897 protein-coding genes, 5 tRNA genes, 21 pseudogenes and 1 riboswitch (2 of these 924 running past the window's edge) are annotated in these 922,746 nt (G+C 67.1%); of the genes and pseudogenes, 489 read left to right on the top strand and 434 right to left on the bottom strand.

The genetic code is table 11. From position 1 onward, the window contains the following. The 5 genes in view from NM962_12130 to NM962_12150 are tightly spaced (each overlapping or abutting the next) and all read right to left on the bottom strand, a layout consistent with a single transcriptional unit that may run on beyond the window. Positions 1-206 carry the beginning of an amino acid adenylation domain-containing protein gene (locus NM962_12130; GenBank protein UVO10786.1) on the bottom strand. The gene continues 4,198 nt to the left of window position 1, outside the view, so only the first 206 of its 4,404 coding nucleotides appear in the window; it begins with the start codon at positions 204-206; its stop codon lies off the left edge, out of view. Continuing rightward, positions 203-6,778: an amino acid adenylation domain-containing protein gene (locus NM962_12135; protein UVO10787.1), complete on the bottom strand. Its 6,576-nt coding sequence runs from the start codon at positions 6,776-6,778 to the stop codon at positions 203-205. Before NM962_12135 ends, NM962_12130 begins: the two co-directional genes overlap by 4 nt. Next, on the bottom strand, positions 6,771-9,716 hold the full coding sequence (locus NM962_12140) for an SDR family NAD(P)-dependent oxidoreductase (GenBank protein ID UVO10788.1): 2,946 nt from the start codon (positions 9,714-9,716) through the stop codon (positions 6,771-6,773). Before NM962_12140 ends, NM962_12135 begins: the two co-directional genes overlap by 8 nt. Then, positions 9,710-11,026 carry a polyketide synthase gene (locus NM962_12145; GenBank protein ID UVO10789.1) on the bottom strand — a complete coding sequence of 439 codons (1,317 nt, stop codon included), beginning with the start codon at positions 11,024-11,026 and terminating at the stop codon, positions 9,710-9,712. The genes NM962_12140 and NM962_12145 overlap by 7 nt, the downstream gene beginning before the upstream one ends. Continuing rightward, positions 11,019-11,765, bottom strand: coding sequence for a thioesterase domain-containing protein (locus NM962_12150; GenBank protein ID UVO10790.1), 747 nt, complete (start codon positions 11,763-11,765; stop codon positions 11,019-11,021). Before NM962_12150 ends, NM962_12145 begins: the two co-directional genes overlap by 8 nt. A gap of 193 nt (positions 11,766-11,958) precedes the next feature. Between NM962_12150 and NM962_12155 the strand changes: the two genes are divergently transcribed. After that, positions 11,959-12,348: a nuclear transport factor 2 family protein gene (locus NM962_12155; GenBank protein UVO10791.1), complete on the top strand. Its 390-nt coding sequence runs from the start codon at positions 11,959-11,961 to the stop codon at positions 12,346-12,348. 9 nt (positions 12,349-12,357) lie between these two features. Here NM962_12155 and NM962_12160 read toward each other — a convergent pair whose 3' ends face one another. From NM962_12160 to NM962_12170, 3 genes are all read right to left on the bottom strand, one after another. Next, positions 12,358-13,044, bottom strand: coding sequence for a cutinase family protein (locus NM962_12160; GenBank protein ID UVO10792.1), 687 nt, complete (start codon positions 13,042-13,044; stop codon positions 12,358-12,360). 51 nt (positions 13,045-13,095) lie between these two features. Next, on the bottom strand, positions 13,096-14,130 hold the full coding sequence (locus NM962_12165; GenBank protein UVO10793.1) for a hypothetical protein: 1,035 nt from the start codon (positions 14,128-14,130) through the stop codon (positions 13,096-13,098). Between the two features lie 167 nt (positions 14,131-14,297). After that, positions 14,298-17,723: an amino acid adenylation domain-containing protein gene (locus tag NM962_12170; GenBank protein ID UVO10794.1), complete on the bottom strand. Its 3,426-nt coding sequence runs from the start codon at positions 17,721-17,723 to the stop codon at positions 14,298-14,300. A gap of 87 nt (positions 17,724-17,810) precedes the next feature. Between NM962_12170 and NM962_12175 the strand changes: the two genes are divergently transcribed. Continuing rightward, positions 17,811-19,349: an AMP-binding protein gene (locus NM962_12175; protein UVO10795.1), complete on the top strand. Its 1,539-nt coding sequence runs from the start codon at positions 17,811-17,813 to the stop codon at positions 19,347-19,349. A gap of 15 nt (positions 19,350-19,364) precedes the next feature. Here the strand turns inward: NM962_12175 and NM962_12180 are convergent, their stop codons facing one another. The 3 genes from NM962_12180 to NM962_12190 are packed head-to-tail and all read right to left on the bottom strand — an operon-like array spanning position 19,365 to position 24,317. Beyond that, a complete protein-coding gene (locus NM962_12180) occupies positions 19,365-19,949 on the bottom strand; it encodes a DUF3060 domain-containing protein (GenBank protein UVO10796.1) in 585 nt (194 codons plus the stop codon). Positions 19,950-19,974: 25 nt separating this feature from the next. Then, on the bottom strand, positions 19,975-21,714 hold the full coding sequence (locus NM962_12185; protein ID UVO10797.1) for an ABC transporter ATP-binding protein/permease: 1,740 nt from the start codon (positions 21,712-21,714) through the stop codon (positions 19,975-19,977). Further along, complete coding sequence (locus tag NM962_12190; GenBank protein UVO10798.1) at positions 21,711-24,317, bottom strand: ATP-binding cassette domain-containing protein; 2,607 nt, start codon at positions 24,315-24,317, stop codon at positions 21,711-21,713. The genes NM962_12185 and NM962_12190 overlap by 4 nt, the downstream gene beginning before the upstream one ends. A gap of 126 nt (positions 24,318-24,443) precedes the next feature. Between NM962_12190 and NM962_12195 the strand changes: the two genes are divergently transcribed. Then, positions 24,444-25,073 (top strand): acetyltransferase, encoded by a 630-nt coding sequence (locus tag NM962_12195; protein UVO10799.1) that lies wholly within the window; start codon positions 24,444-24,446, stop codon positions 25,071-25,073. On the opposite strand, the gene mbtN is transcribed toward NM962_12195, so the two are convergent. The 3 genes from mbtN to NM962_12210 are packed head-to-tail and all read right to left on the bottom strand — an operon-like array spanning position 25,034 to position 28,046. Next, positions 25,034-26,200, bottom strand: a complete 1,167-nt coding sequence (gene mbtN, locus NM962_12200) for a mycobactin biosynthesis acyl-ACP dehydrogenase MbtN (protein ID UVO14692.1) — start codon at positions 26,198-26,200, stop codon at positions 25,034-25,036. The two genes, NM962_12195 and mbtN, sit on opposite strands and share 40 nt — an antisense overlap. A 5-nt stretch (positions 26,201-26,205) precedes the next feature. Continuing rightward, positions 26,206-27,789: a long-chain-fatty acid--ACP ligase MbtM gene (gene mbtM, locus NM962_12205; protein UVO10800.1), complete on the bottom strand. Its 1,584-nt coding sequence runs from the start codon at positions 27,787-27,789 to the stop codon at positions 26,206-26,208. Further along, complete coding sequence (locus NM962_12210; protein UVO10801.1) at positions 27,786-28,046, bottom strand: acyl carrier protein; 261 nt, start codon at positions 28,044-28,046, stop codon at positions 27,786-27,788. Before NM962_12210 ends, mbtM begins: the two co-directional genes overlap by 4 nt. Before the next feature lie 173 nt (positions 28,047-28,219). Between NM962_12210 and NM962_12215 the strand changes: the two genes are divergently transcribed. The 5 genes from NM962_12215 (at position 28,220) to NM962_12235 (ending at position 33,577) form a co-directional block, all read left to right on the top strand. After that, on the top strand, positions 28,220-29,170 hold the full coding sequence (locus NM962_12215) for a hypothetical protein (GenBank protein UVO10802.1): 951 nt from the start codon (positions 28,220-28,222) through the stop codon (positions 29,168-29,170). 235 nt (positions 29,171-29,405) lie between these two features. Next, positions 29,406-30,263 (top strand): SDR family NAD(P)-dependent oxidoreductase, encoded by an 858-nt coding sequence (locus NM962_12220; GenBank protein UVO10803.1) that lies wholly within the window; start codon positions 29,406-29,408, stop codon positions 30,261-30,263. Positions 30,264-30,274: 11 nt separating this feature from the next. Continuing rightward, positions 30,275-31,195, top strand: a complete 921-nt coding sequence (locus tag NM962_12225) for a ferritin-like domain-containing protein (protein ID UVO10804.1) — start codon at positions 30,275-30,277, stop codon at positions 31,193-31,195. Between the two features lies 1 nt (position 31,196). Next, positions 31,197-32,684 (top strand): NAD(P)/FAD-dependent oxidoreductase, encoded by a 1,488-nt coding sequence (locus NM962_12230; GenBank protein UVO10805.1) that lies wholly within the window; start codon positions 31,197-31,199, stop codon positions 32,682-32,684. After that, a complete protein-coding gene (locus tag NM962_12235) occupies positions 32,681-33,577 on the top strand; it encodes a MerR family transcriptional regulator (protein UVO10806.1) in 897 nt (298 codons plus the stop codon). The genes NM962_12230 and NM962_12235 overlap by 4 nt, the downstream gene beginning before the upstream one ends. Positions 33,578-33,601: 24 nt before the next feature. Here NM962_12235 and NM962_12240 read toward each other — a convergent pair whose 3' ends face one another. Beyond that, positions 33,602-34,213 (bottom strand): IS5 family transposase, encoded by a 612-nt coding sequence (locus tag NM962_12240; GenBank protein ID UVO10807.1) that lies wholly within the window; start codon positions 34,211-34,213, stop codon positions 33,602-33,604. Positions 34,214-34,502: 289 nt separating this feature from the next. On the opposite strand from NM962_12240, the pseudogene NM962_12245 reads away from it, so the two are divergent. Both NM962_12245 and NM962_12250 read left to right on the top strand, forming a co-directional pair. After that, positions 34,503-34,564, top strand: a pseudogene (locus tag NM962_12245) (hypothetical protein). Positions 34,565-35,388: 824 nt separating this feature from the next. Continuing rightward, complete coding sequence (locus NM962_12250) at positions 35,389-35,934, top strand: transposase (GenBank protein ID UVO10808.1); 546 nt, start codon at positions 35,389-35,391, stop codon at positions 35,932-35,934. 58 nt (positions 35,935-35,992) lie between these two features. Here NM962_12250 and NM962_12255 read toward each other — a convergent pair whose 3' ends face one another. The 4 genes from NM962_12255 to NM962_12270 all read right to left on the bottom strand — a co-directional run bounded on the left by NM962_12255 (position 35,993) and on the right by NM962_12270 (position 39,260). Then, positions 35,993-36,262, bottom strand: coding sequence for a metal-sensitive transcriptional regulator (locus tag NM962_12255; protein ID UVO10809.1), 270 nt, complete (start codon positions 36,260-36,262; stop codon positions 35,993-35,995). Positions 36,263-36,331: 69 nt separating this feature from the next. Beyond that, the gene (locus NM962_12260) at positions 36,332-37,678 is read right to left on the bottom strand and encodes a salicylate synthase (GenBank protein UVO10810.1); all 1,347 of its coding nucleotides are present in this window, start codon (positions 37,676-37,678) and stop codon (positions 36,332-36,334) included. A gap of 65 nt (positions 37,679-37,743) precedes the next feature. Further along, complete coding sequence (locus NM962_12265; GenBank protein UVO10811.1) at positions 37,744-38,238, bottom strand: hemerythrin domain-containing protein; 495 nt, start codon at positions 38,236-38,238, stop codon at positions 37,744-37,746. Beyond that, positions 38,235-39,260: a Rieske 2Fe-2S domain-containing protein gene (locus NM962_12270; protein UVO10812.1), complete on the bottom strand. Its 1,026-nt coding sequence runs from the start codon at positions 39,258-39,260 to the stop codon at positions 38,235-38,237. The genes NM962_12265 and NM962_12270 overlap by 4 nt, the downstream gene beginning before the upstream one ends. Before the next feature lie 485 nt (positions 39,261-39,745). Between NM962_12270 and NM962_12275 the strand changes: the two genes are divergently transcribed. Beyond that, positions 39,746-40,048, top strand: coding sequence for a hypothetical protein (locus tag NM962_12275; protein ID UVO10813.1), 303 nt, complete (start codon positions 39,746-39,748; stop codon positions 40,046-40,048). Positions 40,049-40,056: 8 nt separating this feature from the next. Here NM962_12275 and hemW read toward each other — a convergent pair whose 3' ends face one another. From hemW to NM962_12290, 3 genes are read right to left on the bottom strand one after another with little or no spacing between them, the layout of a single operon-like run. After that, positions 40,057-41,238 (bottom strand): radical SAM family heme chaperone HemW, encoded by a 1,182-nt coding sequence (hemW, locus tag NM962_12280; GenBank protein UVO10814.1) that lies wholly within the window; start codon positions 41,236-41,238, stop codon positions 40,057-40,059. A gap of 50 nt (positions 41,239-41,288) precedes the next feature. Further along, complete coding sequence (locus NM962_12285) at positions 41,289-41,687, bottom strand: transglycosylase family protein (GenBank protein UVO10815.1); 399 nt, start codon at positions 41,685-41,687, stop codon at positions 41,289-41,291. Then, complete coding sequence (locus tag NM962_12290; protein ID UVO10816.1) at positions 41,684-42,223, bottom strand: hypothetical protein; 540 nt, start codon at positions 42,221-42,223, stop codon at positions 41,684-41,686. The genes NM962_12285 and NM962_12290 overlap by 4 nt, the downstream gene beginning before the upstream one ends. Positions 42,224-42,627: 404 nt before the next feature. On the opposite strand from NM962_12290, the gene NM962_12295 reads away from it, so the two are divergent. The 5 genes from NM962_12295 to NM962_12315 all read left to right on the top strand — a co-directional run bounded on the left by NM962_12295 (position 42,628) and on the right by NM962_12315 (position 48,425). After that, positions 42,628-44,307, top strand: coding sequence for a nitrite/sulfite reductase (locus NM962_12295; protein UVO10817.1), 1,680 nt, complete (start codon positions 42,628-42,630; stop codon positions 44,305-44,307). Continuing rightward, entirely contained in the window at positions 44,304-45,038 is a 735-nt protein-coding gene (locus tag NM962_12300) for a phosphoadenylyl-sulfate reductase (GenBank protein ID UVO10818.1), read from the top strand. The genes NM962_12295 and NM962_12300 overlap by 4 nt, the downstream gene beginning before the upstream one ends. Then, positions 45,017-45,763, top strand: a complete 747-nt coding sequence (locus NM962_12305) for a sirohydrochlorin chelatase (GenBank protein ID UVO10819.1) — start codon at positions 45,017-45,019, stop codon at positions 45,761-45,763. Before NM962_12300 ends, NM962_12305 begins: the two co-directional genes overlap by 22 nt. A gap of 215 nt (positions 45,764-45,978) precedes the next feature. After that, a complete protein-coding gene (locus tag NM962_12310) occupies positions 45,979-46,791 on the top strand; it encodes an iron reductase (protein UVO10820.1) in 813 nt (270 codons plus the stop codon). After that, positions 46,788-48,425, top strand: a complete 1,638-nt coding sequence (locus tag NM962_12315; protein ID UVO10821.1) for a sulfite reductase flavoprotein subunit alpha — start codon at positions 46,788-46,790, stop codon at positions 48,423-48,425. Before NM962_12310 ends, NM962_12315 begins: the two co-directional genes overlap by 4 nt. On the opposite strand, the gene NM962_12320 is transcribed toward NM962_12315, so the two are convergent. The 5 genes from NM962_12320 to NM962_12340 all read right to left on the bottom strand — a co-directional run bounded on the left by NM962_12320 (position 48,422) and on the right by NM962_12340 (position 52,693). Then, positions 48,422-49,453, bottom strand: a complete 1,032-nt coding sequence (locus NM962_12320; GenBank protein ID UVO10822.1) for a TOBE-like domain-containing protein — start codon at positions 49,451-49,453, stop codon at positions 48,422-48,424. The two genes, NM962_12315 and NM962_12320, sit on opposite strands and share 4 nt — an antisense overlap. Then, positions 49,450-50,262, bottom strand: a complete 813-nt coding sequence (gene cysW / locus NM962_12325) for a sulfate ABC transporter permease subunit CysW (GenBank protein ID UVO10823.1) — start codon at positions 50,260-50,262, stop codon at positions 49,450-49,452. The genes NM962_12320 and cysW overlap by 4 nt, the downstream gene beginning before the upstream one ends. 1 nt (position 50,263) lies before the next feature. Then, complete coding sequence (cysT, locus tag NM962_12330) at positions 50,264-51,115, bottom strand: sulfate ABC transporter permease subunit CysT (protein ID UVO10824.1); 852 nt, start codon at positions 51,113-51,115, stop codon at positions 50,264-50,266. Further along, entirely contained in the window at positions 51,112-52,131 is a 1,020-nt protein-coding gene (locus tag NM962_12335; GenBank protein ID UVO10825.1) for an extracellular solute-binding protein, read from the bottom strand. The genes cysT and NM962_12335 overlap by 4 nt, the downstream gene beginning before the upstream one ends. Before the next feature lie 364 nt (positions 52,132-52,495). Further along, complete coding sequence (locus NM962_12340) at positions 52,496-52,693, bottom strand: hypothetical protein (protein UVO14693.1); 198 nt, start codon at positions 52,691-52,693, stop codon at positions 52,496-52,498. 131 nt (positions 52,694-52,824) lie between these two features. Between NM962_12340 and NM962_12345 the strand changes: the two genes are divergently transcribed. Beyond that, a complete protein-coding gene (locus NM962_12345; GenBank protein ID UVO10826.1) occupies positions 52,825-54,876 on the top strand; it encodes a glycoside hydrolase family 15 protein in 2,052 nt (683 codons plus the stop codon). A gap of 83 nt (positions 54,877-54,959) precedes the next feature. Here the strand turns inward: NM962_12345 and NM962_12350 are convergent, their stop codons facing one another. Together NM962_12350 and lepA are read right to left on the bottom strand one after the other, a co-directional pair. Continuing rightward, positions 54,960-55,721 carry a sensor domain-containing protein gene (locus NM962_12350; protein ID UVO10827.1) on the bottom strand — a complete coding sequence of 254 codons (762 nt, stop codon included), beginning with the start codon at positions 55,719-55,721 and terminating at the stop codon, positions 54,960-54,962. Then, positions 55,721-57,574, bottom strand: a complete 1,854-nt coding sequence (lepA, locus tag NM962_12355) for a translation elongation factor 4 (GenBank protein UVO14694.1) — start codon at positions 57,572-57,574, stop codon at positions 55,721-55,723. The genes NM962_12350 and lepA overlap by 1 nt, the downstream gene beginning before the upstream one ends. 272 nt (positions 57,575-57,846) lie before the next feature. Here lepA and NM962_12360 point away from each other — a divergent pair, with 272 nt between their 5' ends. Continuing rightward, positions 57,847-58,473, top strand: coding sequence for a type II toxin-antitoxin system PemK/MazF family toxin (locus NM962_12360; GenBank protein UVO10828.1), 627 nt, complete (start codon positions 57,847-57,849; stop codon positions 58,471-58,473). A 12-nt stretch (positions 58,474-58,485) separates the two neighbouring features. Here the strand turns inward: NM962_12360 and NM962_12365 are convergent, their stop codons facing one another. After that, a complete protein-coding gene (locus NM962_12365) occupies positions 58,486-58,914 on the bottom strand; it encodes a CBS domain-containing protein (GenBank protein UVO10829.1) in 429 nt (142 codons plus the stop codon). A gap of 126 nt (positions 58,915-59,040) precedes the next feature. Between NM962_12365 and NM962_12370 the strand changes: the two genes are divergently transcribed. Beyond that, on the top strand, positions 59,041-59,898 hold the full coding sequence (locus NM962_12370) for a ribonuclease Z (protein UVO10830.1): 858 nt from the start codon (positions 59,041-59,043) through the stop codon (positions 59,896-59,898). Between the two features lie 100 nt (positions 59,899-59,998). Then, complete coding sequence (rpsT, locus tag NM962_12375) at positions 59,999-60,259, top strand: 30S ribosomal protein S20 (protein UVO10831.1); 261 nt, start codon at positions 59,999-60,001, stop codon at positions 60,257-60,259. Between the two features lie 68 nt (positions 60,260-60,327). Here rpsT and NM962_12380 read toward each other — a convergent pair whose 3' ends face one another. From NM962_12380 to NM962_12395, 4 genes are all read right to left on the bottom strand, one after another. Then, a complete protein-coding gene (locus NM962_12380; protein ID UVO14695.1) occupies positions 60,328-61,269 on the bottom strand; it encodes a DNA polymerase III subunit delta in 942 nt (313 codons plus the stop codon). A 33-nt stretch (positions 61,270-61,302) separates the two neighbouring features. Beyond that, the gene (locus NM962_12385) at positions 61,303-62,787 is read right to left on the bottom strand and encodes a ComEC/Rec2 family competence protein (protein ID UVO14696.1); all 1,485 of its coding nucleotides are present in this window, start codon (positions 62,785-62,787) and stop codon (positions 61,303-61,305) included. Positions 62,788-62,867: 80 nt separating this feature from the next. After that, positions 62,868-63,719: a ComEA family DNA-binding protein gene (locus NM962_12390; GenBank protein UVO10832.1), complete on the bottom strand. Its 852-nt coding sequence runs from the start codon at positions 63,717-63,719 to the stop codon at positions 62,868-62,870. Between the two features lie 117 nt (positions 63,720-63,836). Then, positions 63,837-64,373: a DUF4352 domain-containing protein gene (locus NM962_12395; GenBank protein ID UVO10833.1), complete on the bottom strand. Its 537-nt coding sequence runs from the start codon at positions 64,371-64,373 to the stop codon at positions 63,837-63,839. A 109-nt stretch (positions 64,374-64,482) separates the two neighbouring features. Between NM962_12395 and NM962_12400 the strand changes: the two genes are divergently transcribed. Then, positions 64,483-65,643: an acyl-CoA dehydrogenase family protein gene (locus tag NM962_12400; protein ID UVO10834.1), complete on the top strand. Its 1,161-nt coding sequence runs from the start codon at positions 64,483-64,485 to the stop codon at positions 65,641-65,643. Positions 65,644-65,657: 14 nt separating this feature from the next. Further along, positions 65,658-66,767 carry an acyl-CoA dehydrogenase family protein gene (locus tag NM962_12405; protein ID UVO10835.1) on the top strand — a complete coding sequence of 370 codons (1,110 nt, stop codon included), beginning with the start codon at positions 65,658-65,660 and terminating at the stop codon, positions 66,765-66,767. 3 nt (positions 66,768-66,770) lie between these two features. Here NM962_12405 and NM962_12410 read toward each other — a convergent pair whose 3' ends face one another. Further along, positions 66,771-67,988 carry an enhanced intracellular survival protein Eis gene (locus tag NM962_12410; GenBank protein ID UVO10836.1) on the bottom strand — a complete coding sequence of 406 codons (1,218 nt, stop codon included), beginning with the start codon at positions 67,986-67,988 and terminating at the stop codon, positions 66,771-66,773. A 75-nt stretch (positions 67,989-68,063) separates the two neighbouring features. On the opposite strand from NM962_12410, the gene NM962_12415 reads away from it, so the two are divergent. Beyond that, on the top strand, positions 68,064-69,116 hold the full coding sequence (locus NM962_12415) for a dihydrodipicolinate reductase (protein UVO10837.1): 1,053 nt from the start codon (positions 68,064-68,066) through the stop codon (positions 69,114-69,116). A 247-nt stretch (positions 69,117-69,363) separates the two neighbouring features. On the opposite strand, the gene NM962_12420 is transcribed toward NM962_12415, so the two are convergent. Beyond that, positions 69,364-69,849 (bottom strand): DUF3093 domain-containing protein, encoded by a 486-nt coding sequence (locus tag NM962_12420; GenBank protein UVO10838.1) that lies wholly within the window; start codon positions 69,847-69,849, stop codon positions 69,364-69,366. 25 nt (positions 69,850-69,874) lie between these two features. On the opposite strand from NM962_12420, the gene dut reads away from it, so the two are divergent. Together dut and NM962_12430 are read left to right on the top strand one after the other, a co-directional pair. Continuing rightward, the gene (dut, locus tag NM962_12425) at positions 69,875-70,339 is read left to right on the top strand and encodes a dUTP diphosphatase (GenBank protein ID UVO10839.1); all 465 of its coding nucleotides are present in this window, start codon (positions 69,875-69,877) and stop codon (positions 70,337-70,339) included. Between the two features lie 39 nt (positions 70,340-70,378). Then, positions 70,379-71,158: a DUF3710 domain-containing protein gene (locus NM962_12430; GenBank protein ID UVO10840.1), complete on the top strand. Its 780-nt coding sequence runs from the start codon at positions 70,379-70,381 to the stop codon at positions 71,156-71,158. 42 nt (positions 71,159-71,200) lie between these two features. Here NM962_12430 and NM962_12435 read toward each other — a convergent pair whose 3' ends face one another. Beyond that, positions 71,201-71,902 carry an alpha/beta hydrolase gene (locus NM962_12435; GenBank protein ID UVO10841.1) on the bottom strand — a complete coding sequence of 234 codons (702 nt, stop codon included), beginning with the start codon at positions 71,900-71,902 and terminating at the stop codon, positions 71,201-71,203. A 111-nt stretch (positions 71,903-72,013) separates the two neighbouring features. Between NM962_12435 and NM962_12440 the strand changes: the two genes are divergently transcribed. Both NM962_12440 and NM962_12445 read left to right on the top strand, forming a co-directional pair. Continuing rightward, a complete protein-coding gene (locus NM962_12440) occupies positions 72,014-72,385 on the top strand; it encodes an OB-fold nucleic acid binding domain-containing protein (GenBank protein UVO10842.1) in 372 nt (123 codons plus the stop codon). Positions 72,386-72,413: 28 nt separating this feature from the next. Beyond that, a complete protein-coding gene (locus NM962_12445) occupies positions 72,414-73,088 on the top strand; it encodes a DUF3159 domain-containing protein (GenBank protein ID UVO10843.1) in 675 nt (224 codons plus the stop codon). Here the strand turns inward: NM962_12445 and NM962_12450 are convergent. Both NM962_12450 and NM962_12455 read right to left on the bottom strand, forming a co-directional pair. Next, on the bottom strand, positions 73,074-73,736 hold the full coding sequence (locus NM962_12450) for a TrkA family potassium uptake protein (protein UVO10844.1): 663 nt from the start codon (positions 73,734-73,736) through the stop codon (positions 73,074-73,076). The genes NM962_12445 and NM962_12450 overlap by 15 nt on opposite strands. A gap of 61 nt (positions 73,737-73,797) precedes the next feature. Continuing rightward, positions 73,798-74,469: a TrkA family potassium uptake protein gene (locus tag NM962_12455; GenBank protein ID UVO10845.1), complete on the bottom strand. Its 672-nt coding sequence runs from the start codon at positions 74,467-74,469 to the stop codon at positions 73,798-73,800. A 114-nt stretch (positions 74,470-74,583) separates the two neighbouring features. Between NM962_12455 and NM962_12460 the strand changes: the two genes are divergently transcribed. From NM962_12460 to NM962_12470, 3 genes and pseudogenes are all read left to right on the top strand, one after another. Further along, a complete protein-coding gene (locus NM962_12460) occupies positions 74,584-76,581 on the top strand; it encodes an APC family permease (GenBank protein ID UVO10846.1) in 1,998 nt (665 codons plus the stop codon). Next, positions 76,578-77,753: a TRAM domain-containing protein gene (locus NM962_12465; GenBank protein UVO10847.1), complete on the top strand. Its 1,176-nt coding sequence runs from the start codon at positions 76,578-76,580 to the stop codon at positions 77,751-77,753. Before NM962_12460 ends, NM962_12465 begins: the two co-directional genes overlap by 4 nt. A gap of 15 nt (positions 77,754-77,768) precedes the next feature. Next, positions 77,769-77,951: pseudogene (locus NM962_12470) on the top strand (ABC transporter permease). Between the two features lie 115 nt (positions 77,952-78,066). Here the strand turns inward: NM962_12470 and NM962_12475 are convergent. Both NM962_12475 and NM962_12480 read right to left on the bottom strand, forming a co-directional pair. Next, positions 78,067-79,356 (bottom strand): ArsB/NhaD family transporter, encoded by a 1,290-nt coding sequence (locus tag NM962_12475; GenBank protein UVO10848.1) that lies wholly within the window; start codon positions 79,354-79,356, stop codon positions 78,067-78,069. 7 nt (positions 79,357-79,363) lie between these two features. Next, the gene (locus tag NM962_12480; protein ID UVO10849.1) at positions 79,364-79,807 is read right to left on the bottom strand and encodes a CBS domain-containing protein; all 444 of its coding nucleotides are present in this window, start codon (positions 79,805-79,807) and stop codon (positions 79,364-79,366) included. A gap of 47 nt (positions 79,808-79,854) precedes the next feature. Here NM962_12480 and dxs point away from each other — a divergent pair, with 47 nt between their 5' ends. After that, positions 79,855-81,849: a 1-deoxy-D-xylulose-5-phosphate synthase gene (gene dxs, locus NM962_12485; GenBank protein UVO10850.1), complete on the top strand. Its 1,995-nt coding sequence runs from the start codon at positions 79,855-79,857 to the stop codon at positions 81,847-81,849. Here the strand turns inward: dxs and NM962_12490 are convergent. From NM962_12490 to NM962_12500, 3 genes are all read right to left on the bottom strand, one after another. Beyond that, complete coding sequence (locus NM962_12490) at positions 81,751-82,182, bottom strand: PACE efflux transporter (GenBank protein UVO10851.1); 432 nt, start codon at positions 82,180-82,182, stop codon at positions 81,751-81,753. The genes dxs and NM962_12490 overlap by 99 nt on opposite strands. A gap of 147 nt (positions 82,183-82,329) precedes the next feature. After that, positions 82,330-83,583 (bottom strand): ribonuclease D, encoded by a 1,254-nt coding sequence (locus NM962_12495; GenBank protein UVO10852.1) that lies wholly within the window; start codon positions 83,581-83,583, stop codon positions 82,330-82,332. A gap of 2 nt (positions 83,584-83,585) precedes the next feature. Further along, positions 83,586-84,122, bottom strand: a complete 537-nt coding sequence (locus NM962_12500) for a DUF3000 domain-containing protein (GenBank protein ID UVO14697.1) — start codon at positions 84,120-84,122, stop codon at positions 83,586-83,588. A 391-nt stretch (positions 84,123-84,513) separates the two neighbouring features. On the opposite strand from NM962_12500, the gene hemE reads away from it, so the two are divergent. The 4 genes from hemE (at position 84,514) to NM962_12520 (ending at position 88,854) form a co-directional block, all read left to right on the top strand. Then, on the top strand, positions 84,514-85,563 hold the full coding sequence (hemE, locus tag NM962_12505; GenBank protein ID UVO10853.1) for a uroporphyrinogen decarboxylase: 1,050 nt from the start codon (positions 84,514-84,516) through the stop codon (positions 85,561-85,563). Then, complete coding sequence (locus NM962_12510; protein UVO14698.1) at positions 85,557-86,921, top strand: protoporphyrinogen oxidase; 1,365 nt, start codon at positions 85,557-85,559, stop codon at positions 86,919-86,921. The genes hemE and NM962_12510 overlap by 7 nt, the downstream gene beginning before the upstream one ends. 35 nt (positions 86,922-86,956) lie before the next feature. Continuing rightward, positions 86,957-87,658 (top strand): chlorite dismutase family protein, encoded by a 702-nt coding sequence (locus tag NM962_12515; GenBank protein ID UVO10854.1) that lies wholly within the window; start codon positions 86,957-86,959, stop codon positions 87,656-87,658. Between the two features lie 119 nt (positions 87,659-87,777). After that, positions 87,778-88,854, top strand: a complete 1,077-nt coding sequence (locus NM962_12520) for a histidine phosphatase family protein (protein UVO10855.1) — start codon at positions 87,778-87,780, stop codon at positions 88,852-88,854. Between the two features lie 18 nt (positions 88,855-88,872). Here NM962_12520 and msrB read toward each other — a convergent pair whose 3' ends face one another. The 4 genes from msrB to NM962_12540 form a co-directional block, all read right to left on the bottom strand. Beyond that, on the bottom strand, positions 88,873-89,280 hold the full coding sequence (msrB, locus tag NM962_12525; protein ID UVO10856.1) for a peptide-methionine (R)-S-oxide reductase MsrB: 408 nt from the start codon (positions 89,278-89,280) through the stop codon (positions 88,873-88,875). Beyond that, positions 89,277-90,551: an arabinofuranan 3-O-arabinosyltransferase gene (gene aftC / locus NM962_12530; protein ID UVO14699.1), complete on the bottom strand. Its 1,275-nt coding sequence runs from the start codon at positions 90,549-90,551 to the stop codon at positions 89,277-89,279. The genes msrB and aftC overlap by 4 nt, the downstream gene beginning before the upstream one ends. 69 nt (positions 90,552-90,620) lie before the next feature. After that, the gene (locus NM962_12535) at positions 90,621-92,204 is read right to left on the bottom strand and encodes an alpha/beta hydrolase (GenBank protein UVO10857.1); all 1,584 of its coding nucleotides are present in this window, start codon (positions 92,202-92,204) and stop codon (positions 90,621-90,623) included. Between the two features lie 10 nt (positions 92,205-92,214). Further along, on the bottom strand, positions 92,215-92,997 hold the full coding sequence (locus NM962_12540; GenBank protein ID UVO10858.1) for a pyrimidine reductase family protein: 783 nt from the start codon (positions 92,995-92,997) through the stop codon (positions 92,215-92,217). Here NM962_12540 and zapE point away from each other — a divergent pair. Further along, positions 92,996-94,087, top strand: coding sequence for a cell division protein ZapE (gene zapE / locus NM962_12545; GenBank protein ID UVO10859.1), 1,092 nt, complete (start codon positions 92,996-92,998; stop codon positions 94,085-94,087). The two genes, NM962_12540 and zapE, sit on opposite strands and share 2 nt — an antisense overlap. Before the next feature lie 9 nt (positions 94,088-94,096). Here the strand turns inward: zapE and NM962_12550 are convergent, their stop codons facing one another. The 3 genes from NM962_12550 to NM962_12560 form a co-directional block, all read right to left on the bottom strand. Beyond that, a complete protein-coding gene (locus NM962_12550; GenBank protein UVO14700.1) occupies positions 94,097-94,633 on the bottom strand; it encodes a hypothetical protein in 537 nt (178 codons plus the stop codon). Positions 94,634-94,730: 97 nt separating this feature from the next. Continuing rightward, a complete protein-coding gene (locus NM962_12555) occupies positions 94,731-95,477 on the bottom strand; it encodes an ATP-dependent Clp protease ATP-binding subunit (protein UVO10860.1) in 747 nt (248 codons plus the stop codon). A gap of 40 nt (positions 95,478-95,517) precedes the next feature. Next, positions 95,518-96,099 carry a DUF4352 domain-containing protein gene (locus tag NM962_12560; GenBank protein ID UVO10861.1) on the bottom strand — a complete coding sequence of 194 codons (582 nt, stop codon included), beginning with the start codon at positions 96,097-96,099 and terminating at the stop codon, positions 95,518-95,520. 191 nt (positions 96,100-96,290) lie between these two features. On the opposite strand from NM962_12560, the gene NM962_12565 reads away from it, so the two are divergent. The 15 genes from NM962_12565 to NM962_12635 all read left to right on the top strand — a co-directional run bounded on the left by NM962_12565 (position 96,291) and on the right by NM962_12635 (position 105,980). Beyond that, complete coding sequence (locus tag NM962_12565; protein ID UVO10862.1) at positions 96,291-96,572, top strand: hypothetical protein; 282 nt, start codon at positions 96,291-96,293, stop codon at positions 96,570-96,572. A gap of 241 nt (positions 96,573-96,813) precedes the next feature. Beyond that, on the top strand, positions 96,814-98,028 hold the full coding sequence (locus NM962_12570; protein UVO10863.1) for a site-specific integrase: 1,215 nt from the start codon (positions 96,814-96,816) through the stop codon (positions 98,026-98,028). Between the two features lie 174 nt (positions 98,029-98,202). Beyond that, positions 98,203-98,394, top strand: coding sequence for an excisionase family DNA-binding protein (locus NM962_12575; protein UVO14701.1), 192 nt, complete (start codon positions 98,203-98,205; stop codon positions 98,392-98,394). Positions 98,395-98,488: 94 nt separating this feature from the next. Beyond that, entirely contained in the window at positions 98,489-100,189 is a 1,701-nt protein-coding gene (locus tag NM962_12580) for an AAA family ATPase (GenBank protein UVO10864.1), read from the top strand. 257 nt (positions 100,190-100,446) lie between these two features. Continuing rightward, entirely contained in the window at positions 100,447-100,719 is a 273-nt protein-coding gene (locus NM962_12585; GenBank protein UVO10865.1) for a hypothetical protein, read from the top strand. Further along, positions 100,716-101,048, top strand: coding sequence for a hypothetical protein (locus NM962_12590; GenBank protein ID UVO10866.1), 333 nt, complete (start codon positions 100,716-100,718; stop codon positions 101,046-101,048). The genes NM962_12585 and NM962_12590 overlap by 4 nt, the downstream gene beginning before the upstream one ends. 222 nt (positions 101,049-101,270) lie before the next feature. Beyond that, entirely contained in the window at positions 101,271-101,624 is a 354-nt protein-coding gene (locus NM962_12595) for a hypothetical protein (protein UVO10867.1), read from the top strand. Further along, on the top strand, positions 101,621-101,830 hold the full coding sequence (locus tag NM962_12600; protein ID UVO10868.1) for a hypothetical protein: 210 nt from the start codon (positions 101,621-101,623) through the stop codon (positions 101,828-101,830). Before NM962_12595 ends, NM962_12600 begins: the two co-directional genes overlap by 4 nt. Before the next feature lie 36 nt (positions 101,831-101,866). Then, positions 101,867-102,634: a hypothetical protein gene (locus tag NM962_12605; protein ID UVO10869.1), complete on the top strand. Its 768-nt coding sequence runs from the start codon at positions 101,867-101,869 to the stop codon at positions 102,632-102,634. Positions 102,635-103,457: 823 nt separating this feature from the next. Then, on the top strand, positions 103,458-103,703 hold the full coding sequence (locus NM962_12610) for a hypothetical protein (GenBank protein UVO10870.1): 246 nt from the start codon (positions 103,458-103,460) through the stop codon (positions 103,701-103,703). Then, on the top strand, positions 103,703-104,056 hold the full coding sequence (locus tag NM962_12615; protein UVO10871.1) for a hypothetical protein: 354 nt from the start codon (positions 103,703-103,705) through the stop codon (positions 104,054-104,056). The genes NM962_12610 and NM962_12615 overlap by 1 nt, the downstream gene beginning before the upstream one ends. Further along, entirely contained in the window at positions 104,049-104,348 is a 300-nt protein-coding gene (locus NM962_12620) for a hypothetical protein (GenBank protein ID UVO10872.1), read from the top strand. Before NM962_12615 ends, NM962_12620 begins: the two co-directional genes overlap by 8 nt. 40 nt (positions 104,349-104,388) lie before the next feature. After that, positions 104,389-104,535: a hypothetical protein gene (locus NM962_12625; GenBank protein UVO10873.1), complete on the top strand. Its 147-nt coding sequence runs from the start codon at positions 104,389-104,391 to the stop codon at positions 104,533-104,535. Positions 104,536-104,548: 13 nt separating this feature from the next. Beyond that, complete coding sequence (locus NM962_12630) at positions 104,549-105,472, top strand: hypothetical protein (protein UVO10874.1); 924 nt, start codon at positions 104,549-104,551, stop codon at positions 105,470-105,472. A 34-nt stretch (positions 105,473-105,506) separates the two neighbouring features. Further along, positions 105,507-105,980 carry a hypothetical protein gene (locus NM962_12635; protein ID UVO10875.1) on the top strand — a complete coding sequence of 158 codons (474 nt, stop codon included), beginning with the start codon at positions 105,507-105,509 and terminating at the stop codon, positions 105,978-105,980. A gap of 57 nt (positions 105,981-106,037) precedes the next feature. Here the strand turns inward: NM962_12635 and NM962_12640 are convergent, their stop codons facing one another. The 4 genes from NM962_12640 to NM962_12655 form a co-directional block, all read right to left on the bottom strand. Further along, positions 106,038-106,355, bottom strand: a complete 318-nt coding sequence (locus NM962_12640; protein ID UVO10876.1) for a hypothetical protein — start codon at positions 106,353-106,355, stop codon at positions 106,038-106,040. 108 nt (positions 106,356-106,463) lie between these two features. Beyond that, positions 106,464-106,538, bottom strand: a tRNA-Val gene (locus NM962_12645). Between the two features lie 17 nt (positions 106,539-106,555). Continuing rightward, positions 106,556-106,626 (bottom strand) — tRNA-Cys (locus NM962_12650). Positions 106,627-106,656: 30 nt separating this feature from the next. Beyond that, positions 106,657-106,729 (bottom strand) — tRNA-Gly (locus tag NM962_12655). Positions 106,730-106,886: 157 nt separating this feature from the next. Between NM962_12655 and NM962_12660 the strand changes: the two genes are divergently transcribed. Beyond that, positions 106,887-106,958 (top strand) — tRNA-Val (locus tag NM962_12660). 267 nt (positions 106,959-107,225) lie between these two features. Here NM962_12660 and NM962_12665 read toward each other — a convergent pair. From NM962_12665 to NM962_12675, 3 genes are all read right to left on the bottom strand, one after another. Next, positions 107,226-108,107 carry a metal-dependent hydrolase gene (locus tag NM962_12665; protein UVO10877.1) on the bottom strand — a complete coding sequence of 294 codons (882 nt, stop codon included), beginning with the start codon at positions 108,105-108,107 and terminating at the stop codon, positions 107,226-107,228. A gap of 74 nt (positions 108,108-108,181) precedes the next feature. After that, positions 108,182-108,802 (bottom strand): hypothetical protein, encoded by a 621-nt coding sequence (locus NM962_12670; protein UVO10878.1) that lies wholly within the window; start codon positions 108,800-108,802, stop codon positions 108,182-108,184. Positions 108,803-108,910: 108 nt separating this feature from the next. Then, positions 108,911-109,567: a DedA family protein gene (locus tag NM962_12675; protein UVO10879.1), complete on the bottom strand. Its 657-nt coding sequence runs from the start codon at positions 109,565-109,567 to the stop codon at positions 108,911-108,913. A gap of 112 nt (positions 109,568-109,679) precedes the next feature. Here NM962_12675 and NM962_12680 point away from each other — a divergent pair, with 112 nt between their 5' ends. Then, positions 109,680-111,347: an acyl-CoA synthetase gene (locus NM962_12680; GenBank protein UVO10880.1), complete on the top strand. Its 1,668-nt coding sequence runs from the start codon at positions 109,680-109,682 to the stop codon at positions 111,345-111,347. Positions 111,348-111,359: 12 nt separating this feature from the next. On the opposite strand, the gene NM962_12685 is transcribed toward NM962_12680, so the two are convergent. Beyond that, positions 111,360-112,166, bottom strand: coding sequence for an enoyl-CoA hydratase/isomerase family protein (locus NM962_12685; GenBank protein ID UVO10881.1), 807 nt, complete (start codon positions 112,164-112,166; stop codon positions 111,360-111,362). Between the two features lie 232 nt (positions 112,167-112,398). Here NM962_12685 and NM962_12690 point away from each other — a divergent pair, with 232 nt between their 5' ends. From NM962_12690 to NM962_12710, 5 genes are all read left to right on the top strand, one after another. Beyond that, positions 112,399-112,743: a ferredoxin family protein gene (locus tag NM962_12690; GenBank protein UVO10882.1), complete on the top strand. Its 345-nt coding sequence runs from the start codon at positions 112,399-112,401 to the stop codon at positions 112,741-112,743. Beyond that, entirely contained in the window at positions 112,740-113,474 is a 735-nt protein-coding gene (locus NM962_12695) for a helix-turn-helix domain-containing protein (protein UVO10883.1), read from the top strand. Before NM962_12690 ends, NM962_12695 begins: the two co-directional genes overlap by 4 nt. After that, positions 113,471-113,896, top strand: a complete 426-nt coding sequence (locus tag NM962_12700) for a hypothetical protein (GenBank protein UVO10884.1) — start codon at positions 113,471-113,473, stop codon at positions 113,894-113,896. The genes NM962_12695 and NM962_12700 overlap by 4 nt, the downstream gene beginning before the upstream one ends. 37 nt (positions 113,897-113,933) lie before the next feature. Then, entirely contained in the window at positions 113,934-114,272 is a 339-nt protein-coding gene (locus tag NM962_12705) for a cupin domain-containing protein (GenBank protein UVO10885.1), read from the top strand. A 65-nt stretch (positions 114,273-114,337) separates the two neighbouring features. After that, positions 114,338-115,228, top strand: a complete 891-nt coding sequence (locus NM962_12710; GenBank protein UVO14702.1) for a nitronate monooxygenase — start codon at positions 114,338-114,340, stop codon at positions 115,226-115,228. Positions 115,229-115,239: 11 nt separating this feature from the next. On the opposite strand, the gene NM962_12715 is transcribed toward NM962_12710, so the two are convergent. Further along, positions 115,240-115,743, bottom strand: a complete 504-nt coding sequence (locus NM962_12715) for a DUF1990 domain-containing protein (protein ID UVO10886.1) — start codon at positions 115,741-115,743, stop codon at positions 115,240-115,242. Positions 115,744-115,807: 64 nt separating this feature from the next. Here NM962_12715 and NM962_12720 point away from each other — a divergent pair, with 64 nt between their 5' ends. The 11 genes from NM962_12720 (at position 115,808) to NM962_12770 (ending at position 126,430) form a co-directional block, all read left to right on the top strand. Next, the gene (locus NM962_12720; protein UVO10887.1) at positions 115,808-116,422 is read left to right on the top strand and encodes a PaaI family thioesterase; all 615 of its coding nucleotides are present in this window, start codon (positions 115,808-115,810) and stop codon (positions 116,420-116,422) included. 92 nt (positions 116,423-116,514) lie between these two features. After that, on the top strand, positions 116,515-118,593 hold the full coding sequence (thrS, locus tag NM962_12725) for a threonine--tRNA ligase (protein ID UVO10888.1): 2,079 nt from the start codon (positions 116,515-116,517) through the stop codon (positions 118,591-118,593). Next, positions 118,590-119,162 carry an HIT domain-containing protein gene (locus NM962_12730; GenBank protein ID UVO10889.1) on the top strand — a complete coding sequence of 191 codons (573 nt, stop codon included), beginning with the start codon at positions 118,590-118,592 and terminating at the stop codon, positions 119,160-119,162. Before thrS ends, NM962_12730 begins: the two co-directional genes overlap by 4 nt. Next, the gene (locus tag NM962_12735; GenBank protein ID UVO10890.1) at positions 119,159-119,833 is read left to right on the top strand and encodes a CDP-alcohol phosphatidyltransferase family protein; all 675 of its coding nucleotides are present in this window, start codon (positions 119,159-119,161) and stop codon (positions 119,831-119,833) included. The genes NM962_12730 and NM962_12735 overlap by 4 nt, the downstream gene beginning before the upstream one ends. Positions 119,834-119,850: 17 nt before the next feature. After that, positions 119,851-120,774, top strand: coding sequence for a phosphatidylinositol mannoside acyltransferase (locus NM962_12740; protein UVO14703.1), 924 nt, complete (start codon positions 119,851-119,853; stop codon positions 120,772-120,774). Then, positions 120,774-121,898 carry a glycosyltransferase family 4 protein gene (locus tag NM962_12745; GenBank protein ID UVO10891.1) on the top strand — a complete coding sequence of 375 codons (1,125 nt, stop codon included), beginning with the start codon at positions 120,774-120,776 and terminating at the stop codon, positions 121,896-121,898. The genes NM962_12740 and NM962_12745 overlap by 1 nt, the downstream gene beginning before the upstream one ends. Further along, positions 121,898-122,947 carry an NUDIX domain-containing protein gene (locus tag NM962_12750; protein ID UVO10892.1) on the top strand — a complete coding sequence of 350 codons (1,050 nt, stop codon included), beginning with the start codon at positions 121,898-121,900 and terminating at the stop codon, positions 122,945-122,947. The genes NM962_12745 and NM962_12750 overlap by 1 nt, the downstream gene beginning before the upstream one ends. Before the next feature lie 61 nt (positions 122,948-123,008). After that, positions 123,009-124,022 (top strand): alcohol dehydrogenase catalytic domain-containing protein, encoded by a 1,014-nt coding sequence (locus tag NM962_12755; GenBank protein ID UVO10893.1) that lies wholly within the window; start codon positions 123,009-123,011, stop codon positions 124,020-124,022. Between the two features lie 122 nt (positions 124,023-124,144). Then, positions 124,145-124,480, top strand: a complete 336-nt coding sequence (locus NM962_12760; GenBank protein UVO10894.1) for a hypothetical protein — start codon at positions 124,145-124,147, stop codon at positions 124,478-124,480. A 147-nt stretch (positions 124,481-124,627) separates the two neighbouring features. Then, the gene (gene pdxS / locus NM962_12765) at positions 124,628-125,476 is read left to right on the top strand and encodes a pyridoxal 5'-phosphate synthase lyase subunit PdxS (protein UVO14704.1); all 849 of its coding nucleotides are present in this window, start codon (positions 124,628-124,630) and stop codon (positions 125,474-125,476) included. Positions 125,477-125,602: 126 nt separating this feature from the next. Further along, positions 125,603-126,430, top strand: a complete 828-nt coding sequence (locus NM962_12770; protein ID UVO10895.1) for a hypothetical protein — start codon at positions 125,603-125,605, stop codon at positions 126,428-126,430. A gap of 208 nt (positions 126,431-126,638) precedes the next feature. On the opposite strand, the gene NM962_12775 is transcribed toward NM962_12770, so the two are convergent. Next, positions 126,639-127,043 carry a type II toxin-antitoxin system VapC family toxin gene (locus NM962_12775; GenBank protein UVO10896.1) on the bottom strand — a complete coding sequence of 135 codons (405 nt, stop codon included), beginning with the start codon at positions 127,041-127,043 and terminating at the stop codon, positions 126,639-126,641. Positions 127,044-127,046: 3 nt separating this feature from the next. Continuing rightward, entirely contained in the window at positions 127,047-127,325 is a 279-nt protein-coding gene (locus NM962_12780; protein ID UVO10897.1) for a hypothetical protein, read from the bottom strand. Between the two features lie 140 nt (positions 127,326-127,465). Here NM962_12780 and tesB point away from each other — a divergent pair, with 140 nt between their 5' ends. The 9 genes from tesB (at position 127,466) to ruvB (ending at position 135,697) form a co-directional block, all read left to right on the top strand. Beyond that, on the top strand, positions 127,466-128,311 hold the full coding sequence (tesB, locus tag NM962_12785) for an acyl-CoA thioesterase II (GenBank protein UVO10898.1): 846 nt from the start codon (positions 127,466-127,468) through the stop codon (positions 128,309-128,311). Beyond that, the gene (pdxT, locus tag NM962_12790) at positions 128,308-128,904 is read left to right on the top strand and encodes a pyridoxal 5'-phosphate synthase glutaminase subunit PdxT (GenBank protein UVO10899.1); all 597 of its coding nucleotides are present in this window, start codon (positions 128,308-128,310) and stop codon (positions 128,902-128,904) included. The genes tesB and pdxT overlap by 4 nt, the downstream gene beginning before the upstream one ends. A gap of 76 nt (positions 128,905-128,980) precedes the next feature. Continuing rightward, positions 128,981-130,342, top strand: coding sequence for an AarF/UbiB family protein (locus NM962_12795; GenBank protein ID UVO10900.1), 1,362 nt, complete (start codon positions 128,981-128,983; stop codon positions 130,340-130,342). 51 nt (positions 130,343-130,393) lie between these two features. After that, positions 130,394-131,149 carry a YebC/PmpR family DNA-binding transcriptional regulator gene (locus NM962_12800; GenBank protein ID UVO10901.1) on the top strand — a complete coding sequence of 252 codons (756 nt, stop codon included), beginning with the start codon at positions 130,394-130,396 and terminating at the stop codon, positions 131,147-131,149. An 11-nt stretch (positions 131,150-131,160) separates the two neighbouring features. Beyond that, positions 131,161-131,970: a sulfotransferase gene (locus tag NM962_12805; protein UVO10902.1), complete on the top strand. Its 810-nt coding sequence runs from the start codon at positions 131,161-131,163 to the stop codon at positions 131,968-131,970. A 26-nt stretch (positions 131,971-131,996) separates the two neighbouring features. Next, positions 131,997-133,361 (top strand): DUF2252 domain-containing protein, encoded by a 1,365-nt coding sequence (locus NM962_12810; protein UVO10903.1) that lies wholly within the window; start codon positions 131,997-131,999, stop codon positions 133,359-133,361. Between the two features lie 76 nt (positions 133,362-133,437). Beyond that, the gene (gene ruvC / locus NM962_12815) at positions 133,438-133,995 is read left to right on the top strand and encodes a crossover junction endodeoxyribonuclease RuvC (GenBank protein UVO14705.1); all 558 of its coding nucleotides are present in this window, start codon (positions 133,438-133,440) and stop codon (positions 133,993-133,995) included. Further along, on the top strand, positions 133,992-134,582 hold the full coding sequence (ruvA, locus tag NM962_12820) for a Holliday junction branch migration protein RuvA (protein UVO10904.1): 591 nt from the start codon (positions 133,992-133,994) through the stop codon (positions 134,580-134,582). Before ruvC ends, ruvA begins: the two co-directional genes overlap by 4 nt. A gap of 59 nt (positions 134,583-134,641) precedes the next feature. Then, positions 134,642-135,697, top strand: a complete 1,056-nt coding sequence (gene ruvB / locus NM962_12825) for a Holliday junction branch migration DNA helicase RuvB (protein ID UVO14706.1) — start codon at positions 134,642-134,644, stop codon at positions 135,695-135,697. A gap of 6 nt (positions 135,698-135,703) precedes the next feature. Here the strand turns inward: ruvB and gabT are convergent, their stop codons facing one another. Next, positions 135,704-137,053: a 4-aminobutyrate--2-oxoglutarate transaminase gene (gabT, locus tag NM962_12830; protein ID UVO14707.1), complete on the bottom strand. Its 1,350-nt coding sequence runs from the start codon at positions 137,051-137,053 to the stop codon at positions 135,704-135,706. A gap of 39 nt (positions 137,054-137,092) precedes the next feature. Next, positions 137,093-137,413 (bottom strand): hypothetical protein, encoded by a 321-nt coding sequence (locus NM962_12835; GenBank protein UVO10905.1) that lies wholly within the window; start codon positions 137,411-137,413, stop codon positions 137,093-137,095. 182 nt (positions 137,414-137,595) lie between these two features. On the opposite strand from NM962_12835, the gene yajC reads away from it, so the two are divergent. The 6 genes from yajC (at position 137,596) to NM962_12865 (ending at position 146,171) form a co-directional block, all read left to right on the top strand. Next, on the top strand, positions 137,596-137,904 hold the full coding sequence (gene yajC / locus NM962_12840) for a preprotein translocase subunit YajC (protein UVO10906.1): 309 nt from the start codon (positions 137,596-137,598) through the stop codon (positions 137,902-137,904). Between the two features lie 218 nt (positions 137,905-138,122). Continuing rightward, positions 138,123-140,213 carry a protein translocase subunit SecD gene (gene secD / locus NM962_12845; protein UVO10907.1) on the top strand — a complete coding sequence of 697 codons (2,091 nt, stop codon included), beginning with the start codon at positions 138,123-138,125 and terminating at the stop codon, positions 140,211-140,213. A gap of 4 nt (positions 140,214-140,217) precedes the next feature. Continuing rightward, positions 140,218-141,531 carry a protein translocase subunit SecF gene (gene secF, locus NM962_12850; protein UVO10908.1) on the top strand — a complete coding sequence of 438 codons (1,314 nt, stop codon included), beginning with the start codon at positions 140,218-140,220 and terminating at the stop codon, positions 141,529-141,531. Between the two features lie 6 nt (positions 141,532-141,537). Next, positions 141,538-143,196: an ABC transporter substrate-binding protein gene (locus NM962_12855; GenBank protein UVO10909.1), complete on the top strand. Its 1,659-nt coding sequence runs from the start codon at positions 141,538-141,540 to the stop codon at positions 143,194-143,196. Then, entirely contained in the window at positions 143,193-143,735 is a 543-nt protein-coding gene (locus tag NM962_12860) for an adenine phosphoribosyltransferase (protein ID UVO10910.1), read from the top strand. Before NM962_12855 ends, NM962_12860 begins: the two co-directional genes overlap by 4 nt. A 129-nt stretch (positions 143,736-143,864) precedes the next feature. Then, a complete protein-coding gene (locus NM962_12865) occupies positions 143,865-146,171 on the top strand; it encodes a RelA/SpoT family protein (GenBank protein UVO14708.1) in 2,307 nt (768 codons plus the stop codon). Between the two features lie 88 nt (positions 146,172-146,259). On the opposite strand, the gene NM962_12870 is transcribed toward NM962_12865, so the two are convergent. Next, positions 146,260-147,156, bottom strand: coding sequence for a peptidylprolyl isomerase (locus tag NM962_12870; protein ID UVO10911.1), 897 nt, complete (start codon positions 147,154-147,156; stop codon positions 146,260-146,262). A 109-nt stretch (positions 147,157-147,265) separates the two neighbouring features. Between NM962_12870 and NM962_12875 the strand changes: the two genes are divergently transcribed. The 4 genes from NM962_12875 to NM962_12890 all read left to right on the top strand — a co-directional run bounded on the left by NM962_12875 (position 147,266) and on the right by NM962_12890 (position 150,832). Beyond that, a complete protein-coding gene (locus tag NM962_12875; GenBank protein ID UVO10912.1) occupies positions 147,266-147,952 on the top strand; it encodes an MBL fold metallo-hydrolase in 687 nt (228 codons plus the stop codon). Continuing rightward, a complete protein-coding gene (gene hisS, locus NM962_12880; protein UVO10913.1) occupies positions 147,949-149,211 on the top strand; it encodes a histidine--tRNA ligase in 1,263 nt (420 codons plus the stop codon). The genes NM962_12875 and hisS overlap by 4 nt, the downstream gene beginning before the upstream one ends. 86 nt (positions 149,212-149,297) lie before the next feature. Then, positions 149,298-150,215 carry a hypothetical protein gene (locus NM962_12885; protein UVO14709.1) on the top strand — a complete coding sequence of 306 codons (918 nt, stop codon included), beginning with the start codon at positions 149,298-149,300 and terminating at the stop codon, positions 150,213-150,215. A gap of 62 nt (positions 150,216-150,277) precedes the next feature. Then, positions 150,278-150,832 carry a hypothetical protein gene (locus tag NM962_12890; protein ID UVO10914.1) on the top strand — a complete coding sequence of 185 codons (555 nt, stop codon included), beginning with the start codon at positions 150,278-150,280 and terminating at the stop codon, positions 150,830-150,832. Between the two features lie 10 nt (positions 150,833-150,842). Here the strand turns inward: NM962_12890 and NM962_12895 are convergent, their stop codons facing one another. Beyond that, entirely contained in the window at positions 150,843-151,184 is a 342-nt protein-coding gene (locus NM962_12895) for a gamma-glutamylcyclotransferase (GenBank protein ID UVO10915.1), read from the bottom strand. Continuing rightward, complete coding sequence (locus NM962_12900) at positions 151,181-151,735, bottom strand: XRE family transcriptional regulator (protein ID UVO10916.1); 555 nt, start codon at positions 151,733-151,735, stop codon at positions 151,181-151,183. Before NM962_12900 ends, NM962_12895 begins: the two co-directional genes overlap by 4 nt. An 83-nt stretch (positions 151,736-151,818) precedes the next feature. Between NM962_12900 and NM962_12905 the strand changes: the two genes are divergently transcribed. Together NM962_12905 and NM962_12910 are read left to right on the top strand one after the other, a co-directional pair. Further along, a complete protein-coding gene (locus NM962_12905; GenBank protein ID UVO10917.1) occupies positions 151,819-152,604 on the top strand; it encodes an aldolase in 786 nt (261 codons plus the stop codon). 14 nt (positions 152,605-152,618) lie between these two features. After that, the gene (locus tag NM962_12910) at positions 152,619-153,491 is read left to right on the top strand and encodes a dihydrodipicolinate synthase family protein (GenBank protein ID UVO10918.1); all 873 of its coding nucleotides are present in this window, start codon (positions 152,619-152,621) and stop codon (positions 153,489-153,491) included. 7 nt (positions 153,492-153,498) lie between these two features. Here the strand turns inward: NM962_12910 and NM962_12915 are convergent, their stop codons facing one another. Further along, positions 153,499-154,374, bottom strand: a complete 876-nt coding sequence (locus tag NM962_12915; GenBank protein ID UVO10919.1) for a neutral zinc metallopeptidase — start codon at positions 154,372-154,374, stop codon at positions 153,499-153,501. Positions 154,375-154,870: 496 nt separating this feature from the next. Between NM962_12915 and NM962_12920 the strand changes: the two genes are divergently transcribed. The 4 genes from NM962_12920 to NM962_12935 all read left to right on the top strand — a co-directional run bounded on the left by NM962_12920 (position 154,871) and on the right by NM962_12935 (position 157,056). Beyond that, entirely contained in the window at positions 154,871-155,170 is a 300-nt protein-coding gene (locus NM962_12920) for a PE family protein (GenBank protein ID UVO10920.1), read from the top strand. A 14-nt stretch (positions 155,171-155,184) separates the two neighbouring features. Beyond that, positions 155,185-156,378, top strand: coding sequence for a PPE family protein (locus NM962_12925; protein ID UVO10921.1), 1,194 nt, complete (start codon positions 155,185-155,187; stop codon positions 156,376-156,378). Positions 156,379-156,460: 82 nt separating this feature from the next. Continuing rightward, positions 156,461-156,757 (top strand): WXG100 family type VII secretion target, encoded by a 297-nt coding sequence (locus NM962_12930; protein UVO10922.1) that lies wholly within the window; start codon positions 156,461-156,463, stop codon positions 156,755-156,757. A 14-nt stretch (positions 156,758-156,771) separates the two neighbouring features. Next, positions 156,772-157,056 (top strand): WXG100 family type VII secretion target, encoded by a 285-nt coding sequence (locus NM962_12935; protein UVO10923.1) that lies wholly within the window; start codon positions 156,772-156,774, stop codon positions 157,054-157,056. Positions 157,057-157,206: 150 nt separating this feature from the next. On the opposite strand, the gene NM962_12940 is transcribed toward NM962_12935, so the two are convergent. Then, on the bottom strand, positions 157,207-158,307 hold the full coding sequence (locus tag NM962_12940) for a hypothetical protein (protein UVO10924.1): 1,101 nt from the start codon (positions 158,305-158,307) through the stop codon (positions 157,207-157,209). A 108-nt stretch (positions 158,308-158,415) separates the two neighbouring features. Between NM962_12940 and aspS the strand changes: the two genes are divergently transcribed. Next, entirely contained in the window at positions 158,416-160,185 is a 1,770-nt protein-coding gene (aspS, locus tag NM962_12945) for an aspartate--tRNA ligase (GenBank protein ID UVO14710.1), read from the top strand. Positions 160,186-160,230: 45 nt separating this feature from the next. Then, a complete protein-coding gene (locus tag NM962_12950) occupies positions 160,231-160,644 on the top strand; it encodes a PaaI family thioesterase (protein ID UVO10925.1) in 414 nt (137 codons plus the stop codon). 84 nt (positions 160,645-160,728) lie between these two features. Here NM962_12950 and NM962_12955 read toward each other — a convergent pair. After that, a pseudogene (locus NM962_12955) lies at positions 160,729-160,995 on the bottom strand (transglycosylase family protein). 503 nt (positions 160,996-161,498) lie between these two features. Between NM962_12955 and NM962_12960 the strand changes: the two are divergent. After that, complete coding sequence (locus NM962_12960) at positions 161,499-162,338, top strand: DUF3097 domain-containing protein (GenBank protein UVO10926.1); 840 nt, start codon at positions 161,499-161,501, stop codon at positions 162,336-162,338. A gap of 7 nt (positions 162,339-162,345) precedes the next feature. Here NM962_12960 and NM962_12965 read toward each other — a convergent pair whose 3' ends face one another. Together NM962_12965 and NM962_12970 are read right to left on the bottom strand one after the other, a co-directional pair. Beyond that, complete coding sequence (locus tag NM962_12965) at positions 162,346-162,597, bottom strand: type II toxin-antitoxin system RelE/ParE family toxin (GenBank protein UVO10927.1); 252 nt, start codon at positions 162,595-162,597, stop codon at positions 162,346-162,348. Then, positions 162,594-162,866, bottom strand: coding sequence for a type II toxin-antitoxin system Phd/YefM family antitoxin (locus tag NM962_12970; GenBank protein UVO10928.1), 273 nt, complete (start codon positions 162,864-162,866; stop codon positions 162,594-162,596). Before NM962_12970 ends, NM962_12965 begins: the two co-directional genes overlap by 4 nt. An 89-nt stretch (positions 162,867-162,955) precedes the next feature. On the opposite strand from NM962_12970, the gene NM962_12975 reads away from it, so the two are divergent. Beyond that, entirely contained in the window at positions 162,956-164,065 is a 1,110-nt protein-coding gene (locus NM962_12975) for an NDMA-dependent alcohol dehydrogenase (GenBank protein UVO10929.1), read from the top strand. A gap of 26 nt (positions 164,066-164,091) precedes the next feature. Next, positions 164,092-165,432, top strand: a complete 1,341-nt coding sequence (locus tag NM962_12980; protein ID UVO10930.1) for a replication-associated recombination protein A — start codon at positions 164,092-164,094, stop codon at positions 165,430-165,432. On the opposite strand, the gene NM962_12985 is transcribed toward NM962_12980, so the two are convergent. Both NM962_12985 and NM962_12990 read right to left on the bottom strand, forming a co-directional pair. Then, positions 165,433-166,491 (bottom strand): histidine phosphatase family protein, encoded by a 1,059-nt coding sequence (locus tag NM962_12985; protein ID UVO10931.1) that lies wholly within the window; start codon positions 166,489-166,491, stop codon positions 165,433-165,435. A 131-nt stretch (positions 166,492-166,622) separates the two neighbouring features. Then, entirely contained in the window at positions 166,623-166,814 is a 192-nt protein-coding gene (locus NM962_12990; GenBank protein UVO10932.1) for a hypothetical protein, read from the bottom strand. Positions 166,815-166,890: 76 nt separating this feature from the next. Here NM962_12990 and NM962_12995 point away from each other — a divergent pair, with 76 nt between their 5' ends. The 11 genes from NM962_12995 to aroQ all read left to right on the top strand — a co-directional run bounded on the left by NM962_12995 (position 166,891) and on the right by aroQ (position 177,268). After that, a complete protein-coding gene (locus NM962_12995) occupies positions 166,891-167,301 on the top strand; it encodes a secondary thiamine-phosphate synthase enzyme YjbQ (GenBank protein UVO10933.1) in 411 nt (136 codons plus the stop codon). Positions 167,302-167,385: 84 nt separating this feature from the next. Continuing rightward, positions 167,386-170,079, top strand: a complete 2,694-nt coding sequence (gene alaS, locus NM962_13000) for an alanine--tRNA ligase (GenBank protein UVO10934.1) — start codon at positions 167,386-167,388, stop codon at positions 170,077-170,079. Then, the gene (gene ruvX / locus NM962_13005) at positions 170,076-170,600 is read left to right on the top strand and encodes a Holliday junction resolvase RuvX (protein ID UVO10935.1); all 525 of its coding nucleotides are present in this window, start codon (positions 170,076-170,078) and stop codon (positions 170,598-170,600) included. The genes alaS and ruvX overlap by 4 nt, the downstream gene beginning before the upstream one ends. Beyond that, positions 170,593-171,855: an endolytic transglycosylase MltG gene (locus NM962_13010; GenBank protein UVO10936.1), complete on the top strand. Its 1,263-nt coding sequence runs from the start codon at positions 170,593-170,595 to the stop codon at positions 171,853-171,855. The genes ruvX and NM962_13010 overlap by 8 nt, the downstream gene beginning before the upstream one ends. Then, the gene (locus NM962_13015) at positions 171,833-172,660 is read left to right on the top strand and encodes a shikimate dehydrogenase (protein UVO10937.1); all 828 of its coding nucleotides are present in this window, start codon (positions 171,833-171,835) and stop codon (positions 172,658-172,660) included. The genes NM962_13010 and NM962_13015 overlap by 23 nt, the downstream gene beginning before the upstream one ends. Before the next feature lie 10 nt (positions 172,661-172,670). Further along, complete coding sequence (locus tag NM962_13020) at positions 172,671-173,099, top strand: A24 family peptidase (protein ID UVO10938.1); 429 nt, start codon at positions 172,671-172,673, stop codon at positions 173,097-173,099. A gap of 185 nt (positions 173,100-173,284) precedes the next feature. Further along, positions 173,285-173,668 (top strand): hypothetical protein, encoded by a 384-nt coding sequence (locus NM962_13025; GenBank protein ID UVO10939.1) that lies wholly within the window; start codon positions 173,285-173,287, stop codon positions 173,666-173,668. A gap of 124 nt (positions 173,669-173,792) precedes the next feature. Then, positions 173,793-175,010, top strand: coding sequence for a chorismate synthase (gene aroC, locus NM962_13030; protein UVO10940.1), 1,218 nt, complete (start codon positions 173,793-173,795; stop codon positions 175,008-175,010). A 58-nt stretch (positions 175,011-175,068) separates the two neighbouring features. Beyond that, complete coding sequence (locus tag NM962_13035) at positions 175,069-175,689, top strand: shikimate kinase (protein ID UVO10941.1); 621 nt, start codon at positions 175,069-175,071, stop codon at positions 175,687-175,689. Then, a complete protein-coding gene (aroB, locus tag NM962_13040) occupies positions 175,686-176,792 on the top strand; it encodes a 3-dehydroquinate synthase (GenBank protein ID UVO10942.1) in 1,107 nt (368 codons plus the stop codon). Before NM962_13035 ends, aroB begins: the two co-directional genes overlap by 4 nt. Beyond that, positions 176,789-177,268 (top strand): type II 3-dehydroquinate dehydratase, encoded by a 480-nt coding sequence (gene aroQ, locus NM962_13045; protein ID UVO10943.1) that lies wholly within the window; start codon positions 176,789-176,791, stop codon positions 177,266-177,268. The genes aroB and aroQ overlap by 4 nt, the downstream gene beginning before the upstream one ends. On the opposite strand, the gene NM962_13050 is transcribed toward aroQ, so the two are convergent. Continuing rightward, positions 177,199-177,951, bottom strand: a complete 753-nt coding sequence (locus NM962_13050; GenBank protein ID UVO10944.1) for a B-4DMT family transporter — start codon at positions 177,949-177,951, stop codon at positions 177,199-177,201. The genes aroQ and NM962_13050 overlap by 70 nt on opposite strands. 33 nt (positions 177,952-177,984) lie before the next feature. Here NM962_13050 and NM962_13055 point away from each other — a divergent pair, with 33 nt between their 5' ends. Genes NM962_13055 through NM962_13085 form a run of 7 tightly spaced genes read left to right on the top strand, consistent with a single transcriptional unit; the run spans position 177,985 to position 185,455 of the window. Then, positions 177,985-179,088: a Xaa-Pro peptidase family protein gene (locus tag NM962_13055; protein ID UVO10945.1), complete on the top strand. Its 1,104-nt coding sequence runs from the start codon at positions 177,985-177,987 to the stop codon at positions 179,086-179,088. Positions 179,089-179,103: 15 nt separating this feature from the next. Further along, on the top strand, positions 179,104-179,667 hold the full coding sequence (gene efp / locus NM962_13060) for an elongation factor P (GenBank protein UVO10946.1): 564 nt from the start codon (positions 179,104-179,106) through the stop codon (positions 179,665-179,667). Positions 179,668-179,669: 2 nt separating this feature from the next. After that, positions 179,670-180,221: a transcription antitermination factor NusB gene (gene nusB, locus NM962_13065; protein UVO10947.1), complete on the top strand. Its 552-nt coding sequence runs from the start codon at positions 179,670-179,672 to the stop codon at positions 180,219-180,221. Positions 180,222-180,260: 39 nt separating this feature from the next. After that, positions 180,261-182,999 carry an aminotransferase class I/II-fold pyridoxal phosphate-dependent enzyme gene (locus NM962_13070; protein ID UVO10948.1) on the top strand — a complete coding sequence of 913 codons (2,739 nt, stop codon included), beginning with the start codon at positions 180,261-180,263 and terminating at the stop codon, positions 182,997-182,999. Between the two features lie 27 nt (positions 183,000-183,026). Next, a complete protein-coding gene (locus NM962_13075; GenBank protein ID UVO10949.1) occupies positions 183,027-183,605 on the top strand; it encodes a TetR/AcrR family transcriptional regulator in 579 nt (192 codons plus the stop codon). A 42-nt stretch (positions 183,606-183,647) separates the two neighbouring features. Further along, a complete protein-coding gene (locus tag NM962_13080; protein ID UVO14711.1) occupies positions 183,648-184,799 on the top strand; it encodes an acyl-CoA dehydrogenase in 1,152 nt (383 codons plus the stop codon). Between the two features lie 17 nt (positions 184,800-184,816). Then, positions 184,817-185,455: an NAD(P)H-dependent oxidoreductase gene (locus NM962_13085; GenBank protein UVO10950.1), complete on the top strand. Its 639-nt coding sequence runs from the start codon at positions 184,817-184,819 to the stop codon at positions 185,453-185,455. Positions 185,456-185,569: 114 nt separating this feature from the next. On the opposite strand, the gene NM962_13090 is transcribed toward NM962_13085, so the two are convergent. Further along, entirely contained in the window at positions 185,570-186,772 is a 1,203-nt protein-coding gene (locus NM962_13090; GenBank protein UVO10951.1) for a beta-lactamase family protein, read from the bottom strand. 111 nt (positions 186,773-186,883) lie between these two features. Between NM962_13090 and pyrR the strand changes: the two genes are divergently transcribed. The 7 genes from pyrR to pyrF are packed head-to-tail and all read left to right on the top strand — an operon-like array spanning position 186,884 to position 195,541. Continuing rightward, positions 186,884-187,465 carry a bifunctional pyr operon transcriptional regulator/uracil phosphoribosyltransferase PyrR gene (pyrR, locus tag NM962_13095; GenBank protein ID UVO10952.1) on the top strand — a complete coding sequence of 194 codons (582 nt, stop codon included), beginning with the start codon at positions 186,884-186,886 and terminating at the stop codon, positions 187,463-187,465. Next, positions 187,462-188,442: an aspartate carbamoyltransferase catalytic subunit gene (locus tag NM962_13100; protein ID UVO10953.1), complete on the top strand. Its 981-nt coding sequence runs from the start codon at positions 187,462-187,464 to the stop codon at positions 188,440-188,442. Before pyrR ends, NM962_13100 begins: the two co-directional genes overlap by 4 nt. Further along, positions 188,439-189,731 carry a dihydroorotase gene (locus NM962_13105; GenBank protein ID UVO10954.1) on the top strand — a complete coding sequence of 431 codons (1,293 nt, stop codon included), beginning with the start codon at positions 188,439-188,441 and terminating at the stop codon, positions 189,729-189,731. Before NM962_13100 ends, NM962_13105 begins: the two co-directional genes overlap by 4 nt. After that, positions 189,728-190,246, top strand: a complete 519-nt coding sequence (locus tag NM962_13110; GenBank protein UVO10955.1) for a transporter — start codon at positions 189,728-189,730, stop codon at positions 190,244-190,246. The genes NM962_13105 and NM962_13110 overlap by 4 nt, the downstream gene beginning before the upstream one ends. Further along, the gene (gene carA / locus NM962_13115; protein UVO10956.1) at positions 190,243-191,364 is read left to right on the top strand and encodes a glutamine-hydrolyzing carbamoyl-phosphate synthase small subunit; all 1,122 of its coding nucleotides are present in this window, start codon (positions 190,243-190,245) and stop codon (positions 191,362-191,364) included. The genes NM962_13110 and carA overlap by 4 nt, the downstream gene beginning before the upstream one ends. Continuing rightward, positions 191,364-194,705, top strand: a complete 3,342-nt coding sequence (gene carB, locus NM962_13120; protein UVO10957.1) for a carbamoyl-phosphate synthase large subunit — start codon at positions 191,364-191,366, stop codon at positions 194,703-194,705. The genes carA and carB overlap by 1 nt, the downstream gene beginning before the upstream one ends. A gap of 35 nt (positions 194,706-194,740) precedes the next feature. After that, complete coding sequence (gene pyrF / locus NM962_13125; GenBank protein UVO14712.1) at positions 194,741-195,541, top strand: orotidine-5'-phosphate decarboxylase; 801 nt, start codon at positions 194,741-194,743, stop codon at positions 195,539-195,541. 101 nt (positions 195,542-195,642) lie between these two features. On the opposite strand, the gene NM962_13130 is transcribed toward pyrF, so the two are convergent. Beyond that, the gene (locus tag NM962_13130; GenBank protein UVO10958.1) at positions 195,643-196,077 is read right to left on the bottom strand and encodes a hypothetical protein; all 435 of its coding nucleotides are present in this window, start codon (positions 196,075-196,077) and stop codon (positions 195,643-195,645) included. A gap of 786 nt (positions 196,078-196,863) precedes the next feature. Between NM962_13130 and mihF the strand changes: the two genes are divergently transcribed. The 7 genes from mihF to metK all read left to right on the top strand — a co-directional run bounded on the left by mihF (position 196,864) and on the right by metK (position 202,921). After that, positions 196,864-197,181 (top strand): integration host factor MihF, encoded by a 318-nt coding sequence (gene mihF, locus NM962_13135; protein ID UVO10959.1) that lies wholly within the window; start codon positions 196,864-196,866, stop codon positions 197,179-197,181. A 7-nt stretch (positions 197,182-197,188) separates the two neighbouring features. Next, entirely contained in the window at positions 197,189-197,791 is a 603-nt protein-coding gene (gmk, locus tag NM962_13140) for a guanylate kinase (protein UVO10960.1), read from the top strand. 68 nt (positions 197,792-197,859) lie between these two features. Next, a complete protein-coding gene (rpoZ, locus tag NM962_13145; protein UVO10961.1) occupies positions 197,860-198,180 on the top strand; it encodes a DNA-directed RNA polymerase subunit omega in 321 nt (106 codons plus the stop codon). 28 nt (positions 198,181-198,208) lie between these two features. Then, positions 198,209-199,456, top strand: coding sequence for a bifunctional phosphopantothenoylcysteine decarboxylase/phosphopantothenate--cysteine ligase CoaBC (gene coaBC, locus NM962_13150; protein ID UVO10962.1), 1,248 nt, complete (start codon positions 198,209-198,211; stop codon positions 199,454-199,456). An 83-nt stretch (positions 199,457-199,539) separates the two neighbouring features. Further along, a complete protein-coding gene (hpnE, locus tag NM962_13155; protein UVO10963.1) occupies positions 199,540-200,898 on the top strand; it encodes a hydroxysqualene dehydroxylase HpnE in 1,359 nt (452 codons plus the stop codon). A gap of 47 nt (positions 200,899-200,945) precedes the next feature. Then, positions 200,946-201,509, top strand: a complete 564-nt coding sequence (locus NM962_13160; protein ID UVO10964.1) for a TetR/AcrR family transcriptional regulator — start codon at positions 200,946-200,948, stop codon at positions 201,507-201,509. A 200-nt stretch (positions 201,510-201,709) separates the two neighbouring features. Then, positions 201,710-202,921 carry a methionine adenosyltransferase gene (gene metK, locus NM962_13165; GenBank protein UVO10965.1) on the top strand — a complete coding sequence of 404 codons (1,212 nt, stop codon included), beginning with the start codon at positions 201,710-201,712 and terminating at the stop codon, positions 202,919-202,921. A gap of 74 nt (positions 202,922-202,995) precedes the next feature. Here the strand turns inward: metK and NM962_13170 are convergent, their stop codons facing one another. The 3 genes from NM962_13170 to NM962_13180 form a co-directional block, all read right to left on the bottom strand. Beyond that, on the bottom strand, positions 202,996-204,594 hold the full coding sequence (locus tag NM962_13170; protein UVO10966.1) for an NAD(P)/FAD-dependent oxidoreductase: 1,599 nt from the start codon (positions 204,592-204,594) through the stop codon (positions 202,996-202,998). Between the two features lie 69 nt (positions 204,595-204,663). After that, positions 204,664-205,050 (bottom strand): VOC family protein, encoded by a 387-nt coding sequence (locus NM962_13175; GenBank protein UVO10967.1) that lies wholly within the window; start codon positions 205,048-205,050, stop codon positions 204,664-204,666. Beyond that, complete coding sequence (locus tag NM962_13180; GenBank protein ID UVO10968.1) at positions 205,051-205,980, bottom strand: alpha/beta hydrolase; 930 nt, start codon at positions 205,978-205,980, stop codon at positions 205,051-205,053. Here NM962_13180 and NM962_13185 point away from each other — a divergent pair. Further along, on the top strand, positions 205,979-206,701 hold the full coding sequence (locus tag NM962_13185) for a lysoplasmalogenase (protein ID UVO14713.1): 723 nt from the start codon (positions 205,979-205,981) through the stop codon (positions 206,699-206,701). The genes NM962_13180 and NM962_13185 overlap by 2 nt on opposite strands. 23 nt (positions 206,702-206,724) lie before the next feature. On the opposite strand, the gene NM962_13190 is transcribed toward NM962_13185, so the two are convergent. Next, positions 206,725-208,083 carry a DUF4226 domain-containing protein gene (locus NM962_13190; GenBank protein UVO10969.1) on the bottom strand — a complete coding sequence of 453 codons (1,359 nt, stop codon included), beginning with the start codon at positions 208,081-208,083 and terminating at the stop codon, positions 206,725-206,727. Between the two features lie 272 nt (positions 208,084-208,355). Here NM962_13190 and NM962_13195 point away from each other — a divergent pair, with 272 nt between their 5' ends. Continuing rightward, positions 208,356-210,299 (top strand): primosomal protein N', encoded by a 1,944-nt coding sequence (locus NM962_13195; GenBank protein UVO14714.1) that lies wholly within the window; start codon positions 208,356-208,358, stop codon positions 210,297-210,299. 19 nt (positions 210,300-210,318) lie between these two features. Here NM962_13195 and NM962_13200 read toward each other — a convergent pair whose 3' ends face one another. Then, positions 210,319-211,233 (bottom strand): DUF732 domain-containing protein, encoded by a 915-nt coding sequence (locus NM962_13200; protein ID UVO10970.1) that lies wholly within the window; start codon positions 211,231-211,233, stop codon positions 210,319-210,321. Positions 211,234-211,730: 497 nt separating this feature from the next. Here NM962_13200 and NM962_13205 point away from each other — a divergent pair, with 497 nt between their 5' ends. Next, complete coding sequence (locus tag NM962_13205) at positions 211,731-212,621, top strand: universal stress protein (GenBank protein UVO10971.1); 891 nt, start codon at positions 211,731-211,733, stop codon at positions 212,619-212,621. Positions 212,622-212,712: 91 nt separating this feature from the next. On the opposite strand, the gene NM962_13210 is transcribed toward NM962_13205, so the two are convergent. The 6 genes and pseudogenes from NM962_13210 to NM962_13235 form a co-directional block, all read right to left on the bottom strand. Next, positions 212,713-213,390, bottom strand: coding sequence for a response regulator transcription factor (locus tag NM962_13210; GenBank protein ID UVO10972.1), 678 nt, complete (start codon positions 213,388-213,390; stop codon positions 212,713-212,715). Further along, entirely contained in the window at positions 213,387-214,238 is an 852-nt protein-coding gene (locus tag NM962_13215) for a universal stress protein (protein ID UVO10973.1), read from the bottom strand. Before NM962_13215 ends, NM962_13210 begins: the two co-directional genes overlap by 4 nt. Before the next feature lie 8 nt (positions 214,239-214,246). Continuing rightward, positions 214,247-215,230 carry an NAD(P)H nitroreductase gene (locus tag NM962_13220; protein UVO10974.1) on the bottom strand — a complete coding sequence of 328 codons (984 nt, stop codon included), beginning with the start codon at positions 215,228-215,230 and terminating at the stop codon, positions 214,247-214,249. 320 nt (positions 215,231-215,550) lie between these two features. After that, positions 215,551-216,129: a hypothetical protein gene (locus NM962_13225; GenBank protein UVO14934.1), complete on the bottom strand. Its 579-nt coding sequence runs from the start codon at positions 216,127-216,129 to the stop codon at positions 215,551-215,553. Between the two features lie 138 nt (positions 216,130-216,267). Continuing rightward, a pseudogene (locus tag NM962_13230) lies at positions 216,268-216,519 on the bottom strand (DUF732 domain-containing protein). A gap of 119 nt (positions 216,520-216,638) precedes the next feature. Continuing rightward, positions 216,639-217,100 carry a hypothetical protein gene (locus NM962_13235; protein ID UVO10975.1) on the bottom strand — a complete coding sequence of 154 codons (462 nt, stop codon included), beginning with the start codon at positions 217,098-217,100 and terminating at the stop codon, positions 216,639-216,641. Positions 217,101-217,417: 317 nt separating this feature from the next. On the opposite strand from NM962_13235, the gene NM962_13240 reads away from it, so the two are divergent. The 3 genes from NM962_13240 (at position 217,418) to NM962_13250 (ending at position 220,936) form a co-directional block, all read left to right on the top strand. Then, positions 217,418-217,639, top strand: a complete 222-nt coding sequence (locus tag NM962_13240; protein UVO10976.1) for a cation-transporting P-type ATPase — start codon at positions 217,418-217,420, stop codon at positions 217,637-217,639. Then, complete coding sequence (locus NM962_13245) at positions 217,612-217,767, top strand: hypothetical protein (GenBank protein ID UVO10977.1); 156 nt, start codon at positions 217,612-217,614, stop codon at positions 217,765-217,767. The genes NM962_13240 and NM962_13245 overlap by 28 nt, the downstream gene beginning before the upstream one ends. A gap of 397 nt (positions 217,768-218,164) precedes the next feature. Beyond that, on the top strand, positions 218,165-220,936 hold the full coding sequence (locus NM962_13250; protein ID UVO10978.1) for a GH92 family glycosyl hydrolase: 2,772 nt from the start codon (positions 218,165-218,167) through the stop codon (positions 220,934-220,936). Between the two features lie 113 nt (positions 220,937-221,049). On the opposite strand, the gene NM962_13255 is transcribed toward NM962_13250, so the two are convergent. Beyond that, positions 221,050-221,199 (bottom strand): hypothetical protein, encoded by a 150-nt coding sequence (locus NM962_13255; protein UVO10979.1) that lies wholly within the window; start codon positions 221,197-221,199, stop codon positions 221,050-221,052. Positions 221,200-221,515: 316 nt separating this feature from the next. Between NM962_13255 and NM962_13260 the strand changes: the two genes are divergently transcribed. The 4 genes from NM962_13260 (at position 221,516) to ppsA (ending at position 229,693) form a co-directional block, all read left to right on the top strand. Next, the gene (locus NM962_13260; protein ID UVO10980.1) at positions 221,516-223,558 is read left to right on the top strand and encodes an erythromycin esterase family protein; all 2,043 of its coding nucleotides are present in this window, start codon (positions 221,516-221,518) and stop codon (positions 223,556-223,558) included. 390 nt (positions 223,559-223,948) lie between these two features. Then, a complete protein-coding gene (locus NM962_13265) occupies positions 223,949-225,598 on the top strand; it encodes a GAF domain-containing protein (GenBank protein UVO14715.1) in 1,650 nt (549 codons plus the stop codon). A 281-nt stretch (positions 225,599-225,879) separates the two neighbouring features. Continuing rightward, positions 225,880-227,421, top strand: a complete 1,542-nt coding sequence (locus NM962_13270) for an AAA family ATPase (GenBank protein ID UVO10981.1) — start codon at positions 225,880-225,882, stop codon at positions 227,419-227,421. Beyond that, a complete protein-coding gene (gene ppsA / locus NM962_13275) occupies positions 227,411-229,693 on the top strand; it encodes a phosphoenolpyruvate synthase (protein ID UVO10982.1) in 2,283 nt (760 codons plus the stop codon). Before NM962_13270 ends, ppsA begins: the two co-directional genes overlap by 11 nt. Before the next feature lie 28 nt (positions 229,694-229,721). Here the strand turns inward: ppsA and NM962_13280 are convergent, their stop codons facing one another. The 8 genes from NM962_13280 to NM962_13315 form a co-directional block, all read right to left on the bottom strand. Beyond that, on the bottom strand, positions 229,722-230,207 hold the full coding sequence (locus NM962_13280; GenBank protein UVO10983.1) for a MarR family transcriptional regulator: 486 nt from the start codon (positions 230,205-230,207) through the stop codon (positions 229,722-229,724). 152 nt (positions 230,208-230,359) lie between these two features. Continuing rightward, positions 230,360-232,027: a hypothetical protein gene (locus tag NM962_13285; GenBank protein ID UVO14716.1), complete on the bottom strand. Its 1,668-nt coding sequence runs from the start codon at positions 232,025-232,027 to the stop codon at positions 230,360-230,362. Between the two features lie 61 nt (positions 232,028-232,088). Next, positions 232,089-233,258 (bottom strand): PPE family protein, encoded by a 1,170-nt coding sequence (locus NM962_13290; protein UVO10984.1) that lies wholly within the window; start codon positions 233,256-233,258, stop codon positions 232,089-232,091. Between the two features lie 148 nt (positions 233,259-233,406). Beyond that, positions 233,407-234,507 carry a PPE family protein gene (locus tag NM962_13295; protein ID UVO10985.1) on the bottom strand — a complete coding sequence of 367 codons (1,101 nt, stop codon included), beginning with the start codon at positions 234,505-234,507 and terminating at the stop codon, positions 233,407-233,409. 342 nt (positions 234,508-234,849) lie between these two features. Further along, entirely contained in the window at positions 234,850-236,580 is a 1,731-nt protein-coding gene (atzF, locus tag NM962_13300; GenBank protein UVO10986.1) for an allophanate hydrolase, read from the bottom strand. Next, the gene (uca, locus tag NM962_13305; protein UVO10987.1) at positions 236,577-240,203 is read right to left on the bottom strand and encodes an urea carboxylase; all 3,627 of its coding nucleotides are present in this window, start codon (positions 240,201-240,203) and stop codon (positions 236,577-236,579) included. The genes atzF and uca overlap by 4 nt, the downstream gene beginning before the upstream one ends. Further along, positions 240,188-240,910 (bottom strand): GntR family transcriptional regulator, encoded by a 723-nt coding sequence (locus NM962_13310; GenBank protein UVO10988.1) that lies wholly within the window; start codon positions 240,908-240,910, stop codon positions 240,188-240,190. The genes uca and NM962_13310 overlap by 16 nt, the downstream gene beginning before the upstream one ends. 192 nt (positions 240,911-241,102) lie before the next feature. After that, a complete protein-coding gene (locus NM962_13315; GenBank protein ID UVO10989.1) occupies positions 241,103-242,278 on the bottom strand; it encodes a cytochrome P450 in 1,176 nt (391 codons plus the stop codon). A gap of 165 nt (positions 242,279-242,443) precedes the next feature. Between NM962_13315 and NM962_13320 the strand changes: the two genes are divergently transcribed. After that, complete coding sequence (locus tag NM962_13320; protein ID UVO10990.1) at positions 242,444-242,638, top strand: ferredoxin; 195 nt, start codon at positions 242,444-242,446, stop codon at positions 242,636-242,638. A 68-nt stretch (positions 242,639-242,706) separates the two neighbouring features. Here NM962_13320 and NM962_13325 read toward each other — a convergent pair whose 3' ends face one another. Next, positions 242,707-244,128 carry a NarK/NasA family nitrate transporter gene (locus NM962_13325; protein ID UVO10991.1) on the bottom strand — a complete coding sequence of 474 codons (1,422 nt, stop codon included), beginning with the start codon at positions 244,126-244,128 and terminating at the stop codon, positions 242,707-242,709. Between the two features lie 6 nt (positions 244,129-244,134). Further along, a complete protein-coding gene (locus tag NM962_13330) occupies positions 244,135-244,956 on the bottom strand; it encodes a class I SAM-dependent methyltransferase (protein UVO10992.1) in 822 nt (273 codons plus the stop codon). A 259-nt stretch (positions 244,957-245,215) separates the two neighbouring features. Here NM962_13330 and fmt point away from each other — a divergent pair, with 259 nt between their 5' ends. From fmt to ribD, 4 genes are read left to right on the top strand one after another with little or no spacing between them, the layout of a single operon-like run. Next, positions 245,216-246,148 (top strand): methionyl-tRNA formyltransferase, encoded by a 933-nt coding sequence (fmt, locus tag NM962_13335; GenBank protein UVO10993.1) that lies wholly within the window; start codon positions 245,216-245,218, stop codon positions 246,146-246,148. Further along, the gene (locus NM962_13340; GenBank protein ID UVO10994.1) at positions 246,145-247,551 is read left to right on the top strand and encodes an RsmB/NOP family class I SAM-dependent RNA methyltransferase; all 1,407 of its coding nucleotides are present in this window, start codon (positions 246,145-246,147) and stop codon (positions 247,549-247,551) included. The genes fmt and NM962_13340 overlap by 4 nt, the downstream gene beginning before the upstream one ends. Positions 247,552-247,555: 4 nt before the next feature. Continuing rightward, entirely contained in the window at positions 247,556-248,233 is a 678-nt protein-coding gene (gene rpe / locus NM962_13345; protein UVO10995.1) for a ribulose-phosphate 3-epimerase, read from the top strand. Beyond that, entirely contained in the window at positions 248,230-249,261 is a 1,032-nt protein-coding gene (gene ribD, locus NM962_13350) for a bifunctional diaminohydroxyphosphoribosylaminopyrimidine deaminase/5-amino-6-(5-phosphoribosylamino)uracil reductase RibD (protein UVO10996.1), read from the top strand. Before rpe (NM962_13345) ends, ribD begins: the two co-directional genes overlap by 4 nt. Before the next feature lie 13 nt (positions 249,262-249,274). Here the strand turns inward: ribD and NM962_13355 are convergent, their stop codons facing one another. Both NM962_13355 and NM962_13360 read right to left on the bottom strand, forming a co-directional pair. Beyond that, complete coding sequence (locus tag NM962_13355; protein ID UVO10997.1) at positions 249,275-250,813, bottom strand: MFS transporter; 1,539 nt, start codon at positions 250,811-250,813, stop codon at positions 249,275-249,277. Further along, positions 250,813-251,511 carry an LppX_LprAFG lipoprotein gene (locus NM962_13360; GenBank protein UVO10998.1) on the bottom strand — a complete coding sequence of 233 codons (699 nt, stop codon included), beginning with the start codon at positions 251,509-251,511 and terminating at the stop codon, positions 250,813-250,815. Before NM962_13360 ends, NM962_13355 begins: the two co-directional genes overlap by 1 nt. 161 nt (positions 251,512-251,672) lie before the next feature. Here NM962_13360 and NM962_13365 point away from each other — a divergent pair, with 161 nt between their 5' ends. The 8 genes from NM962_13365 to whiA all read left to right on the top strand — a co-directional run bounded on the left by NM962_13365 (position 251,673) and on the right by whiA (position 259,680). After that, positions 251,673-252,281: a riboflavin synthase gene (locus tag NM962_13365; protein ID UVO10999.1), complete on the top strand. Its 609-nt coding sequence runs from the start codon at positions 251,673-251,675 to the stop codon at positions 252,279-252,281. Positions 252,282-252,377: 96 nt separating this feature from the next. Further along, complete coding sequence (locus NM962_13370; GenBank protein UVO11000.1) at positions 252,378-253,655, top strand: bifunctional 3,4-dihydroxy-2-butanone-4-phosphate synthase/GTP cyclohydrolase II; 1,278 nt, start codon at positions 252,378-252,380, stop codon at positions 253,653-253,655. Further along, positions 253,656-254,138 carry a 6,7-dimethyl-8-ribityllumazine synthase gene (gene ribH, locus NM962_13375; GenBank protein UVO11001.1) on the top strand — a complete coding sequence of 161 codons (483 nt, stop codon included), beginning with the start codon at positions 253,656-253,658 and terminating at the stop codon, positions 254,136-254,138. It abuts the gene before it with no gap. 47 nt (positions 254,139-254,185) lie between these two features. Then, positions 254,186-254,623, top strand: coding sequence for a PH domain-containing protein (locus NM962_13380; GenBank protein ID UVO11002.1), 438 nt, complete (start codon positions 254,186-254,188; stop codon positions 254,621-254,623). A gap of 63 nt (positions 254,624-254,686) precedes the next feature. Next, complete coding sequence (gene uvrC / locus NM962_13385; GenBank protein UVO11003.1) at positions 254,687-256,645, top strand: excinuclease ABC subunit UvrC; 1,959 nt, start codon at positions 254,687-254,689, stop codon at positions 256,643-256,645. Beyond that, on the top strand, positions 256,642-257,577 hold the full coding sequence (rapZ, locus tag NM962_13390) for an RNase adapter RapZ (protein ID UVO11004.1): 936 nt from the start codon (positions 256,642-256,644) through the stop codon (positions 257,575-257,577). The genes uvrC and rapZ overlap by 4 nt, the downstream gene beginning before the upstream one ends. Positions 257,578-257,626: 49 nt before the next feature. After that, positions 257,627-258,706, top strand: coding sequence for a uridine diphosphate-N-acetylglucosamine-binding protein YvcK (gene yvcK / locus NM962_13395; protein UVO11005.1), 1,080 nt, complete (start codon positions 257,627-257,629; stop codon positions 258,704-258,706). Next, positions 258,703-259,680 (top strand): DNA-binding protein WhiA, encoded by a 978-nt coding sequence (whiA, locus tag NM962_13400; protein ID UVO14717.1) that lies wholly within the window; start codon positions 258,703-258,705, stop codon positions 259,678-259,680. The genes yvcK and whiA overlap by 4 nt, the downstream gene beginning before the upstream one ends. An 18-nt stretch (positions 259,681-259,698) precedes the next feature. Here the strand turns inward: whiA and NM962_13405 are convergent, their stop codons facing one another. Further along, positions 259,699-261,231 (bottom strand): glycosyltransferase family 39 protein, encoded by a 1,533-nt coding sequence (locus tag NM962_13405; protein UVO11006.1) that lies wholly within the window; start codon positions 261,229-261,231, stop codon positions 259,699-259,701. Positions 261,232-261,436: 205 nt separating this feature from the next. On the opposite strand from NM962_13405, the gene NM962_13410 reads away from it, so the two are divergent. Next, positions 261,437-263,215, top strand: coding sequence for a DUF3556 domain-containing protein (locus tag NM962_13410; GenBank protein ID UVO11007.1), 1,779 nt, complete (start codon positions 261,437-261,439; stop codon positions 263,213-263,215). Here the strand turns inward: NM962_13410 and NM962_13415 are convergent. Then, positions 263,180-263,662 carry an STAS/SEC14 domain-containing protein gene (locus tag NM962_13415; GenBank protein UVO11008.1) on the bottom strand — a complete coding sequence of 161 codons (483 nt, stop codon included), beginning with the start codon at positions 263,660-263,662 and terminating at the stop codon, positions 263,180-263,182. The genes NM962_13410 and NM962_13415 overlap by 36 nt on opposite strands. Before the next feature lie 123 nt (positions 263,663-263,785). Here NM962_13415 and gap point away from each other — a divergent pair, with 123 nt between their 5' ends. Genes gap through secG form a run of 4 tightly spaced genes read left to right on the top strand, consistent with a single transcriptional unit; the run spans position 263,786 to position 267,134 of the window. Then, on the top strand, positions 263,786-264,808 hold the full coding sequence (gene gap, locus NM962_13420; protein UVO11009.1) for a type I glyceraldehyde-3-phosphate dehydrogenase: 1,023 nt from the start codon (positions 263,786-263,788) through the stop codon (positions 264,806-264,808). A 13-nt stretch (positions 264,809-264,821) separates the two neighbouring features. After that, positions 264,822-266,075, top strand: a complete 1,254-nt coding sequence (locus NM962_13425; protein UVO11010.1) for a phosphoglycerate kinase — start codon at positions 264,822-264,824, stop codon at positions 266,073-266,075. Next, positions 266,072-266,857 (top strand): triose-phosphate isomerase, encoded by a 786-nt coding sequence (tpiA, locus tag NM962_13430; GenBank protein ID UVO11011.1) that lies wholly within the window; start codon positions 266,072-266,074, stop codon positions 266,855-266,857. Before NM962_13425 ends, tpiA begins: the two co-directional genes overlap by 4 nt. Positions 266,858-266,900: 43 nt before the next feature. After that, positions 266,901-267,134 (top strand): preprotein translocase subunit SecG, encoded by a 234-nt coding sequence (gene secG, locus NM962_13435; GenBank protein ID UVO11012.1) that lies wholly within the window; start codon positions 266,901-266,903, stop codon positions 267,132-267,134. A 112-nt stretch (positions 267,135-267,246) separates the two neighbouring features. Here secG and NM962_13440 read toward each other — a convergent pair whose 3' ends face one another. Genes NM962_13440 through tkt form a run of 6 tightly spaced genes read right to left on the bottom strand, consistent with a single transcriptional unit; the run spans position 267,247 to position 274,099 of the window. Next, entirely contained in the window at positions 267,247-267,645 is a 399-nt protein-coding gene (locus NM962_13440) for an ATPase (protein ID UVO11013.1), read from the bottom strand. Next, positions 267,645-268,388: a 6-phosphogluconolactonase gene (gene pgl / locus NM962_13445; protein ID UVO11014.1), complete on the bottom strand. Its 744-nt coding sequence runs from the start codon at positions 268,386-268,388 to the stop codon at positions 267,645-267,647. Before pgl ends, NM962_13440 begins: the two co-directional genes overlap by 1 nt. After that, entirely contained in the window at positions 268,385-269,296 is a 912-nt protein-coding gene (gene opcA, locus NM962_13450) for a glucose-6-phosphate dehydrogenase assembly protein OpcA (GenBank protein UVO11015.1), read from the bottom strand. Before opcA ends, pgl begins: the two co-directional genes overlap by 4 nt. Continuing rightward, positions 269,293-270,849 carry a glucose-6-phosphate dehydrogenase gene (zwf, locus tag NM962_13455; GenBank protein UVO11016.1) on the bottom strand — a complete coding sequence of 519 codons (1,557 nt, stop codon included), beginning with the start codon at positions 270,847-270,849 and terminating at the stop codon, positions 269,293-269,295. Before zwf ends, opcA begins: the two co-directional genes overlap by 4 nt. A 4-nt stretch (positions 270,850-270,853) precedes the next feature. Further along, entirely contained in the window at positions 270,854-271,966 is a 1,113-nt protein-coding gene (tal, locus tag NM962_13460; GenBank protein UVO11017.1) for a transaldolase, read from the bottom strand. Between the two features lie 33 nt (positions 271,967-271,999). Next, positions 272,000-274,099 carry a transketolase gene (gene tkt, locus NM962_13465; protein ID UVO11018.1) on the bottom strand — a complete coding sequence of 700 codons (2,100 nt, stop codon included), beginning with the start codon at positions 274,097-274,099 and terminating at the stop codon, positions 272,000-272,002. A 230-nt stretch (positions 274,100-274,329) separates the two neighbouring features. Between tkt and NM962_13470 the strand changes: the two genes are divergently transcribed. After that, entirely contained in the window at positions 274,330-275,253 is a 924-nt protein-coding gene (locus NM962_13470) for a heme o synthase (protein ID UVO11019.1), read from the top strand. Here NM962_13470 and NM962_13475 read toward each other — a convergent pair. Beyond that, complete coding sequence (locus NM962_13475; protein ID UVO11020.1) at positions 275,250-275,729, bottom strand: NUDIX domain-containing protein; 480 nt, start codon at positions 275,727-275,729, stop codon at positions 275,250-275,252. The two genes, NM962_13470 and NM962_13475, sit on opposite strands and share 4 nt — an antisense overlap. 146 nt (positions 275,730-275,875) lie before the next feature. On the opposite strand from NM962_13475, the gene NM962_13480 reads away from it, so the two are divergent. Then, positions 275,876-277,513, top strand: coding sequence for a PPE family protein (locus tag NM962_13480; protein UVO11021.1), 1,638 nt, complete (start codon positions 275,876-275,878; stop codon positions 277,511-277,513). Between the two features lie 44 nt (positions 277,514-277,557). Then, positions 277,558-279,192 (top strand): PPE family protein, encoded by a 1,635-nt coding sequence (locus tag NM962_13485; protein ID UVO11022.1) that lies wholly within the window; start codon positions 277,558-277,560, stop codon positions 279,190-279,192. 18 nt (positions 279,193-279,210) lie between these two features. On the opposite strand, the gene NM962_13490 is transcribed toward NM962_13485, so the two are convergent. Beyond that, positions 279,211-280,194: a quinone oxidoreductase gene (locus NM962_13490; protein ID UVO11023.1), complete on the bottom strand. Its 984-nt coding sequence runs from the start codon at positions 280,192-280,194 to the stop codon at positions 279,211-279,213. A gap of 31 nt (positions 280,195-280,225) precedes the next feature. Here NM962_13490 and NM962_13495 point away from each other — a divergent pair, with 31 nt between their 5' ends. Further along, positions 280,226-280,927 carry a hypothetical protein gene (locus tag NM962_13495; GenBank protein UVO14718.1) on the top strand — a complete coding sequence of 234 codons (702 nt, stop codon included), beginning with the start codon at positions 280,226-280,228 and terminating at the stop codon, positions 280,925-280,927. Here the strand turns inward: NM962_13495 and NM962_13500 are convergent. From NM962_13500 to mptB, 4 genes are read right to left on the bottom strand one after another with little or no spacing between them, the layout of a single operon-like run. Continuing rightward, the gene (locus NM962_13500) at positions 280,883-281,818 is read right to left on the bottom strand and encodes a heme A synthase (protein UVO14719.1); all 936 of its coding nucleotides are present in this window, start codon (positions 281,816-281,818) and stop codon (positions 280,883-280,885) included. The genes NM962_13495 and NM962_13500 overlap by 45 nt on opposite strands. 57 nt (positions 281,819-281,875) lie before the next feature. Continuing rightward, on the bottom strand, positions 281,876-282,664 hold the full coding sequence (locus NM962_13505; GenBank protein UVO11024.1) for an ABC transporter permease: 789 nt from the start codon (positions 282,662-282,664) through the stop codon (positions 281,876-281,878). Continuing rightward, entirely contained in the window at positions 282,661-283,599 is a 939-nt protein-coding gene (locus NM962_13510; GenBank protein UVO11025.1) for an ABC transporter ATP-binding protein, read from the bottom strand. The genes NM962_13505 and NM962_13510 overlap by 4 nt, the downstream gene beginning before the upstream one ends. Continuing rightward, positions 283,596-285,290 carry a polyprenol phosphomannose-dependent alpha 1,6 mannosyltransferase MptB gene (gene mptB, locus NM962_13515; protein ID UVO11026.1) on the bottom strand — a complete coding sequence of 565 codons (1,695 nt, stop codon included), beginning with the start codon at positions 285,288-285,290 and terminating at the stop codon, positions 283,596-283,598. The genes NM962_13510 and mptB overlap by 4 nt, the downstream gene beginning before the upstream one ends. Before the next feature lie 217 nt (positions 285,291-285,507). Between mptB and NM962_13520 the strand changes: the two genes are divergently transcribed. The 9 genes from NM962_13520 (at position 285,508) to NM962_13560 (ending at position 294,584) form a co-directional block, all read left to right on the top strand. Further along, positions 285,508-286,260, top strand: a complete 753-nt coding sequence (locus NM962_13520) for a transcriptional regulator (GenBank protein UVO14720.1) — start codon at positions 285,508-285,510, stop codon at positions 286,258-286,260. Positions 286,261-286,327: 67 nt separating this feature from the next. Beyond that, entirely contained in the window at positions 286,328-287,776 is a 1,449-nt protein-coding gene (sufB, locus tag NM962_13525) for a Fe-S cluster assembly protein SufB (protein UVO11027.1), read from the top strand. 15 nt (positions 287,777-287,791) lie between these two features. After that, positions 287,792-288,970: a Fe-S cluster assembly protein SufD gene (gene sufD, locus NM962_13530; protein ID UVO14721.1), complete on the top strand. Its 1,179-nt coding sequence runs from the start codon at positions 287,792-287,794 to the stop codon at positions 288,968-288,970. Between the two features lie 33 nt (positions 288,971-289,003). After that, positions 289,004-289,789 (top strand): Fe-S cluster assembly ATPase SufC, encoded by a 786-nt coding sequence (sufC, locus tag NM962_13535; GenBank protein UVO11028.1) that lies wholly within the window; start codon positions 289,004-289,006, stop codon positions 289,787-289,789. A 34-nt stretch (positions 289,790-289,823) separates the two neighbouring features. Next, positions 289,824-291,083, top strand: coding sequence for a cysteine desulfurase (locus NM962_13540; protein ID UVO14722.1), 1,260 nt, complete (start codon positions 289,824-289,826; stop codon positions 291,081-291,083). 4 nt (positions 291,084-291,087) lie between these two features. After that, a complete protein-coding gene (locus NM962_13545; protein UVO11029.1) occupies positions 291,088-291,585 on the top strand; it encodes an SUF system NifU family Fe-S cluster assembly protein in 498 nt (165 codons plus the stop codon). Further along, the gene (locus NM962_13550; protein UVO11030.1) at positions 291,582-291,923 is read left to right on the top strand and encodes a metal-sulfur cluster assembly factor; all 342 of its coding nucleotides are present in this window, start codon (positions 291,582-291,584) and stop codon (positions 291,921-291,923) included. Before NM962_13545 ends, NM962_13550 begins: the two co-directional genes overlap by 4 nt. 2 nt (positions 291,924-291,925) lie before the next feature. After that, a complete protein-coding gene (locus NM962_13555; protein UVO11031.1) occupies positions 291,926-292,750 on the top strand; it encodes an MBL fold metallo-hydrolase in 825 nt (274 codons plus the stop codon). Positions 292,751-292,850: 100 nt separating this feature from the next. Beyond that, the gene (locus NM962_13560; GenBank protein ID UVO11032.1) at positions 292,851-294,584 is read left to right on the top strand and encodes an amidohydrolase family protein; all 1,734 of its coding nucleotides are present in this window, start codon (positions 292,851-292,853) and stop codon (positions 294,582-294,584) included. A gap of 24 nt (positions 294,585-294,608) precedes the next feature. Here NM962_13560 and NM962_13565 read toward each other — a convergent pair whose 3' ends face one another. After that, positions 294,609-295,319, bottom strand: coding sequence for a DUF5666 domain-containing protein (locus NM962_13565; GenBank protein UVO11033.1), 711 nt, complete (start codon positions 295,317-295,319; stop codon positions 294,609-294,611). Between the two features lie 177 nt (positions 295,320-295,496). Here NM962_13565 and trxA point away from each other — a divergent pair, with 177 nt between their 5' ends. The 4 genes from trxA to NM962_13585 all read left to right on the top strand — a co-directional run bounded on the left by trxA (position 295,497) and on the right by NM962_13585 (position 298,762). Continuing rightward, positions 295,497-295,871: a thioredoxin gene (gene trxA, locus NM962_13570; GenBank protein ID UVO11034.1), complete on the top strand. Its 375-nt coding sequence runs from the start codon at positions 295,497-295,499 to the stop codon at positions 295,869-295,871. A gap of 26 nt (positions 295,872-295,897) precedes the next feature. Beyond that, on the top strand, positions 295,898-296,731 hold the full coding sequence (locus NM962_13575; protein UVO11035.1) for an enoyl-CoA hydratase: 834 nt from the start codon (positions 295,898-295,900) through the stop codon (positions 296,729-296,731). Positions 296,732-296,757: 26 nt separating this feature from the next. Continuing rightward, complete coding sequence (locus tag NM962_13580; protein UVO11036.1) at positions 296,758-298,392, top strand: ATP-binding cassette domain-containing protein; 1,635 nt, start codon at positions 296,758-296,760, stop codon at positions 298,390-298,392. A 169-nt stretch (positions 298,393-298,561) separates the two neighbouring features. Beyond that, entirely contained in the window at positions 298,562-298,762 is a 201-nt protein-coding gene (locus NM962_13585; GenBank protein ID UVO11037.1) for a helix-turn-helix domain-containing protein, read from the top strand. A gap of 104 nt (positions 298,763-298,866) precedes the next feature. Here the strand turns inward: NM962_13585 and NM962_13590 are convergent, their stop codons facing one another. Both NM962_13590 and acnA read right to left on the bottom strand, forming a co-directional pair. Further along, positions 298,867-299,430, bottom strand: coding sequence for a TetR/AcrR family transcriptional regulator (locus NM962_13590; GenBank protein UVO11038.1), 564 nt, complete (start codon positions 299,428-299,430; stop codon positions 298,867-298,869). Positions 299,431-299,444: 14 nt separating this feature from the next. After that, on the bottom strand, positions 299,445-302,309 hold the full coding sequence (gene acnA, locus NM962_13595; GenBank protein UVO14723.1) for an aconitate hydratase AcnA: 2,865 nt from the start codon (positions 302,307-302,309) through the stop codon (positions 299,445-299,447). A 101-nt stretch (positions 302,310-302,410) separates the two neighbouring features. On the opposite strand from acnA, the gene NM962_13600 reads away from it, so the two are divergent. The 9 genes from NM962_13600 (at position 302,411) to NM962_13640 (ending at position 311,343) form a co-directional block, all read left to right on the top strand. Next, positions 302,411-302,962, top strand: coding sequence for a hypothetical protein (locus NM962_13600; GenBank protein UVO11039.1), 552 nt, complete (start codon positions 302,411-302,413; stop codon positions 302,960-302,962). Positions 302,963-303,216: 254 nt separating this feature from the next. Next, positions 303,217-304,644 (top strand): NlpC/P60 family peptidoglycan endopeptidase RipA, encoded by a 1,428-nt coding sequence (gene ripA / locus NM962_13605; protein UVO11040.1) that lies wholly within the window; start codon positions 303,217-303,219, stop codon positions 304,642-304,644. A gap of 10 nt (positions 304,645-304,654) precedes the next feature. Then, positions 304,655-305,356, top strand: coding sequence for an NlpC/P60 family peptidoglycan endopeptidase RipB (gene ripB / locus NM962_13610; GenBank protein UVO11041.1), 702 nt, complete (start codon positions 304,655-304,657; stop codon positions 305,354-305,356). 133 nt (positions 305,357-305,489) lie between these two features. Next, a complete protein-coding gene (locus NM962_13615; protein ID UVO11042.1) occupies positions 305,490-306,608 on the top strand; it encodes a MoxR family ATPase in 1,119 nt (372 codons plus the stop codon). 62 nt (positions 306,609-306,670) lie between these two features. Then, positions 306,671-307,582, top strand: a complete 912-nt coding sequence (locus NM962_13620) for a DUF58 domain-containing protein (GenBank protein UVO14724.1) — start codon at positions 306,671-306,673, stop codon at positions 307,580-307,582. A gap of 28 nt (positions 307,583-307,610) precedes the next feature. Further along, complete coding sequence (locus tag NM962_13625) at positions 307,611-308,618, top strand: VWA domain-containing protein (protein UVO11043.1); 1,008 nt, start codon at positions 307,611-307,613, stop codon at positions 308,616-308,618. Positions 308,619-308,710: 92 nt separating this feature from the next. Next, positions 308,711-309,460 (top strand): 3-oxoacyl-ACP reductase FabG1, encoded by a 750-nt coding sequence (gene fabG1 / locus NM962_13630; protein ID UVO11044.1) that lies wholly within the window; start codon positions 308,711-308,713, stop codon positions 309,458-309,460. Between the two features lie 32 nt (positions 309,461-309,492). Then, positions 309,493-310,302: an NADH-dependent enoyl-ACP reductase InhA gene (gene inhA / locus NM962_13635; protein UVO11045.1), complete on the top strand. Its 810-nt coding sequence runs from the start codon at positions 309,493-309,495 to the stop codon at positions 310,300-310,302. Then, positions 310,303-311,343 (top strand): ferrochelatase, encoded by a 1,041-nt coding sequence (locus NM962_13640; GenBank protein ID UVO11046.1) that lies wholly within the window; start codon positions 310,303-310,305, stop codon positions 311,341-311,343. It begins immediately after the preceding gene. Between the two features lie 223 nt (positions 311,344-311,566). Here the strand turns inward: NM962_13640 and NM962_13645 are convergent, their stop codons facing one another. After that, a complete protein-coding gene (locus NM962_13645; GenBank protein ID UVO11047.1) occupies positions 311,567-312,406 on the bottom strand; it encodes a hypothetical protein in 840 nt (279 codons plus the stop codon). A gap of 79 nt (positions 312,407-312,485) precedes the next feature. Here NM962_13645 and NM962_13650 point away from each other — a divergent pair, with 79 nt between their 5' ends. Genes NM962_13650 through NM962_13660 form a run of 3 tightly spaced genes read left to right on the top strand, consistent with a single transcriptional unit; the run spans position 312,486 to position 314,469 of the window. Next, the gene (locus tag NM962_13650) at positions 312,486-312,920 is read left to right on the top strand and encodes an NfeD family protein (protein ID UVO11048.1); all 435 of its coding nucleotides are present in this window, start codon (positions 312,486-312,488) and stop codon (positions 312,918-312,920) included. Positions 312,921-312,934: 14 nt separating this feature from the next. Continuing rightward, complete coding sequence (locus tag NM962_13655) at positions 312,935-314,080, top strand: SPFH/Band 7/PHB domain protein (GenBank protein UVO11049.1); 1,146 nt, start codon at positions 312,935-312,937, stop codon at positions 314,078-314,080. Continuing rightward, complete coding sequence (locus NM962_13660) at positions 314,077-314,469, top strand: DoxX family protein (GenBank protein ID UVO11050.1); 393 nt, start codon at positions 314,077-314,079, stop codon at positions 314,467-314,469. The genes NM962_13655 and NM962_13660 overlap by 4 nt, the downstream gene beginning before the upstream one ends. Here NM962_13660 and NM962_13665 read toward each other — a convergent pair. The 6 genes from NM962_13665 to NM962_13690 all read right to left on the bottom strand — a co-directional run bounded on the left by NM962_13665 (position 314,466) and on the right by NM962_13690 (position 319,452). Continuing rightward, entirely contained in the window at positions 314,466-315,149 is a 684-nt protein-coding gene (locus NM962_13665; GenBank protein UVO11051.1) for an aquaporin, read from the bottom strand. The two genes, NM962_13660 and NM962_13665, sit on opposite strands and share 4 nt — an antisense overlap. A gap of 167 nt (positions 315,150-315,316) precedes the next feature. Next, positions 315,317-315,787 (bottom strand): nitroreductase family deazaflavin-dependent oxidoreductase, encoded by a 471-nt coding sequence (locus NM962_13670; protein UVO11052.1) that lies wholly within the window; start codon positions 315,785-315,787, stop codon positions 315,317-315,319. 10 nt (positions 315,788-315,797) lie between these two features. Continuing rightward, a complete protein-coding gene (locus NM962_13675; GenBank protein UVO11053.1) occupies positions 315,798-316,400 on the bottom strand; it encodes a NifU family protein in 603 nt (200 codons plus the stop codon). Further along, a complete protein-coding gene (locus tag NM962_13680) occupies positions 316,397-318,310 on the bottom strand; it encodes a ferrous iron transporter B (protein ID UVO11054.1) in 1,914 nt (637 codons plus the stop codon). The genes NM962_13675 and NM962_13680 overlap by 4 nt, the downstream gene beginning before the upstream one ends. Then, positions 318,307-318,606 (bottom strand): ferrous iron transport protein A, encoded by a 300-nt coding sequence (locus NM962_13685; GenBank protein UVO11055.1) that lies wholly within the window; start codon positions 318,604-318,606, stop codon positions 318,307-318,309. The genes NM962_13680 and NM962_13685 overlap by 4 nt, the downstream gene beginning before the upstream one ends. Before the next feature lie 81 nt (positions 318,607-318,687). Beyond that, entirely contained in the window at positions 318,688-319,452 is a 765-nt protein-coding gene (locus NM962_13690; protein UVO11056.1) for a TVP38/TMEM64 family protein, read from the bottom strand. Between the two features lie 165 nt (positions 319,453-319,617). Between NM962_13690 and mutA the strand changes: the two genes are divergently transcribed. From mutA to meaB, 3 genes are read left to right on the top strand one after another with little or no spacing between them, the layout of a single operon-like run. Next, positions 319,618-321,534: a methylmalonyl-CoA mutase small subunit gene (gene mutA, locus NM962_13695; GenBank protein ID UVO11057.1), complete on the top strand. Its 1,917-nt coding sequence runs from the start codon at positions 319,618-319,620 to the stop codon at positions 321,532-321,534. A gap of 5 nt (positions 321,535-321,539) precedes the next feature. Further along, positions 321,540-323,828, top strand: coding sequence for a methylmalonyl-CoA mutase (gene scpA, locus NM962_13700; GenBank protein ID UVO11058.1), 2,289 nt, complete (start codon positions 321,540-321,542; stop codon positions 323,826-323,828). Continuing rightward, entirely contained in the window at positions 323,829-324,818 is a 990-nt protein-coding gene (gene meaB / locus NM962_13705; protein UVO11059.1) for a methylmalonyl Co-A mutase-associated GTPase MeaB, read from the top strand. Positions 324,819-325,112: 294 nt separating this feature from the next. Here the strand turns inward: meaB and NM962_13710 are convergent, their stop codons facing one another. Both NM962_13710 and NM962_13715 read right to left on the bottom strand, forming a co-directional pair. After that, a complete protein-coding gene (locus NM962_13710) occupies positions 325,113-325,811 on the bottom strand; it encodes a S1 family peptidase (GenBank protein ID UVO11060.1) in 699 nt (232 codons plus the stop codon). 95 nt (positions 325,812-325,906) lie between these two features. After that, positions 325,907-326,500: a TetR/AcrR family transcriptional regulator gene (locus NM962_13715; GenBank protein UVO11061.1), complete on the bottom strand. Its 594-nt coding sequence runs from the start codon at positions 326,498-326,500 to the stop codon at positions 325,907-325,909. 59 nt (positions 326,501-326,559) lie between these two features. Here NM962_13715 and NM962_13720 point away from each other — a divergent pair, with 59 nt between their 5' ends. The 5 genes from NM962_13720 (at position 326,560) to NM962_13740 (ending at position 332,148) form a co-directional block, all read left to right on the top strand. Beyond that, a complete protein-coding gene (locus NM962_13720) occupies positions 326,560-327,450 on the top strand; it encodes an FAD-dependent monooxygenase (GenBank protein UVO11062.1) in 891 nt (296 codons plus the stop codon). Further along, positions 327,393-327,671, top strand: coding sequence for an FAD-dependent monooxygenase (locus tag NM962_13725; GenBank protein UVO11063.1), 279 nt, complete (start codon positions 327,393-327,395; stop codon positions 327,669-327,671). The genes NM962_13720 and NM962_13725 overlap by 58 nt, the downstream gene beginning before the upstream one ends. A gap of 77 nt (positions 327,672-327,748) precedes the next feature. Continuing rightward, positions 327,749-329,014, top strand: a complete 1,266-nt coding sequence (locus NM962_13730; protein ID UVO11064.1) for a beta-lactamase family protein — start codon at positions 327,749-327,751, stop codon at positions 329,012-329,014. Positions 329,015-329,107: 93 nt separating this feature from the next. Beyond that, entirely contained in the window at positions 329,108-329,821 is a 714-nt protein-coding gene (locus NM962_13735; protein ID UVO11065.1) for an alpha/beta fold hydrolase, read from the top strand. Between the two features lie 569 nt (positions 329,822-330,390). Next, positions 330,391-332,148 (top strand): AMP-binding protein, encoded by a 1,758-nt coding sequence (locus NM962_13740; GenBank protein UVO11066.1) that lies wholly within the window; start codon positions 330,391-330,393, stop codon positions 332,146-332,148. Between the two features lie 522 nt (positions 332,149-332,670). Here NM962_13740 and murA read toward each other — a convergent pair. Further along, a complete protein-coding gene (gene murA / locus NM962_13745) occupies positions 332,671-333,924 on the bottom strand; it encodes a UDP-N-acetylglucosamine 1-carboxyvinyltransferase (protein ID UVO11067.1) in 1,254 nt (417 codons plus the stop codon). Between the two features lie 100 nt (positions 333,925-334,024). Here murA and NM962_13750 point away from each other — a divergent pair, with 100 nt between their 5' ends. After that, the gene (locus tag NM962_13750; protein UVO11068.1) at positions 334,025-334,615 is read left to right on the top strand and encodes a cob(I)yrinic acid a,c-diamide adenosyltransferase; all 591 of its coding nucleotides are present in this window, start codon (positions 334,025-334,027) and stop codon (positions 334,613-334,615) included. A 24-nt stretch (positions 334,616-334,639) separates the two neighbouring features. Here NM962_13750 and NM962_13755 read toward each other — a convergent pair whose 3' ends face one another. The 21 genes from NM962_13755 to argS form a co-directional block, all read right to left on the bottom strand. Further along, entirely contained in the window at positions 334,640-335,083 is a 444-nt protein-coding gene (locus NM962_13755; protein ID UVO11069.1) for a DUF2550 domain-containing protein, read from the bottom strand. 13 nt (positions 335,084-335,096) lie between these two features. Beyond that, positions 335,097-335,462: a F0F1 ATP synthase subunit epsilon gene (locus NM962_13760; GenBank protein ID UVO11070.1), complete on the bottom strand. Its 366-nt coding sequence runs from the start codon at positions 335,460-335,462 to the stop codon at positions 335,097-335,099. A 67-nt stretch (positions 335,463-335,529) separates the two neighbouring features. Next, the gene (gene atpD / locus NM962_13765; GenBank protein ID UVO11071.1) at positions 335,530-336,960 is read right to left on the bottom strand and encodes a F0F1 ATP synthase subunit beta; all 1,431 of its coding nucleotides are present in this window, start codon (positions 336,958-336,960) and stop codon (positions 335,530-335,532) included. Between the two features lie 33 nt (positions 336,961-336,993). After that, on the bottom strand, positions 336,994-337,917 hold the full coding sequence (locus NM962_13770) for a F0F1 ATP synthase subunit gamma (protein ID UVO11072.1): 924 nt from the start codon (positions 337,915-337,917) through the stop codon (positions 336,994-336,996). 7 nt (positions 337,918-337,924) lie between these two features. Next, positions 337,925-339,574 (bottom strand): F0F1 ATP synthase subunit alpha, encoded by a 1,650-nt coding sequence (gene atpA / locus NM962_13775; protein UVO11073.1) that lies wholly within the window; start codon positions 339,572-339,574, stop codon positions 337,925-337,927. A 69-nt stretch (positions 339,575-339,643) separates the two neighbouring features. Then, on the bottom strand, positions 339,644-340,981 hold the full coding sequence (locus NM962_13780) for a F0F1 ATP synthase subunit B/delta (GenBank protein ID UVO11074.1): 1,338 nt from the start codon (positions 340,979-340,981) through the stop codon (positions 339,644-339,646). 8 nt (positions 340,982-340,989) lie between these two features. Continuing rightward, a complete protein-coding gene (locus NM962_13785; protein UVO11075.1) occupies positions 340,990-341,511 on the bottom strand; it encodes a F0F1 ATP synthase subunit B in 522 nt (173 codons plus the stop codon). A 9-nt stretch (positions 341,512-341,520) separates the two neighbouring features. After that, positions 341,521-341,781, bottom strand: a complete 261-nt coding sequence (locus NM962_13790; GenBank protein ID UVO11076.1) for a F0F1 ATP synthase subunit C — start codon at positions 341,779-341,781, stop codon at positions 341,521-341,523. Between the two features lie 61 nt (positions 341,782-341,842). Next, on the bottom strand, positions 341,843-342,598 hold the full coding sequence (gene atpB, locus NM962_13795; protein UVO11077.1) for a F0F1 ATP synthase subunit A: 756 nt from the start codon (positions 342,596-342,598) through the stop codon (positions 341,843-341,845). Beyond that, entirely contained in the window at positions 342,591-343,037 is a 447-nt protein-coding gene (locus tag NM962_13800) for an ATP synthase subunit I (protein UVO11078.1), read from the bottom strand. The genes atpB and NM962_13800 overlap by 8 nt, the downstream gene beginning before the upstream one ends. 115 nt (positions 343,038-343,152) lie before the next feature. Further along, entirely contained in the window at positions 343,153-344,331 is a 1,179-nt protein-coding gene (locus NM962_13805; GenBank protein UVO11079.1) for an undecaprenyl/decaprenyl-phosphate alpha-N-acetylglucosaminyl 1-phosphate transferase, read from the bottom strand. Further along, complete coding sequence (locus NM962_13810) at positions 344,328-344,987, bottom strand: L-threonylcarbamoyladenylate synthase (protein UVO11080.1); 660 nt, start codon at positions 344,985-344,987, stop codon at positions 344,328-344,330. The genes NM962_13805 and NM962_13810 overlap by 4 nt, the downstream gene beginning before the upstream one ends. Then, positions 344,984-345,841: a peptide chain release factor N(5)-glutamine methyltransferase gene (gene prmC / locus NM962_13815; GenBank protein ID UVO11081.1), complete on the bottom strand. Its 858-nt coding sequence runs from the start codon at positions 345,839-345,841 to the stop codon at positions 344,984-344,986. Before prmC ends, NM962_13810 begins: the two co-directional genes overlap by 4 nt. Then, the gene (gene prfA / locus NM962_13820) at positions 345,838-346,914 is read right to left on the bottom strand and encodes a peptide chain release factor 1 (protein UVO11082.1); all 1,077 of its coding nucleotides are present in this window, start codon (positions 346,912-346,914) and stop codon (positions 345,838-345,840) included. The genes prmC and prfA overlap by 4 nt, the downstream gene beginning before the upstream one ends. Before the next feature lie 72 nt (positions 346,915-346,986). After that, on the bottom strand, positions 346,987-347,229 hold the full coding sequence (gene rpmE, locus NM962_13825; protein UVO11083.1) for a 50S ribosomal protein L31: 243 nt from the start codon (positions 347,227-347,229) through the stop codon (positions 346,987-346,989). Positions 347,230-347,450: 221 nt separating this feature from the next. Continuing rightward, complete coding sequence (gene rho / locus NM962_13830) at positions 347,451-349,472, bottom strand: transcription termination factor Rho (GenBank protein UVO11084.1); 2,022 nt, start codon at positions 349,470-349,472, stop codon at positions 347,451-347,453. 266 nt (positions 349,473-349,738) lie between these two features. Then, positions 349,739-350,686: a homoserine kinase gene (gene thrB, locus NM962_13835; GenBank protein UVO11085.1), complete on the bottom strand. Its 948-nt coding sequence runs from the start codon at positions 350,684-350,686 to the stop codon at positions 349,739-349,741. After that, entirely contained in the window at positions 350,686-351,768 is a 1,083-nt protein-coding gene (thrC, locus tag NM962_13840; GenBank protein UVO11086.1) for a threonine synthase, read from the bottom strand. The genes thrB and thrC overlap by 1 nt, the downstream gene beginning before the upstream one ends. Continuing rightward, positions 351,765-353,084, bottom strand: coding sequence for a homoserine dehydrogenase (locus NM962_13845; protein UVO14725.1), 1,320 nt, complete (start codon positions 353,082-353,084; stop codon positions 351,765-351,767). The genes thrC and NM962_13845 overlap by 4 nt, the downstream gene beginning before the upstream one ends. 18 nt (positions 353,085-353,102) lie before the next feature. Further along, complete coding sequence (lysA, locus tag NM962_13850; protein UVO14726.1) at positions 353,103-354,476, bottom strand: diaminopimelate decarboxylase; 1,374 nt, start codon at positions 354,474-354,476, stop codon at positions 353,103-353,105. Between the two features lie 50 nt (positions 354,477-354,526). Then, complete coding sequence (gene argS / locus NM962_13855; protein ID UVO11087.1) at positions 354,527-356,173, bottom strand: arginine--tRNA ligase; 1,647 nt, start codon at positions 356,171-356,173, stop codon at positions 354,527-354,529. A 112-nt stretch (positions 356,174-356,285) separates the two neighbouring features. Between argS and NM962_13860 the strand changes: the two genes are divergently transcribed. Then, a tRNA-Arg gene (locus tag NM962_13860) sits at positions 356,286-356,361 on the top strand. A gap of 154 nt (positions 356,362-356,515) precedes the next feature. On the opposite strand, the gene NM962_13865 is transcribed toward NM962_13860, so the two are convergent. Continuing rightward, positions 356,516-356,878, bottom strand: a complete 363-nt coding sequence (locus NM962_13865) for a hypothetical protein (protein ID UVO11088.1) — start codon at positions 356,876-356,878, stop codon at positions 356,516-356,518. A gap of 184 nt (positions 356,879-357,062) precedes the next feature. Between NM962_13865 and NM962_13870 the strand changes: the two genes are divergently transcribed. Genes NM962_13870 through NM962_13880 form a run of 3 tightly spaced genes read left to right on the top strand, consistent with a single transcriptional unit; the run spans position 357,063 to position 358,681 of the window. Next, positions 357,063-357,317, top strand: a complete 255-nt coding sequence (locus NM962_13870; protein UVO11089.1) for a type II toxin-antitoxin system VapB family antitoxin — start codon at positions 357,063-357,065, stop codon at positions 357,315-357,317. Continuing rightward, positions 357,317-357,718, top strand: a complete 402-nt coding sequence (locus tag NM962_13875; GenBank protein ID UVO11090.1) for a type II toxin-antitoxin system VapC family toxin — start codon at positions 357,317-357,319, stop codon at positions 357,716-357,718. The genes NM962_13870 and NM962_13875 overlap by 1 nt, the downstream gene beginning before the upstream one ends. Positions 357,719-357,763: 45 nt before the next feature. Beyond that, a complete protein-coding gene (locus tag NM962_13880; protein ID UVO11091.1) occupies positions 357,764-358,681 on the top strand; it encodes an LLM class F420-dependent oxidoreductase in 918 nt (305 codons plus the stop codon). Between the two features lie 69 nt (positions 358,682-358,750). Here NM962_13880 and NM962_13885 read toward each other — a convergent pair whose 3' ends face one another. After that, positions 358,751-360,187, bottom strand: coding sequence for a DUF4185 domain-containing protein (locus tag NM962_13885; protein UVO11092.1), 1,437 nt, complete (start codon positions 360,185-360,187; stop codon positions 358,751-358,753). Positions 360,188-360,318: 131 nt separating this feature from the next. Then, positions 360,319-361,209, bottom strand: a complete 891-nt coding sequence (locus NM962_13890; GenBank protein UVO14727.1) for an LLM class flavin-dependent oxidoreductase — start codon at positions 361,207-361,209, stop codon at positions 360,319-360,321. 58 nt (positions 361,210-361,267) lie between these two features. On the opposite strand from NM962_13890, the gene NM962_13895 reads away from it, so the two are divergent. Beyond that, complete coding sequence (locus NM962_13895) at positions 361,268-361,654, top strand: VOC family protein (protein UVO11093.1); 387 nt, start codon at positions 361,268-361,270, stop codon at positions 361,652-361,654. Here the strand turns inward: NM962_13895 and NM962_13900 are convergent. The 5 genes from NM962_13900 to NM962_13920 form a co-directional block, all read right to left on the bottom strand. After that, positions 361,651-362,127: an Rrf2 family transcriptional regulator gene (locus NM962_13900; protein ID UVO11094.1), complete on the bottom strand. Its 477-nt coding sequence runs from the start codon at positions 362,125-362,127 to the stop codon at positions 361,651-361,653. The genes NM962_13895 and NM962_13900 overlap by 4 nt on opposite strands. Before the next feature lie 25 nt (positions 362,128-362,152). Continuing rightward, positions 362,153-362,881 (bottom strand): 3'(2'),5'-bisphosphate nucleotidase CysQ, encoded by a 729-nt coding sequence (locus NM962_13905; protein UVO11095.1) that lies wholly within the window; start codon positions 362,879-362,881, stop codon positions 362,153-362,155. Next, positions 362,878-364,731 carry an adenylyl-sulfate kinase gene (cysC, locus tag NM962_13910; protein UVO11096.1) on the bottom strand — a complete coding sequence of 618 codons (1,854 nt, stop codon included), beginning with the start codon at positions 364,729-364,731 and terminating at the stop codon, positions 362,878-362,880. Before cysC ends, NM962_13905 begins: the two co-directional genes overlap by 4 nt. Continuing rightward, positions 364,731-365,669 (bottom strand): sulfate adenylyltransferase subunit CysD, encoded by a 939-nt coding sequence (gene cysD, locus NM962_13915; protein ID UVO11097.1) that lies wholly within the window; start codon positions 365,667-365,669, stop codon positions 364,731-364,733. Before cysD ends, cysC begins: the two co-directional genes overlap by 1 nt. 150 nt (positions 365,670-365,819) lie before the next feature. Beyond that, complete coding sequence (locus tag NM962_13920) at positions 365,820-366,311, bottom strand: carbonic anhydrase (protein ID UVO11098.1); 492 nt, start codon at positions 366,309-366,311, stop codon at positions 365,820-365,822. Between the two features lie 127 nt (positions 366,312-366,438). Between NM962_13920 and NM962_13925 the strand changes: the two genes are divergently transcribed. The 4 genes from NM962_13925 (at position 366,439) to NM962_13940 (ending at position 371,835) form a co-directional block, all read left to right on the top strand. After that, positions 366,439-367,416 (top strand): ABC transporter permease, encoded by a 978-nt coding sequence (locus NM962_13925; protein ID UVO11099.1) that lies wholly within the window; start codon positions 366,439-366,441, stop codon positions 367,414-367,416. Next, positions 367,413-368,297: an ABC transporter permease gene (locus NM962_13930; GenBank protein UVO11100.1), complete on the top strand. Its 885-nt coding sequence runs from the start codon at positions 367,413-367,415 to the stop codon at positions 368,295-368,297. The genes NM962_13925 and NM962_13930 overlap by 4 nt, the downstream gene beginning before the upstream one ends. Then, a complete protein-coding gene (locus NM962_13935; protein ID UVO11101.1) occupies positions 368,294-370,114 on the top strand; it encodes an ABC transporter ATP-binding protein in 1,821 nt (606 codons plus the stop codon). The genes NM962_13930 and NM962_13935 overlap by 4 nt, the downstream gene beginning before the upstream one ends. A gap of 98 nt (positions 370,115-370,212) precedes the next feature. Next, the gene (locus tag NM962_13940; GenBank protein ID UVO14728.1) at positions 370,213-371,835 is read left to right on the top strand and encodes an ABC transporter family substrate-binding protein; all 1,623 of its coding nucleotides are present in this window, start codon (positions 370,213-370,215) and stop codon (positions 371,833-371,835) included. Between the two features lie 3 nt (positions 371,836-371,838). On the opposite strand, the gene NM962_13945 is transcribed toward NM962_13940, so the two are convergent. Both NM962_13945 and NM962_13950 read right to left on the bottom strand, forming a co-directional pair. Beyond that, positions 371,839-374,454: an AAA family ATPase gene (locus NM962_13945; protein ID UVO11102.1), complete on the bottom strand. Its 2,616-nt coding sequence runs from the start codon at positions 374,452-374,454 to the stop codon at positions 371,839-371,841. Then, positions 374,451-375,596: an exonuclease SbcCD subunit D gene (locus tag NM962_13950; GenBank protein ID UVO11103.1), complete on the bottom strand. Its 1,146-nt coding sequence runs from the start codon at positions 375,594-375,596 to the stop codon at positions 374,451-374,453. The genes NM962_13945 and NM962_13950 overlap by 4 nt, the downstream gene beginning before the upstream one ends. Positions 375,597-375,813: 217 nt before the next feature. Here NM962_13950 and NM962_13955 point away from each other — a divergent pair, with 217 nt between their 5' ends. After that, entirely contained in the window at positions 375,814-376,314 is a 501-nt protein-coding gene (locus NM962_13955; protein ID UVO11104.1) for a histidine phosphatase family protein, read from the top strand. A gap of 194 nt (positions 376,315-376,508) precedes the next feature. On the opposite strand, the gene NM962_13960 is transcribed toward NM962_13955, so the two are convergent. Further along, the gene (locus NM962_13960) at positions 376,509-377,684 is read right to left on the bottom strand and encodes a hydroxylase (GenBank protein ID UVO11105.1); all 1,176 of its coding nucleotides are present in this window, start codon (positions 377,682-377,684) and stop codon (positions 376,509-376,511) included. 137 nt (positions 377,685-377,821) lie between these two features. Here NM962_13960 and NM962_13965 point away from each other — a divergent pair, with 137 nt between their 5' ends. The 6 genes from NM962_13965 (at position 377,822) to NM962_13990 (ending at position 382,379) form a co-directional block, all read left to right on the top strand. Then, positions 377,822-378,328, top strand: coding sequence for a TetR/AcrR family transcriptional regulator (locus tag NM962_13965; GenBank protein UVO11106.1), 507 nt, complete (start codon positions 377,822-377,824; stop codon positions 378,326-378,328). Between the two features lie 499 nt (positions 378,329-378,827). After that, positions 378,828-379,319, top strand: coding sequence for a MarR family transcriptional regulator (locus tag NM962_13970; GenBank protein ID UVO11107.1), 492 nt, complete (start codon positions 378,828-378,830; stop codon positions 379,317-379,319). Between the two features lie 329 nt (positions 379,320-379,648). Beyond that, a complete protein-coding gene (locus NM962_13975) occupies positions 379,649-380,458 on the top strand; it encodes a sulfotransferase (GenBank protein ID UVO11108.1) in 810 nt (269 codons plus the stop codon). Positions 380,459-380,629: 171 nt separating this feature from the next. Next, positions 380,630-380,986, top strand: coding sequence for a type II toxin-antitoxin system Phd/YefM family antitoxin (locus NM962_13980; protein ID UVO11109.1), 357 nt, complete (start codon positions 380,630-380,632; stop codon positions 380,984-380,986). 13 nt (positions 380,987-380,999) lie between these two features. Further along, a complete protein-coding gene (locus tag NM962_13985; protein UVO11110.1) occupies positions 381,000-381,653 on the top strand; it encodes a zeta toxin family protein in 654 nt (217 codons plus the stop codon). Between the two features lie 54 nt (positions 381,654-381,707). Then, positions 381,708-382,379: a sulfotransferase gene (locus NM962_13990; protein UVO11111.1), complete on the top strand. Its 672-nt coding sequence runs from the start codon at positions 381,708-381,710 to the stop codon at positions 382,377-382,379. Positions 382,380-382,524: 145 nt separating this feature from the next. On the opposite strand, the gene NM962_13995 is transcribed toward NM962_13990, so the two are convergent. From NM962_13995 to NM962_14035, 9 genes are all read right to left on the bottom strand, one after another. Next, a complete protein-coding gene (locus tag NM962_13995) occupies positions 382,525-384,594 on the bottom strand; it encodes a hypothetical protein (GenBank protein UVO14729.1) in 2,070 nt (689 codons plus the stop codon). 714 nt (positions 384,595-385,308) lie between these two features. Further along, on the bottom strand, positions 385,309-386,472 hold the full coding sequence (gjpA, locus tag NM962_14000) for an outer membrane porin GjpA (protein ID UVO11112.1): 1,164 nt from the start codon (positions 386,470-386,472) through the stop codon (positions 385,309-385,311). A gap of 758 nt (positions 386,473-387,230) precedes the next feature. Beyond that, positions 387,231-387,758 carry a MarR family winged helix-turn-helix transcriptional regulator gene (locus NM962_14005; protein ID UVO11113.1) on the bottom strand — a complete coding sequence of 176 codons (528 nt, stop codon included), beginning with the start codon at positions 387,756-387,758 and terminating at the stop codon, positions 387,231-387,233. A 525-nt stretch (positions 387,759-388,283) separates the two neighbouring features. After that, positions 388,284-388,715 carry a MarR family transcriptional regulator gene (locus tag NM962_14010; GenBank protein ID UVO11114.1) on the bottom strand — a complete coding sequence of 144 codons (432 nt, stop codon included), beginning with the start codon at positions 388,713-388,715 and terminating at the stop codon, positions 388,284-388,286. Positions 388,716-388,932: 217 nt separating this feature from the next. Continuing rightward, positions 388,933-389,439 carry a MarR family transcriptional regulator gene (locus tag NM962_14015; protein UVO14730.1) on the bottom strand — a complete coding sequence of 169 codons (507 nt, stop codon included), beginning with the start codon at positions 389,437-389,439 and terminating at the stop codon, positions 388,933-388,935. Positions 389,440-389,709: 270 nt separating this feature from the next. Next, positions 389,710-390,276 (bottom strand): hypothetical protein, encoded by a 567-nt coding sequence (locus NM962_14020; protein UVO11115.1) that lies wholly within the window; start codon positions 390,274-390,276, stop codon positions 389,710-389,712. A 451-nt stretch (positions 390,277-390,727) separates the two neighbouring features. Next, complete coding sequence (locus NM962_14025; GenBank protein ID UVO11116.1) at positions 390,728-391,144, bottom strand: MarR family transcriptional regulator; 417 nt, start codon at positions 391,142-391,144, stop codon at positions 390,728-390,730. A 220-nt stretch (positions 391,145-391,364) separates the two neighbouring features. Continuing rightward, the gene (locus tag NM962_14030) at positions 391,365-391,910 is read right to left on the bottom strand and encodes a DUF3558 domain-containing protein (protein ID UVO11117.1); all 546 of its coding nucleotides are present in this window, start codon (positions 391,908-391,910) and stop codon (positions 391,365-391,367) included. Continuing rightward, entirely contained in the window at positions 391,907-392,407 is a 501-nt protein-coding gene (locus NM962_14035) for a DUF3558 domain-containing protein (GenBank protein UVO14731.1), read from the bottom strand. The genes NM962_14030 and NM962_14035 overlap by 4 nt, the downstream gene beginning before the upstream one ends. A gap of 171 nt (positions 392,408-392,578) precedes the next feature. Between NM962_14035 and NM962_14040 the strand changes: the two genes are divergently transcribed. The 4 genes from NM962_14040 (at position 392,579) to NM962_14055 (ending at position 397,357) form a co-directional block, all read left to right on the top strand. Further along, positions 392,579-394,327, top strand: a complete 1,749-nt coding sequence (locus NM962_14040) for an ABC transporter ATP-binding protein/permease (GenBank protein UVO11118.1) — start codon at positions 392,579-392,581, stop codon at positions 394,325-394,327. Beyond that, positions 394,324-396,210: an ABC transporter ATP-binding protein/permease gene (locus NM962_14045; GenBank protein UVO11119.1), complete on the top strand. Its 1,887-nt coding sequence runs from the start codon at positions 394,324-394,326 to the stop codon at positions 396,208-396,210. Before NM962_14040 ends, NM962_14045 begins: the two co-directional genes overlap by 4 nt. A 460-nt stretch (positions 396,211-396,670) precedes the next feature. After that, positions 396,671-396,934 carry a type II toxin-antitoxin system prevent-host-death family antitoxin gene (locus NM962_14050; GenBank protein ID UVO11120.1) on the top strand — a complete coding sequence of 88 codons (264 nt, stop codon included), beginning with the start codon at positions 396,671-396,673 and terminating at the stop codon, positions 396,932-396,934. A gap of 3 nt (positions 396,935-396,937) precedes the next feature. Then, positions 396,938-397,357, top strand: coding sequence for a type II toxin-antitoxin system VapC family toxin (locus tag NM962_14055; GenBank protein ID UVO11121.1), 420 nt, complete (start codon positions 396,938-396,940; stop codon positions 397,355-397,357). Positions 397,358-397,362: 5 nt separating this feature from the next. On the opposite strand, the gene NM962_14060 is transcribed toward NM962_14055, so the two are convergent. After that, positions 397,363-398,340 (bottom strand): NAD(P)H nitroreductase, encoded by a 978-nt coding sequence (locus tag NM962_14060; protein UVO11122.1) that lies wholly within the window; start codon positions 398,338-398,340, stop codon positions 397,363-397,365. 98 nt (positions 398,341-398,438) lie between these two features. Continuing rightward, a complete protein-coding gene (locus NM962_14065) occupies positions 398,439-399,551 on the bottom strand; it encodes an adenylate/guanylate cyclase domain-containing protein (GenBank protein UVO11123.1) in 1,113 nt (370 codons plus the stop codon). Positions 399,552-399,583: 32 nt separating this feature from the next. Here NM962_14065 and NM962_14070 point away from each other — a divergent pair, with 32 nt between their 5' ends. The 4 genes and pseudogenes from NM962_14070 to NM962_14085 all read left to right on the top strand — a co-directional run bounded on the left by NM962_14070 (position 399,584) and on the right by NM962_14085 (position 406,461). Further along, positions 399,584-400,735: a pyridoxal phosphate-dependent aminotransferase gene (locus tag NM962_14070; GenBank protein UVO11124.1), complete on the top strand. Its 1,152-nt coding sequence runs from the start codon at positions 399,584-399,586 to the stop codon at positions 400,733-400,735. A gap of 18 nt (positions 400,736-400,753) precedes the next feature. Continuing rightward, a complete protein-coding gene (locus NM962_14075; GenBank protein ID UVO11125.1) occupies positions 400,754-401,179 on the top strand; it encodes an HIT family protein in 426 nt (141 codons plus the stop codon). Between the two features lie 17 nt (positions 401,180-401,196). Next, complete coding sequence (locus NM962_14080; GenBank protein UVO11126.1) at positions 401,197-401,652, top strand: nitroreductase family deazaflavin-dependent oxidoreductase; 456 nt, start codon at positions 401,197-401,199, stop codon at positions 401,650-401,652. Between the two features lie 132 nt (positions 401,653-401,784). Beyond that, positions 401,785-406,461: pseudogene (locus NM962_14085) on the top strand (PecA family PE domain-processing aspartic protease). 70 nt (positions 406,462-406,531) lie between these two features. On the opposite strand, the gene NM962_14090 reads toward NM962_14085, so the two are convergent. The 6 genes from NM962_14090 to NM962_14115 all read right to left on the bottom strand — a co-directional run bounded on the left by NM962_14090 (position 406,532) and on the right by NM962_14115 (position 411,615). Beyond that, a complete protein-coding gene (locus NM962_14090) occupies positions 406,532-407,563 on the bottom strand; it encodes an LLM class flavin-dependent oxidoreductase (GenBank protein ID UVO11127.1) in 1,032 nt (343 codons plus the stop codon). A gap of 21 nt (positions 407,564-407,584) precedes the next feature. After that, positions 407,585-408,403: a uracil-DNA glycosylase gene (locus NM962_14095; GenBank protein ID UVO11128.1), complete on the bottom strand. Its 819-nt coding sequence runs from the start codon at positions 408,401-408,403 to the stop codon at positions 407,585-407,587. 66 nt (positions 408,404-408,469) lie between these two features. Beyond that, positions 408,470-408,907 (bottom strand): MarR family transcriptional regulator, encoded by a 438-nt coding sequence (locus NM962_14100; protein ID UVO14732.1) that lies wholly within the window; start codon positions 408,905-408,907, stop codon positions 408,470-408,472. A gap of 220 nt (positions 408,908-409,127) precedes the next feature. After that, complete coding sequence (locus NM962_14105) at positions 409,128-409,646, bottom strand: nucleoside deaminase (GenBank protein ID UVO11129.1); 519 nt, start codon at positions 409,644-409,646, stop codon at positions 409,128-409,130. A gap of 98 nt (positions 409,647-409,744) precedes the next feature. Further along, positions 409,745-410,632: a transcriptional regulator CynR gene (gene cynR / locus NM962_14110; protein UVO11130.1), complete on the bottom strand. Its 888-nt coding sequence runs from the start codon at positions 410,630-410,632 to the stop codon at positions 409,745-409,747. Between the two features lie 92 nt (positions 410,633-410,724). Further along, positions 410,725-411,615: a helix-turn-helix domain-containing protein gene (locus tag NM962_14115; GenBank protein ID UVO11131.1), complete on the bottom strand. Its 891-nt coding sequence runs from the start codon at positions 411,613-411,615 to the stop codon at positions 410,725-410,727. 161 nt (positions 411,616-411,776) lie between these two features. Between NM962_14115 and NM962_14120 the strand changes: the two genes are divergently transcribed. Next, entirely contained in the window at positions 411,777-413,735 is a 1,959-nt protein-coding gene (locus tag NM962_14120; GenBank protein ID UVO11132.1) for a hypothetical protein, read from the top strand. Between the two features lie 51 nt (positions 413,736-413,786). Continuing rightward, positions 413,787-415,154 (top strand): FAD-binding protein, encoded by a 1,368-nt coding sequence (locus NM962_14125; GenBank protein ID UVO11133.1) that lies wholly within the window; start codon positions 413,787-413,789, stop codon positions 415,152-415,154. Here the strand turns inward: NM962_14125 and NM962_14130 are convergent. The 4 genes from NM962_14130 to NM962_14145 are packed head-to-tail and all read right to left on the bottom strand — an operon-like array spanning position 415,132 to position 419,736. Next, complete coding sequence (locus NM962_14130; protein UVO11134.1) at positions 415,132-415,968, bottom strand: TetR/AcrR family transcriptional regulator; 837 nt, start codon at positions 415,966-415,968, stop codon at positions 415,132-415,134. The genes NM962_14125 and NM962_14130 overlap by 23 nt on opposite strands. Beyond that, positions 415,965-416,399 carry a hypothetical protein gene (locus NM962_14135; GenBank protein ID UVO11135.1) on the bottom strand — a complete coding sequence of 145 codons (435 nt, stop codon included), beginning with the start codon at positions 416,397-416,399 and terminating at the stop codon, positions 415,965-415,967. The genes NM962_14130 and NM962_14135 overlap by 4 nt, the downstream gene beginning before the upstream one ends. Beyond that, complete coding sequence (locus NM962_14140; GenBank protein UVO11136.1) at positions 416,396-419,320, bottom strand: MMPL family transporter; 2,925 nt, start codon at positions 419,318-419,320, stop codon at positions 416,396-416,398. The genes NM962_14135 and NM962_14140 overlap by 4 nt, the downstream gene beginning before the upstream one ends. Continuing rightward, on the bottom strand, positions 419,317-419,736 hold the full coding sequence (locus NM962_14145; protein UVO14733.1) for an MmpS family protein: 420 nt from the start codon (positions 419,734-419,736) through the stop codon (positions 419,317-419,319). Before NM962_14145 ends, NM962_14140 begins: the two co-directional genes overlap by 4 nt. A 217-nt stretch (positions 419,737-419,953) precedes the next feature. Here NM962_14145 and NM962_14150 point away from each other — a divergent pair, with 217 nt between their 5' ends. After that, entirely contained in the window at positions 419,954-421,174 is a 1,221-nt protein-coding gene (locus NM962_14150; GenBank protein ID UVO11137.1) for a cytochrome P450, read from the top strand. Then, the gene (locus NM962_14155) at positions 421,174-421,758 is read left to right on the top strand and encodes a TetR/AcrR family transcriptional regulator (GenBank protein UVO14734.1); all 585 of its coding nucleotides are present in this window, start codon (positions 421,174-421,176) and stop codon (positions 421,756-421,758) included. Before NM962_14150 ends, NM962_14155 begins: the two co-directional genes overlap by 1 nt. A 37-nt stretch (positions 421,759-421,795) precedes the next feature. Here NM962_14155 and NM962_14160 read toward each other — a convergent pair whose 3' ends face one another. Both NM962_14160 and NM962_14165 read right to left on the bottom strand, forming a co-directional pair. Then, the gene (locus NM962_14160) at positions 421,796-422,974 is read right to left on the bottom strand and encodes an acyltransferase (protein UVO11138.1); all 1,179 of its coding nucleotides are present in this window, start codon (positions 422,972-422,974) and stop codon (positions 421,796-421,798) included. Further along, complete coding sequence (locus NM962_14165; protein UVO11139.1) at positions 422,971-424,722, bottom strand: DEAD/DEAH box helicase; 1,752 nt, start codon at positions 424,720-424,722, stop codon at positions 422,971-422,973. Before NM962_14165 ends, NM962_14160 begins: the two co-directional genes overlap by 4 nt. Before the next feature lie 121 nt (positions 424,723-424,843). Between NM962_14165 and NM962_14170 the strand changes: the two genes are divergently transcribed. Further along, a complete protein-coding gene (locus NM962_14170; GenBank protein ID UVO14735.1) occupies positions 424,844-425,416 on the top strand; it encodes an LppP/LprE family lipoprotein in 573 nt (190 codons plus the stop codon). A 12-nt stretch (positions 425,417-425,428) separates the two neighbouring features. Here the strand turns inward: NM962_14170 and NM962_14175 are convergent, their stop codons facing one another. After that, positions 425,429-427,348 carry an MFS transporter gene (locus NM962_14175; GenBank protein UVO14736.1) on the bottom strand — a complete coding sequence of 640 codons (1,920 nt, stop codon included), beginning with the start codon at positions 427,346-427,348 and terminating at the stop codon, positions 425,429-425,431. 298 nt (positions 427,349-427,646) lie between these two features. Here NM962_14175 and NM962_14180 point away from each other — a divergent pair, with 298 nt between their 5' ends. The 3 genes from NM962_14180 (at position 427,647) to NM962_14190 (ending at position 433,424) form a co-directional block, all read left to right on the top strand. Further along, positions 427,647-428,492: a hypothetical protein gene (locus NM962_14180; GenBank protein UVO11140.1), complete on the top strand. Its 846-nt coding sequence runs from the start codon at positions 427,647-427,649 to the stop codon at positions 428,490-428,492. 137 nt (positions 428,493-428,629) lie between these two features. Next, the gene (locus NM962_14185; GenBank protein ID UVO11141.1) at positions 428,630-432,403 is read left to right on the top strand and encodes a multifunctional oxoglutarate decarboxylase/oxoglutarate dehydrogenase thiamine pyrophosphate-binding subunit/dihydrolipoyllysine-residue succinyltransferase subunit; all 3,774 of its coding nucleotides are present in this window, start codon (positions 428,630-428,632) and stop codon (positions 432,401-432,403) included. A gap of 196 nt (positions 432,404-432,599) precedes the next feature. Next, positions 432,600-433,424 carry an SDR family oxidoreductase gene (locus NM962_14190; protein ID UVO11142.1) on the top strand — a complete coding sequence of 275 codons (825 nt, stop codon included), beginning with the start codon at positions 432,600-432,602 and terminating at the stop codon, positions 433,422-433,424. Here the strand turns inward: NM962_14190 and NM962_14195 are convergent, their stop codons facing one another. Then, positions 433,425-434,282 carry a hypothetical protein gene (locus tag NM962_14195; protein UVO11143.1) on the bottom strand — a complete coding sequence of 286 codons (858 nt, stop codon included), beginning with the start codon at positions 434,280-434,282 and terminating at the stop codon, positions 433,425-433,427. A gap of 8 nt (positions 434,283-434,290) precedes the next feature. Further along, positions 434,291-435,475 carry an NADP-dependent malic enzyme gene (locus NM962_14200; GenBank protein ID UVO11144.1) on the bottom strand — a complete coding sequence of 395 codons (1,185 nt, stop codon included), beginning with the start codon at positions 435,473-435,475 and terminating at the stop codon, positions 434,291-434,293. Between the two features lie 118 nt (positions 435,476-435,593). On the opposite strand from NM962_14200, the gene NM962_14205 reads away from it, so the two are divergent. After that, on the top strand, positions 435,594-438,917 hold the full coding sequence (locus NM962_14205; protein UVO11145.1) for a LuxR family transcriptional regulator: 3,324 nt from the start codon (positions 435,594-435,596) through the stop codon (positions 438,915-438,917). Between the two features lie 4 nt (positions 438,918-438,921). On the opposite strand, the gene NM962_14210 is transcribed toward NM962_14205, so the two are convergent. Continuing rightward, entirely contained in the window at positions 438,922-439,911 is a 990-nt protein-coding gene (locus tag NM962_14210) for a malate dehydrogenase (protein ID UVO11146.1), read from the bottom strand. Between the two features lie 197 nt (positions 439,912-440,108). Between NM962_14210 and corA the strand changes: the two are divergent. Next, positions 440,109-441,116: pseudogene (corA, locus tag NM962_14215) on the top strand (magnesium/cobalt transporter CorA). A gap of 83 nt (positions 441,117-441,199) precedes the next feature. Here corA and NM962_14220 read toward each other — a convergent pair. The 6 genes from NM962_14220 to NM962_14245 all read right to left on the bottom strand — a co-directional run bounded on the left by NM962_14220 (position 441,200) and on the right by NM962_14245 (position 446,684). Then, a complete protein-coding gene (locus NM962_14220) occupies positions 441,200-441,802 on the bottom strand; it encodes a suppressor of fused domain protein (protein UVO11147.1) in 603 nt (200 codons plus the stop codon). Positions 441,803-441,809: 7 nt separating this feature from the next. Next, the gene (gene ugpC / locus NM962_14225) at positions 441,810-442,955 is read right to left on the bottom strand and encodes a sn-glycerol-3-phosphate ABC transporter ATP-binding protein UgpC (GenBank protein UVO11148.1); all 1,146 of its coding nucleotides are present in this window, start codon (positions 442,953-442,955) and stop codon (positions 441,810-441,812) included. A gap of 4 nt (positions 442,956-442,959) precedes the next feature. Beyond that, positions 442,960-443,787, bottom strand: coding sequence for a carbohydrate ABC transporter permease (locus tag NM962_14230; protein UVO11149.1), 828 nt, complete (start codon positions 443,785-443,787; stop codon positions 442,960-442,962). After that, positions 443,784-444,665, bottom strand: coding sequence for a sugar ABC transporter permease (locus NM962_14235; GenBank protein ID UVO11150.1), 882 nt, complete (start codon positions 444,663-444,665; stop codon positions 443,784-443,786). The genes NM962_14230 and NM962_14235 overlap by 4 nt, the downstream gene beginning before the upstream one ends. Continuing rightward, on the bottom strand, positions 444,662-446,083 hold the full coding sequence (locus tag NM962_14240) for an extracellular solute-binding protein (protein ID UVO11151.1): 1,422 nt from the start codon (positions 446,081-446,083) through the stop codon (positions 444,662-444,664). Before NM962_14240 ends, NM962_14235 begins: the two co-directional genes overlap by 4 nt. A 73-nt stretch (positions 446,084-446,156) precedes the next feature. After that, entirely contained in the window at positions 446,157-446,684 is a 528-nt protein-coding gene (locus NM962_14245) for a magnesium transporter (protein ID UVO11152.1), read from the bottom strand. A gap of 534 nt (positions 446,685-447,218) precedes the next feature. Here NM962_14245 and NM962_14250 point away from each other — a divergent pair. Beyond that, positions 447,219-447,365, top strand: coding sequence for a DUF4190 domain-containing protein (locus NM962_14250; GenBank protein ID UVO14737.1), 147 nt, complete (start codon positions 447,219-447,221; stop codon positions 447,363-447,365). Between the two features lie 90 nt (positions 447,366-447,455). Here the strand turns inward: NM962_14250 and NM962_14255 are convergent, their stop codons facing one another. Then, the gene (locus NM962_14255) at positions 447,456-448,427 is read right to left on the bottom strand and encodes a CoA ester lyase (GenBank protein UVO11153.1); all 972 of its coding nucleotides are present in this window, start codon (positions 448,425-448,427) and stop codon (positions 447,456-447,458) included. 24 nt (positions 448,428-448,451) lie between these two features. On the opposite strand from NM962_14255, the gene NM962_14260 reads away from it, so the two are divergent. The 4 genes from NM962_14260 (at position 448,452) to NM962_14275 (ending at position 452,906) form a co-directional block, all read left to right on the top strand. Next, entirely contained in the window at positions 448,452-449,750 is a 1,299-nt protein-coding gene (locus NM962_14260; protein UVO11154.1) for a CBS domain-containing protein, read from the top strand. Then, the gene (locus NM962_14265) at positions 449,747-450,265 is read left to right on the top strand and encodes a DUF1003 domain-containing protein (GenBank protein ID UVO11155.1); all 519 of its coding nucleotides are present in this window, start codon (positions 449,747-449,749) and stop codon (positions 450,263-450,265) included. The genes NM962_14260 and NM962_14265 overlap by 4 nt, the downstream gene beginning before the upstream one ends. 162 nt (positions 450,266-450,427) lie before the next feature. Then, positions 450,428-451,702: a lytic murein transglycosylase gene (locus NM962_14270; GenBank protein UVO14738.1), complete on the top strand. Its 1,275-nt coding sequence runs from the start codon at positions 450,428-450,430 to the stop codon at positions 451,700-451,702. Positions 451,703-451,751: 49 nt separating this feature from the next. Further along, positions 451,752-452,906: an Mrp/NBP35 family ATP-binding protein gene (locus tag NM962_14275; protein UVO11156.1), complete on the top strand. Its 1,155-nt coding sequence runs from the start codon at positions 451,752-451,754 to the stop codon at positions 452,904-452,906. A 61-nt stretch (positions 452,907-452,967) separates the two neighbouring features. Here NM962_14275 and tatB read toward each other — a convergent pair whose 3' ends face one another. The 4 genes from tatB to sigE form a co-directional block, all read right to left on the bottom strand. Further along, complete coding sequence (gene tatB / locus NM962_14280) at positions 452,968-453,351, bottom strand: Sec-independent protein translocase protein TatB (protein ID UVO11157.1); 384 nt, start codon at positions 453,349-453,351, stop codon at positions 452,968-452,970. A gap of 11 nt (positions 453,352-453,362) precedes the next feature. Beyond that, entirely contained in the window at positions 453,363-454,862 is a 1,500-nt protein-coding gene (locus tag NM962_14285) for a trypsin-like peptidase domain-containing protein (GenBank protein ID UVO11158.1), read from the bottom strand. 87 nt (positions 454,863-454,949) lie between these two features. Further along, positions 454,950-455,357, bottom strand: coding sequence for an RNA polymerase subunit sigma-70 (locus NM962_14290; GenBank protein ID UVO11159.1), 408 nt, complete (start codon positions 455,355-455,357; stop codon positions 454,950-454,952). 119 nt (positions 455,358-455,476) lie between these two features. Continuing rightward, positions 455,477-456,226, bottom strand: coding sequence for an RNA polymerase sigma factor SigE (gene sigE / locus NM962_14295; protein ID UVO11160.1), 750 nt, complete (start codon positions 456,224-456,226; stop codon positions 455,477-455,479). A 242-nt stretch (positions 456,227-456,468) separates the two neighbouring features. On the opposite strand from sigE, the gene NM962_14300 reads away from it, so the two are divergent. The 6 genes from NM962_14300 to NM962_14325 all read left to right on the top strand — a co-directional run bounded on the left by NM962_14300 (position 456,469) and on the right by NM962_14325 (position 462,613). Next, complete coding sequence (locus NM962_14300) at positions 456,469-457,131, top strand: O-methyltransferase (GenBank protein UVO11161.1); 663 nt, start codon at positions 456,469-456,471, stop codon at positions 457,129-457,131. A gap of 164 nt (positions 457,132-457,295) precedes the next feature. Next, on the top strand, positions 457,296-457,931 hold the full coding sequence (locus NM962_14305) for a TetR family transcriptional regulator (protein ID UVO11162.1): 636 nt from the start codon (positions 457,296-457,298) through the stop codon (positions 457,929-457,931). Further along, complete coding sequence (locus tag NM962_14310) at positions 457,921-458,826, top strand: ABC transporter ATP-binding protein (GenBank protein UVO11163.1); 906 nt, start codon at positions 457,921-457,923, stop codon at positions 458,824-458,826. Before NM962_14305 ends, NM962_14310 begins: the two co-directional genes overlap by 11 nt. After that, entirely contained in the window at positions 458,823-460,457 is a 1,635-nt protein-coding gene (locus NM962_14315) for an ABC transporter permease (protein ID UVO11164.1), read from the top strand. The genes NM962_14310 and NM962_14315 overlap by 4 nt, the downstream gene beginning before the upstream one ends. A 10-nt stretch (positions 460,458-460,467) precedes the next feature. Continuing rightward, complete coding sequence (locus tag NM962_14320) at positions 460,468-461,142, top strand: isoprenylcysteine carboxylmethyltransferase family protein (GenBank protein UVO11165.1); 675 nt, start codon at positions 460,468-460,470, stop codon at positions 461,140-461,142. 97 nt (positions 461,143-461,239) lie between these two features. Next, complete coding sequence (locus tag NM962_14325; GenBank protein UVO11166.1) at positions 461,240-462,613, top strand: DUF2599 domain-containing protein; 1,374 nt, start codon at positions 461,240-461,242, stop codon at positions 462,611-462,613. A gap of 32 nt (positions 462,614-462,645) precedes the next feature. Here NM962_14325 and NM962_14330 read toward each other — a convergent pair whose 3' ends face one another. The 3 genes and pseudogenes from NM962_14330 to glgC form a co-directional block, all read right to left on the bottom strand. After that, positions 462,646-463,917: a cellulase family glycosylhydrolase gene (locus NM962_14330; GenBank protein ID UVO14739.1), complete on the bottom strand. Its 1,272-nt coding sequence runs from the start codon at positions 463,915-463,917 to the stop codon at positions 462,646-462,648. Positions 463,918-464,103: 186 nt separating this feature from the next. Next, positions 464,104-464,577, bottom strand: a pseudogene (locus tag NM962_14335) (hypothetical protein). Positions 464,578-464,965: 388 nt separating this feature from the next. Further along, positions 464,966-466,180: a glucose-1-phosphate adenylyltransferase gene (gene glgC / locus NM962_14340; GenBank protein UVO11167.1), complete on the bottom strand. Its 1,215-nt coding sequence runs from the start codon at positions 466,178-466,180 to the stop codon at positions 464,966-464,968. Between the two features lie 129 nt (positions 466,181-466,309). On the opposite strand from glgC, the gene glgA reads away from it, so the two are divergent. Next, the gene (gene glgA / locus NM962_14345) at positions 466,310-467,470 is read left to right on the top strand and encodes a glycogen synthase (protein UVO11168.1); all 1,161 of its coding nucleotides are present in this window, start codon (positions 466,310-466,312) and stop codon (positions 467,468-467,470) included. Positions 467,471-467,588: 118 nt separating this feature from the next. Here glgA and NM962_14350 read toward each other — a convergent pair whose 3' ends face one another. From NM962_14350 to folP, 5 genes are all read right to left on the bottom strand, one after another. Beyond that, entirely contained in the window at positions 467,589-467,759 is a 171-nt protein-coding gene (locus NM962_14350; GenBank protein ID UVO11169.1) for a DUF3117 domain-containing protein, read from the bottom strand. 166 nt (positions 467,760-467,925) lie between these two features. Then, on the bottom strand, positions 467,926-468,501 hold the full coding sequence (locus NM962_14355; protein ID UVO11170.1) for a DNA-3-methyladenine glycosylase I: 576 nt from the start codon (positions 468,499-468,501) through the stop codon (positions 467,926-467,928). Beyond that, positions 468,498-468,809, bottom strand: coding sequence for a DivIVA domain-containing protein (locus NM962_14360; GenBank protein ID UVO11171.1), 312 nt, complete (start codon positions 468,807-468,809; stop codon positions 468,498-468,500). Before NM962_14360 ends, NM962_14355 begins: the two co-directional genes overlap by 4 nt. A 68-nt stretch (positions 468,810-468,877) precedes the next feature. Beyond that, the gene (locus NM962_14365; protein ID UVO11172.1) at positions 468,878-469,825 is read right to left on the bottom strand and encodes a glucosyl-3-phosphoglycerate synthase; all 948 of its coding nucleotides are present in this window, start codon (positions 469,823-469,825) and stop codon (positions 468,878-468,880) included. Then, positions 469,822-470,646, bottom strand: coding sequence for a dihydropteroate synthase (folP, locus tag NM962_14370; GenBank protein UVO14740.1), 825 nt, complete (start codon positions 470,644-470,646; stop codon positions 469,822-469,824). The genes NM962_14365 and folP overlap by 4 nt, the downstream gene beginning before the upstream one ends. A gap of 102 nt (positions 470,647-470,748) precedes the next feature. Here folP and NM962_14375 point away from each other — a divergent pair, with 102 nt between their 5' ends. Then, positions 470,749-471,528 (top strand): DUF2127 domain-containing protein, encoded by a 780-nt coding sequence (locus NM962_14375; protein ID UVO11173.1) that lies wholly within the window; start codon positions 470,749-470,751, stop codon positions 471,526-471,528. A gap of 38 nt (positions 471,529-471,566) precedes the next feature. Here the strand turns inward: NM962_14375 and hchA are convergent, their stop codons facing one another. Genes hchA through NM962_14390 form a run of 3 tightly spaced genes read right to left on the bottom strand, consistent with a single transcriptional unit; the run spans position 471,567 to position 474,857 of the window. Further along, positions 471,567-472,442 carry a protein deglycase HchA gene (gene hchA / locus NM962_14380; protein UVO11174.1) on the bottom strand — a complete coding sequence of 292 codons (876 nt, stop codon included), beginning with the start codon at positions 472,440-472,442 and terminating at the stop codon, positions 471,567-471,569. A 31-nt stretch (positions 472,443-472,473) separates the two neighbouring features. Beyond that, a complete protein-coding gene (gene fadD6 / locus NM962_14385; protein ID UVO11175.1) occupies positions 472,474-474,261 on the bottom strand; it encodes a long-chain-acyl-CoA synthetase FadD6 in 1,788 nt (595 codons plus the stop codon). A 32-nt stretch (positions 474,262-474,293) separates the two neighbouring features. Further along, the gene (locus tag NM962_14390) at positions 474,294-474,857 is read right to left on the bottom strand and encodes a TIGR00730 family Rossman fold protein (GenBank protein ID UVO11176.1); all 564 of its coding nucleotides are present in this window, start codon (positions 474,855-474,857) and stop codon (positions 474,294-474,296) included. 46 nt (positions 474,858-474,903) lie between these two features. Here NM962_14390 and NM962_14395 point away from each other — a divergent pair, with 46 nt between their 5' ends. Continuing rightward, positions 474,904-476,946: an AAA family ATPase gene (locus tag NM962_14395; protein ID UVO11177.1), complete on the top strand. Its 2,043-nt coding sequence runs from the start codon at positions 474,904-474,906 to the stop codon at positions 476,944-476,946. 179 nt (positions 476,947-477,125) lie between these two features. On the opposite strand, the gene dapE is transcribed toward NM962_14395, so the two are convergent. Then, the gene (dapE, locus tag NM962_14400; protein UVO11178.1) at positions 477,126-478,205 is read right to left on the bottom strand and encodes a succinyl-diaminopimelate desuccinylase; all 1,080 of its coding nucleotides are present in this window, start codon (positions 478,203-478,205) and stop codon (positions 477,126-477,128) included. A gap of 102 nt (positions 478,206-478,307) precedes the next feature. On the opposite strand from dapE, the gene dapD reads away from it, so the two are divergent. Beyond that, the gene (gene dapD, locus NM962_14405; protein ID UVO14741.1) at positions 478,308-479,261 is read left to right on the top strand and encodes a 2,3,4,5-tetrahydropyridine-2,6-dicarboxylate N-succinyltransferase; all 954 of its coding nucleotides are present in this window, start codon (positions 478,308-478,310) and stop codon (positions 479,259-479,261) included. Here the strand turns inward: dapD and NM962_14410 are convergent. After that, on the bottom strand, positions 479,258-482,155 hold the full coding sequence (locus NM962_14410; GenBank protein UVO11179.1) for an MMPL family transporter: 2,898 nt from the start codon (positions 482,153-482,155) through the stop codon (positions 479,258-479,260). The genes dapD and NM962_14410 overlap by 4 nt on opposite strands. Continuing rightward, entirely contained in the window at positions 482,152-482,577 is a 426-nt protein-coding gene (locus NM962_14415) for an MmpS family protein (protein UVO11180.1), read from the bottom strand. The genes NM962_14410 and NM962_14415 overlap by 4 nt, the downstream gene beginning before the upstream one ends. Before the next feature lie 120 nt (positions 482,578-482,697). Between NM962_14415 and NM962_14420 the strand changes: the two genes are divergently transcribed. Then, on the top strand, positions 482,698-483,381 hold the full coding sequence (locus NM962_14420) for a TetR/AcrR family transcriptional regulator (GenBank protein ID UVO11181.1): 684 nt from the start codon (positions 482,698-482,700) through the stop codon (positions 483,379-483,381). Positions 483,382-483,389: 8 nt separating this feature from the next. Here NM962_14420 and NM962_14425 read toward each other — a convergent pair whose 3' ends face one another. Both NM962_14425 and NM962_14430 read right to left on the bottom strand, forming a co-directional pair. Further along, positions 483,390-483,686: a hypothetical protein gene (locus NM962_14425; protein ID UVO11182.1), complete on the bottom strand. Its 297-nt coding sequence runs from the start codon at positions 483,684-483,686 to the stop codon at positions 483,390-483,392. 38 nt (positions 483,687-483,724) lie between these two features. Next, on the bottom strand, positions 483,725-485,125 hold the full coding sequence (locus NM962_14430; protein UVO11183.1) for an acyl-CoA synthetase: 1,401 nt from the start codon (positions 485,123-485,125) through the stop codon (positions 483,725-483,727). Between the two features lie 128 nt (positions 485,126-485,253). On the opposite strand from NM962_14430, the gene NM962_14435 reads away from it, so the two are divergent. Further along, positions 485,254-485,973, top strand: a complete 720-nt coding sequence (locus NM962_14435) for a transcriptional regulator (GenBank protein UVO11184.1) — start codon at positions 485,254-485,256, stop codon at positions 485,971-485,973. A gap of 24 nt (positions 485,974-485,997) precedes the next feature. On the opposite strand, the gene NM962_14440 is transcribed toward NM962_14435, so the two are convergent. From NM962_14440 to NM962_14450, 3 genes are read right to left on the bottom strand one after another with little or no spacing between them, the layout of a single operon-like run. After that, on the bottom strand, positions 485,998-486,345 hold the full coding sequence (locus tag NM962_14440) for a carboxymuconolactone decarboxylase family protein (protein ID UVO11185.1): 348 nt from the start codon (positions 486,343-486,345) through the stop codon (positions 485,998-486,000). 19 nt (positions 486,346-486,364) lie between these two features. After that, complete coding sequence (gene pruA, locus NM962_14445) at positions 486,365-487,996, bottom strand: L-glutamate gamma-semialdehyde dehydrogenase (GenBank protein UVO11186.1); 1,632 nt, start codon at positions 487,994-487,996, stop codon at positions 486,365-486,367. Between the two features lie 30 nt (positions 487,997-488,026). After that, complete coding sequence (locus tag NM962_14450; GenBank protein ID UVO11187.1) at positions 488,027-489,478, bottom strand: PE-PPE domain-containing protein; 1,452 nt, start codon at positions 489,476-489,478, stop codon at positions 488,027-488,029. Between the two features lie 125 nt (positions 489,479-489,603). On the opposite strand from NM962_14450, the gene NM962_14455 reads away from it, so the two are divergent. Then, a complete protein-coding gene (locus tag NM962_14455; protein ID UVO11188.1) occupies positions 489,604-490,824 on the top strand; it encodes a PucR family transcriptional regulator in 1,221 nt (406 codons plus the stop codon). On the opposite strand, the gene NM962_14460 is transcribed toward NM962_14455, so the two are convergent. Beyond that, the gene (locus NM962_14460; GenBank protein ID UVO11189.1) at positions 490,821-491,723 is read right to left on the bottom strand and encodes a pseudouridine-5'-phosphate glycosidase; all 903 of its coding nucleotides are present in this window, start codon (positions 491,721-491,723) and stop codon (positions 490,821-490,823) included. The two genes, NM962_14455 and NM962_14460, sit on opposite strands and share 4 nt — an antisense overlap. 155 nt (positions 491,724-491,878) lie before the next feature. Here NM962_14460 and NM962_14465 point away from each other — a divergent pair, with 155 nt between their 5' ends. Continuing rightward, positions 491,879-492,577 (top strand): HNH endonuclease family protein, encoded by a 699-nt coding sequence (locus NM962_14465; protein UVO11190.1) that lies wholly within the window; start codon positions 491,879-491,881, stop codon positions 492,575-492,577. Here the strand turns inward: NM962_14465 and dapC are convergent. Then, positions 492,574-493,674: a succinyldiaminopimelate transaminase gene (gene dapC, locus NM962_14470; GenBank protein ID UVO14742.1), complete on the bottom strand. Its 1,101-nt coding sequence runs from the start codon at positions 493,672-493,674 to the stop codon at positions 492,574-492,576. The genes NM962_14465 and dapC overlap by 4 nt on opposite strands. Before the next feature lie 164 nt (positions 493,675-493,838). Here dapC and NM962_14475 point away from each other — a divergent pair, with 164 nt between their 5' ends. Together NM962_14475 and NM962_14480 are read left to right on the top strand one after the other, a co-directional pair. Then, positions 493,839-494,387, top strand: coding sequence for a PadR family transcriptional regulator (locus NM962_14475; protein ID UVO11191.1), 549 nt, complete (start codon positions 493,839-493,841; stop codon positions 494,385-494,387). Between the two features lie 46 nt (positions 494,388-494,433). Then, a complete protein-coding gene (locus tag NM962_14480) occupies positions 494,434-496,440 on the top strand; it encodes an NADPH-dependent 2,4-dienoyl-CoA reductase (protein ID UVO14743.1) in 2,007 nt (668 codons plus the stop codon). Between the two features lie 61 nt (positions 496,441-496,501). Here the strand turns inward: NM962_14480 and NM962_14485 are convergent, their stop codons facing one another. Then, on the bottom strand, positions 496,502-499,060 hold the full coding sequence (locus NM962_14485) for a bifunctional FO biosynthesis protein CofGH (protein ID UVO14744.1): 2,559 nt from the start codon (positions 499,058-499,060) through the stop codon (positions 496,502-496,504). Positions 499,061-499,491: 431 nt separating this feature from the next. Here NM962_14485 and NM962_14490 point away from each other — a divergent pair, with 431 nt between their 5' ends. Continuing rightward, positions 499,492-500,082, top strand: coding sequence for a hypothetical protein (locus NM962_14490; GenBank protein UVO11192.1), 591 nt, complete (start codon positions 499,492-499,494; stop codon positions 500,080-500,082). Positions 500,083-500,108: 26 nt separating this feature from the next. Here NM962_14490 and NM962_14495 read toward each other — a convergent pair whose 3' ends face one another. From NM962_14495 to NM962_14555, 13 genes are all read right to left on the bottom strand, one after another. Continuing rightward, positions 500,109-500,498 (bottom strand): hypothetical protein, encoded by a 390-nt coding sequence (locus NM962_14495; GenBank protein ID UVO14745.1) that lies wholly within the window; start codon positions 500,496-500,498, stop codon positions 500,109-500,111. Between the two features lie 175 nt (positions 500,499-500,673). Continuing rightward, a complete protein-coding gene (gene mshB, locus NM962_14500) occupies positions 500,674-501,591 on the bottom strand; it encodes an N-acetyl-1-D-myo-inositol-2-amino-2-deoxy-alpha-D-glucopyranoside deacetylase (protein ID UVO11193.1) in 918 nt (305 codons plus the stop codon). Positions 501,592-501,641: 50 nt separating this feature from the next. Further along, the gene (locus NM962_14505) at positions 501,642-502,526 is read right to left on the bottom strand and encodes a hypothetical protein (GenBank protein ID UVO11194.1); all 885 of its coding nucleotides are present in this window, start codon (positions 502,524-502,526) and stop codon (positions 501,642-501,644) included. 159 nt (positions 502,527-502,685) lie between these two features. Then, positions 502,686-504,599 carry an ABC transporter family substrate-binding protein gene (locus NM962_14510; protein ID UVO11195.1) on the bottom strand — a complete coding sequence of 638 codons (1,914 nt, stop codon included), beginning with the start codon at positions 504,597-504,599 and terminating at the stop codon, positions 502,686-502,688. A gap of 65 nt (positions 504,600-504,664) precedes the next feature. After that, entirely contained in the window at positions 504,665-506,548 is a 1,884-nt protein-coding gene (gene typA / locus NM962_14515) for a translational GTPase TypA (GenBank protein ID UVO11196.1), read from the bottom strand. Positions 506,549-506,599: 51 nt separating this feature from the next. Beyond that, positions 506,600-506,989 (bottom strand): MarR family transcriptional regulator, encoded by a 390-nt coding sequence (locus NM962_14520; GenBank protein ID UVO11197.1) that lies wholly within the window; start codon positions 506,987-506,989, stop codon positions 506,600-506,602. Between the two features lie 39 nt (positions 506,990-507,028). After that, a complete protein-coding gene (locus NM962_14525) occupies positions 507,029-507,412 on the bottom strand; it encodes a RidA family protein (GenBank protein ID UVO11198.1) in 384 nt (127 codons plus the stop codon). 12 nt (positions 507,413-507,424) lie between these two features. After that, a complete protein-coding gene (locus NM962_14530) occupies positions 507,425-507,742 on the bottom strand; it encodes a DUF732 domain-containing protein (GenBank protein UVO11199.1) in 318 nt (105 codons plus the stop codon). Beyond that, positions 507,739-508,488 carry a respiratory nitrate reductase subunit gamma gene (gene narI / locus NM962_14535; GenBank protein ID UVO11200.1) on the bottom strand — a complete coding sequence of 250 codons (750 nt, stop codon included), beginning with the start codon at positions 508,486-508,488 and terminating at the stop codon, positions 507,739-507,741. The genes NM962_14530 and narI overlap by 4 nt, the downstream gene beginning before the upstream one ends. Beyond that, positions 508,485-509,153, bottom strand: a complete 669-nt coding sequence (gene narJ / locus NM962_14540) for a nitrate reductase molybdenum cofactor assembly chaperone (protein ID UVO11201.1) — start codon at positions 509,151-509,153, stop codon at positions 508,485-508,487. The genes narI and narJ overlap by 4 nt, the downstream gene beginning before the upstream one ends. Beyond that, on the bottom strand, positions 509,150-510,757 hold the full coding sequence (gene narH, locus NM962_14545; GenBank protein UVO11202.1) for a nitrate reductase subunit beta: 1,608 nt from the start codon (positions 510,755-510,757) through the stop codon (positions 509,150-509,152). Before narH ends, narJ begins: the two co-directional genes overlap by 4 nt. Positions 510,758-510,761: 4 nt before the next feature. After that, a complete protein-coding gene (locus tag NM962_14550) occupies positions 510,762-514,562 on the bottom strand; it encodes a nitrate reductase subunit alpha (protein UVO11203.1) in 3,801 nt (1,266 codons plus the stop codon). Between the two features lie 150 nt (positions 514,563-514,712). After that, a complete protein-coding gene (locus NM962_14555) occupies positions 514,713-515,120 on the bottom strand; it encodes a (deoxy)nucleoside triphosphate pyrophosphohydrolase (GenBank protein ID UVO11204.1) in 408 nt (135 codons plus the stop codon). A gap of 63 nt (positions 515,121-515,183) precedes the next feature. On the opposite strand from NM962_14555, the gene NM962_14560 reads away from it, so the two are divergent. After that, complete coding sequence (locus tag NM962_14560; GenBank protein UVO11205.1) at positions 515,184-516,194, top strand: amidohydrolase family protein; 1,011 nt, start codon at positions 515,184-515,186, stop codon at positions 516,192-516,194. 20 nt (positions 516,195-516,214) lie between these two features. On the opposite strand, the gene NM962_14565 is transcribed toward NM962_14560, so the two are convergent. Next, positions 516,215-516,829, bottom strand: coding sequence for a TetR family transcriptional regulator (locus NM962_14565; protein ID UVO11206.1), 615 nt, complete (start codon positions 516,827-516,829; stop codon positions 516,215-516,217). 77 nt (positions 516,830-516,906) lie between these two features. Between NM962_14565 and NM962_14570 the strand changes: the two genes are divergently transcribed. Both NM962_14570 and NM962_14575 read left to right on the top strand, forming a co-directional pair. Then, complete coding sequence (locus NM962_14570; protein UVO11207.1) at positions 516,907-518,664, top strand: CocE/NonD family hydrolase; 1,758 nt, start codon at positions 516,907-516,909, stop codon at positions 518,662-518,664. Positions 518,665-518,710: 46 nt separating this feature from the next. Then, positions 518,711-518,995 carry a 4a-hydroxytetrahydrobiopterin dehydratase gene (locus tag NM962_14575; GenBank protein ID UVO11208.1) on the top strand — a complete coding sequence of 95 codons (285 nt, stop codon included), beginning with the start codon at positions 518,711-518,713 and terminating at the stop codon, positions 518,993-518,995. Here the strand turns inward: NM962_14575 and NM962_14580 are convergent. Next, positions 518,973-520,274 carry a mannosyltransferase gene (locus NM962_14580; GenBank protein ID UVO14746.1) on the bottom strand — a complete coding sequence of 434 codons (1,302 nt, stop codon included), beginning with the start codon at positions 520,272-520,274 and terminating at the stop codon, positions 518,973-518,975. The two genes, NM962_14575 and NM962_14580, sit on opposite strands and share 23 nt — an antisense overlap. A 183-nt stretch (positions 520,275-520,457) precedes the next feature. Here NM962_14580 and NM962_14585 point away from each other — a divergent pair, with 183 nt between their 5' ends. Both NM962_14585 and NM962_14590 read left to right on the top strand, forming a co-directional pair. Next, a complete protein-coding gene (locus tag NM962_14585; GenBank protein UVO11209.1) occupies positions 520,458-521,447 on the top strand; it encodes a hypothetical protein in 990 nt (329 codons plus the stop codon). 5 nt (positions 521,448-521,452) lie between these two features. Further along, complete coding sequence (locus NM962_14590; GenBank protein ID UVO11210.1) at positions 521,453-522,289, top strand: DUF4349 domain-containing protein; 837 nt, start codon at positions 521,453-521,455, stop codon at positions 522,287-522,289. Here NM962_14590 and NM962_14595 read toward each other — a convergent pair. The 5 genes from NM962_14595 to NM962_14615 all read right to left on the bottom strand — a co-directional run bounded on the left by NM962_14595 (position 522,283) and on the right by NM962_14615 (position 525,236). Continuing rightward, positions 522,283-522,429, bottom strand: coding sequence for a DUF1059 domain-containing protein (locus NM962_14595; protein ID UVO11211.1), 147 nt, complete (start codon positions 522,427-522,429; stop codon positions 522,283-522,285). The genes NM962_14590 and NM962_14595 overlap by 7 nt on opposite strands. Continuing rightward, positions 522,426-523,028, bottom strand: coding sequence for a Fe-S cluster assembly protein HesB (locus NM962_14600; protein ID UVO11212.1), 603 nt, complete (start codon positions 523,026-523,028; stop codon positions 522,426-522,428). Before NM962_14600 ends, NM962_14595 begins: the two co-directional genes overlap by 4 nt. A gap of 330 nt (positions 523,029-523,358) precedes the next feature. Next, on the bottom strand, positions 523,359-524,234 hold the full coding sequence (locus tag NM962_14605; GenBank protein UVO11213.1) for a hypothetical protein: 876 nt from the start codon (positions 524,232-524,234) through the stop codon (positions 523,359-523,361). A gap of 49 nt (positions 524,235-524,283) precedes the next feature. After that, positions 524,284-524,466 (bottom strand): Bro-N domain-containing protein, encoded by a 183-nt coding sequence (locus NM962_14610; protein UVO11214.1) that lies wholly within the window; start codon positions 524,464-524,466, stop codon positions 524,284-524,286. A 104-nt stretch (positions 524,467-524,570) separates the two neighbouring features. Further along, the gene (locus NM962_14615) at positions 524,571-525,236 is read right to left on the bottom strand and encodes a hypothetical protein (protein ID UVO11215.1); all 666 of its coding nucleotides are present in this window, start codon (positions 525,234-525,236) and stop codon (positions 524,571-524,573) included. A 453-nt stretch (positions 525,237-525,689) separates the two neighbouring features. On the opposite strand from NM962_14615, the gene NM962_14620 reads away from it, so the two are divergent. After that, positions 525,690-525,986 carry a DUF732 domain-containing protein gene (locus NM962_14620; protein ID UVO11216.1) on the top strand — a complete coding sequence of 99 codons (297 nt, stop codon included), beginning with the start codon at positions 525,690-525,692 and terminating at the stop codon, positions 525,984-525,986. On the opposite strand, the gene NM962_14625 is transcribed toward NM962_14620, so the two are convergent. Together NM962_14625 and NM962_14630 are read right to left on the bottom strand one after the other, a co-directional pair. Beyond that, positions 525,987-526,160, bottom strand: a complete 174-nt coding sequence (locus NM962_14625) for a DUF5302 domain-containing protein (protein ID UVO11217.1) — start codon at positions 526,158-526,160, stop codon at positions 525,987-525,989. A gap of 43 nt (positions 526,161-526,203) precedes the next feature. After that, a complete protein-coding gene (locus NM962_14630; GenBank protein ID UVO11218.1) occupies positions 526,204-526,647 on the bottom strand; it encodes a PPOX class F420-dependent oxidoreductase in 444 nt (147 codons plus the stop codon). A 62-nt stretch (positions 526,648-526,709) separates the two neighbouring features. Here NM962_14630 and NM962_14635 point away from each other — a divergent pair, with 62 nt between their 5' ends. Next, on the top strand, positions 526,710-527,225 hold the full coding sequence (locus NM962_14635) for a DUF1697 domain-containing protein (protein ID UVO11219.1): 516 nt from the start codon (positions 526,710-526,712) through the stop codon (positions 527,223-527,225). 25 nt (positions 527,226-527,250) lie between these two features. Further along, entirely contained in the window at positions 527,251-528,072 is an 822-nt protein-coding gene (locus NM962_14640; protein ID UVO11220.1) for a class I SAM-dependent methyltransferase, read from the top strand. Here NM962_14640 and NM962_14645 read toward each other — a convergent pair. Further along, positions 528,069-528,452, bottom strand: coding sequence for a GntR family transcriptional regulator (locus tag NM962_14645; GenBank protein UVO11221.1), 384 nt, complete (start codon positions 528,450-528,452; stop codon positions 528,069-528,071). The two genes, NM962_14640 and NM962_14645, sit on opposite strands and share 4 nt — an antisense overlap. 28 nt (positions 528,453-528,480) lie before the next feature. On the opposite strand from NM962_14645, the gene NM962_14650 reads away from it, so the two are divergent. Next, positions 528,481-529,194: an NAD-dependent deacylase gene (locus NM962_14650; GenBank protein ID UVO11222.1), complete on the top strand. Its 714-nt coding sequence runs from the start codon at positions 528,481-528,483 to the stop codon at positions 529,192-529,194. A gap of 7 nt (positions 529,195-529,201) precedes the next feature. Here the strand turns inward: NM962_14650 and NM962_14655 are convergent, their stop codons facing one another. The 4 genes from NM962_14655 to NM962_14670 form a co-directional block, all read right to left on the bottom strand. Beyond that, on the bottom strand, positions 529,202-529,840 hold the full coding sequence (locus NM962_14655) for a class I SAM-dependent methyltransferase (GenBank protein UVO11223.1): 639 nt from the start codon (positions 529,838-529,840) through the stop codon (positions 529,202-529,204). A gap of 561 nt (positions 529,841-530,401) precedes the next feature. Further along, positions 530,402-531,400, bottom strand: coding sequence for a nitronate monooxygenase family protein (locus NM962_14660; protein ID UVO11224.1), 999 nt, complete (start codon positions 531,398-531,400; stop codon positions 530,402-530,404). A gap of 8 nt (positions 531,401-531,408) precedes the next feature. After that, entirely contained in the window at positions 531,409-532,161 is a 753-nt protein-coding gene (locus NM962_14665) for a 3-hydroxyacyl-CoA dehydrogenase (protein UVO11225.1), read from the bottom strand. A gap of 42 nt (positions 532,162-532,203) precedes the next feature. Next, complete coding sequence (locus NM962_14670; protein ID UVO11226.1) at positions 532,204-533,289, bottom strand: CoA transferase; 1,086 nt, start codon at positions 533,287-533,289, stop codon at positions 532,204-532,206. Positions 533,290-533,340: 51 nt separating this feature from the next. Between NM962_14670 and NM962_14675 the strand changes: the two genes are divergently transcribed. Continuing rightward, positions 533,341-534,150, top strand: coding sequence for an enoyl-CoA hydratase (locus NM962_14675; GenBank protein UVO11227.1), 810 nt, complete (start codon positions 533,341-533,343; stop codon positions 534,148-534,150). 82 nt (positions 534,151-534,232) lie between these two features. Here the strand turns inward: NM962_14675 and NM962_14680 are convergent, their stop codons facing one another. The 4 genes from NM962_14680 to NM962_14695 all read right to left on the bottom strand — a co-directional run bounded on the left by NM962_14680 (position 534,233) and on the right by NM962_14695 (position 537,486). Then, on the bottom strand, positions 534,233-534,952 hold the full coding sequence (locus tag NM962_14680; GenBank protein ID UVO11228.1) for a CPBP family intramembrane metalloprotease: 720 nt from the start codon (positions 534,950-534,952) through the stop codon (positions 534,233-534,235). A gap of 79 nt (positions 534,953-535,031) precedes the next feature. Further along, the gene (locus NM962_14685) at positions 535,032-535,550 is read right to left on the bottom strand and encodes a gamma carbonic anhydrase family protein (protein ID UVO11229.1); all 519 of its coding nucleotides are present in this window, start codon (positions 535,548-535,550) and stop codon (positions 535,032-535,034) included. A gap of 5 nt (positions 535,551-535,555) precedes the next feature. Then, positions 535,556-536,344, bottom strand: coding sequence for a crotonase/enoyl-CoA hydratase family protein (locus NM962_14690; GenBank protein ID UVO11230.1), 789 nt, complete (start codon positions 536,342-536,344; stop codon positions 535,556-535,558). Beyond that, complete coding sequence (locus NM962_14695; protein ID UVO11231.1) at positions 536,341-537,486, bottom strand: thiolase family protein; 1,146 nt, start codon at positions 537,484-537,486, stop codon at positions 536,341-536,343. Before NM962_14695 ends, NM962_14690 begins: the two co-directional genes overlap by 4 nt. A gap of 115 nt (positions 537,487-537,601) precedes the next feature. On the opposite strand from NM962_14695, the gene NM962_14700 reads away from it, so the two are divergent. The 4 genes from NM962_14700 to NM962_14715 all read left to right on the top strand — a co-directional run bounded on the left by NM962_14700 (position 537,602) and on the right by NM962_14715 (position 546,205). Next, entirely contained in the window at positions 537,602-538,252 is a 651-nt protein-coding gene (locus NM962_14700) for an SDR family oxidoreductase (protein ID UVO11232.1), read from the top strand. Between the two features lie 54 nt (positions 538,253-538,306). Next, a riboswitch (cobalamin riboswitch) is annotated at positions 538,307-538,511 on the top strand. A 135-nt stretch (positions 538,512-538,646) separates the two neighbouring features. Next, entirely contained in the window at positions 538,647-540,926 is a 2,280-nt protein-coding gene (gene metE / locus NM962_14705; GenBank protein UVO11233.1) for a 5-methyltetrahydropteroyltriglutamate--homocysteine S-methyltransferase, read from the top strand. Between the two features lie 76 nt (positions 540,927-541,002). Next, positions 541,003-541,893 carry a mycobacterial-type methylenetetrahydrofolate reductase gene (locus NM962_14710; GenBank protein UVO11234.1) on the top strand — a complete coding sequence of 297 codons (891 nt, stop codon included), beginning with the start codon at positions 541,003-541,005 and terminating at the stop codon, positions 541,891-541,893. A 289-nt stretch (positions 541,894-542,182) separates the two neighbouring features. After that, positions 542,183-546,205, top strand: coding sequence for a cation-translocating P-type ATPase (locus NM962_14715; GenBank protein ID UVO11235.1), 4,023 nt, complete (start codon positions 542,183-542,185; stop codon positions 546,203-546,205). 8 nt (positions 546,206-546,213) lie between these two features. Here the strand turns inward: NM962_14715 and NM962_14720 are convergent, their stop codons facing one another. From NM962_14720 to NM962_14730, 3 genes are read right to left on the bottom strand one after another with little or no spacing between them, the layout of a single operon-like run. After that, entirely contained in the window at positions 546,214-546,693 is a 480-nt protein-coding gene (locus NM962_14720; GenBank protein UVO11236.1) for a hypothetical protein, read from the bottom strand. A 1-nt stretch (position 546,694) separates the two neighbouring features. Continuing rightward, a complete protein-coding gene (locus NM962_14725; protein ID UVO11237.1) occupies positions 546,695-547,045 on the bottom strand; it encodes a VOC family protein in 351 nt (116 codons plus the stop codon). A gap of 21 nt (positions 547,046-547,066) precedes the next feature. Continuing rightward, positions 547,067-547,873, bottom strand: a complete 807-nt coding sequence (locus NM962_14730; GenBank protein ID UVO11238.1) for a MerR family transcriptional regulator — start codon at positions 547,871-547,873, stop codon at positions 547,067-547,069. A 65-nt stretch (positions 547,874-547,938) separates the two neighbouring features. Here NM962_14730 and NM962_14735 point away from each other — a divergent pair, with 65 nt between their 5' ends. After that, on the top strand, positions 547,939-548,817 hold the full coding sequence (locus NM962_14735; protein ID UVO11239.1) for a crotonase/enoyl-CoA hydratase family protein: 879 nt from the start codon (positions 547,939-547,941) through the stop codon (positions 548,815-548,817). A gap of 106 nt (positions 548,818-548,923) precedes the next feature. Here the strand turns inward: NM962_14735 and NM962_14740 are convergent, their stop codons facing one another. The 4 genes from NM962_14740 to NM962_14755 form a co-directional block, all read right to left on the bottom strand. Continuing rightward, entirely contained in the window at positions 548,924-549,751 is an 828-nt protein-coding gene (locus tag NM962_14740; protein ID UVO11240.1) for a sterol desaturase family protein, read from the bottom strand. A gap of 4 nt (positions 549,752-549,755) precedes the next feature. Then, the gene (locus NM962_14745) at positions 549,756-550,472 is read right to left on the bottom strand and encodes a GntR family transcriptional regulator (GenBank protein ID UVO11241.1); all 717 of its coding nucleotides are present in this window, start codon (positions 550,470-550,472) and stop codon (positions 549,756-549,758) included. Between the two features lie 127 nt (positions 550,473-550,599). After that, a complete protein-coding gene (locus tag NM962_14750) occupies positions 550,600-552,336 on the bottom strand; it encodes a DUF3556 domain-containing protein (GenBank protein UVO11242.1) in 1,737 nt (578 codons plus the stop codon). A gap of 22 nt (positions 552,337-552,358) precedes the next feature. Beyond that, positions 552,359-552,931 carry a TetR/AcrR family transcriptional regulator gene (locus NM962_14755; GenBank protein ID UVO11243.1) on the bottom strand — a complete coding sequence of 191 codons (573 nt, stop codon included), beginning with the start codon at positions 552,929-552,931 and terminating at the stop codon, positions 552,359-552,361. Between the two features lie 186 nt (positions 552,932-553,117). Here NM962_14755 and NM962_14760 point away from each other — a divergent pair, with 186 nt between their 5' ends. Further along, positions 553,118-554,332, top strand: a complete 1,215-nt coding sequence (locus NM962_14760; protein UVO14747.1) for a cytochrome P450 — start codon at positions 553,118-553,120, stop codon at positions 554,330-554,332. Here the strand turns inward: NM962_14760 and NM962_14765 are convergent. From NM962_14765 to NM962_14790, 6 genes and pseudogenes are all read right to left on the bottom strand, one after another. After that, positions 554,316-555,476, bottom strand: coding sequence for an acyl-CoA dehydrogenase family protein (locus NM962_14765; protein ID UVO11244.1), 1,161 nt, complete (start codon positions 555,474-555,476; stop codon positions 554,316-554,318). The two genes, NM962_14760 and NM962_14765, sit on opposite strands and share 17 nt — an antisense overlap. Positions 555,477-555,529: 53 nt before the next feature. Next, positions 555,530-556,990 carry an IS607 family element RNA-guided endonuclease TnpB gene (gene tnpB / locus NM962_14770; GenBank protein ID UVO11245.1) on the bottom strand — a complete coding sequence of 487 codons (1,461 nt, stop codon included), beginning with the start codon at positions 556,988-556,990 and terminating at the stop codon, positions 555,530-555,532. Beyond that, positions 556,983-557,577 (bottom strand): annotated as a pseudogene (locus NM962_14775) (IS607 family transposase). The gene tnpB and the pseudogene NM962_14775 overlap by 8 nt, the downstream one beginning before the upstream one ends. 74 nt (positions 557,578-557,651) lie before the next feature. Next, the gene (locus NM962_14780; GenBank protein ID UVO11246.1) at positions 557,652-558,770 is read right to left on the bottom strand and encodes a bifunctional 2-methylcitrate synthase/citrate synthase; all 1,119 of its coding nucleotides are present in this window, start codon (positions 558,768-558,770) and stop codon (positions 557,652-557,654) included. Further along, positions 558,767-559,684, bottom strand: a complete 918-nt coding sequence (gene prpB / locus NM962_14785; protein ID UVO11247.1) for a methylisocitrate lyase — start codon at positions 559,682-559,684, stop codon at positions 558,767-558,769. The genes NM962_14780 and prpB overlap by 4 nt, the downstream gene beginning before the upstream one ends. Beyond that, positions 559,681-561,186 (bottom strand): MmgE/PrpD family protein, encoded by a 1,506-nt coding sequence (locus tag NM962_14790; GenBank protein UVO11248.1) that lies wholly within the window; start codon positions 561,184-561,186, stop codon positions 559,681-559,683. Before NM962_14790 ends, prpB begins: the two co-directional genes overlap by 4 nt. 120 nt (positions 561,187-561,306) lie before the next feature. Here NM962_14790 and NM962_14795 point away from each other — a divergent pair, with 120 nt between their 5' ends. After that, a complete protein-coding gene (locus tag NM962_14795; GenBank protein ID UVO11249.1) occupies positions 561,307-562,752 on the top strand; it encodes a short-chain fatty acyl-CoA regulator family protein in 1,446 nt (481 codons plus the stop codon). Here the strand turns inward: NM962_14795 and NM962_14800 are convergent. From NM962_14800 to NM962_14810, 3 genes are read right to left on the bottom strand one after another with little or no spacing between them, the layout of a single operon-like run. Beyond that, the gene (locus NM962_14800) at positions 562,716-563,234 is read right to left on the bottom strand and encodes a DoxX family protein (protein UVO11250.1); all 519 of its coding nucleotides are present in this window, start codon (positions 563,232-563,234) and stop codon (positions 562,716-562,718) included. The genes NM962_14795 and NM962_14800 overlap by 37 nt on opposite strands. Before the next feature lie 9 nt (positions 563,235-563,243). After that, positions 563,244-564,470, bottom strand: a complete 1,227-nt coding sequence (locus NM962_14805; GenBank protein UVO11251.1) for a DUF1298 domain-containing protein — start codon at positions 564,468-564,470, stop codon at positions 563,244-563,246. Between the two features lie 14 nt (positions 564,471-564,484). After that, positions 564,485-565,375: an alpha/beta fold hydrolase gene (locus tag NM962_14810; GenBank protein ID UVO11252.1), complete on the bottom strand. Its 891-nt coding sequence runs from the start codon at positions 565,373-565,375 to the stop codon at positions 564,485-564,487. A gap of 70 nt (positions 565,376-565,445) precedes the next feature. Here NM962_14810 and NM962_14815 point away from each other — a divergent pair, with 70 nt between their 5' ends. Both NM962_14815 and NM962_14820 read left to right on the top strand, forming a co-directional pair. Further along, a complete protein-coding gene (locus NM962_14815) occupies positions 565,446-566,297 on the top strand; it encodes an alpha/beta hydrolase (protein UVO11253.1) in 852 nt (283 codons plus the stop codon). Then, the gene (locus NM962_14820) at positions 566,298-567,122 is read left to right on the top strand and encodes an adenylate/guanylate cyclase domain-containing protein (protein ID UVO11254.1); all 825 of its coding nucleotides are present in this window, start codon (positions 566,298-566,300) and stop codon (positions 567,120-567,122) included. A gap of 19 nt (positions 567,123-567,141) precedes the next feature. On the opposite strand, the gene NM962_14825 is transcribed toward NM962_14820, so the two are convergent. Beyond that, entirely contained in the window at positions 567,142-567,303 is a 162-nt protein-coding gene (locus NM962_14825; protein ID UVO11255.1) for a hypothetical protein, read from the bottom strand. A gap of 11 nt (positions 567,304-567,314) precedes the next feature. Here NM962_14825 and NM962_14830 point away from each other — a divergent pair, with 11 nt between their 5' ends. Beyond that, entirely contained in the window at positions 567,315-568,019 is a 705-nt protein-coding gene (locus NM962_14830) for a guanylate cyclase (GenBank protein UVO11256.1), read from the top strand. 54 nt (positions 568,020-568,073) lie between these two features. Here NM962_14830 and NM962_14835 read toward each other — a convergent pair whose 3' ends face one another. Beyond that, entirely contained in the window at positions 568,074-568,394 is a 321-nt protein-coding gene (locus NM962_14835) for an antibiotic biosynthesis monooxygenase (protein ID UVO11257.1), read from the bottom strand. A 5-nt stretch (positions 568,395-568,399) separates the two neighbouring features. After that, positions 568,400-568,912, bottom strand: a complete 513-nt coding sequence (locus NM962_14840; GenBank protein UVO11258.1) for an OsmC family protein — start codon at positions 568,910-568,912, stop codon at positions 568,400-568,402. 102 nt (positions 568,913-569,014) lie between these two features. Between NM962_14840 and NM962_14845 the strand changes: the two genes are divergently transcribed. Beyond that, positions 569,015-569,368, top strand: a complete 354-nt coding sequence (locus NM962_14845; GenBank protein ID UVO11259.1) for a Fe-S protein — start codon at positions 569,015-569,017, stop codon at positions 569,366-569,368. Here NM962_14845 and NM962_14850 read toward each other — a convergent pair. From NM962_14850 to NM962_14870, 5 genes and pseudogenes are all read right to left on the bottom strand, one after another. Beyond that, positions 569,358-569,969: pseudogene (locus NM962_14850) on the bottom strand (VOC family protein). The gene NM962_14845 and the pseudogene NM962_14850 overlap by 11 nt on opposite strands. A gap of 73 nt (positions 569,970-570,042) precedes the next feature. After that, positions 570,043-570,309: a type II toxin-antitoxin system RelE/ParE family toxin gene (locus NM962_14855; GenBank protein ID UVO11260.1), complete on the bottom strand. Its 267-nt coding sequence runs from the start codon at positions 570,307-570,309 to the stop codon at positions 570,043-570,045. Continuing rightward, the gene (locus NM962_14860) at positions 570,306-570,545 is read right to left on the bottom strand and encodes a type II toxin-antitoxin system Phd/YefM family antitoxin (protein UVO11261.1); all 240 of its coding nucleotides are present in this window, start codon (positions 570,543-570,545) and stop codon (positions 570,306-570,308) included. The genes NM962_14855 and NM962_14860 overlap by 4 nt, the downstream gene beginning before the upstream one ends. A gap of 156 nt (positions 570,546-570,701) precedes the next feature. Next, a complete protein-coding gene (locus NM962_14865; protein ID UVO14748.1) occupies positions 570,702-571,490 on the bottom strand; it encodes a DUF4111 domain-containing protein in 789 nt (262 codons plus the stop codon). Next, positions 571,488-571,919: pseudogene (locus NM962_14870) on the bottom strand (acetyltransferase). Before NM962_14870 ends, NM962_14865 begins: the two are co-directional and overlap by 3 nt. Before the next feature lie 42 nt (positions 571,920-571,961). On the opposite strand from NM962_14870, the gene arr reads away from it, so the two are divergent. Further along, on the top strand, positions 571,962-572,372 hold the full coding sequence (gene arr / locus NM962_14875; GenBank protein UVO11262.1) for an NAD(+)--rifampin ADP-ribosyltransferase: 411 nt from the start codon (positions 571,962-571,964) through the stop codon (positions 572,370-572,372). Here the strand turns inward: arr and NM962_14880 are convergent. The 9 genes from NM962_14880 to ychF form a co-directional block, all read right to left on the bottom strand. Next, the gene (locus NM962_14880; protein UVO11263.1) at positions 572,309-572,620 is read right to left on the bottom strand and encodes a hypothetical protein; all 312 of its coding nucleotides are present in this window, start codon (positions 572,618-572,620) and stop codon (positions 572,309-572,311) included. The genes arr and NM962_14880 overlap by 64 nt on opposite strands. 138 nt (positions 572,621-572,758) lie before the next feature. After that, positions 572,759-573,193, bottom strand: coding sequence for an EVE domain-containing protein (locus NM962_14885; protein ID UVO11264.1), 435 nt, complete (start codon positions 573,191-573,193; stop codon positions 572,759-572,761). Between the two features lie 206 nt (positions 573,194-573,399). Continuing rightward, positions 573,400-573,720, bottom strand: coding sequence for a HigA family addiction module antitoxin (locus tag NM962_14890; GenBank protein ID UVO11265.1), 321 nt, complete (start codon positions 573,718-573,720; stop codon positions 573,400-573,402). Continuing rightward, positions 573,695-573,976: a type II toxin-antitoxin system RelE/ParE family toxin gene (locus NM962_14895; protein ID UVO11266.1), complete on the bottom strand. Its 282-nt coding sequence runs from the start codon at positions 573,974-573,976 to the stop codon at positions 573,695-573,697. The genes NM962_14890 and NM962_14895 overlap by 26 nt, the downstream gene beginning before the upstream one ends. A 66-nt stretch (positions 573,977-574,042) precedes the next feature. Continuing rightward, on the bottom strand, positions 574,043-574,306 hold the full coding sequence (locus tag NM962_14900; GenBank protein ID UVO11267.1) for a type II toxin-antitoxin system RelE/ParE family toxin: 264 nt from the start codon (positions 574,304-574,306) through the stop codon (positions 574,043-574,045). Then, positions 574,303-574,587, bottom strand: coding sequence for a type II toxin-antitoxin system Phd/YefM family antitoxin (locus tag NM962_14905; GenBank protein UVO11268.1), 285 nt, complete (start codon positions 574,585-574,587; stop codon positions 574,303-574,305). The genes NM962_14900 and NM962_14905 overlap by 4 nt, the downstream gene beginning before the upstream one ends. A gap of 257 nt (positions 574,588-574,844) precedes the next feature. Beyond that, complete coding sequence (locus NM962_14910; GenBank protein ID UVO11269.1) at positions 574,845-575,852, bottom strand: alpha/beta hydrolase; 1,008 nt, start codon at positions 575,850-575,852, stop codon at positions 574,845-574,847. Between the two features lie 152 nt (positions 575,853-576,004). Next, positions 576,005-576,370 (bottom strand): zinc ribbon domain-containing protein YjdM, encoded by a 366-nt coding sequence (locus tag NM962_14915; GenBank protein ID UVO11270.1) that lies wholly within the window; start codon positions 576,368-576,370, stop codon positions 576,005-576,007. A 127-nt stretch (positions 576,371-576,497) separates the two neighbouring features. Beyond that, on the bottom strand, positions 576,498-577,571 hold the full coding sequence (ychF, locus tag NM962_14920) for a redox-regulated ATPase YchF (GenBank protein ID UVO11271.1): 1,074 nt from the start codon (positions 577,569-577,571) through the stop codon (positions 576,498-576,500). Between the two features lie 71 nt (positions 577,572-577,642). Here ychF and NM962_14925 point away from each other — a divergent pair, with 71 nt between their 5' ends. Together NM962_14925 and NM962_14930 are read left to right on the top strand one after the other, a co-directional pair. Then, entirely contained in the window at positions 577,643-578,812 is a 1,170-nt protein-coding gene (locus NM962_14925; GenBank protein ID UVO11272.1) for a hypothetical protein, read from the top strand. A gap of 354 nt (positions 578,813-579,166) precedes the next feature. Then, complete coding sequence (locus NM962_14930) at positions 579,167-580,897, top strand: SulP family inorganic anion transporter (protein UVO11273.1); 1,731 nt, start codon at positions 579,167-579,169, stop codon at positions 580,895-580,897. Positions 580,898-580,960: 63 nt separating this feature from the next. Here NM962_14930 and NM962_14935 read toward each other — a convergent pair whose 3' ends face one another. Then, entirely contained in the window at positions 580,961-581,977 is a 1,017-nt protein-coding gene (locus NM962_14935; GenBank protein ID UVO11274.1) for a 4-hydroxy-3-methylbut-2-enyl diphosphate reductase, read from the bottom strand. Between the two features lie 95 nt (positions 581,978-582,072). Between NM962_14935 and NM962_14940 the strand changes: the two genes are divergently transcribed. The 5 genes and pseudogenes from NM962_14940 to NM962_14960 all read left to right on the top strand — a co-directional run bounded on the left by NM962_14940 (position 582,073) and on the right by NM962_14960 (position 585,708). Further along, positions 582,073-582,675, top strand: a complete 603-nt coding sequence (locus NM962_14940) for a lipid droplet-associated protein (GenBank protein UVO11275.1) — start codon at positions 582,073-582,075, stop codon at positions 582,673-582,675. After that, positions 582,672-583,928: an exodeoxyribonuclease VII large subunit gene (xseA, locus tag NM962_14945; GenBank protein ID UVO11276.1), complete on the top strand. Its 1,257-nt coding sequence runs from the start codon at positions 582,672-582,674 to the stop codon at positions 583,926-583,928. Before NM962_14940 ends, xseA begins: the two co-directional genes overlap by 4 nt. Further along, positions 583,918-584,160, top strand: a complete 243-nt coding sequence (locus NM962_14950) for an exodeoxyribonuclease VII small subunit (protein UVO11277.1) — start codon at positions 583,918-583,920, stop codon at positions 584,158-584,160. The genes xseA and NM962_14950 overlap by 11 nt, the downstream gene beginning before the upstream one ends. Positions 584,161-584,214: 54 nt before the next feature. Further along, on the top strand, positions 584,215-585,324 hold the full coding sequence (locus tag NM962_14955) for an NAD-dependent epimerase/dehydratase family protein (GenBank protein UVO11278.1): 1,110 nt from the start codon (positions 584,215-584,217) through the stop codon (positions 585,322-585,324). Positions 585,325-585,378: 54 nt separating this feature from the next. Beyond that, positions 585,379-585,708, top strand: a pseudogene (locus NM962_14960) (SDR family NAD(P)-dependent oxidoreductase). A gap of 332 nt (positions 585,709-586,040) precedes the next feature. Here NM962_14960 and NM962_14965 read toward each other — a convergent pair. After that, entirely contained in the window at positions 586,041-586,937 is an 897-nt protein-coding gene (locus NM962_14965; protein UVO14749.1) for a hypothetical protein, read from the bottom strand. Positions 586,938-587,334: 397 nt separating this feature from the next. Between NM962_14965 and rplS the strand changes: the two genes are divergently transcribed. From rplS to NM962_15030, 13 genes are all read left to right on the top strand, one after another. Then, positions 587,335-587,676, top strand: coding sequence for a 50S ribosomal protein L19 (rplS, locus tag NM962_14970; protein ID UVO11279.1), 342 nt, complete (start codon positions 587,335-587,337; stop codon positions 587,674-587,676). A 127-nt stretch (positions 587,677-587,803) separates the two neighbouring features. Then, positions 587,804-588,571 (top strand): signal peptidase I, encoded by a 768-nt coding sequence (lepB, locus tag NM962_14975; GenBank protein UVO14750.1) that lies wholly within the window; start codon positions 587,804-587,806, stop codon positions 588,569-588,571. Positions 588,572-588,573: 2 nt separating this feature from the next. Beyond that, positions 588,574-589,287: a ribonuclease HII gene (locus NM962_14980; protein ID UVO11280.1), complete on the top strand. Its 714-nt coding sequence runs from the start codon at positions 588,574-588,576 to the stop codon at positions 589,285-589,287. After that, the gene (locus NM962_14985) at positions 589,284-589,589 is read left to right on the top strand and encodes a DUF2469 domain-containing protein (protein ID UVO11281.1); all 306 of its coding nucleotides are present in this window, start codon (positions 589,284-589,286) and stop codon (positions 589,587-589,589) included. Before NM962_14980 ends, NM962_14985 begins: the two co-directional genes overlap by 4 nt. A 42-nt stretch (positions 589,590-589,631) precedes the next feature. Continuing rightward, positions 589,632-590,297 carry a GNAT family N-acetyltransferase gene (locus NM962_14990; GenBank protein ID UVO11282.1) on the top strand — a complete coding sequence of 222 codons (666 nt, stop codon included), beginning with the start codon at positions 589,632-589,634 and terminating at the stop codon, positions 590,295-590,297. Positions 590,298-590,458: 161 nt separating this feature from the next. Continuing rightward, entirely contained in the window at positions 590,459-592,180 is a 1,722-nt protein-coding gene (gene ctaD, locus NM962_14995) for a cytochrome c oxidase subunit I (GenBank protein ID UVO11283.1), read from the top strand. A gap of 122 nt (positions 592,181-592,302) precedes the next feature. Next, complete coding sequence (locus NM962_15000; protein ID UVO11284.1) at positions 592,303-592,671, top strand: YraN family protein; 369 nt, start codon at positions 592,303-592,305, stop codon at positions 592,669-592,671. Further along, complete coding sequence (locus NM962_15005; protein ID UVO11285.1) at positions 592,672-594,183, top strand: YifB family Mg chelatase-like AAA ATPase; 1,512 nt, start codon at positions 592,672-592,674, stop codon at positions 594,181-594,183. Continuing rightward, positions 594,180-595,319: a DNA-processing protein DprA gene (gene dprA, locus NM962_15010; protein ID UVO11286.1), complete on the top strand. Its 1,140-nt coding sequence runs from the start codon at positions 594,180-594,182 to the stop codon at positions 595,317-595,319. Before NM962_15005 ends, dprA begins: the two co-directional genes overlap by 4 nt. A 40-nt stretch (positions 595,320-595,359) precedes the next feature. Further along, positions 595,360-596,217, top strand: a complete 858-nt coding sequence (locus NM962_15015; GenBank protein UVO11287.1) for a siderophore-interacting protein — start codon at positions 595,360-595,362, stop codon at positions 596,215-596,217. Between the two features lie 4 nt (positions 596,218-596,221). Beyond that, entirely contained in the window at positions 596,222-597,382 is a 1,161-nt protein-coding gene (locus NM962_15020; GenBank protein ID UVO11288.1) for an alpha-hydroxy-acid oxidizing protein, read from the top strand. A 34-nt stretch (positions 597,383-597,416) separates the two neighbouring features. Continuing rightward, positions 597,417-598,316 (top strand): tyrosine recombinase XerC, encoded by a 900-nt coding sequence (locus tag NM962_15025; protein UVO11289.1) that lies wholly within the window; start codon positions 597,417-597,419, stop codon positions 598,314-598,316. Positions 598,317-598,318: 2 nt separating this feature from the next. Next, complete coding sequence (locus tag NM962_15030; GenBank protein UVO11290.1) at positions 598,319-599,188, top strand: alpha/beta hydrolase; 870 nt, start codon at positions 598,319-598,321, stop codon at positions 599,186-599,188. Here the strand turns inward: NM962_15030 and NM962_15035 are convergent. Further along, the gene (locus tag NM962_15035; GenBank protein UVO11291.1) at positions 599,142-599,681 is read right to left on the bottom strand and encodes a M23 family metallopeptidase; all 540 of its coding nucleotides are present in this window, start codon (positions 599,679-599,681) and stop codon (positions 599,142-599,144) included. The genes NM962_15030 and NM962_15035 overlap by 47 nt on opposite strands. A gap of 292 nt (positions 599,682-599,973) precedes the next feature. Between NM962_15035 and rpsB the strand changes: the two genes are divergently transcribed. The 3 genes from rpsB to NM962_15050 all read left to right on the top strand — a co-directional run bounded on the left by rpsB (position 599,974) and on the right by NM962_15050 (position 603,168). Continuing rightward, positions 599,974-600,810: a 30S ribosomal protein S2 gene (gene rpsB, locus NM962_15040; GenBank protein UVO11292.1), complete on the top strand. Its 837-nt coding sequence runs from the start codon at positions 599,974-599,976 to the stop codon at positions 600,808-600,810. Positions 600,811-600,825: 15 nt separating this feature from the next. Continuing rightward, a complete protein-coding gene (gene tsf, locus NM962_15045) occupies positions 600,826-601,641 on the top strand; it encodes a translation elongation factor Ts (GenBank protein ID UVO11293.1) in 816 nt (271 codons plus the stop codon). A 105-nt stretch (positions 601,642-601,746) separates the two neighbouring features. Further along, a complete protein-coding gene (locus tag NM962_15050) occupies positions 601,747-603,168 on the top strand; it encodes an amidase (GenBank protein UVO11294.1) in 1,422 nt (473 codons plus the stop codon). Between the two features lie 11 nt (positions 603,169-603,179). Here NM962_15050 and NM962_15055 read toward each other — a convergent pair whose 3' ends face one another. From NM962_15055 to NM962_15090, 8 genes are all read right to left on the bottom strand, one after another. Beyond that, entirely contained in the window at positions 603,180-603,599 is a 420-nt protein-coding gene (locus NM962_15055; protein ID UVO11295.1) for a MarR family transcriptional regulator, read from the bottom strand. A 39-nt stretch (positions 603,600-603,638) separates the two neighbouring features. Continuing rightward, entirely contained in the window at positions 603,639-605,117 is a 1,479-nt protein-coding gene (locus NM962_15060) for an NADH-quinone oxidoreductase subunit C (GenBank protein UVO11296.1), read from the bottom strand. Next, positions 605,117-606,583 carry a hydrogenase gene (locus tag NM962_15065; GenBank protein UVO11297.1) on the bottom strand — a complete coding sequence of 489 codons (1,467 nt, stop codon included), beginning with the start codon at positions 606,581-606,583 and terminating at the stop codon, positions 605,117-605,119. Before NM962_15065 ends, NM962_15060 begins: the two co-directional genes overlap by 1 nt. Beyond that, a complete protein-coding gene (locus tag NM962_15070; protein UVO11298.1) occupies positions 606,583-607,239 on the bottom strand; it encodes a hypothetical protein in 657 nt (218 codons plus the stop codon). Before NM962_15070 ends, NM962_15065 begins: the two co-directional genes overlap by 1 nt. After that, positions 607,236-608,189 carry an NADH-quinone oxidoreductase subunit H gene (locus tag NM962_15075; GenBank protein ID UVO14751.1) on the bottom strand — a complete coding sequence of 318 codons (954 nt, stop codon included), beginning with the start codon at positions 608,187-608,189 and terminating at the stop codon, positions 607,236-607,238. The genes NM962_15070 and NM962_15075 overlap by 4 nt, the downstream gene beginning before the upstream one ends. 5 nt (positions 608,190-608,194) lie before the next feature. Beyond that, a complete protein-coding gene (locus NM962_15080; protein ID UVO14752.1) occupies positions 608,195-610,066 on the bottom strand; it encodes a hypothetical protein in 1,872 nt (623 codons plus the stop codon). Positions 610,067-610,146: 80 nt separating this feature from the next. Then, positions 610,147-610,626 carry an NADH-quinone oxidoreductase subunit B family protein gene (locus NM962_15085; GenBank protein ID UVO11299.1) on the bottom strand — a complete coding sequence of 160 codons (480 nt, stop codon included), beginning with the start codon at positions 610,624-610,626 and terminating at the stop codon, positions 610,147-610,149. Next, positions 610,623-610,952, bottom strand: coding sequence for a metalloregulator ArsR/SmtB family transcription factor (locus tag NM962_15090; protein UVO11300.1), 330 nt, complete (start codon positions 610,950-610,952; stop codon positions 610,623-610,625). The genes NM962_15085 and NM962_15090 overlap by 4 nt, the downstream gene beginning before the upstream one ends. Positions 610,953-611,130: 178 nt before the next feature. On the opposite strand from NM962_15090, the gene pyrH reads away from it, so the two are divergent. From pyrH to rlmN, 4 genes are all read left to right on the top strand, one after another. After that, positions 611,131-611,880: a UMP kinase gene (pyrH, locus tag NM962_15095; GenBank protein ID UVO11301.1), complete on the top strand. Its 750-nt coding sequence runs from the start codon at positions 611,131-611,133 to the stop codon at positions 611,878-611,880. Positions 611,881-611,944: 64 nt separating this feature from the next. Continuing rightward, positions 611,945-612,502: a ribosome recycling factor gene (gene frr / locus NM962_15100; GenBank protein ID UVO11302.1), complete on the top strand. Its 558-nt coding sequence runs from the start codon at positions 611,945-611,947 to the stop codon at positions 612,500-612,502. A gap of 22 nt (positions 612,503-612,524) precedes the next feature. Beyond that, on the top strand, positions 612,525-613,391 hold the full coding sequence (locus NM962_15105) for a phosphatidate cytidylyltransferase (protein ID UVO11303.1): 867 nt from the start codon (positions 612,525-612,527) through the stop codon (positions 613,389-613,391). 24 nt (positions 613,392-613,415) lie between these two features. Next, on the top strand, positions 613,416-614,510 hold the full coding sequence (gene rlmN / locus NM962_15110) for a 23S rRNA (adenine(2503)-C(2))-methyltransferase RlmN (protein UVO11304.1): 1,095 nt from the start codon (positions 613,416-613,418) through the stop codon (positions 614,508-614,510). 87 nt (positions 614,511-614,597) lie between these two features. Here rlmN and NM962_15115 read toward each other — a convergent pair whose 3' ends face one another. The 4 genes from NM962_15115 to NM962_15130 form a co-directional block, all read right to left on the bottom strand. Next, on the bottom strand, positions 614,598-614,852 hold the full coding sequence (locus NM962_15115; GenBank protein ID UVO11305.1) for a DUF2631 domain-containing protein: 255 nt from the start codon (positions 614,850-614,852) through the stop codon (positions 614,598-614,600). Positions 614,853-614,959: 107 nt separating this feature from the next. Continuing rightward, on the bottom strand, positions 614,960-615,574 hold the full coding sequence (locus NM962_15120) for a TetR/AcrR family transcriptional regulator (protein UVO11306.1): 615 nt from the start codon (positions 615,572-615,574) through the stop codon (positions 614,960-614,962). Positions 615,575-615,578: 4 nt separating this feature from the next. Beyond that, positions 615,579-615,815 carry a hypothetical protein gene (locus NM962_15125; GenBank protein ID UVO11307.1) on the bottom strand — a complete coding sequence of 79 codons (237 nt, stop codon included), beginning with the start codon at positions 615,813-615,815 and terminating at the stop codon, positions 615,579-615,581. Next, the gene (locus tag NM962_15130) at positions 615,812-616,888 is read right to left on the bottom strand and encodes a DUF2236 domain-containing protein (GenBank protein ID UVO11308.1); all 1,077 of its coding nucleotides are present in this window, start codon (positions 616,886-616,888) and stop codon (positions 615,812-615,814) included. Before NM962_15130 ends, NM962_15125 begins: the two co-directional genes overlap by 4 nt. 201 nt (positions 616,889-617,089) lie before the next feature. On the opposite strand from NM962_15130, the gene NM962_15135 reads away from it, so the two are divergent. The 15 genes from NM962_15135 (at position 617,090) to NM962_15205 (ending at position 633,013) form a co-directional block, all read left to right on the top strand. Further along, on the top strand, positions 617,090-617,929 hold the full coding sequence (locus tag NM962_15135; GenBank protein UVO14753.1) for a helix-turn-helix domain-containing protein: 840 nt from the start codon (positions 617,090-617,092) through the stop codon (positions 617,927-617,929). Then, complete coding sequence (locus tag NM962_15140) at positions 617,883-618,278, top strand: VOC family protein (GenBank protein UVO11309.1); 396 nt, start codon at positions 617,883-617,885, stop codon at positions 618,276-618,278. The genes NM962_15135 and NM962_15140 overlap by 47 nt, the downstream gene beginning before the upstream one ends. Before the next feature lie 4 nt (positions 618,279-618,282). Continuing rightward, positions 618,283-619,458 carry a 1-deoxy-D-xylulose-5-phosphate reductoisomerase gene (gene dxr / locus NM962_15145; protein UVO11310.1) on the top strand — a complete coding sequence of 392 codons (1,176 nt, stop codon included), beginning with the start codon at positions 618,283-618,285 and terminating at the stop codon, positions 619,456-619,458. Beyond that, on the top strand, positions 619,455-620,672 hold the full coding sequence (locus NM962_15150) for a M50 family metallopeptidase (GenBank protein ID UVO11311.1): 1,218 nt from the start codon (positions 619,455-619,457) through the stop codon (positions 620,670-620,672). The genes dxr and NM962_15150 overlap by 4 nt, the downstream gene beginning before the upstream one ends. Before the next feature lie 13 nt (positions 620,673-620,685). Further along, entirely contained in the window at positions 620,686-621,837 is a 1,152-nt protein-coding gene (gene ispG / locus NM962_15155) for a flavodoxin-dependent (E)-4-hydroxy-3-methylbut-2-enyl-diphosphate synthase (GenBank protein UVO11312.1), read from the top strand. A gap of 55 nt (positions 621,838-621,892) precedes the next feature. Then, positions 621,893-622,747 carry a GNAT family N-acetyltransferase gene (locus NM962_15160; GenBank protein ID UVO11313.1) on the top strand — a complete coding sequence of 285 codons (855 nt, stop codon included), beginning with the start codon at positions 621,893-621,895 and terminating at the stop codon, positions 622,745-622,747. Between the two features lie 130 nt (positions 622,748-622,877). Next, entirely contained in the window at positions 622,878-624,698 is a 1,821-nt protein-coding gene (locus NM962_15165) for a penicillin-binding transpeptidase domain-containing protein (GenBank protein ID UVO11314.1), read from the top strand. Positions 624,699-624,717: 19 nt separating this feature from the next. Then, positions 624,718-625,302, top strand: coding sequence for a DUF1707 domain-containing protein (locus NM962_15170; GenBank protein ID UVO11315.1), 585 nt, complete (start codon positions 624,718-624,720; stop codon positions 625,300-625,302). Positions 625,303-625,324: 22 nt separating this feature from the next. Then, positions 625,325-626,182: a type I methionyl aminopeptidase gene (gene map / locus NM962_15175; protein UVO11316.1), complete on the top strand. Its 858-nt coding sequence runs from the start codon at positions 625,325-625,327 to the stop codon at positions 626,180-626,182. Between the two features lie 80 nt (positions 626,183-626,262). After that, entirely contained in the window at positions 626,263-626,826 is a 564-nt protein-coding gene (locus NM962_15180; GenBank protein ID UVO11317.1) for an alpha/beta hydrolase, read from the top strand. A gap of 91 nt (positions 626,827-626,917) precedes the next feature. Then, on the top strand, positions 626,918-628,660 hold the full coding sequence (locus NM962_15185; protein UVO11318.1) for an AMP-binding protein: 1,743 nt from the start codon (positions 626,918-626,920) through the stop codon (positions 628,658-628,660). A gap of 64 nt (positions 628,661-628,724) precedes the next feature. Then, a complete protein-coding gene (locus tag NM962_15190; GenBank protein UVO11319.1) occupies positions 628,725-630,089 on the top strand; it encodes a glutamine synthetase family protein in 1,365 nt (454 codons plus the stop codon). A gap of 70 nt (positions 630,090-630,159) precedes the next feature. Then, the gene (locus NM962_15195; protein ID UVO14754.1) at positions 630,160-630,879 is read left to right on the top strand and encodes a gamma-glutamyl-gamma-aminobutyrate hydrolase family protein; all 720 of its coding nucleotides are present in this window, start codon (positions 630,160-630,162) and stop codon (positions 630,877-630,879) included. After that, positions 630,876-632,240 (top strand): aldehyde dehydrogenase family protein, encoded by a 1,365-nt coding sequence (locus NM962_15200; protein ID UVO11320.1) that lies wholly within the window; start codon positions 630,876-630,878, stop codon positions 632,238-632,240. The genes NM962_15195 and NM962_15200 overlap by 4 nt, the downstream gene beginning before the upstream one ends. Further along, positions 632,237-633,013: a 3-oxoacyl-ACP reductase gene (locus NM962_15205; GenBank protein ID UVO11321.1), complete on the top strand. Its 777-nt coding sequence runs from the start codon at positions 632,237-632,239 to the stop codon at positions 633,011-633,013. Before NM962_15200 ends, NM962_15205 begins: the two co-directional genes overlap by 4 nt. An 18-nt stretch (positions 633,014-633,031) precedes the next feature. On the opposite strand, the gene NM962_15210 is transcribed toward NM962_15205, so the two are convergent. Beyond that, positions 633,032-634,396, bottom strand: a complete 1,365-nt coding sequence (locus NM962_15210; GenBank protein UVO11322.1) for an HNH endonuclease — start codon at positions 634,394-634,396, stop codon at positions 633,032-633,034. A gap of 91 nt (positions 634,397-634,487) precedes the next feature. Next, positions 634,488-634,988: a transcriptional regulator gene (locus NM962_15215; protein ID UVO11323.1), complete on the bottom strand. Its 501-nt coding sequence runs from the start codon at positions 634,986-634,988 to the stop codon at positions 634,488-634,490. 67 nt (positions 634,989-635,055) lie between these two features. Here NM962_15215 and NM962_15220 point away from each other — a divergent pair, with 67 nt between their 5' ends. Beyond that, complete coding sequence (locus NM962_15220) at positions 635,056-636,030, top strand: zinc-binding alcohol dehydrogenase family protein (protein ID UVO11324.1); 975 nt, start codon at positions 635,056-635,058, stop codon at positions 636,028-636,030. A gap of 15 nt (positions 636,031-636,045) precedes the next feature. Here the strand turns inward: NM962_15220 and NM962_15225 are convergent, their stop codons facing one another. Together NM962_15225 and mtr are read right to left on the bottom strand one after the other, a co-directional pair. Then, a complete protein-coding gene (locus tag NM962_15225; GenBank protein ID UVO11325.1) occupies positions 636,046-637,842 on the bottom strand; it encodes an acyl-CoA dehydrogenase in 1,797 nt (598 codons plus the stop codon). A gap of 11 nt (positions 637,843-637,853) precedes the next feature. Next, positions 637,854-639,233 (bottom strand): mycothione reductase, encoded by a 1,380-nt coding sequence (gene mtr / locus NM962_15230; GenBank protein ID UVO11326.1) that lies wholly within the window; start codon positions 639,231-639,233, stop codon positions 637,854-637,856. 63 nt (positions 639,234-639,296) lie between these two features. On the opposite strand from mtr, the gene mqo reads away from it, so the two are divergent. From mqo to NM962_15250, 4 genes are all read left to right on the top strand, one after another. Beyond that, entirely contained in the window at positions 639,297-640,742 is a 1,446-nt protein-coding gene (gene mqo, locus NM962_15235) for a malate dehydrogenase (quinone) (GenBank protein ID UVO14755.1), read from the top strand. 131 nt (positions 640,743-640,873) lie between these two features. After that, on the top strand, positions 640,874-642,091 hold the full coding sequence (gene cobA, locus NM962_15240) for a uroporphyrinogen-III C-methyltransferase (protein ID UVO11327.1): 1,218 nt from the start codon (positions 640,874-640,876) through the stop codon (positions 642,089-642,091). Between the two features lie 33 nt (positions 642,092-642,124). Further along, positions 642,125-643,705 (top strand): MFS transporter, encoded by a 1,581-nt coding sequence (locus NM962_15245; GenBank protein ID UVO11328.1) that lies wholly within the window; start codon positions 642,125-642,127, stop codon positions 643,703-643,705. 136 nt (positions 643,706-643,841) lie between these two features. Continuing rightward, entirely contained in the window at positions 643,842-645,251 is a 1,410-nt protein-coding gene (locus tag NM962_15250; GenBank protein UVO14756.1) for an MFS transporter, read from the top strand. A 4-nt stretch (positions 645,252-645,255) separates the two neighbouring features. Here NM962_15250 and NM962_15255 read toward each other — a convergent pair whose 3' ends face one another. From NM962_15255 to NM962_15280, 6 genes are read right to left on the bottom strand one after another with little or no spacing between them, the layout of a single operon-like run. Then, positions 645,256-645,900, bottom strand: coding sequence for an urease accessory protein UreD (locus tag NM962_15255; GenBank protein ID UVO11329.1), 645 nt, complete (start codon positions 645,898-645,900; stop codon positions 645,256-645,258). After that, positions 645,900-646,580, bottom strand: coding sequence for an urease accessory protein UreG (gene ureG, locus NM962_15260; protein UVO11330.1), 681 nt, complete (start codon positions 646,578-646,580; stop codon positions 645,900-645,902). Before ureG ends, NM962_15255 begins: the two co-directional genes overlap by 1 nt. A 10-nt stretch (positions 646,581-646,590) precedes the next feature. Beyond that, the gene (locus NM962_15265) at positions 646,591-647,226 is read right to left on the bottom strand and encodes an urease accessory protein UreF (GenBank protein ID UVO11331.1); all 636 of its coding nucleotides are present in this window, start codon (positions 647,224-647,226) and stop codon (positions 646,591-646,593) included. Positions 647,227-647,236: 10 nt separating this feature from the next. Then, positions 647,237-648,958, bottom strand: coding sequence for an urease subunit alpha (locus NM962_15270; protein UVO11332.1), 1,722 nt, complete (start codon positions 648,956-648,958; stop codon positions 647,237-647,239). After that, complete coding sequence (locus NM962_15275) at positions 648,958-649,269, bottom strand: urease subunit beta (GenBank protein UVO11333.1); 312 nt, start codon at positions 649,267-649,269, stop codon at positions 648,958-648,960. The genes NM962_15270 and NM962_15275 overlap by 1 nt, the downstream gene beginning before the upstream one ends. Before the next feature lie 2 nt (positions 649,270-649,271). Next, a complete protein-coding gene (locus NM962_15280; protein ID UVO11334.1) occupies positions 649,272-649,574 on the bottom strand; it encodes an urease subunit gamma in 303 nt (100 codons plus the stop codon). Positions 649,575-649,643: 69 nt separating this feature from the next. On the opposite strand from NM962_15280, the gene NM962_15285 reads away from it, so the two are divergent. Next, a complete protein-coding gene (locus tag NM962_15285) occupies positions 649,644-651,407 on the top strand; it encodes a proline--tRNA ligase (protein UVO11335.1) in 1,764 nt (587 codons plus the stop codon). 1 nt (position 651,408) lies between these two features. On the opposite strand, the gene NM962_15290 is transcribed toward NM962_15285, so the two are convergent. Both NM962_15290 and NM962_15295 read right to left on the bottom strand, forming a co-directional pair. Beyond that, positions 651,409-651,867, bottom strand: a complete 459-nt coding sequence (locus NM962_15290) for a ferritin-like domain-containing protein (GenBank protein UVO11336.1) — start codon at positions 651,865-651,867, stop codon at positions 651,409-651,411. Beyond that, positions 651,864-652,337, bottom strand: a complete 474-nt coding sequence (locus tag NM962_15295; GenBank protein ID UVO14757.1) for a hypothetical protein — start codon at positions 652,335-652,337, stop codon at positions 651,864-651,866. The genes NM962_15290 and NM962_15295 overlap by 4 nt, the downstream gene beginning before the upstream one ends. Before the next feature lie 228 nt (positions 652,338-652,565). Between NM962_15295 and rimP the strand changes: the two genes are divergently transcribed. The 9 genes from rimP (at position 652,566) to NM962_15340 (ending at position 663,115) form a co-directional block, all read left to right on the top strand. Continuing rightward, a complete protein-coding gene (gene rimP / locus NM962_15300) occupies positions 652,566-653,099 on the top strand; it encodes a ribosome maturation factor RimP (protein UVO11337.1) in 534 nt (177 codons plus the stop codon). Between the two features lie 82 nt (positions 653,100-653,181). Next, complete coding sequence (gene nusA, locus NM962_15305; GenBank protein ID UVO11338.1) at positions 653,182-654,225, top strand: transcription termination factor NusA; 1,044 nt, start codon at positions 653,182-653,184, stop codon at positions 654,223-654,225. Between the two features lie 156 nt (positions 654,226-654,381). Further along, positions 654,382-654,765 (top strand): YlxR family protein, encoded by a 384-nt coding sequence (locus NM962_15310; GenBank protein ID UVO11339.1) that lies wholly within the window; start codon positions 654,382-654,384, stop codon positions 654,763-654,765. 66 nt (positions 654,766-654,831) lie between these two features. Further along, the gene (gene infB, locus NM962_15315) at positions 654,832-657,618 is read left to right on the top strand and encodes a translation initiation factor IF-2 (protein UVO11340.1); all 2,787 of its coding nucleotides are present in this window, start codon (positions 654,832-654,834) and stop codon (positions 657,616-657,618) included. Then, complete coding sequence (gene rbfA, locus NM962_15320; GenBank protein ID UVO11341.1) at positions 657,618-658,097, top strand: 30S ribosome-binding factor RbfA; 480 nt, start codon at positions 657,618-657,620, stop codon at positions 658,095-658,097. The genes infB and rbfA overlap by 1 nt, the downstream gene beginning before the upstream one ends. Beyond that, positions 658,057-659,070 carry a bifunctional oligoribonuclease/PAP phosphatase NrnA gene (locus NM962_15325; protein UVO11342.1) on the top strand — a complete coding sequence of 338 codons (1,014 nt, stop codon included), beginning with the start codon at positions 658,057-658,059 and terminating at the stop codon, positions 659,068-659,070. Before rbfA ends, NM962_15325 begins: the two co-directional genes overlap by 41 nt. After that, on the top strand, positions 659,063-660,403 hold the full coding sequence (locus NM962_15330; protein UVO11343.1) for an MATE family efflux transporter: 1,341 nt from the start codon (positions 659,063-659,065) through the stop codon (positions 660,401-660,403). Before NM962_15325 ends, NM962_15330 begins: the two co-directional genes overlap by 8 nt. An 11-nt stretch (positions 660,404-660,414) precedes the next feature. Then, positions 660,415-660,975, top strand: coding sequence for a sugar O-acetyltransferase (locus NM962_15335; protein ID UVO11344.1), 561 nt, complete (start codon positions 660,415-660,417; stop codon positions 660,973-660,975). A 430-nt stretch (positions 660,976-661,405) separates the two neighbouring features. After that, positions 661,406-663,115: a hypothetical protein gene (locus NM962_15340; GenBank protein ID UVO11345.1), complete on the top strand. Its 1,710-nt coding sequence runs from the start codon at positions 661,406-661,408 to the stop codon at positions 663,113-663,115. Between the two features lie 60 nt (positions 663,116-663,175). Here the strand turns inward: NM962_15340 and NM962_15345 are convergent, their stop codons facing one another. Then, complete coding sequence (locus NM962_15345; GenBank protein UVO11346.1) at positions 663,176-663,931, bottom strand: enoyl-CoA hydratase; 756 nt, start codon at positions 663,929-663,931, stop codon at positions 663,176-663,178. Between the two features lie 33 nt (positions 663,932-663,964). On the opposite strand from NM962_15345, the gene NM962_15350 reads away from it, so the two are divergent. After that, complete coding sequence (locus tag NM962_15350) at positions 663,965-664,516, top strand: DUF1802 family protein (GenBank protein ID UVO11347.1); 552 nt, start codon at positions 663,965-663,967, stop codon at positions 664,514-664,516. 24 nt (positions 664,517-664,540) lie between these two features. Here NM962_15350 and NM962_15355 read toward each other — a convergent pair whose 3' ends face one another. Then, positions 664,541-664,849: a hypothetical protein gene (locus NM962_15355; GenBank protein ID UVO11348.1), complete on the bottom strand. Its 309-nt coding sequence runs from the start codon at positions 664,847-664,849 to the stop codon at positions 664,541-664,543. A gap of 444 nt (positions 664,850-665,293) precedes the next feature. Here NM962_15355 and NM962_15360 point away from each other — a divergent pair, with 444 nt between their 5' ends. The 3 genes from NM962_15360 to NM962_15370 all read left to right on the top strand — a co-directional run bounded on the left by NM962_15360 (position 665,294) and on the right by NM962_15370 (position 667,135). Then, a complete protein-coding gene (locus NM962_15360; GenBank protein UVO11349.1) occupies positions 665,294-665,578 on the top strand; it encodes a hypothetical protein in 285 nt (94 codons plus the stop codon). After that, positions 665,551-666,342: a DUF5642 family protein gene (locus NM962_15365; GenBank protein UVO11350.1), complete on the top strand. Its 792-nt coding sequence runs from the start codon at positions 665,551-665,553 to the stop codon at positions 666,340-666,342. The genes NM962_15360 and NM962_15365 overlap by 28 nt, the downstream gene beginning before the upstream one ends. Before the next feature lie 139 nt (positions 666,343-666,481). After that, on the top strand, positions 666,482-667,135 hold the full coding sequence (locus tag NM962_15370; protein ID UVO11351.1) for a hypothetical protein: 654 nt from the start codon (positions 666,482-666,484) through the stop codon (positions 667,133-667,135). Positions 667,136-667,146: 11 nt separating this feature from the next. On the opposite strand, the gene NM962_15375 is transcribed toward NM962_15370, so the two are convergent. Beyond that, entirely contained in the window at positions 667,147-668,778 is a 1,632-nt protein-coding gene (locus NM962_15375) for a CocE/NonD family hydrolase (protein ID UVO11352.1), read from the bottom strand. 4 nt (positions 668,779-668,782) lie between these two features. Beyond that, on the bottom strand, positions 668,783-669,367 hold the full coding sequence (locus tag NM962_15380; protein ID UVO11353.1) for a DUF3558 domain-containing protein: 585 nt from the start codon (positions 669,365-669,367) through the stop codon (positions 668,783-668,785). 115 nt (positions 669,368-669,482) lie between these two features. Between NM962_15380 and NM962_15385 the strand changes: the two genes are divergently transcribed. The 10 genes and pseudogenes from NM962_15385 to NM962_15430 all read left to right on the top strand — a co-directional run bounded on the left by NM962_15385 (position 669,483) and on the right by NM962_15430 (position 678,543). Next, on the top strand, positions 669,483-670,448 hold the full coding sequence (locus tag NM962_15385) for a metallophosphoesterase (protein ID UVO11354.1): 966 nt from the start codon (positions 669,483-669,485) through the stop codon (positions 670,446-670,448). After that, entirely contained in the window at positions 670,445-671,104 is a 660-nt protein-coding gene (locus NM962_15390; protein ID UVO11355.1) for a 4'-phosphopantetheinyl transferase, read from the top strand. The genes NM962_15385 and NM962_15390 overlap by 4 nt, the downstream gene beginning before the upstream one ends. Then, on the top strand, positions 671,101-671,991 hold the full coding sequence (gene truB / locus NM962_15395; GenBank protein ID UVO11356.1) for a tRNA pseudouridine(55) synthase TruB: 891 nt from the start codon (positions 671,101-671,103) through the stop codon (positions 671,989-671,991). The genes NM962_15390 and truB overlap by 4 nt, the downstream gene beginning before the upstream one ends. Positions 671,992-671,998: 7 nt before the next feature. Beyond that, positions 671,999-672,976 (top strand): DUF2804 domain-containing protein, encoded by a 978-nt coding sequence (locus NM962_15400; GenBank protein UVO11357.1) that lies wholly within the window; start codon positions 671,999-672,001, stop codon positions 672,974-672,976. A 105-nt stretch (positions 672,977-673,081) separates the two neighbouring features. After that, positions 673,082-673,717 carry a TetR/AcrR family transcriptional regulator gene (locus tag NM962_15405; protein UVO11358.1) on the top strand — a complete coding sequence of 212 codons (636 nt, stop codon included), beginning with the start codon at positions 673,082-673,084 and terminating at the stop codon, positions 673,715-673,717. Between the two features lie 116 nt (positions 673,718-673,833). Then, on the top strand, positions 673,834-675,039 hold the full coding sequence (locus NM962_15410; protein ID UVO11359.1) for a lipid-transfer protein: 1,206 nt from the start codon (positions 673,834-673,836) through the stop codon (positions 675,037-675,039). Positions 675,040-675,066: 27 nt separating this feature from the next. Beyond that, positions 675,067-675,518, top strand: a pseudogene (locus NM962_15415) (SRPBCC family protein). Between the two features lie 11 nt (positions 675,519-675,529). Next, positions 675,530-676,396 carry a MaoC family dehydratase N-terminal domain-containing protein gene (locus NM962_15420; protein UVO11360.1) on the top strand — a complete coding sequence of 289 codons (867 nt, stop codon included), beginning with the start codon at positions 675,530-675,532 and terminating at the stop codon, positions 676,394-676,396. 18 nt (positions 676,397-676,414) lie between these two features. Further along, the gene (locus NM962_15425) at positions 676,415-677,284 is read left to right on the top strand and encodes an SDR family oxidoreductase (GenBank protein UVO11361.1); all 870 of its coding nucleotides are present in this window, start codon (positions 676,415-676,417) and stop codon (positions 677,282-677,284) included. Continuing rightward, positions 677,281-678,543: an acyl-CoA/acyl-ACP dehydrogenase gene (locus tag NM962_15430; protein ID UVO11362.1), complete on the top strand. Its 1,263-nt coding sequence runs from the start codon at positions 677,281-677,283 to the stop codon at positions 678,541-678,543. The genes NM962_15425 and NM962_15430 overlap by 4 nt, the downstream gene beginning before the upstream one ends. Before the next feature lie 37 nt (positions 678,544-678,580). Here NM962_15430 and NM962_15435 read toward each other — a convergent pair whose 3' ends face one another. After that, the gene (locus NM962_15435) at positions 678,581-679,012 is read right to left on the bottom strand and encodes an SRPBCC family protein (protein UVO11363.1); all 432 of its coding nucleotides are present in this window, start codon (positions 679,010-679,012) and stop codon (positions 678,581-678,583) included. A 56-nt stretch (positions 679,013-679,068) separates the two neighbouring features. Here NM962_15435 and NM962_15440 point away from each other — a divergent pair, with 56 nt between their 5' ends. Together NM962_15440 and NM962_15445 are read left to right on the top strand one after the other, a co-directional pair. Continuing rightward, positions 679,069-680,106: an AraC family transcriptional regulator gene (locus NM962_15440; protein ID UVO11364.1), complete on the top strand. Its 1,038-nt coding sequence runs from the start codon at positions 679,069-679,071 to the stop codon at positions 680,104-680,106. An 80-nt stretch (positions 680,107-680,186) separates the two neighbouring features. Then, positions 680,187-681,071, top strand: coding sequence for a metal-dependent hydrolase (locus NM962_15445; protein ID UVO11365.1), 885 nt, complete (start codon positions 680,187-680,189; stop codon positions 681,069-681,071). 23 nt (positions 681,072-681,094) lie between these two features. On the opposite strand, the gene NM962_15450 is transcribed toward NM962_15445, so the two are convergent. After that, the gene (locus NM962_15450; protein UVO11366.1) at positions 681,095-681,760 is read right to left on the bottom strand and encodes a winged helix-turn-helix transcriptional regulator; all 666 of its coding nucleotides are present in this window, start codon (positions 681,758-681,760) and stop codon (positions 681,095-681,097) included. A 115-nt stretch (positions 681,761-681,875) separates the two neighbouring features. On the opposite strand from NM962_15450, the gene NM962_15455 reads away from it, so the two are divergent. After that, on the top strand, positions 681,876-682,322 hold the full coding sequence (locus NM962_15455) for a hypothetical protein (GenBank protein ID UVO11367.1): 447 nt from the start codon (positions 681,876-681,878) through the stop codon (positions 682,320-682,322). A 12-nt stretch (positions 682,323-682,334) separates the two neighbouring features. Here NM962_15455 and mntR read toward each other — a convergent pair whose 3' ends face one another. After that, complete coding sequence (gene mntR / locus NM962_15460; GenBank protein UVO11368.1) at positions 682,335-683,027, bottom strand: manganese-binding transcriptional regulator MntR; 693 nt, start codon at positions 683,025-683,027, stop codon at positions 682,335-682,337. A gap of 24 nt (positions 683,028-683,051) precedes the next feature. Here mntR and NM962_15465 point away from each other — a divergent pair, with 24 nt between their 5' ends. The 5 genes from NM962_15465 to NM962_15485 all read left to right on the top strand — a co-directional run bounded on the left by NM962_15465 (position 683,052) and on the right by NM962_15485 (position 689,335). Then, complete coding sequence (locus NM962_15465; protein UVO11369.1) at positions 683,052-684,029, top strand: bifunctional riboflavin kinase/FAD synthetase; 978 nt, start codon at positions 683,052-683,054, stop codon at positions 684,027-684,029. Between the two features lie 127 nt (positions 684,030-684,156). Continuing rightward, complete coding sequence (gene rpsO / locus NM962_15470) at positions 684,157-684,426, top strand: 30S ribosomal protein S15 (GenBank protein UVO11370.1); 270 nt, start codon at positions 684,157-684,159, stop codon at positions 684,424-684,426. Between the two features lie 306 nt (positions 684,427-684,732). Continuing rightward, positions 684,733-686,994: a polyribonucleotide nucleotidyltransferase gene (locus NM962_15475; protein UVO11371.1), complete on the top strand. Its 2,262-nt coding sequence runs from the start codon at positions 684,733-684,735 to the stop codon at positions 686,992-686,994. Then, positions 686,972-688,294 carry an insulinase family protein gene (locus NM962_15480; GenBank protein ID UVO11372.1) on the top strand — a complete coding sequence of 441 codons (1,323 nt, stop codon included), beginning with the start codon at positions 686,972-686,974 and terminating at the stop codon, positions 688,292-688,294. Before NM962_15475 ends, NM962_15480 begins: the two co-directional genes overlap by 23 nt. 15 nt (positions 688,295-688,309) lie before the next feature. Beyond that, a complete protein-coding gene (locus NM962_15485) occupies positions 688,310-689,335 on the top strand; it encodes a nitronate monooxygenase (protein ID UVO11373.1) in 1,026 nt (341 codons plus the stop codon). Between the two features lie 33 nt (positions 689,336-689,368). On the opposite strand, the gene NM962_15490 is transcribed toward NM962_15485, so the two are convergent. After that, positions 689,369-690,535, bottom strand: coding sequence for a PPE family protein (locus tag NM962_15490; protein UVO11374.1), 1,167 nt, complete (start codon positions 690,533-690,535; stop codon positions 689,369-689,371). 16 nt (positions 690,536-690,551) lie between these two features. Then, positions 690,552-690,851 carry a PE family protein gene (locus NM962_15495; GenBank protein ID UVO11375.1) on the bottom strand — a complete coding sequence of 100 codons (300 nt, stop codon included), beginning with the start codon at positions 690,849-690,851 and terminating at the stop codon, positions 690,552-690,554. 356 nt (positions 690,852-691,207) lie between these two features. Here NM962_15495 and NM962_15500 point away from each other — a divergent pair, with 356 nt between their 5' ends. The 7 genes from NM962_15500 to NM962_15530 are packed head-to-tail and all read left to right on the top strand — an operon-like array spanning position 691,208 to position 696,880. Then, positions 691,208-692,116 (top strand): metal-dependent hydrolase, encoded by a 909-nt coding sequence (locus NM962_15500; protein ID UVO11376.1) that lies wholly within the window; start codon positions 691,208-691,210, stop codon positions 692,114-692,116. 35 nt (positions 692,117-692,151) lie between these two features. After that, a complete protein-coding gene (locus NM962_15505; GenBank protein ID UVO11377.1) occupies positions 692,152-693,093 on the top strand; it encodes an alpha/beta fold hydrolase in 942 nt (313 codons plus the stop codon). Position 693,094: 1 nt separating this feature from the next. Further along, positions 693,095-694,171 (top strand): PDR/VanB family oxidoreductase, encoded by a 1,077-nt coding sequence (locus NM962_15510; protein ID UVO11378.1) that lies wholly within the window; start codon positions 693,095-693,097, stop codon positions 694,169-694,171. Positions 694,172-694,204: 33 nt separating this feature from the next. After that, complete coding sequence (locus NM962_15515; protein UVO11379.1) at positions 694,205-695,209, top strand: alpha/beta hydrolase; 1,005 nt, start codon at positions 694,205-694,207, stop codon at positions 695,207-695,209. A gap of 14 nt (positions 695,210-695,223) precedes the next feature. Beyond that, positions 695,224-695,961, top strand: coding sequence for a 4-hydroxy-tetrahydrodipicolinate reductase (gene dapB, locus NM962_15520; GenBank protein UVO11380.1), 738 nt, complete (start codon positions 695,224-695,226; stop codon positions 695,959-695,961). A gap of 11 nt (positions 695,962-695,972) precedes the next feature. Further along, on the top strand, positions 695,973-696,428 hold the full coding sequence (locus NM962_15525) for a hypothetical protein (protein ID UVO14758.1): 456 nt from the start codon (positions 695,973-695,975) through the stop codon (positions 696,426-696,428). Positions 696,429-696,478: 50 nt separating this feature from the next. Beyond that, positions 696,479-696,880 (top strand): NAD(P)H-dependent oxidoreductase, encoded by a 402-nt coding sequence (locus NM962_15530; protein UVO14759.1) that lies wholly within the window; start codon positions 696,479-696,481, stop codon positions 696,878-696,880. A 6-nt stretch (positions 696,881-696,886) separates the two neighbouring features. Here NM962_15530 and NM962_15535 read toward each other — a convergent pair whose 3' ends face one another. Next, positions 696,887-697,192 (bottom strand): hypothetical protein, encoded by a 306-nt coding sequence (locus NM962_15535; GenBank protein ID UVO11381.1) that lies wholly within the window; start codon positions 697,190-697,192, stop codon positions 696,887-696,889. Positions 697,193-697,315: 123 nt separating this feature from the next. Between NM962_15535 and NM962_15540 the strand changes: the two genes are divergently transcribed. Beyond that, positions 697,316-697,537: a hypothetical protein gene (locus NM962_15540; GenBank protein ID UVO11382.1), complete on the top strand. Its 222-nt coding sequence runs from the start codon at positions 697,316-697,318 to the stop codon at positions 697,535-697,537. Between the two features lie 13 nt (positions 697,538-697,550). On the opposite strand, the pseudogene NM962_15545 reads toward NM962_15540, so the two are convergent. Together NM962_15545 and NM962_15550 are read right to left on the bottom strand one after the other, a co-directional pair. Beyond that, positions 697,551-697,871 (bottom strand): annotated as a pseudogene (locus tag NM962_15545) (hypothetical protein). Between the two features lie 392 nt (positions 697,872-698,263). Beyond that, positions 698,264-698,656: a metalloregulator ArsR/SmtB family transcription factor gene (locus tag NM962_15550; protein ID UVO11383.1), complete on the bottom strand. Its 393-nt coding sequence runs from the start codon at positions 698,654-698,656 to the stop codon at positions 698,264-698,266. Positions 698,657-698,942: 286 nt separating this feature from the next. Here NM962_15550 and NM962_15555 point away from each other — a divergent pair, with 286 nt between their 5' ends. Next, the gene (locus NM962_15555; protein UVO11384.1) at positions 698,943-699,860 is read left to right on the top strand and encodes a sulfurtransferase; all 918 of its coding nucleotides are present in this window, start codon (positions 698,943-698,945) and stop codon (positions 699,858-699,860) included. Between the two features lie 10 nt (positions 699,861-699,870). Then, positions 699,871-700,455: a hypothetical protein gene (locus NM962_15560; protein ID UVO11385.1), complete on the top strand. Its 585-nt coding sequence runs from the start codon at positions 699,871-699,873 to the stop codon at positions 700,453-700,455. A gap of 153 nt (positions 700,456-700,608) precedes the next feature. On the opposite strand, the gene NM962_15565 is transcribed toward NM962_15560, so the two are convergent. Beyond that, positions 700,609-701,772 carry an AAA family ATPase gene (locus NM962_15565; protein UVO11386.1) on the bottom strand — a complete coding sequence of 388 codons (1,164 nt, stop codon included), beginning with the start codon at positions 701,770-701,772 and terminating at the stop codon, positions 700,609-700,611. Positions 701,773-702,096: 324 nt separating this feature from the next. Between NM962_15565 and ctaD (NM962_15570) the strand changes: the two genes are divergently transcribed. Both ctaD (NM962_15570) and NM962_15575 read left to right on the top strand, forming a co-directional pair. After that, entirely contained in the window at positions 702,097-703,833 is a 1,737-nt protein-coding gene (gene ctaD, locus NM962_15570) for a cytochrome c oxidase subunit I (GenBank protein UVO11387.1), read from the top strand. Between the two features lie 181 nt (positions 703,834-704,014). Beyond that, on the top strand, positions 704,015-704,710 hold the full coding sequence (locus NM962_15575) for a peroxiredoxin (protein ID UVO14760.1): 696 nt from the start codon (positions 704,015-704,017) through the stop codon (positions 704,708-704,710). 446 nt (positions 704,711-705,156) lie between these two features. Here the strand turns inward: NM962_15575 and rpe (NM962_15580) are convergent, their stop codons facing one another. Together rpe (NM962_15580) and NM962_15585 are read right to left on the bottom strand one after the other, a co-directional pair. After that, positions 705,157-705,837 (bottom strand): ribulose-phosphate 3-epimerase, encoded by a 681-nt coding sequence (gene rpe, locus NM962_15580; GenBank protein ID UVO11388.1) that lies wholly within the window; start codon positions 705,835-705,837, stop codon positions 705,157-705,159. A 315-nt stretch (positions 705,838-706,152) separates the two neighbouring features. After that, a complete protein-coding gene (locus NM962_15585; protein UVO11389.1) occupies positions 706,153-706,770 on the bottom strand; it encodes a TetR family transcriptional regulator in 618 nt (205 codons plus the stop codon). Positions 706,771-707,033: 263 nt separating this feature from the next. On the opposite strand from NM962_15585, the gene NM962_15590 reads away from it, so the two are divergent. The 6 genes and pseudogenes from NM962_15590 (at position 707,034) to NM962_15615 (ending at position 715,093) form a co-directional block, all read left to right on the top strand. Next, positions 707,034-707,438, top strand: a complete 405-nt coding sequence (locus NM962_15590) for an MmpS family protein (GenBank protein ID UVO11390.1) — start codon at positions 707,034-707,036, stop codon at positions 707,436-707,438. After that, positions 707,435-710,299, top strand: coding sequence for an MMPL family transporter (locus NM962_15595; protein ID UVO11391.1), 2,865 nt, complete (start codon positions 707,435-707,437; stop codon positions 710,297-710,299). Before NM962_15590 ends, NM962_15595 begins: the two co-directional genes overlap by 4 nt. 106 nt (positions 710,300-710,405) lie before the next feature. Further along, the gene (locus NM962_15600; GenBank protein UVO11392.1) at positions 710,406-710,936 is read left to right on the top strand and encodes a DUF2202 domain-containing protein; all 531 of its coding nucleotides are present in this window, start codon (positions 710,406-710,408) and stop codon (positions 710,934-710,936) included. Between the two features lie 333 nt (positions 710,937-711,269). Further along, positions 711,270-711,941 (top strand): hypothetical protein, encoded by a 672-nt coding sequence (locus NM962_15605; GenBank protein UVO11393.1) that lies wholly within the window; start codon positions 711,270-711,272, stop codon positions 711,939-711,941. Between the two features lie 533 nt (positions 711,942-712,474). Then, positions 712,475-713,935, top strand: coding sequence for a group II intron reverse transcriptase/maturase (gene ltrA / locus NM962_15610; protein ID UVO11394.1), 1,461 nt, complete (start codon positions 712,475-712,477; stop codon positions 713,933-713,935). Between the two features lie 116 nt (positions 713,936-714,051). Next, positions 714,052-715,093, top strand: a pseudogene (locus NM962_15615) (IS1634 family transposase). Between the two features lie 188 nt (positions 715,094-715,281). Here NM962_15615 and NM962_15620 read toward each other — a convergent pair. The 3 genes from NM962_15620 to NM962_15630 are packed head-to-tail and all read right to left on the bottom strand — an operon-like array spanning position 715,282 to position 717,837. Further along, positions 715,282-716,661 (bottom strand): dihydrolipoyl dehydrogenase, encoded by a 1,380-nt coding sequence (locus NM962_15620; protein UVO11395.1) that lies wholly within the window; start codon positions 716,659-716,661, stop codon positions 715,282-715,284. Between the two features lie 39 nt (positions 716,662-716,700). Further along, entirely contained in the window at positions 716,701-717,540 is an 840-nt protein-coding gene (locus NM962_15625) for a sulfite exporter TauE/SafE family protein (protein ID UVO11396.1), read from the bottom strand. 12 nt (positions 717,541-717,552) lie between these two features. Continuing rightward, positions 717,553-717,837 (bottom strand): DUF2892 domain-containing protein, encoded by a 285-nt coding sequence (locus NM962_15630; GenBank protein UVO11397.1) that lies wholly within the window; start codon positions 717,835-717,837, stop codon positions 717,553-717,555. A gap of 99 nt (positions 717,838-717,936) precedes the next feature. On the opposite strand from NM962_15630, the gene NM962_15635 reads away from it, so the two are divergent. Continuing rightward, on the top strand, positions 717,937-719,433 hold the full coding sequence (locus NM962_15635; GenBank protein UVO11398.1) for a YeeE/YedE family protein: 1,497 nt from the start codon (positions 717,937-717,939) through the stop codon (positions 719,431-719,433). Between the two features lie 362 nt (positions 719,434-719,795). Here the strand turns inward: NM962_15635 and NM962_15640 are convergent, their stop codons facing one another. The 5 genes from NM962_15640 to NM962_15660 form a co-directional block, all read right to left on the bottom strand. Continuing rightward, on the bottom strand, positions 719,796-720,719 hold the full coding sequence (locus NM962_15640; GenBank protein ID UVO11399.1) for a universal stress protein: 924 nt from the start codon (positions 720,717-720,719) through the stop codon (positions 719,796-719,798). 565 nt (positions 720,720-721,284) lie between these two features. Next, positions 721,285-721,872, bottom strand: a complete 588-nt coding sequence (locus NM962_15645) for a transposase (GenBank protein UVO11400.1) — start codon at positions 721,870-721,872, stop codon at positions 721,285-721,287. After that, entirely contained in the window at positions 721,865-722,089 is a 225-nt protein-coding gene (locus NM962_15650; GenBank protein ID UVO11401.1) for a hypothetical protein, read from the bottom strand. Before NM962_15650 ends, NM962_15645 begins: the two co-directional genes overlap by 8 nt. Before the next feature lie 263 nt (positions 722,090-722,352). After that, positions 722,353-723,072: a creatininase family protein gene (locus tag NM962_15655; GenBank protein ID UVO11402.1), complete on the bottom strand. Its 720-nt coding sequence runs from the start codon at positions 723,070-723,072 to the stop codon at positions 722,353-722,355. Next, positions 723,069-724,271, bottom strand: a complete 1,203-nt coding sequence (locus NM962_15660; GenBank protein UVO11403.1) for a hypothetical protein — start codon at positions 724,269-724,271, stop codon at positions 723,069-723,071. The genes NM962_15655 and NM962_15660 overlap by 4 nt, the downstream gene beginning before the upstream one ends. 164 nt (positions 724,272-724,435) lie before the next feature. On the opposite strand from NM962_15660, the gene NM962_15665 reads away from it, so the two are divergent. The 4 genes from NM962_15665 to NM962_15680 all read left to right on the top strand — a co-directional run bounded on the left by NM962_15665 (position 724,436) and on the right by NM962_15680 (position 728,077). Beyond that, the gene (locus tag NM962_15665) at positions 724,436-724,771 is read left to right on the top strand and encodes a hypothetical protein (GenBank protein ID UVO11404.1); all 336 of its coding nucleotides are present in this window, start codon (positions 724,436-724,438) and stop codon (positions 724,769-724,771) included. Positions 724,772-724,872: 101 nt separating this feature from the next. After that, positions 724,873-726,273, top strand: a complete 1,401-nt coding sequence (locus tag NM962_15670) for an FtsK/SpoIIIE domain-containing protein (protein ID UVO11405.1) — start codon at positions 724,873-724,875, stop codon at positions 726,271-726,273. An 80-nt stretch (positions 726,274-726,353) separates the two neighbouring features. After that, complete coding sequence (locus NM962_15675; protein ID UVO14761.1) at positions 726,354-727,904, top strand: plasmid replication initiator protein; 1,551 nt, start codon at positions 726,354-726,356, stop codon at positions 727,902-727,904. Next, positions 727,904-728,077 (top strand): hypothetical protein, encoded by a 174-nt coding sequence (locus tag NM962_15680; GenBank protein ID UVO11406.1) that lies wholly within the window; start codon positions 727,904-727,906, stop codon positions 728,075-728,077. The genes NM962_15675 and NM962_15680 overlap by 1 nt, the downstream gene beginning before the upstream one ends. Positions 728,078-728,294: 217 nt before the next feature. On the opposite strand, the gene NM962_15685 is transcribed toward NM962_15680, so the two are convergent. Further along, positions 728,295-729,734: a recombinase family protein gene (locus NM962_15685; protein UVO11407.1), complete on the bottom strand. Its 1,440-nt coding sequence runs from the start codon at positions 729,732-729,734 to the stop codon at positions 728,295-728,297. A 9-nt stretch (positions 729,735-729,743) separates the two neighbouring features. Then, complete coding sequence (locus NM962_15690; GenBank protein UVO11408.1) at positions 729,744-730,919, bottom strand: HNH endonuclease; 1,176 nt, start codon at positions 730,917-730,919, stop codon at positions 729,744-729,746. A gap of 58 nt (positions 730,920-730,977) precedes the next feature. Between NM962_15690 and NM962_15695 the strand changes: the two genes are divergently transcribed. Genes NM962_15695 through NM962_15740 form a run of 10 tightly spaced genes read left to right on the top strand, consistent with a single transcriptional unit; the run spans position 730,978 to position 740,747 of the window. Next, positions 730,978-731,406, top strand: coding sequence for a VOC family protein (locus NM962_15695; protein UVO11409.1), 429 nt, complete (start codon positions 730,978-730,980; stop codon positions 731,404-731,406). Positions 731,407-731,451: 45 nt separating this feature from the next. Continuing rightward, positions 731,452-731,901 carry a hypothetical protein gene (locus NM962_15700; GenBank protein ID UVO11410.1) on the top strand — a complete coding sequence of 150 codons (450 nt, stop codon included), beginning with the start codon at positions 731,452-731,454 and terminating at the stop codon, positions 731,899-731,901. Between the two features lie 10 nt (positions 731,902-731,911). After that, on the top strand, positions 731,912-733,444 hold the full coding sequence (locus NM962_15705) for an acyl--CoA ligase (GenBank protein ID UVO11411.1): 1,533 nt from the start codon (positions 731,912-731,914) through the stop codon (positions 733,442-733,444). Between the two features lie 36 nt (positions 733,445-733,480). Beyond that, positions 733,481-734,728 (top strand): DNA recombination protein RmuC, encoded by a 1,248-nt coding sequence (gene rmuC / locus NM962_15710; GenBank protein UVO11412.1) that lies wholly within the window; start codon positions 733,481-733,483, stop codon positions 734,726-734,728. Between the two features lie 9 nt (positions 734,729-734,737). Then, complete coding sequence (locus NM962_15715) at positions 734,738-735,394, top strand: TetR/AcrR family transcriptional regulator (protein UVO11413.1); 657 nt, start codon at positions 734,738-734,740, stop codon at positions 735,392-735,394. Positions 735,395-735,444: 50 nt separating this feature from the next. Beyond that, positions 735,445-736,266, top strand: a complete 822-nt coding sequence (locus NM962_15720) for an SDR family oxidoreductase (GenBank protein ID UVO11414.1) — start codon at positions 735,445-735,447, stop codon at positions 736,264-736,266. 13 nt (positions 736,267-736,279) lie between these two features. Further along, a complete protein-coding gene (locus NM962_15725) occupies positions 736,280-737,500 on the top strand; it encodes an acyl-CoA dehydrogenase family protein (protein UVO11415.1) in 1,221 nt (406 codons plus the stop codon). Continuing rightward, positions 737,497-738,282, top strand: a complete 786-nt coding sequence (locus NM962_15730; GenBank protein UVO11416.1) for an SDR family oxidoreductase — start codon at positions 737,497-737,499, stop codon at positions 738,280-738,282. The genes NM962_15725 and NM962_15730 overlap by 4 nt, the downstream gene beginning before the upstream one ends. 13 nt (positions 738,283-738,295) lie before the next feature. Beyond that, positions 738,296-739,357 (top strand): phosphotransferase family protein, encoded by a 1,062-nt coding sequence (locus tag NM962_15735; GenBank protein ID UVO14762.1) that lies wholly within the window; start codon positions 738,296-738,298, stop codon positions 739,355-739,357. A gap of 1 nt (position 739,358) precedes the next feature. Further along, positions 739,359-740,747: an MHS family MFS transporter gene (locus NM962_15740; GenBank protein UVO11417.1), complete on the top strand. Its 1,389-nt coding sequence runs from the start codon at positions 739,359-739,361 to the stop codon at positions 740,745-740,747. A 5-nt stretch (positions 740,748-740,752) separates the two neighbouring features. Here the strand turns inward: NM962_15740 and NM962_15745 are convergent, their stop codons facing one another. Genes NM962_15745 through NM962_15755 form a run of 3 tightly spaced genes read right to left on the bottom strand, consistent with a single transcriptional unit; the run spans position 740,753 to position 743,713 of the window. Continuing rightward, entirely contained in the window at positions 740,753-742,291 is a 1,539-nt protein-coding gene (locus NM962_15745) for an FAD-dependent monooxygenase (protein UVO11418.1), read from the bottom strand. A 12-nt stretch (positions 742,292-742,303) separates the two neighbouring features. After that, positions 742,304-742,918, bottom strand: coding sequence for a TetR/AcrR family transcriptional regulator (locus NM962_15750; GenBank protein UVO11419.1), 615 nt, complete (start codon positions 742,916-742,918; stop codon positions 742,304-742,306). A 51-nt stretch (positions 742,919-742,969) separates the two neighbouring features. Next, positions 742,970-743,713: a dienelactone hydrolase family protein gene (locus NM962_15755; protein ID UVO11420.1), complete on the bottom strand. Its 744-nt coding sequence runs from the start codon at positions 743,711-743,713 to the stop codon at positions 742,970-742,972. Between NM962_15755 and NM962_15760 the strand changes: the two genes are divergently transcribed. Genes NM962_15760 through NM962_15775 form a run of 4 tightly spaced genes read left to right on the top strand, consistent with a single transcriptional unit; the run spans position 743,694 to position 746,428 of the window. After that, positions 743,694-743,909 (top strand): hypothetical protein, encoded by a 216-nt coding sequence (locus tag NM962_15760; protein UVO11421.1) that lies wholly within the window; start codon positions 743,694-743,696, stop codon positions 743,907-743,909. The two genes, NM962_15755 and NM962_15760, sit on opposite strands and share 20 nt — an antisense overlap. A 10-nt stretch (positions 743,910-743,919) precedes the next feature. After that, positions 743,920-744,720 (top strand): thymidylate synthase, encoded by an 801-nt coding sequence (locus NM962_15765; protein UVO11422.1) that lies wholly within the window; start codon positions 743,920-743,922, stop codon positions 744,718-744,720. Next, a complete protein-coding gene (locus tag NM962_15770; protein ID UVO11423.1) occupies positions 744,717-745,211 on the top strand; it encodes a dihydrofolate reductase in 495 nt (164 codons plus the stop codon). Before NM962_15765 ends, NM962_15770 begins: the two co-directional genes overlap by 4 nt. Beyond that, positions 745,199-746,428, top strand: a complete 1,230-nt coding sequence (locus NM962_15775) for a winged helix DNA-binding domain-containing protein (protein ID UVO11424.1) — start codon at positions 745,199-745,201, stop codon at positions 746,426-746,428. The genes NM962_15770 and NM962_15775 overlap by 13 nt, the downstream gene beginning before the upstream one ends. On the opposite strand, the gene NM962_15780 is transcribed toward NM962_15775, so the two are convergent. Further along, complete coding sequence (locus tag NM962_15780) at positions 746,418-747,116, bottom strand: DoxX family protein (GenBank protein ID UVO11425.1); 699 nt, start codon at positions 747,114-747,116, stop codon at positions 746,418-746,420. The two genes, NM962_15775 and NM962_15780, sit on opposite strands and share 11 nt — an antisense overlap. 334 nt (positions 747,117-747,450) lie before the next feature. On the opposite strand from NM962_15780, the gene NM962_15785 reads away from it, so the two are divergent. From NM962_15785 to NM962_15800, 4 genes are all read left to right on the top strand, one after another. Beyond that, positions 747,451-748,032 carry a sensor domain-containing protein gene (locus tag NM962_15785; protein ID UVO11426.1) on the top strand — a complete coding sequence of 194 codons (582 nt, stop codon included), beginning with the start codon at positions 747,451-747,453 and terminating at the stop codon, positions 748,030-748,032. A gap of 97 nt (positions 748,033-748,129) precedes the next feature. Then, positions 748,130-748,894 carry an FAD-dependent thymidylate synthase gene (gene thyX / locus NM962_15790; protein ID UVO11427.1) on the top strand — a complete coding sequence of 255 codons (765 nt, stop codon included), beginning with the start codon at positions 748,130-748,132 and terminating at the stop codon, positions 748,892-748,894. 31 nt (positions 748,895-748,925) lie between these two features. Next, complete coding sequence (gene dapA / locus NM962_15795; GenBank protein ID UVO11428.1) at positions 748,926-749,828, top strand: 4-hydroxy-tetrahydrodipicolinate synthase; 903 nt, start codon at positions 748,926-748,928, stop codon at positions 749,826-749,828. A 7-nt stretch (positions 749,829-749,835) separates the two neighbouring features. After that, positions 749,836-751,512 carry a ribonuclease J gene (locus NM962_15800; protein ID UVO11429.1) on the top strand — a complete coding sequence of 559 codons (1,677 nt, stop codon included), beginning with the start codon at positions 749,836-749,838 and terminating at the stop codon, positions 751,510-751,512. Positions 751,513-751,522: 10 nt separating this feature from the next. On the opposite strand, the gene NM962_15805 is transcribed toward NM962_15800, so the two are convergent. The 3 genes from NM962_15805 to NM962_15815 are packed head-to-tail and all read right to left on the bottom strand — an operon-like array spanning position 751,523 to position 753,622. Further along, positions 751,523-752,461, bottom strand: coding sequence for an SAM-dependent methyltransferase (locus tag NM962_15805; GenBank protein UVO11430.1), 939 nt, complete (start codon positions 752,459-752,461; stop codon positions 751,523-751,525). 4 nt (positions 752,462-752,465) lie between these two features. After that, complete coding sequence (locus tag NM962_15810; protein ID UVO11431.1) at positions 752,466-753,299, bottom strand: mycofactocin-coupled SDR family oxidoreductase; 834 nt, start codon at positions 753,297-753,299, stop codon at positions 752,466-752,468. Next, the gene (locus NM962_15815; GenBank protein ID UVO11432.1) at positions 753,296-753,622 is read right to left on the bottom strand and encodes an antibiotic biosynthesis monooxygenase; all 327 of its coding nucleotides are present in this window, start codon (positions 753,620-753,622) and stop codon (positions 753,296-753,298) included. The genes NM962_15810 and NM962_15815 overlap by 4 nt, the downstream gene beginning before the upstream one ends. 134 nt (positions 753,623-753,756) lie before the next feature. Between NM962_15815 and NM962_15820 the strand changes: the two genes are divergently transcribed. Next, on the top strand, positions 753,757-756,342 hold the full coding sequence (locus NM962_15820) for a DNA translocase FtsK (GenBank protein UVO11433.1): 2,586 nt from the start codon (positions 753,757-753,759) through the stop codon (positions 756,340-756,342). 6 nt (positions 756,343-756,348) lie between these two features. Here the strand turns inward: NM962_15820 and NM962_15825 are convergent, their stop codons facing one another. Next, complete coding sequence (locus NM962_15825; protein ID UVO11434.1) at positions 756,349-757,713, bottom strand: wax ester/triacylglycerol synthase family O-acyltransferase; 1,365 nt, start codon at positions 757,711-757,713, stop codon at positions 756,349-756,351. Positions 757,714-757,895: 182 nt separating this feature from the next. Here NM962_15825 and NM962_15830 point away from each other — a divergent pair, with 182 nt between their 5' ends. Next, positions 757,896-758,405, top strand: coding sequence for a DUF421 domain-containing protein (locus tag NM962_15830; GenBank protein UVO11435.1), 510 nt, complete (start codon positions 757,896-757,898; stop codon positions 758,403-758,405). 19 nt (positions 758,406-758,424) lie between these two features. Here NM962_15830 and NM962_15835 read toward each other — a convergent pair whose 3' ends face one another. Continuing rightward, on the bottom strand, positions 758,425-758,949 hold the full coding sequence (locus NM962_15835; GenBank protein UVO11436.1) for an amino-acid N-acetyltransferase: 525 nt from the start codon (positions 758,947-758,949) through the stop codon (positions 758,425-758,427). Between the two features lie 136 nt (positions 758,950-759,085). Here NM962_15835 and pgsA point away from each other — a divergent pair, with 136 nt between their 5' ends. The 4 genes from pgsA (at position 759,086) to NM962_15855 (ending at position 761,934) form a co-directional block, all read left to right on the top strand. Next, positions 759,086-759,604 carry a CDP-diacylglycerol--glycerol-3-phosphate 3-phosphatidyltransferase gene (gene pgsA / locus NM962_15840; GenBank protein UVO14763.1) on the top strand — a complete coding sequence of 173 codons (519 nt, stop codon included), beginning with the start codon at positions 759,086-759,088 and terminating at the stop codon, positions 759,602-759,604. A 207-nt stretch (positions 759,605-759,811) separates the two neighbouring features. Next, complete coding sequence (locus NM962_15845) at positions 759,812-760,162, top strand: helix-turn-helix domain-containing protein (GenBank protein ID UVO11437.1); 351 nt, start codon at positions 759,812-759,814, stop codon at positions 760,160-760,162. Between the two features lie 106 nt (positions 760,163-760,268). After that, the gene (gene pspA / locus NM962_15850) at positions 760,269-761,093 is read left to right on the top strand and encodes a phage shock protein PspA (protein ID UVO11438.1); all 825 of its coding nucleotides are present in this window, start codon (positions 760,269-760,271) and stop codon (positions 761,091-761,093) included. Between the two features lie 4 nt (positions 761,094-761,097). Beyond that, positions 761,098-761,934 (top strand): hypothetical protein, encoded by an 837-nt coding sequence (locus NM962_15855; protein UVO11439.1) that lies wholly within the window; start codon positions 761,098-761,100, stop codon positions 761,932-761,934. Here the strand turns inward: NM962_15855 and NM962_15860 are convergent. Together NM962_15860 and NM962_15865 are read right to left on the bottom strand one after the other, a co-directional pair. Next, positions 761,931-762,353: a DUF5313 domain-containing protein gene (locus tag NM962_15860; GenBank protein ID UVO11440.1), complete on the bottom strand. Its 423-nt coding sequence runs from the start codon at positions 762,351-762,353 to the stop codon at positions 761,931-761,933. The genes NM962_15855 and NM962_15860 overlap by 4 nt on opposite strands. A 10-nt stretch (positions 762,354-762,363) precedes the next feature. Further along, entirely contained in the window at positions 762,364-762,810 is a 447-nt protein-coding gene (locus tag NM962_15865) for a nuclear transport factor 2 family protein (GenBank protein UVO11441.1), read from the bottom strand. A gap of 251 nt (positions 762,811-763,061) precedes the next feature. Here NM962_15865 and NM962_15870 point away from each other — a divergent pair, with 251 nt between their 5' ends. The 3 genes from NM962_15870 to NM962_15880 all read left to right on the top strand — a co-directional run bounded on the left by NM962_15870 (position 763,062) and on the right by NM962_15880 (position 766,975). After that, positions 763,062-765,479 carry a plasma-membrane proton-efflux P-type ATPase gene (locus tag NM962_15870; protein ID UVO14764.1) on the top strand — a complete coding sequence of 806 codons (2,418 nt, stop codon included), beginning with the start codon at positions 763,062-763,064 and terminating at the stop codon, positions 765,477-765,479. A gap of 119 nt (positions 765,480-765,598) precedes the next feature. Then, positions 765,599-766,771, top strand: coding sequence for a glycosyl transferase (locus NM962_15875; protein UVO11442.1), 1,173 nt, complete (start codon positions 765,599-765,601; stop codon positions 766,769-766,771). Between the two features lie 42 nt (positions 766,772-766,813). Continuing rightward, positions 766,814-766,975: a DUF3046 domain-containing protein gene (locus NM962_15880; GenBank protein ID UVO14765.1), complete on the top strand. Its 162-nt coding sequence runs from the start codon at positions 766,814-766,816 to the stop codon at positions 766,973-766,975. On the opposite strand, the gene NM962_15885 is transcribed toward NM962_15880, so the two are convergent. After that, on the bottom strand, positions 766,966-767,616 hold the full coding sequence (locus tag NM962_15885; GenBank protein UVO11443.1) for a TetR/AcrR family transcriptional regulator: 651 nt from the start codon (positions 767,614-767,616) through the stop codon (positions 766,966-766,968). The two genes, NM962_15880 and NM962_15885, sit on opposite strands and share 10 nt — an antisense overlap. Before the next feature lie 70 nt (positions 767,617-767,686). On the opposite strand from NM962_15885, the gene NM962_15890 reads away from it, so the two are divergent. The 4 genes from NM962_15890 to NM962_15905 all read left to right on the top strand — a co-directional run bounded on the left by NM962_15890 (position 767,687) and on the right by NM962_15905 (position 772,467). After that, positions 767,687-768,907, top strand: coding sequence for a DUF2236 domain-containing protein (locus tag NM962_15890; GenBank protein UVO11444.1), 1,221 nt, complete (start codon positions 767,687-767,689; stop codon positions 768,905-768,907). 169 nt (positions 768,908-769,076) lie between these two features. After that, positions 769,077-771,230 carry an intein-containing recombinase RecA gene (gene recA, locus NM962_15895; GenBank protein UVO11445.1) on the top strand — a complete coding sequence of 718 codons (2,154 nt, stop codon included), beginning with the start codon at positions 769,077-769,079 and terminating at the stop codon, positions 771,228-771,230. Continuing rightward, positions 771,199-771,735 carry a recombination regulator RecX gene (gene recX, locus NM962_15900; GenBank protein UVO11446.1) on the top strand — a complete coding sequence of 179 codons (537 nt, stop codon included), beginning with the start codon at positions 771,199-771,201 and terminating at the stop codon, positions 771,733-771,735. Before recA ends, recX begins: the two co-directional genes overlap by 32 nt. Positions 771,736-771,768: 33 nt before the next feature. Beyond that, complete coding sequence (locus NM962_15905) at positions 771,769-772,467, top strand: S1 family peptidase (protein UVO11447.1); 699 nt, start codon at positions 771,769-771,771, stop codon at positions 772,465-772,467. A 599-nt stretch (positions 772,468-773,066) separates the two neighbouring features. On the opposite strand, the pseudogene NM962_15910 reads toward NM962_15905, so the two are convergent. Beyond that, positions 773,067-773,255 (bottom strand): annotated as a pseudogene (locus tag NM962_15910) (hypothetical protein). A gap of 595 nt (positions 773,256-773,850) precedes the next feature. On the opposite strand from NM962_15910, the pseudogene NM962_15915 reads away from it, so the two are divergent. The 3 genes and pseudogenes from NM962_15915 to NM962_15925 all read left to right on the top strand — a co-directional run bounded on the left by NM962_15915 (position 773,851) and on the right by NM962_15925 (position 775,035). After that, positions 773,851-774,039 (top strand): annotated as a pseudogene (locus NM962_15915) (hypothetical protein). Between the two features lie 6 nt (positions 774,040-774,045). Further along, positions 774,046-774,204, top strand: a pseudogene (locus NM962_15920) (PE family protein). A 159-nt stretch (positions 774,205-774,363) separates the two neighbouring features. Next, on the top strand, positions 774,364-775,035 hold the full coding sequence (locus NM962_15925) for a hypothetical protein (protein UVO11448.1): 672 nt from the start codon (positions 774,364-774,366) through the stop codon (positions 775,033-775,035). Positions 775,036-775,107: 72 nt separating this feature from the next. Here NM962_15925 and NM962_15930 read toward each other — a convergent pair whose 3' ends face one another. The 5 genes from NM962_15930 to NM962_15950 all read right to left on the bottom strand — a co-directional run bounded on the left by NM962_15930 (position 775,108) and on the right by NM962_15950 (position 778,503). Beyond that, positions 775,108-775,335, bottom strand: a complete 228-nt coding sequence (locus NM962_15930) for a hypothetical protein (protein UVO11449.1) — start codon at positions 775,333-775,335, stop codon at positions 775,108-775,110. A gap of 63 nt (positions 775,336-775,398) precedes the next feature. Beyond that, positions 775,399-776,283, bottom strand: coding sequence for an amino acid ABC transporter permease (locus NM962_15935; GenBank protein ID UVO11450.1), 885 nt, complete (start codon positions 776,281-776,283; stop codon positions 775,399-775,401). Next, positions 776,280-776,957, bottom strand: coding sequence for an amino acid ABC transporter permease (locus tag NM962_15940; protein ID UVO11451.1), 678 nt, complete (start codon positions 776,955-776,957; stop codon positions 776,280-776,282). Before NM962_15940 ends, NM962_15935 begins: the two co-directional genes overlap by 4 nt. Beyond that, complete coding sequence (locus NM962_15945; GenBank protein UVO11452.1) at positions 776,954-777,775, bottom strand: glutamate ABC transporter substrate-binding protein; 822 nt, start codon at positions 777,773-777,775, stop codon at positions 776,954-776,956. Before NM962_15945 ends, NM962_15940 begins: the two co-directional genes overlap by 4 nt. Continuing rightward, the gene (locus NM962_15950) at positions 777,775-778,503 is read right to left on the bottom strand and encodes an amino acid ABC transporter ATP-binding protein (GenBank protein ID UVO14766.1); all 729 of its coding nucleotides are present in this window, start codon (positions 778,501-778,503) and stop codon (positions 777,775-777,777) included. Before NM962_15950 ends, NM962_15945 begins: the two co-directional genes overlap by 1 nt. A gap of 146 nt (positions 778,504-778,649) precedes the next feature. Between NM962_15950 and miaB the strand changes: the two genes are divergently transcribed. Next, positions 778,650-780,089 carry a tRNA (N6-isopentenyl adenosine(37)-C2)-methylthiotransferase MiaB gene (miaB, locus tag NM962_15955; protein UVO14767.1) on the top strand — a complete coding sequence of 480 codons (1,440 nt, stop codon included), beginning with the start codon at positions 778,650-778,652 and terminating at the stop codon, positions 780,087-780,089. Then, positions 780,086-780,682 (top strand): hypothetical protein, encoded by a 597-nt coding sequence (locus tag NM962_15960; GenBank protein ID UVO11453.1) that lies wholly within the window; start codon positions 780,086-780,088, stop codon positions 780,680-780,682. The genes miaB and NM962_15960 overlap by 4 nt, the downstream gene beginning before the upstream one ends. Positions 780,683-780,722: 40 nt before the next feature. On the opposite strand, the gene NM962_15965 is transcribed toward NM962_15960, so the two are convergent. Then, positions 780,723-781,178, bottom strand: a complete 456-nt coding sequence (locus NM962_15965) for an SRPBCC family protein (protein UVO11454.1) — start codon at positions 781,176-781,178, stop codon at positions 780,723-780,725. A 79-nt stretch (positions 781,179-781,257) separates the two neighbouring features. Beyond that, the gene (locus NM962_15970; GenBank protein UVO11455.1) at positions 781,258-782,601 is read right to left on the bottom strand and encodes a DUF349 domain-containing protein; all 1,344 of its coding nucleotides are present in this window, start codon (positions 782,599-782,601) and stop codon (positions 781,258-781,260) included. A gap of 249 nt (positions 782,602-782,850) precedes the next feature. On the opposite strand from NM962_15970, the gene NM962_15975 reads away from it, so the two are divergent. The 9 genes from NM962_15975 to NM962_16015 all read left to right on the top strand — a co-directional run bounded on the left by NM962_15975 (position 782,851) and on the right by NM962_16015 (position 793,705). Beyond that, positions 782,851-783,732, top strand: coding sequence for a DMT family transporter (locus NM962_15975; protein UVO11456.1), 882 nt, complete (start codon positions 782,851-782,853; stop codon positions 783,730-783,732). Positions 783,733-783,808: 76 nt separating this feature from the next. Then, a complete protein-coding gene (locus NM962_15980; protein UVO11457.1) occupies positions 783,809-784,726 on the top strand; it encodes a DMT family transporter in 918 nt (305 codons plus the stop codon). 10 nt (positions 784,727-784,736) lie between these two features. Continuing rightward, the gene (locus NM962_15985; protein ID UVO11458.1) at positions 784,737-785,405 is read left to right on the top strand and encodes a hypothetical protein; all 669 of its coding nucleotides are present in this window, start codon (positions 784,737-784,739) and stop codon (positions 785,403-785,405) included. Continuing rightward, a complete protein-coding gene (gene miaA, locus NM962_15990) occupies positions 785,402-786,316 on the top strand; it encodes a tRNA (adenosine(37)-N6)-dimethylallyltransferase MiaA (protein ID UVO11459.1) in 915 nt (304 codons plus the stop codon). Before NM962_15985 ends, miaA begins: the two co-directional genes overlap by 4 nt. Positions 786,317-786,320: 4 nt before the next feature. After that, entirely contained in the window at positions 786,321-787,199 is an 879-nt protein-coding gene (gene dapF, locus NM962_15995; GenBank protein ID UVO11460.1) for a diaminopimelate epimerase, read from the top strand. Further along, positions 787,196-788,629 carry a GTPase HflX gene (gene hflX / locus NM962_16000; GenBank protein ID UVO11461.1) on the top strand — a complete coding sequence of 478 codons (1,434 nt, stop codon included), beginning with the start codon at positions 787,196-787,198 and terminating at the stop codon, positions 788,627-788,629. Before dapF ends, hflX begins: the two co-directional genes overlap by 4 nt. A gap of 212 nt (positions 788,630-788,841) precedes the next feature. Continuing rightward, a complete protein-coding gene (locus NM962_16005) occupies positions 788,842-790,215 on the top strand; it encodes a DEAD/DEAH box helicase (protein UVO11462.1) in 1,374 nt (457 codons plus the stop codon). 81 nt (positions 790,216-790,296) lie between these two features. Next, complete coding sequence (locus NM962_16010; protein UVO11463.1) at positions 790,297-791,457, top strand: acyl-CoA dehydrogenase family protein; 1,161 nt, start codon at positions 790,297-790,299, stop codon at positions 791,455-791,457. A 238-nt stretch (positions 791,458-791,695) separates the two neighbouring features. After that, positions 791,696-793,705: a hypothetical protein gene (locus NM962_16015; GenBank protein ID UVO11464.1), complete on the top strand. Its 2,010-nt coding sequence runs from the start codon at positions 791,696-791,698 to the stop codon at positions 793,703-793,705. Here the strand turns inward: NM962_16015 and NM962_16020 are convergent. Beyond that, positions 793,706-794,033 (bottom strand): annotated as a pseudogene (locus tag NM962_16020) (nuclear transport factor 2 family protein). Beyond that, positions 794,033-794,719 (bottom strand): transcriptional repressor LexA, encoded by a 687-nt coding sequence (gene lexA / locus NM962_16025; protein ID UVO11465.1) that lies wholly within the window; start codon positions 794,717-794,719, stop codon positions 794,033-794,035. Before lexA ends, NM962_16020 begins: the two are co-directional and overlap by 1 nt. 213 nt (positions 794,720-794,932) lie before the next feature. Between lexA and NM962_16030 the strand changes: the two genes are divergently transcribed. The 3 genes from NM962_16030 (at position 794,933) to NM962_16040 (ending at position 796,564) form a co-directional block, all read left to right on the top strand. Then, on the top strand, positions 794,933-795,433 hold the full coding sequence (locus NM962_16030) for a LysM peptidoglycan-binding domain-containing protein (protein UVO11466.1): 501 nt from the start codon (positions 794,933-794,935) through the stop codon (positions 795,431-795,433). 145 nt (positions 795,434-795,578) lie between these two features. Further along, a complete protein-coding gene (nrdR, locus tag NM962_16035; GenBank protein ID UVO11467.1) occupies positions 795,579-796,043 on the top strand; it encodes a transcriptional regulator NrdR in 465 nt (154 codons plus the stop codon). A 35-nt stretch (positions 796,044-796,078) separates the two neighbouring features. Then, on the top strand, positions 796,079-796,564 hold the full coding sequence (locus NM962_16040; GenBank protein ID UVO11468.1) for an FABP family protein: 486 nt from the start codon (positions 796,079-796,081) through the stop codon (positions 796,562-796,564). Positions 796,565-796,572: 8 nt separating this feature from the next. On the opposite strand, the gene NM962_16045 is transcribed toward NM962_16040, so the two are convergent. Then, on the bottom strand, positions 796,573-797,550 hold the full coding sequence (locus NM962_16045) for a PAC2 family protein (GenBank protein UVO14768.1): 978 nt from the start codon (positions 797,548-797,550) through the stop codon (positions 796,573-796,575). 175 nt (positions 797,551-797,725) lie between these two features. After that, positions 797,726-799,141: a Si-specific NAD(P)(+) transhydrogenase gene (gene sthA, locus NM962_16050; GenBank protein ID UVO11469.1), complete on the bottom strand. Its 1,416-nt coding sequence runs from the start codon at positions 799,139-799,141 to the stop codon at positions 797,726-797,728. A 140-nt stretch (positions 799,142-799,281) separates the two neighbouring features. Between sthA and NM962_16055 the strand changes: the two genes are divergently transcribed. After that, on the top strand, positions 799,282-800,337 hold the full coding sequence (locus NM962_16055) for a DUF4192 domain-containing protein (protein UVO11470.1): 1,056 nt from the start codon (positions 799,282-799,284) through the stop codon (positions 800,335-800,337). A 22-nt stretch (positions 800,338-800,359) separates the two neighbouring features. Here the strand turns inward: NM962_16055 and NM962_16060 are convergent, their stop codons facing one another. From NM962_16060 to NM962_16070, 3 genes are all read right to left on the bottom strand, one after another. Next, the gene (locus NM962_16060; GenBank protein ID UVO11471.1) at positions 800,360-801,052 is read right to left on the bottom strand and encodes a metal-dependent transcriptional regulator; all 693 of its coding nucleotides are present in this window, start codon (positions 801,050-801,052) and stop codon (positions 800,360-800,362) included. Positions 801,053-801,201: 149 nt separating this feature from the next. Continuing rightward, a complete protein-coding gene (locus NM962_16065; protein ID UVO11472.1) occupies positions 801,202-802,167 on the bottom strand; it encodes a sigma-70 family RNA polymerase sigma factor in 966 nt (321 codons plus the stop codon). Between the two features lie 128 nt (positions 802,168-802,295). Further along, on the bottom strand, positions 802,296-802,721 hold the full coding sequence (locus tag NM962_16070) for a DUF3099 domain-containing protein (GenBank protein UVO11473.1): 426 nt from the start codon (positions 802,719-802,721) through the stop codon (positions 802,296-802,298). A 65-nt stretch (positions 802,722-802,786) separates the two neighbouring features. Here NM962_16070 and NM962_16075 point away from each other — a divergent pair, with 65 nt between their 5' ends. Continuing rightward, positions 802,787-803,026 carry a DUF3039 domain-containing protein gene (locus tag NM962_16075; protein ID UVO14769.1) on the top strand — a complete coding sequence of 80 codons (240 nt, stop codon included), beginning with the start codon at positions 802,787-802,789 and terminating at the stop codon, positions 803,024-803,026. Here the strand turns inward: NM962_16075 and NM962_16080 are convergent. Further along, a complete protein-coding gene (locus tag NM962_16080) occupies positions 803,013-803,969 on the bottom strand; it encodes a YihY/virulence factor BrkB family protein (GenBank protein UVO11474.1) in 957 nt (318 codons plus the stop codon). The two genes, NM962_16075 and NM962_16080, sit on opposite strands and share 14 nt — an antisense overlap. Before the next feature lie 73 nt (positions 803,970-804,042). Beyond that, positions 804,043-804,237: a hypothetical protein gene (locus NM962_16085; protein ID UVO11475.1), complete on the bottom strand. Its 195-nt coding sequence runs from the start codon at positions 804,235-804,237 to the stop codon at positions 804,043-804,045. A gap of 119 nt (positions 804,238-804,356) precedes the next feature. On the opposite strand from NM962_16085, the gene NM962_16090 reads away from it, so the two are divergent. Next, on the top strand, positions 804,357-804,722 hold the full coding sequence (locus NM962_16090; protein UVO11476.1) for a DUF952 domain-containing protein: 366 nt from the start codon (positions 804,357-804,359) through the stop codon (positions 804,720-804,722). Here the strand turns inward: NM962_16090 and NM962_16095 are convergent. From NM962_16095 to cei, 5 genes are all read right to left on the bottom strand, one after another. Continuing rightward, positions 804,673-804,960 carry a hypothetical protein gene (locus NM962_16095; protein UVO11477.1) on the bottom strand — a complete coding sequence of 96 codons (288 nt, stop codon included), beginning with the start codon at positions 804,958-804,960 and terminating at the stop codon, positions 804,673-804,675. The two genes, NM962_16090 and NM962_16095, sit on opposite strands and share 50 nt — an antisense overlap. Before the next feature lie 33 nt (positions 804,961-804,993). Continuing rightward, on the bottom strand, positions 804,994-806,070 hold the full coding sequence (locus NM962_16100; GenBank protein ID UVO11478.1) for an acetylserotonin O-methyltransferase: 1,077 nt from the start codon (positions 806,068-806,070) through the stop codon (positions 804,994-804,996). A gap of 11 nt (positions 806,071-806,081) precedes the next feature. Beyond that, positions 806,082-807,578, bottom strand: coding sequence for an RNA polymerase sigma factor (locus NM962_16105; GenBank protein UVO11479.1), 1,497 nt, complete (start codon positions 807,576-807,578; stop codon positions 806,082-806,084). A 186-nt stretch (positions 807,579-807,764) separates the two neighbouring features. After that, complete coding sequence (locus NM962_16110) at positions 807,765-808,577, bottom strand: ROK family protein (protein ID UVO11480.1); 813 nt, start codon at positions 808,575-808,577, stop codon at positions 807,765-807,767. 26 nt (positions 808,578-808,603) lie between these two features. Further along, a complete protein-coding gene (cei, locus tag NM962_16115; GenBank protein ID UVO11481.1) occupies positions 808,604-809,254 on the bottom strand; it encodes an envelope integrity protein Cei in 651 nt (216 codons plus the stop codon). Between the two features lie 170 nt (positions 809,255-809,424). On the opposite strand from cei, the gene NM962_16120 reads away from it, so the two are divergent. Continuing rightward, positions 809,425-809,727, top strand: coding sequence for a DUF4193 domain-containing protein (locus tag NM962_16120; protein UVO11482.1), 303 nt, complete (start codon positions 809,425-809,427; stop codon positions 809,725-809,727). A gap of 300 nt (positions 809,728-810,027) precedes the next feature. On the opposite strand, the gene NM962_16125 is transcribed toward NM962_16120, so the two are convergent. Genes NM962_16125 through NM962_16135 form a run of 3 tightly spaced genes read right to left on the bottom strand, consistent with a single transcriptional unit; the run spans position 810,028 to position 812,705 of the window. After that, positions 810,028-811,173, bottom strand: coding sequence for a Fis family transcriptional regulator (locus NM962_16125; GenBank protein ID UVO11483.1), 1,146 nt, complete (start codon positions 811,171-811,173; stop codon positions 810,028-810,030). Positions 811,174-811,225: 52 nt separating this feature from the next. Further along, positions 811,226-811,591, bottom strand: a complete 366-nt coding sequence (locus tag NM962_16130) for a helix-turn-helix transcriptional regulator (GenBank protein UVO11484.1) — start codon at positions 811,589-811,591, stop codon at positions 811,226-811,228. Beyond that, positions 811,584-812,705 carry a site-specific integrase gene (locus tag NM962_16135; GenBank protein UVO11485.1) on the bottom strand — a complete coding sequence of 374 codons (1,122 nt, stop codon included), beginning with the start codon at positions 812,703-812,705 and terminating at the stop codon, positions 811,584-811,586. The genes NM962_16130 and NM962_16135 overlap by 8 nt, the downstream gene beginning before the upstream one ends. 670 nt (positions 812,706-813,375) lie before the next feature. Here NM962_16135 and NM962_16140 point away from each other — a divergent pair. From NM962_16140 to NM962_16160, 5 genes are all read left to right on the top strand, one after another. Then, the gene (locus NM962_16140; GenBank protein UVO11486.1) at positions 813,376-814,479 is read left to right on the top strand and encodes a site-specific integrase; all 1,104 of its coding nucleotides are present in this window, start codon (positions 813,376-813,378) and stop codon (positions 814,477-814,479) included. After that, positions 814,476-814,829, top strand: a complete 354-nt coding sequence (locus NM962_16145; protein UVO11487.1) for a helix-turn-helix transcriptional regulator — start codon at positions 814,476-814,478, stop codon at positions 814,827-814,829. The genes NM962_16140 and NM962_16145 overlap by 4 nt, the downstream gene beginning before the upstream one ends. Positions 814,830-814,971: 142 nt before the next feature. Next, entirely contained in the window at positions 814,972-816,402 is a 1,431-nt protein-coding gene (locus tag NM962_16150; GenBank protein ID UVO14770.1) for a hypothetical protein, read from the top strand. A 115-nt stretch (positions 816,403-816,517) separates the two neighbouring features. After that, positions 816,518-817,207 (top strand): S1 family peptidase, encoded by a 690-nt coding sequence (locus NM962_16155; GenBank protein UVO11488.1) that lies wholly within the window; start codon positions 816,518-816,520, stop codon positions 817,205-817,207. Positions 817,208-817,357: 150 nt separating this feature from the next. Then, positions 817,358-818,053: a hypothetical protein gene (locus tag NM962_16160; protein UVO11489.1), complete on the top strand. Its 696-nt coding sequence runs from the start codon at positions 817,358-817,360 to the stop codon at positions 818,051-818,053. Between the two features lie 94 nt (positions 818,054-818,147). On the opposite strand, the gene NM962_16165 is transcribed toward NM962_16160, so the two are convergent. The 3 genes from NM962_16165 to NM962_16175 all read right to left on the bottom strand — a co-directional run bounded on the left by NM962_16165 (position 818,148) and on the right by NM962_16175 (position 821,017). Beyond that, positions 818,148-819,923, bottom strand: a complete 1,776-nt coding sequence (locus NM962_16165; GenBank protein ID UVO14935.1) for a hypothetical protein — start codon at positions 819,921-819,923, stop codon at positions 818,148-818,150. A 285-nt stretch (positions 819,924-820,208) separates the two neighbouring features. Beyond that, positions 820,209-820,556, bottom strand: a complete 348-nt coding sequence (locus tag NM962_16170; GenBank protein ID UVO11490.1) for a hypothetical protein — start codon at positions 820,554-820,556, stop codon at positions 820,209-820,211. A gap of 2 nt (positions 820,557-820,558) precedes the next feature. Next, positions 820,559-821,017 (bottom strand): prevent-host-death protein, encoded by a 459-nt coding sequence (locus tag NM962_16175; protein UVO11491.1) that lies wholly within the window; start codon positions 821,015-821,017, stop codon positions 820,559-820,561. Between the two features lie 238 nt (positions 821,018-821,255). On the opposite strand from NM962_16175, the pseudogene NM962_16180 reads away from it, so the two are divergent. Both NM962_16180 and NM962_16185 read left to right on the top strand, forming a co-directional pair. Further along, positions 821,256-821,498: pseudogene (locus NM962_16180) on the top strand (DUF2384 domain-containing protein). After that, positions 821,494-821,670: pseudogene (locus NM962_16185) on the top strand (RES domain-containing protein). The pseudogenes NM962_16180 and NM962_16185 overlap by 5 nt, the downstream one beginning before the upstream one ends. Positions 821,671-821,778: 108 nt before the next feature. On the opposite strand, the gene NM962_16190 reads toward NM962_16185, so the two are convergent. From NM962_16190 to NM962_16205, 4 genes are all read right to left on the bottom strand, one after another. Beyond that, positions 821,779-822,177 carry a PIN domain-containing protein gene (locus NM962_16190; GenBank protein ID UVO11492.1) on the bottom strand — a complete coding sequence of 133 codons (399 nt, stop codon included), beginning with the start codon at positions 822,175-822,177 and terminating at the stop codon, positions 821,779-821,781. Continuing rightward, entirely contained in the window at positions 822,174-822,434 is a 261-nt protein-coding gene (locus tag NM962_16195) for a type II toxin-antitoxin system prevent-host-death family antitoxin (protein ID UVO11493.1), read from the bottom strand. The genes NM962_16190 and NM962_16195 overlap by 4 nt, the downstream gene beginning before the upstream one ends. Before the next feature lie 174 nt (positions 822,435-822,608). Further along, on the bottom strand, positions 822,609-822,821 hold the full coding sequence (locus NM962_16200; GenBank protein ID UVO11494.1) for a PIN domain-containing protein: 213 nt from the start codon (positions 822,819-822,821) through the stop codon (positions 822,609-822,611). A gap of 21 nt (positions 822,822-822,842) precedes the next feature. Continuing rightward, on the bottom strand, positions 822,843-823,259 hold the full coding sequence (locus tag NM962_16205) for a type II toxin-antitoxin system VapC family toxin (protein UVO11495.1): 417 nt from the start codon (positions 823,257-823,259) through the stop codon (positions 822,843-822,845). 774 nt (positions 823,260-824,033) lie between these two features. Here NM962_16205 and NM962_16210 point away from each other — a divergent pair. After that, the gene (locus tag NM962_16210; GenBank protein UVO11496.1) at positions 824,034-824,243 is read left to right on the top strand and encodes a hypothetical protein; all 210 of its coding nucleotides are present in this window, start codon (positions 824,034-824,036) and stop codon (positions 824,241-824,243) included. A 187-nt stretch (positions 824,244-824,430) separates the two neighbouring features. Beyond that, entirely contained in the window at positions 824,431-824,982 is a 552-nt protein-coding gene (locus tag NM962_16215) for a YaeQ family protein (protein UVO11497.1), read from the top strand. Positions 824,983-825,006: 24 nt separating this feature from the next. Here the strand turns inward: NM962_16215 and NM962_16220 are convergent, their stop codons facing one another. After that, the gene (locus tag NM962_16220; protein UVO11498.1) at positions 825,007-825,153 is read right to left on the bottom strand and encodes a hypothetical protein; all 147 of its coding nucleotides are present in this window, start codon (positions 825,151-825,153) and stop codon (positions 825,007-825,009) included. A 50-nt stretch (positions 825,154-825,203) separates the two neighbouring features. Between NM962_16220 and NM962_16225 the strand changes: the two genes are divergently transcribed. Further along, positions 825,204-825,770 (top strand): dihydrofolate reductase family protein, encoded by a 567-nt coding sequence (locus NM962_16225; protein ID UVO11499.1) that lies wholly within the window; start codon positions 825,204-825,206, stop codon positions 825,768-825,770. Between the two features lie 9 nt (positions 825,771-825,779). Here the strand turns inward: NM962_16225 and NM962_16230 are convergent, their stop codons facing one another. The 3 genes from NM962_16230 to NM962_16240 all read right to left on the bottom strand — a co-directional run bounded on the left by NM962_16230 (position 825,780) and on the right by NM962_16240 (position 827,823). Continuing rightward, a complete protein-coding gene (locus NM962_16230) occupies positions 825,780-826,208 on the bottom strand; it encodes a cellulose-binding domain-containing protein (GenBank protein ID UVO14771.1) in 429 nt (142 codons plus the stop codon). 92 nt (positions 826,209-826,300) lie between these two features. Further along, the gene (locus NM962_16235; protein UVO11500.1) at positions 826,301-827,050 is read right to left on the bottom strand and encodes an MgtC/SapB family protein; all 750 of its coding nucleotides are present in this window, start codon (positions 827,048-827,050) and stop codon (positions 826,301-826,303) included. 185 nt (positions 827,051-827,235) lie between these two features. After that, the gene (locus NM962_16240) at positions 827,236-827,823 is read right to left on the bottom strand and encodes a TIGR03086 family metal-binding protein (GenBank protein UVO11501.1); all 588 of its coding nucleotides are present in this window, start codon (positions 827,821-827,823) and stop codon (positions 827,236-827,238) included. Positions 827,824-827,980: 157 nt separating this feature from the next. Here NM962_16240 and NM962_16245 point away from each other — a divergent pair, with 157 nt between their 5' ends. Next, the gene (locus tag NM962_16245; GenBank protein UVO11502.1) at positions 827,981-828,781 is read left to right on the top strand and encodes an alpha/beta hydrolase; all 801 of its coding nucleotides are present in this window, start codon (positions 827,981-827,983) and stop codon (positions 828,779-828,781) included. Between the two features lie 32 nt (positions 828,782-828,813). Here the strand turns inward: NM962_16245 and NM962_16250 are convergent, their stop codons facing one another. Continuing rightward, the gene (locus NM962_16250) at positions 828,814-829,452 is read right to left on the bottom strand and encodes a class I SAM-dependent methyltransferase (protein UVO11503.1); all 639 of its coding nucleotides are present in this window, start codon (positions 829,450-829,452) and stop codon (positions 828,814-828,816) included. A 60-nt stretch (positions 829,453-829,512) separates the two neighbouring features. Between NM962_16250 and NM962_16255 the strand changes: the two genes are divergently transcribed. The 3 genes from NM962_16255 (at position 829,513) to NM962_16265 (ending at position 831,968) form a co-directional block, all read left to right on the top strand. Beyond that, positions 829,513-830,118, top strand: coding sequence for a TetR/AcrR family transcriptional regulator (locus NM962_16255; GenBank protein UVO11504.1), 606 nt, complete (start codon positions 829,513-829,515; stop codon positions 830,116-830,118). A gap of 25 nt (positions 830,119-830,143) precedes the next feature. Continuing rightward, positions 830,144-831,067: a nitronate monooxygenase gene (locus NM962_16260; GenBank protein ID UVO11505.1), complete on the top strand. Its 924-nt coding sequence runs from the start codon at positions 830,144-830,146 to the stop codon at positions 831,065-831,067. Between the two features lie 136 nt (positions 831,068-831,203). Continuing rightward, on the top strand, positions 831,204-831,968 hold the full coding sequence (locus NM962_16265) for a DUF6498-containing protein (protein ID UVO14772.1): 765 nt from the start codon (positions 831,204-831,206) through the stop codon (positions 831,966-831,968). On the opposite strand, the gene NM962_16270 is transcribed toward NM962_16265, so the two are convergent. Both NM962_16270 and NM962_16275 read right to left on the bottom strand, forming a co-directional pair. Continuing rightward, positions 831,965-832,834, bottom strand: coding sequence for a hypothetical protein (locus NM962_16270; GenBank protein ID UVO11506.1), 870 nt, complete (start codon positions 832,832-832,834; stop codon positions 831,965-831,967). The genes NM962_16265 and NM962_16270 overlap by 4 nt on opposite strands. Next, the gene (locus NM962_16275) at positions 832,828-833,013 is read right to left on the bottom strand and encodes a hypothetical protein (GenBank protein ID UVO14936.1); all 186 of its coding nucleotides are present in this window, start codon (positions 833,011-833,013) and stop codon (positions 832,828-832,830) included. The genes NM962_16270 and NM962_16275 overlap by 7 nt, the downstream gene beginning before the upstream one ends. Positions 833,014-833,125: 112 nt before the next feature. Here NM962_16275 and NM962_16280 point away from each other — a divergent pair, with 112 nt between their 5' ends. The 3 genes from NM962_16280 (at position 833,126) to NM962_16290 (ending at position 835,409) form a co-directional block, all read left to right on the top strand. Then, positions 833,126-833,665, top strand: a complete 540-nt coding sequence (locus NM962_16280; protein UVO14773.1) for an FKBP-type peptidyl-prolyl cis-trans isomerase — start codon at positions 833,126-833,128, stop codon at positions 833,663-833,665. A 6-nt stretch (positions 833,666-833,671) separates the two neighbouring features. Continuing rightward, entirely contained in the window at positions 833,672-834,322 is a 651-nt protein-coding gene (locus NM962_16285) for a maleylpyruvate isomerase family mycothiol-dependent enzyme (GenBank protein UVO11507.1), read from the top strand. A 73-nt stretch (positions 834,323-834,395) separates the two neighbouring features. Continuing rightward, entirely contained in the window at positions 834,396-835,409 is a 1,014-nt protein-coding gene (locus tag NM962_16290) for an NADP-dependent oxidoreductase (GenBank protein ID UVO11508.1), read from the top strand. Here the strand turns inward: NM962_16290 and NM962_16295 are convergent. Both NM962_16295 and NM962_16300 read right to left on the bottom strand, forming a co-directional pair. Then, positions 835,406-835,984 carry a zeta toxin family protein gene (locus NM962_16295; GenBank protein ID UVO14774.1) on the bottom strand — a complete coding sequence of 193 codons (579 nt, stop codon included), beginning with the start codon at positions 835,982-835,984 and terminating at the stop codon, positions 835,406-835,408. The genes NM962_16290 and NM962_16295 overlap by 4 nt on opposite strands. After that, on the bottom strand, positions 835,981-836,370 hold the full coding sequence (locus tag NM962_16300; GenBank protein UVO11509.1) for a ParD-like family protein: 390 nt from the start codon (positions 836,368-836,370) through the stop codon (positions 835,981-835,983). The genes NM962_16295 and NM962_16300 overlap by 4 nt, the downstream gene beginning before the upstream one ends. A gap of 219 nt (positions 836,371-836,589) precedes the next feature. Between NM962_16300 and NM962_16305 the strand changes: the two genes are divergently transcribed. Both NM962_16305 and NM962_16310 read left to right on the top strand, forming a co-directional pair. After that, positions 836,590-837,213 carry an FKBP-type peptidyl-prolyl cis-trans isomerase gene (locus tag NM962_16305; protein ID UVO11510.1) on the top strand — a complete coding sequence of 208 codons (624 nt, stop codon included), beginning with the start codon at positions 836,590-836,592 and terminating at the stop codon, positions 837,211-837,213. 12 nt (positions 837,214-837,225) lie between these two features. Next, complete coding sequence (locus NM962_16310) at positions 837,226-837,591, top strand: S4 domain-containing protein (GenBank protein UVO11511.1); 366 nt, start codon at positions 837,226-837,228, stop codon at positions 837,589-837,591. A 4-nt stretch (positions 837,592-837,595) separates the two neighbouring features. On the opposite strand, the gene NM962_16315 is transcribed toward NM962_16310, so the two are convergent. After that, positions 837,596-838,441: a lytic transglycosylase domain-containing protein gene (locus tag NM962_16315; GenBank protein ID UVO11512.1), complete on the bottom strand. Its 846-nt coding sequence runs from the start codon at positions 838,439-838,441 to the stop codon at positions 837,596-837,598. Between the two features lie 188 nt (positions 838,442-838,629). Between NM962_16315 and NM962_16320 the strand changes: the two genes are divergently transcribed. Beyond that, the gene (locus NM962_16320; GenBank protein ID UVO11513.1) at positions 838,630-840,225 is read left to right on the top strand and encodes an FAD-binding protein; all 1,596 of its coding nucleotides are present in this window, start codon (positions 838,630-838,632) and stop codon (positions 840,223-840,225) included. Here NM962_16320 and NM962_16325 read toward each other — a convergent pair. Genes NM962_16325 through NM962_16335 form a run of 3 tightly spaced genes read right to left on the bottom strand, consistent with a single transcriptional unit; the run spans position 840,222 to position 842,308 of the window. Further along, positions 840,222-841,037, bottom strand: a complete 816-nt coding sequence (locus NM962_16325; protein UVO11514.1) for an SAM-dependent methyltransferase — start codon at positions 841,035-841,037, stop codon at positions 840,222-840,224. The genes NM962_16320 and NM962_16325 overlap by 4 nt on opposite strands. Before the next feature lie 54 nt (positions 841,038-841,091). Further along, positions 841,092-841,937 (bottom strand): helix-turn-helix domain-containing protein, encoded by an 846-nt coding sequence (locus NM962_16330; GenBank protein UVO11515.1) that lies wholly within the window; start codon positions 841,935-841,937, stop codon positions 841,092-841,094. Next, positions 841,934-842,308, bottom strand: a complete 375-nt coding sequence (locus tag NM962_16335) for an NYN domain-containing protein (GenBank protein ID UVO11516.1) — start codon at positions 842,306-842,308, stop codon at positions 841,934-841,936. Before NM962_16335 ends, NM962_16330 begins: the two co-directional genes overlap by 4 nt. Positions 842,309-842,331: 23 nt before the next feature. Between NM962_16335 and NM962_16340 the strand changes: the two genes are divergently transcribed. After that, positions 842,332-843,105 (top strand): enoyl-CoA hydratase/isomerase family protein, encoded by a 774-nt coding sequence (locus tag NM962_16340; protein UVO11517.1) that lies wholly within the window; start codon positions 842,332-842,334, stop codon positions 843,103-843,105. Between the two features lie 10 nt (positions 843,106-843,115). On the opposite strand, the gene tpx is transcribed toward NM962_16340, so the two are convergent. From tpx to NM962_16355, 3 genes are read right to left on the bottom strand one after another with little or no spacing between them, the layout of a single operon-like run. After that, positions 843,116-843,613 (bottom strand): thiol peroxidase, encoded by a 498-nt coding sequence (gene tpx, locus NM962_16345; protein UVO11518.1) that lies wholly within the window; start codon positions 843,611-843,613, stop codon positions 843,116-843,118. Between the two features lie 58 nt (positions 843,614-843,671). Continuing rightward, positions 843,672-844,817 (bottom strand): hypothetical protein, encoded by a 1,146-nt coding sequence (locus NM962_16350; protein ID UVO11519.1) that lies wholly within the window; start codon positions 844,815-844,817, stop codon positions 843,672-843,674. Continuing rightward, on the bottom strand, positions 844,817-845,743 hold the full coding sequence (locus tag NM962_16355; protein ID UVO11520.1) for a metal-dependent hydrolase: 927 nt from the start codon (positions 845,741-845,743) through the stop codon (positions 844,817-844,819). Before NM962_16355 ends, NM962_16350 begins: the two co-directional genes overlap by 1 nt. Positions 845,744-845,824: 81 nt before the next feature. On the opposite strand from NM962_16355, the gene NM962_16360 reads away from it, so the two are divergent. The 3 genes from NM962_16360 (at position 845,825) to NM962_16370 (ending at position 849,837) form a co-directional block, all read left to right on the top strand. After that, complete coding sequence (locus tag NM962_16360) at positions 845,825-846,433, top strand: TetR/AcrR family transcriptional regulator (protein UVO11521.1); 609 nt, start codon at positions 845,825-845,827, stop codon at positions 846,431-846,433. 102 nt (positions 846,434-846,535) lie between these two features. Then, the gene (locus NM962_16365) at positions 846,536-846,967 is read left to right on the top strand and encodes an MmpS family protein (GenBank protein UVO11522.1); all 432 of its coding nucleotides are present in this window, start codon (positions 846,536-846,538) and stop codon (positions 846,965-846,967) included. Beyond that, a complete protein-coding gene (locus NM962_16370) occupies positions 846,964-849,837 on the top strand; it encodes an MMPL family transporter (GenBank protein UVO11523.1) in 2,874 nt (957 codons plus the stop codon). The genes NM962_16365 and NM962_16370 overlap by 4 nt, the downstream gene beginning before the upstream one ends. Here NM962_16370 and NM962_16375 read toward each other — a convergent pair. The 3 genes from NM962_16375 to NM962_16385 all read right to left on the bottom strand — a co-directional run bounded on the left by NM962_16375 (position 849,803) and on the right by NM962_16385 (position 853,405). Then, positions 849,803-850,987 (bottom strand): PPE family protein, encoded by a 1,185-nt coding sequence (locus NM962_16375; GenBank protein UVO11524.1) that lies wholly within the window; start codon positions 850,985-850,987, stop codon positions 849,803-849,805. The two genes, NM962_16370 and NM962_16375, sit on opposite strands and share 35 nt — an antisense overlap. 132 nt (positions 850,988-851,119) lie before the next feature. Beyond that, positions 851,120-852,952 carry a fatty acyl-AMP ligase gene (locus NM962_16380; GenBank protein UVO11525.1) on the bottom strand — a complete coding sequence of 611 codons (1,833 nt, stop codon included), beginning with the start codon at positions 852,950-852,952 and terminating at the stop codon, positions 851,120-851,122. 87 nt (positions 852,953-853,039) lie between these two features. After that, entirely contained in the window at positions 853,040-853,405 is a 366-nt protein-coding gene (locus NM962_16385) for a hypothetical protein (protein UVO11526.1), read from the bottom strand. Between the two features lie 182 nt (positions 853,406-853,587). Here NM962_16385 and aceA point away from each other — a divergent pair, with 182 nt between their 5' ends. Continuing rightward, positions 853,588-855,888: an isocitrate lyase ICL2 gene (gene aceA, locus NM962_16390; protein UVO11527.1), complete on the top strand. Its 2,301-nt coding sequence runs from the start codon at positions 853,588-853,590 to the stop codon at positions 855,886-855,888. A gap of 10 nt (positions 855,889-855,898) precedes the next feature. On the opposite strand, the gene NM962_16395 is transcribed toward aceA, so the two are convergent. Next, positions 855,899-856,810, bottom strand: coding sequence for a GlxA family transcriptional regulator (locus tag NM962_16395; protein UVO14775.1), 912 nt, complete (start codon positions 856,808-856,810; stop codon positions 855,899-855,901). 200 nt (positions 856,811-857,010) lie between these two features. Between NM962_16395 and NM962_16400 the strand changes: the two genes are divergently transcribed. After that, entirely contained in the window at positions 857,011-857,658 is a 648-nt protein-coding gene (locus NM962_16400) for an HD domain-containing protein (protein ID UVO14776.1), read from the top strand. Positions 857,659-857,673: 15 nt separating this feature from the next. Here the strand turns inward: NM962_16400 and NM962_16405 are convergent, their stop codons facing one another. The 3 genes from NM962_16405 to NM962_16415 are packed head-to-tail and all read right to left on the bottom strand — an operon-like array spanning position 857,674 to position 860,729. Beyond that, positions 857,674-858,651, bottom strand: a complete 978-nt coding sequence (locus NM962_16405) for an NAD-dependent epimerase/dehydratase family protein (protein UVO14777.1) — start codon at positions 858,649-858,651, stop codon at positions 857,674-857,676. Positions 858,652-858,704: 53 nt separating this feature from the next. Next, a complete protein-coding gene (locus tag NM962_16410; protein ID UVO14778.1) occupies positions 858,705-859,406 on the bottom strand; it encodes an SGNH/GDSL hydrolase family protein in 702 nt (233 codons plus the stop codon). 33 nt (positions 859,407-859,439) lie between these two features. Next, on the bottom strand, positions 859,440-860,729 hold the full coding sequence (locus tag NM962_16415) for an acyltransferase (GenBank protein ID UVO11528.1): 1,290 nt from the start codon (positions 860,727-860,729) through the stop codon (positions 859,440-859,442). Between the two features lie 196 nt (positions 860,730-860,925). Between NM962_16415 and NM962_16420 the strand changes: the two genes are divergently transcribed. From NM962_16420 to NM962_16440, 5 genes are all read left to right on the top strand, one after another. Next, complete coding sequence (locus NM962_16420) at positions 860,926-862,881, top strand: neutral/alkaline ceramidase (protein UVO11529.1); 1,956 nt, start codon at positions 860,926-860,928, stop codon at positions 862,879-862,881. A gap of 98 nt (positions 862,882-862,979) precedes the next feature. After that, entirely contained in the window at positions 862,980-863,426 is a 447-nt protein-coding gene (locus NM962_16425; GenBank protein ID UVO11530.1) for an STAS domain-containing protein, read from the top strand. 49 nt (positions 863,427-863,475) lie between these two features. After that, positions 863,476-863,994: a hypothetical protein gene (locus NM962_16430; protein UVO11531.1), complete on the top strand. Its 519-nt coding sequence runs from the start codon at positions 863,476-863,478 to the stop codon at positions 863,992-863,994. Beyond that, positions 863,991-864,737 (top strand): peroxide stress protein YaaA, encoded by a 747-nt coding sequence (yaaA, locus tag NM962_16435; protein ID UVO11532.1) that lies wholly within the window; start codon positions 863,991-863,993, stop codon positions 864,735-864,737. Before NM962_16430 ends, yaaA begins: the two co-directional genes overlap by 4 nt. A 17-nt stretch (positions 864,738-864,754) precedes the next feature. Next, positions 864,755-865,414, top strand: coding sequence for a D-alanyl-D-alanine dipeptidase (locus tag NM962_16440; protein UVO11533.1), 660 nt, complete (start codon positions 864,755-864,757; stop codon positions 865,412-865,414). Here the strand turns inward: NM962_16440 and NM962_16445 are convergent. Further along, positions 865,407-865,721, bottom strand: coding sequence for an MTH1187 family thiamine-binding protein (locus NM962_16445; protein UVO11534.1), 315 nt, complete (start codon positions 865,719-865,721; stop codon positions 865,407-865,409). The two genes, NM962_16440 and NM962_16445, sit on opposite strands and share 8 nt — an antisense overlap. Before the next feature lie 53 nt (positions 865,722-865,774). Between NM962_16445 and dtd the strand changes: the two genes are divergently transcribed. From dtd to NM962_16460, 3 genes are all read left to right on the top strand, one after another. Further along, complete coding sequence (gene dtd / locus NM962_16450) at positions 865,775-866,206, top strand: D-aminoacyl-tRNA deacylase (protein UVO11535.1); 432 nt, start codon at positions 865,775-865,777, stop codon at positions 866,204-866,206. Positions 866,207-866,252: 46 nt separating this feature from the next. Next, positions 866,253-866,678, top strand: coding sequence for a DUF2834 domain-containing protein (locus NM962_16455; GenBank protein UVO11536.1), 426 nt, complete (start codon positions 866,253-866,255; stop codon positions 866,676-866,678). A 133-nt stretch (positions 866,679-866,811) separates the two neighbouring features. Beyond that, on the top strand, positions 866,812-866,970 hold the full coding sequence (locus tag NM962_16460; protein UVO11537.1) for a hypothetical protein: 159 nt from the start codon (positions 866,812-866,814) through the stop codon (positions 866,968-866,970). Between the two features lie 38 nt (positions 866,971-867,008). On the opposite strand, the gene NM962_16465 is transcribed toward NM962_16460, so the two are convergent. Further along, the gene (locus tag NM962_16465) at positions 867,009-867,317 is read right to left on the bottom strand and encodes a hypothetical protein (GenBank protein UVO11538.1); all 309 of its coding nucleotides are present in this window, start codon (positions 867,315-867,317) and stop codon (positions 867,009-867,011) included. Between the two features lie 728 nt (positions 867,318-868,045). Here NM962_16465 and NM962_16470 point away from each other — a divergent pair. Further along, on the top strand, positions 868,046-869,530 hold the full coding sequence (locus tag NM962_16470) for an HNH endonuclease (GenBank protein UVO11539.1): 1,485 nt from the start codon (positions 868,046-868,048) through the stop codon (positions 869,528-869,530). An 11-nt stretch (positions 869,531-869,541) separates the two neighbouring features. On the opposite strand, the gene NM962_16475 is transcribed toward NM962_16470, so the two are convergent. The 4 genes from NM962_16475 to NM962_16490 all read right to left on the bottom strand — a co-directional run bounded on the left by NM962_16475 (position 869,542) and on the right by NM962_16490 (position 873,231). After that, the gene (locus NM962_16475; protein UVO11540.1) at positions 869,542-871,005 is read right to left on the bottom strand and encodes a lipase maturation factor family protein; all 1,464 of its coding nucleotides are present in this window, start codon (positions 871,003-871,005) and stop codon (positions 869,542-869,544) included. Between the two features lie 48 nt (positions 871,006-871,053). Further along, positions 871,054-872,328 (bottom strand): competence/damage-inducible protein A, encoded by a 1,275-nt coding sequence (locus NM962_16480; protein ID UVO11541.1) that lies wholly within the window; start codon positions 872,326-872,328, stop codon positions 871,054-871,056. A gap of 24 nt (positions 872,329-872,352) precedes the next feature. Beyond that, positions 872,353-872,862 (bottom strand): hypothetical protein, encoded by a 510-nt coding sequence (locus NM962_16485; protein ID UVO11542.1) that lies wholly within the window; start codon positions 872,860-872,862, stop codon positions 872,353-872,355. Between the two features lie 132 nt (positions 872,863-872,994). Beyond that, on the bottom strand, positions 872,995-873,231 hold the full coding sequence (locus NM962_16490) for a hypothetical protein (protein ID UVO11543.1): 237 nt from the start codon (positions 873,229-873,231) through the stop codon (positions 872,995-872,997). A 118-nt stretch (positions 873,232-873,349) separates the two neighbouring features. Here NM962_16490 and NM962_16495 point away from each other — a divergent pair, with 118 nt between their 5' ends. Beyond that, positions 873,350-874,141, top strand: a complete 792-nt coding sequence (locus NM962_16495) for an HAD-IB family hydrolase (protein UVO11544.1) — start codon at positions 873,350-873,352, stop codon at positions 874,139-874,141. A gap of 143 nt (positions 874,142-874,284) precedes the next feature. Further along, entirely contained in the window at positions 874,285-875,415 is a 1,131-nt protein-coding gene (locus NM962_16500) for a nitronate monooxygenase family protein (protein UVO11545.1), read from the top strand. Positions 875,416-875,419: 4 nt separating this feature from the next. Here the strand turns inward: NM962_16500 and NM962_16505 are convergent, their stop codons facing one another. The 7 genes from NM962_16505 to NM962_16535 all read right to left on the bottom strand — a co-directional run bounded on the left by NM962_16505 (position 875,420) and on the right by NM962_16535 (position 881,184). Then, on the bottom strand, positions 875,420-875,866 hold the full coding sequence (locus NM962_16505; protein UVO11546.1) for a hypothetical protein: 447 nt from the start codon (positions 875,864-875,866) through the stop codon (positions 875,420-875,422). After that, positions 875,866-877,113 (bottom strand): DUF58 domain-containing protein, encoded by a 1,248-nt coding sequence (locus tag NM962_16510; protein UVO14779.1) that lies wholly within the window; start codon positions 877,111-877,113, stop codon positions 875,866-875,868. Before NM962_16510 ends, NM962_16505 begins: the two co-directional genes overlap by 1 nt. A gap of 23 nt (positions 877,114-877,136) precedes the next feature. Then, positions 877,137-878,108 (bottom strand): MoxR family ATPase, encoded by a 972-nt coding sequence (locus NM962_16515; GenBank protein ID UVO14780.1) that lies wholly within the window; start codon positions 878,106-878,108, stop codon positions 877,137-877,139. 8 nt (positions 878,109-878,116) lie between these two features. Then, the gene (locus NM962_16520) at positions 878,117-878,605 is read right to left on the bottom strand and encodes a hypothetical protein (protein UVO11547.1); all 489 of its coding nucleotides are present in this window, start codon (positions 878,603-878,605) and stop codon (positions 878,117-878,119) included. Continuing rightward, the gene (locus NM962_16525) at positions 878,602-879,528 is read right to left on the bottom strand and encodes a DUF4129 domain-containing protein (protein UVO11548.1); all 927 of its coding nucleotides are present in this window, start codon (positions 879,526-879,528) and stop codon (positions 878,602-878,604) included. Before NM962_16525 ends, NM962_16520 begins: the two co-directional genes overlap by 4 nt. 120 nt (positions 879,529-879,648) lie before the next feature. Then, positions 879,649-880,668: a decarboxylating 6-phosphogluconate dehydrogenase gene (gene gnd / locus NM962_16530; protein ID UVO14781.1), complete on the bottom strand. Its 1,020-nt coding sequence runs from the start codon at positions 880,666-880,668 to the stop codon at positions 879,649-879,651. A 93-nt stretch (positions 880,669-880,761) separates the two neighbouring features. Further along, on the bottom strand, positions 880,762-881,184 hold the full coding sequence (locus tag NM962_16535; protein UVO11549.1) for a hypothetical protein: 423 nt from the start codon (positions 881,182-881,184) through the stop codon (positions 880,762-880,764). A gap of 125 nt (positions 881,185-881,309) precedes the next feature. Here NM962_16535 and NM962_16540 point away from each other — a divergent pair, with 125 nt between their 5' ends. Next, positions 881,310-881,858, top strand: a complete 549-nt coding sequence (locus tag NM962_16540) for a YceI family protein (protein ID UVO11550.1) — start codon at positions 881,310-881,312, stop codon at positions 881,856-881,858. A 1-nt stretch (position 881,859) separates the two neighbouring features. On the opposite strand, the gene NM962_16545 is transcribed toward NM962_16540, so the two are convergent. Further along, positions 881,860-882,975 (bottom strand): hypothetical protein, encoded by a 1,116-nt coding sequence (locus tag NM962_16545; protein ID UVO11551.1) that lies wholly within the window; start codon positions 882,973-882,975, stop codon positions 881,860-881,862. A gap of 347 nt (positions 882,976-883,322) precedes the next feature. Here NM962_16545 and NM962_16550 point away from each other — a divergent pair, with 347 nt between their 5' ends. Together NM962_16550 and NM962_16555 are read left to right on the top strand one after the other, a co-directional pair. Then, entirely contained in the window at positions 883,323-884,306 is a 984-nt protein-coding gene (locus NM962_16550) for an esterase family protein (protein ID UVO11552.1), read from the top strand. A gap of 106 nt (positions 884,307-884,412) precedes the next feature. Continuing rightward, a complete protein-coding gene (locus NM962_16555) occupies positions 884,413-884,889 on the top strand; it encodes an SRPBCC family protein (GenBank protein UVO11553.1) in 477 nt (158 codons plus the stop codon). Positions 884,890-884,893: 4 nt separating this feature from the next. On the opposite strand, the gene NM962_16560 is transcribed toward NM962_16555, so the two are convergent. Beyond that, a complete protein-coding gene (locus NM962_16560) occupies positions 884,894-886,657 on the bottom strand; it encodes a CocE/NonD family hydrolase (GenBank protein ID UVO14782.1) in 1,764 nt (587 codons plus the stop codon). Positions 886,658-886,954: 297 nt separating this feature from the next. Here NM962_16560 and NM962_16565 point away from each other — a divergent pair, with 297 nt between their 5' ends. Continuing rightward, complete coding sequence (locus NM962_16565) at positions 886,955-887,404, top strand: nuclear transport factor 2 family protein (GenBank protein UVO11554.1); 450 nt, start codon at positions 886,955-886,957, stop codon at positions 887,402-887,404. Between the two features lie 7 nt (positions 887,405-887,411). Here NM962_16565 and NM962_16570 read toward each other — a convergent pair whose 3' ends face one another. From NM962_16570 to bfr, 3 genes are read right to left on the bottom strand one after another with little or no spacing between them, the layout of a single operon-like run. Next, positions 887,412-887,906, bottom strand: coding sequence for a carboxymuconolactone decarboxylase family protein (locus tag NM962_16570; GenBank protein UVO11555.1), 495 nt, complete (start codon positions 887,904-887,906; stop codon positions 887,412-887,414). An 18-nt stretch (positions 887,907-887,924) separates the two neighbouring features. After that, entirely contained in the window at positions 887,925-889,970 is a 2,046-nt protein-coding gene (locus tag NM962_16575; GenBank protein UVO11556.1) for an MFS transporter, read from the bottom strand. A 40-nt stretch (positions 889,971-890,010) separates the two neighbouring features. After that, on the bottom strand, positions 890,011-890,490 hold the full coding sequence (gene bfr, locus NM962_16580) for a bacterioferritin (GenBank protein ID UVO11557.1): 480 nt from the start codon (positions 890,488-890,490) through the stop codon (positions 890,011-890,013). A 284-nt stretch (positions 890,491-890,774) separates the two neighbouring features. Between bfr and NM962_16585 the strand changes: the two genes are divergently transcribed. Continuing rightward, on the top strand, positions 890,775-891,479 hold the full coding sequence (locus tag NM962_16585) for a fatty-acid--CoA ligase (GenBank protein ID UVO14783.1): 705 nt from the start codon (positions 890,775-890,777) through the stop codon (positions 891,477-891,479). 9 nt (positions 891,480-891,488) lie between these two features. Further along, positions 891,489-891,725, top strand: coding sequence for a (2Fe-2S)-binding protein (locus NM962_16590; protein ID UVO11558.1), 237 nt, complete (start codon positions 891,489-891,491; stop codon positions 891,723-891,725). On the opposite strand, the gene NM962_16595 is transcribed toward NM962_16590, so the two are convergent. Then, positions 891,717-892,484, bottom strand: a complete 768-nt coding sequence (locus NM962_16595; protein ID UVO11559.1) for an enoyl-CoA hydratase-related protein — start codon at positions 892,482-892,484, stop codon at positions 891,717-891,719. The genes NM962_16590 and NM962_16595 overlap by 9 nt on opposite strands. 46 nt (positions 892,485-892,530) lie before the next feature. Beyond that, entirely contained in the window at positions 892,531-893,463 is a 933-nt protein-coding gene (locus NM962_16600) for a hydrogen peroxide-inducible genes activator (GenBank protein UVO11560.1), read from the bottom strand. Positions 893,464-893,579: 116 nt separating this feature from the next. Here NM962_16600 and NM962_16605 point away from each other — a divergent pair, with 116 nt between their 5' ends. The 6 genes from NM962_16605 (at position 893,580) to NM962_16630 (ending at position 898,607) form a co-directional block, all read left to right on the top strand. Beyond that, complete coding sequence (locus tag NM962_16605) at positions 893,580-894,167, top strand: peroxiredoxin (protein UVO11561.1); 588 nt, start codon at positions 893,580-893,582, stop codon at positions 894,165-894,167. 64 nt (positions 894,168-894,231) lie between these two features. After that, positions 894,232-894,768 carry an alkyl hydroperoxide reductase gene (locus tag NM962_16610; GenBank protein UVO11562.1) on the top strand — a complete coding sequence of 179 codons (537 nt, stop codon included), beginning with the start codon at positions 894,232-894,234 and terminating at the stop codon, positions 894,766-894,768. Between the two features lie 73 nt (positions 894,769-894,841). Then, positions 894,842-895,324 carry a deaminase gene (locus NM962_16615; GenBank protein ID UVO11563.1) on the top strand — a complete coding sequence of 161 codons (483 nt, stop codon included), beginning with the start codon at positions 894,842-894,844 and terminating at the stop codon, positions 895,322-895,324. A 93-nt stretch (positions 895,325-895,417) separates the two neighbouring features. Further along, positions 895,418-896,656, top strand: a complete 1,239-nt coding sequence (locus NM962_16620; GenBank protein UVO11564.1) for an alpha-hydroxy-acid oxidizing protein — start codon at positions 895,418-895,420, stop codon at positions 896,654-896,656. Positions 896,657-896,721: 65 nt separating this feature from the next. Then, positions 896,722-897,357, top strand: a complete 636-nt coding sequence (locus NM962_16625) for an endonuclease (GenBank protein UVO11565.1) — start codon at positions 896,722-896,724, stop codon at positions 897,355-897,357. Positions 897,358-897,374: 17 nt separating this feature from the next. Continuing rightward, complete coding sequence (locus tag NM962_16630) at positions 897,375-898,607, top strand: FAD-dependent oxidoreductase (protein UVO11566.1); 1,233 nt, start codon at positions 897,375-897,377, stop codon at positions 898,605-898,607. Between the two features lie 16 nt (positions 898,608-898,623). On the opposite strand, the gene NM962_16635 is transcribed toward NM962_16630, so the two are convergent. After that, entirely contained in the window at positions 898,624-900,102 is a 1,479-nt protein-coding gene (locus tag NM962_16635; protein ID UVO11567.1) for an acetyl-CoA acetyltransferase, read from the bottom strand. Between the two features lie 125 nt (positions 900,103-900,227). After that, positions 900,228-901,856, bottom strand: coding sequence for a sensor domain-containing protein (locus NM962_16640; GenBank protein ID UVO11568.1), 1,629 nt, complete (start codon positions 901,854-901,856; stop codon positions 900,228-900,230). Between the two features lie 115 nt (positions 901,857-901,971). Between NM962_16640 and NM962_16645 the strand changes: the two genes are divergently transcribed. Then, positions 901,972-904,383 (top strand): hypothetical protein, encoded by a 2,412-nt coding sequence (locus tag NM962_16645; GenBank protein ID UVO11569.1) that lies wholly within the window; start codon positions 901,972-901,974, stop codon positions 904,381-904,383. Here the strand turns inward: NM962_16645 and NM962_16650 are convergent. Then, the gene (locus NM962_16650; GenBank protein ID UVO14784.1) at positions 904,380-906,764 is read right to left on the bottom strand and encodes a CoA transferase; all 2,385 of its coding nucleotides are present in this window, start codon (positions 906,762-906,764) and stop codon (positions 904,380-904,382) included. The genes NM962_16645 and NM962_16650 overlap by 4 nt on opposite strands. 39 nt (positions 906,765-906,803) lie before the next feature. Between NM962_16650 and NM962_16655 the strand changes: the two genes are divergently transcribed. The 3 genes from NM962_16655 to NM962_16665 are packed head-to-tail and all read left to right on the top strand — an operon-like array spanning position 906,804 to position 910,458. Next, positions 906,804-909,209 (top strand): phosphoketolase family protein, encoded by a 2,406-nt coding sequence (locus NM962_16655; protein ID UVO11570.1) that lies wholly within the window; start codon positions 906,804-906,806, stop codon positions 909,207-909,209. Positions 909,210-909,214: 5 nt separating this feature from the next. Then, positions 909,215-909,637 (top strand): MmpS family protein, encoded by a 423-nt coding sequence (locus NM962_16660; GenBank protein UVO11571.1) that lies wholly within the window; start codon positions 909,215-909,217, stop codon positions 909,635-909,637. A gap of 53 nt (positions 909,638-909,690) precedes the next feature. Continuing rightward, positions 909,691-910,458, top strand: coding sequence for a CPBP family intramembrane metalloprotease (locus tag NM962_16665; GenBank protein UVO11572.1), 768 nt, complete (start codon positions 909,691-909,693; stop codon positions 910,456-910,458). A gap of 11 nt (positions 910,459-910,469) precedes the next feature. On the opposite strand, the gene NM962_16670 is transcribed toward NM962_16665, so the two are convergent. From NM962_16670 to modA, 6 genes are all read right to left on the bottom strand, one after another. Further along, positions 910,470-911,477, bottom strand: a complete 1,008-nt coding sequence (locus NM962_16670) for a zinc-binding alcohol dehydrogenase family protein (protein ID UVO11573.1) — start codon at positions 911,475-911,477, stop codon at positions 910,470-910,472. A gap of 56 nt (positions 911,478-911,533) precedes the next feature. Then, positions 911,534-911,836: a GlsB/YeaQ/YmgE family stress response membrane protein gene (locus NM962_16675; protein ID UVO14785.1), complete on the bottom strand. Its 303-nt coding sequence runs from the start codon at positions 911,834-911,836 to the stop codon at positions 911,534-911,536. 72 nt (positions 911,837-911,908) lie between these two features. Continuing rightward, positions 911,909-912,724, bottom strand: a complete 816-nt coding sequence (locus NM962_16680; protein UVO14786.1) for an alanine and proline-rich secreted protein Apa — start codon at positions 912,722-912,724, stop codon at positions 911,909-911,911. Positions 912,725-912,800: 76 nt separating this feature from the next. Continuing rightward, positions 912,801-913,916, bottom strand: coding sequence for an ATP-binding cassette domain-containing protein (locus NM962_16685; protein UVO11574.1), 1,116 nt, complete (start codon positions 913,914-913,916; stop codon positions 912,801-912,803). Beyond that, positions 913,913-914,704: an ABC transporter permease gene (locus NM962_16690; GenBank protein UVO11575.1), complete on the bottom strand. Its 792-nt coding sequence runs from the start codon at positions 914,702-914,704 to the stop codon at positions 913,913-913,915. The genes NM962_16685 and NM962_16690 overlap by 4 nt, the downstream gene beginning before the upstream one ends. A gap of 6 nt (positions 914,705-914,710) precedes the next feature. After that, positions 914,711-915,466 carry a molybdate ABC transporter substrate-binding protein gene (gene modA, locus NM962_16695; GenBank protein ID UVO11576.1) on the bottom strand — a complete coding sequence of 252 codons (756 nt, stop codon included), beginning with the start codon at positions 915,464-915,466 and terminating at the stop codon, positions 914,711-914,713. Between the two features lie 123 nt (positions 915,467-915,589). Between modA and NM962_16700 the strand changes: the two genes are divergently transcribed. Continuing rightward, a complete protein-coding gene (locus tag NM962_16700; protein ID UVO11577.1) occupies positions 915,590-916,261 on the top strand; it encodes an SDR family oxidoreductase in 672 nt (223 codons plus the stop codon). Between the two features lie 108 nt (positions 916,262-916,369). Beyond that, positions 916,370-917,755, top strand: coding sequence for an NAD(P)/FAD-dependent oxidoreductase (locus tag NM962_16705; protein UVO11578.1), 1,386 nt, complete (start codon positions 916,370-916,372; stop codon positions 917,753-917,755). A 14-nt stretch (positions 917,756-917,769) separates the two neighbouring features. Here the strand turns inward: NM962_16705 and NM962_16710 are convergent, their stop codons facing one another. After that, positions 917,770-918,183, bottom strand: a complete 414-nt coding sequence (locus NM962_16710) for a PaaI family thioesterase (protein ID UVO11579.1) — start codon at positions 918,181-918,183, stop codon at positions 917,770-917,772. Positions 918,184-918,333: 150 nt separating this feature from the next. Between NM962_16710 and NM962_16715 the strand changes: the two genes are divergently transcribed. The 5 genes and pseudogenes from NM962_16715 (at position 918,334) to NM962_16735 (ending at position 922,081) form a co-directional block, all read left to right on the top strand. Beyond that, positions 918,334-918,750 carry a BlaI/MecI/CopY family transcriptional regulator gene (locus NM962_16715; protein ID UVO11580.1) on the top strand — a complete coding sequence of 139 codons (417 nt, stop codon included), beginning with the start codon at positions 918,334-918,336 and terminating at the stop codon, positions 918,748-918,750. 14 nt (positions 918,751-918,764) lie between these two features. Further along, complete coding sequence (locus NM962_16720) at positions 918,765-919,703, top strand: M56 family metallopeptidase (protein UVO11581.1); 939 nt, start codon at positions 918,765-918,767, stop codon at positions 919,701-919,703. Positions 919,704-919,758: 55 nt separating this feature from the next. Then, positions 919,759-921,207, top strand: coding sequence for an NADP-dependent phosphogluconate dehydrogenase (gene gndA / locus NM962_16725; GenBank protein ID UVO11582.1), 1,449 nt, complete (start codon positions 919,759-919,761; stop codon positions 921,205-921,207). A 220-nt stretch (positions 921,208-921,427) separates the two neighbouring features. Next, a pseudogene (locus NM962_16730) lies at positions 921,428-921,756 on the top strand (type II toxin-antitoxin system RelE/ParE family toxin). Position 921,757: 1 nt separating this feature from the next. Further along, positions 921,758-922,081 (top strand): helix-turn-helix domain-containing protein, encoded by a 324-nt coding sequence (locus tag NM962_16735; protein UVO11583.1) that lies wholly within the window; start codon positions 921,758-921,760, stop codon positions 922,079-922,081. A 436-nt stretch (positions 922,082-922,517) separates the two neighbouring features. On the opposite strand, the gene NM962_16740 is transcribed toward NM962_16735, so the two are convergent. Continuing rightward, positions 922,518-922,746, bottom strand: partial view of a MarR family transcriptional regulator gene (locus tag NM962_16740; protein UVO11584.1) — the end only. 272 nt of this gene lie beyond the right edge of the window; 229 of the gene's 501 nt are visible here — the last part of the coding sequence; its start codon lies off the right edge, out of view — the gene reads right to left on this strand; its stop codon occupies positions 922,518-922,520.

Below are 922,746 nucleotides of genomic sequence, written 5' to 3' on the forward strand. Positions count from 1 at the left end.
ATCGCCTCGGCACTGCGGCGCAACAGCCCCGGGTCGACGGCGCCGACGATATCGATGACGAACTGCACGGTGTAGACGTCGACACCGTCGCGCCCGCCGCCGTCATCGGTGGCGAGTTTGGCCAGCGAGAACAGTCCTTGCTGCAGCGGAGAGAGCGCCAGCACGTCCTCGATCGCCGGGACCGGCCGTTGGGAGGTCTCGGTCATGGCGAATCACCCCATGCCGCGGTCAGATCGGCCAGTGCATCGCTGCTCAGCCCCGAGACGCTCATCGGTTCAAACGCCGTGTCGGCGGCTTCCGGGGTGCCGCCGGCCGCAGCCGCAGCATCGACGGCGGCGGCCAGTTCGGCGAATGTCGGGTGCTCGAAGATCATCCTCGGGTCAACGTCCAGCCCCGCCGCCCGAGCCCGCGCAGCCAGCTGCACCGACAGGATGCTGTCGCCGCCGAGTTCGAAGAAGCCGTCGCTGCGCCCGATTGCCGCGACATCCAACAGCTCGGCGCAGATTCCGACCAGGGTCGCTTCGGTGGCGGTGACCGGTGGGTCCGATTCCCCGCGGGTGACCACCGCCGGCTGCGGCAGCGCGGGCCGGTTCAGCTTCCCGGAGTCGGTCAACAGCATGGCGTCGAGCACGGTCAACGATGACGGGACCATGTAGCCGGGCAGCGTCGCGGCCACGGCCGCGCGCACCGAAGCGATGAACTCCGCCGCGTCGGCGACCGGGGCCGCAGGCACCAGATAGCCGGCCAGCGTGGTGACACCGCGCTGCTCCCAGGTGCGGGCAGCGGCCGCCGACACTCCCGGTGCGCCACGTAGTGCGGCCTCGACCTCGGCCAGCTCCACCCGGAAGCCCCGCACCTTGACCTGGTGGTCGGTACGGCCAACAAATTCAAGTACTCCGTCGACGGTCCAACGGGCCCGGTCGCCACTGCGGTAGAGCCGGTCACCAGAAGCGTTGGAGAAGGGGTTGGCGACGAAGCGGGTCGAGGTCAGTCCCGGCCGCTTCCAGTAGCCGCGGACGATCTGCGGACCCGCGTAGTAGACCTCGCCGACCACCCCGGGCGGGACCGGCTGCAGTGCGTCGTCGAGCAGGTAGGCCTGCGATCCGGGTGTAGGCCGGCCCAGTTTCGGTGTGGGCGGCTCCAGTTCACCGCGCACCACCGCACCCGAGGTTTCGGTGGCACCGAAGTTGTTGAGCAGTTGGGCATTCGGATCGAGTGCCCCGCCGAGCCGGGCCAGCAGGTCCGCCGAGACGGGTTCCCCGCTGCACACCAGGCGGCGCAGACCGCGCACCGCCACGGGAGCAGTGTCGACCAGCACCGAGATCAGGCTGGCCACCGCGGTCACCTGAGCCACCCGCTCGTCCACGATCAGCCGGGCCAACGCTTCGGGGTTACGGAACTCGTTGTCGTCGGCCAGAATCAGCGTCGCCCCGGCAGCCAGCCCGGCCAGCATCTCCATGCCGCCCTCCAGGAAGGTCATCGACGACTGGGCCAGCCGGATGTCGTCACCGCTGACCGGGTAGTGGGCGATCTGCCAGTTCAGGCGTGCGCTCATCGACCGGTGAGTGCCCAGCACGCCCTTGGGGAGACCGGTGGAGCCGGAGGTGAATACCAGATACATCGGGTCGTCGGGGTGCGGCACCGGAAGGCCCACCCCGGCAGTGTCTTTGGTCAGCTCAGCCTGCACATCGGCGTCGTCCAGGCACAGCAGCGTCACACCGTCCGTTGCCGGAATCGCATCCCGAGTGGCGCCGCTGACCAGAATCACCTTCGGCGCTGCATCGTTCAAGAAGACGTCGTCGATCATGAACTCGAGGCGCTGGCGCGGATAGCTGGGGTCCAGCGGGAAGTAGCCGGCCCCGGCCTTCATGATGCCCACCAGCGCCACCGGAAGATCCAGGTCACGGCGCACCGACAGGCCCACCAGGTTTCCGGATTCCACGCCGGCGGCGATCAGCAGCTCGGCAAGCCGGTCGGAGCGGGAATGCAGCTGCGGGTAGGTGAGCTCGGCTCCGGCGCAGCGCACCGCAACGCCCTCGAAGCTGCGGCTGGGCGCCAGCACGTCGGCGATCGTCTGCGGATCGTCCGCGGGAATCTCGGCGCCGCGGCTCCACTGGTGCAGGATGCGCTCGCGCTGCTCGTCGTCGACCAGGCTGATGTCGCGCAGCGCCCGTCCCGGATCGCCTGCCATGGTTGCCAATACCCGGCCCAGCCAGTCGGCCAGCCGCTGCACGGTGGCGCGCTCGTAGAGGTCGGTGCGGTAGATCAGATGTCCGTCATAACCGGCACCATCGGACGCGGTAGTGGTGAACAGGTTCACCGACAGGTCGGCGTGCGCGATGTCGAAGGTGGGCATCACGGTGCGGAAGACCAGGTCGCCGTCGGGCCCCGTGTCGATGACGTGGGTGACGTCGGCGGCCTCGCGGACGTGAACCACCACCTGGAACAGCGGGTTACGCGACAGCGTCCGGACCGGGTTGAGCGCCTCCACCAGTCGGTCGAACGGCAGGTCGGCATGCGCGTAGGCGCCCAGTGCGGCCTCCCGCGCCCGGGTCACCACGTCACGCAGTGTCGGGTTGCCGGACAACCGGTTTCGCAGCACCACGATGTTGACGAAGAACCCCACCAGGTTGTCCAGTGCGTTGTCGGTGCGTCCGGCGATCGGTACCCCGAGCGGGATGTCGTCGCCGCTGCCGGCCAGGTGCAGCAGCACCGCGACCGCGGACTGCACCACCATGAACTCGGTGGCGCCGGTCTCGCGGGCCAGCGCCGCCAGCCCGGCTCGCACCTGCGGGGGGACGGTGAATGCGACCGAATCGCCGGAGCCGTTCGCGGTGGCGGGGCGGGGAAAGTCCGGCCGCGGTCCGGTGTCGTCGGCCAGGCCGGCCAGTTGCTCGATCCAATAGCGGCGCTGCGCCTCGATCAGACCGGACTCATCACGCAGCAGTTCGCCCTGCCAGTGCGCGAAGTCCGCGTATTGCAAGGCCGGCGGCTCCCATGCCGGGACGGAGCCAGCGGCGCGGGACCGGTAGGCGATCAGCAGGTCGGTGAAAAGCACCTCGACCGACCAGTGGTCGGCGGCGATGTGGTGCACCACCAGGGACAGCACCCGCTCGTCGCCGGGCAGGTGCAGCAGCGCCGCCCGGATCGGCCAATCCCGTTCCAGGTCGAACGCGGCGCCGCGCTGCTCGTCGAGTCGGGCCCGGGTCCACGCCGTGACGGCGCCCGGATCGGTCTCCGGGCAGTGCAGTTCGGTCACCGGCACCGCCGCGGGCGCATTGATGACCTGGTGGGGCAGCCCGTCGATCTCGCGGAACGTGGTGCGCAGACTGTCGTGGCGGGCCACTATGTCACCGATCGCGGCGGTCAGGGCGGCAGTGTCGCAGGGTCCGGTGAGCCGGGCCGAGAGCGGAATGTTGTCGCCGGTGGCGCCGGGGTCCAGGCGGTAGGCGAACCAGGTTCGCAGCTGCGATGCCGAAACCGGAAGGTTTCCGGAGCGCGGTACGGCGACCAACGGCGGTCGGCCGGCCCCGTTCTCGTCGGGTTGCGCGGCCGGCGCCCGGTCGATCGCGGCGGCCAGTCGGGCCACCGTGCTGGCCTCGAAGATCTCCCGGATGCCGATCTCCACCTCGCAGCGGGCGCGGATCGCCGCGACCAGTTTGGTGGCCAACAGCGAGTGACCGCCGAGGTCGAAGAACGAGTCGTCGGCTCCCACCTTGTCGCGGGAGAGCAATTGGGCGAACAGTTGCGCCACCACGTGTTCGGTGTCGGTCTGCGGCTCCCGGTAGGGCGTGTTCTCGATGGGTTGCGGGTCGGGCAGCGCGGCCCGGTCGATCTTGCCGTGCGCGGTGATCGGGATGTCATCCACCACGACGTAGGCCGCCGGCGCCATGTATTCCGGCAAGGCCGCAGCGACTCGGGCCCGAATCCGCGGGATCTCGACGGTGTCTTCTGTCGCGCTTGGCTCGGGGCCGTCCCCGGCGCCGGGGCCGGCGGGGGTCAGGTAGGCGACCAGGCTGCGGCCCAACCCGGGCAGATCCGACACCACGACCACGCACTGGCCGACGCTGGGATCCACCGAGATCGCCGAGGCCACCTCGCCGAGCTCGATCCGGAAGCCGCGGACCTTGACCTGGTCGTCGGCGCGGCCGATGAATTCCAGGTCGCCGGCGGCATTGCGGCGGGCCAGATCACCGGTACGGTACAGCCGCTGGCCGGGCGTCCACGGGTCGGCGACGAAGCGCTCCGCGGTCAGGCCGGGGCGGTCGAAGTAGCCGCGGGCCACATGTGTTCCGCCGATGTAGATCTCGCCGATCACCCCGACCGGAACCCGCTGCAGGGCATCGTCGAGCAGCCACATGGTGGTGTTGATGTTCGGGCTGCCGATCGGCACGATCCGATTGCCCTGGGGGCCTTCCACCTTGTGCCGGGAGGAGTTCACCACGGTCTCGGTGGGGCCGTAGAAGTTATGCAGCAGGGCATCGAAGATGGCGTGGAACTTGTCTGCGAGTTCGCCCGGCAACGGTTCGCCACCGATCGGGATGCGCCGCAGGGTGCGCCACTGGTTCACGCCGGGCAGCGACAGGAACAGGCCTAGCAGCGACGGTACGAAGTGCATGGCGGTGACGCCTTCGCGCTGCAGCAGGTCGGTCAGGTAGCCGATGTCGCGGAGTCCGTCCGGGCGCGGAATCACCAGCCGGGCACCGTTTCCGAGGGTGCCGAACAGTTCGCCGATCGACACGTCGAAGCTCGGCGATGCGACCTGCAGCAGAACGTCGGTGTCGTCGATGCCGTATTCGCCGCCGAACCAGATCAGGTACTCGGTGATCGGGGCGTGGGAGACCTCGACGCCCTTGGGCAACCCGGTCGAACCCGACGTGTAGATTAGGTAGGCCAGATTCTCCGGACGCAGCGGGCGCACCCGGTCGGCGTCGGTCGGGTCGGTGTCGGGTTGCCCGGCCAGCTCGTCCGCGGTCAGAGGCTCACGCAGCACGATCGACGGCCGGGCGTCACCAAGGATGAATTCGATACGGTCCGGCGGGTATTCGGGGTCGACGGGAACGTAGGCGGCGCCCGCTTTGGCGATTCCCAGGGCGGTGACGACCAGATCGGTTGACCGGCCGAACAGCACCGCAACCTTGTCCTCGGTGCCGATGCCCGCGGCGATCAGGTGGTGTGCGATCCGGTTGGCGCGCGCGTTGATCTCGGCGTAGCTGTACCGGCCGTGATCGTCGACGACGGCGATGGCATTCGGGGTGGCCGCGGCCCGGTCAGCCACCAGCGAGCCCAGGGTGGCCGGCGCCTCGGGAGGCGGGGCGAAGTCGGGTCCGCGGGAAATCGCGTCCAGCCAGGCCCGGTCGTCGTCGCCGAGCATGTCCAGCTCGCCGACGGTTGTCGCAGGCTCCGCCACGGCGGCGGACAACAGCTGCACCAGGTGGCGCAGCAACTGATCGACCAAAGCCTCGTCGAGCACGTCGTGCAGGTACTCGGCCTCGATCAGCGCACCCTCGGCGCCGGCCTCCACCATGATCCCCAGCGGTAATTGGGCGACCTTGCCGCGGTAATCGGCTCGGGTGCAGGTGATCCCGTCCGGCTCGAAGCCACCCCCCTGGGTCGAGCGGAAGCCGAAGCTGAGCCGGGTGAGTCGTTCCACGCCCCCATGCCGGCGATCCGGGTTGAGTTCACGCACGACCCGATCCAGGTTGATGCCCTGGTGGCCGAAGGCCCCCAGCGCGGCGTCACGGGTGTGCGCCAGCAGTTCGCTGAACCGGGCAGCAGCGTCAACCTTCGCGCGCAGCACCACGGTGTTGCCGAAGTAGCCGATGGCCCCTTCAGTACCGGCGGTGCGGTTGAGCACCGGTGAGGCGATGAGGAAGTCGTCGGTGGCGGTGTACCGGTGGATCAGGGCAGACAGCGCCGCGGCGATCACCATGTAAGGCGTGGCGCCGTTGCTGCGCGCCAGATCGGCGATGTCGGACATCAACTCGGCGGGCAGGGTGCGGGTGCACAGACCGGCGCGCAGCGTGCTGGGTATCGCCGAGCCGTGCGGGCCGGGCAGCTCCAGCGGGTCCGGCGGATCAGCCAAAAGGGAGCGCCAGTAAGTGAGTTCGGCTTCGTGACCGGAGCCCGCCGGAGTTGCAGGGTGCGGGACGGGCGGGCGGGTGGCGAACTGCTCGGGATCAGCGTAGGCAGCTGTGAGGTCGGCGAAGAAGACCGCCCAGGAGTCGTCGTCCCAGGCGATGTGGTGGGCCACCAGCAGCAGAATGTGTTCGTCCGGTGCAACCCGCACCAGAGTCAGCCGCAGCGGGGCATCGGCGTCCAGCCGGAACGGGGTGCCGAATTCTCGCTGGGCCAGGACTTCCAGACGCAGTGCGCGGGCCTGTTCGGCGAGGTCGGACAGGTCGTGTGCGGCAAAACCCGGCGTCACGTCGGCGACCATCGGGTGCGGTTCGCCCGCGTCGTCGACGGAATAGACCGTGCGCAGCACTGAGTGGCGGGCAGCCACCGCGGCCAGCGCGGCCTGCAGCCGAGCGCCGTCCAGCGGTCCGGTGAGCCGGTAGGAGACCGAGATGTTGGCCAGCGCGCCGTCCGGGTCGAGCGCCTGCACGAACCACATCCGGCGCTGTCCGTCGCTCATGGTCAACGGCCCAGACCCATTGGCCGGCCCAGACTGCGGCTCCGAAGATGCAGCGGCCAATCCGCGTTCGGCGAGTCGGCGGCGCAGCAGTTCCAGCCGTAGCTCGTTGGCGTCGGTCGCCTGGTCGACGGCATCAGTCATGGGTGAACACAGTCCTTTCGGTCGCCGCGGCCGGCGCTGCGTCATCGGTCAACATCGCTGTCAGCTGGGCTCCGGTCATTCCGGCCAGCAGCGGACCGAGCGCCACACGCAGGCCGGTGGCCCGCCCCAGGCGCTTGCGCAGGTCCAGTGCGAGAAGTGAATCCAGGCCAAGGTCGACCAGGGCTCGATGCATGTCGATGTCGTCGGGGCCTTCCAGGCCAAGCACCGTCACCAGTTCGTCGGTCACCACCTCACCGATCGGTCGATCGGCGTTGGCGTCAGGCGGGGCGGCGGTCAGTGATGCATCGAAGGGCGAGGGCACGCCCTGGCTGTCGAAGAACACCGACAGTCGATCGAAATCGGCGGCCAGGATCGCCGGGTCGTTCGGCGCGGCAAGAAGTCCCGCGGTGATCGCGGCCTCCGGGGCCATCGGCGTGAGGCCGGTGCGAGCGATCCGGTCCTTCTCCTCGCCGCTGACCACGGCAACGCTGCGCCATAATCCCCAGCGGATGGAGGTGGCGCCCAGGCCCTGCGCCCGCAGCTGTCCCACCAGCGTGTCAGCCATCCGGTTGGCCGCCGCGTAGAGTCCGTGTCCCGACCCACCCCACAGCGCCAGCACCGAGGAGCACACCAGCACCCGTGCATCGGCGTCCAGCGGCCAGAGCCGTGCCAGGTTGTCCAGTCCGATCACCTTGGCGCCGAACGCGTCCCGGACCGCCTCGGCGGTCACCTTCGAGGCGGCCACCGCTTCTGCCGACGCCGTGTGAACCAGCAGCCCGGCCGGTACCGGGCGATATTGCGCGATGACCGCCGCCACCGCAGCGTCGTCGGTGATGTCGCAGCGGATCGCGGTGATGCGCACTCCGATTCGCGCCCGCAGCGCCTCCAGTTGCGGCGTACTCGCATCGGTGGCCCCGCTGCGGCTGAGCAGGATGACTTCGCGGGCGCCGTGTTCGGCGCAGAACGCCGCGTAGGCCAAGCCGATGGCGCCGGTTCCGCCGCTGATCACCACGGTCTCCGGGACCGTGGGAACCGTTGCGGCGGCCCTGGACTCGACGGACTCGACGAATCGACGGGTTGCCAGGCTTCCGGCACGTACCGCAACCTCGGTGTCGGTCAACCAGAGTGCAGCACCCACGGCTCGCAGGTCCGCGACCGTGGGCTGCACCGGCAGGTCCAGGTGCGCGAACGTGTGGTCGGGGTAGTCGAACCCGGTGCTGCGATGCAGCGCGGCCAGCGCGGCCGCACCTGGGCGCGGTAGCGGATCACCGTCGAGTTGCTCGGCGCCGCGGGTCAGCAGCCATACCCGGCGGCAGTTCTGTCCTGGCCGGACAGCGCTCTGGCCGGCCGCGTGTTCGGCGAACTCGCCGGTTGCGGTGGCTGTATCGGCCGCGTCGGCAAGCGGAGCGAGCAGTAGCAGGAATTCGGCGTCGGCCGGGTTCACCAGCTCGGCGTCCAGCTCGGCCGCCAATTGCGCGGTCAGTTCGGCCGATTGCCCGGCATAGTCGACGATGGACACCCGCGCGGGCCGCCGCTGCGGCTCGGTGACCGGCAGCCAGCTTTCGGTCATGACGACCGGCATCCGGTGGCGCGGCGCGGGTGTCTCCGTGCCGGCCCACAGCCGGTTGGTGTGCATCGGTGCGTGCGGGAAATGCCGCAGCAGCCCAGGAGCATCCGGCGCAAAGTCGCGCCAGCGGTAGCCGGGGTCGGCAATCGCCGCGGCGGCGATGTTCGCTGCCAGCGCCTCACCGGCGGACCGGTCGCGGTCGGTGCTGCCCAGCACCTGTGCGGCACCGACGGAGTCGCCGAGCGCCACCACCAGGGTCGGGTGCGCCGACATCTCGATGAACGTTGTGACGCCGCGCGCCACCGCGGCAGCCGCGGCCAAGTCGAACCGGACCTGCCGGCGCAGATTGTCGAACCAATACTGGCGGAACGTAGTCGCGGGCGGGATCGGTCCGCCGTACACCGATCCGATGAATTCCACCGGGGTGCTGTGGAATTGCGCCTCGGGAAGCTGGCCGGTCAGCTGATCTCGCAGCGGCTCCAGGGCGCTGGTGTGCGCCGGATAGCGCACCGGCAGCTCGCGGGCAAAGACTCCGCGCCGGTCGGCGGTCTCCAGAACCTGCTGTATCGCCGGTAATTCGCCCGACACGACCACCGATTCGGGGCCGTTCACCACCGACAGCTCCAGCCAGCCAGGGGTCGCGGCGATGAGATCGGCGGCGGCGTCGGCGTTCAGGGCGATCATCGCCATGCCGAACCGGACCGGTGCGTTGGCGGCCAGCTGGTCGGTCAGTTGCGCCCGTGCGGCCACCACCGCCACGGCGGCGTCCAAGTCCACCACGCCGGCGGTGTAGGCGGCGGCCAGCTCCCCCAGGCTGTGCCCGACGGCGATGTCGGGCAGCACGCCGAAATGCCGCCAGGTGGCTGCCAGTGCCGCAGCATGGGTGAACTGGGCTGCCTGTACCACCACGGGGTTGGTGTCCTTGGTGCCGCGCAGGTAGCTCAGCGGCGAAGCGTGACCGGCTCGCAGGAAGGCGTCATGGCAGCGGTCCGCCTCGGCACGGTACGCCGCCAGGCCGAGCAGCTCGGCTCCCATGCCGGGCCATTGATTCCCCTGGCCGGGGAATACGAACGCGGTGCGCGCGGTCGCGGGTTGATGCGACTGAGCCACCAGGGAGTGTTCGACGCCGCGATAGACGGCATCGAGGCCGGCGATGAGCTCAGCGGTATCGCGGGCCCGGATCACCGCGCGATAGCGGCGCACCGGACGGGTGGCCCGCAGAGTCTGGGCAACCGCCTCGACCCCGGCGGAATGCGTGTGCAGGTAACGCGCCAGCGCGCCGGCCTCGGCAGCCACCAGGTCGCGGGCGTGTGCCGAGATCAGCACGGGGATCCGGCCGTCGGGCAGGGTGGTCGGGTGACTGTTCAGCACGGCGCGACCTCGTCCACCCCGACGATCAGGTGCGCGTTGGTGCCGCTCATCCCGAACGCCGACACCGAGCCGATCCGGCGGCCGTCGCTCGCCGGCCAGGCGGTGATGGTTTCGGCCAGCGTGATTCCGTGTTCGTCCCAGTCGATGCCGTCGTGCCAGCCGTCGCGGACATGCAGGGTGGGTGGGATCGTCTGGTGCTCGGCGGCAAGGAGCACTTTGGTCAGCCCGAGTGCGCCGGCCGCAGCTTGGCTATGTCCGATGTTGGACTTCACCGAGCCGAGCCGCGGGCCGGCGCCGGCCGTGGTGTCGGTGCCGTAGACGCTGATCAGCGACCGCAGCTCGACGGGATCTCCGACCCGGGTCCCGGTTCCGTGACCTTCGATCATCCCGACCTGGCTGGGATGCACGCCGGCATCGGCCAGGGCGTGCCGGAAGAGTCGCTGCTGGGCCTGTTCGCTGGGGGTGAGCAGGCCGGTGGTGTGACCGTCCTGGTTGAGCCGGCTGGCCATGATTTCGCCGTAGATATGGCGGCGGTCGCGCAGGGCAGCCGATTTTCGTTGCAGCACAAAGATGCCAGCGCCTTCGGCCCACACCGTTCCGGTGGCGGCGGCGCTGTAGGGCCGGCAGTGGCCGTCGTCGGAGAGCGCGTGCTGTTTGGAGAACTCGACGAAGAAGCCGGGTGAGCCCATCACGCACACCCCACCGGCGAGCGCCATGTCGGTGTCACCGGTCTGAATCGCCTGCACCGCCAGGTGCAACGCGGACAGCGCCGACGAGCAGGAGGTGTCGACGGTGATCGCAGGGCCGGCCAGTCCCAGGGTGTAGGCGATCCGGCCGGAGATCACCGACAGTGCGGTGCCGGGCAGTAGGTGACCGCTGTGCGCGCTGAACTGCGCCATGTCCGGGCCGTAGCCGGTGACGGACGCACCGAGGTACACGCCGACGTCGTGGCCGCTGAGCTCGTCGGGATTGATGCCGGCATCTTCCAAGGCGCGCCAGGCCACCCGCAGTGCCACCCGCTGTTGCGGGTCCATCGCGACCGCCTCGCGTGGTGCGATCCCGAAGAATCCGGGGTCGAATTCGGCAGCGCCGGACAGGAATCCGCCCGCATTGCAGATCGGCTTGAAGCCGTCGCGGTGCGATCCCTCGATGAGTTCGCGCACCGCCCAGTCCCGGTCCTCGGGGATGGTGCTCAGCGCCTCACGGCCGTCGGCCAGCAGTGACCAGTACTGCTCGGCGGTGTCGATCCCACCGGGCGCCTCGACGCCGAGGCCGGTGATGACGACCGGGTCCTCGCGCCGATCATTCATCGGCAATGATCCGCTTCGCCAAGGTCTCGATGTGCTCGTAGTGATAGAAGTGCCCGCCGTCGTACAGCGACATCGACCAGGCGCCAGTGGTGTGGTCGGCCCAGCGTTCCAGCAGGTCGGCGCCGACCCGGTCGTCGGAGCGGCCGCCCAGCACGCTGATGTCGGCACGGATGGTGGCGTCGGGTGCGCACTGGTAGCGGTTGAACGCCAGGTAATCCGAGCGCACCGGGGTCAGCAGCAGGGTGAGGAATTCCTCGTCGGCCAGGATCCGCGGGTCGGTGCCGCCCAGCTGGGCCAGTTCGGCGCGCAGGTCGGCGTCCCCGGTGGGCACCTTGCGCAGCCCGGCCACCACGCCGGGCGCCGGCGCCGCCGAGGCCCACAGGCGCTGGATCTCGATGCCGCGCTCTTCGGCGAGCCGGGCGAACTCGAACGCGACGAGTGAGCCCATGCTGTGCCCGAACAGGCGCAGCGGCCCGAGCCGGTACCAGGGCGCGGCGTCGAACAGACTGCGGGCCAACTCCGGCAGGGTTTCGGCTGCCGGCTCGCGGAAACGGTCGGCACGCTGCGGATACTGCATGACGTAGGTGTCGGCACCGGCGGCCAGGGCCAGCGCCAACGGGCGGTAGTTCACCGCGGTCCCGCCGGCGTGGGGGAAGACCAGAGTGGGGGCGCCGGGTCCGGGAAAGCGGCCGATCCAGGAGGGGAACTGCGCGACGGCCGAGGTGTCGTCGACGGCCATCCGATCCCCTCGCAAGTATTAGTAAAGGCTGCCCTAATTTCCCTGCGTTAGGTTACCCCGACCGGCGGCCGGCCGGAAATCCGGGCGTCTGCGGGATGGCCGAGGCCCGCCGCTGCGTCGAGCGTGCACTGAGAGCGATTTTCTGCGCCATTCCTCGCCCTGAATGCACGTTCGGCGAAGGTGCGGCCGCGCCGTGGGCCACACTCCCCTGATGGACGTCCGCACCACGATCGATACCTACCTGCGAGCCTGGACGCAACAAGACCCCGAGCTCATCGTCACGATCTTCACCGACGACGCCACCTACCAGGAGCGGGTGCTGGGCGAACCGATCCGCAACCGAGCCGGAATCCGTGACTACTGGCAGAGCAAGGTCGTCGAGGGCCAGGCCAACATCGATGCCTGGCTCCTCAACCTCTACATCGCCAGCGACGGCACCACGGCGATCGCCGAGTGGGAGGCGACGTTCGACGACCGCGTCCAGAACGTGCGCAAGCGGATGCGGGAAGTCGCCATCCTGGAATTCGCCGGTGAGCGAATCGCCAGCCTGCGTGAGTACTGGGCTTCAGAGATAGTCGGGTAAGCCCCGCCGTCAGAGATGGCTCGCCACGAAGCCCGCGGCCTGACCGGGCATCGGCGACTGCGCATAGGACAGGTGCGGCGCGGAGAACATCTCGTCATGCGACGGCAACGCCAGGGCTCCCGGAGTGCAGACCGGATCGCCCTCGGCACACAGATCGATGGCCTTGGCTCCGTACCAGGGGCTGATCTCGCTGATCGGTCCGCCCAGGTACCGGTCGGTGGGATTGCCGAATACCGCAACCGCAGCCACGTGTGCGGCCTCCTCCTCAGATAAGGTCGCGGCGTTGAAGCCTGCCACCGATGCCCGCGCAATGGTGATCAGATCGATGACCATGGCGCCTTGCGAATAGCCGCCGAGCACCAGCTTGGTGTTGGGACAGGTCGCCACCATGGACTGAACGTGCGCGTTCGCATCACCAGCGCCGTCAGACGCCGACGGCGGCCAGTCCTCGCCTGCCGGGTAATTGACCGCATACACCTCGACGGACCGCCCGCCGACCTGCGAGCGCAGGGCATCGACGAACTTCTGGCCGACCGCGCCGACGCCGGGCGCTTCGCCGGTCCCCCGAGCGAAGGTCACCTCGATGTCGGGACAGCTGGCGGCCGAGGCGGAGGGGACGAGCGGGGCGCTGGGCAGCGCGGCCAACGCCGACACCACCGGTATACCGAGCAATAGCAGCGATCGGCGCGCGTTCATATCACCGATGCTGGCACACGGCGACGACGTTCACCTGCCGTTTTTCCTGGATCACAACAGGCCCAACAGACCGTCCAAGGCATCACCGCCGGCCGCGGCCACCGCGCTGCCGGTGTCCGCCGCGGTAGCACCCAGCGCCGTGGCAAGCATCTGCGGCCAGGTCACCAGCAGGTCCTGCAGCAGGCTGCCGTCGTTGAGCAGGCCCGTGAACGGGTGGTCGTTGCCGTCGTAGGGGTTGACTTGGGCGTAGCCGTTGAGCAGGTCGCCCAGAGTATCGGCGGGCAACTTGAAGATGTCGATCGCCGCCTGACTGAAATTGCCCGACGACAGGTCCGTGCCGATCGTGTCGAGGTCACTGGTGAACCCGAATGCCACACCGATCTGCGGAGCCATCAGGGCATCGCCGAGGTGTTTCAGGTTCGTGTAGGTGAAGAACTCGTTGTAGATGGCGGTCAACTTCGGCAGCTCCTCGGAGATCACCGACGGCGTCGTCACTCCGTGGGTGGTGACGGTGAGAATCGGGTTGAGCAAAGGCTTCAGGGTGTGGTCCAGCGTCTCCAGCGACCACTCGTCGAAATAGCTGTACGCCTGGAACGCGTTTCCCTGCTGGAGCGCGGCCGTGATCTCCTGCAGGGTGCTGCCAGTCTCGCTGACACCGGTGCTCGGGTCCGTCACGGTTCCGCCGAACAACCCGAAGACATAGCCGTCGTCGCCGCCGTGCCAGCCGCCATCGAGGGAGTTCTGCAGGCCGGTCTCCGCGCCGCTCAGCGCGTTGCTGATGGCATCGCTATAACCGGAGAACGTGCTGGTGAGCTCTTGGGTCAGCGCTGAGTTCGCCGCCTGGGCGTCGCTGAAAAGCTGTTGCAGGTTGGTGGACGCAGCAGCGAATACCGCCTGGTAGTCCGCCGTCACGTCATCGAATCCACTGGTGAGCCGCACCGCCAGGTGTTCAACCGCGGACCCCGCAGCGTCCGACGAACCGACGACGGCCAAGCCGGAACCCGCCAACGCCAGGCCGGCGCACACGAGCGGCCCGACTCGACTGAAGGTGCGATCGGCGCGGATGAGGCCGGGAACTGACTGCATGAGATCTCCTTCGCAAGTACGTGAACAGGGCCTCGGCAAACGCCAAATACATGTGAGGCTTGCCTAATATAAAGTAGGGTTGGCTTGCCTTAGCTGCATGTTTTCGTAGAGCCTGCTTGTGATTTGCTCGAGGCATGGAACGCCACGAGCAAAATTGACGAGCCGGGTCAGTCGATGTCGGCCAGCGCGTCGGCAATCTCCGCCGAATCAAGCTGTGCCACTTCCAGATACACCTCCGCGACCGCGTCCAACCGACCAGGGTCGGCCTCAGCAGCAGCCAGCCGAGCAGCCAGCCCTGCGACGGTTCGGGTGGCGAAGATGTCGGCGACCACCGCGCCGGGAGCGTCCAGCCAGGTGCGGATGCGTGCCACGGTGGCGGTGGCCAGCACCGAATCGCCGCCCAGGGCGAAGAAGTCGTCGTCGGCCCCGACTCGGGCGGCGCCGAGCACCTCGGCGATGATCGCGGCCAGGGCGCGCTGCAGCGGGCCGGCCGGTTCGCGGTAGCCGTCGCCGGCCGCCATCGCCGCGGCCAGTTCGGCCGTCACCGCCCGCCGGTCGATCTTGCCCGAGAGGGTGTAGGGAATCGCCGAAACCAGTTGCAGCTGACGGGGAATCATGTGCTCGGGCAGCGACTCGGCCAGCCCGGCATGCAATCCGGCAGCGGTTACCGCGGGATCGGCGCTGCGCACCGCAGCGGCCAACACCTCACGCCCGCCGGGCTCGGTGAGCGCCACCACCACCGCCTCGGCGACCCCGGGCAGCCGGCGCAGTGCGGATTCGACCTCACCGAGTTCGATGCGATAGCCGCTGATTTTGACCCGGTGATCGGCGCGGCCGACGAACTCCAGAGTGCCGTCGGGAAGATAGCGGGCCAGATCGCCAGTGCGATACCAGGTTCGGCCGTCGTGCTCGACGAACTTCTCGGCGGTCAGGTCGGGCCGCCCGCGATAGCCCGAGGCGATGCCGCGTCCGGTGACCCACAGTTCGCCGGCCACCCAGTCCGGGCGGTCGGCTCCGTCGGCGCCGACAACCCGGCAGGCGATGTTGGGCAGCGGGGTGCCGTAGGGCACCGCGGCCCAACACGCCGGCGGATCACCCTCGACCTCACACAGCGTGGCGTGGATGGCGGTTTCGGTCGCCCCACCCAGCCCGGCGAACCGCACCCCGGGCGCCACCACGGCAAACCGCCGCGCCAATTCCGGGCGCACCCAGTCGCCGCCGGTCAACACCGCACGCACCGAAGACAGTTCGCCGCCGGTGGCGGCCAACATCTCCAGCGCCCCCGGCATCAGGTTGAGCACGCTGACCCGGTGCCGCGCCACCAGCTGCGCCCACACTTCGGGGCTGCGCCGGTCGGCTTCATCGACCATGACGATCGCTCCCCCGGCGCGCAGCATGGCGAAGACGTCGAGCACCGACATGTCGGCGTCCAGGGTCAGCAGCGCCAGGCTGCGGTCCCTCGGAGCGAATCCAAAACGAGCGCTGAGTGTTTCGATGGTGTTCATGGCGGCGTCGTGGGTGACTTCGACGCCCTTGGGCTCGCCGGTGGAGCCAGAGGTGAACACCACATAGGCCAGCCCGGATGGATCGGTGCGAACCGGCTGTACTGCACCGGGGTGCTGCAGGGCATCGGGCACGGCCACCACCGGAATCTCCAACGCGGGCAGTGCGTTCCCGGTCGCCAGGGCCAGCACCGCACCGCCCAGGCCCAGGATCCGCTCTCGGCGCTCGGGCGGCTGATCGGCCGCGATCGGCAGATAGACCGCCCCGGCGGCCAGGATGCCCAGCAGCGCCGGAATCTGGTCAACTCCCTTGGGACCCAGCAGCGCCACGGTGTCACCGGGTCGGACGCCACGCTCCTGCAGGGCTGCGGCCACCGCCAACGCCTGGACGCGTAGCTCGCCGTAGCTCAGTTCCCCCGAATCATGCAGCAGCGCGACCGCCTGGGGATCCCGGTCGGCCTGGCGAAAGAACCCGTCCTGCAGCGTTTCCCCACTCGGTTCTGCGCTGCCTGCGTTGACCGACGCGCGCACCTGGGCCTGGTCGGCGGGTAATGCTGCCGGTACCGGCTGCTCCCAGCCGTCGCCGCCGGCCAGCCGGGTCAGGTCGGCGATGTGATGGGCGAACATTGCGTCGATCACGCCCGGCGCGAACATGTCCTCACGCACGTCCCAGTTCACCAAGATGCCACCGTCGAACTCGGTGACCTGCGCATCCAGCAGCACTTGCGGACCCTGGGAGATGATCCACACCGGGGTGCCGAACGCGCCGGTGACCTCATCGGCGAACAGCTCCCCGAGTCCCAGCGCACTGGTGAACACCACCGGCGCCAGCACCTGGGTGCCGCGGTGGCGGCTCAGGTCACGCAGCACCGCCAATCCGGGATAGTCGGCGTGCGCGGCGGCGGTGCGCATGGCGTCCTGCACCGCGTGCGCGCGCTGCGCGCCGGTGCTGGCCTGACTCAGGTCCACATCCAGCAGCAGCGACGAGGTGAAATCACCCACCAGCCGGTCGACGTCGTCGTGCAACGGTTCCCGGCCGAACAGCGGCACATTGAGCAGGAAGCGCGGTGCGTCCGACCAACTGGCCAGGGTGTGGGAGAACGAGGCGGCCAGGGCCATGGCCGGGGTGACGCCGTGCGCGCGAGCCTGACCGAACAGCGCGTCGCGCGTGCCCGGGTCCAGCCAGTGCCACCGCCGGGTGCTGCGGCGCGGGTCGGTCGGAGCCCCGGCGGGCGGCGGCAGCTTGGGCGGGTCGGGCAGCTCGGGGATGCGCTGCGCCCACCACTGGCGGTGGTTCTCGTCGGGTTGGCGGTCGGCGGTGGCGTGGCGGTACTGCCGATAGGTGTAGCCCAGCTCCGGCAACGTCTCTCCCCGGTAGGCGGCGGCCAGATCCGCCATCAGGGTGCGGTAACTCATCGCGTCGGCGGCCTGCATGTCCAGGTCGACGTGCAGACGCGCGGTGCCATCCGGCAGCAACGACACCGTGAGCTCGAAGACCGCGTCGTCGAGTTGCTGATGCGATTTCGCCACCCGGGTGGCGGCCAGCCGCTGGGCCACCTCGCTGGCGTCCAATGCGCGCAGGTCCTGCACCGCGACGGGAAGTTCGGCATCGGCCCGGATGTGTTGAGTGCCGTCGGGTGAGAACTGCACTCGCAGCATCGGGTGGCGGGTGGCCAGCGCGGCTGCGGCAGCGGCCAGCCGGTCCGGCTCGATGCCGGGCCCATCAAACTCGACATAGAGGTGTCCGGCCACTCCGCCGAGTGCGACGTCGTCGTCGCGTCCCACCCACATGGCGTGCTGCATTGGAGCCAGCGGAAACGGTGCGGCGGCATCGCTCGGCTCGTCCGTCGGCGCGGTGGCGGGTGCGGGTTCGCCCCGGTCGCCCACCAGCGCCTGCCAGGCGGCGATGCGCGGGTCGGCGGCCAGCGCAGCGAAGTCGACGTCGATGCCCTGTTTGCGCCAACGGCCCGCCAGGCTCATCATCCGGATTGAGTCCAGACCCTGTCCGACCAGGTCGGCCTCGGGATCGACGGCACTGGCGTCGGCGCCGAGCAGGTCAGCGACCTGTGCGCGTATCTCGTCCGGCCCCACGGCGCCACTCCCACCCTTCGTTAGGCTGCCCTAATTTCTCGAAGCTACTCTATCTAGGTTCGGCCGCCGGTAAGCCAGGGAGCACACATGCACGGGTTCGTACCGTTTCCCGACGAGCGGGCCGCCGCCTACCGCGCGGCCGGTTACTGGAACGGGCGGCCGTTGGCATCGCTGCTCGACGACGCAGCGTCGCGCTGGCCCGAGCGGCCCGCGGTGATCGATGGGGGCACGACGCTGTCGTATGCGCTGTTGGATGCGGCCGCCGATCGCGCGGCGGCCGGTCTGCACCGGCTGGGTGTCGGCGCCGGGGACCGGGTGTTGCTGCAGTTGCCCAACAGTTGCGCGTTCGCCATCACGCTGTTCGGGCTGCTGCGGGTGGGCGCCATCCCGGTGCTGTGCCTGCCCGGGCACCGTGCTGCCGAGATCGGGCATCTGGCCACGATCAGCGACGCGGTCGGGATCGTGATCCCTGACGCCACTGCGGGATTCGACTACCCGGCGATGGCTGCCGAACTGGGGCTGAGGCGGCTCATCCTCGACGATGCGTCCGAGGGCTCCCCCGCACCGCGAGTCACCCCCGATCCGGCCGCGCCGGCGCTGCTGCTGGTCTCCGGCGGGACCACCGGCATGCCCAAGCTGATCCCCCGCACCCATAACGACTACGTCTACAACGCCATCGCCAGCGCGCAGCTATGCGAGCTGACCTCCGACGACGTCTACCTCGCGGCGTTACCGGCCGCCCACAATTTTCCACTGGCCTGCCCTGGGTTGCTGGGCGCCATGTCGGTGGGCGCGGCCACGGTCTTCGGCGCCGATCCCAGCCCGGAAGCGGCGTTCGCCACCATCGCCCGTCACCGGGTGACAGTCACCGCACTGGTGCCGGCGCTGGCCACGCTGTGGGCGCAAGCCTGCGACTGGGAGCCGCAGAAGCCGACCACGCTGCGGTTGCTGCAGGTAGGCGGCGCCAAGCTGGCCGCGGGCGATGCGCGGCGGATTCGGGAGGCGCTGACGCCGGGCTTGCAGCAGGTGTTCGGCATGGCCGAGGGGTTGCTCTGCTACACCCGGCCCGGTGACGCCGCGGAGTTGCTCGACACCACGCAGGGCCGGCCGTTGTGCGCCGATGACGAGTTGCGGGTGGTCGACGAGGAGGGTGCCGAGGCGTCCGAGGGTGAGCTGATGGTGCGCGGGCCCTACACGATCAACGGCTACTACAACGCGGCCGAGGCCAATGAGCGATCCTTCAGTCCGGACGGCTTCTACCGCAGCGGGGACCGCGTCCGCCGGCTGGCCGATGGCTACCTGGAGGTGACCGGGCGGATCAAGGACGTCATCGTCCGCGGCGGCGAGAACATCGCTGCCGACGAGCTGGAGACGCATCTGCTGGCGCATCCGGCGGTTCGATCGGCTGCCGCAGTCGGTCTGCCGGATCAGTACTTGGGCGAAAAGGTCTGCGCTGCAGTTGTGTTCAATGGCGCACAAGTGACGCTGGCAGAGTTGAACCGTCACCTCGACGAATGCGGGGTCGCTACTCACGTCCGGATCGATCAGCTGGCGGCATTGCCAACGCTGCCCGTCACGGCGGTCGGCAAGATCGACAAGAAGGCGTTGGTCCGCCAGCTCGGCTGAACCGAATTCGCTGACCTAGCCACGCTCGACGACGTTGTCGAACCCCGAGGTGCTCACTTCCGGGTTCCCGGAGCGGTAGGTGACCCTGTTGTTGAGGCCGGACGCCGTGACCTTGGGCGTCGAGTCGACGGTGATGACGTTGCCGATGCCCGACACCGTCAGACCGGCGCACTGGCCGGTGAGTTCCACCGTGTTGCTGACCCCGCTCACCGACACGTAGCGGCCGTCGCAGGCCAGGGTCTTGTTCTCCCCGGCCCCGGCGATGGTGATGGTGACACTGCTGTCCGGCACCGGGATAGCCGGTGGCGCCGCCCCCGACGGCAACGGTATCGGGGTGAAACCGCTGGGTGTAGTGGGGCGCCCCGGCTCGGACCCGGTCAAGTCATGCGCGAACAGGAACACTGCGAATGCTCCGGCCATCACCACTACTGCTGCCATCACAGTGACGACGATGGCGAGACCCCGGCTGTTGCCTGACCCGGGCGGTGCCTGTCCGTCGACGGCGCCCGACGGGGCGGTGAGTTCCACTGGCCCGGCGGAGTCCGACAGCGGCCGCTCCAATTCCCGTATCCGGGCCTCGGGGTCATCGTCGGCGTTCACGCCTGAATGATCGCACAGGTGGGTACTAGCCGGCGTGGATCTGCCATCCGGCGGCATCGTTTTGCTGTCGCCAGAACTCGTCGAAACGTCCTCCGGCCGCGCGTAATTCGTCGATGGTCCCGTCCTCGACGACCCGGCCGTCGTCGACGAACAGCACTCGGTCGGCCTGGGAGATGCTGGCCAACCGGTGCGCGACGATCACCCGGGTGCGCGGGCGCGGTTCGGAGCTCAGCGCGGCGACGATCGCGGCCTCGTTCTCGGTGTCCAGCGCGCTGGTCGCCTCGTCGACCAGCAGCACCGGTGCGGGTTTGAGCAACGCCCGGGCGATGCTGACCCGTTGGCGCTCACCACCGGACAGCGCCGCGCCGGCTTCTCCCACCCGAGTGTCGGTGCCGTCGGGCAGTCGGGCGACCAGCTCATCGACGCGGGCCAGTTCGGTGGCCCGCTGTAAAGATTCTTGATCGGCGTCAGGGTTTCCGACCAGAACGTTGTCGCGGATCGTGCCGTCGAGTAGGTACGGATGCTGGAACACCACGCTGGTGGCGGCCCGCCGTGTCGTGGCGTCCAGCTCGGTGGCGTCCACCCCGTCAAGCAACACCCGTCCACCGGTGGGCTCATGCAGTCCGGCGATCAGGGACAAGATGGTGCTCTTGCCCGAACCGGACGGTCCGACGATGGCCGTGGTGGTGCCGGCCTGCAGGGTGAAGCTGACCCTGTCGAGCACCGGGGCGCCCGCCGAGTCGTAGCCGAACGTGACGTCGTCGAACTCGATCCGCGTGGCGTCGGCGTCCTCCGGGGCGCGGCCGGTGCCGACCGTCACCTCGGGCGCGGTGAGCACCGCGCGGATCCGCTCGAGGGAGGACCGCGTCGACTCCAAAGCCGGCGCCAGCTCGCTGATGACGGTGAACGGCTCCAGGTAGCGCGCCGCCACCACGATTAACGCGATGGCCTCTGGAACGCTCAGCGTGCCGGTCACGGTCAGCGCGGTGGTGCTGCCGGCCAGCAGGATCAGCGCGCCCTGGCTGGCCAGGCTGAACAGCAGTTGCCCCGGAATCTGCATGAGCAGCAGCCGCATCGCCGCGCCGTGTTGGGCGCTCAGCGCCTGTCCGACGGTGCTGCGCTCAGGTTCGACGCGCCGCGCCGCGCGCAGCGCCTGCTGGGTGCGCGCGAACTCGATGATTCGTTCCGTCAGAGCGGTGTTGGCGTCGCCGGCCGCGGCGTCCGCGCGGGCGCTGAGCCGGTTGGCCGCCCACAGCGCCCCCAGCATCAGCGGTACCCCGCCCAGGGCGGCCAAGCCCAGTTGCCAGGACACCCCGAGCAGGGCCAGTGCTATCGCCGGCGGCAGCAGGATCGCGCTGATCAGCGGGGTCAGCAGGTTGACCACCAGGCTCACCAGTTCGGGGCCGGTGGCAGCGATCGCCTGTCGCGCATCCGCAGTGTTCTCCGCGGTGAGCCAGCCCAGCCGGACGCCCGGCAGCCGGTCGGCCACGTCATGTTGGGTGTGATCGAGGACGGCGAAGCCCAAGTCGAATCCGATTCGGGCGCATGCGAAGTCGATCAGCCAACCCGCGACGGTCGCCACCGTCAGCCAGCCCAGCCAGGCCACCGCTCGACTCGGAGCCTCGGAGAACAGCGCGCTCACCAGCGGGACCAGCAACACGGTTCCCGCCGCCCGCACCGCCACCGACGCCAACGTCAACGCGGCGTAGCCGAACATCCGGCCGCGGCGGTCGTGCGGAATCAGCTGGATCAGGGTGCGGATCATCGGCTCGCCTCCGCACCGACGGTGACTGCGGCGCGGCCGGTCTCCCACAGTTGCAAATAGCGTCCCTGCGCGGCCAGCAACTGATCGTGGCTGCCCTGTTCGACGATGCTGCCGTGGTCAAGCACGACGATCTGATCGGCACCGGTGATCGTGTGCAGTCGGTGGGCGATCACCAGCACGGTGCGATCCCGGGTCAACCGGTTCAGCGCTTGCTGCACCAGGTATTCCGATTCGGGATCGGCGAACGCGGTGGCCTCGTCCAGGATGAGCACGGGCGTGTCGGCGAGGATGGCGCGGGCGATGGTCAGCCGCTGCCGCTCCCCGCCCGAAAGCGCTGCGGCGGCACCGAGCACGGTGTCGTAGCCGTCGGGCAGCCGCAAGATCCGGTCATGGATCTGGGCTTCACGGGCGGCGGCCTGCACCTGCTCGTCGGTGGCATCCGGAACCGCCAGCGCGATGTTGTCACGCACGCTGCCGTGCACCAGCTGAGTTTCCTGCAGGACGAACCCCACCCGGCGGTAGAGCTCGTCGGCGGTCAGCGACCGGATGTCTTGACCGTCAACCGATATCGATCCGGACTCGACGTCGTGGAACCGGGCCAGCAGCGCGGCCAGGGTCGACTTACCCGAGCCCGACGGGCCGACCAGTGCGGTCACCGTGCCCGGCCGCAGCGTCAACGACACGTCGCGGATCACCGGAACACCCGGGCGATAGCCGAAGGTGACTGCCTCGAAGCGCACCGTCCCGGGCGCGTCTACCGGCGCTGAATCAAGCTGCTCGACGGCGAGTTCGGGTTCGTCCAGGGCGATCTGTAGCCGCCGGGCCGCCAGCATGCCGCCGCGAATACCGCCGACTCCCAGACCGATGCCCAGCAGGCGGGCACCGAAGGTGGTGCCCAGCAACAGGAACGGCAGCAGGTTCACCGGGTTCATTCGGCCGGAGATGATCAGCGGGGTGCCGGTCAGCATGATCAGCCACAGGAAGGTCGACGGGCGGGTGACCAGATCCATCAGCGTCTTCTTGCCGATGAAGGGCCGCTGCCAGTCCACCAGAAAGTTGATGTACTCGTCGAGGCGGCGGCGGAAGGTGGAGGCGGCGGCGCCGCCGAACACCCGGATCACCGGCTGACCCTCCAGGTAGGTGCCGGCTTCGCCGTTCATCCGCTCGGCCCAGCGTTGCGCCTGACTGATCTTGGGGCCGGACTGGGTCATCATCACCGACATCAGCACCATGTAGACCAGCACCGGCACGAACAACACCAGTGCCACCCGCCAGTCGACCACGAACAGGTAGACCAGCACCGCGACCGGTGCCACCACGGCGGCGACGGCATCGGGGATGGCGTGGGTGACCAGGTAGTGCAGCGACAGGGTGTCGTCGGCGACCAGTTGCTTGATCGAGCCGGATCCGCGGGCGGTGAACCAGCCCAGCGGCAGCCGTGACAGCTTGCTCAGCAATCGGGTCCGCAGCGCGCTGGCGAAGCGGGCGTCGACGACGTGCAGCCACAGCGTCAGTCCCGCGCCCAGCAGGGTGCCCAAGCCCAGCAAGGAGAGTGCGGCGATTCCGACCGTCCACAGCCGTGACTCGTCGGCGCCGGCGACCAACAGTCGGGCCAGCTCCACCAGCAGCACGAACGGGGCCAACTGCAGCAGCGTGACCAGGGCCTGCAGGACACCGGAGATGATCAGCGGCACCCGCAGCGGACCGAGCAGCCGACCCGCGGCCTGCGCACGCCACGCCCCCTTCGCGCTGACTGTGCGCTCACCGCATGAACCAGGCGCCTCACTCGCACTTTTGTCTGGTGACGGCAGAGTCGACGGCACTTGTTGGGTGGCCGCGGTTTTCTCGGGGCCGCGCTGGGTGCCCATGGCACGTCCGGCGGTCCAGTAGGCCTGCGCGTGGATCTCGGATTTGGGGAAACCGAACTCGTCGCGCAGCCGGGTCCGCAGTGCCTTGAGCGTCGCGGCTTCCGGCGTGGCCCAGGCATACCAGTCCGACCAGTCCCGGGCCTCGATCGCCGCGGCCAGCGAGTTCGCGTCACAGCGGGGCACCCAGTGCACCCGCAGCCGGGGGTGCTCACGCAGCGGGATCAGCAGATCGTCGTCGTCGTGCTGTTCGAGGTAGAGCTCGATCGGTACCTCAGGTGCGACGGTGCCGATGATTCCGTTGATTCCCGGTATCGACGCCGAGTCCCCCATCAATAGGTAGCCGGCGGGCTGCGCGTCGGCGTCGGGCACCTCGAAGCGCGACGAGCCCATCAGCGACATCGCCGCGATAGTGGCTCCGGGTTCCACGGTGCGGGCCCAGCGGGTGGCCGGCCCGGCCGGTTCGTGCAGCACCATGTCGACCGCGAAGCGTCCGCTCTCGGCGTCGCCCTCGGCGATGGTGTACGCGCGCTGGAATTCGGTGTCCGATCCGTCCGGGTCCGGGAACCAGAACCGCAGCCAGGCGCTGGGCTCGACGGCCGCGTCGGTGAACAGGGTGGGTGAATGCATCCAGACCCGGATGCAATGTGGAGTAATCCAGCTGGTCTCAAGCACCGTTACGGTGTGGTCTCGAGCACCGAAGCCCCGCAGAATCGCACCCTGCAAGCCGCGCGCCATCACGGTCCTTTCGCCAACGGTGGCCCAACCCGCGGAATCGGGCTCGGCGCCCCGCCGCTAAGTCGAACCTAGGTTACCCTACCCTCACTTATCCGAATAGCCGCTCGGGTAAGCTGATTGCTCGTTATGACTGACGCCGCAACCATCCTGCACCGCGAGCTGACGGACATTTCCGACGAGGTTCGCAGTGTGCCGGCACCGCCCATTCCGGGCCTCGCCGAGCCTTATGCGATCCGGGTCGCCGACCCGGATGCCGACGCGGAGATGATGTCCGAGTGGATGAACCGGCCGCACCTGGCGCAGACGTGGGAGTCCGCGTGGCCACAGGAGCGCTGGCACGCCTACCTGAGCGCCCAGGTCGCCGGCAGCTTCACTCGGCCGCTCATCGTCAGCCGGCACGGACAAGACTACGGCTATATCGAGTTATACCGGGCGGCAAAAGATTCCATCGCCAAGTACTACGATGCCGACCCGCACGATCTCGGCATGCACGGCGCCGTTGCTGACATTGCGGCGGTCAATCGGGGGTTCGCAGCGATCCTGCTGCCGCGCGTCATGAGGAGCGTTTTCGAGCTGGAACCGCAGTGCCGCCGGATGATGTTCGAACCCGAGTACCGCAATACGGCGATGCGCCGGTTAGCCGAGTACGTGGGCGGTACCTTTCTCGGCGAACACGACATGGGTTACCGCAAGATGGCCTTGTACGGGGTGCTGCGCTACCCCGACGACGACCCGCTGGCGAATAACTCGTCGTAGCCGTGATAGTCGGGGCGCATCCCGGCTGCCACCAACTCCCAGAGCACCTCGTCGGTGCCGCCGCCGACACGGGCCAGCTTCATATCCCGCCACCAGCGCCCTATCGGCGTCTCGTCGACCAGGTAGCCGGAGCCGCCGAAGATGTGCATGCATTCGGAGAACACTTCTTCACCGAGCCGGGCCGCGGTGACCTTCATAGCCGCGGCGGTACGCAGATCGAGCCGCCCGTCAACGGCAATGCCCTTGAGTGCGTGGCGGAGCAGATCGACCCGGGCTTGCAGGTCAGCCATGCGCAGCCGTAGCGCCTGGTGCTCGAACAGGGTGGCACCGAACTGCCGGCGGCGCATCATCCGGGCGTGAGTGAGCCCCATCACCAGCTGACACGACGCGGCGACCTGCCCGGCGATCGACATGCGTTCATGGGCCAGGCCCCAGGAGATCGCGGCCAGGCCAGTGCCCGGGCGGGCGATCAAGGCATCGGCCGGCACCCAGGTGGCGATATCGACTGCTGCGGTGTCCAGCGGCCCGGCCCCCACTTTGCGGTACGGCTCGTTGATGTGCACTTGGGAGGTCGGGACCGCGATCACCATGACGTTGCCGTGCCGGCTGCTCTCGTCGTGGTCCACGCCGCGCGCCACCACCAAGATGTGATCTGCGATCGGAGACAGCGACACGAACTTCTTACGGCCTCGCACCTCGAAACCATCACGCACGGAACGAACTTCGGTCTCGACGATCTGCAGGTCCGAACCTCCGGACTCCTCCGAGGCCGCGATGCAGAGCACCGCCTGGCCCCCGATTGCCTGCTCGCAGATGTCCTTCAGATAGTCAGACCGCCCGAACCGGCGCAGGATCGCGATGGCGGAGTCGTGCAAGCTCACCCCGACCCCGATGCCTGCCGATCGCAGCTGTCCCAGCTTGAACGCCAAGGCCACCAGCTTTGCGACGTCGGGATGCTGGCCGTTGCCCCACTTACCCGCGAACACCCCGGTACGGCCCAAGTGCTCGATCAGCGCGCGCGGAAAGCGCTCGGTGGCTTCGGCTTCAGCTGTCCAGTCGGCAACCTGTTGGTCGAACACCTCGTCCAGCAAGGCGCGATAAGTGTCGATGCCGGACCCGGCGGTCACTTCGGTCACTTCGTAGCCTCCAGGTTCCGTTTGACTTCCAGCCGCCGCAGCTTCCCCGACGACGTCCTGGGCAACGAGCCGGGCGCCAGGAACACCACATCTGCGGGCACCACCCCGCACTGCGATGCCACCCGGGAGATCAGGTCGGCACGCGCCCCGGCCTCGTCACGGCCGCGGAACTCCGCGGCGATCACCAGTCCCGGCCGGATTCCGTCTGTGCCGACCGCCACTACGGCTCCATCGCGGACACCACGCACCTCCGCGGCCACTCGCTCGATCTCGGTGGGAAACACATTGCGTCCGGCGATCGAGATGATCTCTTTGGCGCGGCCGCAGACCACCACACCGGCGTCGGTGAAGTAGCCGAGGTCACCGGTGGCAAACCAGGTGTCCGGCTCCAGCGCCGGCTGACCCAGATAGCCCGACATCATCGAGGTTCCGCGGATCTCGATCTCACCGATCTCACGCTGCGGCAGCTCCTCGTGGCGCTCGGCGACCGGACTGATTCGGACCTGCATTCCGGGAATTGGTTCGCCGAGCACCGCATGCCTGCGCACCGCCTCGGCGCCATCGCTTGCTGCACCGATGATTTCGTCGTACTGCAGGCCGGTCCCTGGCCGTGGCGCGGTCACCGCGCAGGTGGCTTCGGCCAAACCGTAGGAGGGCATGAGAGCACCGGGGTCGAGGCCGAACTTGCCGAGTTCGGCGACGAATCGCTCCAGTCCAGCACAGTCGACCGGCTCGCCGCCGTTGATCGCGACCCGCAGTCGGCCCAGGTCCACTTCGGGGACTCGTCGGGCGTATTTGCCGATCACGGTGTAGGCGAAGTTGGGCGCGGCGGTCATGGTGGCCCGACTGTCGTGCAGCCAGCTCAGCCACCGAAACGGCGAGGCGGCGAACGCCGCCGTTGGCGCCAACCACTGTTCCGATCCGGTCAGCGCAGCGCTGAGCAGGAAGGTCAGCCCCATGTCGTGATAAAGCGGTAGCCAGCTGCAGCCGACGTCGTCTGCCGGATCGACGCCGACATGCGTGCTCAAGCCGGAGACGTTCGCCAGCACCGCGGCCGGTGACAGCTGGGCGGTGCGCGGGGTCCCGGTAGACCCGGCGGTGCCCTGCAATACCGCGGGCACATCGGTGTCCGTGACTGGCTTGATCGAGCGACCGGTGTCGGCAGCCGCGGCAACGTCAGCCACCGCCAGAGGCCGACCGCCCTCCTCGGCCCGCAGCAGGTCTAACACCGATCCGTGGCTCAGCACCGTGCCGACCCCAATGCCATGGAAGCGATCCAATGTCGCCTGTGCCCATTGCGGGGGGTCAGCACCGCGGACCGGTCCGGGCAGGATCGACACGCTGCGGCCGGCCAACCATGCGCCCTGAATCGCGGCGACCAGATCTGCGGTCGGCTCCCCGACCAGCCCGACGGCACCTTCATCATCGCCGTCAAGGATCCGGGCGGCCACGCTTTCGGCGCGGGCGTGCACCTGCTGCCACGGGTGGCGATTCCATGCTCCGGCTTCGGGGTCAAAGACCACCAGATCGTGCTCCGACCCGGTCATCGCCTGGGTCAGGGCGCCGGCCAGCACGCTCACGCGCCGGCGGGGGCTTTCGCCCGGATGGCGGCCTCAAGGTCCCCGACCGTGTCACAGGTCAACAGGTCTTCCTCAGACAGCGCGACGCCGAGCCGGTCCTCGATGGCCACCATGCCGATCGCGAACGCCACCGAATCCAGGCCTACGTCGTCCACCAGCCGCGACTCCGGCGTCACCCGGCTGAGGTCGACCTGCAGATCGTCGTGCAAGATCTCACGCAGCGCGGCGCTTACGGCGTCAGTGGGCGAAGAGCTCATGAGGTGCGACGCTACACCAGATCCCAAACTAAGGTTAGCGTGCCCTATCTTGTGACTCGCAACACTTAGGGTAAGGCAAGGCTTGCCTGATGTTTGTCCTTATGGTTAACGTTAGCCACCGTTCTACATAGACAGGAACCTCACATCAGATGAGGTAACGATAAGGAGAAGCAATGCAGTTCGCACTCGCGGCCGGGTCGACCGACTCTGGCACCGCCTCGACCGCCCGGGCCACCGGCCTCATGGCCGCCGGGATCGCCTTGGCCGGCGCCGGCGTGCTCGCCGTCAGCCCGGTTGCGCCGCTGCCCCCCGTGGTCGGCCACCAGCCCGCGATCGAGCTCACCGCGACCACCTCGGAGAACCTCGACGCGCTGTCGGCGCTGCTCTCCGGCCCGAGCCCCATCTTCTCTGCCCTCGGTGAGCTGGGCAGCTACTACGGCGGGGTCGCCAGCAGCAGCCTGGCGGAGTCGTGGGCTGGCATCGAGGGCATGTGGTCGGGTATCGGACCGATCGTGGGCCTTGAGACGAACCTCCCGCTCATCATCGACTTCCTCAAGGAAGGTGACGTCACCCACGCCTGGAACCTGATCAACTGGGACATGGTCTTCGGCGCGCAATATATCTTCCAGCCGCTGTTCAACTACATCCCGCGCGGCGGTACCGAAGAGATCCCCGGCATCTTGGGCATTGGGACCGACATGAGCCAGGTCTGGACCAACGTGCAAGACCTGTTCGACGACTTCAGCTTCTGGAAGAGCGCCGCCAAGTCCGTGTGGGAGCCCTTCCTCGGCTTCCAGTTCGCCCTGGCGGAGAACTTCAGCAACAACCCGGACCACGCACCCCAGGACCCGTTCGACGCACTGCTCAACGGCTATGTCGTGTGGGACGAGGACGGCGGTACCCCCCGGGCGCCGTGGCAGGGCCTGCTCACCTCGAACGGCACCTTCGCGTACCTGTTCGACAAGCTGCCCACCTTGATCGCCACTGCGTTGACCTCGACCATCCCGGTCGCAGACACCGACGTCGACGCTGGTGGGGCCCTCGCGGACCCGAACCTGGTGGCCACGTCGGACAGCAACCTGCTCGACCTGGGCTGGCTCGACAGCCTGTTCGGCCAGTCGTAATCGCACCACCCCGTCTCGGGGGGGGGGGGGGGGCGCCCCCGCGCCCGCGCGCCCCCCCCCCCGGGGGGGGGGCCGGCGCCCCGCCCCCCCCCGCCCACACCCTCGCCGGAACCCCCCCCCCCCCCCCCCCCCCCCCCCCCCCCCCCCGCGCGGGGGGGCGGCCCCCCCGCCCCCCCCACCCCGGCTCTAAACGTTGCCATTGACTAATGGCACCATTGACTGTTGACTCAGTCACATGATCCTTGGCCGATCGTCCAAACGCAGCCATGGGGCCTCCGCCGTCGTCACCGGCGCCGGAAGCGGTATCGGAGCCGCATTCGCCATCGAACTCGCCCGCCGCGGCAGCGCCGTGATCTGCAGCGACATCGACGATGACGCCGCCCAGCGCACCGTCGAGGCCATCACCGGCGCGGGCGGTCGCGCCACCGCCGTGCACTGCGACGTCTCGACGATCGACGACGTCACCGCGCTGGCCGACGCCGCACAGTCCTGGTTCGGCCACGCCCCCACCCTGGTGATCAACAACGCCGGCGTCGGCGCCGGCGGGCAGCCGATCGGCGAGATGGCACTGGACGACTGGAACTGGACGCTGGGTATCAACCTGTGGGGCCCCATCCACGGCTGCCACGTTTTCACCCCGATCCTGCGGGAGGCAGGCCCCGATCAGCCCCGCGGCATCATCAACGTCGCCTCCGCCGCGTCGTTCGGCGCCGCCCCGGATATGGCGGCCTACAACGTGAGCAAGGCCGGCGTGCTGTCGCTGTCGGAGACCTTGGCGGCCGAGTTGTCCGGTACGGGCATCGGTGTCACCGTGCTGTGCCCGACGTTCGTCAAGACCAACATCGTCGAATCCGGGCGGATCAGCGCCCAGTCCAGTGACGCGGCGAACCTGCTGATGCGCTGGACCGGGCTCTCCGCGCAACGCGTTGCCCGCGACTGCCTCGACACCCACGACCGCGGCGGGCTGTACTGCATGCCGCAGCTGGACGCCAAGATCGGTTGGAACATCAAACGTTTCGCGCCGGAGACCTTCACTCGAGCCATCGGGCTGGCATTCCGTGCCAGCGCGGCATTGCCAGGTAGGTCCGACTAAAGGAGATCACGATGGCTCTCGACATGGACGTCATGCTCACCAAGATCAAGGATCGGCAATGGGCGCTGGCCGATATCGACTGGGACGCACCTGGAGCCGAGCTGATCCGCCCCGAGATGGTGCCCAAGCTCAAGAAGTTCATGGCCGACCTGTGCTGGATCGAGAACATCGGCGCCCGTGGCTTCGCCGCCATGGCACGCAAGGCGCCCACCGCCACGCTGGCCGAGATCTACCGCTATTTCCATGCCGAGGAGCAACGTCACGCCAACGCCGAGCTGGCACTGATGAAGCGCTGGGGCATGCTCGAAGACGGCGAGACCCCCGAGCCCAATGTCAACATCCGGTTGGCCATGCAATGGCTCGACGACTACTCCGACGACCTGCCGCTGTCGGTGCTGGGCACGGTGATCCCGATGCTGGAAGTCGCACTCGACGGCGCCCTGCTCAAGTTCCTGCTCGACGAGGTCGACGACCCGGTCTGTCATCAGGTGTTCGAGAAGATCAACAACGACGAATCCCGGCATATCGCTGTTGATTTCGAGGTGCTGGAGATGATCGGGCACGCCGACGCCCGCAGGCTGGCGATCGAGTTCGTCGGCACCGTCGCCTCCCCCTCACTGATCGTCGGAGCGCTGATCTCGATCCCGCTGCTCACCCGGATCCGCAACGAGGTCATCGGCATGGGACTGGACCCCCAGCGGCTGTACTCGGCACTGATGCGCTTCACGCAGTTCGGCGAACGCGGCGAACACACCCGGCGGGTGCCGGCCTACCAGGCGATCAAGCGCTACTCGGGCTGGATGGCCAATCCGGACAGTCCGTATCACCTGTTGGCCAACCCGGCGGTGTGGCTGTCCGGCTTCTATCCCAAGCGCCTGCTCAAACCCATCCCGAGCTGGTTCAAAGAACTCACCCACGAACCGGCAGCCTGACGTGGCACGCGCACCCATCTACCAGACATTGATCGTGGGCGCCGGGTTCTCGGGAGTCGGCGCGGCGATCAAGCTGGCCGAGGCAGGCCTTGCCGGCAACGACGAGATCATCATCTTGGAGCGCAGCGACCGGGTCGGTGGCACCTGGCGCGACACCCGCTATCCCGGTGCGGCGTGCGACATTCCGTCGCTGCTGTACTCCTTCTCCTTCGTCGCCAATCCCGGCTGGTCGCGGGCCTACCCCTCGGCCGGCGAGATCTGCGCGCACATCGAGGACATGGTCGACCGGTTCGACCTGCGCCGCCACATTCGGTTCGGCACCGAGGTCACCGGGCTGGTGTTCGACGAGGGCGCCGGGGTATGGAAGATCACCGCGGTGGCGGCCGGGCGCAAGCGAGCCTCCCAGTTTCGGGCCCGCACCGTGGTGTTGGCATCCGGGCCGCTGCCGGACTCCAGCTTTCCAGCCCTCCGTGGCCTGGAGAGCTACACCGGCCACAAGATCCACAGCGCCCACTGGGATCCCGACTACGACTTCACCGGCAAGAGGGTCGCGGTCATCGGCACCGGCGCCAGCGCGGTGCAGATCATCCCAGAACTCGTCGAGCGGGCCGAGTTCGTCAAGGTATTTCAGCGCACCCCAGGCTGGGTGATCCCCCGCCTGGACATGACCATGCCAGCCGCAGTGCAGCAACTGTTCGCCAAAGTCCCAGCCGCCCAACAATTTGCTCGCCAAGCCCTGTTCTGGGGGCACGAGGCCAGCGCCACCGCACTGGTGTGGAACACCCCGCTCAGCGGCCTGGTGGCCCAACTGGGCAAAGCCCACCTGCGCGCGACAGTCAGGGATCCATGGCTGCGGCGTCAACTCACCCCGGACTTCACCCCCGGCTGCAAGCGCATGCTGATCTCCAGCGACTACTACCCGGCGCTGCAGCGCGACAACTGCAAGCTGATCGCCTGGCCGATCGCCACGCTCAGCCCGTCGGGCATCCGCACCAGCGACGGCGTGGAGCACCAGCTGGACGCCATCGTGTTCGCGACCGGCTATGACGTCCACCTGACCGGCCCGCCGTTTCCGGTCACCGGGCTGGGCGGCCGGTCCCTAGCCGTGGACTGGCGCGGCGGCGGTCAGGCATTCAAGAGCATTCAGGCCCACGGCTACCCGAACCTGTTCTTCATGACCGGACCGAACTCCGGGCCGGGCCACAACTCACTGCTGGTCTACGTGGAAGGCCAGATCGACTACGTGGTGCATGCCGTCGGCACGATCCGCAGGGGAAGCCTGCGCTACCTGGACGTGCGTGACGATGTGCAGCGCCGCCACAACGAGCAGATTCAACGTCGACTGGGCAAGACGACCTGGATGTCGGGCTGTCGCAGCTGGTATCTGACCGAGGACGGTTTCAACGCGTCGATGTACCCGGGGTTCGCAACGCAGTATCTTCGGCAGATGCGCAGTTTCCGCCTCGCCGACTACCACGCGGTGGCATGACCGCACCGGATCGTCACGCCAAGCCCGACTCCATCGCAGGGGTGCTGGCGAATCTGCGGCGGGTCCCCCGCCGGGTGCGGCGCGAGTCCCGCGAGGTGATCGAGGCTGCGGTAACACAGCTCTTCGAAATCGTGGTGCGTCATCCGGGCGGCAACACGGCGTCCCGGGAGTACCGAATCGATGACCTGGCCCGATTGGGCGGCACCACCACCCGCAACGTGCGCGTGTACCGGGACCGGGATCTGCTGCCGCCGCCGCGGCGGGTCGGGCGGATCGCGTTGTACAACGACACCCACCTGACCCGACTGCGCCTGATCACCTCGATGCTCGACCGCGGCTACACCATCGCGCACGTCAAAGAGATGATCGGCGCGTGGGAGCAGGGCAAGGACCTCGGCGACATCCTGGGACTGGAAAGCGCGATCGCCGGTAGCTGGACCACCGAACGGCCCGAGACCATGCCACGCGCCGAGGCCGAGCGGCGAATCGGCGACCCACCGGCGATGCGGCGCCTGGTGGCGCTCGGGGTGATCCGCCTCAACGAGGCCGACTCCCTGGCCACCATCACCCGGCCCAAGCTGATCGATGCCTTCAACGAGGTCCGCGGCTACGGCATCGCCATCGACAAACTGATCGACCTCTACGAGCAGTCATTGCCGCACATCGACGCGATCAGCCAGCTGCTGGTGCGAGCCGGCGCCGACCACGTCCTGACCCGAATTCAACCCGGTGCGCCCCTACCGGCCGACACCGAGATCGCCGAGCTGATCGGCATGCTGGTGCGATTCCGCACCCAGGCCGTCGCATCCGTGACCGCCACCCTAGCCTCGTCGATCGAATCGACTATCGAGTCGATGGTCAGCGGCCTGCTCACCGAGTCTCTGCTGCACTGACCCACGTCGCGCGCATCGGCTCCCCTAAAGCGTGTCGAATGACTGGCTGCGGTCGAGTCGGCGTAGCGGTAGGGCGATTTGGCTGAGGTAGAGGAAGCCTTCGTGGGCGGTGAGACTGGCTTCGTATTGGCGGTCGAGTCGGCGGCAGTGGTTGATCCAGCCGTTGGTGGGTTCGACGACCCAGCGGCGTGGCTGGATCTGGAACCCGCTGGTGGGTTTCGGCCCGGACACGATGTCGATGCTCACTGCGGCTTTGGTGGCTGCCTCGGCGACGGTGGGGCCGGTATAGCCCTTGTCCAGCCAGACGTGAGCAACGGTCGGAGTGGTGTTCTTGGCTTTGCGCAGCCGGGCCGGGAAAGCGGCACAGTCCGGCACGTTGGCCGGAGTCACAGTCGCGGCAATGCGAATGCCTGCGGTGTCGACGAGGATGTGGCGTTTGATGCCGCCGACCTTTTTGGCGCCGTCGAAGCCGCGTGGTCCGGCCACGGGCGATGCCTTCACCGACGAGGAGTCACCCCCGGCTGCTGAGGGCCGGCGCCAGCGGCCGGTGCGGGAACGAACCTCGCCGCGTACCGTGCCCCAGGTGCCGGCACGGCACCAGCGCAGGAAGCGCTTATGCGCGGACGACCAGGACACGGTGAGGTCGTGGGCAAGGTGCCGCCACGCGTAGCCGGTGCGCAGCCCTTACAGCACAGCGTTGAGATATTCGCACCGCCGTCGTGGCGGACACGGTCGGCCACCACGGGGATGATCTGATCGGCCACGATGAACCGGGCCACCCGCGCCCATGCGGTATCGGACAAATTGGAGGCGTACCGCCGCCGAGGTGGTGTGAGGGCACCTGACCGCTGATCCTGACGGCGATCTGTGACGCCCCACGCCTGGTCGGCGCTGGTTGTCGGTGCCCTATGCGATGCTGCGGTTAATGGCCCGGCATACGACGTTCAAATTCTGCCTCGACCCCACTGTCGAGCAGGAAGTGATGCTGTCCCGGCATGCCGGCGCGGCCCGGTTCGCGTTCAACCAGTGCTTACGCCTGGTGAAAGCCGGGCTCACCGAGCGCCGCGTTGATCCGGGCATCGACGTGCCCTGGACGGGTTTCGACCTGATCAACATCTTCAACGCCTGGAAGAAGACCGAAGCGGCCGGGCGGGTGTTCACCGTCGATCCTGCCGGGGTCACCGAGTCGGTGGTGACCGGCCTGGCGTGGCGCACACAGGTGTGCCAGCAGGTGTTCGAAGAGGCCGCCGTCGACCTCGGCAAGGGACTGACAGCCTGGTCGGACTCCCGTGCGGGGAAACGCAAGGGCCGCCGGGCCGGGTTCCCTCGCTTCAAGAAGAAGACCACCGCGGTGCCATCGTTTCGGCTGCGCAACAAACACCCCAAGGGCCGGCCGGCCGCGATCCGTGTTGGCGACGGCAACCGGGCGCGGTCGCTCACCCTGCCCGGCATCGGCCAGATCGCCGTACACGACGACACCCGCCGGTTACGTCGAATGCTCGCCACCGGACGGGCCAAGATTCTGTTCGCCACCGTGACCCAGCGCGTGGGCCAGTGGTGGGTGGCGCTCAACGTCGAAGCCGCCGACCTACACCCGGCCCACAGGCACTCGCCGCTAGACACCGCAGATAGTGATGGTTGGGTCGGAATCGACCGGGGACTATCTGCATTCGTTGTCGCCGCTACCGGCGACGGGGCGCAGGTAGCCCGGATCGCCGATGCCCCCAAAGCACTCGCCGCCGGCATGGCCCGCCAGCGCCGGTTAGCGAGATCGTTGTCCCGCAAGAAGAAAGGATCACACAACCGCCGCGATGCCACCGCCAAACTCGCCCGGCAACCACCGCGTCGCCAATGTGCGCCAACATTTCGCACACCAGGTCTCCAACCAGCTCGTCAAGACCCACAACCGGCTCGTCATCGAGAACCTGCATGTAGCCGGGATGTTGCGCAACCATCGCCTGGCCCGCGCCATCTCCGATGCGGGCTGGGCTGAGTTCGCCCGCCAGCTGCACTACAAGCAAGACTGGCGTGGCGGGCGGGTCATCGAGGCCGACCGCTGGTATCCCTCCAGCCAACTCTGCTCGGCCTGCGGTGATCGCCGCACCGACCTGAGCCTGGCCGAGCGCATGTTCATCTGCCCATGCGGTCACCACCTGGATCGTGACCTCAATGCGGCGGTCAACTTGGCCCGCTGGGGCCAAACCCATCACGACTCACAACGAACTCCGGACCCCCAAGCAGGAGGCCGGGCCACCAACGCCCGCCGACAGGACGGCTCTGACCAGCACCCCACGAGTGCCGGTGAAACCAGCCTGAACGACGCGGGAACCACCGTTCACACCGCACCAGCGGCCTGAACCAAGGAACGCCCGAGAAGGGCGGTGCCGAACACCCACCAGAGTTGTTCGACACGCTTTAGGCCAGGGCGAGGAACAGCTTCTCGAGCTCGTCTTCAGAGAGCGGCGCTTTGCCGCCGGCAGCTTCACCGGCCAGGCACTCACGAAGCCCGCTCGCGACGATCTTGAAGCCCGCCCGGTCCAACGCCCGCGAGACCGCAGCGAGCTGGGTGACCACGTCCTTACAGTCGCGACCGCCCTCGATCATCGCGATCACTCCGGCGAGCTGGCCATGGGCACGGCGCAGCCGGTTCAACACCGACTTGACGCTCTCTTCGTCATCAATCACGTGAGGTCCTCTCCCCGAGCCGCCTGTTATACCCTATAGGGTATCGCAACCGACAACCGGGCGGCGGATTCAGCGCTCAGCGATCAGATATGGCGCCAGGGTGGCCAGCTTCTCGCAGGTCTCCTCGAACTCCCGCTCGGGCCGCGACTCGGCGATGACGCCCGCCCCGGCTCGCAACCAGCAGCGTCCGTCCCCCTCGTAGGCCGCCCGCAGCGTCAACGCGGCGTCGAGGTCACCGTCGGCCGAGAACATCACCACCGCACCGGAGTACAGCCCGCGTGGGCACTCATCGAGCCGCAGGATGGCGTCGATTCCGGCCGCTTTGGGGATCCCCGACGCGGTGACCGCCGGGAACAACGCCTCCAGGGCATCCATCCGGTCCCGAGCGGGATCCAGCCGCCCGCGCACCGTCGACCCCAGGTGCTGAACGCTCCCCCGTTCCCGCACGGTCATGAAGTCGGCGACGACCGTACTGCCGGGCTCGGCGATCTCGGTGATCTCGTCCACCGAAGTGCGCACCGAGATCGCGTGCTCCACGATCTCCTTGGCGTCGGATTCCAACTCGGCTCGAACCGCCGCATCGATCGCAGAATCGCCCGTGCGGGCACGCGTGCCGGCCAGCGGCTCGGTGACCACCACACCGTCGCCGCGCACCTCGGCCACCAGCTCCGGGCTGTACCCGAGCGCGCGGATCCCGCCCAGCCGCAACAAGAATGACCGAGCCGGCGTGTTGTGCCGCCGGCCCAACCGGTAGGTCGAAGGGAAGTCCAGCGCGAACGGCACGTCGACGCAGCGCGACAGGATCACCTTGCGATAGCCGCCGGCGCGGATCTCCTCGACCGCGGTCGCCACCCGATCGCGATAGCCGGCACCGTCGGCGTCGACCACAATCGGCGACGGCTCGGCCAGCGCGGGAACGCCGTCGGCCAACAGCCGCTCCAGCACCACGACTGCCCGATCACTGTGGCCGAACAGCTCGACCTTCTCGGCGGTGACGACGATGCGGGTCTGCGGCCAGAACACCCTCGCCAGCGCGGTGCCCGGCGTCAACCGTTCCTGCAGCCCGAATCTGTAGGTGCCGAATTCGAAAGCCACCCAGCCGAATACCTCTGCGGCCTCGAGCAGCAACCGGTCCACGGCCTCACCGAGCACTGCGGCCGGCCGCCCCCGCCAGTGTTCGCGACGAACCACCCCGTCGCGGACCGTGCGCAGTTCGTCGCTGTCCAGCTCGACGGCGGCGCGCACGCCCGCGGCCAGGGTCCAACGTCCGCCACGCTCGTAGAGTAGGTATTCCTGACCGTCATGTTCCGGTAGCTCAGCGGCCAGCGCGGCAGCCAGATCAGCCGGCTCGACACCCGGCGGCAACAGCACCGACGACGCAGCTTCGGAGACTGTTTCGACACCGACCTCGGACACAATTAGTAAATGTAGCCTAACCTATCCAGTGACGTGCGCCTCGCCCCGCGAACCCGCGCGCAACCTCAGCCGGGCAGCAGGGCCAGCAATCTCGCTCGCGCTTTCACGTGCAGCTGCTCGAACTTGGAATTGCGCTGCCGCTCCATCTCCGCAGCCATCCGATTGCCCAGGTCCTCCAGCTCCGCGTCGGTCAGGTTGACCGGCGCCGGCGGGGGCACCAGGTCGCGCTCCTCTTCGTCGGCGTGCGCCTCCAGGACGGTCAGGAAGGAATTCCACTCGTCCACATACCTGGGTGAGCTGGTCGGAGTCCGCAATGCCACCGCGAGCTGGTCGTAGATCTGCCGGTGCTCGGCGTGTGCAATCGCGATCAGCTTGCTCGCGGCCGCCAGCGCCGGATAGTAGATGTCGTCCTCGATCTTCATATGGATGGTGAACTCGCGCAGCAATGTATCGAGGGTCTGCTGCCGCTCGGCCGAGCCGACCGGAGCGGCCTTCAACCGACCGCCCAACCCGCGCAGCACGTTGTGGTGGTCCCGCAAGACGGTGTAGGCGTCACTCATTGTGCAATCTCCTTCTGTTCCGCGATTTCGGGGCACTCCAGGGTCTGCGGGGCGAGATATTTAACCCGGCCCTCACCAAGGGGTGTCAACGCGCCGTCGCGCAGCTCGACCATCCCGTCACGCACACGCGCCTGGTAGCGGGGCAGCGGAGCGGCAGACGGTCCGCGCAGCACGGCACCGGTTTCCACGTCGAATTGCGAGCCGTGCCACGGGCACACGATCCGGCCGCGGTCGACCCAGCCGTCTTCCATCGGCGCGGCCAGGTGCGGGCAAAATCCGGCGAACGCCGAGACACTGTCGCCGTTGCGGCACAGCACCACCGCGACGCCGTCGACGTCGATGCGTTTGGGCTTCTTGCCGGCCGGGAGCTCCGCCTCCGGAAACACCGGTGTCCAGTGGTCGATGCGCAGCCGATCACCGGACTGGTCCATGCCGATTCCGGAGCCGAACACCAGCGCACCGCCCAGGAATCCGCTGGCAGAGGTGATGCCGTAGCCGACCGCACTGGTCACGATGCCCCGCAACTGCCGCCCGCGGCGCCGATCCCGCCAGGACTGGACGTATAGACCCGTGGCGACGAGATTCAGCACGCCGTGCACCAGCCCGATACGCCGATCCTTGTCGTGAGTGTGCTGCCAGTCGGTCACTCCGGTAGCCGCAGAGGCGAAGTTGGCCGCAATTCCCAAACCCAGGGCGCGCTGGGCGAATCGTGACGCGTCAAGCACCTCCGTCGCGGACTTGCTCGGCAACAGACTCAGCGCATCCAGGGCGACCGTCGTCCCAATGGCACCGGTGGTCAGCGATGCCAACGGCGGATGCACCGGATGTCCCAGCCACACACCGTTCAAGAAGTTGGTCACCCGGTTCCGTGCCCCACCAAAGGCGTTGAACCCGAAGCTCAATACGTTCTCCAGCCGGTAGCTGGGCCGATCCATCCATTCCTGTCGACCGAGAATCTCCAGCACTCGCCCGCCGACTCCGTGCGCCCGGCGTGCGGCGCCTCGCGCCCGTTGAACTGCCATCCCGTCGGTCCTCCATCTGCCCCGGCTACGCCCTGTGTTGGGCCTCGTTTGCGGAGCTACATTCGGGAGCGTATCCGCAAGTACGATTCACTACAAGTAACGGATGACGATATTGCTGAATGAGCCCCAACGCTCGAACCGTACCGGGTCGACCCCACGTGTCACGTCTATACGAAAGCTGTTATTTACCACTGTAATAGATTCCGGTTTCGTCGCCTTTCCGCGACTCGCGAGGCGGACCTGGCAACACCAAGGCAAGATTGCTGTGAATCGGATGGAAATGATCTACCTGCATGAAACGCACGTACAGCGAACCCCTAGATATCCGTATTTGCGGATTTTCTACTTAGCTCGGAACCAGCCATCGACCTGGTGACTCCGGCCGCTGCGATCAGGTCGCAGTGATGTGTTACGGGCGTTCACAATTCGGTATCAGTCCTCACACAAAGGTTGGCAACGCCGACATCCGCGCGGACTATGGAGTCATGCTAAGTATTCGCAAACTCGTGGGATCGATGTTCGTAGCGACAGCCGCCGCGGCAATCGCCGCAGCCCCGACAGGCGTGATGCTGATGACCGGCTCGGCGGGCACGCCCGGCCAGACCGCGGTCGCCCAACCGCACGGTTCCGGCGGCCCGGACGGCAACGGCGGAGGCGGCGGCTGTGGCCACGACGCCGGTTGGCAGGGCTGTGGCGGCTTTGTCCCCGGCCAGGGTGGTTTCGGCCACGGCTGCTTCAACGGCATCTGTGGTAGCTGGGACGGCGGCCGCGGGTGGTTCAGCGGCTAAATCGCCAGCTAGCCCAGCAGCGACCGCACCACCGCGTCGGCCAGTAACCGGCCCCGGTCGGTCAACACCAGCCGCTCACCGTCGATGTTCAGAAGTCCATCGGCAACCGCGATCGCAGCACGCTCGCGCTCCTCGGCATCCAGATCCGCCAGCGCCAGCCCGTCGCGCATCCGCAGTCGCAGCATGACGTCCTCGGTATGCCGATCGGCGTCGGAGAGCTCCTCGAAGTCGGCCACCGGCAGTGTGCTCTGCTCCAGCAGCTGCGCGTAGGTGTTGGGGTGCTTGACGTTCCACCAGCGCAGCGCGCCGTCATAGCTGTGCGCGCCCGGGCCCGCACCCCACCATCGGCCGCCGTTCCAGTAGCCCAGGTTGTGCCGGCAGGCCGCGCCGGGCCGGCTCCAGTTGGATACCTCGTACCAGTCCATCCCCGCCGCCCGCAGCCGGGCGTCGACCAGCTCATAGCGATGCGCCGCCACATCGCCCTCGGGAGCGGGTAACTCCCCACGGCGCACCCGACGGGCCAGCGCAGTGCCGTCCTCCACGATCAGGCTGTAGGCCGAGACGTGATCCACACCCGCCTCGAGCGCAGCGTCCACCGAACGCAGCAGATCGTCATCGGTCTCGCCGGGGGTGCCGTAGATCAGGTCGATGTTGAGGTGCTCGAAGCCGGCGGCACGCGCCTCGCGCGCCGCCGCCACCGGCCGGCCCGGCGAATGGATGCGGTCCAGGGTGGCCAGCACGCGCGGCGACACCGACTGCATGCCCAGCGACACCCGGGTGTAGCCGGCGGCGAGGATCGTCTCGAAGAACTCCGGCGACGTCGACTCGGGGTTCGCCTCGGTGGTGACCTCGGCGTCGTCGGCCAGCCCGAAGTGCTTACGCACTTGGTCGAGCACGCGCGCCAGCCGCGGCCCGCCCAGCAACGACGGCGTGCCGCCTCCGACGAATACCGTGTCAGCCGGCTGGCGCCCCAGCCGGGCGGCGGCCAGTTCCAGTTCCTTGTCCAGCGCCGCCACCCAGGCATCGGGGTTTGCGCCGCCGAGCTCCGCCGGGGTGTAGGTGTTGAAGTCGCAGTAGCCGCACCGGGTGAAACAGAACGGCACGTGCACGTACACCCCGAACGGTCCGTCGTGGCCACGCTGGGCCGGCGCCACGTCGGGCAGCGCTACGGCAGTCGGGGTCGGGGTCATGAGGCCCGATCATCCCACGGCGTCGCGGGCGGCGCTGTCTGTCTTCGGCCTCACTCGGCCTGCGCTTCGAGCCCCTCGGCTTCCTGGTACAGCGCCGTCAGATACTGCGTCAGCGAACCGACCGGGGCGGCTGCACTGGCGGCATCACCGCGGGACGCACATGCCGGCCACGCTCCGGGCCCACGGCTGGCCATGATGCGTTTGGCGACGGCGATCTGCTGCTCCGGGCTGGCCTGCGACGGCAATCCGACTCCACCGTTGGCATCCCAGGTCGCGGCGCTGATCTGCAGGCCGCCGTAGTCGCCGTTGCCAGTGTCGGCCGACCAGTTCCCGCCGGACTCGCACAGGGCGATGGCGTCCCAGTCGATCGGGTCGGCGCTGGCCGCGCCGGACAATTCGGCGGCGCCGACCAGCAGCACGCCGGCCGTCAGCGCTGTGAATTTCCTCATACCAACTCCACGTTGCTGGCCAGCCAGCGGCCGTCGACCTTGTCCATGGTCATCCGGATCCGGCTGTGGTCGAGCACGGGTTCGGGGTTGTCGGCGTTCCGCACCGCCTGGTCGACCAGCAGCACCACCACGGCGTGGTTGCGGTCGGCGGATTTGAGCACCGCCTCGGCGACGTGTCCGCGCGCCGTCGCCCGGTTGTCGATCAGTTGCTGACGCAACCGCACGCTGGAACGGGTGTGCATGGTCCGAAACTGGCCGGTCGATCCGTCGGTGATCTCGGCGAAATTGCGATCGATGTTGTCGGCGTCGATATTGCTCAGCCGCAAGACATATGCCTCGGCAGCCTCCAGGGCCTGCTCACCGGCGACGTGGGTTTGGTAGTGCTGGACGGCCAGCCATCCGCCGCAACCGACGGTGGCCGTCAGCGTCGCCACGGCCAGCCAGCGACGCAGCCGGGAAAGGCCGCTCGGCCCCGGTGGCGGGTCGGCCGCCGGCAATGGTTCCCACTCCGGTTCCCATCCGAAATCGATACTCACCTATCCCACCCGCCTTCCGATCGGCTGTTCGTCTGCGGTGGTCCGCGCCGGGGTGCGTCACCCCCGAGCCGATCCGATCCGCTCCCCCGGCCCGACCGCCGTAGCATCGAGCCCCAGATGAGTTTTGCTCACGCTGATCACAACTTTGCGCCGGTAAGGAAGATTTTTGGCATCCATGGCATAATCGGTGCTGTGACCGCCGCCTATTGCACCTCGTCCGGGGTTGCCTTGGTGGCTCGGCGGCATATCGATTTCAAGCGTGTTTGCAGCTGTCGCTGTCTGCCTTGATGTCGTAGAACCGCCCACCTGTACTTTCCAGCTGGCCGCCGGATCTGCGCCGCCGCCGGAGACAGTCGCCGGTGAACCGCGCTCAATCCCGCCGGCTCCTCATTCAAGGAGATTCGATGACCGCCACTCCTACTGCTCCCCCGAGCCGGGCCAAGCGCAGTGAGGCCCAGTGGGCGCTCGGCGAGACCGAACCGGTCAACCCCAACGAGCAGTTCAAGCAGGAAGACCCCGCACTGAACGTGCAGGCCCGGATCTTGGATGTGTACTCCAAGGAGGGGTTCGACGCCATCACCAAAGACGACCTGCGCGGGCGTTTCCGCTGGATGGGCCTCTACACCCAGCGCGAGCAGGGCTACGACGGCACCTTCACCGGCGACGAGAACGCCGATCTGCTGGAGGCCAAGTACTTCATGATGCGGGTGCGCTGCGACGGCAAGGCACTGTCGGCCGCCGCCATGCGGACGCTGGGTCAGATCTCCGTGGACTTCGCCCGCAACACCGCCGACATCTCCGACCGCCAGAACGTGCAGTACCACTGGATCGAGATCGAGAAGGTGCCGGAGATCTGGGACCGGCTGGCCGAAGTCGGCCTGCAGACCATCGAAGCCTGCGGCGACTGCCCGCGCGCCATGCTCGGTTCCCCGCTGGCCGGCGAATCCCTCGACGAGGTCCTCGACCCGTCGCCCGCCCTCGACGAGATCATCCGCCGCTACATCGGCAACCCGGAATTCGCCAACCTGCCGCGCAAGTTCAAGACCGCCGTATCCGGCCTGCAGGACGTCGCCCACGAGGTCAACGACATCTCCTTCATCGGCGTCAACCACCCCGAGCACGGGCCCGGCCTGGACCTGTGGGTCGGCGGCGGATTGTCGACCAACCCGATGCTGGCTCAGCGGCTCGGCGCCTGGGTGCCGCTGGACGAGGTGCCCGACGTCTGGGAAGCCGTCACCAGCTTGTACCGCGATTACGGTTACCGCCGGCTGCGGTCCAAGGCCCGGCTGAAGTTCCTGGTCAAGGACTGGGGCGTCGAGAAATTCCGGGAAGTTCTCGAAACCGAGTACCTCAAGCGCCCCCTGATCGACGGCCCGGCCCCCGCCAAGCCCACCGCCCCCATCGACCACGTCGGAGTCCAGCGCACCCGCAACGGCCTCAACGCGGTCGGGGTGGCACCGATCTCCGGACGAGTCAGCGGCCAGACACTGGTCAAGGTTGCCGAGCTGATGGAACAGGTCGGCACCGACCGCGCGCGTTTCACCACGCACCAGAAGCTGCTCATCCTCGACGTCCCCGACGAGAAGCTCGATGGCCTGCTCGCCGGGCTGGATGAGCTGGGCCTCCCTGCCAACCCGTCGGCGTGGCGGCGCAATCTGATGGCCTGCACCGGCCTGGAGTTCTGCAAGCTGTCGTTCGTCGAGACCCGGGTGCGGGCCCAGAGCCTGGTTCCCGAACTCGAGCAACGACTCGACGATCTCAACGCCGTGCTGGACGTGCCGGTCACGGTCAACATCAACGGGTGCCCGAACTCGTGCGCTCGTATCCAGGTGGCTGACATCGGGTTCAAGGGCCAGATGATCGACGACGGCGAGGGTAATTCGGTCCCCGGCTTCCAGGTGCACCTCGGCGGCAGCCTGGGCGCCGACAGCGGGTTCGGCCGCAAGCTGCGCCAGCACAAGGTCTACAGCGATGAACTCGGCGACTACATCGAGCGGGTGGTGCGCAACTTCATCAAACAGCGCAGCGCCGGTGAGCGTTTCGCCCAGTGGGCGGTGCGTGCCGAAGAAGACGATCTGCGATGAGGCCGCACAGCGAAGCGGAGTTGCGTGAGCTGGCCGCCAAGGGCGCGGCCGAGCTCGACGGTGCCAGCGCCACCGAGCTGCTGGAGTGGACGGATGCGAACTTCCGCGGGGTGAACGGGCTCGACGCTTCAGGGGCCTCCTGCAACTACGTGGTGGCCTCCAACATGGCCGACGCGGTGCTGGTGGATCTGGCGGCCAAAGTCCGCGCCGGAGTTCCGGTGCTGTTCCTCGACACCGGCTACCACTTCGCCGAGACCATCGGCACCCGCGACGCGGTGGAGGCGATGTACGACATCGCGTTGGTCAACGTCACCCCGGAGCAGACCGTGGCGGAGCAGGACGCTGCCCACGGCAAGGACCTGTTCGGATCCAATCCGGCACTGTGCTGCCGACTGCGCAAGGTCGAGCCGCTGTCCCGCACGCTGCGCAACTACTCGGCGTGGGTCACCGGCTTGCGTCGGGTGGAAGCGCCGACGCGCGCCAATGCACCGCTGATCAGCTTCGACGAGCAGTTCGGCCTGGTGAAGATCAACCCGATCGCGGCGTGGTCCGACGAGGAGTTCGACGCATACATCGTCGCCAACAACGTGCTGGTCAACCCGCTGATCGATGAAGGCTACCCGTCGATCGGCTGCGCGCCGTGCACGATCAAGCCGGCGGCCGGCGCCGATCCGCGCAGCGGACGCTGGGCCGGCCTGGCCAAGACCGAATGCGGGCTTCACGCCTCGTGACCACCACGCTGGTGCTGACCGCACACGGCAGCCGGGATCCGCGCGCGGCGGCCAACACCCGTGCGATCGCCGGGCACCTGCGCCGGGTGGCGCCCGAGTACGCCGTACGGGTGGCGTTCTGCGAACACAGCACCCCGAACCTGCGCGATGTGCTGCGCGAGACCAGGGGCAACGCCGGCGGCGACACCGTCGTCGTCCCCCTGCTGTTGGCCAGCGCCTACCACGCCCGCGTCGATATTCCGGCGATGATCACGGAGTCCGGCGTCGCCGTGCGGGTCGCTCTGACGCTGGGCGAGGACAGCCGCCTGGTGCAGGTTCTCGGTGAACGCCTGTCGAGCGCCGGCGCCTCGCGATTCGACCCCGAGCTGGGCGTGGTGGTGGTCGCGGTGGGCTCGTCGCGACCGGCGGCCAACGCGCAGACCGCCACGATCGCAGCCCCGCTGTCTCGCGGAACACGTTGGGCCGGCGTGGAAGTCGCCTTCGCCACTGAAGGTCCTCAGCCGTCGATTCCCGAAGCCGTCGAACGGTTGCGGGCACGCGGTGCCACCAAGCTGATGATCGCCCCGTGGTTTTTGGCCCACGGCAGAATCACCGACCGGGTCACCGCCTACGCCGCACAGGCGGGAATCCCGATAGCCGAGCCGCTCGGCGCGCACCGCCTGGTGGCCGCGACCGTGCTGGACAGAATGGAGACGGCGCTGGCCGCCAACGGACTGGCTGCCTGACTCGCGCCGATGGCCTACGTGCCGGTCACGGCGCGTGCGAGCCCTACCAGGTCGCGCGCCGAACTAATCGCAGCCGAAACGGGGCACGCCAGTCCGCCGCGGCGGCAATCGCCGGATGGCGGATCTGCCAGGCCGGACGTGGTGAAACCCGTCACAGCGCTCATCGCCACCCTTCACCTTTAGTATGGTTAGCCTAACCTACGTAAGGAGCTTGGGTGACGTCCACGGGCGAGGATCCCCTTATCGCGAGAATGGTAATTCGTCGGCGGTTCGCGCTGCACGAATCATGTACCAGGCTTCGCCAGCTCCATCCGCATTGCCCGCGAACCTACGGTGTCGCGGTTCTCGCCGATGTCAACAAGCGCCGATGGTTTCCGTTGGATTCGGTTTTCACCATCGATCGCCTGCGGGTCCGCTTCGACGAGACCGCCGCCCTGACCGACCGCCGCGCGGCAGGGAACGTGATGGCTGCGCGTCTGATCCACGAAGTGCTGGGTCGACTTCTCCCCCTGGCGCTTTTCGAGGGACGCGCGTGGGACGCGGGCCTGGAGAACCTGTGGGTGCACTTCGACCGGGACAACGACATCGACTGGGTGGCCGTTGTCGACCCAACCGTGCGGGTGCTTCCCGACGATCCCTGGATCCATGAGAAGGGCGAGCGCAGCCATACCGACACGGTCGTGGTGCTGCCGAGCGAGTTGGCTCTGACCACCTGGGCGGCACACCGCTGTCACCGCACCCTGGCGCCGCTGTTCGTCTGGCTCCACTCGGTCTGCGAGGGCGCGATCTCGATCTCGTCGATGTGGCAGCTCCTGGGTTCGACGGTGGTGGTCGCGGCCAACCAGCTGCCACGCCGCACCGAGCAGGACGAGGCCATCAGCTTCCGGCGAAGTCAGGCCATCCTGGACGCAATGGTCGGCTTCGGCCTGCCGGTGCGGGGGCCCGCCATGTCGGCGGTGCAGCCGAAGACGGCTCTCCGCCGGGCCCCCACCGGCACCGCATCGAGTTCGGGCGGGCATCAACTGTGAACTCCCGCCCCGACTTCGCGATGATCGTCGGTTACGGCAGCGACATGGGCAACGCCGAGGACGCCGCCATGTCCTTCGCCGAAACCTTCGAAGACACCACCGGTCGCACCGCAGAAGCCGTCGAACTCAACCAAGTCGACATCACCGAGCTGCGGTCGGCCACCCACCTCATCGTCGTCACCTCGACCTGGGGCGACGGCGAGTTTCCCGACAACGCCAACCTGTTCTGGGAGGCACTGAGCGCTGCGGGCGCCGACCGCCTGGAACACCTGAGTTTCGCCGTGCTCGCCCTCGGCGACACCGGCTACGACTTGTTCTGCAACGCCGGCCGACTGCTCGACGAACGTCTAGAGCAGCTGGGCGCCACCCGGTTGGCCGAACGTGTCGAGATCGACGGCTCCTACGCCAAGCCGGCCGCGGCCTGGACGAGCGACATCGTCAAGCTCCTGGCAGCCGAGCACGCCACGCCCGCTGCCGGCGTCGTCGTGTCCAGCCGCGCGGCACACTCCCCCGATCAGACCGCAGCGGCCAACCCCGACCGGGATCACCCCTTCGAAGCCCGCGTGATGGTCAACCGGCTGCTCACGGCGCCCGGATCCGACAAGGAGGTCCGGCACTACGAGCTGGACCTCACCGGCTCCGGGATCGCCTATGCCGCAGGCGATTCCCTGGCCGTGCATCCGACCAACGATCCCGCCCTCGTCGACGCCATCTTGGCCGAGTTCGGCCTGGCACCCGAACATACGGTGCCCGGCCACGACGAGCCCCTCGGTGCGCTGCTCGCGCATCACCTCGAGATACGGACGCCGTCGCGGGCACTGCGGGAGCTGACGGCGTCGCGCATCCGCGATGAGTATGCCGCGGCCGCCCTCCGCGGGAATGTCGATGCGGCGCAGAGCTCTTGGCTCTATGGCAGAGACGTCCTCGACCTGATCAGACTGGGAGCACTGACCGCGGACGAGGTGCTCGACACCTTGCGTCCGCTTCAGTACCGCGACTACTCGATAGCCTCGAGCCCGCTGGTCAGCCCCGACCACGTGCATCTGACGGTCGCGACCGTACGTTACGCCCTCGCGGACCGCCACTATGGCGGCGTGGCCAGCACATTCCTGGCCGATCGCGCCGAAAGGGTGCGAGTCCACCTACGGCCCACCCCCTCCTTCCGACTGCCCGGGCCCGACGTCCCCGTCATCATGATCGGCCCCGGAACTGGGGTGGCGCCGTTTCGAGCGTTCCTGCAAGAACGCCGCGCCGCCGGCGCGAGGGGGCGGTCGTGGCTGTTCTTCGGAAACCGGCGCAGGTACGGCGACTTCCTCTACCGAGACGAATTCGAGGACTACCTCAGGTCAGGGGTGCTGTCCCAACTCGACCTCGCGTTCTCCCGCGACGGCACCGCCGACGCGCCGAACCGGTATGTCCAGCAATGTATGTGGGGGCACTCAACCGAGCTCTTCAACTGGCTCGAAGAGGGTGCGCAGCTCTACGTGTGCGGTGATGCCGAACGCATGGCCAAGGACGTCGACGCCGCATTGCACGCCATCGTGGCCAGCGCCGGCAACATGGACACCGCCGCGGCACACGCCTATGTCAACCAGCTCATCAAGACCCACCGCTACCTGCGCGACGTCTACTAGCCCGTGCTGGCGCCCATTGCCGCCACGTCATTCAACGGCGGCACCCGAGTGGCCCGCACGTATACGGTGTCCCCCTCGGCCAGCGCGAGCGCTTCGGCGTCCCCGCGGGTGATCTGGGCCGTGAACGGCACCTGCGTGGCGGCATTGGTGAGCTCGACGCGCACCTCGAAGCCCAGCGCCACTACGCGGTCGACTGTGGCACGCAGCACCCCGACCCCGTCGGCGCCGTCTACCGATGCCGCGGACACGGCCATGTCGGGGGTGCGGCCGACCCGGATGTCGTGTGGTCGGACCAAGGCCCCGTTGAGCGAGGACACCGCGCCCAAGAACGACATGACGAACGCGTTCGCCGGAGCGTCGTAGACCTCGGTTGGGGTGCCGAGTTGTTCGATGCGGCCCTGATTCAGCACGGCGATCCGGTCTGCGACGTCCAGCGCCTCGGCCTGGTCGTGGGTGACCAGCACCGTGGTGACGTGCACCTCGTCGTGCAGGCGCCGCAGCCAGGCCCGCAGGTCTTCTCGGACCTTGGCGTCCAGTGCGCCGAACGGCTCGTCGAGCAGCAGCACCTGCGGGTCCACCGCAAGGGCCCGTGCCAGGGCCATCCGCTGGCGCTGACCGCCGGACAGCTGGTTGGGATAGCGGGTCTGAAAACCGCTGAGCCCCACCACTTCCAGCAGGTTGTCTACCTTCTCTTTGATTTCGGCCTTGGGCCGCTTGCGGATCTTGAGCCCGAACGCCACGTTGTCGCGCACCGTCATGTGCTTGAACGCCGCGTAGTGCTGGAAGACGAATCCGATTCCGCGCCGCTGCGGCGGCACACCGGTGACGTCGACGCCGTTGATGGTGACCGTTCCGCTGTCTGGGTGGTCCAGGCCGGCGATGGCCCGCAGCAGGGTCGACTTGCCCGAGCCGCTGGGCCCGAGCAGCGCCGTCAGTGAACCGGACGGGACCGCGAAGTCGACGTTGTCCAACGCGACGAAGTCGCCGTAGCGCTTGTTCGCCCCGCGCACCGTGATTGCGTTGCTCATCTGTCTCCCCTTCCGGCCCGCACGTCGAGCACCACCTGAACGATCAAGACCAACACCGACACTGTCATCAGTAGCGTGGACAAGGCGTAGGCGCCGTATTCGGCGCCGCGGTTGTAACGGTCGGACACCAGCAGTGTCAGCGTCTGGGACTTTCCGGGCAGGTTCGACGACACGATCAGCACCGCGCCGTACTCGCCGAGGGTGCGCGCCACCGTCAGCACGATCCCGTACGTCAGTCCCCAACGGATCGACGGCAGCGTGATTCGCCAGAATGTCTGCCACCAGCTCGAACCCAGCGTGGCCGACGCTTCCTCCATATCGGTGCCCAGCTCGTGCAGCACCGGTTCGACTTCCCGGATCACGAACGGCAGCGTGACAAAGATGCTGGCCAGCACGATACCGGGCAGGCCGAAGATGATCTTGAAACCCCAGTCGTTCTCGACGAAGCCCAGCACCCCCGCGGATCCCCACAGCACGACCAGCGCCACACCAACGATCACCGGAGAGACCGCGAATGGCAGGTCGATGACCGCCTGCAGCACGCCCTTGCCGCGGAACTTGTTGCGCGCCAATACCAAGGCTGTCGGGATTCCGAAGATGACGTTCAACGGCACCACGATCGCCACCACCAGCAGTGACAGTTGCAGTGCCGAGATAGCTGCCGGCGTGGAGATGTAGTCGAAGAACTGTCCGAACCCGGGCTCGAAGCTGCGCCAGAGGATCAATGACACCGGAACGATCAGCAGCAGGCCGATGTAGGCCACCGCCAGAGAGCGGAACAGATACCGGATTTTCCGTGTCGGCGTCATATCAGGCCCTCTCCTGCCGCTTGATCACTCGCGACCCCAACACCCGCAGCGCGAGCAGCACCAGGAACGAAACCGCGAGCAGCACCAACGAGATCGCCGCCGCGCCGGTGCGGTCGTCGTTCTCGATCAGCGTGCGGATCCACTGCGAGGAAACCTCGGTCTTGCCGGGCACCGCGCCACCGATCAACACCACCGAGCCGAACTCACCGATCGCCCGGGAGAATGCCAGCCCCGCCCCCGTCAGCAGCGCCGGGGTCAGGGCCGGCAGTACCACGGTGCGGAAGATGGTCAGTCCGGAGGCGCCCAGTGACGCGGCCGCTTCCTCGACCTCCCGGTCGATCTCCAGCAGCACGGGTTGCACCGACCGCACCACGAAGGGCAGCGTGACGAATGCCAGTGCCAGACCGACGCCCCAGGCGGTGTGCTGCAGATGCACATGCACCGGACTGGCCGGGCCGTACAGCGCCAGCATCACCAGGCTCGCGACGATGGTCGGCAGCGCGAACGGCAAATCGATGATCACATCGATGAAGCGTTTGCCAAAGAAGTCGTCGCGCACCAATACCCACGCGATCAATAGGCCGAACACCAGGTTGACCACGGTGACCCCGGCCGCGATCGTCAGGGTCACCTGGAACGACTGCAGTGCGGCGTGCGAGGTGACCGCCAGCTGGAAGGCGCGCCATCCGCCGCCGCCGGCCTGCCAGGCGATCGCGGCCAGCGGCGCCAACACGATCAGCGACAGCCACACCGTGGCAGCACCGACGCGCAGCGACACCCCTTCGCGCCGGAACGTTGAGTGGTTCCCGTCTTCGCCGGCCCGAGTCGCTTCGGTCACCACAGTCGCGCTCACCCGGTGACCCGGGTGTAAATCTTGGTGATGGCGCCGCTCGACTTGTCGAAGAGGGCGCTGTCGATTACGTCCCACCCGCCGAGGTCGGCGATCGTCCATAGTTTGTCGGGTTCCGGGAACGCGTGGCGGAATTCGTCGGCGACGCTCGGGTCGGCAGGACGGAACCCGGCTTCAGCCCAGAGGCGTTGGGCCACGGCCGTGTACTGGAAGTTCTTGAACGCAGTGACGGTGTCAAGGTGCCGGCTGGAAGTCACCACGGCCAACGGGTTTTCGATCTTGAAGGTCTGCGACGGGTTGACGTGCTCTACCGGCTTGCCCTTGCGCTCGACCGCGATGGCCTCGTTCTCGTAGCTGATCAGCACGTCGCCGCTGCCCTGCAGGAATACATCGGTGGCCTCGCGACCGGAGCCCGGACGGAGCTTGAAATGGTCACCCACCAGCCGCTCGATAAAGTCCAGGCCGGCCTGCGGGTTCTTGCCGCCCTCGCTCTTCACGGCATACGGAGCCAGCAGATTCCACTTGGCCGATCCAGAGCTCAGTGGGCTGGGGCTGATCACCTCGACCCCGGGCCGCAACAGGTCGTCCCAGCCGGTGATGTGCTTGGGATTGCCCTGGCGAACTACCAAGGTCACCACCGAACCGAACGGGATGCCCCTGGTGACATCGGCGTTCCAGTCCTCGGCGACCTTGCCGGCCTTCACCAAGCGGATGACATCGGGCTCCACCGAGAAGTTCACGATATCGGCGGGTTTGCCGCTGGCGACCCCGCGGGACTGATCGCCCGATGCGCCATAGGAGGTGACGACCTGAACGTCGGCACCCTCCTCGGTGTCGTAGAAGGCCGGGATCACCTTGCTCCACCCTGGTTCGGGAACCGCGTAGGCCACCAGTGTCAGGGTGGTGTGCGCCTCAGAGCGCTCGCCACCCCCAACGACATCGCTGGGTCCACCGCCGCACCCGGCGAGTGTGGCGGCGGCCAGCGCCAGCGCGATGCTGCGCGCGATGGTATTGGGCATTGATGACCTTTCCGGGCGAATCCGTTAGACGTCGGCAAGAATGCTTGACCGTCGGATCACGAAAGGCGTTCGATTCAAAGAACGTGCGTCAACAAAGACGACACCGGTACGCCGACGGGTGCGGTATCAGCGACAACAGTCCAGGTCGTCCACAGCGGAAGTGATCACGGCGAGCTTCGGGAACGCCAAAAACTGGCGCTGCCGGTCACCGGTCGCTGCGAACATGCGGGGAAGCATAACAGAGGCCGGTGCACGCAGCCCCGGCCCGGTTCGGCGGGTCTAGCGGGTCAGCGCGTCAGCAGCCAGGTGACGATCACCAACACAATCAGGCCGACCAGCACCAGCGTCACCTGCGAACGAGGCATCACCGGGCCCCACCGTCATGACCGTGCCGGACACGCTCCTGCACCCGAATTCCCTCCCCCAGTACCGCGTCCAACCCCGAGGCCAAGCCGTAGGCCAGCAACAACACCACCGGCATCACCACGGCGGTCTGCACCACGAAGCCGAGGCCGGACAGCCACAGCTCAACACCGTCCCACCAGCTCAGAAAGCCCACCACCCCCGTAACCTTAGTCGCGATCGCAAGCACGGCGAAGCGGGTCACCACCGTCACCCTCACGGGCCGCTGGCCGAAGCCAAGACCGACCGATCCGGGTAGACGTGCGCCATGCCGCCAGAGATGATGACGGGATGGACCTGCACACCCCGCCGGGCGATGCACCCGCCAAGACCGCTCCGGAAGTCACCACGCCCGCCGGAGCCACCAACACCGCTGCCCCGACGCCACCACCCCTGTCGGCGACCGCCCCGGTGCCGTATGCGGCGACACAGAGTCAGGTCCGCAATCCGTTTCCCCCGATCGCCGACTACGCGTTTCTGTCGGACTGCGAGAACACCTGCCTGATCTCGGCAGCGGGATCGGTGGAGTGGATGTGCCTACCGCGCCCGGACTCCCCCAGCGTCTTCGGTGCCCTGTTGGACCGCAGCGCCGGACACTTTCGGCTCGGGCCCTACGGGGTGTCGGTGCCCGCGGCCCGGCGCTACCTGCCCGGCAGTCCCATCATGGAAACCACCTGGCAGACCCACACCGGCTGGCTGATCGTGCGCGACGCCCTGGTGATGGGTAAGTGGCACGACATCGACGCGCGGTCGCAGACCCACCGGCGCACCCCCACCGACTGGGACGCCGAGCACATCCTGCTGCGCACGGTGCGTTGCGTCAGTGGCACCGCCGAGCTGACCATGAGCTGCGAGCCGGCATTCGACTATCACCGCACCAGCGCCACCTGGGAATACTCGGCCAACGCCTACGGCGAGGCAATCGCGCGGGCCCGGCAGAATCCGGACGCCCACCCGACCCTGCGCCTGACGACGAATCTGCGGCTGGGACTGGAGGGCCGCGAAGCCCGAGCCCGCACCCGGCTGACCGAGGGCGACGACGTCTTCGTGGCCTTGAGCTGGTCGAAACACCCTGCGCCGCAAAGCTATGCCGAAGCCGCAGACAAGATGTGGAACACCACCGAATGCTGGCGGCAGTGGATCAATATCGGAAACTTCCCCGACCATCCGTGGCGCTCGTATCTGCAGCGCAGCGCGCTGACGCTGAAGGGCCTGACCTATTCGCCGACCGGGGCACTGCTGGCTGCGCCCACCACCTCGTTGCCAGAAACGCCTCAGGGCGAACGGAATTGGGACTACCGATACAGCTGGGTGCGCGATTCGGCGTTCACCCTGTGGGGCCTGTACACGCTGGGCCTGGACCGCGAGGCCGACGACTTCTTCTCGTTCATCGCCGACGTGTCCGGCGTCAACAACGGGCAGCAACACCCGCTGCAGGTGATGTACGGCGTCGGTGGGGAGCACGAACTGGTCGAACAGGAGCTGGACCACCTGTCCGGCTACGACAACGCGCGTCCGGTGCGGATCGGCAATGGCGCCTACAACCAACAACAGCACGACATCTGGGGCACCATGCTGGACTCGGTCTACCTGCACGCCAAGTCTCGTGAGCAGATCCCAGAAACCCTGTGGCCGGTGCTGAAACGTCAGGTGGAAGAGGCGATCAAGCACTGGCGCGAACCCGACCGAGGCATCTGGGAGGTGCGCGGCGAACCGCAGCACTTCACCTCGTCGAAGGTGATGTGCTGGGTCGCGCTGGACCGCGGGTCGAAACTGGCCGAGTTGCAGGGCGCGGTCTCCTACGCCAAGCAGTGGCGAGCGATCGCCGAGGAGATCAAGGCTGACGTGCTGGCCAACGGCGTGGATTCCCGCGGTGTGCTGACCCAGACCTACGGCAGCACGGCGCTGGATGCATCGTTGCTGCTGGTGGTGCTCACCCGGTTCCTGCCGGCCGACGACCCGCGAGTACGCGCCACCGTCATGGCGATCGCCGAAGAACTCACCGAAGACGGCCTGGTGCTGCGCTACCGCACCGAGGAGACCGACGACGGGCTGTCCGGCGCCGAGGGCACCTTCACCATCTGCTCGTTCTGGCTGGTCTCGGCACTGGTCGAGATCGGCGAGGTGAGCCGGGCCAAGCATCTGTGTGAGCGGTTGCTGTCGTTCGCCAGCCCGTTGCATCTCTACGCCGAGGAGATCGAGCCCCGCACCGGCCGGCACTTGGGCAACTTCCCGCAGGCCTTCACCCACCTGGCGCTGATCAACGCAGTCGTCCACGTGATTCGGGCGGAAGAGGAGGCCGACTCCACCGGAGGTTTCCAGCCCGCCAACGCGCCCATGTAGGGCTGGGTCCTGTTGCGCGAGCAGACGCAAAATCGCCTAAAATTCAGGCTCTTACAGCGATTTTGTGTCTGCTCGGCGCGAGGTCAGCCGCTGAGGTTGCGGACCTTGTCCAGCATCGCCCGAGCCAGGTCGGCGGCCGTGGTGTCGTCGGCGGGCGGAGCACCGGAGTGGCCCTCATCCTCGACAAACCAGAACACATCGACGTCGACGACGCAGTTCACCCGCGCCGCGAGCGCCCGCGAAACACGCAGTCCCGCTTCACCGTCCACACTGGTACGCACGGTGGCCACCAGTACCGCGTCCTGGTTGGCGACGTCAGTGACCTCGCCGCTGGCCTCGCTGTCGGACCCGCTGTCCCGCGTCACCACCACCCCATCGCAGCTGGCCCACTGCTGGGCGAACTTCTCGAAGAGCGCATCGGCGTCTGCGGCACTGTCCAGTGCGATCACCGCCTCGCCCACCCCGGTCAGCGGCGAGTCGTCGCTGGAGCTGTCCCAGAACTCATGGGCGGCGTCGCGCACCCGGGCGGCGCTGTAGACGCTACGTTGACCACCCACCGCTGCGCCGACGCAGTCTTGTGGCTCGGCCGACTCCCACGCGTCGGGTAGCTCGTCAAGGCCGCCGAACCGCGGCGGGATGGAGGGGTCGCTGCGAAAGGGCTGTCCGGTCAGCTTCGACAGCTCAGAGTCATCGAGCAACACCTGCCGGACCGCCATCCCGGTCACAGGCGTGGGCGCCAATCCGGGTGCGGGCCGGACGGTTCCGGAGACCACCGTGGTGCACCCGCTGACCAGCAGCACGACCGCGACCGCGCCCGCCGCGATTGTGCCTGCCCGGTAGGCCACTACTTCTTGGCTCTTTCCCCGCCGGATCCGGCGCCGCCTCCGCTATCGGTGGACAGCGCCGCGACGAATGCCTCCTGCGGCACATCGACGCGGCCGATGGTCTTCATCCGCTTCTTGCCCTCTTTCTGCTTCTCCAGCAGCTTGCGCTTACGGGTGATGTCACCGCCGTAGCACTTGGACAAGACGTCCTTGCGGATCGCTCGGATGTTTTCGCGGGCAATGATTCTCGAGCCGATAGCGGCCTGCACCGGCACTTCGAACTGCTGGCGCGGGATCAGCTCCTTGAGCTTGGTGGTCATCTTGTTGCCGTAGGCCGAGGCCGAGTCTTTGTGGACGATCGCACTGAACGCGTCCACCGCCTCGCCCTGCAACAGAATGTCGACCTTGACCAAGTCGGCCTCCTGCTCGCCGGCCTCCTCGTAGTCCAGGCTGGCGTAGCCGCGAGTGCGCGACTTCAGCGAGTCGAAGAAATCAAAGATGATCTCGCCCAACGGCATCGTGTAGCGCAGCTCGACCCGCTCCGGTGAGAGGTAGTCCATTCCGCCGAGTTCTCCACGGCGAGACTGGCACAGTTCCATGATGGTGCCGACGAACTCGCTCGGCGCGATCACGGTTGTCTTGACGACGGGCTCGAAGACGGTGCGGATCTTGCCTTCCGGCCAATCCGACGGGTTGGTGACGACGATCTCGCTGTTGTCCTCGGCGATCACCCGGTAGACAACGTTGGGCGAAGTGGAGATCAGGTCGAGGTTGAACTCGCGTTCCAGCCGCTCGCGGGTGATCTCCATGTGCAGCAGGCCCAGGAAGCCACACCGGAATCCGAAGCCCAGCGCCACTGATGTCTCGGGCTCGTAGGTCAGGGCAGCATCGTTGAGCTGCAGTTTGTCCAGCGCCTCGCGCAGGTTCGGATAGTCCGACCCGTCGACCGGGTACAGCCCGGAATAGACCATCGGCTTGGGCTCACGGTATCCGGTGAGCGCCTCGGTGGCCCCGCCCCGGGCGGTGGTGACGGTGTCGCCGACCTTCGATTGACGCACGTCCTTCACGCCGGTGATCAAGTAACCCACCTCGCCGACGCCAAGCCCCTTGGTGGCCTTGGGTTCCGGGGAGACGATGCCGACTTCGAGCAGCTCGTGGGTGGCGCCGGTGGACATCATCGCGATCTTCTCGCGCGGGGTGATCTTGCCGTCGACGACACGGACGTAGGTGACGACGCCGCGGTAGATGTCGTAGACGGAGTCGAAGATCATCGCCCGCGCAGGCGCGTCGGCGTCGCCGGTGGGAGCTGGCACCTGCTTGACCACTTCGTCGAGCAGCTCGGCCACGCCTTCACCGGTCTTGCCGGAGACTTTCAGCACGTCTTCGGGCTCGCACCCGATGATGTGGGCCAGTTCCGCGGCGTAACGTTCCGGATCGGCCGCGGGCAGGTCGATCTTGTTGAGCACCGGGATGATGGTCAGCTCCCGGTCCAGCGCCAGGTACAGGTTGGCCAGGGTCTGGGCTTCGATGCCCTGGGCGGCGTCGACCAGCAGAATCGCGCCCTCGCAGGCCTCCAGCGCGCGCGACACCTCGTAGGTGAAGTCGACGTGACCAGGCGTGTCGATCAGATGCAGCACGTAATCGCCGGCTGCGGCACCGTTCCGCGGGCCCGTCTCCGGGTCGTCCTTCACGGTCCAGGGCAGCCGAACGTTCTGCGCCTTGATGGTGATGCCGCGTTCCCGCTCGATGTCCATTCGGTCCAGGTACTGGGCACGCATCGATCGGTCGTCGACGACGCCGGTGAGCTGCAGCATCCGGTCGGCCAAGGTGGACTTGCCATGGTCGATGTGGGCGATGATGCAGAAGTTCCGTATCTGCGCCGGCGCGGTGAAGGTTTGGTCGGCGAAACTGCTGATGGGAATCTCCTGGTGAACGGGGGGCGGTCGTGCCTTCTGCCTAGTCAGGGTAGCGAGGCGCGGGCCGCAAGACGAAACGCCCGGCGACGCGCAAGGGCGTACCGGCATCGCGGAGGGGTCAGGTCACCTGATCGCCGATCCTGACGGCGGCCTTTGTTGTCCCACGTGTAGTCAGCGGTGGGCGGTGCCGAAGACAGTCAGAGTTATTCGACACGCTTTATGCTGCGAGCATGGCTTCCCCGCGGAAGACCCCATGGGAATCGGTGCAGCGATTCGCGGAGAACCTGGTGTTCAACGAAGCTCCACGGTTCATCCGCCAACTCGAGCAGGCACCGCAGGTACAGCAGCGCATCCAGCGCGGCATCGAGCAGGGCATCAAGATCGGTCTGGAGATGCTCAGCGGCGCGACATCGGAGCCGGCTACGGAGATCGCCGCCGGCCGTCCCGTGACCGACAGCAGTGTCCCCACCGCGCACCGGGCACGCCGGCTCGTCTACGCCCCCGATCTCAACGGTCGCGCCGACCCGGGCGAGATCGTCTGGACCTGGGTGGCCTACGAGGACATTGCGGGCCAGGGGCCCAAACAAGGAGAGGACCGACCGGTGTTGGTCGTCGGCCGCGACCGCAACATGCTGTTGGGCCTGATGCTGTCCAGCAGGCAAAGGCACGCCGAGGACACGAACTGGGTCGGCATCGGTGCGGGCAGCTGGGATGACGCTCACCGGATCAGCTGGGTGCGACTCGACCGGGTGCTCGACGTTCCCGAGGAGTCGATCCGGCGCGAAGGCGCAATCCTGGAGCGCTCGGTGTTCGAGGTGGTGGCCGCCCGGCTGCGCCGCGACTACGCGTGGAGCTGACGCTGCGACCGGCTAGCCCTGGGCGATGTAGTCGCGCAGTTGCTCGTGTTCGGCCTGCAGCTCTTCCATCCGGGACTTGACGATGTCGCCGATGCTGACGATCCCGGCCAGTCGGCCGTTTTCCAGCACCGGTATGTGACGCGCGCGGTGCTCGGTCATCAACATGCTGATGTCGTCGGCGGAGTCGGTCTTGGCGCAGGTTGCCACCAGGCGGGTCATGATGGCCGACACCGGCCGAGCCAGCAGACTGGCGCCGTGGACGTGCAGCTGGCGTACCACGTCACGCTCGGAGGCCACCCCCTCTAGGCCCTCACGTCCGATCACCACCATGGCGCCGATGTTGTGCTCGGCTAAGCCCGCCAGCAACTCCATGACCGTGGCATCCGGATGGATGGTCACCACCGCCGCACCCTTGTTCCGCAATACATCCGCGATCCGCATTGAAGCCTCCCGCCGCAGTGAGCTGCCTCACACCAGGCTAGGCCATTTCGCCCGGTCGGGGGTGGCGATAACGAAACTCGGCCGATCACATGGCGCGCGGCCGACATCTGTGGCATATCTGTCGTCATGACGATCGAGATCACCCTGCTGGGCACTGGAAGCCCGATCCCCGACCCGAACCGCGCCGGACCGTCGACCCTGATCCGGGCTGGAGGCCAGCAACTGCTGGTCGACTGCGGGCGGGGGGTGCTGCAGCGTCTGGCAGCGGCGGGTTGCTCGGCCAGCACCCTGTCGGCGCTGCTGCTCACCCACCTGCACAGCGACCACATCGCCGACTTGGGCGATCTGCTGATCACCCGATGGGTCACCACCTTTACTCCCGACGCCCCGCCGCTGCCGATCATCGGCCCACCGGGCACCGCGGAGGTGGTGGAGGCGACGTTGCGCGCCTTCGGCCACGACATCGGCTACCGCATTGCCCACCACGACGATCTGACCGCCCCTCCCCCCGTCGACGTGCAGGAATACACCACCGGCCAGGTCTGGGACCGCGACCGGGTGCGCATCACTGTGGCGCCCACTGACCACCGGCCGGTGACACCGACCATCGGATTCCGGATCGAGCACTCGGATGACGATGGGACCGCCTCGGTGGTGATGGCCGGCGACACCGTGCCCTGTGACAGCCTCGACGAGCTGGCGGCCGGAGCCGGTGCGTTGGTGCACACCGTCATCCGCAGCGACCTCATCGAGTTGCTGCCCCAGCAGCGCATCCGCGATATCTGCGACTACCACTCCTCGGTGGCCCAGGCTGCCGCGACCGCCAAGCGGGCTGGGGCGGGCATTCTGGTGCTGACCCACTATGTGCCCGCTATCGCGCCCGGGCAGGAAGAGCAGTGGCGGGCGTTGGCCGCCGCGGAGTTCGATGGGCCGATCGAACTCGGCGACGACCTGCATCGAGTCGAGGTGACCGCCCGCAGCTGAGGCGAGTTGGGGAGTTGCCGAGCCAGCTGGTACCCTGAACAGCTGTTGCTCCCGTCTCGGGAGGCAAACCCAACTCAAGCTTTTGCGAAGGAAATACTCCGTGGCCAACATCAAGTCGCAGGTGAAGCGCAACCGGACCAACGAGCAAGCCCGGCTGCGCAACCAGTCGGTGAAGTCGGCGGTCCGCACCGCGATCCGTGCCTTCCGCGAGGCCGCCGCAGCCGGCGACAAGGACAAGGCCGGCGTGCTGCTGGTCTCGACCAGCCGCAAGCTGGACAAGGCCGCCAGCAAGGGCGTCATCCACAAGAACCAGGCCGCCAACAAGAAGTCGGCACTGGCGAAGGCGCTCAACCAGCTCTGACCTAGCGGATTGCCCGCAAGCGCAGGCCCCTGATTCCACCGGGAACAGGGGCCTTCGTGTTGCCTGGATCAGCGGTCGGCCAACTCGGCGACCCCGCGGACCGCAGCCTCCAATGCGTAGTCGGCGTCGGCAGCGGCGCCTTTGACATCAGCGTTGAGGGCGGCCACCAGCCGCACCGCGGCCGCCATCGTCCCCGGCGACCAAAACCGGGCCTGCTTCTGCGCCTTCTGCACCCGCCAGGGCGGCATGCCCAATTCGCCGGCCAACCGGTAAGGATCACCGGATTTGGACCGCACCCGGGCAATGGTGTGAATCGCCTCAGCCAGGGCGTCGGCCAGCACCACGTGCGGTTCGCCACGAATCATCGCCCAGCGCAGCGCCTCGGTGGCACCGGCAACGTCGCCGACGACCGCCCGATCGGCGACGTCGAACCCTTTCACCTCGGCTTTGCCGCTGTGATAGCGGCGCACCGCGATAGCGTCAACATGCCCACCGGTATCGGCAACCAGCTGCGAACACGCCGACGCCAGTTCCCGGATATCGGAGCCCACCGCATCGAGCAATGCCGTCACAGTGTCGTCGTCGACCCGGACCTTGAGGCCGCGGAACTCGGCGCGAACAAAGTCGGAGCGTTCTGAGGCCTTGGTGATTCGGGCGCAGGCGTGCACTTCGGCGCCGAGTTCCCGCAGCTTCCCCGCCAGCGCCTTGGCCCGCCCCGCACCGGAGTGCACCACCACCAGCACGGTGCCCAGCGGAATATCAGCGGCCGTCGCTTCGATCAGCGTCACGGCGTCCTTGCCGGCTTCGGCGGCAGCCTCGAGCACCACCACCCGTTCGTCGGCGAACAGCGACGGGCTCAACAGCTCCGCGAGTTCACCCGCCGCCACCTCACCGGCGCGCAACCGGTCCACCGGGATATCGGTGCTGCCGGCCTGCGCCCGCACCCCGGCAAGCACCTGACCTACGGCCCGTTCGACCAGCAGCTCCTCGTCCCCGAGGATCAGGTGCAGTGGCGAAACCGGTTGGCTCACCCGCCAATCGTGTCACGCTGCGCCGACACCCGCCCAGCCGGTCAACACCTGCGCGGCCGACCACGCCAGCAGGCATAGCCCGACCGCGGCCAGCACCCGGCGACACCACCACCATCGCCAACAAATCACCACCAGGACTGCGGCGGCGCCCACCCCGACGACTCCCATGGCGCCGTCCGGCACCGGCACGGTGGCGGACGGGAGGCGGCCAGCCCAGCGCGCGACGTGGCACACCCACCACAACTCCGGCCCGGTGAAACGGATCAATAAATAGGCGCCTGCCGGCCACCACCCGCACAGCGCCGCCGCCGCGCTGCCCAGCACGGTGATCGGCGCGACCAGCGCCGCCACCGCCAGGTTGGCCACCGTACTGACCAAGCTGAGCCGCCCGGAGATGCCAGCGATCAATGGCGCGGTGACCAGGTTGGCCGCCCACGCCACGCAGACCGCGGCGGCCAGCGGTCGAGGCCACCCATGTGCCTCCAGCCGGGCCGTCCAGACCGGCGCAATAACAACCAGCGCCGCAGTGGCCACCACCGACAGCGCGAACCCGACGTCGACCGCCAGGTGCGGGGCCAACGCCAGGAGCACCAGCACACTGGCCGCCAGACTCGGCACCGCCTGACGGCTGCGCGCCGAGAGCACGCCCAACAGCGCGATGGCCCCCATCACCGCCGCCCGCAGCACACTGGCCGTGGGCTGCACGACGACGACGAACGCGACCAGGGCACCCCCGGCCAGCACTACGGCAGCCCGCGGCCCGACCAACCGCGCCGAAAACAGCACCGCACCGCAGACGATCGTCACGTTGGCCCCGGAGACCGCCATCAGATGGGTCAGCCCCGCGGCCCGAAAGTCTCGGCCGGTCGCGGCAGTGATCGTCGAGGTGTCACCGAGCACCAATGCAGGCAGCATCCGGGCCTGCTCGTCCGGCAGCACTCGCATGGCGGCGGTCGCGAACCGGGCCCGAACCCGATGTGCTGCCCGCGCGACGGGTCCGGGCTGCCCGCGCGCCGGAGCACCGCTGGCGGTGAGCACCGCCACCGACAGATCCCGCCGGGCCGGGCGGGCGACCTTGGCGCGGAACGCCATCGACTGGCCGACCATCACCTCGTCGAATTCGACGCCGGAGGCGAATACCAGCACCCGGCCCGAGGCGACGACGTCGTCGAGGCGCTGCAGAGTGGCTCGGAACATCACCCGCCGGGCGCCGGCGGGCAGTGGGCTCTCACTCGGGGTGACCGTCACCGCCGCGGTCGTGCCGCACAGCGCGGCGATCGGGTGGTGCTCGACGGAGGCGGTACGCAGCGCAACAGCCCATCCGAAGCCCGCCCCCGCCATCGATGCGGCGGCAACCGCCGCACTCACCAGCCGCCAGCCGGGACGCCGCCGCCGACCGGCGTACCAGCACAGCACGCAGGCAGCCACAGTCAGTAGGGCACACAGCATCGCCAGCAGGCTGCCGATCTGCCACTGAATGCCGGCCGCGGTGACCATCCAGGCCGTCACCGCCGCCGGCACCAGCCGAACGTCGAGGCGAGTCGCCGGCGCCGGTTGGGCCGCTGGCGATGTCACGGTCAGATACGAACCAGGGCACGCAGCTTCTCCAGACGCGCCGGGCCTATTCCGTCGACGTCTCCGAGTTGATCGACGCGGGTGAACTTCCCGTGGCTGTCGCGCCAGGCCACGATCGCGGCCGCGGTCACCGGCCCCACCCCGGGCAGGGCGTCGAGCTGCTCGACTGTCGCGGTGTTGAGGTTCACCGGCTCGTTCGGTTCATGTTTGGGCTCTGGGCCGGTTGGGGCAACGCTGGTGCGGGGTGCCTCCGGCACCGGTGAGACGGCACCCACCGAACTTCCCAGCACCGGCAGCCCCGCCGGCGGCGCCAGACCGACCACGATCTGTTCGCCATCGACTAAGGGCCGGGCCAGATTCAGCCCGACCGTATCCGCACCGTCGAGGGCCCCGCCGGCCGCGGTCAGCGCATCGGCGATCCGGGAGCCGGGCGACAACGTCGCCAAACCCGGCCTATGCACCAGGCCGACCACGCTGACCACGACCTGCTCGGCCGGGGGCGCCGCAGAGCCGGCGGCCGATTCGTCGGTGCGCGGACTGGCTGTCGAAACCATCTCCACCGGTGGCAGTTTCGCGCTCAGCACCGGGGCAGGCTGATCACGCAGCACGGTGAACACCGTGATGAGAACCGCCACCGCAGCGATCACCGCCAAGGCGATGGCACCGGCTTTGCCCGGGTCGGCACGCACTTTGGCGAGCCAGCCCGCGTCGACTGCGCCGTCCGGAAGCCAATGCGGCAGCAATGAATTCGGGTCATCCTCGTCGTCGGCCTCGGAGGTGCGCTCGCCACGGTCGGGTTCCGGGAGCAGGCCGAGTCGACGCTGCAGCCGCTCGCCGGGGGGTTCTGGTGCCATACGCCGACGGTAGGTGCCGACACCGTCAGTCCGGCTCGCTCAGCGCACGATCCAGGCTGGCCTGTGAATCAAACCCGGACTGTGCGCAACCAGCTGCGGCGCTAGCCGTCGCCGCGGCTACGGGTTCAGCCACTCCCCCACGTCGTGCGAGATACCCGACGACGGCGCATAGCGGACCTTCGCCGCTGTGACCCCGGTCGGCAACGCGAAGACGACGCAGCCGCTGTTCGACGACCCGGCGGGGATCAGGAACCAGCCGTAGGCGAAGTCCTTGCATTCGTTCACAGTGGCGAAATCGGCCGGGTAGTTCTGGTCGTCGGAACCCACCACCGTGACATCGCTGTTGCTGTTGCCGACGATGGTCGTGGTTCCGGCGTTCTCGATCCGCAGCTTGGTCGCAAGGTAGGTCTTGCCCGCGGTGCCCCAGCCGTTCGGGACGGTCGCCGGTGCAATGACCTCCGTCAACGTCACGGCGATCTTCTGCCCGCCAATGCGCATCAGGTCGAGCGTCTGGCCGATGTGCGCGGCTGGTCGCGGGGCCGGTGTTTGCCGGGCCCCGGGCGATGAGTCCGACTTGGCCTTCTCCGCGGTCTCCGCCGAGCACGACACGAGCGACAAGACCAGGACACAGAGCGCGACGACCCACCGTCTCATGAGGTCCAGCCTACAAAAACGCACGGCAAGCCCTCCCCCGAATGGCCGCAGAAGTGACGATTAGGGTGCATACCAACCGTGAGTTCACCCAACCAACCGGGAGGTCGACGTGAGACTGGCACTGAGCGCGGAGGAGGCGGCGTTCCGCGACGAAATGCGGACCTTCTTCACCACCGAGATCCCGGCTGACATTCGCGAACGCAGCAGGTTGGGTCATTCGAACTTTCCCGACGACATCGTCACCACCCAGCGCATCCTGAACGCCAACGGCCTGGCGGTACCGAACTGGCCGGTCGAGTGGGGCGGCAAGGACTGGACGCTGACCCAGCACCAGATCTGGCACGACGAGATGCAGCTGGCCTCGGTCCCCGAACCGCTGACCTTCAACGCCAAGATGGTCGGCCCGGTGATCGCGGAGTTCGGTTCCCAGGCGATCAAGGAGCGCTTCCTGCCCGCCACCGCCAACCTGGACATCTGGTGGTGCCAGGGTTTCTCCGAGCCAGAAGCCGGCTCCGACCTGGCAAGCCTGCGCACCACGGCGGTGCGCGACGGTGACAGCTACATCGTCAACGGGCAGAAGACCTGGACCACGCTCGGCCAGTACGCGGACTGGATCTTCTGCCTGGTGCGCACCGACCCGCAGGCCCCCAAGAAGCAGGCCGGTATCTCCTTCCTGCTGTTCCGGGTCGACACACCGGGTGTCACCATGCGGCCGATCAAGCTGATCGATGGCGGCTACGAGGTCAACGAGGTGTTCTTCTCCGACGTGCGGGTGCCCGCCGATCAGCTGGTCGGTGAGGAGAACAACGGCTGGACCTACGCGAAGTTCCTGCTGGGCAACGAACGCACCGGCATCGCCGGGGTGACCCGTACCAAGGTGCGCGTCGCCGAACTCAAGCAGCGCGCCAAGGCGCTGGGGGCCCTCGACGATCCATTGTTCGCCGCCCGGGTCGCCGAACTCGAGAACGATCTGCTGGCGCTCGAGCTCACCCAGATGCGGGTATCGAGCGACTCCGCCGACGGCAAGCCGAACCCGGCGTCGTCGGTACTCAAGCTGCAGGGCAGCCAGCTGCAGCAGGCTGCCACCGAGCTGTTCGTGGAGCTGGCCGGTCCCGATGTCCTGCCCTTCGAAGCAGGCGACGGCATCGCAACGCCCTCCTGGGCGCAGGACGCGGCACCGACGTATCTGAACTATCGCAAGACCTCGATCTACGGCGGCAGCAACGAGGTACAGCGCACCATCATCGCGTCGACCATTCTCGGCCTTTAGGAGGTATGACAGCTATGGACTTCCAACTCAGCGACGAGCAGGTTCTGCTGCGCGACACCACCCGTTCGATGTTGTCGGGCTATGACACCGAAACCCGCAACAAGGTCATCGAGACCGACCCCGGCTTCAACCCCGAGGTGTGGAAGCAACTGGCGGACATCGGGATTCTCGGTCTGGGTTTCGACCCGCAGGAATCGGGCCCGCTGGAGATCATGGTGGTGCTCACCGAGGTCGGCCGGCGGGTGGCGCCGGAGCCCGTCGTACACGGAGCACTCGGGCCGGGCGCACTGATCGCCGAGCGCGGCACCGTCGAGCAGCGCGCGCTGCTCGACGCTGTCGCCGAGGGCGAGCAGATCCTGGCGTTCGCCCACACCGAGCCGGGCATGCGGGGAACCGCAGGCAAGGTGGCCACCACGGCTGTGCCGCAAGGCGATTCGTGGCGGGTGAGCGGACGTAAGAACCCGGTGCTGACCGGGGATCGCGCCGACACACTCGTCGTCAGCGCTGCGTTGCCCGACGGCGGGACCGGGCTGTTCCTGGTCGAGGCAAGCGCCGACGGCGTGACCCGTGCGCCCTACCGGACCTTCGACGGCCAACGCGGGGCCCAGGTCGATTTCGCCGGAGCCCCGGCCACCGCGCTGGGTGAGCCGACCGACGCCTCGGCCGCCATCGAGCGGGCCGTCATCCGCATCTCCTCGGCACTGTGCGCCGAGGCGGTCGGCGCGATGGAAGAGGCTCTGCGGCTGACCACCGACTACCTCAAGACGCGCAAGCAGTTCGGGGTCACGCTGAACACCTTCCAGACCCTGACCCAGCGCGCCGCCGACATGTACGTGTCGCTGGAGTTGGCCCGCAGCATGAGCATGTACGCGGCGATGTCGCTCGCCGACGGCAACTACGACCCGGTGATCGCGGCGCGCGCCAAGCTGCAGGTCGGCCGCTCTGGGCGCCACATCGCTCAGGAGGCCATCCAGTTGCACGGCGGGATCGGGGTGACCTGGGAGTACCCGGTCGGCCATCTTGCGGCCCGACTCACCGCAATCGATCACACCCTGGGATCGTCGCAGGATCAACTGCACGTGCTGATGGACAACCTGGGCGGCTACGACCTGGCCAAGCTGTAGCCCTCAGAAGTGGTAGCCGATCTGGGCGCCGGCGTCGCTGACGAACGCCGCATCCAGTCGGCGCACCAGGGCGTCGTCGCAACAGCGCAGCCTGCCCGCTGCGGCTAGCGCCGACGCCCGGTGCGTCCCCAGATACAGGCTGCCCAGAACGTCGAGGTCCAGCTCCACCTCGGCTTCGGCCTCGGTCGGGACGCAATCGGCCACTCCCGCACTGATGGTCAAGGCGAATCGTCCACCATCGCCGCGGAATCCGTCGTGCACCGCCAACACCACGGATAGCTCAGGCACGGCCGAAGAGTAGCGGCGAGCCTTCAGCACCGCGGGAATGTCCATGATCCGTAGCCACAGCGCGTCCGAGCGCCCGGTGGTGGTGGCCAGCCGGGTATCGGTCAGTAGATACGGCATCGGGTCGTCTGGGTAGGTCTCGATGACGATCTTGCTCATCAGGTCCAGCCCGAGCAACGCTCGCCACAATGCGGCATGCGCGGCCGGGGTGACGGCGCGGAACTCACCGACCCGCACCGACCTTGGATGCTCACCATGCACCCGGTAGAGCACATAACCGTCGGGATGCAGCAGCCCGAACCATTCGGTACCGCCTTCACGAGTGTTCTCCCGGTCGGCGAGCAGGTCATCCCAGAGCGCCAGCGGACGCGCCAAACCGCCCGGGACACACTGGCGCCACCGCTCGTAGACCGCGGCGAACTCGTCACGGCAGCCACCCGCTTTGACCAGCCGCACCCCACCGGGGTCGGGCGCGTCGGCGTGCAACTGGGCGAACCGTCGGTCGATGGTCAGCTCGTGGTCCACCGTCGCCGGGCCGTAGCCGAACCGCCCGTAGATGCCGCCCTCGCTGGCGGTCAAAGCCGCGATCGAATAGCCCGAATCGGCAATGCGACGGTGCAATTCGGTGTACATCATCCGGAGCACGCCACGGCGGCGATGGGTCGGGGCCACGACAACGAAGCTGATCCCGGCCGCCGGCAACACTGCCCCACCGGGCACCGTCAACTCCAGATCCAGGTAGCCCGACATGCCGACCACCTCATCGCCGTCGCAAACCACGATGGAGCTGTCGGGGGTGGTCAGGGTTCGCCAGGCGAGCATCGACTCGGCGTCCCAGTCCTCACCGAAGCCCACGGCGGCCAGCACGGCCATCGCCGACCAATCGTCATCGGTAGCAGTACGCAGGGTCAGGGTTTGGGATACGGTGCCGGTCACGCCGTCCGAGGCTGCCACAAACGCTCTTGGACCGCACCCCAATAATGTTGGGTACACCCGTCACCGAGGAGCATGATGCCCACTTCCGACCGCCCGCTTCGCGTAATCCAATGGACCACCGGCAACATCGGGCAACGTTCGCTGCACGCCATCATCGGCCGTCCCGATATGGAGCTGGTCGGTGTCTACGCCCATGGCAAGGACAAGGTCGGGGTGGATGCCGCGGAGCTGGCCGGCTGGCCGGAGGCGACGGGGGTCACTGCCACCAATGACATCGACGCCCTGATCGCGCTGAAGCCGGACGCGTGCTGTTACAACCCGCTGTGGCCCAGCATCGATGAGTTGGTCGCGCTGCTCGAGGCCGGGGTGAACGTGTGCTCGACCGCGGCCTGGATCACCGGTGGCAAGCAGAGCGCGCAAGACCGCAAGCGCATCGAGGACGCCTGCCGGGCCGGGAACTCCACCATGTTCGGCAGCGGCGCGCACCCCGGGCTGACCAACATGGTCGGCATGGTGCTGTCCGGGGCGTGCGAGCGTGTCGACGAGATTCGCATCACCGAGTCAGTGGACTGCTCGACGTATGAGTCGGCGGCCACCATGGCGGCGATGGGCTTCGCCCAAGACCCCGATACCCCCGGGTTGGCTGAAAGCGTCCGCCGGGAAAGCGAGGTCTTTGCCGAGTCCGCGGCGATGATGGCCGATGCGATCGGCGCCCAGCTGGACCGCATCACCTTCGACGTGCAGTTCACTGCCGCGACCGGCGATAGCGACCTGGGTTTCATGAAGATCCCGGCCGGCACGGTGGGCAGTGTGTTCGGCTATCACCGTGGCTGGGTGGGGACGCGCAACGTGGTCAGTGTTGGGTTCAACTGGATCATGGGCGACCAGGTCACCCCACCCAAGCCGGTGGCACACGGCCATGTGATCCAGGTGTTCGGGCTGCCCAACATGCGCACCGTCATCAACTGCCTGCCGCCGACGGACTGGAGTGAGCCGAACTTCAACGGTCTGGGCTCCATTTACACGGCGATGCCGGTGACCAACGCGGTGCCGGCGGTGGTCGCGGCCGAACCGGGAATCGTCACGCTGGCCGAGCTGCCGCCGATCACGGGCCGCACCGGCGGTTAGCTGGCTGTAGGTCGAGTCAAGAGGGTGTGCGGCCGTAGTGGGTCGTCGACCCTGGGTGGGGGCGTTGCGTTGTCGCGGTCGGTTGGTGCTGCTGGATGAGGGACGGGTGCCTGGCGCCCACGCTGATGTATGCAACCTCTGGTCGATGGCGACGACCCGCTGCGCCCGACTCCGTCGCGCTGGCGATCGTCGCTAGCCCGATGGCGACGACCCGCTGCGCCCGACTCCGTCGCGCTGGCGATCGTCGCTAGCCCTCTAACGCCGTTAGCATCCGCTGCGGGTTGCGGCAGCTGACCAGCCAGTACGGCGTCGGGTCGTCGGGGTCATCCAGGACGACCAAGATCATGGGTCCCACCCAGCCGCGATGGACGACGTATGCCGCCGGATCGAGTTGACGGCCCAGCGCTGCAGACTTGGCCGACCGCGGGACCTCGGCGCAGCGTGCGATCGCCGTTGCGGGCAGGTGCGCGTCACCGGCCCACAGCTGGGTTTCCCCGCCGCTGTCGATGACTTGTACCTTGATGCGTCCCAGCCACAACAGGGCGCCGACGGTGATCGCGAAGAACACTGCGAACGGCAGCCAGCCGGGCAGAGTGCGCAGGCCCAAGCGGACTTCGTAGGCCATCAGGCCGTTGCCCAAGAACCCCAGTGGCCACCACCACCACGGCACCCACAGCTGTTCGCTGTAGCGCACTGTTTGCGATGCCCGATGGTTCAGGCGCGATCCCGACATCCGGCTAAGAGTAGTCTTGCGCCTCGTGTCACCCAGTCTTGCGGTTGTTCGCCTGGATCCGGATCTTCCACTGCCGAGCCGTGCTCACGCCGGTGATGCTGGCGTCGACCTCTACAGCGCGATCGATGTCGAGTTGGGTCCCGGTCAACGTGCCCTGGTACCCACCGGAATCGCGGTGGCAATTCCCTTCGGCATGGTAGGTCTCATTCACCCCCGCTCGGGTTTGGCTGCGCGGGTGGGTCTTTCGATCGTCAACAGTCCCGGCACCGTCGACGCGGGCTATCGTGGTGAGATAAAGGTCTCGTTGATCAATCTGGACCCGGCGACGCCGATCGAGATCCACCGCGGCGACCGGATAGCCCAGCTGCTGGTGCAGCGGGTCGAGCTTCCGGAGCTGATCGAGGTGACCTCGTTCGACGAGGCCGGGCTGGAACCGACGACCCGTGGTTCCGGTGGACACGGGTCCTCCGGTGGGCACGCGAGCCTGTGATGGCTTGCGACGAAGAAGCGATGAAGATGGGCGGCTGTGATGGCATTCGGTAGGGGTAAAGGCAAGGGCGAGGCGGACGAGCCGACCAGCGCCGGGCCGGAAGCCTCCGGAGCAGCGGATGAGTTCGTATCCGATTCGGAGGAGCTGGAGGGCCCCTTCGACATCGAAGATTTCGACGACCCCGCAGCGGCGACGACGGCCCGACTCGACCTGGGTTCGGTGCTGGTGCCGATGCCCGCGGGTGCTCAGGTCCAGGTCGAACTGAGCGAGGCGGGTGTCCCCAGTGCGGTGTGGCTGGTGACGCCCAACGGCCGGTTCAACATCGCCGCCTATGCGGCGCCCAAGTCGCCGGGTCTGTGGCGTGAGGTGGCCGGTGAGCTGGCCGAGGCGCTGCGCAGGGACAACGCGATGGTCAGCATCGTCGATGGGCCGTGGGGCCGGGAGGTGCTCGGTTCGGCGACCGGCGCAGTGCGGTTCATCGGTGTCGACGGCTACCGCTGGATGGTGCGCTGCGTGATCAATGGCCGACCCGAGACCATGGACGTGCTCGCCCAGCAGGCGCGAGAGGCGCTGGCGGACACGGTCGTCCGGCGCGGAGACACTCCGCTGCCGGTGCGCACCCCGTTGCCGGTGCGGCTGCCCGAGCCGATGGCCGAGCAGTTGCGCGCTGCCGCGGCGCAGCAGGCCGCGGCGCAGCAGGCCGCTGCTGAGCAGGCCGCCGCGTTCGGCGGAGGCGGCGATGTACCGCCCGCGCCGGCGGCTCGCCGCAGCGTGGAGGGATCCGCGATGCAGCAGTTGCGCACTATCACCGGCGGTTGACGCAGGAGAGGTGAGGCTGGACCGCCGCTTGAGCAGCGCCAGTTAGCCCGCAGCGATCGTCAACGCGGTCACGCAGGCGGTGCCCAAGGCGGTCGGGTCGGCGCCGATCTGGTCCAGCGTGACGGTGCACAGCGCCGCGCGCGGGGCGGTGGCGGCCCATTCGGTGGCCGTCTGCAAAGGATGAACCGCGTCATCGACCGCCGCGGTCACGCCCATGGGCACGGTCAGAGTCGCCAGGTCGGCATGCGTTGGCGCGACATAGGCCGCAGCCTCTTCCAGAGCGTCGGGCAGCTGCGGCCACTGCGCGGTCCACGAGCGGGTCAACTCGTCGCCGAGCCAGGCCGGGCTCGATGCCCGCATCTGAGCCACCACTGCCGCCAGGCCGTCGTTGCGCAACTGCCCGGCGCTGTAGCGCGCGGCATGGGCCGCCGGGGCGTCATCGGGGGAGCCAGTCCAGGCGGGCAGCGCGGCCAGCACCCCGAGCACTCGCTCGGGATGGCGCAGTGCCCACGCGGTGGCCACCGCCGCGCCGATTGAGACCCCGCCGGAGAGGATTGGGCCGGACCGGGTGGCCGCTGCATCGAGCGCCTCCAGATAGCCCTCGATGAGACAGCCGGGCTGCGGGCGATGAGTGACCAATTCGGCACCGACCTGCTGCAACGGAGCGCAGAACGCCCGGCGGATGTAGTCGTCGTCGGAGCCGGTCCCCGGCAGCAGGACGGCCGTCACGCCGCGCAGAAACATGCCACCTCGTGATCGTGTTGGGTGTTGTCAGCCACCCCGCGGGCAGGGCATGTGGCATTAGGTATTCAACAGGTCTACCGTAGCGTGCGCATACGATTGAGGGAGAGGGCAATGGCTGCTCCGAAAGGGTACCTGCGCCGGCTGACTCGGCGATTGACGGAAGATCCCGAGCTGCGTGACGTCGAAGAGTTGTCCGATGAGGCGCTCAACACCGGCGCGCAGCGCGCGATCGACTGCCAACGCGGCCAAGAGGTCACCATGGTCGGGGTACTGCGCAGCGTCGAGGCCAACGCCAAGGGCTGCGTGGGCGGCGTCCGCGCCGAGCTGTTCGATGGCACCGACACGGTGACGCTGGTATGGCTGGGGCAGCGACGCATCCCCGGCATCGACTCCGGCCGCACCCTGCGCGTGCACGGCCGGCTGGGCAAACTCGAAAGCGGTTGCAAGGCCATCTACAACCCCCACTACGAAATCCAGCAGTGATCGCGCCTCCCTTCGGGTCGGTGCAGCGATGAGCGAGGAATACAGCGCCGAGGGCGCCCAGGGGCCGCAGCGGCTCCTGGAGCAGATCGGCGGGTTGGCCGGGGTGATCTACTCCTCGTTGCCGATTGTGGTGTTCGTGCCGGCTTCCAATCTCTTCGGACTGCGCGTCGCGGTCTTATCGGCGTTGGGCGTGGCTGCGGCGGTGCTGGTGTGGCGCCTGATCCGCAAGCAGTCCAGTCAACCGGCCATCTCCGGCTTCTTCGGGGTTGCCGTCTGCGCCCTGATCGCCTATCTGATGGGTGACTCCAAGGGTTATTTCCTGCTCGGAATCTGGACGTCGCTGGTGTGGGCGGTGGTGTTCGCCGCATCGATGGTGATCCGCCGTCCGGTGGTCGGCTACATCTGGTCATGGGCCAGCGGCCAGCCCCAGACCTGGCGTGAGCTGCGGTCGACCGTCTACGCCTACGATCTCGCGACGCTGACCTGGGCGCTGGTGTTCGGCTCCCGCTTCGTGGTCCAGCGGATGCTGTACAACGCCGATCAGACCGGCTGGCTGGGCGTGACGCGCATCGCCATGGGTTGGCCGCTGACCGCGGTGGCAGCGGTGGTCACCTACCTGGCGGTCAAATACGTGCAGCGCGCGTTGGATGAGCGGCCCACCGCGGGCGAGACCGAGCCCGAACCGCGCTCAGTGGGCCGGTAGCAGCAGCGCGCGCAGTTCGGTCTCGATGCCGCTGGATGCGACGAACAGCAGCTCGTCGCCGCCCTCGAGGGGTTCGTCGTCCTGCGGCACGATCACCCGTGTCCCGCGCAGGATCGTCACCAGCGCGGCGTCACGGGGCAGTGTCAGCTTGCGCACCGGCTTGCCGCCCCACGGGGTGTCGTCGGGCAGCGTGATCTCCAGCAGGTTGGCTTGCCCCTTGCGGAACTCCATGAGCCGCACCAGGTCTCCGACCGCGACGGCCTCCTCGACCAGCGAGGCCAGCATGCGCGGCGTGGACACTGCGACGTCCACGCCCCAGGCGTCGGTGAACAGCCACTCGTTCCGGGGATCGTTGACCCGGGCCACCACCCGCGGTACCGCGAATTCGGTCTTGGCGAGCAACGACAGCACCACGTTGGCTTTGTCGTCGCCGGTCGCGGCGATCACCACATCGAAGGACTCCAGGTGCACCGACTCCAGCAGACTCAGCTCGCAGGCGTCGCCGAGATGCCACTGCGCGTCGGCGATGTCCTCGGTGTCGACATGATCGGGGTTGCGCTCGATCAATGTCACCTGATGATCGCTGTCGAGCAGCTCGCGCGCAATCGAACGTCCGACCGCGCCGGCGCCGGCTACCGCTACCTTCATGGGCGCCGCTCCTCAACCCTGGCTCCGCGGGCTCCGCCAGCGTCTTCGTCGACGGCGGTCTTCATTTGTCCAGGTCTTCGCTCGGCGGCAACGCGGCGATCGCGATCGCTTCGGCGACCCGGCCGGACACCGCGACGATGTACACCTGGTCGCTGGCCTGAATCACCGTCTTGGGCTCGGGCAGGATGCCGGTCCCGAATCGGATCAAGAAGGCCACCCGGGCGTTGGTGGCGGCCTCCAGGTCGGTGACGGGGCGACCGATCCAGTCCTCGTGCAGGACGATCTCGGCGACGGCGACGGTGCCGGTGGGGTCACGCCACTTGGTGGTCTCGCTTTCCCGGGTCAGCGCGTCGAGTAGCCGATCGGTGGTCCACGGCACGGTAGCGATGGTCGGGATGCCCAGGCGCTCGTAGACCGCGGCCCGCTTGGCGTCATAGATACGGGCGACCACTCGCGAGACGCCGAACGTCTCCCGGGCCAGCCGCGCCGCGATGATGTTGGAGTTATCGCCGGAGGACACCGCGGCGAACGCGGCCGCTTCCTCGATGCCCGCCCGCAGCAGTACATCGCGGTCGAAGCCCATACCGAGCACTCGTTCGCCGTTGAACTCCGGGCTGAGCCGGTTGAACGCGGTGCTGTCTCGGTCGATGATGGCGACCTCGTGGCCGATCCGGGACAGTCCGTCGGCGAGCGAGGCTCCCACCCGGCCGCAACCCATCACAACTACCCGCACGTGCTGTGTCCTTTCAGGTCCTCTGGGCCGACTTTCGGCTGGTTATCGACTGCAGTAGTGCCTGTATTCGGTGAACGCTACCGCCAGTGCCTGCCTGGCTTACCCTTGGCTCTCGTGTCGAAGATTTCCACCGCTGCGCGGCGCCTGGTTCTAGGCCGGCCCTTTCGCAGCGATCGGCTAAGCCACACGCTGCTGCCCAAGCGCATCGCCCTGCCGGTATTCGCGTCCGATGCGCTGTCCTCGGTGGCCTACGGACCCGAAGAAGTCTTTCTGGTGTTGTCGGTGGCGGGTCTGGCGGCCTATCGGATGACGCTGTGGGTAGGCCTGGCTGTCGCCTTCGTGTTCATCACCGTGGTGGCCTCTTACCGCCAGAATGTGCACGCCTATCCTTCCGGCGGCGGCGACTACGAGGTGGTCACCACCAATCTGGGTGCAACCGCGGGCCTGACCGTGGCCAGCGCGTTGATGGTGGATTACGTTCTGACGGTTGCGGTCTCGATCTCATCGGGGATCGCCAACATCGGCTCGGCGATACCGTTCATCGCCGATCACAAGGTGGCGTTCGCAGTCGGGACTGTGATCGTGGTGGCGGCAGCGAATCTGCGGGGCATCCGAGAATCGGGTACCGCGTTCGCCATTCCGACATATGCGTTCATGATCGGGGTCTTCGCCATGCTGGGGTGGGGGCTGTTCCAGATCTTTGTGATGGGCAACCCATTGCAAGCCGAGTCGGCCGAGTTCAAAATCCACTCCACCCAGGGCGAGATGGTCGGGGTGGCCCTGGTGTTCCTGGTGGCGAAATCGTTCTCGTCGGGATGTGCCGCTCTGACCGGGGTGGAGGCGATCAGCAACGGTGTGCCGGCCTTCCGCAAACCGAAGTCGCGCAACGCGGCCAACACGCTGCTGATGCTGGGTGTGATCGCGGTGACACTGATGATGGGCATCATCGTGCTGGCCCGCCAGACCGGGGTGAAGATCGCTGCGCGCCCGCATGAACAGCTCATCGGGGCGCCGGCGGACTACGACCAGAAGACCTTGCTGGCTCAGCTGGCCGAGACGGTGTTCCGGGGCTTTCCGCCCGGCCTGTGGATCATCGCCGGAGTGACGGCGCTAATCCTGGCGCTGGCCGCCAACACCGCGTTCAACGGTTTCCCGGTGCTGGGTTCGATCCTGGCGCAGGACCGCTACCTGCCGCGCCAGCTGCACACCCGCGGCGACCGGCTGGCGTTCTCCAACGGCATCGTGTTCCTCGCCCTGGTGGCCATCGCCTTCATCGTGGCGTTCGGGGCAGAGGTGACCGCGCTGATCCAGCTCTACATCGTCGGAGTGTTCGTCTCCTTCACGCTCAGTCAGATCGGTATGGTGCGGCACTGGAATCGGTTGCTGCGTAACGAAATCGACCGTGCGGCCCGGGTCAAGATGATGCGTTCCCGGGTGGTCAACACCATCGGATTCGTGGCTACCGGGGTGGTGTTGATCGTGGTGATCGCCACCAAGTTTGTGGCCGGCGCCTGGATTGCGATCGTCGCGATGTCGGTGCTGTTCCTTGTGATGAAGATGATCCGCCGGCACTACGACACCGTGAGTCAGGAGTTGGCCGAGCAGTCGGCTGCGCTGGACGACCAGGCGGTGCTGCCCAGCCGCAACCACGCCCTGGTCCTGGTGTCCAAGCTGCATCTGCCGACCCGTCGCGCGCTGGCCTACGCGAGGGCGACGCGCCCGGACGCGCTGGAGGCGATCACGGTCAACGTCGATGACACCGAAACCCGCGCCCTGGTGCGCGAATGGGAAGATAGCGAGATCACCGTCCCGCTCAAGGTGATTGCATCGCCGTACCGTGAGGTCACCCGACCGGTGCTCGATTACGTCAAACGCATCAGTAAGGAGTCGCCGCGCACCGTGGTGACTGTTTACATCCCCGAATACGTGGTGGGCCACTGGTGGGAGCAGCTGCTCCACAACCAAAGCGCGCTGCGACTCAAGACCCGGCTGTTGTTCATGCCGCAGGTCATGGTTACCTCGGTGCCCTGGCAGCTGAACTCCTCGGAGCGGCGCAAAGTCTTGGAGCCGCATCACGCGCCCGGCGACACCCGGAGAGGCTTCTTAGAGTGATCGACCAGGAATTGGTCTTGACGACCGGGGCACCGGCGAACGGCGGCAGCTGTGTGGCGCGCCACGACGGTCGGGTCGTTTTCGTGCGCTATGCGCTGCCCGGTGAGCAGGTGCGGGTGCGGATCACCGCCGAGCGGGGCTCGTATTGGCACGGTGAATGTGTTGAGGTGCTCGAACCCGCGGCCGGCCGGATCGACTCGCTGTGCCCGATCGCCGGGGCCGACGGCGCCGGCTGCTGCGACCTGGCGTTCGCCGATCCGGGCGTGGCACGCGAGCTCAAGGGTGCGGTGGTGTCCAATCAGCTGGCGAGGCTCGGCGGCCACGAGTGGGAGGGTTCTGCCGAACCGGTCGGTGACGACGGCCCGACCGGTTGGCGCACCCGGGTCCGCTTGGACGTCGGTGCCGACGGCCGGGCCGGATTCCACCGGTATCACAGTGATGAGCTGGTCACCGACCTGCAATGCGGGCAGCTGCCGGCCGGAATGATCAAGGGACTGGCCGAACAGTCCTGGCGGCCCGGCGATCACCTGCACGTGGTGGCCGACGACGACGGTGTCCGGCATGTGGTGAGCACCGGGCGCGGTCACCGTCCCCAAGTCATGGAGGGCGACTACCACGCCACCCAGTGGGTGGGCCGCCGGCGTTGGCAGATTCCGGTGACGTCGTTCTGGCAGGCGCATCGCCGGGCGGCCGCGCTCTACAGCGCGCTGGTCGGCCAGTGGGCGCAGGCCGACACCGGAATGACCGCCTGGGATCTTTACGGCGGGGCCGGGATTTTCGCCGCGGCGCTGGCCCAGACGGTGGGGGAGTCGGGCCGGGTGATCAGTGCCGACACGTCACGGGCCGCGACCGGCGCCGCGCGCGCTGCGCTGGCTGACCTACCGCAGGTATCGGTGCGCACCGATTCGGTGCGAAGGGTGTTGAGCGATGCGCCCTGTCGCGCCGACGTCGCGGTGCTGGACCCGCCGCGTGCTGGCGCCGGGCGGGAGGTGATCGAGGCGCTGGCCGCCGCCGGCGTACCGCGCATTGTGCACATCGGTTGCGAGGCAGCGTCTTTCGCTCGAGACATCGGTTTGTACCGTTCCCAGGGGTATGCCGTGGAGCAGATCCGGGTGTTCGACGCGTTCCCGCTGACCCACCACGTGGAGTGCGTCGCGCTGCTGACCCGCTGACTGCTCGCGCCAGCGTGCCTGCCGTGGTTCATCGACTCGGGCTGGAATCTGGCGTTCGGGGTGTTGCCGCCTTACTGGGCGGTCAAGGCATGCTGGGTGGCCGGCCACCACGGTGTGTGGTCGCCGTATCTACTCGGCAGGGTTGTCTACAACCTGGCAGTCGCGATACCGCTGGATCGCCGATTCATCCCCAAGAACACCCGAGGTATCGCTGGAAACCCACCTCGAAACCGACGTTCTACAGCCGACTTCTCGCACTTTTTCTGCAAAACGTCGGTCTCGGTGGAGCGAGGCGGGGCGCGCGCAGTGCGAGTCAGCCAAATACGAAGTAGCGCAACCACAGATACACTGCCGTCAGCGCGACCGAGACGGCGGTGACCACAATGCCCTTGCGGGTGAATTCCCAGAATGAGATGGGATTGTCTGCCCGGCGGGCGATTCCGAGCATCACCACGTTGGCGCTGGCTCCGACGGCGGTCAGGTTGCCACCGAAGTCAGCACCCAGTGCCAGCGCCCACCACAGCGCGTCGGGGTGCGAGTTGTTGGGCAAGGTGGTGCTCAGCTCGGCCACGATCGGCGTCATGGTTGCCACGTAGGGGATGTTGTCGATGATCCCGGACACCGGCGCGGACACCCCCAAGATGCCCATCGTGGTCAATAGTGCATTGCCGCTGGTAACCGCGGTGGCAGCTTTGGCGAGGGCGGCGATCACGCCGGTATCTACCAGGGCGCCAACCATCACGAACAGTCCGGCGAAGAACAACAGCGTTTCCCACTCGACCCCGGACAGATAATCCGAGCGCTCCAGACCGGAGGTCAGGATCAAGACCCCGGCACCGAGCAGGGCGACCACCGATGGCTCGAGATGTAGCGCCGAATGCCCGATGAATGCGGCGAACACCGCGACGAGCACCAGTCCACACTTGATCAGCAGGCCGCGATCGCGGATTGCCTCACCCTCCTCCAGTGCCATCACGTCGGCGACCCGCTCGGCGTCGACGGCGAACGACCCGGGAAATAGACGGGGCAACATGGCAATGAACGCGGCGATGACGATGGCGACGATAGGCGCCAGGTTCAGCAGGAAGGAATTGAACGTCAATCCTCCTCGGCTGGCGATGATGATGTTGGGTGGATCACCGACCAGGGTTGCGGCGCCGCCGATGTTGGATGCGAACACCTCGGCCATCAGAAACGGTGCGGCACTGATGTCGAGACGGTCACAGACCAGCAGCGTGACCGGGGCGATCAGCAGCACAGTGGTGACGTTGTCCAGCAACGCTGAGGCCACCGCGGTCACCAGCACCAGCAGGATCATGATCCGTAGCGGGGAACCCTTGGCGCGCTTGGCTGCCCAGATGGCGATGTACTCGAAAACGCCGGTCTGGCGCAGCACGCTGACAATGATCATCATGCCCAGCAGCAGGAAGATGACGTCCCAGTCGATACCGGTCGCACGGGAATAGAAGATGTCATCGGACGAAATGACCGGCAGGATGACGACTGCCGCCGCGCCGGCCAGCGCTACCACCGTCTTGTTGACCCGGTCGGCGGCGATGAACGCGTACGCGGTCAGAAACACCGCGACCGCAATGAATGCCATCAGCGGGTCAGACTCTCAGCGCCGCGGCAAGCAACCGCGACGCGGTGATGACCCCGTGCAGCTCACCGTCCTTGACGACGGCAATCAAGGGGCTGTGCAGTCGGGCCATCATGGCGGCCACTTCGATCACGGTCGCGTCGGCGTCGGCGGCCGGCACGTCTCGTAGGTGTTCGGGCAGCACGTCACGCACCGTCTTGCCGCGAAGCTTCTCGGCCGAGCGGTCCGCCACGGTCTCGCTCAGTACGCCCGCCAGCGAGGGGTCGTCCTGGACGTAGCCCGGCACGATGAAGCGCACCACCTGGGAGGCCGGCAGCACCGCGTACGGCTTGCCGGCCGCGTCGGTGACGACGATGCCGGGCAACCGATGCTCCGCCAATAACCTGGCGGCGGCCAGCGCGTCGGAGTCGATAGCCACCACCGGGAATTCTTCGGCGATCTGTTCGGCCTGCACACGACGACGATACGGTGGGTGCCCGCGGCCATGCGTAGACTGGCCCGATGCTTGAAGGGATCCGCGGCCCCGCCGATCTGCAGCACCTCACGCAGGCTCAGCTGACCGATCTGGCGGCGGAAATCCGCGAGTTCCTGATCCACAAGGTCGCCGCGACCGGCGGGCATCTGGGCCCCAACCTGGGTGTGGTGGAGCTGACGTTGGCGCTGCACCGGGTGTTCGACTCCCCGCACGACCCGATCATCTTCGACACCGGGCATCAGGCCTACGTGCACAAGATGCTGACCGGACGCAGCCGCGACTTCGACACCCTGCGCAAGAAGGGCGGGCTGTCGGGTTACCCGTCGCGCGCCGAGAGCGAGCACGACTGGGTGGAGTCCAGCCACGCCAGCTCGGCGCTGTCCTACGCCGACGGCCTGGCCAAAGCCTTCGAGCTCACCGGACACCGCAACCGGCACGTGGTGGCCGTCGTCGGTGACGGCGCCCTGACCGGCGGGATGTGCTGGGAGGCGCTCAACAACATCGCCGCAGGCAACCGCCCGGTGGTGGTCGTGGTCAATGACAACGGCCGTAGCTACGCGCCCACCATCGGTGGCTTCGCCGACCACCTGGCCGCACTGCGGCTGCAGCCCGCCTACGAGCGCCTGCTGGAGCGAGGCCGCACGGCGATCCGCGGGGTGCCGGTCGTCGGGGAACTCGGCTACCAGGTGATCCACAGCTTCAAAGCGGGGCTCAAAGATGCACTGGCGCCGCAGGCGCTCTTCACCGACCTCGGCCTGAAATACCTGGGCCCGATCGACGGTCATGACGAGGCCGCGGTGGAATCCGCGCTGCGCCGCGCACGGGGCTTCGGCGGGCCGGTGATCGTGCACGTGGTCACCCAAAAGGGCAAGGGCTACGGCCCGGCCGAGAACGACGAGGCCGAGCAGATGCACGCCTGCGGGGTGATCGACCCGCTGACGGGCAACGCCACCGAAACCGCCGGACGCGGCTGGACGGCGGTGTTCTCCGACGCGCTCATCGAGTACGGCACCAAGCGCCGTGATGTCGTCGCCATCACCGCCGCGATGCCGGGCCCCACGGGGCTCGCGCCGTTCGGACAGCGCTTTCCTGATCGGATGTTCGACGTCGGAATCGCCGAGCAACATGCGATGACGTCCGCGGCCGGCCTGGCTATGGGTGGCCTGCACCCGGTGGTGGCGGTGTATTCGACGTTCCTCAACCGTGCCTTCGACCAGCTCGTGATGGACGTCGCGCTGCACAAGCTGCCGGTGACGCTGGTGTTGGACCGGTCCGGGATCACCGGGCCCGACGGCGCCAGTCATAACGGCATGTGGGATCTGTCGGTGCTGGGGATCGTGCCCGGAATCCGGGTGGCCGCACCTCGCGACGGCATCCGGCTGCGCGAAGAGCTCGGCGAAGCGCTCGACATCCATGACGGGCCCACCGCATTGCGATTCCCCAAAGGGGATGTGGGCGAAGACATTCCCGCCATCGAGCGGCGCGCTGGGGTGGACCTGCTGGCGGTCCCGGCCGACGGGTTGCCGCAAGACGTCCTGCTGGTCGCGGTCGGCGCGTTCGCGCCCATGGCGTTGGCGGTGGCCGACCGGCTGCACAACCAGGGCATCGGGGTGACGGTCATTGACCCGCGGTGGGTGCTTCCGGTGCCGGAGGTGCTCGTCGAGATGGCCGGCGCACACAAGCTGGTGGTCACCTGCGAGGACAACGGCGTGGCCGGCGGTATCGGCTCGGCGGTCTCGGCGGCGCTGCGGCGCGCCGACATCGACGTGCCCTGCCGCGACGTGGGGCTGCCGCAGCGTTTCTACGACCACGCCTCGCGCGGGCAGCTGCTGGCCGAGGTCGGTCTGACCGCCCAGGATGTGGCCCGCCAGATCACCGGCTGGGTGGCGGCGATGGGCGCCTGCAACTGCGTCGACGAGGTGTCAGCGAGCGGCTGGACCAGTTCGCGCCCGGACGGGCGGCCAGATCATGTCGAACAACCACGCGAACACGAACGTGTAAACGAGGAAGAAGGCCAGTAGTCCGGCCTCGAGGCTCAAAGCCTGCAGCAGGGAAACCTTGAGGGTCCAGGCGACGATCGGCAACAGCAGCACCACCAGGCCACCTTCGAAGCCGATGGCGTGCACGATCCGGCGGCCCACCGTGCGGGTCGCGCAGTCCTGCCGGCGCTCCCATGCCTCGAACACGGTGGTCCAAACGTAGTTCCACACCACCGCGACTGTTGATGCTGCTACTGCCACGGCACCTGAACTGCCGCCGCCGAACCCCAGCACGGTCAGTCCGACAGTGGTCAGCGCAACGGCGACAAGCTCGTAGCTGATGACGTAGACGATGCGACGAAAGGCCGGTGACACGAGGTCCTCCCAGAAAAATCAACCATGGGAAGTCCTTGACGGTTCGCGTCCACGGTTAGCGTGACGTGAGAAGCGCTGGCCGAACACTGAATACGGCTGCTCCCTCGGCAGTCTAGCAACAGCTGTGCTGAGCACCCGGTAGCCCGGCTAGGCGTGGCCGAGAGCTTGCGCCAGCACCGACACCGTCAGCTCACGCTGCCAGGGACGTGCGCCGCCGGCGACCAAGAACTCCTCGATCACCTCTGCTGCGCCCGATGCCACCGGTTTCCAATCCCAGCACAGCCGGCGCACCAGTTCGGGGGTGATCAGGTTCTCGGTCGGCACGTGCACCTGCTCGGATACGGCACCCAGCGCGGCGCGGGCGGCCTCCAGTCGTGCGGCGGCCTCGGGCTTGCGCCGCGCCCAGCGCGATGGCGGCGGTGGGCCGCTGGCGGATTCGCTGGCTTCCAGCGGCTCGGGGTTGTCGCGTGCCGCGGCCAGCGCGGCCAGCCAGGTCGCCGCGCTGCGACGTTGTTTGGGTCCGCCGAACACCGGCAGGGCAAGCAGCTCTGCGACGGTGGTGGGGTTGGCGACGGCCGCAGCGATGATCGCCGAGTCGGGCAGGATGCGTCCGGGCGCGATGTCACGGCGCGCAGCGATCTGGTCGCGGACCGTCCAAAGCTCTCGGACGGCGGCCAGGCCGCGCCGATCGCGGACCTTGTGAATGCCCGATGTACGCCGCCAGCGGTCCCGGCGTGTCGTGGTGGTGAAGTCGGTCACCCGGACGTGATTGAACTCCTGTGCCGCCCAGTCGGTTTTGCCCTGCTCGGCCAGCACTTCAGCGACCGCCTGGCGCAGTTCGATGAGCACCTCGACGTCGAGCGCCGCATAGTTGAGCCAATCGGCAGGCAGCGGTCGCTTCGACCAGTCGGCGGCGCCGTGGCCCTTGGCCAGGCCCAGTCCCAACAGTCGCTGCACCATCGCGGCCAGGTTGACCCGGTCGAAGCCGGCCAGCCGCCCGGCCAGTTCGGTGTCGTACAGCGCCTTGGGCCACATGCCGACCTCGGCCAAGCAGGCCAGGTCTTGGTCGGCGGCGTGCAGAATCCACTCGTCGTCGTCGAGCACCTCGGCGACTGGGCGCAGCAGGGCAGCGGGATCCTCGCCGGCGCCGACCGGATCGATCAGCACCGTACCGGCACCCGCTCGACGGATCTGGATGAGGTAGGCCCGGTTGGAGTAACGGAAGCCCGACGCCCGCTCGGCATCCACGGCGAACGGGCCGTGACCGCCTGCCAGCAGGTCGGCGGCGGCACCGATCTGCCTGCCGGTGACCGACACCTCCGGCACCCCGTCGGCAGGATGCGGCAGCGGTGTCGGCTCGGGCTCTTCGGTGACGGCCGGTTCGGTGTTCTGCTCGGACATCTTCAGACGCGGGTTCGCGAGCTCAGATCGGTGATCCCGACCGGCGGTAGGCCCGCGGCGTGTTCCAGCACCTCGCAGAAGGCCTGGACATGTGTGCCCAGCTCCGGGGTGGTCGCGGTCCACGACGCGCGCAGCTCCAGCTGGTGACCCCGCGGCGGGCCGGAGATGTCGCCGTACCGAACTGACGTGGTGGCGGTGACGGTCCCACCCAATGCGGTGACGTGTTCGGTGCGGGCGCCCAGCGCCTCGACGAGCCAACTCCAGGCGACCTCGGGCAGCAGCGGGTCGATCGCCTCGTGCGGGTCCAGGTCGGCCTGAATGAAGGCCACCATCCGCATGGTGCCGTCCCAGGCGTCGGTGCCGTCGGGGTCATACAGCAGGATCAACCGGCCGAAGGCATCGCCGTCGGAGTCTTCCGGGACGAAGTCGGTCTCGGGATGCTTGACCTCGGCGCCCAGCGCATAGCTGTAGGGCGCCAGGCGCTGCGGTGGCCGGATCGGGCCCAACTCGATCTCCGACCGCACGGTCGCGGCGTGCATCGTTGCCACCGCTTCCCGAAAGGGGGCAGGCTCGGCTGATGTCACTGGTGCCGCTCCTTAACTGATTGCTGTGCGCCGCGTCGCCAGCGGCCGGCACACCAGGTTCTGTTGCGCACCGCCGCGACGCGGGTCACCGAATCTCACGCTAACCCCCGGCGCCGGTCGGCGTAGACAGGCGCGCCGAATAGGCGGTTCGGCGAGGCTCGCCGGAGCTGGCCCGGAGGGGCGGCGGAGGTGAGGGGAAGCCGGGACCGCCGTAGGAGACGGCTCGGTTCGGCGAGGCGCGCCGGAGGTGGCCCGGAGGGGCGGCGGAGGTGAGGGGAAGCCGGGACCGCCGCAGGAAACGGCACGATTCGGCCTGCCCTGAGCGGGCGTGGCAGCATTGAGCGCGATGAGTGCCCGTCGTGAACTGCCTGATTCCCCGTACCTGGCCGCCGCTAACGGCCAGCAACCCAACCGGATGCCGGTCTGGTTCATGCGCCAGGCCGGCCGATCCCTGCCGGAATACCGTGAGCTGCGCGCCGAGCACAGCATGCTCGCTGCCTGCTTTGACCCCGAACTGGTCTGCGAGATCACGCTGCAGCCGGTGCGCCGCCATGACGTCGACGCGGCGATCCTGTTTTCCGACATCGTGGTTCCGCTGCGCGGCGCCGGGGTGGATCTGGACATCGTCCCCGATGTCGGACCGGTGATCGGCAACCCGGTACGTAACGCGAGTGACGTCGCCGCCCTGCGGCCGTTGGACCCGCAGCAGGTGACCGCCGTAGCAGCAGCGGTATCGCTGCTGGTGGACGCGCTCGGAACGGTGCCGCTGATCGGCTTCGCCGGCGCCCCGTTCACCATGGCCTCCTACCTGGTCGAGGGCGGGCCCAGCCGGACCCATGCCCGCACCAAGGCGATGATGCTGGCCGACCCAAACACCTGGCATGAATTGATGACGCGGCTCACGGACCTGACCATTGCGTTTCTGACGGTGCAACTCGACCACGGTGTGGACGCCATTCAGTTGTTCGATTCTTGGGCCGGAACGCTGTGCCTGGCCGACTACCGGCGCTTCGTGGCGCCGCACAGTGCCCGGGTGTTCGCCACACTCGCCGACCGGGAGGTGCCGATGACGCACTTCGGCGTGCAGACCGGCGAGCTGTTGGGTGAGATGGCGGCCACCGGAGCCACGGTCGTCGGGGTGGACTGGCGTACCTCGCTGACCGACGCCGCAGCCCGGGTGGGCGCCGGTCGGGCCTTGCAGGGCAACCTGGACCCGGCGGTGCTGCTGGCGGGCTGGCCGGCCGTGGAGCGTGCCGCCACGGCCGTCGTAGCCGACGGCCGTGCCGCGGTTGCTGCCGGAGCGTCCGGGCACGTGTTCAACCTCGGACACGGCGTACTGCCGGAAACCGACCCCGGGGTGCTGACCGACCTGGTATCGCTGGTTCATTCATTGTGACCACGTCGTACTGCGTCGTCGGGGGCGGAATCTCCGGTCTGGCCGCCGCCCACCGCCTGCGGGCGACACTCGGTGACGCAGTCGACATCACCATCTTCGATCCGGCCGATCGGCTCGGCGGGCTGTTGCGCACCGAGACCCTGGGCGGGATCGGGGTGGACGTAGGTGCTGAGGCGTTCGTCGCCCGGCGGCCCGAGGTCCCGGCCCTGTTGGCCGAGCTGGGTTTGGCCGATCGGCAGCGCGGTACCACCGGAGTGCGGCCGTTGCTGTACAGCCGCCGGCTGCTGCACCGGCTGCCGGCGGACACCCTCAGCGGGATTCCGTCCTCGCCGGAGTCGATGGCCGGGCTGGTCGACAACGAGACCCTCGCCCGGATCGCCGGCGAACCCAGCCGCCCGTTGGCGTTCGAACTAGGCAGCGATCCGGCGCTGGGAGCACTGGTGGCCGACCGTTTCGGGGCACAGGTGGTCGCCTGCTCGGTGGATCCGCTGATCGGCGGGGTGTACGCGGGTTCGGCGGCAACCGTCGGACTGCGCTCGGCGGTCCCGGGCCTGGCCACCCTGCTCGATGAAGGCGCATCCAGCCTGACCGAGGCCGTGCGGCGGGCACTGCCCACGACCACCGGTGCGCCGGTGTTCGGCGCGATCACGGGCGGGTATCAGGTGCTGGTGAACGCGCTGGTGCGCAGCGCCAGGCCGCGCTGGGTGCAGTCGGCGGTGACCCAGATCGACCCGGCCGGCGACGGATGGCTGTTACGAGACGCCAGTGGCGGCCATCATCGCGCCGACCGGGTGGTGGTCGCGGTGCCCGCCCCCGTGCTGGCCCGGCTGGCCACCGGCTTCGCGCCGCGTGCCGCGGCAGCGGCCAGCCGGATCGGCAACGCATCGTCGGTGGTGGTGGCAATGGCGGTACCCGCCGGTGCGGCGTTCCCGAACAACTCCGGCGTACTGGTTGCCACCGGGGAACGGCTGCACGCCAAGGCGATTACCCTGACGTCGCGGAAATGGGGCGACCGGGGGTACGGCGGCAGGGTCGAGGTGCTGCGCTTGTCGTTCGGTCGGTTCGGCGACCCCCGCACCAGCGCCTCCGACGCGGAGCTGGTGGCGTGGTCGATGCAGGACCTGGAGGCCGTCTTCGGCGTCACGGTGGACCCCATCGACGTGCGCGTTCAGCGCTGGCCTGCGGCGATGCCGCAATATCGGCCCGGACACGCCGCCCTGGTAACCGGACTGCGCGCCGCGCTGCCACCGACCGTGGCCGTCGCCGGCAATTACCTCGACGGCATCGGGGTACCGGCCTGCATCGCCGCGGCCGACCGGGCCGTGGCAGCGGTGATCAGCGCCACCCCGGCGCCCTAGCGACCTTCACAGCGCATCGTGGCAGCATATGGGCCATGGCGCACCTCGACTACGACAAGCTGAACTCCACCCTCCGCTACGTGATGTTCTCGGTGTTCTCGGTGAATCCGGGTGGACTCGACGCAGGTACCGAGACCCGCGAGGCGATCGCCGACCAGGTCGCCACCTTCTTGAAGCAGCAGGAAGAGCGCGGCGTGGTGGTCCGCGGGGTGTACGACGTCGCCGGCCTGCGCGCCGACGCCGACTTCATGATCTGGACTCACGCCGAGCGCATCGAAGATCTGCAGGCCACCTACGCCGGGTTCCGCCGCACCGCACTGGGCCGGGTCTGCGAGCCGGTGTGGAGCAGCGTGGCGTTGCACCGGCCGGCCGAGTTCAACCGGAGTCACGTCCCGGCGTTCATCGCCGGTGAACCCGCAGGTGCCTACGTCTGCGTATACCCCTTCGTGCGGTCGCTCGAGTGGTACGTCCTGCCCGAAGAAGACCGCCGCAGGATGCTGGCCGAGCACGGCATGGCGGCCCGCGAGTACAAGGATGTGCGCGCCAACACCGTGCCCGCGTTCGCGCTCGGTGACTACGAGTGGATTCTGGCGTTCGAGGCGCCCGAACTCGACCGGATCGTCGACCTGATGCGCGACCTGCGCAACACCGAGGCCCGGTTGCATGCCCGGGAGGAAACCCCGTTCTTCACCGGCCCCCGGGTCGAGGTCGAGCAACTGGTGGCTTCGCTGCCGTAACAGTCGATGCGACACCCGTCGCCATCTTGTCTAGATAGCAAGCATGGTGATACCTTCTGGAACGTTAAGCATTTTCTAAGGCTATGCCTTGGCTAGATCCTTTCGGAAGGTGTCGAGCTATGCCCGGTCCCACCTCGTCGCGCGCCTCGACGCACCGCTTCTCTGCCGCCGGCACTGCGCTGTTGACCGCCGGACTGATCGCCGCGAATCCGGCGGCAGTCCAGCTGCCCACCGTCCAGTTCGCCGACATTCTGCTGGCTGCTCAGGACATCGTCATGGACATCGTGCGGCACGCCGAGGATGCCCCGCCGGGCAACGAGCGGGTCACGTTCGCCCCGAGCTTCCCCGGGGCTGGAATCAGCGACAAGGGTGAGCAGGAAGCGCTCGACACCGCGCAGAAACTCCTCGATGCGATCGGTCTGGGCAAGGTCGCCGGAATCTTCTCCGGACCCGACACCGACTCGCAGGAAACCGCTTACCCGTTCGCCGATCTGATGGGGATCTCCCACGACGACATCGGAATTCTTAATGGGCTGACCGAAGTCGACGGCGGCCTCTACTCCGACTTGCCCAATCTCAGCCCGGCCGGGATCTTGTATGCCCTGTCCAGCGCGCTGTGGACGCTGGCGCTGCCGTCGGTGCTGCCCATCCCCGGCGCGCTGGACTACAACGGCTTGATCGTGCTCGACAAGTACAACGAAGCCATCAATGCGGTCTACAACCATGCGTTGGACAACCCGGTGATCGGCGACAACGGCCAGATCAACGAGGCCGTGTTCAGCAGCTCCGCGGTCACGATGATCTGGGTGATGAACACGGTCAAGAACCCCGACGTCGAAGTGCTGCTCAAGGGCCTGTTCGACGTCTCCTCGACCGGTGTGCCGCAGCCGCTGCCCAACGCTGGGATTGTTGAACTCAGCGGCAACCCCGAGGACGGCTGGACGCTGGTCAACTGGGCCGGCCAGCCCGTTTCTACCGACATGGGCCTGCTGGGTGACGGATTCCTGCTCTGGCGCGATCTGGTTCTGCCGCCGCAGCTGGCGTCCCACGACGTTTTCGAAGCGATCCTGTCCGGGGACACCACCGCGATCGGCAACGCGTTGTTCGACGGCGTCGAGAACATCGCGGCGTCGCTGGGGCAGGTTCCGCTGCAGGCCTACAACATCCTCGAGGACATCTTCACCGGGCATTGGTAAGCGCCCGAAGACAGCCCGCTACGAGGGCGGTACCAACCGCAGACAGATGCTGTTTATGCAGTAGCGCTGGTCGGTGGGGGTGGGGTAGCCCTCGCCGGTGAACACGTGGCCCAAATGGCTGTGGCAGGAGGCGCACAGCACCTCGGTGCGCCGCATCCCCAGTGAGTCATCCGAGCGCAGGATCACCGCGTCGGAGTCGGCCGGGTCGAAGAACGACGGCCAGCCGCAGTGCGAGTGGAATTTCTCTGTGCTGCGGAACAATTCGGCGCCACACGCCCGGCACTCATAGATGCCTTCGGTGGTGGTGTCGGTGTACTCGCCGATGTTGGGCGGCTCGGTGCCGGCGCGCCGCAGCACCGCGAACTCTTCGGGGGTTAGTTTCGCGCGCCATTCGTCGTCGGTGAGCGATACCTTGGGAGAGGTCATGCCTCCACGGTAGCTTTCGGCTGTTCTGCCGTCAGCCATGCCGGATCGATGCCTTCGCCCAGGCGGCCCTGCTCCTTGGCGTCCAGATAGCGGTAACACAGCACCGTGCAGATCACGATCAGCAGCAGTGACCAGCCGTAGGTGATCTTGAGGTAGTCCAGTGGCCGCCCGATGTTCATCCACCGGAAGATCAGCCACTTGTCTAGGGTCATGAACCCGTAGACCCCCAGCCATGCCGGCCAGTTGCGCAGCACCGAGTTCGGCAGCACCACGGTCATCAGGAACGGGAACAGCACGATCGAGTAGTAGCCCTGGCCCAGCGACAGCACCAGGAACGACGCGGTCAATAGCACACCCGAGGAGGTCAGCATCCAGAATCGGGGGTCGCGGGTGCGGTAGTAGCGGTAGAGCAGCCACAGGCTGACGGCAGCCAACACGGTGAACAGCACTCGCATGAACAGGATCAGACCCGAGGGCAGGCCGAAGAACACCCCGTTGCCCAGGATCGAGGAGTTGAAGTAGTCGCGGGTGCCCATGATGTAGGGCACCGTCTGGGTGAAGTAGCTGTTCGGGTCGCTGGCCAGCGGGAAGGCCACCACGTTGAACAGCACCGGTACCGCGATCGCCCCGACGAACGGCCGCCACTGCCGGCTCAGCAGCGGCAGCAGCAGCAGCGGTATCAGCACCGGCTTGACCACAATGGTCAAGCCGATGGCGACACCGGCCCACCACTGGCGGCTCTCTCGGCCGTCGAGTAGCCAACGTAAGAACAACACTTCGGCCAGCAGGATCACGCCGTTGATGTTGGTGAACACCAGTGTGCTGCTCACGCTTTCGGTGAGGAACATCGCCGCCAGCAGGGCCGGCGCCGCGACCGAGCTCAGCCCGAATCCGAACATCCGCAGCAGCAGGTAGGCGGCGAGCACGATCGCGATCGTGTTGGTCGCGATGAACACATACCGCGACAGGGTCTCCGGCAGGTACCCGAACGGCGACATCAGCAGAGTGCCGCCGGGGGAGTACAAGTAGTGCGGATCGACATAGTCGAAGTGTTCGTTGTAGATGTCCAGGCCCTGCCGGAAGTTCAGCACCGCCCGGTACACCGGTTTGAAGTCATCGGTGATGTTGCCGTTCAGAGGCAGCACGATGGCGCGATGGATCAACGACATGATGGCCACCGGCCAGAGCACCGACCGCAGCACGGTTGCGGTGCTTGGTGGGGACGTGGGGGGCCGGAACGCGGCCAGCAGGGCGGTGCCCACGCGGTTCATCAAGGAGTCGGTCGCCGTCACCAGCGAACCGTACCCCGGACCGGTCCTGAGAGTCCGGATCAGGCTGGGTCAGGCCGGGCAGTAGACGTCGGTGTCGGGCAACTTGCCGCTGTCGAGGTAGCCGATCAGCGGCGGCAGCGTGCACGACGAATACACCGCGGCGCCATGCCCGATGCCCTGCCACATCACCCGCTTGCTGGCCGCCCCGGCGTTGATGACGGCCGCGGCGGTGGCCGCCACGCCCTCCTCACCGACGATCGGGTCGTTTTGCACTCCCAGCAGCAGCACATCGATCTTGAGTTCCTTCGGCAGATCCGGGGTGCTGCTGCTGGGCCAGCTCAGGCACTGCGCCATGTCCAGCGCACCGACCGTGCCGAACTGCGGGTATTCCTTGCCCCAGGCGACTACCAGCTCCCGGACCCGGTCTGGCGTAGGCCGGTTGAGCGCGTCGGCGCATGAGTTGACGAACCGGCCGTCACTGCCGCTGGTGCCTTGGGCCCGGTTGATCAAATTGTTCAACAGATTGACGTCGCCGGAATTGGCCGAGGCCAGCGCCCTGGCCAACTCGTTGGTGGTGTTGACGCGATCGCCGGTGGGATAGCCCAGGGCTGTGACGATCGCATTGGTGACCGCGGCCACCGAGGCGCCGCCCGGCCCATGCCCGGAGCGGGCGGCGTCCAGCACCGCGTTGACAGCGCCCTTCGGATCCGGGCCCAGCGCACAGTTCACCGCGACGCACTGCGCGGCGAACGCCTCGAAGGCCGCCTGTTGGCCCTTGACTCGTTCCTCGGCGGCGGATTCGGCGGCGGCTCCCAGCGGGATGGGGGAGTCCAGTGCCAGCCGGGCCACCTTCCCCGGATGAGATCCGGCGTAGGCCAGGGCGACTTGAGCTCCGTTGCCGATACCGATTAGCGACAGCGCCGGGATGTCCCAGATGCTGCGCAGCCGTTCGAGATCGGTCGCGGCATGGGTGTTGTCGTAGGACGACTCGCCCGGCGAGATGGAGTCGGTGCAGTCGGTGGTGGCCTCCTGAGTGACCGTGCCCAGACTGGCCACTGGGTCGTCACCGGGGGCGAATTGCGCCTGGTTCCACATTTCGTCGCGCTGGCTACGATCGCGGCAGTCCACCGGGCTCGACATCCCGGTGCCGCGCCGGTCCACGGCCACGATCGGGTGGCTCTTGAGCACGTCCGCGCCGGCCCGTGCCAGCCAGATCGGCAGCTGTAGCGACGACGGCAGATCCCAGCCGGTGGTGAACACCACGGGGCCGGCGTCGCCCGGGGTCTGTACGGATCGGGCCCGCACCACCCCGATGCTGATCGCCCCGGAACCACCGCCGAGTGGGTCGACGTCTGCGTCGTAGCTGGCGCAGTCCAGCCGTACCCCGGGCGTGGCGGGCAGCGCGGCGTCACCGAAGACTCGGGCGGTGCAGTCATGCCACGGTAGGTCGTTCTTGGGCACCTCCACTGCGGGCGGTCCGGCCTGGTCCGAGGTGGACTCGGGTTGCCCCTGGGGGCCGGCGCCGGAGTTGGTTGCGAAACGCGGGTCGGCGGCCAGCCCGGGCGCGCAACCGGCCAGCAGGGGCGCGGACCCGGCCAGTACGGCGGCAGCCGTCACCACCGCGACCCGGGCGAACCTCGAATAGCTGGTCATGCCTGTCACCTTATAGGCGCGCGCTTTTGACGTAGCGGCCGTAGAGGTAGCCGGATTCGTCGGCGAGCAGATGCGCACAGCGCATGGGCGTCGTCAGCTCGCCCGGACCGGTGGCGATACGGCGGGCCAGGCCACCGACCAGATAGGGGGCCATGGTCAGGCACAGCTCGTCGAGCAGCTCGCGCTTGATGAACGAGCCCAGCAAGGTCGGCCCGCCTTCGGTGAGGACCCGGAACTGTTCGCGCTGCGCCAACGCGGCCAGAACCGCGACCTCGTCCACCCGTCCGGGGTCGTCGGTCGAGCAGTCCAGCACTTCGGCATACCCGGCCAGCCGTCGCCGGGTGTCTCCGGCGACCGCCGAGCAGGTCAACACCAGCGGCGCCAGCTCGGTGTCGTTGAAGACCCGCAGGTCTCGGTCCAATTGGCCGGACTGGGTCACGATCGCCAGGCGGGGTACTTCGGACTGTCCGCGGTCGCGGCGGCCCTGTCGTTGCGCAACACTGAGGCGCGCTCCGCCGTAATTCTCCACTCGCACCGTGCCCGCACCTACCAGCACGATGTCGGCCAGCGCCCGCAGCAGCATGAACAGGGACCGATCGCCGGACCCGGCCAGCCCGCCGGAGGTGCCGGCCACCGTCGCGCCACCGTCGATGCTGCCGATGAAATTGGCCCGCACCCACACGCGCGGTACGTCGGTCTCGGGATAGGCGTACAACCGGCCCAGCTCGGCGTCGTCGACGGGCGCCGTGGAGCCCAGCAGGGTGAATCCCGAGTCTGCGCTGAGGTCGGACATGGCCTCGATTGCACCATGTGACTACAGTTCGTGCGTGCCCAATCCAGCCGCCGAGTCGATCGACCACCTGGTGGACCGGCATCCAGCGGTCTCCCCGGAACGACTGATCGCGCAGCTTAAGCCGCCGCCGACGTTCGCTGGCGCCAGCTTCGCCAGCTACCGGCCAGACCCCGCGCAACCCAGCCAGGCGGCCGCCGTGACCGCGTGCACCGCGTTCTGCACGCAGGCGCTGACCCGCCGCGCCGGACGGCGCAAGCTGCTGGGCAAGCGCGAGGTGTTGCCGGGCGTGGGTATCTACCTCGACGGTGGTTTCGGTGTCGGCAAGACCCACCTGCTGGCCTCCATCTACCACACCATCACCGACACCGGCAGCAGCCTTGGCGCTGCCCAGGCGCCTGGCACGGCATTCGCGACGTTCATGGAGCTGACCCAGTTGGCCGGGGTGTTCGGCTTCACCGAGTGCATCGAATTGCTCGGCGGCTACACCGTGGTGTGCATCGACGAATTCGAACTCGATGATCCGGGCAACACCACCTTGGTGTCGCGGCTGTTGTCTGAATTGGTGGCGCGCGGGGTCTCTGTCGCCGCAACATCGAACACGCTGCCCGAACAGCTCGGCGAAGGCCGCTTCGCTGTGCAGGACTTTCTGCGCGAGATCAGTGCGCTGGCAAGCATTTTCACTCCGGTACGCGTTGACGGTCCCGACTATCGGCACCGGGATCTGCCGCCGGCGCCCGAACCGCCCTCCGCTCAACAGGTCATGCAGCGCGCAGCAGCGCGGCCCGGAGCGACACTGGACGACTTCGACGGGCTGTGTGTCCACCTGGCCACCATGCATCCGTCGCGCTACCTGACCCTGATCGAGGGCGTCACCGCGGTGTTCCTCACCGGTGCGCACCCCATCGACGACCAGAATGTGGCGCTGCGGTTGGTCGCTCTCACCGATCGCCTGTATGACGCGGGCATCCCGGTGGTGGCTTCCGGCGCCAAACTCGACCAGATCTTCAGCGCCGAGATGCTGGCCGGTGGTTACCGCAAGAAGTACCTGCGGGCGACCTCGCGACTGCTCGCGCTCAGCAGCGGGCGTTAGCCGACTAGCTCACAGATTCCACTGCGCCAGGCGCAAGCCGGTGTTGCGCGACAGCATCACCACGTGGGTGACCAAGCCGCGGTAGACATCCCAGTAGACGCCACCGTCGACGGTGGAGCCCGCGGGGGCGTTGGTGAGCACCGCGTCGAGGGTGGTCGGGTCGTCGGTGTGCTTGGACACGTAGGCGTCGCCGCCGGGCGTGACACCGTCGAAGGTGACCGAGGCCGCCATGATGTAGGGGTTGGGCACCGAGATCGGGTGGACGGTCACGTTCGCCCGCCACGGACCGCCCTGGTTGCGCCAGCGGGGCGTGCCGTTGGCGCCCCAGCCCGGGGGGATCTCACTGGGCACCACGTCGTGCACGGTGACATCGGCGACGATTGGGCCGAACGCCTCATCGTGGTAGGAGATGCGCAGCGTGTCGCCGAGGCGACCGATCGGCGCTTCCGCGGTGGTGGTCGGGGTGGCGTACCCGGCGGCCGGTGCTACCAAGGCTGCCAACACGGTGACGACAGAAGTGACCAGGGCCAGAATCCAGCGATGCATCATGTCCTCTTCGTTTGCTTCTGGGCATGATGGCACATCGGCATCGCGGGTGCAGCAGCCTTGGCCAAGCAGTTCGGCAACCGGGTGGTTTCGGCGGTCAGTTCGTGGTTTCCGAACCGGGGGAAGCCAGGTTCGCGGTGATCGCCTCCAGCGCGTGAGCCAGATCGGCTTCGGCGCGGTCCCGGTCGACTCCGGCGCGATGCAGGGGGCCGGTGCCATCCTCGGCCTCCAGCAGCGCCAGCAGCAGGTGCTCGGTGCCGATGTAGTTGTGCCCGAGGCGAAGTGCGGTGCGGAATGTCAACTCCAGCGCTTTGCGTGCTGGGCCGTTGAACGGGATCAGGGCGGGCGGCTCGGCATCGCCGGGCTCAAGGGCGACGGCGGCAGCAACGGCTGCCGGGTCGACCTGTTGCGCGGTGAGCAACGCGGTAGCCAATGCGCCGGGATCGTGCAGCAGTCCCAGGACCAGATGATCGGGGGTGATCTCGGTGTGGCGAGCTTGGTGCGCGGCGTTCTGGGCCGCCACCACGGCACTGCGTGCGCGCGGGGTGAAGCGGGCGAAGCCCTGCGCGGGATCGAGCGTGGCTGCCTCGGGGCGCGGGACGAACTTCTTCTGCGCCGCCTGCTTGGTCACGCCCATGCACTTGCCGATATCGGTCCACGACGCTCCTGACCGGCGCGCTTGGTCGACGAAGTGCCCGATCAGATGGTCGGCGACCTCACCGAGGTGCTCGGCGGCCAGCACGGCATCGGTCAACTGCTCCAGGGGGTCGTGGTGCACGCCGGTGATGGCGTTGATCAGGTCGTCAAGGCGGACGGACTCCGTGAGCGGGGTGAAATCGGCCATGTCGTCAACTCTAGGTTGACGATCTCAATTGCGTCAACTGTTAGTTGACGTTCCGGGGTGTCGTGGCGCGGCTGGGGGTGGGAAACAGCCATTCCCCGAAGCCTTCGGCGAATCCGGACGACGGGGCATATCTGACTTTCGCCGGGCTGACACCGGCGGGCAGGGCGAAGACCACGCAACCGGTTGAAGACGCGCCCGGGGCGATGTGGAACATGCCGTCGTCGAAGTTCGTGCATTCGCCGACGTCTTTGAGGTCCGGCGCGTAGCGCTGCCCGTCGGAGCCGAACGCCCAGACGTTGGTGTTCACGTCGCCGTTCATGGTTGCGGTTCCCGGGTTCGCGATCGTGAACTGTGTCGCGATGTAGTTGATGCCCGGGTCGCTGGGGCCAGGCGTGACGGTCGCGGGGTTGATCACCTTGTTCAAGGTGACGGTGACGGTGCTGCCGTCGGCTCGGGTGAGGTTCAGGGTGTCGCCGGTGTGCCCGGCGGGTTTCGGGGTGGCCGGACGCGCTCCGTCGGAGGTGTCGGGTGACGCGCTCGTCGAGTCGGTGTGGCTCGAACATGCCGCTGACATGGCGGCAGCCACGGCGAACACCGACAGGACGACGATGGGTCGATTCATGGGGCCACCTTTCGCAATTCCCCTTCGTGCATTGTTAACGATTGTGCTGAGTATCGGCTGGTGACCACGGCCCAATCCCGGGATTTCGGGCTCGATCTCCGCAAATGCGGCTCTGCAAAGTGTGATCTTCGTTATAACTGTCCCGTAGGCGCAGCTAACAAAGCCGCGCACCGTCCGCAAAGGGGTACACCATGCTCGAATCGCTGATCGCAGGCGCTATCGGGGGAGCGCTCGGGGGTAAAGGGGCTGACGCCTCGGCAAAGATCCCCAGTCCGGGTGGGCTCGGAAGTTTGATCAGTGGCGGCCTCGGTGGGCTGGCCGGCGGTGGGCTGCTGAACAGCATTCTCGCCAACGGTGCTTCCGGCGGGTTCGATCTGGCCACTGCGGCCGGGAGCCTGGTCGGCGGCGGCGTGCTGGGCACGGTCGTCACCGCGCTCGTCGGCATGGTGCTCAAGGCGAACAACAAGGCCTGATTCTCGAAACGAAAAAACCCCTGTCGTCGCGCGGGGGCGGCAGGGGTTTTCGCAGTGTCGAGTCTGGTGCGCGGTACTGGGATTGAACTTGGAACTGAGCAAACATCCGATTGTGTTATCTAACTGCATCAACAGCGCTATGAACTGCTGATACACGAAACAGTACCACCGGAAGCAGGTGGAATCAAACGGAAGTAGCAACCAACGAATGTAAGTGGTTGTTGCATGTATATTGCATGGAATGAGCCGCGAACGCCGGGCCTTCGGGCGCCTACGCCAATGCCAACCCTCGGGCCGGTGGCAAGCCTCCTACGTCGGCCCCGACGACAAGCTCCACAAGGCGCCAGCCACGTTTGCCGCAAAGGTTGACGCGGAAGCATGGCTAGTCGACCGCCGCCGGGAGATCGACCGCGAACTGTGGTCGCCGCCAGCCACCGCCGACGAACTGCGCGCCGCGAAACAGGACAAGAAGGCCGCCGCCGAGACTTTCAAGGACTACTCGAAACGCTGGCTGGAAACCCGCACCGTCCGCGGCCGACCCCTCAAGCCCCGCACCGTCGCCCACTATCAACAGATCCTCGACGACCACCTACTGCCAGCGTTCGGCAAGAAGCCTTTCCGCGACATCGATATGGCCATGGTTGACCGCTGGTACGCGCGCACACTCAAAGACCAGCCAACTATGCGGGCGCACACCTACAGCCTCCTGCGCACCATCCTCGAAACAGCCCGAACCCGCGACAGGCTCATCAGCGACAACCCTTGCCTTATCCGCGGCGCCGGCACCGCGCGACGACGCATCAAGCCGAAACCCGCCACGCTCGCCGAGCTGGACACCATCACCACCCAGATGCCCGAGCAATACCGGGCAATGGTGCCGCTGGCCGCGTGGTGCGCAATGCGCTTCGGGGAACTGGTGGAGCTGCGCCGCGGTGATGTCGAACTGACGGACGTTCACCAGAAAGATGGGGACGGCAACAACGTCGTGACCGACACCGGCGTGGTGAGTATCCGCCGGGCCGCCGTGCGCGTAGACGGCGGCTGGGTCGTTGGCGATCCCAAATCGGACGCCGGTATCCGTGACGTGGCGATCCCTCCACACATCGTCCCGGTCATCCGCCGGCACCTCGCCGAGCATGTCGGCCGGCGCGCCGACGCACTTCTGTTCCCGGCCAAAGCTGGCGGGCACTTGCAGCCGTCCACCTTGCAGCGTCACTACTACAAGGCGCGAGCAGCTGCCGGCCGTGAGGATTTGCGTTGGCATGACCTGCGTCATAGCGGGGCGGTGTTGGCGGCCCAAACGGGGGCGACGCTGGCTGAGCTTATGGCCCGCCTCGGCCATTCCACACCGGCCGCCGCGATGCGCTATCAGCATGCAGCGCAGGGCCGTGACCAGCAGATAGCGGCGGCCCTGTCCGCGATGGTCGCGCCGAAACCCGATGCGGCTGTTGGCTAGTCAACAGATACGTGGGCCGCAAATGGAAGCAGGAGGAATCAAGGTTGGTTGATTCATTTTGTGCGCAGCGCCGTCTATTTGAGTGAACCCTGTGCTTTCATGACTACCGCACGACAGGCCTCGCCTGGCGTGCACACCCACAACCGAATACAGGAGACCAGCGTGACACCCCGTATCCAGCTCATCGACAGTCAGCGCACCGTGTTCGTCACCCAGCGCGAAGCAGGCGACATCCTCGGCGTCACAGACCGGACAATCCGAAACATGCTGGCAGACGGCCGACTCCGCGGATACCGGATTGGCTCCCGGAACATCCGACTGAAGCTCAACGAAGTGGAATCCGCGTTGCAGCCGATCCGCGCCTAAAACCACGAACACCCCCGGTGGGCGCCGGGGGTGTTCAATCAGCAGCTTTCGCGGGCACGCTGAACAATTCAATACAGTCAGGACAGCAGACCATATGCCAAGCGTTGCAACGCTTTTGGTTCCGGAAATCGACCATAATGTCGACAACCACACTGCCGCGCAGGCCTACGCTGCCGCCGGCTGGCACGTCTACCCCGTCTACGACCCGGAACTGCACGGACACGCACTCGATCCCGACTGGCAGGAAACTGCCACCCGCGACCCGCAACAAATCGCCACGCTCTGGACAGACCTCGACATCGGTATCGGCCTGCACCTCGGCCATTCCGGTGCTGTAGCCGTGACAATTCCCACCGTCCCCGACAAATTCAGCCCCGAACTACCCGCCAGCGCCACGTTGGCCGGGCTACACGACGGCCAACCGGAAAGCACCCGCATCTACGCGGCACCCGCCGACCTGCACATTCCCAACCTTGCAGCCGACGGTGGCGAACTACGGGGCACCCACGCCGGCATCACCGTCCGCCAACCACTCCACCAGTGGCGTGTCGACGACAGCGAGACGACCCGGTGGCTGTCCACCGGGCCGCTGGCACCGCTGCCGGCCATGATCACCGGCACCGGCACCCCCACCGAGGTCCCAATGAAATATCAAGCCGATCAAGCCCCAGATTTCTATAGGGGCAGTTCGGGGGAGTGGATGCGGTCTGCCGTGCCACCGACCGCACCCACGGCGGCGACCACGCCCGGCACCGGTTCCCGGTGGCGAGTACGGACACTCGCCAACGTGCGCACCGTAATCCCCGAATGGGCGTGGGAGTACGACGGCCGCGGCCGAATCCTCAAGGGCGGACTCACCCTGTTCGCGGGCCGGCCCGCGGCAGGCAAATCCACGACCGCACGCTGGTTCGCCGCCGGCTGGACACAAGGCACACTGCCGGGCTGCTGGGAAGGCAAACCAGTCAACGTCCTCTATGTGGCTAGCGAGGAATCCTGGCAGCACACGGTCGGTCCGTCGCTGATCGCGGCCGGCGCCAACCCTGATCGGATTGTGCACCTGGCGGCGGCCGACGACGGCCCGGCCCGAATCAATGTCTGCACAGACAAAGCTGACATCCTCGCAGTCTGCGCCGAGAACGGCATCCGCGCCGTGATTCTCGACCCCCTCATGTCCACGCTCGGCGCCGGCCCCGACCTGTACCGCTCCAACGAGGTACGTGAAGCCCTGACGCCGTGGGCAGAAATCAGTGAGGCGATCGACGGCGTAGTGCTCGGCATCACCCACCTGACCAAAGCAGCCCGTGACGTGACCGCCGGCATCAACGGATCTTCAGCGTTCGGTGAGGTCGCCCGATGCGTATTCGGCTTCGCCGTCGACCAGGAAGCCGACGACGGCACCCGCGTAATGACCCAATCGAAAAACAGTTCCGGTGTCGAAGGCCTCAACCTTGCATACCGGCTCACCGAAACACCGGTCACCGTATCCGATGGTGGCGCAACCGAAATGGTGCGTTTCACCCTACTAGGAAACACGGATCGGACTGTGCGGGACTTGTTGGCCGCGGAACAGGCCGGAGGCCGCGACACCGGCTCAGAATGCGTGCAGTGGCTGAAAGGCTATCTGAACGTGAAAGGCCCCACCCCGGCTTTGGAGGTCCGGGCAGACGGCGCCGAACTCGGATTCAGTGAGTCCGCCATCAAACGCGCTATGCGCAAACTCAAGGTGCATTCCGAGCGGCTCCGCGAGGCCGGCGGGCCATCGGTGTGGTCGCTACCTACAGCGGCCGGCCAATGAACTGCCAAGGCCACCGGGGGGTCAGGTCGGGTCGCTTCGCGCGCGTACCTGACCCAAGCGACCTAACCGGTCTAAGTGCAGCTCGCGGGGTTTTTGAGATGACCAAGAGAGGGACTCTTGGGTCGGTTGGGTCAGGTACGCGCGACCCGACCCAACCCCCTGGCCTAACCCCTGCCCGGTGGCCGACACCGAGACCGCCACCCGGTCACGGTGGCCCCACCTGATCCACTCCCACACAACTGAATAGAGACCCCAACATGACCGTCCAACTCAGATGCCACCGCAACCGCGACGACGGTGGCCTATGCCAATCCCCTGTAGCGCGTGACGGGCTCGCCTGCGCCGCGCACCGTGGCCGGCCACCCCATCTGGCGGCCCGCAACGCCACCGCCAACGAAGCCAGCCTGACCGAGCAACTGACCGTCAAGGCCGGCCTGTCCGAGCAGGATGCCCGCCGCGGTGCCCGCCAGATCGTGGCGCAGATAGCCGATGTGGCGGCCGAAGCCTCGCGCAAGGCTGCAGTCCGGTGAGCGGCCTGAAGGTTATTCAGCTCGACGACGGTCGAACGGTGACTGCGCAGGATGTGCGGGAACTGCTGCCGGTGGTCACTCCAGACCGGCTGGAGGTTGTGCACGGCCGGGTATCGACGGGCAGGTTTGCTCACAAGCGGGCGGTGATTGGCGAAATTAGCGGCGGGCGGCTGGTTGTGTCGCAGTTCCTGCCGGCCAAGGGATGGCAAGAGATCCGGCCGGGCTGTTGGCACCACAAGTTCGTCGACCGTCGCACCTACAGTGCTGAATACCGGGCGGCGTGCCGTTGGATTGAAGGCGCGCCCCGTCTGTACTGGGCGGCGCAGTGACCGGCGGACTGTGGTCACCGATCCCCGGGTGGGGTGGCTACGAAATTCACACGGCGACCGGCGCTGTGCGCTCTGTACCGCGCACCGTCCCTGACGGGCGTGGTGGTACGCGTCGGCTGAGAGGTCGCCTGATGACCCCGTGTGGCCGGTACAGCGTCGTCTGCCTATCCCGCCACGGGAAGGCGGCGACCTTCGCGGTAGATCGATTGTTGGCGATGACCAATGGTTGAACTCACCCATGAAGAGCTGCGGGCCGTCCTGTGGATGTGCGGCGAAGTTGTGCGGCCCCGGCAGATCGCTGGCCAGCCTTGCCCACCGCAAGTGATTGCGCTGCAAGACAAGCTAAACCAAGCCTGGGTGTCGTCTAGACGACAGCAGAATGGGGCTGTTTTGGCAGACTCGACTGCATGCACGCAACAGGTAGGCACCCGCAAAGCCGCGGCCCTACTTGGCTGGACGGAACGGCGGGTGCAACGCCGCGCCGGCCTACTGCACGGCGAACAGATCGCCGGCCGCTGGGTATTCCCGCTCGCTGAAGTGCTGAACCAGAAGACTTTTCAGGAGACAACAAAATGACGATCGGACCTTACGCAGAGCAGCAGCTCGCCGACATGACCGCCGACGACTTCGACGCCCTAGTGGCCCGTGTCCGGCCCCCAGATGAGCCGACCGACCCCAAGGAGCGCGCTGCCGCTGCGCTACGCCGTGACCGCGGCCTAGACCGCCGCCGGCCGGCGACGAAAGAGGCAGCTGTAGAAGCTTGGCGCGGATACTTCGGCTAACCACCCAAACCACAATCGAATAGAGGAACAAGCCAAATGTCCTGGTCATCTGACCCGACCGCCCGATTGCAGGGTGCCCGTGAAGCGCTCGACGCCCGCGAGATCGACTACTCCAAGCCGGTGAAGGCCGCTTTCGGGCTGGTCGATCAGATCGCCGACCGTCGGCCTATCGAACCCGACGCTCACTCATCCGTAGACGCGTACCTGTCGGGGGCCACCGACACCGCGGCCCTGCAGACCATCGTCCGCGAGCACTTCCAGATTCAACTGTCTAGCGCACATCGCGGCGCCCTGGAAACTGCCAGCCGTCGCGCGCTCAATGCCCTACTCAATGCTGGAGACGAACTGGTTGAACAGTTGCGCCCCCGCGCGGAGGCTCAGATCGACGCCATTCAGCGGGTCGCCGACCTCAACGAAACCGACCTGCACAAGCTGCTGGCCGCTGGCCGGACCGAGGACGCCACCGCGGTGGCCGGGCTGGCAGCGGCCAGCACCGAACTGCTGCAGCTCTACGACCTGCGCGACGCCTACCTCTGGCCTCGGGATGCCGCCAACATCAACGGCACCGACTGCAGCAGGTGGACTGATCCGACCCCGGTGGATCACCATCTCGCCGAGACGCCGCACCACCTCGACAACGTTTTCCTGATGGGCTCGCGGCATGGTGCCCGGCTCTGGTGGCCCAGCCTCGGCCAGGCCGTCGAAGAGGCCCAGCCGATCGCCGCGCAGCGGGGCATCGAACTGGAGCAGCAGCGCCTGATTCGCCGCGGCCAAGGCCATGTGTCGGCGGCTGTGATGGTCTAGCGCCTGGGGTGAGGGCTGGCGCGCCCCGGCGGTGCTTCCTCCTTTCCGCTGCCCAGGCCCGCAGCCACCCCACCCCATGAATAGGGCCGGCCCCGGGGATACGAGCACCTACCCCAACAAATTTATGCGCAGGTGCGCCCCCGGGGCCGGCCAAAACCCCCAGATAATTGAATACAGGAAACACCCAACACAATGGTTGAGGCACGCTACGACCGCACCGGCCGGCGTCAATACCAACACGCCGACCGTAAAATACGTGCAATCATTCGTGCCCGCGGCGATGAATGCGCAATCTGCGGTGGACCAATCGACTATGACGCCGGACAATACGAACCTGAAGCATTCGAAGTCGACCACATCGTCCCAATCTCAAAAGGCGGAAGAAAGACTCTCGACAACAGTCGAGCAACACATCGACGCTGTAACAGGTTGCGCAGCAACACAATAGATGCAGATGCAATCGCAGCAGGAGCGCAACCAGAACCAGCCACCACCAGGCCGGACCGCCGCAGGCAGCGACCATTAAAAGATCAAAATGAATTGCCTGAAGGCTGCAGCTTCGGCTCATGTCAACGCTGCCGACAAGTACATGATGCGAGACCTGGAGTTCATTTTGTCACGTTACGGAAATGGACACCATGAATGGACGCATGGCCATTACCTACCTGGGGGGATGACCACCTTCGCGTCGCAGTCGCACTCACCATGACATTGCGCGCTTACACACACGGTAATCGAGAAAAAATGGGCCTAGGGAGGGCTTTGGATGGCAGTGAGAGCCCCGAATGGGCTGCAAGCCGGCGGCCGGCGCATGTGGCGCTCAGTGACCGATGCTTACGAGCTGGATGAGCCGTCGACAGCGGTGCTGCTGGAAGCCTGCCGGACCGTCGATGAACTCGATGTCTTGCAGGCTGCCCTGGCGGGTGTGCCGGCGGTGATCGACTCGGCGCAAGGCCCGCGTGTGCATCCGTTGTATCCCGAGATTCGTGCTCGGCGGCTGGCGTTCGCGAAGCTGGTCAGCTCGATCGGTCTGCCTAAAGACTTCGCTGATGATGAAGGGGGGCAGTGATGGCAGTGCGTCGTCGCCGGCCGACGGTGACGGTGGTCTACCGGCCGGATATGCCGCGGGAATTGCTGGAATACCGGCCGGGCGCGTGGATGGACCAGCCGCTGGCGCCGGCCGGTACGGAGACATGGGAGCAGCAGCTCCGAGCCGCGTACCAGCGTTGGCGGGCCGCGGTGGACGCCTGGCATGAAGAGCATGGGCACAAGCCGTTTCCGCCGGGCGCCGGTCAGCCGTTGGGTGACGTGCCGTTTTGCGGTTCCGATGCCGAGCATGAGTGCTCGGGTGCTGAGTGCGTGCATCGGCCGCCGCGAATTGCGAGTTTTGGGAGCGCGCTGGGGGTGGGCGGCGATGAGTGACGCGCAGCTGATTGGTGTGCGGGGCCGGCGCGGTGGTCTGACGGCGCGTGCTGCCGCCGAAATCGTTGCGCTTGACGTGTTGAATGCGGCTGGGGGAGCCGTCGCGGCCGGCGGCCAGCTCGACGGTCACATGGTGCGCACCCACATCGACCGGTTGCTGACGGCGGAACAGGGGACGGTGGACGGCAGGCTGGCCGCTGCTGCGGCCAAAGCGCAACCGCTGCATGTGCTCAAGGTCTGCGAGTCGTGGTGTGGTGGGATCGCGAAGACTCGGCGGGCGGGCCGGTCATGAGTGGTGTTTGTGTCGGCCGCCGTGGCTATCGTGACCGGTCATGGACGCGGACAAGCTGACGGAACTGACCGAGTTGCTGAATGAGGTCGCTGCGGACGCGGAGGCTGTGCAGAACCTGCCGGATGACGGTGGCCCGCTGCCGCCGCATGTGAAGGTGAGCCGCCCCAATCGGCCACCGGATGAGTGAGGGGCAGCGGTGTTTGTCGACCGCTGAGATATTCCAGGGCTGTCCGCCACCGTCGGGCGGTTGGCGGTTCGATCCGATCATCGAGATTGACGGGGTGCTGCAGGTCGGCTGTTTCGATGCCGGATCGCAGGCCTCGATCGCCCCGCAGTGCAGTCCGTTTCTGGTGCGGATCAACGAGCAGACGAACCGGTTTTACCGAGGTCGGGAGCCTGGGCATGTGCGGTGGTCCGGCGGCAAGCATCGTGTGCCGTCTGTCGACTGTTGGTGTGGCTGGTATTTCACTGCTGATCAGGGCGCAGCCTGCATCATGACTTTGGCGAGGCCACATTTTTGGGTGCCGCTGCGTGGCTATGCGGTCACCGAGGTTGCCGCCGAGGGTGTGGTGTTGGGTTCCCGTACGGTGGATGAAGCCAATTCTTGGCGTACCAGTCGGCTGCTGATCGACGGCCCCATGTATCTCGACTTGTTCGACGCTGACGATTTCGGGCGTGTGCAGGAGCGGTATCCGACTGCGGTGCCGCACGTATTGCGGTCGCCGTGCCGCAGTTTCGACTGTCAATTCCCGTCCGGGGGGCCGCCGGGTGTGCCTGATGCCACTATCAGCGAGTTTCTGCGGCAGGTAGTTATCGATCTGTGTGCGGGCCGTGAGGTTTTGGGGGAGCGCCGGCAGGTTGTGCGTGGCGTCGCCCTGGCGCTGCATCATGGGGGCCGCCGAGATCATCTGGCACGGATCGCGTGGGCCTGCATGGACTACGCGCGGTTCGGCGAGCGCGGCCGGCTGGCGTTCGAATGCAACCAGCACCGCGATTTTGAGGATTTAGCGGGCGAATCACCGACGGTGTTGGGGACCGACGAAATTTTGAGTGATCCGACGTTGACCGCGGCAGAGAAGGCGGTCGAGTTGCACTGGTCAGAGATGTTGACCGGTCGGTGGTGACAATTCGATGTGTGGGTCTTCGGATGAGGGGCAGATGCAAATGACGGGACTGTGCCTACAGGTTTTCGGTTCGGGATTGCAGATTCTTGGCGCGGGGGTAACCGCTTACGGCCTGTTCCGGGCCTGGAATCGTGCGTCGGGGAAGTTTGACCAGTTGCTTGAGGATGTCCAAGCCTGGTGGGCGAATTGGCGGGTGCAGCGTGCGCGTAAGCGTGAGCCCTATACGACTTCGTTCGTCGTGGACGTGCCGCCGAGTCTCAGCATGGCCGCCGACCTGGACCTGTCGCAGACGGGCACGCCCGAGGAACGGCTACGGCGAGCCGAGAACGAGCTTGCGACGTTGCCGGGTCGGGTCGACGAGGCGATTTCGGCTGCGCTCCGTGAGGTGGTCGCCGTGCTTAAAGTGGAGCGTAATGCGTTCGAGGTGCGGGACATTTACGCCGCCATGGCTGGTATCGCGATAGCTGGCATAGGCGTGGTGGTGGCTCTTGTCGGCTTGTTGATCTAGATCGCAACAGACGGCTGCGCCCCTGTCCACTAGGCGGGGGCGCAGCCGTCTATTGGGCTAGTTGGTGGTGGCCCACCGGTCGGCTTGCTCAGCGGCCTCCTGCAGGGCGCGGGCGAGTTGCCGTGCCTGCTGTGGCGTGAGTTCAGTGTTGCCACCGCCTAGCTGCACGCTGGGGCGCCCCAATTGTGCACTGTCGATGATTGTGCCCGCGAGGGTTTGGATGGCGGTGGCGCAGACGCTGACGGCGCCCACCTGTTGGGGTTCGCCGAATACCACGCGGGTGCCGTCGATGACTTCACTGGCGGCCACGGCACCAGCCGGCAAGCTAAGCGGTGCGTCGTCGTGGGTCGAGTTGGCGGGGTACTGAGTGATCATGGAGCCTTCCGAGTGCGGGGAAGCCTGCTCAGTTCGACCGCTGTTGCATGACTGTTGCATGCGACTTGGTTAGTGGCTCTAGATAGCGCCTCTGACCAGGTGAAACTATGGTGCGCGGTACTGGGATTGAACCAGCGACCTCTTCCGTGTCAGGGAAGCGCTCTCCCGCTGAGCTAACCGCGCTTAGAGCCTTGGGACGGAGGTGGAGACGGGAATCGAACCCGTGTGCACGGCTTTGCAGGCCGTTGCCTCACCACTCGGCCACTCCACCGCAAGGGGTTGATGCCACTTGACACCCTCGAGCGGATGACGGGATTCGAACCCGCGACCCTCACCTTGGCAAGGTGATGCGCTACCAACTGCGCTACATCCGCGTGCCTCGGGCGAGATCGTCGCCCGGTGCCTGCAGAACATTAGCGGAGACATGTGAGACAGCACAACTCTGCATGTCACAGCGGTGAGTCGCCGAAAAAGGTCCTGCGCATTGATGCTTGGCGGGCTCGGCGTGCTACTGTTCGTCCTCGTTCATCCGGTCTCGTAGCTCAGGGGGAGAGCGTCCGCCTCACACGCGGAAGGTCGCTGGTTCGATCCCAGCCGGGACCACAAGAGAGCCACCTGGAAGCAGGTGGTTTTTCTCGTTTTTGGGCCAGCCTGCCCGGCCCGCAGCGTCTTGCGCTGGACGGGCGCGACACGAACTGGCCCCGGTTGAGCCGGACATCGACGAACGGGGCGTCGCCGCGGCGTTCTGCGTGCCGGGATGCGGCGCTCCGCTGCATCATCACCATGGACGGCATGCTGGCGGCGTTCAAAACCGAAGCGCGCCCCACGTGTCGCTTCGCCTACGACGGATGACCGCTGGCGCCACGGTGTTCAGCGCAGATGGTCGTTGAGGGCGCCGTCGGTGCCGAACAGGCGTGACCGCCAATGGTCAAGCAAGGCAACCGTATCCACATCGTCAGGGTGAAATCCCGGGCGTAGGTACACCGCCGCGTCGCGCAGAAATCCGCGGAAGAAAGGCCCGCGGTACAGCGCGGCGATTCCCCGCAACGCCCGCCGCGGTTGCCGTCGTGCCGCGGGGTCACGGGCCAGCGAGACGACCAGACCGAGCGCGATGAGCGGAACCGTGGCGGCGATCACCACCGCCATCGCCATGATCCGGACCGCCTCGGAGCCGCCGACGGCGCGATAGAGGTCAAAAGCCACCGACTTGTGCTCAAGTTCTTCCACCGCATGCCAATTCAGCAGATTCCACACCTCGGGCGTTCCCGGTATGGCCTGGATCTCGTCGGTGGAGAGGATGCGCTCCGCAAGGACTGCGGTGTAGTGCTCCAGTGCCGCGGTCTGGGCCAGGTGCACCATTGCCGGGGTGCATTCCTCTGCACGAATTCGCCAGCGGTGCACGCTATCCGAATCCTGCCAGCGGATCGGATAACCCTTGTCTGCGAGCACGGCGTTGAGCCGACGGTGCTCTTGGCCATGGGTGGACTCTTGACCGATGAACCCCGCCACCTGCTTTTTCAGCACGGGGTCGGTGACGCGATCGGCAAAGCGGCGCACCGAGCGAATGAAGGATTCCTCGCCCGCCGGAAAACCACCGGACAATCCGGCCAGGAAGTGGCTGAGCACCATGTCGTCGTCGGCGAAATACTTGCCGTAGCCACCGATGGTGTCGACGCCGTCGTCGAAACGGAAACGGATCCGCCGAGTCTTCGGATAAGTCGGGGCCGAGGGCGGTCGCCGTTGGCGTGTCATGAAGCAGAGCGTAGCCAGCGCCGCGCGCTCGGTCGCGGCCGGTTTTCGCGGGTCAGTCCCGCACCTGATCGGGTCTACGCCATCTCGGGCACGTTCAGATGGGCGATCGCCAAATCGAATTCAGCGACTTCGAGCACTTCTGCGCCGGCGTCGTTGACAGCTCGGGCCCAGATCGCCTGCTCGCTGCTGCGACTGGCCACCAGTGCCGCTCGGTCATCGAAGCTGACCGACGACACCGCGCGTCCCGAATGCCGATCCACCAGCAAAGTGGTGCTGCAGAAACCGTGGAGGTCCTCCAACTCAGGCATCAGTGCCAGCTTGTAAGTGTCGATCATCCGCTCGCAGCCCGCCGGGTCGGTCTGCAGCCAGGTGACGCGTACACCCGCGTGCCGCCGAGACCGGTGATCACGGCGCACCGCGGCGATCTCCCAGCGGGTGATCTCGGCAGTGGCGTGGAAGATTTCCGCGGCACGGTCGCACATCTGCTGAGCGCCGGCCTCGCTTGCTCGCAAGGTGTCCTCATCCAGCCAGGACGAGGTGACGATGCACCGGCCGGCGTCGCGGTCGACCAGCATGGACATCCCCGCACACCCGTCCATATCGGCCAGGGCCGGCATCACCACGCCGCGGACGTGGGTGATCCCCTCATCGAGGAAGGACGGATGGGCGTGAATGGTGGTTGCGCGCGCAAACATAGGGGCCTCCGGATGATCGGGGCGACGCCCCGGCGGCGCCGCCGGTCCCTTCCACCATGCTCTCGCTTCGGTGCCGGGACAACCCTTGGTCGCCCACTAATTCGCTGGCTATTCGGTGACGGGGTCCGGTTGGGCTCGATGTTGGGCGTCCAGTTCCGCGATCTGGGCACCGACGCGGCCCTTCAGCGCGAGGGCAGCGATCAGCCCGGCGAGCAGCGCGATCAGCAGCGCCACCCAGGAGAACCGCGACAGCCAGTGTTCGGCTGCGACCCCGGCGTAATACACCAGGGCAGTGGTTCCACCGGCCCAGAAAACCGCGCCGGTCACATTCGCGATCAGAAAGTGCGGGTAACGCATCTTCAAGGCCCCGGCCAGCGGGCCGGCCAGGATGCGCAGCAGCGCTACGAATCGACCGAAGAACACCGCGCTGGCGCCCCAACGGCCGAAGGACCGTTCGGCGAAGGCGATGTGGCCGGGACCGAAGTGGTTCGGAAATCGACGGCCCAGGCGGTCGAAGAGCGGCATACCGAATCGCCGGCCGATCGAATAGCCGATCGAGTCGCCGATCACCGCGCCGATCACTGCCGCCACCGCAACCCCGATCGGGTCGACCGCCAACTCGTGCCGCGATGACAACAGCGCGGCGCCGACCAGCATGAGCTCGCCCGGCAATGGGACGCCCAGGCTCTCTATCCCGATAACCGCGCCGACGAGCAGGTAGACCAGGACGGGCGGGATCGAATACAGCAGGACATCCACCGACATGGGGCCAAGCATGCCCGACGTTGCCCAGGAAAGCGCGTCACGACCATCGGCGGCCGGCCAGGCGTCACCTAGTAGCGTTGCCCAGGCGTTGCGATCGAATCGAGGAGCGGCAGTGGAATTCAACCTCGCCCAAGTGTTCTCGGCAGTGGCGGCGGCCGTTGGCGACCGGGACTGCATCGTCTTCGGCGACCGGCGATTCAGCTATCAGCAGATTGAGGACCGGTCCCGCCGGCTGGCGCGGGCACTGCACGAGCGCGGTCTGGGTGCCCGTCACGAGCGATCCGAGCTGGCCCCCGATGAATCCGGCCAGAGCCACCTCGCGCTGTACCTGGCCAACGGCAACGAATATCTGGAAGGCATGCTCGGCGCCTACAACGCCCGGGTCGCGCCGTTCAACGTCAACTACCGCTACGTCGCCGACGAACTGGTCTACCTGCTGACCGACGCCTCCGCCGAGGCGATCATGTACCACGCCCGGTACGCCCCCACGCTGGCCGAAGCGCTGCGGCAGGCCGGTGACCGGCTGCCCGAGATGCCGCTGATTCACGTCGACGACGACTCCGGCAATACGCCGCTGCCCGGTGCGGTCCGCTACGAGGAGCTGCTGGCCGCCACCTCCGCCGAACCGTTGGGCCTGGCGCTGTCCCCGGACGACCTGTACTTGCTCTACACCGGCGGCACCACCGGTATGCCCAAAGGCGTGCTGTGGCGCCAGCACGACATCTTCGTTGGCGCTATGGGCGGTCGTGAGTTCGGCACCGGCGCCGTGCCCACCACGTTGGAGGAGATCGTCGAACGCGCCCGAACGGCGGCGGCCGCCGGCTCCATGACGGTGGCGCCGTTGATGCATGGCGCAGCCCAGTGGGCCGCCTTCATCACGCTGCTCGGCGGGCGGCCGTTTGTGATGTCGGCGACCACCGACCGCTTCGACCCGGTCGGGACCTGGGAACTGGCGGCCAAAGAGCGGGTCATATCGCTCTCGATCGTCGGCGACGCCTTTGCGCGCCCGCTGGCCGACGCACTGGAGGCCGGCGGTGCCACGCTGGCAGACGCGCTGTCGGGCCTGTTCGTGCTGGCCAGCGGCGGCGCGCCGCTCACCGTGCCGATCAAGCAGCGGATCTTGGATCTGCTTCCGCAGCTGTCGATCCTCGATGCCGGCGGCTCCTCGGAGACCGGCGCGCAGATGGGACAGACCACCAGTCGGGCTCACGCCTCCACCGGCCGCTTCACCCCGAACCCGGGCGCGGTCGTGGTCAGTGCGGACATGACCCGCATTCTGCAGCCCGGCGACGACGAGATCGGCTGGCTGGCACAGCAGGGATATGTGCCGCTGGGCTACCTCGGCGACCCGGAGAAATCCGCCCGGACTTTCCCGGTCATCGAGGGCATCCGGCATTCGGTCCCCGGTGACCGGGCTCGTTGGGACGTCGACGGCGGCATCGAGCTGCTGGGCCGAGACTCGGTGACGATCAATTCCGGCGGCGAGAAGATCTTCGCCGAGGAGGTCGAAGCCGCGATCGCTCATCATCCCGCCGTCTATGACGTCCTGGTGGTGGGCCGGCCCAGCGAGCGATGGGGCAACGAGGTCGTCGCAGTGGTCCAGCTGGCGCAGGGCGCCGACGCCGGGGCAGAGGACATCGTCACCGAGGCTGCCAACTACATCGCGCGCTACAAGCTGCCCAAAGACGTGGTGTTCTGCGCCCAGGTGCAGCGCTCGCCGTCGGGCAAGGCCGACTACCGCTGGGCCAAAGAACAGGCGCTCGCCGCACAACGGGTCTGAGCAGCGGCCCGCTCAGCCGAACTGCGGTTTGCGCTTCTCCCGGATCGCGGCCAGGCCCTCATGCACGTCGGGACCGGAGAACCCGAGAAACTCCAGCCCCAACGCGGTCTCGAAGGCCGGCGCGAACTGCCGATACCAATAGTTGAGGCTGTGCTTGGTGAAGCGGATCGCGTCCTGGGCGCCGTGCGCCAGGTCGTCGGCGATGCGGGTCGCGGTGGCCAGCACCTCGTCGTCATCGACGCACTTGGAGACCAGACCGATCCGCTCGGCTTCTTCGCCGTGCAGCGTCTCGCAGGTCAGCAGGTAGTACTTGGCCTTGGCCATGCCCACCAGCAGCGGCCAGCAGATCGCCGCGTGATCCCCGGCGGCAACCCCGAGCTTGGTGTGGCCGTCGATCAATCGAGCGGTGCGCCCGGCTACCGAGATGTCGGAGAGCAGCGCCACCACCAGGCCTGCGCCGACAGCGGGCCCATTGATGGCCGAGATCACCGGTTTGGAGAAGTTGACCATGTTCAGCACCAGATCGCGGGCCTCGCGCAGCACCTGCATCCGTCCGGCGTGATCACTGACGATCTTCTCGATCAGCTCAAAGCTGCCGCCGGCGGAGAATGCCTTGCCCTCACCGCGTACCAGCACCGCTCGCACGTCGTCGTCGCGGTCGATCACCGGCCACACGTCGGCGAGATCGCGGTGCATCTGCGGGCCTACCGAGTTCAGTCCCGGCGCGTCGAGCACCAGCTCCAGCACGCCATTGTCGCCGGGCTCGAACCGAAGGCTGGGGAAGTCGGCGGAGGCACGGTAACGGGCGGCGTCAGTCATCATTCGTTTCTACTCGACCGCCCCGCGCCGAGGCACTGCGGCCTCGCCCTGTCGCGCTCGGGAAACCGCCACGCCACGAGCTGTCTATCTGCGTGAATCCTCAACGAACTCAATGGTTCTCCGGCCGGTGGGGCGACCGCTGCGGGGGAGCGCTGAGGTGCCGCATTCGGCCCCTGAGATTTAGGTTTGCCTTTCTAGTTTCTACAAAATCCCTTGTGTAAACTCTCTGCCCATGGCATATGTGATCGGGAAGCCGTGCGTTGACGTGATGGACCGGGCCTGCGTGGAGGAGTGCCCGGTTGACTGCATCTACGAAGGCGGACGAGCCCTTTACATCCACCCGGATGAGTGTGTGGACTGCGGAGCCTGCGAGCCGGTGTGCCCGGTCGAGGCCATCTACTACGAAGATGACCTCCCGGAGGAGCTCCAACCGCACCAGGCCGATAACGCTGCGTTCTTCGCCGAGGCTCTGCCCGGACGCGATGAGGCACTCGGTTCACCCGGTGGCGCCGCCAAGATCGGCCCCCTCGGCATCGATACTCCGCTGGTGGCCAGCTTTCCTCCCCAGGGGGAGTGACCGACATCGCCAAGCCGCCTGTACCACCTGGAGGACGTCGCCTCGACGTTCTGCGGCTGGTACAGGCCGCCGACGAACCGCTGAGCATCGCCCAGATCGCCGACGAGCTGGGGGTGCACCCCAATACGGTGCGTTTTCACCTGGACACCCTGGTTGAAGAAGGCCGCGTCGAGCACACCGAACCCGATCACAAGGGACGTGGACGACCGGCGCTGATGTTTCGGGCCATCCGGCAGATGGACCGAGGCGGAACCCGCCGGTTCCGGTTGCTCGCCGAGATCCTCACCATCGGGCTGGCCGCCGACGCCGATCCCAGCGGCAAAGCATTGGCTGCTGGCCGGGCGTGGGGGCATCGGCTGCGGCCGCTGCACCAACCGTCCGGGCCCGTCAATGCCGAGGAATCCACCGACCATCTGCTCGAGATGCTCGATGAGCTGGGTTTCGAACCCGAACGCCTGGAACCCGATGCCACCGGAGACGAGCAACTCGGGCTGCGGCACTGCCCGTTCCTGGAGCTCGCCGAAACCTCCACTCAAGTGGTCTGCCCCATCCATCTGGGGCTGATGCAGGGAGCCCTGGAGGCATGGGACTCGCCGATGACCGTCGACCGACTTGATCCGTTCGCCAAGCCCGATCTGTGCGTGGCGCACCTGAAGTCGGCGACCCTGAACGGAGTCCCGGTCGATTCGTCGCCCCCCACCGCGGTGCGTGCGGAAGGGACCACCGGGTGACTGCCGGCGCCTCGGTTGCGATCGCCGCGACATTCGTCTGGCTGGGGATGGTGACCGCGATTTCGTTCATGGAGGCGCCGCTGAAGTTCCGGGCGCCCAACGCGACCATCCCGATCTGCCTCGGCATCGGCCGGTTGGTCTTCCGGGCCCTCAACGCCGCCGAATTCCTGCTGGCCGCGGTTATCGCGGTCACCTTCGCGATCGAGCGGCCGACGGTCGGCATCGCGGTCTCCTACGCGGTCGCCCTGGCAATGCTGGCGGCTCAGGTGCTCGCGGTGCGCCCGGCCCTGGGCCGACGCGCTGACCAGGTGCTGTCCGGACTGGATGCGCCCCGCTCGCGGGCGCACTACGCCTATGTCGCACTGGAGTTGATCAAGGTCGCAGCGCTGGTGCCGTTGGGCATCCTGCTGCTGTCTCGCTGAACTGTCCCACCCGTCCACCGAGTGAGAAGGAGAACCGATGGAATCGACCTCGTTGAATGTGCTGGCCGACGAGAAGCTCGCCGAGGCCACCCAGCATCACAGCGGTCGAGCGGCCCACACCGTCTACGGCGGCTCGGTGCACCATCTGCGCCAGACCCTGGTCGCACTGCAGGCCGGCCAGTCGTTGGCCGAGCACGACAGCCCGGGGGAGTCGACCCTGCAGGTGCTGCGCGGCCGGGTGCGGCTGACCGCCGGCGATGACAGCTGGGAGGGGGCAGCCGGTGAACTCGTCACCCTGCCGCGCACTCGCCACGCGCTCGAGTCGCTGGAAGACTCCGTGGTGTTGCTGACGGTCGCCAAGAGCGCCTCGCACTGAGCGTGCCGCTGAGCACACCCTGGTCGCGGGGGGCTGGGCTGCGGTTGCCTGTCCTCAATGCCCCGATGGGCGGGGTGGCCGGTGGCCGACTGGCCGCCGCAGTCAGCGCGGCGGGCGGGCTGGGCATGATCGGGATGGGCAGCACCGCCACGGCGGCGTCGTTAGCGACCGAGCTGGCCGCGCTCGGGGCCGCACCCCGGTTCGGGATCGGTTTGGTGGACTGGGTGGTTCGCGATCAGCCGGACCTGCTCGACGCCGCACTGGCCGCCCACCCGATGCTGCTCTCGGTCAGCTTCGGGGCGGACCTGTCCTGGGTGCAGCGCGCCCACTCGGCCGGAATCCTGGCTGCCACTCAGGTCTATGACGCCGACAGTGCCCGACGTGCCCAAGACGCCGGGCTGGATGTGCTGGTGGCGCGCGGCGCCGAGGGCGGCGGCCACGGCGAGCTCCGGCTGGCCACGTTGCCGCTGCTCGACGCGGTTCTAGACACGGTCGAGCTTCCGGTGCTGGCCGCCGGCGGGATCTCCGGATCGCGCAGCCTGGCCGCCGTGTTGGCGGCCGGTGCCGCCGGGGCGTGGCTGGGCACCGTCTTCTCGGCCTGCCCCGAGGCACTGACCGGCGAGGGCGCCCGCCGCACGTTGATCGCCGCCGCCGGCACCGACACGATCACCACCCGGGTCTTCGATGTCGGGCAGCGGCTGGACTGGCCGGCGCGGTTCCCGTCACGAGTGCTGCGCAACGAGTTCACCGGCCGCTGGACCGGACGCGAGGAAGCCCTGGCCGACGATCAGGACGCGGGCGCGGAACTGGCCGCCGGGATTGCCGCCGACGATCAGCGCGTCGCCCCGGTCGATGCGGGCCAGGGCGTGGGCATGCTCACCGACAGCCGGCCGGCGGCAGCGGTCCTAGACGAACTGTGCACCGGGGCGCTGCGCCTGCTGGCGCGCTGGAGCTGACTCGTGGGGGTTCACACCGCCCGCAGATAGCGCTTGGCGATCACGCGCTGTGTCAGCCGAGCGACTGGGCCGCCTACCTTCGTCCACCAGGTAGCGGGCCGGGAGAACGCCCGAACCTGCGCGTACACCGTCTCATCGGTGGGGTCGTAGCGCACCGAGAACAGCTCCTCACCGGATTCAGGATGCCCACTCAGCGTGCCGTAGGCGAAGCCACGCCGGTCGGGCTCGTTCACGACATAGACCACCCGGCACGGCGCGCTCATGAGACCGAGCCGCACCAGTGCCACCGTGTCCACCTCGGCGACATCGCTGTCGGCCTCGACCCGTACACCCACTCCGGCGCCGCGGTGCATTCCCCAGCGCAGCACCGCGTCGCCGGCCTGCTCAAAGCGCTGGCGGCCGCGACCGATCGGCGCGGACAGCTCGAGGTGGTGATACCCGGCGGGCAGCGTTGTCGCGGTAGCGCCCACCTCGGCATAGGTAAGCGGCAAGTCACGCAGCGTGCTCAAGTCCACGGCCCAACCTTGCCATCGTGGGCGTGCCGCCGGCACCGCAATCGCCGGAACGTTAAATAGGGGGGTGAATGCCCCACACGCCGGCGGCGGTTTCAATCCGCCCGAACCGACCGAGAGGGGCGGCCCGGACTACGGCCGGTTCCTGGAGACCATGCGCGCGTTGCAGGACCACGCCCGCGCCGTCGACGCTCCGGCCGAGGTGATCACTCTGGCCGCCGACGCGCTGCAGCAGGTCTGCGACCTGCTGGCCCCCTACGACACCGACGAATGGTCGTCACCGTCGGGGCGCCGGCTGGACCTGCCGATGCGCGGCAATCTGCTGCCGGTGCCGATGAAGCTCAAGAAGCACGATGACGGGCGACTGCGCGGCTGGGCCAAGTTCCGCCGATTCCACCTGGGCCGCAACGGCGCGGCGCACGGCGGGGCCATCGGGCTGCTGTTCGACTCAGTGCTGGGAACTGCGTCTTGGATGCTCACCGGTGGGCCCTATCAACGCACCGCCTACCTGCACCTCAACTACCGCCAGATCGTCCCGATCGACAAGGAGTTGCAGGTCGAGGCGTGGGTCAGCCGCACGGAGGGCCGCAAGATCTATGTCGAGACCCGACTGTGCGACGGCGACACTGTGCTGACCGATGGAGAGGCATTGTTCGTGGTGCTCAAACCCGGCCAACCATGACGCCGGTGTACTCGCGAACTGTTCGCCAGCAGTGCCCGGATAGCATGGTCGCGGACGTTTCTAGCCCCTAGCACCCCCTTGGAGACCACGTCATGACCGCGCCCGCCATCCCCGCCCCGGCAAGCCCGATCCGGGTGGCTGCCGGGACAACCGCGGCCGCGGCGGTACGCGCGGCGGGCCTGCCCGACCGGGGAGCCCCGGATGCCATTGTGGTGGTGCGCGACGCCGAGGGCCGACTGCGCGATCTGAGCTGGATTCCCGAGGCCGACGTCGTGGTGATCCCGGTGGCCGCAGACACCGACGACGGCCGCAGCGTGATCCGGCACTCGTGCGCTCACGTGCTGGCCCAGGCGGTCCAAGATCTGTTCCCGGCCGCCAAACTCGGCATCGGTCCGCCGATCACCGACGGCTTCTACTACGACTTCGACGTGCCCGAGGCGTTCACCCCCGAGGATCTGGCCAAGCTGGAGAAGCGGATGCGCGCCATCATCAAGGATGGGCAGCTGTTCTCCCGGCGCGTCTACGAGTCCAAGGATGCCGCTCGCGCCGAGTTGGCCGGCGAGCCCTACAAGCTGGAACTCGTCGACGACAAGTCCGGCGACAGCGACATCATGGAAGTAGGCGGCGACGAACTCACCGCCTACGACAACCTGAACCCCCGTACCCGGGAACGGGTTTGGGGTGATCTGTGCCGTGGCCCGCACATCCCGACCACCCGGTTCATCCCGGCGTTCAAGCTCACCCGGTCCTCGGCCGCCTACTGGCGCGGTGACCAGAACAACGCCAGCCTGCAGCGGGTCTACGGCACCGCATGGGAATCGCAGGAGGCGCTGGACAGTCACCTCGAATTGATCGAGGAGGCGCTGCGCCGCGATCACCGCAAGCTCGGCGTCGAGCTGGACCTGTTCAGCTTCCCCGACGAAATCGGTTCGGGGCTACCGGTTTTCCACCCCAAGGGCGGGATTATCCGGCGGGAGCTGGAGGAATACTCGCGGCGCAAGCACATCGAGGCCGGCTACCAGTTCGTCAACACCCCGCACATCACCAAGTCCGAACTCTACGAGACCTCCGGGCACCTGGAGTGGTATCGCGAGGGCATGTACCCGGCGATGCATATCGACGCGGAGTTCGCCGAGGACGGCACCCTGCGCAAGCCAGGCCAGGACTACTACCTCAAGCCGATGAACTGCCCGATGCACCACCTGATCTTCCGTTCGCGTGGGCGCTCTTACCGCGAACTTCCGTTGCGGCTCTTCGAGTTCGGCAGCGTCTACCGCTACGAGCGTTCCGGAGTGGTGCACGGGCTGACCCGGGTGCGCGGGATGACCCAGGACGACGCACACATCTACTGCACCCGCGAAAGCATGCGCGACGAGCTGACCTCGTTGCTGCGCTTCGTCCTGGACCTGCTCGCCGACTATGGCCTGGACGACTACTTCCTGGAGCTGTCCACCAAGGACCCGGAGAAGTACGTCGGCTCCGACGAGGTATGGGAGGAGGCGACTGACACCCTGCGCGAGGTCGCCGAGGCGTCCGGGCTGACCCTGGTGCCCGACCCGGGCGGCGCGGCGTTCTACGGGCCGAAGATCTCGGTGCAGGTCAAGGACGCGCTTGGCCGCAGCTGGCAGATGTCGACCATCCAACTCGACTTCAACATGCCCGATCGTTTCGAGCTGGAGTACACCTCCTCTGATGGGACCCGCCAGCGACCCGTGCTGATCCACCGGGCGCTGTTCGGTTCGATCGAGCGCTTCTTCGGTGTGCTGACCGAGCACTACGCCGGTGCCTTCCCGGCCTGGCTGGCGCCGGTCCAGGTGGTCGGCATCCCGGTCGCCGATCAGCACGTGGCCTACCTGGACGACCTCGCCGCGCAACTGCGCCGCCATGGAGTGCGGGTCGAGGTCGACGCCAGCGACGACCGGATGCCCAAGAAGATCGTGAACCACACCAACCAGAAGGTGCCGTTCATGCTGCTGGCCGGCGACCGCGATGTCGAGGCGGGCGCGGTCAGCTTCCGGTTCGCCGACCGCACCCAGGTCAACGGGGTGCCTCGCGACGAGGCGGTGGCGGCCATCGCGGGATGGATCGCCGCACGCGCCAATACCGTCCCGACCGCGCAGACGGTCAAGGCGCGCCTCGATGCGGGCCCCCAAACGAGTGAGGCGCAGTGAGCGGCGACCAGGCCGGCGAGGAGGCGATCGTCGACACCGGTGCCGGTGAACCCGACCGGCTGGAGCGACTGTGGACGCCCTACCGGATGACCTATCTGGCCGAGGCGCCGTTGAAGCGTGCGGATTCCGGGTCGGCGCGATCCACTCAACCCTTCACCGATATCCCCACGCTCTCCGATGAGGACGGGCTGGTGGTGGCGCGCGGTGAGCACGTCTACGCGGTGCTCAACCTCTACCCGTACAACCCGGGGCACCTGATGGTGGTGCCCTACCGGCGGTTCTCGGAGTTCGAAGACCTCACCGACGACGAGGGCGCCGAGCTGATGGCGTTCATCCAGAAGGCGATTCGCGTCATCAAGGCGGTGTCGCGCCCGCACGGATTCAACGTCGGGATGAATCTCGGCGAGTCGGCCGGCGGGTCGTTGGCCGAGCACCTGCACGTGCACGTCGTACCGCGCTGGGGCGGCGACGCGAACTTCATCACGATCGTCGGCGGTTCCAAAGTGATCCCGCAATTGCTGCGCGACACCCGCCGGCTGCTCGCCGACGAGTGGGCCAAACAGCAATGAGCAGACTGCCGTTCCTGTCGCGGGCAACGTTCGCCGGCATCACCACGCCGGTTGCGCGCGTCCTGTTGCGAGCCGGTCTGACCGCCGACATCGTCACGATGGTCGGCACCGCCGGCGCGGTGCTGGCGGCGCTGACGCTGTTCCCGACCGGTCAGCTGTTCGCCGGCACCCTGATCGTCTGGTTCTTCGTGCACTTCGACATGGTTGACGGGGCGATGGCCCGGCAAAGCGGCGGCGGCAGCGCGTTCGGCGCCGTCCTGGACGCCACCTGCGACCGGATCAGCGATGGCGCGGTGTTCTGTGGGCTGGCCTGGTGGGCGGCGTTCGGCCTGGACAACCCGTCACTGGTGGTGGCGACCCTGATCTGCCTGGTCACCTCGCAGGTGATCTCCTACATCAAGGCCCGCGCGGAGGCCAGCGGACTGCGCGGTGACGGCGGCTACATCGAACGGCCCGAACGGCTGATCATCGTGCTGGTGGGCGCCGGATTGTCCGGACTGCCGGTTTTCCCGCTGCCGTGGGCGTTGCCGGTGGCGATGTGGCTGCTGGCGGTGGCCAGTCTGATCACCTGCGCCCAGCGGCTGCACACCGTGCGGACCTCGCCGGGCGCGGTTGAGCCGTTGCCGCAGGTGGCAGACGGTTCCGATGGTCAGGAAACCACGGGGCCGTGACCTTCATCCCGAGCGGCCTGCGAGTTCCTGGGCTCAGTCAGCTGGATGCCTGGGCCACCGACGCCGGGTTCGCGGCGGGCTGGATGTTGGTGCGCGCGATGCCGGAATTCGTTGCCCGCAACGCGTTCGACGCCGGTGCCCTGTTCGCCTCGCGTGGCGGCGGCCCCGAACAACTGCGCAAGAACCTGGCCCGCGTCATCGGGGTCGCGCCGCAGGAAGTGCCTGGGGAGCTGATGCGGGCCTCGCTGGCGTCCTATGCCCGGTACTGGCGGGAGGCGTTCCGGCTCCCCACCATGGACCATGCGGCACTGGCGGTGCAGCTGCACGAATCGGTGCGGGGCCGCGATAACGTCACTGCGGCCCTGGCGGCCGGCCGCGGGGCGGTGCTGGCGTTGCCGCACAGCGGCAACTGGGATATGGCTGGGGTATGGATGGCCCAGACCCACGGTGGGTTCACCACCGTCGCCGAGCGCCTCAAACCCGAATCGCTCTACCGGCGGTTCCTGGCGTTCCGGGAGAGCCTGGGTTTCGAAGTGCTGCCATCGTCCGGTGGTGCCCGCCCGCCTTTCGAAATATTGACCGAGCGGCTGTCCGACAACGGGCTGGTATGTCTGATGGCCGACCGCGACCTGAGCCGCAACGGGGTGACGGTCGATTTCTTCGGCGAGCCCACCCGGCTGCCGGCTGGTCCGGCCAAGCTCGCGCTGGCGACCGGCGCGGCGTTGCTGCCTGCGTACTGCTGGTTCGACGGCGCGGGCTGGGGGGTCGACATCGGTGTCCCGCTGGACTGCAGCAGTGGTGATGTCGGCGCGATCACCCAGGCGCTGGCCGACAAGTTCGCCGCGGGCATCGCGGCCTACCCGCAGGACTGGCACATGATGCAGCCGCAGTGGATCGCCGATCTTCCCGAATCGCGACGGGCGCGCTTGGGGGAGACCTGATGCGGATCGGCATGGTCTGCCCCTACTCGTTCGATGTGCCCGGCGGGGTGCAGGCTCATGTGCTGCAGCTGGCGGAGGTGCTGCGCGCCCGCGGACATCACGTCAGCGTGCTGGCACCGGCGTCGCCGGATGTCGCGCTGCCCGACTACGTGGTGTCGGCCGGTAAGGCCGTCGCGATCCCCTACAACGGCTCGGTGGCCCGACTGCAGTTCAGCCCGGCTGCACACCGCAAAGTCAAACGGTGGCTCATGCAGGGCGACTTTGATGTGCTGCACCTGCACGAGCCGAATGCACCCAGCCTGTCGATGATGGCGCTGAACATAGCCGAGGGCCCGATCGTGGCGACGTTTCACACCTCGACGACCAAATCGCTGACGTTGAGCGTGGTGCAGGGCCTGCTGCGGCCGATGCACGAGAAGATCATCGGCCGCATCGCGGTCTCGGATCTGGCCCGGCGCTGGCAGATGGAGGCCCTGGGCTCGGATGCGGTGGAGATCCCCAACGGGGTCGACGTGGCAGCGTTCGCCACGGCGCAACCCCTGCCGGGTTATCCGCGAGCGGGCCGGACGGTGCTGTTTCTCGGCCGCTACGACGAGCCCCGCAAGGGGATGGCGGTGCTACTGGGGGCACTGCCGGCGCTGGTCGAGCGGCACAACGACGTGCAGGTGCTGATCGTCGGTCGAGGCGATGAGGACGAATTGCGCCGCAGCGCAGGAAAATTGGCGAGCCACCTGCGCTTCTTGGGGCAGGTGGACGACGCCGAGAAGGCGTCGGCGCTGCGCAGCGCCGACGTGTACTGTGCCCCCAACACCGGCGGGGAGAGCTTCGGGATCGTGTTGACCGAGGCGATGGCCGCCGGAACCGCGGTGGTCGCCAGCGATCTGGATGCTTTCCGCCGGGTGCTGGGCGATGGGGAAGCAGGCCGGCTGGTTCCGATCGACGACCCCGCGGCGTTGGCCGCCGCCCTGATCGAGCTACTCGACGATGATGCGCTGCGGGCGTCGTACGTAGTGGCCGGTGCCGAGGCGGTGCGTCGCTTCGACTGGCCGGTGGTCGCCGACCAGATCATCCGGGTCTACGAGACGGTTGCCGGGGTCGGCAGCAAGGTGACGGTGGGCGACTGATGGAGCTGACCATAGTGGCGACCGTACTGGTGCTGGTCGCGGTGGCGGTACTGGCCGCCGCGGTGGCCTGGGCATACCAGACCGCAAACCGGCTCAACCGGCTGCATGTGCGCTGCGACCTGTCCTGGCAGGCGCTGGACGGGGCGCTGGCGCGCCGCGCGGTGGTGGCGCGGGCCGTCGCGATCGACGCCTACGGGGACCAGGTGGCCGGTCGACGACTGGCTGCCCTGGCCGATGTCGCCGAGCGGGCGCCGCGCCACGCACGGGAGGCCGCCGAGAACGCGCTGTCGGCCGAGCTGGCGATGGTGGATGCCCAGTCGCTGCCGCATGTGATGGTTGCTGAGTTGGCAGACGCCGAAGCCCGAGTGTTGTTGGCCCGCCGGTTCCACAACGACGCGGTTCGTGACACAGTGGCGCTGCGTGAACGGCCGTTGGTCCGAGTTCTGCACCTGGGTGGAACAGCTCCGATGCCAACGTATTTCGAGATTGTGGAGCGGGCAGGCATGGTCGCCCACGGCGGTCGCAGCGTGCTGGACCCGCGCGTCTCGGCGCGGGTGGTGCTGCTCGACGAGGGCGGATCGGTGCTGTTGCTGTGCGGTCACGATCCGGCTTTGCCCGATGATGCGGACAACCCGGCACCACGGTGGTGGTTCACCGTCGGCGGGCAGGTGTTGCCCGACGAGCCGCTCGCCGAGGCGGCGGCCCGCGAACTGGCCGAGGAGACCGGTCTGCGGGTCGAACCCGGTGCGCTGGTCGGACCGATCTGGCGTCGCGATGCGGTGTTCGAGTTCAACGGTGAGCGCCTCGACAGCCAGGAGTTCTTCTTCGCCTACCGCACTGCGCGGTTCGAGCCATCCGCGGCCGGTCGGACCGGGCTGGAGCAGCGCTACCTGCACGGCCATCGCTGGTGCGATGCCGCAGGGATCGCGGCGCTGGCCGCCGGCGGCCAGAAGGTCTACCCGCTACAACTGGGCGATCGTCTGGCCGAGGCGGCTCGCTCGGCCGACGGCGGCGCCGGAGCTGATGGGAGCCTTCGCCGGATTTCCTGACTTGCGCGGCTTAGGCTGAACCCGCCTCGGGCGAATCATCCTCGCTACCCAGGGAGCCGCCATGCCAACACATCGCGCTGTTCACGTGGCCGCTGTCGATGCGCCGCTGACTCTGGTCGATGTCGACACCTCGCAGCCGGGCCCCGGCCAGGTTCGTATCGCCGTCGCCGCCTGCGGTGTCTGCGGCACCGACCACGCCTTCGTCAGCGGTGGCTTTCCCGCCATGACCTGGCCGCTGACCCTGGGCCACGAGATCGCCGGCACGATCGTCGAACTAGGGTCCGGCGTGACGGATTGGCAGCTCGGTGAGCGAGTCGCGGTCGGTTGGTTCGGAGGACACTGCAACCACTGCATTCCTTGCCGCAAAGGCGATTTCATTCACTGCACCAACGGTCAGGTGCCCAGCTGGCACTACCCGGGCGGCTACGCCGAATCGGTGACGGTTCCGGCCAACGCGTTGGCCCGAATCCCCGACGAGCTGTCCTTCGTCGAAGCCGCGCCCATGGGCTGCGCCGGAGTCACCACCTACCACGCGCTGCGGTCTACCCGGGCGCGACCGGGGGACCGGGTCGCGGTGCTCGGCCTGGGTGGTTTGGGGCACCTGGGCGTGCAGTTCGCCCGGGCGATGGGCTTCGAGACGATTGCGGTCGCGCGTGGAGCGGCCAAGGAGGCCGACGCGCTCGCGCTCGGTGCCCACCATTACATCGACTCGACCGCCGGCGACGTCGCTTCGGCGATGGCCGCGCTGGGCGGTGCGACGGTGGTGCTGGCCACTGCGGCCAATTCGCGAGCGATGGCCGACACCCTCGGTGGGCTGGCGCCGCGCGGGGAACTCGTGATCATCGGGGTCACGGGCGATCCGCTACCGATCGCTCCCGTACAGCTGATCACCCCCGGGCTCAGCGTCACCGGTCACCCGTCGGGCACCGCTCGCGATGTCGAGGAGACCATGGCCTTCGCGGTGTTGTCCGGGGTGCGGGCCCGCGTCGAGGAGCGTCCGCTGGCCCAGGCCGCCGAGGCCTACGCCGCCATGGCAGAAGGGCGGGCGCGCTACCGCATGGTCTTGACCACGTGACCGACCGCCGGGTTGATGCGGCCGGCAGCGTCGCGTTGTAGTCCCAGCGGGTCGGCGGTTTCATGCCCGGCGGCATCCAGTCGATGAGCATGCGGCCGCCCGGGTGCGCGCTCCGTGTCGGCATGACGCCCAACGCTTCCCGAACATCGGTGATCGGCTGGTACGGCAAGCACCCTGACGAGGGCAATGTCGCCGCGTTGATCGCGCGGTCGGCGATGCTGGGCGAGTTGCTGGCCGGGCTCTACGAGCTGGGATTCCGCCAGGCCGCCCCGCAGCTGCGGCCCGGTCTGCACTCGCGCGACGCGGCCCGGTTCGTGCTCTCGACTGCCCTCGGACTGTTGCTGGGACTTAGCCCCGGTGTCCAGGACGCCGACCAGGTCCGCCGCTATGTCGGAGTGTTCGTATTGCCCGCGCTGCTCATCGATCCGCCGCCGGCGGGGCCGGTGTTCACGGTGTAGCGGCAATGAGCGGGAAAACAGCTGGCGTCGGCCCACTACACTGAGCGGGTATTACAGGCCAGCAAGGAGAAGCATTCAGTGGACAGCGCGGCGCAGAACGGTTCGGCACCCGACGGACAAACGGGTACTGCGCGAGTAAAGCGCGGCATGGCCGAGATGCTCAAGGGCGGCGTCATCATGGACGTCGTCACCCCGGACCAGGCCCGCATCGCTGAGGCCGCCGGCGCCGTCGCGGTCATGGCGCTGGAGCGGGTGCCCGCCGATATTCGTGCCCAGGGCGGGGTTTCGCGGATGAGCGACCCGGACATGATCGAGGGCATCATTGCCGCGGTCACCATCCCGGTGATGGCCAAAGTGCGAATCGGGCACTTCGTCGAGGCGCAGATCCTGCAGAGCCTCGGGGTGGACTACATCGACGAGTCCGAGGTGCTGACCCCGGCCGACTACACCCACCACATCGACAAGTGGCAATACACCGTGCCCTTCGTGTGCGGGGCGACCAACCTGGGCGAGGCGCTGCGCCGGATCACCGAGGGTGCGGCCATGATTCGCTCCAAGGGCGAGGCCGGCACTGGTGACGTCTCCAACGCCACCACCCACATGCGGTCCATCGGCGGCGAGATTCGCCGGCTCACGTCGCTCTCCGAAGACGAATTGTTTGTTGCCGCAAAGGAACTGCAGGCGCCTTACGAACTGGTCGCAGAGGTGGCCAGGGCCGGGAAGCTGCCGGTGACGCTGTTCACCGCGGGCGGCATCGCCACCCCGGCGGATGCCGCGATGATGATGCAGCTCGGCGCGGAGGGTGTGTTCGTCGGTTCCGGCATCTTCAAGTCCGGTGACCCCGCCGCGCGTGCCGCGGCCATCGTCAAGGCCACCACCTTCTACGAGGACCCCGACGTGTTGGCCCGGGTATCGCGCGGGCTGGGCGAAGCGATGGTCGGCATCAATGTGGAGGACATCGCGCAACCGCACCGGCTTGCCGAACGCGGTTGGTAGACGCCGCTCGGAGCTCCGTTGTTGGTGGTGCTTGGCCACCTAAGGGCGGCGGCCCATACAGCTTTTTGGAGTATGGTAGGCCGCGCTCGCGCCCCCGCGCGGCCCGATGAAAAGTGGGAAAGACTGTTGCCTGCACGCGGCGTTCACAAATTGGTTGTCGAGGCGATCATGGCAGCTGGAGCCGCGGTGGCGCTCGGAGCAGGTATTGCCGAAGCCGATGACGGCGCCGAAGAGATCAACGGCTGGACGGTGACACCTGCCGGGGGCACCCTCAGTGGCCTCGTGACGACCCCGGTCACGCTGTCGGACCCGAGCGATTCGCTGGGGCTGGTCACAGGCCCGATAGTCGGCGGCTGGGCTGATGTCTCGGCTAGCCCGCTGAGCAGCGTCGGCTCGAACAACCAATTCGTCACGCCGTTTTCCACGCTGGGCCAACCGGACAACGTCTTCATCAACAATGCGTGGTTTCCCGGGCGCAACGGCACAGAAGCGGTCGACCTGTTCCAGTACAGCAAGTTTGATGACTGGCTCGGCGTCGACGCGTCCAGTAGCGGCTCGGCGGCTGCTACCGGTGCCGCCTCACCCAATGACTTGCTGGTGACCGCCATCGCGAACTTCACTGATGCGAACAAAATACTGAACGCGGCCACTGGGGCTGACGTTACCCAGCCGGTGAGTTTCAACACCGATGCAGTGCAGTTTCTTGGTCAGCTGCAAACCGCCGAAGGCACCATCACCACTCACACCGGTTCGCTGACCAGCCTGGTCGACCAGCTGTTCCTCGTCCCGCTCGACCAAGGCTGGGTCGATACCAGCGACGCTGCGCTGCAAGGTGCCCAAGAGCTGTCGACGGGCGCGAGTGGGCTCGATATCGGGCTGGAAGTGCCAAGCCTGCAGTTGATGGGCGACTTCTTCGCATCCCTACCCATCATCGGTGCTGCCGACTTCTTCTAACCGCTGAACTGCTGCCGGACCTGTTCTGAGCACACCGCGTGTCGGGCACGGCCACAGTCGTGACTTCTCATGCTCCGTCGGCGCATTGCTGCTTGGCCCAGCGCCGGCTGCCGTTGCCGATACCGGCGCGGTGCCGACCCCGGATCAGGCCGCAGACATATTGAATCGTGTGAACTGGATTCAGTGGACAAGTCGGCTGTGGTCACGCTCAGTTCGGGTGCTCGACGGGATCGGTAATCTGAAGACCCAGGTGCGCAGCGCTCTTTTTCATGGTGGTGTCGTGCGTCGCCACGGTGACAACCTCGCCGATCAGTAGCGCGGTCGCCAGGTGCAGGGCGTCGAGGGTCCTGATGTGGCGTTCGATCGACTCGGCGACGTTGTGTGTCTCCCGGGTGATGTCCAGCATCCCGACGCGGTCCAGCAGCGGTGCCGCGTCGGAGAGCGGACGGTCGTCGCGGCGCAGCACGCGAACCACCTCGGTGCGAAGGAGTCTGGAGGAGAGGAACGTCGTCGCCGGAGTCTGCATCCAGGATTGGAGGTGCTCGCGTTCGGGAACGTCGAGGATGGTCCGCAGCGCCACCGAGGTGTCCAAGTAGACCAGGGTCGGTGCCACGATTCAGTAGTCCCCACGCATCTCATCCAGCAGGGCGTCGACCTGACCGTCGGTGTAGGACGGCCCGCCCGGGCTGCTCGGCCAGGGCGCGGGCTTAGTGGCGGGTGGGGTGTAGCGACCCTCGCGCTCCAGTCGCGCCAACGTGGAATCCTGAGCGCGGACAGCGCTCACCCGCCAGCGCGGCCTACCCCGCTCGGTCACCACGAGGTCATCCGCCTCTGTGACTTGATTGAGCACCGCAGCGGTCCGCTGATTGAGCTCTCGTTTGGTAACTGTCGGCACGCACCTAGTGTAGTACCTTTGTCAGACATCGCCATCGATATTCTGGTTGAATGCTTGGCACCTCTTCCTTAGCGCCGCTTGCTGAACGCGGCTGGTGACAACGGCGATGAGCGCTTGCGCGACGAGCAGACGGTCTTAGTGTGGCGATCGAAGAGATCCTCGATCTCGAACAACTCGAGGTCAACATCTATCGCGGGAGTGTGTTCAGCCCGCTCTCTGCGGACAACCAGCGCACCTTCGGCGGGCACGTCGCCGGTCAAGCCCTGGTGTCGGCGGTGCGCACCGTGGACCCGCGCTACCGGGTCCACTCGCTGCACGGATATTTTCTGCGTCCCGGAGATGCCAAGGCGCCCACGGTGTTCACCGTGGAGCGGGTCCGCGACGGTGGTTCGTTCTGCACCCGGCGCGTCAACGCCATCCAGCACGGCGAAACCATTTTCAACATGTCGGCGTCGTTCCAGACCGAACAGCAGGGCATTGAGCACCAAGATGTGATGCCCGAGCCACCCGACCCGAAAGATCTGCCCGACATCGCCGCGATGAAGGCCTTCGACGACGAAGGCTTCAAGGCGTTCGCCGAGTGGGATTTGCGCCGGGTACCGCGTGAGCAGCTGCCGCACATGCCGGGCAAGGTTGCCGAGCAGCAGGTCTGGTTCCGTCATCGCGACCGGCTGCCCGACGATCCGGTGCTGCACATCTGTGCGCTGGCCTACATGAGCGACCTGACCCTGCTGGGCACCTCCTGGGCGATCCATCCTGGTGAGCGGGACCACTTGCAGGTGGCGTCGCTGGATCATGCGATGTGGTTCATGCGCCCGTTTCGGGCCGACGAATGGCTGCTCTATGACCAGTCGTCGCCGTCGGCGGGCGCCGGTCGGGCGCTGACCCAGGGCAAGATCTACAACCGATCCGGGGACATGGTGGCGGCTGTCATGCAGGAGGGGCTGACCCGCTATCCGTCGGGCTACCGGCCGACCGGCCAGTGAGCGGCGCGCACATCGGCGTCCTCGCCTTGCAGGGCGATGTCCGTGAACACCTTGCCGCCCTGAGTGCTGTCGGTGCCGATCCGGTGCCGGTACGCCGCCGCTCCGAGCTGGATGCGGTCGACGCGCTGCTGATTCCCGGCGGCGAGTCGACCACGATCAGTCATCTGCTGCGCGAGCTGGAGCTGGCGGATCCGCTGCGGGCGCGGCTGGTCGAGGGGATGCCGGCGTACGGATCGTGTGCGGGAATGATTCTGCTGGCCAGCGAGATCCTCGACGCCGGCGCGCAGGGGCGTGCCGCAATTCCGTTGTCCGGCATAGATATGACCGTGCGGCGCAACGCTTTCGGCCGTCAGGTCGACTCTTTCGAGGATGACATCGATTTCGACGGTTTGGACGAACCGGTACACGCGGTGTTCATCCGTGCACCCTGGGTCGAGCGGATCGGCCCGGGCGTTCAGGTTCTGGCCCAAGCGGCGGCTCATCCCGTTGCGGTGCGGCAAGGTCGCGTGCTGGCCACCTCGTTTCACCCGGAGGTGACCGGCGACCGCCGTATTCACCGGCTCTTCGTCGACATCGCCGCGGGGCGGGCCTGACCGTCGCGCCTGTCGCTGGCCGCCAGTTGGGTGACCGGGACCACCGTCGCCGGGATCGGCCAGGCATGATGTCCGCATGGCAGATCTCGCGCGGGGCGGATTTCGTCGCGCAGTAAAACTGGCGAGCCTCCCGGCCGGAGTCGCAGGCCGCGCAGCGCTCGGTGTGGGCAAGCGGATGACCGGCAAGACCAAAGACGAGGTCAACGCCGAGCTCCTGGAGAAGGCCGCCGACGAGATGTTCAAGGTGCTCGGCGAACTCAAGGGCGGCGCTATGAAGGTTGGCCAGGCGCTGTCGGTGATGGAGGCTGCGATTCCTCCGCAGTTCGCCGAGCCATTCCGCGAGGCGTTGGTCAAGCTCCAAAGCGAGGCCCCGCCGCTGCCGGCCGCCAAGGTGCACCGGGTGCTCGACGCCCAGCTCGGTACCAAATGGCGGGAGCGTTTTGCGTCCTTCGACGACACCCCCGCTGCCTCGGCGAGCATCGGGCAGGTCCACCGGGCGGTCTGGAAGGACGGCCGCGAGGTCGCCGTGAAGATCCAATACCCCGGCGCCGACGAGGCGCTGCGCGCCGACCTCAAACTGATTCAGCGGTTCAACTGGGTGGCCAAGCAGGTCGTTCCCGGCGCCGACGTGGACCGGCTGGTCACCGAGATCAACGACACCCTGGAAGCCGAACTCGAATACCGGCAGGAAGCCGACAACCAGCGCGCCTTCGCCAAGGCCTTCGCCGGGGACCCGAAGTTCTTCGTTCCGGCGGTGATCGCCAGCGCGCCGAAAGTCATCGTCTCGGAGTGGATCGAAGGCCGGCGGCTGTCGGCGATCATCAACAGTGGCACCAGACAGGAGCGAGACTCCGCGTGCGCGCTGCTGCTGGAGTTCACCTTGAGCTCGCCGGCGCGTGTTGGGCTGGTTCATGCCGACCCGCATCCGGGCAACTTCATGATGCTGCCCGACGGTCGGCTGGGCGTGATCGACTTCGGCGCGGTGGCCGAACATCCCGAGGGCATCCCGCCGGGATTCGCCGAACTGCTGTGCTGGGCTCGTGACGAGCAGTGGGCGGAGGCGATCCGGCTGCTCAAGCAACTCGGGTTCATGCCGGCCGACTACGACCTGAGTGCCGAGCAGCTGGTGGAGTACATCCAGCCACTGTGGCCCTACATCGACCCGCTGCGCTCCGGGGAGTTCCACTTCACGCGCAAGTGGTTCCAGAAGTCGGCGTTGGTCACCACCGATCCGATGGCGGAAGGCTTTGCCGACCGATTCAAGATGGCTCGGCGGCTGACCATCCCCGCTGGTTACGTCATGTTGCTGCGCACCCTGGGCGGGCTGCTGGGCGTCGCGGTGCAGCTGGACGCGCATGTCGACTACGCCGCGCTGATCGAGCGATGGGCACCGGGATTCTTCCCGCCCGAGCAGCCCCCGGCACGCGACCAGGACTGACACGTAGACTCGTCGCGCAAAGTTTTGACTCAACAGTGAGGTAGGCAACCGATGAGCGGCCATTCCAAGTGGGCTACCACGAAGCACAAGAAGGCTGTCATCGACGCTCGTCGTGGCAAGAATTTTGCGCGGTTGATTAAGAATATTGAAGTTGCGGCGCGGGTTGGTGGTGGGGATCCGTCGGGTAATCCGACGTTGTATGACGCCATTCAGAAGGCGAAGAAGAACTCGGTGCCCAACGACAATATTGAGCGGGCGCGTAAGCGTGGTGCTGGTGAGGAAGCTGGTGGAGCGGATTACCAGACGATTACCTACGAGGGTTATGGGCCCAACGGGGTGGCGGTGTTGATCGAGTGCTTGACCGACAATCGCAATCGGGCTGCCAGTGAGGTGCGGGTGGCGATGACCCGCAATGGCGGTCAGATGGCCGACCCCGGCTCGGTCGCCTATCTGTTCAGCCGCAAGGGCACGGTCACCCTGGACAAGAACGCGTTGACCGAGGACGACGTGTTGGCGGCGGTGTTGGATGCCGGTGCTGAGGATGTCAATGATTTGGGGGAGAGCTTCGAGGTGATTTCGGAGCCCGGGGACCTGGTGGCGGTGCGTAGTGCGTTGGTGGAGGCCGGGATCGATTACGACTCGGCTGAGGCCAGCTTCCAGCCGTCGGTCAGCGTCCCGGTCGATGTCGAGGGGGCCCGCAAGGTGTTCAAGTTGGTTGAGGCTCTCGAAGACAACGACGACGTACAGAACGTGTGGACCAACGTCGATCTATCCGACGAAGTACTGGCCGCCCTCGAAGCAGAATAGGAGCCACGTCGTTGGCGACAATTCACTTCATCTCCGGTCTGCCGCGCTCGGGTTCGACCCTGCTGGCCGCGTTACTGCGGCAGAACCCACGCTTTGAGGCCGGGATGTCGGGCCCGCTGGCGGGGCTGTTCGGCGCCTTGCTCGGTGAGATGAGCGCCCGCAACGAGTACTCGGTCTTCATCGACGACGCGAAACGGGAACGGATCTTGCGTGGCCTGTTCGACAGCTTCTATGGCGATTGCGCCGCTGAGGTGGTCTTCGATACCAACCGAGGGTGGTGCGGCTGGATGCCCGCGGTTTCGCGGTTGTTCCCGAGCGCCAAGGTCATCGCCTGTGTGCGCGAGTTGCCGTGGGTGGTCGACAGCATCGAACGGTTGGTCCAGCGCAACGTTTTCACCCCCTCGTCCATCTTCGGCTTCAACCCCGGCGGCACTGTCTACACCCGCGCCAACGCGATTGTGGCGCAGGACGGAATGGTCGGGGCCCCATACGACATGCTTAAACAGGCCTGTTATGGCGCGGAGCGCGACCGACTGCTGGTGGTGCGATATGAGACGCTGACTGCCGACCCGGCGTCCACCATGCGCGCCATCTACGACTTCATCGGCGAGCCGATGTTCTCCCACGACTTCGCTCATGTCGACTACGACGTCACCGATTTCGACGAACGGGCCGGCACTCCGGGCCTGCACACCGTGCACGGCGAGGTCCGGGCCAAGCCGCGGGAGTCGATACTGCCGCCGGACTTGTTCAACCGGTTTATCCACGACGCGTTCTGGCGCGACCCAGGCGCCGTGCCCACGGGTTTGCGGGTGGTTTAGCCGAACAACGGTTCTAGACTGAGGCCGTGTCGGGGAGGGAACGCCAGGAGTACGGCAGGTCCCAGCGGAAGGTGCTTCCGCGATCCGCACTCGGGGCCTACGAGCCGGCGTCGCGACGCGCGGACCCGATAGCGCTGCTGGAATCTCAATCCGAGTCCCGGGTTCCCGAGCTGGTGCCGATCCGCTACGCCCGGATGTTGGCGTCGCCGTATGCGTTCTTCAGGGGCTCGGCGGTGATCATGGCCGCCGATCTCGCCGCCCACCCGCACACCGGATTACCGGCACAGCTGTGCGGGGACGCGCACCTGTCGAACTTCGGGATGTTCGCCTCCCCGGAGCGGCAGCTGATGTTCGACCTCAACGATTTCGATGAGACACTGCCGGGACCGTGGGAGTGGGACGTCAAACGGTTGGTGGCCAGTGCCGCAGTCCTCTGCCGCAGCAGGGGATTGCGCCCCGCCAAGCAAGAATCGGTCGTAGCTGCCTGCGCCGAGGCCTACCGCAATAAGATGCGCGAGCTGGCCCGGCTCGGTGAGCTCGACGTGTGGTATGCGCAATCGGTCATCGACTCCGAACTATTGGCCGCCGTAGAACCGGTCTACGCCAAGGCAATCCGGCGTACCGCGGTCGGTGCCCTGTCCCGCGGCCGGCAGCAGGCCGTCGACAAACTGACCCAGTCGCGCGACGGCCGCCTGTGCCTGATCAGCGATCCGCCCCTGATCGTGCCGGCCGGCGACTTGGTCAGTGACGTTGTGGCGCAGCTCTACAACAAGTACATGCGGAAGCTGATCAAGGACTACGTATCCAGCCTTCCCGACGACCGGAGGGTGCTCGCACGGCGCTACCGCTACGTGGAGGTGGCCCGCAAGGTGGTCGGTGTCGGCAGCGTCGGGACCCGAACCTGGATCGTGCTGTTTGAGGGAGTCGGCAGCGGAGATCCGTTGCTCATGCAGGTCAAGGAGGCTCGCCCCTCAGTGCTGGAACCCCACCTCAAGCGCAGCCGCTACGCCAACGCCGGGGAGCGCGTCGTGGCGGGGCAGCGGCTGATGCAGGCCACCAGCGACGTCCTGCTGGGCTGGCTTCACGCCATCGGCCCCGACGGCCACCATGGCGACTACTACGTGCGGCAACTGTGGGACATGAAGGGATCCGCCGACGTCGAGTCGATGCGGCCCAAGGTGCTTACTGCCTACGTACAGGCGTGTGGGCATGCACTAGCCCGGGCGCACAGCCGTTCGGGCGACCGGGTCGCGATCGCGGCCTATCTCGGCAAGGGAGATAACGCCGACCGGGCGCTGACCAGGTTCGCCATTGCTTACGCCGAGCAGAACGACCGCGACTACGAGGCGCTGCAGGCTGCGGCGCAGAGCGGCCGCATCACCGTGGCGTGAGGCGTGTCGCGCCCTGTTGGTGTCGCCAGACCCCACTAGACTGTCGAACAGTTGTTCGGTGCTGGAGAGGAATCGGATGCGGGTGATGGGCGTCGACCCTGGGCTGACGCGGTGCGGGCTGTCAGTGGTCGAAGGCGGGCAGGGACGTCAGGTCACCGCTTTGGATGTCGATGTGGTGCGCACCCCGGCCGATCAGCCGCTGCCGGAGCGGCTGCTGACCATCAGTGACACCGCTGAGCACTGGCTGGACACTCACCGCCCCGACGTCATCGCGATCGAGCGGGTGTTCGCCCAGCAGAACGTCTCCACGGTGATGGGCACCGCGCAGGCCGGCGGAGTGATCGCGCTGCAGGCCGCCCGGCGCGGCATCACCGTGCACTTCCACACCCCCAGCGAGGTCAAAGCCGCGGTGACCGGTAACGGTTCGGCCGACAAGGCGCAGGTGACGACGATGATCACCCGCATCCTCGGGCTGCAGCAAAAGCCGACACCCGCGGACGCCGCGGATGCGCTGGCGCTGGCGATCTGTCACTGCTGGCGGGCCCCGATGATCGCCCGGATGGCCGCCGCCGAGGCACTGGCCGCAGAGCAGCGCCGGAAGTACACCGCCAAACTCAAGGCGGCCCGGGCATGATCGCGTCAGTACGTGGCGAGGTCATCGACATTGCGCTGGACCATGCCGTGGTCGAGGCGGCAGGGGTCGGCTACAAGCTGATGGCCACACCGGCGACCCTGTCCACGCTGCGCCGCGGCCGCGAATCCCGTTTGATCACCGCGATGATCGTGCGCGAAGACTCGATGACGCTCTACGGATTCCCGGACGGTGAGGCACGCGATCTGTTCCTCACGCTGATCGGCGTTTCGGGTATCGGACCCAAGATCGCCCTGGCCACGCTGGCGGTCTATGACGCGGCCACCCTGCGCCGGGCGCTCGCCGACTCCGACGTCACCGCATTGACCCGGGTGCCCGGGATCGGCAAGCGCGGTGCCGAGCGGCTGGTGCTGGAACTGCGCGACAAGATCGGTGCGGTGGCCGCATCCGACGGTGCGGTGTTCAGCGGGCACGCGGTGCGTGCTCCGGTGATCGAAGCCCTGATCGGGCTCGGCTTCGCCGCCAAGCAGGCTGAAGAAACCACCGACAAGGTATTGGCCGACGCTCCCGACGCGACCACCTCCGAAGTGTTGCGCACCGCGCTGAGCCGGCTGGGGAAGACCAAGTGAACCAACCCGGTGAGCCCGGCGGTTCAGCAAGGTTCGACGGGGGAGAGCCGAAGCTGGGACTGTCGCAGGAACCGGGCGATCCCGAAGCCCGGGAGGTGTCCCCGGCGCTGACCGTCGGCGAAGGAGACATCGACGCCGGCCTGCGCCCGCGCAGTCTGGCCGAGTTCATCGGCCAGCCTCGGGTACGCGAGCAACTGCAGCTGGTGATCGAGGGCGCCAAGAACCGCGGCGGCACCCCCGATCACATCTTGTTGTCCGGCCCGCCGGGGCTGGGAAAGACCTCGCTGGCGATGATCATCGCCAGCGAACTCGGCAGTTCGTTGCGGGTGACTTCCGGCCCGGCGCTGGAACGTGCCGGCGATCTGGCCGCGATGCTGTCGAACCTGGTAGAGCACGACGTGCTGTTCATCGACGAGATCCACCGCATCGCCCGGCCGGCCGAGGAGATGCTCTACCTGGCGATGGAGGACTTCCGCGTCGACGTCGTCGTCGGGAAGGGGCCGGGTGCCACCTCGATTCCGCTGGAAGTGGCCCCGTTCACCCTCGTCGGGGCGACGACCAGATCCGGTGCGCTGACCGGCCCGCTGCGCGACCGGTTTGGGTTCACCGCCCACATGGATTTCTACGATCCGGCCGAACTACAGCGGGTGCTGGCACGCTCGGCGAAGATCCTCGGAATCGAACTGGGGGCCGAAGCGGCGGCAGAGGTCGCGCGGCGCTCCCGCGGTACGCCGCGGATCGCCAACCGGCTGTTGCGCCGGGTGCGGGACTACGCCGAAGTGCGTGCCGACGGGGTGATCACTCGCGACGTCGCGAAAGCCGCGCTGGCGGTCTATGACGTCGACGAATTGGGCCTAGACCGGCTGGACCGCGCGGTGCTCTCGGCGCTGACCCGAAGCTTCGGCGGTGGACCGGTCGGGGTCTCGACGCTGGCGGTTGCGGTAGGGGAGGAAGCGGCCACTGTCGAAGAGGTTTGCGAGCCGTTCCTGGTACGCGCCGGGATGGTCGCGCGCACCCCGCGGGGTCGCGTTGCGACTCCGGCAGCGTGGACGCACCTGGGCATGGTGCCCCCGGCAGGCGCGGGGGGACTGGGGCAACAGGGGTTGTTCGAGTAGGTCGGGCTAGAGCTTGGCCAGCTCGCCGGCCAGCACGTCCAATCCCTCCGACAGCAATGCGTCGCTGATGGTCAACGGCGGCAACAGTCGCACCACGTTGCCGAAGGTTCCACAGGTCAACACGATCACGCCCGCCCGATGACACGCTGCCGCCAGTGCGGCGGTCAGGGCCGGGTCCGGTGCGTTGGTGTCCGGCTGCACCAACTCGACGGCGATCATGGCGCCACGGCCGCGGACATCGCCGATCCGGTCGTCGTCGGCCTGTAAGCGGCCCAGCCGTTCGAAGGTCAGCCGCTCCATCTGCCTGGCTCGGCCCACCAGATCGTCAGCCTCGACTGCGGCGAACGCTCCCAGCGCTGCCGCACAGGCCACCGGGTTGCCACCGAAGGTGCCGCCGAGTCCGCTGACGTGCGGGGCGTCCATGATGTCGGCACGCCCGGTGACAGCCGCCAACGGCAGGCCCCCGCCGATTCCTTTGGCGGTACAGATCAGATCGGGCGCCAGCCCTGCCGGGCCTTCATGGTCACAGGCGAACATCGCCCCGGTGCGGGCGAATCCCGTCTGCACCTCGTCGGCGATGAATACCACGTCGTTGTCGCGGCACCAGGCCAGCAGCGCCGGCAGAAAACCCGGCGCCGGGACGATGAAGCCGCCCTCGCCTTGGATCGGTTCGATGACCAGCGCAGCCAGATTGTGGGCGCCGATCTGGTTCTCCAGGACGCCGATGGCCCGCTCAGCGGCCCGTTCCCCGTCGCTGCCGAGCTCTTTGTCGATCAGGCCATCACGGTAGGGATAGGACGCCGGCGCGCGGTAGATGTCGGGCGCGAACGGACCGAATCCGCTCTTGTACGGCATCGACTTGGCGGTGAGCGCCATGGTCAGGTTGGTGCGGCCGTGATAGCCATGGTCGAACGCCGCCACCGCGGTCTTGCGGGTGTAAGACCTGGCAATCTTGACGGCGTTCTCCAAGGCCTCGGCCCCGGAGTTGAGCAGCACGGAACGCTTCTCGAACTCGCCCGGAGTGAACCGGTTCAGGGCTTCGGCGACGGCCACATATCCCTCGTAGGGCGTCACCATGAAACAGGTGTGGGTGAACTCGGCGACCTGCTGCTGCACCGCTTCCACCACGCGGGGCGCAGCGTTGCCCACCGTGGTCACCGCGATCCCCGAGCCCAGGTCGATCAGCCGGTTGCCGTCGACGTCCTCCACGATGCCGCCGCCCGCCCGAGCCGCGTAGACCGGCAGCGTGCTGCCCACCCCGCGCGCCACGGCCACCGCGCGGCGGCGTGCCAGCTGCACCGAGCCGGGCCCGGGGATCTCGGTGGCCAAGTGACGGCTCTGCAGCAGCGGCGGCACTGACATGGGGCGGGCCTCCTTAGTGGTCCTGGCCGCGGGTCAGATCTGGCCGAGCGGCCGGCAGGCGTTGCCGAAGGGCTGCCAGTATTCGCCGGGCGGGCAGTCCAGCGGTGTCGGTCCCTGGCCGAGCGGCATGCAGGTGTTGGTGCTGGGCTCCCAGTACTGACCACCCGGACAGGCCAGCGGCGTCGGTCCCTGGCCGAGCGGCATGCAGGTGTTGGTGCTGGGCTCCCAGTACTGACCGCCCGGACAGGCCAACGGCTCTGCCGATCCGATGGCGGGCATAGCGATCGCTCCCACTGCCAGCGGAGCCGCTGCGAAGGCAACGGCGGTCGCCAGACCACACACGAAGTTCCTCATCGGCCAACCTTCCCTCAAGAATCGTGACCCCCCTGTCACCGACAGCCTAGGGGGTGGACGAAGGTACCGACGCCCGGTCGTCGGACACAGTGGCACACTGTTGTCATCACAGTGGCCCGCCACGCCTGCGGTGGTCCGGTGCCAAAGAATCATTCGAACAAGTCGAAAGATCGGTTGTCGTCATGGAAAACATGGTTGCCTTCCTGCCGCTGCTCCTCGTCATGGGCGCCTTTATGTTCTTCGCCTCGCGGCGGCAGAAGCGCGCGATGCAGGCCACCATCGATCTGCACGAATCGCTGCAGGTGGGCGATCGGGTGCACACGACGTCTGGGCTTCGGGGCACCATCACCGGCATCACCGACGACGACGTTGACCTGGAGATCGCACCGGGGGTGGTGACCACCTGGATGAAGCTGGCCGTGCGGGACAAGATCGAGCCGGAGGAGTTGACGGCCGAGGCCGTAGTCGAAGAGGCCGTCGAGGGCGCCTAACAGCTCGCCGCCACTCGGGTGCGGCAGGTCGCCGCCATCCAGCTGGCAGGGCTGACACTCACGACGCGCGGAACGTCCGCCCAACGATCGTCCCGGCGAGCCGGGCACGTACCCTTTTGCGGGTGCAGTGGTACTGATCGCTGCGGGCGGCCCGGGCATGGGCCGGCCCCGACGATCACGAGAGCGCATTGCGCAATGAGCGAAGGAGACTCAACAACGTGGCATCGCCTTCGGCGCCGGTGCACCCTGCCCGCAACCTGGCGGTGTTCCTGGCATTACTCATCGGTGTCTACCTGCTGGTATTCCTGACCGGAAACAAGCTGGCCGAACCCAAACTCGGTATCGACCTGCAGGGCGGCACTCGCGTGACGCTCACCGCGCGCACCCCGGACGGCTCCACGCCGACCCGTGACGCGCTCAACCAGGCGCAACAGATCATCAGCGCCCGAGTCAACGGACTCGGCGTGTCGGGCTCTGAGGTCATCATCGACGGCAACAACCTGGTGATCACGGTGCCGGGCAGCGACGGCAACGAGGCGCGCACCCTCGGCCAGACCGCCCGGCTCTACATCCGGCCGGTGATCAACGGCATCTCGGTGCAGGAAGCTCAGGCAGCCGGCCGGATGCCCGGCCTCGGCGGTGGCGGCATGCCCGGTGTCCCGGGCTTGCCGCCCGGCGCCGGTGGCGGCGGTGTTCCCGGTCTGCCTCCGGGTCTCGGTGGCGGCGGTGTTCCCGGTCTGCCTCCGGGTCTCGGTGGTGGTGGCGTTCCCGGTCTGCCCCCGGGCGCCGGTGGTGGCGTTCCCGGTCTGCCTCCGGGCTTCGGCGCGGGCGGACAAGGCCCGTTCGGCGGGAACGGTGCGTCGCTTCCGCAACAGCCGCTGACGCCGCCGGCTCAGCCGCGTCCCTTCCCTCAGGAGCCGACCCCGACCCCGGGGACCACCTCTTCGAGCCCCGGCTCCGACAGCAGCAGCGAGACTGCCACTCCCAGTCCCTCGGCCGTTCCTGCGCCCACGGCACCGGGTTCGCCCGCCGAGTCCCCGGCGGCCCCCGGTGCGCAAATGCCCGCCTTGCCGGGCCTCCCCGGGCTGCCCGGTATGCCGGGTCTGCCCGGCCAGGGTGATCAGGCCCAGGGACTGGCGGCCCGTATCGCCGCAGAGAAGCGGTTACGGCAGAGCGACAACAAGGTCGTGCAGGCCTTGGCCCTGCAGATCCAGGCCGGCCGGTGCGACAAGGAAGACATCCTGGCCGGCAACGACGACCCGGACTTGCCGTTGGTGACCTGTTCGCAGGACCACCAGACCGCATACCTGCTGGCGCCGTCGATCATCAGCGGTGACCAGATCGCCGACGCCAGTTCCGGCATGGATCAGCGCAGCGGCGCGAATATTGTCCAGGTGCAGTTCAAGAGTGGGGCGGCCGACATCTGGGCCGACTTCACCGCGACCCATATCGGCACCCAGACGGCGTTCACACTGGACTCGCAGGTGGTCAGCGCACCGCAGATCCAGGAGGCCATCCCGGGTGGCCGCACCCAGATCACCGGGGGCTCGCCGGGATTCACCCAGGATGGCGCGCGTCAGCTGGCCAACGTCTTGAAGTACGGGTCGCTGCCGCTGTCGTTTGAGGCCTCGGAAGCCGAAACCGTCTCGGCCACACTGGGAATGACCTCGCTGAAGGCGGGCCTGATCGCCGGTGCGATTGGTCTGGCCCTGGTGCTGATCTACTCGCTGCTCTACTACCGCGTACTCGGCGTGCTGACCGCGCTGTCTCTGGTGGTGGCCGGGGCCATGGTGTACGCGATCCTGATATTGCTGGGCCGCTACATCAACTACACGCTCGACCTGGCCGGTATCGCCGGTCTGATCATCGGTATCGGCACCACCGCCGACTCGTTCGTGGTGTTCTTCGAGCGCATCAAGGACGAGATCCGCGAAGGTCGATCGTTCCGCTCGGCGGTGCCACGCGGTTGGACGCGCGCGCGCAAGACGATCGTGTCCGGCAACGCGGTCACCTTCCTTGCGGCGGCGGTGCTCTACTTCCTGGCGGTCGGCCAGGTGAAGGGCTTCGCGTTCACCCTGGGACTGACCACGATCCTCGACCTGGTGGTGGTGTTCCTGGTGACCTGGCCACTGGTCTACCTGGCGTCCAAGTCGCCGACGCTGGCCAAGCCGTCCTACAACGGCCTCGGCGCGGTTCAGCAGGTCGCACGGGAGCGGCGGGCGGTCGCCAAAGCAGGAGGCGCAACCGGCAGCAAGTCCGGAGCCAAAGCGCGCACGCGGGTAACCGCCCAGTCGACGGAACAGGGATAGCCAGATGGCCAAACCGAGCACCAGTAGCGGCACGAAGCGCGCGACGAAGTCCGCGAAGAACGACACGGCAGCCGTCGAGGTCACCAAGAGCCAGACTGCCGTGGCGGCAAAGCCTCGCAAGACCGCTGGAACCGCCAAGGCGCCGAAGCACGGTTTCCTGTCGCGCCTCTACACCGGTACCGGCGCGTTCGAGGTCATCGGTAAGCGGCGGATGTGGTACGCGATCAGCGGCGCCATGGTCGCGATCGCGATCGTCAGCATCCTGGTTCGAGGCTTCACCTTCGGCATCGACTTCGCCGGCGGCACCAAGGTGTCGTTCCCGCGCGGCGACACCAGCGTCACCCAGGTCGAAGAGGTGTTCCGCAAGAGCGTCGGCAGTAGTCCTGAGTCGGTGGTCGTGGTCGGCAACGGCAACTCGGCGACGGTGCAGATTCGTGCCGAGACGCTCACCAACGAGCAGACGGAGAAGCTGCGCGACGACCTGTTCGACGCCTTCCAGCCGGTCGGCCCCAATGGTGAGGCGAGCAAGCAGGCAATCAGTGACTCTGCGGTGTCAGAGACCTGGGGCGGGCAGATCACCAAAAAGGCCGTCATCGCCCTAGTGGTGTTCCTGCTGTTGGCGTCGCTGTACATCACGGTGCGCTACGAGTGGTTCATGACCATCTCGGCGATGATCTCGATGGTCTTCGACATTCTCGTGACCGCCGGGGTGTATTCGCTGGTCGGATTCGAGGTCACACCGGCCACTGTCATCGGCCTGTTGACCATTCTCGGGTTCTCCATCTACGACACCGTCATCGTGTTCGACAAGGTCGAGGAGAACACCAGCGGCTTCGAGCACAAAACTCGCTACACCTACGCCGAACAAGCCAACCTGGCCATCAACCAGACCTTCATGCGATCGATCAACACCAGCCTGATCTCGGCATTGCCGATCATCTCGCTGATGGTGGTCGCCGTGTGGCTGCTGGGTGTGGGAACGCTGCAAGACCTTGCGCTGGTGCAGCTGGTCGGTGTTGTCGTCGGCACCTATTCGTCGATCTACCTGGCCACACCGCTGCTGGTCACGCTGCGGGAACGCACCCAACTGGTGCAGAACCACACCCGCCGGGTGATGCGGCGGCGCAACGCCGCGACCGGTTCCAAGCCGGCAGCGGCCGGCGCCGAGGACTCGGGCGACGCCGAAGACACCATTGCCGACGCAGACGAGGCCACGGTGGCCACGACACCGGGCACCCCGGCGCCCGGGGCCAAGCCGGTCCGCCCCACCAGCCGGCGCAGCCAGGGTCCGACCGGCAAGCCAGGCGCCGGCCGGTAACCGGCGATGGCGGCCCGCTGTCGGCACGCTGCGACGTGGGTGGTGGCGATCGCCACCAGCCTCGGCGTCTGGTCGGTGCCGGCGTGCACCAGCGCCACTGTCGACCAGATCGACTACGCCGTCGACGGCGGTCTGATCACCTACAACAGCACCACCGTGGCCGGTGCGGCTTCGGCCGGACCCCAGGCGTTCTCGCGGACCCTGATCGGCTTCGGCTACCACGGGCCGGACGGCCAGATCGTCACCGATCACGACTTCGGCAGCATCTCGGTGGTGGGCCGCGCCCCGCTCGTGCTGGACTATCAGATCGCCGACGCCGCGGTGTACTCCGACGGCAAGCCCATCACCTGTGACGACCTGGTGTTGGCGTGGGCGGCCCAGTCCGGCCGCTTCCCGGGCTTCGACGCCGCCAGCCGAGCGGGCTACCTCGACATCGAGAACATCGAGTGCCAGTCCGGTGCCAAGAAGGCCCGGGTGTCGTTCTTCGGCGACCGCAGCATCGTCGACTACCAGGAATTGTTCACCGCGACCTCGCTGATGCCGTCGCACGTCATCAGCGAGAAGCTCGGTGTGAACATCACCGACGCCGTGCTGGGCAGACTCGGGCCCGCTGACGAGGTCATCGGCAAGATCGCGCAGGCCTGGAACACCACCTGGCAGCTCGACCGCGGCGCTGACCTGCGGTACTTTCCGTCGTCCGGGCCCTACAAGATCGACTCGGTGCTCGAAGGCGGCGCCATCGTGCTAGTGGCCAACGACCTGTGGTGGGGCGCCAAGCCGGTCACCAAGCGGATCACGGTCTGGCCGCAGACCGCTGACATCGCCGACCGGGTCAACAAACGCGTCATCGAAGTCGTCGACGTCGCGACCGGGTCCGCCGGCTCGCTGATCACCCCCGATGACTACCAGAGCAGCGACAGCCCCTCGGGCGGCATCGAGCAGCTCATCTTCGCTCCGTCCGGCCCGCTGTCGGAGACTCCCGCACGGCGAGCGGTGGCCTTGTGCACCCCGCGCGACATCATTGCCCGCGACGCGGGCGTACCAGTAGTCAACTCCCGGCTCAACACCGCCATGGACGACGCGTTCGACCAGGCCGAGAACGTGCCCGAGGCCGAACAGTTCGCCCGGGCAAACCCCGATGCGGCCCGCGACGCGCTGAGCGGCAAACCGCTGACGGTGCGCATCGGCTACCGCGGCCCCAACACCCGGCTGGCCGCGGTCATCGGGGCGATCACCAGCTCGTGTGCACCCGCCGGCATCACCGTCACCGAGGTGGCCACCGACGCCATCGGCCCGCTGGCACTGCGGGAGGGGCAGATCGATGTGTTGCTCGCCAGCACCGGGGGATCCACCGGCAGCGGGTCGAGCGGGTCGTCAGTAGTGGACGCCTACGAGTTGTTCAGCGGCAACGGAAACAACCTTTCCGGCTACCACAACGATCAGATCGACGGCGTAGTGTCCGCGCTGGCCGTCACCGCCGACCCCGCGGAGATGGTCCGGCTGCTCGCCGAGGGCGCCCCGGTGCTGTGGGCCGACATGCCGACGCTGCCGCTGTACCGACAGCAGCGCACCCTGCTGTCGTCGAAGAAGACCTACGGTGTCGCGGCCAACCCCACTCGGTGGGGCGCGGGCTGGAACATGGACCGCTGGGAGCTGCAGCAGTGAACCAGGCCGGGCCTGCGGCAGGTGCCGGTCAGATCATCGCGTCGCTGATCCGCGAGGTCGCGGACTTTCCTACCCCGGGAATCGCTTTCAAAGACCTGACCCCGGTCTTCGCCGACGCCGCCGGACTGACCGCGGTCACCGAGGCGCTGGCTCGCGTCGCTGCCGGTGCTGATCTGGTGGCCGGCATCGACGCACGTGGATTTCTGCTGGCTGGGGCGGTCGCCGACCGGCTCGGGGTGGGCGCGCTGGCGGTCCGCAAGGGCGGCAAGCTGCCGCCGCCGGTGCTCTCGGAGTGCTATCAGCTCGAGTACGGAACTGCCGTGCTGGAGATTCCGGCCGACGGAATCGATGTGGCCGGGCGCCGGGTGGTAATCCTCGACGATGTGCTGGCCACCGGCGGTACCCTGGCCGCAACGCGGCGATTGTTGGATCGGGCAGGAGCCGAGGTGGTTGCGGCGGCGGTGGTGCTGGAGTTGGCAGGGCTGGGCGGACGTGCCGCCGTGGCACCGTTGCAGCTGCACAGCCTGCACTTGATTTAGTCGATATTCTCGTGGTCGGAGGTGAGAACAGTGGGCCCTGAACAAGGCTTAGCGCAGGGCTCCGAGCAGGGCTCAGACCCCGAGCGGTACGGCGCTGACGCCGGCCAGCCGGTGGCGGTGTCGGAGGCGATTGCCCAGGACTCGCCCTCCGAGCGCACCGATTTGCTGAAGGTCCCGACCAGCGCTTCCCGGCGGGTCCGGGCTCGGATTGCCCGGCGTATCACCGCCCAGCGTGGTGCGCTGAGTCCGGTGCTGGAGCCGCTGGTGGCGGTGCATCGGCAGTATTACCCGAAGGCCAATCTGGCGCTGCTTCAGCGCGCCTATGAGGTGGCCGAGCAGCGGCACGCCACCCAGCTGCGTCATTCGGGGGATCCCTACATCACCCATCCGGTGGCGGTCGCCACCATTCTGGCCGAGTTGGGCATGGACACCATCACGTTGGTGGCAGCGCTGTTGCACGACACCGTCGAGGACACCGGATACACCCTGGCCGCGCTGGCCGCCGAATTCGGTGACGAGGTCGCTCACCTGGTCGACGGGGTGACCAAACTGGACAAGGTGGTGCTGGGCACCGCGGCCGAGGCCGAGACCATCCGCAAGATGGTCATCGCAATGGCGCGCGACCCCCGGGTGCTGGTGATCAAGGTCGCCGACCGGTTGCACAACATGCGCACCATCAGATTCCTGGCGCCCGAAAAGCAGGCCCGCAAAGCGCGCGAGACGCTGGAAGTCATTGCGCCGCTGGCACACCGGCTCGGCATGGCCACGGTCAAGTGGGAGCTCGAGGATCTGTCGTTCGCGATCCTGCATCCCAAGCGCTACGAGGAGATCGTGCGCCTGGTGGCCGACCGCGCTCCATCACGCGATACCTACCTGGCCAAGGTGCGCGCCGAAATCGTCAACACCCTGGCGAAGTCAAAGATCACCGCGACCGTCGAAGGTCGGCCCAAGCACTACTGGTCGATCTATCAGAAGATGATCGTGCGCGGCCGTGACTTCGACGACATCTACGACCTGGTCGGATTGCGGATTCTCTGCGACGAGATCCGGGACTGCTACGCCGCGGTCGGTGTCGTGCACTCGCTGTGGCAGCCGATGGCCGGCCGGTTTAAGGACTACATCGCTCAGCCGCGCTACGGGGTCTACCAATCGCTGCACACCACGGTCATCGGCCCAGAGGGCAAACCGCTGGAGATCCAGATCCGCACCCGGGAGATGCACCGCACCGCCGAATACGGCATCGCCGCGCACTGGCGCTACAAAGAAGCCAAGGGCCGCAACGGTGTTCCGCACCTGGGCACCGCCGCCGAGATCGACGACATGGCCTGGATGCGCCAGCTGCTGGACTGGCAGCGGGAGGCGGCCGACCCCGGCGAATTCCTCGAGTCGCTGCGCTATGACCTGGCCGTCAAAGAGATTTTCGTGTTCACGCCCAAGGGCGACGTGATCACGCTGCCCACCGGCTCCACGCCCGTGGACTTCGCCTACGCCGTGCACACCGAGGTCGGGCACCGATGTATCGGTGCCCGGGTCAACGGCCGGCTGGTGGCGCTGGAGCGCAAGCTCGAAAACGGGGAAGTGGTCGAGGTTTTCACCTCGAAGGCCCAGAACGCCGGGCCGTCGCGGGACTGGCAACAGTTCGTGGTGTCGCCGCGAGCCAAGGCCAAGATCCGACAGTGGTTCGCCAAGGAGCGCCGCGAGGAGGCTTTGGAGTCCGGCAAGGACGCGATGGCCCGCGAGGTGCGCCGGGCGGGATTGCCGCTGCAACGCCTGGTCAACGGCGAGTCGATGGCGGCGGTGGCCCGCGAACTGCACTACACCGACGTGTCCGCGCTCTACACCGCCGTCGGCGAGAACCACATCTCGGCGCATCACGTCGTGCAACGGCTGGTGGCCCAGCTCGGCGGGGTGGACCAGGCCGAGGACGACCTGGCCGAGCGATCCACGCCGCTGACCATCCCGCGCCGCGAACGTCACACCGACGACGTCGGCGTCGCGGTTCCGGGCGCCACCGGGGTGTTGACCAAACTGGCCAAGTGCTGCACCCCGGTGCCCGGCGACGAGATCATGGGTTTCGTCACCCGTGGCGGCGGGGTGTCGGTACACCGCACCGACTGCACCAATGCCGACGCGCTGCGCCAGCAGGACGAGCGGATCATCGAGGTCAAGTGGGCGCCGTCGCCGTCGTCGGTGTTCCTCGTCGCCATTCAGGTCGAGGCGCTGGATCGGCACCGGCTGCTGTCGGACATCACCAAGGTGCTCGCCGACGAGAAGGTCAACATCTTGTCGGCCTCGGTCACCACATCACGAGACCGGGTGGCGATCAGCCGATTCACCTTCGAGATGGGCGACCCGAAGCATCTTGGCCATCTGTTGAACGTGGTCCGCAACGTCGAGGGCGTCTACGACGTCTACCGGGTGACGTCGGCGGCCTAGCGCGGGCGCCCGTTGCGTTGACATTGCATCCAGGGCTGCGATTTCTCGGTCGACAGGTACAGCCCTGGACGCAATCTCAATGGCAGTGCTAGTCGGCGCGCACCGACTTGACGGTCACCTTGGTGACCGGCGAGCCGTCATCGCCGCCGCCTTGCACACCCGCCGCGGCGATCTTGTCGAGGGTGGCCAGGCCGTCGTCCTGAATCTTGCCGAACACCGTGTACTGCGGCGGCAGCATCGAATCCTTGTAGACCAGGAAGAACTGGCTGCCGTTGGTGCCGGGCCCGGCGTTGGCCATCGCCACCGTGCCGCGCGGGTAGGTGACCGGCCGCTGGGCGGCGGGATCACCCAAGGAGTACTGGTCGGTGGGGTATTCGTTGTCGAACTCATAGCCCGGGCCGCCGGTGCCATCGCCAGCGGGATCCCCGCATTGCAGCACGCTGAGCATCGGCGATGTGGTCAGCCGGTGGCACTGGGTGTCTTTGAAGAAGTCCTTGGCCGCCAGGCTCATGAAGCTGTTGACGGTGCAAGGGGATTGGGCGTTGTTGAGCATCAACCCGATGGGGCCCTGGTCGGTCATCATCGAGACGCTGACCTCGGCCGGGTCGGTCGGGACCTTGCCGGACCGCGGCGGCTCGACGGCCTTGGAGGCCGGACGCGCCTTCGGGTACTGGCAGTCGGCGCCCAGCTGAGGCGATGCGGTGAACTTCGGCAGTTGACCCGCGGCCCCTGCCGGCGCCGCAGCTGCGTCAGAGGAGTCCGTGGACTCCGACGTACTCGAGGCTGACGAGCCGCTCGCGTTGACGTTGCCAGGATCGTTGTCGCGCAGCACCACGAACACCACCCCGGCGATCAGCAACACCGCCGCCACGGCGCCGACGATCATCAGTAGCCGGCGCTGCTTGCGGGCTGCCTCGGCGCGCTGCTGCACCTGTTCGTCCAGATTGCGCTTGGCGGCGGCACGCCGCTCTGAGTTCGTGGGCACCGGCGGTAACCTCCTGGCTCGCTGACTGAGTCGGGCCTCAAGTCTGCCAGAGCGGGTCTACACCGCCCGCGTCACCGCCGACCGGGCGGCCAATGGGAAACTGGTCGGCGTGTTGGTCACCGGATTCCCCGCTGGAATGCTGGCGTGCAACTGTTACGTGTTGGCGCAACGGCAGGGCTCGGACGCGATCATCGTTGACCCCGGCCAGCGGGCGATGGCCCGGCTGCGACGCGTCCTCGACGAGAATCGGCTGACGCCGTCGGCGGTGCTGCTCACGCACGGCCACATCGACCACATCTGGTCGGCGCAGAAGGTCTCCGACACCTACGGCTGCCCCACCTACATTCACCCCGAGGACCGGTTCATGCTCACCGACCCGCTGCGCTCGCTGGGCACTGTCCCGGGACAGGCGTTGTTCGGTGTGCTGAGCAAGGCGATGTTCTCCGAGCCCAAGCAGTTGGTGGAGTTGGACCGCGACGGCGACAAGATCGGGCTGGGCGACACCACCGTCACCGTCGACCACACCCCGGGGCATACCCGCGGCTCGGTGATATTCCGGGTAGAGGGCTTCGAGAATGCAGCCGCCGGCCTCGTCTTCAGCGGCGACACCCTGTTCCAGAACTCGGTCGGCCGCACCGACCTGCCCGGCGGCAGCGGCCGTGATCTGCTGACCTCGATCGTCGACAAACTGCTCTGCCTTGACGACGGGACCGTGGTGCTGCCCGGCCACGGACCCAAGACCACCATCGGCGCAGAGCGCCGTTACAACCCGTTCCTAGAAGGGCTCAGTGCGTGAGCACGTTTGCCGCACCCAAAGGGGTGCCTGACTACGTTCCCCCGGCCTCGGCCGGCTTCGTCGCCGTCCGCGACGGACTGCTGGCGGTCGCTCGCCGCGCCGGTTACGGCGACATCGAGCTGCCGATCTTCGAGGACACCGCACTGTTCGCACGCGGCGTGGGGGAGTCCACCGACGTGGTCTCCAAGGAGATGTACACGTTTGCCGACCGCGGCGACCGTTCGGTCACCCTGCGGCCCGAGGGCACCGCAGGCGTGATGCGCGCGGTGATCGAGCACGGCCTGGACCGCGGCCAGCTACCGGTCAAGCTCTGCTATTCGGGGCCGTTCTTCCGCTACGAACGCCCGCAGGCCGGCCGTTACCGGCAGCTGCAACAGGTCGGGGTCGAGGCGATCGGGGTGGACGATCCCGCGCTCGACGCCGAGGTGATCGCGGTCGCCGATGCGGGCTTCCGCTCCCTGGGGCTGGCGGACTTCCGGCTGGAGATCACCTCGCTGGGTGACGACACCTGCCGCCCCGCCTATCGAGAGTTGTTGCAGCAGTTCCTGTTCGGGCTCGACCTCGACGAGGAGACCCGCCAGCGCGCGCAGCTCAATCCGCTGCGGGTGCTCGACGACAAACGCCCGCACGTGCGCGAGATGACCGCCGACGCCCCGGTCATGCTCGATCACCTCTCCGACGCCGCTCGGGCGCACTTCGACACCGTGCTGGCGCACCTGGACGCGCTCGAGGTGCCCTATGTGGTCAATCCGCGCATGGTGCGCGGCCTGGACTACTACACCAAGACCACCTTCGAATTCGTGCACGACGGGTTGGGTGCGCAGTCGGGGATCGGTGGCGGCGGCCGCTACGACGGGCTCATGCGTCAGCTCGGTGGACAGGACCTGTCCGGGATCGGCTTCGGTCTCGGTGTGGACCGCACCCTGCTCGCGCTGGCCGCCGAGGGCAAGAGCGTGGGACAGACCAGCCGATGCGACGTGTTCGGGGTCGGCCTTTCCGAGGCGGCCAAGCTGCGGCTGGCCGTTATCGCCGCGCAATTGCGGGCCGCCGGGGTGCGCGTGGACCTGGCTTACGGGGACCGTGGCCTCAAGGGCGCGATGCGTGCCGCCGACCGTTCCGGGGCCGTCATCGCCCTGGTCGCCGGCGACCGCGACTTGGAGGCCGGCTCCGTCGGCGTCAAGAACCTGGGCACCGGGGAGCAGGTCGATGTACCCCTCGACGACGTTGTCGCCGAGGTACTGCGCCGAATGTCGCCTTAATGCACGGTTATCCACAGAACGGGTGACACAAGTCGACACTCGGCACTCGGATGACGGCCCGAGGCGGCACTGTGACTGCCATGCCGATCTTCGTGCCGGATTCCACGTGGCCCTTCCTCGGCACTGAGGCGTTGGCGGCAGGCAGCGTGACGCGGCGGACGTTACGCAGTCGGTATCGGCGGATCTACCGCAACGTCTATCTGCCGAACGGCCAAGAGCTTACGCCGGTTACGCGTGCGGTGGCAGGCTGGCTGTGGTCGGGACGGACGGCGACCGTGGCCGGCTTGTCAGCGGCGGCCCTGCACCGATCACGATGGCTCGATGCGCGGTTGCCGGCGGAACTGAACCGGAAGGCCGCCTCTGACGCCGAGGGGATTGTCATCCATCGCGAGCGGCTGGAAGCCGATGAGACATGCCTGGTCCGAGGGATACTGACCACCACAGCCGCACGGACCGCTTTCGACCTGGGCCGCAACAAAGGGCTGACCGCTGCTGTCATCCGCCTTGATGCCCTGGCGAATGCGACGAGGCTGGTCGCAGACGACGTTTCCGCGCTGGCCCAACGCCACAGGGGTGCTCGCGGCCTATTGCAGTTACGGCGCGCGATCACGCTGATGGACGGCGGCGCGGAATCCCCGCAGGAAACCCGGACGCGGCTGTTGCTGATGCGCGGCGGACTCCCTCGCCCGATGACCCAAATCGTCGTGCGAGACGGCTTCGGCCGTCCCTTCGCTCGCATTGATATGGGCTGGCCCGAATACCAGGTCGGTGTGGAATTTGACGGTGCCCAGCACTGGACCGACCCCCGGCAGCGGACCGCTGACATCGATCGCTACGCGGAGTTGTCCGTACGCGGCTGGGTGATCGTCCGGGTCAGCAGCGACCTCCTTCGGTATCGACCGGGTGTGGTGCTTGCGAGGGTCAGGGCTGCGCTCCGGGCTGCCGGTTATACCGGGACTGATTTGAACGTCGACTTATTGCACACCCAGCGCTTCGGGGCGTGACACAAACCGACACTCGGCAACGCCGACCGAGCACCTGTGCCGCTCCGGTAGCGTGGCGCGGTATGACGATCATGCGGAACGTGACAGTCAAGTTCGGGACGGCGGTGCTGATGGCAGCCGCCGGAATGGCAGCCAGCCATGCGACGTCACTTGCGGACCCCGAGCACAGCCCAGCATCGCCGACCGAGAACCCGGCTGCATCGCCGACCGAGAATGCGGCGCCGTCGCCGACGCCCGCCCCGACGGAGAGCGCGACTGAACCGTCGGCCGACGCCCCGAAGAAGAGCACGACCGGCGGCCACGAGGTCACCTACACCATCACGGCCACCAGTGACCTGACGGGCAACATCTCCTACATCAAGACCGACCCGCCCAGCATGGCTGCCTACAACGCCAATTCCGCCGAATACCTCGAGACGGTTCGGGTGCCGATTGGTGGGGGATCACCGGTGGTCTACACCACCACGCTGGCCGATCCGAGTCAGTGGGCGCTGGTCACCGCCAGCGGTGGCTTGCGGATCAACCCGGAGTTCCACTGCGAGATCGCCGTCGACGGCGAAGTGGTGGTGTCGCAGCAGGGCGGCAGTGGGGTGTCCTGCGCTACCCGGCCCTGGTGACGGATCCGGCTCAGCCGGCGAACACGTACACCCAGGCTTGCGCACCCGAGCGCAGTGGCACCGAGATCCGCCGGTAGGCGTCGACCTCGTACTCGTCAGCGGCCGCCAGTTCGGCTGTGCTGATCGCGAACACCGTGCCAGGGACAGCGGCGTCATGTGCGTCTGACCGGCGCAGGATCGGATGACGGTCGCTGCCGCTGACCGCCACCACATGGGGATCGGTGATCGTCACGTAGTCCAGGTCGTAGCCGATGATCGCGTCGGGCCGGCCATGGGGTTCGCGTCCGAACGTGCTGCGTTGCACCTCTGGTAGCTGCAGGGTGCCGTAGGAGAACAGCAGCTCGGTATTCACTGTGCACCGCCGGCTTCGTCGGCGGCGACAACGACGACTTCGGCCGGTTGGGGGCCCACCGAGCGGAGGCGGTGGCTGATCGAGGCGTCGAAGTAGGCGCTGTCACCTGCGTTCAGCGTCAACGTCGCATCGCCGTACTCCAATTCGACGGTCCCGGTGTGCACGAACACGAACTCCTGGCCTTCATGAGCCGGGTGCAGCGGGTCGGCGTCACTATTTTCGCGGTGGCCGGCATGCCCGGTGGGACGTACCACGAACGGGGACATCGTTTTTCCCAGCATATTGGCGGCCATGGCCCGGTAGCGTTGTCGATCCGCGCTGCGGCCCGCGGCCCGGTCCACGGCGATCTTGTCCTCGTCGCCACGCTCGGAGAACAGTCGGGCCACATCGACGTCCAGGGCCTGCGCCACCTTGATGGCGACCGCGATGGACGGCGTGCTGCGACTGCGTTCGATTTTGGACAGGTAGCTCTTGGTCAGCCCGGTCCGCTCGGCGAGGCCTTCGAGGGTGAGGCCGCGCTGCTTGCGGACGGCGCGCAGCAGTTCCGTCATGTGTCCATGATGACACAGTGCATGACACATAGTGTCCTATCGGTTAGGGTGGTGTCATCTGCTTCCGTCACCGAGGAGCTGCCATGGGCACCACGTTCGACGATTCCAAATCCGACCTGATGCAACGCGCGGAGCACCGCTTCGCGGAGAACTTCACCGGAAGTCAGTGGTCCACTCGCCAGAAACTGGCGCTGACCTGCCGGGCGCTGTCCGATCGTGGTCATGACTCCGGCCTGGCCGGACAGATCACCGCCCGTGCTGAGGCGCCGGGGACCTACTACACCCAACGGCTCGGTCTGGGGTTCGACGAGATCACCGATGCCAATCTCCTGCTCGTCGACGAAGACCTCAACGTCATCCAGGGAGAGGGGATGGCCAACCCCGCCAACCGATTCCACAGCTGGATCTACCGGGCCCGCCCCGATGTCCAGTGCATCGTGCACACCCACCCGTTTCATGTTGCCGCGTTGTCCATGCTGGAGACCCCGTTGATCGTTTCGCATATGGACACCACACCGCTCTACGACGACTGCGCCTTCCTGCCGCTGTGGCCCGGGGTTCCGGTCGGAAACGAGGAGGGCGAGATCATCTCCGAGGCAATTGGCGACAAGAAGGCGATCCTGCTGGCGCACCACGGCCAGATCGTGGCCGGCGCCAGCGTGGAGGAAGCGTGCTCGCTGGCGGTGCTGATCGAGCGTGCCGCCGCGCTGCAGCTGGCTGCCATGGCCGCCGGGACCATTAAAGAACTCCCGGAGAAGCTGGCCCGAGAAGCCCACGACTGGACCTTGCTGCCCAACCGCAGCCAGGCGAACTTCGCCTACTACGCCCGCCGCGCCCTGGCCGGCCACCCCGACGCGATCGCCCGATAAGCAAGGAGTCCCTCGTGGCAGCACAGTTATATGGCGTCATCGGCTACCCGGTGACGCCGTTCGGCGACGGCGGAATCGACACCGCGGTCCTGGCCACTGTCATCAACCGGCTCATCGAGGCCGGGGTGCACGCCATCGCCCCGCTGGGCAGCACCGGAGAACTCGCCTACCTCGACGAAGACGAATTCGACACTTGCGTCGACGCCTCGATCGCCGCGGTCGCCGGACGCGTGCCGGTGCTGGTCGGGGTCTCGGATCTGACCACCGCGCGTACCGTGCGGCGCGCCCGCTATGCCGCGCGGGCCGGCGCCGACGCGGTGATGGTGTCCCCGGTGTCGTACTGGAAACTGTCTGAACGCGAGATCACCGCGCATTACCGGGCCGTCTCCGATGCCATCGACATCGACATCGTGGCCTACAACAATCCGGCGACCTCCGGGATCGACATGAGTCCAGAGCTGCTGGTGGCCATGTTCGAGGGCATCGAGCACGTGACCATGGTCAAGGAATCCACCGGCGATCTGAGCCGGATGCTGCGGATCGCCACGCTCTCCGACGGGCGCCTGCCGTTCTTCAACGGCAGCAATCCGCTGGTGCTTGATGCGCTGCGTGCCGGGGCGACCGGCTGGTGTACCGCGGCGCCCAACCTGCGTCCGCAGCCCTGTCTGGATCTCTACGCCGCGGTCACCGCCGGTGAGGTCGACAAGGGACAGGCGTGCTACGACGACCTCAAGCCGCTGCTGGAGTTCATCGTGGCCGGCGGGCTGCCCACCACGGTCAAGGCGGGTCTGGAGATGCTCGGGGTGCCGGCCGGGGAACCGCGTCGCCCGCTGCTGCCGCTCGACGAAGCGGGCAGGGCCGAGCTGCGCGGGCTACTTTCGCTTTGACCGAGGGCTAACCCAGGTCAGCGGCGGCGAAGGTGTCGCACTGGTTGGGGTCCCCGCTCTGATAGCCGACGGTGAACCAATGTTGACGCTGCGCCGACGCACCGTGGGTCCAGGACTCCGGATTGACTCGACCGGTGGCGGCCTGCTGAATGCGGTCGTCACCCACCGACGACGCCGCGGACAACGCATCGCGGATGTCTTGGTCGGTCAGCGGCTGCAGGAACGGCACCCCAGTGCCCTCCTGCTTGGTCACCGATGCGTAGTGCGCCCAGACCCCGGCGTAGCAGTCGGCCTGCAACTCGGTGCGAACCCCGGCGCCGGTCGCGCCCTGCGCGCCGGTCTGGGCCCGGCCGAGCACGCCGAGCAGGTTCTGCACGTGGTGGCCGAACTCGTGAGCGACCACATACTCCTGCGCCAGGGGCCCGCTGCTGGAGCCGAACCGGTCGACGAGCACCTTGAAGAAGTCGGTATCGAAGTAGGCGGTCTGGTCCGCGGGGCAGTAAAACGGTCCGACCGCACTGCTGGCCGCCCCGCAGGCGGTGGATGTCTGTCCGCTGAACAGCTCTACGCGCGGGCGCGTGTAACCACGCAGCAAGTCCGACCACACCGCGTCCACTGAGTTGGCCGTGGCGACCACCCGACATTGCACGTATTTATTGGCGTCTTTGCCGGTGCGGCATTTGTCGAGGTCGAAGCCCGGTGACGTGTACTGGCCGCGATCCACGGGCTGCTGGCTGAGCACCTCGCCGGGATCGGCGCCCAACAGCAGTGCCACCACCAGAATCACCAGCCCGGCAACGCCGCCGCCGATCGCAATCCCACGACCGCCGCCGCCGGAGGAGGTGGTGCTGGTATCGATCTGCATACCCTCGTTGAAGGTCATCGCACGCTCCGTGGAGTTGTCCGTAGTTAGATGGTGGCCGCCGGTCGATTGGGGCACCTTAGCTTCGCATATCGGCGCCCGCCGCCAAGCCCGGTTCAGTGCGGTTGAACGCGTCGAATCCCGCGCCTTGGCTAAGTGAATAGAGCTTTGTCTGACCAGATCCCAAAGCTTTACTGAATGTTTGTCGCCGCGCTGTACCCCGTGGTCGCGCCGGTGTTACGTTCGGCATCCGGCCGCAATGGGACGCTTCCAGCGACGGCTGCCGCAGCTACCTGCCCCAAAGATCCAAGAGAGGTCGTCTGCTCGGTGAACGCTTCAACTCGTGCCCGCAGGGCCCCGTGGTGCGCCGGCCACGCGTTGTCGTTCGCCTCGGGCGCCCCATCTTTATCAGACCGTTATTACAACTGTCCGCTAGAGTGACGTACGTCAAGTATTGACGCAGACTTCGATTACCCAACACTTCACCGAGACGCTTGCACGACCCCCAGGAGGAACAATGTCGTTCGTAACCGCTCAGCCAGAGATTCTGACGGCGGCCGCCGGAAGCCTTTCCGGAATCGGCGACTCGATGACCGCGGGGGTCACCGCCGCTGCTGCTCCTACCACTGGCGTGACCGCGCCTGCCGCCGACCTGGTGTCGGCGCTGACCGCTGCCCAGTTCTCGGCCCACGGATCCCTGTTCCAGGAAGTCAGTGCACAGGCAGCGGCGGTGCACCAGCAGATCGTGGCCACTTTGGGTAGCAACGCGAACGCTTACGCCTTCACCGAGGCTGTCAACGCCACGGCTGCTGGCTGAAGCGGGGCGCCTCGATGAGTTTCAGTATCTTTCCGCCCGAGATCAACTCCGGGCTGATCTATACCGGCCCCGGTTCGAGTCCATTGCTGGAAGCCGCGGCGGCGTGGACCCAGCTGTCGAGCGAGTTGATGACGTCGGCGACAGCGACGCACTCGGTGATCGCCAATCTGGACTCGACCTGGACCGGGGCAGGCTCGGCAGCGGCGACCGCCTCGACCGCGCCGTATGTGGCCTGGTTGGAGCAGGCGTCAGCCACCGCCGCCACTAACGCTGCGCTGGCCACCCAGGCCGCCGCGCTGTTCGAGGCGGCGCGGGCTGCGTCGGTGCCGCCCGCGGTGATCGCGGCGAACCGCGCGATGCTGCTGGCATTGGTCTCGACCAACTTCTTTGGCCAGAACACCCCGCTGATCCAGGCGACTGAGCACCAGTACGAAGTGATGTGGGCGACCGATGGCGCTGCGATGGACACCTACAGCGGGTCGGCTGAGGCCAATAACAACGCGCTGCAGCAGCCGTCGGCGGTGCCGCAGTCCGCGCAGGCGACCGCGCAGGGGACGCCGGGATCAGCCGATGGCGGTCCGGTCGTCACCCCGCCTACCACCGGGACGTCAGGTTATGACCTGGCCACTGTGGGTGGGCTGCTCGACGCGGTTGGACTCCCTTCGGCGATGCTCGGCGCCAAGGTGGCGGCAACGCCAATCAGCTCGGTGATGGCGCCCGTCAGCTATGGCTCTATGCCGCTGATGATGTTGGTGAGGTTCCTGCCGATGCTGATGCAGTTCGCCCGCATGGGGGCAGTCGGCGGAACGGCGGGTTCGTTGGCCGGGCAGACGGCCGCCGGGGGCGCCGGCACCCTGATGACCCAGATCGGCGACTTCGTCAACGACAAGCTGCAAGGTGCGGTCGGCGTGCTGGCCGGCCACTTCAGCTCGGCCACCAACGCCATCTCCGCCAAGCTCGGCCAAGCCGCCTCGATGGGCGCGCTGAAGGTGCCGGGAGCCTGGGCGACAGCCGCCGACGGCATGGTCCGCGCCGCGCCGGTCCTGCCTGCCACCACGGTCAGCGCCCCGATCCAGACCATGTCAGCGTCTGGTCTCCCGGGCGGCCCGTTCGGCCACGCCATGATGGGCGCGATGGCCGGACGCGGAATGGGCGCGATTGCCGCCAAGGCCCCCAAGGTTATGCCCCGTTCGCCGGCTGGCGGGTAGCGGAAGGGGCCTGAACACACACGTGTCCGCCGGGTCGGCGCCCGGCTACCACAACGAATTGAAGAGCAAGAGGGAGAAAACCATGGCAACACGTTTTATGACTGATCCGGACGCGATGCGTTCGATGGCGGGCCGTTTTGATGTGCATGCGCAGACGGTGGAGGACGAGGCTCGTCGGATGTGGGCGTCGTCGACGAATATCTCTGGTGCGGGTTGGGGTGGTCTGGCCGAGCGGACCTCGATGGACACCATGGGTCAGATGCAGACGGCGTTTCGCAATATCGTGAACATGTTGCACGGTGTGCGGGATGGGTTGATTCGTGACGCTAACCACTACGAGCAGCAGGAAGCTGCTTCTCAGCAGATCCTGTCGAGCTAGAGGAGAACACGAATATGTCGATTAATTACCAGTTCGGTGATGTGGATGCGCACGGTGCGTTGATTCGTGCGCAGGCGGCCTCATTGGAGGCTGAGCACCAGGCGATCGTGCACGACGTGCTCGCTGCGGGCGATTTCTGGGGTGGTGCGGGTTCGGTGGCGTGCCAGGAGTTTGTGGCGCAGTTGGGTCGCAACTTCGCGGTGATCTACGAGCAGGCCAACAGCCACGGTCAGAAGGTGCAGTCGGCTGGCAACAACATGGCCAACACCGACGCTTCGGTCGGCTCCAGCTGGGCCTAACACCAGCCAATCTCGATCAAGAAACCGGCGCAGTCCGCGGGCTGCGCCGGTTTCTTGCATTCTGGGGAGAGAAGCGCGGCATGGGCAAGGCCTGACAGCGCCCGGGGCTAATCAGCCCCGGGCGCTGTCAGCGCGTTTAGTGTGCTGTGGTCAGCCCGTGGTTGTTGCCGACGCGCATGCACCCAGCACTGTGGTGGACAGGAACGTCGCGGCATTGGCCAGGTAATTGTCGGTGGGGTCGTAGGTCGGCAGCGCCAACACGAACGCCCGCCGATACTGGGCGGACAGCTCCGCGAAGTCCTGCAGGGTGGGGTTGTTGCTGCGGCGGCCCAGCTGCTGCATCTTGTTGGCCAGGCTGATCATGATGGGCCCGACGGCCAGGTTGACCGCCTTCTGCTGCGGGTTCCAATACGTCCCCGGGATGCTGGGATCGATCCCGTGCCATTCGGCGGCGTCGACACCGAACTTGTCCAGCGTGGCCTTCCAGTCCGCGCACACCGGATTGGACCCGGTCAGATAGCGCTGCGGGTTGGCCGGGTTGCCCGGCGAGGCCGTCTTGGTGGGTGCGGACTGCGCTTCGACCAGCGGGGCGCGGGTCGCCGCCGAGCCGTTGTTGGCGGCGGCGCAGATCGCGGCCAAAGCAGACGCCGCGCTGTGCGCGGTGCCGGCCAAGGCGGCGTCCCGCTCGGTGTAGGTGGGAATGTGCTCGACGAAGGTCCGGGCGTAAGCGATGAACTGCTCGTAGAGTTCGCGCATCACCCGGTGTGGGGTCAGCTTCACCAGACCGACGGTCTGGGCGGCAGCATTGCGTACCACCTGCCCGGCGGCCAGGTACTGCTTCTTCTGCTCGTCATTCCACGCCGACGCCGGAATCGACTGATCGCGCTCATTCCACTTGCCCTGTCCCAGCATCGACAGGGTGCTGGACAGGTTGCCGCTGATCGATGTCCACGCGGTACAGCTGGGGTCACTCATGATGATCGAGACCGGGCCGGTGTCGTCCGCGCTGATGATGCCCGAAGTCGCCGCGCTGCGGCTGGAGGCCGAGCCGTCCAGCGAACCCTTGCCGGGGTCGCCGCCCAGCAACACCACCGCGACCAACACCAGCGCAACCACGGCCAGTACGACTACCGCGGCCAACCCCCACTTGAGGCTCTTGTTCTGTTTAGGGACAGCGGCTTCGTCGTAGTCCTCTTCGTCCTCGTCCTCGTCGTCATAGTCAAAGTCGAGGTCATCAGTGCCGTCAGTCACAGTGAGCCAGCTTAAAGCACCGACCGGCGCGGGGCAGTGTCACGCGAGGGCTCTAGACTTGGCGACGGTCAAACCGTGACCGAACCATCCGTCACCAAGGGGGTATTCGTGCTGCGCAGCCACGACGCCGGCTCACTGCGAGCCACCGACGCCGGGCGCAGCGTCACGCTAGCCGGTTGGGTGGCGCGTCGACGTGACCACGGCGGTGTCATCTTTATCGACCTGCGCGACGCTTCCGGGGTGGCACAGGTGGTGTTCCGTGACACCGCGGTTCTGGAGCAGGCGCACCGTCTGCGGGCCGAGTTCTGCGTGGCGGTGACCGGTGTCGTCGAGGTTCGCCCCGAGGGCAATGAGAATCCCGATCTGCCCACCGGGGCCATCGAGATCAACGCCACGGGGCTGACGGTTCTCAACGAGTCTGCGGCGTTGCCGTTTCAGCTCGACGAGTCCGCCGGTGAGGAAGCCCGGCTCAAGCACCGTTACCTGGATTTGCGTCGCGAAGACGGGCCCGGCGCCGCGCTGCGACTTCGTTCGCAGGCCAACGCGGCCGCCCGTTCGGTGCTGGCTGAGCAGAAGTTCGTCGAGATCGAAACGCCCACGCTGACCCGCTCCACTCCGGAGGGCGCCCGCGACTTCCTGGTTCCGGCGCGGCTGCAGCCCGGTTCGTTCTATGCGCTGCCGCAGAGCCCGCAGCTGTTCAAGCAGCTACTGATGGTGGCCGGCATGGAGCGCTACTACCAGATTGCCCGCTGCTACCGCGACGAGGACTTCCGCGCCGACCGCCAACCGGAGTTCACCCAGCTGGACCTGGAGATGAGCTTCGTTGACTCCGAGGACGTGATCGGCATCGCCGAACAGGTGCTCAAGGCGCTGTGGGCGCTGATCGGCTACGACCTGCCGCTGCCGCTGCCCCGGATGACCTATGCCGACGCCATGCGCCGGTTCGGCTCGGACAAGCCCGACTTGCGCTTCGGCCTGGAACTGGTGGAGTGCACAGAATTCTTCTCCGACACCACCTTCCGGGTCTTTCAGGCCCCTTATGTTGGTGCCGTCGTCATGCCCGGCGGGGCGTCGCAGCCGCGCCGCACGCTCGACGGCTGGCAGGAGTGGGCCAAGCAGCGCGGAGCCAAGGGCCTGGCGTACGTGCTGGTCGGCGAGGACGGAGAGCTGTCCGGACCGGTGGCCAAGAACCTGACCGACGCCGAGCGGGCCGGGTTGGCCGGGCACGTGGGTGCCGCGCCGGGGGATTGCATCTTCTTTGCGGCCGGACCGGCCAAGCAGTCTCGCGCGCTGTTGGGGGCGGCTCGTGGTGAGATCGCTCGGCGCCTGGACCTGATCGACCCGAACGCCTGGGCGTTCACCTGGGTGGTCGACCCGCCGCTGTTCGAGCCTGCCGACGACGCCACCGCCGCCGGTGACGTGGCCGTCGGCTCCGGGGCCTGGACTGCGGTGCACCACGCCTTTACCTCGCCCAAGCCGGAGCACGCCGCCAGCGTGGAGACCGACCCGGGCTCCGTGCTCGCGGACGCCTATGACGTGGTGTGCAACGGCAACGAGATCGGCGGCGGCTCGATCCGTATTCACCGCCGCGACATTCAGCAGCAGGTATTCAAGGTCATGGGGATCGACGAGGCGTCGGCGAACGAGAAGTTCGGATTCCTGCTGGACGCGTTCAGTTTCGGCGCTCCGCCGCACGGCGGGCTGGCGTTCGGCTGGGACCGGGTGGTGGCGCTGCTGGCCGGTGTCGAATCCATCCGCGAGGTCATCGCGTTCCCGAAGTCCGGCGGCGGCATCGACCCGCTGACCGACGCCCCGGCGCCGATCACCGCGGCGCAGCGCAAGGAAGCCGGTATCGACGCGGTGCCCCAACAGCGCTGAGGTAGGCGCTAGACAGCGACGCGGCTGTCGGTAAGGCTGACGGGCATGGATTCGGCTGAGTTCGCCCGACTGGTCGTCGCCAACATGCCGTTCGCGGCGGCGTTGCAGATCGAGATCGCTGAGCTGTCACCCCAAGAGGTGCGCGCGACCATGGCGTGGGCTCCGGAGCGCTGCACCACTGGCGGGATGCTGCACGGGGGAGCGCTGATGGCGTTCGCCGACACCGCCGGCGCAGTGTGCGCGGTAGTCAACCTGCCCCAGGGCGCGAGTACGTCGACGATTGAGTCGAAGACCAACTTCTTCCGCGCGGTACGTGACGGCGCTGTCACGGCGACCAGCATTCCGCTGCACGTCGGGCGGACGACGATCGTGGTGCAGACCGACCTGAGTGACGACAACGGCAAGCTGGTCGCCCGAGTCACCCAGACCCAGGCGGTGTTGTCGCCGAAGCCGCAGTAACCGGGCTCACCAGAACGGTTTGAGGAGCTGGCGCATCGCCGGCGGCACCCAGCCTTTCACCGACGACGGGAATACGCGTCCCGGTCCGCATTTCGGCCACGCATACGGGCCCTGCTCATCGAGCACCCGATTGGCGACGGCGATCTGTTCTTCCCGCGACGCTTTCGCCGGAGATCCCACGCCGCCGAATGCCCGCCATGTTGACGGCTTGAACTGCAGGCCGCCGTAGAAACCATTGCCGGTATCGGCGGCCCAGTTGCCGCCCGATTCGCATTGGGCGACTGCATCCCAGCCCATCGCCATGTTGTCCGCATGAGCCACTCCTGCTGAGGACAGCAGCGTGCCCACAATCCCCCCGGTGATCAGCCCGGACGTGGCCCAAGTCAGCTGCCGCCGTCCAAACTGCACGACACGCCGTGCCGTGTTCCGGTACATATCACAACCTCCGTGATAGGTGTCTATCAGTGAGGTTTCAGAGCATAACGCGATAAATGATGAAATTGCACATTTTGGTCACCTAAAGATGCAAATGGGTTTGTTGTTATAAATTGAGGCAAAAGTAAACAACAGTTGTTTGAGTTAACGAAGTTGTGATTGTTACGTATGTTGCGAGAGATCTCTTAGAAATTAAGAGAAAATTATGTGACTAATGTTGCTGAAGTGACTATTGGGACCAGAGTGGTAGTTGGCTAGTCGCGGAGCGGGGGCCTCCCGGCGTGGGCTGGCCGAGAAAAAATCGTCGGAATCGCGCACCCGGTTCCCCGGGGGCATGGCCGGACGCCCCTAGGTCGATGGCGCCGACCCGCCGCGCCCGGCTCTCCGCCGGGCTTGCGATCGGCGCTAGGCTGCCTCGGGTGGCCGACCGCTATGGAACCGACATCCTCGCCGACAACCCGCACGCCGCCCGCAGAGTCCGCTCGGTGGAGGTGCCTCTAGAGCGCGGCATGGTGGTCGAAGACGCCGAAAGCGGCTTCGTCGGGGCCGTCGTGCGGATCGCCTATGGTCGGATGGATCTGGAGGACCGGCACGGCCGCACCCGCGGGTTCCCGGTCGGCCCGGGCTATCTGATCGACGGCAAGCCGGTGATCTTGACCGAGCCTCGCCCGGTCGCACCGACGGCGCCGGCCCGGACGGCGTCGGGCTCGGTGGCGGTGCGCGGCGCACGCGCCAAGGTCGCGCTGGCCAGCCGGATCTACGTGGAGGGCCGCCACGACGCAGAACTCGTCGAACAGGTCTGGGGTGCGGACCTGCGCGTCGAAGGTGTGGTGGTCGAATACCTCGGCGGCATCGACGACCTGGCCGGCGTCGTCGCCGAATTCCAGCCCGGGCCCGGCCGGCGGCTCGGGGTATTGGTGGACCACCTGGTGGACGGGTCCAAGGAGACCCGCATCGCCGAGGCGGTGCGCCGCGGACCGAGCGGTGCGCACACCCTGATCGTCGGGCATCCCTACGTCGACATCTGGCAGGCGGTGAAGCCGGAGCGGCTCGGAATGCAGGCGTGGCCCAAGGTTCCACGCAACGTGGAGTGGAAGCACGGGATCTGCGCCGCGCTGGGCTGGCCGCACGCCGGTCAGGCCGATATCGCTGCGGCCTGGCAGCGCATTCGGGGCCGGGTGCGGAACTGGACCGACCTGGAGCCGGAGCTGATCGGCCGGGTCGAGGAGTTGATCGACTTCGTGACGGCCCCGGCCTGAAGGTTGATCAGCGGTAGGCGTCGCTGCGTTTGGCAACGGTGAAGATCGTGACGGCGGCTGCGGCGTCGTCGATCTGGTAGACGATCCGGTACTGCCCGAACCGTACCCGCCAGTCATTGTGGCCACCGATCAGCTTTTTTGCTCCGGCCGGGCGCGGGTTGTCGGCGAGTCCGATGATCGTCTGCAGCGCCGTCTCGAACGCATCACGCGGCAGCCGCTGCAACTGCTTGAGGACGTCGGGGTGGAAGACGACCTTCACGAGGCGACAAACGCCGCGGCGTTGACGCCTAGGGCATCGAGCATTTCACCCAGCGACATGGTGGTGAACGCATTCGCGCGCAGGTTCTGCAGGCGTAGCGCGTCTACGACGTCGGCGTGTTCATGCAGCCGCTCGTAATCGGCCATCGAGATGATCACCGCGATCTCGGTTCCGCTGTCGGTGATGATGGCCTCTTCGCCGGAGGTAGCGACGTTGCGCACGATGGCACCGAGCTGGGCCCGCAAATCGCGAAGGCTGTGCGTACTCATGTCAAACATATTACTCAGCGGTATGCATCCCGTTTTGTATTCGACCGAACGGCGCCGGAAGGGCCACCCGAGCGAGTTGGATGGCAGGCATGAAAACAATTGCCGCCGTGGCGCATGCGCCCAACCAGCCTTTCGAGATCATGGAATTGGACCTCGACGGGCCGGGTCCGGGTGAGGTGCTGATCAAGTTCACTGCGGCCGGGCTGTGTCACTCGGACTTGCACCTGGCCGATGGTGACTGGCCCTCCCGGTTCCCGATTGTCGGCGGACACGAGGGCTCCGGGATCATCGAGGACGTCGGTCCCGGGGTCACCAAGGTCAAGCCCGGCGATCATGTGGTGTGCTGCTTCATCCCCAGCTGCGGGTCCTGCCGGTACTGCTCGACCGGACGCCAGAACCTGTGCGACATGGGGGCCACCATCCTGGAGGGCTGCATGCCCGACGGCACGTTCCGGTTCCACTCGGGTGGCACCGATTACGGCGGGTTCTGCATGCTGGGCACCTTCGCCGAGCGCGCGACCGTCTCGCAACACTCGGTGGTCAAGGTCGACGACTGGTTGCCGCTGGAGACCGCGGTGCTGGCCGGCTGCGGGGTGCCCACCGGCTGGGCGACCGCTAACTACGACGGCGGGGTGCGCGCCGGGGACACCGTGGTGATCTACGGCATCGGCGGCGTCGGTATCAACGCCGTGCAGGGCGCCGCGCACGCCGGCGCCAAGTACGTGGTGGCCGTCGACCCGGTGGAGTTCAAACGCGAGACCGCCTTGAAACTGGGCGCCACGCACGCGTTCGCCACCGCCGACGAGGCGATGACCAAGATCGCCGAGCTGACCTGGGGGCAGATGGCCGACCAGGCGCTGATCACCGTCGGCGATCTCGGTGAGGCCGTCACGACCGCCGCGATCAACACCGTCGGCAAGGGCGGCACCGTCGTCATCGCGGCGATGGCACGGCTGGAGGACCTCGACGTGCAGGTGTCGGGCACCATGCTGGCGCTGTTCGGCAAGACGATCAAGGGCACGCTGTTCGGTGGTGCGAACCCGCAGTACGACATCGTGCGGCTACTGCGCCTCTACGACGCCGGTCAGCTGAAACTCGACGAGCTGGTCACTCGGCGCTACACCTTGGAGCAGGTCAACGAGGGCTACCAGGATCTGCGTGACGGCAAAAACATTCGCGGCGTGATCGTGCACCGCTGACGCCACGGTGTTCAGGCGGGAATGGTATGCCTGAAGGCGTGTCCGACGGACTGTTCGACCTCACCGGTGCGCCGGCACCCGAATCGAATGGGCCCGGCGTCGCCCCATCCACGCCGCTGGCGGTGCGGATGCGTCCGGCGTCCCTCGACGAGGTGGTCGGCCAGGATCACCTGCTGGGGCAGGGCTCCCCGCTGCGCCGGCTGGTCGACGGCTCCGGGGCCGCCTCGGTCATCCTCTACGGGCCGCCCGGCACCGGCAAGACCACGCTGGCCTCGCTGATCTCCGGCGCCACCGGTCGCCGCTTCGAGGCGCTCTCGGCGCTGAGTGCCGGGGTCAAAGAGGTGCGCGCCGTGATCGACACCGCGCGACGTGCCGCCGCCTACGGCGAGCAGACCGTGCTGTTCATCGACGAGGTACACCGCTTCTCCAAGACCCAGCAGGACGCGCTGCTGGCCGCGGTGGAGAACCGGGTGGTGCTGCTGGTGGCGGCCACCACCGAGAATCCGTCGTTCTCGGTGGTCGCCCCGCTGTTGAGCCGGTCGCTGATCCTGCAACTGCGGCCGCTGGGGCCCGAGGACATCGCCACCGTGGTGCGCCGGGCCATCGACGACGAGCGCGGCCTGGGCGGACGCATCGAGGTGGCGCCCGACGCGGTCGACCTGCTGGTCCGGCTGGCGGCCGGAGATGCCCGCCGAGCGCTGACCGCGTTGGAAGTGGCGGCCGAGGCGGGCAAACGGGTGACCGTCGAAATCGTCGAGGGCTCTCTGGATCAGGCCGCGGTGCGCTACGACCGCGACGGTGATCAGCACTACGACGTGATCAGCGCGTTCATCAAGTCAGTGCGCGGCTCCGATGTCGATGCCGCACTGCATTACCTGGCCCGGATGCTGGTCGCCGGGGAGGACCCGCGATTCATCGCCCGCCGGCTGATGATCCTAGCCAGTGAGGACATCGGCATGGGTGATCCGAGCGCGCTGCAGACCGCGGTGGCCGCCGCGCAGACCGTGCAGCTGATTGGCATGCCCGAAGCGCAGCTGACGCTGGCGCACGCCACCGTGCACCTGGCCACCGCACCGAAGTCCAACGCGGTGACCACCGCGCTGGGCGCGGCGATGACCGACATCAGGGCCGGCAAGGCCGGGGCGGTACCGGCGCACCTACGCGACGGCCACTACGGCGGGGCGCAGTCATTGGGCAATGCGGTCGGCTACCGCTACGCCCACGACCATCCCGACGGGGTTGTGCCGCAACAATATCCACCCGACGATCTGGTGGGTGTGGACTACTACCAGCCCACCGGGCGGGGGGCTGAACGCGAGATCGGCGGGCGGTTGGCGCGGCTGCGAGCGATCATCCGCCGGCGCTGATCACCAGGTGCCGGCGGCCAGGTCGGCGAACAGGTTGTTCAGCGTGTCGGGAATTGCGTCCAGCGCCGTCGAGATGCCGGTCAGGCCGTCCTGGAATGCCGCGGTGACCGTGCTCGAATCGCCGGAGGCCAGCGCATCCAGGACGTGGTCGAACGCCACCTGCGGCGGCAGCGCCAAGTCGCGCCAGAGCAGGAACAGATTGCCCAGCACGCCCGGATTCTCCGGGACGGCAAGGCCGGCCCAGCTGAGCAGCGTCCAGCCGTCGGTCGGATTGCCCTCGACCTGGACCAGCCCGGCGTTGGGGATCAACGCCGGCAGCCCGCCGTTCTTCAGCGAGGCGATCACCGTGTCGATCAGTGCCATCGGATCGGGATTCTTGACGTTGAGCATGGTCCAGATAAATGTCGCGGCCTCGCTGCTGAACGCCACGTCGGTGATCTTGCCGTCGTCGCTGACGACCGGATTGGCCATCGCCGTCTGGTACATGGTGTCGACGGATGCGGTGTAGTTGTCGTTGACGACCACCCCGTTGTACTCGTGGGCGCCCGGGATCTGGAAGGTATTGACCAGTCCCAACATCCACAGCACCGTCGCGGCGTCGTAATAGAGGCCGCCGGGGCTCAGCGAGGACTGGTTGGCGAAGATCCCGCCGTCGACTTCGACGATCCCGTTGAGGATCTGCGGGTCCATCCCCTCCAGCTTGGCGAACGGCACCGAGGTTTCCTGGGCGTCGGTGTCCGGCCCCGAGAACAGGCCGGCGACGTGGCCTGGCCCGCCGACGTCGCCGTAGATCTGGTTGGCAGTGTCGGCCGCCTGTTGCTTGCCCAGGTCGCTGATCCCCGCTCCGGGGAACTCGGGGGAGAACGGGACGCGCGCGTTGGCGGGTGCCGCGTCCTCAGCGTGCCGGACGATGTCGATGACGATGTCTTGGGCGGTCAGCGTGATGTTCGGCATGAGGAGCGGCAGAACGTGCGGCGGTGCCGAGATCGGGGCGATGAGCCCGGCGCCGAGCAGTGCGATTCCGGTTGCAGTGCAGCGGTGGAACTTCTTCCCTGACATTCGCGCCCCCTGGTCGTCAGCTGTGGCACGGCATCGACTAGTGAAAATCTCAGGCGAGGGTAAGCGATGTGGGGCGGCAGCAGCAGCCGCTTCCAGGGGCCGCGGCGGGTATTACCAGCAAATACGCAGTATCAGTCGGCGGAGCCGGTCTGGCCCAGCCAGTCGGCGAGTGAGCCTCCGGCGTCCAGAACGTCTTGCTCGGCGATGGCGCGCGCGGCTTCAGAGTCGCGATCAGTCGGTGCCTGGACCAGTTCCTGATGGTCTTCCAGCGAATGGTGCTCGTGCTCGGGGAACACCGTGAGGCCCTCCTCGCGAGCAGACACAGAGTCGCGCGTTGAGGGCCTAGATCGTGCGATTCTCTGTCTGCTCGCGGTGGGAACGGGCCCTACCCTGGAGCTGGTGAACACCGAAGTTCTCGACATCGATACCTCGCGGAGTCGCACTGTCGACCTCACCGAGCAGGTGCGGTCGTTCTGCGCTGGCCACGGTGACGGGCTGTGCAACGTCTTCGTGCCGCATGCGACGGCCGGGGTGGCGATCATCGAGACCGGCGCCGGCTCTGACTCCGACCTGGTCGACACGCTGGAGCGGCTGCTGCCTCGCGACGACCGCTACCGGCACGCGCACGGGTCGCCCGGACACGGCGCGGATCATGTGCTGCCGGCGATCGTGGCGCCGTCGATCACGGTGCCGGTGGCGGACGGTGAACCGCTACTGGGGACTTGGCAGTCGGTGGTCCTGGTCGACCTGAACCGCGATAACCCTCGCCGAAGTGTGCGTTTGAGCTTTGTCGGCGCCGGCGCCACCTGAGGATCCTTGCCTCCAGAGAACGCGATCGGCAGACCGGTACTGTAGTGCCGTCTAAACGGACGAGACGGCGGGAAGCGATAGATAGTGCAGACACACGAGATCAGGAAACGCTTCCTCGATCACTTCGTGAAAGCGGGCCACACCGAGGTGCCCAGCGCTTCGGTGATCCTGGATGACCCCAACCTGTTGTTCATCAACGCCGGCATGGTGCAGTTCGTGCCGTTCTTCCTGGGCCAGCGCACCCCGCCGTACGCCACCGCCACCAGCATCCAGAAGTGCATCCGCACGCCGGACATCGACGAGGTGGGTATCACCACCCGGCACAACACCTTCTTTCAGATGGCCGGGAACTTCTCCTTCGGCGACTACTTCAAGCGCGGGGCGATCGAGCTGGCCTGGACGCTGCTGACGGGCAGCGTCGAAGACGGCGGCTACGGACTGGACCCCGAACGGATCTGGGCCACCGTCTATCTCGACGACGACGAGGCCATCGCGTTGTGGCAGGAGATCGCGGGATTGCCGCTCGAGCGGATCCAGCGCCGCGGGATGGCCGACAACTACTGGTCGATGGGCATCCCCGGACCCTGCGGCCCGTCGTCGGAGATCTACTACGACCGCGGCCCGGAGTTCGGTGTCGACGGCGGACCGGTCGCCAACGAGGACCGCTATATCGAGATCTGGAACCTCGTGTTCATGCAGAACGAGCGCGGCGAGGGCACCTCCAAGGAGGACTTCGAGATCCTCGGACCGCTGCCGCGCCAGAACATCGACACCGGCATGGGTATCGAGCGGGTCGCCTTCCTGCTTCAGGGCGTGCACAACGTCTACGAGACCGACCTGGTTCGCCCGGTCATCGACCTGGTCGCCACCCGCGCGCCGCGTGGCTACAACACCGGCAATGACGCCGACGACGTGCGATACCGGATCATCGCCGACCACTCCCGCACCGCGGCCATCCTGATCGGCGACGGCGTGAGCCCCGGCAACGACGGCCGCGGCTACGTACTGCGCCGGCTGCTGCGCCGGGTGATCCGCTCGGCCAAGCTGCTGGGCATCGAGGGCCCGATCGTCGGCGACCTGATGGCAACCGTGCGCGACGCCATGGGCCCGTCGTATCCCGAACTGGTCACCGACTTCGACCGGATCAACCGGATCGCGGTCGCCGAGGAGACCGCGTTCAACCGCACCCTGACATCGGGCTCCAAGCTGTTCGAGGATGCGGCGGCAGCCACCCGGTCAGCCGGGGTCACCGTGCTCTCCGGCAGCGACGCCTTCGCGCTGCACGACACCTACGGGTTCCCGATCGAGCTCACCCTGGAGATGGCCTCGGAGGCAGGTCTGCAGGTCGACGAGGCCGGGTTCCGCACGTTGATGGCCGAGCAGCGACAGCGCGCCAAGGCCGACGCCGCCGCGCGCAAGCACGCCCACGCCGATCTGAGCGCCTACCGGGAGCTGATCGACGCCGGACCCACCGAGTTCACCGGGTTCGACGAGCTCACCACCGAGGGCCGCATCCTGGGCATTTTCGTGGACGGCAAGCGGGTGCCGGTGGTGTCGCACGAGGACGTGGCGGCAGATCGCGTCGAGCTGGTGTTGGACCGCACCCCGCTCTATGCCGAGGCCGGCGGGCAGATCGCCGACGCCGGCACTATCAGTGCCGGCACCGCCCAAGCCACCGTCACCGACGTGCAGAAGATCGCCCAGACGCTGTTCGTGCACCGAGTCAACGTCGAGTCCGGCGAATTCGTCGAGGGTGACACCGTCACCGCAGCGGTGGACCAGGGCTGGCGCAAGGGTGCCACCCAGGGCCACTCGGGCACCCACATGGTGCACGCCGCTCTGCGGCAGGTGTTGGGGCCCAACGCGGTTCAGGCCGGCTCGCTGAACCGGCCCGGTTATCTGCGGTTCGACTTCAACTGGCAGGGCGCGCTCAGCGACGAGCAACGCCGCCAAGTCGAGGAGGTCACCAACGAGGCGGTCCAGGCCGACTTCGAGGTGCACACCTTCACCGAAGACCTCGAGAAGGCCAAGGCGATGGGCGCCATGGCGATGTTCGGCGAGAAGTACCCCGAGAAGGTCCGCGTCGTCGAGATCGGCGGGCCGTTCTCGCTGGAACTCTGCGGCGGCACCCACGTACACAACTCGGCGCAGATCGGTCCGGTCACCATCCTGGGCGAATCGTCGGTCGGCTCCGGTGTGCGCCGCGTCGAGGCCTACGTCGGGCTGGATTCGTTCCGGCATCTGGCTAAGGAGCGGGCGCTGATGGCCGGGCTGGCCTCATCGTTGAAGGTGCCCTCGGAAGAAGTGCCGGCCCGGGTGGCAAACCTGGTCGAGCGTCTCAAGGCCGCCGAGAAGGAGCTGGACCGGGCCCGGCTGGCCAGTGCCCGAGCGGCTGCCGCGAATGCCGCCGCCGGCGCCGAACAGATCGGTAACGTGCGCCTGGTGGCGCAGCAGATGTCGGGCGGTATCGGCGGAGGCGATCTGCGTTCGCTGGTCGGCGACATCCGCGGCAAGCTGGGTGAGGCGCCGGCTGTGGTGGCGCTCATCGCCAATGGTTCGGATTCGCAAGGCAGCGTTCCGTATGTCGTCGCTACCAACGCCGCCGCACAAGAGCTCGGGTTGCGTGCCGATGATCTGGTCAAGGATCTGGCGGCGGCGGTGTCTGGCCGTGGCGGTGGCAAGGCCGATCTGGCGCAGGGCTCCGGTAAAGACTCCGCCGGGATCGACGCCGCGCTCGCGGCGGTCCGCGCAGCGGTCGCCCGGAGCGCGCCGGCGTGACTTCACCCCACCATCGCACCCCGGACCGGCCCGGCGGGCCGGACGATCCCGGCCGCGGACGACGGCTCGGGGTGGATGTGGGCAGTGTGCGTATCGGGGTGTCGTGCAGCGACCCCGACGGCTTGTTGGCGACCCCGGTGGAGACTGTGCGACGACACGCCTCCGGCTCGCACCTGCGCCGACTCGCTGACCTTGCCGACGAATACGACGTCGTCGAAGTAGTGGTGGGTTTGCCGCGCACCCTGGCCGACCGGGCCGGTTCGGCCGCCGAGGACGCCATCGCGGTGGCCGACGACCTGGCCCGGGTGCTGACCCAACGGCGTCGACTCGCCCCGGTGCGGCTGGCCGACGAGCGCCTGAGCACCGTCAGCGCGGCGCGGTCGCTGCACGCGGCCGGGATGCGCGCCAAACGTCAGCGTTCGGTGATCGACCAGGCCGCCGCGGTGACGATCCTGCAGAGCTGGCTCGACCAGCGCCGGGCACTGAGCGTGCCGGCCCCGACGGAGGACAACGATGTCTGACGAACAACGTGGGACGGCTTACGACAAGGCCAAACCGGAAGCGGTAGGGCCGCCGAGGCGCCGGATGAGCCGGACTCAGCGGGCCCGGGAGAATCGGCGGCGGCGCCAGCACAACCGGCACCGCCGGGTGGCCCGGGGCCTTGGCCTGGCGCTGATCGTCCTGGTCGCGATCGCCGGGGTCTTCCTGGGCTCCAAGTACTGGCACTCCAGCGGTCCCGTCGTCGACTTCAGCGGTGACGGCGGCCAGCAGGTGTTGATCGAGGTGCATGAAGGTGACTTCACCACCGCGATCGCCGAAACCATGTTGGAGGCGGGGGTGATCGCCAACGTCGGAACGTTCCTCAGCGCCGCGCAGGGCAACTCCGCCATCGCGGCGATCCAGCCCGGCTTCTACCGGTTGCGGGCCGAGATCCCGGCGGCCACCGCGGTGCAGCAGCTCACCGATCCGGAGAATCGGGTGGGCAAGCTGGTGATTCCGGAGGGCCGTCAACTCGATGACACCACTGACATGAAGACCGATCGGGTGACGCCGGGAGTGTTCACCCTCATCGCCGAGGCCAGCTGCCTGGACCTCAACGGTGACCGCACCTGTCTTAAAGCCCAGGATCTGCGTCGCGCCGCGGAGATCGAGACGCCGCAGGCACTGTCGGTGCCCGAGTGGGCCTTGGGACCGGTCAGCAAGTTGGGGCGCGACCACCGACGCATCGAGGGGTTGATCACGGCGGGCACCTGGAACGTCGACCCGACCGCGTCGGCGCCTACCGTGCTGTCGAAATTGATCAGCCAGAGCAGCGCGGAGCTGGACAAGTCCGGCCTGCCAGGCACCGCCGTGCAGTTGGGCATGACGCCTTACGAGATGCTGGTGGTGGCTTCACTGGTGCAACGCGAAGCGCTGCCGCACGACTTCGCCAAGGTGGCCAGGGTCATCGACAACCGGCTGGGGGAGCCGCAGCGGCTGGAGTTCGACTCGACGGTCAACTATCCGCTGGACCGCCAGGAGGTGGCCACCACCGACGCCGACCGGGCCAAGGTGACGCCGTGGAACACCTACGCCTCCGACGGTCTGCCGGCCACCCCGATCTGCTCACCGGGAATGGACGCCCTGCATGCCGCCGAGCACCCCGAACCGGGCGACTGGCTGTACTTCGTGACGGTCGACAAGGACGGCACCACTCTGTTCACGCATAACTACCAGCAGCACCTGAACAACATCGAGATGGCGCTGGACAACGGTGTCCTCGACAGCTCCCGCTGACCCCGGACGGCGCCGGGCCGCGGTGCTCGGTTCGCCGATCGCCCACTCGCGCTCACCGCAACTGCATCTGGCGGCCTACCGTGCGCTCGGTCTGGTGGGCTGGACCTATGAACGCATCGAATGCGGCGCCGAGGAGCTGCCGGCGCTGGTCGCCGGTTTCGGGCCGGAATGGGTCGGCGTCTCGGTCACCATGCCGGGCAAGTTCGCGGCCTTGGCGTGCGCCGACGAACGCACCCGGCGCGCCGAACGTATCGGCTCGGCGAACACGCTGGTGCACACCGCAACCGGATGGTTGGCCGACAACACCGATGTCGACGGGGTGAGCGGGGCGCTCGGTTCGGTGTCGGGGTCGGCGATCGTACTGGGCTCCGGCGGCACCGCACCGGCCGCGGTGGTAGCGCTGACCGAACTGGGCGCCCGCCACATCACGGTGGCCGCACGCAACGCCGACAACGCCGCGCGGGTGGTGGCGTTGGCCACCGAAGTCGGTGTGCCGGCTCGCTTCTGCGCGCTCGATAGCCCCGACTTGGCCATGGCGGCCACCGACGCGTCGGTACTGGTCAGTACATTGCCGGCTGACGTCGCCGCTCGATATGCGCCGGTCCTGGCCGGCGTGCCTGTGCTGCTGGACGCCATCTACAACCCGTGGCCCACACCGCTGGCCGCAGCGGTGAGCGCGGCCGGCGGCACCGTGATCAGTGGCCTGCAGATGCTGCTGCATCAAGCGTTCACCCAGGTTGAGCTGTTCACCGGTCGGCCCGCTCCCCGCGCGGAGATGACTTGCGCGGTCGCTGACCTCGGCTGAGCATGACGCCATGGAAGTGGTGGCGGCGGGTTCAGTGCTGGCGTGGCTGACGCTGCTGAGCGGCTACGACATCCGGCAGCGCCGACTGCCGAATTGGTTGACGCTGCCTGCGGCGGTGCTGGTTCCGGCGGTGGCTGTCGCCGTAGGCCGAGGACCGGCGGCGCTGGCCGGCGCGGCGGCTCTCACCGGGGTCTATCTGGTCGTTCATCTGATCGCCCCGGCCGGATTGGGTGCCGGCGACGTCAAGCTGGCCGTCGCGCTCGGGGCGCTGACCGGTTCCTTCGGTGCCGACGTGTGGCTGCTGGCCGCGCTGGCCGCACCGCTGCTGACCGGGCTGTGGGGGCTGTTCGTGGCGACCTCCGGCCGCGGGCGCACGGTGCCGCACGGACCGTCGATGTGCCTGGCCAGCGCCCTGGCGGCGGGCTTGGGCGGGTGGTGAACAGGGGCGTGCCGGCGGCCGTTCCGCGGTGTAATGTTCAGGGAACGTAAATTAACGTCGCGTGTGACCTTGCCAGAAAACGTTTGCCGCTCAGCCCATTATTAGGTAGCATCGATCGTATTGAATTGCTGCTGACCGGTGCGTAGCCAGAGGGGGTGACCGTGAAGCGAGCTGTAGTTGGGGGTGTGGCAGCTGCTGCGGTTGCTGCCGGTGGCGGCATCGTCCTTGCCAGCAACATGGCATCACCGTCCTTGCCTGACGTGCAGGTTCCGGCGATTCAGCTGTCCAGCGCAGAAGGAAACGACGCCACCGTGCAGTGGCTGGACCTGTTTGCGCAGACCTCGGCCGCCAACGCGGACTCCTTTGGCGGCTACCTGCTGGACCCGAGTTCGGCTGTCCCTCCTGGTGAATCGCCGTTAGTGCTGATCGACCCGGAGACCTCCGCGGAGGACTTCGACCGGATTCTCGACGGGGTGGTCGGCAATGCCGGTAGTCAGCTCAATGCGGTGACCTCGCCGAGCAACGGCCGTGACGCCGTCACCTACCTGATCCTCAAAAACGGTTCCTGAACCCGGCTGACGGATCTCGAGCCGAGATCGAATCCCGGTTGTCGCTGCACTGAGCAGCCCGTGTGTGCAACCGTAAACTCCTCCAAGCCCGGGCGGACCTGACCGGCATGGGAAGATGGGACACGTGTTGCGTTGGATAACTGCCGGGGAATCGCACGGTCGCGCGTTGGTAGCCATGGTCGAGGGCATGGTCGCCGGAGTGTCCGTCACCTCGGCTGACATCGCCGATCAGCTCGCTCGCCGGCGCCTGGGCTATGGCCGCGGGGCCCGGATGAAGTTCGAGGCCGACGCGGTCACCGTGCTGTCGGGAGTGCGGCACGGGATCACCCTGGGCGGCCCGATCGCCGTCGAGATCGGTAACACCGAATGGCCCAAGTGGGAGACGGTGATGTCGACCGATCCGGTCGATCCGGCGGTGCTGGACAGCGAGGGCGGCGCCCGCAATGCGCCGCTGACCCGGCCACGGCCCGGCCACGCCGACTTCGCCGGCATGCTCAAATACGGCTTCGACGACGCCCGCCCGGTACTCGAACGTGCCAGCGCACGCGAGACGGCCGCCCGCGTCACCGCGGGCACCATCGCGCGGGCATTCCTGGACCAGGCGCTGGGCGTTCAGGTGATCTCCCACGTGATCTCGATCGGCGCCTCCGACCCGTACGACGGTCCGGTCCCGCAACCGGCCGACCTGGCCGCCATCGATGCCAGCCCGGTGCGTGCCTTCGACGCGGCCGCCCAGGAATCCATGATCGCCGAGATCGAGGCGGCCAAGGCCGACGGCGACACCCTCGGTGGTGTGGTCGAGGTGGTCGTGTCGGGCCTGCCGATCGGTCTGGGCTCCTTCATCAGCGGCGATGACCGGCTCGACAGTCAACTGGCTGCCGCGATCATGGGGATCCAGGCGATCAAGGGCGTCGAGATCGGCGACGGTTTCACCACCGCTCGCCGGCGCGGCAGCGCGGCCCACGACGAGATGTACCCCGGACCCGACGGTGTGGTGCGCTCCACCAACCGGGCCGGCGGGCTCGAGGGCGGTATGACCAACGGTCTGCCGCTGCGGGTACGTGCGGCGATGAAGCCGATCTCTACGGTGCCGCGCGCCCTGGCCACCGTCGACATGGCCACCGGCGAGGAAGCCGTCGCGATCCATCAACGCTCCGATGTTTGCGCGGTGCCTGCTGCCGGAGTGGTGGCCGAAGCCATGGTGGCGTTGGTGCTGGCCCGCGCCGCGCTGGACAAGTTCGGCGGCGACTCGCTGAGCGAGACCCGGCGCAACATCGAGGCCTACCGGCGTTCGGTCGCCGACCGCGTGCCGGCCGGCGGCCAGGAACGGGCCTCGGGGTAGGCCGTATGCACGCCGCCCCTTCTCCGCGTCGCTCCGCTCCGCATCGTCGGTGGCGGTGATGGCGCCCAGAGCGGTTCTGGTGGGGTTGCCCGGGGCGGGCAAGTCCACGATAGGACGGCGCCTGGCCAAGGCCCTCGGTGTCGAGATGCTCGACACCGATGCCGCCATTGAGGCCCGCACCGGTCGCACCATCGCCGATATCTTCGCCACCGATGGCGAACCGGAATTCCGTCGCATCGAAGAAGACGTGATTCGGGAGGCGCTGGCCGAGCATCCCGGCGTGCTGTCGCTCGGCGGGGGAGCCGTCACTACCCCCGGGGTACGCGAAGCGCTGGCCGGACACATGGTGGTCTTCCTGGAGATCAGCGCCGCCGAAGGCGTACGGCGTACCAGCGGCAGCACGGTGCGGCCCCTGCTCGCCGGTCCCGGTCGGGCCGAGAAGTTTCGTGAGCTGATGTCGCAGCGAGTGCCGCTATACCGCAGGCTGGCCAAGATCCGGGTCAACACCAACCGGCGCAACCCAGGTGCAGTGGTGCGCTATATCGTGTCTCGGCTGGACGCTGACGCCCCTACCGGCCGAGCACACCCGCAACCGGCGGCAACAGGCCCTGCCGCCCCGCCGGTTACCCCACCCACACCCGCCACGCTGGCCGCACGACAGACCGGAGGACGCAAGTGACCGACATTCCCGAGCCGATCACCGTGACGGTGGCTACCGACCCGCCCTACCCGGTGGTGATCGGTAAAGGCCTGCTCGGTGATCTCGCCGGGTTGCTCGCCGGGCGCAACAAGGTCGCGATCCTGCACCAGCCGACCATGGAAGCGACCGCGGAGGGCATCCGAACCTACCTGTCCGACAAGGGCATCGAGGCGCACCGCATCGAGATCCCGGACGCCGAGGACGGTAAGTCGCTACAGGTTCTCGGCTTCATCTGGGACGTGCTGGGCCGCATCGGCCTGGACCGCCGCGACGCCCTGGTCAGTCTCGGCGGCGGCGCCGCCACCGACGTCGCGGGATTCGCCGCGGCGACCTGGTTGCGCGGCATCTCGATCGTGCATGTGCCCACCACGTTGCTGGCCATGGTGGACGCCGCGGTCGGCGGCAAGACGGGCATCAACACCGAAGCCGGCAAGAACCTGGTCGGCGCGTTCCACCAACCCGCCGCCGTCGTCGTCGACCTGGCCACCCTGGAGACGTTGCCGCAACGTGAGATCGTCGCGGGCATGCCGGAGATCGTCAAGGCCGGCTTCATCGCGGATCCGGTGATCCTCGACCTGATCGAAGCCGATCCGGTGGCGGCGATGGATCCGTCCGGGGAGGTGTTCGGCGAGCTGATCAAGCGTGCCATCACCGTCAAGGCCGAGGTGGTCGCCGCCGACGAAAAAGAGTCGGATCTGCGCGAAATCCTCAACTACGGACACACTTTGGCGCACGCCATCGAAGCGTTGGAGCACTACCAGTGGCGCCACGGAGACGCGGTGTCGGTCGGTCTGGTGTTCGCCGCAGAGCTGGCCCGCATCACCGGACGTCTCGACGACGCGACCGCGGACCGGCATCGCTCGATCCTGCTGTCGCTCGGGCTGCCCGTCAGCTACTACGAGGATGCGCTGCCCGCGCTGCTGGAATACATGATGGGGGACAAGAAGACTCGGGCAGGCGTGCTGCGGTTCGTGGTGCTCGACGGTCTGGCGAAGCCGGGCCGGCTGGAAGGGCCCGACCCGATGCTGCTGGCGGCCGCCTACGATGAGGTGGGTCGGCGATTCCGATTGGAGCGGCGATGAACCGGATCAACGTCATCAACGGTCCCAACCTTCAGCGGTTGGGCCGGCGTGAGCCGGATGTCTACGGCAGCACCAGCTATGCGGATCTACAGGCGCTGATCGAGCAGGAAGCAGCCGAACTCGGGGTCGACGTCGTGGTGCGCCAAAGTGACAGCGAAGCCGAGCTGCTGGAGTGGATTCACTCCGCAGCCGACGCCGCCGAACCGGTGATCCTCAACGCCGGCGGCCTGACCCACACCTCGGTGGCGCTGCGCGACGCCTGCGCCGAGCTGCCCGCCCCCCTCATCGAGCTGCACATCTCCAATGTGCATGCGCGCGAAGAGTTTCGGCGACACTCCTACCTGAGCCCGATCGCCAACGGCGTGATCGTCGGCTTCGGGGTACGCGGTTACCTGCTGGCGCTGCGCTACTTGGTCGAGTCGTCGGAGGCCGAGTCTTCCGGCGACTCGGTTTCGGATACCGCGCTCTCGGACTGAGTCTCGGCGCCGCCGTTGTCCTCGATCACGGGGAACTCGGTGGTGGCGTCGGTGTCGGCCGGGAACTCTTCGGTGGTGAAGCCTCCAGAAAGACCGGCGGGGCCGTCCAGCGTCGCCTCGGCAGCCGGCGCGGCGGCTTCGGTCTGCACGGCGCCGGTCTCTTCGGCGGCCAGCGCGGGAGCGCCGACGGTGGCGAACACGTCGGTCGCCGGCTGGCTCTCCTCCGCGGCGGCCGGTACCGGGCGGCGTTCGGGATGCTTCTCGTACTCCTTGTCGATGGCGCGGCGCCCCAGTGCCACCGCGGCCACTGCCACCACGAACACCAGCAGCGCGGTGAAGGCCGCGAAGCTGGTCAGCTCGTTGAAGAAGGTGCTGATGTAGAGCGCCTTGTCGAACTGGCCGATGACCCACGCGACGAATCCGCTAAGCAGCCCGGCGACCAGCCCGGCACCCAGCCAGGTCATCGCGAGGTCATCGCGCCGGTCCGGGTCGGCGTGGGCTTTAGCGTCCTCACGGCCGTCCGACCGGCCCCAGATGAACACGCCGATCGCGAACAAGATCATCAACACCAAGCTGATCAGACCTGCCTGCGCTTCGAAGGCATTGATCAGCACCCCCTGGATGAGGCGGATCACGACCATCAGTGCAGCGAAGACCAGCCCGCGCAGAAACCACTTGCTCATGGGGCCACAGCGTAGCGAGTACCGTCACACCGCGTGACACATTCCTCCCGTCGGGCGCGTCTGGGTGCCGAGCTGCGCGCCGCAGACCTGGACGCGATGCTGGTCACCGACCTGATCAACGTGCGCTATCTGTCCGGATTCACCGGTTCGGCCGGGGCGCTGCTGGTCTATGCAGACGAGCGGGCGCCGGTGTTGGCCACCGACGGGCGCTACCGCACGCAGGCTGCCCGGCAGGCCCCCGACCTGCAGGTCGCGATCGAACGCAGCGGGCCCCGACACCTCGTCACGCAGGCCGCGGCGGCCGGGGCGCGCCGCATCGGCTTCGAGGCTCACGTGGTGACCGTGGACGGCTTCGAGGCGCTGTCGGCGGCGCTGTGCGGGGTCGAAGACACCGTCGAGCTGGTGCGGGCCTCGAACACCGTGGAGACGCTGCGCGAGGTCAAAGACCCCGGCGAAGTGGCGTGGGTGCGACGGGCCTGCGAGGCCGCCGACGCGGCCCTGAGTGATCTGGTGCAGCGCGGCGGCCTGCGGCCGGGGCGCACCGAACGTGAGGTGCGCCGGGAGCTAGAGGCCCTGATGCTCGACCACGGCGCCGACGCCGCGTCGTTCGAGACGATCGTGGCGGCGGGCCCTAACTCGGCGATTCCGCACCACCGGCCCACCGACGCGGTGCTGGCCGCCGGCGACTTCGTCAAGATCGACTTCGGCGCGCTGGTGGCCGGTTACCACTCCGATATGACCCGCACCTTCGTGTTGGGGCCGCCCGCGGACTGGCAGCGGGAGATCTACCAGGTGGTGCAGGCCGCGCAGTGCGCCGGTCGAGAGGCACTGCAACCGGGTGCGGACTTGCGTTCGGTCGATGCGGCCGCGCGCACCGTGATCACCGAGGCCGGCTACGGCAAGACGTTCGGTCACGGCCTCGGTCACGGGGTGGGATTGCGGATTCACGAAGCGCCCGGAATCAATGCGGCGGCCGACGGTACACTGCTTGCCGGTGCTGTGGTGACCGTAGAGCCCGGCGTCTATCTGGCTGATCGTGGCGGGGTCCGTATCGAGGACACGCTTGTGGTCGCTGGTACTGCCGGGCAGGCCCCGGACCTGCTGACTCGGTTCCCCAAGGAACTGACCATTCTCTAGGAGACGTGAACGACCGTGGCTTCAACTGCTGACTTCAAAAACGGGCTGGTACTGGTGATCGACGGCCAGTTGTGGCAGATCACCGAGTTTCAGCACGTCAAGCCGGGCAAGGGTCCGGCCTTCGTGCGCACCAAGCTCAAGAACGTCGTCTCGGGCAAGGTCGTGGACAAGACCTACAACGCCGGCGTGAAGGTGGAGACCGCCACCGTGGACCGGCGCGACGCCACCTACCTGTACCGCGACGGCAATGACTTCGTGTTCATGGACAGCGAGGACTACGAGCAGCACCCGCTGCCCGAATCGTTGGTCGGCGACTCGGCGAACTACCTGCTGGAGAGCATGCTGGTGCAGATCGCCTTCCACAACGGAGCGCCGCTATACCTGGAGCTGCCCGTCAGCGTCGAGCTCGAAGTCACCCACACCGAGCCTGGCCTGCAGGGCGATCGGTCCAGCGCGGGCACCAAGCCGGCCACCATGGAGACCGGCGCCCAGATCAACGTGCCGCTGTTCATCAACACCGGAGACAAGCTGAAGGTCGACACTCGCGACGGCAGCTACCTGGGACGGGTCAACTCCTGACCATGCCTGCTGGCAAGCCGGTAAAAGGCCGGCACCAGGCCCGTAAGCGTGCCGTCGACGTGCTCTTCGAGGCTGAGGCCCGGGGACTGACCCCGACCCAAGGCGCAGAGCTGCGAACGGCGTTGGCGAGTGAGCAGCCCGACGTGTCGCCGCTGCATCCGTACACCGTCACGGTGGCCAATGGGGTCACCGAGCACGCCGCCCACATCGACGACCTGATCACCTCGCACCTACAGGGCTGGAAACTGGAGCGGCTGCCGGCCGTGGACCGGGCGATCCTGCGGGTGGCGATCTGGGAGTTGCTGCATGCCGACGACGTCCCGGAGCCGGTCGCCGTGGACGAGGCGGTGAAGCTGGCCAAGGAGTTGTCCACCGACGAATCGCCCGGGTTCGTCAATGGCGTGCTGGGCCAGGTGATGCTGGTGACGCCGCAGTTGCGGGCCGCCTCGCTGGCGGTGCGGGGGACCACAGCGCCTCTGGTCACCGACATAGCCACCGACGCCGACGCCGATGTCGAAGCCGAGGGGCAGCCGGAGTCCGACTCAGCGGACTGAACCGGCCCCGCGCCGCCACAGCACGGGCACACTTGCCCTATGGGCGAGGGCTGGGACGCACCGAATCGGAGACTGCGGGTATCGGCGTTGGCCGCGGTAGCCAACCCGTCGTACTCGCGGGTCGACACCTGGAACCTGCTTGACGACGCCTGCCGGCACCTGGCCGAGGCCAACCGGGCCGGCCTGGACACCACCCACGAAGCCGCGCGGGTAAAGCGACTGCTCGACCGGCTCGGCGCCTACGAGCGGTACTGGCTGTTCCCCGGCGGCGCGAACCTGGCGGCCTTCCGCGGCTACCTGGAGTCGATGGCGACGGTGTCGCTGACCGAGCGGGTGTCGCTGGTGGTGCGGCTGCTGTCGGACTACGGCGACCGGGCAGCGCTGTTCGATCTCGGCCTGCCGCTGTCTGATCAGGAACTGGTGGCCCAGGCCCGCCAGCAGCAGTTCTACACGGTGCTGCTGGCCGACGACTCACCGCCGGATATACCCGAGAGCCTGGTGGAAAGTCTGCGCCGACTGCGCAGCCCCGATGACGATGTGCAGATCGAACTGCTGGTGGTGTCCAGTGTCGAGGATGCTGTCACCGCCGTCGCCCTCAACGGCGAGATCCAGGCTGCGATCGTGCGGCACGACCTGCCGTTGCGCTCACGCGACCGGGTGCCGCTGATGACCACCCTGCTGGGCGTCGACGACGACCCCACGAGCATCGGCTGCGGCCGCGACGCCATCGAATGCGGTGAGTGGATGCGCCTGTTGCGCCCGCACATCGATCTGTACCTGCTCACCGATGAATCGATTGCCGCCGACACCGAAGACGAGCAGGACGTCTACGACCGAAGCTTCTATCGGCTCAACGACGTCACCGACTTGCACAGCACCGTGCTCGCCGGCATCCGGAAGCGCTACGCCACACCGTTTTTCGATGCGCTGCGCGCCTACGCTTCCGAGCCGGTCGGGCAGTTCCACGCGCTGCCGGTGGCACGCGGCGCCAGCATCTTCAACTCGCGCTCGCTGCAGGACATGGGAGAGTTCTACGGCCGCAACATCTTTATGGCCGAGACTTCGTCCACCTCCGGCGGACTCGACTCGTTGCTCGACCCGCACGGCACCATCCGGGTGGCGATGAACAAGGCCGCCAAGACCTGGAACGCCGACCACACCTATTTCGTCACCAACGGGACCTCGACCGCCAACAAGATCGTCGTGCAGGCCCTGACCCGGCCCGGCGACATCGTGCTGATCGACCGAAACTGCCACAAGTCGCACCACTACGGGCTGGTGCTGGCCGGCGCGTACCCGCTGTACCTGGATGCCTATCCGCTGGCGCCGTTCGCGATCTACGGGGCGGTGGCGCTGCGCACCATCAAACGTGCCCTGCTCGACCTGGAGGCCGCCGGCCAGCTGCATCGGGTCCGAATGCTGTTGCTGACCAACTGCACATTTGACGGTGTCGTCTACAACCCCCGCCGGGTCATGGAGGAGATCCTGGCGATCAAGCCCGACATCTGCTTCCTGTGGGATGAGGCCTGGTACGCGTTTGCGACCGCGGTGCCGTGGGCGCGGCAACGCACCGCGATGGTCGCCGCCGAAGGTCTGGAGGCCACGCTGGGCTCGGCGCACTACGCCCAGGAGTACCAGGCGTGGCACGACAGCATGGAAGGCATCGATCGCGACCAGTGGAGCGAGCACCGGCTGCTGCCGCACCCGTCGGCGCGGGTGCGGGTGTATGCCACCCACTCGACCCACAAGTCGCTCTCGGCGCTGCGGCAGGCATCGATGATCCACGTCCGGGACCAGGATTTCAACGCGCTGGCGCGCGAGTCGTTCGCCGAGGCGTTTCTGACTCACACCTCCACCTCGCCGAACCAGCAGCTGCTGGCCTCACTGGACCTGGCCCGCCGACAGGTGGACATCGAAGGCTTCGACATGGTCCGGCGGGTCTACGACATGGCGCTGGTGTTTCGCCATCGGGTCCGCAAGGACCGGCTGATCAGCAAGTGGTTCCACATCCTCGACGAGAGTGACCTGGTGCCCGACCGATTCCGGGAATCGACCGTCAGCTCCTACCGGGAGGTACGCCAGGGGGCGCTGGCGGAGTGGAATGAGGCTTGGCGCTCCGACGAGTTCGTCCTCGACCCCACCCGGGTCACCCTGAATGTCGGCAAGACCGGGATGACCGGCTACGACTTCCGCGAAAAGATCTTGATGCAGCGGTTCGGAATTCAGATCAACAAGACCTCGATCAACTCGGTGCTGTTGATCTTTACCATCGGCGTCACCTGGTCCAGCGTGCACTACCTGCTCGACGCGCTGCGTCGGGTCGCCGGCGAACTCGACCGCGCCTGGAACGCAGCCAGCACCGATGACCGCGCGCTGCTGCGCCGCCGGGTCACCGAGATCACCGAGGACCTGCCGCCGCTGCCCGACTTCAGTGCGTTCGCGCCGGCTTTTCGTCCCGGCGGCACCAGTCCGATCGGCGACATGCGTGCGGCGTTCTACGGCGGCTACGAAGAGGCCGACCGCGAGCACGTGCTGCTCGGCGACGCCGGCCGCCGGGTTGCAGACGGCAAGACCCTGGTCTCGACAACCTTCGTCGTGCCGTACCCGCCCGGCTTCCCGGTACTGGTTCCCGGCCAGGTGATCTCCAAGGAGATTCTGTACTTCCTGGCCGAACTCGACGTCAAGGAGATTCATGGCTACAACCCCGAGCTGGGGTTGGCGGTGTTCACTCCCGAGGCGCTGGCCCGCTATGCGCGTGCACCGGAAGTGGGCGATTAGGGCGCCCGGTCAGTACGCTGACTCGGCATGGCCACGTCGGACGCAGTTGGCGGGTCGGGTGGCAATCCCCGGCTGTCCGTGCAGGACTGGGTGCAGGCCGGCTTCGAGATCCTGGCCGAAGACGGCGTCAAGGCGCTGACCATCGACCGGCTCTGCAAGCGGCTCGGGGTCACTAAAGGCAGCTTCTACTGGCACTTCGCCGACATGAAGACCTACCGGCAGGCGCTGGTCGACACCTTTGCCGCAGTGCGCGACTCCGACCGTGGCGACTTCGATGTGCTGTCGGAACTGCCGCCGCGCGAGCGGTTGTCGCACATGATGGCCGCCCTGGTCGGGCCCTCCCATTGGATGCTCGAACGTGCCATGCGCGAATGGGCGCGGTCGGAGGACAGCGTCGCCGCGGCGGTACGCAGCTCGGATCGGCGGGTGCTCAAGGCGGTTCGGCAGGCGTTTCTCGACGACGGCTTCGACGCGAATGAGGCCGACATGCGTGCCAACGCAACGTTCGCCGCCGGAATCGGGTTTCTGCATCTGTCCGTCTCGGCGCCGAGCTCCCGAGCGGCGAGCAGGCTGGAACAGTTCCTGGACGTCATGCTGCGACACTGACCTCCATACTAAAAGGTATGGTACGGTCCGGGCATGGCGACCATGACGGCACCGGTGGTACCCGAGGAATTCATCTCCCGACTGGCACAACGCGCCGCGGCGGCCGAAGAGCTGCGCCGACTGCCGGCGGACACCGTCGAGGATTTCCGCAAGTCCGGACTGGCCGACCTGCTCTTGCCGGCGCGCTATGGCGGGCGCCAGGCGGAGTTTCCCGAGATCCTCGACCCGATTCGGCGCATGGCGCACGGCTGCGCGTCGAGTGCCTGGACGCTCGGGTTCTACATGTTGCACAACTGGATGCTGGCGCTCTTCGGTGAGCAGGTCCAAGACGAGGTGTTCGCCGACGGGCCGGTGCTGTGCCCGGCGCCGTTGGCGCCGACCGGGCGCGGCGTGCCTGACGGTGATGGCATCCGGCTGTCCGGGCGCTGGTCGTGGGCGACCGGGGTGGCCGACGCCGACTGGATCATGGTCGGGGCGATCTGCGGACCCGATGATGCGCCCTACCCGGCGCTGGTGCTGCTCCCGGCGGCCGAGATTCGTATCGAGGACGTCTGGCACACCGCGGGCATGCGGGCCACTGGCTCCAACGATGTCGTGATCGAGAATGTGCACGTCCCGTCCCATCGGCTGGTCAAGGTCCTCGACATCTACTCCGGAACCGCCCCCGGCGCCGAGCTGCATGACGCCTCGGCGTACCGGTGGCCGATGGTCCCGGCGCTGGCCCTGGTCGCCGCGATGCCCGCCCTTGGATCGGCCGAATGGGTCGCCGACTTGTTCGCCGAGCGTCTGACCGAACGGGTGCTGGCGTATTCCGGTGCGGCGCAGAAGAATCAGCCAGCGGCCCAGATCCGCCTGGGCGATGCGCGGGTCCGGCTGCGTGCGCTGCGCGGGCTTCTCGACGACACTGCCGGCCGGATTCAAGACGCGGTGGACGCACGGGAGCGGATCAGTCGCCCCGTTCGGGCCGACGCCCGGGCAGCGGCCGCCTATGTCGTGCACGAATCTCGCGCCGTGATCGCCGATCTGCTCGAAGCCTCCGGTGCCAGTGCGCAGTTCGTGACCAACCCCATGCAGCGCGCCAAACGCGATGTCGACGTCATCTGCGGGCACGTAATCTTCGACTACGACGTGGCACGCGAGCTGTCGGGCGCGCTCGAAGCCGGCGTGAAGATCTCACCGATCTCGATGATCTGACCGACGCGAAGGACACCATGAAGACCCTGTGGGTGGAGGCAAGCCCAAAGCAAGAGCAGTCGCTGTCATCGGCGCTGACCCAGGCCTTCCTGGACGCCGCGCCCGCGGCAGCGGTCGGCGACGTCGAACGGTTCTCGGTGTGGACCGACGAGATGCTGGTGTTCGGGCGCGACGCTGCCTTCGCCAAGTTCGCTCCGCTCTACGGCGAACGTCGAACCCCCGAGCAGAAGCAGATCTGGTCGGACGTGCTGGCCGAAATCGAGCGGGTGCGGTCATTCGACCGGTTGGTGGTGTCGTCGCCGATGTGGAATTGGCATGTGCCGCATGCGCTGAAGGCCTGGATCGACGTCATCGTGCAGCCGATGGCCAGCTTCACCGTCAACGAGCGCGGCGAACACGTGGGCACGTTGGGGGAGGGCAAGCCGTTGCAACTCATCTTGACCCGCTCCAGCGCCTACGACGGCGATCGTGCCGACCTGCAGGACTTCCAACGCCCGTATCTGGAGTACGTGTTCACCATGCTGGGCTACTCCGTCGAGACCCTGGTCTTCGAGCCGACCACGCGCTGGACCGCCGAAGAACGCGAACAGATGCGGGACGCTGCTCTCGAGAAGGCGCGGCTAGCGGGACAGCGGCTCGCTGGGGAGAGTCGCTAGCGCAGAAACATACCGAGTGTGCGGTTTGGTCGGCGAAATCGCCCGCGGTCAGACCTACTAAACCGCACACTCGATGCCGGCCTGATGCTCAACGGTCTTGCCGCTAGGCCGGACTCACAAACCCAGGGCCGCGTAGGTCCGCCGGACAAACTTCGGCTGCGCCACCCGCAGTTTGGCGATCGAGGTGTTGCCGGCAACTGCGACGGCCATATCGGTGGACAGCGTCGGAGAGTTCTGGACCAGATAGATCAGGATCAGGTCCGCGGCGGGATCGGCCTGCCACCAGGTGCCGTAGGCGCCCGGCCAGCCGAACGCGCCCGCACCGCCCGGCCCGAACAGCGGCCGGGACTTCGCCGGATCGGTCACCACCGACAGGTTGAGCCCGAAGCCGCGCCCGACCCAGAACGGGGCCCCCAGGAACGGGTGCCGTTTCTGGTCGTCGGTGAGCTGATCGGTGCGCATCGCCCGCGCCGATTCCGCCGAGAGCACTCGGGTGCCGTCGAACATCCCGTCGGCCAACAACATGCGGACGAATGCCAGGTAGTCGTCGGCGGTGGACATCAAGCCGCCCCCGGCATTGGGAAACGCCGGCATCGCGATCGGCACCGGCCCCATCGCATCGTCGCGCAGCGTGTCCCCGTCGACGCGGTACATGGTGGCGCTGCGGCCGCGCGCCTGCGGGGTGACGCAGAAACCGGTGTCGGTCATCCCCAGCGGGCCCAGGATCCGTTCCTCGATCACCTGCGGCAGCGGCTTGCCCTCTATCCGCGACATCAGCACGCCCAACACGTCGGTGCCATGGCCGTAGGTGACTCGCTCACCGGGCTGATCCACCAGGGGAAGCCCCGCCAGCGCCGTCAGCCAGGCTTCGGGGCCGCGCCCGAAGGGCAGCCGCTGGTACTCCCGCGCGATCGGACCGGGTACGGAGAATCCATAGCCGATGCCGCAGCGGTGCGTCATCAGGTCGTCGACCGTGATGGCGCGCCGTGCCGCGGTGGTGGCCTCCAGCGAACCGTCGGGGTCGACCAGCACCCGTGGCGCGGCGAACTCCGGCAACCAGTGCGCGATCGGGTCGGCCAGCCGCAGCCGTCCTTCGTCCACCAGGGTCATCGCGGCGGCGATAGTGACCGGCTTGGTCATGGAGGCGATCCGGAAGACTGTGTCGCGGGTCATCGGCAGGCCGGCGCCGACATCGCGATGGCCGATCTCGTTGACCTGCAGCACCGAGCCGCGCTGCCAGACGAGCGTCACCACGCCGGCGAGCAGCCCGGTGTCGCAGGACTCGCGCAGCGGCGCCTGATTGGGGTCGAGATTCACCCGGTCAGGTTAGCGGCGATCGCAAAAGCGGCGGATGCTAGGCTACGCGGCAGTTCGACATCCTTTAACGATCCGTCCCGCGAGGCGGAGAAGGAGGTCCTGCGGTTTCGCATGGGCGCTGCCGGTAATTCCAGCACCGACCGGGAATTGATGTCCTCGGCGGATGTGGGTCGCACTGTTTCTCGGATCGCACACCAGATCATCGAGAAGACAGCTTTAGACGACCCCGATAGAGCTAACGCCCCGCGTGTCGTGCTGTTGGGTATTCCCACCCGCGGCGTCACCCTGGCCCAGCGACTGGCCGGCAAGATCAACGAATTCTGCGGTGGCCAGCCTTCCAGCGTCGCCTGGGGCGCTTTGGACATCACCTTGTACCGCGACGACCTGATGCGTCAGCCCCCGCGGCCCCTGGAACCCACCTCGATCCCGGCCGGCGGAATCGATGACGCCTGCGTGATCCTGGTCGATGACGTGCTCTTCGCCGGTCGATCGGTGCGGGCCGCACTGGACGCACTGCGCGACGTGGGCCGACCCCGGATCGTGCAGTTGGCGGTGCTGGTGGACCGCGGTCACCGTGAACTCCCGGTGCGCGCCGACTACGTCGGCAAGAACGTGCCGACCGCCCGCGGTGAAAGCGTGCACGTCTTGCTGGCTGAACACGACGGTCGCGACCAGGTGGTGATTACCCGATGAGCACCAGGCATCTGCTGGCAGCCGGCGACTTGAGCCGTGATGAGGCCACCGCGATCCTCGACGACGCCGACCGCTTCGCCCAGGCGTTGGTGGGGCGCGAGGTCAAGAAGCTGCCCACCCTGCGCGGGCGCACCGTGATCACCATGTTCTACGAGAACTCCACCCGGACCCGGGTCTCCTTCGAGGTGGCCGGCAAGTGGATGAGCGCCGACGTGATCAACGTGTCCGCGTCGGGATCCTCAGTCAACAAAGGGGAGTCGCTGCGCGACACCGCGTTCACGCTGCGGGCCGCCGGCGCCGACGCGCTGATCATCCGGCACCCGTCCTCAGGCGCGGCGCACCTGCTCTCCGAATGGACCGGTGCCGCCGAGGACGGGGGCCCGGCGGTGATCAACGCCGGTGACGGCACCCACGAACACCCCACCCAGGCGTTGCTCGACGCGCTCACGGTGCGCCAGCGCCTCGGCGGCATCGAGGGCCGCCGCGTCGTGATCGTCGGCGACATCGTGCACAGCCGGGTGGCCCGCTCCAACGTGAGCCTGCTGGCGACGCTGGGTGCCGAGGTAGTGCTGGTGGCCCCACCGACCCTGCTGCCGGTCGGGGTGGCCGACTGGCCGGTGACGGTCGCCCATGACTTCGACGCCGAGCTGCCCGCGGCCGATGCGGTGCTGATGCTGCGGGTACAGGCCGAACGCATGACCGGCGGATTCTTCCCGTCGACGCGGGAGTACTCGGTGCGCTACGGATTGAGCGAGAAGCGTCGGGCGATGCTCGCCGACCACGCGGTAGTGCTGCACCCCGGTCCGATGCTGCGCGGTATGGAGATCTCCTCGTCGGTGGCTGACTCGTCGCAATCCGCGGTGCTGCAACAGGTTTCCAACGGTGTACATGTGCGCATGGCGGTGCTGTTCCATCTGCTGGTGGGCAGCGAATCCGCGTCGGGCGCTGGGTCGGCTGGAGAGGAAGCAGCGCTGTGAGCGTGCTGATTCGCGGAGTGCGGTGCTACGGCGAAGGCGACCAGGTTGACGTCCTGGTGGAAGACGGCCAGATCGCCCAGATCGGTACCGGTCTGTCCGTTTCGGACGACTGCGAGGTCATCGACGCGCCCGGGCAGGTGTTGCTGCCGGGCTTCGTCGACCTGCACACCCATCTGCGTGAACCGGGGCGCGAATACGCCGAGGACATCGAAACCGGCTCTGCGGCGGCGGCCCTGGGTGGCTACACGGCGGTGTTCGCGATGGCCAACACCGATCCGGTGGCCGACTCTCCGGTGGTTACCGACCATGTCTGGCAGCGCGGACAGCAGATCGGTCTGGTCGACGTGCACCCGGTCGGCGCCGTCACGGTCGGACTGGGCGGCACGCAGCTGACCGAGATGGGCATGATGGCCGCCGGTACCGCCGGTGTTCGGATGTTCTCCGACGATGGTGTCTGTGTGGACGACCCGCTGGTGATGAGACGCGCGCTGGAGTACGCGACCGGACTGGGGGTGTTGATCGCCCAGCACGCCGAGGAGCCTCGGCTGACCGTCGGCTCGGTCGCCCACGAGGGACCCAACGCCGCCCGGCTGGGCCTGGCCGGCTGGCCGCGCGTCGCCGAAGAGTCGATCGTGGCCCGCGACATCCTGCTGGCCCGCGACGCCCGCGCCCGCCTGCACATCTGCCATGCGTCCACGGCCGGAACCGTCGAGCTCCTCAAATGGGCTAAAGCTCAAGGTATCTCGGTGACCGCTGAAGTCACCCCGCATCATCTGATGCTCGATGACAGCCGGCTCGCCGACTACGACGGAATGAACCGGGTCAACCCGCCACTGCGCGAGGCCTCCGACACCGAGGCGCTGCGTCAGGCATTGGCCGACGGTGTGATCGACTGCGTGGCCACCGATCATGCCCCGCACGCCGAACACGAGAAGACCTGCGAATTCGCCGCGGCCCGGCCCGGGATGCTGGGCCTGCAGACCGCACTGTCGGTGGTGGTGGCCACCATGGTGCAGACCGGCCTGCTGACCTGGCGCGACGTGGCCCGGGTGATGAGCGAGCGGCCGGCGCAGATCGTCGGTCTGCCCGACCAGGGTCGCCCACTGGAGGTGGGCGAGCCGGCGAACCTGACCGTCGTCGATCCCGACACGACCTGGGTGGTCACCGGTGCCCAGCTGGCCAGCCGCTCGGACAACACCCCGTACGAAGAGATGACCCTGCCCGCGACTGTCACCGCGACTCTGCTGCGCGGCCGGATAACCGCTCGGGACGGGAAGAGCCCGGCATGAACACCCCCACGTTGATCGGCTCGCTGGTCTTCGCTTTTCTGCTGGTGGTGCTGATCGGCGTGGTGATCCGGCTGATGATGCGCGGTTGGCGTCGCCGCGGCCAGCTGCAGGACGCGCTGATCGGGACGTTGCCGACGGTGCCCGACACGGTGGGCTCGCCCACCGTGGCCGCCACTCGCGGACAGTACCTCGGTTGCACGCTGGCCCCGAAGTGGAACGACCGAGTGGTGGTCGGCGACCTCGGCTATCGCACCAAGGCGGTGCTGACCCGTTACCCCGAGGGAATCATGGTGCAGCGCAGCGGCGCCCGGCCGATCTGGATCCCTGCGGACGCGGTGATCGCGGTCCGCACCGAACGCGGCATCGCCGGGCGCACGATCCCGACACGCAGCCATGACGGAGTGCTGGCGATCCGCTGGCAACTGCCGTCGGGCACCGAGATAGACACCGGCTTCCGCGCGGACGACCGCGCTGAGCACAGCCGCTGGTTAGAAGAAGAGGAAGACGACAGATGAACTCGCGAGCGGTGCTGGTGCTCGAGGACGGCCGGACGTTCACCGGCACACCGTTCGGGGCCGTGGGACAGACCCTGGGCGAGGCGGTGTTCTCCACCGGGATGTCCGGCTACCAGGAGACCCTGACCGACCCCAGTTATCACCGGCAGATCGTGGTGGCCACCGCACCGCAGATCGGCAACACCGGCTGGAACCGCGAGGACGGGGAGAGCCGCGACGAAAAGATCTGGGTGGCGGGCTATGTGGTGCGTGACCCGTCGCCGCGAGCATCGAACTGGCGGGCCACCGGCACGCTGGGCGACGAGCTGGTCCGTCAGGGCATCGTCGGTATCGCCGGGGTCGACACCCGGACCATCGTGCGCCACCTGCGCAGTCACGGCTCGATGAAGGCCGGGGTGTTCTCCGGTGACGCGTTGGCATCGTCGGATGAGTTGGTGACCCGGGTCCGCGAGCAGCCGTCGATGCTTGGCGCCGACCTCGCCGGCCAGGTCAGCACCGACGCGGGATACGTGGTGGAACCCGATGGCGCACACCGGTTCACCATCGCCGCGCTGGACCTAGGCATCAAGACCAACACGCCGCGAAACTTCTCGCGGCGCGGAATCCGCAGCCACGTGCTGCCGTCTTCGGTCGACTTCGCGGCGATCGCCGACCTGAAGCCAGACGGGGTGTTCCTGTCCAACGGGCCCGGGGACCCGGCCACCGCGGAGGCGATGGTGGCATTGACCCGCGAGGTGCTCGGCGCCGGAATCCCGCTGTTCGGAATCTGTTTCGGAAACCAGATTCTGGGCCGGGCGCTGGGCCTGAACACCTACAAGATGACGTTCGGTCACCGCGGCATCAACATCCCGGTGATCGACCACGCCACCGGGCGGGTGGCGGTGACCGCGCAGAACCACGGCTTCGCCCTGGAGGGCGAAGCCGGCCAACGCTTTGACACCGACTTCGGCCCGGCGGTGGTCAGCCACACCTGCGCCAACGACGGAGTCGTCGAGGGCGTCAAGCTCGCCGACGGCCGGGCGTTCTCGGTGCAGTACCACCCGGAGGCCGCAGCGGGGCCGCACGACGCGGAATACCTGTTCGACCAGTTCGTCGACCTGATGGCAGGGGAGAAGTAATGCCGCGCCGTACTGACCTGCGCCATGTCCTGGTGATCGGCTCCGGGCCGATCGTGATCGGACAGGCCTGTGAATTCGACTATTCGGGAACCCAGGCCTGCCGGGTGCTCAAGGCCGAAGGCCTGCAGGTGAGCCTGGTCAACTCCAATCCGGCCACCATCATGACCGACCCCGAATACGCCGACAACACCTACGTCGAGCCCATTACCTGGGAGTTCGTCGAGAAGGTGCTCGCTCAGCAGGCCGAGCGCGGCAACAAGGTCGACGCCCTGCTGGCCACCCTGGGCGGGCAGACCGCGTTGAACACCGCGGTGGCCCTGCACGAGCACGGGGTGCTGGAGCGGTACGGGGTTGAGCTGATCGGCGCCGACTTCGAGGCGATCCAGCGCGGCGAGGACCGCCAGCAGTTCAAGGACATCGTCGCCAAGGTCGGTGGCGAGTCGGCGCGTTCCCGGGTCTGCTACACCATGGCCGAGGTTGAGGAGACCGTTGCAGAACTCGGGCTGCCGGTCGTGGTCCGGCCGTCGTTCACCATGGGCGGCCTGGGATCCGGGCTGGCTGCCAGCCTCGACGAGGTCGCGCGGATGGCCGGCGACGGCCTGGCCGCCTCCCCGACGGCTAACGTCCTGATCGAGGAATCCATCTACGGATGGAAGGAATTCGAGCTCGAGTTGATGCGCGACGGCAACGACAACGTCGTCGTGGTCTGCTCGATCGAGAACGTCGACCCGATGGGCGTGCACACCGGCGACTCGGTCACGGTCGCCCCGGCCATGACGCTGACCGACCGGGAATACCAGAAGATGCGCGATCTGGGCATCGCGATCCTGCGCGAGGTCGGGGTGGACACCGGCGGCTGCAACATCCAGTTCGCGGTCAACCCGCAAGACGGCCGGCTCATCGTGATCGAGATGAACCCGCGGGTCTCGCGATCGAGCGCACTGGCGTCGAAGGCTACCGGCTTCCCGATCGCCAAGATCGCGGCCAAGCTGGCGATCGGCTACACCCTCGACGAGATCATCAACGACATCACCAAAGAGACCCCGGCCTGCTTCGAGCCGGCACTGGACTACGTGGTGGTCAAGGCGCCGCGCTTCGCGTTCGAGAAGTTCCCCGGCGCCGACCCGCGACTGACCACCACCATGAAATCGGTGGGCGAGGCGATGTCGTTGGGCCGCAACTTCATCGAATCACTCGGCAAGGTGATGCGCTCACTGGAGACCGACCGCGCCGGGTTCTGGACCAAACCCGACCCCGAAGGTACCGCCGACGACGCACTGCAGCGGCTGCGCACGCCCACCGAGGGCCGGCTCTACGACATCGAGCTGGCGCTGCGGCTGGGCGCTACCGTGGAAGCCGTCGCCGAGGCCTCCGGGGTCGACCCGTGGTTTGTCGAGCAGATCAACGGCCTGGTGGCGCTGCGCACCGAGGTCGTCGACACCCCAGTGCTCGACGCGGACCTGCTGCGCCGGTGCAAATACAGCGGCCTGTCGGATCATCAGATCGCCGTGCTGCGACCGGAGCTGGCCGGCGAGGACGGGGTGCGGCTGCTGCGGGACCGGCTGGGCATTCACCCGGTGTTCAAGACCGTCGACACCTGCGCCGCGGAATTCGAGTCCAAGACGCCGTATCACTACAGCACTTTCGAGCTCGACCCCGCCGCCGAGACCGAGGTGGCGACCCAGGACGTCAAACCCAAGGTGCTCATCCTGGGTTCGGGTCCCAACCGGATCGGCCAGGGCATCGAGTTCGACTACAGCTGCGTGCATGCGGCGATCACCTTGAGTCAGGCCGGGTTCGAGACGGTGATGATCAACTGCAACCCCGAGACGGTGTCCACCGACTACGACACCGCCGACCGGCTGTACTTCGAACCGTTGACGTTCGAGGACGTGCTCGAGGTGTACTACGCCGAACAACAGTCCGGGCAGGGCGGACCCGGGGTCGTCGGCGTGATCGTGCAGCTGGGTGGGCAGACTCCGCTGCGGCTGGCCCAGCGGCTGGCCGACGCCGGCGTGCCGATCGTCGGAACCAGCCCGGAAGCCATCGATCTGGCCGAGGACCGCGGTGCGTTCGGCGACGTGCTGACCACGGCTGGTTTGCCGGCGCCGCGGTACGGCACCGCGACGACCTTCGAGCAGGCCAAGCGGATCGCCGCCGATATCGGCTACCCGGTCCTGGTGCGTCCCTCGTATGTGCTGGGCGGGCGGGGCATGGAGATCGTCTACGACGAAGAGACCCTGCACGGCTACATCACTCGGGCTACTCAGCTGTCGCCGGAGCATCCGGTGCTGGTCGACCGGTTCCTCGAAGACGCCATCGAGATTGACGTCGATGCGCTGTGCGACGGCACCGAGGTCTACATCGGCGGCATCATGGAGCACATCGAAGAAGCCGGCATCCACTCCGGTGACTCGGCGTGTGCGCTGCCGCCGGTGACGCTGGGGCGCAGCGACATCGAAAAGGTGCGACGCGCCACCGAGGCCATTGCTCACGGTGTTGGGGTGGTGGGGCTGCTCAATGTGCAGTTCGCCCTCAAAGACGACGTGCTCTACGTCCTGGAGGCCAATCCGCGGGCCAGCCGCACCGTCCCGTTCGTGTCCAAGGCCACCGCGGTGCCGCTGGCGAAGGCCTGTGCACGCGTCATGCTGGGCACCACGATCGCCGAGCTGCGGTCGGAGGGCCTGTTGGCCGCCTCGGGGGACGGGGCCACCGTCGGCCCGAACGCCCCCATTGCGGTCAAGGAGGCGGTGCTGCCGTTCCACCGCTTCCGTCGCGCAGATGGCTCGGGCATCGACTCGCTGCTCGGCCCGGAGATGAAGTCCACCGGTGAGGTGATGGGCATCGACCGTGATTTCGGCACCGCGTTCGCCAAGAGCCAGACCGCCGCCTACGGGTCGCTGCCGGCGCAGGGCACCGTGTTCGTGTCGGTGGCCAACCACGACAAACGGTCGCTGGTGTTTCCGGTCAAACGGCTTGCTGACCTGGGCTTCCGGGTTCTGGCCACCGAGGGGACCGCGGAAATGCTGCGCCGTAACGGCATTCCTTGCGATGTGGTGCGCAAGAACTTCGAAGAGCCGAGTCCGCAGCGTCCGGCGCTGTCCGCGGTGGACGCGATCCGGGCCGGTGAGGTGGACCTGGTGATCAACACCCCGTACGGCAACTCCGGTCCGCGGGTGGACGGCTACGAGATCCGTTCGGCAGCGGTGAGCGTGAACATCCCGTGCATCACCACCGTCCAGGGTGCGGCTGCGGCGGTGCAGGGCATCGAGGCCGGCATCCGGGGCGATATCGGGGTGCGTTCCCTGCAGGAACTGCACAGCACCCTCGGCGGGCAGTAGTGACACCGGGGTTCGGCGCACGCCTGGCCGACGCGATGGCGGCCCGCGGGCCGCTGTGCCTGGGCATCGACCCGCACCCCGAACTGCTGGCCTCGTGGGGCCTGCCTGCGACGCCGCACGGGCTGGCACGGTTCAGCGAGACGTGCGTGACGGCGTTCGCCGGGTTCGCCGTCGTCAAGCCGCAGGTGGCGTTCTTCGAGGCGTACGGGTCGGCCGGCTTCGCTGTGCTGGAGCGCACCATCGCGGCGCTGCGCGAGGCCGGTGTGCTGGTGCTGGCCGACGCCAAGCGCGGCGACATCGGCTCGACCATGGCCGCCTATGCGGCCGCCTGGGCCGGGCAGTCGCCGTTGGCCGCCGACGCGGTGACGGCCTCGCCCTACTTGGGCTTCGGGTCACTGCAGCCGCTGCTGGAGACCGCCGCGCAGCATCGGCGGGGAGTGTTCGTGTTGGCGGCCACTTCCAACCCGGAGGGCGCCAGCGTGCAACGTGCCCAGGCCGCGGACGGCCGCACCGTGGCGCAGGCGATCGTCGACGCGGCCGCGGAAGCCAATCGGGCCGGGGCTGCGGTGGGACTGGGCTCGATCGGGGTCGTGGTGGGCGCCACGCTGCGCGAGGTGCCCGATCTGAGCGAGCTGGGCGGGCCTGTGCTGGTGCCGGGCATTGGTGCCCAGGGAGGGCGCCCAGAGGCCCTTGCCGGGCTCGGAGGGGCCGCGCAGGGCACTTTGCTGCCGGCGGTCTCGCGGGAGGTGCTGCGCGCCGGCCCGGACGCAGGTGCGCTGCGTGCCGCGGCGGAGCGGCTGCGGGACAGCGTCGCCTATTTGGCCGCTGCGGGATAGCTGTCGGACTCATCTAGGTCCGACTCGGTCGCCCGAGTCAACGCAACAGGGCCTGCGTGGGCGCCTTGGCTGGGGCGCCCACGCAGGCCCTGGATTGCTCGTTACCGGCCGCCGAAGTTGACGCCCCCGCCGGTGTTGGCGTGGTAACCGCCGCCGAAGGGCCCCATGTTGACGTTGGCGCTGTTGTTCTGTCCGCCGCCGGCGCCGATTCCGTTAGGGCCGAAGTTGAAGCCGCCGTTTCTGCCGACATTCATTCCGCCACCGAACGGCCCCATGTTGACGTTGGCGCCGTTGTTCTGTCCGCCGCCGGCGCCGATTCCGTTAGGGCCGAAGTTGAAGCCGCCGTTATTGCCGGCATGCATTCCGCCGCCGAAGGGCCCCATGTTGACATTGACCCCGCCGTTGTTGCCGGCGCCACCGGTGATTCCGTCATTGGGCTCGGCGCTGGCCGCGCCGATCCCGAAAGCCCCGAGGGCCAACACCGCGGACGTCGCAAGAGCCCATCGGCCGGCACGGCCGACTGTCGTCATCATCATGAATTCCCACTTTCTCTACCGAAACGGTATTCAGCGGAAATGTTCATAGTCATACCCCCCCATAAACACCCCCGGGTGGACCACCCACCTGGCCGGAACATTAGGCGGCTAACCCGCGGCTTCGACCTTGCAAATGTAAAACCACCCTTAATAGTTGCTGTCAGTCCATCGAGTTCCCAGATCTCTGTTTCTGGCTGCGCCGCTAGGGCGTTTGCGCACAAATACCAGGCGTTGGGGGCCACCGGGTTTCCGTGTGCGAATCCGCGTGCTCGCGGCACGAGCACGACGAACTCGGCGCCGAACTCCCGCCTGACGGTGGCCGAACATGGTGCTCACCCGCCTCCTTGAGGTGCCGGCGGTTGTCGCGATCGATCCCCGATGGAGATGCCGCAGGGTTGCCGCAGCCGCCCTCGACACGCCCGACACGCCGCGAGGTGCGAAGTCAATGGCATGAATGTCCGGTCACATCCCCCGACGCCCCTGCTGTGCCCATGGCGCGGCATCCCATCCGGCCGACGAGAAGGAGCAAAAGGCTAGGTCAGAGCGGTTTTTGGGGTCGTGTAGCCGGGGATCGCGATTCACCAGGGGAGGGCAGGCCGATCGCGGCCGACTCGGGTTGGACGGCGCCGCGCCCAAACCCCATACGCTGGGCATTTGTAGCCGGAAACGGGGGGGTGGGGTTAGATTTCGTCAGACGGCGTGGGTACGGTCGTCGTCTCTGGCCGAAGTACCTGGCCGGGACAAGGAAAACATCGACGTTGTCGATGATGACGAGACGGAGGAATCGTGGCCCTTCCCCAGTTGACCGACGAGCAGCGCGCCGCCGCGTTGGAGAAGGCGGCGGCCGCGCGTCGGGCCCGAGCGGAGCTCAAGGACCGGCTGAAGCGTGGCGGCACCAATCTCAAGCAGGTGCTCAAGGACGCCGAGACCGACGAGGTCCTTGGCAAGATGAAGGTGTCTGCGCTGCTGGAAGCGTTGCCGAAGGTCGGCAAGGTCAAGGCGCAGGAGATCATGACCGAGCTGGAGATCGCCCCCACCCGCCGGCTGCGCGGCCTGGGCGACCGGCAGCGCAAGGCGCTGCTGGAGAAGTTCGACTTCTCCTGACCCGGCAGTGAATACCGGTGGAGGACCGGACAGCGGGCACGCGGGACGCGTTGTAGTGCTGTCCGGTCCATCCGCGGTCGGTAAGTCGAGTGTGGTCCGGTGCCTGCGAGAGCGGGTACCGGACCTGTATTTCAGTGTGTCGGCCACTACCCGGGCACCCAGGCCCGGGGAGGTGGACGGCGTCGACTACCGATTTGTTTCGCCCGCCGAGTTCGACCGGCTGGTCGAGAAAAATGAGCTGCTGGAGTGGGCCGACATTCATGGCGGCCTGCAGCGCTCAGGTACACCGGCGGCGCCCGTCGTCGACGCCACCCGCTCCGGCCGGCCCGTTCTGATCGAGGTCGACCTGGCCGGGGCCCGGGCCATCAAGAAGGCCCTTCCGGAGGCTGTGACGGTGTTTCTGGCCCCGCCGGACTGGGAGACACTGCAGGCCAGACTGGCCGGCCGCGGCACCGAATCCGCAGAGGTCATGGAACGCCGATTGGCCACCGCACGCACCGAGTTGGCGGCGCAGGGAGACTTCGACGCCATCGTGGTCAACAGTCGATTGGAAACAGCCTGCTCAGAATTGGTATCCTTGCTGGTGGATACCGCACCGGGCGCGGTCTGATTGACCCGGACGATAACCAGCAGGCGCGCCCCGCCCCCCAGCCAAAGAGCTTCAGGAGATTGTCTTAAGTGAGTACCTCGCAGACCGAGTCAGCTGCGCTGACCGACGCCGACGAGTTCGACCCGGCGTCGATCGGCGGTTATGACACGCCCCTCGGCATCACCAACCCGCCCATCGACGAGCTGTTGCAGCGGGCGTCGAGCAAGTACGCGCTGGTGATCTACGCGGCCAAGCGGGCGCGGCAGATCAACGACTACTACAACCAGCTCGGTGAGGGCATCCTCGAATACGTCGGGCCGCTGGTCGAGCCCGGCCTGCAGGAGAAGCCGCTGTCGATCGCGCTGCGCGAGATCCACGGCGACCTGCTCGAATACACCGAAGGCGAGTAGCCGGAGCCGGGCAGGACGGGTCATACCGGTGGGCCAGAAACGGGTCGTCGTCGGTGTCTCCGGAGGCATCGCCGCATACAAGGCATGCACCGTGGTCCGACAGCTGGCCGAGGCCGGCCATTCGGTTCGCGTCGTCCCGACCGAGTCCGCCCTGCGGTTCGTCGGGGCAGCCACCTTCGAGGCGCTCTCGGGCCAACCGGTCGACACCGGGGTCTTCGACGACGTTCCCAGCGTCCCCCATGTGGCGATCGGCCAGCAGGCCGACTTGGTGGTGGTGGCACCGGCCACTGCGGACCTGTTGGCCCGCGCAGTGGCCGGTCGCGCCGACGACCTGCTGACCGCCACCCTGCTCACCGCCCGCTGTCCGGTGCTGTTCGCCCCGGCCATGCATACCGAGATGTGGCAGCATCCGGCCACCGTCGCCAACGTGGCGACGCTGCGGGAACGCGGCGCGGTCGTCCTTGAGCCCGCATCGGGCCGGTTGACCGGCGCCGACACCGGCCCGGGTCGGCTTCCCGAGGCCGAAGAGATCAACACTTTCGCGTCGCTGCTGCTGGAGCGCGCCGACGCGTTGCCTCACGACCTGGCCGGGCAGAAGGTCCTGGTGACCGCGGGCGGCACCCGCGAGCCGATCGACCCGGTCCGCTTCATCGGCAACCGCAGCTCGGGCAAACAGGGGTATGCGGTGGCCCGGGTGGCAGCCCAGCGCGGCGCCGAGGTCACCCTGATCGCCGCGCACACCGCGGGTCTGATCGATCCGGCCGGCGTCCACGTGGTGCACGTCAGCTCGGCCCAGCAACTGCATGATGCGGTGTCCAAGCACGCCCCCGACGCGCACGTGCTGGTGATGGCCGCCGCTGTCGCCGACTTCCGTCCGGTACGGGTGGCGCAGGCCAAGATCAAGAAGGGCCCCGACAGCGCGGGGGAGCCGACCATCGAACTGGTCCGCAACGAGGACGTGTTGGCCGGCGCTGTGCGTGCCCGCACCGACGGACAACTGCCCAATATGCAGGCCATTGTCGGTTTCGCCGCAGAGACCGGCGACGAGAACGGCGACGTGCTGTTCCACGCCCGGGCGAAGTTGCGCCGCAAGGGCTGTGACCTGTTGGTGGTCAACGCGGTCGGGGACGGCCGGGCATTCGAGGTCGACCACAACGACGGGTGGCTGCTGGCCGCCGATGGAACCGAGTCCGCCCTGGAGTCGGGATCCAAGACGTTGATGGCCAGCCGCATCGTGGACGCGATCGTGGCGTTCCTTGCCAGTAGCCGCGGCTAGCGCGGCCCACGTCACTGGATCGTTGACCGTTCCCCCTGCCTGGATTAACTTTCAGATCGTAAGTTAGTCGAGAGGGGTCGGGCATGGACGATCGTCGCTACGTGGTGATCGGGGGCGGCCTGGCCGGGCTGGCCGCCGCGGTCTGGTTGGCCGAGGCCGGCAAGAAAGTGACGCTGCTGGAGCGGCGCGGGCGGCTCGGCGGACGCACCCAGGCGATGCAGGTGCCGGGAATAGCGGACCTCGCGGACAACGGCCAGCATGTGATCGCCAGCGGCTACGACCACCTGTTTCGCTACCTGACCAGTGTCGGAACCCGATCGATGGTCGAGTTCCCGACCGGCGGAACGCTGCGCTGGCCCGGCGGGGCCACCACCACTCTGGTGACCCGCGGACTGGGCGCGGTGCGAACCTTGTTCGGGCCGCACCCCGACGCGAGCCTGCTCGATCGGCTGCGGACCGCTGCGGCGACGGTGCGCCTGACCGGTGAGGCACTGTTCCAACCCGCTGATCTGCCCGATCTGACGACCGACCAGTGGCTGCGCCGCGTCGGGATGCCCGCCCGGGCCCGGGAAGCGGTGTGGGACTGGCTGGCGCTCGGCATCGCCGCCGAGCCGGTGGACCGGGGTTCGGCGAAGGTCTTTGCCGATGTCCTGGCCACCGGAATCCGACTCGGGCTACGCCACCGCAGCGCAGTGACGATCGGTTATCCCACCACAGATCTCGACACGCTCTACATCACCGGTGCGCTCGCCGTTTTCGACCGGCTGGGCGTGGACGTGCGCTACCGCGCGGTGGCCCGGCGAATTGTTGTGGAGAACAACGCCGTTCGTGCCGTGCAGTTGGCGGATGGCACTGAGCTGGCGGCGGACGCGGTGGTGTGCGCAGTGCCCAACTCGAATGTCGCCGGTTTGCTCGACGATCTGCCCGAACACGCCGAAATTTACGCCGCGGCAGAAAAATTGCACTACACACCGATCGTGAGCACCAACCTCTACCTGGACCGCCCGTTGGGCACCGCGGCGGCGATGGAATCGGTGATCGGCGGTGCGGGCGTCATCGATGAGGTGTTCGACCGGCAGCGGATGCAGCGCCGCGATCCAGGCGGCGCCTGGCTGTATTGCCTGACCACCAGCGGTGCCTACGAGCAGATCCACCGGTCCAACGAGCAGATCGTCGCTGAGCAGATGGACCTGCTGCGACGTTACTATCCGGCCGCGGCCGAGGCGAACGTGGTGGCCGCGCAGGTGGTCAAGATGCCCAAGGCCACCTTCTCGCAGGTGGTGGGCACCGATGGGCTGCGCCCGGATCAGCGCACGTCGGTGCCGAGCCTGGTGCTCGCCGGCGACTGGACCCGCACCGATTGGTCGGCGACCATGGAGAGTGCCGCGCAGAGCGCTGCCCGCGCCGTGGAGTTGCTGCTCGAGCTGCCGGCATCCACATGAGCGCGCAGCCAGAGCCGAAGCGGCGGATGTCGGCACACGCGCGACGGATGCAGTTGCTCGATCACGCTCGTAACATTGTCTCCACCGAGGGCTATGCCGCGGTAACCATCGAACGGGTGGCCCGCGCCGCGCAGGTGACCCGGACGGTGGTCTACCAGAACTTCGGCGATCTGGCCGGCTTGATGACGGCGCTGCTGGACCGCGAATCGGCGATTGCTTTCGCCGGAATGCGCAGCGTCGAGGGGCCGCTCGACGACGACCCAGACGCGCTCGGCCGCGCCATCCTGGCGTATCTGCATGCGGCGCCTACCAGTTGGCGCATCATCCTCAGCCCGCCCGCCGGCGCCCCGCCGCAGTTGGGGGCCCGCACGGAAGCGGGCCGTCGCTATGCCCGAACCATCGCCGCGGCGCGGCTCTCTCGGTTGGCAGGCCACCGGATTGACGCTGACGGCGTGACGACGCGGCTGTTGTTGTCGGCATTGGAAGAACTGGCCCTGCTCCATCTCACGGACCCGCAAGCCCACCCGGACGAATTGGTACTGACTTATCTGCGATCACTGGTCGGCTGGGCGGTTCGGGTCGAGACGGCGACGGCGGCGACTGGTCGGTAGAGTAGGCGGTCGCAGGGCCGAGTCGTTCGGGATTCTCGTCGTGGGGGATGTTGTCGAGAATCTTCTGGACGCGGGGCGGCGCCGCCATTTCCCGGCCCATGACACGGGGGGTGGGCACCGGGCTGCCAGGCTCTCCCGAGGACCGCACGGCTATATTAGCCCGAGCTAACTTTTGGATCGATTACCCGGAAGGCGACATTGTGAGCGAAAAGGGACGGCTGTTCACCAGCGAGTCGGTGACGGAAGGCCACCCCGACAAGATCTGTGACGCCATCAGCGACTCGGTGCTCGATGCACTCCTCGCCGATGACCCTCGCTCACGTGTCGCGGTGGAGACCCTGGTCACCACCGGCCAGGTGCACGTGGTCGGTGAGGTGACGACCAATGCCCGCGAGGCGTTCGCCAACATCACCAACACCGTGCGCGAGCGCATCCTGGAGATCGGCTACGACTCGTCGGACAAGGGCTTTGACGGCGCGAGCTGCGGGGTCAACATCGGGATCGGTGCACAGTCGCCTGACATCGCCCAGGGCGTCGACACCGCGCATGAAGCCCGCGTCGAGGGCGCGGCCGACCCGCTCGACTCTCAGGGCGCCGGCGACCAGGGCCTGATGTTCGGCTACGCGATCGCCGACACCCCGGAGCTGATGCCGCTGCCCATCGCGTTGGCGCACCGGCTCTCGCGGAGGCTGACCGAGGTCCGCAAGAACGGCACGCTGGACTACCTGCGCCCGGACGGCAAGACCCAGGTCACCATCGAGTACGAGGATGACGTCCCGACCCGGCTGGACACCGTGGTGATCTCGACCCAGCACGCCGAGGGAATCGACCTGGTCAAGACCCTGGACCCCGACCTGCGGGAGCACGTGATCTCCACCGTGCTTGCCGAGCTTGCCCACGAGACCCTGGATTCCTCGTCGACTCGCGTGCTGATCAACCCGACCGGCAACTTCGTCGTCGGCGGCCCGATGGGCGACGCCGGCCTGACCGGCCGCAAGATCATCGTCGACACCTACGGTGGCTGGGCTCGCCACGGCGGCGGCGCCTTCTCCGGCAAGGACCCGTCGAAGGTGGACCGCTCGGCCGCCTACGCGATGCGCTGGGTGGCCAAGAACATCGTCGCCGCGGGCTTGGCACAGCGCGTCGAGGTCCAGGTGGCCTACGCGATCGGCAAGGCCGCGCCGGTCGGTCTGTTCATCGAGACCTTCGGCACCGCCACCGTCGACCCGGTCAAGATCGAGAAGATCGTCCCGGAGGTCTTCGACCTGCGCCCGGGCGCGATCGTGCGGGACTTGGACCTGCTGCGCCCGATCTACGCGCCGACCGCGGCGTACGGCCACTTCGGCCGCACCGACATCGAACTGCCGTGGGAGCAGCTGGACAAGGTCGACGACCTCAAGCGCGCCATCTAGTCTCTCGCGAGCAGACACAAAATCGCACTCGCGGTCCCCGCGGCGTGCGATTTTGTGTCTGCTCGCGCAAAAGATCAGGCGCTGAATCGGTAATCGTCGAGGTCGAAGCGTCGGCTGCGCCAATAGGCCTCCACCGTGGTGGTGGGCCGCAACGGGACATCGCCGTTCTTGTCGAAGTAGTAGCTGTTGGCAGACTTGCAGCTGTCCTGCCAGAAGACCTGCCGGTGCCGCTTGCTCATCATCTCGTCGAAGTAGCGGGCGTTGGCCGCCTCGGAGATCTCGATCCGGGTCGCCCCACGGCCGCGGGCGCTCGTCAGGCACCGCACGATGTGGTGGGTCTGCGCTTCGACCAGCGCGAAATACGACGACCCGACGTAGCCGTAAGGGCCGAAGACGCTGAACAAGTTAGGGAATCCGGGGATGCTGACCCCCTCATAGGCCTGCAGTCGATGCTCGTCCCAGAACTCGCTCAGGGTCTGCCCGCCGGCTCCGGTCACCGCGAAGGTGGGGATGTTGTCGCTGTCCATCACCTTGAATCCGGTGGCCAGGATCAGGACGTCGACCTCATGGGACGTCCCGTCGGCGGTGACGACGCCGGTGGGGGTGATCCGGTCGATGGGGTCGACCACCAGGTGCACGTTGTCGCGGTTGAACGTCGACAGGTAGGTGTTGTGGAAGCCAGGGCGCTTGCAGCCGACGGCGTAGCGCGGAGTCAGCTGCTCACGCAGCACCGGATCGCGCACCTCCTTGCGCAGATACGCCCGCCCAGCCGACTCCATCCGCTTGGCCAGCGGAAACACCGTGAAGTATTGAGCAGCGATCGGGAACGTTGCCTCGACGAAAGCCTGACTGGCCAGCCGCTGCAATGCTTTGCCGCCGGGAAGTCGCATCGCCCAGCGCATCGGGGCGGCCAGCGGCACATCGAATTTCGGGAAACACCAGATCGGCGTCCGCTGAAAAACGGTGAGCGAGGAGACGATCGGTGCGATCTCCGGGATCACCTGGACCGCAGAGGCTCCGGTGCCGATAACAGCCACTCTTTTGCCGGTCAGGTCCTGCGAGTGGTCCCAGCGGGCGGTGTGGATCGTCACCCCCGCGAAGGTATCGACACCGGCGATATCAGGCAGGTTCGGGGTGGTCAGCACTCCGCTGGCGTTGATCAGGAACCGGGCCGTGGCGACTCCGGGTTCACGCCGCGGTCCCAGCTTCGCCTCTCCTTCGTCGAGCCTCGCTGAACCGCCGGGTTCACGCCGCGGTCCCAGCTTCGCCTCTCCTTCGTCGAGCCTCGCTGAACCGCCGGTGGGTTCGGTCTGCACCCGCCACCAGCCGCGCTCCTCGTCGAACTGGGCGGCAAGCACTTTGGTGGCGAACCGGATTCGCGAGCGCAGACCGTACTTGTCGACGCAGTGCTCGGCGTAAGCCTTCAGCTCCCGGCCAGGCGCATACGTGCGCGACCAGTCCGGGCTCTGCTCGAACGAGAACTGGTAGGAGAACGACGGAATGTCCACGGCGATACCCGGATAGGTGTTCCAGTGCCACGTGCCGCCGACCCCGTCGCCGGCCTCGATGATCGCAAAGTCCGACATCCCGGCACGGTCGAGGTTGATTGCCGCACCGATGCCGGAGAAGCCGGCGCCGACGATCAGAATCTCGTGGTCGGGTTTCTCGCTCACGGTCCGCTCCTCGTCGCCGGTGTCGATCGAGGTCGACGGTAGCGCGCACGCCGGGGGACCGGTGTGCTGTTACGGCATATCCTGCGGTGGCAGGCGCCACGGCGGATTTCGGCGGGCCTGGCCGGCGTGAAACAGGCATAGCCGGTGACCATCGGGATCACGCAGCCTGGCCTCTCGCCACAGCCATGGCATGTCGGTCGGCGGCTGGGTGAACTCAACCGAACCGCGCAACCGTTGATATTGCTCGTCGAGATCATCGGCTTCGAAATAGATCGTCACCTGCTCGCCGGCCGCGACCTCGCTGACGCGCTCTACCGAAAAGGTGCTGCCCCCGTCCGGGCACTCGAATCGCAGATAGTCGCCAGTCTTGACGATCAGCCGCAGACCCAGCTGCAGGTAGAACCGCTCGGCGCGGTCCAGGTCGGTGCTGCCGACGGTGACCTGGTTCAGCCGCATCTAGTACGCCAGGGCGGCGCGCAACGCGGCCAGCCCGCGGTCGGCGGCCTCGGTGGCAGACGGGATCACTCCGGCGTAGCCCAGATAGCCGTGAACCAGCGTTTCGGCGTTGTGCACCTGTACCGGAACCCCGGCAGCGGCCAGCAATTCGCCGTAGCGGATGCCGTCGTCGCGTAGCGGATCGTGGCCGGCGACCGCGATGTAGGCCGGTGGCAGGTCGGCCAGATTCTCTGCGCGTGCCGGGGCCAGCATCGCCGGCGGGCTGCTCAGGTCCAGGCCCCCGGCGTAGGCCTGCGTCAACGCGGCGATTGCGGCGCTGTCGATGATCGGCGCGTGGGCGTTCTCGGTGAACGACGGCAGGCGGCCGTCGTAGGTGGTGGCCGGATACCACAGCAACTGGAAGGCGATCGCCGGTCCACCGGCATCACGGGCCAGCTGGGACACCACCGCGGCCAGGTTGCCACCGGCCGAGTCCCCGGCTACCGCCAACCGGGCCGGATCCACACCCAGCGCAGCGGCGTGGGCCGACACCCACTCGGTGGCCGCCATCGCATCCTCGACAGCGGCCGGGAACGGATGTTCCGGGGCCAGCCGGTAATCCACCGACACCACCACCGCGCCCGCGTCGACGGCATGCATACGTGCCGTGCCGTCGTGGGTGTCGAGGTCGCCGGCGACGAAGCCGCCGCCGTGGAAGAACACCACCACCGGCGCCGCACCGGATTCGGTGCCCGCCGGCCGGTAGATGCGTATCGGCAGGTCGCCACCGGGTCCGGCGATCACCTGGTCCTCGCTGGGCAGGTCCGGGTGCACAGGTCGATGGGGCAGGTCGCGCATCGCGCGACGCGCTGCCTCGACGCCGTCGTCCAGTGTCAGTCGGAACGGGATGGCGTCCAGTACCTTCAGCACTATGGGGTCGATTGCTGGCATAGAAACACCGTACGCAACCCGCCGAGTCTTCACCGGCTGGGCGGCAGCGGGATGGCTCGGAGTGGCTTACGGCATCTTCCTGACGGTGGTGGCGTTGCGCTCTGGGCCGGGAGAGGCGCTGACCGGGCAATGGATCGGGCAGCCGGCCTTCAAGGCGGCGATGGCGGTGCTGTTGGCGTTCGCCGCGGCCGCCCACCCGATCCTGCGGGAGGCGCGCTGGCTGATACCGGCCCTGATCTTCTCCGCGACCGGTGACTGGCTACTGGCGATCCCGTGGTGGGAACCGTCCTTCGTTGCGGGTCTGGCTGCGTTCCTAGTGGCGCACCTATGTTTTCTGGGCGCGCTGTTGCCGCTGGCGGTGGTGTCGCGCGGCCGGCTGATCGGGGCGGGCCTGGTCGGGGTGAGCTGCCTGATGCTATTGGCGTGGTTCTGGCCCGGCATGGCCCGCGAAGGCATGACGTTGCCGGTGACGGTGTATGTCTTGGTGCTTGGCGCGATGGTGTGCGCCGCGCTGCTGGCGAAGCTGCCCACACCCTGGACCGCGGTCGGTGCGGTGTGCTTCGCGGTGTCGGACGCAATGATCGGAGCCAGCCAGTTCGTCTTGGGCAATGAACTGCTGGCGGCGCCGATCTGGTGGGCCTACGCGGCGGCACAGCTGCTGATCACGGCCGGGTTCTTCTTCGGCCGGTCCACCGGCACGGAAGAGGCGGCCGCGGACTGAGATTCGCCGCCGGGCCCGATCGGTCAATGCCGGTGATTCCCGGTGCCGGGGCGCAGTCGTTCCGGATCGAACGCCGGCAGTCGACGGCGGTGTAGTGCGGTCATGTGGTGGGTCGCCAACGCATCGCCATGGCCCGAAGCGATGTCGCCGATGCTGAAGAGAGACTCGCCGCCGGGAGCGAAGTAGGAGCTGTGGCTGCTCATCGGCAACGTCACGCCGCGGTTTTCGGCTTTGAACCGGGTGGATCCGTAGCCGTCTGCGGCAGGATCGGCGCCGAGCCCGATCGTTGCCGACGTTGTCGGCAGGGGCAGTTGCGGCTGGCCGCCGAAACCGGTGATCGGGTCCGACGATGCCGCCCCCACATACACATGTCCTCCTGCGGGCAGATGAAAGTCGTTGGCGCTGTGGGCCAGGTCGGTTCCCGGTGAGCCCACGAGCACTACGTCGTCGGCGCCCAATCCCGCCGAGGCCGCGGCGTCGGCCACCGTTGTCGAACCATAGGAGTGTCCGACCACCGTGACGTGCGAGGCGCCGACGTGCGACGCCGCCAGGGCGCGGACGTCGGCGGCCAGCAGTCGGCCTCCCGCCCGGGCGCCGGCCGGCTGCGTCACCGCCGGATCGAACAGGCTGTCCGGCGCGCGATAACCCATCCAGACGACGACCGAATTGCTGCGATCCGGATCGGAGCGGACGGCCTCGCGATAGACATTGCGTCCCTCCGGGTGCGACAGGTAGCCATCGCGGACGCTGCTGTGCGCGCCGGGCACCAGCACGGTGGTGTTGTCAGCGCTGTCCGGATCGCCGATCGCGATCGCGGCCCGCCCGCGTCCGCCGAACGCTGCCGGTTCGTAGATGAGCAGCAGCACCGGGGCTGTGCCGTCACTGGAGTTGGCTGTCAGCCCGTCGCGGACGCGTAGCGCGTTTTCGTAGCGCACGATGTCGGCGGCACTAAGGGCCGAAGTCGGGTTGACCACCCGCCGAATGTCGTCGGCCAGCGCCTGCCGGTTGATCCGGTCGCGCAGCCGGGCTGGCGCACCGTAACCGGCACCCATCGACCGTAACCGCGTCGTCTGGCGTCGGTTGTCGGCGACCGCGTCGCCGACCACCCGCCATATCTCTCGGGACTTGGCGGCCAGGAACAGCTGAAACTGGCGGGCACCGGCCGGGGTGTCCCACACCGGTGCCCACGGATCGTCCAGCGCGTCACGGATCTCGCCGTGGATGGCATCGAGGTGGCGGCGGCCCGCGCGGGCGTGATCGGTGGCGGCGCGCACTGCGGCGGCCAGCACGTAATCGGTCAGTCGCGCAGTCTGCATCCGCGAGGCGAGGTCCGCTTCACGGACCTGCGCCGTGGCGGCGTGGGCCCCGCGCTGTCCGGGCATACCGCAGCAACGTAATTCGGCGCAGCTGGCGTCGGCTCCGCCGATCCACAGCCCGCTCCGGTTGTGATCCGCCGTCTGCCGCGGTCGGCGGCGTCTGCTAGACCTGCGTGGTGAGTGTCGACGGTGGACCCGGCGGTTCAGCGAGCCTCGACGGAGGAGAGGTGAAGCTGGGGGCGCCGCTTGCGCCGGGCGGTTCAGCGAGCCTCGACGGAGGAGAGGTGAAGCTGGGGGCGCCGCTTGCGCCGGGCGAGCCCATCGCTCGGGTGCTGCCGATGCTCTCGGTGCCGCACCTGGACCGTGAGTTCGACTATCTCGTCACACCGGAGCAGGCCGAGGATGCCCGGCCCGGGGCACGGGTGCGGGTGCGTTTTCATGGCCGGCTGGTTGACGCCTTCGTCTGGGAGCGTCGCGTCGACACCGATCATGTCGGACGGCTGGGTCGGCTGGAGCGGGTGGTCTCGGCCGAACCGGTGCTCACCGACGAGGTCCGCCGCCTGGTGGAAGCGGTGGCCGCACGCTACGCCGGCAGCCGGGCCGACGTGCTGCGGCTGGCCGTGCCGCCGCGGCACGCCCGGGTGGAACGCGAAGCGACGACGCCAACCGAATCGCCCGTCATCGCCCCGGTAGATCCCGCTGGCTGGCAGCGGTATGTGGCGGGCGGATCGTTCCTGACTGCGCTGGGCGAAGGCCGGGCCGCTCGCGCGGTATGGCAGGTGCTACCCGGGGACTTGTGGACCGACCGGTTCGTCGACGCTGCCGCCCAGACGATTCGCGCCGGCCGCACCGCACTGGCGATCGTGCCCGATCAGCGAGACGTCGACGCGCTCTGTGGTGCCGCGACGGCGCGAATCGACGAGTCAGTGGTCGTGGCGCTGTCCGCGGGATTGGGTCCGGCCACCCGTTACCGGCGCTGGCTGTCGGTACTGCGCGGCGGGGCGCGCCTGGTGATCGGCACGCGCAGCGCGGTGTTCGCCCCCCTGGCCGATCTGGGCCTGGTGATGGTCTGGGATGACGGCGACGACTCGCTCGCCGAGCCCCGGGCGCCTTATCCGCATGCCCGCGACGTGGCGATGCTGCGGGCACACCTGGCGGGCTGCGCCGCCCTGATCGGCGGGCACGCCCGTACCGCCGAAGCGCATGCCCTGGTGGGCACCGGGTGGGCGCACGACGTGGTGGCCCCGCGGGCGGTGCTGCGGACGGCCGCGCCTCGGGTGGTCGCCCTCGACGACACCGGCTACGCCGAGCAGCGCGACGCCGCGGCGCGCAGCGCTCGCTTGCCCACCGTCGCCCTGCAGAGCGCGCGCAGCGCGCTGGCAGCTGGGGCGCCGGTACTGGTGCAGGTGCCCCGGCGGGGCTATGTGCCGTCGCTGGCCTGCGGGCGCTGCCGCACGATTGCCCGCTGTCGGCACTGCACCGGCCCGTTGTCGCTGTCGGAGCGCGGTAGTGCCGCCTTGTGCCGCTGGTGCGGCCGGGGCGACCCGGCGCTGCGCTGTGTGCGCTGCGGGTCGGATGCCGTGCGGGCGGTCGTCATCGGCGCCCGGCGCACCGCGGAAGAACTTGGCCGCGCCTTTCCGGGCACCCCGGTGGTCACCTCCGCCGGTGACACCATCGTCGACCGCATCGAGGACGGCGCAGCGCTGGTGATCGCCACTCCCGGCGCCGAACCCCGCGCCCCGCACGGCTACGGGGCAGCATTGCTGCTCGACAGTTGGGCGCTGCTGGGCCGCCAGGATCTGCGTGCCGCCGAGGACACGCTGCGGCGCTGGATGGGGGCGGCGGCCCTGGTGCGTGACCATGCGTCCGGCGGGCTGGTGACGGTGGTCGCCGAATCGTCGATCCCGACGGTGCAAGCCCTGATCCGGTGGGATCCGGTCGGCCACGCCGACGCCGAGTTGGCCACCCGAGCCGAGGTGGGGCTGCCGCCCGCGGTGCACATCGCTGCCCTCGACGGTGATTCGGATTCGGTGACGACGCTGCTGGAGCAGGCGCGGCTGCCGGACGGCGCCGACCTGCTGGGGCCGGTGCCGCTGCCGCCGGGCGTGCGGCGTCCAGCCGGTGTCCCCGACGAGCTGAATGTGATCCGGATGCTGGTTCGGGTGGGCCGCGATCATGGCTTACCGCTGGCCTCGGCGCTACGCCACGGCATCGGGGTGCTCAGTGCACGCGGGTCGAGCCACCCGGTGCGGGTGCAGATCGATCCACTGCACATCGGTTAGCCAATCGGCCGGTCCGGCCTCACCACGGCACGAGTTGGATCATGCCGGGTGGCCGGGGCGGCGCCGGCGGGGGCTCGGCGGGCCGGCCGTTGTCGGCGCCTCCGCCGCCGGCACCGCCGTTCCCTGGGCCGCTGCCGTCGGTGGCACTGCCGGACTGCGGACCGCCTGGGGCCGGCAGGTCTTGCGGTGGCGTCGGTGGCTGCTGCGGTGGCGGGGGCGGCAGCTGTTGCGGGGGCGGTAGCTGCTCCGGTGGCGCTGGGGGCGGTGGCGCTTGGGGCGGTGGCGGTGGGGGTTGTTGTGGGGGCTGCGGTGGCTGTTGTCGTGGCGGCGGTTTCGTGGCGGCGCCGGGGGACCGGGGAATCTTGGCCTTGGGTGCCTGCGGCGGCGGAATCTTCGGCGGTTTCGGCTGCGACGCGTCGCCGGTGGCTATGGTGTCGACCGGTGAGCCGAGCACCGCACCAATAGCGTCGACGGTGTTGCCAGCCGAAACGGTTGTTCGGTAGTTCGCCACCACCACCAGAGGGGCGGGTTCATGGGATTGCCGAGTGCGGCTGGCCGCCAGCGAGGCGATCTTGCCTTGATCGCCCGGACAGTAGACCTGCACCGCCGCCGCGATGAATCGGCTCATGGTGGCCGACAGTCGATCCGACTGTTCGCGTAAGTCCGGGTTCATTCCGTAGGCATCGTTGTTCAATCCATCCAGTACGGTCTGCGCCGGTATGCCGTCGTCGAGTTTGAGGCAGACCTTATGGCCGGCGGCGACGACGGTCGCAATGTTGTCCATGGCGGGAATTTGTTTCTCTTGGAGCACCGCCAGAAATTGATCGTCCTGACTCGGATCCGCTGCTGCAACGCCGTACGGCAGCGTTGCGACGGCGATCGCCGTCGCCGCAACGATCGTGACGCCGTGGCACGTGGTCCTCGGGGTGAACATGGCACGGTCCTCCGTTCGTGTCCGGACCGTGCCCGTCACCGGCCGTTGGGTGGGGAGGCCGCCACCGTTGCCTGAATTGACAATTGACCCAGGCAGAGGAAAACGGGCGGGCGGTGGACGTTGTCTCCGCCGGAACTGTTTGTCGCTGCTGCGTGTGGTTCCCGGTCCGCGTCAGAGCGCAGCGTGGGCATCTCGCAGAACTAGGCGAGAACCTGCGCGTCGCTACGTGGGCTTGCCGCGATGGAACATCTGTTGCGCCTCCGTTTGATGGGCGGTGGCTGTCGACTCGGCAGCTGCCGTATTAAATCGTATACCGATATTTCATCACCGGAATTGGTATTGCCGCAAGAGTTTGTTGGTCGTCATCTCGCGAGAAGATGCCGACGGATCGGCGATTGGGGCCCAACGACCCCTGCCGAATCGTCCCGGGTCGCAGTAATTTCGAAGGTAAGTCGGCTAGCCGGTCGGCCGGTCGATCAACATGGTTGGAGGCTGCGATGTCACAAGTCAGAACGACACCCGGAATCGTGGTGGGTGTCGACGGATCGCCTGAATCCGACGCGGCAGTGGCTTGGGCGACGCATGAGGCGATCATGCGCCAGTTGCCGCTCACGCTGCTGCATGTGGTGACGCCGCTGGAGACCGGCTGGCCTCCGGGGCCGGTAGTCGAGGGGATGCCCAGTTGGCAGGCCGACGAGGCGAATAAGGTCCTGGCGCGGGCCCGCAATGTGGTCGACGCCAGCCGGGGCGACACCGCGTCGCCGGAGGTGCACACCGAGATGGCCTACTCCCAGGTGGTCTCGACGCTTATCGGTGTCACCAAGAATTGCTGGCTGACTGTCGTCGGCTCAACGGGGCTGGGTGCGATCGGCCGCCTGCTGCTGGGCTCGGTGAGCACCAGCCTGATTCACCACGGGCACGGTCCGATCGCGGTCATTCGCGCCGACCGCGATTGCGAGAAAGGCGCATCCGTGGTGGTGGGCATCGACGGATCGCCGGTCTCAGAGCAAGCAACGGCGCTGGCGTTCGACGAAGCCTCCCGCCGAGGAGTGCCGCTGGTGGCCTTGCATGCCTGGAGTGACGTCGGGGTCATGCCGATCCTCAACATGGATCGGCGCGACTACGAAGTCCAGGGGCAGGAAATCCTCGCTGAGCGTCTTGCGGGTTACCAGGAGCAATATCCGGATGTTGCCGTCGAGCGGCGCGTTGTCTGTGATCAGCCCACCCGCTGGTTGGTCAAGGCGGCCGAGGATGCACAGTTGGTAGTGGTCGGCAGTCACGGGCGCGGCGGATTCGCTAGCCAGCTCTTGGGATCGGTCAGTTCTGCGGTAGCCCACGCCGCCGGGATCCCCGTGATCGTGGTTCGCCCTCGGCCGCACACCCATTGACCATCGGAGGTCTAGTCGGCAGCCTCGCTGACGCGGCGCAGTGCACGTCCGTCCATCGGGTGCGGGTGAAGATTGATCCGCTCTGACGGTGTCAATGATCGAGGTCAGTGAGTCGAGACCCGAATACTGCCGCCTGGGTGCGGCGTTGCATGTCCAGTTTGGCCAACAAGCGTGAGACGTAGTTCTTGACCGTCTTCTCGGCCAGGTACATCCGCGCGGCGATCTGCTTATTCGTCAGGCCCTCCGCCAACAGCGACAGCAATGCACGTTCCTGTTCGGTGAGCTTCGCCAGTGGGTCGGGGGCTTCTGCGCCCTTGCGGAGCCGCACCATCAGGGCCGCTGCGGCGTGGTTGTCCAGCAGGGAGCATCCGGCGCCGACATCCTTGATGGACTGCGCCAACTGCATGCCCCTGATGTCTTTCACCACATATCCGCTGGCCCCGGCCAAGATCGCATTCAGAGCCGCCTCGTCGGAGCTGTCCGAGGTCAACATGAGACAACGGAGATGAGCGACCCGGGAAAGCAGTTCACGGCATAGTTCGATGCCGTTGCCGTCCGGCAATCGGACATCGAGCACCGCGACGTCTGGCTGGACCGCAGGGATTCGCGCCAAGGCTTCCCGAACGGTCTCTGCTTCACCGACGATCATCAAGTCGGGATCGGAACTCAGCAGGGAGATCAGCCCGCGCCGGACCACCTCGTGATCGTCGACCAAGAAGACTGTCAGCGGTTTCGCCGCGGGAGCGGATTGAAAATCGTTGTCGCTCATAACCACCATGCCCGATCGCAGGTCAGCACGGTACAGCCGGCGGATTCCATGACGGCGCGGCCAGCCGGACCCAACAGCACATCCAGCGGGCCGGGGCGGCACGGATCGACGACGACCAATTGGATCGCCATGCCGCTTCGCTGCACGTGCTCAAAGGAATTGAGCAGTCCGTCGTAGTTGCTGATGGATTCCACATTAAGATCCGGGTGCTCTCGTCGGCAATGGGCTATCCGACGTTCGAGTGCCACGGCGATCTGCGGACCCGACGACGCGCGGGAGTCTTGCAGTGGCCTCGGACGGGACTGGTGCAGGGTGAAAACTCGCAGGGCCGAGGCACGAAGTCGCGCTTCGGTCGCCCCCAGGTCCAGAACACCGTCGTTGGCCGACGAACCGTCTACCACCGCGAGCACCAGACCGGTCCGTCCCGTCCGGGAGTTCGCATTCCGTGGCACGATCGCAACCGGACAATGCGCTGAGGTCGCCAGTGCTGTGGCAGTGGATCCGATACGGCCGCGTACCGCGTGGTGAAAGCCAATCGAGCCGAGACAGACCATCGCCGCCGATCGCGAGGCCTCCAGCAGTGCGCTTATCGGATGGCGACGCATGATCTCGGCTTCCATCGTGACCGGCTGTCCCCGCGATTCGATCGCCGTGATCGTGTCGTGGACCGCCTTCTCCGCGGTGGCGACATCGTTGGGCTCATGAGTGACTTCATCGATTGCGTAGAGCAGCGCCAGCGGGATGTCGCGACCGATGGCTTCGTCGGCCGCCCATAAGGCGGCCTGCAGCGCCGCGCGCGAACCATCCACACCGACTACCACGCGAGGCGCGGAGGACGACGCGGACATGCCTGCTCCTATCGACCGTGAATGGACAAAACGTCAGTGAGCGGCCGACGCCGCGTGCGGGACAGTTGCTCCGCGGTGGCGGGCGCCTTTCCAATCCGGATCAAGATCTGCGGGACCGTGTTGCGACCCACTACGGTTTCGACGATGTCTCTGGTCACCTGGAGTTCGGTGAGATGGGTCAGTGGACAGGTGGCCAAACCCGCAATCGTGCATTCCAGTAGCAGAGTGGAAAGGGCTTCACCGGTGACCAATGCGTCGGCGCGAGAATCGGACGTCGTGGACAGCACCACTATCGTTGACTGATCCTGTGGGATCTGGGCCCGTCGGTCAGGGTGGTGCGGGGCCGGAAACGCGCGCCCGACATCCACCCTGTTGCTTTCCGAAGTCGAGGGCAACGAGCCGTAGGGGATTCCAGTAGATGCTTCGAAAGGCGTTGTCCAACGGTGCAATTCAGCGTGGTACAGCGCGTCGTAGAGGCGTAGCGACTCAGCGAACTGCGATGCATAGGCCAGTCGGGGCCGGTCACGATCGGGCAGTACGTCCAGATGAACGGCGTAGTCGTCGATGCGGGCTCGCAACAGCGGCTCGAATGCATCCCAGTTCGGCGCAGGGGCTAGCGGAAGCCTGTCGCTTCGGCGTACCCAGATTGCATCCGCTCGACAGCGGTGTCCGTCCGTGACATAGCTCATCCTGTCGAACTGGATCGATGCCAGATGGTTGGGGTTGTTGGGATTCGGAAACCGATCAACATTGGCGTTCAGGCCGGCTGCGGCCATGGCCACTCGAAGATGGTCGAGCGCCGCGCCGCAACCGATCACCGCCTCACGCCCGGCGTGGTCAGATGGTAGAACCCGGCTGTCATCGAGAAACAACTGGATTTCATCGGTCTCGACCACCCACAGCCACGGCTGGATGTTGTGAAGGGACGGAGCCCGGCACGCTGCGCGTACCGCGTCTTTGATGGTTTCGGTATCCACCCGCACGGTAGGCATCTCGACCTCCGATCTCTACCTGGAATCAATAGTTCTGCGACGTCCAGAGCTGGTGTTAGGGCCGTTGGTCCCTTCGGGGACGCCGATCGGCCCGCTGTCGAATCCCCGTTGAGCCTCGTCGGTGGCGTTCATCGCCGGCCTCCGTGCAGGTTTGGACGTCGGCAGAAGTTGCAGTCAGAATCTGCCATTGCATGAATGTGATCCACATGTCGGCATTGGCGATAGGTGCGGTGATCCGTGTCGTGCGGGACCTTTGGTTGGAAAGGCCTCCGCCGAACGTCTTTCTCGATAGGGGCAAAGGCCTTGGTCGACAGGCGCATTCACCATGGCACCAGATGGATCATCCCGGGTGGCCTGGGCTGTGGTGGCCCGGCCGGGCTTCCGGGACCGCCGCTGTCGCTGCCTGCACCACCACTGCCGCCGCCGCCCGAGCCGGTGCCGCCGCCCGAGCCGGTGCCGTCGGTCGACTTGCCGGGTGCGGGACCACCGGCCGAGGGATCGATCTGCTCCGGCGGGGGTGGTGCTTGCGGCGGTGGGGGTTCGATCTGCTCCGGCGGGGGTGGTGCTTGCGGCGGTGGGGGTTCGATCTGCTCCGGCGGGGGTGGTGCTTGCGGCGGTGGGGGTTCGATCTCTTCCGGTGGAGGCGGTGGGGCCTGCGGCGGTGGGGGTTCTACTTGCTGGGGTGGGGGCGGCAACTGCCGTGGTGGCGGGGGCTTTGTAGCGGCCCGGGGCGCCTTCGGGATCTTCGACTCCGGCTGCTTCGGTGTCGGAACCTTGGGTGGCTTCGGTTGGACTATGTCGCCGGTGGCCAAGGTGCTCCGAGGTGAGCCGAGTGCCCGGTAGGGGTCTGCCAGGGTGGCCGCGCTGCCGGCCGACTCGGATTTCGTCCGGTTTGTCACGAGAGTGAACACACGCGTCGATCTGTCTGCTTGCCTAACATGACTGGCCACTGCCGGGGCGATCTTGACTTGGTCGCCTGGACAGTAGACCTCCACCGCGGCGGCGATGAATCGACTCATGGTGACCGCGAGTCGGTCCGCCTGCCGGCGCAGGTCTGGATCCATTGCGTAGGCATCGTTTTTCAACCCCGCCAAGATGGCGTCTGCCGGCACGCCGTCATCGAGCTTGCGGCATACGGTATGACCGGCGGCAACGACGGTGCTGGTGTTGTCGATAGCGGGAATCTGTTTGCTTTGAAGTACTGCCAGGAACTGGTCATCCCGACCGGGATCCGCTGCAACTGTTCCGCTCTGCAGTATTGCAGTGACCGCTATAGCGGCAGTGATCATGGCGCCGGAATATGTCGTGCTGAGGGTGATCATGGCAGGCGTCTCCGTTCTGTCGGGGCGGTTCCGATCGCCCTGCTGTTGACGCGGGGGAGGACACGGTGCGCCGGATGTACGGGGGCTCAAGCCGCGTTCGACAAGTTCTGAACTGATCCAGGAGCCTGCTTCGCCGGCTCTTCCGCGGGGGCCAGCCAGCCAACATAGGTCAGATAGAGCCCGATTGCGGCGAAGGCGAGATAGACGGTGCGCCAGACGGCCGTAGCGCCGACCAGCGAATCTGCCATGGACAGGAAGGCGGAGGGAAATGCCAACAGAAACGTCCCGCGCACCACCATCAGCCAGCCGAACAGTGAAACAATGACCGCCGCCGCACCGCGCCAATACTGGTGTAGTGCCACGACGGTGAGGCCAGCAGCCAAGATGAATGCGCCGGTGACCCATGGCCACGCGCTGTTGGCTTCGAATCCAGCGAGCAGCATGGGCATCTGCGAGGCGCGCGCGGCGGCGACGATGGTAACGATGGCCCAAAACGGTCCCAATACACGCGAGAACATTCGCGTGCGTGCCTGTTGCGATGTGGTCATTTCTCAAACCTCCGTTCAGGTGCGGTGGCGGTCGGGTGGATAGCTGCCGCATACATGGTGATTTCGATATTTCACATCGGATTCCGTGATTGCCGAAAGAGACTGAAGGCCCGCATCTTAGGGGCCATTTGCCGGGTCCGGCAGGGTCGGCATCCTGCGGGTGCGTTGCCGTGGCTCCTGAGCTGTCAACAGGTCCGGACCAGGCGGATGATTTTCCTAGCAGGTCCGTTCGGTCCCCTGGCCTCATCGATCGAATCAGTGCGAGATGGCGGTGCGGCCATCGCCACGCGCATGAACCGACGGGAGGCTCAGGAGCGATGGACCAGTCGCTTGCGACCGAAAGCGGGCTAGAGGCTCGCGAGGCTGCGCGCCGCCTTTTGGTTTACGGGCCCAATGAGCTGCCGACAGTCGGTCGGAACCGCTGGTTGAGCGCAATGATGCGTCAATTCACTCACCCGCTGGCATTGTTGCTTTGGTTAGGGCCGGTCTGGCCTTGGTATCGGGTTCGGCGGTGCTGGCAATCGCGATCGTCGCGGTGATCTTTCTCAACGCGCTGGTGGCGTTCGCCCAGGAAGAACATCAGGTGCTTTCGCGCGGTCGGCCAGACGACGATGCGCGCAAGATGTGGCAACAGCGCGTCGGTGAACTGGCTGCGCGCTGCAGCTGATCTTCGGCCCGGGCCTGGAGCCGTGGATGTTGTTGATGCTCACCCCGATGCCAATGATCGTCTGGGGCATCGACGAACTTTACCGGTGGCGGGTGCGCCGCCGCGCCAAGCCGACCAGGTAAACACCCTTAGGGCTAAGTGGTCAAACCCTGTGCTGCCCTTACCGCGCTGCGGCTGGGGGCGCGTTCGGCCTGCCGCTTGATGCCGTGCAATCCGGCCCTTTGTCGCCAGCGCCGCTGCGGACTGACTCAGTCTGATGCTCGCGGGGACCGTCAGACAGAGTCGATGGTCCCCGAGCCCCAGGCGACATGCTTCGCTGAACGTGCCGCGATGAGACTTTGGCCCCCCTCTTCGAGGGACGTTTTGCTGTTACGGCTGGTGACTACGCTGCCCGAAGATGGCAGTACACCACATCGAACTGGGGTACAGGATGCAGTGCCGTCGCGGCTGTGATCGGCCCGCTTGGGCAGCCAGGCCACCGATTGGAGCACGCGCTATCGGTGACGCTGGCTCGGGTTTCGGGACCACGGCGTGGGAGGCGACACGGTCCCGAAGGGCGGCGGCACTACTGCTGACCGCGCTGGCGCTGACTGTCGGGCTGATCGCGGCACCGCCTACGAGTCATGAGTACTCGCGCGAGTTTGTGGCGAATCCGGTCGACTACGTCAGAACCTTGATCGGCACCGGGGCCGGCGACGCAGCGGTGGGAGAGATCAACAACTTTCCCGGCGCGTCAGTGCCGTTCGGCATGGTCCAGTACTCGCCCGACACCGTCGGCAGCTACGCGGGCTACCGTCACGACGAGGACGTCGTCACCGGTTTGAGCATGACTCATGCCTCGGTGGGCTGCGCGGCGTTCGGCGACATCGCGATGCTGCCCACCACCGAGCTGGCCGCTCAGCCGTGGAACACCGTCGAACGTATGGCGCATGACGGCACTGAAGTGGGCCTGCCGGGCTATTACGCCATGCGTTTCCCCGATACCCGGGTGACCGCGGAGTTGACCGCTACGACGCGGACCGGTGTGGGCCGGTTCAGCTACCCCGACAAGGCCAAGGCCGCGGTGATGTTTATACGTTCGGGGGCGTCGCTGGCGGGAAATTCGGCGGCCAGTATCGAGATCGGAACGGATAACACCACGGTCACCGGATCAGCCACCAGCGGTGGGTTCTGCAGCAAGAACAATGTCTACACGGTGTTCTTCGCGATGAGATTCAGCATGCCGTTCATCCGGTACGGCACCTGGGATGGCTATTCCGTGTATCCCGCCGCACGCCGCGCCTATTCGAGTTACACCGGTTCGGCGGGAGGGTATGTGGAGTTTCCGGCCGGAGCACTCCTGGAGGTACACATCGGGTTGTCGTATGTGAGCGTTGAAGGCGCCCGTGCGAATCTGGCCGAGGAGGGTCAGGGAAGCTTCGACGAAGTACGCCAGGCGGCCTCCGCCAAGTGGAACGCAGCATTGTCGCGGATCCGTGTGGCCGGCGCCGACACCGATGACCTCAAGACTTTCTATACTGCGCTGTACCACTCGCTGTTACATCCCAACACATTCAACGATGTCAACGGTCGCTACATAGGTTTCGACCAGGTGCTGCACAAGGTGGCGGCTGGGCGGACGCAGTACGCCAACTTCTCCGACTGGGATACTTACCGGGGGCAGGCCGCGCTGCACGGGCTGCTGTTCCCGCGGCAAGCGAGCGACATGGCGCAGTCGCTGATCGAAGACGCCAAGCAGAGCGGAGCTTTCCCCCGTTGGGCGCTGGCCAACGCAGCGACTGCGGAGATGACCGGAGACAGCGTGGTGCCGTTGATCGTCAATCTGTACACCTTTGGCGCCAAGGGCTTTGACGCCCGTACGGGGTTGGACTACATGGTCCGCGCCGCCACCAGGGGAGGCGTCGGCCGCAACGGGTATGTGGAGCGTCCAGGCATCGACACCTATCTGGAACGCGGCTACTTCCCCCAACTGGCGGAGTCGTGCCTGCGCGGAGCCGCTCCTGGTGCCTCGATCACCCTGGAATGGTCGGTGGACGACTTCGCCATCTCTCGATTCGCCGATGCGCTGGGACAGTCGGCTACCGCGGACGAGTTCCAACGCCGGTCCCACTATTGGCAAAATTTGTTCAATCCCACTACGCATGCCATTTCGCCCCGAGGCACAAACGGCTTCTTCCCGGAAGGGCCCGCGGTGGTCGAACCTCCGCCAGGCTGCTTCAGCCAGATCGGCTTTGACGAGGGCAACGCCGAGCAATACCTCTGGTGGGTGCCGCACGATGTGGCGGGCTTGGTGACCGCACTCGGCGGTCGCCAGGCCACCGCGCAACGACTGGACCGCTTCACCAGCATTATCAATGCCGGCCCAAACGAGCCGCATCTGTGGGTGGGGAACGAGCCGGGTTTCGGTGTGCCCTGGCTGTTCAACTATGTCGGTCAACCCTGGAAGACGCAGCGGCTGGTCGATCAGGTGCGTGGCACCCTGTTCGGGCCCAGACCTGATGGTGAGCCCGGCAATGACGACCTCGGCGCGATGTCGAGTTGGTATGTCTGGGCGGCACTGGGGCTGTATCCCAGCACGCCCGGGACCTCGATCCTCACCGTCAACACACCGCTGTTCGACCGCGCTGAGATCACGCTTCCCGGCGGCCGCTTTATCCGGCTCTCGGCTCCGGGAGCGTCCGGACGCCACCGCCTGCGATACATCGATGGGTTGTCCATCGACGGCAGGGAACGCGAGCTGACAGCGTTACCCGAGTCAATCGTCACGACAGGCGGCGACCTGAGTTTTGTGCTGACGGCCCGGCCCAACACGAAGTGGGCCACCGCTGAGCACTGTGCGCCGGCGTCATTCTCGACCGGCAGCTCGGCGCTGGCGGTCAATGTGGTTCCGGGAACTGTTGTGATCAGTCCCGGTGCCAGTCGTACGGTGGCAATCGACTTGCAGCGCATGATCGACGCGCCCGCCGACTACACAGTCACAGCGGAGTCCGACCAAGACGGGATCAATGCGACAGCATTGTCCGGTCAGCTCGACAGCGACGGTTCTGGTGCCGCGACCGCCACGGTTGCGGTTGCTGCGACCGTCCCGGCCGGAAACTATCCGCTCGTTCTCTCCGCCGCACTTGCCGGGGGAACCAGGACATTCACCGTCCTTGTGGTGGTGACTTGATGTGGTCGCCTGCAGAGATCCGCACCGCGTCGGGATTCGGCTGCGGTCCCCACCAGGCGAACTCTCGCAGCCAGCGGCCTCCGCACTCGCCGCGGCTGAACGGCGTCACCGACTTAGTGGCCGTCTTCCATCTGGTCTTCGCGACGGATGAGGTGGCCGTGGTTCAGCGGCCAGGTGCCGGACCAGGAGGGAAAGCCGCTGAACAGTTCGGAAAGCTCCGGTAGCAGTGACCTGTGCTGCCGGCGGGCGGGTAGGTCCTTCATGATGCTCCTCGAATCGATAGATGCAGATGGATCTGATGCTGTCGATTCGACTCCCATGTCGTGTAACCGGCGAGGGCCGGAAATCCCCCATGCCATAGGGGTGTTCGTCGTCATCGCGCCGGCCGGTTTTGTGCTGCCGCACGTGCGCAACGCGCACTCAGGGGTCGTCTTCGCCGAGGTCGGTGTCGCGAAAGCCCTCGACAAAGGGCCCGCCGAAATCGGGACCTCGTGCTCTTTCCCGATCGGGAGGATGCGGGTCAGATCGGTGGTGTCAGTCGTCGAGTAAAGGGAGACGGCGCGATGAAGGTGAACGACGATGACTAGGGCAGCCGATGTCAGAAGGCCGCAGCCGCGGCGGATATTTCGTGACCGCAGCGAGGCCGGCCGGGTTCTGGCGGGGCTGCTCGATGCATACCGGGGCCGCGACGATGTGATCGTTCTCGGTTTGGCGCGCGGCGGGATCCCGGTCGCCTGGGAAGTCGCGGCTGCGCTGCAAGTACCGCTGGACGCCTTCATCGTGCGGAAACTCGGTGCGCCCGGACATGAAGAGTTCGCCGTGGGAGCGTTGGCCAGCGGGGGACGTGTGGTGGTCAATGACGATATGGTGCGCGGACTGCGGATCACCCCCCAGCAACTGCGCGACATCGCCGACCGCGAGGCCGGGGAGCTGGTCCGCCGTGAATCGGCCTATCGCGGGGATCGCCCGCCTCTCGACGTTGCCGGCCGTACGGTGATCCTCGTCGATGACGGGTTAGCCACCGGCGCAAGCATGTTCGCGGCGGTTCAGGCTCTGCGCGATGCCGAGCCGGCCCAGCTCGTGATCGCCGTTCCGGCGGCCCCCGAATCGACCTGCCGGGAGTTCGCCGGACTGGTCGACGACGTGGTCTGTGCCACGATGCCCACTCCCTTTCTTGCGGTCGGCGAATCATTTTGGGACTTCACGCAGGTCACCGATGACGAGGTTTGTCGGTTGCTCTCCGCCCCAACGGGTCGGCCTCAGGTCGGCAGGAGGACGGAGCCGGCGGCGGAGATGGTCCTGCGCACAGTTGTCGATGCCCCGGGTGGGGTCCCGCCACGGACCGCGCTGGAGGAGCTGATCGGCGATGCCCGGATCGTCTTGATCGGCGAAAGTTCGCACGGCACCAGGGAATTCTACGAAGCGCGCGCCGAGATAACGAAGTGGCTGATCACCGAGAAGGGATTCTGCGCAATTGCTGCTGAGGCCGACTGGCCGGACGCCTACCGGGTGAACCGCTATGTTCGTGGTCTTGGCGAAGACACGACGGCCGACGAAGCTCTGAGCGGATTCGAGCGCTTCCCTGCCTGGATGTGGCGCAACGTGGTGGTGCGTGACTTTGTGGACTGGCTCTACGCATATAACCGCGACCGCCGATCGCTTGGCGAATATCAGACGGGTTTCTACGGCCTGGACCTGTACAGCCTGCACCGCTCCATCCAGGAAGTGGTCAACTATCTCGACAAGGTCGACCCGGTCGCGGCGGCGCGAGCCCGGCTGCGTTACGGGTGCTTCGACCATGCCTCCGCGGACGACGGCCAGGCCTATGGATACGGTGCGGCGTTCGGTGCCGGCCCCTCGTGCGAACGCGAAGCCGTCGCCCAGCTGGTCGACTTGCAGCGCGGCGCGCTCAATTATGCGCGGCTGGACGGTCAGGTAGCCGAGGACGAGCTGTTCTACGCCCTGCAGAACGCGCAGACGGTCCGCAACGCTGAGGAGTACTACCGCACGATGTTCAGCGGACGGGTCTCTTCGTGGAACCTACGAGACCGGCATATGGCGCAGACGCTGGATGCGTTGGTGGCGCATCTGGACGGTGATCGCGACGCGGCCTCGCCGGCACGGATCGTGGTGTGGGCACACAACTCACACGTGGGCGACGCCAGAGCGACAGAGATGGGAGGAGACGGTCAGCTCACACTCGGTCAACTCGTTCGTGAGCGTCATGACGACCAGGTACGCCTTATCGGGTTCAGCACGTACAGCGGTACTGTCACCGCTGCCAGCGAGTGGGGTGGGACGGCTGAGCGGAAGGTAGTTCGTCCTGCCTTGCGTGGCAGCATCGAAGATCTCTTCCACACCACGGGTAAGCCGGACTTCTTCGCTCCGATGCCCACTACGTCTTCGGGCACCGACCCACTGGAGGCGGTGCGTCTGGGACGCGCCATCGGTGTGATCTATCAGCCAGCGACCGAGCGGCAAAGTCACTATTTCCACGTCCGTCCGGCTGATCAGTTTGATGCGATCATCCACATCGACAAGACCTGTGCGCTGGAGCCTCTGGAGGTGACGAGCCTGTGGATCGCCGGCCAGACCCCGGAGACCTATCCGAGCGGTCTGTAACTGACGACGACGGGCGGAGCCGATGGACATGAAGATTCCCGGCCGACCCCACAGTTGGGGCCATGTGGATCGTCACGTCGGCGATGAACCCCGCACTCGATGTCACTTCTATCAGCGGGTCGCCGACATGTGTCCGCAGTCGGCCGTACCGCTGATCCCTGACAGCAACCTCCCCGCACAAGCTGCCCAATCTTCTGATGGCAGCTAGCCAGTAGCCGACACGGCTGGGGTATCGCCTATTGGCCGCGGTTGTGCCAGCATGTTGCTGGACGGACCTGGGCCGGTAGGGCCGCACGGTCTGTTCGCTCCGCGGAAAGAATGGGTCGGATGGACGGCGGGGACAGCGAGTCGGCGTTCAGCGGTCTCGGAGATCGGGCGCTGATCGATCGAATGCATCGTCAGCTTGACGAGCTCGCCATCACACGCGATCGGATGGAGCAGCTGCTCACGGTCATTGTCGAGATCGGCTCCGACCTTCACCTGAACACGACCCTTCATCGGATCATCGTTGCGGCGATGAAGCTGACCTCGGCCCGGTACGGCGCCCTGGCTATCCGCGGCCCGGAGGGCAATTTGATCGAGTTCATTCACGCCGGCTTCGACGAGGAGACGGTTCGCCGGATCGGACACCTGCCGGTCGGAAAGGGCGTCTTGGATGTCTCGCTCGTCGAGGACCACCCGCTGCGCCTTGCTGATCTGACTGCGCACCCCGCGGCGGTCGGCTTTCCCGCACATCATCCCCCGATGCATGCGCTGCTCAGCGTTCCCCTGGTGACTCAGGGCGTGCTGTTCGGCAATCTCTATCTGACTCATGAGCAGCCGGGCCACATGTTCGCTGAATCGGACGAAAGGGTTGCCGGCGCCTTGGCGACCGCGGCTGCGGTCGCCGTCGATAACGCCCGAATGGTGGAACACCTGCGTGCCTCGGCTCAGTGGATAGAGGCGGGCCGTGATATCACCACCGCGCTCCTTTCCGACTCGGCTCTGCCCGCGAAGCCGCTGCAGGTGGTAGCCGAGCGGGTGTGCGACCTTGCGGCGGCAGAGCAGGCGATTGTGGTGGTACCGGCCGACGCGAGCGTCCCCACCGCCGACATTGAGGCTCTGACTGTCGCCGCGGCCGCGGGCCGAAACGCCGCGGAGGTAATCCATCAGCAGATTCCGGTGGATGGCTCCACCACCGGCAGCGTCTTCCGCTCCGGGACCCCGCTGATCACCGAGGCCTTCCACATCCCGATTCCGGGTTTCACCGATGTCGGTCAGCGGCCAGCCGTCGTGGTGGCACTGCACGCCAACGGTGAGACGCTCGGAGTCCTGGCGATAGCCCGCAACGAGCATCAGCCGGCCTTCGATGAGGCGGACCTGGATCTGGTGTATGACTTTGCCCGCCGGGCTGCCGTCGCCCTGATGGTGGTGCGGGGGCGTGCCTCAGCACGCGAACGCGATATCTTGGCCGACCGCGAACGAATCGCCCATGACTTGCACGATCACGTCATACAGCAGTTGTTCGCGGCCGGACTTGATCTACAGGGCACCCTAACCTTGACGCATTCTCCCGAGGTCACCGCCCGGCTGGACGGCACGATTGACGACCTGCAAAGCATCATCGCCGAGATCCGTACCACGATCTTCCGGCTCAAATCTCGGCAGGCTCTTGATGGGGGCTTTCGGAAGCGAGTCCAGGAAGGAGTTGCGCGGTTGACCGAGAATCGCGACATCGTCACGACCGTTCAGGTCCAGGGGCCGATGATGCTCGTCGACGCCGAACTCGCCGAACATGCGGAGGCAGTGATCATGGAAGCCGTCAGCAACGTCTGCCGTCACTCCGGTGCATCCCAGGTTCGCGTCGAGATTAGCGCGACCGATCGACTGAGCGTCGTCGTCACCGATAACGGTCATGGGATTCCCCCCGACAACCAACGCCGCAGCGGCCTGGCGAACATGACGAGCCGAGCGCAGCTCGTGGGCGGTTCTTGTGAGATCACCTCGCAGCGTGACGGCGGCACCCGGGTGTGCTGGAGCGCTCCGCTGGTTGGCAGTTAGCGGGCGCCGTGTCGTTGTGGCGCGGCGGGGTACATCGACGAACCGGCGCGCAGCATCGTATCGACTTCGCACAGGACTGTCTCGGCGTGCTCCAGCTCCAGATCGGGAGCTGCTACGGATGCGCCTGCGGCGCTGTCGTGCCCCGGTGAGGGCCGTTGGCCCCGCCAATCGGTGGCGATGGTCCTTCGCGGGGAGGCCGAGCGGTTGGTGACCTAAGGCCACCAGCATTGCGGCCCTTAGACCGCTTCCTGACCCGCACGCGCTGGCCGACACTCGAAACCATGGAGCCTGCGTCACCCGCCGAAGAAGTAGTGCAGGAAGCGACGGCAGTGCCTTACGTTGAAGCTCACGAAACGCATTCCGGGGTGGTCGTCTTGGTCGGCGACCGAGCCTTCAAGGCCAAGAAGCCGGTGCACACCGACTTCCTCGACTTCCGGACGGTCGAGCAGCGGGAGGCGGCCTGCGCACGAGAGGTGGAGCTCAACCGCCGGCTTGCCCCCGAGAGCTATTTGGGGGTCGCACACCTGCACGGCCCCGCTGGCGGAGTCGGCGAACCCATCATTGTGATGCGGCGCTATCACGACGACCAGCGGCTTGCCTCGATGGTCAAGCGCGGCGAATCCGTTGAGTACGTGCTCGACAGCATCGCTGCCCGGTTGGTCGACTTTCACGACCGAGCCGAACGCAGCCGACGAATCAGCTTGCAGGGCAAACCCGGGGCGATCTACCAACGGTGGATGGACAACTTCCCCACATTGCAGCGTCACGCCGACGACGCTGTGTCATCGGCATCTGTGCGGCGTGTTCAGGACCTTGCCGCGGAATACCTTGCCGGCCGAACGTGCCTGTTCACCCAGCGCGTGGAAGCGGGCTGCATTGTCGACGGCCATGCCGACCTGCTCGCCGATGACATCTTCTGGGTCGACGACCGACCCGTCCTGCTCGACTGCCTGGAGTTCAGCGACGAATTGCGCTATCTGGATCGCATCGACGACGTGGCCTTTCTGGCGATGGACCTGGAGTTCCTGGGGCGCAAGGACCTTGGTGACTATTTTCTGGATCGCTACGTGGCCCGGTCGGGTGACAGCGCGCCGTTATCCCTGATTGGCTTCTATATCGCCTATCGCGCTGTGGTGCGAGCGAAAGTCGACTGCGTACGGCTGTCGCAGGGCAAGCCGGGTGCCGATGCGGCCGCGGCTCAACACCTGGCTATCGCTGAGCGTCACCTGGAGGACGGCGCGGTTCGGCTGGCCCTAGTCGGTGGCGGTCCCGGGACCGGCAAGTCGACCCTGGCCAGAATGGTCGCCGAAAGAGTCGGGGCCTTAGTGGTTTCCACCGACGACGTGCGCCAGGAACTGCGCAAGTCGGGCCGCCTCGGCGGAGAACCGGGCAGCCTCGATGCGGGGCTCTACGCTCCGGCCAACGTCACCGCTGTTTACGAGGAGATCCTGCGTCGGGCGGGCCAGCACTTGGCTGCCGGTCAGTCGGTCATCTTGGACGGGACATGGCGCGACGCGCAGTTCCGAGCATTGGCCCGCCGGCTGGCCAGCGACAAGCATGCGCCGATCACCGAGATCCATTGTGTGCTACCGGCTGATGTCGCCGCCGAACGAATCAAAAGCAGGGCGCCGGGCAACTCTGATGCGACACCGCAGATCGGTGCTGCGTTAGCCGCTCGAGACTTCCAATGGGATAGCGCTCACCGAATCGACACGGCGCAGCCACTCGAGCGATGTGGCCAGGAAGTTCAACAGTTGTGGCGTGCTGCGATCGATCCGCCGTACCGGTCTCATGGCGAGAAGGGAATCGGACATGTCAACTAAACGCGATGCGCCCGCTCACGTTCGGGATTTCTCGACCCTGAGCTTGGCCGACGCGGAGGAGGCTGGGGGAAAGGGCGCTAACCTGGGCGAACTGGTCACTGCGGGACTCCCAGTCCCGCCAGGATTTGTGCTGCTGCGCAGCGGGTATCTGACCTCGCTGCACGCCGGGGGAGTCGATAGCGAAGTGGCTGCGTTGCACCGCGAAGCGTTGAAGCAGGTCGACGACAGCGCTCGGCTGGCCGAGCTGTGTCGAAGGATGCAGCATCTGGTTGCCAAGGCCGGTATCGCAGAACCGGTTCGGGACCAACTCTTGGATGCTTACCATCGACTTGGTTCGCACTGCGTTGTGGCAGTGCGGTCTTCGGCCACTGGCGAAGACGGCCGTGACGCGTCGTTCGCCGGAATGAACCAGACGGTGACCAATGTGGCCGGCGACGACGCGGTAATCGATGCGGTCAAGCGATGTTGGGCATCGCTATTCACCCCGCGAGTGGTCACCTACCGGGCCAGTCGTGGGTTCGATGCGCAGCCTGCGATGGCCGTGGTGGTGCAGCAGATGATTGCTGCTGAGCAGTCCGGGGTCGCCTTCACCAACAACCCCGGTACCGGGGAACCGGGCCAGGTCGTGGTTGAGGCCGCTGTCGGCCAAGGAGAAGTTGTCGTCGCGGGAAAGGTGCAGCCCGACACCTATGTCGTTGACAAGCAGTCTCTGGAGGTTCTCGGCATCAAAATCGGCTATCAGGCGTTCAAGATCGAGCGCGGCCCCGATGGACGCGACGCGGTCGTGGAGTTGGAGCCGGTCCAAGCCGAAGCACGTGTCCTAGACGATACTGCGTTGCGGCGCATCACCGAACTGGCAGTCAGTGTCGAGGCGCATAACGGGTGCCCGCAGGATGTCGAGTGGGCGATCGCCTCGGGAACGGTGTGGTTGGTGCAGGCCAGACCGATCACCACGCTCGGCGTTGAGCCCAACGGCGGCGCGGAGGACACGGGTGTCCTGCTGCGTGGTCTGCCCGCCGCGCCGGGATCGGCGTTCGGCAGAGTGCGTATTCTTCATAGCCCGCAGCAGGGGAATCGCTTGGTGGACGGCGAGATTCTGGTTGCCCCGATGACCAACCCCGACTGGCTGCCGACCCTGCGCCGCGCGTCGGCATTGGTGACTGAGACCGGTGGGATGACCTGTCATGCCGCTATCGTGGCGCGCGAACTTGGTGTCCCATGTGTGGTGGGCACCGGTCGGGCCACCACGGCCCTTCACGATGGCCAGACAGTGATGGTCAACGGGACTCAGGGGGTTGTCGCCGCAGGTGGGCCGGCAACCGTGCGGGTGACGCCTTCCCCTCCTGCCTCTCGGGCCGCCGTCGAGACGACCGGCACGAAGATCTATGTCAACTTGGCCATGGCCGACACCGCCGAGGCTGTCGCCACCGAAGACGTCGACGGGGTGGGCTTATTGCGGGCTGAATTCATGCTGACCGAAGCGCTTTCCGGTCGCCATCCCCGTGACCTGATCGCACATGGGGAACAGAACACCGTGGTCGACGCCATGGTCGCATCTCTGGCCAAGATCGCGTCGGCATTCGGCACTCGCCCGGTCATCTATCGCACCACCGACTTTCGTAGCAACGAGTTCCGAGGGCTGCGCGGTGGCGAAGCCTACGAGCCGGTCGAGCACAACCCGATGATCGGGTATCGGGGCTGTTTTCGCTATGTGCGTGAGCCTGATGTATTCGCGCTGGAACTCGAAGCGTTGGCCCGCGTACGGGAACGGCATCCCAACGTGCATCTGATGCTTCCGTTTGTGCGGACTCGATGGGAACTGGAAGCCTGTCTGACGCTTGTCGATGCCAGTCCTCTGGGTTCGCAACGCGGCTTGCACCGCTGGGTGATGGCCGAGGTGCCGTCGGTGGTCTACTGGCTTCCGGAGTACGTCGGCCTGGGCATTGATGGCGTGTCGATCGGCAGCAACGACCTGACGCAATTGATACTCGGGGTCGACCGCGATTCAGACATCTGCGCCGAACTGTTCGATGCCGCCGATCCAGCTGTGCTCGAAGCGATCTCGCGGATTATCGAAGTGTCCCGCATGCACGGCATCACCTCGTCGCTGTGTGGCCAGGCGCCATCGACCGACCCTGCTTTCGCCGAGCATCTGGTCCGAATGGGAATCACCTCGGTGTCGGTCAACCCGGATGCGGTTCAGGCGACCCGGCGGGCAATCGCGACCGCGGAACGGCGGCTGTTGCTGGAGGCTGCGCTGGCTCGGAGCTAGAACACTGACGCTCGTGTGGCGCGGGCGCTCAGATGCCGATGTCGTCTACGTGCGCGGCGGGCTCCCCGCCAGCCGCGGTGAACGCGGTAAGGGCATGGACCAGCCCGCGGCGCTCCTTTGTCGGCAACGTCTCCACGATGCGGGCGATTGCGGCACGTCGCTGGGCGGTGACCTCGCGTACGACATCGCGCCCGCGTGGTGTCAGGTCGGCGACCAGTTCGCGTCGTGACGTGGGGTGCGGCAGTCGGTCGATTAGCCCCGCGCCGACGAGTCGGTCGACCATTCGCCCGGTCGTCGAGGGCTGGACACCGAGCAGGCTTGCAAGCGTTGCCAGGTTCATTGCACCGCGGTTGGAGAGGATCACCAGTGTCCGGAACTGGGGGATCGTGATGGTCTCGTCGACTTGGCCGATTGAGTGTGCCGAGATGGCCACCAACAGTCGCGAGGCGGTCAGCAGGGCATCGGTGATCGCATCGACGGATTCGTCGTTTTCCGCCACGTCGGCCATGGCCATCGGCGTTTCCTCGGTTCGGGCTCGTCGGCAGGACACATTCGGTGAGTAAGAACTATTGTTACACAGCGCTATTGTTGCAGTAAGCAGCACCGGTAGGAGCCGGGTAGGCCACCGCCGCGGCGCGAGTTCCGCGACGATCTCGTTGTCCCCGACTAGGCCATGTAGTCGAGTGACATCGGCGACTCCGCATGATTCAGCACATGGTCAGACCGCTTGTCGGTGGACACGCACAGCGAGCAGACATGGGCGTCGTGGGTCTCGCAGGCGAGCATGTCGGGCCGTTCGTACTCATGCCGGCAAACGTGACAGGTCATCAGTTCGGCGGTCGGGTTGCCGTGCCCGTCGTACATCGGCAGATCGATGCCGTCGTGTGTGCGCCGCAGGTAATACTTCCCGTTGGTCGCCAACGCCAAGATGGGAGGCATCACCAGTGCTATCGCGATCGCTACCAGCGGCGAATACGGCCGCAGCGTCGCCCCCAGGCCTCCGAAGAACGCGATGATCGACGTCGTTGCCGCCAGCAGCATCGATCCGAACCCGACGGGGTTGACGGCATACAACATGCCACGCCGGAACTCGGGGGCCTTCGGCGACAATTTGAGTAGGTACTTGTTGAAGACGATGTCGGACGCCACCGCCACGATCCAGGCCATCCCGCAATTGGCATAGAACCCAAGAATCGTGTTGAGGACGTCAAACATGTTGGCTTCCATCAGGGCTAACGCGATGGCCAGGTTCACCCCGAGGAACACCACCCTTCCGGGGTAATGCTTGGTGACACGCGTGTAGGAATTCGTCCAGGCCAGTGAGCCCGAGTAAGCATTGGTCACATTGATCTTGACCTGACTCAGAACGACGAGAAGGACAGCCAGCGTCAAGGCCAGCCAGCCCGGCATGAAGTTTCGATAGATCTTCTCGAACTGGTGGACCGGCTGGTTGGCGATCGTTGTGGCGCCGGGCACGTTGGAGATCAGGTAGACCGCGAGAAACAACCCGATCACCTGTTTGAGGGCACCGAACACAACCCAACCAGGCCCGGCAAGAACCGTCCAGGTCCACCACGTGCGGGCATTGGCCGGCGTCCGCGGCGGCATGAAGCGCAGGTAGTCGATCTGCTCGGCGATCTGGGCGATCAGCGACAAACAGACGCCCGCAGCCAACAGGATCGAACCGATATTCACTGTGCCGGTGCCGTTTTCGCCGGCGTAGGCCAAGAATTCCCCGATTGATTCCGGATGGCTAAGAAGTAGATAGCCGAATGGTGCCACCATCAGAATCAGCCAGATCGGGGTTGTCCACAGTTGCAACTGCGACAGGACCTTCATGCCGTAGATGACCAGCGGGAAGATGATCAAGGTCGAGCAGGCGTAGCCCAGCCACAGCGGGACGCCGAGTCCGAGATTGAGTCCTTGCGCCATGATCGAGCCTTCGAGCGCAAAGAAGATGAACGTGAACGTTGCAAAAATCACGTTGCTCACCACCGACCCGTAATAACCGAATCCGCTGCCGCGCGTGATCAGATCCAGATCGATGTTGTACCGGGCCGCGTAGTAGGCCAGGGGCAACCCCGTTGCGAAGACCACCAACGCGAAGATGAAGATGCCCCAAAGGGCGTTCGCGGTGCCCCAGCTGATCCCGATGTTCGCGCCGATGGCGAAATCCGCCAGGTAGGCGATTCCGCCGAGGGCCGAGATTCCCACGACGGGTGCGGACCACTTCCGGTAGCTGCGCGGTGCAAAGCGCAGGGTGTAGTCCTCCAGGGTCTCCTTGCCGGCCTCGATTCGGCCGAGGTCGGGTTTGGTCCTCGTTGTGCTGTCGATGCCTGCCTGATCGCTTGTCACCATTCGAGCCTCTCTGGGGTAGTAGCTGGCGAACGGGCCGCTAGCCTGCCGATGGCGGACGGGCCACCACGGTTGGCCGCATCCCGTATCGGGGGCTGGAGCCCGCAAAATTCCTGCCCGCACCGGCGGCGGGGGGGATACCGCCGATCAGATTTCCCGCCGGGGCAGCTTCCTCGGTTTCGATCACCTCGCTGACGAACTCCGGCGCGCTGGAGGGCGCGGTCATCGGAGTCGAACCCGCCCAACTGGGCGGAACGGCCAACTTTCCGATGGTTGTGGCGCTGGCCAAACGCGCTGAAACGGGCGCGCCGCCCGACGCCGCGGGCGCCGGAGCCGGTGCCGGCGCGGACGCCAGTGCTGCGGACGGCAGCGCCGCGGGCGCTTCAGCGCCTATCAGGCCGGCGGCCTTCGCCGTCCCGGTGAAGAAGCTGGTGATACCCGCACCGAAGAACGGCAGGCCGGCGGTGTCGTAGAAGAAGTTCCCGAACGGGCCGTACCAGGTCATGAGCTGTTCCAGCGGGTCCACCGGGGCGCTGGCGGTCGCGGAGGCGGACATCGGTGAGCCCAGACTCTGCAGCGCGGTTGTCAGTTGGGAGATCAACTGGGAGATCTGCGATTGCCCGTTGCCGGCCGCCGTGCCCGTCGCCTGATTCACCGCCGCGTTCTGGGTGGCCTCAGCGGCGGCGTCGGTGGTCTGCGGCGGCGACGCGTAGGGCGTCAGCTCCGATGCCACAGCGGATGCCGCGGCGTACTGGTACATCGCCGCTGCGTCTTGCGCCCACATCTGGCCGTATTGGGCTTCGGTGGCTGCGATCGCCGCGGTGTTCTGCCCCGCAATGTTGCCGGCCACCAGCGTCGCCAGCAGAGCCCGGTTCTGGGCGATCTGCGGCGGTGGGACCGTAGCGGTGAACGCCGCCTCATAGGCGGCGGCGGCCTGGCGGACCTTGCCGGCGGACTGCTCCGCCGCAACAGCGGTCGATTGCATCCAGGCCACGTACGGCTTGAACGACTGGGCCATCGTTGCTGACGACGGACCTATCCATTGTTCGGACTGCAGCCCGTCGACCACCGCCTGGTAGCCGTTGACCGCCGAGGTCAGTTCAGCGGACAGCCTGCTCCAGGCGGACGCGGCGGCCATCAGTGACTCCGCTCCCGGGCCGGTGTACATCCGCAGCGAATTGATCTCCGGCGGCAGCGCTCCGTAATCCATCGTCGTCACCTTTCCAATCGAGTACCGGGCGATCCCGCCGCGGAAAACGGTTGTGGCCGTGTGAGTTCGTTTGTCATCTGCTTGCCTTGCCTGTGCTACTGGGATCGTGTTGGTGTGTCGAACGTGGGTTGATTGCCGATCGGCCGCGCTACCCGCCACCTGGCGGGCGCGGAACTACCTTGTGCCGGATGCCGTATCGCCGCCGAGTGAAATTCGCCGGCCGCGCGGCTCCTCTGAACGGTGGCGCTGTCAGTGGGCCGTGGGGGGGATGCGTTGCCGCGCTGGACGTGATGGTTCCAGCGGCGCCCGTGGGTAGGGCCGTTTCAGTTGTCGGCGCGGCCCAACTCGTCGGCGCTGACAGCAACCCGATCTTGTTGGACTGACCGACAAGCGCGGTGACTGGCGCCGGGCTTGCCGTTGCCGTCACTGCTGCACTGGCGCCTACCAGATCCACTGCCGGAGGCAGTCCGGCGGCAGCGAGAGACTCGGGCATCACGGTCTGCGCGAACAGCATCCCCAACTGAACGACACCCGCGCCGAAGTAGCTGATTCCCCAGGTGTTGACGACCATGTTGAGGTTGTCGGTCGAGGTCAGAGTGGAAACATCGGCTGCCAAGTTTGACAAGAACGACGAGACATCGCCGGTCGTCGGCGTGGGCGAAGTCAGGCCGGGCAACTGCAACGAGTTGATCGCTTGGTGTACAGAGCCGGCGGCGGTGGCTTCCGCTTTGCCGACCGCCGCCTGCTGCTGGATCAATCCACTTTGGTCGGTGGTACGCGGTGGCGGAGTGAACGACGTCAACACCGAGGCGACCGCTGACGAGCCGGCATAGGTATACATCGCAGTCGCGTCCTGGGCCCAGAATTCCGCGTACTCGACTTCGGTCGCTGCGATAGCCGGCAGGTTCTGTCCGAAGAAGTTGGTCGCGATAAGAGTCATCAGCTGCACCCGGTTGGCGGCGACAGCGGGCGGCGGCACCGTACCCGCAAACGCACCTTCGTAGGCGGCGGCGGCCGCCCTAGCTTGCATGGCTGCTTGCTCTGCTCGGGCTGCCATATCGCTCACCCAGCCCACGTACGGTCCCAATGCCCCGGCCATCGCCAGAGCCGAGGGCCCGGACCATTCCAGCTCGGTGAGGTCGGCGATGATCGAGGCATAGCCACTGCCCGCCACGCTGAGTTCCCCGGCCAGTGCATCCCAGGCACCGGCGGCAGCATGTAAAGAAGCCGGTCCGGGTCCGGAATACATTCGGCCCGAATTTATTTCGGGCGGAAGAGCGCCATAGTCGATCGCTGACCAAGTCTGTAGAGGTATCACAGCGCCAATGCCGGTGGAGAATCCTTGCCCACTCATCCTGGTCCCCGGCACATTCCGGCATTGCATGGCCATCTGAAATTTCTCGGCGCGCAGGCGACATTGCCTGGCGGCGCAACACTCTGTGGTACAGCAACTTTCATTTCACCACCTATTCGATCGCGCCGGCTCAGTCGTAGGCGGCCACCAGCGCCGTCATTTCAATAGTGGTCAGCCTTCTTCCCCGCCCATATTCAGCAAGATGGACGGTCGTGATGTGTGTATCGAGGTCGGACGTTAAGGTTCGGCGGCGGTATCCACGGAACGCACCGCCAGATAGTGCTTCCAGGAACGCAATTCGGTGATATCGGTTGCCGACGAAACCGCGTCGTGCGTCGCGGTGAAACCGACGACATTGTTGCCGTTTTCCAGCTCGACACTGGTCAGCGCCATGGGCGCGGGCAAGGCCGCCAGGAACCGTCCGAGTCCGGCCTCCGATATGCGGTACAGCTCGCCGTCGATGCACGCGCCGGCGCCAGGGGAGGTGCGGATCAGTCCGGGCTTGGGGGGAGTGGTGTCGAGAGCGGTGAGCCGGTAGGCGTCGCTGGTGCGGATGTCGCCGAGATAGCGCGCCCCGAGCTCCTCCAACTGCCAGTGCAGCGGTTGGCCGCGCAGGTGAGCGCCGAAGACTGCGAGATCGACTCCGTTCGGAATGAGCAGCGGCGAGGCTTGGTTACGGAACTTCGCGGCGAGGTCGACGGCGACTTGGTCGGCGAAAGCCCGGACCACGAACATGATTCCGAACGGGCCGCCAGACGGCAGCGATTCGCCAGGGACGGCGACTGCGGCGAGATCGAGCAGATTGCAAAAATTGGTGAAGGTGCCCATGCGCCGGTTGATCGTGAGGGGATCGGCCGCGATCGCGGAAATACTCGGATGCTCGGTGGTGGTGGGCAGTAGCAGCGCATCATATGCTGTGAGCAGTTCGGCGGCCGCGGCGCGCGCGTGAGCGAGCGCGTCCAGGTCTGCCGCGAACGCGTGCCCGGTGGTATTACCGGCGGCCATGATGATCCCCCGAACGGTGGGATCGGCATGTTCCGGAGCGCCGGAAAGGAATTCACCGACGGCGGCGTAGCGTTCGGCGACAATGGCGCCGTCATAGAGCAGTCGTGCCGCGTCGAGCAGCGTCGAGATGTCGAGAGTTTCGACTTTGATGCCGGCGTCGGTGACGGCGCTGACGCTCCGCTCGAAGGCATCGCGGTAGGCAGCTGTCAGATTGGTGAGGTTTCGCGGCTCCGGGATGGCGACGGTAGGTGCGTCGGGAGCCGCCAAGGCGACTTCGGCTGGCCACCCACGGCTGCGCGGATCCGACGGATGGGGGCCCGCCATGATCGTGGTGGCAGCGGTCGCCAGCTGCAGATCCGCGGCGAAGACGGTGACGGTGTCATAGTCGACACAGGCCGGCACCACTCCGTGGGTCGGGATGACGCCGCAGGTGGCCTTGATCCCGACGATGCCGTTGAGTGCAGCAGGAACTCGACCTGAACCCGCGGTATCTGTTCCAATGCCCAGATCGGCCATGCCAAGTGCGACCGCGACCGCGGATCCTGAGCTCGAGCCACCCGAGATCAGTTCCGGGAGGTGGGCGTTGCGTACGGCGCCGTAGGGACTGCGGGTTCCGACAAGACCGGTGGCAAACTGATCGAGGTTGGTCTTGCCCAAGACAATCGCCCCGGCATCGACCAGGCGCTGTACCGCGGTTGCGGTGGAATCGGGGGTGTAGGCGAACTCCGGGCACCCGGCGGTCGTGGGCAGCCCGGCGACGTCAATGTTGTCCTTGACCGCGACGATCAGGCCGGCAGCCGGCAAATCTTCGCCCGCGGCGAGGCGCGCTTCGACTCGTCGTGCATCGGCCAATACGTCCGCCTCGTCGCGCAATGCGATCCAGACCTCCGGCCGATCCGCCTCGGCGATGCGCCGGTAGGCGGCCGTCACCCGCTCGGTGGGGGTGCAGTCAGCGAGGTTCACGCGCGGGCTCCGATCACTGCGAGCGGTGTTCCCGGCTCGACTTGACTGCCCGGCGAGGCCAGCACTTGCAGCACGGTTCCTGATACGGGGCTGGGCACCGGAAGTTCGAGCTTCATGGCTTCCAGCACCGCGACCGTATCGCCTTTCCCCACGTCTTGTCCTTCCTCGATGTTGACCCGCCATACGTTGCCTACCATCGGCGCGCTGATGACTGATGCGCCTGACGGCACATCGCTCATCGTGGCACTGGCCGGCTCGATGGCCATCACGGTGTCGGGGACTGCGTGGTCGAATTCTCCTGATTCGTACCAAGATGTCCGTTCGGCAGCGAACGCGGCAGCTTGGCGGGCTTCGAAGGCGGAGATCGATTCAGCGTTGCGGGCCAGGAACTCACGGTGTTCAGCCAGCGCGAAGGTGCCCTCGGAGATTTCGACGTCGAGTCGGCCCGCGTGCGCGGCGGCCCGACAGTCCCGAAGCTGTTCGGCGGTAACCGGTTCCCAGACGATGCGATCGAAAAATCGGAACAACCACGGCGTTCCGTTCTCAAACGGCGCGGGCTGACGGTAGCTCGACCAGATCGGCACGGTGCGGCCCACCAGTTGGTAGCCCCCCGGGGACTCCATGCCGTAGACGCACAGATACTTTCCGCCGATCCCGACCGCGTCTGACGGCGTCCAGGTGCGCGCCGGGTTGTACTTCGTCGTCACTAAGCGGTGCCGAGGGTCGATCGGAACCGCTAATGGCGCACCGAGATAGACATCGCCGAGGCCGAGTACCAGGTATTCGGCCTCGAAAACCGTGTGACGCACATCGTCGATGCTGTCCAGTCCGTTGATTCGTCGGATGAACTCGAGATTGGAGGGCAGCCACGGGGCGGTGTCACGAATTCCACTGCGGTAGCGTTCGATCGCCTCAGCAATCGACGGATCGTCGAACGACATCGGTAGGCGGATCGTTCGGCTGGGCACCCGTAGATCTGCGGTGTCGGGAAGCTGCCCTTCCAGTTCGGTGAGCAGGCCGATCAGTCGATACTGTGGCAAGACCGCGGGGTCGGTGTGGATGTGCAGCGATCGGACGCCCGGGGTGACATCGACGATTCCCGGGATCGCGGCCGCCGCAAGTGCTTCGGAGAGTGCATGGACACGCATCCGCAGGCTCAAGTCCAGAACCATGTCGCCGTATTCGACGAGAACGTTGTCGTCGCCGCCACGCAGGTAGAGCGCACGGGGCCGGTCTGTGTCGCCCGCGACCATGCCGAGGACACCGCGATCATCCTGCAGCGCCGAGCGGTCGACGCCCCCACCGCCGGCTCGAGCTGCGTTGGACGTGCGCAGCGTGGCCGCGGTCGTGTCATCGACCGGGGTGAATCTGACTGTGTCACCAGGTCGCAGCTGCCCCAGTTGCCACCGGTGGCCACTTACCACGGTCAGTGGGCACGCGAATCCGCCCAGGCTGGGTCCGTCGGGCCCCAGCAGCACCGGCGTATCACCGGTCACATTGATGGCGCCGACACTGTAGGGGTTGTCGTGCAGGTTGGAGGGATGTAGCCCGGCGTCGCCGCCATCCTCGCGCGACCAGACCGGCTTGGGCCCCTCCAAACGGATTCCTGTTCGGTTGGCGTGGCTGCTGACACGCCATGGGGCGGAGTAGAACTGTGTCATGTCGGCGTCGGTGAAGTAGGCGGGCGCCGTCTGCGGGCCGACCTGGACTGCCAATTGCCAGTCGTGGCTGAAGTGTGGACGCTGCTCCGGATGGATGGGGGATGCCGGACCAAGCGAGTCTGGGTCAGTGGTGGCGATGTCGAGGACGTCGCCCTCAGCGAGTGCCTTGCCGGTGATGCCGCCGAAGCCGCCCAGCGTGAATGTTGCCGCACTGCCCTGATAGAGCGGAGCGTCGATCCCACCTCGAATGGCGAGGTAGGTGCGTAGCCCGGCGTCGGCCGGCGCGCCGATATCGAGAACCGCTCCGGCCGCCACGACGACCGGCTCCCACATGGCGATCGGTTCACCGTCGACGGTGACCTCCGCAGGGGCTCCCGTGACCGCCACCACCTCGGCCTCGGCGAATCGAAGCCGCGGCCCCAACAGGGTGCACTCCAGCGCGGGTGTGCCAGGAGGATTGCCCACGGCGGTGTTGGCCAGGGTGAAGGACAGATCATCCATCGGACCCGACGGCGGTATGCCGACATGCCACCAGCCCGTCCGTCCCGGATAGTCCTGAATGGTCGTCATCGTGCCGGGCCGCAGCACGTCCATGCGACGTTGTGTGGAGCGAACCGTGCCCAGCGTTGCGGTGGTGTGCGTCGCCGAGCGAAAATCTTTGTCCTGTAGCGCAGCCCGCAATTGAGGCAGGTTCGTGCGGACACCGTAGAGCCGGGTTTCCGACAGGGCGGAGGACAGTTTGTCCAGCGCCTCTTCTCGGGTGCTCCCGGCGACGACGACTTTGGCCAGCAGCGAGTCGTAGAACGGGCTGACATCACTGCCGGTGTCGATCCAAGTGTCGACCCGGGCGTCGGTGGGGAACCGAACTGCGGTGATCTCCCCGGCGCTCGGGCGATAGTCATGTACCGGATCTTCGGCGCAGACGCGCGCTTCCACCGCGCAACCCGTGGCGACCGGCCCGGTCTCGGGCAGGCCGTCGAACATGGTGTCGTCGCCGCCCGCCAGCCGCAGCATCCACGCGACCAGGTCGACTCCGGTGATGGATTCGGTGACCGGATGCTCCACCTGCAGGCGGGTGTTCATCTCCAGAAACGATGCGCGTTCGCGTTCGGCGTCGTAGACGAATTCCACCGTTCCGGCCGACCGGTAGTCGACCGAGCCCGCCAGGGCCCGTGCGGACGAGAGGAGCTCGTCTACCAACTCCACGGGCAGTCCGGGTGCCGGCGCCTCTTCGATCACCTTCTGATTGCGCCGTTGCAAGGAGCAGTCGCGGGTTCCCAGGCTGATGACCCGTGAAGCACCGTCACCGAAAACCTGGACTTCAACGTGCCGTGCGACGGTGATCAGCTGTTCCAGGAAGACACCGTCGGTGGAGAAGTTCGACGCGGCCAGCCGTTGTACGCGATCGTAGGCGGCCCGGACCTCGTCGGCGTCGGTGCACGCCTGCATGCCGATGCCGCCACCTCCGCCGACGGCCTTGAGCATCACCGGGTAGCCGATGCGGTCAGCCTCAGCGATTGCGTGATCAGCGGATTCGAGCAGGCCACTGCCGGCGACCAGTGGTACTCCGCTTGCGAGCGCCGCCTGCCGTGCGGTGTGTTTGTCGCCGAATATTCGCAGCTGCTCGGGGCTAGGCCCGACGAAGGCGATTCCGGCGTCGGCGACGGTAGAAGCGAAATCCGCACTCTCGGCCAAGAATCCGTAACCGGGGTGGATTGCGCCTGCGCCGGTCGCCAATGCCGCTTCCATCACCCGGTCGCCACGTAGGTACGACTGCGACGCCTGTGGCGGACCAAGTCGGACTGCGGTGTCGGCCATCTGTACATGAGCAGCGCCGGCATCTGCGTCGGAATAGACGGCCACGGTCTTGAGGCCGAGCGCCTGTGCACTGCGGATGATGCGACAGGCGATCTCGCCACGGTTCGCGATCAGTACCGTATCGAAGTTCAACGCGCTGTCCATTTCTCTTCCTCGGCCGCCGACATCGCCAGGATTGCGCGGCTGACTCTGTCGAACACCACGTCCAGAGAGGCTCCGATGTGTGCGCGCAGCAGTTCACGCGCCTGTTCCAGCCGACCGGTCAGCACCGCCTCAAGGATCGCCAGATGTTCGGTGATGGTTACCTCGATGCGGTTGTTGACCATGAAGTCGTACATCCGCACATGACGGATCCGGGCATTGGCGGACAGCAGTGCGTTCACCATTTCCCGGTTGCCGGCCGCCTTCAGAAGTGCGACGTGAAACTCCTCGTCGACAACCACGAACCCGGGCTCCTGCGCAGGGGGGTCCGCCCGCAACGATTCCCACCGCTGCTGTTGGGCCAGCAACAGCTCCCGGTCGTGCACCACGTCCGGGTTATCGATGGCGCGCTGAATACCCGCCAGCTCCAAGGCGAGCCGGACTTCGTAGAGGTCGCGAATCCTCGCGATGTTCGGTCGCACCGGACTGAACCCGTACTCCTCGCGCTGAATCAAGCCATCTGCGCATAGCCGTGCCAGGGCCTCACGTATGGGTGTGCGCGAGCACCGGAACCTTGCGGCCAGCTTCGGCTCGGTCAGGCGTTCCCCGAACGCCACCGCCCCGTTCATCAATTCCGGCCGCAGCGCGAGATAGACGGAATCGGCCCGGCTCAGGGCGATTCCATCAGTTGTAGCCAGGGGTGTCGACATGCTGTATACGCTATTGACCTGGGGTTTCAGTCAGGTGATCCGCGGTTACACGCGGGTAAAATAGACCTCACATCCCTCAGTTAGTTGACAGCAATTCTTAAGCGACTCAAGGGTGTTTCGCAGAAGTTTGTAGCAGTTCGCGGGCCTGTGCGGCCGGCATCGGCGCGGCCTTGGCGGCAGCAGCGAGATCGCTCAGGCGAACCGCAGCGGCAACGTCTTGAGCGCGAAAGTCATCGCCGGAAATGCGATGTCGGGGGTGTATTCGGCGGGTGCTTCGAACTGCGGAATGCGGCGCAACCACTCCTCGACGACGACCGTCAATTCCAATCGCGCCAAATGAGAGCCGAGGCAGCGATGGGCTCCGCCTCCGAATCCCCAATGCCGATGCACTTTGCCGTCCACGACGAGGTCGTCGGTGGAGGTCGCGTCACTTCCGTCCCGGTTGACCGCGGCCATACACAGCCGCACCGGGGTCCCGGCGGGCAGCGTCATCCCGCCAACGGTGACCACTTCGGTGGTCACCCGGGGCGCCACCGGCGCCGATGGCTCCAACCGGACGATCTCTTCGACGAATGCCCTGATCTGTTTGGGGTCGCCGCGCAGCTTGTGGCACAGCTCAGGGCGGCGGGCCAGCGCGAAAAGGGCGAACCCGATTGCGGCGGTGACGGTATCCAGCCCGGCCAGGAGCAACAGATGGGTCATGCCAAGCAGCTCGAGGTCGCTGAAGTCGCCGTCACCGGTGATGATCTGCGACAACATATCGGTGGACGGATTCTGTCGGCGATCCTGAATGGCATCGGTGAGGTAGCCGAACAACTCGCGGGCTGCGGCGAGATCGGCCTCGGTCCGATACGGCTTGTCGGCGGTGATGACGTCTTTCCAAGCAATGATCCGGTCGCGGTCCTCAAGCGGCAGACCATAGAGATCCAGGAAGACCTGGAACGGGTAGAGCCGAGCCAGGTCGGCCATCACCTCGCACTCGCCGCGGCCGGCGATGTCGTCGATCATGTCAGCCGCGTGCCGTCGCAGTACGTGTAGTGATCTACTCAATGCGAGCGGGCTGAACAGCGGTGTGAGAATCTTGCGGTATCGAGTGTGCTCCGGCGGGTCGAATGCCAACGGCACCAAGGGCAGCGGGCTGTTCGGAGGCTGCAGTGCTAGGCGTGCCGAATAGACTGTGGGACTGCGCAACGCAGCGAGCACGTCTTCGCGCCGGGTGAGGTAGTAGGCGCCGTTCATGAATACCACCGGCCCGGCGTCGCGCAGAGCCTTCCAACCGACACCACGGTCGGCAGCCATCGGCAGGTTCGCATACTCCAGCCGTGGCAGATGAAATGCCGCTGGTCCATCCGCGTCGGAAGTGCTCATAGCCCGCTGCTCCGCCCCGTGTTTCAGGTCACCGTACGACCGTCAACATCGTAGACGTCGGTATGGGGCAAATGGCCCGGGTCGGACCGCCGTGCATCTTCTAGGATCGTGATGCATATCGGCTAGATCGAGCTGCACTCAACGGTTCCAGGGGAGGCAACGGGTATGTGGGTTCGTCTCGACAGATCGAGATGCGTAGGCCATGCGCAGTGTTACGCAGTTGACCCTGAACTGTTTCCGATCGATGAGTCCGGCTACTCCGTTCTCGAAGATCAGCTGGTGCAACCGCAGGACATGCAGACGGTCCGAGACGGTGTTGCCTCCTGTCCGGAGATGGCGCTCATCCTCGAAGAGGATTGAGGCGTCAACGCTTATCGCCTCGAATAAGCAAGAGCGGCTGGCTGATTGAGCACCGTCCGGCTCGACGGTTATTCGGATTGCGGGACCGTCGGCCGCGGTAGATCCTGGGATCGTCTTCCCCGGGCGGTTGCCGGGCGTCGTACATATCGGGTCCAGGTCATCAGGGCGGCCACGATGTAGAAGCTGATGAATATCCAGAACGCCGATGTCTCGGTGCCGGTGCTCAGGTACGACTGGCGTAATGCCAGGTTGATACCCACCCCGCCGAGAGCACCGAAAGTCGCGACAAAGCCGATCACTGCCCCTGCGGTGGCCTGCGACCAGAGTCGCCGCTGCGTTTCGCCGAGATTCAGCGAGTGACTGCGCGCCTCGAAGATCGAGGGAATCATCTTGTACACCGACCCGTTACCGAGCCCTGCCAGAACAAACAGTCCGATGAACGTGGCGATGTAGGCGTCCATCAGTGCGGAGCTGTGGCCGTTTTGGTGATCGGCGGTGAGGCTGATTGCGACCAACCCGCCGGTGATGATCGCCATTGCGACGAATACCGCGAGGGTGACTCGGCTGCCTCCGAGTCGATCGGCGAGTCTGCCGCCGTAGATGCGAGCGAGCGATCCGAGCGCCGGGCCGATGAAGGCGAACTGGGCGGCGTGCAGCGATGCCTGGACGGGGGTCTGCCCGCCCGCGGTGAAGTTGGCCTGCAGGACGACGCCGAATGCGAAGGAGAATCCGATCCAAGAGCCGAAGCTGCCCAGGTACAGCAGCCCCAGCACCCAGGTGTCGGCCTTGCGCAGCACCTCGCGCAGGTGGCTCGCCTTGGTGGCGTGGTCGAGGTTGTCCAGGTAGCGCGCGGCACCCGCCCCGACGATGACCAGTAACGCCAGGTAGAGGGCGCAGACGATGTACGGGGCGTTGTGGCCGGTGGTGGCCAGCACCAGCAGGCCCACCAACTGAATCATCGGCACCCCGAGGTTGCCGACGCCGGCGTTCAGGCCCAGCGCCAAACCCTTGAGTCGCTGCGGATATAGCCGGTTGGTGTTAGTCATGGACGCGGAGTAGTTGGCCCCGCCGCACCCAGTTAGTCCGGCGCACACCAGATATGGCCAGAGCGGAAGGCCCGGGTGGGCCAACAACACCATCGCTGCCGCGGTGGGAATCACCAGGATCGCGATTGACATCACCGTCCAAGTGCGGCCACCGAGAGTGGCGATACCCAACGAGTAGGGGATACGCAGCGATGCTGCCACCAGGGTCGACGTGGCGCCGAGCAGGAACTTGTCGCTCGGGGAGAATCCGTACACCGCCTGCGGCATGAACAACGCCAGCACCGGCCATAGCGTCCACACGCCGAACGCGATGTGGTCGCACGCGATGAGCCAGAGCAGGTTGCGTCGGGCGATTGTACTGTTGCCGGCCTCCCAAGCTCGGGCATCCTCGGGATCCCAGCCGGTGAGGCTGTGTTGGGGTGTCGACGCGTCACCTCGGGGCACAATCGGTCACCGCCTCGCGGCGGTGACGAGCAGGTACTCCCATCCCATGACACCGTCGTAGAGGTGCTGCTGGGCCAGTTCGACGAGCTCGGTGTCCAAGGCGGCCACCAGTGCGGGCCGGTCACCGATGGTGCGGTAGGCGTCGATGGTCGGACCGTAGTGGGCTTTGAAGTAGTCATGCACCGTCTCGGCTTTGATGAATCGTTCCACCCGCAAGACGCAACGCTGGGACTGAATGACATCGACCTCACCGCCGAATAGGCGAGTCAGGTAGTCCGCGCGGCCCCACAGCGCTGCCGGTGGCGTCCCGGGCACGTGGGTCGGCCGGTACGGCCGGAGCGCCGTCAGCATCCGACCAAAGTAGCCTTCGGGGGTCCAGCTCGCGAGAGCGATGGTTCCGCCGGGGCGGCACACCCGGAGCAACTCGGACGCGGCGCGCTGATGGTCGGGTGCGAACATCACCCCGATCCCGGAGAGCACCGCGTCGAACTCTCCGTCGGCGAAGGGAAGCGCCTGGGCATCGGCCTCCCGCCATTCCATGGTCACGCCCTGTTCGTAGGCGCGCAGCCGGGACCGTTGCAGCAATTCCGGGGTGAGATCGCTGGAAACCACGGTGGCGCCCGTCTTGGCGGCGGGAATGGAGATATTGCCGGACCCAGCGGCCACGTCGAGTACGCGATCGCCGGCACCGATGCCACTGGCGGCGACCAACGCCGGACCGATCGGTGCCATGACCTCCTCCGCCATGAGGGCGTAGTCGCCCATCGCCCACATCGCGCGATGAATGGACGCCAGGGTGTCTGCGGCGACGGTGTTGTCAACGGTCATCAAGGCCTCCTGTAACGGGTGGAAACGCATGTTTCGACGTCGTTGTCGGGCGGCCTGTCGCGCTCGCACGAGATTTACACCGCTCAATACCGTAATAGTCGCCAATAATTGCTATGCGCAATAGTAGTTAGTTGCCAGTAATCTGTGCAGTGCCTGTACGGGGGCCCGGGCCACGAGCAGCAACGCCGGGCGCGCCACGATTTCGTCCGCGGTTCGCGTGCTGGCGAAACGCCCTCAGCGACTTCCCTAAACTGTCCCGGTGCGCATTGTCTTCGCCGGCACCCCGGACACCGCGTTGCCGTCGTTGCAACGGCTGATCGATTCGCCGCGCCACGACGTGGTGGCGGTACTGACCCGACCCGACGCGGCGTCCGGCCGGCGGGGGACCCCGCAGCCGTCTCCGGTGGCCCGCCTGGCTCTCGATCATGGCATTTCGGTGCTGCGGCCGGCCCAGCCCAATGCGCCCGAGTCCGTCGCCGAGCTGGCCGAACTGGCACCGGAGTGCTGCCCGGTGGTCGCCTACGGGGCGCTGCTGCGCGGCGCGTTGCTGGCGGTGCCGACGCACGGCTGGGTGAACCTGCACTTTTCCCTGCTGCCGGCCTGGCGGGGTGCGGCCCCGGTGCAGGCCGCGATCGCCGCCGGCGACGAGGTAACGGGGGCGACGACGTTTCGCATCGAGCCGGAACTGGACTCCGGGCCGATCTACGGGGTCACGACCGAGACCATCCGGGCCGATGACACCGCCGGTGAACTGCTGGCGCGGCTGGCCGTCTCGGGTGCCGAGCTGCTGGCGGCGACCCTCGACGGCATCGCTGATGGAGCGTTGCAGGCGGTGCCGCAGCCCCACGACGGCATCAGCTACGCATCCAAGATCGGCGTCGACGACGCGCGGGTGCGCTGGGAGCTGCCGGCCGCGGTGATCGAGCGCCGGATCCGCGCCGTCACCCCGAACCCGGGCTCCTGGACCATGGTCGGCGACCTGCGGGTCAGAGTCGGACCAGTCGGCCTCGCCGATGATGGGCCGGCAGGACTGTCACCCGGCGACATCCATGTCGACCGGCGACACGTGTGGGTCGGTACCGGATCGGTGCCGGTGCGGTTGGGCGAAATCCAGCCGCCCGGAAAGAAACTCATGAATGCCGCCGACTGGGCGCGCGGCGCTCGGCTCGACGCGGGTGTGCGGGCATCATGACCGGACCGCAACGCGGCCAGCGCCGTCCGCAGCGTCCCCACGACGGCCCGCGCAAATCCCGCCGGAAACCGCTGGACCCGGCTCGCCGCGCCGCATTCGATGTGCTGCAGGCGGTCTCGCAGCGCGATGCCTACGCCAACCTGGCGTTGCCGGCACTACTGGCCGAACGTGGAATCACCGGCCGTGACGCTGCTTTCGCCACCGAACTGACCTACGGCACCTGCCGGGTGCGTGGACTGCTTGACGCCATCATCGGCGCGGCGGCGCAGCGCGAACCCGAGACGATCAACCCGGTGCTGCTGGATCTGCTGCGGCTGGGCAGCTATCAACTCCTTCGCACCCGAGTCGAGCCGCACGCTGCGGTATCGACCACCGTCGATCAGGCGGCCCTCGAATTCGACTCCGCACGAGGGGGTTTCGTCAACGGCGTGCTGCGCACCATCAGCACCCGTGACGAGCAGTCCTGGACCGCGGAACTGGCGCCGAGCGCTGACAGCGATCCGATCGGCCACGCCGCCTTTGTCCGTGCCCACCCGCGCTGGATAGCGCAGGCGTTCGCCGACGCACTGGGGGCCGCCGCCGGTGAACTTGATGCGGTGCTGGCCGGTGACGACGAGCGACCTCGCGTGCATCTCGCGGCCCGACCGGGCGCCTTGACCGCGGCCGAATTGGCCGCCGCCGTGGACGGCGAAGCCGGTCGATATTCGCCCTACGCCGTCTATCTCCCGGGCGGCGACCCCGGCAAGCTCGACGCCGTGCGCGCCGGTCAGGCCCTGGTTCAGGACGAGGGCAGCCAGCTGGTGGCCCGCGCCCTGACATTGGCTCCCGTCGTCGGTGACACCGGCCGATGGCTGGATCTGTGCGCCGGACCGGGCGGCAAGACCGCGCTGCTGGCCGCCCTCGGCGCGCAGACCGGAGCCCGTGTGACGGCGATTGAGCAGGCCCCGCACCGGGCCGCGCTGGTCGCCGAGAACACCCGCGGCCTGGGCGTGGAGGTACTGACTGCCGACGGCCGCGAGTCGGGTCTGGAACCCGGCTTTGACCGGGTGCTGGTCGACGCGCCCTGCACCGGATTGGGCGCCCTGCGGCGTAGGCCCGAAGCCCGTTGGCGCCGCCTGCCTGCCGACATCCCGGTGCTGGCGAAACTGCAGCGTGAATTGCTGACCGCAGCGATCGGACTGACCCGGCCGGGGGGAGTGGTGCTGTACGCGACATGCTCACCGCATCTGGCCGAAACGGTCGGTGTGGTGGCCGATGCGCTACGCCGGCATCCGGTGCAGGCGTTGGACACCCGGGAACTGTTCGCGCCGATCGACGCGCTCGGGGACGGACCGTACGTGCAGCTGTGGCCACACCGGCACGGGACCGACGCCATGTTCGCTGCGGCGCTACAAGTAATCTGAGCGCATGTCACGAGCCATGATCGCGCCGTCGATCCTGTCGGCCGATTTCGCCCGCCTCGCCGATGAGGTCGCCGCTGTCAAGGGTGCGGACTGGCTGCACGTCGATGTGATGGACGCCCATTTCGTTCCGAACCTGACCCTGGGCCTGCCGGTGGTGCAGAGTCTGCTGGCGGCCACGGACATCCCGATGGACTGCCATCTGATGATCGAGGATCCGGGACGCTGGGCGCCGCCCTACGCCGAGGCCGGCGCGTACAACGTCACGTTCCACGCCGAGGCCACCGAGAACCCGGTCGCCGTTGCCCGCGACATCCGCGCCGCGGGCGCCAAAGCCGGACTCAGCATCAAGCCCGGCACGCCACTGGAGCCCTACCTGGAGATCCTGCGGGACTTCGACACCTTACTGGTGATGTCGGTGGAACCCGGGTTCGGCGGGCAGTCCTTCATCCCCGAGGTGCTGAGCAAGGTGCGCGCCGTGCGCAAGCTGGTCGATTCCGGGGAGCTGAGCATCCTGGTGGAGATCGACGGCGGCATCAACGCCGACACCGTCGAACAGGCCGCCGAAGCCGGCGTCGACTGCTTCGTCGCCGGCTCGGCCGTCTACAGCGCCGCTGACCCGGGCGCCGCCGTTGAATCACTGCGCCGTCAGGCTCTGGCGGCGTCACCGCACCTGCGCGCATGAGCACCAAAGGCGACGGCGAGCATGCCGTCGACCATGACGCCTCGATGCTGCTGGCGATCGAACAGGCGCAGCGGGTCAAGGGCAACACCTACCCCAACCCACCAGTGGGTGCGGTCATTCTGGATCGCGACGGCCGGGTGGTCGGCGTCGGGGGAACCCGCCCGGCCGGCGAGGCGCACGCCGAAGTGGTGGCGTTGCGCCGGGCCGGTGAGCTGAGCGCAGGCGGTACGGCGGTCATCACGCTCGAGCCCTGCAATCACCACGGCAGAACCCCGCCGTGCGTGGATGCGCTGCTGGCCTCCGGGGTGGCACAGGTGGTCTACGCCGTCGACGACCCCAACCCTGAGGCGAGGGGCGGGGCGGCGCGGCTGGCCGACGCGGGCGTTCAGGTGATCTCCGGGGTGCAGGCCACGGCCGTGAGCACCGGACCGCTGCGGGAATGGCTGCACAAGCAACGCACCGGCCGCCCCCACGTCACCTGGAAGTACGCCACCAGCATCGACGGTCGCAGCGCCGCCGCCGACGGTTCCAGCCAGTGGATCACCAGCGAGGCGGCCCGGGCTGACCTGCACCGCCGTCGGGCGGCAGCCGACGCCATCGTGGTCGGAACCGGCACCGTGCTCGTCGACGATCCCACCTTGACCGCCCGGCTACCCGACGGCACCCTGGCTGACCGTCAGCCGCTGCGGGTAGTGGTGGGCCAGCGTGAGATCTCGGCGGACGCGCACGTGCTCAACGACGACTCGCGCACCATGGTGATCCGCACCCACGACCCGGACGAGGTACTGCGGGCACTCTCCGACCGCACCGACGTGCTGCTCGAGGGCGGCCCCACGTTGGCCGGGGCATTCCTACGAGCTGGAGCGATTGACCGCATCCTGGCCTACGTGGCACCGATCCTGCTAGGCGGACCGGTCACCGCCGTCGACGACGTCGGCGTATCCAACATTGCCCGGGCACTGCGCTGGCGATTCGACACCACGGAGCAGATCGGCCCCGACCTGCTGCTGAGTTTGGTGCCGCACTAGCGGCTGGCACCGCTCACCGCGAGATGGCAGCCTCCGGCTCGGGCACTTCCGGGTCGTCGGCGTGCACGTCGTTGCTGCCGATGAACAATCCGAGCACCGCGCCGACCACACAGATGATGGCGGTGATCCCGAAGATCTCGCCGTACATCATGGCGAAGGCCAGCTTGGAGTTGGCCGCGGTTGCGGCCATCTTCTCGGCCAGGCTGCCGCCGGGCATCTTGGGCAGGCCGGCCAGGATCTGGTTGAACCGGTACAGGCCCCACGCCGACAGGGCGGCCATGCCGATCAGCATCCCGGTCATCCGGGCCACCACCACACCCGCCGCGGCAATACCGTGCTCCCGCGGCGGCACCACGCGCATCACTGCTGAGGTCAGCGGGCCAATCACCAGGCCCAAACCGAAGCCGGCTAGCACCTGGTCGGTGTGTGCCGCCGGAAGGCTCAAGCCGAGGACATCGTGGTGGTAGGCCATCAGGTCGACCGGCCACTTGGAGATCAGCCAGTAGCCCCCGGCGGCGATCAGCAGCCCGACGAACGTGACCAGCCGGTCACCGACCGCGGTGGCGATCGCGCCGCCCACCACGGCGCCGACGGGCAGTGCGGCCAGGAACCACAGCAGCAGCATCGCCGCCTCGTTCTGGGTCTTGCCGAGCACACCCTGGCCGAACAGTTCGACATCAACCAGGGTGACCATTAGTGCGGCGCCGGCGCAGAGCGAGGAGCCCAACGCGGCCAGAAACGGGCCAATCCGGGCGCCGGCCGGGTCGAGCAGCTTCGTCGGCGACTTGATCTCCCACACCACGAACGCCACCAGCGCGATCGCCGCAAACAACAGGTACGCCGCACCGTGGTTGGGAAGCGCCTGCTTGGCGCTGGGGTCTGGGTTGTACAGGCCGATCGTCAGCAGTCCCAGGATCACCGCCAGTAGCAGCCCGCCGACCACATCAACGCGTTCCCGTGCGGCGTCCTGAGATTGCGGGGGGAGACTGACGTGGATCAACACCATGGCCAGCACGGTCAGCGGTACGTTGATCCAGAACACGTCTCGCCAGCTGGTCAGCGCCCAGACGATGAAGATGCCGTACAGCGGACCCAGCACACTGCCCAGTTCCTGGGCGCCGGCGATCCAGCCCAACACCGCCGACCGGCGGCGCTGTGCCCACAGGTCAGCACCGAGGGCGAACGTCACCGGCAACAGTGCCCCGGCTGCGACGCCCTGGATGGTGCGGCCGACCACCAGCATCGACAGGTCCGTCGACAGTGCCGTCACCACCGATCCGATGGCGAATGTGGCCAGGCTGACCTGCAGCAGCAGTTTGCGGCCGAATCGGTCGGAGGCCCGACCCAGCAGCGGCATCGCAGCGATGTAGCCGAGCAGGTAACAGGTGATGATTGGGGTGAGCTGCTGGATCTTGTTGATCGGGATGCCGACACCCGCCGGCTGCGGAGCCATGATGTCGCGCATGATCGTGACCACGACATAGGTGTCGAGTGCCCCGAGCAGGACGGCGAGGCTTCCCGCGCTGATCGCGAGTGTGCGGTTGACCCGCATTACGCTCCCGCCGGCTTCTCAATCGTGACAGCTGCATTCCAGTTCGACAGGGTCATCTGGATGGCGTTGCCCGCGCTGGGGGTGAGCTGGGCCTGAACCAGCTGGTGGTCACCGTCCTCCTGGATCCAGACGGTGGCCGGGGTCGGAGCGGTGGCTTTGAGCTGCGGCGCCAGGGAGTTCACGGCGTCGGCGGGCGCGTTGCCGGTGATCCGGACGGCCTTCTGGCCGTTGATGGTGTCGCGGCCGGCGGCCTTCGCGTCAGTCAGGTTGGACAGCATGTTGGCCAAGCCCTTTTCCGGGCTCAGAATCGCGGCAACGTCGTAGATCTTGTCGGCCGAGCCGTAGTTGTCGTAGTCATCACCGGTGATCGCCGCGTAGAGATCGCCATCGATCACGACGAACTTGGCGTCGACATCCGAGCCCAGCATCATGATGGTCGCGCTGCCTTTGGCCGCGGTGGTCGGCTGGGTGGTCAGGTCGCCCTCAAGGGACTTGACCGGGAGGTTCTTGATCTGGCCGGTCACCGAGAGCGCCAGGTGCGCGCTCTTGAGGTTGGCGGTGGTGGTGGCCGATTCCTTGACCAGCGTCGTAGCGTCCGGCAACGGTCCGCCGGCATCCTTGGAAGAACAGCCCGCGAACAGCGCGGCGGCAGTGGTCGCGGTGGCCAGGGCAATGAGAAGTCTGCGCATGGGGGACATCGTATAGAGGCCGCCCGGTCGAGGTGGGGCAGCGTAGACATTGTTCGACGGCGCCGACCCACTGCGCCCGACTTCGTCGCGCTGGTGATCGGCTTGGCCTGATGGCGCCGACCCACTGCGCCCGACTTCGTCGCGCTGGTGATCGTCGCTAGCCTGTGGTGATGTTCACCGGAATCGTCGAGGAGCTGGGCGAGCTGGTCGGCCGAGAGGACCTCGCCGACGCTGCGCGCCTGGTCATCCAGGGCCCCACCGTCACCTCCGACGCCCGCCACGGCGACTCGATCGCCGTCAACGGCGTGTGCTTGACCGTCGTCGATGTACAACCCGGCGGCCGGTTCAGCGCCGACGTGATGCGCGAGACGCTGGAGCGGTCCAGCCTGGGATCGTTGCAGGTCGGAAGCTCGGTGAACCTGGAACGTGCGGCCGCTCTGAACAGCCGGCTGGGCGGCCACATCGTGCAGGGCCACGTCGACGGCACCGGGCGAGTGCTGTCCCGCACCCCCGGGCAGCACTGGGACGTGGTGCGGATCGGGCTGCCGGCGTCGCTGGCGCGCTACGTGGTGGAGAAGGGCTCGATCACCGTGGACGGAACCTCGCTGACGGTCTCCGGACTGGGTGCTGACCCCGACGACTTCTTTGAAGTCTCGCTGATACCGACCACCTTGGAACTGACCACCCTGGGCCGGGCGCCGGTCGGCACGGTGGTGAATCTCGAGGTGGACGTGATCGCCAAGTACGTCGAGCGACTGGTGACAAAGCCCACGGAATGAGTCCACGGGGCAAACCCTGAGTCCGGGGTGGTTCATACTGGATGGGCGGGTTGCGCCGACGGGGCGCTTTCCGACGGCGAAACCAAGGTGGCACAGATGACGAAGTTGGACACCGTCGAGCGGGCGGTTGCCGACATCGCGGCTGGCAAGGCCGTCGTCGTCATCGACGACGAAGACCGCGAGAATGAAGGCGATCTGATCTTCGCCGCCGAGAAGGCCACCCCCGAATTGGTGGCGTTCATGGTCCGCTACACCTCCGGCTATCTGTGTGTCCCCCTGGACGGCGCCATCTGCGACCGGCTGGGCCTGCTGCCGATGTATGCGGTGAACCAGGACAAGCACGGTACCGCCTACACCGTCACCGTCGACGCCAAAAACAATGTGGGCACCGGGATTTCGGCTTCTGACCGGGCCACCACGATGCGTCTGCTGGCCGACCCGGGCAGTGTCGCCGACGACTTCACCCGCCCGGGCCACGTGGTGCCGCTGCGTGCCAAGGACGGCGGGGTACTGCGCCGGCCGGGCCACACCGAGGCCGCGGTCGACCTGGCCCGGATGGCCGGCCTGCAACCTGCCGGCGCGATCTGCGAGATCGTCAGCCAGAAGGACGAGGGCGCCATGGCCCAGACCGAAGAGCTGCGAGTCTTCGCCGACGAGCACGGCCTGGCCCTGATCTCCATCGCCGACATGATCGAGTGGCGGCGCAAGCACGAAAAGCACATCGAACGGGTCGCTGAGGCTCGCATCCCGACCCGTCACGGCGAGTTCCGGGCGGTCGGTTACACCAGCATCTACGAGGACGTCGAGCATGTCGCGCTGGTTCGCGGCGAGATCGCCGGGCCGAACAACGACGGCGACGACGTGCTGGTTCGCGTGCACTCCGAGTGCCTTACCGGCGATGTGTTCGGCTCCCGGCGCTGCGACTGTGGCCCGCAGCTGGACGCGGCGCTGGCGATGGTCGCGCAGGAGGGCCGCGGGGTGGTGCTCTACATGCGTGGGCACGAGGGCCGCGGCATCGGTCTGCTGCACAAACTGCAGGCCTACCAACTGCAGGACGCCGGCGACGACACCGTCGACGCCAACCTCAAACTCGGCTTGCCGGCCGACGCCCGCGACTACGGAATCGGGGCGCAGATCCTCTCGGACCTCGGTGTTCGTTCCATGCGGTTGCTCACCAACAACCCGGCCAAGCGCGTCGGGCTGGACGGCTATGGCCTGCACATCATCGAGCGGGTGCCGCTGCCGGTGCGGGCCAACTCCGAGAACATCCGCTACCTGCTGACCAAGCGCGACCGGATGGGTCATGAACTGACCGGCTTGGAGGACTTCGACGACGCCTCGCAGCTGCCGGACGAATTCGGCGGAGCGCTGTAGATGAGTCCAGCCGCGGGAGTGCCGGAGATGCCGGCGCTCGACGCCTCTGATGTGCGTCTGGCGATCGTGGCCAGCACGTGGCACACCCGTATCTGTGATGCCCTGCTCGCCGGGGCCCGCAAGGTTGCCGCCGACGCAGGCATCGCCGAGCCGACGGTGGTGCGGGTGCTCGGAGCGATCGAGATCCCGGTGGTGGCGCAGGAAGTTGCCCGCAACCATGACGCCGTTGTCGCGCTGGGAGTCGTGATCCGCGGTGCCACACCGCATTTCGACTATGTGTGTGACGCAGTGACTCAGGGTCTGACCCGGGTGTCGCTGGACGCGTCGACCCCGGTGGCCAACGGCGTGCTCACCGTCAACGATGAAGCGCAGGCGCTGGACCGCGCCGGATTGCCTGATTCGACCGAGGACAAGGGTGCTCAGGCAGCCGCCGCAGCGCTCAGTACGGCGCTGAGCCTGCGCGAGCTTCGCGCCGCACCGTGACGTCCCCGGGCGGATCCCCGCGCTGGGATCTTCAGGTACGTCCGCGCATGATGCGCTACGGCGTGTGGATCGTCGCGATCGCGATCGTGACGATCCACGTGGTGGTCAGCTTCCTGCTGACGATCCGCGCCAGCGGGGTGATCTTTCGGACCTATGACCGAGTGGCGGTGGTGGTGTTGGGCCTGATCGTCGCCGGCTCGCTGCTGCTGTTGACGCGGGCCCGTGTGCGGGCGGGCGAGTCGGGGGTGTCGGTCCGCAATGCGCTTGGCGATCGGTTGATTCCGTGGTCGCAGGTGGTCGGCGTGACCTTCCCGCCGGGCAAGCGCTGGGCCCGGCTCGAACTGCCCGACGACGAATACATTCCGCTGGTGGCCATCCAGTCCGCCGACAAAGAGCACGCCGTGCAGGCCATGCGGGAGTTGCGGGCCCTGGTTTCGCGCTACCGGCCGTCGCCCCCGCGAGCAGACACAGAATCGCGCCCATGAGGCCCTTCGAGTGCGATTCTGCGTCTGCTCGCGGGGGAAAAGCCGCGCGCTAGCCTGGTTACCGTGCCAGACCCCGCGACCTATCGTCCGGCGCCCGGGTCCATCCCCGTCGCGCCCGGCGTCTACCGGTTCGTCGACCCGCACGGCCGGGTCATCTACGTGGGCAAGGCGAAAAGCCTGCGGTCACGGTTGACGTCGTACTTCGCCGACATCGCCGGCCTGCACCCGCGCACCCGCCAGATGGTGACCACCGCCGCCAAGGTGGAGTGGACGGTGGTCAACACCGAGGTCGAGGCTCTCCAGCTGGAATACAACTGGATAAAGGAGTTCGACCCGCGGTTCAACGTCCGCTACCGCGACGACAAGACCTACCCCGTGTTGGCGGTCACTCTCAACGAGGAGTATCCGCGGCTGATGGTCTACCGCGGGCCGCGCCGCAAGGGAGTGCGCTACTTCGGGCCCTACTCCCATGCTTGGGCGATTCGCGAAACCCTGGACCTGCTCCTGCGGGTCTTTCCGGCTCGCACCTGCTCGGCGGGTGTGTTCAAGCGCCACCAGCAGATCGGCCGGCCCTGCCTGCTCGGCTACATCGGCAAATGCTCCGCGCCGTGCGTCGGTCGGGTCAGCGCCGAGGAGCACCGGCGGATCGTGGACGACTTCTGCGATTTCCTGGCCGGCAAGACCGACCGGCTGGTCCGCAGTCTCGAGCAGCAGATGCTGGCCGCCTCCGACGAACTGGACTTCGAACGCGCCGCCCGTCTGCGCGACGACGTCGCCGCCCTCAAACGCGCCCTGGAGAAGCAGGCCGTGGTGCTCGGCGACGGGACCGACGCCGACGTGGTGGCGTTCGCCGAGGACGAGCTGGAAGCGGCGGTTCAGGTGTTTCACGTGCGCGGCGGCCGGGTGCGTGGGCAGCGCGGCTGGATCGTCGAGAAGCCCGGCGACCCCGGCGATGCCGACAGCTCCCTGGGGCAACTGGTCGAGCAGTTCGTCACCCAGTTCTACGGCGACCAGGCCGAATTGGAAGGCGCGGCCGACGAGCCGACGAACCCGGTGCCACGCGAGGTGTTGGTGCCCTGCCTGCCGGCCAACGCCGACGAGCTGACCAGCTGGCTGTCTGAGCTGCGGGGTTCGCGGGTCGCGCTGCGAGTCCCGCTGCGCGGCGACAAGCGGGTGCTGGCCGAGACGGTCGAGCGCAATGCGAAAGATGCACTGCAACAACACAAGATGAAGCGGGCCGGGGATTTCACAGCTAGATCCGCTGCGCTGCAGAATATTCAGGAATCCCTGGGCCTGTCCGACGCCCCGCTGCGCATCGAATGTGTCGATATCAGTCATGTGCAGGGCACCGATGTCGTCGGGTCACTGGTGGTGTTCGAGGACGGCCTGCCCCGCAAGTCGGACTATCGTCACTTCGCGATTCGGGAGGCTGCCGGCGAGGGACGTTCCGACGATGTGGCCTCGATCGCCGAAGTGACGCGGCGTAGGTTCCGTCGGCACCTGGATGCTGAAGTCCTTGCCCCCGAAGGAAAATCACGTAAGTTTGCCTATCCGCCTAACCTCTACGTGGTGGACGGCGGTGCGCCGCAGGTCAATGCTGCGGCCGCGGTGCTGGCCGAGCTCGGCATCACCGACGTCGCAACCATCGGCCTGGCCAAACGATTGGAGGAGGTGTGGGTGCCGTCCGAGCCGGACCCGATCATCTTGCCCCGGCAGAGCGAAGGGCTCTACCTGTTGCAGCGGATTAGAGACGAGGCGCACCGGTTCGCCATCACCTACCATCGAAGCAAGCGGTCCAAGCGGATGACGGAGTCGGTGTTAGATGCGGTGCCCGGGCTGGGCGAGCATCGGCGCAAGGTGCTGATCTCTCATTTCGGTTCGGTGGCACGACTGAAAGGGGCTACCGTCGAAGAGCTCACCTCGATCCCGGGGATCGGCGCGGCGACCGCCGCGGCCGTCCTCGAGGCGCTGGGAGCCGACGGCGCGGCGGGCGCCGCTGAACAGCAACGGATGTCGGGATGACCACGGAATCACCGAAAGGCGTACGGGAGCACGATGTTGCCGGCTCCGGAGACGGCGCCGGTATCGATGTGGTCCTGGTGACCGGACTGTCCGGCGCGGGGCGCGGCACCGCGGCGAAAGTCCTGGAGGACCTGGGCTGGTACGTGGCCGACAATCTGCCACCAGACCTGATCACCCGCATGGTGGATCTGGGGCTGGCGGCGGGGTCCCGAATCACCCAGCTGGCAGTCGTGATGGATGTGCGCTCGGCCGGTTTCACGGGCGACCTGGACTCGGTGCGCACCGAACTGGCCACCCGTGGCATCAACCCGCGCGTGCTGTTCATGGAGGCTAGCGACGACGTACTGATTCGGCGCTACGAGCACAACCGCCGCAGCCACCCCCTGCAGGGCCAGCAGACCCTCACCGAAGGCATCGCGGCCGAACGGATCATGCTGGCGCCGGTACGCGCGGTGGCTGACCTCGTCATCGACACTTCCGTGCTCAGCGTGCGCGAGCTGCGGGAGAGCATCGAGGAGATGTTCGGCGGCGACGCCGTCAGCGCTCCCACGTCGATCACGGTGGAGTCCTTCGGCTTCAAGTACGGCCTGCCGATGGACGCCGACATGGTCATGGACGTGCGTTTCCTGCCCAACCCGCATTGGGTCGACGAACTGCGTCCGCATACCGGGCAGCATCCGGCGGTGCGCGACTACGTGCTGAGCCAGCCCGGCGCCGATGAGTTCCTCGCTGGCTACCACCGGCTGTTGGCCCTGGTGGTGAGCGGCTATCGGCGAGAGGGAAAGCGGTACATGACGCTGGCCATCGGGTGCACCGGCGGCAAGCACCGCAGCGTAGCCATCGCCGAGGCGTTGGCGCGACTGTTGGATGCCCAAGACGACAACGACGAGCTGTCGGTGCGAGTGCTGCACCGGGATCTGGGCCGCGAATGAGTTGCGCCGGCGACGATGCAGAGCGAAGCGATGAGGAGAAGCGGCGCCAATGAGTGTTGAGCCCGCGCACGGCAATCCGAGCATCGTCGCGCTCGGTGGTGGGCACGGCCTATACGCGACGCTGTCGGCGGCCCGCCGGTTGACTCCGCACGTCACCGCGGTGGTGACCGTTGCCGACGACGGCGGCTCGTCGGGTCGGCTGCGCGGTGAACTCGACGTGGTACCCCCCGGGGACCTGCGGATGGCACTGGCGGCGCTCGCCGCGGACACCCCGAAGGGCCAGCTGTGGGCGACCATCTTGCAGCATCGCTTCGGCGGTTCCGGTGCCCTTGCGGGGCATCCGATCGGCAATCTGCTGCTGGCCGGTCTTAACGAAGTGCTGGCCGACCCGGTCGCCGCACTCGACGAGCTCGGCCGGATGCTCGGTGTCAAGGGGCGGGTGCTGCCGATGTGCCCGATCGCGCTGCAGATCGAAGCCGATGTGTCCGGGCTGGAAGCCGACCCGCGACTGTTCCGGCTGATCCGTGGCCAGGTGGCCATCGCCACCACCCCGGGAAAGGTGCGCCGGGTACGGCTGTTGCCGGGCAATCCGCCGGCCACTCGCCAAGCGGTGGACGCCATCATGTCCGCGGATCTGGTGGTGCTCGGCCCGGGCTCGTGGTTCACCAGCGTGATCCCGCACCTTTTGGTACCGGGACTGGCCTCGGCGCTGCAGAACACCACGGCCCGACGCGCCCTGGTGCTCAACCTGGTGGCCGAGCCGGGGGAGACGGCGGGATTCTCGGTGGAGCGTCACCTGCACGTATTGGCTCAACACGCGCCGGGTTTCACCGTGGACCACATCATCATCGACGCAGGCCGGGTGCCCAATGAACGGGAGCGCGAGCAGCTGCGGCGTGCCGCCACGTTGTTCGCTGCCGAGGTTCGGTTCGTGGACGTGGCCCGACCTGGTACACCTTTACATGACCCAGGAAAGTTGGCGGCGGCGCTGGACGGGGTTCGGAGCATCGACGCATCGACGTTGACCGTTCCGACACCGGTCGCGACGCATGCTGAGGGCGGGGGCCGGCAATCCGGCGTGAGTGGACCGAGCGGGCTCGGGCCGGGAGGTGACAAGTCGTGGCGATGACGGCCGAAGTCAAGGACGAGCTGAGCCGTCTCGTGGTCAGTTCGGTGAGTGCGCGCCGTGCCGAGGTCGCGGCGCTGCTGCGCTTCGCCGGCGGGCTGCACATTGTGGCCGGTCGAGTGGTGGTCGAGGCCGAGGTGGACCTGGGGGTCATCGCGCGGCGGCTGCGCAAAGACATCTTCGACCTGTACGGCTACAACGCGATCGTGCATGTGCTGACCGCCAGTGGAATGCGCAAGAGCACCCGCTACGTGCTGCGCGTGACGAAGGACGGTGAAGCTTTGGCCCGTCAGACCGGGCTGTTGGACCTGCGCGGCCGCCCGGTACGGGGCCTGCCCGCCCAGGTCGTCGGTGGCAGTGTCGCTGACGCCGAAGCTGCTTGGCGGGGAGCATTTTTGGCGCACGGTTCCCTCACCGAGCCGGGTCGCTCGTCGGCTCTGGAGGTCGGCTGCCCAGGCCCGGAGGCCGCCCTGGCGCTGGTCGGCGCGGCGCGCCGGCTCGGTGTCAGTGCCAAGGCGCGCGAGGTCCGTGGCGCGGACCGGGTGGTGGTGCGCGATGGCGAGGCGATCGGGGCGCTGCTGACCCGAATGGGTGCCCAAGACACCCGGCTGGTCTGGGAAGAGCGCCGGATCCGCCGCGAGGTGCGGGCGACCGCCAACCGACTGGCCAACTTCGACGACGCCAACCTGCGCCGCTCCGCGCGGGCGGCCGTGGCCGCGGCAGCGCGAGTGGAACGTGCACTGGCGATCCTCGGCGACACCGTGCCCGACCATCTGGCTTCGGCCGGCAAGCTGCGCGTCGAGCACCGGCAGGCCTCCCTGGAGGAACTGGGCCGACTGGCCGACCCGCCGATGACCAAGGACGCGGTGGCAGGACGCATCCGGAGGCTGCTATCGATGGCCGACCGCAAGGCCAAGCAGGACGGCATTCCCGACACCGAGTCCGCGGTCACCCCGGAGCTGCTCGAAGACGCCTAGCGGGTCCGGCGTTAGCCGTCAGTGGAAATGACTGAGCGATGGCCACATTTCGGCCCAGGTGCCGCGAGGCTGCTGGCACAGATAAATCGTACGATCGGTTTCCCAGGTGTGTTCGCCGTCGTCGGCAGTCACAGTCGCCAACGTGCTGACCTGGGACCAGTAGTCGAGTAGGTAGCTGCGCGGGAAGTCGCCCACGCAAAGCACAGTGTCCGGGCTGCCTTTCGGCGGCCCCCACAGGGCGTAGTTGTTGTGCGCGCTGTATACCGGATGTCGAAGGTCGGCGGCTGGTCCGAGGATGCTCAATGCGCCGGCTTCGGTGTAGTAACCGGTGAAGATCGGAACGTGAGCGGGCAGGGATGAAGCTATGGTAACCACCTGTTTGGTGAACTGCGGCCAGCCGTATGTCGAGGCCAGCCACGGGTTGATGTGACGTAGTGCCTGGGCCGCCGAGATCGGCAGCACGGGCAGGCATAGGAGAACGGCGCCCACGAAGGACACCGCAAGAGTGGCTGTCCAGCGCAGCGGCAGCCAGGCATTCTCGTCCGTTGAATTGGGCTGTAAGCCGACTGTTCGAGCTGACTCGACACGCACGGCTCCGGCCGCGTACAGCACCGCGAATACCGGGGCCGCGTAGTAGGGCCTGCCGCTGGCGCAGGTGAAGACGACCAATGCGACCGCAACCACGACCAATATCCAACGGTGTTCACGCTGGGCCGGTGACGCCAACCATCGGATCCCGAACACCCACAGCACCACCAGTAGCGGGCCGGCAAGCCCTATTGTCAGCAGCGGCAGTTGAATCAACGAACCGAGCGTGTCGCGCGAATGTTGCGAGATCATCCGCGCAAACTGCAGGTTCGGCCACCCATGCTGTGCCATCCACCAAAGGTTCGGCGCGGCCAAGAGAGTCGCCAAGCCGGCGGCGAGCCAGGGGCGAGGCGTACGCAGCGTCTCACGTTCGAATATCACCAGCCCCGCAGCGATTCCAGCAATCAGCACCACGGCGGTGTGCTTGTTCTCCAGCCCGATGCCGGCGGCCGCGCCGGCAAGCAGCCAGGACGGCGTGGTGTCGAGGCGTAGTGCTCGGGCAACCAGGGCGAGCACGGTCAGCCAGACCAGTTGATCGGTGACGGTTGGGCCGAAATACATGGACAGGCCGACGAATGCCGGGCAGGCTGCCACGGCAGCGGCGGCGATGACCTGTGCCAGACGCCGGCCGCCGAATTCCGCCGTCAGCAGTGCCGCCGACACGATGCAACCGACGTGTGCGGCGATGGCGAACAACCGCAGCGTCAGCAGACCACCACCGGGGACCGCTTCGGCGATGTGCGCCAGCAGGGGCACCAGCGGGGGTTGGTCGACGTATCCCCACGCCAGGTGGCGACCGCAGATGACGAAATAGAACTCATCGGGGAACCAGCCATATCTGGTCGCTACCGCCAGGTGCACTGCGGCGGCCGTGGCGGCGACGATCGCCACCGGCAGCCGGGCCATCTTCGGCACCGGCCGCTGCGTCACCGCCAGGGAACCCGCACTCGTTGGATCGCTCACTGACCTGCCGTCGTCGACTGATACAGCGCACATCAGAGGATGCCCGCGGATGGAAGAAATTCTCTGAAGCCAGATCCTAAGCCGGATACCGCGGCCGATAGGCCATGGCCGGCGGTCCGCTTCGTCGAGCGAACCGAAACTCCCATCCCGCGGCTGCGCCGACCGCTATAACTGAACGCGGCACACGGCAGGGAGTGAGGACAGTATGGGGTTCATCCAACCGTCGGTTCCCGACGTCGACCCCGAAACGTGGCGTGCCACCCCGTGGCCGAGGCGGATCCAGGTCTGCAGCAGGCACTGGGCCGAACAGGGCTTCGGCACCCCATCGGCGATCTACCTGCTCTACCTGATCAAGATCGCGGCCTACGCCGCCGGTGCGGCGACGGTGATTGCGCTGACCCCGGGTCTGGGCGGGCTCGGCCGCATCAGCGAGTGGTGGACGCAGCCCATCGTCTACCAGAAGCTCGTCGTCTTCAGCCTGCTGTTCGAGATTCTGGGCCTGGGCTGCGGATCCGGTCCGCTGACGGCCCGGTTCTGGCCGCCTATCGGCGGTGTCCTGTACTGGTTGCGGCCCAACACAATCCGATTGCCGCCCTGGCCCGACAAGGTCCGGTTCACCCGCGGCGACACTCGCACCGTGATCGACATCGCGCTGTATGCCGCCGTGCTGGCCTCCGGTATCTGGGTGTTGCTGTCACCGGGGCAAGGCGATCCAGGCCCGGTAGGTCTGTTAGATCCGATGGTGGTGGCGCCGACGATCGCCGCACTGGTGCTGCTGGGCCTGCGGGACAAGACGATCTTCCTGGCCTCCCGCGCCGAGCACTACGGCCTGACGCTGCTCGTCTTCTTCTTTCCCTACGTCGACCAGATGGCCGCGTACAAGCTCATCATCCTCGGGCTGTGGTGGGGTGCGGCCACCTCCAAGCTCAACCATCACTTTCCCTACGTGGTCGCGGTGATGACGAGCAACAATGCCCTGCTGCGCTCAAAGATCTTCACCGGCCTCAAACACCGGATGTACCGCGATCACGTCAACGACCTGCGCCCCACCCGGATACCGAAGCTGATGGCACACGTCGGCGGCACCACAGCCGAGTTCGTCGTGCCGGCGCTACTGGTGCTCGTCGCCGGCGATCACCCGTGGCGGTGGTTCTTGATCGCGTTCATGGTGATCTTCCACCTCAACATCCTGTCCAACCTCCCGATGGGAGTCCCGTTGGAATGGAATGTGTTCTTCGGATTCTCGCTGTTCTTCCTATTCGGACAACACTCCGAAGTCAGCGTCTATGACCTGCGGTCGCCGCTGTTGATGGCCATCCTCTTCACCGGACTCATCGTTATCCCGGTCGCCGGAAACATGTTTCCGCAGCAGATTTCATTCCTTCCGGCGATGCGCTATTACGCCGGAAACTGGGCGGCCAGCTTCTGGTGTTTCCGCGCCGGCACCGAGGACATCGTGGAGGCCAACGTGGTCAAGAGCTCGGCGCTGGTCATCAACCAGTTGGCGAAGTTCTATGACCAGGCCACCGCCGATCTCGTCGCCGACAAAGTCCCGGGAGCATTCCGCGCCATGCATCTGCAGGGCCGGGCGCTGAACGGTCTGCTGTCTCGCGCGGTGGACGACGTGGCCGACTACAACATCCGCGACGGCGAGATCATCGCCGGTCCGCTGATCGGGTGGAACTTCGGTGAAGGACACCTGCACAACGAGCAGCTGCTCGCGGCCGTGCAGCGTCGGTGCCACTTCGCCGAGGGGGACCTGCGGGTGATCGTGCTCGAAGGCCAACCCATCCATCGGAAAGAGCAGGCCTATCGGATTGTCGACGCCAAATCCGGGCTGATCGAAGCCGGCTATGTGGCAGTTGCCGAAATGCTCAGCCGCCAGCCGTGGCCCGAACCCGGCGACGAGCTCCCCGTCCGGATCACGTCACAGCGGGCGCCGAGGCGGCTAGCCCCCGGGGTGATTGAGTCGCGAGAAAATTAGTGGGCCCAGGCTCGCGACTGCAGCTGCCACGCCACCGAGGTAGGCCTTCGTCATCGCGCCGATCGAAACAGGTGGGCACTCCGGAAGCGATGTCAGCCAAGTGACCGCAGCGTCGCGCTGCCGGTCCGGGTATACCCGGACCGGACAGGGCATGTACTCGCCGATGCGCCGGGCAGGCGTCGCGATCCAGCCGATGTCGCTGACCACCGCGCAACCGTCCAGCAGTTGCGCATAGGTCAAGCCCAGCCGGGTGTCGGCCCACAGCGCTCCCGGCGTGATGCGCGTGAAGTCCGGACCGAATTGGTAGAGCAGCCGCATTCGGCGTCCCGAAGTACGCGCTTGCTCAACCAGCGGCGCAAACACTCGTCGGTAATCGTCGGCCGTCACGGTCCCGACGGCTTCCAGGACGTCGATGGAGCTGGCGCGGACGGTGAGTTGTCTGAGCACAAGAATCACCCCCCGCGCCACGCTACGTCCGGCAACTGGTCAGGGCCCGTGCGGTCGCGAAACGGTGCCCATTAGGCTGGCTGTCGGCGTACATCAAACATTGAGTGACACGAGGAGAGACCAGTGACGGTCCGGGTAGGCGTGAACGGCTTCGGCCGCATCGGGCGCAACTTCTTCAGGGCATTGGACGCACAGAAAGCCCTGGGCAACAACACCGACATCGAGATCGTCGCGGTCAACGACCTGACCGACAACGCCAGCCTGGCGCACCTGCTGAAGTTCGACTCGATCCTGGGTCGCCTGCCCCACGACGTCAGCCTCGAGGGCGACGACACCATCGTCGTTGGCAACACCAAGATCAAGGCCCTCGAGGTCAAGGAAGGCCCGGCAGCCCTGCCCTGGGGTGACCTGGGTGTCGACGTCGTCGTCGAGTCCACCGGCATCTTCACCAACGCCGCCAAGGCCAAGGGCCACCTGGACGCCGGCGCCAAGAAGGTCATCATCTCCGCCCCGGCCACCGATGAGGACATCACCATCGTGCTGGGCGTCAACGACGACAAGTACGACGGCAGCCAGAACATCATCTCCAACGCCTCGTGCACCACGAACTGCCTCGGCCCGCTGGCCAAGGTGCTCAACGACGAGTTCGGCATCGTCAAGGGCCTGATGACCACCATCCACGCCTACACCCAAGACCAGAACCTGCAGGACGGCCCGCACAGCGACCTGCGTCGCGCCCGCGCCGCCGCCATCAACATCGTGCCCACCGGCACCGGCGCCGCCAAGGCGATCGGCTTGGTGCTCCCCGAGCTCAAGGGCAAGCTGGACGGTTACGCGCTGCGGGTGCCGATCCCCACCGGCTCGGTCACCGACCTGACCGCCGAGCTGGCCAAGTCGGCGTCGGTCGAAGACATCAACGCCGCCATGAAGGCCGCCGCCGAGGGGCCGATGAAGGGCATCCTGAAGTACTACGACGCCCCGATCGTGTCGAGTGACATCGTCACCGACCCGCACTCGTCGCTGTACGACTCCGGGCTCACCAAGGTCATCGACAACCAGGCCAAGGTGGTCTCCTGGTACGACAACGAGTGGGGCTACTCCAACCGTCTGGTCGACCTCATCGCCCTCGTCGGCAAGTCGCTGTAACGCGATCGTGGCTGTGTCTTCGGTCAAGGCTGTCTCTGAACTGATCGCCGAAGGTGTTTCGGGTCGGGGCGTGCTGGTGCGCTCCGACCTGAACGTCCCGCTCGACGAGAACGGCAAGATCACCGACGCGGGCCGGATCATCGCCTCGGTGCCCACCCTGCGTGCGCTGGTGGACGCCGGCGCCAAGGTGGTGGTGACCGCGCACCTGGGCCGGCCCAAGGGCGGTCCGGATCCCAAGCTCTCGCTGGCGCCGGTCGCGGCCGCGCTCGGCGAGCAGTTGGGCCGGCATGTCCAGCTGGCCGGTGATGTGGTCGGCACCGATGCCCTGGCCCGCGCCGAAGGCCTGACCGACGGCGACGTGCTGCTACTGGAGAACATCCGTTTCGACCCGCGAGAGACCAGCAAGGACGACAACGAGCGCCTGGCTCTGGCCCGGGCACTGGCCGAGCTGGTCGCCGCGCCGGACGGGTCGCCGGGAGCGTTCGTCTCGGACGGATTCGGTGTGGTGCACCGCAAGCAGGCGTCGGTCTACGACATCGCCACCCTGCTGCCGGCGTACGCCGGGACCCTGGTCGCGGCCGAGATCAACGTGCTGCAGCAGCTGACCGAATCAACCGCACGGCCCTACGCCGTGGTGCTGGGCGGATCCAAGGTCTCCGACAAGCTGGGCGTGATCAAGTCGCTGGCCACCAAGGCCGACAGCATCGTGATCGGCGGCGGCATGTGCTTCACCTTCCTGGCCGCCCAAGGCCTTCAGGTCGGAACCTCGCTGCTGGAGGCCGACATGGTAGACACCTGCCGGCAACTGCTGGATGACTACGCCGATGTGCTGCGGTTGCCGGTGGACATCGTCGTCGCCGACAAGTTCGACGCCGCCGCCACCGGCGAGACCGTCGACGCCGACGCCATTCCAGACGGCAAGATGGGCCTGGACATCGGCCCCGGCTCGGTGGAGCGGTTCGCCGCGCTGCTGGGCAATGCCAAGACCATCTTCTGGAACGGCCCGATGGGCGTGTTCGAGTTCCCGGCCTTCGAAGCAGGCACCAGGGGAGTGGCCGAGGCGATCGCAGCCGCCACCGCCAAGGGCGCCTTCAGCGTCGTCGGCGGGGGCGACTCTGCCGCGGCGGTACGGGCGCTGGGCCTGCCGGAGGATGGTTTCTCGCACATCTCCACCGGCGGTGGGGCGTCCCTGGAATACCTTGAGGGCAAATCACTCCCGGGTCTGCAGGTCTTAGAAACCGGATCGGAAAACGGAGGGTCGCAATGAGTCGCAAGCCGTTGATCGCCGGCAACTGGAAGATGAACCTCAACCACTTCGAGGCCATCGCACTGGTGCAGAAGGTGGCTTTTGCGCTGCCGGACAAGTACTTCGATCACGTCGATGTGACGGTCCTGCCGCCCTTCACCGACCTGCGCAGCGTGCAGACCCTGGTCGACGGGGACAAGCTGCGGCTGACTTTCGGCGCCCAGGACGTCTCGCAGCACGACGCGGGCGCCTACACCGGCGAGGTCAGCGGTGCGTTCCTGGCCAAGCTGGGTTGCACCTTCGTCGTCGTCGGGCACTCCGAGCGTCGTAGCTACCACGGTGAGGACGACGCACTGGTTGCCGCGAAAGCCGCTGCTGCCCTCAAGCACGGCCTGACCCCGATCATCTGCATCGGCGAGCACCTGGAGATCCGGGAGGCCGGCAGCCACGTCGAGCATTGCTTGGAGCAGTTGCGCGGCTCGCTGGCCGGGCTGAGTGCCGAGCAGATCGGTGCGAGTGTCATCGCCTACGAACCAGTGTGGGCCATTGGCACCGGCCGGGTGGCCGGCGCGGCCGACGCGCAGGAGGTCTGCGCGGCCGTGCGCGCGGAATTGGGCAAGCTCGCCTCGCCCAAGATCGCCGACACCGTCCGGGTGCTCTACGGCGGTTCGGTCAACGCCAAGAACGTCGGAGAACTCATCGGCCAGCCCGACGTGGATGGCGGCTTGGTCGGCGGAGCCTCGCTGGACGGTGAGCAGTTCGCGATGCTGGCGGCGCTGGCCGCCGGCGGGCCCCTCCCTTGACCCGGCGCCGGGGCCGGCCCCGGGCGAACGGTAGGGTAGCGGCATGATCTTGACGCTGCAGATTCTCTTGGTGATCACCAGCCTGCTGGTGATTCTGCTGGTGCTGCTGCACCGCGCCAAGGGTGGCGGCCTGTCGACCCTGTTCGGTGGCGGTGTGCAGTCCAGCCTGTCCGGCTCGACCGTGGTCGAGAAGAACCTGGACCGGCTGACCTACTTCGTCATCGCCATCTGGCTGATCTCGATCATCGCCGTCGGCCTGCTCATCAAGTACGCCTGAGCCGGGTTGGCCGTGGCACTGCGCCGCGGCCGCCCCGGTCGCGAGATCCTGCTGATGCAGGTCGCTACTCGAACTTTCGCTGCGTGAATCCGATCTCGCGGGCGGCCGCGCGTCAGCGCACCACCCGATTCCGCATGGCGTTGAACACGCCGCGGACCGCATTCTCGGTCGCCGCCAGCGGTGACATGGCCGTCTCGCCGACTTCGACCAGGTAGTCGATCCGGCTGACGATGGCCTCCACCGGTTCGATCAGTGTGACCAGGCGGCGGGCCAAGTCGTCGAGACTGCCCATGGTTTCGTCAAGATGGTCCAGGCCGGCGCCCAGCCGCTCGACGGTGGCGTTGAGGCCCGCGAGTGAACTGTTCAGCTCATTCATCGTGTTACCCAGACCGCCGAGGACATCCTCAAGCTGCCCGACGGTCACGTCGGCGTTCAGTGCCGCCTGAGCCAAGGTCTTGAGCCGCTTACGTTCCGTGCCGGTGCCCGAGTTTCTGTCTGCCATAGCGCTCATTATGACGTGGCGGGCAACCTCGAGGCAGCCGCCTCGTCGAGCAGCCACACCGTCTGCTCGCGCCCTGTCGCTCCGGCGGCGGGCACCGCGACGGGGTCGGCGCCACCGACCGCGGCAGCTACTGCCTCGGCCTTGGACTCACCGGCCACCACCAGCCACACCTCGCGGGAGCGACGGATCGCGGGCAGTGTCAACGTGATTCGGCGTGGGGGCGGCTTGGGTGAATCAGGTACCCCAACCACCAGCCGGGTGCTCTCCTTGACGGCCGCGGTGTCGGGAAACAACGAGTTGACGTGGCCCTCGGGGCCCATGCCGAGCAGGTGCACGTCGAAATCCGGTGCGGGCTGGCCCGGCTCGGCGTTGGCTGCCAGTACCTCCTGATAGGCCAGCGCGGCGGCGTCGAGGTCGTCGCCGTATTCGCCATCGCTAGCCGGCATGGCGTGCACGTTGGCAGCCGGGATCTCGATGCGGCCCAACAGTGCCTCACGGGCCTGCTTGTCGTTGCGGTCGGGGTCGGCCGCCGGAACGAAGCGGTCGTCACCGAAGAACAGCTGCACCCTTGCCCAGTCGATCCGCGCGGCGTGCTCTCCGAGGCGATGCAGCAGTGCGATTCCGTTGCCGCCGCCGGTCAGCACGACCAATGCCCGCCCCCGGGCGGCGATGGCCGATTCGACGGCATCGGCCAGCCGGTCACCGGCAGCGGCGACCAGTGCGGCGGCGTCGGGGTAGGTCGCAACGATCACAGATACTCCACTTCTTCCAGGCCCGTCAGCGCGGCACCGTAAATGACGTCGGCATCGAGCCGGCGCAGATCTTCGGCCAGACACTCCGCGGTCACCCGGCGGGGCAGCGGCACCAGCGCCGCGGGCCTGCCGGTGCGGCTCAAAGTGGCGGTGACCCCATCCTGGGGCCGGCTGAGCGCCACGGTCTCGCTGTCGCGGGTCAATTCGATCTTCAGTTCGCCGACCGCGCGCCGCACCGGACCGTCGATGCGACTGGCCAGCCAGCCGGCCAGGATGTCCAAGGCCGGTTCGGTCGCCAGCCCGGAGACCACCGCCGAGCGGATCGGCTCGAACGGTGGCTGATCCAGCGCGGAGGCGAGCAACGCCCGCCAGTAGGTGATGCGACTCCACGCTAGGTCGGTGTCGCCGGCGGTGTAGCCGTCACGGCGGCTGTTGATCGCTGCCCGGGGATCAGGGGCATTGGTGGCATCGGTGATCCGCCGCAACGCCAGGGCCCCCAGCGGGTCGGTGGCCGGTGCCGCCGGGGCGACATCGGGCCACCATGCAACCACCGGGATATCGGGCAGCAGGAAGGGCGTGACGACCGCGTCGGCATGGCTGGCCAGCGGACCGTACAGCCGCAGCACCACCACCTCACTGGCGCCGGCATCGCCGAACATCCGCACCTCGGCGTCCAGACGGGACTCGTCGGCATCGGAATCTCCGCTGACCACCACGATCACCCGGCTCGGGTGTTCTTGGCTGGCGATGTGGGCCGCCGCGATGGACTCATCGAGCAGGGCGTCGGTCTCCAAGGCGACGATCAGCGTCAGCACCCGGCCCGTGGTCGCCGCACCGACCTGCTCGCGGATCGCGTTGAGCTTCTTGTTGATCGCGGTGGTGGTGGTGTTCGGCAACTCGATGATCATGGGCGCCGCCATTCCCGGCCCGAACGCTCCAGCATCTCGAACGCCGACTGCGGTCCCCAACTCCCCGCCACATACGGCTCGGGCTTGCCGTGCTCGGCCCAGTTCTCCAATACCGGATCGAGTATCTCCCAAGACAATTCGACCTCGGCGTTGACCGGAAACAGGGAGGGCTCGCCCAACAGCACGTCCAGGATCAGACGCTCATAGGCCTCCGGTGAATCCTCGGAGAACGCCGATCCGTAGGAGAAGTCCATGTTGACGTCGCGGACCTCCATCAAGTGGCCCGGCACCTTCGACCCGAACCGCAGTGTGATCCCCTCATCGGGCTGCACCCGGATCACCAACGCGTTCTTGCCCAGTTCGTCGGTCATGGTGTCGTCGAACGGCAGGTGCGGTGCGCGCTTGAACACCAGCGCAATCTCGGTGACCCGCCGGCCCAGGCGCTTTCCCGTGCGCAGGTAGAACGGCACGCCAGCCCAGCGCCGGGTGTCGACCTCCAGGGTGATCGCCGCAAAGGTCTCGGTCCGCGAATCGTGGGCGAACCCCTCTTCGTCGAGCAGGCCCACGACGTGCTCGCCGCCCTGCCAGCCGGCGGCGTACTGGCCGCGGGAGGTGGTCTCATCCAGTGGCTGCGCCAGCCGGGTAGCCGAGAGCACTTTGATCTTCTCGGCCTGCAGTTCGGCGGGGGAGAAGTTCACCGGCTCTTCCATCGCCGTGAGGGCGAGCAGCTGCAGCAGGTGGTTCTGGATAACGTCTCGGGCAGCGCCGATACCGTCGTAGTAGCCGGCTCGCCCGCCCAAGCCGATGTCCTCGGCCATGGTGATCTGCACGTGGTCGACGTAGTGGGCGTTCCAGATCGGGTCGAACAGCTGGTTGGCGAAGCGCAGCGCCAGGATGTTCTGGACGGTCTCCTTGCCCAGGTAGTGGTCGATCCGGAACACCGACTCCTCGGGGAACACGCTGTTGACCACGCTGTTGAGCTCGACCGCGCTGTTCAGGTCGTGACCGAACGGCTTCTCGATCACCACCCGGCTCCACCGGCCGTCGCGGGGCCGAGCCAGTCCGGTCGAGTGCAGCTTTTCGCACACCAGTGGGAACGCGCCGGGCGGGATCGACAGGTAGAAGGCGTGATTGCCGCCGGTGCCGCGCTCGGCGTCAAGTTCCTCGAGGGTCTGTGCCAGCCGGGCAAAGGCCTCATCGTCATCGAATGTGCCGGTGACGAACCGGAATCCGGACGCCAGCCGGTCCCATACCACCTGCCGGAACGGGGTCCGGGCGTGCTCCTTGACGGCCTGGTAGACCACGTCGGCGAAATCTTCGTCGGCCCAGTCCCGGCGGGCGAACCCGACCAGCGCAAAGGTCGCCGGCAGCAACCCGCGGTTGGCCAGGTCGTAGATCGCCGGCATCAACTTGCGCCGGGCCAGGTCGCCGGTGACCCCGAAGATCACCACGCCGCACGGGCCGGCGATGCGGGGCAGGCGTTTGTCTCGCTTGTCTCGCAGCGGGTTCTGCCACCCCGAAGGGGTGTTTCGCGCTGCCCCGGCGCCGGCCATCAGATCACTTGGCCTCTTCGAGCTGGGTTGCGGTGGCGTCCAACAGTTCGCCCCAGGACGCTTCGAACTTCTCGACGCCCTCGTTCTCCAGTACCACGAACACATCGGTCAGGTCGATGCCCACCGCGGCGAGTTGGTCGAAGACCTGCTGGCTTGCCGTCGCGGTTCCGGCGATGGTGTCACCGGTGATGTCCCCGTGGTCAGCGACTGCGTCCAGCGTCGGTTCGGGCATGGTGTTGACGGTGTGGGCCGCGACCAGCTCGGTGACGTAGAGGGTGTCCGGGTAGTCCGGGTTCTTGACCCCGGTCGATGCCCACAACGGGCGCTGCACCCGAGCACCGTCGGCCGCAAGCGCGGCGAAGCGCTCGCCGGTAAAGACCTCTTCGTAGGCCGCGTACGCCAATCGGGCGTTGGCCAGACCGGCCTTGCCGCGCAGCGCCAGGGCCTCGGCCGAGCCGATCTTCTCCAGCCGGGCGTCGATCTCGGTGTCCACCCGGGAGACGAAGAACGACGCCACCGAGTGAATCTTGGCCAGGTCGTGTCCGGCGGCCTTGGCGGCCTCCAGACCGGCCAGGTAGGCGTCCATAACCTCGCGGTGTCGCTCGACGGAGAAGATCAGCGTGACGTTGACCGAAATCCCTTCTGCCAGTACGGCAGTGATGGCTGGCAGGCCCGCCTTGGTGGCCGGAATCTTGATGAACAGGTTCGGCCGGTCGACGATCTTCCACAGCTCGACGGCCTGGGCCACGGTCTTGTCGGTCTCGTGGGCCAGACGCGGATCGACCTCGATCGACACTCGCCCGTCTACGCCGTCGGTCGCCTCCCACGCCGCAGACAGCACGTCGCACGCGTTGCGTACGTCGTCGGTGGTAACGGTGCGGATCACCGCGTCCACATCGGCGCCGCGAGCGGCCAGCTCGGCCAGCTGCTTGTCGTAGGCGTGACCCTTCTCCAACGCCTTCTGGAAGATGGTCGGGTTGGTGGTCACCCCGACCACGCTGCGGGTGGCGACGAGGTCGGCCAGGTTGCCCGACGTGAGCCGGTCACGGGACAGGTCATCGAGCCACACCGACACGCCCGCGGCGCTGAGAGCGGCAAGCTTGGGATTCTGAGTCATGTTGCGCTCCTTCTCAATCGGCCTCGATTGACGTCAGTTTTCCAGTGTTCTTTCGGCGGCGGCGACGACAGCCTCCGCGGTCAGACCGAACTCACGGAACAGAGTTTGGTAGTCGGCGGATTCGCCGTAGCGCTCGATCGACACGATCTCGCCGGTGTCGCCGACGATCTTGTGCCAGCACTGGGCGATACCGGCTTCGACCGCCACCCGAGCCGACACCGACGGCGGCAACACCGCGTCGCGGTAGTCGGCCGGCTGCGATTCGAACCACTCCAGACACGTCATCGACACCACGCGGGCATTGATGTCCTTGGCTGCCAAGAGTTTCTGCGCTTCGACCGCGAGCTGCACCTCCGAACCGGTGGCGATCAACACCACGTCGGGGTCCTCGGTGCCGGCGGCTTCGAGGCCGCCCAGCACGTAGCCTCCGCGTGCCACGCCCTCGGCGTCGGTGCCCTCGATGATCGGCACATTCTGCCGGGTCAGGATCAGCCCGACGGGACCGCTGCTCGCGCCGCGGGCCAAGACGGTGCGCCAGGCGTAGGCCGTCTCATTGGCATCCGCCGGTCGCACCACCGACAGACGGGGGATGGCACGCAACGCCGCCAGGTGCTCGATCGGCTGGTGCGTCGGACCGTCTTCGCCGAGCCCGATCGAGTCGTGCGTCCACACGTAGATCGGGTCGATGTCCATCAGCGCCGCCAACCGCACCGCGGGCCGCATGTAGTCGGAGAACTGCAGGAACGTCCCGCCGTAGGCGCGGGTGGGCCCGTGCAGCACGATGCCGGACAGGATCGAGCCCATCGCGTGCTCGCGAATCCCGAAGTGCAGGGTGCGGCCGTAGGGGTCGGCGGTGTACTCGCCGGTGGAGATCGACGCCGGCCCGAACGACTTGACGCCGTCCATGGTGGTGTTGTTGCTGCCCGCCAGATCGGCTGAGCCGCCCCATAATTCAGGAAGCTTGGCGCCAACTGCGTTGAGCACCTTGCCGGACGCGGCGCGGGTGGCAACGGCCTTGGATCCGGGCTCCCAGTACGGCAGCTCGGCGTCCCAGCCCTCGGGCAGTTCACCGGCGATCAACCGGTCCAGCAGCGCCTTGCGCTGCGGCTCGCGGGCTGCCCACGCCTCGAACTGCGCCTGCCAGTCGGCGTGGGCGGCCTTGCCGCGCGCCACCAACCCGCGGGTGTGGGTGATCACGTCTTCGCGGACGTCGAACGCCTTGTCCGGGTCGAATCCGAGTGCGGTCTTGGTGGCGGCCACCTCGTCGCCGCCGAGCGCGGAACCGTGGATGGCTCCGGTGTTCATCTTGCCCGGGGACGGGTAGCCGATGATCGTGCGCAGCGAGATAAACGAGGGCTTGTCGGTGACGGCCTTCGCGTTGGCGATGGCCTCCTCGATGCCGGTCACGTTCTCGCCGCCCTCGACCTCCTGGACGTGCCAGCCGTAGGACCGGTAGCGGGCCGCGGTGTCCTCACAGAGGGCGATCGCGGTGTCGTCCTCGATGGAGATCTTGTTGTGGTCGTAGAACACGATCAAGTTGCCCAGCTGCTGAACGCCGGCCAGCGAGGAGGCCTCACTGGTGACGCCTTCCTGGATGTCGCCGTCGGAGGCGATCACGTAGACGAAGTGGTCGAACGGGCTCTCGCCGGGCGCCGTGTCCGGGTCGAACAGGCCGCGCTCATACCGTGCGGCCATCGCCATGCCGACCGCCGAGGCCAGGCCCTGTCCGAGCGGGCCGGTGGTGATCTCCACACCCTTGGTGTGGCGGAACTCCGGATGACCCGGGGTCTTGGAGCCCCAGGTGCGCAGTGCTTCGATGTCGGCCAGTTCCAGCCCGAAACCGCCCAGGTAGAGCTGGATGTACAGGGTCAGGCTGGAGTGCCCGCAGGACAGCACGAACCGGTCGCGGCCCAGCCATGTGGAGTCGGACGGGTCGTGGCGCATCACCCGCTGGAACAGCGTGTAGGCCAGCGGAGCGAGGCTCATCGCGGTGCCCGGGTGGCCGTTACCGACCTTCTGCACCGCGTCTGCGGCCAGCACCCGGGCGGTGTCGACAGCGACGGAGTCGATCTCGGCCCAGTCAGCGGGGTGGTGCGGGCGGGTAAGAGCGGAGATCTCTGCGGCAGTGGTCACGAACGTCGGGTCCTCATCTTCGAGATAGGTCTTCAAAACAAGCCGGGTTGATTCTCACCCTAATGCGGGCACGCGCAGTGTTGCAGGTCGGCGTCGCCGTGTGGATTCGCCGTGAATTGACCCTGCGATTCGGACGACCTGGCCAGGCGGTCTACCATCGTCCGTAGTAGAAGCTGGCGTCCGTCCGAAGTCGAAGCTGGCGTCGCAGCTGCCATCCTAGGAGTCATCACGTGAGTATTCGCGAGCGCGCTCAGCCGCGCCGAATACGCGCTGTGCGCAGCACGTTGTTGGCGTACCTGTCGCTGACCAAGCCCCGAATCATCGAGCTGCTGCTGGTCACGACCATTCCGGCGATGCTGCTGGCGGACCGTGGCACGGTGAATCCGCTGCTGATCTTCAACACGCTGATCGGCGGGATGCTGGCCGCCGCCAGCGCCAACGCGCTGAACTGCGTGGTCGACGCCGACATCGACAAGGTGATGAAGCGCACTGCGCGCCGTCCGCTGGCCCGCGAGGCAGTGCCGACCCGCAACGCCCTGGTGTTCAGCCTGGCGCTCGGTGTCGGCTCGTTCATCTGGCTTTGGCGTACCACCAACTTGATCTCGGGCCTGCTGGCCACGGCCACCATCGCGTTCTACGTGCTGGTCTACACGATGATGCTCAAGCGGCGTACCTCCCAGAACGTGGTGTGGGGCGGGGCTGCCGGCTGCATGCCGGTCGTGATCGGCTGGTCGGCGGTTACCGGCACCATCGGCTGGCCCGCGTTGGTGATGTTCTTGGTGATCTTCTTCTGGACGCCGCCGCACACCTGGGCACTGGCGATGCGCTACAAGGAGGACTACGCGGCGGCGGGGGTGCCCATGCTGCCGGTGGTCGCCAGCGAGCACGTGGTCACCCACCGGATCGTGGTCTACACCTGGGCGACGGTGCTCGCGACGTTGGCGCTGGTGCCGGCAGCCGGGTGGCTGTACGCGGCAGTCGCGGTGCTGGCCGGCGCCTGGTTCCTGGCCATGGCCCACCAGCTGTACGCGGGAGTCCGTCGCGGCGAGCCGATCAAACCGCTGCGACTGTTCCTGCAGTCCAACAACTACCTGGCGCTGGTCTTCTGCGCGCTGGCGGTGGACTCGGCCCTCGGCCTGCCCACCTTGTTCTAAGACCCCTGGCTCCATTCGAAACGGGTTTCGGTGCCCGCGTCGAACGCGGCGTTGATCCGCCTCCGCATCCGCTCCGGCAGGCCGGGCAGCGCGGTGCGCGGGTACCAGCGCGCGTCGGTGCTCTCGTCGTCAGCGGGGTAGGGCTCGCCCGCCACCCAGCGCATCACGAAGACGTGGTCGAGGTACTGCGCCTGGTCACCGTTGACGTGGATGACGGGCGGCGTGACGTGCACCCAGGCCAGCCGCTCGGGCGCCGCGGTGACACCAGTCTCCTCGGCGACCTCGCGTACGGCGGCGTCAGCCGGCTCTTCGCCGGGGTCGACGATCCCGGTGACCGGCGCCCAGATGCCGTTGTCGGCGCGTTCGACGAGTAACACCTCGTCGCCGCGGATGACCACCGCCGTCACGCCGATCAGCCACAGCGGGGCATGGCCGATATGGGTGCGGAGGTCGACGATGAACTGAGGAGTCGGCATGTGAACAATCGTGCCAGTCGGTCCATGTGCATCACAGCATTGGCGCAGGCAATCCAGGGCCGACGCATCTTGTGCTGACGAGCACGGCCGGTATTCAATTTTCCGATAATGAAAATCATATTCATTAAGTCGGATGTTCGGCCGTGATGGCTACCGCGGCAGTGTGGATGGCCTCTCCGCCGGAGGTTTACTCGACTCTGTTGAGTGCGGGTGAGGGGCCAGGCCCACTGCTGGCGTCTGCATCCGCGTGGTCGAAGCTGAGCGCCGAGTACACCGACGCAGCAGAGGAACTCGTTGTGCTACTGCGGACCGTTGCCGCCGGGACGTGGCAAGGTCCCAGTGCCGAATCGTATGTGTCGGCGCATGCTCCCTATCTCGGTTGGCTGAATCAGGCGAGCGTGGACAGTGCGGCGGCGGCGGCCCAATGCGAGACAGCCGCGGGGGCGTATGTCACTGCGCTGGCGGCCATGCCGACGCTGCCGGAACTGGCCGCCAATCATGCCGCCCACGGGGTGCTGGTGACGACGAATTTTTTTGGAATCAACACCATCCCTATTGCACTCAACGAGGCCGACTACGTGCGCATGTGGGTGCAGGCCGCCACGGTGATGTCGACCTATCAGACTGTCTCCGCCGCTGCCGTCGGCTCGGTGCCGCAGCCCGGCCCGGCGCCGCAGATCGTGAAATCCGAGGCGTCCCAAGCCGCTGACGATGACGGTGACGAAGGCGACGACGACAATCCGTTGGGGTTGCCGCAGTGGCTCGTGGACGCGCTGGAGAAGCTCGGCATCGGAGACAGTCAGCTGGCTCACGATCCGACGGTCAACACCGCTCTTGACCAGGCGATCGCGCACCTGCTGCAGAATTTCGGCTACAACTGGGATCCGGCCGGAGGGACCCTGAACGGACTTGACTACGACTATTACTCCAACCCGGCCCAGTTGAGCTTCTGGGTGGCACGCGCACTGGAACTGTTGGAGGACTTTCAGTACTTCGGGCAGTTGCTGACCCAGAATCCGGTGCAGGCCGTCCAGTGGTTCATCAGTTGGCAGCTGTTCGACTTCCCGACTCACATCCTCGAGGTGGCCCAATTCCTGGCGCAGAACCCGGCCCTGATCGCTGCGTTGGCAGTCCCGGCAGTAGCGCCGCTCGGCGCGGCGGGTGGGCTCGCCGGATTGGCCGGTCTGGCCGCGCTGCCACAGCCACCTACGTCGGTGCCAATCGTCACGGTGCCTGATCTCCTTCCCGCCTTCGGGTCGTCGTCAGTCCCGGGGGCGCCGCCGCCACCCGCACCGGCCCCGGCGCCGGCTCCAGCGCCGGCCCCCGTGACGGCGGGTGTCAGCGGCCCGGCGCCGCCCCCGCCGCCAGGTGCCGCGCCGTTCTTCCCGCCGTATCTGCTCGGCCCGCCCGGCATCGGTACCGGATCCGGCATGCCCGCCGCCGTGGGAGCGTCGCGTAAGGCGTCCGAGCCGCGCGGTTCGGCGGCTGCCGCTGCGGCAACCGCGGCCGAGCACGACCAACTGCGGGCCCGACGTCGCCGGCGTAGCAAGCTGCGCCGGCCTGACGACGCCGTCATGGACCTCAACGTCGAGGTGATACCGGATTGGGCTGATCCGGCCGACCCGAGCGTGACAGCGTCGTCTCGCGGAGTGACCGGATTCGCCGGGACGCTGGCCCGCGACCACGCACGGGCCGGAGGGCTGACGGTCTCGTCCGGCGGCACCTTCGACGACACGCCGCGTATGCCCTTGCTGCCGCGCGGCTGGCAGGACGAAAAAGGGTAGGAGTTCGGCAACCCGAAACTACGGATTCGCTAGAGTGAATTCTCGTGTTCGGGCCGATGTGGATGGCGTCTCCTCCTGAGGTGCATGCGACGCTGCTCAGTTCCGGTCCCGGTCCCGGCCCCCTGCTCGCTGCCGCCGGCGCATGGTCGTCGCTGAGCACCGCTTACACCACGGCGGCGCAGGATCTGACCGCACTGCTGGCATCGGTGGCGGCAGGATTGTGGCGCGGTGTCGCCGGTGAGCAGTATCAGGCGGCGCATCTGCCGTACCTGTCGTGGCTGTATCGGGCCGGCGTTGACAGTGCCCGGATGGCGGCAGCACATGAACAGACGGCGGCGGCCTATACCGCCGCGCTGGCGGCGATGCCGACGTTGCCGGAGTTGGCCGCCAACCACGCCACCCACGGAGTCTTGGTGGCGACGAATTTTTTCGGGATCAATACCGTTCCCATTGCTCTCAACGAGGCCGACTACTTCCGGATGTGGGTCCAGGCTGCGACCACGATGGCGACCTATCAGGCGGTCTCCGAAACCTCGGCTGCAGCGACCCCCGGTGTCACCGCGCCGGTCCCGATTCAGAAATCGGCCGCGGACTCATCGCCGCAATCATCGGAAAACCCGTTGCAGGGACTGCTCGACTTCCTCGATCCGATCCTGAAGGCCCTGGGCATCCAAGACGGAGTGACCGCCCATGATCCGATGATCTCCAACGCCCTGACCACCGCCGTCTCGCACTTCCTGCAGAACTTCGGGATCAACTGGAATCCCGCCGCCGGCACCCTCAACGGCCAGGTCTATGACTACTATTCCAATGCCGCGCAACCGATCTGGTACCTGGCGCGCTCCCTAGAGCTGTTCGAAGACTTCCTCAACATCACCCAGGACCCGAGCCAGATCATCCCCGCGCTGCAATACCTTGCGGCGCTGGCGCTCTTCGACTGGCCAACCCACATCGCCCAGCTGGCGACGACGATCAGTCAATCCCCGGCCCTGTTCATAGCCGCGGCGGGCGCCGTGGTCGCTCCCGCCGGCACGCTGGGCGGCCTTGCCGGTCTGGCCGGGCTAGGTCTGCCGGCGCCAGGGGTGGGTGCGCCCCCCGCGCCGCCGGTGTTCGTCGCCGACGTGCCGGGCGCCGCGGTCGGTTCGCCGGTGATGGCACCACCCACCAGCCCGCCCGCCGGACCGCCGGCGTCCGCCCCGGCTGGTGCAAGCCCGCCGGCCTCCGCACCCGCGCCGCCGGCGGCCGTGCCCGCGAGTGCGCCGCTGATTCCCTACCTGGTCGGTGGCGGGCCTGGCATCGACTCGGGTTCGGGGCTGGGCGCGCACGCCGGTGCGCCGGCCGCTGCCAAGAAGAAGGCGCCCACTCCGTCCGCCGGCTCTGCAGAGGCGGCAGGGGCCGCTCGCCGGTCCAAACGGCTCCGACGCCGCGCGACCAGACCGGGCCACGATGACGCCGTGATGGGTCTGACGGTCGGCGTCAGCCCGGATTGGGGCCCCACACCGGCCTCGGATCACGGCGCCGGTGAGTTGGGACGCGCCGGTGCCGCACGCAGCGAGCAATCCCAGCCGACGGGGCTGACCCGGGTGGCAACAGCCGAATTCGCCGACGGTCCGCGGCAGCCGCTACTGCCCGAGAGCTGGAACGCGGCCTGGGCTGACAGCGGCGACCCGCCGCACTAGGCCGAATCCGGTGACCCGCTAGGCATCGAGCACGATCGAGCCGACAGTCTGGCGGCCCTGCAGATCGCGATGGGCTTGGGCCGCCTCGGCCAGGGGATAGTGCCTACTGACCGTCACCGTGATCGTGCTGTTGCCGATCGCCTCGAACAATTCGCCCGTGCGCCAGGTGAATTCCGGTGCGGTACGGGTGAAGTGAGCCAGGTTCGGACGCGTGAGGTAGACCGAGCCCGCGGCATTGAGCCGCTGCGGGTCCACGGGCGGCACCGGACCGCTGGCCGCGCCGAACAGTGCCAAGGTGCCCCGGACCGCGAGGCTGGCCAAGCTGGCGTCGAACGTCGCCGCCCCCACCCCGTCGTACACCGCGACCACCCCACCGTCGACCAACTCCCGGACCCGGGCGCCGAATGCCGCGGCGTCTTCCGGCGCCGTGCCGGGGTAGTCGAGCACCTCCACGGCGCCGGCTTGCCGCGACAATTCGGCCTTGGACGGACTCGACACCGTGGTGATCACCCGCGCACCGAGCGCGGTGGCCCATTGGGTCAGGATCAGTCCCACTCCGCCGGCGCCCGCGTGCAACAACACGGTGTCGCCGGACTGTACGGAATACACCGACTTGATCAGGTAATGCGCCGTCAGGCCTTTGAGCAGTGCGGCTGCGGCCACGTCGCCCGCAATGCCGTCGGGGATGGCGGCCGTCAAAGATGCTGGGGCCGTGCAGTACTGGGCGTAGGCGCCGGTCGCTGCCGCCGTCACCACGCGATCACCCACCGCCAATGCGGTCACTCCCGCGCCAACCTCGGCGACCGTGCCCGCGGCCTCATTGCCCACCACGAACGGCAGCTCGGCGGGGTAAATCCCGGAGCGGAAATACGTGTCGATGTAATTGACCCCGACGGCCTCGACCCGGATCAACACCTCACCAGAGGCGGGGGAGGGCTGTGGTCTGTCAACCAGGTTCAAAACTTCTGGGCCGCCGGTCGCGGCCACTTCCACGGCGTGCATGGTGACTATCATCTCTGAATGTGAGGTCTGCATGAAGCTGGCCCGGCCCGACATCTTCCATCCGCGCATCGTGCTGGCGGTCGATTCGCGGAGCGGCCACCGCGATGGAGTCGAGGCCGACGAGGACGCCGGCCTGGTCGCGGCGCTGCGCCACCGCGGGCTGCATGCCCGCCGATTGCCTTGGGATGACCCGGAGACGCTGGAAGCGGACCTGGTGATTCTGCGCACGGCCGGTGGCGGCTCAACCCGGCACGCCGAATTCACGAAGTGGACGACGCAGGTGGCCCACCTTCTGAACCCCCCGGAGGCGGTGGCCTGGAACGCCGACCGTCGTTACCTGGCCGACCTGCAGTGCGACGGGGTGCCGACGTTGGCGGGACCGCCACCCGCTGAGCTGAGCACGTTGGTGTTTTTCGGGGCCGGCCGATCGCATGCGTTCGGCGCCGCGGGCTCCGACCCGGACTTCGAACTGTGGGATGTCGGACGTGCCGCGCTACGTTCGGCCGCGGAGCGCCTGAGCATCCGGATCGAAGAGCTGCTCTACGCGCGTGTCGACGTAGCCGGAACCGCCTCGGATGCGCGCTTGGTCGGCTTGGATCTGATTGCGCCGCAATTGGGTTTCGGCGAGCTCGACGCGCACGCACGAGACCGGGCGCAGCGCCGCTTCGCCGTCGAGGTCACCGCGGCGCTAGAGCGACTCGGGTTGGGTCCGCTGGCGCAGCGACGCCCATAGGGCCGCGGTCGCGCCGGTGACCAGCACCGCACCCGCCACGTGCAGGGTGACCAGCACGGCGGGCACGCCGGTGAAGTACTGGACCACGCCGATCAGCCCTTGAACCAACGTCAGGGCAGTGACCACCGCCAGTCGGCGCATCACCGGCTTGGCCGCCTGCACCGCAGCCAGCCCGAAGGCCAGGCCCACCAGTAGACCGAGGAATCCGATCAGCAGCGACTCATGCAGGTGGGCGAGCGTGGCGACCTCCACCTTGAGGCGGGCCACCGTGCGGGCCGCGCTCTTGTCGCCGGCGTGCGGGCCGGCGCCGGTCACCAGGGTGCCGGTCACCAGCACCGCGGACAGCGTGACGGCACACAGCGCGGTCAACCCGCGCAACGGCGCCGAGACCCGGTAGGTCACCACCGCCGACTCGTCATCGGTCTGGCCGACTTTCGCGTAGAACTGCACCGCCAGCCACACCATCAGCATGGAGACCAGCAGGTGCACGGCCACCGTCCACCACGCCAGCCCGGTGCGTACGGTGATCCCGCCAATCACCGCCTGCAAGACCGTGGAGCCGGGCATCAGCCAGGCGTAGACCAGCACCTCGGTGCGTCGGCGGGCCCGGATCACGGCCAGCACAGCCAGTGCCGCGGTGATCACGACCGCGAAGGTGACCATCCGGTTGCCGAACTCGATGGCCTGATGGATCCGCGGAACTTCTGAGACGGCCACCGGGACATAGCTGCCGGGGAAGCACTGCGGCCAGGTCGGGCAGCCCAATCCGGATGCGGTGACGCGCACGATCGCGCCGGTGATCGAGATGAATCCCTGGGTGAAGACGACCGCGGCAGCCAGCCATCGCTGGGTGCGCAGGCCCGGTTCGGGTAGCAGGTCCACCAGGCGCATCAGGAACCGTCCCACGGGCCTGATCGTAGAGGATCGGTAACTACATCCCGTAGTAGGTCAGCTGAATCGGAACCATCGCACGGCACCGACGGCGGCCAACAGACCCCACACCGTCACCACCGCGATACCGAACCAGTCGATCGAGACGCTCAGCGCTTGTGCCAGCGCCTCGGTGAGCGCCCCCGACGGGGTCAGTCGGGCGAGCCAGCGGACCGTGCCCGGCACCAGGTCGGTCTCGACCGTCAGTGCGGAGAACCCGCCGAACACAAACCACATCAGGTTGGCGCCGGCCAGCACGATCTCGGCGCGCAGACTGCCGCCGAGCAACAGGCCCAACGCTGCGAAACAGGCGGTACCGAGCGCGATGACCACCGCGCCCAGGGCGAGGCCGGCCAGTGTCGGCCGCCAACCCAGCGCCGCACCGATCGCCCCGAGCAGGACCGACTGCAGCAGAACGACGGTGGCCACCGACAGAGATTTGCCGGCGATGACGCCCCAGACCGGTAGCGCGGTGGCGCCCAGTCGTTTCAGGGCACCGTAGCGCCGGTCGAACGCCACGGCGATCGCCTGCCCGGTGAACGCGGTGGCGATCACCGCCAGCGACATGATCACCGGCAGCACCGTGGTGGCGCGTTCCGCGTGGCCCTCGCCGAACGGACCCAGCGGCAGCACCGTCAGCCCGATCAACAGGGTGATCGGAATGAACATCGTTAACAGCAGCTGCTCGCCGTTGCGCAGCAACAGGGTCAGCTCCAACCGGTACTGCGCGGCCAGCATCGCGGGCACGCTGGCCGGACGAGGGTCGGGGGTGAAGGTGCCGGGTGCGAAGACCTGCTCGGTACTCATGGGCGTAGCTCCCGTCCGGTCAGCTCCAAGAACACGTCCTCGAGGCTGCGCTGCTCGACCCGAAGCTGGGTAGCCAGCACATCCATGTGGGCGCACCAAGAGGTCACGGTCGCCAGCACCTGGGGGTCGACTGTTCCCTCGACCAGGTATTCGCCGGGCAGCACCTCGCTGGCTCGATAACCCTCCGGCAACGCTGCGATCAGCAACGACAGCTCCAGTCGCGGCGGTGCGGTGAACCGCAGCTGCCCCTGGGCGCCGCTGCGCGTCAACTCCGCCGGCGTGCCGGCGGCGACCACCGCGCCGTGGTCGATGATCAGCAGCCGGTCGGCCAGCTCCTCGGCCTCACGCAGGTGGTGCGTGGTGAGCACCACCGTCACGCCGTCGCGGCGCAGGGCGTCGATCAGCTCCCACACCAGCAGTCGGGCGTGCGCATCCATACCGGCGGTCGGCTCGTCGAGGAACACCAGCTCCGGCCGGCCGACCAGCGCGCAGGCCAGCGCGAGCCGCTGCTGCTGCCCGCCGGAGAGCCGGCGGTAGGTGGTGCGGGCAGCATCGGTCAGGCCCAAGGTGTCCAGCAGCCACTGTGGGTCCAGCGGGTTGGCCGAATACGACGCCACCAGCTTGAGCATCTCCCCGGCGCGGGCCGCCGGGTAGCCACCGCCGCCCTGCAGCATCACCCCGATGCGTTCCCGAAGCCGGTCATTGTCGGCGACCGGGTCCAGGCCGAGCACTTCGATGGTTCCGGCGTCTGGGCGGACGAATCCCTCGCACATCTCGACCGTGGTCGTCTTGCCGGCGCCGTTCGGGCCGAGCAGGGCGAACACTTCGGCGGTCCGTACATCGAGATCAAGGCCGGCGACCGCTTCGATCGCAGCAGGACCGGTCCCGTAACGCTTGCGTACCCCGCGCAAGCGCACCGCGACAGCTGAGTTCACGGAGAATCAGCGTAAGCGTCGGTGGCAGCGGCCGGCCGCGGGGTCGGCTCCTCGGCCGATGCGGTGCTGGTCGGGGTGTCATCTTCGGGCGGCAACTCGCGCCACGGCAGCCGCCGATAGGTCAGCAGGAACAACCCCAGCACCACGACGGCACTGGCCAGGGTGGCGTCCACGATCTGGAACAGGGCGAAACGATCGCCGTTGGCGGTCGGGCCGAAGATGCCCACCACCAGGGTTACTGCGATCACCGCGACCCGGAAGTTCGGGCGGGTCGCCCAGGCAGCGAGTGGGATGATCGCCCACAGCAAATACCACGGCTGGACCACCGGGAACAGCAGGACGGTGATGCCCAGCGCAACGCCGAGGCCACCGACCGGATGCAGCCGGCCGTTGAATACCACCAGCAACAGCCACACCACCAGCACCGCGATGATCAGGACACCGATGGCACGGGTCAGCGACAGCACCGCGGTGGTGTGATCACCCAGTCCCAACAGGATCCCGACCTGGCCAGTGCCGAGGGCGATCAGCGTCGGCGGCGACATCCAACTGCGCACCACGTTGGCCGTGCCCAGGGTGAACACCCACCCGAAGCCCAGCCCGCTGGCCCAGCCGATCAAGCCGGCCACCGCCGCCGCCAGGGCGGCCATGCTCGTACCGGCCAGCAGAAACGCCCGCAGGTCGCCGCCCCACCGCCAGCCCAGCGCCATCGCGACAAAGCCGAGTGCCAGCAGCGACGGCAGTTTGACCTGCGATGACAACGTGATCAGCACCGCACCGGCGAGCAGTTCGGCCAGCGGTGCCCAATTGTGGGCGTTCTGGCGCGCCCGCAGCGGCGGCAGCAGGGGCTGGGCCGCGGTGATCCCGCGCAGGGCGAACTCGGTGCCGGTCAGCATGAGTCCGAGCATCAACGCCTCGTTGTGGATCCCGGCGACCAGATGCATCAGCAACAACGGGTTGGCCGCCCCGAGCCACAGGGCGCTGACCTCGGCGACCCCGCAGCGCGCCGCCAGGCGGGGCACCGCCCACACGATCAATCCGACCCCGAGCAGTACCACCACCCGGTGGCACAGCACCGCGGTGACGATGTTTTCCCCGGTCAACGCCGAGATTCCGCGGCCGATCCACAAGAACAGCGGCCCATAGGGCGCCGGCGTCTCCCGCCAGAGGCTGGGCACCGACAGGGTGAAGACGTGGTCAAGGCCCAGGGCCGGTGCCGGGCCCACTCGGTAGGGGTCCAGTCCCAGCCGGGAGATTTGGCTCTGCGCCAGGTAGGAGTAGACGTCCTTGCTGTACATCGGTGGGGCGACCAGCAGCGGCAGCATCCACAGCAGCAGCGTGCGGTCGAGCTGGCCGCGCGACATCCGCCGCTTTCCCGACAGGGCGAACCGCCCCAGCATCAGCCAGGCCAGTGCCATCATCACCGCGCCGGTGGTGGTCATGGTCAGCGCTACGGTGGCCAGCCGCGACGGCAGGTTCAGCAGCCGGACTCCGAAGGTCGGGTCTTGCACCACCGGCCGCGCACCGGCCCCCAGGGCACCGATCGCCATGAGCATGGTGCCGGTGGCACCGAACAGCCGAGTGCGCTGCAGTGCGACCAGCTCAGCGGCATTAAGCGGGGAGCCGACGGTGCGCTCGTCGCCGTGCAGGTGCGCGATCGACGTGCTCAGCGAGTGCCGGCGGAAGGCCATCCCAGCAGCGTAACGGCCGCTCTTGGATGCCTGGGGGCGCCCGGCGCCGCACGGGATGTGATCAGCGCAACGGTCGAACCGGCCCGAACTGAGGTAACCCTTTCTAGACCGAGCCCTGGAATTGCGTCACACTGGTGTTGTGAAAATCGAGGCCTCCGAAATGGGGGAGGTGAAGGCCACAACCGAAACCGCCGGGCCAGGCTCCGGCGGTGCGGTGATGGCAGGCACCCCGCTGGCGGCCGATGTCGCCAGTGGCCACGACACGCGTCACGCGGTGGTACGCCTGCTGATGGAATCCGGATCGATCACCGCGGGGGAGATCGGCGCCCGCTTGGGCTTGTCGGCCGCCGGAGTGCGTCGCCACCTGGATGCCCTGATCGAGATGGGTGACGCCGAGGCACATGCGGCGGCTTCCTGGCAACAGGTGGGGCGCGGGCGTCCGGCGAAGCGGTTCCAGCTCACCGAAGCCGGCCGCGGCAAGCTCGGCCACCGCTACGACGACCTCGCGGTGGCCGCCATGCGTCAGCTGCGCGAGATCGGCGGCGAAGACGCGGTGGTGGACTTCGCGCGCCAGCGCATCGACACCATCCTGGCCAAGGTGGCAGCCGTCGCAGCCGGCAAAGGCACCGACGACGACGGCGACCTGGAAGCCACTGCGCAACGCATCGCCGGCGCGCTGACGGAGGCCGGTTACGCCGCCACCACCGCGCGGGTGGACGGTGGCGTGCCGGCGGTGCAGATCCTGCAGCACCACTGCCCGGTGGCCAACGTCGCCAAGGAGTTCCCGGAGTTGTGCCGGGCCGAGCGGCAGGCGATGGCCGAAGTGCTGGGCACCCACGTGCAGCGGTTGGCGACCATCGCCGACGGCGGCTACGTCTGCACCACCCATGTGCCACTGACCAACCGGAGCGTCAAGGTCGCCAATGCCGGCAAGTCCGGCGCCGCCGCGGCCGCCAAAAAACAGCATTAGCAGCACCGACCGACCTTCGGCACACACCCTGCGCCGAAGCCATCACGAGCACCGAAGGAGTGTCACCATGACACTGACGCCGGAGGCCACCACAGCAGCTGTGGAGCCGACCACCCAGGAAGAGACGATCGCGTCGCTGGGCCGGTACGAATACGGTTGGGCCGACACCGATGCCGCGGGCGCTGCCGCCCAGCGCGGGCTGTCCGAAGCCGTGGTGCGCGACATCTCGGCGAAGAAGAACGAGCCGGAATGGATGCTCGAAGCCCGCCTGCGGGCCTACCGGACCTTCATGAAGAAGCCGATGCCCAACTGGGGTTCGGACCTGTCCGGCATCGACTTCGACAACATCAAGTACTTCGTGCGGTCCACCGAGAAGCAGGCCCAGACCTGGGACGACCTGCCCGATGACATCCGCAACACCTATGACCGCCTTGGCATCCCGGAAGCCGAGAAGCAGCGCTACATCGGTGGCGTGGCCGCCCAGTACGAATCCGAAGTGGTCTACCACAAGATCCGCGAGGACCTTGAGGCACAAGGCGTCATCTTCCTTGACACCGACACCGCGCTCAAGGAGCACGAGGAGTTGTTCCGCGAGTACTTCGGCACGGTGATCCCGGCGGGAGACAACAAGTTCTCCGCGCTCAACACCGCGGTGTGGAGCGGGGGATCGTTCATCTACGTACCCAAGGGCGTACATGTCGACATCCCGCTGCAGGCCTACTTCCGGATCAACACCGAGAACATGGGCCAGTTCGAGCGCACGCTGATGATCATCGACGAAGACGCCTACGTGCACTACATCGAGGGCTGCACCGCGCCGGTGTACACGTCGGACTCGCTGCACTCCGCGGTGGTGGAGATTGTCGTCAAGCCGGGCGGCCGCTGCCGCTACACCACCATCCAGAACTGGTCGGTCAACGTCTACAACCTGGTGACCAAGCGGGCCCGGGCCGAGGCCGGCGCCACCATGGAGTGGGTCGACGGCAACATTGGCTCCAAGGTCACCATGAAGTACCCGGCGGTCTGGATGACCGGCGAACACGCCAAGGGCGAAGTGCTCTCGGTGGCGTTCGCCGGCGAGGACCAGCACCAGGACACCGGCGCCAAGATGCTGCACCTGGCGCCGAACACGTCGAGCAACATCGTGTCCAAGTCGGTCTCGCGCGGTGGTGGCCGTTCCTCCTACCGGGGTCTGGTCGAGATCCACAAGGGCGCACACGGAGCCAAGTCGAGCGTGAAATGCGATGCGCTGCTGGTCGACAACGTCAGCCGCAGCGACACCTACCCCTACGTCGACATCCGTGAGGACGACGTCACCGTTGGCCACGAGGCCACCGTGTCGAAGGTCAGCGAGAACCAGCTGTTCTACCTGATGAGCCGCGGCCTGACCGAGGACGAAGCAATGGCGATGGTGGTGCGCGGCTTCGTCGAGCCGATCGCCAAGGAACTGCCGATGGAGTATGCGCTGGAACTCAACAAGCTGATTCAGCTGCAGATGGAAGGCTCGGTGGGCTAGGTGACTTCGACTGGTTTGACGCCCGCCCCGGCGGCCAACCTGACCGCGGCGGTCGAAGGTGGCACAAAGGGCACCGCGTTCACCTCGTTCGACGTCGAGGCATTCGAGGTGCCGCACGGTCGCGATGAGGTGTGGCGGTTCACCCCGCTGCGCCGGCTGCGCGGCCTACACGACGGCTCCGCGGTCGCCGACGCGCCCGCCGGCATCGAAGTCCGCGGCTTCCACGGCGTGCGGACCGAGACGGTCGCGCGCGGCGACGAGCGGTTGGGCGCCGCTGGTGTACCCGCGGACCGTATTGCGGCCCAGGCCTTCTCGTCGTTTCGTGAGGCGACGGTGGTCACCGTGCCCAAGGACGTGAGCGTCGAGGAACCCATTGAGATCACTGTCACCGGCCCGGGTGCGGGAGCGACGGCCTACGGCCACCTGCAGCTGCGTGCCGAGGAACTGTCACGGGCAACCGTCGTGATCAACGTGCGCGGCAGCGGAACCTATGCCGACAACGTCGAATTCGTGGTCGGCGACGGCGCACAACTGACCGTGGTCTGGATCGCCGACGCCGCGTCGGACCTGGTGCACGTCACCATGCACCACGCGGCGCTGGGCAAGGACGCGGTGCTGCGCCACAACGCCGTACAGCTGGGTGGCGAACTGGTACGCCTGACAGGCCGGGTCCGCTTCGACGGTCCGGGCGGGGACGCCGAGCTGCTCGGCCTGTACTTCGCCGATGACGGCCAGCACCTGGAATCGCGCCTGCTTGTCGACCACGCCCAGCCCAACTGCCGCTCCAACGTGCTCTACAAGGGTGCGCTGCAGGGCGACCCCGATTCGGCGCTGCCGGACGCCCACACCGTCTGGGTCGGCGACGTGCTGATCCGCGCGAGCGGTGTCGGCACCGACACCTTCGAGGTGAACCGCAACCTGGTACTGGCCGACGGCGCCCGGGCCGACTCGATTCCCAACCTGGAGATCGAGACCGGAGAGATCGTGCAAGCTGGGCACGCCAGTGCGACTGGACGATTCGATGATCTCCAGTTGTTCTACCTGCAGGCGCGCGGCATCCCGGAAGAGCAGGCCCGACGCCTGATCGTGCGCGGCTTCTTCGGCGAGATCATCGCCAGGATCCCCGTTCCGGCTGTGCAGGAGCGCCTCACCGAGGCCGTAGAGCGTGAACTCGCGGTCACCGAGAACCAATAAACCCGAACGCATCTCTAAGGACACGAATCAGCAATGAGCACACTGGAAATCAAGGGTCTGCATGTGAGTGTGTCGCCCGGCGGCGCCGGCGACGACGGCACGGCCGACATCCCGATTCTGCACGGGGTCGACCTGACGGTGAACTCCGGTGAGACACACGCCCTGATGGGCCCGAACGGGTCGGGCAAGTCCACCCTGTCCTACGCGATTGCCGGGCACCCCAAGTACACCGTGACGTCGGGGTCGATCACGCTGGACGGCGAGGACGTGCTGGCGATGAGCGTCGATGAGCGTGCACGCGCGGGCCTGTTTTTGGCTATGCAATACCCGGTCGAGGTGCCCGGGGTGTCGATGTCGAACTTCTTGCGCACCGCGGCGACCGCCGTGCGCGGTGAGGCGCCGAAGCTGCGGGCCTGGATCAAGGAGCAGCGCGCGGCGTTCGCCGAGTTGGGCATCGACTCCGCATTCGCCGAGCGCAACGTCAACGAGGGCTTCTCCGGCGGTGAGAAGAAGCGCCACGAGATCCTGCAGCTGAGCCTGCTCAAGCCGAAGATCGCGATCCTCGACGAGACCGACTCCGGCCTGGACGTCGACGCGCTACGGGTGGTCAGCGAAGGGGTGAACCGCTACCAGCAGGCGGAGAACGGTGGCGTGCTGGTGATCACGCACTACACCCGTATCTTGCGCTACATCCAGCCGCAGTTCGTGCACGTCTTCGCCGGCGGCCGGATCGTCGAGTCGGGCGGGCCGGAGCTGGCCGACGAGCTGGAGGAGAACGGCTACGAGCGTTTCACCGAACAGGCAGCTACGGGAGCCTGACATGACGGTGTCAGACAAGACGTTGTCGGACACGATGTTGTCGGTCGGTGCTCCGGCGGTGCTGGACCTCGAAGCGATTCGGGCGGATTTCCCGATCCTGAACCGCGTCATGCGCGGTGGGAGCCGGCTGGCCTACCTGGACTCCGGGGCCACCTCACAGCGTCCACTGCCGGTGCTCGACGCGGAGCGTGAGTTCCTGCTGAACGCCAACGGCGCCGTGCACCGTGGGGCGCACCAGCTGATGGAGGAGGCGACCGACGCCTACGAGGACGGCCGGTCGGCGATCGCGCGCTTCGTCGGCGCGGAGCCGGACGAGCTGGTGTTCACCAAGAACGCCACCGAGTCGCTGAACCTGGTGTCCTATGTGCTCGGCGACGACCGCTTCGAGGCGGCCGTCGGCCCGGGTGACGTCATCGTCACCACCGAGCTGGAACATCACGCCAACCTGATTCCCTGGCAGGAGCTGGCGCGGCGCACCGGTGCGACCCTGCAGTGGTACGAGGTGACACCCGACGGGCGTATCGATTTGGATTCGCTGGAACTCGACGAGCGGGTCAAAGTCGTTGCGTTCACTCATCACTCGAACGTGACCGGCGCGCTGGCCCCGGTCGCCGAGCTGGTGTCGAGGGCCCGCGCGGTGGGTGCGCTCACCGTGCTGGACGCCTGCCAGTCCGTTCCGCACCAGCCGGTCGACTTCCACGCCCTGGGTGTGGATTTCGCGGCGTTCTCCGGGCACAAGATGCTGGGGCCCAACGGGATCGGCGTGCTCTACGGCCGGCGGGAGCTGATGGCGGCGCTGCCGCCATTCCTCACCGGCGGATCGATGATCGAGACGGTCACGATGGCGTCGAGCACCTACGCGCCCGCGCCGCAACGTTTCGAGGCCGGCACGCCGATGACCTCGCAGGTCGTCGGGCTGGCCGCCGCCGCTCGCTATCTCGATGCCATCGGGATGGACGTGGTGGCCGCCCACGAACGTGAGCTGGTGGCCGCCGCACTCGAAGGGCTCGCCGGCATTCCCGGGGTGCACATCGTCGGGCCGACCACGACCCTCGACCGCGGCTCGCCGGTGTCATTCGTGATCGACGGCGTGCACGCGCACGACGTCGGGCAGGTGCTCGACGACGACGGTGTCGCGGTGCGGGTGGGCCACCACTGCGCAATGCCGTTGCACCGCAAGTTCAATGTCGCCGCGACCGCCCGAGCCTCGTTCGCGGTGTACAACACCCACGAGGAGGTGGAGCGTCTGCTGGCGGGCGTTCGCCGGGCCGTGGAATTCTTCGGGGGAGTGTGAGACGTTGCGTCTTGAGCAGTTCTATCAAGAGGTGATCCTCGATCACTACAAGCATCCGCAGCACCGCGGTCTGCGAGAGCCCTACGGCGCGCAGGTACACCACGTCAACCCCACCTGCGGTGACGAACTGACGCTACGGGTGGCGTTGTCACCCGACGGTACGCAGATCGCCGACGTCTCCTACGACGGGCAGGGTTGCTCGATCTCGCAGGCGGCGACCTCGGTGCTGGCCACCCAGGTGATCGGTCTGACGGTGGAACAGGCGTGCGCGACATTCGACGCATTCCACGAGATGGTGTCGTCACGAGGCACCGTGGAAGGCGACGAGGACGTGCTCGGCGACGGCATCGCGTTCGCCGGGGTGGCCAAGTACCCGGCCCGAGTCAAGTGCGCGCTGCTCGGCTGGATGGCGTTCAAAGATGCGCTGGCGCAGGCGCTCGCGAAGACAGAGGAACAGACGCTGGCATCCGTCAGTGGGACAACCCAGGAGATGAATCGATGAGCGAATTGGGACCGGACGAGTTGCTCGCCGAAGTCGAGGAATCGATGCACGACGTCATCGACCCCGAGATCGGCATCAACGTGATGGACCTGGGCCTGGTGTATGACCTGTCGATCCGGCAGGACGAGGACGGGGCGGCCGCGGTCGTGACCATGACCCTCACCTCGCCGGCCTGCCCGCTGCAGGACATGATCGCCGAGCAGGTCGAGAACGCCACCGTGGGTGCTGGCCTGGTCAAGAAGGTCGACCTGTCCTGGGTCTGGGAGCCGGCCTGGGGACCGGACAAGATCACCGATGAGGGCCGCGAGATGATGCGCGCAGTCGGTTTCACGGTCTGACCGTGCCGGCATCCGCGTTCTGGCTGTGCCGGACCTGCGGTGTCGAACACGATGCGACGCCGCAGGTGTGTGCGATCTGCGAGGACGACCGGCAATGGGTGCCGCAGGACGGCCAACGCTGGGCCACCTTGGACGGCTTGGCCGCCGAAGGCATGCAGTCCTACGCCTTTGAATTGGAACCCGGGCTGATCGGGATCGGCAGCAATCCGCCGCTCGGTATCGGTCAACTGGGCAAGCTGGTGTGCACCCCCAGCGGCAACGTGCTGTGGGATCCCTCGGGATTCCTCGATGCGGCCGGGGTCGCCGTGGCGCTCGAGCAGGGGCCGGTGCTCGGTGTCGTCGCTAGCCACCCCCACATGTTCGGCGCCCAAGTGGAGTGGGGCCGACGACTCGGCGGGGTGCCGGTGTATGTCAACGCCGCTGACAAAGAGTGGGTGATGCGGCCGGATCCGGCGATCCGATACTGGTCCGGCCGCCTGGAGCTCGCTGACGGGCTCACCCTGATTCAGGTCGGGGGCCACTTCCCGGGCAGCTCCGTCGCGTGCTGGGACGCCGGTGCCGACGGTCGCGGGGTGCTGCTGGTCGGCGACACGGTCTTCCCGAACCCCGACCGGCGCACCGTGGCCTTCCTGCGCAGCTATCCCAACCGGATTCCACTGTCGGCGGCCGTCGCCCAGCGGATGGCCGCAACGATGGAACAGTTGCGCTTCGACCGCATCTACGGGCTGCATAGCAACACCATCGACACCGATGCGGTGGCAGCGGTCCGGTTCTCGGCGGACCGTCACGCAGCCTGGGCGCGCGGCGACCACGACGACCTCACCTAGCGCGGGACCGGTCAACGTTGTCAGGTGTCCCGGCCGGCGGCCCGGGGGACACGCGCTGCCATACTCGTCGCGTGACTGTGACTGAAAACGAGCGGACACGGTGACGACGAGCAGGCGACGGTTTATGGCCGGGATGGCGGCCGCAGCGGCGGGCACAGCTGTCGGCGGACTCGCGGCGTGCGGATCGCGGGGGCCGGGGGCCGACACCATTTTCATCGGTGGTCCGGTGGTGACGGTGGCGCCGGGCGCTCCGGAGGCCGAAGCGCTCGCGGTCACCGGCGGACGGATCAGCCAGGTCGGCACTGCCGACGAGGTGCTGCGACTGCGGGGGTCGGGAACCACCGTCGTCGACTTGCGTGGCCGGGCGTTGCTGCCGGCGTTCGTGGAGCCGCACGGGCATCCCTTCGAGATGGGTTCCACCCTGGCCCCGCCGGCGATCGATGTGCGGCCCTTCACGGTGCCGACCGCGAATGGGGTGTTCGCGAAGCTGGCCGAGGCGGTGGCGGACACACCCAAGGGCCAGCCGATTCTGCTCAACGGGGTGGATCCGCTGCTGCAGAGCGGGCTGCAGCCCTTCACCCGTACCGAACTCTCCAGACTCGCCCCGAACAACCCCGTGGTGATCATTTCCAACAGCGGCCACGCCGCCTATGGCAACACCGCCGCATTCACCGCAGCCGGCATCACCAAAACCACCCCCAACCCGGCCGGGGCGCAGTACATCCACGGGCCCGACGGCCAGCTGACCGGCGAGGTGCGCGAGGCGGCGGCGGTGATGGCGCTGGTCGCGCCGTTCTCCGGCGCGATCATGGCCAACGCCGGGGACAATCTGCGCTGGGCCTACGCCCAACTCGCCCGCGCGGGAATCGCCACCGCCACCGAGCATTCCTATGACGCGCGTGCGCAGTCCGAGGTGTTCGGCAAGCTCGCCCAGCAAGCCGACTGCGCGGTGCGGGTCCGTGCCTACGAGATCGGCACCCCCGACCTGGCAGCGGATACGAAGAATGTTCGCGGGAAGCGGGCCCGCGCCGATGTGCTGTTCGACAAGATCGGGATGAAGATGTGGGCGGACGGTTCGCCCTGGCAGGGCAACATCTTCACCACCTTCCCGTATCTGACCAACGCCACCACCGCGAGCATGGGCCTGGGGCCTGACCACCGCGGCCGGATGAACTACCCGCCCGAACAGATCCAGGAACTGACCAAGGCCTTCGTCGACCAACACTGGCAGGTTTCCTGCCACGTCCACGGTGACGCCGCGATCGACGTGGTGCTGGACGCTTTCGAACAGGCGCGCACACCTCCGGCGCTGCGGCCCCGGATCGAACACGTGGGGGCCATGCGACCCGATCAGTTCGCGCGGGCCGCGCAGCTGGGAATCACCCCCAGCCTGTTCATCGAACACATCTATTACTGGGGAGATGTGTTGGTGGACAAGCTGTTCGGCCTGGATCACGGGTCGCACTGGATGTCGGCGCGTTCGGCCCTGGACGCCGGTCTGCGCCTGTCGTTCCACAATGACGGCACCGTCACCCCGCCCAACCCGATCGGCAACATCGCCACCGCGGTCAACCGCATCGCCAAGGGCAGCGGCCGGGTGCTGGCCCCCGAACAGCGCATCGGCGTGGATGCGGCGATCAAGGCGCAGACACTCAACGCTGCCTGGCAACTGCGGCTGGACACCGAGATCGGCAGCCTGGAGCCCGGCAAGTACGCCGATCTGGTGGTGCTGTCGCACAACCCTCGCCGGGTTCCGCCGGCCGAGCTGCGTGACGTGGCCGTGGAGGCCACCTACCTGATGGGCCGCCAGACGTACGGGAAGGTGCTGGGGTAGCGGCTCGGGAGCCCCGAGGCCCGCTTACGCGGGCGGCTCGGGGCAGTTGCCATCGCCGGCCCACACGGTGACCCGGGCGGCCTGCAGCACACCGTCGCCGTCTTTGGTCCCGCCCGCGGCGACACACTTGCCGGCGCTGATCGACGGCGCGCTGACGGTGATCATCCGGCGGACGTGGGTGCTGTCGTTGAGCGTGACGGTGGTCGGCCCGGACGGGCCACTGACGGTGAGGGTGTCACCGGAGACCGACTCGACCACACCGCGGACGCCATGGTGCGGCTTGGCCGGTGCCGGGGCGTCGGCCGCCGCTGCGGGGCGCTGCGGGCACTTGCCGTCGACAGTGGTGCTGATCGCCACGAACTTCGCCGTGATGGCGCCGTCGTCAGCAGCGGTGCCGTCCCGCCCGGAGCCGGCCTTGATGCAGGTCCCGGCGGTGATCTCGGCGCGCTGCGCGGGCACCGACTCGAAGATCCGGGTGCTGTCGGTCAGGGAAACGGTGGTGGTGCCCGACGCGCGGGCAACCTCGAACGTGTTGCCGGACACTGAGGAGACCGAACCCATGACGTGGTCGCCCTGGGCGTGTGCCAATGCTGGGACGAACAGTCCGGCCGCGAACAGCGCCGTCGCGCCGGTCAGTGCGCGGATCGTCAGGTTCGTGCGGCGGTCCCAGCTTCGCCTCTCCTCCGTCGAGGCTCGCTGAACCGCCGGGGTGGGTGTGCTCGGGCGGGGCGACATCGGCAGTCTCCGTTCGTTGATATCGGCGGCGGCGGGTGCCGTCGGCCGGTGCTACCACCGTCGATGGTCGAGTTAGCGACCAGCTAGCTTCCAGCTGTGAGCCCGCTGTGTAGACCTCTCGACCCCCGGGCGACGGCCACCGGGAACACCGCGGCGTATCCAGGCGTTGGCCCAATCATGGCAACTCAAGACCTCACCGCAGCGAAGTTCGAAGAAACCATCGCCGACAACGACATCGTGCTCGTCGATTTCTGGGCGTCCTGGTGCGGGCCGTGTCGATCGTTCGCTCCGACGTTCGCGGCCGTCTCCGAGAAGCACCCCGACGTGGTGTTCGCCAAGGTCGACACCGAAGCCGAGCAGCAGCTGGCGGCTGCCGCCCAGATCCGCTCCATTCCCACCCTGATGGCGTTCAAGAAGGGCACGCTGGTGTTCAACCAGGCCGGCGCGCTGCCCGCCGCGGCGTTGGAGAACCTGGTCCAGCAGGTCAAGGATCTCGACGTCGAAGCCGCCTTGGCCGAACAGGCCGCTGCGGGCAAGCCCGACCAGGTCTGAGGGCGCGCACGCGATAGCGTGCATCCGTGTCTTCCGAATCCGAGTTCGTCTCCGAGTTCGTCAAAGTCGAACGCCCGCGTCCACACGTCGCCCAGATCACGCTGAACCGCCCCGAGCGGATGAACTCCATGGCGTTCGACGTCATGGTTCCGCTGCGCGACTTGCTGGCGGAAGTCAGCTACGACAACTCGGTACGGGTGGTGGTACTGACCGGGGCGGGCCGGGGGTTCTCCTCGGGCGCCGACCACAAGTCCGCGGGTTCGGTGCCGCACGTGGCCGGATTGACCCGGCCCACGTTCGGGTTGCGGTCGATGGAACTGCTCGACGACATCATCCTGGGGCTGCGGCGCCTGCACCAGCCGGTGATCGCGGCCGTCAACGGGGCGGCTATCGGTGGCGGCCTGTGCCTGGCGCTGGCGGCCGACATCCGGGTCGCCGCGTCGGGCGCCTACTTCCGGGCCGCCGGCATCAACAACGGACTGACCGCCAGTGAGCTGGGGCTGAGCTACTTGTTGCCCCGGGCGATCGGGGCGTCTCGGGCGTTCGAGATCATGCTGACCGGGCGCGACGTCGACGCCGCTGAGGCCGAGCGAATCGGGTTGGTTTCGCGTGTGGTGGAGCAGCCGGACCTGCTGGACACCTGCTATGACATGGCCGAGCGGATCGCCGGTTTCTCCCGGCCGGGGGCCGAATTGACCAAGCGGACGCTCTGGAGCGGACTCGACGCCGGTAGTCTGGAGGGGCACATGCAGGCCGAGGGGCTCGGACAGCTCTACGTGCGCCTGCTGACCAGCAACTTCGAGGAAGCCGTCGCTGCGCGCGCCGAGAAGCGCCCACCGGCCTTCACTGACGATAAGTAGCAATAACACGACAGGAGTACGCGCGCGTGATTACCGCAACGGGCCTGGAGGTCCGCGCCGGAGCGCGCACCCTGCTCGACTCGGTGGACTCGGTGCTGCGGGTGCAGCCCGGAGACCGCATCGGCCTGGTCGGCCGCAACGGCGCCGGCAAGACCACCACGCTGCGCATCCTGGCTGGTGAGGGCGAGCCGTACGCCGGCACCATCACCCGCACCGGCGAGGTCGGCTACCTGCCGCAGGACCCCCGGGAAGGCAACCTCGACGTCCTTGCGCGCGACCGCGTGCTGTCGGCTCGCGGCCTCGACACCATCCTGGCCGACCTGGAGAAGCAGCAGGTGCTGATGGCCGAGGTCGTTGACGACGCCGAGCGCGACCGCGCCATCCGCCGCTACGGCCAACTCGAAGAGCGATTCGCCGCCCTAGGCGGCTACGCCGCCGAAAGCGAGGCGGGCCGGATCTGCACCAGCCTGGGCCTGCCCGACCGGGTACTGACCCAGTCGCTGCGGACCTTATCCGGTGGCCAGCGCCGCCGCGTGGAACTGGCTCGGATCCTGTTTGCGGCCTCAGAAGCGGGAGCGGGTGGTTCGAACAGCACCACCTTGCTGCTCGACGAACCGACCAACCACCTCGATGCGGATTCGATCGGCTGGCTGCGCGACTTCCTGAAGAACCACAGCGGGGGACTGGTCCTGATCAGCCACGACGTGGACCTGCTGGCTGACGTGGTCAACCGGGTGTGGTTCCTCGACGCAGTGCGCGGCGAGGCCGACGTCTACAACATGGGCTGGCAGAAGTACCTCGATGCCCGAGCGACCGATGAACAGCGTCGCCGCCGGGAGCGAGCCAACGCTGAACGTAAAGTTGCCGCGCTGCGCAACCAGGCCGCCAAGCTGGGCGCCAAGGCCACCAAAGCCGTTGCCGCGCAGAACATGCTGCGTCGCGCCGACCGGATGCTGGCGGCACTGGACGAGGAACGGGTGGCCGACAAGGTCGCCCGGATCAAGTTCCCGACTCCGTCGGCCTGCGGGAAGACCCCGCTGATGGCATCTGGGCTGACCAAGGTGTACGGCTCGCTGGAGATCTTCACCGGTGTCGACCTGGCGATCGATCGGGGCTCGCGGGTGGTGGTGCTGGGGCTCAACGGTGCCGGCAAGACCACGCTGCTGCGACTGCTCGCCGGCGTCGAAACCCCCGACGCAGGTCAGCTGGAGCCCGGCCACGGTTGCAAGATCGGCTACTTCGCCCAGGAACACGACACCATCGACAATGCCGCGACGGTGTGGGAGAACATTCGGCACGCGGCTCCTGACACCTCCGAGCAGGATCTGCGTGGACTGTTGGGTGCGTTCATGTTCACCGGACCGCAGCTCGAGCAGCCCGCCGGCACGCTGTCCGGCGGCGAGAAGACCCGGTTGGCGCTGGCCGGTCTGGTGGCGTCCACGGCGAACGTGCTGCTACTCGATGAACCGACCAACAACCTGGACCCGGCTTCGCGCGAGCAGGTGCTCGATGCGCTGCGCAGCTATGCCGGCGCTGTGGTGCTGGTGACCCACGACCCGGGCGCGGCCGAGGCATTGGACCCCCAGCGGGTGGTGTTGCTGCCCGACGGCACCGAAGACCATTGGTCGGCGGACTACCGCGACCTGATCGAGCTCGCGTAGCGGCGATCGCCAGCGCGGCGGAGCCGGGCGCTGCGGGTCGCCGCCATTGGGCTAGCGCAAGGGTCGGGTGCGGCGATCGCCGCCGTCGGCATTTCCCTGAAATTCGCCCGGTATCGCCGGTGCCTTCCTACGCTGAACCCGTTGGCCGGCGAGGGGATGGTGAGGGGACGTGGCAACGACGACGAAACCGAGCAAGCAACGCGATCGTCAATTGGTCGAGTTGCGCAGCGCCTATGAGGGCGGGGCGAGCATCCGGACTTTGGCGGCGTCGACCGGGCGATCGTACGGATCCGTGCACAGCATGCTGCGCGAGTCGGGCGCGGCGATGCGCAGTCGCGGTGGGCCCAACCACCGCACCCGATCGCGCTAGCGCAACTCCGTGCATCTCGCCGAACGTGTACTCAGGGCGAGATTTCGGCAAGAATTTCGTCCTGAGTGCACGCTCGGTGCAGAAATCGCGCTAGCCCCGCGAAATCAGCTCTGCCGCACCGAATCCTCGACCAGGTCGAGGACCGCCGATAACCGCTGCGGATCTTCGCCCGAGGCCAGTCGTGCAACCAGGCCGTCGAGCACCAGGTCCAGATAGCAGTGCAACACCTCAGCGGGGACGTCGTCGCGCAGCCGCCCGGCCCGCTTCTGGCGGCGCAGCCGATCCACTGTGGCAGCGGTCAATTCGGCTGACCGCTCCGCCCAGCCGCGGCTGAACTCCGGATCGTGGCGCAGTTTGCGGGCAATCTCCAGCCGGGTGGCCAGCCAGTCGAACTGCTCCGGTGCGGCCAGCATGTCCCGCATCACGCCGATCAGGCCCTCGCGCGAGGCCACATCAGCCATCCGCTCCGCATCCTCGCGGGCCAGCTCGAAGAACAGCGTGTCCTTGTCGCGGAAGTGATGGAAGATCGCCCCGCGCGACAACCCGACCGTCTGCTCCAGTCGCCGCACCGTCGCCTGGTCGTAGCCGTACGCGGCGAAACACCGCCGCGCGCCATCGAGGATCTGGCGGCGCCGGGCCGCCAGGTGATCCTCGCTGACCCTGGGCATTAGGTGATCGCCGTCTACGCGGTCTGACTCGACTTCAGCATGTTGCGCAGCACGTACTGCAGGATGCCGCCGTTGCGGTAGTAGTCGGCCTCACCGGGGGTGTCGATGCGCACCACCGCATCAAACTCAGTGCGAGATCCATCCTCCTTGGTGGCGGTGACCTTGACCGTCTTCGGCGTCTTGCCGGTGTTGAGCTCCTCGATACCGACGATGTCGAACGTCTCGGTGCCGTCCAGGCCCAGCGTCTTGGCCGTCTCGCCGGCCGGGAACTGCAGCGGGATCACGCCCATGCCGATCAGGTTCGAACGGTGGATGCGCTCGAAGGACTCGGTGATGACGGCCTTGACGCCCAGCAGCGTGGTGCCCTTGGCCGCCCAGTCACGCGACGAGCCGGAGCCGTATTCCTTGCCGCCCAGCACGACCAGCGGGATGCCGGCCTTCTGGTAGTTCATGCAGGCGTTGTAGATGAACTCCTTCGGGCCCCCCTCCTGGGTGAAGTCCCGGGTGTAGCCACCCTGGGTGCCCTCCAGGCCGATGGTGTCCAGCACCCGATTCTGCAGGCGGATGTTGGCGAAGGTGCCGCGGACCATGACCTCGTGGTTGCCGCGACGGCTGCCCAGCGAGTTGTAGTCCTTGCGCGCCACACCGTGGGCATCCAGGTAGTCCGCCGCCGGGGTGCCGGGCTTGATCGGGCCGGCCGGGCTGATGTGGTCGGTGGTGACCGAGTCGCCCAGCAGCGCCATCACCCGAGCGCCCTTGATGTCGGAGACCGGCTCGGGCTCCATTCCCATACCGTCGAAGTATGGGGCCTTGCGCACGTAGGTCGACGACTCGTCCCACGCGAAGGTGTCACCGTCCGGGGTCGGCAGGTTGCGCCAGTTCTCGTCGCCCTTGAACACGTCGGCGTAGGACTTGCGGAACATGTCCTGGTTGATCGCGGACTTGATGGTGTCGTCGATCTCCTGGGCCGACGGCCAGATGTCGCGCAGGAAGACGTCGTTGCCGTCTTTGTCCTTGCCCAGCGAGTCGGTTTCGAAGTCGAAGTCCATGGTGCCGGCCAGCGCGTAGGCGATGACCAGCGGCGGGGAGGCCAGGTAGTTCATCTTGACGTCGGGGGAGATGCGGCCCTCGAAGTTGCGGTTACCGGACAGCACCGCGGTGACGGTCAGGTCCTCTTCGTTGACCGCCTTGGAGATCTCCTCAGGCAGCGGCCCGGTGTTACCGATACAGGTGGTGCAGCCGTAACCGCCCAGGTAGAAGCCGAGCTTCTCCAAGTAGGGCCACAGGCCGGCCTTCTCGTAGTAGTCGGTTACCACCTGACTGCCCGGAGCCATGTTGGTCTTCACCCACGGCTTGGACGACAAGCCCTTCTCGACGGCGTTGCGGGCCAGCAGCGCTGCGCCGATCATCACCGACGGGTTGGAGGTGTTGGTGCACGAGGTGATACCCGCGACGGCGACGGCGCCGTGGTCGAGGATGAACTCGCCGCGCTCGCCCTTGACGCGGATCGGCTTGCTCGGCCGGCCGTCAGAGCCGTTGGCGGCGGACTGCACATCCACCGCACCGTCGTCGGCGAAGGACAGTGAGACCGGGTCGGAAGCCGGGAAGGACTCCTCGATGGCCTCATCGAGCTTGGTCTCCGGCGCCGGGTGCTGCTCTTCGACGTAGTTGTGGATGTCCTTACGGAAGGCGATCTTGCTCTCCGACAACAGGATCCGGTCCTGCGGACGCTTCGGTCCAGCGATCGACGGGACCACGGTGGACAGGTCCAGCTCCAGGTATTCGGAGAAGGCCGGCTCGCGGTCCGGGTTGTGCCACATGCCCTGGGTCTTGGCGTAGGCCTCGACCAGCGCGAGTTGCTCGTCGGTGCGGCCGGTCAGGCGCAGGTAGTTGATGGTCTCTTCGTCGATCGGGAAGATCGCGCACGTCGAGCCGAATTCGGGGCTCATGTTGCCCAGGGTGGCGCGGTTGGCCAGCGGCACCTCGGCGACGCCCTTGCCGTAGAACTCGACGAACTTGCCGACCACGCCGTGCTTACGCAGCATGTCGGTGACGGTGAGCACCACGTCGGTGGCGGTGACGCCCGGCTGGATCTCGCCGGTCAGCTTGAAGCCGACGACGCGGGGGATCAGCATCGACACCGGCTGGCCCAGCATGGCGGCCTCGGCCTCGATACCGCCGACGCCCCAGCCCAGCACGCCCAGGCCGTTCTGCATGGTGGTGTGGCTGTCGGTGCCGACGCAGGTGTCGGGGTAGGCCTTTCCGTCACGCACCATCACGGTCCGCGCGAGGTACTCGATGTTGACCTGGTGCACGATGCCGGTGCCCGGCGGGACGACCTTGAAGTCGTCGAAAGCGCCTTGGCCCCAACGCAGGAACTGGTAGCGCTCGGCGTTGCGCTGGTACTCCAGCTCGACGTTGCGCTCGAAGGCGTCGGCGGTGCCGAACACGTCGAGGATCACGGAGTGGTCGATGACCATCTCGGCGGGCGAGAGCGGGTTGACCTTGTTGGGGTCGCCGCCCAGGGCGGTGACGGCCTCACGCATGGTGGCCAGGTCGACGACGCAGGGCACACCGGTGAAGTCCTGCATGATCACCCGCGCCGGGGTGAACTGGATCTCGATGCTCGGCTCGGCGGACGGGTCCCAGTTGGCGATCGCGTTGATGTGATCTTTGGTGATGTTCGCGCCGTCCTCGGTGCGCAGCAGGTTCTCGGCTAGCACCTTGAGGCTGTAGGGGAGTTTCTCGGTGCCGGGGACGGCATCGAGGCGGAAGATCTCATAGTTCGTGTCACCCACGGTCAGGGTGTCGCGGGCTCCGAACGAATTCACCGAATCTGTGCTGGTCACTTCAACTCCCGAGATCGCGTTCTCATCCATCGACGGGTCCGCGCCGACGGGCGACATAACCCTAACAGTACGATTGTCCTGTATAAAGTAAGGTTCACCTCACCTGGCCGGGGTTGATACCGTCATCAACCGTGACGATCCAGCACCCGCCGGCCTACATCCCCGGCGAGCTCTGCATCACTGTCGGCCTCGACCCGGCCACCCCGCCCGACGACTGCATGGCGTTGGTCAAGGTTGCTGTCGCCGCCGACGGGGTGAGCGCTCCGGCGGCCGATGTGCCGGCGCTGCGCGAGGTGGTGGCGCAGGCGGGCCGCGACGGCATCGACCTCAAGATCGTCGAGGTCGCCCGAAACCCGGGAATGGACACAGCCCTACGCGACGTCGCCACGGTGGTCGGCTACGACTATCCGGATTCGACCGTCCTGGTCGTCAGTACGAACTATGTCGGCAGCTACAGCGGCCAGTTTCACCGGTCGAAGCTGGAGGCCGCCGAGGATCACGCCAAAACCGGCGATCCGGTGACTTCGGCGCAGAATTTTCTACACGAATTGACCACCCCCGATCTGCCCTGGACGGGCCTCACGGTGGTGCTGTTGGTGGGGGTGGCGGCGGCGGCCGTCGGCACCCGCTTCCTGCAGCGACGCAGCAAACAGGTTGCTGAGCGCGCCGACGTCGCGAACTAGCGGCCTTACCTCCGAAAACCCGGAAACTGGGCGATTAATTGTCGCCCCGTTGTGCGCTGCTGCAAATAAATAGGTCACCGGATGGTCACAACCGGCTTAATTACACAAACGTAGTTTGTTACGAACGTTTCTCCAGTGACTGATGTGACGTATGGTCTCAAAAGGCGCAGCTGTTGCATCTGTTGTTTCTGTGCTTTTGCCACCGGCCGAAGCATGGCGCCGCCTGCTGAAGAGTCCGAGGAGATCCAAGCCGAATGAGACGCATCCGCTGTGGCTCTGTTTTCCGGCTGGCGACCCGGTTCGCCCACCCTGCGACGGTGTCGGTACTCAGTGCCGCGATGGTGCTGGGCACCCCGGGGCTGGCCGCAGCACAACCCGGGCAGGACCCCGACGGCATCGCCGCGCTGATCGCCGACGTCGCCGACGCCAACCAGCAGCTACAGAACCTGGGCGCGCAGATCGCAGAGGAGAAGGAAGGGGTCAACAAGGCCCTGGTGGATCTGCAGACCGCGCGCGACGACGCGGCCGCCGCCCAACAGGAGGTGGAGGCCGGCCGGCAGGCGATCGCCGACGCCGATGCAGCGATCGCCGCCGCGCAACGACGGTTCAACACCTTCGCCGTGTCGACGTACGTCAACGGGCCCTCCGACAGCTACCTGACCGCGGCCAACCCCTCGGAGATGATCGCCACGGCGTCGGCCGGCCAGACCCTGGCGCTCTCCTCCCAACAGGCGCTGGACCACCTCAAGCAGGCCCGAACCGAGCAGTTGAACAAGGAGTCGGCCGCTCGGTTGGCCAAGCAGAAGGCCGACCAGGCCGTCGCCGACGCGCAGTCCAGTCAGGACGCCGCGGTGGCCGCGCTCACCGACACCCAGCGCAAGTTCGGCGAGCAGCAGGGCGAGATCGACCGGTTGGCCGCCCGACGCAACGAGGCACAGGCCAAAATCGCGGCGGCCCGTGGCTACGAGCAGCCCCAGGCCGGGTCAGCGCCGGCTGGCGTAGCAGGCGGTGATCGGTGGGGAAACCCCGCCGGTCCGGTGGCCGGCCCGACGGTGGGCAAGCCCGCGCAGTGGGACGGTCCTTGGGACCCGACCCTGCCGATGGTGCCCAGCGCCGACGTTCCCGGTGACCCGATCGCGGTGATCAACCAGGTGCTCGGGATCTCGCAGACCTCGGCGCAGGTGACGGCGAACCTGGGCCAGAAATTCCTGCAGTCGCTGGGGTTGGCCAAGCCCGACGACACCGGTATCAACAACGGCAAGATCCCGCGGGTTTACGGTCGGCAGGCCTCCGAATACGTGATCCGGCGGGGCCTTTCGCAGCGCGGCGTGCCCTACTCCTGGGGTGGCGGCACCGCTGCGGGGCCTGGCCGCGGTATCGGCTCCGGTTCGGGCACGGTCGGTTTCGACTGTTCCGGGCTGATCCTCTTCGCTTTCGCCGGGGTGGGCATCAAGCTGCCGCACTACTCGGGTTCGCAGTACAAGATGGGCCGCCAGATCCCTTCGGCGCTGGCGCGTCGTGGCGACGTCATCTTCTACGGACCCGGTGGCAGTCAGCACGTAACGCTCTACCTCGGCAACGGCCTGATGCTGGAGGCCCCCGACGTGGGGCAGACGGTCAAGGTGTCGCCGGTCCGCAAGAGCGGCATGACGCCTTATGTAGTCCGATACATCGAGTACTGACGGCGGTGCAATGCAACTGAGTTCATTACCTCTTTCGCGCCTCATCGGGTCGCTGCTGGTCGCCATCCCGGTGATGGTGGGCCTGGCCGGACCGGCCGAGGCGGACCCAGGGTGGGACCCGACGTTGCCGGCGACGATCAGCGCCGGGGCGCCCGGTGACCCGTTGGCCATCGCCAACGCGTCGCTGCAGGCCACCGCCAACGCCACCCAGACCACGATGGACCTGGGCCGCAAGTTCTTGTCGGGCCTCGGGTTCAACGTCGGCGATGAAGCCGCCGGCAATGTGTCACCCGGCCAGCGGGTGCACGGCAAGCAGGCCATCGAGTACGTGATCCGTCGCGGCGGCTCCCAGATGGGCGTGCCCTACTCCTGGGGCGGCGGTTCGCTGACCGGTCCCAGCAAGGGCATCGACTCGGGCGCAGGCACCGTCGGTTTCGACTGCTCGGGCCTGATGCGTTACGCGTTCGCCGGCGTCGGTGTGCTGATCCCGCGGTTCTCCGGTGACCAGTACAACGCCGGTCGGCACATTCCGCCCAATCAGGCCCGCCGTGGCGACCTGATGTTCTACGGCCCCGGTGGCGGCCAGCACGTCACCATGTACCTGGGTGGCGGGAAGATGCTGGAGGCCTCGGGCAGCGCCGGCAAGGTGGTGGTCAGCCCGGTGCGGACGTCTGGGATGACGCCGTATCTGACCCGGATCATTGAGTACTGACGCATTCGGAGCGGGGCCTTACGTCGACGGATGCTGCTAACCCTGGAATAGTGAAACGAGGGCACAACGCTGCCCCTCGGCCGCGTGCCGTGCAAGCAGTTGTGTCTGACCGACCTTTGTGGAGGATTTGTCGATGACGTCATCGGATGGGACGCCCGCGGGCGCCAGCGGTTTCCCCGGCTCGGCCGGTGCCGAGACAGGCACTGTCGGCGGTAGCGGGCTCGCCGCCGACGTACACGCGCTGGAGCGGGCCATCTTCGAGGTCAAGCGCGTCATCGTCGGTCAGGACCAGCTCGTCGAGCGCATCCTGGTCGGCCTGCTCGCCAAGGGGCACGTGCTGCTCGAAGGCGTGCCCGGTGTCGCCAAGACCCTGGCCGTGGAGACCTTCGCCAAGGTGGTGGGTGGAAACTTCGCCAGGATCCAGTTCACCCCGGACCTGGTGCCGACCGACATCATCGGTACCCGCATCTACCGGGCGGGCCGCGAGGAGTTCGACACCGAGCTCGGGCCGGTGATGACCAACTTCCTGCTGGCCGACGAGATCAACCGCGCGCCGGCCAAGGTGCAGTCGGCGCTCTTGGAGGTCATGCAGGAACGCCAGGTCTCCATCGGCGGCAAGCGGTTCCCGCTGCCCAACCCGTTCCTGGTGATGGCCACCCAGAACCCGATCGAGCACGAGGGCGTCTACCCGCTGCCCGAAGCGCAGCGCGACCGCTTCCTGTTCAAGATCAACGTCAGCTACCCCTCACCCGAGGAGGAGCGCGAGATCATCTACCGGATGGGTGTCACCCCGCCGGAGCCCAAGCAGATCCTGAGCACCGGCGACCTGGTGCGCCTGCAGACCTTGGCGGCCAACAACTTCGTGCACCACGCGCTGGTGGACTACGTGGTCCGGGTGATCACCGCGACGCGCCAGCCCGAGCAGTTCGGCATGCCGGACGTGAAGAACTGGCTGTCGTTCGGTGCGTCGCCGCGTGCCTCGCTGGGCATCATCTCCGCATCCCGGGCGCTGGCCCTGGTCCGCGGGCGCGACTACGTGATCCCGCAGGACGTCATCGAGGTCATTCCGGACGTGCTCCGGCACCGGCTGGTGCTGTCCTACGATGCACTCGCCGACGAGATCACCCCGGAGATCGTCATCAACCGGGTGCTGCAGACGGTGCCGCTGCCCCAGGTGAACGCGGTTCCCCAGCAACAGCATTCGTCGGCACCGGGTGCCCCGACCGCGGCGGCAGTGGCCGGCGGTCGGTGAGCGACCCCGACACCGGGGCTGGATCGTCTCAGGCGCCCGGAATCAGCACCGCACCGCCATCGATGCTGCGCGGCGGAATCCGCGACCCGAAGCTGGCGGCGGCGCTGCGCACGCTGGAGCTTACGGTCAAGCGCAAGCTCGACGGGGTGCTGCACGGCGATCACCTCGGCCTGATTCCCGGTCCGGGCTCCGAGCCCGGTGAGTCCCGGCTGTATCAACCGGGCGATGACGTGCGTCGGATGGACTGGTCGGTCACTGCCCGCACCACCCATCCGCACGTCCGCCAGATGATCGCCGATCGCGAGCTGGAGACCTGGCTGGTGGTCGACATGTCGGCCAGCATGGACTTCGGCACCGCTACCTGCGAGAAGCGTGACCTGGCGGTGGCGGCGGCGTCGGCGATTGTCTACCTCAACAGCGGCGGCGGCAACCGGCTGGGCGCATTGGTGGCCAACGGTGAGCGCGTGGTGCGGGTCCCGGCCCGCTCTGGGCGCAACCACGAGCAGACCCTGCTGCGTACCATCGCCACCATTCCGCGGGCGCCCGTCGGGGTGCGGGGTGACCTGGCGGCGGCCATCGACGCCCTGCGCAGGCCCGAGCGCCGGCGCGGTATGGCGGTCATCATCAGCGACTTCCTCGGACCGATCAACTGGATGCGGCCGCTGCGAGCGATCGCCGCCCGCCACGAGGTGTTGGGCATCGAGATCCTCGACCCGCGCGACGTCGAGTTGCCCGACGTGGGCGACGTGGTGCTGCAGGACACCGAATCCGGGATCACTCGCGAGTTCACCATCGATGCCAAGCTGCGCGACGATTTTGCCCGGGCCGCGGTGGCCCACCGCGCCGACGTCGCGCGTGCGTTGCGTAGCTGCGGCGCGCCGTTGCTGGGGTTGCGGACCGACCGGGACTGGATCGCCGACATCGTCCGATTCGTCGAGTCACGCCGGCGCGGCGCGCTGGCGGGGATGCCGTGAACTCGACCCGTAAACAGACAGGTCTGCTATGACATTGCCGCTGCTTGGGCCGATGACGCTGACGGGCTTCGCGCACCCGTGGTTCTTTCTGTTCCTGTTCGTGATCCTGGGTCTGGTCGCGCTGTACATCCTTATGCAGGTGGCGCGGCATCGGCGGATCCTGCGGTTCGCGAACATGGAGCTGCTGGAGAGCGTGGCGCCCAAATCGCCGACGCGCTGGCGGCACCTGTCGGCGATCCTGCTGATCAGCTCGTTGCTGCTGTTCACCGTGGCGATGGCCGGCCCCACCCACGACGTCCGGATCCCGCGCAACCGCGCGGTGGTGATGCTGGTGATCGACGTCTCCCAATCGATGCGGGCCACCGACGTGGCACCGAGCCGGCTGGCGGCCGCGCAGGAAGCCGGCAAGCAGTTCGCCGACGAACTGACGGCCGGCATCAACCTGGGCCTGATTGCCTACGCCGGCACCGCGACCGTGCTGACCTCGCCGACCACCAACCGCGACGCCACCAAGGCCGCGATCGACAAGTTGCAACTGGCCGACCGCACCGCCACTGGTGAGGGCATCTTCACCGCGCTGCAGGCGATCGCCACGGTGGGTGCGGTCATCGGGGGCGGCGACACCCCGCCGCCGGCCCGTATTGTGCTGCTCTCCGACGGTAAGGAGACCGTGCCGTCCAACCCCGACAATCCCAAGGGGGCGTTCACCGCAGCGCGCACCGCCAAGGACCAGGGAGTGCCGGTCTCGACGATCTCGTTCGGCACCGCCTACGGCTACGTCGAGATCAACGAGCAGCGCCAACCGGTGCCGGTCGACGACGATTCGCTCAAGAAGATCGCCGAGCTGTCCGGCGGCAGCGCCTACACCGCCTCCAGCCTGCAGCAGCTCAAAGAGGTGTACTCCACGCTGCAGGACCAGATCGGCTTCGAGACCATTCGCGGTGACGCCAGCACCGGCTGGCTGCGGCTGGGCTCGTTCATCTTGGCGTTGGCCGGGCTGGCGGCCCTGCTGCTCAATCGGCGCCTGCCCGCTTAGGTCACAGTCAGGCGTTGGCTCTGCGCTCATGGCGCAAAAGTGCGAGTAGCCCGCGCCCTGTGCGCAGAGTCAACGTGTCGATTCGATAGGTTATGCCGGTGACAGACAGCGAAGCTCCCGCAGGAAAGCCCGCATTTGTATCCCGTTCGGTCCTCGTCACCGGTGGAAACCGGGGCATCGGATTGGCGATCGCGCAGCGACTGGCCGCCGACGGCCACAAGGTGGCGGTGACGCACCGCGGCTCCGGCGCGCCCGAGGGACTGTTCGGGGTGGTCTGCGACGTCACCGACAACGACGCCGTCGACCGCGCCTTCACGCAGGTCGAGGAGCACCAGGGCCCCGTCGAGGTGCTGGTGGCCAACGCCGGCATCTCCAAAGACGCGTTCCTGATGCGGATGACCGAGGAGCGCTTCGAAGAGGTCATCAACGCCAACCTCACCGGCGCTTTCCGGGTCACCCAGCGGGCGTCGCGCAGTATGCAGCGCAAGCGCTTTGGCCGGATCATCTACATCGGCTCGGTCTCAGGCATGTGGGGGATCGGCAACCAGGCCAACTACGCGGCGGCCAAGGCGGGTCTGATCGGCATGGCCCGCTCGATCTCCCGTGAACTGTCCAAGGCCGGTGTCACCGCCAACGTCGTCGCGCCCGGCTACATCGACACCGAGATGACCCGTGCCCTCGACGAGCGGATCCAACAAGGTGCGCTGGATTTCATCCCGGCCAAGCGGGTGGGTACCGCCGAGGAGGTCGCCGGTGCGGTCAGCTTCCTGGCATCCGAGGACGCCAGCTACATCGCCGGCGCGGTCATCCCCGTGGACGGCGGCATGGGCATGGGCCACTAGCGACTCGTTCAGTTCAAGATAGGGGACTTTTCATGGCAGGCATTCTCGAAGGCAAGCGGATCCTGGTCACCGGGATCATCACCGACTCCTCGATCGCGTTCCACATCGCCAAGGTGGCGCAGGAAGCCGGCGCGCAGCTGGTGTGTACCGGCTTCGACCGGCTGCGGCTCATCCAGCGCATCATCGACCGGCTCCCGGAGCCGGCGCCGCTGCTCGAACTCGACGTGCAGAACGAGGAGCACCTGGGCTCGTTGGCCGAGCGTGTCACCGAGGTGATCGGCGCGGGCAACAAGCTCGACGGCGTGGTGCACTCCATCGGATTCATGCCGCAGACCGGCATGGGCATCAACCCGTTCTTCGACGCCCCCTACGAGGACGTCGCCAAGGGCATCCACATCTCGGCCTACTCCTATGCCTCGCTGGCCAAAGCGGTGCTGCCGATCATGAACCCCGGTGGCGGCATCGTCGGTATGGACTTCGACCCGACCCGGGCAATGCCGGCCTACAACTGGATGACGGTGGCCAAGAGCGCCCTGGAGTCGGTGAACCGATTCGTGGCGCGCGAGGCCGGACAGGTGGGTGTGCGGTCGAATCTGGTTGCGGCCGGGCCGATCCGGACCCTGGCGATGAGCGCGATCGTCGGCGGTGCGCTCGGTGAGGGCGCCGGCGAGCAGATCCGGCTGCTGGAGGAGGGCTGGGACCAGCGTGCCCCGATCGGTTGGGACATGAAGGACCCGACGCCGGTGGCCAAGACCGTCTGCGCCTTGCTCTCCGACTGGCTGCCGGCCACCACCGGCACGGTCGTCTACGCCGACGGCGGCGCGCACACCCAGTTGCTCTAAATGGATCTCGACGCCGTCCTGCTGCTGTCCTTCGGCGGTCCCGAAGGCCCGGAGCAGGTTCGGCCGTTCCTGGAGAACGTCACCCGCGGACGTGGAGTGCCCCCGGCCCGACTGGACGCGGTCGCCGAGCACTACCTGCACTTCGGCGGCGTGTCGCCGATCAACGGGATCAACCGCGCGTTGGCCGACGCAATGCGTGCCGAAATGCCCGGCCTGCCGGTGTATTTCGGCAACCGCAACTGGGAGCCCTACGTCGAGGACGTCGTTGCGGCGATGGCGGCCGACGGCGTGCGACGTGCCGCGGTATTCCCGACCTCGGCCTGGGGCGGATATTCGGGTTGCGACCAGTACGCCGAGGACATCGCCCGGGCGCGGGCGGCGGTCGGGAAGCAGGCACCGGAATTGGTGAAACTGCGCCAGTACTTCGACCATCCGTTGTTCGTGGCGATGTTCGCCGAGGCGATTGGCGCCGCCGCCGACACCTTGCCGGCCGGCCTGCGCGATACCGCCCGGCTGGTGTTCACCGCGCACTCCATCCCGGTGAGCGCCGACGCACGCTATGGCCCCGAGCTGTACAGCCGCCAGGTCGGCTACGCGACGAGTCTGGTCGCGGCCGCCGCCGGCTACACCGACTACGACCAGGTGTGGCAGTCGCGTTCCGGGCCGCCACAGGTGCCCTGGCTGGAGCCCGACGTCGAAGCGCACCTGGCGGCGCTGGCTGAGGACGGCGCACGCGCGGTGATCGTGTGCCCGATCGGCTTTCTCAGCGACAACATCGAGGTGATCTGGGACCTCGACAACGAAGTCCGCTCCGCGGCGCTGGATGCCGGAATCGCCTACGCGCGGGCGACCACGCCGAATGCCGATCGACGGCTGGCCCGGCTGGCCCGCGGCCTGGTCGAGGAGCTGCGCGACGGCACCGCACCCGAACGCATTGCCGGACCGACAGGCCTAGGCTGCGGGTTCGGGGTCAACGGGGCGCCGTGCGGCTCATCGCACTGCATCGCGGACGTGGCGCCGACATCCTCGAAGCCCGTCTAGGCCGCCTAGGTCGGCGTGCCCGGATTCCGTCATGGTCCCGGTGCTGTGGGCGGGTTTGATGGCGCCGGAATAGAGCGATAGGAGAGTTGCCCGCCTTAGCGCGACGACGACGAGGTATGGGGGCGTGCGGCGGCCAGGTGTCGCTCAGAGGCGGGCAACGATCTCCATGGTTCGGCCAGGGCGCGGCGCACCCCAATCCGGTTCCATCTTCACCGACCGTGCACTACGCCCGCCAGGCCGAGTGCAGAATCTCGGTCACCGCTGCGCTGCGCGCCGAGCGCACCACCGCCGTCAGCGGCTGTACCGCATCCACGGCGCGCTGTACCGCCGCTGATGTCTGAGCGCTGGCGGTCAGCAGATCGGCGCTGACGGTGATAATCGCCTCGACGTGGGCGGCGCTCTGCAGAACGCGCACCGCACGGTTCGGCGCGTGGTCCGGAATCCGGTGCAAGAGCGCGGCTTCCATCATCTGCTCCACCCGCAGCCGCGGATCCTCCACGCCGTAGTCGGCCCACCGCGAACCGGTGGAGCCCAATGCTTCGGCGGCCGTTCGCACCGCCGACCGCAACGAGTATTCGGCGTCACCGAGATCGTGCTGTTCACTCGCCGGCAGGCTGGTGAGCGGGAACACGGTCCAGCACAGCTCGGCGGCGTAACCATCGTCGGCGTCGCCGTCATCGGAGTACGCCGGCACCAGCCCGATCGGTGGTGAGGCATCCGAAGGCCCGATCAAAACGGCCTCGCCGGCGAGGATCGCCTCCTGGGAAAAGATCGTCGCGGCCGGCAGTCCGCGGACATCGCCGGGGACCGGAAACACCGGTCGGATACCGTCTCCGGCGGCCGACGGCCCCGCGCCGCGCACCAACTGCAGCAGGGCGGCCGCGCCGCCGCCGCACGCGTCCGGCCATGACAGGCCGATGCTGCTCGCGACAACCGCATCGTGGGCGGCCACCGATTGCACTGGCGCCCAGGCCGATAATGCGTCCAACACATCATCGGGTGCGGCCCGGCCGGCAAGCCAGGCGTTGGCCCACACCGACAGGGAAGTACTCGGGCACCACATGATGCAAGGCAGTGTAGTTGCCCGCGGCGTCGCTGCCGGACCGCACAGGTTCAGGCGGTTCTCGGGCTATCCTGACCGCATGCCGACTGCCCTGATTTGGTTGGTCTTCGCACTCGGGCTCGCAGGAGCCGAGGCTCTCACGGGCGACATGTTCCTGCTCATGCTCTCCGGTGGTGCGCTGTCGGCGGCGGCAGCCAGCGCCCTGACCGACTGGCCGCTGTGGACCGACGGTGCGGTGTTCCTGGTGGTTTCGGTGCTGCTGCTGGTGCTGGTACGTCCGGCTCTGCGGCGCCGGCTGTGGTCCGGGGTGGGTACTGAGACCGGAGTGGCCGCCTTGGCGGGCAAGACCGCCCTGGTGCTCGACCGCGTCGAGCAGCACGGCGGCCGGGTGAAGTTGGGTGGCGAGGTGTGGACAGCCCGAGCACTGGCCGAAGGCGACGTGTTCGAGCCGGGTGAACAGGTGACGGTCATGCACATCGACGGGGCTACCGCGGTGGTCGGCAAGATCGTCTAGAGGAAGGAGCCTTCATGGAGGGCGTTACAACCGGACTGGTGCTGCTGGCCATCCTGGTGGTGTTCGCGGCTATCGTGGTGGCCAAGTCCGTCGCGCTGATTCCGCAGGCCGAGGCGGCGGTCATCGAACGCCTCGGCCGCTACAGCCGCACCGTCAGTGGTCAACTGACTCTGCTGGTTCCGTTCATCGACCGGGTGCGGGCCCGCATCGACCTGCGCGAACGGGTGGTGTCGTTCCCGCCGCAGCCGGTGATCACCGAGGACAACCTGACGCTCAACATCGACACCGTCGTCTACTTCCAGGTCACCAACCCCAAGGCCGCGGTCTATGAGATCAGCAACTACATCGTCGGTGTGGAACAGCTGACCACCACGACGCTGCGCAACGTGGTCGGGGGGATGACGCTGGAGCAGACGTTGACCTCCCGCGAGGTGATCAACAGCCAGCTGCGCGGCGTGCTCGACGAGGCGACCGGGCGGTGGGGTCTGCGGGTGGCCCGGGTAGAGCTGCGCAGCATCGACCCGCCGCCGTCGATCCAGGCGTCGATGGAGAAGCAGATGAAGGCCGATCGCGAGAAGCGGGCCATGATCTTGACTGCCGAGGGCCAGCGTGAGGCCGCCATCAAACAGGCCGAGGGCCAGAAGCAGTCCGAGATCCTGACCGCCGAGGGCGCCAAGCAGGCGGCGATCCTGGCCGCCGAGGCCGACCGGCAGTCCACGATGCTGCGCGCGCAGGGTGAGCGGGCCGCCGCCTATCTGCAGGCTCAGGGGCAGGCCAAGGCCATCGAGAAGACCTTCGCGGCGATCAAGGCGGCCCGGCCGACGCCGGAGTTGTTGGCCTATCAGTATCTGCAGGTGTTGCCGGAGATGGCGCGCGGCGAGGCCAACAAGGTGTGGGTGGTGCCCAGTGATTTCGGCACCGCCCTGCAGGGCTTCACCAAGCTGCTCGGGGCGCCCGGTGAGGACGGCGTGTTCCGCTACCAGCCGTCGCCCGACGACGAGCCGCGGCACCGGGCCGCCGACGACAGCGACGAGGTCGCCGACTGGTTCACCACCCAGACCGACCCGGCGATCGCGCAGGCGGTGGCCAAGGCCGAGGCCGACGCGCGCAAGCCGGTCGAGGGCGTGTTGCCGGCGCAGCTTGATCCCGGTCCGGCGTGAGTGCGCTGACGGCACCGCCGACCTACGCGGCACTGGCCGCATTCCTCGCCGGAGACGCCGTGGCCTCGGCGATCCCGGTGCCTTATGTCGCCAAGAACATGGATGCCATGCGGATTCCCGAGGAAGTCCGCTGGGCGGTCCCGGTGGCCAAGGCCGCTACCGCGTTGGGGCTGGCATCGGTGTTCCGCTTCCCTGCCGTTGCCCGGGTCACGACCGGATTGTTGACGCTGTATTTTGCCGGGGCGCTGGGCATCCACCTGCGCGTGCGCAACCGGATCGCCAACATTGTTCCCGCGGTCCTGCTGCTGATGGTGTTCGCTGCGATGACGGTCCAGGGCCCGCACACCGCCGGAGGCGGGGTACGGGCCCTGGAGCCGTCGTTGCCCTAGCCCCTGCGGGAGGAGGCGGCGGTGCGATCGTCGAGGGTGGTCGCCTTGTAGGCGTAGGCGGCCACGACCGCGCCGAGCAGCTGGGCGATCAGGTAGACCCAGAGGAACTTCCAGGCGAAGATCCCCGACAGCATCAGGCCGAAGGTGATGGCCGGGTTGAACGCACCGCCCGAGATCGCGCCGACCGCCACCACGCCGACGGTCACCACGAATCCGATCGCCAGACCATAGAAGCTGTTGCCGGCACTGTCTTTGCTGGTTGCGGTGTGCAAGACGACGTAACACAGCGCGAACGTGAATACTAATTCGGCCAAGAATGCGGGCCAGACGGTACCGGTCAGGTCAAGTGTTCCAGTGGCGTACTTGTCATGCCACAGCCCGAAACCCACACCGAACGCGGCGAGTGCGCCGACCAACTGCGCAACGATGTAGGGCCCCAAGTCGCCCAATGGCAGTGCGCCCCGCAAATACGCGGCCACGGAGACGGCCGGGTTCAGGTGGCCGCCCGAGATGTGCCCACTGGCATAGACCATCACCATCAGCACCGAGCCGATGCCCAGCGCGGTGGCAGCGACGCATTCGGTGCCGGACAAGATGATGCCGAGCACAGCGAACATGAAAACGAACGTGCCGATCATTTCGGTCAAATATTTGCGCACCGAGGCGTTCCGATCATCCATTGATCCGGTCCTTTCACTCCGTCGAGCACTTGTCCAATTTGTGCTGTGCCAGCACATGGCACTAAAGAAGACTGTAACGGTGCAGGGTCTTTCGCCCGCTATTCGCACACCGTTTTTCACCGAATTGTTGCTGGATTAATGAGGGCATCGTGTTGTTTGCCGTGGCGCTAGCGGTCCAGGCGCAATTCGACCAGCGGCAGCGCCGTATTGGGAGGGCTTACCGCTTCGCCCAGCGTCTTCTCGAGTACCGCGCTGAACTTCTCCCACGCGCGGGGGTGGCGCTCGATGTAGTGGCCCAGCACCCGGTCGGCTTCGGCCTGCTCCAGCACTCGGGCGGCGGCCGGTACCGCAGTCCTGCTCCCGGTGTAGACCCGCACTCGGGGGTTGGCGCGGATGTTGCGAAACCATTGAGCGCGGTCACCGAACCCCGATGCCACCACATAGCTGTCGCCCACGGCATGGTCAATGACTTCTAGGACGACGCGGCGGCGGACGCCCGTCTTGCGACCGATGTGCTCGAGCATCAACAGGCGCGGGCCGAGTAGGCCGCCGAGTCGTGCGCGGTACAGCCAGATCGGGGCGCGCATCAGCCGTCGTGAACTCAACAGGCGGCTGACCGTGTCGGCCAAGGACGGCATCTTCAGTACGCTACCCGCGGCTCCGCCGACGCGGCGGATCATTCGTTGGGCGGACGAACAAGGCCAACAGCGTCTTGCCGACAGACACCGCAGCCGACGGGTTGTCCACCAAAACCGTGACCTGCTCGCCGAACCGGCGGCGAAGTTCGCGTTGCAGTCGGTCGTACAGCGTCGATTCCGAGGCGGGGCAGCCGTGGCAGGCGCCGGACATCCGCACCCGCACTCGGTCGCCGGTCACCTCGACCAGCTCGATCGCGCCGCCGTGCGACGCGGCGATATCGCCGATCGGCCCGTCCAGCAGCTCCCGGACTGCCCGCGTCAGGTCGCCGGTGCGCTCGGCGGGGGCGACCCGCCAGTCGGCCGGCGCTCGCAGCGCTTCGTCGAGTGCGGCGCGGATCTCCTCGCCGCGAGCCCGCCAATTCTGCTGGCGGCTCAGCGTGATCGCGATCTCCGATCCGGTCACCGTCAGCTCATCGATGACGCCGTCGTCCCGCAGCTCACCCAGCCGGCCGGGAGCCTGCTGGACCCGCCCGGCTGCGGGCATACGGTCGTGGTCAACCACCCACCGCACCCGTTGCGGATCAGCGGTGGCGACCGCATGCATGGGGATCATGTGCCCAGGCCTACTGCGATCGACCGGACGGCGAACGCCATCACCCAGGCCAAGACGAACATATAGCCGAAAGCGAAGGCAGGCCATCGCCAGGAATTGGTCTCCCGACGCATCACCGCGACGGTGGACATGCACTGTAGCGCGAACATGAAATACACCATCAGCGCGATGACCGTCGGTGCGCTGAACACTCGCCGGCCGTTGTCGTCGGACATCGACAGCAGCGCCTGGTGCGGGTCGGTCGGGTTGGTCGCCGCCGACACCTGGCCGAGCGTGGACACGAACACCTCCCGGGCCGATAGCGACCCGACCAGCGCGATGTTGGTGCGCCAGTCGAAGCCCAGGGGTGCGAAAACCGGCTCGATCGCCCTGCCGATGCCGGCGGCGTAGCTGTGGTCCAGGACGTAGGCGGTGGCGTCGGGTGGTGGCAGCGCTGCCGTCTCGGCGGTGCGAGTGGGCAGATTCATCAATACCCACAGCACCAGCGAGGTGGCCAGAATGACGGTTCCCGCCTTACGCAAGAAGATCTTCGCCGCGTTCCACATCGCGACGAGAACCGCAGTGGGTGAGGGGAAGCGATACGGCGGCAGTTCCATCGTGAACGGCAGTAGGTCGCTGCGCAGAATCGTCGACTTGAACACCGCCGCGGCCAGCAGGGCCGAGGTGCCACCGCCCAGATACAGCAGGAACATGGTGACACCCTGCGCGCTGAAGCCCGACCAATGCGTCTGTGGTGCCACCAGGAGCCCGACGAGCAGGGTGTAGACCGGCAGCCGCGCGGAGCACGTCATCAAGGGCGCGCTGATGATGGTGGCGATCCGATCACGCGATGACGGCAGTGTGCGTGTTGCCATGATCCCGGGGACCGCGCAGGCGAACGAGGACAGCATCGCCACGAACGCGCGACCTTCCAGTCCGGTTCTGGCCATGACGCGATCCATCAAGAATGCGGCACGTGACATGTAGCCGACATTCTCTAGCAGCGCAATCAGCAAGAACAGCAACACAATCTGCGGAAGAAACTGCAACACGGTGCCGACCCCACCGATCACCCCGTCGCCGATCAGACCGCCAACCATCGTGCCGCCGAGGTGGCTGTTGACCTGCGATCCCAGCCAGTCGAGCCCGGCGGCGATCCGGTCCTGCAGTGGGGCGGCGACGGTGAAGATGATCTGGAAGAACGCGAACATGACCGCGAAGAAGATCACGATGCCCCACAGCGGATGCAATACCAAGCCGTCGATCCGGGCGGTCCGCTGATCCCGATGCGGGGCAACGTACTTCGCGGCGGAAAGCACCGATTTGCCCCAGGCGTCGAGCGCCTCGGCCTCCGACGGCGGCAGCACCGCAGGCCGTGACCAGGTGTCACTGGAGCCCAACAGGGCGCGCAGGCTCTCGATGCCGGCGCCACGGTTGGCGATGACGGCCACGACCGGTATGCCGATCGCGGCCGTAAGAGCTTCCACGTCGACTCCGCCGCGGCGCGAACGCAATTCGTCGGTCATGGTGAGCACCAACAGGGTGGGAAGGTCCAGACCCAGTACCTGGCCCACCAAGGTGATGGAGCGGCGCAGTGTGGTGGCGTCGGCGACCAGCACGATCACGTCGGGCCGGCCGATCCCGTTGATTCCGCCGGCCAACACGTCGACAACAACCTGTTCGTCCGGGCTGATCGGGTCCAGGCTGTAGGTGCCGGGCAGGTCTTCGATCGCCACCTCGACACCGTCGATGGTCGCCAACCCGACGCTGCGCCCCACCGTGACGCCCGGATAGTTGCCGGTCTTGGCGCGCAGGCCGGTCAGGTGATTGAACACGCTGGTCTTGCCGGCGTTCGGGCTTCCGACCAGCGCGATCCGCTGTGCCGGCGTCACATTTGCGGCGGTGGCCCTGCCCTCGTGGCAGTCGGTCATCGCTGACCACCGCCGACGTCGATTTCTGGGTCGATTTCGATCAGCCGGGCTTCCCGGCGCCGCAGACACAGTTCGGTGTCTTGCACGCGGTAGATGGTGGGATCGCCCAGCGGGGCCCGGCGGACCACGTCGACGCGGGTGGCTGGACGGAATCCGAGCTGGCGCAGTCGATTTGCCACCGCCGGAGGGGCGTGCGATGCGGCACCGGTGATGGTGGCTCGCTGGCCCGGCGCCAAATCGGCGAGCACGGTCGCCGATTCGGTTCCCTGCGACGATCGCCGCCGCCACCTGCGCATCAGACGCCCTAACGTTAGATCAGCTTACTGTTGCAAGGTACGCCTGATTCTGCGGTCGCGTCACCGACCGACATGTGGCGATCAGCCGATGGTCACCGGCTCGGCGGGGTCGCACTCACAGGTTTCCGGATCGTCTTGCGGCCGGTGCCGACGGTGGACCCGGACCTCGTAGACCAGCAGTGCCACCCCGACGGCGGCGGTGCACGCCGACACCGCGAACAGCAGCGGGCTCACCTCGCCGGTCAGGGCATCTCCGAGCACCACCACCGCGGCGGTGCCTGGCAGCAGCCCGACCAGGGTGGCCACCGTGTAGGGGACCAGTCGCACCGCCGAGGCGCCGGCGGCGTAGTTGATCACCGAGAACGGGATCGCCGGAATCAACCGCAGCGACACCACAGCGGGCCACCCGCGCTGACGAAGGCGGGCGTCGAGTGAGTCGAGCCGCGGATGACGCACCGCCCGGCTCAACTGCCAACCGAACACCCGCATCAGGATCAGCACACCCACGGCGCTCAACGCACTGGCCACCACCGCCAGCGCAACGCCCAGCCACGGGCCGAACAGCAGGCCGGCGGCCAGCGTGAACGCGGTGCGCGGGAAGGGGAACACCGTGACGACGGTGTGCGCCACCAAAAACGCCACCGGAAACCACGGCCCCAACGTCTGCGCCCAGTCCCGCAGCTGCACGGCGGAGGGCACGGGGACCAGCAGCGCGACCGCGACCAGGCTTGCGATGACGGCCGTGGTCAACGCCAGCCGTCGCAGCGCCACTTGGCGCGCGGTGGCGATGAATGCCGACCGGGCGCCACGCAGCACATGCGGGATTCGGGTCGCGGCGGGCAGCACGGCATTCAAGACTACGGGCCGCGGGTGAACACTTCGCGTCACTCAGCGGGAGTTTCGCCGCTCGGCACACCTCACCCGAGTCGGTCGATCGGCATCATTTAGCCTGGTTGACACATGTTGGGTAGCGATTCAACAGCTACCCGCGAGTAACCACAGGAGTCGCCGGTGTCGATCGACGTGTTCGCCGAACCCGCCGGCATCCAGCAGGCTCGAGCCCGCTGGCGTGCCGCCGTGGCCGGAGTGCTGGCCAAGAGCGCGCGCCGCGAGCCGGCCGATATCGACGCGGAGACCGGCGGTGAGCCCGAGCGGCTGCTGGACACCCCGGTGGAGGGGCTGGCAGGGCAGGGCGGCTTCGCCGTTCGGGCGCTCTACACCGCGTTGGACGCGTTACCGGAGCCGCCGTTGCCGGGCCAGTGGCCCTTCGTGCGCGGTGCCGACGCCCGGCGCGATGTCAACACCGGCTGGAAGGTCGCCGAGGTCTTTCCCATCGGCGGGCCGGGATCGGCCGCCGACGCCAACGGCGCCGTTCTGAGCGCTCTGACCGACGGCGTCAGCGCGCTGACACTGCGCGTCGGCGGAGCAGGCGTGCCAGCCGCCGAGCTGCGGGGCGTGTTCGACGACGTATACCTGGACCTGGTGCCGGTACTGCTCGATGGTGCCGGTGTCGGCGACTACACCACCGCCGCCGAAACCATGCTGGCGTTGGTCGACGCGCTCGACCCGGACAACCGCGCGAACTTGTCGGTGGATTTGGGTGCCGACCCGCTGACCGCGCCGCTGGCAGACCGTCCGGCACCGTCGATCGACGAGGTGATCGCGATGGCGTCGCGGGCCGTCGCCCATCCAGGGGTGCGGGCCATCGCCGTCAACGGCCCGGCCCTGCACAATCTGGGCGCCGGCGCGTCCGGGGAGCTGGCGGCCGGCCTGGCCGCAGCCGTGGCCTACTTGCGCGTGCTCACCGACGCCGGCCTGTCGGTGGCCGACGCCGCCCGCCAGATCAGCTTCCGGATCGCCGCCGACGACGACCAGTTCATCACGATCGCCAAGATCCGGGCGGCGCGCCAACTCTGGGCTCGGGTCACCGAGGTCGCCGGGGCGCCAGAAGCCGGCGCCGCGGTCGTCCACGCCGAGACATCCCTGGCGATGATGACGCAGCGTGACCCGTGGGTGAACATGCTGCGCACCACCTTGGCCGCTTTCGGCGCCGGTGTTGGCGGGGCGGACACCGTGCTGGTGTGGCCGTTCGACACAGTGATTCCCGGTGGGCAGCCCGGCACCTCGACAACGTTCTCGCGGCGGATCGCCCGCAACACCCAACTGCTGTTGCTGGAAGAGTCGCACCTGGGCCAGGTGCTGGACCCGGCCGGCGGATCCTGGTTCGTCGAAGACCTCACCGAACAGTTGGCGCAGCAGGCCTGGCGCCAGTTCCAGGAGATCGAAGCCCTCGGCGGATTCGAGGCCGCCCGCGAGCACATCGGCGAACGGATCGCCGAGGTTGCCGCCGCCCGGGCCCAGGACATCGCACATCGGCGCAACGCGATCACCGGGGTCAACGAGTACCCGAACCTCGATGAGCCGCCGCTGGCGGTGTCTTCCGAGTCTGTCGACCCATCGGCCCCGGCCGGAGTGCGGCGCTACGCGGCGCAGTTCGAGGCGTTGCGGGACCGCTCCGACGCCTACTTGGCGCGCACCGGTGCCCGGCCGCAGGTGTTGTTGCTGCCGCTGGGGCCGATTGCCGAACACAACCTTCGGACCACGTTCGCCGCGAACCTGCTGGCCTCCGGCGGTATCGCGGTGATCAATCCGGGCACGGTGGATGCCGAGCAGGTGGCCAAGGCTGTCGCGGACGCCGGCTCACCCGAGGCGGTGGTGCTGTGCGGCAGCGATGCCCGCTACGGCGCCGAAGCGGCCGCAGTCATCGGGGCGGCGCGTACCGCCGGAGTCGGCCGGGTCTACCTGGCCGGGCCGGCTAAAGCGCTGGCCGGTAACGCCGACTCCGATCCGAAGCCAGACGACTACCTGACCATGAAAATCGATGCGGTGCAGGCGCTGTCGGACTTACTGACCCGATTGGGGGCCTGAGAGCCATGACCACGAGCACCTCACACGGCACGCTCGGTAGTTTCGCCGAGGTCGCGCTGCACGGTGACCGCGTCGCCGAACCGGTGACCGAGACCGCCGTCGCCGAGCACGTCGCGGCCGCCGCCGCCGCGCACGGCTACACACCCGAGCAGCTGGAATGGCAGACCCCGGAGGGAATTGCGGTCAAGCCGGTGTACACCGCCGCTGATCGCTCCGCCGCGGTCGCCGAGGGCTACCCGCTGGACAGCTTCCCCGGCGAGGCCCCGTTCGTGCGTGGGCCGTACCCGACGATGTACGTCAACCAGCCGTGGACGATTCGCCAGTACGCCGGGTTCTCGACCGCGGCGGACTCCAACGCGTTCTACCGCCGAAACCTCGCGGCCGGGCAGAAGGGTCTGTCGGTAGCGTTCGACCTGGCTACCCACCGCGGCTACGACTCGGATCACCCCCGGGTGCAGGGTGATGTCGGAATGGCCGGGGTGGCAATCGATTCCATCCTGGACATGCGGCAACTGTTCGACGGGATCGACCTGAGCGCGGTCAGCGTGTCGATGACCATGAACGGGGCAGTGCTGCCGATCCTGGCGCTGTACGTGGTGGCCGCCGAGGAGCAGGGGGTGCCGCCGGAGAAACTGGCCGGCACCATCCAGAACGACATCCTCAAAGAGTTCATGGTGCGCAACACCTACATCTACCCGCCGAAGCCGTCGATGCGGATCATCTCCGACATCTTCGGCTACACCAGCGCCAAGATGCCCAAGTTCAACTCGATCTCGATCTCGGGCTACCACATCCAAGAGGCCGGTGCCACAGCAGATTTGGAGTTGGCCTACACGCTGGCCGACGGGGTGGACTACATCAAGGCCGGCCTGGACGCAGGCTTGGACATCGACAAGTTCGCGCCCCGGTTGTCGTTCTTCTGGGGCATCGGGATGAACTTCTTCATGGAGGTCGCCAAGCTGCGCGCGGGCCGGCTGCTGTGGAGCGAACTGGTCGCGAAGTTCGACCCCAAGAGCGCGAAATCGCTGTCACTGCGCACGCATTCGCAGACCTCGGGGTGGTCACTGACCGCCCAGGACGTCTTCAACAACGTCGCGCGGACCTGCGTTGAGGCGATGGCCGCCACCCAGGGCCACACTCAGTCGCTGCACACCAACGCCCTCGACGAGGCGTTGGCGCTGCCCACCGACTTCTCCGCCCGCATCGCCCGCAACACCCAGCTGCTGCTGCAGCAGGAGTCGGGCACCACCCGGCCGATCGACCCGTGGGGCGGCTCCTACTACGTGGAGTGGCTCACCCACCAGTTGGCGCAGCGGGCTCGGGCGCACATCGAAGAGGTCGAGGCGCACGGCGGCATGGCCCAGGCGATCAGCGAGGGCATCCCCAAGCTGCGCATCGAGGAGGCCGCCGCCCGCACTCAGGCCCGCATCGACTCCGGGCGTCAGCCCCTGATCGGGGTGAACAAGTACCAGGTCGCCGAGGACCAGGAGATCGAGGTCCTCAAGGTCGAGAACAGCCGGGTGCGCGCCGAGCAGTTGGCCAAACTTCAGCAGCTGCGCGCCGACCGCGACGAGGCGGCCTGCCAGGCTGCCCTGGCCGAGCTGACCCGGGCGGCCGGCGCCACTGGTCCGGCCGGCGAGGACGGGCTGGGCAACAACCTGATGGCGCTGGCCATCGACGCCGCCCGGGCCAAGGCCACCCTCGGGGAGATCTCCGACGCCCTGGAAAAGGTCTACGGTCGCCATCAGGCCGAGATCCGGACGATCTCTGGCGTCTACCGTGACGAAGTCGGGAAGGGCAGCAACATCGCTAGCGCAACCGCTCTGGTGGAGAAGTTCGCCGAGGCCGACGGCCGCCGGCCCCGCATCCTGGTCGCCAAGATGGGCCAGGACGGCCACGACCGTGGCCAGAAGGTGATCGCCACCGCGTTCGCCGACATCGGCTTCGACGTGGACGTCGGCGCCTTGTTCTCCACCCCCGATGAGGTGGCCCGCCAGGCCGCCGACAACGACGTGCATGTGGTCGGGGTGTCGTCGCTGGCGGCCGGGCACCTGACACTGGTGCCGGCACTGCGTGACGCGCTGGCGCAGGTGGGCCGGCCCGACATCATGATCGTGGTCGGGGGAGTCATTCCGCCCGGCGACTTCGACGAGCTCTATGCCGCCGGGGCGACCGCGATCTTCCCGCCCGGCACGGTGATCGCCGATGCTGCGGTGGACCTGCTGAAGACGCTCGCGTCGCGACGAGGTTACGAGCTCGCCGGCCAGACAGAACCGGCGGCAGACCAGAAATAGATGGCCGACAACGTGTCTGACACCGTTGCCGAGTTGGCGGCGGCGGTGCGCTCCGGTGACCGCTCGGTGCTGCCCCGGGCTATCACCCTGGTGGAGTCCACCCGCCCCGACCACCGCCAGCAGGCGCAGGAGCTGCTGTTAGCGCTGCTGCCGGACGCCGGCGGGGCTCGCCGGGTGGGGATCACCGGTGTGCCCGGCGTGGGCAAGTCGACCACCATCGAAGCCCTCGGGATGCACCTGATCGAGCAGGGCCACCGGGTTGCGGTGCTCGCCGTGGACCCGTCCTCGACGCGCACCGGCGGGTCGATCCTGGGGGACAAGACCCGGATGCAGCGGTTGGGGACGGACGAACGCGCCTACATCCGTCCGTCGCCGACGTCGGGCACCCTGGGCGGGGTCGCCAAGGCCACCCGCGAGACGGTGGTGCTGCTGGAGGCCGCCGGCTTCGATGTGATCCTGATCGAGACCGTCGGCGTCGGCCAATCCGAGGTCACGGTCGCCAACATGGTCGACACCTTCGTGTTCCTGACCCTGGCGCGTACCGGAGATCAGTTGCAGGGCATCAAGAAGGGTGTGCTGGAACTGGCCGACATCGTGGTGGTCAACAAAGCAGACGGCAAGCACCTCGCCGAGGCACGATTGGCCGCGCGGGAGCTGTCGACCGCGATCCGACTCATCTATCCCCGCGAAACGCTCTGGCGACCACCGGTTTTGACGATGAGCGCGATCGAGGGCACCGGGCTGCCGGAATTCTGGGAGACGGTGGAGCGGCATCGCCAAACGCTGATCGATGCCGGCGAGTTCGACGCCCGGCGGCGGGCCCAGCAGGTGGACTGGACCCGGCAGCTGGTGCGCGACGCTGTGCTGGATCGCGTGCTCTCGGATCCCGCGGTGCGCGAGCTGAGTGCCGAGGTGGAACAGCAAGTGCTCAGCGGCGAGCTGACCCCCGCGTTGGCGGCTCAGCAAATCCTCGCCGCTGTGTGGCGGTAGTCAAGGCCACGGCGTTTGACCGCTCGCCATCACGCAGCGGGGCAACCATGGGGGACCGGGACTGGCGCACCGGACGTTCGCCGAGCGAATCGAGCCGACGGTCGAGAACGGAGCCGATGCGACGTGTTGGGCGTTGGCGCATCACCTCACCAGCGTGTCGCCGCGGCGGGTGAGCCCCACTGACTCGCGGATCACCCCGGCGCAGCTGGCGAGCATCCGCCACCGCATCATGGTGTCGATAGGCGCCGCCTGAGCAGCGGTGGCGTCCGCGGTGCAGTCTCACCGGTGCCGATCTCAGGCCGGGATCGGGATGAACCCGGAGCCGGGCGCGCCACTGGAGTTCACGTCGTCGAGGATCGCGCTGAACTTCGTCATGTGTGTGAATTGATGCGGGGGCGAACTCGGAACGTCGCCAGGGGCGATGCCAGGGAGGAATAGACCGCCGGTGACCATGCCGAGAAGCAGGTCATTGGAGGTGACCGGGCCACCGTTATCGCCGGGTTGATAGGTGCCCCCACCCATGGACATGTGGGGGCCAGGGCCGGGAAGGGAACTGTTGCTGCTGCAGAAGTCACCGGTGGCGGCGCCGAGTCGACATTCGGGTTGGTGCCATTCCGGGGCGGGGCCGATGCCGTTGATGACGAAGCCAGCGAAATTGGCGATGGGGGTGATTTTGGCGGGGTCGAATTTAATCACCGCGTAGTCCAGACGAGGGTCGCTTCCGATGGCGATCACGGTACCTACCGCCCCGAGGTCCTCGGAGCCCTCAGCAACGACTGGTGAGTCCGGCCCGCCGCAGCTCGCGGCGGTGAAACCGACCAATTCACCGGTCTTGTCGTGGCCGATGGTGGTCAGGGTGCAGTAGGTGCCGTTGACGATGATGCCCGCTCCACCGCCCAGCGGGAGCGCGGCCGAGGCGACCGGAGCACGCACCACGGCCAGCAGCGGCAGCAGCACGCACACTCCGACCCACCGGCGATAGCTCACCCGCACAGTCCGCGCCCCTGTCTCTTGAGCGATCGAAAACGGCCAGGTTGAAGCGTGAGCTGTCCACCCGCGCGGGCTCATGTTATCGACGGGCCTCGGCATCAGTCACGGCTATCGATTAGCGGAAGGAAGATGGTGTCGACGATCTCTTCGATCGCCTCATCGGACAGCGGTTGCAGCGTCATGAGGACTTCGTAGCGGAACAGCTGGATGGGCAGCCGCGCGATCCGGTCGGTCAGCTGTCCGGGCTGGATTTCACCGCGCTCGACAGCCCGTCGGATCAGCTGCTCCAACACCGCGTCGCGGTCGCCGTGTACGAATGCCTCCAGGTCGGCAAGACTGCTGCCGGTCTGCTGGTAGAAGCCACCGAGCCGGGTCAGTAACAGCGTCACCAGCCCGATCCGCAGCTTGTTGGCCTGGCGGAGCAGCTCGATGACGTCACCACGCAGGCTGCCGGTATCGGGGACGACCACGACGTCTTTGCCGACCTCGTGCGCCATCGCTGCGCGCACCAGCTCCTGCTTGTTGGACCAGCGCCGATATAGCACGGCGCGACTGGTGCCCGCCCGCGCGGCGACGGCGTCGATCGTCAGGTCGTCATAACCGCGTTCGGTCAGCTCGGCCCACGCGGCGTCCAGCAGGGCCTCCTCCAGTGCGTGTCCACGGCGGCGCCGCGCCGGAGCATTAAGGGACATTGCGTTTCCTAACGGTCAAGTCTATGGTCTTAAGATACGACACGTATCTTACGATAGGGATGGGTTCCAAGGTGAGAATTCTCGTCTCCGGCGCAGGGATCGCCGGCCTCAGCGCAGCGATCGACCTCGGTGCCGACGGCCATGACGTCACTATCGTCGAACGCGCGGACCACCTGCGGGTCAACGGTTCACCGATTGACATTCGCGGCGACGCCATCGAGGTCGCCGAGAAGATGGGTGTGCTCGGAGCGATCCGCGACCGTCGGATCGACATGACCGAACGCGTGCAGTTCGTCGACGGACACGGAGCCGTCGTCGCCGAGTTGCCCCTTGAGGAGATCAACGACTCGGCCGACGACATCGAAATTCCCCGCGAAGACCTCACCAACATCCTGTATCGCCAGCTCGGGCCGTCGGTAGAGCTGCGATTCGCAGAATCGGTCACCGGCCTGGACGCCGATGATCGCGGAGTCGACATCCTGTTCGCCTCCGGTGTACGCGATCGCTATGACGTGGTGATCGGCGCCGACGGGATGCACTCGGCCGTCCGGCGACTGGTGTTCGGGCCCGAACACCAATTTCTGCACCACCTCGGCTTCTACGTCGCACTGGCCGATCTGCCCGACTACATTGCGTCCGGACGCAACAACCCGATGTACAACTTTCCCGGCCGCATGGCCGGCATCGCCGCCTACAACGACAAAGCGTTGGCGGTCTTCATGTTCCGATCGTCCTGGATCGACCACGACTACCACGACCTCGATGCCCAGAAGCGGATTCTCGCCGAGGCTTTCGCCGGACATAACGAATGGCGGGTCCCCGAACTCGTCCAAGCCGCGGTGCAGGACCCGGAACTGTATTTCGACTCGGTCAGCCAGATTCGGCTGCCGGCGTGGCACCTGGTCGCGTCGTGCTCGTCGGCGACGCCGCGCACTGCGCCTCCAGCCTGACTGGTCGCGGCACCAGCCTGGCCCTGACCGGCGCATGGTTCCTGGCCCGCGCCCTGCGTGACCACCCCGGCGACATCGCGCAAGCATGGGAGCAATACGACCGTGACCAGCGGCCGCTCGCGACCAGAATCCAGGCGATGGCGGCGCCCGGGGGAGACCTGCTGGTGCCGGTCACCCAAGACGAAATCGACGCCCGCAACCGAAGCTTCAGCCAGCGCTGAGCTCGGCGCCAGCCGTTCGGATCTCGGTTGGGTAACACCGGTTATGTTTGCTGGCAGGTGGAGTAGGTTTTCTTGCCATGACACAGCATCTCAACGCTCGCCGGTCAGGACTTCCGGCGAACGTGCACGGCGCGGCTGACCCGAACTTCGCCTGTGCTGTGCGCGCCTTCGCTGCGATGTTCCCGGGTCGCCGCTACGGCGGCGGGGCGCTGGCGATCTACCTCGACGGTGAACCCGTCGTGGACGTGTGGACCGGGTGGGCGGACCGGGCCGGACAGGTGCCGTGGTCGGCCGACACCGGCGCCATGGTTTTTTCGGCGACCAAGGGTGCGGCGTCGACGGTTATCCACCGGCTGGTCGACCGGGGACTCATCGACTACGACGTGCCGGTGGCGCAGTACTGGCCGGAGTTCGGGGCGAACGGCAAGGCCGCGATAACGGTCCGCGAGCTGTTGGGACATCGAGCAGGCCTGACCCACCTCAACGGCGCCAGCAGGGCGGACCTACTGGACCACGTGACGATGGAAGCGCGGATGGCCGCTGCGGCGCCGGGACCCGAGCGCGGCAAACCCGCCTATCACGCGCTGACCTACGGCTGGTTGGTGTCCGGGCTGGCCCGGGCCGTCACCGGCGTGGGAATGCGTGAGCTGTTCCGCACGGAGCTGGCCGGACCGCTGGGTGTCGACGGCCTGCACCTGGGCCGCCCGCCCGCCGACGCACCCACCGTTGCGGCGGAGATCATCATGCCTCAACGCAGCCGGCGAAACGCGGTGGTGGACCTGCTGGCGCCGCGGGCGGCCGCGGCGCTGCGATACGGGGGCTTGGGCGCCTTCTACTTCCCGGGGGTGATGGACACCCTCCGCGGCGGTATCCCGTTCCTGGACACCGAGGCCGCCGCCCTCAACGGGGTGGCCACCGCGCGTGGGCTGGCCCGCCTCTACGGCGCCCTGGCCAACGGCGGGCAGATCGACGGCACTCAATTGCTGTCACCCCGGCGGGTGGCGGGCCTGACCGGTCCGCGCACCCTCGAACTGGACCGCACCATCGGGGTTCCGTTGGCGTTCCACCTGGGCTATCACGCGATCCCGTTCGGGCCGGTGTTGCCCGGATTCGGTCACGTCGGCCTGGGCGGTTCCATGGGCTGGGCGGATCCTGCCTCCGGACTGGCGATCGGTTTCGTGCACAACCGGCTGCTTACCCCGTTCGTCGCGCTCGACCATGCCGGTTTCGTCGGAACGGCCGCGCTGATTCGCCGCGGCGTCGCCCAAGGACGCCGACACGGCTACACCTCGATCCCGCAGCTGGGGGAGTCGTTCGCCGCACCGGATGTCGCGACGGGCTAGTGGTCGGCTGCGTACCGCTGCGCCGCTGTGCTGATGGCGGCGACCCGCTTCACCCGGCTCCGCCGGGTTTGCGATCGCCGCTAGGGTTGCCGAGTGACTGACCGTACGCCGAAGCTCTACATCTTCCCGCATGCCGGCGGATCGCCGCAGTACTACGTCCCGTTCTCCAAGACGTTCACCACCGATGTCAAGCGCATCGGTGTTCAGTACCCGGGCAAGGGCGGAACCCACGACTTGGGCGCTTTCACCAGCATCGAGGACCTTGCCGACCAGGTCTGCAAGACAGTTGCGCCGCCAGCCCCGTCCGATGGGCCGGTCGCTTTCTTCGGACACAGCATGGGTGCGCTGTTGGCGTTCGAAGTGGCGCGTCGATTCGAGGCGGACGGACATCGGATTGCCGCACTGTTCGTGTCGGCGGCAGGCGCACCTGGCCGAGCCGGCTACGACAACATCCCCGAGTCCGATCGCGGCCTTCTGGACGCCGTCAGCACAATGACGGGGGTCAACCCCGAATTCTTGGAGAACGAGGAGTTCGCGGCCAAGATCCTCCCGACTCTGCGCGGCCTGAAAGCCATCGCGAACTATGACTGTCCGCCCGAGGCAAGGGTGTCTTGTCCGATCTTTGCGTTCCATGGTGACGAAGATGACGTCGCCACCACGGAGAAGGTGGCCCCCTGGGCGCAGCGCACCACTGTCGAATTCGGCGCGCGGGTGTTCACCGCTCCCGGCCACCACTTCTACCTCAACGATCACCTGCCGGAACTGGTTGGCGATATCGAAAAGAAGATCGCGCAGTACTGCTCGTAATGACGCGCCTGACCCGGCCCGCCATGTGAATGGGCCGTTGGTACCGAAGTTGCTCGTGATGCGCACCAATGACTTCTCCGCTACTATGGCGGCTCTGCTGCGTTTGCGCTGTACGCGGGCTACAAGGGGCCTGTCAGCAGCGCGTCCGTGGTAGCCTCCGCGGGAGGGAAACACCTGGGATGTCGGGGTCCAAGGAGTTTTAGGCAGGTTCCAAACATCCAGTAAGGGGTACCCGTGTCGTTGGTCGAATCCTCCGCGCCGGCCGTGTTGGCCGGGCGATCTCGGCGCTCGGAGATCCCCGCCCCCGTCTTCACCCGGCACGGCGAGCAACCGGCCTGCGCTGAGGCTGACGTATTCAGCTGAGCAACTCGGCTGGGGATGCCCGCCAGACTTGATCACGCGGGGGACCCATCCCAAATGTCGCTAATCCAATTGCATACCTCCGCTGTGCAGGGGCCTTGCGCAGCGAAACCGTCAGCTCGGACAGCAAGCGCAACGACTCTCGACGGGGCCGAAGTACTCAGCAGGTGAGGTCCACAGACCTGACAGCATAAGGAGAAGACAACGCAATGTCGGTAACTGAAACGCACATCCCGACCCTGTTGGCGAACCTGGAACGCGACAAGCCGGACGCGCCTGCGTATACGTTCATCGACTACGACGTCGACCCCGCCGGCTATCGCGAGACCGTGACCTGGTCGCAGCTGCGCAACCGCGTGCGGGTGGTGGCGGCGGAACTGGCGACCTGCGCCTCTCCGGGCGACCGGGTGGCGATCCTGGCCCCGCAGAGCCTGGAGTACATCGTCGGGTTCTACGGTGCGCTGCAGGCGGGCATGATCGCCGTTCCGCTGCCGGTGCCGATGTTCGGCGTGCACGACGAGCGCGTGTCGGCGGCGCTGCGGGACAGCTCCCCGGCTGCGATCCTGACGACCACGGCAGCGGTTGGTGACATCGCCAGCTCGATCAAGGGCCTGGGCGGCAAACCGCCGGTGGTGATCGAGGTCGACGCTCTGGACCTGGACTCCGAGCCGGCGGCGGCACCCGCCGCGACCGCGCAGACCAAGGTCGCCTTCCTGCAGTACACGTCCGGTTCGACCCGGACCCCGGCTGGCGTCATGGTCACTCATGCCAATGCCGTCTCGAACATGCGGCAGATGGCTGACGACACCTTCGCGCTGACCGGCGGTAATGCGCCGGAAGGACTCAACCTGGTGTCGTGGATGCCGTTCTACCACGATCTGGGTTTGCTCGGCACGGTCATCTACCCGATGGTCCTGGGTGTGCACACCGTGCACATGAGCCCCATGGCGTTCCTGGCGAAGCCGGCCCGCTGGATGCAGGAACTCGCCAAGGCTCCCGTCGGCTTTACCGGTGGGCCGAACTTCGCCTATGAGCTGGCCGTGCGGCGGACCTCCGACGAGGACATGGCCGGGCTCACCTTGGCCAACGTGCACACCTTCTGTCTGGGTGCGGAGCGCATTCACGCCGCGACGCTGCGACGCTTCGTCGACCGATTCACGAAGTTCGACGTGAACCCGGCGGCCCTGCGCCCCGGCTACGGGCTGGCCGAGGCCAGCGTCTACTTGACGTCCAACACCCCCGGCAACCCCCCGCCGACCGCGCGATTCGACTACACCAAGCTCGCGGCCGGTACGGCTGAGCCGAGTGGTCCCGAAGGTGGCGTCGAGCTGGTCAGCTGCGGTGTCCCGCGGGCCTGCACCGTGCGTATCGTGGACCCCGAAACCCAGACCGAGAACCCGGAAGGCAAAGTCGGCGAGATCTGGACGCACGGCCCGAACGTCGCGGCGGGCTACTGGCACAACCAGCAGGCCACCGAAGCCACCTTCGGCGGCAAGCTGGTCAACCCCACGCCCGGGACGCCCCAGGGCCCCTGGCTCATGACTGGCGACCTCGGTGTCATCTCCGGCGGGGAGCTCTACATCGTCGGCCGGATCAAGGACTTGCTGATCGTCGACGGGCGAAACCACTACCCGGACGACATCGAGGCCACCGTTCAGGAAATCACCGGTGGGCGTGTCGCCGCGGTCTCGATCCCGAACAGCCAGTCCGAGCAGCTTGTTACGATCGCGGAGTTCAAGAACAAGGGGGGGTCCGATGAGGAGATTCTGGACAGGCTGACCGAGGTACGACGCAAGGTGACGGCCGCGCTGTCCAAGGCGCACGGCCTGGTGAGCGGAGACCTGGTCCTGGTGTCGCCGGGTGCCATCCCGATCACGACCAGCGGCAAGATCCGCCGTTCCAGCTGCGTGGAGATCTACCAGCGTGATGGGTTCGACCGACTGGATGCTACTGCTCGGTCTGTATGACAGATGACGAGCTGCTCGCGCGGCTCTCGGGGAGGTTGAGTTGAGCGAGAAGAGTGCTGCGCCGGTCGGGGGGCCGGATCGTCGGGCGATTGTTGCTGAGGCGCTGCGCAAGATTGATGATTTGACGGCGCGGTTGGCGGTTCCGTTCGCCACTCGAGTACCCCCGAAAGGGCCTTTCCGTTCGACTTGCATGTGTTAAGCACGCCGCCAGCGTTCGTCCTGAGCCAGGATCAAACTCTCCAAACAAAAACCATTTGGAAACAATCCCAAAACATCAGTCAAAAACTGACATCAAAAAAACACCACACCCCCAACACGGGGCGCCGAAGGCATGGCAAAAACAACAACAAACAAAAACCACCAAACACACTATTGAGTTCTCAAACAACACGCCGCCTGGCTTCAGGCAACCCCGCCACTGTACTCGCTTTTCGGAGTTGAGTCAACTCCCAGTTTTTCGGGGCTTCCGGAAGGACTTCCAGACTGCCGGTAGTTCCGCGGTCCGCGTCCCTCCGGCTCGACCTATATTACACGTTCTATCTCAGCGCCCAAATCGCCTAGATATTCCACGAACAACGGGTAGCCGCGATCGATGTGGTAGACGTCGTGGACCTCGGTCTCACCGTCTGCGACCAGGCCCGCAAGGACCAAACCGGCTCCCGCACGGATGTCGGAGGCCCACACGGGTGCACTCGAGAGCTGCGGCAGGCCACGCACCACCGCATGGTGGCCATCGGTGCGCGCATCGGCCCCAAGGCGGATCATCTCCTCGACGAACCGGAACCTGGCCTCGAAGACGTTCTCGGTGATCATCGACGTGCCATCGGCAATCGCCGCGAGGCCGATCGCCATCGGCTGCAGGTCAGTGGGGAATCCCGGAAACGGCAGGGTCGCGACGTTGACGGCCTTGGGCCGCTCGTATTGCACGACCCGGAAGCCGTTGTCGGACTGGGTGACGGTCGCCCCCGCGTCGTGCAGCTTGTGCAGCACAAGCTGCAGGTGGGCCGGGTCCACGCCGGTAACCGAGATGTCGCCGCGGGTCATCACCGCAGCAATCGCCCAGGTCGCTGCCACAATCCGATCGCCGATCACTTCGTGTTCGGTGGGATGCAGCCGCGGCACCCCAGTGATCTTCAGCGTTGGGGAGCCCGCACCTTCGATCTGCGCCCCCATCTGGTTGAGCATCGTGCAGAGATCAGCGACATCGGGCTCACGCGCCGCGTTGTGGATAGTCGTGACGCCTTCGGCCAGGACCGCGGCCATCAAGATGTTCTCGGTGGCGCCGACCGACGGGAACTCCAGCTGGATCTCGGCGCCGCGCAGCTTCTCGGCGTGCGCGACCACACAACCGTGTTCGATATTGCAGGTGGCGCCCAACTGGCGCAGGCCGGCCTGATGCATGTCGAGCGGGCGCGACCCGATGGCGTCGCCACCCGGTAAGGCGACCTTCGCCTTCAGACACCGGCCCACCAGGGGACCCAGCACACAGACCGAAGCCCGGAACTGACGCACCGCGGCGAAGTCCGCGTCGTACTTGGGTTCGTCCGGCGAGGTGATGCGCACCGTGGTGCCGTCAAGTTCGACATTGGCGCCCAGTCCGCGCAGCACCTCAGCCATCAGCGGGACGTCCAGAATGTCCGGGCAGTTGGTGATGGTGCTGGTGCCCTCCGCCAACAATGCCGCCGCCATCAGCTTCAGGACGCTGTTCTTAGCGCCACCGACGGCGACTTCACCGGACAATCGGTTACCTCCGGTAACCACAAAACGCTCTCCCACTCGCGTCAGTGTAGTGACGACACGAGTCCAATCCCGACCAATCCGGTCTCCTGCCGAAGCGGGGATTGCGACGCTTCCCTGCCCAGGTACGGTTTGGGCTATGGCCGTGCACATCACTCGCGTTTACACCCGTACCGGCGACGACGGTACGACCGGATTGAGCGATTTCTCCCGCGTGCCCAAGACCGATCCGCGGCTGGTGGCCTATGCCGATGTCGAGGAGGCCAACGCCGCGATCGGTGTCGCGATTGCGCTCGGCGAACCCTCCGCGGCGGTGAGCGCCACACTGCTGCACATTCAGAACGACCTGTTCGACACGGGCGCGGATCTGGCCACGCCGGTTGCCGAGAATCCGAAGTACCCGCCGCTACGGATCACCGCCGACTACGTCGACCGCGTGGAGACGTGGTGTGACGAGTACAACGAGCAGCTGCCGCCGCTCAACTCATTCATCCTGCCGGGCGGGTCACCGCTGTCGGCATTGCTGCACGTGGCCCGCACCGCGGTGCGCCGCGCCGAGCGCTCCGCCTGGGCTGCGCTCGACACCTACCCGGATGGGGTGTCGGTGCTGCCGGCGAAGTATCTGAATCGCTTGTCGGACTTGATGTTTGTGTTGTGCCGAGTGGCAAATGCCGATGGTGATGTGCTCTGGAAGCCCGGCGGCGACCGCACCGATCGCCCCGAAAAGTAGTCGGCGCCAACGGCGTCCGCTTCCTCAGTAGCTTTGACGCCGGGCCCGCGGCGACGGGCGTGCCTCCAGCCATGATAGGAAGGCGGTCCGTGCGCCGCGGTCCAGCGCTATCTCGAAGCCGGCCCGACGGTCCTGCAGGACATCGCACAGTTCGAGCACCACGATCTCATCAGTCATGATGTCGAATTCATCGCCGCGGGGTGCACGGCGGGACACCACATCCACACCACGTCGACTGAGCCGCCGATCCGGCCACAACCGCACGCTGGAAAGACGGTAGAAAGCCGCTTCACCGCCCCGGTAGCGGACCACGCCGTGACGCCAGCCATGGCCGCCGACCGCGGGAAGGTCGCGCATGATCGCGGCCGTACCGCCTTGACGCAGCTTCCACAGCCGATAACTCAGCGCCACCACAGCGCCGAGGAGAACGGCGACGAGCACGACCATAAAGATCATGGGCGTGCTCATCGGTTCACGTCTTTTAGTCGATCACACCTAGGGCGCGCAGCCTGGCCCGCCCCCGTGCAGCCATCTTGGGGTCAGTGGACTGAGACTCGTGCCGTGCGGACGCCTCGTCGATCTCTGACGTGAAGTCGACGGCCTCAGCCAAGATGCTGACACCCTCTTCGGTCACCGACAGGAAGCCGCCGTGCACGGCGAGCCGCAGCTCGTCCTCTTCGACCCGGTCCACCCGCACCATGGCGTCGTCGACGAGCTCGGCAACCACCGGGATGTGTCCCGGCAGGATGCCGATCTCACCGACGGTGGTCCGGGTGAAGATGAACGTGGCCTTGCCCGACCACACCTTGCGATCGACCGCGACGATGTCGACGTCAAGCTCTGCCATTACCCACCGCCTTTCGCCTTGGTAGGACGCTCTTCGCGCGAGCGCTCATCGCCCAGAACACACCCGGTCACAGCTTGGCGCCGAGGCTCTCGGCCTTCTTGGCCAGGTCGTCGAGACCACCGATCAGGAAGAACGCCTGCTCGGGCAGGTGGTCGAAGTCACCCTTGGTCAACCGGTCGAAGGCCTCGATGGTCTCCTTCAGCGGCACCGTCGAGCCCGGCTGGCCCGTGAACTGCTCGGCGGCCATCATGTTCTGGCTCAGGAACCGCTCGATACGCCGTGCCCGGCCGACCAGCTGCTTGTCCTCTTCGGAGAGCTCGTCGATACCGAGGATGGCGATGATGTCCTGCAGGTCCTTGTAACGCTGCAGGACCCGGATGACCTCCTGGGCGACCCGGTAGTGGTCTTCGCCGACGATAGCCGGGTCCAGGATGGTCGAGCTGGAGGCCAGCGGGTCCACCGCCGGGAAGATGCCCTTGGAGAACACCGCACGGCTCAGCTCGGTGGTCGCGTCCAAGTGCGCGAACGTGGTCGCCGGAGCCGGGTCGGTGTAGTCGTCGGCGGGCACGTACACGGCCTGCATCGAGGTGATAGACCGACCCCGGGTCGAGGTGATCCGCTCCTGCAGCTCACCCATCTCGTCGGCCAGCGTGGGCTGGTAACCCACGGCCGAAGGCATGCGGCCCAGCAGGGTCGAAACCTCGGAGCCGGCCTGGGTGAACCGGAAGATGTTGTCGATGAACAGCAGCACGTCCTGGCCCGCCTCGTCGCGGAACCACTCGGCCATGGTCAGGGCCGACAGCGCCACGCGCATACGAGTGCCCGGCGGCTCGTCCATCTGGCCGAACACCAAGGCGGTGTCCTTAAGCACGTTGGCGTCCTCGAGCTCCACCCACAGGTCGTTGCCCTCACGGGTGCGCTCCCCGACGCCGGCGAACACCGAGGTGCCACCGAAGTTGCGGGCGATACGGTTGATCATCTCCTGGATGAGCACGGTCTTGCCCACGCCGGCACCACCGAACAGGGCGATCTTGCCGCCACGCACGTACGGGGTGAGCAGGTCGACGACCTTCAGGCCGGTCTCGAGCATCTCGGTGCGCGGTTCCAGCTCGTTGAAGGCCGGGGGCTTCCGGTGGATGCCCCAGTGCTCGAAGTCCTCGCCGTAGCCCGGCTTGTCGAGGCAGTGCCCGAGGGCGTTGAACACGTGACCCTTGACCTCGTGCCCCACCGGCACCGAGATCGCGGCGCCGGTGTCGGTGACCGCGGTGCCACGCACCAGGCCGTCGGTGGGCTGCATCGAAATGGTGCGGACCAGGTTGTCACCCAGGTGCTGGGCGACCTCGAGGGTCAGCGTCTTGGCCAGCTCCGAGAAGGAGATCTCCGCGTGCAGAGCGTTGAACAGCTCCGGCACCGCGCCCCGGGGGAACTCGACGTCGACGACGGGGCCGGTTACGCGCACCACGCGGCCGGCGGTTGTCTTGTCAGCGGTAACAGTCATTATCTTCTTCGCTTCCTAGTACTTACCGGGGGCTTATCGAGAGGCGTCGGCGAGGGCATTCGCACCGCCAACGATTTCGCTGATTTCCTGGGTGATCTGAGCCTGGCGCTCGCGGTTGGCCTCGAGGGTCAACGCCTTGATCAAGTCGTCGGCGTTGTCGGTCGCCGACTTCATCGCGCGCTGGCGCGAAGCCAGCTCCGAGGCCGCCGAGTCGAGCAGCGCGGCATACACACGGGTGGTCAGATACCGCGGCAGCAACGAGTCGAACAGCGTCGTGGCATCCGGCTCGAAGGAATACAGGGTCTTCGGACCGGTCTCCTCGCCCACGTACTCCACCAGCATCGGGGCGATCCGACGCGCCTCGGCCGACTGCGACAGCATCGAGCGGAAGTCGGTCGACACGATGTGCAGTTCGTCGACGCCCAGGACCCCGTCGGTGCCCGGGTAGTCGCCGTCGTCGTCGACGCCGGCCAGGAAAGTCTCAACCAGCGTCGAGGCGATCGTGGCGGCGTTCTCGTACGTCGGCTGCTCGGAGAATCCGGTCCAGGAGTCGGTGACGGCCCAGTTCCGGAACGAGTAGTAGGCCAGCGCCTTGCGACCGACCACGTAGAGCACCGGGTCCTTGCCCTCCGAGCGCAGCAGAGAGAACAGCTCCTCTGCCCGGCGGAAGACGTTGGCGTTGTAGCCGCCACACAGACCACGGTCGGACGACACCACCAAGACACCCGCCCGCTTGGGCTCGCTGCGCTCGACCAGCAACGGGTGGTCCAGGGCCGCCTCGGCGGCCAGAGTGGTGAGCAACCGGGTGATCTCGTCGGCGTACGGCCGTGCCGTTTCCAGCCGAGTCTGCGCCCGGCCGATACGCGAGGTGGCGATCAGCTCCTGGGCCTTGGTGATCTTCTTGATCGACCCGGCAGAGCGGATCCGCCCGCGTAGTTCGCGAAGTGTGGCTGCCATAGCGGCGTTACTTCTTCTTCGCCGGCGCGGCCTTGTGGACCTGCACCGCTTCCTTGCCGAGCTTGTCCGCGTCGAGCGCGTCGACGTGCTCGTCGGGGACCACCGAGCTGCCGTCCGAGGCGGCGAAGCCCTTCTTGAACTGGTTGATCACGGCAACCAGCTTCTCGTTGGCCTCGTCGGAGAGCTTCTTGGACTCACGAATCCCGGTCAGGAGGTCGTTCTCCGAGGCCCGGATGTGGTCCAGCAGCTCCGATTCGAAGCGGCCCACGTCCTCGACCGGCACCGAGTCCAGGTGGCCTTCGGTGCCCAGGAAGATCGAGACCACCTGCTCCTCGACGGGCAGCGGTGCGTACTGAGGCTGCTTGAGCAGCTCCACCAGGCGTGCGCCACGCTCCAGCTGAGCCTTGCTGGTGGCGTCCAGGTCGGAGGCGAAAGCGGCGAAGGCCTCCAGCTCGCGGTACTGCGACAGGTCCAAGCGGAGACTTCCTGCTACCTCTTTCATGGCCTTGATCTGGGCGGCGCCACCGACACGGGACACCGACACACCGACGTTGATGGCCGGGCGAACACCCTGGTTGAACAGGTCGCTCTCCAGGAAGCACTGGCCGTCGGTGATCGAGATGACGTTGGTGGGGATGTAGGCCGAGATGTCGTTGGCCTTGGTCTCGATGATCGGCAGACCGGTCAGCGACCCGCCACCCAGCTCGTCGGAGAGCTTCGCGCAACGCTCCAGCAGACGGGAGTGCAGGTAGAACACGTCACCGGGGTATGCCTCGCGGCCCGGCGGGCGGCGCAGCAGCAGCGAGATGGCGCGGTAGGCCTCGGCCTGCTTGGTCAGGTCGTCGAACACGATCAGCACGTGCTTGCCCGAGTACATCCAGTGCTGGGCGATCGCCGAGCCGGTGTAGGGGGCCAGCCACTTGAAGCCGGCGGAGTCCGAAGCGGGCGCGGCGACGATCGTGGTGTAGTCCATGGCGCCGCCCTCTTCCAGTGCGCGACGCACGCTGGCGATGGTGGTGCCCTTCTGACCGATCGCGACGTAGACGCAGCGAACCTGCTGGTTCGGGTCGCCGGTCTCCCAGTTCTTACGCTGGTTGAGGATGGTGTCCACACAGAGCGCGGTCTTGCCAGTCTTGCGGTCACCGATGACGAGCTGACGCTGGCCGCGGCCGATCGGGGTCATGGCGTCGACGGCCTTGATACCGGTCTGCAGCGGCTCGCTGACGCTCTGCCGCTGAACCACCGAGGGGGCCTGCATCTCCAGCGGACGACGGGTCTCGGCTTCGATCTCGCCGCGCGCGTCGATCGGCTGTCCCAGCGGGTTGACGACGCGACCGAGGAAGCCGTCGCCGACCGGCACCGAGAGCACCTCACCGGTGCGCTTGACCTGCTGGCCCTCTTCGATGTTCTCGAAGTTGCCCAAGATGACCGCACCGACGTTGTGCTCGTCGAGGTTCAGGGCCACGCCCAGCACCCCGCCGGGGAACTCGAGGAGCTCCTGGGTCATCACCGAAGGAAGGCCCTCGACGTGTGCGATGCCGTCGCCGGCGTCGATGACGGTGCCGACCTCCTCGCGCGCGGTGTCGGCGCTGAAGGAGGTCACGTACTCCTCGATCGCCCCCTGAATGTCGTCAGAGGAGATTGTCAACTCTGCCATGGCTTTTCGTCTTCCTGCCTTCGAATGGGTATTGGGCTCTGAGGCCGGGTAGGCCCGGGTAGGTCTTGATCAGTCGGGCAATTGCGTCTTTGCTGCGGCGAGACGCGACGACAGCGTGCCGTCGATCACCTCGTCACCGACCGAGATCGTCAGCCCGCCCAGCAGTGCCGGGTCGACGCCGACCTGCACGCGGACCGGGTGGCTGTAGATCCGGCTCAGCACGGTGTTCAGCCGGGTGCGCTGGGCGTCGCTGAGCTCGGCGGCCGCACCGACGTGTGCCACCAGCTCGCCGCGACGTGCCACGGCGATCTGAGCAAGCTCGGTGATCGCCTGATGTGCGGACTGGCCACGCAGCAGCCGTACGGTCTGCTCGAGCAGCGCCACCGCGATCGGGTTGGCACCGCTGCCGCTGCCGATGACGTTGCGCAGCAACCCGACCCGACCAGCGGCCGGGGTCGCGGTGTCGCCGAGCAGGATGTCCAGCCGGGGCTGAGCGTCCAACACGCGGGAGAACCGGAACAGCTGGTCCTCCACCTCGTCGACGGTGCCGGCGCTCTCGGCCGACAGCAGCAGTGCCTGCCGGGCGACGTACTCGACCGCGGTGACCAGGTCTTCGCCGTTGGACCACCGGGCCGACCCGGCTTCGGTCACCAATGTCAGGGCGGCGGCACCGATCTTGTCGGCGAACAGCCGCTGCACCAGACGCACCTTCGGTGCCGCGTCGTCGGTCGGCACGGTCAGGTGCCGCGTGACCACAGTCTCGCGCTCGAGCAGTTCGGCGACCGCGGTCAGGTCATCGGCCAGCGCGGCCAAACCCTGCTGGTCCAGGCCACCGGCTGCCTCGCTGAACTTGTCCAGCAGCCCGGCCAACGCCTGACGGCTGGCCGACCGCAACCGGACCAGGATCGGCGATTCGACCTCAACGGACTTCGGCGCCATGGCATCGAGTTCGTCGAGGAAGCGGTCCACAGTCCCGGACTGCCGCTGCGGGTCGGCGACGTACGCGCGAACCAGTTCGCCCGCTCGCTCCACAGCCTCGGCACCCAAGCCGGAACGCAGCTCACGGATGAGTTGCGCCCGCATGAGACCGACCTGCTGCCCGCCGGTGTTCTTCACCCGCTCGGCTTCGACACCGGCCTGGCTGCGCAGTTGCTCGGCGATTCGCTCGGCGTCCGAGTGGGCCTCCGCGGTGACCCGCTTCGCCTCGGCCGAGGCGTTAGCCAGTGCCGTGGAGTGCGCCTGACCGGCTTCGGTCAGACGAGCGGCGGCAGCTGCCGCCTCCTCCAACTCCCTGCGCACCGACTCCTGCTGGTCCGCCATCAGCTTGCGTACCGGTGGCACGACGAACTTGACCAGCAGCCACACGATGATGGCAAAGCCGACCAGCTGCCCGATGAAAATCGACATCTCTGTTGCTACCGCCCCGTACTCGCCGCGGAAAGTGCCTCAGCCTCAACACCGAGGATCCGGCCGGCCAGGGTGGCAGACAATGTCTCCACCCGGGCCTGCAGCTGCTCACTCACCGCATCGCCTTCTTGCTTGAGCTTGTCGGTGGCGGCCTGCAATGTCGAGGCCACCTCCGCCTCGGCCGCCGACCGCTGCTCGTCGATCACCTTGCGCCCCTCGGCACGAGCTTCGTCCCGTGCCGTGGTGGCCTCAAGGCGCGCCGCCGCCATCTGCTTCTCGTAGTCGGCATCGGCGGCCGCGAACTGCTCGGCGGACTCCCGATTGTCGGCGAGCGTCTTGGTGATCATGTTCTCGCGCTCCCGCAGCACCTTCATGATCGGCGGCACCACGAAGGTACTGATCACGCCGAGCACGATCAGGAAGATCGCGAGCACGACGAAGAAGGTGCCGTCGGGAATGAGGAAGCTCTTCTTCGGGCCTTCCTCAGCCGCCTCGCTCAAGGCGAGGACAGCAACGCTCATGTCACCCATCGTGTTGCGTTACTGCTGTGCGGCGATCGGGGTGGCGAAGACGAACAACGCCATGAAGGCCAGGTTGATGAAGTAGGCCGCTTCGACCAGACCAACCGTGATGAAGAACGGGGTGAACAGGCGACCCTGAGCTTCGGGCTGACGGGCGATACCGGCGATCAGCGCGTTACCGGCAATACCGTCACCGATACCGGCGCCGATGGCACCGCCGCCCATGATGAGACCGCCGCCGATGAGGGCACCAAGTCCGATCAGATTGGGATCTGCCATTTCATTCCTCCTTGCTAGCTGGTAGTGCTCTACCAGGTCTGATGTGGTCGTGCAGGTGGTACTAGTGGTGGTCTTCTTCGAGCTCCATGGCCTGGCTGAAGTACAGGATGGTCAGCAGCGCGAAGATGAACGCCTGGATCAGTCCGACGAACAGGTCGAAGGTCTTCCAGATCGCGTTCGGCGCGACCATGAAGACCGGCCCCAGTAGCGCGATCAAGCTGACCAGGATGCCGCCGGCGAAGATGTTGCCGAACAGACGCAGCGACAGCGAGACCGGCTTGGCGACCTCTTCGACCAGGTTGATCGGCGCCAGGATCGCGACGTGGCCCTTGAGCACCCGCAGCGGGTGGCCGATGAAGCCGCGGCGCCAGAAGCCGGCCAGATGGTAGCCGCAGAACACGAAGAGCGCCAGCGCCAGCACGAAGTTGATGTCGGCGGCGGCAGAGGAAATCAGCTCGTGGATGCCGTGCTCGTCGGAGTACTGCACCGGCAGCACCGACAGCCAGTTACAGACCAGGATGAAGATGAAGATCGTCACCGCCAGCGGCAGCACGAACGGGGCGATCTTCATCCCGATGGCGCCCTCGATCTGGTTGCGCATCTGGATGGTGATCGCCTCGAAGAACAGCTGCACTCCGCCGGGAACCCCGCTCGAGGTGACCTTGGCGCGCAGGAAAAGCGCCAGGGCGATCACGATCACGGCCGCGATCGCGGTAGAGGTGATGGTGTCGATGTTGACCTCACCGACCAGCGGCCATACCGCGGTCTCGTGGTGGCCGACCTCGATGGCTCCCTCAGCCAGGAGCGACTCAGTCATTTTCCGTCCCTTCAGCGCCGGACTCTGACGCTTGCGCGCGGAGCTTTTTTACCACTGGCAGCATGGTGGTCAGCACCAGCACTACCTCGAACAAGGCCAATCCGAACAGCGCGCCAAGGCCCTCTGGACGGAACTGGTAGGCGATCGCCAAGCCGATCACGCTGATGACCAGCAGACGAGACGCCGAGTTCAGCGCCATCTTCTTCTTCAGCGGATGGTCGGAGGCGGTGATCTTGAGCGCCGACCGGCGAATCAGCAGTGCATTGCCCAGGCCGAGCGCCAGGCCCAGCCCGAAGAACACGCCGAAGAGCGGTCGGCCGAATTGAGCGGCCGCAGCAACCGCGGCAGCGGTCAGAGCAACACAGATCAGTGACAACCGAATCGGCTGGAACACCACCGACGGCAACACCAACGGCGCATCCTGCGCTGGTGTCGTCACCGCCTCACCCCAATCTGAATCTGGCCTGCGTCGTGATCGTGAAGTCGCCCGCCGAGCGTATCGGATGCCCGAACGCACTGTGGAACCACCTACAACACCATCTTAGACGGTGCTACTACCGCGTGTCGTAGGGGCCGTCTTCCGGGTCGCCTCCCCGGCGTAGCAACGGGATGAGCGTAACGACAACCGCGATGAGCATCGCACCCAGCATCACCGCCCCGGTGTAGCGCGGGTCGAAGAAGATGGTGCCGGCCGCCCCGAATGCCACGATCGCCGTCCACAAGTAGATCAGCAGCACCACTCGGCGATCGGAATGGCCGATCTGCAGCAACCGATGGTGCAGGTGCATCTTGTCCGGGCTGAAGGGACTGAGTCCGGCGCGAGTACGACGGATGATCGCCAGCAGCACGTCCAGTGCCGGCACGCACATCACGGCCGCAACCAGCAGGAACGGCGACAGCAGCGCGAAGACGTCGCGCGCACCGTAGGCCGTTTGCGAGATCGGCCCGGCCGCGGTAGTGGACGCTGCGGCCAGCATCAGCCCGATCAGCATGGAGCCGGAGTCGCCCATAAAGATCTTCGCGGGGCTGAAATTGTGTGGCAGGAAGCCCAAACAAGCCCCGGCCAAGACCACCGAGATCAACGCGGGCGGGTAGAACAGCACGTCGCCGCCGTGGTCCTGCAGCACGCCGACGGAGAACATGCAGATCGCCAGGGCGGTGATCAGTCCCAGGCCGGCAGCCAGGCCGTCGAGGCCGTCGACGAAGTTCATCGCGTTGACGATCGAGACCGTCAGCGCCAGCGTGAGCAGGATCGACGACACCTGATCGAGCACCACGGTGCCCACGCCGCCGATTGGGATGTAGAGCACGCTCCAGGCCACACCCATGGTGACCAGCACGCTGGCCGCGGTGATCTGGCCGGCGAACTTGGTCAGGGCGTCTAAGCCCCACTTGTCGTCGAGCAGGCCGATTCCCATGATGACGCCGCCGGCCAGCACCACCGCCGGCATGCCGGTGGAATAGACGAAGCCGCGCGTCAGCGCCGGCAGTTGCGAGGCCAGGAAGATCCCGGCGACGATGCCGACGTACATCGCCAGCCCGCCCATCCGCGGGGTGGGCTGCACATGGACGTCGCGTTCGCGCGGGTAGGCGACCGCGCCGATCCGGGTGGCCATCCAGCGAACGGGCCCGGTGGTGAAGTAGGTGATGATCGCGGCGGTCAGGCCCACCAGCGCCAGTTCTCGCAGCGGCACGCCGGCGCCCCGGTCGGCCAGTGCCAGCAGGCTGGTCACGGCGTCGCCGTCAGCTCGGCGGGGTCGCGGCCCAGCACGGCGCCGATCTGCTCGGCCGAGACCGGTCCGGTGCGCACGATCCGCGGTGCTCGACCGGTGAGATCCACGATCGTCGAGGCCTGTCCCCGCTCGGCCGGGCCCGCGTCGAGATAGACGTCCACGGACTCCCCCAGTTGGCTTTGCGCTTCGCCGGCCTCGACCGCGGGCGACCCGCCGGAGACGTTGGCGCTGGACACCGCCATCGGGCCCACCGCCTTGAGGACCTCCAGGGCCACCGGGTGCAGCGGCATACGCACCATGACCGTGCCGCGGGCCTCGCCGAGGTCCCACTGCAGCGACGGCGCCTGCGTGACGATCAGGCTGAGCGCACCCGGCCAGAACGCCCGGATCAATTCGCGGGCGGTGTCAGGCACGATCAGGGCCAGCCCGTCGATGGAGTTCCACGACCCCACCAGCACGCCGACCGGCATATCGCGCCCGCGCCGTTTGGCCGCCAACAGCGCCGTCACGCCGGCGGCGTTGAAGGCGTCGGCGCCGATGCCGTAGACCGTGTCGGTCGGCAGCACCACCAGGCGTCCACCGCGCACAGCATCGATCGCCGCCGCGATTCCGGCCGCACGCTGATCGGAGTCGGCGCAGTCGAAAACTTCTGTCATGGTTGACCGTTCCTGATCGCCGTCACGAACCGGAGCCGCCCAGTCAGGTCGGGCCGGGAAACTACCTCATCGAAAAATCCAGTGCCGCGCACGGTTTGGACGGTGGCCGTCGCCGTGGTGTCGTCGTGCTCGACGGCGAACAGTCCACCCGGGCGCAGCAATCGGGCTGCCAGATCGGCCAGCGGGGCGATCACCGACATGCCGTCGGGTCCGCCGAACAGCGCATGCGCCGGATCATGCTGAGCCACTTCAGGATCTAGCTCCGCGCTTTCGGGAATGTAGGGCGGGTTGCTGACCATCAGGTCGACTCGACCATCCAGCTCCGAGAGCAGCCCCGGCGTGGTCACATCGGCGTGGACCAACTCCACCGACGTTCCAGCGCAGTTGCGCCGTGCGTAGTCCAACGCCGGTTCGGAGTCCTCGACCGCGACAACGCGGGCGCCCGAAAAATTCAGGGACAACGCGATCGCCAACGCGCCGGAACCGGTGCAGGCGTCGACGATCACCGGGTGCGAGCCGAGTGGTTGAGCCACAGCCTGTTTCAAAACCCACTCGAGCATGGCTTCGGTCTCCGGCCGCGGGATGAACACCCCAGGGCCGACCTGCAGCAGAACCGGGCCGAACGCCGCGGTGCCGATCAGGTGCTGCAGCGGGATACGGGAGCTGCGTGCGGCGACCAGTTCCCGGTAACGCCCGAAGAACTCGTCATCGGGTGGATCCAGCAGCGCCAGCCGGCCGCGATCGGTACCAGCCACATGGGCGGCGAGTTCTTCCGCGTCGTAGCGGGCGGAGTCAATCCCGGCATCAGCGAAAAGCGCTGCAGCGGAGTCGATCGCGTCCCGTATGCGGCTCACGCCGTCCCCTGTAACCGAGTTTCCTTATCGGCGGCTGCCAGCGCGTCGAACATCGCGTCGAGATCCCCGTCGAGGACCTGGTCGAGGTTGTGCGACTTGTAGCCGATGCGGTGATCGGTGATCCGGTTTTCCGGGAAGTTGTAGGTGCGGATGCGCTCGCTGCGATCCACCGTGCGGATCTGGCTGGCCCGATCGGCCGAGGCATCCGCTTGAGCCTGCTCCTCGGCAACCGCCTGCAGCCGGGCCGCCAGAACCTGTAAGGCACGGGCCTTGTTCTGCAGCTGGGACCGCTCGTTCTGGCAGGTGACGACGATCCCGGTCGGCAGGTGGGTGATGCGCACCGCGGAGTCGGTGGTGTTGACGCCCTGGCCGCCCTTGCCGGAGGACCGGTAGACGTCGATGCGCAGGTCCGACTCGTCGATGGCCACCTCGCCGACCTCTTCGGGCTCGGGGTAGACCAGCACGCCGGCCGCCGAGGTGTGCACGCGGCCCTGCGACTCGGTCACGGGCACCCGCTGCACGCGGTGCACCCCACCTTCGAACTTCATCTTCGACCACACGCCGTCGGCGCTGTCGCCCTTACTCGCGATGGTCAGGGTGGCGTCTTTGTAGCCGCCAAGGTCAGAAGTGGTCTCGTCGAGGACGGTCACCTTCCAGCCCTGGCGTTCGGCGTAGCGGATGTACATCCGGGCCAGGTCTGCGGCGAACAACGCCGACTCCTCGCCACCTTCGCCGGATTTGACCTCCAGCACGATGTCGTCGGCGTCGTGCGGATCGCGGGGCGCAAGCATGTCGGTGAGCGCGGTGTCCAGCTCGGCGACGCGCGCCTCCAGTTCCGGCACCTCGGCGGCGAACGACGCGTCGTCGGCGGCCAGTTCCCGGGCGGCCTCCAGGTCGCCGCGGGCCGACTCGAGCTTGCGGTGGGTGGCGATGATGGGCGCCAGCTGGGCGAAACGCCGGCCGGCCCGACGTGCCTCGGCCGGATCGTTGTGCAGTTCGGGATCGGACAGCTGCGTTTCCAGGGCGGCGTGCTCGGCCAGCAGGGCGTCGATCCCCTGAATGCTTTGGGTCATCTCACCTCCATCCCCGAACGCAAGCCGACGCCCGGATGACGTGCTGGCACGTTCCGGGCGTCGGTGAGGGAGCTACTTGTCGTCGGCTGCAGCTGCTGCGGCGCCGGCGTTGCGCTTGCCGTAGCGCTTCTCGAAGCGCGCGACACGGCCGCCGCTGTCGAGGATCTTCTGCTTGCCGGTGTAGAACGGGTGGCACTGCGAGCAGACCTCGACCACGATGTGGCCGCTTTCCTTGGTGCTACGGGTGGTGAAGGAGTTGCCGCAACCGCAGACCACGGTGGTCTCGCCGTAGGCGGGGTGAATGCCAGTCTTCATGATGTCCTCTTCAATCGTCGGCCGCCGGGTCGCCTGCCATGTGGCAGACGTGAACCGGAACCTGAGGTGTTCGATTATGCCAGCTGCGCTGTCGGCTCCCAAAACGCCGGGAGGGCTATGCGTATTCCGCTGCCGTCACCCGTCGAGATTGCCGTCAGGGTTGTGATCGCGGGGGCAATCACAGCCCTGACCGCAATTTCAGTGGTGGGTGGCAGCGCCGATCAGTCGTTGTCCATTCCCGGCGTGGTCTTGGACACCTGGACCAGGAACTCGTAGTTGTTCTTGGTCTTGCGCAGCTGACTCATCAACAGGTCGATGGCCTGGTGCGAGTCCAGGCCGGACAGCAGTCGACGCAGCTTGTGCACGATCGCGAACTCGTCCGGCGAGAGCAGCAGCTCGTCCTTGCGGGTGCCCGACGGGTTGACGTCGACGGCCGGGAACACCCGGCGCTCGGCGATCTTGCGGTCCAGCTTGAGCTCGGCGTTGCCGGTGCCCTTGAACTCTTCGAAGATCACCGTGTCACCGGTCGAGCCGGTCTCCACCATCGCGGTGGCGATGATGGTCAGCGAGCCGCCGTCCTCGATGTTGCGGGCCGCGCCCAGGAACCGCTTGGGCGGGTAGAGCGCGGTGGAGTCCACACCACCGGACAGGATGCGGCCCGACGCCGGGGAGGCGTTGTTGTAGGCACGACCCAGACGGGTGATCGAGTCCAGCAGCACGACGACGTCCTTGCCCTGCTCGACCAGGCGCTTGGCCCGCTCGATGGCCAGCTCGGCGGCCTGGGTGTGATCTGACGGCGGCCGGTCGAAGGTCGAGGCGATGACCTCACCCTTGACCGAGCGCTGCATGTCGGTGACTTCTTCGGGACGCTCGTCGACCAGCACCACCATCAGGTGGCACTCGGGGTTGTTGCGGGTGATCGCGTTGGCGATGTCCTGCATGATCGTGGTCTTACCGGCCTTGGGCGGTGACACGATCAGCGCGCGCTGCCCCTTGCCGATCGGCATGATCAGGTCGATGACACGGGTGGTCAGCTTCTCCCCGGAGGTCTCCAACCGCAGCCGCTGATTCGGGTACAGCGGGGTCAGCTTGGAGAACTCGGGGCGGTTGCGGGCGGCCTCGACCGGGCCGCCGTTGACCGAGTCCAGCCGCACCAGCGGGTTGAATTTCTGCCGCTGGTTGGGCTGGTCACCGTCGCGGGGCACCCGCACCGCGCCGGTCACCGCGTCGCCGCGGCGCAGCCCGTTCTTGCGGACCATGTTCATCGAGACGTAGACGTCGTTGGGCCCGGCCAGGTAGCCGGAGGTGCGCACGAACGCGTAGTTGTCCAGCACATCGAGGATGCCGGCGACAGGCTGGACCACATCGTCTTCGCGCAGCTGCTCGGCGTCGCCGCCCGCACCGCCGCCTTCGCCGCCACGCTCGCCACGGCGACGCCGGTCACGGAAACGACGGCCGCGACGGCCACCGCGGTCGTCGTCGTCGCCACCGCCCCGGTTGGACTGGTCGCCGCCCTGGTCGTCGCGCTTGGACTGCGCGGCGTCGTCGGATTTGCTGTCGGCTTTAGCGTCGGCCTTGGGCTCGCCCTTGGCGCCCTCGCGCTCACGGCGTCCACCGGACTGCTCGGCCTTGTCGGCCTTGTCGTCGTTGCGGCCCTGCTTGCGCGACTCGCCCTGGTGCTCGGCCTCGGCAGGTTTGTCCTGCTCTGCCGGCTTCTCGGACTCTCCGCCATTGGCGGCCGGCGAACCGGTCGCACGGCTAGCGCCACGGCGTTCGCGGCGTGGCGGTGCCGCGAGAGCATCCGCCTCGTTGGCCGCGGCGGCCTCGGCACCGGTGGCCGCGCCGTTGGCGGGCTGCTCGGTGCCGGGCTGTGTCTTCGGCGCTTCGGCGCCACTGTCGCCATTGCCCCCGTTGTCGGAGACCTCGCGGATTGCGGCAATCAGTTCGCTCTTGCGCATCCCGGAGGAGCCCTTGACACCGACGCGGTTGGCCAGCGCCCGCAGTTCGGGCAACACCATCGCCGACAGCGAGCTGTCGGAGGGGGCGGTTGCCGCACCGTTGTCGGCCGCCGAAGCGGGAGCAGACTCGGTGGTGGCCGGCGCCGAGGCGGTTTCCGGGGCGGACGGCGCGGCGTCACTACCGCCGGCGACTGCGTCCTGGCCGGTCTCGGAAGTGCTCGGGGGGGTCGGCAGCGATTCCTGGTCGGTGCTGCCTTCAGCCGTGAAGAGGTCCGTTTCGGTCACGGATTTCCTTTCTTCCCTCGTCGGTTTTCTCACGCGAGGGGTTTGGTTGCATTCAGCGGACTCGCCGAGTGCGCGTCACCGTCGACTGTTTAACGGTGTAGCCCGTATCGACGGCGTCGTAACGCAAACCGTCAGCTACGAGAAGAATTTGGTGGCATCCCGGTTGACATCACATTCTGAAAACAGGTGCTGATGCCGCGAATGCGGGACGGGACCGAGGATAGCCCGCTTCTGTGCTGGGCGCAACAGATACTGCGCGACGCGCCTCAACCCGGTACCGCTACCCCGGAATTCCACTTGACCGCGTCACCGACCGGCATCTCGGTGACGTTGAACGCCCGCGCCTCCGGGGACTCGAGCACCTCCGCGGGCAGTTGGGCCGCTGTCGTCAGTGCGATCACCGCAGGTCCGGCGCCAGAAAGCACGGCCGCGATGCCGTGCCGACGCAGCAACCCCAGGAATGCCGCCGACTCCGGCTGCGCGGCGCCGCGCTGCGGCTGGTGCAGCACATCCTCGGTGGCCGCCAGCAGCAGATCGGGCCGCTCGGTCAGCGCCACCACCAGCAGCGCGGCGCGGCTGAGGTTGAACCGGGCGTCGCGGTGGCTGACCTGCTCGGGCAACAAAGCCCGGGTCTCGGCAGTCGACGAGCGCAGTTGCGGGATGGCCGGGAACAGATGGATGTCGGGGTGCAGCCGCAGCGGCGCCGCCGCGTAGCCGACGTTGCCGTCAGCGGTGTTGGCAGTCCAGGAAACCACCGCGCCACCCAGCACGGCGGCGGCGGCGTTGTCTGGGTGGCCCTCGAACTCCGACGCCAGCTGGATCAGTTGGGTTTCGGACAGGCCGGGCCGATCAAGTTGCGCGACAAGGCCGTTGACCACGGCCAGCCCACCGACCACCGCGGCCGCCGACGATCCCAGGCCACGCTGATGCGGGATCGCATTGCGGCAGCGCACCACCATGCCAGGTGCCTCGACACCCGCCTCGCGCATGCCACGCAAGATGCCTTGCACCACAAGGTGATCCGAGGTGAGCGGAACCTGACCGGCGCCCTCCCCCTCGACCTGCACCACCAGACCGGACTGGACCGTCTCGACGATCACCTCGTCATAGAGGCCCAGCGCCAAGCCCAGGCTGTCGAAGCCGGGGCCCAGGTTGGCGCTCGACGCCGCAACCGCGACGCTGGCCGTCAACCCGGTCGGCAACAACTGAACCACTAGGCCAGCCCCAATTCGGCGACCACGGTGGCCGCGTCGACGGGAACCGCGGTCACCTCGGGCATGTCCTTCAGCGCGGTGTCGGGGTCCTTGAGCCCGTTGCCGGTCACGGTGCACACCACGGTCGATCCGCGCGGCACCCAACCTTCCTCCACCGACTTGAGCAGCCCGGCAATGCTGGCCGCCGAGGCCGGCTCGACGAATACGCCCTCGGACTGCGCCACCAGGTGGTAGGCGGCCAGAATCTCGTCGTCGGTGGCGGCCAAGAACCGCCCGCCCGAATCCACCTGTGCTTCAACAGCCTGCGTCCAGGAGGCCGGCGAGCCGATGCGGATCGCGGTGGCGATGGTCTCCGGGTTCTTGACCGGCTCACCGAGCACCAGCGGCGCAGCGCCGGCAGCCTGGGTGCCCAACATCTTCGGCAGCTTCTCGGTCAGGCCGTCTGCGAAGTACTCGCGGTAGCCCTTCCAGTACGCGGTGATGTTGCCGGCGTTGCCGACCGGCAGCGAGTGGATATCGGGCGCGGTGCCCAGGGCGTCGACGATCTCGAAGGCCGCCGTCTTCTGACCTTCGATGCGCACCGGGTTGACCGAGTTCACCAGCGAGATGGTCGGGAAGTCGGTGGCCATCTTGCGGGCCAGTTCCAGACAGTCGTCGAAGTTGCCGTCGATCTGAATGATCTTGGCGCCGTGCATGACTGCCTGCGCGAGCTTGCCCATTGCGATCTTGCCCTGCGGGATCAGCACCGCACAGGTGATCCCGGCGCGGGCAGCGTAGGCGGCCGCCGATGCCGAGGTGTTGCCGGTCGAGGCGCACAGCACTGCCTTTTGGCCGCGCGCGACCGCGTCGGTGACGGCCATCGTCATGCCGCGGTCCTTGAACGAGCCGGTCGGGTTGAGCCCCTCGACCTTCAGGTGCACGGTGCAGCCGGTCTGCTCGGAGATCCGCTTGGCGTAGATCAGCGGGGTGCCGCCCTCGTGCAGGGTGACTGCCGTCCAGTCGTCGCCGATGGGAAGCCGATCGCGGTAGGCGCCGATCAGGCCGGGCCAGGGGCGGTGGATCGGGGTTCGGGTGGAGCTCACTGGTCTGTTCCTTCCAGTCGTAGCACGCTGGCGATCCGCTGGACCGCGTCCAGGTCAGCAAGCGCCGCAACGGTTTTCGACAATGCTGCGTCGGCAGCCCGGTGGGTGACCACCACGATCCGAGCGCCGATCAGTTGGCCGTCGTCATCGGCCACGCCCTCTTGGCGCACCTCGGCGATGCTGACGCCATGGGCGGCGAATTCGGCTGCCACCGTGGACAGCACACCGGGCTTGTCGGCGACATCCATGCTCACGTAGTAACGGGTCTGCACGTCACCGATCGGGGCGATGGCCAGCTGGGCGTACTTGGACTCGCGCGGCCCGCGCCCGCCCTGCACCCGGTTACGGGCGGCCATCACCAGATCACCGGTGACCGCCGAGGCGGTGGGCGCACCGCCGGCGCCCTGACCGTAGAACATCAGCCGGCCGGCCGCTTCGGCTTCGACCACCACCGCGTTGAAGGCCCCGTTGACCGTGGCCAAAGGATGGGTCAGCGGCACCAGCGCCGGGTAGACCCGGGCCGAAACCCGCTGTTGCCCATCGCTGGTGGTGATGCGCTCGCAGATCGCCAGCAGCTTGATCGTGCACCCCAACGCGCGTGCCGTGGTGAAGTCCGCCGGACTGATGCTGGTGATGCCCTCACGGTAGACGTCGTCGGCGGTCACCCGGGTGTGGAAGGCGATCGATGCCAGGATCGCGGCCTTGGCGGCGGCGTCGTAGCCCTCCACGTCAGCGGTCGGGTCGGCCTCGGCGTAGCCCAGCGCACTCGCGTCGGCCAGTGCGGCGCTGTAGTCGGCGCCGGTGGAGTCCATTTCGGACAGGATGTAGTTGGTGGTGCCGTTGACGATGCCCGCCACCCGCAACACGGTGTCGCCGGCCAGCGACTGGGTCAGCGGCCGGATCACCGGGATGGCGCCGGCGACGGCAGCCTCGAAGTACAGGTCCACCCGAGCGTTCTCGGCGGCCTCGGCCAGCTCCCCGGTGGACCGCGACAGCAGGGCCTTGTTGGCGGTGACGACGGATTTGCCGTGCGCTATCGCCGACAGGATCGCCTTGCGGGCCGGCTCGACCGGGCCCATCAGCTCCACGACGATGTCGACGTCGCTGCGCGACACCAGGCTGTCGATGTCGTCGGTAAGCAAGTCCTCGGGCACGCCGCGGTCGGCACCCATCCGGCGCACCCCGACCCCGCGCAGCACCAGCGGTGCGCCGATGCGGGCGGCCAGATCATCAGCGCTGGCTTCGAGAATGCGGACGACTTCGCTGCCGACGTTGCCCAAACCGAGGACTGCCACCCCTACGGGGGCCCCGGACACGTGCGAACCGGACACTTTCTACCCCACCTCCAGGCTGATCAGGTCTTCGACAGTCTCCCGGCGCAGCATAAGGCGGGCTTTCCCGTCGCGTACCGCCACCACCGCCGGGCGGGTGAGCAGGTTGTACCTGCTCGACATCGAGTAACAGTAGGCGCCGGTGGCGGCCACGGCGATCAGGTCGCCGGGAACCATGCCTTCGGGCACCCAGGTGTCGCGGACGATGATGTCGCCGCTCTCGCAGTGCTTGCCGACGATGCGCCCCAGCTCCGGCAGAGCGTCAGCTCCATCCAGCGTGCGCGAGACCAGCCGCACGTCGTAGTGCGCGTCATAGAGCGCCGGACGGATGTTGTCGCTCATGCCGCCGTCGACGCTGACGTAGCGGCGATGTCCGGTGGCGCTGACGGCGACGTCCTTGACGGTGCCGACCTCATAGAGCGTGATGGTGCCCGGCCCGGCGATGGCCCGGCCGGGTTCGACGACCAGCTGCGGGGTGGGCAGGCCCACCGCCGCGGACTCGTCACGCACGATCGCGGCCAGCTTGGCAGCCAGCTCGGCCATCGGCGGTGGGTCGTCCTGCGGCAGATAGGAGATGCCCAGTCCCCCACCCAGGTCGATGACCGAGAGCTGCGCGGTCTTGTCGACCCCGAACTCGGCGACCACATCGCGCAGCAGCCCGATGACCCGATGGGCGGCGATTTCGAAGCCGGCGACGTCGAAGATCTGCGAGCCGATGTGGCTGTGCAGACCGATCAGGCGCAGGTGCTCGGCGGCGAACACCCGCCGGATGGCGTCCATCGCCGCACCGCTGGCCAGCGACAGCCCGAACTTCTGGTCTTCGTGGGCGGTCGAGATGAACTCGTGGGTGTGGGCCTCCACGCCGACGGTGACGCGCACCAGCACGTCCTGGATGGTCCCGGCAGCCTCGGCGACCGCTTCGAGGCGGTCGATCTCGATGAGCGAGTCGACCACGATGTGGCCGACGCCGGCATTGACCGCGGTCTGCAGCTCGGCGACCGATTTGTTGTTGCCGTGCAGGGTGATTCGCTCTGCCGGGAAGCCGGCGTGCAGGGCGACGGCCAGCTCACCCCCGGTGGCGACGTCCAGGCACAGGCCCTCTTGGTCGATCCAGCGCGCGATCTCGCTGCACAGGAAGGCCTTGGCGGCGTAGTGCACGTTGTCGCCCCCGCCGAACGCTGCGGCGATCTCGCGGCAGCGGCCCCGAAAGTCGTCCTCGTCGATGACGAACAGCGGCGTGCCGAATTCGGCGGCCAGGTCGGTCACCTTCACGCCGGCGATCTGGGTCACGCCGTCGTCATCGCGAACGGTGTTGCGTGGCCAGACATTCGGCGCCAACTGCAGCAGCTGCTGCGGGGTTTGGGGCCTCGGCGGCAGGCCGTCGTGGTGGAGTTCTTCGGCGTGGCGGGGGCCCGCGGGGTGGACGTTCACATCCGCTCCGGTGCGCTCACGCCAAGAATGCCCAGCCCGTTGGCGATCACCTGGCGGGTGGCCTGACACAGCGCCAACCGCGCCGCGTGCAGATCACCAGGTTCCTCATCGCCTTGCGGCAGCACCCGGCAGCTGTCGTAGAACCGGTGATAGTCCCCGGCGAGATCTTCCAGGTAGCGGCAGACCCGGTGCGGTTCACGCAGCGCCGCAGCGGTTTCCAGCACCCGAGGGAACTCCCCCAGGTTGCGGATCAGTGCGCCCTCCTTGTCGTGGCGCAGCAGCCCGAGGTTCGCGGTGTCCGGCGTCAGACCCAGTTCGGCGGCGTTGCGAGCCAGGGCGCAGAGCCGAGCGTGCGCGTATTGCACGTAGTAGACCGGGTTTTCGTTGCTCGCCGAAGACCACAACGCGAGGTCGATGTCGATCGGGGTGTCCACCGAGGAGCGGGTCAGGCTGTAGCGGGCGGCGTCCACGCCGATGGCCTCGACCAGGTCGTCGAGGGTGATGACGGTGCCGGCGCGCTTGCTCATCTTGACCGGCTGGCCGTCGCGGACCAGGTTGACCATCTGTCCGATCAACACCTCGACGGTGGCCGGGTCGTCGCCGAAGGCCGCCGCGGCGGCCTTGAGCCGGGCGATGTAGCCGTGGTGATCGGCGCCGAGCATGTAGATGCACAGGTTGAAGCCGCGCTCGCGCTTGTCCAGGTAGTAGGCCAGGTCCCCGGCGATGTAGGCGGGCTTGCCGTCGCTCTTGATGACGACGCGGTCCTTGTCGTCGCCGTAGGCGCTGGTGCGCAGCCAAGTGGCGCCGTCTTTCTCGTAGATGTTGCCGTTGGCGCGCAGCCGCTCGATGGCCTGCTCGACGCGGCCGGAGGTGTGCATCGAGTCTTCGTGGGTGAAAACGTCGAAGTCGGTGCCGAACTCGTGCAGCGACTTCTTGATGTGGGTGAACATCAGGTCGACGCCGATCTCGCGGAACGTCTCCTGGGCATCCGCGCTGTTCAGCGCGTCCGGGGCCTTGGCCTGGATCTGGGCGGCGATGTCGGTGATGTAGGCGCCGGCATAACCGTCCTCGGGGGCGGGCTCGCCCTTGGCGGCGGCGATCAGCGAGTTGGCGAACCGGTCGATCTGGGCGCCGTGGTCGTTGAAGTAGTACTCGCGGGTGACCGCGGCGCCCTGAGTGCTCAGCAGCCGGCCGAGTGCGTCGCCGACCGCGGCCCAGCGGGTGCCACCGATGTGGATGGGGCCGGTGGGGTTGGCGGAGACGAACTCAAGGTTGACGTTGAGTGTGCCGAGGGTGTCGGTGTGGCCGTAGCTGGTGCCGGCGCTGATGATGTTGGCGACCACGGCACCCTGCGCGGAAGCCTCGATGCGCAGGTTCACAAAGCCTGGCCCGGCGATCTCGGCCGCGGCGATCCCGTCGGCCTGCGCCAGCGCCTCGGCCAGCCACTCGGCCAGCTCGCGCGGGTTGGCGCCTACCTTCTTGCCCAGCTGCAGGGCCAGGTTGGTGGCGTAATCACCGTGTTCGGGGTTGCGCGGCCGCTCGACTGTCACCGTCGCGGGCAACGCGGCGGTGTCCAGGTCGTGCTCGGCCAGCACCGCGGCGGCGGTGTTCTTGAGCAATTCGGCCAGATCGGCGGGGGTCACGAGGCCCCATCCTATGGTCTTACGTGGTCAGGCCCCGAATCCGTCCGGTTCTCGGGTCGCGGTCTTGATGCGTTAGTCTGTCGGAGCCCACTTGGCGCAGTGCCTCGCACGCGCCCCCGTAGCTCAGGGGATAGAGCGTCTGCCTCCGGAGCAGAAGGCCGCAGGTTCGAATCCTGCCGGGGGCACCATCTGACCAGGCGATATACAGCGTCGTCGAGTCTCGTCGAACGAATGCATCGGACTCTGGCCGGAGTCATCGCCGCCACTTCGGCTGAATACGGGAATTGCGTCGTTCAAATACAATTTCGCCGGTGACCACAGTAGCTGCCGGCCGATGAGGCTCTACTTTGCTAAACCGTCACTGCGCCGGTTGATCTGGTCGACGGTCGGCGCCATGGCCGCCTGCTCCGTGATCGTGAGCACCGCATACGTCATCGGGGCTCTGGTTACTTCCGCTGATGATCCAATCCCAACCTCGACGGGCGAATACGTCCTCCTGTCGGTCATATTCCTGACTTTCTGGGGCCCAATACTCATGCTCAACTTCTGGTACCTGAGCCTTCCCGTCGTCATCTCCCTAGGAGTGCTCGCCAGCATCCGCCGTCGTGCTGTCCCCACGGGTACATAACGCGCGCCGATCGAAGATCCGTCGGACCGCACTGCGACGCTGCCCGGTATGAACACCTCCACCACTTCTGCGGCCATGACGCGATTCATCTTCGCCACGCTCGCCGCTCTCGGCGGGCTCTTGGCCCCATCCGGCCACGCCGACCCGGCCGGACGCGATTTGCCGCCTACATCCGGTCCGTTTCGCGGGCCAGTGCCCGCAGTTCTCGTGGCGGTTCTGATGTCAAATCTATATTCCGCTAAAAAGTATAGAATCTCCCTCATGGCACTGAGCATCAAACACCCGGAGGCCGACCGGCTCGCCCGCGAACTCGCCGCCCAGACCGGGGAAACCCTGACCGAAGCCGTCGTTGTGGCCCTTCGTGAGCGGCTCACCCGCGAGCGCGGACGCGCACAGGCCACCCCCTTGCGCGATGAGTTGGCCGCGATCCGCGCTCGATGCGCGGCACTACCGCGAGCCGATCACCGGACCGCAGACGAGATCATCGGCTACGACGAGCACGGATTGCCCAGCTGATGGTGATCGATACCTCGGCTCTAGTGGCGATGTTGAGCGACGAGCCGGAAGCCGAACAATTCGAGGCCGACGTCGAGGCCGACCCGATCCGACTGATGTCGTCTGCGTCCTACCTGGAAGCTTCCATCGTGATCGAATCCCGGTTCGGCGAGCCGGGCGGCCGCGAGTTGGACCTGTGGCTGCATCGCGCCGCGGTCGACCTCGTCGCCGTCGACGCCGCCCAAGCCGACGTCGCCCGTGTCGCCTACCGCACCTATGGCAAGGGACGCCATCGGGCCGCCCTGAATTACGGCGACTGCTTCTCCTACGCGCTGGCCAAGGTCAGCGGTCAGCCGCTGCTGTTCAAAGGCGACGACTTCGGCTACACCGACGTCAGCGCGGTCAACCCTCTTCGCGGCTAGCGGAATCGCCACGGTGACGTCCCCGCTGACCGTAGGTTCTATCGCGTGACAATTCGCCTCGGCTACCAGATCCCCAACTTCTCCTACGGCACGCCCGTTTCGGAGCTGTTCCCCACCGTCATCGCACAGGCCCGCGAGGCCGAGGCCGCCGGGTTCGACGCGGTCTTCGTGATGGACCACTTCTACCAACTGCCCATGCTCGGCTCCCCCGACCAGCCGATGCTCGAGGCCTACACCGCCCTCGGCGCGCTGGCCACCGCGACCGAACGAGTCCAGCTGGGCACACTGGTCACCGGCAACACCTACCGCAACCCGACCCTGCTGGCCAAGATCATCACCACCCTCGATGTGGTCAGCGCCGGCCGCGCAATCCTCGGTATCGGCACCGGATGGTTCGAGCTCGAACACGACCAATTGGGTTTCGAGTTCGGCACTTTCACCGACCGGTTCAACCGGCTCGACGAGGCCCTGCAGATCATCCTGCCGATGATCAAAGGCGAGCGGCCCACCTTCGACGGCCAGTGGTATCACACCCGCGAGGCGATGGCCGAACCCCGCTTCCGGGACCACATTCCGCTACTGATCGGGGGTAGCGGTGAGAAGAAAACGATCCCGCTCGCGGCGCGCCACTTCGACCACCTCAACCTCATCACCGGATTCGACGAGTTGCCCACGAAGATAGCGGCTGTGCGGCGCAGCTGCGAGGAGATCGGGCGCGATCCGGCCACCCTGGAAACCAGCCAGTTGCTCACCGTGATAGCCGGCGAGAACGCCACCGCCGACCAGATCCCCGCCGAGCTGAGTCAGCGGATGGTGGTCGGCAGCCCGGAATCAATCGCGGAACAGGTCAAGACCAAGGTGCTCGATGCCGGCGTCGGCGGGGTGATCTTCAACATGCCGGTCTACACCCCCGGAGTGATCGCCGAAACCGGCGCGGCGTTGCGCACTGTGCTCGACGCCTGACGTCAAGTGAAGTCAACCAACATCGCTAACTTCACTTAAGCCGCTAGGTGAAGTTAAACCGGTGACGCCTCAGCCCAGCACCGTGTGCATCAGCATCACGTCGTAGGCGTTCCACAGCGACAGCGTGAAGTACACGTCCTTGCCCCTGGACCAGGGGTGCACGTAGGGCGCGTAGATGCCGCCGGGAATCTGGCCGGTGGGGATCAGCGTCTGCTCGCCACTCCACGGCCCTTGCGGGGTGGGCGCGGTGCGGGCCACCACGTCGTTGCCGCCGTTACCGTAGAGCGCCAGGTACTGCCGCAGGTAGGTGTTGTACTGCACCGACATCTCGCCCACCGGGCCCGGGATCACCGGTGTGGCTGCGGCCGGATTGGCCGGCACCCAGGATCCGCTGTCGCCATTCCAGTACTGGTACTTGGTGAGGTCGGGAATGGCGCGCTCGGGCACCCGCGACAGGTATGCCGAGCCGCCACGGCCGGACGGGGTTCCGTAGGAGTACAGGTAGCCGTCATTGCCGCGTAGGAATGCGCCCATCTGGAATTTCTCGTTACCGGGGATGAAGCGCGCCCGTGGCACGTTCTCCGGCGACGTCGAACGCACCGTGCCGGGATAGACGCCCCACGTTTCGCCGTTGTCGTTGGAGACCGCGAGCGCCGAGTAGTTGGTGGACCACTCGCCGTCGCGACCCCACTGCTTGATGGACATGAAGTTCATGTACTGGTTGCCGGCAATCCCGATGGCCGCGGTGGGGATCATGCCCTCCTGCTGCGGGGCCAGTTGCACCGCGGGCAGGATCTGCTTGGAGAAATTCGCCTGCCGCAGTGGCGATCCCGAGTACTTGTTGCCCACAGCTCCGGGGCCGACGGTGATTCCGTCGGCCAGGTTGTTGTCGTTGCTGCGGAACAGCACGTTTTGCCGCCACTGCTTGCCCTGGATGCGGCAGTAGCCGAAGGTGTCGCCGAACGCGTAGAGGATCTGACGATTGGCGGGATCGCCGTTGTCCCAGGGGATGCCGAGGTCGGTGCCGGAGATGCCGAAGCGCTGCAGGGTTTGATTGGGGCTGTTGGGCCCGGTCACCCACTCCACCAGCGACGTCTGGGCCCCGGCTATGGCACCGCCGGCGTCTGCGGTCGACAATCCCGGATCCGCGCCGGCATTCGGCACGGGCTGAACCGGTTGGGCGACGTTCGGCACGGCTTCGCCACCAGGAGCCGGCGCCGGCGGGACCACCGCGGCCTGCTGGCGAATCGTGCCGTTCGGGTTGATCAGCGCGGCGATCAGCGGGCCCAGTTTGGGCAACGGCGCTTGATCGTTGGTGCCGCGGGGCCGCCGCCCGGTGGGCAGCTGACCGGTGCCGGTAGTCGGTGACCCCGGTGGCGGGTCAATGTTGGCCTCGGGGGCGTTGCAGGTGGCTGCGCTCGCCGGCGCGAACTCGCTGGCGGCAACCATCCCCAGGACGACGACCGGCACCATTGCCGCCGAGACGATTCGACGTGTCGCCGACATGTCACACCTTTCCCCGGACCCGCTTCCGGGTCTCGCACCACTGTGACGATAGTGATTTCTGGGGCTTGTGTGACCGCCGGAGGACGATAGAGACGCATCCGTGACGGTGTCGCAACCAGCGGATTGCCCGCTCAGTCGGCCCGGTTGACCTCGGCAATCACGTCGGCCACGCTGCGCAGTTGCCCCAGGTCAGAGCTGGTCGGGATGAGGTGGACCTCATCGGTGCCCACCGCCGCAAACCGGCGCAGCACCTCGGCCAACTCGTCCTCACTGCCGGCCCAGCCGGTCGTCGGCGCCATCGCCTCGACATACTCGGCCGGAATCCAGTTCATGTAGCGCAGCAGGTGCCGGCGCACCTGATCGCGGGCCTCGTCACGGTCGCCCAACGCGAACCAGAACGACGTCGCCAGATGCGGTTTGGCCCGGCCAGCCTGCTGCCAGGCGTCACGGGCCACGTCGAACAGTTCGTTCTGTTTGGCGACATCAAGGTCCATGGTGATGCCGGCCAGACCTTCGGCCCAGGTCGCTGCGCTGCGCAAGGTCTTGGGGCCGATGGTGCCGACCAGCAGCGGCGGCCCGCCAGGTTGGGTGGGCGCCGGCCCGACCGGCAGCACCGACTCGGTGAGCTTCTCCCCCGCCCAGACGCGTCGCATGATCGCCACCGCGGCGGCCAGCTCGCCCATCTTCTGCGTCGCCGGATCGGCACCGACCGCCCGGTAGTCCTCCTCGCGGCCGCCGATGCCGAGCCCGACGGTGAGCCGGCCCTGGCTCAGCATGTCGGCGGTGGCCAGCGCCTTGGCCAGCATGACGGGGTTGTGCAGTTGCGGGACGATCACCGTGGTCACCAGGCGCACCCGCTCGGTCCACGCCGACAGCGCCCCCAGCAGGGTCAGGCTGTCGGGGTTGGTGAACGCGATCCGCTCGCCCCAGGCCAGCGACGAGAACGGCCCGCCGTCGATGGTGCGCGCCCAGTCGCGCAGCAGCGTTGCGTCCAGGTTCGATTCCATCACCGGCATGGTCATTCCCACCTGCATGACCGCGATTGTGGCACGAGCGGCCTGCGCGGCCGACACTGGAGGAATGGGCATTTCGTTCAACCACACGATCGTTGCCGCACACGACAAACAGGCGTCGGCGGCTTTCCTGGCCGAGCTGTTCGGACTGCCCGCGCCGCAGCCGTTCGGCCATTTCCAGGTCGTCGCACTCGATCACCAGGCCAGCCTCGACTACGCCGACGTGCCCGCCGGCGAGGAGATCCGGCCGCAGCACTACGCGTTTTTGGTCTCCGAGTCCGACTTCGACGCGATCTACGCCAAGATCTCCGGGCGCGGCCTGGAGCACTGGGCCGATCCTCGAGGTGAGCGCCCGGGCCAGATCAACCGCAACGACGGTGGGCGCGGCGTGTACTTCCGCGATCCCGGCGGTCACTACCTGGAGATCCTCACCCGGCCGTACGGGTCGGGCTAACCCGGCGAATGGCCGCGCTGGCGCTCCTGAGCGCGATAGTCGGCGGCGAAATCGGCGACGTGCGGAGGCAGATCACCGGATGCCACGTCGGCCAGACTGGTCTGCTCCAGCACCGAACGCATGCTGGCGCGCAATGCCCGCCAGACGTCGGTCAACGCGGCTGTGGGCCCGGCGTAGGGCAGATCGCCCAGGCCGATATCACGCACGCTGGCCAGTGGGCCGTCGATGCAGCGCAACACATCGGCGACGCTGATCGCGGTGGCCGCCCGGGCCAGCTCGTAGCCGCCGTCGCGGCCGCGCTGGCTGCGCACCAGCCGGTCGCTGCGCAGATCGGACAAGATGTCGACCAGGAACTGCGCCGGAATACCCTGCGCCGCGGCTATTTCGTCGGTCTTGACCAGGGCACCGGGTTCGGCGGTGGCCAGGTGGACCATCGCTCGCACCGCGTACTCCGCCTTGGCCGACATGCGCATTGCGAGCATTCTTCCATCTGGCGGGTCAGCTGATTGCTGCGAGCACCTCTTGCGCGTATTCGGGGCGACACACGACCAGGTCGGGCAGCAGCGGATCGGGCCGGTTGTAGACCAGCGGGGAGCCGTCGATGCGCGAGGTGTGCAGGCCCGCGGCCCGCGCCACCGCCACCGGGGCCGCGGAGTCCCACTCGTACTGTCCGCCGGCGTGTACGTAGACGTCGGCGATGCCCTGGATGACCGAGGCGACCTTCACCCCCGCCGAGCCCATCGGCACCAACACGCCATCCAGTCGCTCGCGAACCGCTTCGGCGACCGCGGGCGGTCGGCTGCGCGACACCGCGATGCGGGGCGCGCCGGAGTACGCCGACGGCGCGGGAACCGCCGGGGTCGCCAGTGTGGTGTCCCGCGCGGGCAGGGCCACCGCCCCGGCGACCAGGTCGCCGGACTGCCACAGTGCCACGTGCACGGCCCAGTCGTCGCGGCCGAGTTCACTGAACTCCCGGGTCCCGTCCAGCGGGTCGACGATCCACACCCGTTCGGCACTCAGCCGGACTGGGTTGTCGGCGCCCTCCTCGGACAGCACTGCGTCGTCCGGCCGCTCGCTTGCCAGTGCGGCCATCAGGAAGTCGTGCGACCGCTGGTCGCCGGCGGCTTTGCGCTCCGCTCCGCTGGCATCGGCCAGTTCCTCGCGGACGCGCAGCAGCAATCTCCCCGCTTCGGCGCCCAAGTGCGCGGCCAGCTGGTGATCGTTCACTGGCGGTCGTCGATCGCTGCGATGACCTGGCGGGCCTGCTCGTCGACACTGTCCTGCGAGCTCAGCCGCACATCCGGATTCCTCGGCCGCTGATACGGGCTGTCGATACCGGTGAAGTGCGTGATCAGGCCCGCGCGTGCTTTTGCGTAGAGCCCCTTGGGGTCACGCTGCTCGCACTCCTCCAGGGAGGTGTCGCAGAACACCTCGACGAAGTCGAACCCGGCATCGGTGTGCACCCGACGAGCCAGCTCGCGATGCTCGATCAACGGGCTGATCGCCGGCACCAGCACGATCTGCCCGGAATCGGCCAGCAGGGTGGCTACGTGCGCCAGTCGGCGCAGGTTCTCGGCTCGATCGGCCATCGAGAATCCCAAATCGGCGTTGAGTCCGTGCCGCAGGTTGTCGCCGTCGAGAACGTAAGCGGGAGTTCCTCTTTCGAGCAGCATCTGCTCGACCCGCATGGCCACCGACGACTTACCGGCACCGGACAGGCCGGTCAGCCATACGGTGCGGCCCTTTGACAACCGATCCGTCGCCGTCACCAGCGACTCGTGGCGCACCGTGTTCGGGCTGGCGGCACGCGCCGACTGTTCGCGCAGCACCATGCCGGCGGCCACGGTTCCGTTGGTCGCCTGGTCGATCAGGATGAACGACCCGGTGGCGTCGTTGCGGGTGAATTCGTCGAGCATCAGCGGCACCTGCGAGCGCAGCGAGACGCGGCCGAGTTCGTTGAGGTTCAACGTGTTCGCGTCTTTGTCGCGGTGCAAGGTGTTGACGTCGAGGCGGTAGTCCAGCGCCATCACCTTCACCCGGGTGGTTCGGGTGGTGTGCTTGATGATGTAGTCGTTGCCCGGCTGCAGCGTCGCACCGTCGGCCATCCAACACACGGTGGCGTCGAAATCCTGGACCACGCGCGGCTGGTTGTTGGTGCGCGCGATCATGTCGCCGCGGGAGATGTCGATGTCGTCGGTGAGGCTCACCGAGACTGCCATCGGCGGAAACGCTTCGGCCACTGTACCGTTCGGCCCCTCGATCGCGGCGATCCGACTCGGCTTTCCCGACGGCAGCACCACGACGTCGTCGCCGGGACGCAGCACGCCACTGGCCACCGTGCCGGCGTAGCTGCGGTGATCGGCGTGCTCGTGGGTCTGCGGGCGGATCACGTACTGCACCGGGAACCGCACATCGACCAGGTTGCGGTCACCGGCGATGTAGACCTCTTCGAGGTGGCTCAGCAGCGCCGGACCGTCGTAGTAGGGCGTCTTGTCGGACTTGGTCACCACGTTGTCGCCGAGCAGCGCCGAGATCGGGATGGTCGTCACGTCGTGCACGTCCAGGCGGGTGGCGAACGAGTGGAAGTCGTCGCGGATCGCCTCGAACTTCTCGGCGTCCCAGTCGATCAGGTCCATCTTGTTGACGGCCAGCACAATGTGGCGAATGCCCAGCAGCGACGCCAGGAAGGTGTGCCGACGGGACTGCTCCTGCAGGCCGTGGCGGGCGTCCACCAGCACGATCGCCAGCTGGGCGGTCGAGGCGCCGGTCACCATGTTGCGGGTGTATTGGATGTGCCCCGGGGTGTCGGCGATGATGAATTTCCGCTTGGGCGTGGCGAAATAGCGGTAGGCGACATCGATGGTGATGCCCTGCTCGCGCTCGGCGCGCAGGCCATCGGTCACCAGGGCCAGGTCGGTGTAGTCGTGGCCGCGCTCACGGGAGGTGCGCTCGACCGAAGCCAGCTGGTCCTCCATGACGGCCTTGGAGTCGAACAGCAGCCGGCCGATCAGCGTGGACTTGCCGTCGTCGACCGAGCCGGCCGTCGCAATGCGAAGCAGCGTGGTTGCCGCACTCATCAGAAATACCCCTGCCTCTTGCGGTCTTCCATGCCTGCTTCGGAGATCCGGTCGTCGGCGCGGGTGGCGCCGCGTTCGGTCAGCCGGGACAACGCGGTCTCGTCGATCACCTGCTCGACGGTGGTCGCGGTGGATTCCACGCAACCGGTGCAGGTGACGTCGCCGACGGTGCGGAACCGGACCGAAGTCTCGAACACCTCTTCGCCGTCGGCGGGCCGCAGGAACTCGTGATCGGCCAGCAGCATGCCGTCGCGCCGGAACACCTTGCGCTGATGCGCGAAATAGATTGACGGCAAGGCGATTTCCTCGGCGCCGATGTAGGACCAGATGTCGAACTCGGTCCAGTTGGACAGCGGGAACGCCCGGATGTGCTCACCGGCGCGGTGCCGTCCGTTGTAGAGGTTCCACAGCTCGGGCCGCTGCGCCTTGGGATCCCACTGGCCGAACTCGTCGCGGAAACTGAACACCCGCTCCTTGGCGCGCGCCTTCTCCTCGTCGCGGCGGGCGCCGCCGAACGCGGCGTCGAACTTGTTCTCGCGGATCGCCCGCAGCAGCGTGACGGTCTGAAGCGGGTTGCGCGACGGCCCGTCGTCGACCACCCGTCCGGCGTCGATGTCGTCTTGGACCGATGCGACCACCAACCGGACTCCGGTCTGCGCGACCAGCTCGTCGCGGGCGGCGATGACCTCGTCAAAGTTGTGGCCGGTGTCGACGTGCATCACCGGGAACGGCAGCCGGCCCGGCGCGAACGCCTTGACGGCCAGATGCAACATGACGATGGAGTCCTTGCCGCCGGAGAACAGCAGCACCGGACGCTCGAACTCCGCCGCCACCTCCCGGATGATGTGGATGGCCTCGGCCTCCAGGGTGCGCAGATGCGTGAGCTGATAGTGCCCGGCCGTGGCGGCCTCCGGGGGCGCAGTGACGTTACTGGTCATGACTTCCTTGCCAGGGATACCCGATAATCTTGGTGAGACTTACCATATTTGTTGGTTATAGCTGGCTATGCAACCAGCCGCACTGTGTCACTGTCAATGTGATCTGTCTTGCGCGCACCTTCCCCACTTAGAGGGGCCCAGAAATCGGAGCTACAGCGTGACTTCGTCGAGCTTGCCGGTGGCGACGTCGAAGACGAACCCGCGCAACGACGTGGTAGCCGTGATGAATGGGCTGGCCTTGACCCGCCGCAATGACTGACGGACGTCCTCGACCGGGTCCGGGAACGCCTCGGCCGACCATGTCGGGCGGATGCCGGTCTCGTCCAGGATGGAGCGCTTGAAGTCGTCGTCGGTGAAGGTGAGCATCCCGCAGTCGGTGTGGTGGATCAGGATGATCTCGCGAGTGCCCAACAGTCGTTGGCTGATCGCCAGGGAGCGGATCGCGTCCTCGGAGATCACGCCGCCGGCGTTGCGGATGGCGTGCGCCTCGCCCTCCTTGAGCCCCAGCACCCGGTAGACGTCCAGACGCGCGTCCATGCAGGCGACGACCGCGACGTGCTTGCTCGGCGGCATGGGCAGCGGACCGGTGAAGGTCTTCGCGTATTCGGCGTTGTTCGCCAGGTAGTCATCGGTGACGGTCACAGCTCTTCTCCTCGGTCGCGGTGCAGCGGAGCCTAGTGAACGAACACGCGGATTTCACGGGTAAAAATCATTCGATAATGCTCTGCCGGCAGCGCCTGCTCCGGCGCCGACCTCTACCCTTTTGGCCATGACGCGGTTTCTGGCCGGCCGGGCGCTGAACTACCTGGTGCTGCTGGGCCTCGCCTCGTTTCTGACGTTCTGCCTGACCTCGCTGGCCTTCGCGCCGCTGGACAGCCTGATGCAACGCAATCCACGCCCGCCGCAGGCCGTGATCGACGCCAAGGCCACCGAACTGGGCCTGGACAAGCCGATTCCGCTGCGCTACGCGCACTGGGCCTCACACGCGGTGCGCGGCGACTTCGGCGTCACCGTCACCGGCCAGCCGGTCTCTGGGGAGCTGGGCCGGCGCGTCGGGGTCAGCCTGCGTCTGCTGGTCGTCGGCTCGCTGGCCGGCACCGCGATCGGGGTGGTGGCCGGCGCGTGGGGGGCGGTGCGCCAGTACCGGCTCTCCGATCGGGTGATCACCATGGCGGCGCTGCTGGTGCTGTCGGTACCGACCTTCGTGCTGGCCAACCTGGTGATCCTCAGCGCGCTGCGGGTGAACTGGGCGCTGGGCGCCCAACTGTTCGACTACACCGGTGAGACCTCCCCCGGTTTGGTCACCGGCTTCTGGCCCGGGTTGCTCGATCGGCTGCAACACCTGGTGTTGCCGTCGCTGACGCTGGCGCTGGGCGCGGCCGCCAGCTTCAGCCGCTACCAGCGCAACGCGATGCTCGACGTGCTCGGCCAGGACTTCATCCGCACCGCACGGGCCAAGGGGCTGACCCGGCGGCGCGCGCTGTTCAAACACGGGCTGCGCACCGCGCTGATCCCGATGGCGACGCTGTTCGCCTACGGGGTGGCCGGGCTGGTCACCGGCGCGGTGTTCGTCGAGAAGATCTTCGGCTGGCACGGCATGGGCGAATGGGTGGTGCAGGGCGTGGCGACCCAGGACACCAATATCGTCGCGGCCATCACGGTGTTCTCCGGGGCGGTGGTGCTGCTGGCCGGGCTGCTCTCCGACGTCATCTACGCGATGCTCGACCCGCGGGTGCGGGTGTCATGACAAGCGCCGAGGTCGAATTCGCCTCACGGCGCACCCTGGTGCTGCGCCGATTCCTGCGCAGCCGCAGCGCAGTCGGCGCGCTGGCGCTGCTGGCGGTGATGTTCGTCGGCTGCTACACGCTGCCGGGCCTGCTGCCCTACTCCTACACCGACCTGGACTACGACGCGCTGCTGGTCCCGCCGGGTGCTCGACACTGGTTGGGCACCAACGCCTTGGGCCAAGATCTGTTGGCCCAGATCCTGCGCGGCATGCAGAAATCGATGCTGATCGGGGTGTGCGTGGCGCTGATCTCCACGGTGATCGCCGCGACCGTCGGAGCGATCTCGGGGTATTTCGGCGGCTGGCGCGACCGGGTGCTCATGTGGCTGGTCGACCTGCTGCTGGTGGTGCCGGCGTTCATCCTGATCGCGATCATCACCCCACGCACCAAGAACAGCGGCAACATCGCGCTGCTGGTGCTGCTGCTGGCCGGCTTCAGCTGGATGATCAGCGCCCGGATGGTGCGCGGGCTGACCATGAGCCTGCGGGAACGTGAATTCATCCGGGCCGCACGCTATATGGGGGTCTCCAGCCGGCGCATCATCATCGACCACGTGGTGCCCAATGTGGCGTCCATCTTGATCATCGACACCGCACTCAACGTCGCGGTGGCGATCCTGGCCGAAACCGGTTTGAGTTACCTGGGTTTCGGCATCCAGCCGCCCGACGTCTCGCTGGGCACCCTGATCGCCGACGGCACCGCCTCGGCCATCACCTTCCCATGGGTGTTCCTGTTCCCGGCCGGGGTGCTGATCACGATCCTGGTGTGCTCCAACCTCGCCGGGGATGGCCTGCGCGACGCCCTGGATCCCGATGCCGCGACGTTGCGGAGCCGCCGATGAGCACCCTGCTGGAAGTCTCCGACCTGGCCGTCACGTTCGGCGCGGGCCGCGACGCCGTGCGTGCGGTGCGCGGCGTCAGCTATCACGTCGATGCCGGCGAAGTGGTGGCGATGGTCGGCGAATCGGGCTCCGGGAAATCCGCGGCGGCGATGGCCGTGATGGGACTGCTGCCCGAGCACGCGCAGGTGTCCGGTTCGGTGCGACTGCATGGCACCCAGCTGATCGGGCTGGGTGACACCGCGATGTCGAAGTTCCGCGGCGCCTCGATCGGAATGGTGTTCCAGGACCCGATGTCGGCCCTGACACCGGTGTACACGGTGGGCGATCAGATCGCCGAGGCCATCGAGGTGCACCAGCCCCGGGTGGGCCGCGCCGCGGCGCGCCGACGTGCCGTCGAGCTGCTGGAGCTGGTCGGGATCAACCGTCCCGAGCAGCGGGCGCGGGCGTTTCCGCATGAGCTGTCCGGCGGGGAGCGGCAACGGGTGGTGATCGCCATCGCGATCTCCTGCGACCCAGATCTGCTCATCTGCGACGAACCCACCACCGCGCTGGACGTCACCGTGCAGGCCCAGATCCTCGAAGTCCTCAAGACCGCGCGAGACGTGACCGGCGCCGGGGTGCTGATCATCACCCACGACCTCGGGGTGGTCGCCGAATTCGCCGACCGGGCACTGGTGATGTATGCCGGTCGGGTGGTCGAGGCCGCCCCGGTGCAGGTCTTGTACTCCGACCGGCGGATGCCCTACACGGTGGGACTGTTGGGTTCGGTGCCCCGCTTGGACGCCCCGCAGGGCACCCGGCTGGTGCCGATCCCGGGCGCGCCACCGTCATTGACGGCCGGGGTCGATGAAGGCTGCCCCTTCGCCCCGCGCTGCCCATTGGCCGCCGACGACTGCCTGACGGCTGAGCCAGATCTGCTCAGCGTCGGAGAGAACCATTCGGCGGCATGCATTCACACCGACCAGGTCATCGGGCGCAGCGCCGCCGATATCTATGGCGTGCGCACCGATGTGGCAGCCACGGTCTCCGGTGAGCCCCCCACCGTGCTGCGGGTCCGCGACCTGGTCAAGACCTATCCGCTGACCAAGGGCGTGCTGCGCCGACGCGCCGGGGAGGTGCGGGCAGTGGACGGGGTGAGCTTCGAGTTGCAGCAGGGCCGCACCCTGGGAATCGTCGGCGAATCCGGCTCGGGCAAATCCACCACCTTGCACCAGATCCTGGAGCTGACCGCGCCGCAGTCCGGTTCGATCGAGGTGCTGGGCACGGACGTGGCGGCGTTGAAGCGGGACGGCCGTCGTGCCCTGCGGCGTGACCTGCAGGTGGTGTTCCAGGATCCGGTCGCGTCACTGGATCCCCGACTGCCGGTCTTCGAACTGCTGGCAGAACCCCTGCGGGCCAACGGCTCCGACAAAGCCGCGATTCATGCCCGCGTCGCCGAACTGCTGGAGCTGGTCGGGCTGCGCCGCGGTGACGCGCTGCGCTATCCGTCGGAGTTTTCCGGCGGGCAGAAGCAGCGGATCGGCATCGCCCGGGCCTTGGCGTTGCAGCCGAAGATCCTCGCGCTGGACGAGCCGGTGTCCGCGCTCGATGTGTCGATTCAGGCCGGGATCATCAACCTGCTGCTCGATCTGCAGCAGCAACTCGGGCTGTCCTACCTGTTTGTGTCGCATGACCTTTCGGTGGTCAAACACCTGGCGCACCGGGTCGCGGTGATGTTCGCCGGGGCGATCGTCGAACAGGGCGAGGCCGATCAGGTGTTCCGCGATCCTCAACACGACTACACCCGTCGGCTTTTGGCCGCGGTGCCACACTTATGACTATGACGTTGACTCTGCGCTCACGGCGACGTTGTGCGAGAAGAGGCCGCCCTGGACGCAGAGTCAACGGGGTGGTGGCCACCGTGTTAGCTGCCGGCATGGCGCTCAGCGGGTGCGCGGCAGTCGATATCACCGCCCCCGAGGGCACCGCCGCGGTGGGGACAGCCAGCGACGTCAACCCGCAGGACCCAGCAAAACTGCGCGACGGCGGCAATCTGCGACTGTCCATGACCCAGTTCCCGCCGAACTTCAACCCGCTGCACATCGACGGAAACCTGGCCGAGAACGCCGCGATGCTCAAGGCCACCATGCCGCGGGCGTTCACCATCGGACCGGACGGCTCGGCGACGGTGGACACCGACTACTTCACCAGTGTGGAGCTGACCGGCACCAACCCCCAGGTGGTCACCTACACCATCAACCCGAAAGCGGTGTGGAGCGACGGGACACCGCTCACCTGGAAAGACATCGCCAGCCAGATCCACGCCACCAGCGGCGCCGACAGCAGCTACGCGATCGCGACCACCAACGGCGCCGAGCGCGTCGCCTCGGTGACCCGCGGCGTCGACGACCGGCAGGCCGTGATGCGCTTCGCCAAGCCCTACGCGGAGTGGCGGGGCATGTTCGCGGGCAACTCGATGCTGTTGCCGGCCAGCATGACCGGCGACCCGACGACCTTCAACAAGGCGCAGCTGAGCCGGCCGGGTCCCTCGGCCGGGCCGTTCGTGCTGTCGACCCTGGATCGCACCAGCCAGCGCATCACCTTGACCCGCAACCCCGCCTGGTGGGGCCGGACCCCGAAGCTGGACACCATCACCTACTTGGTGCTCGACGAGGCCGCCCGGATGCCGGCGCTGCAGAACCACACCATCGACGCCGCCGGAGTGGCCACCCTGGATCAGTTGACGATCGCGCGGCGCACCGAGGGCATCGCGATCCGGCGGGCGCCGACTCCGGCCTGGAATCACTTCACCTTCAACGGGGCGCCGGGCGCCATCTTGTCTGACAAGGCGCTGCGGCTGGCGGTCATGCGCGGGATCGACCGGGCGACGATCGCCAAGGTCACCCAGCGCGGCCTGACTGCCGACCCGGTGCCGCTGAACAACCACATCTACGTCGCCGGTCAAGAGGGGTACCAAGACAACAGTGCGGTGGTGGCCTACGACCCCGAGCGTGCCGCACGCGAGCTCGACGAGCTCGGCTGGACGTTGCATGGGAAGTTCCGGGAGAAGAACGGTCGCCCCCTGGTGATCCGCCACCTGTTCTACGACGCGTCGAGCACCCGCCAGTTCGCCCAGGTGGCGCAGCACAACCTGGCCCAGATCGGGGTCAAGTTGCAGTTGGACGCCAAGGCCGGTGGCGGCTTCTTCACCGACTACGTCAATGTCGGTGACTTCGACATCGCCCAATTCAGCTGGGTCGGAGACGCTTTCCCGCTGGCCGGGCTGAATCAGATCTCCGCGTCCTACGGGGAGGCCAACTTCGGCAAGATCGGCAGCCCGGCCATCGACGCCAAGATCGAGGAGACGCTGGAGGCGCTGGATCCGGCGGTGGCGCGGGCGCGGGCCAACGAGGTCGACAGCCTGCTGTGGGCCGAGGGATTCAGCCTGCCGCTGATCCAGACCACCGGCAATGTGGCGGTGCGCAGTTCGCTGGCCAACTTCGGGGCGCCGGGGCTGGCGGATCTGGACTACACCGTGATCGGGTTCATGAAGGACTGATGGTCAGGCGGTCAGGTCGATGCGGTGGGCATCGGTGACGCTGCGGTAGCGATCCGGGTCGCAGGTCAACACGATCACCTGGCCGTGCGAGCCGACCGCGTCGAACACCGCACCCATCTTCGCCAGCCGATCGGGGTCGGTGAAGCCGAGCGCGTCGTCGATCACCACCGGGACGCTGTCCTCCTTGGCCACCAGCGCCGCCCCGGCCAGCCGCGTCAGGATGCCCAGCTGTTCCTTGGCGCCGCCGGACAGCGACTCATAGGGCACGGTGCGACCACCGAGGGTGCGGGCGCAGATCTTCAGGTCGGTGTCGACGTCGACCTCGAAATCCGCACCGAACACGTGCGCGCCCAGCCGCTGGATCTCGGCGCGGAACGGCTCGACGTAACGCCGGCGGGTGTCGTCGCGGTGGCGGACCATGGTGGAGCGCAGCAGCGCTGCCGCGCGAGCCCGGCGCCCGATCCGATCATGTTCGGCCGCAACGTGTTCCCGGGCGGTCTGCGCGGCGTCGAGTTGGCCCCGCCGGCCCTGGGTGCCGAACACGGCCAGCTCGACCTCCACCTCGTGCAACGCGCGGGCGGTCTCGGCGTGGCTAGCCCTAACGTCCTGAGCCGCGGTCTGCGCTGCCGTGAGTTCGGTGTCGATCGCGTCGGGGGCGGCGGCGCCCAACTGTTCGGATAACTCGGTCACGCGCTGCTCGGCGGTGCGCAATGCCTGCGTGGAGGATTCGGCGGTAGCCGCCAGCTCGTCATCGCTGACCGTTGCCCGCTGCGCGGCGAGACGTTGGTCGACCGCCTCCAGCTCACTGCGCTGGGCCGCCGCCTTTTCGCGCAGCAGCGTCAGCCGTGTAGCGGCTTCCGTGCGTCGGGCCGCAGCCTCCTGGGCGGCCCGACGCAGGGTTTCGCAGTCGGTGGCAGCCTGCGCTCGCAGTGCCTCGGCCTCGTCGCGGTCGGTGCGGGCCTGCTCCGGTGTGATTCCGGTGGGGATCTCGCCGTGCTCGTCACGCAGTCGTGTCAGCCGAGCGCGCAACGCCTCGACCTCCTCGTCACCGCGCAACGCTGCCAGGGCGGCGGCCAGCTGGTCGCAGCCGCCCTGTAGTTCGCGTCGCCGCTGGTCGGCGTGCCGCGCCTGCGTCAGATCGGTCACGCCTGCTGCCGCGAGGGAATCGACCAGTTCGGCTTGTGCCGCAGCATGTTTTGCGCTGGCTTCCCGCGCACTGTCGCCCGGTCTGACCCGCAGACTCAGCAGGCCGGGAACCTCGACCTCAAGGCCGTCGGTGACGGTGGCCGACCAGCTCTGGCCGGCGGGCAGCGCGGTGTGCTCGCCGGCGATCATCAGAGCGACGTCGGCGACCGCGGCAAGCTCCAATGTCGCCGAAATCGCGGCCAGCGACGCCTCGCTCCGGTCGCAGGCCGCCGACGCAGCTTCGATCCGGCGCAGGATCGGCTCGGTCACAATGATCTGCGCCAGCTCGGCCGCCACCTCGGCGAGCTGACTCTCGGTGGCGTCAAGCCGGGCGGGCCGGTCAGCAAGCCGGTCTGCCTCGTCGCGAGCGGCGAGTTGGTCGACGACGCGGCGCGCGGATGCGGCACGTTCGGTGGCGGCGGCCACGGCTTGCGCAGCCTCGGCCGCGGCGGCCTCTGCCGCGGTCGCTTCGGCATCAACGGTGGCCTGCACCTGGGCCGCGCCGTCGATCTCGGTGTCTAGCAGACTGATCGCGGCCGCCCGGGATTCGACTTCCTCGCGTTGCCGGTTCCGCTCCGCGCGGGCACTGTCGGTCGCGGCGCCAGTGGCCTTGGCCGCGGTGGCCACCAACTGCGCATCGCGAAGCTGGCTGCGCAAGTCGGCGATCGCGGCGCCGGCGGCCTGCGCCGCGCTGTGCCGGGCGTCGGCGGCGGCCTGCTCCTCGGTCAACCTCGCCAACTGCGCAGACAGCTCGGCGTGCCGGTGCACCCGGTCGTCCACTTCGGCGAGCAGCTCGGCACACCGCGCCACCTCGGCGTCAGCGTCGGCCAGCGCCGCGAGAGCACTCGCCCACTCCCCGGTGGGACGCCCGGTCCCGGTGAAGTAGCGCGCGAACTCGGCATCGATTCGCTCGATGAGAACCGGCTCGGTTCCGCTGGGGCTGGCCGTGTCACCGGCGGCGACGTCCAGCGCCCGAGACAGCGCATCGCATCCGGACAAGTCCACCGCCGCCGTCGACGCCGTCTGCAGCACGCGTTGGGCCTGCCAGAGGCCGGTGTCCATGGTCTCGTCCAGCATGGTGCGGACCCGCTCATGTGCCTCATCGCCGGTCAGCTGCTCGCGGCGCGGCTCCAGGATGGTCAGTTGTGTTCGGGGCGCCTTGTGGAAGCGCTTGTGATAGACGAAACGGTAAGGGCCGGTGCTGATTTCCGCGGTGACCTCGGCGCCGACGTCCGCGTAGGTGGGCTTGACCTGCTTGACGTCCTTCTTGGCGGAGCGGTCCTTGGACTCCAGCAATAGGTCCAGCGCTTCGATCATCGAAGACTTGCCGATCTCGTTGGCGCCGGACACCACCACCACGCCGTGGTCGGGGAAGTCGATCTCTCGATGCGCCACACCGCGGTAGTTGGTCAACTCCAATCGGTGCAGTCTCATGCCACGCCCCGATCGACCAGGCGCAGTAGCAGCGCCAGCGCGGCATGGGCGTCGTCGGCGGTATCGGTGTCGGCGCCGCGGGCCGCCGCGACCAGTTCCTCGACCGCGTCCGCCGCGAACCCCCCGATGCCGAGGTCGGCAAATTCGCCGTCGGCGGGCACCACCACCAGGTGGGTATGACGCTTCCAGGTCCCCAACCAGGCGAACAGCCGCGAATACCGGTCCAGGCAGGCATCGAGGGCGGCCCGGTCGGTGACGCTGAGCGAACCCGTCAGGGCCAGCTGGACTACCGTGCGTTCCTTGTCCGGCAGCTGGTCGAGGTTGATGTCCAAGTCGGCGACGTCACGGCCGGTGTCAAGCTGGCGGTACAGCGTCAGGAAACGCCATCGACCGATGTGGCGGGAGTCCACGCTCACCCCGCCGCCGGTCTCGTCGACATCGACCACCAGCACGTGGCCGGGGTCGGATTCGATGTCGTCGAAGTTGGTGGGTTCCGGCGAACCGGAATACCAGATTCGGCCCGTCGCCCCGACCTGGGTGCGAGAGTGCTTGTCCCCCAAGGCGACGTAGTGGATGGCGCCGCGGGTCAGGGCGTCTTGCAGGCCGGCCAGCCGAATCAGCGCCGGGTTGCCGGGGTCGGGGTCCAGCACGTCGACGCCGCCATGGGCAACCAGGATCCGGATGGTGCCATCGGCGGACAGCCCGTCGAGTGCGGCGGCCGCCAGGTCGGTGGTGGGGCGCTTGGACCGCCACGGCGCGGCGACGATCTCGAGACCGGGGCGCACCCGGTGTACGCCGGCGGAGTCGAGAACGATCACATTGTCGGGGCACTCGGCGGTGAACAACGCGCTGGTGTACACCGACGCGGCATCGAGCGGATCGTGGTTTCCGGGCAAGAGGTAGACCGGGATCCCGATGGAGCGCATGGCCTCCAGAGACTGGCTGATGACCGCGGGGGCGAGTTGGTTGTCCTCGAACACGTCGCCGGCGACGACCACGAACTCCGCACCCGTCTGCGCCGCCAGCGCTCCCAGTCCGGCCACTGCGTCGCGCCGGGCTGCCGAGTAGCGCGGCTGGGCGTCGCCGGCCAGGAAGTGCCGGGTCATGCCGAGCTGCCAATCGGCGGTGTGCACGAAGCGCATGTCGGTCCTGCCCCTTTCCGCCGGGCCGTCGGCCGGGCATCGCGAGTGTATGGCCGGTCACCGACAAGGCCGTGGACCTCGATCGGCAGGTCCGGGCGCTCGATCGAAGGCCTGATCTCTTACGTCACACCTGGCACTTCAGCACCGCCAGAGGCAGGGTGCGATGGATTCGAATCGGATAGCGCGGGCGATATCGGGCACCCCTACTCTGGAGCAGGTGAGCACTTACCGGACCCTGATTCTGCTGCGGCACGCCAAGTCGGACTATCCGCCCGGAGCCGCCGACCACGAGCGTCCGTTAGCGCCGCGCGGAATCCGGGAGGCGGGGCTGGCCGGAGACTGGCTGCGCGCCCATGCGCCGGCCATCGATGCGGTGTTGTGTTCGACCGCCACCCGGACCCGACAGACCTACGCGCAGACCGCGCTGACCGCACCGGTGCGCTACGTCGACGACCTCTACGACGCGATGCCCGGAAACGTGATCGACACGATCAACACCGTGGCCGCCGACGTCGACACGCTGCTGGTGATCGGCCACGAACCGGCGATGTCCAGCGTCGCACTGGGACTGGCCGGCCCCGGCACCGATGCAGCCATAGCCCAACAGATCTCGGAGAAGTACCCGACGTCGGGGATCGCCGTCCTCCATGTCCCCTGCGGCTGGGCGGACGTGAAATTGGGATCAGCCGCGCTGGTCGACTTCTGCGTTCCGCGGTAGCGCCACGGATTTCCCAGTGCCACAGTCAGTTCGGCAGCAACCCCGTGTACTGCAGCTCGAACTCCGTGCGGAGGACGCCGAGGATCAAATGCGTCACGCTCTCACGTTGCGAAAGCCCTGCTGCTGCTCCGATTTCGCGGAGGATGTTCTGTTGCGCCTCTACGTAGTAAGCGTAGCAACGGATCGTTGCGGCTTCAGATCATCGCCCGCAACGCCGGCGCCGGCTCCACCCCCATCACCGTCAGGGCACTGGAGTGATAGATGCTCCCCGGGGTCTGGATGGCGTGCCCCAGCCCGACGTGGGCGTCGCGCCAGAACCGCTGCAGCGGGTTGTTCCGGCGCGCGGCGTTACCCCCGGAGCGGGCGAAGATCGCATCGGCAGCTGCCACGGCCCGCCAGGCGCAGCGAATCTGGTTGCGCCGCACCAGCGAGCGGTCCTCGAAGCTGATCTTTTTGCCGGCGTCGGCGAGGTCGTACATTCTGCTGATGCCGTCGAGGAGTTGCACGCGTGAGGCGGCGATCTCCGCGGCGGCCTCCGAGATGGCGTAGAGCACGTACGGGTCGTCCTTGATCTTGGTGCCGGTGGCGGCCACCCGGTCGCGCTGATAGTCCAGATGCGCTGCCAGCGCCCCCTCGGTGATTCCGATGAGCGCGGCGGTGATCCCGAGCGGGAACATCGCCCAGAACGGCAGCTTGTAGACCGTCTCCGTGCGTCCGGCCGCCTCGGCGGCGCTGGCGCCGGAGGCGACGTGCTCGAAGTCGATGGTGCGGTAGTCCGGGATGAAGGCGCCGTCGACGACGATGTCCTTGCTGCCGGTGCCCGACAGGCCGATGACATCCCAGGAGTCCTCGACGATGGTGTAGTCGGCGCGCGGCAAGACGACGTGCAGCACCTTCGGCGGCCCACCCTCGGCGCCGCCGACGCGCGCGCCCAGGAAGATCCAGCTGCAGTGATCGGTGCCCGAGGAGAAGTTCCACCGCCCGGTCAACCGATAACCACCCTCGACCGGGGTCGCAATCCCTTGCGCGGCATACGGGGAGGCGATCCAGGTGTCCGGATTGTCGGCCCAGATTTCGGCTTGCAGCCGGCGGTCCATCAACGCCATCTCCCAGGGGTGCACTCCCCCGACGCCGCACACCCAGCCGGTGGAGCCGCAGTGCTTGGCCACCGCCATGACCGCCTCGGCGAAGTCGCGCGGGTGGGCGGCGTAACCGCCGAAGTCCGTCGGTTGCAGCATCCGCATCACGCCGGCTTGGCGGATCAGCGCCACTGACTGTTCGGAGAGCTTGCCGAGCCGTTCGCTGTCGTCGGCGGTACCGGCCAGCTGGGCGGCGATCTGCTCGACGCGCTCGACAACTTCGTGCGCCATAACCGGCACCTCCTGAATCTGCGGGCCCCACGGCGGGGCCCGTTGGTTTCCGTACCGTACCCCCCATTTGACCAAATGGTCAATCCATTTGGTCAATCCATTTGTGCAATGGTCGTCGGCCTGGCTAACCTGCCCTTATGGGCAACCGTGAGGATCTGCTGGAGGGAGCCAAGCGCTGCTTGGTCGAACGAGGCTGGGCGAATACGACGGTGCGCGACATCGCCGCGGCGGCCGGCGTCAGCCATGCCGCCATCGGCTATCACTTCGGTAGCCGCGAACGCCTTCTAGTGCAGGCCCTGCTGGAAGAGCTCGACGAGCTCGACACCCGCATGGCGCCCGACGGTCAACCGGCGACGGCAGTGGACCAGTGGCGGGCGATGCTCGAGTCCTTCACCACCGACAAGGCGCTGTGGACCTCGCACCTGGAAGCGATCGTCCAAGCCCAACGCAACGACGAACTGCGCACACGCCTGGCCGAGGGTCAACAACGCGCGCGCACCGAGCTGGGCGGCTCAGTCCCGTTGGCCGTGATCCTCGGTTTGATGATCCAGTCACTGATCGATCCCGACAGTGCGCCGACGGCGGATGCTGTGGTGGCGGAGTTGCGGGAGTTGGCCAGCCACAGCGGGCCGACCCCGCGTTGATGAGGAAACGGCGCCGTCTCAAGCTCGTTAGCCTTGCTTCCGAGCGCTTCGTCGGCCGCGGTTCGGCGACGGATTAGCAGGTTCAGCCAGCTCGTCAGATCGCCCATCAGACTGCTCAGTCCGAAATCATCAGCCGAAGGGCTGCGGCGATCCCGCCTTACACGAACGCCGCCTGAGCTGGACGCGTCAACGCGGCTGTCCTGTCAGCCCGTTATTTTCGCTTTGAAACAATTTCTGTGATGCCGTGATCGGTCACTGCCGCAGCAAAAGGTATTCCCTCGGCGTATCGCCCCCAACCGAGGCATGCGCCATCCGGCGTCGCCGGGGTCGAAAACCCGATCTCCGAGCCACCCAAACACACCGAAAATAGGCAGCTTTTCTACAGCACATTGACAACTACGGAATAGTGCCGTCTGTTCAGCGGAAAGGCGCATCTCCGCCACGAATGGCCTTCGATTCTTCTATTCAGCGAACCGTCCTACGCGTAACATAATTCGCTATGTATCGCTTCAGTCCTGGTCAAATCAACGGAGGCGGACCAGAGCTGGATCTGGCTCAGCAGAAGTCGTGGCACAACTACTTGACGACCGTCTTGCGCATGTCGACGCTGCTCAACCGGAAGCTGACCGACGCCCACGGCATCTCGCTGGATGACGTGCGCCTGCTGAGCCTGCTCGACAGCGCGCCCGAAGGCAGTGTCCAGATGGGCGAACTGGTTGAAGCCTTGCCGTCCCTACCAAGCCGTCTGACCAGGCAAGTCCGCCGCTTGGAAGAGGAAAATCTGGTGCAGCGGACGACTAGTCCCCACGACCGCCGCCGCGTCATCGCGACCATCACCGAGGCGGGCAGAATCTTGGTGGGAGAAGCCATGACGACCTACGCGAACGAGGTCCAAACCCACTTCCTGGGCCCGCTGACCAGACCGCAGATCGCCGCCATGGGAACCACCTGTCGACAAATAGGCGACGCGCTGAAATCGGCACAACGCTGAGCCGTCGCAGCGGGTAATCGACTGGCATTCGTCAGCCGAATAAACATGTGGACCTGCTTGTATTTTTGATTTGAACAAAATCTGGCCAAAGATAACTCAACCTATGTCTTGATGACGACGGAAAATGGCCGCAACCGACCCCAGCAGTCGCCCCGATTTGAGAGATTTTCGGCGGTTCTTCCTGGGCACCGAGCTACGGTAAGGCGTGCTAAGTCTTATGAGCCGAGCCAGGTAGGCATCCCGGTTCGGTCAGCATCGCTCGGCGAACTCCAATACATCCACCTCACCGCGAGAACAAGGCGAACCCGTATGTCGATGGAACTACACTCATGACCGCGATCCACTTCATCTCGGGCCTGCCGCGCTCGGGGTCGACCCTGCTGGCCGCGTTACTGCGGCAGAATCCGCGCTTTCAGGCCGGCATGTCAGGTCCGCTGGCCGGCCTGTTCGGCGCCCTGCTGGGCGAGATGAGCGCCCGCAACGAATTCTCGGTCTTCATCGACGACACCAAGCGCCAACGCATGCTGCACGGACTGTTCGACAACTTCTACGCCGACTCCACCGCCGAGGTCATCTTCGACACCAACCGAGCCTGGTGCGCCTGGATGCCGGCAATCGCGCAACTCTTCCCGGACGCCAAAGTCATTGCCTGCGTGCGGGACATGCCGTGGATTCTCGACAGCATCGAACGTCTGATCCAGCACAACGTCTTCACCCCGTCGTCGATCTTCAACTTCCAGCCCGGCGGCACGGTCTACACCCGAGCCAACGGCGTGGCGGCGCAGAACGGCATGGTTGGCGCACCGTATGACTCGCTCAAGCAGGCCTGCTTCGGCGCGCAACGCGACCGACTGCTGTTGGTGCAGTACGAGACCCTGACCACCGACCCCGCCAAGACCATGCACGCCATCTACCGGTTCCTGGACCAGCCGGCCTTCGACCACGACTTCGACCACACCGACTACGACGTCACCGAATTCGACGAACGCGCGGGCACTCCCGGCCTGCACACCGTGCGCGGGACCGTCAAGGCCGAACCCCGCGAAAGTCTGTTACCGCCGGACCTTTTCAACCGGTTTGTCAACGACGCCTTCTGGCGCGATCCGAATCGGATCCCCGAGGGATTGCAGGTGGTGTGAGGCGACGGTGATCCGTCGCTCGCGGGATGCTTGCTCTGCTCCCCACCGCAGCTGGACGCTGCCCAACAAACCGGGCCGGACCGCGCTTGGCGAGAAACACACCGCACAATTGGTACATAATAGTCAAAACGGCTAAAATCGCGGGCAGGAAGATCATGAACGGGGAACACGATGTCCACGGTTCCGTTCCGCAACCGCGACGGCAAGCTGGTCGACGTACCGGTGGTGACTGCCAGTCGCCTCAAAAACGAGTTCGGCACCGTCTTCGAGCAGGCCGCAGTCAACGGGGCAGTGGTGATCACCAAGCACGACACCCCCAGGGCGGTGCTGCTCTCGTATGCCGAATTCGAGGCTCTGACCGCACCGGCTACACCCGTCCTTGACCACCTCAGCGAGCGCTTCGACAACCTGCTGGCAGCCATGCAGACAGCAAAAGCCAAAGCCGGAGTTGCCGCTGCATTCGAAGCCACGCCGGAGGAGTTGGGGGCCGCTGCGGTGAAGGCGGCGCGGACCGCGAAGCCACAGTGAGCCGGGGCGGCCCATGGTTCCCAAGGCAGCCGCACCACCTCAGCTGTACGTGCTGGCAGGCGTCAACGGCGCCGGCAAGAGCAGCATCATCGGCGCGGCGATCCGCGATAACGGCGGCGAGTACTACAACCCCGACGAGGCCGCGCGCGAGATCATGGTGGCCAATCCCGGACTGGGTCAGACCGCGGCCAACGCAGCCGCATGGGAGCAGGGACGAAAGTTACTCGAACGGGCCATCGACCAGGGCCTCGATTTCACTTTTGAGACCACCCTGGGCGGCAACACGCTACCGCGATTGCTGGCCGAGGCTGCCAAGCGTCGGGTCGACGTTCACGTCTTTTTCATTGGGCTCGCCAGTGCCGAGGCCCACATCGGGCGAGTACGACAACGAGTCAACGCCGGCGGACACGACATTCCCGAAGCCGATATCCGCCGCCGCTCTCGCCACAGCCTGATTAATCTCGTGACACTGCTGCCGGTGCTGGCCCAGCTACGGGTTTATGACAACTCGGCGGCCGCCGACCCCGCGACCGGGAAGGCGCCGCAGCCACTCGTGGTGATACATATGCAGCGTGGACGCATCGTCGGGCCGCCCGATCTGACCTCTACGCCCACCTGGGCCAAGCCCATCGTCGCGGCGGCCCTGGAACTCAGCCAAGCACACTGACGGATCCACTTCATCTCGGGCCTGCCGCGCTCGGGGTCGACGCTGCTGGGCGAGATGAGCGCCCGCAACGAATTCTCGGCGTTCATCGACGACGCCAAGCGCCAGCGCATGCTGCACGGGTTGTTCGACAACTTCTACGCCGACTCCACCGCCGAGGTCATCTTCGACACCAACCGGGCCTGGTGCGCCTGGATGCCGGCGATCGCGCAGTTGTTTCCGGACGCGAAAGTCATTGCCTGCGTGCGGGATATGCCGTGGATTCTCGACAGCATCGAACGTCTGATCCAGCACAACGTCTTCACCCCGTCGTCGATCTTCAACTTCCAGTCCGGCGGCACGGTCTACACCCGCGCCAACGGTGTGGCCGCCCAGAACGGCATGGTGGGCGCACCCTATGACTCGCTCAAACAGGCCTGCTTCGGCGCGCAACGCGACCGGCTGCTGTTGATGCAGTACGAGACCCTGACCACCGACCCGGCCAAGACCATGCACGCCATCTACCGGTTCCTGGACGAACCGGCCTTCGACCACGACTTCGACCACACCGACTACGACGTCACCGAATTCGACGAACGCGCGGGCACTCCCGGCCTGCACACCGTGCGCGGGACCGTCAAGGCCGAACCCCGCGAAAGTCTGCTGCCGCCAGACCTTTTCAACCGCTTCATCAACGACGCCTTCTGGCGCAACCCGAATCGGATTCTCGACGGGTTACACATCGTGTGAGCACCTTGTCTCCAACGCATTAGGGGCAAATTCTCCGCTTCGGGTATTTCGCAGAATGCCCTCCGGGCGATCTGGCCGTGGTCAGCCGTGACGAACGCGGCCGCCGGGACGTAGGAGACCCGGCGGCCGCGACCGATGGTTCCGGCTAACCCGGCTGCCCGTCGGCGCCCTTCTGACCGGCGGTGCCGGTACTGCCGTCCGGATTGCCGGTGCCGCCCGCGGCACCGGCGCCACCCGCGCCACCGGTACCGGGCGTCCCGGCTGTGCCGCTGCCGGTGGGTGTGCCGCTGTTGCCACCGGCCCCGCCGCCACCACCGGCGCCACCATCACCGCCGGCTCCCTGGGAACCGTTGGTGCCGTGAGCACTCACACCACCCGCACCGGCAGCGCCACCGACACCGCCGGTACCACCGACACCGCCGTTGCCGCCGGCAAGGCCGTTGCCGGCGCTATTGGTGCCACCAGCTCCACCCATGCCACCAGCACCGCCGGTACCACCGACGCCGCCGGCACCGCCCTGGCCACCGTTACCGGTATCCGAGGTGCCACCCGCGCCGCCTTGCCCGCCAGCACCTCCGGCGAAGCCATTGACGCCTGTACCGCCGTCCGCCCCGCCGACACCACTGGTGCCGGGTGCACCCCAGCTGCCGTAGCCGCCCGCGCCCCCGACGCCGCCGACACCGCCGTCGATACCGCCCGTGCCGGCGCCGCCGGCGCCACCCGTGCCGCCAGTAGCGCCAACGCCGCCGTAAGCGCCGTTGCCGCCGGCACCACCGTTGCCGCCGTCACCCGCGTGGCTTGGCCCAAGTCCGAGATTATTGGTGGGAGTAGCGACACCACCGCTGCTACCGCCCGTCCCGCCGTCACCACCGACACCACCGGCGCCGCGATGGCCTGTGAAACTATCCCCACCGGACCCGCCGTACCCACCAGCCCCGCCGTTTCCGCCGGACGCGGTACCGTCGCCGCCGTTGCCACCGACACCACCGACACCACCGGTACCGGCCTCGACTGAGCCGCCTCCGCCGCCTTGGCCGCCATTGCCGCCCACGCTGACGACACCGTTGCCGGTGGCACCGTTGGCACCAGCCCCGCCAGCACCACCGGTGCCACCGACGCCGCTGCTATCGACGAAACCACCATGACCGCCGGCACCTCCATTGCCTCCAACGCTGTAGATGGTGCCGTCGTCGTTCCAACCTGTGCTGACGCCGCCCGCACCGCCCACACCGCCGACACCACTGGCGTCACTACCAAGGAAGTCGCCACGCCCACCTACGCCGCCGTTGCCGCCGGCGTAAGTGCCGGTACCACCGGCACCACCGGCACCACCGGTGCTGCCGAAACCGCCCGTGCCGCCATTGCCGCCGACAGTCTTGACAGTGCTGTCGTCGGTCGCGCCGTTTCCGCCCGCGCCACCGTTTCCGCCGACCCCAGCGACCCCGTCCTCACTGCTGCCGGAGCCCCCGCCGCTTCCGCCGTTTCCGCCGTGGCCCGCGGTGGCGTCACCACCGTTACCACCATTCCCCGCGGCGCCACCGGCATTCTCCCCGAGTGAGCTGCCACCTTCACCGCCGGCGTTGCCACCGTTGCCCCCGTTGAGGCCGTCGCCGCCGTTTCCACCGTCGCCGTCGCTGCCTCCAATATTGCCGTTACCGCCTTGGCCGCCGATACCGCCGTTGCCGCCGTTACCTAGATATTCACCGGTCGTGGGATCTTGGTACGCGTTACCGCCGGCCGCACCGTTACCGCCATTGCCGCCGTCCCCCATCTGGCCGGTCTCCCCGAGGGAGCCGTAGGTCTTAGCGCCGGCCGCGCCACCGGCACCACCGTTACCGCCGCGGCTGACGAAAGTGCCGGCGCTGCCGCCGTTGGGGTGCGCGGCAGTACCGTCAACCAACGCACCGCCGTTGCCCCCGTTGCCGCCGTTGCCGCCGTTGCCACTATCGCCGATCAGGAACCCGCTTTGTCCGCCGGCACCGCCGGTACCACCGGTGCCACCAACGGTCGGCCCTTGAACGGCGGGGTTGCCTGTCAAGGAGGCCGGCGCACCTTCGGCACCGGCGCCTCCGTTGCCGCCGATGCCCCCGTTGCCGAACAGCCAGCCAGCTCCATCGCCGCCGGCACCACCATTACCGCCCACTCCGAACTTAATGCCGCTGCCCACACCGGTGATGCCGTCCCCGCCGTCCCCGCCGTGGCCACCCACGCCCATGAATGAGCCACCGGCACCGCCGGCACCGCCTGCAGCCCCGGCACCACCGTCGCCGCCGACGCCACCGTCGCCAATGAACCCACCTGCTCCGCCGGCACCGCCAACTACGCCGGCGTTCGCACTTTGGTCGTAGCCGGCGCCACCATCGCCGAACCACAATCCGCCCGCACCACCATCGGGGCTGGCCGCCGTACCGGCCGCGCCGTCACCGATCAAATACAGCCCCGACCACTGGTTGATGGCGTTGTCGACTTGCTCACCGAATGAGCTATTGATCCAGGCTTCCAGACCGGTGTGGATCGGGGTGTAGACCCACTGATCGAAGACCTGGGCATAGTCGATCGACGCCGACGCCGACGCCCCCGCGCCAGCGGCATCGAGCAACGAATCCACCGACGCCCCACCACCGGTGAACGTGGAATCCCACGCCGTCACCCAGGAACTCACCTCGGCCCCCAACGTGGGATCGACACTGGACAGGGAATCGATGATCGGATCCAGCATCAGATCCAGCTCATCAGCGCGCGCCGACGGCGCACAAGCCAGCGGGGCCATCCCGAAGGCCAAGAACGCACCCACCGCACTGGCGCGACGGCCACGCGGGCTGCTGGTGTGACGACGACTCATGTGAACACCTCTCCTGTCAAAAATCCGAGTGGAAAAACACGCAAAGGGAAAAGGGAAAAGGGATTACGGGTATAGGGCCTGGGCCGATTACAGCCAGGACCCGAGGTCCTGCAACCAGCCCGACACATCGGTGGCCATCGCACTGGCACCACCGTCATCAAAGAAATCGGTGGGAATCGTCGGCAGTGTCACACCGCTTAACGGCGACCCCGACCCATCCCACCCCAACAACGAGGCGATCGTCTGCGCCCAGCCCTCCCACGCCCCCAACGGGCCTACCGCCTGACCTGGAAGGTCCAGGGTGCCCAGGACGGGGACACCGCTGAAGTCCAAGCCAACGCTGTTGAAGATGGAACCCCCAACTCCAGAGTCAGGGCCCACGCTGCCAGCACTCAGCAGCCCACCGAACGCAATATCCAGATTCTCCATGGTCATGCCCGGTGGGAAAACATGGAAGCCGTTGATCATCGGCAGCAGCGAGTCGAGGTTGAGGGTCGCTCCGTTGAAGTAGGCGCCCACCATATTGGCCAGCGTCGTGTTCCCGTCGTCCCCGGCCGTCATGCTGTTCAGCAACGCAACCCACGGGCTGATGGACGGACCCAGCATTCCCATGATGATTCCGCTCTCGGGCGACGCCAGGAAGTCGATAATCGGCATCACCGTGGCGGGATCTGTGCCCGCCGGTAGGTAGCCAGGAGCCTCGTTGAACATGAGCAGATGGCCTGGGTCACTCCCAAGCGGGTTCCCGTTCCCATCAAGGGTGTGGCTGAGCACTGTGTCCGTGGTGGCGGTGTTGGCGCCTTGTAGCCCATAGCCGGTCTGCACTGCCGACAGATTGTTCTGCATCTGGGTGCTGATACTCGTGACACTGTTGCTGGTCGGGTCGTTGAAGAAGTCCTGCAGGTAGCCGGCCATGTTCGCGGCCATCTGCTGCATCCCCACACCGGGCGCCACAAAGAAGGCGTTCATCAAGGCCGTGGAGTTTTCGGACGCAGTGTTGTACTGGGCGATCCACGGCGCCAGCAGATCCGGCAGCGAACCGCTGCCGGTGGTCAGAGCCACCTCGCGCATCTGGTGGACGGCGGGCGACGGCGCGGTCACCGGCGTGGCGGCGATCAGGCCGGCACCGACGACCGCGACGCCGACGGAGGCGTAGGGCCGAAGGGTTTGCGTTGAGCCTGCGCGCTTTCGTGGGAGTGCGCGGGCGTGAGGCGAGCGCTGATTCCCGTTGCTGCGGTGCTGACGAGCCATCTGTGGGTCCCTTCCTGCGGGCCAGTTCATGGGTCAAATCTGTTGCGTGAATTGGGTAACCGGAGACGTCGTTGTCCAGGCCGCCCAAACTTCTCGGGGCCGCCACCGGCCGCGCCTTGGGGAGAGGCGACTGGTGCTTGCCCAACCTCGCCGGCTAAGCGGGGGAAGACGGGTTGAACCTTGTCTGCGTGACGCCTTCCGACGAGAGCGAGCCAAAACTTACCTGGCATAAACCTAAATCGCATATAGGTTGGTGACATTTTTCGAAATTAATGATGGCTTCGAGTGATTCTGCAATCCAGTTGCCGACGATATCGCCTGTTCATCCGCACTATAAGTCGACTTTAGCAAAGCTCACCAGATTTCGATATCGTTCAATTCAAAATTACTCGCCAGTAACTATCCGACGTGGAGTCGAGCCCGTCTTTGACTTTGCCATTATAGGATGTCTAGGCCATTTACCAGCAATATTGTCCATTGAAGCATTTGCCAGATTTCCCGAGAGGCTGCCGTCCGCGAGGCAAGTTAATGCCCAGATGATGGCTTGCAGGCAAATTACTAGATTAGAGAATTCTTTTCGTAGTGAAGTAATTTCCGCGGGTCAAAGCTGGCCGATCCAGTCACTAAGCTGCGGCAATGCAGGAGATTAGCCGGCGCCACGACATCAGCTGCCTAAGAAATGCTTCGTTCAATGACGTGCGCCACAAACAAGGAATGAGTTCGCGCGCCCGCTAAACCGAGCCGACAGCCACCGAGCGTCAGCCTCCGGACTGCCAACCAGCCCGACGCCGCTTGGACTTCGCCGACGCCTTCAACGGCACGCTGATGCGCCGGCAGCTGTCCCCCAGGGCGATCATCTGCGGGCGTGACATCGGAGCGAGGTAGAACACGCGCACCGACTGGGCATAGGTCCGAGCCGCCGGCCGGACCATCGCCCGGCCCTCCCGGGTGATGGTGGCGATCACACCGCGCCCGTCGGCCCGGCTGCGGCTGCGACGAACCCAGCCCTGTGATTCCAGCCGGCGCATCAGCTCGGTGAGCCGGCTCGGTGCCAGCACCAGCGCGTGGGCCAGATCGCCCATTCGTGCTGACCCATCGGCGGATCGAGCGAGCGCGTCCAACACCAGGAAATCGAACAGGCTCAAGCTGTGCTGGGCGAGCAGTCGACGGTTCACCATCGAGAGCAACAGCGTCGACGATTCCAGGAACACTTGCCAACATCGCTGCTCGATCTCATCGAGACCCGGCAAGTGATGCGCTGGGGTCTCGGCACTGTCGTCCTCCACGGCGGGCGACGGTATCCAACGACTTCGCCGGATCTGCGAAGAAACTTCGGCAAACTCCGCCGCCACTTTGGATCCATCGACCACCAGCGACGGGCGGCAACGTTCCGGCGGTGATAACACGCTGGTCATGGGCCACTTCGATCCCGGCCAGAAAACGGCCAAATTGAACTATCTAGTTCAAGGTGAAAACTACTCCCCGGTAGGTTTCTGTAACGCGTTCTAGCGCACTTTGTGAATAGCCGCACCCTGTATCGGATAGCTTAAACCTCAGTTCAAAGCTAGTAAAGGCCTAAATTGTAAGTTTGCTGCATATCCTAGTAAAGTAACCTGTACTAATTGACTACGCGCCGGCGCGTAATACTGCCGGCAAACATCGCGGGACAAAGTCGTGACACGTCCAAAACCACCACGGCCCAGTGTCATACGTCGGCCGCAGCGCGGCCCCCAGGAGTGGCCTTCAGCCCTCCGAGCGCCGATCATGCTCAGCTACTGCTCAATCCGCCGGCAAGTGTCGACCCGACTAGATCATTTGCTCGAACCGGAGTTGACCGCGCCAGTGCGCAGGTACCCCAGCGGATAGGCCTCCAACACTTGGCGCAGACGCACGTGGCCCGCACTGGTGATCCGGGGCAGGATGCCACGCGGATCGGACCGACTTGGACTACGGGTGACCAGGTCTCGCTTCTCCAGCCGCCGAACCTGGTTGGCCACACAACTCGGCGCCACGCCCAGCTCCCGCGCCAGGGCATGAAGACGGTGGGCCCGCCGATCTGGCGTGCTGAGCAGCTCCAACAGCAGCACGTCCCGAAGACTTAGGCCGTGTGCGCCCCGCAGGCGCACGTCCAGTGCCATCGCCGCAGCGGCCGAGCAGCTCAGAAGCTGCCCCCAACGGTGTGTCTCGAAGCCGTTCCGTCCGGCCGGCCACGGCATGGGCCACCCGTCGTGTGTCTCGTCCACGGCGCGCGACGCTAGCGAATGGCGCAGTGACCACGCGGGCGAAAGGCACGACCCACAGCAGTTCGCGTGGATTTGTCAGGGCGCCAAAGTACTTCGGCAACACGTCACTTGACCGGATGTCGCTGTTCAGCGAGATGTTGTGCCCCGCAACAGAAAACCACCGCTTTGAATTATGTAGTTCAATGCGGAAGTCCCCGAGTCGGCCCCAACGCCCGCCTCAGCGCACAGCTTTGAGTGCCTTCCGGCGCCCATTCGTGCTGAGAGAATCGTTGATCCGTCGGCAGCTGTCAACCAGATTGACCATCTGGTCGTGCTTGAGCTGGTTGAGGTAGTGCACGCGGATGCCCTGCGCGTAGGTCTCCATCACCGCGTGCAGACGAGTATGCCCAGCACTGGTGATCCGGGGCAGGATGCCGCGGGGGTCGCCCGGGCTCGGGCTGCGAGTGATCCAGCCATGGCCTTCCAACCGGCGGATCTGGGTGGACAACTGCCCCTGCGTCACACCCAGCGTCTCCGCCAAGACACACAGCCGGTGCTCCCGGCGCCGGGGCCTGCTCAGCAGCTCCAGCAGCAGGACGTCACGTATCGAGAGATCATGGGCGCCCTTGAGGCAAACGTTCACTGCGTCAACGACATTCAGCGAGCAGGCCAGAAACTCTTGCCAGCAGTGCTGCTCGATTCCATTGAGCCCAGGTAGCCAAGCTATTGCCTGAAGTTCATGCATCTCGTCCACGGCGCGCGATGTTATCGAAGGATGCGCCGCAGAAACGGGGAACGCGTGTCAATTCGGGCATCTCGCGACGGATTCACCCCGTCGAGAATAGACTTCAGCAAATGTTCATTCTCCATGAATGCCCAGCTCAGATGAATATTTTTACCTTCGTCAGATAACCGTCGGGTCGAACCAATTCGTTCAAACGGAAACTAATCAGTTTTGTTCGACCGGAAATTACTCTGTTGGGCAGCCAAGAATCGGTTCGCCAGGACGCGCTTGTCACCGGCCCGCAATCCAGTCGATGAGCCGTTCGCGTCCACCGTCACCAGCAGCCGTTCCGGTAGCCAAGTCCTCGAGGACAACCACCGGGTCGACCGTGGCGATGTCGCCGTGCTCGCCGCGGGTTACCTGGCGCCACCATGTCGCAGTGGCCCAGATCGTGGGGTCGGAGTTGACCCGCAGTGTCAGGGTCGCGTCGTCGGAGGCGACCTCAACCAAGTTGTAGTCAGACAAGTCAATCAACTCCTCAGCGTAGACCAGCCCGCGAGTCGGCATCAGCCACCGCCGCCACACGTCAGCAGCGACCTCGCCGCCCGCGAGTACCCACACCCCCCGTTCGTCGCCGACCTTGATTGCCCGAGCCACCTGCTCCTCTACCGGATCCACGCTGTACCAATAGGTCTCAATCCCGTCGTCGCGGACCCCAGCCAGCGACGTGAGGCGCTTGCGCCGTTCGGTGCCAGACATGGGCGTGTGTAGTGGGAAGTGGATCTCGGACATCACCTGCAGACTCATTCCCACCACCGCGGCGATGTCGAGCGGACGCAGGCGGTGGCGCGTCAACACAGCGAGGCGCTCCGCTGCACGCCGGCACCGTCCGCGATCGCGGCAATCACGCCGCAGCTGAGCCCACGCATGTTCACCCGGCACGTCTGTACCGGAGTGGTACGGAGGGATGCGCATGTAGCCCTGCATACTCAAAAACAGTTTCCAGCAATGCTGTTCGAATCCGTCTCGTCCGGTCAGCCCGGGCGGGGGTTGGATGCCGAGTGTCTGGTCCACGGCGCGGGAATCTAGCGAACGCTGGACCGCCCGTCCAGGCAGAAATACGGAATACACAGCTTGTCGCGCGAATAGGTTCGAGCGCCTTCGCTGTTCGGCAACGCGCCGCACGATCAGATTTCGCTGGTCAACGAGACATTCTGGCCTGTGACAGCAACTCTTCCTTTTGAACCATTTGGTTCAAAAGGAAACCGTCAGACTCTCCGGAGCCAGGTACCTCCTACGCCCGGACAAGTCACCCCTCCGCGCCTGTCACCCGGTCGATATGCGCGTGGCTCTCCAGCACCGCGTGAAGACGTGCGTAGCCCTCGCTGGTCATCCGGGGCAGCACGCCCCGCCGGTCACGCCCGCACGGACTCCGGGTGACCAGACCCCGCTCCTCCAACCGGCGGACCTGGCCGGCCAACGCACCCGGCGACACCCCCAGCGTCTGAGCCAACACGCAGATGCGATGTGCCCGCCGATCCGGGACACTGAGCAGCTCCAGCAGCAGGACGTCGCGAAGGGTGACTCCGTGTGCGCCACGCAGGCGCACGTCTAGCGCCGCCATCAGATTGACCGGGCCGCTCAGCAACAGCTTCCAGAAACGTCGCTCGACGCCGTTCGACCCAGGTGGCCCCGGCGAGGACTGGATCCCACGTATCTCGTCCACGGCGCGGGACGCTAGCGAAAGGCAGATCTGCCGCACAGCCAGAAATGCTTCTTCCACAGCTAGTCGCGTGAATACGTTCCGACGCCAAGGCGTTCAGCAACGCAGCGTCCGACCACAACTCGCAGTTCAGCGAGATATCGTGGCCTGCAACAGAAAACGGTGACTTTGAACCACTTGATTCAAAGCGAAACCACCAGACTCGCCGAAGCGGCAAGCAAGATCAGGAGTTCGTCGCGAGCGTCAGCTCCATCAGTTTCAAGGCCTGCTCGCATGCGTCGATCCCGGGTGCCTGCGGGTTGACCCACCAACCGACCACACCGGCGGCGTCGCTGGCGACCCCACAGGAGCCGTTCGGGTCGGCCGGACGCATCACGATCGAGGGCACGCCCACGATGGTCTTGGTCTCGATCTGATACTTCAGGAACTCAGCGACCTTGCGTTCGTTGTCCAGGCTGCCCTGCTCGAACCAGAACCGGGTGATGTCGATCAGCCCGGCCGGGTTGGCCGCCTGCCAGCGGCAGATGGCGCCGACGAAGGTGCTCTGGATGTCGAGCGGGTCGGCCCCCACCGTCTTGGCCAAGATGTCGGTGGTCAGCACCTCGCACTCCTTGAGCAGGTTCGGGTACTGCCGCTCGGAGTTGTTGTTGCGCTTGGTGTCGCCCGCGCCGGCCTTGACGGCGGTGCCGCCCACCTCACGGGAGCAACCCGTCAAGCTGGTCACCACTGCCAACACCGCGACCGCCCCGGCCAGGACCCGCCGGCTCATTTCGAGTTCGCAATCGACTGGCGGGTCAGCTCTTTGGCGACGTCGCACGGATCCGGGAACGGCTTCTGAGCGAAGCTCACCGACCACTCGATGAAGTCATCTTTGAATTGGATGCCGACCTCACACAGGTTGTCGCCCATCGTCGGGGCGGTGCCGATCGCGATGAAACCGCTGTGGCCGTCGATGTTGATGTCCTCCACGGAAGTCCGCGACACCTCTTCGGTCTTGCGCTCGCGGCCGATGGGGCTCCCCCGATACCAGGAGAAGGAGAAGTGCGGGCCCATGATCCCGCCGCGCAGCAGCCACTGGCAGCCCACCGAGTTCTGGGCGGTGCCGACCACCCCCGCCACCCTGGTCAGGTTCGCGATCGTCTCGTCACTGATGCCACCGCACTGCGGGAACGACGGACCATGATTGCTCTGCTCGGCCGTCGGCGACGCAGACTGGCCGCCGCCCTGGGCTTCAGGCGAGTCGGAGTCAGAACATCCGCCGACCATCGGAATCAGGGCAGCGGCCGCCAGGGCCGGGACCGTCAGTTTGAGCCGCACACGATGCACTGTAGCGGCACCGCCGCCCGTCAACCACGACACAGCGGTGACCAGTCGGTTTGTGTCGCCGCATAGCGCCACAGCAACGCCGCCGCAGCACGGGTATGCGACAGTAGCCCCATGCTTCTGGCGCTGCTGCGCTGCTACCTCAGGCCCTACCGCTGGCCGGTCGCTGCGGTGATGGCCCTGCAACTGATCAGCACGCTGGCTTCGCTGTACCTGCCGACCGTCAACGCCACGATCATCGACGACGGCGTGGTCCGCGGTGACACCGCGATCATCATTCGGCTCGGTGCGGTGATGCTCGGCGTCACCGGCCTGCAGATGCTGTGCGCCATCGCCGCGGTCTACTTCGGCGCGCGTACCGGAACGGGCTTCGGGCGCGATCTGCGCCGGGCGGTGTTCGCCCAGGTGATCCGATTCTCCGAACGCGAAACCACCCGGTTCGGGGCGCCAACCCTGTTGACCCGCACCACCAACGACGTCCGCCAGATCCAGCTGGTGGTGCAGCTGGGCGCCAGCACGCTGGTCACCGCGCCGATCATGTGCATCGGTGGGGTGCTGATGGCGGTGCACCAGGACGCGGGACTGGCCTGGCTGCTGGCCGTCAGCGTGCCGTTGCTGGCGCTGGCCAACTACCTGATCGTGTCGCGCATGCTGCCCCTGTTCCGCCGCATGCAGATGCTGATCGACAACATCAACCGGGTGCTGCGCGACCAGCTCACCGGCATCCGGGTGATCCGCGCCTTCGCCCGCGAGCCGTTCGAGAAAGACCGGTTCGCCCAGGCCAACACGGCCCTGTCGGACGCCTCACTGACCGTCGGGAACCTGCAGGTCCTGATGCTGCCGACCACCACGCTGATCATCAACGCCTCCAGCGTCGCGCTGATCTGGTTCGGCGCGCTGCGCATCGATGCCGGACAGATGCAGATCGGGTCGCTGATCGCGTTCCTCTCCTACTTCATGCAAATCCTGATGGCCGTGCTGATGGCCACCATGGTGCTGGCGATCCTGCCGCGCGCCGCGGTCTGCGCCGAACGGATCACCGCGGTGCTGTCCACCGAACCGACCATCGGGCCCCCGGCCCAGCCGGTGTCACCGTCGTCGCGCACCGGCGAGATCCGGCTTGATGGTGTCGGCTTCCGCTACCCCGGTGCCGACCGCTCGGTGCTGTCCGGCGTGTCCTTGACCGCGCTGCCCGGCACCACCACCGCGGTGGTCGGCTCCACCGGATCAGGCAAGACCACCCTGGTGTCGCTGATCTGCCGGTTGCGCGACGCGACCGACGGGGCGGTGCTCATCGACGGAGTGGACGTACGCGACCGCGACCCCGAGGAGCTGTGGTCGGGCCTCGGGCTGGTGCCCCAGCGCGGCTATCTGTTCTCCGGCACCGTCGCCGACAACCTGCGCTACGGCGCCCCGGCGGGGGCAACCGTCAGCGACGAGCAGATGTGGGCGGCACTGCGGGTGGCCGCCGCCGACGACTTCGTGGCGGCCCACCCCGATGGGCTGGCGATGCCGGTGGCCCAGGGCGGGATCAACCTGTCCGGCGGACAGCGGCAACGGCTGGCGATCGCCCGGGCGGTAATCCGGAGGCCCGCGATCTATCTGTTCGACGACGCGTTCTCCGCCCTGGACACCGGCACCGACGCCCGGGTGCGTGCCGCCCTGCGCGAGGTGGCAGCCGAGGCGACAGTGATCATCGTGGCGCAGCGAATCTCGACCGTCACCCAGGCCGATCAGGTGATCGTCCTCGACGACGGCAGGGTGGTCGGCACCGGAACCCACCAGCAGCTGCTGGCCGACTGCCCCACCTATGCCGAGTTCGCCGAATCCCAGTCGGTGACTGCCGGGGTCGGTGGCCAGTGACCGCACCCGTGGCGGCGCCGACGGTACGGGCCGCGCACTTCTGGCCGACCGCGCTGCGCCTGGCCCGCCAGATGGGACCGCAGCGCCGGCTGGTCGCAGCGGTCATCAGCCTGTCGCTGGGCGGTATCGCGCTCGGTGTGGCCGGACCGCGAATTCTCGGTCATGCCACCGATCTGGTGTTCAACGGCATCATCGGCCGCGGCCTGCCGGCGGGCATCACCAAGCAGCAGGCCCTCGAGGACGCCCGCGCCGCCGGCCGGGGCACCTACGCCGAGATGCTGTCGCGCATGGACGTGGTACCGGGCACGGGTATCGACTTCGCCGCGGTGGCGCGCACACTGGCGCTGGCGATGGGCCTGTATCTGGTTGCGGCGCTGATGGTCTGGACGCAGGCACGGTTGCTCAACGTGATCCTGCAGCGCACCATGCGGGCGCTGCGCCGCGACGTCGAAGACAAGCTGCACCGGCTGCCGCTGCGGTACTTCGACACTCAGCGGCGCGGGGAACTCTTGAGCCGGGTCACCAACGATGTCGACAACACCGCGACATCGGTGTCGATGACGGTCAGTCACCTGTTCTCCTCGGTGCTGACCGTGCTGGTGGTGCTGGCCATGATGCTGTCCATCTCGCCGCTGCTGGCCCTGATCACCGTGGCCGGTGTCCCGGTCACACTGCTGGCAGTACGGTCGATCACCCAGCGCTCCCAGCGATTGTTTGCCGCGCAGTGGGCGGCCACCGGGCAGCTGGGCGCCCATCTGGAGGAGACCTACAGCGGCTTCACCCTGGTGCGCACCTTCGGCCACCGCGACTGGGCACAACAACGGTTCGACGACTGCAACGACAAGTTGTATCGGGCCGGGTTCGGCGCGCAATTCTTCTCCGGTCTGATCGGGCCGGCGACCGGGCTGATCGCCAACCTCGGCTACGTCGCGGTCGCGGTGGTCGGCGGAATCCAGGTGGCCACCGGACAGATCACGCTGGGCAGCGTCCAGGCATTCATCGCCTACGTCCGCCAGTTCAACCAGCCGCTGGGCAATCTGGCCTCGATGTTCAACGCCCTGCAGTCCGGTGCCGCGAGCGCCGAACGGGTGTTTGCCTTCCTCGACGAACCCGAAGAACCCCCGGCTCCGTCGACGCCGCTGTGGGGCGACCTTGCCGGCCCGCGCGGCCGGGTCGAGTTCCGCGAGGTCAGCTTCGGCTACCGGCCCGGCGCGCCGGTGATCGAGGACCTGTCACTGAGCGTGGCAGCGGGCAGCACGGTGGCCATCGTCGGCCCAACCGGGGCCGGCAAGACCACCCTGGTCAACCTGCTGATGCGGTTCTACGACGTGGACCGCGGACAGATCCTGATCGACGGCACCGACATCACAGCCGTAGACCGCGGCGCACTGCGTTCGTCAATTGGCACGGTGCTGCAGGACACCTGGCTGTTCACCGGAACGATCGCCGAGAACATCGGCTACGGCCGGCCCGGCGCCACCGAGGACGAGATCATTGAGGCGGCCCGCGCCGCGCATGTCGACCCCTTCGTGCGGACCTTGCCGGACGGCTATGACACCCGGGTCAACGACGACGGCGGGGCCATCAGCGCCGGCGAGAAACAGCTGATCACCATCGCCCGGGCATTCCTGGCCCAGCCGCAACTACTGATCCTCGACGAGGCCACCAGTTCAGTGGACACCCGCACCGAACTGCTGATCCAGCGGGCCATGCGGGAGCTGCGCCGGGGACGCACCAGTTTCATTATCGCCCACCGGCTTTCGACGATCCGCGACGCGGACCTGATCCTGGTGATGCAGGCCGGCCGGATCGTCGAGCAAGGCACCCATGTTGAACTGCTGGCCCGCCGCGGGGCCTACTGGGCCATGGCCGAGGGCAGCTGAATTCGGCCGAAATCAACCATTGCCCAGCGCTGGCCAGCGGCGTAAATTCGACTGCGAAGCAGGCCCGGACATGACCGATCCGAAGAGCTGGACCAATGGGTGAAAGCCAGCCGCGCAGGAAGTGTAGACGCTCCCAGTTTGTCAGCCGGGCCTGCCCTAATTTTCCGCTGGCGGCCAAATCCAGAACCATGTGAAGAGTTGCCCGGCTTTGCGCGACAAATGGCAACGGGAGTCGTTCCACGGCACCGCGGCTCCTTCTACGGCACCGCGGCTCGTTCTACGGCACCGCGGCTCGTTCCGCGGCACCGCGGCTCGTTCCGCGGCATGGGGGCTCGCGCACCGGCGGTTGTCGCTCAAAGCCGGGCAACTCTCCTAATGCCCCGGGCCGCCACTGCGCTCGGCGTCAACGTTCGCGCCCGGTTATGTACAAATAGAGCACCCCAGCTTGTACTATTTCGTCATGGACGTCTCGGTGAGTACGTTGCGGGCCGAGCTGGCGGACTGGATCGAACGAGTTCGCGCCGGCGAGGAAGTCGTCGTCACTGATCGGGGAACGCCGGTAGTTCGCCTGGTGCCGGTAGACACCGCACCGTTGCTGGAGCAATTGACCCGACAAGGCATCCTGAGCCGACCGCGTGCGGCTTCCCGTCCTAGCGCCAGCCGGGCACCACGGGTGCATGCTCGAGGGTCGGTGTCGGATTTGGTGACTGAGCAACGTCGCTGACCCATGGCGATCGTGTACTTCGACAGCAGCGCTTTCGTCAAACTCCTGATCGATGAGGAGGGCAGCGATGTCGCGGCAGCGCTATGGGACGGCTGCGATGCCGCGGTCTCATCCCGTTTGGCATATCCCGAGGTGCTCGCGGCACTGGCGGCCGCCGGCCGTGCGCGTCGCTTAGGCGCCGACGAGCAACTCCAAGCCCAGTCGATGTGGGAAGAGTTTTGGGCAGCCACCCGGGCGGTGGAGCTGACCGAGGACATTGCCCACCAAGCCGGCGATTTGGCCGCGACGCATGCGCTGCGTGGCGCCGACGCGGTCCACCTTGCCAGTGTTCTCGCTATCGACGGTGCCGTGTTCGCCGTATGGGACCAGCGGCTACGCGCTGCCGGCCGAGAGACCGCCGCAAGGCTGGCGCCGAGTCAATAGCCCCGTCAGAGCTTTAAATGCAGCACATCGGCCAGCGGCCGCCGCGGAGTCGGCACCGGCGGCTTCTCCAGCGCCGGCGCGCCACCGACGCGCACCAGCACCTGCGGCAGTCCGTCGCCGCCGACCAGTCCGGCGAGCAGCGCCCGGCCTGCGGGCACCTCGGTCAAATGCGTTACCGGACAGGTCGCCAAACCCGCCATCGTGCATTCCAGCAGCACCGTCGAGAGCGCCTCGCCGCAGGCCAGTGCATCGCCCGGCTCGTCGCTGGCGGTCGACAACAGCACGATCTTCGAATGATCGTCGCCGACCTCGACGCGTCGCTCCCGGTTGTGGGTGACCGGGAAGGTCCGCCCGATGTCCACCCGGTCGCTTTCGGCCGCCGAGACCAGCGCACTCTCCGGAATCCCGTCGGTAACCTCGAATGGCGCTGTCCACCAGCCGAGTTCAGCGTGATACGACGAGTCGTAGAGACGCAGCGCCTCGGTGAGCTGAGAGGCCTCGGCAAGCTTGGAGCGCAGCTCGTCGGCGAGCACGCTCAGCCGCACCGGGCCGGTCACCGAGTCGTACAGCACCGTGGCGAAAGGCTCCCAATTGCTCGGCGCCATGAACGGCAGTCGATCGGTGTGCCGCGACAGGATCGCGCCGGCGCGAAAGCGGTCCAGATTCGTGACTCGTTCTGCGGCCGTGAAACCGATCGAGGCCAGGTGCTCGGGCTGCGCGGCATCCGGGAAGCGCTCGACCTCGGCGGTCCAGCCGGCCGCGGCCATCGCGACCCGCAGGTGATCCAGCACGGCGCCGCAACTGATCAACGCTTCCCGCGCCGACTGGTCGCCGTGCACGGCGCGAGTCGGATCCAGATACAGGTCCAGCCGGCCCCCTTCGGCCACCCATCGCCATGGCTGGCTGTTGTGCAGCGACGGCGCCCGGCAAGCCAGCTGCACCGCCTCGGTGAGGACCTCGTAATCCACGGTCGTGTCCAGCATCAGCCACCTCCAACGGGTCTGTCGCCTTCAGGTTCCCAGCCGGCTCCCAGACGCAACAGGGGCCGTTGGTCACCGGCCGGTCGGCGTTGGACCCCGCGTCAGTCGTCGGCGCGGCGCCGGACCCGGAACAGATTCACCTCGCTCTTGATGCCCTTGAGGTGACGTCCGCCGGCGAACGACCATTGGAAAGCGTCAGATTCGGTCAACGCCACCCGCACCGGTTCAGCGACTAGCACCGTGCCCGGCCGGGCGACCCCGGTTATCCGGCTCGCGGTGTTGACCGGGCTGCCGAACCAGTCCCCGACCCGGCTCACCGCCTCACCGGAAGCGACACCGGCACGCAGCCGGGGCAAGGTGTCGTCGGCCTGAGCCGCCTCAACCAGCCGAAGCACCGCGTCGACCAGCGGCGCCGGCTCCGGGCAGACGAACATCACCGCGTCGCCGATGGTCTTGATGAATCGCACCGGCGGAACCGCGATCTCGTGGCCCAGCACGGTCAATCGCTCGGCGAGCTGCACCAGGTCCTCGGGCGGCACCATCTCCCCGAGCCGGGTGAAGCCGACCAGGTCGGCGAACGCCACGCTGATCTGGCGCGCTCCCGGCAGCGGTGCGCCCGCCATGCGCTCGCCGGCGGTGACGGCGTCGATGTCGAGCTGATGGCGCAACTGCACCATCAGCATGTCCTGGACGAACGGACCCAACATCGGCGCCAGCCCGGCCACCAAGTCCCGCGACCGCTGGGCGATCTGCAGCTCGGTGACGCCCGGTTCGCCGATCGCGGACAACACCGTGAAGCGCATGAATTCCGCGGTGTGCGCCAAACCATCGGCCAACAGCCGAGCGGTTTGCAGCGCCTGCTCGGCATCGATACCGGCATCGACGAAGCGACGCGCGTGCATGGCGATGCTGGCGTCGGCACGCATCTGCACCGGAGCGTCCGGATCGTCCATCCAGGGCAGCCCTATCGCACGCTGCAGACGCTGCAACTGTTCGAGGTCCACGCCGGTGGATTCACTGATCTCACGCGCCGAGACGTAGGTGCCGTCGTCGCCGACCAGTCGTCGCGACGCCAGCAGCATCGGTGAGACGTTCCCGCGGATCTCCTCGGCGGTGATGCCCTGCCCCAGCAGCCATTCGATCAGTTCGGCTCGCTCGGCACGCGCCGTGCCCTCCAGCCCGGCCAGCAAGTCCTCGATTTCGGGGTCAGCCACGCCGCAAACGTATCTCGCGGCAGACTGACGGGGTGCCTGAAGTCTTCGATGCGCTGACCCCCGAACAACTCCGTGCCCGCAACACCATCAAGTGGAATCACTTCGCCCCCGACGTGTTGGCGCTGTGGATCGCCGAGATGGACTTCCCCACCGCGCCCGCGGTGCTCGACGGGGTGCGTGCCTGCGTGGCCAACGAGGAGTTCGGCTATCCGGCGTTGAGCTCCGACGCGTTGCCCACCGCACTTTCGCAGTGGTGCCTGCACCGCTACGGCTGGCCCGTTCAGCCGGAATGGGTGCGGGTGGTGCCCGACGTCCTCAAGGGCATGGAAGTGGTGATCGAGTTCCTCACCCGCCCGGAGAGCCCGGTGGTGCTGCCGGTGCCGGCCTACATGCCGTTCTTCGACCTGTTGACCGTCACCGGGCGCCAACGCATCGAAATCCCGATGACACAGCAGGACTCGGGCCGCTACCTGATGGACCTGGATGCCCTGGACGCCGCGTTCGCCGCCGGGGCCGGGTCGCTGATCCTGTGCAACCCCAACAACCCGCTGGGCACCGCCTTCACCGCCGAGGAGCTCAGTGCGATCGTGGACATCGCCGCACGCCACGGCGCCCGGGTGATCGCCGACGAGATCCACGCCCCGCTGGTCTACGACCGGCCCCACGTCGCGGCCGCCGCGGTGTCGCCGGCCGCCGCCGACACCGTCATCACGCTGATGTCGGCCTCCAAAGGCTGGAACCTGCCCGGGCTGATGTGCGCCCAGGTGATCCTGTCCAATCCGCGCGACTTGGCGGCGTGGCGCAGGATCAACATGCTGCACACCATGGGCGCCGCCACCGTCGGTATCAGCGCCAACCTGGCCGCCTACACACACGGCGGACCGTGGCTGGACGCGCTGCTGCCCTACCTACGGGCCAACCGCGACCACCTGAGCCAAGCGCTGCCCGCAGCGGTGCCGGGCCTGCGGGTCAGCCACCCCGAAGCCACCTACCTGGCCTGGCTCGACTTCCGGGCGCTGGGACTGCCCGTCGAACCGGCCGAGATCCTGCTGGCCGACGCGCGGGTGGCGCTGAGCCCGGGCATCCCGTTCGGTGGCGGCCGGGGCTTCGCGCGACTGAACTTCGCCACCACCCGGGCCATCCTGGACCGGGCGATCGAGGCGATAGCCGCTGCGCTGACTTGACGCATTACCGTGGCGGGCATGTCCTGCGTGTTCTGTGCCGTAGTCGCCGGTGACGCGCCGGCGGTGCGGGTTTTCGAAGACGACGACTACCTGGCGTTTCTCGACATCCGGCCGTTCACCCGCGGCCACACCCTGGTGATCCCGAAGCAGCACTTCGTGGACCTGACCGACACTCCGGCGGCCACTCTGGCCGGCATGCTCACCGTCGGGCAGCGGATCGCCCAGGCCGCACGCAGCTCCGGGCTGCACGCCGACGGCAACAATCTGGCGATCAACGACGGCCGGGCAGCCTTTCAGAGCGTGTTCCACATCCACCTGCATGTGGTCCCCCGCCGCGACGGAGACAAGCTGTCGTTCGCCAAAGGCCTGCTGGTGCGCCGTGATCCGGACCGCGAGAGCACCGGGGAGATCCTGCGGGCAGCGCTGGCGGGCAGCGGCAGCTGACGGGCAGACTCGAGAGCATGGACCATCTATCCCCGATCGAAAAGGTGGGCGTCCGAGCGCTCAGCCTGCACAACCTGATCTACCAACAGACAAACGGCTGGATCGGACACAAACTCCCGGGCCTGCCGCCCAACCTGTTGCTGCACACCGTCGGGGCGAAAACCGGCCAGGCACGCACCTCGACGCTGACCTACGCACGCGACGGCGACAGGTACCTGATCGTCGCGTCGCTGGGCGGCGCGCCCCGCTCCCCCGGCTGGTACCACAACCTCAAAGCCAACCCGGACGTGGAAATCAACGTCGGGCCGAAGCGTCTACGGGCCACCGCGCAGCCGGTGCTGCCCGATGACCCGGACTATGCCCGGCTGTGGCGAATCGTCAACGCCAACAATGCCCATCGGTACGAGGCCTACCAACGCCGGACATCCCGACCGATCCCCATCGTGGTACTCACTCCCGAGCCGTCCACCTGACCAGCGACATTTCCTGCCGTTAACATCTCGCTCGCGTTGCTCAGGAAACACTTAGCTAGTACTTTGGCGGGAATCACGCATGGTTCTAGCGCGTGCCCGTGGGGTTCGCCCTCGACAGACAAGGTGGGGGCCATGAGTCGCCGATCCAATCCGCAGTCGGGCCGACCGCGGGCGGCACGCGCGACGATCAGGTCCTTCCTAGCCGCTGGGACCATCGGGGCTTTCGGATGGGGTCCGCTCGCCGCAGCACCGCCGGCCCAGGCCGACTCGATGGATCTGGACTGGCTGGTCGAGCTTTTCACGCCCGCTGCGGGCATGGCGAGCATCCCGGATTCGGCCGATGCCTCGACACTGCTCGGTCTGGACCTCTATACCGCGCTGCACACCCCGATTCAGGCCTGGATCACCAGTGACTTCGGGGCATGGATCGACAACACCTTCATCAACCCCTTGCCACAGTTGTTGTTCGGCCAAGACCTGATCGGCAACGGCGTCGCCGGCACGGTGGACAACCCCAACGGCGGAGCCGGTGGCCTGTTGTTCGGTGATGGCGGCGCCGGATACGACCAGAACCTGGACGGGTACATCGGCGGCAACGGTGGGGCGGCCGGAATGTTCGGCGACGGCGGCGCCGGCGGTGACGGCGGGACCGGCGCGGCCGGCGGAATCGGCGGTGCCGGTGGTTGGTTCATGGGCAATGGTGGCGTCGGTGGAGACGGTGGCGCCGCCGGGTACGGCGACATCGGTGGGGCCGGCGGGGCCGGCGGCAACGCCGTGGCCTGGTACTTCGGTAACGGCGGCGCCGGGGGCGCGGGCGGAATCGGCGGCACCGGGGCGACTGGGGCCGTAGGCGGCACCGGCGGCACGGGTGGCGTCGGAGGCGCCGGCGGCGCAAGCCTGTCACTGCTGTTCGGTGACGGCGGCCGGGGCGGCAACGGCGGGGCCGGCGGAGCGGGCGGCAACGGCGGAGCCGGTACCGATGGCCACACCGGAGATTTCGCCATCAACGGCGGCACCGGAGGCAACGGGAGCGACGGCGGATACGGCGGAATCGGCGGCCAGGGCGGCAACGGCGGGGCCGGTGGCGCCTCGGCTCACGGCACCGCGGGCGCGAACGGCGATGGTGGCGCCGGCGGTCGAGGCGGCGCGGCCGGTGTGGGCGGTACCGGCGGGACCGGTGCGGCGGGCACGGCCACCCACCTGGACGGCGGCGCCGGCGGCAACGGCGGCAACGCCGGTGCAGCAGGAAGCGGCGGGGCCGGCGGGGCGGCCGGGACCGGTGGCCTGACCGGCAGCGGCACCGCGGGTCTGGCCGGCGCAGTCGGGCTGGCCGGACGCAGCGGCGGCAACGGCGGCGACGGCGGGGCCGGCTTTGCCACCGCCAGCGGGGTCGCCGGCTCAGGTGGCAACGGCGGTAGCGGCGGTAACGGCGGCCTGTACGGCGACGGTGGCAACGGCGGAGCGGGCGGGAGTGGCGGCCAAGGCAATAGTGCACCCGCGATCGATATCGCCGGCGGGACCGGTGGTTCCGGTGGCGCCGGCGGCGCCGGTGGAGCAGGCGGGACACTCGGCGGCGATGGTGGCAACGGCGGCACTGGCGGAACCGGTGGGGCCGGCGGGATCGGCGGCAGCGGGTCCGACGGCGCCGACGGCAGTACGCCCGGCGCCAACGGCACCGACGGCGGTAACGGTGGTGAAGGTGGCCGTGGTGGGGCCGGCGGCAACGGTGGTGCCGGCGGCGCCTCGGCACACGGCACCGCCGGCCTCAACGGCAATGGCGGGGCCGGCGGGCAGGGTGGCGCGGCCGGTGTGGGTGGCGCCGGCGGAGACGGAGCGGCCGGCACGGCCGCTCACCTCGACGGTGGAGCCGGCGGCAACGGCGGCAACGCCGGTGCGGCAGGCGCCGGCGGCGCTGGCGGCGCGGCCGGGACCGGCGGCCTGACCGGAAGCGGCACCGCGGGTCTGGCCGGCACGGCCGGATTGGCCGGACGCAGCGGCGGCGATGGTGGCGACGGCGGCGCGGGTTTTGCCGCCGCCAGCGGACTCTCCGGCTCAGGCGGCGCCGGCGGAACCGGCGGTAGCGGTGGCGTATACGGCAACGGCGGTAATGGCGGCAACGGCGGCGCCGGCGGAACCGGTGCTCACGGCAGCAATGCATCGGGCTCCGGGGCGTCCGGCGGTACCGGTGGCATAGGTGGCGCCGGCGGCGCGGGAGGCGCCGGCGGTGCGGGCGGAACACTCGGCGGCGACGGCGGCGATGGCGGTACCGGCGGCCAGGGCGGCACTGGCGGAACCGGCGGCAGTGGAACCGATGCCGCCAATGCCAGCACGGCGGGCGCCAACGGCGCGAACGGCGGAAACGGCGGCGACGGTGGCCGTGGTGGGTCCGGTGGGGCCGGCGGCGCAGGCGGCACCGCCACACACGGCACGGTGGGCCGGCAAGGTGTAGGCGGCGACGGCGGCACCGGGGGGTCCGGTGGTGATCCCGGTGACGGCGGCAACGGCGGCAACGGCAGCGCGGCCAGCATCAACGGTGGCAACGGCGGCAACGGCGGCAACGCGGGTGCCGGCGGGCTGGGCGGGGCCGGTGGCGCCGGTTCGACGACCGGGGCCACCGGGGCGACCGGGGCGGCACCGACCGCACACGCCGGGAACGGCGGCGCCGGAGGCAACGGCTACAACGCCGTCACGCCGGGCGCCAGCGGCGGCAACGGCGGCAACGGCGGAATCGGCAGCCTGCACGGTGACGGCGGGGCCGGTGGCGCCGGCGGCAACGGCGCAACCGGCGCCAACGGCACCGCGGCCCTCAACGGCGGCAACGCCGGAGACGGCGGGAACGGCGGCAAAGGCGGGTCCGGCGGCAATTCGCTCGGCGACGGCAACGGCGGAAAGGGCGGGGCCGGTGGCAACGCCGGTAACGGCGGCCGGGGCCTGGACCAGAGCCAGCTACCCCCGAGCGCCACCCTGCCCGGCGCCGGGGGCGATGGCGGCAAGGGTGGTGTCGGCGGGGCCGGTGGCAGCAGCGTCAGCGCGCATGGGTCCGGCACCGGCAACGGCGGCGCCGGCGGCGTGGGCGGCGCCGGCGGCAACGGCGGCGGCAACGGCATCGCCACGCTGGACATCGCCAACAGCGTGCCCTACGGCAGCGGCGGCGACGGCGGGGCCGGTGGTGTCGGCGGCAACGGCGGGCTCGGTGACAACGGTGCGCTCGGCGGCGGCACCGGATTCAACGGCGGCAACGGCGGTGCCGGCGGTACCGGTGGTGCGGCCGGCTCGGCCTATACCGGCAGCGTCGCCCTGCATGAGCACGGCACCTTCGGTACCAACGGCAACGGTGGCGCCGGGGGTGGCGGCGGCACAGGTGGCGGCGGCGGCATCGGCGGGGCCGGCGACGACAGTGCCGGCGGTGCCGGCGGCAACGGCGGCAACGGTGGTGCGGCCGGTAACGGCGGGTCACCAGGTTCCGGATTCAACGCCCAACCCGGGATCAACAAAGCTCCGGTTGGGATCGGCGGCAACGGCGGCAACGGCGGGTCCGCTGGATCCGGCGGGTCCGGCGGCATCGGAGATACCGGGTTCAACGGTGGCACCGGCGGAAACGGCGGTGTGGGCGGCGCCGGCGCCAACGGCGGCAGCGCTACCGGCACTTACTACGCGCAGGGCTCCAGTGGCGGCGACGGCGGCAACGGCGGGTCCGGCGGTAGCGCCGGAACGGGCGGTGCCGGAGGTTCGGGCGCGCAGGCGGGTAACGGCGGCAACGCCGGCGCGGGCGGCCACGGCGGTAACGGCGGCGACGGTGGCGACGCCACGCTGGCCGGGACGAACGTGCACGGCGGGGCGGCCGGTGACGGCGGCGACGGCGGGGCCGCGGGCGGTGTGGCCGCCGGCGGCGCCGGGGCGCGCGGCGGAGACGGCGGAGACGGCGGCGACGGCGGCAGCGGCGGAACGGTCGGTAGCAACGGCGCGAACGGTGCCGGGGGCGCCGGCGGGACCGGTTCGGGAGCGGCCGGCAACGGGACGGTGGGTGGTCCCGACGGCCCGGTGAACGTCAGCATTCCGCTGTACATGCAAAGCGGTGGGATCAGCCCGATCGTCTACATCTCGATCAACGGCGGTCCGCCGGTACCGGTCCAGATCGACACCGGCTCCACCGGACTGACGATCCTGGGCAGCAATACGGGCCTCGGCAACTCGGTGTACTCCGGCAGCGCCAGCTACGCCGGCCTGAATGGCCAGAATTACAGCTACCACACCTACGACACCACGGTGGGTTTCTGCGACAAGACCGCCTGCACGTCAGGCCTGGTCACCGATCCCACCGCCGTCAACATCGTCGACCCGGCGTCGAACACCCTCATGACGAATTACTTCAACCAATACGGAATCGTCGGCGTGCTGGGCATCGGACCCAACAACGGCTATGCCGGCACCTCGACGATCATCTCGGCGCTGCCCGGTGCGCTCAACCAGGGCGTGCTCATCGACGAGCAGACCGGCCAGGTGACGTTCGGGCCGAACCCGCTCACCCCCGAGATCTCCGTGCCGGGGTCGCCGTTCGTTGACACGATGGTCTCGATCAACGGTGGTCCCCCGGTGGCCGTTTCCACCTCGCTCGACTCGGGCGGCATGTACGGCAGCATTCCGCAGTACCTGGTCCCGCAGCTCGGGGTCGGTTCGCAGGTGCCGGCCGGCACGGTGATCTCGGTGTACAACGCCGACGGCAGCACCTTGCTGTACTCCTACACCACCACGAACAACGGCCCGTACGTGACATCGGGCGGGGCAGCCAACAGCGGCTACTACCCGTTCTCGGTGAACCCGGTCTACATCGACTACCGGCCAAGCGGTTTCGGCGCGACGATCATCAACCGCTGAGGCTTTACAGCAGCTCTTTGGCCAGTAGTTCGAGGGTCCGCTCGCGCCCGGGCGCGGTGGCCGGGTCGGTGCCACGATGCGCCGAGGCCACCGGGTTGATCATCACCTCGTCGACGGCGAACTGCTCCGCCAGTGCCGTGAGCTGCTCGGCCGCTTCGGCCGGTGTGCCGACGACCGCGCGCCGCAACCCGCTGTCGATGATGCGTTGTTCGGAGTCCGAGACCGCTACCGCCTGCGCGTCCTCGACCAGATCAACCGCGCCCAGTGGTCGCCCGGTCCGCAACCGGGCCATCATCTGCAGGTTGGGCAGCATCAACGCCGTTGCCTCGTCGCGGGTTTCGGCAACCGATGCGTTGACCGTGAGGAACGTCGTCGGGGCCGCGCACACCTCACTAGGGGTGAAGTTCTCGCGGTAGTAGGCCAGCGCCTCCTCGGTGCCCTGACCGGAGAAGTGGTGGGCGAACACGTAGGGCAGCCCCTTGGCCGCGGCCAGCCGCGCCGAGTACATGCTCGATCCCAGCAGCCACAGCCGCGGCTCGCCGGCGGCGGCCGGGGTGGCCTTGAGCAGGTAGTCGCCGTCACGCAGCTGGACTTGCACACCGCGGCTGCTCATCATCGCCCGTACGTGGTCGAGATAGTCGGGGAAGTTGGCTATGTCTTCGTCGCCACGGCCGGAGCGCAGCATGACGGAGGTGACCGGGTCGGATCCGGGCGCGCGTCCGATCCCCAAGTCGATGCGCCCGGGTGCGGCGGCCTCCAACAACGCGAACTGTTCGGCGACGGCCAGCGGGGCGTGGTTGGGCAGCATCACCCCGCCCGAGCCGAGCCGTACCCGCGACGTCTGCGCGGCGAGGTACGCCAGCAGTACCGGCGGGCTGGTGGCCCCCACCGAGGGCATGTTGTGGTGCTCGGCCACCCAGTATCGGGTGAATCCGAGTCGGTCAGCGGTCTGGGCCAGCCGCACCGTCGCCGCCAGCGCGTCGGCGGTGGACTGGTCGGTACGGACCGGGACGAGATCAAGAACGGAAAGACGCACGCTGCTTTGCAACACCGGAACTCAGCCGGATAGTCCCGCCAGCCCCGAGGCCTGCGCAAAGATGTCGTCCAGCATGGCGGGGGTCAGCCGACCGGTGAACATGTTCTGTTGACTGGGGTGATAGCAGCCCAGCAGCCGCAGTGCCGGACCGAGTTCGGCGACCGCGCCGTGGCCGAACTTCGGTTTGGGTTTGGGCATCTGCTCGGCGGCGATCCGCAGCGCGATCTGCCAGGCGAAGCCGCCCAACGCGATCACTACCCGCACCTGGGGCGCGATCAGCTGCCATTCGGAGTCGATCCAGGGCGCACAGGTGTTGCGCTCGATTGTCGTCGGAGCGTTGTCGGGCGGGGCGCAGCGCACCGGCGCGATGATCCGGATGTCGTTGGCGTGCAGGCCGTCTGCAGCGTCGACGCTGGTGGGCTGGTTGACCAGGCCGGCCCGGTACAGCGCGGCGTAGAGCTGGTCGCCGGACCGGTCGCCGGTGAACATCCTTCCGGTGCGGTTGGCGCCATTGGCGGCTGGGGCCAATCCGACGATCACGATCTTGGGTTTCGGGGAGCCCCAGCCGGGCACCGGCCGCCCCCAGTAGGGCTGGTCGGCGAAGGACTTTCGCTTGGTGAGCGCCACCTGTTCGCGCCAGGTCACCAGCCGCGGGCAGGCCCGGCAGACGCTGATCAGCGCGTCGAGTTCGTCGATCGACTCGACTTGGTCGGCCAGCTGCACCACTTGCGCGGCGTCGGCGGCCGGTGGCGTGTCCGGGGTTGCCGGGTCGCCGGGCCACCCGGCCCCGGGCGGCACCGGGGAGTCGAACGGCTGACCGGTGCGAGGGTGGTTGAGCATTGGTCTACTGTGCACGCTCTGGGATCCCCTGCCCAGTCCGGTGTGGTTCGGGCGTGCGGTGTCTGCTCAGCAGGAACGTGGATTGGAGCAGCCCAACAAGTTGGCTCGGATCTGCGTGTAGGCGTGCGCGAAAAGGTCCACATCACGCGGGCTGAGCAGGTCGAAAAGGTTACGCCGCAATGCGTCAACGTGCCCCGCCGAAACCGACTCCAATTTCTCCTGCCCGGATTCGGTCAGCTCGGCGAACCATCCGCGCTTGTCTTCTTGGCATCCGATGCGGCGTAGCCAGCCCGCTCTGGCCAATCGGCTTACCGCGCCGGCGGTCCCGCCACGGGTCGCTACCGCCGCCTCGGTCAACTCACCCATCCGCAACCGGCGGTGCTGCGCTTCCGATAACAGCACCAGTACCTCGAAATCGGCAAAGGTGATCCCACCGTCGGCGACCAGCTGAACTTCGAGCTCCCGCAGCAACAGCCGAGTGCTGTCCAGATACGCGCGCCACATGCGTTGCTCGGTGTCGCTCAGCCATCGGTTCTCGTCCGTCACAACAACCCGCCCTCTATGGTTGATCTAATAACTAGTACGACAGGAGATGGCACGGGCTCCAGGTGTCGACCTCTGCACATTATTTCCGCAGCACCAGTTGGGTATTTTCGCCAGGATAGGACCACTGGCGGCGGCAGTCGTTCCCACACTCATTCGCCAATTATAGTTGTTATATCAACTAGATTGCGGGGGGCTGGTTTCGACCATTGACCAAACCGGCGCGCGACAGGGTCCGCCCGTTGCGCTGCTGCCACAACCGATAGACGTCGACCGCTCCCTCGCGTGCGTCGTCCCGCATGGGCAGCCGCCGCTGATCCCAGGGCTTGGCGAACTCGTCGTAGAAGGTGTTGAGCTCGAAGTACTTTCGGTCGTCGACGTAGTACGGCTCATAGGTCTCGCGGGTGGCCAGGAAGACAACCTCGTCCGGCGAGCAGTAGTACAGCGCACCCAGACACATCGGGCACGGCGACGCTAGGACGTAGATCGTGGTGCCGGTCAGGTGCTCGGTGCCCAGCGCCGTGCACGCCTGCCGAATGGCGAGGATCTCCGCATGCGCGGTGGGGTCGTTGGTCTGGGCGACCCGATTCGCGCTTTCCGCCAGGATCGCACCGTCCTTGACGATGACGGTGGCGAAGGGACGTCCGCCCTCCTCGACGTTGCGACGAGCAAGCTCAATGGTGTGTTGCGCGAAGTCCACTACAGCTCCCGGGAAGGTTGCGCGTGCATGCCTTCCAGGCTGCCCCACCTGGTGCTATAGCGTCCAATACTTATATTCGATGATCGTGATAGGTGTCATCAATCGATTTCGTGCGCGATTTCCTCCAGCATCCGGGTGAATGCCTGCGCGGCCGCCGAGTGGTAGGCCGTGGCGCGCACGAGCGCCACCGCGGTTCGGGTGGGCAGTGGCGGGACGAGCGGCACCGCGTGCACATCCCGATGTTCACGGGTTATCGCATCGGGCAGCACGGTGGTCAGCGTGCCGCCGCGCACCGACGCCAGCAGCGCGCTGATCGAATTGGCTTCGACCGTGATCCGGGGGGCGACGCCCCGGTCCGCGAAGTAAGCGTCGATCTGTAGCCGGGTGGCGAACTCGGTGCTGAGCAGGCAAAGCGGCTCGCGGGCCAGCCGGGCAACCGGCAGTGGTGTCGTTCTCCCCGCAAAGGGGTGGCCCGAACCGACCACCAGAGTCAGCGTCTCGGTGAACAGCGCGGTGTGATCGATCCCGGCGGCATGTGGACCCGCGAAGGCGATCCCGAGGTCCAGCCGGTCGGCGAGCAGGTCGGCCTCGATGCGGTCTTGGGTGTGCTCCCGTATCGAGAGCGTGATGCCGGGATGTGCGCTGTGGAATCGGTGCACCAGCGGACCGATCAGGTATGCGGTGAACGTCGGCATCATCGCCACCCGCAAATGCCCGCGCGACAGGTCCTGCACATCGTGGACCGCACGTTCACCGGCATCGAGATCCCGCAGCGCCAGCCGGGCATGCTCCGCATACGCCTCGCCGGCATCGGTCAGTCGTACCGTGCGACCGGAACGATCCAGCAGCTCCACTGACAGTGCGCGCTCGAGCTGCTTGATCTGCTGCGACAGCGTCGGCTGGGAGATGTGCAGCGCCTCGGCCGCGCGGGTGAAATTCCCGTGCTCGGCCACCGCCAGCAGATACCGGATGTGGCGCAGCTCCATCGACCGACTATAGGCGTGATCAATCGCGATGATGCGAGTTACGTCCTAGCCGCTATTGCCGATGGTCAGCCGCAGTGGACGGCGGGCAGCGACTAGGAGGACAGTTGCTCTGCGGTCGCCCGGATTTCACCGATGTAGCGGTCCCGGTCGGCGGCGCTCACGTCTCGCCGCAGCGGCCCCAGCTGCAATTCGTAAGTCGCTACGCCCTTTTCAAACACCGGGGCAGCCAGATAGCTGACCGACAGCGGCTGCCTACCGGCAAGTTGCGTTGCGGTATAGGGGTTTCCGTTGACGCCGGTCAGCAGCTCGAAGACCCGTTGGCGCAGCGCGGTGCGGCGTGGATGCTCGGCCAGCAGCTCGACGACCTCGGCAAGCACATCGAGCGCCTCCAAGCCCGGGCCGCCAAGGCCGAACACCACCACGCCGTTGTGGCGCACCTGGTCCAAGGCGTCGTCCAGCACGTCGCGACCGACGTCTTGCGCCGATGCCAGCCACTCCTGCTGGGCCTGCGCATCGCGGTGGGCGACCACGCTGACGCCCGCAGGTGCGATCAGTGGCAACCGCACCCCCACACCCACTCCGGCCGGGATGCGCCCGCGGCCGCGGACCAGAGTCAAGAAGCTCAACTCGGTCGGCCCCACCAGGGCCAGTCCGGCCCCGCAGCCGGCCCGCTCGGCCATCTGCTCGATCAGGTGTGCGCCCTGCGTCGACAGCGGCCACAACCGCCGCACCGTCTCGGCGACCCCGATCAGCCCGGACCCCAGGGTGTACCTGCGATCGGCCCGCCGCGACGCCCATCCCGCCTGCTCCAATGCCAGCAAGATTGACGTCACGGTGGCGCGGTTCAACTCCAGCCGCGCCGCGATCTGGGCGACCGAACTGGGCTGTGTCTGCGCGGCCAACAGCCCCACGATGGCGACCACCCGATCCGTGGGCGGCGAGCCCGGCCGCTTCTCAGCGTCTCGCTCGGCGGGCCCGTCCATCGCCCTCCTCGTCTCTGGCCATGTAGAAGATCACCGATCGTACGGGCGTCGGCGCCGACCCTTGTGCGCACGTCCACCCAGCGGTAGCGTCCCGTCACATCGTACTTTCAGTTGTCATTCATGTGACAAATAGTTGTCACGCCTGACCGCAGAGGAGCCCCATGGCCATCCGATGTACTGAAAGCCCCAGCCGTGCGTGGTGGACCGCCGGACTGGCGGCGGCCGTGGTGGCCGGCACGGCGGGGATCGCGCTCCAACCGGCGCCCCTGACTCGCTCGATGCCGGTGGCGTTGGCATCGGTGTCGGCGGGTGTGCAGCAGGCGATCGACGATCTGCTGGCCGTGATGCAGCAGGCAGCGACCAACGACGCAGCGCTGCCGTTTGCGACGCCCGACGGCGTCGCCATGCTGATGACGGGGCTGCAGGACACCAATTACGAACTGCTCATGGCCGGAATCTCGCGTGTCACCGAGCTGTTCGACGGCTGGTTCTTTCAATCGCCCGAGGTGATTGCCGGTGACGCCGCCGACCCCCGGCAGTACTTCCAGTTCTTCACCCCGGACATCTACTACCACGCGACCGCCGGCCTGGCGCCGGGCGCGACCTACGAGGTGACCGGCACCCTCGGCGGCGGAACCGAGGCGTTCGCCATCGCCACCGAGCAGATCACCGGTTCGCAGGCCGTCAGCAAGGAGAGCCTGGAACTGGGCAGCAACCTGGTGGTCAACCCCGACGGCACCTTCACCGTCTACGTCGGCCCGAATGCACCCAGCGGCGCGGTCAACTTCATCGACGACGACAGCGCCACCATCCAGGGAGCCGCCTCCCTGCTGGTCCGCGACGTGCTGGGCGACTGGGCGAAGGGGCCCAGCAACATCAGCATCCACTGCGTGGCCGACTGCCCGCCGTTCTTCGCCATCCCCGCGGGCGGCTTCTTTCCCAGCGACGATCCGACGACACCGCCGAAGATCACCTCGATCGACGACGCGCTGACCACACTGTTCAGTGCGTTCGCCAAGATCGCCGGCCCGTTCAACACCCAGAACATGGGGCTCGCCCAGATCGCGGGAGTCAACGAACCCGCCAACACCATGAGCCCGCTGGCCACCGAAACGAGCCTGTTCCCCACCGGCCTGCCGAGCGCGGACGTCTCGGCGGGGAATTTCGACCTGGCCCCCGGTGAGGCGCTGATCGTGAAGGTTCCCGAGGTGGACGCCGCCTACAACGGCATCGAGCTGATGAACGTCTACGGCGCGGCGCTGCCGTTCACCTTGTCGCAGACCACCCTGAACAACACCACGGCCTACCACGCCGACGACGGCTACACCTACTACGTGGTCAGCGCCACCAATCCGGGCGTGGCGAACTGGCTGGACACCGGCGGTGTCGCCAACGGCGAGATCTTCGCCCGATTCGAGAACCTCCCGGCCGGAAGCGACCCGACGGGCCTGCAGGTGACGACTCAGGTGGTGCCGGTCGCCGACGTGGCCCAATACCTGCCCGAGGACACCCCGACCGTCAGCCCGGCCGAATACGCCGCCGACATGGCGCAGCGGGTGCTGTCCTACGACTACGGCCTGGACGTGTCCCGGATGAGCGCCCAGCCGGCCTGGTTGATCCAAGAAATATTGTTCTCCGGGCTCAAGGGGCTGATCGGCAGCGACAATTTCGCGGCGGTCTTCGGCGAGGAACCGTCCACACCGCTGGCGATGCGGTTCACCGACGCACTGACCCCGAATTGGGATGCCGTCTGGCACGGGATCACAAGCGATCCCTTCGGCAGCCTGACCGCGGTGGCCAACAACCTGCCGCTGCTGTGGAGCGATATCAGCCTGCCGTTCCAGCTGGCAGCGGCGCAATCAGTGCTGTCGCTGCTGGTGCCCGGCGAGGCCGGCTCACTGCTCAACGACGCCCTGTTCGACCCCAACGGTGGGATCGTCGCCGGGTTGCTCAATGCTCGCGACGACTTCGCCACCACGATCCTGACTGCCAACAACGCCTGGCCTACCGAGGCAAGCGAGCAGGCCGCCCAGCAGTGGGCGAACATGGATGAGTTGATCCAACAGGCCGCCAGCACGGACCTGGGCTCGTGGTTCTCGTCGCTGTTCAACGCCAGCTGAGTCGATCCGTAGCGGCGCGACCGGGCACCGCAGCTCCGTAGGATCGCCAGCGTGAACGCCGACGCACTGACCCAGCTCATCGCCGATCTCCCCGAAGGCATGGTGGTCACCGATCCGACGATCACCGAGGGTTATCGGCAGGACAAGGCGCTGGACCCGATGGCGGGCCGGCCCCTGGCGGTGGTGCGCCCGTTGCGCACCGAAGAAGTGCAGGCGGTCATGCGGTGGGCCAGCGCCCATCGGGTGCCGGTGGTGACTCGCGGCGCGGGCACCGGCCTGTCCGGCGGCGCCACGGCGATCGACGGCGGGATCGTGCTGTGTACCGAGAAGATGCGCGAGATCACCGTCGACCCGGTCACCCGCACCGCGGTGTGCCAGCCGGGCCTGCTCAACGCCGAGGTGAAGAAGGCCGTCGCCGCCTACGGCCTGTGGTACCCGCCGGACCCGTCGTCGTTCGAGATCTGCAGCATCGGCGGCAACATCGCCACCAACGCCGGTGGCCTGTGCTGCGTCAAGTACGGCGTGACCACCGACTATGTGCTGGGCCTGCAGGTGGTGCTGGCCGACGGCACCGCCGTGCGCCTGGGCGGGCCCCGCCTCAAGGACGTCGCCGGGCTCTCACTGACCAAGTTGTTCGTCGGCAGCGAGGGCACCCTGGGGGTGGTCACCGAGGTGACCCTGCGACTCTTACCGGCTCAGCCGAAATCGGCGGTGGTGGTAGCCACTTTCGACTCGGTGACCGCCGCGGCCGAGGCGGTGCTCGACGTGTCCGGGCGGCTGCGCCCGTCGATGCTGGAGTTCATGGACGCCGCGGCGATCAACGCCGTCGAAGACCAACTGCGTATGGGGCTGGACCGCGAGGCCGCGGCCATGCTGGTGGCGGCCTCCGATGAGCGCGGCCATGCGGGCGCCGAGGATGTCGAGCTGATGGCGCGGGTGTTCGGCGAGCATGGCGCCAAGGAGGTGTTCTCCACCGACGACCCGGTCGAGGCCGAGGGTTTCGTGGCGGCCCGGCGATTCTGTATCCCGGCGGTCGAGGCGAAAGGCCCGCTGCTGTTGGAGGATGTCGGGGTGCCGGTGCCGCGGCTGGCGGAGCTGATCACCGGTATCGAGAACATCGCCGCCGAGCGCCGCCTGCTGATCTCGGTGATCGCCCACGCCGGCGACGGCAATACGCACCCGCTGATCGTGCACGACCCGAATGACCCCGACCAGGTGCGCCGCGCCGAGCTCGCCTACGGCGAAATCATGGATCTGGCCCTGGCGCTGGGCGGCACTATCACCGGCGAGCACGGCGTGGGGCGGTTGAAGCGGCCGTGGCTGGGCGAGCAACTGGGGCCCGACGTGATGGCGCTGAACCAGCGGGTCAAGGCCGCACTCGACCCGCTGGGCATCCTCAACCCGGGTTCGGGGATTTAGTCCCCACGGCGGCAAGGAAATTGGCGGTCAAGTGTTCGCAGATGCTGTCGACGTCGGGCAGCATGAAGTCGAGAGCGTCGGGGAACGCCGGACGCATCAGCATGTGAACGACCATCGGTCCGAGAAGTTGCTGGATCAGCACCAGCAGCGGCTGATCCTTGATGCGGCCTGCGCGGATCTCTGCCTCAAACCAGGCTCCGAGGGTGCCCAACATACGTGGCGCCGCGTAGCGGGTCAGTGACTGCACCGTGGGACTTGCCGGCCGCGAGTACACCTCCGCAAGCATCGCGGGAGCGACACGCGGTTCACGGCTCAGCACGTCCGCGATCGTGCGGTAAATGCCGTGCACCGTGGTACGGAGATCATCCGGCACGGCGGCGAGATAGTCTTCGATGTCGCCGATAGGACTGTACTGATCGAATACTGCGCGTAGCAGTTCGTCGCGTCCGCCGAAAACGGCGTGCAAGCTGAACACCGAACAGTCGGCACGTTCGGCAATGATGTCCAGGGTGGTTGCGGCCAAGCCGTTCTCGCTGATCAACTCGGCGGCCGCGCTCAGCGCTCGCACCCGTACCGGGGGCCGGCCGCCGGGGTCGATACCGGCGGCGCGGACCGCGGCATCGAGAACCCTGCGAGATCCGCCCAACCTGCGAAGCAGTGTGCTACGGGAAATTTGGGCTTCGGCAGCGATGGCACTGACCGGGACTTCAACAATGTCGCGTTGGAGTGTTTCGGCGGCGCGCACCGCGGCCTCGATCAGCTCCGGCGCAACGGTTTCCACGGACTTCGTGGTGGTATCAACGTGGCGGCTCACAGCAGGACAGCATCTTTTAGGCGCGACTGCAATCGCGCGACTCTCTGGAACTGTCCGAGCATGTTCAACGAGCCCAACATGGGAAAGCCCCCGATGAAGGTCCGGAATGAGGGGTGGCCGCCATGGACGTCGAGTTCATGCAGGCAGCCGACAATGTAGAACAAGCCCGCGGAGAAGATGGCAGCGGGGATCGCATACGCCAGTGGAGACCGGGCGTCGGCGACCAGTTCCTGAGCGTATTCGAATTCGTCGTGGGTCAGTGGTTGACGCTTCCGCACTTTGGCCAGCACTGTTTTGTGGGAACCTATCTCTTCGCCCAGTGCGGCCGGAGCCCTATGCTCCAGCCGCTGGACGTAGACGAAGGCACACGTCGCGAAAACCATGGCCATCACAGCTGCCAAAGCCGTCAGAGCACCCCAGAAAAGGCTCATCGTCCCCCTCCCCCCTTGTTGCTCGCAGCTGGGCTTGCCGTGGACGTGCTCGGATCGTCGTCGTCCCACAGCAACAATTGGCGCACCGCCGCACGGGATCCATAGGGCTGCAGCATCTGGCTGGCGGGCCGGGGCCGTACCTTCAGCGGCCACCAGAACCAGCGGCCCAGCAGCGCTGCGATCGACGGGGTCATGAACGACCGCACGATCAGGGTGTCGAACAACAGCCCGAGGGCGATCGTGGTGCCGATCTGCCCCAGGACCCGCAACTCGGCGAACATGAACGATGCCATCGTGGCGGCGAAGACCAAACCCGCCGAGGTGACTACCGATCCGGAGCCGGCCATCGCGCGGATGATGCCGGTGTTGATGCCGGCATGGAGTTCCTCCTTGAATCGGGATATCAGCAGCAGGTTGTAGTCGGATCCCACGGCCAGCAGCAGGATGACCGCCAGTGCCAGCACGATCCAGTACAGCTGGATGCCGAAGATGTACTGCCAAATCAGCACCGAGAGCCCGAAAGACGCTCCCAAAGACAGCGCTACGGTGCCGACGATGACCAGTGCGGCGATGACGCTGCCGGTGATGAACATCATCACCAGCAAGATCAGACTCAGCGCCGCGACTCCGGCGATCATCAAGTCGTATTTGGCGCCGTCGGCGATGTCCTTATAGGTGGCCGCGGTGCCGGCGAGGTAGATCTTGGAGCCTGCGAGCGGAGTTCCCTTGACCGCATCCCGCGCAGCATGACGAATCGCGGCAATGTGCGAAATACCCTCCGGCGTCGCGGGATCGCCCTCATGGGTGATGATCATCCGGGCCGCCTTGCCGTCGGGCGACATGAACATCTTCACGCCCCGCAGGAATTCCGGATTGGCGAAGACCTCCGGCGGCAGATAGAACGAATCGTCGGTTTTCGCCTCGTCGAATGCCGTACCCATAGCGGTCGCGTTGTCGAGGCCGGCAGCAGCCTGGTCGTTCAACCCGGAACTGGTCGCGTGGTTCGACATGGTCAGGTCGCGGTTTCGTTCCTGACTGGCGATCTGGGGCGGGATCAGGCCGAGCAACTTGGGTTGCAGTGCATCGAGTTTGGCGATACTCCCGGCGACGTCGTCGAGCTGAGAGGTGAGCACGTCGATCCCGTCGAGCGCGTCGAGCACCGACCGGATGGCCGCGCACACCGGGATATCGAAGCAGTGCGGTTCCCAGTAGAAGTAGCTGCGCAGCGGGCGGATGAAGTCGTCGAAATTGGCGATTTTGTTCCGTAGATCCGCCGCGGTAGTCACCGTCTGGGCAAATGCCTTCGCCTGCTCACCGGTGATGGCGCCCGATTGCTGTTGCAGTAGGTACTGCTGGCGCAGGATATCGATCGAATTGTTGATCACGTCAACCTGTTTGAGCATGGTGGCGGCTTGTGACTCCTGGAAGGGGAGGTTGAGGATCTGCGTCGCGCTGCCAGCGCTGATCTGGAACGGGATCGATGTGTGATCCAAGGGCGTGCCCAGCGGCCGGGTGATCGATTGGACCTGCGCGATGCCGTCGGTGTGGAAGATCGCCTTGGCCACGCGCTCGAGCAGGATCATGTTCGTCGGGTTGCGCATGTCGTGGTCGGCTTCGATCATCAGCAGCTCGGGGTTGAGCCTGGCCTGCGAAAAGTGCCGTTCGGCAGCGGCATAGCCGACGTTGGCCGGGGCGTCAGCCGGCATGTACGGTCGGGTGTCATAGCTGGTCTTGTAGCCGGGCAGGGCGAGCAGGCCGATCAGCGCGACCGCGATCGTCGCCACCAGGATGGGTACGGGCCAGCGCACCAGAGCAGTGCCGATTCGCCGCCAGCCCTGGGTACTCAGCTCCCGCGCGGGCTCGAACAGGCCGAAGTGCCGGCCGACGGCGAGCATGGCGGGCGCCAACGTCAAGGCCGCGGCGACAGCGACGAGAACTCCGATACCTGCCGGGACACCCAGTGTCTGAAAATACGGAAGCCGAGCAAAGGTCAGGCAGAACACCGCACCGGCAATCGTCAGGCCCGAGCCCAAAATGATGTGTGCGGTGCCGTGATACATCGTGTTGAACGCCGTGACCCGGTCCTGGCCGCCGTAGCGGGCTTCGTGGAAGCGGCCGAGCAGGAAGATTGCGTAGTCGGTGCCGGCAGCGATCACCAGCAGGGTCAGAAGATTCGTCGAGTACGTCGACAGTTTGATGATGCCGGCGTTGGCCAACACGGCGACGACGCCGCGCGACGCGGTCAACTCGATCATCACCATGAAGATCACCAGGACCGCGGTGGTGATGCGTCGGTACAACCACAACAGCATCATCAGGATGACGCCGATGGTGATCAGGGTCGTCTTCCAGGTGCCCTTGCTGCCGACTTCGAATTGGTCGGTGACCAACGGCGCGGCGCCAGTCACATAGGCCCGTACGCCCGGCGGCGGCGGCGTGTCATTGACGATGTTGCGCACCGCATCGACCGATTCGTTGGCCAGTGATTCGCCTTGGTTTCCTGCGAGGTAGACCTGCACCAACGCGGCCTTGCCGTCGTTGCTCTGCGAGCCGGCCGCGGTCAGGGGATCGCCCCAGAAGTCCTGAACGTGCTCGACGTGCCGGGTGTCCCGCTTGAGCTTGTCGATCAAACCGTCGTAGTAGTGGTGCGCATCGGCACCCAAGGGCTGATCGCCCTCCAGCACGATCATCGCCGAACTGTCCGAACTGAACTCTTGGAAAACCGCACCGATGTGCTTGGCGGCCTGCAGCGACGGTGCGTCCTGCGGGCTCAGTGACGCGTTGTTTGCTTCGGCCACCTTCTCCAGTTGCGGTACAAAGACATTCGTCACCATGGCAACAGCGAGCCAGAAGAATACGATCGCGACGGAGTAGCGCCGCAGCAGGTCCGGGACCCGACGCCACGAGATTTGCGGGCTCATCCGGACTTGTCCATACAGTAGGTGAAGGCGTGCAAGGCATCGGCCGTTCTCTCGTCTTTCACGTCGCCGTCGATCGTGATCCGGCAGCTGATCGAATCGCTATCGCCTTGCGCCTCAACATTGGCAGCAACGGCCGGTTTCGTCGTCGTCGCGTCGTAGGACCAGGGCAGCACAACAGCGTCGGCACGTTGCGGTTGCGCATCCACATCCAAATAGGTGATGGTCGCGACAGTTCCCGGCGGGCCATACACCTCGATGAGCACTCGCTTGGGGTTGAACGGTGCAACGTCGTTGGCGAAACCACTGGGGGTAGACACGACGTCGTGGGACGCGAAAATGCCGTGCAGGCGATACACCGTAAGTCCCGCGACGAACACGACGACCACCGCCGTCAACGGCTTCCAGTTGTGGCCCAGGCGGCGTACCCATGAGACCTTCTGGCTGTCATGCCTGTTCACGCACGACCACCAATGTGCGGTATCCACTCGCTCGAGGTTCCTGGCCGGCCGTGTGACATAGCGGCAAACGTAGACTGCATTACAGTCTCACACAAGTGCCGTGTCAGCTGCGGTACAGAAATCAGGAATCCCGCAGCCATTGACACCAAATGCACTCTTGTCGTATCAATGAGACATGACGACCACGCTGTCTCATCCGAAATTTGAACTCTGCAACGCCGACACCTGGCCCAACCCCTGGCCGATGTACGCCGCGCTGCGCGACCACGACCCGGTCCACCACGTGATCCCGGAGAACGCGCCCAACCAGGACTACTACGTGCTGTCTCGGCACGCCGACATCTGGGCGGCCGCCGCCGACCACGAAACGTTCTCCTCCGCGCAGGGACTGACCGTCAACTACGGCGAGCTGGAGATGATCGGCCTGGCCGACAACCCGCCGATGGTGATGCAGGATCCGCCGGTACACACCGAGTTTCGCAAGCTGGTGGCCCGCGGCTTCATGCCGCGGCAGGTGGAGTTGCTGGAGCCCAAGGTGCGCGAGTTCGTCGTCGAGCGCCTCGAGCGGCTGCAGGCCAACGGCGGCGGTGACATCGTCGCCGAGCTGTTCAAGCCGCTGCCGTCGATGGTGGTCGCGCACTATTTGGGTGTGCCGGAAGAGGACCGCAGCCAGTTCGATCGCTGGACCGAAGCGATTGTCGCGGCCACCGTCAGCGAGGACGGGGTCGCCTCGGCCGGGGACGCGATCGGGGAGATGATGGGTTATTTCACCGGGCTCATCGAGCGCCGCCGCACCGACCCGCAGGATGACACCGTCTCGCACCTGGTGGCAGCCGGAATGGGTGCCGACGGTGACATCAACGGGTTGCTGTCGGTACTGGCCTTCGCCTTCACCATGGTCACCGGCGGCAACGACACCACGACCGGAATGCTCGGCGGCTCAGTGCAATTGCTGCAGCGCTCCCCCGAGCAACGTCAGCTTCTCGTCGACAATCCCGAGCTGATCCGCGACGCCGTCGAGGAGTTGCTCCGGCTGACCTCCCCCGTGCAGGGGCTGGCCCGCACCACCACCCGCGACGTCGCAATCGGCGACACCACCATTCCGGCGGACCGCAAGGTATTGCTGCTGTACGGCTCGGGCAACCGCGACGAACGCCAGTTCGGGCCGGACGCCGCCGAGCTCAACGTGCGCCGCAAGCCGCACCAGATCCTCACCTTCAGCTACGGCGCGCACCACTGCATCGGCAACCAGGCAGCGAAGATGCAGGCCCGCGTGGCGCTGGAAGAGCTGCTGGCCCGCTGCCCGAACTACGCGGTCGACGAATCCGGGATCGTCTGGGCCGGCGGCAATTACGTACGGCGCCCACTGTCGGTGCCCTTCACCGTCGGATCGTGATGGCCGGGCGGGCCTGGCTGTCCGATCAGCGCGGCGAGTTGGCCGCCGAGAAAATTCTCGACGCGGCCGAGAAACTGTTCGCCGAACAGGACCCCGCCTCGGTGGGCATGACTGAGATTGCCCGCGCCGCAGGCTGCTCCCGCGCCACGCTGTATCGGTATTTCGAGAGCCGCGACGCGCTGCACACCGCCTACGTGCACCGGTGGGCGAATGCGCTCTATCACGAGTTGACCCGGCGGCTGGCCGGCATCGACGAGCCGGCGGAGCGGCTGGTCGCCGGGATCACCGAATCGCTGGCACTGGTGCGCGGCAACCCGGCGCTGGCGTCGTGGTTCGCCGAGACCGGACCACCGATCGGTGCCGCGATGGCCGCGCGGTCCGATGTCATCACCGTGATGGTCGCGTCGTTCCTGTCCGCCTTGGGCGCCGAAGACAACGACGCGGTTCCGCAACGCGCCCGATGGGTGGTACGGGTGGTGACGTCGATGCTGAGCTTCCCGGGGCGCGACGCCGACGACGAGCGAGAAATGCTGACGCAGTTCGTGGTCCCGGTCGTGGTGTCGCCGACGGTACAGTCTTCGTAACCTCCGGCCGAACCGCCCGCCGAGCGTGAAGCCAGCTTCACGTTCGACCCCTGAGCGTGAAGGCAACTTCACGCTGGGCGGGACGCACCCGGGTGAGCCGGTGCAGCAGCCAGGACACCGGCACGGTGACGACCATGGTGACCACGAACAGCGCCAGCATCGAGCCGGTGTAGACCGGGGTGTGCAGCACCTCGACCATCACCACCTCCATCAGCACCAGGTGAACCAGGAAGATCTCATAGGAGATCTCCCCCAGCCACACCATCGGCCGGCTCGCCAGCAGTCGCGCGTACCAACCGCGATTGCCCAACGCCAGCGGCGCCACCATCAGCGCGGCGATCACGGCGTAGAACCCGGCCTTGACCAAGGCCTCGGAGAGTTTGGCCGGTGACGTGGTGGGCTCCCCCGCGATCGGCGTGGAAGCGATGAGGTAGCAGATGAGCGCCAACGGAATCGCCACGAAGCCGTAGCAGCGCACGCCCATCGCCTGTAGCACCGTGAGCGTCATCCCGGCGACGAACCAGGCCAGATAGCCCGGCAGCCACAGCCGGGCGCCGTCGGGCAGGAAGTCGGTCGTGTGTACGAGCGTCAGCCAGGCCGGCGTGATCGCTGCCGCCGCAGCCAACCCGGCCAGCAGCAGCCCCGGCCGCCACTGCCGGCGGCACAGCCAGACCAATGTCACATACGCCAGCAGCGGCAGCACTACGTAGAAGGCGACTTCGACTGCGAGACTCCACATCTGGGTGAGGCCCTGGTGCAGATACCCGAACATGTAGTTGTCGGTGTAGATCTGAGTCAGCGTCAGGTTCCGCAGCAGCCCGATCCAGTTGTGGCCGGGGTTCGGTCCGGCGGCGCGGTAGTGGTAGATCACATAGGCCAGCGCCACCGTGACGACATAGGCGGGCATGATGCGCCGCACCCGGTGCCAGGCGTAGCGGCGCACCGACGGGTCCGGGCGCCCCAATGCAGTGGCCCGCACCCAGGGCTGAAACAGCAGAAAACCGGAGAGCACGAAGAAGATCGGCACCCCGATCTCCATCCGGGAACCCAGCAATCCCGCGTAGCCGTGGGTGTACTTACCGGTGGTGTAGGCCGCATGCGTTCCGACCACCAGGAGCGCCGCCACCGCACGCACACCGGTCAGCGAGGCAACCCGGTCCACGTGAGAGACCTGTTCGAGCCCGCCCTGCTCGACCTCGTCGCGCGGCAGGGTCATTCGGTCCGTTTCCGGTACCCACCCTCGCCACGCCGATCGGGTTTGCCAGACGGCCGGTCACAACGCAGGTTGATCAGCTGGCCCTGAATCCGGGTCTGCTCCAACGCCTTGAGCGTCTTGCCGGACAGTTTGGCGGGCAGCTCGACCAGCGAGTGGTCCACCTTGATGCTGATGTTGCCGAAATCGCTGCGATTCAGACCACCCTCGTTGGCCAGCGCCCCGACGATCGCACCCGGGTTGACCTTGTGCCGCTTGCCGACCGCGATACGGTAGGTCGCGAATCCGTCTTTAGGCGGGCCCTTGCGGTCACCTTTGCGGTCGTCGCGGCCGCCGTCGCGATCCGGCTTGGCGCGTTCGCGTCGCTTGTCCGGCGGCGGCTCCACCATCAGGAACGCCTCACCGTCGCGAGACTGCAGCGCCAGTGCGGCGGCAATGTCTGCCATCGGCACGTTGTGCTCGCGGCTGTAGTCCTCGACCAAACGGCGGAACAGCTCGATGCCCGACGCACTGAGATGGTTGGTGATCGCGTCGGCGAACTTGGCGACCCGCTGAGCATTGACGTCGTCGACGCTGGGCAGCTCGGCCTCGATCAGCTTCTGCCGAGTCACCTTCTCGATCAGCCGCAGCAGGTGGCGTTCCCGCGGGTTGACGAACAGCAGCGCGGTTCCCGAACGCCCGGCGCGCCCGGTGCGCCCGATCCGGTGCACATAGGCCTCGGGGTCGTTGGGAATGTCGTAGTTGACGACATGCGAGATCCGCTCCACGTCCAGTCCGCGGGCGGCGACATCGGTGGCGACCAGGATGTCGATATTGCCGTTCTTCAGCGAGGCGATGGTCCGCTCTCGCTGCGCCTGGGCAATGTCACCGTTGATCGCCGCCGCGGAGAATCCTCGGGCGCGCAGCTTTTCGGCGACCTCTTCGGTGGCCTGCTTGGTGCGAACAAAGACGATCATCGCTTCGAAGGGCTCGACTTCGAGCACCCGGGTCAGCGCGTCCATCTTGCGGGGCCCGGCGACCTCGATGTAGCGCTGGGTGATGTTCTCCGCGGTGGTGGTTTTCGCCTTGACAGTGACTTCGACGGGGTCGTGCAGGTAGCGGCTGGTGATGCGGCGAATGGCCGAGGGCATGGTCGCCGAGAACAGCGCCACCTGCTTGTACTCGGGGGTGTCGGCCAGGATGCGCTCGACGTCCTCGGCGAATCCCATCTGCAGCATCTCGTCGGCCTCGTCGAGCACCAGGTAATCCAGGTGCGACAAGTCCAGGCTGCCGCGTTCCAGGTGATCGATGACCCGGCCCGGAGTACCGACCACGACCTGCGCGCCGCGCTTGAGCCCGGACAGCTGCACGGTGTAGGACGCGCCGCCGTAGATCGGCAGCACGTTGATCCGGGGCAGATGCGCACCGTAGCGCCCGAACGCCTCGGCGACCTGCAGCGCCAACTCGCGGGTTGGCGCGAGCACCAGCGCCTGGGTGGCTTTGCTGGTGGTGTCGATGCGCGACAGGATCGGAATGGCGAACGCGGCGGTCTTGCCGGTGCCGGTCTGGGCCAGCCCGACCACGTCGGAACCCTCCAGCAGGGCCGGGATGGTGGCGGCCTGAATCGCCGAGGGCGTCTCGTAGCCCACCTCGGCGACGGCCTTCAGCACCGAGGGGTGGATCTGCAGGTCGGCGAAAGTCGGGGTGGGCGGGTCCGACAGGGACCCAGTGGTGTCCGGGAACGGCTCAGCGGGGGCATCAGGCGAGGTCATAGCGCTTAGCAGTCTACGGGCAAAGCGGCCCACCTACCGCCACTGTTGATCGCCGACAGTGGCGGACCCGACATCGGTGGTCGGCCACGCCTCCCCGGGCGGCCGGCCGGGCGGCGGTACGGTGCCCGGTGTGCCAAGTGCCGCCAAATCCTCAGTACTGGTCGCCGCACTGGCCGTAGCTCTGCTGGCCGGTTGCGGTTCGGGTGACTCCACCGTCGCCAAGACCCCGGAGAACACCAGCCCGGCCGCCGCGCCGCCGGAGGCGCCCCCAGCCACCACCGGGCCTGCCACGTCGAACAGCCCGGCGCCCGCAGATCCGTGCGCGGTCAACCTGGCCGCGCCGGCAATCGCCAAAGCCGTCTCCGAGCTGCCCCCCGATCCGCGCAGCAAGCAGCCATGGAGCCCGGAGCCGCTGGCTGGCAACTACAACGCCTGTGCCGACATCTCGGCGGTGGTCGTCAAGGCCAACACCAATGCCGAACACCCGAGTACGCGGGCGGTGCTGTTTCACCGCGGCGAATTCCTTCCCCAAGCCGTGCCGGACACCTATGGGTTCAGCGGAATCGACGTGGCGCAGTCCACCGGCGACACGGTGGCGCTGCGAAACGCCAGCGGTATACCGGGGTTGGCCGGGATCGTGAAATTCCACTGGAACGGCAATGGGGTGGACATCGTCGGCAACACCACTCGGTAACCGGTCGCGCCCTCAGAACCAACTGTCGCGCTGCGAGTGGCGCCCGAAGGCATCGGTGTCGTCGGGGTCCTCGCGATAGTGCCGATTTCGGCGGGTCGAACTGTTGCCGGTGATCCCGAATTTGGCCAGCACGTCGGGCACCGCAGCCCCGTTGGTGAGCGAACGCAGCTGGTGTCCCGCATCGACATCAAAACCGTTGTGGTGCAGTGCCACCGGCTCGGGCTCCGCAATCACCACCGGCACCCGCGGAATCTCGACAGTCAGCGGTTCGGTGGCGGGGTCCTGCGCACGGCGAGCCGGAGTGGCTCTCGTCGCGACAACCGGGATCGGGTCAGTGCGTTCGTCGGCCGCAGGTTCGACCTGCAGGGCGTGGAAGCGTCGCGACAGGCTGACGCGTTCAGGGGCTCTGGCGTTACCGGGGTCCTCATCGAAGTCATCGAAGTCATCCGGATCATCGAAGTCGTCAAAGTCGTCGAAGTCACCGAAATCGTCGGCATCGGCGCGGTGGTCGCTCCGGCTGGTCCTCCGGCGGTCCGGGTCGATGACGTAGCCGACCATGAACAGCGCGGCGACCACCCCGAACAGCGCAACGAAGGCGGGCAGCAGCGTCGCCTCCGACATCGCCGCCGCGAACGGCTCGTGCAGGAACTCGGGCAGCTGCAGGACCGCGGAAGCATGCTCGGGCTGCCGGCCCCCCGGCATGGGCGGCAGGTCGGCGGCGATCCTCGACGTCATGAAGGCGGCCATGCCTGCGCTGCCCAGCACCGCTCCGACCTGGCGCGTCGCGTTGTAGACGCCGGAACCGGCACCGGCCAGATGCGGCGGAAGGTTGCGGGTGGCGGTGGCCGCCAGCGGCGACCAGATGAACGCCATGCCGACCCCGATCACCGCGAACGGCAGCACCAGCCGCCAGATGGGGGTCACCGGTGTCATCTCGATGGACAGCCAGGTGAGTCCGATCGCCAGTACCGAGAAGCCGAATCCGACCACCGTCCGGGGATGGGCGCGGTCGACGATCTTTCCCACAATCGGTGCCAGCACTCCGCTGGCGATCGCCATCGGGGCGGTCAACAGGGCGGCACGGGTGGGTGACATCTCGCACACCGCCTGCGCGTAGAACATCACCGGCAGCACCATCCCGGTGACCGCGAAACCGATGACGGCCACGCCCGCGTTGGCCAGGCCGAAGTCGAGGTCACGGAAGATGTGCAGCGGTACCAACGGCTCACCGTCGGTGACGGCCTGCCAGTACACGAAGACCGCCATGCAGCAAAGGCCGCCGAAGATCTGCGCCCAGATCCACGGCGCCCACCCCTGCGACTCACCTTCCTGCAGGGCGAACACCAGCAGGAACATTCCGGCCCCCGACAGCGCCACGCCGAGGATGTCGAAGCGGTGACGGTGCACCGGCAGTTCGGGGATCAGCACGATGGCCAGAACCAGCCCGATGGCGCCGATGGGGACGTTGACGAAGAAGATCCACTCCCAGCCCAGCCGGTCGACCAGCACGCCGCCGGCCAGCGGCCCGATCAGCGTGGCAACCCCGGCGGTCGCGCCCCACACGCTCATGGCCGCGCCGCGCCGTTCCGGAGGGAATGTGCGGGTGATCACCGACAGGGTTTGCGGGGTCAACAGAGCGGCGCCGATGCCCTGGACGGCTCGGGCGGCGATCAGCATCTCGATGCCCCCGGCCAAACCGCACCACAGCGACGCCGCGGTGAACACCGCCAGCCCGATCAGGTACAGGTTCTTGGGCCCGAACTGGTCGCCGAGACGACCGGCGACCAGCAGCGGTACCGCGTAGCCCAGCAGGTAGGCACTGGTAACCCAGATCACCGTGTCGTAGCCGATGTCGAGCGCCGACATGATGCTCGGATTGGCGACGGCCACGATCGTCGAATCCACCAGGATCACGAAGAAGCCGAGCATCATCGCCCACAGGGCGTTCCACGGGTTGACCGGATCAGCCGAGCGCGACGACCCGGAACGTGCGATATCCGCGCGTTCCGGGTCGTCATACGTGCTGCTCAAGCGCCGCCCTCCCGTCGCTGCGCTGTGCTGTTCGGGGCATCAACCCACCTCACTGCGACGCTACGGACAGATGATGCCGGGAACAACTCGGATCGCCGCGGTGCTGTTCGCTGCGGGACGACGGTCGCATCCGTTGAAACGGGTAAACAACCACCAGCGCGTTAGCCTGAACACCACCAAGTCCAAACGGGAGGCAGCCATGGGCATCTTTCGACGGCGACGCCCGGCGCAGGCCCCGGCGCCGACCTTCGACGGTTCAGCGAGGCTCGACGGAGGAGAGGCGAAGCTGGGACTGCCGCGTGAACCCGACGAGGAGAAGCCGACCATGGCGGCCCGGGTGTTGGCGCGGGTCATCGAGCGCAGCGAGCGGGTGCAGGGTCCGGCGGTGCGGGCCTACGTGGAGCGCCTACGACGAAGTGATCCCGATGCCGATCCGGCCCAGGTGATAGCAAAGCTGGAGAAGCGTTACCTGGCGGCTGCCACAGCCAGCGGCGCTGCGGTAGGCGCTACCGCGGCGGTGCCGGCGATCGGCACCCTGATGGCGCTGTCGGCGGTCGCCGGGGAGACCGCGGTCTTCCTGGAGGCCACCGCGTTCTTCGTGCTTTCCGTCGCGGAGGTACACGGCATTCCCGTGGACAACGGGGATCGGCGCCGCGCGCTGGTGCTGGCGGTGTTGGTGGGCGACCAGGGCAAGGGTGCGCTCGCCGACCTGCTCGGCCCGGGCCGCACCAGCGGCGCGTGGCTCGCCGAAGGTTCGGCGGGCGTCGCGGCACTGCCGCTCCCGGCGGTCAGGGAGTTGAATTCCCGGCTGCTGCGGTACTTCGTCAAGCGCTTCACCCTGCGCCGCGGGGCGCTGGCGTTCGGCAAGCTGTTGCCGGTCGGCCTGGGAGCTGTGATCGGTGCCATCGGGAACCGGCTGATGGGCAAGAAGATCATCGGCAATGCCCGCAAGGCATTCGGCACCCCCGCCCGCCGCTGGCCGGTGAACTTGCACCTGGTGCCGGCCCTGGATGACGGCCCGGGCTCTCCAGCCCACTCCGCATAGCCGTCAGCGGGACCGGGGCCGCCGGACAATAGCCCGCGAACTGGCGGAATATCTCCGAGGGGCTAGCCTTTGTAGGGCAGGCGGGCGCGGGCGCAAGTGCCACGCCGAACGACCAGGAATCGAGGCGAGAAGCTGTCGTGAGCGGTATCAGTTCACCCTTCGGTCAGAACGAGTGGCTAGTCGAGGAGATGTACCGCAAATTCCGCGAGGATCCCTCCTCCGTGGATCCCAGCTGGCACGAATTCCTGGCCGACTACTCCCCCGGCGGTTCAGCGAGCCTCGACGGAGGAGAGGCGAAGCTGGGAACGGCGCATGAAACCGACGCGCAACGTGGTGACGGTGCGGCCGCACCGGCGGTGACCCGCCCGGCTCCCGCCGCGCAGTCGGCTCCTCCCACTCCCCCGGCGCCCGCAGCACCCGCCCCCGCGGCGCCGCCCGCTGCAGTCCCGGCCCCCGCCGCTAAGCCGGCCCCGGCCGCCAAGCCTGCCGCCTCGCAAGCTCCCCCGCCGCTCGCCGACGACGAGCTGCAGGTGTTGCGTGGGGCCGCCGCGGCGGTGGTCAAGAACATGTCCACCTCCCTTGAGGTGCCGACGGCCACCAGCGTGCGCGCCGTGCCGGCCAAGCTGATGATCGACAACCGCGTCGTCATCAACAACCAGCTCAAGCGCACCCGCGGCGGCAAGATCTCGTTCACCCACCTGCTGGGTTACGCCATCGTGCAGGCGGTCAAGCAGTTCCCCAACATGAATCGGCATTTCGCCGAGGTCGACGGCAAGCCGAACGCCGTCACACCGGCCCACACCAACCTGGGGCTGGCGATTGACCTGCAGGGCGCCGGCGGCAAGCGCTCCCTGGTGGTGGCCGCCATCAAGGGCTCGGAATCGCTGCGCTTCGCGCAGTTCGTCGACGCCTACGAAGACATCGTGCGCCGGGCCCGCGACGGCAAGCTCACCGCCGAGGACTTCGCCGGCGTGACGATCTCGCTGACCAACCCCGGCACCATCGGCACCGTGCACTCGGTGCCGCGACTGATGGCCGGCCAGGGCGCGATCATCGGCGTCGGCGCGATGGAGTACCCCGCCGAGTTCCAGGGCGCCAGCGAGCAGCGCATCGCCGAACTCGGGGTGGGCAAGGTGATCACCCTGACCTCGACGTATGACCACCGCATCATCCAGGGCGCGGAATCGGGTGACTTCCTGCGCACCGTGCACGAGATGCTGCTGTCGGACGCGTTCTGGGACGAGATCTTCTTCGAGCTGTCCATCCCCTACGAGCCGGTCCGGTGGCGGACGGACAACCCAGACTCGGTCGTGGACAAGAACGCCCGCGTCGTCGAGCTGATCGCCGCCTACCGCAACCGCGGCCACCTGATGGCCGATATCGACCCGCTGCGCCTGGACAACACCCGGTTCCGCAGCCACCCCGACCTGGACGTGCAGAGCCACGGCCTGACGCTGTGGGACCTGGACCGGGAATTCAAGGTCACCGGCCTGCCGGGCAGCGATATCCGCAAGCTGCGCGAGATCCTGTCGGTGCTGCGCGACGCCTACTGCCGCCACGTCGGCGTGGAGTACACCCACATCCTCGAACCCGAACAGCAGCAGTGGCTGCAGGAGCGCGTCGAGGTCAAGCACGTCAAACCCACTGTGGCGCAGCAGAAGTACATTCTGAGCAAGCTCAACGCCGCCGAGGCGTTCGAGAGCTTCCTGCAGACCAAGTACGTCGGCCAGAAGCGGTTCTCCCTGGAAGGCGCCGAGGCGGTCATCCCGATGATGGACGCGGCCATCGACCAGTGCGCCGAATACGGCCTCGACGAGGTGGTCATCGGGATGCCGCACCGTGGCCGGCTCAACGTGTTGGCCAACATCGTCGGCAAGCCCTACTCGCAGATCTTCACCGAGTTCGAGGGCAACCTCAACCCGGCCGAGGCGCACGGCTCCGGCGACGTCAAGTACCACCTCGGCTCCACCGGGGTGTACCTGCAGATGTTCGGCGACAACGACATTCAGGTGTCGCTGACCGCCAACCCGTCCCACCTGGAGGCCGTCGACCCGGTCTTGGAGGGACTGGTCCGGGCCCGTCAGGACCTGCTGGGCCGCGGCGCCTTGGGCACCGACGAAGACCCGCCGTTCTCGGTGGTGCCGATGATGCTGCACGGCGACGCCGCGTTCGCCGGCCAGGGCGTGGTGGCCGAGACACTGAACATGGCACTGCTGCCCGGTTACCGGGTCGGCGGCACCATCCACATCGTCGTCAACAACCAGATCGGTTTCACCACCGCGCCGGACTACTCGCGTTCCAGCGAGTACTGCACCGACGTGGCCAAGATGATCGGCGCGCCGATCTTCCACGTCAACGGCGACGATCCGGAGGCGTGCGATTGGGTGGCCCGGCTTGCGGTGGACTTCCGGCAGAAGTTCCACAAGGACGTCATCATCGACATGCTGTGCTACCGCCGCCGCGGGCACAACGAGGGCGACGACCCGTCGATGACCAACCCGTACATGTACGACGTGATCGGCACCAAGAACAGCGTTCGCAAGAGCTACACCGAAGATCTGATCGGCCGTGGTGACATCTCGATGAAAGAGGCCGAGGACGCGCTGCGCGACTACCACGGCCAACTGGAGCGGGTGTTCAACGAGATCCGCGAACTGGAGAAGCATGCCGCACTGCCGAGTGAGTCGGTCGAGTCCGAGCAGCAGGTGCCGCGCGGACTGAACACCGCGGTGGACAAGGCGATGCTGGCCCGCATCGGCGACGCGTTCATGGCGATCCCCGAGGGCTTCACCGTGCATCCGCGCGTACTTCCGGTGCTGGAGCGACGCCGCGAGATGGCGTACGAGGGCAAGGTGGACTGGGCGTTCGGCGAGCTGCTGGCACTGGGCTCGCTGGTCGCCGAAGGCAAGCTGATCCGGCTGTCCGGGCAGGACACCCGCCGAGGCACCTTCTCGCAGCGCCACTCGATCATCATCGACCAGGCCAACGGCGCGGAGTTCAGCCCATTGCAGCTGCTGGCCACCAACGCCGACGGCACCCCGAGCGGCGGCAAGTTCCTGGTCTACGACTCGCCATTGTCCGAGTACGCCGCCGTTGGTTTCGAGTACGGCTACACCGTCGGCAACCCCGAAGCCCTGGTGCTGTGGGAGGCCCAGTTCGGCGACTTCGTCAACGGCGCCCAGTCGATCATCGACGAGTTCATCAGCTCCGGCGAGGCCAAGTGGGGCCAGCTGTCCAACGTGGTGCTGCTGCTGCCGCACGGCCACGAGGGCCAGGGCCCCGATCACACCTCCGGGCGCATCGAACGCTTCCTGCAGCTGTGGGCGGAGGGCTCGATGACGATTGCGGTGCCGTCGACCCCGTCGAACTACTTCCACCTGCTGCGCAGGCATGCACTCGACGGCATCCAGCGGCCGCTGATCGTGTTCACCCCGAAGTCGATGCTGCGCAACAAGGCGGCAATCAGCGACGTCAAGGACTTCACCGACGTCAAGTTCCGCTCGGTGCTCGAAGAACCCACCTACGAAGACGGCGTGGGCGACCGCAGCAAGGTCACCCGGGTGCTGCTGACCAGCGGCAAGCTCTACTACGAGCTGGTCGCTCGCAAGGCCAAGGACAGCCGTGACGACATCGCGATCGTGCGGATCGAACAGCTGGCCCCGCTGCCCAAGCGCCGTCTCGCCGCGACGCTGGACCGCTACCCGAACGCGAGGGAGTTCTTCTGGGTGCAGGAGGAGCCGGCCAACCAGGGCGCCTGGCCACGGTTCGGTCTGGAACTGCCGGAGCTGTTGCCGGAGAAGCTGACCGGGGTCAAGCGGATCTCGCGCCGCGCCATGTCGGCACCGTCATCGGGGTCGTCGAAGGTGCACGCGGTCGAGCAGCAGGAGATCATCGACTCGGCATTCGGCTGAGGCACGAAGCCGAAGACCGAGGAGACATGGGCAGCGCTCGGCATTCGGCTGAGGCACGAAGCCGGCGCGCCGAGTGTGCGCTTTGGTCACCGACACGGCGATGATGCCCACCAAACCGCACACTCGCCGGGGCGCTGAATCCGGTACCGGCGGTACCGGATAGGCTCGGCGTTCCACCAACCGTTGGGGAGAGCACATGCAGGGATTCGCCGGGAAAGTCGCCGTCGTCACCGGTGCCGGATCAGGCATCGGCCAAGCGCTGGCCATCGAACTGGCCCGCTCCGGAGCGCAGCTGGCGATCAGCGACGTCGACACCGAAGGGCTCGCCCAGACCGAGCGGCGTCTGACCGAGCTGGGGGTACGGGTCAAGGCCGACCGCCTCGACGTCACCGAGCGCGAAGCATTCCTCGCCTACGCCGAAGAGGTCAAAGAGCACTTCGGCAAGGTCAACCAGATCTACAACAACGCCGGCATCGCGTTCAACGGGGACGTCGAGATCAGCGCGTTCAAGGACATCGAGCGGGTGATGGACGTCGATTTCTGGGGCGTGGTCAACGGCACCAAGGCCTTCCTGCCGCACCTGATCGAATCCGGCGACGGACACGTCATCAACATCTCCAGTTTGTTCGGGCTGCTGTCCATACCCGGCCAGGCCGCCTATAACGCGGCGAAGTTCGCGGTCCGCGGCTTCACCGAGGCATTGAACCAGGAGATGGCCATCGCCAAGCACCCGGTCAAGGTCACCACGGTGCACCCGGGCGGCATCAAGACCGCTATTGCCCGCAACGCCACCGCCGCCGAAGGGCTGGACGCCGCGGCCACGGCCGACTTCTTCGACCGGCGGCTGGCCTCTACCACTGCCGAAGAGGCCGCCCGAGTGATCCTCAACGGCGTCAGGAAAAACCGGGCCCGCGTGCTTATCGGAAATGACGCGCGGACTTTGGACCTGCTCGTGCGCATCCTGGGCCCGCGATACCAACGCCTGTTCTCGTTCGTCATCCCCAGATTCAGGCCCAGCTAGCTATCTGCCCAGCGGGTGCTCGTCCAAGAAAGCGTCCACGACAACCTGCGGGTCGGCGCCTTCGGTCACCTGTCGGCGCATGTCGATCAGTGAGTCGGTGTCGAGCACGCCGGCCACCTGATTGACCGCCAACAGTTGGGCCTCGGTCAACTCATTTCGGCGATACAGCGGCACCACATTCTCGGCGCGCACCAGCGCGGGGCGCGCATCGGTGAGCAGCACAATCCCTGCCGGCACGTCGGGGTCGGCAGTACTGGACCACGCCGCGGTGATCTGACGGGCCTGCAGCGCAGCGAACAGCGCTGCATCGTCAGGGAATTCGCGTACCTTCGGCAGCCTGCAACGGCCCACCACATTCGGCGCCCGCGCGCCCGCGACAGCGCCGACCGTCAACGAGGTGCAATGTTTGACGAGCGCAGGCAGGTCGGTGCCACCCCACGCGGTCGCGGTCGCCTTCGTCACGGCCAATGTGGGCTTGTCCTCGGCGGTCATGGCGTAGTCACCGACCGCGAGACCCTCCGGCAGCGCGCCGGCCAACGCCCAGTAGACGCCCCGATCGGAGCGGGCCGCGGAATCTTGTGCGAAGGTCGCCAAGAAGCGGCCGGTGAAACCGGGAACGACAGTCAACTCCCCCGCATCCAACCCGGCTACCGGATCGGCGACGACCTCAAGCCGCACCACGGCACCGGTGCCGCGCAGCGCGCTCGCATACAGATGGCCCAGGACCTGCGACTGCGGATCCGGCGACATTCCCACATGCAGCGGCGGCGGCCCCGGATGGGCACCACAACCGGCGATCAGCACAGCCGCGCATCCCAGCGCCAGGCGGCGCAGGTGATGTCCTAGCGGCCTGGGCACCGTGCGCTCTACGACGCGGAGTCGGCGGCCGCCGCAACAGCGGCCGCAACGGCCGGCTCGACCCGCGGGTCCAGCGGGCTGGGCACGATACGGTCTGGTGCCAGCTCGTCGGCGACGACGGAGAAAATCGCCTCTGCTGCAGCCAACTTCATCGCCTCGGTGATGCGGCGCGCACCAGCGTCCAGCGCACCACGGAACACGCCGGGGAAGGCCAGCACGTTGTTGATCTGGTTGGGGAAATCACTGCGGCCGGTCGCCACCACCGCCGCGTACTTGGCTGCCAGGTCAGGGTGGATCTCGGGATCGGGGTTCGACAGTGCGAACACCACGCCACCCGGCGCCATCGACGCGATCAGCTCCTCGGGCACCACGCCACCGGAAGCGCCCAGGAAGACGTCGGCGCCGGCCAGCGCCTCGGCCAGGCCACCGGTCAGACCACGCGGGTTGGTCCGCTGCGCCAGCTCAAGCTTGACGTCGTTCATGCCGGAGCGCTCCGGATGCAGCACGCCCTGCGAATCCAGCACGATCATCTCCGAGACACCCCTGGAGAGCAGGATGTTCGCGCAGGCCACCCCCGCGGCGCCCGCACCGGAGACCACCACCCGCAGCGACGCGATATCGCGGTCGAGCACCTTGGCTGCACCCAGCAGGGCCGCCAAGGCCACGATCGCGGTGCCGTGCTGGTCATCGTGCATCACCGGGCAGTCCAGTGCCTCGATCACGCGCCGCTCGATCTCGAAGCATCGCGGGGCGGAGATGTCCTCGAGATTGACCGCCCCGAACGACGGGCGCAGCCGCACCAGCGTCTCGACGATCTCGTCGGGGTCCTTGGTGTCCAGCACGATCGGAATGGAGTCCAAGCCGGCGAACGTCTTGAACAGCGCGGCCTTGCCCTCCATCACCGGCAGGGACGCCGTCGGGCCAAGATCACCCAGCCCCAGTACCGACGTTCCGTCGCTGACCACGGCCACCAGCCGGTGCGCCCAGGTGTAGCGCGCCGCCAGCGTGTGGTCCGCGGCGATGGCGCGACTGACCTGCGCTACCCCCGGGGTGTAGGCGATCGACAACGCGCGTTGGCTGTCCAGCGGAGTTTTGAGGTCGACAGAGATCTTTCCGCCCGTGTGGGCTTCGAAGATCTCTTCGTCTCCGATGACAATCGGCGTGTTCACCATGTTCGCAAGGTTCTCGGGCATCGATAGTCCAGGGTACTTCGCTGGTTTTGCATTCTTTCGGTCGGCTGGGGCAGCCAGCTGCATCCCGTGTTGCGCATCTACGCGCTTTCGCTGATGTTTTGCCGGACTGGCGGGCCGCATGCTGGCTAACATGAGCGAAGGCACGGGCACGCCGGCGGTGAACTGGAGTGAGTTGGGCGTGAGCGAACTCCCTACCGGAACGGTGACGTTGCTGCTGGCCGACGTCGAGGGCTCCACGCGGCTCTGGGAGACCCAGCCCGAGCAGATGACGGCCGCGATCGCGCGGCTGGACCACACCCTGGCCCAGGTTCTCGCAGCCCGCGGCGGGGTGCGGCCCGTCGAGCAGGGTGAGGGCGACAGCTTCGTCGCGGCGTTCGCCCGGGCCAGCGACGCGGTCGCCTGCGCCGTGGAGCTGCAGCGCGCTCCGCTGGCACCGATCCGGCTCCGGATCGGTCTGCACAGCGGCGAGGTGCAGTTACGCGGCCAAACCAGCGAGGCAGGCAACTACATCGGGCCGACCATCAACCGCACCGCTCGCATCCGCGACCTGGCGCACGGCGGCCAAACCGTCCTCTCGGGAACCACCGAAGCCTTGGTCATCGACCGGCTGCCCGCCGGCGCCTGGCTCGTCGAGCTGGGCAGCTATCCCCTGCGCGGGCTGCCCCGTCCCGAGCGGGTGCTGCAGCTATGCCACCCGGATCTGCGCAATGACTTCCCGCCACTGCGGGCATCGACAGCCGTGGCGCCCACACATCTGCCCCCTGCGCTGACCAGCTTTATCGGCCGTGCCACCCAGATCGACGACGTGCGGGCACTGTTGACCGGCAATCGGCTGGTCACGTTGACCGGTTCGGGTGGCGCCGGAAAGACGCGGCTGGCGGTGCAGATCGCGGCCCTGCTGGCGGACCGATTCAGCGACGGCGTCTGGTACGTCGATCTGGCGCCGATCACCGACCCGGAGCTGGTGCCGATGGTCACCGCCCGCGCACTGGGCCTGCCGGACCAGCCGGACCGCTCCGCCATGGACACCCTCATCCGCTGGATCGGCGAACGACACCTGCTGATCGTCCTGGACAACTGCGAACACCTCCTCGACGCCTCCGCGGCACTGCTGCTCGGCCTACTCGGCGCCTGCCCACAACTGACGTTCTTGGCCACCAGCCGAGAACCGATCGCGGTGGACGGCGAGGTGGTCTGGCGAGTGCCGTCACTGTCACTGGCCGACGAGGCCATCGAGCTGTTCACTGACCGTGCCCGGCACGCCCGACCGGACTTCCATGTCACCAGCGACAATGCCGCCGCGATCGAAGAGATCTGCCGGCGGCTGGACGGAATGCCACTCGCGATAGAACTCGCCGCGGCGCGAGTGCGGGCACTGTCACTCACCGAGATCCTCGAGGGACTGCACGACCGGTTCCGACTGCTGACCGGCGGTTCGCGCCGGGCGGTACGCCGCCAGCAGACATTGCACGCCTCCGTCGACTGGTCGCACGCCCTGCTGACCGACCCCGAACGAGTGCTGTTTCGCCGCCTCGCCGCCTTCATGGACGGTTTCCACCTCGACGCCGCGCAGTTCGTGGCCGGGTGCGGTGACATCGCGAGCCATCAAGTACTCGATCAGCTCACGCTGCTGGTCGACAAATCGCTCGTGGTGGCCGAAAACACCACCGGCCGAACCCGATACCGGATGCTGGAGATGGTGCGCCAGTACGCCATGGAGAAGCTCGGCGAGTCCGGCGAAGCCGACACCATCCGCGCCCGTCACCGCGATCACTACACCGTGCTGGCGGCCGCCCTCGACCATCCCACCCAGGACGACCATCAGCAGATGCTGGCGACGGCGGACGCCGAAATCGACAATCTCCGTGCGGCTTTCGCGTGGAGTCAGGAGAACGGCGAGACAGAGCAGGCGTTGACCCTGGCGTCATCCCTTCTTCCGCTCTGGCTCGGCCGGGGCCGCATCGCCGAAGGTGTGACCTGGTTCGACGCGGCGTTGCGCGACAGTGCTGCGCACGGCAGCGAGGTCGCCCGCCCGATACGGGCGCGGGCACTGGCCGATCACGCACTTCTGAACGCGTGGGGCCTTGCCTTGAACAGCCTTGACCAGGCACAGGAAGCCGTCGCGATCGCCCGTGAACTCGAAGATCAGGCGCTGCTGGCCAGGGCATTGACAGCCTGCGTCAGCATCGCCGCCTACAACGCGGAGGTGGCGGCGCCCTACTTCACCGAAGCGATCGAACTGGCCCGCGCCCTGGATGACCGCTGGCGGCTGAGCCAGATCCTCGGCTGGCAGACCTACGCGGCAGCGGTAGCCGGCGACCTCAATACTGCCTACACGATCGGCGAAGAAGGCCGCGAGCTGGCCGATTCCATTGGCGACCAGTTCAACTCGCGGTACTGCCGCAACTGGCAGGGAATGGCAAGCTACATGCAGGGCGATCTGGTCGGCGAGATCGCGCGCTGTCACGAGATGGTCGCGGAGGCGAACGCCGCCGGGGACCTGCTCAACCGTTTCCTCGGCCTGCAGAACCTGGCCCTGGCGTCGGCGTTCCGGTGCGAGTTCGGCCAGGCCGACGAAGCACTGGAGGCGCTGGTCGAGACCGGCGCCGAACTCAGCGGTGTGCACGAAGGCGTCGCCCACATGGCAGTGGGGCTGGTGGCTTTGGCCAGGGGCGACGCGGCAGCCGCGGCAACGGCCCAGGAACGGATGTGGCACCACATCGGCGCCTACAACCAAGTCGCGGCCATCTTCCGCTGGTGCCGAGCCGAAACTGCGGTGGCGCACGGCGATCTCGCCGCCGCTGCACAATGGGCCGACGACGGCGTCGCCGCCACGACCGGATGGTACCGGCTCATGGGACTGGTACCCCGTGCGCGCATTGCGATTGCCCACGGCGAACCCGAGCGCGCCGAGCGTGACCTCTACGAAGCACTGGCGATCGCCGCCGAAATCAAAGCCCAAACCGGGGTTCCCGAGATCTTCGAGTGCCTGGCCGCCACGGCTTCTCGCGCGGACAGTCGCCACGAAGCCGCCCGCCTGTTCGGTGCCGCCGAAGGCATCCGGCAACGCACCGGCGCCGTCCGATTCGCAATCCACGACCCCGATTACCAGACCTGGCTGGCCGGCCTGCGAGAGTCGATGGACGACAACGACTTTGACTCCGCGTGGACCGAAGGCGCCGCCTTGTCCACCGCAGAGGCCATCGCCTACGCCCTACGCGGGCGCGGCGAACGCAAACGCCCGCCGAACGGCTGGGCCGCACTCACCCCGACCGAACTCGACGTCGCCCGACTGGTCAGCGAAGGCCTGCCGAACAAAGACATCGCCGCCCGGCTCTTCGTCTCCCCCCGCACCGTGCAGACGCACCTGACCCACGTCTACACCAAGCTCGGGCTGGCCTCCCGCGTGCAGCTCGCGCAGGAAGTCGCCCGCCGGGCGTAACGCCTCAGATCAGGCCGAGCCCGGTGACGGCCTCGCGCTCCTCGGCCAGCTCAGCGGTCGAGGCATCGATCCGGCCGCGGGAGAAGTCGTCGATCTCCAGCCCCTGCACGATGCTCCAGTCGCCGCCGGAGGTGGTGACCGGGAACGAGGAGATCAGACCTTCCGGCACACCGTAGGAGCCGTCCGAGACCACCGCCATCGACACCCAGTCGCCGGCGGGGCTGCCCAGCAGCCAGTCCCGGGCGGCGTCGACGGTGGCCGACGCGGCCGAGGCGGCCGACGAGGCCCCCCGCGCGTCGATGATCGCCGCGCCACGCTTAGCGACGGTGGGGATGAAGTCGTTCTCGATCCAGGCCTGGTCGCCCACGACCTCGGCGGCGTTGCGCCCGCCAACCTCGGCGTGGAACACGTCCGGGTACTGGCTCGCGGAGTGGTTGCCCCAGATCGTCATTTTCTTGACGTCGGTGACCTTGGCGCCGGTCTTGGCGGCCAGCTGCGAGATCGCCCGGTTGTGGTCCAGACGGGTCAGCGCGGAGAACCGCTCCTTGGGGATGTCGGGGGCGTTGGTCATCGCGATCAGCGCGTTGGTGTTGGCCGGGTTGCCGGTCACACCCACCCGGATGTCGGAGGCCGCGACCGCGTTGAGCGCCTTGCCCTGCGCGGTGAAGATCGCACCGTTGGCCTCGAGCAGGTCGCTGCGCTCCATGCCCGGTCCGCGGGGGCGAGCACCGACCAGCAGTGCCAGGTTGGCACCGTCGAAGATCTTGTTCGCGTCCGAGCCGATCTGCACGCCCGACAGCAGCGGGAACGCGCAGTCGTCGAGCTCCATGACCACGCCTTCGAGCGCCTTGAGCGCGGGCTCGATCTCCAGCAGACGCAGTTCGATCGGCCGGTCGGGGCCCAACAGCGAGCCGCTGGCCAGGCGGAACAGCAGGCTGTAGCCGATCTGACCGGCGGCGCCGGTGACGGCGACCTTGAGTGGGGTTGTGCTCACGTCAAGTGCTCCTCGAACGGTTCGGCGTGTCTGGCTTTGGTCCGGGTCGAAACTAGCGCACCGGCGTCGTCGCGGAAACTCCGGACCCCGGGGTGAATCGCGCTCACCGTGCACGTTGAGGCCGGACGCGTAGCATTTGACCGGCACTTGCGCCGGGAGGGAGGGCCGCCGTGACGGCGTTGCGAGACCCCGCACCCCGGGTACTGGTCGACTGCGGCGTTTACGCCGATGGTGACCGCGTCGCCGGCGAGTTCACCCCCGCCGGCGCGATGGCCAAAGTGCGCGAACTGGAATCCCTGGGCCAGGACGCGTTCGTCTGGGTCGGCCTACACGAGCCCGACGAGCGCCAGATGCAGGGCGTGGCCGCCACCTTCGGTCTGCACGAACTGTCCGTCGAAGACGCCGTGCACGCGCACCAGCGTCCCAAGCTGGAGCGCTACGACGAGACCCTGTTCTTGGTGCTCAAGACCGTCAACTACGTTCCGCACGAGTCGGTGGTGCTGGCCCGTCAGATCGTCGAAACGGGCGAGATCATGATCTTCGTCGGCAAGAACTTCGTGGTCACCGTCCGGCACGGCGAACACAGCGGCCTCTCCGACGTCCGCAAGCGGATGGACGCCGACCCCGAACACCTGCGGCTGGGGCCCTACGCCGTGATGCACGCCATCGCCGACTACGTCGTGGACCGCTACGTCGAGGTGACCAACCTCATGGAAAGCGACATCGACGCCATCGAGGAAGTGGCGTTCGCGCCCGGCACCCGCACCGACGTCGAACCGATCTACCAGATCAAACGTGAAGTCGTCGAACTGCGGCGCGCAGTCGCACCGCTGTCCCTGCCGTTCCAGCGGATGCAGACCGACTACAAGGACCTGATCTCCAAGGAGGTCCGGCGTTACCTGCGTGACGTCGCCGACCACCAGACCCGCGCCGCCGAGCAGATCGCCAGCTACGACGAGATGCTCAGCTCGCTGGTGCAGGCCGCACTCGCGCGGGTGGGGATGCAGCAGAACACCGACATGCGCAAGATGTCGGCCTGGGCCGGCATTATCGCCGTGCCCACCATGATCGCCGGAATTTACGGAATGAACTTCGACCGTATGCCGGTGCTGCACTGGGCGTTCGGCTATCCGGTGGTGCTGGTGGCCATGATCGCCATCTGCACCGTGCTCTACCGTGCGTTCCGCCGCAATGGGTGGCTCTGAGCGCCCCCCACCCCCGCGAACAGACACAAACTCGCGCTATCGAGGCTGTTTCAGGGCAATTTTGCGTCTGCTCGCCGAGAAAACTAGCGGGGCTGGGACGCGGAGCGGGCCGGGTCGAAGACGTCTACTCCGTCGGCCCGCCAGGCCTCGCGCATCGCCTCGGCGCCCTTGAGCCGCACCCACGCTGCCTCGGTCGCGGTGATCGGGGTGGCCGACAAGAACCGCACCGGCTCACGCGGCGCGGCCAACGGCAACTCGGCGATGTCGCTGTCGCCCAGCAAGACCGCGGTGAACGGCACCGGACCCGACGGCCCGGTCCACAGCTGACCCCCGAGGTCGATCAACGCATCGGGCGCCAGCACCACCCCTTCGACCACCGGCGCGGCCGCCACCGCGGCAAGGCTGCGGGCCAGTCCGGTATCAGAACCCGACGAACGCAGGCTCACCACGATTTCGGCCCGGGGACCGTGCACCGGATCGGCGAGGAGCTGACCGGGGTCACCCATCGGGTGACGCGAGCAACCGGCCGAGACGTAATGCACCATCCGGTCGGGTCCGGGCCCGAACCGCAACACCTCGATGGGCTCGACACCCAGAAACGTCACCCTCGCGGTGTCGGGCTCGGCAGCGACGCCCGCGAAGTGCCGACGGACATGCTCGCGCACCCGGTCCAGATCCTCACTCACCAGCGGGTCACCGCCCAGCCGGTGCGACGCTGAGGTTCACCCCGGTCTTGGCGTCGAACACGACCACCTGGTCGGGGTCCAGCGCCAGCTCGATCGGCTGCCCACCGGCCGCCTTCGACGCGGCGGGAACCCTGGCCACCAGATCGTTTTCGGCTGGCGCGTCGCCGGATTCGTTCGGGGTGAAGTACAGGTACTTGTCGGCGCCCAGCGATTCGACCAGGTCGACGCGGGCGGCGAATGTCACCGCGCGGCCACGCCGTGCCTCGTCGAGCAGCGCGGCGTCACCCAGATGCTCCGGGCGTACCCCGATGACCACCTCGCCGCCGGCCGGTGCGGGATGCCTGCCGATCGAGGCGCGAGTCGCCGCATCGAGCGGTACCTCACCGATGGACAGGCGTGCGCCGGTCGCGGTCAGCGTGCCCGGGAAGAAGTTCATCGCCGGAGAGCCGACGAAACCGGCGACGAACAGGTTGGCGGGGCGCTCGTAGAGCTCGTCGGGCGTGCCGACCTGCTGGGCGATCCCACCGTGCATCACCACCACCCGATCCCCGAGCGTCATCGCCTCGGTCTGGTCGTGCGTGACATAGACGGTGGTGGTGCCCAGCCTGCGTTGCAGTCGGGCGATCTCACTGCGCATCTGCACCCGCAGTTTGGCATCGAGGTTCGACAGCGGCTCGTCCATCAGAAATGCCTTGGGATGCCGCACGATAGCCCGGCCCATCGCGACCCGTTGACGTTGGCCGCCGGAGAGCTGCGACGGCTTGCGATCCAACAGATCGGTCAGGTCGAGAATCTTGGCGACCTCCGCTACCTTCTCGGCGATCTGCGGCTTCTTCATCTTGGCCAGGGTCAGCGGAAACGCGATGTTGCCCCGCACCGTCATGTGCGGGTAGAGCGCGTAGGACTGGAACACCATCGCGATGTCGCGGTCCTTAGGTGCGCGTTCGTTGACCCGTTCGCCCCCGATGCGCAACTCCCCCGACGAGATCTCCTCCAGGCCGGCGATCATGTTCAGCGTGGTGGATTTTCCGCAGCCCGAGGGCCCCACCAGAATGATGAACTCACCGTCGGCGATGCTCAGCGACAGATCTTTCACCGCCACGGCGCCATCGGGGTAGCTCTTGCTGATGTGGAGGAGTTCGATCTCTGCCATCGGGCTATCCCTTCACCGCGCCGGAGGTCAGTCCCGCCACGATCCGTCGTTGGAAGATTAGAACAAAGACGATGATCGGCACGGTGATCACCATTGCGCCCGCCGCGATCGATCCGGTCGGCTCCTCGAATTGCGAACTGCCGGTGAAGTTGGCGATCGCGACCGGCGCGGTGACCGAGGCCTTGGTCGCCGTGAGCGACAACGCCAGCAGCAGGTCGTTCCAGGCGAAGATGAACACCAGGATCGCGGCGGTGACGATGCCCGGCGCCGCCAGCGGCGCAATCACCTTGCGGAACGCCTGACCCGGGGTGGCGCCGTCCATTTTGGCGGCCTTCTCCAGGTCCCACGGGATCTCTTGGAAGAACGCCGAGAGGGTGTAGATCGCCAGCGGCAGCGCGAAGGTGATGTAGGGAATGATCAACCCCAACCAGGTGTCGAACAGCCCGGTGGCCCGCTCGATGTTGAAAATCGGTGTCACCAGCGATATCTGGGGAAACATCGCGATCAGCAGGGCCGCCCCGACCAGCAGCCGCTTGCCGGGGAAATCCAGGCGGGCCACCGCGTAGGCGGCCATTGCTCCGATCACCACCGCGATCACCGTGGTGATCAGGCCGATGCCCACCGAGTTGATCAGTGCCGAGCCGAAGACGTCACCGGCGAAGATCCCGCGGTAGTTGTCCAGAGTCACCGTGGACGGAATCAATCTGCCGTCCTTGACCGTTGATGTCGGCTTGAGTGACAGCGACAGGATCCACAGCACCGGGACCAGTGCGTAGACCACCACGGCCAGGTCGATGATCAGCCAGGCGGTGCGACGACGCAGATCGGTCATTTCTGGCTCGATCCCGGTGCCGCGGCGCCGAACACTTTGACGAACACCCAGGCGATCAGCGCCACGCAGATGAAGATCAACACCGAGATCGCCGACCCCAAGCCCACGTTGAATCCCTTGAACAGGTTGTCGTAGCCCAGGATCGATACCGAGCCGGTGCTGTTGGAGCCGTTGGTGAGCACGTAGATGTTGTCGAAGATGCGAAACGCGTCGAGCGTGCGGAACAGCAACGCCACCAGGATCGCCGGTTTCATCATCGGCAGAATGATGGTGACCAGTCGCCGCCAGGCGCCGGCGCCATCCATCTGAGCGGCCTTGAGCAGTTCGTCGGGCACCAGCGCCAGCCCGGCCAGCAACAGCAGCGCCATGAACGGCGTCGTCTTCCACACCTCGGCCAGCACCACGATCCCCAGCGACGGCAGTTGGTGGGTCAGCGGCGCACTGCCGGTCGGCAACAGATTGGCCAGGTAGCCGGTCCCGGGCGTCCAGGCGTAGTACCAGCTGTAGGCGGCCGCGACAGTGACGATGCCGTAGGGCACCAGCACCGCCGTGCGCACCATGCCCTTGGCGAACATGCTGCGGTGCATCACCAGTGCCAGTGCCAGGCCGAAGACGAATTCGAAGACCACCGAGACCGCGGTGATGCCCAGCGTCACCGCGAACGCGGTCCACCAATAGGAGTCGGTCAGGGTGGTCTGGTAGTTGGCCAGGCCGACGAACGCGGTGTCCTCCGGAGTGGCCAGGTTGTAACGCAGCAGGCTCAGCCAGATCGCGTAACCGATCGGATAAGCGGTCACGGCCAGCATCAGGATCACCGCCGGCGCCACGAGCGCCACCGCCAGCCGCCGCTGCGAGCGGACGTCGGCTTGGGCGGTCACGGGATCAGTCCCTTACCGTCGATGGCCTTTTGCACCTGCAGGGTGAGCTCATCGGCGGTGCGCTCCGGGTCGATGGCGTTGATCGGCGCCAGCGTGGCCGATATCCGGGTCGACACCGCCTGATAAACCGGTGTCACCGGTCGCACCGCGGCGTCGGTGAGCTGCTGACGAATCACGTTGTGCTGCGGGTATTTCTCCTGGAACTGCGGGTCGGCGTATACCGAGGCGCGCACCGCGGGCAGTCCACCCTCGATCGCGAGATACTTCTGGTTTGCGGCGTTTCGTAGACAGCGCACCGCTTCGAACGCTTCGGCACGATGCCGGGTGGTCTTGGCCACCGCCAGGTTCAAGCCACCCAAGGTCACCTTGGCCGGATGGCCCGGCAACACCGCCGGATACGGCGCATACCCGAGCACGTTGCGGCTGGCCTCGTAGGCAATGCGGTACTGCTCGTCGCTGGGCGCAAAAGCGCCGACGCCGTCGATACTGCCGTCCAGATCCGAACGTCCTTGCAGTGGAAGGAACCCCACCCCACCCTTGACGGCGTTCTCCAGTATGGACGGCAGCACGAAGGGCCAGTTGACCTCCAGCGCCGCCTTGCCCTGCTCGAATGCCAGCCGGGCGGTGCCCTCATCGGTCTGGGTGATCGACGGGTCGGCGCCCGGAGCGGTCGCCACCGCCTTCATGACCCGCAGCGCGGCGACGGTGGCGGCCCGGTGCTCAGCGGTGTCGGTGAGGGTGACCGTCTTGCCGTCGTCGCCGAGGACCCGTCCCCGGGCGCTTTCCAGCAGCGTGTTGAACCACACCACCAAACCCTCGTATTGCTTGGCCTGCACCGCGATCCAGCTGGGCTGGCCCGCGCTGCGCAAACGGGCCGCCTCGGCGATCATCTGATCCCAGGTGGACGGCGCCGACTTCATCAAATCCGGCCGGTACCAGAGCAATTGGGTGTTGGTGACGAGCGGTGCGGCATAGAGCCGATCGCGCCACCGGCCGGTCGCGAGCGGGCCCGGCAGCGTGTCGTCGACCGCGTCGGCCTCGGCTTTGCCGGCCGGGTCCTCAGCCAGCGGCAACGCCCAGCCGGCCTCGGCGAACTCGGCGGTCCACACCACATCCAGACCCATCACGTCCAAGGTGCGGTCGTTGCCGGTCAGTCGGCGGGCCAGTTGCAGGCGCTGGTCGTCCGCGGCGCGCGGCAGACTGAACTGCTGCACCCGGTACCGGCCACCGGCCGCTTCGGTGCAGCGCGCCGCGATCACCCGAAACGTCGCGGTGTCGTTGGCCGGGGTATAGACGCTGATCACCGGGACATTGACGGACGGACCGGACGAGCCGCAGGCCGATCCCGCCGACGCAACGGTCAGTGCGGTCAGCGCAGCCGCGCCCAGCCGCCGTACGCGACCGCGCCGACTCGCCACGCCACCCGCCTCCCGTTGCCGTTTCGTGCCACGACGGTAAGGCCGCCTGAGGGCGCTACGCAACAACGCAGAGTCAGAGCGTCAACTTCGCCAACAGATCCCGGCCCTGCTCGGCGCTCTGCGGGTCGCACAGCACGTCGTAGCGGCCCGCGACCAATTGCATCGTGGAGCTGAAATCCCTTGTACCGCGGGCCATCGCGTAAGGGACCGATGAGGTGATCAGGCCGAAGAACACCCCGGCGATCAGGCCGGTCACCAGTGCCTGAGTCGGGTTGGCGCTGAAAATGCCCAGCACCAGGCCGATGAACAGGCCCAGCCAGGCTCCGGTCAGCACGCCACCGCCCAGCACTTTGGGCCAGGTGAGCCGGCCGGTGACCCGCTCGACCTGCATCAGGTCGACGCCGACGATCGTCACCTGGTGCACCGGGAACTGCTGGTCGGACAGGTAGTCCACCGCGCGCTGCGCCTCGGCGTAGGTGGGGTAGGAACCGATCGGCCAGCCTTTCGGCGGGGTCGGCAGCCGGCCCACATCACGGCGCCCCGGCGCACCTGCAGCGCCGAGTGGGTCGGGAGTCGGTCCGGGCTGGAAGGGGCTGGTCATGGGATTTCTCTCTCCTCGCTCCGGGACGTGGCTGTCGGACGACAGGCCGGTCGCGGCGCATCGGCTAGGTTGAACAGCATGACAGCTCACGGCGGGGATTCTGGCGAGAATCCACGAGGCAATGCCGACCAGCCCTGGGCGGACCCGGGTGCGCCCAGGCCTGACCAGGGCAGCTGGCCCTACCCGCCGAGCTTCGAGGGCTACCCGCCGGGGCCCGGCTATCCCCCGCCGGGTTTCCCGCCGCCGCCCCCGGGTGCGGGCGGTTACCCGCCGCCCCCGCCGCCCGGCAACTATCTGCCGCCCGGCGGTTATCTGCCGCCCACCCCTCCCGCCCCGGGCGAGTACCCAGGACTGGGCGCCCCGCCCGGATACCCTCCCGCGGGCTACGGCAATCCCCCCGGTTACCCGCCGTCGGGGTACGGCTCGCCGTATCCGGGCAGCTATTTCAATCCGGGGCAGGCGCAGAAGACCAACGTCCTGGCAGTGAGCGCCCTGGTGGTGTCGCTGCTCGGCCTGGTGTTCTGGCCGCTGGGGGTGGCCGGTGTCATCCTCGGGGTCGTCGCATTGAGCCAGATCAAGTCCACCGGTGAGGCCGGCCACGGCATGGCAGTGGCCGGAACCGCGATAGGCGGTGTCGCCGTGACGCTCTCGTTCATTCTCGCGATGATCGCGCTGCACTGAGCCTGGGCAACTTCGGCGCCCAGTGCCAATTTGACGACGTGACATAGGCGTGTCGCGTCGTCAAATTGGCACTCGCGGGCAGCGCTGGCGCTAAGCCTGCGCGGGCGGCGTGAACGGCGGTGCCTCACGGCGCATTCCGGCCGCGCGGCCTTTGCCCGCCACCACCAAAGCCATCTTGCGACTGGCCTCGTCGAGCATCTCGTCACCGAGCATCACCGCACCGCGGGCTCCGCCGGCGTGCGAGGTGTGCCACGCATAGGCCTCCAGGATCAGCTCGGCGTGGTCGTACTCGGACTGACGCGGGCTGAAGATCTCGTTGCCCGCCGCGATCTGGTCGGGGTGCAACACCCATTTGCCGTCGTAACCGAGCGCGGCCGAGCGGCCCGCCACGCGCCGGAACGCCTCAACGTCACGAACCCTCAGATACGGCCCGTCGACCGCGGCAACCCCGTGGGCGCGCGCCGCCACCAGGATCGTCATCAAGACGTGGTGGTAGGCGTCGCCCTCGGTATAGCCCTCGGGCTGCTCGCCGACCTCCAGGGTGCGGGTGTTGAGGCTCGCCATCAGATCGGCCGGTCCCAGCACCAGCGCCTGCACCCGGGGCGCCGCGGCGATCGCGTTGATGTTCATCAGGCCGCGAGCGTCCTCGATCTGGGCGTCGATACCGATCTGTCCGACCGGCAGCCCGTGGATGGTCTCCAGCTGGGTGAGCAACAGATCGAGAGCCTGCACATGCGAGACGTCAGACACCTTCGGCAGCACGACCACATCGAGTCGGGTACCGGCGGCGCCGACCGCCGAGACCACCTCGATCAGGTCGGCATGGGTCCACGGTGTGGTCCAGTCGTTGACCCGCACCCCGAGCAGCGGGGCCGTCCAGTCCCGCGCGGTCAGCGCTTGGGCGACCAGGGCCCGGGCCTGCTCTTTTGCCGCTGGAGCGACAGCGTCCTCCAAATCGAGAAAGACTTCGTCCGCGGACAGGCCCTTGGCCTTGTCGATCATCTTCTGGCTGCTGCCAGGTACCGACAGGCAAGTACGGCGGGGGCGATACACGTTGGTCACCTAAATACTCCTACCCTTTCAACCATGGCGTCGAGCAACAGGGTTTACGCAGCGCGACTTGCGAGGATGCTCGTGCTGGGACCGTTCGGCGAATCCGTCGGTCGGGTCCGCGACGTGGTGGTCAGTCTCAGCATCGTGCGGCAGCAGCCGCGTGTCCTGGGACTGGTGGTCGAACTGCCGACCCGCAGACGCATCTTTGTGCCGATTCTGCGGGTCGCGTCGATCGAGCCCAACGCGGTCACGCTGAACACCGGAACGGTGTCCCTACGCAAGTTCAATCAGCGGCCCGGTGAGGCACTCGTGCTCGGTCAGGTCCTGGACACCAAGGTCCGGGTCACCGACCCGGAGCTGCCCGAGCTGGCCGGCGTCGATGTGGCGATTACCGACTTGGCCATCGAACAGAGCCGCACCCGCGATTGGCTGGTGACCCGGATCGCGGTGCGGCACTCCCGGCGGTTGGGCCGGCGCGCCGCCGTACACATCGTGAACTGGCACGACGTGCAGGGCCTGACCCCGTCGGCGCTGGCGATGCCGGGGCAGGGCGTGGCGCAACTGCTGCAGCAATTCGAAGGCTGGCGGCCGATCGAGGTCGCCGACGCCATCCGCGAGCTGCCGCCCAAGCGCCGCTATGAGGTCATCAACGCGCTGGATAACGCCCGGCTGGCCGACATCCTGCAGGAGCTACCCGAGGAACGGCAGGCCGTAGTGCTGGGCCAGCTGGGCGCCGACCGGGCCGCCGACGTGCTCGAAGAGATGGACCCCGACGATGCCGCGGACCTGCTGGGCGTGATGAACCCGACCGAGGCCGAAGCCCTGCTCGCGCGGATGGACCCCGACGACTCCGATCCGGTCCGCCGACTGCTGGAGCATTCCCCCGACACCGCGGGCGGGTTGATGACCTCCAACCCGGTGGTGCTGACCGCCGACACCTCGGTCGCCGAGGCGCTGGCCCGGGTGCGCGACCCCGACCTGACCCCGGCGCTGTCGTCGCTGGTGTTCGTGACCCGAGCCCCCACCGCCACCCCAACCGGGCGCTACCTAGGCTCCGTCCCGCTACAGCAGCTGCTGCGGGTGCCGCCGGCCGAACTCATCGGCGGGTTCGTCGACTCCGACCTGCCGGCATTGAACCCCGAGGTGTCGCTGGCGGAGATGACTCGCTATTTCGCCGCCTACAACCTGGTCTGCGGGCCGGTGCTCGACGAACAGAATCACCTGCTGGGCGCGGTGACGGTCGACGACGTGCTGGACCACCTGCTGCCCGATGATTGGCGTGAAACGCCCGAGCCGGACCTGGGGCCGAAACTCGCCGGGAGGCCGTCGTGACCGACCGCTCAACATCTCAGCGGCTCTCCACGCCCCGCACCTCACGGCTCCCCAGCCTGAATATGGATCCCGACGCGCTGGGCCGGTTCACCGAATCGGTGGCGCGGTTCTTCGGCACCGGGCGCTACCTGGCCATTCAGACCGTGCTGGTGGTGGGATGGATCTTGCTGAACGTCTACGCGGTCAGCCTGAAGTGGGACCCCTACCCGTTCATCCTGCTCAACCTGGCCTTTTCCACCCAGGCCGCCTACGCCGCTCCGCTGATCCTGCTGGCCCAGAACCGGCAGGAGAACCGTGACCGGGTCAGCTTGGACGAGGACCGCCGCCGCGCCGCCCAGACCAAGGCCGACACCGAGTACCTGGCTCGGGAACTGGCGTCCCTGCGCCTGGCCGTCGGCGAAGTCGCCACTCGCGACTACCTGCACCATGAGCTCGAGCGGGTCCGGGAACTGCTGGAGTCCCTGCGGCCCGAGCCCGACTCGACCGCCTCGGAATCCCCCCACCGGCCATCCTGACCGGCGACGCAGTCCAGATAACGGTCATCAGCAGGACATGTGTTGGGTATGGTGACCTAGTTCACGAAGCCCGAGCGGTTTCACGAGACTTTTTCGAGGCGGACAAGGGGCAGTCGAGTGCCAACAGGGGGCGCACCGCAACGCGTGTCCCGCGCTGCCAGGGTGCGGCGGGCGGCCCGTTCGGCCCTGCGACCTGCCTTCGGCCTGGCGTTCATCACCCCGCTGGTATTCGCCGGCGCGGTGGGCGCCACGCCCCGCTCGCCGTCGACCTCGCTGCCGCTGCGCAACGCTGCGATCACCCCGCTGGCGGCGTCGGTGCACACGTCCGGCCGCTATTCGGGCCCCTCCGTGGTCGCGGTACCTCGCTCGCAGCCGAATCTGCATGTGGCCGCGGGTGCCCCCGCGGCGCCACCGGCCGCCGTCGTCTATGCACCGGGCACCTTGGGGATCCCCAAGACGGCGCTGGCGGCCTACCAAAACGCCGAGCGGCAGATGGCGGTCGCCGACCCCGAATGTGGGATCAGCTGGAACCTGCTGGCCGGGATCGGACGTATCGAGTCCGGGCACGCCAACGGCGGGGCCACCGACGCGCGTGGCAACGTGCTGCAGCCGATCTACGGGCCGGCGCTGGACGGCACCCTGCCAGGAAACGAAGTCATCGTGGCCAGCAGCGCCCCAGGCCGGGTGGTCTACGCCCGCGCACTGGGCCCCATGCAGTTCCTGCCCGGAACCTGGTCGCGGTATGCCGCCGACGGCGACGGCGACGGTCGCGCGGACCCGCAGAACGTCTACGACGCGACGCTGGCGGCAGCGCGGTACCTGTGCAGCGGTGGGATGAACCTGCGCGAACAGTCGCAGGTCCTGACAGCGATCCTGCGCTACAACAACTCGATGGCTTACGCGGAGAACGTGATGGGTTGGGCGGCGGCCTACGCCACCGGGGTGGCTCCCGTCGATCTGCCGCCGATCGTGGGCCCGGCACCGCCGATCGCGGACCTGCATCTGGAGCACCTGGAACAGCCGGAAGGGCTCGGGCCCGAATCACTCAGCCTGCACGGGATGTCGCGGCTCGACCACCCGGCCGAATCATCGCTGATCGACCTGGGTCAGCCGAGCTTGGAATCCCAGCTGGCGAACCTGCCGTGGCTGCCCCCCTGGATGATCTCGCCCGAGCAGCAGCAACAACAACAGCTGCCGCGCCCGTCGGCGGCCTGCCGGATGATCTGTCTGGAGCCCCAAGCGGTGCCGGCCGCACCAGCACCGCCCAACGGCGTCCCGCCGGCCCCCTTCGGCCCCCCGGAGGCACCGCAGGTCCCGCCGGCGCCGATGCCGGCCTACGCCGTCGCACCGGCCCCCCTGGACGTACCGGGCGGCCCGCCGCCACCGGCGCCGGCGGGTGCACCGCAAGATGGGCCGCAGGCCGTCCCGCCGGCCTGACGTATCTCAGCGGCAAAGGCCCTGCCGTACTGCCTTAGACTCGGTTGCGATGTCCGAGAATCACGATGACACTGCAGCCCTGCACGACGCCATCTATGCAGCGTTGGGCACCGTGCTGGACCCGGACATTCGGCGTCCGATCACCGATCTGGGCATGGTCAAAAGCATCGAGATCGCGGACGACCGCAGCGTCCACGTCACGATCTACCTGACGATCGCCGGCTGTCCGATGAAAGCCGAAATCACCAACAACGTGACCACGGCGATCAACGACGTGCCCGGCACCGGACCCGTCAAGGTCAGCCTGGACGTGTTCAGCGATGAGCAGCGCGCTGAGCTGCGCAAACAGCTGCGCGGCGACGCCAAGGAGCCGGTCATCCCGTTCGCCCAGCCGGGCTCGCTGACCAAGGTGTACGCGATCGCCTCCGGCAAGGGCGGGGTCGGCAAATCGAGTGTGACGGTCAACCTCGCGGTCGCGCTGGCCGAACGCGGCCTGTCCGTCGGGGTGCTCGACGCGGACATCTACGGCCACTCGGTGCCGCGGATGATGGGCGTCACCGCCCTGCCCACCCAGGTCGACTCGATGATCATGCCGCCGATCGGATACGGCGTGAAGGTGATCTCGATCGCGATGTTCACCCAGGGCAACACGCCGGTGGTGTGGCGGGGGCCGATGCTGCACCGGGCGTTGCAGCAGTTCCTCGCCGACGTCTACTGGGGCGACCTGGACGTGCTGTTGCTGGATCTGCCCCCGGGCACCGGCGACATCGCGATCTCGGTGGCCCAGCTGGTGCCGTCGGCCGAGATCCTGGTGGTGACCACGCCGCAGCAGGCGGCCGCGGAGGTGGCCGAGCGGGCTGGGGCGATCGCCCTGCAGACCCGCCAGCAAGTCGTCGGGGTGGTGGAGAACATGGCCGGTCTGGCCATGCCCGACGGGTCCACCATGCACCTGTTCGGCGAAGGCGGCGGCGAGCGGGTGGCCGAACGGCTGACCCGGGCGATGGGCCGGGATGTGCCGCTGCTCGGCCAGGTGCCGATCGACAGCGAGATGGTGACCGGCGGCGACTCCGGATCCCCGGTGGTGCTCTCGCCGGACTCGGCGGCGGGCAAGGAGCTGCGTCGGATCGCCGATCAGCTGGCCACCCGCCGACGCGGACTGGTGGGGATGTCGCTGGGTCTGGACACCGGGGGCTCGCGGCGCTGAGCCTGTGGCGGCGACCCGCAGCGCCCGACTCCGCCGCGCTCGCGATCGCCGCAGGCCGGGGCTAGGTGGCGTCGGTGTCGAAGGGAGCCGGTCCGCCCGGCTCGGGTACCACGGCCGGTATCGGCGGCATCGGACGAGGCTCTGCGGCCAGCGAACCGACCGCGGTGAACAGCGAATCGTCGCCGTCGAGCAGATGGCGGGTCAGCGCGGCGCGCGGGGTCATGCCACGCAACTTCTGCAATTCGCTCAGCGGAACCCGTAGGTCATCGAACTCTGGACCGATCTCGTCGCGCAGCTGGTCGGTGGCGTTGGTGACGTAGTCGCGGGCCTGGCGCAGCGCGCCAGCGGTCCACCGGATGGCTCCCGGCAACCGCTCCGGGCCCAGGATCACCAGTCCGAGCACCACCAGGACGAGCATCTCGCCCCAGCCGACATTCGCGAACATCGAGGCGGACTCTAACTGTCGGGGGTGGGAGTCACCGTCAGCGTCACGTGCCGCCCGTCCCGAACCACCTCGACGGGCGCTTCCTTGCCGATGGTCAGGTTGCGGACCGCCACGACGAACTCGTTGGCGTCGGCGACGCTGCGGTCACCGATCTTGACCACCACGTCGTTCTCGAGCATGCCGCCCTTCTCCGCGGGGCTGCCCACCTTGACGTTGGCGATCTGCGCGCCGGACGCGATGGCGTTGCTGACCGAGCGAGCGCTCACTCCCAGCGTGGGGTGCACGATCTTGCCGTCCTTGATCAGCGCCTCGGCCACGGTCTTCATCTCGTTGACCGGGATCGCGAATCCCAGGCCGCTGGCACTGTCGGACAACGACTTTCCAGCGGTGTTGATCCCGACCAGTTGCGCATCCATGTCGATCAGCGCACCGCCGGAGTTGCCGTGGTTGATCGAGGCGTCGGTCTGCACCGCGTCAATGACGGTGTCGGTGTCGGAGTCGTCGCCGGACAGCGGCACCGGACGGTGCACGGCGCTGATGATGCCGTGGGTCACGGTGCTGCGCAGGCCCAACGGAGCGCCGGCCGCGATCACCTCGTCACCGACCCGGATCTTGTCGGAGTCCCCGAGGCGGGCCACCGACAAGTTGTCGACGTTGTCGACCTTGAGCACGGCCAGGTCGGTCTTCGGGTCGCGGCCGACCAGGTTGGCCAACACCTCTTTGCCGTCGTTGAACACCACGGTCGTCTTGAACTTGCTGGGGTTGTTGGCGGCTTCGGAGATGACGTGGTTGTTGGTGACGATGTAGCCCTTGCCGTCGATGACGACACCCGAGCCCTGCATGCCCTGGTCGTCGCTGACGGACTCGATGGTCACCACGGAGTTGGCGATGGCCTCGGCGACCTTGGCGAACCGACCGGCCGGCTCCTCGGCATTGCCCTTGGTCGACAGCGTCACCTTCGATGTCGTGAAGGCCTCGACGACCTGTGCGGTGGTGCGTCCGACCCAGCCGCCGACCATGCCGATCGCCAGCGCGATCGCGGCGAGCGTGGCCAGCGCACGGTAGGAGATCCGGTCGCCGAACAGCACGTCGCGCACGCCGAGGCGGCCACCCAACTCGCCGGCCGCCCGCGGTACGGGCGGAACCACGGCCGGCGAGCCGAGCGCGGCACCGGCAGCGGGGTCACGCCACGGGTCACCGGTGTCTTCCAGCCCGTCCGGTTTGCCGTTGCGGCCCAGCGCGCCGGCGTCGGCGGGATGGCGCTGCAACGAGGGGCCGGTGCCGTACGGCCGGCTGAAGGCCTCCTTGAGCACCGGGTCCGGCGGCAGGTCACGCGGGATGAACTCGCCCTGCTCGCGGTACTTCTTGGGCCGTACGTCGGCGGGGGTGAAAGAGCCAGGCACTCCGTCGGGCCGACCGAAGGCCTTTTTGGACGCATTGTCCACCGGGGGCCGGTAGACGGGTCGCGGAGCCAAGCGGTTACCGCCGGCGTTCTCGTTGTTGGAGCTCACCTATTCCTCTTCCGGGTCCAGCCCTGGGGCGCTTCCAGGCTCCGCGAGCACAGCATCACCGGGCGCTGACGCCGCTGGAGATCCACCTTACCGACGTTTGCGGCGTTCTTGAGGTTTGCCGTCGTCGAACCGGGCAGGCATCGGCCTGGTGGGCTCGTCAGGCGCACAATCGGCCGGGGAATCGGGGATCTGGGCCAGCAGGCCGAGCAGCGCGGAGGGGATCCGGATCGGATGCGAATCGCGCAGGGCCGAGCGTGCCCGGCCCTGGTATTCCACTTCGGCCGCGCAATCGGGACACAGCGACAGGTGGTGGGCCGCGCGCAGGTGAGCGTTCATCCGCAGCTCGCCGTCGACGTAGGCCGTGATCGCCTCGCTGCAGAGATGTTCGGTGGACCCGAACTGCCGCGGGGCACCGACCGGCGCGTCACTTTGCGAGGCGAACTGAGCGGGCAGCCAGGAGAACGCGCGACGGAAGACACCTCCGCGGTCCGTCACACCGGACTCCTCTCCGCATCCCTTACCCACATCAGCACTCGATCGGGCCGAATAATGGCCCAATAAGAATGTAGCGCGATACCGCGCACAGACGTGGAAACCGACGGCCGAGCCGGGGCTCAGCCGGCCGCGACACCGCCGAAGGCCGAACCATCCCGCTGGGCGGTTCGCGCGGCCAGGTAATCCCGCAGGGCCTGCCTGCCCCGGTGAATGCGGCTGCGCACGGTGCCCAGCTTCACACCGAGGGTCGCCCCGACCTCCTCGTAGGACAGACCTTCGATGTCGCACAGCACGACCGCGGCCCGGAACTCCGGCGCCAGCGAGTCCAGCGCCGCCTGCAGGTCCGGGTCCAGCCGCGCGTCGTGGTAGATCTGCTCGGGGTCCGGCTCGTCGGCAGGCACCCGGTCGTAATCCTCCGGCAGCGCCTCCATACGGACCCGGCCGCGCCTGCGCACCATGTCCAGGAACAGATTGGTGGTGATGCGGTGCAGCCAGCCCTCGAAGGTTCCGGGCTGGTAGTTGTGCACCGACCGGAACACCCGGATGAAGGTCTCCTGGGTGAGATCCTCTGCGTCCTGCTGGTTTCCGGAGAGCCGGTAAGCCAACCGGTAGACCCGGTCGGCGTGCTGGCGCACCAGTTCGTCCCAGGACGGCATGGCCGCCACATCTCCGGTGGCGTCGAACACCGCAGTGCCCTGCGGCTCCTCGGACGGTTCAATCCACTCGGTTTCGGAGTAACGCTCCGAGTGGGTGGTCGGGTGCGACATAGCGACCGGGGGCAGCAAAGTGGGTATGGCTGTTATGGCTGCGTCCTCTAGCTCAGGTCTGCCGTCAGGCGACGGCAGCGCACTATCGCGGTCAACGCGCAACGGGCCCCTCGTATTCCGAGCGTCTCGAGGCCGGTTCATACCTCGTTCCATGCCGATACCGTTGCCTATCGCTGTATGCCCGCTCTGTGCTGCCACTGAACGCCGACTGTGAACCTGTGTTCGAATACGCCGAGCACTGCGGTTATACGTCCAGGTAACAGTTCGGACACGGCCCCGGCCCGGGCGTGTCGGGCGGGCGCGCCGGTGCGCGGGCCGAAACGGCTTTGTCCTACGCTGCGGACATGGCCAGCACCGACGACACTCACGGGGAGCCGCGCAGTCGAGCCGACGCACTTTTGGCGCACGCCGAGGACTCCATGACCGAGGACGCGGTTTTGGCGGCCGCCCGCGACCGGGCCGGTGAGATCGGCGTCGGGTCGATCAGCGCCGCAGTCGGCGCGCTACTGAGCCTGCTGACCAAGCTCAGCGGCGGCAAGGCGGTGGTCGAGGTGGGTACCGGAGCCGGCGTTAGCGGACTGTGGCTGCTGTCGGGCATGGGCGAAGACGGCGTGCTGACCACCATCGACATCGAGCCCGAGCATCAGCGCACCGCCAAGCAGGCGTTCGGTGATGCCGGCATCGGTCCCGGCCGGACCCGGTTCATCAGCGGCCGCGCCCAAGAGGTGCTGACCCGGCTCGCCGACGAGTCCTATGACCTGGTGTTCGTCGATGCCGACCCGATCGACCAGCCGGAATACGTGCTGGAGGCCGTGCGGCTGCTGCGGCCCGGCGGCGTGGTCGTGGTGCACCGGGCCGCCTTGGGCGGCCGGGCCGGAGATCCGGCAGCCAACGACGCCGAAGTGCTTGCGGTGCGCGAAGCCGCCCGGCTGATCGCCGTGGACGAGCGGCTGACCCCCGCGCTGATTCCGCTGGGAGACGGCCTGCTGGCCGCCGTCCGCGACTGACCGGGCGCCTCACCCCCCTCGCCCCTTTACTCGCGAGCGTGCGTGTTTGTACGCGACACGCCGCGTTTTGACGTACAAACACGCACGCTCGCGCCAGTGGGGCCAAAGCGCCGGTGGGGCCAAAGTCTTGACACCCGACTGAACGCGTGTTTAGCGTATTAAACATGCGTTCAGTGGACCTGACGGCTACGGCGAAAATCCGCGATGCGGCCATCGACCAGTTCGGGCGGCACGGTTTCAGCGTGAGCATCCGCGCGATCGCCGAGGCCGCAGGAGTCAGCGCTGCCCTGGTCATCCACCACTTCGGCTCCAAAGACGGGCTGCGCAGGGCCTGCGACGCGTTCGTGGCCGAAGAGATCCGCAGCGGCAAATCCGAGGCGATGCGCTCGGCCGACCCGGGAACCTGGTTCGCCGCGATGGCCGAAATCGAGTCGTATGCGTCGATGATGGCCTACCTGGTCCGCAGCATGCAGTCCGGTGGCGAACTGGCAGATACGTTGTGGCGCCGGATGATCGACAACGCCGAGGGCTACCTGGACGAGGGCGTACGCGCCGGCACCCTCAAACCCAGCCGCGACCCGAAAGCCCGAGCTCGTTTCCTGGCCATCAACAACGGCGGCGGGTTCCTGCTGTATCTGCAGATGCACGAGAACCCGACCGATCTGCGCGCCGTGTTACGTGACTATGCCCGCGACATGGTCTTACCCGCGCTCGAGCTGTACACCGAGGGCCTGATGACCGACCGCACCATGTACGACGCTTTCCTGGCGAGCGAACAAGGGGGAACCGATGCGACCTGACAACCATTGGCCGGCAATCGAAATCCGGGGACTGGAGAAGAATTTCGGCCGGGTCAAGGCGCTCGATGGACTGGATCTGACCGTCTACGGCGGTGAGGTGCACGGCTTCCTCGGCCCGAACGGCGCCGGCAAATCCACCACGATCCGCGTCCTGCTGGGCCTGGTGAAGGCCGACAGCGGGACCGTGCGGCTACTGGGCGGCGATCCGTGGACCGACGCGGTCGAGCTGCACCGCGAGATCGCCTACGTACCCGGCGATGTCACCCTGTGGCCGTCGTTGACCGGCGGCGAGATCATCGACCTGTTGGCGCGAATGCGCGGCGGCATCGACGAGCGCCGCCGCGACGAGTTGATCGAACGCTTCGACCTAGACCCCAGCAAGAAGGCCCGGACCTATTCCAAGGGCAACCGCCAGAAGGTCTCGCTGATCTCCGCCTTCTCCTCGCACGCCCGGCTGCTCGTGCTCGACGAGCCCAGCAGCGGCCTAGATCCCCTGATGGAGAACGTCTTCCAGCAGTGCGTCGCCGAGGCGAGCCGTCGTGGCGCTACCGTCCTGCTGTCCAGCCACATCCTGGCCGAGACCGAGAAGCTGTGCCAGCGGGTGACGATCATCCGGGCCGGGCGCGTGGTCGAGAGCGGTGCACTGGAATCCCTGCGGCACCTACGTCGCACGTCAATTCAGGCCGATCTCATGCGCGACCCCGGTGATCTGACCCGCATCCCTGGCGTCGCGGACGTGCGGTACACCGGCACCGTGCTGCATGCGCAGGTCGACAGCGCCAGCCTCGCAGAGCTCATCGCGGTGCTCGGCGCGGCCGGGGTGCGCAGCCTCACCAGCCAACCGCCAACGCTCGAAGAGTTGTTCCTACGTCACTACGACACGGTCCGGGCATGACCACCATCGCCGCGCAGCCGGCGTCCCCGCAGTACCGCCGCAGCGGATCGAATCTCGTTGGCACGCTAGGTTTGCTGCGCCTGTGCTTGCGCCGCGACCGCATCGTTCTGCCACTGTGGGTGCTGCTGTTGTCGCTGCCGCTAGCCAGCGTCTACATCGCAAGCATCGAGGCGATCTATCCCACCGCCGCCGACCGCGCAGGCCTGGCCGCCACCATCATGGCCAGCCCGGCACAACGCGCGATGTACGGCCAGGTCTACAACGACTCCCTCGGTGCGGTGGGCATCTGGAAGGCCGGGATATTCCACCTTCTGATCGCAGTGGCGGTAATTCTGACCGTCATCCGGCACACCCGCGCCGACGAGGAGACCGGCCGCGCCGAGTTGATCGACTCGACCGCGGTGGGCCGCTACGCCGGGCTGACCGGCGCGCTGCTGTTGGCCGCGGGCGCGTCGGTGGCCACCGGCTTGATCGGCGCGGCGGGGCTGCTGACCACCGGTGTGCCGGCAGCCGGATCGTGCGCGTTCGGGGCGGCACTAGCCTGCTCCGGGCTGGTGTTCACTGCGGTGGCCGCGGTCGCTGCCCAGCTGTCTCCCAGCGCCCGGTTCGCCCGCGGCGCCGCGTTCGGCGTGCTGGCCGGCGCCTTCACCCTGCGCGCCGTTGGTGATGCGGGATCTGGTGGACTGTCGTGGTTGTCGCCGCTGGGCTGGTCGCTGCAGGTCCGGCCTTACGCCGGTGACCGCTGGTGGGTGCTGCTGCTGCACCTGGCGACGACGGGTGCGCTCAGCTGGCTGGCGTATCAACTGGCGGCCCGACGTGATGTCGGCGCGGGGCTGCTGGCCGATCGTCCGGGCCCGCGCCAGGCGGCGCCGACACTGGGCGGTGCGTTCGGCCTGGCGTGGCGGCTCGACCGCGGAGCGCTGCTGCTGTGGACAACGGGCCTGGTGCTCTATGGACTGCTGGTCGGCAGCGTGGTGCACGGTATCGGCGACGAGGTGGGCAGCGACCGCGCCCGCGACATCGTCATCCGGCTCGGCGGCACCGCAGCACTCGAGCACGCATTCGTCGCGGTGGCGTTCACCATGCTGGGCATGGTCGCCGCCGCGTTCGCGGTGTCGCTGACACTCCGGCTGCACCAGGAGGAGACCGCGACGCGTGCCGAGACGCTGCTGGCCGGAGCGCTGTCGCGAAACCGTTGGCTGGCAAGCCATCTGGTGGCAGCACTGGTTGGTTCGACGTTCGCGATGCTCGCCGCCGGGCTGGTTGCCGGAATCGTCTATGGAACGGCGGCCGGCGACATCGGCGAACAGTTGCCGGTAGTGCTGGGCAGTGCCGCTGTGCAACTGCCGGCGGTCTGGTTACCGGCGGCCGTGGCGGTCGCCTTGTTCGGACTCGTCCCGAGAGTCGCGCCCTCCGCGTGGGCGGTGCTGACCGGGTTCGTGGCGCTGTACCTGCTCGGCTCCATCTCCGGGCTGCCGCAGGGGGTACTCGACTTCGAACCGTTCGCGCACATCCCGCTGGTCGGCAACGGCACGTTCAGCGTCGCGCCGCTGATCGTGCTGTTGGCGATCGACACTGCACTGATCGGCCTGGGCGTGCAGGCTTTCCGACGCAGAGATCTCACCACGTGAGGAGGACGACGTGAAAACCATTGGCAAGGGTTTGTTTTCAGCAATCTTGGGTCTGATCGCCTTCGGACTGTTGCTGTTCGTGCCCGCCGGGACACTGCACTACTGGCAGGCGTGGGTGTTCCTCGCGGTCTTCGCCGCATCCACCTGGATCCCGAGCATGTATCTGATCCGCACCAACCCGGCCGCCCTCGAGCGCCGGATGCGCTTCGGGCCGACTGCCGAGACGCGGCCCCTGCAGCGGGTCGTTATCGCCGTCATCTTCCTCTGCTTTCCGGCCATGTTCGTCGTCAGCGTGATCGATCATCGGCTGGGATGGTCGGCGGTGCCGACGGCGGTCTGCCTGTTCGGTGACGTCCTGGTGGCGGCCGGACTGGTTCTGGCCATGCTGGTGGTCATCCAGAACGGCTACGCGGCCGCCAATGTCACCGTCGAGGCCGGCCAGACGCTGGTCTCGACCGGCCTGTACGGGGTGGTGCGCCACCCGATGTACACCGGCAACGTCGCTTTGATGGTCGGTGTCCCACTCGCGCTCGGCTCCTACTGGGGGCTGGTCTTCCTGGTGCCCGGGCTGATCGTGCTGGTGGTGCGAATCCTCGACGAGGAGCAGTTGCTGACTCACGAGCTCAGCGGATACCGCGAATACACCCACCAAGTCCGCTACCGATTGCTGCCCTACCTCTGGTAGTCGCGACTCCCGGCTCGCTCCGATACCGCGGGCCACACAATTGACTTATAGTTCCCTGAGCTCTAGCTGTTAGCAGGACTCAGGGAGGTCGGTGGCCATGCGCTCACGCGTGCGAGGCGGCAGCGGTGGTCGCACTCTCTCCCCCGCCCGGACGGCCGCTGCGGCAGCAGGTGCCCTGATCGTCGGCCTCACCCCGATGCTGGCCGCCGCCCCGGCGCAGGCGGATTGGGATTGGCTGCTCGATGCCGCAGCGCCGGTGGAGGTCGCGGGCAGTGCCGCAGGCGGGCTCGACCTCGGCAGCCTGATGGCGCTGGTCCAGTCCTTCACCGACCAACTCGATCCGGCCACCAACAAGCTGTTCTCCGACGTCATCGACGCGGTGCTGGCCTGGCCGGGCCCGAGCCAGTCGCTCGACACCGCCGAATTGGTGAACCAATACATCTACGCACCCCTGCACGCCGGATTGCAGCAGTGGATTTCCAGCCCGTTCGGCGAGCTCAGCCTCGGCCTGATCAACGCACCCTTTACCGCGCTGTTCGGTCGCGACCTGATCGGTGACGGCATCGACGGGTTCGACGGCATCAACACCAGCCTGTTCGGTCAGTCGGGTTGGTTCGGCGACGCCGGTGATGGCGGGTTCCTGTTCGGCGACGGCGGAGCCGGCGTGGTGGGTATCGACGGCATCGGCGGTGCCGGCGGCGACGCGGGATTCTTCGGCAACGGTGGCGCAGGCGGGCTGGGCGGTGTCGGTGCCGCCGGCGGCGACGGCGGGGCCGGCGGCTGGTTCATGGGTCTGGGTGGAGCGGGCGGCGCCGGCGGCGCGGGCGCGGTCGGCGGCACCGGCGGCGTGGGGCTCGGCATGCTGCTCGGAACCGGCGGTACTGGTGGCGCCGGGGGCACCGGTGTTGAAGGCGACATCGGCGGCGACGGCGGAGTCGGCGGCGCCGGGGCCTGGTGGCTGGGTCGCGGCGGCGACGGCGGCATCGGCGGTGAGGGCGACGAGGACGACAACGGCGGCGCCGGCGGCGATGGCGGCGCGGGCGGTCTGTTGTTCGGGCGCGGCGGCGACGGCGGCCTCGGCGGTGAAGGCGGCGCCGGTGGCCTGGGCGGCTCCGGCGGCTTCCTGGGGGCCGCAGGCATCAGCGCGGCGCCGTACGTCGCGAACACCCAGTGGGTGACCTACGACGGCGGAACCAGCCTGCGGGTCTATCCGACCGAGACCGGCCGAACCGAGGCGGGCGAGCCCGGCACCCTACGCCAGGGCGAGCAGGCCTGGGCGGAGGTCGTCAAGCGCAACCCCGAGGCCAACAACCCCGGCATGCGCGCACAGTTCCTGTGCCACTGGCAGTTCGCCGAGTTCATCCAACCCGGTAAGACCAGTTGGAACCTGGAGCCGTGGCGTCCGGACGTGAGCTCACTGAACCTGCTCGCCAACGGCTGCAACCCCGGCGGCGCCGAAGAACCGTTCTAACGCCTTGGGTTGACCTCACGCTGTAGCGCTGATCACCCAGTTCGGCTGACGGTGACGTCGACGGTGGTTGCGCCGTTGTCCGAGGCGATGATCAGCACCGGGGCATCCGGCGCCGAGACGACGTGCCCGCCGGTGACGACCACTTCGTAGCCATTCGGGTAGTTGATGGGCGGCACCGAGATGACGGTCTGTGCGCCGGCGGCGAAATGGCCCTGTCCATCAACCATCTCGGTGGAGTAGCTGAGATGGAAGCCGCCGTTGTCGAACGACCAGGAATTCGGCGTACCGGCGATCGCCTGTGGATACGGCTGGGCCAGTGTCGCCACTGTGCCGGTGTTGACGGTATCGCCGGTCGACGGCTGGCCTACCTCCTCCCGCCATCCCGAGTTGTAGGCCCACTGCATCCAGCCGATCTGGCTGTGATCGCTGTCGTGCATGGCGTCGGTGACGATGTTTGGCGGGTCCACGGCGCCCATCTCGGTTATCACCGCCGGGATATTGCGCGCGTGCGCGAAACCCACCGAGGTGTTGGTCTGTAATTCGACCAGGAAGCCGCAGAACAACTCCAGCGGGCCGAACCCGGTGACCGGGCAGTAGTCATGAAACGCGAACACCGAGTGGGGGTCGTCCACTGGGCCGAGCTTGGGTGGCACCAGAATCTGCGTGGTCTCGGTCGGCTCGTATAACACCGGGGTCGTCGGGTCGACGGCCCGGATTCCGCCGATCACCTGGTTGTAGAACGGGGTCAGGGTCTGGGCGTCGAAGTGCGGGCTGCCCAATATGCTGGGCAGCCACTCTGTGCCGCCGGGCCACGGTTCGTTCATGATCTCGTAGCCGGCCACGTTCGGATTGTCGGCGAAGTAGTGCCCGACGTATTCCCACATACGGGTGTAGTGGTTCTGCAGCCCGACCCCATCCGGCGCGTGGTCGTTCGCCCAGAACGCAGCCCACGCGTGGTTCTGCGCCGGGTCGATGACGTAGCCGAACGGGAACGGAGCGTTGATGTGGGGCCAGCCGCCGGTGTCGACGGCCCACGCCGGTGCTCCGTTGCCGGCCCCGTCGAGGTCGGTGTAGAGGTCCTGGTGCATGTCGAGCACGGTGACGATGCCGTGGTCGGCCAGCATGTTCACCGTCTCGGCGATGGAGGCCAAGTAGGCCGCGTCGTAGACGCCGGGCTGGGGTTCCACCCCGGCCCATTCGACGCCGAGCCGCACCACGTTAAAGCCGTTGGCCGCCAGGAATATCGCGTCCTCTTCGCTGAACCCGTCGGCGGCCGGCGTGTAGGGCGGCTCTTTGTTCACCACGTTGGTGCCGTGCAGGATGACGACCCGGCCGTCGCGGTCGGTGAACCAGGTGCCGGTGACCCCGATGAGTCCGGGGGTGTGCGCCGGAGCGTCGGCCAGCGTGCCATGGTGGCCGACCGCGCCGTGGCTGCCGAACCAGCCGCCCAGCCCGCCGGCCCCGCCCAGGGCGGGCAGCGCAGCGGAGCTGCCGCCGTCGCCGGCGTTGCCGCCGCTGCCGCCGTTGCTGAACAATCCGGTGCCGTTGCCGCCGTCACCGCCGTTGCCACCGGCGGCCACGGCGTCACCGTCACCGCCGTTGCCGCCGGTCCCGCCGGTGCCGAACAACCAGCCCGCGGTCCCGCCGGTACCACCGGTGCTGGCGTTGACAGCGATGGCGCCGGTGACATTGGCGCCGAATCCGGCGCCGCCGACGCCGCCATTGCCGATCAAGCCGGCATTACCGCCGGCGCCCGCGAGAATCACGTTGTTGTGGTCGTCAATGCCGGCCGCGGTCCCGGCGCCCCCGTCACCGAGCAAGAAGCCGCCGTCGTGCAGGCTGCCGAATCCCCCGAAGGACCCGAAGACGGAGTGGTTGACGCCGTCCCAACCGTTCTGGCCCACCGCGATGCCGTTGCCGATCAGATCCCGGCCGAACAGGATCACCGACGGCTGGTTGACTACATCGAGGAGCGGCGCAATGACCGGGTCGGTGATGATGTCCTGCAGCTGGCCGTACAGGTGGGTGTAGAGCGCGTCGAAGATGCCGCCCAAGTCGAGGTCAGCGGCCGGAAAAGGCGTGGCCGCCGCGGCACCCGGCGACACCGCCGGGTCGAGAAAGTCGAAAAAATCGAAGTCGGCATGCGCGCTGGGCACGCTGCCCAGGGGCGTCAGCCCGAACGCCACCACGGCACCCGCCGCTGTCGCGGTGCCCACCACCCGACGACGCGGAGACCTGGACCGTGGCCGGCGGTCTCCGGCACGGCGGTCAAGGGACATCGACAATCTCCTCGCTTCGAATCCGGCAGCAATCCCGTGCATATTAACAAAGCACAGGAATTTTTCAGATTCTTCAAATCCAGACGCCCTTACCGACGGCGACCACACCGCCGGCACTGATGGAGAACCGTTCCCGGTCTTTCTCCAGGTCAACACCGATCATTTCGCCGGGGCCCACCACCACGTTCTTGTCGAGGATCGCGTGCCGCACCACCGCGCCACGCCCCACCCGGGCCCCGGGCATGATCACGCTGTCCTCCACGATGGCGCCGTCGTCGATCACCACATTCGACGACAGCACCGAGTTGCGCACTGAGCCCGCCGAGATGACGCTGCCGGCGCCCACCACCGACTCCTGCGCCGACCCCCCGTTGACGAACTTCGCCGGCGCCAGATTCTCGGTCGCGCCGTGAATCGGCCAGCGGTTGTTGTAGAGGTTGAACACCGGGTGCGCTGACACCAAGTCCATGTGAGCGTCGTAGAACGCATCCAGGGTTCCGACATCACGCCAGTAGCCGCGGTCCCGTTCGGTGGCGCCGGGCACCTCGTTGTCGGAGAAGTCGTAGACCGCGGCCATTCCGTCGGCCACCAGGCGCGGCATGATGTCGCCGCCCATGTCGTGGTCGGAGTGATCATCGTCGGCGTCGGCGCGGATCGCATCGATCAGCACCTTGGTGGTGAAGACGTAGTTGCCCATCGACACATACGTGCTGTCTGGATCATCGGGCGTGCCAGGAGGGTTCGCCGGCTTCTCCAGGAAACCGCGGACCCGGCCGGACTCGTCGGCGTCGATGCACCCGAACGAGGACGCGTCCGCGCGCGGCACCCGCACCCCGGCAACCGTCGCCCCGGCCCCGCTGGCGATGTGGAAGCGGACCATCTGCTCGGGGTCCATCCGGTACACGTGGTCGGCTCCGAAAACCACGATGTAGTCCGGGTCCTCGTCGAAGATCAGGTTCAGCGACTGATAGATGGCATCGGCGGACCCGGTGTACCAGCGCGGGCCGAGGCGCTGCTGGGCGGGCACCGGGGTGATGTACTCCCCCGCCAGGCCGCTCAACCGCCAGTTCTGCGAAATGTGCCGGTCCAGTGAATGCGACTTGTACTGCGTCAGAACACAAATCCGCAGGTAGCGCGCATTGACCAGATTCGACAGCACGAAGTCGATCAACCGGTAGGCACCCCCGAAGGGGACCGCCGGCTTGGCGCGGTCCGCGGTCAGCGGATGCAGCCGCTTGCCCTCCCCACCGGCCAGGACGATGCCCAGCACATGCGGCGCTTCCCTCATGGCCACAAACCTATCGGCCCCTTCGAACCCCTGCCAGGTTGACCGCACGATTGGCGAACGTTCTTTACATAAAAATCACCAATCGATCCGCTGCGCGGCCGGTGATCGGCGACCGCTACCGTGCCGGTTATGCGGGTGGCGATGCTGACTCGGGAATACCCTCCGGAGATCTACGGCGGCGCGGGCGTCCATGTCACCAACCTGGTGGAGGCGCTGCGACGGTTGTGTCACGTCGACGTGCACTGCATGGGTGCGCCCCGGCCGGGCGCGCAGGCGCATCAGCCCGATCCGGCGCTGCGCGACGCCAATCCGGCGCTCGGGACGCTGTCGGCCGACCTGACGATGGTCGACGCCGTCAGCACGGCCGACGTCGCACACTCCCACACCTGGTACACCGCCCTGGCCGGCCGGCTGGCGGCGCTGCTGTACGACATCCCGCATGTGCTGACCGCACATTCGCTGGAGCCGCTGCGCCCGTGGAAGGCCGAACAGCTGGGCGGCGGCTACCGGGTGTCGTCGTGGGTCGAGAAGGAGGCGACGATCGCCTCGGACGCGGTCATCGCGGTCAGCTCGGCGATGCGCGACGACCTGCTGCGGGTCTATCCGGAACTGCGGCCCGACCGCGTACACGTGATCTACAGCGGCATCGACACCGAGGTGTGGCGACCGCAGCCGATCGGGCCGGAGTCGATGCCAGCCGAGCTCGGGATCGACCCGGACCGGCCGATGGTGGCCTTCGTCGGGCGGATCACCCGCCAGAAAGGGGTGGCGCATCTGGTGGCCGCCGCCCACCGGTTTCACCCGGACGCGCAATTGGTCTTGTGCGCCGGCGCCCCCGACACACCGGAGATCGCCGACGAAGTCAGAGCCGCCGTAGCCGATCTGGCCGCCGCCCGCAGCGGGGTGTTCTGGATACAGGAGACCCTGCCCGCTCGGCAGATCCGCGAATTACTCTCGGCAGCAACGGTTTTTGTATGCCCCTCGGTCTACGAGCCGTTGGGCATCGTCAATCTGGAGGCGATGGCCTGCGGCACCGCGGTGGTCGCCTCCGACGTTGGCGGCATCCCCGAGGTGGTCACCGACGGCGAGACCGGCACCCTGGTCCACTACGACGCCGGCGATCCGGACGGCTATCACGCCGAACTCGCCGAAGCCGTCAATGCGTTGATCACCGACCCGGCCCGTGCGCAGCGCTACGGCGACGCCGGCAGGCGTCGCTGCGAGGAAGTGTTTTCCTGGGCGCGAGTCGCCGAGCAGACCTTGGCGGTCTACCGGCAGGCGGGCCGCTAGCTCCCGACCGTCACGCGTTAGGTCCGAACGGCGGCCCTCCCCCGCAAGCGGGAGGCCCCCACCGGTAGGTAGGGGAATGCCCCCCATTTCGACCGGCTCCGCCGCGCTTGTGATCGCCTTAGCCGCTGGTGACGGCTTTGAGTTCGTCGCCGAGCGCGGCGGCCTCATCCGGAGTCAACTCGACGACCAGTCGTCCACCGCCCTCAAGCGGTACTCGCATCACGATGCCTCGCCCCTCTTTGGTCGCTTCCAACGGACCGTCGCCGGTCCGGGGCTTCATCGCCGCCATCGAGTACTCCCTCCAGGTACCAGCCCGCAGGCCGTGCCCATGATCTGCGCCGGGTGTGCACGGCAGTCGCAGCGTCCGGCATCGAACTGCAGTTTCACTCCGCCATTCTCCCCTATCGTCGACGGCGCGTGCACAAGACCCGATTCCGTAGTGCATTTTAATGGATCTAAGCGGTCACCGGCGGCACCCAACATGCCCGGACGTGGTCGTCGACCATGCCCGTGGCCTGCATCAACGCATAGGCGGTAGTGGGTCCCACGAATCGGAACCCGCGACGCTTCAATTCACGCGCCATCGCCGTCGATTCCGGCGTCACGGCCGGAATTGCCGACAGGTCCGCCGGGCGCGGACGCGGCGGCGGGGCGAATGACCACAGCAGGGCCGCCAAATCGGTGGAACCGAGGTCGATGGTCGCCCGGGCGTTGGCGATCGTCGCCTCAATCTTGGCTCGGTTGCGCACGATGCCGGCGTCGTCCATCAGCCGGGCCACGTCGGCGTCGGTGAAACGCGCGACGGTCTCCACATCGAAATCGGCGAACGCCCGCCGGAAGTTCTCCCGCTTACGCAGAATCACCAGCCACGACAGTCCGCTCTGAAACGCTTCCAGACTGACCCGCTCGAACAGTGCGGTCGAGTCCCGCACCGGACGTCCCCACTCCTGGTCGTGGTAGTCGCGGTACAGCGCCGAGGCGCCGTCGACCCAGCCGCACCGCATCTGGCCGTCGTCGGGAGCGCCGCTCAACGCGACTCCGCTGCCGTCTCGGCGGCCGCCTGCGCCGCAGCGAGCTCGCCGCGGAGCTGGTCGAGCTCGGCACCGAGGCGCTCTAAAACCCAGTCGACCTCACCGGTGTTGTAGCCGCGCAGCACCTGAGAGAACTTGACCGCGTCGACATCAGCACCGGTGACCCCGGAAGCCGGCAGCATGGTCGCCGTCGTCGCCCGCGGCAGCGGCGGAAGCTGCTCACCCCGGCCGAACAGCGTGCTGGCCACCCCGAACAGCAGCAACGCGGTGAGCACGAGCACGACGAGATACAGCAACACCAGTGTCACGGCATCGATAGTGCCTCATTGCACCGACATGAGGGGCGGTGCCGATGGGATCGGTGCTGGCGACCAGATCAGCGCTGGCGCAGGGTGTTCATCGGTGGCCGGTCGACCAGCGACAACGGCGTGGTGCGCGGCAGATAGTCCATTCCGTCCGAGCCGTCGGCCACGAACTGGGTGAGGCCCACCCCGGAATCCGGGACGCCGCACCGCGACAGCAACGTGGCGACGACCTGGCGGCTCATCACGGCCAACTCGGCCAACGGGCGATTTCGGTGCGCCCGCACGCCCAAGTTGACCTGGGCGATCGCCTCCAGCCCCAACCGATCGTAGGTGTCGATCAACAGCCCGATCTCCACCCCGTAGCCAGGCGCGAACGGAACCGACGCCAACAGTTCACGACTGCCCGCGTATTCACCGCCCAACGGCTGGATCACCGCACCCAGGTCGGGGCGCAGCGCGGTCAACAGCGGTCGGGCCACCAGCTCGGTGACCCGGCCACCGCCGGTAGGTTCCTCGGTGCCGTTGACCTTCAGCGGCCGCCGATAGAAGCCTTTGACGAGGTGGACGCCCTCTCCGGTGAGCAGAGGCCCGACCAGGTTGGGCACGAACATCGGGTCGGGGTCGATCAGGTCGGAGTCGATGAACACCACAATGTCGCCGCTGGTGGCCGCCAGCGACCGCCACAGGGCTTCGCCCTTGCCGGGCTGCGGTGGCACCTCCGGGACTGCCTGTTCGCGGCTGACGACGCGGGCGCCGGCAGCGATGGACCGGATCTCGGTGTCGTCGTTGGAGCCGGAGTCCAGCACGATCAGTTCGTCGACCAGGTTGTCGACCAGCGGCGTGATGCTGTCGATGACCGATTCGATGGTCGCCTGCTCGTTCAAGGCGGGCAGCACCACCGAGACGCTGCGACCGGTCTTGGCCTTGGCAACCAGCAGCTCGGCCACGGTCCACTGCGGCCGGGTCCAGGTGCGCCCGGACAGCCGGGTGTCGCCCGGCGCCGAGACCAGCTCAGTCATGCAAGTCCCCTTACTGTGCGGGTCGGCGCCCGCACGCCCTGGATCGATGCCACCATCTCCAGTACGCGCCGGGTCGGCCCGACCTCGTGAACCCGAAACATTCGGGCTCCGGCGGCCGCCGCCAACGCGGTGGCCGCCAATGTTCCGTCCAGGCGTTCCGTGAGACCCACTCCAAGAGTCTCCCCGATGAAGTCTTTGTTGGAGAGCGCCATCAGCACCGGCCATCCGGTGCCGACCAAATCCTCCGTATGTCGCAACAACGCTAGCCCGTGGAAGGTGTTCTTGCCGAAATCATGGGTGGGATCGATCAGCACCCGATCCCGGGCCACCCCGGCCGCGACTACCCGTTCCGCGGCCGCGGTGACCTCGCTGATCACCGCTTTCACCACCCCATCGACGCTGGTGCCGTAGCTCACCCGGAAGGGGCGGGTGCGCGGTTTCGCGCCTCCGGTGTGCGAGCAGACCAGTCCAGCCCCGAACTCGGCGGCCACCGCCGGCAGGTCCGGGTCGAACCCGGCCCAGGTGTCGTTGATCAGGTCGGCACCGGCAGCACAGGCGCGTTTGGCCACCTCCGCACGCCAGGTGTCCACGCTGATCAGCTGCTCGGGGTAGGCGCTGCGCAGCCACTCGATAAACGGCACCACCCGAGCGGTCTCGGTGTCGGAGTCGACAGTCGCCCCCGGCCCGGCCTTGACCCCGCCGACATCGATGACGTCGGCGCCGTCGGCTACGGCGCGGTGCACGGCGGACTTGGCCGCCTCGTCGGTGAACGTGGCGCCCGTGTCGTAGAACGAGTCGGGGGTGCGGTTGATGATCGCCATGATCAGCGCTCGATCAGCCGCCACCGGACGACCGCAGAAGAGGGACTGCACTGCTCCATGGTGCCTGGTGGCCTACGGGCCCCAGGACACTACCGTGCTCACATGGTGGATTTTGCTCTCTGCGCGTGCGGACTGCGAGGGCACGTGACGTTCGCTCCCGACGAGCCGGAACTTCGGCGGCGGCTGCGGACCGATACGCCCGGGGGCGAGGCATGGCGGTGTTTACGCTGCGAGACATTCGTGGTGGGAGCTGCTCGCGGCAGCGGCCCAGCCGACACCGCGCCGGAGATTCCGCGGGGGCCGATGCTGCGCGACCGGATCTTGATGCGCGCACTCGCGGTAGAGCGCGCGGTTCGTTGCATGATTTTCATGGTGGTAGCGGCTGGGGTGTTCAAAGTCAGCGGATCGCGCGAACGCCTGCAGGACGCCTTCGAACGAGATCTGCCGTTGCTGCAGCCCCTGGCAGCTCAGATCGGTTGGGATCCGGACAACTCGAAGCTGATTCAGCACATCGCCCAGGCGTTCGCCTTGTCGTCAACGACGCTGCTGTGGATCGCCACGGCACTGGCGGCCTATGCCGCGATCGAGCTTGTCGAGGCGGTCGGACTGTGGCTGATGCAACGGTGGGGCGAATACTTCGCGGTCATCGCGACCAGCGTCTTTCTTCCACTGGAAAGCTACGAGCTGACCGAGAAGGTCACTGCGCTTCGCGTCGTCGCACTGTTGATCAATGTCGCTGCGGTGATCTGGCTGCTCTGGAGCAAACGGCTGTTCGGGCTAAACGGCGGCGCCAGCGCGTACCGACAAGCTCACGAGACCGCGAGCTTGCTCAGCGTCGAACGCGCGAGCCTGGACGAGACGGATGCCGGCGCGACGCCGTAGCGCACTCGGCTGGTCAGCCGCGCAGAGCCGGTGGCCGGTCAGGCCGTCGCGCGGGCCTCTTCCAACAGCGCCGCGGCGGCAAGGTGACCCAGATTGTTCGATGCCAGCGGGCTGTCGCCGGTCAGCAGCCGGCGGTCCCGGTGGACCTGACCGGTCATGGCGTCATTGACGACCGTCAACCCCTCCCGGCTCAGCAAGTCGGCGACCAGCCATCTCAGTCGACCGGGCAAGTAGCCGATCTCAAGATTGGGACCTTCGTCGAGCGCATCGGGGAACACGCACACCGAGTATCCGGCGAACGGCGACCGTTCCTTACCCACCGCGGCGGCCAGCAGTGCCGCCGGACCGTGACACAACGTGATGATGTACCTGTCGTTGGCCAGCGCCCAATCCAGGGTCTGCTCCACCAAGGCGCTGTCAGGCAGCCCCACCACGGCACCGTGGCCACCCGGGATGAACACGGCCAGATAGTCAGAATCCGGGCCCAGCTCATTCTCGATCACCTCGGAGAGCTTTTTCGGGGCCTTGAGCTTCGATTTCAGCGCCGCATAGGTCGCGGAGACCGCCTCGTCCTGCGCCGGCATCGCCCACAGTTCCAACTTGGCCGGGTAGCCGGAGATCGTCGCGACGTCGACCTCGAACCCGGTCTCCATCAGATGGTGTGCGGGGAGCAACATCTCGACCGGATGATTGCCGGTGGAGAACATCCGCCCGTTTTCCAGGAGCACATAGCGCTCCTCGGTCGCGATCATCAGTACCTTCCACCGACCCCGGTAGGCGCCCTTATGGGTCACCTCGTCGAAGTCGGTTCGCGGTGCCGTGTACTGGCTCAGCGAATAGGGGGACGGGAAGAACGCGTTGTCCTCCGCGGGATCTGGAGTCGGTTCTCTGCTCAAGTCATCCGTGCTCGCCATATCCCCAAGGTACGCAGCCTTGGCCAGCCAGTCAGCCCTTCGGTCGCTGTCCAGCCGCCACTTCGCCGGGATAGTCGCCGTAGAAGGGCACGTAGCCTTCGCCGCGGCCGGCCAGCACGTACAGCGGGTCCTCGATCTCGGCGCCCCCGCCGCCGTAGCCCTGCTCGCGCAGCTCCACCTTGCGACTCTTGAACGTGGTGGTGTGGGCCATCGACGGCACCACCCGCACGAACAGCGGCACCGCATAGGAGGGCAGCTGGTCACAGACCACGCCGGCCAGCCCCGGCCCGTCGAAGGTCGCGCCGTCGCGCAGTTTGACCGCGGCCATCCCGGCACGGCCACCGGTACCGGGCACCTCGACGCCATAGACGGCGCACTCCTCGATAGCGTCGTCGGCGCTCAGCGCGGCCTCGACCTGCGTGGTGGCAACGTTCTCGCCCTTCCATCGGAAGGTGTCGCCGAGCCGGTCGACGAACGCGGCGTGCCCCATGCCCTGTGGGCGCATCAGGTCACCGGTGTTGAACCAGCAGTCGCCGTCGCGGAAGGCGTTGCGCACCAGCTTCTTCTCGTTGGCCTCCGGGTCGGTGTAGCCGTCGAACGGCGAGAACCGATTCACCGGGCTCAACAGCAGTCCGGGCTGGCCGGCGGGCACCCGCTGCACCCAGCCGTCCGCGCCGCGCAGCGGCAGGCCGGTGTCGGGGTCGTACTGCACGTAGGCCAGCGGTCCCGGATAGACGCCGGTGCTGCGCGGCACGTTGAACACGTTGAGGAAAGCGCTGTTGCTCTCGCTGGCGGCGTAGAACTCGCAGACCCGCTTGATGCCGAACCTATGGGTGAACTCGTCCCAGATCTCCGGCCGCAGCCCGTTGCCGGCGATCACCCGCACCTTGTGGGCTCGATCGGTGGCCTTGGCGGGCTGGTTGAGCAGATACCGGCAGAGCTCGCCGATGTAGACGAAGGCGGTGGCGTCCGCGGCGATCACCTCGTCCCAGAACCGCGAGGCCGAGAACGAGCGGCCCAGGGCCAGCGTGGCACCGGCGTTGAGCACCGACGACACCGCGACCGTCAGCGCGTTGTTGTGGTAGAGCGGCAGGCAGCAGTACAGCGTGTCGCTGCCGCGCAGCCGCAGCCCGATCCCGCCGAAGGTCGCCAGCGCGCGCAACCACCGGTAGTGCGTCATCACGCTGGCCTTGGGGTAGCCGGTGGTGCCGGAGGTGAAGATGTAGAACGCGGTGTCCTTGGCCAGCACCGCGTTCACCGATGCGGGGTTGCCGTCCGGTGCCGTGGCGGCCAGCCGCCGGAACTCCTCGATGGTCACCGGCACATCGGGGCAGCCGCACTCTTTGACGGGATCGACCAGGTCGGACTCGGCGATCAGCAGCGTGCAGTTCAGCACCCCCAGGCTGTGGGCCAGCACGTCACCGCGCTGGTGGTAGTTGAGCATGCCGGCGACCCCACCGCACTTGGCGACGGCCAGCATCATCAACACCGCGTCCGGGGAGTTGCGCAGCATGATCCCGACGACGTCGCCGTGGCCGACGCCGCGCGCAGCCAGCACGGCGGCGTAGCGGTTGACGGTCTCGTTGGCTTCACGGTAGGTCAGTTGCTGCTCGCCGAACCGGATGAAGACCCGGTCACCGACTTGGGCCGCGCGGTCCTGGAAGACCTTGCCGATCGAGGCCTTGGAGGTGGGGCGGGCTCGCAGTCCGGTCCACAGCCCGCGCAGGATGGTCGGCCCGTCGGCCAACAGGCGGGGGGTGCGGGCCAGAACGTCGACCAGTCCCACCTGGGTGACGGTGCCGGAGTCGTGGTCGGACACGTTATCGCCTCATTTCGCCGAAAATCGAGAGCTTAATCGGTACCGGCGGTACCGGGTGAACAGGCGTCCAGCGCCGCCTCCAACTCGCCGAACACCAGCAGGCGGTCCATCGCACGCCGCGACACGAACCCGGTATCGATCAGGCCGGACAACCACGTCCACAGCCCCTCGTAGTGGCCGTCGGGGTCCAGCAGCACCACCTCTTTGTCGTGCATGCCCAGATACCCGGCGGTCCATGTTTCGAACAGCTCTTCCAGCGTGCCGATGCCGCCGGGAAGGGTCAGGAATGCGTCGGCGCGATCGTCCATCACCTGTTTCCGCTCGCGCATGGTGTCGGTGACGATCAGCTCGTCGGCGTCGACGTCGGCCACCTCGCGGTGCAGCAGCGCCTTGGGGATGACCCCGACGGTATGCCCGCCGCGCTCGCGGGCGGCCACGGCCAGCGCGCCCATCGCCGAGACGTTGCCACCTCCCCACACCAGCGTCCAACCCCGCTCGGCGATCGCCGCACCGACTTTGGCGGCCAGCGCCAGCAGTGCCGGATCGTTGGGGCCCGACGCGCAGTAGACACAGACCGCCCATTCGCTGCACCGCACACCGAAAGGCTATCGGGCGGTTGGCTCAGACCGTAAACTCTCGGCGATGCCGATCCGGTGGAACGTCCCCGAGCATTCGGCGGCGTTGCATCAGCTCACCGCAGCACTCGACCCCGACGGGCCTCGGGCCGGCGCGGTGGTGCTCGGGCCCGACGGGTGTGGCAAGTCCACCCTGGCCCGGTTAGCGGCTGAGGATTACGCCGGCCGCCATCCCGGGACCCGGGTGTGCTGGGTGATCGGCACCCCCGCCGAGCGCGCCGTGCCGTTCGGCGCCTTCAGCCATCTGGTTGCGGTGGCCGATCTCGGCAAGCCCGCCGCGCTGCTGCGGGCGGCGCGGGCTTCGTTGGTCGATGCGGTGGGCGATCTCCTGCTGGTGGTCGACGACGCGCATCTCCTCGACATCTTGTCGGCGACGCTGGTCTATCAGCTGGCGCTGACCGGGACGGCCCGAGTGATCGTCACCGGGCGCGCCGACTGCTCCCCTGCGCCTTCGCCGCCGATCACCGCGCTGTGGGGCGATGATCTGCTGACCCGCATCGACATCACCGCCCCAGATGAGGCGAGTGAGGCCGATCGCGACGTGGATGCCTTCGTGGCCGGGTTGCCGGCTGACGCGCGTTCGGTGCTGGACTACCTGGCCGTCTTCGAGCCGCTGGCGCTGGTCGATCTGATCGGCCTCACCAACGCCGACGCGGTCCGCCGGGCCGAGGAGCTGGGCGCGGTGGAGACCCGCGCTCGCGGCGGCCGCGAACCGGACCCGGTGGTCTACACCGCTCACCCGCTGTTCGCCGAGCGTGCGCGGGACGCTCTCGGAGTCGACGATGCGCGTGCCCGGCGTACCGAAGTGGTCGGCGTGCTGGCAGGCCGGCCCTGCGCACACGTCGGCGAGCAGCTGCGGCTGGCGGCGCTGGCCGCCGACAGCGACGCGCCCCAGCCCGCCGCCGAGGTGGTGGACGCCGCCCAGCAGGCGTTGCGGCTGGGCGACCTGCAACTGGGCGAGCGGCTGGCCCGGCACGCCCTGGATCGGTCGGACGGACTGCCGGCCCGACTGGCATTGGCGCACGCGCTGGGCTGGCAGGGCCGCGGGCGCGACGCCGACGCGGTCCTGGCGGCGGTCGACCCATCCGGGCTGAGCGAGCCGGAGTTGATGGCTTGGGCGCTGCCGCGGGCCGCCAATCAGTTCTTCATGCTGGGCGAGCCCGAACGCGCCTCCGCTTTCCTGGCCGCCACCCGTGGCCGGGTGACCGGCACCGCCCCACGCATCACCCTGGACGCGCTCGGCGCCACCTTCGCCATGAATGCCGGAAACATCGGCCGCGCCGTCGAGGCCGCCACCGCGGTACTGGCCGATCCGGCCGCCGACGACATGGCGGTGGCCTGGGCGGGCAGCGCGGCAGCCCTGTGCGCGGCGCGGTCCGGCCACTTGGACGACGTCGGCCCCCTGGCGCGCCGTGCGTTGGACGCCGAACATCCCGGAGTGCTGCGGTTCACCATCGGGCTCGCCGAGATCACCGCGCTGCTGATGACCGAACGGCTCGCCGAGGCCCGCGAACTGGCTTGGCAGTTCACCGATTTCGCCGAGCTGTCCCAGCCCGGCCGGGCGATCGGCGAGGTGCTGGTGGCGCAGGTGATGATCGCCGCCGAAGAGTACGACGCTGCGATCAAGCTGCTGGCGCCGGCCGCGGCCACCCTGGAACGCACCGGCTACTCGTGGGGACCGCTGTCGCTGACGCTGCTGGCAACCGCACTGTCCCGCCAGACCGACATCGCCGGCGCGGCAAAGGCGTTGAGCCGGGCCGAATCCCGGCACGGCACCAAATCAGCGCTGTTCGCCCCGGAGCTCGGGATGGCGCGGGCTTGGCAACGGGCCTGCATGCGCGATCAGCATGGGGCGATCGCCGCGGCCCGGGAAGCCGCCCGGATGGCCGAGCGCACCGGACAGTCGGCGGTGGCGTTGCAGGCCTGGGACACCGCCGCCCAGCTCGGCGATGCCCGGGCCGTCGACCCGCTGATCCGGCTGTCCAACGAGGTCGACTGCGCGTTCGGCCGGACCGCGTTGACCCGGGCCCGTGCCTTGCTGTCGCCCTGAGTGCACACTCAACGCCGCGGTTGCACACTCAACCGCTGCCCACGCCGCGATCCTCCACCGGTGCTCACCGTCAACGGATCCCCATCTGCCGCCGAATGCCGTTGATTGTGCAACCGCGGCGTTGACTGTGCATCCGGACCCCGGGCGGAGCCGGGCGAGGCGAGTCGCCGCGGCGGTGCTCAGCCGGTGAGGAAACCGCGCAGCAGCTCGGCCACCGCGCTGATCTGCTCGACCGGCACCCGCTCGTCGACGGTGTGGGCAAGGTTGGGATCACCGGGGCCGTAGTTGACCGCGGGGATGCCGCGGGCAGCGAATCGGGACACGTCGGTCCAGCCGTACTTGGCCCGCACCTGTCCGTCCGCGGCGGCCACCAGTGCGGCGGCGGCGGGTGCGGTGAGCCCCGGCAGAGCGCCGGCTGCGGCATCGGTCTGCTCGATCATGACGTGCAGGCCGTCGAACACCTCCTGCACGTGGATCAGCGCCTCGTGCGGCGTGCGGTCCGGGGCGAAGCGGAAGTTCACGGTCACGCTCGCGGTATCGGGGATGACGTTGCCGGCCACCCCGCCGTCGATGCGCACCGCCGACAGGCCCTCGCGGTAGACGCAGCCGTCGATGTCGATGCTGCGCGGCTGGTAGGCGGCTAGCCGATTCAGCACCGCCCCCAGTTTGTGGATGGCGTTGTCGCCCAGCCAGGAGCGTGCCGAATGCGCCCGGGTGCCGGTCGCGGTGACGACGACCCGCAGTGTGCCCTGGCAGCCGGCCTCGATGTAGCCGCCGGTGGGCTCACCGAGGATGGCCAGGTCAGCCGCCAGCCAATCCGGCAGGTTGCGTTCGATGCGACCCAGCCCGTTGGCGGCCGCCTCGATCTCCTCGCAGTCGTAGAACACGCAAGTCAGATCGTGCACGGGCTCGGTGAGGGTGGCGGCCAGATGCAGGAAGACGGCGACACCGGATTTCATGTCGACGGTCCCGCAACCGTGCAGCACGTCGCCCTCGTCGGGGGTGGTGGTGCGCCGGCTGGGCAGGTTACCGGCCGCCGGCACGGTGTCCAGGTGCCCGGCCAGCAACACCCGGGTCGGGCGTCCCAGGTGGGTGCGGGCCAGTACCGCGTCGCCGTCGCGGACGATCTCGAACCCGGGCGCCTGCGCCCGCAGTGCGGCTTCGACCTCGTCGGCGATACGGGCTTCGTGCCGCGACTCGCTGGGAATGTCCACCAGGGCTGCGGTCAGGGCAATCGGGTCGGAGTGCAGGTCCAGCACAGACACAGCCTAGTGGGTGCGCTTCCCCGCCGAGCAGACGCAGAATCGCACGCGAGGGGCCGCCAAAAGGCGATTCTGTGTCTGCTCGCGGCAAAAGGTAGCCTGACCGGCGTGACTGGAGCTTCGGGCGTCGGGGTAGCGACGCTGGCCGCAGACGGATCTGTGCTCGACACCTGGTTTCCCGCACCGCAGTTGGGCGGCCCGGGCCAGGCCGGGACCACCCGCCTTGGCGCGGACGAGGTGCCCGCCGAACTGGCCGGACTGCTCGGAGCCGACGAGGACCGCGGCACCGAGACGGTCGCGGTGCGCACCGTGATCGGGTCGCTGGACGACACCGCCGTCGACGCCTACGACGCCTACCTGCGCCTGCACCTACTCTCGCATCGACTGGTGGTGCCGCACGGGCTCAATGCCGGCGGACTGTTCGGTGTGCTGACCAACGTGGTGTGGACCAACTACGGGCCGTGCGCCGTCGAGGGCTTCGAGTCGACGCGTGCCCGGTTGCGCCGGCGCGGCCCGGTGACCGTCTACGGGGTGGACAAGTTCCCCCGCATGGTCGACTACGTGCTGCCCTCCGGCGTGCGCATTGCCGACGCCGACCGGGTGCGCCTAGGTGCGCACCTGGCGTCGGGGACCACGGTGATGCACGAAGGATTCGTCAACTTCAACGCGGGCACCCTGGGCGCCTCGATGGTCGAAGGCCGCATCTCGGCCGGTGTGGTGGTCGGCGACGGCTCCGACGTCGGCGGCGGCGCGTCGATCATGGGCACGCTGTCCGGCGGTGGGACCCAGGTGATTTCGATCGGCAAGCGCTGTTTGCTGGGCGCGAACGCCGGATTGGGCATCCCGCTGGGCGACGACTGCGTGGTCGAGGCCGGGCTCTACGTCACCGCCGGAACCAAGGTCACCCTGCCCGACGGCAGCACGGCCAAGGCCCGTGACCTGGCCGGCCGGAACAATCTGCTGTTCCGCCGCAACTCGCAGACCGGCGCGGTCGAGGTGGTGGCCCGCGACGGTCAGGGCATCGCGCTCAACGAAGACCTGCACGCCAACTAGACCAGCGCCTCCTCCGGGGCGCGCTGGATCGGTTGCGGCCAGGGCTGCGGAACCGGCCGCGGCCGCACGATCTGCGGCCACCAGAACCAGCGCCCGAGCAGGGTCGCAACCGACGGTGTCATCAGCGACCGCACGATCAAGGTGTCGAAGAGCAGGCCCAGCCCGATGGTCGTGCCGACCTGGCCGATCACGATCAAGGCGCTGACCGCCATGGAGGCCATGGTGAAGGCGAACACCAGACCCGCGGCCGTGACCACGGCGCCGGTGCCGACCATGGCGCGAATCAGCCCGGTGTGCAGGCCCGCGTGGATCTCCTCCTTGATCCGCGAGACCAGCAGTAGGTTGTAATCCGCGCCGACGGCGAGCAGCACGATGACCGACATCGGTAGCACCATCCAGTGCAGCGGGATGCCCACGACGTGTTGCCAGAGCAGCACTGACAGGCCGAACGCCGAACCGAGGCTGAGCACCACCGTGCCGACGATCACCGTCGCGGCGACCACGGCGCGGGTCAACACCATCATGATGATGAAGATCAGGATCAGTGCGGCCGTCGCCACGATCAGCAAGTCGTAGTTGGCGCCCTGCTGCATGTCGTAGAACATCGCCGCACTGCCGCCGAGGTAGATCTTGGCCCCCTCGAACGGTGTGCCCTTGATCGCGTCGGCTGCCGCGACCTTCAGCGGTTCGACGCGCGATATTCCCTCCGGCGTCAACGGATCACCCTGGTGAATGATGGTGAACCGCACCGCATGACCGTCCGGCGACATGAACAGCTTGATGCCGCGTTTGAAGTCGGCGGTGTCGAAGGCCTCCGGCGGCAGGTAGAACGAATCGTCGTTCTTGGCGGCGTCGAACGCCTCGCCCATCGCGGTGGAGTTCTTCTGCATCGCGATGTTCTGGTCCTGCTGGGCCTTCTGCACCTGGTACTGGTTGAGCAACGTCTGCTTCTGATTTTTCATCGACTGGATCTGCGCCGGCATCACCGCGACCATCCGTGGCATCAACTCGGCCATGCGCTGCATGTCCGGCACGATCTCATCGAAGTCGGCAGACATGGTGTCGACGCCATCGAGGGCGTCGAAGATCGACCGCAACGACCAGCAGATGGGGATGTCGAAGCAGTGCGGCTCCCAGTAGAAATAGTTGCGGAACACCCGGAAGAAGTCGTCGAAATCGGCCATGTGATCGCGCATTTCGCCGATGTCGACCGCCGTGTTCGACATCTTGTCGGCCATCCGCTGCGACACCTCGGCCAGATCCTGCTGGATGCTCATCATCTCGGTCATCGAGTCGATGCTGGCCTGCAGGTCGTCGGCCTGCTTGAGCAGGTTCTCCAGGTTGGTCTGCATGTAGTCGTTGTTCATCAGCTGGGCCGTGCCGCTTTGGCCGACGGTGTACGGGATCGTGGAATGTTTGATCGGGTCCCCGTCGGGGCGGGTGATGGTCTGCACCTGGGCGATGCCGTGCACGCTCTTGAGGGCCTTGGCGATCTTGTCGATCACCAGGAAGTCCGCCGGGTTACGCAGATCCCGTTCGGTTTCGATCATCATCAGGTCCGGGTTCATCTTCGCCTGGGAGAAGTGCCGGAACGCCGCGGAATAGCCCACGTTGGCCGCGACGTCATCGGGCAGGTAGATGCGGTCGTTGTAGCTCGTGTGGTACCCGGGCAGCGTGAGCAGGCCGATCAGTGCCGCTGCGACGGCGGCCACCAGGATCGCTCCGGGCCAGCGGACGGTGGCAGTACCGACCCGGTGCCACCCGGTCGACCGGGCGACGCGCTTGGGTTCCAGCACACGACCGAAGCGACTGCACACCGAGATGACTGCGGGCCCCAGGGTCAACGCGGCGGCGACCACGATCACCATGCCGATCGACAGCGGGAAGCCCATCGTCTGGAAGTACGGCAGCCGAGTGAAGTGCAGGCAGAAGGTGGCCCCGGCAATGGTCAGCCCGGAGGCCAACACCACATGCGCGGTTCCGTGGAACATGCTGTAGTAAGCGGTTTCTCGGTCCTCGCCGGCCTTACGCGCCTCCTGATATCGACCGATCAGGAAGATCGCGTAGTCGGTGGAGGCGGCGATGGCCAGCGTCACCAGCATGTTGGTCGCGAAGGTCGTCAGACCGAACAGGTTGTGGAATCCCAGGAATGCCACCAACCCTCGGGCGGCCGACAGTTCGAAGACGACCATGAGCAGCACGATCAGCGTGGTGATGATGGATCGGTAGACGCCCAACAACATCACCGTGATGACGGCGAAGGTGAGCATCTCGATGGTTTCCATGCTCTTGTCGCCGACGTGGTTCTGGTCGGAACTTGTTGCCGCCGGCCCCGTCACGTAGGCCTTCACTCCGGCGGGGGCGCGCCCTTCGGACGCGATGTGGCGCACCGCGTCCACCGACTCGTTGGCCAGCGTCTCCCCCTGGTCGCCGGCGATGTAGACCTGAACGTAGGCGGCCTTGCCGTCGGCGCTCTGGGCGCCCTTGGCAGTCAGTGTGTCGCCCCAGAAGTCTTGGACGTGCTGCACGTGAGCGGTGTCGGCACGCAGATCGCGCACCATCTGGTCATAGAACTCGTGTGCGGCCGCGCCCAGCGGCTCGTCGCCTTCGAGCACGATCATCACCGAGCTGGAAGTGTCGTACTCGTGAAACACTTTTCCGACGCGCTTGGTGGCGATCATCGACGGTGCGTCGTTGGGGCTCATCGACACCGCGCGCAGCTTGCCGACTTCCTCGAGCTGCGGCACGACGACGTTCAGTACGGCAACGAAGGCGATCCAGGCCAGGATGATCGGCACCGCGAACGTCCGGATGAATCGGGGTAGCCGCGGGCGCGCAGCGTGACGTGCCGCCGGAACGGGTTCGGTCGGCGCTCCGGCCGTCGGCGCGCTCATGCGGCCTTCACAAAGCAGAAGGTTTCGGCGTTCACTCCGGTAGCCGTCCTTTCCTGTTTGACCTCGTCGTCGACGGTCACCCGGCAGCTGATGCTGTCGCCGTCGCCCTGGGCCAGGATGTTGGGCATCACCGAGGGCAAGGTGGTCTGCAGCGTCAGAGTCCACGGCAACGCCACACCGGCGACGCGCTGCGGCTTACCTTCGAGGTCCATGTAGTTGATGACGGCCGTGGTGCCCGAGCCGAAGATCTCGTATGTCACGAACTTCGGGTTGAAGTCTTCGGCGTTATCCGAGGACAGGTCGGTCACCACGACCGGATGCGCCCCGAACACTGTCCGCAGCTGGGCGACGGTGAGAGCTCCTGCCGCGACTGCCGTCACAATCAAAGCGGGCAGCCAAACCCGGCTGATCAGCCTTTTCATCGTCACCTTCCCCGACGTTGACCAGGCCGGTCGCCGTCTCCACTCCCGGTAGCTAAGCTAACTATGTAAGCGGATTAAGTCAATCCGGTTTAGTTGTTGCGCCCATTACACTGAGCCGCTGTGAGCGCCAGTGACACATCAGACCGCCCGCTACGCAAGGACGCGGAGCGCAATCGGGCGCGGGTGCTGGAAGCCGCCCGCGACCTGTTTGCCAGCAAGGGGCTGGAGCCCAACCTCAACGACGTCGCACACCATGCGGGCGTGGGGGTGGGCACGGTCTACCGACGGTTCGCCAGCAAGGAGGAGCTGCTGGAGGCGATCTTCGAAGACGGCCTGAACCAGCTCGCCGACTTGGCGGAAACAGCGCTGCAACAACCAGATCCCTGGCAGGGGTTCGTCTGGTACGTCGAGCAGATGTGTGAGATCACCGCGACCGACCGGGGATTGCGGGAGATCGCCTTCAGCAAGTCATACGGGGGCGATCGTGTGACAGCTGCCCAGGAGCGACTCATTCCCGTTCAGAAGCGGCTCGTCGAGCGAGCGCGCAGCGACGGTCGCCTGCGCCCGGAACTGTCCGATACCGACATGCCGATCTTCGGGCTGCTGGCCGGCACGGTGAGCGAGTTCGCCGGCCATGTCGACGCACACCTGTGGCGTCGTTTTGTGGCCATCCTTATCGACGGGATGCGCTGTCGCAGTGACCAATTGCCGTTGCCGGTGGCCGCACTCAATGACGACGGAGTCCAGTGCGCGATGCGAAGCTGGGAACCGGCAGGCCCCTGCGGTGACCGCAGCCGCGAATGAGATGAGCGCTACAGCATCGCCCTGCTGATCTTGTCGCTGTCTTTCCCGATCGTCTTGCAGTAAGCGCTGACCGCCACCTGCGTTCCCGACAGCTCCAGGTTCGACGGCTCGCCGCCCTTTTTGTCCTTGAGCATCTTGGAGATTTCGGAGCGCTGCTTCTCGTCGGTGTGGCCGTTGAACTCTCCGCAGGTGGTGTCGCCACCTTTGTTGATGACCTTGTCCACCGCCGAGCAGCCGCCGAGTAGGACCGCCGCGCAGGCGAGGGCGGTGACAGCGGCGAGACTGAATCGGTTCCTAGGCTTCACGGGCCCACCCTTCTGGTTTCGATTCGCGCAAGCGGAGCCTACGTCAGCAGCGCTTTCTTGAGCACCTTTCCCATCGCGTTGCGCGGCAAGGCATCCACGATCCGCACCTCGCGAGGCCGCTTGTGCGCCGACAGCTGTTGACCGACATAGTCGATCAATTCGCTGGTCTGCGCAGCGCCGCCCGCCGAGGGCACGACGAACGCGACGATCCGCTGCCCCAGGTCTTCGTCCGGCAATCCGACGACGGCCACTTCAGAGACCGCGGGATGGCCCAGCAACGCCGTCTCGATCTCACCGGCACCGACCCGAAAGCCGCCGGTCTTGATCAGATCGACCGATTCGCGGCCGACGATCCGATGCATGCCGTCGCCGTCGATCACCGCCACATCCCCGGTGCGGTACCACCCACCGGCGTCGAACGCCTCGGCGGTGGCGTCCGGGCGGTTGAGATAACCGTTGAACAGCGTCGGCCCCCGCACCGCGAGCCGACCGATGGTCGCGCCGTCGTGCGGCACCGCCCCGCCGTCATCAGCGACGAGCTTGGTCTGCACCCCGTGCAACGGCAGGCCCACCCATCCGGGGCGCCGCTCGCCGTCGACCCGGGTGCTCACCGTGATCAGCGACTCGGTGCTGCCGTACCGCTCGATAGGGGCATGACCGGTCTGGGCGACAAGGGCGTCGAATATCGGGACCGGAAGCGGCGCGCTGCCCGAGACCAGCAACCGCGCGGGCCGCAGCGCTGCAGCAGCACTCGCGTCGGCCACCACCCGCGACCACACGGTGGGCACCCCGAAATACAGCGTGCCGCGTGCGGCCGCGTATGCCTCCGGCGTCGGCCTGCCGGTATGTATGAAGCGGTTGCCCACCCGCAACGAACCCAACAGGCCCAAGACCAAGCCGTGCACGTGGTACATCGGCAAGCCGTGCACGAGCACGTCATCGGGGCTCCACTGCCAGGCCTGCGCCAGCGCATCGAGGTCCGCAGCCAGCGCCCGCCGGCTCAGTTGCACACCTTTGGGCGGGCCGGTGGTGCCGGAGGTGTAGATGATCAGCGCGGTGTCGTCGCCCACCTCGGGCACTTGGTACGACGAGCCGGCGCGCGCCGGGAAGTGCGGTAGGCCGGCGAGGTCGTCGGGCCGCTCCCCCAGCCAGGCCTGCGCTCCCGAGTCACGCAGGATGTGCCGGCGTTCGGCGACGCCGACGTCAGCGGGGACCGGTACCACCGGTACCCCGGCGAGCAGACAACCGGTGACCGCCAGCACGGTCTGCGCCGTGGGGGTGGCCAGCACCGCGACCGTCGGCGCCCCGGCAAGGTCTTCGAGCACCGCCGCGCCAGCGGTACTCAACTCGGCACGGCTCAGTAGGGTGTTGTCGATACGCACCGCATCGGCGATGTCCGAGGCGTTCGCACCGTCGGCAGCCAGCGAGGTCAGCAGCATCTGGGGGACGTTACCCGGTCCTCAGCACGGTCCCAGCCGACCGACTGGACGGCGGCCGACCGCTACAAGTGGTATCAACGAATCAGTTCCCTTAATTTATGGGCAACTCCTCAAGGAGAGGTACCCCCATGCACGACCAGTCCGTCCAGCGGCAGGGCACCGCTCGCAGTCAACGGTTGCCACGCAACCAGCAACGGGACCGGGTGCTGCGGTTGGTGGGCGCTGCCACCGGTGCGGTCGACGCCGCCGAGCTCGCCGAGCGGATGAACCTGCACGTCACCACGGTGCGGTTCCACCTCGATGCCTTGTGCGAGGACGGGGCGGTCGCCCGGACCCGGATCAAACGCGACGGCGTCGGGCGGCCCCGCACCGGTTACGTGGCGGTCCGTGACCGTCTGGATTACCGCAGCCTGGCCGAGATATTGGCGATGGAGCTCGGCGAGACCCCCGCCGAGCGACAGGAACGTGCCGAACGGGCGGGCGAACGCTGGGCCGACCGGATCCTGGCCTCCGACGACTCCGTCACCGAGGCCCCCGTCACGCCGAACAGATCGGCCGCCGGCGATGGCATCGACGAGTGCGCCGACCGGATCGCGGGGATCTTCGCACGGATGGGGTTCGGCGCGGAACTCACCGCAGCCGATGACGGCGACGGCAGCCGACGCACAATCCTGCTGCACGTCTGTCCGGTTCGCGACATGGCGCGGGCACACCCGGAGGTCAGCTGCGCCATGCACCGGGGCCTGTTGCGCGGGCTGCTCAACGCAGAGAACGCTCCCGGCGGCAGCGCGGAGTTGGAGCCGTTCGTCGAGCCGGAGATGTGCATCGCCAGGGTGATCGGCCGCTAACCCGGCAGGCTCGACACGGAATCGTCAATCCGTGTCGTCGGCGAATTCGCAGAACGCCGTGTAGGCACGGGCTCCGTAAATAGTGGCCGGCCCGCCGTGCATGAGAATGCTGACGCCGATGGCCTCGGCGGCCTCTTGCTTGGTGGCCCCGGCGCGCGCCGCCGCCCGTGCGTGTGAGGCGATGCATCCGTCGCAGCCCTGCACCACGCCCATTGCCATCGCCATGAGTTCTTTGACCTTGCGCTCCAAGGCACCGGATTCGAACGTGGCCTTGCTCATTTCGCCGAAAGCTTCGTAGACGCCGGGGATCTGCTGCCGAAGGTCACGGTGCTGCGGGTTCAGCTCGTTGAGGACTTCCTGGTAATGGCTCATACCCCCTAGGGTATCAGGTTCACGGTGCGGCCATGTGCGGGTAGCCGTGCTGGGTGGGCGGAAGGAAGTTCTCTTTGATCGTTCGCGCCGACGTCCAGCGCAGCAGGTTCAGCGGCGAACCCGCCTTGTCGTTGGTTCCCGAGTTGCGTGACCCGCCAAACGGCTGCTGCCCCACCACCGCACCGGTCGGCTTGTCGTTGATGTAGAAGTTCCCGGCGGCGAACCGCAGCCGCTGCAGCGCGGTACGCGCGGCGTGCCGGTCCTCGGCGATGACCGCTCCGGTCAGCGCGTAGCGCGATCCGGTGTCGATGAGGTCGAGAATCTGCGCGTACTGCTCGTCGGCGTAGACGTGCACCGACAGCAGCGGGCCGAAGTATTCCGTGCTGAACATCTCGTCAGCCGGATCGTCGGAGAGCAGCACCGTGGGCCGCACGAAGTAGCCCACGCTGTCGTCGTAGTCACCGCCGACCGCAACCTCAACACCGGCGGCAGCTTTGGCGCGCTCGATGGCGCGCACGTTCTTGGCGAACGCCCGCCCGTCGATCAGCGCGCCACCGAAGTTGGTCAGGTCAGTGACGTCGCCGCAGCGCAGCTCCGCCGTGGCGGTCAGCAGGTCGTCGCCGAATCGCCGCCACAACGAGCGGGGAATGTACGCCCGCGAGGCGGCCGAACACTTCTGACCCTGGTAGTCGAAAGCACCGCGAATCAGCGCGGTACGCAGCACGTCCGGGTGCGCCGAAGCATGCGCCACCACGAAGTCCTTGCCGCCGGTCTCCCCCACCAGTCGTGGATAGCTGCCGTACCGGTCGATGTTGGCGCCCACCTGACGCCACAGCGCACGGAAAGTCTCCGTCGAGCCGGTGAAGTGGATTCCGGCCAGCCGCGAATCCGCCAGCGCCACTTCGGAAACCGCGTAGCCGTCACCGGTGAGCAGGTTGATCACCCCCGGCGGCAGCCCAGCCTCTTCCAGCAGCTGCATGGTCAGGTAGGCGGCGAGGGTCTGGGTGACCGACGGCTTCCAGATCACCGTATTGCCCATCAGTGCCGGGGCGGTGGGCAGGTTGCCGGCGATCGAGGAGAAGTTGAACGGGGTGATGGCGTAGACGAAACCGTCCAGCGGCCGATAATCGGCGCGGTTCCACACCCCCGGGCTGCTGATGGGTTGCTGCGTCAGGATCTGACGGGCGAACGCGACGTTGAACCGCCAGAAGTCGATGAGTTCGCACGGCGCGTCGATCTCGGCCTGATAGACGGTCTTGGACTGGCCGAGCATGCCGGCGGCGGCGATGGTCTCCCGCCATGGGCCGGCCAACAGGTCAGCGGCGCGCAGGAAGATGGCCGCGCGCTCGTCGAACGGGGTTGCCGCCCAGTCGTTCTTGGCCGCGGCGGCGGCTTCGACCGCGGCGGTGGCGTCGGCGTGGGTGGCGTTGGTCAACGTGCCTAGCACGGCGGCGTGCCGGTGCGGCGCGACGATGTCGATGCGCGCACCCTCGCCCATCCGATGCCGGCCGGCGATGATGTGCGGCAAGTCGCGTGGTTGGTCGGCGAGCGCAGCCAGTGCGGTGCGCAGCCGGGTGCGCTCCGCCGAATCCGGGGTGTAGTCATGGACCGGCTCGTTGACCGGAACCGGTACTTCGGTGATGGCGTCCATAACCCAGGATGCGCCCGGATCCGCCGTCGGTCAGAAGATGCCAGCCAAATCGCTCGAGATGGACGTCAGGGTCTGCTGCAGCACCATGAGGTCGATGCCGGCGGCCAGGGTGAGCAGCCCGGTATCGGCGGCCAACGGCAGGCCGATGGCGTCGATCGGATTGCTGAGGTTCTCGGTGAACAGGCTGATGTCGTAGGCCGGCATGTTGACCAGCAACGAGGTCGCGATGTCGGCCTGCGGCAACAATGTCGCGTAGCCCTGCGAGAACGCCGACGTCAGACCGTTGACGATGTCGGTGAAGCTCGGCAGGGCACCACCGGCGCCGCTTCCCGCCAGCAGGCCGGCGAACAGCCCCGACGCATCGGCCGTGGCCGCCGGGTGCTCCAGATCGTTGACGAACGCCTGGAAGCCCTGCTGCAAGGCGGGGCCCATATTGTTCAGCGCCGTCATCAGCTGGTCGGTCGACGGGAACAGCCCGAACGTGGTGGGCACATTGGCCTGCCCGACATCCCAGCCCTCGTTGTCGGGGTTGTCGTAGCCCAGGTTCACGATCTGGGTCAACGCCGGGTTCAGCAGGTCCACCAGCGGCTTGCCGATCAACGGGATGCCCTCGAACAGGCGCAGCAGCGGCAGCACCTGATCGTCAGCCATCGGGATCATGTAGTAGGTGGTGTTCCCCTCGTAGCCGTCGGTGGTGGGCAGCTGGATGGCGTTGTCGAGCTGCTGGTCGGTGAGCAGCCGGTAGGTGGGATGGACGAACTCGATGCCCAGGAACGCGTTGAGGTCGGACAGGAAGTTCAGGGTGTACTTCGGGAAGTCGGCGAAGCCGTCGTACTCCTGGGTGTAGATGTCGGTCTGGTAGATGGAGTCCGCGGGAGTCGCACCGTCGAACGTGATGCCCAGCGCCGGCAGGCTCAGCGGGGCGAACCGTTCCAGCAACCCGCCGTCGGGGTTGCTCGGGTTGCCCACCAACACGAACTTCACCGCATCGGCGGCGATGCCGTCCTGCTCCAACTCCGGCATCACCATGCCGGAGATCGTCGAGCTCTGCGACTCCCCGTAGACCGCCACGGTGTTACCCGCTGCGACACTGTCTTCGATATAGGTCTTGAGCATCGTGGCGCCCTGGGCGAACGACGTGTCGAACGGCAGGCTCTTGACGCCGGTATAGATCGGCGAGCCGCCCTCCGGGGTGAACACCCCCTGAGAGTGGGCACCGGGAAGAATCCGTTGAATGAACAGGTCGTTGGCCTGCTGCACGTAGTCGGGGAACTTCGCCGAATCCTGCGGGATCGGGGTGCCGGTACCGCCGACGACCAGTCCAACCAGGTCATTCGCCGAGTCCGCCGCGCTACCGGCCAACAGCCGCACGGCCTGCATCTGCTTCATCGACGGGGTGGGAGCCATCGGTGTGACCGCGACAAGGCCGGCTCCCACCAGGCAGACACCTGCGGTGACGTAGGAGCGAAGTGCTAACGACATGAGATTTCCTTAGGCTCGACGACCGGTCAATAATTGGGCAGGCCCGCGCCCCCAAACAAGACCATTGCGCACCAATTTGCACTTTTTTGAAGTGCAGAGTGCACAATCTTCGCTACGCTGCGCCGGTGTGGAAGCGACCCTCGAAGCAGATCCGCGATCTCATGCGCCGGGGCGCCGAGGCGATGGTGAACATGGCCCCGGAGCAGCTCGATGAGCTGCAGCGGGCAGCACTTGAGTCGGAATACATGCAGGTCATCGGCGGCGATCCGCTACTGGCCGCGGCCATCCGCCGAGGGATCTGGTCCACGCTGCTGCACTGGGCGGCCGCCAATATCAGCCGTCCGGGCGAGCCGGTAGCGGCGAATACCGGCGAGCTGTCCGACATCGCCCGCGGCATCGCACGCCGTGGCCTGAGGTCACCGACGTCGGTCGACGCCTACCGGCTCGGGCAGAACATGGCCTGGCAGTTTTGGATGGAGATCGCATTCGGGTTGACCTCGGACCCGGCCGAACTGCGCGAGCTGCTCGATGTATCCGCGCGGTCGATGACCTCGTTCATCGACGCCACAGTCACCGAGGTCTATCGGCACCTACAGGTCGAACGGGACGAACTCGCCAACGAAGTGCATGCCGAACGTCGCCAAATCATCGCGCAAATCCTCAGTGGCAAGGCAATCCCCCGACAAGCCGAAGGCCAGCTCGGCTACCACCTGGGCCAAGAACACACCGCGGCCATCGTCTGGGGTGACGAGTCGGACATCGATCCGAGCGACCTCGACTGCGCCACCGAGGCGTTGTGGCCCACGCCGGAGATGCGTCCGATCTTGTCCGTGCGGATCGGCCCCGCTACCCGATGGGTGTGGCTGCCGGGTGTCGGAAGCCTCAATGTACCAAGGATTTCGGCGGCGATCAGCGAACTTCCCGGCGTCCGGATCGCGCTGGGGATCCCAGCATCCGGGGTGGCAGGTTTCCGGCGCAGTCATCTCGACGCGGTCGCTACCCAACGCATGATGATGAAGCGGCGCTCGTCCATTCAGGTCGCCAGCTTCGCCGATGTCGAACTCGTCGCGCTGGTTACCGCGGACGCGGCCCAGGCCGATCGATTCATCAAACACACCCTGGGTGATTTCGCTTCTGCCGACCGGGAACTCCAGGAAACCGTCCTGGTCTACGTCCACGAACAGTGCAACGGTTCCCGCGCCGCCGAACGTCTGTATACCCATCGAAACACATTGTTGCGCAGGATTTCCCATGCCGATGAGCTGCTACCTCGGCCGCTGGCCGAAAGCAGCGTCAGCGTCGCGGTAGCCCTCGACGCGCTGCGCTGGCGTGACGGCGGGACCTAGCAGCCCGAATAGGCCACGGCGATCTCGGCGGCTACCCGCGCATTGGCCAGTACCAGTGCGACGTTGGCCGCCACCGATGCGCCGTGCGTCTCGCGGTGGAAATAGTCCAGCAGGAATGGGGTGACGTCCTTGCCGTGGATGCCCGCGGCCCGGGCGGCGGCCAATCCTTCGGCCAGCACCCGGTCATGCAGTTGGCGGTCCAGCTCGGCGTCGGCGGGAATCGGGTTGGCCAGCACCAGCCCATAGCCGTCGGTGCCCAGCCGGTCGCGAGCCCGCAGCACCGCGGCAGCTTGTTTGGGTGTCTGGACCCACCAGTCGAGTGGGTGGCCGGAGTCGGCGAGGTAGAAAGCCGGAAAACGGTCGGTGCGGTAGCCGATCACGCCCACCGATAGCGTCTCCAACCGCTCCAACGTGGCACCGATGTCCAGGATCGACTTCACGCCCGAACACACCACCAGTACCGGGGTGCGCGAGAGGGTGGTCAGATCCGCGGACTCGTCGTAGCTGTGCTGTGCGCCGCGATGCACGCCGCCCAACCCGCCGGTGGCGAACACCGTGATGCCGGCTGCCGCCGCCAGGTGCGCGGTCGCGGCGACCGTGGTCGCACCGTCGCCGGCCACTGCGGCAAGCATCGCGATCTCACGGACACTGATCTTGATCGCCGTGCCCCCGACGGCGATGCGGTGCAGCGCATCATCGTCGAGACCGATGTGCGGCTGGCCGTCGATGATCGCGATGGTGGCCGGTACCGCGCCCGCCGAGCGCACGGCGTGCTCGATGGCACGCGCAATGCGCAGATTGTCCGGACGCGGCAGACCATGGCTGATGATCGTGCTCTCCAGCGCCACCACGGCCCGCCCGCCGGCCAACGCCTCGGCGACCTCGGGATGGATGCGCATCCGCTCAGCCTATGGCGCGCGGCGATCTGCGCGCATCGCTCGTGTCGGGCCAGGCTGGTAGCGTCCGCGACTGTTCACCGGGTTCATGCGGCGGTTCCAGCTTCGCCTCTCCTTCGTCGAGCCTCGCTGAACCACCGGGTTCACGCGGAGGTGCCATGGTCGACCAGCGACGCAGGTGGCCCGGCTGTTTCGCCGCGCTCACCGCGGCCCTGCTGATCGTGGCGCCGGCCGCCACCGCGGATCCGGTTTCGGTCGGTGCTGCCGAGGGACCGGCCGAGCTGGCCATGCTGGACGCACTGCCGATCAAGGGCCGCGCGCCCAAGACCGGCTACTCGCGCGGCCTGTTCGGCCAGGCGTGGAGCGACGACGTCACGGTGCCCGGCGGCCACAACGGCTGCGACACCCGCAACGACATCCTGCGCCGCGACCTGGTCGACATCGAGATCAAGCCGGGCACCGCCGATTGCGTAGTGACGTCCGGCGTCTTGGACGATCCCTACACCGGCACCGCGATCGCCTTCCAGCGCGGTCGGGGTACCTCCCAGGCGGTGCAGATCGACCATGTGGTGGCGTTGTCGGATGCCTGGCAGAAGGGCGCCCAGCAGTGGGATGAGCTCACCCGCCGCAACTTCGCCAACGATCCGCTGAACCTGCAGGCCACCAGCGGGCCGATCAACGAGCAGAAAGGCGATGGCGACGCAGCCACCTGGCTACCGCCCAACAAGTTCTATCGCTGCGCCTACGTCTCGCGGATCGTCGCGGTGAAGTCCGGCTACGGCCTGTGGGTGACCGAGGCGGAGCACGACGCGATCGAGCGGATTCTCACCGGCGAATGTGGCGCGCCGGGCGGCTAACCCAGCCGGGCCGCCGCCGCCGCGATCCGCTCGTCGGTGGCGGTAAGCGCCACCCGCACGTACTGCGCACCGGCCGGGCCGTAGAACTCGCCGGGCGCTACCAAGATGCCGCGCTGGGCCAGCCAGTCGACGGTGTTCCGGCACGCCTCGCCGCGAGTGGCCCACAGGTAGAGCCCGCCCTGGGAGCGCTCGATGGTGAAGCCGGCCGCCTGCATCGCCGGCAGCAGCGCCGCGCGGCGGCGGGCGTAGCGCTCACGCTGTTCGTGCTCATGGGCGTCGTCGTCCAGGGCGGCGACCATGGCCGCCTGAATCGGGGTGGGCACCATCATCCCGGCGTGTTTGCGTACCGCGAGCAGTTCGGCCACCACCGCGGCGTCCCCGGCGACGAAACCGGCTCGATAGCCCGCCAGCGAGGAGGTCTTCGACAGCGAGTGCACCGCCAGCAGGCCGCGGTGGTCGCCGTCGCACACCGCCGGGTGCAGCACCGAGAAGGGTGCGGTGTCCTCCCAGCCCAACCCGAGGTAGCACTCATCGGAGATCACCAGGACGTCATGCTCGCGGGCCCAGGCCACCACGGCGCGCAGCTCGTCGACTGTCGCGATCGCCCCGGTCGGGTTGCTCGGCGAATTCAGGTACACCAGGGCCGGCGGCGGACCGTCGAGCAGCTGCGGGGCATCGCCGCGCACCCATCGGGCGCCGGCCAGCCGGGCGCCCACCTCGTAGGTCGGGTAGGCCAATTCGGGCACCACGACCACGTCCTGATCGCCGAGGCCGAGCAGGCTCGGCAGCCAGGCGATGAGTTCTTTGGTGCCGATGACGGGCAGCACCGCCGACTCGGCCAGGCCGGTGATCCCGTAACGCCGTTGCAGCGCGGCAACCGCCGAGGCGCGCAGCGCCGCGGTGCCGGCGGTGGTGGGATACCCGGGCGCGGAGGATGCCGCCGCCAGTGCCTCGCGGATGAGCGGGGCGACGGGGTCGACCGGGGTGCCGACCGACAGGTCCACGATGCCGTCGGGATGCGCCTTGGCCAGTGCCGTCGCCTCGGCCAGGGTGTCCCAGGGAAATGTCGGCAGTACGGCCGATCTGCCGCCGCGCACGGGACTCACGAGGCTGCGGCGACGCAGGGCGGATTCATCGGTCCTGATAGTAGAGGCCGCTGCGGCGTCACGACCACCACGGCCCATGGGGCCACGGCGGCTATGCACTCAGTTGCTGTGCAACAAGTTGCATAGGTGGTGCGCGGCTGCCTATGCTTCCCCGCGTGGCACTTCCGCACGCGATCCTGGTGTCGTTGAGCGAGCAGTCGGGTTCGGGCTACGAGCTCACGCACCGCTTCGACCGCTCGATCGGCTATTTCTGGAGCGCCACTCACCAGCAGATCTACCGGACGCTGCGGGCCATGGAGGCTGACGGTTGGGTGCAGGTCACCGAGGTGGCCCAGCAGGGCCGCCCGGACAAGAAGGTCTACACCGTCGCCGAGGCGGGTCGCGCGGAGCTGGCCCGCTGGATCGCGGCTCCACTGGCCGGCCGCGGAAGCTCGGTGGTGGACAACCGGCTCCGCGAACTGGCCGTCAAGATCCGCGGCGCGGGCCACAGCGACCGCGCCACGGTCCGCGCACAGGCCGTGGACCTGCGCGCTGAACGTGGCGAGCGATTGGACGTCTACCGCGCGCTGGAGAAGAAGCAATTCCCGGATCCGCGCTCGCTGACCGGCGCCGCGCTCCATCAGTACCTGGTGTTGCGCGGCGGCATTCGTGCGGAGGAGAGCGCAATTGACTGGCTTGACGAGGTTGAACAGGCACTGAGGTGAAGGGTCCACTGTGACAACAGAATCCACCAATCCCTATCCACTCTTGATGGCCCCGCTGGACCTGGGTTTCACGACCCTGCCCAACCGCGTGGTCATGGGTTCGATGCACACCGGCCTGGAAGACCGCGCCGGCGACACGGCCAAACTGGCCGAGTACTTCGCGGCACGCGCCCGCGGCGGCGTAGGGCTGATCATCACCGGCGGATACGCCCCGAACCGGTCGGGTTGGCTGCTGCCGTTCGCCTCAGCAATGACCACCCGCGCCGACGCGCGACGCCATCGGCGCATCACCGACGCCGTGCACGATGCCGGCGGCAAGATCGCGCTGCAGATTCTGCATGCGGGACGCTATGCCTACCACCCGTTTTCGGTCAGCGCGTCGAGTATCAAGGCACCGATCAACCCGTTCCGGCCGAGGGCGTTGTCCACCAGCGGGGTCGAGTCGACGATCGCCGACTTCGCCCGAGCCGCCGAATTGGCCCGCGAGGCCGGCTATGACGGTGTGGAGATCATGGGCAGCGAGGGCTACCTGCTGAACCAGTTCCTGGCAGCGCGCACCAACCGGCGCACCGACCGCTACGGCGGTACGGCCGCCAATCGGCGCCGCTTCCCGGTGCAGATCGTCGCTCGCACCCGCGCGGCGGTCGGCGACGACTTCATCATCTGCTATCGGATGTCGATGGCCGACTACGTCGAGGATGGCCAGAGCTGGGAGGAAATCCTCGCGCTGGCAACCGAAGTCGAGGCGGCCGGCACCACCATGATCAACTCCGGCTTCGGCTGGCATGAAGCGCGGGTGCCGACCATCGTGACTTCGGTTCCCAACAATGCGTTCGTCGACATCTCGCACGCCGTCGCCGATCACGTCACGATCCCGGTGGTGGCGTCCAACCGGATCAACATGCCGCAGGCCGCCGAGCAGGTCCTCGCCGAGACGTCGGTGCGCCTGATCTCGATGGCCCGCCCGATGCTGGCCGACCCGGACTGGGTGCGCAAGGCTGCCGACGGCCGTGCCGATGAGATCAACACCTGCATCGCGTGCAATCAGGCCTGCCTGGACCACGCCTTCGTGCACAAGAAGGTCTCCTGCCTGGTCAACCCCCGAGCCGGTCACGAAACCACGCTGGTGCTCAGTCCGACGCGGCGGCGCCGGCGCATCGCGGTGGTGGGCGCCGGTCCGGCCGGTTTGTCGGCAGCGGTATCGGCCGCCGAACGCGACCACGACGTGACGCTGTTTGAGGCGAACGAGTTCATCGGGGGCCAATTCGACTTGGCCAAGAGGATCCCCGGCAAAGAGGAGTTCGCCGCGACGATCCGCTACTTCACGACCATGCTGGACAAGTACGCCGTGACGGTGCGTCTGGGTAGCCGCGCTCACGTCGACGAGCTGACCGGCTTCGACGAGGTGGTGCTGGCTACCGGGGTCAAGCCGCGGATCCCGCAGATCCCCGGCATCGAGCATCCGATGGTGATGTCGTATGCCGAGGCGATCGCGGGCCGACCGGTGGGCTCCTCGGTGGCGGTGGTGGGTGCCGGCGGGATCGGTTTCGACGTCAGTGAATTCCTGGTCCTGGATTCGCCCGACTCCTCACCGACGCTGCACCTCAAAGAGTGGAAGGCCGAATGGGGCGCCGCCGACCCCTGGGAGGCCAGGGGCGCATTGCTGCCGCCGGACCCGGCGCCGCCGGCCCGCCAGGTGTATCTGTTGGCCCGCACCGCAGGCGCCCAGGGCCGCAAGTTGGGCAAGACCAGCGGCTGGGTACACCGGGCATCGTTGAAAGCCAAGAACGTCCAGCAGCTCTCCGGGGTGAACTACGACCGCATCGATGATGACGGGTTGCACATCAGCTACGGCCCGAACAAGTCACGCCCGCAGGTGTTGGCCGTGGACAACGTGGTGATCTGCGCCGGGCAGGAGTCGGTGCGCGACCTCGAAGACGGATTGCGGTCCCGCGGCACGACACCGCACATCATCGGTGGGGCGGCACTGGCGTCCGAGCTGGATGCCAAGCGGGCCATCAAGCAGGGCACCGAGCTGGCCGCCCGCCTCTGACGCGATTTCGGCGCGGCTTTGCCCGCTGAGCGGGACAAACCGCGCCGAAATCGCAGGAAGGTCAGGCCGGCAGCGGCGCGTAGTCGGTGCTGCGCTGGCGGGCCGGGCGGCCGATACCCTCGGCGATCGACGTCAGCTCCGCGATGGTCTTGGCCGATCCATGCTCGGAGCCGGCCATCCGCGAGATGGTCTCCTCCATCAGCGTGCCGCCCAGGTCATTGGCTCCACCGTTGAGCATCACCTGGGTGCGCTCCACACCCAACTTGACCCAGCTGGTCTGGATGTTGGGGATGCGGTCGTGCAACATGATCCGCGCCAACGCATGTACGGCACGGTTGTCGCGATGACTCGGGCCGGGCCGCGCCCCACCGGCCAGATACAGCGGTGAGCTCTGATGCACGAACGGCAACGGTACAAACTCGGTGAAGCCGCCGGTGCGGTCCTGGATGCCACGCAACACCCGCAGGTGTCCGATCCAATGCCGCGGGGAGTCGATGTGGCCGTACATCATCGTCGAGCTGGACCGCAGCCCCACCTCGTGGGCAGTGCTGACCACCTCCACCCACATCGAAGTCGGTAGCTTGCCTTTGGTGAGCACCCAGCGGATCTCGTCGTCGAGGATCTCGGCGGCGGTGCCCGGAATGCTGCCCAGCCCCGCCTCCCGCAGGCTGATCAGCCATTCCCGAATGCTCAAACCGCTCTTGGACACCCCGTTGGTGATCTCCATCGGTGAGAACGCGTGTACGTGCATCGACGGCACCCGCGCCTTGACCGCACGGACCAGATCGGCGTAACCGGTGACCGGCAGCTCCGGGTCGATGCCGCCCTGCATGCAGACCTCGGTGGCGCCCGCCAGATGCGCCTCGTAGGCACGCTCACCGACCTCGGCATTCGACAGCGAGAAGGCGTCGGCGTCGCCTTTGCGCTGGGCGAAGGCACAGAACCGACAGCCGACGTAGCAGATGTTGGTGAAGTTGATGTTGCGGTTGACCACGTAGGTCACGTCGTCGCCGACGGTGTCGCGACGCAGCGAGTCGGCCAGTGCGGCAACGGCGTCCATGGCCGGTCCGTCCGCGGTGGCCAATGCCAGATACTCGGCGTCGGTGCAGCCGGCCGGGTCACGCTCGGCTGAACGCAGCGCGGCCAGCACATCGGTGTCGACGCGTTCGGGCGCACGAGCCGCCAGTTGATGAATCTGCTCGCGGATCGACTCCCAGTCCCCGAAAGCGCTGCCGAGATCACTGCGCGTCTCGGTGGCCCGGCCGTCGACGTCGATCGCGGTATGCAGGTCCACCCGGCCGGCGGACTGCACCTCATCGGGTTCCTGCCAGGCCAGCCCGACCGGATTGATGTCGCGGGCCCAGCCGGTGTCCGGGTCGGCCAGCGCCGCGACGTGCGGGCGCACGCGCGGATCGATCCACGCCGCACCGGCCAGCACGTAGTCGGGCTGGGCGGTAAGCCGCTGCACCAGGTCATAGCCGGCTTGTTCGGTGATCGTGGCCAGGTCGTCCAGTGCCGGCCAGGGCCGTTCCGGATTGACGTGGTCGGGGGTCAGCGGCGACACTCCGCCCCAGTCGTCGACCCCGGCGCCGATCAGCGCCAGGCATTCCTCGGCCGACACCAGGTTGGGCGGTGCCTGCACCCGCATCTTGGGGCCCAGCACCAGCCGGGTCGCCGCCACCGTGGCCAGGAAATCCTCAAAACCTGTATCGGGCACCGCCGCCATCGCGGTGTGCTCCTTGGCCCGGAAGTTCTGCACGATGACTTCCTGGATGTGCCCGAACTCTTTGTGCACCTTGCGGATCGCGTGCAGCGTGTCGGCACGCTCCGCGAGCGTCTCGCCGATGCCGACCAACAGGCCGGTGGTGAACGGGATCGAGAGTCGGCCCGCGTCCGCCAGCGTGCGCAGGCGCACCACCGGATCCTTGTCCGGGCTGCCGTAGTGCGCCAGTCCTTTGGTCTCGAACAGCCGCCGGGAGGTGGTTTCGAGCATCATGCCCATCGACGGCGCCACCGGCTTGAGCCGCGACATCTCCGACCAGCTCATCACCCCGGGATTCAGGTGCGGCAGCAGGCCGGTCTCTTCCAGCACCAGGATGGCCATCGCCCGGACGTAGGCCAGCGTGCTGTCGTAGCCGCGCTCGTCGAGCCACTGACGCGCCTCGGGCCAGCGGTCTTCGGGTCGGTCGCCCAGGGTGAACAGTGCCTCCTTGCAACCCAACTCGGCGCCGCGGCGGGCGATGTCGAGGATCTCGTCGGGACCCAGGTACATCTGCTTGCCCTGCGCTCGCAGCACGCCGGGCACGGTGACGAAGGTGCAGTAGTGGCAGGTGTCGCGGCACAAGTGGGTGACCGGGATGAACACCTTGCGCGAGTAACTGACCGGCAGCCGCCCACCCGGCCCGCGCCGGCCGCCCGACACCAGTCCGGCGTCGCGCACCCGGGCCGCGCTCGCGCACAGGTCGGCCAGGTCGTCGCCCCGCGCCGTCATCGCGATGGCGGTTTCCTCTGGATTGAGAAGGACGCCGTCGCGAGCACGTCGCAGTACGCGGCGCAGTGCCGACCGCGCCGCCGCCGACACGACCGGCGGACGCGACGCATCAGGCAGATCCGGGGGCAGTGTCACGTCACCACAACTCGGAACCGCTTGCTGTTCATTGTGCACACCCCATACTTTTCCAGATCTCGGCAAGCCGCTTCCGATTCACCAGCCAGGGTACGTCTGCCCGGGCAGGCCAAAGGCCCGGAAACAAGGGGGAAACCGGGGAACTTGCGCTGCTCGAACCGTCTCCGGTCGCCGCGACAGCCGCGCCCGCCAGCGCCACCAACGACCCTCCCGAACCCAAGACATTTGCCTGGATTTACTTAGCATTTCACAGCATGATGCTCACGGCAGGGCGTGAGGGTGCGTCTCGCGTGCACGCCATCTGGGTCGTTATTCACCCCCAGCCGAGAACCATATGCCTACTATATGTCTAGTTACCCATAATTATGGTCTATTGACTACTATTCCAGACTGTTATTTACTGGGCGGAACAGTAAGGAGTCATCATGCAAATCTCAGCTACTCGTTGGTTCACACCCCTGGTTGCGGCGACATGCATCGCGGGTAACCCCGCAGTCATCCCAGCGGTACCGCATGCTGACGTTCAGGTCCACCCAGTGGTCTTGACCGCGGAGGCCCTGCCCGCCGATCTACTGGAATCTCTGGGGCCGGGCCTGCTCGAATCCCTAGGTTCAAGCGAACTGTCGGACATCGCTGGTGACGCGGCGGGCGGCTTTTTCGGGCTCGGATATCTCATTGCAGAAGTGATAGGGGTGTTCAACTCGGTGGTATCCGCGCTGTTGACGCCCATCAGCTGGATTCCGATCGTCGGATCCCTGGCCACATCGTTGATCTGGGCCCCGATCAATCTGATCGAAGGAATCATTTGGCCGTTGCTCGTGGGTTCGTACTACCCCTACTACCCCTACTACGCCGAGGCCACCGATTCCGGCGCCCCAGTCGGGTTGTCGGACATGCCGGCGCCTGCGGAGTTCAGCCTGCCCGACACGGCGCTGAACGTCGACGCACTGGAGGCGGGGGACCTGGGCGACGCGGTTCAGTACGTGGGTGCGTCGCTGCTGGACATGTTCCTGTAGCCAAGAATCGGGCTAGGCCTGATTTCCTAGACAGTGCCGGCCAGCGCCTGGCGACGCCGCCACAGCACCCACCCGGGCGGCGCGCTGCCCAGCACGATCATCAGTAGCACGCCATAGGCCATCACGCCGCGGTCGGCGAAGATCAGGTCGTCCCCTGGACCACCGAAGGTCATCAACGCGATGGTCAACAACCAGGACCACAGCGGCAGCACCGCCAATCGCAGTGACGCGGTGCAGCGCTGCGCGACCCACACCAGGCCGGCGTTGACCAGGCCCCCGATCAGGGCACTAACCGGAAAGGGGACCGCACCGATATGCGCTGGCAATAGCAGCGCGGTAGCCACGGCGCAGAGCGCGCCGTCGAGGGCAAGCAGCGCCAGCACGACGAAGTTGAATGCCGGCGTATCAGTGGGCATCGCGGGCTCGGTGAGCGACGCGACGGGGCTCAAGTGGGGATGCTCTCCAGCTGGCTGACCAACGAACCAACCATCCACTGGTAGCTGTCGAGCCACCACTGCCAGTGCTCCAAGTTCGGGTCCAGATCGGGATCCATGCCTAAACCACCTAAGTCCTTGCCGCTACAAAAACTGCTCAGCAGGAGCCTACCCTGTGACCGTCCTCATCGAGCTGAAGTCCGGCCAGGAGATCGGTTTCCCATCCCCGGCCGTCGCGCGGACCGGGATCACCGGCAACCAGGACGTAATGTTCAGCGTCCAAAATCGGCTGGACCACGTTGTTCGACAAGGCGAACGCCCGGCCGGTCGGCCCGACGGTGATCTGGGTGGCATGGGCGTTCATGGCTGCCACCTTGGCCGCGCGTGCCTCCGCGGCCTCGATCACCGCATCGATCCGGTCGTCGGAGAAGTCCCCGATCGCCTGCGCGTCCGGCGCATCGGCCACCGTCCAATGCGGCAGCCGATCGGTGTCTTGCAGCTCTTCGAGGGCGGTTCGCCGGGCGCTGCCGGCGGTCACCGTCCAGTAGAACTTCGGGGTGGCCCAGCCTGGTTCGGAGCCGTCCTCTGCCGCTGCGGCCAGCGCCGCAGTGGTGACGCGATGGGCGTGTATGTGATCGGGATGGCCGTACCCACCGCTCGGGTCGTAGCTGACGACCACGTGCGGGCGTAGCTCCCGGACGATGGCCGCCAGCGCCCCGACGGACTCGGCATCGTCGGCGTCGATGAACCGCTGCTGTCGCCGCGCCGGGGTGCCGCTCATCCCCGAGTCACGCCAGCGTCCCGCGCCGCCGAGAAACTGCGGCGGGCCAACTCCCAACGCCTGCAGCGCCGCAGTCAGCTCACCTATCCGATAGCCACCCAACTGGTCGGCCCCGTCCACCGCCAGGCGCGCCCAACGGCCCCCGATGACCTCACCCTCCTCCCCCAGCGTGCAGGTCACCACATGCACGTCAGCGCCGCGGGCGGCGTAGTGGGCGATCGTCGCCCCGGTGGTCAGGGTTTCGTCATCGGGGTGGGCATGCACGAACAGCAACCGCGGAATCGGATCCGACACGCCAAAACCCTACCGCCGCACGCCGAATGGTTCAGCGGCCCGCACACCGATCAGAACAGACCGCCGAACAGTCCATCCCAGTCGATGCTGCCCAACAGCAGCGCAAGGTTGTCACCCTGAATCGCGTTGACGACCTCGTTGAACTCGTCTGGACCGAACCCAAGCAGGGTGGTCCAGTCGGTGTCCAGGATCGCCGGATCGAAGTGGCCGAGCAGGCTCTCTTGGGTATTGAAGCTGATCCCAAACAGCTCGTTGAACGCGGCCTCATTCTGCGCCAGCACCGTGTTGTTGACGCTGAAAATCCAGTTCACGGCGTCGTTGAATTCGGGGTTGTCGCTGAACAGCCGCTCGGCGGCGGCCTGCTGCGCTGCGACAAGCGCACTGTTGAACTCCGCCTCCATCGTGATGATGGCGGAGTTCATCGCCTGCTGCGCGTCCGGGATCGCCTGCAGGATGAGACCGATGCCGGTTGCCACATCGGCCGCAGCAATGTTGGCAACCTGTCCTGCTCCGCCGCTGAACGCTCCGGCACCCGGGATCTCCGACCCACCCAAGTCCGGTATGAAAGCAGGCAACCCGAGCGGCAGATTCTGCGGGTCGAAGCTGCCCCCGGTCAGCTCGTTCAACGCGCTCTCATCCAGCTCGCCCCCGTGGAACGTCGAGCCGACTCCGTAGGCGCCGTCACCGCTTCCGAAGAGCAGAGACCCTAGGTTGATCTCCTGGGCGTCGCCGCCGGCGCCGACGATGTCCGGCCGGACGTGATTTTCGATGACGTCCAGGCCCGGGCTCACGTCGACGTTTGCCGCAGCCAGGTCGACGTCGCGGATTTGTACGTCCGGCAAGGCCGGGGTCATCGACGTCAGCACTGCGACCAGACTTCCGACGCCAAGAGCTGCGGCCGCGACGGTGGCGCAGCGGTGAGCGAGGTGTTCCATTGACAAATCCCCCTCCGACGAGTCCAGCGCAGGTTTGCTTAATCCTACCCAAGAATTGCCTGTGCGCAAGACTCCGTTAATGCCGATTCCCGCTAGCGTCCACCTGTTGCTCCCCCGTGGACCACCAGCCTGGGCAAGCCTAACGCCTGGGGTACACGGCTAGGGCAACTTGACCCAGTTTCCGGCCTCGCCGACGATGCCCACCGGTACCGCCCCGGTCAGGCTGACGTTGGTCACGCTCGGACCGACGGCCACGATCGTGGTGTCCTGCAGGATCGGCAGCACCGTCGCCATATTCCAGAGCCGGGGTTCAACGGAGGCGATCACGTCGCCGATGGACTTGCTGCCATCGATGGCCGCATCGATCTCGCCCTGGATGGCATGGTCGCAGACGCCGGTGATGTTCGACGGAGCCTGTATCAGCGCCCCGGGCGCGGCGTAGCGGGGTGGAATCTTCGAGGTAGTGGTGGCCGGTGCCGGCGCGGGCGTCGGCAACTGCGAGGCCGGAGTCGCCGGTGGCCCCGGCACCGGGCTGACCGAGGCGGGCACGGTCGTGGGTGCCAAGGCACCGCAGCCGTAGCGCGAAGCCAGCAGCGTCGCCAGGTCGCCGCCGGCCTGCTGCCAGCCGACGATCGCATCGACCTGGTGGGTGACCAGGGCTTCCCGGTAGAGCTTCACCGGGTCCAGCGCCAGGACCGTGGCGGCTACACCGACGTTGCGCAATTGGTCGGCAGCGGTGTTGGCCACGGCCTGCGAGGTCGGGTCGTTGGCCGCCACCCCGATGACCAGCGACAGCTGTTCCCCGCCCTTGCTGATCCGCCCCCGGGTGATCTCCGGCGGGTGTGGCACACCGGTGGCGGAGCCGGCCGGGGGAACCAGCGCGGACGGCGGCGCATCCTTTTCGACTCGGTAGCCGGCCGCTTGCAACAGCGCCAGCGCGGCCGATTCGGTCATCGCCGGCGGTGCGGTCGGCACATAGCCGGGGTCGCTGGGAGTGCGGATCTGGGCCTGGTCCAAGGTGACGGTGTTGTCGCTGCCGGCGCCCACCGTGGCCAGCAGGCCGACGTCGAGCAGTCCCAGAATGGCGCGGCGAACCCGCACATCGGCCAACTTGGGTTCCGCTGCCCGCAGCGCGAGCTGCATGATTCGGGGCGTGACCACCCGGGTGGTCTGTACCCCGGGGATCACCGACAGCTGCGCGAACGCCGCCGAGCCGCCGTGCACCTGAGCCACCTGGGTGTCCCCGTTGCGGATCGAGTCGGCCAGCGCCGCCGCTGACCCGGCGCGGCGGAACAAGACCAGGTCCGGCTTGGCCGGCGGGCCCCAGTAGCGGTCGTTGCGGGCGAGCAAGATCGCGTCGCGCTGCGGGTCGATGTTCTCCACCCGGAACTGACCACCGGTGACCGGCAGGGCCCGGGCCAGGCCTGCTGGGAATCCGCCCGGCACGTCCTTGACGATGTGCGCCGGAACGATGTTGTTGAACAGTTCCCGCCACGCCGGGTAAGGCTTGGCGAAAGTGACCACCACCTGCTTGCCGCCTTCGACGGAATGCACACCGGTGATCAGGTCATAGCCCGCCGGGTCGACGACGCCGGGCTGGGTGACCATCTGCTGCCACAGGTACCAGAAGTCGTCGGCGGCGATCGGCGCGTTGTCGGTCCAGGACGCCTCGGGCCGGATCCGGTAGGTGACGGTGAACGGCGCCTCGGAAGTCACGGTGGCCGACACCAACAGCGTCGGGTCCATCTCCCACCGCGAGCCGGTAGGCGTACTGGAGTCCGGGACGGGCCGAAACGCGCTGGGCAGCACCAGCGCGCTGATCGCCGCGGTGACCGCCGACAGGTCCGAACGCAGGTGGGGATTGAAGCCGGCCCCGATGGAATCGATGCCCATGATGATCTGGCTGATTCGCGGAGGCGGCGGCGCTGCGCTCTTCGGCGTCTCGGTGCTCTGCGGCGCCGGCGGCGGGTTCACCGTGCACCCCGACATCGCCTGCGTCAGTACCAGCATCGTTGCCGAAACCAGTGCCCCCGCCGTGACATGGGCGCGGCGGGCTGGTCTCGGCACGGCCACCAGGGTATCCGGGCGGTGATTTCGGCGCGAAAACCGTCGCCTCGCGGGCAGAACCGCGCCCAAATCTAGAGGTTCTTGGCTCGCGAACGCGCCCGCGCCCGCAGCGTCGAGTCCAGTTCGACCTTGCGGACCCGCACCACCTCGGGGGTGACCTCGACGCACTCGTCGGCGGCGCAGAACTCCATCGCCTGCTCCAGATCGAGCTCGATCGGACGGGCCAGCGTCTCCATCACATCGGCCGTCGACGACCGCATGTTGGTGAGCTTCTTCTCTTTGGTGACATTGATGTCGAGGTCTTCGGCCCGAGGATTGATCCCCACCACCATGCCTTGGTAGGTGTCCTGGCCCGGCTCGACGAAGAACTGCCCGCGGTCGGCCAACTGGATCAGGGCGAACGGGGTGATGGACCCGGCCCGGTCGGAGACCAGTGACCCGGTGTGGCGGGCGCGGATCTCACCGGCCCACGGCTGGTAGCCCTCGAACACCGCATTGGCGATGCCGGTGCCGCGTGTTTCGGTGAGAAAGTCTGTGCGCCAACCGATCAGGCCACGGCTGGGGATGATGAACTCCATCCGCACCCAGCCGGTGGTGTGGTTGGCCATCTCGGTCATCCGGCCCTTACGTGCCGCCGCCAGCTGGGTGATGGCGCCGACGTATTCCTCGGGGCAGTCGACAGTGAGATGTTCGAACGGCTCGTGCACCTTGCCGTCGACCTTGCGCGTCACCACTTGCGGCTTGCCGACGGTCAGCTCGAAGCCCTCCCGGCGCATCTGCTCGACCAGGATGGCCAGCGCCAGCTCGCCACGGCCCTGCACCTCCCAGGCGTCCGGCCGGCCGATGTCGACCACCCGGACCGAGACGTTGCCGATCAGCTCGGTGTCCAGGCGGGTCTTCACCATGCGGGCGGTCAGCTTGTGGCCGGAGACCTTGCCCGCCAGCGGCGAGGTGTTGGTGCCGATCGTCACCGAGATCGCCGGCTCGTCGACGGTGATGCGCGGCAGCGCGACCGGAGAGGCCAGATCGGCCAGGGTGTCACCGATCATGATGTCGGGAATGCCGGCGACCGCCACGATATCTCCGGCCGCCGCTTCCTCCGTCGCGGTGCGCTCAACACCCTCGGTGACCAGCAGCTCGGTGATCTTGGCCGTGGTGGTCACCGGTTCCCCGTCGACCTCCCGCATCCAGGCGACCTGCTGGCCCTTGCGGATGCGACCGTTGTAGACCCGGATCAGCGCGAGCCGGCCCAGGAACGGCGATGCGTCGAGGTTGGTCACCAACGCCTGCAACGGCGCCTCCGGGTCACCCGACGGCGCCGGTACGTGCTCGAGCAGCACGTCGAACAGCGGGTCCAGATTCTCGCCGTCCGGGATCTGACCGTCGGCGGGCGCGGTGGTGCTGGCCACGCCAGCCCGTCCGGAGGCGTACAGCGTGGGCAATCCCAGGGCGTGCTCGGCGGCGGCCTGCGCCTCGTCGTCGAGGTCGCTGGCTACGTCGAGCAGCAGGTCGTGGCTCGCGTCGACCACCTCGGCAATGCGGGCATCGGGCCGGTCGGTCTTGTTGACCACCAAGATCACCGGCAGGTGCGCGGCCAGCGCCTTGCGCAGCACGAACCGGGTCTGCGGCAGCGGCCCCTCGGACGCGTCGACCAGCAGGACCACGCCGTCGACCATGGACAGCCCGCGCTCCACCTCGCCGCCGAAGTCGGCGTGGCCCGGGGTGTCGATCACGTTGATGACGGTGACGGTTCCATCGGCGTGGTGGCGGTGCACGGCCGTGTTCTTGGCCAGGATCGTGATGCCCTTTTCCCGCTCCAGATCCCCGGAGTCCATGACGCGCTCTTGCGCCTCACCGCGTTCCTGCAGGGCGCCCGACTGGCGGAGCATGGCGTCGACCAGAGTCGTCTTGCCGTGGTCTACGTGCGCGACGATGGCGACGTTACGAAAGTTCACCGGGCGATTCTGCCAGCGCACCCTGTCAATCGCGAAAACGTGAAAGCCACGTCACAACCCGAAGGGCGACTCGGCGGAGAACCTCTCGAGTTCCTTGACGTGCAGTTCGGTCAGCGATTGCAGGCACTGCGCCGCCGTCTCGGTCAGCTGAAGCCGGATCACCCGCTGGTCGCCGGCGTCGCGGACCCGGGTGACCAGGCCGGCCGCTTCGGCGCGCTGGATCAGTTCTCCCGCACTGTGGTGGCGCAACAGCAGATAATCCGCGATGTCGCCGACCGTCGGCCCCCGCGAGTCACCGTGGCCGCGCACCGCCAACAACAACTGGTGCTGCGCGGGGGTGAGTCCAGCCGCTTGCGCCTGGTCGGCGCTCCACCGCTCGAAGCGCCGCAACCGCGTGCGGAACGCAAGCAGTCGCGAATAGACGTCGTCAGGCAGTGGCACGTCTGTAACTTTATGCCGAGCCCCGCCGGCGTGCGCAGGTCAGCTCAGCTGTGCGGTGATCCGGATTTCAACTACCGCCCCCGGGATGGCCAGTTCGGAGATCCCGACGGCTGTCCACGCGGGATAGGGGGCGGACACGTAAGTGTCCTTGACCGCGATGAAATTCTCCATTTGAGCGGTGAGACCAACGTGGTAGGTGGTCATCTCCGTGACGTCGGCGAAGGTGAGCCCCACCTCGCCGAGCAGACCGCGCAGATTGTCGAACGCCAGGGTGATCTGCTCAGTGGGGTCCTCCGGCACCGACAGGTCAGGCCGGATGCCGATCATGCCCGAGCAGCGCAGCTGATCTCCGACGATGACGGCCGGCGCGTAGTGAAAGTTGGCGTAGATCGGCTTCATCCACTCGGGAATCACGACCTTCATGGTTGCTCCGTCCTAGGTGCCGTTGCGCACCAGCTGATCGGGGCAGTACAACTGGGCGGCGATCCCCACGAACTGGGTTCCGTGCTCGGTCGTCAGGCCGGGGTTACGGGCCTTGAGACCCTCCAAGACGTCCGGGCTCGGTTTGCCCTCGGCGATCAAACCGCACACCAGTTTCGCGGTGATGATGGCCTGGTCAGCGTTGTTGTAGGTGATGCCGGCCGCCCGCAAGGACACCAGGAAAGTGGTGTCGGTTTCGGACGGATCGGCCTGCGCCGGCGCCGCGAAGCAGACACAGCCGAGCGCGCCGAGCAGCGCCGCGCGGAATCTCACCAGCCCCTCCGTTGCGGTCGTGAACCCATCGGCTGATTCCTCCTAGCGACGTCGCGGCTGCGGTAGACGATGTACGGCCGAAACAGATACCCGATCGGCGCGCTAAATGCGTGCACCAGACGAGTGAACGGCCACAGCGCGAACAAAGTCAACGCAATCATGACGTGAACCTGGAAATACAGCGGCGCCTGCAGCATCAGATCGCCCCGCGGATCGAGCGTAAAGATCGACCGGAACCAGACCGAGACCGTCTGCCGGTAGTCATGCGCCTCGCCGTACGCGGTGGTGCCCATCAGGGTGCAGCTCATCCCGACCACCAGCGCGCACACCAGCACCGCATACATCAGCTTGTCGCTGACACTGGTGGCCTTGAACACCGAGCGCTCGGTCCGACGCCGGTAGATCAGCAGTCCGACCCCGATCAGGGTGGCGATGCCGGCGGGCAGGCCCAGGATCAGCGCCTGTAGGTGATAGAGCCGATCGCTCATGCCCAGCGCTTCGGTCCACGACTCCGGGACGAAGAGCCCCATGATGTGCCCCGCGATCACCACGAAGCTGCCGAAGTGGAACATCGGGCTGCCGATCCGCAGCAGCTTGGACTCATATAGCTGCGACGAGCGGGTGGTCCACCCGAACTTGTCGTACTTGTATCGCCACCAGGTGGCGACGCCCGCGACGGCCAGCACGAAGTACGGCACGATGTCCCACCACAGCTCCGCGGGGCTGATCAGGGTGACGTCGGTCATCGGGTCGGCACCGTCGGCATCCCGAGCGAAACGGCTGCCGTGAAAGGTTGAAGCCCAACGGCTTCCGCCGGCGGCCCGGATGCCATCAGCTGACTCACGTCCTGCACCTCCTGATCGGTTGCCGCCGGGAGCGTCTCGCAGACTGCGCCCACGGCGAAGGCATACGGCGACCCCGCCTCGCTCAACGCACGGTGCAGGACATCGATCGGCGTGCGGTGCGCCAGCAGCAGCCGACGTCCGGCCTGCGGGTCCACCGTCGCGGCGAACTCCAGAACCACCGGCAGGTGGTCGGGGGCCTCGCCCACCGGCGGCTCGGCGCCGGCCTCGCGGTAGGCGGTGGCGAAGGCCAGCATCTGCATCCCACGGTTGCGGGTGTCACCACCGGTCCAGTAGGTCAGAAACATCGTCGAGCGCCGCCGCATGTCGAAGGTTTCGACGTAGTCGACGGCGGCGGTCATCTGGTCAGCTGCGCGCAGCGCGGCGACCGTGCGCCGCAACAGATTCGCCGCCGGCGCGTCGGCGTGGGCGAGCAGTGCCTCGACGGTGTCGAGCCGCTGGGGCAGTTGCTCGTCGGGGTAGGACAGCAGCAGCGACGCCGCCTGCCACACCGCCCGGTCGGCGGGCCCACCGGGCGGGCGTCGCAGGGAGTGAATGAATCGCTTCACTGATGCTCCGGGAACATCTCCGGCACGGCCCGCTCGCCGCCACCCCAGTTGAGCAGGTTGGTCCGGCCCCGCGGCCGCTGCGCGTGCCCGTTCTCGACCAGATGGAACGACGTCTTCGCGACGTCATCCGCGCCCACAAAAGGATCCTCCTCATACCCCTGCGGTCCGCCGGTGATCGAGCAACCCAGGTGTTCGAGGTCGTGTGCCTGCTGGCTGTAGGCGGTGGGAATCACATAACGCTCTTCGTATTTCGCGATCGCGAGCAGGCGGTACATGTTGTACATCTGTTCCTCGGTCATACCGACCGAGGCGGGTATGTGCGGCTGGGTCTCGCGGCCCAGGCTGATGTCGCGCATGTAGGAGCGCATCGCCGCCAGCCGACGCAACACATCCTCGATCACGCCGGTGTCGCCGGCGGTGAACAGCTCGGCGAGATAGGCCATCGGGATACGCAGCGCGGAAAGCGCCCCGAATAGGTTGCCCAGGTCTTCGCCGTCGTGCCCGTCCCGGCTGACGGCATCGACCACCGGAGACAGCGGCGGGATGTACCAGACCATCGGCATGGTCCGGTACTCCGGATGCAGCGGCAACGCCACCTTGTAGGTGTTGATCAGCGCGTAGATCGGCGAACGCTGCGCGGCCTCAATCCAAGCATCCGAGATCCCCTCGGCGCGTGCGCCCGCGATCACCTGCGGGTCGGTCGGGTCCAGGAACACCCCGCACTGCGCCTCGTACAAGTCGGTGTCATTGTCGATCGAAGCCGCCTCAAGCACCTTGTCGGCGTCGTAGAGCACCAGGCCGATGTAGCGCAGCCGGCCCACGCAGGTCTCCGAGCACACCGTTGGCAAGCCGACTTCGATACGCGGGTAACAGAAATGGCATTTCTCGGCCTTGCCGGTCTTGTGGTTGAAGTACACCTTCTTGTACGGACATCCCGACACGCACAGCCGCCAACCACGACAGCGGTCCTGGTCGACCAGCACGATGCCGTCTTCTTCACGCTTGTAGATGGCCCCGGTCGGGCACGACGCCACGCACGACGGATTCAGGCAGTGCTCACAGATCCGCGGCAGGTAGAACATGAAGGTCTCTTCGAACTCGCTTTTGACCTGGTCACTGACCTTCGCCAGGATCGGGTCGTTGACCAGGGTCTCCGGTGCCCCAGCGAGATTGTCGTCCCAGTTGGGCCCCCACTCGATCTTCATCGGTTCGCCGGTGATCGAACTCTTCGGCGCCGCAACCGGAATGGTGTCGCCCAGCGGCGCAGCGGTCAGGTTCTCGTAGTCGTAGGTCCACGGCTCGTAGTAGTCCTTCAAGCCAGGCAGGTTGGGGTTGGCGAAGATGTTCAGCAGCTTGTGCAGGCGCCCGCCGGCCAGCAGACGCAGCCGACCCTTCTTGTCCAGCGTCCAACCGCCCTTCCAGCGGCTCTGGTCTTCGTAGGTCCGCGGGTATCCGCCGCCGGGCCGGGTTTCGACATTGTTGAACCAGACGTACTCGGTGCCCTCGCGGTTGGTCCAGGCCTGCTTGCAGGTCACCGAGCAGGTATGGCACCCAATGCATTTGTCCAGGTTCATCACCATGGCCATCTGCGCCATTACTTTCATCGCTTCAGTACCTCACGTCCTGGCTGCGTCGCCGCACCACCGTCACCTCGTCGCGCTGGTTGCCGGTCGGCCCCAGGTAGTTGAATGCGAACGCGTGTTGGCCGTAGCCGCCGGCCAAGTGGCTGGGCTTGACCCGGATCCGGGTCAACGAGTTGTGCGTGCCGCCACGCTTGTTGTTGGTCTCGGCACGCGGCGTGTCAACGGTGCGTTCCTGGACGTGGTAGACGAACACCACCCCGTCCGGCATCCGCTGACTGACGATCGCGCGGCCGACGAAAATACCGTTGACGTTGACGGCTTCGATCCAATCGTTGTCTTTCACACCGATTTTCGCGGCATCTCCCGGGCTCATCCACATGGTGGGGCCACCGCGCGACAGCGACAGCATGTAGAGGTTGTCCTGGTAGGTGGAGTGGAACGACCACTTTGAGTGCGGGGTCAGGTACCGCACGGTGATTCCGATGCCGTCGCCGACCTCACCGAGTTCGGGGGCGTCGAACAGCCGCGCCATGTCCAGCGGCGGACGGTACACCGGCATGTGCTCGCCGAGCTCCTCGATCCAGTCGTGGGCGAGGTAGAAGTGCATCCGTCCGGTCAGCGTGTGGAACGGCTTGAGGCACTCGATGTTGATCGTGAACGGGGCGTAGCGCCGTCCCCCGGTCTCGCTGCCGGACCACTCCGGGCTGGTGATCACGGGCACCGGGCGAGCCTGAGTGTCGGCGTAGGTGATCCGCTTCTCCTCGCTGCCTTCCGACAGCTGCGCCAGCCGCCGTCCGGTGCGCTTCTCCAGTTCCCGGAAACCCTCCGTGGCGATCCGGCCGTTGGTGGTGCCCGACAACGCCAGCACGGTCTCGGCCATCCGCGTCGCGGTGGTCAGTGCGGGGCGACCGGCCCCGGCACCCGACGTCATCACCCCGAATCTGTCGGCCAGGTCCTCGACCTCTTCGTGCGGGAACACCGTCCAGCCCTTCGTGGTCAGCCCCAAGGAGTCCACCAGCGGGCCGAGAGACTGCCATTTGTCGTGGATCGCGGTGTAATCGCGCTGCACCACGGTCACTTTGGGCATCGTTCTGCCCGGAACCGGTGTCTCGCCGGTGCGCAGCCAATCGCGTTCGGTTCCATCGGGATAGGCCATGGCATCGGCGGTGTCGTGCTGCATCGCGGTGAGCACCACGTCATTGCGGACGCCGAGGTGTTTGCGGGCCAGCCGGCTGAACGTCCGGGCGATCGCGCCGAACGCGTCGTAGTCACTGCGGGTCTCCCAGGGCGGGTCGATCGCCGCACTGAACGAGTGCACATAGGGATGCATGTCGGTCGACGACAGGTCGGCCTTCTCGTACCAGGTGGCCGCCGGTAGCACGACGTCGGACATCAGTGTGGTCGAGGTCATCCGGAAGTCGATCGACATCAGCAGGTCGAGCTTGCCCTCGGGAATGTCGCGGTCCCAGCGCACATCGGCCGGCTTCGCCCCGCCGGCCGGGGGCTCGCCGATCACGCTGGCGTCGGTGCCCAGCAGGTGCTTGAGGAAGTACTCCCCGCCCTTGCCGGAAGCGCCGATGAGGTTGGCCCGCCAGACTGTGAGCACGCGCGGCCAGTTCACCGGGTTGTCCGGATCGGTGACCGACAGCTTCAGGTCACCGGCGGCGAGTTGCTCGGCGACGTACTCCCCCGCGTCCCGGCCGGCGGTGTCGGCCTCATCGGCAACATCCAGGCTGGAGCGGTCGAACTGCGGATAGAACGGACTCCAGCCCATCGCGGTGGCCGACGCCAGGATGTCCATGGTGTGGCGGCCGTCGAATCGGCCGCGCCCGAGCGGAGTGGTCAGCTTTTCCGCCCCGTAGGCGTCGTAGCGCCACTGGTCGGTGTGGGCATACCAGTAGGAGGTGCCCGGCACCTGACGCGGCGGCCGCGACCAGTCGTTGCCGGCGGCCATCGTCTGCCATCCGGTCAGCGGGCGCACCTTCTCCTGGCCGACGTAGTGCGCCCAGCCGCCGCCGTTGCGTCCCATCGAGCCGGTGAGCATCAGCAGCGCGAGCACCGCTCGGTAGGTGGCGTCGCCGTGGAACCACTGGCAGATTCCGCTGCCCATGATGATCATGGACCGGCCGCCGGATTCTTCTGCGTTGCGGGCGAATTCGCGTGCGATCCGAATCGCCTGCGAGGCCGCGACTCCGGTGATCGACTCCTGCCACGCCGGGGTGTTGACCTGCGTGTCGTCGTCGTAGCCGGTTGGCCATTCACCGGGCAGCCAAGGCCGGCGCACCGAGTAGTTGGCCAGCATCAGGTCGAACACCGTGCAGACCAGGTGCTCGCCGACCTGTCGCACCGGCACCCCGCGCTCGACGACGGTGCCGTGGCCGGTCACGGTGTCAAAGCCGGGCAGTGAGACCAGTGCGGCGGGCTGATCGCCGTTGAGGAACTTCGGGTTCTTGACGGTTAACGCCGGCCGCAGCTCGCCCAGGTCCAGGTTCCACTTGCCCATGCCGTCGTCGCCCCAGCGGAAGCCGAGCGACCCGTGCGGCACCACAACACTGTCGGTGGCCTCATCCAGCAGGGCGGGCTTGAACGCGGCGTTTTCGACATCCGCAAGATCCCCGCCCAGGTCGGCTGCGGTCAGGTTCTTCCCCGGCACCAGTCGGCCGTCGCGCTCCTCCAGCTTGATCAGGAACGGCAGGTCGGTGTAGCGGCGCACGTAGTCGGTGAAGAACGGCACTTCCTGCTTGACGTAGCACTCGGTGAGGATGACGTGGCCCATCGCCATTGCCAGTGCACCGTCGGTACCGGCGGCACACGGCATCCACTCGTCGGCGAACTTGGTGTTGTCGGCGTAGTCCGGGCTGACGGTGACCACCTTGGTGCCGCGGTAGCGCACCTCGGCCATCCAGTGCGCGTCGGGCGTGCGGGTGATCGGGACATTGGAGCCCCACATCATCAGGTAGGCCGCGTCCCACCAGTCCCCGGATTCCGGGACGTCGGTCTGGTCGCCGAAAACCTGGGGTGAGGCGACCGGCAGGTCGGCGTACCAGTCGTAGAAGGAGGTCATCACCCCGCCGAGCATCTGGATGAAGCGTGACCCGGCGGCGAACGACACCATCGACATCGCCGGAATCGGGGAGAACCCGGCGACCCGGTCCGGACCGTAGGTCTTGATGGTGTGCACGTGGGCGGCAGCGATCATCTCGGTGGCTTCGGCCCAGCTCACCCGGACCAACCCGCCCATGCCGCGGGCCTGCTGGTAGCGCCGGCGACGCTCGGGGTCGGCCTGGATGTCGGCCCAGGCCAGCACCGGGTCGCCCAGGCGCGCCTTGGCCTCCCGGAACATCTCCACCAGCACCCCGCGGGCGTAGGGATAGCGCACCCGGGTCGGTGAATAGGAGTACCAGGAGAACGAGGCGCCGCGCGGGCATCCGCGCGGCTCGTATTCGGGACGGTCCGGGCCCACCGAGGGGTAGTCGGTGGCCTGGTTCTCCCAGGTGATGATGCCGTCCTTGACGAAGATCTTCCAGGAACACGACCCGGTGCAGTTGACCCCGTGGGTGGATCGCACCACCTTGTCGTGGCTCCAGCGGTCCCGGTAGAAGATGTCGGCCTCACGCCCGCCCCGGCGAGTGACGGTGCGCAGGTCCGGGGAGATCTGGCCCGGGGTGAAGAACCGGCCACTGCGTTCCAGCAGTTCCTCGAGCGGGCCACCGATTCCGGTGGTTCGGCGAGTCTCGCCGGAGTCGGCCCCCGGGCCGGCGGAGTCGAGGGGAAGCCGGGACCTCCGTAGGAACCCGGTGGTGGGCGGTCGTGCTGCGCGTGTCATCTCGGGATTCTCCTTCGCGGGTCGCCGCGCTCCGACGGATTAGCTACAGGCCGGAGCCACCGCCGCACGCCATGTCAGGCCCGAAACACCAGCGTAGCGGGATATATCGCTCGACGAGCAAATCCGTCAGCAAGATTTAACAGAGCCTTTTCACCAGAGTGCCTCAGCCAGGTCCGGCAGCCAAGCTCGATCAGCAGGTACCCAGTCAACGTCGGCCAGTTGCACAGCCGTCACCCAACGGAGCGCTTGATGATCATGGGGATGGGGCTCGCCGTTCGTCAGGCTGACCAGGTAGGCACGCAAGGTCATGTCCGGGTTCAGCACCACGTCAGCGCCGAGGCGCTCCCCCACCGTGATGGCGTCGGCGTCCAGGCCCAGTTCTTCGCCGAGTTCGCGGGCCAACGCGGCCGATTCACTCTCACCGGCCATGACCTTGCCACCGGGCAGTTCCCAGCGACCGGCCAACTCCGGCGGGCGGCGCCGCTGCGCGATCAGCACCGTGCGCGCGCCCGCCGATTCGGCGAGGACGGCGCCGGCGACGACGATCTGGGGGGACACGCTCTAGGACGGTACGTGATCGGCATCGGATAACTATCGTCGTGCGAGGAGAAAGGATTTCCGTTGCGAATCGTCACCGTCGAAGAGCATTTTCATCATCCGGAGGCTGTCGCTCGGGTCTTGGAACTCGCAGGTCCGGGCCCCGTCGTCCCCGACGAGGGATTCGGAGCCTTCCTGGTGAACTTCATGCCAGACCGGGACTCGGCCGAGCGGTTGAGCGGAAACCGACTGGCGCACATGGACCGGGTCGGCATCGACGTGCAGGTCGTCTCGCACGGCGCCAACAGTCCCGGCACTCTCGATCATCCCGAGGCCGTGGAGCTGTGCAGGCGGGTCAACGACTCGCTCGCTGTGCAGATTGCGGAGCATCCCACTCGGTTCCGGGGGTTCGCGACCCTGCCGCTGCACAATCCCGTCGCGGCGGCCGATGAATTGAAGCGCTGCGTCAACGAACTGGGCTTCGTCGGAGCCCTCGTCGCCGGAACGTGCGGTGGGCGGTTCCTCGACGATGAACGTTTCGACGTAGTCCTCGCCGCGGCCGAGACAGTTGACCTGCCCATCTACGTCCACCCGGGTGTACCGGAAGACCCGGTATCGCGGGCCTACTACGCCGGGAAGTGGCCCGCCGCGCTGCATTTCCTGTTCTCCGGCCCGGCGTTCGGCTGGCACGCCGAGGCGGGTATCCACATTCTGCGGTTGATCTTGTCGGGTGCACTGGATCGCCATCCCAGCCTGAAGCTACTCAGCGGCCACTGGGGTGAGTTCGTAGCTGGGTGGCTCGACCGGCTCGACGAAGCGATCAGCTGGGCCGGCGGCCGCCTCGCCCGCCCGGTGAGTGCGTATTACCGCGAGCAGGTTTGGGCGACACCGTCCGGCATGTACAGCCAGAACCAGCTGAACTTCATCGTCGCCGAACTCGGTGCCGACCGGATCATCTACTCCGAAGACTTCCCGTACGTCGTCCGCGACAACGTGACGGAGTTCCTCGAGCAAGCCGACCTCACCGACGAGCAGCGAGATGCCATCGGTCACGGCAATGCCGAGAAGATCATGCCCGGCTTAGCCCAGGTCTAGCTCGACGAGTTTTTCCGCGGCTAGTCACAAATCGTCAGCACGCTTTGAATCGCCGGAGCCACCAGCGCGACCAATGTCTCGACGTCGGCGTCGGCCAGCACTGGGACGCCGACGATGCGCCGCCCGACGACGATGCCGACCAGCATTGCCGCTGCCAGTGCGACCCTGAGGTCGGCGGCAGCGTCGTTGTTTCCGGGTCGCGAGCTGATTCCCTCAAGGATGCGTGCCTGGATGAATTCGCGCAGCTGCGCCCCGGCTTGGTCGTTGACGATCGCGCCACGCAGCATCGCCATCAGCGGCTCCGAATCCTCCGCGGCACCCTCCCACACACCGAGATGGGCACGGACCACTCGTTCGCCGAGGCCTTCGTCCGGCCCGTCGAACGCGGTGCTCAACCGTGCCAACGCCTGCGGCGAGATCGACATGACAGCCCCAAACAGCTCGTTCTTGGACCCGAAGAACTGCATCACCAGCGACGCATCGACCCCGGCATCGGCGGCGATCCGCCTGATCGTCGTCGCGGCGAAACCGTCGCCGGCGAACCGGGACCGCGCCGCGTCGAGGATGGCTTGTCGCGTCCCACTCGGACCTGGCCGACGCCCGCGGCGCGGCCCGGACGCCGGCTTGCTGTTCACGGACCTGACGATACCGTCGACCCAGACCTATCTCAACGCATGTTGATTTTATGTCGGCCGGCTCCTACGATCGGGACATGGCTCAGGTGGAGAAGGTGTTCACGGCGTCTCACCCGTTGGAGCCGGGCGGCGACCGGTACGGGGTGCTCAGCGGGTTCGATCCCGGCACGCGGACGCTGCCGGCAGGTTTTCGACTGGCGCCGCCGTTTCGGGACTTGCCGGTCGACATCGTGCTCGACAAGGACGTACCGGTAACCCTGCGTGACGGCGTGACGATCTACGTCGATGTGCTGCGGCCGGTAGGCACCGAGAAGGTTCCGGTCATCGTGGCGTGGAGCCCGTACGGCAAGGCTGAGGGCAGCGCACCGGCCGCGATGGGGGTGTTCGGGCTGGTCGGTCTGGACAACGCGATCGTGTCGGGTCTGCACAAGTTCGAGGGACCCGACCCGGCGTACTGGTGCGCCCACGGATACGCGATCTGCAATCCGGATGTTCGCGGCGTGTCCGACTCGGAGGGCGACAGCGTCTTGTGGGACCGCCAGGAGGGTCAGGATTGCCATGATCTGATCGAGTGGCTGGCCGCACAAGAATGGTGCACCGGCAAAGTCGCCATGAGCGGCACCTCCTATCTCGCGGTCGCGCAGTGGTTCACCGCCGCCGAACAACCGCCGCACCTGAACGCGATCAACCCGTGGGAGGGAGTCAGCGACGTCTACCGCGATCTCGTGATGCACGGCGGTATGCCCGACACCGGTTTCGCCAGACAGCTCCAGGACAACAGCTTCTGGGGCAAGAACCGCAAGGAGGACATCCTCACCGAGGCGGCCCGATACCCCTTGGTGAACGAGCTGTGGCAGAACAAGATCCCGCGCTTCGACCGGATCACCGTGCCGGCCTACATCGTGGCCAGCTACTCCAACACGCTGCACACGGCAGGCACCTTCCGGGCCTGGCGGCGGATCGGGTCCAAGGACAAGTGGCTGCGTATCCACAACAGCCAGGAGTGGCCCGACTACTACGACGAGACCAACCGGGAGGATCTGCGCCGGTTCTTCGATCACTTTCTCAAGGGTGAGGACAACGGCTGGGAGCAGACTCCGCGGGTCCGGTATGCCGTTCTCGATCTGGAAGGCGGGGACCAGGTCGATGTGCCCGCCGACCGGTTTCCGCCACCGGAGGTGACCTACACCAAGTACTACCTCGACGCCCGCTCCCGAACGCTGGGCACGGAGGCGCCCGCGGAGGCGGCGACGGCGGCCTACGACACGCACGCCACGGCGAATTTGGTCTCTTTCATCGTCGCCTTCGACGAGGAGACCACGATGGTCGGCTACCCCACGGCGCGGCTGTGGGTCGAGACCCAGGGCGCCGACGACATGGACCTGTTCGTCGTCGTCCAGAAACTGAATGCGCAGGGCACGCCGCTGCAGGCGTTCACCGTGCCCAACCAGAGCGCGATGGTTCACGATGTCACCGAGCGGGGAGCGTCGATTCTGCGGTACAAAGGCTCCAGCGGCCGGCTGCGCGTCTCGATGCGGCACCTGGACGAGACACTGTCGACCGACGAAGTCCCCGAGCACAGCTTCGACCGGGTCGAGAAGCTGGCCCCCGGCGAGGTCGTCGACGTCGAAATCGACCTGCTGCCCATCGGTTTGGTGTTCCACCCCGGCGAGCAGCTTCGACTTGTCATCAGCGCACGGGACCCGTTCGGCACCTGGATGCCGGGATTGCGCGAATACGTCCCGCGCAACAGCGGACAACACATCATCCATACCGGGGGTGCCCGGGCCTCGTATCTGCAACTGCCGATCAAGTCGGCGACAGCGCATTCATGACGGGCGGTGGTTGACGACGGCCTGCACCGGGTATAAACCCCCAATTATGGCTCTACTCACCGATGATCAGATCGACGCCGCGCTGACCTCCCTCGACGGTTGGGAGCGGGCCGACGGGGCGCTGCGGCGTTCGGTCAAGTTCGGCTCGTTTCTGGCCGGGATCGACGCGGTGCGGCGGGTGGCCGAACGTGCCGAAGCGGCGGATCACCATCCCGATATCGACATCCGTTGGCGCACGGTGACGTTCGCTCTGGTGACGCACTCCGAAGGCGGGATCACCGACAAGGATGTGGCGATGGCGGGCGAGATCAACCGGATTCTGGCGACCTGACCCGGGTGGTCGCCATCCAGGCCAAAGTCAGCACCGCGCCGACTATGTAGACCAGCCCGGCCCAGGCCAGGTACCAGGGCCGGCCGTCCTGCCAGATAGTCGGCTGGAAGAAGCTCAGCAGCCACGGCACCCCGATGAGGGAGAGTGCCAGCCAGCCCCAGCCCAGCACCCGGGCGCCGCGGCGATCCGAGCAGGGCCCGTAGAACAGCCAGATCATCAGCGGCAGCAGCCACACCCAGTGATGGGTCCAGGAGATCGGTGACGCCAGCAGACCGAACAGCTCGACCACCAGCAGCGATCCCAGCGGGTCGGGCCCGGCGGGGCCGCTGTTCAGCGCCCGCCAGGCCAGCACCGCCAGGACGGCGGTGACAGCGATCGCGATCAGCACCGGTGCGCTGTAGCCGGCGTCGTGTCCCAGGATGCGGGAGATCCCGCCCCGCCAGGACTGGTTGAACGACGTTCCGATTGGGCCGACCCGATGGGCGTCACCGAGGAGTTCGGTGAAGTAACGGCGGGCCTGATCGCCGGTGACCCAGACCGACACGGCGATGGTTCCGGCGAAGACGACGGCCGAGAACACCGCGGCGGCCCAGCGCCGCGCCCCGGCCAGATAGACCCCGGCGATCGCCGGGGTCAGCTTCACTCCGGCGGCCAGCCCGATCAACAGCCCCGACACCCACCACCGCCGGCTGTGGACCGCATACAGCACCGCCAGCACCAGGATCACGTTGATCTGGCCGTAGTCGAAGGTGCTGCGCAACGGCTCGGTCCAGATCCCGGCCGCCGTCCACAGCATGGCGACCCGGCGGTTCAGCGAGGCTCGACGAAGGAGAGCCGAAGCTGGAACCGCCGCATCAGCCGAGCGGTTCAGCGAGGCTCGACGAAGGAGAGGCGAAGCTGGGACCGCCGCATCAATCCGGCGTCCGGCGGTGGCCGATCCGCCGAGGAGGCGCTGGCACAGCCGCACCACGCCATACAGCGCGGCCATCGTGCCGATCTGCCAGCCGAACGCGACCAGCCCGAACGGCAGGAAATGCAGCGGGTAGAACACCACCGCCGCGAACGGCGGGTAGGTGAACGGCAGCGGGAAGTCCGGGGTCTGGTCGGCGTAGACGTAGTCATACAGCGCGCCGGGCTGGGCCAGCGCGGCCGCACCGCTGATGTAGACGTGCAGGTCGACGAAGTTGGCGCCGTGCGGGGTGAGGTAGGTCCAGGCCAGTCGCGCCGCGATGCTGATCGTCAGCAGCACTGGAGCCCACGCAGTCAGGCGATTCGTCAGCGAACGCGCAGGCTGGGTGTCGAGGGTGGTGTCTACCGGCACGACTCTAGCGAACGGCCGCCAGATCACCGTCGCGGTTCGGGTCCGTAACGGTTCCATAAATGACACACGTGTCACTTGAGCCTCACCAGCAACAGGCTAGCTTCAGTTTTCAGCAAGCCATTGCCGACGATTGGGGAAGTCATGTCGCGCCTCCGGACGCTGATCACCAGCACACCTGCCACCGCCGCCAAAGCGGCCGTCGCAGCCGGATCATCGGCCGTGCTGGTCCTCGGCGCCGTCGGCGGGGTGGCCACGGCCGACCCGGCCATGCCGGCACTGCCGCTGCCGACCGCGGGATTTCCTGGACTGCCCGCCATTGAGCAGTTGAGCCCGGTGATCCAGCAGGCCGCTGCCGACCCCGCCGGGGCGACCTCGCTGCTGATGGCCGCGGCCGCCGCATTCACCGGAAACTCCAACACGCCCGCTAGCTCGCGGCAGGTGGCCGACTCGGTGGCGCAGTTCGTGCAGTCGCCGCCCGAGGCCCTGCCGAGCAATCACGTACCGACGGCCGGCTCGGAACCCGGAATGGTGGCCCACCTGCCCAGCGGCATCGACCCGGCCAAGTCGGTGGGCCCGGCGCCGCAGGCCGACATCAACGCACCCGAAGCCCTGCCCGCGCCCGCCGAAGCCCTGCCCGACGCGGCCCCGGCAGCTCCCGAAGCCGCCTCGACCGTCGCGGCACCCGACGCGGCGACGGCGGCCACCCCCGGCTTCGGCCCGGACGCCCCACCGACCCAGGACTTCATGTACCCGTCCATCGGCCAGAACTGCCAGGCCGACGGCGGCACCGTCATCGCTACCGCGCTCTCGGTGGCCGGCCCGGCCACGATTCCGACCCCCGGCCCCAAGCCCGGCCAGACCGCCTACGTGTTCACCGCGATGGGGACGCCGGGCCCGGCCGAGACGCAGAAGCTACCGCTGAACGTCACGTGGGTGAACCTGACCACCGGTAAGTCCGGCAGCGCCACCCTGCAGCCGCGCACCGACATCAACCCCGAGGGGCCGACGACGCTGACCGCGATCGTCGACACCGGCTCGGGCAGCGTCATGTCGACCATCTTCGGCCAGGTCAGCACCAAGGACCACCAGTGCAACTTCCTGCCCACCATCGGCTCGACAGTGGTGCCCTGACGGCCATGACCGTCCCCCGCACCTCGGCACCGTGGACGCTCTTGATCGGCTTGGCTGCGATTTTGCTCCTGGCGATCACCGGTTGCGCGGGGGGACGGCCGCCAGCGGAACGCTCGTCGTACGCCGGCGCCGCGGACTCCGCGCCCGCGCCGATGAGCCCGCCAACTCAGCCGCTGCAAAAGGACCTGCAGCGAGACATCGTGACTACCGGCAGCCTCAATATCGCGGTGACCGACGTCGGCGTATCGGTCGACCGACTCATGGACCTGACCACCCGGCTCGACGGCCGCGTCGATGACCGCACCGAAAGCACGGCACCGGGTCAGTCCCGCACCGCCGAGCTGACCGTGCGCATCCCGTCACCAAAGGTCGATGAATTCCTCGACGACGCAAAGCAACTGGGGGATGTCTCGTCGATCGCGTTGCGGCACGACGACGTCACCGGACAGCGTGTCGACCTCGATGCGCGGGTCGCCGCGTTGCAGGCGTCGGTGGACCGATTGACCGCGCTGATGAAGTCCGCCTCCACCACAACCGATCTGCTGCAGGCCGAGAAGGAGCTGGCGTCGCGGCAGGCCGACCTGGACAGCCTGCGGGCCCAACGCACCCAGCTCGGCGACCAAATCAGCTACGCGACGCTCACCGTTTCACTGGCCTCCGAGTTCGAGTCGACCTCCCCCGGATTCGTCGCGTCGGTTCGCCACGGCTGGCACGCCCTGCTGTCGTTCACCCACGGCCTGATCTCGATCACGGGTTTCCTACTGCCCTGGCTGCCGGTGATCGTGGTGATCGCGGGCGTCGTCGTGGTCCTGCGCCGCAGGACCCGACGGCGGCGTCAGTAGGCCATGAACAAGATGGCGTCGCGGTCGTACTCCATACCGGGGTGCACATCGGCGAGGTGCTTCTGCACCACCACGACCAATTCGTCCTCGTCTTTGCCCGTCATCGCCTCGCCACACGGACAGTTCAGGTGAGTTTTCACGTCGCCGCCTTTCCCTTACTCTCTCGGGCCTGCTTCGCAGCCAGTTTCTGGGCTTTCTTCGTGGACCGCACCTGCTGCAGCGACGACGCGTCCACGACGTCGGCGATCGACAGGTGTGTTCCGGCCTCACCGTATGCCCCGGCAGCCTCCCGCCATCCCGACGGGGTCACGCCGTATTGCTTGCCGAGCAGAGCCAGAAAGATCCGGGCCTTCTGCTCGCCGTAGCCGGGCAGTGCCTTGAGGCGCTTCAACACCTCGGCGCCATCGGGCTCACCGACCGACCACAATGCGGTCGTGTCGCCGCCGTACTGATCGACCACCGCCTTGGCCAGGGCTTGGACACGGCCCGCCATCGAACCCGGAAACCGGTGCACCGCAGGCTTTTCAGCGAACAGCGCAGCGAATTCGTCCGGATCGCGCGCGGCAATATCGTGCGGGTCCAGACCGCCCATCCGGTCAGCGAGCTTCTTCGGGCCGGCGAACGCGACTTCCATTGGAATCTGCTGATCGAGCAACATACCGACCAGCAGCGCGAACGGATCTCCCGAGAGAAGCTCGTCAGCCTCGGGGTCTTGAACGAGGCAGAGTTTGGGAGTCACCAGCCACCTCTCGATAGAGCGCACCACTTAGGCGAGCGAGCCATGTCGACACTCAACTCTAGGTTGCCGACGGCGATCATCAAGTTCTTGACGGCGACCGCGGGAGCCACACTGCGTGGTTGCGCCGCCCCGTCGCAGGCATCCCCCGAACAGACCGGCAGGTGGCTCCTGCCTTCGATATGGGGTGTCGTCTGCTCGCGGACGCTCGACGACTTCACACCGTGGAGCGGTGGTGTGCCGGCCAGGGCTGGATCACGTGTTCCAGCCCTGCCGAACCGAGTACGGGCCGTACTCGTGAACGCCGACACTTTCTCTAGTCGACGGCGGGCCTTAGGTTGAGTTCACTTCGGAAAGAGTTCGCGCTGCCGTACCACCCAAGATTCGGCCCTTATCGCTGCGCAGTACCCAACGAAAACGATCACCCAATTTGGCGCTTGAATCGTCAATAATTGGCACTTTGACTTGTTTCATTCTTCTAAAGAAACCAAATGAGACGGCGATCGGAGTTATATCTTCAACTCGCTCTAATTCTCCATCCGGGGTCACAACAAAAAGTGCCAGGGTGGCCCCACCGTACATATCCAACCACCCTTTGTCAATCGTCTGAATCAACAGACTATATTCCATGCTAGAAATAGTTTCGGAGTCTGGGGATTTAATTTCTTGGACACTTACCTGCGGCGCTATTAATCCTTGCCATAGCTCTCGGATACGGTCCCTAATAGGCAGCCTCTTTGTCGAAACGGGCCCCCCTTTTGCAGGCAAGAGGAGTGCCCGCCGTTGCGGATGTGTCTTAGATCCCACCGCAATATATGCCTTTAACTTAAGTGGCGTGTCTGAAAGAAGATTAGGCAGTCTACGCCGAAATTCTATGTGATCAAAGTACCAAATCCCAGATCCACCATTTGCCGCAAGCGAAACTGGAACCGGCGATCCCATACTCAACCGATTTGCAGTGCCCGAGTTATTCGCATCTGCGAGAATCACGTTCGTCACTTGGGCTGGCACGCCACCATCGTTCAATGCCTCTACGGCAATAACCTCTTGATCTTTTCCATTAATAGTCACCGCGGTCGTCTCGCTTGTAATTGTCAGGGAGTACTTTCCTCGCTGATAGGCAACGTAGAACGCGGCGACCGATGTAACCAACGAAAGTGCGGAGCAAGTAATCGCCAACCAAGGAGAAGGTGTCATAGCCTCGATCATGCCTAAAGGAGGCGGGCTTTGTGCGAGATTCCTCGGTTCAGACTCCCAATTAGCCTCCGGCCTTGCGTATCGCGGGCAGCACCTCCAAGGCGATGCGTATCGCGGGCAGCACCTCCAAGGCGATCCGCTTCTTGAACCGCTTCGCTTCGGGCTTGCGGCTTCGCAGGATCAGCGAATACAGGCCAGGCTCGGTGACCGTCTTGACCTGCTGAGCCCCTCCAGGGGCCTTCAAATCGAAGACCCTTTGCTCGTTCGTTGTCTAGATCCCTTGCTAGGTGCTGCGCCCCTACCCCAAGCACGTCGCGCACAACCTTGGCAACGAATCACGGCTCAACGTCATAGTGGGTCAACGTCCGTATCGGCAATTCCCCCAGCGAGTCCGACAACGATGCAGGCCGGGATAACGACCGAGATGAAGGTAGTCAAGATCCACAGAGCCGGGTGCGGATCAATAACCACGCTGTCTGGAAGGCGCATGACAATCGCGGCAAAAGCTGGCCCCAATATCGCGTATACGACAATAGCGTAGGATGCACTCGTTACTAGTTTCAAGTTGTTCTTGTCTCCTGAATTATATTTGTGCGACCACCTAAAGGACATGATACCTGCAATCGCTGTAAGTGCAGCAGCACCGCCGCTTACGCAATAGATGATCACCCAATTCGGCTTATCAAATATCGACTCGTAAAAATCGAATGACGTGAACAACAAAAGCAAAGGCGCCCCCAGCAGCACACCAAGTCCTGACAATATCGCGAGACCTTGCAGGTAAGGCGCCCTGCTGTCGTGGGCGACCAGGAGATACCCCAGCCCCACTATCAGCGCTGCCGCGCCAGTTGCCAGCATCCCACTCGCGGCCATCCCCTCCATCCAAACACCGTGACAGAGAAAACTGACAACCCTAGAGTCGGCATTTTCCGGTATTGAAATACCACTAACTCGACTGAATAGGTAACTATCGAAGCCGAGAACGAGAAAGCTGGCCAAGAACAGGGCGATCACCGGAGAGTGCTTCCTCGGCTCTGAGAATAAATAAACAGCACCCGTAAAAAGGAAGCCCGCAAGTATGCCAGCGAAAGCTGAATTGGACCCTGCCGATGCTACTACGCTCCATCCATTTGACCCGCATGCATTCATGCAGGCATTCTTGCATGCGAGACGGCACCTCCTTGCCTTCGCGTGCGGACATTCGCCAGAGCCAAGCCTGCAGCGAATAACTCTGCTCCGTTCATCACCGGTCAGTCGTTGCCGATTGGCCAGGTGGTGGCTCGGTGCAGCCATGTAGTCGTACGGTTAGCTGTTGAAATAGGACAATCCGGATTCATAGCCCTGCCTGACGGATCAAACCCGCGATTGCTCCACCCCGGCCAACTAAATAGTTCCGTTGGTCGGTATCGGTGGAGTGTGCAACCGTGTAGCGACACCACGAGCAGACGTATCTCCAGGAGAAGGACCATGAGACGTGTAGCGGCAGCACTGATTGCAGCGGCGGTTTCCGCGGTTGCCCTGGCCGCCACAGCCAGCGCCGTACCAGAACAGGGCACCCCGGAATTCGACACCTACATGGAAGGCCTGGAACGCAACGGGTTCAACTTGAACCCCGACACTGCCTGGCGCCTGGCCCACCAGGCATGCGAAGGCGGACTTCCGGGCTATATCGGGTGGGAACTCGCCGCGCAGGGGGTCGTCGGGCCTGGCGCGAACCAGCGGGCGATGGACGTGGCACGCAAGTACGCCTGCCCGGTGCAGTAGCTACCCGCTCTTGCGGCGGAATTCCCGGCGGCTCTCCAACGGCCCGTGCGAGCGTGATTGCTTGGCACCGCCGTCCTTGTGGTCGGAGCCACCCGCCGACTTCGCCTTCTTACGCTCCAGCGCCTCCCGGAACTTGCGCTTGTTCTCGTCTGCGGCGGACTCTGATTCGGGCATACCGGGAGCCTAGCCCAGCGCATGGTCTGGCGGTGGCAGATGTTCAGCGCACGCCCGGCGGCATGCCGTAGAGGTGCTGGATGGGCAGCGTCAACAGCACACGACGGTCGGTCACCATCGCCTGGCGGTACTCGTCCCAGTCCGGATGCTCCCCAGCGATGTTGCGGTACAACGCAATCAGAGACTCGACGGTGTCATCATCGGGCGCGGCGGCCGGCGGCGTCAGCTGGGCATCCCCCTCGGCGACGGCATAGGACCAGCCGTCGTCGGAATCGACCAGCAGCGACGCCCTGGGATCGCGGCGCAGATTGCGGGTCTTGGCTCGCGGCTCGGTGACCGACACCTGCACCACCAGCGACCGCGGATCGAAGTAGTACCGCACGTTCGACAGCTGCGGGCGCCCGTCTTTCTTGAGCGTGGCTAAGACGCCGAGCGAGTTCCCGCTGATCAAGGCAAGCAACTTGTCGTCGAATACCTGGCGTCCCATGATCGAAGCCTACCGACGCGTCGGGTTATTGCCATCGTTCTTCCACCGATTGGAGTCGTCTCATGACCCGGTATGCACTGTTTCTGCGCGGCGTGAACGTCGGCGGAGTCAACCTCAAGATGGCCGAGGTCGCCGCCACGCTGACCGCCGCCGGGTTCTCCGAGGTCCGCACGCTGCTGGCCAGCGGCAACGTGCTGCTGGACTCGCCCGCCGATGCCGCGAAGGTGCGCGCCGCCGCCGAGGCGGCGTTGCGGGAGCGCTTCGGCTATGAGGCCTGGGTGCTGGTCTACGACGTCGAGACGGTGCGCGACATCGTGGCGGCGTATCCCTTCGAACCCGAGGTCCCCGACGTGCACTCCTATGTCACGTTCGTCGCCGACCACGCGGCGCTGACCGAACTGTCGAAGCTCGCAGCCGATGCCGACGAGAAGATCACCCTCGGTGACGGGGTGATCTACTGGCAGATCCCCAAGGGCGACACCCTGACCAGCACCGTGGGCAAGACGATGGGCAACAAGCGGTACAAGTCCGCCACCACCACCCGCAACCTGCGCACTCTGAGCAAAATGCTGCGCTGAGCCGCGCACCGGTAAGGTCGCAGACGTGAGCCAGGCACAGAAAGTCACCCTGACCGGGGTCTCCGAAACCGCGTTGCTGACCTTGAACGCTCGGGCGAGAGAGGCCCGCCGTTCAGACGGGATCATCGACGACCCGATGGCGATCAGCCTGGCCGAGTCGATCGACTTCGACTTCGCGAAGTTCGGGCCGACACGTCAAGACATCGCACTGCGCGCCTTGGCCTTCGACGACCAGACCCGGCAGTTTCTGCACCAGCATCCGGCCGGCACCGTGGTGGCCCTGGCCGAGGGTTTGCAGACCAGCTTCTGGCGGGTGAGTGCGAGCGTTACCGACGCCGCGTTCCGCTGGCTCACCGTCGATCTCCCCCCGATCGTCGATATCCGTACCCGGCTGCTGCCGGCGTCGCCGCAGGTTTCGGTGTGCGCCCAATCCGCCTTGGACTACAGCTGGATGGACCAGGTTGATCCGGACAAGGGCGTGTTCATCAGCGCCGAGGGCCTGTTGATGTACCTGCAGCCCGAGCAGTCGCTGGGACTGATCGCCGAGTGTGCCCGCCGTTTCCCAGGCGGGCGGCTGCTCTTCGATGTACCGCCGCCGTTGATGGCGATGCTGATTCGCCGCGGGGTGTGGACCTCGCTGCGCTACAAGGCGCCGCCGATGCCGTTCAACCTGTCGGTGAGCGAGGCTGCCGATCTGGTGAACACCATGCCCGGCATCCGGGCCGTTCGCGATCTGCCGTTGCCGGCCGGGCGCGGGTGGCTGTTCAACACCCTGCTCTCGAGCGCCTATCGGCTGCGCTTCCTCGATCCGGTCCGTCCGTCACTGACCCTGCTCGAATTCGGCTAGGAGGCACCGCTTCCGGCGCTGCCGAAGGCCGCGTCGAGGTAGCGCAGCGCCTCGGCCTTGCTCACACCGACCGCATGGGCCGCGGCCGCGAAAGCGCTTGCCGCCCGGGTCATGGCCGCATCGGCCGGGTCGCTGCTTGCCACGAAGGTGCCGAATCGGCCCCGCGTCTCGACGACGCCGCCGGCCTCCAGCTCGCGGTAAGCGCGTGCGACGGTGTTGACCGCTAGGCCCAGCTGACTCGCCAATTCGCGCACCGTCGGCAGCCGGGTTCCCGCGGGCAGTGATCCGGCCCGGACCGCCTCGATCAGTGCGACTCTGATCTGTTCGAACAGCGGCACGTCGGAATGCACGTCGGCTTTCAGCAGGTCGGCGAAGTCCATTCGGCCAGTATCCCGCTATCTTGGTGGCGTGCGGGTGGTGGTGTTCAGTGGCGCAGGAATCTCAGCAGAGAGCGGGATACCCACCTTCCGCGATGACGAGAAGGGACTGTGGTCGCAATACGACCCCTACGAGGTGTCCAGCATCGATGGCTGGAATCGGCAGCCGGAACTGGTCTGGGGTTGGTATCTGTGGCGCTGCCAGCTGGCCCGCCGCTATGAGCCGAACCTGGGCCACACCGCGATCGCGGACTGGGAGCAGCACGCCGACGTCCAGGTCATCACCCAGAACGTCGACAATCTGCATGAGCGCGGCGGCAGTTCCACGGTCCACCATCTGCACGGCCAGATGTTTACGTTCCGCTGCTCGGACTGCGAACAACCGCACGACACGCAGCTACCGGAGCTGGCAGAACCCATACTCGAAATCATGCCGCCGCAGTGCGAATGCGGCGGCTTGATCCGCCCGGACGTGGTCTGGTTCGGTGAAAATCTGCCCGAGGGCCCGTGGAACGCAGCGGTCGAGGCTATCGACGCCGCCGATGCGGTGATCGTGGTCGGCACATCCGGGGTGGTCTATCCAGCGGCCAGTCTGCCCGAACGGGCGCTGGAGCTGGGCAAGACCGTCATCCAGGTGAATCCGGAACCGACGCCGCTCTCGGAGCGGGCCACGGTTTTTCTGCAAACTACTGCGTCGGCGGCACTGCCGGGAATGGCACAACGGTTGCCGTTCCTGCTGGCCTGACTCCGACTCAGGCCGGGCGGCTCGCCGAGCCCAGCGCGAATTCCGACACCGGCACCGGGGCCCAGGCCGGGAATTGGTGCCCTCGCCGCGATCTACCGACGACGAAGCCTGCAGCGCTGATCATCTGCTCGGTCTCGCGGTGGGTGTGGCAGTTGCCGAACAGTCGGGGCCAAAACGTGGCGTCGGCCAGCCGTTGCAGCCCGCCGCGCATCCCGGCGCTGGCGACATGCTCGAAGTAACGCAGCTCGCCGCCGGGCTTCAGCAATGCGAACAGCTGACGCAAAACCTCTTCGGGACGGTCCACCGAACACAAGACCAGCGAGCAGACGATCGCGTCGAAGGGCTCGCCGGCGCCCAGGGCTTCCACGGTGCTCGCCACCACGGTGATCGGCACCGGAGCCGACGCCGCGGCGGATACGGCGGTGTCCCGCAGCCGTGACTCAGGTTCGGCGGCCACCACCTCGGTCACCGAGTCCGGGTAGAAGCCGAAGTTGCTCCCGGTGCCGGCTCCGACCTCCAGCACACGTCCGGACAATCCCTCCAGGTTCTCCCGGCGGCGGTCCCGCAACCAGTCGGTCTCGCGGCTGGACATGAAGGTCCAGATCCGAGCGAACAGCGGGTTGTCCAGGGTGTCCGGTGCGGTCATGGGAGCCACCCTAGCTTGGCGGAGCGGGATCGCAGGCACGTCCCGAGCGCCGGCCCCGCAAACGCTACCCGCCGGTAGTATTGCCACCATTTCCCGAAACGTGACTCAATGATTCCTTAATAGTGACCAATAAGCTCAGGGTCATGTGGATCGACGACTCAAGTGCCGACGTCATCAAGGTTGACTTCGAGGCCCTGTACCACGGCGATTTCCTCGTCGAGGGCGACACCTCGGAGCAGTTCGACGGCCTGCATTCGCTGGCCAGCTGATTGATCGGCGTCGCGACAGCGGCGCCTTTCAAATGTCGCGTGACTACGCGACGGCGGTCGCCCCAATCCGGGTAGGACGCCATCTGTGAGTCGATCCATTTCTCTAGCATTCAGGTTGAGCCCCGGGGCCGCTGTAGCCAAGCCCCGTGTGTGGCCGCCACTCAGCAATCTCGCCGGGTCCTTCAACGCCAAACGCCGAACGTGCAACCAGACCGGAAAACCCGCGGATTCTCCGGTCTGATCGCACGTTCGGCGCTGGTAAGCGTCAGGCCGACGGCCTAAAACACCGCTGTCAGGCGACGTTCTCCTCGTCCTCGTCCTCGACCATGTTGCCCAGGCGGCCCAGGATGATCTCCTCGGCCTCCGACACCATCCGCGACACCAGCTCGTCGCAGGTCGGGATGTCGTTGATGAGTCCCATCGCAGTGCCCACGGTCCAGATACCGGCGTCGACGTCGCCTTCGTCGAAGACGCGACGGCCACGCACACCGGCCACCAGCTCTTGGACGTCGGGGAACTGACCGCCGTTCTTGAGGATCTCCACGACCTCGCGGGATACCGCGTTGCTGGCCACCCGAGCGGTGTTGTGCAGCGACCGGAAGATCAGCTCGGTGCCGCGCTCGTCGCCGGCGACGATGGCTTCCTTGACGTTCTGGTGGATGCAGGACTCCACGGTGCACATGAACCGCGAGCCCATGTTGACGCCGTCGGCACCCAGGGCCAGCGCCGCGACCAGGCCGCGGGCGTCGGCGAAACCGCCGGAGGCGATCATCGGGATCTCGATCTGCGCCGCGGCAGCCGGGATCAGCACCAGGCCCGGGATGTCGTCCTCACCCGGGTGACCGGCACATTCGAACCCGTCGATGCTGATGCCGTCCACGCCCAGGCTCTGCGCCTTAACCGCGTGCCGCACCGAGGTGCACTTGTGCAGCACCTTGATTCCGTTGTCGTGAAACATCGGCAGATGCGGCGCCGGGTTGGATCCGGCGGTCTCGACGATCTTGATGCCGGCGTCGACGATCACCTGGCGGTACTCGTCGTAGGGCGGCGGGTTGATCGCCGGCAGGATGGTCAGGTTCACCCCGAACGGCTTGTCGGTGAGATCCCGGGTCTTGGCGATCTCATTGGCCAGGTCGGCCGGCGTCGGCTGGGTGAGCGCGGTGAGGAAACCCAGCGCCCCGGCGTTGGCGACCGCGGCCACCAGCTCCGCGCGACCCACCCACTGCATGCCGCCTTGGGCGATGGGGTGCTCGACCCCGAATGTCTCGGTGAACTTCGTTGTAATAGCCATCGTCTCTCCTACCTCGGGGCCATCCGGATCGCACCGTCGAGGCGGATGACCTCGCCGTTGAGCATCGGGTTGTTGATGATGTGCTCGGCCAGCGCGCCGTACTCGTCGGGGTCACCCAGCCGCGACGGGTGCGGCACCTGCGCACCCAGCGACTTCTGCGCCTCCTCGGGCAGCGAGCCCAGCAGCGGCGTCTTGAACAGGCCCGGCGCGATGGTGCAGACCCGGATCAGGTCGCGGGACAGATCCCGGGCGATCGGCAGCGTCATACCGACGACGCCGCCCTTGGACGCCGAGTAGGCGGCCTGCCCGATCTGGCCCTCGAACGCCGCCACCGAGGCGGTGTTGATGATCACGCCGCGCTCGCCGTTGATCGGCTCGGTTTTGGCGATCCGCTCGGCCGAGAGCCGCAGCACGTTGAACGTGCCGATCAGGTTGACCTGGATGATCTTGGTGAAGGCATCCAGCGGAAACGCGCCGTCCTTGCTCAGTGTCTTGATCGCGTTGCCGATTCCGGCGCAGTTGACGTTGATCCGCACCGGGCCAAGAGATTCCGCGACGTCCAAGGCCGCCCCGACCGCCTCGGGGTCGGCCACGTTGGCCTCCACGAAACGAGCCCGGTCACCGAGCTCGGAGACCACGTCCTCGCCCTTGAGGTCGATCACCACGACCTGGCCGCCCGCGTCCAGCAGGCGTTTGGCCGTGGCCAATCCCAATCCGGAGGCACCGCCGGTGACAACGGCTACCGCGTCCTTGATCTGCACCCTCTTGGCCCCTCTCAATCCCAACCGTCTGGTTGGTCGGGACTATACCCAGTCGCTCAGGATGGACTCGTTGTCGGCTCCCAGAACGGCGGGCGGGGTCGGGACGTCGGGAACGCTGCGGGAGAACCGCGGCGCCGGCATCGGCTGCAGGTAGCCGTCGACGTCGTAGAAGGTGTCGCGCTCGGTGATGTGCGAGTCGGCCTGCACCTCGTTGAAGGCCAACACCGGCGCCACGCAGGCATCGGAGGTGGCGAACACTTTGGCCCAGTGGTCCCGGTCGTGGGCGGCGAACGCCGCGGTCAGCTTCTCCCGCAGCACCGGCCAACCGCTGACGTCGTTCTGCGCCGGCAGCTCGGCGGGGTCCAGCTCCAGCTTGGCCAGCAGTTCGGCGTAGAACTGCGGCTCGATCGACCCGACCGACACATACTTCCCGTCGGCACATTCGTAGGTGTCGTAGTAAGGCGCACCGGTGTCGAGCATGTTGACGCCGCGCTCGTCACTCCACAGCCCCTGCGAGCGGAAGCTCCACATCATCGCCGAGAGCATGCTGGCCCCGTCGACCATCGCCGCGTCGATCACCTGGCCCTTGCCGGAACGCTGCAGCTCCCACAGCGCGGCCAGGATTCCGACCAGCAGGAACATCGATCCACCGCCGAAGTCACCGGTCAGGTTCAGCGGCGGTACCGGGCGCTCCCCCTTGCGGCCGACGCTGTGCAACAACCCATTCAGCGAGATGTAGTTGATGTCGTGGCCGGCCTGTTGAGCACGGGGGCCGGTCTGCCCCCAGCCGGTCATCCGGCCGTAGATCAGCCGCTCGTTGACCTTGGCGCAGTCCTGGGGGCCGAGGCCGAGCCGCTCGGTGACCCCCGGACGGAAACCCTCGATCAGCACGTCGGCCTTGGCCACCAGCGCCAGCACCAGCTCGCGGCCTTCCGGCGACTTCAGGTCAGCGGTCACCGAGCGCCGGTTGCGCAGCATGGTGTCCTTGCTGGCCCCGCCACCGAATTTCGGTGGCCGCTCCACGCGGACCACGTCAGCGCCCAGGTCGCCGAGGATCATCGCTGCGTGCGGACCCGGTCCGATCCCGGCCAGTTCGATGACCCGCAGCCCCGCCAGTGGTCCCGCCATATCTGCCTCCTCGTCGTATGCCTCTGTGATCTGCATCCTAGGGTGAGGGCCATGACTGCAATCGCCTCCGGCATCGACACCCTCTCCCCGGTGGACGGCCTGGCCGTCACCCTGTCCGACGGGGTGCTCTCGGTGATCATCGACCGCCCCGACAGCCTCAACTCGGTGACCACGTCGGTGCTGGCCGGGATCGCCGACGCGATGGAGGCCGCCGCCCGCGACCCGCGGGTGCGTGCGGTCCGGCTCGGCGGGGCGGGGCGCGGATTCAGCTCCGGAGCGGGTATCGGTGCCGACGACGCGGCCGATGGCGTGCCGACCGAGATCATCGTCGAGGCCAATCGCGCGATCCGGGCGATCGTCGCGTTGCCGCGCCCGGTGGTGGCCGTCGTGCAGGGCCCGGCGGCCGGTATCGGCGTGTCCCTGGCCCTGGCCTGCGACCTGATCGTGGCCTCGGACAAGGCCTTTTTCCTATTGGCATTCACCAAGATTGGGTTGATGCCCGACGGCGGCGCGTCCGCGTTGGTTGCGGCGGCCGTCGGCCGGACCCGCGCCATGCGGCTGGCGCTGCTGGCCGAACGGCTGTCGGCTGCCGACGCCCTGGACTGGGGACTGATCAGCGCGGTGTACCCGGCCGAGGAGTTCGACGCCGAGGTGGACAAGCTCCTGGCCGGCTTGCTGACCGGGCCCGCCGCGGCGTTGGCCAAGACCAAGCACGCCATCAACACCGCGACCCTGACCGAGCTGGATGCCACCTTGGACCGCGAATACGTCGGGCAGTCAATCCTGTTGAACGCCCACGACTTCCGTGAGGGCGCCCGCGCGTTTCAGGAGCGGCGCTCCCCCAATTTCACCGACTCCTGATTTCCCGGCGAGCAGACAGAGAATCGCATTGCAGGGGGTTCCCGAGTGCGATTCTCTGTCTGCTCGCGCCCAGTAGCGCGAACTACATCCCGAAGATCGGGGGCAGCGCCAGCACCATCATCAGCCCCCACACCAGGTGGGTCAGCACCGGGGCCAGCACTCCACCGGTCGCACGACGCTCGAGGGCGCACACGGTACCGAGCACCAGCGCGGCCACCCCCACCATGAGGTTGCCCGCGGCCATCATCGCCGCAACGTAGAGCAGGGTGGAGAACACCAGCGGCGAGCGGCGGCCGAAGGCACTGAACAGTGCGCCGCGGAAGAACAACTCCTCGGCGACCGCGTTGACGAGGGCGATGAGCACCACCAGCCGCCAGGAGACTTCGGTGGTGTAGGCCAGGATTGCGACCACCTGATCGGCCAGTGGCGGAATGTCTTGTACCGCAAGCCCACCCAGCAGGAATACTCCACCCAGCACCAGGCCGACGCCGGTGCCGGTGAACACCGGCCGCTCGTTTCGCCCGCGGAACCGCAACACGCCGAGGTGCAGCGGTCCGGCCACCACAGCCCCCACCGTCCAGACTGCGGCCAAGACCAGTGACAGCCAGTAGAACGCCGGGTCGCCTGGAAGCTTGCTGTGCATGGCCACGAGCACCGCGGCGCCGATCACCACGACCACTCCGACGACGGCGCGACGTCGCTGCACCACCGCGCGTGGCTCGTGATACGGCAGGGCAACCCTGGTCATGATGGCGGTGATCTCACGCAGCAGGCCGGGGCGGGTTGGACTGATCTGGGTCATGCAGGACGTCCCCTCAGCGGCGGGTTGAGCAACGTCCCTAAAACGTAGCGGCCGAACGGCGGCCGGTGGCCCAAATGCGTTAGTTCGCTCGATGGACTTCGATCAGTCGCCGGTACGCCGCGGCGTTGTACCGATTGTTGCGGACCTCAGCCTCGCTCAGGTCTCGTCGGACCCGGCCCGGCACTCCCGACACCAGTGACCGGGGCGGCACCACCATCCCCTGCGGGATGACGGCACCCGCCGCGACCAGCGAGCCCTCCCCCACGACGGCACCATTGAGGACGATCGCTCCCATGCCGATCAGGCAGTCGTCCTCAATGGTGCAACCGTGCAGCACCGCGTTGTGCCCGACGCTGACGTGCGCCCCCACTCGACAGGGGAACTCCTTGTCGACGTGGACCGTCACGCCGTCCTGGATGTTGGTGTCGATGCCGATCTCGATCGGCTCGACCTCGGCGCGCAGCGTCGCCGAGTACCAGACGCTGGCCCGAGCGGCCAGGCTGACCTGGCCGATCAGGCTGGCGTTGGGTGCCACCCAGGCCTCCGGGTGTAGTTGCGGGGCGCGCCCGCGGATGGAGATCAGAAGCGGCTCCGGCACGCCGCTCAACGCGCCTTCCACACTGGCGCACGCTTCTCGGCGAACGCCCGGGGTCCCTCCTTGGCGTCCTCGGACCGCAGCAGCGCGGAGAACTCCCGGCCGGTGCGAGCCCAACCGTCCACTTCGCCGGGGATGGCTCCGTCATCGACCCCGTAGGCGATCCGCTTGCTGGCCCGCACCGACAATGGCGCGTTGCCGGTGATCCGTTCGGCCAGTTCCAGGGCTGCCTCCAGCGCCCCGCCGTCCTCGACCACCCGGTTGACCAGTCCCCAGCGGGCCGCGTCGGCCGCCGAGATGGGCTCCCCGGTGTAGAGCAGCTCCAGGGCAACCTTGCGGGGCAGCTGGTCGATGATGCGGAACACCCCGCCGGCACCGGCGATCAGGCCGCGCTTGACCTCGGGCAGCCCGAATTGGGCGCGCTGCTCGGCGATCACCAGGTCGCTGGCCAGCGCGATCTCGGTGCCGCCGCCCAGCGCGGTGCCGTTGACCGCCGCGATGACGGGCTTGTCGATGAAATGCTGCACGAAGCCGGCGAAACCCCACTCCGGGTGCTCCGGGTGGTAGATGTTCTCCCGGTTGGCGATCGCCTTGAGGTCGGCTCCGGCAGAAAACGACTTGTCGCCGGCTCCGGTGAGCACTACCGCGCGCACCTCGTCGTCGTCTTGAGCCTGCGCCAAGGCGTCGCCGATGCCGGCGCTGACGGCGCCGTTAATCGCGTTGCGGGCGTCGGGCCGGTTGATCGTGATCAGCAGGACGTTTCCGCGCCGTTCTACCAGAACGGCCGCGTCACTCACAGCAGCTCCAGGATGGTGGCGTTGGCCTGGCCGCCGCCTTCGCACATGGTCTGCAGTCCGTAACGAATTCCGTTGGCGCGCATGTGGTAGAGCATGGTGGTCATGATCCGGGCGCCGGAACCACCGAGCGGGTGGCCCAGCGCGATCGCCCCGCCGTTGGGGTTGAGGCGCTTCGGGTCGGCACCGATTTCGGCGAGCCAGGCCATCGGCACCGGGGCGAACGCCTCGTTGACCTCGAACACCCCGATGTCATCGACACTCAGACCCGAGCGCTGCAGCGCCTTCTGGGTTGCCGGGATCGGACCGGACAGCATCATCACCGGGTCAGAGCCGGCCAGCGTCGCGGTGTGCACCCGTGCCAGCGGGGTCAGCCCCAGTTCGCGGGCCTTGGCCGCCGACATGAACAGCAGCGCCGCCGAGCCGTCGGAGATCTGGCTGGAGTTGCCGGCGTGAATCACGCCGTCCTCCTTGAACGCGGGCTTGAGCTGGGCCATCTTCTCCAGCGTGGTGCCGCGGCGGATGCCCTCGTCCTCACTCACGACGTTGCCCTCGGCGTCCGTGATCGAGACGATCTCGTCCTTGAAGGCGCCCGCGTCCTGTGCGGCACCGGCCTTTTCGTGCGATGCCAGTGCGAACTCGTCGAGCGCGGTGCGGCTCAGCCCCCACTGGGTGGCCATCATCTCCGCACCGATGCCCTGGTTGGGAGTCTGGCTGTAGCGCGCCTTGAAGGAATCCCCGTACGGCCGGCCACCGTTGGCCAGCGAGGAACCCATCGGGGTACGCGACATTGACTCGACACCACCGGCGACCACGACGTCGTAGTGTCCGGCGACCACACCGGCGGCGGCGAAGTGCACTGACTGCTGGCTGGATCCGCACTGGCGGTCCACCGTCACCGCAGGCACGCTCTCCGGCCATCCTGCGCTCAGCACCGCCGTGCGGCCGATGTCCAGGGCCTGCTCTCCGGCCTGCATGACACAGCCCCAGATCACGTCGTCGACCAGGGCCGGGTCCACTCCGGCCCGGTTGACCAGCCCGTTGAGCACCTGGGCGGACAGCTCGGCCGGGTGTACCCCGGACAGTCCGCCGTTGCGCTTGCCGACAGGCGCGCGCACCGCTTCGACGATGACGGCTTCAGCCATGGGTGCTCTCCTTTAGTTCGTGGGTCCGTGCGGGGTCTGTTGCCTCGATTGTCGACTGGCGCGCTCGGCCGGCGTCAGCGGGGGTCACTCCGGGCTCCCGCGTACCGTCGAATCCATGGCACGCATCGTGATCATCGGCGGCCACGGCAAGATTGCCCTGCTGCTCGCCCGCATCCTCGCCGACCGCGGCGACCAGATCAGTTCGGTGTTCCGCAATCCCGACCACGCCGAGGAGGTCGCGGTCACCGGTGCGGTCCCGGTGGTGGCCGACATCGAGCAGCTCGACACCGACGGTCTGGCCCGGCTGGTGGCCGGCCACGACGCGGTGGTGTTCTCCGCCGGCGCCGGCGGCGGTAACCCGGAACGTACCTACGCCGTCGACCGCGACGCCGCCATTCGCAGCATCGACGCCGCCGCGAAGGCCGGCGTGCGTCGCTTCGTGATGGTCTCCTATTTCGGCGCGGGCCCCGACCACGGTGTTCCCGACGACGATCCGTTCTTTCCGTACGCTCAGGCCAAGGCCGCCGCCGACGCCCATCTGCGCGCCTCCGACCTGGACTGGACGGTGCTGGGCCCGAGCCGGCTCACCCTCGAGCCGGCGACCGGCCGGATCGCCGTCGGCCCCGACACCGCCAAAGGGCAGGTCTCCCGCGGCAACGTCGCGTTAGCGATCGCGGGCTGCCTGGCCGACAACTCGACCATCGGCCGCACCATCGAATTCAACGACGGTCCGACCCCGATCCCGGAGGCGCTTCGAGCCGATTGACCAGGTAATCTTCATTACGCAACTGGTTTGCCGTAGCTGCCGTAAGGCGGTGTCGGCATCGAGCGCAATGTGGTTTTCCGCGGAGCGCAAGAGGGAACCCGGTGAGAATCCGGGACTGTCCCGCAGCGGTATGCAGGAACGACCGCCGTCACAAAGCACTGGTCACGGGTTCGCCCACCGACTGGGAAGCGACGGCCATTAGGAGCACCTCGGTGCGCGCCTGCGAGTCCGAATACCTGCCCGTTGTGCTGGGCGCGCCGCGCCCGGCGGATCAACGCCTCGCGGAATGGGCGTCTGGTTTTGAGGGTTATAGTGCTTTATATATAGGCACGGGACCGGATCAGCTGGGCGACTGCTGGCGTTGACCCACCCTCGTCAATTGAAGGATCAAATCGTGATCGCTCAACCCTTTACCGCCACCGTTCTCGGCTCACCTCGTATCGGGCCGCGCCGCGAACTCAAGCGTGCCACCGAAAGCTACTGGGCCGGCCGGATCGGCCAGGACGAACTGCAGAAGGTGGGCGCCGGCCTGCGCCGCGACACCTGGGCTCAGTTGGCCGCCGCCGGGCTCGACTCGATACCGGTGAACACGTTCTCCTACTACGACCAGATGCTCGACACCGCGGTACTGCTGGGCGCCCTCCCGACCCGGGTCGCCGGTGTCGCCGACGAGCTGGACCGCTACTTTGCCGCAGCCCGCGGCAACGCCGACATCGCTCCGCTGGAGATGACGAAGTGGTTCGACACCAACTACCACTACATCGTTCCCGAGATCGGCCCCGACACGACGTTCAGCCTGAACCCGGCCAAGGTGCTCGCCGAGCTCGCCGAGGCCACCGAGCAGGGCTTCGGCGGAAACGTGGCCCGGCCGGTGATTATCGGGCCGGTCACCTTCCTGCTGCTGAGCAAGGCCGTCGACGGTGCGGCCGCACCGATCTCGCGCCTCGACGAGCTGACCGACGTCTACGCCGAGCTGCTGGGCAAGCTGGCCGACGCCGGCGCGCAGTGGGTGCAGATCGACGAGCCGGTGCTGGTGACCGACATCTCCGCGGACGCCCCGGCCCTGGCCGAGCAGGTCTACAACCGCCTCGGCGGGCTGAGCAAGCGGCCGTCGATCTTCGTGGCCACCTACTTCGGTGACCCGGGCGCCGGGCTGCCCGCCCTGGCCCGCACTCCGGTCGAGGCGATCGGTGTCGACCTGGTCTACGGCGCGGACACCAAGATCGCGTCGGTGCCGGAGCTGGCCTCCAAGACGCTGGTCGCAGGCGTGGTCGACGGCCGCAACATCTGGCGTACCGACCTGCAGGCCGCGCTGGCCAAGCTGGCGGCACTGCTCGGCCCCGCCGGGGCGGTGGCGGTTTCTACGTCGTGCTCGACGTTGCACGTGCCCTACTCCTTGGAGCCCGAGACCGGCCTGGATGACGCGCTGCGCAGCTGGCTGGCGTTCGGTGCCGAGAAGGTGACCGAGGTGGCCACCCTGGCCCGCGCCCTGCGTGAGGGCCGAGACGCGGTCGCCGACGAGATCGCCGCGTCCAACGCCGCGGTCGCCTCCCGCAAGTCCGACCCGCGACTGAACAATGCGGCGTTGCGTGCACAGATCGCCAAGATCAAGGAGGCGGGCATCCAGCGCGGTTCGGCCGAGGAGCGCCGCGCCGCTCAGGACGAGCGACTGCATCTGCCGCCGCTGCCGACCACCACGATCGGCTCCTTCCCGCAGACCGTCGAGATCCGCAAGGCCCGTGCCGCGCTGGTGGCCGGAGAGATCGACGAGGCGGAGTACACCAACCGGATGAAGGCCGAGGTCGCCGCCGTCATCAAGCTGCAGGAAGAACTCGGCCTCGACGTGCTGGTGCACGGCGAGCCGGAGCGCAACGACATGGTGCAGTACTTCGCCGAGCAGCTGGACGGCTTCTTCGCCACCAGTAATGGCTGGGTGCAGTCTTACGGCAGCCGCTGCGTGCGCCCGCCGGTGCTGTTCGGCGACGTCACCCGGCCCAAGCCGATGACGGTGGAATGGGCCACCTACGCCCAGTCGCTGACCGACAAGCCGGTCAAGGGCATGCTCACCGGTCCGGTCACCATCCTGGCCTGGTCGTTCGTCCGTGACGACCAGCCGCTGGCCGACACCGCCTACCAGGTGGCGCTGGCGATCCGCGAGGAGACGGTGGATCTGGAAGCCGCCGGCATCGCGGTGATCCAGGTCGACGAGCCCGCCCTGCGCGAGCTGTTGCCGGTGCGCGACGCCGACAAGGCGGCCTACCTGGACTGGGCGGTCGGGTCGTTCCGGATGTCCACCTCGGGTGTCTCGAATGCAACGCAGATCCACACTCACCTGTGCTACTCGGAGTTCGGCGAGGTGATCGGGGCGATCGCCGATCTGGATGCCGACGTCACTTCGATCGAGGCGGCCCGCTCGCACATGGAGGTGCTCGACGACCTCAACGCGATCGGTTTCTCCAACGGGGTGGGCCCGGGTGTCTACGACATCCACTCGCCGCGCGTGCCCAGCACCGATGAGATGGCGGCATCGCTGCGTGAGGCATTGGATGCTGTTCCGGCACAGCGCCTCTGGGTCAACCCGGACTGCGGCCTGAAGACCCGCAAGACCGACGAGGTAACGGCGTCGCTGGCCAACCTGGTCGCGGCGGCTAAGGAAGCCCGCACCGGCCTGTGACCGTCTGACATGTTGCGCCCCAGAGCTGTCTCTGGGGCGCAACATTGTCCGTTCGAATGAGATACGGAGTTCCCTGGTGCCGCTGAACACCATTGCACTGGAATTAGTGCCGACCAACACCGATCGCGGAGCCGAGCAGGCCCGCGAAGAGGCCTACAAAGTCCTGCGGCTGTCCGAGCAGGCGGGTATCGCGGGCCGGATAGGCCACGTCATGATCCCCGGATTGATCCCCGAGGACGACGACCGGCCGGTCGAGATGAAACCCAAACTCGACGTCGCCGATTTCTGGTCGATCATCGGTCCCGAGCTGCCCGGCGTACGCGGACTGTGCACGCAGGTGACCGCATTCCTCGACGAACAGGCGTTACGAACGCGACTGTCCGGTCTGCGCCAGGCCGGGTTCGACGGAATCATCTTCGTCGGCGTCCCGCGCACGCTGAACGACGGTGAGGGCAGCGGCGTCGCACCCACCGATGCCCTATCGAAATTCGACGATCTGGTCGACAACCGGGGTGTCATCCTCATCCCGACACGAGACTCAGAGCAGGAACGCTTCGCCTTCAAATGCGACCGGGGCGCCACCTTCGGGATGACGCAGCTGCTCTACTCCGATGCGATTGTCGGTTTCCTTCGCGACTTCAAGGACGTCAGTGATCACCGGCCCGAGGTCCTGTTGTCGTTCGGCTTCGTGCCGAAGATGGAGAGCAAGGTCGGACTGGTCGATTGGCTGATCCAGGACCCGGGGAACGAGGCCGTCGCCGCCGAACAGGCCTTCGTCCGGACTCTGGCCGCCGGCGAACCCGACGTCAAACGCCGCCAGTTACTCGATCTGTACAAGCGGGTGATCGACGGGGTGGCCGAGTTGGGCTATCCGTTGAGCCTGCATTTCGAAGCTCCCTACGGTGTTTCCAAACCGGCCTTCGATACCTTCGCCGAGATGCTGGCCTATTGGTCGCCGCGCGCCTGAAACCGGCTCGAAACCGTCTGCGACGCAAAGCATTCACCGGCATTTCAAGTCGGGTCTCGTCGGCGTTCAGCTGGACGCTGCTTACCTGCCCTACCTTCGATCGCGAAGGGGAGTAGTTCCTACCCGCCAGGTGGCGGATGTGAATGGTCGTCAATACGGCGGGCAAGCCCGCCCGGTCATTCAGCGGACCCAGGACTTTCCGTGAGCGAGACCTTCGGACGATTGACCATGTCGACCGAAGGCTCCGCAGGCTTTCTTTGCAGATTCGGTCGCCGAGCGAAGGAGACCGATGCCCCCCTCGATACCTGCCCTCATCGACGATGCCGAACCGGCAACCGACGAGCCTCTCCATACCATCTCGGCCGTCGAGAGCCTCCTGAGCGACGACGAGCTCGCCGATGCCGTCGATGGTCGAGCTCCCCGCGCGACCCCGGCGCCCGGCGACGGGCTGATAGCGGTCTCCACCGCGGCCATGGCAGGTATCACCGCCGTCGGTTTGGGTATCGCGCTGGCTGGGCGCGTGCTGCGGTTTCCGCGGTTGCCGGCCAGTGTGCAAGGCGCCGTGGTCGCCCTGGACCACCAGCCGCGGCTGCGTAGACTCCTCGAGGAACGAATCGGCAAGCGCGCCACCGACACTGCCATGGGGCTGGCCTCCACCGCCGCCAACGCGCTCGCGGTGGCCCCGTCGATTCTGGCGATCGACCTGGCGATCAACACCTTCAAGGCCGCCGAATCGCGCGCCGACGCCCGGGCATGGTCCCGGCGCGAACTGGCCCGCTCCACCACCGGATCCCAGACGCAGTCAGCCGCACGCCCGGTACCTGCCCCGGTCGGCCCAATCGAACAACACCTGCAGCGCGGCACCTGGGTTCAGGCGATCGGCGCGGCGGCGGTCGGTGCGGCCAGCCGCGACCCGAACCTGGCCGGCAATGCCGCGTTGGTCGCCGTGCCGAAGGCCGCCCGCTCCACGCAGGAATCGTTCGCAGCGACACTGGGTCGCGGACTGGCGAACAACGATGAGGCGCTGCAGATCGACCCGGACGGCCTGCGCCGGTTGGATCGGGTCGATGTGGTGATTCTCGATCCGCGGGTGCTGCGCAGCGAGTCGTTGCGTTTGGTGCGGCTTCGGGGTGGCGACGAGAAGGATCTGACCACCTGGGAGCGCGCCCAGGCGATGCTGGCGGCCGGCGACCTGCAGCCCGGTTGGCACCCGGTGCCCGGCACACGCCGCGGCAAGGGGCGCGCCGTCACCGAGGCGCTCTTCGCCCCGGCACCGCATCCGCTGGCGGCCGCGACGCTCGCCGAGACCCAGCGAGGCGACGTACAGACCATCACCGTCGACGACCCCGTCGGTCTCGGCGAGCTACGGCCCGCGTTCGACGAAATCGCACCGATGCCGGGCGATTCGATCGACGACGCACTGCTCGACGCGGTGCACGACTACCAACAGGAAGGCCACACCGTCGCGGTGGTCTCCTGCGCGGCTGCCCAGGCACTGTCGGCGGCCGATCTCGGGGTGGGCATCCTGCCCGACGACAGCCACCCGCAACCGCTGGACGCGGACCTGATCGTCGATGACCTGGCCGGGGTGTGGCGGATTCTGCACGCCCTGCCCGCGGCGAAGGCGGCCAGTCGCCGCGGCGTCGAATTGTCCGTCGGCGCTTCGGCGATGGGTTCCCTGCTGCTGATTCCGACCGTCCGGGGCCGCGGGCCCGAAGCGGTGGTGTTGGGCGCGGCGGCGGGTGTAGCGTCCGGCTACTGGTCGGCGCGCAAGGTGGTCAACGCCCCAGTGCCCCGGCCGGTTCCGGTCGACGAATGGCATGCCATGTCGGTGGAGCAGGTGCGCGACGCACTGACGTCGGCCGAGCCCACCTCCGCACCGAGCGCGGCCGCGGACACCGACCGCCCGGTGATCTGGCAATTCCTCGATGCGGTGCGCGACGAACTGTCCGACCCGTTGACCCCGGTGCTAGGACTGGGTGCCACGGCCACCGCGATACTAGGCTCCCCCATCGACGCGCTGCTGGTCGGCACGGTGCTGGCCAGCAATGCTGTGCTGGCTGCCGGCCAACGGCTCAGCGCCGAGCTGCGGCTGAATCGGCTGCTCGCCGACCAGATCCCGCCCGCCTGGAAGGTGACGATCCGGCCCGACGGCACGCGGGAGCGGGTGCAGGTGCTCCCCGAGCAGTTGCAGCGCGGGGATCTGATCGAGGTGGGCCCCGACGACGTGGTGCCGGCCGACGCCCGCGTCATCGAGCAGGAGAAGCTGGAGGTCGACGAGGCTTCGCTGACCGGTGAGTCGCTGCCGGTCACCAAGCAGCTCGACGCCACCCCGGGCGCAGAACTGGCCGAACGTCGCTGCATGCTCTTCGCCGGCACCACCGTGGCCGCCGGGACGGGCTTGGCGTTGGTGACCGCGGTGGGACCCGACACCGAGGTGCGGCGCGCCGCCGACCTGGTCACCAGTCGACACGGCGACATCGGGCTGGGCCACCAGCTCGGCCAGATCACCAACCGGACCTGGCCGCTGAGCCTGGTGACCGGCGGATTGGTCAGCGCGCTGGGGGTGCTGCGCGGTACCCGGCTGCAGCAAGCGGTGGCCCAAGGTGTTTCGGTGGCCGTCGCCGCCGTCCCCGAGGGAATGCCGGTGGTGGCGACGCTGGCTCAGCACGCCTCGGCGCAGCGACTCACCAAATCCGGTGTGCTGGTGCGGGTGCCACGCTCGGTGGAGGCCCTGGGCCGCGTCGACGTGGTGTGCTTCGACAAGACCGGCACGCTCAGCGAGAACCGGTTGCGGGTCACCGAGGTGCGCACGGCATCCGATCATTCCCGCGACGAGGTGCTGCGGTGCGCGGTACGTGCGACGCCGTCGGCGAAGGGGCAAAGTCATGTCGACGCCACCGACGCCGCGATCGTTGCGGCAGCCGCGTCGGTGCCCGGTGCCATCGCATCGGGGGCAGCCGACGCCCATCTGCCGTTCCGCTCCGGGCGGCCGTTCGCGGCATCGGTGTTCGGCACCGAGTTGACGATCAAGGGTGCACCCGAGGTGGTGCTGGCGGCCTGCGACGATGTCGCGGCCGACATCGACGACGTGGTGGAGCAGCTGGCCGACGAGGGTCTGCGGGTGCTTGCGGTAGCACGCCGTGAGCTCAGTCCCGCTCAACTGCAATTGCTTTCGGCTGATCCCGACGATCCCGAAGCCCAGTTGGCAGCCATGGCCGAGCAGTGCGCCGGCGGGCTGACCCTGGTCGGATTCGTCGGCATCTCCGACACTCCGCGCGCCGGGTCGGCCGGCATGCTGGCCGAGCTGCACCGTCGGCAGGTGCCCATTCGAATGATTACCGGTGATCACCCGACCACCGGTCGCGCGATCGCCCGCAAGATGGGCTTGCAGCTCTCCGCCGACCAGGTCATCACCGGCTCGGAGTGGGAGACGCTGTCGGGCAAGGAGCAGGAGCGCGCGGTGGCCGAGCGAGTGGTGTTCGCCCGGATGTCACCGGCGAACAAGGTGCAGGTGGTGCAGGCGCTGGAACGCAGCGGCAAGGTGTCGGCGATGGTCGGCGACGGCGCCAACGACGCCGCCGCCATCCGGGCCGCCACTGTCGGGATCGGGATCGTCGCCCAGGGCAGCGACGCCGCCCACACCGCCGCCGACGTGGTGCTGCTCGACGGCCGCATCGAGACCCTGCTGGATGCGCTCAATGAGGGCAGCCAACTGTGGCAGCGGGTGCAGGCGGCGGTGGCGGTGCTGTTGGGCGGCAACGCCAGCGGCGCGGTGTTCGCGATCATCGGCAGCGCGCTGACCGGTCAGGCACCGTTGAACACCCGCCAGCTGCTGCTGGTCAACATCGTGACCGATGCGTTCCCGGCCACCGCGCTGGCGATCAGCCAACCGCGTCGCCCGATGCCCTTCGGGGGGCGCGGGCCCGACGAGAAGGCATTGCTGCGGGCGGTGGCGCTGCGTGGCACGACCACGGCCAGTGCCACCCTGGCGGCCTGGTTCATGGCACGAGCCACCGGCTTTCCCCGACGCGCCTCCACGGTGGCGCTGGTCGCGCTGGTGACCACCCAGCTGGGCCAGACCCTGCTGGAGTCGCGTTCCCCACTGCTGCTGGCTACCGCGGGTGGGTCTTTCGCGGCGATGGCGCTGCTGATCAGCATCCCGGGGATCAGCCAGTTCATGGGATGCACGCCGCTGGGTCCGATCGGCTGGGCCCAGGCGCTGGGATCGGCGGCGGTCGCGACCACCGCGGCGGGCATCGCGCCCCGTTTCCTTTCGCGTGCCGAGGCGAAAGACGTTGTCACCGCCTGACACCGGATTCAGCGGCGGCGGGCGAGATACTCCTGCTTGAGCACCCAGGTGCGCCCGTCGTCGCTGCGTTCGTCGCGCCAGCGAAACGAGTCCGGGCCGATGTCGCGGAAGCTCCATCGAATGGTAGAACCGTCCGGCAGCGTGCCGTTCTGCACGATCCCGCCCGCGTCGGCCCTGCCCAGTTGGTGCAGGCGGAGTCCCAGTTGCGGTTCGGTCCACTGGATGTGCCAGGCGTCGACGGCCGGGTCAAAGGTGCGCAGGGTCGACCCGTGAAAGAGGCCTTCGGCGTGCCAGACGTCCTGGATGGCCCGCCCGTCGAGCACCCAGTCCGCAACCATCCAGCCCGCGACTTGGCGAGTGCCCTCGTCGCCGAACCAGGTGATGTCAAGATCCCAGCGGCCACCGACCAACCACCCGTAGAGGGCCATCGCGTCGCGATGTTCGGCAGTTGGTCCGGTGGCGACCAATGCGTTTGTCAGCAACGACATGTCAGGCCGCCACGAGGTCGAACTCGTTGCCCTCGGGGTCGGCCAGTGTGGTCCACCGGTAGCCGCCCTCGGCATGGTCGGCCAACCGGGCGGCACCCAGCTCCAGGGCACGCTCGACCGCGGCGGCCAGATCCGCCGCGAGGAGGTCGAGGTGCACCCGGTTCTTGACCTGCTTGGCTTCTGGCACCTGCACGAACACCAGGCATGGCGGCGTCTGCGCTGAGATGCCGATTGAGGCGATTTCAGCGCTGGCTCCCTCGTCGAGCGGTCGGGCCAGTAGCTGCGACCAGAATCGCGCCAGCTTGTCGGCGTCGGCGCAGTCGAAGGTGACGGTGTGCAGCGTGATCTCCATGGGTGAACTCCTTGTCGTGGGTCAGGATTTGGTGCGAAAGATCGGCCAGCACACCTCGGTGCGATGCGCTGTCTCGTCGTCGGTGTCGTAGCCGGACACCAGGTAGTGCTCGCGGATCGGTCCGTCGACGCCCAGTTCGCGTTCGGCAACGTGGGTGCCCAGCGCGGCGTAGGTGCGGTCCAGCTCGCCGAACGCTCCGCGGTGCACGGCCACCGCCAGTTCCGCCGCGGGAATGTCCAGCGTGCGCACCCTGCCCCGTGCGGTCGCGGCGCCCACCGGTCGAAACGCGATCACCTCTCCCCCGCCGGCTTCGAAGAACTCCGCCGAGTACAGCGCGCCGCGAACTCCGGGAGCGTCATCGGCCACCGCAGCGTCGAGTTCAGTGAACGCATGCTCCCACCAGTCATCGATGTCTGCCATCGCCACCTGGTCGACGCCGGCGGCCGCCGGCGTCGCCGGCACCGACCGATAGGTGACATCACAGGCGTCGCCGGAGTCTTCGAGCAGCGCCCGCAGCGACTCCACGCTGGCTTGGGTTTGCGCCAGGCGGTCTTGGAGCCGTTGCAGGTGCGCCACGATGGCCCGGTTGCGATCGGTGACCTGCTCGGCGCGGACCACTTCGGTCAACTCGTCCAAGGGCATGCCCAGATCGCGCAGCCGGCGGATGACTTGGGCGATCGGCAGCTGGTCCGGACTGTAATAGCGGTACCCCGACGACGGGTCCACCTGCACGGGCGTCAGCAGGCCCCGCTCGTGATAGAGCCGCAACGCCTTAACGGTCAGATAAGTCATCCGGGAGAAGTCCCCGATGGGCAACAGTGTCGGCATGCGCTCCAGTGTCGAATCTCCCCCGGGGGCAGAGTCAACAGATCGGTGCAACTAGCCTCGGGGAGATGGAGTTCAACACGCTGCGTCACGAAGTCGAAGACGGCATTCTCACCGTGTACCTGGACCGACCGGACAACCTCAACGCGTTCACCGTCGAAATGGCCGAGGAGCTGGAGCGCACCTTCGTCGAGGTCAACGACGACGACGCCGTCCGTGCGGTGATCGTCACCGGCTCCGGGCGTGCGTTCTGTGCGGGCATGGACCTGTCCAGCTCGGGCAACGTGTTCGGGCTCGACGAGTCCAAGTCGCCGTCACTGGCCGACATGGCCGACCTCGACGACCCGGAGCTGGCCCGGGTGCGCGACACCGGCGGGCGGGTGACGCTGGCGATCTATGGCTGCCGCAAGCCGGTGATCGCCGCGGTCAACGGCGCGGCGGTCGGGATCGGTGCCACCATGATGCTGGCGATGGACGCCCGGCTGTTCTCGACCAAGGCGCGCTTCGGTCTGGTGTTCGGGAAGCTGGGGATCACCCCGGAGGCATGCTCGACGTGGTTTCTGCCCCGCATTGTCGGAGTGCCAACGGCTTTGGATCTGCTCTACCGCGCCGACATCCTCGACGCCGAGAGCGCGCGCGCCTGCGGGATCGCCCAGTCCATCCATGAACCCGAGCCCCTGCTGGCCGAGGCGCGGGCGCTGGCGGATGCCTGGACCAAGGGCCGCTCGCCGGTCTCGTTCGCGTTGATCCGCCAGATGCTCTACCGCAACTCCGCGCAGCCCGACCCGGTGCAGGCGCACCGGGTGGACTCGCTGGCGATGTTCTACACCAGCATCGGCGACGGCGCCGACGGCGTGCGCGCGTTCCTGGAGAAGCGCGACGCCCAGTTCACCTCCCAGGCCTCGCAGATGCCGCCGTTCTACGACGAGTGGGTCAAGCCCGTATAGCCCGCTCAGCCGCCACCCATCTCCCGCCCAGCGTGAAGCCAACTTCACGGTCGACCAGCGAGCGTGAACCTAACTTCACTCTCGGCGGGGGTGAGCAGCCTAACTCCTAGCCGGCCGGCTGCCAGCCCGGGCCGCGAAAGAGGTGGCCCCACACCGCACGCCAACTGCGCGCCGCGCGGATATCGCGCCAGATCGCGACGTACTCATGGGTGGCTACCCGCACCGGGTTGAACGTGTTGATGTTCTTGGTCAAGCCGTAGACGACGCGCTCTGCCTCGGGTTGGAAGGTGCCGAACAGCCGATCCCAGACGATGAGGATTCCCCCGTAGTTCTTGTCGAGATATTGGGCGTTCGCCCCGTGGTGCACCCGATGGTGTGACGGGGTGTTGAAGATGAATTCGATGGGCCGCCAGAGCTTGCCGACCCGTTCGGTGTGGATGAAGAACTGGTAGAGCAGGCTGACCGACTGCTGCAGCAGGATCATCCACGGGGCGAAACCGGCGAACGCCAACAGGATCCAGAACGGCACCGCGGTGAACGGCGTCCAGGTCTGGCGCAGGGCCGTGGACAGGTTGTAGTGCTGGCTGGAGTGGTGCACCACGTGGCTGGCCCAGAACACCCGGATGGTGTGGTGCGTGCGGTGATACCAGTAGTAGGCGATGTCGTCGGCGACGAACAGCGCGATCCAGGTCAGCGGGTTGGCGGCCGGCAGGTGGACCGGCGCCAGCAGGTAGACCCCGCTGAAGACCGCCAGTACCACCAGCTTCCAGCCGATGTTGATGATCACATTGCCGATGCCCATCGTGAGACTGGTGCCGGTATCGCGCAGTTCGTAGCCGCGCTCGTCGTCGTCGGGCCGCACGGCGAACGACACGGCTTCCAGCAGCAGGCAGAGCACGAAGACCGGGATGGCGTGTGCGATTAGGTCGAACATGCGGCTAGTCCTCTTCCTCGGCGCCGGCCTGGCAGGCCGTGACGAACCGGATCAGCAACTCGTCGGCGCGGCGGTAGGCGGTGTCCTCGTCGGCGGCGGCGATCGCCGCGGCCAGATCTATGTGTGCGCTGCGGTCGGCAAATTCGGCGGCTCCCAGCGCGTAGATGGCCTCGCGGCCCATCTCGTCGTAGGCGGCGACCAAGGTGTTGAGAGCCAGCCGGTAGGCAATATTGCCCGAGCCGTCGATGACGGCGATCCAGAACGCCAGGTCGGCGTCGCTGACCGCCGTGAGATCCCCGGACGTCGGGTATTCCGCGGCAGCCGCGGTGATCGCGGACCGCTGCTGCGCTGAAGCGTTCCGCGCGCACAGGCGTGCCGCGTCCGCGGCGATCGAGCGGCGCATCACCGCCACGTCGCCGATGATCTGACGGGCCGGAATCGCCCCGGCGATGGCCAGTCCGGTCAAGGCGTCCAGGCCGGCGCTTTGGCGCCAGTCCAGCACCCGGGTCTTCCCGCCGTGGCTAATCCGGACCAGTCCCGCCTGCTGCAGTCGCTTGAGCGCTTCGCGGACGGCATGCCGGTTGACCTGCAGGGTCAGCGCCAGTTCGCGTTCCGACGGAAGCGGTTCGCCGGCGTGCAGGCGTCCGGTCAGGATCTCTTCGACAAGCCGCACGAAGATCGTGTCGGAGAGCGCGGTGCGGGAGATGGGCGCCAGGTCCATGGTCTACATGGTCAGACACCAAACCCTACTGGTCAACTGGTTGGACCAGTTATCTGGATCACACAATGTTTCTTCGGTCCGAGCGTGAAGTTGGGCGCACGTTCGAGGAGCGAGCGTGAAGCCAACTTCACGCTCGACGGGGAGCGGAATCCACGTAGATCGGCAGGTCGTCCTGCCAGGGCTGACGCTCCACCATGTCGGCGACCTTGACGTAGCCGCGTTCGAACTCACCGGTGGCGGCGTCCACCAGCCGGTAGGCCTGGGTCTGCCGATGGATCGGCTGCGCATCGAGAATCACCACGCGCACCTCCCCCGGCTCGAATCCGCAGCGCTGCTGCAACGCCTCGATCAGCTGCTCGTTGGTCATGTGGCCATCACCGAAGTTCCAGCCGACCGCCGTCGAACAGATCCGCTCGCCATCGGTCAGCGAGTAGTCGCTCTCGTCGCCGTCGGCCATCGCCCGATGCGCCAGACTGAACAGCGCCCGGCCGTGGGTGTTGAAGCCGCGGAACGCATAGCCCATGTAGATCGGGATCTGCGCGGCCTCCGCGCTGCCGTAGAACCGTTCCAGCTGCGCGGCCGGCATGCTGGCGATCGCCACGATTCCGCGTGCGATCTTCTCGTCGGCCGACGGCTTCACACACCACAGCGTGGTGTCCCAGTTGCCGGCGTAGTAGCGCATCCCGGGCAGGAACGACACCTTGTGCGGGAACAGGTTGCCCAGCACCACCGTGCCCGCGCTGACGGCGAACAGCAGTCCCACCGCCAGCGGGTTGTTGACGTCGGAGAGCCCGAGATCGGCGTGCGCGACGAACAACGACAGCACCCCGAAGATCATGAAGACGTTCCACTCCAGCGGCACCCCCATCGGGATCGCCGCCAGGATGCCGAGGTGGAAACAGACCATGACGAAGGCCGCGATCGCGGTGGGCAGGCCGCCGTGGCAGAAGAACAGCGGTAGCGGAACCAGCATCTCGATCGCCGTGCTCAGATGCGCCAGTGCCTTCGACGGCCCACCGGGGCGCAGGTCTTCCGGGAAGTTCTTGAAGAAGGCGCGTTTGAGTGCCTTCGGCCGAATCAGCGGGTTGTTGCTCATCATCGTCGAGATCACGAACGGGAAATGCCGGTTGAGCTTTGACGTCGCCGCGCCCATCCAGATCACCATGAAGATCGCTTTGGCCGCGATGATCATGTCGACACCGGTGAACAGGAACGCCGCCGCCAACGGCGCGTACACCTCACCGCGCGCGGCCAGGAAGATCACCTTGTCCCGCAGGCCGATCGCCGCCAGGATTCCCAGAATCGTCAGGATCTGCCAGTGCGGCAACACCCCGACTTCGGTGTGCAGCGCGGCGATGGGACCCGTCCCGTCGGAGACCAGGGCCACCAGCAGCATCACCAGCAATGCCGCGTACAGGCTGGCATCCAGTGGGGTGCGGCCGGTTCCGGCGGTCAGCGGAATGCGCCGCGGCCACGGTGGCAGCCGAATGGTGCCGGGCCGCAACCAGTACAGGATCGAGCCCATCGGCGGGAAGAAGCGGTTGTTGAGCGGGCCGAAGCCGCAGCCCAGTCCGATCACCTCAAAGAGCATCGTGTAGAGCACGACCTTCTCGAAGACGATCGGTTCACTCCACCATTGCCGCACTTGCGTGAAGCCGTCGATACCGGCGGTGCTCAACGCAAACAGCCGGGCGCCCAGGATGTAGAGGCCGATCTTGAGCACGTAGAACAGGTGCAACACCACGGGCGTGCCGAAACCCACCTCGGCCCAGTGCCGGGCCATCGGCCGGATCTTCTCGCTGCGCGTGCCCTTGCTCCATTCGGCGAAGTCGACAACGGGCAGTTCAGGTTTGAGAAATCCCATGACGGCCAGACTAGAACGTGTTCTAGGTCTGCGCGGCGAAACCGTCCCCCGCGAAGGCCGGTGCGACGAAGCGCTCCAGAATCTGCTGTTCGGTCTCGGCATCGCCGACCGGCCAGCACAACAGCGACAGCACCACCCGCACGACCCACTGCGCGGCCTGCCGATCGTCCTCGCTCAGGCCACTGAGATCGCGGGCGAAGCCGGCAAGCATCGGTGATGCGGCCAACCGGTTCATCTCCTGGGTGCCGCGCACCGAGCCGACCATCAGTTGGCCCAGCGGATCCGAGCGGATCCGCTGCAGCGCGGACGCGATCGCGGTGACCACCCGTTGGGCTCCGCTGCGCCCAGCGACCGCTTGGCGCACGGTATCGACGATGCGCGCGGCCGCGCGGGCCAGGACGGCATCGCGGATCTCGGTCTTGCCCCCGGCATGCCGATAGATGGTGGCCCGCGAGCAATGCACCCGGGCGGCCAAGACGTCGATGTCCAAGGCATCCAGCCCGTCGCGAATCACCAGGTCGGTCGCTGCGGCGTAGATGCGTTCGGCGCCCGCACTACGACGGTCACCACCCACCAGCCAGTCATGGCCTGCCAACGTGGCCTCCTTCCGCCTGGAAACAGCATCTCAGCCTGAGACAGAAATAGACTGAATTCTCACCGACTTCGCAGGTCTACCGCGCGCCCTGAGACAACCGCCGACGGCCGGCTCGGGCGGCGGTTTTCAACTTTCTTCAGCGCATTGACGCAGCTAGCGCGCCCTGAGCAACCTGGAGCCATGACCATGGGGACAGACCAGATCGGCCTGCGCCTGTTCGACGACGCGTGCATTCAGGACCCCTATCCGCTGTACGAACGGATGCTCGCCGCGGGACCAGTGCACCCGATCGGCGACTCCGGCTTCTACGCGGTCTGCGGCTGGGACGCGGTCACCGAAGCCGTCGCGCGGGCGGAAGACTTCTCCTCGAACCTGACCGGGACCATGCTGTACCAGCCGGATGGCACGGTGGGCACCTTTGAGATGGACGGCCTCGGTGGGCCCACCCAGGTGCTGGCCACCGCCGACGACCCGGCGCACGCCGCGCACCGCAAGATGCTGGTGCCACAGCTGGCGGCCAAGCGCATCCGCGCCGTCGAGCCGTTCATCGCCGAGACGATGGATCGGCTGTGGCACGACGGGGTCCGCGGTGGACGCATCGAGTGGATGAGCGCCGTCGCCAATCGGCTTCCGATGATGATCGTGACGCGGCTGATCGGTGTTCCCGACGAGGACGTCGATCAGCTGGTGGCCTGGAGCTATACGGGCACCCAACTGTTGGAGGGGCTGGTCGACTCCGACGATCTGGCCGCCGCGGGTGTCGCCGTCGTGGAGCTCGCCGGCTACATCAGCGATCACTTCGGGCGGGCCGCGCTCGATCCCCGTGACAATCTGCTCGGCGACCTGGCCGTCGCCTGCGCCTCCGGGGCCCTCGACACCGTCACCGCCCAGGTCATGATGATCACCCTGTTCAGCGCCGGCGGCGAATCGACGGCATCGCTGATCGGTTCGGCCGCCTGGGCTTTGGCGACGCGCCCGGAGATTCAGCGTCGGGTTCGCGAGTCACCGGAACTGATCGGCCCGTTCCTCGAAGAGGTGTTGCGGTGCGAGTCGCCGTTTCGCGGTCACTACCGGCACGTCCGGCGCGACACCAGCCTCGGCGGGGTGGACCTGCCGGCCGGATCACGCCTGCTGCTGCTGTGGGGCGCAGCCAACCGGGACCCGTCACGCTACGCCGAGCCGAGCGAATTCCGCTTGGACCGTCCACCGCAAAGTCACCTGGCCTTCGGCAAGGGCGCGCATTTCTGCGTCGGCGCCGCCCTGGCGCGCCTGGAGGCCAGGATCGTGATCGGCGAACTGCTGGCACGCACCGCACACCTAGGCGTCGGCGAGGCCGGCCGTTGGCTGCCCAGCCTGCTGGTGCGGCGGCTCAAGCACCTGGAGCTCACAGCGATCGGCTGATGATCTCCTTCATGATCTCGCTGGTGCCGCCGTAGATCCGGTTCACCCGCGAACCGGTGTACATGTTGGCGATCGGGTATTCGGCCATGTAGCCGTAGCCGCCGAAGATCTGCAGGCACTTGTCGACCACCTGATCGGATTTCTCCGCGGCGAACAGTTTGGCCATCGACGCGGTCATCGGATCGTTCTTGCCGCCGACGTACTGGCTGATCGCGTAGTCGACCAGGGTCTTGATCGCGAGCGTGTCCGTCTTGCATTCGGCCAGCACGAATTTGGTGTGCTGAAAGTTGCCGATCGGCCGGCCGAATGCCTCACGCTCCTTGGAGTAGCGGATGGCCTCCAGCACCGCCGCCTCGGCCAGCGCCGCGCACAGCGTCCCGATGATCAGCCGCTCCCGGGCCAACTGGTCCATCAGCTGATAGAACCCCAGCCCCTCCTGCTCCCCGAGCAGGTTGGCCACCGGCACCCGCATGTCGGTGAAGAACAGCTCCCGGGTGTCCTGGCCGTGCTGGCCGATCTTCTGCAACACCCGCCCACGTTCGAAGCCAGCCAGTCCGTTGGTCTCGGCGACGATCAGCGACACCCCGGCCGCCCCCTGGGACGGGTCGGTCTTGGCGACGATCACCAGCAGATCGCAGTGGGTCCCGTTGGAGATGAACGTCTTCGAGCCGTTGATGACGTAGTGGTCGCCGTCGCGCACCGCGCTGGTGCGCACCGACTGTAGATCCGAGCCGGTCCCCGGCTCCGTCATCGCGATGGCCAGCACCGCCTCGCCGCTGATGACCTTGGGCAGCCAGCGTTTGCGTTGCTCGTCGTTGCCGTAGGCATACAGGTAATGCGCCACGATCGGTGAATGCACCGAGAAGCCGAAGCATTGGTCGTGGGCGTAGACCAATTCTTCCTGGACCACCGAGTGCATGGCGTAGTCGCCGCCGGCTCCGCCGAACTCCTCGGGCAGATCCAGTCCCAGCAGCCCGGCGTCGCCGGCCTTGTTCCAGAATTCGCGGTCTACGCCGTGTTGGGCGACCCAGCGCTCCTGATGCGGGGTGGCCTCCTTGCGCAGGAACTCCGCGGCGTGCTTGCGCAGTTCGCGGTGCTGGTCGGTCTCCCAGAACGGGCGGTAATCGGGGAACAGTTGCGACATCCCCGGATGGTAGCCGTTGCCTTTTGGTGAGCGAATGTGAGTTCGCTTCGTCATTAGGCAGCCTCGCCTTTTGGTGAGGCGGTCCCAGTCTGATCCACTCGGCGGTGGTGCTGGGTTGACGCTTCGCGGCCTGCGGCGTCGCCCGCGAGCGCGGGTTCGGTCTCACACGTGGCTCCACGTCCTGCCACCGGGCCACTCCCGGCGGGACTCTGTTCACCCAACTGTGTGGGCACGCCGAGTCGGGCGAGGTTGATCGCAGCACCCAGATCACGGTCGATCTGTTTACCGCATTCGTCACACTGAAAGACTCGATCGGCCAGGGTGAGGTTTGACTTTCGCCTCCCGCAAGCCGTGCACGTCTTCGATGACGGATAAAACCGGTCGGCTTCCACCAGATGACTGCCGTACCAACGACTTTTGTAGACCAGCATACGCCGGATTTCAGCGAGGGCAGCATCAGCCAGGGCCCGATTGAGGCCGCGCTTGCGAGCCCCGCCCGCGGCTCGCATGCCCGCAGCGTTGAGGGTCTCCACCACCACGACATCGTGCTGCTGCGCCAAGGTGGTGGTTGCCTTGTGCAGGACGTCGCGGCGCACCGCCGCGGCATGGGCGTGTATGCGGCCGATGCGGGCCTGCGTGCGCCGCCACCGCTTCGACGGCTGCTGGCGAGCCCGGGTCTGCGCGTCATACGGGCCACGTTGGCGGGCGGCCCGACGCTGCAGGGCGCGCAACCGCGATTGCGCCGCGCTCAATGACTTCGGTGCAGCAATGCGCGCGACTTCCAGGCCCTCGGGTGTCGCAACTACCAGCAGACTGTCGGCCTTCACCCCAACGTCGACACCGACCACTGCATGTGCCGAATGGCGTGCGTGTGCAGGCCTCGCTTTGGCTTCGACGATGGCTTGCAGTGCGCAGTACCAGCGCCCGGCACTGTCTTGGCGCACGGTGGCGGACAAGATCCGCGCCGTCCCGGCCTCAATCCGGCGGGCCAGCTTACGGGTCGATTCATGCGTCCGGACCGCGCCCAGTCGCGGCAACGTGACATGGCGACGGTCCGCCTCAATCCGGATGACTCCGGTCGTGAAGCGCACCGACCTCGGCGCCCGAGCCGATTTGAACCGGGGAAACCCGACCGCCCGGCCGGCGCGCCGGCCACGCCGTGACGACGACCAGGCGTCCAACCCACGGGCCAACCCATCCAGGCCAGTGTTGTAGGCCTCCTTGGAGTTCTCGCCCCACCACGGCGCACACAACGCCTTGCGCTGATTCCAGACCTTGCGCAGCGCCGGCAACGACCACCCCAGCACCGGGGTCAACTCAGAGTCAGCCATGCCGTAGCTGCGCTCGGCTGCCCGCTGGTGCATCACCGCCTTCACCAACGCCAACATGTGATTATGCGCAAACCGCGCCGCACCAGCATGAGACGCCAACGCCCGCAACTGAGTTGGCGTGGGATCTAACGCAAACCGGTAGGCCTGCGCCGTCCGCCCCTGCGGAATCTCGAACCTAGCCATCAGCGACAGCCTCAACATGTTTGGTGGCGGTGACCGCTCGCATCGCTCGGTTCCGTGCGCCACGGTGGCCGTACAGGCGTGCGCACATCGAGGTGAGCACCTCGATCATGCGGTCCACCAGTTCGACGGTGTTCTCGCCCGGGCCGGCGACGATGCCCTTGCGGCGTTGCGCGGACAACGGGGCTTCGAGGTACTCAACCCCGAAGCGCACCAACCGGTCGCCGTGTTCCACGACCACCACTGAAGCAGACGGGTCCGACAGAACGCTGCGCAGCTTCGAACGCTTCCCGTTCAGCCCTGACCCGACCTCGGTAGCGACTTCGCCAACCACATACCCGTTCGAGGTGGCCTAGTCAGCCAGTCGTGCGACCTCTCGGTCCAGATCTGGTCGCTGATCAAGCGACGAAACCCGCGCAAATATGCGTATATCGGACTGTACGATCGACCTGCTGGGCCACCGGAGCATCGACTCAGATCGTCCCCGACGCCGACCGGCGAACAGGCACCGGCATCTGGCCCTCACGCAACCACCGGTAGGCAGTCTGAGGGTGCTCACCGCTCGCGAGCGCCCACTCAGCCAACTTCACTAACTCGCCAAAACGCACATTCGATCACGAACACTCACATTTGGCCGAGCAGTACAGGGCCCCCGGGGCGAACCTCAGACCGCGCCGAGGACGCGCTGCGGACTTCCCGAATAGGCACTCAGCGGACGGATCAGCGCGTTGGACGCGGTCTGCTCGATGATGTGCGCGGTCCACCCGGTGATGCGGCTCATCACGAACAGCGGGGTGAACATCGGGATGTCGAAGCCCATCAGGTAGTAGGCCGGCCCGGTCGGGAAGTCCAGGTTGGGCTTGATGCCGGTGGCGGCGAACATCTCGGCCTCCAGGATCTGGTAGATGTCCAACCAGCGCTGGCCGCCGCGGGCAGCCGCGACCCGTTCCAACGCGGCCTTCATGGTCGGCACCCGGGAGTCGCCGTGCTTGTACACCCGGTGGCCGAAGCCCATCACCTTGTCCTTGCGGGACAGCTTGCCGTGCAGCCACTCCGCGGCGTTGGCCGGCTCACCGATCTCGATCATGTCGTGCATGACCGCCTCGTTGGCTCCACCGTGCAGCGAGCCCTTGAGCGCGCCGATGGCCGCGGTGACCGCGCTGTAGATGTCGGACTGGGTGGAGGTGACCACCCGGGCGGCGAAGGTGGACGCGTTGAAGCTGTGCTCGGCGTACAGCGTCATGGACTGCTCGAATGCCTGCACGATCACCGGCTCGGGCACCTCACCGAAGCACATCCGCAGGAAGTTCTCGGAGTAGCCCAGATGGCTGTGCGGCGCGATCGGGTCCAGACCGCGCCGGCGGCGCATGTCCGCGGCCACGATCGTCGGCAGCACCGCGAACATCCGCAGCGCCTTGGCGAAGTTTGCCGACTCGGAGGGGTCGTCCTCTTCGGCGTCCTCGGCGCCCAGGTAGCTGATCGCGGTGCGTACCACGTCCATCGGGTGGCAGTTCTCCGGGAGCTTTTCCACCAGCGACAGCAGCGACCGGTCGGCCCGCCGCGCCGCCCGCTCACGCTGGCAGAACAGCGCCAGCTCGGCGTCGGTCGGCAGCTCACCGTGCCAAAGCAGGTAGGCGACCTGCTCGAAGCTGCAGTGCGCGGCCAGATCCTGCACGGGATAGCCGCGGTAGGTCAGCGAGTTGGTCTCCGGAACCACCTTGGAGATCGAGGTGGTGTCGACGACGACGCCCGCGAGTCCCTTACGAATTTCCGCAGTGGTCACCGTCTGCCTCCTTGAATGGTGAAGTTGAAGATGTCGTCGTCAAACTGGTTGTACTCGGCGTAACGCAGCAACTCGTAGAGCCGACTGCGGTGCTGCATCTGATCCAGAAACCCGGATTGTGTTCCGGCCGTGTCGATCTCCCGCAGCCCGACTTCGACGGCGAACATCGCCAGCCGCAGTGTGGTGACGGGATAGATCACGGCGTTGTAGCCGAGGTCGGTCAGTTGAGCGGCGGTGAGCAGCTCCGATTTGCCGAACTCGGTCATGTTGGCCAGCAGCGGGACATCGACTGCGGCGCGGAACTGTTCGAAGTCATCCGGCCCGCGTAGGGCTTCGGTGAAGATCAGGTCCGCCCCGGCGTCGGCGTAGGCCTTGGCCCGGTCGATCGCGGACGAAAGCCCTTCGATACCGGCGGCATCGGTGCGAGCGCAGATGATGAAGTTCGGATCCCGGCGTGCGGCGACCGCGGCTCGCAGCCGCTTGACCATCTCGCTCGCCGGTACCACGGCCTTGCCATCGAGGTGCCCGCACCGCTTGGGGTTGACCTGGTCCTCAAGGTGACAGCCGGCCAGCCCGGCGTCTTCAAGCGCCGTGATGGTGCGGGCGGCACTCATCGGCTCGCCGAAGCCGGTGTCGGCGTCGATGAAGGTCGGTAGGTCGGTGGCGGCGGCGATCTGCGCGCCGCGCCCGGCCACCTCGGTCAGCGTGGTCAGCCCGATGTCTGGCAGCCCCAGATCGGCCGAGAGCACCGCACCGGAGACGTAGACGCCCTCGAAGCCGATCTCGGCAACCAGCTTGGCGACCAGGGGCGAGAACGCCCCCGGGAGCCGTTGCAGCCGACCGGATTGCAGCCCGGCCCGAAAGTCCGCCCGCTTGTCTGCCGGGACCGCGGCTGACCCGAGCAGCCCACTCACCGGAAGATCCCGTCGGGCGTCGCCGGCGCCTGGCCCAGCACCTTGGGCTCGACGACAATGTTGAGTTCGCCGAGCTGAGCACCGGAAAGCCCCGCTAGACCTTCTGCGGCGGCGAGGAACCGTTCCTGCTCGGCCGTGGTCACCACGCCCTCGGCGAGCTCGGTGAACTTGGCGATGTACTGCTTGCGTTCGAACGGCCGGGCACCCAGCGGATGGGCGTCGGCGATCGCCAGCTCGTCGGAGATGACTTCCCCACTGGCCATGGTGATCTCGGCGCGCGCCCCGAAGGCCTTCTCATTCGGGTCGGTCGAGTGGTAGCGCCGGGTCCACTCCGGGTCCTCGACCGTGGAGATCTTGCGCCACAACGCGATGGTCTCGGGACGGTGCGCACGCTCCGGGGAGTACGACCGCACGTGGTGCCAGCTGCCGTCCTCCAGGGCGACGGCGAAGATGTACATCACCGAGTGGTCCAGGGTCTCCCGCGAGGCGTCGGGGTCGAACTTCTGCGGGTCGCCGGAGCCGGTGCCGATCACGTAGTGGGTGTGGTGGCTGGTGTGCAGCTTGATCGTGGCCACCTGGCTCAGGTCGCCGACCCGCTCCCGCAGCCGCTTGGCCAGGTCGATCAGCGCCTGGCTCTGGTATTCCGCGGAGTATTCCTTGGTGTAGGTGTCCAGGATGGCGCGCTTGGCCTCGCCGGGTCCGGGCAGCGGCACCTGGTAGGTGTGGTCTTTGCCCGACAGCATCCAGGCGATGACGCCGTCCTCGCCCTCCCAGATCGGGGCCGGTGCGCCCTCACCGCGCATCGCCCGGTCCACGGCCTCGATGCCGACCTTGCCGGCCCAAGCCGGCGCGTAGGCCTTCCAGCTGGAGATCAGGCCCTTGCGGGACTGACGGGTGGCGGTGGTCAGGTGCAGCGCCTGGCCGACCGCCTGGTAGATGATCTCGGGGTCCAGCCGCAGCATGGTGCCGATTCCGGCTGCCACCGACGGGCCGAGGTGCGCGACGTGGTCGATCTTGTGCTCGTGCAGGCAGATGCCCTTGACCAGGTCGACCTGGATCTCGTAGGCGGTGGCCAGGCCGCGGATCAGGTCGGCGCCGGAGAGGCCGAGCTGCTGGGCGACCGCCACCAGCGGCGGGATGTTGTCGCCGGGGTGCGAGTACTCCGCAGCCAGGAAGGTGTCGTGGAAGTCCAGTTCGCGCACCGCAGTGCCGTTGGCCCAGGCGGCCCACTCAGCGGAGTAGCTGCCCTCGATGCCGAAGACGGCAGCGCCTGGCTTCGATGGGTGCGCCTGAGCCTGCCTGCGGGCCACCGTCACCGGCCGACGCAGTACCGATGCCGCACTGACCGACGCGTTGTCGATGATCCGGTTGATCACCATTGCCGCGGTGTCGTCGGGAACGGCCACCGGGTCGGCGGCCACCTGTGCGATCTTCCAGGCGAGGTGCTCGGAGCGGGGGAAGTCATCGGCACTGCGGCGGGTCTTCACGTCATGTAGCTGCATGTTCCACACCCTACGCACGACAGGTAAACACCGATATGCATGGGAAATGCGTATTAATGCGTCCTAAGTTGGCCGGAATTGCGAACCTTGCGAATGCATCCGCAGGTTACGCTGCAACACATGGCACCCACCACTACCCGGACCTTCGCCGGGGCCCGGCTGCGACGCCTGCGCGAGGAGCGCGGACTGACCCAGGTGGCACTGGCACGCGCGCTGAACCTGTCGACCAGCTACGTCAACCAGCTCGAGAATGACCAGCGGCCGATCACCGTGCCGGTGTTGCTGGCGCTGACCGACCGGTTCAGCCTGCCCGCGCAGTACTTCTCCGGGGACGCCGATGCCCGGCTGGTGGCCGACCTGCGCGACATGTTCACCGCAACCGCCGGCGAACACGCCGCCAGCGACAGTCAGATCGAGGAACTCGTCGCGCGGATGCCCGATATCGGCAACAGCCTGCTGACCATGCATCGCCAGCTGCGCGGTGCGACCGAGGAATTGGAGTCCTATCGGTCACAGATCTCCGGCGACTCGGCGCAGTCGGTGGCTCGGCCCATGCCGTTCGAGGAGGTCCGCGACTTCTTCTACGACCGCAACAACTACATCGGTGAGCTCGACAATGCCGCCGAGAAGCTATTCGTCGAGACCGGGATGCGCTTCGGCGGCTTGGATATTCAGCTGTCGACGCTGATGGCCGAGCGATTCGACATCACCGTGGCGATCGTCGACGACCTGCCGACGGGAACGAAGCGGGTCTTCGACCCGGCGACTCGGGTGCTGCGCATCGCGCATTGGCTGCTGGCGGGTCAGCGGGCCTTCCAGATCGCCACCCAACTGGCGCTGCTCACCCAACAGGAGCTGATGTCGGACATTGTCGCGCAAGACCAATCGTTGAGCCCAGAGTCCCGCGATGTCGCCAAGATCGGGTTGGCCAACTACTTCGCCGGAGCGTTCCTGTTGCCGTATCGGCAGTTTCAGCGTTCCGCCACCGACCTGCGCTATGACATCGACCTGTTGGGGCGCCGCTTCGAGGTCGGTTTCGAGACGGTGTGCCATCGCCTGTCGACCCTGCAACAACCCGGCCGGCGCGGGGTGCCGTTCATCTTCGTGCGTACCGACAAGGCGGGAAACATCTCGAAGCGCCAGTCCGCCACCGCGTTTCACTTCAGCCGGGTCGGTGGCAGCTGTCCGCTGTGGGTGGTGCACGACGCGTTCAGCCAACCGGGCCGGATCGTCACCCAGGTGGCGCAGATGCCCGACGGCCGCAAGTACTTCTGGATCGCCACCACCACGCCACCCGAGGGGCGCGGCTATCTGGGGCAGCACAAGACTTTCGCCGTCGGACTGGGGTGCGATCTAGCGCATGCCGACAAGCTGGTGTACTCCACCGGCGTCGCCCTCAATGACGACGCCACCGTGGTACCGATCGGTGCGGGTTGCAAGATCTGCGAGCGCGAGGCGTGCCCGCAGCGGGCATTTCCGTTTCTGGGCCGGCGGGTCGTCGTCGACGAGAACGCCGGCAGCGGGCTGCCCTACTCGCCGGTCGTGTCGGTTCCGGCCGGACGGTAGAACAGGGCCAGCTGGCCGATGGCGCCCGCCAGCCCGAGGCCGAGCGAGATCCACAGGCCCGGCCAGCCGTTCTTCCAGCAATGGCAGAACATCTGGTGGTCCGCGCTGAGGTAGCCCGGCCCGAGCATCGCCACCACGACGGCGCCGGTGGCCAGCACCAGGTTGTACTCCCAGCCGTTGGTCAGCACGAAGAAGCCGTTCGCGCGGTGCACGGTCCACACCGCCACCGCCATCAGGGCCACGAATCCGGCGGCGGCGATCGGGGTCAGTAGCCCCACCGCGAGCCCGAGCCCGGCGGCGATCTCCGCGGTTGCCGCCGTCACCGCCTGGAACTTGCCGTGCTTCATCCCGATGCTTTCGAACCAGCCCGCGGTGCCGGGGATTCGGCCTCCGCCGAAGAACTTGTTGAACCCGTGCGCCGCCATGGTCAGACCGAGAACCAGACGCAGGAGCAGCAATGCGACATCAGCAGCAGTGACCATCTGCTCAAACTACAACGCAGCGTCCAGCAATCGCAGATATACCTCGATATCGCTGACCGCCGACTCGGCGGCATGCACGCTGATCACCACGGTGTCACCGATGCCGTGCACCCCGTGAGTCAGCCCCATCGCCGGGGACAACGACGGGAACCCTGCGGTCAGCAAGACCGGCGCCGCACCGAAACGCAGGTCTTTGGCGCCGCGGTGCACGCTGGAGACCACGGTGTTGCCGGTGACCCGCTCCGGCCGGGCGTCGGGGTCGAAATTGTCGATGCCCCAGCGCAGCAGCGCCGCGGGCGTCGCGGCGAAGGCCCGATCGGCCGCGGCCGCAGCCGGGTGGGCGCCGCGACGCCGGCCTCCGGCGATGTCGGCGGCGATCCGTTCGCAGCGGGCATCGTGGCCCAGGATCGGGTAAAGCCCGACCGGAATATTGCCGAAGTGGTTGTGGGCGTGGCGTTCACCGGCTTTGGCCATCGGCACTTCGGCGCCCAGATCCTCGCAGGGTTCGTCGAGATACCCCGACAGCGCCGCGGACACCGCTGACAGCACCGCCACGGTGACCGTCGGCCCGCGCAGTTCTTGTCGCTGCCGCACCAGGGTTCGCACTGTCCGACGGCCGCCCGGCCGGTTGTTGGTGGCCAGCGGCGGGCGGTCACCTACGGGGGGCGGCAAGAGTCCCGCCGCAGTGTCATCGACGCGGCTGCGGTGGGTACGTGCCGCGACAACTGCGTGCCAAGGCAGGAAGCCACGGCCCGGTGTGCGCACCGCGGGAACCGGTGCGGCCCGACCGAACAGCCAGGCGGCCAACGCTGAAGCCCGCCCGCCATCGGCAAGGGCATGCGCCACCTGCAGCACCGCCACCGTGCCCGCGCCGCGGCGCCCGGGAATGTCGTGGACCGGCGCGAACACGTGCAACCGCCAGGGCGCCGCCCGGACATCGAGCTGGTCGTCGGTCAGGCGCGCGACGGCATCCAGGCAACCGGCCCAGTTGTCCTCGGGTGCCCGGATCGCAGCTACGTCCTCGATGGGCTCGGTAAGCGACACCCACCGCGGGTAGCGCAGCGCACCGGCGTCGGCGACCCGGATGGTCAGGTCCGGGATCGTTCGGGCTCGGTCGAGCATCGCGGCGATCGCGTCGTCGAGGTCGGCCGGTACCCCCGCGAAGGCGTACAGCAGGAACTGGTCGCTGGGGATCTTCGCGGACATCCAGTAGAACTGCGCGTCGATCGCCGTCATGGGGCGTCCAGGTGTCAGGCCAAGAATTGCAGCACCCGATCGGCGATCTCGTCGGGCCGCTCAAGTTGCAGGAAGTGACCGGCATTCTCGACGATGGCCACCGCACTGCCCGCGGGCAACGCCGGCTGCACCCACCGCGTGAACCCCGGCGACATGCAGCCATCGATGCGCCCGTGCAGGTACAGGGTCTGCAACCGTGGGAGTTGCAGCCAGTGCCGGTGCAGCTCGGCGTAGCGATCGGGAGCCCGCAGACTGCGCAGCGCCCGGTAGGGCCCGAGTGCGGCTCGCCAGCCCTCCGGCGTTCCGATGGCCGCGTCGACGTGCCGCAGATCTTCCTCGGCGGCGTACCCGGGCGACCACCGCCGCCACAACAGCGGCAGCACCCATGCGGCGGATCGGTCCGGCAGCCAGGGCAGTTGGAAGTAGCTGATGTACCAGCTGCGCAGCAGTTGTGCCGGCAGGTAGCTGGCCAGAGCGAGCCGGTCTGTCCCGCGAACCGCGCGCAGCGACGCCGGCGGAGGCACCGACATGATCACCGCCTTGGCGAACGGACTGTCCGGCATCGCGGCCAGCCCGGTGGCGGCCATCGCCCCCCAGTCATGACCGATCACCACGTCGCGCCCGGTCCCGCCGACGGCGGCATACACCCGCAGCGCGTCGTCCATCAGCGCGCCGATGTGGTAGCTGCCGTCGGTGGGGATCGACGACGGCGCGTAGCCCCGCATGAACGGCGCCACCACATGCCAGCCGGCCGCGACCAGGCGCGGCGCCAGCCGGCGCCAGCCGTAGGCGGTGTCAGGAAACCCGTGCAGGCACAACGCCACCGGGTCACCCGGTGTCCCCCAACTCAACGCCTTGAGCGCGACCCCGGGCGTAGACACGTCGATCCACCGCGGTTCACTCATCACATACCCCCAGAACGGGCCGGGCAGGCGTTTCTGTCCGCCCTGTCGTTCAACTATCTACCATCTTGAGATGCGCACAGCCCAGACCGTCGAGTACGACGGCGTCGGCGGAGTAACGCTGGTCGCCGACGAGTGGAACCGGGGCGCCACCGATGCCAACGAGCATCCGACGATCGTGATGCTGCACGGCGGCGGACAGAATCGGCACTCCTGGCACAAGACGGGCCAGATTCTGGCCGACCGCGGCTATCACGTCGTCGCGCTCGACACCCGCGGCCACGGCGACAGCGACCGCGCACCGAACGCCGACTACGCCATCGAGACGCTCACCGCCGACGCCGTCGCCCTGATCGAGGCGATCGGCCGGCCGGTGGCACTGATCGGGGCCAGTATGGGTGGACTGACCGGCATTCTGGTGGCCGATGAGGCCGGGCCGCAGCGGGTCACCAAGCTGGTGTTGGTCGATGTGGTGCCGCGCTACGAGAAGGATGGCAGCGCCCGGATCCGCGACTTCATGTTCGGCCACATCGACGGTTTCGACTCCCTGGCGCAGGCCGCCGACGCGGTGGCCGCGTACCTGCCGCACCGAGCCAAGCCCCGCAGTCCCGAGGGGCTGAAAAAGAATCTGCGGTTCCGCGACGGCCGCTGGTACTGGCACTGGGATCCGGCGCTGATGACCAAACCCAGCGACGATCCGGCGCTGCGCACCGAGAAGATCGAGGCCGCCGCCATGGGGCTGCAGATCCCGATCCTGCTGATCCGCGGCAAGCTGTCCGACGTGGTCAGCGCCGAAGGTGTCGCGGACTTCCTGTCCAAGGTCCCCGGTGCGCGCCTCGTCGAGTTGTCCGACGCCGGGCACACCGCAGCCGGCGACGACAACGACGCCTTCAGCGCCGCCGTCGTCGAGTTCGTGTCGGGCTGAATGTTCGGGATCGGATGGCTGACGCCGACGCTGGTGGCGGTCGGTGTGCTGGCGGCGGTGGCGGTCACCGAGGCCGTCGCCCTGGCGGTGTTGACCCGACAGTTGCGGACGGTCCAAGCCGAGAACGAGGCGCTGCGCGGTCGAGTCGACACCCGCAACCTATTGCTGGCCGGCGGACGTGAGGCCGTCAAGACCGTGTGGCAGACCGCGAACCTGGTGCGCAAGCAGGGGTTTGGTGCGGCCGTGCGCAGTTCGATCGAAGACCTCGCCGACTGGGCGGAGGTGGAACGCCCCGATCTGGCCCGCCTGACCCCGAACGGGCATGTGGTGGTGCTGTTCACCGACATCGAGGGGTCCACCGCGCTCAACGAGCGGATCGGTGATCGCGCCTGGGTGAAGCTGATCGCCCGCCATGACGAGATGGTGCAACGTCTGGTCGCCCAGCACTCCGGGCATGTGGTCAAGAGCCAGGGCGACGGCTTCATGATCGCGTTCGCCCAGCCCGAGCAGGCGGTGCGCTGCGCCATCGACATCCAGCACGCGCTGGCTTCGCGGCGCGGGCGCAAACCGCAGCATCCGATTCGGGTCCGGATCGGGGTGCACATGGGACGCTCGGTGCGCCGCGGTGATGACCTGTTCGGCCGCAACGTCGCGATGGCCGCGCGGGTGGCCGCGGCCGCCGAGGGCGGCCAGATCCTGATCAGCGGACCGGTGCGCGACGCCGTCAAGGAATGCGACGACATCACCGTCGGCGCCGGCCGCGACGCCGAGCTGAAGGGCTTCGCCGGCACGCACCGCCTCTATGCCGTCGACGTCACCGACTGACTGGCGGGCCTAGGCTCCGTTAGTCTTCGCCGCCGGCCTCGGCCAGCCGCTCATGCAGCCGGGCGCGGATTTCGTCGGGCGTGTAGGCCCGTCGCCGCCGCTGGTCCCGCGCCACCAGCACTCCCCCGGCGGCAACCCCGACCACACCCGCCAGGCCGATCCATTTCCAGATGCTGCGCACGCTCACACTTTATGGTGCTGAGCGTGGACGAACACACCGTGACTTTGGAGCGTGCGTTGGCGGAGACGCGCACCGGCGACATCTGGCTGTTCCGGGGGCGCTCCGGCCCCGACCGCGCTATCCAAACGCTGTCCAACTCTCCGGTGAACCACGTCGGGATGACGGTGGCCCTCGATGACCTGCCGCCGCTGATCTGGCATGCCGAGCTCGGTGACAAGCTGCACGACTTCTGGACCGGCACCAATCACCGCGGCGTGCAGCTCAACGACGCCCGGGCCGCCGTCGAACAGTGGATGGGCCGCTACGAGCAGCGCTGCTGGTTTCGCCAGCTCAGTGGGACCATCACCCGCAAGCAGGAGAACCACCTGCTGCAGGCGATCGCGCGGATGGACGGCACCGCGTTTCCCACCACGGCGCGGCTCACCGGCCGGTGGCTGCGGGGCCGGATGCCCACCCTGGCCGACTGGACCCGCGGCATCCCGTTTCTGGACCGCAAGGTTCACGAGATCAGCCAGCGACGCAAGGCCCGCAACAGCAAGGTCGCGTTGCAGACCGCCTACTGCGCCGAGACGGTGGCCATCACCTACGAGGAGATGGGTCTGCTGTCGACCGACAAGAATTCGAACTGGTTCGACCCCGGCTCGTTCTGGAGCGGCGACATCCTGCCGTTGGCTCCCGGTTACCAGCTGGGCCGGGAGATCGTCGTGGTGCGCTAGTTGCGATTTCGGCGCGGTTTCGCCCGCCCAGCGGGAGTTATCGCGCCGAAATCGCTAGACCGTCAGCTCGCCCATCGCCGACCAGCCCGTGGCGTCGATCTGCTGGCTGATGATCTTCGGCGTCGACACGAGCGCCTGCGGCATGTCGGCCATGGCCTGCTTGAAGTGATCGCTGTTGACGTGCGCGCCGCCAGCCGCACCGTCCCGGAAGGCCTCGACGAGCACGTACTCGTTTGGATCCTCCAGGCTGCGCGACCAGTCGAACCACAGGTTGCCCGGCTCGGCACGGGTGGCCTCGGTGAAGCCGGCCACCAGCTGCGGCCAGCGCTCGGCCCACTCCGGCTTGACCGCGAACTTGACCACGATGAAGATCATCGCCGCTACCCGATTTCCAGCGTGCTGCGCACCGGGGTGACATTGGTGGTCAAATCCAGTACCGGGCAATGCTTTTCGACGACCTCGTGTAGTTCGCGGTACCGCTCTTCACTTTCCGGGCCAGTCACGGTGACGACCACCCGCACCTCGCTGAAGCCGGGGCGGACCGAATCGTCCAGACCGAAGAATCCGCGCACGTCCAGGTCTCCCTCGGCCCGCCCGGTGATCTCGTCGACCGCGATGCCCAACTTCTCGGCCCAGTACCGCCAGGTGACCACCTGGCAGGACAGCAGCGAGCCCAGGTAGTACTCGACCGGATTGGGTGCGGTGTTCTCGCCGCCGAGTGCTGGCGGTTCATCGACCTCAACGCTGTAGCGGCCCATGGTGATGGTGCTGGCGACGGCGTCGTGCGCGACGGCCGAGGCACGGAAGACCACCTGGGAGCCGGCGGGGTCGGCGGCAGCCGGGTCACTGGTGGCGGCGACGACGGCGGCCAGGCGAGTTGTCGAAGAAGTCATGCCGGTAAGGGTAGAACCCCGCGATGTGGTCGGCGAAGCACGCGGCCACCAGGTCGCCCAAAGGAATACCATTTGCCGCCGCCAGGGGCTAGCCTGAGCGACGTGGAGGTACTACGGCACGTAATAGTTCTGCTGCACATCGTCGGATTCGCGGTGACCTTCGGGGCCTTGATCGCCGAAGCCGCGGCACGGCGCTTCCAGCTCACCCCGGTGATGGACTACGGCGTGGTGCTGTCGCTGCTGACCGGACTCGCGCTGGCCGCCCCCTGGCCCGCCGGCGTGGTGCTCAACTACCCCAAGATCGAGATCAAGCTGGTGATCCTGATCGCCCTCGGTGCCGTGCTGGGCATCGGCCGGGCCCGGCAGCGCAAGTCAGGAGGGGAAGCCCCTCGCCCGCTGTTCTACGCCGCGGGCGCCCTGGCCCTGACGGCCGCGGGGCTCGCCGTCATCTGGTAGTCGTCACGTCTTGGCCATCGAATCTTTCTGATCCAAACGGGCTACGCCGAGTTCGACTCGGCAGCGTTCGCCGTGCCTGTAGAACGAAGCCCGGCACGGTGTTCACCAAGTCTGAGCGACTTCAGGCGAAGCCCCGAAGCGCGGAGTAAGAGGACCAGACCTGACGCGGGCTGGGAACTTTGGGCAACCACGCCAGCTCCCAGTGAATGCCGTTGATCGGGTCGTCGAAGAACACCGCGTAGTAGCCCGGCCAGTATTGCGGGTACTCCTTGGGTTCGTCGGTGACGTGGATGTCGCGCGCGGCCAAGAAGTCGCGGTGAAAGCGGTCGACCTCTTTCCTATTACGTGCCCACAACGCAATATGGTTGATGCCGACCGCCTGATCGCGGCGCGTCAGCTTCCCTCCGGTGCGGGCCGGCTGAATGCCGATGTAGCTGTGCGGATTTGCGTGATTGGTCATGTGGTAAATCGACTGATATTCCATGTTTAGCGACGAGACGCTGCTATAGCCGAGCCAGCCGAACAGCGCGTCATAGAACTTGAGGGAATCGTCGTAGTTCAAGACCGCGAACTCAACGTGACTGACTCCGCGCCACCTCATGTCGCCTCCCCCAAAGCTAATCACTACGCGACGTAGTAAGTGGGGGGCGGGTGTTGAGAAGGGCTGTAGACCCCTACGTTCGATAGACGTCGCAGCGGTGACGGACCGAAATCACCTCAACACGAATTCGGTAGTCGTCGATGTCGTAGAGGACGCGAAACTGCCTCCGTCGCGCCGCATAGGTTCCGGTGAGTTCATTTCGGAGCGGCTTGCCTACGCGTCGCGGATTTTCGGCCAGTGGTCCCATGATGAACTCGAGACACGCCGCAGCAACCGCTTCCGGAAGCTCCTCCGACAAGGCGCTGCGCGCACCCGGAGACAAGACCACCTCATAGATCACTGAGGCAATCGCCCTTTGGCCCGCATCTCCTTCGCCACATCATCAAGGGAGTAGAGATCCCCGCCGGCGATGTCGGCTTGCCCTTGACGAAGTTCTCTCATCAGATCCGGGTCGCTCAAGATGTCCAGCGTTTCCATGATCGAGTCGTAGTCGTCAGCGCCAAGAATCACGGCTGCTCGCCGGCCCTGCCGAGTAACCTCCACGCGTTGATGTGTCCGGACCGCCTCATCGACCAACTTGGACAGATTCGCCCGTACCTCGGCCAGCGGCAGCGTCGTTATGTACAGAATTCTAGCGCGAATGCAGGATAGGCGGCACCTCAGCTGCCGAATTTCGTGCGAGCCGCCTCGATTAAATGAACCTTGTGCAGCCCTCGGGGCGCGGTAGGCACGCTAGCCGCGGCCAGCCTCGTCGGCCTCGCGGATCAGCCCGACCAGCGTCGGCACCAACGCCACGACCTGGTCGTAGTGGTCGCGCCAGTCCACCTGGGCGAGGCCGAGATAGTCCTGCCCGGCAAGCTCCAGCAGAACACGATCTTGTCCCGTCAATCGCGGTGCGACTCGTTGCGCGGCAACGTCCTTGGCCACAATCTGCCCGGTCTCGATGGTGACCAGGATGCGCGCCAAGGTCAGTAGGAAGAACCGCTCCTCGCCGGCTGGGTCGTTCATGAGGTCGGGCAGCAACGCGAGCTGGGCGTGCCGGAGTAGCTCGGGCGGCACCGGAGCGACGAGAGCTTCGAGCGGTTGGCCGCGTAGCACCCGATGCGCGCTCTGGGCGGTGGCCAGCAGCACGACCACATCGGGGTCGGAAATCGGGGGCGGGACATGACCGTCCAGCAGCTCCGCGCGCAGCCATTCGCCGAATTGAAAGTCGCGGCGGGGCTTCTGCGGCAACGGATCAACGTCGGCCACGACCAGGCTGGTCAGTTCTAGGGGCCGACGGTCGGCGACCTCGGGGAACTGGGCAGCGTGCCCGCGCCACCCGGACGCACTCAGCAGCACGGAGACCAGCGAGGCCCGCTCGGACTCGGACAACGTCGTGCGGGTGAGGACCAGCAGATCGACGTCGCTGTCCGGCCGCAGCCCGCCGGTTGCCGCCGAACCGTAGAGGTAGGCGCCGACCGGCTCGCCCGGCCGGTTCTCGTTCAGATAACTCAGGACCGGCGTGAGCAGTGCCTCCATGTGCAGCAACGGGTATGGCCGACCCGCATCGTCACGCTCGCTGCGGCCCGTGACGACGAAACCGCGCCGAACGTAGAACCCGACCGCCTGCTCGTTCTGCTCGTTGACGTCGACCAAGCGGATCTGCTGCTCGGCCATCGCGTGTTCGAGAAGTGCGGTACCGACTCCGTGGCCACGAGCATCGGCGTGGACGAACAACATCTCCAGCTGCTCCCCCGCCGTGCCGGCGAAACCCACCGGCTCACCGTCGATCTCAGCGACGGTGAGACGAACTCCGGGAAAGTACTTGCCCGCCAGCTGGCTTTCGATCGCCGCGCGGTCGGCTTCTGCCACAAAGTCGTGCGTCGCGGCGACGGCGCTGCGCCAGATCGCCACCAGCCGGGGATATTCGGCCGGGCCGACGCAGTCACGGATCCGCACCGCGGTCAGATTACCGGGCAAGGGCCTCCACGCCTCGATACCCTGTAACCGATGGACGCGATCGAGGAAGCGGGCCCGTTCTTTCACGGCACCAAAGCTCAACTGGTGGTTGGTGACCTGCTCAGCGCGGGCTTCCGGTCCAACTACCGGCCCGAGATCGCGATGAACCACATCTACTTCACCGCGCTGGTCAGCGGTGCCGGGCTGGCGGCCGAGCTCGCCGCCGGCGACGGGGAACCGCGGGTGTACCGCGTCGAACCGACCGGGGAATTCGAGAACGACCCCAACGTCACCGACAAGAAGTTCCCCGGCAATCCGACCCGCTCATATCGCAGCAGTGCACCGCTTGTCGTTGTCGAAGAGATCCTTGATTGGCCGCGACTGACGCCCGAGGCACTTCAGGAGTGGCGTGATCGGCTGGCCGCGCTGCGCGCTGACGGGCTCGACGAGATCATCAACTGAGCGACGCTCCCGAAGACACCGCTTCCGGCAACTACCCGCTGAAGAACGGCGGCACCGCCGGCTGCCACTGCCCGGTACGGGACGATGGCGCGCTCGATGGACAGTCGCACGATGTCGATCAGCCCAGCCACCTGGCGGCGCTTGGCACGAAGCTTCACCAGGTAGCGGCCTCCGATGCACGCCGCAGCCACCACCACAAAAATCCAGAGCAGCGCCGCCACCAGGTAGATCACCTCAACCACCGACATGAGGACGAGCCTCCCCCATGGTCGTCGCAGTGAGGTCACCGCCGAGACACACGTCGGCGACTTCTCCGGCATCAACCACTGGTTAAAACGACTTCGCAACAGTCCCTACACGTTGAACCGCAACTCCACCACGTCCCGTTACCGATCAACGTCACTGACATAAACAGCCTCCGAGCCCTCGTCCACCAATGCCCAGATCGCCGCACTCTGCTCAGACGACAGAGAGAAGCAGCCGAAGCGCACGCGGTTCACCGGAAATTGGTCGCGAATGCGGCTGAGCGGCAGTGGGCTGATCTCCCGCAGGGAGGCGGCCAACCGAAAACCACCCGGAATCGCGGCGCTCGGTTCGGGAGCTTCACCGGTTATCTTTCCGACGATGGCGATCGCGCGGAAGGGCTCGCCGTCAGGAAAGGCCGTCTTCGGTGAGTAGATGAAGATGCCGTCGCCGATCTTCATGCGGGCCAATGGAGCGCGCTTGCCATGGTTCGCCATGACGAACCCGTCCCGGAGCCCACGTCGTGCGTGGTCGCGGGAAGCGACGATCACCCAGGTAGTTCGCTCGTCATGGCCCATAGGCAAACAGTACGAGTCGACACCGCCAGCTAGACGTTGAATCTGAACTCCACCGGATCCCGACGCCGATAAACGGCAGATTACGCAGGCGGCATCATGACCGGATACCGCACGAAGCGAATGCCCGTGAAAGTCGGACCGGCGCTCCTCCGCACCACATCTCGTACGAGACTCCATTGACCCGCAAGACTTTCCGTGATCAACAGCTACGCACTCTCTAGAGGCGTAATGGCCTCGACCTGGTCCATCAGCGCACGACGCTCGGTCCGGAGTTCGTAGTGCGACTGAAGGTTCATCCAGAACTCCTCTGACGTTCCGAAGTACCGCGCCAGACGGATCGCCGTGTCGGCCGTGATTCCACGCTTGCCGTGCACGATCTCGTTGATCCGACGCGGCGGCACACCGATGGACACGGCCAGCTTGTTCTGGGTGATCCCAAAGCCCTCGATGAAGTCCTCCATCAGGATCTCCCCCGGATGGATCGGCTCGATCCGATCATTCTCAGCGGCAGTCGACGAGTTCGACATCTTCTGCACCCCCTTCACTCCAGACAAAGCAGATTCGCCATTGGGCGTTGACGCGGATGCTGTGCTGCCCGCGCCGACCACCGACCAACCGCTCCAGGCGATTGCCCGGCGGAACTCGAAGATCCCTGATGACCCTGGCCGCATGGATCAGTTCGAGCTTCCGCAACGTTGCCCGCTGGATCGTCCGGTCCACACCCTTGACGTACCGCTCCTGCCAGATCCGCTCGGTGTCCTTGTCGCCGAACGACCTGATCACGAGACGATCGTATAACGCATCTCGTCAATAACGTTATACGTTAAACCGAAACTCCACCACGTTCCGTCACCGATAAACATCACGACGATGCCGTACGTCGATACCCCGGACAACGACGACGTCCTCATGGATCTCGTAGACAACCCGAAACTCGCCGCGCCGCGCCGACCAGCGATCAGCCAACTCGTCGCGCAGGCGCTTGCCGACCCTCTGCGGGTTCTCGGCAAGCGGACCGCGAATGAACTCCCAACAAGCCGCGGCGACCACCTCGGGAAGCTCCTCGCACAAACTTCGCCGGGCGCGCCGAGTCAGCTCGACCCGGTACGTCATGAAGTGATGATGCCCCTCGCACGGAGTTCGGCCTTCACCTCGTTAAGCGGGTAGACGCGGCCGGCCGCGATATCGGCGTCCGCCTCGCGAATGGCCTCCATCGCTTCTCGATCACCCAGAATCTCGAGCGTCTCTATGAGTGAGTCGTAGTCGTCGGCGCTGATCAGCACGGCGGCGCGGCGCCCGTTCTTGGTGACCTCCACCCGCTGATGCGTGCGCACGGCCTCATCCACCAATTTGGACAGGTTGGCCCGCACCTCAGCGAGCGGCAGCGTAGTCATGTACAGAATTCTAGCGCGGCGGAAGACGGGCGCGGTGACGCTAGGCGAATGAACGAGGGCACGCATGGAGAATCGCGGGTCAGGGGCCACGATCGACTGCGCCGACCCAGTTCGGATGCCAACATTCTGAGGACCGCTCCTCGGAATCGAGCCCTCGGACGAGGGCGACGAGGGCGTAGTTCTGGGCAGTCTGACGCTGCCCGTCTCCCCCCGTTCGGCGCGTTCAGACCATCGGTCATGACGCCAGACCCCGCGGGTCAGGTTGCGCTGCGGACGTCGCTCAACGCGCGCAGCAACTCCTCATCCGGATCCGCCACCGCTGGGTCGGCCGCTCCGTCGGTGAGTAGCCGACGCCACCGTTCCAGGTCGAAATCCAGCGGCACCGTACTGGTGATGAATTCGTCGACGAGGTCGGCGAACCGCAGCGGGTCGTCACGGAACGGGAAATGACCGGAATCGACGAAGGTTTCCAACCGCGAATGCGGCATAGCGGCGTGTGCGAGCTTGGCGTGCGAATACGGCAGCACCAGATCGTGGGTGCCCCAGACGATCATGATCGGGAGCCGTTCGGTGAGATAACTGCGGTCGAGCATGGTGACCATCTGCCCGCGCCAATCCACCACGGCGCGCAGCGTCCGCACGAACGCTGCCCGCTTGTTCGGCGAACTCAAATCACCTAGCACCCGCAGGATCTCGGGCAGATCGACCAGAAGCGCCGGCAGGTTCACCTTGTCGATCTGACCCCGAACCATCCGAAGCGCTGTCTCGAATCCTGGCACTGAAAGTGCGGCCAGCGCCTGCGGCGCTGCCGGCAGCGACGCCAGCCGCAGCGCGGGGTTGACCTCACGCTTCACACCGCCGGCGGCCACCAACACCAGCCGCTCAACCATCTGTGGGTACTGGTAGCAGAACTGCATCGCCACCCCGCCGCCCAAGGAATGCCCGATAACCGTCACCCGGTCAAAATTCAAGACCGACAGCAGATCTCGCATGCCGTTGGCGAACGCGGCGACGGAATAGTCAGCGCGCGGCTGATCCGAGAGCCCGTGACCGAGGAGATCCGGGGCGATCACCGTGTACTTCTGCGCCAGCAGCGGGATCAGCGGCTTCCAGGTCGACGAATTGTCCCCAATCCCATGGATCAACAGCAGCGGCGGCCCGTCCCCGGCCACCCGAAACGCCCGGAGATATCCGTGCACGGTTCGGTATTCGACTCGGGCCGGATCATCCGAGACCGTCCGCAATCGAGGCTTGCGCGTAACCATTCAGCGCTCCCTCCATCCGCAGTTACCCTTCAGCTAACCGCCTACCGGCCCGTTGCGCACCCGATGTTTCAATGATTTAACGCGCGACCTGCGCCACCCGCCATGACAACCTCACCGTCGACGAGGGCCGGCGATTCCGTGGAACAGACGGTTCAGACGACCTTCTTGACCACGCTCGACTTGAGCTGCATACGGCCCAGACCGGGCACATTCGCGTCGATATCGTGATCGCCGACGCCATCAGAGATGAGCCGGATCCCACGGACCTTCGTGCCAGCTTTGATGACAGAACCACCGCCGCCTTTGACCTTCACCGTCGTCGCGACAATCACGGTGTCTCCGTTGGCAAGGACATTGCCGACCGAGTCCTTGACGGCGACCTCCGCGTACGCCGAGTCGGCATCGGACGCCTCATCGGGGGACCATTCGTGGCCGCACATCGGGCACACCAGCAGTGCCCCCTGCTCGTAGCTGAACGCCTCACCGCAAGCCGGGCACGGCGGCAACTGATCTGCCACTTCGGTGGCCTCCTTGCTTGCCTGTTTGCCGTGGCCAATGTTGACCGGGATAGAAACTAGCAGTTCAAGGCCATCGCATGCCCGTCCGCAACGTCACCGGTCACGACGTTCAGACATGTCGGCAGTCTTAGACGTTGAACCGGAACTCCACCACGTCCCCGTCGGCCATGACGTAGTCCTTGCCCTCCATGCGCACCTTGCCGGCAGACTTGGCGGCGGCCATCGACCCCGCCTCGACCAGGTCGTCGTAGGAGACCACCTCGGCCTTGATGAAGCCCTTCTCGAAGTCGGTGTGGATCACCCCGGCCGCCTTGGGCGCGGTGTCGCCCTGGTGAATGGTCCAGGCCCGCGCCTCCTTGGGCCCGGCAGTCAGGTAGGTCTGCAACTTCAGGGTGTGAAAACCAGCCCGCGCCAAGGCATCCAGGCCACGCTCACTCTGCCCGATCGACTCCAGCAGCTCCATCGCCGACTCGTCATCGAGCTCGGCAAGCTCGGCTTCGATCTTGGCGTCGAGGAAGACCGCGTCGGCCGGGGCCACCAGCTCGCGCAGCGCAGCGACCCGCGCGGCATCGGTGAGCACCGACTCGTCGGCGTTGAACACATAAAGGAACGGCTTGGTGGTCAGCAGGTTCAGCTCGCGCAGCGGCGCGGGATCCACCCCGGCGGCGAACAGCGTCTTGCCGGTGTCGAGAATCGCCGCGGCGGCCACCGCGGCCTCGTGCATGGGCTTGCGGTCCTTGTTGTTGCGGGCTTCCTTCTCCAGCCGCGGCACCGCCTTCTCCAGGGTCTGCATGTCGGCCAGGATCAGCTCGGTGGCGATCACCTCGATGTCGGCCTCGGGGTCCACCTTGCCGTCCACGTGCACCACGTCGTCGTCGGCGAAGACCCGCACCACCTGACAGATCGCGTCGCACTCGCGGATGTTGGCCAGGAACTTGTTGCCCAGGCCGGCGCCCTCCGAGGCACCCTTGACGATGCCGGCGATGTCGACGAAGGTCACCGGCGCCGGCAGGATCCGCTCGGAGCCGAAGATCTCGGCCAGCTTGACCAGCCGGGGATCGGGCAGCGGCACCACACCCTCGTTCGGCTCGATCGTCGCGAACGGGTAGTTGGCGGCCAACACATCGTTGTGCGTCAGCGCGTTGAACAGGGTCGACTTACCGACGTTGGGCAACCCCACGATTCCCAGACTCAGGCTCACGGGAAGCCAAGTCTAAGGCCCGGGGCGTGCCGCCGTGCGCCCCCGCCGCCGTCAGCCGGTACCGTCAGTGTGTGGCAGTAGCGCGGGAGAAGTCGGCAGTGGCCGCTGACCACCGTTCGATTTTGCCGAACATCGCCGGATTGCCGTGGTGGAGTGCCGTGGCCGTGGCGGTGGTCGCGACCGCGATCGGGGTAGCGTTCGACGCCGGCTCCGGAGACAAAGAACTGACCATCGTCTTCTCCGCGCTCTACGCGATGGGCTGTATCGCCGCGGTGCTCATGGTGCAGCAATCGGCCGTGTTCGCCACGGTGGTCCAACCCCCGCTGATCCTGTTCGTCAGCGTGCCCAGCGCGTACTGGCTGCTGCGCGGCGGCGGATTCCCCGGCCTCAAGGCCATCGTCATCAACTGCGGCTATCCCCTGATCGAACGATTCCCGCTGATGCTGTTCACCGCCGCGGCGGTGCTGCTGATCGGAATGGTCCGTTGGTACCTCGGGATGCTGGGCGGAACCGCAAAACGCGAAACCGCGGACGACGCCACTCCGAAGCGGGCCACCCTCAGCGACCGGGTGGGTGCCATGCTCACCTCGGCCCTCACCCGCAACCCCGCGCACGCCATCGAGAAGCCGGCTTCCCGCGAGGGGCGCCCGGGTCAGCGTCCCCGTCGCGCCACCGCGGAATCCCGTCGGGCCGCGCGCGCGGGTTCTGGGTCTCGATCACGGACCCGCTCCACCGAGCGCCGCGGCGCGACCAACGGCTCGGCGCCGACACGTTCGCGGCACGTTCGGCCGGACATGGACGCCCGCGCCGCAGACCAACCGCGCCCGCGTCGCCGCCCGGCAGCCGACGGCCGCGACCAACCAATGCAGCAACGGCGCCGCCCGGCTCCGGAGGCGCATGACGAGCGTCAACCCCGCCGGCGCCCGGCACCCGACTGGCAAGACGAGCCGCGGCGGCGTCCGCGCCCGCCCCAGGACGCATCGCGCTCAGGCGATCCGCTCTCGAGGGCGAACCGGGATCCGCATCCACGCAGCTACCGCCCGACCGAAGCCTCCGAGTCGATGCCCCGGCGCCGACCGGCGCCGACGGGCGCCGACGGGCGCGGCAATGGAACCGGCACTCGGCACCCCGTTTCCCAGGTGCGCTACCGCGGGTCAGGAGCCGACGAGGCCGACGCGGCGCCCCGCGCCCGCTCGCGTCCACCGCGCGACGAAGTCGACTCCTGGGAGTTCGACGTCTAGCCAAGCCGGCTCGCACCGCGCTCGACACTTAGCCTCGATCCACCGACGAAACAGGGGTCTCCGAGGTGCTGAATCAAGCCAAATTTGCTACCGAGCTGGGATGAGTTATCGATACTTAGGTGGAACTGGGCCGATGCAGCTAACCGTATCGGCCTGATGGTTTGGCGTTTACCACAGCGCGGATTTTTTGGTGGCTGCGGCTCAATTGGCGCATTCCGCTGTAACGACTACCATGCGATTTGTCCGTCCCACCCCCGTATTTCCGTCCTCCCGGCATGAAGTCGGAGTGATGCGGCACGAATTTCGGCAGCGCTTTACCCCAGTGTTTTAAGCCGGTGCCGAGAGAGCTGATCCATGAAACAGATCGTGACCGTTCCGACCGAAAAGCCGCGCAATGGCCTGGCCGGTCTCAAGCACTGGCGCTATGACCTCCGGTCAGGTTTCACCGTGGCCATGGTCTCGCTGCCGTTCTCGATGGGAATCGCGATCACCTCGGGCGCGCCGCCGATCTGCGGGATCGTGTCGGCGATCATTGCGGGTTTTGTCCTGCCGTTTTTAGGCGGCTCGTATGTGACCATCAGCGGCCCGGCGGCGGGATTGGCGCCGGTCCTGTTCGCCGGCATGATCACGCTGGGACAGATCCGCCTGGGCGAGGGCGCCTCGGAATCGGAGTTGCTTGCGGTCGGATATCCCCTGGTTCTGGTTGCCATCGCCCTGGCGGGCGGGGTGCAGTTGATCCTTGCCAGGTTGAAGGTGGCCCGTCTGAGCGCCATCTTCCCGGCTGCGGCCATTCAGGGCATGCTGGCCGCGATCGGCCTGATGATCATCGCCAAGCAGATCCCGCTGTTTATGGGTGTGCCGTTCGAGGGCCGCGAATTCTGGGCGATCTTAGCCGAAGTTCCCCGCCACCTCGGGTCGATGAACCTTCAGGTCTTCATCCTGGGGATCGGTTGCCTGGCGGGGCTTTTCGTGCTGACAGCGATGCCCGGGCGACTGCTGAGGGTGATGCCGCCACCGGTCTGGGTGTTCTTCGTCGGCACGCTCGCCAGCGTATTCATCCTGAAGCTGGACGAGCCCTACCTGATCAACGTCCCCAGTTCGGTCATGGACGGGGTTGTCATGCCTCAGTTCGGAACGGTGTTCGCCCATCCCGAACTATGGCTGACGCTGGCCTACCTGGTCATCACCCTGGTCTTGATCGACGGGGCCGAGTCCCTGGCCACGATCGCGGCCGTGGACAGAATCGATCCCTTTCGCCGCCGCTCCGACCCGGATCGGACCCTGCAGGCCATGGGCGCGTCCAACGTCGCCTCCAGCGCGCTCGGTGGATTGACCATCATCCCCGGCATGATCAAGAGCACCGCCAATATTCTGGGCGGCGGCCGGACCCAGTGGGCCAACTTTTACAACGCCTGTTTCCTGCTGATGTTCGTGCTGCTGTTCAGCAACCTGATCAACATGGTCCCTTTGACGGTGCTGGCCGCCGTCCTGGTGTTCATCGGCTACAAACTGTGCAAGCCCGCGGTTTGGCTCAATGTCGCACGGGTCGGGACGGAGCAGTTCATCATCTTCGCGATCACCTTGCTCGTGACGTTGACGACGGACCTGCTCATCGGCCTTCTGGCCGGCGTCGCCGTGAAATTGGCGCTGAATCTGTGGTTGGAGAGTCTTTGGCACACGCTGCGCAACCGCTCGGATTCCGCCAATCCGAGTCTTGCCCGGCGCTTGCTCAGTCTCTTCCGCAATCCGGTGTCGCAAAGGGATTTCGATGAGGGTGCCTACCACCTGTACCTGGATGGTTCCCTGGTGTGTTTCAACCTGTTCCACGTAATTCGGGAGTTAGGGCAGTTTCCGCCGGATACACAGACGGTGCAACTGCACTTGAGCCGGCGCGTGCCCCTCGTCGATCACACGACGAGTGAGACCCTTCGATATTTCCTGGAGGAGTTCAGCGGCCAGGACGACAGTCCGACGCTGGTGATCGAGGGATGGGACCACATGCGGCCCCTCTCCAATCACGAGACAAGTACGCGGATCGCCCTGGCCAACCTCGACGCGTTAGAGAGCCCCAAAACAACGGATTGACTGCTGACATTCTTCACTGAGCAGCCATCAAGCGCCCGGCTGACGGCGCGCCTGCGATCGACGCTAGCGCCGATCCGGCCGGATCTCGCGAGGCAAGGCGAACACCAAGGTCTCGTTGGCGGTGGCCACCGGGAACACCGTGCCATAGCCGTGCTCGGCAAGCCGCTCCAGCACTCCGCGGACCAGGATCTCCGGCACCGACGCACCCGAGGTGACGCCGATGGTCTGTACCTCGCCTGCTTCGGGAGCCAGCCACGCCGGGTCGATGTCGTCGGCGTAGTCCACCAGGTGGGCCGCGCCGGCACCGGCACCCAGCGCCACCTCGACCAGCCGGCAGGAGTTCGAGGAGTTCCGCGAGCCCACCACGATCACCAGCTCGCACTCCGGGGCCATCGCCTTGACCGCGGTCTGGCGGTTCTGAGTGGCGTAGCAGATGTCGTCGCTGGGCGGATCCTGCAGGTTCGGGAACCGTTCACGCAGCTTGAACACTGTCTGCATCGTCTCGTCCACGCTGAGCGTGGTCTGCGACAGCCACACGATCTTGTTCTCGTCGCGGACGGTCACCGCGGCTACAGCATCTAAGCCGTCAACCAACTGCACGTCGTTGGGGGCCTCGCCGATGATCCCGACGACCTCTTCGTGGCCGGCGTGGCCGATCAGCAGGATGTCGTAGCCATCGCGAGCGAATCGCTTGGCTTCGTTGTGCACCTTGGTCACCAGCGGACAGGTCGCGTCGATCACCCGCAGACCGCGGTCGGCGGCAGACTCATGCACGGTCGGGGCCACACCGTGCGCGGAGAACACCACCATGGCGCCTTCGGGCACCTGATCGGTCTCGTCCACGAAGACCGCACCCTTATTCGTCAGGGTGTCCACCACATGCTTGTTGTGCACGATCTCGTGGCGCACGTACACCGGGGCACCATGCTTCTCCAGGGCCCGCTCGACGGTCTCGACTGCTCGGTCCACGCCCGCGCAGTAGCCGCGTGGCTCCGCCAGCAGCACCCGCTTGCCGGCGGGGGCGCCGCTCGCCCGCGCGGCTGAACGGTAGGCGATCTCCACGTCGACGGTTTGGGGCATGGCAACCAGCGTACGGTCTGCCGATATGAGACCGCCAGCTCGCGTCATGCCGGTCAATACTTGGAGATGACCGGCAGGTAAGGCAGGCTGGGGCCATGGCAACTGCACCCTTTGGAGTCCGGCTTCTGGTCGGCGCGGCCACCGTCGCGGTCGAGGAGACCCTGAAGCTGCCGCAAACCATCCTGACCTACCCGATGACGCTGGCCAGCCAGGCCGCGCACGCGGTGATGCGCTGGCAGCAGGGTGTCGCTGACCTGGTCAACAAGGGCGACACCACTCTCGAGTCGCTGTTCCCGCCAAAGGATGAGCAGCCGGAGTGGGCAACCTTCGATGACGATGTCGACGACAGCTTCGATGGCAGTGCCGCAACGTTCGACGACGACGTCGCCGGCCCGCGCAACGACGGGCGGTTCGCCCTCTACTCGTTCAGCGAAGACGGGGCGACCCCGCCGAGCGCACCCTCGGCCAACGAGGCTCCTGCCGGCCGGAACGGTGCCGCGGACCCGCCGGTGCCCACCCCAGACCTGGTCGACGAGCTCGATTACGGCTCGCTGACCCTGGCCCAGCTGCGGGCCCGGCTAGCGTCGCTCAGCCTCGACGAGCTGGAGACCCTGCTCGCCTACGAAGAGGCCACCAAGGCCCGCGCACCGTTCCAGACGCTGCTGGCCAACAGGATCACCCGCACCACCGCGAAGTGACCGCCCCCGCGCCGGGCGAATCCGCCGAAAACCCGTTCCCGGTCCGCGCGGTTGCCATCCGGGTCAAGGGCTGGATCGACCGGCTGGGTTCGGTGTGGGTGGAAGGGCAGCTCACCCAGATCAACCTGCGCCCCGGCGTGCGGACGGTCTTCATGGTGCTGCGCGATCCGGCCGCCGACATGTCCCTAACGGTGACGTGCAGCCCCGAAATGGTGGCTTCAGCGCCGGTCAAGCTGACCGAAGGCACCCAGGTGGTGGTCTGCGGCAAACCCAATTTCTACACCGCCCGGGGCACCTTCTCGCTGCGCCTGACCGAGATCCGCGCCGTGGGCGTCGGCGAGCTGCTAGCCCGCATCGAGCGACTGCGCCGGCTGCTGGACGCTGAGGGATTGTTCGATCCGCGACTCAAAAGGCCGCTGCCGTTCCTGCCCGGCACGATCGGCCTGATCACCGGGCGCGCCAGCGCTGCCGAGCGCGATGTCATGACGGTGGCCGGCACCCGGTGGCCGGCGGTGCGCTTCGCGGTGCGCAACACCGCCGTGCAGGGACCGACCGCCGTCGCCCAGATCGTCGAGGCGCTGCGCGACCTGGACGCAGACCCGGCCGTGGCAGTGATCGTGCTGGCCCGCGGGGGCGGCAGCGTCGAGGACCTGCTGCCGTTCTCCGACGAAACCCTGTGCCGGGCCATCGCGGCGTGCCGCACCCCGGTGGTCAGCGCGATCGGCCACGAACCCGACAGCCCGCTGTGCGATTTGGTCGCTGACCTGCGCGCGGCCACCCCCACCGATGCGGCGAAGCGGATCGTCCCGGACGCCGCCGCCGAACAGGCGCTGGTCGACGATCTGCGAAGACGTAGCGCGCAGGCGGTACGTAACTGGGTGGTGCGCGAGGACCGCGTGCTGACGCAACTGCGCAGCCGACCGGTGCTGGCCGACCCGCTGCGCGCGCTGACCGAGCGCGGCGAGGAGATACGGCGTGCCCTGGCCGCGGTGCGCCGGGACGTCACCCGGCTGATCGCCGTACAGAACGAACGGGTGGGGCACCTGGCGGCCCGGCTGGCTACCCTGGGCCCGGCCGCGACGTTGGCGCGCGGCTACGCGGTCGTCCAGACTGTCGGCGCGGCGGGACCGCATGTACTGCGGTCGGTCAACGATGCGCCGGCCGGCACCCGACTGCGAATCCGGGTGGCCGACGGGGCCGTCGCGGCAACGAGTGAGGGGCGACTTCTTGGAGGACCCAGCGATGGCAGCTGAGCAAGCCGATCCGGTGACACCCGTTAGTGAGCTTGGCTATGAGCAATGCCGCGACGAGCTGATCGACGTGGTGCAGCGGCTGGAGCAGGGCGGGATGGATCTCGACGCGTCGTTGAGCCTGTGGGAACGGGGCGAGCAGCTGGCCAAGCGGTGCGAAGAGCACCTGGCCGGTGCCCGCCGTCGGGTGCAGGAAGCGCTGGACTCCGAGCCCGGCGACGACGCCCGCGCGTGACTTCCCTCTTTACAAGACCACGGGAACTGAAACACGTTCAGTTATGCTCGCCCGATGGGTGATCCTTCACTGACTACTGAACTCGGCCGGGTACTGGTCACCGGGGGCTCCGGCTTCGTCGGAACCAACTTCGTCAAGACGCTGCTGGAACGCGGCTACCAGGTGCGGTCCTTCGACCGCGCGCCGTCGAGCCTGCCCGACCACCCCAACCTGGAGAAGCTCGAAGGCGACATCTGCGACCCGCAGACCGTGGCCGCGGCGGTCGCCGACATCGACACCGTGTTCCACACCGCCGCGATCATCGATCTGCAGGGCGGCGCCAAGGTCACCGACGAGATCCGCCGTCGCAGTTTCGCGGTCAACGTCGACGGCACCAAGAACCTGGTCCAGGCCGGACAGCAGGCCGGGGTGAAGCGGTTCGTCTACACCGCCTCCAACAGTGTGGTGATGGGCGGCAAAGCCATCTCGGGCGGCGACGAAACCATGGCCTACACCACCAAGTTCAACGACCTCTACACCGAGACCAAGGTGGTCGCCGAGAAGTTCGTGCTCGGCGAGAACGGCGTTGACGGCATGCTGACCTGTGCGATCCGCCCGTCGGGCATCTGGGGCGACGGGGACCAGACCATGTTCCGCAAGCTGTTCGAAAGCGTGGTCGCCGGTCACGTGAAAGTGTTGGTCGGCAGCAAGCGCGCCAAGCTCGACAACTCCTACGTGCACAACCTGATTCACGGTTTCATCCTGGCCGCTCAGCACTTGGTGCCCGGCGGATCGGCACCCGGTCAGGCCTACTTCATCAACGACGGTGAACCGATCAACATGTTCGAGTTCGCTCGACCGGTCATGGAGGCGTGCGGCGAGCACTGGCCCAAGCTGCGAGTGTCCGGCCGGATGGTGCGCGACACGATGTTCGCCTGGCAGTGGCTGCACTTCCGGTTCGGCCTGCCCGAGCCGATGTTGGAACCCGGCGCGGTGGAACGGCTTTACCTGAACAACTACTTCTCGATCGCCAAGGCCGGCCGCGATCTCGGCTACCAGCCTTTGTTCACCACCGAGCAGGCCATGGCCGACTGCATGCCGTACTACAAGGAGCTCTTCGAGCGGGTCAAGGCCGAGGCGCATCCGCACCTGGCGACGGTGGTCGCCGAGCCGCACCCGGAGTAGTCCTGGCTTCAGCCGCACTTTCACGGCAGGATCACGCTAGCTGAGGAGGTGGTCGTGGGAGCGGTGCTGGTCACCGGCGGATTCGGGCTGGTCGGTTCGGCGGTGGTGCGGCAGTTGGCCGCCGATGGCCGCGCCGTTGTCGCGACCGACCTGGACACTCCGGCCAACCGCAAGGCGGTCGCCGCACTACCCGCGTCGGTGCAAGTGCGCTACGCCGATCTGACCGATCCGGCGGCCGTCGACGCTCTGGTCGGCGCTGTCCGGCCGGCCGCGATCATCCACCTGGCGGCGGTGATCCCGCCGTTCATCTACATGCACCGCGACCTGGCGCGTCGCGTCAACGTCGAGGCCACCGGGCACCTGTTGGCAGCGGCCGCCGCCCAAACCGAACCGCGGGGTTCGTCCGGCGGTTCCAGCGTCGGCTCTCCTCCGTCGAACCTCGCTAAACCGCGGGGTTCGTCCGGCGGTTCCAGCGTCGGCTCTCCTCCGTCGAACCTCGCTAAACCGCGGGGTTCGTCCGGCGGTTCCAGCGTCGGCTCTCCTCCGTCGAACCTCGCTCAACGCCCGACCCCGCAAACGCCTCGGCTGGCGCACCCCCGCCGAAGAACTCGACCGACTACTGTCAGACCCGTCCACGTTTGTTGCAGCGACCGCCTGAATCCAAGCGGACTTTCGCCGACGAAACCGCACACTCGGCGCCAGGACGACGAAGCTGCCTAGATCCGGCCGCCGGGGAAGATGGTCTTCACGGCTTCGGTGATGGTGGTGCGCGCGGTGGCGTCATCACTGGGCTGCAGTGACTCGATCACCACGATGTAGCGACGATCCGCCCCGACCACGCCGGTCGACAGGTGCATCCAGTTGTTGCCGATGCAGCACATCCAGCCCTGCTTCACCGCCACCGGCTCGTCGTACAGGCCTTCCGGGATCCCGAAGCGCTGCGGGTAGCCGTCGAGGCCGCTCGGGGTGGACTGCGCGAGGTTGTTCATGATGATGTTGGCCTGGGCCGGTGGCAGACCGCCGGAACCGTTGAGCAGCATGTCGTAGTAACGCGCCAGGTCCGGTGCGGTGCTGATGGTGTTCCACCAGGCACCGTTCGACGGCGGTGCGGTGCCGGCCAGACCATAGCGGCCGGCCACCCGGGTGATGATCGCGTTGCCGCCGTTCTGGTTCCAGAATGTCTCGGCCGCCCCGTCGTCGGACGCGCGCAGCATCGAATCGAGAGCAGCCCGGTCATCAGCCGACAGGCCGGCTTCGGCCTTGCGCAGCAGCAGGTCGTCGGCGATGAACAGCTTGACGACCGACGCAGTGGCGATCGGCCGGGTGTTGCCGTTGGTGATCAGCTGGTGCGAGATCCGGTCCAGCACCGCCACCGAGATGTTGGCACCGACCTTGGCGGCATCGTCGGTGGCTTCCTGCATGCGCGCGGAGAGACCATCGACCACCGCGGCCGGCTGAATCGCAGGCGCCCGGGGGGCTTCGATCGCCGTGGCCACCGGTGTCACCTCGGGTGCGCGGTACGGCGTCGGCCGTACGGCGTCGGCGCCATAGACCTTCTCGTCGCAGCCGAACACCACCGTGGAAATCACCATGACGATGGTCAACAGAAGCATCGATGGCCGCACGGCGGGTGGCCTCCTCAACAGGTATCAGGTGCGTAACGGCACCGACATGGGGTTCACGGGCTCGCCACAACTGCTGCCATCGGCCCGCCGGATAGGTTACCGCGTGGGCAAGCGGATCGCGCAGTTCGGTCGCCTCCAGAATTATCACGGCGGCCCGGCTCGGCGTGGAACGACCAGCGGCGATTTGCGCGATTTCACTGGTTGCGCTGCGTCTGGCACAATTGAGCAGTTGTCGCCTGCGGTTGATGCTGCAGCGGAGTCCTGGCGTCCCGGTCACCGCACAGCGCGACAACATGCCCGAACCCATCGGCTCGGTAACCGTCTGCATGCCCACAACGCGTGTCGGCCGGTCCGAAGCCGCGACCTGCGAGGAAGTGTTTCCGCAATGAACACGCTGGACATCGTCGACAAGGCGTCGCTGCGCGACGACATCCCGGCCTTCGCCCCCGGCGACACGGTCAACGTGCACGTGAAGGTGATCGAGGGCTCCAAGGAGCGCATCCAGGTGTTCAAGGGTGTGGTCATCCGCCGGCAGGGTGGCGGCGTGCGCGAGACGTTCACCGTCCGCAAGGAGAGCTACGGCGTCGGCGTGGAGCGGACCTTCCCGGTGCACTCGCCGAACGTCGACCACATTGACGTCGTGGTCCGCGGTGACGTCCGGCGCGCCAAGCTGTACTACCTGCGTGAGCTGCGCGGCAAGAAGGCCAAGATCAAGGAAAAGCGCTGATCTTGCCCGCGCCGGGCTTTTTCCGATCGGTCTCCGGTGCCGCTGACGCGGTCATTACCCTGATCTCGTGACCGAAACCACGGGCTCATCACCCGAAAGTTCCCCCGAGTCGGCTGAGGCTGCTGAGGTGCCCGAGGACGGCAAGCACGGCACGCTGCGCGAGTCGGTCGTGCTGATCACGATCGCGCTGGTGTTGTACTACCTGATGCTGACGTTCGTGGCACGTCCGTACCTCATCCCGTCGGAGTCGATGGAGCCGACGTTGCACGGCTGCCACGGCTGCGTCGGCGACCGCATCATGGTGGACAAGGTCACCTACCGCTTCGGCGCACCGCAGCCCGGTGACGTCGTGGTCTTCCGCGGCCCCCCGTCTTGGAACGTCGGCTACAAGTCGATCCGGTCGACCAACACGCCCGTGCGCTGGGTGCAAAACGCTCTCTCGTTCATCGGGTTCGTCCCACCCGACGAGAACGACTTGGTCAAGCGGGTCATCGCGGTGGGCGGTCAGACGGTTCAGTGCCGCAACGACACCGGCCTGACCGTCGACGGCAAGCTGCTCCACGAGCCCTACCTGAACCCGGCCACCCTGATGGTCGACCCGATGGTCTATCCCTGCCTCGGCAACGAGTTCGGTCCGGTGACCGTGCCCGAGGGGCGGCTGTGGGTGATGGGTGACAACCGCACCCATTCGTCGGACTCGCGGGCGCACTGCGACTCGGTGCAGGTCCAACCCGACCTGCAGCGCCGGATCCTGTGCACCGGAGCAGATCTGGACGCCGGCACCGTGCCGGTGGCCAACGTGATCGGCAAGACCAGGTTCATCGCCTGGCCGCCGTCGCGCTGGGGGCCGGTAAAATCGGTAAATCCCCAGAAGATGGCCGAGCAGGGCCCGTAGCGATGCCTCCGGCCTGGCCGCCGCGCACGGTGATTCGTCGTTCACCGGGGCTGCGCACTCTGGAGTCGGCGCTGTACCGCAGCGGGCTCGGCCCGGTCGCCGGTGTCGACGAGGTCGGCCGCGGCGCTTGCGCCGGGCCGCTGGTGGTGGCCGCCTGTGTGCTCGGGCCGGGCAAACCCGCGGCCCTGGCGGCGCTCGACGACTCCAAGAAGCTCACCGAGAAGATCCGCGAGCGGCTGTTCCCGCTGATCTGCCGGTACGCGCTGGCCTACCACGTGGTCTTCATCGAGCCCGCCGACGTTGACGCGCGCGGTGTGCACGTGGCCAACATCGAGGGCATGCGGCGCGCGGTGGCGGGCCTGCCGCTGCGGCCGGGCTATGTGCTCTCCGACGGGTTCCGGGTCCCGGGGCTGCCGATGCCCTCGCTTCCGGTGATCGGCGGCGACGGGGCGGCTGCGTGTATTGCCGCGGCGAGCGTGCTGGCCAAGGTCAGTCGGGACCGCTACATGGCGACCCTGGACGCCGACCACCCCGGCTACGGCTTCGCGGTACACAAGGGCTACTCCACCGCGGCGCACACCGCGGCACTGTCTGCGTTGGGACCGTGCAGCCAGCATCGCTTCTCGTTTATCAACGTGCGCAACGTGGCGATGGCTGCGGCGGCGACTGGGACAATGGGGTCGACGAACCGAGCAGAAGGACGGCTGAGCAGATGAGTGCCGAGGATCTCGAGAAGTACGAAACCGAGATGGAACTCTCGCTGTACCGCGAATACAAGGACATCGTGGGGCAGTTCAGTTACGTGGTGGAGACCGAACGGCGCTTCTACCTGGCCAACAGCGTGGAGATGGTGCCCCGCAACGCCGACGGCGAGGTGTATTTCGAGCTTCGGCTGGCCGATGCCTGGGTGTGGGACATGTACCGGCCGGCCCGATTCGTCAAGCAGGTGCGGGTGGTCACCTTCAAAGACGTCAACATCGAAGAGGTGGAGAAGCCCGAGCTGCGGCTTCCGGAATAAACACCGCAACGGTGCCGCCGGCTTGGGTCTAGGCTGACTCGCATGACCGCTGTCGACCGTGCTGTCTCCCGCCGTGAAATCACCGATGCCCTCCTGAAGGCCATGGAACGCCGCCACGAGGTGCTCGACGTGATCGTCGATTCCAACGACCGCGCATCGGCCGTGCAGGCGATCGCGAACCTGCTGGGCGTCTCGCCGCTGGGCTGCGAAGCGGTGATCGGAATGTCGCTGGATCAGCTCACCAAGGAGTCGCGCGACAAGATCGCCGACGAACTCAACGATTTGAACAACGAGCTGACGTTCACCTTCGGTGACCGGCCGGCCAGTTCCGGCGAGACCCTGGCGCTGCGGGTGTTCTCCGGTGAGCAGGACCGGGACATCTTGGCGGATCGGACCACGGACGTCGGCGCAAGCGCGGACGGCACCGGACGGCCTGCCGGCGATATCGGCGACGAGATCAGCTCGGCGCTGGCACGCGTCGAGGATGAGGACGCGGCCCTGTTCGTCGCCATCGACGGCGGGCAGAAGGTCGGAATGGTCTTCGGCGACCTCAACCACGGTGAGGTCAACGTGCGGATCTGGATTCATCCCGAACACCGCAAGAAGGGCTACGGCACCGCTGCGTTGCGCCGGGCCCGCGCCGAGATGGCGGCCTACTTCCCCGGTGTGCCGTTGATCGTCCGCGCACCGGGTGCGCACGCCGGCTGAACCAGTTCACCGCGCCTGAGCGGTCGGTGAAACGCTAGGGGATCTTTGCCCCTTGGACGCGTGTTAGGCCGGCGTCACTTGGATGCCGGGTTTTCCGCTTGCCCCCGACGGGTATCCCGGCCACACACCTGATCGCTGTCGTGCGTGGTGACGGGAGAGCAATGGTCATCGACGAGGCGGGGGCGGCCCCCACCGAGGTCGTCGCAGCCCGACCGTTCCCGCCGCGCGGTAAGCCCCGCGGCGAGGCGATTGTCGAGTTGCTGGCTACTACCGACCACAAGGTGATCGGCCAGATGTACGTGGTGACGGCCTTCGGCTTCTTCCTGACCGCAGGACTGATGGCATTGCTGATGCGCGCCGAACTGGCTGCACCGGGCCTGCAGTTTCTATCCAATGAGCAGTACAACCAGCTGTTCACCATCCACGGCACGATCATGCTGCTGCTGTACGCCACGCCGATCGCCTTCGGTTTCGCCAACCTGGTCTTGCCACTGCAGATCGGGGCGCCCGATGTCGCCTTCCCGCGCCTCAACGCGCTGTCGTACTGGCTGTTCCTGTTCGGTGGGCTTCTGGTCCTTTCGGGATTCGTCACCCCCGGCGGAGCTGCGGAATTCGGCTGGACCGGCTACACGCCACTTAGTGACAGCGTCCATTCGCCGGGCCCCGGCGCTGACCTGTGGGTCGTGGGGCTCATTGTGTCGGGGCTGGGCACCATCTTGGCCGCAGTCAATATGGTCACCACGGTGGTCTGCTTGCGCGCACCCGGCATGACGATGTTCCGAATGTCGAACTTCACCTGGAACATCGTGGCAACCAGCGTATTGATCTTCTTGGCCTTTCCCGTGCTGACCGCCGCGTTGTTCGGCCTGGCCGCCGAGCGCCACTTGGGCGCCCACGTCTATGACCCGGCCAACGGCGGTCCGATCCTGTGGCAGCACCTGTTCTGGTTCTTCGGTCACCCGGAGGTCTACATCGTGGCGCTGCCGTTTTGGGGCATCATCGGCGAGGTACTGCCCATCTTCAGTCGCAAGCCACTGTTCGGCTACACCACGTTGATCTACGCCTCGTGGGCCATCGTCTTCCTGTCCGCCTCGGTCTGGGCGCACCACATGTTCGCGACCGGGGCAGTGCTGCTGCCCTTCTTCTCGTTGACGTCGTTTCTGATCGCGGTGCCGACCGGCATCAAGTACGTCAATTGGATCGGCACGATGTGGAGAGGGCAGCTGACCTTCGAGACGCCGATGCTGTTCTCGATCGGCTTTCTGGTGACATTCCTGCTTGGCGGCCTGACCGGCGTGATGCTAGCCAGCCCCTCACTGGATTTCCACGTCCACGACACGTACTTCGTGGTGGCCCATTTCCATTACGTATTGTTCGGCACCATCGTGTTCGCCACCTTCGCCGGCATCTATCTGTGGTTTCCGAAGATGACCGGCCGACTGCTCGACGAGCGGCTGGGCAAGCTCCACTTCTGGCTGACGCTGATCGGGTTTCACACCACCTTTCTGGTGCAACATTGGCTCGGGGCAGCCGGGATGCCGCGTCGCTACGCCGACTATCTGCCCACCGACGGCTTCCAACCGCTCAATGTCGTCGCGACGGTCGGCGCATTCATCCTGGGCGCCTCCATGCTGCCGTTCGTGTGGAACGTGTTCCGCAGCTACCGCTATGGCGAGCCGGTCACCGTTGACGACCCGTGGGGCCACGGCAACTCGTTGGAATGGGCCACCAGCTGCCCGCCGCCGCGGCACAACTTCACCGAACTGCCCCGGATCCGCTCCAACCGCCCGGCCTTCGAATTGCACTACCCACATATGGCGGAACGGTTACACGCCGAAGCGCACGTGGGCGAGCGGCGCCGGGTCCGCAGTCGCGGCGAGTGAGCCGGACCGCTCGCGTCTGCAGCTGTGGATGAAGTTCAACTTGGGGATAACTGCCTGCCCGGCAGCTGGTTTCGGACTTGTTTGACTCGACGCTGTCGGTCCCCCGGCCGACCCTGACCGGTATGACAACCATGTCTCGCACGGAGCTGGGGGCGCTCGGAGAACAAGTGGCCGTCGACCATCTGACCGCTCAGGGGTGGGCGATCCTAGCCCGCAACTGGCGCTGTCGATACGGCGAACTGGATGTGATCGCCGCGGCCCCTGTCCCGCGCACCGTGGTGTTCGTCGAGGTGAAGACCCGCAGCGGTGACGGCTTCGGCGGGCTGGCGTACGCGGTGGGACCGGAGAAGGTGCGCAGGCTGCGGCGGCTGGCCGGGGTGTGGCTGGCGGGCCAGCAGTGCCACTGGGATGAGGTCCGTCTCGATGTGATCGGGGTGCGGATCGGGCGCAGCCGAACTCCGGAGATCACCCACTTGCAGGGGGTGGGCTAAATGGCACTGGGCCGGGCGTTCTCGGTCGCTGTGCGCGGCCTCGACGGCTTGATCGTGGAGATCGAATCCGATATCACCTCGGGACTACCCGGGGTGCATCTGGTGGGGCTGCCCGACGCCGCACTCCAAGAGTCGCGGGATCGCGTGCGCGCGGCGATCACGAACAGCGGGCACCGTTGGCCCGCGGCCCGGCTGACCCTGGCACTGTCGCCGGCGACGCTGCCGAAGATGGGCTCCGTCTACGACCTGGCTTTGGCCGCTGCGGTGCTCTCCGCCGACCGCAAAGCGCCGTGGTCGTGGTTGGAGAAGGCGGTGCTGCTCGGGGAACTCGCGCTCGACGGGCGGGTGCGTCCGGTCCACGGGGTACTGCCCGCGGTGTTGGCCGCAAAGAAGGGTGGCTGGGCTGCCGCGGTGGTCCCCGTGGACAACCTCGCCGAAGCCAGTCTGGTGGACGGCATCGACGTTTACGGGGTCGCGACGCTGGGCCAGTTGCACGGCTGGCTGGAGGGGGCCGCACGGCTGCAGGACCGGATCACCACCGTGGCTCCGACGGCCGAGCCGATCGCGGACCTGGCCGAGGTGGTCGGTCAGGCGCAGGCCCGGTTCGCCGTCGAGGTGGCTGCGGCCGGATCCCATCATCTGATGCTGACCGGCCCCCCGGGAATCGGTAAAACCATGCTGGCCCAACGCCTTCCCGGACTGCTGCCGGCACTCACCGAAAGCGAATCGTTGGAGGTCACCGCCATCCACTCGGTCGCGGGCCTGCTGTCGGGCAGCGCACCGCTGATCACCCGGCCGCCCTTCATCGCCCCGCATCACAGCTCGAGTGTCGCGGCGCTGGTCGGCGGCGGGTCCGGAATGGCCCGGCCCGGTGCGGTGAGCCGCGCTCACCGAGGCGTGCTGTTCCTCGACGAGTGTGCCGAGATCCGGGTCAGCGCGCTAGAGGCGCTGCGTACGCCGCTCGAAGACGGGGAGATCCGGCTGGCCCGGCGCGACGGGGTGGCCTGCTACCCGGCCCGCTTCCAACTGGTCATGGCGGCCAACCCATGCCCGTGCGCGCCGGCCGACCCCAGGGACTGCACGTGTAAGTCGATGGAGAAGCGGCGCTACCTGGGCCGGCTTTCCGGCCCGCTGCTGGACCGGGTGGACCTGCGAGTGGAGATGCATCCGGTGCGCGCGGGTGCGTTCTCGGCGGCGGATGGGGAGTCGACTGCCGCGGTGCGCAACCGGGTCGCGCAGGCGCGCGCCGCCGCAGCGCACCGGTGGGCGCCGCACGGGTTCCACACCAATGCCGAGGTCAGCGGGGCGTTGCTGCGCCGCAAGTTTCGGCTCAGTACCGCGGCGATGGCTCCGCTACGCGCTGCGCTGGATCGCGGTCTGCTGTCGGTCCGAGGCGCCAATCGCACCCTGCGGGTCGCGTGGACCCTCAGCGATCTGGCCGGACGGACGTCACCGGGATTGGACGAGGTCTCCGCGGCCTTGAGCTTTCGCCAGGCGGGTTCGGGCCGATGACCGCCACCGGCAGCATCACGAAGCGGGCTTGGGCCTACCTATCCCGGGTTGCCGAGCCGCCGCGCCCGGAGCTGGCCGTGCTGGTCGACTGCGTCGGCCCGATAGAAGCAGCGCAACGGATTCGATGTGGTGCAGTCGGCCCGGAGTTGGCCCGCCACACCGAAGCGCGACGCGAGATGGACATCGCAGCTGATGATCTGGAGATCCTCGACCGCCGCGGAGGCCGCCTGATCACTCCCGACGACGACGAGTGGCCGGTGCTGGCGTTCGCCGGCTTCGGGGGCGCCGACGCCGTGGACAAACCGGGTTGCCGGCCGCCGCTCGTGCTCTGGGCGGTGGGGCCGGCACGCCTCGACGAGATCGCCGAACGGTCCACCGCGATTGTCGGCACCCGCGCAGCAACCGCCTACGGCGAGCTGGTGGCCGCGGATCTGGCCGCCGGATTGGCTGAACGCGACGTCGTGGTGGTCTCCGGCGGCGCCTACGGAATCGACGGCGCGGCGCACCGTGCGGCACTGGCCGCGGACGGCACTACCGTGGCGGTACTGGCCGGGGGCATCGACAACGCCTACCCGGCAGGCCATTCCGCGCTGCTGCATCGCATCGGCGCCAGCGGCCTGCTGGTTACCGAGTATCCGCCCGGGGTACGTCCGGCTCGCTATCGGTTCCTGACCCGCAACCGGCTGGTGGCGGCGCTGGCAGGGGTGACGGTGGTGGTGGAGGCGGGACTGCGCAGCGGAGCGGCCAACACCGCCGCGTGGGCACGGCTGCTGGGCCGGCCGGTGGCGGCGGTCCCCGGTCCGGTCACGAGCGCGTCCTCGGCCGGCTGTCACGTGCTGCTGCGCGGTGGCGCCGAGTTGGTGACCCGAGTCGACGAAGTGATCGAGCTGGCGGGTCGAGTGGGGGAACTGGCAGACGATCCGCCGCGGCCGGCCACACCGCTGGACGGGCTCAGCGCCGCCGAACGCCAGGTCTACGAAGCGCTGCCCGGGCGCGGCGTGGTCACCGTCGATCAGATCGCGGTGGCCTCCGGGCTGGCGCCGGCGCAGGTGTTCGGGCCACTGGCGATGCTGGAGGTCGCCGGCCTGGCGGCGCGGCGCGACGGATGCTGGGGGATAGCTCGCCCGAATCGCTAGCTCGTATAGTCGGCTGGGCAGGGCGAAGAGGGGAGACAGCGTGGCGGGACGACCGGTTCACACCTTCGAAGTTGTCCGTACCGAGCAGGCTTCGGCACACATGATTCGAGTGGTGTTGGGCGGCAAAGGTTTCGACACGTTCAAGCCCAGCGATTTCACCGATTCGTACGTCAAGGTGATCTTTGTGCGCTATGACGTCGATGTCGCGGCGCTCCCGCAGCCGTTGACCCTGGACAGCTTCATAGACCTGCCCGACGAGCAGCGACCAGTGGTCCGCACCCTGACGGTGCGGCGCGCCGATCCGGTCGCCCGGGAGATCGCCATCGATGTCTCCGTGCACGGTGACCACGGCGTTGTCGGCCCGTGGGCGGCCAATGCACAGCCTGGCGATTCGGTCTACTTGATGGGCCCCGCCGGCGCCTACGCGCCGGACCCCGACGCCGACTGGCACCTGCTAGCCGGTGACGAGAGCGCACTGCCGGCGATCGCGGCCGCGCTGGAGGCCCTGCCAGCAGACGCAGTGGGCATGGCTTTCCTCGAAGTCGCCGGGCCCGAGGACGAGATCGCGCTGGGTGCGCCGGACGGGATCGAGCTGAACTGGCTACACCGCGGAGGACGGGCGGACCTGGTAGGGCAGGAGCGGGCCGGGGACAACGCGCCGCTGATCGAGGCGGTCACCACCGCCGCGTGGCCGCCGGGCCAGGTTCAGGTCTTCATCCACGGCGAGGCCCAGGCCGTCATGCACAATCTGCGGCCCTATGTCCGCAAGGAGCGCGGCGTCGACGCCAAGTGGGCGTCGATCTCGGGGTACTGGCGGCGCGGGCGCACCGAAGAGACTTTCCGGCAGTGGAAGAAAGAGCTCGCCGCTAAAGAATCAGCCGAAGAACAGACAGGCTAACGCGATGGCTTTCGGGGATTACCAGTTCGAGATCTACCTGCAGGGCCTGGCCGGCGTGGTACCCGCGCTTCCGATGACCTTCACCGAGTTGGAGGCCAAAGCCGCCGCGGCGCTTTCCCCCTCGGTGTGGTCGTATGTGGCCGGCGGTGCCGGCGACGAGCGCACCCAGCGGGCCAACGTCACCGCCTTCGACGGGTGGGGGCTCATCCCGAGGATGTTCGTCGGCGCCGCCGAGCGCGACTTGTCGATCGAGATGTTCGGACTGCGGCTGCCCTCGCCGGTGTTCATGGCGCCGATCGGCGTTATCGGGATCTGCGCCCAGGACGGACACGGCGACTTGGCCAGCGCCCGGGCTGCGGCGGCCACCGGCGTTCCGATGATGGTGTCCACTCTCACCGCCGACCCGCTCGAGGACGTCGCTGCCGAATTCGGTGACACGCCAGGGTTTTTCCAGCTGTATACGCCCAAAGACCGGGAGCTGGCCGCCAGCCTGGTGCATCGCGCGGAGGCGGCCGGTTACAAGGCGATCGTCGTCACCCTCGACACCTGGGTTCCGGGCTGGCGCCCCCGGGACCTGTCCACGTCGAATTTCCCGCAGCTGCGCGGGCACTGCTTGTCCAACTACTTCTCCGACCCGGTGTTTCGGGCGGGCCTGGCCCAGCCGCCCGAGGAGAATCCGCAGGCCGCCATCCTGTCCTGGATCCAGACCTTCGGTAACCCGCTGACCTGGGATGACCTGCCGTGGCTGCGGTCATTGACCGACCTGCCGTTGATCGTGAAGGGCATCTGTCACCCCGACGACGTGCGGCGTGCCCGGGACGGCGGCATCGACGGCATCTACTGCTCCACGCACGGCGGCCGCCAGGCCAACGGCGGACTGCCGGCCCTGGACTGCCTGCCTGACGTGGTGGCGGCCGCCGACGGGATGCCGGTGCTCTTCGACTCGGGCATCCGCACCGGGGCCGACATCATCAAGGCCCTTGCGTTGGGCGCCACGGCGGTGGGTATCGGGCGGCCGTATGCCTACGGTCTGGCTTTGGGCGGAACCGCTGGGATCGTGCACGTGCTGCGCTCGCTGCTGGCCGAAGCCGACCTCATCATGGCCGTCGACGGCTATCCGTCACGGCTTGATCTCACCCCGGAAACGCTGCGGCGCGTCACCTGAGCGCCCCCGGCCGCCGTCTGAGACCGTGGTCGATGTGGACGCGATTCTCAACGAGTTCGACGAGTACCTCGCTCTGGAGCGGGGCCGTTCCGACCACACCCGGCGCGCCTACCTCGGTGATCTGCGATCGCTGTTCGGGTTCCTCGCCGATCAGGGACACACCGGCATCGAAGGCCTGAGTCTTCCGTTGCTGCGCAGCTGGCTGGCCGCGCAGGCCGGCGCCGGCGCCGCGCGCAGCACCCTGGCGCGCCGCACATCGACGGTCAAGACCTTTACCGCGTGGGCGGCGCGGCGTGGGCTGCTGGCGACGGATCCCGGTGCGCGCCTGCAACTGCCGAAGTCGCGCCGGACGCTGCCGGCGGTGCTGCGCCGCGATCAGGCGCATGACGCGATGATCGCTGCCAAATCCGGTGCGCAGCAGAACGATCCGCTGGCGCTGCGGGACAGACTGATCGCCGAGTTGCTCTACGCCACCGCGGTGCGCGTCAGCGAATTGTGCGGCCTCGACATCGACGACGTCGACAGTTCACGACGGGTGCTGCGGGTGGTGGGCAAGGGCAACAAGCAACGCACGGTGCCGTTCGGGGAGCCCGCAGCCGACGCGCTGCAGGCGTGGCTCACCCGGGGGCGCCCGTCGCTGGCGACGCTGGAGTCCGGTCCGGCGCTGCTGCTCGGCGCCCGCGGCGGGCGCCTGGACCCGCGTCAGGCCCGCACCGTGGTGCACCAGACCGTCGCCGCGGTCGGGGGCGCACCGGATATGGGGCCGCACGGGCTGCGCCACACCGCGGCCACGCATCTGTTGGAGGGTGGGGCAGACCTGCGGATCGTGCAGGAGTTGCTCGGTCATTCCAGCCTGGCTACCACGCAGCTCTACACCCATGTCACCGTCGCCCGGTTGCGTGCCGTGCACGATCAAGCCCACCCGCGGGCGTGACCGTGCGGTCAACTCTCGAACTGCCGTCGGGAACGGTCTCCTACCTCGACTTTGGTCCCGACAGTCCGGCTTTCTCAGCGGCCGGGACCGTGGTGCTGCTGCACGGCGGCGGCACGGACAGCGCCGCATTGTCCTGGGGAGAGGTCGGACCACGCCTGGCCGCGGAAGGTTTCCGCGTCATCGCCCCTGATCATCCCGGATGCGGTGAGAGCCCGCTGCCCACCTGGCGGGTGACCCAGCAGCGGCTGGTCGCCTATGTGGGGGAGTTCATCGACGCGCTCGGACTGGATCACTACGCCATCGGTGGGTTGTCGCTGGGCGGGGCACTGACCATCGGGCACGTGCTGGACCGGCCCGAACGGGTTACCGGGGCACTGCTGTTGGACAGTTACGGGCTGATGTCACGGCTGGCCGGCGGCCGACACCTACTGGCGTGGGCGATGCAGCGCACCGGTGTGCTGGATCTCGCCACCCGCTGGATGGCCACGAACCGCACCGCACTGACGTGGAGCCTCAAATCGCTGATCCGTGATCCAGCTCAACGCAACCCGGAGCTGATCGCGGAGATCATCTCCGCCGCACGGCACCCCGGGTTCGCCGCCTTCGAACAATGGCAGCACGACGAGATGCTGTGGAACCGGCTGAAGACCGACTACACCGCGCAGCTGGCGTCGTTCCCGTCTCCGGCGCTGATTATCCACGGTGACCGGGATGCCGGCGTGCCTATCGCTCGCGCGCGAGCGGCCGCCGCACTGATCCCGCACGCGGAGCTGAAAGTCGTTGCCGGTGCTGGACATTGGGTCCAGCGGGATCAGCCTGACATCGTCATCGCCGCCATGCTGGACTTCCTGCGTCGACTGCCTTCGCGGTAGCCGCGGCCCCGCCGGTCACCGGCTTGAGCCGGATCGGCGTCGAGGCAAGCAACCCCAACGGATCGAGGTAGTCGGCGCGCGACGCCGGGCCCCACATCGCGCCCCAGTGCAGGCAAGCCGCGCAGCCCGGATGGCCGGGCTCCAAGGCGCCGATCACCGATCCCGCGGCCACCAGCTGACCGATGCGGACTGCCGCCGACACCGGCTGGTAGCTGGTGCGCAGCCCGCCGGGGTGTGCCAGTGACACCACCGGCTGTCCCCCCGAACGTCCGGCGAACACCACCGTGCCTGCACCGGCGGCATACACCGGCTGTCCCCGTTCCCCGGCCAGGTCCACGCCCCGGTGGCCGCGCTGCCAATCCGGGCGTGGGGCGTCGAATGGCCGCACCACCGCCGGGCGTGGCCGCAACGGCCAATCCAGCCGAACCGTGTCGCCATGCGCCGGCGCGGCCAGCAGAAGGCTTCCGACCAGCAACAACGCCACGCATCGCATCCGTCCAGTTCACCTCGGCGGCCCCGCATCGGGCCAGTCACCGCTGTGGACAAAGCACCCGGTTCATGGGGCGGTTCCAGCTTCGCCTCTCCTTCGTCGAGGCTCGCTAAACCACCCGTTCGGAGCGTGTAAACTCATTTGCGCAGTTCGCTTATGCGGGCTGACTTCGCGTGTCTGCGCCACAACGCAGATGTCGGGTGGTCCCCAACAGGGGTCCGGCATTTCAGCAGGCACCAGGGCCCGGCCTCACCCGACGCCGGGCGACAACCGACAAAAAAGGAACCATGGACTCATGGCTGTCGTAACCATGAAACAGCTGCTGGACAGCGGCGCCCACTTCGGGCATCAGACCCGTCGTTGGAATCCCAAGATGAAGCGGTTCATCTTCACCGACCGCAATGGCATCTACATCATCGACTTGCAGCAGACGCTGACGTTCATCGACAAGGCGTACGAGTTCGTGAAGGAGACCGTCGCACACGGCGGGTCCATCATGTTCGTCGGCACCAAGAAGCAGGCGCAGGAGTCGGTCGCGGCCGAGGCCACCCGGGTCGGGATGCCGTACGTCAACCAGCGCTGGCTGGGCGGCATGCTCACCAACTTCTCCACCGTGCACAAGCGTCTGCAGCGCCTCAAGGAACTCGAGGCCATGGAGCAGACCGGTGGCTTCGAGGGGCGCACCAAGAAGGAAATCTTGATGCTGACCCGCGAGAAGAACAAGCTGGAGCGCAGCCTCGGCGGTATCCGCGACATGGCCAAAGTGCCGTCGGCCGTCTGGGTCGTCGACACCAACAAGGAGCACATCGCCGTCGGCGAGGCCCGCAAGCTGGGCATCCCGGTCATCGCGATCCTGGACACCAACTGCGACCCCGACCTGGTGGACTACCCGATCCCGGGTAACGACGACGCCATCCGCTCGGCCGCTCTGCTGACCAAGGTCATCGCCTCCGCGGTGGCTGAGGGGCTGCAGGCTCGGGCAGGTCAGGGCAACGGCGAGGGCAAGGCTGCGGCCGAAGCGGTTGAGCCGCTGGCCGAGTGGGAGCAGGAGTTGCTGGCGGGCGCCACCACCGCGGCACCCGACGCCGACGCCGCAGCTGCCGGCGCCGAAACCACCACCGACGCATCGTAGGAAAGGCACACAACAGTGGGGAACTACACCGCTGCCGACGTCAAGCGGCTTCGGGAGCTCACCGGCTCAGGCATGATGGACTGCAAGAATGCGCTGGCCGAGAGTGACGGCGACTTCGACAAGGCCGTCGAGGTGCTGCGCATCAAGGGCGCCAAGGACGTCGGCAAGCGTGCCGAGCGTGCTACCGCCGAAGGTCTGGTCGCGGCCAAGGGCGGCGCCCTGATCGAGATCAACTCCGAGACCGACTTCGTCGCCAAGAACGACGAGTTCAAGGCTCTGGCCGACGAGGTCGTCACCGCCGCTGCGGCGGCCAAGACCTCCGACGTCGAGGAGCTCAAGAGCGCCAAGATGGGCGACCGCACCGTCGGTGAGGCCATCGAGGCGCTGTCGGCCAAGATCGGCGAGAAGCTCGAACTGCGCCGGGTCGCCTACTTCGACGGCACCGTGGAGACTTACCTGCACAAGCGGGCCTCCGACCTGCCGCCGGCCGTGGGTGTGCTGGTGGAGTACAGCGGTGACGGTGCCGAGGCGGCGCACGCCGTCGCGCTGCAGATCGCCGCGCTCAAGGCCAAGTACCTGACCCGCGACGACGTTCCCGCCGACTTGGTGGCTAACGAGCGCCGCATCGCCGAAGAGACGGCCAAGGAGGAGGGCAAGCCCGAGGCTGCCCTGCCCAAGATCGTCGAGGGCCGGGTCACCGGCTTCTTCAAGGATGTCGTCCTGCTCGACCAGTCGTCGGTGTCGGACTCGAAGAAGACCGTCAAGGCACTGCTGGACGAGGCCGGCGTGACCGTGACCCGCTTCGTGCGGTTCGAGGTCGGACAGGTTTAGCCCGCTTCATACGAAAATCACCGCCAGCGCCCGTCAACCGGGACTGGCGGTGATTTTCGTTTGGGCGTGACGGACCCGCCTGGCCCGTCGGATAGGGTCACCGGCATGCAACATGTGCACGCCTTCGGCGACGACGCGCTCGGTGACTCCGACACGGTCGGATTGGTTGAGCGACTCCGTTCCGGTGAGGTGTCCGCCGCCGAGCTCGTCGACGCCGCGATCGCGCGAGCCGAGGCGGTCAATCCGCAGTTGAATGGCCTGGCTTACCGAGCGTTTGACCGCGCACGCGACACCGCCCGGCAGGGTGCGCCTGCCGGGCCCTCGGGATTCTTTCAGGGCGTCCCGACGTTTATCAAGGACAACGTCGACGTCGCCGGGATGCCGACCATGCAGGGCACCGACGCCTGGCAGCCCCACCCAGCCGCGGTCGACGGCGACTTCGCCAAGCTCTACCTGAACACCGGGCTCATTCCCCTGGGCAAGACCCAGCTCAGCGAGTTCGGGTTCAGCGCCTCCGCCGAGCATCCGCGCATCGGTGCGGTACGCAACCCGTGGAACACCGACTACAGCGCCGGGGCGTCGTCGTCGGGATCGGCGGCGTTCGTTGCCGCCGGGGTGGTGCCGATCGCGCACGCCAACGACGGTGGCGGCTCCATCCGTATTCCCGCGGCCTGCAACGGATTGGTCGGGCTCAAGCCGTCGCGGGGCCGGCTGCCGTTGGACAAGGACGTGCGTGCCATGCCGGTGCGGATCGTCTTCAACGGGGTAGTGACCCGCTCAGTGCGTGACACCGCCGCCTTCTACGCTGACGCGGAACGGATCTCGCGCAACACCAAGCTTCCGCCGGTCGGCCACATCCGGGGACCGGGCGCCCAGCGCCTCAAGATCGCGGTGATCACGGAATCGGTGTCCCGCCCGACCTCCCCGGAGATGCGTGAACTGACCTTGAAGACGGCGGCGCTGCTCGAGGAGCTCGGCCACCACGTTGACTACCTGGACCGTCCGCCGGTGCCCACGCACTTCCCCGACGACTTCCTGCTCTACTGGGCGTTTTTGGCTACCGCGCTGGTGCGCGGTGGGCGCCGGATGTTCGGCCCCAGTTTCGACCGCAGCAGGCTGGACAACCTGACGCTGGGGTTGGATCGTTATGCCGTCCGCCATCTGTACCGACTGCCGGTGGCGATTACCCGGCTGGCGACGCTGCGCCGGCACACCGCGCGGATGTACCGCGACTACGACGTGGCGCTCACCCCGACGCTGGCACACGAGACACCGCAGATCGGCCACCTGGACCCGACGGCCGACTATGAACAGGTCATCGAGCGGCTGATGGACTGGGTGTCATTCACCCCGCTGCAGAACGCCACCGGCGAACCGGCGATCTCGCTGCCGCTGGCCGAATCCGCGGCCGGATTGCCGGTGGGCATGATGTTCAGTGCCCCCATTGGGCGCGACGCCCGGCTGCTGGAGTTGGCCTATGAGCTAGAGGCGGCGAAGCCCTGGCCCACGATCGCTGCCCGGGCCTGAGCGCCCAGTAGTCACTCCGCGCCGATTCGCTCCAACATCTGGCGCAACCGGTGCTGCTCGGCTGGGCTCAGCGCAGCCAGCACGCGACCGTCGGCGACGCGTACGGCATCTTCGGCCTGCTTCAGCAGATCCCGACCGGCCTCGGTCAAGTTCGCCGGCAATGCACGCCCGGACGGCACCGACTCCGGGCGGCTGACCGCGCCGCGGTTCTCCAACCGGTGCAGCACGGTGTTCATGGCCTGTGGGGTGACGCCGGTGTGGCGGGCCAGTTCGGCGCTGGACAGCCCGGGACGCAACGACAACGCCCGCATGCAGACGAATTCAGGCAACGCCAGCCCCAGCGGCCCGAGTACCGCGGTCACCTGGGGGCGCAGCGCCGAGCTGACCCGGTAGAGCAGGTAGCCCAGCGGAGCAACGTCCACGTCATCCATATCAAATATCCTGACATACAGGGTCTCTGCGCTGAGCCGCTATAGATCGTTTCCCGCGTAGGACAGATTGAAGCTTTTGTTCGTCAACGGAAAGTCCGGGACAATGGTGTCGGTCATCGACACCGGCAGCGCCGGCCAGTTGAACCAGGACGGGTCCACCACCTTCGCGCGGCCGATGACGCCGTCGGCTCCGATCTCCACCCGGTGCACGATGCTGCCGCGCCAGCCCTCGACGATGCCGATCCCGCTACGCGGACCCGTCGCCGCCGGAACGGACGCTCGGATCTCGAGCGGGCCTTCGTGATTGTCGATCAGGTTGCGGCACAGGGCCACTGAGGCAGCGAACTCATCGCGGCGGACAGTGTAGCGGGCCAGTACATCCCCGGCGCTCGCCGTCACCGCGGTCACCGGGAGTTCGGTGGTCGGATGGTCGAGGCGGGCGTCGGTGACAATCCCGCTGGCCCGAGCCACGTAGCCCAGGGCACCCATTGCGACGGCGTCGTCGCGGTGCAATATCGAGGTACCGGCGAACCGGTCGTAGATCACCGAGTTGCCCAACGTCAGCTCGGCGATCTCGGCGATATCATCCGCCAGCTCTTGTAGCCGGTCCGGTTCCGGAAGTGCTTGCAGCACGACACCTCCGGGGCTGATCGCGCCGCGCAAAAGCCGGTGTCCGGTCACTTGCGCGTTGATGCGCAGCACAAGTTCGCGGACCCGCTGGGCGTGTGCATTGGCCAGGCCGAAGCCCACATCGTTGGCCAGGGCGCCCAGATCGGCGGCGTGGTTGTAGAGGCGCTCGAGCTCGACGAGCAATGCGCGCAGCCGGTGCACCGGATCGGGCAGCTCGACACCGAGAGCGTCCTCGACGGCCAGGCTGTGCGCGAGCGCGTGACCGGCAGACGTGTCACCACTGATCCGTTCGGCCAGGTCCACCGCCGTGAGGGCGGGCCGGCCTTGAAAGAGTCGCTCGATCCCGCGGTGGACGAACCACAGTCGCGCCTTGAGTCGCAACACCGATTCGCCGACCACCGAGAACCGGAAGTGACCCGGCTCGATCAGACCGGCGTGTACCGGGCCGACGGGGATCTCGTAGACCCCGGCGCCGTCCACGTTCAGGAAGGGAAAGTGGTCCGACGCAACGAAGTCGCCGGGCGGCCCGGCATCGTTGCGCATCGGATGCCAACCCTCGGGCCAATGCGCGTGCCGTACCAGGCGGCGCGGCTGCGGATGACCGATCGGGGTGATCCCGTACAGATCGAGCATCTCGCGCTCGAATCGGCCGGCCTGAAAGGACAGCCGGGCCAGCGACGGGATCGCCGGGGTATCCGCCGGAACGGTCAGGATCAGCTCCCTGCGGCGGTCCGGGCTGCCGGCGAGGAACAGGTACACCACCCGCAGGGTGTCGCCGTCATCGTGGGCGGCCATCAGGGCCAGCCGGAACCCGTCGGTCAGCAGTGCCGTGGCCGTGTCGATCAACTCATCGCCGGTGACCGGCTGCGTGCTGGTGATCGGCTTCATCAGCGGACTCCGAGTTGGCTTGCGGCGGTTGTGAACAAGTCGGTCAGCGGGCCGGCGGTCACTCCTAGGGCGAGTGAGAGCAGCACCCCGGCCACCAATGCGCCCGCAACCGTCACCGGTACCCGGATCGCCGGGCTGCCGGCGTCCGGAGTGCCCAGCAGCAGCCGGCCGGAGTTGCGCAGCAGCGCGGCGAACGCCACCACCAGCGCCACCAGTGCCAGACCGAGGGCCCACGCCAGGCGGGCGTCGGCCAGCGAGATCGCGATGGCCACCTCGCTGGCGAACATCGCGAACGGCGGCAAACCGAGCAGCACCAGCATCCCGGCAGCGAATGTGCCGCCCACCAACCGTGACCTGCCGAACACCGCGGTGATCTCGCCGATCGCGGTGGTGCCGTGGGCGGCTTGCAGCTGCCCGCCGGCCAGGAACAGCACCGTCTTGCCGACACCGTGAGCCAGCACGTGCAGCAGCAGCGCGGTGATCGCCAGCTGGGTGCCTGCCGCCGCGGCGACGGCGATCAAGCCCATCGTCTCCATCGACGAATAGGCCAGCATCCGTTTGAGATCGGTCGTGATCGTGAGCAGCAGCGCAGCGATCAGCAACGTCACCAAACCGGCGGCCAGCAGTGCGGTGCGCAGGAACGCCGGGCCCACCGCGGCATCGATGATCGGCTTGAGCCGGATCAGCACCGAGAACGCGACGGAGAGCAGCACCCCGCTCATCAACGCCGAAACAGGAGCCGGGGCCTGGCTGTGCGCATCGGCGAGCCAGGTGTGAAATGGCGCCAGGCCCATCTTGGCTCCGTAGCCGATCAACAGCAGTGCGCCCGCCAATCGGGTCACCGCCGGGTCGAGCCCGCTGGCGTGGGCCGCGAGCACGTCGAGGTCCAGCGCGTCCTCGCCGGCCGCCCCGGCATGCAGCGCGGCGAAATGCAGCAACACGGTGCCCAGGAATGCGATCGTGATGCCCACCGAACACACCATGACGTATTTCCAGGTGGCCTCCAGTGCGGCCCGGCTGCGGCGGTGACCGACCAGAAACGCGGTGACGATCGTGGTGGCCTCCACCGCGATCCACACCACGCCGATGTTGTTGGCCGACACCGCAAGAGCCATCGCGGCCAAGAACGCCGGAGTCAGGATGCCGTACAACCGCGCGCCACGATCATCGGTGTGCCCACCAGCCAATTCGGCGTCGACGTAGCCGATGCTCGCCCAGGTGGCCAGGCTGCCGACGACACCGATGACGATCAGCATCGTCACCGACAGGGCGTCGGCCCGCAGCAGGCCATTCAGCACCAGATAGGCCCCGTCGCCGACCCGTACGGCAAGGGCGACACCGCATCCGAGGATGGTCAGCGCCGATATCACCGTGACGGCGGCGCTGAACGGGCGCCAGCCGAGCGCCACCGAGCACAGTGCGGCCAGTACCGGTGCCAGCAGCGGAAGCGCAATCAGAAGTGTCATCAGTCGCGTAGCTCCCGCAACAGATCCAAGTCCACCCCGCCAAAGGCGTTGCGCAGCTGTCCGGTCAGCACGCCGAGCACGATCAGCACGAACAGCACATCCAGCGAGGCGCCGAGCTCGACGATCAGCGGGACGCCGGCGGTCAGCAGGAACGCGGTCGCAGCGATTCCGTTGTCCAGCATCAGCAGCCCGACCGTCTGAGAGATGGCGTGGCGGCGGGTCGCCATGATGAACAGTGCGATCAGCACCGTCGCGATGGCCGCCGGGGCGGCGTTGGTCGAGGTACTGGGCGCCAGCGCGACCACCGGTTGGGTGATGGTGAACGCCGCGATCACCAGTGCGGTGACCATCAGCAGTGAAACGGTCGTGCTGACCAGGGGAGCGGACTCACGGCGTTCTTGACGTTCGGCGCCTAACGCTCGGTGTAGCAGCCACGGCAGCAGTACCGCACGTACTGCCAGCACGCCGAGGCCTACCAGGAGCAGGGCTCGATCATGCTCGTGCACACCGCGAATCATCGGGATGGCGGCCAGCGCTACGCCTTGGGCGACGAGCAACCGGCGCACCACCACCGACAGGTCACGGTGCCAGACGGACAGCACCGCGGCCAGCAGCACGCCGCCGGCAGCCAGATCCAGCATGTTGACGTAGGTCATCCGCCTGCCCCCGAGAAGAAGTTCGCCGCCGTCACGGCCAGCAACGCCAGCAGGAAGGACCCAGCGAGTAGTTCAGGCACCCGAAAAAGGCGCAGCTTGGCGAGGAAGACCTCCACGGCGGCCATGACTGCGGCCAACACGGCCACTTTGAGCGCAATCGCGCCGGCCCCGACGACCAGGTCGAGCGCACCGGGGTCCGCGCCCGCGATGCCCCACGGAAAGAACAGGTTTGCCAGCAGCGCCAGCAACACCGTCAGCCGCATACCGCTGGCCCATTCGACCATGGCCAGCTTGGGGCCGGCATATTCGAGCACCATGGCCTCGTGCACCATGGTCAGCTCCAGGTGGGTGGACGGGTTGTCCACCGGCAGCCGGCCGGTCTCGGCGACGATCACGATGACCAGCGCGACGAACGCCAGCGCGCTCGCCAGCGAGATCACTTGGCCGGGATGCGCGCTGGCATTGCCGACGATGGCGCCCAGGTTGGCCGAGTTCGCCGGGATCGAGCACGCGAACACCGCCACCAGGATGGTCGGTTCCACCAGCGCCGCGATGGTGATCTCGCGGCTGGCGCCCATGCCGCCGAAGGCCGTCGCGGTGTCGATGCCGGCCAGGGTCAGGGCCACTGTGCCCAGGAACAGCAGGCCCACCACGGTGATCAGGTCGGCGATCGGGTCCAGCGGCGAGCCGGTCGCCACCAGGGGTGCGGTGGCGACGATGACCAGCGTGGTGGCGGCCAACGCGGCGGGCGCCGCGGCGAACACCCAGGTGGTGCCGAGCGGCTTGAGGTTCTGCTTGCCCAGCAGTTTGCGGATGTCGCGCCACGGTTGCCAGATCCCGGCCCCGGTGCGGCCCTCGGCGCGGGCTCGGACCTGGCGCATCAGGCCGATGACCAGTGGGGCGCCTGCGATGACGCCGGCGACCTGCACAAAGCCCGCCAGGTATGTCAGTGCGGTCATCGGGCCACCAACATGGCGATCAGCACTCCCACCGCACCGTAGGCCAGGTAGAGGTGCACGCTGCCGGTGTGGGCGCGGCGCACCAGCTGCGCGGCGGCGGCCACGCCCCGCAGCAGCGGGGCATACCAGCGATCCTCGACGACATCGGCCACTCGCGCCCGGTAGGCGATCCGGTCCACGTAGTAGCTCGACGGAGCTTGGCGGGTCACTTCGACGGCGGCGTCGGTGTGCAGCACATCGTCGAAAACCTGCTGTAGCGGTTGGGCGAACGACGTCGCGGTGTATTGCATGCGCGGGCTCAGATCGTCTGCGCCGCAGGCCCACAGCGGCACCGTGGCAGTGCTCGGACGCTGACGTGCCCGCCAGCGTGAACCGATCAGCACCACCACCACCGCGGCGGCCAGTACGGCGGCCAGCAGGCCGGGGGACATGGACGCGTCCAACCCGGGAATGCGCAGGTAGGTTCCGAGCTGCGGGGCGGCCCCCGATATCGGCAGGATGTCGAGCACCCGGTGCAACAGCGGGCCGACGGTGCCCGGTGCGACGGCCAGCACTAGACAGGCGAGTGCGGCCAGCGTCATCCCGGCGAGCATTGCGGTGGGCGCTTCCCGGGCTGCCGCCGCGGCATCCGAGCGTGGGCGAGCCAGGAACCCGATTCCGAACGCCTTGACCATGGCGGCCACCCCCAGGCCGGCGGTCAGTGCGATCGCACCCACGGCCAGCGGTGTCACCAGGGTGATCGTGAGGTCATGGTCGGCTCGGGCATGCATCAGCGACTGGATCAGCAGCCATTCGCTGACGAAACCCGCTCCCAACGGCAGGCCGGCAGCGCCGAGCGCGGCCACCCCGAACAACGCTGTGGTGCCAGGCATTCGGCGGGCCAGCCCGCCGAGTCGATCCAGGTCGCGCAAGCCGGTGGCGGCCAGCACTGACCCGGCGGCCAGGAATCCGAGGCTCTTGAACGCACTGTGGGCGAGCAGATGTAGCAGCGCCGCCACCGTGGCAACGGCCGCGGCATTGCGTGATCCCGCGCTCGACAACAACGTCGCCGCACCCAGGGCCAGGGTGATCAGCCCGATGTTCTCCGTCGTCGAATACGCAAGCAGCCGTTTGAGGTCGGTTGCCACCGACGCCTGCAACACTCCGTAGAGCGCCGACGCACCGCCTGCGATCAGGAGCGTCAGACCCCACCAGCGCGGTCCGGGCCCGAGCAGCTGCACGTCGACGCGGATGATCCCGTAGATGCCGAGGTTGACCATGGCGGCACTGAGCAACGCCGAGACTGGGCTGGGTGCTTCCGGATGCGCCCTAGGCAGCCACGCGTGCAGGGGCATGAGTCCGGCCTTGGAGCCGAAGCCGATCAGGGTCAACACGAACACGGTGTTGCGCACGCGATCGGGCAGCGCGCCCATGCCGGCGAAGTCGTCGCCGACGTGAGCTGCCAGCACCACCATGCCCAACAGCAGCGAGACGAAGCCCAACTGGGTCATCACCGCGTAGATCAGCGCGGCCGAACGCACCTCGCTGCGCTGTTGATCGGTGAGCACCAACACCAGCGACGCCAGCGCCATCAGTTCCCAGGCAAGCAGGAACGTCGTTACCGAGCCTGCCGCCGGAACCGTCAGCAGTGTGGCGACGAACAGCGGCAGCGTCAGCAGCGGGACCGCACCGTAGCGCTCGTGGCGTGCATAGCCGATCCAATACAGACCGGCGGCCACGGCGACCGCGCCGGTCAGCGCCATGAAGAACCCGCCGAGCGCATCGATGCGCAGCTGTACACCCAGCAGCGGAACCAGCCAGTCGATGCGAATCGCGGGCAGGGTGCCGAACACGCCGGCCAGGCCGATGCCGACTCCAGCGGCACCGATGCCGGCCGTGGCGGCCCCGCTGAGGGCCGCTGGAAGGGCTTGGTGGTGCGATGTATCGGGTGTCGTAACCGTCAGCGTGCTCACCGGCCGGTCACCGACCGCAGCGCGGCAAGGATCTGCTCGGGCGTCGGCGGACAGCCGGGGATCTCGACATCGACCGGAACCACCTCGCCGACGGCCCCCACCGTTGCGTAGGACTGCGCGAACACCCCGCGGTTGAGGGCACAGTCCCCGCACGCGATGACTTTGCGGGGTTGCGGGGTGGCCTCCAGGGTGTTGCGTAGCGGCTCGGCCATGTTGCGGGTGACCACCCCGGTGACCAGCAGGGCGTCGGCGTGACGCGGTGAGGCGACGAGCCGGGCGCCGAACCGCTCGGCGTCGTACACCGGGCTGAAAGCCCCGCCGATCTCGATCTCGCAGCCGTTGCACGATCCGGCGTCGACGTGGCGGATCTGCAACGAGCCCGGCACGCCTGTCGGCGGTTCGGTGGCGGCCGGTGGGCGGGCGCCGGCCGGTTCGGTGACACGGCCCAGGGCACGGATTCTGGTGAGCCAGCTCATTGTCCGGCCCGCAGGTCATCGAGGATGGCCACTTGTTCGTTGAGCAATCCGGTCAGCGCCTTGCGCGCCACGGCGAGCAGTTCGGTGATCACCGGCGAGGCGATCGAGTAGACCACCGCATTGCCGTCCTTGGCCGCTGTCACTACGCCTGCGCGACGCAGGACACCCAGTTGTTGGGACAGATTGGATGCTTCGAGCCCGATCTCGGGGAGCAGCTCGCCGACGGTGTGGTCGCGTTCGGCGAGCAGTTCCAGGATCCGGATCCGGGCGGGGTGCCCGAGGGTCTTGAAGAACTCGGCTTTCACCTGATGGAGCGAGTTCGGCACAGCGCAGACCATAGCAGCGAAAGCATCAATTGAAAATATTTTCATATGTTGTGACAGTTGAGGGGCGGCGTCGCCACCCCGGGCTCTGTTTGACCGTTCCGGTAGGGCAGGATGACAATGCCGTCGCGGACCATTCCCGCGATGGCGCTGTCATATGCGCGCAGCCCGGAGGAGCCTGATGACGGAGCCGACGAGTACCGACGGAGACCGGCCGGCCGGCCGCCCCCCTTACTCCCGGGTTTTGCTCAAACTTGGTGGGGAGATGTTCGGCGGCGGGCAGGTCGGGCTTGATCCCGATGTGGTCGCGCAAGTGGCCCGCCAGATCGCCGAAGTGGTCCGCGACGGCGTGCAGGTAGCGGTGGTGATCGGCGGCGGCAACTTCTTCCGCGGCGCCCAGCTGCAGCAGCGCGGCATGGAACGGATGCGCTCGGACTACATGGGCATGCTCGGCACCGTGATGAACAGCCTTGCGCTGCAGGACTTCCTGGAAAAAGAAGGCATCGACACCCGGGTGCAGACCGCGATCACCATGGGTCAGGTGGCCGAGCCCTACATCCCGCTGCGGGCACAGCGGCACCTGGAGAAGGGCCGGGTGGTGATCTTCGGCGCCGGTATGGGGCTGCCGTATTTCTCCACCGACACCACGGCGGCGCAGCGCGCGCTGGAGATCGGCGCCCAGGTGGTGCTGATGGCCAAGGCGGTCGACGGCATCTTCACCGCGGATCCGCGGGTCGACCCGGACGCCGAACTGCTGACTTCGGTCACTCATCGCGAGGTCATCGACCGCGGGCTGAAGGTGGCCGATGCCACCGCGTTCAGCCTGTGCATGGACAATGGCATGCCGATCCTGGTGTTCAACCTGTTGACCGATGGAAATATCGCGCGAGCGGTCGCGGGTGAGAAGATCGGAACACTGGTCACCAGCTGAAGAGCGCGGGGGCAGATGACCACCGACGGCGCTAGAGCGAAGCGATGAACGAGGAGCGGGGCACATGATCGACGAGGCTCTCTTCGATGCCGAAGAGAAAATGGAGAAGGCCGTGTCGGTGGCCCGCGACGACCTGTCGACCATCCGCACCGGCCGGGCCAACCCGGGCATGTTCTCGCGGATCGTCATCGACTACTACGGGTCGATCACCCCGATCACCCAGCTGTGCAGCATCAACGTTCCCGAGGCGCGACTGGTCGTGATCAAGCCCTACGAGGCGTCGTCGCTGGGTGCCATCGAGACCGCGATCCGCAACTCCGACCTCGGCCTGAACCCCAGCAACGACGGTTCGCTGATTCGGGTGTCGGTGCCGCAGCTCACCGAGGAGCGACGCAAAGAGCTGGTCAAGCAGGCCAAGGCCAAGGGGGAGGACGCCAAGGTCTCGGTGCGCAACATCCGCCGCAAGGCGATGGAAGAACTGCACCGCATCCGCAAGGACGGCGACGCCGGCGAGGACGAGGTCGGTCGAGCGGAGAAAGACCTGGACCGCTCCACCCAGCAGTACGTGACCCAGATCGACGAGCTGGTTAAGCACAAAGAAGGCGAGCTGCTGGAGGTCTAGCGGCCGTTCAGCAGGCACAACCGTGGCAGACCAAGACACCGGCGTAGACGCCGCGGATTCACAACCGAAACAATCGCGAGCGGGACGCAACCTTCCCGCGGCTATCGCCGTGGGCGCGGTGCTGGGCGGGACGCTGGTCTACACGCTGCTGTTCGCCCCGCGCTTCTGGGTGCTGATTCTGGCGGTGGCCGCGCCGGTTGCCACCCATGAGATCACCCGGCGGCTGCGTGAAGTCGGCTACGACGTGCCGTTCATCCCGCTGGCGCTCGGCGGCCAGGCGATGCTGTGGCTGTCCCTGCCGTTTGGGGCCCGAGGAGTGCTGGGCGCCTTCGGTGCGACCGTGGTGATCGTCATGATCTGGCGGCTGGTCAACCAGGGGCTGGACCACGCCCCGGTCAACTATCTGCGGGACATGTCGGCGACGATCCTGATCGCGGTCTGGGTGCCGCTGTGTATGAGCTTCGCGGCGCTGCTGGTCTTCCGCGACGACGGTCCGGGCCGGGTCTTGTGCTTGCTGTTCCCGGTGGTCTTCTCCGACATCGGCGGGTATGCCGTCGGTGTGCTGTTCGGCAAGCACCCGATGGCGCCGGCGATCAGCCCGAAGAAGTCCTGGGAGGGTCTCGGAGGATCGCTGGTGCTCGGCGTTGGCGCGGCCGTGTTCGCGGTGACGATGTTCCTCGACCGGCCGTGGTGGGTGGGCCTGCCACTGGGACTGCTGCTCGTGCTTACCGGAGTCTTCGGCGACCTGATCGAGTCCCAGGTCAAACGCGATCTCGGTATCAAGGACATGGGCAGGCTGCTGCCCGGACACGGCGGGCTCATGGACCGGCTCGACGCGCTGCTGCCGTCGGCCGTGGTGACCTGGATCGTGCTGACCGTCCTGCCCTGAGTCACCGGCATACTGGAACCGATCATGACGCAACAGCTGGTGTTCACCGCACCGCGACGGGCACTGCCGCCGCGGCATCTGGCCGACCTCGACTCCGAAGGCGTGGTGGCCGCAGTCGCCGAGCTGGGGCTGCCGGCATTTCGGGCCAAGCAACTGGCGAACCAGTACTACGGCCGGCTGATCGCCGATCCGCAGCAGATGACCGACCTGCCTGCCGCGGTGCGCTCGTCAGTAGCCGACGCACTGTTCCCCACCTTGCTGACCGCGGCCAGCGAGATCGAATGCGACGCCGGTGAGACCCGCAAGACGCTGTGGCGCGCGCACGACAACACCAAGTTCGAATCGGTGCTGATGCGCTACCCGCGCCGCAACACCGTGTGCATCTCCTCGCAGGCCGGCTGCGGCATGGCATGTCCGTTCTGTGCGACCGGGCAGGCCGGCCTCACCCGCAATCTGTCCACCGCCGAGATTCTCGAGCAGGTGCGGGCGGCGTCCGTCGAACTGCGCGACCGAGACCACGGCAGGCTCTCCAACATCGTGTTCATGGGCATGGGGGAGCCGCTGGCCAACTACGCCCGCGTGGTGGCGGCGGTGCGGCGCATCATCGAACCGGCGCCCAACGGCTTCGGCATCTCGGCGCGATCGGTGACGGTGTCCACGGTGGGGCTGGCCCCGGCGATCCGCAAGCTCGCCGACGAGCGCCTCGGGGTGACACTCGCGCTGTCGCTGCACACCCCCGATGACGAACTGCGCGACACCCTGGTTCCGGTCAACAACCGGTGGAAGGTCTCCGAAGCCCTCGATGCTGCCCGCTACTACGCCGACGTCACCGGCCGGCGAGTCTCAGTGGAATACGCGCTGATCCGCGACGTCAACGACCAGCCGTGGCGGGCAGATCTGTTGGGCAAAAAGCTGCATAAGGCGCTGGGACCGTTGGTGCACGTCAACCTGATTCCGCTCAATCCCACGCCCGGCAGTGAGTGGGACGCCAGCCCTAAGCCGGTGGAGCGGGAGTTCGTCCGGCGAGTTCGGGCACAGGGCGTGGAGTGCACGGTCCGCGATACCCGCGGGCGTGAGATTGCCGCCGCGTGCGGCCAGCTGGCGGCCGAAAGCGACTAGCTTGACTTCACCGAGATCGACGTTTTGCAGATTCCTTCTCGCACTTTGTCTGCAAAACGTCGGTTTCGGCGCATGGTGCAGACGCAGTTAGCGCAGCCAGCCGCGGTTGCGGCCGACGATGTCGCGCACCACGACGAACAGTGTCAGCGCCGCGAATCCCAGCAGGAAGTAGTCCTCGACGTGGCCGATGTGGTTGCCGCGCAGCATGAGCAGCAGGAAGCCGACGATGCCGAAGCCGACGATGTGCCAGGTGCGGTAGTTGATGGCGCTCCAACCCCACGCCGCAGACGGCACCTCGACAGGGTCAACCCCGCTGTGGCGCTCCACCTCGGTACTGGCCACTTCGACTCCTTAAGTTCGCAGCAAGTTCGGATCATTCTGGCACACGGCGAGTCAGCTCATCGCACGACGGCGACACGCAGGGCCCGCTCCGCCGCGCTTGCGATCGCCTAGACCGCGAATGTCCGGTAGGCGGCCGGGCCGACGATCGCGGCCAGGCTCTCCGGTGTCCACTGCTGGTCACTGTCGAGCAGCATCCGCGCCGCGGCCTCGCAGATCGCCAGGAACACCTCGGTGAGTGCTGCCAGAGTGGCATCGGACTGCGGCCGGCGTGCCAGCAGCGGCCGCATCACCGTGCCGACCCGCTCGGTGAGCCGGGCCCGGCCCGAGACGACGGCGGCCGCCAGCACCGGATCCTGGTCGGCGGTGAAGATGATCCGCCATGACGCCGGCCGCTCCCGCACGGCGGACAGGAACGCGCGGAAGCCCGCGACGAACCGGTCCTCGACGCTGCTGGTCCGCCGCGGCGGCAGGGTCCCGAGCAGACTGGTCAGCATCAGCTCGGTCTCCCGGTCGAGCAGTGCGGCCAGAACCTCGCCCCGGCCGTCGTAGCAGGCGTACACCACCGGGCGGGTGACTCCGATACGCTCCGCGATCGCCTTCATGGTCACCGCGGCGACGCCGCGCTCGGCAGCGATCTGCAGGGCGGCGTCCAGTACCTGCGGCCGACGTCGCTGCGGGCCGAGATGCTCGGCGCGGGACCGGTTCGCGGTTGGTTCCGGCACTGGTTCAGCGTAATTGGATGTCGGCGATGATTAGCACCGGCCAGGCCACGATCTCCCCGAGAACGGAGAACACCTTGTCCAGTCCGCGGATGTCGTGGAGGTGCTGGTAGTGGCTGCCGGCCCAGAACAGTCCGATCACCAGGTAGGCGCCGAGCAGGGCCGAGCCCATGAAGCCGAGGAAGAAGAGCTGGCGGATGCTGAGTTGGCGGTCGAGGAAGCGCTGCACACTCTCAAGGTTCATCCGATACGCCCCAGGATCGGCTGGGACTCGATGAGCCCCTCGTCGCTGGGCGCCAGGCCTTCGCCGAAGACTCGATGCGACTGCTTGGCCCGGAATTCCAGATGGGCCTGCGCCGGGACGGCGTAGCCGAAGCGTTTCTGGGCTTCCCGCGGAGTCGTGGTGACCGGGTTTACCGGCGGGATCGCCCGTAGTACCCGGGTGCCGATCGGAAGCGTCATCGGTGAGATCAGTCGTAGCAGCATCAGCTGCACGCGGGGGCTCAGGCTCAGCAGCGTGAACGCGGCACTCAGCGGCGGCACAATCAGTGCGTCGAGCACCTGAGAGGTGCCCACGCCGCCGAGCTTGCGCATCCAGCGGGGCATGGTCGCCAGGGTGCCGCGGCGTAGGAATGCGGTGACGACCAATGCGCCCGGCCACAGCAGCTTCGGCAGCGATTCAGGGAGGATCACCTCGGCGTGCAGGAGGTGTGCCATCGCGCGCCGGGCGATATCGGAGTTGATCAGCTGGGGGCGCATCTGCTCGAAGTAGGCCGCGATGCCCTCCCGGGTGCGCGGTACGTCGGTCGGGTCGAGCGTCTGCAGCTCGGCCGCCTTGGCGCAGTCGGCCCAGTACGACGCCTCGTCGTCCGCCGACAGCGGTCCGGGGCCGTATTTCTCGTAGGCGTACAGGATCGAGTGCCAGGCCGTGAGATGGATCCACATCTGCGACGCCGGGTCGTTGGCGTCGTAGTGCGCGCCGGTGACCGGATCCACGCCGATGGCCTTGGAGTGGATCCGGACCAGCATGTCGGCCGCTTCGGCGGTGGTGCGGCTCTCGCCGAAGGCCACCATCGCGAAGTAGCGCAGGGTGCGGTCGTAGCGCGTCCGCGGACGGTCATAGATCGCCTGGGTGTGGTCGACGGAGGCGACCAGTGCGGGGTCGAGTTCTTCGATCACCACCGCGCGCTGGAAGCCGATCGACAGTGAGGTCGGGTAGCTCCAGACCTTCCAGGTGGCCGAGTCGGGGCCGAAGAACCCGTAATCCTCGGCGGGCTCGGCGTCGGGCAGGGCCAGCCATTTGCGCAGAGAGGTCATTTCGCCGCCTTTCGCCATCTTCTGGCTCGTTCGTTTCCTACACTGTGTAGGATTCTGCATCGGGCCGGCGCGACCGTCAAGGGTATTGTTGGCTCGCGGTGCGGTATTACCGTGGGCGCCATGGCCTCCGATGCCAGCCAAGCGCCGCGTATCTCGGATTTCGCTGTTGCCCCGGCCCACATCGCGCCGGGCGTGGCGTTGATGGTGGGCTACCGCGTGCGCGAAGTGCCCCACGGTGTGCACCGCGGGATGCCGTCGTCGACCCTGACGTTCATCGTCAGCCTCGACGAGGGCGTTCGCGCGGCCGAATCCCTCGAGGCCCTCCCTGCCGCGCGACCTGCCCCGCTGCTGCTGAGTGGTCTGCATTCACGGGCCGCGGGGGTGCAGCAGACCAGCGGCCAGGCCGGAATTCAGTTAGCTGTGCATCCGCTGGCGTCGCGCGCGCTGTTCGGTGTGCCGGCCGCCGAGCTGAGCGTGACCGACTTCGACGCCGCACCGATGTTGGGCCGCCGCGCGGTGCGGCTACATGAGCAGCTTGCCGCCACACAGTCTTGGCCGGACGCGTTTGCGCTGGTGTCTGCCTACCTGGTAGCCGAGGAGCGGCGACGCGACAGCACTGTGCGGCCGGAGGTGTCCCACGCCTGGCAGCTGTTGCAGCGCAGCCGGGGGAGGACGCCGGTCGCGGAGATCGCCGAGCAAGTCGGACTGAGCCAGCGGCATCTGAGCACGCTGTTTCGCCGCGAGGTCGGTCGCACCCCGAAAATGGTCGCGATGCTGATGCGCTTCGAGTACGCCACCAACCGGATCGCCGCCGCGGCACGCCGGCCCCAACGCATCGACCTGGCCGGTATCGCCGCCGACGCCGGGTATGCCGATCAGGCCCATCTGACTCGCGAATTCGTGCGCTACGCCGGGGTCTCGCCGGCGGCATGGCTGGCCGAGGAGTTCCAAAACATTCAAGACGGCGGTCACGCCCCGCGGTCACAGTGGAGTCATGACGCATCAGAATCCGTCCGTCTGGTTGACCCTGCAAGCGCATGACGCGCGCAAACTCATCGACTACTACGTCGATACCTTCGGCTTCGTCGTGGCGGCCCGCCACGGCGATGACGGCGAGACCATCGCCCATGCCGAACTGCGCTGGCCAGAAGGTGTCGGCGGCATCATGCTCGGCAGCTACAAACCCGGTAATGACTGGTGCCGCGAACCCGGAACCGCCGGTGGTTTCGTCGTCACCACTGACCCCGACGGCCTCTACCGGCGGGTCCTGGAGCACCAGGCCGAGGTGATCCGGCCGCTGACCGACACCGACTACGGCGCCCGCGAGTTCGCCGTCCGCGACCCGGAAGGCAACCTGTGGAGCTTCGGCAACTACGCGGGAGCACAATAGGTGCGTGAGCACGGGCCGCCGGATCAAAGTTCTGCTGTTGGGCTCCACCGGCTCGATCGGAACCCAGGCGTTGCAGGTCGTCGCGGCGAACCCGGACCGTTTCGAGATCGTCGGGCTGGCCGCCGGAGGCGGTAACCCGCAACTGCTGGCTGAGCAGCGGGCCGAGACCGGGGTCGCCAACATCGCCGTCGCCGACGCGCAGGTCGGCGAGGCGCTCGACGCCCCCTACTGCGGGGCCGACGCCGTCACCCGCTTGGTGTACGACACCGAGGCCGACGTGGTCCTCAACGCCCTGGTCGGCGCGCTCGGACTGCGGCCGACGCTGGCTGCACTGGAGACCGGTTCACGGCTGGCCCTGGCCAACAAGGAATCCCTGATCGCCGGCGGTCCGCTGGTCCTGGCGGCTGCCGAGCCGGGGCAGATCGTGCCGGTGGACTCCGAGCACTCCGCGCTGGCGCAGTGCCTTCGGGGCGGCACCCCTGACGAGGTCGCCAAGTTGGTGCTCACCGCATCGGGCGGGCCGTTCCGCGGCTGGAGCGCAGCGGATCTTCAGCACGTCACACCCGAGCAGGCCGGGGCGCACCCGACCTGGTCGATGGGACCGATGAACACCCTGAACTCGGCCTCGCTGGTGAACAAGGGCCTCGAGCTCATCGAAACCCACCTGCTGTTCGGCGTTCCCTACGACCGCATCGACGTCGTCGTACACCCGCAGTCGATCGTGCATTCCATGGTCACCTTCACCGACGGATCGACCATCGCCCAGGCTAGCCCGCCGGACATGCGCTTACCGATCGCGCTGGCCCTGGGCTGGCCGGCGCGGGTCCCCGGTGCGGCCGCGGCCTGTGACTTCTCCACCGCCTCCACCTGGGAGTTTGAACCGCTCGACGACGACGTGTTCCCGGCGGTGCAGCTGGCTCGCGACGCCGGTCAGACCGGTGGCTGCATGACCGCGGTCTACAACGCCGCGAACGAAGAAGCCGCCGAAGCCTTCCTTTCGGGCCGGATCAGTTTCCCGGCGATCGTGGCCACGATCGCCGAGGTGCTGGGCGCCGCTGACCAGTGGGCTGCGCAACCCGCTACCGTGGATGAGGTACTCGATGCGCAGCGCTGGGCCAAGGAACGAGCGGCTCGCGCCGTCGAGGCGATAGCTACGAGAAAGGTCGGAATTACCCGATGATGTTCGCGGTCGGCATCGCGCTGTTCGCGCTGGCCATCCTGGTTTCGGTGGCGCTGCATGAATGCGGTCACATGTGGGTGGCGCGCGCCACCGGCATGAAAGTGCGCCGCTACTTCGTCGGCTTCGGCACCACGTTGTGGTCGACGCAACGCGGCGAGACCGAATACGGCCTCAAGGCGATCCCGGCCGGCGGCTTCTGCGACATCGCCGGCATGACCGCCGTGGAGGAATTGGAGCCCGACGAGGTCGACCGCGCCATGTACAAGCAGAAGACGTGGAAGCGGGTGGCCGTGCTGGCCGCCGGACCCGCCATGAACTTCATCATCGGCCTGGTACTGGTCTACTCGATCGCGGTGATCTGGGGTCTGCCCAACCTGCACGCCCCCACCACCGCTGTCATCGGCGAAACAGCCTGTGTGGCACCCGAAGTCGTTAAGGGTGAATTGGGTACCTGCGCGGGCCCCGGCCCGGCGGCGCTGGCCGGCATCGAGTCCGGTGACGTGGTGGTCAAGGTCGGTGACACCCCGGTGTCGACCTTCGAGGAGATGGCCACGGCCGTGCGCAAACAGCACGGCACGACGCCGATCGTCGTCGAACGCGACGGCGCCACCCTCACCAAGTACGTCGACGTGACTCCCACTCAGCGCTGGATCGCCGACGGCGCGGACCGCGAGGCCGTCCCCAGCACCGTCGGCGCGATCGGGGTGGGCGCCGCCCAATTCGGGCCGACCCAGTACAACCCGGTCACCGCGGTGCCGGCCACCTTCGCCTTCAGCGGCGACCTGTCGGTGCTGCTGGGCAAGTCGCTGGCCAACATCCCCTCCAAAGTCGGTGCGCTGGTGCACGCCATCGGCAACCCGCACGGGCAGCGCGACCCCGAAACCCCGATCAGCGTGGTGGGCGCCTCGATCATCGGCGGCGACACCGTCGACCACGGACTGTGGGTGGCGTTCTGGTTCTTCCTGGCGCAGCTGAACTTCATCCTGGGCGTGCTGAACTTGGTGCCGTTGCTGCCGTTCGACGGCGGGCACATCGCGATCGCGCTGTTCGAAAAACTTCGCAACATGGTCAGGTCGGCCCGCGGGAAGGTCGCGGCCGCACCGGTGAACTACCTCAAGCTGATGCCGGCCACTTACGTAGTCTTGGTGGTGGTGGTCGGCTACATGCTGCTCACCGTTACTGCCGACTTGGTCAATCCGATCAGGCTGTTTTGATAGGAGCCCCCTCATGAGCGTCGGCCTAGGCATGCCGGCTGCCCCTCCGCCCACACTGGCGCCGCGTCGCAAGACCCGCCAACTGAAGGTCGGCGGGGTCGGGGTGGGTAGCGACCATCCGATCGCGGTGCAGTCGATGTGCACCACCAAGACCCACGACGTCAACGCGACCTTGCAACAGATCGCGGAGTTGACCACCTCGGGTTGCGACATCGTGCGGGTGGCCTGCCCTCGGCAGGAGGACGCCGACGCGCTGGCCGAGATCGCCCAGCACAGTCAGATTCCGGTGATCGCCGACATCCACTTCCAGCCCAAGTACATCTTCGCCGCGATCGATGCCGGCTGTGCCGCGGTCCGGGTGAACCCGGGCAACATCAAGGAGTTCGACGGCCGGGTCGGGGAGGTGGCCAAGGCGGCCGGCGCCGCCGGCATCCCGATCCGGATCGGCGTCAATGCCGGTTCGTTGGATCAGCGGTTCCTGGCCAAGTACGGTAAAGCCACCCCCGAAGCCTTGGTGGAGTCCGCGTTGTGGGAAGCGTCGCTGTTCGAGGAACATGGCTTCGGCGACATCAAAATCAGCGTCAAGCACAACGACCCGGTCGTGATGGTGGCCGCCTACGAGCTGCTGGCCGAGCGCTGCGACTACCCGCTGCACCTGGGCGTCACCGAGGCCGGCCCGGCTTTCCAGGGCACCATCAAATCCGCCGTGGCGTTCGGCGCGCTGTTGTCGCGCGGCATCGGTGACACCATTCGGGTGTCGCTGTCAGCGCCGCCGGTGGAAGAAGTCAAGGTCGGCAACCAGATTCTGGAGTCGTTGAACCTGCGGCCGCGCGGTCTGGAGATCGTGTCGTGCCCGTCGTGTGGGCGGGCTCAGGTGGATGTCTACCGGTTGGCCAACGAGGTCACCGCCGGGCTGGAGGGGCTCGACGTCCCACTGCGGGTCGCGGTGATGGGCTGTGTAGTCAACGGCCCCGGTGAGGCTCGCGAGGCGGATCTGGGTGTGGCGTCCGGCAACGGCAAGGGCCAGATCTTCGTCAAGGGCGAGGTGATCAAGACCGTTCCCGAGGCGCAGATCGTGGAGACTCTGATCGAGGAGGCCATGCGTCTGGCCGCCGAGATGGAGGATGGATCTCCCGGCGGTTCGCCCACCGTCGCCGTAAGCTGATCCCAGCCGGATCGCCATAGGCGCGCGGCAGTTGAGTTCGCCAGAAAGAGTCACTATGTCGGCTCCGCCCGAGTTCCGTCTCGACCAGCGACGGGTGTCCGTAGCGCGTGACGCCGCCGCGGTCTGGCGGGTGCTCGAAGAGGATCCGATCGGTTCCTGCATGGTCGCCGCGCGGGTCGCCGATCACGGTGTCGACCCCAGGTCGATCGGTGGGGAATTGTGGACGCGCGGCGGCGGCGTGGATGAATCCCTGTGTTACGCAGGCGCGAACCTGATCCCGCTGCGCGGTGCCCCGGCCGATCTCACCGCGTTCGCCGACAAGGCGGTTGGTGCGATCCGGCGCTGTTCGTCGTTGGTGGGCCGGGCCGAATTGGTGTTGCCGATGTGGCAGCGTCTCGTCGATTCCTGGGGCCCGGCTCGTGATGTGCGGGAGAGTCAGCCACTGATGGCGCTGCACACCATGCCCGCCTGCCCGATGGACGCCGAAGTGCGCCAGGTGCGTCCCGACGAACTCGACGCGTACCTGGTGGCCGCCGTCGACATGTTCATCGGTGAGGTCGGTGTGGATCCGCGGGCCGGTGACGGCGGCCGCGCCTATCGCCGTCGGGTGGCGAACCTGATCACGTCGGGCCGGGCCTGGGCACGCTTCGAGCGGGGCGAGGTCGTGTTCAAGGCCGAGGTGGGTTCCCAGTCGCCGGCGGTGGGGCAGATCCAAGGTGTCTGGGTGCACCCGGACCGACGCGGCCGCGGGCTGGGCGCCGGCGGCACCGCGATGCTGGCCGCGGTCATCGTCGGCACCGGGCGCATCGCCAGCCTCTACGTCAACGATTTCAACGAGGTGGCGCGGTCCACCTATGAGCGGGTGGGTTTCACCCAGGTCGGCACCTTCGCGACCGTGTTGCTCGACTGATCTCGGGATCTCTTCGTGCTCTTCGCCGAACCTGCGGTTGGCGCGGAAAAGTTCGAGTTACGGACACGCTAAACGCTGTCTCGGTGCGCCTCCGCCTGGCGACCGTTTCTATTTCGTAACATCAGCCCCAATGACAACTGCAAGCTCATTCGTCACACGCGTCACGGGCCTGGTCGCCGTGTTGCTGACCGCAGCCGGGATGGCGGCCTGCACGCCCCGCCCCGACGGTCCAGGGCCCGTCGCCGAGCGGTTCTTCGCGGCCCTGGCCACCGGCGACACCGCGACGGCCGCCGAACTCAGCGACGACCCGTCTGCGGCGCGCAGCGCACTCAACGCCGCCTGGGCGGGCTTGCAGGCCGAACACCTGGATGCCCAACTGCTCAGTGCCCGCTATAACGACGACACCGGCACCGTGGCCTACCGCTACACCTGGAAGCTGCCGAAGAACCGGACCTGGGCCTACGACGGCCAGCTCAAGATGGTCCGAAACGAAGGACACTGGACCGTCCGCTGGACGGCCACCGGCCTGCACCCCAAACTGGGCGAGCACCAGACCTTCGCGCTGCGGGCCGACCCGCCGCGCCGCGCCGCCGTGAACGAGGTGGGCGGCACCGACGTGCTGGTACCGGGTTACGTCTACCACTACATGTTGGACGCCACCCGGGCCGGACGAAACCTGATGCGCACCGCGCGGGCGGTGGTCGACACCTTGCGGCCCTTCGACGACGCATTGGGCGACCCGCAGCGGCTGGCCGAGCAGGCCAGTTCCTCGAGGTCTCCACTCGACCTGATCACCTTGCGCAAGGTCGACCACGACCGTGTCGAACCCGCTATCGGTGCCCTCCCGGGAGTCGTGGTCACCCCGCGCCCCGAGCTGTTGCCCACCGACGACCACTTCGCGCCGATGCTCATCAGCGAAGTCAAAAAGGCGGTCGCGACCCAACTCGAAGGTGCCGCGGGCTGGCGTGTCGTCAGCGAGAATCAGAACGGCGTCGACGTCGCGGTCCTGCACGAGGTCGATCCAGCGCCGGCCCCCTCGCTGACCATCAGCTTGGACAGAGCGGTCCAGCGGGCCGCCCAGAACGCGGTCAACACCCGCGGCGACAAGGCGATGATGGTGGTGATCAAGCCCTCGACCGGTGAACTGCTCGCCGTCGCGCAGAGCGCAGCTGCCGATGCCGACGGCTTGGTCGCGACCAGCGGCCTGTATCCCCCCGGATCGACGTTCAAGATGGTCACCGCGGGCGCGGCGATCGAACGGGACATGGCGACGCCGAACTCCATGGTGGGTTGTCCCGGTGAACTCGACATCGGCCAGCGCACCATTCCCAACTACGGCGGATTCGACCTCGGGCTGGTATCGATGTCGCGGGCCTTCGCCAATTCGTGCAACACCACCTTCGCCGAGCTGGCCAGCCGGATGCCGCCGCGGGCGCTGTCGCAGGCGGCCAGTCGCTACGGGATCGGGGTGGACTACCTAGTGGACGGGATCACTACGGTCACCGGCTCGGTTCCGCCGACGGTCGACCTGGCCGAACGCACCGAGGACGGCTTCGGTCAGGGCAAGGTGCTGGCCAGTCCCTTCGGCGTCGCGTTGGCTGCGGCGACGGTCGCCGCGGGACGCACACCGGTACCCCGATTGATCGAAGGCCGGCCGACGGCGGTCAACGGTCCGGTGGCGGCCCCGGTGAGCGCGGAGATGCTCGACGGCCTGCGCGAGATGATGCGGCTGGTGGTGACCGACGGCACCGCACGCGACATCGCCGGCTGCGGCCCGGTCTACGGCAAGACCGGGGAAGCAGAATTCGCCGGTGGCTCGCACTCCTGGTTCGCCGGATATCGAGGTGACATGGCCTTCGCGTCCCTGATCGTCGGCGGTGGCAGCTCGCAGTACGCGGTCCGGATGACCAAGGTGATGTTCGACTCGCTGCCAGACAACTTCCTGCTGTAGCGGCGTAAATTGAGAACCCATGACGGGTCTCAGCGACGACATAGCCGACGTGGCCTTGCGTATCTCGGATGCGGACCGCAACGGCACGTTGCGCCGCCTGCACAACGCCGTCTCCCTCGGATTGATCGACATCGGGGAGTTCGAGGAGCGTGCGGCGCAGGTGTCGCAGGCACGGATGCGCTCGGAGCTCGACACCCTGATCGGTGACCTGCCCGGCCCGCGCGCCATCGTCACCTCGGCGGCCGACCGGGTCGAGCTGCGTGGCTGGGCCGGGTCGCTCAAACGCCACGGGGAGTGGATCGTGCCGACCCGGCTGGCGCTGGTGCGACGCCTGGGCTCGGTTGACCTCGACCTCACCAAGGCCCGGTTTGCTGGGCCGGTCGTCGTGATCGAGCTCGACATGCGATTCGGCTCGGTCGACATCCGTCTGCCCGACGGTGCCAGCGCCTCGATCGACGATGTCGAGGTCTACGGCGGCAGCGCCCGCGATCGCCGCACCGACCCGCCCGCCGAAGGAGCTCCGCACCTGGTGCTGACCGGCCGCGTGGTGTGCGGCTCGGTGGACATCAGGGGTCCTCGGCGCAAGCTCCGCTGGCGGCGCTGACCAGCTCCGTTAAGCTGGCGTAATGCCCGTTCGTGCCCCGCTTTCTCCCGGCGTGCTGTCTCCGACGCTGCCGGTGCCCCGCTTGATCCCGCGTCCGGAATACGTCGGCCGCGCTACGGCTGCCGAGGGCTCCGAGCCGTGGGTGCAAACGCCCGAGGTGATCGAGAAGATGCGGGTGGCGAGCCGGATTGCGGCGGGTGCACTTGCCGAGGCGGGTAAGGCCGTCGCGCCCGGCGTGACTACCGATGAGCTGGATCGCATCGCCCACGACTTCATGGTCGACCGCGGCGCCTATCCCTCGACGTTGGGTTACAAGGGCTTTCCGAAGTCGTGCTGCACGTCGCTCAACGAAGTCATCTGTCACGGCATCCCGGACTCGACGGTGATCGCTGACGGCGACATCGTCAACATCGACGTCACCGCGTACATCGACGGCGTGCACGGCGACACCAACGCCACCTTCCTGGCCGGGGACGTCTCGCAGGAACATCGGCTGCTGGTCGAGCGCACCCACGAGGCCACTATGCGCGCCATCAAAGCGGTCAAACCCGGCCGCGCGCTGTCGGTGATCGGCCGGGTGATCGAGTCCTACGCGAACCGGTTCGGCTACAACGTGGTCCGTGACTTCACCGGTCACGGGATCGGCCCGACCTTCCACAACGGTCTGGTGATCCTGCACTACGACCAGCCCGAGGTCGACACCATCATCGAGCCGGGGATGACCTTCACCATCGAGCCGATGATCAACCTCGGCAGCCTGGACTACGACATCTGGGACGACGACTGGACGGTGGTCACCAGCGACGGGCAGTGGAGCGCCCAGTTCGAACACACCCTGGTCGTAACGGACGACGGCGCCGAGATACTGACGCTGCCGTGACTTTCGGCTGTTGCTGTTGAGCCGCTAAGGGGGCCGTCAAAATCGCCCCCTGCCGCCGCAGGGACTGTAGCGTGGCGCAGATGCCGGGCACGATGATGACCATCGACGGGTTCCCGATTCCGGTCGATGTGGCAGGCCCCCAGAACGGGCCGGTCGTGGTCGTGCTCGCCGCGGCCCAGCATCCCCTCACCGCGTACGACGCGGTATGCCAGCGACTGCACACCGCCTCGCTGCGCACCATCGTGATCGGCGCAGACCCGCGTCTGACACCCAAGTCAGTGATCGGCATCCTCGATTCGCTGGGCGTGCAGTGCGGCGTGCTGGTGGGCGATCGGACCGGTGCCGACAACGCCTGGGAACTTGCCGCGACGCGCCCGGACCGCTTCACCGGGCTGGTGGCGCTCGACCGGGGACATCCCCGCGCGCCGGATCTGAGCGGCGCGATTCGCGACGAGCGCTGCCCTCCGGTGGAGATCAACACCACCGTGCTGGTCAGTTCCCGAGCCACGGCGTCGGTTGCCAACGCCAGCCAACGGTTCGTCTACGGCGAACACCGATTGGTGATGCTGCCCGGGCGGCGCAGTGCGAGTGAGTTCACCGCACAGTTCGCCATGGAGATCGTGTTGCGCGCCAGTACCTGGTAATACGTAGCGGGGGAGAGTAGGTTCCGGCGTAGCCGGCGATCGGGGGCGCGTCGGCTGAAGATAATGAAATACGTATCTGGGGGGATACAGCATGCGGTCATGGGGGCAATCAATACCGGCGTTGCTGCGTGAACGAGCAGAGCAGTGGCCTGATCGGCCGGCGTTCACCTACATCGACTACGAGGTGGAGCCGACGGGGTACGCCGAGACCCTGACGTGGGCGCAAATTCTGGGGCGGACCGAGGCGGTCGCAGCGGAGGTGGCGGCAGTCGCCACGCCAGGCGACCGCATTGCGTTGCTCGCGCCGCAAGGCCTGGAGTACATCGCCGGATTCTTCGGTGCGATGGAAGCCGGTTGCATCGTGGTGCCGTTGCCGGTACCGGCCTTCGGCAGCCACGACGATCGAGTCACCGCGGCGCTCAAGGACTGCGCACCGGCCGCGGTGCTCACCACATCGGCAGTCGCCGGTGACATCCACGGGTGCGTCGGCGCGGTCGGGGGTAGTGCACCCGAGATCATCGAGGTGGATCTGATCGATCTCGACGCCTCCGTGTCCTGGCAAGGAACCGGGGTGCTACCGACGAAAACGGCGTTGCTGCAATACACGTCCGGTTCGACCGGCTCGCCGAGGGGCGTCGTGGTCTCGCATCGCAACGTTTTCGCCAACATGGAGCAGGTGATGGCGGACTACTTCGGCGAGGACGGGGGAGCGCCGCCGCCGGACGCCACGCTGGTGTCCTGGCTGCCCTTCTACCACGACATGGGCCTGCTGCTGGGCGTGATGGGGGCCGTCTTGCTGGGCCGCCACTCGGTGGTGATGAGCCCGATCGCGTTCCTGCAGAAGCCGTCCCGATGGATCCAGCAGCTGGCCATCAACTCCTGCGCGGTCACCGCCGGGCCTAACTTCGCGTTCGAGCTGGCCGCGCGCCGGACCACCGATGAGGATATGGCCGGCCTCGACTTGAGCAGAGTGCACACCATCTTGAGCGGCAGCGAGCGCATCCACGCAGCGACGATCCGCCGTTTCAACGACCGATTCGCCCGCTTCGGCCTGCCCGCCAACGCGTTGTCACCGTCCTACGGGCTGGCAGAGGCAATGGTCTACGTCGCCTCGGCGCCCCGCGCGAACCGTCCGGTGACGATTCGGCTCGACTACGAGAACCTGGTCGGCGGCACCGCACAGGTGGGTCCGGGCGGGGCGGAGCTGGTCAGCATCGGCGCCCCGCGGGCGTGCACGGTGCGGATTGTCGACCCCGAGACCCACACCGAGAGCCCAGACGGAGGCGTCGGTGAGATCTGGGTGCACGGGCCCAACGTCGCCAGCGGCTACTGGCACAACGCGGAGGCCACCGAGCGCACATTCGGCGGGCACCTCGAATCCCCGTCAGTCGGCACACCGGTGGGTCCGTGGTTGCGCACCGGAGACCTCGGCGTCATCTACGAGGGCGAGATGCTGGTGGTCGGGCGCATCAAAGACCTTTTGATCGTCGACGGCCGAAATCACTACCCCGACGACATCGAGGCCACCGTTCAGGAGCTCACCGGCGGCCGCGTCGCCGCGGTGCCGGTCAGTGGTGAGGGCGGTGAGCAGCTGGTGGTCATCGCCGAGCTCAAGAACCGGGGCAACACCGTCGAAGAGCAATTGGCACGGATAGCGGTCCTGAAAAAAGATGTGGCAGCATCGGTTTCCCGCTCCCACGGGGTCCGAGTCGCCGACCTCGTGCTGGTCGCTCCCGGATCGCTGCCGATCACCACCAGTGGCAAGATCCGCCGCTCGACATGCGCCGACTGCTATCGCACGGCCCAATTTCGTCGGCTGGAGCCCGTCGACTGACCGCGGGCGGGTAGCCTGACAGCACTCAAATGTCAGGGAAGACCGTCGTCGGCGAAGGAGCACAATGACCTGGCCCGCGATGCTCTCCCAGACCGAGCTGCAACAACTGGTCGCCTCCGGCGAGATCGACACCGTCGTGGTGGCATTCGCCGACATGCAGGGCCGGTTGGTCGGTAAGAGGGTGGCCGCTGAGCACTTTCTTGCCGAGGTCGCCGGACACGGCGTGGAGGCCTGCAGCTACCTGCTGGCCGTTGACGTGGAGATGAACACCGTCTCCGGCTACTCCATTGCCGACTGGGGAACCGGCTACGGCGACCTGGTGCTTAAACCGGACTTCACGACGCTGCGGCGCATTCCGTGGCTGCCCGGCACCGCCCACGTGCTGGCCGACGCACACTGGCCGGACGGCGGCCCGGTCGCGGTGGCACCCCGTCAGATTCTGGCCGCCCAAATTGCCCGACTGACCGAGCGCGGGCTGGTTGCCTACGCCGCAACGGAACTGGAATTCCTGGTCTTCGAGGACAGCTACCGGCAGGCATGGGCCGGCGGATATCGCGGAATGACACCGGGAACGGACTACAACGCCGACTACGGTCTGGTCGCCGGCACTCGGCTGGAGCCGCTGCTGCGCGACATCCGGCTGGGGATGACCGGCGCGGGCCTGCGCTGCGAGGGTGTCAAAGGAGAGTGCAACACCGGCCAGCAGGAGATCACCTTCCGCTATGAAGAGGCGCTGACCACCTGCGACAACCACAGCGTCTACAAGAGTGGCGCCAAGGAGATCGCCGACCAGCACGGCAAGAGCCTGACGTTCATGGCGAAGTTCGACCAACGGGAAGGCAACAGCTGCCACGTGCACCTGTCGCTACGCAGTACCGAAGGGTCTGCGGTGTTCGCCGATCCGGCCGCCCCGCACGGTATGTCGGCGTTGTTCCGCGCCTTCCTGGCCGGGGTGCTGGCCACGCTTCCCGAGCTGACTCTGTGCTACGCGCCGAATATCAACTCCTACAAGCGATTCGTCGGGGGCAGCTTCGCGCCCACGGCGATTGCGTGGGGCCTGGACAATCGCACCTGTGCGTTGCGAGTTCTCGGTCGTGGCGACTCGATGCGGGTGGAGTGCCGGGTGCCCGGCGGCGATGTGAACCCTTACCTGGCGGTGGCGGCGCTGATCGCGGCGGGGCTGCACGGCATCGACAACGATCTTTCGCTGCCCGAGCCGGTCGACGGTGACGCCTACCGGGCCGGGCTGCCGCACCTGCCCACGACGCTGGGCGGAGCCATGGAGCTGTTCGCTGAATCGACGGTGGCGCGCAAGGCGTTCGGAGACGAGGTAGTGCAGCATTACCTGCACAGCGCCCGGGTCGAGTTGGACGCATTCAACACCGCGGTGACCGATTGGGAGAGGGTTCGGGGTTTTGAACGCTTCTGAACCCGGCGGTTCAGCGAGGCTCGACGCAGGAGAGGCGAAGCTGGGACCGCCGCATCAACCCGGCGGTTCAGTGGTCGGGCTGACGACCTATCTGGACCGAGCGAAGTTCGGGGTCTGGGATGCGCGCGCGGGCCTACTGCCCGCCCAATACATCCAGGGCATCACCGCCGCCGGCGGAATCGCGGTACTGCTGCCGCCACAGCCGGTGACGCCCGAGATCGCGGCGCGCGTGCTCGATGGTGTCAGCGCGCTGGTGATCACCGGCGGGCGCGACCTCGACCCCTCCGGGTACGGCCAGACGCCGCACGACGAGACCGATCGTCCCGACACCACCCGGGACGCATGGGAATTCGCCCTGCTAGCCGAGGCGATGCGGCGCGGCATGCCGGTGCTCGGGATCTGCCGTGGCGCCCAAGTGCTCAACGTGGCGCTCGGCGGGACGCTGCACCAGCACCTGCCCGACGTCATCGGTAACACCGGCCACCGGGCGGGCAACGGCGTCTTCACCCCGATGCCGGTGCGCACCGTGGCCGGCACCCGGGCGGCCGAGCTTCTCGGCGAGAGCTGCCAGGTGCAGTGCTACCACCATCAGGCGATCGCTGAGGTGGGTGCGAAACTTGTGGTCAGTGCGCGCGATGACGACGGGGTCATCGAAGCGATCGAGCTTCCCGGGGAGGACTTCGTGTTCGCGGTTCAGTGGCATCCCGAGGAATCCCCGGACGATCTGCGGCTGTTCGCCGCGATCGTGGCCGAAGCGGGCAAGTACGCGGCGGCACGGGTGAGCGAATGAGTACCGAACTGATCAACCCGGCTACCGGAGCGGTCTTCGCTACCGTCGACCACGTCGAAGCCGCCGCCGTCGACGACGCGGTGCGCCGGGCGCAGGCCGCCCAGAAACGGTGGGCAAAACGCGCCCCGGCCGAGCGGGCCGCCGCACTGCGGGACTTCGCCGCGATTGTCGGCACCCACATCGACGAGCTGGCCGCGCTCGAGGTCACCAACTCCGGGCATCCGGTGTCGGCGGCCGAATGGGAAGCCGGGCATGTCCGCGACGTGCTGCAGTTCTATGCCGCCAGCCCGGAACGGCTGTCCGGCAAGCAGATACCGGTCGCCGGCGGGCTCGACGTCACCTTCCACGAGCCGCTCGGCGTCGTCGGGATCATCACCCCGTGGAACTTCCCGATGCCGATCGCCGCGTGGGGTTTCGCGCCGGCGCTGGCCGCCGGAAACGCGGTGTTGATCAAGCCCGCCGAATGGACGCCGCTGACCACGCTGCGCTTGGCCGAACTGGCCGCCGAGTCGGGCTTGGACAGCGACCTCTTTCAGGTGCTGCCCGGACGCGGCGCGGAGGTGGGGGAGCGCCTGGTCACCCACCCGGACGTGGCCAAGATCGTCTTCACCGGTTCCACCGCCACCGGTACCCGGGTGCTGCAGGCCGGGGCGGCCGGGGTCAAACGGGTCACTCTGGAACTCGGCGGCAAGAGCGCCAATATCGTGTTCGCCGACTGCGACCTGGAACAGGCAGCCGCGACGGCGCCCTATGGCGTGTTCGACAACGCCGGACAGGACTGCTGCGCACGTAGCCGGATCCTGGTGCAGCGCAGCGTCTACGACCGCTTCATGGAGTTGTTGGAACCCGCGGTGGCCGGGGTCGTCGTCGGCGACCCGACGTCCCGCGACACCGAGATGGGCCCGCTGGTGTCGCGCCCGCACTGGGAAAAGGTGGCCTCCTACGTACCCGACGACGCGCCGGTCGCTTTCCGCGGTCAGGCGCCCACCGGCCCCGGTTTCTGGTTCCCGCCCACGGTCCTGACTCCCGCGGCCACCGACCGATGCGTCACCGAGGAGATCTTCGGCCCGGTGGTGACGGTGCTGCCGTTCGACGACGAGGCCGACGCCATCGCCATGGCCAACGACACCGTCTACGGGTTGTCGGGCTCGATCTGGACCGACGACCTGTCCCGGGCGCTGCGCGTCTCGCGGGCGGTGGAAGCGGGGAACCTGTCGGTGAACTCGCACTCCTCAGTGCGTTTCACCACTCCGTTCGGAGGTTTCAAACAGTCGGGGTTGGGCCGGGAGCTGGGCGCGGATGCCCCGCTGGCGTTCACCGAGACCAAAAACGTATTCATCGCAGTGAAGGAGACGCAGTGACCGACCTGACCCAACGCCTGGCCGGACGGGTGGCCGTGGTGACCGGCGCCGGTGGCGGAATCGGCTTGGCATCCGCGCGGCGGATGCGCGCCGAGGGCGCCCAGATCGTGGTCGGTGACCTCGACCAGGCGGCGGGCGCTGCGGTCGCCGATGAGCTCGACGGCCTGTTCGTTCAGGTCGACGTCTCCGATCAGGACCAGGTTGACGCACTGTTCGACACGGCGGCCCAGACCTTCGGCTCCGTGGACATCGCCTTCAACAACGCCGGCATCTCGCCGCCCGACGATGACCTGATCGAAACCACCGAACTGCCTGCTTGGCAACGGGTTCAGGATGTCAATCTGAAGTCGGTGTACCTGTGCTGCCGGGCGGCGCTGCGGCACATGGCGCCTGCAGGCCGGGGCTCGATCATCAACACCGCATCGTTCGTGGCAGTGATGGGTTCGGCCACCTCCCAGATCTCTTACACCGCCTCCAAGGGCGGCGTGCTGGCCATGTCTCGTGAGCTCGGGGTGCAGTATGCCCGGCAGGGCATCCGGGTCAACGCGCTGTGCCCCGGGCCGGTGAATACCCCGCTGCTGCAAGAGTTGTTCGCCGCCGACCCGGAGCGCGCCGCGCGCCGGTTGGTGCACGTGCCGGTGGGCCGGTTCGCCGAGCCGGAGGAGATCGCTGCTGCGGTCGCCTTCCTAGCGAGTGATGACGCCTCGTTCATCACCGGCTCGACGTTCCTGGTGGACGGCGGGATCAGCTCGGCGTACGTCACGCCGCTGTAGGCGTCCGCACGGGCCGGACTAAGGCCCGTCGTCGTCTTCGTTGTCCCCCAGCAGCCTCTCTGGGTGGTGGTAGTGGTTGGTGCGGGGCTGTCCCCGGTCTAGGTGGGGTGGGGGCAGGGTTTGGGTGGTGCCGTCGTGGCGTTTGCGGGTTTTCCAACCGCCTGAGGTGATGAGTTGGTGGTGGGGGCCGCAGCGCAGGGTCAGGTCGATGATGTCGGTGCGCTTGGTTTTGGCGTAGTCGTTGTCGTGATGGACTTCGCAGTGGTAGCCGGATACGGGGCAGTTGGGGTGGGAGCAGCCGCGTTCTTTGGCGTAGAGCACGATCCGTTGTCCGGGTGAGGCCAGGCGTTTGGTGTGGAATAAGGCCAACTCTTTGGCGCCGTCGTAGATGCGCAGGTAGTGGTGGGCATGGCTGGCCATCGCGATCACGTCGCGGATGGGTAGCCAGGTGCCGCCGCCGGTGTGGGCTTTGCCGGTGCCGTTCTCCAGTTCGGCCAGGGTTGTCGAGACGATGATGGTGGCCGGTAAGCCGTTGTGCTGGCCGAGGTTTCCCGAGGCCAGTAGGGCGCGGCCCATGGCGGTCAGGGCATCGTGATTGCGTTGCGCGGCGCTGCGGGTATCGGTGTCGATCTGGGTTTGTGACGGGGTGCCGGCGGTGCACGGGGTGTCGTCGTTGGGGTTGCACATCCCCGGCGCGGCCCAGCGAGCCAGTACGGCATCCCAGGTGGCGCGTGCTTGCGGGTCGAGGTAGCCCTTGATTGGGGTCATACCGTCACGGTCTTGGGGACCGAGCACGATCCGGCGGCGTTTGGCGCGCTGTTCGTCAGTGTAGTTGCCGTCGGGGTGCAGATAGTCGGCGAGGCGTTGGGCGAGCTTGGCCAGTTCATCGGGACGACACTGAGTGGCCAGGCCCGACAGCTGCTGTTCGGCTTGGGTCAGTGTGCCCGCGTCGATATCGGCGGGCAGGTAGGCGAAGAAGGAGCGGATCACCGCAATATGCGCAGCCCCGATCTGCCCGTTGCGTTGGGCGGCGGCCACGTCGGGCAGCACGGGTTCCAAGGGTTCGCCGGTCATGGCCCGGCGGGGTCCCAGCTCGGCGGCATCGGTGATGCGGCGACCGGCGTCACCGCGGGTGATGTGGAGTTCGTCGGCCAGTACCCAGCGGGCTTTGCCCCCGACCTCGACGGGATCGGCGGCGGCCACCTGGTTGACCAACGGATGCTCCACCGCCGGGAGTCGGCGTCGCAGCGTCTCGCAGCGGCGTAACAAGGCCAGGCATTCCCGCGCGGTCAACGCCTCGAAGTCCAATTCCAGCGCTCGATCCAGCTCAGCCGACAGCGCGTCGAAGACCTCGACGACCGCTTCCCGACTATTCGAACGCATGTGCTAATTCTAGCCGCGGGGTCCGACAGGCGGCAGAACTCATCCACAACCAAAACCACAGTGAAACAAGTGAATACAGTGGCCCGATCGACTACGGCGCCAGCCGCACGCCCACCCGCTCGGTCGCCAATAGATCGCCAAGGATCTTCGCCGCCGTCGCCAACTCAGCATGGGTGTAGCGGGACAGAAAATCGCGCATACCGAGGTTCATCTCCTCGTGCAGGTGGCGGTGGGCGCGTGAGACGATGCGGCCGTCCGCGGTGAGGCGCAGCGAGATCTCCTTGCGGTTGCCCGGTACGGGCAGGCGTTCGACCAGGCCGGCCGCCACCAGCCGCTGGACATGCTTGGATGCGGTGCCCTTGAGCTGGCCCGAGTCAGCGGCCAGCGTGACGAGGTTGACCGGATCGTCGCCGATGCGATCGAGCAGGTGCATGCTCAGGGTGGGCAGTTCGCGGACCACTGCCTCCAGCCGGCGAGGGCAGTGCTGCGCTATGAAGTCGCGCTCGGCGTCGCCGTCGGAGTCGTCGAACTTGTCGCCCACCGCCTGGACCAGGTCGCCGATCCGGGCGATCACGTCCGATTTGGTTTTCACCGAAACCATATTGCCATGGCGTCCGCCATCCAGTTATGGTTTCCATAGAAACTATAAGGAGGCGTCGATGAAGGCAGCAGTGATCGAGGTGTTGGGGCGGGTGCCGGTCTACGCCGAATTCCCGGAGCCCGAAGCGCGTGACGATGAGGTGGTCGCGACGGTGGAGGCGGCGGCACTGACCAACCTCACCCGCGGGCTGGTGGCCGGGACGCACTATGGCAGTTCGGGTCTGACACTGCCCGCCGTGGCCGGAGTGGACGGGGTGGCCCGCCTCGCCGACGGCCGCCGGGTCTACAGCACCGCCGTCGCCCCCTACGGCTTGATGGCCGAACGCACCCTGATCGCCCCAGGTCGGATGGTCGAGCTGCCCGACGGCATCGATCCGGTACTCGCCGCGGCCGCACCCAATCCCGGTCTGTCGGCGTGGGTGTCGCTACAGCACGCCGCACAGGTCCGCCCCGAGCATCACGTATTGGTACTGGGCGCGACCGGCGTCACCGGGTCACTGGCGGTCCAGTTGGCCAAGGCCGAGTTCGGGGTCGAACGCGTGGTCGCCGTCGGACGCAACGCCGACCGGCTCGACTGGCTCCGCGGTGTCGGCGCCGACGAGGTGATCCGGCTCGGCCACGACGACTTGGCCGCTCGGGTTGCCGCGGCACACCAGAATCGGCCGTTCGACGCGGTCATCGACTACCTGTGGGGGGAGCCGGCCGAGCAGGTGCTGGCTGCCCTGGGCAATCAGGGCCTGGGCGCAGTCGCCCACGCGACGCAATTCATCCAGGTCGGCACGATGGCCGGCCCCACCATCACCCTCGCCGGTGGAATTCTGCGCAGCGCCGCGGTGACGCTGCGCGGGATCGGCTTCGGCAGCGTGCCGATGGAGGTGCTGCGGCAGGCCAATCAGGAGTTTTTGCCTCGACTGTTCGCCATGCTCGCTGACGGCCACGTGCAGCTCGCAACCCAACACCATCCTTTGGCGGATGTCGAGAAGGTTTGGACTCAGCGGGAGCCGTCGGGCACCCGGGTGGTCTTCACGCCCTAAAGCCGCGGCCCGGTGTCAGAACCACTCCGCCCGCATCTCCAAGGTCGTGCGGTCCAGGCTCTCCAACAGGTCGAGCTGCGGACCAGTCTTGGGCAGCTCGTAGCGGAAGAAGTAGCGGGCCGCCTGGCGTTTGCCGTCGAAGAAGTCCCCAGTGCGCCCTTCGGCGGCCAACAACTGCTCCAGCCAGATCCAGGCGATCACCACATGGCCGAAGGCCTCCAGGTAGATCGCGCTGTTGGCCAGGGCGGCATCGATATCACCGGCGGCGAACATACCGGCGGTGACCGCCACCAACCGCTGGACCACCGCGTCGAGTCGCGCGGCCATATCGGCCAGTTCGCCGCCGGCCCGGTGCGCGGCCGCAATGCTCTCGCTCATCGCGCCGTGCAGTGCGGCCAGGCTGGCCCCGTTGCGCTGCACCACCTTGCGGCCCAGCAGGTCCAGACTCTGGATGCCGTGGGTGCCCTCGTGGATCGGGTTGAGCCGGTTGTCCCGGTAGTGCTGTTCCACGTCGTACTCGCGGGTGTAGCCGTAGCCGCCGTGCACCTGGATCGCCAGGTCGTTGGCGGCCAGGCACCACTGCGACGGCCAGCTCTTGGCGATCGGGGTGAGGATGTCCAGCAGGGCGGTGGCGTGCTCGCGTTCGTCGTCGGATTCAGCGGTGTTCTGAACGTCGACGAGCCGCGCGCAGTACAGCGCCAACGCGAGCGCCCCCTCGACATAGGACTTCTGCGCCAGCAGCATCCGCTTGACATCCGCGTGCTCGATGATCGCAACCTGCGGCGCCGCAGGGTCTTTCGTCGTCGCCGGTCGGCCCTGCGGCCGGCCGCGAGCGTACTCCAGTGACTTCAGGTAGCCGGTGTAGCCGAGCGCGATCGCACCCATCCCCACGCCCAGACGAGCTTCGTTCATCATGTGGAACATGTAGTTCAAGCCGCGGTGTTCGTCGCCCACGAGATAGCCGATGGCGCCCGCTTCGCCGCCGGGCTGGTGGACGCCCTCCCCGAAGTTGAGCACGGTGTTGGTGATGCCGCGATAGCCCATCTTGTGGTTGAGCCCGGCCAGGACGACGTCGTTGCGCTCGCCCAGGGTGCCGTCGGGACTCACCAGGTACTTCGGCACGATGAACAGCGAGATCCCTTTGGTGCCGGCCGGCCCGCCGGGGATCTTGGCCAGCACCAGATGGACGATGTTCTCGGTCAGGTCGTGTTCGCCGCCGGAGATCCACATCTTCGAACCGAACAGCCGGAAGGTGCCGTCGGCGCGCGGTTCGGCGCGGGTGGTGATGTCGGCCAGCGATGATCCGGCCTGGGTCTCCGACAGACACATCGTTCCGAAGAAACGGCCCGCGAGCATGGGTTTGACGAAGGCGGCGATCTGTTCGTCGCTGCCGAACTTGGCGAGCAGGTTCGCATTGGCCATGGTCAGCATCGGGTAGCCGGCGGTGCTGACGTTGGCGGCGAATAGCCAGGCGAAGCCGGCCTGTGCCACCGTTGCCGGCAATTGCGCACCACCGAGGTCATAGTCCATGGCCATGCCGATCAGCTCGGCGTCGGCGCAGGCCGCCAGTGCCTCCTTGACCTCGCCGATGATGGTGACTTTCGTCCCGTCGAAGGTGGGTTCGTGAGCGTCGCTTTTCTTGTTGTGAGGGGCGAAATAGCGGGTCGCCAGCTGTTCGCAGAGATCCAGAGTGTCGGAGAAGGTCTCCCGGGAGTGCTCGGAGAACCGGTCCCGTCCGGTCAGTTCCTCGACGTGCAGCCAGTCGAACAGCAGGAAATCGAGGTCTTGCCGAGACAGCAGGGTGGACTTCATCTCCGAACCTTTCACTCCAGCCCAAGCAGCGCGTTCTCAACGACCTCGGGCAGCGCCGGGTGGATCCAGTATTGACCGCGAGCCATCTCCGGCGCCGTGAGACCGAAACTCATCGCCTGGATCAGCGGCTGGATGATCGACGACGCCTGATAGCCCATGATGTGCGCGCCGAGCAGCCGTCCGGTGCCGCGTTCGGCGATGAGCTTGGCGAATCCGGTGCTGTCCTCCATAGCCCAGCCGTAGGCGACGTCACCGTAATCCTGAATCTTCACCGAGATGTCGAGACCCTTTGCCAGTGCCTGTGTTTCGGTCAATCCGACCGCAGCGATCTGCGGATCGGTGAAGACCGCGGCCGGTACGTAGCGGTGGTCGGTGATCCGCATCGAGTCCACGTCGTCCCAGTCGCACAGCAGGTTGTGTTGCACCACCCTGGCCTCGTGGTTGGCGACATGCTTGAGCTCATAGGGCGAGGACACGTCGCCGAGCGCGAAAACGCCGCGCGCCGAGGTTCGTTGGTATTTGTCGACGCTTACCCGCCCGCCGGCGATGGTGACACCGGCCTGCTCGGCATCCAGCAGGTCACCGTTGGGCACCCGCCCGGTTGCCACCAGCATCGCGTCGGCCCGCAGCACCGCGCCGTCGTCGAGCTCCACGACGACACCGTTCCCGTCGTTGCGCGCTGCGACTACGTTGCAGTGCGTGCGCAGCTCCCACTTGGCCGCGGCGATCCGGGTGAACCGTTCTGCAACGGTCTCGTCGCAGTGCCGCAGCAAAGTCGAACCGCGGATCACCACGGTGACGCGGACGCCCAAGGCAGAGAACACGTGGGCGAACTCGGCGGCGATGAAGCCGCCGCCCACGATCACCAGGTGCTCGGGCAACTCGGCGATCCGCATCACGTCGTCGCTGGTGTAGTAACGCGCCCCGCTGTCGGCGATGGCGGGCGGGATCGCCGAGCGCGACCCGGCGGCGATCACCACCTGCTCGGCGCTGAACTGTTCACCTCCCGCGGTGAGCAGCACGTAGCGGCCGTCGGAGCCGACCGGGCCGAATCGGGTGTGCTCGCCGTAGACGTCGACGTTCGGCAGGCTGCGGCGATACTGCTCACCGCCCGCGGCGATCGGGTCGATCCGCCCGAACACCCGTGAGACGATCTCGTCCCAGCGCACACCGTCGATGTGGGCATCAATGCCGTAGCACGACGCTTCGGTCACCGTCTTGGCTACCTCGGCGGCGTAGACGAACATCTTGGTCGGGATGCAGCCCACATTGAGGCAGGTGCCGCCGAAAGTGCCCTGTTCACAGATCGCCACCCGCTTGTTCGCGTAGCGCTCGTCGAGAATGCTGTTGCCCGAACCGGTTCCGATGATCGCCAGGTCGTAGCTCTCCATTGCGTCAGCCTAAACGGTGCGGCGGCTAATCTGAGGGGCGTGTCCCCATCGGTTCAGACCGAGATGACCGACGTAGCGCTGATCGGCGCGGGCATCATGAGCGCCACATTGGGGGCGATGCTGCGCCGGCTGGAACCGGATGCCGCGATCACCCTCGTCGAACGGTTGGATTCGGCCGCAGGCGAGAGCAGCGATCCGTGGAACAACGCCGGCACCGGCCACGCTGGGCTCTGCGAGCTGTTCTACACACCTCAGCGGCCCGACGGCTCGATCGACATCGCCAAAGCGGTGCGGGTCAACGAGCAGTTCCAGGTGACCCGGCAGTTCTGGGCCTATGCCGTCGAGAACGGTCTGCTGGAGGATCCGCGTGACTTCCTGCACCCGATCCCGCACGTGAGCTTCGTACACGGCGCCGACGGCGTGGACTACCTGCGACGGCGCCATCATGCGCTGGCCGACAACCCGTTGTTCGCCGGCACCGACTTCATCACCGACTTCGGCGAGTTCGTCGCGCGCCTGCCCGCGATGGCCGCCGGAAGAGACCCCAAGGTGCCGGTGGCCCTGGACTGGGCTCCGCACGGCACCGACGTCGACTTCGGCGCGCTGACGAGCCAGCTGATCGGATACGGGGTGCGCCACGGCACCGCGGTGAACTTCGGCCACGAGGTGCGGTCGCTGCGCCGGGAGTCCGACGCCAGCTGGACATTGGCTCTGGTCAACCGTCGCACCGGCGAAACCCGAAGGCTCAACGCCAAATTCGTCTTCATCGGAGCCGGGGGAGCGACCCTGGGCCTGCTGCAACGCGCGGGGATCCCCGAAGCGCGTGGCTTCGGCGGTTTCCCGATCGGCGGGGTGTTTCTGCGCAGCGGGGCCGCCGAACTCACCGCCGCACACCGCGCCAAGGTGTACGGCGCCCCGGTGCCAGGCGCGCCGTCGACGACCGCCCCGCACCTGGATGCCCGGATGGTCAACAGTGCGTCGTGGCTGCTGTTCGGACCGTTCGCCGGGTGGTCGCCGAAGTTTCTCAAGCACGGTCGGGCCACGGATCTGCCGAGATCGGTCCGCTTCGACAACATCAGGTCGCTGCTGGGCGCCGGGATCCGAGAGCGTGAACTGGTCGGGTACCTGCTCGGCCAACTGCGGCGAACCCACGGCACCCGGGTCGAGGCACTGCGGGAGTTCCTGCCGGACGCGGACCCCGCGGACTGGCACGAGATCCGGGCCGGCCAACGGGTGCAGGTGATTCGCGACGGGCAGCTCGATTTCAACACCACGATCGTCAGCGCCGGCGACGGCAGCATCGCGGGATTGCTCGGCGCCTCGCCGGGGGCCTCGACGGCGGTGCCGGCCATGCTGGAGGTGCTGGCGCGCTGTTTTGCCGGCAAGTTCGCCGACTGGCTGCCGACGCTCAAAGAGATGGTGCCCTCGCTGGGTACGCGCCTGTCCGAAGAGCCCGCGTTGTTCGAGCAGGTGTGGGAGTGGGGCAGCCGGCAGCTTCAGCTCAGCTGATCGACGCGGGGAGTAATGGTGGCGACCCGCAGCGCCCGGCTTCGCCGCGCTCGCGATCGCACGGGAGTTGAATGGTGGCGACCCGTTGCGCCCGGCTTCGCCGCGCTGACGGTCGCCACTAGAGTTATCGGGTGACCGAGAACCCCTACCTGGCCGGTTTACGGCTGGCCGGCCGCAAGGTTGTTGTCGTGGGCGCGGGAAGCGTCGCGCAGCGACGTCTTCCGCTGTTGGTGGACAGTGGCGCGCAGGTGCTGGTGATCGCACCCAGCGCCACCCCGGCGGTCGAAGCGCTGGGGGAGCGTAAGCCCGGCATCACGCTGGTCTCGCGCACCTACCGCGACGGGGACCTGGCCGATGCCTGGTACGCGATCGCGGCCACCAACGACCCGGAGGTCAACGCCGCCATCGTGGCTGAGGCCGACCGTCGCCAGATCTTCTGTGTGCGCGCAGATCTGGCCGTCGAGGGATCCGCGGTCACCCCGGCCACCTTCGGTTACTCCGGGCTGTCGGTGGGCGTGCTGGCCGGCGGTGAGCACAACCGGTCGGCGGCGATCCGCTCGGCGATCCGGGAGGCCCTGCAGAACGGCACCATCACCGTGGACGCAGCGGCGACCCCCGATGTGGTGCGCGGCGGTGTCGCACTGGTGGGTGGCGGACCGGGCGATCCGGAACTGATCACAGTGCGCGGCCGTCGCATGCTCTCGCACGCCGACGTCGTGGTGGCCGACCGGCTCGCGCCGCCCGAGCTGCTCGCCGAACTGCCCCCGACCGTCGAAGTGATCGATGCCGCCAAGATCCCCTACGGACGGGCGATGGCGCAGGACGCCATCAACGCGCTGATGATCGAACGCGCCAAGGCCGGCAAGTTCGTGGTGCGCCTCAAGGGCGGCGACCCATTCGTGTTCGCCCGCGGCTACGAAGAGGTGCTCGCCTGTGCCGACGCCGGGATTCCGGTGACGGTTGTGCCGGGTGTGACCAGTGCCATAGCGGTGCCGGCACTGGCCGGGGTGCCGGTCACCCACCGGGCCGTGAACCACGAGTTCGTGGTGGTCAGCGGGCATGTCGCGCCCGACGATCCCGAATCGTTAGTGAATTGGGACGCCTTGGCCGCAATGCGCGGAACCATCGTGTTGTTGATGGCCATCGAGCGCATCGAACAATTCAGTGCGGTCCTGCAAAAGGGCGGGCGACCTGCGGATACGCCGGTTCTGGTGGTGCAGCATGGCACCACGCCGGCCCAGCACACGCTGCGAGCAACGCTGGCCGACGCGCCCGAGAAAATCCGCGCGGAGGGCATTCGACCTCCCGCGATCGTGATTATCGGGGCCGTCGCCGGTTTTGGGGTTTAAACAGCTCTTAATATTACTGTAGGGTAGCCCGTTATGACTGCACTCGATGATGCAGGGCGGGCGAGCGCGCAGAGGTCCGAAGGTGGGGCCGGGGGGGTCCCCCGAGGGCGTGCCGGCTCGGATCTCGTGAGTTGGACCAGCAAGTATGTGTCGTCCTGGCTGCCTTCTCGTCGCTTCATCTACGCCGTGATCGCCATCGGTGGCATGCAGCTGCTGGCCACCATGGACAGCACTGTCGCGATCGTTGCGCTTCCTAAGATCCAGGACGACCTGGGGTTGTCCGACGCGGGTCGTGGCTGGGTGATCAGTGCCTACGTGCTGACCTTCGGCGGACTGATGCTGCTCGGCGGCCGACTCGGCGACACCATCGGCCGCAAGCGCACCTTCATCAGCGGGGTCGGGCTGTTCACCATCGCGTCTGTCTTGTGTGCCGTGGCCTGGGATGCCCCCACGCTGGTCATCGCGCGGCTCCTGCAGGGTGTCGGCTCGGCCATCGCCTCACCGACGGCGCTGGCGCTGATTGCCACCACCTTCCCCAAGGGGCCGGCCCGCAATGCCGCCACCGCGATATTCGGCGCGATGACCGCTGTCGGATCGGTGATGGGCCTGGTGGTCGGCGGCGCGCTGACCGAGGTGTCATGGCGGCTGGCGTTCGGGATCAACGTGCCGATTGGCCTGCTGATGATCTATCTGGCTCGGACCGCGCTGACTGAGACCAACCGGGAGCGGATGAAGCTGGATGCCGCCGGCGCGCTGCTGGCGACTCTGGGCTGCACGGCGGCGGTGTTCGCCTTCACGATTGGCCCGGAGAAGGGTTGGATCTCGGTCATCACCATCGGCTCCGCTGTGGTCGCAATCGTGGCGATGCTGGCGTTCGCCGTGGTGGAGCGCACCGCCGAGAATCCGGTGGTGCCGTTCAGCCTGTTCAAGGACCGCAACCGGTTGCTGACCTTCGCGGCGATCTTCCTCGCCGGCGGCGTGCTGTTCACCTTGACCGTGACCATCGGTCTGTACGTCCAGGATCTGATGGGCTACTCGGCCTTGCGTGCCGGCGTGGGATTTATCCCGTTCGTGATCGGGCTGGGAGTCGGACTGGGTCTGTCCTCCCAGCTGGTGCGCCGGTTCCCGCCCCGGGTGCTGGTGATCGCCGGTGGCATCGTGTTGTTGGGCGCGATGATCTACGGCTCGACGATCAACCGGAACCTTCCGTACTTCCCGAACTTCGTCACGTTGATCGTGCTCGGTGGGCTCGGGATCGGCGTGATCGTGGTGCCGCTGACCCTGTCGGCGATCGCCGGCGTGGGCTTCGACCAGATCGGCCCGACTTCGGCGATCGCATTGATGCTGCAGAACCTGGGCGGGCCGATCGTGCTGGCGGTCATTCAGGCCGTCATCACGTCGCGCACGCTGTACCTCGGCGGCACCAACATGCCGGTCAAGACCATGAACCCCGCGCAGATCGCCGCGTTGGATTCCGGCTACACCTACGGACTGCTGTGGATTGCCGCGGTGGCGGTCCTGGTCGGCGGGATCTCCCTGCTGATCGGTTACACGGCCAAGCAGGTCGCGCATGCCCAGGATGTGCAGGACGCCTTCGGCGCCGGCAACCTCTGACTTTGCCCGGACGTCGCGCTGACGGGGCCGTCGGTAGCTAAGCTCACCTGCTATGGCCGCGCCGGGGGAATCCCAGTCGGCCGGCCGCTCGTTGTCGTCCAACGTGCTCGGTATCGCCATCGTGGCGATCACCGGCATGCAACTGATGTCGACGCTGGACGGCACCATCGTCATAGTGGCGTTGCCGCGGATGCAGGCCGACCTTGATCTGTCCGACGCCGCCAAGAGCTGGGTCATCACCGCCTACGTACTGACCTTCGGCGGCCTGCTGCTACTCGGCGGCCGGGTGGGCGACGCCATCGGACAGAAGCGGGCGTTCGTCTCGGGGGTCGGGTTGTTCACTATCGCCTCACTGGTCTGCGGAGTGGCCACCGACTCCGCCACCTTGATCGTCGCCCGGGCGGTCCAGGGCATTGGGGCCGCGATTGCCGCACCGACCGGCCTGGCGCTCATCGCGACCACCTACGCGGCCGGTCAGGCCCGTAACCAAGCGATGGCGGTGTCGGCCGCCATGCAGGGCATCGGCTCGGTCATGGGCCTGGTGCTCGGTGGCGCCCTGACCGTCATCTCGTGGCGGCTGGCGTTTCTGATCAACATCCCGATCGGGATCGCCATCGTGGCCATCGCCGTGACACGGCTGACCGAGACCAACACCGAACGGCTCCGGCTCGACCTCACCGGGGCGCTGCTGGCCACCGGCGGGTGCACTGCGGCGGTGTTGGTGTTCACCCAGGGCCTGCCCCAGGGCTGGGTGAGCCCGTGGGTGATCGGCGCCGGGGTGGCGGCGGCGCTGTTCCTGCTGGCGTTCCTGCTCGTCGAACGCAACGCCGCCAACCCGCTGGTGCCGGCGGCGGTGTTCGACAACCCCAGCCGGGTCGCCACCTTCGTGGCGTACTTCATGGCCGGCGGGGTGATGCTCACGGTGAGCGTGATGATCGGGCTACTGGTTCAAGACGTGCTGGGCTACTCGGCCCTGCGCGCGGGGATCTGCTTCATCCCGTTTGCGGTGGCCATGGGTGTCGGCAACCTGGTGACCAGTTGGGCGGCCGCGCTGATCGCGCCGCGCTGGCTCATCATCGGGGCCGGGAGCCTGGTCTGGGGCGCCATGCTGTTCGGGTCGACGCTGGACCGGGGCGTGCCGTACGTCCCCGATCTGGTGATGCTGTTCGTGGTCGGTGGCTTCGGTATTGGCGTGATCTCGGTGGTGCTGCCGCTGTGCGCGGTCGCCGACGTCGGCCCACGCGAGATCGGTCCCGTGTCGGCGGTCACCTTGATGGTCTACAACTTGGGCGGCCCGGTGGTGCTGGTGATCATCCAGGCCGTGCAGACCTCCCGAACGCTGTACCTGGGCGGCACCACCGGCCCGGTGAAGAACATGACCGACAGCGAACTGGATGCGCTCGGCCACGGCTACACCTATTCGCTGCTGTGGGTTGCCGCGATTGCCGTGCTGGTGGGTGCGGCGGCACTGTTCATCAGGTTCTCGGCCGACCAGATCGCCCGGGCCCAGCACACCCGTGAGGCCGTGGAGGCCGGGCAGCTGTAGCCGGCTAGGTCCCCAGTAGCTCATCCTGGCGGGTGCTCAGCGTTCCTCCACCGGCCAGTGCGAGAACCGTCCACCGCGGATCGGCCGTCTCGGTGGGACATAGTGCGGGATAGTTGAATTCGCTGATCGTGGCGCGCGGTGCGTACAGCGCGTCGTCGGCCAGCGAGCCTGCCCCGAGTTCCATCCGATGGCGCAGCAGTGGGCGATAATCCCGGTCGGCTCGCAGCGATCCCGACCAGTGGCCCTGCCGCTCCCCGGTCCTGCCGATCTGTACCCGCTCGCGCAGGCGCACCGAGGCGTCGTCGTAGAGGTGCAGTGCGGTGAGACAGGCATGCCGTGCGTCGGCGGCGACGATGGTGGGCTCGAGGTCGACGTCCAGCACACCGGCCACTTCGATCTGCCAATCCGCGCTCGAGCTCAGGCTGGCGGCACCCGGCAGCACCACGGTGGCGGCTGCGCTACGCAGTGTCAGCCGGGCACCGGCCTCCACGATCAGACGGACCGAGATGACGTCGCCGCCCAGGGGAGTGGCGGCCGCCGACACCAGATGCACCCTGTCGGGCCCGGTGCGCCGGGCCGCCAGACCACCATCGAACTCGATGCGCGGCAGCCGGTTCGGGCAGGCGATCACCGTGACGCGGGAATGCATCAAGGATTCGAATGCTCGCGCAACTGGTCGCGGACCCAGGCGAGGACCTCGGTGGCGGCCGGGTCCTCGGTCAACGACTGCAGCACCGTGGGCCGACCGTCGCGCACGTTGGCGGCGTCGCGGGCCATGACCTGCAAGTCTGCGCCCACCATCGGTGCGAGGTCGGTCTTGTTCACCACCAACAGATCTGAGTAGGTGACTCCGGGACCGCCCTTGCGCGGCACCTTGTCGCCACCGGCCACATCGACGACGAAGATCTGTACGTCGATCAGCCCCGAGGAGAACGTCGCCGTCAGATTGTCGCCACCGGACTCGACCAGAATCAGGTCAAGCCCGCTGTGCGCGGCCATCAGGTCATCGATGGCATCCAGGTTCGCGGTGATGTCATCCCGGATCGCGGTGTGCGGGCAGCCGCCGGTCTGCACGGCCGAAATCCGGTCATCGGGGAGCACCGCGTGCTTACGCAGGAAGTCGGCGTCCTCGGTGGTGTAGATGTCGTTGGTCAGTACCGCCAGCGACAACTCGTCCCGCAACTGCCGGCACAGCGCGGCGACCAGCGCCGTCTTGCCCGACCCGACCGGACCGCCCACGCCGATGCGCAGCGGTTCACCGGGCTTGCGGACTCGCTTCGGCCTATCGACATGGGTGTGCGGCGCACCGTCGAGGAAATGAGGTGGCATGACGCTCCTTTCACGAAACAAACAGTGGGCGCTCGCGGGTGGTGTGCCGTTGAGCGAGCATGTCCAGCAACGGATCTGACAGGTCTGCTAGGCCGATGGTCGCCTCGGCGGCGGTACGCTCGCACAGGTCCGCCAGACCGAAGGTCACGGCGGCGACATCGGCCGGATCCAGCGCCAGCAGGCGCTGCGCAGCGGTAGCCGAACTGGTCATTGCGGTGTACACCAGCGTCAGTGCGTTCTGGTTCGGGCTCAGGGCGCTGACCGCGCCCACCAGTCCTGCGACGGTGGCAAGGTGGGGCCGGGTGCCCAGTGCATCCCAGCACGGGTTGGGCCACACCCGCCGGGCCAATCGCGCCAAGCCGCGGCCCTGGCTGCGCGACGCCTCCCGGGATGCCGGGGCCGGGGTGCGGGCATCGGTTTCCTCATCGGCGTCGGCGACGCTGAGATCGCCTCGATGCACCGCTGCCGCTATCGAGGCGGTGACCAGACCGTGGCTGCGGACCCGGCGCACCAAGAAGGCTTCCAGAGTGGCCAGATTCGTCACCAGGCCGCTGGTGACCGCCTCCTCCAGGCCGCCGGAATGCACATGACCGCCGACCGGCAGTCGAGAATCGGCCAGGGTGAGCAACGTCGCGAGCCCAGACATCACATAGCCATCAGAACAGAAAGTAGCGTTGTGCCATAGGTAGTTCGGCCGCCGGTTGTTCCTCCCAGACCTCGCCGTCGATGCGCACGGTGAAGGTGTCGGGGTCCACGGCGATGTCGGGCAGGGCATCGTTGAGGGGCAACTGGGCTTTTCCGAACGCACGGACATCGGCCACCGGAACCAGTCGCCGCTCGACGGCCAACTTCTCGGCCAGGCCTGCCTCGATGGCCTGGGGCGAGACGAAGTGCACCGACGTCGCCGCTGCGGTCTTCGGTGCGGCGCCGAACATCGGCCGGGGAAACACCGGCTGCGGCGTGGGAATCGACGCGTTGGCGTCGCCCATCGCAGCCCAGGCGATCGCGCCGCCCTTGAGCACGGCATGGGGGCGGACACCGAAGAATGCCGGCTCCCACAACACCAGATCGGCCAGCTTGCCCACCTCCACCGAACCGATCTCGTCGTGCAGTCCGTGGGTGATCGCTGGACAGATGGTGTATTTCGCTATGTACCGCCGGACCCGGTTGTTGTCGGCCGCGTCGTCTCCGATCAACGAGCCGCGGCGGCGCTTCATCACGTGGGCGGTCTGCCAGGTACGCAGCACGACCTCGCCGATGCGGCCCATCGCCTGGGAGTCGCTGCCGATCATCGAGATCGCGCCCATATCGTGCAGCAGGTCTTCGGCGGCGATCGTCGACGGCCGGATCCGGCTCTCGGCGAATGCCAGGTCTTCGGGAACCGCGGGATTGAGGTGATGGCAGACCATCAGCATGTCGAGATGCTCGTCGAGGGTGTTGACCGTGTGCGGGCGGGTGGGATTGGTAGAACTGGGCAACACGTTGGGTTGTCCTGCGACGGTGATGATGTCGGGCGCGTGCCCACCGCCGGCTCCCTCGGTGTGGTAGGTGTGGATCGGTCGGCCGGCTATCGCGGCCAGGGTGTCCTCGACGAAGCCCATCTCGTTGAGGGTGTCGGTGTGCAACGCCACCTGTACCCCGGCGGCCTGTGCGACGGTCAGGCAGGTGTCGATGGCCGCCGGCGTCGCACCCCAGTCCTCGTGCAGCTTGAAACCCGATGCACCGTCGCGTAACTGCTCCCACAACGACGCGGCATTGGCGGTGCTGCCCCGGCCGAGCAGGGCGATGTTGATCGGCCAGCCGTCCGTCGCCTCGAGCATCCGGGCCAGGTGCCAGCCGCCGGGGGTAACGGTCGTGGCTTTGGTGCCCTCGGCGGGCCCGGTTCCTCCACCGATGAGGGTGGTGATCCCGGAACCGAGCGCCTCGGGAATCTGCTGGGGGCAGATCAGGTGGACGTGGCAGTCGACCGCCCCGGCGGTGACGATGCGGCCGTTGCCGCTGATGATTTCGGTCGACGGTCCGACCACCAGGTCCGGGTCGATGCCGTCCATTGTGTCGGGATTTCCGGCCTTGCCGATCCCGACGATGCGCCCGTCGCGAATCCCGATGTCGGCTTTGATGATTCCCCAATGGTCGATGATGACCGCTCCGGTGATGACGGTGTCGGGCGCGCCGTCGGCTCGGGTCGCCCGACCCTGACCCATCGATTCGCGCAGCACCTTGCCGCCGCCGAAGATTGCCTCGTCGCCGGCGTGCCCGGGCCCGCCGCTGCGGTCTTCAGTGATCTCCACCAGCAAGTCGGTGTCGGCCAGCCTGATCCGGTCGCCGGTGGTCGGCCCGAACAGTTGCGCATAGTGCGCTCGGGACAATCGCGCCATCAGTCGTCCAACCTTCCCGGCGGGGTCAGCGTGAGGCCCGGTACTTCACGGCGTCCGCCCAGCGGTATCACCCAGACGGTGCGAGCAACCCCCGGCTCGAAGCGAACCGAGGTGCCGGCCGGGATATCCAGCCGGCGACCGTGGGCCGCGGCCCGATCGAACGACAGCGCGGTGTTGGCCTGAGGCAGGTGGACGTGACTGCCGACCTGGACCGGGCGGTCGCCGGTATTGACGATCTGCACTTCCAACCGCTCGGCGCCCGGGTTGATCTCGATCTCGCCGGGGCCGAACAGGATCTCGCCGGGTATCACCGTCAGCCGATCGGATGGTGCACGGAGACCAGCTTGGTGCCATCCGGGAACGTGGCCTCGGCCTGTACCAGATCCAGCATCTCGGGAACGCCCTCCATGACGTCATCGCGCCCGAGTACTTCGCGCGCGCTGGCCATCAGCTCGGCGACGGTTCGCCCGTCACGCGCGCCCTCGAGAATGTGGTCGGTGATGATCGCGACGGCTTCGGGATGGTTCAGCCGTAGGCCCCGAGCACGACGCCGCCGCGACAGCTCCGCGGCGTAGGACAGCAGCAAACGTTCCTGCTCATGCGGGGTGATGCGCATATCACGCGATCATGCCACGCCCCTCCCGCCTCGCCGCTGAAAAGGGCCGTCCCGATAGGCTCTGCGGCTGTGATCACCCGGATGTCCGAACTGTTCCTTCGCACCCTGCGCGACGACCCCGCCGATGCCGAAGTCCCCAGCCACAAGCTGCTGATCCGGGCCGGCTACATCCGGCCGATCGCACCCGGCCTGTACAGCTGGCTTCCGTTAGGTCTGCGGGTGCTGCGCAACATCGAGCGAGTGGTCCGCGAGGAGATGAACGCCATCGGCGGCCAGGAGATCCTGTTCCCGGCGCTGCTGCCGCGCGCACCGTATGAGACCACCAACCGCTGGACCGAATACGGCGACGGCCTGTTCCGGCTCAAGGACCGCCGCGACAACGACTACCTGTTGGGTCCCACCCACGAGGAACTGTTCACCCTGACGGTCAAGGGGGAGTACAACTCCTACAAGGACTTCCCGGTGGTGCTGTATCAAATCCAGACCAAATACCGCGATGAGGCCCGGCCGCGGGCCGGCATCCTGCGCGGCCGCGAATTCGTCATGAAGGACTCCTATTCTTTCGACGTCAACGACTCCGGTCTGGCCACCGCCTACGATGCGCACCGGGTGGCCTATCAGAAGATCTTCGACCGGCTCGGCGTGCGGTATGTGATCGTCTCCGCGGTGTCGGGCGCCATGGGCGGATCGGCCTCCGAGGAATTCCTCGCCGAGAGCGCGGTCGGTGAAGACACCTTCGTGCGATGCCTCGAGTCCGGCTATGCCGCCAACGTCGAAGCGGTGACCACTGCCCGCCCCGAGCCACAGTCGGTCGACGGCTTGCCTGAGCCGCAGGTGCACGACACCGGTGACACCCCGACGATCGCCACCCTGGTGGAGTGGGCCAACTCTGCTGATCTGGGCGTCAGTCGCCCTGTCACCGCCGCCGACACCCTCAAGAACGTGCTGCTCAAGGTCCGCCAGCCCGACGGTGACTGGGAGCTGCTGGGCATCGGGGTCCCCGGCGACCGCGAGATCGACGAGAAGCGGCTCGGCGCGGCGCTCGAACCCGCCGAGTACGCACTGCTCGGCGACGGCGACTTCGCCAAACACCCGTTCCTGGTGAAGGGCTACATCGGTCCGAAGGCGCTGCAGGACAACGGAGTGCGCTACCTGGTCGACCCGCGTGTGGTAGACGGCACCAGCTGGATCACCGGCGCCGACGCCCCCGGCAAGCACGTCGTGGGGCTGGTCGCCGGGCGTGACTTCCACGCCGACGGCACCATTGAGGCCGCCGAGGTCCGTGACGGGGACCCGTCACCGGATGGGGCCGGCCCGCTGGTCAGCGCCCGGGGCATCGAGATCGCTCACATCTTCCAGCTCGGCCGCAAGTACACCGACGCGTTTGCGGTTGACGTCCTCGGCGAGGATGGCCGTCCGGTGCGGCTCACCATGGGTTCCTACGGCGTCGGCGTCTCCCGGCTGGTGGCTGTCATCGCCGAACAGCAGCACGACGAGCTGGGCCTGCGTTGGCCCTCGCAGGTCGCCCCGTTCGACGTACACGTGGTGATCGCCAACAAGGACGAGGCCGCGCGCGCCGGGGCCACCGAACTGGTAGCCGAACTGGACCGGCTCGGTCTGGAGGTGCTCTTCGACGACCGCACCGCGTCACCTGGAGTGAAGTTCAAGGACGCCGAGCTGCTCGGCATGCCGGTGGTGGTGGTGGTCGGCCGCGGTTGGGCCGACGGGGTCGTCGAACTGCGGGACCGTTTCTCCGAGGAGAAGCGGGAACTTGCTGTCGGCGCCGAGCTGGCCGGGCAGGTCCTTGCCGCGATCCGCGGGCAGGTCGGCTAGTTCAGTCCTGGCCGCCCGGGAAAGCCTGGGTGATCGGCCAATTCCCCAGCGCGCGGTTCCAGTGCGCGGCCAGCACGGCGCTCTGGCCGAGCGCGGTCGCCGCGAATTCCCGGTCGGCGGCATCGCTGGCCTGTTCGACGACCGCGCGCCAGGCCGCCGCAGTGTCGTTTTCCATCCGGACCGCCAGCCGCAGGGCATCGTTGGACGTAGTCACCGACATGGGCAACTGGTATCCAGCCGCGGCGGGCGGGACGGCAACCGAGCGGCTGGTCAGGATCGCGATGGTGCGATCCCGGCGTTCGCGGTGCTGACGGATGGTGGTGACCACCAGATCGTTGAATTCCGGCAGTGAGTACGCCGACACCAGCCCGTAGCCGTAGACGACTCCGTGTTCGGTGGCCAGGGCATCGGTCAGGGCCGCGTCAGGGCCCGATGCCGGGCGGGGTTCGGGAGATGTCATGCCTGCATCACCAGGGCGACTGCGTAGGAGGCCGTGCAGGCCGCGGCGATGGAGGCCAGCAGCCCGGCCCGGTAACCCGACGAGGCGACCGCCAGCTTCCCGGCGCCGTCGGCGGCGGCCCGCAACGCGCTGATCACCTGCGAGACCGTCGGAGCGGGCGCGTCCGGCGCGGCACTGGGCGTGGTGGTTTCGGTCTCGTCCGCCGGCGTCCTTCCGGCGGCGCGGGCGATCTCGGCCGCCAGCGCTCGGGCATGGTCGGTTCGCTCCTGCGACACCTGATCCAGTGCCGCGGCCAGCGCCTTGGACTCCGGGTCGGTCAGTGCGGTGGCGGCTGCGGTGGCCAGCTCGCTGTCGCGCAGTGCCAGCTGTCGCTGCGCTTCCAGGTCGTCGACGAGGGGTGCCGTTGGAGCTGAGCCGCAGGCCGGCGCCGCAACGGCCAGCAGGGCGAGCATCCCGGCACCGGTGAGCATGCGCCGTCGGTCGATGGCGGACAGGGGGCCGGGCACCCTGACATCCTGCCATTGCGACCGTGCGGCAGGGACGCGACGTGGCCGCGAGCGGGCCAAGGTACGCTGACGGGCGCTTTTGCCGGTTTGCTGTGGCTATGTTTCCCACGGCGTATCGTTGATAACTGGTTCCCGGCCGCGCCTGGCGCGTGGGAACGCGCCGACTGAACAACTCAAGATGAGGAGCTCGCCGTGGCCACCGGGCTACCTTCCCAGACACAGGTGATCGAGCTGCTCGATGCTGAGTTCACCCGCGCCGGATTCGAGATCGAAGACGTCGTCGTCGACGATCAGGACCCGCTGCCGCGAATCACCGTGGTCGCCGACGGCGACACCCCACTTGATCTGGACACCGCCGCGGCGTTGGCCCGCTCGGCGTCGGACTTGCTCGACACCCTGGAATTCGACAATCAGTACGTGCTGGAGGTCAGCTCGCCCGGCGTGGGCCGGCCGCTGACCTCCGCGAAGCATTTTCGGCGCGCGCACGGTCGCAAAGTTGAGCTGACGCTGTCCGACGGGTCGGGTCTGACCGGTCGACTGGGCGTCGTCGATGACGACATCCTGACGCTGGTGGTGCGTGCCGGGAGGGACTGGAACCGTCGCCGTGTGCCACTGAGCGAAATCAGTCGAGCGGTGGTGCAAGTCGAATTCTCGCCGCCGAGCGAACGTGAGTTGGAATTGGCGGGCATCAAGGACCCCGAGGCCGGAACGGAGGCCGGAGCATGAACTGCGCCGGCGACGATGCGGTGGGGGCACCCCCAGCCGGTCAGCGGCTAGCGGGACGTAGCGACGGAGAGGAGTGGCGCCAATGAACATCGACATGGCCGCGCTGCATGCGATCGAGGCAGACAAGGGCATCTCGGTTGACGTGGTCGTGGACACGATCAAATCGGCGTTGCTCACCGCATACCGCCACACCGAAGGTCATCAGGCCGACGCGGTAATCGATGTCGACCGCAAGACCGGCGTGGTGCGGGTGCTGGCTCGCGAGACCGACGACGACGGCAACGTGATCAGCGAATACGACGACACGCCCGAGGGCTTCGGGCGGATCGCGGCGACCACGGCCCGCCAGGTGATCCTGCAGCGGTTGCGGGATGCCGAGAACGAGAAGGCCTACGGAGAATTCTCGGCGCGGGAGGGCGACATCGTCGCCGGAGTCGTCCAGCGCGACGCCCGGGAGAATGCGCGCGGTGTCATCGTGGTGCGACTCGGTACCGAGGCGAAGGGCTTCGACGGCGTCATCCGCCCCGCAGAGCAGGCACCCGGTGAGGCCTACGAGCACGGCGACCGGCTGCGCTGCTACGTGATCGGTGTGACTCGGGGCCTGCGCGAGCCGCGGATCGAGCTGTCGCGTACCCACCCGAATCTGGTGCGCAAGCTGTTCGCCCTGGAGGTCCCCGAGATCGCCGATGGGTCGGTGGAGATCGTCGCGGTCGCCCGCGAGGCCGGCCACCGATCCAAGATCGCGGTGGCCTCGCAAGTTCCCGGACTCAACGCCAAGGGCGCCTGCATCGGCCCGATGGGCCAGCGTGTGCGCAACGTGATGAGCGAACTGGCCGGCGAGAAGATCGACATCATCGACTACGACGAGGACCCGGCGCGCTTCGTCGGCAACGCGCTGTCACCCGCCAAGGTGATGTCGGTGACGGTGATCGACCAGGCTGCCCGGGCCGCGCGCGTGGTGGTGCCGGACTTCCAGCTGTCCTTGGCCATCGGCAAGGAAGGCCAGAACGCCCGGCTGGCGGCCCGGCTGACCGGTTGGCGCATCGATATCCGCAGCGACGTCCCGGAGCCCGGCACCAATGGCGCCGAGCGTGAGGCCGGTCAGGGCGTGGCCCACGAAGCCTGAGCGGGATGCGACCAGCGCGCCAGTAGTGCACCGCCGGGCCTGTGCGGCGGTTCCAGCTTCGGCTCTCCTGCGTCGAGCCTCGCTGAACCGCCGGGCCTATGCGGCGGTTCCATTCGGGTGGTTCGGGTCATCGCCGTTGTATGGGTAGACTGAGCCGTGATCCAGCGCGAGACTTCGACAACCGCCTCGCGGACGCACCGTTCCCCAGATGGACCGGTGCGCACGTGTGTCGGATGCCGGAAACGTGCGTTGACCGTCGAATTGCTTCGGGTGGTCGCGGTGTCAACGGAGAACGGCAACGGCGCCGTGATCATTGACCGCGCGGGCAAGCAACCGGGGCGGGGTGCGTGGTTGCATCCCGCATCGGAGTGCCTGCACGCGGCGATTCGGAGACGGGCATTCGTGCGCGCGCTGCGGATCAGCGGTTCCCCGGATGTATCCGGGGTGGAGGAGTACTTCGAAGGATTCGAAGATCGGCTCACCGCCCCGGGCAACAGAACAGGTAGCGAAGAACATGAGCACACCGTGAAGTCCCGATGACCATGCGTCATAGCTAAACCCGAGGCGCGGCCCACCACCGCTGTCGCCTCATAGACAGGAGATGTAGTGGCAAAGGCCCGCGTACACGAGTTGGCCAAGGAACTCGGTGTCACCAGCAAGGAAGTTCTCGCCCGCCTGAGCGAGCAGGGCGAATTCGTCAAGTCGGCATCCTCAACCGTGGAAGCCCCCGTCGCGCGGCGGCTGCGCGAGTCCTTCGGCGGCGGCAAGCCCGCGCCGAAGGCCGAAGCGCCCGCGGCCCCAGCGCCCGCCAAGGCCGCTCCGGCCCCGGCGGCAACACCGGGACCGGCGAAGCCGGCACCGGCCCCTGCGGCTGACGGTGCGGCCGCAAAGCCCGCCGCTCCCGCCGCTCCCGCCGCCGCAAAGCCGGCGGCTCCCGCAGCTGCAGTGGCTCCGGCCGCTCCGGCAGCCCCAGCGGCCGAGACCCCGCCGCCGGCAGCTGCAGCAGCCTCCCCGGCGGCTCCGCCCGCTCCCGGCCCCCGGCCGGCAGCACCGGGCCCCAAGCCCGGCGCCCGCACCCCGCGTGTCGGCAACAACCCGTTCTCCTCGGCGCAGCCGGTCGAGCGCGCCATTCCGCGTCCGCACCCGCAGGCGCCCCGCCCCGGCGGAGCCCCCCGACCCGGCATGCCCCGCCCCGGCGGCGGAGCGACGCCGGGCAACATGCCCGGACGCAGCAGCAACTTCGGCGCACAGGGTCGCCCGGCACGTCCCGGTGGTCCGCCGCGGCCCGGCGGCGGTGGCCGCCCCGGGGGCCCCGGAGGCCGTCCTGGCGGTCCCGGCGGCGGTCCGGGCGGTAACTACCGCGGTGGCGGAGCCGGCGGTCCCGGCGGTGCGGGTGGCCCCGCAGGCGCCGGCGCCGGAGGTTTCCGGGGCCGTCCCGGTGGTGGCGGCGGAGGTCGTCCCGGCCAGCGCGGTGGCGCGGCCGGCGCGTTCGGTAGGCCCGGCGGTGCACCTAAGCGGGGACGCAAGTCGAAGCGGGCGAAACGCGCCGAATACGAGAACATGCAGGCACCGGTCGTCGGTGGCGTGCGGTTGCCGCACGGCAACGGCGAGACCATCCGGCTGGCCCGCGGCGCATCGCTGTCCGACTTCGCCGACAAGATCAACGCCAACCCGGCTGCCCTGGTGCAGGCGCTGTTCAACCTCGGTGAGATGGTCACCGCCACCCAGTCGGTCGGCGACGAGACGCTGGAGCTGCTGGGCAGCGAGATGAACTTCGTCGTGCAGGTCGTCTCGCCCGAGGACGAGGACCGCGAGCTGCTGGAGTCCTTCGACCTGACCTATGGCGAGGATGAGGGCGGCGAGGAGGACCTGCAGAGCCGCCCGCCGGTGGTCACCGTGATGGGTCACGTCGACCACGGCAAGACCCGCCTGCTCGACACGATTCGCAAGGCCAACGTCCGCGAGGGCGAGGCCGGTGGCATCACCCAGCACATCGGCGCCTACCAGGTGGGCGTCGACTTCGACGGCTCCGAGCGCCTGATCACGTTCATCGACACCCCGGGTCACGAGGCCTTCACCGCCATGCGTGCCCGTGGTGCCAAGGCCACCGACATCGCGATCCTGGTGGTGGCCGCCGATGACGGCGTGATGCCCCAGACGGTGGAGGCGATCAACCACGCCCAGGCGGCCGACGTGCCGATCGTGGTGGCGGTCAACAAGATCGACAAGGAAGGTGCCGACCCGGCCAAGATCCGCGGGCAGCTCACCGAGTACGGCCTGGTCGCCGAGGACTTCGGTGGCGACACCATGTTCGTCGACATCTCCGCCAAGCAGGGCACCAACATCGCCGCGCTAGAGGAGGCGGTGCTGCTGACCGCCGACGCCGCCCTGGATCTGCGGGCCAACCCCGACATGGAGGCCCAGGGTGTGGCGATCGAGGCGCACTTGGACCGTGGTCGCGGCCCGGTGGCCACCGTGCTGATCCAGCGCGGCACGCTGCGGGTCGGCGACTCGATCGTCGCCGGCGACGCCTACGGCCGAGTCCGTCGGATGGTCGACGAACACGGCGAGGACGTCGAAGAGGCGACCCCGTCGCGGCCGGTGCAGGTCATCGGGTTCACCTCGGTGCCCGGTGCCGGTGACAACCTGCTGGTTGTCGACGAGGACCGGATCGCTCGCCAGATCGCCGACAAGCGCAACGCCCGCAAGCGCAACGCGCTGGCCGCGCGCTCGCGCAAGCGGATCTCCCTGGAGGACCTGGACTCGGCGCTGAAGGAAACCAGTCAGCTGAACCTGATCCTCAAGGGCGACAACGCCGGTACCGTCGAGGCGCTGGAAGAGGCCTTGATGGGAATCCAGATCGACGACGAGGTGCAGCTGCGGGTGATCGACCGCGGTGTCGGTGGCATCACCGAGACCAACGTCAACCTGGCATCGGCGTCGGACGCGATCATCATCGGGTTCAACGTGCGTGCGGAGGGCAAGGCCACCGAGCTGGCCAACCGCGAGGGTGTGGAGATCCGGTACTACTCGGTCATTTACCAAGCCATCGAAGAGATCGAGAGTGCGCTCAAGGGCATGCTCAAGCCGATCTACGAGGAGAAGGAGCTGGGGCGTGCCGAGATTCGCGCCATGTTCCGTTCCTCCAAGGTGGGCAACATCGCGGGCTGCCTGGTCACTTCGGGCATCATGCGCCGCAACGCCAAGGCGCGGTTGCTGCGTGACAACGTGGTGATCGCCGAGACCGTCACGATCTCCTCGCTGCGGCGGGAGAAGGACGATGTCACCGAGGTCCGCGACGGCTACGAGTGTGGTCTGACGCTGACCTACAACGACATCAAGGAAGGCGACGTCATCCAGGCCTACGAGCTCGTCGAGAAGGCTCGGACGTAGTGGCTGATCCGGCACGGGCACGCCGGCTGGCCAAGCGGATCTCCACGATCGTCGCCTCGGCGATCGAGTATGAGATCAAGGATCCGCGGCTGGCCGGCGTGACGATCACCGACGCGAAGGTGACCGCTGACCTGCACGACGCGACCCTGTACTACACGGTGCTGGGCCGATCCCTGGAAGACGACCCCGACTACGGCGGTGCCGCTGCCGCGCTGGAGGGCGCCAAGGGGGTGCTGCGGTCCAAGGTGGGCGCAGGCACCGGGGTGCGGTTCACCCCGACCCTGACGTTCGTGCGGGACACCGTGCCCGATGCCGCCCATCGGATGTCGGAACTGCTGGCCGCAGCCCAAGCCGCCGACGCCGACCTGGCCCGGATACGGGAGGGCAAGAAACCGGTCGGGGACGCCAACCCGTATCGCGAGGCACCGGGGCAAACCGATGCCGACGACAGCGGTGACGGTGAGCAGTCGGGCGACTGACCCGCTGCCCACGAGTCGGCGGGTGGACGCCGCCGAAGCCGTGGAACTGCTGGCGGGCGCGAACACGCTGGCGGTGATCTGTCATGTGCATCCCGACGCCGACACCATCGGCGCGGGGCTGGCGCTGGCCTCGGTCCTGCGACGGCGCGGCAAGGCCGTCGAAGTCAGTTTTGCTCGGCCGGCGGCACTTCCGCAGTCGCTGCAGTCGTTGCCGGGCGGCGATCTGCTGGTCGCCGCCGACGTGATGCGTCGCGACGTCGATCTGGTGGTGACCGTCGACGTCTCGAGCACGGATCGGCTCGGGGAGCTGGGGCAGCTGGCAGTCGGACGCGAGCTGCTGGTGATCGACCATCATGCTTCGAACCAGTTATTCGGTACGGCCAATTTCATTGATGCATCGGCGGATTCGACGACGATGATGGTGGCTGAACTGATCGACGCCTGGGGCGAGCCGATAGACGCCGACGTGGCGCACTGCCTGTATGCGGGGCTGGCCACCGACACCGGGTCGTTCCGGTGGGCCAGTCCCCGCGCGCATCGGCTGGCGGCGCGCCTGGTGGACGCCGGAGTCGACAACGCGGCGGTCGCCCGGACCGTCATGGACACCCATCCGTTCGGCTGGCTGACGATGCTGTCGCGGGTGCTGGCGGGCGCGCAACTGCTGCCGGACGCGGCGGGTGGGCGCGGGCTGGTCTATGCGGTGGTCGACCATGCCGAGTGGACCGCGGCGCGGCCCGAGGAGGTGGAGAGCATCGTCGACATCGTGCGCACCACCGCGCAGGCTGAGGTGGCGGCGGTGTTCAAGGAGACCGAGCCGGGGTGCTGGGCAGTGTCGATGCGTGCCAAGTCGGCGGTGGACCTGAGCGCCGTGGCCGTGGCTTTCGGCGGCGGCGGTCACCGCCTGGCCGCTGGATACACGGTCACCGGCACGGCAGCGGACGTGGTTGCCGCGCTGGTTGCCGGCCTTGGCTGACGATTCCGGCGCCGGGGCAAAGTCTCGCGCAAGCGGGAGGTACCCCCAGATCGCGGCGTTGGCCCTGCCGGCGCTGGTGGTGTTGGCCGCTGAACCGCTGTATCTGTTGTTCGACACCGCGGTGGTCGGCCGGCTCGGCGCCCTGGGCCTGGCTGGGCTCGCGATCGGCGGGATGGTCCTGAGTCTGGTCGCCTCGCAGGCCACCTTCCTGTCCTACGGAACGACGGCGCGATCGTCGCGGCATTTCGGTGCCGGCGATCGCTCTGCCGCGGTCGCCGAGGGAGTACAGGCCACCTGGCTGGCCCTTGGCCTGGGCGTGCTCGTCGTGCTGGCGGTGCAGGCGGTGGGGGAGCCGCTGGTCTCGACCATTGCCGGACGTGACAGCATCGCGCAAGCCGCGTGGGCGTGGCTGCGGATTGCCATTTTTGGTGCACCGGCAATTCTGGTGTCGCTGGCGGGCAACGGATGGCTGCGCGGGGTGCAGGACACGGCGCGGCCGCCACGTTATGTGGTTGCCGGCTTCGCGCTTTCGGCGCTGTTGTGCCCGCTGCTGGTCTTCGGCGGGCTGGGCATGCCGCGCTGGGGCCTGGCCGGCTCGGCGGTGGCCAACTGTGCGGGCCAGTGGCTTGCCGCGCTGTTGTTCCTGCGTGCCCTGCGCTCCGAACCGGTGTCATTCAAGCTCGATGGCGGCATTCTGCGGGCGCAACTGATCATGGGACGCGATCTCATCGCGCGCTCGCTGGCATTTCAGGCCAGCTTCGTTTCGGCCGCTGCGGTCGCGGCGCGATTCGGGGCCGCAGCGTTGGCTGCCCATCAGATCGTGTTGCAGCTGTTCAACTTCCTGGCGTTGGCCCTTGATTCGCTGGCGATCGCCGCGCAGGCGTTAGTGGGCGCGGCGCTGGGCGCATCGGACGTCCGACACGCCAAGGTGGTGGCCGGTCGGGTCACGGTGTTCTCCTTGGTTGCTGCTGCCGCATTGGCAGGGGTATTGGCCCTCGGTGCGCGCCTCCTGCCGGGATTGTTCACCAACGACGATGCGGTGCTGGCCGCGATCGGGGTGCCTTGGTGGTTTCTAGTGGCCCAATTGCCCATTGCCGGAATCGTTTTCGCGCTCGACGGAGTGTTGCTCGGAGCCGGTGACACGGCGTTCATGCGCACCGCCACCGTAATCAGCGCGCTGGTCGGTTTCCTGCCGCTGGTGTGGCTGTCGTTGGCCTTCGGCTGGGGCCTTGCCGGAATCTGGTCGGGACTGACCGCTTCTCTGGTGCTGCGGTTGCTGTTCGTCGGGTGGCGGGCACTGTCTGGACACTGGGTGCGTGCCGGACGGCCGTAGGATCGGCTGGCGTGAGCGGTCAGCGAGAGCGGATGCTGCATGGGGCGCTGTATCGGCCCGATGACCCGGACCTGGTCGCCGGCCGGCGAGCATGTCAGCGCGTGGTGGCGGCGTTCAACGCCGTCGGGCCGGACGACGAAGACACCCGCCGTGAGCTGCTGGGCGAACTGCTCGGATCAATCGGGGCGAACTCGGAGATTTTGCCCCGATTCTCTTGTGACTACGGGATATACATCAGCATCGGCGCCAACTGTTTCGTCAACTACGACGCGGTCTTTCTGGACTGCGCACCCATCACCATCGGCGACCACGTGTCGATCGGACCCCGTGCCCAACTGCTGACGGCGCTGCATCCGATCGATGACATCGAGGCACGGCGGGCCGGCTGGGAATCGGCCGCTCCGATCACCCTTGGCGACAACGTGTGGCTGGCGGCAGGGGTGATCGTGTGCCCCGGCGTGACGATCGGAGCCGACACGGTCGTGGGCGCCGGCAGCGTGGTGACCCGCGATTTGCCGGCCGGTGTGCTCGCGGCGGGAAGTCCGTGCCGGATCCTTCGGCCGATCGGCTAGTCGACGAGGTCTCAACCGGCCACGCCGGCGTTCAACAGGAACCCGTCGGCCACGAAGGCAACCACGCAGATCAGCCAGCCCAGTGCCGGCCAAACGGCCATGCGGCGCCCTCGGGGATGACACATCACCGTGCCGCCGATGCGGCGGCGGAACGAGGTCGCTACAGGGTCACGGGGGATAGGCCGGGAGTTCTGTGTCACGGCTAAGTCCACCTGGGTAGGTCCGGTTTGCTGTCCCACGCCAACCGTGCACCAGCGCGCCAGGGGCGTTCCATTTGTCCAGCCGATTGACAGAAAAAACCTACACAGCCTATCTATACATTTAGGTTACTCGCGGGTAGCGTTCTGTCCGTTGTTACCGGTTGCACACGCCTGGCACTGGCGGTGTAACCCGCTGGCTTGAGAAATCGATGGAGATGGGGAAGCTCAGAATGATGCACTACCGACTGATCGCCGCAGGTCTGGCCACCGGGGGTGGGTTGCTTACTGCGGCGTTCTTGCAGGCCGCGGTCGCCGTGGCGGGCCCGGGTGACGATGTTGTCGTGCCGAGTGCCACCGGTGCCGACGCCTTCACCATTGGCGGATACACGTTTGATCCCTTCAACGATGCCACCGGTGCGGAGGGCTTCTCCCTGGTGCACCCGCTCACCGGCTCCGCGCCACTGCTGACCTTGGGCGGCGGAAGCCCCGGTGGGCTGCTGCCTACCGCTCCCCAGAACTTCGAGGTATTCGGTGCCGACGGCACCAGCCTGGGCAGCATTAACTCCAGTGTGGTCGTCACCAACCTGGCGGGTCTGTCCAACACCCAGTTCACCGTCACCGATGTCACCGCCGCATCCGGTGGTTCGGCGGCGGACCTGCCGGTGACGGGTTCGGTCTATGACGTCTTCAACCTCGGCGGCGGCTTTGCGAACGTTTACGTTGCCACCCCCGGCGAGGACGGAACTGTCACCGACACCTTCGTGACGCCCTGGGGCAGCATGGACCTGAGCTCGATGTTCGCCGGCTTCAACGCGGCGGACCCGCTGCAGCCGGGCGACGCCTTCGCCGCGCTGCAGGCCGGGGCGTCGGGAGGCGGCGAGGACGCCTTCGCCATCGGTGGCCTGACCCTGGACCCGTTCACCGGAACCGGCGACGCGGCGCAGGAGGGTTTCTCGCCGATCACCGCACTCGGCGGCGCGGCGCCGTTGCTGGCCATCGGCGGTGCATCGTTGGGTGACCCGAGCCACCAAGGCAATGGGCTGGCCTCCCAGGACTTCAACGTGTACAGCGGCACCGGTGACGACGCCACACAGATCGGCACCATCAACACCTCGGTGGACGTGACCAACCTGTTGGGCATGACCAACACCCAGCTCGTCGTCACCGACGGTTCGGACACCGCCGACGGCCTGCCGGCTGCGGGGACGATCTACGACGCGTTCAACTTCGGTGGCGGGTTCGCGAACGTCTACGTCGCCACCCCGGGCGAAAACGGCACCGTCACCGACACGTTCGTCACCCCGTTCGGCAGCATGGACCTGAGCTGGCTCTTCAGCGGCATGGCCACCGGGATCTCGATGGACCCGGGAGCCGCGTTCGGCGCGCTGAGCGACAGTGCCGTGGGCGAGGACGCCTTCACCATCGGCGGCACCACCTTCGACCCGTTCACCGGATCTGGAGCCGACGCCGCCTCGGGATTCGCGCCGGTCTTCCAGACCGTCGGTGCGCTGCCGTTCCTCAACATCGGCGGCGGCACCCCCGGCCTCGACCTCGGGGGCACCTACTTCCCGCTCCCGATCACGGCGCAGGACTTCAACATCTACGACGGCACCGAGCTGCTCGGTACAGCGCACGCGCAGGAGACCGTCACCCAGTTGTTGGGCCTGACCACCACGGAGTTCGTCATCGACAGCGTGACCCCCGGTGATGACGACGCAGCGGACCTGCCTGAGGTCGGTTCGGTGTACAGCGTTTTGAACCTCGGTAGCGGTTTCGCCAACGTCTACTCCGCCATCCCCGGGCTGGACGGCGCCGACAGCACCATCACCGACACGTTCGTCACCCCGTTCGGTGACTTCGACCTGAGCGGGTTGTTCGGTGGCTTCGACGCCTCGGCATTGATGGACCCGGGCGCTGCGTTCCTGGGGCTCGACTTCTAGCAGTTCGCCTCAACAAACACGTCCCGGGCAGCGCGCAAGCGCCGTCCGGGACGTGTTTTGTCACTGCACCTGGGCCCGCCCACGTTCCAGTACGGCAGCCCGGTTGGCGGCGACGTCGGCTCCGGTCACGGTCTGTAACCACTGCTTTGCCGCCATCGCCTCCATCCACAGCCCGGTAGCGGTCTGCGACTCGTCGATGCGGTGATAGGAGGCCAGCAGCGCACGCACCGCGGCCTGGTTGTTGCCGACGATCGACGCCGCCACCCGCAGCGCCGCGGGCAGCAGCTCGTCGTGGGGCACCACTTCGGTGACCAACCCGGCCCGCAGCGCGTCGGTCGCCGACAGGTAATCGCCGGTCAGGCTCATCCGGCGAGCCAAGCCCACGCCGACCTTCTGGGGGAGTCGGACACTAAGGCCCCAGGACGGCAGCAAACCGACGCGGGCGTGGGTATCGGCGAATCGGGCCTGCTCCGAGGCGATCAGGACGTCGCAATACAGCGCCAACTCGAGCCCGCCGGTGACTGCCGCACCGTTGATGGCACCGATCACCGGCTTGGTCATCGGTGGCCACTGTGGGGAAATGTCTGTCAGTCCAGTGGATTCGCCGAACTCCTTGAGGTCCAACCCGGCGCAGAAAGCCGGATCGGCACCCGTCAGGATCAGCACGTCGACGCGTGTGTCGGCGTCAGCATCGGCCAGCGCGCCGAAGATGGCCGCACGCAACGCGCCGGACAGCGCATTGCGGGCCTGCGGGCGATTGAGGGCCAGGGTGCGGATGCGGTCCTGTGTCTTGACCAGCAGAATTTCGTCGCTCACCCGTTCACCGTAGCCCCGGCTACGCTGAACGGAATGCACGGTATGGCGTTGAAGGAGTGGAGCGCTGTCATTGCCGCGCTGCTGGCCGGCCGGCAACGAATCCTGCTGCGCAAAGGCGGCATTCACGAGAAGCGCTTCGATGTCAGCGCCGAGCAGTTCCTGCTGTTTCCGACATCGGTACACAGCCACGCCGAGCGGGTCCGTCCCGAACACCGCGATCTGCTCGCGCCGGCCGCCGCCGATTCCACCGCTGAGCAGGTTGTGATACGGGCCGCTGCGAAAGTCGTTGCGGCGCTGCCCGTCGAGCGGCCCGCGGCGCTGGAGGACATTGCGGACTTACACATCTGGACCGCTGAATCGGTGCGCGCCGATCGGCTGGATTTCCGGCCCAAACATCGGTTGACGGCGTTGATGATCCAGGTGTTCCCGCTGTCGACACCGGTGTGGCTGCCGCGCAGCCCTGACTACGTCGGCTGCGCCAGCTGGGTGCGGGTACCGATCGCCGACCCGGAGCTGGGTGCCCCGGTGTTCACCGTCGAACAGCTCGAGTCGGTCACCGCCCGGGTCCGCGACACCGTCGGCTGAAGGGCCCGACGGGACAGATCGCGGCTATCGACGGGACCGTAGGGTCCGAATGATCTGTGCCGAGAGCTCTGGGTCGGCGAGCAGTTGGTCGATCAGCGCCGTCATGACTTCCTGCCCGGTGATACGAGCGCAGCCCACCCGGTCGGCGGCGTCGCGCTGCCACAAATCGAGCCCGCGATGCTGGGCCGGCGACAGGTCGACCGTGCGGCGGGTTCGGGTTTGACGCAGCGGAATCGGCTCAGTCGGCTTCATCCCCGTCTCGCGCGCCGGCGCCCAGCCGGTGGCTGGGACGCCGAATCTGCGGTTGTCGAGGGGATCGCTGGCAGCGCTCATCGTGTGGACCTTCGGTTGCGATGGAACCTCACCCGGGTACTACCGCCAGCGTAGCCCGTCCACCGTCGCGACCGGCATCGGTCGTGGCTTGCGTGATGGTGGTCATGAGCTTGGTCGGCGGATGCGTCCGCTTCGGCCGGATGCCTGCTGGCCCAGTTGACACTAATTGTTCATGTCAATATTTATGTAGTATTAGAGAATATTAAATCGGCTCGATCGATCATTATTCCATTAAATACGGACCTGCGTGAATCAGTGGATCAGTATGTCAGTAGATGGCTACCTACCTGCGTAAATCGTCCGAGGTCGTGAGGTCACGGCCGGGTGGATATGAAATTGTCGAGACTCAAAAAATTATTCATTCGAGCCGTTGTCGCGCATCCCTGTCGGTGCTACTCTCCGAATATCAAGAGATATTCGGGAATCTTGACGAGGGAGGAAATCATGTTGAATTCACGAAATTCGTGCCGGCGCGTGGTCGCCCGAGCGATCGGTGCCGGCGCGGTCGCCGGAGCGCTGTTGGTCGGTGCTGCGGGACCGGCGCAGGCATCACCGGGGGAATTCGCAGCGCCGCCGGCCGCGGTCCAAGTGGCCGGGAACCAGATCGCCCTCCCGGCTGCACCTGCGGACTCCGTGTTCGCCACCGACGTGCACATGGCACCCATGCCGCAGTGGTGGGGCCACCACTGGCGCCATCGGTTGTGGCATCGGTGGTGGTGGTGGTGGTGATCGGGGCCTCGGTCATGCCACGTATGGACCGCGGTAGGCGGCTTGCCGCCAGATACGGGCTGGTACTGCTGACCGCACTCGGCGCCGGGGTAACCCTCGCCGGGTGCGGCACCAGCACCGAAGTCGCCCCGGCGGGGCCCGCTGTTGCCCAGTCGCCCATCTCCCAGGCCCCCGCCGCCGGGGCGAACCCGGTGGCCTACGACATCTCACGAGTGGACGCCGTCTCGAACGACTTTCCGCAAGGTTTCACGGCGCAGGCGCATCCGGCAAAGACGCTGGGGCAGGCCGACATCGACGGGTCCGCGGTCGCCGCGTTCACCGACGCCCAAGTCGACCCGCCGCAGTGCCGTTCGGTGGTCATCCCGCCGTATGTCGATCCAACCGTCGGCACCGAAGCCGCCGGCGTGATCGGGCAGGGAGACCAGGGCAACATGTATGTCGTCGCCCTGCGATCGCCCAATCCCATTGCGGTGGCAGCCGATCCGGCGGGCTGCGAGCAGATCTCGCTGGCCGGATCGCCGGAGGCGACCGGGACGGTGCAACGCATTGCGGCTCCCGCCATCGACGGTGTCACCACCACCGGCGTGAAGCTGTCCGTCGCGGACCCCGCTGAGGATCCCGACTACCTCTACACGGCGGCGCTCGATGAACGAACATCGGTCGTCGTGATGGGCAGCGCGGACCAGCAGTTGGACCCGCAGCGGTTGATGTCAGACCTGTTGGTCAAGGCGGTCTCGGCGGTCCGCGGGCAGCAACAGTCGTGAGCCGGCCACACGGGCCGAAATTGCAGTAGTGCGCTACTGAGGGCGCCGCGCCGCGCGCGACTGACGATGTTCTTTGCCAGCCAGGAATCTGGACATCGTCGGTCGCGCGCGGCGCGAACGCAGATCAGGAGTACATGCGATGACTACTGCAACCCGTACCTGGGCTACCCCGACAGCAGTCGCCGGAATCGCCGTGGTGTGCGCCGGTCTGATCGTCGTCACGCCCGTACCGAGACCTGATATCGAACGTGCCAAGGTCACGCTGACCGCCGCCGCGGACCTCTTGGACCTGGCGAGCTTGACCGACGTCGTAGCCGACAACCCCGGGGGGCTGCTGGGCCTCGACGATCTCACCGGGGAACTCGCCGGCAGTCCGCTCGGTGGCGCAGCGGAGGACACGTTGTGGTGGCAATCTTTGCTCTCCTCGGTGCTGCTTTTGTTCCCAGAGGAGTGGCGATTCCCCATTATCTTCCTCGTGCCGGGGATACTGTTTTATCTGTGGGGCATCATCACGTGGCCCTTCAATGTGTTAGAAAATTTGGCCCATTCGGCGTGGGAGTTCATCGCCGAAGTTTTCGGGTTCGATCCCTATCCGGCTGCTGCCGAGGCGTTGGCCACCGCACCTGACACATTCGATCTCCCCCCGTTGACCATCGACGGCTGGTTCGACGAAGGCGCGCTTGCCGACGTGGCAATCATGTTGGAGCCCAATGTCGATGGCTTCGACCCACTGGTCGACGCGCCCGGAGCCATGGACATCGGTGCGCTGCTGAGCGGCGAGTTGATCCCGTGACGCTTTGCGGGTCAGCGCACCGCGTGCACCGGCAGCACCAGTACCGATGAGCCCAAGTCGATCGTGTGCGTTGCCGGTCGCTGAGCGGCGCCGCTGATCGCGGGTTCACCGGTGCCCAGGTTGCGGGCGAACCGGGGGTGACAGCCGCCGGCGATCAGCAGCCGGACCCGGGAACCGGCCGCGAAGCGGTGGGCGATCTGGTCCAGGGTGATCCGGACCGTCCCCGAGGATTGGTTCAGCCGACGGTAGCCGTCGCTGACATTGCGTGAGCGTCCGCGGGAGTCGACCTCGCTGACCCTGATGAACAGGTCGACGTGCGGGTTGTCGCTGCAATGCGCCAGCTCCACCACCGGGCTGCCGAACACCTCGACATCCGCGGTCAGCGGCTCCCCGGTGAAGGTCAGCACGTCGGCGCGGCGCGCCAGCACGTCGTCGCGCTGGTAGCCGCCACCCGGGGCGAGCAGCCGCCCGCCCACCGTGGGAGTGGGGTCGGCGGGATCGTAGTGAAAGCTCGCCGAGTCTGTCGCACCGTCGGCCACCGGGGATTCGGCCAGCCGCCCGCCCGGCTGCAGCCACCAGCTTCGGCCGGTTGACTCGGGAGGCCAATCCGGCAAGTCACGCCAGCCTCCGCCGCCGGTGATGCTGACGCGCACCGGGCTGGTTCGCGCCGGCCCGTCGGTGCCGGCCAGGTGAGTGCCGAGCCAGGCCAGGGATTCCGTGGTGACGGTGCGCAGTCCTTTGGTCAGCATCTCGGTGTGTGTCCACGGTCCGACGGTCAGCGCGACCTCGGCTCCCCGGTCGCCCAGCGTCGCGAACTGGGCCAGCGCCTGATCCAAGAACAGGTCTTGCCAGCCGCTGAGCAGCAGCACCGGCACCCGGGTCTGCTCCAGGGCGACCGGGTGACGCAACCTGTCCCAGAACGGGTCGTCGCGATCAGGGTGCTCGACCCAGGACTCGTACCAGGGGGAGCCGTCGCCCAGTAGGGCCCGGCCGGCCGAGCCCAGCGGCAACGCGGCCGCGGCGCGTTTGACCCTGCGTTGCGCGGTCAGCTGTTGCAGCCCGGCTCGGATCCGCGGACGCACCTCCTGGTGGGCCATCATGTGGCTCCAGCCCAAAAAGTCGTTGAGCGCGAATGACCCCACACCCCAGGTCGACTGGTACAGATCGTGCGGCCCGACGGTGATGACGGCGGCCTTCAATTCCGGCGGCGGGTCGGCCAGCAACGCCCACTGGGTGAAGCCCAGATACGACAACCCGATGGTGCCGAAGGACCCGGTGAACCATGGTTGGGTGCGCATCCAGGCCACGGTGTCGGCACCGTCGGCGGCCTCGTTGACCATCGGCTCGAACGCACCGCCGGAGCCGAAGGTGCCGCGCACACTCTGCAGGATCACCCGGTACCCGCGAGCGGCGTACATCCGGGCGAACACCAGCGAGAACGGGAACTTGCGGCCATAGGGGCAGCGCACCAGCAGGGTGCCGGCCACCTCGCCGGTCGGTTGGTAGTGGTCGGCGCGCAGCTGAACCCCGTCGCGCATCGGGATCTGCTCCCGGCGCACGGTATAACCGGTGGTGGGCGGCGGCAGTCGCCGTAGCGCCCGGTTCACCACAACATCGGCAAGCCGTGGCGAGGTAGTGGCCACGCGATCAGTATTTGTAGTGCGGGGCCAGCTGGTGGGCGCGCATCAGGTTCTCGGTGGGGCAGTCCACATCCGGGTTGGAGTACACCGGCGAGTAGTACAGCGACTGCTGGATCAACCCGTAGCTGGTCTTGAACGCCACCATGCAGGAGAACCACCACCGGTTGTTCCACTCGGTGGGCTTCATGACCCAGTACTGCGCCGCCCGGTGCCCGTTGATGTCCATCTCGATGGCGTCAGCCGGAATCGACTCGTCGTAGCTGCGCCACACGAACGTCTCGACGGCCATCTGGTAGTTGCCGGAGTCGAATTCGCAGCGCACACCCTCGACCGGCTTGGGCGGAGTGAATGCCAGGCCCAACTGTGCGATGACGTCGTAGGGGATGTCCTCGCAGGCGTCGAACGGACGCGGGTTGGTGATGTTGACCGCTTTGCTCGAGGTGGTCGGGGGTGCCAGCGGTATCGCGGTGGAACGCAATTGCACCGCGGACCCGCCGGCGACGTCGTGATTGGGGGGTGTCTGTTGCCAGACCATCACGACGGCCATCACCAGCGCTCCCAACGCGGTGATCAGACGCAGTTTGGTGAGCATGACACTCCTCTTTTCCGCCCGGTGTTCTGCCGGGAGTGTACAAGTTGTGGCACCGGCCACTGCCCGGAAGGCGAGAACACGTTCTAATTCTTCCTACCTATTAGGCTGAAGCCTCGTGACCACCCATGAGCGCAGGGCCGCAGATGGCCCAACTCTGTGGGCGATCTCTGACTTGCACACCGGCCACCTGGGCAATAAGCCGATCACCGAGGCGCTGCATCCGGTCACCGGTGACGACTGGCTGATCGTCGCCGGTGACGTGGCGGAGCGCACCGACGAGATCCGCTGGGCGCTGGATCTGCTGCGCAAGCGGTTCGCCAAGGTCATCTGGGTGCCCGGCAACCACGAGCTGTGGACCACCAACAAGGACCCGATGCAGGTGTTCGGCCGCTCGCGCTATGACTATCTGGTCGACATGTGCGACCAAATGGGTGTCATCACCCCCGAGCACCCTTTTCCGGTCTGGACCGAGCAGGGCGGCCCGGCCACCATCGTGCCGATGTTCCTGCTCTACGACTACACGTTCCTTCCGGCCGGAGCGACGAGCAAGGCCGAAGGCCTGGCCATTGCACGGGAGAACAACGTGGTCGCCACCGACGAGTTCCTGCTGTCACCCGAGCCCTACGGCACCCGCGACGCATGGTGCCGCGACCGGGTCGCGGTCACCCGCAAACGGCTCGAAGACCTCGACTGGATGACGCCGACCGTTCTGGTCAACCATTTCCCGATGGTGCGCCAGCCCTGCGACGCACTGTTTTATCCGGAGTTCTCGCTGTGGTGCGGCACCGTCGAAACCGCCGATTGGCACACGCGCTACAACGCGACCTGTTCGGTTTACGGTCACCTGCACATCCCGCGCACCACGTTCTACGACGGCGTGCGCTTCGAAGAGGTCTCGGTGGGCTATCCGCGGGAGTGGCGCCGACGCCAGCCGCACCGGTGGCTGCGCCAGATACTGCCCGAACCGTACTACCCGCCGGGGTACCTCAACGAGTTCGGCGGCCACTTCGCCATCACCGATGAGATGCGTGAGGCCAGTGCGAAGTTCGCTGAACGGCTGCGCCAACGGCGGGCGCGATGAGCAAGCTGCTGGACAGGGTGCTTGTTGGGGCACCGGCGGGTTCGCTGGCCTGGGCCGAACGCTACGACGATCCGCCCGGACTGGCTCCGCTGCCCGAGGAAGAGCCGCTGGTTGCCCGTTCGGTTGCCAAGCGCCGCAATGAATTCATCACCGCGCGCTACTGCGCCCGACTGGCATTGGAAGAGCTCGGGCAACCACCGGTCCCGATTCTCAAGGGGGAGAAGGGCGAGCCCACCTGGCCCGATGGCGTAGTCGGCAGCCTGACGCACTGCGCGGGCTTCCGAGGCGCCGTGGTCGGCCGCAGCGGCGACGTGCGATCGGTGGGTATCGACGCCGAACCACACGACGTGCTGCCCGACGGTGTGCTCAAAGCGGTCAGCCTGCCCGTCGAACGTGACGAACTCGCGGCGCTGCCGCAAGACTGGCATTGGGACCGAATCCTGTTCTGTGCCAAAGAAGCTACCTACAAGGTGTGGTTCCCGCTGACCAGGCGGTGGTTGGGCTTCGAAGATGCCCACATCAGCTTCGACGCCGACGGCAGCTTCGTCTCCCGCATCCTGATCGACCCCGCGGCGCTGGCCGGACCTCCGCTGACCGAGTTGCGCGGGCGGTGGTCGGTGGCGGGTGGCCTGGTGCTGACGGCGATTGTGCTGTGAGCACGCCCCCGCCCGCCGGCCTGGTGATCGTCGACAAGCCCGCCGGAATCACCAGCCACGACGTGGTATCGCGGTGCCGCAGGTTCTTCGGCACCCGCAAGGTCGGCCATGCCGGCACGTTGGACCCGATGGCCACCGGGGTGCTGGTGATCGGCATCGAACGGGCCACCAAGATTCTGGGGTTGTTGACCGCGTCGCAGAAGTCCTACGCCGCCACCATTCGGTTGGGACAGACCACCTCGACCGAGGACGCCGAAGGCGAGGTGCTGGAGACGACTTCGGCGGCGCACATCACCGACAGTCAGATCGCCGCGGCGATCGCCGGGCTGCGCGGCGACATCGCGCAGGTGCCCTCGGCGGTCAGCGCCATCAAGGTCGCCGGCAAACGGTCCTATCAGTTGGCCCGAGAGGGCCACGTCGTCGAACTGCCCGCCCGGCCGGTGCGCATCGAGCGCTTCGAGCTGCTGGCCGTACGGCGCGACGGGCCATTCGTCGACCTGGATGTCGAGGTGGACTGTTCGGCGGGAACCTACATCCGCGCACTGGCCCGTGATGTGGGCAGCGAGCTGGGCGTGGGCGGACACCTGACCGCGTTGCGGCGCACCCGGGCTGGCAGCTTCGGGCTGGATCAGGCTCGCACCCTCGACGAACTGGGGGAGAGCCCACGACTGAGCTACAGCCTGGATGACGCCTGCCTGCAGACCTTTCCGCGCCGGGACCTGACTGCCGACGAGGCGCTCGACGTCAGCCACGGCCGCCCGCTGACACCGGCGGGCATCGACGGGATCTATGCGGCAACCGACGCCGACGACCGAGTGATCGCGCTACTGGAGGACTCGGGGAGACGGACCACGTCGGTCGTCGTCATCCGGCCGGCGACGCTATAGTCCGCCGATGGCCACCGAGGAACGCGAGATCACCGAGGCTGTCGATCTGTGCACCGCGTCCGGGTTGCTGAACCCAGCCGCCATCGGTTGGACTCGAACACCGCTGCACCGTTGCAACCTGCGCGGCTGGGGCCGCACCAAGCGGTGGGAGTACTGGTGTTTGACGACGCCCACCCACCTGATCGCGATCACCGTCGCCGACCTCGACTACCTCGGGGTGAGCAACGTCTTCTTCCTGGACTATTCCGGGCGTGAGGTGAGCCGCAGTTGTCTGCACCCGGGCGGGTGGGGGATAACGCTGCCGTCGAGCCTCGGCGACGGACCGGCCTCGGCTCGGGGCCTGGTCGCGATCGACCTCACCGCCGAGCCCGACGGCACCCGGATCCGGTTCTCCTGCAAGACCTCTGCCGGCCCGATGACCGGCGACCTGTTCGTCGCCCTGCCGCCCGGGCACGAGACGCTGGCCGTGGTTGTGCCGTGGAGCGAGCGGCGGTTCCAGTACACCGCCAAGCACACCGCGCGGCCGGCGTCGGGTGTCGTGCGGATCGGTGGCGACACCTACGACTTCGCCGGTGGGTGGGGCGTACTCGACCACGGCCGCGGGCGCTGGCCGGCCAACACCGTGTGGAACTGGGGCGCGGCCTCCGGACACACCGACGGCCACACGGTCGGCCTGCAATTGGGCGGCAAGTGGACGGTCGGCACGGCCAGCACCGAGAACGCGCTCTGCGTCGACGGCCGACTGACCAAGATCGGCGCCGAACTGGACTGGCACTACCCCGAATACACCGGTCCCTGGGAGATCCGCACGCCAGACTCCGACCAGGTGGAGCTGACCTTCACCCCGTTCCATCACCGATCACCGCTGCCGGGGACCCATCAATGCTTCGGACACTACGACGGGCGAATCCGCACCGACGACGGCGCCAGTGTTGCCGTCGGCGGTCTGCTCGGCTGGGCCGAACAGGTGCACATGCTCTGGTGAGCGCAGCTCCGGATAATTACATGCCAACGAGAACGTATGTAAACGTGTCCCCGCACAGTTATGCTGACGCGCGAGTTGCGTTTCGAAACTGGTGGAGGTGGCGGCATGGCTGCGAGCAGTAGTGCGCCTGCGGCGCGGCGCACCCAGGCCGAGCGCAGCGCCGCCATGCGCACCCGCCTGCTCGACGCCACCATCGAATGCCTGGTGAGCTACGGCTACTCCGGCACCACGACGCCGCGTATCGCCGAACTGGCCGGCGTGACCCGGGGTGCCCAGATCCACCATTTCCGGTCAAAAGAAGACCTCGTCGTCGCCGCCGTCGAGCATCTGGCCCAGCAGCGCACCCGGGCCGCCATTCGGGAGCTCGGTCAGGTCCGATCCATTCCGGACCCGGTAGCAACGGCCCTGGACTTCCTCTGGGAGGCCCACCAAGGGCCGATGTTCATTGCCACCGTGGAACTCTGGGTCGCCGCCCGCACCGACCGGGTCCTCGCGCAGCACATCGAACGGGTGGAAGCCGTCGTCAACGGGACCCTGGTCGCCGCGATCGCCCAGTTGATGCCCGGGCACCCGGCGCAGAAGGAGATTCGCAACGTCGTCTACACCGCGATGGACGCGCTGCGCGGCATCCTGGTGTCGAACTTCGTCGACGACGATCCGCAGCGGGCCCGGCGGCGCTGGGATCGCGCCTGCGTGCACCTGCGTCAGGTCGCCGCCGGCGTTTTGCCGCAATCCGACTGATTTCGCAGGCCGCCAACAACCCACACTTTCGCGCTCTGGCGCCCCTTCGCGGACCCTTGTAAAGATGCAATCAGGTCTGTATGTTTCTAGCCACTGGTCGGATGTGAAAGGGAACCATGGCGAACAAGGTGTATGTGATCGGCGTCGGAATGACGAAGTTCGAGAAGCCGGGCCAGCGACGGGGCGACGACGGTTCGGCTTGGGACTACCCGGACATGGCCCGAGAATCCGGCACCAAGGCACTCGCCGATGCCGGGATCGACTACCGCGAGGTGGAACAGGGCTACGTCGGTTACGTCTATGGCGAGTCCACCTCCGGGCAGCGGGCGCTCTATGAGTTGGGACTGACCGGGATCCCGGTCGTCAACGTCAACAACAACTGTTCGACCGGGTCGACCGCGCTCTACCTTGCCGCCCAGGCGATCCGGGGCGGGCTGGCCGACTGCACCATTGCGCTGGGCTTCGAGAAGATGAAGCCCGGCTCGCTGGGGTCCACCTATGACGACCGCGCCCAGCCGATGGAAAAGCATGTGCTCGCGCTGGCCGAGATCTCTGAGGTGCTGTTCCCGGTGGCGCCGTGGATGTTCGGCGCTGCCGGCCGCGAACACATCAAGCAACACGGCTCCACCGCCGAGCATTTCGCCAAGATCGGCTACAAGAACCACAAGCATTCGGTCAACAACCCCTACGCCCAATTTCAAGACGAATACAGCCTCGACGACATCCTGGGCTCGCGGATGATCTACGACCCGCTGACCAAGCTCCAGTGCTCGCCGACCTCGGACGGTTCGGGGGCGGCGATCCTGGCCAGCGAGGCGTTCGTCGACAAGCACGGCCTGGCTGGACGGGCGGTCGAAATCGTCGGGCAGGCGATGACCACCGACTTCGGCTCCACCTTCGACGGCTCCGCCAAGAACCTGATCGGCTACGACATGAATGTGCAAGCCGCGCAACGTGTCTACCAGCAGTCCGGCCTGGGGCCGGAAGACTTCCAGGTGATCGAACTGCACGACTGCTTCTCCGCCAACGAGCTGCTGCTCTACGAAGCGCTGGGCCTGTGCGCCGAGGGTGACGCGCCCAGGCTGATCGACGACGGCGACACCACCTACGGCGGGCGCTGGGTGGTCAACCCGTCCGGCGGCCTGATCTCCAAGGGGCATCCGCTGGGGGCCACCGGGTTGGCGCAGTGCTCCGAGCTGACCTGGCAGCTGCGCGGTGACGCCGACAAGCGTCAGGTGCCGGGCGTCACCGCTGCCCTGCAACACAACATCGGCCTCGGCGGCGCCGCCGTGGTCACCGCCTACCAGCGCGCCGAGCGCTAAACCGTCGACAACCGAGGAGAACACGTCATGGGACACATCGAAGCCACCAAAAGCCTGGCCGTCAGCCCGAACGCGCTGTGGGACACCATCAGCGACCTGTCCAGCTGGGACAAGTGGTTCACCATCCACGAGAAGTGGCTCACCGAGCCGCCCGCGGCCTTGGCGCCGGGTTCGACGTTGACGGCCAAGATCGTCATGCTCGGGATGGCGAACAAGATCGAATGGACCGTCGAGAAGGTCATTGATAAGGACGGGTACCCACCAGCCTGACGCTGTCGGGCACCGGCATGGCGGGCGTGAAGTGCCGCTTCGACTTCACCGCCACGCCCGACGGCGACGGCTCCCAATTCAGCGTGGCCGGCGACTTCGAGGGCGCACTGATCAAGGGTGCGCTGGGCAAGGCGGTCGAGAAGGACGGTGCCAAGCAACTCGATAAGACCCTCGCCCAGCTCGAGGCGCTGGCCGCGTCGGCGGTCTGAGGCGGCCGGAGATGGACGACGATCTGGCATTCGACGATGCCGGGCTGGACAAGTGGAGCGATGAGGACCGCTTCGAGGTCACCCGGGAGCGGATCGTCGAGTACGCCGAGGCGACCAACGACCCGATCGCCGCGCACCGCAGCGGCGACCTCGCACCGCCGGTGTTTGCGATCGTGCCGGTGTTCGAGTCACTGCTGGTTCCAGCCGTGGAGGTGGCACCGGTCGAGCTGATCCCGCGGGTGGTGCACGGCGAGCAGGACTTCTGGTTCCACCGACCCATCCGACCGGGAGACAAGCTGATCTCCCGAGGCAAGATGATCGGCTACGAAGGACTGGAGAAGGGCACCCGCGCGGCGATTCTGCTCGAATGCCGCACCGAGGAAGGCGAACTGGTCAACGAGCAGTATGTGACCTGTTTCTTCCGCGGACACAATGCGGGCAAACGGATCGGCGAACTCAGCCCTGGACACAAGTTCGACGACGCACTGCGCGAGCAGGCGCCGGTGGCCAAGGTCGTCCAGCACGTCGACCACGACCAGACGTTCCGCTACGGGCCGGCCGCGGGTGATCCGATGCCGATCCACCTGGACGAGGAAGTCGCCCGCGATGCCGGACTGCCCGGGATCATCGCGCATGGCCTGTGCACCATGGCGTTCACGTCCTGGGCGGTGCTCACCGAGGTGGCCGGCTCCGACGTCAGCCGGCTACGGCGGTTGGCAGTGCGGTTCTCCAAGATGGTGCTGCCCGGCGACGACCTGGAGACCCGGATCTGGACCAGCGGTCGCGGCGACGGCGCCACGACGTACGCATTCGAGACCGCGCGCGTAGGCGCCGGCGAAATGGCGATCACCGACGGCTTGGCCGTCATCGCCGACTAAGACAACAAGGAGTCATACGTGGGTGCATTGGAAGGCCGGGTCGCGGTGATCACCGGCGCCGGACGCGGTATCGGGCGCGAACACGCCCTGCTGTTCGCGGCCGAAGGGGCTGCGGTGGTGGTCAACGACCTGGGTGGAAGCAACGCCGGCGAGGGTGCCGACACCACCACCGCGCAGCAGGTCGTCGACGAGATCGTGGCGGCCGGCGGGCGCGCGGTGGCCAACACCGACAGCGTCTCCGACTGGAACGCCGCGCAGCGGCTTGTCCAGCAGGCCATCGACGAGTTCGGCCGGTTGGATGTGTTGGTCAACAACGCCGGAATCCTGCGGGACGCGTTCATCCCCGGCATGGAAGAGGCACAGTGGGATGCCGTGGTCGCGGTACACCTCAAGGGCCACTTCGCGATGCTGCACCACGCCGCGGCGTATTGGAAGGCGCAGTCCAAGGCAGGGGAGCAGCCCAACGCCGCGGTGATCAACACCGCCTCCGGGTCCGGGGTCACGCTGCCCAACGCCGGTCAGGCGAACTACGGCGCGGCCAAGGCCGGAATCGCCGCACTGACGCTGATCGCCGCCGAGGAGTTGGACCGCTATGGGGTGCGGGTCAACGCGATCGCCCCCATCGCCCGCACGCGACTCACCTTGGCGACTCCCGGCATGGGCGCACTGATGGCCGAGCCGGAGGACGGGGAGTTGGACCTGTTCAGCCCGGCCAACATCTCGCCGCTGGTGGCCTATCTGGCCACCGAAAAGTGTCCGATCACCGGCGCGGTGTATGCGGTGCAGGGTGGTGCCATCTCGCGGCTGGCCGGCTGGCACGACACCGACACCATTGAGACCGATGGGATCTGGCAGATCGACGACATCGCTGAGAGGTTGCCCCAATGATCGAATGGTCCGACACCGACGAGCTAATCCGGGACAGCGTCCGGGAATTCATCGACCGGGAGGTTCGGCCGAACCTCGACGCACTGGAGAGCGGCGAACTGCCGCCGTATCCGATCCTGCGGAAGCTGTTCGCCGACTTCGGGATCGACGTGCTCGCGGCCGAAGCCATCAAAAGCCGACTGGAAAGGGCGCACGCAAGGCAGACGGCCGAAGGCGAGAGCAAGCCGTCCGCGTCGTCGGGGGGCGGCTCGGGTGATCTGGGTGCGCAGGCCTCGATGGGGTTGATCCTGGTCAGCGAACTCGCCGGCGTCAGTTTGGGATTGGTCGCCGCGGTCGGTGTCAGTCTCGACCTGGGAGCGGCGACGATCATGTCGCGCGGTACCTTGGCGCAGCAGGAACGCTGGTTGCCGGAGCTGGTCACCTTGGAGAAGATCGCCGCCTGGGCGATCACCGAGCCGGATGCCGGCTCCGACGCGTTCGGTGGGATGAAGACCACCGTGCGACGCGATGGTGCTGGGGATGGGGCCTACATCCTCAACGGCCAGAAGACGTTCATCACCAACGGTCCCTACGCCGACACCCTCATCGTCTACGCCAAGCTCGATGAACAGGACGGCGCCGATCCGCGCACCCGCAAGGTGCTCACCTTCGTCCTCGACGCCGGTATGCCGGGCCTGACCCAGGGCAAGCCGTTCAAGAAGATGGGCATGCACTCCTCGCCGACCGGTGAGTTGTTCTTCGACGACGTGCGGCTGGGCCGAGACCGGCTGCTGGGCGAGACCGAACAGCACACCGGCGGCGACGGGCGTGACAGTGCCCGGGCCAACTTCGTCGCCGAACGGGTCGGGGTGGCCGCCCTGGCGCTGGGAATCATCAACGAGTGCCATCGGCTCTGCGTCGACTACGCCAAGAGCCGCACCCTGTGGGGCCAGAACATTGGGCAGTTCCAGCTGATCCAACTCAAGCTGGCCAAGATGGAGGTGGCCCGGATCAACGTGCAGAACATGGTGTTCCAGACTCTGGAGAAGGCCAAGCGCGGCAAGATCCCGACGCTGGCCGAGGCATCGGCGATCAAGCTGTACTCCTCGGAGGCGGCCACCGAGGTCGCGATGGAGGCGGTGCAGCTGTTCGGCGGCAACGGCTACATGACCGAATACCGGGTGGAACAGCTGGCGCGCGACGCCAAGTCGCTGATGATCTACGCCGGCAGCAACGAGGTTCAGGTCACCCACATCGCCAAAGGCTTGCTCAGCGGGTGAGCGCTGATTCGGCTGCTCCGATGCGCCGGTTAACGCCTCAACTGTAAAGCTGCTCGAATCGCTTGATCGATCCCTCGATGTCGCCCTTGACGGCGCGGGCGGCGGCCGCCCCGATCGGCCCGAACAGCGCCCGGCCGCCCAGGTCCATCCGCAGAACGAACTTCGATCCCGTTGCGGCGGGGCTGATCGCCAATGTCAGTGCGTACTTGGTGCCGCCCACGCCGTCGCCGGTCAGCTCCAGCAGTGCGGGTGGGGCGAACTTGCGGACCGTCCAGGTGACCCGGTTGCGCATGCCCTTGGCTCCCGCCACCCCGACCAACGTGGTTCCGGCGGTGAGCTCGGCCGGGATCTCGCAGCGCCAGCCCTGGTGCAGGGACAGCCAGTCGCCCAGCTCGGCCAAATTCGACGCGTGGGCCCAGGCTTCGCCCGGCGGCAGTGACAGTTCGCGGGACAGCTCAAGTTTCGCCATTGGCCGATCGTAGGGCCGACGGTGTTTGCTGACACAAATTTGATAGATTCGGACATGTGTCGATCGGCGGTGCCGCGCAGGCGGATTGGGACATTCCGCGGCCGGTGGCGACCTGTCGACATCTTCTGGAGGCTGCTCGCCTACATGGCATCGATGCGGCGGATTGCCTAGCCGATACCGGTGTCACGCCCGCCGACATCGATGACAGTGCGACCGAGGTCCAAGCAGGCCAGGAGCTCGCGATCCTGCGAAACATTCTCGGCCGGGTAAAAGATCCACACGAGTTCGCGCGTGACGTCGGTCTGCAGTACAACTTCGCCAATACCGGCGTGCTCGGCTATGCGCTGCTGGCGAGCCCGACGTTGGGCGATGCGGTCAACCTGGCCTGTCGGTACGCGACATTGTCGTCGACGTTTCTGCGGCTGAGTCGCCATGACACCCCCGACGGCGCCGTTCTCGTGTTCGACGACAGTGCCGTGCCCGCTGACGTTCGGGGTTTCATGATGGAACGGGATCTGTTCGCGCTGACCAGCATGGTGCCGTTGTTGATCGGCCAGCTGAGCTCGGACACTCCAATCAAGGTTGAATTGCCGGGTATCGACTTTCCGGCCGGACGTCTCGAGTTTCCCGGGGTGACAATTGAACTCGACGTGGCCGCGACACGCAGCGCGATCACCCTTCCCTTCGAATTGCTGGAACTTCCGATGCCGGCGGCGGACACGGCCGCGGCCGAGGCGTGTGCGAAGGAGTGCGAAGAGCTCTTGCAGACGCGTCGTCGGCGTCGTGGAATCGCCGCGCAGGTGCGTTCTCGGCTGGTCCGCGATCCCGGAGTGTTGCCGTCGATGGCGGTGATCGCCGACGAACTGTGCATCACCGAGCGCACCCTGCATCGTCGCCTGCTGGCCGAACACACCAGCTACCGGGCGCTGGTGGACGAGGTGCGGGTGACCTTGGCGGTGGCCATGCTTGATTCGGGCCTCAACGTCGAGGAAACGGCCCGGCAACTGGGGTATTCGGAGACGGCCGCCTTCAGTCGTGCCTTCATCCGGTGGGCCGGAACGCCGCCCAGCAAGCACCGGGGCCGCCGGCCCTGACGGCCGGCTGTCCGAAAACATCAAATCCTTGTCCGGCTCGCTCATTCCGCCGGCCGGGCAACCGACCTAGCGTCGTCGACATGACGAACGTGATGACATACCCGGCTGTCCGACGACTGAACTTCGGGTTCGGTGAACAGCCCGACGGCAACCGGTACTTCGCCGACGGCAGCATCGTGTTCAGCCATCTGGTGGCCATCTTGTCGGCGATCTTCCCGCCCGGCGAGGACATCTTCGTGCGCTCGGTGCGCCGCTACTCCGGCCAGCTTGCGGACCCCGATCTGGCCAAGCGCGTGGCCGGCTTCATCGGGCAGGAGAAGACGCACGGCCTGCAGCATCGTGAGCTCAACGAGCAACTCGCGGCCATGGGTTATCCGACCGCATGGTTCGAGTATCTGCTGCAGAGCACCGAGCGCATGGAGAAGTTCCTCGACAAGCAGTACCCCAGCCCGGACCGGCTGCCCCGCCTTCGCCACTTCTTCCTCGGATTCACGGTGGCTGCAGAACATTTCACCGCGGTGTGGGCCGAGAACATCCTCAAGCGCCCGGCGGTCCAGGCGATGATGTATGACCCCGAGATCCGCAATCTGCTGAATTGGCATGCGCTCGAAGAGCTGGAGCACAAGTCGGTCGCGTTCGACGTGTACCGGGCTGTGGGCGTTCCGGAGTCAACCCGCATCCGGTGGATGCGCTTCGCGCAGAACTGTGGAATCCCGATTCTGGTGCTGTTCTCCTGGCTCTCGATTGCCACCACCGATGTCGAGGGTCGTCGTCAACCGTTCCGGATCCTCAAGGAGACGGTGCAGATGCTGCGCAACCCGATGTGGAAGGGCTTCTACTCCGACATGCGGCCGTTCAAGCGGCGGGATTTTCATCCGGACCAGATCGACACCGCCGAACTCATCACCTACTGGCAGCAGGAACTCTTCGGGGCTGAGGGTCAGCTGGCGGCGCACGTGAAGTGAGGGCGGTGCCGTTAGTCAGATGCTCAGTGCGTGCCCGAGGCCGCCGGCAGTGGAAACAGTCCGAGGAACCGGACCGCGATGTCCGTCTGACCGGTGATCTTTGCGGCGCCGGTCTGCAGGGCGTCATCCAGTGGTTGGCCGCCGTAGAGCAGGCCGGCCAAAGTCGTCCGGTCCGTGATGAGCGTCGCAGCCGGTGCTACGGCTTCCCCTCGGCCCACCTGTAGCTCGCAGTCGGCGATAGCGATTCGGTATGCGATATCGCCCAGTCGCAGCTCCAGAGTCGCGCTAAATCCTTGTGCCGCCTGTGGATTGAACAGCGCCCGCAGCGACAATGCGAGGGAATCGGTACTGCTGTCGGCGGCCGGGTTGAGCGACGCCGATCGGCTGCCCCATCGTCCCAGGGCAATGACAACCGGTTCCAGCTCTGCGCCTCGGTCTGTCAGCTCGTAGACCTGAGCGGCGGCGGGCGGGGGGAGGGTGCGCTGCTGCACGACGCCGGCCTCGGTCAGTTCGCGTAGGCGCTGCGCGAGCACATCAGGGCTCACGGCCGGCAAGCCGGCTCGTAGGTCGGTGAACCGTTTCGGGCCCAGCAGCAGCTCGCGCACGATCAGCAGCGCCCATCGTTCGCCGACGAGATCGAGCGCATGCGCCACCGCGCAACCCTCGTTGTACTTACGTTTCTGCGCCATCGGATGCCAGCGTACCTGCGCCATGGTCCGCTATCCAAAATTAATAGTTGGTAATTCCAACTAAGTAGTAGTACTGTCCGAATATGCCTGATTGTCCAGCTGAGGGGGTTGACGGATGACCATCGCGACCGAGTCGGCGGGCAAGCTCGCGGCGCTCAAGTTCTTCCTGCGCGTTTACGGTGTGCTCACGCTGACCATCATGACGTTGCTCTTCGTCGGATTCATGGTTCAGACACCGCTGCTTGCCGAACACGGCGGAGCGCTGAATTGGACCATTTGGAACGACGTACGGTTCGGCCACGACCATGCGCACGTCCCGCCGATGCTCTTCATCGTCTACATCGTGTGGGGGGTATTCATGCTCCGCGCGTCCCGTAACCCGCAGGACTACACGTCGTTCCTCGACTTCACGATGTGGGCCAACCTGGCCCACGGTGCCCTGATGGCCGCCCAGGCTGCGACGGACATCGATCGATACTGGAGCAAGTTCTTGACCGACATCCCATTCATGTTGGTCCTTGCTTTGGGGATATATCTCCTACGGCCCGCAATGCGGAAGTAGGTGACGGCCGACCTAGTCGACCACCCAGATTGCCTGGGCGGCAGGACTTCCCAGATCAATAGTGACTTGCTCGCGGTCGGGCCCTTCGACGCCTACCGAGATGATTCCGGCGAAGTCGCGGCGAGTCAGCACCCGTAAGCGAGCGTCCAGGCTGATGCCCACCTGGGCGAAGTAGCGCAGCATCTCCGGATCGTTGTCGGAAATACGGGCCACCGTGCCGGTCTCACCGTCGGCGCACGCCCACAATTGCCGGGCGGGGGGAGTGGGCACCTGCCCGTCCGGTGCCGGGATCGGGTCACCGTGCGGGTCGCGCTGCGGGAAGCCCAGTTTGGCGTCGATGCGCGCGATCAGCCGGTCGGACACCGCGTGCTCGAGGACTTCGGCCTCGTCGTGCACCTCGTCCCAGCCATAGCCGAGTTCACACACCAGGAAGGTCTCGATCAGCCGGTGCCGGCGCACCATCGCCAGTGCGGCGCGGCGTCCGTCATGGGTCAGCGTCACCGCACCGTACTTCTCGTGGTCCACCAAGCCCGCGTCGGCGAGCTTGCGGATCGACTCCGAGGCGGTGCTGGCGGACACGCCGATCTTCTCCGCCAGCATCTTTGTGCTGACCTTGTCGGGTGACCATTCCTGGGCGGTCCAGATGACTTTCAGATAGTCCTGGGCCACGCTGCTCAGCCCATCCGACTGCTCCCAAGGGCTCACAACGGGACAGTTTAGGCTGTCCTGGTGCAGCGGTGGCGGGGGCAGGATGAGATCCCCACAGACTGGGGCAGGTGCGTGCTCACCATCGGCGTGTTCGACGGTGTGCATCGCGGACATGCGGAACTGATCACCCATGCGGTGAAGGCCGGGCAGGCGCGCGGCGTACCGACGGTGCTGATGACCTTCGATCCGCATCCGATGGAGGTTGTCTATCCCGGCAACCACCCGGCGCAGCTCACCACGCTGGCGCGCCGCGCCGAGCTGGTCGAGCGGTTCGGCATCGACGTGTTCCTGGTGATTCCGTTCACGCCCGAATTCATGAAGCTCACCCCGGACCGCTACATCCACCAACTGCTGGTCGAACACTTGCACGTGGTGGAGGTGGTGGTGGGGGAGAACTTCACCTTCGGCCGCAAGGCGGCCGGCAACGTCGAGACGCTGCGCCGCGCCGGCGAGCAGTTCGGGTTCGGGGTCGAATCGGTGTCGCTGGTGGCCGAGCGCGCCGACGCCGCCCAGTCGGTCACCTTCTCCTCGACCTACATCCGGTCCTGTGTGGACGCCGGCGATGTGGCGGCGGCTGCCGAGGCGCTGGGCCGGCCGCACCGGGTCGAGGGACTGGTGGTGCGCGGTGACGGCCGCGGGCGCGGCCTGGGCTTCCCGACCGCCAACGTGGCGCCGTCGGCCTTTGCGGCGATTCCGGCCGACGGGGTGTACGCGGCATGGTTCACCGTCTTGGGGCACGGCCAGGTGCCCGGCACGGTGGTCGCCGGTCAACGCTGCCGGGCCGCGGTGTCGGTGGGCACTAATCCGACATTTTCCGGGCGGGCGCGCACCGTGGAGGCGTTCGTGATCGACGAAACCGCCGACCTGTACGGGCAGCGCGTCGCCGTCGACTTCGTCAGCCGCATCCGGGGCCAGGAGAAGTTCGACTCGGTGGCGGACCTGGTGGCGGTGATGAACACCGACGTCGAGAAGACCCGCGGGCTGCTCTCCGGCGACTGACCGCCGGCACTGTCGGTCCTGGATTGGGTTCAGCGCCCCCGTCGCTGCTAGACTCGCCCCTCGGTGTGCTGCAGTCCGCGGTGGCCACCGACTTGATATTCGCGGGACCGATTGATGGAGATTTGTCGTGGCGCTGACCGTCGAGCAGAAAAAAGAGATCCTGGCCAACTACGGCCTGCACGAGACGGACACCGGCTCGCCCGAAGCTCAGGTCGCCCTGCTGACCAAGCGGATCGTCGACCTCACCGAGCACCTCAAGAAGCACAAGCACGACCACCACTCCCGTCGCGGCCTGCTGCTGCTGGTCGGTCGGCGTCGTCGTCTGCTCAAGTACCTGACCGCGACCGACGTGGCGCGCTACCGCTCGCTCATCGAGCGCCTCGGCCTGCGTCGCTGACGACGAACCGGGCCGGCGTCAGCCGCCTCCGTGTAGAGTGAGGCCGTCCCGGGCCGCCTAGGCCCGGACATCGGTGTGGCCCCCGCATCCGCGTGTGCCACTCCGGCGCGTCACGACGGGACACGTTCCTGCGATCAGCCAGACCTGAGTCGGGCGGTCTTCGGTAGTGGCAGCCGGGTCTGACAGCACGTCTTAAAAGATCCGGCCGCTTCGATCGACGACCGTAGCCGCATCCAGGTCCAGCGCTGACGCACGTCCGACGTTGCGAAACAGCTGAACAAACCAGGAAAGGCCGTACGGGCTTTTATGTCTGCAATTGAAATTGAAGAAGGCGTTTTCGAGACCACCGCTGTCATCGACAACGGCAGCTTCGGCAAGCGCACCATCCGCTTCGAGACCGGCCGGCTGGCCCAGCAGGCCGCCGGCAGCGTCGTCGCTTACCTCGACGACGAGACCATGCTGCTGTCGGCGACCACCGCCAGCAAGGCGCCCAAGGACCACTTCGACTTCTTCCCGCTCACCGTCGACGTCGAGGAGCGGATGTATGCGGCCGGCCGTATCCCCGGCTCGTTCTTCCGCCGTGAAGGCCGGCCGTCGACCGACGCGATCCTGACCTGCCGCCTCACCGACCGCCCGCTGCGCCCGTCGTTCGTCGACGGCCTGCGCAACGAGGTCCAGGTGGTGGTGACCGTGCTGAGCCTGAACCCGAACGACCTCTATGACGTGGTGGCGATCAACGCCGCCTCGGCCTCCACCCAGCTCGCCGGCCTGCCGTTCTCCGGTCCGGTCGGTGCCGCGCGGGTGGCATTGATCGATGGCACCTGGGTGGCGTTCCCCACCGTCGAACAGCTCGAGGGCGCGGCCTTCGACATGGTGCTGGCGGGCCGCCTCCTCGACGACGGTGACGTCGCGATCATGATGGTCGAGGCCGAGGCGACCGAGAACGTCATCGAGCTGATCGAGGCCGGCGCTCAGGCGCCGACCGAGACCGTGGTGGCCGAGGGCCTGGAGGCGGCCAAGCCGTTCATCGCGGCCCTGTGCAAGGCCCAGCAGGAACTGGCCGACGCGGCCGCGCGCCCGACCGCTGACTACCCGCTGTTCCCGCCCTACGGCGACGACGTCTACTACTCGGTGGCTTCGATCGCGACCGACGAGCTGGCGAAGGCGCTGACCATCGCGGGTAAGGCCGAGCGTGACGAGCGCACCGATGAGATCAAGGCCGAGGTCGCCCAGCGCCTGGCCGAGACCTACGAGGGTCGCGAGAAGGAGATCAGCGCGGCCTACCGCAGCCTGACCAAGAAGCTGGTGCGTCAGCGCATCCTGACCGACCACTTCCGCATCGACGGCCGTGGCATCACCGACATCCGGGCGCTGAGCGCCGAGGTCGCGGTGATCCCGCGGGCGCACGGTAGCGCGCTGTTCGAGCGTGGCGAGACCCAGATCATGGGCGTGACCACGCTGGACATGATGAAGATGGCGCAGCAGATCGACTCGCTCGGGCCGGAGAAGTCCAAGCGCTACATGCACCACTACAACTTCCCGCCGTACTCGACCGGTGAGACCGGCCGGGTCGGTTCGCCCAAGCGTCGCGAGATTGGCCACGGGGCCCTGGCCGAGCGGGCCCTGGTTCCGGTGCTGCCCAGCGTCGAGGAGTTCCCCTACGCCATCCGGCAGGTGTCGGAAGCACTGGGCTCCAACGGCTCCACCTCGATGGGTTCGGTCTGCGCGTCCACGCTGGCGCTGCTCAACGCCGGTGTGCCGCTGAAGGCTCCGGTCGCCGGTATCGCGATGGGTCTGGTCTCCGACGATGTAGAAGTTGACGGCAAGACCGAGCGGCGCTTCGTCGCGCTGACCGACATCCTGGGCGCCGAGGACGCGTTCGGCGACATGGACTTCAAGGTCGCCGGTACCAAGGACTTCGTCACCGCGCTGCAGCTCGACACCAAGCTCGACGGGATTCCGTCGCAGGTGCTCGCGGGTGCGCTGGCGCAGGCCAAGGACGCACGGATGACCATCCTCGAGGTGATGGCCGAGGCCATCGACGCCCCCGACGAGATGAGCCCCTACGCGCCTCGGGTCACCACCATCAAGGTTCCGGTGGACAAGATCGGCGAGGTGATCGGGCCCAAGGGCAAGATGATCAACTCGATCACCGAGGAGACCGGCGCCCAGATCTCGATCGAGGACGACGGCACCGTGTTCGTCGGGGCCACCGACGGTCCGTCGGCGCAGGCCGCGATCGACAAGATCAACGCGATCGCCAACCCGCAGCTGCCGAAGATCGGCGAGCGGTTCCTGGGCACCGTGGTCAAGACCACCGACTTCGGCGCCTTCGTGTCGCTGCTGCCGGGCCGGGACGGCTTGGTGCACATCTCCAAGCTCGGCAAGGGCAAGCGGGTCGCCAAGGTCGAAGACGTGGTGAAGGTCGGCGACAAGCTGCGCGTGGAGATCGCCGACATCGACAACCGCGGCAAGATCTCGCTGGTTCCCGTAGAGGACTCGGCCGAGTCGACCGACTCAGCACAGGGGCCTGCTGAGTCTGCCGATGCCGCGGCCACCGAAAGCTGACATCGCGGCGCCAACGCGCGCCACACTGCGACGCACCACTTTGCCGGGCGGACTGCGGGTAGTCACTGAGTACCTGCCCGCGGTTCGTTCGGCGTCGGTGGGCGTCTGGGTCGGCGTCGGATCGCGCGACGAGGGCGCCACGGTGGCCGGGGCGGCGCACTTCCTGGAGCACCTGCTGTTCAAGGCGACCCCGACCCGCACGGCGGCCGGCATCGCCCAGGCGATGGACGCGGTCGGTGGTGAGCTCAACGCCTTCACCGGCAAAGAGCACACCTGCTATTACGCCCACGTGCTCGACACCGATCTGGAGCTGGCCGTCGCGCTGGTGAGCGATGTGGTGCTCAATGGGTCCTGCGCGGCTGCCGACGTCGACCTCGAACGTGATGTGGTTCTTGAGGAACTCGCGATGCGCGATGACGACCCCGAGGACGCGTTGGGTGATGTGTTCCTGACGACGCTGTTCGGTGACCATCCGATCGGCCGGCCGGTGATCGGTAATGTCGAGTCGGTGTCGTCAATGACACGCGCACAGTTGCGGTCGTTCCACCAGCGCCGATACACACCGGAGCGCATGGTGGTCGCGGTTGCCGGCAACATCGACCATGACACGGTCGTGGCGCTGGTGCGAGAACACTTCGGGCATCGCCTGATTCGAGGCGAGAAGCCCGCCGAGCCGCGCCGCGGCACTTCCCGGGTGCCGGGCACGCCCGGGCTGACGGTGGTCAACCGCGACGCCGATCAGACGCACATGTCTCTGGGGGTACGTGCGCCCGGACGCTATTGGCAACACCGTCAGGCGTTGGCGGTGCTCAACACCGCTCTGGGCGGCGGTCTGAGTTCCCGGCTGTTCCAACAGGTTCGGGAAACCCGTGGCCTGGCCTACTCGATCTACTCGTCGGTGGACACCTTCGCCGACGCCGGCGCACTGTCCGTGTACACCGCATGCCAGCCGGACCGGTTCGCCGAGGTGGCAGCGGTGACCGCCGAGGTGCTCGAATCGGTGGCGCGCGATGGGATTACCGCCGACGAGTGTCGAATCGCCAAAGGATCGTTGCGCGGGGGATTGGTGCTGGGCCTAGAGGATTCCGGTTCCCGGATGAATCGACTGGGCCGTACCGAGTTGAACTACGGCCGGCATCGGCCCATCGCGCGCACCCTGCGGGAACTGTCCGCGGTCACCGTCGACGAGGTCAACGCCGTGGCCCGCCAGCTGTTGCGCCAGCCTTATGGCGTCGCCGTTCTGGGTCCGTACCGCTCGAAAGGGGCGCTGCCAACCCGTCTGCGGGCGCTTGCCGGTTGATGGCAGGCTAGGGGAATGGCGTTCAGCTTCTCCGAACTCACAGTCCCATTGATCGGCGCGCCGATGGCCGGCGGTCCCAGCACACCGGCACTGGCGGCCGCGGTGTCGGAGGCCGGCGGGCTGGGGTTCATCGCTGGGGGTTATCGCACCGCCCAACAGTTGGCCGAGGAGATCACCTCCGCGCGGGCGGCAACCAGCGGTCCCATCGGTGTCAATCTGTTTGTGCCCCAACCCAGCGGCGCTGACGTGGTGTTGCTCGACGAATACGCTGATCTCCTGGATCCGCTGGCCGAGCACTACGGCGTAGAGCTGGGCCGGCCCCGCTTCGGCGACGACGACTGCTGGCCGGAGAAGCTCGAGGTGATCGCCGACCTGCGGCCCACGGTGGTGTCGTTTACGTTCGGGACGCCGTCGCCCGATGAGATGGACATGCTGCGGGCGTTGCGCATCCTGACGGTGGTCACGGTGACGTCGGCCTACGAAGCCGGAGTAGCCCTCGGACACGGCGCCGAGGCGCTGGTGGTCCAGGGCCCCAAGGCGGGCGGACATCGGGGCACTTTTGCACCGGACGTGCACCCGGGCACTGACTCGCTGGAGCATGTGCTGGCGGAGATCGCCCACGCCCATGGCCATGTCCCGTTGGTGGCGGCGGGCGGGCTCGGCACCGCTGCCGACGTGGCCGGGGTGCTGGGCGGTGGCGTGGTCGCGGCCCAGGTCGGTACCGCGTTGCTGCTGGCCCACGAGGCCGGGACCAATCCGACACACCGTGCGGCACTGACCAATCCGGAATTCACCAACACCACAGTGACGTGTGCGTTCTCCGGCCGCTATGCGCGCGGCCTGGAGAACGACTTCACCCGCGCCTTCGAGGACGTGGCTCCGGTGGGATACCCGGAGATCAACCACATGACCACCCCGATCCGGGCGGCGGCCGTGGCCCTGGACGACCCGCATGGGACGAGCCTGTGGGCCGGGACCGCCTACCGGACCGTCCGGTCGGCGCCGGCCGCCGACATCATCGCCGACTTGGCGTCGGGCTGATCCCGGTACGGATCGCCGGCGGCCGGAGGCGACTCACCACATAGACGACCGTCGCCCCTTGGCTGCTTTGCGCTTGGCCTCTTCGTTCTGGTCGTCTTTGGCCCGCACCGCAGCGCTGCCGCGCGGACCCAACCCCATCAGCGGCGGAGCGCACAGCAGCGGCGAACCACCCATCATCGGCGCGCCCGCTGTGGCCAGCGCGGGCGCCGCGAATTCGGCAGCGGCCAAGCGCATTTCCGGGGCTGCGGTGGCCCATGCCTTGGGTACCGACAAGCCGCTGACCGAGGCCGCATTGCCAACCCCGGCCGATGCTGCCGATGTCGCCGAAGCCAGGCCGGCACTTCCCAGCGTTGGCGTCAGGCCCAATGGCAGACCCGCCGCGATGGCAGCGGGCGCTGCCGCCTCCAGGCCGAACGGCGACGGGAGCGCCGCGCCGGCAATGAGGTATTCGGGTATGAACGCGGCAATGATGGCGGTGCTCATCATGGTTGACACCGGCGCCGCACCCAACGTCGCCAGATCGCCGAAGATGGGCGGAAGGTTGAGCGACCCCGCCTCAGCTGCGCCCGCCAGCGCACCCGGCAGCGTCTCCAGCGCCAGGTTGGTGGCGGCCTGGCCGGTGGCGGCCGCAGCCACCTCGACGGCGGCAGCCTCTTGCGCCGCTATGCCGCCGGGGTTGGCCGTCTGCGGCGGCGTGGTGAAGGGCACCATCTGTGCTGCGGCCTGCGCGGCAGCACTGTAGGAGTACATCGCCGCCGCGTCCTGGGCCCACATCTCGAAGTATTGGGCTTCGGCGGCCGCGATGGCCGGGGCGTTCTGCCCGAAGAAATTCGTTGCGACCAGCGTGGCCAACTGTGCACGGTTGGCAGCGATCAAGGGCGGCGGAACGGTCATCGCGAATGCGCTCGAATGGGCGGTGGCTGCGGACTTGGCCTGGGTGCTGGTCAGCTCCGCCTGCTCGGCCGTGGCGGTGAGCCAGGTGGCATACGGTGCGGCCGCCGCCGCCATCTTCGTTGATGACACGCCCAACCACGGGCCACTGGTCAGCTCTTGGACGACCGCACGGTAGCTCGCCGCCGCGGAATGAAGGTCGACAGCCAGCTCATCCCAGGCCGCAGAGGCGGCCAACAGCGACCCCGCGCCAGGGCCGGCGTACATGCGTCCGGAGTTGACTTCCGGTGGTAATGCTGCGAAATCCATTGCTGTGCCTCCTCCCTTATCCGGCCGCGATCACGTTGGCGGCCTCGGCGGTCGCGTAGGTGTTCGCACTGGCGTTGAGAGTGGCGACGAACATCTCGTGAATGGAGGTGGCTTGGGCGCTGACCTGGTGGTACAGCTGCGCCTGAATGGCGAATCGGGCAGCCAGCATGGCCGACACGTCGTCGGTGGACGGGGGGACCACTGCGGTGGTCACGATGTGCGCGGCCTCGTTCTGGGAAGCGAGCGCAAAGCCAGTGCTCGACAGGCTGTCGGCAGCGGATGTCAGGGTCTCGGGATGTGCGTTGACGAACGACAAAGGCCTCTCCTTGAAATTTACGGCGGCAACAAAAAGGGCCGGCTTCTTGCGGAGTCGGACCCTGGTTGCTCGATATTTTCTGGGAACATCCTCCAGATTTCCTGACGGGTCCGCCTGACTCCAAGCTGGTTAACAGCCTCGTAACGTTCGCAGCAAAACGTTTACATAAAACCGCGAAATTTGCCGTTTGGACGGCTCTCAGCCGCTGTGGCATCGCGAGTGGCCGGCCGGCAGGGAGTGGCGACGGTCACAATCTGATTTAGGCGGTACCGGTGGTATCGTTGTACCCTGTCAGGCAATCTGTCCATCATGAAGACAATCGGCATGGGTTTGTAAACCCAGGTGGGAGGTTCGTCATGCTCAAGGTCGATGACAGCGCCGCCGGACCGCATGACGGGTCACTGGATCACGAGCGCATCGTCCTGCAAGCCCGCGACGTGGGGTTCGACTGGTCGGACCTGCCGGTGCACTACGTGCCCGGCGAGCCCTTCGTCACCCACTTCTGCAATGTGCTGCACCTGTTGCTGCCGGCCGGCGAGGAGTTCTTCGTTGAGGTGTTCAAGCAGGCGCTACCGCTGATCAAGGACGACCAGCTGCGGCTCGACGTCCAGGGCTTCATCGGTCAGGAGGCCACCCACTCCCAGGCGCACACCGCCGTCGTCGACCACCTGGCCGCCCGTGGCGTCGACATGTCGCCGTTTACCGGCCAGATCAAGTGGCTCTTCGACAAGCTGCTCGGTGACCGGCCGACCTGGAGCGAGCGCCGCCAGCAGCGCTGGCTACTGGAGCGGGTGGCTCTGGTGTCCGCTGTCGAGCACTACACAGCGATTCTCGGAGAGTGGGTGCTGGAGAGCCCCGGGCTGGACGAGGTCGGCACCCATCCGGCGATGCTGGACATGTTGCGCTGGCACGGCGCCGAAGAGGTTGAGCACAAGGCCGTCGCGTTCGACGTCATGAAGCACCTGCGGGCCGGGTTCTTCCGGCAGGTCCGTACTCAGTTGGCCGTCACGCCCCTGATGCTGCTGCTGTGGGTGCGCGGCCTGCGGTTCATGTACCAGGTGGACCCGCAACTGCCGGCCGGAACCAAGCCGCGCTGGCGGGACTGGTTTATCGCGGCGCGCCGCGGGCTGGTGCCCTCGCCGTTCGAATTCCTGCCCGCGATTGCCTCCTACTACCGTCCCGGCTTTCACCCGGCGCAACTCGGCGGCGTGGAGAAGGCGGTCAACTACTTGGCCGTGTCGCCCGCCGCCCGCGCCACGCACTGACCCCAACCGCGGGCGAACAACGAGGAGTGCAGTTCATGACTACCCCGACCACTACCACTGTGACGTCAGGCGACGGTGTGAACCTTGCGGTGCACGCGTACACCGATCTGGCCCCACAGCGGACGACCATCCTGGCGATCCACGGCTACCCCGACAATCACCATGTCTGGGACGGGGTGGCTCGTGAGCTCATCGAGCAGAACCCAGGCCGCTACAACGTTGTCGCCTACGACGTGCGTGGTGCGGGGACGTCCTCAGCGCCGGCGGACAGATCCGGCTACCGATTCCCGCACCTGATCGCCGACGTCGCCGCGGTGCTCGACCACCTGGGCCGGCTGGGCGTGGGCCAGGTTCACCTCCTGGGTCACGACTGGGGATCGATTCAGGGTTGGGCCGCCATCACCGACCCGGCCGTGGCGGCCAAAGTCGTTTCCTACACCTCGATTTCAGGTCCCCACCTGGACTACGCCGGCCGGTTCCTGCGCTCGGCACGAAACCTGCGGACCCTCGGCGATGTCGTCAGGCAGCTGCTGGAGTCCAGCTACATCTGGCTGTTCCTGACCCCGCGGGTGCCCGAGGCGGCCTTCCGCTCCGGTCTGGGCGTCCGCGTGCTCGGCTGGCTTGACCGCATCGGTCGCTCGGGCAACCCGCAGCCGGCCATGCCCCGGGGTGAGAACGACTACGTCAACGGGCTCAACCTCTACCGCGCGAACATGCCGGGCCCCTTCCTGAAGCCGGCGCGGCCGTTGCCGGCCACCGATGTCGCGGTGCAGGTGCTCGCGCCGCGCTTGGACGTCTTCGTCAGCCCGGCCCTGCAGCGCTTCACCGGGTCCATCCCGGCCAACCACCGGGTGCTCGACATCGATGGCGGTCACTGGGTGGTGGCCGATCGCCCCGACATGATCGCCCGGCTCACCGACGAGTGGGTGCAACACAGCGTGGCCGGTGCAACCGGTGATGACGTGCGACCGGCCTGACATGACGCAGGAGATCTGGAGGTCTCGCCCCGCTGACCTTTACGGCCGGCGACAGCATGACCGGCTGTTCAATGCGCTCTGGGGAGCGATCACCGTATTCGGTGGAATGGCGGCGCTTTCGCGATGGAAGCCGTCCCGGGTGACACCGGTGTCACGGACGATCGCGGCCGTCGTCACCAAGCGGGAGATGCTGACCAGCGACGTGGTGGCGCTCACCCTGGCGGACCCCGACGGCGGACTGTTGCCGTCGTGGACGCCGGGCGGTCACATCGACGTGCAGTTGCCCTCGGGCCGCCGCCGGCAGTACTCGCTGTGCGGCGTGCCGGGACATCGCACCGAGTACCGCATCGCGGTACGCCGGCTCGACGACGGGGGTGGCGGCTCGGTTGAGATGCACCAGGCCTATGCCGAGGGCGACACGCTGCTGTTCGAAGGTCCGCGCAACGCGTTCTATCTGGGCACCGGTGAGAGCGAGGTGCTGTTCGTGATCGGCGGGATCGGCGTGACCCCGATGCTGCCGATGCTGCGCGAGGCCGCCCAGCGCGGAATCGATTGGCGCGCGGTCTATGCCGGCCGCAGCCGCGCCGACATGCCGTTGCTCGGCGAGGTGCTGGCCGTGGATCCCGGACGGGTCACGGTGTGGGCCGACGACGAGCACGGCCACTTCGCGGGCACCGAGGAGCTGTTGGCCGGTGCCGGACCGCGGACCGCGGTGTACGTGTGCGGCCCCAGCGCGATGCTCGAAGCGGTGCGTGTCACCCGCGACCAACACGCTGACGCGCCGCTGCACTATGAGCGGTTCAGCCCGCCGCCGGTGGTCGACGGGGCGCCGTTCGAGCTGGAGCTCGCCCGATCGCGGCGGCTAATGGCGATTCCCGCGGACCGCTCGGCGCTGGACGTGATGCTCGACGCCGATCCGACGACCGCATACTCGTGCCGGCAGGGATTCTGCGGCACCTGCAGGGTCAAGGTGGTCTCCGGGGACGTTGACCGGCGTGGACGCACCGCGGAGGGCGGCGACGAGATGCTGGTCTGCGTTTCGCGGGCCAACGGGGGACGCATCGTCATCGACGCCTGAGCCGAGCCGTATCGGTGCAGATAGGATGCTCGGATGTCTGGTGTTGCTGAGATTCATCGTGGAAGTTTGCGGGCCAGAATCATCTACGCCGTCTTCGCGGCGGTAATGCCGCGGTTGGTGCGGTGGGTCAGCCGCCGTGGCGGCCCCGAGGCCATGCCCGGAATGTTGGCGCAGTTGGGCCGCCGCACCAACACCGTCGCCCGCCTGCAACGGCTGCGACCGTATTTCCGGATCCGCTTCGCCCGCGAGTTCGCCGCAACGGTTCCGGTCGAGATTGTGCGCCGAGCAGATTGCGTCGCCCCGTTGGGCGACGGCGCCATCTTGTACTTTCACGGCGGCGGGTTTTTCACCGGTGGTCTCGACACCCACCTGCACGTCGTGGCGGCCCTGGCCCGGCGCACCCGGCTGCCGGTCGTGCACGTCGACTATCGGCAATTCCCCGATGTGAGCGTGGACGGCTCGGTGGAGGACTGCGTCGGCGCCTACCGCTGGCTGCTCGAGCAGGGGGCCGACCCGGCCAAGACGGTGATCGCCGGAGATTCCGCAGGGGGTTTCCTCACGTTCGCCACCGCCCTGCGAGCCCAGCAGGAAGGGTTGCCGGCACCCGCCGGAGTCATCGGGATCTCGGCACTGCTGGAGCTCGAAGGAACGGCCCGCAGTACTCACCCGAACATGGGCACCGACGCATTCGGCATAGCGGACGCGCTGCCGGATCTGGTCGAGCATGTGTGCCCGTCGCTGCCGATGCGTCACGACCTGTCGCCGATCAACGGCCGGCTGGAGACCATGCCGCCGGCGCTGCTGATCGCCGCCGAGTCGGAGATCCTGCGCTGCGACAACGAACGGCTGCACGCCGCGCTCCTGGCGCAGGGCCGGTCCAGCCGCCTTGAGCTGTGGGACCATCAGGTGCACGCGTTCCCGGCGCTGTTCCCCTTCCTGCCGGACAGTCGGGCGGCGTTTGACCTGATGGTCCGTTTCGTCGCCGAACGTCTTGCCGATGCCGACCGGCCCGACGAGACTCGCCGGGAAGTGTCGTAAGTAGGGTGGCAGCCATGCGGGTAGCAGTATTGGGCGCCAAGGGGAAAGTCGGCGCGACGATGGTTGCGGCGGTGCAGGCCGCAGAAGATCTGACCCTGTCCGCCGAGGTCGACGCCGGTGACGAACTGAGCCTGTTGACCGACGGCGGCACCGAGGTGGTGATCGACTTCACCCACCCCGACGTCGTGATGGACAACCTGAAGTTCTTGATCGACAACGGGATCCATGCGGTCGTGGGCACCACCGGGTTCACTGAGGAGCGGGTCGCCCAGGTGCGTTCCTGGATCGAGGCCAAGCCCGGTTCGGCGGTGCTGATCGCACCCAACTTCGCCATCGGCGCGGTGCTGTCGATGCATTTCGCGACCCAGGCCGCAAAGTACTTCGAATCGGTCGAGGTCATCGAGCTGCACCACCCGCACAAGGCCGATGCGCCGTCGGGTACCGCCACTCGCACCGCCGCGCTGATCGCCGAAGCGCGAAAGGGACTGCCGCCTAACCCCGACGCCACCAGCACCGGCCTGCCCGGAGCCCGCGGCGCGGACGTCGACGGTGTGCCTGTGCATTCGATCCGGCTGGCCGGGCTGGTCGCCCACCAAGAGGTCCTGTTTGGGACCATGGGGGAGACGCTGACCATCCGCCACGACAGCATTGACCGGACTTCATTCGTTCCCGGGGTGCTGCTGGCGGTACGCCGGGTCGCCGAGTTTCCCGGGCTCACGATCGGCATCGAACCCCTCCTCGACCTGAAGTAGTCGTGAAAAAGGTGTCGCCGGCCACGCGGGTGAAGGTGCTGATCGCCTTCATGTGTGTGGCGCTGCTGATGTATCTGGCGTTTCTGGGCCGGATCGCGGTGCTGCTGATCGCCTCCGGCTCGGTGGCAGCGATCGGGATGGGGCTGGCGCTACTGATCATGCCGTTCCTCGGGCTGTGGGCGATGATCGCCACCCTGCGGGACGGATTCGCCCACCAGCGACTGTCGCGGCTGATCGCCGAGGATGGCATGGAACTCGACGCCGGCGCCTTGCCGCGTCGGCCTTCTGGACGCATCGAACGCGACGCCGCCGATGCCCTGTTCCACACGGTTCGCGCCGAACTCGACGCCGACCCCGACAACTGGCGGCGCTGGTACCGGCTGGCCCGGGCCTACGAGTTCGCCGGGGACCGTCGACGCGCGCGGGAGGCAATGAAGACCGCGGTCGCGCTGCAGGGGCAGCAGTGAGCAAGACACTGCTGGTGGTGCACCACACGCCTTCGCCGTTCTGCCAGGCCATGTTCGAGGCGGTGCTGTCCGGGGCGACGGACGGGCAGATCGAGGGTGTCGACGTGGTGCGCCGCGCCGCGCTCGAGGTGTCGCCCACTGACATGCTGGCCGCCGACGGCTATCTGCTGGGCAGCCCCGCCAACCTGGGCTATGTCAGCGGCGCGCTCAAGCACGCCTTCGACGTCTGTTACTACCCGATCCTGGACTCGACCCGCGGCAGGCCGTTCGGCCTCTATCTGCACGGCAACGAAGGAACCGAGGGCGCCGAACGGGCCGTCGACTCCATCACGACGGGCCTGGGATGGGTCAAAGCGGCCGACTACGTGGTGGTGTCGGGCAAGCCGGGCAAGCCAGACCTGGACGCGTGCTGGGAGCTTGGCGCGACGGTGGCCGCGCAGCTCATGGACTAAACCCCGTTAGGGGTCGATGTGGGTTTCCGGCGTGTAGAACGAGTGCAGCGGGTAATCCCGGCCGGGCGCCATCGAGTGGCAGTCCTGCTGCGACGGCGGTGATTTCGGCGGCTCGTAGTAATAGATGACGCAGCGCTGCCAGCTGCCGTCGGGCTGAACCGGACCGTCGCACTTCTGGGCGGTGGAGAAGAACAGCAGTGGGTTGTCCTGACAACCCGCCTGGGCTGCCGGCGCCGAGGCGATCAGCCATCCGGCCGCCAGCCCGGTGGCCGCCAGCGCGGTGGTCAGGCCCCCGGTGAGGTAGCGCTTCACGGTCGACCCCTTCTCATCGCGTCGTGTTGTCGAGTGACTATGCCGGACGCGGCCGATGTTTGTCGCAGATTATGCCCGCGGTTTCCGCGCAGTTCCTATCGTGAGGCGATAAGCTCCGATGCCGTGACTTATGCAAACGACACTGCGACCACGACGGAGTCCACCACGGACCTGCTTGCGCGCACGCTGGAGTCTGTGCGCGTCGCCCACGAGAACATCGCGGAGCTGGCCCAGCAGCAGAACGGCATATATGCCGTGGCCCAGACCGCGAAGGGCACCGCGCTGATCCACGACCTGCGCAAGCAACTCGACCAGCTCAATAAGATCCTGCCCTTCAAGAGCTAGTTGCCCGCCTTCGTCAAGGTGGCGCCTTGTTGAGCGCACGTTCGCTGTTGATGCGGTGGGCGCGGTCTTGGATTCGGGTGCACTTGCGGGTAGGCATCATCAGGCCGCGGTCGGCAGTCGATGTCGGTGGTGACGGTGTTACCGCCGGTGCGGCGGTGGCTTGGCACAGGGCTGGGAATAGCAGAGTGCTGCCGGGCCGGGTGGTGTAGGTGTGGCCGGTGGGGCTGGTCCATTCCACTGTGCCGTCCGGGTACTGGATATCGCTCCAGCCGCGGGGGCCGGTCCAAAAGGTCTTGAGCAAGTGGTGTTTTCGGCATAGGCAGCGCAGGTTGCTAACACGTCGGAAATGTATCCCCTTGGACGTGGTGGCGCGCGCGTCGCTAGGCGGGGGGATGCGCCGCAGGGGATCAACCGATCCGCCCGGGGTTCGATTGATCTCCCGAACGGGCATTCAACAATGCGGCCGGTGAGGTTGTGCAGCTCGACTTGGTGACGAGGCTCCAGAACTGGAAATGCGCCCTCAGCGCTGCCGCGCGGCCCGTTCGCGTCGACGGCTTCGCGTCGCACAACACATTGCCGAAGCAAGTATCGGCGTAACACGGCTCCAGCTCCTACAACGGTGTTGACCGGCGTTCAGCTTAACGATGTCGGCGGATTTAGCACTGCGACACGCCGCCGCCAAGGAGTCCAGGCGCGGTCCGGTCGTGACTCCTTGATCGGCTCCCCTCAGGTAGTGGTGCCCGGCGAGGTTAGCCCCGCCACCCGGCGGATCTCGGCCAGCCGTTCTTCACAGATGCGGTAGAAGACCCAGCTTCCGCGACGCTCCCGCGTGACCAGGCCTGCCTCGTGAAGGACCTTCACGTGGTAACTCACGCTCGGTTGGGAGATACCGAGTGGGCCGGTCATGTCGTAGCCGCATTCCCCGCCCGGTCTGCCTCTGAGCAATCCGAGGAGTTGGACTCTGGTCGGGTCAGCCAGGGCCTTGAACAGCTTGGCAATCCGTTCGGCCTCGTCGCGGGACATCGCCTGGTCCAGCGGCGGACAGGGGCTCGTGTCCTCGGTCCTCGCCGCTGCAGGTGCCGCAGCTTCGGCAATCGGGGTATCCCGAGAAATTGGCATATCAAGATATTGACAATCATCGAATAGCGTTGCAAGCTCCCAGGAGCATCCCTTGCGTCTATCGACTAGAGACCAGCGTGTCCAAGCTCCGTGATCCCGGTGTTCAGTACTGGACCATCCGTACCAGCCGGTCTGGACTTCGCATGGACCGCGCCGGTGCGGCCGTTACCGTTCCCCGGTTGCAGATCGGCATCCTGCGAGTCCGACCGATGGTGGCTGAGAAGGCCGGCGCAGCGGGCCGGGGAACACCCAAGGACAGTCTCCACGTGCAGGCGGGAGCAAACTGATGGCCGATACCGTGGCCTACCGGAATCCTGAGGCCCTGGCCACGCCCGAGTGGCTCGCCGAGCATCTCGACGATCCGTCGGTCCGGGTGGTGGACGCCCGCTTCGCCATCCGGGCTGCTGCCCAAGGAACGCTGGTCGGCTCCGGGGAGCGGGACGCCTATCGTGAGGCCCACATTCCGGGCGCGGTGTTCGTCGACGTGATGAGCGACCTCTCGGATCACGATGACCCGTCCGTGGTGGTGCCGCCGGAGCGGTTCGAGGAATTGATGGGTCGCCTCGGGATCGGCGACGAGACCACGGTGGTGGTCTACGACAGCCAAGGGGGAACCTGGGCTGCCCGGCTGTGGTGGGCTCTGCGCTACTACGGCCACGACGCCGTCATGCTGCTCGACGGTGGTTTCACCTGCTGGCAGGCGAAGGGATTCCCGCTCGACAGCGAGATCCCCGAACCTCCGTCGGCGACGTTCACCGTGCGGGTGCGACCCGGGCTTCGGGTCGACGGCGATCAAGTGGCCCACGCCATCGGCCGCGACGACGTCTGCATCGTCGACGCGTTACCGGAAATTTTCTACACCGGTGCCGCTCGCCTGTACCCGACCCACCGGGCCGGTCATATCCCGACCGCCCACAACGTGCCGGCGCCGTCCCACGTGGACGCGGTCACCCATCGCTTGCTGTCCGCCACCGAACTGGCCCGGCTGTGGGAGCCGGTGGGGCTGGCGCCGTCTCGCCGTGTCATCACCTACTGCGGCGGTGGCGTGTTCGGGGCCTTCGCCCTCTTCGCGCTCCACGTCATGGGACACGAGAACGCCGCCCTTTACGACGCCTCATGGATGGAATGGGGCGCCGACTCCGGCCGGCCGGTGGAGACCGGACCGCGAGCTGCGCGCATGACCGACATCAACCAACAAACCTAAGGAGGCAGTGATGGCGCGGATCAACCTGATCGACCCCGACCAGGCTCAGGGACGGACCCGTGAGGTCTTCGAGAGGGTGAAGGCGTATTACAAGATGGTGCCCGGCCTGCAGCGGGGACTGAATTACCTGCCCGAGACCACAGACGCGTTGTGGACCCTGAGCCTGAGTACGGCGATGGAAGGGAGCATCCGCGAAGAACTCAAGCGCGTGTTCTTCGCGGTGACCGCCTATGAGGTCGAATGTGAATACTGCACCGCGGCCCACATGATCGCCCTGATGGGCAAGAAGTGGAGCCGCCAGGAGTGCGTGGAGCTTATCGAAGGCACACCGTCTCCCCGTCTGACCGACAAGGAGAACGCCGCAGTGGACTTCGCCCGGATGGTCGGCCGTCGTCCGGCCGGAGTCACGGACGAGATGACCGACAACCTACGAGCACTCGGATGGACCGATGCCCAGATCGTGGAGATTGTGGCCTCGGTCGCGTTGATGCGCTACACGACCACGGTGGCCAGTGCCCTCGACGTACCGCTCGAAGAGGCGATGGAAGGCGTGGGGGTGAGTTGCGGGGTGCCGCTGGATCGGCTCGAGGGTTGACGCAACGAGGCACCCATTCACCGACGGCCTCGACATGCCGGATGAGTCGACGAGCGACCCGCATCCACCGCGACAGTGACCTCAGCGGTGTTTATGCACGGAATGTGGCTTCGTGACGAGACCGTGCCGGCGCGCGCCCGTCTGGCGGGGGTGTCAGAGCCGGGTCCGCTGGTGGATGTCTTCAGTGAACTCGGCGAGCACCGCCTCGGTCAGCGAGGGCCGGGTCTCGGCTATTGCCGCGAGGTAGTCCTCGGTGCGGGACGGCTCGCCACGGTTGAATTCGATCTCTCGCTCGAACCCACATTGCGCGCCCTTGCGCGCAGCGAACTCGATATCGGCCGGAGTGAACATCTCGCTGGCCGCGACGAGTTCGTCGATATCGACCGAATCGGCGGCCGGCCCGAGATATCTGGCCCAGATCGCGGCTCGCGCCGTCGCGTCCGGAGGTCCGATCGGGATGATGTAGTCGAATCGTCCGGGTCGCAAAAACGCCGAATCCAGCGAGCGCACCGAGTTCGTCGCGCAGATCAGCAGCCGGTCGTCGCGCTGGCGAAACGCGGGTATCAATTTGAGCAGCTCGTTGGTGACGCCGTGCGCCGGATCGCAGCGCTCACCCGAGCGTGATCCCGCGATTTCCTCGACTTCATCGATGAACACCACCACGGCTTCCAGTTCCATCAGCGTCACGAATGCCTCTCGCAGGGCGCTCGCCAGAGCGACGTCTGGTGCGGCCAGACGCGACGGCAGGAGTTCGACGAACGGCCAGCCGAGCCGACCTGCGACGGCTTTGGCGAAGCTGGTCTTGCCGGTTCCCGGGGGCCCGAACAAGATGACCGCCTTCGGCGGTGAGACACCGTATTTTTCGGCGATGTCCGGCTCGGTCAGTGGCAGCACGATCCGCCGCTCCACGATCTCTTTCTCCGATTCCATCCCCCCCATCGCGTTCCACAGGCCGCAGGGCATCGTCTGGGCGCCGAGTTCGGCCAGCAGACCCGCGTCCGAGGAGCCGACGGTGTCGACCTTTTCGAAGAACGACAGATCGGTCCGCTCGCGGTAACCGGAGTTGCGCAGCGCCGCCGCGCCGGTCGCCTCCGCCGGCAGCAACGCGCCAACACGTCGTGCGCCGAGCGCGCGCAAGCGCAATTCGAGCTCGCCCAGAAGCGCGCTGCCGACGCCCCGATTGCGCCACCGGTTGTTGAGGCCAAGGAGCGAAATCCACGCCCGTTCGCCGTGGAATTCGACGACCGCAATACCGACCAACTCGTCGCCCACGACGGCGACCACCGCGGGCCGTCCTGACCTGGCTGCCGACACCACCTCGGAGATCGGAAAGGCCGGCGGCGGGTCGCCGGGGTGGCGGCTCCGGTCTCACACCAAGATCGCCTGATCAAGGTCGTCGTCGTGAAAGTCGCGCAATCGCCATGGCGGCATCGCGCTGCACCTCCTTGCCAGTGGAGCGCGCTGTTGGCATTTTCCACCGCTTCCCAGCACTGTGTCTGATATCTTCGCATACCCCAGGGGGCATAGTCACGGCGGCTGCGCCGCCCTTCAACTCCGGCCTTATCCGGGGTAGAGTCGTGGGGTAATTGTCCCGAATGAGGAGCTGCCCGTTCAAGACCGGTCCGATCGGCAGGAGTGCTGATGACTGTAGAGGCTCGCTCTGTTGCTTCGCTGCAAGCGCGCCACCCGTTTCCGGCCCGGTTGGGCCCGAAGGGGACGCTGCTCTACAAGCTGGTGACGACGACCGATCACAAGATGATCGGGATCATGTATGTCGTCACCTGCTATGCGCTGTTTTTCGTCGGCGGGCTGCTGGCGCTGTTCATGCGCGCCGAGCTGGCCGCGCCGGGTCTGCAGTTCTTGTCGAACGAGCAGTACAACCAGCTGTTCACCATGCACGGCACCATCATGCTGCTGCTGTATGCCACCCCGATCGTGTTCGGCTTCGCCAACCTGGTGTTGCCGCTGCAGATCGGCGCCCCCGACGTCGCGTTCCCCCGGCTGAACGCGTTCTCCTACTGGCTGTTCTTGTTCGGCGCCCTGATCACCATCGCGGGCTTCATCACCCCCGGCGGAGCCGCCGACTTCGGCTGGACCGCCTACACGCCGCTCTCAGATGCCATCCACTCACCCGGCGCCGGCAGCGACCTGTGGATCATGGGACTGATCGTCGCCGGGCTGGGCACGATCCTGGGCGGGGTCAACATGATCACCACCGTGGTGTGCATGCGCGCACCCGGGATGACGATGTTTCGGATGCCGATCTTCACCTGGAACATCCTGGTGACGTCGGTGCTGGTGCTGATCGCCTTCCCGTTGCTGACCGCCGCGCTGTTCGGGCTGGCCGCCGACCGGCACCTGGGCGCACACATCTACGACCCGGCCAACGGCGGAGTCCTGTTGTGGCAGCATCTGTTCTGGTTCTTCGGACACCCCGAGGTCTACATCGTCGCCCTGCCGTTTTTTGGCATCGTCACCGAGATCCTGCCGGTGTTTTCCCGCAAACCGGTCTTCGGCTACACCACCCTGGTGTATGCCACTCTCGCCATCGGCGCGTTGTCGGCGGCGGTGTGGGCGCATCACATGTTCGCCACCGGTGCCGTGCTGCTGCCGTTTTTCGCCGTCACCTCGTATCTGATCGCGGTGCCGACCGGGATCAAATTCTTCAACTGGGTCGGCACCATGTGGAAGGGCCAGCTGACCTTTGAGACGCCGATGTTGTTCTCGATCGGATTCCTGGTCACCTTCCTGCTGGGCGGCCTGACCGGCGTGCTGCTGGCCAGCCCGCCGCTGGACTTCCACGTCACCGACACCTATTTCGTGGTCGCGCACTTCCACTACACGCTGTTCGGCACCATCGTGTTCTCCACCTTCGCCGGCGTCTACTTCTGGTTTCCGAAGATGACCGGTCGGCTGCTCGACGAGCGGCTGGGCAAGCTGCACTTCTGGTTGACGCTGATCGGTTTTCACACCACATTCTTGGTGCAGCACTGGCTGGGCAACAACGGCATGCCGCGCCGCTACGCCGATTACCTGCCCACCGACGGCTTCACCACATTGAATGTCATCTCGACGATCGGGGCGTTCATCCTAGGTGTATCGATGCTTCCGTTCGTGTGGAACGTGTTCCGCAGCTGGCGCTACGGCGAGCCCGTCACCGTCGATGACCCGTGGGGGTACGGCAACTCGCTGGAATGGGCAACCAGCTGCCCGCCGCCGCGGCACAACTTCACCGAGCTGCCCCGCATCCGCTCCGAACGCCCGGCGTTCGAACTGCACTACCCCCACATGGTCGAACGGCTCCGCGCCGAAGCCCACGTCAGCCGCCGTCGCGACGTGGCCGATGAATCCGCGCTCCACGCGGGTCTGCACCCATAGGGACCCGATATCGGTTGGGCTGCAACAGGAATCGCCTTCGCGACTGCGAAGGTGACGTGCGGGACCAAAGCCCCGGGAATATACCCCTACGGGTATTTGTTGTAGGTGGTATCACCCCGGCCACGGAAGGATTACCACGATGACCGTCACCGAGAGTCTCGCCCCCGTTCCTGTCACCGGCATGCCCCGCATCGGCGACCCGGCCCCGGCCTTCACTGCCGTCACCACCCAGGGTGAGATCAACTTTCCTGCCGACTACGCCGGCAAATGGGTTATCTTCTTTTCCCATCCGGCGGACTTCACACCGGTGTGCACCAGTGAATTCATGACGTTCGCCACGATGCAAGAGGAGTTCGCCTCCTACAACACCGAGCTGGTGGGTTTGTCCGTCGACGGGCTCTACAGCCACATCGCCTGGCTGCGCACGATCAAGGACAAGATCGCCTTCCGCGACATGCACGACGTCGAGGTCACCTTCCCGCTCATCGAGGACGTGTCAATGGCGATCGCCCAGAAGTACGGGATGGTCATGCCGGGCGAGGACACCACCAAGGCGGTGCGCGCGGTGTTCGTCATCGACCCCAAGGGTGTGATCCGGACCGTCATCTACTACCCGCAAAGCCTCGGCCGCAACTTCAACGAGCTGCTGCGCATTGTCAAGGCGCTACAGACGGCCGATCACTTCCACGTCGCAACGCCCGCCGACTGGCGCCCCGGCGACCCAGTGATCGTGCCCCCAGCAGGCTCGTGCGGCACCGCGAAGCAACGAATGGAGGACCACGTCGAAGGCGTCGAATGCGAAGACTGGTTCTTCTGCACCAAACAGATCCCCGCCGACGAGATCGACTCCGCTATCCGGGTTAAAGACGGTGCGTAACGATCGGGCGTGTGACACCTCACTGCTATCCGATGGTCCCCTGGCCGCCTCCAACACCGCAAAATCGTGGCTACCCAACGCACGTCCGAATGCCTACGCCAATCACCGCGTAGTTCAGGCGCTGCTCCAAACCGGTGTTGTAGACCGCGCGGCACGCATCGGCGGTCATGCCCGAAGCGGTGGAGGCGGCTAGCTTAGCCATTGTGAGGTGAGCCCGTCGTAGTGGTCCAGTCGTAATGCGGCTCTGTTGCCCGGTGTTCGGGCAAGGAAGAATCGGCAACGACATGGCATCGGACATTCGCCACCAAAGGGGTCCCCCTCACTGGCGCGCGGGGGGGATCTTTGGGCGACAGCCGCTACTTGTCAACACATTTAACGTGGCTGACTAGATAAATCCGATCCTCAACGCATGGGACGCCGACGGCTGGTGGTCGCAGGCGCGATGCTCAATTGTGTTTCATCCCGGCGGCCGCCGCCTCGCGCAGCGCCGCAACGCGGTCGGCCATCGTGCCCGGCCCGTTGAACAACGCCGAGCCTGCGCAGAAGACTGTTGCGCCGGCGCGTGCGGCGGCCCCGATCGTCGCGGCGTTGATTCCGCCGTCTACCTCCAGCTCGACTTCCAAACCGCGGCGGTCGATTTCGGCGCGGGCCGCGGCGATCTTTGGTTCCATCGCCGCTAGATACTGCTGGCCGCCGAAGCCCGGGGCGACCGTCATCACCAGTAGTAGGTCGGACAAGTGCAGCACGTTTGTCACCGCCTGCATCGGTGTGGCGGGATTCAGTGCGACACCGGCCCGCGCGCCCAGATCGCGAATCGCAGAAAGTGTGTGAGGTAGGTGCCGAGTCGACTCGGCGTGCACGATAACGATCTCGCAACCTGCTTCGACCCATCTCGGCAGCATCGGGTCTGGATCGTCGACCATCAGGTGCGCTTCAAAGCCGAGGCCCACATGCCTGCGACTGGCGGCGATAACGTCGGGCCCGAATGTCAAGTTGGGCACGAATCGGCCGTCCATCACGTCCCATTGGATCCGGTCGACGCCCGCCTTCTCCAGTTGCTTGACTTGCTGGCCGAGTTCTGAAAAGTCCGCTGGCAGAACAGAGGCGACGAGTATCGGTGTGCGCATTCATCCCACCTCCCGGTCACCAGCAGTGCTGGGACTGATTCACACCTTAGACTTAGATCGGTGCGCGGTCTCGCGTCGGTCTGTCGATGGTGAGGACTTGGACCGCGCCCAGTGCACGCTGCGGCTACCGGGTCAGGTGATGCGCCGCCAGGTCGGTCAAAACCGCTGCGGGATGGACAAACTCCAGCCTTGCGATGGTGACCGCGGCGTTGGCGACGGCGTCCAGCAGTGGCCGGCACCGAGCGTCTGCGGGATGAGTCGGCCGGGACGCGGGCGGCGGGCGGGTTCCCGGTGAAAAAAGGCCACCACCGGTGCTCAGCGGACGCCACCGTGCGCGGGAGTGGCTGGCTTCAACGCGAGGCGCAGCAAAGGAGTGTAGAGGCGGATTAATTCATCATGCGTCATAGAGCAGACCGGTTCGAGATGCAGGATGTAGCGCGTCACGACTAGGCCCGCGATCTGCCCGCAGAAGGCGGCGGCCCGTTTGTGGGCGTCTGCTCCGCCTATCCGGGTTGCGACCTTGTCGATCATTTCCCGTTCCACCATCTCCTTCACCAGACTTGCCAGCGCCGCGTCGTGGGCGGCACCGGCTATCAACGCGCGCAGCGGCGCGCCGCTATCAGGCTCTTCCCACAGTGCAAGTAGTCCTTGCAAGGTGCGCTGGGCAAATGTGGCGGGATCGCCCTCGGCGGCAACTCGGTCGATGACGTCGGCGGGGTTGGCCGACAAGGCGAGGGCTTCGCTGATCAGCCCTCTCTTCGCGCCGAAGTGGTAACTGATCAGGGCGAGGTCAACACCCGCCTCGGCGGCGACGGATCGTAGGGTGACGGCCTGATATCCGCCCTCCAGGAACCGTCGGCGGGCCACGTTGAGGATCTGGTTGCGAGTATCGGGTTTGCCGGCTCTGCGTCCCCGAGGGCCCGAAGAATTCATTACAGTTGATATTCTATGCCGACCCGGTCATTGTGTTGGTGTTCGCACCACACGAAAGGTTTTCGTCTTCGTGCCCAGCAGCACTTCACCCGACCAGACTCGGGGCCCTACGCTGCATGAGGGAGCCGTCCTGGAGATCACCCTTCCCGCGGTGGGCACCGTTGGTCGCGGCGATGGCCTCGCGAGAGCGATGGTGCGACTCGTCATCGAAAGGCTAACGGGTGAAGGGATTTTCAGCTAGCGCCCTGGTCAGACGAGGGTGGATGCTGCTGGTCGCCGTGGTCGTCGTCGCGGTTGCGGGGTTCAGCATCTACCGGTTGCACGGTGTCTTCGGCTCGCACAACCAGGCTTCGGCCGGCAGCGGCATCTCGAATGAGATCGTCGCCTTCAATCCTAAGGAAGTGGTCCTTGAGGTCTTTGGCGCGCCCGGGACCGTGGCGACCATCAACTACCTGGATGTCAATGCTCAGCCGCAGAAGGCCCTCAACATGACGCTGCCGTGGTCGTACTCGATAAGGACGACTCAGCCCGCGGTCTTCGCCAACGTGGTGGCGCAGGGTGACAGCGATTCCATCGGCTGTCGCATCACCGTCAACGGTGTGGTCAAAGACGAAAGGACGGTCACCAAGGTGAACGCCTATACCTTCTGCCTGGACAAGTCGTCATGAGCGACCATCGCGTGCGGCGGCCCTTCTTGGCGCATACCATCCGTCGGCTTTCGGTACCGATTCTGCTGCTCTGGGTGGGCATCGCTGTCGTGACGAGTGTTGCGGTCCCGCGATTGGAGGAGGTCGGAAAGGAACAGAATGTGCCGCTGACTCCCGCAGATGCGCCATCGATGCAGGCGATGAGACATATTGGCCGAGTGTTCCACGAGTATCACTACGACAGTGCGGCCATGATCGTCCTGGAAGGCGATAAGCCCCTCGGCGATGACGCCCACCGGTTCTACGACACGCTCGTGCACAGGCTCTCACAGGACACCAAGCATGTGGAGCACGTCCAAGACTTCTGGGGAGATCCGCTGACAGCGGCGGGCGTGCAAAGCGCAGACGGCAAAGCGGCCTATGTTCAACTGTATCTTGTCGGCAATCAAGGCGACGCTCGTGCGAACGAGTCCGTCATGGCTGTTCGCGATGTTGTTGAACACACGCAGCGACCGAAGGACGTCAAGGTATATGTAACCGGCGCGGCCCCGCTCATGGCGGATCAGTTGAACGTGGGCGGCAAAGGAACCATAAAGGTCACCCTGATAACTCTGCTGGTGATCGCGACGATGTTGCTATTTGTGTACCGTTCTGTGGTCACCATGATCCTGGTGCTTCTCACGGTGCTTATCGAGTTGGCCTCGGCTCGCGGAATTGTCGCGTTTCTTGGAAACTCCGGGATCATCGGACTTTCGGTGTACGCGACTAATCTGCTCACGTTGTTGGTCATCGCCGCTGGAACGGATTATGCGATATTTGTGCTCGGCCGTTATCACGAGGCGCGGCTGGCCGGGCAGGATCGGGAAACGGCCTTCTACACCATGTATTACGGGACCGCCCACGTCGTTTTGGGCTCGGGCCTGACCGTCGGCGGCGCGCTGTTAAGCCTGGTTTTTACCCGGCTGCCTTATTTTCACAGCCTCGGAGTTCCCTCCGCGCTAGGCATCTTTGTTGGGCTTTTGGGTGCGCTCACCTTGGCCCCCGCCGTGCTTACCGTGGGCAGTCGTTTCGGTCTCCTTGAGCCCAAACGCACGATGAGAACTCGGCTATGGCGGCGGATCGGCACGTCCATCGTGCGTTGGCCCGGACCTATTCTTACCGCGACGTGTGCATTAGCCCTCATCGGGCTGCTCGCCCTACCGTCGTACAAGACAAGTTATGACGTTCGGCCCTATATTCCCGCCACCGCCCCGGCCAATATCGGCTACGCGGCCGCCGAGCGGCATTTTTCTCCGGCTCGGCTGAATCCCGAAATGCTGATGATCGAGGCGGATCATGACATGCGTAATACGGCCGACATGATCATCCTGGACAGGGTGGCCAGAGCCGTCTTGCACCTCCCCGGTATCGCGGGGGTGCAGACCATAACCAGGCCGTTGGGAACGCCCATCGACCATAGCTCGATACCGTTTCAGGTCAGCATGCAAAGCGTCGGCCAGGTCTTGAACCTGACATATCAGCAAGACCGCGCGGGCGACCTGCTCAGGCAGGCCGACGAGCTGGGGAAAACGATCGACATCTTGAAACAGCAGTATGCGCTGCAGCAGGAGCTCGCCGCGGTGACCCACGAGCAGACCGAAAGTACTCATGAAACGGCCGCCACATTGAGCGCTTTGCGAGATAAGCTCGCGAATTTCGACGATTTCCTTCGGCCCATCCGCAGTTATTTCTACTGGGAACGGCATTGCTACGATATCCCCAGTTGCGCTGCGTTCAGGTCCGTCTTTGACGCGCTCGACGGTCTGGACCGGCTCAGCGGCCAGCTGCAAAGCCTCGCCGAAACTCTGGCCAAGCTGGATGCGATCCAGCCGAAACTGGTGGCGCTGATACCCGACCAGATCGAAAGCCAGCAGACCAATCGGGAATTGGCGCTGACCAACTACGCCACCATGTCCGGGATCTACGACCTGACGGCGGCTCTGACCGAGAACGCGACCGCCATGGGACAAGCCTTTGACGCCGCCAAGAACGACGATTTCTTCTACCTGCCTCCGACGGCTTTCCAGAACCCCGATTTCCAGCGCGGCCTGAAAATGTTCCTGTCCCCGGACGGCAGGGCTGCTCGCATGATCATCACCCATGAAGGCGATCCCGCGACCCCAGAAGGCATCTCACACATCGGCCCGATCAAGAAGGCGGCACATGAAGCCCTGAAGGCCACTCCCTTGGCGGGTGCAAGAATTTATCTCGGCGGTACCGCCGCGAGCTACAAGGATATCCAAGACGGCGCCAAGATCGATCTGCTGATCGTAGCAATAGCCGCGCTTAGCCTGATCTTGCTCGTCATGATGTTCGTCACGCGGAGTCTGGTCGGAGCGCTCGTCATCGTGGGCACAGTAGTGCTTTCGTTGGGCGCTTCATTCGGGCTGTCCGTGCTGGTGTGGCAGCATATCTTCGGTATCGAATTGTATTGGATCGTGCTTGCGCTGGCCGTCATCGTGCTTTTAGCGGTGGGATCCGACTATAATCTGGTGCTGATCTCCAGGGTTAAAGAGGAGATCGGCGCCGGATTGAACACGGGCATTATCCGTGCGATGGCCGGCTCCGGCTCGGTGGTGACCGCTGCCGGGCTGGTGTTCGCCGCCACCATGTCGTCCTTTGTTTTCGGCGACCTGCGGATTCTGGGCCAGATCGGGACCACCATCGGCCTCGGGCTGCTGTTCGACACGCTGATCGTGCGCGCATTCATGACACCGTCCATCGCAGCGCTTCTCGGGCGCTGGTTCTGGTGGCCACAGCGCGTGCGCAAGCGGCCTGCGCCCTCGCCATGGCCGAAACCCAGCCAGTTGACGCCCGTGGCTTCGGAAGAAGGCCAGCCATGAGACCGGCGGTTTCCGGAATAGCCGTGGTCGCAGCGGGATTCGTACTCGTCAGGCCCAGCCGATTCCGACGGCTACCGGGTGGCCCGAACACGGACGGGGTGATCCGATGAATGTCCACGAAAGCTCGAATGCGGCGGCCGGTGATCCCTTGTCTGACGGCGAGCGGGCCGATCTGGTGCTGATGCGCGAGGAGGAACGACTGGCGCGCGACTTGTACCAGAGGTTCCACCAGGCTTGGGGTGTACCGATCTTCGACAACATCGCCACCAGCGAGCAGCGCCATTACGACGCGATCGGGCGACTGCTCCAGCGCTACAGCGTTCCCGATCCGTCGGTAGGACAGCCCGCCGGTGTCTACGTCGAGACCGAACTGCAGGACGCCTACGACACGTGGCTCGCCCGGGGGCTGACGTCGGTGGCAGCAGCATGCGCGGTCGGGATCGAACTCGAAACCGGTGACATCGCCGACCTGTCGGCGGCCGCGGACGGCAGTGACCAGCCGGCAATCCTGAGAGTGTACGAAAACCTGCGAGCCGCTTCCGAGAATCACCTGAGGGCCTTCGAAGCCGCGTTGTCAGGTCGGCCGCTGGGCGGCGGCCGAGGGTGGCGCCGGCGCGGCGGCGAAGGCTGCGCCTGAGTTAGGACATTACCGGCCGGTAGCTTTTGGTATATGGCGTTGACCTGGGGCTTTGTTAGCTGGTTTGGGCGGTTTGGGGTACTAAACGGGTAGGTTCGGGCGGTGGTGTACGTCCGGAAAGTGCGCACCGCGTCGGGGGCGGTGGCGGTGCAGGTCGCGCGCAAAGACGCTGGCCGGGTCGTGGTGCTCAGTCATGTCGGTTCCGCCCGTACCGACGTTGACCTGACTTGGGTCACTTTCGGCTTCGGACCAAGGTGCTGATGCGTTGACCTGCGATGATGGTTGCGGTTAGTGCGCCCGCTAGGCACTAATTCGGCTCGATAGGCTCGTTCGGTGGTGTGGATTCGGCGGGTGCGCACGGCCTCGGGCTCCACTGCGGTCCAGATCGCCGAATCGGTCGACGGGCGCCGCCGGATCGTCCGGCATGTGGGCTCGGCCCGCGATGACGCCGAGCTGGGTCTGCTTATCGAGGAGGCTCGGCGGTTGTTGGCTGATGATGCCCAGCGTGAGTTGGACCTGGGCATCACCCCCAAGGCCGTCAAAGCCGAGATGGTGGGCCCGCCTGCCGGGACGCTGTTCGGCGACGCCGCTGCTGAGCCCGCGCCGCGGCAGCTGGTGGCCCGAGCTCAGGTCTTGAAGTCGTGCAGCGGGCTGCTCTATGAGGTTCTGACCGGGGTGTATGCCGATCTGGGTTTCGATGATGCAGTCGATGATGAGGTGTTCCGGGATCTGGTGATCGCACGGGTGGTAGAGCCAACCAGCCTGCTCGATGTCGATCGGGTACTGGCCGAGTTAGGTCGCACCTGTGCGTCGCTATCGACGCGCAAACGGACCCTGCGCCGTGCCTCTGCCGGCAGTTACCGTGATCAGATCGCCGCCGCGTGCTTCCAAACAGCCTGCACCACAGGTGATATGAGCCTGGTGCTCTACGACGTCACCGTGCGCCGTGAGGCGCTTGTTGTTCGAATGGAGGTGAGAGACCTGCATCGAAAGCCCCTGCCGTAGCAGGGGTTTGGTAGCTGGGGGCAGCCTGGCCGGGGAGACGCCCGGGTGGGTGGGAGCAGCCCTGACAAAGCCGTGGCGCGTCAGTACCGCTGGATGGCGTGAGTGCGGCGAGCAATGCCGAAGAGGTATACGCGAGGAACCGGTGTCATCACCTGTCTTGACGTATAACCGCCTTCAACCCTGCGGATATGGGGCGGGCGCGGACAGCTGGCTGTCGGAGTGACGGGCAGCCAGACCGTCCGGGGAACGAGTTACTTTCCCTGGGCGGGGCCGGCGGCGAAGTACTACGGAGTAGCTGCTGGTGGGTGCCGCAGGCAGATAGCCGGGTGCCTCCTTCGGTGAGCGAACACAAGTGAACACGGGAAGGCTTCCGGCCTTGCCTGCATGAAATACGCAGCCAGCGTGGGCATGTCGGGCTGGGTTCGTCGTCGACTGATCAGGTCGGGGGCTGGCGGAGCCGCCGTAGTACTGCGAGTCCGGGAGAGCCGGACACATCGGGAAGGGCGGCAGCGACATGGATAGGAGGTACTGCGATGGCGCAAGATGCGTCGGTGAACTCCGGCGCCGGGCCTCGGGCAGACACTGCACCGGAGCGGGTAGCGCGGACGCAGATCAAGTATCACCGGTGGGCCAAGACCGACCGCACGACGCGGTTCGGGGACTTGTTCAACCTGGTGTCACACCCGGACTACCTATGGATGGCATGGACGGTGGTGGCACGCAACAAGGGAGCTCGCACTGCTGGGATTGATGGTGTGACAGTGCATCAGATCGAACAGCGCGGCGAGGTCGGGGCGTTCCTGTCTGGGATCGCTGCGGGTATCGACGACGGCTCGTATCGGCCCGCGCCGGTGCGGCGGGTGTTCATTCCCAAGCCGGGTGGAAAGTCTCGCCCGTTGGGTATCCCGACCGTGACCGACCGGGTGGTGCAGCAGTCGTTGAAGATGGTGCTGGAACCGATCTTCGAGGCCGACTTTCTGCCGGTCTCCTACGGTTTCCGGCCCAAGCGGCGAGCCCATGACGCGGTCGCCGAGATCCATTACTACGCTTCGCGCGGGTACCGGTGGGTGTTGGACGCTGACATCGAAGGATGTTTCGACCATATCGACCACCGGGTGCTGCTCGCGCGGGTGCGGGCACGGATCGCGGACAAGAAGACCGTGGCACTGGTACGCGCGTTTCTCAAGGCCGGTGTGCTCGATGAGCTCGGCTGCCGAGACGGTACTGATGCCGGAACGCCTCAGGGTGGGATCATCTCACCGCTGCTGGCCAACATCGCATTGTCCGCTCTGGACGAGGCGATCATGGAACCGTGGCAGCCCGGGGGTGACCAGGCCACGCAAGGGGCTCGTCGCCAACGGGTTCGCCACGGATTGGGCAACTGGCGGATCGTGCGCTACGCCGACGACTTCGTCATCATGACCAACGGCAGCAGGGACGACGTACTCGCCTTGAAAGAGCAAGTCACCGAGGTGCTCAGCGGGCTGGGCCTCAAACTTTCTGAGGCCAAGACCCGTATCACGCACCTTGAGCAGGGGATCGACTTCCTCGGCTTTCATCTCCAGTGGAAGCAACGTCGAGGTGGCGGCAAGTGGTACTGCATGACCTTTATCGCCGATAAGGCGTTCCGGTCGATCAAGCAGACCCTTCGTCAGTTGATCCCCCGCCGGTCTCCTCGGCCTCTCACGGCAGTAATCACCGAGGTCAACGCGGCACTGCGCGGTTGGACGTATTACTTCCGCCACGCGCTGGCTGGGCGGCGGTTCTCCTTCCTGCGGTACTTCACGTGGCGAAGGTTCGTGGCCTGGCAGCGCGAGCAGCATCGCTGGAACTGGTCGAAGGTCAAACGATGGCTGCGTCGTCCTGACGGCAGTTGGAAAACCATCACGACCCCAAGCGCGGTCCTGTTCGACCCCACGAAAGTGCGGATCGAACGCTATTGGTACCGCGGGAGCAAGATCCCCAGTCCCTACGACCCGACCATAGCTGCCTAACCGGCATCATCGTCGTGGAGAGCCCGTTGCGCTGAAAGGCGCACGGCGGGTTCGGCGGGAGGCCCGGGGAAACGGAGCAGCAGCAATGCCGCCACCGCGCCCCGGGCCCACCCAACACCCTGTATTTCGAGGCCGAGAAGGAAGACGACCTCCGTAAGGTCGGGTATTCCAAGGAGCGCCGAGTGGACCCGCAGATCGTGGTGGGCCTGTTGGTCGACCGGCGCGGATTCCCGCTGAAGATCGGCTGCTTCGAAGGCAACAAGGCCGAGACGCTGACCATCGTGCCGATCGTGAAGGCGTTCCAGGCGCGCCACGAGATCACCGACATGGTCGTCGTCGCCGATGCCGGCATGCTGTCGAGTTCGAACCTGCGTGATCTCGATGAGGCTGGGTTGCGGTTCATCGTCGGATCGAGGGTCACCAAGGCGCCCAATGATCTAGCGTCGCACTTCCGGTGGCACGGCGATCTTTTCACCGACGGCCAAGTCATCGACACCATCACTCCGCGCGATCAGCGCACCGCCGCGGCAAAGAGCAGCGACCCGAAGATCAAAGCCGAACCCGTCTGGAACCCGACGACACACTCAAGGTCGTGGCGGGCAGTGTGGGCCTACTCGACTAAACGCGCGGTGCGCGACACCAAGACGCTGAACCTGCAGGAAGCCAAGGCCCGCGCGGTTGTGGCCGGCGACAAAGCCGCTCGCACACCACGATTCGTCACAGTCCACAACGGCGCCCGAGAACTCGATGAGACCTCCCTGCAACGGGCACGCCGTCTGGTCGGACTGAAAGGCTACGTCACCAACGTCGACGCCACGCGCATGCCCGCCACCGAGGTCATCGCCAGCTACCACGACCTGTGGCGGGTCGAGCAGTCGTTCCGGATGTCCAAGACCGACCTGAATGCCCGGCCGATCTTTCACCGCCTGCGCGACGCGATCGAAGCACACCTGACCATCGGTGTTCACCGCCCTGGCCGTCTCCCACGCCATCCAATCCCGCACCGGCCTGGCCATCGCCAACCTCGTCAAACAACTCCGCCCATTGCGCAGCGCCACCATCACCATCAACGGCGCCGCCCAAACCTTCCCGCCCGAAATCCCCACGTCACAACGAAAAATCCTGGCCGACCTCGGAATCGCCGATCTGGGGTACTAAGCCAAATGTCCTAACTCAGGCCTGAGGGCCTTCGAAGCCGCGTTGTCAGGTCGGCCGCTGGGCGGCGGCCGAGGGTGGCGCCGGCGCGGCGGCGAAGGCTGCGGGGACGGTTGCGGCGGTGGGCACCACGGTCCCGGGGGTGCTCACGGCCGCCATGGTGGGCGGGGACGACGCGAGAAGCGCTGAAGCTAAAAGAGGCTGCGGGCGGCTCGGGAGATGCCCTCGGCACTCATCGGGTGCTGGTCGGCGAAGGCGGCGAGGCCCCCGGCGTCCAGGCCACGAGACACAGCGAGCCCGATCTGGCCGATGAGGTTGCCCGCATCGATGCCGACGACCCAACCACCCAGCAGTCGCAGCGAATCCGGGTGGAAGAACAGCCGGATCTCGCCGCCGGTTTCGCCGAAGATCTGCGCCCGGCTGTCCTCGGCGAACGAATAGGCGCCCTCCTGGATGGAGACGCCCTGCGCCGCCGCGGATGTGCGGGTCAGACCCACATAGGCGGCGGCCGGAAGGGTGAACACCGTCGTAGGAGTCGACAGGAAGTCCACGACATCGGCACGGTGATCACCGGCCATGATGTTGTTCGCGGCGGCCAGGGATTGACGGACCGCGGCGTGGAACAGCGGAGTTTTCCCGTTGACGTCACCGCAGGCGTAGATGTGGCGGAGAGTGGTTTGCAGGGTGGGATCGACCTGCACGCCATGGGCGCCTACCGCCACGCCGATCTCCCGCAACCCCGCCGGAATCACCGGGTGGCGCCCCAGCGCCTGAAACGCCACCTGCGCCGTCCTGTGCTGCTCAGCGGTTCCGTCGAAGAACACCACCCGCACGCCCGCTGGTGTGCGTTCGACCCGCCGCACCTCGGCCTGCAGAATGACGTCGATATTCGGGTCCAGCAGCCCAGCCAGCAGCCCGACCATGTCGGGATCCATCCCGGGCAACAGCTGAGCCTCCCGTTCGAACACGGTCACCTGAACCCCGAAGGCCGAGAAAAACGACGCAGTCTCCAAACCCACGTAACCGCCGCCGATGACCAGCATGGAGGCCGGCAGCGTCGAAAGGGACGGGTGATGAGCATATAGGTCGCGGCTGTTGAGGCAGAGCCCGATCCCAGGTATGGGCGGAACGGAAATATCTGACCCGCTGGCGATGACGATGTTGCGTGCACTGAACCGGCGCGCACCCTCGCCGGTGTCCACGGCCACGGTGTGCGGATCGACGATGCTCGCGGTTCCAGTCACCAGGGTGACATTCGGCGCGGCCCGCAGTTCCGCGTCGTGCTGGGCATAGCGGCGGGTTTGCACCTGGTCCTTGTGGGCGACAACCTCGGCATAGTCGACCAGAACCTCCCCGTGCAACCCGTTTTTCCCAAAGCGCCGGTGCTGCAGGAGGTGATGGGCGACTTCGCGCACGGCTTTGGACGGCACGCAGCCCTCGGCCAGGCAATTTCCGCTCATCACTCCCTTGGGATCGACCATCACGACCCGCCGCCCCGCCGCGGCCAGCCGGAAAGCCGCCGGGTAGCCGCCCCCACCCGCGCCGATTGTGAGCACCTCGATGTCATCCATGTGAATCTCCCTTCGTCAGCATCCGTTATCGTTCGTTCATCACGTCAGCGCCGATTCGCCGGCCGTGTAGAGAGCGACCGCCACCATCAGCCAGACGAACCACAACGTGAGCCGTGCAGCCGGCACCTTGGCGGCGACCACGTCCCCGAGGAGCACCCCGACCATCCCTGCCGCGGTGAAAGGTAACGCGACCGCCCAATCGACGTCGCCGCTCTCCAGGCGAAAGAACAACCCTTCGGCCGAGCTCATGGCGATCACGAGCAGCGAGGTGCCGACGGCGACCGGCATCTCGTAGCCCAGGGTGAGCACCAGTGCGGGCACGACGACGAAACCGCCGCCCACACCGAAGAACCCGGTGAGAAACCCCACCGCGGTTCCGGCGATCACCACCCGCACAGCGGTGGGGATGACGATTCGCGTGTGCTCGGGTGTTTGCGACGGCCGCGCCCGACCCGGGCCGAGGGTGCTCGCCGGGGCCGTGTGTTGTTTGGCGTGGCACGGCGTCTCACCGGAGCGGCGATGCATGCGCCACGCAGCGACCAGGATCAAGCCGGAGAAGGCCAGCAGCAGCACATCATCGGGTACCGCTTGACTGCTCAACGAGCCCAGAAACGATCCGCCGATGCCGACGAGCCCGAACGTCAGGCCCCACCCGAGACGCACCCGCCCCGCCGGCAGGTGGCCGAAAATCCCGGCCAGGGCGGATGCCCCGACCACGATGAGCGAGGTCGTCGTCGCCGTGTGCGGCGTCTCGCCCGCCCCGTAGACCAGCGCCGGCACCGCCAGAATCGATCCGCCACCCCCGAGGGCGCCCAGCGACAACCCGACCAACAAACCCAACGGCAGCGCCGCGGCCAGGCGGGCGGCGCCCAGCATCATCGCCGGCGTGTTCTAGGCGTGGATGCCCGACGCGCGCTCGCCCGCCGTCGGAACCCCCAGCCGATGCAGCACCAGACTCGCCGGGCACCACCCCACGGCCGCGTCGAGCAGCAGGCTGATCCCGACAAGGCCGGTCACGATCCGCCACCGGGGGGAGCGCGTATGCCCCAAACCCAGGGTGACAAGGATCAGGCTTCCCGCCATGAGCGCCACGATCCGCTCGATCGTCCATCCCTGCGGTCTGGGCATCCCGAGCATTCCCTGTTCGACGGGATCGACACCTCGGTGCTGAGTCATCGCAAGATTTTAGCCCGCGCCGGCCCCGCATTTTTCATCGCCGCCGGGCCGGGCGTTTGCGCGCCGCCGGCTGGGCCACAATGGATCACCATGGTGGAAGTGACCGCTCCGCTGTGGGTGGGGTTGTTGATCGGCGCCGCGTTCGGCGTTCCCGCCGCGCTGTGGGGAATCGGCAATCCCGAAACCGTCATTCGAACGGCCAGGCTGGTGGACCGCCTGCTCATCGGCTGCTTTGCGTTCGTCACCGCGATCGGCGCGGTGATGCTCTACGGGCTCTACGCCCTGGGGTTCGCGATGCATTTTTCGCCCAAGCCGCTCTATGTCTACGGGGTGACGTTGGGGGGACTGTTGTTCGGTGTGGGCGTGGCCATCAGCGGCTACTTCCCCGGCAGCGAATGGATCGCCCTCGGCGAAGGCCGCCGCGACGTCCTCTATGCGATTCCCGGCGGTCTGCTGGGGGCGGCGGCCTGGACGGTCCTCTACGAGACGCCGACCGGGCACTGGCTAGTCAGCGCAGCGAACTTCGGGGATCTGGTGGTCACCGGGCACATCGCCCACATCCCGCGGCTAGCGACGTTCGTCGTCGCGGTCGGCTATGCGGCGGCGGCCCTGACCCTGCTGTACTTCCTGCCCCGGTATCAGGGCGGCAGACACAGTTGTTTTCGGCACCTGGCGAGCTGTCCCCTCGACGAACACGACCTGGTACTCATGCGCGACACCGCGGCATACCTCGCCGAAGGGGCCGTCGATCCGACGCGCTCACGCACCCCCACCTGGTATCAGCGCCTGACCTCGCGCGAGGTACCCGCCGCCAACTTCTACGCGCGCACCATCAGTGCCGTCGGGTTGGCCGTCGCGACTGTCACGGTCCTGGCGATCTTCCTGCACCAGATCTTCGGCCAGTCCACCACGTACTCCTGGTTGGTCGGGCACCTGCTGTTGCCGCAGTTCACCTACAGCACAGAGGTTTTCGCGAGTATCGGCTGGGAGCCGTTCACCGACGTCGGGGTGTTTTTCGGTGGGTTCGTCTGCGCGCTGTTCATCAGCCGGCGCTTCACCGCCTTTCACCCGGTCGTTCCGCCGACGTGGCGCAACCGGTTCGGCCCCAGCACGGTCAGACGCGCGATCGGATGCTTCGGCGGGTCTTTTCTGGTGCTCTTCGGCGCCCGGATGGCCGGCGGGTGCACCAGCGGCCACATGCTCAGCGGCGGCATCCAACTGGCGTTGAGCGGATGGCTGTTCACCGCCGCGACGGTGGCCGCGATGCTGGTGACGGCCCGGTTTATGTACCGTGACGTGAGTTCGCTGACGAACCCCGACGCCCCGGGCACCCAACCGCCGCGCAGCCAACACCGTCACCAAAGTGAGCCGACGACCGTGCGCACGGCAGTGCTCCTAGGCGTCGCGCTGGCTGGCTTCGCCACCATGACCGTCATCAGTGCGATCCTGACCGGCGGGCGAAACCTGGGGCAGCTCACACTCACCGACGTGCTGATACCCGCGCTGATCCCGCTGCTACTGCTGATCGCGGTAACCACCGCCTCCCGCCACGGCCCAGCCGTAGCGTGGCACCACACGAATAAGGGACAACGTTGACCCCAAACATCCGGATTCTCGAATCTCGTTGAACCCAAACGTATCCCGAACGATCTTCGACGCTGATCGCCTCGCGCGTGGGCGTGCAGTCGATCTGTGAGGTCACGAAATCAGCGCGCTACTTGATTAGCCTTAGCGAAATCGATGAGGTCGGCGTGAACTACGGACGAAGCCGCTTGTTCCACTTGAACGGTCCAGCGCTAAGCCGGCACGCACATCTAGACACGAATTGTGGGAACAATATGTGGTGCAGATGCCAGGTTGCCGCCTCGGCGTGCGCGATGCCGATCTGACAACCTCCTTGAATCTACTTGCGCAGCATCGGGTCGAGACTTCCATGTTCTGCTAATACCAGTATCACCTCAATCGCGCCGGGGCATGCGGGCGACGATGACCGGAATGCGCGCCGAGTTCACCACTGCCCGGCTGACCGAGCCCAGCAACATGCCGGGAAACCCACCGCGGCCATGACTACCCACCACCACCAATTGGGCTGTCTGGGCCTGTTCGAGCAGTCGCGGGGCTGGTCGGTCACTCACCACAATCTTGTGCACAGCCACATCGGGATACCGGTCCTGATATCCGCACAGCCGCTCGGCGAGGACTTCTTCCTCCTGATCTTGGATATTTCGCCATTCGATAGGCGCCCAGTTCATGCTCGCAAAGTCGACTGGACCCATATCACTCCAGGCATGCAGCGCGATCAATCCCACGCCGCGCCGGTCCGCCTCATCGAAGGCGATCTCCGTGGCCAACTGCGAGGTCGGCGAGCCGTCGACGCCCACCACCACAGGCGCCTGCGGCGAGCGCGCCATGAGCGGGTCCTCATCGTGGACGACCGTGACCGGGCAATGCGCGCGATGCACCACCCCGGAGCTGACCGATCCCAGCAGGGCGCTAGCTACCGCGCTCTGGCCACGGCACCCCACCACCACCATCTCGGCCTGCTTGGACAGCTCCACCATGGTGGGGACGATCGGGGCTTGCAGTATCACCTCGGTCGTGACCCGCGGTGCGCGGCTGGGCACACCAGCCGCGAGAGCGAGCTGGTAAGCCTGCTCGACGACTTGGCGCGCCTGGTCTTCGCGCCACTGCGCATAGTCGCCAGGCGCCGGGATATCTGACCACCCATCGCTAGCCACGACCACGGGTCCCACGATGTGCACTACCTTCAGCGTGACATTGCGCATCTCAGCGTCGCGCGCGGCCCATTCAACCGCCACCATCGACGATGTTGAACCATCGACACCGACCACGATTCCAGGGTGTGTGTGCTGGGGTGACATCTAAGTTTCTCTCTTCTCAAATGCATCACCAATGCACGTCAGGTACAGACGAGCGGACCCGGGTACCACTGACGTTGGCAGCCGATGAGATCCGATCTACCTCGACCGGGCCGTTCAATCTGCATGTTCGTGCGAGTGACGTGTCCAAAGTGCGTCCAGTTCGGCCAGGTGTCGATCAGCCAAACTGTGGTGCTCTTGCAGCAGTCGCTCGGTGAGCTTACGATGCTCGTCCCTGTGCCGCGCCGCTAACGACTCGTACTCGCTACTGGATAAGTCGCTCCGTTCAGAGAATGCGCGATGCTCAGCCAGATGCCGATCCGCGAGGGCTCGAAGGTCAGCGAGGTGGCCGTCCGCCAACTCCCGATGCTCTCGCAAGTGCGCCTGCGCCATTTTCTCATGCTCAGCCAGATGCGCCCGCGAAACCTCGGCGCCTCCCTTCGATGCGGACATACGACGCACTCCCTTCCGCGTGAATACGAACGATTCGCAGTATAGCCAGCGGACGGGTATTTGCGGGGCCAAACCCAGTGGCGTGGTGCAAGTGTCCGGTTGATAGCAAATGCTCCTACGTTGTGGCAATGGTTTGAGTGGGGATTTCTTGGCGGGTGGGCAGCACGGCGTGGTAGATCTCGCGGGCGATGTATCTCTTTATGCAGCACATGATTTCGGGTTTGGTCCTGCCTTCGCTGATGCGGCGGGCGAGATAGTCGCGGGTGGATTGGTGGCGGCGGAGTCGAACAACGCAGATGATGTGCAGGGCGCGGTTGGCGTCTCTGTTTCCGCCGCGATTAAGTCGGTGCCGCACGGTTTTGCCGCTGGATGCTTCGATGGGCGAGACACCGCAGAGTTTGGCGAACGCGGCGTCGGAACCGATGCGTTCCGGGTTGTCGCCGAGGGCGACGAGCAGGGTAGCGGCGGTGTCGGGGCCCACGCCGTACACCTGACGCAACGGTGGGCACGCCTGGGCGGTGAGAGCCTCGATCTGGATGTCCAATGCCTTGGTCTCGGCGTCGAGTTGCCGACAACGCTGGGCCAGCGATTTCACCGCGACGGTGACCGCTTCTGCTGGGGTACGGGCGATTCCGGATGTGGCCAGGTCGGCACATGCAGCGATGAGATGGAGTTTATGCAAACCGGCGAGCTGTTCACGCAAGTTGGCCGGCGCGGTGACGATGAGGTCTTTGAGGGGCGTTGAACGCCTTGGCGCGGGCCCGGACGGCGCTGATGCGGGCTACCCGCAGCACGCGCAACATCTCAGTGTGTCCGTCTGCGGTCTTGGGGTCGCCGACGTCCTCGCCGGCCAGCACGATCGCTGCCGCGCCGGCGGCATCGGCGCTGTCGGTCTTGATAGCAGTAAAGAAAGTCCTCACGTGCGAGGTCAGGGCATGTGTCCCACGGTGGCCGGCGGTCTGGCCAGGCTCTGGTCGCCGCGCGAGAGGCGCAAACGCCGTTGGCCTGGCGGTGGCAGGCGCGAACACGGCCGGTGTTCTCACTGAGTGGTGGGCGCTGGTCTGGTGCTCGGCGGCGGACGCAGGGCGCAGTGGAGCGACCGGCGCGGACGGGAGCGCCAGCGGACGGAAGCGAAGGGAGCGCAGCGAAGCCCGGAAGGTAGCCGCCGAGCTGTCGCTTGTGCTCAACGTGTGGTGAGGAGTTCGATCAGGGTGTCGGCGTTGCGGCCGAGGTGGTCGAGGGCACTGCTGCCCTTGGCGGCGGTGGCCTGGGATGGTGAGCCGATGACGCCGGTGGGTGCGTAGGCGTGGATGCCGAGGCTGGTGAGGTAGCGGCGGTCGTTGGCGGTGTGGTCGCTGGTCTGCCAGCCGTCGCGCAGGTAGTCGGGTGCGGTGGCGAGCAGGATGGAGGTTTCCAGTTCGCCGGCGTGCATGTCGTCGTGGTTGCTGCTGTGGATTCCTGCGGCGGCGCGGGCTTCGGTCCAGTCTTCGCGGCTGGGGTAGAGCCCAACCTTGACGGGGTTCTTGGGGTGGTTGGCTTGTTGGACGACGTTGGTGAGTACCGCGTTGCCGCCGTGGCCGTTGACGACGATCAGCCCGGCGATGTTCTGGCGTGCCAGCGATTCGATGATGTCAGCGACGATCGCGGCCAAGGTGGTGGCGCTGATGCTGATGGTGCCGGGGTAGGCGGCGTGTTCGTGGGAGCAGCTGAACGCGACCGGTGGTAGCTGAAATACGTTGTGGTGCTGACTGATTACGGATGCGATGGCAGTGGCGATGAGGGTGTCGGTGCCCAGCGGAAGGTAGGGGCCGTGTTGTTCGAATGAGCCGACCGGCAGCACCGCGACCGTGTGGGTGGCCGCAGGGTCGGTGGTGGTGGTGTCGGGGATGATTCGACGGCTCACGGGGTGACTCCTTGGGTGGCGTTTTTGATGCGGCCGGCAAGCTGTTGCAGGATCGGGTCTTTGTTTCGCCGTCGACGGTCTCGCACGATTGTGCCTGCCCTGGCCAGATGAATCCTGGCTCGCTGCGAGGGCGCGGCCAGGTAGCCCGGGATCGCTGTGGCGGTCAGTGCCAGTGCTTGCTGGTATTCGCCGGTGGCGATGTAGGCGTGCAGGAGTCGCATATCGGCCACGGTCTGATCGCGGTGCTGCTGTGATGTCCAGGCGTGATGGTGCCCGGCGAGCAGGGTTAGGGCTTTATCCGGGTCACCGATGCGCAGGTAGCCCGAGGCGATCTCGCTGGCGACGTAGGCGCCGTGGGCATAGATCGCATGATCATGCGGGTGGGGTTGCAGGTCACCGAGTTCGAGGGCTGCGGCGGCGTGGCGATGAAATCCCCGCTCATTGTGATTGGCCAGCTCGGCAAGGGCCTGTTGGCGGGCGATGCTGGCGGCCAGGCGACCCACGTCGTGGCCGTCGATGAGGTCGGCGGCATCGGTGGCCAAGGCGGTGGCCAGGTCGGGGTTGGTGCGGGTGAGAATGTTGGATTGGCGCATCAAGATCATGGCGTTGAATGCCGGGCCGGCCGTACGTAGGTGCAGGGCTGCGGTGTGGGTGAGCTTCTCCGCGGCGGCGTGATCTCCGAGGTCTTGGGCGATCCACCCGGCAACTTCGGCGATAGCCCCAGCGGCGCGCCGCATCTCTGCCTTGACCTGCGAGGGTGCGTGGGCAATCAGGGATTCGATGGTGACCAGATCGGATTCCACCAGGGGGCGGGCGTGTTGGGGGCCGAAGGTGTGCTCAGCTTGGATGTGGGCATGTTGCTGGGCCTCGATGACGGCGAGTACGTCACGGTCGACGGGTAGTTGTATCAGCAGCGGGTGCGGCAGCTCGGTGGCGATCGGCACGCTGAACATTTCGTCGGGTTCGACGCCGAACACCGCGGCCAGGTCTTCACGCCACAGCGGGCCGAGCATTCCGGTCCGCTCGATCTGGGCGATTTTTTGCCGCAGGGATTCCCGCGCGGGCAGGTCGGGATCGCCGCGTAGCTTGCGCACGTTTTCGACCTCGATCGCCAACTCACGCAAGCTGTAGCCGTAGCGTTTGCGGGCTTGGCTGAGCCGCTGCGCATTGAGTGCCCGGATCGGGTCGACTGCGGCCATGGCTTCGATCATGCCGCATACATCAGCGCAGGTCAGCTACGTGTGCGCGTGTGCGGTCATCACCAGTATCACTGCCTGTCACTTCCGGGCGCATCCGGGATGGCGCTGTCCTTGAGTCGCGGCCGAACAGACCGCGCCAACACCGCAAGGAAGGACAGCAATCCATGAAGTTACGTATCGACACCACCGGGGTGACGTTCCTCTGTACTCGGATTCCCGAGCAGCGCACGAATTTCGACACCGGTGCACCGCGCGTGGACAAGGCCACCGGGCAGGCGTTGTGGCAGGTGCAGCTGATCGCCCTGGACGCCACCGGCGGTGAAGTGCTGGCGGTCACCGTGGTCGGGGAACCGAAAGTCGTTGTCGGCCAGCCGGTGTCTGTGACGGGTCTGGTGGCGTTGCCGTGGTCGCAAGACGGCCGCTCGGGCATCGCGTACCGCGCCGAAGCCATCACCGCCACCGACCTCGCCACCGTCAAGACGGGCCAGCAGGCCCGGTAACCGCAGGCCGGCCCGGCAGCCCCGCGACAGCGTGCGCCTATGGGCTGCCGGGCCGACGCTCCCGCCCCTTGTTTCCCCGTCGTAAGTGAAGGCAGACCGTCATGTCGAATAGTCCAAACCGTAAGAACCACAACAACAATCCATCACCCGATGATGACTGGATCGGCGAGCTGATCGTCGGACTACTCAAAGCCGCCGGGTATCTGCTGTGGTGGGCAATCCTGTTTCCCTCCCTGAGCATTCCCACCGTCGTCGCCATCTGGGTCGGTTTCAGTCACGGCGCCCGAGCCGGCGTTTTGACCGCCGTTGTGGAGGCCGCGGCATACCTCGGCTGGTGGGTGTGCCAGCCGGCCTCATTCACCCGGTGGGTCAGCGCTCCGCTGCGGCAGCGTTTCTGGGCGTGGTGGCGTTATCACCGCAACTGGGAATCGGTCTGCGCCCTGCACGGCCTGACCGCCAAACTGGGTGAACGCACGTTGGTGCCTGCCCTGCAATCGGTGCGGATCGGCCATCACGCCGACGTGCTGATCGTCAAGGTGGTGACCGGCCAGTCGATTGCCGACTGGCAGAAACGCGCCCTCGCACTGGCGGCGACCTGGGACGCGGAGCGGTTGACGATCCGCGCCACCACGCCGGGCCAGCTGCGGATCATCATCGGCCGCGGGGATGTGCTCGGCCAGCCGATCGCGGTGCCCATGCCAACCCCGGGTTCGGCGGTCGATCTGGGCGCGGTGCGGGTCGGGGTCACCGAATCACGGCGCTGGTGGCACCTACCGGTATTGGGCCAGCACATCCTGGCCGCCGGTGCCACCGGAGCCGGCAAAGGCTCGGTGTTGTGGTCGCTGATCGCCGGGCTGGCACCCCACGTTAAAACGGGGCGGGTGCGGTTGTGGGTGATCGACCCCAAAGGCGGCATGGAACTCAGTGCCGGCGCGCCGCTGTTCGCCCGGTTCTGCTACCACACCGGTCAGCCCACCGTGGAACTGCTGCGCGAGCTGGTGAAGCTGATGCAGACCCGCGCCACCCGGCTGCGCGGGCACACCCGCCTGCACACCCCCGCCCTCGCTGAGCCGTTGATCGTGCTGATCATTGATGAGATCGCCGCGCTGACCACCTATGTCACCGACCGCAAACTCCGCGCCGAGACAGAACAACTCCTCGGCCTGCTGTTGTCCCAGGGGCGTGCGGTCGGGATATCGGTGGTAGCCGCGGTGCAAGACCCGGCCAAAGACACCCTGCCGGTACGGCAGTTGTTCACCGTGCGGATCGGGCTGCGGATGACCGAGGCTACCCAAACCGCCATGGTCTTGGGCCAAGGAGCCCGCGATGCCGGCGCCGAATGCGACCTGATCGCTGATACCACCCCCGGCATCGGGTACGTGATGATCGATGGCACCGCCGACCCGATACGGGTCCGGGCCTTTCACGTCACCGATCGCGATATCACCTTGTTGGCCCGCACCTTTCGGGCACCGCGTTCAGGCGAACAGGGAAATCGGTGAAGACCGTAACGACGCAGAGCCCGGTGATCGCGCTGCCGGGCCTGCCGGCCACCATCGATGCCGATGCGGTGGTCACCCAGATGTGCCGGCGCGCCTCCTCACCCGGTTTCGGGTCGTGGTGGCGGCGAGTGGAATCGGTCGGTTACTGCGCCCACCCGATCCAGCTGCTCGGTGCCGACACCGCCGGGCGTCAGCACACGGTGTGGACGCGCTGCAACAACCGCCGTCACGCGGTGTGCCCGTCATGCTCAGACCTCTACGCCCGCGACACCTGGCAACTCGTGCACGCCGGAGCCGCCGGCGGCCACCACGACATACCCGTCGAGGTCGCCAACCGTCCGCAAGTGTTCACCACCTTGACCGCCCCCAGCTACGGGGCCGTGCACAACGCCACCGGAACCCCGTGTCACGCCATACCCAACAGGTCGGCGGGCCGCTGCCGGCACGAAAACTGCCTGCGCTGCACCATAATCCACAGTGTCGATGACCCTCTGGTGGGCCAACCATTGTGCGCGGACTGCTACGACTATCTGGGACATATCTTGTTCACCTGGCATCTGCCCGAGCTGTGGCGGCGGTTCACCATCGCACTACGGCGCGCCGTGGCGACGCACCTGAAAACAGTTGGCGTCAAGCCCGGCTCGGTGCGGGTCAGCTTCGTCAAAGTCGTTGAATTGCAAGCCCGCGCCATACCCCACATCCATGCCCTGATCCGCCTCGACCCGCCACCCGCCACCAACGACACCACGAAATCAGGTGACCACGATCGTCACGGCCCCGCCGCCCCGCGGGGTGGTGGGGTGTCTCGTCCGGTAGCCGAGCAGCATCCCGGCTGGTCGTCACCGATCACCGCCGCCGAGCTGGCCGCCTTGATCCAACACGCTGCCAGTCGCGTCAGTATCGACGTGCCCGCCGGCGACGACGATTACCCCAACCCGGGCGGGGTGCGCACGGTGCGGTTCGGCACCCAAATTGATACCCAACCATTGACACCCGAACCAATAACCGCAAGCGATTCCGAAGTCGACGACACCGCAGTCGCTTCGGCCTCGCGGTTGTCGCCGCGCAGGGTTGCGGCATATCTGGCGAAATACGTCACCAAATCCCTGCACGACTTCGGCATCACCGCGCGCCGGCTGTCCGCAGAAGCGATCGGCGAACTCGACGTTACTGAACATGTGCGGGCCATCCTGTCCACCATCGCCGGACTCGCCGAACACCCAGCGTCCGCGGGTCCGTCGTTGGCGGGGATTGGGCGCTGGCTGCACACCCTGGGCTACCGCGGCCACATCACTACCAAATCGCGGCGCTATTCGACCACCATGGGTGCCCTGCGCGCCGCCCGCGCCACCTGGACCCGTAACCAGATAGCCAAACATTCAGGGCGACAGGACGATACGCAATCCGCCCATTTCGCTGACGACGTGACGGCGAGCACAGGCAGGCAGCAGCAACCGATCGACACCGATGAGATGCTGTGGGAGTTCGACCGCGCCGGACACGCCAGCGCCGGTGACCGCGTCCTGGTCATCTCCGCAGCCCTGCGCCACATCAGCGCCCGCATCACCGGTATCACCGAATCCCGGACTGTCTCCACCCGCATCTCGCCGCCACCACGCGGGGCAGGGTGATGGCCACGACGCCCGCGGGCGGCGCCGCCAACAACCACGATGCCGGCGCGGTCCCGCTGCACGAGCGCCCGGAGTTCATAGCCTGGCTGACCGCCTCATGTGAACGCCAAGCCCTATCCGTCACCGTCACCGACCCCACCACCCTGGCTGCCATCGCAACCCTCCTGCGCTGAGCACGCAAAGGCACCGTACCGTCACCGGCCAACCGGATAGACGACGAAAGTTATTTCAACACAACCCTTCCCGGCGATAAGAGCATTCCTGGTGTCTGGGCTGGTGGGCCGTCCAGGCTCGAAGCTGGCTTCGACCGCGTGCGGCTTTGGCCTTGACGGCCCACCAGCCCAGACACACACTCGGCACTCGCCAGGGAGCATCCGCGACGCCGAAAACCTAGATGCGCCAATGGGGTTGCACGCGGTTAATGTCGAGACTGCGGGAACCGGGGGTGCCCGGTGCGATCACCGCGTGATCCAGGATCGATTTGACGATGCTCCGCTGGCGTTCCACGTCGAGGTCGGGCCATTGGCCGCGCAACGCCCCGCCGGTGCCCGCCAACTCATAAACCTCACTGGTATCGGTGGCCTCAGCGATGTCACGCCTGGCCTGCTGGATGCGGCTGGTGATCGGGTCGCGGGCCGCGATCCACTCCCGCGCGCTGATCGCGCCGTCGGCATACAACCCGGCCAGCTCATCGAGGCGCGTTTGATCGGCCTCCACGGCCGCCGCCAACGCCGCCACATCATGATTAGGGCTGGCTTTGCCGGCCAACACCTTCGCCAGATCCCGAGAATCCAGGCGGGTCAACACCGCATCAGTCAACAAAGCCTCAACCGGTTCGGCGACCACCGTCAGCCGACCACAGCCGCCATGATCGGGTCCTTTCAGACAAACATAGCGGCGCACCCGATGATCGGGATTACTGTGCCGGGCTTGCGAATACAGCCGATTACCGCAACGCCCACACCGCAGCATCCCTGACAACACATATGTGCGCGCCGCCCGCGTCTTGGTCACCGACCGCGCCGCGATACGCGCCAAGATCCGGTCCCGCTCCGCCGGCGTAATGATCGCCGGCCATTTCGCAGGCCCGATCACCTCACCACGATGCTCCCGCAGCCCGGCGATACGGCCCGAGCACAGGATCTGGCGCACCGCCGAGGTCTGCCACGACTTGGCCACCGCCGGGGAAACGCCGGAGTCGTTGAGCCACACCGTCAACGACAACAACGACTGGCCCGCCAAGTAGCGGTCCACCATCTCACGCACCACCGCCGCCTCCGACGTCCGCAGCGTGATCTTGTCGTCCTCGTAGCCGAACGGGCGCACCGAGCCGTGCGGTAGTCCCTGTTCGGCGTTCTGCAACATCTTGCGGCGAATACGTGCGGACTTGCGCCCGGACTCCTTGGCGGCGAACGCGGCGAAAATCCGGGCCATGAACAACCCGTCATCGTTACCCAGGTCAATATCGGCGGTCACGGTAGCCACGTCTCGCACACCCACCGACTCACACAAAGCGACAAACTCTTCCAACTCCACCGGTCGGCGATGCAACCGGTCCAAGTTGTAGACGATCACCGCATCCCGCGCCCCTGATGCCAGATCGGCCAGCATCCGCGCATACTGCCGACGCGGCTTGCCCGAGAACGCCGACACATCGTTATCGACATACTCATCGCCAACCGGCCAACCGCGGTCAGCAGACAGCTTGCGGCAATCCTCCAACTGCCGCGCCACCCCCAACCCGGTGCCCTCCACATCAGCCGAGATACGCGCGTAAATCGCCGCCGACCGCACCCCAGCCCGCTGACCAGCGGATTTCATCTTCGCCATGGGGGTATATTACCAACATCTGACCTTGGCCGGGTGGGTGGCCCCATGCGGGTGGGCCACGGCATGGTCGATGTCGCAGTGGGTGGCGGGCTGGTCGCAGCCGGGGAATCGGCAGGTGAGGTCGCGGGCGCGAATGAAAGCGGCCAGCGCTCGTGAGGGACGGTAGTGCGGTTCGGCGGGCAGGTCGGCCGGGTCGTGCAGTGGTTTGACGGTGGCGCCGTTGTTGACGAGCTGGGTCAGCAGCGGTGCGGGCACCGTGCCGCCGCCGATGATCTGCCCGGAGCGCGCTGGGCGCGTTGGGGATGTCGGCGCCACGGGTTCTTCGCCGGCGCCGAATCGCGGATCGGCCGCGGTGTTCAGTGCGGTTTGGTCGGCCAGCACGTAGACGGTGACGTTGGTGGCGCGGGCGTCGGTGCCGGCGGCCGGGCAGTCGGAGTTGCCGCAGGCGCAGGCGAGGGTGTCGGCTCCGGCGGCCAGGGCGCCGAGGGCATCGGCGCGGCGTTGGGCCAGGGTGCGGGGATCGTCGTCGCAGACGGTGTGGGCTAATTGGGTCAGGCGCCGGTCGAGTGCGGTGGCATCGGTGGCGAAAAGTCGGCCCCACAGGGCGGTGGTGCCGTTTTCGCTGTTGCGGGTGTCGATGACGACTTCGCGGCCGCGGGCGTCGCGCTCCTGGCGTCGGATGGCTTCGGGGTCATGCCGCTCGATCAGGGCGTCGATGGCCGCGGCGGTCTTGGCCGCCGAGAGGGGTCCCAGGCCGGTGGCGATCTTGGCGAGCTCGGTGTCGACGGCGTTGAGCAGGTAGGGGTTGGTGATCAACGTGGTGCGCCAGACGATCGTGGCGATCAGTCGGCTGTTGATCGCCCCGTCGAGAAACAGTGCGGCGACCTTGGGCAGTCGCTCACGCAGTGCCGAGGCCAGGTACATCTGAGAGGACGCCAGACCGTGGCTGATCTGCTCAGCGGCGGCGACCTCGGAGGCTGCGGCGTCCCAGTAGTCGCATGACCAGCGCGACCGGTTCACCGCGTCCGTTCCGCGGGTGCGCCGTGCCACTAGTTCGCCGATGACGGCCAGGCGGCGCGCCGAGGCGGCGGCCTCCACCCGGGCCCACCCCGAGATCGCCGCCACCAGGGCTTTGTCGTCGGCCTCGGCCAACGACTCCGGCTCCAGGACGTCATATTCGAACATACGTGCGATTCTAACGAGGGGGTCTGACACGACGCTCCGCCGCTCTAGGCTCGGCCGCATGGAGCAACAGGTGCACTTCGTCACGGTCGCGGCCACCGATCTGGACGCGACCAGGAGTTTCTACGGCGCCCTGGGCTGGGAGCCCCTACTGGATGTCGAGGGCGAGATCGTCTTCTATCAGACGGCGCCGGGCCAGGTGCTGGGGTTCTTTGACGCCGACAAGTTCAACGAAGACCTGGCGCTGCCCAGTGACCACTCCCGGGTCTCCGGGGTCACCACGGCGCACAACGTCGACAGCCCCGCCGCCGTGATCGCGCTGGCCGACGCCATGGCCGCCGTGGGTGGCGTCGTGATCAAGCCGCCGCAACCCGGCCAGTTCGGCGGCGTGTTCCACGCCCACGTCCAAGACCCCAACGGACTGATCTGGGAGATCGCCCACAACCCCGGCTGGCGGATCGCGCCCGATGGCACGGTAATTCTGGGCTGAGGTCGTAGGGTGGCCGGGACATAACGGGAAAGGAACAGCACCACGATGCCCTCTTTGCTGAGCATGGCGTTGGGCGCGGCACCGGTCTTCGGTGGAGCCCTGTTTGCCGCGGCCGCCGGGCAGCTGAAAGGCCCGGACGTACGCGCCCTGATCAAACAGGACCTCGATCTGCTCGACCGGCTTCCCGCGGAGCAGACGCAGCGGCGCGCGGATTTCCAGCGCACCATCGACGAGCGCATTGACGATTTGGTCGCTGCCTCCGACCGAACGAGAGCGCTGCGGGCCGCGGCGCTCTCCTATCAGGGCAATTGGCGCGACGTGGTCTTTTTCGTCTCCTCGGTGCTGTTCACCTACGTCTGGTGGCACATCAATCACGATCGTGGCAATTGGCTGCCGATGTTCATCGTGCTGATCCTCGCGTGCCTCGTCTCCGCGGCCTACGCGCTGCGCGGGACGCTGCGGATGGTGACGCACAAGTGGCGACGCCGGCGATAATAGGCTGCCCATGACTCACGTCGTCGAAATCACACGGCACCACAACCCTTTTCCGGCGACCGGGGTGACCCGCGACCACAACGGTGTCGCGCATTACGCGCAGCTGCCGGCAACACTTCTCGATGTGCTGGCCGAGCAGGCCGAGCAGCGCCCCGACGGTGAAGCCGTGGTGGAACTCGGCGGCGACCGCCTGACCTACCGGCAGTTGTGGCGGCGGGCCGCACGGGTGGCTGGCGGGCTGCGCGCCGACGGGCTGGCTCGCGGTGACCGGGTCGCGTTGCGCTACCCGGCGGGACTGGACTGGGTGCTGGCGTTCTGGGGCACGTTGATGGCCGGTGGAATACCGGTGGCCGTCAATACCCGTTCGGCCGCACCGGAAGTCGACTTCGTGCTCACCGATGCCGGCGTTCGGGTGGACCTGGCGCCCGGCACCGCACTGCCCGATGGCCAACCGTATGTGGTCGACGGGCTCGAAGCGGGCGACACCGCGGCGCTGTTCTACACCTCCGGTACCACCGGCAGCCCCAAGGGAGTGCCCACCACCCACGAGGCGTTTGTGACCAACGCCGAGAACATGATGCGCACCTTGGGCCGGACCCGGACATTGGGCGAGGAATATCGCACACTGATCTCGGTCCCGCTGTTTCATGTGACGGGCTGTAACTCCCAACTGCTGGTCGCCGCCTACACCGGCGGCACCGCGGTCATCATGCCGTCGCTGAATCTTCCCGAGTTGATCGCAACACTTCCTGCGCAACGGATCTCATCGATGGTGACGGTGCCGGCGATCTATTCGCTGCTGCTGAGGCATCCCGACTTCGCCAACGTCGACGTGAGTGGGGTGCGGTGGGTCGGCTACGGCGGGGCGCCGACGGCACCGGCGCTGGTGCGCTCACTACGCGAGGCGTTCGGTGCGGCAACGGTGTTCAACGGCTACGGCATGACCGAGACGGCTTCGCTGATGACGGTGTTGCCGGACTCCGACGCGGTGGCGCATGCGGACTCGGTCGGTTATGTCGTGCCGTCGGGCGATATCGGCGTCGTCCCGCTCGGCGATGATCCGGGTACCGGTGAACTGGTGGTGCGCGGTGCGAATGTGATGACGGGCTACTGGAACCGGCCCGAGGCGACCGCCGCCACCATCATCGACGGCTGGCTGCACACCGGTGATGTGGTGCGCGTCGACGACGCCGGCCGGGTCCACATCATCGATCGCCTCAAGGACATCATCAACCGCGGTGGCGAGAACGTCTCCAGCGTCGAGGTGGAAGCGGCCCTGCTGTCGGCTCCCGGTGTGGCCGACGCGTGCGTGCTCGCAGTGCCCGACGAGGTGATGGGGGAGAAGGTCGGCGCGGTGCTGATCGGCGACCAGCACGAGATTGATGTGGCCGCCGTACTGGAGTACTGCCGCGGCCAATTGGCGGACTTCAAGGTGCCGCAGTACATCACCGTGGTGAGCGAGGCGCTGCCACGCACCGCCAGCGGCAAGTTGCTCAAGGCCCAGCTGCGCGAGCAGGTGCGTTGGGGCTCGCCGCTGCGGTAGCCAGGACTTGTCGGTGGCGGGCGTTACCTTGCCGGCATGGACACAGCACTGCTGATCCTCCTCACCTCACTGGCGCTACTGGCGGTGATCCTCCAGGTGGTGGTGCTTGTGCGCCCTGCCGGCGGGGCGATCTCGCCTGCGCAGCTCTCCGCGCTGCGCGGTGACAGTGAACGCGTGGAGCGGACCCTGCGCGAAGAGCAGCATGCCGGGCGCGCCGAACTCGCCCAGGCCTTTCACCAGTGGCAGCTGACCCTGCACCGCTTCGGATCGACCTTGCAGGGAACGCAGGACAAACTGGGCGCCACGCTGGATCGGCAGCTCAGGAGCCTCCAGACCGAGAACACCGCGCAGCTGGAGAAGATGCGCGCCACGGTGGACGAGAAGCTGCAGGCCACATTGGAAACCCGGCTGGCGCAATCGTTCACGCAGATCTCGGAGCGCCTGGAGGCGGTGCAGCGGGGTCTGGGTGAGATGCAGACGCTGGCCACCGGGGTGGGTGATCTCAAGCGGGTGCTGACCAACGTCAAAACCCGTGGCATCTTCGGCGAGACGCAGTTGGCCGCCTTGCTGTCCGAGACGCTGACGCCCGAGCAGTACGCCACCAACGTCATCACCGTGCCGGGTTCGAACGCCCGGGTTGAATTCGCGATCCGATTGCCCGGCGCCACCGGCGCGCGCGAGGTGTTGTTGCCCGTCGACGCCAAGTTCCCGCGTGAGGACTTTGAGCGGCTGCTCGATGCGCAGGAACACGCCGACAGCGTGGGGGAGGCTGCCGCGCGCCAGGCGCTGATCCGGCGAATCGAAGCCGAGGCCTGCGATATCCACGACAAGTACCTCGATCCGCCGCACACCACCGACTTCGGGATCCTGTTCCTGGCCACCGAGAGTCTGTATGCCGAGGTGCTGCGCCAGCCGGGGCTGTTCGAGCAGATTCAGGCCAAGTACAACGTCACCCTGGCCGGCCCGACCACGCTGGCCGCGCTGCTCAACAGCCTGCGCATGGGCTTTCGCACCCTGGCGATCGAACAGCGCAGCAGCGAGGTCTGGCAGGTACTCGGTGCGGTCAAGACCGAGTTCGGAAAGTTCGCGGCGGTGCTGGAGAAGACCCGCAAGCAACTCGACACCGCCCGCAACACCATCGACACCGCTGGCGTCCGTACCCGCGCCATCGAACGCAAGCTGCGCGGGGTGGAGTCGCTGCCCGAATCGGAGGCCGAAGCCATGCTCGGCGAACTCGGCGCCGGTGCCGAAGAAGTCAGTGAAGTTGACATCGAATTCAGTTAGTCTGCTCGGATGGATGCCGTCCCGGCCGCCCCGGTCCGCCAGTTGCCGGCGACGGTGCGCGGGGCGCGGACCCGGGCGGGGCTGGTCGCCGCGGCGCGCAAGGTTTTCGAGCGCGACGGCTACCTCGACGCGAAGCTGACCGACATCACCAAGGCTGCCGGCTGTGCGACCGGGTCGTTCTACACCTACTTCGCGAACAAAGAGGAGATCTTCGCCGCGGTCCTCGAACAGGCCCAGCAGGACATGATGCATCCGGGCATGGGCCGGGTGAGCGATTCCGACGACCCGTATGCGGTGCTGGAAGCGAGCAATCGCGCCTACTTGGAGGCGTATCGGCGCAACGCCCAGTTGATGGGGCTGCTCGAACAGGTGGCCCAGATCGATCCGAAGTTCCGCGCCTTCCGCGCGCGGCGAGCTGATGCGTTCGTCCAACGCAATGCCGCCGGCATCGCCGATCTGCAGGCACGGGGCATCGCCGGCGCCGACGTCGATCCGCTCCTGGCGTCGCGGGCATTGTCGGGGATGGTCAGCAGACTCGCCTACGGCACCTTCGTCGGCGAGGAGGCCGAGCACAGCTCGGGCGCCGACTTCGAGGCCCTGGTCGCCACGGTCACCCGGCTATGGGCCAATGCTCTGCAATTTCGCACTGTCAACAATCGAACATGAGATCGGATTCAACTAATGCCACTGCGCACCGAAGAACGGGGACGTTGCTTATGAAGGTTGCCGAGCGGGTCGCGATCGTCACCGGTGGCGGTGGCGGCATCGGTGGAGCGCTGGCCGCGGCGCTGGTCGAGGCGGGAGCCAAAGTGGTGGTGGCCGACCTCGACGCGGACGCCGCGGCGGCGGTAGCCGAGGCGATCAACGCCGCGCATCCCGGCGCCGCGGTCGGTCGCGGCGGCGATGTCTCGGACACCGAGACCATCCGGGGACTGATCGCGTTGGCTCAGGAGCGCTACGGACCGGTCGACTTCTACTTCGCCAACGCCGGGATCACCGGCGCCCCCGGCTTGCCCAGCGAAGCCGACTGGGACCAGGCCATCGACGTCAATCTGCGCTCGCACATCCGTGCGGCGGAGCTGCTGATCCCCGACTGGGTGCGCCGCGGCGAAGGATATTTCGTCTCCACCGCATCCGCCGCCGGACTGCTCACCCAACTGGGCGCTGCCACCTACTCGGTGACCAAGCACGCGGCCGTCGGATTCGCCGAGTGGCTCAATATCACCTACGGCGATCAGGGTGTGCGGGTCAGCTGCTTGTGCCCGATGGGCGTCAACACGAAGTTGCTCTATGCCGGTGAACAATCCGGTGACCCGCTGGGTGATTTGGCCACCCGCGCGGTCACCTCCGCCGGTGAGGTGCTGGAACCCGCTGACGTCGCTGCGGAGGTGCTCGCCGCCATCGACGACGAACGTTTCCTGATCCTGCCGCACCCGGTGGTGCTGGAGATGTACCGGCACAAGGCAGGCGACTACGACCGCTGGTTGCGCGGCATGCGCCGCTATCAGCGCGGCCTGCTCGATTCTGAAGTGTCCTAGGTGAGGAGCCTGTATGTCCCTGTTTGAAATGTCCGAGCGCGCAACGAAATACCAGACCGACCTGCTGGCATTCATGGACGAATGCGTCTATCCGGCCGAGGCGGTCTACGAGACGCAGATGGCCGAAGCCGGCAACCCGCACTTTCAGCCCCCGATCCTGGAGGACCTGAAGGCCCAAGCGCGTGAGCGCGGGCTGTGGAACCTGTTCCACCCCCATCCGGAATGGGGTCCGGGCCTGACCAACCTCGAATACGCGCTGCTGGCCGAGATCATGGGCCGCAGCCCGCATCTGGCCCCGGAGGCGACCAACTGCAATGCGCCGGACACCGGCAACATGGAGGTGTTCACGCTGTTCGGCAGCGACGAACACAAGGAGAAATACCTCAAGCCGCTGCTGGAGGGCACCATCCGGTCGGCGTTCGCGATGACCGAGCCGCAGGTGGCCAGCTCTGACGCCACCAACGTGCAGTTGTCGATGGTGCGCGACGGTGACGGCTATCTGCTCAACGGCCGGAAGTGGTTCGCGTCCAACGCCTTGCACCAGAACTGCAAGGTGATGATCGTGATGGGCAAGACCGATCCCGACGCCGCCACCCACCGGCAGCAGTCGATGATGGTCGTTCCCATCGACGCCCCGGGCGTCACCATCATGCGCGGGCTGCCGGTCTTCGGTTACCAGGACCGTGAGGGCCACGCCGAGATCGACTTCAAGGACGTCCGGGTACCGGCCAAGGATGTGCTCAAGGGCGAGGGGGAGGGCTTCGCAATCGCCCAGGCCCGGCTTGGCCCGGGCCGCATCCACCACTGCATGCGCTGCATCGGAATGGCCGAGCGGGCACTGGAACTGATGTGCCGGCGAGCGAACTCCCGGATCGCCTTCGGCAAGCCGATCAGTGCGAACGCCAACATCCGTGACTGGATCGCCGAGGCGCGCATCGACATCGAGATGATCCGCCTGCTGACGCTCAAGACCGCGTACCTGATGGACACCGTCGGCAACAAGGCGGCGCAGGTCGAGATCGCGGCGATCAAGGTCGCAGCGCCCAACATCGCGCTCACGATCATCGACCGGGCCATCCAGGTGCACGGCGCCGGCGGCGTCACCGAGGACTTCCCGCTCGCCAGTTTCTGGGCCCACCTGCGCACGCTGCGGCTCGCCGACGGCCCCGACGAGGTGCACAAGCGCGCCATTGCCCGCCAGGAGCTGCGCAAGTATCTCGAGGACGCCCGATGACGACACCGGACTTCGCGGGGCGCACCGCGATCATCACCGGCGGCTCGCGGGGGATCGGATTGGCGATCGGGCAGCGGCTGGCCGAAGCGGGCGCCAATGTGGTCCTGACCTCACGGGACCAGGAGAGTGCCGACGCGGCGGCGGCCCAGGTCAACGGCAACGCGATGGGGGTGGCCGCCCACGTCGCCGACGATGACGCCGCTCAGCGCTGCGTTGACGCCACGCTGGAGCGCTTCGGCAGCATTGACATCCTGGTCAACAACGCCGGCACCAATCCGGCGTTCGGACCGTTGATCGACCAGGATCACGCCCGGTTCGCCAAGATCTTCGACGTCAACCTGTGGGGGCCGCTGCTGTGGACGTCCTGCGCGGTGAAGGCCGGGCTGGGGGAACGAGGTGGGCACGGCGGGGTGGTGGTCAACACGGCTTCGATCGGCGGCATGAGTTTCGCGCCACTGATGGGCATGTATAACGCCACCAAGGCCGCGCTGATCCATGTCACGAAACAGCTTGCGCTGGAACTGTCCCCGGGAATTCGGGTCAACGCGATCTGTCCGGGCGTGGTGCGCACCAAGCTGGCCGAGGTGCTGTGGAAGGAACACGAGCAGGGATTGTCGACCGGCATACCGCTGGGCCGGATCGGCGAGCCGGTCGACGTGGCCGACGCGGTGTTGTTCCTGGCGTCTGACGCGGCGAGCTGGATCACCGGGCAGACCCTGGTCATGGACGGCGGCCAGATCCTTGGTGACGCAACCGGATTCCGGGGAGGTCTCGGTGGCTGAGGAGCCACTGGGCATCGACCCGGCGGCTGCGACCGCGTGGATCACCGAACTGGGCCTGCCCGTGCGCGGGTCGCTGCGCTTCGAGCGGATCGGAATCGGACAGTCCAACCTGACCTACCGGGTGTCCGACGACGCCGGTCATAGCTGGGTGCTGCGCCGGCCGCCGCTGGGAAAGTTGCTGGCCTCGGCCCACGATGTGGCCCGCGAAGCGCGGATTCTCGCGGCCCTCGGCGACACCGACGTCCCCACGCCGAAGGTGTACGGGTTGACCCGCGATGCCGGTGGCGATCGCCAGCGCGGCGAAGCCGGGCGCAGCGGGTCGCCACTGGAGGCAAAAGACACGCCGTTGCTGCTGATGGAGTTCGTCGACGGCGTGGTGGCAGACCGGATGTCGGTGGCACAGGCGCTCTCTCCCGAGCGGCGCCGACAGATCGGGCTGTCCATGCCCAAGACGCTGGCCAAGATTCATGCCGTCGACATCACCGCGGTAGGCCTGGATGATCTGGCCAGCCACAAGCCGTACGCGCAACGTCAGCTCAAGCGGTGGGCCGGGCAGTGGGAGAAGTCCAAGACACGCGAGCTGCCCGCACTCGATGACCTGACCAGGCGTCTGACCGACGCCGTGCCGCAGCAGCAGGAGCTCACGCTGGTGCACGGCGACTTCCACCTGCGCAACGTGATCACGTCACCGGACAGCGGCGAGGTGATCGCGGTGCTGGACTGGGAGTTGTCCACCCTCGGCGACCCGTTGGCCGACATGGGCAGCCTGCTGGCGTATTGGCCGCAGGTCGGCGAAGAGCACATCGCCGGGGAGTTCGTCATCAGCACCCTGGAGGGCTTCCCGGACCGGGCGGAGCTGGCCCGGGTGTACCTGGAAGAGACCGGGCGCGACGCGGCGACCCTGCAGTACTGGCATGCGCTCGGGCTGTGGAAGGTCGCGATCATCGCCGAGGGCATCGTGCGGCGGGTGCTGGACAACCCGGCGAACAAGGCTGCCGCCGGCACTCCCATCACCGCGTGGATCGATGCCTTGGTAGACAAGGCGCGTGAGGTCGCCGACGAAGCAGGCATCTGAGATGAGCACGTCGTATCGCGCCGGCGCCGCCGCCGGCGGGGCCGACCTCGTCGGAGGTGTCCCGCGCCGGCGGATCGCGGTGGCGGCAATGGTCGGCACCACGATCGAGTTCTACGATTTCTACGTCTATGCGGCCGCCGCGGTCACGGTCTTCCCGCACTTGTTCTTCCCGACGGGCAATCCCACGGCGGCGCTGTTGGCCTCGTTGGCGACGTTCGGCTTGGCGTTCGTGGCCAGGCCGGTGGGGTCGATCCTGTTCGGTCACTTCGGTGATCGGCTGGGCCGCAAATCCACCCTGGTCGCCTCCTTGCTGCTCATGGGTGTCGCCACGTTCCTGATCGGTGTGCTGCCCACCTACCACCACATCGGTCTGCTCGCCCCGGTGCTGCTGGCGGCCTTGCGGTTCTGTCAGGGTTTGGCGCTCGGCGGCGAATGGAGCGGTGCTGCGCTGCTGGCCACCGAAACCGCTAAACCGGGCCGCCGGGCGACGGCGGGAATCTGGCCGCAACTGGGTGCGCCCCTGGGCTATCTGCTAGCCACCGCGATCTTCCTGGTCCTGTTCACGTGGTTGGGACCGGCCACCGCCGGCGCGGACGGAGCCGGGCCATTTCTCACCTGGGGCTGGCGGATTCCGTTTCTGCTGAGCGCCGTGATGGTGGCCGTCGGACTGTATGTGCGGCTGCGGCTCACCGAAACCCCGGTCTTCGCGCAGGCGAAGGCCAGCGGTGCGCCGGTGAACGCTCCGATCGCAGCGCTGCTGCGGGGCAGCTGGCGCCGGCTGGTCATCGGCACGTTGGTGATGGTGGTGCCCTACACGCTCTTCTACACCGTGACGACGTGGATCCTGAGCTACGGCACCGCCAAGCGTCCGCCCGAGGGCATCGGCCTGGGCTACGGCTACGCCGAGTTCCTCGGGCTGCAGCTGATCGCCGTGCTGTTCTTCGTGGCGGTGCTGCCGATCGTCGGCAGGCTGGCCGACCACTTCGGCCGACGCCCGCTGCTGCTGTTCTTCACCGCCGGAATCATGGTGTACGGAACCACCTTCGGCGCATTCCTCAAACCGACCGCATCCACCGGTGTGATGCTGGCGTTCCTGATAATCGGGATGACTTTGATGGGCTTGGCGTTCGGCCCGATGAGTGCGGTCTTACCCGAACTGTTCCCGACCAATGTCCGCTACACCGGCTCGGGCGTCGCCTACAACGCGGCGAGCATTCTGGGGGCGGCGGTGGCGCCGTTCATCACCACCTGGCTGGCAACCAGCCACGGCGCGGCCTGGGTGGGCGGCTACCTGTCGATTGCGGCCGCGTGCTCGTTCGTGGCGCTGCTGGCGATGCAGGAGACCCGCGACACCGAGCTACATCAGGTCGGGATCGCCGACGACGTCTGACAATGTCAGGGACTCGGCACGCCGAACCAGCGGGTCAGCGCAGCCTCCAGGGCCGACTGCTCGGACGGGTTGAAACCGTCTGTTGCCCAGGCGATATAGCCGTCCGGCCGGATGAGCAGGGCGGCTGCCGGGGGCTCGGACATGGCGGCCGTGACAGCATCGACCCGACCGGCCCACGGCCGGGCGGCTGCTGCCGCGGTGCCCTCGGCCAGGTCGAGCAGCACCGCACGCCCACTGTGCAATAGCTCGGCGACCCGGCGACCGTCGTCGAGCGTGAAATCCGGGACATGCCATCCGGACAATCGGTGGTCGTCGCCGACGTCGTAGCGCACGTCGGTGCCGGCCAGCAGTTCGGCGAGGTGCGCCGACACCTGCGGGATGGCCGACAGCTCCCCGAAAAGGTCCCGCAGCGCGGCGACGTGCGGTCCCGGCGATACCAACGCGGTCTGGGCGAGCGAGTGCATCATCACCCGCTGCCCCAGGGGCTTGCGCTCGGAGTCGTAGCTGTCCAGCAGCCCGTCGGGCGCCCAGCCGTTGATCTGAGCGGCGAGCTTCCAGCCGAGGTTGATGGTGTCCTGCAGTCCGAGATTCAGTCCCGGCCCGCCCATCGCGCTGTGGACATGAGCGGCGTCGCCGAGCAGCAGCACCCGTCCGGCGCGGTAGCGCTCGGCCTGGCGACTGTTCTGCCCCTCAATGCGGCGCAGCGCATGCGGACCTGGCCCGGTTGGATCGGCGAACGGGATTTCGACGCCGAGAATGCGCTGCAGGCTTTGCCGGAGTTCGGCAAGCGTCATCGGGCCGGCATCACCCGACGAGCCGAACTCCAGCGTGCCCAACAATGACCGGTCGGGCTCGACTTCACCGAACAGCACCAGGCCATTGTCGAACCGGTTGTGGCCATGGGCGATCCGTCCGAAGCCCGGTATCTGAAGGCTGCGATCGACGGCACGCAGATCCTCCGGGATCTGCACGTGCGCCAGCCGCGACACCGTCGCCGCCGTGGTACCGGGAAAGGCGATTCCGGTTGTCTTGCGCACGATGCTGCGGCCGCCGTCGGCGCCCACCAGGTAGTCGGCGGCCAGGGCATAGTCGCCGTCGGCAGATCTGATCGCCGTCACCACGCCGTCGTCTCCGGCGTCGAACCCGGTGAGTTCGTGGCCCCAGCGAACCGCCACGCCGAGCTCAGCGGCGCGCTCCAGGAGTAGCCGCACCAGCTTCGGTTGGGGCACCGCAAGCAGATACATCGGGTTGGCCCGGGTGCCGGTGAAGCTGTGCGACAGATCCAGGGCCATTCCGGAGAACATCCACGTGGGGGAGGGCCGCGGGGGACCGTCCACGCCGCTGAACCTGGTATAGAGACCCCGCAGGTCGAGCATTCGAACCACTTGCCCGACAAGACCGTTGGCCTTCGGCTCAGAACTGGGTACGGGCAACGCGTCGAGCACGACCGGCTGGATTCCGGTCAGCGCCAGCTCGCACGCCAGCATCAGGCCGTTGGGGCCGGCGCCGGCGATGACGACGGGATGGTGTGCTGCGGCGGCCATGGTCATGCCTTTTCAGTCGGTGGGTGCCGGAAGCCCGGCGGCGACGTCGGCGAACGCCTCGCGGAGCAGCCGCGGGTAGGGGACCGGCGGATCCGCGGCGGTGTAGGTGTCCATGGTGGCCTCGACAACCGCGTAGACGACGCCGGCGGCCAGGCGGGGATAGCGATCGCGCTGCGGATCGGTGCCGGTGCGTTCGGCGATCGCGCGGACGAAGTCGTCGAAGACCTCGTGCGGCAACGCACTGCGAATGTCACTGTTGCTCAGTGCCTTGCGAAGCTCAGCGAGCTTGGCGCGGGCCGGCGGGCGGTTGACATCCTCGGTCGACGCGGTGAAGTCGTCTTCGATGGGCCCGAGAATCGCCTCGGTGAGCGACGTCCACAGCGGCTCCTCGGCGGGACGCTGGCGCAGCAGGGCGACACCGCGACGCAGGCGTTCGGTCTGCCGATAGGCCAAGGCCTCGAACTTGGTGGCGAAGTAATTGCTGAAGGTCCGTGTTGAGACCCCGGCCAGGGCGGCGATGTCTTCCCGGGTGACGTTGTCCAGGCCGCGCTCGAACATCAGCTGCAGGGCGGCGTCGGACAGGGCTCGGCGGGTGTCGGCCTTCTTGCGTTCTCGCAGACCGGTCATTCCACCATACTACCTGAAAATGCTCAGTGGGCAATAATTCCCAGTAGGCAATTATTGGGTGGCCAGAGTGTCGCCGAACACGTCGCGCATCGCCGCCCAGTGCCGGGCCGCCGCGTCGGCGTCATAGGGCGCGTTGTCGGGCACGGCGAACCCGTGCGCGGCCGGATAGAACTCGACGGTGTATGTGACGCCGGCGGCGCTCAGCGCCTCGTCCAGGGTTGCGGCATGCGCCTTCGTGAACGACGCGTCGTTCTCGGCGCCGGCCACATAGACGGTGGCAGTCATCTGATCGGCCAGCAGATGGGGACTGTCCGCGGAGTCGGTGACCAGGCCGCCGCCGTGGAACGACGCCGCCGCGGCCACCCGGTCGGGCACGCGTCCGGCGACGGTCACCGATGTACGCCCACCCATGCAGTAGCCGCACACCCCGAATTTCTCTCCGCGGACTTCGGGCCGGCCGGCCAGATAATCGAAGAACGCCCGCGCGTCGGTGGTCATCCGGTCCGGGGTCACGTCGCCGATCATCGAGAACAGCCGGCCGCGCTCCTTGGCGTCGGCGAATACCGTCGCCATGTCGAACGGCGCCCAGCCGGGGTGCCGGTAGTACACATCGGGAAGCAGCACGGCGTAGCCGTAGCCCGCCAGTTCGGTGGCCATCTCGTCGAAGGCCGCCCGGACTCCGCCAGCATCGGGATACATGACCACGCCGGGCCAGGGCCCGGAGCCTTCCGGGGTGAACAGGCGAACGGGGCAGTCCCCGTCGGGGGTGGTGATGGTGTCGGTGATCGTGGGCATGGCCTCCGTTGTACTCCGACCGATCGCCGCGGTGTTGATGCGGCGACCCGCGGCGCGTGGCTTCGCCGCGCTTGCGATCGCCGCGGTGTTGATGCGGCGACCCGCGGCGCGTGGCTTCGCCGCGCTTGCGATCGCCGCGGTGTTGATTGCGGCGACCCGCGGCGCGTGGCTTCGCCGCGCTTGCGATCGCCGCTAAGCTGGGCGGCGTGCCGATCGCGACCCCGTACGAAGACCTGTTGCGGCTGGTTTTGGCCGAGGGAACCGCGAAGGCGGACCGTACCGGCACCGGCACCCGCAGCCTGTTCGGCCACCAGCTGCGCTATGACCTGACCGCCGGATTCCCGCTGATCACCACCAAGAAGGTGCACCTCAAGTCGGTGATCTACGAGCTGCTGTGGTTTCTGCGCGGTGACTCCAACATCGCCTGGCTCAACGAACACGGTGTCACCATCTGGGATGAATGGGCTTCTGAGACAGGAGATCTCGGTCCGGTCTACGGAGTGCAGTGGCGGTCGTGGCCGACGCCGGCGGGTGAGCACGTAGACCAGATCTCTGCTGCGCTGCACCTGCTGCGCACCGACCCGGATTCGCGCCGGATCATCGTCTCGGCATGGAACGTCGGCGAGATCGGCGAGATGGCGCTGGCCCCCTGTCACGCGCTGTTTCAGTTCTACGTCGCCGACGGCAAGCTGTCCTGCCAGCTCTATCAGCGCAGCGCCGACCTGTTCCTCGGCGTGCCGTTCAACATCGCCAGCTATGCGCTGCTGACCCACATGATGGCCGCGCAGGCCGGGCTGGGTGTCGGAGAGTTCATCTGGACCGGCGGCGACTGCCACATCTACGACAATCACGTCGATCAGGTCACCGAACAACTGAGTCGTGATCCGCGTCCGTATCCGCAATTGGTTCTGGCGCCGCGTGACTCGATCTTCGGCTACACCTACGAGGACGTCGAGATCCGGGGCTACGACCCGCATCCGGCGATCAAGGCGCCTGTGGCGGTATGACGATCAGTCTGATCTGGGCTCAGTCGAAGTCCGGGGTGATCGGCCGTGCCGGCGGCATTCCCTGGCGGGTGCCCGAAGATCAGGCCCGCTACAAACAGCTCACCATCGGCCACACCGTGGTGATGGGGCGGCTGACCTGGGAATCGCTGCCCGCCAGAGTCCGGCCGCTGCCCGATCGGCGCAATGTCGTGCTCACCCGGGACCCGGACTATGTCGCCGACGGCGCCACCGTCGTGCCGACCCTGGATCAGGCGCTGGAGGGCGACGACATCTGGGTGGTCGGCGGAGCGGAGATCTACGCGCTGGCGCTGCCGCTGGCGGGCCGCTGCGAAGTAACCGAGGTCGATATCGATTTGCCGGCGCAGGACGGTGACGCCGTGGCGCCGGTGCTTGACCAGTCCTGGCAGGCCAGCACGGGGGAGTGGCTGACCAGCCGAACCGGTCTGCGCTACCGCTATCTGACTTACCACCGGACTTCGTGCCAGTCCTGACCGCCGCGCAGGCGCGTCGGATCGCCGTTGCCGCACAGGGATTCACGGATCCCAAACCCTCTGCCACAGTCACCAGGGCGCACCTGAAACGGCTGATCTCCCGCATCCAAGTACTGCAGCTCGATTCGGTCTCTGTGGCGGTACGCGCCCACTACGCGCCGGTGTTCAGCCGGCTCGGGCCCTATGACCGCACCGTGCTGGATCGAGCCGCGTGGAGCCACAGCGCCCGCTCGCCGCGGTTGTTGGTCGAGTACTGGGCGCACGAGGCGGCGCTGATGGCCGTCGAGGACTGGCCGCTGTTGCGCTGGCGGATGCGGCAATGGCCCCATGGCCGGTGGGGTTCGGCCATCGTGCGGGCCAACCCGCAGCTGGTCATCGATGTCACCGCCGCGATCGGCGAACTGGGTCCGTCGACTGCCGGCGAGATCGAAGAGCACCTGGCCTCCACGTGGTCAGCGTCCGGTCGAGCCGGAAAGGGGCCGTGGTGGAACCGCAGTGACACCAAATGGGTGGCCGAGGCGCTGTTCGCCTCGGGGGAGCTGACCACGGCCACCCGGGTCGGGTTCGCCCGGCACTACGACCTGGTCGAGAACGTGCTGCCACCGCAGGTGCTGGCAGTCGAGGTCGACGACGACGAGGCGATTCGCGAGCTTGTCCGCCGCGCAGCCGGCGCCCTGGGCGTTGCCACCGAGGCCGACCTGCGTGACTACTTCCGGTTGTCGGCCGCCCAGGTCAAACCGGCGATCGCGAAGTTGGTGGCGGCCGGCGAATTGGAACCGGTCGCCGTCGACGGCTGGGACGCCGCGGCCTATCTGCGTGCGGGGCAATCGATTCCGCGAACCGATCGCGGCACCGCATTGCTGTGCCCGTTCGATCCGCTGATCTTCTTCCGGCCGCGGGTGCAGCGGTTGTTCGACTTCTTTTATCGCATTGAGATCTATACCCCGGCGCCCAAACGGCAGTACGGCTACTACGTGTGGCCATTCCTGTTGGATGGGGAGCTGGTCGGCCGGGTGGACCTCAAGGCCGATCGGCAGCAGGGTGCGCTGCATGTCGTCGGGGCGTTCGCCGAAGAGGGGCAGTCGCGCGAACGAGTGGCTGAGGCACTGGCCACCGAACTGTGGTCGATGGCGTCCTGGCTCGGATTGAGTCAGGTCAGGGTGGGGGAGCGCGGGGATCTGGTGGCCGAGCTGCGCCGACGGGTGCTCAATGGTTAGCCCAACGGGCCGCGGCGATGGATCGGGCCGCCTGCGCCAGCTCGGTTCCGCGGTCGGCGGCGACTTCAGCGAGCTGTGCTCCCCGTTCGCCGGCCGACTCCAGTAACGGTCCGGCCATTTCCCCCACCATCTCGGCGAGTTCGCGGCCGTGTTCCACGCCGGCCTTCAAGCCCGCGCTGACCTTTTCGCCGACTGTCTCCAGCGCGGCATCACCGGACGTGGTGGGCAACGCGTCGGCTGCACGCCGATAGGCGCGGCGGGCCCGCCAGCCCAGTGAAGGTCTTCCCTCGGTGTCGGCAGCCGCGATCATCAATCCACCGACCAGGCTGATGTCGGTCAAGAACGCTTTGCGTTGTTCAGCCCTGCGTTGCGGGTCGGGCTCCGTCCAGAACATGTGCGCCCCGGCGCTACCTGGGATTACCGTGCACGCCAGTACCGCGGCCGCAATGCGTGGCAGCTTGCCGGTTGCCAGCAAGACGCCACCGCCGACCTGCGCCAGCGCGTTGGCCTTGGCGAACGCCTCGACGTCGGACGGCATCTTGGCCGCTATCTCGCCGGGTAACTGCTTGAGTCCGTCAAACGCCGGACGGGCCGCCCGCCCGGCTTGCTGCGGCCGGCGCAACGCCTCCACGCCTTGACCGATAAACGCTGCCGCGAGCAGTGGACGTGTGATCTTCCGTAGCAACACTGAGCCCCCCATCGCTGTTGAGCCCGCTCGCGTGCCTCCTGCGCAGCGGCCTTGGCGCGGGATACCCGTCGGGACTTACGGCGTAAACGTCGAGAGCCGGCGGACCGGCCGCCACCGGCGAAGCTTCCCGGACGGCGCTAGGGTGGCGACCGGGAGCTGATCGGCAGCGTTGATGACTGGCGTACCGATCCAGGGTCGGGGATGTCGGGGTGATCGTATGCGGGTTTCTGCTGCATGGGTGCTTGTTGTCGCGAGTGCTGCGCTGGCTGCCGGCTGTGGGAGTCACGAACTGAAGGTCCTGCCGAACCCCACATCGACGGTGCCCACCCCTACCATGACGGCCGCACCCGTCGCCGAGGATGGCCTGCGCGCTCTGTTACTCACCCCCGAGCAGGTCAACTCGATCATGGAGGCGACCGATATGGCCGTCACCCGCACCCATACCGCCCTGTCGGACGACAGCGCCACCATGCAACCTCAAGAGTGTCTGGCCATCGACGGCGCGGCTCAGGAGCCGGTATACGCCGACAGCGGCTACTCCGGCGTGCGGGAACAGGCGCTCAGCGAGGGCGACGATTTCGAGCACTTCGCCGAACAGGCCGTCGTCGCGTTCCCATCGGCCAAGCAGGCCGCCGCGTTCTTCGCCACTGCCGCCCGGCAATGGCCGGCCTGCCACGAATACAGCCATCTGCAGAGCGGCACTATCTGGACCGCCGGTCCGATCGTCAACGCCGACGGCATGCTGAGCACCGTCGCGACCCAAGACAATGCGGGCAACGACGTGAGCTGGGCCTGCGGGCGGGCGCTGACCGTGGCCAACAACGTCGTGATCGACGTCAACACCTGCAGTGCGGATCCCAAGGACACCGCGGTGGTCATCGCTGGTCAGATCGCTGCGAAAGTGCCCAGCGACTGACGTTCACCCGCCAATACGCCGAGGGCATTCTGCCTGGTGCCCTACGTGTGGGCGCGGTGGCGTTGAGACCGGCCGGGCACGCCTTAAGGTGAGTGCCGTGGCCGAGACGGCGCCGCTGCGCGTGCAACTGATTGCCAAGACCGAGTTCAGTCCGCCGTCGGACGTGCCGTGGAGCACCGACGCCGACGGCGGGTCGGCACTGGTCGAGTTCGCCGGCCGGGCCTGCTACCAGAGCTGGTCCAAGCCCAACCCGCGAACCGCGACCAACGCCGCCTACCTGAAGCACATCATCGACGTCGGGCACTTCTCGGTGTTGGAGCACGCCTCGGTGACCTTCTACATCACCGGCATCTCCCGGTCGGCCACCCACGAGCTCATCCGGCACCGGCACTTCTCGTTCTCCCAGCTGTCCCAGCGCTACGTGCCCGAACCGGACTCGCGGGTCGTGGTGCCGCCCGGCCTGGAGGACGACCCGGAACTGCAGCAGATCCTGACCGACGCCGCGGACGCCAGTCGCGCCGCCTACGTCGAGCTGCTGGCCCGGCTGGAAGCCAAATTCGCGGCGGGCCAGGCCGGCGAGACCGTGGGGGCGCTGCGGCGCAAGCAGGCTCGACAGGCCGCTCGCGCCGTGCTGCCCAACGCCACCGAGACGCGCATCGTGGTGACGGGCAATTACCGGGCATGGCGGCACTTCATCGCGATGCGGGCCAGCGAGCACGCCGATGTCGAGATTCGCCGGCTGGCCGTCGAGTGCCTGCGGCAGCTCACTGACGTGGCTCCGGCGGCGTTCGAGGACTTCCAGATCAGCACGCTGGCCGACGGCACCGAAGTCGCGACCAGTCCGCTCGCCACCGAGGTCTGAGCAACTCCAGGGGCCAGGTAATCTTGGGGCCGTGAGCAGCAGCGGATTCGACGCCAAGGCGCAGTTCGGCACCGTGCTGACCGCCATGGTGACCCCCTTCGGCGCGGACGGCTCGGTGGACACCGACGCCGCCGTACGCCTGGCCAATCGCCTTATCGACGCCGGTTGCGACGGTTTGGTGATCTCGGGTACCACCGGCGAGTCGCCGACCACCGCGGACTACGAGAAGCTCACGCTGCTGCGTGCGGTGGTCGAGGCGGTCGGTGACCGGGCTCGCATCATCGCCGGCGCCGGCAGCAACGACACCGAGCACAGCGTGCGCCTCGCCGAGGCCTGCGCCGGGGTCGGCGCGCACGGCCTGCTGGTGGTGACGCCGTACTACTCGCGTCCGTCGCAGGCCGGCCTGTTGGCGCACTTCACCGCCGTCGCCGACGCCAGCGCGCTGCCGGTGATGCTCTACGACATCCCGGCCCGCTCGGTGGTGCCGATCGCGCCGGACACCATCTTCGAGCTGGCCGAACACCCCAACATCGTCGCGATCAAGGACGCCAAGGGGGACTTGCACGCCGGAGCGCAGATCATGGCCGAGACCGGATTGGCCTACTACTCCGGCGACGACGCGCTGAATCTGCCCTGGCTGGCCATGGGGGCCACCGGATTCGTCAGCGTGATCTCGCACTTCGCGGCCGCTCAGTTGCGCGACATGCTGGCCGCCTTCGCGGCCGGCGACGTCGAGACCGCCCGCAAGATCAACGTCTCGATCGCATCGCTGTCCAACGCGATGGGTCGCGTCGGCGGGGTGACCTTCGTCAAGGCCGGTCTGCGATTGCAGGGTTTCGAGGCCGGCGATCCCCGGTTGCCGATGGTCCCGGCATCCGCCGCCGAGGTCGACGAACTTGCCATCGACATGCGCGCTGCGTCAGTACTCGGGTGAGGTGCGGGTGACTGAAGATCTCTCCCCGCCGGGTCCGCTGACCGAAGGCGGACTGCGCGTCACCGCACTCGGCGGTATCAGCGAAATCGGCCGCAATATGACCGTTTTCGAGCACCTCGGCCGGCTGTTGATCATCGACTGCGGCGTGCTGTTCCCGGGCCACGACGAGCCCGGCGTCGACCTGATCCTGCCGGACATCCGCCACATCCAAGACCGGCTCGACGACGTCGAGGCGCTGGTGCTGACCCACGCCCACGAGGACCACATCGGCGCCATTCCGTTCCTGCTCAAACTGCGGGCCGACATTCCGGTGGTCGGTTCGAAGTTCACCCTGGCCCTGGTCGCCGCCAAGTGCCGAGAACACCGCATCAAGCCGGTCTTCGTCCAGGTGGCCGAGGGTCAGCGCAGCACCCACGGGGTGTTCGAATGCGAGTACTTCGCGGTGAACCACTCCATCCCGGATGCACTGGCGATCGCGGTGCACACCGGCGCGGGCACCGTCCTGCACACCGGCGACATCAAGCTCGACCAGCTGCCCCCGGACGGGCGGCCCACCGACCTGCCCGGGATGTCACGCCTGGGCGACAAGGGTGTGGACCTGTTCCTGTGTGACTCGACCAATGCCGAGATTCCCGGTGTCGGTCCCAGCGAGAGCGAGGTTGGTCCCACCCTGCACCGGCTGATCCGCGGCGCCGAGGGCCGGGTGATCGTGGCCTGCTTCGCCTCGAACGTGGACCGGGTCCAGCAGATCGTCGACGCCGCGGTGTCACAGGGCCGGCGGGTGGCCTTCGTCGGCAGGTCGATGGTCCGCAATATGGGGATCGCCAAGGATCTGGGTTTTCTGCGGGTCACAGACCGCGATGTGATCGACATCGGGGCCGCCGAGGAGATGCCGCCGGAGAAGGTGGTGCTGGTCACCACCGGAACCCAGGGCGAACCGCTCTCGGCGCTGTCACGGATGTCGCGTGGCGAGCACCGGTCGATCACGCTGACCGCCGGCGATCTGGTGGTGCTGTCGTCGTCGCTGATTCCCGGCAACGAGGAAGCCGTCTACGGGGTGATGGACGCACTGGCCAAGATCGGTGCCCGGGTGGTCACCAATGCCCAGGCGCGCGTTCATGTTTCCGGGCACGCCTACTCCGGCGAACTACTGTTCCTCTACAACGGAATTCGGCCCCGCAACGTGATGCCTGTACACGGCACCTGGCGGATGATGCGCGCCAACGCCGCACTGGCCGTCCGTACCGGGGTGCCAGAGGAGTCGATCCTGATGGCCGAGAACGGGGTCAGCGTCGACCTGGTCGCCGGACAGGCACGCATTGCCGGGGCGGTACCGACCGGCAAGATGTTCGTCGACGGGCTCGTCGACGGCGATGTCGGCGATGCAACGCTGGGGGAGCGGTTGATCCTGTCCAGCGGATTCGTCGCGATCACGGTGGTGGTCCGCCGCGGGACCGGCAAGCCGGTGGCTCCGCCGCACCTGCATTCGCGGGGCTTCTCCGAAGACCCCAAGGCCCTGGAGCCGGCGGCGCGCAAGGTCGAGGCGGAACTGGAATCCCTTGCCGCAGAGCAGGTCACCGATCCGGCCCGGATCGCTCAGGCGGTGCGCCGCACGGTGGGCAAATGGGTGGGCGAGGTCTACCGGCGTCAGCCGATGATCGTGCCGACGGTGATCGAGGTCTGAGCCGGCCGGCTCAGAGCTTTTCGGCGTACACCGACCACTCCAGATCACTCGCGCCCAGACGGCGGCCAGTGGGCTCGACATAGCGCTGGAGGAACTGTTCGGGTCCGGCCTGCTCGATCAGTCGCCAGCCGTATTCGGCAAGAAAATCTGCCACCTCGGCAGGCTGCAGGCCGAAATGCCAGAGCTTCCCGGAGCCGACCCGGCGGTTCAGCGAGGCTCGACGAAGGAGAGGCGAAGCTGGGGCCGCCGCACAAACCTTGCGATACAACGTCGGCGACCCGTACAGATTCGTGCCGTCGATGAAGTCGCGGCGGACGTAGGTGAACACCAGCCGGCTACCGGTCGCCGCCGCGCGCAGGCCTTCCAGGGTTCCGCGGACGGCGCTCTCGGTCAGGTACTGGGTCACGCCTTCGGCGACGAAGAACGTCCGGAACGCGGTGCGATAGCCGTGCTCGACCAGCGTGGTCAGCACATCGTCGTGCTCGAAGTCCAGCGCCACCAGCCGAACCGACAGCGGCAGTTCACCCAACACCCGGCGCACGGTGGTGGCCTTGCGGGCGATGTTGACCGGCTGATCCACCTCGAACACCGGAATGGGGCTTCGCCGGGCGAGTCGGTAGGCGAGGGTGTCCAGGCCGGCACCGAGGATCACCACGGCCTGGATTTTCGCGACGTGCTCGCCGATCGCCTCGTCGACGCGGTCGGCGATGAAACGCTTGCGGCAGGTCAGGTTGACCCACAGGCCCGGCCCGGATCGGTCCATCGCGGCGATGAACCATCGGCGCAGCGGCGCGGGCCGCGTGGCCGCCACCAGCCAGCGCATGACGGTCGGCAAGAACGGTGTCGCCAGGTCGTCGTCGACCAGGCGTTGTCCGGGCGGCTCATGGTGCTCGATTGCTGCCAGCACCATCGGGCCGTAGGCCGTCTGAGCTACCGGGTTGCGTGCCATCGGGCTACCTCTTGTTGATGAACCCGGCGTCGACGGGCAAGGTGATGCCGGTGATGTAGCGGGCCGCATCGGATACCAGCCAGGCCACCGCATTGGCGATGTCCTCCGGTTCCAGCACCTGTACCGGCAGCGCATTGCCCATGTCCGGTGGCGTACCTGTCGCGGCGGTGAGCTCGGCCAGCCAACCCCGGACGTAGTCGTTGTTGATCATCGGGGTGTCGACACCGGCCGGGTGCACCGAGTTCACCCGAATGCTGTGCTGCGCCAGCAGGTTCGCGTAGACTCGCATCAGTCCGACCAGCCCATGTTTGGCCGCGGTGTAACCGATGGCTCCGGCATCGTGGCTGCCGATGCCGGCCAGGCCCGCGGCCGAACTGATCAGCACGATCGACCCGCCGTCGCCCTGGTCGATCATCGTCGGAATCGCGGCCTCGATGGTGTGGTACACACCGGTCAGGTTGACGTCGATGACGTCGTGCCAGCCATCGGCCGCGGCCATCGGGGCGATGCCGGCGTTGGCCACCACGATGTCCACCCGGCCCAACTCGTCGAGGCCGGCCTGCAGTGCGGCGCCCAGGGCCACCTGGTCACGTACATCGGCTTGGCGGGCGACGATGCGCGCACCGGTGTCTTCGACCAGCTTGACGGTGGCCGCCAAGTCCTCGGCGTCCGCCAGGGGGTAGGGCACGCTGGCGATCTGCCCGCACAGGTCGACAGCGATGATGTCGGCTCCGTCGGCGGCCAGCCGCAGGGCATGGGCGCGACCCTGGCCGCGGGCCGCGCCGGTGATCAGCGCGACCTTCCCTTGTAGGCTGCCGCTCGACGGACGCGCTGTCATGGACGCAACTGGCCTTTGCCCGCGTCGCCGGCCGGAACCGGTTGCACCATCTTGATGTCCGGTGCGCCGGCCAGATGCTCGGTAAGGCTGCCGAACAGCTCACCGACCGCGGGTGCCGTCGAGTGGGCCTTCAACGCGTCGGCGTCGGCCCACTGCTCGATGAACACAAAGGCGCCGTCGGCTTCGTGCAGGGAGTACAGCTGGCAACCCGGCTCGTCGTGCACCTGTGCCACCGCCTTGGTGCAGATCTCGCGCACGGCCTCGACCGATTCCGGCTTGACGGTGAAGGTGGCGACGACGACCACTGGCGAGACCACGGGCATGTTGCGACTCCTTGGCTGAAGGGGGATTCACGGGCCACCCTACCGAGCCCCCGTGCGGATACGCGCTGAACCGATCCGCCGGGGCCAGTGTGGCTTATGGTGCAGATGGGGTAATTGCGACTAGGCTTGCCGATATGGCTAGTAAGACCGGTACTAGTAGAGCTCCCGCGCGCTCCGGTACCCGAACGACCAGGGCAAAAGCCGGTTCCAAGGCCGCACCCAAGGCTGGTTCACGGCCCGCTCGGTCTCGCCCGGCTGCCAAGCCGCGCCGCGCCGCCCGGCAGCACTCGGGTCCGGTGGCGCTCGGGATGGCCTGCGGACGCCTGGCCCGCGCCACCTGGCTGATGGTCGCCAAGGGCGCTGGTGGCGCGGCGCGCTCGGTGGGCCGCGCCCACGACATCGATCCCGGCCATCGCCGCGACGGCATCGCGCTGGCCCTGCTGGGATTTGCCGTGGTGACCGCCGCCAGCTGCTGGCTGGATGCCGCCCGGCCGGTCGGGGCGTGGATCGACACCGGTCTGCGCACCGTGATCGGCGGAGCGGTGGTGCTGCTTCCGCTGCTGGCCGCCGCCGGTGCCGTGCTGCTGATGCGCACCGAACCCGACCCGGAAAACCGGCCTCGCCTGATCCTCGGATCGGCCATGATCGGGCTGCCGATCCTGGGCCTGTGGCACCTGTGGTCGGGCTCGCCGCAGAGCCCCGACGGCCGCCTGCATGGCGCCGGCTTTGTGGGGTTCGCGATCGGCGGCCCGCTCGCCGACGGACTCACGGCGTGGATCGCCGCGCCGTTGTTGTGCATCGGTGTGTTGTTCGGAGTGTTGTTGCTGACCGGTACCACCTTGCGTGAGGCCCCCGAGACCCTGCGCACGATGTTCCGCGGCGACTACGACGATTACGACGATTACGACGACTACGACGACTACGACGATCAGGATTACGACCAGACCTACGAGGCTGCCGATGACGACGCCGCCTACGACGCCGGCGTCGGCACCCAGGCCGGTGGCACCAGCCGGTTCGGCGCAATCGAGCCCGACGCCGGAGTCGACGACGCCCCGGACTGGCAGTCGCGCACCCCACTGGACAACTACCCGCTCGATGAAGAGCCCGCCGCGGCGCCGCCCCCGGTCAAGCCGGTGCGCCGCAAGTCCGCCAAGGAGGCCAAGGCGGCCAAGTCCGCCGAAACCACCGTGGTCCTCGACCGCGTGGTGGAGGGCCCCTACACGCTGCCGGCGCTGAGCCTGCTGGTCGCCGGGGACCCCCCGAAGACACGCACCGCCGCCAACGACCAGATGGCCGACGCGATCACCTCGGTGCTGGAACAGTTCAAGGTCGACGCCGCGGTCACCGGCTGCACCCGCGGTCCCACCGTTACCCGCTACGAGGTGGAGCTGGGCCCCGGCGTCAAGGTCGAGAAGATCACCGCTCTGCAACGCAACATCGCCTATGCGGTGGCCACCGAGAGTGTGCGGATGCTCGCCCCGATCCCGGGCAAGTCCGCCGTCGGTATCGAGGTGCCCAACACCGATCGCGAACTGGTGCGGCTCGCCGACGTGCTGACCGCGCCGTCCACCCGCGGCGATCACCACCCGCTGGTGATCGGACTGGGCAAGGACATCGAAGGCGACTTCATCTGCGCCAACCTGGCCAAGATGCCGCACCTGCTGGTGGCCGGTTCCACCGGTTCGGGCAAGTCCAGCTTCGTCAACTCGATGCTGGTGTCACTGTTAGCGCGCGCCACCCCCGAAGAGGTCAGGATGATCCTGATCGACCCGAAGATGGTGGAACTCACGCCGTACGAAGGCATTCCGCACCTGATCACCCCGATCATCACCGAGCCGAAGAAGGCCGCCGCGGCGCTGGCCTGGCTGGTCGAGGAGATGGAGCAGCGCTACCAGGACATGAAGTCGTCTCGGGTGCGCCACATCAACGACTTCAACGACAAGGTCCGCTCCGGGGAGATCACCACCCCGCTGGGCAGCGAACGGGTCTACCGGCCCTACCCCTACATCCTCGCGGTCGTCGACGAGCTCGCCGACCTGATGATGACCGCGCCGCGCGACGTCGAGGACGCGATCGTGCGGATCACCCAGAAGGCCCGCGCCGCCGGCATCCACCTGGTGCTGGCCACCCAGCGGCCGTCGGTGGACGTCGTCACCGGCCTGATCAAGACCAACGTGCCGTCCCGACTGGCGTTCGCCACGTCGTCGCTCACCGATTCCCGAGTCATCCTGGACCAGCCGGGCGCCGAGAAGCTGATCGGCATGGGCGACGGGCTTTTCCTGCCGATGGGCGCCAACAAGCCGATCCGGCTGCAGGGAGCGTTCATCTCCGACGAGGAGATCCAGGCCGTCGTCAGCGCCTGCAAGGACCAAGCCGAGCCCGAGTACACCGAGGGCGTCACCGCCGTGAAGGCCAGTGGGGACCGCGCCGACGTCGACCCCGACATCGGCGACGACATGGACGTCTTCCTGCAGGCCGTCGAACTGGTGGTGTCTAGCCAATTCGGTTCCACCTCGATGCTGCAGCGCAAGCTGCGGGTCGGCTTCGCCAAGGCCGGCCGGCTGATGGACCTGATGGAGACCCGCGACATCGTCGGCCCCTCCGAGGGCTCCAAGGCCCGGCAGGTGCTGGTCAAACCCGATGAGCTGGCCGCGACGCTGATGCTGATCCGCGGCGGCAACGCCCCCGACGACGACGGTGACGACGACGAGTTCTAGACGCGGTTACGCGCTGTGCACCAGGGCCAGGCCATGCCAGTCGCGCAACGGCTTGCGTCGCTTGCTGCGTGCCACCAGCCGGGCCACCGCGGCCTCCAACCCGCGGGTCAGTTCGTCGACCGCGGCGAACTCGAAGTCGGCCAGTACCCCGACGAACAGTTCCCCGGCGTAGCTCAAGACCGCCACACCGGTGCGAAGCTGCATCGCGATCGGCGGCACCGGCAGCACCGCGACCACGTCGGACCCCATGATCTGCAACGGCTCTGACGGGCCGGGGACGTTGGTCGCCAACGCCACCACGCCGCGCTGGTGGACCTGTCCGAGCAACCGCGCCGCCCAGGTCGACCACGCGACGGGCAGCAGGCCCGCGGCCGACATGATCGCGCGTCCAGCGTGACGCTGGCCGCCGGCTTTGGCCTGCGCCATACGCGAGCGCACGGCCAGCAACCGCTTCACCGGGTTTGACTCCTCGATCGGCAGACGCGGCAACAGCAACGCCCCCCGGCTGTCGAGGCTCCCCGGCGCATCCGCGGAGCTGGTCGATACCGGCACCAGAGTGCGTAGCGAATCGGGTTGGGGCACTTGGCCACGACGGATCATGAAGTCGCGGTAGCTCTCGGTCAGGGCCGCCAACACCACGTCATTGACGGTCACGTCGAAGACCCGACAGACCTGCTCGATATCGCCGAGCGGAACCCGTGCCGCGCTGTAGCGACGGCGGCTGGTGATCGGACCGTTCAGCGACGATGCGCTCTGTTGCAGCAAGCCGGTCGCGAGTTCCACGACGCCGCGCAGGTTGTACATCCAATGCACCGGGTTGAGGTCCAGCACCGGCCGGCCGTGTGGCGGCTGCGCCGCATCGCGGGGCGCCGCGGCGGCGTGGGCTGCCAAATGGGCGAATCCGTTGTCGGACAAGCCGGTCAGCATGTGGGCGGCCGCGGTGCCGTCGGCGATGCAGTGGTGCACCTTCATCAGCAGGGCCCATCTGTCACCGCGCAGCCCGCTGATCACCCAGATCTCCCACAGCGGACGGTTACGGTCCAACCGCCAGGACATCACGTCGGCAACCAGCGCGTGCAGCTCGGCGTCTCCGCCGGGGGAGGGCGCCGCGACCCGGCCGATGTGATGGGCGAGGTCGAAGTGGGGGTCGTCCACCCATTCGGGTGCGCTCAGATCCAAGGCATGGCGCACCAGCCGCTGACCGAACCGCGGGCACCCGCGCAGGCGTTCGGCCAGCGTTGCCTGCAGCGAGGCGTGGTCGGGAGCGGGACCGTCGAGGACGGCCAGGGTCCCAGTCGCCATGCTGACGTTGTGGTCGGAGTCCTCGACGCCCAGAAAGCCGGCGTCCAGGGGGGTCAGGTGCTCGGCCACGGCTACCTCCAGTTGTCTGCAACTGTCAGTACCACTATCTCGTGTCCCGGCGGCGCGCGGCAGGGCCGGAAGTCCCCAGGTTCGATGACCGTGACATGCGCCAGACACGTGCTGGATACGGACCGGATACGGACCGGACACCAGCGGTTTTCTAGGGCCGTAAGGGCGCGTAATCTCGCCACGTGGATTGGGCACGACTTTTCGCTTTCGATACCCCGCCCTCGGAGATCTTTATCCGTGGAACCGTCATCTACATCGCGATTTACGCGTTGCTGCGGGTGGTATTGAAACGTGAGGCGGGCACCAACGGCATCACAGATCTCATCGTCGTGGTGTTGATCGCCGACGCGGCGCAGAACGGGATGGCCGGCGGCTACCGATCGATCAGCGACGGCATTCTGCTCGTCGGGGTGATCATCGGCTGGTCATACCTGCTGAACTGGATGGCGCACCGCTGGCCCGGCGTGGCCAGGGTTTTGCGGCCGGGGCCGTTGTTGGTGATCTACGACGGAGCATTCCTGTACGCCAATATGCGCAAAGAGATGATTACCGAGGAGCAGGTCCGCGAGCAGGCTCGCAAACAGGGAATCGCCGACCTGTCCGTAGTCCGTGAGGGCCGGATGGAATCCGATGGGCAGTTCAGCTTTCTGATCGGCTCCACGCGCCGCGCACGCGATCTGGTCATCGATTAGGGCGAGAGACGAGGGGAGACTAGAGAACCAGCAACATCCGGGTGTTGCCCAAGGTATTGGGCTTGACGTAACTCAGATCCAAGAATTCGGCCACCCCGACGTCGTAGGAGCGTTGCATCTCCTCGAACACCTCCGCGGTGACCGGCGTGCCGTCGATCTCGGTGAAGCCGTGCCGGGCGAAGAACTCGGTCTCGAAGGTCAACACGAACAGCCGCTGCAACTGCAGCTCGCGGGCGACCTGCAGCAGACGGTCGACGATCGCGTGTCCGATGCCGCGACCGGTCAGGCTCGGGTCCACCGCGATGGTGCGTACCTCGCCGAGGTCCGACCACAACACATGCAGGGCGCCGCAGCCCACCACCTGCTGATCGGCGTCCTCGGCGACCCAAAATTCCTGGACCGCCTCATACAGCGTTACCAGGTTCTTTTCCAGCAGGATCTTGCCGGCATAGACATCCACCAGCTGCTTGATCGCCGGGACGTCCGAGGTGCGCGCACGCCGGACCACGGGCCGCCCCGCCGGTCGATCCGCCGCAAGATTCACAGCTGCACAGTATCGGTTTCTCATTTCGGGCTGGGCAACAGATATTCTGGCCTCCGTGTCGGGACAGCCAAAAACCGGTCCAGCGGTGACGCATGTCCCCGTGGTCAATCTTGCGAACGCGTTGACCGTCGTGCGGATGGGGTTGGTCCCGGTCTTCCTGCTGGCGCTGTTCGCCGAGGACGGCCACGATCCGAAGACCCGTATCGCGGCGTTCGTCATCTTTGCCGTCGCCATCATCACCGATCGACTGGACGGCAGCCTGGCGCGTAACTACGGCATGGTGACCGAGTTCGGCACGCTGGCCGACCCGATCGCCGACAAGGCGCTGATCGGCGCGGCGCTGATCGGTCTGTCGATGCTGGGTGACCTGTGGTGGTGGGTGACGGCGGTGATTCTGGTCCGTGAGATCGGGATCACCCTGCTCAGGTTTGCCGTGCTGCATCGCGGTGTGATCCCGGCCAGCCGTGGCGGCAAGCTCAAGACCCTGGTGCAGGCGGTCGGTATCGGCTTGCTCATCTTGCCGCTGGAAGGCCCGTGGCTGGTGACGGCCTGGACAGTGATGACCGCAGCGGTGATCCTCACGGTACTGACCGGCCTGGACTACGTCGTTTCGGCGGTGACCGACTTGCGCGGCGGGTCGGTCACTGGCGCATGAACCCGGCGGTTCAGCGAGGCTCGACGCAGGAGAGGCGAAGCTGGGACCGCCGAATGAACCCGGCGGTTCAGCGAGGCTCGACGCAGGAGAGGCGAAGCTGGGACCGCCGAATGAAACTGCCGAATCCGGGAACCCATTCGGGAGTCGCGCGCGTTGACCTTGGTGACTGTCGGTTTTCCAAGGGTTACCCGTGAGGGGGAGTGCACGATGACGACATTGCTGCGGGAGTCGGTCGGCGAGGTGCTGCGTCAGGCCCGGACCGCCCAGGGCCGCACGCTGCGTGAGGTGTCGGACGCGGCGCGGGTGAGTCTCGGCTACCTCTCGGAGGTCGAGCGGGGCCGCAAGGAAGCGTCCAGCGAGCTGCTCAACGCAATCTGCGCGGCGTTGCGGATCCCGTTGTCGACGGTGCTCTTCGACGCCGGAACCCGGCTGGCGCAGGCCGAGCGGGCCGAACTGGCAGTGCGCAACGCCCGCAGCGGCGCGGTGACCCGCATCGACGCCGGTACCAAGGTCGTCATCCCGCCGATTCGGACGCTGGCATCGGTAGCCTCGGCGTGACGCGCCCGGGCTGAACGCTCACCCGATAACCGCCGACCCGATAAATTGATCACCGGTACCGGCGGTAGAGCGACAACACTGGACGACAAGCAGACGGAGCTGACTGATGGCCAACCCGTTCGTCAAGGCGTGGAAGTACTTGATGGCGCTGTTCAACTCGAAGATCGACGAGCATGCCGATCCCAAGGTGCAGATCCAGCAGGCAATCGAAGAGGCGCAGCGTCAGCACCAGGCCCTGACCCAGCAGGCCGCGCAGGTGATCGGTAACCAGCGGCAGTTGGAGATGCGCCTGAACCGCCAACTGGCCGACATTGAGAAGCTTCAGGTCAACGTCCGCCAGGCCCTGACTCTGGCTGATCAGGCTACGGCCGCCGGAGACGCCGCGAAGGCCACCGAGTACAACAACGCCGCAGAGGCGTTCGCGGCCCAACTGGTCACCGCCGAACAGAGCGTGGAAGACCTCAAGGCGCTGCACGACCAGGCGCTGTCGGCGGCGATGCAGGCCAAGAAGGCCGTCGAGCAGAACGCCATGGTGCTGCAGCAGAAGATCGCCGAGCGCACCAAGCTGCTCAGCCAGCTCGAGCAGGCCAAGATGCAGGAGCAGGTCAGCGCCTCGCTGCGCTCGATGAGCGAGATTGCCGCCCCCGGAACCACTCCCAGTCTCGACGAGGTGCGCGACAAGATCGAACGGCGCTACGCCAACGCGATCGGGGCCGCCGAGTTGGCGCAGGGTTCGGTGCAGGGCCGGATGATCGAGGTTGAGCAGGCCGGTGTGCAGATGGCGGGCCACTCCCGGCTGGAGCAGATCCGGGCATCCATGCGGGGCGAGTCGCTGCCCGCGGGTGGCTCAACCACCGCCTCCGGCCAGGCCACCCCGGCAAGCCCGCAGGCTGGCACCAACCCCACCCCCGAGAACCCGCTGGGACGGTAGCCAGGTGGCCGCGACACTCGGAAGCAGCGCACGGCACCCACTGCTGCAGCGTGCCGTGGACCGAGCCAGTGAGGCTGCCGACCTGCTCGCCGACAAGCTGGGTGCGATCGCTGACCCGAGGGCCAGGATGCTGCGCAAGCGCCGGTGGGCGCTGCGGCTGGGCCTGTTCTTCACTGCCACATGCGGATTCTGGACGTTGGTGACCGCCGTGCTGGCGTCGTGGTCGACGCCGGTGTGGGTGCTGCTGATCACCGGACTGGTGGCCGCGGGCGCGGCCGCCCCGGCGACGCTGTTGCTGTTGCGCTATCGCTGGCTGCGCGCCGCGCCGCTGCCGGCCGCGCGCTCCACCGCGGGGCGGCGTCTGCCGCCTCCCGGGTCGGCGGCACGGCCGGCGATGTATGCGCTGGGCGCCTCCGAGCGGGGGATGGTCTCGCTGCTCGGCGTGATCGAGCGGGGCCGGCTGTTGCCCGCCGATGAGATCACCGAACTGACGGCCGCGGTCAACCGCGCCGCGTCCACCATGGCGGCCACAGCGGCTGAGGTGGTGTCCATGGAGCGCGCCGCGCAGCACAGCGCTCAGTCACGTCAATACCTGGTGCCGACGATCAACGCGTTCACCGCGCAGCTCAGTGCCGGTGTTCGCCAGTACAACGAGATGGTCACCGCCGCAGCGCAACTGGTGGCCTCGGCCAACGACGGATCGACGACATCGAACGGCGATCCGGCTAATTCCCCGATGTCGCAGCGGCGCTACCGCGAGGAACTGGTCGGTGCGACCGAGAAGATGCTGGGCTGGGCGCAGGCATTCGACGAACTGGCTGAGTTGCCCCGCGTCGTCTAGATGTCGTCGCTGCGCTGATCGACCGATTCCGGTCGGGGACCGTAGCGTTCCTCGTAGGACCGGTGAATGTGGGCGTCGCGCTCGCGTTTGCGTGCGTTGGCGAACTCCGGGTTCAGGCCGTGCATCCGCAGCATGTGCGTGCGCCACACCTTGTTGAGCGCGTGTGCGAATAGGATCACCATGAACCAGATCGGAAACGTCATGCTGAACCGCGTCATGAAGTCTGTCGGAAAGAACCAGAACGGGATCAGGACGAGCGTCGTCGGCACGGCGGCGCGCATGATCATCCGGACGGTGGCACCCGGGCCGGCCAGGTCGTTGCGGACCCAGTCCAGCAGTTCCGGGGGCAACGGGCGTCCGTAGCAATACCGGAAGTATTGGATCGGAGTCGGACGCTGAGGCTTGGGACTTTGAGGCACAGCGGTGACCTTAGAACGTCGGTCGTAGCGCGGGGAACACGGTGGCCGCCACTGCACGCAGCGTTGCCTTGAACATGTCCAGGAAGTCGAAGTAGTCGCGCCACAACGTGATACGACCGTGGTGCACCTCGAAGACTCCGCATACCCAGAACTGCAGCCGCAGCGGTCCCAGCGTCAACGCGTCGGTGCGCTCGGTGAGCACCGTGGCGCCGTCGGCCGCGATGCGGTGGATCTTCACGTCGAAGCCCGCCCGACCGGCCATCCGCCCAAACACCCCGATGGTGGCGCTGCGGCCGTAGATCGTCGGCAGCCCGACGTTCTGGTACACCACGTCCTCGGCCAGTGCCGCCGCCGCGGTGTCGAGGTCCTCGTCGCGCAAGGCGTCGAGGAAGGTCTCTACGGTGCGGATGTTGGCGGCGGCCTCGACAGCGCTCGGCTGGCCAGTCAGTTCGGTCATGCCTGCCACCCTAGGCCGTCGTGGGCCTCGGTCGCCCGCGGTCGGGACGAAAGGCTCTGGTGGGCCGCACCGGCAGGAGAGCAGTCTCACTAGAGAGCCGTGTGATGCGATCGAGTGTCTGTGCTGTGACGCCCGGTCGGACACGACGGGAAGGACCATGGGTCGATGGCATGGATGGGACGCGGGCCGGCCGACGGAGCGGACAATTGACGCGGCCGGTGCCGGCCGACCAGACACCCGATCCGGCGACGATGCCGCTGGACGAATTGGTTGACCGGCTGGACAGCGGATCAAACGGACTGTCGGCCGCGGAGGCGGCGCGTCGGCTCGCCGCGGACGGGCCGAACGCGATTCAGGAGACGCGCAAGAGACCCCTGCTGGCGTTCCTCGGCTATTTCTGGGCGCCGATCCCGTGGTTGATCGAGGTGGCGCTGCTGCTGTCGATCGTGCTCCAGCACTGGGCCGACGTGATCATCATCGCCGTCTTGCTGCTGATGAACGGCCTGGTCGGCTTCTACGAGGAGCATCAGGCCGCGGACGCGATCGCGGCGTTGAAGAAGTCCTTGGCGACCACCGCCCATGTGCGTCGCGACCGCACCTGGCAGGACGTACCGGTCGAGGAGATCGTCGCCGGCGACCTGATCCACCTCGCGCTCGGCGACGTGGTGCCGGCGGATGCCCGGATCCTCGACGACGGCACCGTCTCAGTCGATCAGTCGGCTCTCACCGGTGAGTCGCTTCCGGTCTCACGCTCGACCGGAGCGCAGCTCTATGCGGGTTCCGTCGTGGCGCGTGGCCAGGCGAACGCGCTGGTGTACGCGACAGGGGCGAACAGCTATTTCGGCAAGACGGCCATGCTGGTGCGCGGGGCGGGCAACGTCAGCCATTTCCAGCAGGCGGTGCTGCGGATCGGCAAGGTCCTCATCTACGCAGCCCTGATCCTGGTGACGATCACCACGGCCTCCGATCTGATGCGGGGCGGGACGTGGTTCGACGCCGTCGAATTCGGTCTCGTGGTGGTCATCGCCTCGGTGCCGGTGGCGATGCCCGCGGTGCTCTCGGTCACCATGGCGGTAGGTGCCCGCAGCCTGGCGCGGAAGAAGGCGGTGGTGAGCCACCTGCCGGCGGTGGAGGAACTCGGGGGAGTCGACATCCTGTGCTCGGACAAGACGGGCACGCTGACCCAGAACCGCATCGAGGTCGGCGTCCCCTGGAGTGCCCCGGGAGTCGATGCGCAAGCACTCATCCTGGCGGCCGCGGCGGCATCCAGCCCGGACAGTAAGGACGCCATCGACCTGGCCGTGCGCGCCGCGGTGACCGACCCGAACCTGCTCGACGCCTACACGGTGACGGCGTTCACCCCGTTCGACCCCAGGAGCAAGCGCACCGAGGCGCAGACCACCGACCGGCTGGGTGCGCCGACCCGGTTCACCAAGGGCGCACCGCAGGTGATCGCGGCCCTGTGCTCGAACGAGAGCGCCGACACGATGGCCGGCTATGCGGCTGCGGTCTGCGACTTCGCCGGTCGAGGCGATCGGGCGCTGGGGGTGGCCGAATGCCGGGACGGCTGCACGTGGCGGCTGCTCGGCCTGCTCCCGCTGGCCGACCCGCCCCGCGAGGACTCGGCGGCCACCGTCGCGGCGGCCACCGAGCTGGGCGTGCAGGTGAAGATGATCACCGGCGATGCGCTCGCGATCGGCAAGCAGGTCGCCTTTCAGGTGGGTATCGGCACCAACCTGCTCGACGCCGCCGAACTGGCGGGTCCGGAGCTGGCGGATCGGATCGAACGCGCGGACGGATTCGCGCAGGTCTTTCCCGAGCACAAGTATCTGATCGTCAACGTGCTGCAGTCCCGCGGGCACATCGTGGGGATGACCGGTGACGGCGTCAACGACGCGCCAGCCCTCAAACAGGCTGACGCGGGCATCGCGGTCTCCGGCGCCACCGACGCCGCTCGCGCGGCAGCCGACGTGGTGCTGATGGAGCCCGGCCTGTCGGTCGTCGTCGGCGCGATCCGGCTGGCCCGGGAGATGTTCGCCCGGATGACCAGCTACACGATCTACCGCATCGCGGAGACCATCCGGGTGCTGCTGCTGGTCACCGTCAGCGTCGTCGCACTGAACTTCCGCCCGGTCACGGCGACCATGATCGTCATCCTCGCCCTGCTCAACGACGGGGCGCTGCTCTCGATCGCCTACGACCGTGCGCACGGCTCGAACCACCCCCAGCGGTGGGACATGCGGCGGGTCCTGACCGTCGCCGGCAGCCTCGGCGTGCTGGGCGTGATCGAGACGCTGGGCCTCATGCTCCTGGCCGTCGGAGTGCTTCACCTGAACACGCCGGACGGGCTGCTGGTCGTGCAGACGATGGTCTTCCTCAAGCTGTCGGTCTCCGGCCACCTGACCGTGTTCGTCGCCCGCACCAGGAAACCCTTCTGGACCAGGCCGTTCCCCGCGCCGATCCTGCTCACGGCGGTGGTCGGCGCGCAGGTGGCCGCCACGGTCATCGTGCTCACCGGTTTCCTGATGACGGCGATCCCGTGGACGCTCGTCGGCCTGGTCTGGGGATGGTCGCTGTTCTGGTTCCTCATCGAGGATCGGGCCAAGATCGGCGCCTACGCGTGGCTGGGCCGTCGTCGCGGAAGGCCCGCGATCGTCGCGAGGCGATGATCCGGCACCCCGACTCGACGCAGCGAATCGTGAACATAGCCGACCGCTCGGCCCACCCGAGCCGGGCGCCGGCATCAGCCCTTGAACAGGGAATCCACGGGCTGTGGCACGGTAGGCCGATGCGAGTCGTAGTGGTTGCCGGCCCAGATCCCGGTCACGCGTTCCCGGCGATCGCACTGTGCAAGCGCTTCGTGGCGGCCGGGGACACGCCGACGCTGCTGACCGGGGTGCAATGGCTCGACACCGCGCGGGCCGCCGGAGTGGACGCCGTGGAGCTGCTGGGACTCGATCCCACCGCGGCCGATGACGACGCGGACGACGGGGCCAAGCTGCACCATCGTGCGGCGCGGATGGCGATGGAAAACCGCGATCAGCTGCGGGCTCTGGGGCCGGATCTGGTGGTCTCCGACGTCATCACGGCCTGTGGGGGACTGGCCGCCGAGCTGCTCGGCATCGGGTGGGTCGAGCTCAGTCCGCATCCGCTGTACCTGCCGTCGAAGGGACTGCCGCCGATCGGCAGTGGGTTGGCGCCGGGAACCGGGGTACGCGGCCGGCTGCGGGATGCGGTGATGCGCTCGCTGACGGCACGGTCGGTACGCGGCGGCCTGCGCCAGCGCGCCGAAGCGCGAATGGGGATCGGTCTGCCAGCCGACGATCCTGGGCCACTGCGGCGCCTGATCGCCACGCTGCCCGCACTCGAGGTACCCCGGCCGGACTGGCCCGCCGAGGCCGTCGTCGTGGGACCGCTGCACTTCGAGCCGACCGAGCGGGTGCTGGCCGTGCCACCGGGTTCGGGTCCGCTGGTGGTGGTGGCGCCGTCCACCGCATCCACCGGCGCCGCCGGTCTGGCAGAGCTCGCCCTGGAGCATCTGGTGCCCGGTGCCGGATTGCCCGACGGCGCCCGACTGGCGGTGTCGCGGCTGGGCGGTGCGCCCCTGGAACTGCCGTCGTGGGCCGTCGCGGGGTTGGGACGCCAGGACGAACTGTTGACGCACGCCGACGTGGTGGTCTGCGGCGGCGGACACGGCATGGTGGCCAAGACCCTGCTGGGCGGGGTGCCACTCGTGGTGGTGCCCGGCGGTGGCGATCAGTGGGAGATCGCCAATCGCGTGGTGCGCCAAGGCAGTGGGCGACTGATCCGGCCGTTGAGCGGGCCGGCTTTGGCCGAGGCGGTGGGCGCCGTATTGGCGTCGCCGAGCTATCGCGATGCCGCGCGGCGGGCCGCCGGCACCGCCGCCGACGTCGCCGATCCGGTACGGGTGTGCCACGAAGCGCTGTCCGGCAGTGGGTAGGTTGGGTGTGTGCGCCTGACCGAATTCCACGAACGGGTCGCGATGCGTTTCGGTACCGCTTACGGCAACTCGGTGCTGGCAGATCATGTGCTGGCCGCGGTGGGTGGACGGACCGCGGCCCAGGCCATCGAGGACGGTGTAGAGCCGCGCGATGTGTGGTGGGCGCTGTGCTCGGACTTCGACGTGCCGCGCGATCAGTGGTGAGGCTGATCGCTGCGCGCCACGATGCTGCGCACTAGGGCGACGGAAAGGTCTGAGCAGATCGCGGCCAGTTCGGTGGTGGTCTCGACCGGATTGGCGAGCCAGGTTTCGATGATCTGGTTGACCCCGCCGACGATGAACAGTGCGCCGCGGCGTAGTTCTTCGGGTGCGAGGTCTTGACCGTCGAGAACGCCCGGCGCATGTTCGACGACCGCGTCGGTGATCATGTCGAGAATGCCTGCGCGGTGTTCGTTGAGCCCGGGAATCGCCGACAGGTCGCTGGTGGCGATGCGGTGAATGCAGGGGTCAGCCGCGATCAGGTCGAGAAACGCGGTCAGCGCGGACCGGAGCTTGTCCGACAGCGTGCCGGGGTCGCCGATGCCGGCGGTGACCATCGCTTCGAGCAGCTGGTCGCGGACGTCGTCGGAGACCGCGAAGAACAGCGCGTCGCGGTTAGGAAACTGCTCGTAGAAATAGCGCGGGGTGAGGCCCGCGGCGGTGCAGACGCCGCGGACGGTGACCTCGCCGATGCCTGATTCGCCCCAGATCTGGCGGCCGGCGGCCAGCAGCTTGCTACGGCGCTCGGCGCGGCGGTCCACCGCGCTGATTCCGCCGTAATCACGCACCACCTCAGGGCGTTTCATTGACATCACCCTACTAGCGACCGTAAATTCGGAATACGGATGTTATCCAAATATCGCTGGAGGTCGCCCGATGAACGCGCCCGCACTGACCGTCCCCGCTCGTCACCCGGCTGGACCGGGCGCCGTTCCGGTCAGCATTCGGGCGCTGGCGACGGTGTTGGCGATCGCCAAACCCACGCCCGAGCGGTGGCGCCAGATCGGCGAAGACCTGACCGCCGGAGACGAGCCGATGGCGCGACTCGTCGAGTGGATGTCGCAGGCTCCGGACGCGCGCCCGCTGTTCGAACAGATATTGGCCCGCGGCCTGGCGAGCGTGTCGGACGCGCCTGCGCCGCTGCGGGAGTTCTTCGGCGAGTTTGAGCCGATTCCGGACTGGGTCGACTTGGCCCGAGTGCGGCGGGGCCAGCGAGCGCTGCGCCGTGGCGGGGCCGATGGCACCTACATCGCCCGGGACGTGTCGTTCCTCGGCGGCTACCAGTTCTCTTCGTTCAACAAGACACTGCTGCGCACCGGCGTGCTCGAGAAGGGCTCGAACAAGCGCTTCGCCGAGACCCTGCAATGGGCGCTGGACGTCAGCGCCGAAGGGGGACTGGAGCCGCTCGGCGTCGGCTATCAGGCCACCATCCGGGTCCGGCTGATCCACGAGTACGTTCGCCGGCATGTGTCCACGCTGCCGGACTGGCGCAGTGACGAATGGGGCCTGCCGGTCAATCAGACCGACATGGCCGCCACCCTGGTGGGAGCGCTGATCGCGCCACCGGCCGGCGGACTGGCGCTGGGCATCGTGATGTCTCCGAGCGAACTGGAGGACATCGCGCACCTGACCCGCTATGTCGGCTGGCTGATGGGGGTCCGCGACGACTGGCTGCCCGGCAGCTTCCGGGACGGCATCCGCATCCTCTATCAGACTCTCGGTGCGCTCTCCGCCCCCGACGAGACCACCAAACAACTGGCGGCCCCGATGGCCGACGATCCGCTGGAATGGCAGTTCGCTGCCATGACCGGTGTGCGGCGCCGTATCGCACGCGCCCAGCATCTCTCGCTGACCAGCAGCTTTCTCGGACCGCGCACGATGCGAAAGCTGGGCTTGCCGGTCTTCGTGCTGCCCTGGTACCCGCTGCTGCGGCTGCCGGTGAACCTGGCCCGCAGCGCGGCGGCCCTGGCGCTGCCCGGCGGCCTGGATCGTGCGGCGCGGCGCGGGCGACGCGAGCAAGAGGCGTTCATGCGCACCATGATGGGCGCCGGGGACACCACCATCGGGGCTTCCGCGCACGTCATGGCGGTGGCCTGACCCCGCGTCGAAGCCGACACGCCGCGTGTCGGACTTGATTCGAACATTCGTTCGCCTACTGTGGAGGCAGTTCGTTCGGCCTGGCGGGTCTGTCAGACCCCGTCGCTAGCGTCACGGCCAACCGACCGAGAACCGGTCAACCGAACTACCGAACCACAGGAGAGGCATCATGGCGCAAGCGCCCGATCGCGAAAAAGCACTCGAACTGGCGATGGCCCAGATCGACAAGAACTTCGGCAAAGGCTCGGTGATGCGCCTCGGCGATGAGGTGCGTCAGCCGATCTCGGTCATCCCGACCGGCTCGATCGCCCTGGACGTGGCGCTGGGCATCGGCGGTCTGCCCCGCGGGCGGGTCGTCGAGATCTACGGCCCAGAGTCCTCGGGTAAGACCACCGTGGCGCTGCACGCAGTGGCCAACGCCCAGGCCGCCGGGGGGATCGCGGCGTTCATCGACGCCGAGCACGCACTGGACCCCGAATACGCCAAGAAGCTTGGCGTGGACACCGATTCGCTGTTGGTGTCCCAGCCCGACACCGGGGAGCAGGCGCTGGAGATCGCCGACACGCTGATCCGTTCCGGCGCGCTGGACATCCTGGTCATCGACTCGGTGGCCGCCCTGGTGCCGCGCGCGGAGATCGAGGGCGAGATGGGGGACAGCCACGTTGGCCTGCAGGCCCGGTTGATGAGCCAGGCGCTGCGGAAGATGACCGGCGCGCTGAACAATTCGGGTACCACCGCCATCTTCATCAACCAGCTGCGGGAGAAGATTGGTGTGATGTTCGGGTGCGGATCCTGGTACACCAATGTCACTCTGGCTGACGGGTCGACGGAAAAGCTCGGCAAGATTGTGAATCAGAAGATGGATGTCGAGGTCTTGTCTTATGACTTTGAAACGGGGCGTATCGAGCCACGGCGAGTAATCAACTGGTTCAACAACGGTAAGACCGAAGAATTTTTGCACTTCAAGGTTGATCGAGCAGGGGGCGGAACAGGGCGTGGACACGCTAGCTTGGCGATGACTCGCAACCATCTCATCCGAACTCCTGGCGGTTGGAGAGAAGCTGAAGACATCTGCGTTGGTGACCGTGTGATGCTGGCCCAGCCGGCTCTGCTGAGCGATCAGCAGTGGGAAGTCGTGCTGGGTTCGTTGATGGGCGATGGCTGCTTGTCCTCGCCAGTTCGGCATGATTCAGAGAGTGCACGACTCCGTATGGGCCATGCGGCAAAGCAGTCGGAGTATCTCGACTGGAAGGTCGCCCTGCTGGGGAACATTCCGCACAGTTGTACTGTCAATAGCAAGGGCGCAGTGTTTGCCGACTTCACCCCTCTCGCGGAACTGCACGAATTGCGAAGTGCGGTTTACCTTGGCGATGGCAAGAAGTTCCTCTCCGAGGACTACCTCAAGGCGCTCACCCCGCTGTCGCTGGCCATTTGGTACATGGATGACGGCTCATTCACTGTGCGTTCCAAGGGATTGCAGGAACGTACCGCCGGTGGCAGTGGACGCATCGAAATCTGTGTCGAGGCCATGACGGAAGGAACGCGGGAGCGGCTTTGCGACTACCTGCGTGACGTCTACGGGCTGGACGTGAAATTGCGCTATCCGGGAAAGGCCGGCAAAGCGGTGCTGCAGTTCTCCACTGAGGCAACCGCGAAATTCCAAGAGCTGGTGGCGCCATATATGGCTCCATCGATGGGGTACAAGCTGTTGCCGCGGTTCCGCGGACGTGGCGCGGTAGCGCCACAGTTCGTGGAACAAACGATGCAGCTGATGCCGGCCCGCGTCACAGAGATTGAATCGAAGACCGATTACCAAAAGATGGACCGTTTCGATATTGAGGTCGAGGGCTCGCACAACTACTTCGCCGACGGGGTGATGGTGCACAACTCGCCCGAAACAACCACGGGCGGAAAGGCTTTGAAGTTCTACGCGTCGGTGCGCCTGGACGTTCGCCGGATCGAGACCCTCAAGGACGGCACCGACGCGGTCGGCAACCGCACCCGGGTCAAAGTGGTCAAGAACAAGGTGTCGCCACCGTTCAAGCAGGCCGAGTTCGACATCCTCTACGGCCGGGGTATCAGCCGTGAAGGCTCACTGATCGACATGGGTGTGGACCAGGGCTTCATCCGCAAGTCCGGCTCCTGGTTCACCTACGACGGCGAGCAGCTGGGGCAGGGCAAGGAGAACGCCCGCAACTACCTGCTAACCAACGTCGACGTGGCCAACGAGATCGAGAAGAAGATCAAGGAAAAGCTCGGTATCGGCGCCGTGCTGACCGATGAGCTCACCGATGAAGTCCTGCCCGCCCCCGTCGACTTCTGAGGGGATCGAGGCCGCAGAGCCCAAGCGTGAGGAGCAGGCGAAGTCACTGTGCCTTCGCCTGCTCACCGCCCGGGCCCGCACCCGCGCCGAGCTCGCCGGCCAGCTGACCAAACGGGGCTATCCCGACGACGTCAGTGATCGGGTGCTGGACCGGCTGACCATCGCCGGACTGATCGATGATGCCGATTTCGCCGAACAGTGGGTACGGTCCCGGCGCGAGCACGCGGGCAAAGGCCGCAAGGCGCTGGCCGCAGAGCTGCGTACCAAGGGCGTTGACGAGAACGTGATCGCCGGGGCACTGGCCGACATCGACACCGCCGCTGAGCGGGACCGGGCCGAGCAGCTGGTGCACGCCAAGCTGCGCCGGGAGACGCTCGGCGACGACGACGTGAAGGTCACTCGACGGCTGGTCGCGATGCTGGCCCGGCGCGGCTACAGCCCATCAATGGCCTACGACGTGGTCAGCACCGAGCTGGCCGCCGAGCGGGAGCGCCGCCGAGTCTGAGATGGAGCCGGCCGGGCTCAGTAAGGTGTCGCTGTGCGGAGCGCTCACCTCGGACGGCTCGGTGTGGCGTCAGCGGTTCTGATCATGGCCTCGGCTGGAGGTGTATTCGCTCCCGCAGCCTCGGCGGCACTCGCGCTAGGCGGTGGGGCGGGCATCATCGTCGATGGCAGCTATTGCACCCTGACGACGATCGGCCATGACAAGGCCGGGGAGATGGTCGGTTTCACCGCCGCGAGCTGTGGCGGACCTGATTCCCCCGTCGTTGCCGAGGGCTCGGAAGGCCTCGGTCCGGTGGGCACCGTGGTAGCCATTGCCGACGACCCCCGACTGAATTATTCGGTGATCAAATTCGACCCAGCCAAAGTGACCCCGATCCCCAACTTCGCCGGTTTCGTCATCGACGGCGTCGGCCCTGAACCGGAGCGGGGCCAGCCCGTGTGCCGACTCGGTGCCGCCACCGGTGATTTCTGTGGCCATAAAAGCAGTTTCGACGGCCCTGGCCCGCACATGGGAACGGGCGGGGGCAACTATCTGCCCGGCGATAACGGTGCCCCGGTCACGGCGGATGGCCTGCTCGTCGGCCTGGTCACCGGAGGCCTTTTCCTCCCGCCCAGCGGCGTGATATCCAATACCCCGCGCCAACTCATATATACGACGAAGTTCAGCGCGATCCTCGACGAGGTCAACGCCGGCACCGGTCCCGGCGCCGGGTTCACCCCGATCGGAAGCTGACCAGAGCTGGTTACTCAGCTGGCGTGGTCTGCGGTGTGAGACTCTGGCCTGATGGCTCGCGCAGACGATACGTACCGGACGTCTTCGATTCCGCGACGCCCGCGTCGTCGGCTGGTCGGGGTCGGTTCGGCGGCGGCATTGCTGATGGCGGTCGCGCCGGCAGCCCATGCGGATTTCGAGATTGACGATCTGCTTGACCCGGCCCTTTGGTTCCCCGCGTCTGCTGCCGATGCCACGGCACCGGAACTCTTCGACTCGGCGGCGGCCGGCTCGGGTGTCGATCCATTGGCCGGGTACATCGACTCGGGGGGCCTGATCGGCCTGATCTATGCACCGCTGCACGATTTCGGTGAGGAGTGGATCACCAGCTCATTCGGCACACAGCTGGACGACCTGGTCAACCCGCTGTTTGCCTTTGCCGACCACTGCGGTCTGATCTGCAACGGCGACGTCGGGACGTCGGCCGACCCGACCGGGGGTGGCGGCGGCTGGTTCTTCGGTGACGGCGGCGTCGGCTGGGGTAGCGACCAGGCCGGGGTGGCCGGCGGTGACGGTGGCGTGGCTGGGGCGTTCGGCAATGGCGGCGCCGGTGGTGATGGCGGGGCCGGCGCCGATGGTGGCGCCGGTGGCGCCGGCGGGTATTTCGTCGGTGACGGGGGTAACGGCGGTAACGGCGGCGCTGGAGCCGCTGGTGAGGCTGGCGGTAACGGTGGTGCCGGTGGCATGGGGGGCTATTGGACGGTCGGGATCGGTGGCAACGGCGGTAGCGGAGGTGCCGGTGGCGCGGCATCCGGTGCCGATAGCGTCGCTGGGGCTGGTGGCGACGGTGGGGCCGGCGGTGTGGGCAGTCGCGCGGAACTCTTGATCCCCGTCCTGCTGGCTCCGTTCCTGACCGTTGCCGTCGGAGGTAACGGTGGGGCCGGCGGCGATGGTGGTGCGGCCAGCGGTCTCGACAGTGTCGCCGGCGCCGGCGGGCTTGGCGGTAACGGCGGCGCCGCTAGCCCAACACTTGGCCTGCCTGGCATCGGGGCAGGCGGTGACGGTGGTGTCGGTGGCAACGGCGGTACTGCCAGTGGGGCCGGCAGCGTGGCTGGTGCTGGGGGTAATGGTGGCATTGGAGGCGAGCCCGGGTCGAGTGGAGTCGGTGTCGCCGGTGCGGGCGGTAACGGCGGCGACGGTGGAAGCGGGATCGACGGCGGGCAGGCAAGCCACGGCGGTAATGGCGGCGCCGGCGCCGCTACCAGCAGCGGCATCTCGTTGAACCTGACTTCATCAGGCTCCGGTGGTGACGGCGGCAACGGCGGCGCCAGCGACGGCGGTACCGGAGGCGCCGGCGGTGTCGGCGGGAGCAGCGGTGCCGGCGGTTTCCTCAGCGTGCCGACCGGCGGGGGCGGTGGTGGCGGTGGCGGCGCCGGTGATGGCGGGACCGGAGGTAACGGAGGCAACGGCGGTCACGGCGGGTCGGGTATTTCGCCTGGTGCTGCGGGAACCGGAGGGATCGGCGGCGCCGCCAACGGAGGCACCGGTGGGGACGGCGGCAACGGCGGCAACGGTGGTAGCGGCAGTGCGCTCAACACCGGCGGGAACGGCGGTAACGGCGGGCAAGTCGGTCCAGAAGGCGACGGTCGTGGGGGAGACGGCGGTAATGGTGCCAACGGCCTCTCGTTTGGAGCCGGTGGCAACGGTGGCGACGGCGGTAGCGACGGCACGCCTGGCACCCCCGGCGCCCCCGGATAAATCCCTGGTCAACAGCCGGGATCCGCGTTAGTGATACGGCAGCATGCCTGGGCTTTCGGTCTCCGACGGATCTTCCAGCACGGAGGCAGCTAACTGCAAGGGTGTGAACGTAACGTCTGCTCGCATCGTCGACGAGGCGTTCGTTGAAAGGCTGGGGAAATGCACGTTCGTAGTATTCGCCGCTGGGGTGTGAGTGCGGGTATAGCGGGTGGAGCCGCTGTGGCGGCGGCACTGGTCGGGATGGCCGTCGCGCAGGCCGATAGCACCACCGATGAGATCAACGGCTGGACGGTGACGCCGACCGGCGGCAGTGACAACGGCAGCCTGTTCCCACCGGCCACGCTGTCAGACCCTGGCGATTCGCTGGGACTGGGCACCGCGCCGATAGTGGGCGGCTTTGACAGTGTTCCCGCGACATCGCTCAGCAGTATCGGATCGAATCAATCTTTTGCCACGCCGCTGTCAACCGCCGATACGGCGGAGAACCTTTTCATCCAGGACAACTGGTTCCCGGGCTTCGAGATGGCCTCCGTTCAAGCCGGCCAAGACAATGGGGTCATGTCGCTCCTGGTGCCCGACGCTAGCGGTAAAGAGATCGTCGATCTTTTCAACTTCGGCACTCCGGACCCTGCGCCGCTGTTCAACCCGGACGCCACCGGCCCGATCGACATCGGCGGGGTCCAACTGGCCGACCCGCACGACGGGGCATTGCTCAACGACCTCTTCGCCGCGGCGTTCCAAGGCGACAGCGCCGACTGGAGCAGTGCGATGACGCTGTTCGATGACTGGCTCGGTATCGACCCGTCGACTGGGGCTGACTTCGTTCTCTGACGCCAAGACCTGAGAGAAACTACTCGGCCCGGGTGTGGACACCCGGGCCGAGTTGTCGTTGGACAGGACGGTTCAGGCGTCCTCGGCCGCTTCTTCGTCGGTGCTGGTGAAGACCTCCTTGGTCCGCTCGACGGCGTGAGTGGCGATCTCCATGGAGTCCTGGACGATCGCGCTGACGCCGCCGGAGATGTCTCCGCGAATGATGTCGCCGGCGTCCTCGACGATGTCCGAGGCCTTCTCGACGGCGTGTGCGGCGATGTCGCGTGCAGCGTTGAATGCGTCCTTGGGGGTGATGGCCATCCGAGTCTCCTGTCGTTAACTGTCGAGTCCGACTCTAGACGGCAGACACCGTGCGCGCAGTCCCTAAACCACCCGGGCGCCCGGGGCGCCCTCCGGCTCAATTGTGGCCGCCCCCAAGGGGGAGTGGCGGGCCCGGCGCAGACGCCGCTCCAGCCCGATTGCCCCGGCCGAGAGCACCAGATTTCCGCTGATCATCAGCGCCGCGATCACCAGCAGTGCGGGCAGGTAGTTGCTGTACTGGGAGCCGACGACGGTGCCTTGGCGCACCATCTCCACGAACGTGATCTGGTAACCGATGGCGGTGTCCTTGAGTACCACCACCAGTTGTGACACCAGCACCGGCAACATCGCGGTGACGGCCTGAGGAAGCAGGACCAGCCGCATCGAGGCGCCCCAGCCCAACCCCAACGCGGCTGCCGCCTCGGATTGCCCGCCGGGCAGGGCTTTTACGCCCGCCCGTACGATCTCGGCGATGACGGCCCCGTTGTAGAGGGTCAGCCCGGTGACCACTCCGGCCAGCGCTATCTGTTGCGGGGGGAAGACGTTGAGTAGGCCGTAGATGAAATAGGCGAAGATCATCATGATCAGCACCGGAATTGCCCGGAAGAACTCCACGGTCACCGCGCAACTCCAGCGCACCGGCTTGATCTGCGACAGTCGGCCGACACCGAGCGATACCCCCAGGATCAGCGCGAGTCCGATGGACCAGGCTGCCGCGGTCAATGTGCCCATCACCCCGGGCAGCACGTAAGTGCGCCACAGGTCCGCGGTCAGAAACGGTGTCCATTTCTCCGCGGTGAGCTGGCCCTTGGCTGACAGTCGCGAATAGATCACCCAGCCCAGCAGTCCGGCAACCAACACCGTCGCCACCGACATTGCGTGGTAGCGGGCGCGGGCCCGGGGCCCAGGGGTGTCAAACAGCACCGTCGCCCGGGGCGCGGACCTCATCGCGACACCGCCCAGCGCCGGTCCAGATATCCGAACAACAAACCCAGCGGCAGAGTGAGCACAACGAAGCCGGCGGCGAACACCGCGCCGACCCCCAGCAGCGCCGCGGTGTTCTCGGTCATCGACTTCATCAGCAGCGCCGCCTCGGCGACCCCGATCGCTGAGGCCAAGGTGGTGTTCTTCGTCAGCGCGATCAGCACCGAACCCAGCGGGATTATTACGGCCCGAAAAGCCTGGGGAAGCAAGATGATTCGGAGATTCTGGGTGAAGCTCAGTCCCAGCGAGCGAGCGGCCTCGGCCTGGCCAATGCCCACGGTGTTGACGCCCGAGCGCACCGCCTCGCAGACGAACGACGCCGTGTACACACTCAAGCCCAGCACCGCCAGGCGAAAGTTGCTGTCGTCGATCGACGTTGGCGACTGCGGATCGGTCAGCGAGACTCCCAGCGTCTGGGCCAGCCCGAACGAGCACAGCAACAACAGCAGCGTCAGCGGGGTGTTGCGCACCAGATGGACATAGCCGCCGCCGATCCACCGCAGCACCGGTACCGGGGCCAGCCGCATCGCGGCCAGCCCGGTGCCCAAGATCAGCGCGAGCGTGCCGGACAACACTGCCAACTCGACGGTGACGGTGAAAGATTGGAGTATTTGTCCTCGGTACTCGGCGAACATCATCGCTCGATCGGCGGCGGTTCGGGCACCGCGAACCCGGCGGGACCGAAGTTGTCCACGAACGCGGCTCGCCACGATCCGTCGCGTTCCATCTCCTCGAGGGCGTCGTTGATCCGCTGGCGCAAGGCGTCGTTGCCCTTGCGCACACCTATGCCGTAGAGCTCTTGCGAGAAGCGTTCGCCGACCAGTTTGAAGGCTCCGGGACTCTGGGCGGCGTAGCCGGCCAGGATCACGTCGTCGGTGGTCACTGCGTCGATTGCACCGTTGCGCAGCGCCTCCACGCACGCCGAATAGGTGTCGTAGCGCTGCAGCTGCACGCCCGGATAGCGGTCCTTGATCCGTTGGGCCGGAGTGGAGCCCGAGACCGAACACAGCTTCTTGTGCCGCTGCAGTGACGCGGTGCCGGTGATGTCGGTGTTGTCGGCGCGCACCAGCAGCGACTGCCCGGTGAGCAGGTAGGGGCCAGCGAAGTCGACCTTCTGTCGCCGGGAGTCGGTGATCGAATAGGTGGCCACCAGGTAATCGACCTGGCCGTTGCGCAGCAGCATCTCGCGCTGGCTGGACGGGGCCTCGATCCACGCGATGCGGTCGGGCGGGTAGCCCAGCCGGGCCGCCACGTAGCGGGCCACGTCGACATCGAATCCGCCGAGCGTGCCGTCGGGCTTCTTGACGCTCAAGCCGGGTTGGTCGAACTTGACGCCGACCGTGATCTTACCGCTGTCGTGGGCGGTACACGCCGTGCAGAGCGCGGCCAATGCGGACGCCACCGCCAGGACCGCCCAGGCTCGTGCCAGCACCTGCAGGGTTCGCGCTGTCCGCATCAGTGGTCGAGGACCTTGGCGAGAAAGTCTTGGGCCCGCATCGATTTCGGCGCCGCGAAGAACTCTGCGGGGGCGGATTCTTCGACGATGGCACCGTCGGCCATGAACACCACCCGATCGGCTGCACGGCGCGCGAAGCCCATCTCGTGGGTGACCACCACCATGGTCATCCCGTCGTCGGCCAGCGTGGTCATCACATCGAGTACCTCGCTGATCATCTCCGGGTCCAGGGCACTGGTCGGCTCGTCGAACAGCATCACTTTCGGGTTCATCGCCAGGGACCGTGCGATCGCCACCCGCTGCTGCTGTCCGCCGGACAACTGTGCGGGATGTTTGTGGGCCTGGTCGGCCACGCCGACCCGCTCCAGCAGTGCCATCGCCTGACGCTGCGCCTGCGCTCGGGGCATCTTGTGCACCTTCATCGGTGCCAGTGTGACGTTGTCCAGGATGGTCTTGTGCGGAAACAGGTTGAACGACTGGAACACCATGCCGACCTGGGCCCGCAGCCGGGCCAGCGCCGCACCTTCGGCAGGCAGCGGCTGGCCGTCGACGGCTATCGCACCGGAGTCGATGACTTCAAGCCGGTTGATGGTGCGGCACAGGGTGGACTTGCCCGAGCCCGACGGGCCCAGGATCGCCACCACCTCGCCACGAGCGACCTCGAGGTTGACATCTTTGAGCACATGCAGGCCGCCGAAGTACTTGTTGACGTGGTGGATGGCGATCATCGGCACCAGATCCGGCCCGCCGCTGGTCATGGGATCTGACCCTACCTAGGAAGGCATCGCGCGGGCGCCGCTATCGGCCTGGTCACTCCGATCGACTTAGCCGCCGTACCATAGACCGGGTGAGTTTGCCGGTGATTTCCGAACAGATGCGCACCTACGAAGTGCGTACCTACGGCTGTCAGATGAATGTTCACGACTCCGAACGCATTGCCGGCATGCTCGAGCAGGCCGGTTACCGGCGGGCACCGGATGACGTCGATGCCGACCTGGTGGTGTTCAACACCTGCGCGGTTCGGGAGAACGCCGACAACAAGCTCTACGGCAACCTGAGCCACCTGGCCCCAAACAAGCGCAGCAACCCCGACATGCAGATCGCCGTCGGTGGCTGCCTGGCGCAAAAGGACAAAGACAGCGTGCTGAGCCGCGCGCCCTGGGTGGATGTCGTCTTCGGCACCCACAACCTGGGATCGTTGCCGGCGCTGTTGGAGCGCGCCCGGCACAACCGCAGCGCCCAGGTGGAGATCGTCGAATCGCTGCGGGAGTTCCCGTCGTCGCTGCCCGCCGCGCGGGACTCCGCCTACTCGGCCTGGGTGTCCATCTCCGTCGGCTGTAACAACAGCTGCACCTTCTGCATCGTGCCGTCGTTGCGTGGCCGCGAAGTGGACCGCAGCCCTGAGGACATCCTCGCCGAGGTGCGGGCGCTGGCCGCCGAAGGCGTTCTCGAGGTGACCCTGCTGGGTCAGAACGTCAACGCCTACGGTGTCTCCTTCGCCGACCCGGAACTGCCGCGCGACCGCGGTGCGTTCGCGTCGCTGCTGCGGGCCTGCGGGGACATCGACGGTCTGGAGCGGGTCCGCTTCACCTCACCGCATCCGGCCGAATTCACCGACGACGTCATCGAGGCGATGGCGCAGACCCCGAACGTGTGCCCCACACTGCATATGCCGCTGCAGTCCGGCTCGGACAGGGTTCTGCGGGCGATGCGCCGCTCCTACCGCGCCGAGCGTTATCTGGGCATCCTCGACCGGGTTCGGGCCGCCATTCCTGACGCAGCCATCACCACCGACCTGATCGTCGGTTTCCCTGGTGAGACCGAGCAGGACTTCGACGAGACCCTTGAGGTGGTGGCGGCCGCGCGATTCTCGGCCGCATTCACTTTCCAGTACTCCAAGCGGCCCGGAACACCGGCCGCCGAACTTCCCGATCAACTGCCCAAAGAGGTTGTCCAGCAACGCTACGACCGGCTGATCGAGCTGCAGGAACAGATCTCCTGGGACGAGAACAAAGCCCAGGTCGGGCGCACCGTCGAACTGTTGGTGGCAGTCGGTGAGGGCCGCAAAGACGCCCAGACGGCGCGGATGAGCGGCCGTGCGCGCGACGGCCGGCTGGTGCACTTCGCTCCCGGGACCGCGCAGGTGCGCCCCGGTGACGTCGTGACCACAACGGTCACCGGTGCGGCACCGCACCACCTACTGGCCGACGGAGCTCTGCTGAGCCACCGGCGTACCAGGGCCGGTGACAGCTATGCCGAACCAGCGCCCAGTATCGGACTGGGCATGCCGAAGATGCCGGGGGTGACGCGATGAGCGGCAACGGGGACAACCATCACAACTTCGAGGCCTACCGCGCCGACATCGAGGCCGCCGAGCGGCGCGTCGCCGGAGAAATCGACCCCGGTGGCAGGGGGCTGGTCGTCGCGATCTGCGTCTTCGTGTTGCTCGGGTCCTTCCTGTTGCCGCACACCGGTTCCGTCCGCGGCTGGGATGTCCTTTTCCCCGGTGACGGCACCGACGAGGCCCTGGTGACGCTGCCGTCGCAGCTGTTCATGTGGCTGGCGTTGGTATTCGGGGTGGGGTTCTCGCTGCTGGCCTTGGTGACCCGGCGCTGGACGGTGGCCTGGGTGGCGCTGGCGGGCTCGGCGGTGGCCGCCGCCGTCGGGCTACTGGCGGTGTGGTCCCGGCAGACCGCGGTACGGGGTGACCCGGGCCCGGGCATCGGACTGATCCTGGCCTGGATCACGCTGATCGTGCTGACATTTCACTGGGCCCGCGTGGTGTGGTCACGCACCGCCCTTCAGCTCGCCGCCGAGGCCGAGCGCCGGCAGAGCACCGCGCAGCTGCAGTCACGAAACCTGTTGGACGATCTGAGCCGTCCCGAGGACCCGCCGGGGGGCGAGTAGGCCGGGTGGCGGCCCGGCCTTCGCCACCCGGTCGGGTCGATCATCGTCGCGGTACGTCTCCGCGCCAGGCACCGGTTTCGGCGGGCTGGTTCTCGATGAAGTCCTTGAACCGCTTGAGATCCGCGTGGACCCGGTGGTCAAGGATGTTGAGTTTGTCGGCCGCGCTTTCCAGAACACCATCGGGGTCTATATCCATCTGCGTGGTAACCCGGGTGGTGCCGTCGTCGATCTTGTGGAACGTGACCACGCCGCCATGACTCGGGCCGGTGTCGGAACGCCACGCGACCCGTTCTTCCGGGTGTTCCTCGGTAATCGTCGCGTCGAACTCACGCGACGCCGGACCCACCTTGATTCGCCAGTGCAGGTGGGTAGCGTCGCGTTGCTGTACCTGTTCGACGCCCTCCATGAACTTCGGGAACGACTCGAACTGGGTCCATTGGTTGTAGACCGTCCGGATCGGGCGCTTGACGTCGAGTGCCGCGGTGATATTGCTCATGTGTCACCTCCAGTGAGTGGGTTGTTGCCTCACTGGGGTGGTAGCCCGGCGGTGCCGATGCTCAAACATCGGCCGGTCGTCAGCGCCGGTTGAGCGCCTGTTCGGCGGCCTCGGCCCATTGCCGCCACTGCTCGGCGTTGGCGGTGGCCTCGGCGGCCTCCTTGTCCCGGCCTGCGGCCTGCGCCTTGAGTGCCTGACGTTCGAACTGTTCGGCGCGAGTGCGGAATTGGGCGGCCCGGGCTTCGGCTTCGGGATCCACCACGGCCGCCTCGGCGGCGGCACCGGCGTCGCGGACCTTCTTCTCCACCGCCCGCAGTCGCCGTTCCAACTCCGCGGAACGCTCTCGGGGCGCCTTGCCCAGGGCATCCCACTTGGTGACGATCGAGCGCAGCGCGGCGCGCGCAGCGTTCTGGTTGGTCGGGTCGATCCGCTCGGCCTCGGCCAGCAGGGCCTCCTTGGCGGTGGCGTTGGCCTCGAGCTCGGCGTCGCGTTCGGCGTTCGCGGCATTCCGGGCGGAGAAGAAGGTGTCCTGGGCGGCCTTGAACCGCTGCCACAACGCCTCATCGACGTCCTTGGAGGCCCGCCCGGTCGTCTTCCAGGTGGCCAGCAGTTGGCGGAACGTGGCACTGGTGGATGCCCAGTCGGTGGATCCCGAGAGCTCCTCGGCCTGCTTGCACAGCCGTTCCTTTTCCTCGCGTGCCCCGGCTCGGCCGCGGTCGAGGTCGGCGAAGTGCGAGCCCCGCCGCCGGTTGAAGCCATCGCGGGCCGCGGCGTAGCGCTTCCACAGCGCGTCGTCGACCTTGCGGTCCAGGCCGGTGATCGTGCGCCATTCGTCGAGAATGGCGCGCAGCCGGTCGCCGGTGGCCTTCCACTGCGTCGAAGTCGCGGCCAGCTCCTCGGCTTCGGCGGCCAGCGCCTCCTTGCGTGCGGTCGCGGCCGCCCGATGCTCATCACGCTGCGCACGGCCGGCTGCGGCGACGCTGTCGGCGTGCTCGGTGACCGCCGCGATCCGCGCCGCCAGCGCCTCTATGTCCCCGAGGACGCTGGCCGTCGGCAACTGCTCGGCCAGTGCCGCCGCGGATGCCTTGATCTTGCGGGCGTCGCCGCTGCCGGACGACAACCGCTCCTCGAGCAGCGTTACCTCGGTGCTCAGGTCGTCATAGCGGCGGCCGAAGTGGGCGAACGCGGCCTCGCGGTCACCGGCCTGCCAGGAGCCGATCTGTCGCTCACCGGCCGGCGTGATCAGCCACACCGTGCCGTCGTCGTCGACCCGCCCGAAGCGGTGCGGGTCACCGGTGGGCGGCCCGATAACGGCCGGGACAGGTCGGGCACCCGGCTTGGGCCCGACGTGGGCACCAGGCCTGGGACCGGGACGGGGCCCCGGCCGTGGGGTGGGGGCGGACGAACCGCTGTCAGTGGTCATCGCTGTCGTCACCTAACCCTTCGCGGGATAACCCGCGCATCTGCCGCGCACCGCGGCGCCTTCGATCTGCCTAGAAGCATTCAAGAGTATTCAAGCAGTTGCCCGCCACGCTGTGCCGTCAACTCGGCGGTTCAGCGAGGTTCGACGAAGGAGAGGCGAAGCTGGGGCCGCCGCATGAGCCGGGCGGTAGCCTGTCCGATCGCCACCGGGAGTTACCCGCGGCACCCGCAGACCTGTAGGAGGCCGGCATTGGCGAAAGAGACCATCGCCGTGCTGTTTGCGCTCGGTGCGGCGCTGTTCAGCGCGATCAGCGACGTGATTCAGCAGCGCAGTGCCCACCGGGTCGGTGACCAGGGGGTCGGGGCCGCTGCACTGTTCGCCCGCCTGTTGACCGATCGGCAGTGGTGGGTGGGCACGGTGTCAGGGCTGGTGGCGCTGAGCCTGCAGGCCGTGGCGCTCGGCCTCGGGTCGGTGTTGTTGGTGGAGTCGTTGCTGGTCACGTCACTGCTGTTCGCGTTGCCACTGGGTGCCCGGCAATCCGGCCATCGCCTGCGGCATTCGGTGTGGTCGTGGTCGGCGTTGCTGGTTGGCGCCGAGTCGATCATCATCGCCATCGGCCATCCCACCGCCGGGCAGGCGAGGGCCTCTCTGGAGGCCTGGTTCTGGGTGATCGCGGTGCTGGCGCCGACGGTGTTGCTCTGTCTGATCGGGGCGCGAGCCTATACAGGGCGACCGGCAGCGGCCGTGTTGCTGGCTGCGGTGTCCGCCATTTCGTGGGGCACTTTCGCGGTGTTGACCAAGGGGGTGGTCGATCTGATCGGCCACGGTCCGCGCGCAATGGCCACCGCACCGGAGCTGTATGCGTGGGCCGCGGTCGCGCTGACCGGCGCGGTGTATCAGCAGTCGTCATTTAGGGCCGGCGCCCTGACGGCCTCGTTGCCCACGATCACGGTGCTCGAGCCCATAGTGGCCACAACGCTGGGCATGGTCCTGCTCGGCGAGGTGCTCAACCCCGGCCGCGATGCGGCGTTCACCCTGGTGCTTGCGGTGGCGACGCTGGTCGCCGCGGTGGCGGCGCTGTCGCGGGATCAGGCGGCCACCGCGGGCGAGCCGGCCGTCGCGGTGGCTTAACCGAGCGCCGCCGGTGGCCTCGCTCCCGGGCCGGAAGGTGAACAGCGGGTATCGTTGCCCGCTTGAGGAGGGGGCCATGTCGACAGGGAATTTCCTAGCGGCGTTGCTCGCGCTGTGCGCCGCACTGGCGTCCGCGATCGGCGACGTGATCCGGCAGCGGTCGGCCCAGGAGATCACTGACCAGCAGGTAGGCCACCTGGAGCTGTTCTGGCTGTCGCTGCGCGACCCGCGGTGGTGGGGCGGCGGCGCAGCGGCCGTGGCCAACTACGCCCTGCAGGCGGTGGCCCTGGCGGTCGGCTCGGTGATGCTGGTGACCGGCTTGCAGGTGACCGCACTGCTGTTCGCGCTGCCGATGTATGCCTGGCTGACTCATCGCCGGGTGACCAACTGGGAGTGGATGTGGGCCATCCTCCTGGCCGCAGCGCTGGCAGTGGTGGTCGTGGTGGGGGATCCGACCGAAGGCAAACATCACGCGCCGGCGGCCACCTGGATCATCGTGTCGGTCGTGCTGGCGGTGGTGCTGGTGGGCTGCGTGCTGGCCGCCCGGATCTACAAGGGCCGGCCGGCGGCCGCGGTGCTGCTGGCGGTGGTGGCCGGCACCTCGCTGGCGGTGTTCGCCCTGCTGACGAAGGTTCTGGTGGAGGTGCTCAAAGCCGACGGCATCGGCGCGGTGCTGCGGGCGCCGGCGCTGGTGCCCTGGCTGGTGGCGACGCTGGCCGGGATGATCTTCCAGCAGTCGGCGTTTCGTGCCGGTGCGCTGACCGCGTCCATGCCGACGATGACCGTGGCCAAACCGTTGGTGGCCAGTGCGCTGGGCGTCCTGCTGCTCAACGAGACCATTCAGGCCGGCGGGACAGAGGACGTCGCGGTGATCATCGGGGTGGTGCTGATCGTGATCGCCACGGCGGCACTGGCCCGCGGCGAGGCCGCCACCATCGTCGCCGATGCCGGCGCCGACCTGGCCGAGCCGGTGGCTGCGCCGACCAACAGCTAGCTTGGGTGCCGTGCTGGGACCGATAGCGATCATGCCGTCGGCGCCGGTGCTGGTGCCCGAGCTGGCCGGCACCGCCGCCGAAGCCGCTGAGTTGCGGGCCGCAGCGCTGACCGCTGCCCGGGCGCTGCCGACGCGCTGGGTGGTCCTCGGGGCCGGGCCGGATGCGGTGTACGGGGCCGAGAGCAACGGCACTTTCGCCGGATTCGGCGCCGATGTGGCGGTGCGGCTGGCACCGGCCGCCCCCAATCCTGTTGATCTGCCGTTGCCCGCGTTGATCGCCGGATGGGTGCGAGGTCAGGTCTTTCCCGACGCCGAGGCAGTGGTGCACTGTTGCGCCGATCCGGAGACGGCGCCGGACACCGGTAGGCGCCTGCGCGCCGAGATCGACCACGCGGCCGAGCTCACCGGCGTGCTGCTGGTTGCCGACGGCGCCAACACTTTGACCCCGTCCGCTCCGGGTGGGCACCACCCGGGCGACGTCGAATGCCAGCGCGCCCTGGACGATGCTCTGGCCGGCGGCGACGTCGCCGCATTGACCGGGTTGCCCCCGCAGATCGTCGGCCGGGCGGGGTTCGCGGCTCTGGCCGGGCTGCTCGGAACCGCGCCGCGCGGCGTCACACAGCTCTACCGGGACGCCCCGTACGGGGTCGGCTACTTCGTGGGGGTCTGGCAGCCGTGAGGCCGATCGCAGTCGTTGGGCCCACCGGGACGGGCAAATCACAACTGGCGCTGGACCTAGCCGCGCGGCTGGGCGGCGAGATCGTGAACGCCGACGCCATGCAGCTCTACCGCGGCATGGACATCGGCACCGCCAAACTGCCGCCGGGCGAGCGCGGCGGCATTCCGCATCACCAACTCGACGTGCTCGACGTCGTACAGACCGCGACGGTGGCCCGCTATCAACAGGCCGCGGCGGCGGACGTCGAGGCGATCCTGGGCCGCGGCGCGGTGCCGATCATCGTGGGCGGGTCGATGCTCTACCTGCAGGCCCTGCTCGACGACTGGTCGTTCCCGGCCACCGATCCGGTGGTGCGGGCCCGCTACGAACAGCGGTTGGCCGAGGTCGGAGTTGCCGCGATGCATGCCGAACTGGCGGGCGCCGACCCTGCGGCCGCCGCGGCGATCCTGCCCACCGACGGCAGACGCATCGTGCGGGCGCTGGAAGTGGTGGAACTGACCGGAGCGCCGTTCGCCGCCTCCGCTCCCACCATCGGAGCGCCGCGCTGGGACACCGTGATCCTCGGATTGGACTGCGACACAGCAATTCTCGATGAGAGACTGGCCGCACGCACCAACACGATGTTTGCCCAGGGGCTGGTCGCCGAAGTCGAAGGACTGCTGCAGTCGGGCTTGCGGGACGGGGTCACCGCCGCCAGAGCGCTGGGCTACGCCCAGGTGATCGCCGCCCTTGATGCGGGCGGCGACGACCGGGATCTCGCGGCTGCCCAGGAGCAGACGTTCATCGGAACCCGCCGCTACGTGCGCCGGCAGCGATCCTGGTTCCGCCGTGACCATCGCACCCAATGGCTCGATGCCGCCGCCGGTGGCCTGCTCGACGCGGCGCTGGCCGCGATGCGGCACGTATCCTGAGCACATGCTTTTCGCCAAGGGCCACGGCACCCAGAACGACTTCGTGTTGCTGCCGGACCTGGACGCGGCACTGGAGCTGACCCCGGCCGCGGTGGCCGCGCTGTGCGATCGCCGCCGCGGCCTGGGCGCCGACGGTCTGTTGCGGGTCACCACCGCCGGTGCGGCGGCGAACGCCGGGGTGCTCGAGCAGCTGCCTGAAGGGGTGGCGGATGCCGATTGGTTCATGGACTACCGCAACGCCGACGGCTCGGTGGCCGAGATGTGCGGCAACGGAGTCCGGGTCTTCGCGCACTACCTGCGGGCCGCCGGCCTGGAATCGGCCGACGAGTTCGTCGTCGGCTCGCTGGCCGGGCCGCGACCGGTGATCGTGCACCATGCCGACGACGTGCACGCCGAGGTCACCGTCGACATGGGCAAACCGAACCTGTTGGGCAGCTCGGGGCCGGCATTCGAGGCGCTGGTCGGCGGACGCCGGTTCGCGGGCCTCGGCGTCGACGTCGGCAATCCGCATCTGGCCTGTGTGGATCCCGGGTTGTCGGAGGCCGATCTGGCCGCCCTGGATGTCGGGGCGCCGGTGTGGTTCGACACCGCCCAGTTCCCGAACGGGGTGAACGTGGAGATTCTGACCGCGCCGCGTGACGGCGCGGTAGCGATGCGGGTGCATGAGCGCGGCGTCGGCGAGACCCGCTCGTGCGGCACCGGCACGGTGGCTGCCGCGGTGGCGGCCCTGGCCCATACCGGAGTCTCGACCGGCACGCTGCGGGTCAACATCCCCGGCGGGCAGGTCAGCGTCACCGTCACCGAGGCCGGCAGCTACTTGCGGGGTCCGTCGGAACTGGTGGCGCGTGGCGACATCGCCCCGAGGTGGTGGGCGGCGCAGTGAGCTATCCCGACTCGAGGCCGCAGCCCAGCACCGGTGAGCTGAACCTCGACGACCGCGCAGCACTGCGCCGTGTCGCCGGGCTGTCCACCGAACTCGCCGACATCTCCGAGGTCGAATACCGCCAACTGCGCCTGGAAAAGGTGGTGCTGGTCGGAGTGTGGACCGAGGGCACCGCCGCCGAGGCCGACGCCAGCATGGTGGAACTGGCGGCGCTGGCCGAAACCGCCGGTTCGGAGGTGCTCGAAGGCCTGATCCAACGTCGCGAACGGCCCGACCCGGCCACCTATATCGGCTCCGGCAAGGCTCAGGAATTACGCGAGATGGTGCTGGCCACCGGAGCCGACACCGTCATCTGCGATGGCGAACTGTCCCCAGCACAGCTGACCGCGTTGGAAAAGGCGGTCAAGGTCAAGGTGATCGACCGCACCGCGCTGATTCTCGACATCTTTGCCCAGCACGCCACCAGCGCCGAAGGCAAGGCGCAGGTGGCGCTCGCGCAGATGCAGTACATGCTGCCGCGGCTGCGCGGCTGGGGTGAGTCGATGTCACGGCAGGCCGGTGGGCGGGCCGGCGGCGCCGGCGGTGGAGTAGGCACCCGCGGTCCCGGTGAGACCAAGATCGAAACCGACCGGCGCCGGATCCGGGAACGGATGTCCAAGCTGCGCCGCGAGATCAAAGCGATGAAGCAGGTGCGTGACACCCAGCGCAGCCGCCGGCGGCACAGTGACGTCCCTTCGGTGGCGATCGTCGGCTACACCAACGCCGGCAAGTCCAGTCTGCTCAACGCGCTGACCGGTGCCGGAGTCCTGGTTCAGGACGCGCTGTTCGCCACATTGGAACCGACCACGCGACGTGGAGAGTTCGACCCCGGAACAAAATTGGCCCGCCCCGTTGTGTTGACCGACACAGTCGGCTTCGTGCGGCACCTGCCCACCCAGTTGGTGGAGGCCTTCCGTTCCACGCTGGAGGAAGTCGCCGACGCCGACCTGCTGGTGCATGTGGTCGACGGTTCCGACCCGGCGCCACTGGCGCAGATCAGCGCGGTACGCGAGGTGATCTCTGAAGTCATCGCCGAGCACGATTCCGGCCCGAGTGGTCAGCGTGCTCCGGAACTGTTGGTGGTCAACAAGATTGACGCCGCGGGAGATCTGGCGTTGGCCCAACTTCGACGTGCTTTGCCCGAAGCCGTGTTCGTCTCAGCGCACACCGGTGAAGGCATTGATGCGCTGCGCCAACGGATGGGTCAATTGGTGGCGCCGGTCGACACCGCAGTCGATGTCGTCATCCCTTACGGTCGTGGCGATTTGGTAGCCAGAGTGCACGAACATGGTCGAGTTCAGCAGGCCGAGCACGGCGAGGGCGGTACCCGAATCCGCGCGCGGGTTCCCGCGGCATTGGCTGCCAGTCTTCGGGAATTCGCCGCATTTTAGGCATTGCCGCGCCGGTGCTATAGGCTGGTGCTCACGCGTCGTGGAACGCTTACTCACCGCCGTCCGGCCCCAGATGCCGATTCAGCTGGCGTGTGAAGCTCTTCTCGCGGCGATCGCTATTGCCAACAGGCAATCTCGCCAACTCTGTGTTGCAGACAGATAGGTCCGTCGTGACGGCCGCTGTGGCACAGCCGATGCCGGAAAGGCATGTCATGACCACCAATTCATTCGCCGAACTCGGCGTGCCCGCTGAACTTGTCAGTGTGCTCGCCAATCGCGGTATTGCCGCACCGTTTCCCATTCAGGTCGCAACGTTGCCGGACAGTCTGGCCGGCCGTGATGTGCTGGGCCGGGGCAAGACCGGCAGCGGAAAGACGCTGGCCTTCTCATTGCCGCTAGTCGTTCGCCTGGCCGGCGAGAAGCGCCACCGGGCCCGGCCGAGTGGCCTGGTGCTGGCGCCCACCCGGGAGCTGGCGACCCAGATCACCGCAACCCTGGAGCCGCTGGCGGCCGCGAGCGGCCTGACGGTGACCACCATCTTTGGCGGGGTGTCGCAGAACCGTCAGGTGGCCGCGCTCAACGCCGGCGTCGATATCGTGGTGGCCTGCCCCGGACGGCTCGAGGATCTGATGAAGCAGCGGCTGATCACGCTGGACGCGGTACGCATTGCCGTGCTGGACGAGGCGGATCACATGGCCGACCTGGGCTTCCTGCCCGGCGTGACCCGCATTCTGGCCGCCACCGCCGAAACCGGTCAACGACTGCTGTTTTCGGCGACGCTGGACAACGGGGTCGACAAGCTGGTTCGGCGCTTTCTGCGGAATCCGGTGTCGCACTCCGTCGATGAACTCGACGCACCGCCCCCGGCAATGACTCATCACGTGTTCCACGTCTCCGGCTTGCAGGACAAGAAGGACTTGGTGCAGCTGCTAGCTTCGGGCACCGGCCGGCGAATCCTGTTCCTGCGCACCAAACATCAGGCCCGGAAACTGGCCCGCCAGCTCACCGAATCCGGAGTTCCGTCGGTCGACCTGCACGGCAACCTGTCGCAGCCTGCCCGTGAGCGCAATCTCGCGGCATTCGCCGACGGGGATGTCCGGGTTCTGGTGGCCACCGACATCGCGGCCCGCGGCGTGCACGTCGACGAGGTCGAACTGGTGGTCCACGTGGACCCGCCCGCCGAGCACAAGGCTTACTTGCACCGTTCCGGGCGTACGGCACGCGCCGGCAGCGCCGGGGACGTCGTCACCGTGGTCCTGCCCGAGCAGCGCCGCGAGACCCAGGTGCTGCTGCGCCGTGCGGGGATCAGCGCCGCCCCGCAACAGGTGGCGGCCGATTCCGCTTCGGTGTTGGAGTTGGTGGGGGAGGTAGCTCCGTTGCGGGCGCCCGCTCCGGTGGCCCCGAAGGCCGCTCCGCCGGCCCGCGCCAAGAGTTCGCCGGGCCAGACCTCACCGGGTCAGTCCGGCCGTCCGCGGCGCCGTCGTGGCGGCAGCAGCGGCGCTGCGCAGCCGGCTTCGCAGGCCGACGGCCGGCGTCGGCAGCGGGGCGGTACTGGACAGCGCCGACAGGGTGGGGTAGCGCGCTAGCGCCGGTACCCACCGCTGCGTCGCCCAACCATCCGGTTGGTCTATTCTCGTCGGAAAGATCCGTCGACCGGAGGTCAGGCAATGAGTGCCGCAGTCAAGTACCAGCGAACCCTGTTCGATCCCGAACACGAGCTTTTCCGGGAGTCGTTCCGGGCCTTCCTGGATCGCCACGCCGCGCCCTACCAGGAGGAGTGGGAGAAGGCCAAGATCGTCGACCGCTCGGTGTGGCTCGAAGCCGGCAAACAGGGCTTCTTGGGCATGGCGGTGCCCGAGGAGTACGGCGGTGGCGGCAACCCGGACTTCCGCTACAACACGATCATCACCGAGGAAGTCACCGCGGGCCGCTACAGCGGGTTGGGCTTCAGCCTGCACAACGACGTCTGCGCGCCCTACCTGCTGGAACTGTGCAATGAGGAGCAGAAGCAGCGCTGGTTGCCGAAGTTCTGCACCGGTGAGCTGATCACCGCGATCGCGATGACCGAGCCGGGCACTGGCAGCGACCTGCAGGGCATTAAGACCCGCGCGGTCAAGCAGGGCGACCACTACGTGCTCAACGGCTCCAAGACGTTCATCACCAACGGCATCCACTCCGATCTGGTGATCGTCGTTGCTCAGACCGACCCCGAGAAGGGCGCGCAGGGCTTCTCCCTGCTGGTCGTGGAGCGCGGGATGGAGGGTTTCGAGCGCGGTCGTCACCTGGACAAGATCGGTTTGGACGCCCAGGACACCGCCGAGCTGTCCTTCACCGACGTACACGTGCCGGTGGAGAATCTGCTTGGTGAGGAGGGCATGGGGTTCATCTACCTGATGCAGAACCTGCCGCAGGAGCGGATCTCGATCGCGATCATGGCCGCCGGCGCCATGGAGGCGGTGCTGGACCAGACGATCCAGTACACCAAGGAGCGCAAGGCGTTCGGCAAGCCGATCGGCAGCTTCCAGAACAGCCGTTTCTTACTGGCCGAGCTGGCCACCGAGGCCACCGTGGTGCGGATGATGGTCGACGAGTTTGTGAAGCTGCACCTGGACAAGAAGCTGACCGTCGAGCAGGCCGCGATGGCCAAGTGGTATTCCACCGAGAAGCAGGTGCACCTGATCGACCGCTGCCTGCAGCTGCACGGTGGATACGGCTACATGCGCGAATACCCGGTCGCGCGGGCTTATCTGGATGCCCGCGTTCAGACCATTTACGGCGGGACGACCGAGATCATGAAAGAGATCATCGGCCGCAGCCTCGGCGTCTAGCTGAAGCAATCGGCAACGATTTGGCGCCCCGATCGGGCGCTGCAAGGGGCGCTACCTGCATGTTTGGTAGCGCCCCTCGTTCCGTTCAGGGCAGCGGCCTTTGCATCATTTCAGCATCGGGTGGGTATCTGTTTCCGCAATATCGATGACTTGGCTTCGAAACTCGGGCCGATTGCGGGAAAGTCTATGCCGGAAACATTTGCGTCGATAATGTCGATAAAGATGCCTGGGAGGGCTGGTGACTAGTCGGAAAGATCGGTTCGGCAAGACGGCGGTGCGCATGGCGCTCGGCCTGGCGGCGACGGTCACCGTGCTCTTGTCGGTGCAGACCGCTGCGGCGACGCCCGACGGCGATGCCCACGACGCCATCACGGCGGCATGGCAGGCGGCCGGCGGCGACGGGTCGCCGCTGGGTGCACCCAAGGGGGACGTGCACCCGGCCGGTGTCGGATTCGCCCAGGACTTCGCGGGCGGCACCATCTTCTTCACCCCGGAGACCGGCGCCAAGGCGCTTTACGGGGCGATCCTGGACAAGTACGAGGCATTGGGCGGTGCGGCCGACAACGACCTCGGCTTCCCCAGCAGCGACGAGGTGCCCGGGCTGGTTCCCGACAGCCGGGTGGCCATCCTGTCCGGACCCGACAACCCGGTGATCTTCTGGACGCCCGAGCACGGCGCTCACGTGGTGCGCGGACCCATCAATGCCGGCTGGGACAAGCTGGGCAGCTCCACCGGAGCGCTCGGGGTCCCGGTCGAGGACGAGAGCTACGACGGTGCTGTCGTCACCCAGAAGTTCAGCGCCGGGACGCTGTCCTTTGACAGTGCGACCAGGACGTTCACCACGGTTCCGCCGGAGCTGGCGGCGCAGCTGGCTGATGTGCAGGCCCAGGTCGACCCGACCGCGGCCATCGATCAGGCCTGGCGCAGCGCTGGCGGGCCCGCCGGCGCACTTGGGGCCAAGCAGGGCGACCAGTACGCGATAGGCGACAACGGCGGCGTGGGTCAGGACTTCGCCCACGGCAAGGTCTATTTCAGCCCGGTCACCGGAGCTAACGCGGTCCTAGGCGACGTGCTGGCCAAGTACGAGTCGCTGGGCGGCCCGGCCGGCAGCGACCTCGGCTTCCCGATCACGGGCACGGCTGACGGAGCGATCCCGGGCAGCAAGTTCAATTCGTTCGCCGCCGACGACGAGCCGGTGATCTTCTTCAGCCCCGACAACGGCGCCTTCGTGGTGCGAGGGGCGATGAAGTCGGCCTGGGACAAGCTCGACGGAGCTTCCGGAAAGCTGGGCGCCCCGGTGGGTGACCAGACCGTCGAAGGCGACGTGGTGTCGCAGAAGTTCACCGGCGGATCGATCGCCTGGAATCAGGCGAACAACACGTACAGCACCGAACCGGCGGAGCTGGCACAAGGCCTGTCGGGCCTGCAGATTCCCGGCACGAACCTGCCCGACGGCAGCAAGTCGACCTCGACCGGCGTGGCCAAGGAGACGCACTGGAACTGGATGTGGGTGCTGATCCCGGTGGTGGTGCTGGCAGTGCTGGGCGCCCTGGCCGGGGCCGCGATGTGGTGGCAGCGGCGTCGGCCGGCCGCTGTGCTGCCGGGTTCACCGGTTGCAGTGCCGGCCCCGGTCGCCGACGACTACGACGACGATGACGAGCAGTGGGCCCACCACGACCGGCGCGAAGACCACCGCGAAGATCACCGCGAGAACGAGGGCACCGTCCGGCTGCCGAGTCGCTACGGCGCCTCCGCATCGCCGTACGCGTCCGAGCCTGAACTGCCCGTCTCATCGATTCCGGATGCGCCGTGGCTGCACTACGGCGAGCACGAGAGCGAGGCGGAGGTCGACGACGATGACGACACCGACACCGCCCCCACCCGGGTGGTGACCGAAGAAGACTTCGGCACCGGTCGGCATGCCGTGGGGCACGGCGGTACCGGGGCGGACCCACGCGGGTTCGGCGCTGTCGCCGAACCCCGCAGGTTCGGCGGTGGCACGGACACTCGCACCTTCGGAGGTGGTGGCGAACCGCGCAACTTCGGCATCGACGAATCGGTGCACCCGGTGATGCACCTGCCGCTGGACGACCCATACCAGCAGCCGAACGGCTACCCGATCAAGGCGAACATCGGCTCGGGGCTCTACTACACCCCGCAGAACGCCCTATATGACGACACCCTCGCCGAGATCTGGTTCGCCACCGAGGATGCGGCGCGGCTCAACGGCTTCACCAGGGCCGGCTGATCACCGCGGCGGCAGCGGCAGGTCGCGTTCGCGTTGCGGGCGCGGGCCGAAGAGGCGCCGCTGCGCCGCGGTAATCGGGACCTGGTAGCACCACAGCTCTTTGCGTAGTGCGTAGTGCGTAGTCGCGTTCGGCGGCCCACTTGCGTCGCAGAAATGCTTCGATCTCCGCGTGCCCGGTGAGGAATTCGCCCCGGTTGCGCCACGCCGAGTCCTCGGTGTAGGCCAGCACCACACGTGCGGGATCTCGGGTATTCCAGGCGTCCTCCGCGGCTGACACCTTGTGTCGCGCCGACTCCGCATCGAACGGTGGGCACGGCGCGAACATGATCAGACCTTGCGGATGACGGTCACGACCTTGCCCAGCACCACCGCATCGTTGCCGGGTATGGGATCGAAAATGGGGTTGTGCGGCATCAGCCAGACCTGACCGCCGGTGCGTTTGAACGTCTTGACGGTCGCCTCGCCATCGATCATTGCGGCCACGATGTCGCCGTTGTCGGCGACGTTCTGCTGGCGCACCACAACCCAGTCGCCGTCGCAGATCGCGGCGTCCACCATCGATTCGCCGACCACCTTGAGCAAGAACAGTTCACCGTCACCGACCAGCTCGCGGGGGAGCGGGAAGACATCCTCGACGGCTTCCTCGGCCAGGATCGGCCCGCCGGCCGCGATCCGGCCCAGAACCGGAATGAAAGCGGGCTCGGGCAGCGCATCCGAACCGGCGAACTCGGTGCGCTGCACGGCCTCGACGGCGCCGGCCATGTCGTCCTGGCCACGGACGTCGACCGCGCGGGGACGGTTGGGGTCACGGCGCAGATAGCCCTTGCGTTCGAGCGTGCGCAGCTGGTGAGCAACCGAGGAGGTCGAGGTCAGTCCGACGGCGTCGCCGATCTCGCGGATGCTCGGCGGGTAACCCCGCTCGTTCACCGAAGCGCGGATGACGTTCAGGATCGTGCGCTGCCGGGCGGTCAGCGCTGAGTCCGGACCCGCTGGGTTACTGCTGCTGTCACTCATGGGGGCAAATCTAGTCGCATAGCTGCGGTTAATCAAACATGTGTTCGAGGTGTGTCGCGCGGGCGTTCGAAAGTGTCGACGACTTGTCGGACCCGTTCGCTAATATTTTCGACAACATTTCGATCACATGTTCGGATGTCGAACGTACGATCGATTAGTATTCGAACAGTCGAGCGAACAGGGTCGCCGGCGCCGAGTGAGGGAGAACCGCACATGATGCTCATCGACACGATCGCCCCGACGTTCGCGCCGGCCCGCGCCGAGCGGGGCCAGGTGCATCGCGGTCCGCGGACCTCGGGTCGCGCCTACCCGATCCGCACTCAGCCGGCACGGCTGGTCCGGCAGCGGCCGGGCGGGGCCGCGCTACGGCACCGTGGTTCCGGGGTACTGATGTCCCGTGCGCCGCACCGGCCGCAGACCGTCAAGGCCATCACCCCGGCGACCACCGTCGTGCTGGCTCTGGTCGCCGCCGGGATCACTGTGTGGCTCGGGCTGATCGCCCAGTTCGGCGCGGCAGCAGCCGGCAGTACCTCCGCGGTGCCAGACCAGCTCGGCGTGGTGCGTGTCCAGAGTGGGGAGAGCCTGGCGCACCTGGCGGCCCGCGTCGCACCGGACGCGCCGGCCGGACAGGTCATCGAGCGCATTCGCGAGCTCAACAGCCTGGAGTCGGTGGCCCTGGTCGCCGGCCAGACGCTGATCGCGCCGCTGGGCTGAGGTCGCCGTGTCGGTTCGGCCGCCGGTTGCGGCCACTGCGCGGCGCCGCCGGAAGCCCGCGCAGGTACGCTCGCAGTTGTCCCAATGGCCCACGGTGCCCCAGCTGTCTGAGGGCGCGGGTTTCCGGCACGGCGAAGGAGCGGCAATGCACTGCCCGTTTTGTCGCCATCCAGACTCCCGGGTGGTGGATTCCCGCGAAGCCGACGAAGGCCAGGCTATTCGGCGCCGACGGTCCTGTCCGGAATGCGGCCGCCGTTTCTCCACGGTGGAAACCGCAGTGCTGGCCGTGGTCAAACGCAGTGGCGTCACCGAGCCGTTCAGCCGGGAGAAGGTCATGCGCGGCGTGCGCCGAGCTTGTCAGGGCCGCCAGGTCGATGACGATGCGCTGAATCTGCTGGCTCAGCAGGTGGAAGACGCTGTGAGAGCGGCAGGTTCGCCGGAGATTCCCAGCCACGAGGTGGGGCTGGCGATCCTGGGTCCACTGCGCGAACTCGACGAAGTGGCCTATCTGCGATTCGCCTCGGTGTACCGGTCCTTCTCCTCGGCCGCCGACTTCGAGCGGGAGATCGAGGCCCTGCGCGAACACCGCGAGATGCCTAGCACAAGTTGAGCCGTGCCGGCGCCACCGCGCACTACGCTGGCGGCATGGCACCCGAGTTGCATCCGAACCTTGTGGAGCTAGCCCCGCTGTTGGGCACCTGGTCAGGCCGGGGATCCGGGGTGTATCCCACGATCGCGTCATTCGACTACCTCGAAGAGGTGGTGTTCTCACACGTCGGCAAACCGTTCCTGGTCTACGGGCAGAAGACCAAGTCGCCCGCCGAGGGCCTGCCGCTGCATGCCGAAGCCGGCTACCTGCGGGTGCCGCAACCCGGTCAGATCGAGTGGGTGCTGGCGCACCCCAGCGGCATCACCGAGATCGAGGTAGGCAGCTACACGGTCACCGCCGACGGCGTGGAACTGCAGATGTCCGCACCCACGATCGGGTTGGCGCCGACGGCCAAAGAAGTGACCGTCCTGAGCCGCCACTATCGCCTCGACGGCGATGAGTTGTCCTACACGCTGGACATGGGCGCAGTCGGCCAGCCCGCGCAGAACCATCTCACCGCCACGCTTCGTCGAACCGGGTAGCCCGGACCTCAGTCGTCGCCGTCGATGTTCTTCTTCGCCTCCTGCGCCAGGAAACGCTCGAACTCGGCACCGAGCTCGTCGGCGCTGGGCAGCTCCTCGTCGCGGGACAGCAGTGAGCGATTCTCCTGGGCGGTGAGGAATGCGTCGTACTGGCGTTCCAGGGCCGTCACCACTTGGGCCACTTCAGCGCTTGCTTCGACCTGCTGGTCGATCTTGGCCCGGATCTCGGCCGCGGAGTCGCGGAGGTCGCTCAGCGGCAGCTCCAGCGCGCCGGTCTGGGCGGCTTGCTTGAGCAGCGCTTCGGCGGCTTCGGGGTAGTCGGTCTGGGCCACGTAGTGCGGCACATGCACCGTGAAGCCGACGACCTCATGGCCGTGCTGAGCCATCCGGTACTCCAGCAGGTTGGACGCACTGCCGGGAACCTGAACCTCGGTGATCCACGGGGTGAATTCGCTGATCAGGTCGCGATTGTTGGAATGTGCGGTCAGTGTCACTGGCCGGGTGTGGGGGACGGCCATCGGGATGGTGCCCAAGCCGATGGTTCGGCGCACCCCGAGCTGCTCGGCCAACAGTCGCACCGCGGTGATGAACCGCTCCCACTTCAGGTCGGGCTCCATGCCGGCCAACAGCAGAAACGGGGTGCCCGCACTGTCCCGCAACGCGTGCAGGCTCAGCTCGGGTTCGGTGTAGTGGGTGAAGTGGTCGGACTTGAACGTCATCAGCGGCCGCCGCGAGCGGTAGTCGAGCAGGTCATCGATCGCGAACGACGCCACCAACTCACTGTCCAGGTTGCTCTTGAGGTGCTTGGCTGCCAGCCGGATTGCGTGGCCCGCGTCCGAGAAGCCCTCCAAGGCGTGGATCAGGACCGGTCCCTCGCCGTCCGCCGACATCAGCTGTGGCGCCGGCACCTCCAGCTCGTACATGCCGCTCTGCTCGACCTGATAGTGCCGGTCCCGGTCGGGACCGTTATCCGGGTAGTCGGCCATCGCCTTCGCCTCCTTGTTGTGCAGATCGCAATGGATCGCACCGTCCATTTTCCCCCACCGGGGGCCGCACGCCGAAAACGGTGCGCGCATGTGCTGCACAACGTACGGGAGCACCGTCGGAATTCCGCGGCGCCGTGGGCGTTCGCTGAGCGAGGAAAAGGTTTCCGGCGGCGCCTCAACTGCGGAATTGCTGCAGGGCCCGCATTTTATTCATCACGTCCAGTGCGGCGTTCTTGTATGCCTCGGAGAACGTCGGGTAGTTGAAGACGGCGTCCACCAGGTATTCCACCGTGCCGCCGCAGCCCATGACGGCCTGGCCGATGTGCACCATCTCGGTCGCGTTGGTCCCGAAGATGTGCACGCCGAGCAGTTTCAGATCGGTCGTGGACACCAGCAGCTTGAGCATCCCGTAGGAGTCCCCGGCGATCTGGCCGCGAGCCAGCTCGCGATACCGGGCCACGCCCACCTCGTAGGGGATCGCGCTGCGGGTCAGTTCCAATTCGGTCGCCCCCACATAGGAGACCTCCGGGATCGAGTAGATCCCTATCGGCTGCAGGTCGGTGATCCCATCGGTCGGCTCGCCGAACGCGTGGTAGGCGGCCAGTCGGCCCTGTTCCATCGACGTCGCCGCCAGGGCCGGGAAACCGATCACATCACCGACGGCATAGATGTGCTTGATCGAGGTCTGAAACATATCGTCGACGACGATGCGGCCCCGCTCGTCGGTGGCCAGGCCGGCGTTGGCCAAGTCGAGGTGGGCGGTATGGCCTTGGCGGCCGGCCGAGTACATCACCGTCTCGGCGGGGATCTGCTTGCCGCTGGCCAACGTGGTGACAGTGCCGCTGGAGCTGACGTCGACGGCGGTCACCTCTTCGCCGAACCGGAAGGTGACGGCCAGGTCGCGCAGGTGAAAACGCAGGGCTTCGACAACCTCCGGGTCGCAGAACTCCAGCATCGAGTCTCGTTTCTCCACCACCGTCACCCGGGTGCCCAGCGCGGCGAACATCGAGGCGTACTCGATGCCGATCACACCGGCGCCGACGACCACCATCGAGGCCGGGATGAATCGCAGGTCGAGGATCCCGTCGGAGTCCAGCACCCTTTCCTCGTCGAACGTGACGCCGGCGGGGCGGACCGGCTTGGTTCCGGTGGCGATCACGATGTAATCGCCTGTGATCGTGGTCTTTTCGGTGCCGCCATGGCCGTCGACCACGATCGTGTGCGGGTCGATGAACCGGCCGTGTCCCAGGATCAGGTCGACGCGATTGCGCATCAACTGGTTGCGCACCACCTCGGTTTCCTTGCCGATCACATGCTGGGTGCGGGCCAACAGATCCGCGGGCGTGATCTTGTCCTTGACCCGGTAGCTGGCGCCGTAGAGGTCGCGCTGGTTCATCCCGGTCAGGTAGAGCACCGCCTCGCGCAGCGTCTTGGACGGTATGGTGCCGGTGTTCACGCAGACCCCGCCGATCATCCGGCCGCGTTCGACCACCGCGACCGACTTGCCGAGTTTGGCCGAGGCGATGGCGGCCTTCTGCCCTCCTGGACCTGAACCGATCACGATGATGTCGTACTCGCGCTTCGCATCCATGACACAGACACTTACGCCCATTCGCCAGCTCATGCATCTCGAACACCATCTGTTCACAGTTGGCGGTTCATCCCCAACCTGATGGCCGGGCAGGGTTGCGCGCGCCCCCGATGACGGGGGTGGTCGTCAACGTTGCCGCCATGACAACCAAGCAACCGGAATTCACGCTGAATCGGCCCGGAGCCCTCATCGCTGCGCTGCCGGCCATCCTCGGCTTCGTGCCCGAGAAATCCCTGATCCTGGTGGCGCTCGATGGGGACGAACTGGGCTCGGTGCTACGGGTCGATCTGTTCGACACCCTCATGGACACCGTGGGCCGGCTCGCCGACGTCGCGGCGGCCGCTACCCCGGCCGCAGCCATCGCGGTGATCGTCGACGCTGCGGGGGCGCGCTGCCCGGTCTGCAACGACCAGCACCGCCGGCTGATTGCCGCGCTGGGCCAGGAGTTGTCGGGCCACGGCATCGTGCTGCTCGGCGCGCACGTTGTGGACCAGGTGGCCCACGGGGGGCGGTGGCACTGCGCCGACGGCTGCGGCGTCGGAGGCCCGGTCGACGACCCGGAGGCGTCGCCGCTGGCGGCCGCTGCGGTGCTGGAAGGCAGGCGGCTGTACGCCCGGCGAGCAGACCTCCAGGCGGTTATCGCCCCCGATGACGCGGCCCGCTGTGCCGCGGTGGCCTCGGCGATCGACGACTGTGCGGCGCAGTGGACGGCGGGGGAGGGCGATGCCCGGGATCGGGCCCGCCGCGACGTCGAGCAGGTGCTGAACGCTGTCGTCGCGCTGGCGGGCGGCTGGGAGCCCACCGCTGCGGAGCTGGCCCGGCTCGGATGCCCGCTTACCGACGTGCTTGTCCGGGACACCCTGTGCGCGTTGGCAATCGGCGAGCGTGCAGATGAAGCCGAGCGGCTTTGGTCGGCGCTGGCCCGGGCCTTGCCCGAGCCGTGGCGGGCCGAGGCATTGGTCCTGCTGGCGTTCAGCGCCTACGCACGTGGCGACGGCCCGCTGGCCGGGGTGTCACTGGAAGCAGCCCTGCGTGGCAAGCCAGGGCATCGGATGGCGGGGCTGCTCGACACGGCCTTGCAGTCCGGGCTGCGGCCGGAGCACATCCGCGGACTGGCGGACACCGGCTATCGGCTGGCCCAGCAGATCGGGGTGCAGCTGCCGCAGCGGCAGGGGTTCGGTCAGCAAGCGGGCTGAGGCTGGCTGACTCGCGGGTCGCTCAGACCTTCTGGACCTTCACGGCATGCGCCATCTCGTAGGGCAGGCTGACGTCGGTGTGGCCGGGGATCACGATGGTCACGCCGTCGTCGCCATCGGCCTGCACGGTCACCCTGGCGTTGGGCACCACACCGGCCTCCTTGAGCCGGGTGATCAGGTCGACATCGCCCTGGACGTGCTCGGTGAGCTGACGCACCACCACGGCCACCGGCGAACCGGCCGGCAACTCGGTCAGCCGTGCCAGATCGGAATCCCAACCGGTGGAGTCCGCGCCGAAGCCGAGGTCCGGCAGGCCGGGGATGGGGTTGCCGAACGGCGACGTGGTCGGGTTGTCCAGTACCTGAACCAGGCGCCGCTCGACGTCCTCGCTCATCACGTGTTCCCAGCGACAGGCCTCGGCATGCACCTCTTCCAGCGGCAGCCCAATGATGTCGACGAGCAGGCGTTCAGCCAGCCGGTGCTTGCGCATCACCGAGACGGCCAGGGTCCGGCCTTTCTCGGTCAATTCGAGGTGCCGGTCGCCGGCCACTTTGAGCAAGCCGTCGCGCTCCATCCGGGACACCGTCTGGCTTACGGTCGGACCGCTTTGCTCGAGTCGCTCGGCTATCCGCGCCCGCAGCGGGGTGACACCCTCTTCCTCGAGGTCGTAGATCGTCCTGAGGTACATCTCGGTGGTATCAACCAGGTCATTCATTCGGCACCTTCCGTCGCAGCCGAGTCTACTTCGGCAGCGGCGGAGACGGTTAGCAAGCGACGTTCGGCGCTTCGGCGACAAACCACGTCCGGCGGGCCACCGAGATCGGCGGCCCGCCGGAGCGGGGGACAGGCGGCCCGAAGCCGGTGTCAGCTGGCGTATGAGCGCAGCCGGTCAGCACGCTCGCCGTGGCGCAGCTTGGCCATCACCTCGCGCTCGATCTGGCGGACCCGCTCGCGCGACAGCCCGAACAGCTTGCCGATCTGGTCCAGCGTGCGGGGCTGGCCGTCGTCGAGGCCGAACCGCAGCCGGATCACCTGGTGCTCGCGTTCGTCGAGGGTGGCCAGCACACTGCGGATGTCGGTGTGCAGCAGCTCGGAGATCACCGCGTTCTCCGCCGACATCGCCTCGGAGTCCTCGATGAAATCGCCCAGTGGAGCCTCTTCGTCGGAGCCGACCGGCATGTCGAGGCTGACCGGGTCGCGGCTGTGCTCGAGCAGGTCGTTGATTTTCTCCGCTGGAATGCCGGACTCGGCGGCGAGTTCCTCATCGGTGGCCTCGCGGCCCAGCTGCTGGTGCATCTCGCGCTTGATCCGGGCCAGCTTGTTGACCTGTTCCACCAAGTGGACCGGCAGCCGGATGGTGCGGCTCTGATCCGCCATCCCACGGGTGATGGCCTGGCGGATCCACCAGGTCGCATAGGTGGAGAACTTGAAACCCTTTGCGTAGTCGAACTTCTCCATCGCCCGGATCAGTCCCAGGTTGCCTTCCTGGATCAGGTCCAGAAGTGGCATGCCCCGGCCGGTGTAGCGCTTGGCCAGTGAGACCACCAGACGCAGGTTGGCCTCCAACAGGTGCCGGCGGGCGGCTTCGCCGTCTCGTACCACCGCGGCGAGCTCGCGCTTGCGCTTCTCGCCAAAACGCTTGCGGGTGTCGAGCAGGTGCTGGGCGTACAGTCCGGCCTCGATCCGTTTGGCCAGCTCTACCTCATCGGCGGCATTGAGCAATGCTGTCTTGCCGATCCCGTTGAGGTACACCCGCACCAGATCTGCGGCTGGGCTCTGCGCGTCCAGATCGCCGTCGATCCGACTGGTGGTGGCATCTGCCTTTGCCATTGCGGCCTCCCGTTGATCGGCTTCTGCTGTCACACGTGTCAACGCCCGACACGCGTGCAGAGTTCCCGGCCGATCGCTTTTCCACACCACTTGACGTGCGGAAATACGGCAATGACTTTGAGAATGTGCTAAGAACCGGTACCGTACGGCGCTTCGCCGGTGGTGCTGCCGCCCGATCCCGGGGGTGTGTGCCGCTCCAGGGCGGGGCGGGTGCCGGTGGGAAACAGCGGTGTATGAGTGGGTGCCGCTTCATACCGGCGGGGTTCTTCGGCGCTGCGGGGAGGCCGGTCGTTGGCAATAAGTACAGCCATCCACGGCAGCGGTATCGACGCCACCAGAATCAGCACGGAAATCAGGCCGTTGTGCCATATTCCGTAGGCGATCGCGGCCAGGATCAGGGCAGGCACCCGGAACGCCATCAGCGTCAGGTACTTGCGTACCCGTTCGCGATGCTGCTGCTCGTAGGACGGGGCAGCCGCTGTGATCAGGATAGGTCGGCCGTCGTCGTCGAAACCCAGCTCGGGGCCGTGCTTCATCACTCCACTGTCCCACACGAACGATTCGACGGCACGAGGGGTTTTGGATCATCCCCGATTCTGGGCACAATGGGGAGATGGGCATACAGACCGACACCCTCGAACGCACCGATTCCGAGGAACGCGTCGATGACGGGACCGACGGCGACACCCCGAAGTACTTCCACTACGTCAAGAAGGACAAGATCGCCGAGAGCGCGGTCATGGGCACCCACGTGGTGGCGCTCTGCGGCGAGGTCTTCCCGGTGACCAAGTCGGCCAAGCCCGGCTCCCCGATCTGCCCGGACTGCAAGAAGATCTACGCCACTCTCAAGCACGCTTGACCGGATCGGTGGCATTGCGGGTCTCGGCCGGCTGGCCGGCCCGCGATACCACCCACCTACGCAGCTGGTGCAGGTGAGTGGCCTGCGCGGGCCACTCCTCTTGGACCGCGGCGTTGAGTTCTGCGCCCAACATGATGGCGAAGCCCAGCAGGAACGCGAACAGCAGGAAGGCGATCGGCGTCGCCAACGCCCCATAGGTGTAGCCGGTGCTGGTGATGTAACGCAGGTAGATCCGCAGCCCCATCGTCGCCACGACGAACACCGTGGTGGCCAGCAGTGCGCCGAACACCAGCCGATGCGAGGGCAGAGGCTTGGGCAGCGACACCCGATAGAGCACCGTCACCGCCAGCAGTAGGCCCAACACCAAGGCTGGGTAGTAGCCGAACCGCAGTACGTCGGTCCATCGGGCCGGGAGGTGCTCGGCTACCGCGTGCGGCCCCAGTGCGGCCAACGGTGCGGTGGCCACGGCGATCACCAGCATCGCGACGTAAAGACCCAAGGCAAAGAAGCGTTGTCGCACCGGATGCCGCAGCGGAGTCTGATCGTGCGCCTCGACCACCGAGTCGACGAACGCCGAGATCGCCGAGGAACCAGCCCACAACGAGATCACGAACCCCAGCGAGACCACCTCGCCGCGGGCGTTGGCCACGATGTCCCGCACGGTCGGCTCGATGATTTCCACCACGACGTTCTTCGAGAAGAAGCTGCTGGCCATGCCGATCAGGCGGTCCTGGATGGTGGCCAGCGTGTCCGGTCCGAACAGCGGCGCCACATAGGACAGGCTTCCCAGCATTCCCAGCAGCAACGGTGGCAGTGACAACACCGACCAGAATCCCGCTTGCGCCGATTCGGCGAAGATCGAATCGTCCCAGCTCTTGACCAGAGTGCGACGTGCAATACGGAGCAGGTGATGACGGGAAGGTTTGGGGATCTGGTCACTCATGACCAGCCCAGCATTCCTGACGGGTGCTGCTATTGCACAATCGCGCAGACGGCGTGTTGCGTACCGGCTCCGGTTACGCCTCAGTCGCTGCGCTGACCTGAATCACGGCGGCCAGCTCGATCAGCTTGGCTTCGTGCTCGTTGGCGTGATGCTGGCAGAAAAGAAGTTCGGCACCGGAGGGCAGCGTGGCTCGTACCCGTGCGGCGGCACCGCACCGGTCGCATCGATCAGCCCGAGTGAGTTCGGGACTGGTCAGAGTCGCGTTCATGGGCTCCTCCGTTCTCGCGGTTGTCCTCAAGTGTGTCAGACGCTTGCGCGTTCGGCGTTGTTCCCCCGTTCGGCTGTGTCGTGTCTCACCCCGGGAGACGGTGCGGCAGGATCGGTGCCATGACTCGATCGCCGATCCCGTCCGATGCGCTGGTGCACCTGTGCAGTGCCGGCGACTGGGCGCAGGCGCAGGCATCCGGGGTGCTGCGTCCGGAGTCGTTGGACAGCGTGGGATTCGTGCACATGTCAACCCCGCAACAGGTGCACCTGCCCGCGAATCGGCTGTATCAGGGCTGCACGGATCTGGTGTTGCTGCAGGTGGATCCGGCTAAGGTCGGCGCACCGGTGCGCTGGGAGCCCGGGGTACCGAGCGATCCGGCGGCCATGCTGTTCCCGCACCTGTACGGGCCGTTGCCCACCACGGCGGTGATCGGTGTTAGTGATTATCGGCCCGGCCCGGATGGTGTGTTCGCTCCGGCGGGTTGAGATTGAACGGGGTCGTCGGCTTGGCTGCCGACGCCCGGGTGAGTTCGCTACGGGCGAACGTGGTTTGCGCCTTGTTGATCAAAACAGCGGGCACTCGCGGCCAGGCGGTGGCGACCGCGTTGATCGCGTCGAATACCGCGGGATCCAGATCGGCCTCGGGCGGCACCCGGTGGCCGTGGGTCGCAGCACGCTTCAACAACGCGGCGAAAGTCGCCTGCGACGTGTCATCCGTCGGCATGCTGGGCGATCCTACGCCGCGGCGCGGGCGTCGTTAGACCGCTCGGGCCTCGACAATGGCCAGCGGGCTGGTGGTGGGCACCACGCGCTGCAGCTCGAATCCCGCCTGGGACAGCAACTCGGCGTACTCCCCTCGGGTGCGTTCTTGCCCGCCGGCAGCAACCAGCATCTCCAGGTCGAGCACCAGACCCAGGTGGGCGGGAGCGCCCTCGGGCAGCACCATCTCGAACAGCAGCACCTTGCCACCGGGTGCGATGGCGGCCCGGACATTGCGCAGAATCGCCAACGACTGCTCGTCGTCCCAGTCGTGGATGACGGTCTTGAGCAGGTAGGTGTCGCCGCCGGCGGGAACCGATTCGAAGAAGGACCCGCCCTGGATGTCGCAGCGCGACGCCACGTCCGCCACCGTTGCCTCGGCGCCAGCCACCACCTGCGGTAGGTCGAACAACACGCCGCGGGTGTCGGGCGCCTGACGCAGCACCGCGGCCAGCAGCGCACCGTGCCCGCCGCCGACGTCCACGATGAGCTTGCTGGTGCTGAAATCGTATGCTGGAACAGCACTTTCGATGGCGACAGCGGACGCCCCGGTCATAGCGTCGTTGAAGACCTGCGCCAGTTCGGGGTCGGTGTCGGTGTACTCGAAGAAGGACATGCCGCGAACCTTGCTGACGGCGGTTTGGCCCGTCCGTACGGAGTGCTCAAGGTTCGACCAGTGTTCCCGGTGCGCCGGGTGGCCGACGAACGTAACCATCGGGGCCACACTGGCCGGGTTGCCGGAGACCAGCGCCCGTCCGGTGCGGGTCAGCGCGAACCGGCCGTCCCGGCGCAGTTTGAGCACGGAGTTGCTGGCCAAGGCGCGCATCAGCCGGTAGGTCGCACGGGGGTCGGTATTCACTCGGCGGGCGACTTCGTCGGCGGTTAGCGGACCGTCACTGAGCGCATCGGCAATACCGAGTCGCACCGCGGTGGCAAGTGCCTGGGTCAGCCAGCCGCCGAACACCAGTTCCATGATGGCCACGGGAGCAGGGACGGTGGCCTGGCGTAGGCGCTGCAGACCACCACGAAACGCGTTCACGGCGCTGAGCACTGCCGCCGGCGGTGTTTTGGCCATATCGCTGCGCGCTAGTCGAGGTAGTCGCGGAGGACCTGAGACCGGCTGGGGTGCCGGAGTTTCGACATCGTCTTCGACTCGATCTGACGAATGCGTTCGCGGGTGACGCCGTAGACCTGGCCGATCTCGTCGAGGGTGCGCGGCTGGCCGTCGGTGAGGCCGAACCGCAGCCGCACCACGCCGGCCTCACGCTCGGAGAGCGTCTCGAGCACCGACTGCAGCTGGTCTTGCAGCAAGGTGAACGACACGGCGTCGACGGCTACTACAGCCTCGGAGTCCTCGATGAAGTCACCGAGCTGGGAGTCGCCTTCGTCGCCGATGGTCTGGTCCAGCGAGATGGGCTCGCGGGCGTACTGCTGGATCTCCAGAACCTTCTCCGGGGTGATGTCCATCTCCCGGGCCAGTTCCTCGGGGGTGGGCTCGCGGCCCAGGTCCTGCAGCAGCTCACGCTGGATGCGGCCGAGCTTGTTGATCACCTCGACCATGTGCACCGGGATACGGATGGTGCGTGCTTGGTCGGCCATGGCACGGGTGATGGCCTGGCGGATCCACCAGGTGGCGTAGGTGGAGAACTTGTAGCCCTTGGTGTAGTCGAACTTCTCCACCGCGCGGATCAGACCGAGGTTGCCCTCTTGGATCAGGTCCAGGAACGCCATCCCGCGGCCGGTGTAACGCTTGGCCAGCGACACCACCAGTCGCAGGTTGGCCTCGAGCAGGTGGTTCTTGGCGCGGTCGCCGTCGCGACAGATCCACGCCATGTCGCGTCGGTAGGCGACCGCGAGCTTCTCGCCCTTTTCGGTGTGCTCGGCCATCTTCTGGGTGGCGAACAGGCCGGCTTCGATCCGCTTGGCCAGCTCGACTTCCTCTTCGGCGTTGAGCAGCGCGACCTTGCCGATCTGCTTGAGGTAGGCGCGCACCGAGTCGGCCGAGGCGGTGAGCTCGGCGTCTTTACGAGCCTGTCGCAGCGCCTCGGATTCCTCTTCGTCCCAGACGAAGTCGCCAGACGCCTTGTCCTTCTCGCTGGGCTCGGCGATCTCGTCGTCATCGCCCTCCTCGCCGTCCTCGGCCGAGTCCGCCGACGCGCTGGACGCGGCGCCCTCGCCCTCGGCAGCCGAGTCGGTGTCGTCTTCGTCGAGTTCGTCCAGGCTCAGGTCGGCGTCGTCGATGTCGTCCGCACCGGGCTCGCCGTCCAGCTCTACATCGGTGTCGAGATCCTCGGGCGCCAAGTCGGCGTCAGCGTTCTTGGCGCCGGCCTTGGTGGCCTTGGCGGCCTTCTTCGCCGGGCCCCGGGTCGACCGGGTCGCCGGCTTGGCTGCGCCGTCAGCGGCGGCGCCACGCGCCGTGGACTTGGTGGCCTTCTTGGCGGGCGCTGCTGCCTTGGTGGCCTTGGCCGCGGTCCGCTTGGCGGGAGCCTTCGCAGGCGACTTCACGGCGGCTTTGGCGGGTGCCTTGGCGGCACTGCCCTTCTTGGGCTCCTCAGTCGCCGGCTGTGCCTTGCTCGCTGCCACGTCCACCCCTTCGGTCGGACTGACTTTCGGGTCGCAGCGTCGTGCGCAACCGAAAGTGTCGGGTATGTCGAATGTCGGCTCTATTTCAGTTGGTGATCAACTGGGATAGTCGCCGCTATCGGTTAGGCGGCCGCCGTCGACCATTGTAACGACAGGGTGAGGCGGTAATCGCCGAGCGGGCGTTATTCAGCGGGTCACGTCGGTCGATGACGCCATCGCGGCCCCGACAATCCCCGCCGTGTTCTGCAGTGTCGCGGCGACCACCGGGGTCCGGTTGCCCAGCAGTGGCACCCACCGATCGGCTTTACGGCTGATACCGCCCCCGACGATGATCAGGTCCGGGCAGAGCGCGTCCTCGATCGCCATCAGCACCATGGTCACCTGCTTGGCCCATTTCTCCATGGACCAGTTCTTGCGTTCCTTGACCGACGCGGCGGCCCGGTGTTCGGCCTCTTTGCCGCCCACCTCGATATGCCCGAGTTCGGTGTTGGGCAGCAGCTTTCCGTTGTGGATCACCGCCGAGCCGATCCCGGTCCCGAAGGTCAGCAACACGACCACGCCGCTGTTGTTCTTGCCTGCGCCGAACCGCTCCTCGGCCAGCCCGGCGGCGTCGGCGTCGTTGAGGATGACGATCTGCTGGCCGTCGAGTTCGGCGGCGATCGTCTCCTGCGCGTTCAGCCCGATCCAGGACTTGTCGACGTTGGCGGCGGTCTGCACGACACCGTTGACCACCACGCCCGGATAGGTGACTCCCAGTGGGCCGGTCCACCCGAAGTCCCGGACCACCGCGGCGACGGTCTGGGCGACCAAGACCGGTGTGGCGGGGCTGGGCGTGGGCAGCTTGAACCGCTCACCGATCAGCGCTCCGGTGTCCAGATCGACGACGCCACCCTTGATGCCGCTGCCGCCCACGTCAACGCCGAAGCCCCGTCGCTGCCGCCGTGCGCCGGCGATCGGACGGTCCTCGATCGGGGCTGGAACGGGATCGGTGCCGGTCATCGGATCTCCTCGTCGGCGATCGGTCGTCAGCAGGTGCCGGAATGAATCTTGGTCAGCAGCGCGGGGTCGGGCAACCCGGTGGCGTCTGGACGCAGACCGGCCAGCGCGGCCTCGATGTCATCGCTGTGGGAGAGGCTGACGAAGTCGCTGCCGACCGCCAGATCCACCGAATCGTCGGGGCGGTCGTCGCGGAACAGTTCCGTGCACGGCGCCACCAACCACAGTGCTGCCGCGGCGGCCTGGCCCGCCGGGCCGAAGCGGATCTGGCCCTGGCAGTCCAGCCGGTCCTCGGCGTAGATGGGGTCGTTGGCGGCGGTCGGCTGGGGGAAGCCGTCGTCGCGCAGCGCGTCGGCGACATCGGCGGCCTGCCCGGCTCGGCCGCTGGCGTTGAGGACGCGGGCTTTGATGTCGGCCAGTTTGGCCGGGGTGGTGCTGCTCATCGCGGCGCGCGGCACCTGAGTGCCCAGCCGCGGCTGGGCGGGCTCGCTCGGCGCCGGCGGGGCATTGCACACCGCGACTTCATGGACGTCGACCGGCCGGGTGAGGGCCACCCCCCATGCCACGGCGGTGAGCAGCGCCAGCGCGGCCAAGGCGTAGGCGGCCGGTCGGTTGTTGCGTCGCCGGAACGGCCGACCGTGCTTGTCGAACTCGGAACCGGTAGTGATTTGCGCGACCACGTACGCACTCTAGAGGGCGCTCGCGGGGACGATCACCGTGGTCAGGAATGTAATGTGACGCAAATCACACTTGATCTGACCGCGATCCGGGCACGAATCATTTGGTGGATGCGTTCGACGCTGGTACAAAGCTCGCGCAGGGTTTCGAGGGGACTTGAGGGGAGAAGACCATGGCTACCGATTACGACGCCCCACGGCGCACCGAGACCGACGACGTTTCCGAGGATTCGTTGGAGGAACTCAAGGCGCGGCGTAACGAGGCGCAGTCCGCTGTGGTCGACGTCGACGAGTCCGAATCGGCCGAGTCGTTCGAGCTGCCGGGCGCCGACCTGTCCGGTGAAGAGCTGTCGGTGCGTGTCGTGCCGAAGCAGGCCGACGAGTTCACCTGCTCGAGCTGTTTCCTGGTTCAGCACCGCAGCCGTCTGGCCAGCGAGAAGAACGGTGTGATGATCTGCACCGACTGCGCGGCCTGACCGGGCCCGTCCCGCTCAATCCTGCTTAGCCCGATGGCGACGACCCGCTGCGCCCGACTCCGTCGCGCTGGCGATCGTCGCTAGCCCGATGGCGACGACCCGCTGCGCCCGACTCCGTCGCGCTGGCGATCGTCGCTAGCCCGATGGCGACGACCCGCTGCGCCCGACTCCGTCGCGCTGGCGATCGTCGCTACCGCATTCAGCACACCGCGGACTCAGCCCAGCCGAGTTCGCCCTACAGTGGACCACGACCCACCAACCCCAAGCCGCATAGCGACTGGACCAGAAACCGGGTCCCCCTCAAGACTTCGGATGTGCAGCGGTCTGTTTGTTGTAGTTGCTGGCTGCCAGCGCCCTAAGTGGCTCATCGAGTGGCGGTCGCAGTTTGATCGGAGTATCGGCGAGCGTGATGGTGGCGGCTTCGGCGGTGATGCTCACGCGGTCCCAGGTCAGCGCTGCGACGTCTTCGATCCGTTGGGCGAACACGATGACGAGGATGGCGGCGAGGCGATCACGAGGATGGAGTGTCTGCTGATGTGCGACCATTTCTATGACGGCGTTCTGCTCGGTGATCGGCATTCGCGGCGCCGTCCCGCGGCGATGTGGTGTCACTTGGAGGTCGGCGGAGATCAGCCTGCTCTTGATGGCCCACCGGATGAAGCGGGCGATGTGTTCGCGGGTGGTTGGTCCGGTCGATTGCCATAGGTCGATGTGCGCTTGCGTGAGTTGGTCCATACCTGTGTCGTGTTCAGCGGCGAGCCAGTTGCAGAACTCGATTGTGACGCTGAGGGATTGCTTGGCCCGCAGGAACGCAGAGTCCGTAACCGGGCTCATCGATAGAAGCCGCTTTTCTAAGTTCCACCGGACGAAGCGGGAAATTACCTTTCGGTGCTCGGCCGTGGTGATGCGTTCGAGCGCCGCGGCTGCCCACGCCTGGAACCGGGCAAGTCGCTCGTCACGCGAAGGAAGTGCGCCGTGTTCGACCAGCAGACTGCGCACGTAGTCGGAGGTTCGACCGGCCGGCAGGCCGTTAAGGATCTCGTGGGTGACGGTTTGATGGCTGGCGAGGTCGCGGAGGACGACTTGAACGTGCGCTTGGCGGATCCAGGTCAGTCCGCTGTTCGGGCGCTCCATGGTGGTAAGCGCGTCGACGATGATCTGCAGCGGCGGTGCAATGGCCCCTGTGGCGGGGTTGGTAAGCAGGCGCTGTGCGGTGGCTCCGAGAACACAGCGTTGGCAGCGTCCGCCGCTGTAGAGTTCGGCTTCGTTGCCGCAGCTGACGCAGTCCACGTTGATGGTGACGCCACTGCAGTGGCGGCACGCGGGCCGGTTGTCGATGATGCCGGGGAGTACCCCTTGGTGCCCGCAGGCGCAGATGCCGGTGATGCGTTTGGCCGCCTGGTAGCAGTAGCCGCAGACTGATTCGTTGGGCCAGTTGGCGACCACCTGGTAGTGGCGTCCACATCGGTCGCAGGGGACCGGCCACCGTTGGGGGTCTTCAGGCTTTCGAGGTCGTGCCATCGTCATCGTCCTGCACGATGCGGATCCGTTTGGCTACAGGGTTGCCCGGTGTCACTCCCAGTTCGCGAGGCTGTGGCGCATTGGCTGATGCTGCTGCTTGCATTTCGACGTAGGGTTCGAAGAGGTCGTTGGGTGAGCAGCCGAAGATGTCGCAGAGGGCGGCGAACGTTCGCGATGGAATTCGCTGTGGCTCACCGGTGACAAGTCGGTACACCTGTGCGTCCGACAGATTGATTCCGCGTGATCGCAGGAGTGGGCGCAGCTCAGTCGATTTCCAGAGGTTGTGCGCTGCCATGACGCGCCTGAGATGCCAATGAAAGCCGATCCGACGTTGCTCAGCCATTGGTTTCGCCCATTTGGAGGCGTCGAGTAATCATCTGCTGGATCACCTTCTGTTTGAAATCCGACGAAACCGAGGTGTACAGCGACGTTGTCGAGGCATACGAGTGCCCGAGCTGCTGCTGCACGAACAACGGGTCGTAACCGGCTTCCAGAAGGTGCGTAGTGTACGAGTGGCGCAACGCGTGCAAGCTCAGTTCCGGGGGCAGTCCGGCAAGCCGCCGGAACGACGTAAATGAACGTCCGAGGGCACCCAAGGTGAGCCTGTCTCCGCGTTCGCTGGGCCAGAGAGCAGGGGAGCGGTCCGCGGTCGCGAATAGCTCCCGGCCCTCGGAGCACCAGTACTGCAAAAGGTCTACCACCCAAGGAAATTCGGGCGACGTGAGAACCGTCCGTCGGCGTGGCCCCGATCCCTTGGTGCCCTTGGCCCAGCGAACGGTCATCGCCCCGAAGTTGCCATAGCGGGGAACGTGCGGGTTTGGTCCAAAGTCGGTCAGGTCGAGCATGACCAGTTCTCGTCGACGCAGTCCAAACGCGTAGCCGATCTTGAATGCCGTCGAGTCACGCAGCGCCGTTAGCCAACGTTTGGACCCCTTACTGTGGGCGTCATCGACGAAGTCATCCACGACGTCGAACAGGTGCTGCAGTTCAGCCTTTGTAAATGCACGACGCCCCGGTGGAACCGCATCGTCTGTGGTGTGCTGCGGCGTGTTCCATTCAAAGACGATCTGCGACGGAACGTCACGGAATTGCTTCTCGCAGAAATCAACCCATCCATATCGACTGTCACTGACATAACTACAGAACATCGATATCGCGTTACTGTACGAGCGCAGCGTCGACACAGCGATCTGTGTCGCCTGCGACCGTAGTTCAGCGAGGAATTGATCCACGTCGTTCGCTCGCCAGCGCCATGGGTACTCGTTGGTGAATTCGACGAATCGGGTGATCACACGGCACCGTGCTTTGATCGTGTCGATCTCGAGGCCACGAGCCAGCATCTGAGTTCGCCAGCCATCAAGCATTGCGCCGAAGACGGTCTCGTCTGCTCGTAGCAGCGAAACATCGTCGGCACGCAGAACTCGAGGGACGAAGCCCGGAAGCTCCTCAGCGGCCATCGCGGGCTCCACCCGGAAGCCGGCTCGACGACCTCGATGTCGCCCGGGACGTCGACCGGGGAGTCGAACAAAGAATGCGCAATGTCCCAGCGGGCCATAGCAATTCATCACTGTGACGTTTTGGTAGGTTGTCGGCGGACGGGGGGCAGCCCGGCGCGGAGTTGCCATGTGGGCTTGAGTGGACCGGCATCGACATCTCGTCACCTAACAATGAAATCATTCATTAAGTGATTGAAATCTACGTCAAGCTGGAGCAATGGTCAACAGATGACGCGGGGTGCCGCTGGATAGAACGGGAGGCGCCGAGCCTGTTAGCTGCGCCGACGTTGTCATCACGCAGAGGTGCGAGTCCTTGCACCTAATGCAACTCGCATTGGTTTAACGCCGATAACGTACATTATGTCAAGTCAACCCCGCCGTTTTCATCAGATGAATCAGGGCCAGCCCGCCCAAGCCCCGTCCGCCCGCGTCGCCCAGCGATCCGAAAGTACTAGGGCAACAGCAGTATTCGCTGTTTGTCGCACCTAGCTCCGCGCCTGTCCACGTAAAGCCCCCTGGGAGTCAGCCAGCCAGGCGTCGCCGCCGTGATGGATCTACCTGCGCGGATGTGGTATTGATTCATCAGATGATTCAATGATTCATCGGATGATACGGACGCTGGGAGGCTGGATTGCCCGTCGACAAGAGCGGTCGCGTGTTTCTCGTAGGTGCGGTGCCGCTGCTGCATCCCGAGGTCCAAACCGTTGATGAGATGCTCGACGGCTGGCGCAACCAGCAACTGTGCCGCAACCTGGCCCACGACACGATCGACACTCGGATCGCGACGGTCCGACGGTTCATCGACCAGACCAATGAGTTCCCCTGGTCGTGGACGCCGGTCATCGTTGAGGAGTTTTTCGGCGACTTGCGCAGCATCAAAGGCCGCCGGCAGTCCACGGTGCGTGGCTATCAGAATTCACTGCGGCTGTTTTGCTCCTACATCGCCGACCCAGACTACGGCTGGGACCGGGTCTGCGAGCAGCGGTTCGGCACCCATCCGGCCCAGGTGTTCTTCGCGTGGAACACCGCGACCCATGTCCAGGACAACGAGCAGTCCCCCGAGAAACGGCCGTTCACCAAACAGGAGCTGCAGGACTTCTTCGACCACGCCGACGACCAGGTCACCGTGATCGCCAATGCCAGGAAGAAGGGTTGGTTGCCGGCCTACCGCGATGCCGTGATGTTCAAGGTCGCCTACTCTTACGGGCTGCGGTTCAACGAGCTACGCCACCTGCAGACGGTTGACTTTTCCCGTAATCCCCATGCTCGAGAGTTCGGTCACTACGGCGTGGTTAAGGTCCGCTACGGCAAAGCCAAGAAAGGATCGCCACCCAAGCGGCGCACGGTGCTGACGGTGTTCGACTGGACACCGGAAGTGATCGCCGACTGGCTGACGCATGGCCACCCGTATATGGACGAGGGCATGGACCTGTTTCCCAGCGAGCGCGGCGCCTTGGTCGCCGAGAGGACGCTGTTGCGCAGGTTTCGACGCTACTGCCAGAACCTCGGCCTGTCGGACGGACTCGACATGCACTCATTTCGCCGGTCTTACATCACCCATCTCATCGAAGACGGCTGGGACGCGAAGTTCGTCCAAGACCAAGCCGGCCACGAATACGCCAGCACCACCTCGCTGTACACGGGTGTCTCCAGTGATTTTCGGACCCGAACCCTGCGTCGCGTCCTCGACCGCACCGTCAACGACGCGCTCGCGCTGGGAGAGGAGACATCGTGAAACGCGAAGTCAGCTACAACTGGCGCCTCGCTGAGCTGATGGCCGCCCACGGCATGCACAACAGCACCGAGCTGATCCCCCTCCTCGTCGAACGCGGAATACAGCTCTCACGCCCCCAGGTCTACCGCGTCGTACATCAACGCCCCGAACGGATCTCACTGCAACTGATGGCAGCCCTATGCGACATCCTCGGCTGCGGGGTCGAAGACCTGGTGACGGTGACCGCTACCGACGTCCGCCGGCGAAAGACGGCCTCCGGAATCCCACCTTCGGCACCGCCCAACGTCGTCGAACTCAACAAATCAGTCCGGCCCCGACGAGCGCGCATCATCACCGATGGCGCCGATTAAGCCCACGCCGCGCTCAACCCGACGTGGGCGCCCACCCGTCACGAACGGAACCGCCGAGTGCAGCCGCTGCCACCGCAAGGCCAACAAGCTGCGCGTGGAATGGCCCGGTGACTGGTTGTGCCACAGCTGTTTCTACAGCGCCATGCGCACGCACGGCATCTGCCCGAACTGCGGACACGACGGCGTCCTGCCCGGCCGTTGCCGCCACGACGACCCACGGCCGGTCTGCCTGCTCTGCGCCGGCATCCAAGGCAACTACACCTGCAAAACCTGTGGGCTGGAAGGCGAAATCTACCGCCGCGGACAATGCGCCCGATGCACCCTACGAGAAGACCTGTGCAAAATCCTGCTGCACCACCCCGCCGACCCCGCCGCCATGCAAACCCTCATCGAAGTCCTGTGCGGCGTGGACCGACCCGAGAGCATCCTGACCTGGAAACGCAACGTCGAAGTGCTAAAACTACTGGGCGCGATCACCTCGGGTGCAATACCGCTCACCCACGACGGCCTCACTGCAGCCGGGCCCGGCCGCCACGTCGACCACCTCCGCAGCCTCCTGCAGCACCACGGACTGCTCCCCCAACGCGACGAACATCTCGCCCGCTTCGAGGTCTGGCTCGCCACCAAACTCGACGCCATCGCCTCGCCGACCGTCCGCGCCCCCGTCGAGCAGTTCGCCACCTGGCACCACCTACGGCGCCTGCGCAGCATGTCGAAGCCCGGCCAAGGCACCGACGGGCCGAGACGCTCAGCCCAGCAAGAGATCACCGAGACGATCAAATTCCTCACCTGGCTCCACGACACCCACCATCGTGCGGCCGCCCACTGCACACAGCGCGACGTCGACGAATACCTGGCCTCCGGTCCGACCACCCGCTACTGGATCCGAACGTTCTTCGTCTGGGCCACCGGCGCGAAGATCACTACCGGCGTGAAAATCGGATTCCGACAAGCCAGAACCACGCCGACGGTCACCCAGGAACAACGTTTGGCCTGGATCAACGAGATGCTCACCGGCGACTCCGAAACCCTTCCCTACCGAGTTGCCGGCGTCCTCCTTCTGCTCTACGCCCAACCACTGACGAAGATCGCTGCGCTGCAAGCCACCGCGATCCACCGAAAAGATGGGGAAACCCGCATCGCCCTCGGTACCGAACCAGTCCCGGTCCCCGAGCCGTTCGCGTCGCTGCTCAACTACTACCGTGACAACCGGCCCAACCTGCGCACTGCAGGAGGTGCCGTCGGCACGCCCTGGCTATTCCCCAGCAGCAGGCCAGGTCGACACTTCGACCCGCAGACCATCATGAAGCGGCTCCGCTCCCTCGGGATCAACCTGCAAGGTGCACGCAACACCGCGCTGCAAGAACTCGTCTCCGAAATCCCCGCACCCGTCGTCGCCGAAATGCTCGGCTACAGCGACCGGGTCACACAGAGACACGCCACCGAATCCGGCACCACCTGGGGAAAGTACGCGCACACCGGTTCCCGCCGCACAGAAGCGCACCCCCGATCACCTCTGGGAAGCGCGGCAGGTGCAATTCACAGACCTGATGAAGTTCAGCGCGATTCTTGATGACGTCAACGCTATCGGCGGGCCGGGAGCAGGGTCCGCTCCGATCCCGGGATGAACTCATCGACCGCTCTCCGGTTGTATCGTGTGGACCCCGAGCAGGTTAAGGAGGCGGGCTGTGCGGATCGCGTATCGCTGGCGCGTCGGCGTGTGCGTGCTCTTGCCGCTACTGGCCATCGTGCGTGCTCCCGACGCCTCCGCGGCGCTCCCGCTGGGCGGCGGGGCGGGCATCATCGTCGACGGCACCTACTGCACCCTGACCACCATCGGCCACGACAAAACCGCAGAACTAGTTGGGTTCACCGCCGCCAGTTGCGGTGGACCTGACTCCCCAGTGGTTGCCGAAGGATCGGAAAACCTCGGCCCGGTGGGCACCGTGGTGGCCCTTGCCAACGACCCTGGTCTGAAGTACTCCGTGATCAAATTCGACCCCGCCAAAATCACCCCGCTGTCCAACTTCGCGGGTTTCGCCATCAATGGCATCGGCCCTGACACTGAACAGGGCCAACCCGAATGCCGACTCGGGGCCGCCACCGGTGACTTCTGCTGGATCCGTACCACTACCCCCGGTTCGAACCCGCGGCGGTCCATGAAGGGGGCTGTCAACTATCAGCCCGGCGATAACGGTGCCCCGGTCACCTCTGGTGGCCTGTTGGTCGGCATGATCTTCGCTGGCGTATATTTCCCCTGGCCGGGGCCTTTCATTACTCAGGGCTGGGACACCATCCTCGTCAAGTTCAGCGCCATCCTCGATGATGTCAATGCCAATGGCGGTCCGGGTGCCGGGTTCGTCCCGGTTCCGGCCTGAGACGGGACGGCCATCGGACACGAGGTGGCAACCACGGGTACGGGTGGCTGCTCCAGTGCATCGCAGCTAACTGCCAGGCCGGCGGCGTAACGTGCATCACCGGCACCGTGTTGACTGGCGGTCGCCCATGCTCGTGGGGAAGGTTCGAAGATGTCCGTTCGTGGTGTTCGTCGCTGGGGTGTCGGTATCGGTCTGGTCGGCGGAGCCGCCGTGCCCGTCGCAATGCTCGGAATCGCTGCCGCGCACGCCGACGACAGCACCGATGCGATCAACGGCTGGACGGTGACGCCAACCGGCGATAGCGCGAGCCCGTTGCTGCCGGCCACGCTCTCAGACCCAAGCAATTCCCTGGGACTGGGCGCCGACCCCATAGCGGGCAGCTTTGGCAGCGTTGCGGCGACCCCGCTGAGCAGCATCGGCGTCAATGAGTCGTTCACGACGGCGCTTTCGACTGCCGGCACGTCAGACAATCTCATCATTCAGGACAACTGGTTCTCTGGCTTCGAGATCGCCTCCGTTCAAGCCGGCCAAGACAACGCGGTCATGTCGCTTCTGGTCCCCGACGCCAGCGGTAACCAGGTCGTCGATCTCTTCAACTTCGGCACCCCAGACCCTGCGCCGCTGTTCAACCCGGATGCCACCGGCCCGATCGAGGTCGGCGGCGTCGACCTGGCATCGCCTGACGCAGGTGCGCTGTTCAACGACCTCGGTGATGCGCTGTTCACGGGAAACACCACCGCGTGGAGCAACGCCACAACGCTGCTCGACGGCCTATTCGGCATCGACCCGTCAGGAGCCGCTGACGCGGTAGACCCGAGCGGCTTGCTGCCTGACCTCGGCTTCTGACCGACTTCCCCGCCGGAAAGTATGGCAGGGCCAAGTCCGCACTCCAGTCGGCGTAGACAGCTGGCGCACGCCACCGGGGCTGTTGACCGAGGATTTATTCGGGGGTCCCTGGGGTGCCGGGAGCGCCGTCGAGACCGCCGTTGCCGCCGTTGCCGCCGGGTGCGCTGAAGGCGCCGTTGCCACCATTGCCGCCGTTCCCGCCGCGACCGTCGCCGTCCGGACCGACCTGCCCACCGTTACCGCCGTTTCCGCCGGTGCTTTGCGCACTATTGCTGCCACCGTTGCCGCCGTTACCGCCGTCTCCCCCGGTCCCGCCGTTGGCGGAGCCACCGATCCCTCCGGTTCCCGCAGCGCCAGGCGAAGAACCTGACGCACCGTCACCGCCGTTGCCGCCGTTACCTCCGAGCCCGCCGTCACCGGCGCCGCCACCGCCACCACCGCCGCCGCCGGTCGTCGCGCTGAAGGGACCGCCTGCCGCACCGTTGCCCCCGACTCCGCCCTGGCCGCCGGTACCGCCGCCGCTGGCGCCACCGGTGCCGCCATCACCACCGGTGCCTGATGGGGTCACGGTGAAGGTGGTGCTGCCGCTGATACCACCGGCGCCGCCGTTGCCGCCGTGGCTTGCTTGCCCGCCGTCGATACCGTTTCCACCCGCGCCGCCGTTGCCGCCAACACCGGCGATACTGAGATAACCCCCGTTCGGTTCGCCTCCGGTGCCGCCGTTACCGCCGGCACCAGCAATGCTGCCCGCTCCACTCGCGGCACCCCCGTCGCCACCGGCCCCACCATCACCGCCAGCCCCCAGCCCAGGAGCCCCGTCTGGTGTGCCACCGTCACCGCCGACACCGCCGACTCCACCAGCCCCGGCGACACTGTCCAGACCGCTGGCCGCACCGCCATCACCGCCGGCCCCACCATCTCCCCCGACACCAACGTTGAGCAGCGGCGCCAGGATGAGCGGGAAGGCGAGCTCCCCGCGGCTGCCCACGCCGCCGGCTCCGCCGTTGCCGCCCGCACCGGCGATGCTGTCGGCGCCGGCTGCCGGGCCACCGGTGCCGCCGTCACCGCCGTTACCACCGATTCCGACCGTCCAATAGCCGCCTGCGCCTCCGGTGCCGCCGTCTCCGCCAGCCTCACCGTCGGCCCCTGCGCCGCCGTTGCCGCCTCTGCCGCCGTCACCGATCAAATTCCCACCGGCACCTCCGGCCCCGCCGTCGGCGCCGGCCCCGCCATCACCGCCGGCGCCGCCATTGCCGAACGCCCCAGCCGCACCACCGTCACCGCCGACCGTCCCGGCCTGGTCGCTGCTCCAGCCGGCACCGCCGTCGCCGAACAGCCAGCCGCCGCCACCCCCGGTCGGATCGGCCGCTGTTCCGACATCACCGTTGCAGATCAGACCGCAGTGGCCGTCAACGGCGAATGCCGGGTTGATGAGGTTGTCGAGTTGAACACCGAGCGAGCTGGTGATCCACTCCTCCCAGGCACTGTGCAGCGGCGAATAGATCAGGCCGATAAGGCCTCCGGAGTCGATGAACTCGGTCAATGCATCAGCACCCGAGCCCGTGGTCGCCGCGGCCGAGCCAGCCGCCGACTCCGACGGCACCGCGAGCAGACCGTCAAGTCGGAGGCCATCGAAGCCGAGCACATCACCATCAGCCGGCGCGCCCACCCCTATAGTGCCCGCGACAGCTGAGTCGGCAAGCGCGGCGGTGACGGTATCGGCCGCCGGCGCGGGGAACCATAGAGTGGGGTCAAGCAGGTCGTCAACGCCGAAATCTGCGCTGGCCACCGGCGCGGCCGACACCAGCAATGCCACCGCCGAACCGACCCCGAGAAGCCGATGACGCCGGCGTCGTCGACTCGAAGACATCCTTTCGCCACCGTAGTCGCCCTCACGGCTGTACCGCCGGCCCGAACTTACGCGCGAATCCCCAGTACCAGCGAGGACTTCAACGCCGCCATTGGCACCGCGACTACTGTGCATACGCGGCATTCTCCAGCCGCCTCCTGTGAACATGCTGCTCGGCCGCTCGGCACATAGTGTCAACGTCACGTTGCTATCGGGTGATCGGAAGGCCGTTCGGGAGGCGGTGCGTCCCGCTACCTTCCCGGTAGGAAACTGCTGCACGCATATGCCCAGGGCGGCCAGCTTGTCCTACTTCGTTTCGTTCGGGTGACTGGTGTGCACCTGCTCCAGGTAGACCGTGCGGCCCTCGACGAAGAACCAAATGCGGGCTGTGCCCTTGAGCGTCGGCTTGTGCTGCCAGCGCTCGTGGACCTTGCCCCCGCGGGAGATCGTGCCGAGAACGCCGCGCAGCGGGTAGTTCGTCGGGGTCTTAGTCAGGGGCGTCCGCGTCAGAAAGTCCCAGGCCTCAGCAAGCGGATTACGGATCGTTGCCGCGAGATCCTGCCAGCCCCTGGCCGCCTCGGCGGTTGCGTAGCGAACCTCGTACTCGATCTTCTTCGGAGGACGAGGGACAAGCTCGCCGCGCTTGGCGGCCACCGCTACGGCCGCTCCACAACGACATCGTTATCGCCCAACCACTCCGGCTCGCCCCTGCCGAGACCGGCGGCGATGGCGGTCGCAGTCTCCTGCCACGAGGTCAGCTCCGCGAGCACCAGATGCGGCTGGCCGGTGGAGAACGACGCCCGCGCAGCGTCGACGAGGTCCTGGGCGCAGCTGGACCGGTCCCCGGGCGGCAGCGCAAGCATCCATGGGAAGGCCTTGGACATCCGCTCGACGAGCGGACCGGTGTCGTCCACCGCCACGCCGATGAGCTGCGCAGCGAATTGGAGCATGCGGCTGCGGTTCTCCGCCTCGCGCTGCGACATGAGCACGAGCGCCTCACCGTCACGACGAGTCACCGTCACCGGGTGGTCCTCAGCTTCCGCGAACACCTCGGCGGAGCGCTTGCTCAAGTCTGAGGAGCGGCGCGTGGTGGTGTGGGGTGCTGGCGAGGCCATACCAGCAGAGTATTCGGAACGTGTTCGGAAGTCCAACGCGGCGTATCGAGCCTCGCTTCGTCACAGATCGCGCCATCCGAGCCAGGAGGAATACGACCGGATCGAATATGGCGGGTTACCGGTAGAGTGCTGCGTTTTCATCAGGTGAATCAGGCTCCCTGCGTGTCCTGTGTCCGGTCTCAATACAGTTGGCGGCGTTGTCAATACAACTGGCGGTTTCCGTGTCGTGGTGTTTTGGGCTGTGCGCGGCTGGCGAACCGGCGACATCCGCCCTGACCGGTACGACCGGCTCGCGCAACTCCGTGACCTTGTCCTCCTGCTTTCACACTCCCTGACCGCACGAGGTGTCGGCCGGTGGCTGCACGCCAAGAATCGCCTCCTAGACGGCGAGCGTCCTATCGACCTGCTCGCAAAGGAGCGCTACCAGGAGGTACGCGGCGCGGCCGAATCCTTCATCGACGGTTCCTGCGTCCGGCTTTGACGCCGTACTGACCCCAGCAGCAGCGCTACCCAGTTGCGAGACACTTGCCGTGTTCGTTCACGCTTTGCCCCAGGTCGACGCTGAGCGATCCGAGGTCCGCCAACCTCCCCCACGGCTCGCCGACCTGCTTGCGGTAATCCGACCACACAAAAACGTGCCGGACACGGTCAAACTGACGGAATCGAATACGGCGGTTACCAGTAAAGCTAGGTCGTTTACACTGCCCCGCAATGGTTTTCATCGACAACAACAAGGCGAAACGAGGGTGATTCGCGCCGAATCAGACGCGAATAATCCTCAGGCCTGCAATGCCGTCGAGTGGCTCGAAGTCCGCATCCTGGGTTACAACGGCCAGTCCACGCGCGGCCGCGATCGCCGCTATCCACAGGTCATTGATTCGGACCCGGTGACCTACCTCGGCTAGATGCATCCGGAGTCGTGCCCACATGCGCGCCGCATCCTCGTCGACAGGTAGAGCGACCATGTCGGCGATCACATCGAGGGTTGCCAGCCGTTGCGCTCGGGCGTCGGTCGATGCGGCCGCAAGGACCCCGAGATTGAGTTCGGCGACCGTGATCACCGTGGTGGCGACTTCGTCAGGTATCTGAGCCGAATCCAGGCGTCGACCGCTTTCCCGGGCGATGAAGATCGACGTGTCGAGGATGCCAGCCGAGCTCACCGCGACAGGTCCGTGTCGTCGGTGGTTTCCCCGGCAAGCTCAATCAGGTCTAACCGCAACCCGGGATCCGCTTGGGTTCGGGCCACTCTCCGTAGGAGCTCATCGCGACCGAGCCAGCGACGCGAGTGCTGCGGGACAGCGGTCAGAACCGCTACGGCCTTGCCGTTGACGGTGATCGTGATGTCTTCACCCGCCGAGGCTCTCCGCAGCACCGACGCAGTGTCGTTGCGCAGCTCTCTAGAGGCAACCTCAAACATGCTACGATCGTAGCATATCTGTAGCCATATTGGTGCTCAGTGTTCCCATGTCGCGCCGATCCGATCTGCAATGAGATCTGGCGAGGAATGCGACGGAGCCGAGTACGGCGGGTTACCAGAGAACCTCTGCTGATGCCAGTGCCACGCATTGCCGCCACCCCTCGGTCGGTCGCGTCACACTGCGACCGGAACTCCACGCTTTCTGGCCGCCTCAGCAAGGGCGAGATCGAAGGTTGCAAGGCTTGCCCGGTGGTGAATTGCGATATCGAGAACGCAGCAATCAGGCAGCTTCAGCCCGGTAGTCGCTCGAAGTTCGGCAAGGCGGAGCGGCTCGTCATCATCGTGCGACGCGACCGTGATGCCAGCCGCCCGCAAATCGTCTCGCATCAAGGCTCCCTCGCGACTCCCTCAATCCCACGGATTGATGAGTTCGACGCCGGTGTCAACAAAGTCGCCAACGTTGCGTGTCGCCAGTCCGGCGTTCCAGGCGCGGCAAATTGCGGCAATCTGCCCATCGGCCATACTGATCTGGAGCCCGCCGCGCTCTCGGCCGGCGACGATATCGGCGTAGTGGGTTGCGGCCAGCGCGTCGAACGGCAAAATCCTGTCGCCGAATTCCTCTGTCAGTAGTCCGTCGACTTTCGCACGAAGCTCGCGCCTGCGTCGGCCATCCGGCAATCGGGCAACGCCATACAGCAACTCGGCCGCCGTCACCGCCGTCAGCGCTATGTCTGACGCGTCCAAACTATCGAGCCAACTAACGACGCCGAGATCGGGAGCTTTGCGAACAAGCTCCGAGATGAGGTTGGTATCAAGGATAATCATTGATCAAAGACTGCGGGTCGAGGTCGTTCGGCGCGGTCAGGCGGCTCAAGGTCCACCCCCCCAGTTTCCGCGAAGCGCTGCCGAATCCGTGTACCCATCCCAGGACCGCCGGACGGGCGCTCCAGTACCGTACGCAAGATCTCGCGCACCTCCGATTCCATGGAGCGACCGTGCTGTGCGGCACGGATACGCAAAGCCGCTTTGAGTTGGTCGTCGAAATCGCGAATCGTCAAGGTTGCCATCGGCCGCTCCTCGCCTCTTGCTAGCAATGCAGTCAACGCTAACAGACGCCGAGCTCGGCGCCCTGGCGGTTCAGCAGCCTTCACCCGGTGAGACATATCCGTGGCCCGATCCCGAGCGTGACTTCGCCCGCTATTGCTCATGCTGGCTGCGGAGACCCCGATCGGCCCGCGCGGACCAGCACCCGTACCCACCGCCGATCAAGTCATGGCAGTCTGCCTGACCACTCTCCCCTCCCCAATCATGCGGGAGGAGTACGGCAGGTTCGAATATGGCGGGTTTCCGGTAACGGTCGCCATGTTGATCAGATGAATCATGCGAGTCATCCAGCAACAGGCGATCACCCTCAACCCCGACACCGGGATGACCTCCTACCATCCTTTCTCGAAGTCGGCCAAGCCTTTCCGTGCGCGGCCATATGAGCAATAGCTGCGTTCGGCGCAGATCATGACACTGGCCTTCCGGCTCCCGGGCGGTGATCCTTCCGATCTGACCAACGGCGAGATGCTTCCGTTCCCCCCGTAGGCTCACTGCATGCACGAAGTGACTCTGGCCAGCACCGGTGAAGCGGCGATGCTGACAGTCGGGCTGTCGGTCTATACAGCGTTGACCCTCGCCAGCATCGCTGTGGCCATCGAGAGTGCTCGCCGACACCGACGCCGCCGCGCAATCTACGCCGCGATCATGGTTGGCGTGTTGATCCTGGGCGGGTTGGTTGCGGCTATTTTCAGCAGCATCGCGTGAACCCGGCAGCGCCGGCTCAGCGTCTCTCCCCTGACTAACGTTGGATTTGAGTAGCCGGATATTCAGGAGCTACCGGCCAACAAGCCATAAATTCGCGCTACTCAATCCGACGGCGAGCCCGGCGGACTGACACACTCAAAGCGGCCTTGCTGCTCGGCAGTCCACCACCTGGGTGGACACTATGGACGTGGCCCTTTCTGCAACGGTATTCAAAGTCGAACTTGGCGTCTCCGACGTCGATCACGGTTACTACGCCGATCACGCGCTGACCGTGGCCCGTCATCCCAGTGAGACCGATGAGCGGATGGTCGTGCGGCTGTTGGCGTTTGGGCTGCGCGCACACCGACTCAGCGACGTCGACGGTGAGTTGGCGTTCGGGGCGGGCCTGTCCACCCCTGGCGTACCGGACTTGCGGCTCGCCGACTACACCGGCCGGATCCTGGAGTGGATCAACGTCGGCCAGCCCGATGAACGCGCCCTCGGCAAGGCGGCCAGCCAGGCCGAACAGGTGCTGCTGTTCCCGTTCGCCGCCGGCGTGGCCACCTGGTGGCGCACCGTCGGCCCCAAAGTGGCGGGGCTGCCGAACCTGTCGGTGGTACAGATACCGCACGCGCCGGTGCAGCAGCTGGCCCAGACCGTCGATCGACGGGTCTCGGCGCAGGTAATGGTGATGGAAGGCCAGGTGACGATGACCGTTTGCGGTGTCGACGTCACCTTCACGCCCGAGGCATTGCGGTGAATATCTAAGCCCTTCTGTCGCTGACTAATCGTCCTCGACGTCGTCGCGGTGCGCGGCCTCGATCACCTCGGGCGGCACCGGTCTCTGCAACCACGCCCGCATCCGCATCAGTCCGCCGGCAATCGTTCCGACGGCGAGCAAGGCAACGATGATCCAGAGCGCGGGCGACATACAGCAATTCTCCCCTGGCCCCGGGCGATGTCCAGTGCACACTGATCTCCATGGGCAAGCTCATCTATGGCTTCAACGTGTCGGTGGACGGCTACATCGCCGACGCGCACGGCAGCATTGACTGGAGCGAGCCAAGCGACGAATTGCACCAGTACTGGAACGACTTCGAGCGGGAAACCGCGCTCTCGTTATACGGGCGGCGGCTCTACGAACTGATGTCGGCATACTGGCCGACGGCCGATGAAGCCCCTGATGCTCCCCCGTTGATCGTCGACTTCGCCCGCATCTGGCGCGCCATGCCCAAGGTCGTGTTCTCGCGCACCCTGGAGTCGGTCAACTGGAACTCCCGACTGGAACGCGGCGACCCGGTCGAGGTGGTGCGCAAGTTGAAGGCTGAAACCGACGGCAACCTGGAGGTGGCCGGCGCGACTCTGGCCGCACCGATCGTGCAGGCCGGACTGGTAGATGAGTATCGGATCGTGATCGCCCCCACCGCCGTGGGCGGCGGCACTCCGTTCTTCCCGCCCCTGCCGTCATGGATCTCGCTGCGGCTGTTGGAGAACCGCACCTTCCCGGGCGGCACGGTGCTCCTGCGCTACGAAGCGAAGCAGGACTGAACGGGCCCGCTAGGTGCAGCGAAGCTGCCTGTTGAGCATGCAGTTCACCGGTGGCGAGTACGTCCCCGACAGCACGCCTCTAAAACCGCCCGTTGCGGACCCACCGGGCGCGATGATTCGATTCCAATTCGCCGGGGCCAGAACATAGTGCGTGCCGGATCGGCCAACGCTGCTGTTCCACGCGTGCGAGATGGATTCATTGACCGGTAGGTCGAATTCAAGCCGCCAATCGGTCATCGGCGCTGCGCTCCAGTTGGTGATGGTGAAGCGGGCGATGAACCCGGTCTGCCATGTCGAGGTCACCGACAACGTAGCGGTGGCCGCTGCCGCATGAGCCACCGCGGTGGTCGCAAATCCGAGAATGACAACCATTACTGCCGCAACAGCGACGTGAAGCGCTGTACGGCAGCGTTTCACGCAACTGTAAATCCCCGCCATAGCAGCCAACACTAAGGCCGAACGGGCGAGATCGGTCCCGTCACCGCCGGTAGCCTGCAGTACCTTTGCTCAACTGAAACCGTTACGTGACGTCAGTCGGCGTCGTCGTGGAGTTGGTCGATCCGGGTGACACCCTTGATATCGGCGAGGATTCGCGTGGCCTCGACAACCCGGGGACCCGACAAGGTCATCGTGACACCGACATGATCGACAGTCGTGGTGTGCTGCCTCAGTGGCAAAGCTGCCGTGGCAGGTGAGTCGGTGATCAAGGAGGTCAGATGCCAACCGTGGACATCGCACGTCTCCAGCAGCTGCCGCAAGATCCCCCGGCCGTCCTGGTAGATGACATGCACACGTACCGAGCCGGGCAATCTGGTCGCCATTCTTCGCACCGACGGGGCGATGCCGATCACGATCACAAAGTGCAGCATGGTCACGACGACGGCCAAGAGCAGCAGTCCCGCAGCGGCAGCCATCCCGATTGCAGCCGATTCCCAGATTGCGGCCGCGGTAGTCAGCCCGATGACCGCACCGCGGCGGGTGATGATGAGACCCGCACCGAGAAAACCGATGCCCGAAACGATCTGGGCCGCTACTCGCGAGGGGTCGAGAATCACCGTGCCTGCGGCGACAATGTCGCCGAACCCGTACTTGCTGATCAGCAGTATCAGAGCCGCTGACGTACCGACAATCGTCTGCGTGCATAACCCAGCGCTTTTGGCCCGGATCTCGCGTTCCAGACCGATGAGCGCGGTCAGCCCGAATGCAGCGACCAGCTCGACGATCTGGCGTGCTTCCTGTCCTGTTCCGGTGAAGAATCCTTCCGCCACCGATGTGATCATCGCGGCACGCCCTGCCCTACGTGAGCAACGCCTCCCCGCAGCGCCGATTCGGGACTCTCGACCACTGCATAACGCCGACCTGTACTGAGCATCCAGGGGGGTACCACTTTTCGAGACGTACTACACCTGGAGGGCAGGCACCCGGTCCCCTCCGGTGGCCGGATCCAAGGATCTGGGGCTGCCCACTACGACGACGAGCCAACCTCCCGTCCCAGGTAGGCCATCAGCCGGGAGGTGGGCGTTGATGGCTCGGGTGCTTGCTGCGCCGGCCCGAACCCGCCGGGACGACGCAACGCCTGTTCCGGCACCGCATCGACCAGTGCGCGACAGAACGCCACAACGTCATCCGGTAACTCCGCGGAGCGGCCTAGCGACCGGTGGATGTCCCAGCTGTGCAGCGCGAGGTCGGCCACCGGGAAGGCGAGCGCATGACGCAGTGAGACCTCGCCTTGCGGCGAAGGCCGGGGCGCCTCGAAGTCTGCCCCGGGCAACAATTCGTGCAACTCTCTGGCAAGCTCACGGAGTCGACCGGCGGGATCGGCGGCCATCCAGTCGGCCGGCGCTGACGGTGCAGTCCAGATGTCATCGCCCCGGACCAGTGCGCCAACTTTGGCGGTACTTCCGATTGTGTGCGCCACCAACTCGCGCACGCTCCAGCCCTCAAGATTCGATGGCTTGTCCCACTCGTCAGGACGAATCTCGTCGACCGCGGCGATGAGTAGATCCATGGTCGCGGCTGCCATGGCGGCAGCGTCTGGTGACGAAATGCTCATAGTGTGAATACTACGATTGCGGCACCAGGTCAGATCAGCACCGAAAGCAACTCGGCGGCGTCCAATGCACACCTCGGACCCATCCTGGTCGCGGGACCGCCCTCCGGGCTACCGTTGCCCAAGGGCGAGGTCAGCATCCGCGACAAGGAGCACCGACATGCTGAAGTACGAGATCCATGGAACTGGTGAGCCATTGGTGCTCGTCCACGGGATCACTCACCGCAGGCAGGCCTGGTATCCCGTACTCGAGCACCTGACCGACCACCGCACCGTGGTGCTCTTCGACCTGCCCGGCCACGGCGAATCGCATGACTTTGTCGTTCGCAACGACGACGTACAGGGAACCCTGCGCGACGAGCTGGTCGGCCTCTTGGACCAGCTGGGACTTGACCGCCCGCACATTGCCGGGAACTCCCTGGGTGGCCGGATTGCGATGGAGGCCGCCGCCGACAATCTGGTCTCGAGCGCGACCGTGCTCTCCCCCGCGGCGTACTGGCACAACGCCATCGACTTCGCCTACATCCGTCTACTCTTCACGTGCCTGACGACCAGCGCCCGCCTGCTGGCACCCGTGGTGCCGAGGCTTGCTCGCTCGCCGCGGGCACGGCACCTGATGGGCGCGGTGGTGTCAGCCCACCCCGAGCGGATCCCGGCCAACGAATTCGTGGGCGACCTCAACGGCATGCGGCGGGCCATTCCCGCCATGAAGAAGATCTTCCCGGCCGCCGAAGTGTTCGACCGCGAGATCCCGGCCGACATCCCGGTGACCATCGCGTGGGCCGCGCGCGACCGGATCCTGCTGCCCTACCAAGCGAAGATCGCCGAGAAGCGACTCCCCCAGGCCCGCCACATCCGACTGCCCGGGTGCGGCCATGTACCGATGGCCGACGATCCCGAGCTCGTGGCACGCGTACTGCTCGAGGGAAGCGCCCCCAGCGCGCGGGCCGAGGCTTCCTAACGAAGCCCCGGCCCAGCAGCCTGCCGCCAAAGCTACACGCGGACAGCCAGTTCCAATCCCTTGTCGAGTGCCAGCGGGCTGCTGACGTAGCCGTTCTCCGGCGCGCGAACGTAGTCCAGGTAGGCGTGACTCGGGTCAAGGTTCACGTTGTCGCCGACGATCAGTGCGCCGGTTTCCAGCACCGGCTCAAGGAGCTTGATCACGGTCAGGTCGAGGTCAGGCCAGCCATCGAGCAGCACGAACTGCACAGGTTCGCTGATGGTCTTGAGAGTGGTGCGGGCATCGCCTTCGAGGATGGTGATCAGGTCACTGACCCCTGCTTCGGCGAACGTCGCTCGGGCTGCGGCCAGCTTCCGCGAGCTCATCTCGGTGGTGATGATGTGGCCCATGCCGTTGTCGCGGACCGCGGCGGCCAGATGCAGCGTCGAGATCCCATAGGACATGCCGTACTCGACGATCGTCGTCGGCTTCAACGCACGAACCAGGCTGTACAGCAGCCGGCCCGAGTCAGGCGCCACGGAGAGGTAAATGTCCTGAAAAGCCTCTGCCCGTGCTTCGACGGTGTAGTCGCCGGGCGAGATTCCTTGGCGGCGGTCGGCATCGCGCTGCGCGTCAGCGAAAAGCCGGTCGATGATCGAGGTGTATTCCGGGAGGTTCAAGGTTGCAGTCATGTTTCTAGACTAGACGCGACGTTGCGTCTTGTCTAGATTGAGGTGGTGTTAGATCGAGCTGTGGCAAGCGCACAGCCGCATCGCGGCAATCGGCACGGACGCAGCGAAGCGGCCCGCGAGGCCATCCTGCATGCCGCCGACGACCTGCTGGCCGAGAAGGGTTTCGCGGGAGTCACTGTCGAGGGCATCGCCAAGGCGGCGGGGGTGGCCAAGCAGACGGTCTACCGCTGGTGGAGCTCCAAAACGGATGTCCTGATGGACGCCTTCCTCGAAGATGCGGCCGCCGAACTCGAACCGCCCGACACCGGGACCCTGGAGTCCGATCTGCGTGCCCATCTGTGCGCTACCGCCCACTTCCTCACCGTCGACGATGCGGGCGCCGTCTATCGCGCACTGGTAGGGCAAATCCAGCACGATCCAGAACTTGCCCAGATCTTTCGGGCCCGCTACCTAGATGATCAGCGAGTTCGCGACCAGAAGCCGTTCGTTCGGGCCATCGCCCGTGGTGAGCTCACGCCCGACGCCGACGTGGCCGCGCTTGCCGAATGGCTCGTGAGCCGAATGCACTACCGGGTGATCGTGACGGGTGAACCCGTCGACGACTCGTTCATCGACGAGATCGTCGACGGCGCTCTGTCGATGTGCCGCCGCTGGTCAAGGCCGTAAGGCAGTCATGATGCTTGAATAGACCGTGGCTAACCGCATCCAATCCCTGCTCGGGGTTGCCTACCCCGTCGTCCAGGCCCCGATGACCTACATCGCGCGCGCCGAACTCGCTGCGGCGGTGTCCGAGGCGGGCGGGCTCGGCGTGATCGAGACGCTCACCCCCGAGGGGCGAGCCGATCTGCAGCGGGTGCGTGAGCTCACCGACAAACCGGTGGCGGCCAACCTGATGATCCAAGGCTGGAAGAGCGACCCGTCGATCGTCGACACATTGGCCGAAGCCGGCGTGCGCCACGTCTTCACCTCCGCCGGAGACCCGGCACTGTTCACCACACTGCTGCATGACGCCGACATGACGGTGGTCCACGTTGTCGGCTCACTCAAGGGCGCGCTCAAAGCCGCCGACGCCGGTGTCGATGCGCTGGTGGTCGAAGGTGTGGAAGGCGGCGGCTTCAAGTCCCTGCTGGGCGCCTCAACCATGGTGCTGCTGCCGCTGGTCGCCGAGAACGTGGACCTGCCGATCATCGCCGCCGGTGGTATCTGCGATGCGCGGTCGGCTGCGGCATCGCTGGTGTTGGGCGCCGAGGGCGTGCAGATGGGCACCCGGATGTTGGCCAGCCATGAATCCGCGGTGCACGCGAACTTCAAGGACGCGATCGTGGCCGCAAACGATTCCGGCACAGTGCTTCTCGACGTCCCCGGCAATCCGACCATGCGGGTGCTGCGGACCGGACTGGCCGCCAGAGTCGCTGCACACGACCCGGATTCACGACTTCTGGGAAAGATCACCGAGCTGTACTTCGACGGGGACATGGAAGCCAGCGTCGCCAACACCGGCCAGGTGTCATCCCGGATCGTCGATCTTCTGCCGGTGGCCGAGATCATTCGCCGCACATGGGACGAGATCGAAGCGGTGCTGGACGGTGCACGAGCGCGAACCGAAAGTTTGTGAACCGCGCCCGCAGATGAGCTCGCAGCGTCCATGCTCGTGCAATGGTTCGCCAGAGTCGGATGGCCGACGCGTGACCCTGCCTGAGTCGGGGCCAGAATCCGGGCAGGATTCGCGGCGACGCTCGAAATTCTCACCCCTGCATCTGTTCGCCGTACTCGGCCTCATCGCCATCCCGGCATTCGGCTGGTTCGGTCAACATTGGTCGGGCGCAACGACCGTGGTCGTGTACTGGTTCGAGAACGTCACGATGTGCCTGCTGGTGATAGCCCGCATCGCCGTACATCAGCGCCTGAACCCCAAATACGGCCACTTCCGCTACCGGGGCCCAGGAGCCGGCGGCCCGTCCCATTCTTCGTTCTTGAGCGGCTTCGCGCTCATCAGCCTGGTGTTCTGCGCAGCCCACGGCGTGTTCCTGGCGGCCATCCTGGCGCTGCTGATTCACAATCGAGCGCCCGAGCTTGCGATGCTCGCTCTGGACTGGCGCAGCGTCGGCTGGGGATGCCTGGGCGTATTGCTGTTCCTGACGATGGAATTCCTCACCGACCTGGTCGATCTGCGCCGCTGGTCCTTCCGAGATATCGAGACCGCTGCCAACGTCGGGCTGGGCCGCGTCATGGTGGTGCACATGACCCTGCTGCTCGGATTCGCCGCGATCGCCGCCACTGACGCACCCAGCGCCCTGTTCACCGTATTCGTCGTGCTCAAGAGCCTTGCCGCACTGAGCACCGTGGTTCCCCAATGGGAGCCGGCGAGGCCCCCACGCGCACTCAGCAAGCTGATGGATCGACTGCCGAACGTGCACCCCGACGAACGATTCGAGGACTTCTGGGTGAAGGACCAAGCCAACGAGCGGGAGCGGCAACGCCGTAACGAGCAGCCCTGGAAGACCACCCGGACCTAATCGTGTACCGCCGGAACATGTTCGGCCGCACCGAATATGGCAACGGCCACCGCACCCCCGACCGCGGTGCAGAAACCCAACGCCACCAACCAGTCCAAGCCGGGTCGCGCGGTGTCTCCGAGCAGCGTCACGCCGACGATGCCGGGCATCACCGTCTCGCCGACGACCAGAGCAGCAACGGCACCGTTCAGCGAACCCAGCTGCAGCGCAACGGTAAACAGGTAGAAGCCACCGGCTCCGGCAATAGCGATTGTCCAGAAAGCCGGGTCTTTTAGCAGAACTGGCAACCGCAGCGGATCGACGCCGTCGACTACCCGAACCGCGATTGCCATCACTCCGTACAGAACACCGGAGACCAAGCCGGCTGCGACCGCGGCACGGGCCCCCAAGAAGCGGATGAGACCAACCCCGAGAGCCGCGATCAGCAGCGCCGCCACCATCAGCGCCCAGTGCAGCCCAGTTCCCGACGTGTCTGTGCCGGCCTGACCAGCGCTGAACCCCAAAACGCACAGTGACACGATCACCGCCGCGATCGCCGTCCAGTCGCGGCGGTGCAGGCGAACACCGAGCACAACGATGCCGAGCACCGCGGTGACGACAAGATTGGCGCTGATGATGGTCTGCGACAGAAACAGCGGTATCAGCCGGGCCGAGACGATGTTTCCGGCGAAACCGATGACGTCGAGGGCCATCCCGGCAATGAACGCCGTAGTCAGAACCGCGTTGGCGGTCGAGCGCAGGGTCGGTCTGCCGTCTTCCTGCCCTTGGCCGGCGGCAGCGGAACTGCGTGCGCCATAGGCCTGTAGAACGGAGGCCACCCCGTAGCCGAAACAGGCCAGCAGCGCTGCGGCCACCCCGATCAGCACGGCACTGACCTCATCGATCCTGGGCGGTGCGGGGAACGGCCCGCCTTCGCGGCGCCTTCGGCCACCGCCGCGCCGTAGCGGCGCACCACATGGGTGCGTACCTGGGTGCCAAGACCGAACCGGAACTTGCCAGTCACCTTGGCCAACGGCTGCGGCAGGGCCATGACGTCGATGTGCACGTGGGTGAGACTACGTGCCGAGTCCCGGCCGAACGGGCTACTTTGCGTCGGTCATGGTCCGCAGATCATGCCCGATGGGGCCTGTAACGTGGCGGACGTGAAACCCACTCGGATGCACTCTTTCGTTGCTGTCACGGCCAGTCTCGCGGCAATTGCCCTGCCCTTCGCGGCGGCAGGTACGGCCGTAGCCGCCGACACCTGCCCCACGGCCGCCCCCGCCGCCGGCACGCCGGAGTGGACTCTGACCGGGGCCACCGGCAGCGTCGCGGTCACCAGATCGACCGAAACGGCCGCACCCCGGGTGGATGTGTCGACGCCGTTCACCGTGACGTCGACCCAGGTACACACCTTGCAGGCCGGCAGCGGCCCGGTGGTTCCGGCGACGGCCAAGGTGTCCGTCTGCTACATGGGTGTCAACGGACGCGACGGATCGGTGTTCGACAGCAGTTACAAGCGCGGCGCCCCGGTGGACTTCCCGCTCGACGGCGTTATCCCCGGATTCCAGAAAGCGATCGCCGGCCAGACCGTCGGATCCACGGTCGCGGTCGCCATGACCTCCGCGGATGGCTACCCCGACGGTCAGCCCAGCGCCGGCATCCGGCAGGGCGACACCCTCATCTTCGCAATCAAGATCCTGGGCGCCTCAGGCTGATCCACGGTGACGCTCGCCGAGGACATCGAGGCCGAGCGGGCGGCACTCGCACACTCCTTGAGTGCCGCCGGCGCCTCGGCGCACGCCGGGTGCGGGTCGTGGACCGCGCGAGATCTTGCGGCACATTTGGCGGCCGAGGAACGCGTGGGTGGCGTCTCGACGTTCATTGCGAGATCGCTGGTGGCGCGCGGAATCGCGGTGCCGGCGCCACCGAGGTTGGTGGAGTTCGCAATTCGCCGCGAACATCGCTATGGCTTCACCGAGTTGATCGACCGGCTGCGGCGCCCACTGCCGCGACTGCTGCTCAGGTCGCGGGTAGCACCGCTCACGCTGTTTGAGTACTGGACCCATCACGATGATCTCGCCGCCGCCAACGGCGCCGACCACCCGGCGCCGGCAACACTGCGACAGGCCATTGCCCCACTACTGCGCTATCAGCATGCAAAACTGCCCGCGGGTGCGGCGATCAGAGTCAGCACCGATAACGGCGATGTTTTGACATTTGTAGGTCCCAAGACGGATCAGCAGGTGCTGGTGCAAGGGACGCCGGCAAACCTGGTTCGCTGGTTGGCGGGGCGCCAGACGCGAGCCGACGTCGAGCTGACCGGTCCCGCCGCCCACGTGCAGGCACTGCGAACGTTCACAGGCAACATATGAAGCTCTCTTGCCTTGTCCCCCAACTAATTTAGTGACCATTGCCATGGTTGTCCGCATCCGGTAGCGTGCGCTCATGACCGATCGCAATCGCCGCTTCCTTCTCCGCGAACGCCCGGCCGGCCGCATTGGCCCGGACACCTTCGAACTCAGCGAGCAAGCGGTGCCGGAGATCGGCGACGGCGAAGCGCTGGTGCGTGTCGACTGGATCTCGCTGGACCCGACCAACCGGATGTGGATCAACGAGACTCCGTCGTACCTGCCGCCGGTGGGCATCGGTGAGGTCATGCGCGCGGCCGGCCTCGGCGTGGTCGTCGCGTCGAACAACCCGAACTTCCCGGTCGGCCAGACCGTGCAGGGCCTGACCGGGTGGCAGGACTACGTGGTGGTCTCCGACACCATGCCGTTGTTCCCCGTCGACGTCGCGGACGGCGTCTCCCCCAGCGCCTACCTGGGCGCGCTCGGAATGACCGGGCTCACCGCGTGGATCGGGATCCGTGACATCGGCAAGCCGCAGCCGGGCGAGACCGTCGTCGTCTCGGCGGCAGCTGGAGCGGTCGGTTCGGTTGCCGGTCAGCTCGCCAAGGCCAGCGGCGCACGGGTCGTCGGGATCGCCGGCGGACCGGAGAAGTGTGCCCTGCTCACCGATCAACTCGGGTTTGACGCGGCGGTGGACTATCGCGCCGAGGACTGGGCCCGCCAGCTTGCCGCCGCGACGCCCAACGGAATCGACGTCGACTTCGAGAATGTCGGCGGCGACATCATGGATGCGATCTTTGCGCGCGTGAACGTCGGCGCGCGGATCGCGCTCTGCGGGCTGATCTCGGGTTACAACGAGACCGACCCCCCGCCCGGGCCGCGCGCGTTCGGCAACCTGCTGATTCAGCGCGCCACCCTGAAAGGCTTCATCGTGCTCGACCACTTCCTTCAGGCACCCGAGGCCAACAGCGAGATCTCCGAGCTGATTGCCGCCGGCAAGCTCACCCCGCTCGAGACCGTCGTCGAAGGCTTCGAACAGCTGCCGACCGCGATCAACATGCTGTTCGACGGCAAGAACGTCGGCAAGCTCGTGGTGAAGATCTCCCATTAGGGGTGGCGGCGCGTGACCAGCGCGGGGGGTGCCCAGCTCGGCCAACTCGGCTCACCGATCTGGGCACCCCCCGCGAACTGCGCCACAATCTTTGGCCCGGTCACGCGCGAATTGTCGTAAACCGTTGCGACGTCGACGATTCCGATCGCTTCGGCGACCAGGGGCCAGACCCGGTGGTAGCGCTCGCGGATCTTCTCCTCGGGAACGGCATGTCCACCGGCGGCCACCCGATACCGGACGCGCTGGACCGCCAACGCTTCGGGGATGTGCACCGCATGCAGCACCACCGTGTATCCGTGGGCGTGTGCACCGTGGATCAAGTCGATCTTCGATTCATGCGAGAACACCGTCTCGGCGATGAACGAACGCCCCACCTCGATAAGTTTCATCCGGGTCTTTGCGGCCAGCCGCGCCGCATCGTAGGCGTGCGCGTCCGCCTCGTCGCGCCAACGACTCTTGGCGATTTCGTCTGCGTTGACGAACAGTGCACCCGGCAGCAGGGGCGCCAGCGTGAGGGCGACAAAGGTCGACTTTCCCGCCCCGTTGGGGCCGACGACGAGGTCGAGCCGCCTCAGGGGGTCGGCTCCACGATCACCGAGTTGCCGTCGGGCCGGTATTCGACGATGCGGCCGTCGTCATCGAGAGCCACGGTGGTGACGCCACGCTCGGCGAGGATGTCGCCGTAGTGGGTATGCGCCAGATTCTCCTCGATCGCTGCGGAGATCTCGGCGTTGAAAACCACGCCCTCTTCGGCGGTCAATGCACCGGTGTCGAGGTGACCGGATAGGGCCGCCTCGACCCGTCGCCGCGCCGCGCTCTGCTGCGCCGACACCGCCCGGCCGACCCGCACCCAGTGGTCGAGCTGCTGCTTGGCCGACCTGCTTTGGCGCGCGCCTTCGGCGGCGGCACTGTCCACCAGGTCCGCGGCAAAACGGGTGACTCGGTCGGCGGCCTCAGGCATCAGCGACCTCCCTGTTTCGTAGCATCTTGTAACGACGCATAGCAAAATGCTACGCGCAGGGTTTTCGCCAGACCAGCCCGTAGCGGAACATCGGCGGCAGCCTCCAGCGCACCCCGGGCAGCTCCGCCACGGCGATGCGCCGGACGTCGGCCGCGCGGCCCGAAGCCGCGATGTCCATGGCCTCGATGCTAGGTCCGGCGCCGTCGCCGGGCCTGTAGCGTGACCAAGGTGAATTCGCGTATGCCTCGGTTCGTCGCACTCGCCGCCGGTGTCACCTCGTTGGCGGCGGTGCTCGCCGGTTGTGGCGGTTCGGACAGCACCTCGTCGTCGAAGACGTCGTCGGTCACCGACCTGTTCCTACCCCCGGGTGGCGAGACCGTCACCGCCTGCCCCTCCACGCCACCGGCGGAAGGCGTTGCGGCCGAATGGACGCTGAAGGGTGCCACCGGCAGCGTCGCGGTAACCGGCTCCACGAGTTCGGCCGCGCCGAGCGTCGTCGTAACCAAGCCGTTCAAGGTGACTCAGACCGAGGTGCACACGTTGCACGCCGGCGACGGCCGCGTCGTCGGGGACACCGCAACCGTCTCGGTCTGCTACATGGGCGTCAACGGACGGGACGGGTCGGTATTCGACAGCAGCTACGAACGCGGCAAACCGGTCGACTTCGGACTGGACCGCGTCGTCCCCGGCTTCCAGAAAGCCATTGCGAGCCAGAAAATCGGGTCGACGGTGGCGGTCGCGATGGTCCCCGCCGACGGCTATCCCGAGGGACAGCCGGCCGCCGGCATCCTGCCGGGCGACACGCTCGTGTTCGCGATCAAGATCCTCAACGCCTCACGCTGAGCCCGGGCCGCCATGGAATCGAGCCGGGTGGATCGGTGGTTGTGGGCGGTGCGGATCACCAAGACCCGGCCCGACGCCGCCGCCGCATGCCGCGGCGGACATGTGCGGGTCAACGACCGCCCGGCCAAGCCGGCGACACCGGTCGCACCCGGTGACGTGGTCAGCGCCCTGGTGGGTGATCGCACCCGAATCGTCGAGGTACTGCGGGTGATTCAGAAGCGGGTCGGCGCAGCCGATGCGGTGACCTGCTACCTGGACCGAACGCCGCCGCCCCCGCCGGCATCGGCCACCGCGGTGGCCACTCGCGACCGCGGTGCGGGACGGCCGACCAAGCGGGATCGACGGGTGCTCGATAAGTGGCGGGCCCAACAGCGCTGAGAGGTCACTGCGGGTGCGTGGCCAGATACTCCCCCACCGGGATCCGCGACGACGAGACATAACCGATCGGCAGCAGCAGATCGCCTGCCGTGGTCCGGTAGTAGGTGTCCCAGCGGTAGTAGCTGGAGAACCCGGCCGGGTCGCCGCCCATGACCGCGGCGTAGTCGTTAACCGCCCGCACGTAGTAGTCGGAATGGTTGTAACCCCAGATCGCCTTGTCGCGATTGGTAGCAAAACCGTTGGCGGCCAACAGACGGCCGGCCGCCATGATGGAATCGCGCGGCGAGTGGATGTCTCCCCCATTGCCGTAGGCCGCGAACGTCGACGGCAGGAACTGCATCGGCCCCTGGGCGGCGTCATCGCTGACCCCGTTGATGCGGCCGAAGCCGGTTTCGACGAAGTTGATCGCCGCCAGGTAGTTCCACGGCACGCCGGAGGCGGCCTCGGCTGCGCGGTAGCTGGTCATCAATTCGTTCGCCGGAACCGGCGGCACCACCCGCCACGGCGGCATGGTGTCTTTCGGGTCGGTGAGCGCCATGAGTGCACGACGTGCGTCGATGTTGCGGTCGTAGACCGCTTGCAGCGCCGCCGGGATCTGCGCGCGAGCGACCGCATCCCACTCGGGGTGCGCGCCGAGGGTCCGGTAGGCGACCTGTTGGCGGCGGGCCGCGGCGGCCAGCACCTGCTCGGGCGACGACGTATTCCGCAACGCCTGATCGGCAGCGACCAGGTCAGCGGCCAGCGCCGCGGGATCCACGCCCGGTGCCGCGCCGGCGGGCAGGGCCGCCGTCACCGCGCAGCCGACGGCGACAACCAGGGAGGCGACCAGACGCCACAACTGAGCAACCATGCCGTTCATCTTCTCCCCTGCGCCGCCGCGAACCGCGCAGGGCGGCCGATCGGAGCGTCCACAGCTGCCTAGAACACGTTTCTCTTTGCCCCGCCGCCCGCAGGATCACTGCTGGTCACTTCTGCAAGTGTGAAACTAGCGACTGTTACATTGGGGGCCGTTCAGCTCACGTCATCAAGGGAGAGCGCATGACCACCACCAGCGTGACGACCGACGTCGTCATCGTCGGGTACGGCGCGGCCGGTACGTCTGCGGCGATCACCGCGCGCGAACTGGGCGCCGAGGTCATCGCGGTGGACCGTGCCAATGGCGGCGGCGCCACCGCGATCTCCGGGGGCATCATCTACGCCGGCGGCGGCACATCGGTTCAGAAGGACGCCGGCGTGCACGACACCGCCGAGCAGATGCTGGACTACCTGCGCTTGGAGGTCGGCGACGCGGTCCAGCCCGAAACACTGCAACGGTTCGTCGACGGCAGTCCGGAGATGATCGACTGGCTGCAGACGCACGGGGTGCCGTTCAACTCCGGACTGTGCCCCTACAAGACGTCCTTCCCCAACAACCGCTACTACCTGTACCACTCGGGCAGCGAGAACGCCGGAGCATTCCGCGCCCACACGCCGCCAGTGCAGCGCGGCCACCGCGCCTACGGCAAAGGCACCTCCGGCAAGAAGATCTACGCACCGCTGGCCGAATCGGCCCGCCAGCTCGGTGTCGACTTCCGCCCGCACACCACCGTCACCGAACTGCTGCAGGACCCGTCGGGCCGAGTGATCGGCGTGCGGGCCACCACCATGGGACAGGCGCCGCGCCGCATCCAGCGCCGCTACGCCCGCCTGGCCGCGCTCTCGTCCAAACCCGGGGTCTACTACCCGCCGCTGCGCGCCGCGATGGACCGCCGATTGGCGAAGCTGCAGCAGCGCTACGGCCAGACGATCGAGATCATCGCGCGGCGCGGGGTGATCATCTGCGCCGGCGGCTTCATCGCCAACACCGAGTGGCGCAAGCGCTACGCACCGGAGTTCAACGGCGGCCTGCCCCTGGGCACCAGCGGTGACGACGGTAGCGGCATCGCACTGGCCCAGAGTGTCGGCGCGGTACCCGATCGGATGGACAACGTCTCGGTGTGGAAGTTCATCACGCCCCCGAGCGCGTTCATCTCCGCGATCATCGTCGACGCCGACGGCCGACGGGTGATCGACGAGTCCCGTTACGGCGCAGCGGTCGGACAGGCCTTGGTGAAGAACCACGGGAGCCAGGGCTGGATCTTGGCCGATGCCCGCCTGATGTCGGAGGCTCGGCGCCAACTGTTGACCCAGACGCTGTGGTTCCAACGCGCCCAGGGCGCCGCGCTGATCTTCAGCGGCGCCGTGCGAGGTGCCACGCTGGCCGAGGCGGCGCGGGCCGCCGGTGTCGATGCCGAGGGCTTGGCCGCCACCGTCATCGCGCACAACGAGGCGATCGACTCCGGCTCCGAAGACCCGGCCGGCAAGCCCGCCGACTTCTGCCGGCGCATCGATCAAGGGCCCTTCACCTTGATGGATATCTCGGTGCGGCCCAACGTCTTACGTCCCACCCCCATGCTCACCCTGGGCGGCGTCCGAGTCTCCGAGGACACCGGCGCGGTGATCGACGCCGACGGCAACCCGATTCCGGGGCTCTACAGCGCCGGCCGCACCGCCATCGGCATCGCCTCGCAGTCCTACGTCAGCGGGCTGTCGATCGCCGACTGCGTGTTCGCCGGACGGCGCGCCGGGGCCACCGCCGCCAGCGCGGAAAACTAGCGGCGCGCCTCAACGAAGTAGCCGCGCGGCACATCCGATCCAGCCGCTGCGGTCACCGACGGGAACCAGCGGTTCCACCGGTCACCCGGCTCGGCCACGTCGGTCACCACGGCCGACCATCCGAGTCGTTCGGCGAGCTCGCCGGGCTCGTCCGTGCCGAACAGCCACGGTGAGCCCTGCTGTGCCATGGACTGCAACAACGGCGCCATCGACGGCGCTTCCAGCAGCGTCTTGCCGACCACCTCGTACAGCAGCACCGAGTCGGGCGCCGACAACGCGTCGACACGGGCGAATAGGGTGCGGACTGCGGGCTCGTCGAGGTACTGCAGCAGTCCCTCGATGAGCCAGACGCTGGGAGTGGCCGCGTCGAAACCCGCGGCCTCCAGGGCGGTGGGCCAGTCCTCGGCAAGGTCGATACCGAGGGGCACCCGCCGGCAACGGGGCTCATCGTCGGCGAGCAGCTCGGCTTTGGCCGCGATGACCGCTGGTTGATCGACTTCGTAGACGGTGGTGTGGTCCGGCCAGGGCAGCCGGTATGCCCGCGCGTCCATGCCGGCCGCCAGGATGACCACCTGGGTGATCCCGCTGCGCAGCAGGGCTTCATCCCAGAATCGGGTACGGACGACGATCTGCCAGGTCGACTGCTCACCGGAGTTGGCGATGGCCGCCTCCAGCATCCGTCGGCCGCCCTCCCCCGCCAGCTTGTCCGCAAACGGATCGGTGAATAGGGCGTCATCGCGAGCGGATTCCTTGGCGCGGATCGCGGCGACGAGGATTCCAGTGCTGGCCACAGCTTCTCGGGTGCGGTGCATGACCCCATCATCTGGGATGCCGGTGGTGGTTGGCTTGGATATTTTTGTCAGCGCTCACCCGCCCGGACTCTCCGGGGAATCCTCGACGAGATCAACGTGCCCGGCCAGCCACGAGCGGCGCCGCAGGTACTGAGTGGGGGTGGTCTCGGTGAACGCCCGAAACTCCCGGACGAAGTGCGCCTGATCGAAGTAGCCCAACTCAGCCGCCAGAACAGCACCCCCTGCTGCCCCGCTGTCCAGGCGCGTGAGGGCGGCCTGCAGTCGCCGCACCCGCAAATAGGCCTTGGGCGTCAGACCGACCTGGGCACGAAACATGTTGATCAGCCGTTTGGGCGATAAGCCGGTGAGCGCCACCGCGTCACCGACGCGCATCGATGGGTTGCGTTCCGCGGCGTCCAATACGGTGGTCACGTCCGCGTGCGGCGCGAATTGCTTGTCCCGCAACCGGTTCACCAGGAACGCTTCGAGGAGCATGACCCGCGAGGCACCCGAAGATGCCTCCGCCAACCGCTGGCGCAGCGTCTCTGCCTCGCGTCCCCACAGCTCGCCCAGACCGACGCAGACGTCCGTCAACTCCCCCTGAGCGATATCCACAAAGGGCCGTGCGCCGCCAGGACGAAAATGGACCGTGATGACGGTCTGCGCCGTGTCGATCTGTGTCACATAGGACGCGGTGCCGGCACCGATGAGGAATGCGGGTGGCATCGCCAACCGGGTATGCGCATCGGCGCCGAAGAAATCCACCTCCGGCCGGTCGCCGACATCGATGACGATGGTCGCCGCTCCACGCGGCAGGGCTCGGCTCCGATGTGGGCCACCGGCACGGCGGTCCCAATAACCGAAGTACGCGATGCTCGCCGAGAGCGGCGGTCGGGCCCGAAACAGTTGCGGCTCCATCACCCCTCCTCGATGAGCCTGCGGAAACGTGCCGCCGGGTAGGTGGCCGCGCCCGCCGAAGTGACCCGCTCCACCAGGGCAAAATCAGAAGTCACCACGGTGATGTCGCGCGGTTGATCGTCGGCCCCGACCAACCGCACGATCTCGTCGTCGGCGGAGTTGGCACCGGGACGCGGCGCCGCCGCGATCGTGACGGCATCCGATTCGATGGGCGGCGACGGCGGCTTCTCGAAGACCACGATGACCTCGCTGTCCTGGGCCGCCGCCCAGGCTTCCAGCTGTCGGGTCAGACGGGCCATCGCGGCGTGGCGATCCTTCCACCAGCCGTCTGGACGCGCACCGATCACGTTCATCGCGTCCACGATCCACCGCATGACTCCGACGGTACGGTGCAGCCATGAGCATGGTCACCTATGAGTGCCACGACCACGTCGCGACCATCACCCTGAACCGGCCCGAGGCCCGCAACGCCATCAATGGCGCGATGCGTCAGGACCTCAACGCCGCCTGGGACCGCTTCCGCGCCGAGGAGGACGCCTGGGTCGGAGTTCTCACCGCCGAAGGTGACGTGTTCTGCGCCGGCGCCGATCTCAAGGACTCGGCGGGCGCGGTCGGCACCTTTCCCGGCACATTCTGGGAGAAGCCCACGATCAACTCGTTCGAATCCGGTATGGAGCTTTTTAAGCCGACGATCGCCGCCGTGCAGGGCCCCTGTGTGGGCTATGGGCTCACCGGATTGTTGTTCTGCGACTTCATCATCGCCAGCACCGATGCGGTGTTCCGGTTCCCCGAAGTGACTCTTGGAGTACCGACCATCGTCGGGGCGATCCGGTTGCCGCAGCGGGTGGGTTGGGCCAACGCGATGGAGTTGCTGTTGACCGGGGAGCCGATGAGCGCGCAACGGGCCATGGACATCGGCCTGGTGTGGAAACTCGTCGAGCCCGACGCCCTGCAGGAGACGGCCCGAGCGTGGGCACACACCCTCACCAAGGCCGCTCCCCTGGCGCAGCGCGCCACCAAAGAGGTTGCGTGGCGCAGCACCGACATGGGCTGGATCGACGCCGTGCGGTTCGGTGAAACGATGCGTAAGGTCGCCGCGGTGACCGAGGACGTCGCCGAGGGACTACAAGCGTGGCGGGAGCAGCGGCCACCGCAGTGGCGGGGCCGCTGACGTCGGCGCTCTAGGCCTGACTCAGAGCCGCCAACGCCGCGTCGTAGTTCGGCTCCTGGCCGATCTCCGGCACCAGCTCGGTGTAGGCGACATTGCCGTCTGCGCCGATCACCACGATGGCCCGGCCCAGCAGCCCGGCCAGCGGGCCATCGGCGATGGTGATGCCGTAGTCGGCGCCGAAGCTGTCCCGGAAGCCCGAGGCACTGGTGACGTTCTCGATGCCCTCGGCACCGCAGAACCGCTTCTGGGCGAACGGCAGGTCGTTGGAGACGCACAGCACGGCACCACCGGCGGCCGCCCGCTCGTTGAAGGTCCGCACGCTGGTCGCACAGACCGGGGTGTCGACCGACGGGAAGATGTTCAGCAGGACCGGCTTACCGGCGAACTGCCCACTGTCCACCACGCTCAGGTCGGTTCCGGTCAAGCTGAACGCCGGTGCTGCCGAACTGACGGCCGGCAACTCGCCTACGGTGTTGATCTGATTTCCCTTTAACGTGATCTGCGCCATGGCAACAGTCTGCCAAGCGCGTCAACCAGCGTCCACGGCGGGCCGCAGTCGCGGATCCTCAGCGCCCGGCAGTCACCGGCTCAGGCGTCTCGTGGGGCTCCAGGATCGGCGGGACCGTCGCGGCGGCCACCACACTCAAGTAGGCCACCACGAAACACAGCACCACGTACCACAGACATCCCACCGGGTCGCCGTTAGCGGTCAGCCCGCCCGATGCATCCAGGTAGGCCGGCAGGGCCGTCAACCACAGCACCGTCATGACCGACAGATACACCGCGGCGTAGCGGACCATCAGCGGGTCGTTGTAGCGGCCGGCGGCAAAAAGATTCAGCCGCAAGCGCCGCCATTGGATGATCAACACCGGGATGGCCAACGCGGCGATGACGAGAAGTTCGACGGCATAGGCGATCCCGATCAACTTGCCATCCGTGGCGGCACCGAGCAAGGTTGCCGGCAGCGGCAGAATCCCCGTCCCGAGCGATGCCAGGATGCCGATCACGATGGTTCGCCACAACACCTGCAGCCCGCCGAATCTCCGGCCGTGATCGACCTGACGACCGACCAACAGTTGGACACAGAACGCCAGCGAGGCCGGCCACAGCGCCGCGAACACCACGACACTGCCCATCGGCACCGAAGTGAACATGGGTTGGTTCAGCGGGTTGTCCACCGACCATTCCCACCAGCGCAGCTGCGGGCCGAGGTGGTCGAAGATCTCGTAGAAGGCGTGGTGGACAAAGCCCACGCAGATGGCGCCGACAATCGCACCGTAGCGGCGGAACACGCCCAGGATCCGAACGATCTCGAAGGAAATGGTGGCCATCATCGGATAGATGGCGACGATGTACAGCGGGAGCCGCCCCCACAGGAATTCGACGCTGAACACGTTGTGCGCGAACATCGTATCGACATGATCGGCGACACCGAAAGCGCTCGGGAAGTACAGCGGCGGCTCGATGATCAGCAGATAGGCGATCGCCCCGAACCACAGTGCCAAGTTGGTGGCATCGCCACGGCGGTACCGGATGATCGCGTAGATCAGTGCCAGCACGGCACCCGTGATCACGGTGATCTCCAGAACCGGCAGCGTCCAGTTCTCCAGCTGGAAGGGACTGCGGAATTCCAGCAATCCCCCGGCCTCGCCGCAGGAGAAGCCCAGGGACTCGGCGAGTCGCTCGAATGTCGGGGCACACAAGTCGGGCATCAGGCGCTCTTCTCCTCTGCGGTGTACCACTTGGTCACGTCGTAGCCGGCGTCATAACGGGCGAACCACTCGTTGGCCAAGACCGGGATCTTCTCGTGAGCCGGTTTGTGATTGGGCAGCTGGCTGCGGATGATACCGGCGACAGCGGTGGCCATTTCGCGCTTTGGCAGATGTTTGAAGGCATCCGCGACCGGGCCCTCGTCCGCGGGCCAGCCGAAGGGAACGCGCCGCCGCCAAGCCTGCTTGGCGCGGTAGGAACTGAACAGTGACAGCGCGTCAACCTTGCGGTCTTCCAAGGGAACGTGCCGATTGAAGCCCTCGCACGCCACCTTGATCACGCTCATCACGTGTTTGAAGATCGACGGCGCCATCCGCATCCGGTACCACGGGTCGTTGATGACGTGGTCGTAGATGATCAGCGCGGAGCTGCGGTGCTCGACTTCCTCGACGAAGTGCCACAAGAACAATGACGCCACCCGGTCGTCGCCCGGAGCGAACAGGGTGTCGTCGTGGTCGAGCATCAGCTTGAAGACGGGAGTGAACGTGGCCTCCAGGTCGGCGGTGTAGGCCAGCCGGTAGTCCAGTGATTTTTCGGCGGCCATCTTGTCAAACATGGCGTTGCAGTCGTCGACGGTCTCCTTGAGCCCCGGGTAGGCCCTGACCAGTGCCTTCGCATGTCCGCGGTGGGCCATCGAGTGCTGGCCCTCCTGCCGCACGAACGCGTCGGCCTCTTCGGCGACCACGGGGTCGGTGATCAGCGGCATCGCCTCGGCGATCATGCCGCCAATCATCTTCTCGAACCCGATCGCCAGCAGCGAGACAGCGTTAGCCATCGAGGAGAACGCCGGGTTCGCTTCGTTCCACAGAAACGGCACGGGGTATTCGGCGAACGCAAACCGCAATTTACGCACAATCAGGTCAGTCATGGCTACCTCAGCTCAAAACATACAACTGGACGTCTTCGCGTATGATTGTTTGATGCACCAAGCTTGTCAAGCAGGTCACTAATGGCACGACGGCGAGGGTGGGGCGGTAACCCGCCGCACAGCGACGAGGAGGCCGGCCGGCGGATCATCGCCGCGGCCGTCGAGCTGGTCGCCGAGACGGGCTCGGCGGTGTCATTGGCCGACGTCGCCACGTCGCTGGGCGTGATCCGGCAGACGGTGTATCGCTACTTCCCCACCGCCGATGCGCTAATGCGCGCCGTGGCGATCGCCTCCGTCGACGATTTCCTCGACCGCCTTACCGAGCACGTGCACGGCATCCACGATCCCGCCGACGCGCTGACCGAAGGTGCGGTCTACACCCTGGATGCGGTGGCCCGCTCCCCACACCTGGGCGCCATGCTGTCGTCGTCGTCAGCGCACAACCGTGAGATGGCTTCCGAAGAGGCCCAAGCCTTCGGGATGCGCATGATCGACCGGTTCGACGTCGACTGGACGCAGCACGGCTACGACGAAGCGGGGCTACGCGAACTCGTGGAGTTCACCCTGCGGATCATGCTCTCGTTCGTCGTGGCGCCCAACAATCCAGATCGCTCCCCCGACGAGCTACGCCAATTCCTGCGCCGTTGGCTCGGCGAAGCCGTCGCCGCCCAGTCCCGACACGCCGACTGACCGCCCTCCCGCACCCCACGGGTTTTCCGGGAATATTTGCATACCCTACGGGGTATAGTATTCACGAAGTATCCGAGTGGAGGGAATCGACAGGTGATGGATATGCGCGCGATCGTGAGCCGAGCCTGGGTGCCCGTCGTGGTCGCGTTGGCGGCAGTCGTCGGAACGCTGGCGGTCGTCAACCTGCGCGACGTGTTCGGTGCCGATGAGATCTTCCGCTGGGACGGAAGCGGCTCGCAGGTGATCAATTCGATCAACGAAAAGCAGCTCCGCTACGAGGTTTTCGGTACTGGCGCAGCACGTGGCTCGGTGAGCTTCCTGAACCGGGAGACCCAGCCCGAGCAGGCGAGCTTCACCACCCTGCCCTGGAGTCACACCATGACCACCACGAGTCCGTCCGTGATCGGCAACGTGGTCGCCCAGGGCGACGGCGACGAGATCGGCTGTCGCATCACGGTCAACGGCGTCGTCAAAGACGAGCAGCTGGCCACCGGGCACCACGCCCAGGTGTTCTGTCTGGTCAAAGGCGCATGAGCGGCCACGGCACCCTTCGCCCGGGGTATATGCGGGCGGTTCGCCGGCTGGCCTGGCCGCTGGTGATCTTCTGGCTGCTGCTGACCGTCGGGCTCAACGTGCTCGTTCCGCCGATCGAGTCGGTGGCACGCGAGAACGCAGTGACGATGTCACCTCAAGATGCGCCGTCAATGATCGCGGCCAAGCACATCGGCGCCACGTTTGACGAGTTCGACTCCGACGCCATGGTGATGCTGGTGCTCGAGGGCGAGACGGAACTGGGCCCAGCGGCGCACCGCTATTACGACACCGTGATCGCCAAACTGGCGGCCGATCACGAACACGTCCAGCACATCGCAGACCTGTGGGGCGACCCGATCACCGCAGCGGGGGTGCAAAGCACCGATGGCAAGGCCGCCTACGCGCAGATCAACACCGCGGGTGATCAGGGCAGCACCCTGGGCAACGAGTCGGTCGACGCGGTCCGCAAGATCGTCGCCTCGGTGCCAACACCGGACGGTGTGAAGGCCTATGTCACCGGCCAGGCCGCGCTGACCACCGATATGAACGAAGCCGCCGACAAGAGCATGCTCAAGATGATGGGCGTGACCGGAGTGGTCATCATCATCATGCTGGCCATCGTCTACCGTTCCGCCGCCACCGTGGCGCTCGCACTGGTGATGGTGGGCTTCGAAATGGGCAGCGCACGCGGCCTCGTCGCGCTTCTCGGACACCATGGCCTACTGGGCTTTTCGACGTTCGTCGTCGCGATGCTGTCGTCCCTGGCGATCGCAGCCGGGACCGACTACGCGATCTTCCTGATCGGGCGCTACCACGAAGCCCGCAATGCCGGGGAAGACCCGGAGACCGCCTGGTACTCGATGTTTCGCGGCACCTGGCATGTCATCTTGGGCTCGGGACTGACCATCGCGGGCGCGTCACTGTGTCTGCATTTCGCCCGGCTGTCCTACTTCAAAGCCCTGGGCATCCCGTCGGCGCTGGGTCTGCTGGTGGTCATCGCCGGTGCGCTCACCGTGGCCCCGGCCATCGTCGCGATCGCCACCCGGCACGGCCTGCTGGAGCCCAAGCGGGCCGAGGGCCGCGGCTGGCGGCGAATCGGAACCGCCAATGTTCGCTGGCCCGGTCCGGTTTTCGTGGCAGCGTTGCTAGTCACGCTGGCCGGGATGCTGGCGGTGCCCAGCATGAGGATCAGCTTCAACGACCGTCACTACATCCCCGCGGGTCTGCCCGCGAACGTCGGATACGACGCAGCCGAACGTCATTTCAGCGCCGCACGGATGAATCCTGACGTCCTGATGGTCGAAAGCGACCATGATCTTCGCAATCCTGCCGACATGATCATCTTGGACCGGATTGCCAAGAACATGTTTCGTACCCGCGGGGTGGAACGCGTGCAGAGCATCACCCGGCCGTTGGGCAGCCCGATCGACCACACCTCGATCCCCTTCCAGGTCAGCATGCAGGCCGTCCCGATCCAGGAGAACCTGCAGTTCATGACGGACCGGCTGTCGGACATGGTCAGGATGAGCGACGACCTGGGCGCCACCGTCGACTCCATGGTGCGGCTGCGCGACCTGGTCACCCAGATGAACAGCACCACCGACAAGATGAGCGTCGACATGGCCACGGTGACCGCGACGGTCGACGAGATCCGCGACCACATCGCGGATTTCGATGATGTCGTGCGGCCGATTCGCAACTACTTCTATTGGGAGCAGCACTGCCTCAACATTCCCGCGTGCGACGCGATCCGGTCGGTCTTCGACGCCTACGACGGAATGGACAAGTTCAGCGAGGACATGCGGCCACTGCTGGCCGACATGGCAGAGGTGAACACGGTGATGCCGCAGCTGGTCGGGCAGTTCGACCCGATGATCGCGGTGGCGAAATCCATGCAGGGCAGCCTGCGCACAATGCATTCGAGCTTCTCCGGGTTGGTGACCCAGATGTCGAGGATGACCGACACGGCCACTGAGATGGGCCGGGCATTCGATGCCTCCAAGGCGGACGACTACTTCTATCTGCCCCCGGAGGCCTTCGACAACCCCGATTTCGAGAAGGGCCTCAAGCTGTTCTTGTCCCCGGACGGTAAGGCGGCGCGGTTCATCGTCACCTACGACGCCGACCCGGCCACGCCCAAGGGCATCTCATTCGTCGAACCGATGCTGGCCGCCGCCCACGACGCGGTGAAGGGAACGCCGCTGACCGGCGCGAAGTTCTACCTCACCGGAACTGCGGCGGTCTACAAGGACATCCAAGTCGGCTCGACCTACGACATCCTGATCGTCGGGGCGGCGGCGGTGACGCTGATCTTCATCGTGATGCTGCTGATCACCCGGGCACTGGTCGCCTCCGCGGTGATCGTCGGGACGGTGCTGTTGTCGCTGAGTGCGGCATTCGGCCTGACCGTGGTGGTGTGGCAGCACATCATCGGGCTCCCCTTGAACTGGATCGCACCGGTGTTCGGGGTGATCATCCTGCTGGCGGTCGGCTCGGACTACAACTTGTTGCTGGTCTCCCGGTTCCAGGAGGAGATCGGCGCCGGGATCAAGACCGGGATCATCCGCTCGATCGGCGGCACCGGCTCGGTGGTGACCGCCGCGGGCCTGGTGTTCGCCTTCACGATGATGTCGATGGCGGCCAGCGACCTGTATTCGATCGGTCAGGCTGGCAGCACGATCGGGCTCGGCCTGCTGTTCGACACCCTGATCGTGCGCTCGTTCTTGACGCCCTCGATCGCGGCGCTGCTGGGCCGATGGTTCTGGTGGCCGCTCAACATCCGGCGAGTGCCGTCGGCTCCGACCCGGCCCGCTCCCGTCGAAGTCGAGGCGGCCACTACCCCGCTGCCGGTGACCGAGGGATCACCGTAGGCCGAAAGTCGTACTGGGTGGCCGCACCGCCGATCCCACCCCGTGCGGCCAGGCTGCCGAACGGCACCATCGGTGGCACCGCGGCCGCGTTGCCCATCCCCGCTGCCGGGGCAGCTGCCCCACCGGCCGACGAGAGCGTCGTGGCCACCGGAGCGCTGGCCACACCCAGGCCGGTCCACGCCGGCGGCACCGACAACGCGCCGATCGAGGCGGCCCGGCCCAGCCCTGCCGTCGCCGCCGAACCACCGGAGAACCCCGCCAACGTCACGGTGTTCGCCGCGCCACCGGCGGAGCTGAGCAGGCCCGTAGCCGCCCCACCGGCGGCCGCCACACCCGCCGCCGCGCCCTTGGCCCCGTTGGTGCCGCCCATCAGCATCCGCATCAGCATGCTCATCGGCATCATCGCCATGCGCATCGGCATCATCAGCGAGTTCAGGCTCGACATCGACGACGACATCGATCCGCCCGTCGACGCCTCCTCGGTGGGTGCGGCCAGCGCCTGCAGCGCCGTCGGCGTCGTCGAGAGCAGTTGCGGCCCTTGCGACATCAATGCCTCAGTGTCGGTACCGGTGGTCGCGGCGGCCGACTGCGCGACGGAGGCGACCTGGCCGGCTTGCCGGGACGGGTCGGTGGTCTGCGGCGGCGAGGTGAACGGCGTGACCTGGGTGGCGACCGCCGACGCCCCGGCGTAGCCGTACATGGCCGCGGCGTCCTGAGCCCACATCTGAAGGTACTGCGCCTCGGCCGTGGCGATCGCCGCGGTGTTCTGCCCCAGGAGATTGGTGGCGATCAGGGTCTGCTGCAGGGTGCGGTTGGCTGCGATCAGCGGCGGCGGAACGGTAGCCGCGTGGGCGGATTCGTAGGCGGTGACGGCGGCGGCCAGTTGGGCGCCGGCCTGCTCGGCTTGCGCCCCGGTGGCACTGAGCCAGGTCACGTAGGGGCTTGCCGCGGCTGCCATCGTCACCGCCGAGGCGCCCAGCCAAGAACCACTCGTCAGACCCGCAATCACTGAGCCATAGGACGCGGCCGCGGAGTTCAGTTCGGCGGCCAAGTCCTGCCAGGCGGTCGCAGAGGCCAGTAACGAAGCTGGGCCGGGGCCGGCGTACATGCGCGCCGAGTTGATCTCCGGCGGCAGGGCTCCGTAGTCCATTGCCTCCCCTTATCTCTTGGCCGGCAATCGATCCGGCAAGATGTTTTAGGAAGGCTAGCTAGCTATTTTTGGCGCCCGACAGGTCTGCGCTGTGCGCCCGCTGTGCGCACCGATGGAGCCGGTGCAGTCGTTTCAGTGCACACCGAGTGTGCCCGCCGCATACTGCTCGCGGCATGCGGTGCGGCCGAGTTTTCCGCTGGTGGTTCGTGGGATGGCACCGGCACGGACGAATCGGACATCGGCGGCGCTCACGCCGTGCACCCGCTGCACTGCCGCCCGGATGGCGGCGATCGCCGGCCCGGGGTCTTTGCGGCCGGTACCGGTCGCGCGCTCGGCGACGATCACCAGCTGATCGGCCGAATCGCCTGGCGCAGCGAACGCGACCACATAGCCGCCCCGCACCATCGGTGAGGCCGCCGCCACGGTGGCCTCGATGTCCTGCGGATAGTGCCCGCGTCCTCCAAGCACCATCAGATCCACCGTGCGACCGGTCACGTAGAGTTCCCCGTCCAGATAGAAGCCCAGGTCGCCGGTGCGCAGCCAAGCGCTGTCGGCTGGCGTCGGCCCGGCATGGCTGCCGTGTTCCAGCCGGGACCGCAGGCGGGCGCCGAACGCGCGTCTGGTCTCCTCGGGTCGGTCCCAGTAGCCGGCGGTGACGTTGTCGCCATGCAGCCAGATCTCGCCGACGTGGCCGTCGGGCAGTTCCGCGCCGGCCTCGGCGTCGACGATCACCGCAGACAGACTCCGGGCCACCTGCCCGCACGAAACCTGGGGCACCGCGCCCGGAGCATCGGCGGCCACCGGAACCGCACGGCCGGAACCGAGCTGATCGCGGTCCAGGTGCAGCACGCTCGCCTGAGCATCGGGCGCGATGGTGGCCACGAACAGCGTCGCCTCGGCGATCCCGTAGGACGGCTTGATGGCGGTGGACGGCAACCCGTACGGAGCGAATGCCTCGTTGAAGGCGGTCATCGCTGCCATGTTCACCGGTTCGGACCCAATGATCATCACCACGTTGGCCAGGTCGATATCGGCACCCGGCGCTGGCAGGCCCCGTGCCGCGGTCAGCTCATAGGCGAAGTTCGGTGCGGCGGTGACCACCCGGCCACGCCGCGAGGCGTCCGACAGTGCTTTGATCCAGCGCTGCGGCCGTCGGATGAATGCCGTCGGCGAGATCAGCGTGGAGTGACCGCCGTAGACCGCCGGAAATCCGATCATCGATAGACCCATGTCGTGATAAAGCGGTAACCAGCTGAGCCCGTGCGTGTTTCGGTCCAGCATGTCGATCGACAGGATCATCTGCAGCAGGTTGGTGGCCACCGAGCGGTGGGTCACCTGCACGCCGACCGGTGGCCGCGTGGTGCCCGAGGTGTACTGCAGGTGCGACACGTCGTCGACGTCGATGTCGACGGGCACGAAGTCCTCCCCCGCCGAGTCAGGTATCTCGTCGATGACCACCACGCGGGGCTGCAACTGCTGGGGAAGTTTGCCCAGGAACTCCTCGACGACCTGTCGCACCGCGGCCGTGGTCAGCACCACTGTCGGAGTGGAGTCGCGCAAGGCGGTGTCGAGGCGCTCGGCGTGCCCCGGAAGCTCGGGGGCGAACAGCGGAACGGCGACGGTTGCGCACTTGACGGCCGCATAGAACCCGGTGACATAGTCCAGTCCCTGCGGTGCCAGGATCGCCACTCGGTCACCGGGGACGGTGAAGCCTTGCAGCCGAGCGCCGATGGCGCGCAGCCGCACGCCGAGTTGCGTCCACGTCAGCTCCACCGCCTGGCCCTCCACCTGGCCGGCGTAGTCGAGGTAACGGAACGCCACCGCGTCCCCCACGTTGGCGATATTGCGGTCGATCAGCGAGATCAGGGTTTCGCCGGGAGGCAGGACGATGCCGCCGTCGGTGTCGAGGCACTCCTCGATCTGGACCAGTCCCTTGAGGGCCGTCGGGCGCGGCGTCTGCGTCATGCCCGCAGTCTAAGTCCCAGTTCTTTCAGCGAAGCCCGCTTCGAACGTCAAAGGACTTCCACCACAATGGAGTTGAACAGTGACGGATCACATAGCCGGTTCGCGCAGCGCCAGGCTGATGAAGAGATAGCCCATGCAGATCAGCAGATTGAGCGAAGCAATCATCAGGCCGGCCACGATGAGCGCGTTCATCAGGCGTCGCCGGTTGCGCCGCGCCCGGGCCAGTCGCTGCTCATGCTTCATCTCCGTGGCGGCAAGCGCGAACGCGTAGTCGACCGACTCAGCCGACGCCAGCGGCGCACCGACCGCCATCTCACGCAGTCGAGCGGGCGGAATCCGGACGCCCACCCCGGCGAAGCGCCGGCTCATCCGACGGGCCGCCCACCTGCCGATCACCACGGGCTGCGGCGCCTGCTCCCAGTGTTCTGCCCACCGGTCCGACCGGTACGTCATAAACCTTGAGCTTAGCCACTTCGGGCCGCGAATCCGATGCCTTCGGGCGAGTTCTGCGCCGTCAGCGGCGCCGTGCTGAAGATGTAGACAAAACCGAACTATCGCTCAGCGTGCGGCGGCACAATACGGGGAGGAAGCGAGCTGGGGCCGCCGCACTAACCGGTGAAAGGGAGCGAATTTCCATGACGACGATCGAGACGAACTCAACGGCGAGCACACCGGTCGAACGCGATGTCAATGCCGACATCACAGCGGTACAGAAATACTTCGACAGCCCCCGTTTCGAAGGCATCACCCGTCTCTACAGCGCCCGCCAGGTCGTCGAGCAACGCGGCACCATCCCCGCCGACTATCCCGTCGCACGGGAGGCGGCCACCGCGTTCTACGCCCGGCTGCGGGAACTGTTCGCCGCCAAGAAGAGCATCACCACCTTCGGCCCGTATTCGCCGGGGCAGGCCGTGGTGATGAAGCGGGTCGGCATCGAGGGCATCTATCTGGGCGGCTGGGCGACCTCGGCGAAGGGCTCCATCAACGAAGACCCCGGCCCCGACCTGGCCAGCTATCCACTGAGTCAGGTGCCCGACGAGGCCGCCGGCCTGGTCCGCGCCCTGCTGACCGCCGACCGCAACCAGCAGTACCTGCGCCTGCAGATGACGCCCGAACAGCGCGCCGCCACTCCGGCCGTCGACTACCGCCCGTTCATCATCGCCGACGCCGACACCGGCCACGGCGGTGATCCGCACGTGCGCAACCTGATCCGGCGCTTCGTCGAATCCGGTGTCCCCGGCTATCACATCGAGGATCAGCGGCCGGGCACCAAGAAGTGTGGGCACCAGGGCGGCAAGGTGTTGGTGCCCTCCGACGAGCAGATCAAGCGGCTCAACACCGCCCGCTTCCAGCTGGACATGATGGGCGTCCCGGGCATCATCGTGGCGCGCACCGACGCCGAGGCGGCGAACCTGGTCGAGAGCCGCTCCGACGAGCGCGACCAGCCGTTCATCCTGGGAACCACCAACCTGAAGATCCCGTCCTACAAGGCGTGTTTCCTAGCGATGACGCGGCGGTTCTACGACTCGGGCATCAAAGAGATCAACGGCCACCTGCTCTACGCCCTGCCCGAGGGCGAGTACGCCGAGGCGGACACCTGGCTGGAACGCCAGGGCATCACCGAGCTGATCACCACGGCCGCGAAAGGCTGGAGCAGCGACGGTAGCCAGTCGGTGGACACCCTCTTCGACGACATCGAGTCGAAGTTTGTGGAGGCCTGGCAGAACGACGCCGGGCTGATGACGTTCGCCGATGCTGTCGCCGAGATGCTGGACTTCGCCGAGCGGGAGGGCGAGCCCAAAGAGATGACCGCCGCGCAGTGGCGCGAATTCGCTTTCCGCGCACCGCTTTACACCGCGCGGGCGAAAGCTGCCGAGCTCAACGCCGACCCCGGCTGGGACTGCGACCGGGCCAAGACCCCCGAAGGCTACTTCCAGGTGCGCGGCGGCATCCCGTATGCGATCGCCAAGTCGCTGGCCGCGGCGCCGTTTGCCGACATTCTGTGGATGGAGACCAAGACCGCCGATCTCGCCGAGGCCCGCGAGTTCGCCGAGGCGATCCACGCGGTGTATCCCGACCAGATGCTGGCCTACAACCTGTCGCCGTCGTTCAACTGGGACACCACCGGCATGACCGACGACCAGATGCGGGCCTTCCCGGCCGAGATTGGCAAGTTGGGCTTCGTCTTCAACTTCATCACCTACGGCGGCCACCAGGTGGACGGCGTGGCCTCCGAGGAATTCGCGGCCACCCTGTTGCAGGACGGGATGCTGGCGCTGGCCCGCCTGCAGCGCAAGATGCGGCTGGTGGAGTCGCCCTACCGCACACCTCAGACGCTGGTCGGCGGGCCCCGCAGCGACGCTGCGTTGGCCGCTTCGTCGGGCCGCACCGCGACCACCAAGGCGATGGGCGCCGGTTCCACCCAACATCAGCATTTGGTGCAGACCGAGGTGCCCAAGAAGCTGCTCGAGGATTGGCTGGCGTTGTGGGCCGAGCACTATCAGCTCGGCGAGAAGCTACGTGTGCAACTGCGCCCCACCCGTCCCGGATCCGATGTGCTGGAACTGGGCATCTACGGCGAGGGCGACGAGAAGCTCGCCAACGTGATCGTCGATCCGATCAAGGACCGGCACGGTCGCAGCATCCTGACGGTGCGCGACCAGAACACCTTCGCCGAGAAGCTCCGCCAGAAGCGGCTGATGGACCTGACCCACCTGTGGCTGATCCACCGATTCAAGGCTGCGGCGGTGCACTACGTCACGCCCACCCAGGACAACCTGTACCAAACCGAGAAGATGAAGGAGCACGGCATCTACAGCAGCGTCAACCAAGAGGTCGGCGAGATCATCGTCGCGGACGTCAACCAGCCGCGCATCGACGAGCTGCTGGCGCCCGACCGGGCGGCGCTGGGCAAGCTGATCAACAAAGAGGGCTAGTCCCGGCGGCTCAGCGAACGGTCGTGCGGAACCGGTCGCGGTAGGCCTTCGGCGACACGCCTAGATGGTCGACGAATACCCGACGGAGGGTTTCGGGGCTGCCGAATCCTGCGCGGTGTGCGGACTCGGTGACGCTGTGGCCGGCATCAAGCGCGGCCCGGGCGGCATCGATACGTACCGTTTCGACGTAGCGGGCCGGAGTGGTCCCGAGCTCGGCCTGAAACAGTCTGGTCAGTTGCCGGCTGCTCAAGGCGGCTCGCCGGGCAAGCGCGTCCACGCTGTGGTCGGCGGCCGGGTTCGCCACGATCGCATCGGTAACCTGGCGCAGCGCAGACTGCGGAGGTGGATCGGCCTCAACCAGCGCGGAGAATTGTGACTGTCCGCCTGCGCGTTTGAGATAGACCACCAACCATCGAGCGACCTCGCGAACCAGCTTGCTGCCGTGATCCATTTCGACCAACGCCAACGCTAGGTCGATACCGGCTGACACGCCGGCCGAGGTGTAGACGTCGCCATCGCGGATGAAGATGGCGTCCGGCTCGACGGTGATGTCGGGGAATGCCCGCGCGAACAACCGGGCGTCGTGCCAATGCGTGGTGGCACGACGGCCGCTGAGCATGCCGGCCTGAGCCAGGATGAACGACCCGGTGCAGATAGACGCCAGGCGCCGCGTCCGACTGGCCACTGACCTGACGGCTTCGACGAGTGCGGGGTCGATGGCGCTCCGGGGCAGATGGTCGCCGCCAGCCACTAACACGGTGTCGGCAGAACGAATGGCGGCAAGGCTGTCGGTGACACCCAACCGGGCGCCGATCGAGGTCGTCACGTCGCGGCCATCCACTGAGGCGATCGTGACCGCATAGTTCGCGCCAAACCGATTGGCTTCGACGAAGACTTCCGCGGCCCCGGCGACATCGAGCATCGTCACGTCGTCAAAGACGACGATCACCACCAGTCGCGCCCTGGCACCGGCGTCAGTCACGCAGCCATTATGTCGCTTTCGGTGCGCGATACGGTTCCGGAAGCATGTCGCATTCTGTGGGAAAGGCGGCGCGAACAACCACGGTCGAATCGTCCAACCAAACGCAGAATGGCTGCAGGCCCAAACAAGGAGATGCGTCCATGACCCAGTCGATCGAGACCATTGCCGACATCACCATTCCCGACTCTGCGTTGGCGCGGGAGATAACCGAGTTCATTCGAGAAGCCGAAGACGACTTGCTCTTCGACCATTCTCGTCGGGTGTTTCTATTCGGCGCGTTGCAGGGCCGCCGCCGCGGACTGCAACCGGACCTGGAACTGCTCTACGCCGGAGCGATGTTTCACGATCTGGGCCTCACCCAGCGCTACCGCAGCTCAGCGCTTCGCTTCGAGGTGGACGGCGCCAATGCGGCACGGGATTTTCTGCTGCAGCGCGGAGTCGGCGAAGCCGAAGCCGGCAAGGTCTGGCTCGCCATCGCCCTGCACACCACTCCGGGCGTGCCCGAGTTCCTCGATCCCGAAATCGCCTTGGTCACCGCCGGTGTCGAAACCGACGTGATCGGCATAGGCCGCGATGACCTTGCCGCCGAAGACATTGCGGCCGTCACCACTGCTCATCGACGCCCGGACTTCAAAAGGCGGATCCTGGCCGCCTTCAACGAAGGCATGGCGCACCGCCCGCAAACCACCTTCGGCACCATGAATGCCGACGTCCTTGCGCATTTCGACCCCGAGTTCGTGCCCGCCAACTTCGCCGAACTGATCCTCAATAACCCCTGGCCCGAGTAGGTCCCGAGAACGCGGCTAACCGCGGATGCCCGCAATGGTGTCGGCCAGTGTTTCCCGGGAGGTTCGGAACTCGATGCCGAGGTCGCGCTCGGCAGGGGTGTCATCGGATTCGGGCATCTGCGTGTAGTACTGCATCCCGGCCTCGGTGAACGGAGTCGAGATCGGCAGCACCTGCTCGACTTGATCCAAAACGCGGCCCGCCCAGCGTAGGGCGATGTCCGGTATCGGCAGCGCCATCATGGGAGAACCCGACAGCTCTTGGAGCAGGCTCGCCAACTCGCCCGGCGGTACCCGCTGGCCACCGGCCATGTAGCGGCGCGGGCCACGGCCCGGCTCCAGCAGCGCCAGGTGCATTGCCGCGAGGTCACGAACGTCGATCACCATCCAGGCGCTGTCACGCCCGGGGATGACATGCATCTGCAGCGCCGCGCGTACGCCTTCGCCGGCCTCCCCCAGCCGGTCTCCGACCGGAGGACCGAGCACCATGCCCGGATAGGTGATGTTGACGGGGGCGCCGGCGTCCTGCAGGCCCCGCGCATAGAGCTCCTCCCGGGCTTTGGACTGTCCATAGCCGTCGGCGCCCCCGGCCACCGGCAGGTCAGCCCGCAACATCGTCAGTCCTGGGTGAAACAGCGCGGTGAAGCTGGAGACGTGAATGATCGGGTCCAGTCCCAGCTCAACCGCTCCGCCGAGCACGTTGTGGGCGCCGGCCGAGTTCGTGGCCAGCATCTGTGCCGTCTGGCGTGGGTCGGTGGCCACCACTGCGGCAGCGTGTACGACCGCATCGCAGCCGGACAGCGCCTCGCGCACCGAGTCCGCGTCGGTGATGTCACCGACGACGTAGTCGGACACATCCACACCTAGCCGCTCCACGCTGCTGTGCAGGCCCGCCGGGTTGCGGACCAGGAACCGCGGCCGGTGCCCGGCATCGGCGATCGCTTTGGCCGTCCAGCCTCCAACGAATCCGGTTCCACCGGTGATCAGTACGCGCATGGTGTCCATTCGCCAATACTGCTGAGCCCAGCCCGATTCCGTCCGGTTTTGCGCTAAGTCCGCTTCGGAAGCTGTCCCGCAATCAGCGGTGCGATCTTGTCGGCCATGTAGGCGTGACCGGCGTCGGTGGGGTGTACACCGTCTGGGCCGATCAGGTCGGGCAGGCCGACGAACCACCGCTCGGCGAGCGGGTCGACGAACTCCGCTCCGACCATACGCGCCTGCGTACTGAGGACATCGCGGATCCGCCACACGTTGCCCGGGACGTCAGCGCTAGGCCACGGCGGCCCGACCACCAGCATCCGCGCCCCCGGCGCGGTACGGCGGGCCAAGCCCAAGGTGTCGGCGATCAGTCGACCCAACTCGCCCGGTTCGACGTCCTGGTCGTTACGCGAGCCGAAGAACACCACCAGCGCGTCGTCGGGTTGTACCGCGCGCCGGGTCAGGTCGCCGAACAGGGCGCCACGGTTTCCGCGCACGCCGTACCCCGCGCCGCCCTCGGCCGCCACGTCGGCGCTGACGTAGACCCCGCGACCGGCCAGGTTCTGCCATGCCCGCTCGGTCCAGTTCGCCGCACCGCGGCCGGTGTCCTCGTAGCCGGCGGTGTAGGAATCACCGATCACCGCGATCCGGTTCGGCGAGGAACTCAGCGGCACCGTCTCGTAGTGGCGCGGCGACTCGTGATCGCGCGACAAGTAGCCGGTCCCTGCGACCACCGCGACGACCCCGGCCACCATCACGACGGCGAACGTCATCACCCGACTCACGGCTACCTCCCCCAATCAACCTCAGCGAAGACTAGCCGGAACCGCGACCTTGGGTTCGTTGAGGACACCGTCGTCCGAGTCGGTCGAATCGTTCACATCATCCAAGTTGTCCGGCCCCACCGGTTCGACCGCCAGGGGATCTTCGGTCGGCGCCACCTGGGCAGACTCGGGCCGGGCACCGATCATCTTGCGCATCCAGTGCCGCCCGGGCTCTTCAACGGCATGGAACAGCAGCATCGATAACAACGTCGCCGCCACCAGCAGGCCGCACACCATCCACTTGGCCGCGGTCGCCCCCTCGTCGAGCACGATCTCGAATTGCTTTGCCGCCCAATTCCAGGACGTGTGCACCAGCTCGTGGACCATATACAGGCAGAACGAGATCTGCCCGCCATAGACCATCATGCGCGTGGACAGCAGCGCGGGAAAGCTTCCGATACCGATCGCCAACGCCATCACCAACGGCACGAACAGCACATCGACCAGGCCGCCGCTGTCGTAGAGCCCCGAGATCGGATGGCCGTCGAAGTAGTAGAGGACGGCGACCATCGCGACGATCAGCAGTGCGGAGCAATAACCCGCGGCACGGCGAGCTGCGTCACTCGGTCCCTGCGGCTCGATCTTGCGCACCGCGGCGCAGGCCAGCGCACCCGCGGTGAACTGCATGACGATGCGCGGCAACCAGCTCCACGGGCTGTAGAACTCGCCGGTCGCCAGCAACAGCAGCAGCGGTGGGAGCGAGGCGATGATCGCCAATGCCGCCAGCCCACGCGCCGAGGTCACCAGCATCATCCGGTAGACCGCCAGCACCAGCACGCCGAACAACAGGTAGGCCAGCCACTCGGCGCTGATCGACCAGGCCGGCCCGTCCCAGCTCGACCCGTCGAAGAACGGTTCGAACCACAACTGCACCAGCAGGACCTGCCGCACGTAGCTGATCGCGGTGATCCGGCTGAGGTCCTCGGTCGGGACGTGCCCGACATGCAGAGTGAAGATCACCCACAGCAGCGCCAGGTGCATCGTGACCAGGTAGATCGGCCAGACTCGGGCCAGACGCAACCACAGGAAGTGCACCGTGGCGCGTACGGAGAACGTCTCCCCCATGCGCTCCAGGTAGTTCCAGGTCAGCACGAAACCACTGAGGATGAAGAACAGATCGACGCCTTGGGCGCCGCGGTCGAGCACCGGGGCGAGCGCATCGCTGAGCTCCGGCGACGCCAGTCGCAACAGGGGCCGGAAGTGAAACAGCACCACCCATACCGCGGCGATGATGCGAAGCCCGGTCAGGGCCTTGATCTCTCCGCTGCGCACAACACTCTTTCGCCGGGTGACTCCGCATGTCCTGGCTGCCTCGGGTGCGGGCCCGCCGAGACGGCCCGGCGATCGGCAAGCCGCAAACCCGGTAGCCGGCAGCCATCGAAGACTAACAGCGCGACTGTCCCGGGTGAAGTAACCGGCCGGGCACGTCGGCGGCGATACCGGCAGGGCGGTTGTGAATACTGTAGCGATGCCAGACGACTACCAGGTTGGGCGCGGAATCGCCGACATCACCGGCGAGCCGGCCGAGTGCGGAATGCTCGGCTACGGCGTGGCCTCACAGCAGACCGACGGAGTGCACAATCGGCTGCGTGCGCGGGCATTCGTCATCGCCGACGCGGCCGCCGGCACCCGGCTGCTGCTGGTGGTCTGCGAGATACCGCTACTGCTGGAAAGCGTGCACCACGAGGTGCTCGGACGCTTGGCCGCGACCTATGGCGAGCTGTACACGTTCCACAACGTGATGTTGACGGCGACGCACACCCATTGCGGCCCTGGCGGTTACTCCGACCACCGGCTCTACAACTCGAACACCAACGGGTTCCGGCACCAGACATTCAACGCGATCATCGACGGGATCTGCGAAGCCGTCGACCGAGCGCATGCCGACCTGGCTCCGGCCAACTTGAGCCTTGCCGTGGGCCGGCTGCACGACGCCAGCAGCAACCGTTCGCCGTTGTCGTTCGCCCGGAACCCCGAGGCCGAGCGCGCCCACTTCCCGGACCAGATCGACCCGCAGACCACCTTGCTGCGTATCGAACGCGACGGCCGGCTGGTCGGTGCGGTGAACTGGTTCGCCACCCACGGCACGTCCCTGACCAACCGCAACACTTTGATCAGCGGGGACAACAAGGGCTACGCCGCCTACCAGTGCGAGCGCCTGGATCACGGCGTCGACTACCTGGCAGCCACGCCACCGGACTTCATCGCGGCCTTCGCCCAGACGAACTCCGGGGACATGTCGCCGAATCTGAACCATCGCCCCGGCAGCGGCCCCACCGAGGACGAGTTCGAGAACACCCGGATCATCGGGTCTCGCCAAGCCGCCGCGGCCACCGAGCTGACGTTAGGGCATGGCACCGAGGTCAGCGGGGGGCTCGACGCTCGCACCACCTATGTCGATCTGACGGATTTTGAGGTCCGGCCCGAATTCACCGGCGACGGCCGGGCTCATCGCACCGGCCCAGCGATCGCGGGCGCTTCATGCCTGGCCGGTACCGACGAGGGCGCCGGCCCGTTGTACCCCGTGTTCAAGCAGGGGCGCAACCGCTTCTTTGACGGCCTGGTCGCCAACACGGTTTTCCGATTCTCCCCACGGCTGCGCGATGCGCACGCACCGAAGGGGGCGGTAGGCCCCGGAACCCGGCTCAACAAGGCGCTGTCGATGCTGATCCCCGAGGGCGGCCCGGTGCAGCTGCTGCGCATCGGGCAGCTGTACCTGATCGGCATTCCGGCCGAAGTGACCATCGTGGCGGGTCTGCGGTTGCGCCGCACGGTGGCCGAGATCGTCGGCGCCGACCTGCGCGACGTGCTGGTAGCGGGCTACAGCAACGGCTATCTGCACTACGTGACGACGCCGGAGGAATACGACGAGCAGCGCTACGAAGGTGGCAGCACTCTGTTCGGGCGCTGGGAGCTGCCGGCGCTGCAGCAGGTGGTGGCCGAGCTGGCCACCGCGATGCGCGATCAGCGGCCGGCGCCGCAAGGCCGACGACCCGCCGAGCCGTCCCGCCGGCGCCGGTCACGTCGCCGGGCGAAGCCGGATGCGCTGGCCGGCGGCCAGCAGTTCGGTGATGTCTTGGAGGCGCCGCTGCCTGCCTACCAGCCGGGCACCACGGTGTCGGCGGTGTTCGCCGGCGCGTACCCGAACAATGACCTGCACCGCGGCGGCACCTATGTGCGGGTGGAGCATCAAACCGATGCCGGGTGGAGCACCGTGGCCGACGACAGTGACTGGTCGACGACGTTCCGCTGGCGACGCACCGGCCGGCGCGGATCGACCATCACCGTGACCTGGGAGATTCCCGAAAACACCGCGGCCGGGCGATACCGGCTTCGCTATGACGGCGACGCCCGGGACCGAGATGGCCGGATCAGCGCGTTCACCGGGGCGACCGAGCCGTTCGATATCTCACCAAAGCGTTAGTCGTCCGCCCAAGAGGCCTTAACTTCGCCGCATAACGTCGGGAAACATCGAGGTCGGCACAGCTGCCGACAGCGATCGACAGGAAGGCGGGGGCTGGCATGGCAATCGAGATCACCACACGAGGCACAACTCGAATCAACCCGGTCGTCGAGTGCGGCGGGGCGCAGATTCGGGCGCACTACCGTCAGCTCGCGACGGTGATCGCGATCCGGGGCCGGATCGATGCCACCAACGTGGACCAACTCAGCGAACGGGCGCGGCGCTTCGTCCTTGCCAAGGAGCCGCTGGTGCTCGACTTGAGCGGGGTCACCTCGTTCGCCGCCGCCGGCATTTGGCTGCTGTGCGTTCTGGACGGCGACTGCCGTGCCGCGGGCGTGGAGTGGACCCTCATCGAGAGCTCGGCGGTGCACGAACTGCTCGGCGACTTCGACGAGGAGGCCATGTTCCCGACGTCGCGCTCGGTGGACCAGGCGCTGCATGCTCTTGCCGACGGCAACGACCAGCGCCGCCAGATGCTGCTGCCGCTGTTCCAGAAGTCGGCCTGAAATAGGTCGGGGCCTCGCCACCGCCCTGCGCTGGTGGCCGCTGGCCGGCGTGCTGGCGACATTGGCCCTCGGTTGGGCGGTGGGCCGCGGCTCGACACCGATCGATAGCTGGTTCAGTCGCGCCACCTTCACCCTGATCGGCGAGCAACCCCGGTGGCTGTTGATCTTCACCAGCGGCTGGCTAGTGCTGGCGGTGACCGTGGCGTGCCTGGTGGTGGCCTTGTCCCGCAGGCAGTGGGCGTTGGCGGCCGCGGTGCTGGCCTGCCCGTTCGCCGTCACCGCGATCACCATGGCGCTCAAGCACCTCTTCGACCGGCATAACGGGCCCTACCTCGAATACCCCAGCGGCCATACCGCGCTGTTGGTCGCGGTGCTGGGAATGATGGTCGTGGTGGCCGGTTCGAAACCGGCCCGGGGCTGGGCCCTGACCGCAGCCACGCTGGTAAGCCTGCTGGGCATGCTCGGGTTGGTGGCCTGCGGCTACCACTACGTCACCGATACCGTCGGTGCGGCGATGCTCGCCACCGCGCTGGTGTGTGGAACGGCTCGGTTAACGTCTGCGCTGTGATCGTGCTGCTGCCCCCGTCGGAGACCAAACGCACCGGCGGCGACGGACCACCGCTGCGCCTTGATGCACTGGCCTCCCCACAACTCACCGGCCTGAGGACCGAACTGGTCGACGAGTTAGTGGGTTTGGCCGCTGACCGGGAGGCCAGCCGCAGCGCACTGGGACTGTCGGCGTCGCAGGACGCTGAGATCGAGCGCAACGCCGCACTGCGTACCGCTCCCACCGCGCCGGCGATCAACCGCTACACCGGTGTGTTGTACGAGGCGCTGGACATCGGCTCGCTGCGCGGTGCCGCAGCCGTCCGGGCCGGCGCCCGCCTGGCCGTCGGCTCCGCCTTGTTCGGGCTGCTGCGGGCAACGGATCCGGTACCGGCATACCGGCTCTCGGCGTCCTCGAAGCTGCCCGGACGACCCGGATTGGCCAAGCGCTGGCGGCCGGTGCTGGAACCGGTGCTGGCCGAGATCGCCGCAGCCGAGCTGGTCGTCGACCTGAGGTCCGGTTCCTATGCGGCACTGGCCGGCATTCCGGGCTCCGTTCGCGTCGATGTGGTCGCCGAGCACCCCGATGGGCGACGAGTCTCGGTGAGTCACTTCAACAAAGCGCACAAGGGGCAACTGGCGCGGGCCCTGGCCACCACCAGGGCCGAACCCGATGATGCCGCCGCGGTGGCCGCCATAGCTCGGCGAGCCGGGATGCGGGTGGAACGCGACGACACTCGGCTGACGATCGTGGTTGCCGCCTGACAGGAGACAATGGGCAGATGCCGAGTCTGCGGATGGTGACTGTTGTTGGGCTGCTGCTCGCCGGAGCCTCCGGCACCGCAGCCGCCGCGCCAGGATCGGATGTGCCAGCACTGTCGGAGCCGGCCCGCGCGGCCGGGTTCGTCGACGTGCGCAGCGCAGTGCCGGACGCGATCATCGACCTGCGATATGCCACCGCGAACAACTTCGTCGGCGAACAGCTTTACCCGTCTAATGCTCGGTGTCTGGTGCACGAGTCGATGGCGCCGGGGTTGGCCACGGCGGCCGCCGCGCTGCGCAGCCGGGGCCGGACTCTGGTGTTCTGGGACTGCTACCGGCCACACAACGTGCAGGTGCGGATGTTCGAGGTAGTGCCGAACCCGAATTGGGTGGCCCGGCCGGGCTCGCTGGCCCGCAGCCACGAGACCGGGCGGTCGGTCGACGTGACGACCGCCGACGCGTATGGGCGGCTGTCGGAGATGGGCACTGGATTCGATGACTTCTCGCCGGCTGCAACGGCATTCGCCGACGGGATCAGCGCCCGTGCCGCGGCCGAGCGTGCCGCCCTGCGTGAGGCGATGAAGACCGGTGGCCTGGCTGTGTATTCGGGCGAATGGTGGCACTTCAACGGCCCCGGCGCCGACGTGGGACGCCCGATCCTCGACGTGCCGGTCAATTAGGTGGCGGCGCCGCCAGGTGCCGTTCCACCGATTCGACCTTGGTGTGCATGGCATCGATCGCGCCGTCTCGCCAGTCGGCCTTGATCACCGTGCTGACCCGAGGTGAGCGGGCCGCTACCGCTTCCACTGCCCGTTGCACCACGGCCATCGCTTCGGCCCAGCTCTCGCTTTCGATCACGGTGAACATGGAATCGGTGCGATTGGGCAGTCCCGACTCCCGAACGACCCGGACCGCCTCCGCGACGATCTCGCCGACTCCCTCCCCCACACCGAGCGGCGTAACCGAGAACGCAACCAAGACAGACACGCGACTCACCCCTCCCGGAAGGCACTACGGCAAGCCTACTTAGCATCGAGGCCGTGCGAGTTCTGGTCCAGCGTGTCTCATCGGCCCGCGTCAAGGTCGACGGTCAGACGGTCGGCGCGATCGAACCGGAGGGCCAGGGCCTGCTCGCACTGGTCGGCGTGACCCACACCGACGATTCCGCCAAGGCGCAGCGGCTCGCCGAAAAGCTTTGGCAGTTACGCATTCTGGATGATCAGAAGTCGGCAGCTGATGTGGGTGCGCCGATCCTGGTGGTCAGCCAGTTCACGCTCTACGCCGACACTGCCAAGGGCCGGCGACCATCGTGGAATGCCGCCGCGCCGGGTCCGGTGGCCGAACCTCTGGTCGTCGAGTTCGCCGAGGCGCTGCGCGGGCTGGGCGCGCAGGTGGCGACCGGGCAGTTCGGGGCGCATATGCAGGTGGAATTGGTCAATGACGGTCCGGTGACGGTGCTGCTCGAACTCTGAGGCGAAACTGCGTTACGCCCGGGTTTGTGGGCGCTAACGTGACCGGATGAATACAGCAGCCAAGGTCCGTTGTGGCGTCTACGCCGTGATTGCCGTTGCCGCGTTGGTCGCCACCTGGAGCCAGAATCTGGCCTATGACGGGTCCGCCTTCCTTTCCCGCTTCCTGCCGGATACCGCCGTGACGCCGGCGTCGCGCTCGATCACCGCCGACGTTCTGATGCTGTTCCTGTCGGCGGCGGTGCTGATGGTCGCCGAAGCCCGCAAGCACAACGTGCGGTTCGTCTGGGCCTACATCCTCGGCGCATTCCTCACTGCGATCAGCTTCACGTTCCCGTTGTTTCTGATCGCCCGCGAACGCCGACTAGCCGCCGAGGGTGCCTCGGCGCCACGGCTGGGTGCCCTCGATATGGCGCTGCTGGCCGTGGTCGCGCTGGTGTTGGCGGGCTTCACGCTCTGGGTCGATACCCGGTAGCGCGCGCCAACGGCAACGGACTGTTTGCCTCGTGTCCAGGTGCGCGCGTAGGGGATTCGTTACCTCGCGTGATACGCCCTGGAAATCCTGGAGTACTTCACCCAGGACGGCGGCGGCACCGCCAAGACCCTGCATGTTCGAGATCGATGGCCTGCTCTACACCGACCAGGTCAGTGCGGTCCGCATGTATTACGACGAGTCGACACCCAAAACATTCGACATCACCATCGGCACCGGCGGTGATATGGAAGACCCCCTGGGGCAAGTCGTGCGGACTATCCAGACCATGTGAAACGCCATCGGCACCATATTCGGCAGCAACGACCTCTTCTAAGGCGCACCCGGCGGGAAATACGTACAGGCCAAGTCATCAACCCGTCCGTCGGCCAGAACCCCAAAGTGCTCGATGCATTCATCCCGGCCACCGTCGGGGTACTTGCAGGTCACGAAGGCTTCCAGAAAAACATTTCCACGACGACTTTGGCAGCGCACGTTCATCTTGACCATGCACTGGTTATACGCATCAAGGGTATCCACGTTGGCTAGTGCGGTGCACGTCTCGTCAGCGTGAACGACCGGTGCCGGTGCTGCGATAAACAACGCTGCCGGCGCCACGGCGAGTAGGTCTTTGCTCCACATGATTCGTCTCCTTAGTTCGGCGCCGCACCCGGTTCCGGTGCCGGCGCCGGGCCGGGCGGGACATACGTACAGGCCAAGTAGTCCGTCCCCCCGCCGAACATCGCAACGGTTTCGTCGCATTCATCCCGATCACCGTCGGAGTAGGTGCATGTGGAGTGGAATGCCCTTAAAAAAAACTTGGCGGCTCTCGCAGTGCAGGTTCATCTTGATCCGGCACTCCTTATACGCGCCAGGACCCAAAGCGGTGCACTCGCCACCAGCGTGGGCCGGTGCCGGTGCTGCGATGAACAATGCTGCCGGCGCCACGGCGAATAGAGCCTTGCTCCACAGGATGCGTTTCCGCCGCTGGCTACCGCCTGTGTGTGCCATGCGCGTCATTGCGTTCCTTTCGTCCTGTCACCTAGTGAGGAGGGATTGATGCAACCGCATATCGATGTTCATGGTCGGTTGGTCCTTCCTGAGATTCCCGAGCCGGGCCCGGATGCGCACCCGATCGATAAAGCCATGTGGGCCATTGCCGATGCCCTGAATTGTCCAGTATCGCCCGACGGCACCGTTTATGACCTGCGGTTTGTCGACGCCGTCCGCGTCTACGACCGCTTGCTGTCGCGGACGAGCCACCCCCAGAACATTCCGGCAATGGCCACGGTTATCCACAAACGACGATCCTATCCACAGGTTTTGGCCACCCAGCTTTTCTGTCAGTCCGTCGAACTATTGTTCGATGCATGGGTAGGAATGCGATCGCGGATCGGGACACCATTCTGGGGTGCCTGGACGCGATCGAGGCCGCCTACGACCAGCTTGAACAGTGCTCGCTGGATGCCTTGAATGCCGAGGAGTTGGTCGCGTTGCTGGCCCGCCGAGAAGCGCTGGCGTGGCGGGCACCGGTGGTCGATCACCGGATCCTGGCCCGGCTGGTCACCGAGGGCGATCCCGGCGCTTTGGGGGCATGCTCGCTGACCAAGGCATTGGCCGAGCGGTTGCGGATCAGCAGCGCGAGCGCGCGGCGTCGATTAGCGGAGGCCGCTGAGTTGGGTCCGCGCGCCGCGGTGACCGGGGAACCCTTGGAGCCGGCGTCGCCGGAACTGGCCGCCGCACAGGCTGTGGGTCGGATCGGGCCGGAGCATGTGGTGATCGCCCGCAAGGCGTTGGCGAAAATACCGGCCACGGTCAGCGCTGCCTATCGCCAGCGGGCCGAGCGTGACCTCGCGGTGCTGGCAAGCCAATTCGGACCCGAAACCTTCCAACGCCTCGCCGAGCATCTGGTGGCCGTCCTGGACCCGGATGGGGATTTCACCGACCGGGAACGCCTGGCACGGCGCGGGCTGAGACTCGGCCGGCAGGGCATCGATGGGATGAGTTCCCTATCGGGGCGCATCACCCCGGAGCTGCGAGCCACCCTGGAGCCGATCCTGGCCAAACTCGCCGCCCCCGGTATGTGCAATGCCGCCGACGAACAGCCCTGTGTCAGTGGCACCCCATCCCAGCAGCAGATCCAGCGTGATGATCGCCGCCCCGATCAACGCACCCACGACGCCCTACTCGCCGCTTGCCGCGCAGTGCTCGCCTGCGGGGACCTCGGCCAACTCAACGGTCTGCCGGTGACCGTCATCATCTCGACCACCCTGGCCGAGCTACACGCCGCAGCCGGACACGCACCGGTGGCCGACTCCGCCACCACCGGCAAGGCCCACACTGCCGGAGGGTCACTGTTGCCGATGAGTGATCTGTTGCGGATGGCCGAGCACGCCTACCACTACTTGAGCGTGTTCGACGGCCGGGGCCGGGCGCTCTGGCTTGGACGTAGCAAGCGGCTCGCCTCAGCGGATCAGCGCATCGTGCTGCATGCCCGAGATCGCGGCTGCACGCGACCCGGTTGCACCGTATCGGGGTATTTGTCCCAGGCGCATCATCTCGAACAGGACTGGGCCCACAACGGACAAACCGACGTCGACGCCCTCGCGTTGGCGTGTGCACCCGATAACCGGATGGCGACCGAACAAGGCTGGACCACCACCCTCGGAGACGACGGGCGCGTCGCGTGGATTCCCCCACCGAAACTTGAACGCGGCCAACCCCGAACCAATCCCTTTCACTTCATCGAAGCCGTCATCGACTACCACACTCGGGCCAACCCAATGCCTGACAAGGACGGCGAGCCGCCCGAGAAACAACCACCGCGCATCGCTGATTGGCCCGAAGCTGGGTGACCGCTGCGGCACTAACGGGGGCTCGGCGGCGCTGGCGACCCACTCACCGAGACCGGCGACAGATAGACGCCTATCAGGCTGCGATGCCACCAAGCCCCGTCGCGTCGCCGCTCGGCCCGGGTGGTGAAGCGGTACTCGTAGAGCAGTATCCGCACGAAGCGCGGCGGTGTGTCCGGAAACGGGTTGTAACGCAACAGTCGTAACGTGTCGCGGTCATTGCGCAGTATCCGCTGCAGCAGCGCGTCACGCCACGACAGCCCATACCGCGGCGAGAGCGCGGCGAACCACATCAGCCAGTCCAGCCGAAGATGGTAGGGCGCCCACTGACGCGGAAGACGTTTCACCGCAACGGGTTTTCCCTTGAACTGGTATTCCCGCCAGACCGTCTGGTCGGTGATCTCGCTCTCCGCGGTCCCCTCGATCACCAGCTCCCGGCGGGAACGGCCGACGGCGCCGAACGCACCATAGCTGTTGGCCAGGTGAAGTGGGTTGAAGCTGGCGTTCATTCGCTGATTGCGGGATGCCATGTTGCGCACCGGCCAGTAGCTCAGCACCAGCACCGTTGCGGCGAACGCCAGCACCAGCGCGGTGAACCACACCGGTGACTCGGGCAGGGCCGGAGGATTCAGCGCCGAAATCCGCCCTGTCCACCAGGATTGGTCAAGTGCCCCAGCCGCCAAAATGATCGTGATCCAGTTCAGCCAGGCGAAGTTGCCGGAGGCGACCAGCCACAACTGGGTGATGATGATGATCCCGGCGGCCACACCGGCGATGGGCTGCGGAGCGAACAGCCCGAACGGGACCACCAGTTGGGCGACATGGTTGCCCGCTGCCTCTATTCGGTGCAATGGTTTGGGCAGGTGGTGGAAGAACCAGCTCAACGGCCCGGGCATCGGCTGGGTCTCGTGGTGGTAGTACAGGCAGGTCAAGTCACGCCAGCAGGAATCGCCGCGCAACTTGATCAGCCCCGCACCGAACTCGATGCGGAACAACAGCCAACGAGCCAGCCACATGACCAGCACCGGCGGCGCAACGCGGTCGTTGCCCAAGAACACCGCCAACAACCCGGTCTCCAGAAGAATCGATTCCCAGCCGAACGCATACCACGTCTGGCCAACGTTGACGATCGACAGATACAGCCCCCACAGCAGCAGCCAGATCGCCATCACCGTCCACAGCGGTACCAACTCTCCAGCCCCCACCGCCAGCGCCGCGGCCAGTCCAGCACCCAGCCAGCACACGAACGCGAAAAAGCGATCCGAGTAGTGCAGGTGAAAGATGCTGGGCGTCAGTCGAAACGGGCGCCGTCGTAGGTATTGCGGTACCGGCGTCATGCCGTGTTCGCCGATCAGTGCGCGGAACTGCCGTGCGGCCGCGACAAAGGCGATGACGTAGATAGCCGCGATCCCGCGTTCGAGAAGCAGCCGTCCCAGCCAATACCCGGAACCGCTCAACCACGCCCACTGTGTGTTCACACCTGCAACTCCTCGGTGTGATGTTCATACCACCGGTGGAGGCAGGAGTCAGCCGGTTGACAGTGCTCGGTACAGCAGGTGCATGGCTACTGTCGTCGAGCGTTCCCGGACGTCGGCCCGCTCCCCCGGCAGCCGGGTGGTCCGCGTGGTCATCCGGCCATCACCGAGCGCCACGCAGAAACACACCGTGCCCACCGGTTTGTCCGGCGTTCCGCCGCCAGGCCCGGCGATGCCGGTGATCGCCACCGCGGTGTCGGCACCGAATCGGCGAAGTGCACCCGCGGCCATTGCCTCGGCCACCGGCTCGGACACCGCGCCATGTTCGGCGATCAATGTCGCGTCGACGCCCAGCAATTCGATCTTCGCCTCGTTGGAGTAGGACACCACTCCGCCGGCCAAGTAGTTCGAAGCGCCCGGCGGGTCCGCCAGCCGGCCGGCAAGCAGGCCTGCGGTGCAGGATTCGGCGGTCGCGATCTGTCGACCGGACAGCGCCGCCGCCACGAGATCGTCGATCTGTGATCCGTCCTCGGAAAAGATCGCTCGAGAATGCCGTTCGCGAAGCAATGTCAGTAATTGCTCGTAGGCCCCCGCCGCGTCCGGCTCGTAGCGCGTGACGATCTCCAGTTCACCGCGACGCAGGCAGGTGGTGATCTCCAGCCGGTGGAAGTCGCCGATGGCATCTTGCGCGTGCCGCAGCGTGTCGGCCAGGCCGGATTCGGGCAAGCCGAACATCCGGATCATCCGCTGCTCGTAGTGCGTCCGGCCGGCCAAGGCCTCCTGCACCGCCGCGGTCTGTATTGCCTTGTGCCACATCGGTTGCAGCTCACGAGGCGGCCCCGGCAGCACCACGACCGTCGGCGAGCCGGGCACCACGACTCCGGGCGCGGTGCCAACCGGGTCCAGGATTGTCGCGCCGGCCGGAACCATCGCCTGTTTGCGGTTGGCCGCCCGCACCGTCGCGAAATCCGGAGCGCCCGGACCGGAGTAGCGCGCCATCATCGGTTTGATGATCTCGGCGATCCGGGCTTCCAGCTCGTCGTCCAACACGACGTCACGGCCGCAGAACCTGGAGACGGTCTCGACCGTCAGGTCGTCGGCCGTCGGCCCCAGGCCGCCGCTGGTGATGATCAAGTCGACACCCTCGGCGGCCAGGAACCGCAGCTGACTCTCGATGTCCCTGGGCCGGTCGCCACAGATCGTGATGTGCGCCAACTCGACTCCAAGTTCGAGGAGTCGGTCAGCCAACCACGGTCCGTTCCGGTCGGTCACACGTCCGGTGAGTACCTCGGTACCGGTGACGACGATTCCTGCGCGTGCGCTCACCGGTCCGAGATTACGCAGTCAGCGTCAGGGCAAGCCCGGAATCAGCATGACCTCCATCGGCGTCACCGGAGCAACCGGCGCAACCGGAACGCTCGGCAGGAAGCCGGTGGGAGCGAACGCCGTCGGGGCCGCAGCCACCGGGGCCGAACCACCGAAGTTCGGCAGCGGGAACGGCAGCACCGAGCTCAGGCTGGCCGGAAGGTTCCCCAGCCCGGGCAGTCCGGTGGCCGCGGCCTGCGGCTGGGGCATCGCGCTCGGCGAGGGCGGCACATTGAAGGTCGCGGTGGCCAGCGGTGCCTGCCCGGGTGTCGCGGGCGGAGCGAAGCTGGTACCGCTCAGCGCCGACGAGGTGGTCTGCAGCAGCTGCTGCGGGAGGCTCGTGGAGGACGCGACCATCTGCTCGACCACGCCGGACAGCCCCGGGTTGATCGGCGCGGTGTCGGCGTTCGCGGTGGCGCTGGACGCCAGCGCAGTGAGGAACAGACCCGCAGCGGCGCCGGCCGCGACGGTCAGGTACTTACGGATTCGTGACATGGCTTTCTCCCCAATCCCAACAATTACAAGGTCGGGACCGAAGTTAGCCGTGTGAAAACTGTTGCCTGTGTGACACGAGGGGCGTTTATGCAACCGTTGCGAACCGGAGCCGCGGCAGTTACCGAGCCGGCCTCAGCGGGCCAACCAGCTCGCAATCTTCGCGAGTTCGGTGGTGTAGGCCAGCAGGATGCCGTCTTCGTAGTGGGCTCCGCCGTTGAGCGTGGTGCTGTCGCGCCAAATCGCGTGGACTTGGTAGATCCCGCGGCTGTAGACATCGACACGCTCACGCTGGGTACGCTGCCAGCCCTGCTGCTCTGCCTTTTCTGACAAAGTTTCCCGCGCGTCGGTCGCGGTGGTCTCACTGGTCATGAAGCCGACCCTCTTTTCGCATAGGCCAAACACGCTATCAGCTGCCCAGATACGTCCTCCTGCGGCGCGGCGCGCGACCACCCCCAACGCGCCTGGCGCCGACGTAACATCGACGGCGATGACCGCAGTACCGAGTGATCCGATCGCCGACGTCGCCCGGACCGAATCGGGCGCACGGATCGGGGCGTTCTTCGACTTGGACGGCACGTTGGTCTCTGGGTTCACCGCCACCGCACATGCCGGCGACCGGATCCGCCGGCGCCAGGCCCGCGCGGGTGAGGTGTTCGGCGTCGTCGAGGCCGCCGTGCGGTATCGCCTGGGGCGTATGCAATTCGAACGGTTGCTGGTGCGGGCGGCGGGCTACCTGCGCGGGGAGACCATCAGCGAACTCAACGCCGTCGGCGCACGACTGTTCGCCGATCACATCGCCAGCCGGATCTACCCGCACATGCACGAGATCGTGCGGGCGCATCAGCAACGCGGCCACACCGTCGTACTGAGCTCCTCGGCACTGACCATCCACGCCGAGCCGGTGGCCCAGTTCCTGGGTATCGCGCAGGTGCTGTGCAACCGCTTCGAGCTCGACGAGCGGGGCGTCCTCACCGGTGACATCGTCAAACCCGTGGTGTGGGGCGCGCAGAAGGCGGCCACCGTGCAGGATTTCTGCGCAGCTAACGGGGTCGACCTGACCCAGAGCTTCTTCTATGCCGATGGCGACGAGGATGCCGCGCTGATGGCGCTGGTGGGCCGTCCCCGGCCGGTCAATCCCCGGCCCCGACTGGCGGCGCTGGCCGCCGAACACGGGTGGCCGGTGCTGCGCATCACCGGCCGCGACCGCACCGACGGGCGATCGTTGCGACGCGCCGCCGATTTCGGGGTGGCGGTGCTGCGCGCCTTTTCCACTCGCTGAGTCACCCGGTGCCCTAAGACACGATTGCCGGTAGTGTTGGGTTTCACCAGCACACCTAGGCCCGACTGGCCTCACGATGCCGTGTCTGGTAGTTAATTAGAACACGTTTCACTTCGATCCCACGCCCCGTGAAGGAGTCCGTCATGCACACTCCCCTCTGCGACGAACTCGGCATCGAGTTCCCGATCTTCGCCTTTACCCACTGTCGCGACGTTGTCGTCGCGGTGAGCAAGGCCGGCGGTTTCGGGGTGCTGGGCGCGGTGGGCTTCACGCCGGAGCAGCTCGAGATCGAGCTGAAGTGGATCGACGAGAACATCGGCGATCACCCGTACGGCGTGGACATCGTCATCCCGAACAAGTACGAGGGCATGGACTCCGGGCAGTCCGCCGAGGAACTCGCCGAATCGCTGCGCAAGCTGGTCCCCCAGCAGCACCTCGACTTCGGCAAGAAGCTCCTCGCCGACCACGGTGTGCCCGTCGAGGGCGCCGACGCCGACAGCCTGCAGCTGCTCGGCTGGACCGAGGCGACCGCCACCCCGCAGGTCGAGGTCGCGCTGCAGCACCCGAAGGTGACGATGATCGCCAACGCACTCGGGACTCCCCCGGCGGACATGATCAAGCACATCCACGAGGCGGGCCGCAAGGTCGCCGCGCTGTGCGGCTCCGCGCGGCAGGCCCAAAAGCACGCCGCAGCCGGCGTGGACATCATCATCGCCCAGGGCGGCGAAGCCGGCGGACACTGCGGCGACGTGGGCTCGATCGTGCTGTGGCCCGAGGTCGTCAAGGCGGTCGCACCGGTACCGGTGCTGGCGGCGGGCGGCATCGGCAGCGGCCAGCAGATCGCCGCGGCCCTCGCACTGGGGGCACAGGGCGCGTGGACCGGTTCGCAGTGGCTGATGGTCGAGGAGTCCTCGAACACCGAAGCCCAGCACGCGGCATACATCAAAGCCGGCAGCCGCGACACGGTGCGCAGCCGCTCCTTCACCGGCAAGCCGGCCCGGATGCTGCGCAACGACTGGACCGAGGCCTGGGAGGCTCCGGAGAACCCGAAGCCGCTGGGTATGCCGCTGCAGTACATGGTCTCCGGAATGGCCGTGCGTGCCACGAACAAGTACCCGAACGAGAGCGTCGACGTCGCGTTCAACCCGGTCGGCCAGGTCGTCGGCCAGTTCACCAAGGTAGAGAAGACCGCGACCGTCATCGAGCGGTGGATTCAGGAGTACCTTGAGGCCACCGGCACCCTGGAAGCCCTCAACGAGGCATCGGGCGTCTGATCGATTACCGCTCGGCGCGCAGAAACGGTTGTGCGGCAACGACGTAAAGGCCGAACACCGCGAACGGCGCCAACAGCGGTAGCCAAGGAAGCTGCCATGGGAACACCGTCGCGACTAACCCCGCGACGGTGAACCCGAGGGCGAAGACCACGGTCGGTAGGGTCACCGTGCCGACGTGGCGCAGCGCAAGGTAGCCCACCGCGGCAAGGCCGGCCACCGCCGCCGAAACGTCGGGTGGGTCGGCCAGGCCGATGGCGACGGCCGTGAGCAGCACCGCCGTCGTCGCCGCCACTTTCCATCGGAGCCCGAGTAGCACCGCGCCGGCGGCCAGCAGCGCCGCGGTCACTGCTAGACCCGAGGCGCCCAAACCGGCGACCGCGGCCATTGCCAGACCGCACAGGCCGGACAGCGCCGGCGACAGGTGCGTGTCGAGTCCGGGCGAAATCGCCATCACCGCACCGCCGCAGGTCTGCGCCGCTGCGTCACCACACGCATCGCCTGTTCCAGCGGCTGCTCGTACGGCCAGGAGGCGACATCGACGCCGATGGTGGCCATGTCGCGATACATGGCACTGCGCTGCAGCGTCCAGATCCGGGCCACCAACGGATCCAGGTCGTTCTCGAATGGCGAGCCGCCCAGCACGTCGACCGCGAGCACCACGTGGCCCCGTTTTCGCAGATCGGTCAGCGCCAGCGCGAATTCGGTATCCAGCAGCGTGGAGAACGCAATGATCAACGCACCCGCCGGGACCGCGGCCCGGGGCGCCAGCGTTCCGGTGGTCGACTCGACTCCGTCGCCGGCACCGAGAACCGCATCGACAATGCGATAGAACTGGCGCTGCCCGATCTCCGCACCGACCCACCGCGGCTGGCGGCCGCCGAGAATGACGATGCCGGCACGGTCGCCATTGCGCAACGCGGTCTGCACCACCTGCGCCGCGCCGAGTACCGACCGTTCGGTCGCCTCGGTCGCCGGGCCGGCAGGCTGCGGGTAGGCGTCGATCAACACCACTACGTCGGCACCACGATCGGTCAGGCGCTGAGTGACATGCAGGCTCCCGCGTCGTGCGCTGACCGGCCAATTCACTGAGCGCAGCGGATCGCCGGGAACGTAGGCGCGAATGTCGGCGTACTCCACGCCGCGGCCCGGATGCCGGGTCAGGTGGGTCCCGACCCGATCGAGCAGGTCGCTGTGCGGGACCGGTGTGGACTGCGGCGGCGCCAGTGGGAACACGGTGACCTCGGCGACGTCGACAGTTCCCGTCCCGACCAGCAGACCACCCCGGGCCACGGCGCTCACGGTGGCACGGATCGGATACCGGCCCCAGCGTCCGGCGATGGCAGTGACCGTTATTCGGCTGCCGGCCGAGACGGTGGATCCCGTGATCTCGAGACTGAGCGCCGGATGCGCCGACACCGCCAGACTCACGCGAACCACATCGGCATCCGATACCGTTGCGCCGACAGCCAATTCGACCGACTCGGTCTCGAAGCAGCGTTGCACCGACGGCGTGGCATGCACCCGCACGCCCGGAACGGGTCGCTGGCTGTCCAACGAGCACAAGACGGCGAGCAACGGTGCAGCAAACGCGATCAGCTGCCAGCGCGATGCACCCACGGCCAGCACCAGGGCCAGCGCAGCACCGGTGGCCACCGCCTTGGCGAATGGGGATGCCCGCCAATGCATGACGACATCCATCGCGAACAAGTCGGGGTCTTGGGTCACGTCGGTGTCGCCTCCGGGGTTCGCGGCACCGGCAGCCGGCGCAGCAGCTCCTCCACCACATCCGCGCCCTGAACTCGGCGCACCCACATCTCCGGCCGCAGCGTGATCCGGTGCGCGATCGCCGACGTGGCCAACGCTTTGACGTCCTCGGGGATCACGTAGTCGCGGCCCAGCAGCAGAGCGCGGGCCCGAGCGAGCTGGACCAGATCGAGTTCCGACCGCGGGCTGGCCCCCACAGCCACCTGCGGATGGCGCCGGGTTCCGGTGGCCAGCGACACCACGTAGCGCAGCACGTCGTCATGCACACTGACCTGTTCCACCGCTTCACGCATCGCCACCAGATCGTCGGCGTCAACCACCTTGCGCACCGTCGGTAGGGCGGCACCGCGGTCCAGGCGACGGCGCAACATCGCCGCCTCCCCCTGCTCCGAGAGATAACCCAGGCGCAGCCTGATCGCGAACCGGTCCAGTTGCGCCTCCGGCAGCGGATAGGTCCCCTCGTACTCGATTGGGTTGTCGGTAGCCAGCACGATGAACGGCGACGGCAACCGATGCGTGTTGCCGTCGATGCTGACCTGACCTTCGGCCATCGCCTCCAGCAGGGCCGCCTGGGTCTTGGGCGGCGTCCGGTTGATCTCGTCGGCCAGCACCAGGTTGGTGAAGATCGGCCCGCGCCGGAACTCGAAACGACCCGAGGACATGTCGTAGACCGTCGTGCCGAGCAGGTCGGCGGGCAGCAGGTCGGGGGTGAACTGCACGCGGATGAAGTCCAGTCCGAGCGCGGCGGCGAACGACCGTGCGATCAAGGTCTTGCCCAGGCCCGGCAAGTCCTCGATGAGCACGTGCCCGCCGGCGAGCACCGTGGTCAGAATCAGGGTGAGCGCCGACCGCTTGCCCACCACGGCCCGTTCGATCTCGTCGAGCACCGCGGTGCAGCGTGCCCCGGTGGTGGCCGCCGCACCGGACAACCCGGTGCTCATCGCTGCTCCAGACGGCACAGGATCTCTTCCAGCACAGCACGTCCGGGGCCGCAGCCGCTGTCACCGGTGGGCGCGACGTTGCCGGGATCGACCCACGGCCATAGCTCGTCGCCGAACAACAGCGCCCCGGTGGCAGCGAACGCAGCGGGATCCTTCGCCCTGCCCTGACCGGTGGAGACCTCGAACCGCCGTGCCAGGATCGGTCGCCATCGCCGATCCCAGTCGGCTCTGGTCGATTCCGACCAGCGGATTCTGGCTTCGGTGCCCGAGCGCCACTGGCGCAAAGCCTCACCGGGCTCATCGGTAGCCGCCGGATCTGCGGGTGGTCCCGAACCTCCCGTGGCCAGCAGGCGTCGAATACCGAAAACCGGCACCGCGACCGCGAGGCCCGCCGCCCCGAACAACAACTGCCGCTGCTGGGTCATCAGCACCACAATCTCAACGCCAATCATCAGCAGAACACCTTGCAGCGCGAGCGTTTTCATCGTGGATTCCGCAACTCGTCGAGAACCCGCCGCAGGGCGGTAATCGCATCAGCGCGATCGCGCTCGGTCATCAGGTGGGCGCTGAAGCGTGCCTCGGTGAACAGTTCCACCAGCCGGGTCGCGTTGGCCGCGGGCAGGGCGTGGTGTTCGACGGCTCGTGCCAGCACTTCGGTGGGGGTGTCGAAGGCGCGGGGTGCGACATCGGGAACGGCGCCCAGGTGGCGTTCCATCACCGCGTAGCACGCGATGATCGCCGCCCGTGGCTCACGACTGGGATCGACAATCCGGGCCAAGCCGAGTTCCGCTGCCCGAACCAGGTTTTCGCCGGCGTCCGGTTCGTCCGCCATCGCCGGAATCACGATGGCCTCGGGTGGTGCGGGATGCGGGCGCCGGACGCGTGCGGCGAGGACCGCTGTGGACAGCAGAGCCAGCAGCAAGGTGGCAACGGCCAGCAGATAGGCGGACGCACCACTGGCCGGTCCGCTGGGCGCGGCCGGCGCGCCCGCGGTGCTTGGCGGGGCCTCACCCGTCCCGGGCACGTCCGCCGGCAACTCGACACGGAACCCGGCACCGAGCTTCGCCAGCATCAGGACGGTCAGCAGCCACAACGTCAGCGCCGCCGCGACGATCAGCACCGCGCGCCACACCGGTCCTCGTCCGGCTCCCGCGGTCCGGGACAACTGGCCGATGCTGCCGGCCCTCGCACGTTGATGCCGTGCCCGGTGCACGACAGCGACTGCGATGATCGTGCCCGACACCGCCAACAGCGCCGCCAACACAATCGGTTCCACGGTGCTTGCGGCGCTCGGGCGGCGTGGCTCGGGCGCGGCACCGGGTAGGTATCCGCGCGTCGTTGCGCCGGCCGCGAGCAGCAGCACTCCCAGGGCGATCACTCGCACGGTCGCCCTGTCGCTACCGGCCATCACCGGAACACCAGGTACCTGAGCTTCCCGCCGTCGCCGCGGCATTCCCCATACTGGCACGCCAGGGCTGGAAGCGGCCAGGATCACACGGAGAGCCCCGCGTCGTTCAGGCGGGGCCGGTCACCCGGACTTCTCGTCGTGCCCGCCGAACTGCTTGCGCATGGCCGAGAGCACCTTTGCGCCGAACTCGAACAGCTGGCGCGAGGCGAATCGCGCGTACAGCGCGGTGGTGAGCACTGGCGCGGGGACGCCCTCATCGATGGCGGCGATAACGGTCCATCGCCCTTCGCCGGAATCGGAGACCCGGCCGGCGAATTCCTCCAACTGCGGCGACTTCTGCAGCGCGCTGGCGGTGAGATCCAGCAGCCAGGAACCGATTACGCTGCCCCGCCGCCAGACCTCGGTGACCTGCTCGATGTCGATGTCGTACCGATAGAACTCGGGATTGCTCAACGGCGCGGTTTCGGCATCACCGTGTTGGTCCTGCTTGCCGATGTTGGCGTGGTGCAGGATGTTCAGCCCCTCGGCGATCGAGGCCATCATCCCGTACTCGATGCCGTTGTGCACCATCTTCACGAAGTGCCCGGCTCCCGATGGACCGCAGTACAGATAGCCTTTCTCGGCTTGCGCGATCTCGCCCTCGCGTCCCGGGGTGCGCGGGGCTGCGTCCACCCCAGGAGCCACCGTCGCGAAGATCGGCTCGACATGGTCGAACGCTGCCCGATCCCCGCCGACCATGAGGCAGTAACCCCGTTCGCGACCCCATACCCCGCCGCTGGTGCCGCAATCGAGCAGATGAATACCTTTGTCGGCCAATATCTTTGCGTGCGCGATGTCGTCGCGGTAGTACGAGTTACCGCCATCGATCACGATGTCGCCGGCTTCCAGTGTGCAAGCAAGTTCTTCGATGACCCCCGTGGTGATGGCACCGGCGGGCACCATCACCCACACCGCCCGCGGCACGGACAGCTGCGCCGCGAGTTCGCTCAACGACGAGACCCCGGTGGTGTTGGGCTCGGTGGTCAATGCGCTGACCGCGTCGGCGTTGTGGTCGTAGACGACGCATTCGTGACCGCCGTCAACCATGCGCCGAACGAGATTGGCGCCCATTCGACCCAGACCGATCATCCCCAGTTGCATGGTGCGCTGCTCCTTACCGTGAGCGGCCATCGTCCGCTCGAAGCTAGCGCACCAGTCTGGGCAGATGCTGACCGGCGGATGCGGCAGGTGCGCCTACCCGACCTGGGCGATCCCCGGCGGGAAGTAGGGACCGATGCCTCCGGTGTAGATGCCGGGCTGCCAGCCACGCGCGCCCAGGCACAGCAGCGGCAGCCCGTCGGGCGACTGCGCGGCCGACTGCGGGTTCGGGCACGGCGAACCGATGTCCTGCACCCCGTAGAGCGGGTAGGAGATCTGCCAGAAACCGGTGTCCTTGGCCGGGAACTGGTTGGCGATGAAGTGGCATGCCAGCGCTTGGCCGTTGGGGCCGTGGCCGTAGATGAAGCGCTCCCAGCTGAAGCAGGTGTCGCCCTGACGCTGGCCATCAACCATTCCCGGCACGTCGCCGGGGTAGGCACCGGCATCCGGTGCGGCGCTGATAGCGACTGCACCCGCGGCTCCCGCGATGAAAGCAGCTGCAGCTAGTTCACGAATCATTCTTCGCCCTCAGTCTGTCGATCCAGGCCACCCATCGGCGACGCGTCAGAGCCTAACGGGTGGTCGTCGCACGTCAGCGCGAATCCACCGAAACCCCGCGCTCCCCGCCCGCTAAAGTGCCGCGGATGACCGGAAAGCAATGGCAGCTCGACGCATCGCACGGCCAGCTGCTGGTCCGCACCGATGTGGCGGGGCGAGCGGCAAAGATGGGCCATCGGCTGACCATCGTGCTGGAACGCTGGGAAGCAACCGTGTCGTGGACCCGCGACCGGCCGACCGCAGTAGAGCTGGCCGTCGAGGTCGATTCGCTGCGCGTGTTGCAGGGCGACGGCGGGATGACTCCGCTGACCGCACCGGAGAAGACGCTGATCCGAAGCAATGCGCTCAAATGCCTCGACAGCAAGAAACATCGGCTGATCCGGTTCGGGTCCAGCGACATCGAACCGACCGACGACGGCTATCGGCTCACCGGCGAGCTGGAGATCCACGGACGGCGCAAGCCGCATGTCGTCGAGCTTGGGGTCAGACATCAACCCGACGGTTCCTGGCAGCTGAGCGGCGAGAGCAGGGTGCTCCACAGCGACTTCGGTGTGCGGCGCTATTCGATGCTCATGGGTGCCATGCAGGTCGCCGACGAGGTGACGGTGTCCTTCTCGGGGACCGTCGCGGCCTGACTCAGCGGCCGGGTGAGCCGAAAATGTGGTCCCGCACGCGTTCTAGCCGCGAGGGGACGCCATCCGGAGACAATTCCTGCAGGTCCGGGGCGGCCAGCGGTGCATCCCACAGCGAACCGAGCTCGGCTTGCGCCTCTTCCGGGTCCTCGCCCGGGCGCACGGGGGCGGCGGGTTGCGGCGGCAGGGCCGGAGCGGCCGCCGGGGGTGGTGCGGCGGGCACGGCGACGCGCGCCACCGTGGCGCGCTGCGGTCGCGTCGCATCCGGCTCCACCCTGCTCGGGCCGAGTTGCAAGCTCAACGCGGCGGCTGCCGAGGCCACCAACGTCACCGATCCGGCCGCCAGCATCAACAGCGCTCCGGCATACGACAATGACCGGACACGACGCCGGCCGGCGTTACTGACCGGCACGCCGGCCGCGGGTGCCTCGAGCGGCGCCGAAGTCAATTCGGCATGCGGGGCCAGGGCCTGGGCCGCGCCTCGTGCCAACGCCTGAAACGCCCCGCCCTGGACGAAGACTGGAATCGACAGCCTGGACTCCAAACGGCGCCCGAGTCGGTCCATGCCCCGCACCGATCCGGCCACCATGAGCACTTCCGGCCGCTGACCTCTCCAGGCCACCGTCTCACTCAGCCAGCCAGTGACATCGTCGAGGTCGTTGATCGGGAAGGCGGTGACGATCGCTTCGGCGGAATCCGGCTGATGGGGCAGGACCAGGGTGGCCACCTCGGCTTCGACGACGCATACGGCGGCCAGTTCGTGTCGTGCGCCGATTCCGGCGGCCAGCGACATAGCGGCCTGGCTGTAGCGCACCGGGACCACGTGCTCGAAACCGGCGTCCGCCAGCGACTCGAGCAGCAGCGCGGCGCCGACGGCCGCTTCATCGCTCCAGGTCACTCCCACGCCATGCAGTCGTTCGCCGCGCGCGGCAAGCATGGTGCGCAACCGGTCAGCCACCGCCGAGGCTTGTGCCGACAGATCTACCGCGTCGGGTCCGGCGTCGCCGACGGCGACACTTACCTCGTCACCGATAACTGTCGGGCAGTCCGAGCCCCCGGCGTCGCCCATGACCCAGCCGATTGTCGACGGCGTGACCGCCAGCCCCAGTACGGTGTCCAAAATCGCGCGCCCCAATCGTCCTGATCTGCGATGTCACCGCGCCTGCTCAGGGCCTTCACCGGGCCCGTGAACGGGATCGGCGGGGCGCCGGAACAGACCGGCGACAGCTCAGGACTGTGTGGTCTTGTCGGCTTACCGGAGGGGAGCCTACGCGTGTCGTCCCACTTGTCCTAACCGGGTCCGGGGGGAAAATCGGGTATGCTATATGCGAGTCGGATCCCTAGACGGCCGCTTAACTTGCAAATTGCGGCCGTTGCTGCACGTAAGGGCCGATGCCGAACTGGTGGCGCGCGTGGCGCCGCGATCGAGAGATTGAACGGTCCACAGCACGACGACAAGGGGCAGGAATGACAGACGTGAGCAAGGGATTGCGCTGGGCACGCCGACTTTTGGTCGGCGCGGTAGCTGCCGCAGCGCTGCCGGGCCTGATCGGCCTGACAGGTAGCGAGGCGACCGCATCGGCGTTCTCCCGGCCGGGTCTGCCGGTCGAGTACCTGCAGGTGCCATCGGCAGGTATGGGCCGTGACATCAAGGTCCAGTTCCAGAGCGGTGGTCAGGGTTCCCCGGGCCTGTACCTGCTCGACGGCATGCGGGCCCAGGACGACTACAACGGCTGGGACATCAACACCCCGGCATTTGAGTGGTACTACCAGTCGGGCATCTCGGTGATCATGCCGGTCGGTGGCCAGTCCAGCTTCTACAGCGACTGGTACAAGCCGGCTTGCGGCAAGGCAGGCTGCTCCACCTACAAGTGGGAGACCTTCCTCACCAGCGAGCTGCCGGCCTACCTGGCCTCGGAGTACGGCGTGAGCCAGAGCCGCAACGCCGCGGTCGGCCTCTCGATGGCCGGTGCGTCGGCGCTGACGCTGGCGATCTACCACCCCAACCAGTTCACCTACGCCGGCTCGCTGTCGGGTTACATCAACCCCTCGGACGGCAAGAGCTGGATCGGCCTGGCCATGGGTGACGCCGGCGGCTACAAGAAGGAAGACATGTGGGGCCCGGACGACGACCCAGCGTGGTTGCGCAACGACCCCACGGTCAACGTCGGCAAGCTGGTCGCCAACAACACCCGCTTGTGGGTCTACTGCGGTAACGGTCGTCCGAACGAGTTGGGCGGCGACAACATCCCCGCGACGTTCCTTGAAGGCAACTTCATGATCGGCCAGAACAAGAAGTTCCAGGAGCTCTACATCGCGGCCGGTGGCAACAACGCGGTCTTCAACTTCCCCGACTACGGCACCCACAGCTGGGAGTACTGGGGCCAGCAGCTGCAGGCCATGAAGCCGGACCTGCAGAGCCACCTGGGCGCCAGTGGCGGCGGCAGCTAGGCCTGCACCGACCACAGCGGTCTTGCCACTGGGCCCCATCCGATTCCGGGTGGGGCCCAGTGCTTTGTCGCCGATGGGGTTACCGTGGCGTCGCCGACGTGATTGGATGGCGAGCATGCAGGGTTCGGCGACAGTTCATATGGCGGCCCCGGCCGAGCGGATCTGGGATCTGGTGGCCGACGTTCGTAACATCGGGAAGTTTTCTCCGGAGACCTTTGAGGCGCAGTGGCTCGACGGTGCTGAGGGTCCCGCGGTGGGCGCACGATTCCGCGGGCATGTGCGGCGCAACGGGATCGGGCCGGTGTACTGGACCACGTGCCGGGTCACCGAATGCGAACCGAACCGGGTCTTCGGCTTCGCGGTGCTCGCCGGTGACCGTGCGGTGAATCGGTGGCGTTACGAGCTCACCCCCACTGCGGATGGCACCGACGTCACCGAATCGTTCCAGCTGGCCAATTCCTTCCTGACCACCGTGTACTACTACGTATTCGGCGGTTTTCTACGGCAGCGCAACAACATTCGCGATATGCGCCGCACCCTGGAACGAATCCGCGACGTCGCAGAAGCGCCCGCACAGCCCTAGCAGCTCAGTCCAGGCTGTCCGGGTCGGCCAACGGCAGCAGCAGGAATGACGGGGTGGGACCGCCCTGATGCACCTGGTAAAGCCCACCCGCCAACGCCTGTCGGGTAGCCGCCGTTGGAACCAGGTGCGGGAAATCGTAGGTGGTCACTGTCAGTCGCAACCGATGCCCGGGCGCGATGAGCGCCGCGGTCGGGAAGATCTCGATGTCGTAGGCGGTCAACTCCCCCGGCTCCACCGGTCGCATCGCAGACCGGGTGCTGATGTGATGCGGGCGCAGCACAGTGCCGTCCGGCAGGTACCAGGTCCGGTCCGGGTCCAACTCGCGGTGTGAGCCGAGCAGCGCCCCCAGCGTCAGCGGCCGATTGACGCCCTCCGGCGCCACGTCGTCGAGGTGGGCGACCCACAGGGTCTCGGTGGTGTCGGCGGTCGCCTGCACGCGCAGCGTGATCGGTCCGGCGATCAGTGTCGGCGAGTCGAAGGCCTCAGTCGTATAGGTCAGCGCCCCGCGCTGCACCCGGCGGTTGTCCTGGTCGTGACGGGTGCGGCCGCCCGCTGCAGCGGTGGCGTAACTGTTGAGCCCCAACGACCACTGTTCGAGGCTGCGCCCCGATACCGGACCGTGCGAGCGGTACGGCAACGCAGCCAGGGTTTGTTCCTCCTGGGCGTCGGCAGTCAACCGGCCGGCGTGGGACAGGTAGAGCCGGGTCGGTGTCGCCTCGGGAATCGGGTACGCACTGGTGTGGAACCAGCGGCGGTCGCCTATCGCCTGGAAGGTGAACGGTGAGCCCGAGATAGCGGCCGTCGCATCATCTTTCAGCCAATAGTCGAACCAGCGCAGCTGCAGATCCAACAGGTACAGACCGTCGTAGTCCGATACGTGGTACCACGGCCCCATCATCAGTTTGACGCGGTCGGTCAACGGCTGACCGGGCTGCATCGGCGCATTGGGCGGGCGGCCGGTGTAGGCGTTCTGCAGCGCCGCGTAGTTCAGCGGTGCGCCACGCTGAAAGGCATCGTGCCAGCCACCGGTGAGGAAGACAGCCACGTTGTTGGCGGCGATCTGGGGCAGCACCAAGTCCGGTCGCATGTCATCCCAGAACGGCCCGTCGTAGGCCGCGTCACCACCGGTGCGCGCCTCGGCGATCAGCGGCCCGAAGTAGCCGCGCTGGTCTTTCCCGCGCTGGCGCACCGCGGCCAGCCCGCCGGCGCGGGGCCGCGAATGACTTCCCGGAGTGAAGAACTCCAGCGCCGGGTTGATCACGTTGAGCAATGTGTAGATCGAGCCGTAGGCGCGCACTGTCCGCAGATGCGATACCCCGCCCATGGCGGCGGCATCTCGATAGAAGTCGTTGGCGGCCATCACCGGGAAGATTGCCTTGAGCGGAGAGTCCGGGCCGACCGCGGCCGCGGTGAACAGCTGGTTGATGGCCAGGTAGGAGATGCCGAACATGCCGACGCGTCCGTTGGCGTTAGGCAGCGCGGACGCCCAGGTGACCAGCTCGACGCCGTCGCGGGTCTGGTCGGCGCCGAACATCTCGAACGAGCCACCGGAGGCCCCGGTGCCACGGACGTCGACCATCACCTCGATGTAGCCCCGCCGAATCAGGTGCGGTGACGGACCGCCGCCGATCTGCGCCGCCGGCGGTGGTGCCAACTTGCCGTAGGGGGTCACCGACAACAGCACGGGGAACGGTCCTTCGGCGGGCGCGCCAGTCTCGGGGACGGTGGGGTAATGGATGTTGGCGCGCAGCACGACCCCGTCGCTCATCTTCACAGCGACATTGCGCCGAATCCCGACGCCATAGCACGCGGGCGGCGCGGTCCACTCCGGGCTCAGCGGCGACGGGCTGCTCCGGCGAACGCGCACGGCGGAACCGGACTTTCGCAGGGTGACACCGGCGGCCCCCGCCGCAGCGGCCGCCGCCAGCACCCATCCGACTCTTCGCGCCGTCCGCCGATCAGCCATGCCCAGACTCTAAACTCCGCACCCGCCCCGCTCTGGCAGCTGTCCAGCGGCGGCGTATATTCCGGCGTGTCATGTGCTTCTCTGGAAAGGGGCATCCGCATGCCGGCTGACGTCAAACACATCGTCACCGAGATGTGGCAGGCACTATCGCGTCGCGACTGGGACGCGGTGAAACCCTTTCTGGCGCAAGACTGCATCTATGTCGACATGCCGGTGGGCCCGACTGCGGCCGCCCGCGGGCCACACGACATCGTCAAGCGCCTCAAGATCGGTCTGGAGCCGCTAGCCGGATACGAGAACCATCCGGGCCTGCTGGTCGCCGACGGCGCCGACGTGCTCTACGAGCACTCTGAAACGTGGAACTGGGCCACCGGGGAGACCGCGCTGCTGCGCTTCGTGACGGTGCACAAGGTGGTCGACGGAAAGATCACCCTCTGGAAAGACTATTGGGACATGGCCGGCCTGACGGCCCATGCGCCGCCGACCTGGCTGGAAGACTTTGCCGAGGCCGACATGTCGTGGATCTTCGACGCCACCGGCCTTATCTGAGTCGGGATCAAGCCCTGCTGGGCAGGGTCAGCGCGCAGGCCTGTCCGATGTCCAGGGTGCGCAACAGCCGCCCCATACCGAGCCAGAGTGCACACGACAGCGCGAGGTCGGCCAGCAGTTCGTCACTGAGATGCTCCGCGCAGCGCGACCAGAAGTCCTCGTCGTCGCGCAGGCCGGTGTGGTCAGTGGCGAAGCGATGGGCGAACTCGGCGGCGAGCCGCTCCTGCGGGCTGTAGCCCGGCCAGGTGCGCCATTCCGACGCGTGCTCGTAGAGCTCCTCGTCGACCCCGGCCGCCGGGCCGTCGGCGTCACGGGTGTTGACGCACACCGTGCATTCGTTGTCGAAGGCGATCACCATCCGGGCCAGCTCCCGGGTGCGCATCGGCAGCCGGCCTTTGTTGTAGACCGCCGTACTGAATCCGCCGATTCCCGCTGCCAGGTCAGGCGATTTGACCATCCAGCCCATCACGTCGTCTGCGGCGAATGTCCCGATTCGGCTCATACTTAGCGATGCTAGCGGTCAACCGTGAGCAGCGCTGCTGAACTCCGCCGACTCCCCCGCATCGTCGGGATCGATGATGGCCCGGCGAGCGATCCGCTGTAGCGCGGCTGAAACCTCGGCGCGATCCGGGTGACCCTCGAACCCCGGCGAACGGGCCAGTTTGTCGACCACCCAGTCCTGTACCAGCGAGGACACGAACCCGACCTGGCGCAGACCGGCACGGGTGAGACCGAGGTGGTCGCCCTCGCGCAGCACATAGCCTTCAGCCACCAGCTGATCGACGGTGGGTTCGAGGATCTCGTAGGGCACCCGTAGGCGCTTACCGATGTCACTGAGCCGCGCGGTCCGAAACACCTGCGTGTACCGGTAGATCCGCAGCACCGTCCACAGCCCGGCGACGTCGAGCCGGCAGTCCGGTCGCAGTGCGATGGAGCGCAGCCGCATCCCGGGTTCGTTGTGCAACAGTCGCCCGATAGCGTTCTCCAGCAGATCGTCCGACGACGCGTTGGTGGGCATGCCGAACCCGTCGCCCAGGTCGACCGCGCTGTCGCGGAGCACCTTGAGCGGGACCTCGCGCAGAAACAGTGCCAGCACGAATCCGAGCAGCGCGACCGGCGCGGCACACAAGAACACATGTCCGAGTGAGTCGGCATAGGCCGCCACAATCGGCTCCGCCTGCTGCGGCGACAGGCGGCGCACGGCCTCGGGTGAGTCGGCCGCACCGGCGGCTAGACCGGCGCCGCTCAGCGCCGGTTCGAGCCGGTGGCCCAGAAAGTTCACGAACAGCGACCCGAACACGGCTGCACCGAACGAGCTGCCAATGGTCCGGAAGAACGTGACCCCGGAGGTGGCGACGCCGAGGTCGGCGAAGCTCGAGGTGTTCTGCACGACGAGCACCAGCACCTGCATCGACAACCCGATACCGGCTCCCAGGATCAGCAGGTAGACCGACTGCAGCAGCGCCGGCGTTGCGGCATTCATCTGCGACATCAGCGCGAACGCGATCGTCATCAGCGCGGTGCCGACCACCGGAAAGACCTTGTAACGGCCGGTCCGGCCCACCAGGGCCCCGCTGCCGGTGGAGGTCAGCAACATCCCCACCACCATCGGCAGGGTGCGCAGGCCCGAGGTGATCGCCGAGACACCGTCGACGTACTGCATGAAGGTGGGCAGGAAGGTGAGCGCGCCCAGCATCGCGAAGCCGACGACGAACGCCAGCACACAGCAGACCGTGAAAACCGGGTCGGCGAACAGCCGGGTCGGCAGGATGGGCGCCGCGGCCCGGTTCTCCACCCAGACGAACAGCGCCAGTGCCACCACCGACCCGCCGAACAGTCCGATGATCGCCGCGGAACCCCAGGGGTAGCGGCTGCCGCCCCAGCTGGTGGCCAGCGTTAATCCAGTGGCACCCAAGCCGATCAACACGATTCCGGCGTAGTCGATAGCGGGTTTGGTGCGGCCTGCCAAGGCAGGGATCGCGACGCCGGCCACGATCAACACGACCACCGAGATCGGCAGATTGACCCAGAACGCCCAGCGCCAGGTGAGGTAGTCGGTGACGTAGCCGCCCAGCAGCGGGCCGATGACCGTGGTGACCCCGAAAACCGCGCCCAGCATGCCCTGATAGCGGCCCCGATCCCGCAGCGGAATGACTTCGCCGATAAGTGCCGCGGCCGTAACGGTGACGGCGCCCCCGCCAATGCCCTGCAGCGCCCGCGCGGCGACCAGCATCCCCATCGAGCCCGACAACCCGCACAGCACCGATCCGGCGACGAAGCACAACACCGCGGCCTGGAACACCCGCTTGCGGCCGAACAGGTCGCCGAGTTTGCCCGCCAAGATGGTGGCGATCGTGGACGTCAGCAGGTAGCTGGTCACCACCCACGACTGATGCCCCGCATTGCCCAGGTCCGAGACGATCGTCGGCAGGGCGGTCGCCACGATCGTCTGGTCGAGGGCAGCCATCAGCATCCCGAACACGATCGCGGTGAAGATCAGGTTACGGCGGTGCGGACTGACCGGCGCGGGTCGCACATCGTCGGCGACCGGCGTCGACACGGTCATACTCGCCTTCCGGTCGGCGGTGGACGCTAGATCAACGCGATCACGACGGCGGGCGGGAGACGCACTGCGCCGAGTACAGCGCCTCACCGAGCTTGTCCATCAACTCCAGTTGGGTTTCCAGGTGGTCGATGTGGGATTCCTCATCGGCGAGGATGGTTTCCAGAATCTGGGCGGTGGTGCTGTCCTGCTTCTCGCGGCACATGACAACCCCGGGCCGCAACCGGTTGAGTACGTCGATTTCCAGCGCCAGATCGCTCTCGAACTGTTCGCGCAGGGTCTGTCCAATACGCAGTGACCCGATCCGCTGGTAGTTCGGTAGGCCGCCGAGTACCAGGATGCGGTCGGTGACCGTCTCGGCGTGGCGCATCTCCTCCATCGACTCTTCGCGGGTGTGGCCGGCCAGTTCGGTGAAACCCCAGTTGTCCTGCATCTTCGCGTGCAGAAAGTACTGGTTGATCGCGGTGAGCTCACTGGTCAGCTGCTCGTTGAGCAGTTTGAGAACCTCGGGGTCGCCTTGCATGATCTCTCCTCTGATGTGAAGAACCTCGCATGCCGGCCGCGACGGACGGGGCTTGAATCATCGCCGTAACGCGCCACATTCAATCTAGTGCAGGCCGCTGCCCGCAGTGGGGTGTTTACCCGCGTCTCGGCGCGTCAAATCGCCGCACCGCAATGGGGTCGTCGGGCGAGTGTGTGGTCGCCGTACATCACCGGACCCGTGCTAGGTGCGCCTTACTTAGGTTAGACTCTACTAATATGAGACTGGTTTCGCCCGGCAATCGTGTCGGCATTTCGGGCAGCGGCATGTCTCACCGCAACGATCCGCATTCGCTGGTACTGGCGCTGGACTACCGGGTCGACGACGTGGGCCGGACGTGGTCGCTGATTCAGCAGGACCATTCCCCGCTCGTCGACCTGGGCGCTCGCCATGCGGTGCTCTACACCTCAGAGTTCGAGCCGGACCGGGTCCTGGTCACCATTGGCCTGCGGCACCGGATCTCGGTCAAGGAGCTCTTGCGCTCCCCCGCGGTCTTCGAATGGTTCGACCGCTCCGGGGTCAACGATCTGCCCGCGATCTTCGCCGGCGAGGTCACCGAAAAGATCAACCTGGCCCAACCCGGCGATGAGCCGGGCGGTTCAGCGAGGCTCGACGGAGGAGAGCGGAAGCTGGGACCGCCGCACGAACCGGACGGTTCGGAGGTGATCGTCGGCGCGGTTGCCACCGTCGCCGACCCCGCGAACCTGATGACCAAGGTGCACGCCGGATTGGACCGGTTCGCCGATGCGGGAGTGCGCAAAGTGTGGGTGTATCAAGCAGTCGACGACGGGCATGAGGTGATGGCACTGCTGGAAATCGACAGTGCGGCAAATGCGCAGCGATGGATCAACCACCCGGACACCGCCGCGGAGTGGATGTCCGGCATCGGAATCGGTGGCTACCCCCGGCCGTTCGTCGGGAAGTTCGCCACCTCGATCGATCTGATGGCGCCCGCGGGCGAGGGTCGGTAGGGGTATCGCATGTACGTATGCCTGTGTGCCGGAGCCACCAATCAGATGGTGTCCGACGCCGTCGCCGCCGGGGCGTCGACGTCGAAAGAGGTTGCCGCGATGTGCGGCGCGGGGGGCGACTGCGGCCGGTGCCGCTGCACCGTTCGCGGAATCATCGAGGCCACCCTGGCTGCGGCGCCCCGCACCGCCGACAACGGTGCTCTGCGGCATCTCACGCTGGACATCAGCCCCGTCGGATCACACTGATTCGCCGCCTCGCCGGCCGGTGAATTCGGCCAGCGCATCGGCATTGGCTTGGCCGCCCAAGAGTTCGGCAAAGAACGCGTTCTCCCGCTCGACCGCAGCCAGGGTCTCTGCCCTCGTCGGCTCGACCATCGCACTCTTGACCGCCATCAGGCTCGAAATAGGCCGGGATGCAAGAACTTCCGCATGCCGACGCGCCTCGCCCAGGAGCCCGTCGGGCTCGCAGACCGCGAAGACCAAGCCCATCCGCAGCGCCTCGTCGGCGGTGATCCACTCCGAGGACATCAAGAGCCAGGCCGCGTTCTGCCGTCCCATCAATCGCGGAAGCAGATAAGACGAGGCCGCCTCCGGGGCCACCCCCAGGGAGGTGAACGGACACTTCAACCTGGCAGTCGACGACATGAACGCCAGGTCGGCGAAGCCCAGGATCGTCGTTCCGATCCCCAGGCCGAGCCCGTTGACCGCGCAGATCAGCGGCTTCGGGAAGCGCCCCAGCGCGGCGATAAGGCCGCGGAAGCCGTGTTTGCCGGGTACGAAATCCGGGTCGGTCACCATGGCCTGCATCTCGGCCAGGTCGGTGCCGGCGCTGAACGCCCGCCCGGCCCCGGTGATCAGGACGACCGCGACCTCGGGGTCGTCGGCCGCGGCGAGCAACGCCTCGGTCGTGGCGTCGTAGAGCGCCTCGTTGAACGCGTTGAGCGCATCGGGGCGATTCAGCGTGAGAGTCCGAACCCGGTTCTCGTCTTCGATCGTCAGGATCACCCGTGCAGCCTAAACGCCGCCCACCGACCCGCGACCGCGACGCTACTCAGACCAGCTCGACCTGGTGGCCCGCGGCGACGACGCGGCCGATGATGCCCGCCAGCCGCCGATAGGACTCGTCACGTCCACTGGAGGCGCGAAACACCAGCCCGATCCGCCGGCCAGGCTGGGGCGACGCGAAGTAGGCCAATGCCAGCCCGTTGCGCTCCGCTTCGACCGCCACCGCGGTCTGCGGAATCAACGTCACCCCCAGCCCACCGTTGACGCACTGAACAGCGGTGGCCAGCGATGCGGCGCGGGTGGTGGCCAACTCCGCCCGCACTCCTGCGTTACGGCAGATCTCCAGCGTCTGATCACGCAGGCAGTGCCCCTCGTCGAGCAGCAGCAACGGTAGGTCCGCCAGCGCGGTCGGCGGTACCCGGCGCTTGCCGGCCAGCGCATGGCCGGGCGGCAGTGCCAACACGAAATCCTCTTCGTAGATCGGTATTTCGGTCAGCCCGGCTACCTCAGCCGGCAACGCCATCACGGCCGCGTCGACCGCGCCCTCCCGCAGTCCGGTGAGCAGCCGTTCGGTCTGGTCTTCGATCACGCGCAGATTCAGGTCCGGCAGTTCTTCGGACAATCCGGCCAGCACGGCGGGCAATACATACGGCGCCACCGTCGGGATCAGGCCGAGCCGCATGGCACCCTGCAGCGGGTCGGCCACCCCGGCGGCGGCCGCCGAGAACTGCGCCGCCGCATCCAATACTGCGTGGGCGTAGGGCAGCAACTGCTGGCCCTCGGCGGTCAGGAAGACCCGCCGAGTGGAGCGCTCGATCAGTTGGACCCCCAACCCGGCCTCCAGCGACGACAAGGCCTGCGACAGTGTCGACTGGCTTAGGCCCAGCCCGGCCGCCGCCAGGCTGAAGTGGTGCTTCTCGGCCACGGCGGTGAATGCCCGCAGGCCGGCGAGCGTCGGCTGATAGCTTGCATCGGTCATGCCGATAATTATAGTGCGTGGCATCACCTTTTATTTTTAATTCGGATAGGGCACGATGGAGCGTGCGGGCGTCGAACGCGCCCCCAATGCAGAAATCTCACATCACAAGGAGTGTCATGGCACTGTTGACTATCGGCGAGCAGTTCCCGTCCTACCGGCTCACCGCCTTGATCCCGGGCGACCTGTCGAAGGTCGACGCGAGCGGGCCCGACGACTTCTTCACCACCATCACCAGCGATGACTACGCCGGCAAGTGGCGCGTGGTGTTCTTCTGGCCCAAGGACTTCACCTTCATCTGCCCCACCGAGATCGCGGCGTTCGGCAAGCTGAACGACGAGTTCGCCGACCGCGACGCCCAGATTCTCGGCGCCTCGACCGACAACGAGTTCGTGCACTACAACTGGCGCGCCCAGCACGAGGACCTCAAGACGCTGCCGTTCCCGATGCTCTCGGACCTCAACCGCGAACTGGTGACTGCGACCGGGGTGCTCAACGCCGACGGCGTCGCCGACCGGGCCACCTTCATCATCGACCCCAACAACGAGATTCAGTTCGTCTCGGTGACGGCGGGATCGGTGGGCCGCAACGTTGACGAGGTGCTGCGGGTGCTTGACGCACTGCAGTCCGACGAGCTGTGCGCCTGCAACTGGAAGAAGGGCGAGGCGACCCTGAACGTCGGCGAGCTGCTCAAAGAATCGCTGTAGATCGCAGCCGGATGAATCGCGCTCGCGGTGATGTCGAGCGCCAGGATGAGGAGGAACAGCGCCAATGAGTATTGAGAACCTCAAGAACGCGATCCCGGAGTACGCCAAGGACCTCAAGCTCAACCTGGGTTCGATCGCCCGCACCACGGTCCTGAACGAAGAGCAGCTCTGGGGCAGCCTGTTGGCCAGTGCCGCGGCCACTCGCAACGCCACGGTGCTGGCCGAGATCGGGGCCGAGGCCGCCGACAACCTGTCGGCGGAGGCCTATCAGGCCGCCCTGGGCGCCGCATCGATCATGGGCATGAACAACGTGTTCTACCGTGGTCGGCACTTCCTGGACGGCAGCTATGACGACCTGCGGCCCGGGTTGCGGATGAACATCATCGGCAACCCGGGGGTCGACAAGGCCAACTTCGAGCTGTGGAGCTTCGCTGTCTCGGCAATCAACGGTTGCCAGGCCTGCGTTGCCTCCCACGAGCAGGTCGTCCGGGAGGCGGGCGTCGGCCGCGAAGCGGTTCTGGAAGCTCTCAAGGTCGCTTCGATTGTGGCCGGGGTGGCGCAGGCGGTCTTCGCCGCCAGCGCCGACCCGAACGCTACTTAGGCGTTCCGAGGCGGTCCTGTCCCTATCGGCGCGCGCCGGGCGATCCCCGGCGCGCGCCGTAGACTTTGATCCCGTGACGCTCAGCGATGCCGACCGTGGCTATCTGGCCCGCTGCGTCGAATTGGCTGGCGAGGCCGTGGCGCACGGCGACGACCCGTTCGGTTCACTGTTGGTCGATGCCGACGGCACGGTGCTCTTCGAGGACCGCAACCGCGCCGGCGACGGCGATGCCACCCGCCATCCGGAGTTGACCATCGCCCAGTGGGCAGTGGCCAATCTCATTCCAGCGCAACGTATCCAGGCCACCGTCTACACCTCCGGCGAACACTGCGCGATGTGCGCCGCGGCACACGCCTGGGTCGGATTGGGCCGGATCGTCTACGCCTCGTCGGCGGCGCAACTGACCGAATGGCTGCGCGAGCTGCGGGTGCCGGCGGCCCCGGTGGCCCCGCTGCCGATCACCGCAGTCGCCCCGCACGCGGTGGTCGACGGGCCGGCAGCGGAATTCGAAGCGGACTTGAAGGCGCTGTTTAGGGCCCGCCACCAAAATCGGTAATCCTCACTCTTGAGCCAGCCACGCCAGTCGGTCCAGCGTCACCGGGTCCTCAACCGTGGCACAGTTCGACGAGCAGCAGGAAAGGAGTCAGCGATGTCGGCGACGCAACGGCGGGTTCCCAGGATCGGTGAACTTGCGCCACTGATCCGTCTCCGCAGGCCACGGTTGAACCGCACCGCGCGCCGGCTTGAGACCGCATTGACCGTCGAAGACCTGCGTCTGCTCGCCAAACGGCGCACCCCCCGAGCCGCCTTCGACTACACCGACGGCGCCGCCGAAGACGAGATCTCGCTGGAACGAGCCCGACAGGCCTTCCGGGACATTGAGTTTCATCCGGCCATCCTGCGCGACGTCTCAACTGTCGACACCAGCCGCGAGGTGCTCGGCGCGCCGGTGGCGTTGCCGTTCGCGATCGCACCGACCGGCTTCACGCGGCTGATGCACACCGCGGGCGAGCTGGCCGGCGCCCGCGCCGCCGAAGCCGCCGGTATCCCGTTCGCGCTGTCGACCTTGGGCACCGCCTCGATCGAAGATGTCGCGGCGGCCGCCCCCGGGGCCCGCCGCTGGTTTCAGCTCTACATGTGGCATGACCGCGACCGGTCGATGGCGCTGCTGCGCCGCGCCGCCGAAGCCGGCTACGACACCCTGCTGGCGACCGTCGACTGTCCGGTCGCCGGAGCGCGGCGACGCGACTCCCGCAACGGCATGTCCATCCCACCGGCGCTGACGCTGCGCACGATCGCCGATGCCGCGATGCATCCGGCCTGGTGGTTCGACCTGCTCACCACCGAACCCCTGTCCTTCGCATCGCTGGACCGCTGGTCGGGCACCGTCGCGCAGTACATGGACACCATGTTCGACCCGAGCCTGACCTTCGACGACCTGGCCTGGGTCAAGTCCCAATGGCCGGGCCGATTCGTCGTCAAAGGCATTCAGAGCCTCGCCGACGCCCGCGCGGTGGTCGATCGGGGTGCGGACGGCATCGTGCTGTCCAACCACGGCGGCCGCCAGCTCGATCGAGCGCCGGTACCGTTCCAGCTGTTGCCCGAAGTGGCGCGCGAGGTAGGAGCCGACACCGAGATCCTGCTGGACACCGGCATCATGTCCGGCGCCGACATCGTCGCGGCGATCGCACTGGGTGCCCGCTGCACTCTGATCGGGCGGGCGTACCTCTACGGGCTGATGGCCGGTGGCCAGGCCGGGGTGGACCGCGTGATCGACATCCTCGCCGAGCAGATCCGGCGCACCATGCGGTTGCTCGGGGTCGGCGAACTGGCCGAGCTGACGCCGCAGCATGTCACCCAGTTGCAACGACTGGTGCCGCGCCGGTAACGGGTCGGAACCTTCCGGCCTGACGCCGGGTTTGTGCTGCGGCCGAAGCGGGTATTCGCGCTGCTGTGTATAGCCATAAGGAACTGGTACGTCGGCTGCTGCGGCGCGCCGGTACCACCTATGCCCAGGAGGCCGGCATTCGGTTGCGCAACCAACCGATGCCGCTGTTTCAGCTGCTGATGCTGTGCATGCTGGCCAGCAAGCCCATCGACTCCGCCGTCGCGGCGCACGCGGCCCGCGAACTGTTCAAGACTGGATTGCGCACGCCGCACAAAGTCCTCGAGGCAGATCGCCAGACCGTGATCGATGCCTTGGGCCGGGCTCACTACCGCCGCTACGACGAGAGTTCGGCGACCATGCTGGTCGAACTCGCCGAGGCGGCGCGGGAGAACTACGGCGGCGACCTTCGGATGCTGGCCGAACGAAGCGGGCGCGATGTCGAGGCGGCCGCCGCGGCGCTGCAGGAGTTCAAAGGAATCGGTGAAGTCGGCGCGAGCATCTTTCTCCGCGAAGTCCAAGACGTCTGGCCCTGGGCCCGCTCCACTTTCGACGACCGTGCATTGGACGCCGCACGCGACCTCGGGCTGCCCAGCGACGCAAACGAACTCGGCGCGCTCTCCCAAGGACGCAATGCCGAGCTCGCCGCGGCCCTGGTCCGCTACTCCGTCGACGCCGACATCCGCGAGCGACTGTCCGACTGACGAGCAAAGGAGTACACGTGTCTGCACGGGCCACGTTCGTGATCGTCGGTGCCGGGCTGGCGGCAGCCAAGGCAGCAGAGGCTCTCGTCGACAAGAACTTCGACGGTGCAGTCGTGGTTGTCGGTGAGGAGCGGCAGCTGCCCTACGAGCGCCCTCCGCTGTCGAAAGAGTTCCTGGCGGGCAAAAAGACCCTCGACGACTTCACCGTGCAGACCCAGGACTGGTATCGCGAGCACGACATCGACCTGCGGCTGGGGACCGCCGTGGCGGAGTTGGACCCGTCCGGTCACACCGTCGCACTGGCCGATGGCACCCGGCTCGGCTACGACAAGCTGCTGTTGGCCACCGGTTCGCGCTCACGGCGGCTGCCGATCCCAGGCTCCGACGTCCCCAGCGTGCACTATCTGCGCACGATCGAAGACGCGGCCACGCTGGATTCCGCATTGACCACCGCTGAATCGCTGGCGGTGGTGGGTGCGGGCTGGATCGGCATGGAGGTGGCCGCCGGTGCACGCCAGCGTGGCGTCAGCGTCACCGTGGTGGAGAGTGCCGCCTTGCCGCTGCTGGCCGCCCTGGGCGCGGAGAACGCCGCGGTTTTCGCCGATCTGCACTGCGAGCACGGTGTCGAGCTGCGCACGGGGGCGACCGTCGCAGAGATCACCACCGACGACGGTGTAGCTACCGGCCTGCGGTTGGGCGACGGCTCGCAGGTCAGCGCGGACGCAGTGCTGGTCGCGGTCGGCGCCCAGCCCAATATCGAATTGGCGCAACAGGCCGGCCTTTCCACCGGTGACGGCGGTGTGCTGGTGGACGCGGGCCTGCGCAGCAGCGACCCCGACATCTTCGCCGTCGGCGACATCGCCGCCGCGCAGCATCGGTTGTTCGGCACCCGGATCCGCACCGAGCACTGGGCCAACGCCCTCAAGCAGCCGGCGGTCGCCGTGGCGGGCATGCTCGGCGAGTCCGCCGAATACACCGACCTGCCGTACTTTTTCACCGATCAGTACGACCTCGGGATGGAATATGTCGGCTACGCACCGCACTACGCCCGTGTGGTGTTTCGCGGTGAACCCGCCGGCCGCGAATACACCAGCTTCTGGCTCGGTGATGACAATCGGGTGCTGGCCGGGATGAATGTCAACATCTGGGAGGGCCTCGACGACATCAAGGCCCTGATCAGCGCGCGGGCCCCGGTCGACCCGGACCGACTGACCGACCCGCAGGTACCGCTGGGCGAGCTGACGGGCTAGCCGCCCGGCGTCGGGACTACTGCAGCGTCGCGGTGCCGTCATCGTGCACGTCGACCGCCGCACCGGCGATGTCCTCGCGCACGGTCACCTCGGCAGCACCCGGATCCCGGATCACCGCCAGAGTTCGTGACCCGTCGGGGGTGCGGACCGCCAGGAACGCCTGCAGCGGTTGCCCGTCGCGGTCGAACGGCGTCGTCCAGGACTCCACCGCACCCGTCCCCTGCCACTGCACCAGCGCCGGCAGGGTGGCTTGAGCATCCACCGCCGGTTGCACGTCCTCCCACCGGAAGCCGGACGGCGGCGGTTCAGTGCCGTACACCCCGAAACTGTGCTTGGTCAGGTAGCCGCCATTGGCGGTGATCAAGCCTCGCCGTCCGGGATTGGCCACCAGCAGTTCGGCCAGGGTGGCAATCGAGTGCGTCACGTAGTTGTTCCACGGGCCACCGGCGAAGGTGAGCCCGCCGGTCACAGTCAGCGGTCGGCCGGGGCTATCGGTAGGCAGCCCGAGTTCTGCTGCCGCAACCTGCACCGCGGACGGGAAGCACGAGTACAAGTCGACGTGATCGATCTCGGCGATATCGCCGATACCGGCCAACTCGCACGCGCGGGCCCCGGCGATCCGGATCGCCGGCGATCGGTGCAGTTCGGCGCGGTTGGCGATCGCATAGGTGTCGTGGGCGTCGGCGCCGGCGTGCGGAAACACCCAGTTCTCAGCCGGCACCCGCAGCTCGGTGGCGCGCTGCACCGAGGTCAGCACCAGCGCGGCCGCTTGATCGACCATGTTGTTGGAGTTCATCAACTTGGTGTAGGGCCAGCTGATCATGCGGTTCTTCGGGCTCGGCTGCCAAATCTCTTCGGCGCCAACGGGTTGACGGATCCAGGCGTGCGGGTTGTCGACGGCGACCGCGTTGAACCGCGACCACAGTTCACCGATGCGCCGTCGATGTTCCTCGACGGTCTCCCCCGCGGCGATGCGCAGCGCCTGTTCGAACATCGGGTAGACGTAGGCGGGTCGGTCCAATCCGATGCGCTCTTCGGCCGGGCCGGCCATCGGCACGTCTTCGCCCTCGCATTGGGCCATCGGGACCGTGTCGTCCTGTTGCGTCCAGGCCAGTTTGCCGCCGGCGCGTCGCAGCCGGGTCCGGGTGCGCCAGGTTTCACCGCCGGCCACCAGCACCACGCCAGCGCGGCCGTCGCGGATATCCAGACAGGCTTGATTCACCAGGGACTGCGGCACATTGCCGCCCACCGGACTGTAACGGGTGGCGGGGCGCTCAGCGCCGATCCGTTGGCCGAGCAGCGCGCCCGGATCGCGGTAACGCGCCGAGAACAGGTTCACCACCCGAATCGAGTCCACCGCGCGCAGCACCCGGTCGTGGGCGGCGTGGCGTGCCGCCGCCACCATCAGATCGACGGGTTCTGTCGCGTCGGTGTCGTCGCGGTGGTTCACCTGGCCGTAGCCGATCAGCACCGGTGTCCGGGGGTCAACGGGCATGGACGTAACACTAATCGGCGGGTTCATGCGGCGGTCCCAGCTTCGCCTCTCCTCCGTCGAGGCTCGCTGAACCGCCGGCGAACAGCACGCCGTCGGCGATCAACCGTTCGGTTCCCGGGGCCGCGCTAGAAAGGAGGGATATCTGTCACGGCAGCTGCCAACCTTCCGGCGATCTTGTTGGCTTCATCGTCGACATGGTCTCCGCAGGCCTTGATATCGAGGACCATGTTGGAGACCAGCCGCAACACACGTTGGCACGCGTAACCATTGTCGCTGGCGAGGGTGAATGACTGGGCAATCTTCGGGGCGTCCCCGGCTACATCGCCGACCTTCCAGGTGTACGTTTCTGTTCCGCGGTAGGTCACGCTCACGGTCTGTCCGGCGCAGGCCTTCCACGGGATTGCCGAGGCCCGGACGAACGCCAGTGCGCGGTCGCTGTTTTCCGGGAATACCGCCACATCTTGGTCGACGAACATATTGCCGTCGATGCCGGCGCGGGCCATACCACCGCGATCCTCGGATACCCGCCACGTCACCTGGCCTCCGCCACTGTCCCGATAGGTTCGGTCCAGTCCTGGATAAAGCACACTCGCGCACTCCGGGGGTGACACCTCAATCATGCCGCTGGTGTGCTTAGCCCGGTGGATACCGCTTTCGGCGGTCGCCATTCCGTCGGCGCCCATGATGGCGTCGAGGACGTTGTCATCGAGTAATGCAATGCTGGGCCCTTGCGGTTCCGCCTGGCTGCGCAGCACCGCGACCACGATCGTGGCCACCACCGCGACGCCGGCACCGCAGGCAAAGAGCCACCTGCTGCGGCCGTGTCGTCTCCCCCGTGATTCGGCTGCGTCGGAGGCTCTAGCGGCAATGACAACCGGTCGAGCTCGCCCGGCCGGTGGCTCGACGACGGAGAGCATGCCCGACGGCGATGTCTCCACGACCTGCGCACTCGACGGCGAATGCTCCATCGCAGGGGCGATACTCGGCGATCGGTCCACCGTGGAGCCCGCATCCGGTGGCAAGCCGACCGGTTGGGGGCGGGTGAAGGGCACGGTGGCCAGACCGACGGATGTCGAGAGGTTGGCATCGCAGGCACTCAGCAAGTTGTCGACATCGCTGCGCGTACGCCAGGTGACATCCGGCCGGTCGCGCAACAAATAGAGCAACCGAACGATGTCGCGATGCGCGGCCAGATCGGCGCAGTCCTCGTCCAGTTTGTTTCTCAGTTCCGAGACCAGGCCAGCCTGTTCGTAATGACTGAGCTCCGGGCTGGCGAGAACGGTGGCCAGCCTCATCAAATAGGCGAACGGCACCTCCGGTTCCTCGGGAAGCGTCGCTGGTAGTGGACCGCACTGCGCTGTTCGCTTCTGAAGCGCTTCGATCAGCCGGATCTCGGTATCCGAAGTAGGGTTTCGGTAGTCGACGATCTGCGTTGCGGCAAGCGGGGTAACCCGAACACTGTCTACCGGACCGATCTGAACGGGAAGGATCGGCCGGTACAGGGCTTGGGCGTATCGCAGTTCGGCAAGACAAGGTTTGGACGCCAGCGAGGTGTTCGACAGGGCGACGATGAATACGTCGCACCCGCGGATCTTTTCGAGGATGGCTTGCCACCACGCCTCGCCGCCGCCCAGCTCATCATCGAGCCACACTTCTTGACGAGTGCGCCGCAAGACCGCCAGCAAGCCGTCGATCGCCGACCTGTCCTGGCTGGCGTGACTCACGAAAAGCACCGTTGCCTCCGCAAAAATCAACTAGAGATTAACGTTACCCAGTAAACTCCGCCGTACAATACTAAGAGTCAGATTGGTGATTTTCATTCCGAATAAGTGCACGTACGCTCTGGCAGCGGGGTGGATGCGCTCGCTGGTGTCCCCGCGCCGTCTCACCCGACTGGGGCTGGCCTTCCTGGCCGTTCTGATCGCGTGGCTGTGCGTGCTTGCGCGGTGGCCTGACACCGGCGACGGGTTGCCAGGGTGGCTGAGCTGGTACGGCCGCCCCGGGTCATGGCCCACGATCGCCATCATCGTCCTGGTGCTGATCACGCTGTGCGCGCTGAGCTTACGGGCCCACGGTGACGCCTGGTCCGGAAATATGCCCGCCGCGGTGGTGGCCGGTCTCGCCACCACCAGCGCTGTGCTCGGCCTCAGTTCCTTCTGGGACTGCCACGATGACGCCCAACCGCCGATCTTTCAACCGCTGATCTGGACGGCGGCGCTACTCAAGGGCGGTATGACAGACCCGACGCTCGGCGGACAGGTGTGCCCAAGCACTACCCCGACGGCCCTGATCGTGGCGAAGCTTGCGGCGCTCGGGGCGATCTTCACCGGCCTCTCCGGCGTCGCACTCGCGCTTTTCCGGTCGCAGGTGGACCGGCTGCAGGCCAATCACGCCTCGTCGGTCACCGCGGTGATCGGTGTCGACGACGACTCCCGCACGATGATCGGCGGAATAGCACGGACGCTGAACCGCCGCGACACTCTCGTCGTCGTCGTCGACGCCGCCGACGAACGCGGCACACAGGGCGCCCGCGCCCACCGCGCCCGCGTGGTGTCGGTAGACCTCAATACGCCCTCGGCGCTGGAAGCCCTTCCGCTGTGGCGGCGCCTTGAGCGGTTGTACTTGCTCTCGGCTGACCCATCCAACAACCGTCTCTGGCTGGATACGATCACCGCCGCGCTGATGCGCGCCGGCGGACCCAAACGACGGCTGCCCCTGGTAGTGCGGGTCGACGACCCGTGGCAAGCCGAAGCCTGGCGAGCCCAGCAGTTCGGTGGGGCCGATGCACGCTGGGCCGTGGGCACCATCGGCAGATACGAGACAACCGCGCGCTGGCTCCTCGACAACGTCATCGCCGCCAAAACCATTCGTCGGGTATTCATTTGTGGCACTTCGCAGTTGACGCTAGCACTCTGCGCCGACCTGACCCGACGCAAATTGGAGCGCGACTATTACAGCGGCCCCGCCGAGACATCGTTGCCGGCGTTCACACTGGTGAGCGAGGACGCCGACGAATGCCGAAGCGACCACGAATTCCACCGTCAACAGATCGGACTCATTGCCACCGGGCCGACCATCGAGGTGATTCCGAACGCACCGACGGTACCGACCTTGGAGCAACTCATTCACGCCGGCGATGCCGCGACCAGCGCCACAATATTCGTCGATGACTGGATCCGTGGCCCCCGAGGCGCCGCCACGACCGGAAGCCGACTGGCGGCGCGCTTTCCCACCATGCCGGTGTACAGCTGGGATCCCGACAGCCGGGTCAGCACCAACCCGCTGCCGATCGTGGGCCGGTTGCACACCTACCGTCTGATGCTGGAGTTGCCGGACGGGCAAGCACCCGACGCCTGGGAACGGGCCGCCAGCCTCATTCATGAGCGCTACCTGGCCACCCTCGGGCCACAGCGCCAGCCGCTTCCCTCGCGGTTGCCGTGGAACGAACTCGATGAGTTCTACCGCGGGTCCAACCGGCGGCAGGTCCGCAACGCCTTGTGGATGGTCGAACAGATCGCCGGTCACACCTGGAACACCTGGGGCAACGCCCCGGCCCCACTGGCCGAGCGTGACATGGCGGGCTTGCCACCACTCGAACAGCTCGACCGGATGGGTTTCGACCATGAGTCGGCGATGGCGATGGCCCGCGCCGAACACGCGGACTGGTGCCGCTACTACCGCCACAATGACTGGAAATTCGGTCCGAAGCGAGACGACAAGCGCCGGGTCCACGACAAACTTCTCGATTGGTCGGCTATCGAAGCCGACCCGCGCCTGCTCGACGAGGTCCTGCTGGGCGTAGCGAACACACTGTGGAGTCTCCGCCAGCTCGGCTATCGGTCCCGCCCGGTGTGGCGGCCTTACACCCGGGTGGGGACCGTCATCGCCGAACGGCGGGAGTCACGCTGGACCTGGGCTTCCCCGTCGGGAGCCACGATGCAGGCCGACGCCGGCGACTGGCTGGTCCAGGAAGACGGCGCGAGCTGGTCGGTGCGGGACGAAATTTTCCAGTCCAGCTACCAGCACATCAGCGGACATCGATGGCAACGGCGGGGAACCGTTCTCGCTCGGACGGCGGAACCTGGTGAAACGATCAATACTCTTGAGGGCCCTACCGTGGCGGCCGACGGTGATTGGGTGGTCAAGGGCGGCCAGGGCGACCAGTGGCCAGTTCCAGGAGACGTATTCGCCCGCCACTACAGCGAGGTCGCGCCCAGCGAGGTGAGCGACCCGGCCCTTGCTGCAGGCCGGGATCGCGGAAGTGCCGCGCGCACAGACTAATCCGTGGCGAACAGCACACCCTCGGCGATCAGCTTCTCGGTCTCGCCGTCGTCGAGTCCGAGCAGACAGCGGCAGATCTCCCGAGTGTCCTGACCGGGCAGCGGTGCGGGCCGCTGCGGTGCCACCGGGATGTTGCGGAAGGGGGCGGGTCCGGTTTCTGCTGGCAGCGGGTGCTCGATCAGTGGGTGGGTCATGGGCGCGAACACCGCGCGATGGGCCAGCTGGGGGTCGTCGGCGACATCGGGTGGGCGGTTCATCGACGCGGCGGCCACGCCGCGTCCCTGCAGCAGTTCGGCTACCCCAGCCGGGGTGTAGTCCATGGTGTGGCGACCTAACGCCGCGGCCAGCTCCGCACGGTGAGCGGTGCGTTCGGGTCCGGTGCCAAAGCGTGGCTCGTCGGCCAATACTTCATCGCCGAAAGCCGCAGCGACAGCACGCATATCGGTGTCATCCCGGATCGAGATCACACACCATTCGTCATCGCCGGCGCACGGACAGACCAGATCCACCGCGGTGTCCGGCTGGACCGGCGAGCCCGCCGCGCGGGCCACGTAGCTGGTGTCAAGTTGGTTGACGGCGGTCTCGGCCTGCGACACGTGGACGTGACTGCCGGCGGCAGTGCGCCGGCGCCCGATCAGCGCCGCCAGCGCCCCGATCGCGGCGACCCGCGCAACCACATGGTCGGGGAAGACGGTGGTCGCGTCGTAGAACGGATGGCGCTCTGGGTCGCTGGACCCCTCAGGGGCCGTCCACAGCGCGGTGACCCCGGTGGTGGCGCGGACCAGCGGGCCGTACCCCATTCGGTCACTCCACGGGCCGGATTCTCCGAAGGCGCTGCTCTCGGCGAGGACGATCCGCGGATTGATCTCGCGCAGGACATCATAGGAAAAGCCCAGGGCGGCAAGTGTTCCCGGCTTGAAGTTGGCGAACACCGCGTCCGCCGCGCCGACCAGACGAGTGAAGATCTCCTTACCGGCCGGGCTGCGCAGCTCCAGGCCGAGTCCGGAGTTGTTGCGGTGCGTCCAAGCGAACGACTCGCTCATCGCCGACCCGGGGCGGGCCTGCCTCAGCCCGTCGGGGTAGGCCGCGCTCTCCACTTTGATGATCTCGGCGCCCAGGTCGCCGAAGAGCCGGCTGGCTTCCCCGCCGGCAACGATCACCCCCAGGTCCACGATCCGTAGATCCTCGAACGGCCGGGCGCCGACCGCACCGCGCACCGTCGGCTCCGTCAACGGTTCGGCCAGCCATCCGGCTGCTGCCTCGCCGACGCTCGGGGCCGGGGTCCGAAAACCCGCTCGCTGGTCGTCGACCACGTAGTAGCCGGTCGGGATCACCGCGGACAGCCCCGGGGCCAGCTCGGTCTGGGTGACCGCTTGCGCGACCACGAAGTGCTCCTCGGCCAGTACCTGCGCCGGATCGCCGACCGCGGCGATGGGGACACCGCGAGATTGCCCGGCAGTGACCAGATCCGCCATGTCCTGGCCGGCGAACAGTTCACGGATCAGGGCACTGATCTGCGGCCAGACAGCGAACCGCTCGCCGATCACGCCGAACTTGGGATCGGCGTACTGAGCCGGCTCCCCCAGCCAGCTCCACAGTGCGCGCCACTGCCTCGGGGACATGACGCAAAGCCGGACGTAGCCGTCGCGGCAGGCGTAGATCGGGTAGGCGTCCTGGTTGCGGGGTCTCCCACGCCACCGGCTCGATGCGCGTTGGGCCGCGGCGACCTGGCCGTGCGCGCCGAATATCGGGTCCAGCACGGTGACCACCGCGTCGAACCGGGAAAAGTCGATGTAATCTCCGATTCCGCAGCGCAACCGGTTGAAATAGGCGACCAGCACTGCCCAGGCGGCCTGCACCGCCGCGGTCGCCGAGGCGATCCCCTCCGGCGGCAGTACCGGGCTCCCGGTGGTGGGGCCCGACCGGGACAGGGCGCCGGAGAGTGCGTAGAGCACCGCGTCGGTGGCCTGCCACTGCGCGCGCGGACCGCTCGTCCCGAAATCGGTGACCGACATCGTCACCAGGTGAGCGAATCGATCGGCCAGTTCAGCGCAGGAAGTCCCGAATTCCGCGGCGCATCCCGGCAGGCCGCTGTCCACCACGATATCGGCGGTACCAGCCAAGTCGTCGAAGCGGCGGCGATCCCGCTCCTCGGCGGCGTCCAAGGTGATGCTGCGCTTGTTCGCGTTGTGCAGCGCAAACGCGATGCTCAGACCGCCCAGCAGCGGAGCCGCGGCCCGCGCCGGACTTCCCCCCGGGGGCTCCACCTTGAGCACGTCGGCGCCCAGGTCGGCGAGCAACCGGGTGACCGCGTCGGCGTCGCCGCCAGCCAGATCGAGCACACGAACCGATTTCAGCAGCACGCAGTCAGGGTAGTGAATCGGTTGCCGCGTTCGGAGTTGGACGCGACAATGGAAAAGGTGAGAGCAGCCAACGCGACTCCACCTAAGCCCACACTCTCCGACGATGAACTGGCCCGCCTTGATGCCTACTGGCGGGCCGCCAACTATCTCTCCGTAGGCCAGATCTATCTGCTGGACAATCCCCTGCTGGCCGAACCGCTGCGAGCCGAGCACGTCAAGCCCCGACTGCTCGGGCACTGGGGCACCACCCCAGGGCTCAATCTGCTCTATCTGCATCTCAATCGGATCATCCGCGACCGCGACGCCGACGTCATCTTCGTCACCGGACCCGGCCACGGCGGTCCGGCGCTGGTCGCCAATGCCTATCTCGAGGGCACCTACAGCGAGGTGTACACGGGCATCGGCGAGAACGTCGACGGGCTGCGGAAGTTGTTCCGGCAGTTCTCTTTTCCCGGCGGTATCCCCAGCCATGTGGCAGCCGAGACGCCGGGCTCCATCCATGAGGGCGGCGAGCTCGGCTACGCGCTGGTGCATGCCTTCGGTGCGGCCTTCGACAACCCCGAGCTGGTGGTCGCCTGCGTGATCGGCGACGGCGAGGCCGAGACCGGACCACTGGCGGCCAGCTGGCACTCGAACAAGTTTCTCAACCCCGCCGTGGACGGCGCGGTGCTGCCGATTCTGCATCTCAACGGCTACAAGATCGCCAATCCCACTGTGCTGGCTCGTATTCCGCAGCAGGAATTGGAGTCGTTGCTACGCGGTTACGGGTACCGGCCGATCACCGTCGCCGGCGACGACCCCGCCGTCGTACACCAGCTGCTCGCCGCCGCACTCGATGACGCGTTCGACGACATCGCGGCGATCCAGCACGCCGCACGCACCAAGGGCTCGTCGATGCGGCCGGTATGGCCGATGATCGTGCTGCGCACCCCGAAGGGCTGGACCGGGCCGAAGGTGGTCGACGGACAACAGGTGGAAGGGACCTGGCGGGCACATCAGGTGCCGCTCGCGCAGACCCGTACCGACCCCGGGCACCGCCGCCAACTGGAGCAATGGCTGCGCAGCTACCGCCCAGCGGAGCTGTTCGACTCCTCCGGACGCCTACTGCCCGAGCTGGCGGCGCTGGCGCCGCGCGGGGACCGCCGGATGAGCGCCAACCCGCATGCCAACGGAGGGCAGCTGCTCCGCGATCTGGACCTGCCGGACTTTCGCGACTACGCGGTACCGGTGGCCCGGCCCGCTACCGAGGTGCACGAGGCCACTCGGGTGCTCGGCACGTTCCTGAGCGACGTCATCAACCGCAACCGCGACCGGTTCCGGTTGATGGGTCCCGACGAGACCGCCTCCAACCGGCTCTCGGCGGTGTTCGACACCACCGACCGGGTCTGGTTGTCGGAGACCCTCCCCGGTGACGATCACCTGGCCCCGGACGGGCGAGTCCTGGAAGTGCTTTCCGAGCACCTGTGCCAAGGCTGGCTGGAGGGCTATCTGCTGACCGGTCGGCACGGACTGTTCAACTGCTACGAAGCGTTCGTGCACATCGTCGACTCGATGTTCAACCAGCACGCCAAATGGCTGGCCGTCAGCCGCGAACTCCCGTGGCGCCAACCGATCGCCTCACTGAACTATCTGTTGACCTCCCACGTCTGGCGCCAGGACCACAACGGGGCGTCACACCAGGATCCCGGCTTCATCGATCTGGTGGCCAACAAACGGCCCGAGGTAGTGCGGGTCTACCTGCCGCCGGACGCCAACACGCTGCTGTCGGTGGCCGATCACTGCCTGCGCAGCCGCGATTACGTCAACGTGATCGTCGCCGGCAAGCAGCCGGCGCTGGCCTACCTCGATATGCCGGCGGCGGTGGCGCACTGCACCCGGGGTCTGGGTATCTGGGAGTGGGCCGGTACCACCACCGGGGAGCCGGACGTGGTGCTCGCCTGCGCCGGGGATGTTCCTACGCTGGAAACACTGGCCGCCGCCGACATCCTGCGCGCCGAACTGCCCGACCTCGCCGTGCGTGTGGTGAATGTCGTGGACATCATGCGTCTCCAACCGACGACCGAGCATCCGCACGGGTTGCCGGACACCGAATTCGATGCGTTGTTCACCCGCGACAAGCCGGTGATCTTCGCCTACCACGGCTACCCCTGGTTGATCCACCGACTGACCTACTCGCGGGCGAACCATGACCAGATGCACGTGCGCGGCTACCGCGAACGCGGCACCACAACAACACCGTTCGACATGGTGATGCTCAACGATCTGGACCGTTTCCACTTGGTGATGGACGTGATCGACCGGGTGCCGGGATTGGGCGGTCGGCACGCGGTACTGCGCCAGCAGATGGTCGATGCGCGGATGGCCGCGCGGCTCTACACCCGCGAGCACGGAGAGGACGATCCCGGGATCACCAACTGGACCTGGCGATCGGGCGCAGAGCCGAACAGCGGCGAGATAAGGTGACGGCCATGACTGCTCACCGCGCACCGGTCCGGATGCCCCGCAAGGCGATGTCGTTGCTGCTCGGCGCCCTCGTCGCGTCGGCCACCATTGCTGGTGCCGGGTCGGCCGGCGCGACGCCGGACCACACCAAGGTGCCGGTTCGCTACGACCTCACCGGTACCGGGGTCGCCAGCTACATCACTTATCAAGGCCAGAACGGCCAGGCGCACGCCACCAACGCCCCGCTGCCGTGGTCCATTCAGCTGACCGGTTCGATGACGAACGCAGCCAGTCCGTCCTCGTACTCGCTGAGCGCGCAGAGCGCCGGTCCCGGGGCCTTGACCTGCACGGTCACCGTCAACGGCAAGGTGGTCAGCGAGAACACCGCCACCGGCAACCCGGCGCGCGTGCTGTGTGAGACCCACGGCCCCAAGTTCGGCGAGCAGTAGGCGCCCAACGAGGCACGGCCCCCAAGCCGGGACCGCGGGTAGAATTCGGTCCAATGTCTGGCCACGAATTCGCGATGCCCTGGGGGCGGCACCCATTGGTGTCGCAACTCTCGGCGTTGAATCACTTTCGCGCCTTCGTCGACGTCGCCGTGGTCGTGGTGGTGCTGGCGCTCGCCAATCTGATCGCCCACTTCACCACCCCGTGGGCTGCGGTCGCCACCGTCCCGGCCACCGCGATCGGCTTGATCGCCCTGGTCCGCTATAACGGCCTGACCTGGAGCGAGCTCGGCCTGGGCCGCGCGCATTGGAAAGCCGGTTTCGGCTACGCACTGGCCGCGGTAGTGGTCGTGGTGTCGGTGATCGCGATCGGCGTGATGCTGCCCGTGACCCGGCCGATGTTCTTGAACAACCACTACGCCACGGTCTCCGGTGCGCTGGTGGCATCGATGGTCGTCATCCCGCTGCAGACCGTGATCCCCGAGGAGTTGGCGTTCCGCGGCGCGCTGCACGGCGCACTGCACCGAGCGTGGGGGTTTCGCGGGGTGGCCGCGGCCGGCTCCTTGCTGTTCGGCCTGTGGCACGTCGCGACATCGCTTGGTCTGACCAGCAGCAACGTCGGTTTCACCCGTGTTCTCGGGGGCGGATTCTTCGGCATGCTGGCCGGCGTGACACTCGCGGTGCTGGCCACCGGGGCCGCGGGCTTCGTGTTCAGCTGGCTGCGGCGACGCAGCGGCAGCCTGATCGCGCCTATCGCGCTGCACTGGTCACTCAACGGGGTCGGCGCGCTGGCGGCTGCGCTCGTGTGGCAGGTGACTGGCTGAAGCCGCGCGGTTCAGACCAGCAGCACCGCCGCACCTGCGATCCGGCCCGCGCCTAAGTCCATGAGCGCCTGGTCGGCGTCACCCAGGGCGTATACCGGCGTCGTCACGTCGATGTGGTGCGCTGCCGCGAAGTCGAGGAAGGTGTGGGCATCCGCGCGGGTGTTGGACGTGACCGACCGGATCTGACGCTCACGGAACAGGTGGCGCTGGTAATTCAGCGGTGGGATGTCGCTGAGATGGATGCCGGCTATGGCCAGGGTTCCGCCTGCATCCAGCGCCTGGCAAGCGGGCAGCACCAGCTCGCCGACCGGGGCGAACAGGATCGCGGAGTCCAGCGGCACCGGTGGCGGATCGGCGGCACCCTGGGCCGAGGCAACGCCCAGTTCCAGGGCCAGTTCGCGCGCTTGTTCACCGCGGGTCATCACATGTACCTCGGCGCCGCTGGCAAGGGCGACCTGCGCGGTGATGTGCGCGCTGCCGCCGAATCCGTAGATCCCCAGCCGCCCTCCCGGGGGCAGGTCCGCGCGCTGCAGGGACCGGTAGCCGATGATGCCCGCGCACAACAACGGCGCCAACTCGGTGTCGCTGTAGCCGTCGGGCAGGCGCAGTGCGAAAGCTGCGGGCACAGTGGCGAATTCGGCATAGCCGCCGTCGTCATCCCAGCCGGTGTAGCGCGACTGCGGGCAGAGGTTCTCGTCGCCCCTGCGGCAATAGCGGCAGGTGCCGCAGGTGTGTCGTAACCAGGCGATACCCACCCGGTCCCCCACCGCGAACTCGTCACCGGCGTCGGCGCCGACCTCGACGACTTCGCCGACCACCTCATGGCCGGGAATCACACCGGGCCGGTGCACCGGAAGATCGCCTTCGGCAACATGCAGGTCGGTACGGCACACGCCGCAGGCCTGCACAGCAAGCAGCAGTTCCGACGGCTGCGGTCGCGGCACCGCGGTATGGACGCGTTCCAGTGGTCGGGTGGCTATCGGGCCGGGACGTTGAACTCGCCAAGCACTCATACTCATGCCAACACCCGGGTCCGCGCCCATGCCAACATTCTGCGCGCGTTAGAGCAAGCCGGTCAGCCTTTGCGCACCAGGCGCAGCAGCCACAACAGCAGGACCGATCCCAGGGTTGCGGTGAACAGGGTGAACCACCAACCGCCGGACGCGGTGTCGAATTTGAAACTCAGCAGGAACCCGCCGAGCAGTGCGCCACATACCCCGGTGACCATGTTGACCAGGATCCCGGAGGCACCGCCGTTGACGATCTTTCCGGCGAGCCATCCAGCGATGGCACCGATGATGACGTAACCGATCCACCCCACGCTGGTCAGCGTCGTCGAACGCTCCGCGAGAAACTCCGTTGCCGCCAGCACATGCACATCCGCAGTCATGTCGCCAGGCTAGCGGCTCCGCCGCCGCTTCGGAGCCAACCGGAGGAGGTCAGCCGGGGATCAAGCCGCCGGAGCAGGTGCGGGAGCCGGCGCAGGTGCCGGAACAGGTGCCGGAGCCGGAGCAGGGGCCGGGATTCCCGGAACGCCCGGCGCCGGGGCAGGCGCTGCTTCGGCGGGGGGCGCGCCCAGCGGCCGGATGGACTCGGCCAACGCGATGGCCGCGTTGGTGTCGACCGGGTTGTTGGCGGTGCCCAGCCACACCACGAACCACCGTTCGGTCTGCGGGCCGGTACCACTGGCCGGCGGTACACCGATCACGCCACTCCAGATCTGGCCGACCGGCTTGGCCGGGTCGGTGAACTTGACCTCGTAGTACGACGCGCTACCGGTCAGCCCGCCCCCGTTGAGCGGAGCGTTCACCTGGTTGGCGCGGGTGCCGGGGTAGGGCATGAAGAACTCGCCCATGTCCGATCCGAGGCGGGTGGCGGCCTTGGCGTCGTCGGCCTCAGCGCTGGCGTAGAGCCGCTGGTCGAGCTTGCCGAGCACGATCCTGGTGTCGTTGGCCACCGGCGCCGGCTGACCCGGCAGCATCGGCTCACCGGTCTTCTTGCTCAGCAGCGACGAACCGTACTCCAGGTGACTGGTGTCGGACTGCACCCAGCCGCCCGGCAGCACGAAGCTGAAGCCGCCGGCGACGTCGTCGACACGGCCCACCTCGGGTGGCGCGGGCTCGGCGGCCGGAGCCGGGGCGTTCGGGTCGGCCGGCGGGGCATCCGCGCTGGCCGGCGGCGCGGGAGGAGGCGGCGGCACCGGGTCCGCATACACCGGCGCCGCAAGGGCGAATGCCAACGCACCGGCGACCGCGGTCGCGGCCATCGCTCGAATTCCCCTGGATGTCAGGTCCACCTGCTTCATGGCAGAAAAACCTACCGCGTTGCCATCGGTACGCAAGTTACGCCGTGCCGGGGTGTGTCGCACGCAGCGTCACTTCCTGGGCTTTGACCCCGAACCAGACCGTCTCCCCCGGCGCCAGACGCAGTTCCGCCGCCGCGTCGGCGGTGATGTCCGCGGCCAGTCCCGGCGCTCCGTCGGGCTGGTCCGCACCGCGCACCTGGACCGTGCCGCCGCGGACATCGAGCTCAGCCACGATCACCTCAAGCAGATTGCGGGGACTGCCATGGCGCGGCGGCTCCCGGTAGACCGCCACCGCCCGCGGTGTGCTGACCGCGACCGCCGACCGGCCCGGTTCCGCGCCGTCGTCGGTGCTGCCGTGCCACTGTTCTCCCCACCCGGTACGCAATACGCCAGCGGAGTCGAGCACCCCCGCGACCAGATTGACTCCGGCGATCTGCGCCCCGAAGCGACTCCGCGGCGCGGCCAATACATCTGCGGCGCAGCCGATCTCGGCGATCCGCCCGGATTCGAGGACCAACACCCGATCCGCCAATGCAAATACGTCGAGCAGGTCGTGGGTGACCAGCACGGTGGTTCGCCCCGCCGCACCAAGCGCGTCGCGCAGCACCGTGCGCACCGCAGACGCCGCACCCACGTCGAGCCCGGCCAACGGCTCGTCGAGCAACAGCACCTCCGGTTCGGCGGCCAGGGCACGGGCGATCGCGACCCGCTGCGCCTGCCCGCCGGAGAGTTGGCGCGGCCGACGCTCGGCCAGCCCTTCCGCGTCGACCGCGCGCAGCCACGGCGCCGCGAGGGTTCGGGTGCGCGCCCGGCGCAGGTCGAAGCGACGCCGGTGATGCGATCCGAATGCGACGTTGGCCGCCACGCTCAAGTGCGGAAACAACAGCGGATCCTGCAGCAGCAGGCCCACCCGGCGCTCGCACGTGGCCACCTGCACTCCGGCCCGGGTGTCGGTCAGCACCCGATCACCCGCGCGGACCAGGCCCTCGTCGGGCTGCAGCAGCCCCGCGATCACGTGCAACAAGGTCGACTTCCCGGCGCCGTTGGGCCCCAGGACCGCCAGCACTTCACCCGGTTCGACGTTCAGCTGCACGTCGAGGCCACGCTCGGCGACAAGCGCCTGCAACGTGAGCCCGCCGGCTTGGGCGCTCACCCGATGCTGCCCAGTCGTCGGACACCCACGACGAGCACCACCACTGCGGCAACAGCCACCAGCAACAGCGACATCGCGGCCGCGGCGTCAGCATCCGACACGCGCTGCAGATAGATAGCCAACGGCAACGTCCGGGTGACGCCTTCCAGGGAGCCGGCAAAAGTCAGTGTCGCCCCGAACTCGCCGAGGGACCGCGCGAATGCCAGGACCGCCCCGGAGATCAGACCCGGCACCAACAGCGGCAGCGTGACCCGCCACCACACCGCGTTCGGCCGGGCACCCAGGGTGGCCGCCACCCTCTCGTAGTCGGCACCGGCGGTCCGCGCCGCGCCTTCCAGGGCGATCACCAGAAACGGCAACGACACGAAGGTCTGCGCCAGCACCACCGCGGTCGTGGTGAACGCGATATGGATGCCGGCGGCCTCCAAATAGCGGCCCAGCAATCCGAGCCGGCCGAACGCATACAGCAGCGCAATTCCGCCCACCACCGGCGGCAGCACCAGCGGCAACAACACCAACGGCCGGAGCAGGCGCACCACCCGCGCCTGGCTTCGCGCCAGGACCAGCGCCATCGGCACTCCCAGCACCACACACAGCACCGTGCTGGCCGCGGCGGTGCGCAGGCTCAGTTGCAGCGCGGTGGTGGCTGCGGGACTGCTGATCAGCGACCAGAAATGTGGCCAGTCGACTTTGGTCGCGATCCCCACCAGCGGCAGCACCACGAACGCCGCGCCGATCGCGGCGGGTACATAGACCCAGCCCGGCAGGTCATCAGGCCGGCCGCCCACGGCCGGTCAGGGCTTACCGAAACCGGCTGCGTGCAGCACCTTGCGCCCCGCTTCGCCGGTGACCAGATCGACGAACGCGCGGGCCGGCCCGCGCGAAGGCGCTTCCTGCAGCAGCGCGATCGGGTAGGTGTTGACCGCGCCGGAAGCCTCGGGGAACTCGATGGTGGCCACCTTGTCTCCGGCGTGCTGGGCATCGGTGCGGTACACCACACCGGCGTCGGCCTGGCCGGTGGTGACCTTGTTGAGGACGTCGGTGACGTCGGGCTCCTCGCTGACCGGTGTCACCGCAACCCCGGTGGCGTCTTCGACCTTGTGGGTCGCCGCGCCGCACGGGACCGGCGCCTGACACACCACCACCGCGAGCCCGGGTGCGGCCAGATCGGCGAAGGACCGTACCCCGTGTGGATTGCCGGGTGCCGTCACGATCACCAGCGTGTTGGTGGCAAACGGCACTGCCGCGGCTTCCAACAGGCCGGCCTGCGCGACCTTGTCCATCTGGGCGGTGTTGGCCGAGGCGAAGACGTCGGCGCGCGCCCCCTGTGTCAGCTGGGTGGCCAGGTCCGAGGATCCGGCGAAGTTGAAGGCCACCGCGACGCCGGGATTGTCGGTCTTGAACTGCTCGGCGATCTCGGTGAACGCTGGCTGCAGCGACGCCGCCGCGAACACCGTGATCCTCGGGGACGCCGGCTCAGAGCTACAGCCGGCCACTCCCGTCGCCAGCATGACCGCCACAGCCCCGTAGACCGCCTGGGTACGCCCCATGGTCTGGCAGCCTAGCGCGCACGCCGGACTGTGGCCGGATCGTGTCTGTGCCGAGTTCCGCCCCATCCCCGCAAACCGGCTACCGTCCAGTAACATAGCTCGGAACACGAGGAGGATCTACCGATGGATGTGCTGGTCACCGGTGGTGACACCGAATTGGGTCGCACCATTGCCGAGGGTTTCAGCGAGGCTGGCCACAAGGTGACGCTCGCCGGTTTGCGGGGCCCCGAGCTCGAGGTCGCCGCCAAAGAACTCGACGCCAATGCGGTCGTCTGCGACAACACCGACCCGGCAAGCATGCTGGCTGCCCGCGGGTTGTTTCCGCACCACCTCGACACCATCGTCAACGTCCCGGCACCGCGCTGGCAGGGCGGCGACCCCCGCGGCTATTCGCTGGCCGACCAGGCCAACGCCTGGCGCAACGCGCTCGACGCCACGGTGCTCTCGGCCGTGCTGACCGTCGGGACCATCGGCGACCACCTGCGCTCGGGCGGCTCGATCATCTCGGTGCTGCCGGAGAACCCCCGCGACGGCAGTGCCGACGCAGCAGTCAAAGCCGCATTGTCGAATTGGACCGCCGGCCAGGCCACTACGTTCGGCACCCGAGGGATCACCGTCAACGTGGTGGCCGCCGGCGAAGGCGCTCGCCCGGGCTACGACGGACTGACCCGTGTGCCGCCCACCGGAGCCGCTGAAATCGCCCGCCTCGCAGTGTTTTTGACCTCGCCGGCTGCCCGGCACATCACCGGCCAGACGCTGCACGTCGGCCACGGAGCGCTGGCCTGCTTCGGCTGACTGTGACGGAAGTGGCTAATCCCACAACCACTGGATGCAGTGACCGCCTTTTAGGTCGACTAGCGTATTGGGGGAACGCAGTCACCGTCGAGGAGCAACCGGATTCCCATGAGCGCCCAGCCTGAAGTCACTGCGCAGCAGAGCCGACGCCACCAGGTCGTCATCATCGGCTCGGGATTCGGTGGGTTGACCGCGGCAAAGAAGCTCAAGCGCGCCGACGTCGACGTCAAGTTGATCGCCCGCACCACCCACCACCTGTTCCAGCCGCTGCTGTACCAGGTGGCGACGGGCATCCTGTCCGAGGGCGAGATCGCGCCGTCCACCCGCGTCGTGCTGCGCAACCAGCGCAACGCGCAGGTGCTGCTCGGCGACGTCACCCGCATCGACCTGGCCGGCAAATTCGTCACCTCCGAGGTACTCGGGCACACCTACGACACCCCGTACGACAGCCTGATCATCGCGGCCGGCGCCGGGCAGTCCTACTTCGGCAACGACCAGTTCGCCGAGTTCGCACCCGGCATGAAGACCATCGACGACGCGCTGGAACTTCGGGGTCGCATCCTGAGCGCCTTCGAGCAGGCCGAGCGGTCCCGAGACGAAGCCCGGCGGGAGAAGCTGCTGACCTTCACCGTGGTCGGCGCAGGCCCCACCGGTGTCGAAATGGCCGGGCAGATCGCCGAATTGGCCAACTACACACTCAAGGGCGCGTTCCGCAACATCGACTCGACCAGGGCACGGGTGATCCTGCTCGACGCCGCCCCGGCCGTGCTGCCGCCGATGGGCGAGAAGCTGGGCGCCAAAGCAGCTGAGCGGCTGCAGAAGATGGGCGTGGAGATCCAGCTCGGTGCCATGGTCACCGACGTCGACCGCAACGGCCTGACCGTCAAGGACGCCGACGGCAAGATCCGGCGGATCGAATCCCAGTGCAAGGTGTGGTCTGCCGGTGTGTCGGCTAGCCCGCTGGGCCGCGATCTCGCCGAGCAGTCTGACGTGGAACTCGACCGCGCCGGGCGGGTCAAGGTCTTGCCCGACCTGTCCGTGCCGGGCCACCCGAACGTCTTCGTGGTCGGCGACATGGCCGCCGTCGACGGTGTCCCCGGTATGGCGCAGGGCGCCATCCAGGGCGCCAAGCACGCGGCGAGCACCATCAAGGCCGAGCTCGGCGGCGCCGACCCGGCCGACCGGGAACCCTTCCAGTACCTGGACAAGGGCTCGATGGCCACCGTGTCCCGGTTCTCCGCGGTCACCAAGATCGGGCCGCTGGAGTTCAGCGGCTTCCTCGCCTGGCTGGCCTGGCTGGGGCTGCACCTGATCTACCTGGTCGGGTTCAAGAACAAGATCAGCACTCTGCTGTCGTGGAACGTGACCTTCTTGAGCACCCGGCGCGGCCAGCTCACCATCACCGAGCAGCAGGCCTTCGCCAGGACCCGGCTTGAGCAGCTCGAAGTGCTGGCGGCCGAGGCGCAGCGCGGCGCGGAGCGCGCGGTCAGCTAGCGGCCTAGCGAAAGCTAACCCGACAGGTTCTGCAACCGGACCTGGCCGCGGGCGAGCACGCGCTTGTCGGCATCGGTGATCGTCACCAACCACAGCTGCTGGCGCCGGCCGCGATGGATCGGGGTGGACGCGGCGTGGACGGTCCCCGAGGAGACCGCTCGCAGGAAGTCGGTGTTGTTGTTGACCCCGACGACGGTGCCGACCGGATCGCCACCGTCGCGGTTGAGCCAGGTATGTGCCGAGACGCTGGCCACGCTTTCGATGATCGAGCAGTACACCCCGCCGTGCACGATGCCCGCCGGCTGGCAGAGCTTGGGCTGCAGCTCCAATTGCGCGTGTGCACCGTCTGGGCCAATGTCGGTGTAGACCAGGCCGATCTCGGAGTCGAAGGGCGCGGAGAAGTCGGACGGAAATCCGGTGGCAGCCATGTTGATGGTTTTACACGATGCCCGCTTGGGCCCTCCTGGGCGATCCGTTCCCCTCACACCTGGGTCGCAGCAGACCCTCAGCTTCTGATACGACGCCCGGTAGTAATTAAGGGTAGGCTTGCTCCGTTGCCCGGGGAGTTGATAACAAACATGGCGAAGCAGACCCATTTAGGGGACTTGGAACGAGCGGTGATGGACCACCTGTGGTCATCGCCGGAGTCTCAGACAGTGCGCGAGGTCCACGAGGCGCTATCCGCGCAGCGCGACCTGGCCTACACCACCGTGATGACGGTGCTGCAGCGGCTGGCCAAGAAGAACCTGGTGTCGCAGATTCGCGATGACCGTGCACACCGCTACACACCGGTCCGGGGCCGCGACGAATTGGTTGCCGGGCTGATGGTGGAGGCACTCGATCAGGCCGCTGACTCCGGAGACCGCCGGGCGGCGCTGGTGCATTTCGTCGAACGCGTCGGCGTCGACGAGGCTGACGCGTTGCGCCGTGCGCTCGACGAGTTGGAGGCCAAACATCGCATCCGCCTCCCAGGTAGCGGCCGACCTGGGTCCTGAGGGAGACTTACGGCGTGTGCGCGCTGGCCTTTTCCATCGTCGCGCTGTTGCTCGTGGGGCCGGTACCCGCCCTGCTGGCGCGCGCTGACTGGCCGCTCCGCGCTCCGCGGGCCGCGTTGGTGCTCTGGCAGGCCATCGCCCTTGCCGCGGTGCTGTCCGCGTTCAGCGCCGGTCTGGCCACCGCGAGCCGCCTGCTGATGCCCGGCCCGGACGGCCAGCCCACCTCGACGATCCTCGGTTCCCTGGATCGCTTGGGTTGGCCCCTGTGGACCTTCTACGTCGCGGTCTTCGTGCTGACCCTGATGGTCGGGATGCGCCTCACGTGGACGGTGTTGCGGGTCGCGATCCGCACCCGGCAACGCCGGGCCCACCACCGCATGCTCGTCGACCTGGTCAGTGTCACCGACCGACCGCCCGCCCTGCGCACCAGTGGACTGCGCATTCTGCAGGTGATGCAACCACTCGCGTACTGCCTGCCCGGGGTGCGGAGCCGGGTGGTGGTCAGTTCCGGCACGCTGGACGCGCTGGGTGACACCGAGCTGGCCGCGCTGCTCTGCCATGAGCGGGCCCATCTGCGGGCACGGCACGACTTGGTACTCGAGGCGTTCTCGGCCGTGCACACCGCGTTCCCCTGGTTCGTGCGAAGCGCCAGCGCCCTGGACGCGGTGCGGCTGTTGATCGAACTGCTCGCCGACGACGCGGCCGTTCGGGTGGCCGGCGCTCCTCCCCTGGCCCGCGCCCTGGTGGCCTGTGCCTCAACCAGAGTCCCCGCCGGCGCGCTGGCGGCCGGCGGAACCAACACGGTGTTGCGCGTGCAGCGGTTGTCGGGGCAGGGGAACAGTCCAGCGCTGGCCGCTGCCGCCTATTCGGCCGCAGCCGGGGTGCTGACGGTGCCCACCGTGGCACTGGCGGTACCGTGGCTCACCGAGCTGCACCGACTGATCGCGGGGTAACCCGCGCCGCCCGGCGTGCCGGGCATCGAATCACCTACCACCGAGAGGCGAATACATGAGCGCGTCGGAAGTTGTTGGCACCGCCCAGATCGGCGTGACCGGACTGGCAGTCATGGGATCCAACATCGCGCGCAACTTCGCCCGCCATGGCTACACCGTGGCGCTGCACAACCGGTCGGTCGCCAAAACGGACGCGCTGCTCGACGCCTACGGTTCCGAAGGCAGCTTCGTGCGCAGCGAGTCGATTCCGGAATTCCTTGCCGCCCTAGAGAAGCCGCGCCGAGTGCTGATCATGGTCAAGGCCGGTGACCCGACCGACGCCGTCATCAACGAACTCGCCGACGCGATGGAGCCCGGCGACATCATCATCGACGGCGGCAACGCTCTCTACACCGACACCATCCGCCGGGAGAAGGCGATGGCCGCGCGCGGCCTGCACTTCGTCGGGGCCGGGATCTCTGGCGGCGAGGAAGGCGCACTGAACGGACCCTCGATCATGCCGGGCGGCCCCAAAAAGTCCTACGAGTCGCTGGGCCCGCTGCTGGAAGAGATCTCGGCCCACGTCGACGGAGTGCCGTGCTGCACCCACATCGGGCCGGACGGCGCAGGGCACTTCGTCAAGATGGTGCACAACGGCATCGAGTACTCCGACATGCAGCTCATCGGCGAGGCATACCAGCTGCTGCGCGACGGGTTGGGACTGGCCGCACCGCAGATCGCCGAGGTGTTCACCGAGTGGAATGCCGGGGAGCTGGACAGCTACCTGGTCGAGATCACCGCCGAGGTGCTGCGGCAGGTCGACGCCAAGACCGGCCAGCCGCTGGTCGACGTCATCGTCGACGAAGCCGAGCAGAAGGGCACCGGACGCTGGACCGTGAAGTCGGCTCTGGACCTGGGGGTTCCGGTCACCGGTATCGCCGAGGCGGTGTTCGCCCGGGCGCTGTCGGGATCGGTCCCGCAGCGTCGCGCTGCGGTGGGTCTGGCCGCCGGAAGCCTCGGCGAGCGCCCCTCGGACCCGGCCCGGTTCACCGAGGACGTTCGCCAGGCGCTGTACGCCTCCAAGATCGTCGCGTATGCGCAGGGCTTCAACCAGATTCAGGCCGGCAGCGCCGAGTACGGCTGGAACGTGACCCCGGGAGACCTGGCGACCATCTGGCGGGGCGGCTGCATCATTCGCGCGAAGTTCCTCAACCGCATCAAAGAGGCCTTCGACACCGACGCCGACCTGGTGAGCCTGCTCGCCGCGCCGTACTTCCGCAGCGCGGTCGAGGCTGCGATCGACTCCTGGCGGCGGGTGGTGGCCACGGCGGTGAGCCTGGGTATCCCGGCCCCCGGTTTCTCCTCGGCCCTGGCCTACTACGACGGCCTGCGGACCGAGCGGTTGCCGGCTGCGCTGACCCAGGCCCAGCGCGACTTCTTCGGTGCGCACAGCTACGGCCGGACGGACTCGGAGGGTAAGTACCACACGCTGTGGAGCGCCGACCGCAGCGAAGTGCCGGTTTAGCCGGCGGAGGACAGCTCGTTAAGCCCCCCGGGGCAGCCGCACCGGGATGGGCGCGGACATGCGCCCGCGTCGGCGAACGGGCGGGCCCTGCGGCTCCTGGTTCTCCGGGTACGCATAGAACTCATATTCCTGGTCCGGGGTCATATCAGCGGTCATCGATCTCTCCGGCAAACGTCTAGCGTTTACATAACGCTGAAGTTATACTTGCCTAGTATGGGAGATCGTCCTGGTCGAGGAGGTGGACGCGTGGTTCCTCTCCCTCCCGGCGACGACCGCTGAAGCGGTGCCATCGATTACCTGCAGGCCTACGGCCCCACGGCCGGGAGACCGCTGGTGGACCGAATCAAGGGGTCGAAGGATCACCACCACATGAAGCAGTTGCGACCGGCCGGGACCAGCATCCGGGTGCTGTTCATTTTCGACCCGCACCGGCAAGCGATCCTGCTCGTCGGCGGCGACAAGGCAGGCGAGTGGAAACAGTGGTACTCGGACAACATCCCCATCGCAGAACAACGCTACGAAAACTGGCTGAAATCAGGAGGTGAATGACATGGCTCGCAACTGGCGCGAGATCCGTGCTGAGGCGGTGTCGAGCGGACTTCTCGACCCGCAGCGCGTCGAGAACGTGCGTAAGGAAGCCGAGGAGGCAGTGCACGCTCATCGCCTCGCCGAGCTACGCAAGACGCTAGGCATGTTGAGGCAGGCTGACATCGCCAGCCGAATGGGCGTGTCCCAGGCCCGGGTATCCAAGCTCGAACGCGGCGACCTCTCGCATACCGAACTAGGCACACTGCAGTCCTACGTCGCTGCGCTCGGCGGGAGACTTACCGTGACTGCGTCTTTCGGCTCGGAGTCGATTGAACTGAGCACGTAGGCACAGTCGATCCCAGTTATCTGGCGGCGTTTCGTTTCGGCCGTTCAGCGGAGAGGAGACAGCACCATGAAAGCCCTGCCTCCGAGCACAGCGGCGGGGACACGCACCGGGAAGGACTCTCTCACCGGCGGTGGATACCCCGCCGGACCGAAGCCGACCGAAGGCGTACCGCCTGTACCTGCGGGCCTAAGGACGCCCCGTACCTTGTCGCCACAAGGCAAGCGCCCAACGGTGTGACGGCCGAGAGCGACCTCGGCACGGTCAACGATCCGAAGATTGCGGGTCGTATGCGGCCCTTTGTCGTCGATTTTGGCAATTGGGTGCCGTATTTGGCCCTCTAAGTCTCAAGGTTGGCGCAAGGGCCGAGTCCCAGGAAACACGCGGCGCCCGAGCTTCTCGGCGTATCCGCCCGCCGCAGCTTGGCCCAATCAACCCCTCAACGCCCCGTTCCCCCAGTCTGTTTCAGCGCCTCGCCGATCTGGCGGCAACTGGTGGCCATGGCTGTCATCTGGGGTCGGGTCAGTTGTCCCAGAAAGTGGGTGCGGACCTGATTGGCGTAGGTGATCATGGCTTGTTCCAACGACGTTCGCCCCACAGTGGTGATGGCGACCAGCACACAGCGGCGATCATCGGGGCTGACCGTGCGCAGCACCAGACCGCGGACC

Origin of the sequence: Mycobacterium sp. SVM_VP21 (assembly GCA_024758765.1) — a bacterium.
In the GTDB taxonomy this organism is placed as follows: Bacteria; Actinomycetota; Actinomycetes; order Mycobacteriales; family Mycobacteriaceae; genus Mycobacterium; species Mycobacterium heraklionense_C.

Coding starts and splice junctions, on each gene's coding strand:
- NM962_16100 (UVO11478.1), bottom strand. CDS start 806,070: ATGGCCAAAACACCGCCGGCGGCAGTGCTCAGCGCCGTGAACGCGTTT.
- NM962_15355 (UVO11348.1), bottom strand. CDS start 664,849: ATGAGCGCTGCCAGCGATCCCCTCGACAACCGCAGATTCGGCGTCCCA.
- NM962_12855 (UVO10909.1), top strand. CDS start 141,538: ATGGCGGCCCGCTGTCGGCACGCTGCGACGTGGGTGGTGGCGATCGCC.
- NM962_13495 (UVO14718.1), top strand. CDS start 280,226: ATGAAGCTGGCCCGGCCCGACATCTTCCATCCGCGCATCGTGCTGGCG.
- NM962_12600 (UVO10868.1), top strand. CDS start 101,621: ATGACGATCGGACCTTACGCAGAGCAGCAGCTCGCCGACATGACCGCC.
- NM962_14120 (UVO11132.1), top strand. CDS start 411,777: ATGGCCATCCGATGTACTGAAAGCCCCAGCCGTGCGTGGTGGACCGCC.
- NM962_14840 (UVO11258.1), bottom strand. CDS start 568,912: ATGACTTCTTCGACAACTCGCCTGGCCGCCGTCGTCGCCGCCACCAGT.
- NM962_16495 (UVO11544.1), top strand. CDS start 873,350: ATGACCGCAGTACCGAGTGATCCGATCGCCGACGTCGCCCGGACCGAA.
- NM962_14700 (UVO11232.1), top strand. CDS start 537,602: ATGGCACGCATCGTGATCATCGGCGGCCACGGCAAGATTGCCCTGCTG.
- NM962_14080 (UVO11126.1), top strand. CDS start 401,197: ATGGACCATCTATCCCCGATCGAAAAGGTGGGCGTCCGAGCGCTCAGC.
- NM962_14590 (UVO11210.1), top strand. CDS start 521,453: ATGACCGTCCCCCGCACCTCGGCACCGTGGACGCTCTTGATCGGCTTG.
- NM962_16605 (UVO11561.1), top strand. CDS start 893,580: ATGGCACTGTTGACTATCGGCGAGCAGTTCCCGTCCTACCGGCTCACC.
- NM962_14750 (UVO11242.1), bottom strand. CDS start 552,336: ATGGGATTTCTCAAACCTGAACTGCCCGTTGTCGACTTCGCCGAATGG.
- NM962_12735 (UVO10890.1), top strand. CDS start 119,159: ATGAGCAGACTGCCGTTCCTGTCGCGGGCAACGTTCGCCGGCATCACC.
- NM962_14395 (UVO11177.1), top strand. CDS start 474,904: ATGCCGATCCGGTGGAACGTCCCCGAGCATTCGGCGGCGTTGCATCAG.
- NM962_15820 (UVO11433.1), top strand. CDS start 753,757: ATGGCTAGTAAGACCGGTACTAGTAGAGCTCCCGCGCGCTCCGGTACC.
- NM962_13945 (UVO11102.1), bottom strand. CDS start 374,454: ATGAGACTGCACCGATTGGAGTTGACCAACTACCGCGGTGTGGCGCAT.
- NM962_13990 (UVO11111.1), top strand. CDS start 381,708: ATGAGCGCCCGCAACGAATTCTCGGCGTTCATCGACGACGCCAAGCGC.
- nrdR (UVO11467.1), top strand. CDS start 795,579: ATGCACTGCCCGTTTTGTCGCCATCCAGACTCCCGGGTGGTGGATTCC.
- NM962_16585 (UVO14783.1), top strand. CDS start 890,775: ATGTCTCACCGCAACGATCCGCATTCGCTGGTACTGGCGCTGGACTAC.
- NM962_13900 (UVO11094.1), bottom strand. CDS start 362,127: ATGCGCATGTCGGCCAAGGCGGAGTACGCGGTGCGAGCGATGGTCCAC.
- ripB (UVO11041.1), top strand. CDS start 304,655: ATGCAACTGAGTTCATTACCTCTTTCGCGCCTCATCGGGTCGCTGCTG.
- NM962_12835 (UVO10905.1), bottom strand. CDS start 137,413: ATGAGGAACTTCGTGTGTGGTCTGGCGACCGCCGTTGCCTTCGCAGCG.
- inhA (UVO11045.1), top strand. CDS start 309,493: ATGGCAGGCATTCTCGAAGGCAAGCGGATCCTGGTCACCGGGATCATC.
- NM962_14100 (UVO14732.1), bottom strand. CDS start 408,907: ATGTGGCGCGCGTATCTGGACAGCACTCGGCTGTTGCTGCGGGAGCTC.
- NM962_12620 (UVO10872.1), top strand. CDS start 104,049: ATGAGTGACGCGCAGCTGATTGGTGTGCGGGGCCGGCGCGGTGGTCTG.
- NM962_15490 (UVO11374.1), bottom strand. CDS start 690,535: ATGGATTTCGCAGCATTACCACCGGAAGTCAACTCCGGACGCATGTAC.
- NM962_14115 (UVO11131.1), bottom strand. CDS start 411,615: ATGGACGGGCCCGCCGAGCGAGACGCTGAGAAGCGGCCGGGCTCGCCG.
- NM962_12210 (UVO10801.1), bottom strand. CDS start 28,046: ATGAGCTCTTCGCCCACTGACGCCGTAAGCGCCGCGCTGCGTGAGATC.
- NM962_14570 (UVO11207.1), top strand. CDS start 516,907: ATGGCTCAGGTGGAGAAGGTGTTCACGGCGTCTCACCCGTTGGAGCCG.
- NM962_14055 (UVO11121.1), top strand. CDS start 396,938: ATGGCGATCGTGTACTTCGACAGCAGCGCTTTCGTCAAACTCCTGATC.
- NM962_15700 (UVO11410.1), top strand. CDS start 731,452: ATGCCCTCTTTGCTGAGCATGGCGTTGGGCGCGGCACCGGTCTTCGGT.
- tpx (UVO11518.1), bottom strand. CDS start 843,613: ATGGCGCAGATCACGTTAAAGGGAAATCAGATCAACACCGTAGGCGAG.
- narI (UVO11200.1), bottom strand. CDS start 508,488: ATGACCGACGTCACCCTGATCAGCCCCGCGGAGCTGTGGTGGGACATC.
- NM962_13960 (UVO11105.1), bottom strand. CDS start 377,684: ATGGCGCACGAAGTTGTCGAGCGCGTCGAGCAGATCGCCGCCCAGCTG.
- NM962_13810 (UVO11080.1), bottom strand. CDS start 344,987: ATGACAGAAGTTTTCGACTGCGCCGACTCCGATCAGCGTGCGGCCGGA.
- NM962_12450 (UVO10844.1), bottom strand. CDS start 73,736: ATGAAGGTAGCGGTAGCCGGCGCCGGCGCGGTCGGACGTTCGATTGCG.
- NM962_16205 (UVO11495.1), bottom strand. CDS start 823,259: ATGATTATCCTTGATACCAACCTCATCTCGGAGCTTGTTCGCAAAGCT.
- NM962_16405 (UVO14777.1), bottom strand. CDS start 858,651: ATGCGCGTACTGATCACCGGTGGAACCGGATTCGTTGGAGGCTGGACG.
- NM962_16400 (UVO14776.1), top strand. CDS start 857,011: ATGACCCAGTCGATCGAGACCATTGCCGACATCACCATTCCCGACTCT.
- NM962_14375 (UVO11173.1), top strand. CDS start 470,749: ATGGTGGATTTTGCTCTCTGCGCGTGCGGACTGCGAGGGCACGTGACG.
- aroQ (UVO10943.1), top strand. CDS start 176,789: ATGAACCGGATCAACGTCATCAACGGTCCCAACCTTCAGCGGTTGGGC.
- NM962_12950 (UVO10925.1), top strand. CDS start 160,231: ATGGATTCGGCTGAGTTCGCCCGACTGGTCGTCGCCAACATGCCGTTC.
- NM962_16360 (UVO11521.1), top strand. CDS start 845,825: ATGGCACGACGGCGAGGGTGGGGCGGTAACCCGCCGCACAGCGACGAG.
- NM962_15290 (UVO11336.1), bottom strand. CDS start 651,867: ATGACATCTCCCGAACCCCGCCCGGCATCGGGCCCTGACGCGGCCCTG.
- ltrA (UVO11394.1), top strand. CDS start 712,475: ATGGCGCAAGATGCGTCGGTGAACTCCGGCGCCGGGCCTCGGGCAGAC.
- NM962_14415 (UVO11180.1), bottom strand. CDS start 482,577: ATGAAAAGGCTGATCAGCCGGGTTTGGCTGCCCGCTTTGATTGTGACG.
- NM962_15740 (UVO11417.1), top strand. CDS start 739,359: ATGAGCACGTCGTATCGCGCCGGCGCCGCCGCCGGCGGGGCCGACCTC.
- NM962_13550 (UVO11030.1), top strand. CDS start 291,582: ATGAGCGAATTGGGACCGGACGAGTTGCTCGCCGAAGTCGAGGAATCG.
- NM962_16175 (UVO11491.1), bottom strand. CDS start 821,017: ATGGCCTCGCCAGCACCCCACACCACCACGCGCCGCTCCTCAGACTTG.
- NM962_14575 (UVO11208.1), top strand. CDS start 518,711: ATGGCTCTACTCACCGATGATCAGATCGACGCCGCGCTGACCTCCCTC.
- dxs (UVO10850.1), top strand. CDS start 79,855: ATGCTTGAAGGGATCCGCGGCCCCGCCGATCTGCAGCACCTCACGCAG.
- secG (UVO11012.1), top strand. CDS start 266,901: ATGATCTTGACGCTGCAGATTCTCTTGGTGATCACCAGCCTGCTGGTG.
- NM962_13380 (UVO11002.1), top strand. CDS start 254,186: ATGATGCGCTACGGCGTGTGGATCGTCGCGATCGCGATCGTGACGATC.
- NM962_14030 (UVO11117.1), bottom strand. CDS start 391,910: ATGAGCCGGCGGGTCCTGGCCGGGGCGGTCGCGGTGTTGGCAGTGGTG.
- NM962_13870 (UVO11089.1), top strand. CDS start 357,063: ATGGCACTGAGCATCAAACACCCGGAGGCCGACCGGCTCGCCCGCGAA.
- NM962_14605 (UVO11213.1), bottom strand. CDS start 524,234: ATGATCGAGGCTATGACACCTTCTCCTTGGTTGGCGATTACTTGCTCC.
- NM962_16060 (UVO11471.1), bottom strand. CDS start 801,052: ATGAATGACCTGGTTGATACCACCGAGATGTACCTCAGGACGATCTAC.
- NM962_12440 (UVO10842.1), top strand. CDS start 72,014: ATGGCTGCTCCGAAAGGGTACCTGCGCCGGCTGACTCGGCGATTGACG.
- ispG (UVO11312.1), top strand. CDS start 620,686: ATGAGCGTCGGCCTAGGCATGCCGGCTGCCCCTCCGCCCACACTGGCG.
- NM962_14480 (UVO14743.1), top strand. CDS start 494,434: ATGGCCCCGCTGGACCTGGGTTTCACGACCCTGCCCAACCGCGTGGTC.
- NM962_14620 (UVO11216.1), top strand. CDS start 525,690: ATGAGACGTGTAGCGGCAGCACTGATTGCAGCGGCGGTTTCCGCGGTT.
- NM962_16590 (UVO11558.1), top strand. CDS start 891,489: ATGTACGTATGCCTGTGTGCCGGAGCCACCAATCAGATGGTGTCCGAC.
- NM962_14040 (UVO11118.1), top strand. CDS start 392,579: ATGCTTCTGGCGCTGCTGCGCTGCTACCTCAGGCCCTACCGCTGGCCG.
- NM962_16130 (UVO11484.1), bottom strand. CDS start 811,591: ATGGCTGAGCAACGTCGGATCGGCTTTCATTGGCATCTCAGGCGCGTC.
- NM962_16160 (UVO11489.1), top strand. CDS start 817,358: ATGTCCGTTCGTGGTGTTCGTCGCTGGGGTGTCGGTATCGGTCTGGTC.
- NM962_15745 (UVO11418.1), bottom strand. CDS start 742,291: ATGGCCGCCGCAGCACACCATCCCGTCGTCATCGCCGGCGCCGGCCCC.
- NM962_16315 (UVO11512.1), bottom strand. CDS start 838,441: ATGGTTGCTCAGTTGTGGCGTCTGGTCGCCTCCCTGGTTGTCGCCGTC.
- NM962_12705 (UVO10885.1), top strand. CDS start 113,934: ATGGAATCGACCTCGTTGAATGTGCTGGCCGACGAGAAGCTCGCCGAG.
- aftC (UVO14699.1), bottom strand. CDS start 90,551: ATGAACCGCGTGGGCACCGCCCTGCTGGCCGCGTTCCGGCCCCCCACG.
- NM962_13070 (UVO10948.1), top strand. CDS start 180,261: ATGGGCGAGGGCTGGGACGCACCGAATCGGAGACTGCGGGTATCGGCG.
- NM962_15055 (UVO11295.1), bottom strand. CDS start 603,599: ATGGATGACGTGGACGTTGCTCCGCTGGGCTACCTGCTCTACCGGGTC.
- NM962_14740 (UVO11240.1), bottom strand. CDS start 549,751: ATGTTCGACCTAATCGCACACGCCATCCCGGTCTTCGTGCTCTGCCTG.
- NM962_14060 (UVO11122.1), bottom strand. CDS start 398,340: ATGCTGGACACGACCGTGGATTACGAGGTCCTCACCGAGGCGGTGCAG.
- NM962_15845 (UVO11437.1), top strand. CDS start 759,812: ATGACGACATTGCTGCGGGAGTCGGTCGGCGAGGTGCTGCGTCAGGCC.
- NM962_15960 (UVO11453.1), top strand. CDS start 780,086: ATGAGCGGCAACGGGGACAACCATCACAACTTCGAGGCCTACCGCGCC.
- NM962_16290 (UVO11508.1), top strand. CDS start 834,396: ATGACCGATCGCAATCGCCGCTTCCTTCTCCGCGAACGCCCGGCCGGC.
- NM962_15810 (UVO11431.1), bottom strand. CDS start 753,299: ATGACAGCGCGTCCGTCGAGCGGCAGCCTACAAGGGAAGGTCGCGCTG.
- ribH (UVO11001.1), top strand. CDS start 253,656: ATGAGTCCAGCCGCGGGAGTGCCGGAGATGCCGGCGCTCGACGCCTCT.
- NM962_12570 (UVO10863.1), top strand. CDS start 96,814: ATGAGCCGCGAACGCCGGGCCTTCGGGCGCCTACGCCAATGCCAACCC.
- NM962_16055 (UVO11470.1), top strand. CDS start 799,282: ATGACAACCAAGCAACCGGAATTCACGCTGAATCGGCCCGGAGCCCTC.
- NM962_12890 (UVO10914.1), top strand. CDS start 150,278: ATGACGATCATGCGGAACGTGACAGTCAAGTTCGGGACGGCGGTGCTG.
- rpmE (UVO11083.1), bottom strand. CDS start 347,229: ATGAAGACTGGCATTCACCCCGCCTACGGCGAGACCACCGTGGTCTGC.
- NM962_13370 (UVO11000.1), top strand. CDS start 252,378: ATGACGAAGTTGGACACCGTCGAGCGGGCGGTTGCCGACATCGCGGCT.
- NM962_12335 (UVO10825.1), bottom strand. CDS start 52,131: ATGCCCAATACCATCGCGCGCAGCATCGCGCTGGCGCTGGCCGCCGCC.
- opcA (UVO11015.1), bottom strand. CDS start 269,296: ATGATCATCGAGTTGCCGAACACCACCACCACCGCGATCAACAAGAAG.
- tal (UVO11017.1), bottom strand. CDS start 271,966: ATGACTCAGAATCCCAAGCTTGCCGCTCTCAGCGCCGCGGGCGTGTCG.
- NM962_14585 (UVO11209.1), top strand. CDS start 520,458: ATGTCGCGCCTCCGGACGCTGATCACCAGCACACCTGCCACCGCCGCC.
- NM962_12305 (UVO10819.1), top strand. CDS start 45,017: ATGCGGGCTTCACGCCTCGTGACCACCACGCTGGTGCTGACCGCACAC.
- NM962_13220 (UVO10974.1), bottom strand. CDS start 215,230: ATGCCTACCGTGCGGGTGGATACCGAAACCATCAAAGACGCGGTACGC.
- NM962_12580 (UVO10864.1), top strand. CDS start 98,489: ATGCCAAGCGTTGCAACGCTTTTGGTTCCGGAAATCGACCATAATGTC.
- NM962_13265 (UVO14715.1), top strand. CDS start 223,949: ATGCATCGTCAGCTTGACGAGCTCGCCATCACACGCGATCGGATGGAG.
- NM962_15270 (UVO11332.1), bottom strand. CDS start 648,958: ATGGCGCGATTGTCCCGAGCGCACTATGCGCAACTGTTCGGGCCGACC.
- NM962_12685 (UVO10881.1), bottom strand. CDS start 112,166: ATGACTGACGCCGCCCGTTACCGTGCCTCCGCCGACTTCCCCAGCCTT.
- NM962_12670 (UVO10878.1), bottom strand. CDS start 108,802: ATGTTTGCGCGCGCAACCACCATTCACGCCCATCCGTCCTTCCTCGAT.
- NM962_13310 (UVO10988.1), bottom strand. CDS start 240,910: ATGTCGACACCCCTGGCTACAACTGATGGAATCGCCCTGAGCCGGGCC.
- NM962_16660 (UVO11571.1), top strand. CDS start 909,215: ATGACTGCTCACCGCGCACCGGTCCGGATGCCCCGCAAGGCGATGTCG.
- NM962_12395 (UVO10833.1), bottom strand. CDS start 64,373: ATGAGACGGTGGGTCGTCGCGCTCTGTGTCCTGGTCTTGTCGCTCGTG.
- NM962_16350 (UVO11519.1), bottom strand. CDS start 844,817: ATGCCCGACTTGTGTGCCCCGACATTCGAGCGACTCGCCGAGTCCCTG.
- NM962_12605 (UVO10869.1), top strand. CDS start 101,867: ATGTCCTGGTCATCTGACCCGACCGCCCGATTGCAGGGTGCCCGTGAA.
- NM962_12980 (UVO10930.1), top strand. CDS start 164,092: ATGCCTGAAGGCGTGTCCGACGGACTGTTCGACCTCACCGGTGCGCCG.
- NM962_12550 (UVO14700.1), bottom strand. CDS start 94,633: ATGCATCGCTGGATTCTGGCCCTGGTCACTTCTGTCGTCACCGTGTTG.
- rpe (UVO11388.1), bottom strand. CDS start 705,837: ATGCGCACACCGATACTCGTCGCCTCTGTTCTGCCAGCGGACTTTTCA.
- NM962_13715 (UVO11061.1), bottom strand. CDS start 326,500: ATGTCCCTTAATGCTCCGGCGCGGCGCCGCCGTGGACACGCACTGGAG.
- NM962_16395 (UVO14775.1), bottom strand. CDS start 856,810: ATGCTCGATGTCGCCGGGGCCGCGGAAGTCTTCGTCGAAGCCAATCGG.
- NM962_15430 (UVO11362.1), top strand. CDS start 677,281: ATGATCGAATGGTCCGACACCGACGAGCTAATCCGGGACAGCGTCCGG.
- NM962_15380 (UVO11353.1), bottom strand. CDS start 669,367: ATGCTCACCAAACTGCGTCTGATCACCGCGTTGGGAGCGCTGGTGATG.
- NM962_14900 (UVO11267.1), bottom strand. CDS start 574,306: ATGACGTACCGGGTCGAGCTGACTCGGCGCGCCCGGCGAAGTTTGTGC.
- NM962_16565 (UVO11554.1), top strand. CDS start 886,955: ATGCCGGCTGACGTCAAACACATCGTCACCGAGATGTGGCAGGCACTA.
- NM962_14630 (UVO11218.1), bottom strand. CDS start 526,647: ATGGGACGCCAGGTATTCGACGACAAGTTGCTTGCCTTGATCAGCGGG.
- NM962_13785 (UVO11075.1), bottom strand. CDS start 341,511: ATGGGTGACATGAGCGTTGCTGTCCTCGCCTTGAGCGAGGCGGCTGAG.
- sthA (UVO11469.1), bottom strand. CDS start 799,141: ATGGATGCGAAGCGCGAGTACGACATCATCGTGATCGGTTCAGGTCCA.
- NM962_15250 (UVO14756.1), top strand. CDS start 643,842: ATGCAACTGATGTCGACGCTGGACGGCACCATCGTCATAGTGGCGTTG.
- NM962_13260 (UVO10980.1), top strand. CDS start 221,516: ATGACTAGGGCAGCCGATGTCAGAAGGCCGCAGCCGCGGCGGATATTT.
- mqo (UVO14755.1), top strand. CDS start 639,297: ATGACCGACGTAGCGCTGATCGGCGCGGGCATCATGAGCGCCACATTG.
- NM962_14275 (UVO11156.1), top strand. CDS start 451,752: ATGTCCGAGAATCACGATGACACTGCAGCCCTGCACGACGCCATCTAT.
- hchA (UVO11174.1), bottom strand. CDS start 472,442: ATGGCGAGCACGGATGACTTGAGCAGAGAACCGACTCCAGATCCCGCG.
- NM962_13940 (UVO14728.1), top strand. CDS start 370,213: ATGGCGCTCAGCGGGTGCGCGGCAGTCGATATCACCGCCCCCGAGGGC.
- NM962_12165 (UVO10793.1), bottom strand. CDS start 14,130: ATGCAGTCAGTTCCCGGCCTCATCCGCGCCGATCGCACCTTCAGTCGA.
- NM962_14815 (UVO11253.1), top strand. CDS start 565,446: ATGCGCACAGCCCAGACCGTCGAGTACGACGGCGTCGGCGGAGTAACG.
- rmuC (UVO11412.1), top strand. CDS start 733,481: ATGGACACAGCACTGCTGATCCTCCTCACCTCACTGGCGCTACTGGCG.
- NM962_14745 (UVO11241.1), bottom strand. CDS start 550,472: ATGGACCTGGCGCCCATCTCCCGCACCGCGCTCTCCGACACGATCTTC.
- NM962_14730 (UVO11238.1), bottom strand. CDS start 547,873: ATGCCGACACTGTTGCCCATCGGGGACTTCTCCCGGATGACTTATCTG.
- NM962_16635 (UVO11567.1), bottom strand. CDS start 900,102: ATGCCCGTTGACCCCCGGACACCGGTGCTGATCGGCTACGGCCAGGTG.
- NM962_16500 (UVO11545.1), top strand. CDS start 874,285: ATGCACACTCCCCTCTGCGACGAACTCGGCATCGAGTTCCCGATCTTC.
- NM962_13360 (UVO10998.1), bottom strand. CDS start 251,511: ATGTCCCCCATGCGCAGACTTCTCATTGCCCTGGCCACCGCGACCACT.
- NM962_13930 (UVO11100.1), top strand. CDS start 367,413: ATGACAAGCGCCGAGGTCGAATTCGCCTCACGGCGCACCCTGGTGCTG.
- NM962_13650 (UVO11048.1), top strand. CDS start 312,486: ATGCCGACTGCCCTGATTTGGTTGGTCTTCGCACTCGGGCTCGCAGGA.
- NM962_13670 (UVO11052.1), bottom strand. CDS start 315,787: ATGCCGTCCTTGGCCGACACGGTCAGCCGCCTGTTGAGTTCACGACGG.
- NM962_14800 (UVO11250.1), bottom strand. CDS start 563,234: ATGGTCACTGCTGCTGATGTCGCATTGCTGCTCCTGCGTCTGGTTCTC.
- NM962_13235 (UVO10975.1), bottom strand. CDS start 217,100: ATGACCACATCGCAACAGGCACGCACGCGAATGTTCTCGCGTGTATTG.
- NM962_14950 (UVO11277.1), top strand. CDS start 583,918: ATGGCAGCTGAGCAAGCCGATCCGGTGACACCCGTTAGTGAGCTTGGC.
- NM962_16575 (UVO11556.1), bottom strand. CDS start 889,970: ATGACCGTGTCGACGCCGGTCGCCGACGATGTGCGACCCGCGCCGGTC.
- NM962_15420 (UVO11360.1), top strand. CDS start 675,530: ATGGACGACGATCTGGCATTCGACGATGCCGGGCTGGACAAGTGGAGC.
- NM962_12560 (UVO10861.1), bottom strand. CDS start 96,099: ATGAATCGACCCATCGTCGTCCTGTCGGTGTTCGCCGTGGCTGCCGCC.
- NM962_14075 (UVO11125.1), top strand. CDS start 400,754: ATGTCCTGCGTGTTCTGTGCCGTAGTCGCCGGTGACGCGCCGGCGGTG.
- NM962_15190 (UVO11319.1), top strand. CDS start 628,725: ATGACCTGGCCCGCGATGCTCTCCCAGACCGAGCTGCAACAACTGGTC.
- NM962_13505 (UVO11024.1), bottom strand. CDS start 282,664: ATGAGTACCGAGCAGGTCTTCGCACCCGGCACCTTCACCCCCGACCCT.
- NM962_12585 (UVO10865.1), top strand. CDS start 100,447: ATGACCGTCCAACTCAGATGCCACCGCAACCGCGACGACGGTGGCCTA.
- NM962_16045 (UVO14768.1), bottom strand. CDS start 797,550: ATGGCCGACTACCCGGATAACGGTCCCGACCGGGACCGGCACTATCAG.
- NM962_13755 (UVO11069.1), bottom strand. CDS start 335,083: ATGAGCACGCCCATGATCTTTATGGTCGTGCTCGTCGCCGTTCTCCTC.
- prfA (UVO11082.1), bottom strand. CDS start 346,914: ATGACCCAAAGCATTCAGGGGATCGACGCCCTGCTGGCCGAGCACGCC.
- NM962_12285 (UVO10815.1), bottom strand. CDS start 41,687: ATGAGGAAATTCACAGCGCTGACGGCCGGCGTGCTGCTGGTCGGCGCC.
- NM962_16065 (UVO11472.1), bottom strand. CDS start 802,167: ATGGCAAAGGCAGATGCCACCACCAGTCGGATCGACGGCGATCTGGAC.
- NM962_13050 (UVO10944.1), bottom strand. CDS start 177,951: ATGAGCAAGTGGTTTCTGCGCGGGCTGGTCTTCGCTGCACTGATGGTC.
- NM962_16620 (UVO11564.1), top strand. CDS start 895,418: ATGTCGGCGACGCAACGGCGGGTTCCCAGGATCGGTGAACTTGCGCCA.
- NM962_13520 (UVO14720.1), top strand. CDS start 285,508: ATGGCAGGCACCCCGCTGGCGGCCGATGTCGCCAGTGGCCACGACACG.
- NM962_16485 (UVO11542.1), bottom strand. CDS start 872,862: ATGTCACGAATCCGTAAGTACCTGACCGTCGCGGCCGGCGCCGCTGCG.
- NM962_15485 (UVO11373.1), top strand. CDS start 688,310: ATGGCGTTCAGCTTCTCCGAACTCACAGTCCCATTGATCGGCGCGCCG.
- NM962_14465 (UVO11190.1), top strand. CDS start 491,879: ATGGTCGACCAGCGACGCAGGTGGCCCGGCTGTTTCGCCGCGCTCACC.
- NM962_16455 (UVO11536.1), top strand. CDS start 866,253: ATGAATACAGCAGCCAAGGTCCGTTGTGGCGTCTACGCCGTGATTGCC.
- NM962_12970 (UVO10928.1), bottom strand. CDS start 162,866: ATGAGTACGCACAGCCTTCGCGATTTGCGGGCCCAGCTCGGTGCCATC.
- NM962_13200 (UVO10970.1), bottom strand. CDS start 211,233: ATGTTCACCCCGAGGACCACGTGCCACGGCGTCACGATCGTTGCGGCG.
- NM962_12800 (UVO10901.1), top strand. CDS start 130,394: ATGAGCGGCCATTCCAAGTGGGCTACCACGAAGCACAAGAAGGCTGTC.
- NM962_13780 (UVO11074.1), bottom strand. CDS start 340,981: ATGTCGATTTTCATCGGGCAGCTGGTCGGCTTTGCCATCATCGTGTGG.
- cysD (UVO11097.1), bottom strand. CDS start 365,669: ATGACCAGTAACGTCACTGCGCCCCCGGAGGCCGCCACGGCCGGGCAC.
- NM962_15035 (UVO11291.1), bottom strand. CDS start 599,681: ATGCGATGCGTGGCGTTGTTGCTGGTCGGAAGCCTTCTGCTGGCCGCG.
- NM962_12565 (UVO10862.1), top strand. CDS start 96,291: ATGCTCGAATCGCTGATCGCAGGCGCTATCGGGGGAGCGCTCGGGGGT.
- NM962_12935 (UVO10923.1), top strand. CDS start 156,772: ATGTCGATTAATTACCAGTTCGGTGATGTGGATGCGCACGGTGCGTTG.
- NM962_15435 (UVO11363.1), bottom strand. CDS start 679,012: ATGGCGAAACTTGAGCTGTCCCGCGAACTGTCACTGCCGCCGGGCGAA.
- NM962_16710 (UVO11579.1), bottom strand. CDS start 918,183: ATGGCTGCCACCGGATTTCCGTCCGACTTCTCCGCGCCCTTCGACTCC.
- NM962_15770 (UVO11423.1), top strand. CDS start 744,717: ATGACGATCAGTCTGATCTGGGCTCAGTCGAAGTCCGGGGTGATCGGC.
- NM962_12750 (UVO10892.1), top strand. CDS start 121,898: ATGGAGCTGACCATAGTGGCGACCGTACTGGTGCTGGTCGCGGTGGCG.
- aceA (UVO11527.1), top strand. CDS start 853,588: ATGACGACGATCGAGACGAACTCAACGGCGAGCACACCGGTCGAACGC.
- NM962_13740 (UVO11066.1), top strand. CDS start 330,391: ATGTCGGTAACTGAAACGCACATCCCGACCCTGTTGGCGAACCTGGAA.
- NM962_13110 (UVO10955.1), top strand. CDS start 189,728: ATGAACACCCCCACGTTGATCGGCTCGCTGGTCTTCGCTTTTCTGCTG.
- NM962_13975 (UVO11108.1), top strand. CDS start 379,649: ATGACCGCGATCCACTTCATCTCGGGCCTGCCGCGCTCGGGGTCGACC.
- NM962_16095 (UVO11477.1), bottom strand. CDS start 804,960: ATGCCGACGGATGACACGTCGCAGGCGACTTTCGCCGCGTTGTTGAAG.
- NM962_13540 (UVO14722.1), top strand. CDS start 289,824: ATGTTGTCGGTCGGTGCTCCGGCGGTGCTGGACCTCGAAGCGATTCGG.
- NM962_15880 (UVO14765.1), top strand. CDS start 766,814: ATGCGTTTCGGTACCGCTTACGGCAACTCGGTGCTGGCAGATCATGTG.
- NM962_14460 (UVO11189.1), bottom strand. CDS start 491,723: ATGCGCATCCATCCCGAGGTCGCCGAGGCGTTGGCCGGCGGGCGGGCC.
- zapE (UVO10859.1), top strand. CDS start 92,996: ATGGCCTCGATTGCACCATGTGACTACAGTTCGTGCGTGCCCAATCCA.
- NM962_13240 (UVO10976.1), top strand. CDS start 217,418: ATGGACCAGTCGCTTGCGACCGAAAGCGGGCTAGAGGCTCGCGAGGCT.
- NM962_12535 (UVO10857.1), bottom strand. CDS start 92,204: ATGACCAGCTATTCGAGGTTCGCCCGGGTCGCGGTGGTGACGGCTGCC.
- NM962_15340 (UVO11345.1), top strand. CDS start 661,406: ATGATGCACTACCGACTGATCGCCGCAGGTCTGGCCACCGGGGGTGGG.
- NM962_13970 (UVO11107.1), top strand. CDS start 378,828: ATGTATCGCTTCAGTCCTGGTCAAATCAACGGAGGCGGACCAGAGCTG.
- NM962_13365 (UVO10999.1), top strand. CDS start 251,673: ATGTTCACCGGAATCGTCGAGGAGCTGGGCGAGCTGGTCGGCCGAGAG.
- NM962_12915 (UVO10919.1), bottom strand. CDS start 154,374: ATGACCTTCAACGAGGGTATGCAGATCGATACCAGCACCACCTCCTCC.
- rplS (UVO11279.1), top strand. CDS start 587,335: ATGAACACGCTGGACATCGTCGACAAGGCGTCGCTGCGCGACGACATC.
- NM962_13190 (UVO10969.1), bottom strand. CDS start 208,083: ATGCCCGGACAGCGCGGGGCCCACGCCGCCACGGCGCAGGTCCGTGAA.
- NM962_15150 (UVO11311.1), top strand. CDS start 619,455: ATGATGTTCGCGGTCGGCATCGCGCTGTTCGCGCTGGCCATCCTGGTT.
- NM962_15935 (UVO11450.1), bottom strand. CDS start 776,283: ATGAGGTCCGCGCCCCGGGCGACGGTGCTGTTTGACACCCCTGGGCCC.
- NM962_12430 (UVO10840.1), top strand. CDS start 70,379: ATGGCATTCGGTAGGGGTAAAGGCAAGGGCGAGGCGGACGAGCCGACC.
- NM962_15730 (UVO11416.1), top strand. CDS start 737,497: ATGACGACACCGGACTTCGCGGGGCGCACCGCGATCATCACCGGCGGC.
- pyrF (UVO14712.1), top strand. CDS start 194,741: ATGGCGGCCCGCGGGCCGCTGTGCCTGGGCATCGACCCGCACCCCGAA.
- NM962_12555 (UVO10860.1), bottom strand. CDS start 95,477: ATGGCCGATTTCACCCCGCTCACGGAGTCCGTCCGCCTTGACGACCTG.
- NM962_16135 (UVO11485.1), bottom strand. CDS start 812,705: ATGGCCGCTGAGGAGCTTCCGGGCTTCGTCCCTCGAGTTCTGCGTGCC.
- NM962_16280 (UVO14773.1), top strand. CDS start 833,126: ATGCACTCTTTCGTTGCTGTCACGGCCAGTCTCGCGGCAATTGCCCTG.
- NM962_16680 (UVO14786.1), bottom strand. CDS start 912,724: ATGGCCGCGACCGCGGTCGCCGGTGCGTTGGCATTCGCCCTTGCGGCG.
- folP (UVO14740.1), bottom strand. CDS start 470,646: ATGGCGATCATCAACCGCACCCCCGACTCGTTCTACGACACGGGCGCC.
- rlmN (UVO11304.1), top strand. CDS start 613,416: ATGACGCAACAGCTGGTGTTCACCGCACCGCGACGGGCACTGCCGCCG.
- lexA (UVO11465.1), bottom strand. CDS start 794,719: ATGAGTGACAGCAGCAGTAACCCAGCGGGTCCGGACTCAGCGCTGACC.
- NM962_13895 (UVO11093.1), top strand. CDS start 361,268: ATGGGCATTTCGTTCAACCACACGATCGTTGCCGCACACGACAAACAG.
- NM962_15890 (UVO11444.1), top strand. CDS start 767,687: ATGAACGCGCCCGCACTGACCGTCCCCGCTCGTCACCCGGCTGGACCG.
- NM962_16510 (UVO14779.1), bottom strand. CDS start 877,113: ATGGATGTCGTCATGCATTGGCGGGCATCCCCATTCGCCAAGGCGGTG.
- NM962_13085 (UVO10950.1), top strand. CDS start 184,817: ATGAAGACCCTGTGGGTGGAGGCAAGCCCAAAGCAAGAGCAGTCGCTG.
- atpA (UVO11073.1), bottom strand. CDS start 339,574: ATGGCAGAGTTGACAATCTCCTCTGACGACATTCAGGGGGCGATCGAG.
- NM962_14935 (UVO11274.1), bottom strand. CDS start 581,977: ATGCCCCAAACCGTCGACGTGGAGATCGCCTACCGTTCAGCCGCGCGG.
- NM962_12300 (UVO10818.1), top strand. CDS start 44,304: ATGAGGCCGCACAGCGAAGCGGAGTTGCGTGAGCTGGCCGCCAAGGGC.
- NM962_13655 (UVO11049.1), top strand. CDS start 312,935: ATGGAGGGCGTTACAACCGGACTGGTGCTGCTGGCCATCCTGGTGGTG.
- zwf (UVO11016.1), bottom strand. CDS start 270,849: ATGGCCGGCGCCGGGGCAGCGCGAAACACCCCTTCGGGGTGGCAGAAC.
- NM962_16440 (UVO11533.1), top strand. CDS start 864,755: ATGCCGAGTCTGCGGATGGTGACTGTTGTTGGGCTGCTGCTCGCCGGA.
- thrS (UVO10888.1), top strand. CDS start 116,515: ATGACCGCGCCCGCCATCCCCGCCCCGGCAAGCCCGATCCGGGTGGCT.
- arr (UVO11262.1), top strand. CDS start 571,962: ATGGACGCGATCGAGGAAGCGGGCCCGTTCTTTCACGGCACCAAAGCT.
- NM962_15560 (UVO11385.1), top strand. CDS start 699,871: ATGGCGCGGATCAACCTGATCGACCCCGACCAGGCTCAGGGACGGACC.
- tnpB (UVO11245.1), bottom strand. CDS start 556,990: ATGGCTAGGTTCGAGATTCCGCAGGGGCGGACGGCGCAGGCCTACCGG.
- NM962_16735 (UVO11583.1), top strand. CDS start 921,758: ATGGCTCGCAACTGGCGCGAGATCCGTGCTGAGGCGGTGTCGAGCGGA.
- NM962_14715 (UVO11235.1), top strand. CDS start 542,183: ATGCCCCCCTCGATACCTGCCCTCATCGACGATGCCGAACCGGCAACC.
- NM962_16210 (UVO11496.1), top strand. CDS start 824,034: ATGCACGAAGTGACTCTGGCCAGCACCGGTGAAGCGGCGATGCTGACA.
- NM962_12985 (UVO10931.1), bottom strand. CDS start 166,491: ATGTCAGGGAAGAAGTTCCACCGCTGCACTGCAACCGGAATCGCACTG.
- NM962_15500 (UVO11376.1), top strand. CDS start 691,208: ATGCTCAAGGTCGATGACAGCGCCGCCGGACCGCATGACGGGTCACTG.
- NM962_12415 (UVO10837.1), top strand. CDS start 68,064: ATGCCCACTTCCGACCGCCCGCTTCGCGTAATCCAATGGACCACCGGC.
- NM962_14015 (UVO14730.1), bottom strand. CDS start 389,439: ATGCATGAACTTCAGGCAATAGCTTGGCTACCTGGGCTCAATGGAATC.
- NM962_15530 (UVO14759.1), top strand. CDS start 696,479: ATGTTCGAGGCGGTGCTGTCCGGGGCGACGGACGGGCAGATCGAGGGT.
- NM962_13620 (UVO14724.1), top strand. CDS start 306,671: ATGCTGCGCGGCGGAATCCGCGACCCGAAGCTGGCGGCGGCGCTGCGC.
- atpD (UVO11071.1), bottom strand. CDS start 336,960: ATGACTGTTACCGCTGACAAGACAACCGCCGGCCGCGTGGTGCGCGTA.
- NM962_15400 (UVO11357.1), top strand. CDS start 671,999: ATGGCCACCGAGGAACGCGAGATCACCGAGGCTGTCGATCTGTGCACC.
- NM962_15445 (UVO11365.1), top strand. CDS start 680,187: ATGACGAACGTGATGACATACCCGGCTGTCCGACGACTGAACTTCGGG.
- NM962_14440 (UVO11185.1), bottom strand. CDS start 486,345: ATGAGCCATTACCAGGAAGTCCTCAACGAGCTGAACCCGCAGCACCGT.
- NM962_14680 (UVO11228.1), bottom strand. CDS start 534,952: ATGACCCAGATCAGTCCAACCCGCCCCGGCCTGCTGCGTGAGATCACC.
- miaB (UVO14767.1), top strand. CDS start 778,650: ATGCGCACCTACGAAGTGCGTACCTACGGCTGTCAGATGAATGTTCAC.
- NM962_15660 (UVO11403.1), bottom strand. CDS start 724,271: ATGGCCGCAGTCGACCCGATCCGGGCACTCAATGCGCAGCGGCTCAGC.
- NM962_16005 (UVO11462.1), top strand. CDS start 788,842: ATGACCACCAATTCATTCGCCGAACTCGGCGTGCCCGCTGAACTTGTC.
- NM962_12150 (UVO10790.1), bottom strand. CDS start 11,765: ATGGCCGTCGACGACACCTCGGCCGTCGCGCAGTTCCCCTCCTGGATC.
- NM962_13925 (UVO11099.1), top strand. CDS start 366,439: ATGACGCGGTTTCTGGCCGGCCGGGCGCTGAACTACCTGGTGCTGCTG.
- NM962_14435 (UVO11184.1), top strand. CDS start 485,254: ATGCACGACCAGTCCGTCCAGCGGCAGGGCACCGCTCGCAGTCAACGG.
- NM962_13205 (UVO10971.1), top strand. CDS start 211,731: ATGTCACAAGTCAGAACGACACCCGGAATCGTGGTGGGTGTCGACGGA.
- NM962_15405 (UVO11358.1), top strand. CDS start 673,082: ATGGCTGCGAGCAGTAGTGCGCCTGCGGCGCGGCGCACCCAGGCCGAG.
- NM962_16380 (UVO11525.1), bottom strand. CDS start 852,952: ATGACGCAGACGCCGCGCCCGACGGCCCTCAAGGGACTGGTCCAGATC.
- NM962_13100 (UVO10953.1), top strand. CDS start 187,462: ATGAGCACCAGGCATCTGCTGGCAGCCGGCGACTTGAGCCGTGATGAG.
- nusA (UVO11338.1), top strand. CDS start 653,182: ATGAACATCGACATGGCCGCGCTGCATGCGATCGAGGCAGACAAGGGC.
- acnA (UVO14723.1), bottom strand. CDS start 302,309: ATGGATGAGAACGCGATCTCGGGAGTTGAAGTGACCAGCACAGATTCG.
- glgA (UVO11168.1), top strand. CDS start 466,310: ATGCGGGTGGCGATGCTGACTCGGGAATACCCTCCGGAGATCTACGGC.
- NM962_15980 (UVO11457.1), top strand. CDS start 783,809: ATGTCGACAGGGAATTTCCTAGCGGCGTTGCTCGCGCTGTGCGCCGCA.
- NM962_13950 (UVO11103.1), bottom strand. CDS start 375,596: ATGCGCTTCGTGCACACCGCCGATTGGCAGCTCGGCATGACCCGGCAC.
- NM962_13995 (UVO14729.1), bottom strand. CDS start 384,594: ATGGGCGTGGGTGGCCACGGCGGGGACGGCGGGGACGGCATCACCGGT.
- NM962_16150 (UVO14770.1), top strand. CDS start 814,972: ATGCGCACGCACGGCATCTGCCCGAACTGCGGACACGACGGCGTCCTG.
- NM962_13965 (UVO11106.1), top strand. CDS start 377,822: ATGGGCAACCGTGAGGATCTGCTGGAGGGAGCCAAGCGCTGCTTGGTC.
- NM962_13215 (UVO10973.1), bottom strand. CDS start 214,238: ATGTCCGCGTCGTCCTCCGCGCCTCGCGTGGTAGTCGGTGTGGATGGT.
- NM962_13980 (UVO11109.1), top strand. CDS start 380,630: ATGTCCACGGTTCCGTTCCGCAACCGCGACGGCAAGCTGGTCGACGTA.
- dapF (UVO11460.1), top strand. CDS start 786,321: ATGCTTTTCGCCAAGGGCCACGGCACCCAGAACGACTTCGTGTTGCTG.
- NM962_13675 (UVO11053.1), bottom strand. CDS start 316,400: ATGATCCCCATGCATGCGGTCGCCACCGCTGATCCGCAACGGGTGCGG.
- NM962_12625 (UVO10873.1), top strand. CDS start 104,389: ATGGACGCGGACAAGCTGACGGAACTGACCGAGTTGCTGAATGAGGTC.
- NM962_14835 (UVO11257.1), bottom strand. CDS start 568,394: ATGATCTTCATCGTGGTCAAGTTCGCGGTCAAGCCGGAGTGGGCCGAG.
- NM962_14890 (UVO11265.1), bottom strand. CDS start 573,720: ATGTCGAACTCGTCGACTGCCGCTGAGAATGATCGGATCGAGCCGATC.
- NM962_15505 (UVO11377.1), top strand. CDS start 692,152: ATGACTACCCCGACCACTACCACTGTGACGTCAGGCGACGGTGTGAAC.
- cysC (UVO11096.1), bottom strand. CDS start 364,731: ATGAGTGCGGCAACCACGCTGCTTCGCATTGCGACGGCCGGCTCGGTC.
- NM962_16525 (UVO11548.1), bottom strand. CDS start 879,528: ATGGCCGGTAGCGACAGGGCGACCGTGCGAGTGATCGCCCTGGGAGTG.
- NM962_14365 (UVO11172.1), bottom strand. CDS start 469,825: ATGACTGAGCTGGTCTCGGCGCCGGGCGACACCCGGCTGTCCGGGCGC.
- NM962_12640 (UVO10876.1), bottom strand. CDS start 106,355: ATGATCACTCAGTACCCCGCCAACTCGACCCACGACGACGCACCGCTT.
- NM962_13195 (UVO14714.1), top strand. CDS start 208,356: ATGCTCTCGGTGCCGCACCTGGACCGTGAGTTCGACTATCTCGTCACA.
- NM962_16520 (UVO11547.1), bottom strand. CDS start 878,605: ATGAAAACGCTCGCGCTGCAAGGTGTTCTGCTGATGATTGGCGTTGAG.
- tatB (UVO11157.1), bottom strand. CDS start 453,351: ATGTTCGCGAATGTCGGCTGGGGCGAGATGCTCGTCCTGGTGGTGCTC.
- NM962_16610 (UVO11562.1), top strand. CDS start 894,232: ATGAGTATTGAGAACCTCAAGAACGCGATCCCGGAGTACGCCAAGGAC.
- NM962_12270 (UVO10812.1), bottom strand. CDS start 39,260: ATGGCAGTTCAACGGGCGCGAGGCGCCGCACGCCGGGCGCACGGAGTC.
- NM962_14645 (UVO11221.1), bottom strand. CDS start 528,452: ATGGACTTCGCCGACCTGCTGAAAGCCGACGTGCATTCCGACGTGCCG.
- NM962_14190 (UVO11142.1), top strand. CDS start 432,600: ATGCAGGGATTCGCCGGGAAAGTCGCCGTCGTCACCGGTGCCGGATCA.
- NM962_14245 (UVO11152.1), bottom strand. CDS start 446,684: ATGACCAGCCCCTTCCAGCCCGGACCGACTCCCGACCCACTCGGCGCT.
- atpB (UVO11077.1), bottom strand. CDS start 342,598: ATGACTGAGTCGCTCCTGGCTGAGGGAGCCATCGAGGTCGGCCACCAC.
- NM962_15620 (UVO11395.1), bottom strand. CDS start 716,661: ATGGATGACATCGAGGTGCTCACAATCGGCGCGGGTGGGGGCGGCTAC.
- NM962_15950 (UVO14766.1), bottom strand. CDS start 778,503: ATGATCGCCATCCACCACGTCAACAAGTACTTCGGCGGCCTGCATGTG.
- NM962_16460 (UVO11537.1), top strand. CDS start 866,812: ATGTTCGAGATCGATGGCCTGCTCTACACCGACCAGGTCAGTGCGGTC.
- NM962_13615 (UVO11042.1), top strand. CDS start 305,490: ATGACGTCATCGGATGGGACGCCCGCGGGCGCCAGCGGTTTCCCCGGC.
- NM962_15450 (UVO11366.1), bottom strand. CDS start 681,760: ATGGCGCAGAAACGTAAGTACAACGAGGGTTGCGCGGTGGCGCATGCG.
- NM962_12665 (UVO10877.1), bottom strand. CDS start 108,107: ATGACACGCCAACGGCGACCGCCCTCGGCCCCGACTTATCCGAAGACT.
- recA (UVO11445.1), top strand. CDS start 769,077: ATGGCGCAAGCGCCCGATCGCGAAAAAGCACTCGAACTGGCGATGGCC.
- NM962_16090 (UVO11476.1), top strand. CDS start 804,357: ATGACTCGATCGCCGATCCCGTCCGATGCGCTGGTGCACCTGTGCAGT.
- NM962_14310 (UVO11163.1), top strand. CDS start 457,921: ATGCGACCTGACAACCATTGGCCGGCAATCGAAATCCGGGGACTGGAG.
- NM962_13475 (UVO11020.1), bottom strand. CDS start 275,729: ATGCCGACTCCTCAGTTCATCGTCGACCTCCGCACCCATATCGGCCAT.
- tpiA (UVO11011.1), top strand. CDS start 266,072: ATGAGTCGCAAGCCGTTGATCGCCGGCAACTGGAAGATGAACCTCAAC.
- cynR (UVO11130.1), bottom strand. CDS start 410,632: ATGGAGCTGCGCCACATCCGGTATCTGCTGGCGGTGGCCGAGCACGGG.
- NM962_13770 (UVO11072.1), bottom strand. CDS start 337,917: ATGGCAGCCACACTTCGCGAACTACGCGGGCGGATCCGCTCTGCCGGG.
- whiA (UVO14717.1), top strand. CDS start 258,703: ATGACGGCCGAAGTCAAGGACGAGCTGAGCCGTCTCGTGGTCAGTTCG.
- NM962_15805 (UVO11430.1), bottom strand. CDS start 752,461: ATGGCACGCAACCCGGTAGCTCAGACGGCCTACGGCCCGATGGTGCTG.
- NM962_15140 (UVO11309.1), top strand. CDS start 617,883: ATGACGCATCAGAATCCGTCCGTCTGGTTGACCCTGCAAGCGCATGAC.
- NM962_16310 (UVO11511.1), top strand. CDS start 837,226: ATGGAATCGAGCCGGGTGGATCGGTGGTTGTGGGCGGTGCGGATCACC.
- NM962_15585 (UVO11389.1), bottom strand. CDS start 706,770: ATGAATTCTTCGGGCCCTCGGGGACGCAGAGCCGGCAAACCCGATACT.
- NM962_15200 (UVO11320.1), top strand. CDS start 630,876: ATGAGTACCGAACTGATCAACCCGGCTACCGGAGCGGTCTTCGCTACC.
- NM962_16505 (UVO11546.1), bottom strand. CDS start 875,866: ATGGCGATTTCGCCCGGACTCGACACGCACCTGTCGCCGGCGCTGTCC.
- NM962_14205 (UVO11145.1), top strand. CDS start 435,594: ATGCTGGCTAACATGAGCGAAGGCACGGGCACGCCGGCGGTGAACTGG.
- NM962_12360 (UVO10828.1), top strand. CDS start 57,847: ATGGCTTCCCCGCGGAAGACCCCATGGGAATCGGTGCAGCGATTCGCG.
- NM962_13290 (UVO10984.1), bottom strand. CDS start 233,258: ATGGATTACGGAGCGCTGCCGCCGGAGATCAATTCGCTGCGGATGTAC.
- NM962_15325 (UVO11342.1), top strand. CDS start 658,057: ATGCCGACGACAGCGGTGACGGTGAGCAGTCGGGCGACTGACCCGCTG.
- NM962_16420 (UVO11529.1), top strand. CDS start 860,926: ATGCCAGACGACTACCAGGTTGGGCGCGGAATCGCCGACATCACCGGC.
- hemW (UVO10814.1), bottom strand. CDS start 41,238: ATGACCCCGACCCCGACTGCCGTAGCGCTGCCCGACGTGGCGCCGGCC.
- hemE (UVO10853.1), top strand. CDS start 84,514: ATGAGTGCCCGTCGTGAACTGCCTGATTCCCCGTACCTGGCCGCCGCT.
- NM962_14505 (UVO11194.1), bottom strand. CDS start 502,526: ATGGAACACCTCGCTCACCGCTGCGCCACCGTCGCGGCCGCAGCTCTT.
- NM962_14035 (UVO14731.1), bottom strand. CDS start 392,407: ATGGTCGGCGGATGTTCTGACTCCGACTCGCCTGAAGCCCAGGGCGGC.
- trxA (UVO11034.1), top strand. CDS start 295,497: ATGGCAACTCAAGACCTCACCGCAGCGAAGTTCGAAGAAACCATCGCC.
- scpA (UVO11058.1), top strand. CDS start 321,540: ATGACCACGAGCACCTCACACGGCACGCTCGGTAGTTTCGCCGAGGTC.
- NM962_16320 (UVO11513.1), top strand. CDS start 838,630: ATGACCACCACCAGCGTGACGACCGACGTCGTCATCGTCGGGTACGGC.
- NM962_16465 (UVO11538.1), bottom strand. CDS start 867,317: ATGTGGAGCAAAGACCTACTCGCCGTGGCGCCGGCAGCGTTGTTTATC.
- secF (UVO10908.1), top strand. CDS start 140,218: ATGGCCAAACCGAGCACCAGTAGCGGCACGAAGCGCGCGACGAAGTCC.
- NM962_15640 (UVO11399.1), bottom strand. CDS start 720,719: ATGTCACCCCAGCACACACACCCTGGAATCGTGGTCGGTGTCGATGGT.
- NM962_15695 (UVO11409.1), top strand. CDS start 730,978: ATGGAGCAACAGGTGCACTTCGTCACGGTCGCGGCCACCGATCTGGAC.
- NM962_14410 (UVO11179.1), bottom strand. CDS start 482,155: ATGAGCGCGCCGACGGCCGGAGCGCCGACCGAACCCGTTCCGGCGGCA.
- NM962_14430 (UVO11183.1), bottom strand. CDS start 485,125: ATGCTGCTGACCTCGCTGGCTGCCGACGGTGCGAACGCCTCGGACATC.
- NM962_12900 (UVO10916.1), bottom strand. CDS start 151,735: ATGACGGAACTGCTGCGCGCCGTCCGCAAGCAGCGCGGCCTCACCCTC.
- NM962_15870 (UVO14764.1), top strand. CDS start 763,062: ATGCCGCTGGACGAATTGGTTGACCGGCTGGACAGCGGATCAAACGGA.
- NM962_13885 (UVO11092.1), bottom strand. CDS start 360,187: ATGTCGGCGACACGTCGAATCGTCTCGGCGGCAATGGTGCCGGTCGTC.
- NM962_15360 (UVO11349.1), top strand. CDS start 665,294: ATGTTGAATTCACGAAATTCGTGCCGGCGCGTGGTCGCCCGAGCGATC.
- NM962_12185 (UVO10797.1), bottom strand. CDS start 21,714: ATGATCCGCACCCTGATCCAGCTGATTCCGCACGACCGCCGCGGCCGG.
- NM962_16700 (UVO11577.1), top strand. CDS start 915,590: ATGGATGTGCTGGTCACCGGTGGTGACACCGAATTGGGTCGCACCATT.
- NM962_13490 (UVO11023.1), bottom strand. CDS start 280,194: ATGCACGCCGTGGAAGTGGCCGCGACCGGCGGCCCAGAAGTTTTGAAC.
- NM962_13625 (UVO11043.1), top strand. CDS start 307,611: ATGACATTGCCGCTGCTTGGGCCGATGACGCTGACGGGCTTCGCGCAC.
- NM962_15925 (UVO11448.1), top strand. CDS start 774,364: ATGCACGTTCGTAGTATTCGCCGCTGGGGTGTGAGTGCGGGTATAGCG.
- NM962_15690 (UVO11408.1), bottom strand. CDS start 730,919: ATGTTCGAATATGACGTCCTGGAGCCGGAGTCGTTGGCCGAGGCCGAC.
- NM962_16165 (UVO14935.1), bottom strand. CDS start 819,923: ATGTCTTCGAGTCGACGACGCCGGCGTCATCGGCTTCTCGGGGTCGGT.
- NM962_16250 (UVO11503.1), bottom strand. CDS start 829,452: ATGACTGCAACCTTGAACCTCCCGGAATACACCTCGATCATCGACCGG.
- NM962_14695 (UVO11231.1), bottom strand. CDS start 537,486: ATGGCTGAAGCCGTCATCGTCGAAGCGGTGCGCGCGCCTGTCGGCAAG.
- NM962_12345 (UVO10826.1), top strand. CDS start 52,825: ATGGACCTGCACACCCCGCCGGGCGATGCACCCGCCAAGACCGCTCCG.
- NM962_15515 (UVO11379.1), top strand. CDS start 694,205: ATGTCTGGTGTTGCTGAGATTCATCGTGGAAGTTTGCGGGCCAGAATC.
- NM962_14670 (UVO11226.1), bottom strand. CDS start 533,289: ATGGCGGGACCACTGGCGGGGCTGCGGGTCATCGAACTGGCCGGGATC.
- NM962_12195 (UVO10799.1), top strand. CDS start 24,444: ATGACTGACGCCGCAACCATCCTGCACCGCGAGCTGACGGACATTTCC.
- NM962_15550 (UVO11383.1), bottom strand. CDS start 698,656: ATGCCAATTTCTCGGGATACCCCGATTGCCGAAGCTGCGGCACCTGCA.
- NM962_13180 (UVO10968.1), bottom strand. CDS start 205,980: ATGCCAGCAATCGACCCCATAGTGCTGAAGGTACTGGACGCCATCCCG.
- NM962_14820 (UVO11254.1), top strand. CDS start 566,298: ATGTTCGGGATCGGATGGCTGACGCCGACGCTGGTGGCGGTCGGTGTG.
- NM962_14985 (UVO11281.1), top strand. CDS start 589,284: ATGAGTGCCGAGGATCTCGAGAAGTACGAAACCGAGATGGAACTCTCG.
- NM962_16220 (UVO11498.1), bottom strand. CDS start 825,153: ATGTCGCCCGCGCTCTGGATCATCGTTGCCTTGCTCGCCGTCGGAACG.
- NM962_15665 (UVO11404.1), top strand. CDS start 724,436: ATGAAGTTACGTATCGACACCACCGGGGTGACGTTCCTCTGTACTCGG.
- NM962_12295 (UVO10817.1), top strand. CDS start 42,628: ATGACCGCCACTCCTACTGCTCCCCCGAGCCGGGCCAAGCGCAGTGAG.
- NM962_15930 (UVO11449.1), bottom strand. CDS start 775,335: ATGGCCATCACCCCCAAGGACGCATTCAACGCTGCACGCGACATCGCC.
- NM962_15255 (UVO11329.1), bottom strand. CDS start 645,900: ATGCATTCCCGCGTCACGGTGATCGCCTGCCCGAACCGGCTGCCGCGC.
- NM962_14655 (UVO11223.1), bottom strand. CDS start 529,840: ATGACCGCACCGGACACCCTGGACAACCCGCTGTTCGCTCGGATCTGG.
- NM962_15480 (UVO11372.1), top strand. CDS start 686,972: ATGCCGCGGCCACCGAAAGCTGACATCGCGGCGCCAACGCGCGCCACA.
- NM962_12250 (UVO10808.1), top strand. CDS start 35,389: ATGCCACCGCCAAACTCGCCCGGCAACCACCGCGTCGCCAATGTGCGC.
- NM962_13440 (UVO11013.1), bottom strand. CDS start 267,645: ATGAGCGCTATGGCAGACAGAAACTCGGGCACCGGCACGGAACGTAAG.
- NM962_15475 (UVO11371.1), top strand. CDS start 684,733: ATGTCTGCAATTGAAATTGAAGAAGGCGTTTTCGAGACCACCGCTGTC.
- cysW (UVO10823.1), bottom strand. CDS start 50,262: ATGACGCCGACACGGAAAATCCGGTATCTGTTCCGCTCTCTGGCGGTG.
- NM962_14790 (UVO11248.1), bottom strand. CDS start 561,186: ATGCAGCTACATGACGTGAAGACCCGCCGCAGTGCCGATGACTTCCCC.
- NM962_14805 (UVO11251.1), bottom strand. CDS start 564,470: ATGACGGCGATCGACGCGCAGTTCTACTGGATGTCCGCGAAGATCCCC.
- NM962_13875 (UVO11090.1), top strand. CDS start 357,317: ATGGTGATCGATACCTCGGCTCTAGTGGCGATGTTGAGCGACGAGCCG.
- NM962_16490 (UVO11543.1), bottom strand. CDS start 873,231: ATGACCAGTGAGACCACCGCGACCGACGCGCGGGAAACTTTGTCAGAA.
- NM962_12595 (UVO10867.1), top strand. CDS start 101,271: ATGGTTGAACTCACCCATGAAGAGCTGCGGGCCGTCCTGTGGATGTGC.
- NM962_14990 (UVO11282.1), top strand. CDS start 589,632: ATGACCGCTGTCGACCGTGCTGTCTCCCGCCGTGAAATCACCGATGCC.
- narH (UVO11202.1), bottom strand. CDS start 510,757: ATGAAAGTAATGGCGCAGATGGCCATGGTGATGAACCTGGACAAATGC.
- NM962_13685 (UVO11055.1), bottom strand. CDS start 318,606: ATGCGCAGGTGGCGGCGGCGATCGTCGCAGGGAACCGAATCGGCGACC.
- NM962_12920 (UVO10920.1), top strand. CDS start 154,871: ATGTCGTTCGTAACCGCTCAGCCAGAGATTCTGACGGCGGCCGCCGGA.
- ugpC (UVO11148.1), bottom strand. CDS start 442,955: ATGGCAGAGATCGAACTCCTCCACATCAGCAAGAGCTACCCCGATGGC.
- NM962_14495 (UVO14745.1), bottom strand. CDS start 500,498: ATGCCCACTGATACGCCGGCATTCAACTTCGTCGTGCTGGCGCTGCTT.
- NM962_15595 (UVO11391.1), top strand. CDS start 707,435: ATGAGCGACCATCGCGTGCGGCGGCCCTTCTTGGCGCATACCATCCGT.
- NM962_15125 (UVO11307.1), bottom strand. CDS start 615,815: ATGAACCTTGAGAGTGTGCAGCGCTTCCTCGACCGCCAACTCAGCATC.
- NM962_13665 (UVO11051.1), bottom strand. CDS start 315,149: ATGGATGATCGGAACGCCTCGGTGCGCAAATATTTGACCGAAATGATC.
- NM962_14675 (UVO11227.1), top strand. CDS start 533,341: ATGACTGCAATCGCCTCCGGCATCGACACCCTCTCCCCGGTGGACGGC.
- dprA (UVO11286.1), top strand. CDS start 594,180: ATGACCGCCACCGGCAGCATCACGAAGCGGGCTTGGGCCTACCTATCC.
- NM962_13210 (UVO10972.1), bottom strand. CDS start 213,390: ATGAGCGACAACGATTTTCAATCCGCTCCCGCGGCGAAACCGCTGACA.
- NM962_16085 (UVO11475.1), bottom strand. CDS start 804,237: ATGAACGCGACTCTGACCAGTCCCGAACTCACTCGGGCTGATCGATGC.
- NM962_14725 (UVO11237.1), bottom strand. CDS start 547,045: ATGGAGATCACGCTGCACACCGTCACCTTCGACTGCGCCGACGCCGAC.
- NM962_12405 (UVO10835.1), top strand. CDS start 65,658: ATGGACTTCCAACTCAGCGACGAGCAGGTTCTGCTGCGCGACACCACC.
- NM962_14905 (UVO11268.1), bottom strand. CDS start 574,587: ATGACTACGCTGCCGCTCGCTGAGGTGCGGGCCAACCTGTCCAAATTG.
- NM962_12160 (UVO10792.1), bottom strand. CDS start 13,044: ATGAACGCGCGCCGATCGCTGCTATTGCTCGGTATACCGGTGGTGTCG.
- NM962_15875 (UVO11442.1), top strand. CDS start 765,599: ATGCGAGTCGTAGTGGTTGCCGGCCCAGATCCCGGTCACGCGTTCCCG.
- NM962_15945 (UVO11452.1), bottom strand. CDS start 777,775: ATGCGGACAGCGCGAACCCTGCAGGTGCTGGCACGAGCCTGGGCGGTC.
- NM962_15815 (UVO11432.1), bottom strand. CDS start 753,622: ATGCCCGTGGTCTCGCCAGTGGTCGTCGTCGCCACCTTCACCGTCAAG.
- NM962_14830 (UVO11256.1), top strand. CDS start 567,315: ATGGTGCTGAGCGTGGACGAACACACCGTGACTTTGGAGCGTGCGTTG.
- NM962_12675 (UVO10879.1), bottom strand. CDS start 109,567: ATGTCGGTGGATGTCCTGCTGTATTCGATCCCGCCCGTCCTGGTCTAC.
- NM962_14765 (UVO11244.1), bottom strand. CDS start 555,476: ATGTCGCAACTGTTCCCCGATTACCGCCCGTTCTGGGAGACCGACCAG.
- NM962_16410 (UVO14778.1), bottom strand. CDS start 859,406: ATGACGTTCGCCGTCGTGATGGTGGCCGGGGTCGTCGCGGTGGTCGCA.
- NM962_12690 (UVO10882.1), top strand. CDS start 112,399: ATGGCATATGTGATCGGGAAGCCGTGCGTTGACGTGATGGACCGGGCC.
- NM962_15555 (UVO11384.1), top strand. CDS start 698,943: ATGGCCGATACCGTGGCCTACCGGAATCCTGAGGCCCTGGCCACGCCC.
- ppsA (UVO10982.1), top strand. CDS start 227,411: ATGTCAACTAAACGCGATGCGCCCGCTCACGTTCGGGATTTCTCGACC.
- NM962_12365 (UVO10829.1), bottom strand. CDS start 58,914: ATGCGGATCGCGGATGTATTGCGGAACAAGGGTGCGGCGGTGGTGACC.
- NM962_14525 (UVO11198.1), bottom strand. CDS start 507,412: ATGAAGGTCGTGATTCCCGAGTGGATGAAGCCGATCTACGCCAACTTT.
- NM962_14180 (UVO11140.1), top strand. CDS start 427,647: ATGGGCATCTTTCGACGGCGACGCCCGGCGCAGGCCCCGGCGCCGACC.
- NM962_12745 (UVO10891.1), top strand. CDS start 120,774: ATGCGGATCGGCATGGTCTGCCCCTACTCGTTCGATGTGCCCGGCGGG.
- NM962_16230 (UVO14771.1), bottom strand. CDS start 826,208: ATGGCGGGGATTTACAGTTGCGTGAAACGCTGCCGTACAGCGCTTCAC.
- ruvA (UVO10904.1), top strand. CDS start 133,992: ATGATCGCGTCAGTACGTGGCGAGGTCATCGACATTGCGCTGGACCAT.
- NM962_14980 (UVO11280.1), top strand. CDS start 588,574: ATGCCTCCGGCCTGGCCGCCGCGCACGGTGATTCGTCGTTCACCGGGG.
- NM962_15000 (UVO11284.1), top strand. CDS start 592,303: ATGACAACCATGTCTCGCACGGAGCTGGGGGCGCTCGGAGAACAAGTG.
- NM962_14165 (UVO11139.1), bottom strand. CDS start 424,722: ATGACCTCGCCTGATGCCCCCGCTGAGCCGTTCCCGGACACCACTGGG.
- NM962_14910 (UVO11269.1), bottom strand. CDS start 575,852: ATGGTTACGCGCAAGCCTCGATTGCGGACGGTCTCGGATGATCCGGCC.
- NM962_12635 (UVO10875.1), top strand. CDS start 105,507: ATGCAAATGACGGGACTGTGCCTACAGGTTTTCGGTTCGGGATTGCAG.
- NM962_16425 (UVO11530.1), top strand. CDS start 862,980: ATGGCAATCGAGATCACCACACGAGGCACAACTCGAATCAACCCGGTC.
- NM962_13130 (UVO10958.1), bottom strand. CDS start 196,077: ATGATGATGACGACAGTCGGCCGTGCCGGCCGATGGGCTCTTGCGACG.
- NM962_13280 (UVO10983.1), bottom strand. CDS start 230,207: ATGGCCATGGCCGACGTGGCGGAAAACGACGAATCCGTCGATGCGATC.
- NM962_15265 (UVO11331.1), bottom strand. CDS start 647,226: ATGTCTGGGCTCGCGACGTTGCTCACCCTGGCCGATTCTCGACTGCCG.
- NM962_14315 (UVO11164.1), top strand. CDS start 458,823: ATGACCACCATCGCCGCGCAGCCGGCGTCCCCGCAGTACCGCCGCAGC.
- gndA (UVO11582.1), top strand. CDS start 919,759: ATGAGCGCGTCGGAAGTTGTTGGCACCGCCCAGATCGGCGTGACCGGA.
- NM962_15720 (UVO11414.1), top strand. CDS start 735,445: ATGAAGGTTGCCGAGCGGGTCGCGATCGTCACCGGTGGCGGTGGCGGC.
- NM962_16300 (UVO11509.1), bottom strand. CDS start 836,370: ATGCCTGAGGCCGCCGACCGAGTCACCCGTTTTGCCGCGGACCTGGTG.
- NM962_12475 (UVO10848.1), bottom strand. CDS start 79,356: ATGGCATTCATTGCGGTCGCGGTGTTTCTGACCGCGTACGCGTTCATC.
- NM962_15750 (UVO11419.1), bottom strand. CDS start 742,918: ATGACCGGTCTGCGAGAACGCAAGAAGGCCGACACCCGCCGAGCCCTG.
- NM962_15050 (UVO11294.1), top strand. CDS start 601,747: ATGCAACATGTGCACGCCTTCGGCGACGACGCGCTCGGTGACTCCGAC.
- NM962_15220 (UVO11324.1), top strand. CDS start 635,056: ATGAAGGCAGCAGTGATCGAGGTGTTGGGGCGGGTGCCGGTCTACGCC.
- NM962_15085 (UVO11299.1), bottom strand. CDS start 610,626: ATGAGCTGGCTCACCAGAATCCGTGCCCTGGGCCGTGTCACCGAACCG.
- NM962_13750 (UVO11068.1), top strand. CDS start 334,025: ATGGCCGTGCACATCACTCGCGTTTACACCCGTACCGGCGACGACGGT.
- NM962_13355 (UVO10997.1), bottom strand. CDS start 250,813: ATGCGGGTCAACCGCACACTCGCGATCAGCGCGGGAAGCCTCGCCGTC.
- NM962_14720 (UVO11236.1), bottom strand. CDS start 546,693: ATGTCGTTGCTGACAAACGCATTGGTCGCCACCGGACCAACTGCCGAA.
- NM962_12515 (UVO10854.1), top strand. CDS start 86,957: ATGGCGCACCTCGACTACGACAAGCTGAACTCCACCCTCCGCTACGTG.
- NM962_14735 (UVO11239.1), top strand. CDS start 547,939: ATGGAGTTCAACACGCTGCGTCACGAAGTCGAAGACGGCATTCTCACC.
- NM962_12320 (UVO10822.1), bottom strand. CDS start 49,453: ATGAGCAACGCAATCACGGTGCGCGGGGCGAACAAGCGCTACGGCGAC.
- NM962_14160 (UVO11138.1), bottom strand. CDS start 422,974: ATGACCCTGCCGCGCGACGAGGTCGAGCAGGGCGGGCTCGAACAGGTC.
- gnd (UVO14781.1), bottom strand. CDS start 880,668: ATGCAACTGGGGATGATCGGTCTGGGTCGAATGGGCGCCAATCTCGTT.
- ctaD (UVO11283.1), top strand. CDS start 590,459: ATGGTCATCGACGAGGCGGGGGCGGCCCCCACCGAGGTCGTCGCAGCC.
- NM962_14095 (UVO11128.1), bottom strand. CDS start 408,403: ATGCTCAACCACCCTCGCACCGGTCAGCCGTTCGACTCCCCGGTGCCG.
- NM962_12435 (UVO10841.1), bottom strand. CDS start 71,902: ATGTTTCTGCGCGGCGTGACGGCCGTCCTGCTGCCGGGGACCGGCTCC.
- NM962_14635 (UVO11219.1), top strand. CDS start 526,710: ATGACCCGGTATGCACTGTTTCTGCGCGGCGTGAACGTCGGCGGAGTC.
- NM962_13315 (UVO10989.1), bottom strand. CDS start 242,278: ATGAGCACTTCCGACGCGGATGGACCAGCGGCATTTCATCTGCCACGG.
- NM962_13160 (UVO10964.1), top strand. CDS start 200,946: ATGCAGTTGCTCGATCACGCTCGTAACATTGTCTCCACCGAGGGCTAT.
- NM962_14050 (UVO11120.1), top strand. CDS start 396,671: ATGGACGTCTCGGTGAGTACGTTGCGGGCCGAGCTGGCGGACTGGATC.
- NM962_16195 (UVO11493.1), bottom strand. CDS start 822,434: ATGTTTGAGGTTGCCTCTAGAGAGCTGCGCAACGACACTGCGTCGGTG.
- NM962_15670 (UVO11405.1), top strand. CDS start 724,873: ATGTCGAATAGTCCAAACCGTAAGAACCACAACAACAATCCATCACCC.
- NM962_15295 (UVO14757.1), bottom strand. CDS start 652,337: ATGCTCACCGGTGCCGGGATGCTCGCCCTGCTGGCCGTTGCGGCGCCG.
- ribD (UVO10996.1), top strand. CDS start 248,230: ATGAGCACCAAAGGCGACGGCGAGCATGCCGTCGACCATGACGCCTCG.
- NM962_12215 (UVO10802.1), top strand. CDS start 28,220: ATGCAGTTCGCACTCGCGGCCGGGTCGACCGACTCTGGCACCGCCTCG.
- carA (UVO10956.1), top strand. CDS start 190,243: ATGAACTCGCGAGCGGTGCTGGTGCTCGAGGACGGCCGGACGTTCACC.
- NM962_14175 (UVO14736.1), bottom strand. CDS start 427,348: ATGATGCTCGGCTTCTTCGTGATCCTGGTGGATTCGACGATCGTGGCC.
- NM962_15865 (UVO11441.1), bottom strand. CDS start 762,810: ATGACCGAACTGACTGGCCAGCCGAGCGCTGTCGAGGCCGCCGCCAAC.
- NM962_15705 (UVO11411.1), top strand. CDS start 731,912: ATGACTCACGTCGTCGAAATCACACGGCACCACAACCCTTTTCCGGCG.
- NM962_12520 (UVO10855.1), top strand. CDS start 87,778: ATGCCCGGTCCCACCTCGTCGCGCGCCTCGACGCACCGCTTCTCTGCC.
- NM962_13865 (UVO11088.1), bottom strand. CDS start 356,878: ATGGCCGCAGAAGTGGTGGAGGTGTTCATACCGGGCAGCGTCGCAGTG.
- NM962_12930 (UVO10922.1), top strand. CDS start 156,461: ATGGCAACACGTTTTATGACTGATCCGGACGCGATGCGTTCGATGGCG.
- NM962_12760 (UVO10894.1), top strand. CDS start 124,145: ATGACGCCCAACGCTTCCCGAACATCGGTGATCGGCTGGTACGGCAAG.
- NM962_14230 (UVO11149.1), bottom strand. CDS start 443,787: ATGACCGATCTGCGTCGTCGCACCGCCTGGCTGATCATCGACCTGGCC.
- NM962_15005 (UVO11285.1), top strand. CDS start 592,672: ATGGCACTGGGCCGGGCGTTCTCGGTCGCTGTGCGCGGCCTCGACGGC.
- NM962_16010 (UVO11463.1), top strand. CDS start 790,297: ATGAGTGCCGCAGTCAAGTACCAGCGAACCCTGTTCGATCCCGAACAC.
- pspA (UVO11438.1), top strand. CDS start 760,269: ATGGCCAACCCGTTCGTCAAGGCGTGGAAGTACTTGATGGCGCTGTTC.
- NM962_15060 (UVO11296.1), bottom strand. CDS start 605,117: ATGAAGCCGATCACCAGCACGCAGCCGGTCACCGGCGATGAGTTGATC.
- NM962_16365 (UVO11522.1), top strand. CDS start 846,536: ATGCGCGCGATCGTGAGCCGAGCCTGGGTGCCCGTCGTGGTCGCGTTG.
- pdxS (UVO14704.1), top strand. CDS start 124,628: ATGGCCGAGATGCTCAAGGGCGGCGTCATCATGGACGTCGTCACCCCG.
- NM962_12275 (UVO10813.1), top strand. CDS start 39,746: ATGCTAAGTATTCGCAAACTCGTGGGATCGATGTTCGTAGCGACAGCC.
- NM962_15180 (UVO11317.1), top strand. CDS start 626,263: ATGCCGGGCACGATGATGACCATCGACGGGTTCCCGATTCCGGTCGAT.
- NM962_15785 (UVO11426.1), top strand. CDS start 747,451: ATGACGGCCGCACCCGTCGCCGAGGATGGCCTGCGCGCTCTGTTACTC.
- NM962_12755 (UVO10893.1), top strand. CDS start 123,009: ATGCCAACACATCGCGCTGTTCACGTGGCCGCTGTCGATGCGCCGCTG.
- mptB (UVO11026.1), bottom strand. CDS start 285,290: ATGGCCTTCCGCCGGCACTCGCTGAGCACGTCGATCGCGCACCTGCAC.
- NM962_16550 (UVO11552.1), top strand. CDS start 883,323: ATGACAGACGTGAGCAAGGGATTGCGCTGGGCACGCCGACTTTTGGTC.
- NM962_15725 (UVO11415.1), top strand. CDS start 736,280: ATGTCCCTGTTTGAAATGTCCGAGCGCGCAACGAAATACCAGACCGAC.
- NM962_16560 (UVO14782.1), bottom strand. CDS start 886,657: ATGAGCGACGGGGTCGTGCTGCGCGCCAACATCCATTACCCCACCGTC.
- NM962_13075 (UVO10949.1), top strand. CDS start 183,027: ATGGCCACGTCGGACGCAGTTGGCGGGTCGGGTGGCAATCCCCGGCTG.
- NM962_14760 (UVO14747.1), top strand. CDS start 553,118: ATGGGGACAGACCAGATCGGCCTGCGCCTGTTCGACGACGCGTGCATT.
- NM962_15390 (UVO11355.1), top strand. CDS start 670,445: ATGAGCAAGCTGCTGGACAGGGTGCTTGTTGGGGCACCGGCGGGTTCG.
- NM962_14135 (UVO11135.1), bottom strand. CDS start 416,399: ATGAGCCTTTTCTGGGGTGCTCTGACGGCTTTGGCAGCTGTGATGGCC.
- NM962_14955 (UVO11278.1), top strand. CDS start 584,215: ATGGGTGATCCTTCACTGACTACTGAACTCGGCCGGGTACTGGTCACC.
- NM962_15185 (UVO11318.1), top strand. CDS start 626,918: ATGCGGTCATGGGGGCAATCAATACCGGCGTTGCTGCGTGAACGAGCA.
- NM962_14865 (UVO14748.1), bottom strand. CDS start 571,490: ATGGAGGCACTGCTCACGCCGGTCCTGAGTTATCTGAACGAGAACCGG.
- recX (UVO11446.1), top strand. CDS start 771,199: ATGAAGTCCTGCCCGCCCCCGTCGACTTCTGAGGGGATCGAGGCCGCA.
- NM962_14150 (UVO11137.1), top strand. CDS start 419,954: ATGACGACCACGCTGTCTCATCCGAAATTTGAACTCTGCAACGCCGAC.
- NM962_12145 (UVO10789.1), bottom strand. CDS start 11,026: ATGAATGATCGGCGCGAGGACCCGGTCGTCATCACCGGCCTCGGCGTC.
- NM962_16110 (UVO11480.1), bottom strand. CDS start 808,577: ATGACCGGCACCGATCCCGTTCCAGCCCCGATCGAGGACCGTCCGATC.
- NM962_13020 (UVO10938.1), top strand. CDS start 172,671: ATGGAAGTGGTGGCGGCGGGTTCAGTGCTGGCGTGGCTGACGCTGCTG.
- NM962_14795 (UVO11249.1), top strand. CDS start 561,307: ATGGCACCCACCACTACCCGGACCTTCGCCGGGGCCCGGCTGCGACGC.
- NM962_14885 (UVO11264.1), bottom strand. CDS start 573,193: ATGGGCCATGACGAGCGAACTACCTGGGTGATCGTCGCTTCCCGCGAC.
- NM962_15630 (UVO11397.1), bottom strand. CDS start 717,837: ATGACTCAGCACCGAGGTGTCGATCCCGTCGAACAGGGAATGCTCGGG.
- pruA (UVO11186.1), bottom strand. CDS start 487,996: ATGGACGCCATCACCGAAGTACCGGTTCCGGTCAACGAGCCGGTCCAT.
- NM962_13890 (UVO14727.1), bottom strand. CDS start 361,209: ATGACCATGCCGGTGATGGAATCGAACCTGGACGCAACGCTGCTGCGC.
- NM962_15065 (UVO11297.1), bottom strand. CDS start 606,583: ATGACACTTCTGATTGCGCTTCCGCTGCTGGCACCGGTACTGGCCGCA.
- NM962_14325 (UVO11166.1), top strand. CDS start 461,240: ATGCGCTCACGCGTGCGAGGCGGCAGCGGTGGTCGCACTCTCTCCCCC.
- ripA (UVO11040.1), top strand. CDS start 303,217: ATGAGACGCATCCGCTGTGGCTCTGTTTTCCGGCTGGCGACCCGGTTC.
- NM962_16200 (UVO11494.1), bottom strand. CDS start 822,821: ATGCGAGACGATTTGCGGGCGGCTGGCATCACGGTCGCGTCGCACGAT.
- rpsB (UVO11292.1), top strand. CDS start 599,974: ATGGCTGTCGTAACCATGAAACAGCTGCTGGACAGCGGCGCCCACTTC.
- pyrH (UVO11301.1), top strand. CDS start 611,131: ATGACGGAGCCGACGAGTACCGACGGAGACCGGCCGGCCGGCCGCCCC.
- NM962_16385 (UVO11526.1), bottom strand. CDS start 853,405: ATGACGTACCGGTCGGACCGGTGGGCAGAACACTGGGAGCAGGCGCCG.
- NM962_14930 (UVO11273.1), top strand. CDS start 579,167: ATGAAACAGATCGTGACCGTTCCGACCGAAAAGCCGCGCAATGGCCTG.
- NM962_15575 (UVO14760.1), top strand. CDS start 704,015: ATGCCCCGCATCGGCGACCCGGCCCCGGCCTTCACTGCCGTCACCACC.
- NM962_16715 (UVO11580.1), top strand. CDS start 918,334: ATGGCGAAGCAGACCCATTTAGGGGACTTGGAACGAGCGGTGATGGAC.
- NM962_13255 (UVO10979.1), bottom strand. CDS start 221,199: ATGAAGGACCTACCCGCCCGCCGGCAGCACAGGTCACTGCTACCGGAG.
- NM962_15225 (UVO11325.1), bottom strand. CDS start 637,842: ATGAAGTCCACCCTGCTGTCTCGGCAAGACCTCGATTTCCTGCTGTTC.
- NM962_12265 (UVO10811.1), bottom strand. CDS start 38,238: ATGAGTGACGCCTACACCGTCTTGCGGGACCACCACAACGTGCTGCGC.
- NM962_14260 (UVO11154.1), top strand. CDS start 448,452: ATGGCGTCGAGCAACAGGGTTTACGCAGCGCGACTTGCGAGGATGCTC.
- NM962_14810 (UVO11252.1), bottom strand. CDS start 565,375: ATGAGTGAACCGCGGTGGATCGACGTGTCTACGCCCGGGGTCGCGCTC.
- NM962_15455 (UVO11367.1), top strand. CDS start 681,876: ATGACCATCGCGACCGAGTCGGCGGGCAAGCTCGCGGCGCTCAAGTTC.
- NM962_13480 (UVO11021.1), top strand. CDS start 275,876: ATGGCTACCGCGGCAGTGTGGATGGCCTCTCCGCCGGAGGTTTACTCG.
- NM962_14490 (UVO11192.1), top strand. CDS start 499,492: ATGCAAATCTCAGCTACTCGTTGGTTCACACCCCTGGTTGCGGCGACA.
- NM962_15510 (UVO11378.1), top strand. CDS start 693,095: ATGACGCAGGAGATCTGGAGGTCTCGCCCCGCTGACCTTTACGGCCGG.
- NM962_15590 (UVO11390.1), top strand. CDS start 707,034: ATGCTGCTGGTCGCCGTGGTCGTCGTCGCGGTTGCGGGGTTCAGCATC.
- NM962_13080 (UVO14711.1), top strand. CDS start 183,648: ATGACGGCACCGGTGGTACCCGAGGAATTCATCTCCCGACTGGCACAA.
- NM962_16600 (UVO11560.1), bottom strand. CDS start 893,463: ATGACCGATGCAAGCTATCAGCCGACGCTCGCCGGCCTGCGGGCATTC.
- NM962_15715 (UVO11413.1), top strand. CDS start 734,738: ATGGATGCCGTCCCGGCCGCCCCGGTCCGCCAGTTGCCGGCGACGGTG.
- NM962_16535 (UVO11549.1), bottom strand. CDS start 881,184: ATGATTCGTGAACTAGCTGCAGCTGCTTTCATCGCGGGAGCCGCGGGT.
- NM962_12370 (UVO10830.1), top strand. CDS start 59,041: ATGACGATCGAGATCACCCTGCTGGGCACTGGAAGCCCGATCCCCGAC.
- NM962_16355 (UVO11520.1), bottom strand. CDS start 845,743: ATGACTGACCTGATTGTGCGTAAATTGCGGTTTGCGTTCGCCGAATAC.
- NM962_14450 (UVO11187.1), bottom strand. CDS start 489,478: ATGTCGTTAGCACTTCGCTCCTACGTCACCGCAGGTGTCTGCCTGGTG.
- NM962_14140 (UVO11136.1), bottom strand. CDS start 419,320: ATGAGCCCGCAAATCTCGTGGCGTCGGGTCCCGGACCTGCTGCGGCGC.
- yajC (UVO10906.1), top strand. CDS start 137,596: ATGGAAAACATGGTTGCCTTCCTGCCGCTGCTCCTCGTCATGGGCGCC.
- glgC (UVO11167.1), bottom strand. CDS start 466,180: ATGAGGGAAGCGCCGCATGTGCTGGGCATCGTCCTGGCCGGTGGGGAG.
- NM962_13720 (UVO11062.1), top strand. CDS start 326,560: ATGGGTTCCAAGGTGAGAATTCTCGTCTCCGGCGCAGGGATCGCCGGC.
- carB (UVO10957.1), top strand. CDS start 191,364: ATGCCGCGCCGTACTGACCTGCGCCATGTCCTGGTGATCGGCTCCGGG.
- NM962_15940 (UVO11451.1), bottom strand. CDS start 776,957: ATGATGTTCGCCGAGTACCGAGGACAAATACTCCAATCTTTCACCGTC.
- NM962_15680 (UVO11406.1), top strand. CDS start 727,904: ATGGCCACGACGCCCGCGGGCGGCGCCGCCAACAACCACGATGCCGGC.
- NM962_16245 (UVO11502.1), top strand. CDS start 827,981: ATGCTGAAGTACGAGATCCATGGAACTGGTGAGCCATTGGTGCTCGTC.
- ruvC (UVO14705.1), top strand. CDS start 133,438: ATGCGGGTGATGGGCGTCGACCCTGGGCTGACGCGGTGCGGGCTGTCA.
- sufB (UVO11027.1), top strand. CDS start 286,328: ATGACACTGACGCCGGAGGCCACCACAGCAGCTGTGGAGCCGACCACC.
- frr (UVO11302.1), top strand. CDS start 611,945: ATGATCGACGAGGCTCTCTTCGATGCCGAAGAGAAAATGGAGAAGGCC.
- NM962_16040 (UVO11468.1), top strand. CDS start 796,079: ATGGCACCCGAGTTGCATCCGAACCTTGTGGAGCTAGCCCCGCTGTTG.
- NM962_12190 (UVO10798.1), bottom strand. CDS start 24,317: ATGGCGCGCGGCTTGCAGGGTGCGATTCTGCGGGGCTTCGGTGCTCGA.
- rpe (UVO10995.1), top strand. CDS start 247,556: ATGTCACGAGCCATGATCGCGCCGTCGATCCTGTCGGCCGATTTCGCC.
- NM962_12540 (UVO10858.1), bottom strand. CDS start 92,997: ATGTCCGACCTCAGCGCAGACTCGGGATTCACCCTGCTGGGCTCCACG.
- NM962_13500 (UVO14719.1), bottom strand. CDS start 281,818: ATGCGCCTGGTGGACCTGCTACCCGAACCGGGCCTGCGCACCCAGCGA.
- NM962_15625 (UVO11396.1), bottom strand. CDS start 717,540: ATGATGCTGGGCGCCGCCCGCCTGGCCGCGGCGCTGCCGTTGGGTTTG.
- NM962_15135 (UVO14753.1), top strand. CDS start 617,090: ATGGTGGGCTACCGCGTGCGCGAAGTGCCCCACGGTGTGCACCGCGGG.
- bfr (UVO11557.1), bottom strand. CDS start 890,490: ATGCAAGGCGACCCCGAGGTTCTCAAACTGCTCAACGAGCAGCTGACC.
- NM962_16240 (UVO11501.1), bottom strand. CDS start 827,823: ATGAGCATTTCGTCACCAGACGCTGCCGCCATGGCAGCCGCGACCATG.
- NM962_14155 (UVO14734.1), top strand. CDS start 421,174: ATGGCCGGGCGGGCCTGGCTGTCCGATCAGCGCGGCGAGTTGGCCGCC.
- NM962_12495 (UVO10852.1), bottom strand. CDS start 83,583: ATGTCCGAGCAGAACACCGAACCGGCCGTCACCGAAGAGCCCGAGCCG.
- NM962_15160 (UVO11313.1), top strand. CDS start 621,893: ATGTCGGCTCCGCCCGAGTTCCGTCTCGACCAGCGACGGGTGTCCGTA.
- NM962_13680 (UVO11054.1), bottom strand. CDS start 318,310: ATGACCGACTGCCACGAGGGCAGGGCCACCGCCGCAAATGTGACGCCG.
- modA (UVO11576.1), bottom strand. CDS start 915,466: ATGGGGCGTACCCAGGCGGTCTACGGGGCTGTGGCGGTCATGCTGGCG.
- NM962_12220 (UVO10803.1), top strand. CDS start 29,406: ATGATCCTTGGCCGATCGTCCAAACGCAGCCATGGGGCCTCCGCCGTC.
- yvcK (UVO11005.1), top strand. CDS start 257,627: ATGAGTGTTGAGCCCGCGCACGGCAATCCGAGCATCGTCGCGCTCGGT.
- NM962_16540 (UVO11550.1), top strand. CDS start 881,310: ATGACCGGAAAGCAATGGCAGCTCGACGCATCGCACGGCCAGCTGCTG.
- NM962_13565 (UVO11033.1), bottom strand. CDS start 295,319: ATGTCGCCCCGCCCGAGCACACCCACCCCGGCGGTTCAGCGAGCCTCG.
- NM962_13010 (UVO10936.1), top strand. CDS start 170,593: ATGTCTGACGAACAACGTGGGACGGCTTACGACAAGGCCAAACCGGAA.
- dapB (UVO11380.1), top strand. CDS start 695,224: ATGCGGGTAGCAGTATTGGGCGCCAAGGGGAAAGTCGGCGCGACGATG.
- ureG (UVO11330.1), bottom strand. CDS start 646,580: ATGCCACCTCATTTCCTCGACGGTGCGCCGCACACCCATGTCGATAGG.
- nusB (UVO10947.1), top strand. CDS start 179,670: ATGCCTGCTGGCAAGCCGGTAAAAGGCCGGCACCAGGCCCGTAAGCGT.
- NM962_13295 (UVO10985.1), bottom strand. CDS start 234,507: ATGTATTCCGGACCCGGACCGGCTTCTTTACATGCTGCCGCCGGTGCC.
- NM962_12615 (UVO10871.1), top strand. CDS start 103,703: ATGGCAGTGCGTCGTCGCCGGCCGACGGTGACGGTGGTCTACCGGCCG.
- fabG1 (UVO11044.1), top strand. CDS start 308,711: ATGCCGGTGACAGACAGCGAAGCTCCCGCAGGAAAGCCCGCATTTGTA.
- NM962_15245 (UVO11328.1), top strand. CDS start 642,125: ATGACTGCACTCGATGATGCAGGGCGGGCGAGCGCGCAGAGGTCCGAA.
- NM962_14625 (UVO11217.1), bottom strand. CDS start 526,160: ATGCCCGAATCAGAGTCCGCCGCAGACGAGAACAAGCGCAAGTTCCGG.
- NM962_14300 (UVO11161.1), top strand. CDS start 456,469: ATGGCCAGCACCGACGACACTCACGGGGAGCCGCGCAGTCGAGCCGAC.
- NM962_14200 (UVO11144.1), bottom strand. CDS start 435,475: ATGCCCGAGAACCTTGCGAACATGGTGAACACGCCGATTGTCATCGGA.
- NM962_15885 (UVO11443.1), bottom strand. CDS start 767,616: ATGAAACGCCCTGAGGTGGTGCGTGATTACGGCGGAATCAGCGCGGTG.
- NM962_15350 (UVO11347.1), top strand. CDS start 663,965: ATGCACGGTATGGCGTTGAAGGAGTGGAGCGCTGTCATTGCCGCGCTG.
- NM962_12420 (UVO10838.1), bottom strand. CDS start 69,849: ATGTCGGGATCGCGCCTGAACCATCGGGCATCGCAAACAGTGCGCTAC.
- NM962_16030 (UVO11466.1), top strand. CDS start 794,933: ATGATGCTCATCGACACGATCGCCCCGACGTTCGCGCCGGCCCGCGCC.
- NM962_16670 (UVO11573.1), bottom strand. CDS start 911,477: ATGAGTATGAGTGCTTGGCGAGTTCAACGTCCCGGCCCGATAGCCACC.
- NM962_12225 (UVO10804.1), top strand. CDS start 30,275: ATGGCTCTCGACATGGACGTCATGCTCACCAAGATCAAGGATCGGCAA.
- NM962_15685 (UVO11407.1), bottom strand. CDS start 729,734: ATGGCGAAGATGAAATCCGCTGGTCAGCGGGCTGGGGTGCGGTCGGCG.
- NM962_13935 (UVO11101.1), top strand. CDS start 368,294: ATGAGCACCCTGCTGGAAGTCTCCGACCTGGCCGTCACGTTCGGCGCG.
- pgsA (UVO14763.1), top strand. CDS start 759,086: ATGGGGTTGGTCCCGGTCTTCCTGCTGGCGCTGTTCGCCGAGGACGGC.
- NM962_16470 (UVO11539.1), top strand. CDS start 868,046: ATGGGTAGGAATGCGATCGCGGATCGGGACACCATTCTGGGGTGCCTG.
- NM962_16235 (UVO11500.1), bottom strand. CDS start 827,050: ATGATCACATCGGTGGCGGAAGGATTCTTCACCGGAACAGGACAGGAA.
- hpnE (UVO10963.1), top strand. CDS start 199,540: ATGGACGATCGTCGCTACGTGGTGATCGGGGGCGGCCTGGCCGGGCTG.
- NM962_15370 (UVO11351.1), top strand. CDS start 666,482: ATGACTACTGCAACCCGTACCTGGGCTACCCCGACAGCAGTCGCCGGA.
- NM962_13640 (UVO11046.1), top strand. CDS start 310,303: ATGGATCTCGACGCCGTCCTGCTGCTGTCCTTCGGCGGTCCCGAAGGC.
- map (UVO11316.1), top strand. CDS start 625,325: ATGCCCGTTCGTGCCCCGCTTTCTCCCGGCGTGCTGTCTCCGACGCTG.
- NM962_13985 (UVO11110.1), top strand. CDS start 381,000: ATGGTTCCCAAGGCAGCCGCACCACCTCAGCTGTACGTGCTGGCAGGC.
- NM962_13320 (UVO10990.1), top strand. CDS start 242,444: ATGTGGGTTCGTCTCGACAGATCGAGATGCGTAGGCCATGCGCAGTGT.
- NM962_13035 (UVO10941.1), top strand. CDS start 175,069: ATGGCGCCCAGAGCGGTTCTGGTGGGGTTGCCCGGGGCGGGCAAGTCC.
- NM962_16370 (UVO11523.1), top strand. CDS start 846,964: ATGAGCGGCCACGGCACCCTTCGCCCGGGGTATATGCGGGCGGTTCGC.
- NM962_12390 (UVO10832.1), bottom strand. CDS start 63,719: ATGGCACCAGAACCCCCCGGCGAGCGGCTGCAGCGTCGACTCGGCCTG.
- NM962_14550 (UVO11203.1), bottom strand. CDS start 514,562: ATGACACGCGCAGCACGACCGCCCACCACCGGGTTCCTACGGAGGTCC.
- NM962_15130 (UVO11308.1), bottom strand. CDS start 616,888: ATGACCTCTCTGCGCAAATGGCTGGCCCTGCCCGACGCCGAGCCCGCC.
- NM962_13790 (UVO11076.1), bottom strand. CDS start 341,781: ATGGCAGATCCCAATCTGATCGGACTTGGTGCCCTCATCGGCGGCGGT.
- NM962_14940 (UVO11275.1), top strand. CDS start 582,073: ATGGCAACTGCACCCTTTGGAGTCCGGCTTCTGGTCGGCGCGGCCACC.
- NM962_15170 (UVO11315.1), top strand. CDS start 624,718: ATGACGGGTCTCAGCGACGACATAGCCGACGTGGCCTTGCGTATCTCG.
- rapZ (UVO11004.1), top strand. CDS start 256,642: ATGACCACGGAATCACCGAAAGGCGTACGGGAGCACGATGTTGCCGGC.
- NM962_13645 (UVO11047.1), bottom strand. CDS start 312,406: ATGTGGTGCCCGAGTACTTCCCTGTCGGTGTGGGCCAACGCCTGGCTT.
- NM962_15970 (UVO11455.1), bottom strand. CDS start 782,601: ATGACCACTGACAGCGGTTCGTCCGCCCCCACCCCACGGCCGGGGCCC.
- mtr (UVO11326.1), bottom strand. CDS start 639,233: ATGGAGAGCTACGACCTGGCGATCATCGGAACCGGTTCGGGCAACAGC.
- sufC (UVO11028.1), top strand. CDS start 289,004: ATGAGCACACTGGAAATCAAGGGTCTGCATGTGAGTGTGTCGCCCGGC.
- NM962_14880 (UVO11263.1), bottom strand. CDS start 572,620: ATGTCGGTGGTTGAGGTGATCTACCTGGTGGCGGCGCTGCTCTGGATT.
- NM962_16340 (UVO11517.1), top strand. CDS start 842,332: ATGAGCATGGTCACCTATGAGTGCCACGACCACGTCGCGACCATCACC.
- NM962_15210 (UVO11322.1), bottom strand. CDS start 634,396: ATGCGTTCGAATAGTCGGGAAGCGGTCGTCGAGGTCTTCGACGCGCTG.
- NM962_12905 (UVO10917.1), top strand. CDS start 151,819: ATGGGCACCACGTTCGACGATTCCAAATCCGACCTGATGCAACGCGCG.
- ctaD (UVO11387.1), top strand. CDS start 702,097: ATGACTGTAGAGGCTCGCTCTGTTGCTTCGCTGCAAGCGCGCCACCCG.
- NM962_16570 (UVO11555.1), bottom strand. CDS start 887,906: ATGAGCCGAATCGGGACATTCGCCGCAGACGACGTGATGGGCTGGATG.
- NM962_13730 (UVO11064.1), top strand. CDS start 327,749: ATGACACAGCATCTCAACGCTCGCCGGTCAGGACTTCCGGCGAACGTG.
- NM962_15675 (UVO14761.1), top strand. CDS start 726,354: ATGTGCCGGCGCGCCTCCTCACCCGGTTTCGGGTCGTGGTGGCGGCGA.
- NM962_12445 (UVO10843.1), top strand. CDS start 72,414: ATGAGCGAGGAATACAGCGCCGAGGGCGCCCAGGGGCCGCAGCGGCTC.
- NM962_15600 (UVO11392.1), top strand. CDS start 710,406: ATGAATGTCCACGAAAGCTCGAATGCGGCGGCCGGTGATCCCTTGTCT.
- NM962_12135 (UVO10787.1), bottom strand. CDS start 6,778: ATGACTGATGCCGTCGACCAGGCGACCGACGCCAACGAGCTACGGCTG.
- NM962_16555 (UVO11553.1), top strand. CDS start 884,413: ATGGCGAGCATGCAGGGTTCGGCGACAGTTCATATGGCGGCCCCGGCC.
- NM962_13175 (UVO10967.1), bottom strand. CDS start 205,050: ATGCGGCTGAACCAGGTCACCGTCGGCAGCACCGACCTGGACCGCGCC.
- NM962_13270 (UVO10981.1), top strand. CDS start 225,880: ATGGAGCCTGCGTCACCCGCCGAAGAAGTAGTGCAGGAAGCGACGGCA.
- NM962_16375 (UVO11524.1), bottom strand. CDS start 850,987: ATGGACTACGGAGCCCTGCCGCCGGAGATCAACTCGGCGCGCATGTAC.
- NM962_13760 (UVO11070.1), bottom strand. CDS start 335,462: ATGGCAGAGCTTGACGTCGACATCGTCGCGGTCGATCGCAAGGTGTGG.
- meaB (UVO11059.1), top strand. CDS start 323,829: ATGGCCGACAACGTGTCTGACACCGTTGCCGAGTTGGCGGCGGCGGTG.
- NM962_15280 (UVO11334.1), bottom strand. CDS start 649,574: ATGCGCATCACCCCGCATGAGCAGGAACGTTTGCTGCTGTCCTACGCC.
- gjpA (UVO11112.1), bottom strand. CDS start 386,472: ATGGCTCGTCAGCACCGCAGCAACGGGAATCAGCGCTCGCCTCACGCC.
- NM962_12235 (UVO10806.1), top strand. CDS start 32,681: ATGACCGCACCGGATCGTCACGCCAAGCCCGACTCCATCGCAGGGGTG.
- NM962_16080 (UVO11474.1), bottom strand. CDS start 803,969: ATGAGTGACCAGATCCCCAAACCTTCCCGTCATCACCTGCTCCGTATT.
- NM962_15070 (UVO11298.1), bottom strand. CDS start 607,239: ATGACCTACGTCAACATGCTGGATCTGGCTGCCGGCGGCGTGCTGCTG.
- NM962_13410 (UVO11007.1), top strand. CDS start 261,437: ATGGGGTTCATCCAACCGTCGGTTCCCGACGTCGACCCCGAAACGTGG.
- NM962_16335 (UVO11516.1), bottom strand. CDS start 842,308: ATGCGGTGGATCGTGGACGCGATGAACGTGATCGGTGCGCGTCCAGAC.
- NM962_13590 (UVO11038.1), bottom strand. CDS start 299,430: ATGCCCAGGGTCAGCGAGGATCACCTGGCGGCCCGGCGCCGCCAGATC.
- NM962_12500 (UVO14697.1), bottom strand. CDS start 84,122: ATGCACGCCGCGACCGTGCGGTCGGAGATCGAGTTGGGCCCGATCCGG.
- NM962_15020 (UVO11288.1), top strand. CDS start 596,222: ATGGCTTTCGGGGATTACCAGTTCGAGATCTACCTGCAGGGCCTGGCC.
- uca (UVO10987.1), bottom strand. CDS start 240,203: ATGGACAGCGCGTTGAACTTCGATACGGTACTGATCGCGAACCGTGGC.
- NM962_13250 (UVO10978.1), top strand. CDS start 218,165: ATGGCAGTACACCACATCGAACTGGGGTACAGGATGCAGTGCCGTCGC.
- NM962_14305 (UVO11162.1), top strand. CDS start 457,296: ATGCGTTCAGTGGACCTGACGGCTACGGCGAAAATCCGCGATGCGGCC.
- NM962_13330 (UVO10992.1), bottom strand. CDS start 244,956: ATGACCGTTGACAACACCGTCGCCGCAGACACCCTGGCGTCCATTCAT.
- NM962_12795 (UVO10900.1), top strand. CDS start 128,981: ATGGCAGATCTCGCGCGGGGCGGATTTCGTCGCGCAGTAAAACTGGCG.
- NM962_12975 (UVO10929.1), top strand. CDS start 162,956: ATGAAAACAATTGCCGCCGTGGCGCATGCGCCCAACCAGCCTTTCGAG.
- NM962_13340 (UVO10994.1), top strand. CDS start 246,145: ATGACCGGACCGCAACGCGGCCAGCGCCGTCCGCAGCGTCCCCACGAC.
- NM962_12925 (UVO10921.1), top strand. CDS start 155,185: ATGAGTTTCAGTATCTTTCCGCCCGAGATCAACTCCGGGCTGATCTAT.
- NM962_16325 (UVO11514.1), bottom strand. CDS start 841,037: ATGCACCGCACCCGAGAAGCTGTGGCCAGCACTGGAATCCTCGTCGCC.
- NM962_14965 (UVO14749.1), bottom strand. CDS start 586,937: ATGCTTCTGTTGACCATCGTCATGGTGATTTCCACGGTGGTGTTCGGC.
- NM962_15165 (UVO11314.1), top strand. CDS start 622,878: ATGACAACTGCAAGCTCATTCGTCACACGCGTCACGGGCCTGGTCGCC.
- NM962_16225 (UVO11499.1), top strand. CDS start 825,204: ATGGGCAAGCTCATCTATGGCTTCAACGTGTCGGTGGACGGCTACATC.
- NM962_16665 (UVO11572.1), top strand. CDS start 909,691: ATGTCTGGCCACGAATTCGCGATGCCCTGGGGGCGGCACCCATTGGTG.
- NM962_15965 (UVO11454.1), bottom strand. CDS start 781,178: ATGAGCAATATCACCGCGGCACTCGACGTCAAGCGCCCGATCCGGACG.
- NM962_12385 (UVO14696.1), bottom strand. CDS start 62,787: ATGGTCACCGCGGCCGGCATTCAGTGGCAGATCGGCAGCCTGCTGGCG.
- NM962_15755 (UVO11420.1), bottom strand. CDS start 743,713: ATGCCCACGATCACCGACACCATCACCACCCCCGACGGGGACTGCCCC.
- NM962_15410 (UVO11359.1), top strand. CDS start 673,834: ATGGCGAACAAGGTGTATGTGATCGGCGTCGGAATGACGAAGTTCGAG.
- NM962_12175 (UVO10795.1), top strand. CDS start 17,811: ATGCACGGGTTCGTACCGTTTCCCGACGAGCGGGCCGCCGCCTACCGC.
- NM962_16120 (UVO11482.1), top strand. CDS start 809,425: ATGGCTACCGATTACGACGCCCCACGGCGCACCGAGACCGACGACGTT.
- NM962_12710 (UVO14702.1), top strand. CDS start 114,338: ATGGGCGGGGTGGCCGGTGGCCGACTGGCCGCCGCAGTCAGCGCGGCG.
- NM962_16705 (UVO11578.1), top strand. CDS start 916,370: ATGAGCGCCCAGCCTGAAGTCACTGCGCAGCAGAGCCGACGCCACCAG.
- msrB (UVO10856.1), bottom strand. CDS start 89,280: ATGACCTCTCCCAAGGTATCGCTCACCGACGACGAATGGCGCGCGAAA.
- NM962_14660 (UVO11224.1), bottom strand. CDS start 531,400: ATGGCTATTACAACGAAGTTCACCGAGACATTCGGGGTCGAGCACCCC.
- NM962_14350 (UVO11169.1), bottom strand. CDS start 467,759: ATGGCGGCGATGAAGCCCCGGACCGGCGACGGTCCGTTGGAAGCGACC.
- pyrR (UVO10952.1), top strand. CDS start 186,884: ATGGGCGCTGCCGGTAATTCCAGCACCGACCGGGAATTGATGTCCTCG.